We start from the raw sequence: 913,517 nt of genomic DNA, 5'->3' as shown, positions 1-913,517 counted from the left end.
AGCAGGCTGGTCTGGGCGGAGTTGCTGTACCAGCTGGCCGAGATGTTGGTGCAGTGCCCGGCGGTCAGGAAGTAGTAGGTGCTGCCGCTGCGGACGTTGAAGCCGAGCGAGCAGCGACCGCCGCCACCGGCGTAGATGGCCTGGCCGCCGGAGATGCGGGTGCCGAGCACGCCGGCCTCGGCCTCGATCCGGATCGCGCCGTTCATCCGCTCGGCGGCGGCCTTGACGCGCTCCAGCTTGGCGCCGGTGACGGTGCTGTCGACGGAGACGACGACCTGGTTGGTGGCCGGGTCGGTCCACCACGCGGTGCCGGGGATCTTGGCGGAGCGGTCCAGCTCCGAGGTGGCCCGGGCCAGCTCGCTGGCGCCGCGCTTGACGATCTTCGGGGTGGCGCCGGCGGCGCTGACCTGCCGGGCGGCGAGCGCGTCGGTCACGGTGACGACCATCTTGCCGTTGGCGTCGGCGTACGTGCCGGCGGACCGGTCGCCGAGGCGCTCGGCCAGGCCGGCGGCGGCGTCGGGCGAAGCGAACGAGGGTGCGGCCTGGGCGGGCGCGCCGATCAGCGAGCCGGCGACCATGGCGCCGGCCGCGGCGACGACGGCGGCACGACGGAGCGAGGACCTCGTGGGTCGCATGCAACAACCTCCAGAAGGGGGTGACAGACCCGCGCCGGGGCGACACGAGCCGGGAGCAGCCCTGCCGATCTGGGGGTACCGGCCGAGCACACTGAAGTATTCACATACTTGAGTTCGTATGCAAGACCCGGCTTTGTCCTTTTCGCCCCGGCTGCTGCGGTCACCAACCCGAAACATCGCGGACACAGGCGTACGTCTATATGCTTCGCCCACCGTCCCACCATCCGGTACGCGCGCCCCGGCGGCCCTCGTGACGTCACCAGGCGGACCGGCGCCGACGGCACGCGTCGCGGCCCTGGGCCGATCCACCCGCCGACGGACGGTCAGCCGGCGCGGCGGCGCGCTCCGGGCCCCGGCCGCGGCACCACGTCGCGCGGCCGGTCGACCTCGTGCCCGCGCTCGCAGCGCAGCTCGACGCGGACCTCCGCGCCGCAGTCGCGGTGCGCGACCGTCAGCGGCGAGCCCTCCGGGTCGGCCAGGTAGCGGTCCCCCCAGCCGAGGACGGCGACCAGCACCGGCCACAGGTCCAGCCCCATCCCGGTCAGCCGGTACTCGTGGCGCTCCCGGCTGCCGGGCTCCCGGTAGGGCTCGCGCCGCAGGACGCCGCGCTCCACCAGCATCGCCAGCCGGTTGGCCAGCACCTGCCGGGGCACGCCGGTGCGCACCCGCATGTCGTCGAAGCGGCGGACGCCGTTGAAGACCTCGCGCAGGACCACGAGGGTCCACCGCTCACCGAGGATCTCCATCGCGCGGGCGATGGTGCAGTTCTCCACCGACCAGTCCAGTGCCGCGGGTCTCATGCGCTCCAGGCTAGGTCTGATTGACAGACTCAGCAACGCGCTGCCAGGCTGGGTCCATGACACAGACGCAGGATCCGGCGCGCAGCCGCACCTTCTCGTGGTCCGACCCGGGCATCAACGCCGCGCACGTCGGCCGGCGCGGCGGCCTGGAACTGCTCCGCGCGATGATCGCCGGCGAACTGGCGGCGCCGCCCATCATGCATCTGGTCGACATGTCCCGGATGGAGGCCGACGAGGGGTGGGTGGCCGTCGAACTCGTCCCGCAGGAGTTCCACTACAACCCGCTGGGCACCGTGCACGGCGGGGTCATCTCCACCCTGCTGGACACCGCCGCGGCGTGCGCGGTGCACACCACCCTGCCGGCCGGGGTCGGCTACACCTCGCTGGACCTGAACGTGAAGTTCCTGCGCCCGGTCACCGTCGCGAGCGGCACGCTGCGCTGCGAGGGCACCGTCCTGCAGAGCGGTCGCCGCACGGCCCTGGCGGAGGCGAAGCTGCTCGACGCGAAGTCGCGCCTGGTCGCGCACGCCACCTCCACCTGCCTCCTCTTCCCCCTGGACCCTCCGCCCACCGAGTAGTCGATCATGCGGTTGTGGTGCCGGGACACTGGCGATTCGCGGCTTCCGTCCCCCGCCACAACTGCATGATCGACGAGGCGAGAGGCGAGGGCCGGGGGCGGGTCAGCGGGCGGCCAGGCGGGCCGCGCGGGCGTCGCGCTTCTCCTCGAAGCGGGCGGCGGCACGCTCCAGGTCGTCGAGGTGCGCGGCGATCTGGTCGCGGGCGGCCTCGCCGTCGGCGTCGAGCCCCGTCACGTTGAAGACGTCCCACTGGCGCAGCACCGGCGCCACCACCTCGTCGCGGTGCTGGCGCAGGTCGTAGATGCCCGCGAGGGCGATCGCCACGGACTTGCGGGCGAAGCCGTCGATGCCGTTGCCGGGCATCTGGAAGTCGGCCACCACGTCGGCGACCGCCCGCATCGCCTGGCTCGGCGCCAGCTCGAAGGCGGCGGCCAGCAGGTTGCGGTAGAAGACCATGTGCAGGTTCTCGTCGGCCGCGACCCGGGCCAGCAGCGCCTCACAGGCCGGGTCGCCGGTGACCCGACCGGTGTTGCGGTGCGAGATCCGGGTGGCCAGCTCCTGGAACGAGACGTACGCCAGGGAGTGCAGCACCTCGTCGTCGTGGACGTTGGCGTAGCCCGCGGTCATGTGCGTCATGCGGGCCCGCTCCAGCGCCACCGGGTCCACCGCCCGGGTGACGGTGAGGTAGTCGCGGATGGCGGTGCCGTGCCGACCCTCCTCGGCGGTCCACCGGTGCACCCACGTGCCCCAGGCGCCGTCTCGGCCGAACAGGGTGGCGATCTCGTGGTGGTACGAGGGCAGGTTGTCCTCGGTCAGCAGGTTGACGATCAGCGCGGTACGGGCCACGTCGGGGATCGTCGAGTCGCTCTCCGCCCACGCCTCGCCGCCCAGCGGCCCGTCGAAGGTACGCCCCTCGCTCCACGGCACGTACTCGTGCGGGAACCACTCCTTGGCGATGGCCAGGTGCCGGTCGAGGTTCTTCTCGACGACGGGTGCCAGTTCGAGGAGCAGGGCGGTCTGGCTGAGTGCGGTCACGACGATCTCCCTACGGTGGCGTAACTTACGCCACCGTAGGTCCGATCGCGCGTACGCGCCAGTAATGTCTCAGCTGACCAGCGGCCTGAGGTCCGCCCGGGGCGGCGTCCACTCCCCCGCCTCGGCGGCGGCCTGCTCGCCGGAACGGATGTCCTTCACCTCGTCGGCCGCGCCGTCCACCCCGGGGAACCAGACGTACGGGATGCCCCGCCGCTCGGCGTAGCGGATCTGCTTGCCGAACTTCGCCGCGCTCGGCGACACCTCGGTCGGCACGCCCCGCGAGCGCAGCGCCTCGGCCACCCGGTTGCTGGCGGCGCGCTGCTCCTCGCTGGTCACCGCGACCAGGACGCAGGTCGGCACGTCCCGCGACACCGACAGCGCGCCGGCGCCGAAGAGCAGCCCCAGCAGCCGGGTCACCCCGATCGAGATGCCCACCCCCGGGAAGCGGGTGGCGCCGGCGCTGGCCAGGTTGTCGTACCGGCCGCCGGAGCAGATCGAGCCGAACCGCTCGTAGCCGATCATCTGGGTCTCGTAGACCGTGCCCGTGTAGTAGTCCAGGCCACGGGCGATGCGCAGGTCGGCCACGCAGAGCCCCGGCGAGTGCGCGGCGGCCGTCTCCACGACCCGGACCAGCTCCTCGACCCCCTCGTCGAGCATCGGATCGCTGACGCCCAGCGCGCGGACGGCGTCGGCGAAGGAGGCGTCCGGGGCGGAGATCTCCGCCAGCGACAGGACCGCCTTGGCCTGCGCCTCGCTCGCCCCGGCCGTCTGCGCCAGCAACTCGGCCACCCTCGCCGGGCCGATCTTGTCGAGCTTGTCCACCGCGCGCAGGGCCGCCTCCGGGTCGGTCAGCCCGATGCCCCGGTAGAAGCCCTCGCAGATCTTGCGGTTGTTGACCTGGATCTTCACCGGCGGGATCGGCAGCGAGCGCAGCGCGTCGCCGATCACCAGCGGCATCTCCGCCTCGTGGTGCGGGGCGAGGGTGTCGCGGTCGACGATGTCGATGTCGGCCTGGAGGAACTCGCGGTAGCGCCCCTCCTGCGGCCGCTCGCCCCGCCACACCTTCTGGATCTGGTAGCGGCGGAACGGGAACTGGAGCTTGCCGGCGTTCTCCAGCACGTAGCGGGCGAACGGCACGGTCAGGTCGAAGTGCAGGCCGAGCGCGTCGTCGCCGGTCGGGCCGTCGGCGTCGGCCTGGAGCCGCCGGATCAGGTAGACCTCCTTCGAGGTCTCCCCCTTGCGCAACAGCTGGTCCAGCGGCTCCACCGCGCGGGTCTCCAGCGGGGCGAAACCGTACAGCTCGAAGGTGTCGCGGATCCTGTCGAGGACGTACTGCTCGATCATCCGCTGCGCGGGCGTCCACTCCGGGAAGCCGGAGATGGGCGTGGGCTTGCTCATGATGGCTCCGTTCACAGTCCCGCGTGCGAGCGCGGGCAAAGGCTCGGTGCGGCCGTCGCCGGCCGCGTGACAAGGCTCGTGCGGCCGGTCAGAGGCCGCGGGCGGGGGCCGCCGGTCGCGCGCCGCCACCCGCCACCTCGACGAGGTACGGGTTGGTCGCGCGCTCGCGGCCGATGGTGGTCGCGGGGCCGTGGCCGGGCAGCACGACGGTGTCGTCGGCCAGCGGGAGGATCTTGTCCCGGAGGCTGGTGACCATCCTCGTCATGCTGCCGCCCGGCAGGTCGGTGCGGCCGATGGAGCCGGCGAACAGGACGTCGCCCGAGAGGCAGAGCTGCTCCGCCTCCCACGACGAGCCGGCGGCCGGCAGTCGGAAGAGCACCGACCCGCCGGTATGGCCCGGGGCGTGGTCGACGGTGATCTCCAACCCGGCGAGGGCGAGCGTGGCGCCGTCGGTCAGCTCGGCGACGTCCTCCGGCTCGGTGTACGGCAGCCGCCCGCCGAAGAGCGAGCGGAGCTCCGTCGACAGCCCCTTGGCCGGGTCGGCGAGCATCTCCCGGTCGCCGGGGTGCACGTACGCGGTGATGCCGCGCGCGCCGCAGACCGGCGCCACCGAGAACGTGTGGTCGAGGTGGCCGTGGGTGAGCAGGACGGCGGCCGGGTGCAGCCGATGCTCGGCCAGCAGGGCGTCGAGCCGGTCGAGCACCCCGATGCCGGGATCGACCACCACGCACTGCTCCCCCGGCGCGGCGGCGACCACGTAGCAGTTGGTGCCGAAGGCGTCCGCGGGAAAGCCGGCCACGAGCACGTCCGCTCCCCTTCCGTCGAGTGGGTTGCCTGTCAGCAGCCTATCGGGCGGGGCGAGGAGGTTCTGCGCGTGCGTCCGGGGCGTCCCGCGTGGTCCCGATCGTGCCCGTCCCGGGCACCGCGTGCGGCGACGATCGCGTGCGTCGCGGGGGCTCCGCCGGGCGCAGTGACGCGTTCCGATAAACCCGGCCCGGACCTCGTACACCACTTTCCCAGCCGGTAGCCGTACACTCTGGCGGGCGTGTGGCGTGGCGCACCTGCCGCCGAACGGGCGCAGGACGCCCGACCACCGGTGACGACCAGGGTAGAGGAAGGGGAGCACGGGTGGCTTCCAGCAGGGACCGGCAGCGCAAACTGGCGCGCGCCAAGCTCGACCGGCAACTCGCCCGCCGGGCCGCCGCCGTCAAGCGTCGTCGGCAGATCCAGGCCGGAGTCGGCGTCGCCGTCGTCCTCGCGCTGATCGTGGGCGGCTCGGCGTGGGCGCTGGGCGCCTTCGACGACGAGCCGAAGGAGAACACGGCCGCCGAGGACGTCTGCCTGTGGACGCCGCAGGACGCCACCGCGAACACCAACCTCAAGGACGTCGGCACCCCGGCCACCGAGGGGCTGCCCACCGACGGCGTACGTGCGATGACGGTCACCACCAACCAGGGTGCGCCGATCACCGTCGAGCTGGACCTGGCCGGCGCCCCGTGCGCGGCGGCGAGCATCGCCCACCTGTCCAGCCGGTCGTTCTACGACAACACCAAGTGCCACGAGATCACCGCCGAGGGCGCGGTGCGCTGCGGCGACCCGAGCGGCACCGGGCTCGGCGGGCCCACCTACTCGTTCTACGACGAGAACGTGCCAACCGCGCCGTCACCGTCGGCCAGCCCCGCCGCCGGCCAACCCGCGACGTACCCGAAGGGCACGGTCGCGATGATCGCCAACCCGCCGGGCGCCAACGGCAGCCAGTTCCTGATGTTCTTCAAGGACTTCACCACGGCCGACCCGAAGTATCCGATCATCGGCCGGGTCACCGGTGGGATCGACGTGGTGGCGAAGATCGGTGCCAAGCCGACCGTGGACAATGGGACGGGGGCCAAGGTCAAGCCCAAGGACGACGACGTGGTCGTGCAGAGCCTGACCGTCGGCGAGCCCGTGGCGCAGGCGACCTCGGCACCGACGCCGCCCGCTTCGGGCGCTCCGGCGGCCAGCCCGAGCGCCGGCTGACCCGGCCGCCCCACCCATCTCAGCGGCACCGACCGCGCCACCCGACAGCCCAGGAGGATCCAGGCGTGACGTCCACCAGAGAGCGGCAGCGCGCGGCGGCGCGCGCCCGGCTCGAGAAGGAGATGGCCGAGCGCGCGGCCAGGGCCCGCAAGCGCCGGCAGACCCAGGCGATCGTGGGGGCCGCCTCGGTCCTGGTCCTCGTCGTCGCCGGCACGGTCTGGCTCGTCACCACCCTCGGCGGGGACGACGACAAGACCGACACCGCCGGCCCGGGTGCCGGCAACGTGCAGTGCGCCTGGACCGAGATCCCCGCCGACCAGCGGTCCCCGCAGATCAAGGACGTCGGGGTGCCGCCCGTGCAGCAGTCGGCCACGGGCACCCAGACGATGACGATCGACACCAACCTGGGCCCGATCACCGCCACGATCGACCGGTCGGCCGTGCCCTGCACCGCGGGCAGCTTCACCCACCTGGCGGAGAAGAACTTCTTCGACAACAGCAAGTGCCACCGGCTGGTGACCGAGGGCATCAAGGTGCTCCAGTGCGGTGACCCCGGCGCGACGGGCAAGGGCTGGCGCCAGACCGACGGCACCGGCGGCCCGAGCTACCGGCTCGCCGAGGAGAACCTGCCCACCGACAAGCGGCCCCCGTACCCGGAGGGCGTGATCGCGATGGCCAACTCGGGCCAGCCGGGCAGCACGGGCAGCCAGTTCTTCATCGTCTACGGTGACTCGCCGCTGGACCCGAACTACACCGTCCTGGGCACCGTCACCGGCGGCATGGACCTCGTGAAGCAGGTCGCGGCGGCGGGCGACGACAAGGCGTTCGCGAAGCAGGCCGGTGGCGGCCACCCGAAGAAGGAAGTCACCATCAACAAGCTCACCATGAGCGCCCCCCAGGGCTGACCCACAGCCAGCCGTACGACGAGCGCCCGCCGGCGATGCCGGCGGGCGCTTCCCTGTCCCACGTTCTCCCACCCGACCCACCCTCCCCGCCCACCACCCGGCCCGCTCTCGGTGATCATGGGGTTGGCGGCGATCTCGATCTCCCTGGCTGCCGCCAACCTCATGATCACCAAGGGGCAGGAAAGCCCGAGGTGCACGGGTGCCCGGAGGGCCAGGGGTGCGGGTGGGGACGGGTGGGAGGGCCGCAGGGGCGGCAGAGCGGGGCGCCCCGGCTCTGTCGGTGCCGGGCCGGGGCGCGCCGTCGTGCGAAGGGTCGGGCGGGGTCAGGCGCCCGAGGTGACGCGGTAGGCGTCGAAGACGCCGTCCACCTTGCGGACCGCCGCCAGCAGGTGGCCCAGGTGCTTCGGGTCCGCCATCTCGAAGCTGAACCGGCTCACCGCCACCCGGTCGCGGGTGGTGGTGACCGTGGCGGAGAGGATGTTCACCCGCTCCTCGGAGAGCACCCGGGTCACGTCGGCGAGCAGCTTGTGCCGGTCCAGCGCCTCGACCTGGATGGCGACCAGGAACGTCGACGCCGAGGTGAGCTTCCAACTCACCTCGACCACCCGCTCGGCCTGCGCCCGCAGGTCCTCGGCGTTGGCGCAGTCGTCGCGGTGCACGCTCACGCCGCCGGAGCGGGTGACGAAGCCGAAGACCGAGTCCGGCGGCACCGGCGTGCAGCAGCGCGCCAGCTTGATCCACACGTCGCTGACCCCGCGTACGACCACGCCCGGGTCGGCGCTGCTCTGCCGGCTGCGGGGCGGACGGGTGGCGACGGCGGTTTCGGCGATGTCCTCCGCCGCGCCCTCCTCGCCGCCGTACGCGGCCATCAGCTTCTGCACCACCGACTGGGCGGAGACCTGGCTGTCGCCGACCGCCGCGTAGAGGGAGGCCACGTCGGCCAGGTGCAGGTCCCGGGCGATCGCCATCAGCGCGTCGGAGGTGAGCATCCGCTGCAACGGCATGCCCTGCTTGCGCATCGCCTTGACGATCGCGTCCTTGCCGGCCTCGATCGCCTCCTCGCGCCGCTCCTTGTTGAAGTACTGCCGGATCTTCGTCCGCGCCCGCGGGCTCTTGACGAAGCCCAGCCAGTCCTGCGTCGGGCCGGCCGTGTCGGACTTCGACGTGAAGATCTCGATCACGTCGCCGTTGGACAGCGTCGACTCCAGCGGCACCAGCTTGCCGTTGACCCGCGCCCCGATGCACTTGTGCCCGACCTCGGTGTGCACCGCGTACGCGAAGTCCACAGGCGTCGAGCCGGTCGGCAGCGGGATGACGTCACCCTTCGGGGTGAAGACGTACACCTCCTGGCTGGACAGGTCGAAGCGCAGCGCGTCGAGGAACTCGCTCGGGTCGGCCGCCTCCCGCTGCCAGTCCAGCAGCTGGCGCAGCCACGTCATCTCGTCGATGTGCGCGGGCGGGCCGACGATCTGGGTGCCCTTGTGCTCCTTGTACTTCCAGTGCGCGGCGATGCCGAACTCCGCGGTGCGGTGCATCGCGTACGTGCGGATCTGCATCTCCACCGGCTTGCCGGTGGGCCCGATGACCGTCGTGTGCAGCGACTGGTACATGTTGAACTTGGGCATCGCGATGTAGTCCTTGAACCGGCCCGGCACCGGCTGCCAGTTGGCGTGGATCACGCCCAGCGCCGCGTAGCAGTCCCGCACCGTGTCGACCAGGATCCGCACCCCGACCAGGTCGTAGATGTCGTTGAAGTCGCGACCCCGCACGATCATCTTCTGGTAGATCGAGTAGAGGTGCTTCGGCCGCCCCGTGGTCTCCGCCTTGATCTTGGCGGCCTTCAGGTCGGTCTGCACCTTCTGCGTCACCTGGCGCAGCAGCGCCTCGCGCTGCGGCTGGTGCTCCCCGATGAGGCGGTTGATCTCCTCGTAGCGCTTCGGGAAGAGCGTGCCGAAGGCCAGGTCCTCCAGCTCCCACTTGATCGTGTTCATACCCAGCCGGTGGGCCAGCGGGGCCAGGATCTCCAGCGTCTCCTTCGCCTTCTGCTCCTGCTTCGGACGGGGCAGGAAGGTGAGGGTCCGCATGTTGTGCAGCCGGTCGGCCAGCTTGATCACCAGCACCCGCGGGTCCTTGGCCATCGCGACGACCATCTTGCGGATCGTCTCGGCCTTGGCCGCGTCGCCCAGCTTGACCTTGTCGAGCTTGGTCACCCCGTCGACCAGCAGCGCCACCTCGCCGCCGAAGTCGGCCCGCATCTGGTCGAGGGTGTATTCCGTGTCCTCGATCGTGTCGTGCAGGAGCGCGGCGACCAGGGTGGTGGTGTCCATGCCCAGGTTGGCCAGGATCGTGGCGACCGCGAGCGGGTGGGTGATGTAGGGGTCGCCGGACTTGCGGTACTGCCCGGAGTGCCAGCGGGCCGCCGTGTCGAAGGCGCGCTGGAGCAGCCGCGCGTCCGCCTTGGGGTGGGCGTCCCGGTGGGTCGAGATCAGCGGCTCCAGCACCTCGCTGACCTGCGAGGACTGCCACGGCGCGTTGAACCGCGCCAGCCGCGCCCGGACCCTGCGGCCGGTGGGCGCGGTGGAGAGCGCGAAACCGGCGCTCGGCATGTGGTCGCCGACGACGTCGGCGGGGAACGGGAGCAGGACCCCCTCGGCCGCCGCGCCCGCGCCGCCGGCCGTGGCCGCCGGCGTGTCGGGGCGTACGGGGTCGGCCGGGACGGTCACGCCGGGGCCCGCCTCCGGGGCCTGCGCGTCACCGTCGGGTGCGGTCGCCGAGCCGTCCGCGTCGCCTGTCGGGTACACCGTGCCCTCCACCGGAGGGGCGACATCGTGGGACACCGGCCTCCTCACCGCTCGCCGGGAAGTCACCGACCGTGCGCCGGCCGGCCTGGTCTCGCGCCGCCCGGACGGGTCCCGCCCGGTCAGCAAAGGGCAATGCTACCCGCACGCACGGTGCCCCGCCGCTCCGCCGGACGGTCCGCACCGGGTCCGCCCGACGGTCGGCGGGTCAAACGGTCAACAGGGCATGCACCGGGCGCGGGGCCAGCCGCTCCCGGCCGCCGAGGAAGGCGAGCTCCAGCAGGACGGTGAAGCCGGCCACGGTCCCGCCGGCCCGCTCCACCAGGTCCAGCGTCGCCTCGGCGGTGCCGCCGGTGGCGAGCACGTCGTCGACCACCAGCACCCGGTGCCCGGCCGTGAAGGCGTCCTCGTGCACCTCCAGCGTGGCCTCGCCGTACTCCAGGGCGTAGGAGGCCGAGTAGGCCGGCCGGGGCAGCTTGCCGGCCTTGCGCACCGGCACGACGCCGACCCCGGTCGCGTACGCGATGGCGGCAGCGACCACGAACCCGCGCGCCTCGATGCCGACGACGGCGTCGAACGACTCCCGCCCGTGGTACGCGACGATCCCGTCGATCACCTGACGGAACGTGTCGCCGTCGGCGAACAGCGGCATCAGGTCCTTGAACATGACGCCGGGCTTCGGGAAGTCGGGCACGTCGAGCACCCGGCTGGCGACCAGCGCGGCGGTGGCCGGGCCGCTGTCTCCCCGTACCCCGGTGCTGTGGGTCTCCGTCACGGCAGTTCCGCTCCCCTTCACGACGACGGCGTCCTGCATGCTGCTCGCACAGCATGAAGGACGCCGTCGGATCGGTTCCTACCGGGTCTGCCCGGCCCGGGTCAGCGCCGCTTGCCGCCACCCGGCCGGTTGCCACCGCCGCCGGCGGGTCGGCCGCTCCGGGCGCCGGTCGGGCGCTTCCCGGCCGGTCGGGCGCCCACCCGCGGCGCCGCGCCGGCCAGCGCGGCCGACTCCGGGTCGACCGGCTCGTCGTCGGACTCGTCGGTACGCGGGGCGGTGCCCTTGCCGGTGACTTCGCCCCGGGCGATCGCGCCCCGGCGGGCCATCACCCGCTTGTTGTGCGCCTGGATGCGCGGGTCGTAGTTCTTGAGCAGCACCAGCAGCGGCGTGGCCAGCAGGATCGAGGTCAGGAACGCCACCGCCATACCGACGAAGAGCACCAGGCCGAGGTCCTTCAGGGTGCCCGCGCCGAGCAGGCCGGCACCGATGAAGAGCAGACCGCCGACCGGCAGCAGCGCGACCACCGACGTGTTCAGCGACCGCATGAGGCTCTGGTTGATCGCCAGGTTGGCAGCCTCGCCGTACGTCTGGTTGTTGTTGGCGGTGATGCCGCGCGTGTTCTCCTGCACCTTGTCGAAGACCACCACCACGTCGTAGAGCGCGAAGCCCAGGATCGTGAGGAAGCCGATGACCGTCGACGGGGTGACCTCGAAGCCGACAAGCGAGTAGATACCGGCGGTGAGGACCAGGTTCATGATCAGCGAGGCGACGGCCGCGACCGCCATCCGCCACTCGAAGCGCAGGATCAGGTAGATCATCACGACCGCGATGAAGATGACCAGACCGAGCAGCGCCCGGGAGGTGACCTGGCTGCCCCACGCCTCGCTGACCTGGTTTCCGCTGATGGCGGCGGCGTCGATGCCGAACTCCCGGGCGATCTCGTCCTTGACGGCGTTGGACTGCTCGGTGTCCAGCTGCGTGGTGCGCACCTCGTAGAAGTCGCCGCCGGTGCCGCCGACCTTCTGCGTGGTGACCACGTGGGCGCCGTCGCCGGCCGTGCCCAGGGCCTCTTCCACCTTCAACTCGGTCTGCTCCAGCGTGCCGACGCTGGCCGGGATCTGGAACGAGTTGCCGCCGGCGAACTCGATGCCGAGGCTGAAGCCGCGCAGCCCGAAGCTGAGCAGCGACAGCAGGATCAGCGCGAGCGCGACGCCGAACCAGAGCTTGCGCCGGCCGATGATGTCGAGGCCGGCCTCGCCGCGGTAGAGGCGGCTCGCGAGACCACTCTTTGCCATCTCAGGCCTCCTTGACGCGCGGGTTGCGGGGCTTGGCCGGCTCGGCCGTCCGGGGCGGGAGCGCCCGGCCGAGGCCGCTGACCCGCGGGGACAGGAACGCGGAGGTGCGGGCGAACATCGTCATGATCGGGTGCCGGAAGAGGAACACCACGACGAGGTCCAGCACCGTGGCCAGGCCGAGGGCGAACGCGAAGCCCTTCACCGTGCCGACCGAGACCACGTAGAGCACCACCGCCGACATCAGCGTGATCGCGTTGGCCGAGATGATCGTGCGGCGGGCCCGGATCCAGGCGCGCGGCACCGCGCTGCGCGGACTGCGCCCCTCGCGGATCTCGTCCTTGAGCCGCTCGAAGTAGATGACGAACGAGTCCGCCGCCACACCCAGTGACACGATCATGCCGGCGATGCCGGCGAGGGTGAGGGTGAAGCCGATCTGCCGGCCCAGCACCACCAGCGCGCCGAAGACCAGCAGCGCCGAGAGGACCAGGCTCAGGAAGATGACCGAGCCGAGCAGGCGGTAGTAGAAGAACGAGTAGACGATGACCAGCAGCATGCCGATGCCCGCCGCGAGCAGACCCGCCCGCAGGTGGCTGGCACCCAGGGTGGCGGTGACGTTCTGCTGCTCCTGCGCCTCGAAGGTCACCGGCAGCGCGCCGTAGCGCAGCTGGCCGGCCAGGGCGCTGGCGTCCTTCTGGGTGAAGTTGCCGGTGATCTGCGAGTTGCCCGTCAGCACGCCCTGGATCTCGGGCGAGGAGACGATCTCGTTGTCCAGCACGACGGCGACGCGGCACTTGCCGTCCTGGCCGAGGGCGGTGGCGTCGCAGGCCTGTCCCTCGTTGTTGAACGCCTCGCGGGTCAGGTTGGTCCACTTGGTCTGGCCGTCGCCCGTGAAGTCGAGGCTCACCACCCACTGGCTGGTCTGGTCCAGCACCGCGCTGGCGCCCTTGACGTCGGTGCCCAGCACCTTCGCCTGGTCGAGCAGGTACTTCGCCACGCCGTCCTCGCATGCCACCGCCTGCTGGTCGGCGGCCGAGATCGACGCCGGCGGGCGCTTGTCGAGCTGGGCGCAGCTGATCTGCGGCACGTTGAACTGCACCGCCGCCGGCAGCACCGCGACCTCGCGCGGGTCGAGAGCCGCGAACGGCTTGAGCTTCTCCGCCAGCGACGGGTCGGCGGCCAGGTCGGCCGGGGCCTGGAGACCGCTCGCGGCCGCCCAGGCGGCGGCGCCGACCTTCTGCTCGACAGCCTTGCGCTGCTCCTCGATGCTCTGCGGCACCGGCTCGCCGCTGGCGCTCGGCGTCGGGGCGGCGGCCGAGGGGGTGGCGCTCGGTGCGGCCGACGCGCTGGCGCTCGGGGCCGGGGCCATACCGCCCTGGCCGCCACTCGGCGACGCGGTCGCCTTCGGGGCGGCGCTGCCCGACGGGGCGGCGCTGCCCGAGGGCTTCGCGCTGCCCGACGGGGCCGGGGCCGCGCTGCCGGACGGGGTCGGGGTGGCGGCGGGCGGCGGGGCGGTGGCCGCGCCGCTGCCGTCGGCGGCCTTGAGCACCTTGCGGAAGCGCAGCTCGGCGGCGTCGCCCACCTCGGTCAGGTCGCGGTTCTCGCCGGGCAGGGAGATCACGATGTTGCGGTTGCCCTCGGTGACCACCTCGGCCTCGGCGACGCCGAAGGCGTTGACGCGGCTCTCGATGATCTGGCGGGCCTCTTCGAGGTTCTCCGCCGTGGGGGGCCGGCCGTCGACGCTGTTGGTCGCCTCCAGCGTCAGCCGGGTGCCGCCGACGAGGTCCAGGCCGAGCTTGGGCTCGAGCCTGTCCTTCAGGCCGCCGCTGGCGCCGCCCGCGAAGAACACCAAAAGATAGAGGACGACGAAGATGAGCCCGAGCACGGCCAGTTGCCGTCCGGGCCGCATCTGTCCCTGAGGTGGTGCCACGGCTGTCCTGTCTCCCTGTACGGTCGCGCCGCTGGTGCGGCGGGTGTCGGCCGGTCCGGCCGGCGGGTCCGACGGGCCGGCGTCGGAGGCCGGCATCCGGCTCCGGGGCTCGACGCGGGGGCGCCGGGCGGAACGGGACGAGCCGGCTTCCGGCGTCGGGCCCAACTATCCAGTTTTCACGTCGACTCCGCTGCCCCGTCGGGGAAAGTCGTCACCGGAGTCCGGCGACCACCATCCCGCGCGGGGCGGGAGCGACAGTCACTCCTTGACGACGTCCGCGTCCTCGACGACCGACTCCTCGGCCGGGCGCTCCGCCTGGCTGACGACCCGGGCGATGGCCGGACGGGCGTAGCGGGTCTGCACACCGGGCGCGACCTCGAGCAGGACGGTGTCGTCGTCCACGCCGGTGACCGTGCCGTAGAGGCCACCGATGGTGACCACCTCGTCGCCGGGGGCGAGGGCGGACTGCATGGACTCCGCCTCACGGCGGCGCTTCTGCTGGGGGCGGATCATCATGAAGTACATGACGCCGAAGAGCAGAGCGATCATGAGGATCGGCGTCAGGCTGCCGGCACCCCCGCCGCCCTCTGCTGCGTAAAGCACGGTGAAAGACCTTCCCATTGGCCCCCGGCCCGGCGCGGGCGCGCCGGAGCGGAAGCGGATTCTCACGTCCTGTACAGACCGGCGCGAGTCTAATCCCTGCACCTGGGAACGCCGAATGCGGCACAGATCACGTTCACATCACGGCTGATCGGCATCCGTCGAGAACAGATCGGGCACCGCAGGAGCATTCGCGCCAAATGTACCATTCGGCGGCGTACGGCCCAGATGCCGCCAGGCGGCCTCCGTGGCGACCCGGCCGCGCGGCGTACGGGCCAGCAAACCGGCCCGGACCAGGAACGGCTCGCAGACCTCCTCCACCGTGTCCGGCTGCTCACCCACCGCCACGGCCAGCGTGGACAGGCCGACCGGGCCGCCCCGGAACGAGTCGACCAGCGCGGTCAGCACCGCCCGGTCGAGCCGGTCCAGGCCCAGCGCGTCGACGTCGTACACCTTCAGTGCGGCCCGGGCGGTCTCCAGGGTGACCACGCCGTCGGCCCGGACCTCGGCGAAGTCGCGGACCCGGCGCAGCAGGCGGTTGGCGATGCGGGGCGTGCCCCGGGAGCGGCCGGCGACCTCGGCGGCGCCGTCGTCGGTGATCGGCACGCCGAGGATCCGGGCCGAGCGGCGCAGCAGCACCTCAAGGTCGGCCGGCGAGTAGAAGTCGAGGTGCGCGACGAAGCCGAACCGGTCGCGCATCGGCCCGGTGAGCAGGCCGGAGCGGGTGGTCGCGCCGACCAGGGTGAACGGCTCGACATCCAGCGGGATCGCCGTCGCGCCCGGCCCCTTGCCGACGATCACGTCGACCCGGAAGTCCTCCATCGCGCTGTAGAGCAGCTCCTCGGCCGGCTTGGCGATCCGGTGGATCTCGTCGATGAAGAGCACGTCGCCCTCGGCGAGACTGGTCAGGATCGCGGCCAGGTCGCCCGAGCGCTCGATCGCCGGGCCGCTGGTCACCCGGATGCCCGAGCCCAGCTCCGCGGCGACGATGTTGGCCAGGGTGGTCTTACCCAGGCCGGGCGGCCCCGAGAGGAGGATGTGGTCGGGCGGGGAGCCGCGCCGCATCGCGCCCTGCAGCAGCAGGTCGAGCTGGTCGCGGACCCGGTGCTGGGCGATGAACTCCTCCAGCCGCTTCGGCCGGACCGTGGCCTCCGCGTCCAGGTCGGCGTCGTGCACGTAGGCGGAGACCAGCCCCCCGTCGGAGCCCGTCACCGGGTGCGGCCCAGCAGCCGGATGGCCTGCTTGAGCAGGACCGGCACCGGCGGCACGGCACCGTCGATGGTCTCCGCGACGGCGGCCACCGCCTGGTCGGCCTGCCCGGCCGTCCAGCCGAGCCCGACCAGCGCCTGGCGGACCTGCTCCGGCCAGGCCCCGCCGGTGACCCCGGCCGCGCCGTCGGCGCCGACCGGCACCGGGCCGACGCGGTCGCGCAGCTCCAGGACCAGGCGCTCCGCGCCCTTCTTGCCGATGCCGGGCACCCGGGTCAGCGCGGCGGTGTCGGCGTTGGCGATCGCCTTGCGCACCGCGTCGGGGGTGTGCACGGCGAGGACGGCCTGGGCCAGCCGGGGGCCGACGCCGCTGGCGGTCTGGAGCAGCTCGAACAGCTGCTTGGCGTCGTCGTCGGCGAAGCCGTAGAGGGTGAGCGAATCCTCCCGGACGACCAGGCTGGTGGCCAGCCGGGCGGGCTGGCCGATGCGCAGGTCGGCGAGGGTGCCCGGAGCGCACTGCACCGCCAGGCCCACCCCGCCGACCTCCACCACGGCGTGGTCCGGACCGGTCGCGGTCACCACCCCGCGCACGCTGGCGATCATCTGGCTCCTCCTCGTCGTACCCGGTCGGCCGCGGCGGCCAGCTTGGAACGCGTCCCGCCGCGCCACACGTGACAGATGGCCAGGGCCAGGGCGTCGGCGGCGTCCGCCGGCCTCGGCGGCTCGGCCAGCCGCAGCAGCCGGGTGACCATGGCGGTCATCTGCGCCTTGTCGGCCTGGCCGGAACCGGTCACGGCGGCCTTCACCTCGCTGGGCGTGTAGGTCTGCACGGGCAGCCCGGCGCGGGCGCCGGCGAGCACGGCGATCCCGCTGGCCTGGGCGGTGCCCATCACGGTGCGGACGTTGTGCTGGCTGAAGACCCGCTCGACGGCGACGCTGTCGGGCCGGTGCTCGGCGACCAGGTCGGTGAGCGAACGGTCCAGGTGCAGCAGGCGCAGCGCCAGGTCGTCGTCCGGATCGGTGTGGACGACGTAGTAGGCGATCAGCGTGCAGGGGCGCCCCGGCACACCCTCGACCACGCCGACCCCGCACCGGGTCAGCCCCGGGTCGACGCCCAGCACGCGCACGCCGCCTCCTCCCCCAGCCGCCAGCGAGACCCCAGCCGCCAGCAGTACGTGTGTTCGACACCCTACCGAGCCGGGCGACACCCCGCCGCCGGGGACACGCCGGGCGCGCCGACACGCCGCGCGGGGCGCTCGGCGGCCACACATGCCGGGCGGTGAGTATGTGTCGCCGGCCCATGTGCGCCCGGACACACAGCTCGTAACTTCATGCGCCATGACGGCAGAACCCGTGGCGGTCCCCCACGTCGTACACGTCGACCTCGCTGGTCGTACCGCCCTGGTGACCGGGGGCGGGAGCGGTATCGGCCGGGCCTGCGCACTGCGGCTGGGCGCCGCCGGCGCCAAGGTCCTGGTGGTGGACCGCAACATCGAGGCGGCCAAGGCGGTGGCGGCGGAGGCCGGCGGGCGGGCCGAGGGCGTGGACCTGGCCGACCCGGACGCGGTGGACCGCCTCGACGCCGACGTGGACATCGTGGTGAACAACGCGGGCCTGCAGCACGTGGCGCCGGTGCAGGAGTTCTCCGCGGAGCGCTTCGCCCACCTGCACCGGGTGATGGTCGAGGCGCCGTTCCTGATCATCCGTCGGGCGCTGCCGCACATGTACGCCAGGGGCTGGGGGCGGATCGTGAACATCTCCTCGGTGCACGGGCTGCGCGCCTCGCCGTACAAGTCGGCGTACGTCTCCGCCAAGCACGCGCTGGAGGGGCTGTCGAAGGTGGTCGCGCTGGAGGGCGCCGCGCACGGCGTGACCGCCAACTGCATCAACCCGGCGTACGTGCGCACGGCGCTGGTGGAGAGCCAGATCGCCGACCAGGCCGCCAGCCACGGCATCCCCGAGTCCGAGGTGGTCGAGAAGATCATGTTGGCGCGGGCGGCGATCAAGCGGCTGATCGAGCCGGAGGAGGTGTCCGAACTCGTGGCGTACCTCTGCTCGCCGCCGGCGGCGTTCATCACGGGCGCGTCCATCGCGCTCGACGGGGGCTGGACGGCGAACTAGTGGCAAGCCGCACAATGTCGGTCATGTCGTCACCGGTGGAGTTCCTGGAGCTGCTCGCCCGCGAGGCCGCCGCGGTGGAGTTCGAGGGGCCGCTCGTCGCCGCGCGCGCCGCCGGGCTGCCGCCCGCGCGGCTCGCCGAGCTGGAGCAGGCCAAGACGGTCGCGCTGCGGGTACGCGCGCTGCTGGAACGCCGCCGCCGCCGGGAGGTCGAGCTCTCCGGGCTGTACGACACGGTCAGCGACCTGGCCGGGCTGCGCGACCTGGACGACGTGCTGCGCGCGATCGTGCACCGGGCGCGCAACCTGCTCGGCGCGGACGTGGCCTACATGACCCTCGACGACGAGGAGCGCGGCGACACGTACATGCGGGTGACCGACGGCTCGGTCTCCGCCCGCTTCCAGCAGCTGCGGCTGCCGATGGGCGCCGGCCTCGGCGGCCTGGTGGCCCAGTCCGGCGCCCCGTACGTCACCGCGAACTACCCGGAGGACGACCGCTTCCACCACACCGGCGAGATCGACGCCGGCGTGGGCGAGGAGGGCCTGGTGGCGATCCTCGGGGTGCCGCTGCGGCTCGGCTCGACCTCGATCGGGGTGCTCTACGCGGCCAACCGCTCGGCCCGGCCGTTCGTCCGCGAGGAGGTGGCGCTGCTGGTCTCCCTCGCCGCGCACGCGGCGGTGGCGATCGACACCGCGCGGCTGCTCGCGGAGACGCAGGCGGCGCTGGAGGAGCTGTCGGCGGCCAACACCACCATCCGGGCGCACAGCAGCTCCGTGGAGCGGGCGGCGGCGGCGCACGACCGGATGACCGCGCTGGTGCTGCGCGGGGGCGGCGTGGAGGACGTCGCCGCGGCGGTCACCGACGTGCTCGGCGGGGCGCTGCTGGCGCTCGACGCGGAGGGCCGGCTGCTGGCCCGGGTCGGCGAGATCGGGGAGCCGGACCGGGCGGACATGGTGGAGGCGGTGGCCGCGTCGCGTACGGAGGGCCGCAGCGTGCGCCGGGGCCGGCTCTGGTACGCCGCCGTGGTGGCCGGGGCGGAGAACATGGGCGCGCTGGTGCTGCGCCCCGACGACGAGCTGGTCGACGCCGACCAGCGGATCCTGGAGCGGGCGTCGCTGGTGACGGCGCTGCTGCTGCTGTTCCGGCGTACCGTCGCCGAGGCGGAGGGGCGGGTCCGGGGCGAGCTGCTCGACGACCTGATCGCCCGGCCGCTGCGGGACACGGACGCGCTGCGCAGCCGGGCCCGCCGGCTCGGGGTGGACCTGGACGCCCCGCACGTGCTCGTGGCGGTCGGCGACGACGCCATCGCCGCCACCGGCTCGGCCCGGCAGCGGGTGCTCTCCTGGGCCACCACGTACGCCTCGACCCGGGGCGGGCTGGCCGCGGCCCGCGACGGGCGGGTGGTGCTGATGCTGCCCGGGCAGGACGCGGGCGGCAGCGCCCGGGCGGTGGCCCGGGACCTGTCCCGGGTGACCGGCCGGCCGGTGACCGCCGGGTCGAGCGGCCCGTCGGCGGGGCCGGCGTCGCTGGCCGCGACGTTCGCCGAGGCGGAGCGGTGCCTGACCGCCCTGGGTGCACTGGGCCGCTCGGGGCAGGGGGCGAGCACGGCCGAGCTGGGCTTCGTCGGGCTGCTGCTGGGCGCGGTCGGCGACGGGGGCGACAAGGACGTCAACCGGTTCCTGACCGCCACCGTCGGGCCCGTCGTCGACTACGACGCCCGGCGGGGCACCGCGCTGGTGCGGACCCTGGAGGCGTACTTCGGGGTGGGCGGCAGCCTCGCCCGGGCCGCCGAGCTGCTGCACGTGCACGTCAACACGGTTACGCAGCGGCTGGAGCGGGTCGGGCAGCTGCTCGGCGCGGACTGGCAGAAGCCGGAGCGGGCGCTGGAGGTGCAGCTGGCCCTGCGCCTGCACCGCCTGCGTACGCCCGCCGCCTGACGGCCCGCGCACCTGGGCGCCGACGGACCTGGCCGCAGCGTGACCGACAGGCGTCCGACCGCCAGGGGCCGCCGCCCGGCGGGGCGGGGCCGTCAGCGGGCGCGGATGCCGTCCAGGACGCCGTCGACGATGCGCTGCGGCAGGGTCGCCTCGTCGAGGTCGGGGTGCCAGCGCATGACGCGCTGCACCAGCATCGGGCCGGTCAGCATCGCCATGACCACCTCGACGTCGAGATCCGCGCGCAGCTCGCCGGAGCGCATCCCGCGCCGCAGCACCTCGCGCATCATCTCCCGCCGCGGCTCGATGATGTTCTGGTAGAGCTGGTACTGCTCGGGGCTGCGGTTGACCTCTGGCACGAGGCAGGGCATGATCCGCGCCGCCCGCGGGTCGATGTGGTTACCGACCGCGCCGACCAGCAGGATCAGGTCGTCGCGGACCGAGTGGCCGGCGGGCTCCGGCGGGGTGCCCTTGAGCGTACGCAGGGCGTCGCGCAGCAGCGCGTCCTTGCCCGGCCAGCGGCGGTAGATGGTGGCCTTGCCGACGCCGGCGCGGGCGGCGATCGCCTCGATCGAGATCGCCTCGATCGTGCTGCCGTCGGCGAGCAGGTCGAGGGCGGCCTCGACGATCGCCTCGTCCGCGCGGACGCTCCTCGGCCGCCCGGGCGGCCGGGGAGCGTCGGCGGTGGAAGTCATGTCGGACATTGTTCCCGAAGCTAGGCGGTCCCGGCCAACTCGGGTTCCCCCACCGGCACCGGTCTCCCTGCCGTGTCGGCGGAGCGGCCGGGCATCCAGCGCAGCACCACGAGGATGCCGAGCGCGGCGATCGCGGCGGCGAGGCCCGCCGCCCAGTGCATCGCGGCCAGGAAGGCGTCGTCGGCGACCGCGATCAGCTGCGGCGCCGCCGGCCCGAGCTGACCCGCCGCGGCGTACGCGCCGGAGATGGACTCGCCGGCCGCCTCGCGCGCCCCGGGGGGCAGGTCCCGCAGGGCGGGGTCGACGTCGGCACGGTAGACCGCGGAGAGCACCGACCCGAGCACCGCCACGCCGAGCGCGCCGGCCACCTGCCGGACCGTGTTGCTGACCGCCGAGCCGACGCCGGCCTTCTCCCGGGGCAGCGCGGACATGATGGACTCCGTGGCCGGCGGCATGATGTTGGCCATCCCCGTGCCCTGGAGGAAGAAGACGACAAGCACCACCCAGATCGGGGTGGTCGCGTCGACGAACGCGAACGCGCCCAGCGCGACCACGGTCAGCGCCAGCCCGACCGCCGCGACGGCCCTGCCGCCGTACCGGCGGACCATCGCCGCGCTGGCCGGGGCGAAGACGAGCTGGGCCGCCGCGAAGGGCAGGAAGAGCAGGCCGGTCTCCAGCGGGCTGTAGCCGCGCACCAGTTGCAGGTAGAACGAGGTGAAGAACATGACGCCCATCGCGGCGAAGAAGATCAGCCCGACGATGGCCACGGGCGCGGCGAAGCGCGGCACCCGGAACAGCCGCACGTCCAGCGACGGGTGGTCGCTGCGCCGCTCGTACGCGACGAACCAGGCCAGCACCGCCAGGCCGCCGAGGATCGCGACCCAGACCAGCGGGCGGCCGAAGCCGTGCTCGCCGCCGTCGATGATGCCGTAGGTCAACGCGACGAGCCCCACCACCGACAGCAGCACGCCGGCGACGTCGACGCGGCCCGGCTCCGGGTCCCGCGACTCCGGCACGAGCAGCGCCACCAGCACCACGCCGAGCACCACCACCGGCACGTTGATCAGGAAGACCGAGCCCCACCAGTAGTGCTCCAGCAGCGCGCCGCCGAGGATCGGGCCGATGGCCACGGCCAGGCCGACCGCGCCGGCCCAGACGCCGATCGCCCGGCCCCGCTCGCGGGGATCGAAGACGTTGGAGATGATCGAGAGCGTGACCGGCATGATGGCCGCGCCACCCACGCCCATCAGCGCGCGGGCCGCGACCAGTTGCGCGGGGCTCTGCGCGTACGCCGACAGCAGCGACGCCAGCCCGAAGAGCACCAGGCCGATCAGCAGGAAGCGCTTACGCCCGGCGCGGTCACCGAGCACGCCGAAGGTGAACAGCAGGCCGGCGAAGACCAGCGTGTAGGAGTTGATCGACCACTCCAGCTCGCCCTGGCTCGCCCCGAGGCCGTGCACCGGGTCGGCGAGGGTCCGCAGCGCGACGTTGAGGATCGTGTTGTCCAGGACGACCACGAGCAGGCTGATCACCAGCACCCCGAGGATCGCCCACCTCCTCGGGTGTCCCGTGTGCTCGTGCGGTGGCATCTTCGCGTTCTCCCCCCGGACCCCGTTTCGATACGGGCCAGACTCGTAATTCGGCGGTGTCAGCGTAGGCGGGTGGTTATCGATACGGAACCGGTTCGTATCTTATGTGGCGACGGTCACTCGTGTCCTCTTTCCGGGTGCTGCTTCGGGCTTCCGGGTGCTGCTGCGTTCGCCGGGCTCCTGCCGGAGATCTTGGCGAGAAACTGCCCCTCCAGGGGCCGTCTTCTACCAAGATCTCCAGCGGACCGGGTGAACCCGTGGACCCGTTTGTAAACCGGTGCCCGGTTTCGTGGTGGCTGTCCGGGGCGGCTTGGGCCGGTGGGTCGTCGGTGGGTGGCGTGATGGTGCCGGGTGGGCGGTTTGTGGGTGTGACCGGGGGCATCGTGGGGGCGGAATCGTGGCGGGGGCGGGGTCGTTACACCCTGCGTACGACCGAGCAAGACCGCCCTGCCGAGGTCACGCCACCCGAACAGATGGCGGGCCCGGGGCCCGGAATGATGGCGGGCCGGCGGTGGTTACACATGGTCCGGCCAACGCGAGGGCCCCCCGGCCCCGCCCCACAGCCCGGCCTCCTTCCAGCCCGCACGGGTTCGGACATGCGGCCGGCACGGCCGATCTGATCTTCCCTCTGATCTTTGCTTCCGGCTTGATCGTCGGAGATCCTCTCCAGTTCTGCTGGAGATCCCCCGTGAGTTCATGAGCGCCGACGGTGCTTGCACCCGCGTGAAGCCGATCCCCCTCGGTGCCGGGTGCCGACCCCCGAATGGAGCGTTTCTGATGAACACGATCATCCGTAAGAGCGTTCTCGGTATCGCTGGTCTCGCCTTCGCCGGTGGCGTGTTCGCCGGTCCCGCGACCGCGCACGCGGCCCCGTCGGTCGAGTCGACCCCGGTCGCGGTGGCCGTGCAGGCCGACAAGCCGGCCGTCGACAAGGCCAAGCTGATCCCGCACGGCGTGCAGGGCGCCCAGTCGCACGTCGACCTGTCCGACGAGCAGGTCGCCAACGTCAAGGCGATCATCGCGGCGACGAAGAAGGCCGGCATGGACGAGCGCGCCGCCGTGGTGTCGATCGCCACCGCGTTGCAGGAGTCGAAGCTGGAGAACCTGGGTCATCTGGGTGACCGCAACGACCACGACTCGCAGGGCCTGTTCCAGCAGCGTCCGTCCAGTGGTTGGGGCACGGTCGAGCAGATCACCGACCCGGAGTACTCCACCACCGCGTTCCTGAAGGGCCTCAAGCAGGTCGACGGGTGGCAGGACATGCCGCTGACCAAGGCCGCGCAGACGGTGCAGGTGTCGGCGTACCCCGACCACTACGCCCAGTGGGAGCAGCAGGCCGCCGACCTGGTGGCCGAGCACTGGAACAGCTGACACAGACTTTCCACCACAAGGGGGATCGCTGGCCGGCACCCGAACACGGGGTGCCGGCCAGCGGCACGTCCACCGCCGGCCATCCGGAGAGGGCTCGACGTCATGGTGCCTGGTCCGTCGGTTGGGACGTGGTGTCGCCCCCACGTCCCCGTCAGGGCAGGGGCCGCGCAGGCGGTGACGGCGGCGCGGCGCAGGCGGTGACGGCGGCGGGCAGCGTGGACAGTCGGGTCGCCGGCGCGGCGAGCGGCTCGATCCAGCCCGGGCCGGCGCCGTACACCCGGGTCGCCGGGAAGTCGCGGGCGAAGCGCACCAGGCGGTACGCGCGCCCGGTGACCGGCGTCTGCGCCCAGACCACGACGATGCGCGGGCGGACCCGACGGGCGGCGCTGGCGAGCGCCGTCCACGGCAGTGCCGGCCCGAGCAGCAGGCTGCCCCGGGACCGCTCGCGCAGCGCGGCGGCCAGCGCGTGCAGGCCGAGGCAGTGCGTCTCCTGCTCCGCGCCGGCCAGCAGCACGCCGCCGGTGGGCAGCGGGCGGCCCGGTACGCGCCGGAACACGTCCAGGCCGACGCGGACGCCCTCGGCGAGGGCGTGCTCGACGGCGACCTCGATGGCGGTGTGCCCGGGCAGTGCGGCCAGCATCGGCACGCAGACCTGTTCCCACAGCGCCGCCGTGCCCCACTCGTCGGCCACCTCGACGACGAGCGCCGCGACCCGGTTGGCGTCGAGGTCCTCGGCGGCCAGCGACAACTGCTTGCGCGCGGTCTCGACGGCCCCGACCGGCATGGGATCTGTCAGCACCAGACGTACCCCCCGGGTAGACGTTCACTACCCGGGGGTACGTCGGGAGGGCCGCGGATGGATGCGCCCGGGTGCGACTACCGGCGGCGGGATGCCGCCCAGCGCGTCGCCAGGGCGGCGGCGCTGCCCCAGATGCCGCGTCGGAACACCAGGACGACGAGGACGAAGATCCCGCCGGTGACCAGGCCGATCGCCTCGAACCCGGAGAACGACAGCCAGTCCTCCAGGCGGACCAGGATGCCCGCGCCGAGCACCCCACCCCAGAGCGTGCCGATGCCGCCGAGCACCACCACGATGACCGCCTTGCCGGAGGTGGTCCAGTGCAGCACGTCGAGGGAGACGAAGCGGTGGCCGACGGCGAACAGCCCGCCGCCGAGCCCGGCGATGAAGCCCGACAGCACGAACGCGGTCAGCTTGTAGCGGTGCACGGGGTAGCCGAGCGCGCGGGCGCGGGCCGGGTTGTCGCGGATGCCGACCAGCACCCGCCCGAAGGGCGAGTGCACGATCCGCCAGGCGGCGGCCAGCCCGAACAGCACGATCGGCAGGATCGCGTAGTAGAAGTAGTAGTCGTCGGTCAGGTCCAGCCCGAACAGCTCGCGTGGCACGCCCTGCAGGCCGTTCTCGCCGCGGGTGACCGAGCGCCACTCGTTGGCGACGTAGTAGACCATCTGCGCGAACGCCAGGGTGACCATGGCGAAGTAGATGCCCGTCCGCTTCACCGCCAGGTAGCCGATCGGCACCGCGAGCACGGCCGCCGCGAGCGCCCCGGCCAGCACGGCCGCCGGGAACGGCAGGCCGAGGTGGATGGCCGTCAACCCGGTGACGTACGCGGAGGCGCCCCAGAAGGCCGCGTGCCCGAAGGACATCAGCCCGGTGAAGCCGAGCAGCAGGTCCACGGCGACGGCGAACAACGCCCAGCAGAGGATGTCCACCGCCACCGCCGGGTAGAGCCCGTTGGGCAGCCAGAACGCCACCAGCAGCCCGACGCCGAGCAGCGCGTACCGGACCCAGCCGGGGGCCCGGGTCACGGCGACCAGCCCGGACCTCGGCGCCGGGCGACCGGCGTCGGTCTCGGTGTCGACGGTGCTCGTCATGCCGGTGCCTCCTCACGGCCGAACAGCCCGGCCGGGCGCCAGAGCAGCACGACGGCCATCACGATGAAGACGATCGTCTGCGACACGATCGGGAAGTCGGACAGGTACGCCTCGCCCCACGCCTGCACCAGGCCGATGCCGAAGCCGGCGGCGACGGACCCGAAGATCGAGCCCAGCCCGCCGATCACCACCACCGCGAAGACCACGATGATCAGGTCGGCGCCCATCAGCGGGTTCACGGCCCGCATCGGCGCGGCCAGCACCCCGGCCAGCCCGGCGAGGCCGATGCCGAAGCCGAAGACCGGGGTGACCCAGCGCCCCACGTCGATGCCGAACGCCCGGGTCAGCTCGGGCCGCTCGGTCGACGCCCGGACCACCATGCCGACCCGGGTGCGGGTGAGCACCCACCAGACGCCGGCGCAGACGGCGAGCGCGAAGCCGAGGATGAAGACGCGGTAGGTGGGGAAGTCGAAGAGCCCGAAGTCGACCGACCCGCTGAGCGCGGACGGGGTCTCGTACGGGCTGGACTGCACGCCGTAGCGGAGCTTCACCAGGTCCTGGAGGATGAGCGTCAGGCCGAAGGTGAGCAGGAAGTTGTAGAGCGGGTCGAGCCGGGTGAGCCGGTGGATGAAGGCCCGCTCCAGGGCCATGCCGACCAGGGCCAGCCCCACCGGCATGATCACCAACGCCGCCCAGAACGGCACGCCCGCCTCGGTGAGCAGGACGTACGCGCCGAAGGCGCCCAGCATGTAGAACGCCCCGTGGGCGAAGTTGACCACCCGCAACATGCCGAAGATGACGGCGAGCCCGAGGGCGAGCAGGGCGTAGAACGCCCCGCTCACCAACCCGTTGAACGTGTTCTGCAAGAAGCTGGTCATGCCCTGGTCACATCTTGCAGTCCGCCGACGGGGCGCGGAACGCCTCGGCGGCGGGGATGGTCTTGAGAACCTTGACGTAGTCCCACGGCTCACTGACCTCTGACTGCGGCTTCACCTGGGCGAGGTAGGCGTCGTGGATGACCCGGTGGTCCTCGGCGCGGAACTTGCCGTTGCGCAGGAAGACGTCGTTGACCTCCTTGCCCTCCAACTCCTTGACGATCGCGTCGGCGTCGTCGGTGCCGGCGGCCTGCACGGCCTCCAGGTACTGCATCGCGGCGGAGTAGTTGGCCGCGTGCGCGAAGGACGGCCGGGTAGCGGTCTCCTTCTGGAACCGGTCGGCGAACTCGCGGTTCTTCGCGTCGAAGTTCCAGTACCAGGCGTCGGTGTAGGTGGTGCCGGCGAGCGCGGCCGGGGTGAGCGAATGGATGTCGGTGATGAACATCAGGCCGACCGCCAGCCCGACGCCCTTGTCGCGCAGCTTGAACTCGTTGTACTGCTTGACCACGTTGACCAGCTCCGCGCCGGCCTGCATGGTGCCGAGCACCTGCGGTTTCGGGTTGAGCGTCGGCGCCTTGAGCAGGAAGGTGGAGAAGTCGCCGCTGGTGTTCGGGAACGGCGCTCCGTCCTTGCCGACGACCTGCCCGCCAGCGGCGGTGATGGCGGCGGTGAAGCTCTTCTCCATGTCCTGGCCGAAGGCGTAGTTCGGGTAGAGGATGTACCAGTTCTTGCCGACCTGCTCGGTGGTGACCTTGCCCGTTCCGTTGGCCAGCATGTAGGTGTCGTACGCGTAGTGGAACGTGTACTTGTTGCAGCTCTTGCCGGTCAGGTCGGTGGTCGCGGCGCCGATGTTGAAGTAGAGCTTCTTCTTCTCCTTCGCCACGTCGGCCACCCGCAGCGCCGCCGACGAGGTGGGCACGTCGAGGATCAGATCGACGCCCTGGCGGTCGTACATCTCCTGGGCCTTGGTGTTGGCGATGTCGGGCTTGTTCTGGTGGTCGGCGGTCTCCACGGTGATGTCCTTCGTCACCGCCCTGTCGCCGTGCCTGGCCTTGAAGTCGGCGATCGCCATCTCCACGGCCTTGACCGAGTTCTTGCCGGACAGTTCGGAGTACGCGCCGGACTGGTCGTTCAGCACGCCCAGCACGATCTTGCCGCCGGTCAGCTTCTGGTCCCCGCCCGCCTGGGGACCACCGCCGCCGCAGCCCGCGACCAGCACCATCGCCGCCGCCGAAGCGGCGGCCACACCCACCGTCCTACGCATGCCCATCCCTCCACCCCGCGCGCCGCGCGGGTCGTCGAATCGGAATTCAGATGCCGAGGTACGACAGCAGCTCCCGTTCCCGCGAGCGCACCTCGGAGTTGTCCATCGCCTCCACGACGCGTCCCTCGGCCAGCAGGTAGTGCCGGTCGGCGACGCCGGTGGCGAAGTGCAGGTTCTGTTCGACCAGCAGCACGGTCACCCCGTGCCGTTTGGCCTCGCGCAGGAGGTCGCCGACCTGCTGCACGAGCAGCGGCGAGAGCCCCTCGGTCGGTTCGTCGCAGAGCAGCAGCCGGGCGCCCATCCGCAGCACCCGGGCCAGCGCGAGCATCTGCTGCTCGCCGCCGGAGAGCATGGTGGCGGCCGAGTCCCGCCGCTGGTGCAGGGCGGGGAACGCCTCGTACACGCGCTCCAGCGACCACGGGTCGGGCCCGACCCTCGGCGGCAGGGTGAGGTTCTCCGTCACGCTCAGCGTGGCGTAGCTGCCCCGGTCGTCGGGAACCCAGCCGAGCCCCAACCGCGCCCGCCGGTACGCGGGCAGCCTCCCGACGTCCCGCCCGTCCAGCTCGATCCGGCCGCGCTGGCCGGCGTGCAGGCCCATCACGCAGCGCAGCAGGGTGGACTTGCCGGCGCCGTTGCGCCCGACGAGGGTGACCACCTCGCCGGCGGCAACGTCCAGGCTGACCTCCCGCAGCACCTGCGCCTCGCCGTACCAGGCGGACAGGTTCTCAATGCGCAGCATCGGCGGCTCCCAGATAGGCGGTGATCACGCGCTCGTCGGCGCGCACCTGCTCGTACGGGCCCTCGACGAGGACCTTGCCGGCCTGTAGGACGGTGACGGTGTCGGCGAGCCGCCCGACAACGCTCATGTTGTGCTCGACCAGCACCACCGTCCGGCCCCGCCGGACCCGCGCGACCAGCTCGACGGTGCGGTCGACGTCCTCCAGGCCCATCCCGGCGGTCGGCTCGTCGAGCAGCAGCACCTTCGGGTCCAGGGCGAGGGCGATGGCCAGCTCCAGCGCCCGCTTGCGCCCGTACGCCAGCGCCTCGGCGGGGGCTTCGGACAGCTCGGCCAGCCCGACCATGTCGAGCAGTTCGCCGGCCCGGTCGGTGTAGCGGCGCATCAGCTTCGCCGAGCGCCAGAACCGCCAGCCCAGCCCGCTCGGGCTCTGCAGCGCCAGCTCGACGTGCTCCCGCGCGCAGAGCTGCGGGAAGAGGCTGGTGATCTGGAACGACCGGGCCACGCCGAGCCGGGCGACCCGCTCGGGGGGCAGCCCGGTCACGTCGCGGCCGGCCAGCTCGATGCGCCCGCCGCTGGGCCGCAGGAAGCCGGTGAGCAGGTTGAACAGGGTGGTCTTCCCGGCGCCGTTCGGGCCGACGAGCGCGTGGACGCTGTCCGCCGCGATGTCGAGGTCGACCCCGTCGACCGCCCGGAAACCCCGGAAGTCACGGGTCAGCCCGCGGGCCGACAGGAGCGCTTGCCCGGCCATCGCCTACTCCTTCGTAGGTCCGGCGACGACCGGATCGGTGACCGGGGTCACATGGCCGTCGTGTGCTGGAAACCTACGGCGGCGTCGTGATGTCGAACTATGTCGATGGCAGCCACATTCTGGGACGCCCGGCCGTGCGGGAACTCCACCCCGCCGCCCGGCCACCCCGCCCGCCGGCATCGACGGCAGTGACTGTCGAGCCACGGCGTACCACGTCATGTGGGCACCCCACGGCCGCGCCCCACCTGCGTTTCACCTTGACCGGTGCCCCTAGGGTGATGGCCCCCTCCCGCGAAAGGTGCCGAGCGAAATGCCCTTCGGCTTCACTGTTGCGATCATCTTCGCCGTCGGCCTGGCGATCTCCGGCCTGCTGGCGCTCGCCGCTCCGAACAGGTCGACCAAGCGGACCGCCACCCTGGCGGCGCTCGGCTGCCTCGTCGGCGCGGTCGTGTTCGTCGTCGGCTCCAGCGCCCACTCCGTGCCGATCCGCTCGGTCGGCATCGTCACCAGCTTCAACAAGCCGACGGGCAAGGTCACCGGCTCCGGCCTGAAGTGGGTCGCCCCCTGGCACAAGGTCGGGGAGTGGGACGCGGGCCGGCAGAAGTACGACCACATCGGCGGCGACCACTGCGTGCGGGTCCGCACCGGCACCCTCGCCGACGCCTGCGTCGAGGTGCTCGTCGAGTGGCAGGTCAAGCCGGAGAACGCGCCCAAGCAGTTCATGGACTACAAGGGCGACTTCGACAGCTTCCGGGGCCAGCGGGTGGGCGTGCAGCTCGACAGCGCCGTCAACGACGCCTTCGCCACCTACAACCCGCTGGAGAAGATCGACTCGGACACCGGCAGCCTGAACGTGGACCTGAAGCCCTTCGCCGAGAGCATCAAGACCAGCGCCGAGTCGCGGCTCGCCGACGACGTCGACATCCTGTCGGTCACCATCACCCGGGTCAACCACGACGACAAGACCGAGGGCAACATCAAGGCCTTCCAGGACAAGCTCGCCCAGACCCGCAACCTGGAGCAGGACCGGAAGAACGCCGCCATCCAGAAGCAGATCACCGAGACCAACGCGAAGGTCGACAAGGTGTCGCGGTGCCTGGAGATCGCCGAACGCAACGGCAGCAACCCCGGCCTCTGCATCAACCCGGGGATCGTCACCGGCACCAAGTGACGGTCGGCCGGCGTCGACCCCGCCCCTGGCCGCACCCCGGCCTCAGCCGGTGAGCGCGTCCAGGGCGAGGTCGACGTCGGCCTCCGTGGAGTAGACGTGGAAGGACGCCCGCACCCGGCCGGCACGGACCGCCGCCCGGACGCCGGCCCGCTCCAGCCGCTCCGCCGCGCCCGGCACCTCCACCGCGACGATCGCGCTCTCCCCCGGCGGGCGGCCCAGCCCGGCGAGGAACCGGTTGGCCAGGGCGACGTCGTGGGCGTGCACGGCCGGCACGCCGATCTCGGCGAGCAGTTCCAGTGCGGGGGCCGTGCCGACCCAGCTGAACCACGCCGGCGAGATGTCGAACCGGCGCGCGTCGTCGGCCAGGCGCAGCGGCAGGCCGTAGTAGGAGGCGTGGGGGTCGTCCCCCGCGTACCAGCCGGCGGCGTCGGGGCGCAGCCGCTCCCGCAGCCCGGGCGCCAGGTAGGCGAACGCGGAGCCGCGCGGGGCCATCAGCCACTTGTACGCGCCGACCGCGACCACGTCGGCGAGGCTCGCGTCGAACGGCAGCCAGCCGCACGCCTGGGTGGCGTCGACCGCGACGAACGCGCCGTGCGCCCGGGCCGCCGCGACGATCTCGGCGTACGGGGCGACCGCGCCGTCGGCCGACTGCACCAGACTGAACGCGACCAGGTCGGTGTCGGCGTCGATCGCGTCGACGAGCCCGGCCAGCGGCACGGTACGCACCCGCACGCCCCGCTCGACCTGCACCAGCCACGGGAAGAGGTTGGAGGTGAACTCGACCTCCGGCACCACGACGGTCGCGCCGGCGGGCAGGGCGGCGGCGACCGGGGCCAGCAGCTGCGAGACCGTGCTGCCGACCGTGACGTCGGCGACCGGCACCCCGACCAGGCCGGCGAAGGCGGCGCGCGACCGCTCGGTGGCCTGGCCCCAGCCCTCCCACGACGTGCGCCCGGCCCGCCAGTCGGTCAACGCCTCCTGCACCGCGTCCCACACCGGATCGGGCGGGAGCCCGTAGCTGGCGGTGTTCAGCCAACCCGGCTGCGACTGCCACAACTTCTGTGCCTGTGCGATCTCCACCCCACCGACGCTAGCGACCGGTGCCGCGTACCTCCGATGGCCAATCCCGCGCTCGCGGCCCCGGGTGCTGGTTCAGGTCGCCGCGCGCAGGGCGTGCAGACCTCGTCGCACCTCGTCGAGCCCCCGGTCGAGGTCCCAGGCGGCGATCTCGTGCAGCGGATGACGCTCGCGCAGGAGCCGGACCAGTTCCAGGCCGACCAGGTAGCCGCAGCGGCGCGGCAGGTCGCCCCGGTGGGCGCTGCCGCGCATGAGGAACCAGGCGGCGTACCGGTCGGGGTCGGTGGCGTCCACGTCGGCGGCGATCCGGTGCAGGACCTCCGGCCAGCGGCGCCGGCAGTCGGCGAGCCACCGCCGATGGGTGGCGCCCATCCAGTGGTACTCGTCGTCCGGTCGTCGCGGGTCCAGCTCGGCCGTCACCTGGGTGGCCAGCCCCTCGGTGAGCAGCGCGGCAGCGACCCCGTGCTCCGGCCAGTCCCGGATGCGGGCCAGCCGGTCGTGCACCACGTGCGCCACCTCGTGCCGGACCAGCAGCTCGTCGTGCTCCGGCTCGCCGAGCCGCTCGACGGCGAGGAACAGGGCGAAGCGGCCCCGGAACTCGTCGGCCCAGCCGTTGGCCTGCTCCAGCCCGACCAGCAGGACGCAGTCGAGCGGATCCCCGTCGCCCGGCCAGCCCATCGCCCGGCCCACCCCGGCGACGGTGGCAGGCAGCAGCGCGGCCAGCCGCTCCGCGCGCGCGGCGAACACCGCCTCCCGCCCGTGCAGCCGCTCCAGGACGGCTTCGAGGTCGCCCACGCCGGACCAGTCGCCCTGGCGGTCCAGCGCCGCGTACAGGTCGCGGTGGGGTGCCAGGTAGTGCGTCCGCCACAGCTGCGCCCACCGTTGCCGGGGGACGTGCGCGGCGCGGCTCGCGTACGCCAGGAAGTCCGGCACCAGGTCGCGGACCCGCAGCGGACTCGCGACGGCCTCCCCGGCGGGCACGGTCATGCCCGCGATCATGCCGCATCCGCCGCAGGCGCGCTCGATCGTCAGTCGAGGCGGTCGGCGCGGTGAAGCAGGTACCGCCGCTCGACCTGGTTGGCCGTCAGGGTGGCCGCCTCGCGGTACCGCGTCGCCGCGCCTCGCGCGTCGCCGGTCATCTCGAGCAGGTGGGCGCGCACCGCGCGTTCCCGTTGCCGGGTCAGCGGTTCCCGGTCGAGCCCGAAGCGCCGGTTGAGGTCGTCGAGCAGGGCCAGCCCCCGGGCCGGCCCGTACGCCCGGGCCACGGCGACCACCCGGCTCAGCCGTACCGGCGCGGTGGGGTGCAGTCGTTCGAGCCACAGGTAGAGCGCCGCGATCTGCGGCCAGTCGGTGTTCTCCGGCGACCCGGCGTCGGCGTGCACGGCCGCGATCGCCGCCTGCAACTGGTAGGGGCCCACCTCGCGCCGGTGCCAGACGCTGTCGATCAGCGCGGTGCCCTCCCGGATGAGGTCGGGGTTCCACCGGGTCCGGTCCTGCTCGTCCAGCGGCACCAGCTCGTCGTCGCGGCCGGTGCGGGCGGCACGCCGCGACTCGGTGAGCAGCATCAGCGCGAGCAGGCCGGCGACCTCGGCGTCGTCAGGCAGGCTGGCGTGGAGCATCCGGGCCAGCCGGATCGCCTCGCGGGTCAGGTCCACGCGGGCGAGTTCGGCCCCGGCGGAGGCCGTGTAGCCCTCGTTGAAGATCAGGTAGAGGACCCGCGTCACCGCGGTCACCCGGTCGTGCCGGTCGGCGTCGGTCGGCGGGATGAAGCGGGCGCCGGCACGGGCCAGTTGCTGTTTGGCGCGGCTGATCCGGGTACCCATGGTGCCCTCGGTGGTCCCGTGGGCGTGCGCGATCTCGGCGGTCGTCAGACCCCCCACCGCGCGCAGCGTGAGCGCCACCCGGGAGCTGCTGCTCAGCGCCGGATGGCAGCAGAGCAGCAGCAGGGTGAGGCTGTCGTCGGTCTCCGGCGGAGGGGAGGCCAGCCGGGCGGGTTCCCGCATGGCCAGTTCGGCTGTTCCGGCCTCCCGCTCGCGTCGGCGCCGGGCCCCCTCGGAGCGGAGCAGGTCGACCATCCGCCGGTAGCCGATCCGGATCAGCCAGCTGCGCGGGTTCTCCGGCACGCCGTCGACCGGCCACGCCCGGCTCGCGGCGAGCAGTGCCTCCTGCACCGCGTCCTCGGCGACGTCGAAGTGCCCGAAGCGCCGCACCAGCGCGCCGAGCACCTGCGGCGCCTCGGAACGCAGCAGGTGCTCGACGTCCGTGGGCACGCCGGCGTCCCCCTTCGTACCCGCGCCCGGGCCTGCGCCCGCAATGGGTGCGGGCCGGCGCGGAGGGGTCATGCCGTGAAGTCCTCGCCCATGATCGGCCGGATCTCGATGGGCTCACCCAGCGCCTCGACGATCCGCGAGGCGATCTCGACGGCCCGTTCCCGACTTGCCACGTCGATGACGGCGAAGCTGGCCAGGACCTCCTTCAGCTCGGCGAACGGCCCGTCGGTGGCTATCACACCGGCCGGGGTCGGGCGGATGGTGGCGCTGACCACGGGGTGGCCGAGGCCCTCGCTGCCGACGAGCTCGCCGGTCTCGGTCAGCTCCCGCTCGAACCTCTGGTACGCGGCGAACGCGGCCATCGCCTCCTCGGACGGGACATCGGCGGTCGCGCCGTCCCAGGCGGCGGCCGGCGTGTAACTGAGCAGCAGGTATTTCACGGGTTCTCTTCCTGGTCGGGCCTGGATCGACGGTACGTGGGGTCAGGCGGGACGGCGAAGGGACAGGGCGAGGACTGTCGTCCAGGTGAAGGCGACGAGTCCGTTCACGGCGATCTCGATGCTCATCCGGTCCGGCGACATGGGCAGCAGCAGGACGAGCGCGGCGAGGCCGCTCAGCACGGCCGGCAGCACGGACCGGCGGCGCCCGCACCGCACGGCCAGCACGATGGCGGCGACGGCCAGCGCGGTGAAGGCGACGGTGGCCGAGGCCGAGTGCGCGACGCTGTGCCAGGACATCCGGTCGACCGGACCGTCGGGGGTGCCGGCCGGGAAGCCGTTCTCCGGATCCATGGTGAACAGGCCTGCGGCGACCAGGCCGACGCCGAAGGTCCCGACGAGGATCGGCAGCGCGCGCCGGCCGGCCCCCTCGGTGAGGGCGCGGCTGATCCCGGCGGCCAGCGCCAGCCCGCCGAGGCCGGCGAGGACGAACGTCGTGATCTGGATCCAGCCGAGGCTGCCGGTGGCGAGCTGGCTGATCGGGTGCCGGGTGATGTCGAAGCCCTCCCGGGTCAGCATCTGGACGACGGCCGAGGCGAAGAAGACCGGTCCGGCGAGGGCACCGGCCAGCAGCAGGTGGTCGGAAGAGCGGCGGACGGCGGGGACGGCGAGGGTGGCCACGGGTTCCTCCTTGGTGGGTTCCTGCCGCTACCTCGTGGCCGGCCCAGGGATCTCGACACGGCCATGCGGTGATCGGGGTCACATCAGGCGCGTGTCGAGACCTTCCGGCCGCCTCCGAGGTACCGGCAACGACCCAGCAAGGAGGACGACATGTCTGAAACCCCTGAGCCGAGCGCCGACCTGACGGCCCTGGACCGCCTGGTCGGCACCTGGACGGTCACCGGCGGGGCCGAGGGAACCGTGACGTACGAATGGATGGAGGGCCGGTTCTTTCTGCTCCAGCGCGTCGCGCTCACCCAGTTCGGCCAGCCCGTCACCGGCCTGGAGGTGATCGGCAACCTGCGCCCGTTCGGCGAGCCGGTGGGCGCGGACGTGGTGTCGCGGTTCTACGACTCGACCGGCAACACCCTCGACTACGTCTACGAGCTGACCGGCGACAAGCTGACGATCTGGGGCGGCGCGAAGGGCAGCCCGGCGTACTACGAGGGCACGTTCAGCGCCGACGGCACCACGGTCACCGGCGAGTGGGTCTACCCCGGTGGGGGCGGCTACCCCTCGACCATGACCCGGGTCTGACCTCGCCCACCCCGCCGGCCAGGCTGGCCGGCGGGGTGGTGGCGTCAGCTGACGTTGGCGGGGCCGAGGACGCTCTTCAGGTCGCCCATCAGCGCGGTGGTGGCCGCCACCCGGAACGGCCCCAGCCGCAGGGTGGTGGTCCGGCCGCCGTTGAGCAGCTTGACGTGCACCTCGGTGTCGCCCGGATGCAGCACCAGGGTCTCCTTGAGCCGCTCCACCAGCGGCGGGGTGCACCGGTGCACCGGGATGGTCAGGGTGACCGGCTTGCTCCCCGGGGTGCTGCTGACGTCCGGCATGGACATGTCCATCGCCATGATCCGGGGCGTGTCGTCGCGCCGGTCCACCCGCCCCTTGACGACCACGATGGCGTCCTCGGCGATGTACTGCCCGATCACCTCGTAGGTGTTGGGGAAGAAGAGGGCCTCCACGCCGCCGGCGAGGTCCTCCAGGGTGGCCGAGGCCCAGGCCCGGCCCTGCTTGGTGACCCGCCGCTGCACCCCGGAGAGGATGCCGGCGAGGGTCACCACGGCCCCGTCCGGGACGGTGCCCTCCTCCGACAGGGAGGCGATGGTGCAGTCCGCCGCTGCGCCGAGGACGTGCTCCAGGCCGAAGAGCGGGTGGTCGGAGACGTAGAGGCCGAGCATCTCGCGTTCGAAGGCGAGCTTGTCGCGCTTGTCCCACTCCCCGTCGCCGATGACCGGCATCACCGTGGTGCTGTTGGTCTCCGCGTCGCCGAAGCCGGCGCCGAAGAGGTCGTACTGGCCGACGGCCTCCTTGCGCTTGACGTCGGCGTACGCGTCGATCGCCTCCGCGTGCACGGTGAGCAGCGCCTTGCGGGAGTGCCCGAGCGAGTCGAACGCCCCGGCCTTGATCAGCGATTCGATGGTCTTCTTGTTGCAGACCACGGCGTCGACCTTCGACAGGAAGTCGTAGAAGTCGGCGTACTCGCCCTTCTCCTCCCGGCAGCGCATGATCGCGGCGACCACGTTCGCCCCGACGTTGCGCACCGCGCCGAGGCCGAACCGGATCTCCTTGCCGACCGGGGTGAACGGCCCCGCGGAGGTGTTCACGTCCGGCGGCAGCACCTGGATGCGCATCCGGCGGCACTCCGAGAGGTAGAGCGCCATCTTGTCCTTGTCGTCGCCGACGGACGTGAGCAGCGCCGCCATGTACTCGGCCGGGTAGTGCGCCTTCAGGTACGCGGTCCAGTACGACACCAGCCCGTACGCCGCCGAGTGCGCCTTGTTGAAGGCGTAGCCGGCGAACGGGACCAGCACGTCCCAGACCTTCTGGATCGCCTCGTCCGAGTAGCCCCGCTCCCGGCAGCCGTCCCGGAAGGGGATGAACTCCTTGTCGAGGATCTCCTTCTTCTTCTTGCCCATCGCGCGGCGCAGCAGGTCGGCCTGGCCGAGGGTGTAGCCGGCGAGGATCTGCGCGGCGCGCTGCACCTGCTCCTGGTAGACGATCAGGCCGTAGGTGGGCGCGAGGATCTCGCGCAGCGGTTCCTCCAGCTCCGGGTGGATCGGGGTGATCTCCTGGAGGTTGTTCTTGCGCAGCGCGTAGTTGGTGTGCGAATCGACGCCCATCGGGCCGGGCCGGTAGAGCGCGAGGACGGCGGAGATGTCCTCGAAGTTGTCCGGCTTCATCATCCGCAGCAGGGAGCGCATCGGCCCGCCGTCGAGCTGGAACACGCCCAGGGTGTCGCCCCGGGCCAGCAGCTCGTACGCGGCCCTGTCGTCCAGCGGCAACGCCAGCAGGTCCAGCTCCTTGCCGTGGTTGAGCTGGATGTTCTTCACCGCGTCGTCGATGATCGTCAGGTTGCGCAGGCCGAGGAAGTCCATCTTCAACAGCCCGAGCGACTCGCACGTCGGGTAGTCGAACTGGGTGATGATGACCCCGTCGGAGTCCCGGCGCATCAGCGGGATGTGGTCGATGATCGGCTCGGCGGACATGATGACGCCGGCGGCGTGCACGCCGGTCTGCCGGATCAGCCCCTCGATGCCCCGCGCGGTGTCGATGACCTTCTTGACGTCCTGTTCGGCCTCGTACATGCCCCGGATCTCGCCGGCCTCGGCGTAGCGGGGGTGCTTGGGGTCGAAGATGCCCTCCAGGGGGATGTCCTTGCCCATCACCGCCGGGGGCATCGCCTTGGTGATCCGGTCGCCCACCGCGTACGGGTAGCCGAGCACCCGGGCCGAGTCCTTGATCGCGGCCTTGGCCTTGATGGTGCCGAAGGTGGCGATCTGGGCGACCTTGTCCTCGCCCCACTTGTCGGTGACGTACTTGATGACCTCACCGCGCCGACGCTCGTCGAAGTCGATGTCGACATCCGGCATGGAGACGCGCTCGGGGTTGAGGAAGCGCTCGAAGATCAGGCCGTGCGGGATCGGGTCGAGGTCGGTGATGCCCAGCGCGTACGCCACGAGCGAGCCGGCGGCCGAGCCACGGCCGGGGCCCACGGCGATGCCCTGGTTCTTGGCCCACTGGATGAAGTCGGCGACCACGAGGAAGTACGACGGGAAGCCCATCTGGATGATGACGCCCAGCTCGTACTCGGCCTGCCTGACGTGCCCCTCGGGGATGCCGCCGGGGTAGCGCCGCTCCAGCCCGGCGAAGGTCTCCTTGCGGAACCAGGACTCCTCGGTCTCCCCCTCCGGGACGGGGAAGCGCGGCATCAGGTTGTGGAACTCGAACATCCCCGCGGGGTCGACCTTCTCGGCCACGAGCAGGGTGTTGCGGCAGCCCTCCAGCCAGAAATCGGAGTTGTCGACGGCGCGCATCTCGTCGGCGGACTTGATGTAGTAGCCGCTGCCGTCGAACCGGAACCGGTTCGGGTCGGCGACGTTCGCCGCCGTCTGCACGCAGAGCAGCACGTCGTGCGCCTCGGCCTGCGACTCGTGGGTGTAGTGCGAGTCGTTCGTGACCACCGGCGGGATGTCCAGCTTGCGGGAGATGTCGTGCAGCTCCTGGCGGACCCGGCTCTCGATGCTGATGCCGTGGTCCATGACCTCCAGGAAGTAGTTCTCCTTGCCGAAGATCTCCTGGTACCGCGCGGCGGCCTTGAGCGCCTCGTCGTACTGGCCCAGGCGCAGCCGGGTCTGCACCTCGCCGGAGGGGCAGCCGGTGGTGGCCATCAACCCGTCGGAGTTCGCGGCGAGCAGCTCCGCGTCCATCCGCGGCCACTTGACGAAGAACCCCTCCGTGTACGACCGGCTGGTGAGCTTGAAGAGGTTGTGCAGGCCGGTCTTGTTCTTCGCCCAGATGGTCATGTGGGTGTAGCCGCCGCTGCCGGAGACGTCGTCGCTCTTCTGCTCCGGCCGGCCCCACTTCACCCGCTGCTTGTGGAACCGCGACTCGGGCGCCACGTACGCCTCGATGCCGAGGATCGGGGTGACGCCGGCAGCCATCGCCTGCTTGTAGAAGTCGTTCGCGCCGTGCATGTTGCCGTGGTCGGTCATCGCCACCGCCGGCATGCCCTGCCGCTTGACCTCGGCGAAGAGGTCCTTCAACCGGGCCGCCCCGTCGAGCATCGAGTACTCCGTGTGCACGTGCAGATGCGCGAACGAATCGCCCATGCGTGGCGCCCCCCGGGTCGGATCTTGGGTTGGTCGAGCTCGGACGGCCTACCCTATCGCCGCCGGGAAACGCGGCTCCAGACGCCGCGCGGACAGGGCCGGGCCGGGTGGCGCGCGTCTCTCCGCCGCCCCGCCCCGCACGCTCGGCGGGGCCCGCGACGGCTGCCGGCAGTCGGTTCCCGGACTCGGGGCGCCCCGATCGGCGGCGGCGGCCGTAGCCTGGGCGGACGGTACCCGGCGAGCATTGGACGACCTGATGCCCCTCCCGGACGGTGTCGAGGAGCTGGTCGAGTCGGCGGCGCGCGGCGATCCCGCGGCGCTCGACGCGCTGCTGGTCGCGGTCCGCCCGGAGGTGCTGCGGCTCTGCGCCCGCCTGCTGCCGAACCGCCAGGACGCCGAGGAGGCGTGCCAGGACGCGCTGCTCGCGCTGGCCCGGGGCGTCGGCCGGTTCGAGGGCCGCTCGTCGTTCCACACCTGGCTGTACCGGCTGACGGCCAACCGGGCCCGCTCGACGTACCGGGTGCTGCGGCGGCGCTGGCTGGTGGAGGCCGGCGGCGTGCCGCTGCCGGAGCCGGTGGACCCGCGCCGCACGAGCGTGGTCGCCGGCACCCGGCTGGACCTGCTCGACGCGCTCGACGCGCTGCGCCCCGAACTCGCCGAGGCGGTGACCCTGCGCGACGTCCTGGGCCTGGGCTACCGGGAGATCGCCGGCCTGCTCGGCGTGCCGGAGGGCACCGTCAAGTCGCGGATCCACGAGGCCCGCCGGCAGCTGCGGCACCGGCTCTCCGCTGAGCCCGCCGCCGACGAGGGCCGGCGGTGACGGCGACGGGCCGCCGCCGGGGCTTCGGCGGCGCACGGTTCTCCGCGCCGCGGCTCGCCGGGATCGCGGTGGCCGCCGTGACCGTGGCCGTGCCGCTCGCGGGGTGCGGCGGCGGGGACGCTCCCGTCTCGCCGCTGCCCGTGCAGGCACCGGCCTCCCGCTCCCCCGGCCCGGCCCCGCCCTCCCCGTCGGCCCTCCCGCCGTCGGCCTCCCCGCCGCCGCCGAGCACGCCAGGCCGTCCGCCGGGCACGTCGGCCGCCGTCCCGCCGTCCCGCCGGCCCCCGCCGGCTGCGCCCCCGACGACCGCCGCCGGGCGTACGCCGACCGCGACGCGCTCGCCGGGCGGGCTGCCCGGCACCTGCTTCGGGGCGGTACGCCACGACCTGGTGCTGGCCGAGACCGAGCTGGCGCTGGTGCGCTCGCTCTGCTTCGCGACCGGCGGGGTGCTGCGGATCATCGGCATCGGGCCGGGTGAGGTCGACGTGGACCGGGAGGACCTGGTCTCCCGCAGCTACGAGGCGGGGGTGGTCGACATCCGGTTCGTCCGCCCCGGCACGGTGGACGTGCTGATCCCCCAGGGCGGTACGACGCACACGGTCACGGTGGTGGTGCGCTAGCTCCGCCGGAAGGCGCGGGCGTACGCCCCCGCCGATGGCGGCCCTCGCCGTCGGGCTGACCAGTCGTTTCCCTAGGCTGGACCGTCATGACGGAGCGGAAGACGATCCTCGTGACCGGCGCCACCGGCAATCAGGGCGGCGCCACGGCCCGCCGGTTGCTCCAGGACGGCTGGCAGGTGCGGGCACTCGTCCGCGATCGGGCCAGGCCGGCCGCGCGCCTCCTCGCGGAGCAGGGCGCCACCCTGGTCGAGGGGGACATGGACGATGCCGGGTCGCTACGCGCGGCGATGCGCGGCGTGCACGGTGTCTTCAGCGTCCAGGCCCTGGCGCACACCCCGGACGGCCTCGCGGCCGAGGTCAGGCAGGGCAGGACGATCGCCGACGTGGCCGGGGAGACAGGTGTCGCGCACCTGGTCTACAGCTCGGTGGGCGGCGCGGAGCGGCGGACCGGCATCGACCACTTCGAGACCAAGGCCGAGATCGAGCGGCACATCCAGGCGTCGGGCCTGCCCGCGACCATCCTGCGCCCGGCGTTCTTCATGAACAATCTCCTCCACCACGCCGACGCCGAGGGAGAACGGGTCCTGCGCCTCCAGGTCCTACCCGACCGACCGCTGCAGATGATCGCCTCCGACGACGTCGGCCGCATCGCCGCGTACGCCTTCGCGCACCCCGCGGACCACCTCGGCACGCAGATCGAGATCGCCGGGGACGAGCTGACCCTCACCCGGGTCGCCGAGATCTACGAGGCGCTCACCGGCACCCCCACCCGCCTGGAACCGCAGCCGGTCGAGCACCGCATGTACGCCTGGTTCGCCGAGAGCGGATACCAGGCCGACATCGCCGGCCTGCGCAACCGGTTCCCCGGGCTGCTGACGTTCGAGGAGTTCCTGCGCGACCGCCTCGGCCGGGCGGCGGCGTCCGCTGGGCACGGGGACCGGGCCGGGGAGCCCGCGGACCGGGGCGGGCCCCGGGAGAGCTAGTGCCTCGTTCCAGAGCGGTGTCCGTCGGTGGCGGATCCGCACGTACGACGCTGTCGAGCTGATGTCGCAGACGACTCACCGCCCCCTGGTGCCCCAGTAGTGGCCCGACGACGCCTGATGTCACAGACGACTCAGCTCGACAGCGTCATCCGATCCTCCCGCCCGCGGACCGGCTCGGCGGCCACCGCCGCCCCACGCACCGTGGAGTACCCGCGTAGGGCTACCTGACGAGGCACTAGTCCACCCGCACCCTGGCCAGCAGCGTGTCGACGAAGTCGGCCCGGCTGCCGGCCGGGGGCGTGATCTGCACGTAGACCAGGCCGGCGCGGCCGGGTGCGAGCCCGGCGACCTCGACCACCTCGGGCCGTCCCCGGTCGCAGGTGAACCGGGCCACCACCCAGTCCACGCCCGCCTGTCGGGTGCGGCGTACGGGCGCGGCGGCACACCCCGCGTGGGAACGCTCGGCGACGAAGCCCGCCGGGCTGGTGCGCGCGGCGATGCTGACGGAGAGCCCGACGAAGGCACCTGGCACGGTGGGGTCGGCCGCCCACCGGTGCGGGTCGGGCGACATCACCAGGGCGGGTTCGAGCCGGCCGTCGGGTCCGTACCGTCCGGCCCAGCCGGTGCCGGTGGCCCGCCACCCGGGCGGCAGCGCGACGGTGACCGGCCCGCTCGTCCAGCTTCCGGCGTCCCGCCGGCCCGTCGTGTCGTCGCCGGCGGTGGCCCCGGCCGCCAGGAGGGTCAGGACCCCCAGCGCCAGCGCGCCGAGCCGCCGCCGGGCGACCGGCCGCCCCGCCGTGCGCGCCCGCCGGGCCGGATGCCTGACCGTCCCGGCGACCGGCACAGGGGCGGCCGGCACGGAAGCGGCCGGCACGGAAGCGGCCGGCACGGAAGCGGCCGGGGCGGGGGCAGCCGACGCGGGAGCAGCCGGCGCAGGGCGGCGCAGGGCGGCGCGGAAGGCGGTGGCGTCCGGGTACCGGTCGGCGGCCCGGGGCGCGGTGGCCCGCCGCAGGACCTCGGCCACCTCCGGCGGGGCGCCCACACCCGCCGCCTGGGCGACGGCGACGGCACCGAGGGCGGCAGCGACGTCGGGGGCCGGGGCGAGGAGGCGGAGGCCGAGCCGGCCCAGCGCGTACACGTCGGCGCGGGTGTCGACGATGGCGAACGGGTCGTCCTGCTCCGGGGCCATGTAGCCGGGGGTGCCGGCCCGGGCGGTGAGACCGGAGGCGGCGGCGAGGGCCTTGGCCAGCCCGAGGTCGGCGATCAGCACCCGCTCGCCGTCCGGGCCGGAGCGGAACAGGACGTTGCCCGGGCTCAGGTCGCGGTGCACCACGCCGTGCCGGTGCAGGACGGCGACGCCGGCGGCGATCTCGGCCAGCAACTCCAGGGCGGCGGGCGCCGGCATCGCCCCGGCCGCCAGACGGTCGCGCAGGCTGCCGCCGTCGGCCCAGGTCAGCACCGAGTACGGCCGGCCGTCGGCCAGCTCGCCGACCGCGTGGACGCGGACCAGCCGCTCGTCGTCGAGCCGGCGCAGCAGGCGGGCCTCGTCCAGGAAGCGCTCCCGTACCCGCAGGTCGTGGTGCCAGTTCTCGGCCAGCACCTTGATCGCCACCCGGGAGTCGAGCACCGGGTCGTGGGCCAGCCACACCGTCGCGAACGACCCCGTGCCCAGCAGCCGCTCGACCCGGTAGGGCCCGATCCGCCCCGGACTGGTCACCGCACCACCCCCGACACCGGCACCGCCGGTCGCCGTTCCGCCTCGACAGTAGACGCCGCAACGGGCCGGGGGCAGCCCGCGACGCCACGCGGGGTCGGCGCGTCGGGCGGGTCGGGGCGCACCGGTCGGGAAACCGACGAACCGATCCGGCCGGACGGGTGACCAACAGGACAAGGACACCCGCACTCCGGAGGAGGAGATCCCCGTGCACCGTCTCTCGTACACCGTCGTCACCGCCCTACTGGCCACGGCCGGGCTCGTGCCGATCACCACGGCGGCACCCGCTGCCGCCGCGCCCAGGCCGGCCGCCGTCGCCGGGAACCTGTCCGAACGTGCCGACGGCCACCTCGGCGCGGGTACGGACGGCGCCGCCCGCCCGGCCGCCGCCGACCCCGACGAGGTCCGGCTCATCAGCGTCCGGGGCGCGGGACCGTTCCGGATCGGGGCTTCCCTGGACCGCCTCTCGGCGGCCGGCCTCATCGACTGGGTCGCGCCGGGCTGCGGCCGCACGGTCCACACCGGCGTCACCGGAGCCTGGGCAGGCAAGATCATCCTGACCTTCCGCGACGGGCGGCTGGTCGCGGTGGGCACCGCCACCGCGCCGCCGCGCACGCCCGCCGGGGCGGGGGTGGGCATGCCCTTCGCCGCACTGGAGGAGATCTACGGCCCGCGCGGCTCGATGATCCGCAACGACGCGGGCGACGAATCGGCGTACCTGGTGCGGGTCGGTTCCCGGGTGGAGCTGTTCACCGGACACCCGATCCGGCCGGGGGTGGGCTACCTCGAGGTCGGGCTGGCGTCCGTCGTCGAGCGCGGCTTCCGGGAGGGCCGGTCCTGCTGAGCGACAGGCACCCACGGCGGCGGACCCCTCCGAGGGCCCGCCGCCGTCCGTTTCGCCCGAACACACGATGTTGACGCGCACGATGATGTAACGCTGGACGACAGTGTGTGCCACACAATATGGTGTGACACATGGTTAGCGATGAGATCCTGCGAACGCACCTCCAGGAGTTGCGCCGGGGCACCGTGGTGGTGGCCAGCCTCGTCGCGCTGCGCCGTCCCGACTACGGTTACGCGTTGCTGCAACGCCTCTCCGACCACGGCTTTCCGGTCGACGCCAACACGCTCTACCCGCTGCTGCGGCGGCTGGAGGAGCAGGGGCTGCTGACCAGCGAGTGGAACACCGAGGAGAGCCGGCCGCGCAAGTTCTACCGGACCAGCGAGGAGGGCGAGTCGGTGCTGGGCCGGCTCCTCACCGACCTCGCCACAGTGCAGACCTCCCTGACCGGGCTGATCGAAGGAGCCGACCGATGACCACCCTGACCGACCGATACCTCACCGCGACCCTGCGCTCGGTGCCGGTCGCGCGCCGCGCGGAGATCGACACCGAGCTGCGCGCCTCGATCGCGGACATGGTCGAGGGCCGTACGGCCGGCGGGCAGGACCCCGCCGTCGCCGAGCGGGAGGTGCTCACGGAGCTGGGCGACCCGGACAAGCTCGCCGCCCGCTACGCCGACCGCCGGTTGCAGCTCATCGGCCCGGCCTACTACCTGGCCTGGTCGCGGCTGATGAAGCTGCTGCTCAGCTTCATCCCGGCCCTGGTCGGCGTGCTGGCCGGCCTGCTCAGGGTCGCCGACGGCGGCAACGCGGGCGAGGGGATCGGCGCGGGCATCACCACCGCCTTCCAGGTGGCCGTCCAGATCGCCTTCTGGGTGACCGTGGTCTTCGCGGTGCTGGAACGCACCAAGACCCCCCTGCACCTGCCCGCGTGGAGCGTCGACCAGCTTCCGGAGGACACGACCGACCGGCAGATCACCCTCACCGACATCGCCGCCTCGGTCACCTTCCTGGCGCTGGTCATCGCCTACCTGCCGATGCAGCACTTCCGCTCGTTCGTGCCCACCGACGACGGCGAGAACCTGCCGATCCTCGACCCGGCGCTGTGGAGCTTCTGGCTGCCGTTCCTGATCGTGGTGCTGGTGGCCACGATCGGCCTGGAGTTCGCCAAGTACCGGGTCGGGCGCTGGACCTGGTCGCTGGTCGCGGTCAACGCGGTGCTCGGCCTGGCGTTCGCGGCGCCGGTGGTCTGGCTGATGTCGACCGACCGGCTGCTCAACCCCGAGTTCGTGGCCCGTTTCGAGTGGCTCGGCGAGGGCGACAACCTGAACATGGTGGCGACGGCCGTGATCGCCGGCACGGTGCTGGTGACGCTCTGGGACATCCTCGACAGCGTCGTCAAGACGTGGCGCAACCGCACCTGATCCAACCGTCACGGCCCGGCACGCCACGCGTGCCGGGCCGTGACGCGTCCGGTCCCGCGACGGAGCCGGCCGCCCCAGCCGGGTGCCGGACCGGCGGCGCCCGGCGGGATGAGATCCTGACCTGGATGAACAGCGACACCGACGAGGACTGGCGGCGGCCGGGGCCCACCCCGGAGCAGCGCCGGCTGGACGTCTACATCGGGCTGGGCGCGACCGTCCTGGCGCTGTTCAGCCTGACCCTGGCCCGCAGCGCCGGAGCGTTCCTGCTCGGCCCGCCGCCGTCCGGCCCGGAACAGATCTTCTGGACCGTCGCGGTAACCCTGCCGCTGATCTGGCGACGCCGGTTCCCCGCCGCCGTCACGCTGGTGGTCTCGATCGCGTTCATCGCCGCGCAGGCCCGCTCCGCCCCGGAGACGCAGCTCGCCTCGTGGGCGCTGTTCGCCGCCCTCTACACGTTGGGCGCGTGGGGCCGGGAACGGCGGCTGTCCCGGCGGCTGCGGATCGGCGTCATCGCCACCATGTTCCTGTGGCTCGGGGTCTACTACGCGACCACCTACACCACCATCCCACCGGACGCGTTCGCCCGCGCCGTCGGGCCCGTGCCCCCGTTGCTCGCGGCCATGGTGAACGGGGTGCTGGTCAACGGCCTCTACTTCGGGTTCGCGTACTTCTTCGGGGAGACGGCGTGGCTGGCCGCCCGGCGCCAGCACGAGGTGCAGGCACGCGCCGAGGAGCTGCGCCGCTCGCAGGCCGAGATCCGCGAGCACGCGGTCGTGGGCGAGCGGGTCCGCATCGCCCGGGAACTGCACGACGTGGTCGCCCACCACGTGTCGGTGATGGGGGTGCAGGCGTCCGCCGCCCGCCGGGTGTTCGACAAGGACCCGGTCAAGGCCCGCGCGGCGCTGAGCGCGATCGAGGAGACCGCCCGCACGGCCGTCGACGAGCTGCGCCGGATGCTCGGCCTGCTCCGCGCCCGCGACGGCGGCCCGGACCGCCCGGAGCAGCCGGGACCGGCCGGAGTCGACCAGATCGCGGCCATGGTCGAGCGCGCCCGCGAGGCCGGGCTGCGGGCCACCATGGGCGTGTACGGGGACCCGGTGCCGCTGCCGGAGTCGGTCTCGCAGGCCGCGTACCGGGTGGCCCAGGAGGCCGTGACGAACACGCTCAAGCACGCCGAGGGCGCGACCGCGCTCGACGTGCGCATCCGCTACCTGGCACACGAGGTGGAGGTCGACGTGACCGATGACGGACGGGCGACCCGCCCGGCGAACGCCGACGGGCTCGGCCTGGTCGGGATGCGCGAGCGGGTCGCCACCCACGGCGGCGCGCTGGAGGTCGGCCCACGCGCCGGCGGCGGCTGGCGGGTACGGGCCCGGTTCCCGCTGCCGCTGCCGGTGGGGCGGCCCGCGTGAGCGCCGGACAGGAGCTGCCCGGAACCGACCGTCCCGTCCGGGTGCTGCTCGCCGACGACCAGCACCTGGTCCGGACCGGCTTCCGGGTCATCCTGGAGGTGGAGGACGACATCGAGGTCGTCGGGGAGGCCGCCGACGGGGAGCGCGCCGCCAGCATGGCCCGGGCGCTGCGTCCCGACGTCGTGCTGATGGACGTCGAGATGCCCGGGGTCGACGGGCTGGAGGCCACCCGCCGGATCACCGCCGGGGAGGACGGGCCGGGCGGGCCGGCCGTACTGATCCTCACCACGTTCGACCGGGACGACTACCTGTTCGCCGCGCTGCGCGCCGGGGCCAGCGGCTTCCTGCTCAAGAACGGCACCCCGGAGGCCCTGATCGAGGCGATCCGGGTGCTCGCCCGGGGCGACGGTCTGCTCGCTCCGGAACTCACCCGGCGGGTGATCGCCACCTTCGCCCGCCCCGGCGATCCCGGCCCGCCGGGCAGCCCGAGGACGGCTCCCGAGGCCGCGCTGCGGGACCTCACCCCCCGCGAGCGGGAGGTCCTGGTCCTGGTCGCCGGCGGCGCCAGCAACGCCGAGATCGCCGCCGAGCTGCACCTGGGCGAGGCGACGGTGAAGACCCACGTCAGCCGGGTGCTCGCCAAGCTGGGCCTGCGCGACCGGGTGCAGGCGGTGGTCTTCGCGTACGAGCACGGGGTGGTGCGCCCCGGCGGCTGACCCGGCTCCGCCATGAGGGGGACGTCGTGCTCGATCTCGGGGCGGACGGCGGGGCGCGGCCGGCGATCTAGCGTCGACGCCGTGACCAATGTGCTCCGCCTCGACGGCGTCGACCGCAGCTTCGGCGACCGGCGGGTGCTCCAGAACGTGTCCTTCGACGTGGCCGCCGGCCGGATGACCGGCTTCGTGGGCGGCAACGGCGCCGGCAAGACCACCACCATGCGAATCATCCTCGGGGTGCTCGCCCCGGACGCCGGCGAGATCACCTGGCAGGGCGCTCCGCTGAGCCGGCAGGCCCGCCAGCGCTTCGGCTACATGCCGGAGGAACGCGGCCTCTACCCGAAGATGAGCGCCCGGGACCAGGTGAGCTACCTGGGTCGGCTGCACGGGATGACCGCCGCCGCGGCGCGACGCAACACGGACGCGCTGCTGGAGCGGGTCGGGCTCGCCGAGCGCGGCGACGACCTGCTGGAGACGCTGTCGCTGGGCAACCAGCAGCGCGCGCAGATCGCCGCCGCCCTGGTGCACGACCCCGAGGTGCTGGTGCTCGACGAGCCGTTCTCCGGGCTCGACCCGTTGGCCGTGGACACGGTCGTGGCGGTCCTGCGGGAGCGGGCCGCCGCGGGCGCGCCGGTGCTGTTCTCCAGTCATCAGCTGGACGTCGTCGAGCGGCTCTGCGACGACCTGGTGATCATCGGGGGCGGCGTGATCCGGGCCGCCGGCAGCCGCGAGGAGCTGCGCGCGACGTACACCGTGCCCCGGTACGAGTTGGTGGTGCAGACCGACGCCGGCTGGCTGCGGGACCAGCCGGGGGTGACCCTCGTCGACCTGGACGGCGCGCGCGCCGTGTTCGACCTCGCGCCCGGCGCGGACGAGCAGCCGGTGCTGCACGCGGCGCTCGCGCGCGGCCCGGTCCGCGCGTTCCGCCCGGTCAGCCCCTCCCTCACCGAGATCTTCCGAGAGGTCGCCCAGTGAACACGATGCAGGCCACCCGGCTGGTCGCCGGCCGGGAGATCCGGGTCAAGCTGCGCGACCGCACCTTCCTGTTCAGCACCCTGTTCTTCCTGCTGATCGCCGCCGCCGCGACCATCCTGCCGCCGCTGCTCTCCGGCGGCCCGTCGAGCGTGGCGGCGACCGCGTCGGCGGCCGGCCCGCTGCGCGAGGCGGGGCTGGAGGTCCGTACGGTCCCCGACGACCGCGCCGCCGAGCAGGCCGTACGCGACGGCGACGTCGACGCCGCGGTGGTCTCCGGGCCGGCGGTGCTGGCCATGGACGAAGCCCCCGACGACGTGGTGGCGGCGCTGAGCACGCAGCCCACGGTCCGGCTGCTGGACCCCGACGCGGTGGACCCGGTGGTGGCCTTCCTGGTGCCGTTCGCCTTCGCGTTCATCTTCTTCGTCACCTCGCAGACCTTCGGCGTGCAGATCGCGCAGAGCATCGTCGAGGAGAAGCAGACGAGGATCGTGGAGATCCTGGTCGCCGCGGTGCCGGTACGGGCGTTGCTGGCCGGCAAGATGATCGCCGGCACGGTGCTGGCGCTCGGGCAGATCGCCCTGGTCGCCCTAGTGGCCCTGGTGGGCGTGCAGTTCGGCGACAGCGGCGGGCTGCTATCGCTGCTGGCCCCGGCGATCGGCTGGTTCCTGCCGTTCTTCCTGCTCGGCTTCGTGCTGGTCGCGGCCATGTGGGCGGCGGCCGGCGCACTGGTGAACCGCCAGGAGGACATCGCCGGCGTGTCGACGCCGGTGCAGCTCGCGGTCATGCTGCCGTTCTTCGCGGTGATCTTCCTGAACGACAACGCGACGGCCATGCGGGTGCTGTCCTACGTGCCGTTCTCCGCGCCGACGGCCATGCCGTTGCGGCTGTTCACGGGGGACGCGGCCGGCTGGGAGCCGCTGGTGTCCCTGGCCCTGCTGCTGGTCGCGGCCGCCGCGTTCGTGGCCGCCGGGGCCCGGGTGTACGAGGGCTCGCTGCTGCGCACCAACGGCCGCACCTCGGTGCGGACGGCGTGGCGGTCGCGCGAGAAGACGCTGGGCTGAGCGTCGGCGTCGGCGGGCCACCGGCCCGCCGACGCGGCACGTGCGGCCGGCGGCGATCAGCGGGGCGGTGGGACCGTGTCCCAGCCGGTCGGCAGGGCCGGCACGCGCCAGGCCGGGTCCGGACGCCAGGTCGACCAGGCCTCGTCCCACCAGCGCTCCCCCGCGTCGAGCAGGGCGGCGATCCGGTCGCCCTCGGCCCGGATCGCGTCGGCCATCCCCGGGTAGCGCCCCTCTTCCAGGCGCTGGGCAAACATCTCCACGTCCTTCCAGACGTAGCGGTCGGCGCCGGCACCCCACCAGAGGTCCAGCTCGTGGTCGAGGGTGTCCACCCCGATCGGGGTACGGCGTAACGGCTCCTGGAGGTTGAAGTACCACCCGGCGAAGGCGCGCTGCGGGCCGGTCCAGAAGACGTCCACGGAGTGCGCCTCACCCGGGCGGTGCAGCATCAGTTTGCCGTGCCCGCTCCACGCCCGGTGCCCGGCGACCTGCCACGGGTGCCGCCCGCACGGGAAGCCGCCGGCCTCGGGGAAGCCGAACTCCGCGCCCGGGGGCAGGTAGAGCACGAACAGGTCGGGCGTGTCCTCGACGCAGATCGTCGGGCAGCCGAACCACACCTCGCCGCGCAGGATCTCGCGCCGGACCACGACGTCGCCCGGCGCGAACCGGCCACCGTCGCCCGCCCGTCCACCGTCTCGCTCCGTTCGGCCCGAGTGGTCCACGCCCCGCAGCCTAGCCAGCGCGGGGCGGCGCACCCCCGACCGCGGACCCGGCGAGTCCGGCGAAATCCCGATCGACCGGGTCGTCGACCAGAAGCCCTACTACTCGGGTAAACACAGCTTCCGGCTCAGACTGTCACGCAGGCAGAGAGCCGTGAACCGCGCCCGCGGTGAGCGAGCGATTGCCACGCTCAAGACCTGGAAGTTGAAAATGGCTCTCTTATGGCATCGCTCAGAAGTGAGCGGAGTACACCGCTCAGATTGGATATAAGAGCAGGTCAGAGGCCATAAAATCAGCCGCACCCCTCAGATATGACATAACAGCAGGTTAGGCGGACATCTTCGCCTTGATACGGGCTGCCAGGTCCCCATGCCAGACAAGCCAGACGTAACACCCGCCAGTGTCAGAAGACTCAAAGTGCACCATGTGACCGTTACCCTCAGTCATCGTCAGCTTTTCCCAGTACTGGTTAACCGCCTGCGGATCTTCCTCTAACTGCTTCGCGGCAAAGATCCTTATCCCAGATTCGCGAAGCAGCTTACGACGATCGTTGGTGCCGGACTCATCCCAAAGCTGCCGGTAGGTTTTCCCGGTCGGAACATACTCCCAACCCTCCGCACGGGAAGGCTGAGCGGCTAACTCCTCTCGCTGTTGCTCAAGACTGGCATACATTTGCCGGAATTCAGCCGTACCCTTCTCGCCCCGGAAAAGCCCTGCCGCCCGATCCTCCCGCAGTTCACTCAAGCGCTCTTCAACCGCAGCGAGTTGCGTTGCAGTATCGTCGCCAGGCAGCCATATCCTCCGCATCACGTCCAGGTGACCTATAGTGGCGTAAATACCATCGGCTACGGCTTGCTCAACCTGTTCGGCTCTGGGAGCGCCCGCAGTGCAGCCGTTCTTTAGTTTCGTACGCCCCGCGCAGCGGTAATAGCGGTATTCACGGCCTGGCTTCACCATCCAATGGAAGTGCATGGGTTCGCCGCACTGAGGACAGGACGCCTCGCCGGACAGCAACGCATTAGGAGCGCTCCTGCGCTTGGGCCGCCTCGCTCCGTTGATCGATTCCTGTAGCGTCGACCAATCCTCTTCGGAAATCAGCGGCTTGCCGCGTAGGACAGGATTTCCGTCGTCATCCCTGACGATCTGCCGGTTATCCGTCAGGTAGCCCAGTAGCACGGGGTTGGTGAGAATGCGCCGTAGCGTCATGTCGGTCCACGCTTGAGGAGGAAGCGGCTGCCCTGTGTCCTTGTTTTTACGAGCCTCGCCCGTATCGCGCATAGCGGAGTGATCTCTAGGAGACAGGATCCTTCTCGCGTTGAGATCTCTCGACACGCCGTTGATGCTCTCTCCCGCAACGATCCGTTGCACAATCTCCCGCAGGATAGGAGCACTGACCGGATCGTGTTCCAGCTCCAACTGACCACGCAGTGCACGCCGGTAGCCGTATGGCGTCAGGCCACCCGTGGAGCGCTTTTCTTTGCGAAGTCGCTTCACTCTCGACTGTGCACGTGATCTCATCCGCGCTAGCTCAGCGCGTGCCATCTCCGCTTTGATCACGAAATTCAGGCGGAACCCATCCCCGTCCGCAGAGTCAAGCCGATCGTCATAGCCCAGGAGCCGAACTTCAGGGCGCACCTTCCTGCCCGTGTCAGGGTCCTTGCCCTCGATGATGTCCAGAATCGCTGCTGCGACGTTCAGCCCTTCACGGGATAGCCGGTCTACGTGCCATGTCACGAGCACGTCAGCGCGGCCCTCAACGGCGTCAGCGAGCCACGCACGGAACGCAGGACGGTCACGGACGCCACCAGACTGCCCGTCGTCCACGTGAAGCGCTACCTCTGTGAAGCCACGTGCAGCACAGAGCGCCCGAAGATCATCAATCATGCCCTGCTTGGACAGGTTGCGATCGTCGGACGCTCTGGACAGCCGTACGTACAGGCTTGCGCGCGGGGGGCTGCTCCTGCTCATGGCAGGAGACTAGACACCCTCAGGCGAGTTGTTCAACTATCTCGTCGGAGACGTCGAAGTTCGCGTAGACGTTCTGCACGTCGTCGCAGTCCTCCAGGACGTCGATCAGCTTGAAGATCTTGCGGGCGCCCTCCTCGTCGAGGGGGACGTTGACGCTCGGGATCAGCGACGACTCGGCCGACTCGTACTCGATGCCGGCGTCCTGGAGCGCGGTGCGCACGGCGATCAGGTCGGTCGGCTCGGAGACCACCTCGAACGCCTCGCCCAGGTCGTTGACCTCCTCGGCGCCGGCGTCGAGGACCGCCATCATCACGTCGTCCTCGGTCGTGCCGGCCTTGGGGACGAGCACGACGCCCTTGCGGGAGAACATGTACGACACCGAGCCCGCGTCGGCGAGCGAGCCGCCGTTGCGGGTCAGCGCGGTGCGCACCTCGGTGGCCGCGCGGTTGCGGTTGTCGGTGAGGCACTCGATCAGCATCGCCACGCCGTTGGGGCCGTAGCCCTCGTACATGATGGTCTGCCAGTCGGCGCCGCCGGCCTCCAGGCCCGAGCCGCGCTTGACGGCGCGGTCGATGTTGTCGTTGGGGACCGAGTTCTTCTTCGCCTTCTGGATGGCGTCGTAGAGCGTCGGGTTGCCGGCCGGGTCACCGCCGCCGGTGCGCGCGGCGACCTCGACGTTCTTGATCAGCTTGGCGAACATCTTGCCGCGCTTGGCGTCGATGACCGCCTTCTTGTGCTTGGTCGTCGCCCACTTTGAGTGGCCGGACATCTGCTACCTCCGTTGCTACCCGCCGTCTGCATCGACCGACCGCGCACGCCCCCGCTCCCGCCGGCGCACGCGGTGGTGCCGGGCAGCCCTGCGGGAAAGCCGTGGACGGGCAGCTGGCCCCGCCGAATCTCGGCAATCCTACCGACGCCCGGCGGGTCGCTGTCACCGCGCCGCGCGCCGCCGCCCCGCCCCGCCACTCAGCGGGACGCGCGGACCATCGCCACGAAGTACGCGTGCACCCGCGCGTCGCCGGTCAGCTCGGGATGGAACGAGGTGGCCAGCAGGTTGCCCTGCCGCACCGCCACGACCCGCCCGGCGGCCGGGCCCTCGGTCACCGTGCCGAGCACCTCGACGCCGTCGCCGACCCGCTCGACCCACGGCGCCCGGATGAACACCGCGTGGAACGGGCCGCCCTCGACCCCGGTGACCCCCACCGGCGCCTCGAACGAGTCGACCTGCCGGCCGAACGCGTTGCGTCGTACGGTCATCTCGATGCCGGCGAAGCCGCGCTGGTCGGGCCGGCCGTCGAGGACCTCGGTGGCCAGCATGATCATGCCGGCGCAGGAGCCGTAGACCGGCATGCCGCCGGCGATCCGCTTGTCGATCGGCTCGCGCAGCTCGAAGATGTCGGCGAGCTTGCTGATCGTGGTCGACTCACCGCCGGGGATGACCAGCCCGTCCACCGCGTCCAGCTCCTGCGGGCGGCGTACCGGGCGGGCGTCCGCACCGGCCGCGGCGAGCGCGGCGACGTGCTCGCGGACGTCCCCCTGGAGGGCGAGCACGCCGATCACGGGTGCGTCGCTCATCTGCCGTTCCTCTCGTAATGAACGTGCCGGCGTGGTTGCTGTGAAGGAAGGGCACCTTCCTATGCACCAGGCGACAGGATGGTGCCCTTCCTAACAGCTCACCAGCCGCGCTCGGCCAGGCGGTGCGGCTGCGGGATCTCGTCGACGTTGATGCCGACCATCGCCTCGCCCAGGCCCCGGGAGACCTTGGCCAGCACGTCCGGGTCGTCGTGGAAGGTGGTGGCCTTGACGATCGCGGCGGCGCGCTGCGCGGGGTTGCCGGACTTGAAGATGCCGGAGCCGACGAAGACGCCCTCGGCGCCCAGCTGCATCATCATCGCGGCGTCGGCCGGGGTGGCGATACCACCGGCGGTGAAGAGCACCACCGGCAGCTTGCCGCTCTCGGCGACCTCCTTGACCAGCTCGTACGGCGCCTGGAGCTCCTTGGCGGCCACGAACAGCTCGTCGGTCGGCAGCGAGCTCAGCCGGCGGATCTCCTGGCGGATCTTGCGCATGTGGGTGGTGGCGTTGGAGACGTCACCGGTGCCGGCCTCGCCCTTGGAGCGGATCATGGCCGCGCCCTCGGTGATCCGGCGCAGGGCCTCGCCGAGGTTGGTCGCCCCGCAGACGAAGGGGACGGTGAAGGCCCACTTGTCGATGTGGTTCGCGAAGTCGGCCGGGGTCAGCACCTCGGACTCGTCGACGTAGTCCACGCCGAGCGACTGGAGGATCTGGGCCTCCACGAAGTGACCGATCCGGGCCTTGGCCATGACCGGGATGGAGACGGCGTTGATGATGCCGTCGATCATGTCGGGGTCGCTCATCCGGGACACCCCGCCCTGGGCGCGGATGTCGGCGGGCACCCGCTCGAGCGCCATCACCGCGACGGCGCCGGCGTCCTCGGCGATCTTGGCCTGCTCGGCGTTGACCACGTCCATGATCACGCCGCCCTTGAGCATCTCGGCCATGCCGCGCTTGACGCGGGCGGTGCCGGTGACGGGGCTGGCGCTAGCGTTCTGGGCAGTGGTTTCGGGCACGGGTCATCGCTCCTCGAACGTGCTCGGGGGGTGGCTGCGGAAATGCTACGACGGCTCCAACGCCGATCCGACAGCCAATCAGACCCACGGTGGCCTGCACTGTGGCAGCCATCACCGGCCCCGCGTGGTTCCTCCCCACCTGCCGCGCCGCTCCCAAATGCGAAGTCCGTCCCCTCCCCGCCCGCGATGCTCCCGCGCGGGGACGCCCGCCGGGGTCAGGTGGCGGGGACGTCAGCCGGGACGGTCAGGGTGGGGTCGTCGATGTCGAAGTAGGTCGGCCAGGGGCGTCGGCGCCCCATCCGCAACAGGCGCACCAGCGGGCGCCCCCGCGCCGCGCGGGCGTCGCGGACCAGGTCGGTGTGCACCTGACGGGCCAGGGCGAGCCGCCGGCTGGCGCCGATCACCGCCTCGCAGCCCGGATCCGCCGGGTCCAGCTCCACCGCCCGCAACTGGCGGGTGAGGTCGTTCTCGGCGGCCTCCCGCTCGTCGGGCTCGGCGTCCAGCGCGATCCGCGCCGCCGCGTACAGCTCGACGCCGTAGCGGCGCTCGGCCAGGACCGCGGCGGCGGCCGCCCGGCGCAGCAGGTGGGCCTCCAGGGCGCGGGCCGCCAGCTCCGCCCGCGCGTGCAGCCGGGCGACCCGGCCGGCGGTCCAGACGAGGTACGCCGCCACCAGCCCGACGACCAGGGCCGCGAGCACCATCCACCACATGCCCGACATCGTCTAGTCCAGCCCCACCCATTCGGTGTCCATGACCCGCCCGTCGGTGGCCTCGATCGCCGCCGCGTACACCTCCAGCACCCGCCGGGCGACCACGGGCCAGTCGAAGGTGGCCACCACCTGGTCGCCGCAGGCGGTCAGCGCGGCCCGGGCACCGGGATCGTCGAGCAGGTCGGCGAGGGCGGTACGCAGCGCGGCCGGGTCGCCGGTCGGGAAGAGTCGGCCGGCCCGGCCGCCGTCGAGCACCCGGCGGAACGCGTCGAGGTCGCTGGCGACGACGGTCGTGCCCGCCGCGAGCGCCTCGGTGAGGATCATGCCGAACGACTCGCCGCCGGTGTTCGGCGCCACGTAGAGGTGCACGCTGCGCAGCATCCGCGCCTTGTCCTCCTCGGAGACCAGCCCGAGGAAGGTCACCCGGTCCCGCAGGTCGGCCGGGAACCGCCCGAACAGGTCGTCCGCGTCACCGGGCCCGGCGACCAGCAGCCGCAGGCCGGGACGCTGCCGGGCCAGCTCGACGAAGGCGTCGCGCAGGATCGGGAAGCCCTTGCGGGCCTCGGTGAACCGGCCGAGGAACCCGATCGCGCCGTCGCGGCCCGGCGGGCACTCCCCCGGCCAGCCCGGCAGGGGCTGCGCGTGGCTGAACTTCGCGACGGCCACCCCGTTGGGGATCTCCACCGCCCCGCCGTCCATGTGTTCGACCTGCACCTTGCGCGCCAGCGCGCTGACCGCGATGCGGGCGGTGATCCGTTCCAGCACGATCTGGAGCACGCCCTGCGCGGCGGCCAGCGCCCGCGACCGGGTCATCGCGGTGTGGAAGGTCGCCACCACCGGGCCGCGGGCGGAGAGCACGGCCAGCAGCGACAGGCTCAGGGTCAGCGGCTCGTGCACGTGCAGCACGTCGAACTCGCCCCGGATGATCCACCGCCGCACCCGCGCGGTGGAGACCGGGCCGAAGGCGATGCGGGCCACCGAGCCGTTGTACGGCAGGGGCAGGGCCCGTCCCGCCGGCACCACGTACGGCGGCAGCGGGGAGTCCTCGTCGGCCGGGGCGAGCACGCTCACCTCGTGCCCGAGCCCGATCAGCGCCTCGGCGAGGTCCATGACGTGGTTCTGCACCCCACCGGGCACGTCGAAGGAGTACGGGCACACGATGCCGATGCGCACGTGCAAACGCCTCCCTTACGCCTGTCCGGCGGCCGGGGAGGGCAGGGCCGCGTCGCCGCCCCTGCCGTGCTGGTCCAGCCACATCCGCTGCAACATGTGCCAGTCTTCCGGATGCCGGGCGATGCCCGCCGCCAGACCGTCGGCGATCCGCTGGGTCAGCGACCGGACCCGCTGGTCGAGCGGGCCCTCCTCGGGGCCGGGCAGCGGCAGCGGCCCCTCGATCGAGGCGCACGCCGCGTCCGCCTCGTACCACATCGAGGCGACGTAGAGGGGCGCTCCGGTGCGCAGCGCGAGCAGGGCCGGGCCCGGGGGCATCCGGGTGCGGTGGCCGAAGAACTCGACCTCCACGCCCCGCGCGGAGAGGTCCCGGTCGGCGAGCAGGGGCACCACCGTGCCGGCCCGGACCCGGTCGACCAGCACGTCGAAGGCGTTGCGCTCGCCGCCGTGGGTGGGCAGGATCTCCATGCCCAGGCTCCGGCGGAAGGCGAGGAAGCGCTGGTAGACGCCCTCGGGCTTGAGCCGCTCGGCGACCGTGGTGATCGGCCAGCCGGTCGCCGCGACCCAGGCGCCGGCCGCGTCCCAGTTGCCGGCGTGCGGCAGCGCCACCACCGCGCCCCGCCCGGCCGCCACGTCGGCGGCGAGCTTCTCCTCGCCGTCGAGCCGGAAACCGGCCAGGATCTCCGCCCGGCTGAGCGCGGGCAGCCGGAACGCCTCCAGCCAGTACCGGGCGTACGAGCGCAGGCCACGACGGACCAGCTCGTCGAGCTCGGCCTCCGGCAGGTCGGGGCCGACCACCCGGCGCAGGTTCGCGCGCAGTCGGGCCGTACCCCCGCCGCCGCGACGGTGGGCGCGGTCGGCGCCCGCCCGGAACGCCGCCGCCGCGACGGACCGGGGCAGCGCGCGGATCACGCGCCACCCGGCGACGTAGCCGAGCTCGGTGAGGTTCACCGGCGCCGGCCCCCCGGCCCCGGCCGACCGGCGGGTGTCGCGCTCACCCCTGCCCGCCCGGGGAGTGCACCCGCTGGGCCTGGCGGTGGACGTGCGCCATGCGCTGGCCCACGGTGAAGATCGACACGGCGGCGAGCAGCCAGAGCGCGATCTCCAGCGCGGGCTTGACGCCGACGCCGGTGAGCAGCCCGCCGACGCCGACGATGAGCAGCCGCTCGGTGCGCTCGGCGATGCCCACGTTGCAGGTCATGCCGAGCCCTTCGGCGCGGGCCTTGACGTAGGAGACCAGCCCGCCGGCGGCCAGGCAGAGCAGCGCGGCGGCGACGCCCGAGTACTGGTGCTGGGTGGCCAGCCAGTACGCCACCGCGCCGAAGACGGCGCTGTCGGCGACCCGGTCCATGCTCGAATCGAGGAACGCCCCGAACTTCGTCGAGCCCCCGCTCATCCGGGCCATCGTCCCGTCGAGCAGGTCGGTGAGCGCGAAGAAGGTGACTATCAGGGCCCCGGCGACCAGATGACCGCGGGCACCGAAGCCGAGCGCGCCGACGAGCACCCCGAGGGTGCCCGCCACGGTGACCGCGTTGGGAGTTACGCCCGCTCGGAGCAGGCGGCGTGCGACCGGCTCGACGACACGGGTCATCCCCGCGCGGGCCGACACTTGGAAGATCTTCGCCATGGCGGTCCCACGATAACCGTCCGCGTAGCAGCAGTGGTACGGCCGGTCAGGCGACCCGCGGGGACGGAGCCTTGTGCCGGCCCCGGATCGGGTGTGAGATCGAGGCAGGGAAGTGAGCCAGCTCACCCACCCGCCCGTTGATTACCCGCAAACCGGCACCACACCGGAGGATGTCGCCGCGGAACCCGACCGGGCCGCTTCCCCGTCGCGCGCGGCGGTCGCCACCAACCACGGCTGAGGGAGGTGCGCCCCATGGCGCAGAAGAGTCAGGAGAAGGGGGCCGCCGGCGGCGCGCCGGTGGTGACCGAGCCCGGCAGGATCCGCAACGTGGTGCTCGTCGGGCACTCCGGGGCGGGCAAGACGACCCTGGTCGAGGCGCTGCTCGCGGCGAGCGGCACGATCGGCCGGGCCGGCAACGTCGCCGACGGCACCACCGTCTGCGACCACGACCCGGCAGCCGTACGCCAGCAGCGCTCGGTGAGCCTGGCCTGTGCCCCGCTGCTGCACGACGGGATCAAGGTCAACCTGCTCGACACCCCCGGCTACGCCGACTTCGTGGGCGAGCTGCGGGCGGGCCTGCGGGCCGCCGACGCGGCGCTGTTCGTGGTCTCCGCCGTCGACGGGATGGACGCCGCCACCGCCGCCCTCTGGGAGGAGTGCGCGGCGGTCGACATGCCCCGGGCGGTGGCCGTGGCCCGGCTCGACCACCCGCGCGCCGACTTCGACGAGGCCGTGGCACTGTGCCAGCGGGTCTTCGGCGACAACGTGATGCCGCTCTACCTGCCGATGCTCGGCGACGACGGGATCTCCACAGTCGGCCTGCTCGGCCTGATCACCCGCCGGGTCTTCGACTACACCGCCGGCCTGCCGGCCGAGGTACGCGAGCCGGACCCGGAGCACCTGCCCGCCATCGTCGAGTCCCGCAACGAGCTGATCGAGGGGATCATCGCCGAGAGCGAGGACGAGTCCCTGATGGACCGCTACCTCGACGGGGAGGAGATCGGCACCGACGTGCTCGTCGACGACCTGGAGAAGGCGGTCGCCCGCGGCCACTTCTACCCGGTGGTGCCGGTCTGCGCCGAGACCGGTGTGGGACTGGACGCGCTGCTGGAGGTGCTCACCGCCGGCTTCCCCTCGCCGCTGGAGCACGAGCTGCCGGCGGTCGCCGGGGTGGACGGCTCCCCCCGGCCGCCGCTGACCTGCGACCCGGACGGCCCGCTGGTCGCCGAGGTGGTCAAGACGACCGTGGACCGGCACGTCGGCCGGGTCTCCCTGGTCCGGGTCTTCTCCGGCACCCTGCGCCCCGAGCAGACCGTGCACGTCTCCGGGCACGGCATGGCCGAGCGCGGCCACCCCGACCACGACGCCGACGAGCGGGTCGGCCACATCTACACGCCGCTGGGCGCGAGCCTGCGCGAGGTGGGCGCCTGCGTGGCCGGCGACATCTGCGCGATCACCAAGTCGGGCAGCGCGGAGACCGGCGACACCGTCTCCGCCAAGGACGAGCCGCTGCTGATCGCCCCCTGGGAGATGCCCGAGCCGCTGCTGCCGGTGGCCGTCGTGGCCCGCAGCCGCGCCGACGAGGACGCCCTCGCGCGCAACCTGGCCCGCCTGGTCGCCGGCGACCCCACCATGCGGCTGGAGCGCAACCCGGAGACCCACCAGCTGGTGCTCTGGTGCATGGGCGAGGCGCACGCCGACGTGGTGCTGGAGCGCCTGCGCGCCGGCGGGGTGGAGCTGGACACCGAGCCCGTCCGGGTCGCGCTGCGCGAGACGCTGACCGTCGCGGCGAAGGGGCACGGCCGGCACGTCAAGCAGTCCGGCGGCCACGGCCAGTACGCCGTCTGCGACATCGAGGTCGAGCCGCTGCCGCCCGGCGCCGGATTCGAGTTCGTCGACCGGGTGGTCGGCGGGGCGGTGCCGCACAACTACGTCCCCTCCGTCGAGAAGGGCGTCCGCGCCCAGATGGAGCGCGGCCTGGTCGCCGGCCACCCGGTGGTGGACCTGCGGGTGACCCTCGTCGACGGCAAGGCGCACAGCGTCGACTCCTCCGACGCGGCCTTCCAGACCGCCGGCGCCCTCGCCCTGCGCGACGCCGCCGGGAAGGGGCAGCCGGCGCTGCTGGAGCCGATCGACGAGGTGGCCGTCCGGGTGGCCGACTCCTCGGTGGGCGCGGTGCTGGGCGACCTGTCCGGCCGGCGCGGCCGGGTGCTCGGCACCGAGGCCGACCCCGAGGCCGAGGGGCGCACCGTGGTCCGCGCCGAGGTACCGGCCACCGAGCTGCTCCGCTACGCGGTCGAGCTGCGCTCCATGACGTCGGGCACCGGCACGTTCCGCCGCCACTTCGTCCGCTACGACCCGATGCCCGCCCACCTGGCCGACCAGCTCCGCAAGGAACACCCCACCCACCCCTAGCCCCGCCCCTCGCGGCCCCGCCCCTCGCGGTCGATCACGCAGTTGTGGTGCCGCGTGAAAGGTGTGATTCGGGGTACAACGGCCACCACAAGTGCATGATCGACTCTCGTGAGGGGGTCAGGGGCGGGCGGTGGGGGGCAGCGGGCTCGGGTGGTGGGGGCGGTCGGCGTCGCGGAGGGCGGCCGAGCGCAGCGCGGCCAACTGGCGCTCCACCTCGGCGAACTGGTCGGCCGGCAGCGGACCCCGGCGCAGGGCCCCGGCGTTCTCCTCCACCTGGGCCACTGTGCGGCAGCCGGGGATCGGGACGGTGCGGTCGCTGCGTGTCCAGAGCCACCCGAGCGCGCCCTGGGCGAGGGTACGCCCGTCAGCGGTCAACGCCGCCCGCACGGCGGTGACGCGGCGCAGCCACTCCGGCGCCGGCCGGCCGCCCCGGAACCACTCCAGCCAACCGGGGGCGACCCCGCGCACGTCGTCGCGGGGCAGCGTGGAGCCGGCCGTGTACTTGCCGGAGAGCAGGCCCATGCCCAGCGGTCCCCGGTTGACGCTGGCGAGGTCGTACTTGTCGCAGACGGCGAGCAGTTCGGGGGCGTCCCGGAGCACCGACAGCGTGTGCTGCACGGCGGTGGCGTGCCGGGCGTCCCGCCCGAACGCGGCGGCCCGGTCGGGGCGGTCGGTGCTCCAGCCGTACGCCCGGATCAGCCCTTCGGCGACCAGGTCCTCCAGGGTGCCGACGAGCGCCTCGGCCCGCGGCACCGGCAGGTCCGCCAGGTGCAGCTGGTAGAGGTCGATCCGGTCGGTGCCCAACCGGCGCAGCGAGTGTGCGACGGCCCGCCGCAGGTACGCCGGGGAGGGGTCCTCGCCGGTGGCCTGGCGGGTGGCCTCGTCGAAGGTGTAGCCCCACTTGGTGGCGATCACGGCCTCGTCACGCCGGCCGGCGAGGGCCCGGCCGAGCACCCGCTCGCCGTGCCCGGCCCCGTAGGTGTCGGCGGTGTCGAAGAGCGTCACGCCGAGGTCGAGCGCGTGCCGGATCGCGCGGACCGACTCGTCGTCGTCGACGGCGCCCCAGCCCAGCGGCTGGCCGCCCTCGGCCCACGGGCCGCCGATCGCCCAGCACCCCATGCCGAGGGCGCTCACCTCGATGCCGCTGCGGCCCAACGTCCGCGTCGTCACTGCCATCGCCAGATCGTGCCACCTCGCGCCCGACCCGGGACAGGAAGTCCACCGACGACACGACCGCAGCCGCCGACCGGCCCGGACCGACGCTTCGGGTCGGTCGTCCAGGAGTCGGACGCGGGGAGCGGCGGGCGGAGCCGCACACCGTCACGGACCGCCGGAAAGAGCGAGGGTCGGTCTAGGTCGGCCAGGCCCTGGTGAACAGGTCGCGGGTGTCGGTGAGCAGTTGCGGCAGGACCTTCGTCTGCCCGATCACGGGCATGAAGTTGGCGTCGCCGCCCCAGCGGGGCACCACGTGCTGGTGCAGGTGCGCGGCGATGCCCGCACCGGCCACGCCGCCCTGGTTCATGCCCAGGTTGAACCCGTGCGCGTTGCTCACCTTGCGCACCACCCGCATGGCGGTCTGGGTGAACGCCGCCAGCTCGGTGGTCTCGGCCAGGTCCAGCTCGGTGTAGTCGGCCACGTGCCGGTAGGGGCAGACCAGCAGGTGCCCGGGGTTGTAGGGATAGAGGTTGAGCACCGCGAACACGTGCTCGCCCCGGGCCACCACCAGGCTCTCCGCGGGCGCCAGCCCAGGGGCCCGGCAGAACGGGCAGCCGGCGGGCCGCTCGTAGCCGCCCTCGGGCCGGTCCTCCCCGGAGATGTAGGTCATCCGGTGCGGAGTCCAGAGCCGCTCCAGGCCGTCGGCCATGCCGCTGTCCGTGTGCCGTTCCACCCCAGTCACGCCACCGATCCTACGTTCCCGGCGACGCCCGCTCCGGACGCCGTACGCCGGCCCGCGCCCGACCCCGACGCCCCCCCTGGGGCCCGGATCGCGTTCAGGGGGACGGATAGGGGGTGAAAGTTCTTGACGAACTGATGAACGTGAATGAAGAATCCATCCACAGACATCATCCCTTGTCGATGGGAGCCCATCGTGAGAACCGCATTCCGCCGCTTTGGCCGGGCGCTCGCCGCCTGCGCGCTCGCCGCCTCCACCGCCCTCGTGGGCGTGGTGGCGACCAGCAGCCCCGCGCAGGCGGACGGCTGCTACACATGGGGACGCGTCCTCGCCCAGGGCGCCACCGGCGAGGATGTCCGGCAGCTGCAGATCCGGCTCGCCGGCTACCCCGGGTACAACGCCCAGCTCGCCCTTGACGGCTCGTTCGGCCCGGCCACCCGGTCCGCCGTGATCCGCTTCCAGCAGGCGTACGGCCTGGCCGCGGACGGCGTTGCGGGGCCGGCGACCCAGAACCAGCTCTACGCGCTCCAGGACAACGACTGCACCCCGGTCAACTTCACCTACGCGGAACTCAACCGGTGCAACAGCACCTGGTCCGGTGGCGCGGTCTCCGCCAGCACGGCCAAGTTCAACGCGCTGGTGTCGATGTGGAAGCTCCAGGCCATGCGGAAGGCCCTCGGCAGCGTGTCGATCAACATCAGCAGCGGGTTCCGCAGCTACTCCTGCAACAGCGCGGTCGGTGGCGCCTCCAACAGCCGGCACCTCTACGGCGACGGCGTCGACCTGGTCGGGTCGCCCTCGTTCTGCCGGCTCGCCCAGCAGGCCCGCTACCACGGCTTCGGCAACATCCTCGGCCCCGGCTACCCGGGCCACAACGACCACACCCACGTCGGGGCGGTCGGCGGCTGGTCCGCGCCGAGCTGCGGGATCTGACACCTGACGACCCCGTGACGAAGGCCCCCCGCGCTGCGGGGGGCCTTCGGTGCGTCGCGGGTCAGGCGGCGGACGGGCCGACGTTGGTCCGGGAGCCGACCACGTCGAGCACGTGGGCCACGGCCTCGGCGACCGGCACCCCGTTGCGCTGCGAGCCGTCCCGGTAGCGGAACGAGACGGTGCCGGCGGCCACGTCGTCGTCGCCGGCGATCACCATGAACGGGACCTTCTGCTGCTGGGCGGTGCGGATCTTCTTCTGCATCCGGTCGTCGCCCGCGTCGACCTGGGCGCGGACGCCCTCGGCGCGCAGCGCGGCGACGAAGCCGTGCAGGTAGTCGGTGTGGTCCTCGCGGATCGGGATGCCGACCACCTGCACCGGGGCCAGCCACGCCGGGAACGCGCCCGCGTAGTGCTCGGTCAGCACGCCGAAGAAGCGCTCGATCGAGCCGAAGAGCGCCCGGTGGATCATCACCGGCCGCTGCCGGGTGCCGTCGGCGGCCTGGTACTCCAGCCCGAAGCGCTCCGGCAGGTTGAAGTCGACCTGGATGGTGGACATCTGCCAGGTCCGGCCGATGGCGTCCTTGGCCTGCACCGAGATCTTCGGGCCGTAGAAGGCCGCGCCACCCGGGTCGGGCACCAGGTCCAGTCCGGACTCCTCGGCGGCGGAGCGCAGGGCCTCGGTGGCCCGCTCCCAGTTCTCGTCGGTGCCGACCGACTTCTCCGGGTTGCGGGTGGACAGCTCCAGGTAGAAGTCGTCCAGGCCGTAGTCACGCAGCAGTTCGAGCACGAAGACGAGCAGGGACTTCAGCTCGCCCGCCATCTGCTCCTCGGTGCAGAAGATGTGTGCGTCGTCCTGGGTCATGCCGCGTACCCGGGTCAGGCCGTGCACCACGCCCGACTTCTCGTAGCGGTAGACCGTGCCGAACTCGAACATCCGCAGCGGCAGCTCGCGGTAGGACCGCCCCCGGGACCGGAAGATCAGGTCGTGCATCGGGCAGTTCATCGGCTTGAGGTAGTAGCTCGCGCCCTCGACCTCCATGGGCGGGAACATGCCGTCGGCATACCAGTCCAGGTGCCCGGAGACCTCGTACAGGTGGCCCTTGGTGATGTGCGGGGTGTTGACGAAGGCGTAGCCGGCCTGCTCGTGCTTGATGCGCGAGTAGTTCTCCATCTCCCGGCGGATGATGCCGCCCTTGGGGTGGAAGACCGCCAGGCCCGAACCCAGCTCGTCGGGGAAGCTGAACAGGTCCAGGTCCACGCCGAGCTTGCGGTGGTCGCGCCGCGCGGCCTCCTCCAGCAGCTTCAGGTACGCCTTCAGCTCGTCCCGGGTCGGCCACGCGGTGCCGTAGACCCGCTGGAGCTGCGGGTTCTTCTCCGACCCGCGCCAGTACGCGGCGGCCGAACGCATCAGCTTGAACGCGCCGATCAGCCGGGTGTTCGGCAGGTGCGGGCCCCGGCACAGGTCCGACCAGCAGACCTTGTCCTCCTTGGCGGCGAGGTTGTCGTAGATGGTCAGCTCGCCGCCGCCCACCTCCATCACCTCGGAGGTGTCCAGCCCTTCGCCCTTGACGTCGATGAGCTCCAGCTTGAACGGCTCGGCGGCCAGCTCGGCCTTCGCCTCGTCGAGGCTGCCGAAGCGCCGGCGGCGGAACCGCTGGCCGGACTTGACGATCTCCTGCATCCGCTTCTCGAGCTTGCCGAGGTCGTCCGGCTGGAACGGCTTGTCGACGGCGAAGTCGTAGTAGAAGCCGTTCTCGATGGGCGGGCCGATGCCGAGCTTGGCCTCCGGGAAGACGTCCTGCACGGCCTGGGCGAGCACGTGCGCGCAGGAGTGCCGCAGCACGTTGAGCCCGTCCGGCGAGTCGAGGCTGACCGGCTCGACCTCGGTGTCGGCCTGCGGGGCCCAGTCCAGGTCGCGCAGCTGGCCCTGCGGGTCGCGGACCACCACGATCGCCTTCGGGCCGGACGCGGGCAGACCGGCCGCGGCCACCGCGTCGGCCGCCGTGGTCCCGGCGGCGACGACGACGGGGTCGGCCACGGCGGGGGTACGGGGTGCGGACACGGTGACTCCTCCAGCAGACGGCACGGATGACGCCGAACGTTCGGCTCCTGCGATGCTATCGGTCGCCCCCGCCGGGGCGGTCGCCGACGCCACCGCCCCCGGGGTCCGTGGGACGGGCGCCGCCCCGCCCGGCACCCCGGGACGGGCCGGGCGCGCCGGATCCGGCCGGCGTCCTGAGCCCTGCGTTGAACCTTTGCGTCCCCGCATCCGAACTACCGGATGTGGCCGGAACCGTGCCGGCCCCGTGGAGACGGATGGGACCGAACGATGGCGACGATGCACGGTGTGCGGCCCGGGTCCCGGGGCCGGGCCGCGACGGTGGCCGTCCTGGCGGCAGCCGGGGTGCTGACCTGGCCCGCCCCGGCGTACGCGGCCGACGTGACGACCAGCCCGACGCAGGCGCGACAGGGCGGTGCGGTGAAGCTGGAGTTCGTGGTGCCCGACGAACTGCCGGGCGCCCGCGCGGAGCGGATCGAGATCCGGCTGCCGGCCGACGCCCCGATCGCCGAGGTCTATCCGATGTCGGTGCCCGGCTGGGCGCCCCGGATCACCTCCCGCAGGCTCGACCAGCCCGTCGCCGGCATCCACTCGCCCCGGGTCGACGAGGTGACCAGCGCGGTGACCTGGGTCCGGATGCCCGGCACGGCTCCCGGTCCGGCCCGGCTCACCCTGTCCATGGGGCCGTTGCCGCAGACCGACCGGCTCACCTTCGAGGTGCTGCGCACGGACGCCGACGGCACGGTGGTGCGCTGGGCCGGGCCGACCGGGGCTCGCCGGGCGCCGGCGCTCACCCTGCTGCCGGCGGCCCCCGGCGCGGCGGCCGGGCACGGCGGGCACGGCGCCGCCCCGGCGGCCGGGGCGCCGGCCGGCGGGGCGGACGACGTCCCGGCGGCGGGGGTCCGGACGGCGGGTGGGCCGGCGGGCGGCGACGCCCCGGGCGGCGGCGGGAACGCGGACGGGATGCTGGCCGCCGGGCTGCTCGCCGGCCTCGGCGGGGGCGCGGCGATCGGCTGGCTGGTCAGCCGCTGGCGTCGCCGCGAGCCGGCCGAGCCGGTCGACCTGTCGGTGCTGCGGGAGGACCCGACACCCAGGACCGACCCGGACGGGCCCGGACCGGCCGCCGCCGGGGCGCAGTCGCCGGGCAGGCCGGTCGCCGCCCGCTGAGCACGGCGCGGCGGGGCGGGGCGGGCGTCGGACCCTGGATCAGGCGGCGGTCAGCCGGCCCAGTCCGGCAGGGGCTCGCGGGCGGCCAGCCAGTCGGCCGGCACCCCGCCCGGCGTGCCGACGCCGGTGTGCGCGGCCACCACCGCCCCGACGATGGCGGCGGTGGTGTCGACGTCCCCGCCGGCCTCCACGCACGCGCGGACCGCCGCCGGGTAGTCGCCCAGGTGCACGGCGGCCACCCAGCAGGTGAAGGCGACGGTGTCCTGGGCGGTGACCCGGGAGCCGTTGCCGAGCACGTCGGCGGCCTCGGCGACCGGGCGGTCGAGCAGGCCGGCGGCCCGGCGTACGCCCCGGTGCACCTCCGTGGCCGGGTCCAGCGCGGCGGTGACGCCGGCCAGCAGCCGCTCCGGGGCGGGCCGGTGGCCGTCGAGGCGGGCGCGGGCGGCCAGCGACGCGGCCACCGCCACCGCGACCGCGCCGGCGACGCCCTCCGGGTGCGCGTGGGTCACCTCCGCCGACGCCCGGGCCTGCGCCGCCGCCCGGGCGGTGGAGTCGGCGTACCACGCGCCCAGCGGGCCGACCCGCATCGCCGCGCCGTTGCCGCAGGAGCCCTGACCATCGAAGGCCGAGGCGGCCGCCACCGGCCACGGCGTGCCGGTGCGGATCAGCCGCAGGATGGTCACCGCGCCCGGCCCGTACCCCCGGTAGGGCTCGCAGCGCTCGGCGAAGGCCGCGGCGAGGGCGTCGCGGTCGATCCGGCCGGTCTCGGCCAGGGCGGCGACCACCGAGCAGGCCATCTCGGTGTCGTCGGTCCACTGCCACGGCGGCGGGGGCAGCTTCCCGGCGGCCAGGTCGGCCGGGTGCCGGCCGGGAACGAAGAACTGCGAGCCGAGCGCGTCGCCCACCGACAGGCCGGCGAGCGAGTCCCGGGCCAGCGCGAGGCGGGTGTCGGGAAAGAGCGTGAAGGACATCGTTGTACCAGCTTGCCCTGCTGCCTCGTGCGCCGCAAACGCGATCAACTTGCCACCGCGAGTACGGTCTTGCTGTGGCCACCGTGCTCCTGGTCGAAGACGATCACGTCGTACGCGGCGCGATGCTGCGATCCCTCGCCGACCGGGGGCACGCCGTGCACGCCGTCGGCACGGCGCTGGACGCGCTGCGCCGGGTGGCGGCCGAGACCCCCGACCTCGTGGTGCTCGACCTCGGGCTGCCCGACCTCGACGGCTCGGACGCGCTGCGCATGCTGCGCGGCATCACCGACGTGCCGATCATCATCGCCACCGCCCGCGACGACGAGCAGTCCGTGGTGCGGCTGCTGCGCGCCGGGGCCGACGACTACATGGTCAAGCCGTTCACCGGCGCGCACCTCGACGCGCGGATCACCACCGTGCTGCGCCGGGCCGGGCGGGCCAGCCGGACGGTGCAGCCGGCGGTGCACAGCGTCGGCGGGCTGCGGGTGGACGTCGGCGAGCGCAGCGCCCACCTCGACGGCGAGCCGCTGGCGCTGACCCGCAAGGAATTCGACCTGCTGGCCTATCTCGCCGCGCGGCCGGGCCGGGTAGTGTCCCGCCGGGAGCTTCTGGAGGAGGTATGGCGGCAGCCATCGGTCGGCGAGGACCAGACCATCGACGTTCACCTGTACTGGCTGCGCCGCAAAATGGGCGAGTCCGCGGCGAAGCCGCGCTACCTGCGCACCGTGCGGGGGGTCGGCTTCCGGCTGGTGGCGCCGGACTGAGGCCGTCGCTGGCCCTGCTCACGGCCGGCATGTGCGCCCTGGTGGCGCTCGCGTTCCTCGTCCCGCTCGCCCTCGGTCTCGCCGACCGGGCGCGCGAGGAGGCCATCGCGGACGCCGCCCGACGCAGCGCGCTGGTGACCGGCGCGCTCGCCGTCAGCACCGACCCCGCCGTGGTGCAGCGCGTCGTGGCGGCCAGCGGCGACGACCCGGCCACCCGGCCGGTCGTGCACGGCCTCGGGGTGGACGACTCGGCGGGCCGGGCCGACGCCGGGAGCCTCGAGCGCGCGCGGGCCGAGCGGCGTTCCGTGGTCGTCGACGTCGAGGGCGGCGTGCTGCGGCTGGACCCGGTGGTGCTCGGCGACACCACGGCCGTGGTCGAGGTCTTCGTGCCCGAGTCGGAGCTGGCCGGCAACAGCCGGTGGCTGCTGCTGCTCGGGGTGGCCGCCGCCCTGGTGGGCGCGGCGGTGCTGGTGGTGGACCGGGTCGCCGCCCGCGCGGTCGACTCGGCCCGGGGCCTGGTCCGCGCGGCGCTCGCGATCGGCGACGGCGACCAGGGCGTACGCGTCGACCCGAGCGGCCCACGTGAGCTGGCCGAGGCCGGGCACGCCTTCAACCGGATGGCCGACCGGCTGGACGCCGCCCGCACCGACGAACGGGAGCTGGTCGCCGACCTGTCGCACCGGCTGCGCACCCCGCTGACGGTGCTGCGGCTCGACGCGGAGGCGCTGGAGTCCGACGACACCAGCGTGGGCTCGTTCAGCGAGGCGGAACTGGACCGGCGGCGCGGCATCCGCCGGATCCGGCAGGCGATCGTCACTCTCGAGGGCGAGATCGACGTGCTGATCAAGACCACCCGCAAGGCGGTCGCGCACGAGGCCGGGCCGGCGATGTGCGACGTCAGCGAGGTGGTACGCGACCGGATGGTGTTCTGGGCCGCCCTGGCCGGCGACCAGAACCGGCCGCACCGGGTCAGCGGCGCCCAGCTGCGCATCCCGGCCCCGGTTCCCCGGGCCGAGCTGGCCGCCGCGCTGGACGCGGTGATCGGCAACGTCTTCCGGTACACCCCGCAGGGCACCGCGTTCGAGGTGGCGGTCTCGCGCCGCGACGGGTACGTGGCCATCCGGATCGACGACGCCGGGCCGGGGATCGCCAACCCGGACCGGGCGCTGCGCCGGGGCGCCAGCGACCAGGGCTCGACCGGGCTGGGGCTGGACATCGCCAAGCGGGTGGCGTTGCAGGCGAACGGCTCGGTCAGCATCGACCGGGCCCGGCTGGGCGGGGCGAGCGTGGTGATGCTGCTCGCCGACCCGGAGGCGACGCCCCGGCAGGTCAGCCGGTTCGGCCTGGTCGGCCGGATGGCCCGGGAGCAGAAGACCGGCAGCCGTCGCTGGCCCCGCCAGCGGCCCACCGACGACTGAGCCGCGGCCCGGCCGGGCGCCCCGGTCCGGCGGCCGGTTGTGGGGCGGCGCAAGTCTTCCTTAGATCGCGGTTAACCGTGGTGCCGGAGCGGGCCGGCGCTGACAGGATCGAATCCGAACCCATCAGTTCCACCGGTCAATGCCTCGGGGCACCCCACCGGCCGGTGGAGCCGGGCGCGCGGCGGGAGACTCGGTCCCCCCACACCTCCTCCCGCCGCGCGCCGTCCCCTCCGCGAGCAGTCCCGCGCCGACGCTGTGGGCGCCCGTCCGGCCGCCGCCGAGGCCTCAGCCGGTGGCGGTCGCCAGGTGGGCGTCGATCTCGGCGGTGATCCGCCGCTTGCCGGCCGGGTCCAGGAACGAGGCGGTCACCGCGTCGCGGGCCAGCGCCGCCAGCCCCTCCGGGCCCACGTCGAGCAGCCGGGCCGCGACGGCGTACTCCTCGTCGAGGGTGGTGCCGAACATCGGCGGGTCGTCGGAGTTGATGGTGACCAGCAGGCCGGCCTCGACCAACTGCCGCAGCGGGTGCTCCTCGATGCTGGCGACCGCGCGGGTACGCACGTTGGACGTCGGGCAGACCTCCATGCCGATGCGGTGCTCGGCGAGGTAGGCCAGCAGCTCCGGGTCCCGCGCGGCGGAGATGCCGTGCCCGATGCGCTCCGCGCCGAGGTCGCGCAGCGCGTCCCAGACCGTCTGCGGGCCGGTGGTCTCGCCGGCGTGCGGCACCGAGCGCAGCCCGGCCGCCCGGGCCCGGTCGAAGTACGGCTTGAACTGCGGCCGGGGCACCCCGATCTCGGGGCCGCCGAGGCCGAAGCTGATCAGCCCGTCCGGGCGCTCCTCCAGCGAGATGCGCAGCGTCTCCTCGGCCGCCGGTAGGCCGGCCTCGCCCGGGATGTCGAAGCACCAGCGCAGCTCGATGCCGAAGTCCGCCTCGGCCCGCTTGCGGGCGTCCTCGATCGCCTCGCAGAAGGCGGGCGCGGGGATCCCCCGGTGCACGTGCGAGTAGGGCGTGACGGTCAGCTCGGCGTAGCGGACCTGCTGGCGGGCCAGCTCGCGGGCGACCTCGTGGGTGAGCAGCCAGACGTCCTCGGGGTCGCGGATGAGGTCCACGACGCTCAGGTAGACCTCGATGAAGTGTGCGAAGTCGCGGAAGGCGAAGTAGTCGGCGAGCGCGGCCGGGTCGGCGGGCACGGGGCTGCGGCCCTCGTGGCGGGCGGCCAGCTCGGCGACGATCCGGGGTGAGGCGGAGCCGACGTGGTGCACGTGCAGCTCCACCTTGGGCAGTCCGGCGATGAAGGTTTGCAGGTCGGTCACTGGTTCTCCTCTGCGCGGGCGCCGGTGCGGGCGACGAAGAAGACGCGGCGGAACGGGAAGTGCACCTGAGCGTGCCGGACCGGGTACGCCTCGGCGAGTCGTACGCCCAGCTCGGCCCGGAAGTCGGCCCAGCCGGCGGGGTCCAGGGCCGCGCGGACCGGCCGGAGCGCGGTCCCCTCCAGCCAGCTCAGCACGGGATGGTCCGCGTCGACGCGGGCCGGCAGCAGGTGCACGTAGGTAGTCTCCCAGGCGTCCACCGCGCAGCCGGCACCGGTCAGCAGCTCGGCGTAGCCGACGGCGGTGTCGTCGGCCGGGGGCCGGCGCAGCAGCGGGGCGACGTCGGCACGCCATGCCGGACGGTCGGCGACCTCGCGCAGCGCCCGGTGCGAGGGGGCGTCGAAGTTGCCCGGCACCTGCACGGCCAGCCAGGCGCCGGCGGGCAGTTCCCTGGCCCAGCGGGTGAGCAGCTCCCGGTGGCCGGGCACCCACTGGAGCACGGCGTTGCTGACCACGACGTCCACGTCGGGCTCCGGGTGCCAGTGCCGGACGTCGCCGACGGCGAAGGAGACCCCGGCGGCGGTGGCGGCGGCCTCCGCGATCATCTCCGGCGAGGAGTCGAGGCCCGCGACCCGGCTGTCCGGCCACCGCGCGGCGAGGGTGGCAGTGAGGTTGCCCGGGCCGCACCCGAGCTCGACCACCGCGCGCGGGCGCTCGGCCGGGACCCGGGCGAGCAGGTCGTGGAAGGGCCGCGAGCGCTCGTCGCCATAGCGCAGGTACGCCGTCGGATCCCACATCGCCGCCTCCCAAACCGTACGTCCGTCTTGTTTCACCGTACGGCCCGTCGCGCGACCGGACAAGCCGATCACTAGGCTCAGTCCCATGGAGCAGCGCACCTTTCCCCGGCTGGGGCGGCGCGTCGGGGTGGTCGGGCTGGGCGCCTGGCAGCTCGGCGCGGACTGGGGCACGGTCAGCGAGGCCGACGCCACCGCCGTGCTGACCGCCGCCGTCGAGTCGGGGGTCACCTTCCTCGACACGGCGGACGTCTACGGCGACGGGCGCAGCGAGCAGCTCATCGGGCGGTTCCTGCGCAGCCGGCCCGACGCCGGGCTGACCGTGGCCACCAAGATGGGCCGCCGCGTCGCGCAGACACCCGAGGCGTACACCCTGGCGCACTTCCGCGAGTGGACCGACCGGTCCCGGCGCAACCTCGGCACGGACACCCTCGACCTGGTGCAGCTGCACTGCCCGCCCACCGCCGTCTTCGCCGACGACGCCGTCTTCGACGCGCTGGACACCCTGGTCGCCGAGGAACGCGTCGCCGGCTACGGGGTGAGCGTGGAGACCTGCGCGCAGGCGCTCACCGCCATCGCCCGGCCGGGGGTGGCCAGCGTCCAGATCATCCTCAACGCGCTGCGGCACAAGCCCCTCGACCGGGTGCTCCCGGCCGCTGCCGCCGCCGGGGTCGGCGTCATCGCCCGCGTCCCGCTGGCCAGCGGGCTCCTCTCCGGCCGGTACGACGAACACACCACCTTCGCCGCCGACGACCACCGCACCTACAACCGGCACGGCGAGGCGTTCGACGTCGGCGAGACCTTCTCCGGTGTCGACTTCGCGCTGGGCCTGGCCGCCGTGCGCCGGCTGGCGCCGCTGGTCGGCGACGGACGCACGATGGCCCAGTTCGCGCTGCGCTGGGTCGTCGACCAGCCCGGCGTCACCGTGGTCATCCCCGGCGCCCGCGACGCCACCCAGGCCCGGGGCAACGCCGCCGTGGCCGGCCAGGCCCCGCTCTCCGGACGGGAGCTGGCGGCGGTGGCGGAGGTCTACGACGAACTGGTCCGTCCGCAGGTGCACGACCGGTGGTGAGTCGGGCGGCCCGGGCGGAGATCGACGGAGGGAAGACGCGATGAAGGGCTGGCTGCCGCTCACCCTCGGCCTGCTCGCCGTGGTCGGCGGTGCGGTGTGGACGGTGCAGGGCCTCGGCTACGTCGAGGGCAGCGTGATGACCGACGAGCGGATCTGGGCCGTGCTGGGGCCCGTCGTCGTCCTGGCCGGGCTGGTCGCGCTCTGGTTCGGGTTGCACGCCCGCAAGCGACGCTGAGCGCCGCCCGCCGCCGTCTCGGCTGCCCCCTTCCGGTGGGCGGCCAGGGTGGCGAGCGACGGGCCGGGCGCCGGCAGCTCGCGTACCGGCCGCGGCGGCGAGCCCTGTGGACGCGGAAAGCCCCGCATCCCGGGCGGGATACGGGGCTTCGCTGTGATCCGGGCGTCGGATCACCCACTGGCCGGCGGCTGCCGACCGGCACTGCTCAGATGGGGCGGACCTGCTCGGCCTGCGGACCCTTCTGACCCTGGGCGATCTCGAACTCCACCCGCTGGTTCTCCTCCAGCGTGCGGTAGCCGCTGGTCTGGATGGCCGAGAAGTGGACGAACACGTCAGCACCCCCGCCGTCGACGGTGATGAAGCCGAAGCCCTTGTCTGCGTTGAACCACTTCACGGTTCCCTGCGCCATGTGTATCTCCTTCTAAAACTGGCGGCCGAGCACGCCGTGCGGCCGATTGGCCGTTTTCGAGCAGCGGTGCCTGAGGCAGCCCCCACGAAGGAGACTTCGCTCAACCCACGCCATCTCTCAACAGCGTGGAACAGCAAACCACGTAGCGAAAACTCTGCACAGAGTACCGGACGAAATTCTTCGACATGTGACCTGACGGGTGCCGAAGATCCGCTGGGTGGGCCCTTGCACCCGTGCGAAAAGACCCCCGCACCAGCGCACCGGCACGGGGATCCTTTTCGTCGTCGTCGGGTCAGTCCGGCCAGCTTCCGGTGAACCGGCGTACGCCCACCGCGCCACCCCGGTCCACGGCGGCCCGGACGACCGCGAAGATGGCGCCCTGCAACGCCGCCGCCGCCAGGATCTCGCCCCAGCCGCGGTCCTCGTCGGTGGCGCTGGGCGCCTCGCCGTCGCCCGCCGTCATCTTCCACACCTGCCGGAAGATCGCGCCTGCGACCGTACCGGCGGCGATGCCCATCAACACGCCGACCGGCTTGTACGCGGCCTTCCCGATGCCCCTGCTCACCGCTGCCTCCCCCGCACGATCACCAACACGATCACGGCCGCCACCGCGCCCGCCGCGAGGGCGACGAACGGCGTCGGGTTACGCCGTACGACGGCGCCCTTCTCCTGCGCCTGCTCCCGGGCGAGCTGCGCCTTCTGCGCCGCCTGCCCGCGCACCCGGGCCACGGTCTGCGCCGTCTGGTCCCGCATCCGCTCCTTCGCCTGGTCGGCGGAGGACCTTAGCCGCGCCTTGACGTCGGCCTTGGCCGCCAACGCCTCCATCGTCTCCCCCAGCTCGACCCGGGTCCGCCGGATCTCCTCCCGCAGCGCCTCGGTGTCGCCGGTGCCCCGGCCGTTGCCCGTCGTCATGCCCGTCCCCTGTCCTTCACGGCGGCGGCGACCGTGTCCACGTCCGCCCGGACGCTACGGACCGCGGCCTGCGGCACCGGCGGGACCGCCTGGCTGACCTGCTTCTTGCCCACCAGGGCCAGGACCCCGGCCATCGCGAAGAGCACCACCGCGACGATCAGGGCCGCCGCCCAGGCCGGAAGCACCAGGTCGAGCAGCAGGATCGCGGTGGCGACCAGGGCACCCAGGCCGTAGAGCGCCAGCGCCCCGCCGCCGCCGAAGAGACCGATGCCGATGCCGGCGTGCTTGCCCTTCTGGGTCAGCTCCGCCCGGGCCAGGGCCAGTTCGTCCCGGACCAGGCGGGAGACCTGCTCCGTGGCCCGCTGCACCAGCTCGGCGGTGGACGGCTCGCTCCCGGTACGGGATGTGCGGGCGTTCGCCACGTCAGCCATGCTGTCCTCCTTTCATCATCACCGCGCTGTATGCCCGGAGTCGCCGCCCGTCAATCCTTCGCCCGGCAGCCGTTGAGCCCCGACCGCCGCGTCCCCGAGCCGCCGCACGGCGCGGAAGAAGGTGCAGAAGCGTCGCGCAGCAGGTCCCCGCCAAACGCCCGGTCAAACTTCCCGAGCCAGCGCACTCCGCCCGGCCGCCCCACGAGGCACAACCCCGCCCACACCTCCAACGCCCCCGCCCCCCACAGGTCACGACCCATCCCACCCCACCCCGCGCCCCACCCCGCGCTGCGGCCCTCGCCCCGCCCACCACTGGGTCGATCATGCAGTTGTGGTCGGCCTTGTCCGAGCAATGCCCCTTTTGCCGGGGGCCACAACTGCATGATCGACGCCGCGCCTTGAGGCGGGCGGGGTGGGGGTGGGACCGGGCGCGGGGCGGCCCGCCCTTGCGGCGGGCGCCGTGGGAAGGGGCGGGGCGCGCCCGCCCCTTCGGGTGGACCGGGTGGGTGGTGGGAGGGAGAGAGGGAGGGTGGGTCAGCGGCGGGCTTCGGCGGGCTCGTCGGGGCCGACGAAGGCCTCGCTTCGGGCGTCGCCGTCGTCGCTGCCGCCGAAGACCCGCGCGTCGTCGGGCACCTCGGCGTCGTTGAGCCGGCGTACCGGCCGGCGGGGGCGTACCCACTGCCACGCCAGGTTGCTCTCCGCGTCCCCGATCTCGGTACGCATCCGGGGCATGGCGGTCGGCCGGTGGTCGCGGATCCAGGCGACCAGGTGCTCGCGGACCAGGCAGCGCAGGTCCCAGAGGCTGCCGGCGTCGGCGGCGCTGACCAGGGCACGCACCTTGATCGTCCCGCCGGTCGCGTCGGTCACCTGGAGCACGCAGACCCGGCCGTCCCACAGCTCGGTGCCCTCGACGAGGCGGCGCAGCTCCTCCCGCATGGCCTGCACCGGCACCGCCCAGTCGACGTCGAACTCGGCGGTGCCCAGCACCGCCGCCTCGGTGCGGGTCCAGTTCTGGAAGGGCTTGCTGGTGAAGTACGAGGTGGGCAGGATCAACCGCCGGTCGTCCCAGATCTGCACGACCACGTAGCTGAGCGTCAACTCCTCGATGCGGCCCCACTCCCCCTCGACCACCACGACGTCGTCGAGGCGGACCGCGTCGCTGAAGGCGAGCTGGAGCCCGGCGAAGACGTTGCCCAGCAGGCTCTGCGCGGCCAGCGCGGCGACCACACCGACCACACCGGCGCTGGTCAGCACACCGGCGCCGATGCCGCGTACGGCCGGGAAGGTCATCAGCATCACGCCCACCGCCAGTACGACGATCACCGCGATCGTCAACCGGCGCAGCATGACCACCTGGGTCCGCACCCGCCGCGCGTGCCGGTTGTCCGGCACGTCCACCCGGAACCGGGCCAGTGCGGTGTCCTCCGCCACGACGAGCAGCGAGGCGACCAGCCAGGCGACGCTGGCGATCACGCCGAGCACCAGCAGGTGCAGCAGCGCCTGCCGCCACTGGTCGCCGACCGCGTAGCCGGTGCTGAACCGTACGGCGAACTGGACGGCGACGACGGTGGCGGCGACCTGGATCGACCGGTGCGCGTGGTCGGTGAGCTCGGTCAGCAGCAGCGAGCGCCTACCGACCCGCCGGATCACGCGGTGCGCGACCTCGACCGCGAACAAGGCGATCGCCGCCGCGGCGAGCGCGGCGACGATCGTCCCGAGGTAGCTCTGCACAGGTTCTTTCCTCCTCCTGTCGCCGGGCACGTGCTTCGGGCAAAGGCCCAATAGTGCCCGGCGACGCCGGAATCGACCAGGTTCAGACCTTGCGATACCGGGACTGCAGGAAGCAGAAGACGCCGAAGGCGGCGATACCGAGCGCCACCAGGGTGAGCAGGATCTGGCCGTACGCCTGGTCGCGCAGCGTGCGCAGTGCCGCGTCCAGACCGCGGGCCTTCTCGGGGTCGTAGTTGACGGCGGCCAGGATGATCAGCAGGCCGGAGATGCCGTACGCGACGCCCTTGGCGATGTAGCCGGCCATGCCCAGCCGGCGGGTGAGCTGGCGCGTCCTGGCGTCCATCTCGCCGGTCTTGAGGTGCTTCTCGAAGCGCTTGATCACCCCGTAGATCACCAGGCCGACGCCGATCGCGGCGAGGCCGAGCCCGGCCAGGCCGACCAGCCAGCGGCCACCTGAGGACTCCATCAGCTTGCCGGTCAGCGCCTCCTGCTGGTCGGCGCTGTTGGAACCGGCGTCCTTGAAGACCTTGAAGGCCGTCCAGGCGAAGTAGAGGTAGACGACGGTGCGTCCCGCCGAGGCGATCCGCTCCCAGACACGCTCCTTGCCGCGCTCGGCGCGGTGCCCGACGGCCGCCTCCAGCGCCTGCCAGATCGCCATGGCGAGCAGGCCGACCGCGATGGCGATGACGAGGAACTTGCCCAGCGGCTGGGCGGCGAGGGTGCGCAGCGCGCCGGACTGGTCGCCGTCGTCGCCGGCCTTGCCGAAGGCGATCTGCAACGCCAGCCAGGCGAACAGGAGGTGCACGATGCCGTAGCCGATGAAACCGACTCTGGCCAACAACTCGAGCCACCTGCTGTTCGCCGTACGGGAGGCGGTGGCTTCGGCATTCCGGGTGAGTGACATGGCGCCTCAATCACCGAATACGAAGATTTCCAAACGTCGGCCACCGCCGCCCCGACGGGTCAGTTGCCGGGATTCCTCGACACCCGGATCTTGACCTCCTGGTCGGTGACGCTGTCGAGCGTCACCGCGAAGCCGCCGACCTCGGTGGCCTGCTGGCCCGTCGTCAGCGACAGCTGCTCGCCGGCGACCTCGACGGTGACCTGGTCGCCCTGCGCGCCGATCAGCTTGGCCTCCACCCCGAAGATGGTGGTGCGGGCGTCCACGCCCCGGTCGAAGGTGACGGTGCAGGCGTCCAGGCCGCAGTCGGTGCTGGCGCCCTCGGAGCTGCAGCCGGCGAGCACGGCGACGCCGAGCGCGAGGCCGGCCAGCAGGCCGGCGGCCCGGCGGGTGGGGGTCAGCGGGAAGGCAACACGTCGGTTCGTCACCCCGCCAAGGGTACGAGACGCGGGCCACTCCGGCAGGGCGTGATCATCCGCCCAGGTGGGGCGCCGGAGGCGGGGCGTTAGGGTCCCGGGCATGCCGTTCGACATCGCCTGCACCCGGGCCGCCTACCCCGCCCTCGCCGAGGGCTTCGTCCACCTCGACGGCGCCGGGGGCACCCAGACCGCCGCCGGAGTCGTCGACGCGGTCACCGCCGCCATGCGCGCGGCGGTGGGCAACCGCAGCGCCGCCTTCGCGCCCGGCCGGCGCTCGCTGGAGATGGTGGCCGCCGCCCGCTCGGCCGTGGCCGACCTGCTCGGCGCCGAACCCGACGGAGTGGTGCTGGGACCGAGCGCCACGGCGCTGACCTACACCCTGGCCCGGACCCTGGGGGCCGGCTGGCGGCCCGGCGACGAGGTCGTGGTCTCCCGGCTCGACCACGACGCGAACGTGCGCCCCTGGGTGCAGGCCGCCGAAGCCGCCGGCGCGACGGTGCGCTGGGCCGAGTTCGACCGGGACACCGCGGAGCTGCCGGCGGCCCGCTACGCGGAACTGGTCGCCGAGCGGACCCGGCTGGTCGCGGTGACCGCGGGCAGCAACGCGACCGGCACCGTCCCGGACGTGGCGGCGATCGCCGCGACCGCGCACGCCGCCGGGGCGCTGGTCTGCGTCGACGGCGTGCACTCGGTGCCGCACGGGCCCACCGACGTCGCCGCGCTGGGCGCCGACTTCCTGGTCACCAGCGCCTACAAGTGGTCGGGGCCGCACCTGGCCGCGATGGTGGCCGCCCCGGCGACGTGGGAGCGGCTGCGTCCGGCGAAGCTGCTGCCGTCGTCCGACGCGGTGCCGGAGCGCTTCGAGTACGGCACGCCGAGCTTCCCCCTGCTGGCCGGCGTGGCCGCCGCCGTGGACCATCTGGCCGGGCTGGACCCGACGGCCACCGGGAGCCGCCGCGAGCGGCTGGTCGCCGGGCTGAGCGCCGCGCGGGCGTACGAGGAGTCGCTGCTGGACCGGCTGCTCGCCGGGTTGGCCGCGTTGCCCGGCGTAACGGTGCTCGGCTCCCCCGCCCGGCGCTGCCCGACGGTGTCCTTCCGGCTGGCCGGGCTCTCCCCGCAGCGGACCCAGGAGGAGCTGGGCGCGGCCGGCTTCTGCCTCTCCGCCGGCGACTACTACGCGTACGAGTACTTCCAGGCGATGGGGCTGCGTGACAGCGGCGGGGCGGTGCGGGCCAGCCTCTACCACTACAACACCGTCGACGAGGTGGACCGGTTGCTCGGCGAACTGGACCGGCTCGCCGGTCGCGGGGGCAGAATGGCCGGGTGAGCACCCTGGTCGAGGACAATTCCGCCAAGCACCGGTTCGAGATCCTGGTCGACGACGCGCTGGCCGGGTTCACCGCGTACCTGCCCCGCGGCGAGGTGCTGGTCTTCACCCACACCGAGGTCGACCCGAGGTTCCAGAACATGGGCGTCGGCGCGGCCCTGGTCCGGGGCACCCTCGACCAGCTCCGCGAGCGCGGCACGACGGTGGTGCCGCGCTGCCCGTTCATGGCGGCCTTCATCGGCCGCCACCCCGAGTACGCCGATCTGGTCACCCCCGAGCCGTAGCCCGGGGGTACCGGTCGGGGGTGCGGGGGCGGTCAGCGACCCGTCAGCAGCCCGACGGCGGCGTGGGCGGCGGCCCGGGTGGCGCCGTGGGTGGCGACGTGGACCGCGCCGGTGACCAGCTCGGGCACGCCCAGCTCGACCACGACCGCGTCCGGGCGGGCCGCCAGCGCGCGGCTCACCGACGCCCGCATCCAGTCGTGCCGGTGCAGGTCGCGCACCACCAGCACCACGCACCGGCCGGCCGCCCCGGCGGTCGGGTCGGCGGGCACGTCGGCCTCGGCGTAGCGGACGGTGGTGGTGCCGGCGAGCAGGTCGGCCAGCGGGGCGGCGAGCCCCCACGGGGTCTCCGGACCGATCGCGATGTTGCGCGGCGGCTCGAACTCGACCACGTGGGCGGGGCCGGTCAGCGGCAGCGCGCCGACGCCGGCGGGCGCGGTGGTGACCCGCAGCGCCCGGCGGGCGGCGGCCAGCCCGACGGCCGAGCCGGCGGCGCTCGGGCGGGACCGGGACGGCCGCTCGGCCCGGGCGGCCACCGTCCAGGCGGCGAGCTGTCCCACCCGCTTGGCCGCCTCGGCGAGGCGCTCCTCGGGCAGGTCGCCGGCCACGACCGCGGCGACGATGGCGTCCCGCAGCAGCCGGGCAGTCCCCTCGTCGGCGCGTTCCCCGCCGATGCAGATCGCGTCGGCGCCGGCGGCGAGGGCGCGCACGGCCGTGGCCGCGAAGCCGTACCGGTCGGCGACCGCCCGCATCTCCACCGCGTCGGTGACCACGACGCCGGAGAAGCCCAGCTCGTCGCGGAGCAGCCCGCCCAGGATCCGGTTGCTGAGGGTGGCGGGCAGCTCCGGGTCCAGCGCCGGCACCAGCAGGTGGCCGGTCATCACGGACTGCACCCCGGCGGCCACGGCGGCCCGGAACGGGGCCAGCTCCACGGCGTCGAGGCGGGCCCGGTCGGCGCCGATCCGGGGCAGGTCGTGGTGCGAGTCGACCTGGGTGTCGCCGTGCCCCGGGAAGTGCTTGGCGCAGGCGGCGACCCCGCCCGACTGGAGGCCGCGTACCCAGGCGGCGGTGTGCCGGGCGACGAGCGCCGGCTCGGCGCCGAAGGCGCGTACGCCGATGACGGGGTTGGCCGGGTTGGAGTTGACGTCGGCGTCGGGGGCGTAGTCGAGGGTGATGCCCAGCGCGGCGAGGTCGGCGCCCAGGTCGCGGGCCACCTCCTCGGTCAGCGCCGGGTCGTCCACCGCGCCGAGGGCGAAGTTGCCGGGCCGGGAGCTGCCCCGGGCGGACTCGATCCGGGTGACGTCGCCGGCCTCCTCGTCGATGGCGACGACGACGTCGGGGCGCTCGGCGCGCAGGGTGGCGGTGAGGGCGGCCACCTGCTCGGGGTCGACCACGTTGCGGGCGAAGAGCACCACGGAGCCGAGGCCCTCGCCGAGCCAGCGGCAGATCCAGGGTGGCGGCGTGGTGCCGACGAAGCCCGGCTGGAGGACGGCGGCGGCCAGGGCCGTCAGGCTGCCGTCGCGCCCGCTCACGCCGGCCCGCCGGTGTGGTGGCTGATGTGTCGCTCGCTCATGCGGTCGTCGTACCCCCGTCTTCTCCGCGCCCGGCGGCCCGCCACCGGCGGCGGTGCTGACATGGTCACACCGTGCGAGTAAATAGTCAATAAACCTTACAGTTGCCGTCGGGCGCGGAGCTGGGGACAGTTCGGGGATGGATCCCCTGCTGCTGGCCGACGCGACGAGCCCGGCCGACATCCCCGGCGTACGCCTGCTCGGCCTGGTCGTCGGCGGCCTGTTGCTGCTCGCCGCGATCCGCGCAATGTTCCGGCGCTGAGGCGCCGCCCGGCGCCGGCACCGCGGTTCGACGGCGGCCGGCGGGGTACCGCCTGCCTCGTTGGACCGGTACGACACGGCAAGGGGGAACGATGAGGATCGGCTACTTTCTGTCCACCGAGGAGTACACGCCGGCCGAGCTGCTGGAGCAGGCGCGCGGCGCGGAGCGGGCCGGCTTCGAGGCGCTCTGGATCTCCGACCACTACCACCCGTGGACGGACGCGCAGGGGCAGAGCCCCTTCGTCTGGTCGATGATCGGCGCGCTCAGCCAGGTCTGCCAGCTCCCGGTCACCACCGCCGTGACCTGCCCGACCGTGCGCCTCCACCCGGCCGTCCTGGCGCAGGCGGCGGCCACCAGCGCGGTCCTGCACTCCGGGCGGTTCGTGCTCGGGGTGGGCAGCGGCGAGGCGCTCAACGAGCACATCCTCGGCGACGCCTGGCCGCAGGCCGACGTCCGGCTGGAGATGCTGGAGGAGGCCGTCGAGGTGATGCGCGAGCTGTGGCGGGGCGGCTTCGTCAACCACCACGGCAAGCACTACACCGTCGAGCACGCCCGGATCTACACGCTGCCGGACGCTCCCCCGCCGGTCTACGTCTCGGGCTTCGGCCCCAAGGCCGTCGACCTCGCCGCCCGCATCGGCGACGGCTTCGTCAACACCTCGCCCGACGCCGAACTCGTCCGGCGGTTCCGGGAGAACGGCGGCGGCGACAAGCCGTGCCAGGCCGGCTTCAAGGCGGCGTACGCGCCCAGCGAGGAGGAGGGCGTGCGGATCGCGTACGAGCGGTGGCCGAACGCCGGGGTGCCCGGCGAGCTGTCCCAGGTGCTGCCGTCGCCGCGGCACTTCGAGCAGGCCGGCGAGCTGGTCCGGCCGGAGGCGATGAAGGACGCCTTCGTCTGCGGGCGGGACACCGACGCGCACCTGGCGAAGATCGACCAGTACGCCAAGGCCGGCTTCGACGAGGTCTACGTGGCCAACACCGGCCCGAACTGGCCGGGCCTGCTCGACCTCTACCAGCGCGAGGTGTTCCCCCGCGTACGCTGACCGCCGCCTCTGGTGTAAGGAAGGGCCCCTTCCTTACACCAGAGGCGCGGTTTCGGCGCTGGTCGCGTCGGGTACCTCCGGCCCTCGATGAAACTGTCCACGCACTCCACGACACTGCGCCGCGCGGCCAAGAGCCTCTTCGGCTGGACCGCACTGCGGCCCCACCAGTTGGCCGCCATGCGGGCGGTCATGAAGCGCCGTGACGCCCTGGTGGTGCTGCCCACCGGCGCCGGCAAGTCGGCGATCTACCAGATCCCGGCCAGCCTGATCCCCGGCCCGACCGTGGTGATCTCCCCGCTGCTCGCCCTCCAGCAGGACCAGATCGCGGCGCTCAACGAGCGGCAGCGGCCGGAGCTGCGTGCGGTGCGGATCAGCTCGAACGAGTCGGCCGCCCAGCAGGCGCAGGCGATCACCGAGATCCGCGAGGGGCGGGCCGAGTTCCTCTTCATCACCCCGGAGCAGCTCGCCAACCCGGACCGGATGGCCGAGGTGAAGTCGCTGAAGCCGGCGCTGGTGGCGATCGACGAGGCGCACTGCATCTCCGCCTGGGGGCACGACTTCCGCCCGGACTACCTGGCGCTGGGTCACCTCATCGACGGCATCGGCCGGCCGCCGGTGGTGGCGCTGACCGCCACGGCCTCCCCGCCCGTACGCGACGACATCATCGCCCGGCTGCGGCTGACCGAGCCCGAGGTGGTGGTCTCCGGGCTGGACCGGCCGAACCTGTTCCTCGAGGTGGCGCACTGCCCCACCGAGGACTACCGGTGGCGGCGGCTGCTCGCCCTGCTGAGCGACGACACCCGGCCCGGCATCATCTACGTACCCACCCGGCGCTCCGCCGAGGAGCTGGCGGCCCGGCTCACCGACGCCGGTTACCCGGCCCAGTACTACCACGGCGGGATGGCGGCCGGGCCGCGCGCCGAACTGCACGAGGCGTTCCTCGCCGACCAGGTGCCGATCATGGTCGCCACCTCGGCGTTCGGCATGGGCATCGACAAGCCGAACATCGCCTGGGTGGTCCACATGGCGCTGCCGGACTCGCCGGACAGCTACTTCCAGGAGATCGGGCGGGCCGGCCGTGACGGCGCCCCGGCCCGGGTGCTGCTGCTGTGGCAGGGCGAGGACGTCGGGCTGCAACGCTTCTTCAGCGGCGGCCTGCCGAACGCCGACGAGCTGCGCGACCTGTCCGCGCTGCTGCGCAAGAAGGCACGCAACAAGAAGGAGCTGCGCGAGCTCACCGGGCTCGGCCCGCGCAAGCTCGGCCAGTACCTCGCCCTGCTGGAGCAGGTCGGTGCGGCCGAGCCGAGGGCCAAGCAGCGCCTCGGTGCCCCCCGCTACTCCCCCCCGCCCGTGGACGCCGCCGCGGCGGCCCTGGCGGAGGCCGAGCGGCAGCAGACCGTGACCCGCTCGCGTACCGACATGATGCGGGCCTTCGCCGAGACCACCGCCTGCCGGGGGCAGACGCTGCTGGCCTACTTCGGTGAGCAGATGACCGAGGTCTGCGGGCACTGCGACAACTGCCACGCCGGCACCAGCACCCCCGACGACGGCGCGGTCGGGCCCTTCCCCGTGCACAGCCAGGTGCGGCACCCGGAGTGGGGGCACGGCCTGGTGCTGAGCTACGAGGAGGACCGGATGACGGTTCTCTTCGACGAGGTGGGGTACAAGACGCTGTCCGTCAGCGTGGTGTCCGAACAGGGCCTGCTGACCCTCGACTAGCCTGAGCCGGGCGCCGCTGGCCGGGGCCGTGGACGACGAGCGACATCAGTGCGGAAAGGGGCTTTGCCGTGATCGAGCAGCCGGCGTACACCGGATTCGGTTTCTCCGACGAGGAGTGGGGGCTGTTGGTCGGCCTGCCGCAGTCGGTGCTGACCGCGGCGAGCGCCGCCGAGTCCGACGGCACCCGGCGCACCATGGCCGAGAACGCGGCCGGGCTGGAGACCATCGCCACCGGCCGGGAGTCGGCCAGCCCGCTGGTCGCGGCCGTGGCCGGCGAGATCGTCACCCGGGTGGGCGACCCGGAGGCCGGCGAGGAGATGCCGGTCATCGCGCCGTCCGACCCGCGCGCCTACCTGGAGGACGTGCTGGGCCGGGCCAGGGAGGCGGCGGTGCTGCTGGCCGCCCGGACGGACGAGGGCGAGGCCGGCGCCTACAAGCACTGGCTGGTGGAGATCGCCGAGCAGGTGGTGGGCGCGGCCTCCAGCGGCGGCATCCTGGGCCTCGGCGGGGACGTGGTCAGCGACTCGGAGCGGCGCTTCCGCGACCGGCTCTCCCAGGTGCTCAACGACTGACGCGACGACGGCGGCACCGGACGAGGTCCGGTGCCGCCGTCGCGTACCCCCCAGGGTGGTGGCGGTCAGGCCACGCGGCGGCGGAACAGCACGGCGGTCAGGGGCACCGAGACGGCCAGGACGCCGAGGCACCAGGCCACCGCCAGGGCCGGGGCGGTGCCCGTCGGGGTGCCCAGCAGCAGGGCGCGCAGCGTCTCGATGACGGGCGTGACGGGCTGGTGGTCGGCGAAGCCGCGGATCCAGCCCGGCATCGTCTCCACCGGCACGAAGGCGCTGCTCGGGTACGGCAGGAACATCGCCAGGAAGGTGAAGCCGCTGGCGGCCTCCGGGGTGCGGGCCAGCAGGCCGAACGCGGCCGACAGCCAGGACACGGCGAGCAGGAAGAGCAGCAGCACCCCGAACGCGGCCAGCCAGCGCAGCGGGTCCACGGCCGGGCGGAAGCCGATGGCGACGGCGAGGGCCAGCACCAGCACGGTGGAGACGGTGTTGCGGGCGATGCTGGCGGCGACGTGCCCACCGAGGATCGCGGTGGCGCTGACGTCCATCGTGCGGAACCGCTCGATGATCCCGTTGGTCAGGTCGGTGGTCACGCTGACGGCGGTGGTCGCCGCGCCGAAGCTGGCGCAGAGCAGCAGGACGCCGGGCACGACGTAGGTGACGTAGCGGGTGCCGGTGTCGATCGCGCCTCCGAACAGGTAGACGAAGAGCAGCATCAGCAGCACCGGCAGCAGCAGCGAGGTCAGCAGCGCGTCGACGTTGCGCCGGGACAGCCGTACGCAGCGCGCCATCATGACGAGGGCCTCGCCGGCACGGGTCGGCCGCAGGGTCAGCTCAGACACCGGCCGCCTCCCGTCGGGCGGGCACCGGGTCGCCGGTGAGGGTGAGGAAGACGTCGTCCAGGGTCGCCTCGCGGACGGTGAACCGGGAGAGCCCCTGCCGGTCGGGGTCGACCTCGTCGAGCAGGTGACGGATCTCCGGCGCGCCGCCGTCGGTGGCGACCGCCAGCTCCAGCCGGGCCGGGTCGCGGTGCGTGACGCGCCCGCCGAGGCGGTGCGCCGCCTCGGCGAAGCTCCGCGCGTCACGCAGCGTCAGCTCCAGCCGGTGGGCGCCGAACCGGCGCTTGAGGTCGCCCGCGCTGCCCTCGGCGGCCAGCCGGCCCCCGTGCAGCACCGCGATCCGGTCGGCGAGCCGGTCGGCCTCCTCCAGGTACTGCGTGGTGAGCAGCACGGTCACCCCGGCACCGGCCAGCTCGGCGACCACCTCCCACAGCCCCTGCCGGCTGCGCGGGTCGAGGCCGGTGGTCGGCTCGTCGAGGAAGATCACGGACGGCTGGCCGACCAGGCTGGCCGCGAGGTCGAGCCGGCGGCGCATCCCGCCGGAGTAGGTCACCACCCGACGGCCGCCGGCGGCGACCAGGTCGAAGCGCTCCAGCAGGTCCGTGGCGCGCCGCCGGGCGGCGGCCGGGGCCAGCCCGGCCAGCCGGGCCATCATGTGCAGGTTCTCCGCGCCCGTCTGCTGGTCGTCGAGCGCCGCGTGCTGGCCGGCGAGGCTGATCGCCCGCCGGACCCGGCTCCGGTCGCGGACCACGTCGTGGCCGTCCACGCGGGCCACGCCCCCGTCGGGCGTCGTGAGCGTGGCCAGGATCCGGACGGTCGTGGTCTTGCCCGCCCCGTTCGGGCCGAGCAGGGCGTGCACGCTGCCCCGGGCGACCCGCATGTTCAGGCCGTCGAGCACCGCCACCCCGCCGTAGGACCTGCGTAGGTCGACGGTCTCCACCGCCGCGTCCGTCACTCCCATCGCCCCTCACCCTCCGTTTTCTGCGTACGTCATACGCTGTTCTGCGTGCACCATACGCAGAAGCTAGGATGGCGGTCAACGCCGCGTACCGGGAGGTGAGAGTGAGCGACGCCGACGTCGAGCTGCCGGAGAGCATCGAGCTCGCCTGGGGCCTGCGGGAACGCCCCGGCAGGGGACCCCGGCGCAGCCTCACGATGCGGCAGGTGGTGGCCGCCGGCATCCGGGTGGCCGAGGCCGACGGGCTGCCGGCGGTGTCGATGAGCCGCGTCGCCAGCGAGCTGGGCGTGGCGACCATGTCGCTCTACCGCTACGTCTCCGCCAAGAACGACCTGCTGGAGCTCATGGCCGACACCGCGTACGGGGACCCGCCCGCGCCACGCGCCCCGGACGAGGGCTGGCGGCCGGCGCTCGCCCGCTGGGCGCTGGCCAACGTGACGGCGATCCACCGCCACCCGTGGATCCGGCAGGTCCCGATCAGCGGCCCGCCGTTGGGCCCCAACCAGGTGCGCTGGATGGAGCAGGGGCTGGCCGCCCTGCACGGCACCGGCCTGCACGGCGTCGAGCGGCTCTCGACGATCATGCTGGTCAGCGGGTACGCCCGGAACTGGGCCACCCTCACCGCCGACCTCGACGAAGCCGCGGCGCGCGAACAACTCGACCCCGACGACGCCGGGATGCGGTACTGGCACCAGCTCGCCCTGCTGACCCGGCACGGCGCCTACCCGGCGATCCGGGAGCTGCTGGCGGAGGGCGCCGAAGGACAGCAGGACGGGGTGTTCGACACGGAGTGGCAGTTCGGCCTCGACCGGATCCTCGACGGCGTCGAGGTGCTGATCCGGGGCCGGACGGCCACGGCCTGACCCGGGGCCGGGAAACCCGCTGGGCGGGACGGGCACCCACGATGGACAATCGGCACCGGACCGGCGCGAGGACGGGGGCGCGGATGCTTCGGCCGACCGTCGTCGACACCGAGCAGGTGCCGGCGGCCGAACGCTTCGACATGTGGCTCGACCTCGTGGCGCGTACGGCCTCGCCGCTGCGGATCCGCACCGAGCACGCGCACGACTTCACCGCCCGGGCGGAGATCATCGAGCTCGGCCCGATCCAGGTGGTCAACTACCGGTACCCGTCGCTGGAGGGCGTCCGGACGCCGAGGCTGGGGCGCGAGTCGGCCCCGGAGATCTACACACTGGCGCTCACCGTCGACGGGGACGGCGCGGCCAGCCAGGCCGGCCGGAGCAGCGTGCTGGGGCCGGACGAGTTCATCTTCTACGACGGGTCGCGGCCGCACGGGGTGCGGCACATCGGCGACGACGGCGGCCGCGATCCGGCCCGTTCCGTCGTGGCGCTCATCCCGCACGCCGCGCTGCCGCTGTCACCGGACCGGCTGGCGCCGCTGCTCGGCGGCCGGATGTCGGGCACCGAGGGGATGGGCGCGCTGCTGGCCCAGTTCCTCCTGCAGATCGCCCACCATCCCGAGCAGTACCACGCCGCCGACGCCGCCCGCCTCGGCGCCGTCGGGCTCGACCTGGCGTCCACCATGCTCGGTCGGCACCTGGTGGCCGAGGACGTGGTGCCGACCGATGTCCGCAGGCGCGCCCTCGTCACCCAGATGCGGGCGTACATCCAGCGGCATCTCGGGGACGCGACGCTGAGCCCGCAGGTGGTGGCGGACGCGCACCACGTCTCGCTGCGTACCCTGCACCGGCTCTTCGCGGCCGAGGAGTCGACGGTCGCGTCGTACATCCGCGAGCTGCGGCTGGCGCGGTGCCGGCACGACCTCGCCGACCCGGGCCTGCGCGGCCAGCCGATCCAGGCGATCGGTGCCCGCTGGGGCTTCCCCGACAAGGCCCACTTCAGCCGGATCTTCCGCAAGGCGCACGGCGTCGGGCCGCAGGCCTGGCGGGCCGGCCAGGCGGAGTGAGCGCGGCACGGAGAGTCAACCCGGCGGCGTCCACGGTCAACCCGGTCGGGGCAGACTGACGTCGAGGTGTCCGATCCCTGCCTGCCCCGGCGCCGGCCGGGATCGGACCGCCGACGGGGGCCGTGGCGAGCCGCCCGCCGCCACGGGGGAGGCGGGCGGTCGCCCGGTGACCCGGACCGGCCCCGGCGCCCCCACCCAGGACGGCGCCGGGGCCGCCTCAGGCGTCCTCCAGCAGTTCGAGCACGATCCGCTCGGCCTTCTCGCGGGGCGTCGCGGGGTCGACCGGGGCCACCACGCCGTCGTGGAAGAGGTCGACCACGCGCGGGTCGACGTAGGACGTGCGGGCCACGGTGGCGGTGTTGCCGAGCAGCTCGGCGACGTCGCGCATCACCGCCGCGACCGCCCGCCTGCCGGCCGTCGCCGAACGCGGCGGGCCCACCGTCGCCAGTTCGGTCGCCGCGCGCACCGTGGCGTGCCAGGTGCGGAAGTCCTTCGCCGTCATCTCGCCGCCGCTGGCGTCGCGCAGGTACTCGTTGACCTCGTCGCTGCGCACGTCGCGCCAGTCCCCGCCGTCCCGGTAGCCGAACAGGCGGTCGGCCGCCCGGCGCTGGCGGCGCAGGTTGACCAGCACCCGGCACAGCTCCGGGTCCTCGATGCGACGCACCTGCTCGACGCCGCCCTTGGCGGGGAACTCGAACACCACGCAGCCACCCCGGGACCGGGCGTGCTCGGGGCGCAGGGTCGACACCCCGAACGTCGGTTCGTCGCCGGCCGCGTACTGGTCGCTGCCGACCCGGAACGTGCCCATGTCCAGCAGCCGGGTCACCGTCGCCAGCACCCGGTCGCGGTGCAGTCCCCGGCTGGACAGGTCCCGCCCGACCCGCTCGCGCAGCACCGGCAGCCGGCGGGCCACCTCCAGCACGTGGTCGAACTTCGCCTCGTCGCGCTTCACCCGCCACATCGGGTGGTAGAGGTACTGCTTGCGCCCGGCCGCGTCGATGCCGGTGGCCTGGATGTGCCCGTTCGGGTACGGACAGATCCACACGTCGCGCCAGGCGGGCGGGATCACCAGCTCACGCAGCCGGCCCAACCGGTCGGGGTCGCGGACCGGCTGCCCGGACGGGTCCAGGAAGAGCCAGCCCCGGCCGCGCCGGCGTCGCCCGTACCCCGGCCTGCCCGGATCACTACGCCGCAACCGCACGGGAGACCCGCACCGCCCGTTCCACCTCGTCCACGGCGGCCACCACCTCGTCGACCCCGATGGCCGCCAACGTCGGATGGCTTCCTGTCCCCTCCCACCTGGGCCGTCCCTGTCCACCCGCCCACAGCACCCGGTGCCGGCGCCGGCCCGGCGGCGGCCCCCAGCGGGCCGGGGAGACCGGGCCGAAGAGCACCACCGACGGCGTGCGGTAGCCGGTCGCCAGGTGCGCCACGCCCGTGTCCCCGCTGACCACCAGCCGGGCGTACGCCACCAGCGCGGCCAGCCGGCCCAGGTCCGTCCGGCCGGCGAGCACCGCGTCGGCGGGCAGCCCCGCGGCGTCCGCGATCCGCTGCGCGGTGGCCCGCTCGTCGGGGCTGCCGGTGAGCACCACCCGGTGCCCCCGGGCGGCCAGTTCCCGGGCCAGCGCGGCGAAGCGTCCGGGCGGCCAGCGCTTCGCCGGGATCTTGGAGCCCGGGTGCAGCACGGTCACGCCGGTCGGGGCGCCGCCGGAGGCCGGGCGCCGCAGGTCCAGGTCGGTGCGGTCGGCGGGGATGCCGTACCAGTCGAGGAGCCGGCACCAGCGGTCGACCTCGTGTTCGTCGTCGCGCCATCCGGGGCCGTCGTGGTGGCCGGCCTCCGGGCTGGCGTAGGCGAGCAGCCGACCGGGACGGGTGCCGGCGAGCATCCGGTGCGACTCGGGGCCCCGGCCGTGCAGGTTCACGGCGACGCGCGGCGTCCCCAGGGCCGGGTCGGGGCGACCGAGCCCGTCCGTGGCCACCAGCCGGTCGACGCCGCCGACCAGGTCGACAAGCGGCGCCAGCCAGCCGGGTGCCGCGAGGACGAGGTCCCGGCCGGGGTGGGCGGCACGCAGGGCGCGCAGGGCCGGGACGGCGGTGGCGAGGTCGCCGACGCCGAGGGCGCGCAGGGCGAGGATCACGGGTAGGAGGTTTCCTGGTCGGCGCAGACGACCATCTCGCGGACGGCGCAGCCGGCGGGTTGGGACAGCGCGAACATGACGGCGGCGGCGGTGTCTGCGGGGTCGTTCAGGACGGCGTCGGGACCGGGCTTGTACGCGGCGTCGCGCTCGTCGAAGAAGGCCGTGCGCATGCCGCCGGGGATGAGCAGCGTGACGCCGACCCTGCCGGCGAGTTCGGCGGCGAGGGCCCGGGTGAAGCCGACGACCCCGAACTTCGCGGCGCAGTACGCGGTCGCGTCGGCCACGGCCTTCACCCCGAGCGTGGAGGCGACGGTGACGACGCTCCCCCGGGAGGTCTCCAGGAAGGGCAGGGCGGCCCGTACGACGGCCGCCGTGGCGAGCAGGTCCACGGCCACGATCCGCTCCCAGGTCTCGCCGGGGGTGTCCGCCAGCTTCCCGGGCACGTCCATCCCCGCCGCGGTGACCACCGCGTCCAGCCCGCCCGAGCGCTCGGCGAGCTGCCGGGTGGCGGCCTCCGCGGCGCGGGTGTCGGCCAGGTCGCACTCCACCCACGGCACCCCGTCGGCGGGCGCCTGCCGGTCCAGCACCAGGGGACGTCCGCCGGCCCGGGCCACGGCCGCGACCACGGCGGCGCCCAGGCCGCTCGATCCGCCCGTGACGAGCACGGTGCGCCCCGCGCCGGGCGCCCCGGCGCTCATCGGGTGCCCTCCGTCGTCGTCGGTCCCGCGAGGCCGGCCCGCGCCCGTCCGGGCTCGCCGCCGGGTCTCGCCGACGCGCCACCGGGAGCGGGACCGGCCGGCGGCACGGTGTCGGTGAGCGGCGGTCCGTCGAGCGGCCCGGCGGTGCCGGTGGAGCGGGCGGCGGCGATCAGCCCGGTCGTGGAGCGGCCGTCCAGGTACGGCACCACCACGGCGTTGCCGCCCCAGCGACGCAGCACCTCCGCCTCGGGCAGGGCGGGCTCGCCGCCGTCACCGGCGTAGTCGCCACCCTTCACCCAGACGTCCGGCCGCAGCCACGACAGCGCCGCGTGCGGGGTGGCCTCGTCGAAGATCATGACCGCGTCGACGCAGCTCAGCGCCGCGAGCAGCCGGGCCCGGTCGCCCTGCGGGATCACCGGCCGGTCCGGGCCCTTCAGCCCCGACACGCTCGCGTCGGAGTTGAGGCAGACCACCAGGCAGTCGCCGAGCTGCCGGGCGGCCTGCAACGTCGCCACGTGCCCGGCGTGCAGCAGGTCGAAGCAGCCGCCGGTGGCCACCACCGTCCCGCCGGACGCGCGTACCGCCGACACCACGCCGGCGGCCGCGGCCACGCCGACGCGCTCGCCGCCGGGGCCGGAGACCGCCGGCGGCAGCGGACGCACCGCCCGCGGCAGCGCCGTCGCCACTCCCCCGCCGGCCACGTACGCCGACGCCTCCGCGACCGCCTCCTGCACCGCCTCGGAGACCAGCGCCCCCCGCGCCAGGGCGAGGCTGGCGGTGGCCGCGAACCGGTCACCGGCCCCGCAGGTGTCCCCCTCGGCGACGGCCGGGGCGGGCACCACCATCGGCGTCGCGCCGGCGTGGCAGAGCAGCGCCCCGTCCCCGCCCAGGGTCACCGCGACCGCGCCGGCGCGCCAGCGCTGGCGCAGCCCCTGGGCGCCCCGCGCCGCCGTCGCCAGCCGGGTCGCCCCCGGCGTGACCGTGACCAGCTCACGCACCTCGGACTCGTTGGGGGTCACCAGGTGCACCCCCGCGACCGCCTCCGGTCCCCGTGGGTGCGGGTCCCAGACCACGGGGGCCCGGGTGGCGGCGAGGGCGGCACGCAGCGCGGGCTGCCGGGCGACGCCCCGGCCGTAGTCGCTGACCAGCACGGCGGAGGCCCGGGCGATCACCCGCAGCACCGCCTCGGACGGCTCGCCGGGCGTACCGGCCGCGCCGCCCCGGTCGTGGCGCAGCAGCACCCGGCCCCGGGCGCGCAGCCGGACCTTCTCCGGCGTCCCGCCGCGCAGCCCGAGGGGATACACCTGCACGCCGGCGTCGGTGAGCAACGAGGCGAGGCGGGCACCCCCCGCGTCGTCCGCCAACGCGGTCACCAGCACCACGTCGGCGCCCTGCGCGGCGGCGAAGACGGCGGCCAGCCCGGCGCCGCCGGGCCGGTCGACGTGCGCGGTCTCGTCCAGCACCGGCACGGGCGAGTCCGGGCAGAGCCGGTTCACCACCCCCTCGACGTCCCGGTCCAGCAGGGTGTCACCGACCACCACGACGGGTCCCCTCACGCTGCTTCCCTCCTCGTCACGCCTGGACCTGCTGACCTGCACCGCCGTCGAGCACCACCTCGACCCCCGTCCGTACGGGCGCCCCGGGCGCGGCGGGCGCCACCGGCAGCGCCCGCTCGACGTACTCGCAGAGGAGGTGGCTGGTCACGAGGTGAAGTTCCTGCACGACCTGGCTGTCGCCCGAGCCGACGGCGAGCACCTCGTGGCACAGCTCCGCCAGGGGGTTGGGGGCGGGACCGGTCAGGGCCCAGCAGGTGAGCCCGCTGTCGCGGCCGGCCCGGGCGGCGGCGAGCAGGTTGGCGCTGGTGCCGCTGGTCGACAGCAGCAGCAGGACGTCGCCGGCGCGGCCGTGGGCGCGTACCTGGCGGGCGAAGACCTCGTCGTAGCCGTAGTCGTTGCCGATGGCGGTCATCGCGGAGGTCTCCGCGTGCAACGCGATGGCGGACAGGGGCTGGCGGTCGTCGCGGAGCTTCCCGACGAGTTCGGCGGTGAGGTGCTGGGCCTCGGCGGCGCTGCCGCCGTTGCCGGCCACCAGCAGCCGGCCGCCGTCGACCAGCCGACGCGCGAGGGCCTGCCCCCACCGGGCCAGCAGCGTCTCGTGCCGCCGGAAGGGCACCAGCGCCGCCGCCAGGTTCGTCAGGTGCGCGTCCAGCGGTGTGGGTGCCGCCATCAGGCCACCACCCGGGCCGGCCGGTGGACCGCCACGTCGCCGTAGACCTCCACCAGCCGCTCCGCCGTGGCCGCCCAGGAGTACCGCCGCCGGGCCCGTTCCCGCGCCGCCGTCGCGTACGCGAAGCGGCGGATCCGGTCGTCGAGCAGCCCCTGGATCGCGGCGCCCAGCGCACGCGGGTCCCGGGCCGGCACCAGGTCGCCGGTGACGCCCTCGACCACGGTGTCCTTGATGCCGCCGACGGCGGTGCCCACCACGGGCACGCCGCACGCCATCGCCTCCAGCGGGGTGAGCCCGAACGGCTCGTACCAGGGGGCGGCCACCAGGACGTCCGCGGAGCGGTACCAGCGGCCCATCTCCTCGCGGGGCACCGCGCCGACCAGTCGCACCCGGTCGGCGACCCCGCAGCTGACCGCGAGGGCGCGCAGCCGGCGGGCGTACGGGTCGGTCTCCAGCAGACCGGCGGGCGGGCCGCCGACGACCACGCACTCGGCCTCGGGCACGTGCGCCATCGCCCGCACCACGGTCTGGAAGCCCTTGCGCTCGACCAGCCGGCCGACGGTCAGGATCCGCGGCCGGCCGTCCTCCCGCTCGGCGATCGGCCCCAGCGGGGCGAACGTGCCCAGGTTGACGCCGGACGGCACGACCGTCATCCGGGAGCGGGGCACGCCCATCCGGACCAGCTCGCCGACCTCGTCGCGGCACTGGGCGATGACCCGGTCGACGGCCCGGCCCAGCTCCCGCTCGTAGCCGATCCGGCGGGCCGGGCTGGTGTCCTGCACGCCCTGGTGACGCCGCTTGACCACCCCCAGGGCGTGGTACGTCTGCACGACCGGAACGCCGGTCTGCCGGCTGGCGGCCAGCGCGGCGAGGCCGCTCATCCAGAAGTGCGCGTGGATCACCTCGGGCATCCAGTCGCCGCCCCGCCACCGGTCGACCAGCCAGCGGCTGAACTCCCGCATGTGCGGCAGCAGGGCGTCCTTGGCGACCGGCTCGGCCGGCCCCGCCGGGACGTGCACCACGTCGTAGCCGTCGGCACTGCGTACGGTCACCGGCAGGTCCACGGCGTCGCGGCGGGTGTATACCCGCACGTCGTGTCCGGCGGCCGCGAGGGCGGCGGAGAGCTCGGCGACATGCGTGTTCTGACCGCCGGCGTCCTCGCCGCCCAGGATGGCGAGCGGGCTGGCGTGCTCCGAGATCATCGCGATGCGCATACTTCCTCCTCCAGCAGCCGGTCCCAGTCGGCGAGGAAACGGTCGAGGCCGTAGCGGTCCCGGGCGGCGACGCGGGCCCGCTCCCCCGCCCGGCGTGCCTCCGCCGGCTCGTCGACGAGCCGGCGGGCGGCGTCGAGCAGGGTGTCGAGCCGGGTGGACAGCGCGCCCGCCCCCGGTGGCACCGCCATCGCCGCCTCCGTGGCGGCCAGCGCGACCACCGGCATCCCGATGGACATCGCCTCGATCAGGCTCAGCCCCAGCGAGGTCCACCGGCACAGGTGCAGGTACGCCCGCCGCCGCCCCAACTCGGCGTGCATCCGGTGCTGGGGCAGGTCGTCGTGGCTGGTGAGCCGGTCGGCGGGCAGGCCCAGGTGCTCGGCCAGCCCCGCCACCTTCATGCCGAAGACGTCCAGCGGGGCGATCTCGGCGAAGCGGGGCAGCAGGTCGGTGCCGGTGACCCGCCCCCGGCGTACCGGTTCGTTGATCACCACCGCGAGCCGGTCGAGCTCGCCCGTGTACCGCACGGCGGGAGGGACGATGCCGTGGTCGACCACGGTGGTGCGGGTGGTCCCGGTGTCCCAGAACAGCTCGTTGAACCCGGTGACGTGGGCGACGAGCAGGTCGTCGCGGTCGGCCATGGGGTGCCGGCTGTTGGGCACGTCGCCGTCCTTGGGCGTGTTGTGCTCGACGTAGACGGCGGGTACGTCGCGGCCGGGCCGCCGGCCGAGCCACCGCTCCGCGAGGTCGATCTCCTCGGGGCGTTGCAGGACGACCAGGTCGACGTCGGCGGTGCGCAGCTGCTCGGGGGTCACCTCGACGGCCGTGTCGGGCCACGGGTAGGTGCGGGCGCGGCCGAGGCCGTAGGGGCCCCGGTCCGGGGTGACGGGCACCAGGTACCGGTGCTTGCCGTGCACGAACGACGTGGTCCAGGAGCCGTGCACGTGCCACAGGAGCAGGTTCATCGGCCGCTCCCGCCGATGGTGGCCAGCGTCGGCCCGCCGGCGGACGGGCTGCCGGTGGTCGGTGCCGGCCGGGCCGACGGGGTCACCCCGAGCAGCCGCAGCGCGTCGACGACCTCCTCGGGGTCGACGTTGCTCAGGCAGGGGTGTCCGGGCACCGGGCAGCGCGCCGCCCGGGTGTCGCGGCAGGCGGCCTCCGCGTCGCCGAGTCGCACGGTGGGCACCCGCCACGGCCCCCACTGCCCGAACGGCACCGTGGGGGCGAACAGGCTGACCACCGGCACCCCGTGGGCGGCGGCGAGGTGGGCGGGGCCGGTGTTGCCGACCACGACCGCGTCGGCGCCGGCGACCGTCGCGGCCAGCCCGGCGAGGCCGGTCCGCCCGCCCAGGTCGATGGCGACGTCGCCGGCCACCCGCGCGGTCAGTTCCTGCTCGTCGGCGCCGCCGGTGACCACCACCCGGTGGCCGGCGGCCGTCAGGGCGCGGGCGATCCGCGCGGCCAGCTCCGGCGGGCAGCCCCGGGCCTGCGCCGCCGAGCCGGGGTGCAGCACCACGTAGCCGGGCGCGCCGACCTCCGGCGGCGGCGCCTGCGCCGGACGCAGGCGCAGGGCGGGTCCGTCGTGGTCGGCGAGGGCGAAGCCGGCGGCGGCGGCGAGGGAGAGCGCGCGTTCCGGTTCGGGTACGCCGACCGGCACGCGGTGCCGTACGTCGAGCAGGCTGCCCGGGTAGTCGTCGCTGATGGCGCTCACGCGCCCGACCCCGGCCAGGCGCAGAAGCAGGGCCAGGGGCAGGGGCGACTGGTGGAAGCTGGTGAAGACGACCGCCTCGTCGGCGTGCACGGCGGTGAGCCGGTCGGCGAGCCGACGCATGTCGGCGGGGTCGACGGGGTCGGGCGCGGGGTCGATCCAGGGCAGCCGGTGTTCGACGATCTCGTCGACGCCGGGCAGGAGGTCCGCCGCGGCGCGTCCCCGGGGCCCGCACAGCAACACCACCCGCTCGGCGTGGGCGGCGACGGCGCGGATGGCGGGCCCGGTCACCAGCACGTCCCCGGCCGAGTCGGCGCGTACCACCAGCACCGTCCCCGCCCGTCGCCCGCCGGCGCCCCGCGCGGCGTCGGTGCCGCTGTCGGCCTGCCGGTGGGTGGCCGGGTCGAGCGCCGCCTGGCGGCGCAGGACCTCCGCCACCGCCGCCGGGAGATCGGGGGCCACCTGCGGGGCGGCGGCCACCTCCTGCGGGCGGGTCACCGGCGTGGGCACCAGGATCCCCGACGCGCCCGCGGCCGACGCCGCGATCATGTCCCGGCCGATGTCCCCCACCAGCACGCACCGCGCCGGCACGGTGCCCAGCTCCCGCGCTGCGGCGTGCACCAGCCCCGGCGCCGGCTTGCGGCACCCGCATCCGTCGCCGTCGTCGTGCGGACACACCAGCCAGGCGTCGAACGGCCCCAGCAACCGCTCGACCCGGGCGTGCACCGCCCGCATCTGCGCCTCGGTGAACAATCCACGGGCCAGGCCGGACTGGTTCGTCACCACCGCCAGCCGCAGGCCCGCCGCCCGCAACCGGTCCAGGGCGGCCCGCGCTCCCGGCAGCGGCCGTACCTTCTCGGGGTCGCCGTTGTACGGCACGTCCTCGATCAGCGTGCCGTCGCGGTCGAGCAGCACCGCGTCGAACAGGACGGGCCCGGACCCCGCCGCGCCAGCACCGGCAAAAACCCGGGCTGACCTGCACTGATCCGGCTCCACCTGGTCCTGTCGCACAGCCGGCGGGTTCCCGGCGCCCCGGGGAGTAAACGTCGTCCCGGACGCGCCCGCCGCGTCGTACGCCGGCGGCGCCGACACGCCGGCTCGCAGGTGCCGTTACCCGTCGCCCGGGAGAAGCTAACCCGTCGGCACCGTTAGCCCCGGCCGCACCCGGGGTATGGGAGCGCAGTGGCGATTGTGGAAAAAGTGATCAAAGCTTCCCCGCAGCAGGTCTGGGCGGTGCTGGCGGACGGGTGGACGTACAGCGACTGGGTCGTGGGCACGGTGCACGTGCGCGACGTGGACGACGCCTGGCCCCGGGTGGGCAGCCAGCTGCACCACAAGGCCGGGCCGTGGCCGTTCTCCCTGCACGACGTCTCCACGGTGCTGACCTGTGACCCGACGCGCCGGTTGGTGATCCGCGCCGGCCTCTGGCCGGCCGGGGAGGCCATCGTCGTGTTCACCCTCGAAGCGGTCGGCTCGGACGCCACCCGGGTACGCATCGGCGAGGACTTCGCCGCCGGTCCGCTGCACTGGATTCGCAACAAGATCAACGACCTGGTGCTGCACCAGCGCAACAAGGAGACCCTGACCCGGCTGGCCGACATCGCCATGCGGCAGAAGGCGGACGCATGACGCAGACCGTGGTGGTCACCGGGGCGAGCGCCGGCGTGGGACGGGCGGTCGCCCGCCGGTACGCCGAGCGCGGCGCCCGGCTCGCGCTGCTCGCCCGCGGCGAGGCCGGGCTGGCGGCCGCCGAGCGCGACTGCCGGGAGCTGGGCGCCTCGGAGGTGCGCACCTACCGGGTGGACGTGGCCGACGCCGAAGCGGTGCAGCAGGCCGCCGACGACGTGGTGCACCGGTTCGGCGGCATCGACGTGTGGGTGAACAACGCGATGGTCTCGGTCTTCGCCCCGGCCTGGGAGATCCCGGCCACCGAGTTCCGGCGGGTCACCGAGGTCAACTACCTCGGCACCGTACACGGCACCCTCGCGGCGCTGCGGCACATGCGGGCACGTGGGCGGGGCGCGGTCGTGCAGGTCGGCTCCGCGCTGGCCTACCGCGGGATCCCGTTGCAGTCGGCGTACTGCGCGAGCAAGCACGCCGTCCAGGGCTTCAACGACTCGCTGCGGGCGGAACTGCTGCACGACTGCCCGGGCGTGAAGCTGTCGATGGTGCAACTGCCGGCGATCAACACCCCGCAGTTCTCCTGGGTACGCACCCGGCTGCCCCGGCACCCCCAGCCCGTACCGCCGATCTTCGCACCCGAGGTGGCCGCGAAGGCGATCGTCTGGGCGGCCGACCACGGGCCGCGCGAGCTGAACGTGGGTGGCCCGACCTGGCGCGCCCGGCTCGGCGACGTCCTCGCCCCCGGCCTGCTCGACCGGAAGCTGGCCCGCGACGGCTACGACAGCCAGCAGACCGAGACCCCGATCGACCCGGCCGCCTGGCGGGACAACCTGGACCGTCCCGGGGACGACGAACGGGACCGGGGCGCGGCGGGCGTGTTCACCGATCGGGCCCGGGGCCGCTCGGCCGCCCTGTGGATCGGTACGCACAAGCCGGCCGTCTCCGGCGCTGCCCTGGCGGGCCTGGCGGTGGCCCTCACCGCGCTGGCCCGCCGCCTCCGCTGACCCCGCTACGGGCCCCCGTCGGGGCGGAAGACGGGGCGGTAGGGGTGGCCTTTTCGACCCGGATGTGGCAACTGGCTACGCTCTGAGGGAGCCCTGTCCGCCGACCGAGGATGTCCGACATGATCGAACCCGTGCAGTTGCCCGTGCCGTGGCGGGACGCACGCCTGACCGTCGTGGTTCCCACCTACAACGAGGCGGGCAACCTCCCGGTGCTGGTCGAGCGGCTGCTGGCCCTGCCGCTGCCGGGCCTGAAGATCCTGGTCGCCGACGACAACTCGCCGGACGGAACGGGTGAGGTGGCGGACAAGCTGGCCATCGAGCACCCCGACCGGGTCGAGGTCGTGCACCGGGCCGGCAAGGAGGGCCTCGGCCGGGCCTACGTGGACGGCATCGGGCGCGCCCTCGAGGGCGGCGCGGAGTACGTGGCGCAGATGGACGCCGACCTGTCGCACCCGCCGGAGGCGCTGCCGGGCATGCTCGGCGCGCTGCTCTCCACCCAGGCCGGCGTCGTGATCGGCTCCCGGTACGTGCCGGGCGGCGAGCTGGACGAGAACTGGCCGCTCTACCGGCGGGCGCTCAGCGGTTGGGCCAACCTCTACGTGCACACGCTGCTGCGGGTCCGGATCCGCGACCTCACCGCCGGCTTCAAGATCTGGCGGGCGGACGCGCTGCGCGACATCGGCCTGGAGCGGGTGCAGTCCAACGGCTACAGCTTCCAGGTGGAGATGCACTACCTGGCCACGAAGCTGGGGCACACCATCCTGGAGGTGCCGATCCGCTTCGAGGAGCGGCGCGACGGCGCGTCCAAGATGACCACCGCGACCAAGATCGAGAGCGCGCTGATGCCGTTCAAGCTGCGCAGCAAGCACCGCAACATCGAGCGCTGACCCGACCGATCCCCGCCACGCACCCGCCCTGCCACCCTGCCACGCCACGCCACGTCCTGCCCTGGTCCCGGGTCCCGTTCAGCGGGCCGGGCCGGGCCCGGGGCGGCAGGCGAACCGGCTCGGCGGTGGCGGCGCCTTCCTCGGCCCGAACGGCTCGGCGAGCTGCTGGTCAGGCACTTCGTCGACCGGTGGGCGACCGACGGGACGGCGGAGGACGAGGACGGGTGGAGCAAGGGCGAAGGCGAGCGGTAGCGGCGGCGAGCGGCGGACGGGCGGAGCGGCGGACAGGCGACCTTGAGTCCGGCCGTCCGCCGCACGGAACGTCCGGCACCGGCACCGCGACTGCGGAGCGTAACCCTCACCATCCGTGACCATCGACGCCGCCTTGGGATCACCGCTCTCCGCCCTTTGCTCTGCAGCCACGGACGCACCACGTCGCTGACCTGGGGCTGGCTCGCCGCCGGTGCGGCGGACTCGCCCGCACATCGTTACCCTCAGCAACCGTTGCATATATGGATGCAGAGCAAAGGGTGCGGCGAGCGACCCGCGCGGCCAGCGCTCCCCTTACTGTCGGTCAACAACTTCGCCCACAATCCGCCGGCGGGCACGCGCCCGTCCGGGCGCCCTGCTGGCCCGGCTCCGCGAAGAGTCGGCCTGTTCATGCGGGCCGCAGTGCACATCGTCCCGCGCACGGCGCACAACGCCCCCGCGCACGGCGCACGGCGCACGGCGCGAGCTTGTGGCCTTCGCCGTGCTGGCGGTCAGCGGTAGATCGCGCGGTGCGCGGCGTCGATCCCGGCCGCGTACAGCGGGCCGGTGAGGGCGCGGTCGCGGGCCAGGGCGGCGCGGGCCGCGTTCGCGCCGGGTGCGCCGTGCACGCCGCCGCCCGGGTGCGCCGACGCGCTGGCCAGGAAGAGCCGGTCCACCGGGGTGTCCGCGCGGCCCAGGCCGGGGATCGGGCGCAGGAACAGCTGCTGGTACGCGGCGGCGGTGCCACCGCCGAGCGCGCCGCCGACCAGGCTCGGGTCGCCCGCCTCCAGGTCGGCAGGGCCGGCCACGTGCCGCCCCACGATCAGGCTGCGGAAGCCCGGCGCGGCCTCCTCCAGCACCTGCTCCATCCGCTCGACGTGTGCGGCGATCTCCTCGGCCCGCCACCTCTGGCGGAACGGCAGGTGGGTGTACGACCAGAGCGACTCCGTGCCCGGCGGCGAGTGGCTCGGGTCGGCCACCGACATCTGTCCCAGCAGCAGAAACGGGTCGCGCGGGATCTCCTTGCGGGCCAACGCGGCGGCGTAGCTGGTGAGGCCGTCCAGGTCCGCCCCCAGGTGCACGGTGCCGGCGGTGGCGACCGCCCGGTTGGTCCACGGCACGGGGGCGGAGAGCGCCCAGTCCACCTTGAGCGTCGAGCCGTCCCAGCGGAAGTGCGCCAGGTCCTCGACCAGCCGGGGCGGCAGCGCCGCCGCGCCGACCAGGTCCAGGTAGAGGGCGGGCGCGGGGACGTCGGCGAGCACCGCGCGGCGGGCCCGCCAGAGGGCGCCGCCGGTGGTACGCACGCCCATCGCCCGGCCACGGGCGGTCAGCACCCGGTCGACGTGTGCGCCGTAGAGGATCCGGCCACCGCGCTCGGTCAGTCGGGCCACCAGCGCGTCGGTGATCTTCTGGGCGCCGCCGTCGGGCACCGGCCAGCCGACCTGCTGGCCGAGCATGGCGAGCAGCCAGCCGTACACGCCGGAACCGGCCTCCTCGGGCGACAGGTCGGTGTGCAGGGCGCAGCCGGCCAGCAGCACCGGGCCGCCCTCGCCCTCGAAGAGCTCGTCGCCGAGCTTGCGCACCGGCACCACGAGCCGCCGGGCCAGCCGCAGCGCCCCCGACACGCGCAGGCGGCGCAGCAGGGTCAGGCCCCCGCGCACCGGCGGGAACGGCCTGGTGATGCTCTCCAGCATCGGCTCGGCCACCTGGCGCCAGTCGTCGTACGCGTGCAGCCAGCGCTTGCCGTCGCCCGGGGCGAACGCCTCCAGCGAGGCCGCGGTGGCCTCCGGGTCGCGGTTGAGCACCGCCGCCCGGCCGTCGGGCAGCAGGTGGGCCAGCACGTCCGGGGAGTGCCGCCAGCGCAGCCCGTACCGGTCGAGCCCCAGCCCGCGCAGCACGGGCGAGGCGTAGCCGAGGGGGTAGAAGGAGCTGTAGAGGTCGCTCAGGTAGCCGGGGGCCGTCACCTCGGCGGAACGCACCGCCCCGCCCGGGGTCTCCGTGGCCTCCAGCACCAGCACGTCCCAGCCGGCGTCGGCGAGCAGATTGGCGGCGACCAGGCCGTTGTGGCCTGCTCCCACGATGACGGCGTCCGCGCTCTCCGCGCCGGGCGAACTCATCCGATCCGCCTACCCGGCCAGCAACCGGGCGAAACGCGTTTGCCGCGCCGGGGCCGGGGCATGCACTGCCATGTACACGGTTGCGCAGCTCATAGGCGGAGTGTGGGGCGCGGGCGGCGAGGGCGGCGAGTTGGTCGTACACGATCCGGCCGACGGCTCCCCGGTCAGCTCGGCGCCGGTGGCGACGGCCGACGAGGTCGGCAAGGCGGTGGAGGCGACGCGCGGCGTCGCGGCGGAGTGGGCGGCGACCGCCCCGGCGGAACGGGCGGCGGCCCTGCACCGGGCGGCGGACGCCGTGGCGGCGGCGGCCGACGACCTGGCCCGGGCCACGACGGCCGAGATGGGCAAACCCCTGTCGGACGCCCGGGGCGGCGTGGAGGCGGGGATCGGCACGCTGCGACAGTACGCGGAACTCGCCCCCGTGCGCGGCGGGCGGACCCTGCACGGCGCCACCCACGCCCTCGACTTCATGACGCCGCAGCCGCGCGGGGTGGTCGCCGCGATCACCCCGTGGAACGACCCGGTGGCGGTCTCCTGCGGGCTGCTCGGCGCGGCCCTGGTCACCGGCAACGTGGTGCTGCACAAGCCGAGCGAGCGCGCCCCGGCGACCGGCTGGCTGCTGGCGAAGGCGCTCGACTCCGCGCTGCCACCCGGGGTGCTGTCGCTGCTGACCGGGGGCCCGGAGGTCGGGGCGGCGCTGGCCGCCCAGGAGGTCGACGTCGTCGCCCACGTCGGCTCCACCGCCACCGGGCGGGCCATCGCGGCCGCGGCGGCACGGACCGGGGCGAAGGTGCTGCTGGAGAACGGCGGCAGCGATCCGCTCGTCGTGGACGGCGACGTCGACCCGGTGTGGGCGGCCGGGCAGGCGGCGATCGGCGCGTTCGCCAACGCGGGGCAGATCTGCGTCGCGGTGGAGCGGATCTACGTGCACCGGGACGTCGCGGAGGACTTCGCGCTGGCGCTGGTGGAGCGGGCCACGAAGCTGCGGACGGGCCCGGGCGGCGACCCGCGTACCGAACTGGGGCCGCTGGTGGACCGGCGGCACCGCGACCACGTGCACGGGCAGGTGACAGCGGCGGTGGCCCAGGGCGCGCGGATCCGCTGCGGGGGCGTACTGCCCGACGGGCCGGGGGCGTTCTACCCGGCGACCGTGCTCACCGACTGTCGGCACGACATGACTGTGGTACGCGAGGAGACGTTCGGGCCGGTCGCCGCGATCGTCGCCGTCGACTCGTTCTCCGAGGCGCTGCGGTGCGCCGCCGACTCCCCGTACGGGCTGGCCGCGACCGTGCTGACCGGATCGATGAGTCACGCCCAGCGCGCCTGGCGGGAACTGCCGGTGGGCACCGTGAAGGTCAACGCGGTGTTCGGCGGCGCGCCCGGCGGTGCCGCGCACCCGCGCCGGGGCAGCGGGCACGGCTTCGGCTACGGGCCGGAACTGCTGGACGAGTTCACCGCGACGAAGGCGGTGCACATCGAGGCGCCCGGCGGCGGGCACTGGTGAGACACGCGCGGGGGCTGTCCGCGCCCGGACGGCCCCCGCGTCGCGTACCGAAAGGGGCCTCAGCGGCCGCGGGCCTTGGCGGTCTGGCGGTTGTTCGCCTTCTCGATGGCCTTGACCAGTTCGGGCTTCGTCATGCTCGAACGGCCGGGCACGTCCAGCTTGCGGGCCACCTTCATCAGGTGGTCCTTGGTGGCGTTGGCGTCCACCCCGCCGGCCGTGGGCGCCCGGCGCTCCGGTCCGCCGCCGGCCGCCTGGCGGTCGCTCGGCCCCTTGCGGCCCTTGGGCTCCCAGTGGTCGCCCACCTTCTCGAACTCGTGCTTGACGGCGGCGAAGGCGGTGCGGTGCGCCCGCTCCCCCTCGCCATACGTCTCCACGGCCGAGTCGTGCGTCTTCTCCCAGGTGCGCTGCGCCTTCTTGGGGGAGCGTCGCAGCGTGCTGGGCAGTACCTCGCGCCCGGGCATCTCGTCCTCCTCCGCGTCGATGGGTTCCCCAGATCGTTCCCCCGCGTCCGGTCGGCAAACCGGAGGGCGGGTTTGTCGATTTCCGGCCAGGGGTACCGGCGGGCCAGGCGAAGCCGGATGCACCGGGCCATCCGGCGGCCGGGGCACAGGGAGCGGGCATGACGACGACGGAACCCGGCGCGGTGCTCGCCGGGGAGCGGCGACCGCGGATCCCCCGCCGGGTACGGCAGCTGAGCTGGCGCACCTGGCGCGGAGTGCTGGTGCGCAGCGTGCGCAACTTCGTCAAGGACAACTGCGCGGACTGGGCCGCCGCCCTGACCTACTACGGGGTGCTCGCGCTCTTCCCGTCCACGATCGTGGTGGTCGCCCTGGTCGGGCTGGTCTCCAACGGCGAACAGACCGTCGACACCGTGCTGGACCTGGCCCGGGACATGGGCGCCGGCTCGGTGGTGGCCAACGAGGGCTTCGTCGGCGTGGTGCGGGGCGTGGTCGACCAGAACGACTCGGCCAGCGCGCTGCTGAGCTTCGGTCTGCTCGGTGCCCTCTGGTCGGCCTCCGGCTTCATCGGGGCGTTCACCCGGGCCTCCAACGCCGTCTACGGGGTCGAGGAGGGGCGGCCGATCTGGAAGCTGCGGCCGGTGCAGATCGGCCTGGCGGCGATCTCGCTGGTGCTGTTGGCGATCGTCGCCACCGGGCTGATCGTCAGCGGGCCCGTCACCGACGCGGTGGGCGACCTGATCAACGCCGGCGGGCTGGCGCGTACGGCGTGGAGCGTCGCCAAGTGGCCCGTGCTCGCGCTGATCATGATGGTGCTGCTGAGCCTGCTGTTCTGGATCGCGCCGAACGTCCGGCAGCCGCGGTTCCGCTGGCTCACCCCGGGCGGCGCGGTGGCCCTGGTGGCCTGGGCCCTCGCCTCCTTCGGCTTCGGCCTCTACGTGGCCAACTTCGGCTCGTACGACGCCACCTACGGCAGCCTCGGCGCGGTGATCGCCTTCCTGGTCTGGCTCTACCTGTCCAACTCGGCGCTGATGCTCGGCGTGCAGATCAACGCGGAACTCCAGCGCGGCCGGGTGCTCCAGGCCGGCGAGCCGGATCCCGACGAGCCGGTCCTGCCCCCGAAGACGCAGGCCACCACCTGACCCGCGCGGGTTTACCGGCCGCGACGCCGGAGCGCCCGTTTACCGCCGGTGCCACCGGGTAGCGCAGAAGGCATGGAACGTGGCAGCAGCAAGCACGGACCGAGGGTCGACGAGCAGATGAGCCGGGAGGTCAGCGGCCTCGTGCAGGGGCCGGGGACCGGCGGCTCGCGGGTCGACGAGTCCCGTGTGCCGGAGCCGGCGGGTGAGGACCAGCCGGAGCCGACCACGGCCCCGGCCGGCGAACTGCGTACGGGCGCGCCCAAGGGGATGAGCTCCGAGGACGTCGAGCGACGCAGCCGGCTCGGCCGGTTCATCACGATGGCCGCCCTGCCCGGTGACCGGGAGACGCTGATCGCCAACGCGCGGGAGAACGAGGCGCCGGCGGACATCGTCGCCGAACTGGAGCGGCTGCCCGAGGGCACCCGCTACCAGACGATCTCCGAGGTGTGGGCGGCGCTCGGCCACAAGAACGAGACGACCCGTTGGTGACCGGATCCCCGCACGATCCGGCCCGTCACCGGCGGACGAAGGAGGATGCCTTATGAGTGGCGTTACCGAACACGTGGACGTCTCCGTCCCGGTCCGCACCGCGTACGACCAGTGGACCCAGTTCGAGGACTTCCCCCACTTCATGGAGGGGGTCCAGGAGGTCCGGCAGCTGACGGACACGATGACCCACTGGACGGTGGAGATCGCCGGGGTGAAGCGGGAGTTCGACGCCGAGATCACCGAGCAGCTCCCGGACGAGCGGGTCGCGTGGCGCTCCACGGGCGGCACCCAGCAGGCCGGCGTGGTGACCTTCCACCGGCTGGACCCGGACACCACCCGGGTCACGCTCCAGCTCGAGTTCGAACCGCACGGCGTGGTCGAGCAGGCCGGCGACAAGCTCGGCGTCGTCGACCGGCGCGCGAAGGGCGACCTGGAGCGGTTCAAGCAGTTCATCGAGCGACGCGGTCAGGAGACCGGCGCCTGGCGCGGCAAGGTCGACCGGCCGCAGCCCTGATTTCCCGCCCCCTGGTGTGAACACCTCCGATGGCCGCCGGCTCCCCCGGCGGCCATCGTCGTTTGCGGGGACCCGGCAGGGGTACCGCGACTGGCATGACGGACGACGACAAGGTGTGGCGGGACGAGGAGCGGACTTCGCTCCAGGAACTGGACCGGGCCGTCGCGCGGTCGACCCTGGACGGCCAGGCCGACGACGTGACGGCGAACGACGCCGGCGAGGAGGCGGCCTTCGGGCACGGCCCTCAGGCGGCGGACCGGGGCGGGCAGGCCGCCGGTGCGGGCCGCGAGCCGACCGACCCGGAACGCGCGTACCGGCCCTCGACGACCGGCCGGACCGGACCGGACACGATGTGAACCGCACGGCGCGGCGGGCGGGCCCGCCCGGGTCCGCCCACCGCGCCGCTCGACGCGAAGGGTCCGGGCCGTCCGAGGCGACGGGTCCGGGCCGCTCGACGCGAAGGGCCCGCGCCGCTCAGGGGGGCGTGGGGGCCGGCCGGCGGGTGCCGGCCGCGTGCAGGGCGATCAGGCCCAGCGCGAGGACGACGAGCGCCGGCCCCAGCAGCTCGACCGAGGTGTTGCCGAGCAGCACCCCGATGCCGGCGGGCACCAGCGCGCCGCCCAGCCCGGCCGCGGCGATCTGGAGCCCGATGGTCCGGTCGGCGTGCGCCGCACCGACCCGCTCGGCGGTGGTGAGGGTGAGCAGTGGGAAGACCGGGGCGGCGGCGAAGCCGACGACGAACAGCCCGGCCACGGCGACCCAGGCTGGTGCCGGCAGCGCGATCAGGACCGCGCCGACCGCCATCCCGGCGAGGCTGCCCCGCAGCACCACCGCCGCGCCCAGCCGTTCGGCCACCACGCCCTGCACCACGCGCCCGACGAACAGGCTGCCCCAGTAGCCCGAGACGCAGACGCCGGCGACGGCCGCGCCGAGGCCGCGTCCCTCGGTCAGCAGCAGGAACGCCCAGAGCCCGGCCGCCACCTCGATGGCCACGTAGACGGCGAAGGCCGACGCGCCGAGCCAGACCGCCGGCAGGCGCAGCGTCTCGCGTACCCGGATGACGGTCGGTGGGGCGACGGCCGTCTCCCCGGCGGCGGACCCGGCGGGCTCGCGGGCCGGGGCGCGGTCCCGCCAGGCCCGCACGGTCAGCGCGAACGCGGCGGCCAGCGCGAGCTGGGCCCCCGCCACCAGGCCGTAGCCCCAGCGCCAGGAGAGCCCGGCGCTGAGCGCACCGGTCATGATCAACGGTCCGAGCGCCACGCCGAGGCCGAAGAACGCGTGCATCCAGTTCATGTGCCGGGGGCCGAAGGCGCCTGCCGCGTACGCGTTCAGGCCGGAGTCGATCGCGCCGGAGCCGAGGCCGAGCACCAGCGCGCAGCCCACCATCAGGGTGAGCCCGGGGGTCGACGCGTAGCCGGTGAGCGCGAGGCTGGCCAGCAGCGTGCTGCCGGCAAGCAGCCAGCCGACGCCGAGCCGGGCCAGCGTGAAGCCGGCCAGCACGCTGGAGGTCAGGTAGCCGGCGGTGCCGGCGGTGAGCACGAGGCCGACGGCCTCGGTGGGCACGCCGAAGTCGGCCCGGATCGAGGGCCAGCCCACGCCGATGAGGCCGTCGGGCAGGCCGAGGCTGACGAAGGCGAGGTAGGCCAGCAGGAGCAGCGAGGCGCGGGGCGGGGCGGTGGACACGGAGGACCATCCTGCCCGGAGACGGCGACGGCGCCAGTCCGCCTCCCCCGGTGGGACGAAGATTACGGTCCGGACGGGCGGTAAAACGGACAGCTCATCCAGAATCGGCCGTTCGGCTGACGGCAAGCGCCGGGCCGCGAGCAAGACTTTCGGGATGCATCAGGGCTCCGGCATCCTCTCCACGCGTCAGCGCCGCCTGGCATGGCTCGGCTTCCTCCTCGCCGCGCTCCAGGCTCCCGTCTCCGCCAAGCTGGCATCGGACGACTCCTGGTTGTTCAGCCTCTGCGTCGCGCTGATGGTGGCGACCGTGATCATCGCCGACGATGCGGCCCGCCGCCGCCCGGCGGACGCCCGCTCCATGGAGTGACGCGGCAGCCGGCGCTGCGCGTATCGCGGCCGGGCGGCATGCGGTGGCCGCTCCGTGGGGGCGGCGCCTCGTTGCCGGGGCGCCGGCGGGCGCTAGCCGGCCCCGTCCGGGCGCGCCTCGTGACCGGGGCGGCCCCGGCTGCGCCGTCGCTCCTTCATCTCCGCCTCGTAGAGGTGCCGGCGACCGCCGACCAACTCCTCCCGGGCGGCCCGGTCCAGGTCGCGGAAGAGGGCGTAGTAGTTGTCGTCGAAGTCCTCGACGATCTGGAACGTCCACCGTCCGGCGATCACGTTGCGGCCCAGCAGGTCGGTGTCGATCCGGTCGGCGATCCGGTCGTGCCCGGCGGCGCGGAACATCTCCACGGCGTCGTCGAGCATCAGGTCGGCGTGCCCCACCAGCTGGTGCAGCGAGTAGAGGTGACCGCGGACCCGCTCGACGCACTCCAGCGCCTCGCTGAGCTTGCCGAGCGCCGCCACCGTCTCGTCGCTGACCCCGGCGGGCCTGCGGTGCCGTTCGTCCGGCCCGTCCTCGTGTCGTCCCATCCGTTCCTCCAGGTTTCGGCTGTGCCCGTCCGGGCGGTTCTCCTCCTGCCCCACCCGCGTCGGATCAACCCCCGCGCCGCCCGCTGACCGTTCGGGGGAGGGTGAAAAACCCGCCGACCGGCCGAGGTCGACCCTGGTCACGGCCGGATAGCCTCGGTCACCATGCGTGTGCCGTTCACCCGGGTCGAGACCCGTTCCGCCGCCAGTTCGGCGCGAGCCACCCTCGCTCTCCTGTCCACCTCGGTCGGCGCCGAGGGACTGGCCGCCGCCGCCGCGCGGCCGGGCCTGCTCGCCCTGGTCGACCAGCACGCCGCGGCGGTGCGGGAGAGCCTGGACGGCGACCGCCGGCCGCTGAGCGCCGCCGCGCTCGCCGGCTACGCGGAGGGCGTCCGCGCCGCCGCGCTGGAGCACGGCTGGCAGCCGCCGGCGGCGCCGGTGGACTGGTCCGCACCGGACTGGCTGCTCACCCGGCTGCTCGCGGTCTGTGCGCTGACCCGCTCGCTCGGGGCCCCGGCGACCGCCCCGCTCCCGCTGGTCTGAACCGCGGCCCGGCAGGCCGCACCGACCGCCACGGGCGGGGGCGGCCCGCTGGTCTGAAGCCCGGGCAGCCGCGCCGTCCGGCCCGACCGGGGCGGGCCCCGAGCCCCGGTCGGACACGCCGGAGGGGTGCCCGCACGTCCGCGGACACCCCTCCCCGTCCCGCTCACCGCCAGGTCAACGGCGGAACTGCTGGGTCTCGTCGCTGACGTTCCCCGACTGGTACGTGCCGCGCCCGCCGGCCGTGGCGGACTCCTGCCCGCGGGGCATGACCTCGGTGCGCTCGGCCGCCGTCCGGTCCGCCATCTGCCGGCCGACGTCGGTCTGACCGGCCTCCCGGGCCCGGCGGTGCTCCTGCACCGCCCGCGACTCCTCGGCCATCCGGTTCAGCCAGCCTTCCCAGCGGTTCTGCATCGGCCGCACCAGGCCACCGCCGACGCCGATGATCAGGATGCCGGCCACGGTGGCGAGCACCGCGATCAGCACCGGTGTGGTCACCGTGGTGGCGATGCCTACCTGGTTCAGCGCGGCGATCACACCCAGCGCGAGGATGAAGACCGCCACCAGGTCCGCCAGGACCTTGCCGTACGCGAGCCCGCCCAGCGCCCCGGTGACCAGATCCCGGACGGCGTTGGCGATCGCGGCGGCCACGACGATGATGACGATCGCCACGAAGGCGCGTGGCAGCCAGGCGACCACGCCGCTGATCAGGTCACTGATCGCGTTGGGTCCCCACACCCCGAAGGCGAACTGCAGGGTGAACAGCAGTACGGCGTAGTACGCGAGTCTCGCCAGGATGTCACTGGCGTCGTACTTGGTGCGTTCCAGCGCGCGCTTGATGCCGCCCCGTTCCACCGCCCTGTCGAACCCGACCCGTTCCAGCGCCGTGTCCACGATCTTGAGCACGGCTCTGGCGATGAGCCATCCGACCACGAGGATCGCGATGAACGCGATGGCCCGCGGTATGAAGAGCAGCACCGACCTCCACATGTCGGCCACGGCGTTGCCGATGTCGACCTGCCTGACCGCGAGGCTTTCCGGCATGATGTCCCTCCTGTCGCATGGACTGCGCCGCGCGCTTACCCGGTCGCCGACGCCGCACGCCGTCGGAGTCCCCGAGTTTTTCCCGACATGTCACCGCAGAACGGCCTTGACCTGCCCGAACGTTCAGCCCCGGCGTGGTGCGGGGCATGATCGGAAACAGCCGACGGACCCTCCGGCTAGGCTGCGCTCATGCCAGGAACGGTCGGACGGGTCCCGAACCCACCAGCCCCGGTCTCGGGAACGCCCTCCGCGTCGGGCATGGCGGCCGCCGTCCCGCGCCACGACTGGGGTGGCACCCCGCTCGGTGCGTGGCGGACGTGGGACCCGGCGGTCCGGGCCGCCGCGGAACTGCTCCTCGCCTCGCCCGTACCGATGGCTCTCACCCTGGGTGACGAGCACCTGCTCGTCTACAACGACGCGTACGCGGAGCTGATCGGCGACCGGCACCCCGACGCGGTGGGTCGGCCGGCGGCCCAGGTGTTCGCGGAGTCCTGGCCGCTGCCCGGCGTCGGGGACGCCATCGCGCACACCTACCGCTCCGGGGAGCCGTTCCTGGAGAAGGAGACCACGCTTCCGCTGCACCGCCGTCCCGGCCTGGTCGAGCAGTCGGTCTTCACCCGGGGCTACTCCCCCGTGCGCGACAGCTCCGGGCGGATCGTCGGCGTGCTGACCGTGATCGCGGAGACCGCCCAGGTCACGCAGCAGTTGCAGAGCCTCAGCGACTTCGCCGCGGCGCTCGCCGGCACCCTCACCCTGGACGACGTGGCCCGGGTCGCGCTGCGCTACACGATCACGGCGTTCGACGCCGACCGGGTCTCGTTCGCCGTCGACGAGGGCGGCGGCGGCTGGCGGATGGTCCGGCGTATCCGCGGCGAGCTGATGGACGAGGCCGACGAGCGCCTCCCCCCGCTGTGGCGGCGCGTCCCGCCGGACGGGCTGGGGCCGGTGGTGACCGTCGCCCGCAGCGGCGTGCCGTACTTCGTCGACGACGGCCAGCCGCTGCGGGACATCGCGGTGGACCGGCACGACCAGAAGGTCCGCTCGCTCGCGGCGGTGCCACTGCGGGCGTCGGTGGTGCGCGGCGGGCTGACGGTCGGCTACCAGGTCCCGCACGTCTGGTCGGCCGCCCGGCGCGCGCTGCTGGCCGCCTCGGCCGAGCTGGTCGGCCAGGCCGCCGAGCGGGCCCGCCGGTTCGAGACCCAGCACGGCACGGCCCAGCTGCTGCAACGCAGCATGCTGCCGGAGCACCTGCCCGATCTGCCACGGATGCGGATCGCCGCCCGCTACGACCCGGGCGTCGACGGCAACGCCGCCGGCGGGGACTTCTACGACGCCTTCCTGCTGCCCGACGGCGGCCTGGGGATCGTGCTCGGCGACGTCGCCGGCCACGACGTGCAGGCCGCGGCCCGGATGGGTCAGGTCCGCGCGGCGCTGCGGGCGCTGGCGCTGACCGACCCCCGCCCCGACGCCGTGCTGGCCGGGCTCGACCGGTTGGTGACCAGCCTGGGCGCCGAGGGCGACACGCACGAGCTGTTCGTGACGGTGGTCTTCGGGGTCGTCGACGCCGACCGGCAGCGGCTCACCCTGGCCAGCGCCGGTCACCCCGCCCCGCTGATCCGCCGATGCGCCCCGGACGGCGACCCGGTCGCCGAATACCTCGACGTGCCCGCGGGCGCCCCGCTGGGCCTGGGCTGCCGGCCGCGCACCGTCACGGTGCCCTTCGCCCCCGGCGACACGTTGCTGCTGTTCAGCGACGGTGTGGTGGAGCGGCGCTGGCAGGACCTGACCACCGGCCTGGACGCCCTGGCCGTCGCCGTGGCCGGCGCGGGCAGCGGCGACCCCCGCGCGTTGTGCGCGGTGGCCACCGCGGCGGTGCCCGGCGCCACCGAGGACGACGTCGCGGTGCTGGCGGTGGAACACGCGCTGCGGCCGTCCCGGTCGACGAGCATGGAGGTGCCGGCCGAGCCGACCGCGCCGAGCCGGGTACGGCACTGGATGACCGCGCAGCTCACGGAGTGGCAGGTGCCCGAGTCGATCATCGGCGCGGCGGTGCTCTGCACCAGCGAGCTGACCACCAACGCCCTGCTGCACGCGGGCACGGCCGCCCGGGTGGAGATCGACCTCAGCCCGGAGCGGCTGCTGGTGTCGGTCGCCGACTCGGGCACCCGGGGCACGGTGACCCGCGCGCAGACCGACACGCTCAGCAGCCGCGGGCGGGGACTGGGGCTGATCGAGGAGCTGAGCGACGCGTGGGGGACGGACCCGACCGTACGCGGCTCGACTGTCTGGTTCGAGATCCTGATCCCGCCCGCGTGAGCGGTGGCGTCAGCCCGGCCCGACGGGGTAGGAGGACCGTATGCCCACCGACAAGCCCACCGGTGTCCTCTTCGACGTGGACGGCACCCTGGTCGACACCACCTACCTGCACACCGTGAGCTGGTGGGAGGCGCTGCGCCAGACCGACCGGCCCGTACCCATGGCGACGATCCACCGCGCCATCGGGATGGGCTCGGACAAGCTGCTCGACCACCTGCTCGGCCCCGAGCGCGACCGGAGCGCGGACCAGAAGCTGCGCGCCGCCCACGACACCCTCTTCGCCGAGTACTGGGAGCGGCTGGTCCCGCTGCCCCGCGCCGCCGACCTGCTGCGCGCCTGCGCGGAGCGGGGACTGCGGGTGGTGCTGGCGACCTCCGCCGCCGAGCACGAGGTGACCGCGCTGCGCCGGGCGCTGGCCGCCGACGACGTGATCCACACGATCACCAGCTCGGCGGACGCGCGGGAGAGCAAGCCGGCGCCGGACATCCTGGTCGCCGCGCTGGAGCAGTCCGGGCTCGCCGCCGAACGCGTGGTCTTCGTCGGTGACTCGGTGTGGGACGTCGCCGCCGCCGGCGAGCTGGACATCCCCTGCGTCGGTCTGACCTGCGGCGGCACCGGCCGGGGCGAGCTGGCCGGGGCCGGTGCGGTGGCCGTCTACGAGGACCCCGCCGCGCTGCTCGCCACCCTCGACGACTCGCCGGTCACCCGGGCGGGGTGATCGCCGCCGGCTCCGTCGCTCCGATGAGGAATACGAGAAGTCTTCCGGGGGCAAGGACTTGCACCACCTGCCCGCACGCCGTGGGCGAGGCGGAGAGGTGGGGTCGTGGAGCCGGTAGACGTGGCGTTCGCGGTGGTCGGTCTGGGCGCGCTGCTGGCGGGGATCCTGCCCCGCGTGCTCGAACGTCGGCCACTGTCCATGCCGATCGCCTTTCTCGGGCTGGGCATGCTGGTCTTCCTCCTGCCCGTCGGGCTGCCGGACCCTGACCCGCTCGCGCATCCACAGATCGCCACCCACCTCACCGAGATCGGCGTCATCGTCGCGCTGATGGGCGCCGGGCTGAAGATCGACCGGCCGTTGAGCTGGGCCCGCTGGTCGTCGACCTGGCGGCTGCTGGCGATCGCCATGCCGCTGTGCATCGTGGCGGTGGCGGTGCTCGGGTGGTGGTGGGCCGGGCTGGTGCCGGCCGCCGCGCTGCTGCTGGGGGCGGCGCTCGCCCCGACCGATCCGGTGCTCGCCGCCGACGTGCAGGTCGGCGAGCCCACCGACGTCGAGGACTCCGAGGACGAGGTCCGCTTCGCCCTGACCTCCGAGGCCGGGCTGAACGACGGGCTGGCCTTTCCCTTCGTGTACGCGGCCATCGCCATCGCCACCACCAGCCTCGCCCCCGGCGACTGGCTGGGCCACTGGCTCGGCGTGGACGTGCTGTGGAAGGTGGCGGCCGGGGTGGCGGGCGGGTGGCTGGTCGGGTGGCTGCTCGGCAAGCTCTTCTTCCGCGCCCCGAGCAAGCTGCGGCTGGCCCGGCACTCGGAGGGCTTCCTCGCGCTGGCCGCGACCTTCCTGGCGTACGGGCTGGTGGAGGTCGTCAGCGGGTACGGCTTCCTGGCGGTCTTCGTGGCCGCGCGGGCGATCCGGGCCGCGGAGCGCACCCACGAGTTCCACTCCGTGCTGCACGACTTCGCCGAGCAGGTGGAGCGGCTGCTCACCGTGCTGTTGCTGCTGCTCTTCGGCGGTGCCGTGGTGGGTGGCCTGCTGGGCCCGCTGACCTGGCCGGCCGCCGCGGTCGGGCTGGCGCTGGTCTTCGTGGTCCGCCCGCTGCTCGGCTGGTTGTCGTTGCGGGGGGCGCCCGGCCGGCCGGCCGAGCACTGGGTGATCGCCCTGTTCGGCATCCGGGGCGTCGGCTCGTTCTTCTACATCGCGTACGCGACCGCGAAGACCGACTTTCCCCAGGCGGACCTGATCTGGGCGACAGTCGGCCTCGTGGTGATCGTCTCGGTGGTGGTGCACGGCATCGCGGCGACCCCGGTGATGCAGTTGCTGGACCGGGCGGGGGAACGCACGTCCGACCCGTCCGAACGCCGCCACGCCGGCGAGCCCGTCACCACCGGGGGTTGACCGCCCGGCCCGCCGGTGTGCGCAGGGGCCGCTTCCTCACCCTGCGCCCAGGCGGGTGACGAGGGCGCGCCCGAGGTCGCGACCGGAGAGCCAGGCGCTCTGCACCCGGGGTGCGCCGAAGGCGTCGCCGGCCAGCCCGACGCCGTCGGCGTCGAGGTGGTACGTCCCGTCGGGGCCGGCGGTGGGCTTCGCGTACGTCCAGCGGTGCACGTGCACGTGCTCCGCCGCTTCGGGCAGCCCCAGCAGGTCCCGGACGGCCTCCTCGATCGCCGGGCCGGCGCCGGAGGGCTGGGCGAGGTGGCCGGCGGCGAACTCGGGCGTGGTGTGGGCGACCAGCACCGGCGCGTCGTCGCCGCGGCGGTCGCCGTCGTCGCAGACGAGGCTCAGCAGCGGGTGGTCGTTGACGAAGGCGCCCCGGAAGGTGGCCCACCGGCGGGCCGGGAAACGCAGCACCCCGGCCAGGGAGGGCGACCAGCGTTGGACCTGCGTGGCCCGGGTGGCGGCGGCCAGGGCCGGGTCGAGCAGCAGGGCCGCCTGCGGCCCCGGCATGGCGAGCGCCACCGCCTCGCAGGGCCGCCCGTCGACCACCGGGCCGGGCGCGACGCCGAGCACGAGCCGGTCCACGGTCACCGGCAGGTCCCGGGCCAGGTGCTCCACCAGCGTCCGCAGCCCCCGGGTCGCCGCCCAGCGCATCGGGCCGGGCACCTGATGCCGGCCGTCGGCGCCGTAGGCGACGAAGGTGTCGGTCCACTCGCGGGCCAGGCCGGCCGCGCGCCAACCCTCGGCCACCTCGGCGAAGTCCGGATCGCTGACCGTGAAGTAGGCGGCGCCGGTGTCGGCCGGCCGGCCGTCGAAGCGGCGGCTGGCCATCCGGCCGCCAACTACCCGGGCGCGCTCGCGGATCTCCACCGGGATGCCGGCGCGGACCAGTTCCGTCGCGCACGCCACTCCGGCGATGCCCGCGCCGACCACCACCACACCCGCCCGCTGCGCCGCCGTCATCCGGTGATCGTATGCGCGCCCGCGTCGCCCGGACGGCCGCAGACACGCCCGGCGCTTCCGGGCGTACGACGCGCCGGAGGGCGGCATGGATCGGCGCCGCGCGGGGTATTGGCACGTCTGTTCGAAGGAAGGTGGAGACCATGACGGACCGCAGCAGCAGCCAGGCCAACCCGCAGGGCGCCATCAAGGATCCGGACGAGTGGGTCACCGGCGAGGAGCCGCCGACCGCCGCCCAGGAGTCCTACCTGGCGACCCTGGCCCGGGAGGCCGGCGAGGAGTTGCCCGAGGGCCTGACGAAGGCAGAGGCCTCCAAGCGGATCGACCAGCTCCAGGAGGAGACCGGCCGCGGTCAGTGACCGGGCGGGCGGCGCGGTGGCAGGCGGTGCAGTTCGACCTCGTCGAGCCGCCCCGCCGCCACCCGCGCCGTCACGTACGTGGCGTACGGCTGGGCCCGCCGGTCGGTGGGCGAGCCGGGGTTGAGCAGCCGCAGGCCACCCGGGGCGAGCGTGTCCCAGGGGATGTGCGAGTGGCCGAAGACCAGCACGTCGGTGTCGGGGAAGCGGGCCGCGCAGCGGCCCTCCCGCCCGGCCTTCGGGCCGGTCTCGTGCACGACGGCGATCCGCAGCCCGTCGAGTTCCACCCGGGCGACCTCCGGCAGCCGGGCGCGCAGCGCCGGCCCGTCGTTGTTGCCGTACACCCCGACGAGGCGGCGGGCCCGGGCGGCGAGGGCGTCCAGCAGTGCCTCGTCGACCCAGTCGCCCGCGTGCAACACCACGTCGGCGGCGTCGACCGCCGCCCAGAGGGGCTCCGGCAGGTCCCGGGCCCGCTTCGGCACGTGGGTGTCGGCGGTGATCACCAGGCGCATCCCGCCATTCTCCCCGCGGGCCGCGCGCCGGCGGCCGGCACGCCGGCCCGCCGCCCCGGAATGTCGCGGCCTCTTCACATCGCGGCAATCAGCACGTATTTTGACGGCGATGCATGGGAGCGCTTCCAGCGGTGCTCCTCGATGGAATGGAGATCCCGTGAGAAGCAGACCCGCACTCGCCGCGCTGAGCGCCGCGGCGGCGCTCACCGTCGCCGCCACCGTCACCGTCGGCATCGTCCGCGCACCCGCCGCGGTCGCCGCCGACTCGGCGTTCTACGTCGACCCCGCGACGGCCGCGGCGGCCTGGGTCGCCGCCAACCCCGGCGACCCCCGGGCCGCCGTGATCTCCGGCCGGATCGCGAACGTCCCCCAGGGCCGGTGGTTCACCCGGACCAACACCTCGACCGTACGGTCCGAGGTCGACGCCCTGGTCGGCGCGGCGGCGGCCGCCGGCAAGGTGCCGATCCTGGTCGTCTACAACATCCCGAACCGGGACTGCAGCGGCGCGAGCGGCGGCGGCGCGCCCGACCACGCCACGTACCGGCAGTGGGTCGACCAGGTCGCGGCCGGCCTGGCCGGGCGGCCGGCGACCATCGTCCTGGAACCCGACGTGCTGCCGCTGATGACCAGCTGCCAGAACGCGGCCCAGCAGGCCGAGACGAGGGCCTCCATGGCGTACGCCGGCAAGAAGCTCAAGGCGGGCTCGGCCGCCGCGAGGGTCTACTTCGACATCGGGCACTCCGCGTGGCTCGCCCCCGGCGAGGCCGCCTCCCGGCTGCTCGGCGCCGACGTCGCCAACAGCGCGGACGGCATCTCGCTCAACGTCTCCAACTACCGGCGCACCGCCGACGAGGTCGCCTACGCCAAGGCCGTGATCGCGGCGACCGGGGTGTCCCGGCTCAAGGCGGTCGTCGACACCAGCCGCAACGGCAACGGGCCGGCCGGCTCCGAGTGGTGCGACCCGGCCGGGCGGGCCATCGGCACCCCGAGCACCACCGCCACCGGCGACTCCGCCATCGACGCGTACCTGTGGGTGAAGCTGCCCGGCGAGGCCGACGGCTGCATCGCGCCGGCCGGCCAGTTCGTGCCGCAGCGGGCGTACGACCTGGCCCTGGCCGCCGGCCCGGCCCCCACCACCGCCCCGCCGACCACCGCCCCGCCCACGACGGCGCCCCCGACCACCGCCCCGCCCACGACGCCCCCGCCGAGCACTCCCCCGCCGACCGGCGGCTGCACGGTGTCGTACACCCCGAACTCGTGGTCCGGCGGCTTCACCGCCGAGCTGCGGGTGACCAACCACGGCGCCGCGCTCACCGGCTGGACGCTCACGTTCGCCCCCGGCGCCGGGGTGCGGCTGACCAACGGCTGGAACGGCGACTGGACCCAGTCGGGCGACCGGATCACCGTGCGCAACGCCGCCTGGAACGCCGGCCTGCCCACGGGTGGCACGGTCTCGCTCGGGTTCCAGGGCACCTGGCCGGGCGGCGCCCTGCCCACCCCGACCGGGTTCACCCTCAACGGCATCGCCTGCTCCTGACCGCCGCGCCTCGCCCGTCCCACACGGGGCGGGCGAGGCCCGGGGCCGTCCCGTGCGCCGCGGCCTAGAATCGGCGCGTGGGCGCGGCCGGGGCGGTGCAGGAGCGGCGGGCGCCGGTCGGGGCGCTGCTGCGGCAGTGGCGCCGGCGCCGCGGGCTCAGCCAGCTCGCCCTCGCGGTCGGGGCGGAGATCTCCACCCGGCACCTCAGCTTCGTGGAGACCGGGCGCTCCGCGCCCAGCCGGGAGATGGTCCTGCGGTTGGCCGAGCACCTCGACGTGCCGCTGCGCGACCGCAACCGGCTGCTGCTGGCCGCCGGGTACGCCCCCGTCTACTCCCACGCCCCGCTGGACTCCCCCGAGCTGCGACGGGTCCTCGACGCGGTACGCCGGGTCCTGCGGGCGCACGAGCCGTACCCGGCCGTCGCGGTGGACCGGCACTGGAACCTGGTGGCCGGCAACGCCACCCTGCCGCTGCTCACGGAAGGTGCCGCCGCGCACCTGCTCCGGCCGCCGGCCAACGCGCTGCGGCTGACGCTGCACCCCGAGGGCATGGCGCCCCGGATCGCCAACCTCGGCGAGTGGCGGGCCCACCTGCTCGGGCGGCTGCGCCGGCACCTGGCGCTGACCGACGATCCCGAACTGGGCGCGCTGCACGACGAGCTGCGCGGCTACCCGGCCGGGCCGGCCGCCCCGGAGGCGGGCCTGCCCCGCGCCGGGGACGTGGTCGTGCCCCTGCGACTGCGCCACCCGGGCGGCGAGCTGGCCTTCCTCAGCACCGTCTCGACCTTCGGCACCCCGCTGGACGTGACGGTCGAGGAGCTCTCCATCGAGTCCTTCTTCCCCGCCGACGAGGCCACCGCCGCGTACCTGCGCGCCGCCGCCCGCTGAGCGTTACCTCGCGACGGCGGCGGGAACGCGGGCGGTGACGAAGGAGGAACTCATGACCACACCGTCGAGTCCCACCTCGGCATGGCGGCCCGGCATGCCGGGCGGCGACACCCTCCCGTCCGGTCCGGCCGGCCGCCCGAGCGGCCCCGGCCACGACGGGCACGGCCCGCAGACCGGTCCGCCCACCGTGACGATCGGGTCGTACCCGGACTATCCGTCCGCCCAGCGGGTCGTCGACTACCTGGCGGACAACCGGTTCCCGGTCGAACACAGCGCCATCGTCGGCACGAACCTCACCCTGGTCGAGACCGTGCTCGGCCGGATGACAACGGGGCGGGCGGCCCTGGCGGGTGCTGGCACGGGCGCCTGGTTCGGGCTCTTCATCGGGCTGCTGTTCGGCATCTTCACCGCCGGCAACTGGGTCGCGGCGATCCTGGTCGGGCTCGTCGTCGGCGCTATCTGGGGGGCGGTGTTCGGCGCGGTCGCGCACGCGATGACCGGCGGGCGGCGCGACTTCACCTCGGCCAGCTCGCTGCGCGCCGGCCAGTACGCGGTGATCGTCGACGCGCAGTTCGCCGAGCAGGCGCGTCAGCTGCTCGGCCGGATGCACCTGGCCGCCGCACCGCCCGCCCGCTGAGGCCCTCGCCGGGGTCGCCCGCCGGCCGTGACCGGCCCGGGCCTCTCGTCCGGCAGCCGGCGTCCGCCCCGGCGGGCGCCGGCACCGGCCGGCCCGGGGCCGGCGGCGACCCCACCCCGATCCGGGAGCACCCTTCAAAGCTGAACGGCACCGCCGCATCGTGGGTGACCGCACTCACGGGACACTAGTTAAATTTTGAAATAGTGCTACTGTCATGGCGTGACCGAGAGCCTGGACAGTGCCCGACTCGCCGCCTGGCGCGCCTACATCGAGGCCAGCCAGCGGCTCTACACGCGGCTGGAGGACGATCTGCGCGCCGACAGCGCGCTCAGCTTCGCCGACTACCACGTGCTCGTCCTGCTCTCCGAGGCGCCGGGCCAGCGGCTGCGGATGGGCGAGCTGGCGAGCCGACTGGTCTTCTCGCCCAGCCGGCTGACGTACCAGATCACCACCATGCAGCGGCGCGGCCTGGTCGCCCGGGAGTCCTGTCCCGACGACCGCCGCGGCAGCGAGGCCGTGCTCACCGCCGCCGGGCTGCTGGCCCTGCGCGAGGCCGCCCCGCACCACCTGCGGTCGGTGCGCGCCCACCTGATGGACGACCTCGACGACGCCGAGGTCGCCTGCCTCACCCGGATCTTCGAGCGACTCGGCCGGCGCCTGCGCGCGGACCGCGACGCGTCGACCGCCCACCCGCACAGCTGAGGAGCCCCCGATGCCCGCCATCACCGTCGACAACGTGCTCGTCCTGCCCCGCCTGCCCAGGCTCGACGAGTCCACCGCGTTCCGCCCGGTCCGCCGGCTGACGACCGCGCCCAGCGGCTACGAGGGCGAGGGTTTCCCGGTCCGCCGGGCGTTCGCCGGCGTGCCGGTCGGCGAGCTGGACCCGTTCATCCACCTGGACCAGATGGGCGAGGTGGACTACGCCCCGGGCGAGCCGAAGGGCACGGCCTGGCATCCGCACCGCGGCTTCGAGACGGTGACCTACATGATCGACGGGATCATGGACCACCAGGACTCGCAGGGCGGCGGCGGCACGATCACCAACGGCGACACCCAGTGGATGACGGCCGCGAGCGGCCTGCTGCACATCGAGGCGCCGCCGGAGCACCTCGTCATGAGCGGCGGGCTGTTCCACGGCACCCAGCTCTGGGTCAACCTGCCCCGGGCCGCGAAGATGAACCCGCCCCGCTACCAGGACATCCGCGGTCGTGAGGCGGCCCTGCTGACCACGCCCGACGGCGGCGCGCTGATCCGGGTGATCGCCGGCGAGATCGCCGGGCACCGGGGGCCGGGATCCACCCACACCCCGATCACCATCACGCACGTCACCGTGCAGCCGGGCGCCCGCGTCGACCTGCCGTGGCGGCCGGACTTCAACGCCCTGGTCTACGTGCTGGGCGGGCGGGGCACGGTGGGCACCGACGGGCGGCCGGTGCACACGGGGCAGCTCGCCGTGCACGGCCCCGGCGACGCGCTGACCTTCGCCGCGGACGCCAGCCAGGACAGCCACACCCCGACGCTGGACCTCTACATCATGGGCGGCGAGCCGATCCGGGAGCCGGTGGCGCACTACGGCCCGTTCGTCATGAACACCCGCGACGAACTGCTCCAGGCGTTCGAGGACTTCAAGGCCGGCCGGCTCGGTGTCGTCCCCGCCGAGCGGCTCCCGCACACCGACGGCGAGGCCCCGAGGCCCTGATCCCAGGCGCGGGACGGTGGGCGCCCCCGGCACGGCCGGGTGGCGCCCAGCGGCGCGTCGGGACATGGCGCCCACCCGGGCGCGGCAGGGCGTCGCGCCCACCGGCGCGGCGGGACGTGGCGTCAGGAGACGGCGAAGATGCCCGCGACTCCCAGGATCACCATGAGCAACACCGTCACCAGCGCGCCCCGCTCGCTTTCGACCGCCTGCTCGCGGTACTCGGTCACGGGGTTCGTCGTCTCGCCGGGCATGGTGTTGCCTCCTCGGTGTTCGCGTCGTGATCGGGCGGGCTGTCGGGGGCCGTCCGACCGGTCACCGGAGTGCCGGCCGGGATGCGGACCCGCGACACGGGTCCTACCGTGAGGACGTTGTCGACCTCGGGGGGCTGGAACGGTGGCACTACGCAACTGGTTCCTGAGCGCAGCCGAACGCGCCAACCCGGTCTCAGAGTTACCCGTCTGGAGCAGCGGAAACCTTGCCGAGCCGTTAATTCACGGTGTCGCGTACTTCGACCGGCTGGTCGACGAGGTGCAGGCGCTGGAGGCCGGCGACCACCTCTTCTTCACCGACTGGCGGGGTGACCCGGACCAACGGTTGCGCCCGGACGGGCCGACCGTGGCGCAGCTCTTCGCGCGCGCCGCGCAGCGGGGCGTGGTGGTCAAGGGCCTGATCTGGCGCTCCCACCTCGACCTGCTGGCTTACAGCGAGGCGGAGAACCGCAACCTGAGCGAGACGGTCTCCGCCGCCGGCGGAGAGGTGCTGCTCGACCAGCGGGTCCGCCGGGGCGGCTCGCACCACCAGAAGCTGGTCGTGCTGCGGCACCTGCGCGCGCCGGAGCGGGACGTCGCCTTCGCCGGCGGGATCGACCTGTGCCACAGCCGCCGCGACGACGACGCGCACCGGGGCGACCCGCAGGCGGTGCAGATGTCCGCCCGCTACGGCGGCCACCCGCCCTGGCACGACGTGCAGCTCGCGGTGCGGGGGCCGGTGGTGGGCGCGCTGGACACCACCTTCCGGGAGCGCTGGTCCGACCCGATGCCGCTGGACTCGGAGAATCCCCTCGCCTACCTGCGCGACCGGCTGCGCGACGCGGACCTGCGACCCGACCCGCTGCCGCCGCAGCCGGCCGACCCGCCACCCTGCGGCCCGCACGACGTCCAGGTGCTGCGCACCTACCCGGCGGTCCGGCCCCGCTACTCCTTCGCCCCCGACGGCGAGCGCACGGTGGCCCGCGGCTACACCAAGGCGGTCCGGCGGGCCCGGCGGCTGATCTACCTGGAGGACCAGTACCTGTGGTCCAGCGAGGTGGCCGACCTGTTCGCCCGGGCGCTGCGGGAGAATCCCGACCTGCACCTGGTCGCCGTGGTCCCCCGGTTCCCGGACGTGGACGGCCGGCTGGCGCTGCCGCCCAACACGGTGGGCCGCGAGCAGGCGCTGTCGCTCTGCGAGCGGGCGGCCCCCGACCGGGTGCACGTGTTCGACGTGGAGAACCACGCCGGCACCCCGGTCTACGTGCACGCCAAGGTCTGCGTGGTCGACGACGTGTGGGCCAGCGTGGGCAGCGACAACTTCAACCGCCGGTCCTGGACGCACGACAGCGAGCTGTCCTGCGCGGTGCTGGACGGCACCCGGGACGACCGGGCGCCGACCGACCCGGCCGGCCTCGGCGACGGTGCCCGGGTCTTCGCCCGGGACCTGCGGCTGCGGCTGTGGCGCGAGCACCTGGACCGCGACCCCGACGGCGGCGAGGACGCCGACCTGATCGACCCGGCCGACGCCGTGGCGGCGATCAGCGCCGCCGCCGACGCGCTGCAACGGTGGTACGACGCCGGGCAGGCCGGCCCCCGGCCGCCGGGCCGGCTGCTGCCGCACCGCGCGGAACGGCTGCCCTGGTACACCCGGGCCTGGGCGCTGCCGGCGTACCGGCTGGTCTACGACCCGGACGGCCGGCCGCTGCGGGCCCGCCGGGCGGGCACGTGGTGAGCGCTCCGGTCTGACCGTCAGGCGGGTACGAAGAGGGCGTCGGCCCGGCTGCGGGCGGGCACGGCCTCGACGGGACCGGCGTCGGCGGTGTGCGCCGTCAGCCCGCCTGGGTAGGCGAACGAGGCGCGCGGGGAGTAGAAGCCGAACCCGATCGTCAGCGGGTTCTCCGGGCGCAGCGCGTAGATCGGGTGGGCCGGCTCCAGGAACTCCACCGACTCGATCACGAACGGATCGACCGGTTCCGCGACGTACGGGTAGACGGCGTTGAGCAGCTGCCCGTCGCGCGCGGTGAAGTAGCGGTGGTGGCCGCTGCTGATCGCCCGGCCCGTCTCGCCCACCTGGCAGCGGGCCCGGATCACCGGTACGCCGTCGATCTCCGTCTCGGCGACGATCTCCCCGTCGTGGTGCTCGATGCGGGTCCGGCCCACGACGGCGGGCGCCCCCCGCGCGGCGGCGTAGGCGCGGACCCGTGCGCTACAGGTCACGTAGTGCGTCCACCAGCCGCCGGGGTTCATCCCGCCCGGCGCGTCCACCCCGGCCAGCGCCACCCCGAGATAGGTCAGCGAGTACGCGCCGAAGCCGGAGGTCTGGCTCTCGTCGTCGACCACGTACTGGTTGATGAAGACCAGGCGGTCGGCCGACGGGCGCAGCCCGGCCGGCACCAGCGCCGCGACCGCGTCCGGGTCCGCCGGCAGCCAGCCGAAGTGGAGCGCGCGGCTGTTGACGACGAGATGGGGGGTGGCGGGGTCGAGCACGGCACCTCCGGAGCGGGGCGGGTACCCGCACGCTACGGCCCGTCCCGTGGACGGGACAACGACGGAAAGCCGACATTCGACGCCGGTCATCCGGGGGGCCGTGACCGCTCGGCCGGCCGGTCCGGGCCGCCCGGATGCAGCATCATCGATGTCCGTCGGGGTCGGCTGACCGTACGACCGACGTAAGCCGGCTCACAATCCGAGACCGATTCGCCCGATTAGCGCCGTCCATGGCGGAAAATTACTTAAGTACATCGTACTTTCGGCTAGATTTCGACAGACCGATCGGGCTAAGGTGACTCCCGAACGGACATCTGAATCTAAACCTAAGCGTCACGTCTTTCATCCGCGGACGAGGTGCAGGGAGGACCACCCATGACCGCGCCAACGATCAGCGAGCCGGCGACCACGACAGCGCCGAGCACCGCTCAGAAGCTCGACCCGCGTGCGCTCACCGACAGCGCCGCGGACCTGCTCAACGCGATGGCCGCGCTGCCGGCCGGCCACCCGTCCCGCGCCGCCCTGCGCGACAGGGCGATCGAGGCCTGGCTGCCGCTCGCCAACCACCTCGCCCACCGCTACAGCGGCCGGGGCGAGCCCACCGACGACCTGGCCCAGACCGCCGCGGTCGGCCTGATCAAGGCGATCGACAAGTTCGACCCGTCCCGCGGCGTCGACTTCGCCGGCTACGCGATCCCCACCATCATCGGTGAGCTCAAGCGGCACTTCCGCGACCGCACCTGGGACATCCGGGTCCCCCGCCGGCTCCAGGAGCTGCGGCTGGCCATCTCCGACGCCAACAGCTCGCTGTTGCAGACCCTGGGCCGTTCGCCCACGGTGGCCGACATCGCCGCCCACCTCAAGCTCACCGAGGAAGAGGTCCTGGAGGGCCTGGAGGGCGCCCGCGCCTACAACGCGGTCTCGCTCTCCACGCCGACCGGCGACGGCGACCGCGCGACCGAGCTGGGCGACATGCTCGGCGGCGTGGACGGCGAGTTCGAGCTGGCCGAGCTGCGGGTCGCCCTCGGCCCGGCGCTGGCCACGCTCGACGAGCGGGAGCAGAAGATCCTCACGCTGCGGTTCTACGGCAACCTGACGCAGTCGCAGATCGCCGAGCAGATCGGCGTCTCGCAGATGCACGTGTCCCGGCTGCTGGCCCGCGCGCTGACCAAGCTGCGGGGGCAGCTCGACGGCACGTACTAGGGGTGGTGGGCGATGGCCGGGCCGGCGGGCCCGGCCATCGCCGTGTCCGGGGCGGGCGCCCGCCACGCGGCACGACGCCCGGGTCACCCTCCGGGAGAGGGTGACCCGGGCGTCGCCGCTCGGACGGATGGAACCGGGCGCCGTCGTTCAGGCGGGCTGCCCGGCCGCCGTCGCCGCGCGGGCGGGCTCCCGCCACATCGGCCAGAACGGCGTGCCGTCGGGCAGGTGGAAGGGCTCAGCGACCTGGTAGCCGTGCCGCGCGTACAGGTCGCGGCCGGTCTCGCTGGCCGCCTCCAGGTAACCGGGCACCCCCTCGGCGTCGAGGACGGCGTGGTGGTGCCGCAGCAGCGCGCTGCCCAGCCCCTGCCCCTGCCGGCCCGGTGCGACGGCGAGGAACGCCAGGTGGTGGTGGTCGGGGTGCGGGTGGTGGGCCTCGAAGAGCTTGTCCAGGTGCGCGAACCGGTCGGTCCACTCCCCGCAGGCCGCGGCCAGCCGGGCGTCGTAGTCCGTTGGCGGCGGGGCCGGGTCGCCCACCGAGGGGAACCAGACCGCGACCCCCGCCCGGTCCGCGGTCGCGTGGACGAGGCCGTACCGCATCGCGTGGTCCACCAGGATCGCGAAGTTGCCGGCCAGCACGGACTGCCGCCGCCCGGCGTCGGGCACCAGCCACCGGGGCGCGTCGAGGGCCATGAACGCCTCGGCGATCCGGCCGGCCACCAGCGACGTCTCCCGCGGCCCGAGCCGCTCGACACGCACCTCGCTCACCGCCGCGCCGCCGTCCCGCTCGGGACGGGCCCGCCGAGGTGGGCGGCCGGCGGCGCCGTCACCGCCACGCTCTCCGCGCCCAGACCGATCCGGGCGTACGTGTCGGGGCGGTTGCCGCGCAGCACCAGCGCCCACAGCAGGCCGAGCAGCGCAGCGACCGGGTAGACCGCCGGGACCGCCCAGCGCAGGGGCGAGTCCGGGGCCACCCCGAGCAGATCGGCGAAGTTGACCACCGCGAGCAGGACGATCACGGCCAGGGCCACGGCGGCGAGGCCGGGGGCGACCGCGCGCCGCCACAGCGTCTCGTTGACTCCGTCGCGGGCGAAGAAGGCGATCACCGCGACCGAGGTGGTGGCGATCAGCAGCAGCACCCCGAAGCCGCCTGCGGTGCCGACCCAGTAGAACAGCTGCACCACCGGGTCCCAGCCGTTGAGCGCGTAGAGCAGGATCACCACGAGGCCGAGCGCGCTCTGCGCGAGGGAGGCGGCCCGGGGCGAGCCGGTGCGCGGCGAGGTCTGCCCGAACACGGCAGGCAGCACCCGCTCCCGGCCGAGCGCGAACGTGTACCGGGCGGTGGTGTTGTGGAAGGAGATCATCGCGGCGAGCACCGAGGTCAGGAAGAGCGCCTGGCCGATGGTGACGGCGGTGCCCCCGAGGTGCGCCTCGGCCAGGTTGAAGATGAGTCCGATGCTCTGCTCGCCCGCCTCGGCGGCGATCCGGTCCGGCCCGACGGCGACGGTCATGCTCCACGACGACAGCGCGTAGATCCCCGCGATGATGGCGATGGAGAGATAGGTGGCCAACCGCACCGTCCGCCGCGGGTCCTTGCTCTCCTCGCTGAACACCACGGCGGACTCGAAGCCCACGAAGCCCAGGATGGCCAGCACCAACACCGCGCCGGCGCCGGGCACGACGAGGTTCTCCGGTGACAGCGCGGCGAAGCTGACGTCCCCGCCGGCCGGGTGGGTCAGCTGCCCGAGGTCGAAGACCACGATCACCACCATCTCGGCGACCAGCAGCGCTGCGAGCACCAGGCCGTTCAGGTCGATGCGGAGCAGCCCGAGCACGCCGACCGTCGCCCAGGCGACCAGCGCCACCACCCACCACGCCGGGGCCACCCCGAACAGTCGGCCCAGCACCGGTTCCGCCGCGGCGCCGATGGTGCCGTAGAGCCCCACCTGGAGGGCGTTGTACGCGATCAGCGCCACCCAGGCGGCGCCGACGCCGGCCGGGCGGCCCAGCCCACGGGCGACGTAGGCGTAGAACGCGCCGGCGTTGGCCATCCGCCGGGCCATCGCCACGTACCCGATGGAGAAGAGGGCGAGCACCGCGGCCACCGTCAGGAAGGCCAGCGGGATGCCGAGCACCCCGACGACCCCGTAGCCGGTGGTGACGACGCCGGCCACGACGGTCAGCGGGGCGGCGGCGGAGAGGACGAAGAAGATCACCGACGGCACGCCGAGCCGGCCACGGGCCAGGGCCTCGGAGACGTTGCTCGGTCGGTCGAGCGTGGGGGTCGACATACGCGGACTCCGGTTCGAGGGGAGGGAGGGGTGGAGGGCGTCAGCCGACGCCGCGCAGCACGGCGGCGCCGACGGCGGCCTCGGTGTGCGCCACGAGTTCCCGCAGCGGCGGGGGCAGCGCCGGGATGAGCACGCCCAGCCGGTGGTGCGCCCGGGGGCCGGCGCTCCACAGCACCTCGCGGCTCAGCCCGGCGGCGACGACCAGACCCAGCAGTGTCCCGTCGGGCACGCTCGGCGGTTCCGGCCGGTCGAGCAGGGCGCGCAGCCGGGTGGCCGGCCAGGCCACCGCGTTGAGGTCGATCGGCAGGTAGCTGACGGTGGTGCGCAGCAGCCGCCGGGTCTCCTGCCGGCGCAGCACCCCCGCTCTGACCAGTCGCTCGCCCACCGAGGTGGTGGCGGTCTGCGCCAGGAAGCTCAGCCAGGTACGCACCGGGTGCTGCTGCGTCTCGCCGACCAGCTGGTCCAGCACGGTGTGCGCCAGCGCGTCGGCCGGCGGGCGACGGTCGAGCACCGTGACGACCCCGGCGGAGACGGTGGCGTGTCCACGCAGGACCAGTTCGCCGAGCAGCCCTGCGGCGAGGCCGAGGCCGGTCGCCGTCGGGTGCAGCTTCGCCTTGCCCCGGCTGTCGTTGTGGGTGATCAGGAAGAACTCGTCGGCGATGTGCAACCGGTCCTCCCGCACGGGTTGTCCACAGTGTTCGCAACCGGGCAAGGATGCACCGGCCGTGACTGCAACGCAACTCCCGTTTATGGAAGTTGCACTCCGTGCTGGCCCCACCTGCGGATCTTGCCGTGACAGACTCGGAGGGTGACCGCGAGCCCCACCGTCCGCCGCCGCCGTATCGCCCGGGAACTCCGCCAGTTGCGCGAGCGCGCTGGCATGACCCTGGACGTCGCCGCCCGGCAACTGGACATGTCCAAGAGCAACCTGTCCCGCATCGAGAACGCCCAGATCGGCATCAAGCCGCGCGACGTCCGGGCCGCGCTGGCGCTGTACGAGGTGACCGGGGCCGATGCCGAGGCGCTCATCGAGATCGCCCGCGGGGCGCAGCAGCGCGGCTGGTGGCAGAAGTACAGCGACGTCCTGCCGGAGTGGTTCGAGTTCTACGTCGGGCTGGAGGCGGAGGCGGCGAGCCTGCGCACGTACGAGGTCGAGGCGGTGCCCGGGCTGCTGCAGACCGAGGCGTACGCGCGGGAGGTCTTCCGGCGCACCGCGGGCGAGGACGGGATCGAGCGCAAGGTCGCCGCGCGGCTGCATCGGCAGAACGTGCTGCACCGCGACAATCCGGTCGAGTTGTCGGTGGTGCTCAACGAGGCGGTGCTCTGCCGCCCGGTCGGCGGCAACGCCGTGATGGCCGACCAGATGGCCCACCTCGCGAAGGTCTCTCAACTACCGAACGTGACCCTCCAGGTACTTCCGTTCTCCGCCGGTGGGCACCCGGCGATGAACGCGCCGTACGTCGTGCTGACGTTTGCCGACACCGCCGACGCGGCCGTGGTTTACCTGGAAAACCTCACGATGGGGCTGGCTCTGGAGGAGGCCGGGCAGGTGCGCGGGTATAGCCTTGTGCACGAGGAGATGTGCCGGATGGCACTCGGTCCGGAGGCGTCCCTGACCCGCCTGACGGAAGCTTCTCGTCACTTTGCGTGACCGTTGACGCGGCGCGCCGGCAACAGACGGGGGTACCGCGATGAGCGCGCTCGACCTGACCCGCGCCCAGTGGCGCACCAGCAGCCGCAGCGTGGGCAACGGCAACTGCGTGGAGGTCGCCGCCGCCGGTGACCGGATCGCCGTCCGGGACAGCAAGGACCGGCCCGGCCCCGTGCTGGCCTTCCCGGCGTCGGCCTGGCGCGCCTTCGTCACCGGCGTCGACGGGGTACGCCCCGGCTGAGCCGCTTCCCGGGCGGTGCGAGACTGGGCCGTGCTCTCGGACGTGCCCCTCGACCTGCCCGTACGCCCGGTGCTGCCGGAGCTGGTCGCGGCGCTGCGCGGCGCCGGCGCCGGGGTGCTGGTCGCCCCGCCCGGCACCGGCAAGACGACCCTCGCCCCGCTGGCCGTGGCCGACGAGGTCCCCGGTCGCGTGCTGGTCGCCCAGCCGCGCCGGGTGGCGGCCCGCGCGGCGGCGCGCCGGATGGCCGCGCTGCTCGGCGAGCCGCTCGGCGAGCGGATCGGGTACGCCGTGCGCGGCGAGCGCCGCAGCGGACCGCGCACCCGCGTCGAGGTGGTCACCACCGGGCTGCTGGTGCGGCGGCTGCACCGCGATCCCGAGCTGGCCGGCACCGGCGCCGTGCTGCTCGACGAGTGCCACGAGCGGCAGCTCGACGCCGACCTGGCGCTCGCGTTCGCGGTGGAGGCCCGGGCCGCGCTGCGCCCCGACCTCTGGCTGCTGGCGATGTCGGCCACCCCAGAGGCGGACCGCTTCGCCGCGCTGCTCGGCGGCGGCGGCGCTCCCGCGCCGATCGTCCGGGCGTCCTCGGCCCTGCACCCGGTGACCCGGATCTGGGCGCCGCCACCCCGGCCGGTGGCCGCGCCGGGGGCCGGCCCGGTCGACCGGGGCCTGCTCGACCACGTCGCGGCGACGGTGCGCCGTGCGCTGCGCGAGTGCGACGGTGACGTGCTGGTCTTCCTGCCCGGGGCCGGCGAGATCGGTGCCGTCGCGGGCCGGCTGGCCGACCTGCGCGACGCGGTCGCCGTCCTGCCGCTGCACGGCCGGCAGCGCGGCGCCGACCAGGACGCGGCGCTGCGACCGGCCGGCCGGCGGCGGGTGGTGCTGGCGACGGCGGTGGCGGAGAGCAGCCTGACCGTGCCGGGCGTCCGGGTGGTGGTGGACGCCGGGCTGTCCCGGGTCGCCCGGATGGACCTGGCCCGGGGCCTGGGCGCCCTGGTCACCGTCGGCGTGTCCCGGGCGGCGGCCACCCAGCGGGCCGGCCGCGCGGGCCGGGAGGCGCCCGGGCACGTCTACCGCTGCTGGTCGGCGGCGACCCACGAGCGGCTGGCCGCGCAGCCGGAGCCGGAGATCGCGACCGCCGACCTGACCGGCTTCGCCCTGGAGCTGGCCGCCTGGGGTTCGCCGGACGGCGCCGGGCTGGCCCTGCCCGACCCGCCCCCGGCGGCGTCGATGACGGTGGCCCGCGACACCCTCGCCACCCTCGGCGCGCTCGACGCCGACGGGCGGATCACCGACCGGGGCCGGGCGATCGCCGCGGTCGGGGCGCACCCCCGGCTGGCCCGGGCGCTGCTCGACGGGGCCGCCCGGGTGGGGGCGGACCGGGCGGCGGAGATCGTGGCGCTGCTCGCCGAGGACACCGCCGCCGGGCCGGGCGACGACCTGACCGCCGCGTGGCGCCGGCTGCGCGCGGGCGCGGACCCGGGTGCCACGGCCCGCTGGCGTTCGGAGGTACGCCGACTGCGCGCCGCCCTGCCCGACGCGCGGTCGGGACGGCCTGACCGGGGCCGCCCGCCCCTCGGTTCCGACGCGGCGGCGGGAGGCACCGGCCGGGCGAGGTCGGCCGGCGACCCCGCGCGGGCCGGCGACGCGGGCCGGTTGACCGACGACCTGGCCGCCGGGCTGCTGGTCGGGCTGGCCCACCCGGAGCGGCTGGCCCGGGTGCGGCGGCCGGGCGGCTCGGCGTACCTGATGAGCGGCGGGACCGCGGCGGAGCTGGCGCCCGGGTCGGGGCTGGCCGGCGCCGACTGGCTGGCGGTCGCGGTGGCGGACCGCTCCCCCGGCGCGCCGACCGCCCGGGTGCGGCTGGCCACCCCGCTCGACGAGACGACCGCCCGGGAGGCGGGCGGGCCGCTGCTGCGCACCGAGCGGGAGGTCGGCTGGGCCGGCGAGGACGTGGTGGCCCGGGAGGTGCTGCGGCTGGGCGCGATCGAGCTGGTCGAGCGGCCGCTCGCCCGGCCCGACCCGGCGGAGGTGACGCAAGCCCTGCTGACCGGCCTGCGTCGTACCAGCCTCGGCCTGCTGACCTGGACCCCGGCGGCGCGGGCGCTGCGCGAGCGGCTGGCGTTCTGCCGGCAGTCGCTCGGCGGCGACTGGCCCGACGTGGGCGACGAGGCGCTGCTCGCCGACGCGCCCGCCTGGCTGGGCCCGGAGCTGGCCCGCGCCCGCCGCCGCGCGGACCTGGCCCGCCTCGACGTGGCCGGGGCGCTGCGCCGGCTGCTGCCGTGGGCGCTGGCGGCGCGGCTGGACGAGGTCGCGCCGGAGCGGATCGCGGTGCCGAGCGGGTCGCGGATCCGGCTCGACTACGCCGACCCGGCGGCGCCGGTGCTCGCGGTGAAGCTCCAGGAGACCTTCGGCTGGCGGGACGCGCCGCGCATCGCCGACGGCCGGGTGCCGGTGCTGCTGCACCTGCTCTCGCCGGCCGGGCGGCCGGTGGCGGTCACCGCCGACCTGGCCTCCTTCTGGCGCACCGGCTATCCGCAGGTACGCGGGGAGCTGCGCGGGCGCTACCCACGCCACCCGTGGCCGGAGGACCCGACCACGGCCCCGCCCACCCGGCACGCCACCCCGCGCCGGCGCTGAGCGGGCCTACTCCTGCACGACGTCGGCGACGACCACCGTGACGTTGTCCGGCCCGCCGGCGCGCAGCGCCAGGTCGATCAGCCGGCGGGCGCAGTCCGCGCGGTCGGGGTGCTCGGCGAGCACCTCGGCGAGGGTGTCCGGGCGGACGACGTTGGACAGCCCGTCGCTGCACAGCAGCCAGCGGTCCCCGGCCCACGGCACCATCGTCGCGTACGCCGGGGAGACCTCCTCGCCCTGCAACGCCTGGGTGACCACGGCCCGGCGGGGGTGGCTGCTGGCCTGGTCGGCGGTGATCACCCCCTGGTCGACGAGCATCTGCACGAACGTGTCGTCGCGGGTGATCTGTTTGAGGACGCCTTCGCGGAACAGGTAGGCGCGGGAGTCGCCGACGTGGGCGAGGGCCAGGCAGCTGCCCGTCCGGGCGAAGAGCAGGGCGGTCAGCGTGGTGCCCATGCCCTGCCGCTCCGGATCCTCGGCGACCGCCTGGTGGATCCGCTCGGTGGCGAGCTGGATGCCGCTCTGCAGTGCGGCCACCAGCGCGTGCTCCGGGGTCTCCACGTCCAGCGGAGCGACCGCGTCGATGGCGATCGCGCTGGCCAGGTCGCCGGCCGCCATCCCGCCCATGCCGTCGGCGACGGCGACGAGCCAGGTGCCGGCGTGCAGGGCGTCCTGGTTTCCGCTGCGGATCAGCCCACGGTCGCTCGTTCCCACGGAACGCAGCTTCAGGGTCATGGGTGGCAGCCTGCCAGGCGGAGGGCTCAGTTGTCTCTAGGAGATCAGGACCTCGGCGCGTCGCGCGGCGAATCTCACTGTCCCGGGGGCCCGTCGGGCGGGTCCACGCCATCCAGCCGGGTCGATTGACAGGGTGCCGGGGGCACTGGAACCATCGACAGGACCTGGGAGCGCTCCCAGATCGCCATCGCCATCCCCCGTCCCCGCAGTCGTCCGGAAGGAACACCCGTGACGCCATCCCGACGTCGCCTCGCGCTGCTCGCGACCGCGACCGCCCTCGCCCTGACCGGAGCCACCGCCGGCACGGCCCACGCCGAACCGCCCCCCGACGCCCCCGAGCAGATCGACAACGGCGACTTCAGCGCCGGTGTGTCCCCCTGGTTCTCCTACGGCACCGGCCCGCTCGCGGTCACCGACGGCCGGCTCTGCGCCACCGTGCCCGGCGGGCTGGCCAACCCGTGGGACGCCGGCATCGGCCAGGACGGCGTGCCGCTGGTCGCCGGGGCCGAGTACACGCTCGGCTTCGACGTCTCCGCCACCCCCGGCGCCGCCGTCAAGGCCGTCCTGCAACTGGGCACCGCCCCCTACACCACGTACGCCAGCGTCGACGCCACCGCCAGCGGCACCGCCCAGCGCTTCGAGAAGACGTTCACGGTGCCCGAGGCGAACCCGGCCGCCCAACTGATCTTCCAGGTCGGCGGTGCCGCGGCCGAGCAGACCGTCTGCCTGGACGACGTCTCGCTGCGCGGCGGCGACCCGCCCGCGCCGTACGTGCCCGACACCGGGCCACGGGTGCGGGTCAACCAGGTCGGCTACCTGCCCGGCGGGCCGAAGAACGCCACCGTGGTGACGACGGCGACCGAGGCCCTGCCCTGGCAGCTGAAGTCGGCCGCCGGCGCGGTCCTGGCCAGCGGCAGCACCACCCCGCGCGGCGTGGACGCCGCCTCCGGGCAGAACGTGCAGACGCTCGACTTCTCGTCGTACCGGACCCCGGGGGCGGGGCTGACCCTGACCGTCGACGGCGAGACCAGCCACCCCTTCGACATCTCGGGCACCCTCTACGACCGGCTGCGCGCCGACTCCCTCCAGTTCTTCTACGCCCAGCGCAGCGGCATCACCATCGACGGCGACCTGATCGGCGCGGAGTACGCCCGCCCGGCCGGGCACCTCGACGTGGCGCCCAACAAGGGCGACACCAACGTGCCCTGCCAGCCGGGCGTCTGCGACTACTCCCTGGACGTGCGCGGCGGCTGGTACGACGCCGGCGACCACGGCAAGTACGTGGTCAACGGCGGCATCGCCACCTACCAGCTACTGAACACCTTCGAGCGGACGCGCACGGCCGCCACCGCCGGGCACGGTGCGGCCCTCGGCGACAGCACCCTGCGGGTGCCCGAGCGCGGCAACGGCGTGCCGGACGTGCTTGACGAGGCCCGCTGGGAGCTGGAGTTCCTGCTGCGCATGCAGGTGCCGGCTGGCAAGCCGCTCGCCGGGATGGCCCACCACAAGATCCACGACCGGAACTGGACCGGGCTGCCGCTCGCCCCGCACGACGACCCCGAGCAGCGCGAGCTGCACCCGCCGTCGACCGCCGCCACCCTCAACCTGGCCGCCGTCGCCGCCCAGTGCGCGCGGCTCTTCGCCCCCTACGACGCGACCTTCGCCAAGCGCTGCGGCACGGCGGCGAAGACGGCCTACGCCGCCGCCAAGGCCAACCCGACGCGGTACGCCAGCCCCGCCGACAGCACCGGCGGCGGCGCGTACGACGACACGAACGTCACCGACGAGTTCTACTGGGCCGCCGCCGAGCTCTTCCTGACCACCGGGGAGCAGCCGTACCTGGCGGATCTGACCGCGTCGCCGCACCACACCGGCAACGTGTTCGACCCGCGCGGCTTCGGCTGGCAGGGCGTCGCCGCCCTGGGCCGGCTGGACCTGGCCACCGTGCCGAACGGGCTGCCGGCCGCCGACCTGGCCCGCGTCCGCGCCTCCGTCACCGCCGCCGCCGACGCCCACCTCGCCGAGGCGGGCCGGCAGGCGTACGGGCTGCCGATGCCCGGCGACCCGGACAGCTACTTCTGGGGCGGCAACAGCAACATCATCAACAACGCGGTCGTGCTGGCCACCGCCTTCGACCTGACCCGCGACGCGAAGTACCGCGACGGCGCGGTGCAGGCGATGGACTACGTCCTCGGCCGCAACGCCCTGAACATCTCGTACGTGACCGGGTGGGGCGAGCACGCGGCCGAGAACCAGCACAGCCGGATCTTCGGCCACCAGCTCGACCCCGACCTGCCGAAGCCGCCCGCCGGCTCGCTGGCCGGCGGCCCGAACGCCGCCCTCCAGGACCCGTTCGCCGCCAAGCTGCTCGCCGGCTGCAAGCCGATGTTCTGCTACGTCGACGACATCAACTCGTACGCGACCAACGAGGTGGCGATCAACTGGAACTCGGCGCTGGCCTGGATCGCCTCGTTCCTGGCCGACCAGGGTGACTCGAAGGCGGTGCCGGCGCCCACCTGCGCCGCCACGTACACCAACTACGGCACCTGGGAGGGCGGCACCGGGTTCACCGCCCAGGTGACCATCCGCAACACCGGCACCAGCGCGATCGACGGCTGGGCGGCCCGCTTCGCCTTCACCGGCGACCAGAAGGTACGCGAGGCGTGGCTGGCCAAGGCGACCCAGGCGGGGGCCACGGTCACCGCGAAGAACGAGTCGTACAACGCCAGGATCGCCCCGGGCGGCACCGTCACCTTCGGCTTCAACGCGGTGACCGGCGGCGGCGCCAACCCGGCACCCGGCCTGATCACCGTCAACGGCGCGGCCTGCACGCTCTCCTGACCGACCCGTGCTCCGGTGCGCCCCGGCGGTCCGTCGCCTCGGCCGCACCGGCTGAGAATCGTCCCAGGTGACGAGCGCGCCGCCCGCGTAACGGCCTCCCCCGGTTCCCCGGGGGAGGCCACCACCGGGTCCGGCCGTCGATTCTCGGTGGACGGCCTCCCGGGGCGTACGACAGGGTGGCCGGCATGGACGACGCGCAGCGGCGGGTCTGGTCGCGACTGCCGGACGGCACCCGGAGCGCCCTGGCCGGCCTGAGCCCGGCGGACCTGCGCACGCTGCTGCTGGCGGTGGCCCGGGACCGGGCGGCGGCGGTACGCCCCGCGGACCTGGTCCGCCGCTGGCGCACGGACCGCTTCACCCGGCCGGCGGCGGCCGACCCCCGCGCCCTGGCCGCCGTCGAGGCCCGCCTGTGGGAACTGCTCCCGGCGGAGTTCGCCGGTGTCGACCTCTCCCCCGTCGCGCCGCTCGGCACCTGCTCGGTCGTCACGCCGATGAGCCAGAACCGCATCGTCACCACCTTCCGCGCCACCGAGGTGCTCAGCGACCCCACCAACGCGCTCGCGATCGAGGCCGCGGTACGCCGCCGCGAACAGCCGCCCGGCGGCACCGTGCACCTGGCCGCCTGCCACCGCGTGCTGCGGGCGCAGGACTTCGGGCCGACCCGGTCGGCGCACTTCCGGCTCTTCACGCTGGTCTCCAGCGCCCGCGACACCGGCTCGGGGCGCACCGAGGCACGGCTGCTCACCCTGCACCTGGCGTACTGGCGCGCGGTGCTCGCCACCCTGCTGCCGCCGTCGGCGGCGGCCCGGATCCACCTGACCGTGCTCGACAGCCCCGTCGTCGGGGAACGGATCGCCGACACCGTCCGGCCGGCGCTGGGCCCGTCGGGCGTACCGCTTGTGGACGAGCCGGAGCGCCGACGCGGCCGGGGCTACTACGTCGACGCGGCGCTACGGATCACCGCCGGCGACGGCGCCGACGAGGTCGCACTGGGCGACGGCGGCTTCACGGACTGGACCGCCAGGATGACCAGCGACGCCAAGGAACGCTGCCTGACCTCCTGCCTGGCCACGGAACCCCTGACCACCCTCACGCCCTGACCACCCTCACGCCCTCCCGCCCCCAGCGTGGTCGATCATGCAGTTGCGGTGGGCGGCATGCCCTGGATCGCACCTTTCGCGAGGCACCACAACTGCATGATCGACGCGGTAGGGCGGCCGGGGCAGGGGCGGGTGTAGGAGCATGTCCGTCATGACCGACCAGCGAAGCCCCAGTCTGCGTCCCGGCGGCCCCGACGACGCGCCCGCCGTGCTGCGGCTGCTCGACGGCGCCACCGCCTGGCTGGCGGAGCGGGGCCGCACCGGTCAGTGGGGCACCGAAGCGGCCTCGACCGACCCGCGGCGGATCGCGCAGGCCGAGGCCTGGGCGAGCGGCGGCGGGCTGTGGCTGGCGACGCTCGCCGACCGGCCGGTCGGCGCCCTGGTGGTCGGGACGGCGACCGAGTACGTGCCACCCGCCACCGAACCCGAGCTGTACGTGAACCTGCTGGTCACCGACCGCGCGCACGCCGGGTCCGGTATCGGCGGCCGGCTCCTGGCGCACGCCGCGGAGCTGGCCCGGGAGCGCGGGCTCGGCCTGCTGCGGGTGGACTGCTACGCGGGCGACGACGGCGCGCTGGTCCGCTGGTACGAGCGGCAGGGCTTCACCGCCACCGACCCGTTCACGGTCGAGCGCCCGGGCCGCGACCCGTGGCCCGGGCAGGTCCTCGCCCGCCGCCTGCCCTGAGCCGCTCGCCCGTCGAAACGGCACGTCCCGACAGCAGCGCGGGACGGGACCGCTCAGCCGGCACCGCGCAGGCCCGGGACGGGACCGCTCAGCCGGCGCTGCGCAGCTTCGGCAGCACCTCGGCGCCGAACGCGTCGATGAAGTTCCGCTGCTCCTGCCCGACGTGGTGCAGGGCGATCTGGTCGAAGCCCAGCTCCAGGTACTCCTCCAGCCAGCCGACGTGCCGGCCGAGGTCGGCGGAGACGTTCACGACGTCGTGGACCTTCTCCATCGGCACGTCCCGCGAGACCACGTCGAAGTGCTCCGGGGTCTCCAGGTCCCAGCAGACCGGCGGGGCGAAGACGTTGCTGCGCCACTGGTCGTACGCCAGCCGCTCGGCCTCGGCCTGCTCCGGCGCCCAGCTCACGTGCACCTGGAGGTGCAGCGGCCCGCGCCCGCCGGCGTCCCGGTACGCGTCGATCATCTGCCGCAGGTGCGCGGTCGGGGCGTTCACGGTGATCAACCCGTCCGCCCACTCGGCGCACCAGCGGGCGGTGGCCAGGCTGACCGCCGCCCCGATCAGCGCCGGCGGTTCCTCCGGCCGGGTCCACAGCTTCGCCCGGTCCACCCGGACCAGGCCGTCGTGGCTGACCTCCTCGCCGGCCAGCAGCGCGCGGATCACGTCCACGCACTCACGCAGCCGGGCGGTGCGGACGTCCTTGCGCGGCCAGGCGTCGCCGGTGATGTGCTCGTTGCTCGCCTCGCCGGTGCCGAGGGCGGCCCAGAACCGGCCCGGGTACATCGCGCCCAGGGTGCCGATCGCCTGGGCGATGATCGCCGGGTGGTAGCGCTGCCCGGGGGCATTGACCACCCCGAACGGCAGGTTGGTGGCCTGGAGCGCAGCGCCGAGCCAGGACCAGGCGAAGCCGGACTCGCCCTGCCGCTCGCTCCAGGGCGCGAAGTGGTCCGAGGACATGGCGGCGTCGAAGCCGGCCCGCTCGGCGTGGATCACCGCCTCCAGCAGGGCGCGGGGAGGGATTTGCTCGTGGGACGCGTGGAAGCCGAACACCGTCATGGCGTCACTCCGTACCCACGACGGCGTCCGGCTACGCCGACGGAGCCGGGCGGGACTACTCCGCGTGCGCCCCGGCGCCGGCCGAGGCGGCCCCCTCGCCCACCCAGACGGTCTTGGTGTTGCAGAACTCCCGCATGCCGAGCGCGGAGAGCTCGCGGCCGTAGCCGGAGTTCTTCACCCCGCCGAAGGGCAGTTCCGGGTACGACGTGGTCATCCCGTTGACGAAGACGTTCCCGGCGTCCAGGTCGGTGGCGAAGCGCTCCTGCTCCTCCGGGTCCCGGGTCCAGGCGTTGGATCCCAGGCCGAAGGAGGTGCCGTTCGCCACCTCGATCGCCTCGTCGTACGACGACACCCGGTAGAGGCCCGCGACTGGCCCGAAGACCTCCTCGGACCACATCCGCATCTCCGGCCGCAGGTCGGTGACCACCGTCGGCGGGTAGAACCAGCCGGGGCCGGCGGGCGGCTCGCCGCCGCAGAGCACGGTGGCGCCCTTGTCGACGGCGTCGCGTACCTGGGCGTGGATCTCGTCTCGCCCGCCCTCGCTGGCCAGCGGGCCGACGTCGGTGCCGGCGTCCATCGGGTCGCCGACCCGCAGGGCCGACATGTTCGCGGCGAACTTCTCGGCGAAGGCGTCGAACACGTCGGCGTGCACGATGAACCGCTTCGCGGCGATGCAGGACTGGCCGTTGTTCTGGCAGCGGGCGGTGGTGGCGACCTCGGCGGCCCGGTCCAGGTCGGCCGAGGGCATCACCACGAACGGGTCGCTGCCGCCGAGCTCCAGCACTGTCTTCTTCAGCTCCCGGCCGGCGATCTGGGCGATCGAGCGGCCGGCGCCCTCGCTGCCCGTCAGCGTCGCCGCGCGCACCCGCGGGTCGCTGAGCACCCGGTCGACCTCGGCCGAGCCGACGAGCAGGGTGGTGAACGCCCCCTCGGGGAAGCCGGCGCGGCGGAACAGGTCCTCCAGCAGCAGCGCGGTCTGCGGCACGTTGGAGGCGTGTTTGAGCAGGCCGGTGTTGCCGGCCATCAGGGCGGGCGCGGCGAACCGCATCACCTGCCACAGCGGGAAGTTCCACGGCATCACCGCGAGCACCGGCCCGATCGGCTGGTAGCGGACGAAGGCCCGGGTGGCCTTGACCGCTCCCGCGTCGGCGGGCTCGTCGGCGAGGAACTCGGCCGCCTTCGCCGCGTAGAAGCGGCAGGCGGCGGCGCACTTGGTGACCTCCGCCTGGGCCGAGGCGTACGTCTTGCCCATCTCGGTGGTCATCAGCCGGGCGATCTCGTCGCGCTCGGCCTCCAGCAGGTCGGCCGCCGCGTTCAGCCAGCGCCCGCGCTGGTCGACGGTGGTGCCGCGCAGCTGGCGGTACGCCAGGTCGGCCCGCTCGATCGCGGCGTCGATCTGCTCCGGCGACATCGGGTCGTAGGTCTTGAGCGTCTGTCCCGTGGCGGGATTGGTGGTCGCGATGGGCATCTCGTACTCCTGTCACTCGAAGAGTGAGTGGCGGGTTCCCGGTTCCTCCCGGCGGCGGGCGGCGCGGCGCCGCTGGATGATGATCAGGTCGACCACGGCGACCACCGCGAAGACCACGCAGAGCACCCCGAGCCACACCAGGTCGGCGTTGAACGCCAGCACCGCGAAGACGGTCATGGTCACCAGACCGAACCCGGCGAGCAGGAGCCGCATGTTGAGCGCGCTGTAGGCGTGGCCGACCGTGCCACGGGCGCGCCGGGGCTGCGATCTCGTCATCTCACCGACCTACCCCCGATCGGCCCGCTTAACCCGCCCCGGCCGGTCGGCTCCCCCGGGCGTCCTCGTCGGTGCGCCAGGCGCCCCGGGCCGCCGCGTCGGCGGCGTACGCCGTGAAGTCCTTCGGCGCCCGCCCCGTGACCTGCCGGACGGTGTCGGTCGGTTCGGCGTCGCCGAGCTCCCGCAGGGCGGCGAAGGCGCGGATCTCCGCCTCGATCTGCGCAGGCGGGAGGCCCAGCGGGGTCATCGCGGCCCGGTAGTCCCCGGCGGCGCCGAGGTGGCGGACCGGACGCCCGGCGGCCCGGGCGACGATGTCGACCGCCTCGCCGAAGGACAGGGCGCGGGGCCCGGTGATCTCGTGGACCCGGCCGTGGTGGCCCTCTCCGGTGAGCGCCGCCACGGCCACCGCCGCGATGTCGTCGGCGTCGACGAAGCCCTGGCGGGCGTCCCCCACCGGCACGGCCACGGTGCCGGCGAGCACGGCGTCGCGGAAGACGCCCTCGTCGAAGTTCTGGTCGAACCAGTCCGGCCGGAGGATCGTCCACTCGACGCCGCAGTCGCGCACCAGCGCCTCGGCGGCCAGCAGCCGCTCGTCACCCATCGCCTCGATCGCCCGGCTGGACAGCAGGACGACGCGTCGCACGCCACCCTGCACGGCGAGTCGGACGAACGCCGGGTCGACCGGCACGTCGTGCGGGACCATCAGGTAGAGGCGGGAGGCGCCGGCCACGGCCGGCTCCCAGGTCGCCGGCAGGGCCCAGTCGAAACGGACGGCGCCCCGGCGCGACGCGGCCCGGACCGGCAGGCCGGCGTCCGACAGCCGGCGCGCCACCCGCCGGCCGGTCGAGCCGGTGGCGCCGAGCACGAGGATGTCGTCTGCACTCATGGGCCCAGTCGACCACCGACCTCCGACAGTTCTCCGCCGCGTGGACCGGTCGACCGGCACGCTGCCGGTCGACCCCGCAGGTCGCCCGCCTCGGCCCCCGCCGGTGCACCGCCGCCAGCCCTGCCGGTGGGCCGCGTCACCCTCCTGGTGGGGTGCGTTACACCGGTGGCCCGTGAGCCTGTCGAACCGGCTCCGAACGGAGAGGATGGCCGGTATGACGATGACCCACGCGCTGCCGGTGACCGTCGCCGTCGCCCGGCGCACCGACCCCGCCCGGACCAGCGAGATGGTGGCCTGGATGCGGGCCGGCACGGCGCTGGCCGAGGCGTTCCCGGGGTTCCTCGGGTCCGGCTGGGTACGCAGCGCGCCCGGCTCCGGGGAGTGGCACATCATCTACCGCTTCGCCGACCACGACACGCTGCGCCGCTGGGAGGACTCCCCGCAGCGGCACTGGTGGCTCTCCTCGGCGCAGGGCATCGTCGAGCACACGCGGGTCGAGCGGCGTACCGGCGTCGAGGGCTGGTTCGACCCGCCGCCGGAGCACGTGGCGCAGACCGTCCCGGTCAGCGCCGAGCCGACGGTCCCGCCGCCCTCCCCACCGCGCTGGAAGCAGGCGGTGACGATCTGGCTGGCGTTCTTCCCGCTCAGCCTGACCGCGACGCTGCTCACCAGCCGTTTCCTCCCGGACGTGCCGCTGGCCGCCCGGGTGCTGATGATGACCCTCACGCTGACCCCGCTGATGACATACCTGGTGCTGCCCCGGATCACCCGGACCCTGCACTGGTGGCTGCACGGCCAGCCCGCGCCCTGGCGCGCCGACCCCCGCCTGGCCCGCTGACCCCGCCCGACGTATCGATCCGCTAGCATGCGAAGCCGCGCCGGAACAGCCCTCTGCCGCATTGTCGACAGCGGCGGGTTGACCCACCGGGGCCGCGCTTAGAGTTACCGCGCTGTCGCTCTCCGCTGCGGGACTGGGGATGGTATGCCTCGACGCTGGGTCACCGTGGCCGCCTGTCTGCTGGCGCTGGTCGCGCTCGCCTGCGAGGGCGGCGGGGAACCCGGCTCCCGACCGCCACGGGAGACGCCGTCGCCCGGCTCGCCCGGCGGCATCGCGGCCCTCGGCGACTCGATCAGCACCGGCTTCGGCTCCTGCCTGGTGCTCGTCTCGTGCGAGCGCAACTCCTGGTCCACCGGCGACGGGCTGCGCGTCGACAGCCTCTACCGGCGGCTGCTCGACCGGAACCCGGCGATCCGGGGCAGGGCCTACAACCACGCCAGCCCCGGGGCCCGCGCGGCGTCGCTGGAGGGGCAGGCCCAGCGGGCGGTACGCGACCGCGTCGACCACGTCACCGTGCTGATCGGCGCCAACGACGTGTGCCGGGGCGGCATCGAGGCGATGACCCCGGTGAAGCAGTTCCGCGCCGAGGTGGACCGCGGCCTGCGGGTGCTGCGGCAGGGGCGGCCGAAGGCCCGGGTGCTGGTGGTGAGCGTGCCCAACCTGCACCGGCTCTGGGAGGTCGGGCACACCGACGCGCGGGCGGTACGGGCCTGGAAGCGGGGCGTCTGCCCGGCGCTGCTGGCGAACCCCACCTCGACGGACCCGCTCGACCGGGCCCGCCGGGCGGCCGTGCGGGAGCGGATCGCCGACTACAACGCCCAGCTCGCCGCCGCGTGCAAGGCGTACGGCTCGCGCTGCCGGCACGACGGCGGGGCGGTGCACCGGGTGCGGTTCGACCTGGAGCTGGTCAACCCGCTGGACTGGTTCCACCCCAACGCCGCCGGGCAGGACCGGCTGGCCGACGTGGCGTGGCGCGCCTCGGGCCTCGGCTCCTGACCCTGCCGGCCGACCGCGCGCCCACAGGGGCGGGCGGACGGGCGGCGGGTGACGGCCGGCGTCAGGGCCGGCGGGGCTCGGGGACGGTCGGTCCGCCGTACTGGCGGTAGAGGGCGTGGGAGCGCACGGCGAGGTCCTTGGTGGCCGACGAGTTGGCCCAGGTGCCGAGCACGATCGCCGCGCCGGGCACCACCTTGGCGAAGACCCGCTTCGCCGCGCGCACCCCGGCCATCTGGGCCAGTCGCACGCCGAGGCGCAGCATGACCTTGCCGAGCGGGTTCTGCCCCCCGCTGCCGAAGAGTGCCCCGGCGCGCTCCCGGCCGGCGGCCACCCCGAGCGCGAGCCGGGCGCTCTCGGCGACCTTGTGCACCTTCTGCAGCACCAGCAGGTCGGTCGCCCGGTCGCCGTGCAGCGGGTCGGCCCCGTACGCGGCGGCGACGTGCAGCACCATCCGGGCCTGCGTCCAGGCCAGGATCCCCACGTCGATCACGGCGCCGGGCAGCCCGGCGGCGCCCGAGACCGCCCCGGAGAGCCGGGCGTGGTTGACGAACTTGCGTACCGCCTGCTCCGCCAGGGCCTCGGCGGGGACGCCGGGCTGCTCGGCCCGGGCCCGCGCGGCCCACTGCGCCGCCTCCGGCCCCAGCCGGCGTACGGCCTCCAGGGCGAGGTGCTCCGGAGCGTACTGCGGGTCCTCCCGCATCCGGTCCCAGAGCTTCAGCGGCGGCGCCTCGGTGGCCTCCTGCGTCGGTACCGGAACCACGGCCGGCGGCTGAGGTCCTCCGGCGACGTGCTGGTCGTCGGCGGGCGCGGGATCGGTCACAGGGTCTCCCGGGGGTCGGAGAGGTCGGCGGTGACGGGTCAGCGGCGGTTCTGGAGCTTGGCCGCGAGACCCCGGAGCTTCTGCTGGGTGGCGGGCTTGGCCAGCTCGCGACGGCCACGGTCGACCATCTGCTGACCCTTGGGCGAACGCAGGAAGGTGCTGATCCGCTGCATCAGTGACATGTCGTCCTCCAGTCGGTGGTGCCTGTTCCATGTGTACCTCGGAGCGACAACACATGTACCCCGGATGCGCGAACCGCAACCGTCCACTGTGGTTGGTGAAAGCCTACTGCCCGGCCTCCAGGCACGCCGCGACGACCTTGGTGGCGCGCCACTCGTGCTTGGCGTAGTGCTCCGGGTAGGCGGAGATCTGCACCGCCTGGGCGGCGTCGGTGAGCCGCATCTGCTGCCAGCCCGGCACCCGCGCCAGCGCCGAGAGGAACTGTCGGGTGGCGAACTCCGGGTCCATCAGCTCACCGACCTCGCCCCAGCCGCTGCTGGAGCGCTGCTGGAACAGCCCGACCGAGTCGTGGTCCCACCCGATGCCCTGGTGCGGGTACTCGCGGGACTCCGGGAGCACCCCGCTGGCGACGTTGTAGAGGTTGCTCTCCTGCATCGCGGTGGCGACCGCGATCACCAGCGCGCGCCGGGGCATCCCCATCTCGCGCCCGGTCCGCACGATCTCCTCGGCGTTCTCCATCTGGGCGTCGTCGAGCCCGACGACCGGGGCGGGGTCGACCGGCTTGCGGGTGGTCTTCTCCGGTGCCGGGGTGGTGGTGTCCGGGTCGGCGGCGCGGGTCGGGCTGGCGGAGGTGGCGACGCGTTCCACCTTGCGGGAGGCCGGGTCCGGCCCGGCGCGCTCGGCGAGCGCGGAGGGGGCGGCGGCGGGGGCCGGGTCGGCGGAGTCGTCCCCCGCGCCCTGCGCGACGGCGGTCAGGCCGAGGCAGCACAGCACGCCGGTGGCGAGGGCGATCCGGGCCCGGGCGGGCCCGCGATTCAGCAGGTGGGCGTACGCCCCGGCGGCGCGGAGGGCGGTTGACCGAACGTACGAGGGGGTATCGTTCGAACGGCCAACCGGGTCACCGGGGGCGATCTGGTCGTCGAGGGTGCGGTCGTCACGCATCAGCCGAGGCTAGGCAGGCCCACACGGCGATCACCCCGGGTGATCTCGTGGCTTTCCTCACGATATGGGCTGGGCCGGGTGGACGCCCCTGCCGCCCCGGGCAGCCCGGGGGACGGACCTCGCGGACCGGTCAGACCTCCGGGTCACCCCGGCCCGCCCCTGCGCGCCCGGAACACGGACAAACCCCCGCCGCCCGGCCCATGATCCCCAAACTCGCCCGTTCGACCGATAGCCTGGTCGTCCTGACGGTCAGCGTTCCTCGTCCGCCGGTGGGCTTGCGGGCATACGCCCGATTACCGGACAGGTGACGACCCGCGGCGGGGCGCGGCGAGGAATGCACGAGGATGGCGGGTACGTTCCCCGAACCGGGTGCCCTCGCGCGGCGACCCGTACGCACGACCAGGGAGGTCCGCACCGGTGCTCGACCCACACGAGCTCTACGAGCTCACCGACGATCTGCCCGACCTAGGTCAGCCGGTCCTGATCCAGACCCTCACCGGCTTCGTCGACGCCGGCAGCGCCACCCGACTGGCCAGGGAGCAGCTGCTCACCTCCCTGGACGCCCGCCCGATCGCCCGGTTCGACGTCGACCAGCTCTTCGACTACCGCTCGCGCCGCCCGGTGATGACCTTCGTCGAGGACCACTGGGAGGCGTACGACGCCCCGGAGCTGGAGCTGCACCTGCTCCGCGACGACGACGAGACCCCCTTCCTGCTGCTCACCGGCCCGGAGCCGGACCTGCAGTGGGAGCGCTTCGTGGCCGCGGTGGCCGGCATCTCCGCACGGCTGGACGTCCGGCTCACCGTCGGGCTCAACTCGATCCCGATGGCCGTGCCGCACACCCGGCCCGCCGGGGTGACCGCACACGCCACCCGCCGCGAGCTGATCGCCGGCTACGAGCCGTGGTTGCAGCGGGTGCAGGTGCCGGGCAGCGTCGGGCACCTGCTGGAGTACCGCCTCGGCGAGCTGGGCCGTGACGCCCTCGGCTTCGCCGCCCACGTGCCGCACTACGTGGCGCAGACGGAGTACCCGGCCGCCGCCGAGGTGCTGCTCGCCTCCGTGTCCCGCAGCACCGGGCTGCTGCTGCCCCGCGACGGGCTGCGCTCGGCGGCCGAGGTGGTCCGGGTGGAGATCGACCGGCAGGTCGCCCAGACCGACGACGCCGCCCAGCTGGTCCAGGCCCTCGAGGAGCAGTACGACGCGTTCGCGCGCGGCCGGGGCGAGCGGAACCTGCTGGCCGCCGAGGCCGGGCCGCTGCCCACCGCCGACGAGCTGGGCGCCGAACTGGAGCGGTTCCTGGCCGAGCAGACCCGCCCGGGCGACACCCCGGGCAGCTGAACCGGCGACACGCGCGGGGATGGGGCAGGCTGGTCACATGCGCCTGGCGACCTGGAACGTGAACTCGGTGAAGGCCCGCCTGCCCCGGCTGCTGGACTGGTTGGCGGGCACCGGGCCCGACGTCGTCTGCCTCCAGGAGACGAAGTGCCCGGACGGCGCCTTCCCGGTGGCCGAGGTGGGCGAGCTGGGCTACACGGTGGCCAGCCACAGCGACGGCCGGTGGAACGGGGTGGCGGTCCTGTCCCGGGTCGGCCTGGCCGACGTCACGGTGGGGTTCCCCGGCGAGCCGGGCTTCCCCGATCCCGAGGCCCGGGCCATCTCGGCGACCTGCGACGGGGTCCGGGTCTGGTCGGTGTACGTGCCGAACGGCCGGGCCCCGGACGACCCGCACTACGCGTACAAGCTCGCCTGGTTCGCGGCGCTGCGGGACGCGGTCGAGGCGGAGCTGACCGGCGGCCTGCCGCTGGCGGTCTGCGGCGACTTCAACGTGGCGCCCACCGACGCCGACGTCTGGGACCCGGCGCTGTTCACCCACTCCACGCACGTCACCCCCGCCGAGCGGGCGGCCCTCGCGGCGCTGCGCGACCTCGGGCTCTCCGACGTGGTGCCCACGCCGATGAAAGGCCCGCACCCGTTCACCTACTGGGACTACCGGGCCGGCATGTTCCACCAGAACAAGGGCATGCGGATCGACCTCGTCTACGCCTCGGCGCCGTTCGCCCGGGCGGTCCGCTCCGCGTACGTGGACCGGGAGGCGCGCAAGGGCAAGGGGCCCTCCGACCACGCGCCGATCGTGGTCGACGCCGACCTGGTTCCGGCCGTCGAGTCGTTCTGAGCCCCGACCTCGTCGCTAGGGTGGAGCCATGGCAGTCGTGAAGATCAACGCGATCGACGTCCCTCCCGGCGCGGGCGAGGAGCTGGAGAAGCGGTTCGCCGCCCGGGCCGGGGCCGTGGAGAACTCCCCCGGCTTCCTCGGCTTCGAACTGCTGCGCCCGGTGGCCGGGGAGAACCGCTACTTCGTCTACACCCGCTGGGAGACCGAGGAGGCCTATCAGGCGTGGGCCGCCGGCCCTTCCCGCGCCGCCCACGCCGGGACGGGCGAGAAGCGTCCCCCGGTCGCCTCCGGCGCAACCCTCCTGGAGTTCGAGGTCGTCCAGCAGGTCCCACCCCGCCCCTGACCCCCCTCCCTCCCCCTCCCCCTCCCCGCCCCTCCCCAACGCGTTGATCATGAGGTTGGCGGCGAAGTCGATCTCCGTGGATGCCGCCAACCTCATGATCGACGGGATCGGGGGGCCGGAACGCGGGAGGGTCAGGCAGGGCGGGAGGAGAGCAGGGTGGCGAAGGCGATGATGTTGTCGGCGTAGCCCGTCCGGCCGCCGAGCCAGTCGCCGCCGCAGGTGATCAGGCGCAGGCCCGCGGGGCCCTCGTCGCCGTAGACCCGCTCCGCCGGCAGCCGCTCCTTGGGGAAGTGCTCCACGGAGTCGACCCGGAACACCACGACCGATTCGTCCGCCCGGGCCACCTCGACGGTGTCGCCTGGGCGCAGCTTGTGCAGGTCGTAGAAGACCGACGGGCCGCGCTTGGTGTCCACGTGCCCGACGATGACCGACGGGCCCGGCTCGCCCGGGGTGGGGCCCCGGTCGTACCAGCCGGTCTCGTCGGCCCGCTCCAGCGGCGGGACGGCGATGGAACCGTCCCGGGCCTGGCCGACGGGGGCCACCGGGGCGGACACCTTGATCGCGGGGATCGACAGGCGCACCGGCCGGCTGGCCGCCAGCGCACCGTTCTCGCTGCGGGCCGGCCGGTCCTGTCCCCCGCCGGCTGCCCAGTCGAACGGCCCGGCGGTGCGCCCCAGGCCCGCGCCGGTGGCGAAGACCCCGGCCAGCACCAGCACCACGGCCAGCGGCACCGACCAGGGACGGCGTCCGGGCGGCCGCGGGCTGCGGGCCGCTGCGGCGGCCGGCTGCGGGGCGGGCGTGGGGACCATGACCGGGCTCACCGACGGGCGGTACGCGGGCGGCGCGCCGACCGGACGGCGAGCACGATGCCGGTCACGATCAGCGCGAGGCCACCCGGAAGCAGCAGCCCGCCCGTGACGCCACCGGCGCCTCCGCCGAACCCGGTCGCCGGGCCGCGACTGGGCTTCACGGCCTTGACGACCTGGAGCATGGTCGAGGCGGTCTCGCCGTCGCGGCACTCCAGCTTGATCCGGTAGTTGCCGGGCCGGGTGCGCTCCCGCACCATCGGCGCGGCGGTCAGCGTGCTGCCCTGCGGCTGCACCTGCACCCGGCCGAAGGCGTCCGAGACCACGGTGGCGGGGACCGAGTTGTCCTGGCAACTGGCCCGGATCCCCACCAGGAAGCCGGGCTCGACGGTGCTCGGGCTGACCTCGACGAAGACGCGCGGCCCCGGCGGCCCCGGCTGGGGCGCGCCGGCCCGGGCCAGCAGAGCGCCGCCGGACCTGGACGCGACGCCGGACGGCGGGGACGACGAGGCGGCGAGGACGGTGGTGGACGACAGGGCGCCGCCGGGCGGCAGAGCGGTCGACGGCAGGGCGACGTTGGGCGGCTGGGCGACACCGGGCACGGCGGTGGCCGGCTGGGCGGCCGGGGCCGGCGAGGCCGCGAGCAGGGGACCGGCGACCACGGTCACGATCGCCAGCGCCACACCGCCGCGGTGCACCGACACGACGCCCCCTCCCGGCGCGTTGGGGCAGTGCCGGGCAATACCAGACGCCCGGTCTGCCGTACGGGATGGATCCTCTCATCCCCGGGCGAACATCACATCCGATTCGGCGCGGTCGTCGCGTACCCTCGGGTCGTTGTGACCTCCACCGACTCCCCCGCCGCCGTCCCCGCGCCCGCCGCCGCCCGGACGATCCGGACCTTCCATCCGCGCCGAGGTCGGATGAGCAGCCGCCAGACGGACGCCCTCGACCGGTTCTGGCCGGTCTACGGCCTGGACGTGCCCGAGCGGCCCGGCACGCCGGTGGACCTGGCCGGCCTGTTCGACCGACGGGCCCCGCTGGTGCTGGAGATCGGTTCCGGGATGGGCGACACCACGGCCGAGATGGCCGCCGCCGACCCCGACCGGGACTATCTGGCGGTCGAGGTGCACACGCCCGGAATCGCCAACCTGCTGGACCTGGTGGACCGGTACGGCCTGCGCAACGTACGGGTGGCGCAGGGCGACGCCCTGGACCTGGTCGCGGGCCTGCCGGAGGCGTCGCTGGACGCGGTGCACGTCTTCTTCCCCGACCCCTGGCCCAAGTCCCGGCACCACAAGCGGCGGATCATCCAGCCGGGCCACGTGGCGCTGCTGCGCTCCCGGCTGGCGCCCGGCGGCACCCTGCACTGCGCGACCGACTGGGCCGAGTACGCCGAGGCGATGCGCCAGACCCTGGACGCCGACCCGGGGCTGGCGAACGCGCACGACGGCTTCGCGCCCCGCCCCGCCCACCGCCCGGTCACCAAGTTCGAGCGCCGGGCCCTGCGGGCGGGTCGCCCGATCTTCGACCTGATCCACCGCCGGCCGTGAAAGGAAGGGCCCCCTGTTAACGGATTCCGTTGTACAGGGGGCCCTTCCTCGCACCTCGGGCGCGCGGAGCCGGTTGGCGTTCGGGGGCATGGTCCAGGCACCATGGACGGGCTATGACGCTCACCGCCGCGCTGCCGACAAGCGCCGACCCCGACACCCTCTTCGACGCGTTCGCCGGCTGGGCGAAGGAGCGCGGCCTCGACCTCTACCCCCACCAGGAGGAGGCGGTCATCGAGATCGTCTCCGGCGCCAACGTGATCATGAATACGCCGACCGGCTCCGGCAAGAGCCTGGTCGCGATCGCGGCGCACTTCGCGGCCCTCGCCGACGACCGGACGACCTTCTACACCGCCCCGATCAAGGCGCTGGTGTCGGAGAAGTTCTTCGCCCTCTGCGAGGTCTTCGGCGCGGACAACGTGGGCATGCTGACCGGCGACGCCAGCGTCAACGCCGACGCGCCGATCATCTGCTGCACCGCCGAGATCCTGGCCAACCTGGCGCTGCGCGAGGGCGACCGGGCCGACGTCGGCCAGGTGGTCATGGACGAGTTCCACTTCTACGCCGAGCCCGACCGGGGCTGGGCGTGGCAGGTGCCGCTGATCGAGCTGCCGCAGGCGCAGTTCGTCCTGATGTCCGCCACGCTGGGCGACACCACCCGCTTCGTCGACGACCTGACCCGGCGTACCGGCCGGCCCACCGCCGTCGTCCGCTCGGCCGAGCGGCCGGTCCCGCTGATCTTCTCGTACGCGATGACGCCGCTGCACGAGACGCTCGAAGAGCTGCTGGAGACGAAGCAGGCACCCGTCTACGTCGTGCACTTCACCCAGGCCGCCGCCCTGGAACGCGCCCAGGCGCTGATGAGCGTCAACGTCTGCACCCGCGCCGAGAAGGACATGATCGCCACCGCGATCGGGAACTTCCGGTTCACCTCCGGGTTCGGCAAGACCCTGTCCCGGCTGGTCCGGCACGGCATCGGCGTGCACCACGCCGGGATGCTGCCCAAGTACCGCCGGCTCGTCGAGACCCTCGCCCAGGCCGGCCTGCTCAAGGTCATCTGCGGCACCGACACCCTCGGCGTCGGGATCAACGTGCCGATCCGCACCGTGCTCTTCACTGGCCTGTCCAAGTACGACGGGGTGCGTACCCGGCTGCTCAAGGCCCGCGAGTTCCACCAGATCGCCGGCCGGGCCGGGCGGGCCGGGTTCGACACCGTCGGCCGGGTCGTCGTGCAGGCCCCCGAGCACGTCATCGACAACGAGAAGGCGCTCGCCAAGGCCGGCGACGACCCGAAGAAGCGGCGCAAGGTGGTGCGCAAGAAGCCGCCGGAGGGGTCGATCGGCTGGGGCAGGCCCACCTTCGACCGCCTGGTCGAGGCCGAGCCGGAGCCGCTCACCTCCAGCTTCCAGGTCAGCCACTCGATGCTGCTCAACGTCATCGGCCGTCCCGGCGACGCGTTCGCCGCGATGCGGCACCTGCTCACCGACAACCACGAGGACCGCGCCGCCCAGCGCCGGCACATCCGGCGGGCCATCGCCATCTACCGGGCGCTGCGCGCGGGCGGGGTCGTCGAGCAGCTCGACGAGCCCGACGAGACCGGCCGGCGGGTCCGCCTCACCGTCGACCTCCAGCTCGACTTCGCCCTCAACCAGCCGCTCTCGCCGCTGGCGCTGGCCACGATCGAGCTGCTCGACGTCGAGTCCCCCGCGTACGCCCTCGACGTGCTCTCGGTGGTCGAGTCGATCCTGGACGACCCGCGCCAGGTGCTCTCCGCGCAGCAGTTCAAGGCGCGCGGCGAGGCGGTCGCCGCGATGAAGGCCGAGGGCATCGAGTACGAGGCCCGCCTCGAACTCCTCGACGGGGTGACCCACCCGAAGCCCCTCGCGGAGCTGCTGGACTCGGCGTACGAGATGTACCGGCAGGGGCACCCGTGGGTGGCCGACCACCAGCTCTCCCCCAAGTCCGTCGTCCGGGACATGTACGAGCGGGCGATGACCTTCACCGAGTACGTGCAGTTCTACGGGCTGACCCGGTCGGAGGGCCTGGTCCTGCGCTACCTCGCCGACGCGTACAAGACGCTGCGCCAGACGGTGCCCGAGGACGCCAAGACCGAGGAGCTGGTCGACCTCATCGAGTGGCTCGGCGAGCTGGTCCGGCAGGTCGACTCCAGCCTCATCGACGAGTGGGAGCGGCTGCGCAACCCCACCGACGCCGCCGAGGCCGCCGAGGCGCTGGACGACCGCGTGCCGGCGGTCACCCGCAACGCCCGGGCCTTCCGGGTGCTGGTGCGCAACGCCCTGTTCCGCCGGGTCGAGCTGGCCGCCCTGCGCCGCTGGTACGACCTCGGCGAGCTGGACGCCGCGTCGGGCTGGGACGCGGACGCCTGGGCCGACGCGCTGGAGCCGTACTTCGAGGCGTACGACTCGATCGGGGTGGGTCCGGACGCGCGCGGCCCGGCGCTGCTGATGATCGATCAGGGCCGGGAGCGGTGGACGGTCCGGCAGATCCTCGACGATCCCGAGGACGACCATGACTGGGGGATCAGCGCCGAGATCGACCTCGCGGCCTCCGACGAGGCGGGCGCGGCGGTCGTCCGGATCACCTCGGTCGGCCAGCTCTAGCCACCGCCACGACCGTGGGGGCCGGCTCCGGCCGGCCCCGCCGGGGTGCTCCGGGTGCCCGCGGGCAGGTATCGCGTTGCCGGGGTGAACCGCCCTGGTTTAGGTTGACCCCGTGCCCGCCTCGGACAGGGTGCGCCGCCCCTAGCGGCGGCGCGAAACCCCAGACTGCCGAACGCTCTGCGTTTCCGCTCCGCCGCATCAGCGACCCTTCGCCGGTGTGGCCGTCCGAGCTGCCCGGCTCCGCATGCGATGTCCGGAGCCTTTCGTGCACAGTTCTGCATCCACCTGTCCCGTCCCCTGTGACGCCCCCCGCTTCCGTCTCCTCCTGATCGTCGTCGTCCCGGGTCGGTGGTCGCGGTGAACGCGCGCGCCCTCACCCTGACCGCGGTGCTGTTGTCGTCGCTGTCGTTCCCGCTGACCATCACCGGGGCGTCCGTCGCGCTTCCGGGCATCCAGCACGATCTCGACACGTCGCTCACGACGGCACAGTGGGTCGTCAACGGCTACAACCTCTGCTTCGCGGCGTTCCTGGCCTTCGGCGGCTCGCTCGCGGACCTGCTCGGCAAGCGCCGCCTCTTCACGGCCGGGGTCGCGGTCTTCTTCGCCGGCAGCGTGCTGTGCGTGCTGGCCCGGGACGCCACGGTCCTCAACCTCGCACGCGTCCTCGCCGGGACGGGGGCGGCAGCGGCGACGGCGACCGGTCAGTCGATCCTGGCGGCGACCTTCGGCGGACCGGCCCGGACCCGGGTGTTCGGCGCGCTCGGCGCGGTCCTCGGCGTCGGCCTCGCGTTCGGGCCCACGATCTCCGGCCTGCTGGTGGACGCGCTCGGGTGGCGGGCCGTCTTCGCGGTCCCCGCCGCGCTGGCGGGAGTCGTGCTGCTGGTGTGCCCCTTCCTGCCCGCCCTGCCCGGCGCGAGAAGGAGGATCGACTGGGCCGGCGGCACGCTGTTCACCGCCGCGCTCGCGCTCCTCATCTGGGCCTTCGTCGAGGCACCCGCCCTGGGTGCCGCGCATCCGTCGGTGGTCGCCGCGCTTGTCGCCCTCGTGATCTGCGGGATCGCGTTCGTACGGGTCGAGAAGCGCCGCATCGACCCGATGTTCGACCTCGGCCTCCTGCGCGACCAGCGCTTCGTCGGGTACTCGCTGGTCGCCGCGACCATGATGGGACTGCTCGTTCCACTTCTGGTCTACCTGCCCTCCTACCTCATCGACGTCGCCGGCCTCGACGCCGGGCGAGCCGGGCTGTGGATGCTCATGCTCACCCTGCCCTCGGTCGTCCTGCCCCCGGTCGGAGCGGCGGTCGCGCGTCGCTCGCCCCGCCTGCTGTCAGTCGGGGCGGTCGCCCTCGGCACGGCGGGCATGTTCACCCTGACCACCGTCGGGCCCGACAGCACACCGGGTTCCCTCCTGCTCCCGCTGCTGCTGATCGGGGCCGGTGTCGGCATCACCACGGGCGTGATCGACGGACTCGCCATCTCCAGCGCGCCCGTCCGACAGGCCGGCACGGTGGCCGGGCTGTTCAACACCGGCCGGCTCGTCACCGAGACGGTCGCGCTCGCGCTCGTCGGCTCCACCCTCGCCATCGTCAGCGGCGGGCACCTCGCCGGCGACGGCTTCACCGCCGCGCTGCGCGTCGTCGCGACGGCGCTCGGCTGCTTCGGCGCGGTCTCCGCCGTCGGCGTCGGTCTGCTCCTGCGACGACGGGATGCCGGGTCCCCGGCGGCGTGAGCCTCTGACGCCGCGCGTCCCGGCGCCCGCCGCCTGCCGGGACGCGCGGCGGGCGCGTCGTCAGGAGGTGGTGAGGACGACGAGCTGGCGGGTCGCCCGGGTCATCGCGACGTAGCGGTCCACCGCGCCGGCGACGCCGGTGCCGAACGCCTCCGGGTCGACGAGGACGACCAGGTCGAACTCCAGCCCCTTCGCCAGCTCCGGGGTCAGCGACCGGACGCGCGACGTCGCCCGGAACGTGGGGTCGCCGATGACGCAGGCGGTCCCCTCGGCGTGGGCGGCGAGCCAGGCGTCAAGGACCGCGTCCCGATCGGCGGCGGATCCGCGTACGACGGGGGCGCCGCCGCCGCGGATGGAGGTCGGCACGTTGGCGTCGGGGAGCACGGCCCGGATGACGGGCTCGGCCTCCGCCATGACCTCCTCCGGCGTCCGGTAGTTGACGGTCAGGGAGGTCACGGTGATCCGGTCGAGCCCGACACGCTCCAGCCGTTCCCGCCACGACTCGGTGAACCCGCGGCGGGCCTGGGCGCGGTCCCCGACGATGGTGAAGCTCCCCGACGGGCAGCGCAGCAGCAGCATCTGCCACTCGGCGTCGGTCAGCTCCTGAGCCTCGTCCACCACGATGTGGGCGAACGGTCCGGCGAGCAGGTCCGGCTCCGCGTGGGGCAGGGCGGTCTCGTCGACCAGGGCGTCCTGGAGGTCCAGCTGGCGCAGGCTCGACAGCACGCCCTCGCCGTCGTCGTAGGCGTCGGCCTCGATCAGGTCGTCGACGACGGCGGCCATGCGCGCGCGTTCGACGGCGACGACGGCCTCCTGCCGGCGCCTGCGCCCGGACGCCTCCGCGTCGCCGAGCCGCTGCCGTGCCGCGTCCAGCAGCGGCAGGTCGGACACCGTCCACGCCCCGGCGTCGTGGCGTTGGAGGGCGCGGACCTCGTCCGGGCTCAGCCAGGGAGCGCACCGGCGCAGGTAGGCGGGCACCGACCACAGGTCGCCGACGAGGTCGGTCGCCCCGATCAGCGGCCAGGCGCGGTTGAACGCCGTACGCAGCTCCCGGTTGCGCAGCAGCGAGGCGCGGACCACGTCGTCGGGCTCGTCGCCGTCGTACTTCTCCACCAGGATCGTGAGCAGCTCCTCCCAGACCTCGTCGCGCGCCTCGTTGTGGGGCGTGCCGGGCCCCGGTGCCTCGAACGCCTCGGCCCAGTCGGCGGCGCGCAGCCGGATGTCGGCCTCGTCCGTGCTGACCGTCATCGGTGCGCTCGGCGGCTCCTCGTAGAACCTGACGGCCGACTCGATCGCCTTCACCATCTCCGCCGACGACTTCAGGCGGGCCACCTCCGGGTCGGTCTCGACGCCCGCCGAGGCCCCCTCGGGCACGAGGTCGCGCAGGGTACAGGTCTGCACCTCCTCCTCCCCCAGGCTGGGCAGCACGTCGGAGACGTACGCCAGGTAGGGCTGGTGCGGCCCGACGAACAGCACCCCGCCCCGGCGGTGACCGAGGCGCGGGTCGGCGTAGAGCAGGTACGCGGTGCGGTGCAGCGCGACGACGGTCTTGCCGGTGCCGGGCCCCCCGTCCACGACGAGCGCCCCGCCCGACCCCGCGCGGATGATGGCGTCCTGGTCGGCCTGGATCGTGCCGAGCACGTCGCGCATCCGCGGCGACCGGCTGGCGCCCAGGCTGGCGATGAAGGCGGACTGGTCGTCGAGCGCGGCGGCGTGGCCCTCGAGGGCGTCCGGGGTGAACACCTCGTCCCAGTAGTCGGTGATCCGGCCGCGCGTCCAGCGGTACCTGCGGCGGCTCGCCAGGCCCATCGGGTTGGCGTGGGTCGCCGCGAAGAACGGCTCGGCCGCGGGAGACCGCCAGTCGAGCAGCAGCCGCCCGCCCGCGCCGTCGGTGAGGCCGCGCCGACCGACGTACACGGGCGCGGGATCGTCGGCGCCGACCATGCGGCCGAGGCAGAGGTCCACGCCGAAGCGGCGCAGTGTGCGCAGGCGGGCGGCCAGGCGGCGGACCTCCATGTCCCGGTCCACCGCCTGCCGGCCCTTGCCGCCGGGAGCCCGGCGCTCGGCGTCGAGGCGGTCGGACAACTCGGTGCCCGTCCGCTCGATGCTCCCGGCGACGGCCGCGAAGTGCTGCTCGTCGGCGGCGATCAGCGTCGGGTCGGCCTTGGCGGCGAGGTGGTCGGGAAGGTCGAACACGCTGGTCGTCAGGCGATCCACGTCGGCAACTCCACTCTCGTTCCGGCTCCTGGCCCGCGATGCCGTGCGCCGCACGCGCGCACCGGGCGTCCGGCCATCGGCTCGACGTTTCCATTTGGCCGTACATAGACGGCGGCCCACGCTTACGCTGGCCCCGTTTCCGCAGCTCGCGGCCTCGGCCGGGTGATTCTGCGGCACGGACCGGGTCTTGCCGCAAGCCCCCGGGTGCGATATACCTTGAGAAGGGAAAGGGGTGAACACACTCCCTTTCCCTTTGTTTCTTTCCGGGGCGCGGAAAACCTTTCGGAATCGGCGCCGCACAAGGCGGGCGCCGCACAAGGCGGCAGCGGGGCGCGCCTCGGCGCGGGCCGTCGGCGCGGATCTCCCGCCTGCGCGTCGGGCCCGCCCTCGCGCGGCTGCTACGCGCTGGGTACGCGGACCACGTCGTCGAGGAGTTCCCGCAGCCGGTCCCGGCAGCGCAGCAGAAGGCCGGTGATCTCGTCGAACGTCACCGCGTCCACCCGGCCGTGCTCCGACCACAGCGCCCGAACGGCTCGCTGGCCCTGCGTCAGGTACAGCTCCGCGGAGTCGAGCAACCTGCTGAACTCGTCAGCACCGGCCCACGGCACCCCACCTTCCCGCGTGTCCCGCGCTCCCCCGCGCCTCGGTGACCGGTGCCGGTCGGCCGCCGGCGGACCGCGCGAGAGAGTCCCCGCGAACCCTGGGAGATGTCACACCCGTCGATTAGAATGTGTGTACTAATCGAGGTCCTGACCTGGGAGGACGCCCGTGACCACGCCCGCCTCCGCCCCACCCACCCCCTACGCCACCCTGCTCGGCTTCACCCGCTACGTCGACCGCACCGGCCCGACCAAGGCCACCTTCGTCGGGGGCCTGCGCAAGCAGCGGGCCAGCCGCTCCGGCTTCAACCCGCACGGCCAGTTCGTCAAGGCGCTCAAGGCCGACATCGCCTTCCACACCGGCGGCACCCACCTCGACCAGGTGGTCGACGTGGTCAAGCCCCGCTGGCGACCGCTCTACCAGGCCCTCGTCCCCGGCGCGACGACCTGGCTGCGCTCCCTCGGCGAGCCGAGGGCCGTCGACCTCGCCCAGACCCGCGACGCGCTCGCGATGCTGGGCGACCTGCCCGTCAAGGTCAACCCCCAGTTCGGCGTACGGCACGCCGACGGTCGCGTCGAGGCCGTCCGACTGCACTTCGACGAGGCGCCGCCCAGCGAGGAGGCGACGCTCGCCACCCTGCACCTGATGGCCCGGCACATGGACGCGGTGCTCCCGCACGCCGAGCCGGTCCTGGTCGACGTCCGCCGTGGCGAGGCCCACCGCATGCCCGCCGACGCCCGCCCGGAGCAGATCGAGCGCTGGCTGGCCGGCGAGGCGGCGGCCTTCCGGGCCATCTGGGCCACCGCCGCCTGACCCCTGCCCACCACCCACCCGATCCCGCTCGCCCGGTCCGGCCGACGTGGCCGGGCCGGGCGGGTCGGCCAACCCGCCCGGAAGCCCATATCCCGGGCGGCGGATCGACACGGCGGCCACCATCGTGAATCATCTATCTTCATGACCACCGGGTCCACGGACGCCCGACCGTCCGCCGAAAACGCCGACCACGACCAGGTCCCCGACCCCGGGGACCCCGGCCGACGGGACCGGTGGGGCTGGCTGCGCCACGAATGGACGCTGGCGGTGCTCGGCGGGCTGCTGCTGGCGGTGGTGCTGACCTGGCCGACGATGCGACATCCGGCGAGCACCATCCCCGGCGACATCGGCGACCCCACGTTGCAGGCGTGGCAGATGGCCTGGGCCGGGCACGCCGTGCTCAACAACCCGGCCGGTCTCTGGCACTCGAACACGTTCTTCCCCGAGAGCTACACGTACGCCTACAGCGACACCCTGCTCGGCTACGCCCCGTTCGGGATGCTCGGCTCGGGCTTCGAGGCCGCCCTGGTCCGCTACAACGTGATGTACGTGCTGGTGCACGCGTTGGCCTTCATCGGGGCGTACGCGCTGGCCCGGCAGCTCGGGGCGGGCCGGCTGGGCGGGGCGGTCGCCGGGATCGCGTGGGCGTACGCGCCCTGGCGGCTGGCGCACTCCGGCCACCTGAACATCCTGTCCAGCGGCGGGATCGCGCTGTGCCTGGCGATGCTGGCGCGCGGCCACGGCTGGTCGCTGCGGCACGGCTACCGGCCGGAGCGGCGGCGACCGGGCTGGGCCTTCGCGGGGTGGCTCGTCGCCGCCTGGCAGATCAGCCTGGGCTTCGGCATCGGGCTGCCACTGGTCTACTTCCTGCTGGCCGCGGTGCTGGTCGGGGCGGGCGGCTACGGCTGGTCATGGTGGCGGCGCGGGCGACGACCCGCGTTCGGCCGGCGGCTGCTGGTCGCCGACGTGGCCGGTGGCGCCGTCTTCGGCGCGGTGACGCTCCTGCTGGGCCTGGTCTACCTGAAGGTCGTCGACCTCAACCCGCAGGCCGAACGGTCGTTGGCCTGGACGGAGATGTTCTCGCCGCCGCTGATCGGCTTCGTCACCGCCCCGGCGGACTCGTGGTGGTGGGGCGAGCGGCACGCGGCGGCGCGGGAACAGCTGTCCTGGCCGCCGGAGATGGCGCTGCTGCCCGGGATGGTCCTGCTCGCGTTGGCCGCGGCGGGGCTGTTCGTCTCGGTCTATCCGGCCCGGCGCCGGGTCGCGTTGGCGCTCGGCGTGCTCGGCACGGTGCTGCTGGGGCTGGGCGTCACCCTCGGCGGCGACGGCGATCCGGGCTACCTGACGCTGTCGAAGCACCTGCCGGGCTGGGACGCGCTGCGGACGCCGGGCCGGATGATGCACTGGACGAGCCTGCTGCTGGCGGTGCTGGCGGCGGGCACGGTGACGGTGTTCGCCACGGCGGTGCGGCGCTGGTCGTCCCGGGGTTGGGCCAGGCTCCTGGCACCGGTGCTCCTGCTGGTGCCGCTGGCCCTGGTCGGGCTGGAGGGGGTCAACCGGACGCCACATCCGGTGGTGCCGACGCCGCCGGCCGCGATGCGTACGGCGGCGGAGCCGATGCTGGTGCTGCCCGCCGGCGGCGCGGTCGACCTGATCTTCATGTTGTGGACGACGGACGGGTTCCCCCGGGTCACGAACGGGCTGGGCGGGTTCGAGCCGGTCACCCAGGCGCAGACCCGGGTCGCGACGGCCACCTTCCCCGATGCGGGCAGCGTGACGTACCTGCGGGGAATCGGGGTGCGGTCCGTGGTGGCCCTGCCGGGCTGGACCGCCGGGACGCCCTGGGAGGGCATCGCGGACCGGCCGATCGACGGGCTCGGCATCACCCGGGAGGAGATCGATGGTGTGCTGGTCTACCGCCTCTGAGCGGGGCGACGCGGGGCGGGCGTCCTCGGGCGCCGGCCGGGCGGGGTGACGCAGGTGCGCCTGTCGCTGGTGGTGCCCTGCTTCAACGAGGAGGCCTCGGTGGAGCGCCTGCACACGGCGGTGACCGCCGCGGTCGCGGAGCTGACCGACGTCGAGATCGAGGTGGTCTACGTCGACGACGGCAGCTCCGACGGCACCCTCGTGGCGCTGCGTCGGCTCGCCGCCGCCGATCCCGCCGTCCGCTACACGTCGCTGAGCCGCAACTTCGGCAAGGAGGCGGCGATGCTGGCCGGGCTGGAGCGGGCCACCGGGGACGCGGTGGTCATCATGGACGCCGACCTCCAGCACCCGCCACGGCTGCTGCCCGACATGGTGGCGTTGTACCGGCAGGGTTTCGACCAGGTCATCGCGCGCCGGGACCGGCGCGGTGACCGCCTCGTCCGGATGCTGGCCTCGCGGTCCTTCTACCGGGTGGTCAACTGGTGGATCGACGTGCGGCTGCTGGACGGGGCGGGCGACTTCCGGCTGCTGTCCCGGCTGGCGGTGGACGCGGTGCTGGCGATGCCGGAGTACAACCGCTTCTCCAAGGGGCTCTTCTCCTGGATCGGCTTCCGGACGGTGGTGGTCGCGCACCGCAACGAGACCCGGCAGGCGGGCCGGAGCAGGTGGACGTTCGGCAAGCTGTTCAACTACGCGTTCGACGGGCTGCTGTCGTTCAACAACCGGCCGCTGCGGCTGGCGATCTACGGCGGCCTGTTCCTCACCCTGATCGCGGTGGTCTACATGGCCTGGGTGGTCGCCGACGCCGTCAGCAAGGGAATCGACGTTCCCGGCTACACCACCATCATCGTCAGCGTGATCGGTCTCGGCGGCATCCAGATGACGATCCTGGGCGTGATCGGGGAGTACATCGGCCGGATCTACTACGAGACCAAGCGCCGGCCGCACTACCTGGTCCAGGAGACCGAGGACCTGGTCACGCAGCACGGGGAGACGCCCCGGGTGCCGGACCAGCCGGCGGTGCACCCGGCCGAGCGGGTCCGGCAGGGCGGGCCGGCCCGCGAGGACCTCTCCCGGTACCGCTCGCTGCGGCGCGCCGCCGGCGAGTCCGTGACGGGTGACGCGCGGCAGCCGTAGCGGCTGCCGCGCGCGACACGGGTCAGGCGGTGAGGTACTTCGCCAGATCGTCGAGGATCTTGTTGGCGGCGCCGATGCCGATGCCCGTCATCCAGATCTCGTCGGAGACGACGTGCGACTTGCCGGCCTTGACCGCCGACAGCCCCTTCCAGAGCGTCCCGCCGGTGACCTTGGCCTGCTCGGCGGCGGCCTTCTCGCCGTACGCGGTGACGAAGATGACGTCGCCGTCGACCTCGCCGATCCGCTCCGGGCTGACCCGGTCCATCCGCCGGTCCTCCTTGCCGGTGAGCTGCTGGCGCTCGGGGCGGCCCAGGCCGGTGTCGCCGATGACGATGCCGGAGAACGAGTCCGGCCCGTACACCCGGATCTCTGTCGGCATGAAGCGGACGATGGAGACCTTGCGCTCGGCGGCGTCGCCGAGCTTGCCGCCGAACTCCCTGGCCCGCGTCTCGTACGCGGCCAGCAGGTCCTTGGCCTGCTGCTCCTTGCCGAGCGCCGCACCGTCGAAGAGGAAGTTCTCCTTCCAGGTGATGCCGACCTTCTCGGTGAAGACGGTCGGCGCGATGGCGGCCAGCTCGTCGTAGAACTTCTCCTGGCGGAACTTGCTGCCCAGGATCAGGTCCGGCTTGAGGGCGTTGATGGCCTCCAGGTCGGGTTCGGTGAGCACCCCGACCTCCTTGATGCCGGCGAGCTTCTCCTCGCCGAAGTAGGTCGGCCAGCTCTTCGCCTCGCCGGCGGTGGCGGCGCCGACCGGTGTGACGCCGAGTGTCAGGGCTGTGTCGATCTTGTCTGTGTCGAGCACGACGACACGCTTCGGTTCCACCGGCACCTTGGTGGTGCCCATGGCGTGGACGATCTCCCGGGTCTGTCCGGTGGTGGTGTCGGCAACCGGGTCGCTCTCACCGCAGGCGGTGAGACCGACGCCGAGGGCCAGCGCCGCGGTGAGGGCGGCGGCGAGACGACGCATCAGATTCCTTTCGAAGGGTGCGAGCCGGTCAGCGGCGTCGCCGCGTTCCCGGCGGGCAGGCGGGTCAGGGAGGGACTGGTGAGCGCGGGCACCACCAGGGGCGCCCCGGTCACCGGGCAGGGCACGACCACGCAGTCGAGGCCGAACACGTCCCGGACCAGGTCGGCGGTGAGGATCTCCCGGGGCGGCCCGGCGGCCACCACGGCACCGGAGCGCATGGCGATCAGGTGGTCGGCGTACCGGGCGGCCTGGTTGAGGTCGTGCAGTACGGCGACGACCGTCCGGCCCCGCTCGACGCGCAGCCGGTGCAGCAGGTCCAGCACCTCCACCTGGTGGGCGAGGTCGAGGAAGGTGGTGGGCTCGTCCAGCAGCAGCGCCTCGGTGTCCTGGGCGAGGGTCATGGCGATCCAGACCCGCTGCCGCTGGCCCCCGGAGAGGGTGTCGACCGGCCGGTCCGCGAGCGCCGTCACGTCGGCGAGCGCCATGGCCCGGTCGACGGCGGCCCCGTCGGACTCCGACCACTGCCGCCACCACCGCTGGTACGGCTGCCGGCCCCGGCCGACCAGGTCGGCGACGGTCACCCCCTCGGGCACCAGCGGGCTCTGCGGCAGCACGCCGAGGCGGCGGGCGACCTCGCGGGTCGGCAGGTCCCGGATGGCGGTGCCGTCCAGCAGCACGGCGCCGCGCCGGGGCGTGAGCAGGCGGGCGATGGTGCGCAGCAGGGTGGACTTGCCGCAGGCGTTCGGCCCGACGATCACCGTGAACGCGTCGCCGGGCAGCTCCAGGTCGAGCCCGTCCAGCACGGTCCGCTCGTCGTAGCCGGCGACCAGGTCGCGGGTGGAGAGCATCACGCCTCCTTGCCAGGGTGGGACATCACGAGGACCGCCGCCGGCCACGGAGCAGCAGGAAGATCAGGTACGGGCCACCGATGGCGGCGGTCAGCACCCCGGCGGGCAGCTGGGTGGGGGCGAACAGCCGCCGGCCACCCAGGTCGGCGAGCACCAGCAGCAGGGCCCCGAGCAACGCGGCGCAGAGCAGCGGCGGGCGCTCGGCGCGGACCAGCCGCCGGGCCAGCTGCGGGGCGACGAGGGCCACGAAGTCCACCGCGCCCACCTGCGCGGTGACCATCGCGGCGGCCAGCACCCCGGTGCCGGCGAGGCCGACCCGGCGGGCCACCGGGCGCAGGCCGATCCCCCGGGCGGTGTCGTCGTCCAGGGCGGTGCTGTTCAGCGCCCAGCCGGCCCAGGCCAGTACCGGCAGGAGCGCGGCCAGGGTGAGGGCGATCCACAGGCTCTCGTTCCAGCCCTTGCCGGCGAGCGTGCCGATCAGCCAGATCTGCGCGCGCAGCCCGTCGATCGGGTCGGCGGTGAGCAGGACCACCTCGGTCAGGGCCCGCAGCGCGAAGGCGACCGCCACGCCGGCGAGCACGAACCGCTGGGCGGCCAGCCCGTGCCGGGCGCCGAGGAGGAACAGCAGCGCGGCGGCGACCAGCCCGCCGAGCAGCGCCGCCGGGGCCACGAGCACCGCCGCGGCGCCGGTCGTCAGGGCCACCGTCGCGGCGAGACCGGCGCCCTGGGTGATGCCGACGACGTCGGGGCTGGCGAGCGGGTTGCGGGCCACGCTCTGGATCAGCGTGCCGGCCACCCCGAAGGCCGCGCCGGCCACCGCGGCCAGCACCAGCCGGGGCAGTCGCAGGTCGAGGACCACCAGGTCGTACGGGGTGCCGGCGCCGGAGAGGGCGCGCAGCACGTCGGCCGGGGCGACGTACGGGGTGCCCAGGGAGAGGCTGAGCACCCCTGCGGCGAGCAGCAGCACGACCAGCGCGGCGGCGACCAGCACGGAGCGGCGGCGGACCTGCACGCTGACTGGGCCGACCCGCACGAGCGACCGCCCCGGCAGCGCGGTGACGCCCACCCGGGGACGGCCCGCCGGCCGCCCGGCGGCGGGGGCGGCGGGGGCGCTCACGCCGTCACGACCTTCGCGCGGCGGACCAGGAAGGCCAGCAGCGGGGCGCCGATCAGCGCGGTGACGATGCCCGCGGGCACCTCCCCGGGCGGCGCGACGAGCCGCCCGACGACGTCGGCGCCGAGCAGCAGCGCGGGCCCGAGCAGCGCCGAGACCGCGAGGGTCCAGCGGTGGTCGGCGCCGACCAGGGCGCGGGCCAGGTGCGGCACCGCGAGCCCCACGAACGCGATCGGCCCGGCGGCGGCCACGGCCGCCCCGGTGAGCAGCACCGCGGCGACGCCGCCGCCGATTCGGACCAGCCCGATCCGGTGCCCGAGGCCCCGGGCCACGTCGTCGCCGAGGGCGAGCGCGTCCAGGCCCCGCGCGACGAGGGCGGCCAGGACCAGCCCGGCGAGCACGAACGGCACCACCTGGGCGGCCACCGTGAGGTCCCGGCCGGTCAGCCCGCCGACCACCCAGAAGCGGTACTCCTCGAAGGTGCGGGCGTCCATGCTGAGCAGCGCGTACACCACGGAGGCGAGACTGGCATCGAGGGCCGCGCCGACCAGCGCGAGGGTGACCGGGCTGGCGCCCTCGCGGGCCTTGGCCGCGACGGCGAAGACAAGCACGCCGGCCCCGAGCGCACCGGCGATGCCGAACCAGACGTACCCGGCGAGGGTGCCCACGCCGAAGACGGAGATGGCCAGCACCACGCCGAACGAGGCGCCGGCGCTGATGCCGAGGATCCGCGGTTCGGCCAGCGGGTTGCGGGTGAGGGCCTGGAAGAGGACACCGGCGACGGCGAGCGCCAGCCCGACGGCGAGGCCCAGCGCGGTGCGTGGCATCCGCAGTTCCCGCACGATCGTGGCGGCCTCGCCGCCGTCCGGGGCGACCAGCGCGCGCCACACCTCGTCGACGGCCAGCGCCCGGCTGCCGAGCGCGAAGCTCGCCAGCACGGCCAGCAGCAGCACCAGCGCGGCGGCGACAGTGACCGCGAGCCGACGACCCCCACGCGCCCGGGGCCGGGTGCCGGCAGGCGCCGGTCGGGTGGCGAGGGTGGTCACGAGGCTCCTGCACGTTCGGGCTTAGGGTCGCCTTACCGTAGCGGAACGCCCTGGCCGGGCCTAACTCGCCGTCGTCGATCCGGGCGGCGCTGAGCAGGGCGGACAGCGCCGGATCCGGTCGGGCGGCGGCCCCGGCCGCCCTAGGGTTGTCAGCATGCGATTCGACCAGCACACCGTGGTGCTCCTGAGCCGGCCGACGGACGCGCCGCAGCTACCGCTGGACGCGGCCGACCGGTTGCAGGACGCCCACCTGGCCCACCACGCGGGGCTGGTGGAACAGGGGCTCGTCCTGGCCGCGGGGCCCTTCGTCGACGCCGACGACGAGCGGCTGCGTGGGTTCGTCGTGCTCTCCGTCTCCCCGCAGGAGGCCCGAGAGCTTTACCACAACGACCCGGCCGTGCGGGCCGGGCGGCTGGGCGTGCAGGTGATGAGCTGGATGGTGCCGGAGGGCATCGTGCGGTTCGAGAGCGTGCCGCTGCCCCGGTCGATCCTGGCGGCCGCCGCCGGCGACTGACGGCCCGGGAGGTCAGTCGGCCGGTCGCGGCGCGGGGAGCGGGCCGGCGGGCCCGTCGAGCTGCTGGTCGGCCCAGACGTACGTCTCCGGCAGCAGCTCGGCGACGTGCAACACGCGCAGCGCGTCCATCGGCCCGACGATGACCCGGACGGTGGGGAAGTAGTCGCGCAGCACCTGCCGGCAGCGCCCGCAGGGCGGGATCACCCCGCGCCCCCGGTCGCCCACCGCGACGATCGTCTCCAGCTCGGTGACGCCCTGGGTGGCGGCGGCGCCGACCGCGACCACCTCGGCGCAGGGCCCACCGGTGAAGTGGTAGACGTTGACCCCGGTGAAGACCCGGCCGTCGGTGGTCCGCGCGGCGGCGGCGACCGTGTGGTTGTCGCTGCGGCAGCGCAGCTTGGCGACCGCCGTGGCGGCCTGCACCAGGGCCCGGTCGGTGTCCCGCATCGTCATCCAGTCCCCCGTGGCCAAGGTCGCTCGACGCCCCACTCTAGTCCGAGGCGGCACCGCCGCGCTTGCCCTGACGGGCGCCGCCGACGGGCGTGCGCGCGGGCGGCCCGGGGCGGGGCGGCGGTAACCCGGGGGCGGTCCGGCCGTCGGCTGCCTATCCTTGGCGACGACATGCAGAATCCAGCCGCACCCGCCGCGACCGACCCCGTCCGCGAGCTGCACCGCCGCCTCCGTCCCCTGATGTTCCGCGACCAGCGCCGCCTGCAACGGCGCCTGGACGGGGTGCGCCGGCTGCGCGACCCGCAGCGCCGGGAGTCGGCGCTCGACGAGATCGCCGCCGACGTGGCGCGGGCCGAGGCGGTGCTGGCGGGGCGGCGGGCCGCCGTGCCGGTGGTCACCTATCCGGCCCAGCTGCCGGTCAGCGAGCGCAAGGACGACATCGCCGCCGCGATCCGCGACCACCAGGTGGTGATCGTGGCCGGCGAGACCGGCTCCGGCAAGACCACCCAGCTGCCGAAGATCTGCCTGGAGCTGGGGCGCGGGATCACCGGGCTGATCGGGCACACCCAGCCGCGCCGGCTGGCCGCGCGTACGGTGGCGGACCGGATCGCCGAGGAGCTCGGCACCGAGCTGGGCGACGTGGTCGGCTACAAGGTGCGCTTCAGCGACCAGGTGAGCGACCGCAGCCTGGTCAAGCTGATGACCGACGGCATCCTGCTCGCCGAGTTGCAGACCGACCGGATGCTGCGCCAGTACGACACGCTGATCATCGACGAGGCGCACGAGCGCAGCCTCAACATCGACTTCATCCTCGGCTACCTCCGGCAGCTCCTCCCCCGCCGCCCCGACCTCAAGGTGATCATCACCTCGGCGACCATCGAGACCGAGCGGTTCGCCCGGCACTTCGCGGGCCCGCCCACCGCCGACGAGCCCGATGGCGTACCGGCGCCGGTGGTCGAGGTCTCCGGGCGCACGTACCCGGTCGAGGTGCGCTACCGGCCGCTGGTCGAGGTGGCCGAGGGCGAGGACGACGGGGAGGACGAGGAGAACGTCCGCGACCAGGTCCAGGCCATCGGCGACGCCGTCGAGGAACTGGCCGCCGAGGGCCCCGGCGACGTCCTGGTCTTCCTCAGCGGCGAGCGGGAGATCCGCGACACCGCCGACGCGCTGGGCAAGCTGGTGGAGAAGAAGCCGGCGCTGCGCGGCACCGAGATCCTGCCGCTCTACGCCCGGCTCTCCACCGCCGAGCAGCACCGGGTCTTCGCCCCGCACGGCGGGCGCCGGGTGGTGCTCGCGACCAACGTGGCGGAGACCTCGCTCACCGTGCCCGGCATCAAGTACGTGGTGGACCCGGGCACGGCCCGCATCTCCCGCTACAGCAGCCGGCTCAAGGTGCAGCGGCTGCCGATCGAGCCGGTCTCGCAGGCGTCGGCCAACCAGCGCAAGGGGCGCTGCGGGCGCACCTCGGACGGCATCTGCATCCGCCTCTACGACGAGCAGGACTTCCTGTCCCGCCCGGAGTTCACCGACCCGGAGATCCTGCGCACCAACCTCGCCTCGGTCATCCTCCAGATGACCTCGATCGGGCTCGGCGACGTGGCCGCGTTCCCGTTCATCGACCCGCCGGACCGGCGCAACGTCGCCGACGGCGTCAACCTGCTGCACGAGCTCGGCGCGCTGGACCCGGCCGAGGCCGACCCGGCGAAGCGGCTCACCCCGCTGGGCCGGCGGCTGGCCCAGCTTCCCGTCGATCCGCGGCTGGCCCGGATGGTCGTCGAGGGCGAGCGCAACGGCTGCGCCACCGAGGTGATGGTGATCGCCGCCGCGCTGTCCATCCAGGACCCGCGCGAGCGGCCCGCCGACAGGCAGGCCCAGGCCGACCAGGCGCACGCCCGGTTCACCGACCGCGAGTCGGACTTCGTGTCGCTGCTCAACCTGTGGCGGCACCTGCGCGAGCAGCAGCGCGAACTGTCGTCCAGCGCGTTCCGCCGGATGTGCAAGGCCGAATACCTCAACTACCTGCGGGTACGCGAGTGGCAGGACATCGTCAGCCAGCTCAGGCGTACCACCGAACAGGCTGGTGGGCGACCGGCCGACGGCGGCGGCGGGCGCCGGGGCGGCGCGGACCTGCCGGAGGAGATCGACACCCCGAGGGTGCACCAGTCCCTGCTGGCCGGGCTGCTGTCCCATGTCGGGCTCAAGGACCCGCAGAAGCACGAGTACCTGGGCGCCCGGGGCGCCAAGTTCGCGCTCTTCCCCGGCTCGGCGCTGTTCAAGAAGCCGCCGCGCTGGGTGATGGCGGCCGAGCTGGTGGAGACCTCCCGGCTCTGGGGCCGCGTCGCCGGCCGGGTGGAGCCCGAGTGGGTCGAGCCCCTGGCTCAGCACCTGGTCAAGCGCAGCTACAGCGAGCCGCACTGGGAGAAGAAGCAGGCGGCCGTGATGGCCTACGAGAAGGTGACCCTCTACGGCGTCCCGCTGGTCACCTCGCGCAAGGTCAACTTCGGCCGGATCGACCCGGCGCTGTCGCGCGAGCTGTTCATCCGGCACGCCCTCGTCGAGGGCGACTGGCAGACCCACCATCACTTCTGGCGGGACAACCAGCGACTGCTGGCGGAGATCGAGGAGCTGGAGCACCGGGCCCGGCGCCGCGACATCCTCGTCGACGACCAGACCGTCTTCGACTTCTACGACGCCCGCATCCCGGCCGACGTGGTCTCCGGGCGGCACTTCGACGCCTGGTGGAAGAAGACCCGCCGGGAGCAGCCCGAGCTGCTCACCTTCACCCGGGAGCTGCTGGTCAACGCCAGCCGCACCGGCGTGGACGAGGCCGACTACCCCGACGAGTGGTCCGCCGACGGGGTGACCCTGCCGCTGACCTACCGGTTCGAGCCGGGCACGCCCACCGACGGCGTGACCGTCGACATCCCGCTGCCCCTGCTCAACCAGGTGCCGGCGGAGAGCTTCGACTGGCAGGTGCCCGGGCTGCGCGAGGAACTCGTGATCGCGCTCATCCGCTCGCTGCCCAAGGCGGTGCGCCGCAACTTCGTCCCGGTGCCGGACTACGCCCGCGCGGCGCTGGCCGCGATGCCGGCCGGCGAGGAGCCGCTGCTGGACGCGCTGACCCGGCAGCTGCGCCGGATGACGGGCGTCACCGTGCCCCGCGACGCGTGGGAGCCGGAGAAGCTGCCGCCGCACCTGCGGGTCCGCTTCCGGGTGCTCGACGAGGAGAACAAACCGGTCGCCGAGGGCAAGGACCTGCCGGCCCTGCAACGCCAGCTCAAGGCGGAGGTACGCCAGGTCGTGGCCGCCGCCGCGCCCGACGTGGCCCGTACCGGGCTGCGCGAGTGGAGCATCGGCACGCTGCCTCGCACCATCGAGCAGGTCCGCTCCGGCTACGCGGTGACCGCGTACCCGGCCCTGGTGGACGAGGGCGACACCGTCGGGGTGAAGGTCTTCGACTCGCCCGCCGAGCAGGAGGCCGCGCACTGGGCGGGCACACGGCGGCTGCTGCGGCTGACCGTGCCGTCGCCGGCGAAGTTCCTCCAGGGGCGGCTGAGCAACGAGGCGAAGCTGGCGCTGAGCCGCAACCCGCACGGCGGCGTGCAGGAGCTGATCTCCGACGCGGCCGGGGCGGCCATCGACAAGCTGATCGGCGACGCGGGCGGCCCGGCCTGGGACGCCGAGGGCTTCGCCGCCCTGCGGGACAAGGTCCGGGCCGACCTGGTGGACACCGTGGTCGAGATCATGGACCGGGTGCGCCGGGTGCTCGCCGCCGCGTACGCGGTCGAACAGCGCCTCGGCGCCACGCGGAACCTGGCGGTGGTGGCCGCGCTGGCCGACATCCGGGCCCAGCTGAACGGCCTGGTGCACAAGGGCTTCGTCACCGAGACCGGGTACGCGCGCCTGCCCGACCTGCTGCGCTACCTCACCGCGATCGAGCGGCGGCTGGACCGGCTGCCGGGCAACCCGCAGCGCGACAAGCAGCAGCAGGACCGGGTCGCGGTGGTGCAGAAGGAGTACCAGGAGATGCTCGCCGCGCTGCCGCCGGGGCGCCGGCAGTCGACGGCCGTCCGGCAGATCCGCTGGATGGTCGAGGAGCTGCGGGTGAACGTCTTCGCCCAGGCGCTGGGCACTCCGTACCCGGTGTCGGAGCAGCGGATCTACCGGGCGATGGACGAGGCCGAGGGCAGGTAGGGCGACCCGCGCAGCACCCGCAACAGCACCGGCGGGGAGAGCAGCCGCGTCGGCGGGTCGACGAGGTTCACCACCCGCAGGAACGCCGCGCCCAGCGCCGGGTCCCGGGTCGCCGCCTCGTGCAGCCGGCCCACGTACGCGTTGACCAGGCGTACCCGCGGCGAACGGCGGCCGGGCACCTCGGGGAAGCGCAGGTCGGTGCCGACCGCGATGGACCACGGCCCGTCGATCAGCCGGGCCGCGCCCCGGAAGAACCGCCGGGCGAGCCGGTCGGACGGCCGCCGCAGCAGTCGGCGCAGCAGCAGGGCCTCCAGCGCGGCCACCGTCATGCCCTGCCCGTAGACCGGGTTGAAGCTGCACACAGCGTCGGCCACCACCAGGTAGCCGGCCGGGAAGCGGCGCAGCCGCTCGTAGCGCCGCCGCACGCTGGCCGGGAACTTCATCGTCGCCGGTGGGCTCTCCGGCCGCGCCGTACGCAGCAGGTCGGCGATCTGCGGGGCGGCGAGGGTCTCGGCGAAGGCGGTCATCCCCTCGTCGTCGGCCGGCGGCTCCTCGCCGAGCATGCCGCTGAGCGCCACCGCGAACCGGCCCTGCTCCTGCACGGCGACGATGCCGCCCCGGGGCTGGCCGGGCACGGCGTTGGTGAGCGCGCCGAGCAGCCCCTCCAGGTGGTGCGGCTCCCGCCGGTAGGTGCGGGTGAGGTAGGTGACGCCGACCTTGACCCGCTCCTCCGGCGCCGGCCGGTAGCCCAGCTCGGCCAGCCACACGGGGCTGCGGGTGCCCCGGCCGCCGGCGTCGACGACGAGGTCGGCGGCGACGGTGGTCGGATCCCCGTCGCGGGGGCGCAGCCGTACGCCGGTGACCCGTCCCCGGTCGAGGGTGGTGGTCAGCCCCGCCACCTCGCAGCCCGCCACGATCCGCACCCCGGGCAGGGCGGCCACCCGCTCCCGGACGACCTGCTCCAGCAGCGGCCGGCTGACCCCGAGGGCGAACAGCGGGGACGGCGCGCGCCGCATCCGGTGGCCGTTGTTGTACCAGTGGACCTGCTCGTGCAGGTCGACCGTGGGCACGCCCCGCGCGCTCAGCTCCGCCGAGATCCCGGGCAGCAGCTCCTCGAACGCCTGCCGGCCCCGGGTCAGCAGGACGTGCAACTGCCGCCCCTGCGGTACGCCCCGACGGCTCTCCGCCTGCTCGGGCAGCAGGTCACGGTCCACGAGGGTGACCCGCTCGTACGCCTCGGTGAGTGCGCAGGCGGTCAGCAGCCCGCCCATGCTCGCGCCGATCACCACGGCGCTGCCCGTTGCCATGCGGGCAGCGTAGGCAGGCAGGCGGGGCCCGGTCGTCTTCCGTCGTGCGCACCTGGCGGCGTCGGCAGGCGCGGCCGGGCGGCCTGGGACCGGCGGCGTGCGACCGGCGCGGCCCGCGTGCGTGCCGGCGGGGTCAGAGGGGCTCGACGCCCGGCGGCAGGTCCCCGCCGGTGGTGGCGTCGCGGACGTAGTCCAGCAGTATCCGGCGCAGCTCCCGGCCGGCGTGAGTGGGCACCACGTCGCGGCGCCGGGCGACCGCGATGGTCCGCCGGACGCCGGGCGGAGCCAGCCGGGTGACGCGCACGCCGGGGCGCCGGGCCACCACGATGCCGGGCACCAGCGCGACGCCCAGCCCGGCCTCGACGAAGCTCAGCACCGCGTCCATCTCGCCGCCGTCCACGGCGATGGTCGGCTCGAAGCCGGCCTCCCGGCAGGCCTGGAGGGTGGCGTCGCGCAGGTCGTAGCCCTCCCGGAACATCACCATCGGCTGGTCGCGCAGGTCCGCGACGCGCAGCTGCCGGGTCTCCGGGGCCACGGACAGCTCCTCGACGGAGGCGACCACCAGGCTCTCCCGCAGGATGGGGTCGGCGCGCAGCCCGGGGTCGGTGCCCTGGGCCGGCATGATGATCAGTGCCAGGTCGAGGTCGCCGCGGAGCAGGCCGCGGACCAGGTCCTGCGAGCCGCTCTCCTCCACCCGCAGGTCGATGGTGGGGTGGGCGTCGCGGAAGCGGCGCAGCACGGGCGGGGCGAGCGAGGTGGCGAGGCTGGGGGTGGCGCCGAGCCGGACCCGGCCACGGCGCAGGCCGACCAGCTCCTGCACCTCGCGGGTCGCGGTGTCGACGTCGGCGAGGATCCGCTTGGCCAGCGGCAGCAGCACCTCACCGGCCGCGGTGAGCGTGATGTTGCCTCTTACCCGCTCGAACAGCGGGGCGCCGAGGCCGTCCTCCAGGGCGTGAACTTGCTTACTCAACGAAGGCTGGGTGATGCCCACGACGTCGGCGGCTTGGGTGAAATGTCGTACTTCTGCCACCGCAACGAAGTACTTCAGCTGATGGAGCTGCATCTACATAGCCTATAGCTATCAAGACTGCGAGTTCGATGCATTGGACGACTGAATCAAGTGCTCCTAGCGTCGATCGCGTGGTAGTCACGAGAACTCGGTCGCCCATCCGCTCCAGCGTCGGCCTGAAGGCCGTCATGGCGGTGACGGGCATCATCCTGGTGCTGTTCCTCATCGCGCACATGCTCGGCAACCTGAAGATCTTCACGGGGGCGACCTCGTTCGACCACTACGCGCACTGGCTGCGCGAGATCGGCGCCCCGATCCTGCCCGGCGTGTGGTTCCTGTGGATCCTGCGGATCGGTCTGCTGGTGTCGGTGCTCGGCCACATCTGGGCCGCGACCGCCCTCGCCGTGCGCGCCCGCGCCGCCCGCCCGGTGCAGTACGCGCACCGCAAGAAGGTCCAGGGCAGCTACGCGGCCCGCACCATGCGCTGGGGCGGCGTGATCATCCTGCTCTTCGTGATCTACCACATCCTGGACCTCACCACCGGCACGCTGAACCCGGTCGGCGACCCGAGCCGGCCGTACGCCAACGTGGTGGCCGACTTCGCCCCGGAGCGCTGGTACGTCACGCTCTTCTACACCCTGGCGGTCGTCACCCTCGGCTTCCACCTGCGGCACGGCCTGTTCAGCGCGCTGCGCAGCCTCGGCCAGCAGAGCCCGCGCGGCGAGCGGCGGGCCCGGGCCGTGGCGCTGGGCTTCGCCGTCGTGCTCTGCGCCGGCTACCTGGCGGTCCCGTTCGCCGTACTCACCGGATTGGTGTCCTGACATGGATCTCTACACCGAGGGCGACCCGATCGCCGACACCAAGGCTCCCGACGGCCCCATCGAGACCCGCTGGGAACGCCGCCGCTTCGAGGCCAAGCTGGTCAACCCGGCCAACCGCCGCAAGATGACCGTGATCGTGGTCGGCACCGGCCTGGCCGGCGGCTCGGCCGCCGCCACGCTGGGCGAGCAGGGCTACCGGGTCAAGACCTACTGCTACCAGGACAGCCCGCGCCGGGCGCACTCCATCGCCGCGCAGGGCGGCATCAACGCCGCCAAGAACTACCGCAACGACGGCGACTCGGTGCACCGCCTCTTCTACGACACCGTCAAGGGCGGCGACTTCCGCTCCCGGGAGTCCAACGTGCACCGGCTGGCCGAGGTCTCGGTCAACATCATCGACCAGTGCGTCGCCCAGGGCGTCCCGTTCGCCCGCGAGTACGGCGGCCTGCTGGACACCCGCTCCTTCGGCGGCGCGCAGGTGCAGCGCACCTTCTACGCCCGGGGCCAGACGGGCCAGCAGCTGCTGCTCGGCGCGTACCAGGCGCTGGAGCGGCAGATCGGCCTCGGCAACGTGGAGATGAACACCCGGCACGAGATGCTGGAGCTGATCGTCGTCGACGGCAAGGCCCGCGGCATCGTCGTCCGGGACATGGTCACCGGCGAGATCACCACCGAGTTCGCGGACGCCGTCGTGCTCGCCTCCGGGGGCTACGGCAACGTCTTCTACCTCTCCACCAACGCCAAGGGCTGCAACGTCACCGCCACCTGGCGGGCCCACCGCAAGGGCGCGTACTTCGCCAACCCCTGCTACACGCAGATCCACCCGACCTGCATCCCGGTCTCCGGCGACCACCAGTCGAAGCTGACCCTGATGAGCGAGTCGCTGCGCAACGACGGCCGGGTCTGGGTGCCCAGGACCAAGGGCGACACCCGCAGCCCGCGGGAGATCCCCGAGGACGAGCGGGACTACTACCTGGAGCGGATCTACCCCTCCTTCGGCAACCTGGTCCCCCGCGACATCGCGTCGCGCGCCGCCAAGAACGTCTGCGACGAGGGGCGCGGCGTCGGCCAGACGGGGCTCGGCGTCTACCTCGACTTCTCCGACGCGATCGACCGGCTCGGCCGCAAGGCCATCGAGGCCAAGTACGGCAACCTCTTCGAGATGTACGAGCGGATCACCGGCGAGGACCCGTACGAGGTGCCGATGCGCATCTACCCCGCCGTGCACTACACGATGGGCGGCCTCTGGGTCGACTACGACCTCCAGTCGTCCATCCCGGGCCTGTTCGTGATCGGCGAGGCCAACTTCTCCGACCACGGCGCGAACCGGCTCGGCGCCTCGGCGCTGATGCAGGGCCTGGCCGACGGCTACTTCGTGCTCCCGAACACCGTCGCCCACTACCTGGCGTCCGGCCCGTTCGAGAAGGTCGACGCCACGCACCCGGCGGCCGTGCAGGCCCGCGCCGACGTCGAGGACCGGATCCAGCGGCTGCTGGCCGTCGACGGCGACCGGACCGTCGACTCGTTCCACCGCGAGCTGGGCCAGATCATGTGGGAGCACTGCGGCATGGAGCGCAGCGAGGCCGGGCTGCGCAAGGCGATCGACGAGATCCGTGCCCTGCGCGAGCAGTTCTGGCAGCGGGTCCGGGTGCCGGGCACCGGCGAGGGGCTCAACCAGTCGCTGGAGAAGGCCGGCCGGGTGGCCGACTTCTTCGAGCTGGCCGAGCTGATGTGCATCGACGCCCTGCACCGCGAGGAGTCCTGCGGCGGTCACTTCCGGGCCGAGCACCAGACTCCCGACGGTGAGGCCGAGCGCGACGACGACCGCTTCGCGTACGTGGCGGCCTGGGAGTTCACCGCCACCGGCGAGCCCTCGGTGCTGCACAAGGAAGACCTGAACTTCGAATACGTCCACCCCACGCAGCGGAGCTACAAGTGAACCTGACCCTGCGCATCTGGCGCCAGTCCGGCCCCGAGGACAAGGGTCGGATGGTGACCTACAAGGTCGACGACGTCTCCCCGGACATGTCGTTCCTGGAGATGCTCGACGTCCTCAACGAGCGGCTGATCCTCGCCGGCGAGGAGCCGGTGGCGTTCGACCACGACTGCCGCGAGGGGATCTGCGGCATGTGCGGCCTGATGATCAACGGGGACGCGCACGGGCCGCAGCGCGGCACCACCGCCTGCCAGCTGCACATGCGGCAGTTCTCCGACGGCGAGACGATCGACATCGAGCCGTGGCGGGCCCGGGCCTTCCCGGTCATCAAGGACCTGGTGGTCAACCGGGGCGCCTTCGACAAGATCATCGCGGCCGGCGGCTACATCACCGCGCCGACCGGCAGCGCCCCCGAGGCGCACTCGACCCCGGTCGCCAAGGCCAACGCGGACGCCGCCTTCGAGGCGGCGGAGTGCATCGGCTGCGGCGCCTGCGTGGCGGCCTGCCCGAACGGCTCCGCCATGCTCTTCACCGCCGCGAAGGTCACCCAGCTCTCGCTGCTGCCGCAGGGCCAGCCGGAGCGCTACACCCGGGTCATCGGCATGGTCGACGCGCACGACGAGGCCGGCTTCGGCGGCTGCACCAACGCCGGTGAGTGCACCGTGGTCTGCCCGAAGGGCATCCCGCTGAACACCATCGGCCGGCTCAACCGCGACTTCCTGATGGCCACCTCGAAGCGGGGCGACAACACCCCCGGCTCCTGACGACACCCGGCCTGACGACACCCGGTCCGACCGGACCGGACCGGACGGGCGGGCCGCCGCACCCCCGCGGGTGTGGCGGCCCGTCCGCTTTCCGGTAGCGGCCCCGCGGGTGGCCCGCCGCGCGCGTTCCGGTAGCGACCCCGTCAGCCGGTGAACGCCCTGTCGGCCCCCCGCCACGCCCCGGGTGGCGTCCCTCGACGGCCCCTGTCGAGCTGCCCCGTCCGTGAGACCGGGCGTCAGCGGCGGCGAGCGCGACGTGGTGAGCGGACGTCCCCCGTTCCGACGGCACCCGCACTCTCCCCGCATCCCACGTCCGCCTGCCCTCGCCGGTCCCCGCGACGCCATCCGCCAGCGGCCGGCCAACCTCTCCGCGGGTCGCGGTCCACGCCCGCCATGTTCCGGTTCCCGCCCGCCCAACCCGCCGGGCAGTTCCCCGACCGACGCACCGCCTGCGCCACCGGACGCGCTGCCCCACGCCACGGGGCAGCTCGACAGCGCCCACGCGACACGCCCTGGCTCGGAGGGCCGTGCGGACCGTGCGGACCGGCCGGAAGGCGCAGCCGCGGTCCCAGCGCGCGGTGCGACCAGGTGACCGCCGCCGGGTGGGCCGCCGGTTCAAGTCGTCGGGGGCGGGTAGCAACCTCGGGGACGGCACGAGGAGGGACGACGGGACATGAAGGCACTGACCTGGCAGGGCAAGCGGGACGTACGGGTGGAGGAGGTGCCCGATCCGCGGATCGAGGAGCCGACCGACGCCGTCGTCCGGATCACCTCGACCGCGATCTGCGGCTCCGACCTGCACCTGTACGAGGTGCTCGGGCCGTACCTGAAGCCCGGCGACGTCCTCGGCCACGAGCCGATGGGCATCGTCGAGGAGGTGGGCGCGGGGGTGACCAGGCTCAGGCCGGGCGACCGGGTGGTGGTGCCGTTCAACATCTCCTGCGGCTCCTGCTGGATGTGCGACCGGCAGCTGTACGCGCAGTGCGAGACCACCCAGGTCACCGCCGAGGGCAAGGGCGCCGCGCTGTTCGGCTACACGTCGCTCTACGGCTCGGTGCCCGGTGGGCAGGCGGAGTACCTGCGGGTGCCGCACGCCCAGTTCGGCCCGATCAAGGTGCCCGACACCGGGCCCGACGAGCGCTGGCTCTACCTGTCCGACATCCTGCCGACCGCCTGGCAGGCGGTGAAGTACGCCGACACCCCGCCCGGCGGCACCCTCGCCGTCTTCGGGCTCGGGCCGGTCGGCCAGCTCTGCGCCCGCATCGGCCGGCACCTCGGCGCGGGGAGGGTCATCGGGCTGGACCTGGTGCCGGAGCGGTTGGCGATGGCCCGCCGGCACGGCATCGAGGTGCTCGACGTCAGCCAACTGGACGACGTGCCCAGCGCGCTGATCGACCTCGTCGACGGGCGCGGCCCCGACGCCGTCATCGACGCGGTGGGCATGGAGGCCCACGGCGCGCCCCTCGGCAAGCTCGCCCAGACCGCCGCCGGGCTGCTGCCGGACAAGCTCGCCCAGACCATGACCGACAAGGCGGGCGTCGACCGGCTGGTCGTGCTCAAGGCCGCGCTCAAGGCCGTCCGGCGTGGCGGCACGGTCTCCATCTCCGGCGTCTACGGCGGCGAGGTCGACCCGATGCCCCTGATGGAGATGTTCGACCGGGGCGTCCAGCTGCGGATGGGGCAGTGCCACGTGCGCCGGTGGACCGACGAGATCATCCCGCTGCTCTCCGGCGACGACGACCCGCTGGGCGTGCTGGACCTGCGGACCCACCGGGTGCCGCTGGCGGAGGCGCCGCAGGCGTACGAGATGTTCCAGAAGAAGGAGGACGGCTGCGTCAAGGTCGTGCTCGCACCGTGACCCGGACGGTGGTCGTGACCGGCGCGACCAGCGGGATCGGCCGGGCGGCGGCCCGGGCCTTCGCGGCACGCGGGGACCGCCTCGTGCTCGCCGCCCGCTCCCCCGTCGCCCTCGCCGCGGTGCGCGACGAGTGCCGGGCCGCGGGGGCGCAGGTGCTCCAGGTGCCCACCGACATCACCGCCGACGGCGCGCTGACGGCGCTCGCCGACGCGGCCCTCGACCGCTTCGGCGGCATCGACGTCTGGGTGCACACGGCGGCCGTGATGGCGTACGGCCGGTTCGAGGAGACCCCGGAGCGGGTCTTCGAGCAGGTGGTGCGCACCGACCTGCTCGCCGCCGCCGCGGTCGCCCGGGTGGCGCTGCGCCGCTTCTCGGCGGACGGCGGGGGAACGCTGATCCTCACCGGGTCGGTGCTCGGCCACATCACCGCGCCCTACATGAGCGGCTACGTGGCGAGCAAGTGGGGACTGCAGGGGCTGACCCGCACCCTCCAGCAGGAGGCCCGGGAGACCCCGGGGGTGCACGTCTGCATCGTCAACCCGGGCAGTGTGGACACCCCGGTCTACCAGCGGGCCGCGAACTACCTCGGCCGGGCCGGCCGGCCCCCGCCGCCCGTCACCACCCCGGAGCGGGTGGCGCGGGCCATCGTGGACTGCGCCGACCGGCCCCGCCGGGAGGTGTCGGTGGGCCGGGTCAACCTGGTCATGCGGGTCGGCTTCACCATGCTGCCGGGCGTCTACGACGCCCTCGTCGGGCCGTTGATGCGACTGCTCGGGCTGACCGGCCGGCCGGTCGCACCGCACGACGGCACGGTGTTCGCGCCGGACCCGGCCGCCGCGTCGGTGCGCGGCGGCTGGCTGCCCGACCTCCAGCGGGTGGCGCGGGCCGTCGGGGAACTGCCCGGCCCGGTCGTGGCGGCCGTCCGGCGCCGGCTGCCGTGAGCGCCGCGCGGGATCACCGGCGTCGATCGTTTCGCCTAGGGTGGTGGGCCGGCCCACCACGACGGGAGAGACGATTGACTATCCGGGTGAACCGCAGGACCGCGCTGGGACTGGGCACGGTGGCCACGGCGGGAACGGTGCTCGGCGCCGCCACGCCGGCGTCCGCCGCCCCCGAGGTCGCCGAACCGGCTCCGGCGACGCCCGGGCAGGCCGCCCGCCGGGTGGCCGCGATATACGAGCGGCAGACGGTGGCAGCGGGCGGCAACTGGCAGGCGTACGTCAGCGTCGCCGACCCGGCCGGCCCCCCGGTGGTGGCCGTGTCCGACGAGCCGGACCGGCGCATCGAGGCGTACAGCGTCAACAAGATCGCGGTCGCCGTGGCGGTGCTCGACAAGGTCGACCGGGGACTGCTGACGCTCGACCAGCGGGTCGAGGTGACCGAGGCGATCGTGGTGCCCGGCGGGGACGGCATGTTCAGCCTCGACGGGGCGTACCCGAGCTTCGTGACGCTCGGGCACGTGCTGGCCAACCTGCTGACCGTCTCCGACGACACGGCCGTACGACTGTGCGGCCTGGTCTGCCCGGCCGCCGAGCTCAACGCGATCCTGCGCGGCAAGGGCTTCCCGAACACGCAGGTGCAGCCCGTCGCCAACCCCAACCGGTTCTTCCTCGGCACCAGCACCCCCCGGGAGACCCACGACCTGCTGCGCGCGCTGGTGGCCGGCACGCTGCTCTCGCCGGCCGGCACGGCGTTCGTGCTGCGGCTGCTGCGCGCCCCCGTCGCGTACACCGACGGGATCCGGCGGGTCATGTCCTCGACCGAGCGGGCCCGCGTCGCCACGAAGGCCGGCTGGTTCGCCGACGCCCGGCACGAGGCCGGGGTGATCTTCGACACGGCGGGCGCGCCCGTGCTGACGTACGCCCTCTTCGCCGACGGGCAGGCCGAGCCGGCCGACTACGGCGCGACGCACCCCGCCGTCGAGGCCCGCGCCCGGATGGGCCGGCGCTTCCTGGCCTCGGTGGACCGCCTCACCGGCACCGGCGTCACCCACCGGCCGACCGCCCAGCGGCCCAGCAACGGCGGCTGAGCCGCCCCGCGACGTGCGGGGCCCGCCGACCCGGCAGGCCCCGCCGACCTTCCGCCGGTCCCCTGGTGGCCGGGCTACCGTGTACGACGGGACACCGGCGGAGGGACGACGATGGGCGCAGCACCGCAACGCGCGGGACTCGACCGGGCACTCGGGCGGCGGCTACGCGGGGCGGCCGGGCTGGCCGCACTCGCCGGGCTCGCGTGGGTGGCCCGGGACGTGCCGGCGGCGCTCGGCGGCCGGCTCACCGGCGCCCGCGCGGAGCGGGCCGCCCGCTCGCCCCGGTTCCACGACGGCGTCTTCCGCAACCCGGGCGGCTCCCGCTCGATGGCCGGCACCCCCGACCGCAACCTCGTCCGTGAGCTGATCTTCGGCAAGCAGAAGCGCCGGCCGAGCGTCGCCGTGCCGCTGTCGCGCCCGGGCGCCGCCCCGGCCACCGACGCCGGGCGTGAGCTGAACGTCGTCTGGTACGGCCACGCCTCCGCGCTGATCGAGATCGAGGGCCGCCGGGTGCTGCTCGACCCGGTGTGGAGCGACCGGTGCTCCCCGTCGACCCTGGTCGGCCCGCGCCGCCTGCACCAGCCGCCGGTACGCCTCGACGAACTGCCCCCGGTCGACGCGATCCTGATCTCGCACGACCACTACGACCACCTCGACATGGCGACCGTCCACGCGCTGACCGCCCTGCAGTCGGCGCCGTTCCTGGTGCCTTTGGGCGTGGGCGCGCACCTGGACCGCTGGGGCGTACCGGCCGGGCGGATCGTCGAGCTGGACTGGGAGGAGAGCCACCGGCTGGCGGGGCTGGAGATCACGGCCACCGCCGCACAGCACTTCTCCGGCCGGGGGCTGCGCCGCGACGGGACGCTCTGGAGTTCCTGGGTGGTCGCCGGCGCGCACCGCAAGGTCTTCTACACCGGCGACTCCGGCTACTTCGACGGCTACGCCGAGATCGGCGAGCGGCACGGGCCGTTCGACGTCACGCTGGTGCAGATCGGGGCGTACGACCGGGCCTGGCCGAGCATCCACATGTTCCCCGAGGAGGCCGTCGCCGCCCACCTCGACCTGCGCGGCGGGCTGCTCCTACCGGTGCACTGGGCGACGTTCAACCTCGCCCTGCACGACTGGTCCGAGCCGGTGGACCGGATCTGGGCCGAGGCGAAGGCCCGGGACGTGCGCCTCGCCGTGCCCCGCCCCGGCGAACGGGTGGTGGTGGACGACCCGCCGGCCGTCGACGGCTGGTGGCAGGCCGTCGCCTGAGCGCCCTCAGAGGACGAAGGCGTCGGTCCAGAGCGCCCCGGAGCGGCCCGACAGGGCGTCCAGCATGGCGACCGCCTGGCCGTCGGTGAGCTGGGCGACGAAGTCGACGATCGCCCGCCCGCGGGCCTTGCCGATCCGGTCCGGCGTACGCGGGTGCAGCTCCGCCTCGGCCAGCTCCACGAGGTCGTGCAGGCGGCGCGGCAGCCGGGACTCCTCCTCGGGGTCGAGCAGCCACTCCAGCAACGCCTCCACCAGGGTGCCCAGCAGCCGGGCCTGCCCGCGCTGGTGCAGGGCCAGGTCCGGCCGGGCCAGCACGAACCGGTGGTGGACGAACTTGAGCACCTGCACCTCGTGCCACTGCGCGGGGGCGAGCAGCACGTGGCCGGAGCGGACCGCCGGCTGCTCGACGACGGTGATCGCGTCGACGAAGCGGGTCGTCCACCGGGCGGAGAACCGGGCCACGTACTGCTCGGCCTCGATGGAGCCGTCGAAGGGCATGGCGAGCAGCCCCTCCACCAACTCCTCGCGGACGTGCTCGACGGCGGCGGCGAACGCCTCGTCGTCGGCGATCCAGGCGTCCTTGCGGTGCAGTTGCCGGCGCAGCCGCTCGATCGCCGAGCCGGGCCGGCGGGCGGCGGCGGCCAGGGCCGCGTCGGTGATGGCCCGGAAGTGCCCGCTCTCGCGCTGCCAGGCCATCAGCTCGGCGGCCACCGCGCCCTGCTGGAGCACCCCGACCCGGTAGAAGTCCTCCACGTCGTGGATCGCGTACGCGACGTCGTCGGCGGTGTCCATGATCGACGCCTCGGGGGTCTGCTGCCAGTCCGGGATGCGCCCCACGAACGGCTCCCGGGCCTGCCGCAGGTCGCCGAGCTCGGTCCGGTACGCCCCGAACTTCGACGAGCCGCTGTCCGGGTCGTCCGGCGGCGGGGTGGCGCCGCGCGGCGGCGGGTCCAGCAGCCGGGGGTGCGGGTCGGGATGGTCCAGCCGCGTCCACGGGTACTTCAGCAGCGCCGCCCGCACCGCCGCCGTGAGGTCCAGGCCGGTGGTCGCCGCGCCGCGGATCTCGGTGCTGGTGACGATCCGGTACGACTGGGCGTTGCCCTCGAACCCGTCGGTCAGGCCGAGCCGCTGCCGGGCCAGCCGGTCCAGCACCCGCTCGCCCAGGTGCCCGAACGGCGGGTGGCCGAGGTCGTGCGCGAGCGCGGCGGCCTCCACCACGTCCGGGTCGCAGCCGCCCAGCTTCTCCAGCAGGTCGCGGTGCGCCTCGTCGGCGGTGAGCCGCTCGGCGATGGCGCGCGCCACCTGCGCCACCTTGAGGCTGTGGGTCAGCCGGTTGTGCACGAGCAGGCCGGAGCCGCCGGGGCTCACCACCTGGGTCACGCCGTTGAGCCGGGCGAAGAACGGTGAGGCGACGATGCGGTCGCGGTCGGCCCGGAACGGGCTGGTGGCGAGGTCGCCGAGCGCCCGGGCGCTGCCGCCGAAGAGCCGCCGGGCGCGCGGGTCCACGGGATTTTCCATGATCGCCACGCTAGCGCAGCGGGCGGCGTCGCGGGCGGGGCGGTGCAAGGAAGGGCCCCTTCCTCTACCGCAGGCGACAGGAGGGGGCCCTTCCTTACACCGCCGGCAGCGGTGGGAGGGGTGGGCGGCACGCCGGGGCGGGGGCGGCGACGGGCGTCGGTGCGGGCCGGCACAATGCAGGGCGGAACCCACACCGAAGGCGGATCGAGATCGTGACCCTCTCTGTTCATCAGCGGATCGCCGACGAGCTCGGCGTCGCCGAGCGCCAGGTACGGGCGGCCGTGGAGCTGCTCGACGGCGGCGCCACCGTGCCGTTCATCGCCCGCTACCGCAAGGAGGCCACCGGCCTGCTCGACGACACCCAGCTGCGCACCCTGGAGGAGCGGCTGCGCTACCTGCGCGAGCTGGACGAGCGGCGCGCGGCGGTGCTGGAGTCGATCCGCGGTCAGGGCAAGCTCGACGAGGCCCTGGAAGCGCAGATCATGGCGGCCGACTCGAAGTCCCGCCTGGAGGACATCTACCTGCCGTACAAGCCCAAGCGCCGCACGCGGGCGCAGATCGCCCGCGAGGCCGGGCTGGAGCCGCTCGCCGAGTCGCTGCTGACCGACCCGGGCCAGGACCCGCGCCAGGCCGCCGCCGGCTTCGTGGACGCGGAGAAGGGCGTGGCCGATGCCGCCGCCGCCCTGGAGGGCGCCCGCGCCATCCTCATCGAGCGCTTCGCCGAGGACGCCGACCTGATCGGCACGCTGCGCGAGCAGATGTGGTCGCGGGGCCGGCTGGCCTCCCGGGTACGCGACGGGCAGGAGTCGGCCGGCGCGAAGTTCGCCGACTACTTCGACTTCGCCGAGCCGTACCCGAAGCTGCCCTCGCACCGGATCCTCGCCATGTTCCGGGGCGAGAAGGAGGGCGTGCTCGACCTGACCATGGAGCCCGAGGAGGCTGGCGAGGCCGACGCGGTGGTCACCGGGCCGAGCCGCTACGAGGCGGCGATCGCCGGGCGGTTCGGCATCACCGACCAGGGCCGGCCGGCGGACCGGTGGCTGACCGACACGGTGCGCTGGGCCTGGCGTACGCGGATCCTCATCCACCTCGGGGCGGACCTGCGGATGCGCCTGTGGCAGGCGGCCGAGGAGGAGGCGGTGCGGGTCTTCGCGACCAACCTGCGTGACCTGCTGCTCGCCGCGCCGGCCGGCACCCGGCCCACCATGGGGCTGGACCCGGGCCTGCGTACCGGCGTGAAGGTCGCCGTCGTGGACGCCACCGGCAAGGTGGTCGCCACCGACACGATCTACCCGCACGAGCCGCGCCGGCAGTGGGACGCCTCGATCGAGACCCTCGCCCGGCTGGCCGGGGCGCACGGCGTCGAGCTGGTCGCCATCGGCAACGGCACCGCCAGCCGGGAGACCGACAAGCTCGCCGGCGAGCTGATCAAGCGGTACCCGCAGCTCAACCTGACCAAGGTGGTGGTCTCCGAGGCCGGCGCGTCGGTCTACTCCGCCTCCGCGTACGCCTCCCAGGAGCTGCCCGGGCTGGACGTCTCGCTGCGCGGCGCGGTCTCCATCGCGCGCCGCCTGCAGGACCCGCTCGCCGAGCTGGTGAAGATCGACCCGCGCTCGATCGGGGTCGGCCAGTATCAGCACGACCTGTCGGAGGTGAAGCTGTCCCGGTCGCTGGACGCGGTGGTGGAGGACTGCGTCAACGCGGTCGGCGTCGACGTCAACACCGCCTCCGCGCCGCTGCTGACCCGGGTCTCGGGCATCGGCGCCGGGCTGGCGGAGAACATCGTGCTGCACCGCGACGCGAACGGTCCGTTCCGCACCCGGTCGGAGCTGAAGAAGGTCGCCCGGCTCGGACCGAAGGCCTTCGAGCAGTGTGCCGGCTTCCTGCGCATCCCCGGCGGTGACGACCCGCTGGACTCCTCCAGCGTGCACCCCGAGGCGTACCCGGTGGTCCGCCGGATCCTGTCCACCACGGGGCAGGACCTGCGGTCGCTGATCGGCAGGAGCGCCATCCTCCGGGGGCTGCGGGCCACCGACTTCGTCGACGACACCTTCGGCCTGCCCACCGTCACCGACATCCTCGCCGAGCTGGAGAAGCCGGGCCGCGACCCGCGGCCGGAGTTCCGCACCGCCACCTTCGTCGAGGGGGTGGAGAAGATCGGCGACCTGGTGCCCGGCATGGTGCTGGAGGGCGTGGTGACCAACGTGGCCGCGTTCGGCGCGTTCGTGGACGTCGGTGTGCACCAGGACGGTCTGGTGCACGTCTCGGCCATGTCTCGGACCTTCGTGAAGGACCCGCGCGAGGTGGTCAAGTCCGGCGACGTGGTCCGGGTCAAGGTGCTCGACGTCGACGTGCCCCGCAAGCGGATCTCGCTGACCCTCCGGCTGGAGGACGACGCGGAGGCGGGCACCGGGCGCGGCGGCCCGGACGGCGGGCGCCGCGAACGCGGCGGGCAGGGCGGACCGCGCGGCGACCGGGGCGTCGCGCGGGGCGAACGTGGCGGGCAGGGCGGCCAGCCCGGCCCGGGCGGTGGACGCGGTGACCGGGGCGCGCAAGGCGCCCAGGGCGGCGGGCGCGGCGGTCAGTCCGGGCAGGGCGGCGGGCGCGGCGGGGCGCAACGGCAGGGCCGTGGCGGAGCGGGATCCGCGCCGGCCAACGACGCCATGGCGGACGCGCTGCGCCGGGCCGGACTGGCCTGACGCGCCCCGGGCCGGACTGGCCTGACGCGCCCCGGGCCGGACTGGCCTGACACGGCCCACGCCCGGAGCGACGCGGCACGCAGGGTCTGGAATCCGGCCAGGGTCCAGGCCACCTGGCCGGACTCCGGGGCGGCGCGGGACGCACGCACGACGCTGTCGAGCTGATGTCGTAGACGATTCGACGACGGTTCAGGCAACCGCCTGATGCCGCAGACGACTCAGCTCGACAACGTCGTGCCGACCTGTCGCCTGCGCACCTGCTGACGACCATCAGCCCCCGGCGGTGCGCGCATGTCGACCGACCGGGCCGGCGGCAGGGCGCGGTGGTGCTCCCGGAACTCGCCACCCGACGGGCCGGACCGGGGCGAGGCGTGCGCCGGTGCGTCCCCGAGACGCGCCACCGCCAGACCGGGCCGGCGGGGGCACGCCTGAGCTTCCCGGAACTCGCCCACCGACAGACCGGGCCGGCGGCGTGGGTCTCGCGGTGGTGCTTTCCGGTGGCGGGCGGTGGGGCGTACCGTCGCGGTCGTGGATCGGGGCGACGGCCTGGAGTGGCGGGAACGGCAGCGGCAGGCGGTGCGGGCGCACGCGGCGGCCGACGAGCGCCGGCGGGCGGCCGAGCACGCCGAGGCGGCGGAGCTGGTCGGTTGGTTCGTCGCCGAGGCGACCCGGCGCGGTCTGCCCACGGAACGGCTCACGGCCCGAGGGCTCGACGGGCGCGGCAGCTACCGGACGGGGCTGCGCGGCTGGTACGTCGACCGGGCCCGCACCAGGGCCGTCGACGTCGACGGGCGGTTCCACCTGCTGACCGTGGCCGGCGGCCCGCGCGCCCTGCTGTTCGGAGTCGAGCCCCAGCCGAGTCCGCCGCCGCTCGTGGTCGGCGCGGGTGGACGCGACGGCGAGTCGATCCCCCTGCGCACGCTACTGGTCCGCCGGCTCGAAGGCGGCGACGCGACGCCCTGAGCGTAGGCAGGCTGGACGCGACGCCCTGAGCGTAGGCAGGCGGGAGCGCCGGACATCGGCAGGCGGGAGCGCCGAGCATCGGCAGGCGGGAGCGCCGAGCATCGGCAGGCGGGTGCGGGTGGCAGCGGCCAGGCGGGTGGGCAGCGGCCCGCCGGGGGCGGAGGGCTGGCCGGCCCTGCGCGTTCGCGGGCGGCTGCGACCGGCCGGCTGCGGCCCACATGCCGCCCCACCAGGACCGCGACGCGGGCAGGTCGAGGGGCACGTCTTCGGCGTCGGGCCGCGTCCTGACGGGCCGTTGCGCGGTTGACCTGTCGGGATCGACGGCGAGTGTCGCGTTTTCACGCCGCTGGCGTGTTCGCCCCTGTTAGAACGTGTTTGTCAACTGGTGCCCGACTCTGCCCTGGAGGTCGAAGCCTTGCCTGGTTCCGTGGACACGCCGGGAAGAAGCCTCGCGGAGCGGCCCCGACCGGAGGCCCTGAAGCGGGCGATCGACGTGCTGGCGACCGTGGTGCTGCTGGTGCTGACCGCGCCACTGGTCCTCGTCGTGGCGGTGCTGGTGGCGGCGGGACTCGGTCGGCCGGTGCTGTTCCGGCAGCCCCGCGTGGGGCGGCACGGCCGGGTGTTCGAGCTGGTCAAGTTCCGCACCATGCTCCCGCCGGATCCGCTGCGGGGACGGGTGCGCGACGGGGACCGGCTGACGCCGCTGGGGCGCTTCCTGCGCTCCACCAGCCTGGACGAGCTGCCGACGTTGTGGAACGTGCTGCGCGGCGACATGAGCCTGGTCGGCCCCCGGCCCCTGCTCACCGAGTACCTGCCGCGCTACTCCCCCACCCAGGCCCGCCGGCACGAGGTCAGGCCGGGCGTCACCGGGCTGGCCCAGGTGCGTGGCCGCAACAGCCTGGGCTGGGAGGAGAAGCTGGACCTGGACGTCTGGTACGTCGACCACCGCAGCCTGCGGCTGGACCTGTCGATCCTCGCCGCGACCGTCCGCACCGTGCTGCGCCGGGAGGGTATCTCCGCGGCGGGCTCGGCCACGGCGCCCGAGTTCCTCGGCACGCCCCCGCCCGCCCCCGCAGCGCCGGGACCGGACGCCACCCTCACCGTCCCCGCCGGAGGTGGCCGATGAGCGGGACCATCCACCTGTCCCCGCCCGACGTCGGGCCGCTGGAGGAGTCGTACGTCGTCGCGGCCCTGCGGTCCGGCTGGGTCGCGCCCGTCGGCCCGGACCTCGACGCGTTCGAGCGCGAGGTCGCCACGCGGGTGGGCACGCGAGGGGCCGTCGCCGTGAGTTCCGGCACGGCGGCGCTGCACCTGGCGCTGCTCGGAGTGGGAGTCGGGCCCGGGGACGCCGTCATCGTGCCGACGCTGACGTTCGTGGCGAGCGCGAACGCGGTCCGCTACGCCGGTGCCCGGCCGGTCTTCGTCGACTGCGACCCGCACTCCGGGAACGTCGACGTGGCCCTCGTGGACGAGCTGATCCGGGCACTCGTCCTGCGGGGACAGCGCGTCGGCGCGGTCGTCCCCGTCGACCTCTTCGGCAGCTGCGCCGACCACACCGCGCTGGCCCCGGTCTGCGCGGCGGCGGGCGTACCGGTGGTCGAGGACGCCGCGGAGGCCCTCGGCGCGACCCATCACGGCCGGCCCGCCGGCTCCTTCGGACAGGTGGGCATCCTCTCCTTCAACGGCAACAAGATCATGACCACCTCGGGCGGCGGGATGCTCGTCTCCGACGACACGGCCCTGCTGGCCCGGGCCCGGTTCCTGTCGACCCAGGCCCGCGAGCCGACGCCGCACTACGAGCACCGCGAGACGGGCTACAACTACCGGCTGAGCAACCTGCTCGCCGCGTTGGGCCGCGCCCAGCTCGTCCGGCTGGACGGGATGATCGCCCGCCGCCGGCACCTGCGCGACCAGTACGCCAAGCTCTTCGCCCCGATCCCGGGCGTGCGGCTGCTCGGCGTGGAGGACCCCGGCTCCAACTGCTGGCTGACCACCATCGCGGTCGACCCGCAGCGGGCCGGCTGGCGGGCCGCCGACCTGGCCGCCCACCTGGCGGGGCGGGACATCGAGACCCGCCCGGTCTGGAAGCCGATGCACCTGCAACCGGCGTACGCCGACGCCGAGTGCCTCCTCACCGGGGTGGCCGAGCGGCTGTTCGCCGACGGGCTGGCCCTGCCCAGCGGCAGCGCGATGAACGAGCGCCAGGTCGGCCTCGTCCTCGCCGCCGTCGACGAGTTCCTGGCGGCCCGCACGGGAGGGTCGACGGCGTGACGGTCCCGCTGGTGGTCGTCGGCTGCGGCGGGCACGGCCGGGAGGTCCTCACGATCGCGCGGGCGATGGACGTCGCCGCCGGTCGGCCACGCTGGCGCCTCCTCGGGTTCGTCGACGACCGGCCCTCCGAGGAGAACCTGAAGCGGGTGCAACGGCTCGACGTGCCCTATCTCGGCGGGGTCGCCTGGCTGCGCGACGCGCCCCCGGACGCGCACCACGTCATCGGGATCGGCGACCCGCGCGTGCGGCGGGCGGTCGCCGCCCGGGTCGAGGCGTACGGCACGCCGGCGGCGAGCCTCGTGCATCCGGCGGCGACGATCGGGCCGGACACGGTGCACGGCCCGGGCCTCGTCGCCTTCGCCGGGGCCCGGGTCACCACCAACGTCACGCTCGGCCGGCACGTGCACCTCAACCAGAACGCCACGGTCGGGCACGACTGCACCCTCGCCGACTTCGTCTCGGTCAATCCGCTGGCCGCCGTCTCGGGCGACTGCCACCTGGCGGAGGGGGTGCTGGTCGGCACGACGGCGGCCGTGCTGCAGGGCCTGCGGGTGGGCCGGGACAGCACCGTGGGGGCGGGCGCCTGCGTCGTCCGGGACGTGCCGGACGGTGTCGTGGTCAAGGGCGTGCCCGCCCGTTGACCCGACGAGCCCTCCGCCCCACGGACGAAAATTCGGTCATCAAACCCGAAAGTCCCCAAAAATCATGTTCGGGCATGTATCAACCTAAAGAGCCTAAAAGCTCCTTTCGCCTGTAGCGGAAGCCCTCGGAGACGGACAGGGAGCACAGATGCCGCCCGAAGCAGAGGCCACCCGACTCGGTGAACAGAGTTCACACCGGGCCAGGGCGCGTCGCCGCACCATCGGATTCCTCGCCACCGACAGCACCGCCTGGATCGGTGGGTTCACCGCAGCGGTCTGGTTCCGTTACGAACTCGACCTGGCCTCCGGCCAGCTCGCGCGTGCCGCCACCTGCGGCGCCCTCGCCGCCGTCGTGCACGTCGCCGTCGCGGCGGTCCGCCGGATCTACTCCGGACGCCACCCGCTGGGCAGCCTCCAGGAGGTGCAGGGGGTCGCGGGCACGGCGGCCACCACGGCCGCGATCATGCTGATCGGGCTGCTGCCGGCCGGCGTACGACCGGTGCCGGCGAGCACGCCGCTGGTCGGTGGCGCCCTGGCGCTGCTGTTCATGCTGACCGCCCGGTTCACCTACCGGCACCGCCGCGACCTCGCCATGCGGCCCGACGCCCGGTCCTCCAACCCCGTGCTGCTCTTCGGGCTCGGCGACGCCGGGCAGGGGCTGCTGCGGGCCATGCTCGGCGATCCGCGTGGACGCTACCGGCCCGTGGGCGCCCTCGACGACGACCCCGACAAGCGGGACCTGCGCATCGGCGGCGTACGCGTGCTCGGCGGCCGTCAGGACGTGGCGGCGGCCGTACGGCGCACCGGCGCGACGACGGTGATCTTCTCCGTCGCCAACGCCGACGCCGCGCTGATCCGGCAGATCCGCGAGGCCACCCTCCGGACCGGGGCGACGTTCAAGGTGCTGCCTCCGGTCCGGGACCTCGTCGACCACCGGATCACCGTCACCGACGTCCGCGACGTGCAGATCGACGACCTGCTCGGCCGCCGGCAGGTGGTCGCCGACATGGCGTTGAGCGGCAATGGGCTCAGCGGCCGACGGGTTCTCGTCACCGGCGCCGGCGGCTCCATCGGCTCGGAGCTGTGCCGGCAGCTGATGAAGGCGGACCCGGGCGAGCTGATGATGCTCGACCGCGACGAGTCGGCCCTGCACGGCCTCCAGATGTCGCTGACCGGCCGGGCCATGCTGGACGGTCCCGAGCTGATCCTCGCCGACCTGCGCGACGACGAGGGCATCCGGCGGATCATCCGCGAGCGCCGGCCGGACGTCATCTTCCACGCCGCCGCCCTCAAGCACCTCACACTGCTGGAGCGGCACCCCGGCGAGGCGGTGAAGACGAACGTCTGGGGCACCCTCTCGGTGCTCGACGCGTGCCGCGACGTGGCCCGCTTCGTCAACATCTCCACCGACAAGGCGGCCGACCCGATAAGCGTCCTCGGCTACTCGAAGCGGATCACCGAGCGGCTGACCGCGCACGCCGCCTCCCGGTTCCCCGGCACCTTCCTCAGCGTCCGCTTCGGCAACGTGCTGAGCAGCCGCGGCTCGGTGGTGACCGCGTTCCAGCGGCAGATCGAGCTGGGCCACCCGCTCACCGTCACCCACCCGGAGGTGACCCGCTACCTGATGACGGTGCAGGAGGCGGTGCACCTGGTGTTGCAGGCCGCCGAGATCGGCCGCGACGGGGAGGCGCTGGTGCTGGACATGGGCGAGCCCGTCCGCATCGCCGACCTGGCCCGGCAGCTGGCCGAGCAGGCGGAGAGCGGCGTGCCGATCGTCTACACCGGGCTGCGCCCCGGCGAGAAGCTGCACGAGGACCTGTTCGGCACCGGCGAGACCGACACCCGGCCGCTGCACCCGCTGGTGTCGCACGTGGCGGTGCCCGCCCTGGACCCGATCGAGGTCAGCGGGCTCGACCCGTACGACGATCCGGAGAAGGTGGCCGCGCAGCTCGCCGCGCTCTGCGACCACCCGGTCGTGCCGATCCCCCGCGCCTCGGTGCAGGTGCCGTTGTCCCGCTGAAGCGCCACACGGTGAGGGCCGGCGACCGGGATGCTCCGGTCGCCGGCCCTCGCGGTACGGCTCAGCGGCGGATGCCCGCCCAGTCGTGGTGCCGGCGGACGGTGGAGAGGATGAAGTCGACCACCCGGCGGGAGGTGTCCGGGACCCGGTAGTCGACGGGGCACGGCACCCCCTGGGCGGCCACCTGGGCCACGGTGACCTCGACCGCCTCCACGACGCCCTGCGGGTCGAGCCCGGTCATGATGATCCCGCCGGCGTCCAGCGCCTCGGGGCGCTCGATCGACTCGCGCAGCGTCACGGCGGGGAAGCCGAGGATCGCGGCCTCCTCGCTGATCGTGCCGCTGTCGGAGAGCGTGCAGAACGCCCTCGTCTGCAGGTGCACGTAGTCGAAGAGGCCGAACGGCTCGTGGAACGCGATCCCGTCGAGGGCGGCGGCGTCGGGCGCCAGCGCCTCCAGCCGCTTGCGGGTACGCGGGTGCGTGGAGACCAGCACCGGGTGCCCCCACCGGTCGCGGACGGCCCGGAGGCAGTCGAGCAGGCGCTGGAGGCGGTCCGGCTGGTCCACGTTCTCCTCGCGGTGCGCGCTGACCACGAAGTACCGGCCGGGCGCGAGGTCGAGCTGGCGCAGGACGCCCGACGCGGCGACGTCGGCGCGGTAGTGCTCCAGCACCTCCCGCATGGGCGAGCCGGTGTGCAGGATCCGGCGCGGGTGCAGCCCCTCGGCCAGCAGGTTGCGCCGCGCGTGCTCGGTGTAGACGAGGTTGAAGTCGGCGACGTGGTCGACGAGCCGCCGGTTGGTCTCCTCGGGGACGTTGAGGTCGAAGCAGCGGTTGCCGGCCTCCATGTGGTAGACGGGCACCCGCATCCGCCGGGCCATCAGCGCGGCGATGCAGCTGTTGGTGTCGCCGAGCACGAGCAGCGCGTCCGGCCGCGTCTCGGCGATCGCCGCCTCCATGCCGACCAGCACGCCGCCCAGCACCCGGCCGAGCGACGAGGTGTCCACCCGCAGGAAGCGGTCCGGCTCGCGCAGCCGCAGCTCCTTGAAGAAGACGTCGGAGAGGGTGCTGTCCCAGTTCTGCCCGGTGTGCACCAGCAGGTGGTCCACGGTGTCGTCGAGCCGGGCGATCACCCGGGACAGTCGGATGATCTCCGGTCGGGTGCCGACCACCGTCATGATCCGGGTCATGCCCGTCCTCTCTCTGCTGCCAGCTTGGTCATGATGTCCTCGAACTGGTCCACGCCCACCCGCAGCGACATGCGCTCCTGGTAGACCCGTCGGGCCCGCCGACCCAGTTCCGCCCGGGCGTCCGCGGACTCGGCCGCCGCGACGGAGAAGCGCGCGGCGAGCGCACGCCAGTCCCCCGGCGGGGAGACGAGGCCGACCCCGGCCGAGCGGACCAGGGCCGCGGCGTCGCCGCCCACCGACGCGATCACGGGACTGCCGCAGGCCAGCGCGGCCTGCAACTTCGACGGGATGCTGCCGCGCAGCGCGGGCAGGTCGCGCAGGCAGACCAGCTGCCAGTCGGCGGCGGCGTACAGCGCGGCCATCCGTTCGGCGGGCCGCCGGCCGACGAACCGCACGTTGTCGGCGCCGAGATCCGCGGCGAGCCGGCGCGCGGCCTCCTCGCCGGCGCCGGAGCCCACCAGCACCAGGTCGATCCGGTCGCGCACGACGGCCGCCGCCCGGATCGCGGTCTCGATCCCCTGCAGCAGGCCGATGTTGCCGGCGAACATCACCGTGCAGCGCCCGCGGTGGCCGAGCGCCGCGCGGGCCTCGTCGGTGGCCGGCACCGGCCGGAACAGCGCGTCGTCGGTCCAGTTCCACACCACCCGCACCCGGTCCGGGTCCGCGCCCCGGGCCACTACCAGGTCGGCCATCGCCGGCGAGATCACCACCACGGCGCCGGCCAGGCGGTACGTCGCGCGCATCAGGGCGGCGACGCCGCGCTCCAGGACCCGGCCCGCCCGGCCGGCGGGCGCCATGCCCGAGCCGAGCACCGACTCCGGCCACAGGTCCTGGACGTGCAGCACGATCGGCGTACGCCGGGCCAGGCGGACCAGCGCCGCCGCAGCCGCGGAGGTGGGTGGCGGGTGGTAGACGTAGGTAACGTCGACGCCTCCCAACCAGCGAACGCCGCCCAGCGCGCTGCTGGCCCCGAAGGACAGGTGGCTCAGCGCGCGCCGGGCGGCGGACGTGTCGTGGCTGGGATAGGCGGGCACCCGCCGCACGGCGACCGGCCCGTCGGCCTCGACGTGTCGCCAGCGCTGCCGCCAGCCGGGGAAGATCCGGCCGTGCGGGTAGCTCGGGAAGGTGGTGAGCACCCGCACGTCGTGGTCGCGCTCGGCCAGTTGCCGCGCCAGGTTGCCGGGGATGAACACCCCTTCGGGCGGGTACCACTGGCTGACCAGGCCGATCCTCACGTGGCGGCCACGGCGCGCTCCGGCCGGCCCGTTTCCACCGGCTCGGGCCAGGTGTCCGGCCGGTCCGGGTCGAACAGCTCGTTCGTCCAGAACATGGTGACCAGGTCGTCGCCGCCGGTGTTGACCAGCTTGTGCGCCCACATGGTGGGCATGTCCACGAGCGCCGGCTCGTCGCCGGAGACCGCGAACCGCACCACCCCGGTGTCCCCGACCCGGCGCAGGCTGATCTCCGCCGTGCCACGCAGCACGACGAAGCGTTCCACCTTGGCCAGGTGGAAGTGCTCGCCCCGGGTGATGCCGGGGCGGGTGGTGGAGCAGAAGGTCTGGCCGCCTCCCCCGTGCGTCCGGACCGTCTCGACCAGCTCGCCCCGGGCGTCCGCCCGGCGCGGCAGCGCCAGCGGGTAGTGCGCCGGGAAGCAGTGCGATCGGTAGGTGTTGAACAGCCGCACGTCGTGCCGGTCCACCAGGGCCGGCAGCTCGCCCGTGCGGTAGGTGGCGGCGACGTCGGCGAGCCGGTCGGCGAGGGCCCGTACGCCGGTCCGCAGCGCCGGCATGGCGGGGTCCCACGAGCCGCCGGCCGGGACGCCGACGAGCCGGGCCGCCGCGTCGGTGACGTGCACCAGGCTCAGCTCGCGGTCGCCGTGCACCTCCGGCAGCCCGCCCTCGGCGAGCAGCCGGCAGAACGTCGCGACCGCCGAGTTGTAGTACGGCCGGCCGTGCTCGCCGTACAGGTTGGGCAGCAGGACGTCGTCGAACGGCAGGCCCGTGTCGGCCAGGATGCCGGCGGCGGCGGCCTTGGCGTCGCCGTAGGGGGTGCCGTTGCCGGCCTGCACCGAGTTGGCGAAGACCATCGCGCCGGGTGGCGTCGGGCAGTGCTTGAGGCCCTGCGCGAGCTGGGCGGCGAGCTGCACGTTGCCGGCGGCCACGTCGGCCGGCTCGCCCCGGTTGACCCCGGCCAGGTGCAGCACGCGGTCGACGCCGTCGAGCTTCGCCGCGACCCGCTCCGGGTCGGTCAGGTCGGCCCGGGTGACGACGACCGGCTCCGGCCGCCCGAGGACGCGCAGCAGCACCCGCACGTGCCAGCCGAGGAAGCCGCCGGCGCCGGTGACGGCCAGCCTCAGCACGCCAGCACCGGGTCCCGCAGGGCCAGCTCCGCGCGTACCTCCGGCAGCGTCCTCAGCAGCTCGACGATCTCCGGTACGCCCAGCCGCGGCGCGTTGGCGGAGTTGAAGTCCTCCCGCGGCCCCCGGCCCAGCTCGCCCTCGGAGACGTAGAGCGCGTAGTTGAGGTCGCGGGCGTCCAGCGGCACCCGGAGGAAGTCGCCGAAGTCGTCCGCCTGGGCGAGTTCCTCCCGGCTGGCCAGCGTCTCGTCCTGCTTCTCGCCGTGCCGTACGCCGATCACGTCGAGCTTGGCGGGCACGTCGAAGAGTTCGCAGACCGCCTCGGCCAGGTCGCCGACGGTGCAGGCGACGGCCTTGCGGATGAAGATGTCGCCGGGCCGGGCGTGCTGGAAGGCGTGCTCGACCAGCTCCACCGAGTCGTCCAGCGACATCAGGAAGCGGGTCATCCCCGGGTCCGTGACGGTGGGCGCCCGGCCCGCCTTGATCTGCTCGATGAACAGCGGGATCACCGAGCCGCGCGAGTACATGACGTTGCCGTACCGGACGCAGGAGACCGTGGTCGCGCTGTTCGGGTTGTTCCGCGCGTGCGCCTGGGCGACCTTCTCCATCATGGCCTTGCTCATCCCCATCGCGTTGACGGGGTGGACGGCCTTGTCGGTGCTCAGCACGACCACGGAGCCGACGCCGTTGCGCTCCGCCGCCTCGACGACGTTGGCGCTGCCCAGGACGTTGGTCCGCACCGCCTCCAGCGGGAAGAACTCGCACGAGGGCACCTGCTTGAGCGCCGCCGCGTGGAAGACGTGGTCGATCCCCCGGCTGGCCCGCAGCACCGAGTCGTAGTCGCGCACGTCCCCGACGTGGTAGCGGACCCGGTCGTCGCCGAGCTGCCGGCGCATGTCGTCCTGCTTGGCCTCGTCGCGGCTGAGCACCCGGACCTCGCCGACGCCGCGGTCGAGGAGGCGGCGGACCATCGTCCTGCCGAAGGAACCCGTGCCGCCGGTGATGAGGACCCGGCGGCCGTTGGTCGAATACGTCACTGGTTGCTCCCCGTCTCGGTTCTGGGATCGCGACGGCCGCGCCGCAGGTCACGAGGCGGCGGTCACACCTCCCGCAACGAGCCGGGCCAGGTCTGGAAACGGCAAAACAGGACGAACGGACAGTGTCCGCTTCACTGCCCGGCACTCGCACCACCGCAGGTCGCCACTGCGCCGCATCGGCAGCTCCATTCGGCGAAAAGGGCAAATTGCCCTATTGCGGGCTGCTATAACACCAGTCAGCAGGCCGGTGGCAGCACCACGCCGAGTGTCTCGACAGGCAGCGGCTGTGGTGAACGGACAGCACCGGGGTCAGTGGAACCACCACGTCGGGAGGCACCCGACGGACCAGTACCGATACGGGGGCACCAGCCGTGACCATGACGACAGCGGTCCGGGAGGGGCAGCTCCGGTCGATGACGGAAGCGACGGCGCCGTCCTCGGGAACTCAGGCCGCCCCCGGGCGCCAGAAGCCGATCCACCTCTGGCTGCCACTGCTGATCGCCGCTGCCTGGATGCTCGGAACGTTCGGACTGTTTTGGACCGGTGCCCTGGCGGAGCAGGTGCCGAATCCCGCTCGGCTGTGCCTCTTCGTGTTCGCCGCGACCGCCGCCTTCGCCACTGGCTACGTCGTGCGCGTCCGGCGCCGGGCGGGGAGCACGGCCGGGACTGTGAATCCGCTGGCAGACGAGCGACGGGCCCGGCAACTGGTCGTGGCGAGCGCCGTCTACCACCTTGCCCTCGGCGCGGCCCTCCTCCTCGAGTACGGCGCCAACGGGCCGGGCGACATCGTCGCCAGCCTCCAGGATCCGGCGCAGGCCTACGCCAACAAGTTCGCGGTATACCAGGACCAGCAGGACAGCGGTCGGGTCAATCCGGCGGTCCAGGTGCTGACCCTGCTCGGGGTCCTAGGTGCCGCGCTGGTCCCGCTGCTCGTCATCCACTGGCGGCGGCTGTCGGGTGGCATCCGGCTGCTCGGGCTCACCGGTACGGGCGTCTACGCGCTCTTCTTCCTCTACATCGGCACTCTGAAGGGCCTCGGGGACTTCGTCGTCATGATCGCCGCCGGCCTGCTCGTGTCCGCCGCTCGCGACGGTGACCGAGCGCGATCGAGGATCCGACGGGCAGCACGACGGCGGTCACTGACGATCATCGTCGTCGTCACGGCCCTGTTCTGCGCGTACATGGTCAGCAGCCAGGCGGACCGGGTGAGCCAGTTCGGCACCCAGGACCGGGTCCGCCCGAACCCCACGGTCGAACGGGTGGTCGGGTCGCATCTCGCCACCGGTGTAGCCGCGCTGGTCATCTACCCAACACACGGCTACCTGGGATTGGCCTACAACCTGGAGACGCCGTTCGTCTGGTCGCGCGGGCTCGGTAGCACCCCGGCGGTCGCCTCGTACGCGGAGCAGTACCTCGGCGCCGACACCGCCCGCCATCCCTCGTACCCGGTCCGAACGGAGAGCCGAACCGGATGGCCGGCGGGCATGTACTGGTCGACCATCTATCCCTGGCTGGCCTCGGACCTGACCTATCCGGGAACCGTGCTGTTCATGGCGCTTCTGGGCTGGCTCTTCGCCGCCATGTGGCTCGGCGCCACCCGGTCCCGTCGGATCCTGCCGACGCTGCTCTTCGTCCAACTCTGCCTGCTCGTTGCCTACATCCCGGCCAACAACCAGTTGGGTCTGTCCCGTCCCACGGTGATCGGCCTGGCCACCCTGCTGGTCGTCATGGTCTGGCTCACGGTTCGACGACACGTACGCCTGGCGCGGTGAGCACCACCTCGAATCCTCTGCATCGTTGACCCTCCCGAGACGGACAGGGCCGGCGGCGACCCGTCGTTCGACGCGTGGGTGTGCCTGCGGCCCCGCACACCCCGACCCGAACCGGGCGGGCCCGGCCGGCCGCCGCCTGCGGGAGGAGATTCGCCGTGAGTCGACGGTACGACGCGCACGGGTCCGTGCTGGGCCGCTCGGGGACGAGGACGGCCGGCGTCGCGGCGACGACCCGGGCCTCTCTCCACCTGACCCGCGCAGCCGGGCCCGCACACGCCGCGCCGGAGGAGACGCGGTGGAGGTTGGCCTGGCTCGGCGTACCGCCGCTCGCCGTCGCCGCCGCCCTCGCGCCCGTCGACCCCGGTCTGGTGTTCGGATTCGGGCTGTGGTTGGCCGGGTTCGCGCTGATCGGCAATGGTCGGCTTCCCCGGCTCGGCCCCCTGGACCACCTGGCGCTGCTGCTCTGCGGATGGGCCACCGCGTCGTTGATGTGGACCCGCGACGTGGCCGCCAGTCAGGTCGCCGTGCATGCCTGGTGGACCGTCGCGCTGCTCATGATCGCCGCCCGACACGTGCTGACCACTCGGCGGCGGCTGCTGGTGGTGGCCGGCGCCCTGCTCGCTGGCACGGTCTGGACAGCGGTCCGGCTCATCCTCGCCGGCAACATCGACGAACCCGCACTACGTGTCGGTCTGGATGGCGTGGGGATCAACTACACCGCCTACGCGCTGACCACCGGCACCCTCGTGTGCGTGATGCTCCTGGTCGCCCGGGTCGGAAACCGACTCGTCCGAGTCGGGCTCTGGACGCTCTTCCCGCTGTTCGTCCACGCGACCGTGCTGACCGGAACCAGGGCGACCCTCATCGCCCTCGCGGCCGTTGCCGGCTACCTGCTCGTCACCCTGCTGTATCGGCACGCCTGGGCCTGGTCGGTGGCGTTGTCGGCTCTCCTGCTTGTGGTCGTGCCCTTCGGACATCTCAGCCGGCATCGTCCGGATTGGCTGGACAGCGTCTTCAACAGACCGCTGGACGACCTCTCCGGGCGGCTGCTCGTCTGGCCGATCGCAGAGGCGTCCTTCTGGGAATCACCGCTGGTGGGCATCGGTGTGGGGGCGTTCCCGAGCACCAATCCGTACCTGGGGATCGGCGCGCACTCGCTGCTGCTCACTCTCGGCAACGACGTTGGCCTGGTGGGAATCGTCGTCTTCATCGCGATGATCAGTCAGGTGATCCGGAGTGCCAGACCGACATCCGCACGCAGCAACGGCCTCCTGGTCGGAGTCCTGGTCGTCGGGTGGACGCCAATCTGGCTGAGCGGACACTGGGAGATCTCACCGTTCGCGTGGATGGTGCTCGCGCTCTGGTCCCGACTGCCCGTGGCGCTGGCCCTGCCGCGCGGCGGTCGACGTCGACGCCGGCGCTCCGACCCGCCCCTGCCGAGGCGACCGGTGCCCCGCCGGGCGATCAGCGTGCGTGCCGGGTATCCCTGACGGTCTGAGCCCGGTACGGGACTGCGCCGCCAGGAAGTCGCGCATCCGTCGCCCCTGCGCCGCCGGACCACGAGTCTCCTGGACGAAGTCGGCGCCACCGAGCCCGATCCGGGCGCGCTCCTCGATGGGCAGCCGCAGCGCCCGGTCGACGGCTTCCCGCAGCCCTTCGGCCGTGTCGACGTCGGCGAAGACCAGCCACGGCGCGTAGTCCTCCGGAATGCCCGGAAGCCGGGTCGTCACAACCGGGACGCCGGTGGAGAGGTACTCGATGAGCTTCGACGGGAAGGACCAGCGCACGAAGTCCTGTCCGACCGGCCGGGGGTTCACCAGCACGGCGGCCCGGGCCAGCCGCGGCAGCAGCGCGTGCCGCGGCAGCAGTTCAGGCGGTGCGATACGGGAATCGAGAACCGCCTGGTCGCGGAGCCACTCGTCGAGTTCGCCCCGGCCGTACACCCGCAGCCGTAGATCACTACCCGGCAGCCCTCGGAACGCCTCGATCAGGCGGTCGACGCCGTACGCCCGGGTGAGTCCGCCGGCGTACACGATCTCGCGGGTCCCGGGTGCGGCCGGTGCCCGGTCGGTGGCGCCGGACCCGGCGCCAACCGGGTTGAATATGCCCTCCATGACGAGCCGGGGCAGGTCCGGGGCGAAGTCCTCGGCGAGCGCGTCGGTCAGCGTGACCACTCCGGAGCAGCGGGCCAGCGCGGCGCGGACCAGGGCCCGATCCAGTCGACGCAACGACCGGACCAGCCGGCCGTCCGTGGGCAGGACGACGCTCGGCGGGTCGGTCAGCACCGGGACCACCCGTACGCCGAGGCGACGTCCACGCAGTGCGCCGAACCAGAGGAAGGGCGAGTGCACCCCGTGCACCAACAGCACGTCCGCCTCCTGCTGCCGCAGCACCCGGGTGCCGCTCCGCCACACGTTCACGAACCGGGTGAGGTGTTTCAGTCCGAGCGCGTTGACGAAGCCGAGCAACTGCCCGTCCACCCCGTCCTGCCGGAACGTCCCAGAGCGGAACAGGAACTGGCGGTTGCCGGGCCAGTTGGACACGGGAGCCGTCGAGAGCAGATGCACGGGGCAACCCGCCGCACGCAGGCTGCGGGCCAGGCCCCAGGCAAAGGTGTGCGTCTGGACGGGCATGATCGTGTCCCGGCCCATGATCTGATCGAAGAGGTCGTCCGGCACGGTGAAGCCGAGCAGGACGACCCGGACCTGGCCGCCGTCGGGGGCGCTCACCGGCGCAGCATCCGACCGTAGACGCCGTCGAGCGCCCGGAGCATCCCGTCGAGGCTGTAACCTTCGCTGACGACCTTCCGACCCAGTTGCCCCAGGTGGTGCCGCTCCGCCGGGTCGGCGAGCAGCCCCGCCAACGCCGCCGCCAGAGGCTCCGGATCCCCCGCCGGCACGAGGCGGCCACCGCCGGAACGCAGCACCTCCACGTTGCCGCCCACCGCTGACGCGATCACCGGCAGTCCGTACGCCATCGCCTCCAGCAGCGCGTTGGACAGGTTCTCGTGCAGTGTGGGGAAGACGAAGATGTCCGCTGCGGAGAGCAGCTCCGGCACGTCCAGCCGGTTACCCAGCATCCTCACCTCGGTCCCGGCCGCACCGGCCAGTGCCGCCACGATTCCGGCCCGGTCCGGTCCGTCACCGGCGACCAGCAGGACCCGCCGGCCGCCGGCGACCGGCAGCCGGTGCAGCGCGTCGGCGAGGACCCTGTACCCCTTCTCCCAGGTCAGCCGGGCCACCGCGATCATGGCCACGTCGTCGGGATGGAGACTCAGTTCGGCGCGGACCCGGTCGCGGGCCGCCGTAGGGTCGGGCGGCACCGGGACCCCGTTGGGGATGACACCGACGAACTTCCCGGCGTACGGACGCAGGAAGTCCCGTCCGGCGGCGTACTCGCAGACGGTGGCATAGTGGCTGGCCATGCGCAGGGTCGCTGGCTCGGCGCCGTGCGTCAGCAGGCGACGCCGCCAGCCTCGGCCGCCCTGTCGCAGGTCACGGACCGTGCCGTGCACCGTGACGAGGATCCTGGTGCAGCCGGCCAGCCGGGCGGCGAGGACGCCGTGGAAGCCCTCGTTCTGCAACCCCCGCACGTGCACCACGTCCGGTCGCGCCCGGCGGAGCAGGCGCACCCACTCGCGCAACAGCGTGGCGTCGACGCCCCCGTTGCCCGCGCTCTGGTGCATGCGCACGAACTCGTAACGCTCGGCCAGCGGCGAGGCGAGCACCCGCTGCACGGCGGTCAGCGGGCCGTTGGCGCCGGGACGGCCGGCCGAGTGCTGCACGACGACCGGTCGGGACCGGCCGCGCGGCGGGGACGGCCGGTCCCTACCGACCGGCGGGGCGGATGGCTCCACGGACACTCCACTTCGACCTCGGCGGCACCGACCGGCTGCGCGGTCGTTGGTGACAGTGAGAGTGCGTAGAGTAACACCGACAATCGCCCTGATAGGTGTTTATGTGGGCAAGGCGGAAGGATGGCATGGAAGAGCAGGAGTCGCCCACCATTTCGGCGCAGATCCGAGGAGATCGGAGTGAGGTCCTGCCGAGACTGATGGTCCTCGGGGCTTACCGGTTCCCACACGGAGACGCCATGTCGAACCGGCTGCTCCACCTGGCGCGTTCCGCCACCCCCGAGGGCACCGTCACACTGGTCGTCAACGACTGGCCTGCCGGCGACAGCCCGCCCGGTCCAGGCCCGGACCTGCCATCCGACGTACGACTCATCACGCTGCCCGGCGGCGGTGGTGGCCGGTTCGGTCGCTGGCTGCATCAGCGCACCCGTCCCCTGCGAGTACTCGCGGCGTTGCGGCGGGCAGGGATACGAACCGACCAGTTGACCGGGGTCTACCTGCCACTCGGGTTGTGGACCCTCACCACCTGGGCTGTCCTGCGGGTGGTGCTGCGCTGTCCACTGACCGTCGACGTGGTGGAACGGCACGACCCGGAGCAGTTTCCGCACGGACGCCTGACCCCATACTTCATCCGGCACCGATGGTCCACCTTTCTTGCCGGCCGCACGGCGGACCGCGTCATCGCCATCTCCGAAACCCTGGAACGGCACTTTCTCCGACGCGGTCGGCGGACCATGGTGGTGCCGCCCCAGGTCGACTGCGCCGACTATGACGACCCCGCACCTGCCTCGTTGTGCGACGGCCTGCGACTGCTCTACGCCGGCTCCGCCGGCCCTAAGGATCTACTGGCTGTCGTACTCGAAGGAATTCGCCTGCTACCGCCTGGTGAGCGCGCCAGGGTGCGGCTGGTGATCGCCGGTATGAGCCGGGACCAGGCCGCCAACGTCTCCGACCTGGACGAATCCGCCCTGGCCGAGTTCGGTGATCAGGTCACCTTCCTGGGCCGGCTGTCACGCCGGCAGGTGCTCGAAGAACTGGCCCGCGCGCACTTCTCGGTGCTGGTACGCCCGACCGTCGGCTACGCCCAGGCCGGGTTCCCCTCGAAGGTGCCGGAGAGCCTGGCGGCCGGCTGTCCCGTCCTGCTCAACCACACCAGCGACCTGGCCCGACACATCGTCGACGGCCGTGAGGGAATCGTCCTGGCCGGCCCCTCCGCCGAGCACGTCAGAGCCGGGCTGGCCCGGGCGCTCACCCTCGACGACCCACAGTGGTGGCGGATGAGCCGGTACGCCCAGGACCGGGCCCGTTCCTTCGACTACCGGTCCTGGAGGCCGGCGGTGAGTGGATTCGTGGCCGGCGACGATCGCGGAGCCGGTGGCGCGAACTCCGCCAGTGCGGCCAGTTCGCCAGCGTCGAGACGCTGATCCGGCGGATACAGCTCCCGCTCGTGCCTGATGATCGTCTCGACCGGCCAGCGGAGCCGGATGACCCGTGCCGGGTTGCCGGCGACGATCGCGTACGGCGGAACCGAACGGGTGACCACGGCTCCCGCGCCGATCACCGCGCCACGGCCTACGGTGACGCCCTGCAGGATGATCGCCCGGGTCCCCACCCAGACGTCGTCGCAAATCGTGACGCCCCGGTCGTGGTCCTCGTCCCCCGGCTGCTTACACACCGCGATCATCGGCACGCCCACCCGGTCGATGCGGTGGTTGCCGCCTCGGATGGTGACCTCCGGCCCGAACATGACGTTGCTGCCGATCCGGATGCGGCTGCGGGCGGCCATCAGCACGGGCCGGTAGCCCAGGTCCACGTCGGAGCCGAGCTCGATGGTCTCGTAGGTGTAGACACCGTCCGGGTCGAACGTCACCCGATCCCCGCGCACGGCGAACCGAGGCACTGTCGCCCAGCCGCGTACCGCCCGGCGGATGCGGGAGCCTGCCGTCCACGCGCCATCAAGTAGGCGGGCAAGACGACAGGTCAGAGGCATTGGACGGCACGAGTTGACACGCATCAAAACCGCCCGTACCCACGCCAGTCGCCCGCTGCCATCACGGCATCACAGCATCGCATTCACGACTCCCGAATTCCTGTTACCACGCTCCGCGACGACGGACAGTGTCCTGCGGTAGCCGAACAGGGCCGCCGGTAGCACGGTGAGCGCGTATGAAACTGTCCCGGCGAACGCGATACCCGCCAGACCAAGCCGACTGACCAAAGTGATCTTCAGAACAAGGGAGACGACGAGGAAGGCAGTCCAGCCAATGAACTGTGGGCGCAGCAGACCGATGCTGTTCTGGACCATGAACATCGGGGACGCCGAAGCCACCAGTACCGACCAGATGGCGAGTGCTACGAAGACTGCGACCGGCGTCGTGGGCAGTTCCGGCGACCGCACCCATGACTGGAGGATGTCGTTACCCAGCAGCACGAATCCCCCGGCCGGCAGGGCCACGGCCACGACCGAGAGGAACGTCATCAGCCGGGTGCTACGGCGCACCCAGGTCACGTCTCCCCTGGCCAGCGCTTCGCCGTTGGCTGGCCAGAGCGGCGTATTCACCAGTGTCACGAACAGTGCGAGAAGGCTGAACATTCGCAGCACCACGGAGTAGCTCCCCGCGACGTCCAGGCCCAACAGCCGGCCGACGAGGAACGGATCCACGTTGAGCGCGGTGGAGGTCAGCACGGAGAGCGCGAAGAACCTGACCCCTAGGCGCAGCAGCCCACGTGTCACCGCCGGCCTTACGTCCCGTGGGCGGGGTCGGAGGGGGCGGTTCTGCCACCCGAAGTAGCAGATCGAGTTGCCCAGGTTCACCAGCGGGACGGCGAGAACGGCGGCAGCGACCACCAGCACCGGACCGGCGTCGGCGGCCACCGCCGCGAAGACCAGGCCGACCGAGACGAGGCTGCCCCCCGCCTGCCAGAGATTGCTCTGCGCCACCTGCTGGTGCGCGTACTGGACCCGTTGGATCAGGCCCAGCGGGATGTTGACCAGGAACGCCCCGAAGCAGAACAGCACCACCGCGCGGGTGTCCCGGGCGACAGCCGGGTCGGTGACGTTCAGCAGCGTGGGCCACGGGACCACCCGCGCGGTGGCCACCAGCACCGTGAGCAGGCCGACGGCCAGCGCGCCGAGCATCGCGTACGCGCTGGCGATCTCGCGGGCCGCCGCCTGTCGGTCGCCGATGGCGTGCAGGCGGGCGAGCCGGGTGAGCAGCCCGTTGCCCAGCCCGAAATCGGCGAAGAGCGCCATGCCGGTCAGCGAGGTGACCGCCATCCACAGGCCGTACCGCTCCGCGCCCAGGTGGGTGAAGGCGACCGGCGTGATCAGCAGCGGCGCCACGAGGCCCACCGCCTTGCCTCCGAGGGCGGAGACGATTCCCGTTATCAGGGCCTGGTTGCGGGTGCGGCCGGCCTGCTGCGACGAGTCATCGACGTGGCGCGGTCCGGCCGCTCCGGCGCCGGCTCCCGGCACCGGCCGCACGGCGGCGTCGACCAGGGCCGCGGGGGCCCGGCCGGCAGCCGGTGGCCGGTCGGTCATCGGGCGAGCTGCTCCGCGTGCGCCTCGTACCACTCCACGGTCGCCCGCAGGGCCTGGGCGCGCGGCACCGGCGTCACGTCGGGGAAGAGCGCGCGCAGCACCCCGTCGTCCGCGTCGGAGTGGCGCACGTCGCCCGCCCGCGACGGACCGTGCTCCACCTCGAGGCGGCGGCCGAACACCTCCTCCAGCTCCGCGATCAGCTCCAGCAGCGAGATCCGCACGCCGAAGGCGAGGTTCACCACGTCCGGGGAGCAGACACGGCGCAGGACCGCGTCGACGATCACGTCCGTGACGCTGCCGACGTAGGTGAAGTCGCGGGACTGGGTGCCGTCGCCGTGCACCTGGAGCGGCCGGCCCTCCAGCGCCGCCGAGACGAACCTCGGCACCACGGCGGCGTACGCGTGGTTGGCTGCCTGACGCGGCCCGTAGACGTTGAAGAAGCGGAACGGCAGCACGCCGACGCCGTAACAGGCGGCGTACGCGAGCGCGTAGGCCTCCGTGGCCAGCTTCGAGACCGCGTACGGGCTGACCGGCATCGGCCGCAGCGACTCCTGGCGGGGCAGGACGGGGTTGGCGCCGTAGACGGAGGACGAGGAGGCGACCACGACGTGGGGGACCCCGTGGCGCCGGACGGCCTCCAGCACGCTGAGGGTGCCGGTGGCGTTGGCGTGGTGGCTGCGCAGCGGGTCGTCGATGGAGCGGGGCACCGAGCCGAGGGCGCCGAGGTGGACGACGGCCGCCGCCCCGCTGACCGCCTCGTCGAGCAGGTCGGGGTCGAGGATCGTCCCCGTGAACAGCCGAACCGGCAGGTCGAGCAGGTTGTCCAGCGACCCGGTGGAGAGGTCGTCGACGGCCACCACCTCGGTGACCTGCGGCGCGTCGGCGAGGACGCGTACCAGGTTGGAGCCGATGAAACCGGCGCCACCGGTAACGACGATCTTCAAGGATCCTCCTCGTGGGTTCCCGCCCGGCGCGCCACCTGCACGCGGGCCCGGGACGTCGAGCCCCTGCGGCCCCGCTCCCGTCTGCACCAACGAGCCGTGCACCGGCGCGTCACGCGGAAAGCCCCGGACGTGACGAAGTGGCACGCCGCGCGGTCACCCGCCCGCCTCGCGGTACGCCCGTCCCGGGACCCCCGGATGTGATGAGCTGTAGGCATGGACCGGAGCTGCCTCGGGCTGGTGCTGCACCCCACCCGGGACGTCTCCGAGGTGGTCGACACGATCGTGACCTGGGCCGCCCGGCACCACATCTCCCTGGCCGTACGCGCCGAGGACCGGCACCGCGTACCGGCCACGGTCGAGCCGCTGCCGGTGGGCGAGGTGGCCCTCCGGTCGGACGCGCTGATCGCCATCGGCGGCGACGGGACGATGCTCGGCGCGCTGCGGTCGGCCGTCCACGATCCGAAGCCGGTGCTCGGCGTACACGTCGGCAAGCTCGGCTTCCTCGTCGAGGTCGAGCCGCCGGAGCTGCCGAGGGCCCTGGACCGGCTGGTGGCACACGACTTCACGGTGGAGAACCACAGCTGCCTGGCCTGCGACGTCTGCGGTGACGACCTCGTCGCGTTCAACGACATTGCGCTGATCCGCCAGCCCGGTGCCGGCTTCGTCAGCGCCTCCCTCGCCGTCGACGGGCAGCAGTACGGGTACTACCGCTGCGACGCGCTGGTGGTCAGCACGCCGACCGGCTCGACCGCCTACAGCTACGCCGCCGGCGGCCCGCTCGTCTCGCCAGCCACCGAGGCGGTGGTGGTGACCCCGTCCGCCCCGATGGCCGGCATCTCCCGTGCGCTGGTGCTCTCCCCCCACGAGACGGTCCGCCTGCAACTGCGCGAGGGCTCCGGCCCGGTCGCGGTGGAGGTGGACGGCCTCGTCATCCGGGACGCCGCGACGGAGGGCGTCGTGCAGATCCGCTACCGGCATGACGCCGGCTTGGTCGTCCGCCTGGACCCGCGCCGCTACCAGGAACGCAACCAGCTCAAGCTGAGTCTGCTGGACCTGCCGCTGCTGCCCGAACAGCTCCGCGAGCTGCTGCCGGAGGGCCTGCGGGAGAGGTTCAACCGCCGCGAACTGCCCCCGCCCCGCTGACCAGGCCCCACGCCCCGCCCCGGCCCTCGGCACCCCCAAGCGGCCCGGCCCCTGGCGTCGGGCGGCGGGCGGCGGGCGGCGGGCGGCGGGCGGCGGGGCGGGCTGCTGGCGGCTCGCGGCGGGCTACTGGTCGTGCGGCGGTTGCGGGACCGGCGCCATCGACCTGATGCGACGCTGTCGAGCTGCCCCATATATGGGACCACTCTCGCGCAGCCTCCCTGCCCCAGCTATAGGGGCAGCTCGACAGCGCGCACACTGCGCCCAGGACCCTGGCACCACACCACACCGATCCGGCATCACAGGGCCCGACACCGCACGGCCCGACACCGCACGGCCCGACACCGCACGGCCCGACACCGCGACCCGCGGCGCGTCAGCGCACAGCACGACGATGCTGGACCAGGCGGCCGGGTAGCCGGCGAGATGGCGACGGCGCCGAAGGTGCCCAGCACCCGGCCGAGCCGGAAGGCCGCCCGGGACAGTGTGCCCGGGCGGACTCGGCTCCGGGGCCACGAGGTGGCCGATGAGTAGCCGGCGATGAGGTGGTCGACGAGGGTGGCCCGGGCGTTCAGGCTTGTTCGAGGACCTCGGAGACCAGGTCCTTCGCCTCCTGCTGGATCCGGGCGAGGTGCTCCGGGCCCTGGAAGGACTCGGCGTAGATCTTGTAGACGTCCTCGGTGCCCGACGGCCGGGCGGCGAACCAGCCGGACTCCGTGGTCACCTTGAGCCCGCCGATCGACGCGCCGTTGCCGGGCGCGGTGGTGAGGGTCGCGGTGATCGGTTCGCCGGCCAGTTCGGTGGCGGTCACCTGCTCCGGCGAGAGCTTGCCGAGCACGGCCTTCTGCTCGCGGGTCGCCGGCGCGTCGATGCGGGCGTACGCGGGCGCGCCGAAGCGCTCGGCCAGCTCCGCCCAGTGCTCGCTGGGGGTGCGGCCGGTGGTCGCGATGATCTCGGCGGCGAGCAGGCAGAGCAGGAGGCCGTCCTTGTCGGTGGTCCAGGTGCTCCCGTCGCGGCGCAGGAAGGACGCGCCGGCGCTCTCCTCGCCGCCGAAGCCCACCGCGCCGTCGAGCAGCCCGGGCACGAACCACTTGAAGCCGACCGGCACCTCCAGCAGCGGGCGGCCCAGGTCGGCGGCGACCCGGTCGATCATCGAGGAGGAGACCAGGGTCTTGCCCACGGCGGCGGCCGGGCCCCACTGCGTCCGGGTGCGGAACAGGTGCCCGATCGCCACCGCCAGGTAGTGGTTGGGGTTCATCAGGCCGCCGTCGGGGGTGACGATGCCGTGCCGGTCGGCGTCGGCGTCGTTGCCGGTGGAGACCTGGTAGTCGGCGCGGGCGGCGATCAGGGAGGCCATCGCGTTCGGCGAGGAGCAGTCCATCCGGATCTTGCCGTCGCCGTCCAGGGTCATGAACCGCCAGGTCGGGTCGACCGTCGGGTTGACCACGGTCAGGTCCAGCCGGTGCCGCTCGGCGATCTCGCCCCAGTAGGCCACGCTCGCGCCGCCGAGCGGGTCGGCGCCGATGCGCACCCCGGCGTCGCGGATCACGTCGACGTCGATCGCCGCCGGCAGGTCGTCGACGTAGCGGGCGAGGAAGTCGTACGACCCGGTGGTGTCGGCGACGCGGGCCCGGGCGTACGGGATCCGGCGGACCTCCTTCAGGCCGTCGGCGAGGATGGCGTTGGCGCGGTCCTGGATCCACCTCGTGACGTCGGTGTCCGCCGGGCCGCCGTGGGTGGGGTTGTACTTGAAGCCGCCGTCGTCGGGCGGGTTGTGCGACGGGGTGATGACGATGCCGTCGGCGAGCCCGCTGGTGCGCCCCCGATTGTGGGTGAGGATGGCGTGCGACACCGCCGGGGTGGGCGTGTAGCCGTCGCGGCTGTCGAGCAGCACGGTGACCTCGTTGGCGGCGAGGACCTCGAGCGCGTCCACGGCCGCCGGGGCGGAGAGCGCGTGCGTGTCGCGGCCGAGGAAGAGCGGCCCGTCCAGGCCCTGCTCGCGGCGGTAGTCACAGAGCGCCTGGGTGACCGCCAGGATGTGGTCGGAGTTGAACGCGTGGCGCAGGCTCGACCCGCGGTGCCCGGACGTGCCGAAGGAGACCTGCTGCGCCGGGTCCTGCGGATCGGGGTGCTCGGCGTAGTAGGCGGTCACCAGCCGCGGCACGTCGACCAGGTCGGCGGGCTGGGCGGGCTTGCCGGCCCGGGGATGACTGCTCACGGTTCCACCTTCTGTCCCTTGCCGATCACCACGATGCCGTTGTCGGAGACCGTGTAGCGCTGCCGGTCCTTCTCCAGGTCGACGCCGATCTCGGCCCCCTCGGGCACGATCACGTTCTTGTCGAGGATCGCCCGGCGCACGACCGCGTGCCGGCCGATGTCGACCCCCTCCATCAGCACCGCGCCGTCCACGTGCGCCCAGGAGTGCACCTTCACCTTGGGCGAGACGACCGAGTTCTCCACCAGCGAGCCGGAGATCACCGCGCCGGGCGACACCATCGAGGCGACCGCCCGGCCGACCCGCTCGCCCCACTGGTGCACGAACTTGGCCGGCGGGTACGTCAGCTGCCCCGTGTAGATGGGCCAGTCGAAGTTGTAGAGGTTGAACACCGGGTGCACGTTGATCAGGTCCATGTGGGCGTCGTAGAAGGAGTCGAGCGTCCCCACGTCACGCCAGTAGCCGCGGTCCCGGTCGGTGCTGCCGGGCACCTCGTTGTCGCGGAAGTCGTAGACGTTGGCCTCGCCGCGCTCGACAAGCATCGGGATGATGCTGCCGCCCATGTCGTGCTTGCTGGTCTTGTCCTCCGCGTCGCGCTCGACCGCCTCGCACAGCGCCTTGGTGCTGAACACGTAGTTGCCCATTGAGGCATAGATCTGGTCGGGCGCGTCGGGCAGGCCGACCGCGTCGGTGGGCTTCTCGCGGAACGCCCGGATCCGCCGGCCGTCCTCGCCGACCTCGATCACTCCGAACTGGTCGGCCATCGACAGCGGCTGCCGGATGCCGGCCACGGTGACGCCGGCGCCGGAGGCGATGTGGTCCTCCACCATCTGCCGGGGGTCCATCCGGTAGATGTGGTCGGCACCGAAGACGATCACGTGGTCGGGCTGCTCGTCGTGGATGAGGTTGAAGCTCTGGTAGATCGCGTCGGCGGAGCCGGCGAACCACCACGGGCCGCGGCGCTGCTGCGCCGGCACCGGGGTGACGTAGTTGCCGAGCAGGGTCGACATTCGCCACGTCTTGGTGATGTGCCGGTCCAGCGAGTGGGACTTGTACTGGGTCAGCACGACGATCTTGAGATAACCGGCGTTCGCCAGGTTGGACAGGACGAAGTCGACCATGCGGTACATCCCGCCGAACGGGACGGCCGGCTTGGCCCGGTCCGTGGTGAGCGGCATCAGGCGCTTGCCTTCTCCGCCGGCCAGGACGATCGCGAGCACCTTGGCAGCCATGTCCAGACGCTATCTACCCCGCCGTCACTTCACCACTCGTACGGCACAGTTCCACAGCCGGGTGCGGCGGCGCGTTCTGCACTAGGGTGCCGTTCATGAACGACTCCGCCGGGCTGCGCGTCGACCTGCTGACCCGTGAGTATCCGCCCGAGGTGTACGGCGGCGCCGGTGTGCACGTCGAGTACCTGGCCCGGGAGCTGCGCCGGCTCGCCGACGTACGGGTGCACTGCTTCGGCGCGCCCCGCACGGAGGCGGGCGTCACCGCGTACGCCGAACCGGCGGGCCTGACCGGCGCGAACGCCGCGCTGCGGACGATGGGCGTGGACCTGGAGATGGCCGCGGCCTGCGCCGGCACCGACATGGTGCACAGCCACACGTGGTACGCCAACTTCGCGGGGCACACGGCGAAGCTGCTGCACGGCGTGCCGCACGTGGTCACCGCGCACAGCCTGGAGCCGCTGCGGCCGTGGAAGGCCGAGCAGCTCGGCGGCGGCTACGCGCTCTCCTCCTGGTGCGAGCGCACGGCGTTCGAGGCGGCCGACGCGGTCGTCGCGGTCAGCGAGGGGATGCGGCGCGACGTGCTGACCGCCTACCCGGCGGTGAACCCGGACCGGGTCCGGGTGGTGCACAACGGCATCGACACGGCACAGTACGCCCCGGACCACGGCACGGACGTGGTGGACCGGCTCGGCATCGACCCGGCCCTGCCCAGCGTGGTGTACGTGGGGCGGATCACCCGGCAGAAGGGCCTGCCCTACCTGCTGCGCGCGGCGCGGGACCTGCCGGCGGACACCCAGCTCGTGCTGCTCGCCGGCGCACCGGACACCCCGGACATCGCCGCCGAGGTGGAGGGCCTGGTGGCGGAGCTGCGGGCAAAGCGCTCCGGGGTGGTGTGGGTCGCCGAGATGCTGCCGAAGCACGAGGTGATCCAGGTGCTCACCCACGCCACGGTCTTCGTCTGCCCCTCCGTCTACGAGCCGATGGGCATCGTGAACCTGGAGGCGATGGCCTGCGAGACGGCGGTGGTGGCCACCGCCACCGGTGGTATCCCCGAGGTGGTCGCCGACGGCGAGACGGGGCTGCTGGTCCCCATCGAGCAGGCCACCGACGGCTCCGGCCGGCCGCTGGACCCGGACCGTTTCGTGACCGACCTGGCGGCGGCGATGAACGAGCTGCTCGCCGACCCGGCTCGCACCGCCGACCTCGGCCGGGCCGGGCGGCGGCGCGCCGTGGAGCACTTCTCCTGGGACACCATCGCCGCCCGCACCCTCGACCTCTACCGCTCGCTGCTGGTGTAAGGAAAGGCACCGAAGACACGTCTTGCCGGCGGCGGGCAGGATGGCGGCATGGGCTGGCGGAGAAGACGCGCGCCGGTACGGCTGCGCAGCCGTTGGCTGCCCGGGTACTGGCTGCGGCACCCGCTGCCGAGCCTCATGGTCCTGCTGCTCGGCGCCGTGGTGTTCCTGTGGCTCGGAGTCGACTCGGCGCACCGCGCGCACCGGTTGGCCGCGTACGGCGTGCGTGCCGAGGCGACGGTGCTGGAGGTGCACCATCTTCAACGGGACTCGTACGTGGTGGCCGCCTTCACCACCGCCGACGGCCTCCGCGTCGTCGCTCAGGTCAGCGACTACTACTGGAATCCACCGCCGGTGGTGGGCGACGCGGCCACCGTGCTCTACGACCCGGCCGACCCCGCCGGGATCGTGCGCGACGTACGCCTCGGCGACGACTCCGTCATGACCTGGCTCGGCGTCGTTCTGGCCGTGGCGTGGGGAGTGGGCGGCGGCGTCCTCCTGTGGCGCACGTGGTCGATGTGGCGCGAGAACGCCGAAGACTGGCGCTCCGGACGCCACTTCGCCTGACGGCGAATCGGGGCTCAGGTGACGTGCAGGGCGGCGGCGAGGCGGGCCCACCTGCTGGGCATAACGTTCCGGATCTCGGGACAGCAATAGATCTTGGCAGGAAACGGCCCTCCAGGGGGCCATTTCGTACCAAGATCTACAACGCCACTATCCACACCCCGCCATCGTGCCCACGCCCGCCATCGTGCCCACGTTAGCCGCCGCGCCTTGGGCGACGATGGCGGACTCGGGCGGATGGCGCGGGCACCAGGTTGTCCGCCGGGCCCTGACCGGACCTCTCTGGACACGTCGGGAGGGAGGGCGATGGGTGCTTGGCCGCGCGCGAAAGGATCTCGCGCAGTAGGTTGAACCGGTGACTGGACGGTTCCCGATCGAAGACGTCTCCCCCGTCGTCTCCTGCGGTCGCTACCCGGCCAAGGCGGTGGTCGACGAGCCGGTGCCGGTGTCGGCCCGCGCCTACCGGGAGGGGCACGACGCGCTCGGCTGCAACGTGGTCTGGCGCGGTCCCGACGGGCGGGCCCGGCCGTTCACCCGGATGCGCCCCGGCGAGCCCGGACAGGACCGCTGGCACGCGGTGATCCGCCCCGACGCGGTCGGCGAGTGGACCTTCACCGTCGAGGCGTTCCAGGACCCGTACCTGACCTGGCAGAACGCGGTCACCAAGAAGATCGCCGCCGGTCAGGGGCCGGCGGACCTGGCCAACGACCTCGCCGAGGGCGCCCGGGTGCTGACCGCGGCCGTGGAGCTGGTGCCGGCCGGCGACGCGGGGCGGGTCCGCGCGGCGGTGGCGGCGCTGGGCGACGCCGACAGGGAGCTGCCCCGGCGGGTCGCCCCCGCGCTGGAGCTGGCCGACCTGCTCTGGGAGCACCCGGTCCGCGAGCTGGTCACCACCGGCGCGGAGCACCGGCTGTGGGTGGACCGCCGGCGGGCGCTCTTCTCCGCCTGGTACGAGTTCTTCCCCCGCTCGGAGGGCGCCGTCCCGGCGACGGTCGACGCGCCGGCCCGCTCCGGCACGTTCGCCACCGCCGCCGAGCGCCTGCCCGGCGTCGCGGCGATGGGCTTCGACGTGCTCTACCTGCCGCCGATCCACCCGATCGGCCGGGTCAACCGTAAGGGCCCCAACAACTCGCTGACCGCCGGGCCGGACGACGTCGGCTCGCCGTGGGCCATCGGCGCCGCCGAGGGCGGCCACGACACCATCCACCCCGACCTGGGTACGCCGGAGGACTTCCGCGACTTCGTCACCGCCGCCGCCGAGCAGGGCCTGGAGGTGGCGATGGACCTGGCGTTGCAGTGCGCGCCGGACCACCCGTGGGTGACCGAGCACCCGGAGTGGTTCACCACCCGGGCCGACGGCAGCATCGCGTACGCGGAGAATCCGCCGAAGAAGTACCAGGACATCTACCCCGTCAACTTCGACAACGACCCGGAGGGCATCCGGGCCGAGGTCCTGCGGGTGGTGCTGCACTGGGTCGGCGAGGGCATCCGGATCTTCCGGGTGGACAACCCGCACACCAAGCCGTTCGACTTCTGGCACTGGCTGATCGCCGAGGTGAAGAAGGTCGACCCGGACGTGCTCTTCCTCGCCGAGGCGTTCACCCGGCCGGCGATCATGCACGGGCTGGGCAAGGTCGGCTTCACCCAGTCGTACACGTACTTCACCTGGCGCACGTCGGCGGCGGAGATGCGGGCGTACTGCGAGGAGCTGGTCGAGGCGGCCGACTACATGCGGCCCAACTTCTGGCCGAACACGCCGGACATCCTGCACGAGTCGTTGCAGCACGGCGGCCCGCCGATGTTCAAGATCCGGGCGGTGCTGGCCGCGCTGCTCTCCCCCTCCTGGGGCATGTACGCCGGCTACGAGCTGTTCGAGCACGTCGCCCGCCCCGGCGCCGAGGAGTACCTCGACAACGAGAAGTACGAGCTGCGCCCCCGGGACTGGGCCGGCGCGCAGGCGCAGGGCCGCTCCCTCGCGCCGTTCATCGCGGTGCTCAACCGCGTACGCCGGGAGAACCCGGCCCTGCACCAGCTGCGCAACCTGGTCTTCCACGACATCGACAACCCGGCGCTGCTCTGCTGGTCCAAGCACGACCCGGACACGGGCAACACCGTGCTCGTGGTCTGCTCGTTCGACTCGCGTGAGGTGCAGTGGGGCAACACCACGCTGGACATGCCCGCGCTCGGCCTCGACTGGCACGACCGGTTCACGGTGCGCGACGAGCTGACCGGCGCCAGCTACGACTGGGGGCAGCGCAACGCCGTGCGCCTCGACCCGTACCTGCAACCGGCGCACGTGCTGACGGTGCGGCGACCCGCGCCCGGTGCCGGCCCCGTGCCGGCGCAGGCGGCGCCGGACCTGACCGTCGAAGACGTCCCCGACGACCTCTCGGGCGGCACCGCCCCCACCACTTCCGCCCAGAAGGACGACGCCCGATGGACCAGTTGATCGCCGGCGCCACGCACGACCCGCACGCCGTCCTCGGCGCGCATCCGGCCGACGGGCGGACGGTCGTCCGGACGCTGCGCCGGGGCGCCGCCGACGTCGCCCTCGTCGTCGACGGCGAGCGGCACCGGATGCGGCGGGTGCACGACGTCGGCGTCTTCGAGGCGGAGGTCGCGGGCGAGGTGCTCGACTACCGCGTCGAGGTCGACGGCCGGACCCACGACGACCCGTACCGCTACCCGCCCACCCTGGGCGAGCTGGACCTGCACCTGATCGGCGAGGGCCGGCACGAGCGGCTCTGGGAGGCGCTCGGCGCGCGGGTCTTCGACGAGGGCGTGGCGTTCACCGTCTGGGCGCCGAACGCGCGCGGGGTGCGGGTGGTCGGGGACTTCGCGGGCTGGGCGCCGGATGACGGCTGGCCGATGCGCTCGCTCGGCGGCAGCGGGGTGTGGGAGCTGTTCGTCCCGGGCGTCGGGGCCGGGGCCCGCTACAAGTACCGGATCCTGGGCGCCGACGGGCAGTGGCGGGACAAGGCCGACCCCCTGGCGGCGTACGCGGAGGTGCCGCCGGCCACCGCGTCGGTGGTGCACCACTCGACGTACGAGTGGGGCGACGCCGACTGGCTGGCGCGGCGGGCCCGACGGCAGCCGCACCAGGAGCCGATGAGCGTCTACGAGGTGCACCTCGGCTCGTGGCGCCCCGGGCTGAGCTACCGGGAGCTGGCCGAGCAGCTGACCGCGTACGTCACGGAGCTGGGCTTCACCCACGTGGAGTTGCTGCCCGTGATGGAGCATCCGTTCGGCGGCTCCTGGGGCTACCAGGTCACCGGCTACTACGCGCCGACGTCCCGCTTCGGCGACCCCGACGAGTTCCGGCACCTCGTGGACGCGCTGCACACCGCCGGCATCGGCGTCATCCTGGACTGGGTGCCGGCGCACTTCCCCAAGGACGAGTGGGCCCTCGGTCGCTTCGACGGCACCGCCCTCTACGAGCACCCCGACCCGCGCCGGGGCGAGCACCCCGACTGGGGCACGTACGTCTTCGACTTCGGCCGCCCGGAGGTGCGCAACTTCCTGGTCGCCAACGCGCTCTACTGGTGCGACCAGTTCCACGTCGACGGCCTGCGGGTGGACGCGGTCGCCTCGATGCTCTACCTGGACTACTCCCGCCAGGAGGGGCAGTGGCTGCCCAACCGGCACGGCGGCCGGGAGAACCTGGAGGCCATCGCGTTCATGCAGGAGGTCAACGCGACGGTCTACAAGCACCACGCCGGGGTGACGATGATCGCCGAGGAGTCCACCGCCTGGCCGGGGGTCACCCGCGCCACGGCCGACGGCGGGCTGGGCTTCGGCTTCAAGTGGAACATGGGCTGGATGCACGACACCCTGCTCTACACGTCGAAGGACCCCGTCCACCGGCAGCACCACCACCATCAGCTCACGTTCTCCCTGGCGTACGCCTGGAGCGAGAACTACGTGCTGCCGATCAGCCACGACGAGGTGGTGCACGGCAAGGGCTCCCTGGCCGGCAAGATGCCCGGCGACACCTGGCAGCGCCTGGCCAACGTACGCGCCCTGCTGGCGTACATGTGGGCGCACCCCGGCAAGCAGCTGCTCTTCATGGGCTGCGAGCTGGCCGACGACCGGGAGTGGAGCGAGGAGCGGGGCCTCGACTGGTACCTGCTGCACGACCCGGCCCGCGCCGGGGTGCAGCGGCTGGTCGGCGACCTGAACCGCGTCTACCGGGACACCCCCGCGCTGTGGGCGCAGGACACCGAGCCGGCCGGCTTCCGCTGGATCGCCGGCGACGACGTCGCCAACAACACCGTCTCGTTCGTCCGGATCGCCCCCGACGGCGCGACCCTGGTCTGCGTGGCGAACTTCTCCGCCCTGCCGCTGGAGGACTACCGGATCGGGCTGCCGGCCGGCGGCACGTGGGCGGAGGTGCTCAACACCGACGCCCACCACTACGGCGGCTCGGGGGTCGGCAACCTGGGCGCCGTGCACGCCGAGGACGTGCCGTGGCACGGGATGCCCGCCTCGGCGGCGCTGCGGGTGCCCCCGCTCGGCGTGCTCTGGCTGCGCCGCGACTGACCGGGTCGTTCCCCGGGACGTCAGGTCGCCCCGGGGAACGAGCGGGCTCAGAGGCGGGTGATCCGGACGGCGTCGGCGACGACGTACCCCTGGGTGCTGGTCCAGCGGCTGACCCCGACGACCTGACGCGTGCCGGCGGCGAGGTCGTAGGTGCCGAGCACCCGCCACTGCCCGCCGCCGCTGCGCTGGTCGACGGTGGCGGTGACGTTCCCGTTCGCCGTCGCCACCAGGTGCGGGGTGGCGCTGTTGTAGCCGGGGTCGGCCGGGTACCAGACCTCGACCCGGTACGAGCCGGCTGCGGGCAGCGTCGCGGTGAACCAGGCCGGGTCGCTGACCGCCTGCGGGCTGGCGAACCGGTAGTTGGCCCCGTAGCGCGCCGGGAGGTACGACGACGTCCCCCAGGTGGTGGCGGCCGTGAAGCCTCCGGCCGTGGCGTTGTCCACGATCACGCTGAACGTGCCGCCGGTGCCGGTGACCACCCGCGCGTTGCTGGCGGCGCTCTCGTGGTGCAGCCGGTCCAGCGCCGTCACCAGGTAGCGGTACGTCGAGCCGGCCGCGGCCGTGGCGTCGGTGAACGTCCCGGTGCCGCCCGAGGCGCGGACCGTGCCGAGCAGGTTGCGGGCGTCGGCCAGGTCGCAGGCGTCGACCGCGCCGTCGCCGGGCAGCCGGTACACCGCGTACGCGGCGGTGCTGCCGGTGGCGCCGCGCTGCCAGGTGAGGGTCACGCCGCCGGTGCCGCGTACCGCCGAGGTGAGGTTCGGGGCGGCGGGCGCGGCGCCGCCCACTCCGGCCGGCGCCAGCGCGGGCCGGCGGTAGTGGTCGGTGGCCGTCCGGGAGACGGCGCCGATGCGGTCCGCGCGGACGTCCTTGGCGCTGAAGTGGATGTCGCCGACGATCCTCGGGTAGCTGCGGTTCAGCGTGAGGTGGTCGGTCAGCTCGGCCGGGTCCTGCCAGGCGGCGTCCTGCCCGGACGCGCCAGCGCGGTAGGTGGCCTGCCCGACGAGCAGCTGCACGTCGGTGCCGGCCACGGTCTCGGACCACCAGCGGACCAGCTCCGCGTAGTCGGCCGCCGGGTGGCCGATGTGCCAGTAGATCTGCGGGGCGATGTAGTCGACCCACCCCTGCCGCACCCAGCGCCGGGTGTCGGCATAGATCGCGTCGTACGACTGGAGGCCCGTGGTGCGCGAGCCGAGCGGGTCGGTGCCGGCGTTGCGCCAGATGCCGAACGGGCTGACGCCGAGCTTCACCCACGGCTTGGCCGTCCGGATCTTGTCACGCATCTCCCGGACCAGCAGGTTGACGTTGTTGCGCCGCCAGTCGCCAATGGTGCTGAACCCGGCGCCGTACTGGGCGTAGGTGGCCTGGTCGGGGAAGGCCACCCCGCTGACCGGGTACGGGTAGAAGTAGTCGTCCCAGTGCACCGCGTCGATGTCGTAGCGCTTGACGGCGTCCATCATCGCGTCCTGCACGAACGCGCGGACGGCGGGAATTCCGGGGTTGTAGTAGATGTGACCGCCGTAGGTGACGGTCCAGCCCGGGTTCTTGCGGGCCGGGTGGCTGGCCGCCAGCTTGGTCAGGTCGGTGTGGTTCGCCACCCGGTACGGGTTGAACCAGGCGTGGAACTCCAGGTTGCGGGCGTGCGCCTCGGCCACCATGAAGGCCAGCGGGTCGTAGCCGGGGTTGCCGCCCTGGGTGCCGGTGAGCCACTGCGACCACGGCTCGTACGTCGACGGCCAGAACGCGTCGGCGGCGGGGCGGATCTGCACGACGACGGCGTTCATCCGCCGCTGCTTGGCCAGGTCGAGCCAGCCCCGGTACTCCGCCTGCTGGGCGGCGGGGGTGAGCCCGGTGCGGCTGGGCCAGTCGATGTTGGCCACGCTGGCGATCCACATGCCGCGCAGCTGCCGCTTCGGGGTGGCCGGGTCGGTCACGCAGGCCGCCTGGACGGCGACGGGGACGGTGTCCGGCGCGGTACCCGGCTCGGCGGGCGGGGCGGCGGGGGCGGCCGTGGGGAGGGCCGCGCCGAGCGCCAGCGCCGCCACCAGCGCAAGCCCGGACAAGTATCGACCATAATCTCTACGCACGAAAAGATGTTCAATGTTGCCGGCTTGTTGCGCAAGTATCCTTCACAATTTTTCGACCCGCGAACCTCGCCCCGGGGCCGGACGAGAGAGCCCGATGACGTGCCCGATCACGGTGCGTGACCCTCCAGGCAAAGACCCCCAATTCTCACCCCGCGTAATCGGTACTTGCCCTACGGAAAGCTCAGGACTCCCAACCCGACACCAAAAACGGGCGCTACAGGGCACTTCGCTCATTCCGCCGGGGGAACCTCAATGCCTCCGCGCTCGCTTTGCTCTGCAGCCATATACGCGCCACTAACGCAGCGTGCCTGGTGCCGATATGGCTGCAGAGCAAAGCGAGCGGAGCGGAAGTAGCCGGAAGGAGGCTTCGGACACTCTGCGTAACGCGCGTCGCTGTGACGGCCGCCAAGGAACGCTCCCCCGAGGGCGCGCCGCTCCGGGCGAAGTAGGGCGCTCCGAGCGGAGCAGGCTCCCCGCCACCCGCTTGCCCGCAGCCGTAGCCGCCGGCAGCCGTAGCCGCCCGCAGCCGCAGGCACCCGCAGCCACCGCCTGCCGGCAGCGGCGGCGTCAGACGAGGCCGGCGTCGCGCAGCAGCTTCCACAGGCCGGCGCCGTCGGGCGCGGAGAGCCACTTCTGCCCCACGGGCCCCGCCGACGACTCGCCGGCCGGGGTGGGCAGGCTACCGGCCAGCACCGCCTGCGTGGGCGAGAGCCGGCGGATGCCCACGCCGGCCACGTTCTCCGGGTGGGCGGCGGCGAACTCGCGGTAGATCTCCGGGTCGTGCTGCCCGTCGTCGCCGACCAGCAGCCACTTCACGTCAGGGAACTCCTTGGCCAGCCGGGCCAGGGTGACCCGCTTGTGTTCCCGCCCGCTGCGGAACCAGCGGTCGGCGGTCGGTCCCCAGTCGGTCAGCAGCAGCGGCCCGGCCGGGTAGAGGTGCCGGGACAGGAACCGGGTCAGCGTCGGCGCCACGTTCCAGGCGCCCGTGGAGAGGTAGAAGACCGGGGCGCCCGGGTGCGCGGTGACCAGCCGCTCGTAGAGCACCGCCATGCCGGGCACGGCGTTGCGGGCGTGCTCGTCGAGGACGAACGTGTTCCAGGCGGCGAGCAGCGGCCGGGGCAGCGCGGTGACCATGACCGTGTCGTCGATGTCGGAGAGGATGCCGAAGCGCACCTCCGGGTCGAGGATGCGTACCGGCGCCTCGACCGGCTCGGCGTCCGGCAGGCTGATCCGCACCGAGCCCCAGCCGGGCGGCAGGTCCGCCTCGACCACGGCGTCGACGAACCCGCTGCGGTCGGCCCGCGCCTCGTGCCGTTCCCCGCCGGCCTCGATGGTGACCGTGACGTGCTTGGCCGGCAGCGTGGTGAAGCTGCGCCACCCGCGCACCTTCTCCAGCCGGCCACGCTGGCGGGTGTCCGGCCGACCCAACAGCACCCGGCACATCACCCGCACCCAGCCGGGCGCGCCGTAGCCGGTGTACGCGATGACGTTCGTCCGCCAGCCGGTGCGCCGCAGCCGGCGCTCGACCAACGAGTGCACGGCGTCCTCGATCCGCGCGGCCCGGTGCAGGTTCGGTACGGCCAACTGGCCGGCGGCAGTGGGTGGCACGCCAGCAACCCTGCCACAACCCGGCCACCTCGGCCACGCGAGGCGATCTTCCCCCGGCCGCCGGGAGGGCCCGACGCCTTCCCCGGCCGCCGGGAGGCCCGACGCCAGGCCCGCCGTGGTCCGGCGGATCGTCCGCGCTGCGCCGATCCGCCCCGGCCGGGCCCGACGGCGTGAAACACTCCGGTCGGGACGACGACGGGGGCGTTGGTCGTGTCGCAACCAGTGCGCAAGCGTGGGCGGTGGCGCCCGCAGCTCGACCGGCCGGCGCTCGTGGCGCTGCTGTTCGGGCTCGCCGGGGTCGGCTACCGGCTGGTCCTGACCCTGCACACGGTGCCCGTCTCCAACAGCGACGAGGCGACCTTCGGGCTGGCCGCGCTGCACATCGCGCAGGGCCGCGAGCTGCCGGTCTTCCTCTACGGGCAGCGTTACATGGGGGTGCTGGAGTCGTACCTGGCCGCGCCGCTGATCGCGGTGGCCGGGCCGGGCTGGCCGCTGCTGCGCCTGCCGCTGCTGCTGCTCTACGCCCTCTTCCTCTGGCTGATCCACCGGCTGACCCGGCGGATCGGCTCGCCCTGGTTCGCCACCGGGATCGTCGGCCTGCTGGCGCTGGGCGGGGAACGGGTCGTCCGGGACCAGCTGACCGCGGTCGGCGGCCGCCCGGAGGTCAAGGTCGCGGTGCTGCTGATGCTGCTGATCGCGGTGGGGCTCGCCCGGGGAACGGTACGGCACCGCCGGCTGGCCGTCGGGCTCTTCGGTCTGCTCGCCGGGGTGTCCGTCTGGTCGGACTGGCTGATCCTGCCGTACCTGGCGGTGGCCGCGCTGGTGCTGGCGTGGGTGGCCCGCAGGGAGCTGCTCGGTTGGGCCGGGGCGCTGCTGCTGGCCGGGTTCGCCGTCGGGATCGCGCCGATGATCCGGGACAACCTCGTCGCCCCGCCCGGCGAGGACTCGCTGTCGGTGTTCCGCGAGATCAGCACCAAGGCGGGGCCGACACCGCCGTGGTCGCGGCGCCTCGACGGCGGACTGCTGGAGGGGGTGCCGCTGGCCGCCGGCCTCTGCCCGGTGGACGGCTGCGCCCGCTGGCAGGGCTGGTTCGGGCTGCTCTACCCCGTGCTGCTGGCGGTCGCCGCCGCGCTCGCCGTCCTCGCGTACCGCCGGGCCGCGGGCGCCCCGCGCGGCGAGCGGGTCGGCCCGGTGGTGCACCTCGCGCTGGTCGTCGGCGCGGCGCTGACCCTGCTGTCGTACGTGCGCAGCCCCCTCGCGGCCACCAGCCCTCTGGACAACGCCCGCTACCTGTCGGTGCTCCAGCTCTCCCTGCCGGCGGTGCTCTGGCCGCTCTGGGTGGCGGCGGTCGCCTGCTGGCGGGGCACGGTCGGCGCGTTCGGCCGCCTGGCCGGCGCGCTGGCCACCGCCGTGCTCGCCGCGCTGGCCGCGACCACGCTGGTGGTGACCGTGCTGTTCGCGGCCACCGGCACCGGGGCGTCCCGGATCGAGGAGCGGCAGGCCCGCGAGCTGGCCGACACGCTCCGCGCGGGCGGCCCTCGCGAGGTGTACGGGGACTACTGGACCTGCAACCGGCTGATCTTCAATACGGCCGAGGCGGTGGTGTGCGCGGTGCTCGACGGCGACCTGACCCCCGGGCAGAACCGCTATCCCGCGTACTGGCGGCAGGTGGGGCGGGCCGACCGGCCCGGGTACGTGCTGGAGGCCGGCTCGGCGGCGGAGCGGCGGCTGCGCCGGCTGCTGGGCGACCGGGCCGACGCCGCGCTGGTCGCCGACGTGGGCGGGTATCGCGTGTACCACCCCCGGACGCCGGTGCGGCCGTGGCGGTAGGGCCGGCCCGTACGCTGGCCGGACCGGCGCGCGGACGCCGCGCCGAGCCGAGGAGTCACCGATGCTCATCCTGCTGCCGCCCTCCGAGGGGAAGGCCGACGCCGGCACCGGTCGGCGGCTCGACCTCGCCGGGCTCTCCCTGCCGGAGCTGACCGGCGCCCGGGAGGAGGTGCTGACGGCGCTGATCGCGCTCAGCGCCGACGGCGACGAGGGGGCGGCCCTGGCGGCGCTGGGGATCAGCGAGGGCCAGCGCGGCGAGTTGCGCCGCAACGCCCGGCTGCGGGTGGCGGCCACCGCGCCCGCCGGCCGCGTCTACACCGGGGTGCTCTACGAGGCGCTCGATCTCGCCTCGCTGCCGGCGCCCGCGCAGCGGGCCGCCCGCCGGTCGGTACTGATCAGCTCGGGGCTCTGGGGCGCGGTACGCCTCACCGACCGGATCCCGCCCTACCGGTGCCCGATCGGGGCGCGGCTGCCGGGGCTCGGCGCGCTGTCGGCGTACTGGCGGCGGGCGCTCGCGCCGGCGATGGCCGCGGCGGCCGGCGACGGGCCGGTGCTCGACCTGCGCTCCGGCGCGTACGCGGCCACCTGGGCGCCGCGCGGCGAGGTGGCCGACCGCACGGTGACCGTCCGGGTGCTGCACGAGCGGGAGGTCGACGGCGTGCCCGTCCGGTCGGTGGTGAGCCACTTCAACAAGGCGACCAAGGGCCGGCTGGTCCGGGACCTGCTGACCGCGGGCGCCCGGCCGCGTACCGTCGGCGGGCTGCTGACCGCGCTGCGCGACCTGAAGTATCCGGTGCTGGAGCAGCCCGCCCCGCCCGGTCGGCCACGCCAGGTCGACGTGATCGTCACGGAGCTGTAGGACAGCCGCAAGATTTCCTCAAGGCTGGGGCCGATCGGTTTCCCCGGCGGCGTCGAGCGACCACGGTAGAGGGACCCCGACGCCGACAAGGAGTGCCCACGTTGGCTCCCGAACAGATCCTGCTCGATCGGCCGCGCCTGCCCTCGACGCCGCCGCCGTTGGACTGGTCCACCCTGGCCGACGCGTTCGAGGCCGCCTGCCTGCTGCGCTGCACGCCCCCGCCGGCCGTCGTCGGCACCCGCCGGCCGGCGGCGGAGCACCGGCCCCCGTCGGTGGAGTTCAACCGGGAGGAGGCGGCGCACCGCATGCGTCAGCTCCTCCACCGGTTGGACGTCCCCATCGAGCACGAGGTGACAGTGGGCGGCCTGCGCCGCCGCTTCGAGCTGCACCGGCTCTCCGTGCCGCACCAGCACCGGCCGGCGTACGCGAGGACGCTGGAGGCCGGTTGGCGACAGGGCCGGCGCGAGCTGCTGGGCGGGCCGGTCCCGGGCGCGTCGACCGTACGGCGGGCGTGGCGGCCCCGGCTGGCCGCCGCCGCCTGGCGGGCCGCCCTGCTCGCCGGTGGGCGGCACGTCCGCCGGCACATCCTCGGCGTCCGGATCACCGACCGGGAACTGGCCGCCATCCTGGTACGCGGGGCCGCCCTGCTGGACGTTCCGGCGCTGCTGCGCCCCGGCACCGGCTGTTACCTGGTCTGTGTCGCCGACGGCCCGGACCGCCAGCGGATCCTGCACAGCACCGCGCTGGATCCCGCCCACCTGCGCGAGCGGTCCTGATTGCCGGATGAGCACGTTCGGCGGCGCTGCGGACCGGTCGCGTACCGCAGCGAGCTGACCATCGTCACCGACCCGCCGCCGGGTTCCTAGCCCGGTCGGTGGGCGGCGGGTTGCGGCGACGGCTCGCACGGCGCAGAGTGCAGCGCGTGAGTCGCACCGGGTTCCGCCGTGTCCGCCCGCGCCGTGTCCGCCCGCCGGCGCTGCTGGCGCTGCTGCTGGTGGTGGCGTTGCCCGGCGTCGCCGGCTGCCAGGACGCTCCCGAGCCACCGGTACGGATCCGGATCGCGACCGGCAGCCCGACGGCGGTCTACCACGCCTTCGGGCAGTCCCTGGCCGCCGTGCTCAACCGGGAGCTGCCGGACGTCCGGGCCAGCGTGGTGGTGACCGCCGCCTCGGCGGAGAACGTCCGGCTGGTCGGCTCCGGCGAGGCGGAGCTGGGTTTCACCCAGGCCGACGTGCTGCCGGCGGCGCCGGCGACGCACCCGTCCGTGGTCGCGGTCGCCCGGGTCTACGACGACCTGCTGCACCTGGTCACCACCGCCGGCGGTCCCGTCCGCACCCTGAGCGACCTGCGCGGGCGGCGGGTGTCCGTGGGCGCGCCCGGCTCCGGCACCGAGATCACCGCCGTCCGGCTGCTGGAGGTGGCCCGCCTCGGTGGCGACCGGGTACGCCAGGAGCACCTCGGCCTCGACGACTCGGTCGCGGCGTTGCGGGCCGGCAAGATCGACGCGTTCTTCTTCTCCGGCGGGCTGCCGGTCAGGGCGGTGGAGCAGCTCACGGACGACAGCGCGACCCGGATCGTCGACCTCGGCGAGTGGACCGGGCCGCTGCGCGAGAGCAACCCGGAGGTCTACGTCTCCCGGGACATCCCCCGCTCCGTGTACGGCACCGACCCGGTGACCACGGTGGCCAACCCGAACTTCCTGATCGTCCGGGCAGACCTGCCGACGCCGCTGATCCGGGAGGTGACCCGGCTGCTGATGGAACGCCGCCAGGAGTTGGCCGCCGCTCATCCGGCCGCCGGGCGGATGAGCCCCCGCTCGGCCATCGCCACGGCTCCCCTGCCGCTGCACCCCGGTGCCGCGGACTGGTACCGCGCCGCCAAGCCCTGACCCCGCGGCACCCCCGCGCCCGCCGCCAGGCCCGCCCTACGGCACGTCAACGGGGCCAGCGGCGGCGTCGGCGAGGGTGGGGGCGGCGTCGGCGCGGGCGAGGGCGGCGGGGCCAGCGTCGGCGGGGGCGGCGGGGGCGGGGAACCAGAGGCCGGCGACCAGGCCGCGCGGCTCGCCCCCGCGCATGGTGAGCCGCCCGTCCGAGGCGTCGACCAGCACGGCGACGATGGTGAGGCCCAGCCCGGCCCCGTCGATGTTCTGCACCTCCGGGGCCCGCCAGAACCGCTCGGTCGCCTGCCCGAGCTGGCTCGCCGTCATACCCGGCCCGGTGTCGCGGACCTCCAGCGCGGTGCCGTCGCCGTCGTGCCGGACGGTCACCGTCACCTCGCCACCGGCGTCGCTGAACTTGACCGCGTTGTCGATCAGCGCGTCCAGGGCCTGGTCGATGGCGGTCGGCACGGTCCGCGCGTACGCCGGGGCGTCCCCGGCCACCAGCCGGAGGGTGATGCGGTGGTGCCGGGCGAGCGGCTCCCAGGCGGCCACCCGGGACGCGGCGACGGCCGCCGCGTCGACGGTGACCCGCTGGTTCTCCCGCCGCTCGGCGCGGGCCAGGGTCAGCAGCGCGTCCAGCACGAGGGCCAGCCGGTCGGTCTCCTCCAGGGCCAGTTGGTGCTCGGCACGCCCGTCCGCGTCGGTGAGGCTCGGGCCCAGCTCCTCCACCCGCAGCCGCAGCGCGGTCAGCGGATTGCGCAGCTGGTGGCTGGCGTGGGCGACGAAGGCCCGCTGCCGGTCCATCACGTCGGAGACGACGTCGGCCATGTGGTTGAAGCTGGTCGCCAGGCGACGCAGTTCCGGCGGGCCGAGCCGGTGCTGCACCCGCGCGCCACGGTCCCCCTCGGCGATCTCATGGGTGACCGCGTCCAGTTCGGTGACCGGGCGCAACACCCAGCCGGCCAGCCCGAACGCGGTCAGCACGCAGGCCAGCACGGCGAGCAGGCCCGTTCCGGCCAGCGCCAGCCACCAGACGGTCACGGCCCGCCGGACCGGGTCGGCGGGGGTGGTGATGACCACCGCTCCGAGCACCTCGCCACCGTCGTTGATCGGCACCGCCACGACGATCGGCCCGTCGACCCACGGCCAGACCGAGTCCGGCCCGCTGGCCTGCTGGCCGGAGAGCGCCATGTCCAACGCCTCGCGGGAACCCGGGGCCATCCGCCAGCTCCCGGAGGCCGCCACCGTCCGACGCTCCCGGTCGACCACCGCCACGCCGATGTCGTACAGGGCGTCGTAGCTGCGCAGTTCGTTGGCGAGCGGGCCGGGGGTGCCGCCGCGCAGCGCCGGGCCGGCCAACGAGGCGAACCGGGTGGCGTCGGCGAGCCGGTCGGCGCGTACCCGGTCGGTCTCCCGGTTGGCCAGGGTGACCGCCAGCGGGGTCTCCAGGGCGATCAGCACCAGCACCATCAACAGCAGATAGCTGATCACCAGCCGACGTCGCACGGCGTCCCCTCACTCGCCGCGCAGGCGGTAGCCGACCCCGCGTACGGTCTCCACCAGGCCGGGGTCGCCCAGCTTGCCACGCAGCGAGCCGACGTGCACCTCGACCGTGTGCCCGTCGCCCCAGGTCGAGCCCCAGGCGTCGAGCAGGATCCGTTCCCGGGCCACCGCCACGCCGGGCTGCCGGGCCAGGGAGAGCAGGACGTCGAACTCCTTGCGGGTCAACGCCACCGGCCGGCCCCCGACGGTGACCGTCCGGGCGGCCACGTCGACGCGTACGGGCCCCACCTCGATCAGGTTGCGCTCCGGCACGGCGTGCGCCGCGCGGCGCAGCACCGCCTCGATGCGCGCCTGGAGTTCGGTCATGGAGAAGGGCTTGACCACGTAGTCGTCCGCGCCGAGCCGCAGGCCGAGCACCCGGTCCCGTTCCTCGCCCCGGGCGGTCACCGCGATGATGCCGAGCTGGCTGCTGCGCCGCCGCAGCTCCCGGCACAGGTCGGTGCCGTCGCCGTCGGGCAGGGTCAGGTCCAGCAGCACCAGGTCGCAGGGGGCGGCGCAGAGGGCCGCGGCGACGGTCGCGGCGTGCTCCACCTCGTACCCCCGGCGGGTGAGGGCGGAGGAGAGCGCGGCGGCCACCCGGCGGTCGTCCTCGACCAGCAGGATGCGCACCCGGGGCCCCCATTCGTCGGTCCGTCGACCCCGAATGGTGGCAGAAGCACGCCCGCAGCGGGAGGGCCGGTCCCGCACCGACCCGTCGACAGCCGCGTCGGTGCGCCGGCGCCGGGGCGTCGGTGACGGTCGACCGGCAGGTCAGAGGCCGAAGACCTCGTCGGCCGTGGCGTCGCGGACCCCGTCGACGAAGCCCCGGAAGCCGGGGTCGTCGTGGCTGGCGGGCACGCTGGTGACGATCTCGCCGGTGGCCTGGGTGACCGCGTCGACCAGGGGCGGATAGTCGATCTCGGCGTCCGCGAGGGTGCCGTCGTCCGCCTGGCCGAGGTTGATCACGTGCTGCACGTCCTCGGTCGGGGTGTCCGGGTCGCCGGCCCACTCGCCGCCCGCCCGGTGACACTCGTCGTACAGCGCCCGCTGGCTGTCGGTCCAGTCCTCGTCGTAGCTCTCCATCGCCATCCCTCCGCGACCCGCTGCCCCGAGCATGCCGGGCGGCGGCGGGCACCGCGGCGGTACCGGGAAACCGGGACGGCCGCCGGCGGGACCGGCCGCGCGTAGGCTGCCGGGGTGATCTACAAGCTCCTCACCACCACCGAGTGGGACGACGCGCTGGCCGCCGGCCACCTCGACGGTACGGCGCTGGACCGGCAGTCCGGGTTCATCCACCTCTCCGGCGCCGACCAGGTGGTCGGCACGGCCCGGCGGTACTTCGCGGGCGCCACCGGGCTGACCCTGCTGACGGTGGACCCGGACCGGCTGGGCGACGCGCTGCGCTGGGAGCCGTCGCGCGACGGGGCGCTCTTCCCGCACCTGTACGGCCCGCTGCCGGTGCCCGCCGTGGTGGCCGCCGACGCGCTGCCGGCGGACCTGCCGGTCGCCGACGCGGTGGCGGCGCTGCTCGCCTGACGGGTCGCTATGCTACGCCGAGTCCGCTCCCCCGGCCTCGCCCGCGCGCCCCGGGGCGGGTGTGGCAGAACCGGTCCGCGCGATCGACGCCCGCCCGGCGTACGCCGACGCGGATCACCGACGGCGCGACGCCGCGCCCCGAGCCATGCGAGTTGAAGGATGACTGACAGCAGTTCCCCCTCCCCCTCCGTCTTCGTCCACCCGACGGCCGACGTCGAGGAGGGTGCCCGCGTCGGCGACGGCACGAAGGTCTGGCACCTTGCCCACATCCGGTCCTCGGCGCAGGTCGGCGCCGGCTGCGTCATCGGCCGCAACGTGTACGTCGACGCCGGCGTGACGGTCGGCGACCTGGTCAAGATCCAGAACAACGTCTCGGTGTACCAGGGCGTCACCATCGAGGACGAGGTCTTCGTCGGCCCGTGCGCGGTCTTCACCAACGACTTCCGGCCCCGGGCGCAGAATCCGGACTGGACGATCACGCCGACCCTGGTCCGCCGGGGCGCCTCGATCGGCGCCAACGCCACCCTCGTCTGCGGCATCGAGGTCGGCGAGTACGCGATGATCGCGGCCGGGTCCGTGGTGACCCGGGACGTGGCGCCGTACCAACTGGTCGCCGGCAACCCGGCGCGCCCGAAGGGCTGGGTCGACGAGCGTGGCGAGGTCGTCTCGCGGGACGTGGAGAACCCGCCGCAGCGGGGCTGAACGGACGGCGCGGGGGCGGTGACCGGCACCACCGGACACCGCCCCCGCGTCGACGCGTCAGCCGCAGAGCCGGTCGACCTCCGCCCGGAACCGGTCCATCGCGTTCGGCTCGTCCGGGCCCAGCAGGTACGTCTTCAGCTCCCGACGCGCCTCGGTCATCGGGTCGTCACCGGCCCGGGTCACCGCGACGATCTTCGGCAGCTCCCCGCAGTCCGCACCGAGCAGGTACGCGGCCCGCGCCGTCGGATACCGGCGGCGGAACTCGTCCTCGGGCAGCCCGGCCGGATTCGCCACGACGTACGGCCGCTGGCTCTGCATGAAGTCCGAGACCACGCTGGAGATGTCGCTGACCAGCAGGTCGGTCTGGTTGAAGCAGTCGAACAGCCCCGGCGCCCGGCCGGTGACCACGAGGTGCGCGTCGCCGGCCAGTGAGGTCGCGTCGCTCTGCCCGCCGGCGGCCCGGATCCGACGGACGATCCTGTCGTTGGCCGATCGGGCCTTCGCCGACCGGCTGCCGGTGAGCGGGTGCGGCTTGTAGATCACCCGCACCCCGGGGGTCGCCAGCAGGCCGGCGACGATCCGCTCGCCCATCAGCACCACGGAGGTGTGGTAGACCTCCTCCTCCAGCCAGCCCTCCCAGGTCGGGGCGTAGAGCACGGTGAACGGCCGCTCCGTGGCCGTCGAGCCGAAGGTGTGCACGCCGGCCAGCTGCGGCCGGCCGATCTCGACGATGTCGCGGTCGAGCACGCCGACGCCGCTGAGGGCGTAGCGTTCCCGCCCCGCCGGACCGGCCACCCAGACCTCGTCGTACACCTTGCTGTAGGGGTTGACGCTGGCCTGCTTGTCGCTGTCGCCGTGGCCGACGAAGACGTGCTTCACGCCCGGCTCGCGCAGCAGGTGGATGTTGGCGCCCACGTTCGCCACGTAGAGGGCGGCCCGGAGGCTGCCCAGTTCGAGGTTCATGAAGTCGGTGCCGGCGGGTACGCAGATCACCGGCAGGCGGGTGTCGGCGAGCGCCCGGAACGCCTCCTCCTGGCGCATCAGCACCACGGCCCGCCGGCCCGTCGCCTCGACCGGGGCGAGCCACATGTTGGCCTGGTAGACGTCCTTGACCGGGCCGGCGAAGTAGAGCGCCAGATCCGGCTGCTCGCGGGCCAGCCAGCGCTGCACCGCCGGCAGCGCCGACGTGGCCCGGCCGCGCCCGCGCAGCCAGGTCAGCGCGAGCACTGCGGCGACCAGCGCCCCCGCCACCAGGGTGACCGCCGCGGTGAGCACCACCGGCGCCACGTCGTCGGCCAGCACCGCGACCACGGCCGCCGGCAACAGCGCCAGGTTGAGCAGGGGCAGCCGGTCGCCCTCGACGGCGACGGCCCAGGCCGGCGGCCGGGGCGCCCCGGAGGACCGCCCGACCTCGATGTTGCGGACGAAGGCGACGGCGGCGGCGCCCCGCTCGCCGAGGCGCGCCAGCACCCCCGTGCCGAGGGCGAGCGCCAGCAGCGCCGCGGGCAGCAGCAGCACCAGGACCAGCGCCGTCGGGCCGGGGCGGACCGTCGTGACGATCAGCAGGACGACCGCCAGGTCCCGGGCCAGGTGCCGGTACAGGCTGCCGATCCCGGCCTTGTCCAGCAGTTCCCCGCCGGCCGGCCGGCGCAGCAGGGTGAGTTCACCGGCGGCCACGGCCAGTCCGGCGACCGCGAGGGGGATCATCCAGCCGAGGGCCCCGGCCAGCACCATGACGGCGTACGACAGCAGTAGCGCGCCGATGAGGCCGGCGTCCGGCTGCCTGCGCAGTTTGCTGAACAAAGACACACTCCCCTATCGATCACCGGCGAATCCGGGCAGGTGCGACCTTAACGTGGCATGTCCTTCGAGTATTGCCGGGGTGTCGCGCAGCCCACCAGCGGGCCACGGCGGCACCCCGCTCGACGCGACGGGGCCCCGGCCGTTGTCGACCGGGGCCCCGTGACGCGACGGCGGATCAGCCGCCGATGACCACCCGCCGCACGCCGGCCCAGCGGGCCGGGTCGGTGACCCGGCGGCCGTCGACCAGGACGGTCACGCCGGGCAGGTCGGCCGGGCTGAGGGTGCGGTACTCCGCGTGGTCCGCCTGCACGACGGCGGCGCCGAGCGGCTCACCGTCGTACGGCGGCAGGCCGTGCGCGGTGAGTTCCTCGGCGGTGTACATCGGGTCCGAGACGTACGGCCGGGCGCCCCGCCGCCGCAGCGCGTCCACGGTCGGGAAGACACCGGAGAAGGCGGTCTCCTTGACCCCGCCCCGGTAGGCGGCGCCCAGCACCAGCACCCCGACGTCGGTCAGGTCGCCGTAGGCGGCGGCGAGCAGGTCCACCGCGTACTCCGGCATGGCCGCGTTGGCCTCGCGGGCCGAGCGGACGACGGTGGCCGCCGGGTCGTTCCACAGGTACATCCGGGGGTAGATCGGGATGCAGTGCCCGCCGACCGCGATGCCCGGCTGGTGGATGTGGCTGTACGGCTGGGTGTTGCACGCCGCGATGACCTTGGTGACGTCCACGCCGACGGTGTCGGCGAAGCGGGCGAACTGGTTGGCCAGCCCGATGTTGACGTCCCGGTAGGTGGTCTCGGCCAGCTTGGCCAGCTCGGACGCCTCGGCGGAGCCGAGGTCCCAGACGCCGTTGGGCTGCTCCAGGTCGGGCCGCTCGTCGAAGTCCAGCACCGCCTCGTAGAAGCGCATGCCGTGCTCCGCCGACGCCTCGTCGACGCCGCCGACCAGCTTCGGGTAGCGGCGCAGGTCGGCGAAGACCCGCCCGGTGAGCACCCGCTCGGGGCTGAAGACCAGGTGGAAGTCCTTGCCTGCGGTCAGCCCCGAGCCCTCCTCGAGCATCGGCGCCCAGCGGTTACGGGTGGTGCCGACCGGCAGGGTGGTCTCGTAGCTGACGAGGGTGCCCGGCTTGAGGCCGGCGGCGATGGCGCGGGTCGCGTCGTCCATCCAGCCGAAGTCCGGCACGCCCTCGGCGTCCACGAAGAGCGGCACGACCACCACGACCGCCTCGGACTCGGCGACCGCGGCGGCGGTGTCGGTGGTGGCGCTCAGCAGCCCGGCGGCGACGGTCTCCTTGAGCTTGACGTCCAGGTCGGTCTCGCCCGGGAAGGGCACCGCCCCGTCGTTTACCAGCCCGACGACCCGCTCGGAGACGTCGGCACCGATCACCCGGTGGCCCTTCGTGGCGAACTGCACGGCGAGCGGCAGACCGATCTTCCCCAGCGCGACGACGCAGATGTTCATGGAACTACTTTCCTCCTAGTGGAAGCCTGCGTCGCAGGCGGGCCACCACCCGGCGCAGTGTCACCGGCGAGACGGCGATCACCAGGTGGCCCTTGTGGTTCGTGGTCGTGGTGAACACGTACAGCTGTCCGCCGTGCCGGTGGAGCACCCGCTGCCGGACCGGCGGACGTGGCCCGCGCAGCGGGGTGGAACCGCTCTCCCCGGCCGCCACGGCGGTGACCCGGACGGTCCGGGTCCGGCCTCCCTGAGGGAGGCCGGCGAGCAGGTCGACGGCCCGGAACGTGACCCGGACGGTGGTCCCCAGCGGGTCCTCCGTCAGGCCGGTGACCGTGCCGGCGGCCGAACCCACCTTGAAGGTGAGCCCGCCGTCGGCGAGCTCGGCGAGCTCCGGCCAGGGGCTGCGCGCGACGACCGTCAGCGTCCTCTCCCCGCCCCGGTCGGGGGACCAGGTCGCGGAGACCGCCTCCAGCCGGGCGAGCCACTTGGGGTCGGACCGGCTGACCTCGAACCACTCCTCGGACAGGGCGGAACGGGGGTCGCCGAAGCCAGGGTACAGGGCGTACCAGCGCTCGTCCTGCACCACCGTGGGCGGCAGCCCTTCCTCGACGTCCTGCCTGATCACCGCCCGCAGGTCGGCGAGCGACCCGAGCCAGGCGGCGCCGATGCGCACCCGGGCGGTGACGCCCAGCCGGTCCCGGATGGGGTCCGTGAGGTGCTTGCGGGCCAGGTTGGCCACGCCCGCGCGGACCTGCTCCTGGACGTCGGGCTCCAGCGTCAGGAAGTCGTCCTGGAGCAGCTTGGCGATCTCCCAGGTGAAGTGCCGGTACAGCACCGCGTCGCGCCGCTCACCGGGCTCGATGAGCTCCGCCACCACCTCGACGACGCGCTCGACGCCGCGCAGCCGGGCGAGGTGGTTGCTGCGGTAGGTGATGTTGCCGGCGTTGAGCCGCTTGACCGCGTAGTAGTAGTCGTAGTCGGCGAGCACCGAGATGCGCCCGGCCCGCAGGCACGCCTCCAGGGTGAACGGCTGGTCGCTGCCGACCGGCATGTCCTCCGGGTAGCGCAGCGCGTACTTCTCGATCAGGTCGCGCCGGAACAGCTTGGTGTTCGACAGGGCGAACGGCAGCGCGGAGGAGAAGAGGTCCACCTCGGCCCGGGTGCTCTCGAAGATCGCCTGGTGCACGTAGCGTTCGTTGACCCCGACCATCCGGCCGAGCAGCACGTCGGAGCCCCACTCGTCGGCCGCGGCGACCATCCGGGCCAGCGCCTCCGGCCCGAGGTGGTCGTCGGCGCCGATGAACAGGACGTAGCGGCCGGTGGCGTGCTCCAGCGCGCGGTTACTGGGGGCGGCGGGGCCGCCCGAGTTCGCCTGGTGCAGCACCTTCACGGTGCCCGGGTACGCCGCCGCGAAGCGGTCCAGCTCGGCGCCGCTGCCGTCGGTGGAGCCGTCGTCGACCGCGACGACCTCCAGCCGGTCCAGCCCGATGGTCTGCTCCACCAGGGAGGTCAGGCACCGGGTCAGGTCCGGCATCGTGTTGTAGACGGCCGTCACCACCGTCACGTCGGGCGTGGTCACGCGCCGACCCGCAGGGCTGGCGGCTCGGCGCCCGGGGTGGTGTCGTCACCGCCGGCACCGCGACCGGCGGGCAGCAGCCGGGAGTAGACGCCGTCGAGCACCCGCGCCTGCGCCTCCCACGTCCACGACTCCAACAACCCCGGACGCTCGTACGCCTCCCGATAACGCCCCGGATCCCCCAACACCGCACGCACCACCCGCACGAAGTCCCCCACATCCTCCGCCCGGAACACCTCACCCTGCCCCGTCGACCGCACCGTCTCCGCCATCGTCCGCACATCACTGACCACCAACGGCAACCGCGCATGCGAATACTCGAAGAACTTCGTGATCAACGCAATCTCATGATTCGGCCAATGATGAATCGGAATGACCCCCACCGAAGCCCCCGACAAGAACGGCACCACCTGATGATGCGGCACGTACGACAACACGTGCACCCGCTCAGCCACCCCCAACTCACCCGCCCGCACCACCAACCCCTTCACGTACGCGGAGTCGGGCTTGTTGACCACGAAGGCGGCGTGCGCCCCGGGCAGTTGCGGCAGCGCCTCGACCATGACGTCGAGGCCCCGCCGCGCGGCGGCGACACCGCTGTAGACCAGCAGCGGCACGTCGGGCCCGATCCCGCAGAGCTGGCGGATGTCCGGCGCGGGTTCGTCACCGGGGCCGGGCAGCTCGGCCAGCGAGGGGGCGTTGAGCACGACCTCCGGCCGTTCGGCCAGGCCGTGCTCCTGCTGCAACAGGTCGGCCAGCCCGCCGGAGACGGTCGTCGCCGCGTCCGCGTACGGCACGAACTCCCGCTCGTGCGCCATGTTGCCCGGCAGCCACCGGACGTTGTCGCGCCACGCCTGCACGCCGGGCAGGTACTCGTGGGCGTCCCAGACGACCGCGACCCGCCGGCCCTTGGCGGCGGCCCGCAGCTTGGCCCGCGCGGCCACCCCCAGCATGCGGAAGTCGTTGGCGTGGATCAGGTCCGGCCGCAGTTCGTCGACCGTCGGGCCGTAGGCCAGCTCGTAGTCCCACAGCCCCGGCTCCAGCCGCCGCCAGGCGCCGTCGCCCTGCACGGCCTGCCAGAACCTGGTGTACGCCCGGTCCAGCGGCCCGTCCAGCTTCTTCCGGCCGTGCCGGGACCGGGTGAGCTGCCAGTGGCGGAACGAGACCCAGCGGCGGGTCGCCCCGGCGACCAGCTCCTCCGCGCGCAGCGCGTGCCACCGCAGCGGTGACGGGCGGCCGGCGCCACCGGCGCGCGCGGCCACCGTCAGGGCGGCCCGCCGGAAGGTCAGGTCCGCCCGCCAGGCCTTCATCGCCTGGCTGCGGTGCGCGGCGATCCCGGTGGGCGGGTACGCCAGCGGCCAGCGCAGCCAGCCGCGGCGGAACTCGTGCCGGCGCTTGGCCAGCGGCTCGGGCATCGGCAGCAGGCGCACCTCGGCGTCGCCGAGGTGCCAGCTCTGTTCGCGCCCGGCGGCTGTGCGGCCGAGCAGGACGACCTCCCAGCCGGCGTCGGCGGCCGAACGGGCGGCCTTCTGTACCCGGGAGTCACCGTTGACCCCGTTGTCGACAAGCATGACAACACGCCCCCGGGCGCCGGCGCCGCCGTTCAGCCCCATCGTCTGCTACTCCGCCTCTGCCCGGTGCTGTCCGGCCGGGTCACCCGGCCCGGATCCCGAGCGATTGTACGAGACCGCCGGCCGGCACCCTCGCACCATGGATGTGGGAAAGCGCGGGTCGACTTCGCCTCCGCGCGCCCCGGAGCGTACCCTCCCCGCTGTCCGTCCCGGCGCCGACCGCGTCGTTGCGCGCTCCGCGCGAGGAAACTGTCAGCCGGATACCTTCCGCCGGAAGTAGGGCGAGATGTCGAGTAGCCAAAACCTCGGTGGCGCGCCGGTGGCCGCGCCGGACGCCCGCCGGGCCCGCGTCCGGCTGGTGCTCGGCCTGCTCGCCGCCGCCGCGCTCGGCAGCCTGCTGTGGGTGGCCCGCTGGGAGACCGCGCCGCAGCACGCCTACCCGGACACCTACTGGTACGCCCGGCAGGCGGTCACCATGACCGGCACGCCGTCCGCCGAGGCGGACCGGTTCGCCGCCCGGCTGGTCTGCCGCCAGGGCATGCCGAGCCCGCGCCCGGGTGTCTCCTGCGTCGCCGCCACCCGGCAGTGGGCCGCCAGCATGCCCCCGCGCTACCAACGGATCTTCACCACCCGGCCCGGCTACTCGCTGACCGTGGCACCGTTCGTGCTGGCCTTCGGGGAGCGGGGAATGGTGCTGGCCACCGCCGCGCTCGCCGTGCTGGCCGGCGTGTTGGCGGCCCTGGCGGTCCGGCTGCTCGGCGGTGGCCTGGTCAGCTCGCTGGCGGCCACCGCGCTGCTCTTCCTCCTGCCCACCGGGTTCTGGCTGAGCCGGCTGCTGGCCGAGGCCGGCGCGACGGCGTTCGCGTTGGCCGCGCTCTGCGCCGCCGTACCCCTGCTGCGGCCGGGCGGCCCGACGCGCGGCCGGCTCCTGCTCGGCGGCGCGGTGCTGGCCGGGCTGCTCGCCTCGACCGTCACCCGGCCGGCGACCGGCCTGCTGCTGTCGGGCGCGCTGACGGCGGTGCTCGGCGCGCTGACCCTGGCCCGCCGCCGGGCCGGCTGGGAGCCGGGGCTGGTCGTGCTCACCGCCGCCTGCGGCGTGGCCACGGCGGTCTGGCTCGGCCTCAGCGCCGCGCTGGACATCCCCGGCGCGGCGGAGACGCTCCAGGACAAGTTCACCGTGCACTTCACCCGGCCGGACGTGCCCGACCCGTGGCCCCGGCTGGTGGAGCTGAACCGGGACTTCTGGCCGGCCCAGCTCAACGCCTGGTGGAACGGGGGCGCGCCGCTGGCCGCCTCGCCGTTCCTGGCCCTGCTCCTGGTCGGCTTCGCCGCCCTGTTCCGGGCGCTGCCCGGTCGGGCCGCGCTGCTCTTCGCCACGGCCGGGGCGACCGGACTGCTCACGCTGGTGGCCCACCCCAAGGAGTCCGAGGCGGACCGGCTGGTCCTGGTCATCTGGCTGCCGGTGGTGGTCGGCCTCGCCATGCTGCTGGGCAGACCCGCCCGGCCCGCCCCGGCGGTCGGGCCGGACACGGCGGGCGGGCCGGACACGGCGGGCGGGCCGGACACGGCGGGCGGGCCGGACACGGCGGGCGGGCCGGGGCGGCAGCCCTCGGAGTAGGGACCGCCCGGGCGCTCAGCGGGTCAGCGGTCGGACGTCCCAGAGCCAGACGTCGTCGACGCGGCGGCCCGGACCGAAGCACGCGTCCAGCACCGCGCGGAGCGCCTCGGCGCGGGGATGCCGGGGCAGCGCCACGGCGTCCGCCCGCCAGTGCCGCACGTCCAGCTCCGCCTGCGCGCGTTCCGCGGGGGTGATGGTGACCGGGGCCGGGCGTTCCCCGGTGGCCACCTGGGTCAGCAGGACCGCGGTGGGCCGGGGATCCACGCCCCACCGGCCGGTGTCGTCGGTGGGCGAGGTCGGTCCGAGGAAGTAGCCCTGCGGCACGGCGAAGCCGACTCCCGCGGCGGCGCCCCAGCGCACCGAGGTCATGTTCTCCACGGGTACCGGCACGAGCGTCCGCCCGGGCGCGACGTGTTCCCGCCACCCGCCGGCGGTGACGAAGTCGGGCACCTCCGGGCGGCCCACGGCCGGCAGTGGGGTCGGCAGCAGCGGCACCAGCGCGACGGCCAGCGCCACCGCGACCAGCGGCCGGACCGGCACGACGCCCACCCGGGCCGGGACCCGGCCGGAGAGCAGCCGGTCCACCACGATCGCCACGAGCACCCCGAGGGCGGCCGTGGTGATCAGGGCGAAGCGGGCCACCACCATCGCGTCGACCACCGGCAGGCCGTTCAACAGCCGGAACGGCCCGGGGACCCCGGGCCCGCGGACCGCCCAGTTGATCGTGTTGCCCAGCGACAAGAGCGCCGCCAGCACCGCGGTGAACCCCAGCACCCGGACCAGGTGCTCCCGGCGCAGCCAGGCCACCGCGGCGACCGCCACCAGCACCAGCGGCCAGCCGTAGAAGCTGGCCTCCTCGGTCACGTTGGCGGCCAGCCGGCGGTCACCCTGCGGGCCGCCGCCGAGCGACTCGGTCGCGTAGCTGAAGTAGGAGGCGAGCCGCAGGGCGTACTTGTCGGGGTCGGTGGGGTGTCCGCTGCGGTGCTGCGGGCCGAGGAACTGCATCCAGAGCGGGTACGCCGTCACAAGCAGGGTCAGCGCGCCGGCGACACCCAGCACGGCCAGCGCCCGGGGAGCCGCGGCCAGCGCCGCCCGGGGCCGGAACAGCACGTGGCCCAGCAGCGCCATCACGCAGGCCAGGGCGAGGATGAAGAGGATCTCGACGCTGACGAAGAACTGCGCGGAGACCAGCGCGCCGAGGATGAGCCCGTCGCGCAGCGGGCGCCCGCCGCGGGTGAGCCGGGCCACCCGCCACACGATGAGCGGGACCAGCCACTGCGCGGTGATGTGCGGGTGACCGTTGCTGTGCGAGATCAGGGCCGGCGCGAAGGCGCAGCAGGCGGCGCCGACCAGCGCCGCCGCGCGGTTGCCGACCACGTGCCGGGAGAGCACCCAGTACCAGGCGAAGCCGGTGCCCGCGAGGTTGAGGGTCATCAGCACCAGGTAGGACAGCGAGGCGCCGCCGAGCAGGGTGACCGGCGCCAGCAGGATGCCGGGCAGCTGGATGCCCACGTTGGTCATCAGGTTCACGCCGTCCGGCGCGTTCTGCAACGTCGTGAAGAACGGGTTCTCCAGGTTGGCCACCGCGTGCGCCGCGTGGGCCAGCATCCACTCGTTGAAGTCCTGGTCCGCCGGCTGCGCGCCGAGCACCCGGCCGTGCACGTCGCGCCAGCCCCGGGCGGTCACCCAGAGCGCGCCGGCGAGAAGGACGAGCACGGCGAGGAGGTCCGGCCGGCGCCGGCGGGACTCCCGGGGCGGATCAGCCGGCGCGCGCTCCTCGGCGGCGTCGGTGGAGAGGTCTGTCGCCGGGGGATGCGCTGCGGTCACGGTGCCCGATCCTACTCATGGCGACACGCTTCACGGTGCCTCCGCTCCGGGCGCCGGGGGGTGCGTCGGAGCGGGCGGGTGGTCGGGCAGCAGCCGGGAGTAGACGCCGTCGAGCACCCGCGCCTGCGCCTCCCACGTCCACGACTCCAACAACCCCGGACGCTCGTACGCCTCCCGATAACGCCCCGGATCCCCCAACACCGCACGCACCACCCGCACGAAGTCCCCCACATCCTCCGCCCGGAACACCTCACCCTGCCCCGTCGACCGCACCGTCTCCGCCATCGTCCGCACATCACTGACCACCAGCGGCAACCGCGCATGCGAATACTCGAAGAACTTCGTGATCAACGCAATCTCATGATTCGGCCAATGATGAATCGGAATGACCCCCACCGAAGCCCCCGACAAGAACGGCACCACCTGATGATGCGGCACGTACGACAACACGTGCACCCGCTCAGCCACCCCCAACTCACCCGCCCGCACCACCAACCCCTTCACGTACGGGGCGGCGGGGCGGGGCACCACCAGCGCCACGTGCGCGCCGGGCAGCTCGGTGAGCGCCTCGACCATGATGCCGAGGCCCCGCTGTTCCGCGGCGGCACCGCTGTAGACCAGCAGCGGCACGTCCGGCCCGATCCCGCAGAGCTGGCGGATGTCGGGCACCCCGTCGCCGCCGCCCGCCGCGTCCGCGCTGCTCGGGGTGTTCAGCACGACGGTGGGCTGCTCGGGCAGGTGGTGCCGCTCGCGCAGCAGGTCGGCCAGCCCGTCGGAGACGGTGAGCACCGCGTCGGCGTACGGGGCGTACTCCCGCTCGTGGGCCGTGTTGGCCGGCAGCCACCGGGGGCTGTCGTTCCAGCGCCGGATGCCGGGCAGGAACTCGTGGGCGTCCCAGACCAGCGCGACGCGCCGGCCCTTGGCGGCGGCCCGCAGCTTGGCCCGCGCGCCGACCCCGAGCATGCGGAAGTCGTTGGCGTGGATCAGGTCCGGCCGCAGCTTGTCGACCACCGGCCCGTACGCCAGCTCGAAGTCCCACAGCTCCGGGTCGAGCCGGCGCCAGGCGCGGTCGCCGGCCACCGTCTGCCAGAACTTGGTGTAGAGCTGGTCGACCGGCGTGGCCAGGCCCTTGCGTGCCTCCTGCGCCCGGTTGAGCTGACGGCGCCGCAGCGACACCCAGCGGCGCGACACCTTCGTCGCCAGCAGCTCACCGCGCAGCAACTGCCGGCTCAGGGTCAGCCCGGCGGAGGAGCGCCCCTCCCCCCGGGCCTGGCTCAGCGCGCCGAGCCGCGCCTCCAGGTCGGCGCGGCGGGCGCGCACCTCCTGCTCGCGCCGGGCGGCGATGCCGGTGGGCGGGTACGCCAGCGGGCCGCGCACCCAGTGGCGGCGGAACTCGTGCGGCGCCCGGGCGAGCGAGGTGGTCATCGGCAGCAGCCGGACCTCGGCCCCGCCGAGCTGCCAGGTCTTGACCTTGCCGGTGGCCGAGCGGCCCAGCAGGACCACGTCCCAGCCGGCCTCGGCGGCCGAGGCGGCGGTCTTCTGCACCCGGGAGTCGCCCTCGACGGCGTTGTCCACGAGCATGACCACCCGACCCCGGGTGGCGGGGGTGGCCGGTCCGGCGGCGCCGTCGGTCATGGGTGTCTCCTCCGTCCGTACGGCCCCGTCGGGCCCCGGCGAGTGTACGGCAGCGGCGGCCGCCCGGACGCCACGCTCCCGGTGCGCCGGGGCGGTCGACGGCCGTCGCGCGGCGGTCGACCCACCGGCTGCGGCGGCGTCGGCGGACACCCCCGCCCGGGGCACTAGCATGGCCCGGTGACCGCCTCCCACCCTGTCAACGTCGCGCCGGCCGTCGGGGCCGGCCCCGCACCGTCGCCGGCCCCGCCCCGGTCGGACGGCGCCGTCGCCACCGCGCACCCGGAGGGCCGGACCGGCGGACCACCGCCGCGCGAGTACGGGCTGGACGCGCTGCGGGTCGTGGCGATCTGCGGCGTGGTGGCGATCCACGTCTTCGGCGTCATCGTCGGCCAGGACGACCTGCGCGGCAACCTCGGCTGGTGGGTCGCGACCGCGATCGACATCGGGGCGATCTGGACCGTGCCCGCGTTCATCATGATCAGCGGGGCGTTCGTGCTCGATCCGCGGGCGCACCGGGCTGGCCCGGCCGCGTTCTACCGCAAGCGGTTCGCCCGGATCCTCCCCGCCATGATCGTCTGGCACGTGGTGTACGTGGTCGTGGTGCGGATGGCGATGCGGGGCGAGGAGGTGACCCTCACCCTGCTCACCCGGCTGCTGATCGACGGCAAGGTCTTCACCGCGCTGTACTTCCTCTGGCTGATCGCCGGGCTCTACGTGCTCGCGCCCGTCATCGCGCCGTTCCTGCACGCCGGCGGGCGGCACCGCGCGCTGGTCACCGCAGGGGTGGCGCTGGGCTGGACCATGGTGGCGTACATGATCCCCGGCATCGCCCTGATGCTTGGCGACTCCCGGCCGAACATCCTGACCAGCTGGAACCGGTGGTGGCCGTACGTCGGCTTCTTCATCGCCGGCTGGGCCCTGCGCCGGGTGGTGCTCAACCGGCTCTGGACGGCGCTCGCCCTGCTCGGCGCCGGTCTGCTGCTGGCCGAGGCGATCTGGCAGTTCGGGGTGGCGCCCGAGCACCGCCTGCTCCAGGCCACCTTCCCGGTGATGGCGACCGGCACCCTGGTCGCCGCCGCCACCCTGCTGATCTTCATGGCCTCGGTGAGTATCGGGTCCCGGGTCACCTGGCGCCCCGCCGTGGGCCGCCTGGTGACGCGCCTCTCCGACGCCTCGTTCGGGGTGTTCCTGATCCACCTGCTGGTCTTCGAGGTCTTCCGGCAGCTCATCCCCGACGTGGAGGCCGGCCGGTCGCTGGTGGTCATCGGGCTGACCTACCCGGCCGTGCTGGTGATCTCCTTCGCCGTCTCCATGCTGGCGTCGAAGATCCCGTACGTCCGCGCGGTCTTCTGACCGCCCCCACCGCGAGCACCGACGGCGGCCCGGACGACTGTGATCGTCCGGGCCGCCGCCTGTCGGACGTGGCCATCACGCCGACGGCCGCCCGCCTCCCGCGGTGGGCGGGGGACGGGCGGCCGTGGGCGCGTCGTGTCAGCGGAGGAACGAGGTGAGCTGCCGGGCCGTCCAGGTGCCGTCGTGGTAGGTGCGGGCGTACTCGGCGGAGGCCAGGCCGATCTTCGCGGTCGCGTCCCGGTCGTCGAGCAGGGACTCCACGACCGAGGTGAGGTTGGTCGGGGTGGCGTTGACGATCGGCAGGTCGCCGCCGACGGTCTTGGTGACCTGCTCGCTGAGGTAGGCCACCACCGGCTTGCCGGCGGCCATCGCTTCCACGGCGAAGGTGCCGAAGCTGCCGGTGGTGAACTGGTCGAGCACCAGGTCGCAGTCGCGGACCAGCTCGCGCATCTCCGCCCAGGCGACCCCCTCGGCCAGCCGCAGCTCGATGACGCCCCGGTCGTGCAGGGCCTGCATCGCCGGCAGGATCCGGTCGGTGCCCTTGGTCCACCGCTTGGACGGCGCGTGCAGCACCAGCGGGCGGGACCGCTGCATCACCGGCCGGTCGCAGGCCCACGCGTCGACGTCCACCACCAGCGGGGCCCACGTCGCCCAGGGCAGGTCCTCCAGCAAATCGGGCGTGGTCACGAAGGCCGGCAGCCCGGACTCCTCGGCCACCCGCCGGTTGCGCTCGGCCTTCTTCCGCAGCTTCGCCGCGATCCCGTTGGGAGCGTCGGTGAACAGGGAGAACTCGTGGCGCTGCTGGTGGCGGTCCGGGTGCCGGATCTCGCTGCCGTGCGCCAGCAGCGCGACCTTGATCCCGGCCTTGTGCAACGCCGGCAGGTCACCCTCGATGTTGTCGCCGTTGAGCTGGCCGAACAGCGGCATGAACGCGTCCACCAGCACGTGGGTGTACTGGCTGAGCACCCGGTTGACCTGCTCCAGCTGGAAGTCGAGCTCCGGCTGGCGCAACGAGTCGAGGTAGACGTCGGCCGGGTAGTCGAACGAGCCGGGCAGCTTGTTCATCACCACCTGCACCGACACGTCGGCGTTGTCCCGGCAGATGGCCCTGGCGAAGGCCGCGGCCTGACCGGCGTAGTTGGCCGGGCCGAGGCCGAGGCGGATCGGCGTGTCACCGATCTCGCGCCAGCCGCCCAGGGGCCGCGGCTCGGCCGTGCCCGTCGACGGCGCGGTGACCGGACGCTCCTGCACCGTCCAGGGCACCTCGCGCGGGCCGGCCGGCGCGACGCCGGAGAGGTCCCGGTAGAGCTGGAGCAGCTTGCTGCTCTGCCGCTCCCAGGACAGCTCGTCGAGGATCGACTCGCTGATGTGCGCGGCCAGCTCGGCCCGGCGGGCGGTGGCCCGCCGCGTCGCCGCCACGAAGCCCGCCACGTCGCCGGAGGTGAAGGTCTCCCCGATGTCGTGCCCCTCGACGAACGCCCGGACCACCTGCACGTCGCTCGTGACCAGGGGAAGGCCGGCGTGCAGGTACTCGGAGACCTTCGTCGGCAGGGACAGCTCGCAGTTCGGGGTCCGCTGGAACGGGATCAGGCCGAGGTCGGCGGAGCTGAGGTAGTCGGCGACCTCGTACGGCGCGACGTAGGGAACCACGTGCACCCGGTCCCGCGTGCCGGTCGCCTCGGCGCGGGCGAGCAGGTCCTCCAGCAGCGGGGTCATCCGGCCGCTGACCAGGGCCAGGTGGTGCTCCGGCAGCTGCGGCAGCGCCGCGATGACGGTGTCCAGCCCGCGTTCCTTGCCGATCCAGCCCGCGTACACCATCAGCGGCACGCCCTCGGCGACGCCGGCGCGCTCCCGCACGGAGGCGGTCACGGCGCCGCTGCGGATGCCCTCGCGCACCGGCGAGTTTCCCACCACCAACGGGGTCTTCGGCAGCCCGTACTCGGCCTGGAGCTTCTCCGCGATCTGCTCGGAGACGGTGACCACCGCGTCGGCCCGGCCGATGAACTCCCGCTCGGCGGCCCGCACGCCACTGGCCTGCTGCGGCTTGGGCCAGGCGACGCCCTGCACGTACTCGTGGGCGTCGTAGAGCCAGACGCAGCCGCGCCCGCGCGCCCGCAGCCGCGCGGCGCTCATCGCCGCCGTCGGGATGGTGTTGATGTCGTTGGCGTGGATGACGTCCGGCTCCAGCTCCTCCAGCACCGGCCCGAACGCCAGGTCGATGTCGACAAGCGTCGGCCAGTCGGTCCGCCAGTCGCCGGTCGGCGGCAGCGGCTGGGTGCTGTGGAACTGTTCCCAGCCCCAGGCCCGTAGCCGGAACTGGTGCACCGCCTCGTGCGCCCGCAGCCAGGCGCGCGGCGGAGGGTTGCGCTTCGCCGTCTGCGTCCGGAGCCAGGCCTGGTGCGAGGCACGGTAGCGGGCCAGGGCGGACTTGTCCGGGATGCCGAACTGCGTCAGCGTGCGGCGGATCCGGTGCTCGCGGGCGGGCCGGCGGGACAGGGTCTGCGGCACCGGCACCCGGATGACCTGGATCGGTCCCATGGCGGACCGCTCCGGCTCACCCTTCTTGCGGCTGCTCCGGCCCACCAGGACCACGTCCCAGCCGTCCCGGGCGGCGGCGAGGGCGGTCTTCTGCACGCGGGAGTCGCCGGTGATGCCGTTGGCGACCAGTACGACGAGCCGCGGCGCTCGGCGGGGCGTTGACATGCGCTGTCCTTAGGTGGAAGGAGGGCTGGCGGTGCGAGGTGCCGGACCGCGGCCCGCCGGACGCGGACCGCGGTCGCCCATCGTCAGCGGGTGGGAACGGTGTCCCCCGCCGGGGACGCGGTGCCCGTCCCCACGGTGATCGTGCTGCCGTCGGTCGCGGAGCGCAGGACGGCGCCGGCCACCTCGACCGTACGCAGGCCCTGGCGCAGGGTCACGATGTCGCTCTCCTTGCCCTCGACCGCGTCGCGGAAGCGCTCGTGCTCGACGAGCAGCGGCTCCCGCTTCGGGATCGCGTAGCGCACCATGTCGCCCTCGGCGACGCCGCGGAACGCGCGCAGCGCCTCCCACTCGGTGTCGATGGCGCCGTTGGCGTAGAAGGTGAGGTCGGCGGTGAGGGTGTCGGCGACGAAGCAGCCCCGGTCACCGGTGATCACCGTGGACCGCTCCTTGAGCGGGCTCAGCCAGTTGACCAGGTGGTTGACCATGGTGCCGTCGGCGAGCTGCCCCACCACGGCGACCATGTCCTCGTGCAGCCGGCCGCTGCGCGACACCGTCCGGGCCGACACCGAGGTGTATTCCTGACCGGTCACCCAGCTGGTCAGGTCGATGTCGTGGGTGGCCAGGTCCATCACCACGCCGACGTCGGCGATGCGGTGCGGGAAGGGGCCCTGCCGACGGGTGACGACCTGGTAGACCTCGCCCAGCTCGCCCGCCTCCAGCCGGGTACGCAGGTTCTGCAGGGCGGGGTTGTAACGCTCGATGTGCCCGACCCCGGCCACCAGGCCGGCGGCCTCGAAGGCCTCCACGAGCCGCACCGCCGCGTCCACGCTCTGCGCGAGGGGCTTCTCGATCAGGGCGCTGACGCCGTTGGCGGCCAGCTCCAGGCCGACCTGCTCGTGCAGCGCCGTCGGGCAGGCCACCACCGCGTAGTCGACGCCGAGGGCGAGCAGGTCGCCGAGCTCGGGCACGACCGGCGCCCGCAGGGTGCCGGTGGTGTCGCCGGCCGGGTCGACGATGCCGACCAGCTCGACGCCGTCCAGGCCGGCGAGGACGCGGGCGTGGTTGCGGCCCATCGCGCCGAGGCCGATCAGGCCGGCGCGCAGCTTGCGGCCGGCGCTCACCGGGCACCCCCGGCCAGGTTCGCACCCTCGGCGATGCGCTCCAGCTCGGCCTCGGTCAGCGAGGGGTGCACCGGCAGGGAGACGACCTCGGCGGCGGCGCGCTCGGTCTCCGGCAGGTCCCAGGGGCCGGGCTTGCCGTCCTCGGTCAGGTAGGGCTTGAGCCGGTGGATCGGGGTCGGGTAGTAGACGGCGTTGCCGATGCCCAGCTCGGTCAGGCGCTGCTGGGCGGCGTCCCGGTCGCCCTGCACCCGCACCGTGTACTGGTGGTAGACGTGCCGGGCGGCGTCGGCGACCGGCGGGGTGACCATGCCGGTGATCTTCGAGTCGAGGAACTTGGCGTTCGCCCGGCGCTGCTCGGTCCACTCGCCGAGCTGGCCCAGCTGGACCCGGCCGATGGCCGCGGCGACGTCGGTCATCCGCATGTTCGCGCCGACGATCTCGTTGGCGTAGCGCTGCTCCATGCCCTGGTTGCGCAGCAGCCGCAGGGTGCGGGCCAGCTCGGCGTCGCCGGTGCTGACCATGCCGCCCTCCAGGGCGTGCATGTTCTTGGTGGGGTAGAAGCTGAAGCAGCCGGCGGTGCCGAACGCCCCCACCGGGGTGCCGTGCAGCGCGGCGCCGTGCGCCTGGGCGGCGTCCTCGACGACGGCCAGGCCGTGCCGCTCCGCGATCGCCATGATCCGGTCCATGGCGGCGGGGTGACCGTAGAGGTGGACCGGCATGATCGCCACGGTGCGCGGGGTGACCGCGGCGGCGACGGCCTCCGGGTCGAGGCAGAAGCTGCCCGCCTCGATGTCCACGAAGACCGGCTCGGCGCCGACCAGCCGGACGGCGTTCGCGCTGGCCGCGAAGGAGAACGACGGCACGATGACCTCGTCACCCGGGCCGAAGCCCAGGGCCATGAGGGTGAGCTGCAGGGCGGAGGTGCCCGAGTTCACCGCGACGCAGTGCCGCCCGGCGACCAGCTCGCCGAACTCCTCCTCGAAGGCCGCGACCTCGGGACCCTGCACCACCCGGCCGCTGCGGAGCACCCGGACAGCCGCTTCGATCTCGGCGTCGCCGATGATCGGCCGCGCTGGGGGAATGAACTCTGGGTGCGGCCCAGCCATGGGGCATCCTCCTGTGTCAGATGGTGCTCGGGTGGGGGTTCGGGGTGCGATACTAGCCCGTTGCGAATCAGGCCGAGACCTACGAGGTCAACGTTCACGCACCGGCCCGATGGGGTTCAGAAGTGGTCAGGGACCGGGTGTCCCACACCGCCGGCTCGTCGAGGGACGGACCGGTACATGCTACCCGCAGGGCCGCGACGATCGCGGCGGCCATGCGCGTGATCTCCGGCGTGTCAAGGGGTGTCCGCGAAATCGCCAGCCGCCAGTAGACCGGCCCGACGATCAGATCCGCCGCGGCGCGCCGGTCGGCGCCCGCCGGCAGCTCACCCCGCTCGACCGCCCGGCCGATGACGAGCTCGCCGACCCGGTCCTGGTAGCCGGTCAGCGCCCGCTGGAGGGTCTCGGCGATCTGCGGGTTGCGCGCCGCCTCGGCGAGCAGGTCCGGGATGATCTGCGAGGCCAGCGGGTGACGTAGCGCACCGGCGGCCACGAGCAGCAGCAGCTCCACGTCCCCGTGCAGGCTGCCGGCGTCCACCATCGGCAGCTTGCGCCCGGCGACCGCGGAGACCATGTCGAGCACCAGCTCGAGCTTGGAGCGCCACCGCCGGTAGATCGCCGTCTTGCTGACCCCGGCCCGCCGCGCCACCGCCTCTATCGACAAGCGTCCGTAGCCGACCTCCGCCAGCTCCTGCGTGACCGCGCGGCGGATGGCCGTGGTGATGTCGTCACGGAGCACCGCCGCACCGGCCGGCACCCGCCTCTTATCGGTCTTCACGTGCAACAATGTAGCGCAGCGACGGTACGGTTGCGTCCCGACGTGTTTTCCACTACGGTTCGCCCGGCGACGAGGCGGCGCTCCGCACCGGCCACGCTCTCCCGTCGTCGCGCGCAACCCGTTGGCACGAAAGAGATCGGAGCGCCCAACCATGGCCAACACCACGGTGGCAGACCCGGATTCCGGGCTCACCGGGGCCCAGCTCGCCCAGCGCTACGGTCTCCGGTTCGCCGGCGAACGGCCGTCCCTGGGCGAATACGCGGGGCAGCTCTGGCGCTACCGGCACTTCATCGCCGCGTACGCCAACGCCAAGCTGGTGGCGTCGTTCAGCAACGCCCGGCTGGGGCAGCTCTGGCAGGTGCTCACCCCGCTGACCAACGCGGCGGTCTACTACCTGATCTTCGGTGTGGTGCTGGAGCAGAACAGGACCCCGAACTTCATCGCCTACCTCTGCACCGGCCTGTTCATCTTCAACTTCACCCAGACCGCGGTGCAGAACGGCACGCAGTCGATCACCAGCAACCTGGGCCTGATCCGGGCCCTGCACTTCCCCCGGGCCTGCCTGCCGCTGGCCGTGACGATCACCCAGTTCCAGCAGCTGCTCGGCTCGATGGTGGTGCTCGTCCTCATCGTGCTGGTGACCGGTGAGCCGATCACCCTGGCCTGGCTGATGCTGCCGCTGGCGATCCTGCTCCAGACGATCTTCAACGCCGGGCTGACCATGGCGATGGCCCGGATGGGCTCGAAGCTGGCGGACCTCAAGCAGGTCATGCCCTTCGTCATGCGCGCCTGGATGTACGGCTCCGGGGTGCTCTACAGCGTGGCGCTCTTCGAGGAGCAGCTGCCCTCCTGGGCCTCCAGGCTGGTCGAGCTCAACCCCGCGCTCGTCTACATCGAGCTGGCCCGGGTCTCGCTGCTGGAGAACACGCCGACGCTCAGCTCCTCCCTGCCCCAGCTCTGGGTGACGGCGCTGGGCTGGGCGATCGTGATGGGCGTCGGAGGTTTCATCTACTTCTGGCGAGGCGAACAGGAGTACGGCCGTGGTTGATCACTTCGAGTCGTCCAACGACGTGACGGTGACGCTGCCCAAGGTGCAGGAGCGCATCCCCACCGTGGTGGTGGACGATGCCCACGTCATCTACCGGATCCACAAGGGCGCCGGTGGGGGCGGCGGCCCGGTCGGCGCGCTCAAGCGGATCATGAGCCGCACCTCGGCGCCGAACATCCAGGAGGTGCACGCGGTCAAGGGGGTCAGCTTCACCGCGTACCGGGGCGAGGCGGTCGGGCTGATCGGCAGCAACGGCTCCGGCAAGTCGACCATGCTGCGCGCCATCGCCGGCCTGCTGCCGGTCAACCGCGGCGCGGTCTACACGCAGGGGCAGCCCTCGCTGCTCGGGGTCAACGCGGCCCTGCTCAACGACCTCTCCGGCGAGCGCAACGTCGTGCTGGGCTGCCTGGCCATGGGCATGTCGCCCGAGGAGGTGCAGCGGCGGACCCCGGAGATCATCGACTTCTCCGGCATCAACCAGCGGGGCGACTTCGCCTCGCTGCCGATGCGCACCTACTCCTCCGGCATGGGCGCCCGGCTGCGCTTCTCCATCGCCGCCGCCAAGAAGCACGACGTGCTGCTCATCGACGAGGCCCTCGCCACCGGCGACAAGATCTTCCGCAAGCGCAGCGAGCGGCGGGTGCGGGAGCTGCGGGAGGGCGCCGGCACGGTGTTCCTCGTCAGCCACCAACTCTCCTCGATCCGGGACACCTGCGAGCGGACGATCTGGCTGGAATCGGGCGTCCTGCGCATGGACGGCCCGACCGACGAGGTCGTCCGGGAGTACGAGGCGTTCAGCGGCAAGTAGCGCAACGGCGCACGTACGGCATCCGCCCGGTGCCGGCCGACCGCGTCGCCCCGTGGGGGCGGCGCGGTCCGCGCGTTAAGGTTCATCCGGTCGCCGCGCGGGCGGAACCTTCTGTTCACGCACCCTGAGAGTGAGGCTTCGGCAATGACGCAGGACCACACCACTGGCCCGCACGCCGCACCGGAGGACCCGGCGCCGTGGCGGCCCTCGCGGACGGTGGCGGTGGTGCTGGCCGGCGGCACCGGGACCCGGCTGGGCCTCGGCATCCCGAAGCAGCTGCTGAAAATCGCCGGTAAGCCGATCATCGAGCACACCCTGGCGGTCTTCGAGGCGGCGCCCGAGATCGACGAGATCATCGTGCTGATGGCCACCGGCCACGTCGCCGACGCCCAGCAGATCGTCGACAAGGCCGGCTTCCGCAAGGTCACGAAGGTGATCGAGGGCGGCGACACCCGCAACGCCACCACCCGGATCGCGCTCGACGCCGTCGGCGAGGGCGACTGCAACATCCTCTTCCACGACGCGGTGCGGCCCCTGGTCAGCGGCCGGATCGTGCGGGAGTGCGTGAACGCGCTCTGGACGTACTCGGCGGTCGACGTGGCCATCCCGTCGGCCGACACGATCGTCCAGGTCGACGAGGACGACTGCATCACCGACATCCCGGTGCGCTCCTCGCTGCGCCGGGGCCAGACGCCGCAGGCGTTCCGCTCGGGCACCATCCGCGAGGCCTACCGGCTCGCCGAGGACGACCCGCACTTCGCCGCCACCGACGACTGCGGGGTGGTGTTGCGCTACCTGCCCGGCACCCCGATCAAGGTCATCGACGGCTCCGACGAGAACATCAAGGTCACCCACCCGGTCGACGTGCACCTGGCGGACAAGCTGTTCCAGCTCGCCGCCGCGCAGGCGCCCCGGGTGACCGACGAGCGCAGCTACACCGAGGAGCTGACCGGCCGGACCATCGTGATCTTCGGCGGCAGCTACGGCATCGGCCACGACCTCGCCGAGCTGGCCCGCCGCTACGGCGCGCAGGTCTTCCCGTTCAGCCGCTCCAGCACCGGCACCCACGTCGAGCGCGCCGAGGACGTCGGGGCGGCACTGAAGACCGCCTTCGAGGCCACCGGCCGGATCGACCACGTGGTGGTCACCGCCGGCATCCTGGAGAAGGGTCCCCTGTCCGGGATGGACCAGGAGACCATGGACCGGGTGCTCCAGGTCAACTTCGTGGGGCCGGTCATCGTGGCCCGCCAGTCGCTGCCCTACCTCCAGCAGACCAAGGGCCAGCTGCTGCTCTACACCTCCAGCTCCTACACCCGGGGCCGCGCCGACTACGCGCTCTACTCCTCCACCAAGGCGGCCCTGGTCAACCTCACCCAGGCGCTCTCCGACGAGTGGGCGGAGTTCGGCGTACGGGTCAACTGCGTCAACCCCGAGCGGACCGCGACGCCGATGCGCACCAAGGCGTTCGGCGAGGAGCCGGAGCACACCCTGCTCGCCGCCGAGACCGTCGCCCAGGCGTCGCTGGACGTGCTGATCTCGGACCTGACCGGCCAGGTCATCGACGTGCGTCGCGCGCCCGGCGAGGTGCCGGCCCAGCCGGGGCCGGCACGGGTCGAGCGGGACGCCAGCCCGGCCGACGCCGGCTGACGCGGATTTCGGGCCACGGCGGGAGAGGGAGCCGACATGCGTGGTGACCTGGTACGGAAGCTGCTCGCCCGCGCGCTGGCCACCGGCCTGGCGGTGCTGGCGTTCCTCGTCGTCGCGCTGACCGGCGCGACCGGCTGGGGGCTGGGGCTGGCCGTGGCCGCCCTCGCGGCGGCCACCTGGGAGCGACGGGTGCGCCCGGGCGCCGACAACGCCGCCGAGACCACGCTTGTCGCGGCGGCGATCCTGGTCGGCTACGCCCGCCGCCTCGACGCCGGGTTCGATCCCGCGCTGGCCGTGACCGCGCTGGCCCTGCTGGGGCTGGTGCTGCTGGTCAACCCGCTCCGCGACGCCGGCGGCCTGGAGGTGCGCGCCGCGAACCTGCAGGTGCGCTCATGGACGCCGCTGGTCGCCGCCCGCCTCGGCGACGCGCTGGCGGGGCTGCTCGCCCTGCTGGCGCTGGCGGCCGTCGCGGGCCTGCCGGCCGGTGCCGCGCTGGCGGCCGTCGCCCTGGTCGCCGCCGGTGCCGCGGCGGTCGGGCTGGACCTGGCCCGGCGCAAGTTCCGGCCCGGGGCCGGCGGCTCGGCGGTGTCCCGCGCGCTGCGCCGGCACCAGCCCGAGTTCCTGCTCCACTTCTCCGCGCCGCCCGGCTCGGAGTACCAGGTCACCATGTGGCTGCCGTACCTGGAGCGGATCGGCCGGCCGTTCCTGGTGATGGTGCGCGAGCCGGAGTTCCTGCCCCTGGTCGCCGCGGCCACCAGCGCGCCCGTGGTCTACTGCCCCACCACCAGGGCCATGGACGAGGCGCTGGTGCCGAGCCTGCGGGTGGCGTTCTACGTCAACCACGGCGCGAAGAACAGCCACTGCATCCGCTACACCCAGCTGACCCACGTCCAGCTGCACCACGGCGACAGCGACAAGGCCCCCAGCGCCAACCCGGTCTCGGCGATCTTCGACCGGATCTTCGTCGCCGGCCAGGCCGCCGTCGACCGGTACGCCCGCGCCGGGGTGGACATCCCGGCGGAGAAGTTCGTCGTCGTCGGCCGCCCGCAGGTCGAGTCGATCGAGGTACGCCCGGAGCCGGCGCACGGGCGGGCCAACCCGACCGTGCTCTACACGCCGACCTGGACCGGGCACAACGCGGACGCGAACTACTGCTCCCTGCCGGTGGCCGAGACGCTGCTGCGCCGGCTGCTCGACCGGGGCGCGACGGTGATCCTGCGGGCCCACCCGTACACCTCGCAGAACCCGGCCTCCGCCCGGCAGCTGGGCCGGCTCACCGAGCTGCTGGCCGCGGACCGGGCCCGCAGCGGCCGGCAGCACGTCTTCGGGGCCGCCGCCAGCCGGGAGCTGACCCTGACCGAGTGCGTGAACCGCTCGGACGCGCTGGTCTCCGACGTGTCCGGGGTGATCTCCGACTACCTCTACTCCGGCAAGCCGTACGCGGTGACCGACATGGTGGACTCTGGCGACCGGTTCCCCGAGCAGTTCCCGCTCGCCGGGTCGGGCTACGTGCTGCGGCGCGACATGGCGAACGTGGACGAGGTGCTGACCGCGCTGCTGGACACCGATCCGCTGGCCTCGGCGCGGTGGGCCACCCGGAGCCGCTACCTGGGCGACTTCCCGGCCGAGTCGTACGCCGAGGCGTTCCTGGAGGCCGCCCGGCGCCAGCTCGACGAGGGCTGGCGGACGCCCGCCCCGCGTACGGGGGGCGCGACCGGCCTGCCGCTCGACCCGGACGAGGCGACCCTCTCCCCCGCCACCTGACGCCCCGGTCGGGAGGCACACCGGCCGCGACGGCGGATCTCCGGGCCGGCCGGGGACCGTCAGCGGTACGGCTCGACGAGGTCCAGGACCGCATCGGGGGCCTCGACGTGGGCGTTGTGCCCGAGGCCGGGCAGGACGGCGACCGGCACCCCCAGCTCGGTGAGCTGGGCGTCGGTGACCATGGGGTCGTGCTCGCCGCGGGCCAGCAGCACGGGCACGTCGGTCGCCGCCAGCAGGGCGGGCAGCTCCGGCGCGCCCACGCCGAAAGCGGCCGGGTCCATCGCCAGCCGCCAGCGGCCGTCGACCTGCCGCAGCCCCGCCTCCACGACGGGGTGTTCCGGGGCGAAGAGCCCGGTCAGGCCGGCCACCCGCAGGTAGCGGCGGGCCGCCTCGTCCCGGCTGGCGAACCAGGTCACCGGCCGGGCCGCCAGCTCACCCGCCTTGGCCAGCTCCGCCGGCGACCAGACGGCCTTGATGCCGAGCCCGACGACGGCGTCGACGGGCAGCCCGGCGCCCCGGGCGGCCAGCGCCAGCCCGACCACCCCGCCGAGGGAGTGCCCCAGCACGACGAGCCGGTCCCCCGCCGCGAGCCCTGCGGCGATCCGCGCGGCCAGCCCCGGGAAGGAGTACTCCGGCAGCGGCGGCGACCAGCCGTGGCCGGCGAGGTCCGGCGCCAGCCACCGCCCCGCCCACCGATGCTCCAGCAGCGGCGCCCAGGGCAGCCACACGTCGCCGGTCGCGCCCATGCCGTGCAGGAGCAGGAGCACCCGCCGGCCGTCCCGGTCACCCGACTCATCGACCATGGGCGCAGTGTGCCACCCGTCGGGCGCCGCGGGCGAGGGCCGTGACCCGGACACGACATCGGGCGCCGACCCCCCGGGTGGGGAGCCGACGCCCGACGGCGTCGCTCAGGCGGAGTAGCCGCGGGTGGCGGCCCAGTTCGCCAGGGCGATGGTGCTCATCCAGTACGACGCGGCCGCCGGGTTCGCCGAGTCGGCGATCTTCACCAGCCGCCCCTCGTCCTGGTAGCCGACCACCGCGACGTAGTGGCCGCCGGGGAAGGAGTGCCAGCCGCCGTCGGTGTCCGTGGCGCTGCCGGCGACGTTGACCACGACGCCCCGCCCGTCGGCGATGGCCGCGACGACGTCGGCCTGGAGCCGGTCCATCTGGGCCGGGGTGGCGGCGCCACCGGGGATCATCCGGGTCCGGTACGGGTCGCCCTTCACCGTCGCGTTCAGCACGCGGGTGGTGTCCTCGGCCGAGTCGGTTCCCATCTGGTCGGTGCCCAGCTGGGCGCCGAGGGCGTCCTGGCTGCGCGCGATGCCGGCGGCGCTGAGGGCGTGCCGGACGGCCGCCGGACCACAGTTGTAGAAGGTGGTCTGGGCCTGGTAGTCGTAGTCCAGGCTCCTGGCGGCCGGAGGCTTCGGCGGCGCCGGCTTGCGGGTCAGGTCCGGGTCCGGGGCGGCGCTGGACGCGCTGGCCGACGGGGCGGCGCTGGACGCGACCGGGGCGGCACTGGACGGGGCGGGCGCGACCCGGGCCTGGCTGCGCGAGGCCGCCGCGTCGTCCCGCAGTTCGGTGGCGGCCACCGGGGCCTGCGCGGCGGCGGGGGCCTCGTCGCCTCCGGCCAGCAGCGCGCCCGTGCCCGACGCCAGCACGAGCGCCGCGGCGGACGCGGCGGCCAGCTGGTACGGACGCTCGGACGTGAGACGGCGCAGCTGTCGCTTGAGGTGGTGCTTCACGGTTTCCTCCACGGGCTCGGGGGTGAGCGGCCGTCGGTCCACGCCGAGGGCAGGGCGGACCGCCGCGCGGACGGGTGTCCGGGCGGGTGGTGGGCCACTCAGGGGATGCGCCCGGGACGCCGGGCGACGGACGGTGACCGGTGGGTCAGCTCATGACCTGCGGGCGGACGAGCGCGGTCACCGCGGCGCCGTGGAGACGGCGGCACAACCGAGGGGTGTACGGGTGTGGCATGAAGATGGAACTCCTTCCGACACCGCCGACCGGGTTAGCTGACGGATTCGGGCGGGAAGAACGCCCTACCACGGGCCCACGGCCCACGGATTCACCCCAACGAGCACTGGGTCCCCGGTTCGTCGTTCACGATTAGGCGGGTCGGCGCGGCGTCGCCTCTGGCGATCGGGTACCGCACCGGACGCGCCGACATTACTGGCCGGTCCGCGCCGTGCCAACCCCGTCCCACCTGCCTAAACCTTGATCGGGAGACAATTTTTGCGGGCACTTCGCCACTGACGCGACTCAATGGGACGACCGTTTCTGCACGCACCTTCAGGCGACAACGGGACAAGTGGCGGACATCGGCGCCGAAACCCCGGCAGGAATCGACCGGGCCGCGCCCGATGACCGGTTCGCCGGCGTGGTGACCGGCGTCACCGAAACGGTCGGGATTTCGTCGCCCGGACTCTCCGGCCGCCGGGGGCGCTCAGCGCGAGTCGGCGTACGTCGGTCGGTGGTCGCCCTGCGGGTCGGCGGCCCGGGGGCGCGGCACGGCGCTGCCCCGGTCCCCCCGCGCCGCCCCGGGGCCGCCGGGGTCCTGCCCGGCGCCGTCGGCGTCCTGCGGCGCCCGGGCCGGCCTGCGCGGGGTGAGCAGCCGCATCATCGGCGTCTCGACGAGACGGTGCAACAGGCCGGCCAGGGCCAGGTTGGCCAGCAGGAAGCCGAGCACCACCGCCAGCCCCCACCAGCCGGTGAAGCCGACGCCCCAGTCTCCGGTGAGCCGCAGGACGGTGATCATCACGAGGACGTGCACCAGATAGAAGGCGAAGGAGACCTCACCCAGCCAGATCATCGGCCGGGACCGCCACGGCGAGCGCCGCCCGCGCACGTCCGCGTCCGCCGCCGCGGCGATGACCAGGATGTACGCGACCGAGAGCAGCGCCGCCCACAGTTCGGCGCGGACCCACTGCGCGGCGACCACCCAGGTCGCCACGAAGAGCAGGCTGGCCAGCGGCAGGCCCGGCCCGCGCCACCGGCCACGCCGCATCAGCTCGGCGGCGGCCACGCCCATCCAGAACTCCAGCGACCGCACCGGCGGGAAGATCTGGGTGAACCACCAGCGGCTCTCCTCGGGCACCAGCGCCTGGGCCGGCCAGAGCGCCAGGATGAGCAGCGGCACCGCGACCACGACGGCCCACAGGGCCCACGGCCGGGCCCGGCGGATCAGCGGCAGCGCCAACGGCAGGCAGAGGTAGAAGAAGAACTCGCAGGACAGCGACCAGCTGACCGTGTTGATGCTGTAGAAGTGGCCCGGCCGCGGGTCCCACGCCTGGAGGAGGAACAGGTTCTCCACCGCGACGAACCGGTCCACGGGGTCCGCGAACCAGGCCGCGACCGCCAGGGCCGCCACCCACAGCACCACGTGGCTCGGCCAGATCTTGGCCACCCGGCGCCGCCAGAACGCCCGACGGGTGTCGGTGGGGCGGGCCGACCAGACCAGCACGAAGCCGCTGAGGATGAAGAAGAACTGCACGCCCGACAGCCCGAGGGCGAAGGCCCAGTCCACGACGGCCTTCTGGCCGGGCTCGGCGATGATGCCCATCGTCGCGACGTGGAACCCGAAGACGAGCAGGGCGGCGACCCAGCGCAGCCCGGTCAGCGACGGCAGGCGGCTGGCCGGGGACGCGGGCCGGGCGGCCGGCGCGACGTCGTTCATGCCGGCATCCCGACGATCCGCAGGGTCACCAGCACGTACGTCTCCTCCTCGACCCCGTCCTCAGGCGCCCCCGAAAGGGCCCCGTGGCGGTCCACCGGTCGGCGCCGCCCCGCCGGGCACCCTACCCGCCGGGCCTGAGGCTCTGTTCCGTCCCGTCCGCGAGTGCCCGTTCTGTCCCGTGGGGGAATCCCGTTCCTCCCGTCCCTCCGTGACCGTTGCGTCCCCATCCGTGACGGCGGTGGCGGGCCTCCGGGTTGCGGCCGAACGGGTGGCTAGTATTCCCAGACCCGGAGGTGACGAGAGGCGGGCGGATGCACAAGCGAATCCTGATGCGGGCGAAGAAGGGCCCGTTCGACGTCTACTCGCCGGAGGAGACGCACGAGCGGAACTGGATCGGCGACAACAACGGCAACCTCGTCTTCAGCCACGCCGCCCACAAGCTCCTGCGCACCGCCACCGCCGAGATCACCTCGACCGAGTTCAGGATCAATCCGCGCGACGCCGACATGATCAACGAGCGGTACGACGTCTACGTGGTGCCGCTCGCCAACGCCTTCCGCCGCAGCTACGCCCACCGCGTCGAGGCCATGACGAAGCTCATCGAGCAGCTCAAGATCCCGGTGGTGGTGCTCGGGGTGGGCGTGCAGACCGACGTCAACGGCGACCGGGAGTACCTCCGCCCCATCGACGACGTCGTGACCCGGTTCGTACGGGCGGTCCTCGACCGCTCGCACAGCATCGGCGTACGCGGCGAGATCACCCGTGATTACCTGCGCACCCTGGGCTTCTCGGCCGTCGACGTGATCGGCTGCCCGTCGATGTTCCTGCACGGCGACAGCCTGCGGGTGGAGAAGGGGAAGGCGTCCCTGTCGCCCGACGACAGGCTCGCGCTCACCGTCTCCCCGTACGTCACGTCGATGGCGGAGATCATCGCCCGGCACCACGAGCGGTACCCGAACCTGCGCTACCTGCCGCAGGACCTCAAGACGCTCGGCACGCTGCTCTACGGCGACGCCCCCGGCGACCGGGGCAGGACCAGCAGGATCCCGATCCACACCTCGCACCCGCTGTTCACCGAGGACAAGGTGCGGATGTTCGTCGACCCCTGGACCTGGATGGACTACCTCGCCGGGTTCGACTTCGCGTTCGGCACCCGGATCCACGGCACCATCACCGCGCTCATCGCCGGCACGCCCGGCTACCTCTTCGCGCACGACTCGCGCACCCTGGAACTCGCCCGGTACTTCGAGATCCCGCACCGGGTGATGAAGGACGTGCCGGCCGACGTCGACGCCGCCCAGCTCTACGCGGAGGCGGACTACACGGCGCTCAACGCCGGCCACAAGTCGCGCTACGAGACGATGCTCGCCTTCCTCGCCAAGCACGACCTGGGCCACGCCTTCGCCGACGGCGACAGCGCGGCCCGGTTCGACGCGCAGGTGCGCTCCACCGCCTTCCCGCCCGCCGTACGCCCGGCCGCCGCGACCGCCCCCGACGCGCTGCTGGAGCGGATCCAGTGGCTGCGCGACCGCAACGTCGAGCTGCGCAAGGAGACGGAGACGCTGCGCGGGCAGCGCCTGCAGACCCGGGTCAAGCAGGTGATCGGCGGCCGGGTGCGCCGGATGCTGAACCGCTGAGGCGGGGTTCGCACCGCCCGACCGGCCTCCCCCGCCGGCGGTCGGCGGGCGGGCGACGCGTCCGTACACCTGTACCAACACGGCGGGTACGCTGGGCGGATGACCGGGGCCGCCTACCAGCCGTCGATGTTCGACCTCACCGCCACCGGACCGTCGCTGAGCCCGCTGGCCGACCGGCTGCGCCGGCACCCGCTCACCCACGGCGCGTGGGTCGACCATCTCCCCGGCTGGGTCACCGGCTCCGACCAGGTCTTCGACGTCCTGCTGCGGGACGTCCCCTGGCGGGCCGAGCGCCGCACGATGTACGACGCCGAGGTCGACGTGCCCCGGCTGCTCTGCTGGTACGCCGGGCACCGCCCGCTGCCGCACCCGCTGCTCACCGAGGCGCGCGCCGCCCTCACCCGGCACTACGCCCCCGAGCTCGGCGAGCCCTTCGTCACCGCCGGCATGTGCCTCTACCGCTCCGGCCGGGACAGCGTCGCCTGGCACGGCGACACCAAGGGCCGCTCCGCGCACACCGACACCATGGTCGCCATCGTCTCGTTCGGCTCGCCGCGCACACTGCTGCTGCGGCCCCGCGGTGGCGGCGACAGCCTGCGCTTCCCACTCGGCCACGGCGACCTCGTGGTGATGGGCGGCTCCTGCCAGCGCACCTGGGAGCACGCCGTGCCCAAGACCACCCGCCCCGTCGGGCCCCGCGTCAGCGTCCAGTTCCGCCCCGCCGGCGTCGCCTGACCCGCCCCGACGCAGGCAACGGTCGCGGGCCGAACGGCCCCGCCCAGGCCACCAGCCGAACCACTGCCGGGCCACCGGCCGGGCCGAGCCGGGCCTCTGCTAGAAACGACTCCTGGGTTTCACCTGCGCCCCCGTCACCTCTCCACGACGCGAAGGGCGTTCCATGACCCAGCCATCCACCGAGCCGCGCTCCCGTTGGTCCGCCTGGGCGGTCCACGGCGACGGCCGGTCCATCCGCCCCGGCGACGTGGTCCACCCCGACGAACGCCTCTCCTGGCCGCGCACCCTCGGCGTCGGCGTGCAGCACGTCGTCGCGATGTTCGGCGCCACCTTCACGGTGCCGCTCATCACCGGCTTCCCGCCGGCCACCACGCTCTTCTTCTCCGGGCTCGGCACGCTGCTGTTCCTGCTGATCACCGGCAACCGGCTGCCCTCGTACCTCGGCTCGTCCTTCGCCTTCATCGCGCCGGTGCTGGCGGCCAAGGCCGGCGGCGACATCGGCCCGGCGCTCGGCGGCATCGTCGTCGCCGGCGCGGCGCTGGCCGCCGTCGGGCTGATCGTCCAGCTCGCCGGGTCGCGCTGGATCGACGCGCTGATGCCGCCCGTGGTCACCGGGGCGATCGTCGCGCTGATCGGCCTGAACCTCGCCCCGGTCGCCTGGGACGGCGACGGGAGCGGCACCGGCGTGAAGGCGCAGCCGCTGATCGCGGTGGTGACCCTGGCCGCCATCCTGCTCGCCACGGTGGCCTTCCGGGGCTTCCTGGCCCGGCTCTCCATCCTGCTGGGTGTGGTGGTCGGCTGGGCCCTCGCCGCCGCGCTCGGCGACCTGGACCCGAAGGCGGTCGACGGCCTGCGCGACGCCGCCTGGGTCGGCCTGCCCGAGTTCCACGCGCCGAGCTTCAGCCTGCGGGCGGTAGTGCTGGTGATCCCGGTGATCCTGGTCCTGATCGCCGAGAACGCCGGGCACGTCAAGGCGGTCGCCGCGATGACCGGCCGGAACCTGGACCGCGACATGGGCCGGGCGTTCATGGGCGACGGGCTGGCCACGATGCTCGCCGGCTCCGGCGGCGGCTCCGGCACCACCACCTACGCGGAGAACATCGGCGTGATGGCGGCGACCCGGGTCTACTCCACCGCCGCGTACTGGGTGGCCGGCCTGACGGCGGTGCTGCTCGGGCTCAGCCCGAAGTTCGGCGCGCTGATCCTCACCGTGCCCGCCGGCGTGCTCGGCGGCGCCACCACCGCCCTGTACGGCCTGATCGCCATCCTCGGCGCGCGGATCTGGATCGAGAGCCGGGTGGACTTCCACGACCCGGTCAACCTGATGACCGCCGCCGTCGCGGTGATCGTCGGCGCGGCCAACTACACCCTCACCGCCGGCGACCTCTCGTTCAACGGCATCGCCCTGGGCACCGCCGCCGCCCTGGCCGTCTACCACGGCATGCGCCTGGTGACCCACCTACGCGGCACCGCCCCCGCCCCGCCCCGCCCCTCGCAGCGTTGATCATCAAGTTAGCGGGGCAATATGCCCGATTCCGACCAGCCAACCTCATGATCGACGGGGGCAGGTGAACCGGCGGGGCGGGAGTGCCAGCGACCCGTCGAGCGGGGCTGGGTGGGGCGCAGGGAGCAGGAAGGGCCGGCTGCGGTGCAGCCGACCCTTCCTGCTGACAGGTCAGTCGCGTTCGATCTGGTGGCCGACGACGGTGGGGCCCAGCATCACGGCGAAGCCGGAGCCGTCGCGGCGCGGGTCCGCCGCCGGCAGCTCCACCGGCTCGCCGGTGGCGGTGGCGGCCACCGGACGCGACCCGACCCAGGCGACGGCCACGTCGGTCTCACCCTTGAGGAAGCGATGGGCGCGCACCCCGCCGGTCGCCCGCCCCTTCGCCGGGTACGCCTGGAACGGCGTCACCTTCACCGTGGCGCCCGTGGAGGTGACCACCATCGGCTCGCCGTGACCCGGATCGTCGGTGCGGACCGCCCCGAAGAACACCACCCGGGCGCCGGCGGGCAGGTTGATGCCCGACATGCCGCCGCCCTTGGTCCCCTGCGGCCGGACCAGCCCGGCGGCGAACCGCAGCAGCGACGCCTCCGACGTGACGAAGGTGAGCGTCTCCGCGCCGTCGGTGAGCCAGGTCGCCCCGACCACCTCGTCGCCCTCCCGCAGGCCGATCACCTCGAACTCGTCCGAGCGCACGGGCCACTCCGGTGCGCAGACCTTGACCACGCCCTGCCGGGTGCCCAGGGCGAGGCCCGGGGAGCCCTCGGCCGTCGGCCCGAGCGGGGCCAGCCCGACCACGGTCTCCCCCGATTCCAGCGGCACCAGCTCGGCGGCGGCCATCCCGCCGCGCAGCGACACCGTCCCCGCCTGCTCGGGCAGGACCGGCAACGGCAGCACGTCGACCTTGAACGCCCGGCCGGCGCTGGTCACCAGCAGCACCTTCCCCCGGGCGGTGGAGTGCACGACGGCGCGTACGGCATCGTGCTTCGTCCGGCCGTGCCGCCGGCGGCCCTCGGACGCCTCCTCCGACTCCGCCGCCGTCCGGGCGACCAGCCCGGTCGCGGAGAGGATCACCTGGCAGGGGTCGTCGGCGACCTCCAGCGGGCCGGCCGGCGCGGACGCGGCCAGCACCTCCTTGAGGTCCCCGTCGACGAGCGTGGTGCGGCGCGGCGCGCCGAACTGCTTCACCACCGCCGCCAGCTCGTCGGAGACGACCTTCTTCAGCACCTTCGGGTCGTCGAGGATCGTGGAGAGCTCGGCGATCTCCTTGCGGAGCTTCTCCTGCTCGGCCTCCAGCTCGATCCGGTCGTACTTGGTCAGCCGGCGCAGCGGGGTGTCCAGGATGTAGGTGGCCTGGATCTCGGAGAGCCTGAACTTCTGCATCAGGCCGTCCTTGGCGGCCTGGGCGTCCTCGCTGGCCCGGATCAGCTTTACCACCTTGTCGATGTCGAGCAGGGCGATCAGCAGGCCGTCGACCAGGTGCAGCCGCTCCTCGCGCTTGCGGCGGCGGTACGAGCTGCGCCGGGTCACCACCTCGTAGCGGTGGGCCAGGAAGACCTCCAGCAGCGCCTTCAGCCCGAGGGTCTGCGGCTGCCCGTCGACCAGCACCAGGTTGTTGACGCCGAACGACTGCTCCAGCGGGGTGAGCCGGTAGAGGTCGGCGAGCAGCGCCTGCGGGTTGACGCCGACCTTGCACTCGACGACCAGGCGGGTGCCGCTCTCCCGGTCGGTGAGGTCCTTGACGTCGGCGATGCCGGTGAGCCGCTTGGTCTTGTTGACCTCGTTGGTGATGGCCGCGATGACCTTCTCGGCGCCGACGCCGTACGGCAGCTCCACGACGGTGATCGCCTGCCGGCCCCGGCTGCCCTCCAGCGGGCCGATCTCGACCTTGCCCCGCATCCGCACGACGCCGCGCCCGGTCTCGTAGGCCCGCCGCACCTCGTCGAGCCCGAGCAGCAGGCCGCCGGTGGGCAGGTCGGGGCCGGGGACGAACTCCATGAGCTTGTCGAGCGTGGCGTCCGGGTGGTTGATCAGCCAGCGGGCGGCGGAGACCACCTCGCCGAGGTTGTGCGGAATCATGTTGGTCGCCATGCCGACCGCGATCCCCGACGCGCCGTTGACCAGCAGGTTGGGGAACGCGGCGGGCAGCACGGTGGGCTGGGTCAGCGAACCGTCGTAGTTGGGCTCGACGTCGACCGTGTCCTCGCCCAGCTCGCCGACGAGCAGCATCGCCTCCCGCGACATCCGGGCCTCGGTGTATCTCGAGGCCGCCGGCCCATCGTCCGGGCTTCCGAAATTTCCATGCCCGTCGATGAGGGGAACGTTCAACGAGAAGCTCTGCGCCAGCCGCACCATCGCGTCGTAGATCGCGGTGTCGCCGTGCGGGTGGTACTTGCCCATGCAGTTGTGGACCACGTAGCCCTCAGCGACGAAGGCGTGCTCGTCGGAGTCGACCTGGATGTCGTAGGTGGTAGCGGACGCCACGGCTTCGACGGAGACAACCCGCAGGAACGACTGCCCAGCCAACGACTCGAGTCGGCCGGCGAGGGGCGAACCGATGCGCCGGAGTTTGCGAACCCAACCGTCCCGCTCCGCGCGCCAAAGCGGAAACGACCGCTCCGACAAGGGCAGACCGTTGCGGTCCTTGCCGTACCGCACCTTGCTCCCAGGGCCTGACAGGGACGCCCGGAAGGCGTTGCCGTCCTCGTCGCGGAACCATCCACCGCCCTGATGGGCGTTGGTGAACTCCTGCATCACCGGCCGGCACGGCAGGCGGTCGTTGCCCTGTTTGCCCCCGTATCGATAGCCCAGCTCGACCACCCGCCGGAGGCCGTCGCTCTTGTAACCGATGCGTACCCAGGGCAGGAGCAACTCGGCGACCACAGCAGCATCCCGGCCGGTAACGGAGAGGCCGAGAAGCGGGCGGTGTCCGTCGCGTCCGCTGCTCCAGTGGTGACCGTGCACCCCCAGGTCGGCGAGCATGGAGTAGATCTGACGCACCAACACCTCGCTGGTGCTCACGAAGACGAGTTCGCGGTAACGCTTGCGGATGTAGCCGTCACCGTCGAAGAAGCCGGCGAGGAACGGCGACCACGCGGAACGATTTGCGAGCACGTCGTCGGGCACGCGCTTCGCGTGACTGAGTGGCGTGCCGGCCTCGAGCAGCCCCTCGTGCCTGGCGAACGTGAGGATGTGCTGGTCACGATGGCACGGATCGCTTGCTTCGCGCTTGCCTCGGGAGGCGTTCAATCCGTTCGCGATGGCCCACCCGTGGGCAACGTCGAGCGGTTCTACGTCGCACATGTGCAGCCGTACGCGGCCGTCAGCGTCGCGAGACCGATCGACGGCGAATCCTTCGGCCACCACGAGCCCACGGACATAGTCGTACGGGTCGCCGCCGGATGCGGGTGCCGGTGCCGCCCCGCGGCGCGTCCCGTACGCGACAGTGAGATGCCCAGTCAGGTCTCGGGCTTCCACCCACCGGACAGCCAGGTCCTCATCCACCACACGGAAACGCTGTCCGGGCGTCACGACCATGGTGTGGCCGTTGCTCCACGTGACCCGGACCAGCTCCGAATCCGGATTCCGATAAGCAGCGGCCACCGGGATGGCAGCCCCGTCGCCGTCCAACACGAGGTCACCGACGTCGACATCCTCGATCGGCCGCAGGCCCTCGGGCGTCGAGACCAGGGTCCCGGCGACGAAGCAGTCCCCGACGATGCGGGCGGACTTCACGTGCCCCCGGTCGGGGCGGTGGCCCTGCTCGTACATGGACCAGAGGATGCGCCGGTGCACCGGCTTGAGGCCGTCGCGGGCGTCGGGCAGGGCCCGGGAGTGGATCACCGAGAAGGCGTACTCCAGGTAGGAGTCGGACACCTCGGTGACCAGCGGGTTGTCGAAGACCCGCGCGCCGGCCTGGTCGAAGGCGGACAGGTCCACCTTGGCGCGGTCGTCCTTACGGCGTGCCATCGTTCAGCTTCCCTCTCGGCGGGCGGTGCTCATGCGTCGATCGCCTCGCGGTCGACCCGGTCGGCGGAGTCGATGAGCCAGTTGCGGCGCGGCTCGACCTTCTCCCCCATCAGCAGTTCGAGGATCCGCTCGGCGGCGTCGACGTCGTCGATGGTGATCCGGCGCACGGCCCGGGTGGCCGGGTTCATCGTGGTCTCCCACAGCTCGTCGGCGTCCATCTCGCCGAGGCCCTTGAACCGCGGGATCGGGGTGACGATCTGCTTGCCGGCCTTCTCCAACTTGCGGACCGTCGCCTCCATCTCGGCCTGGGTGTAGGTGTAGATCGTCTGCGGGTTGCGCCCCCTGGTGGTGATCTTGTGCAGGGGCGGCATCGCCGCGTAGAGCCGGCCGGCCTCGATCAGCGGACGCATGTAGCGGGCGAAGAGCGTGATCAGCAGGGTGCGGATGTGCGCGCCGTCCACGTCGGCGTCCGCCATGATCAGCACCCGGCCGTAGCGCATGGCGGCCAGGTCGAACGTGCGGCCGGAGCCGGCTCCGAGCACCTGCACGATCGCGGCGCACTCGGCGTTGTCCAGCACCTGCTGGAGGTTGGCCTTCTGCACGTTGAGGATCTTGCCCCGGATCGGAAGAAGCGCCTGATATTCGGCAGATCGGGCAAGTCGCCCTGTCCCGAGTGCGCTGTCCCCCTCCACGATGAACAGCTCGCTGCGCTCGATGCCCGCCGCCCGGCAGTCGACCAGCTTCGGCGGCATCGACGCGCCCTCCAGGGCGGTCTTGCGCCGGGCGGCGTCCTTCTGCTGCTTCTGGGTCAGCCGTACGCGCGCCGCGTCGACGATCTTCTGCAGGACCGTACGCGCCTCGGCCTTGGTCCGGCGGTCCTCCAGCCACGCCTTCAGGTGCTGCTCGACCAGCCCCTGGATCACCTTCGTGATGCCGGCGGTGGAGAGCTCGTCCTTGGTCTGCGAGGTGAACTGCGGCTCCGGGATCCGGACGTGCACCACCGCGGTCATGCCCTCCAGGACGTCGTCCAGGGTGGGCGGGTCCTCCTTGGCCTTGAGCAGGCCACGGGTGTTGCGGACGGCGTCGGCGAGGGTACGCGCCAGGCCCCGCTCGAAGCCCTTGCGGTGGGTGCCGCCGTGCGCGTTGCGGATGGTGTTGGTGAAGCACTCGACGGTGCGCTCGTAGCCCGTGCCCCAGCGGAAGGCCACCTCGACCTCGGCCCGGCGCTGCACGTTGGACTGCATGACGCCGTTGGCGTCGGCGGCGTTCTCCCGGTAGGTGCCCTCGCCGGTGACCATCAGCATGCCGGAGACGGGCCGGTCGCCGGCCGGGGCGAGGAACTCCACCATGTCCGTCAGGCCGTCGGGGTAGTGGAAGCTCTCCTCGGTCGACTCCTCGCCGGTGTGGTCGCGCAGCGTGTAGTTCACGCCCGGCACCAGGAACGCCGTGTTGCGCAGCTTCATCCGCACGGCCTCGGCGTCCAGGCGGGCGCCGGTCTCGAAGTAGCGCGCGTCGTGCCACCAGCGGATCGAGGTGCCGGTGCGCTGGCCGCGCTTCATCGCGCCGACGATCTGGAGCCCGGGGCCCGGGGTGAACGCCGCGTCGGGGCCGTCGCCGTCGAAGATCCCCGGCACGCCGTGCCGGAACGACATCGCGTGGACCTTGCCGCCCCGGCGTACGGTCACGTCGAACCGGCGGGACAGCGCGTTGACCGCCGAGGCGCCCACGCCGTGCAGACCGCCGGAGGTCTTGTAGCCGGAGCCGCCGAACTTGCCGCCCGCGTGCAGCCGGGTGAGCACCAGCTCGACGCCGGAGATGCCGGACTTCGCGTGCACGTCGGTGGGGATGCCCCGGCCGTCGTCGTCGACCTGGACCGAGCCGTCGGCGTGCAGCGTCACCTCCACCTTCGTGGCGTGGCCGGCGACGCCCTCGTCCGTCGAGTTGTCGAGGATCTCGTTGACGAGGTGACCCACGCCACGGCTGTCGGTGGAGCCGATGTACATGCCGGGCCGCTTGCGGACGGCGTCCAGCCCCTCAAGGTGCGTGAGGTCGTCGGCCCCATACAGGGTCTCAGGCTCTGCGGTCAACTGGTCGTACTCCCAGGTCTCGGCGATGTGGTGCCGCGTCCGACGTCGTCGGCCGGCCGGCGCGCCGCAGCGAGCCTAACCGGGAGATGCGACAGGACGACGGCGCCCCGCAGCGAGGCACGCGCCTCGCCGTGGGTCGGGCCCGGGCGGCAGGGTAGCGCGTTCCGTCCGGTTCCGGCGTATCGGAGCCGCCCTGACCGGTTTGCGCGCCGGGCCGGTCGCGGGCGGTTCCACCCGGACAACAACAAGGTCGTGGCCTGCCTTCCCTTGCGCGGCGGGCGCCCCGGACCGGCGCTCCGACCGCCGGCGCCGCCGGGCGCCGCGGCCAGGTCGAGTGTGTCCCTCTCGGAAAGATCTTGTTACGGGCCATTGACGCCCGTCGTGCCGGAGTGATCTGATCGCGCCCTCGGAGGATCTTTCACGTTTCGATGGACAGTTAGGGGACGTCATGTCCAGGTTCCGTCGTACCGCACTCGCGGCGGCGCTCGCCGTCGCCACCGCCACCCTGTCGACCGCCGTCGGGCTGAGCGCCCCGGCCTCGGCGGCCCCGCCCACCGCCGCGGTGGCGCTCGGCGACAGCTTCATCAGCGGCGAGGGCGCCGGGGCGTACACCCCGGTGACCGACGCCAACGGGGTCGCCCAGGGCTTCCCGGGCTGGACCGCCGCGAACAACAACGCGTTCTTCTGCCACCGCTCGGCGAACGCCTCACTGCACCGGGCCAACCTGCCGGGCATCCAGGACCGGTTCAACCTCGCCTGCTCCGGCGGGCAGCCGCACGACATCGCCGCCGCCTCCTCGGCCCGGGCCAACGGCCGTCAGGTGGCTGCCCAGCTCGACCAGCTCCGCGCGGTCGGCCGGACCCACGACATCGACCTGGTGCTGCTCGGGCTCGGCTCGAACAACAGCTCGTTCACCTTCGGCAACGTCGCGGAGAAGTGCGCCAACCGGTTCATCGCCGACGCCTGGACCGGCTGGTGGGAGTTCTGGGCCTACCTGAACGGCCCCGTCGAGCAGAAGCCCTGCTCCGACGCCGACCTGGCCACCGCCGCCCAGTGGAGCGCCGCGACCGCGGAGACCACCTCGGCCGTCCGCCAGCTCCTCGCCACGCTGCGCGAGATCGACGCCGACGGCCAGCACCGGATCGTCTTCCAGGACTACACGAACCCACTGCCGTTCGACCTCGCCCCCGGGTTCCACGAGGAGGACAGCCGGGACGACACCCGGGACAAGTTCCGCGCGCTGGGTGCCGAGCGGTACGCGGCCGGCTGCCCGATCCACCGGGCCAGCCTGCTGCCGGGGCACCGCTTCTCGCAGGGGTTGGGCACCCTGGTGAAGTCCACCCGGGACACCCTGGCCGCCGAGTTCCCCGGCGCGGATCTGGTCTACCTCAACGTGCAGCGGGCCTTCGACGGCGCCCGGCTCTGCGAGTCGGGAACCAGCCCGGCCGGCACGCTGGCCACCCCGATCCGGTTGCAGGACAGCCCGCCCAACGGCGTCTTCGTCACCAGCCTCGCCGGCAAGGACAAGATCGCCATCCAGCGGATCGCGAACACCTGCGTGAGCTACTTCCAGACCTGCCAGGAGTCGTGGCACCCGAATGCCGCCGGCCACCAGGTGCTCGGGCAGTGCCTGACGGGCGCGGCCACCACGGGTGCGCGTTCCGTGGCCTGCGTCCGCGCCGGGGACGGCTCGATCACGGTCTCCTGACCGCGACCGCGTCCCGGAACCCCGTGCCGCCTGGCGCGGGGTTCCGCCACGTCCGGGCCCGGAACGGACCAACGCGGCAACGGTGAGTCGCACCGGTCCGACGGCCACAGCCAGCCGGCGCGGTCATGGACGACCGGCGCGGCCACGGACCACCGGTGCGGCCACGGACGACCCGCGCGTCACGGGCGAGGGTGGATCAGTCGCGGGTGGCCACGCCGAGCACGTGCGGGGCAGCGGGGGCCGGGAGTCGGCTGTCGGGAAAGCGGAACGCGTCCAGCTCGGTGACGGTGAAGCCCGCCGCCCGGATCGCGGCCACCGTGTCACGGCCCGTGTGGCAGCCGCCGCAGAGCAGCGGCCAGACGGTCGCGTCGGCCAACCGCTGCACGCGGCGCAGGCCGGGACTCTGCGCGCGTACGTGCTCGAAGAAGCGCACCTGACCACCGGGCCGCAGCACCCGGCGGGCCTCGCGCAGCGCGGCGGCCTGGTCGGGCACCGAGCAGAGGACCAGGGAGAGCACCACCGCGTCGGCGTCGCCGTCGGGCGCCGGCAGCGCCTCGGCGAGGCCGTCGACCACCTCGACGGGTACGGGAGCCGTGGCCGCCGCCTCCCGGGCCGCCGCCCGGAGCCGGGGCTCCGGTTCCACCGCCAGCACCCGCTCGACGGTGCCCGGGTAGTGCGCGAAGGTGCGGCCGTTGCCGGCGCCGACCTCGACCACCCGGCCCGCGAGGCCGGCGACGAGGCGCCGCCGGTGAGCGGCCGCGCCGGCGCGGTCCATCGCCACGCTCGCCCGCTGGAACACCCGGGCGAAGACCGGGTGGGAGACCGCGTTGCCGGGCATCGTCACTCCTCAGACCGGACCGGGTACGGCCGGCCGGGCTCCGGCGGGCCCGACAGGCGACGGCGTTGCGTGGGGCTCCGGCGGGCCCGGCACGGTCGCGGCGGGCGTCGCGTCGCGCCCCGGCAACCCTCCGGACGGCGACGCCTCGCGCCCCGGCGACCCTCCGAACGGCGGCGCGTCGGTCGCCGGCCGGGGGCGGGGCAGGCCGAGGGCGAGCAGCGCCGGGCCGGTCGGCCCGGCGACGAGCTCGCCGAGGGTGACGTCGTCCAGCACGGCGAGGAAGGCGTCGCGGGCGCGGCGCAGTTCGCCGCGCAGCCGGCAGGCCGCGCGCAGCGAGCAGGCCGGCTCGTCGCAGGACACCACCTCGTCGTCGCCCTCGAAGGCCCGGACCACGTGCCCGACCGTGGCGTTCCCGCCGTCCTCGGCGAAGGCCACCCCGCCGGAACGGCCCCGGATGGTGACCAGCACCCCGAGCCGCTGCAACCGCTGCACCACCTTGGCGACGTGGTTGCGGGGCAGGTCGAGCTGGTCGGAGAGCTCGTCCACGGTCATCCGTCGCGGGTTCGCGGCGGCGAGCATGGCGATGCGCAGCGCCATGTCGGTGGACCGGTTGAGCTTCACGCCTCGACCCTAGCCAGCGCGGTCGACCGCCCACCACGGCCGGCCGGGCCCCGGGTGTGATCCGGACGACCCTCGACCCGGGACCTTCGGCCCTGAAGAGGTATTTCGAATACCTGTTTTGCTGTCGGGGCCCGAGCGGTTCAGCCCAGAAGGAGACAGTCGTGCTCTCGGAGTCCTCAGCAGCAGTGGTGACGGCGACCCTGCCCGCCGTGCAGGCGCACGGCGAGGCGATCACCGGCCGGTTCTACGAGCGGATGTTCGACGCGCACCCCGAACTGCTGAACATCTTCAACCGCAGCAACCAGGCCACCGGCACCCAGAAGGCCGCCCTCGCCGCCGCCGTGGTCGCGTACGCGGAGCACCTGACCGGCGGCAGCCACGCACCGTGGGGGCCGATCCTGGACCGCATCGCGCACAAGCACGCCTCGCTCGGCATCACCGCCACCCAGTACACGATCGTCGGCCGGCACCTGCTCGCCGCCGTCGGCGAGGTGCTCGGCGACGCCGTCACCGACGAGGTCGCGGCGGCCTGGGACGAGGTCTACTGGCTGCTGGCCTGCGAGCTGATCGCCCGGGAGGCGCGCCTCTACACCGTGGCCGGGCTGGCCGAGGGCGAGCCGGTCTGGCGGGACTGGCGGGTCGTCGCCCGGGCCACCGAGGCGCTGGACGTCGTGTCGTTCACCCTGGTCCCGGCCGACGGCGGCCCGGTGCCCACCTTCGTCCCGGGCCAGTACACCTCGGTCGCCGTCGACCTCGACGGCGGGCGCGGTCAGCAGATCCGCCAGTACAGCCTCTCCGGCCGTCCCGGCGCCGACCACTGGCGGATCACCGTCAAGCGCGTACGCGGTGTCGGCGACGCCCCCGACGGCATGGTCTCCACCTTCCTGCACGAGCGCGTGGGTGTCGACGACGTACTCCGGCTCAGCCCGGCGTTCGGCGAGGTCAGCGCGGTGGCCGGGGAGGGTCCGCTGCTGCTGGTCAGCGCGGGCATCGGCCTGACCCCGGCGATGGCCGCCCTGGAGCACCTGGCCGCCACCGAGCCGCAGCGCCCGGTGGTGCTGGTGCACGCCGACCGGGCCGGCGCGGCGCACGCGTTCCGCGGCGAACTGCCGCGCCTGCACGCCGCGCTGCCCAACCTGCGCACCGCCCTCTGGTACGAGGACCTCACCGACGGCGAACTGGCCGGGGTGACCGCCGAGGTCATCGCCGGCCGGGTCGACCCGGCGTTGATCCCGCTCTTCCCCGACGCCCACGTGCACCTCTGCGGGCCGCTGCCGTTCATGAACACCGTCCGGGGCGGCCTGCTGCGCCGGGGGGTGCCGGTGGAGCGGATCGCCTACGAGGTCTTCGGGCCGGGCATGCTCCACGACGACCGGTCCTGACCGGCCGCGACCGGTCGGTCACGGGCGGTGGGGCGGTTCGCCCCGCCGCCCGCCGGCCGCTCCACACCCGACGGACGGCCCGTCAGGACGAGCCGGGCAGGCGGCGGTTAGGAGGGAAGGTCGGGGGTAGGGACTTCTGCGGCGGGGTCCGCCAGGCGGCGAGGAGACGCCCCGGGGCTCGACCGGGTCCCCGCCGACGGGCCGGCCGATGGAGGAAGCACATGCGTATCGCGATGATCTCGGAGCACGCCAGTCCGCTCGCCGTCGGAGGGGTGGAGGAATCCGGCGGTCAGCACACGCACGTGGCGGAGCTCGCCGCCGCGCTGGTCGGCGAGGGGCACGACGTCCGCGTCTACACCCGCCGGGACTCCACCGTCCCGCCCGACTCCGTCCTCACCCCCGACGGCTACCGGGTGTGCCACGTGCCGGCCGGTCCGGCGCTGCGGGTGCCGAGAGACGAGCTGCTGCCGCACCTGGGCGAGTTCGGACGCTGGCTGGCCGGTCAGTGGCGCGACGGCGACTGGGCGCCGGACGTGGCGCACGCCCACTTCTGGACGAGCGGGCTGGCCACCCTGCACGCCGGCCGGCGCACCGGGGTGCCGGTGGTGCTGACGTACCACAGCCTCGGCTCGGTGAAGCGGCGGTTGCAGGGCGCCCGGGACACCAGCCCACCGGGCCGGGTGGGCTACGAGCGGGCCCTGGGCCGGGCCGCCGACCGGATCATCGTGCAGTGCCAGGACGAGGTCGGCGAGCTGGTCCGCCTCGGCGTGCCCCGGTCCCGGATGACGCTGGTCCCCGCCGGGGTCGACCAGGAGCTGTTCCGTCCCGACGGGCCCGTCGCCCCGCGCGACCCGGCCCGCCCCCGGATCATCACCGTCGGCCGGATGGTGGAGCGCAAGGGCATCCAGGACGTCATCCGGGCGCTGCCGGCCGTGCCGGACGCCGAGTGCGTGGTGGTCGGCGGCCCGCCGGCGGAGTTGCTCCCCGCGGACGGCTTCGCCCGTCGGCTCCGCGCGCTCGCCGAGTCCTGCGGGGTCGCCGACCGGGTGAAGCTGCTGGGTGGGCTGCCCCGGGAGGAGCTGGCCCCGTGGTACCGCTCGGCGGACCTGCTGGTGGCCGCCCCCTGGTACGAGCCGTTCGGGTTCACCCCGCTGGAGGGCATGGCGTGCGGCGTACCGGTCGTCGGCACGAACGTCGGCGGGATCGCCGACACCGTGGTCGACGGCCTGACCGGCGACCTCGTGCCACCCCGGGACCCCCGGGCCCTCGGCACCGCGGTCCGCCGGCTGCTCGCCGACAAGGTCCGTCGCTTCGCGTACGCGACGGCGGCGCTGGACCGGATCCGCAACCGGTACTCGTGGAAGCGCTGCGCCGAGCAGCTGAGCACCGTCTACGCCACGGTCACCACGGTCGGCCGGCCCGCTCCGGCGGTGGCGTAGCGCGGGGTGGTGGTGGGCGGCCCCGGTCGTCGCCCGGGACGTGACGCCCACCACCCCACGGTTACCCGTCGGTAGCCTCGGGCCGTAGCCTGGGCCGGTGAACGCGACGGGGGAATACCGGCAGGAGTTCGTCGAGGTCGACGGGGCCCGCCTCGGGCTACAGGTGTATCCGGATCCGGAGGGCGTCGCCGACGCCCCGCTGGTGCTGATCACGCCCGCGATGGGCGTCCGGGCGCGCTACTACCGGCCGTTCGCCGCCGCGCTGCGCGCCGCCGGTCTGGCCGTGGCGGTGGCCGACCTGCGCGGCACCGGGGAGAGCACCCCGAAGCCGAGCCGCGCCTGCCGGTACGGCTACCCGGAACTGGCCGCCGACGTGGGCGCCGCGCTGGCGGCGCTCAAGTCCCGGCGGGACGGGCGCAGGACACTGCTGCTCGGGCACTCCCTCGGCGGGCAGGCGGCGCTGCTGCACCTCGCCCTGCACGGCGAGCACGACGTCGACGGGCTGGCGCTGGTCGCCGTCGGCGTACCGTGGTGGCGCAGCTACCCGGGCCTGCGCGGGTACGGCGTCCTGCCGTACACCCAGGGGATCGCGGCGACCGCCCGGCTGCTCGGCGTCTGGCCGGGCTGGGGCTTCGGCGGCCGGCAGGCGCGCGGGGTCATCCGGGACTGGGCGTACACCGCGCGGACCGGGCGTTTCCCGCGGCTGGACGGGGTGGACGCCGAGGCGGCCGTGCGGGCGCTGCGGACCCCCGTCCTCGCGGTCAGCGTCGACGACGACCAGTACACCCCGCACGAGACCGTCGACCACCTGTGCGCGAAGCTGGTCGCGGCGCCCGTCGCGCGCGAGCGCTACACGCCGGCGCAGGCCGGCGCCCGGATGGACCACTTCACCTGGGTACGCGCGAGCGCCCCGCTGGCGGCCCGGGTGGCCCGCTTCGCCGCCGACCTGCCGCCCCGCTGACCCCGATGGGGCGCGTCCCGGGCGGCGCGACCACCGCCCGGGACGCAGACGCTCACTCGTCGGTGTCGACGGGCATCATCTCGCCGTCGCGCTCGACGCGGGTCTCGCCGCGCTCGGCGGGCGGCGGCACCTGCGCCGTGGTCCTGCGCGGATCGTTGTCCGGGTGCATCAGCACCGCGTCGGTCGACGCGGTCTTCTCCCGGCTCTCCTCGGGCTGCGACATCCGCTTCCCCTCTCGCTCGGGTCGTCCGACGAACTACCCGCGCCGGCCCCGACGACTCCTCCCGGCCCGTCCCCGGCGACGACGCCCCGGGCCCGGTATCTGTGCCGTCGCGGCGTATCGGCAGGTCACGGGCGGGATTAGCCGGCCGGGCGGCGGGTATGCCGCACCGCCCGACACGGTGGAAGGGGATCAGATGTCCGAACGGCACACCGCACTGCGCTCGATGCACGACCTGGGCCTGGCGGCCTGGTTCGGGGGCTCCCTGATGGGAGCGTTCGGCGTCAACGGCGCGGCGGCACAGATGAACGACTCGACCCAGCGGTTGCCGATGGCCTCGGCCGGCTGGGCCCGGTGGACCCCGGTGAACGCCGCGGCGATCGGCGCCCACCTGGCGGGGGCCGTCGGGGAACTGGTGACGGAGAGCCCCCGGGTGGCCGCCCAGTCGGGGGTGGCCCGGGCCAGCACGCTGAAGACGGCGTTGACGGTCGGCGCGCTCGCGGTGACCGGCTACAGCCGACTGCTCGGCATGAAGCTGGAGAAGGCCGGCGGGCCGGCGGTCGAGGGGGTCACCGAGCCGAACTCGCACACGCCGTCGAACGTGGCGTCGTGCCAGCGGCAGATGCGGATGCTCCAGTGGGCGATCCCGGCGATGACCGGGGCGCTCATCGTGATGACCGCGTACATGGGCGAGCAGCAGAAGCCCGGCGAGGTGTTCCGGGGGATGTTCGGGCGCATGGGCGGCATGCGGAACGCCCCGAAGGGGATGGGCGCGCTCATGGCGATGGGCGGGGCCAGGCAGAAGCGGATGGCGAAGTCCGGCCGCTGCTGACCGACGTGCCGTCGGACGGCGTCCCGCCGACTCCTCGGCGGCGGGGCGCCGCTGCGCGCGTCCCCACCCGCCGGCAGCGCGGCTCCGGGCGCCGGCGAGGCATGACCGCCCCGGTGACGGGCATTCGGGGCCGGTACCGGCGGACCGAGCAGCGAGGTGGCCATGACGGCAGGAGAGGGACGCGGCGGAGGCCGACGCGCACCGGAGGCGACCACGCCCTGGGTGACCAGGGACGGCATGGACGTGGAGGCGCCGTGGGGCGTCGGTGAGCACGACCCCATGGACGAGGGCAGCGAGGAGACCGCCGTGCCGGAGGGGCGGCGCGGGGAGCGGCGGGCGGACGAGCCGGCGGGACCGTCCGGTCCCGCCGGGCGGCACGGCTTCGGCCCGGTCGAACCGACACCCACGCGGCCGGCGGGCCCCGGCGCGCCGCCCGACCCGGCGCCGGCCCGACGGTCCTTCCCCGACGCCGCCGACGTCGAGGAGCGGACGGAGGACGCGCTGCGGACCAGGGGCCGACGTTCCTGACGGGCGCCCCGGCACGGGGCCGCACGAGGCGTGGTCGCCCGACCTGGGCGCCGGGCCGCGCGGACGGGACCGTCCCCGGCGAAAGGCCCGGCGGTCAGGCGCGCCCCGCCGCCCGCAGCAGCCGGAGCTGACCGATCTCGGCCGCGTTCTTCATCAGCTCGGCGTTGACCCAGGCGAGCATGTGCGCCACCGTGTGGCCCGGGTCGTCCTGCCACGGGAACGGCGCGGTGCCGTCGAGGTCGGCGTCGGTGAGCCGGTCGAGGTGCCCCAGCCACTCGGCGCGCAGGCCCCGCAGCCAGGCGACTGTCGGCTCGCCCGCGCCCGGCCATCGCACGTCGGTGCGCTGCCGTGCCGGCCGTCCCCCGAGATGGTCCATGGTCACCGTCCACCACCAGCCGACGTGCCAGGACAGCCAGCCGATCGTCGGGACCGGCACGGGGTCGGGTTCGGTGTCGGCCCAGTCGGGCGTCCAGCCGCCGGCGGGGTCGCGACGCACCGTCCAGCAGAGCGCGGCCGGTTCCCAGAGGAAGTCCGCCGCGTCGAGGCGCTCGAGGTGGTACTCGAACAGCGACCACGTCAGGTCGAACTGCCAGCGCAGCAGCGCACGGGAGGTTGTCGCCATCCGGCGATCATGCCGGAGGGCACCGGCCCGGTCCACGGAATTGGACCCCGCGCGACGGGGTCAGCCGCCGGCGGTGTCCTCTCCGGCGACCTCGGCCGGGTCCGCCGCCACCGGGTGACCGGTGTCGTCCACCAGAGCGGGCGCCATGCTGCCGCCGTGCGCCTCCTGCGCCTCCCGGGTCTCGCGCGCCGCCGCGTCCCCCGGCACGCCGGGCGTCGCCTCCCCGGGATGCTCCTGCCGCTGCTCACCCATCACCGCGTCCCCTTCCGTCGCTCACGCCCCCGCCGGTACCCGGGCGGCCGGCGGGGAAACCTGGCCGCCGCGCCGACGATCCCGTGTTCAGGAGGGCGAACCGGCTCCCGCCCGGTCGCGTCCCGCCGGGCGGACCCCGAGCAGCTCCGCGAGTCGGGCGGCGTCACGCTGGGCCTGGTCGCCGCAGCAGTTGTTGAACAGCGCGTGCAGCTCCCCCGCCTGCCCGGCCAGCTCGGCCAGGAGTTCCGACCAGCGGCGCAGTTCCTCGTCGCCGTACGCGTAGCGGAACTTCTCCTGCTTGTCCCCCGTCTCCCAGGCGGTGCTGTGGCCGTGGAACCGGACGACCGCCAGCTCCGCCGTGGCGAACAGGATGGGCGGCACCGACGAGGTGTGCCCCTGCGGCATGTCGACGCAGACGAACGACAGCCCGCGCTCCCGCAGGAACCCGAGCGTGTCCGGCGCGGCGGTGCCGTCGAACCAGGACGCGTGGCGCAGCTCGACGGCGACCCGCCACGGCTGGCACCGCTCCGCCAGCTCGGCGATGCGCCGCTCGGCGGCGGCCCCGCGGGCCAGCCACGGCGGAAACTGGAGCAGGACCGCGCCGAGCCGGTCGGCCGCCGCGATCGGGTCCAGCGCCGCGCGGAACCGGTCCCACAGCTCGTCGTACGCGGCTGCGGGGAGGTCCCGGCGGCGGATCCGGCTCGGGCCGCCGGCCGGGCGCAGGTCGCGGGGCAGCGCCGCCACCGGTGTCGGGTGACCGGTGAAGAGGCTGAACGCCTTGACGTCGAAGGTGAAGCCCTCGGGCGTGGCGTCCACCCAGCCTCGCGTCGTCTCCGGCACCGGCACCGCGTAGTAGGAGGTGTCCACCTCGACCAGCGGGAAGCGCCCGGCGTAGAAGTCGAGCCGACCGGCCGGGGTGTTGGCCGCGCGGGGATACCAGCCCGAGCGCAGCAGCATCTGGTCCGCCCAGGACGACGTGCCCACCTTGATCACACCCATGTGATTCAGTGCACCGCGCACCGGACGAATCGGCAACCGCTGGCGGAAACCCGGCGTCCGGGCATCCCGCGCGAGGCGATCGACCGACGCCAGTGATCATGGGCGGACCCGCGAACCCGGTCGGTTCCGGCCCGCCCCCGGCCCGGCACTTGTCGGACGTCACACCCCGGCCCGTGTGACGGCCCGACGGCCCGTGGCGCTGAGGGACACGAGATGAACGCACACCGGATGGACCAGGAAACCGTCGAGCGGCTGCTCGACGGCCCTGTCCTCGACCCGCAGGACGGCCCGCAGCCCCTCACGTCGCTGTTGGCGGCGGTCCGCGCCACGCCCCACGCCGACGAACTGGCCGGCGAGGAGACGGCCGTCCGGGCCTACCGGCTGGCCCGGGCCGGCAACCCGCTCGGCCGGCCGGAGCCGCGCCGCCGTCGCGCCCTCACAGGGTTCGGCGTACGCGCCGCGCTGGCCGGTGCCGCCCTCGCCCTCACGGGCGGGGTGGCCCTCGCCGCCACCGGGGGCGCGCTGCCCCATCCGCTGCGGGGACCGGCACCCACCACCGCCGCTCCCGGGCCCGCCCCCACCACGGGCGCCGCCCCCACGAGGGCCCACCATCCGCCGTCCGCCCCCACGGGCGGGGTGGACGGTCGGCCGGAGCCGGACGCGGCGGTGCGGGAGTCGTGCCGGGCGTACCGGGCGGACGCCGGCGACGGCGGTCTCCCGGACGAGGCCGCCTTCGGTGACCTGATCCGCGCCGCCGGTGGCCGCGTGGAGGTGGCCGGCTACTGCGAGCGGGTGCTGGCCGGCGAGCCGAAGAGCCCCGCCCCGCACGGCAGCCCGTCCGGCGGGCCGGCAGTCACGCCGACCGGCCGTCCCGGAGCCGACCCGACCGGCCGACCCGGTACCGACCCGACCGGCCGACCCGGGGCGGACCCGACCGGCCATCCGGGAGCGGAGCCGACCGGCCGACCCGGAGTCGACCCGACCGGCCGGCCCGGAGCCGACCCGAGCCGGCGGACCGGGTCGCCGCCCACGGCGTCGCCGTCGGCCACGGCCGCGCGACCGGCCGGGCCCGGCCCTGTCCAGGTCTCGCCGGCGCAGGGGCGCCACACCGCCGCGCCGAGCGGCGGCGAGGCGGGCTGACCGAACCGCCGAACCGCCGGATTGAGCGGCGGCGAGGCTGGCTGACCGGGCGGCCGACTGGTGGGCTCGTCCCTGCCGGCACGCCCACCTCCGGCGGCGTGGCCCGCGTGGCGTCGGCCGGTGACCTCGGCTCCAGGCGGCTGGTAGCTTGCCCCGATGAGTTTGCGGCGTCGACGCGTGGCGGTGGTCTTCCGCCTGGCGATCGTGATCAGCGTGCTGGCCGGGATCGTGCTCACCGCGCTCGGTTCCGCCACGCTCACCGGCCTGCTGCCCTACTTCACGATCCAGAGCAACCTCGCCGTCGGGATCTTCGCCGGATTCGCCGCCTGGCTGGCCCGGCAGGACCGGCCCGAGCCGCCCTCGGCGCTCAAGGGCGCGGTCACGCTCTACATCACGATCACCGGCGTGGTCTACCACCTGGTGTTGGACAACCCGGCCAGCCCGTTCGCGATGCCGCAGGCCGACCGTACGCTCGGCGAGGCGCTGGGCAACCAGTTCCTGCACACCGTCGTGCCCCTGCTGGCCGTGGCGGACTGGGCGCTGTTCGACCGCCGGGGCCGGCTCCACCCACGCTACGCGGCCTGGTGGCTGGCGTTCCCCCTCGGATACCTCGGCTTCGCGCTGCTGCGAGGGCTGGTGGTGGACAGGTACCCGTACCCGTTCATCGACGCGGGCGAGTTGGGCTACGCCGGGGTGGCCGTCAGCGCGGTCTTCTTCGCCGCCGCGTTCTGGCTGCTGGGCCTGCTCTTCGTCGCCGTCGACCGGGGCCTGGGCCGGCGTGCCGGAGCGCCGGCCGCCCCCTCGACCAGCCCGGACGCCCCCTCCATGACCCCGGACGCCCCCTCGACGGCCCCCGAAACCCGCTCGATGACCCCCGACGCCCCCTCGATGTCCCCCGGCGCCCCCTCCACCGCCCCGGACGCCGCCCGGCCCGACGCGACGGCCCTGCCCTGAGGTTCACGCCTGCGGCGGCTCACCGCCACGGGGCGGACCGGAGCGTCGCGGCGGGCCGTTTGGGCTCCCGCGGAACGGGCAGCCGGCAGGCGGACCGGAAGCGGGAGAACAGGAGGCGTCATGCGCGCGCTGCGATTGCCCAACTGGAAGTCGGAGCCCGAACTGGTCGAGGTCGACGAGCCGACCCCGGGCCCGGGTCAGGTGGTAGTGAAGATCGGCGGTGCCGGTGCCTGCCACTCCGACCTGCACCTGATGCACGACTTCGAGGCCGGCGCGGTGCCCTGGAACCCGCCGTTCATCCTCGGCCATGAGAACGCCGGCTGGGTGCACGCGCTCGGCGACGGGGTGAGCGGGCTGACGGTGGGGCAGCCGGTGGCCGTCTACGGGCCGTGGGGCTGCGGCACCTGCGCCCGCTGCCGGGTGGGCGTCGACCCGTACTGCGAGAACACCGCCGAGGCGCCGGTGCCCGGCGGGGGCGGCGGCCTCGGCCTGGACGGCGGCATGGCCGAGTACATGCTGGTGCCGCAGGCCCGGCAGGTGGTGCCGTTGCCCGACGGGCTCGACCCGGTGCTGGCGGCGCCGCTGACCGACGCCGGGCTCACCCCGTACCACGCGATCCGCCGGTCCTGGCCGAAGCTGGGCCCGACCAGCACCGCCGTGGTGATCGGCGTGGGCGGGCTCGGGCACGTCGGCGTGCAGATCCTCAAGGCGACCACCGCGGCCCGGGTGATCGCGGTGGACACCCGCGAGGAGGCGCTGAAGCTCGGCGAGGAGTGCGGCGCCGACCTCACCATGCTCTCCGGCGCGGACACCGCCCAGGAGATCCGCCAGGCCACCGGCGGCCGGGGCGCCGACGTGGTCCTGGACTTCGTCGGCGCCGACCCGACCCTCGCGCTCGGCGCCGCCGCCGCCCGCACCGTCGGCGACCTCACCATCGTCGGCATCGGCGGCGGCACCCTGCCGGTGGGCTTCTTCTCGGTGGCGTACGAGGTGAGCATCCAGACCACGTACTGGGGCAGCCGGCCGGAACTCATCGAGGTGCTCGAACTGGGCGCCCGGGGTCTGGTGAAGCCGAAGGCCAGCACCTTCCCGCTGGACGAGGCGGTCGTCGCGTACCGGAAGATGCGCGACGGCACGCTGGAGGGCCGGGCGGTCGTCGTGCCGTGACCACCGCGACCCTAGGATGATCATGTGGTCGCGGCGCTGGAGCTCTACCTGGACACCGACGCCACCCGGCGGATCCGGGTGCTCTGGGACGCGCTGGAGTCGGAGGGCGTGCAGAGCATGCGGTCGCTGCTGGAGCAGCGTCACCGGCCACACGTCTCACTCGCCGTCGCGACCCGCTTCGATCCGGAGCGGGTCGCGGCGGCGTTGCGCGGGACGGTGGTGGCCGCGCCGCTGCGGCTGAGCTTCGAGCACGCCGGGCAGTTCGTCGGCCGGGTGCTGTGGCTGGGCCCGACCCCCACCGCCGAACTGCTCGCGCACCACGCACGGGTGCACGACCGGCTGGCCGAGGCGGGGATCGAGCTGGTCGAGCACTACCGGCCGGGGCGTTGGGTGCCGCACTGCACGCTGTCGATGCGAGTGCCGAACGCCCTGATGGCCGCCGCCGTGCGCCGCTGCCTGGAGATGCTGCCGCTGGAGGCGACCGTCGTCGGCGCGGCCCTCACCGACCACGCCCGGGGCATCTCCCAGCCGTTGCCGTAGCCGGACCGCGGACGGGTCGCCGGCACGACGAGCCGCTTGTCCGTGTCACGCCGGGGGTGGATCCTGTAGGGAATCGACAGAAACGAATCTATGGAGGTTCGATGCGTCGTCTCCCGCCCGCCCTGCTCCTGCTCGCCGCGCTGCTGCTCGGCCTGCCGACGCCCGCCCACGCCGCCCCCGGCCACGGCGGGGCCGCCCCCGACCACGACCCCGGCCGCGCCGCGGCCGCGCTCGCGCAGGTCCGCACCGCCGGCACCGCCTGGGGGCTCGACCCCGCCACCGGCCGGATGACCCTGACCGTCGACGACACCGTCTCCGCCCGGGACGTCGCCGCGCTGCGGGCGACCGCCGCCCGGGCCGGTGCGGTGCTCCGGCACGAGCCGGGCGAGCTGCGCGTCCTCATCGCCGGCGGGCAGGCGATCTACAGCGGCGGCCGGTGCTCCCTCGGCGCCAACGTCCGCAGCGGCACCACCTACTACTTCGTCACCGCCGGCCACTGCACCGCCGTCGGCACGACCTGGTACGCCAACAGCGCGCAGACCACAGTCCTCGGCAGCCGGGCGGGCAGCAGCTTCCCCGGCAACGACTACGGGCTGGTCCGCTACACGAGCGTGGTCGCCCACCCCAGCGCCGTCTACACGTACCCCGGCCTGCTCACCATCAACGGCGCCGGCAACGCCTACGTCGGCCAGGCGGTCTGTCGCAGCGGCTCCACGACGGGGGTGCGCTGCGGCACGGTCACCGCGCTCAACGCGACCGTCAACTACGCCGAGGGCAGCGTCTCCGGCCTGATCCGCACCAACATCTGCGCCGAGCCGGGCGACAGCGGCGGGCCGCTCTACGCCGCCGGCACCGGCACCATCCTCGGCATCCTCTCCGGTGGCAGCGGCAACTGCACCAGCGGTGGCACCACCTACTACCAGCCGATCATGGAGATCCTGGCCGCGTACGGCGTGACCGTCCCCTGACCCGTCGAGGCCCGGCCCGGCCCGCGCGACGGGCCGGGCCGGGCCGGGCGCGGCGGGTCAGCCCTTGCGGCCGGTGGTGGCGATGCCCTCGACGAAGTGCCGTTGGGCGAGGAAGAACAGCACGAGCATCGGCACGGTCGCGATGACGCTGCCCGCGAGCACCACCTCCCACTGCTGCTCGCCGCCGTAGCCGAAGCGGTCCAGCACCACCTTGAGCCCGCGCGGGAGGGTGTACAGCTCCTCGTCGCGCAGGTAGATCAGCGGCTTCATCAGGTCCGTCCAGCTCGCCTTGAACTCGAAGACGAAGGCCACCAGCAGGGCGGGCCGGATCAGCGGGAAGGCCAGCTTCCAGAACAGCTGCGGATAGCTCGCCCCGTCGACCCGGGCCGCCTCGAAGTACTCGCGGGGCAGCGAGAGCAGGAACTGCCGCAGCAGGAAGATGTAGAACGCCGAGCCGAAGAGGTTGCCCGCCCACAGCGGCACCTGGGTGCCGGTCAGCCGCAGTTCCGTCCAGATCAGGTACGTCGGGATCATGGTCACCGCGAACGGCAGCATCATCGTCGCGAGCACCAGACCGAACAGCAGGTCGCGCCCCGGGAACCGGAAGTACGCGAAGCCGAACGCCACCCACGCGCTGGACAGCGTCACCGCGACCGCCGCCGCCGTGCCGACCACCACGCTGTTGGCCAGCCAGGTCACCATCGGCACCGCCTGCCACGCGTCGGCGTAGTTCCCCGGCGCGAACGGGGTGGGCAGGAACCCGCCGGAGAAGACGTACTCGCGGGGTCGCAGCGAGGCGCCGATCAGCCAGACGAACGGCAGCATGAACACCACGGCGGCGCCGACGAGCGCGACCACGAACAGCACCCGCTGCCACAGCGGGCGCCCGCTCTCCTCGGTCGCCGCGCGGCGGCCGGCGTCCCCCGGCGCGGTCACGGGTCCGGGCGCGGCGACCGCCCGCTCGACAGTGGCGGTCACGACCGGTCCCCCTCGTAGTAGACGAACCGGTTGCCGAGCTTCACCTGCACCAGCGTGATGATCAGGATGATCACGAAGAGCAGCCAGGCCATCGCGGAGGCGAAGCCCATGTGCAGGAACTGGAACGCCTCCTGGAACAGGTGGATCACGTAGAACGACGCCGCGTCGCTGTTGAACGACCCCTGCGTCTGCCGGTTGCCGAAGTACATGGTGTAGACCTCGGTGAACATCTGCAGCGACGAGATGGTGTTGACGATCAGCGTGAAGAACAGCGCGCCCGAGATCATCGGCAGCGTCACGTGCCGGAACCGCGCCCAGCCCCCGGCGCCGTCGATGCTCGCCGCCTCATACAGGTCGCGCGGCACGTTCTGCAGGGCGGCCAGGTAGATGATCACGGTGGAGCCGAGGCTCCACAGGCTCATCAGGACGATGCCGGGCATCACCCAGTCCGGGTCGGTGGTCCAGCTCGGACCCTCGACCCCGACCAGGGCGAGGCCGCGGTTGATCAGGCCGTCCTGGGTGTTGAGCAGGAGCAGGAACAGGATGCCCACGGCCACCGCCGGGGTCATCACCGGCAGGTAGAAGACGGTACGGAAGAAGCCCTGCAACCGTCCCACCCGCTTGAGCAGCACCGCCAGCCCCAGCGAGATCGCCATCACCAGCGGCACGTGCAGGACGGTGTAGTACACGGTGTTGCCGAGGCTGCGCGCCACCATCGGGTCGGACATCAGCTCCCGGTAGTTGTCCAGCCCCGTGTACCGGGGGGCGCTGATCGCGTCGTACTCCGTGAGGCTGAGCCAGGCGCTGGCGATCATCGGCCCGGCGTTGAAGACCAGGAAACCGACGATCCACGGCGCCAGGAAGAGGTACGCCCAGCGCGCCTCCCGCCGGGCCAGCGGCGTACGGCGCCGCCGGCCCGTGGGAGCGGGGACGGTGGTGACGGCCATCCCCCCGGGCCTACTTCGATGCCTTGTCGAGGGCGGCGGTCGCCTCCTGCTGGGCGCGGGCGAGGGCCTGCGCCGGTTGCGCCTGACCCGAGAGGACCCGGTTGACGGCGTCCGTCCAGGCTTTGTCGAACTCGGCGCCGGCTGGCGAGGCCGGCATCGCGAACGCGGCGTCCTGCACCGAGCGGATGGTGGCCACCGCGTCGTCGAAGCGCTTGTTGCCGGTCGGCTGGTAGATCTCGTCGAAGATCTTCTGGTCGGCGGCGACGTTGCCCGTGTAGACGCCGGTGAACGGCTGGCCGGCGGCCTTGCGCGCGTCGGCGCGGGCCTTTGCGGCGGCGACCCAGGTGTCGGTGGCGGTGACCTTCCTGGCGAAGGCGCACGCGGCGTCCGGGTTCTTCGCACCCTTGGGGATCACCCAGGCCTGCCCGGAGGAGAGGGTCAGCGGCTTGCCCTGCCGGTCGACGAACGGCTTGACCACCAGTTCGGCCTTCGGGCTGTTCTTGGCGGCCTGGTTGAGGAACCACTCCTCCATGGGCCAGGCGACGATCTGGTTCTTCGCGAGCGGGTTCTGCGCCCCGAAGAAGTCGAAGGTGTCGCGGAAGGACTTGAACTTGCCCCAGCCGCCCTGGTCCTGGATCAGCCGCACGCCGGTGGTGAGCGCCTCGGCCACCTTCGGGTCGTCCAGGTGTGCCTTCGTGCCGTCGGCGGAGAGGATGTCGACCCCGTTGGCCCTGGCCCACAGGGGCAGGAACTCGGGGATCTTCGGGTCGATGCCGATGCGGGAGAGCCGGCCGCCCGAGACGGTGGCCAGCTTGGCGTTGAGCGCGGGCAGCCCGGCCCAGTCCGCGAGGTCGACGTCGGCGGCGGTCAGGCCCGCCTGCCGCAGCAGCGCCTCGTTCAGGTAGAGCACCCGGACGCTGGAGAACTCGGGGATGCCGTAGACGGTGCCGTCGAGGGTGACCTGGTCCTTCGCGGCCGGCCGGTACTGCCCCATGTCGACGTCCTGCTTGTCGACGCAGTCGGTCAGCGGCTGGACGGAGCCGCGCTTGGCGTACGTGCCGACCAGCTTGCGGTCCATGTAGACCAGGTCGGGCGGGTTGCCGGAGGCGACCGCGGAGAGGAACTGCTGCTCGTCGAAGGCTCCCTCGACGATCTTCAGCTCGACGCCCGGGTTGTCGCGCTTGAACGCGTCGACGCGCGTGGTCGCGATCTCGTCGGACAGACCGAAGCCCATCGTGGACAGCGTGCCCGTGGTGGCGGTACCGCCGCCCTCGTCGCCGTCACCGCCGACGCCCCCGCATCCGCTGACCGCCAGGGCGAGCACCCCGGCGATCGCGGCAGCACGCACCATCCGTGTCATTGGCTCTCCTCCTGCCGATCGGCGGGCACCGATGCCCGCCTCGACCGGCACTTCTCCGGTCCGCGACCGCGCTAAACGTCTTCAGGAGGAATTGGCGTTTGTGGGAAACACGGGTCGAAAGGGAGCGCCGCCACGACGCCGCCGGGCGGCAGCGGCTCAGGCGGCCCGGGGGGTGAGCAGATAGTCGTCGGCCTCGGGACTCCACCGCAGGTCGACGACGCCGCTGGTGGCAGCCGCCTTGCAGAACTGGAGGAAGCTGCGGTAACCCAGCTTCTTTTCGCTGAAGTCGGGCCGCGCCCGGCGCAGCTGGTTCTTCAGCCCGGAGAGGGCCACCGCGCCCTCGTCTCCGGCGAGGTCCGACACCACCGAGCCGAGCAGCCCGAACGCCACCTCCCGGTCGCCGTGCTCGGGCAGGGAGACCTCGGGGTCGCCCTTGGCGGGTCCCTCCGCCAGCTCGACCACGTTGTGCTGGGCGAGGTGCCGCATGAGCTCGCCGAAGGTGCGGAACCCGTAGTCGGACTCGCTGAACGTCGGGTCCTTGCGCAGCAGGGTGCGCTTCAACGTCGAGGCCGTCACCTCGCCGCTCGAACTGCCCTGGAGGCCGGCGACGGTCTGTGCCACGAACACGGCGAGCGTGTCGACGTCCCGGCCGGCCTCCTCGGCCGCCGGCTGCGGCTCGGGCTCGGGCTCCTGCTCCACCCGCGGCACGTCGGGGCTGGGCAGGCGGGCCGGGCGGCCCCGCCGGACCCGGGCGGGAGGGATGTCGACGCCCTCCAACCGGTCGTAGTAGAGGAACTCGTCGCACGCGGGCGGCAGCAGCGCCGAGGTCGAGTTCTCCACGCCCACCCCGATGACGCGCTTGTTCAGCTCCCGGAGCTTGTGGACCAACGGGGTGAAGTCACTGTCGCCGGTGCAGATCACGAAGGTCGAGATGTACCCACGCTCGAAGGCCAGCTCCACCGCGTCCACGGCCATCTTGATGTCGGCGGCGTTCTTGCGCGACGCCCCCATCCGCTGGGGGATCTCGATCAGCTCGACGTGCGACCGCGTGAGCATCCGCCGGTCCTCGTCGAAGTACGACCAGTCCGCGTACGCCCGGCGCACCACCACCCGGCCGCGCTCGGCGAGGGCGTCGGCGATGGGACGGAAGTCGAAGGCCACGCCGCCGAGATGGTCGCGGGCCCCCAGCGCGAGGTTCTCGTAGTCGAGGAAGAGGGCGATGCGGTCTTCGTGATCCACGCAGGTCAGCCTACCCCCGGCGGGGCGCTGCACGTCGCGTCCGCCGCTGGCCCGCCGGGGCGTCCGGCCACCGGGTAGTGCTGGCCCTACCCGGGAACTACCTCCAGACGGCTGGGTCGGCGCGTCACCCGCCGTTAGCGTCAGCGGCATGACGACAGCCCGTCCCCTGTGCCTGGCCGAGGCGCTGCGCCGGCCCGGATACCTGCTCTCCCCGTGGCCGTGGCGCGCACTGGCCTACCTGCTCACCACCGTCCCGGTCGCCGGGGTGCTCGCCGTCGGGCTGCTCGTCGTCGGGGCGCCCCTGCTGGCGGCGGTCAACGCCGCCCGACAGGGCCGCCCGGTCGAGCTGCCCCTCGTGCTGTTCCTGGCCGTCGGCGCGCTGACGGTGCTGGCGTCGGCCCCGGTCGTGAGCATCGCGGTGACCGCCGTGGAACGGCAGCGGCTCGGCCTCGTGGACGGGCGGCCGTTGCCGGCGTACCGGTGGCGGGGCCTGGCCGCGCGCTACACCGGCGCCGACGCATGGCGGGAGGTGGCTCACACCTTCTGGCTGGGCGGCGTCGTGCCGCTCGGCTACGCCGTGTCCACCCTGCTCGTGCTGCTCGACCTCACGCTTGTCGCCAGCCCCTGGCTGGTGGGCGACGCCGACGAGGTCATCGTGGTCTGGACCACCGTCGACACGGCCGGCGAGGCCGTCCCGTACGCCGTCCTCGGGGTCCTGCTCCTCCCGGTGCTCTGGTACGGGCTCGGCGTGCTCGCCGCGGCCCAGGGCGCGGTGGCGCGGTGGCTGCTCGGCCGGCCCGCCGACGGGGCGGCCCTGCGGGAGGTCAGCCGCTCGCGGGCCCGGCTGGTCGACGCGTACGAGACCGAACGCCGCCGCATCGAGCGCGACATGCACGACGGCGCGCAGCCCCGGCTGACCAGCCTCACCCTCCACCTGGGCCTGGCCCGGCTGGACGTGCCCGAGGACTCCCCCGCCGCCGCCCCGCTCGCCGTGGCGCACGACCAGGCCAAGAACCTGATGGTCGAGCTACGGCAGATCGTGCAGGGCATCCGCCCGCAGAGCCTCACCGACCTCGGCCTGGCCGGCGCGGTACGGGAACTGGCCGGCGAGGCCACCGTCCCGGTCACCGTCCACGCCGACCTCGGGCAGCCGCTGCCCGAACTCGTCGAGAGCACCGCGCACTTCGTGGTGTCGGAGGCGCTGGGCAACGTCGTCCGGCACGCCGGGGCGACCCGGGCCGAGGTCCGGCTCGTCCAGGCCGAGGGCGAACTCGTCGTGGAGGTCTCCGACGACGGCCACGGCGGGGCCGACCCGGCGCGGGGCACCGGCCTGACCGGCCTCGCCGACCGGGTCGCCGCCGTCGACGGGCGGCTGCTGCTCGCCAGCCCGCCCGGGGGCCCCACGCTCGTCCGGGTGGAGTTGCCGTGCCGCCGGTGACGCGCGTCGTGCTCGCCGAGGACGAGGTCCTCCTGCGCGAGGGCCTCGCCGGCCTGCTGGCCCGGTTCGACTTCGAGGTGGTCGCCGCCGTCGGCACGGCGCCGCAGTTGCGGGACGCGGTCCGGGCGCACGAGCCGGACCTGGTGGTTACCGACATCCGGATGCCGCCCGGCCCGCACGACGACGGGCTGCGGGCCGCCGTCGACCTGCGCGCCGAACGGCCGCGGCTCGCCGTCATGGTGCTGAGCCAGCACGTGCAGGCCGAGTACGCCTCCGCCCTGCTCGCCAGCGGCGACGGCCGGGGCGTCGGCTACCTGCTCAAGGACCGGATCGCCGAGGTCGCCGAGTTCGCCGGGCAGCTGCGTACGGTCGCCGGCGGCGGCACGGTCGTCGACCCCGACGTGGTGCGGCGGCTGCTGCACCGGCCGCGCGACCCGCTCGCGGCCCTCTCCGCCCGGGCGGCTGGTGGCCGGCGCCGGGCAGGCGAAGCAGTGCGCCGGGCAGGTGCAACCGCCGCGCCGAAAGTTGCGGTCCCGATCTCCCGCCGTTCACCCGCGCCCCGATAGCATCGCTGCTCATGAATACGAGGAGCAGTACCCGTTCGGGCCCCAGAAGGCTGGCGATGGCATTCGCGCTGGCCGTCGCCCTGGTGGCGCCCGTGGCGGTCACGGCGGCGGCGTCGGCCGCCGGCCCCCTTACCGTGGCCCAGGCGCTCGCCGCACAGGACGGCCGGACGGCCGCCGTGACCGGCTACGTCATCGGCCAGCCGACCAGCGCCACGACGGTGCTCAGGTCCGGCTTCACCGCGGACACCGCGATCGCGATCGCCGACACGGCCGCCGAGACCGGCGCGAGCCGGATGCTCTACGTCCAGGTCACCGCCGCCTACCGGAGCACGTTCGGCCTGCTCACCAACCCGGGCCTGCGGGGCCAGCGGATCACCGCCACCGGCACGCTCACCGCCTACTTCAGCCACGGCGGCCTGAAGAACCCGACGGCGATGACCCTCGGCGGCACCACGCCATCGCCGAGCCAGTCCCCGACGCCGGCCCCCACGGGCAGCCCGGTACCCGGCGGCGACTACGACTCCACCTACTACGCAAACGCGATCGGCAAGTCCGGCACGGCGCTGCGCAGCTCGCTGCACTCGATCATCAAGGTGCAGACCAAGCTCTCCTACGACCAGGTGTGGGAGGCGCTGAAGGACACCGACCAGGACCCGGCCAACACCAACAACGTCATCCTGCTCAACACCGGCCGGTCCCAGAGCAAGAGCAGCAACGGCGGCGGCGTCAACGACTGGAACCGCGAGCACGTCTGGGCCAAGTCGCACGGCGACTTCGGCACCGCGACCGGCCCGGGCACGGACGTCCACCACCTCCGGCCGGAGGACGTCTCGGTCAACTCGACGCGCGGCAACAAGGACTTCGACACCGGCGGCAGCCCCGTCGCCGAGGCGCCGGGCTGCTACACCGACGCCGACTCGTGGGAGCCGCGCAACGCGGTCAAGGGCGACGTGGCACGCATGCTGATGTACATGGCGATCCGGTACGAGGGCACCGACGGCTGGCCCAACCTGGAGCTGAACCAGTCGGTCAACAACGGCAGCGCGCCGTACCACGGCAAGATGTCGGTGCTGCTCCAGTGGAACCTGGCCGACCCGCCGGACGCCTTCGAGAAGCGCCGCAACCAGCGGATCTACGAGCGCTGGCAGGGCAACCGGAACCCGTTCGTCGACCACCCGGAGTGGGCGACCGCCATCTGGGGCTGACCTCGCCACCGCGGCGTGTCCCGGCCGGTCCTCCGTCAGGGGACCGGCCGACCGGCGGGCGGCGGTCGGCACCCGCCCGTGGGACCGGCGTGCCACGCGCCGCGCCAGCGCCTGATCCGCCCGCCCGCGCCCGGACGGACCGGGCAGGCCGGCGGGCCCGGGCGGATCCACCGGCCCGGCCCGCCGGAGCGAGGATCGTCACCGCGCGCCGGCGGGTTCCGGGACGAACGGCAGGCTCCTCGGCCCCACCGGCTGGGCCTCGCCGGCCGGGTGCCGCCACAGCCCCCGCGCGCGCAGGATCGGCAGCACGCCCTCGCCGAACCAGTACGCCTCCTCCAGGTGCGGGTGGCCGGAGAGGATGAACTCGTCCAGGCCGAGCGCGTGGTACTCGGCGATCCGGTCGGCCACCTCCGTGTGGCTGCCCACCAGGGCCGTGCCGGCGCCGCCCCGGACCAGGCCGAAGCCGGCCCAGAGGTTGGGGGCGACCTCCAGCCCGTCGCGGGAGCCCCCGTGCAGGTCGAGCATCCGGCGCTGCCCCTCGGACTCGCTGCCGCGCAGCCCCGCCTGGGCCGCCCGCAGGTCGTCCTCGGCGATGCCGTCGAGCAGGCGGCGGGCCTGCGCCCAGGCCTCCTCGGCGGTGTCCCGGGTGATGACGTGCAGCCGGATGCCGAAGCGCAGTTCGCGGCCGGCCTCGGCGGCCAGCGCACGGACCCGTTCAAGCTTGCCGGCCACCTGGGCCGGCGGCTCGCCCCAGGTCAGGTAGACGTCGCTGTGCCGCACCGCCACCGGCAGCGCGGCGGCGGAGGATCCACCGAAGTAGATCGGCGGGACCGGGTCGGGCAGCCGGTTCAGCCGGCCCCGCGCGACCCGCAGGTGCTCGCCGGCGTGGTCCACGGTCTCGCCGCGCCACAGCGCCCGCACGACGTGCAGGAACTCGTCGGTGCGCGCGTACCGGGCGTCCTTGTCCAGGAAGTCGCCGTAGGCGCGCTGCTCGTGCGACTCGCCGCCGGTGACGACGTTGACCATCAGCCGGCCGCCGGAGAGCCGCTGGAACGTCGAGGCCATCTGCGCCGCCAGCGCGGGCGTGAGCAGTCCGGGGCGGAAGGCGACCAGGAACTTCAGCCGCTCGGTCACCTCGGTGAGCATCGCGGTGCTCAGCCAGGCGTCCTCGCACCAGGCGCCGGTCGGGGTGAGCGCGCCGACGAAGCCGAGCTGCTCGGCGGTCCGCGCGATCTGGCCCAGGTAGGCGACGGTCGCCGGGCGGGCGCCGCCGGCCGTGCCGACCGGCACGCCGTGGCCCCCGCCGACGATGTCCCGGCTGTCGCCGTAGGTGGGCAGGAACCAGTGGAAGGTGAGGGCCATCCGGATCTTTCCTCCAGTGCGGTGGCGAGAAGAGGTGCGGCGGGGCAGGCGGCCGGCGGCCGGGTGCTCCTGAGGGGTGGGACGATCCCGGCGACAGTCTACCCATAAAACCTATTGGGTTAGTAGGCTTAGTCGGGTCGGCGGCTGTCGGAGCCGCCGCGCCCCCCGGGTCCATTTCCGTAGGAGCTGTCATGCGAACCCCCAGAACGGCCCTCCCCCGTCGGCACCGCCTGGTGACGGCACTGCTCACCGCCGTGGCACTGGTCGCGGTCGGCGGCGCCAGCGCCTGCGGCGACGGGTCCGCGGCGGCCGGCGGCGACAAGGGCCCACTTCGGATCGGCTACCAGCGCTTCGGCGGACTGAGCCTGGTCAAGGCCCGCAACGCCGCCCCCGATGTGGAGTGGTCGTTGTTCGAGAGCGGCCCGGCGCTCACCGAGGCACTCAAGGCCGGCTCGATCGACATCGGGCAGGTCGGCGAGGCGCCGCCCGTCTTCGCCGCGGCGGCCAAGATCCCGTTCTCCGTCATCGGCACCTCCGCGCCCGTCCCGCAGGGCGAGGCGGTGCTGGTCAAGGACGACAGCGGCTACCGCAGCTTCGCCGACCTGCGGGGCAGGACGGTGGCCCTGAACAAGGGCTCCAACGTGCACTGGCTGCTCGTGCGCCTGCTGGAGGCGCACAAGATGACGTTGGACGACATCAACGTCAAGTACCTCAAGCCCGCCGAGGGGCGGCCCGCGTTCGACAACGGGCAGGTCGACGCCTGGATCATCTGGGATCCGTACTTCGCCCTGGCCAAGCGGCCCGGGGTCCGGGTGCTCGCCGACGCCACCGGCCTCGCCAGCAACCGGGAGTACGTCCTGGCCGCCCCGGACGCCGTGCAGCACCGGTCGGACGAAATCCGGGCGTTCCTGCGGACGTACCGGACGGTGACGGACTGGGGCATCGCCAACCCCGACGAGCGCGCCCGCACCCTCGCGCCCGAGTTGAAGATCGCGCAGGACGTCACCGAACGCGCCCTGCTCCGCAGCGCCAAGCCCCTGTCCCCGGTCACCCCGGCCATCGGCGACGAACTCCAGGCGATCGCGGACGGCTTCGTCGCGCTGAAGCTCGTCCCGGGGCCGGTCGACATCCGGGGCCGCGTCGACGGCCGGTTCAACGAGGTCTTCCAGTGAGTCGTACGACGCTGGCCGACGCCCCGGCGACGGCTCCGGCGACCGCACCGACGCGGCCTGAGCGGCCCGCGCGGCCGGCCCCGCGGTGGCGCCGGCTCGCCAGCCCGGTGCTGCTGGTGCTCTGCTGGGAGCTGGCCGCCCGGATCGGGCTGCTGGCGCCCGAGAAGCTGCCGGCGCCGAGCGACGTGCTGGCCACCGGATGGCGGCTGTCCCGCGACGGCACGCTGGCCGTCCACCTGGTCGACTCGCTCACCCGGGCCGGCGTCGGCCTGCTGATCGGCGGGGGTCTCGCCCTGCTGCTCGGCACCGTGGCGGGGCTGCTCCGGCTCGGCGACGACCTTGTCGACCCCCCGGTGCAGATGGCCCGGATGCTCCCCCACCTGGGACTGGTGCCGCTGCTGATCATCTGGGTCGGCATCGGCGAGTCGCTCAAGATCAGCCTGGTGGCCCTGGGTGCGTTCTTCCCGATCTACTTCAACACCTACGCCGGCATCCGGGACATCGACGAACGCCTCGTCGAGGCGGCCCGGACGTGCGGGCTGGGGCAGGCCGCCCGGCTGCGCCACGTGGTGCTGCCCGGCGCGCTGCCCGCCCTCTTCCTCGGCCTACGCCTGGCGATCGGGGCGGCCTGGCTCAGCCTGGTCGTCGGCGAGCAGGTCAATGCCCAGACCGGGATCGGCTTCCTGATGATGGAGGCCCGCGAGTTCAGCCAGACCGACGTGGTCGTGCTCGGCCTGCTGATCTACGCGCTGCTCGGCCTGGCGTCCGACCTGGCGCTGCGTGTCGCGGAGAGGAGGACGCTGACGTGGCGTCGCGGACTGCGGGCGACCTGACGGGCGCGGGGCCGGTGCTGACCGCCCACGCCGTACGCCGGGCGTTCGGCCTCACGGTCGTGCTGGCCGGCGTCGACCTGGCGATCTCCCGGGGGGAGGTGGTGGCCCTGCTGGGCGGCAGCGGCTCCGGCAAGAGCACCCTGCTGCGCATCCTCGCCGGTCTCGACGGCGAGGCCACCGGCGGGACCACCGTGCACGGCACGGCCGCCGTGGTGTTCCAGGAGCACCGGCTGCTGCCCTGGAAACGGGTGGCCGAGAACGTCAGGCTCGGCCTGTCCGGCGCCGACACCGACCGGCGGATCGACCGGGCCCTGACCGAGGTCGGGCTCGCCGACCGGCGCCGCGCCTGGCCCGCCGAGCTCTCCGGCGGCCAGGCCCAGCGGGTGGCCGTCGCCCGGGCGCTGGTCCGCGAGCCAGACCTGCTGCTGCTCGACGAGCCGTTCGGCGCCCTCGACGCGCTCACCCGGCTGCGGATGCAGGGGCTGCTACGCCGGCTGCGCGCCGAGCACGGCTTCGCCGCCCTGCTGGTCACCCACGACGTGGACGAGGCCCTGCTGCTCGCCGACCGGATCCTGCTGCTGGAAGGGGGCGTCATCGCCGAGGAACTCCCGGTCGACCTGGGCAACGGCCGTACGCCGGACGATCCGGCCTTCGGCGCGCTGCGCCGCCACCTGCTCGACCGCCTCGGCGTGCCGGCCGCCTGACCGCGCCGCCGGCCCCGCACCGGCCGGTCCTCGCCGCCGAGATCCGTCCCCGGCCCCACCCGGCAGATCCGGGTGGGGCCGGGGCCGCTCACGCCGATCCGGGCCGACCGGCGGGAAGCCGGTCACGCGGCCTCTCGGCCCGCCCCGTCGACCCCGGTGTAGCGGCCCTGGTGGTGCAGCAGCGGCGAGCCGCCGTCGGCGTGCCGGATCAGTTCCGGCTCGGCCAGCACGACGGCGTGGTCGCCGACGGGCACCCGGTCGACGACCCGGCAGAGCAGCCAGGCCAGCACGCCCCCGAGGATCGGCGCCCCCTGGGGTCCGGTACGCCACCGGGTGGGGGTGGCGAACCGGTCGATGCCGCTGGTGGCGAAGGTGCGGGCCAGTTCCCGCTGGTCTTCGGCGAGCAGGTGCACCGCCACGTGGCGGGCGCCCGCCAGGGTCGGCCAGCTGGACGATCCGAGGTTCACGCAGAACGACACGACCGGCGGCACCAGCGACACCGAGGTGAACGACGTGGCGGTGAAGCCGACCGGCGGCGCGCCGGGCGCGGTGACCACGGTGACGGTGCTGGCCTGGTGGCGCAGCACCGTACGCAGCGCGCGGGCGTCGGCGTCGACCGTCCACCCGCCCTCCGGGCCGTCCCGCCACTGTCGGACGAGGGGGTCGGTGTCGTGCCGCGCGATGACCATCGGAACCTTCCGGAGGGGAGTCAGGCAAAAAAGTCGTGGCGGGGCGGCGGCGCCAGCCCTGCCGCCCGCAGCGACGCCACGCGGAGCTCGGTCCACGGCGGCATCCTGGAGCCGGAGAGCGCCGGGACCAGGAACCACACCCGCGGGTCGTCGACGACCGCGACGGGTGGCCGCGCCCGCCGCGTCGAGGTGGCAGGTGGCGACCACCGAGGCGGCGACGATGCCGGGGAACCGACCGGTGCGCCCGTCGGGCGCGACGCGATCGGCGGTCAGGCCGCCGGGCGCGGACCGGGACAGAGCTGCGAGGCGACCCGCATCAGGTCGACGACCCGGCGGGAGGTGAACAGCGGTACGCGCGGCATGGCCCCATTTTCCTACCGGATCAGTAGGAATACAAGCCCCTTCGCCGTCGGTGGGCCGAAGGAGGTCGGCGCCGGCGGTGCGTCCCGTCAGCGTTGGCGGGCGTACGCCAGCGGCAGGGGGCTCGGCTGGCCGCTCCACGTGCCGGTCAGCACGGCGCCCTCCGACGCGGTGCCGCCGTCGGGGCGGCGCACGACGGCCAACTCCACGGAGTCGGTGACGATGACGGTGAGGTCGTCCTCCACCACGCGGCGCACGGCGCCGACGGGCGGGACCTCGGCGCCCCGGGTGCCGCTGCCGGCGATGGTCATCGACAGCTCGCGGTACTCCCGCCGGCCGTCGGCCTCGAAGTACTCCTGCGCCTGCCCGGCGTCGGCGAGGACGGCCGCCGCCAGCGTCGCGGCGTAGACGGGGTCGGCGCACGCGTCGTACACCCAGCGACGGCCGAGCACGGAGTGCTCGGTGGTGCCGACGAGCCAGTCGTCGCCGCCGTCGAGGGGCGCGTCGCGGTAGGTCAGCGGGACCTGGTGGATCGGCCCGTCGCCGGCCCTGACGAGCAGCGTCTCGACGCCGACGGCGCCGGCCGGATCGTCGAACCGGTAGGCCGCCACGCGCTCGACGTCGGCGCCGGCCGGCCCCTGGAACCAGGGTCGGCCGGGCAGCCACGCCGCCAGGAGTCCGAACTTCGTAGGGCGCATCTCCGCCCGGTACAACAGCGCCATACGCCGCATCGTAGGGGCACTCCCGTGTCCCGCGCTGACCCGGCCGCACGCGACGCGCCCGGCGTGAGCGGGGGCCCCGGCGGGGTCAGGCGGTGGCGTAGCGGTGCAGCCCGTCGACGTCGGACCGGGTCAGGCGGCCCTGGGCGAGCAGGAGTTCCAGGTGCGCCGCGGTCTCGGTGACGGCGAGCATGGCGTTGAACACGTCGAGGTCGGCCAGCCGGCGCTCCCGCCGGGTCCAGCGCAGCCGCGCGGCGACCTCGTACGCCGAAGTCGCCCCCCGGGCCACGGCGGCCTCCGTCTCGTCGAGCCGCGCGCCGTGGTGCGTGACGAGTTCGTCGACCCGCGCGTGCACGCTCGGGGTCACCGGCCCGTGCGCCGGGAGCAGCCGCGCGTCCGGTCGCCCGCGCACCAGCGCGAGCGATGCCAGGAAGTCGCCGAGCGGGTTCGCCGACAGTGCGGCCTCGAAGCCGATCGAGGGCGTGATGGTGGGCAGTACGTGGTCACCGGCGAACAGCAGGTGCGAGCCGGTGTCGTGGAAGACGACGTGCCCGCGCGTGTGGCCCGGCGTCTCGACGACGTGCAGGGTGCGCTCGCCGTGCCTGATCTGCTGACCGTCGTGGAACCAGTCGTCCGGCAGGTCCCAGTCCTCGGTGCTCAGCCGCGACCCGGTCAGCCCCGCCAGGGTGTCGGCCAGCTCGCCGGCGCCCAGCAGCCGCAGGCGGGCGAGCTGCTCGGCGAGCGGGTTCCGCTGCGGCGTCATGGACGCCGCCAGGCTCTCGCGTTCGCCGGCGCCGAGGCTCACCCGCATGCCGTACTCGCGGCGCAGGTGCACGGCCTGCGTGTAGTGGTCCCGGTGGACGTGCGTGACGAGGAACCGGCGCACGTCCCCCAGCGAACAGTCCAGCTCCTTGAGCGCCGCGCCGAGCGCGGAGCGCGCCTCGGCGATCGCCCACCCGGAGTCGACGAGCACGAGACCGTCGTCGTCGCGCAGGACGTACACGTTCACCGCGCGCAGGCCGTCGTTCGGCAGCGGCAGCGGCACGCGGTGGACGCCGGGGGCGACCTCGAACGTCCCGGGAGTGGTCCAGTCGTCGGAGTTGCCGGTGCCCGAGGTCATGATCCGACCATAGTGCGCGCCGCGACCTGCCCGGGCCCCTCGTCGGCGGCCGCGACGAGAATGGCGACGAAGCGGTCGCACCAGGCCGCCACCGTCGCCCGGTCGAACAGGTCCGTGGAGTACTCCACGACGCCCCGCAGGCCGCCCCCGTGCGGGGTGACGACCGTGGCGTGGTCCCGGCGGGCGCAGCCGAGCCCCTGGTCGGTGGCGTGCGCCACGAGCCCCGGCAGCCGCACCTCCGGCATCCCCGGATTCCAGCCGAACAGCGTCGTGGCGACCGGTGGCGGCATGCCGACGCGCCAGTGCGGATCGAGGGCCGCGTACACCTCGGCCAGGGGCGCCGGCTGGTGCCGGATCGCGTCGAGGAACACCCGGTCGGTGCCGGCCGTCAGCTCCGCGAAGGACGCCGCGCGCGCCAGCGGGGGCCGCAGCAGCAGCGGGCTGGTGAACAGGCCCACGACCGACTCGTAATCGCGGTTGTCGCGGTGGGCGTACGGGCAGGCGAGCACCACGTCACGGGCGCCGGTGAGTTCGCGCACGAGCAGCGCGTACCCGCTGGCCAGGACCGGGAACAGGGTCGTGCCGCAGCGCTCGGCGAGCCTGGTCAGGCGGTCGGTCAGTTCGGCCGGGACGTCGAAGGCGAACTCGCTGCCCCGGCCGGACGGCCGCGCCGGCCGTGGGCGGTCGGCCGGGAACGACACCGCGCGGGGTGCTCCGGCGAGCTGGTCCCGCCAGTACCGCAGGACGTCCGGCGGGACGGCGGTGGCGCGTTGCCGGCGCGCGTGGTCGACGTAGCGTGCCGTCGGCGCGACGGGGGCCGCGCCCTGGCCGATCTCCGCGGCGTAGCCCCTGCCCAGCTCGTCGAGCAGTTGGAGCATCGACCAGCCGTCACCGCAGAGATGGTGCACGACCAGCATCAGCACCCACGCGTCGTCGTCCAGCCGCGCCAGCCGGGCCCGCAGCCATGGTCCCGTGTCCTCCGGGAAGGGCTCGCGGCCGGTCCGCACGCACCACTGCTCGACCTCCTTGGCGGCGAGGTCGCGCACCGGCAGCGTCCCCGGCCGGGCCGGGAGCACCTCCTGGACCAGCTCACCGGCGCGTTCCACCAGGCGGGTGCGCAGCGCCTCGTGCCGGGCGACCAGGCCGTCGACCGCCCGTTGCAGGGCCGGCACGTCGAGCCGACCGGCGAGGGTCACCCGTACCGCCATGTGCACGGCCGGCGGGTCGGGGGCCTGCCGCTGGCGGTGCCACATCAGTTCCTGCGGGTAGGTCGCCGGCGCCCGGTCCACGACCTCGGACCCGACCTCCGCGGTCGTCAGGTCCCGCGCCATCGCCCGGATGCCCGGGCTGCGCAGCACCCGGTGCGCGCCGACCTTCAGGTCCAGCAGGTGTGTCAGCCGGTTCGCCAACCGTACGGCCGCCAGGGAGTGACCGCCCGCGGCGAAGAAGGGGACGTCCACCGGCAGCCGGGCCACCCCGAGCTCGGCGCACCAGGCGTCGTGGACGAGCTGTTCCATGGCGGTGCGAGGACGGTCGGCGGCGCCGGTCACGGCGGGTGCCGGCAGCCGCGACCGGTCCACCTTGCCGTTGTCCGTGGTGGGCAGGGTGTCCAGCAGCACCCAGGCCCGGGGTACGAGGTGTGCGGGCAGGCGCTCGGCCAGCACGGCGGCGAGTCGCTCCGCGCGGGTCGCGGCCGGTTCCCCGTCGTCGTCCGCCACGACGTACGCGGCGAGGTACGGCTCGTCGCCCCGGTCGTGCCGCGCGATGACGGTGGCCTGGCGTACCCCGGGCAGCGTGGCCAGCTCCGCAGCGGCCTCGCCGGGCTCCGTCCGCTGTCCGGCGATCTTGACCTGGTCGTCCACCCGGCCGACGAACTCGAGGGTCCCGTCGCCCCGTTCCCGGACCAGGTCCCCGGTCCGGTAGACCCGCGCCCCGGGCAGGCCGGGATCGGGCAGGAAGGCGGCGGCGGTCGCCGCGGGTCGGCCGAGGTAGCCCCGGGCCACGCCGGTTCCGCCGACGTACAGCTCCCCCATCGCCCCCCGTGGCACCGGCACGCCACGCTCGTCCAGCAGGAACAGCCGATGGTTGTCGACCGGGATGCCGATGTCGACCGGCCCCGGGACGTCCGCCCGCACGGGACCCGCCGTGGCGACGATGCTGCACTCGGTCGGACCGTAGGCGTTGATCACCTCGGCCGGGAAGCCGGCGGGCGGTCGGCGCCGGAGCTGGCTGCCGCCCACGACGAGGGTGCGCGGGGCGCGCGCGGGCATCGGAAGGGCGAAGACCAGCTCGGCGAGCGGCGCCGGCAGGAAGGCCACCGTGACGCCGCCGCGGGACCACTCCTCGACGAGGGCCGCGGGGTCGGTCCGCGCCTCCTCCGGTACGAGATGCACGGTGGCGCCGGCGGCGAGCGCCGGATGGATCTCGGCGAGGTTCGCGTCGAAGCCGAGTCCGAGCGCGTGGCCGACGGTGTCCGCTCCGGTGAGGGCGAGGGCCCGCACGTGCCAGTCGATGGCGTCCACGGCGGCCCGGTGCGGCACCAGGACGCCCTTCGGCCGGCCGGTCGAGCCGGACGTGTGGACGCACCAGGCCACCTGCTCCGCCGTCGGCACCCGGTTCGGGGCCGGCAGGTCCGGGTCACCGGGATCCTCGACCCGCAGGCAGACCACGTCCGTCGGCGCGTCCACGTCCCCCGTGGTGACCAGCAGCCGGGCGCCGCTGTCGGCGAACAGGGTGGCCACCCGGGCGGCGGGCAGCCCCGGATCGAGGGGGATGAAGCCCGCGCCGGCGATCAGCACGGCGAGCTGGGCGGCGATCAGCTCCGGCCGGCGCGGCAGGAGCACCGCGACGAGGTCGTCGGGCCCGACGCCGGCGGCGGCGATCCGGCGGGCGAGCAGGTCGGCCCGCTCGCGCAGTTCGCGGTACGTCCAGCGGGTCGGCCCGCACACGACCGCCACGGCGTCCGGGGTGTGGGCCGCCTGCCGCAGGAACAACTCGTGCAGCCGGGCGTCGCCGACGGGTGTCCGCGGCCCGTGCAGGCGGTCGGCGGAGTCGTCCAGGTGCGCCGCCAGGCCCGACAGCGGCTCGTCGGGCTCCCGGGTCGCCCGGTCGAGCAGCCGCTCGACGTAGTCCAGCAGGCGACGCACCGTCGCCCGGTCGAGCACGTCGGTCCGGTACTCGACATGGCAGCGCACGGTGTCGCCGTGTGACAGGTGGACGACCAGGTCGACCGGGGCCTTGTCCAGGCCCACCGGGATCGGCTCGGCGGTGACCCCCGGCAGGTCGAACTGGAACGCCGGGGCGCCCCGCTCGTACTCCACGACCACGTCGAAGAGCGGGTGGCGGCCGGCCTCCCGGTTCGGCGCGAGCGCGCTGACGAGGTCGTCGAAGGGCACGCCCGCGTGTTCGTACCCGTCCGCCGAGCGGTACTGGACCCGGGCGAGCAACTCCCGGAAGGTGGGGTCACCGGCGAGGTCCAGCCGCAGGGGCACGGTGTCGACGAAGAACCCGATCAGGTCCTCGGAATCCTCGTCGCGGCCGCTCATGCCGGTGCCGATCACCAGGTCCGGTTGGCCGCTGAACCGGGACAGCGCCACCCCGATCGCGCTGAGCAGCGTGGTGAACGGGGTGACCCGCTCGACGCGGCTGAGCTGCCGGACCCGTTCGGTCAGCTCCACCGGGATCTCCGCGAGGAGGCTCCCACCGGCGGCCGAGACGGTGGCCGGTCGCTGCCGGTCCGAGGGCAGCACGAGGGTGGGCGGCAGTGGATCGAGCAGGTCGAGCCAGTACGCCAGGCTCTTGTCCATGCCGTCCCCGGCCGACCGGGCACGCGCCCGGGCCAGCTCCGGGTAGGTGACCGGCAGCGGGGGCAGCGCAGCCGTCGTACCGGTCGACCGGGCCCGGTAGCACGCGCCGACCTCGCGGGTCAGGACCGCGTACGAGCCGCCGTCGGTGGCCAGGTGGTGGAACGACATCACCAGCACGTGGTGTGTCGGGGAGAAGCGCAGCAGCTCGAACGCGAAGACCGGCCCCTCGACGAGGTCGAACACCCGCGCGCTCTCCCGGGCCATCGCCGCCCGCACCAGGGCGTCCTCGTCGGCACCGGAATGCTCCCGCACCGGCAGGTCGACCGTCGCCGTCGGCCGGACGACCTGGCAGGGTTGCCCGTCGACCTCGCGGTAGGTCGTCCGCAGTGGCGCGTGCCGGTCCACGACGTCCTGCAACGCCCCGCGCAGCGCCCCGGTGTCGAGCGCGCCGCACAGCCGCACGGCCACGCCCTCCGTGTAGGCCGGGGTGCCCGGGTATGCCTGCTCGACCAGCCACAGCCGTCGCTGGCCGGGCGTCAACGGCGCGGTCTCGACGGTCGGTGGCGCGGTCTCGACGGTCGGTGGCGCGGCGATCCCGACGGCCTCCGGCGCCGCCGGCCCGGCGACCACCGCGGCCGGTGCCGGGGCCACAGCCGCGGCCGGGGTTGGGGTTGGGATTGGGGCTGAGGCCCGGGCCGGGGTTGGTCGACGGGGGGTGGCCCGCCGCAGCGCGTCGATGGCCGGCAGTCCGTCCCGCACGGCCGGCGCCGGCAGGCCGAAGTCGACGAAGCAGGCGATCTCGTCGGCGCCGGCGTCGAGGACCGCGTCGAGCACCGGCCGGCAACTCTCCGGCGAGCCGATCAGGGCCCGCTGCTCGCAGTACCGCTGGTAGGCACGGGACAACACGAACCGGACGTCCTCGTCGGGGGTGTCGGCGAGGTCGACGTTCATGCCCAGGCTGTTGACCACCTGGCCGAGCAGGCTGAACGAGGAGCGCAGGTAGGCGCAGAACGGCTCGAACGCCATGGCCCGCGCCTGCTCGGCGTCGTCGCCGAGGAAGGTGTGCAGCAGCACCACCACCCGCCCCGCAGCGGGATCGAGACCGTGTTCGGACCGGGTACGCCGGTACAGCGCGACGTTCTCGGCCAGCCGCGCGACGTCCTGGGTCATCAGGTTGGTGACCACGCCGAGGCCGCGGCGGGCCGCCTCCCGGTAGCTGTCCGGGTTGCCGACGATCGCCGTGAAGGTCGGCGGTTCCGCCTGCACCGGGCGGGGGAACAGCCGGATGTCGACGTCTTCGCCGCTGCCCGACCGCGCGGTGATCGCCTCGCCGCGCCAGAGCCGCCGTACGGTGTCGAGATTGTCGTACATCACCTGCTTGTGGCGACGGTAGTTGTCCGGGTAGAAGACGAAGTCGTTGGCGTGCCAGCCGGGCGCGCACCCCAGCCCGACCCGTCCCCCGGAGAGGTTGTCCACCATGGACCATTCCTCGGCGACCCGGACTGGATGGTGCAGGGGCAGCACCACCGAGCCGGCGTTGAGGCGCAGCCGGCGGGTCCGGGTCGCGAGGGCCGCAGCGAGCACCGACGGGTTGGGAAAGAGCCCGCCGAAGGAGTGGAAGTGCCGCTCCGGCAACCACACCGCGTGGAAGTCGTGGGTGTCGGCGAACTCGGCGGCCTCGATGATGGTTCCGTAGGCGTCGTCCCGGGCCGAGTCGGGGTAGTCGCCGAAGAAGTACAGGCTGAAGTCGACGGTGTCCGGCGCGCCGGCGACCGACGCGGCCGGCGCGGGCCGCGTCGACGGCTCGGGGGCGACGGCCGCACCGCCACCACTGGTGCCGCCGCTGGCGCTGCCGTTGCCGCCGGCACCCGTGGCGGCGCCGAGAAGAGCGAGCTGGTCGCGCATCAGGTCCAGCTGGCGGTGCACGATCGTGACGAGGTCGGCCGGCACGTCCCGGGGAGCGTCGCCCGGGTCGGCCGGTGCCGCCGAAGCGACGGGCACGGGCACCGGTCCGGCAGTAACCGGCGCAGCAGGCGCGGGACCCGGCGTGACAGGCACGGGCACCGGCCCAGCGGGAACCAGCGTTACCGGCGCGACAGGCAAGGGTGCCGACGGGTCGTGCGCGGGAACTGACGCGGCGGGCATGGAAACCGACGCGGCAGGGACGGAGGGCGACGCGGTCGGCGGACCGGCCGGCGGGGCCGCCGCAGGGGGCACGCCGGCCGAGGCGCCGCGCGTCACCGCCTCGGCGAGCCGGCGGGGGGTGTCCACGGCGGCGAACAGGTCCCGGACGGGAACCCGCACCCCGAACGCGTGGTCGATCTCCCGGGACATGGTGATCAGGAGCAGCGAGTCGGCACCGAGGTCGAGGAAGGTCTCGTCCGCATCGACCTCTCCCACGTCCAGTCCGAGCCGCTCGGCCGTCAGGGTCCGGATGCGCGTGAGCACCTGCTCGGCCCCGACGTCGTGTCCGGCCAGCGGCCGGGGCGCCCCCGGCTCGGCGATCGCCGACGATCCGGCCGCGCCGCTCGCGTCGGACCCGCCGGCCGCGACCCGGACGTCCGCCGCGGCAGAGGTGCCGGTCGCGATCCGCACGTCGGTCGCGGCAGCGACGTCCGGCGCGGCGGACCCGCCAGCCGCAACCCGCACGTCGGTCGCGGCGGAGATGTCGGCGGCCCCGGGCGCGGAGGCCCAGAACCGCCGGCGCTGGAACGGATAGGCCGGCAGTGGCACGGCCCGGCCACCGCAGTCAGCGGTCAGCGCGGCCCAGTCGACCGGGAACCCCGCCACGTGCAACTCCGCGACGGCGCGCCACAGCCCGTCGACCGGTGGGGTGCCGCGACGTTGCGACGGCACCCACCGCAGGTCGGATCCCGCGCCGCGGGCGATGCCCGTCAGCGCCCCGTCCGCGCCCGCCTCGACGACCGATCGCACGCCCTGCTCGGCGAGGGTGGCCACGGCGGCGCTCCAGGCGACCGGCTCGCGCGCCTGCCGGCACAGGTGGTCGGCGTCCGGCAGCCAGCCGGGCGGGCGTACCCGGCCGTCCAGGCTGCTGACCAGGGGCAGGCGGGTCGGTGCGAACTCCACCTTCCCGACCATCCGGCGGAGCCGGTCGAGGACCGCGTCCACGCCGGTCGAGTGGAACGCCCGGTCTACCGGGAGCGGGCGGGTCGCCACGCCGCGCCGTTCGGCTTCCCGGACGACCGCCGCCAGGGCCTCGGGGGGACCCGCGAGCACGTGGTGCTCCGCGCCGTTGCGGGCGGCGATCTCCGCCGTCGACCCACGCAGCAGATCACCGACCGCCGCTTCGTCGGCCAGCACCGCGCACATCGCCCCGGGTGGCAGCGCGTCGCGCATCAGGGCGCCCCGGTGCGCGGCCAGCCCGACCGCGTCGCGCAGGGACAGCGCACCGGCCACGACCAGTGCGGCGTACTCGCCGACGCTGTGCCCGAGGACGACGTCCGGCGTGAGCCCCCACGACCGCCACAGCTCGGCGAACGCCACCGCGGTGACCACCAGCGCCGGCTGCGCCACGTCCGTCGGGCGGCCCGTTCCGTCGGGGTGCGCCCGCAGCCGGGCGACGAGGTCGCCACCAATCGCCCGGCGGTACGCGTCGGCCCCCTCGGCCAACACGTCCCGCGCGACCGGAAACCGCTCGGCGAGATCGAGGACGACGCAGCGACGGTCGCCCTGCCCGGGAAAGGCCAGCGCGACCGGGGTGACACCCTCCGGTTCCGCCCGGCCGGTCAGCACGTTCCCCGCCACGCCCGCCTCGACGTACCGGTCGAGGCCGTCGGCCAGCTCGGCGGCGGAGGTGCCGAGCGCGACCAGGCGGTGCCGGAGGTGGCGTCTGCGCCGCCCGGCGCTGGTGACCACGTCGGCCAACGCCGGCCCGGGGTCCTCGCGGAGCAGGTCGCGGTGGCGGGCGGCCAGCTCCACCAGCGCCGACGGGTCGGCCGCCGACAGGGGCAGCAGTCCCGGCGCGGGCCGGGCCGGCGGCTCGTCCGACCGGCGTCGGTCCGCCGGGGGCGGCTCCTCGACGATCACGTGGGCGTTGGTGCCGCCCACCCCCAACGCGCTGACGGCCGCCCGGCGCGGCCGCAGGTCCGCCGGCCACCGGGTGCCACGGGTGGTCACCGTGAAGGGGCCGGCGGCGAGGTCGATCGCCGGATTCGGCCGGCGGAAGTTGATCTGTGGGGCGACCCGGCCGGACCGCACGGTCAGGATCGTCTTGATCAGGCCGGCCATGCCCGCGCAACTGTCCAGGTGACCGACGTTCGCCTTGACCGAGCCGAGGAACGGTCGACCGCCCGCGTACGCCTCGGCGAGGGCGTGGTGCTCCACCGGGTCGCCCAGGGCCGTGCCCGTACCGTGCGCCTCGACGTACCCGATCGACTCCGCCGGGACCCGCGCGGCGGCCAGCGCCCGCCGGGCGACGTCGACCTGCCCGGCCACCCCCGGTGCCGTGAAGCCCACCTTGCCGGCGCCGTCGTTGTTCACGGCCGAGCCGATGATCACGGCGTGCACGTGGTCGCCGTCGGCGAGGGCCCGGTCGAGCGGCTTCAGCACCACGGCGGCGACGCCGTTGCCGCCGACCGTTCCGTCCGCGTCGGCGTCGAAGGGCCGGCACCGGCCGCTCGCCGACAGGATCGATCCCGGGGTGTGCCGGTAGCCCGTCACCTGCGGCACGTGCACGGCCACGGCGCCCGCGACCGCCTGGTCGACCTCGCCGTCGAGCAGCGCCCGCACCGCCAGGTGCACCGCCACGAGCGAGGTCGAGCAGGCGTTCTGCACGTTGATCGCCGGCCCGGTCAGCCCCAGCCGGTACGCCACCCGGGTGGCCAGGAAGTCCGGCTGGTTGCCGAGGGCGACGCCGATCGGGTCGGCCGGATCGGCGGAGACCGTCCGGTGGCCGAGCTGGCGGAGGTAGGTGTGGTGCGGGTAGAGGTTCATCCCGCTGCCGGCGTAGAGGCCGGTCCGCAGCCCCCGCGCGTCGCCCGGGTGCCCGGCGTCCTCCAACGCGTGGTGACAGGTCTCCAGGAACAGCCGGTGCTGCGGGTCGAGCAGCTCCGCCTCCCGGGCGCTGATCGAGAAGAAGCCCGCGTCGAAGCCGGCGACGTCGTCGTCGAGGACCCCGCTGGCCGCCACGAAGCCGGCCGCGTCGACGGTGTCGCGTGGGATTCCCGCCGCGACGAGTTCGTCCGGTGTGAAGGCACGCACGCTCTCCACCCCGGCGGTCAGGTTCGCCCAGTACTCGTCGACCGTGCGCGCTCCGGGGAACCGGACCGCCATGCCGATCACCGCGATCCGCCGGTCCCGTACCGGCCCGCCCACGGGCTCCGCCGTGGGCGTGACCGCCGGGGCGGCGAGGTGCGCGCTGAGCGCGTCGACCGTCGGGTGGGCGAAGAGCACCGGCTGCGGGACCGGGCGCTCCAGTGCCCGCTCCAGGCGGGCCCGGAGACGGACGATCTCGACCGAGCCGATGCCGAGCTCGTAGAACGGACGCGCCGGGTCGACCTGACCCCCCGTCAGGTCGCCGAGGATGCCGGTCAGCAGGGCGCGCACCTCCGCCCTGCCCGGTCCGGCCGCGCGCGCCGCCGGAACCCCGGCGGAGTCGGTGGTCGCCCGCCGCCCGTCGTGCGGCCGCTGCGGCGACCGGTCGGCCAGGCAGCGCCGGACCAGCTCCGCGCGCCGGATCTTCCCTCCGGTGGTACGCGGGAACTGCTCCGCGGGGAGCGACAGCACCCGCTCGGGTACGACCTGCCAGCGTCGGGCCACCGCCGCCCGCACCGCCTCGGCCACCCCCGTCGCGGGCGTGTCGTCGTCGGGCACGTAGAAGATCACCAGCGACTCGGTGCCGGTGCGGGGCTCCGGTACGCCGACGGCGGCCACCAGGCCGCGCCGTACCCCGGCCACCTCCCCCGTCACCTGCTCGACCTCGTGGCAGGGCAGGTTGTGCCCGTTGAGGATGATCATGTCCTTCGCCCGGCCGGTGATGGTGATCCGACCGTCCCGCATGAAGGCGAGGTCGCCGGTCTCCAGCCAGCCGTCGCCGTCGGGGAAGGCCAGGCGGTTCGCCTCCGGGTCGGCGAGGTACCCGGGCGTGACCCGCGCCGACGAGACCTGGAGGCGGCCGATGCGGCCCTCGGGAAGCACCGCGCCGGCGGCGTCGACGATCCGCAGGGTGGCACCGGGCGCGGGCGGCCCGACGGAGAGGAACTCGGTGACGTCGGCCGGGTCGTCGTCCTCGGCGTACTCCAGGTCGCCGCCCAGGCTCGCCGTGCGGACCCGGAGGCGGGTGCCGGGCTCGGTGAAGGAGGCGAAGGTGATTCCCGTGCTGGTCTCCGACATGCCCCAGGCCGGCGTCATCGCCTCCGCCGGCACCCCGGTCGCGGCGACGAACGCCTCGAAGGTCTCCGGCAGGCACTGCTCCCCGCCGCTGACCATGCGGCGTACGCCGCCGAGGTCCCACGGTCCACCGGGTGCCCGGGCGACCGCGTCGGCCACCAGCCGCAGGCCGAAGTTCGGCGCCCAGCTGTGCGTGACCCGGTGCCGCCGCATCAGCTCCAACCACCGCAGCGGGTCGTCGAGCACCCACTCGGTGGCGACGTGGACGGACGTGGCGCCGAGGAAGACGCCGCCGAGGTGGTAGAGCAGCAGGCCGGCGACGTGGTCCAGGGGGAGCCAGTTGAGCAGGACGTCCCGCGGGCCGATGTCGAGCATCGTCCGGGCGCCGACGGCGTATTCCGAGAGCCCCCGGTGCGTCAACGGGATCACCTTCGGCCGGCCGGTGCTGCCCGAGGAGAGCTGCAGCAGCGCCACCGACCCGGGGTCGGTGGCCGCCGCCTCCGGCTCCGGCCCGGCAGGGGCGGGGCCGTCGGGAGCGGTCGTCGCGGCCAGCTCCGCCACCGCGACCACCCGGTCCCGCAGCGGCAGCCGGTCCAGCACGTCCAGGTCCTCCGGCCCGGCCAGCACGACGGGCTCCCCCAGCACCCGCCAAGCGTGTAAGAGGGCGGCGGCGGTGGGGTTGTCCGCGTCGTACCCGGTGGGCGCGCCGACGGTGAGCGGCACGATCCCGCCGAGGACGCAGCCGAAGAAGGTCGGCCAGTACTGCGCACCCGAGGTGATCCGCAGGACGACGTGGGACCCCCGACCGAGGCCGTGGGCCCGCAGAGCGGGCAGCGCCGCGCGCGCCCCGGCGAGCAGCCGCCCGTGGTCGAGGAACTCCTCGCGCCCGTCGGGACCGACGATCCGGATGCCCGCGTCCGGGTGGTTCCGGGCCGCCCGCAGCAGCGCCTCGTCCAAGGTCGGGGGATGGTCGACGGGGCCGGGGAGGCCCCCGCCGTGGCTGACGGCGGCGGGGCGGTCGGCGGACGTCGACTTCACGGTGCTACCTCGACTTCTTGCGTTCGCTGCGGACGGTGCGCCGGCGTACGGGCGTGGGAGATGAGGAAGGCACCGGCGGCGGCGAGCGCCAGGCCGTGCGCCAGCGCGACCACCGGCAGGGGCGTCAGGCGGTCGAGCGCGAAGGCGCTGACGATCATGCCGATGCCGAACCCCGCGTTCTGCGCCGTGCTGGCCAGGCCCATGAGTTGCGGCAGACGGGAGGGCTCGACGGTCTGCAACCGGGTGGTGTAGCTGATCTCGGCGTAGCCGTCCGCCATGCCGGCGGCCAGCGCCAGGACGGCCACCAGCCAGATCGGGGGCCCCGCGAAGGCGAGCACGAACAGCAGCGACATCGCGCAGGTGGCGACGCCGAAGGCCCTCGGCGATCCCGGGCGGGAGGTGCCGGCGGCCCGCCGGGCGTACCACCGGCCGGCGACGAGACTGCCGACCGCCCAGGGCGTGGTGAACAGGGCGGCGAACGCGGCGGGGGCGTCGGGCCAGGCCAGGTTCGCGTATACCGGCAGGCCCACGTTGTGGGAGGCGGACCCGAACGCGTCGACGGACCGCACCGCGATCATGGCCAGGATCACGGGGGCGACCGCGGGCAGGAGGCGCCGGAGCCCCGCCCCGCGGCGGGAGCCCTTGGCGGGCGGCCTGGCGGGGCGGCCCACCACGCGCCAGGCGCGGACCGCGGAGAGCAGCAGGGCGGAGAGCGCGAACGAGGTGGCGTCGAGCAGGAACGCGGCGTGGTAGCCGAACAGGGTCACGAGGATCCCCGCGCTGCCGAAGCCCAGCAGCATGGCCACCGAGCGGGCCGCCACCAGGTTCGCGTTGGCCCGGGCCAGGTCGTCCGGACCGACCAGCGCGGGCAACCCGCTGCGCAGCGCGACCACCCACAGCGTCTGGCTCCCGCCGAGGAGCACGGCCAGCGCGTGCAGCATGGTCGGTTGCGCGGCGGACGGCATCGCGACCAGCAGCACCAGCGCACCGGCCGACAGCAGGTCGCCGCCGATCATGAGCCTGGCCCGCGCGTACCGGCTGACCAGCGTGCCGGCGACCAGCCCCATCAGGACGCCGGCGCACAGGCGGACCGCCATGAAGATCCCGGTGGACACGGCGGAGCCCGTGATCTCCAGGGTGAACAGCCCCAGCGCCACCATGTTCAGGAAGCTGCCGTACGTGGACACGGCGTGCGCGGCGATGACGAGGCGAAGCGGACGTGCGGAAGGTTCCTCCGTTGCTGGCACCTGTCGAGATCCGCCCCGCTCATGATCGTGTATGGAGCGAGGATCATGCCATCGCGGGTACAGGTATCTCAATACGTCGAAGGATCGGCGCCCGCATCGCCGACGGCGGCTGTCCGCCCGCGGTGGCGCAGAGCCGTCGGGGGCACCCCCGCCTTGCCGGCCGGGCTGGCGTGTGGTTGGTTTCGGGGCAGACCAGATCAGCGGCACACCGAGGAGACACGCGTGGACGACCCGGTTCTCGTCGAGCGGGACGGTCCCGTGGAGACGTGGACGATCAACCTGCCGGAGGCCCGCAACCCCATCTCCGGCGACGACGTGATCGACGCGTTGGTCGCCCGGGTCGACGCGGTCAACGCCGACCGGGCGGTCCGGGCGGTCATCCTCACCGGCGCCGGCAGCGCCTTCTCCGCGGGCGGCAACGTCAAGGACATGGCGGACCGGGTCGGCCTCTTCGGCGGTGCCCCGCACGAGTTGCGCGACGGCTACCGCCGCGGCATCCAGCGGATCCCCCGGGCGATGTACGCGTGCGACGTGCCGCTGATCGCGGCGGTGAACGGAGCGGCCGTCGGCGCCGGCTGCGACCTGGCCCTCATGTGCGACCTGCGGATCGCCTCGGAGCGGGCGTTCTTCGCGGAGAGCTTCGTCAAGCTCGGCATCATCCCCGGCGACGGCGGCGCCTGGCTGCTGCCCCGGGCCGTCGGCGCCGCCCGGGCCGCCGAGATGACGCTGACCGGGGACCGGGTCGACGCCGCCACCGCCCTGGAGTGGGGGCTGGTCTCCCGGGTCGTGCCGCACGAGGAACTGCTCACCGAGGCGCGCCGGCTCGCCGACCGGGTGGCCGCGAACCCTCCGCACGCCGTACGGATGGCCAAGAAGCTGCTGCGCGAGGCCCAGCACCAGAGCCTCGACAGCGTGCTGGAGCTCTCCGCCGCGATGCAGGCGCTGGCGCACCAGACCCGGGACCACGACGAGGCGGTCCGGGCCTTCCTCGACCGGCGCGAACCGCACTTCACCGGGGAGTGAGCGGGACGGCGGCCGGCGGCGTCGGGCACGGCGGCCTCCGGCCCCTGCTCAGCCGCGCCACGATGTAAGGAAGGGACCTTCCTGTCGCGTACGCGATGGGGGGGGTTCCTTCCTTACATCCGAGGGCGTCAGCGCTGCACGCGCGCGCCGGCGCCCCGGACGAGCGCCTCGACCTCCCGGAGGCTGGCCATCGAGGTGTCGCCGGGCGTGGTCATCGCCAGCGCGCCGTGCGCCGCGCCGTACTCGACGGCCGTGGCCAGGTCGCCCTTCTCCAGCAGCCCGTAGATCAGGCCGGAGGCGAAGCTGTCGCCCCCGCCGACCCGGTCCATGATCTCCAGGCCGGGCCGGTGGGTCGCCTCGACGAACCGCCCGTCGGCCCAGGCGATCGCGCCCCAGTCGTTGACGGTGGCCGTCCGGACCGTACGCAGGGTGGTGGCGACGACCTTGAAGTTGTCGTACTCCCTGGTGGCCGCCTCGATCATCCGCTGGAAGTTGGCCACCTCCAGCTCCGACAGCGAGGCGTCGGTGCCGGGCACCTCGAAGCCCAGCGAGGCGGTGAAGTCCTCCTCGTTGCCGATCATCACGTCGACGTACCGGGCCAGCCGGCGGTTCACCTCCTGCGCGCGGGCCTGCCCGCCGACCGCCTTCCAGAGGCTGGGCCGGTAGTTGAGGTCGTACGAGACGACGGTGCCGTGCCGGGCGGCGGCGGCCATCGCCGCCTCCATCGTCTCCGGGGTGGTCTCGGACAGGGCGGCGTAGATGCCGCCGGTGTGCAGCCACCGCACCCCCAGGGTGCCGAACAGGTGGTCCCAGTCCACCTGGTCGGGCCGGAGCTGGCTGGCGGCGCTGTGGCCGCGGTCGGAGGTGCCGACGGCGCCCCGGACGCCGAAGCCGCGCTCGGTGAAGTTGAGCCCGTTGCGCACGGCGCGGCCGACCCCGTCGTAGGGCAGCCAGGTCACCAGCGACGTGTCCACCCCGCCCTGGAGCACGAGATCCTCCAGCAGCCGGCCCACCTCGTTGTCGGCGAACGCGGTGACCACGGCGGTCCGCAGCCCGAAGCAGCGGCGCAGGCCGCGCGCCACGTTGTACTCGCCGCCGCCCTCCCAGGCGCGGAAGGTGCGGGCCGTGCGGACCCGGCCCTCGCCCGGGTCTAGCCGCAGCATGATCTCGCCGAGGGAGACCAGGTCGTACCGGCACTCGCCGGACGGACGGATGGACAGCACGGCTCAGCCCTCCACGGCGGGTCGGGCGGCCTCGACGGCCGCGGCGGTGCGGGCGGCGACCTCGTCCCAACGCCCGGCGGCGATCAGGTCGGGGGCGACCATCCAGGTGCCACCGACGGCCAGGACGGCGGGCAGGGCGAGGTAGTCGGAGAGGTTGCCGGTGTTGACCCCACCGGTCGGGATGAACCGCACCGAGCGGTACGGCGCGGCGAGCGCCTTGATCATGGCGACGCCGCCGAGCTGCTCGGCGGGGAAGAACTTGACCGTGTCGAGCCCGGCGTCGAGGGCCATCTGGATCTCGGTGCCGGTGGCGACGCCGGGGAAGACGGGCACGCCCGACTCCTGGCAGCGCCGGACGACGGCCGGGGAGAACCCGGGGGTGACGACGAACCGGGCGCCCGCCTCGACGGCCCGGTCGACCTGGGCCGGGGTCAGCACGGTGCCGGCGCCGACGAGCAGGTCGCCCCGCTCGGACATGACGCGGATCGACTCGGCCGCGGCGTCGGTGCGGAAGGTCACCTCGGCGCAGCGCAGCTCGCCGCGCACCAGCGCCTCGGCCAACGGGGCGGCGTCGCGGGCGTCGTCGAGCACGACGACCGGCAGGATCCGGGCCGCGCCGACGGCCGCCACGACCGCAGGTCTCTGTTCATCATTCTGTACGCCAGTCACATATGTGACCCTAGCGCTGCCGCCGGGCCTGTCAACCCCGCTAGAGTGGCGCCCATGACGCTGCCCGGCGGGTTCCAGCCTGTGAAGTCCTCCACCCGGACGCTGGAGGTGTTGGAGGCGCTGGCCGCCTCGCCGCAGCGGCGCTCGCTGGTCGACCTGGCCCGCGCGCTGGACATCCCGAAGAGCAGCCTGCACGGCATCCTGCGCACCATGGCCCAGCGCGGCTGGGTCGAGAGCGACCCGACCGGCACCCGCTTCGGGCTCGGGGTGCGCGCGCTCCAGGTCGGCGCCGCGTACCTCACCAGCGACGACACCGTGGGCCTGCTCGGCGGGGTGCTCGACGACCTGTCCCGGCAGTTCGGCGAGACCGTCCACCTCGGGCGCCTGGACGGCGCGCACATCGTCTACCTCGCCAAGCGCGAGTCGGTGCACCCGCTGCGGCTCTACAGCGCGATCGGCCGGCAACTGCCGGCGCACGCCACCGCCCTGGGCAAGGCGCTGCTCGCCGAGCGCCCCGACGAGACGCTCGACGGGCTGCTGACCTGGCCGCTGCCCGCCCTCACCCCGCACACCGTCACCGACGCCGACGCGCTGCGCGCCGAGCTGGCCGCCGTCCGGGAGCGGGGGTACGCGGTGGACCGCGAGGAGAACACCGAGGGCATCGTCTGCTTCGCGACGGCCGTACCCCTGGCGGCGCCGGCGACCGACGCGATCAGCCTGTCGGTGCCGGTGGCCCGGCTGGACGCCGCCGGCGAGGACCGGATCGTCGCCGCGCTCCGCCGGGCCGTCGACCAGGTCCGGGCGGCGCGCGGCCTGCTCTCCACCGCCTGACCCGGCGCCGCTTCGACGCCCCCGCCGCCGGACCCGGCGCGGGCGCACACCGGCCGTCGCCGAGGGCGACGCGCGGGCCACAACTGGCAACCTTCTTGACAGATGTGTCGAGATATCGACAGACTTCTTTCAGAGAGCGCTCTCTCGTTTTGTCTGTCGCCCTCGCCGCACCGGGAGGAACCCCCTTGTCTCGAAGACTGCGCATGCTCGTCCCCGCCGCCGCCGGCCTCCTGCTCCTCGGCCTGACCCCGGCGGCGGGCCACGCCAGCGACACGTCCCCCGCCGCCCCGGACCGCGCTGCGGCGGCCCCGGCCGGCCCCAGCCCCGCCCTCGTCGAGGCGATGCGCCGCGACCTCAACCTCACCCCCACCCAGGTCGGCGAACGCCTGCGTACCGAAGCGGCGGCGCCGGTCGTCGAACGACGCCTGCGCGCGACCCTCGGCGCCGCGTTCGCCGGCGCGTGGATCCCGCCCGGCGGGCACCGGCTCACCGTCGCCGTCACGGACCGCGCGCTCGCCACGGCCGTCCGCGCCGAGGGCGCCGACGTCGCGGTCGTGGCCCGCAACGAGCGCACCCTCGACTCGGTCAAGCGCTCCCTCGACCGGCGGGCCGCCGACGCCGACCCCCGCGACCTCCACGGCTGGCGCGTCGACGTCGCCCGCAACAGCGTGGTCGTGACGGCCCGCCCGGGCGCCACCGCCCAGGCGCTCGCGTACGCCAAGGCCGCCGGCGTGCCCACGGACGCGATCCAGGTCGTCACCTCCGCCGACGCGCCCCGCCCGCTCTACGACATCCGCGGCGGCGACCAGTACGTCATCAACGGCAACACCCTCTGCTCGGTCGGCTTCGCGGTCGTCGGCGGCTTCGTCACCGCGGGCCACTGCGGGGGCGTCGGCAGCCCGACCCTCGGCTACAACAACGTCTCCCAGGGCACGTTCGCGGGATCGTCGTTCCCCGGCAACGACTACGGCTGGGTACGCACCAACGGCTCCTGGACCCCGCAGCCCTGGGTGAACAACTACGCCGGGGGCAACGTGACGGTCGCCGGCTCGCAGGACGCGGCGATCGGCAGCTCGGTCTGCCGCTCCGGGCGTACGACCGGCTGGCGCTGCGGGACCATCCTGGGTCGCAACGAGACCGTCAACTACCCGCAGGGTGCGGTGTCGGGCCTGACCCGCAGCAACGCCTGCGCCGAGGGCGGCGACTCCGGCGGGGCCTGGGTCTCCGGCAACCAGGCCCAGGGCGTCACCTCCGGCGGCTCCGGCAACTGCTCCACCGGCGGCACGACGTTCTTCCAGCCGGTCAACGAGATCCTCGGCGTCTACGGGCTGACCCTGGTGACCACCGGCGGCGGTGGCGGGAGCCGGCTGATCAGCAACTGGAACAACCGCTGCATCGACGTGCCGAACTCGAACTTCTCCGACGGCGTTCCCCTGCAGACCTGGACCTGCAACGGCACCGCCGCGCAGTCCTGGACCTTCACCGGCGGCACGCTGCGTACCCAGAACAACAAGTGCATGGACGTGGCGTGGGGTTCCACCGCCAACGGCGCGGTCATCCAGATCGCCAACTGCAGCGGCAACCCGGCCCAGCAGTTCGTCCTCTCGGCGGCCGGCGACCTGGTCAACCCGCAGGCCAACAAGTGCGTCGACATCAAGGAGTGGAACAACTCCGACGGCGCCCGCCTGCACCTGTGGGACTGCCTCGGCGCCGCCAACCAGAAGTGGCGTCGCGGCTGACCCGGTGCCCGCCCGTCGTCGCGCCCGCACCGACCGGCCGAGCGACCGCCGCGAGAGACGTCGCGCCGGCGCAGTTTCGCCAAGGAGGTCCTACATGTTCAGAGTCCGTACCCGCCGTCGGCCGTGGGCGCTCGCCCTCGCCGCGACCGCGATCATCGCCGCCACGGCGGCAATCTCCGTGCCGATCCACCCCGAACCGGCGCAGGCCGCCATCGGGGGGATCACCTGGCAGGACGAGTTCAACGCCTCCGCCGGCACGCCCGTCAACCAGAGCAAGTGGCGCTTCGACATCGGTGGCGGCGGCTGGGGAAACAACGAACGGCAGTACTACACCAACAGCACGAGCAACGCCGTGCACGACGGCCAGGGCAACCTGGTGATCACCGCCCGCCGGGAGAACCCCGCCAACTACCAGTGCCACTACGGCCGGTGCGAGTACACCTCGGCCCGGCTGCTCACGGCGGCCACGTTCACCCAGACGTACGGCCGCTTCGAGGCCCGCATCAAGATCCCGCGCGGTCAGGGCATCTGGCCGGCGTTCTGGATGCTCGGCAACGACATGGGCAGCGTGGGCTGGCCCAACGCGGGCGAGATCGACATCATGGAGAACATCGGCCGGGAGCCGAACACCGTCTACGGCACCATCCACGGCCCGGGCTACTCGGGCGGCGGCGGCATCACCGGCAGCCGCACCATCGGCCAGCCGCTCGCCGACACCTTCCACACCTACCGGGTGGACTGGGAACCGAACTCCATCATCTGGTACCTCGACGGCGTCGAGTTCCACCGGGTCGACCCGGGTCGGCTGGGCGGCAACCGCTGGGTGTTCGACCACCCCTTCTTCATGATCCTGAACGTGGCGGTGGGCGGAAACTGGCCGGGCTACCCCGACGCCTCCACGCAGTTCCCGCAGCAGATGCTCGTGGACTACGTACGCGTCTCGGGCTACACCTCGGGCGGCAACCCGCCGACGGGCACCAACGCGATCCGGGGCGCGCTCAGCGGTCGCTGCATCGACATCCCGAGCGCCAACCCGGTCGACGGGGCCAAGCTCCAGATCTGGGACTGCAACGGCACCGCCGCGCAGGCCTGGACGTTCGCCTCCGACGGCACGATCCGGGCGATGGGCAAGTGCATGGACCCGGCCTGGGCCGGCACGGCGAACGGCACCGAGGTCAACCTCGTCACCTGCAACGGCAACCCGGCGCAACGCTTCACGCTCAACGCCGCCGGTGACCTGGTCAACCTCAGCGCGAACCGCTGCGTCGACGTGCGGGACCGCAACCCCAACAACGGGGGCAAGCTCCAACTGTGGGACTGCACGGGCGACGCGAACCAGAAGTGGTCCCGCGTCTGATCCCTCGGGCAGCACGCGGGCGCCGGCAGGGTCGGCCGGGGCACACCGCCTCGACCGGCCCTGCCGGCTCGCGCCCCTCAGCGGCCGTCCTGCCGGTCCCGCACCACGACCGCCTCGTCGGCACACGTCACACCCTGTCCGGCACGCCACGCCCTACCCAACGCCGGACCTGCTCGGCCGCCTGGTCGGCGACGGCGTGCCCCAGGGGGCGAGTCACCAGGTCACTCAACGCGAACATGTCCAGGACCCGCCCCACGTAGGCCCAGTCCTCGACCAGGGCCAGGTCAGCGGGCTGCTGCTCAGCGAATCCCGATCGGAAGCCGTCCAGGAAGCCGGCGGGATAGTCGGCGCCGAACCGGGCCATGTTCGCGGCGTCGCCATACGGGCAACCGGAATAGCTGAACTCCCAGTCGAGCAGCGCATCCACCCGCCAACCGCCGCCCACGCGAGACACCAGGATGTTCTTCGGGTTGATGTCGGCATGCACCAGCCGGGTGTGACCGTCGACGCCTTCCAGCGCCGACGAGTGAGCCGCGCACAACTCCACCCAGGCGCGACGCGTCCCGCCGTCGAGCCGGCCCTCGGGAACCGCGGCCATACACGCCTCGGCGACCTCAGCCAGTTGCTGCGACCACGGGTCTTCCTCCTTGATGGTGAGGTCCCCGTCGACAAAGAAGCCTCGTCGGTCGAACGTCACGACAGCGACCTCCGCGACGACCCTTCCGACCTCAGCCCCCAGCTCACCCGCTTCCACCCGGCCGAGATCGCCCTTGGCGAGCACCCCGCTCAGCACATCGCCGTCCACATACTCGATGACCATCGCCGGCCGCACGCTCTCGCCCTCACCGGGCGTGACCAACAGGACGTCCGGAACTGGCACGTGCCGACGGGCAACGGCCATCACCCCGGCCTCGATCGCCGGGTCCGTTCCTCCGAACCGGGCAACGACCTGGCCGTCAGCAAGCGTGAGCAGACACGTCTCGTGGGAGAAGCCGCCCGCCAACACGGATGTCGTCACCACCCTGCTGCCCAGTGCCGCCGCGATGCCCTCGAGTTCTTCGATCCGCATCGGCCCAGTCAAGCAGGACGGTAAGACATCCAGCCGGCCGAAGTTACTTGCCCACTTCCGCACGGGTCGCCTACCGTCGGCGGGCACCTCCCGGTGCGCAGGCAACGGCTACTTCCGCTTCCAACGGGGAGACGCGGGTGCGAATCCCGCCGCCGCCGAAAGGCGGTGTCGACCAGCAGCCCAGGTCACCTTGGCCCGCGAGGGCCAGTCTCCGTTGCCGCTTCGGTCTCGGGAAGTGCCCGCGCCGCGTACCCGGTGCGACAGACACAGCTACTTCCTGGCTAGGAGCCTGGGCCCCGCGGTGACGATCCGCGGCGCTGTGTCGGACCTCGATCTCGGGTGCGCGGCGTCGCCCGTTTCCGGCCTCCGCGACCACGGGCCGGCAAACTCCGTTGTCCGCTCGGCGGCGCCGCCGCTACGGTCGTGCCCGCACCTCCCGGTGCGAAGGCGACGGTTACATCTTGGAGGGGTGCCCGCACCCCGTTGAAGAGGCCGTCCGTCGCCGGCTCCGATCTCGGGAGGCGCGACCACGCCGCACGCCCGGTGCGCAGGTGACGGTTACTTCAGGGATCCGCGGGTTGGAGGTTCGAGTCCTCCGCCGCCTTCGGGCGGCTAGCTCAAGCGGCAGAGCAGCGGACAGGTCCGTCGCCGACCTCTGGTCTCGGGTGTGCGGTGCGGTCGCGCCTTCCGCTCCACCCACACGGGGTACGCGATGGCCAAGTTCAACCTCAAGCTGCGGCGCGACAAGCTGCCCGTCACCGCCGAGGGCGCGCCCGGCTTCGCCCGCGATCCACGGGCCGAGCTGTTCCTGCTGGGCGTGTCGAACATGGTCGGCGAGGACACCTTCTACGAGGGCGCCGCCGACCGGGACTCCCGGTTCCGCGAGCTGGTGGCCGCCGTGGCCGTCACCGACCCCGACTGGTTCGCGCGTTTCGTGCGGTGGCTGCGTACCGGCGCGATGCTGCGTTCCGCATCCGTCGTGGCCGCCATGGAAGGTGCCCGCGCGCAGGTCGCCGCCGGCATCCCCGGTTCCCGGGCGGTGGTGGACTCCGCGTTGCAGCGGGCCGACGAGCCGGGCGAGGCCCTCGCGTACTGGCTGGGTCGCCACGGTCGGACGATGCCCAAGCCGGTCAAGCGGGGCGTCGCCGACGCGGTGACGCGGCTGTACCACGAGCGGAGCCTGCTCAAGTACGACGCCGACGGCAGCGCGGTGCGGTTCGGCGACGTCATCGACCTGACCCACCCGACGGCGCGGGACGAGCGGCAGGGCGACCTGTTCCGGCACGCGCTGGACCGCCGGCACAAGCGCGACAACCCGCTGCCCGGGTCCCTCACGGTGCTGGCGGCGCGGGCCGAGCTCATGGCGTTGCCGGTCGAGCGGCGCGTGGAGATCATCGACCCGGCGGCGCTGGGCGCGGCCGGCATGACCTGGGAGGCCCTCGCGGGCTGGCGGCAGACCGCGATGGACGCCGCGGCCTGGGAGGCGATCATCCCGGCCATGGGCTACCTGGCCCTGCTGCGCAACCTGCGCAACTTCGACCGGGCCGGCGTCAGCGACGCCGTCGCCGAGGCGGTGGCGGCGAGGCTGGTCGACCCGGGCGAGGTCGCCCGGTCGCGCGTGCTGCCGATGCGGTACCTGTCGGCGTACAACGCCGCACCGAGCCTGCGGTGGGCGTACCCGTTGGAGCGGGCGTTGCAGCAAGCGCTGGCGCACGTGCCCGCCCTGGACGGGCGGACCCTGGTGCTGATCGACACGTCGGGGTCGATGAACAGCGCGTTCAGCAAGGACGGCACGCTGCGCTGCTGGGACGCGGCCACCGTGTTCGGCCTCGCGCTGGCCGCCCGCGCGCGGGACGCCACGGTGGTGTCGTTCTCCAACGCCAGCACGGTGTTCCCGGCCGTCGCCGGCGAGTCGGTGCTCGCGGCGGTGCGCCGGTTCAAGGAGGGTGGCTACTTCCACGGCGCCGGGACCCAGACCGAGAAGGCGGTACGCGACCACTACGAACGGCACGACCGGGTGGTCATCCTCACCGATGAGCAGGCGCACTGGCACGGCGCGGCGGACGTCACGGCCGCCGTGCCCGCGCGGATACCGGTGTACACCTGGAACCTGGCCGGATACCGGGTCGGGCACACGCCGGCGGCCGGCAACCGGCACACGTTCGGCGGCCTCTCCGACGCCGCGTTCGCGATGATTCCGCTCATCGAGGCGGGGTCACGCGACCAGTGGCCCTTCTGACCCGCGTCGCGGCGTCGGCCCCGTCGCCCGGGGCCGGCGCCGGGGCACGGCCCGTGGACGACGCCCATTGACGGTCGTCTCCGCACGTTGCAAGATGCGGGCGCACCCGTCGTGGTGTGAAGCTCCGGTGATCCCTGGCGTACCGCGATCAGGAGGCCCAGCACTGTGAATACCGGTCTGTCGCTCGTGCTCTTCCCCATCGCGCTGGGCATCGTCATGCTCGGCCTCGGGCTGACCCTGACCATCGCCGACTTCCGTCGCGTCGTCGCCTATCCCCGGGCCGTGATCATCTCCCTGGTCTGCCAGATGCTGGTCCTGCCGGCCGTCTGCCTGGGCCTGGTGCTCGCCGCCGACCTGCGCCCGGAGTTGGCCGTCGGAATGATGCTGCTCGCCGCCTCCCCCGGCGGCAGCACGGCCAGCCTCTTCAGCCACCTGTTCCAGGGCAACGTCGCGCTGAACGTCACCCTGACCGCCATCAACTCGGTGCTCGCCCTGTTCACGCTGCCGGTGATCGTCAACCTCTCCGTCGCCGCGTTCATGGGCTCCGACAGCTCGCTCGGCCTCCAGTTCGACAAGGTCCTCCAGGTATTCGCCCTGGTGCTCATCCCGATCGCGATCGGCATGGTCGTCCGGCAGCGGCGTCCCGCGTTCGCCGAGCGTATGCAGCGACCGGTGAAGATCCTCTCCATCGTGGTCCTCATGGTCGTGATCGTCGGCGCGGTCCTCGGCGTCAAGGACGAACTCGCCGCCACCATCGGCGCGGTCGGCCTCATCGCCCTGCTGTTCAACCTGCTCAGCCTGGCCATCGGGTACGCGGCGCCGCGCCTGCTGCGGGTCGGGCACCGGGATTCCGTCGCGTCGTCGTTCGAGATCGGCGTCCACAACGCCACCCTGGCCATCACGATCGCGCTCAGCCCGGCCCTGCTCAACAACACCGACATCGGTATGCCGCCGGCGATCTACGGCATCCTGATGTTCTTCACCGCCACCGCCTTCGGCTTCGTCGCCGCGCGGCGTGGCAGGACCGCCGCCGATCCCACGAGGCAGCCGACCGCGGCGGCGTGAGCGGCCCGGCGCCGGAGGGCGGAGGACGCCCTCCGGCCGGGCGCCACCGGCAAGTACGCGCCATCTTCCCTGCCCAGGGGGATGGACCGGCGCGTCGCTGGCAGTGACCATTGGTAGTTGGTCGAATGCCCTGAGTGGAGACGGCGGTGGGGGGCGACCCCCGCCGCCCGTCGTGCCACCACCCGGGCGCGACCGACGACCACGTCACCGCGCAGCGAGGAGACATGCCCGTGACCGGAGCCGCCGCCCGCACCGAACGGGACACCACGTCGGAGTCGGCTCCGGCAGGGGCGCAGTCGGTCCTGCCGGAGCTGCGGACGATGTACTGGGAGACCGGGATGCAGGCGCGGTCGGAAGCCGGCCTGTTCACCGTGTTCGCCGAACTGCCCCGGCTGGTCTGGACGGCGGTCCGGACCAGCTGGCGGGCCGACCGCCTCCGGACCTCGGTGGTGGCCGCCGCGACACTCGGCGGCGGGGCGATGGCCGCCTTCGGGCTGCTGGCCACCCAGCGGGTGCTCGTCGAGCTGTTCGCCGGGGGCCCGACCACGGAGAAGGTGGTCGCCGCGACGCCCGCGCTCGCCGTGCTGGCGGGGGCGACCGCGCTGCGCGCCGGCATGGGCATCGCCACCGGGTACGCGCAGAACGGGCTCACCCCGCGGGTGAGCCGGGAGGTGGAACGCGGCCTGTTCGAGATGTCCACGGCGGTACGGCTGGAGGCGTTCGACGCCGACGCGTTCGCCGACGACATGGAGCGCGCCTCCCGGGGCACCGAGTCGACGGTCGACCTGGTGGAGTCGTCGATGAATCTGCTCGCCGGGCTGGCCGGCCTGCTCGCCGTGGCGGTCGCCGTCGTCGTCATCCACCCGCTACTGCTGCTGGCGCTGCTGGTCGCGACGCTGCCCAAGGCCTGGGCGTCGCTGCGGGCCGGGCACCTGCGCTACCGGACCTACACGGCCGGCTCGGTGCGGCGACGGCGGCTGTGGCTGCTGCACCGGCTGATGGCCGAGCGGGACTCGGCGCCGGAGCTGCGCTCCTACGGGCTGCGCCGCTTCCTGCTGGACCAGTACGACCGGGTGATGGAGGTCGAGACCGACATCGAGCTGGCCCTCGCCCGCCGGGTCACCACGACCACCACGGTCGGGGCGGTGATCGGCGGAATCGCCACCGCCGTGGTCTACCTCCTGCTCGGGCTGCTGCTCGTCGACGGTCAGATCCCGCTCGCGGCGGCGGCGACCTGCGTGGTCGCGGTGCAGGCCGCGCAGCGTTCGCTGGCCGTCACCACCTTCCAGGTCGACCGCGTCTACACCGAGGGTCAGCACTTCGGCGACTACACCGGATTCATGACCCGTGCCGCCGACTACCTGCCCGATCCGGCGGCGGGCGCCGACCCCGGCCCGCTGCGCGAACTGGCCGTGCGGGAGGTCAGCCTGCGCTACCCCGACCGGGACGTCCCCGCCGTGGACCGCGTGACGCTGACGATCACGGCGGGGCAGACGGTGGCGTTCGTGGGCGAGAACGGCTCGGGCAAGACCACCCTCGCCGCGATGATCGCCACCCTGCGCGCGCCCACCGAGGGCGTCATCTGCTGGAACGGGCGACCCCTGCCCGAGTGGAACCTCGACCGGCTGCGGGCCCGCATCGCGGTGGTCACGCAGGAATACCACAAGTGGCCGTTCACAGCCGCGACGAACATCGCCGTCGGCGACGTCGAGAGCGAGGCACGGCAGGACCGGATCGAGGCCGCCGCCGCCCGTGCCGTCGCGCACGACATGATCCAGGAACTCCCCGACGGGTACGAGACGCTGCTCGACCGGACGTTCGCCAGGGGTCAGGACCTCTCCGGCGGCCAGTGGCAGCGCATCACCGCCGCCCGCGGCTTCCTCCGCGACGCCGAGCTGCTGGTCATGGACGAGCCGTCCTCCGCCCTCGACCCGCGCGCCGAGGACGCCCTGTTCCAGGCCATCCGGGACCGGCAGGGTCGGGCGACCACCATCCTCATCACCCACCGGCTGGCCAACGTCCGGCACGCCGACCGGATCTTCGTCCTGCACGACGGCGCGCTGGTCGAGTCCGGCAGTCACGCCGAGCTCGTCGCCGCCGGCGGCCGGTACGCCGAACTGTTCGCCCTCCAGGCCGCCGGCTACCACGGCGCCCAGGACGAGCACGCCCCCGCGCCACGGCAGCGTTGACCGACGGGCGCTCCGGCCCACGGGGGCGTCCCGAGGGCCGGAGCGTCGCGTCAGTGGATGATGACGGGAGCCTTCGGCTGCCCCTCCTGCTGGCCGTCGAGCAGGTGTGACGGCTCGCGCCGGCGCGGCAGGAACGCCACCGGGACGAACGTGACCAGCACCAGCGCGAACGCGACCCAGAACGTGGTGGCGAAGGAGCTGGCGGCGAAGTCGAGGCCACGCTGGATGAGCGAGGGGTCGACCGGGAACTGCTCGGCCAGCTCCGGCTGCTGCTGGAGGGCGATGGCGAGACCGGCCTCCGTCACCGGCTCCCCGCTCGGGTCGGTCGCCCCCGGGATCGGCCGGGAGCCGTTCAGCTCGCTGGTCAGGATCACCGACATCATGGCGGCGCCCACGGACCCGCCGATCTGCTGGAGGATGTTGACCAGGGTGGAGCCACGGGCCACGTCGTGCGCCTTGAGCGTCTTCAGCGCCGAGGTCATGATCGGCATCATGGTGCCGCCCATGCCCAGGCCCATGACGAACAGCGACCCGCAGAGCAGGACGTACGAGGTCTGCGGGTCGACCTGGGTGAAGGTGAAGAACCCGACGGCGATGAGCGCCAGCGCGAACGGCACGGTGCGGCCGACGGGGACCCGGTCGGCCAGCATCCCGGCCACCGGCATGGTCACCATCGCGCCGATGCCCTGCGGCGCCATCAGCAGGCCGGCGGCCAGCGTCGTCTCGCCGCGGATCTGCAGGAAGTAGCTCGGGAACAGCAGGCCGGCGCCCATGAACGCGATGATGAACACGAACATGGTCACCGCCGCGACGGTGAGGTTGCGGTTGCCGAACAGCCGCAGGTCGAGCAGCGGGTGCCGGATCCTGAAGGAGTAGAGGACGAAGGCGACGAGGAGCACGCCGCCGACCAGCATGGGCACCCACACCTCGGTGTCGGCGAACGTGCCGGTCTCGGGCAGCGTGGAGACGCCGTAGAGGAAGAGGGCGAGCCCCGGCGAGAGCATCAGCATGCCGAGGAAGTCGAACGACTCGGACGGCTCGGGGTTGTCCTTCGGCAGCGCCAGTGCGGCGTAGACGAGGGCCAGGGCTCCGATCGGCAGGTTGATCAGGAAGATCCAGTGCCAGCTCGCGACGTCGATCAGCCAGCCGCCGAGGATCGGGCCTCCGATGGGACCGAGCAGCATCGGGATGCCCAGGACGGCCATCAGCCGGCCGATCCGGTGCGGCCCGGCCGCCCTGGTCATGATCGTCATGCCCAGCGGCAGGAGCATGCCGCCGCCGAGGCCCTGGAGCACGCGGTAGCCGATGAGCTGCCCGATGGTGTCGGCGTTGGCGCACAGCCCCGACCCGATCGTGAACAGCGCGATGGCGATCATGTAGAGCCGCTTGGTGCCGAACCGGTCGGCGGCCCAGCCGCTGAGCGGGATCACCGTGGCCAGCGCGAGCGTGTAGGCCGTCATGGTCCAGGCGACCTCGGCGTACGACGCGTTGAACTCGCGCTGGAAGGTCGGCAGGGCGACGGTGACGACCGTCACGTCGAGGATCGACATGATCGCGCCGAGGACGACGACCCCGGCGACCTTGAGCACCGAGGCGTCGAGTTTGTCCGAGGTCGCGATGGATTGCTGTGTCACTAATTCTCCTGGGTCCCCGTGGTGGCCGGCGCGAGCCGTGCCTCGACCTGTCACGTACTGACACTGTCCGCAGGCAGACTAACGAGCAGCACCGACGATCGACGTACGATTTCCGACCGCCGGAGAGTGGGCGACGCCACGTCGGCGAGCGGGTCGACCGCCGCAAGGGGCGCTCCTTCGCGCGAAGGCGGTCAGCCCACCTTGGGTACGGCGCGGGAGATGATCGCGGCGAAGTCGACGCCGCGGGGCAGCGTGCCGTACGCCTGGCCGTGGTCGCCGCCGAGCCGGGAGGCGCAGAAGGCGTCGGCGACGGCGGGGTGGCCGTGCCGCACCAGCAGCGAGCCCTGCAGGACCAGGGCGAGCCGCTCGACGACCCGGCGGGCCCGCAGCTCGACGTCGTCGCGGTCGGACAGCTCGGCCTGCACCTCGCGTACGGCGGCGTCGAGCCGGGCGTCGGCGCCGGCCGCGGCGGTGACCTCGGCCTGGAACGCCGCCATGACCTCGGGTTCCCTGGTGAGGGCGCGCAGCACGTCCAGCGCGGCGACGTTGCCCGAGCCCTCCCAGATCGAGTTCAGCGGGGACTCGCGGAAGAGCCTCGGCATGCCCGACTCCTCGACGTAGCCGTTGCCGCCCAGGCATTCGAGGGCCTCGGCGGCGTGCGCCGGCCAGCGCTTGCAGACCCAGTACTTGCCGACGGCGAGGGCGAGCCGCTTGAACGCGGTCTCGCCGGCGTCGCCGCGCGCGGACCGGTCGGTGGCCCCGGCGAGGCGCATCATCAGGACGGTGGCGGCCTCGGACTCGACCGCGAGGTCGGCGAGCACGTTGCGCATCAGGGGCGCCTCGACGAGGTACCGGCCGAAGGCCTGCCGGTGGGTGGCGTGGTGGGCGGCGGTGGTCACGCCCTGGCGCATGCCGGCCGCCGCGCCGATGACGCAGTCGAGGCGGGTCAGATTGACCATGTCGATGATGGTGCGCACGCCACGGCCCTCGTCGCCGACCCGCCAGGCGACCGCGTGCTCGTACTCGACCTCGGCGGAGGCGTTGGAGCGGTTGCCGAGCTTGTCCTTGAGGCGCATCAGCCGCATCGGGTTGCGCGTGCCGTCCGGCAGGACGCGCGGGACGAGGAAGCAGGTGAGCCCGCCCGGCGCCTGGGCGAGGGTGAGGAAGACGTCGCACATCGGCGCCGACGTGAACCACTTGTGCCCGAGCAGCCGGTAGGTGCCGTCCGGCTGGGGGCGGGCGGTGGTGGTGTTGGCGCGTACGTCCGAGCCGCCCTGCTTCTCCGTCATCGACATGCCGGCCAGCAGCCCCCGCTTGGCCAGCGGCGGACGCAGCCCGAAGTCGTACGACGTGGCGGTGAGCAGCGGCTCGTAGCGCGCGGCCAGCTCCGGGGCGTGCCGCAGCGCCGGCACGGCGGCGTAGGTCATCGAGATCGGGCAGCCGTGGCCGGCGTCGGGACGCCAGGTGTAGAACTTGGCCGCGCGGGCCACGTGCGCGCCCGGCCGGTCGTCCGCCCACGGCGCGGCGTGCAGGCCGTGCGTGACCGCGGTACGCATCAACTCGTGCCAGGCCGGGTGGAACTCCACCTCGTCGACGCGGTGGCCGTGCCGGTCGTGGGTGCGCAGGACCGGCGGGTGCTCGTTCGCCAGCCGCCCGTGCTCGATCGCCTGCTCGCCGCCGCCGAGGCGGCCCAGCTCGTGCAGCTCGGCGGCGGCCCAACCGGCGCCCTCGCGTTCGAGCCCGTCGAGCAGCGCCGCGTCGTCGGCCGTGTCGTGACCGACCAGCGGTGGAACCTGGTTGAGGACCTCGTGCGTCGTCACGGCGACACTCCCAGCGCGCGGTGGAGGAACGTGATCAGGTTTTCGATGGTGCGCGGCCCGGCGACCCCGGCCGCCAGGGGGCCGACCATCGCCTCGGCCAGGGCGCCGACCAGCGCGGTGGCGGTCAGCTCGGGATCCTGCGGGGGAAGTTCGCCGCTCGCCACCCCCTGGGCGACGTGACCGGCGATCAGCTCGGCGTACGCGCGGCGGAAGACGAGCCGCTCGGCGTCGACCGCCGGGTCGGCCGGCTCGGCGAGCAGCGCGTACGCCAACCGGGGCGAGCGCAGCGCCCGGCCGGAGAACGTCTCGATGACGGCGGTGACCCGCTCGGCGACGGTGCCCTCCAGCGCCGCCGCGCGCGCCACCGCGTCGACCTCGCGCTGCGAGGCGGTGCGGAACACCTCGGCGACCAGGTCGGCCTTGGTGGGGAAGTGCCGGTAGACGCTGCCGGTCGCCATCCCGGCCCGCTCGGCGACGGCGGCGACCGAGCAGCCGGCGTACCCGTGCTCGGCCATGATCTCCAGCGCGGCGGCGATGATCCGCTCCCGGGACGCGCTGAGCCGGGCCTTCACGCGTTCGGTGCTCCGGTAGACCACGCAAGGATTGAACCACCATTCAATCCTTGCCGGCAAGGCGCCTGCCAGACTGGCGTACGACCCGCCCACGGCGCGGTCTAGGCTCCCTCTCTTCGGCAGGCGTACGCCCCGGAGTCCTCGAAGGCGGTCCCGCCGTGACCCCTGACCTGACCGACGTGAACCGCCGCCTGGACGCGGCGCTGGCGGGCGTGGCCGCCGCGTTCCGAGGCATGACCGCCCACCGGCGGGAGTCCAACTGCGAGTGCCACTGGGGCAGCGCCGAGGAACTGGCGCTGCTCAAGACCCCGGACGCGCCGCTCGACGAGGACCTGCTCCGCCGCACGTACTGGACCACGGACTGGCACTACCCGGGGCCGCTGCTGCGCCGGATCCTGCCCCCGGTGACCCGACGCCTCGCGACGGGTGAGGTGGAGATCGCCTCCGGGATGGACCCCCTGGCCTGCCTGTTCGTCAGGGGCCGCTGGCAGGACTGGCCCGCCTCGCAACGCGACGCGGTACGGGAGTTCCTGGCAGCCTGGTGGCAGCACACGCTGGTGGATCCCGGGGCGAGGGTCCCCGCCCACGAGGCCCTGGCCTTCGTCGCCGAGGTCACCGGGCAGCTCGCCCCGTGGCTGGACACCTGGACGCGACTGCTGCCCGACCCGACGGCTCGGCGACGACTGGTTGCGGCGGCGGACGAGTGGTCGTACGACCTGGTCGTCGACCGTCTGCCCTGGTCGAGCTGGCGGGACGAGGAGGACACGGCGTGCCTGGCGCTGTCGATGTGGGTGCTGCGGCACGCGCCGGCCGCGCTGCGGGAACACGACGCGTCCGCCGAGGTGCGCGACCTCGTACAACTGCTGGCCCTCCCCGACGACGACCGGTGGGACAAGCGCGACTAGCCACGCGAGGCTGCCGGGAACGGCGAAAGGGGGCACCCCCGTCTCGGGAGTGCCCCCTGGGCCGCAGCCGGCACATGTCCGCGGGCCTGCCGGGCCGGGACGATGCGTCAGCAGCCCTGCCGGCGGCTGTAGATCTGGTGGCGCGCGCCCGCCCAGCCGATGTAGCCGACCGCCTCGACGCAGTAGGACGCCGTGCCGGTGACGCCGACCGGGCCGGCGTGGTAGCTGAAGTCACCGGAGTCGGTGTCCGCGCTGCCCGAGCGGGTGCAGTGCGCGCCCTCACCGGAACGCTCGGCGCAGCGGTAGATCTGCACGAAGGTGGGTGCCGACTTCCCGTAGGCCGCGCCCCGGTGGTAGAAGCACGCGCTGTTGGTGCCCCCGTTGCTGCTGTTGTAGTAGATCACCAGTTCGCCGTAGCCCGACGACTGCACCTGGCTGTAGATGATCGTGCCCGAGCAGGAGCCGGCCGCCTGGGCGGCGGGTGCGCCGATCGTCATGACCGACGCGACGGTCACCAGTGCCATCAGGGTCGAGAACACTCTCTTCATGGTCACCAAGGCCCAATCCACAGTCGACTGTTTGCGTTGTGGATCATGATCGCACGACGCGCGCCCCGGCATCGCCCCGTGGGCGACACGCCGCCGGGCGTCAGAGCTGCCGCAGGATGGCAACCTTGTCGTACGCGACGGCGACCACGTCCGGCTTCCCGTCCCCGGTGACGTCGCCGACGGCCAGGGCGTCCTCCTGGAATCCGACCCCGTCGACGCTGTTCGTCGCGTACCCGCCGAGCGTTCCGGTCGGCCCCTGCAGATGGACGCTCACCGCCAACCAGTTGGCGTGCGCGACGACCAGGTCGTTCCGGTTGTCGCCGGTCAGGTCGCCGATGACGAGCCCGGCGGCGCAGTCGTAGGCGGGATACCTGGTCGGCGTCGCGGCGAGCCCACCGGCACCCTGCGCGAACACCTGGACGGCGGAGTCCGGGGTGTTGCCCTGGACGCTGGTCACCAGGTCGGCCCGACCGTCGCCGGTCACGTCGCCGACCGCCGCGCCGAGGCCGACCCGGCGGTAGCCGTTGTCGTTCGCCGGCGTCCGGTAGGTCGTCGCCGGCCCGTAGGAACCGTCCGCGCGGCGCAGCCGCACCCACGTGCCGTGGCCGTAGAACTGCGCGAGGTCGACCCGGGCGTCCCCGTCGAGGTCGGCCACGAAGACCTGGTTCGCCGGCGCACCGGCCGTGAACGGCCCGGTGACCGTCGTGTGCGTCGGGAACGTGTGCGTCGCGCTCTGCGCGTGGATCCTCACCTCGCCCTGCTTCGCGCCGACGACCAGGTCCGGGCGCCCGTCACCGGTCACGTCCGCGATCGCGACGTCCTCGGCGCCACCGGCCACCAGCACCGGCGCGGCGAGCCGCCCGCCCCGCTGGAACAACACGTCGACGCCGGCGGACGAGGACATCGCCACGTCCGTACGCCCGTCGCCGTCGATGTCGGCGACCGCCAGCCGTACGTCGCTGTTGTAGCCGCCGTGCGCGGGGATCCTCGTGGGAGCGCCGTACCCGTGGTCGGCCTGCTGGGCGAAGACCAGCACCGAACTCGTCTGCGTGCCGTCGGCGGCGTCCATGCCGACGACGATGTCACGCCGCCCGTCGCCGGTGACGTCGGCGACCGCGACGGCGTTGGTCGCGGTCGCCCCCGTCGCGAGGTACCGGGCGGGCGCGAAGGCCCCTGCGCCCGCCGCCCCGGCGCGCGCCGGCGCCGCCACCCCGGCCGCCACGGCGAGCGTCGCCGCCATACCGACCCTGACCAGTCTGTCCATTCCGTCCCCCGTTCGCATCCCGGCCATCGATCGACGGCCGCGCATGCGCCACGTGCCCCGGGCGCCGACGCCGCAAACCTCGCGCGACGCCGGCCCCCGGGGCGGTCGGCACGGGGACGCGGCCCGCCCGGCGGCGCGGAACGCGCACGCGCCGTCTGCCGCAGGGCCGCGCACACCCGCCCACGCCGCAGCCGCCGTCACGGGGCGTGGCGCCACCAGGGGCTCGCGAGAACGAGTTCCTCGAGGTCACGGACGTTCTCGGCAACCGTCTGCGCGGGGATGTCCGGGCGTTCGAGCGAGACGCGGAGATCCGCGGCGAGGTAGCTCGCCTCGCGCACCTCGCACTCCCGGCGCAGGGTGGCCGGGGACGTCCCCGTCTCGTCCGCGACGACGTCGAGGACGGCCTCCATGTGCGGGCCGCTGAACCGGACCAGGAAGAACCAGTCATCCATCGGTTCACCGAAGCGCGCCCACTCGAAGTCCAGCAGCGCCGTCACACTGCGGTCGCGAGCGAGCCAGTTTCCCCAGTGGCAGTCCGCGTGGACCGGGACGGCCACGCTCGCCTGCGCCGGCGCGCCCTCCGCTATCGCCGCCAGACCGTCGAGCACCCGGCCAGGGATGATCCCGTCCCGGTTCAGGGCGCCGAGGTCCTCCACCTCGGCGAAAAGCGCGGCCCGGCTGACGAACCCGCCGTGGTCGAGCGTCTCTGCCAGCGTCTGCCGGGCGGGGGCCGCAGGCGTCCAGCGGTGCAGTGCGCGCAGCCGCTGCACCGCCTCCGCCGCCAGCAGACACGCGGTCTCCTCGTCCACGCCGGGCATGTCCATGCCGGGCGTCGCCCCGGGCGCGCGGGCGTAGCAGGCGTAGCGGACCTCGCGGGTCTCCAGCTCGTAGCGCCCGCTGTCGAGCAGCGGCGCCGTGATGCCGGCGGGCAGGTGGGGCGCGAGAGCGATCTCCCGGTCCAGTCGCGAGTGGCGGTCGGCCTCGATGACCTTCACGACGACGTCCGTCCCCAGGTAGACGTGGTGCGAGAGGCTGTCGGCGACGGTCATCGGGCCCGGGTCCCGGCCCAGGGCCGCCGTGGCGATCGCGTGGGCCACGTCGTGAGCCTGTCGCGGGTCGATCATCGGCGGTCGCACTGCGGCGTGGCGGTCGTCCTGGAGAGCGTCATCCGAGTGTCCGATCGTGAGGGCCGGTCGCGAGCACACTATCCCCGTACGGCGATCGTCGCTGTCCACCTTCGACGTGCCTGCGTCCCTCACCCGGCCGCGGTAGTTCCCGGGGCGCCGAACCACCTGGCGAGCGCGACGTCGAGCGTCCGCTGGTCCTCGCCGACCCACGCGACGTGCCCGTCCGGCCGGAGCAGGACCGCCGGCACGCCCCACTCCTCGCTGGTGTCGGCGGCGTGGTCGACCCGGTCGGCCCAGCCGTCCACCGAAAGCCGCCCCGTCCGGTCGAGCAGCAGCCCGTTGCCGGTGCGCAACAGCTCGAACAGGCGCCCGTGCCTCAGCCCGACGTCGCGCAGCCGCCGCCCGAGCAGGTCGTGGCCCGCACCGAAGTCGTACCGGACGTCGATCGCCGTGATCTTCTCGATGAGGAACCGGTTGACGTCGTTGAAGTCCATGAGCTGCGCCAGCAACCGCCGTACCGCCTGCGGTCCGGGTTCGTTGGTGGTCAGCTGCATCTGTGCGCGGGTGTTGTCCAGCACGTCGGCGGCCACCGGATGCCGCTCGGACTCGTAGCTGTCCAGCAGGTCGTCCGGCGCCCAGCCGTTGACGGCCGCCGCCAGCTTCCAGCCCAGGTTGAACGAGTCCTGGATGCCGAGGTTGAGTCCCTGCCCACCCATGGGCGGGTGGACGTGCGCGGCGTCCCCGGCCAGGAACACCCGGCCGACCCGGTAGCGCTCGGCCTGGCGGGTCGCGTCGCCGAAGCGCGACAGCCAGCGCGGGGAGTGCGCGCCGAAGTCGGTGCCGGCGTACCTGCGTAGCTGTCGCGTGAACTCCTCGAACGTCGGCGGCACCGAACGGTCCTCGGCCACCCCCTCCGCCGGTACGACCGCCCGGAACACCCCCGGCTTGCCCGACGGCCCGATCCCGAACCGCTTCTCGGTCCTGCGCACCTCGGTCATCACCTCGGTGAGGTGTTCCGGGGACGCCGTCACCTCCATCTCGCCCAGCAGGGTGTCGATCTTCGACGGCTCGCCGGGGAATCCGACCCCGAGCAGTTTCCGAACCGTGCTGCGCCCACCGTCGCAGCCGACGACGAACCGCGCCCGCAACGCGGTCGCGGTGCCGCTTTCAAGGTGTACGGTCACGCCGTCGTCGTCCTGCGCCAACCCGACCACCGCACCACCACGCCGGATCTCGGCCCCGACTTCGGCCGCGTGCTCCGCGAGCAGCCGGTCGGTGAGCGTCTGCGGAATGCCGAGTACGTATCCGTGTGCGGTGTCCAGCCCGGTCGGGGCGGGCTTTTCGATGCCCGCGAAGAATCCCCTGAGCGGATACTGCCTGCCGTTTTCGAGGAACCGCTCCAACAGCCCCCGCTGATCCATCACCTCGATGCTGCGCACGTGCAGCCCGAGCGACCGCACGAACGGCGGCGGCTCGGCGTCCTTCTCCAGCACGAGCACGTGGACGCCCCGAAGACGCAATTCACTCGCCAGCATCATGCCGGTCGGGCCGCCGCCAACAATGATCACATCGAACATGAATTCCCCCATGGGTGCCGATTTCTGCGCTCGGCCGACGATTCTGCGCCACGACCGGGGTCTTGCCGCAAGCCCTGGGGTGCGGTATATGTTAATGGTGGCAAGGAGATCCCCTCCTTGCCTTCGTTGTTTTTCGGCTCCGCACGCGCGGCCTCTGTCGTTCCCGGGCGGGCACGCACGGCCGTGCCCGCAGGTCGGCGGGGCACCGACCCCGGCAGACCTTCCGGCCGGTGTTGATGCCCCGCTGTCGCCCCGCTATCGAAGTGTCGGGACCCTTACGGACCCGTGATGAGCGCTCAGAACCACTTCTGGTAGTCGCCGGCGTTGTTCGGACTCAGGTAGACCGAACCGGCCCAGTTGCTGTCGAGGCTGTGATACTGCCAGCCCGAGGAGAGCGGGTGCTCGATACGACCGGTGGACGTCAGCCGCCACTTCTGGAAGGTGCCGCTATTGCAGCTGAGCGTGTAGACGCTGCCGGTGGCTTCGGTGCCGTCCAGGCAGTCCTGGCTCCACAGGTTGACGAGCATCTTCCACGTCGTGTCACAGCAGATGGGGTCATCGACCCACGACCAGGTCTGCGAGGATCCGTAGTGGCAGGGGGCCGTGAAGACGTGCCCCACGGAGCCGCCGACCCCGTTCTCCAGGCACCGGTTCGTGGCCCTGTTCCTGATGTAGCCAGCCTGGGCTCCGATAGTCGACGGTTCCAGGGTGAAGCCGGAGTCTGCCAATGGCGCCTGGGCGGTGGAGGTCGTGGTGATCGGCGCGACGGCCGCCGCACTTGCTGGCGTGGACGCCAGCCCGATACCGACGGCTGCGGTGGCCAGGAAAGCCATGCTCATCAGCGGGGTGCGGATTCGATTTCGCATGCTCACGTGAGCCTCTCTTCGGTGGGCCGGTTGAGGTCGATCCCAAGCTGACCGGATCGCGCTGTCATCTCGCTGCCACCGCCCTGACGCGGTGCGCATCCGGGCACCAGGCCGGCGGACGCTGACGTGCGCGAGGCGCCACCCGACCGGCCCACCCCCGGTCACGCGGGCGTCACCGGCTCCTCACGGGCTGCCCTGCTGCCGGCGCACCATCTCGGTGATCCAGACGGGCGCGAACGGAGACGTACAGCCCGGGGAGGTCGGGTAGTCCTTGAGCACCCCCAGGCGCTCGCCGATCTCAATCGCGCGGGCGCGGTGCCCGGCGTGCTCGATCCCGATACGAGCCAGGCACTCGTTCATCGCCCACTGGAGGCGATCCGGCGCGTCCCCGATCTCCGCCTCGATGACGTCGAGCAGTCCTTCGAGGTCGAGGCCTTCGGGCCTCTTCGTCACGCGTTCGGCGGTCAGGGCCCAGCCGGCACCCGCCACCACCGGGTCGGGATCGGCGGACCACGCCAGGCGCAGCTCTTCGGAGTGCGGGCTCTTCTTCACCACGTAGTTCACGAGCCAGTCGTGCACCTTGGGTGTGCGCGTCCCGCGCAACATGACATCCAACTCGTCACGCCCGAACGCCTTCGGGCGGCAGATCAGGATCGCCAGCAGCCTCGCCGCAGTGTCGTCCGTCGCCCAGAGCCGGCACGCGAGCTCCTGCTGCGTCCTGAGCCGCTTCGCGAGCGCGCGCAGCTGGCCGAGGTGCACACCGTGGTCCTCACCGTGTCTCCTGTTCACCTCGCGCGCCTTCGGATCCTCGAGCGCGGCCAGTTCGGCCATCACCTCGGCCACGGTCGTCTCCGTCACCTCAGCCTCCTCCCCCAGGTATGCGGCTCAGCCTACGAGGGAAGCGGCGCTGTCCCACGCCAGAAGGATGCGCGCGCCCTCGCCGGCGCAGCGGGTTCGATCCGTACACGCGGTGCAGCCCCGGCGGGAGCGTCAGGACGCGGTCGGAGCGACTCGCGGCTCCGGCAGCGGAACGGCCAGCGAAAGCAGCTGCCGTTGCCAGTCGACGGCGTGCCGGCCCTCCCCGGGCACCAGGGCGGCGCCCTGCCAGCCCGAGACCGACCGGATGCCGTGCAGGGCGCTGATCGACCAGACCTCCAGCCCGTCGAGGTCGGCCAGGCGGCAGGACTCGAACCGGACCGCCTGGCCACGCTGTGCCGCCAGGCGGAGTATCAGCCTCCGGGTGACGCTCGGCAGCACGTACGGCCCGTCGGGCGGAGCGCACAGGCCGTCGCCGCGCCACCACATCAGGCCGCTGAGCGCCCCCTCCCGTACCTCGCCCTGCGGGGAGAGCAGCAACGCCTCGCCCGCTCCGACCCTGCCCGCCTCGTCCCGCAACACCTCCAGTGCCGCCAGGTCCGGCCCCTTGACTGAAGGTTCGGTCCGCGGATCCCCCACGCCCGGCACCCAGAGCACGACGCTGGCGGAGAGCCTGGGCGCCGGGCGTAACCAGAACCGGAACTCCCCGGCGTGGTACTCGACCCTGGGGAACCATCGCCCGGCGCGGGGCAGGACGTCGATGACGTCCTCGAGGAACGCGTCGACGACGCCCGGTGCCACGTCGTGGCGCCGACACGAGCCGGCGAAGCGTTGACGGTGCAGCTCGAGCCCTCGGCACCGGCCGCCGTCCACCAACCAGGAATCGGCGACATCGATGCCGCACGCCTTGGACGGCAACGGCACGAAGGTCCGTGCGCCGGTCCACACCAGTCGACCGGCCCCGGCGGGGGAGAGATCCTCGCCACCGGTCATGACTGTCCGCCGGCCGGGTGACCGTAGCCGGCTTCCTGACCGGTCATGAGGCGCTCGACAAACTGTCGTAGTAGGCCGCGATCCCTTGCGGCGTGGGCTGCCGGTACAACTGACGGACCGGCACCGGAGGTAGTCCCGCCTCCTGCAACCGCGCCGACATCCTGAGGGCCAGCAGGGAGTTCCCGCCCAGTTCGAAGAAGTCGTCCTCCGGGCTGACGGGCGCCCCGAAGAGCCGCTCCCAGACCCTGCAGATCCCGACGGGTGTGTCCGGGGGGAGTTCCGCGGCGTCGGTCCTCGCGGTCCGTGCCAGGTCCGGTTCGGGCAACGCCTCGACGTCGAGCTTGCCGTTGACGGTCAACGGCAGGCTGTCCAGGAAGGTGACCGTCGCCGGGACCATGTAGTCGGGCAGCAGGCGGGCCGCCCGGCGCCGCACGCCGAGCGGTGACGCGCCGGAAGCCGCGACCACGTACGCCCGCAGCCGCAGGTCCGCCTGGTCGCCCTTATGGGCGCGGACCACCACGACGGCGGCCCGCACGCAGGGATCCTCCAGCAGGACCTCACGAATCTCGTCGAGCTCGATGCGGTGCCCGCGAATCTTCACCTGTCGGTCGATCCTTCCCAGGTGCTCCAGCCGCCCGTCGGGCAGTAGCCGCCCGAGGTCACCGCTGCGGTACGCGCGCTCGCCGGTGACCGGGTCGGTGACGAAACGCTCCGCGGTCAGCTCGGGGCGGTTGAGGTAGCCCATTGCCAGCCCGGCCCCACCGACCCAGATCTCCCCGGGTACGCCGGGAGGCAGCACCGCTCCCCGCGGGTCACGGACGGAGGCCGACCAACCGGGCAGCGCCCGGCCGACCACCCGGGAGCCCTTCAGCGCGTGGCGACGACGCATCGTCTCGGCGGTCACGTGGACGGTCGTCTCGGTGATCCCGTACATGTTCACCATCCGGCACGAGCCTTCCGGACGTCGGTCGAACCAGCGGGCGAGCGTCCCCGCGTCCAACGGCTCGCCGCCGAAGACGACCAGCCGCAGCGCCAGCCGGGCCGGACCGGCCGGCACGGCAGCCAGCTGCGCGAACGCCGACGGGGTCTGGTTGAGCACGGTCACCGACTCGGCCCTGAGCAGTTCGTGGAAGTCCTCCGGCGACCGGGCGAGCGGGTAGGAGACCACCACCAGGCGTCCCCCGGTCATCAGCGCGCCCCAGATCTCCCAGACCGAGAAGTCGAAGGCGACCGAGTGGAAGAACGTCCAGGTGTCCGCCGGGCCGAACCCGTATTCGTCGTGAGTGGCGGCGAGCAGGCTCACCACGTTGCGGTGCGGGACCACCACGCCCTTGGGCCGCCCGGTCGAACCGGAGGTGTAGATGACGTACGCCGGGTCGTCGGGCCCCGGTGCCACGCTGGCGGGTGCCGCCGACACGGCGGACGCGGTCAGGTCCGCCGGGGAGCGGACCGGCGGCGAGGAGTCCGCCGGGAACGACTCGTCCCCGATCACCAGGGTGAGGCCCGCGTCGGCGGCCGTGAACCGCAGCCGCTCCTGCGGATAGGCCGGATCCATCGGCACGTAGGCGGCACCGGTGCGCAGCACGGCGAGCAACGCCACCACCAGCTCCGCGGAACGGGGCAGGCAGACGCCCACCCGGGTGCCCGGTCCCACGCCCATCGCGGCCAGTGCCCGACCGAGGGTGGCACTGCGCCGATCGAGTTCGCCGTAGGTCACGGTCGTCGTCCCCGGCTCGACGAGTGCCGGCGCGTCCGGCCTGCGGGCGGCCTGCGCCGCCACGGCCGCGACGATGGTGGGCCAGGGCGCCGGCGGACACGGTCCGCCCGCGCCGAGGGACAGCACCGCGCGCTGCTCGTCCGGTGGGAGCAGGGCCACCCCGGCGACCACCGTGCTGTCCGGCCCGTGGCGCAGCTGCCGGTACACGTGCTCGAGGCGACGGCAGAACTCCGCCAGCCCGGTGCCGTGGACACGGCCGTCGGCCGAGCGGACCGTGAGCCACAGGTCTCCGCCGTCCCCCAGGGTGACCAGGAAGGTCAGGGGGAAGGCCGCCAGCTCGCCGGCCTCGTACCGGACCGACGGGGCGTGGGGCGACAGGTCGAAGACCAGTGCGGCGGTGTCCAACCGGTCGGCTGGGGACACTAGCTGCCGGTGCAGCTCCGGCCGGTGCAGGCAGGGACGGAAGCGGGTCAGGGCCGAGGCGACGGCGGCGGTCAGCTCCGTGACCGTGGCGGTGCCGTCGATCCGCAACGGGACCAGTGACATCCCCGCCACGGCGCCGGCCGGATCCCGCTGCGCCGGCGTGGCCACGCCGAGCACGAACGACTCGGCGCCGCCGTGCCGGGACAGGGTCAACGCCACGGCCGCGACGACGGCGAGCCGCGTCCGGGCCGCGTCGTCCGGCGGGGCGGTGTCCAGCACGAAGCGGTACGTCGCGGCCGCCCGCTCCGGCCCGGAGCCGAGGCCCAACGGCTGGTAGGAGCGGCGCACCTCGGCCTCGAGCGCGGCGTCGGGCTCCTCGTGGACCGCACCGGCCGGCTCGGCGGGGATGCCGCCCGCGCAGATCGACAGCGCGGCGGCGCGCAGCGCGGGACCGTCCAGCAACGAACGGTGTACGGCCAGGACGAGGTCCCGCCCGTCGGCGTACTCGACGAGCACCGCCCGCAGCAGCGCGCCTCGTCGCCAATCGACGGGGCGGGCCAGTTCCCGGCTCCGCCAGGCCCGCGCCGCTGCTCCGTCCCGCAGCGAGCGCAGGTGCTCCAGCCAGAGGCGGTACGAGTCCGGCCCGGGCCCTCGACCGGAACCGGCCGGCTGCCCCTGCCCCAGCAGGAGTGCGGCGGGCAGGGCGCGGATCCGCTCCTCGACGTCGGCCACCGTCACCTCGGCCGGCAACGGCACCGCGACAGCGTGCGTGTCCGTCGGCGACCAGCCACGCGCCGACAGGTCGGCGCCGGTGCGGCGCGTCGGCGTCGGGTCCACGGCCGGATCGACCGGCCGGGTCGGCCCGTTCGGCAGTTCGTTGCTCATCCGTACCTCCAACTCCACCGCTCCGGCCCCGCGACAAGCGACGTGGCGGCGCGGTCATCGGCTGGTGAACCCACCGTCCACCGTGACGACGCTCCCGGTGACCCGCCGGGACTCGTCGGACGCCAACCAGAGCGCCGCGGAGGCGACGTCCTCCGGTTCGACCAGCGAGTTCATCGGCTGCCCCTGCCGGAAGGTCTCTTCGTGGTCGGCCACCGCGACGTCCAGGGATCGGGCGATCTCCGAGAGCATCCGTCCCTCGAAGGGCTCGCTGTCCCGCACCGAACCCGGGCACAACGCGTTGACGCGTACCTTCAGCGGCGCGAAGTCCAGGGCGGCCGCCCGCGTCAGGCCGATCAGGCCGTGCTTGGCCGCGACGTAGGCCGCGAAGTTGCGGTAGCCGACCAGGCCGGCGGTGGAGGAGACGTTGATGATGCTGCCCGCGCGTCGCGTGAGCATCACCGGGGCCGTCGCCCTGATCATGCGCCACGCGCCGTTGAGGTCGACATCGATCATGAGCAGCCACTGGGCCTCGGTGATCTCCTGGGTCGACTGCCCCGACGGCGCGGCGATACCCGCGCAGTTGACCAGCACGTCGGCCCGACCGAACCGGTCCACGGTGTCGCCCACCACCTGCTGCACCTGCGCCGTGGACCGCAGGTCCGCCGTGCGTACCAGCACCGGGGCACCTCGGTCCCGGCAGAGTTCCGCGGTGTGTTCCAGCTGGCTGAGTGACCCCAGCGGGTACGGCACGCCGTCGATGTCCGCTCCGACGTCCGTCAGGACCAGGGCGGCACCCTCGTCGGCGTACGCGACGGCGCAGGCCCGGCCGAGACCCCGGGCGGCACCGGTGACGACGGCGACCTTCCCGTCGAGCCTCATCGCGCTCCGCCGCGTACCGGGGCCGCCTCGGCGAGCGTCTCCGCCGCCAGCCCCAGGATCGCGTCGACCTGGTCGGTCAGGTACATGTGCCCGCCGGGGAGGTTCACCAGCCGGAAGCCGCCGAGGGTGGCCGCCCGCCACTGCGCGGCCTCGTCCTCGGCGACCAGCGTGTCCTCGGCCCCCCGCAGCACCGTCACCGGCGCCGCCACCCGCGCGTCCGGGGCCGCCCGGTAGCTCTCGTGCATCTGCACGTCGGCACGCATCGCGGGCAGGATCAGGTCGCGCAGTTCCTCGTCGGCCAGCGCCGGGTGCTCGTACCCGGCGAACTCCCGGACGCGGCGCAGGAACGCCTCGTCGGTGAGGCCGCTGGCCCCGTTCTCCCGCACCGACCACGGTCCGGGGGAACCGGAGACGAACAGGTGCCGGACCACGACACCGGTCGACGTCTCCAAGCGGCGGACCAGTTCGAAGGCGAGTACCGCGCCCAGGCTGTGCCCGAACACCGCCACCGCCGTTCCACCGGTCACCGCTGGCGGGAGGTTGCGCACCAGGTCGTCGACCGCGGCCCGTACCTCGGTGCACGGCTCCTCCTCGAGCCGGTTCTCCCGGCCTGGGAGCTGCAACGGACGCACCTGGACCCGCTCGTCGCGGTCGCGCCACGGCGAGTAGTAGCTCGCACCCGCTCCGGCGAACGGCAGGCAGAGCAGGGGGATGCCGGTCATGTCTCAGTTCTCCTTCGTTGCTGGTGGCGTCGCGGTCGGTACCCGCGGGCCGGTGCCGGTGCAGAGGCGTACGAGTTCGTTGAGGCTGCCGAACTCCACCGGAGCCGGCAGGCCCGCCGGCGTCCGGTCGACGCTCGGGGCCGTCGGGTCGGTGCTGCGCAGCAGGACAGCCGCGGCCACGTCGTGGCGGGGTGCCGTCAGATGGGGCAACTGGGCGCTGCGGTACGCCGGCGCGGTGCGGGGCGTCGCCGCCAGTTCGACGCCGATGACCAGAACCTGGCGCATGTCGCCGTCGTGGAGGATCAGCTCCGCCGCGGCCAGTGCCGGCGCGCAGACGTCGCGGTCCACCGAGAGGCAGGAGATCTCGCCGGTGATGCCGTACTCGCGGGCGAGATGCCCCAGCACGGAGGTGGGCACCGACTGGTAGAAGAGCAGCGGGTTGTGCACCAGCCCGGCCAGCAGGCGGGTGCTCGCCGTGTCGGCGGTGACGGCGTCCCCGAACGTGCCGACCAGAAGCATCGCCGTGCTCTCCCGCCAGTCGTCGGCGTGGCTGACCCCGGGCTTCCCGAGGCACAGCTGCGCCGCCTCGTGCACGAGCGGACTGAACCGGGACTCCACGAAACCGGGCAGGTCGTAGTCCCGGGAGCGGACCGGCCCGCGGGGGTCGTCGGCCGGTCCCCGCGTGACCGCGGCGGTGGCCACGATCTCGGTGCCGGGTCCCGGTCCGCCCCGCTCGGTGGCACAGCCCGCACGGGTCGCGTCGTCGAAGACCTTCGTCACAGTCGCTCCATCACGAGGGCCGCGTTCACTCCTCCGAACGAGGCGTTGAGGCTCACCGCCAGGCGTGGCGAGGTGTGCCGCGCCTGGTTGGCCACCGGGTCGAGGTCGCAGTTCGGGTCGGCTCCGGTGAAGCCGGCGGTGGGCGGCACCAGGCCGGTCCGCAGCGCCAGCATGGTGATGACGGCCTCCACCGCTCCCGCCGCCTCCAGCAGGTGCCCGGTCGTGCTCTTCGTCGAGCTGACCGGGACACCGCCAGCGCCCGGCCCGAAGACCCGGGACAGCGCGGTGGCCTCGGCGCTGTCGTTGGCCGCGGTACCGGTACCGTGGGCGTTGACGTAGCCGATCCGTTCCGGCCGGACGCCGGCCCGGCGCAGGGCCCGGTTCATGGCAAGGGCCATCCCCGACCCGGCCGGATCGGGGCGCACGACGTGGTAGGCGTCCGCCGCCATGCCCCAACCCGCCAGCCGGACCAACGGCTCGGCGCCCCGGGCCACCGCGCTCTGCTCCGACTCGATCAGCAGAGCCGCCACCCCGTCGCCGAGCAGGAGCCCGGACCGGTCCCGGCTGAACGGGCGGATCCGTCCGTCCGCCGCGAACGCCGCCCCGGAGTCGAACTTGGCGAACAGTTCCCGCTCCACCAGGTAGGCGCCGCCGCAGAGCACGGCGTCGGCCCGTCCCGCGGCGACGAGCCGGGCGCCGTGGATGATCGCGTTGGTGGACGCGACGCAGGCGTTGACGAAGGCCGTGCGCGGCTCCCCCAGCCCGAGTTCCGTGCCCACGCGCTGTGGCAGCCAGGCGGCCAGTCCGGCGGCCCCGGCATCCGGGTCGGTCCCCCGTGCGGCCTCCGGCGTCGACCAGAAGTCGGTGACCGCGGTGTAGTCGCCCTGAGTGCCGATCAGGACCGGGATCGCGGCCGGGTCGGGCGGACCGGCCATCGCCAGTGCCGCCCGCGCGCACTCCAGGAAGACCGAGATCTGCCTCGGGGTCGCGTCCGGATCGCCCGACGTCCACCGGTGGGTGGCGGCGTGCCGCGCCCGGAAGCACGCGGTGTCGAACCGGGTGACGGGCGCGAAGGCCGGGTTGCCGCCGAAGACCCCCGTACGCAGCGGCTCGGCGCCGAATCCGAAGGCGGTGAGGATCCCGAACCCGGTGATCACCACGTTCCTGGTCATGACCGGCTGCCGGGCAGAGGGTCCGGGGCCGGCCCGGCCAGCCTGCTGACGTGGGCGTGGATGCGCCGGATCGAGGTGAACTCCGTCGTCAGCGGCTCCAGCGCCCGCTCGTCGATGCCGTAGCGCCGGCTGAGGAGGTGCACCAGCCAGACCGTCGCCAGCGAGTCCAGCGCCAGTTCCGTGTCGACGTCCAGGTCAGCGCCGCCGAAGATCGTCGGCTGTTCGGCGAGCAGCGTACGGAGTTCGTCGAGGTCCGTCACGGCCGGCTCTCCGATCCGGGCCGCCCCTCGGCCACGCCGGACACCCGGCGGACGAGGTCGCCGATCGTGTAACCGGGCAGCTCGGCGGGGTCCAGGCCGAGGTTCACGCCGTACTCCCGTTCCACCTGGACCGTGAGTTCCATCAGGTACAGCGATTCGAGTTCCAGGCCGCCGTAGCCGAGCGGCGTGTCGTCGTCGCACTCCTCCGGAACCCGGTTCCCCGTCATCTTCTCGATCGACTCCCTGACGTACGACCGGACCGCTGCTTGCATCATTACTCCAGTTCGGACGGTGGCGTCCCGCCACCGGGGACGTTGGCTGGTGAGAACGGGCTCCGTCACGCCGGCCCCGACCCGTCGTACGCGGCGTGCAGCAGGTCCCGGTTGCGGAGCAACTTGCCGGTCGCGTTACGCGGGATGGCCGGCACGAGGTAGATCCGGCGGGGAAGCTTGTAGTCGCTGAGCCGCTCCCGGCACCACGCCATCAGTGCCGTCGCGTCCACGCCGGGCTCCGCCTCGACGTGGGCCTCGATGCCGTCGCCGAAGACCACCACCAGGTCGCGGACGCCGGCGTGCTCCCGCAGCGCCGCCTCCACCTCGCCGAGGTCGACCTTGAGACCGCCGACCGCGACGAGGCTGTCCGTCCGGCCGGCGAGCCGCAGGGCTCCGGTGACCGGGTCCAGTTCACCCCGGTCGCAGGTACGCAACCAGCCGTCCGCGTGGCGGTCGCTGCCCTCGGCGTACAGGTAGGGCGAGCGCTTCAGCCGGACCCGCAGTTCACCGCCGACGCTGTGGGCCTCGATCCCGGGCGCCAACGTGCCGACCGAGGGCACGGGATGCTCCCCGCGAAGGTCGGCGGCGATGACGCCGACCTCGGTCATGCCGTACTCCTGGCCGAGCCGGACCCCGTACCGGTCAAGGAAGCGCTGCCGGACCGCGGCGGTGAGGGCCTCCCCGGCCGACGCGGCCACCCGCAGCCGCGGCATCCGTTCCTCGCCGGAGGCGCGGGCGAGGAGGTCGAAGTGGGCCGGCACCCCGAGGATCACCGCCACCCCGGCGGTACGGGCGCGGTGCAGCAGGTCGTCCGGCTGGAGACGGTCGGCGAACACGACCTGGGCGCCGACGCGCAGCGCGTGGAGCACACCGGCCATCAGTCCGAACGCGTGGATGATCGAGCTGAGCACCAGTACCCGCTCCCCCGGTCCGGGCATGCCCGCGATGTCGGCGTGCCGGCGCAGCTCCGCCAGGAGCGATCCGGCGCTGCGGCCGATCACCTTCGGCAGCCCGGTCGACCCCGAGCTGAGCTGCACCAGCACCACGTCCGCGACGGCCGCGGAACCCTCCGGCCGCCGCTCGACGAGGACCTCGCACCGGTCGCGGAACGGGGTGAACGGCTGGTGGGCGTCGGTGGAGTGGACCTGGTGGGTCGGGCGGAGCAGATCCAGGGTGCGGGCCACCTCCGGGGGCTTCAGCCGGACGTCCACCAGGATGACCTGGCTTCCGAGCGACCAGAGGGCGAGCATCGACTGGATCAGGGTCAGGGACGGCGGCAGCCGCAGCACGACGCTGGCTCCCGGCACGACGCCCGCCGCCTCGAACCGGGCAACCAGGCGCGCCACGGCCTCGCGGAGTCCGGCGTACGTCACCGCGCGGCTGCCCCACGCCCACACCTCGTCGTCGCCGCCGCGCTGGAGCAGGGCGGAACCCCACCAGTCACGCGTTCGGGTCATCCCGTCCTCCGCTCTCGATGTGTCGCCCGGTCGCCGTGCCGGCGTCCGCCTTGTCGTGGTGGACCAGCTCCGCCCCGGCGCCCTCGACCAGTGCCTGTAGGACGGCGATCGCGTAACGCTCGAGCGTGGAGGAGACGAAGATGGTCCGCACCGGCAAGACGACGCCGAACCTGTCCTTGACCTCGGCGGAGACCCGGGTGGCGAGCAGCGAGTGCCCGCCGCTGTGGAAGAAGTCGTCGTGCCGGCCGACCTTCTCGACGCCGAGCAGGTCGCCCCACATCAGCGCCAGCTCTCGTTCCAGCGGGGTGGCCGGCGGCGTGTACTCGGGGTCCGGGTCCGCGGTCGGGGCGGTCAGCGCCGCCGGATCGACCCGGCCGTGCCGGTCCCGGGGCACCTGGGCGATCCGGTGGAACTCCGCCGGCACGAGGTAGCGCGCCCGCTGCCGGGACAGCGTCTCGCGCAGTTCCCGCAGCCCGGCCCCGTCGGCGCGGTGGGGCACCAGGAAGGCGGCCATCCGGGCCCGCCCCTGGTCCTCGCTGGTCGCCACGACCGCCTCCCGCACCGCCGGCTGCGCCTCGAGCTGCCGCTCCACCTCGTCGAGGTCAACCCGGTAGCCGCCGACCCGCACCCGGCGCGAGGCCCTGCCGTGCAGGCGGATCCGCCCGTCGGCCTCCCGCCGCGCGAGACGACCGGTGCAGGTCAGGATGCTCGGCCCGCACGCCTGCGCCGGGCAGGCAGCGGGCGCCGGGGCGGACAGCGTCAGCACTCCGACGGCGTGCGGCGGCACCGGATGTCCGTCGGCGTCCAGCAGCCGCGGCCGTACGCCGGGCGGAAGGCGGTCCAGGAGCGGGAAGCCGTCGGCGGTGTCGACCTCCGACAGTGCGCCGACCGGTGTCCCGTCGACGAGATAGAGGTGGTCGGGTTCGACACCCGTCCAACGGCGCAGTTGCCGCACCTGGGCCAGGCTCGGCACGTCTCCCCGGCACAACGCCCGCCGTAGGCCGGGCAGCGGCGGCAGCGGCTTGACCACCGCCGCCGGCAACGTCTCGGTGCGCAACTGGATCACGGTCGGCCGTTCCCGGGCCAGCAGGTCCGCCAGGCCCGCCGGTTTCCCGTCCGCGTCCGGCGGGGCCAGGACCAGTTGGGCGCCGGCCGCCAGCGGCCAGCGGAACTCCGCCAGGGCGGTTTGCGACGTGACCGGTCCATGCTGGAGCACCCGGTCGCTCCCGTCGAGCGGATACCGCGCCAGCAGGAGTTCCAGGTGGCCGCCGTCGCCGTCCGCCCGCGTCGTCGGGCTCGCGTCGGCGGCGCCAGCGTGCCGGGTGATCCCGGCCTCCGTCACCACCAGGTGCGCCGAGCCCGGCGGCGGGTCGAGGTGCGGGTCCACGAGCCGGCAGCTGCCGCCCACCCGGTCGACGGCGAGCAGCGCGACCACGAGTCCGACCGACCGGGGCAACCGGATCGCGACCTCGCTCCCCGGGCCGGCGCCGGCGGCACGGAGCTGGTCGGCCAGCCGCTCCACCGAGCTGTGCAGCTCGCCGTAGCTGAGCACCCGGCCGGCACAGTGCAGCGCCGGCCGGTCGGGTGCCGCGGCGGCGTGGGCCGCCACGAGGCCGGCCGTGCTGAGCCCGGGCCCCGGCGCGGCCACGGATTCGGCCGGCTCGTCGACGACCAGTTCCCCCACCGGTGTGTCGGGCGCGGCCAGGAGTGCGCCGAGCAGCGCGTCGAAGTACCGCCCCAGTCCCGCGACGGCCTCGTCGGTGAGGACGTCGGTGTTGTACTCCCACCGCACGGCGACCGCGCTGCTGCTGTCGAAGACGTAGGTGGTCAGGTCGTAGAACGTCTCGGCGCAGTCCAGTGGCCGGCTGCGCAGCAGCAGGTCGCCCCAGCGCGTCTCGCCCCGGCCCGCCACGAACCGGGCCAGGAGGTCCTGGTCGCGGTTGTGCGGCTTGTCGTAGGCGAACAGGACGTCGAACACCGGCGCCCTGCTGGTGTCGTAGTCGGGCCGTTGCCGCTGCACGAGCAGCGGAAAGGGCACGATCCGGTGGCGCAGGGCCGCGAAGACCGTCCGGCTGCCCGCGGTGACCAGCTCGCGGAAGGTCCGCTCCGGCCGTACGTCGCTGCGCAGCACCATCGGGTTGACGAAGTTGCCGAGCGTCCACCGGTGCTCCGGCAGGGTCCGTTGGCTGCCGGCCAGCCCGACGGTGACCTCGTGCTGGTCGGCGAAGCGACCGAGCAGCACGGTGAAGGCGGTCAGCAGCACCGCGTAGCGGGTGACCCCGGCGTCCCGGGCGAGCTGGCTGAGCGAGGTGACGTGGGTCGGTTCCAGCTCGGTCCAGTGCATGGCGCCCGTGTAGCTGCGCGCCGCCTGGCGGGGGCGCCGCGACGGCAGGTCCAGTGCCTCGGGCAAACCCGCCCACTGCTGCGCCCAGTACGCCTGCGACTCCTCGCCTTCCGGCCCGGCGACCCAGGTGCGTTCCCACTCGGCGAAGGCGGCGTAGCCCGTCGCCTCCTCCCGGTGAGCCTCGCCCGGATCCCGGCCGGCCCGGGTGAGCCCGTCCTGGTACAGCTCCCCGAGTTCGCGCAACGCCAGCACGATCGACTCGAAGTCCCAGGACATGTGGTGGAAGACGAAGAGCAGGACCTGCCGGCCGGGCGCCCCGTCGAGCAGCACGATCCGCAGCGGTCCCTCCTCGGTCAGCCGGAACGGGATCCGGGCCTCGTGCCGGACCCGGTCCTCGAAGCCGTCCGGGTCGCGATCCGCGACGTGCACCTCGGCGACCGGCACCGGCAGGTCGTCGTGGACCCGGGCGAACAACTCGTCGCCCGTCGACCAGAAGGTGGTCCGGAGGACGTCGTGCCGTTGCGCCAGCCGCCCGGCCGCGGCCCGGAGGGCCGCCATGTCGAGGTGGCCGGAGACGTCGGCCCGTACGGTCACGTGGTACACCGAGCTCTCCGGCGCGAGCTCGAAGGCGTGCCACATGCCGCGCTGCGCGTACGACGCGGGATACTCCCGAACCGCTGACCCCATCTGATCCCGTCCTTCCGCGCCGTACCCGGCGCCACAGGGCTACTTTCTGGTTGGGCTGGCCGACGGCTACGCGGCGGCGTCCTGGTCGAGCAGCAACTGGAAGAGGCACTGCGCCAGCCCCGCCACGGTCGGATCCGCGAAGAAGTCCCGCAGCGACAGCTCGACCCCGAGCTCCTCCCGGATCCGATAGGCCACCTGCACCGCGAGCAGCGAGTGGCCGCCGAGCTGGAAGAAGCTCTCGAACACCCCCACCTCGGGCAGTCCCAGCACGTCGCGCCAGATGCCCGCGACGGCCTCCTCCACCGGGGACCTCGGCAACACCCGGTCGGCGTCGTCGCGCGCCGGTCTGGGATCCGGAAGCCGGCCGACGTCCAGCTTCCCGCTCGGACCGATGGGCAGCTCGGGCACCACGAGCAGGTGCGCCGGGACCATGTGCTGGGGCAGCCGCTGTTCGAGGAAGGCACGCAGCTGGCCGGCCAGCTCGCGGCCCAGCCCGGGCAGGAAGGGCAGGTTGTGGTCGGGGCCCGGCCCGGTCGCCTCAGGCGGCGTCCAGGACGCCGGGCAGCCGGGTCGCCGCACCCGGACGTCGTAGCAGCCCACCCGGCCGGACCGGGCCGGCTGCACGGAGACGGCCAGGCCCTTCTCCCGCCCGAGGTCGTACCACCGCTGCGGGTCGACGGCGGTCCGCTCCACCGGCGCGGCCGTCACCTCGCCGACGGTGCTGTCCTCCGGCACCCGACACATCGCCGCCCAGCGGGCGAGAGCTTCGCAGGTCCGCGCGTCCGGGACGTCCCGCAGCAGCAGTCCGGCGTCGGTCCCGGCCCTCAGCGCGAGCAGGTCTGCCGGCTCGCCTGCGGTGTCGGACCACACGATCTCCGCCGGCCGGCCCTGTTCCGCGCGCGGCGCACCGACCCGCAGCAGGACGTCGTAGCGGAAGCCGGTCAGCTCGTTGTGGATGCGGCCGCGCTTGAGGTTGACGTCGAGTGCCGCCACCCCCGGCGTCGCCGCGACGGACGAGGCGAAGAAGTGGGGCGCGACGAGGAGTTCGCCCTCGTCCTCGACGGCGAAGCGCACCTCCCGGCGCAGCTCCGCGATCCCGGCCTGCGGGTCGGCCCGGTGCAGCCGCACCGAGGCGTGGAACGCCTCGACGAGCCGCAGGTCACGGACGTCCCCGACCAGCACGTGGCCGCCCGGCCGGGTGACCCGTACCGCCTCGGCCAGCACCCGACGCAGATAGGCCGCGGAGGGAAAGTACTGCACCACCGAGTTGAGCAGCACCAGATCGAAGCTGTCGTCCGCCAGGCCGGAGAAGTCGTCGGCGGAGCGCCGCATCAGTTCCACCGACGGGTACCGCAGCGGCTCCCGCGCCACCCACGCGCCCACGGTGCGGAGCACCGCCGCCGAGATGTCGGTGGCGACGTATCGGCGTGCCCGGGGCGCGATCCGGGACAGGAGCAGACCCGTGCCGCAGCCCACCTCCAGCACCGCCTCGTGCGGCAGGTCCAGGGCCTGGTCGACGATCCCGTCGACGGCCTCCCGCATCTCCTCGGCGGTCAACGTCTCCCCGGTGTAGCTGCTCTGCCAACCGGTCAGGTCGAACGCCGCGTCCACCGTGGCGGCGTCGACGTCGTACACCTCCTCGAAGACGTTCTCCCAGCCGTCGACCTGCGCCTGGCTGAGTTCCTCCGCCCGCCGCCGCAGGTACGCCTCGCCGGGCACGACGTACGCCACGATCTGGGTGTCGCCGCCGGCGTCCGGGACGGTCCGGACGACCGCGTGCCCCACGGCCGGATGCTCCTCGAGCTGCCGCTGGACCGTGCCCGGCTCCACCCGGTGGCCGCGGACCTTGACCTGCTCGTCCGTCCGGCCCTCGAACCGCAGGCTGCCGTCGGGCAACCAGGAGACGAGGTCACCGGTCCGGTAGAGCCGGGCGTCCGGGTCGGTGCCGAACGGGTCCGGGACGAAGCGCTCCGCCGTCAGGTCCGGCCGGGCGAGGTAGCCCTTGGCCAGGCCGGCGCCGCCGATGTGGAGTTCGCCCGGCAGGCCGACGGGCACCGGGCGCGAGCGGTCGTCCAGCACGCGCACCGTCGCGCCGGCCAACGGCCTGCCCAGCGGCACCCGCTCGTCGTCGGAGTCGGCGGGCCGGCGCAGCGCGTCGCGCTGGACCAGCACCCCGACGCACGTCTCGGTGGGGCCGTAGTGGTTGACGACCTCGCAACCGGCGGGCGGGACGTGCGGGCCGGTCAGCCAGCCGCGTTCCAGGGACTCGCCGCCGAGGACCAGCCGCCGGCGGGGGTAGACGTCCGTCGCACCCCCTCGCAGCAGCGCCCGGAAGTGCGACGGCGTGGTCTTGAGGCAGTCGATCGGGTGGCTGCGCTGGTAGGTCCCGAACTCGCTCGGGTCCAGCAGCGTGTCGCGGGGAATGACGTGGAAGGCGCCCCCGGTCAACAGGGCACCGAAGAGGGCGGTGTAGCCGAGGTCGACGGCTGGGCTGGCGACCGTGGCGTGACTCCAGCCGGCTTCCAGGCCGAGCCGCTCGGCCACCGCGGCGACGTAGTGGGTCAGGGCGCCGTGGCCGACCGCCACGCCCTTCGGCCATCCGGTCGAACCCGAGGTGAAGACCACGTAGGCAAGGTCTGTGGGGCCGCTCGGGCCGGGCACCGTCGGGCCGGCACCTGCCGACCCGGCCGGCTCGGGACCGCAGCGCCGCACGCCCAGCCGTTCCAGGCGGGCATGCGCCGTGCGCGGCGCCACCACCAGCCGGACGCCGGCCTCCGCGACCATGTGGGCCAGCAGCTCGTCCGGGTAGTCCGGGTCCAGTGGTACGAAGGCGCCACCGGCCTTGAGGATGGCCAGCATCGCCACGACCGTGTCGGTGGAGCGCTCGCCCCACACCCCGATGCGGTCACGCGCTCCCACCCCGCCCACGCGGAGCGCACCGGCGAGCCGGTCGGTGGCCCCGTCGAGTTCGGCGAAGGTCAGCCGGCGCGATCCGCACCGCAGCGCGACGGCCTGCGGTGTCTCGCGGGCCTGCTTCCCGAACGCCTCGTGCACGGTGCCGCCACCGGTCGCGGCGCCACCGGCGCCCCACTGGTGCAGCAGCCGGTCCCGCTCGGGCGGGCCGATCGTCTCGACGTCGTCCACCCGCTGTTCGAGGTCCACCAGCCCGGCCAGGAGCACGCCCAGCCCGGCGGCCAGGTCGGCGGCCGCCCCGGTCGGCGAGGCCGTCTCGACGTGCAGGCTGAGGCGGGCGCCGTCGTTGACGCCGACCAGCCGGGCCGCGACCCGCCGGTCGGGCACGTTCCGCTCGACGACGGTGAACTCGACCTCGCCGCCGGGGAACGACGGCTGGACGGTGAGCCACTCGAACTGGTACGGCAGTCGGTACGCACCGGCCCTGCCGTCGGACCAGGCGCCGTCCGGCCATGCCCAGTCCTGTTGCCAGGCCCGCGCGCGATCCACCCGGGCCGCGAGTTCCGTGGCGACCCGCCTGATCGGGTCCTCCGGGCGCAGCGGTATCCGGATCGGCACGGTCACCGCGACGGGACCGACCGTCTCGCGCAGCTCGTCGAAGCACCGCCCGTCGACGATCCGGCCGACGAGCGGGGCCGGTTGCCCGCTCCGGCGCGCCAGCAGCACCGACCAGGTGGCCTCCACCAGATGTTCCACGGGCAGCCCGACCGCCGCCGCCAGCGTCCGCAGCCTGTCCGGGTCCGCCAGCGGCACCCGCACCACCGCACCGGTCGCCGGCTGGTCGGCCGCCTGCCGGGCGGCGTCCGCCGCCACCTCCGGGAGCGTCGGCCCGCCGGCCGCGAGGCGGTCCAGCAGGCGGTCGAGTTCCTCCTCGTCGGCGTCGCCCGTCGCGACCTGCTGCCACGAGTCGAACTGGACGTACTGCACGGGCGGCGTCAGGGGGTCGCCCCGGTAGGCCGCGGCCAGGTCACTGGAGATCACCTCGAGGCTGAGCCGGTCGGCGAGGCCGGCGGGCAGCCGCACCGTGAGCAGCCACGTCCCGGGCCGGGTGTCGACCAGGCCGACCACCATCCGGTCGTCTCCCGACCCGACCGCGTCCGCCGACCGTCCGGGCCACTGCTCGACTGCCATCGCGGCCTGTTCCTGCACGACCTGCACCGGGAACCGCTGGTGCGCCGAGCTGACGAACCGGGTCCGCAGCGCGTCGTGGCGGGCGACGACCGCCTGCAACGCCAGCCACAACCGGTCCGGGGCGAGCGCCCCGTCGACGCGGAGCACGAGCCGGGCCGGTCGTCCGTGCGGGGTGCCGTCAGCTCGCCAGTTCTGCCGTTGCTGCGCCGACAGCGGATATCCTCTGATGGCGTCCGTTTCCATTGACTGGCACTCCTTCTACGGATCGGACCGCGATCGACGCGGGACGGACTGGCGGACCGGCGGGGGCGCGACGCGCTGGCGGCAGGGGCGGACGGTTCAACCGGGCGAGCTGCCGGAGAGGCCCGCCGCGTCGCCGAAGGCGACCAGGACCTTGCGGCGGCCGGTGTACGGCTCCCGGCCGTGGCAGCTCAGCATGTTGTCCAGGAGCATGACGTCGCCCCGGCGCCACTGGAACCGGACCGTCGCGGCGCGGTAGGTGGCCCTGATCGCCTCGATGGTGTCGTCGGCGATCGGGGAACCGTCGCCGTAGTAGGCGTGCCGCGGCCACTGCTCCTCGTCCAGCAGCCCGGTCAGGGACCGGCGCACCTGCGGGTCGAGACCGGCGACGTGGAACATGTGGGCGGAGTTGAACCAGGTCGTCTCCCCGGAGACCGGGTGCCGGTGGACGGCCGGACGGACCTGTCGGGTCTGCAAGCCGTCGGCGCCCCGCCAGCGCAGGTCTATCCCCGACTCGGCGCAGTACCGCTCGACCTGCTCCCGGTCGTCCGTCTGGAAGGCCTCCTGCCAGGGCAGGTCGACGCCGGCGCCGTAGTTGCGCACGTACGTCACGCCGAGTTCCTCGAACGGCTTCCGCAAATCGGGGTCGAGCATCCGGTAGACCCGGCGGGAGTCCGCCACCGGAGTCGCCCCGCCGGTCGCCGCCGGGTGCTCGCAGTAGAAGGCGATCTTCATCGGCCACTCGTGCGAGTACGACATCTCGTTGTGCAGCTCGATGTACTGGTCCGCGGGGTACTCGGTCGAGGTGTAGACGTTCTTCTGGCCGGCCTCCCGCCGTGGCGTCGACCGCTCCTGGTAGTCGAGCAGCTGCGCGATCTGCGTCGCGGCGAACTGGCGGAAGTCGATCGCGGAGGCGACCTCGAAGTCCCTAAACAGCACCCCGCCCTGCGCCACGAGGCCGCGGCCGATCAGGTCCGGGTGGGCCGCCGCCCAGGAGGTCAGGTCGAGGCTCGCGCCGCTCGCCTGCATCACCAGCGGCAGTGCGTCCGGGTGGTCGGTCAGCGCGCCGACCCGCACCTGCTCCTGTTCCGTGGCCGCGACGGTCGCCGGCGCGCGGGAGATCACCTGCTCGAATGCGCGCCGGCCGGGCGCCGCACGTCGTTTTCCGTCAGTCATTGCCTCTCGCTTCCTGCGTCCACTGGTGGCGAGTGCCCGACTCAGCGGTGCCGAGGGGTCGGCGACCAGCCGGGTGAGAAGGGACACGAAGGTCTCCGCGAATCCGCGCATGTCCTCGGGGCGGAAGAGTTCCCGATCGAACTCCAGCACCGCCCGGTACGCGTCGTCGCTGTCCTCGATGCGGATGGTGAAGTCCCGCTTGGCCGCCCACTCGCTGATCGGAAGCAGTTCGACGTCCAGGCCGGGCAGCCGCAGCCCGCCTCCCCGCGGCACGTTCTGATAGGTGAGCATGATGTCCACGTACGGATCGCGGTTGCCCTCCCTGGCGGGACGTAGCTCCTCCACGATCCGGTCCAGGGGCACGTCCTGGTTGGCGTAGGCCCCGAGCGCGGTGCGCCGGACCCGGGCCAGCAGCTCCGTGAAGGTGGGATCCCCCGACACGTCGGCCCGCAGCACCAGGGTGTTGACGAAGAATCCGATCAACGGCTCGAACTCGACCCGGGTGCGGTTGGCGATCGGCACACCCATCAGGAACTCGTCCTGGCCGCTGGCGGACGCCACCAGTGCCTGGAACGCCGCCGCCAGCACCATGAACGGGGTGGTGCCGTCCGAGCCGGCCAGCGCCGTCACCCCGGCCCGGACCGAGCCCGGCAGGTCGAAGGTGACGAAGCCACCGGGGCGCGTACGGCGGGCCGGGCGCGGCTGCTGCATCCGCAGGGTCAGCGGCGCGGGTGGTTCCCGCAGCTCCTGCCTCCAGTATTGGAGCTGTCGGGCCGTCTCGGGGCCCCGCAGCCACGTCTGCTGCCACAGCGCCACGTCGGCGAACTGGGCCGACAGCTCCGGCAGCCGGGCCTCGGTGCCGGTGGTGTGCGCCCGGTACAGCTCGGCGAGCTCGGTGAAGAGGTTCTCCCCCGACCACCGGTCGAAGACGATGTGATGCAAGTTGATCAACAGCAGGCTCTCGGTCGGCGAGATCAGGGCCTGTCGTACCCGCAGCAGCGGGCCTTCGGCGAGGTCGAAGGGGCTGGCCAGTTCGGCGTCCAGCCACTGTCGACCCGACTGCTCGGGATCCGGCCGGGACGTGAGGTCGAGCACGTCGATCCGGACCGGGCCGGGTGGCCGGATCCGCTGTACGGGCTCTCCCTTGACCTGCGGATAGACGCTGCGCAGCACGCTGTGGCGGGCGACGACCCGGGTGAAGGACGATTCGAGGGCAGCCACGTCGAGGACGCCGGTGAGCCGCAGCGTGATGGGAACGCTGTAACGGGCGGAGTCCGGTTCCAGTCGGCTGACGAACCACATCCGCCGTTGGGCGAGGGAGAGCGGCTGGTCGGCCCGGTGGTCCGCCTCCTCGACGAGGGCCGGTGTGACCGCCGCGTCCTGGCGGACGTTGCGGTGCAGGTAACGGGCGAAGGCGGCCGGGGTGGGGTGGCTGAAGACCGAGCGCAGGGGCAGCGACGCGTCGAAGCGGGCCCGCAGGCGCAGCATCAGTTGGGTCGCGGCCAGCGAGTTCCCGCCCGCGACGAAGAAGTCGCAGTCGTCGTCGACGTCCTCCGCGCCGAGGACCTCCGCCCAGATCGCGCGGAGCTGGGCGACGCGGTCGTCGTCGACCGGCCCGTCCGTACCGTCGCCGGCTTTCGGCTGGTCGCCCGCCGTGCCGACGCGTCCCCCCGCGGTCGCGGGCGGCTGGCCCGGTACGACGCTGCCCGCCGCGCCGGGCGGCAGCGGTGGCAGGTCGCGGATCGGCGCGTCCGGCGCGGCGACGACGGCGGCGAGGACGGCGTCCCAGTGCCGGCCGAGCGCCGCCATCGTGTCGGCACGGAACAGGTCACTGCGGTACTCCAGGTAGCCGGAGAGTTCGTCGCCCTCACCGACCAGGCAGAACGTCATGTCGAACTGGGTGGCCCGCACCCCGAGGTCGACCAGGCGCACCTGGACGGTCTCCGCGCTCCGGCTCAGGGCCGCGGTCTCCTGGTAGGTGAAGGCGACCTGGAACAGCGACGACCTGCTGGCGCTACGCCCGTCGAGCACGGCGTCGACCACCTTCTCGAAGGGCGCGTCGCGGTGCGCGAGGCCGGCGAGCACCACCTCGCGGACCTCGGCGAGCAGTTCCGTGAAGGTCCACGTCCCGGCGAGCCGTACCCGCAGCGGCAGCATGTCGACCAGCAGACCCACCAGGTCCCGGGTCTCCGGCCGGTCCCGGTGGTCGGCCGCCACGCCGACCACCAGGTCCGGTTCCCCGCTGAGCTGGTGCAGCACGACGTACACGGTCGCGAGGGCGGCCATGAACACGGTGGCCTCGCGCCGGGCGACCAGCTCCCGCAACTCCACCAGCCGGCCGGCCCCCACCCGCAACGGGAGGCGGGCGCCCTCGAACGACCGCTGCTCGGGAACCGGCCAGTCGGTGGGGAGTGCGAGCTGGCCGCGGTGCCCGGCCAGGTGCCGGCGCCAGTGTTCCACGGCGCCGGTGAAGGTCGACTCGGGCCGGTCGCGTTGCCAGGCCGCGTAGTCCAGGTAGCGCACGCCCGCCCGCTGGCCGGCGAGCGGCTGTTGCCGTCGTACCGCCTGGTACGCCGTGAGGAGGTCGTCGAGGACGATCCACGCGGAGGCCCCGTCGGCCAGCAGGTGGTGCACGGTGAGCAGGAGCAGTGCCTCCCGGTCGGCCAGGCGCACGAGATGGGCGCGGAGCAGCGGCGCGCGCGTCAGTTCCAGCGGCTCGTCGGTCACCCCGCACACCAACTGGTGCACGAGGGCGTCCCGCTCGCCGTGCGGGACGCCGCTCAGATCGGTCACCGGCAGCGGGACCTCGACCCGGGGCACGATCTCCTGCACCGGCAGCCCGGCGTCGCTGAGGATCCGGGTCCGCAGCGTCTCGTGCCGTTCGACGACGACGCCCAGCGCCTCGCGCAACGCCGGGCCGTCGACGTCCCCCGTCCACCTGGTGTGCAGCGCGAGGTGGTAGGCCGGGCTGCCCGGCTCGAGCTGCTGGGTCAGCCAGACGCCCTGCTGCGCCCAGGACAGTGGCCCCGTGTCCGCGTCGCCACGCGTGATGGCGGATGTCGCTGGGCGGGTCGACGAGCCGAGCAGGAGGCGCTCCAGACGGTCCCGTTCCCCCAGGGAGAGTCGCGAGAGACGGTCGGACAGTTCCATGTGACGAGCTCCCTGTCGGTCATGGTGGCCTGGGATTTCTCGGGACACACCCGGCGCGGCATCGGGCTGGCAGCCGCGGGCGGCTAGGCGGAGACCTGCTTCTCGCCGTCGGGACCCGATGCCCCGGATCCGCCCGTCGCGCTGCTCGGCTGCTCCTCTGTGTTGGCCGACCGCGCCCGCAGCCGGCGTACCTCCGGCACCGCGAGCGTCGCCGCCGTGCCGACCGCGACGGCGCCGGCCCCGGCGACCAGCGTCGCGCTGGCTCCGATCAGGGCGCTCGCCGGGCCGGCCAGGGCGTAACCGATGGGTTCGAAGGTGTAGGCGCCCAGCCAGTCGTACGAGCTGATCCGCGACAGGGTCTCCGGCGGGACGTTCTCGTGCATGGCCGTCTGCCAGTACGTCCAGAAGACGGACTGGGCGATCCCGCCGAGGAACGCGACCGCGGCGATGGCGACCGGGGAAGCCGCGACGGAGAGCAGCAGGAGCATGGGTACGAAGAGGAACGCGCCGGCCACCGCCGGGATCAACGGCCGCCGGGGGTGGGCCGACATGGCGACGAATCCACCGACGAACGCCCCGAGGCTGATCGCGCCCAGGATGAGGCCCCAGCTGGCCGGCCCACCGAGCTCGTCCTTTGCGATCAGCGGGCCGAGCACCATGAACGGCGCCAGGCCGAGCATCCGCACGAGCGCGCTCTGGAGGGTCACCGGCCAGAGCCACCTGCGCGACCGGAAGTCCTGCCAGCCGTCCCGAACGTCACGCAGCACGCTCTTGCCCGAGTTGGCGACGGGCGCGGAGCCGCCCCGGATCGCGCTGATGAGCACGGCGCTGAGCAGGAAGGAAAGCGAGTCCAGCGCCAGCGCGTAACCGGCGCCGACCGCCACCACCAGCAGCCCGCCCAGAGCCGGCCCCACCACCCCCGCAGCCGCGATCATCAGCCCCCGCAGCGCGTTGGCCTCGCGGTGGTGCTCCGCCGGCACCGTCTCCGGTTGCAGCGCGCTGACGGCCGGGATGAAGAACGCCGAGGCGATTCCGGACACCACCTGCAACAGCAGGAGGTGCCAGATCCTGGCGTGGCCGGAGATCAGCAGCGCCGCCATCACGCCCTGCGACGCGAACCGCACCAGGTCGGCGGTGATCATGAGCCGGCGCCGGGACATCCGGTCCGCGACCGCGCCGCCGATCACGAGGAACAGCGCCAGGGAGAACGCCTCCACGGCGAGCACGAGTCCCAGGTCGGAGGCGGAACCGGTCAGGTCGAGCACCCCGAAGGCCAGGGCCACGACGGTGATCTGGTTGCCGAGCTGCGAGGTGATGCGCCCGCCGAGCAGCAGCCGGAAGTCGCGCTCCCGCAACACGCGCATCGATGGAAGTTTGAACAAGAGGGGGCCTCCTCAGACCGAACGGACTGCGCCGTGCCGCGCCACGGCGGCGGGCACAAGCCCTCCATCTTGGCCCAACAGTTGGGCAAGGACGCCGCGAATTTCCGCAATCCCGTCAGGACTCACCACCGAGTAGTGGTCACCGGTGATGGTGCGGACGGTCAATCCGCCGCCCGCCACCGAGCTCCAGTCGGCGACGACCTGCTCGTGATCGGTGCGCTCCTCGGCCAGCAGCAGCAGCACGTGCCCGGGATAGCGTCGGGGCCGGTGCTCGGCCACGGCGCGGACGTTGGCCGCGAAGACGTCGAACCGCCGTCGTATCCACTCCGTGCTGGTCTCCGCGTCGACGAGGCCGGCGGTGACCAACTCCCGCTCCAGGCCGTCCAGCGTGTCGGGCTGAGCGGTGTCTGCCGGCGCGCCGGGCAGGAGCGCGCCGAGGGTCCGCCGAACGTCCCGGACGAACGCGGAGAGGATGAACGCCTCGACCTCGCCGTCGGAGAGCACGCCCTCGCGGAGACCCCACACCCCGTCGATGACCAGCACGGTCGGCGCGAAACCCGTCTCGTCCGCGAGCTGCTGCGCCATCGCCAGTCCCGTCACACCCCCCAGGGACCAGCCGCCCAGCAACGTCGGCTGCGACACGCCGGCCGCCCGCATCTCCGCCACGAAGTCGGCCGCCAGCGAATCCAGGTCACGGTGCAGGACGCCGTCCGGCTCGAGGCCCGGCGAGCGCAGGGCCAGCACGTTGAGCGGCGGCAGGGCCGAGGCGAGCGCGGTGTACGCCACCACGTCGCCACCCACGGGGGGTGCCAGCACGACGGTGCCGGCCTCCGCGGCGACCCGCAGGGGTACGACCACCGAGCTGGCCGTCGCAGGCTCCTCCTCCTCCAGCTTCCGCGCCACCCGGGCGACCGTCGCCTGGGGGAAGAGGGCGCTCACCGGCATGCTGCGACCGAAGTCCCGCTCGATGCGGGCCACCAGTTGCACCGCCAGCAACGAATGCCCGCCGTGTTGGAAAAAGTCGTCCTGTACGCCCACGTCCGGCTTGTTGAGCAGTTGCCGCCAGAGCGCCAGCAGGCGAAGTTCCGTGGTGCTCCGGACGGCCGCCCGTTGCCGCCCGCCGGCCGCGCGCCGTGGTGCGGGCAGCCGGCTCGGGTCGAGCTTGCCGGAGGGGGTACGGGGCAGCCGGTCCAGGACGACGAACACCGACGGGACGAGGTAGCCGGGCAACTGGTCGAGCAGCCCGTCGCGCAGGACCGCCGACATCGACTCCAACTCCGCCACCGACGTGCCGGCGTCCGGTACCACGTAGGCCACCAGCCGGCGGTCGCCGGGGTTGTCCTCGCGGACGCGTACCAGGGCGTCCCGCACCAGCGGGTGGTGCCGCAGAGTGGCCTCGATGTCGCCGGGCTCGATCCGGTAGCCGCGCAACTTGATCTGGTCGTCGAGCCGGCCGAGCACGGTCAGGCTGCCGTCGGGCAGGTAGCGGGCGCGGTCACCGGTCCGGTACAACCGGGCGTCGGGCTGGTCGCTGAACGGGTGGGGCAGGAAGGCCGCGGTGGTCAGGTCCGGCCGCCCAACGTATCCGCGGCTGACTCCTCCGCCGCCCACGTACAGCTCGCCGACCACCCCGGCGCCGACCGGCTGGCCCGCCTCGTCCAGGACGTACATCTGGCAGTTGGTGACCGGCCGCCCGATCGGGACGTGCCCGCCGATCCGGTCCGGGGTCAGTTCGGACCACGAGGAGGAGATCGTGCACTCGCTGGGCGCGTAGCCGTTGAGCAGGCGGACGCGGCCCCCTCCCTCGTCGTGCCAGCGGCGGATGCGGTCCGCCGCGGCGGCCTCGCCGCCGATGGTGATCACCCGCAGCTCCGGGCAGGCGACGAGTGCCGCCGTGGCGCCGGAATCGACGAGTTCGTGCCAGTAGGATGTCGGCAGCGACAGCACGCTGATCCGCCGGTCGAGGCACCACTGCGCGAACCGCGAGGGGCTGAGGTCGAAGTCGGGGCCGCGGAGCACGAGGGTGGCTCCGGTGGTCACCGCGAAGAGGATCTCCTCCAACGACGCGTCGAAGCTGAGGGACGCGAACTGCAGGCACCGGTCCGCGGCGCTGATCCCCATGGGCGTGAAGCCGAAGGCCGCGTGGTGCGCCAGGTTCCGGTGCTCGATGAGCACGCCCTTCGGCCGGCCGGTCGAGCCGCCGGTGTAGAGCACGCAGGCGAGGTCGCCGCCGGCGACCCGTCCGCCGGCCGGCGCGCTCCCGGTGCCGCCGGTCGGCGCGTCGAGCGCGCGGAACAGGACCGTGGGCGCCAGCCCCCGGACCGCCTCGGCGTGCGCGTCGTCGGTGACGACCATCGCCGCGCCCGAGTCGCTGAGCACGTACTCGATCCACGGCGCCGGGTACCTCGGATCGATCGCCAGGTAGCCGGCCCCCGACTTGAGGATCGCGATGATGGTCGTGATCGCCTCGATCGAGGGCGCCAACATGACCGCCACCACGCCGTCACGAACCGCGCCGCGGTCCCGCAGCGCCGCGGCCAAGCGGTCGGTGCGGTCGGCCAACTCGGCGTACGTGACGCGTTGGTCGCCGCACTCCAGCGCGGTCGCCTCCGGTGTCCTGTGGGCGTGCAGGGCCAGGTATTCGTGGCAGAACCGGTCGGGCGTCTCGGCCCGGCCGGTCTCCCCCCACTCCCGCACGATGCGGCGTCGTTCCTCCTCGGAGAGGAAGGCGACCTGGGTGACCGGACGGTCGGGCCGTGCGAGGAGCGCGCCCACCAGGGCCACGTAGTGGGCGACCATCTGCTCGATCGTGGAGTGGTCGAACAGGTCGGTGCCGTACTCGAACCAGCCGGTGAGGCCGCCGTCCCCGGCACCGGCGAGGTAGACGCTCACGTCGAAGTCGCTCATGGCCGCGCCGGGCCACACCCGCTCGGCGGTCAGCCCTTCCAGTTCCACGCCCGCGACCGGGTCGACGTTGGCCTGGAACATGGTCTGGAAGACCGGGTTGTGCGAGAGGTCCCGTTCGCCCCCGAGAGCCTCGACGACCATGTCGAAGGGCACGTCCTGGTGGTCCATCGCGGCGACGATCGTGTCGCGGGCCTGGTCGAGCAAGTCCAGGAAGGAGTCGTCGGCGGAGAAGTCCAGCCGGATGGCGAGCGAGTTGACGAAGAACCCGACCAGGTTCTCCACCTTGCGCTGGTTGCGGCCGGCGACCGGCATGCCCACCACGACGGTGTCGTCCCCGCTGTAGCGGTGCAGCAGGACGTGGAACGCGGTGAGCAGGGTCATGTAGAGCGTGCAACCGGACTGGCCGCTGAGCAGCCGCGCCCGCTCGACCAGGTCGGCCGGAATACTCATCGGCACCACCCGGCCGCGGTAGCTCTGGCGCTGGCCGCGGGGGCGGTCCAGCGGCAGGGCCAGGACACGGGGGGCGTCGGCCAGTCGGGTCCGCCAGTACTCCACCTGCTTGCGCCACGCCGGGGAATCCTGCTGGCGCTGCTGCCACCGGGCGAAGTCGCCGTACTGCACGGGCAGCACGGGCAGTTCCGGGTCGGTGCCCAGGACGCCGGCCCGGTAGTAGGCGGCGAGGTCCCGGCACAGGACCTCCAGCGAACGCCCGTCGGAGACCATGTGGTGCAGCGCGATCACCAACAGGTGCTCGTCCTCGTCCACCCGGACGACGCGTGCCCGTACCGGAAGGTCCCGGTGCAGGTCGAACGGTTCCTGGACGGTGGCGGTCATCTCCTCCCGGAGGGCCTGCGGGCGGTCCTCGGGCAGCCGGTCACGCAGGTCGGTGACGATCACGGGAACCGGTCGGTCGGTGGGGAACTGCTGGACCGGCTCGCCCGCCGGATCGGTGTCGATCCTGGTGCGCAGTGCCTCGTGGCGGCGGACCACCGCCTCGATGGCCGCCCGGAGGCTGCCGAGGTCCAGGCGGCCGCGTAGACGGAAGCAGACCGACGACTGGTAGAGGGACTGGCCGCGGGTCAGTTCATGGAAGAACCACAGGCGACGTTGCGGCAGCGCCAGCGGCACGGGCTCGTCGGCCCCGCGGGCGACGAGCTGATCCCCCCGCTGCCTGCGAGCTGCCCTGAACAGGAGTTCCGCCTCCAGTGCACGGCGGTCGGCCGCCGCGGGCGCGGCAAGTCGTTTCTCCTGTGGCGACATGTGCTGGGGGTCCCTTCTGGCAGGCGGACGTCGACTGGAAGATCGTTTCCAGGCGGAGATCGCGCACGGTCCGGTCCGCCACGGGCAAACGGTGCCCGATGACGGGGGCGCTGATTCAGCGGGAGATACGAAAGCCGACGGATGCCGGACGGCGGGCCCCGAAAACGGGCACCCCGAAGGAACCGACGATCACAGACATCCGCAGCGGCTCAAAAAGACCACTCGACGATAATTGAACCGGGAACGACCCTGGTTCGACGAAGCCCGACCGATCAGAGCGAAGGGCCATTCGCATGACGACGACGCGTCAGGGAAACAGGCGGGCATCCGACACGGGATTCCGACACCGGCTGACGCAAGACAAAAACACCCACAACACTTCCTCCCCGTTGAAGCACTCGGGACGAGAGAAGGAAGTCGCCGGCACCGCAGCGCAGGACTGCCATGAAATGGTTCGTCCGGCGGCGCAGCAGCGCATCGTCAACCTTCAACGCCCTCTGTGCGGCGCTGACGATACCGCCGCCCCATAGCCTCCGCAAGCCTCCGTTGCAGGGCACCCAAGCCGCTCGGTCGCCGGCCGGCAGCCGCCGGATCGGCCCTGCGTACGGGGCTTGAGCAGGGGCCCGATCCCGGCCGGCACCGCCACGCCGCGCGAGCGCGATCCTCGCGTATCGGGCCGATCCCTCCCGATGCCGAAGTGGCGCACCGCACCCGCGGAAACGCCCTTGTGCCCGTTTCTTCATATTGACAGCACTGCACGGCTTGGACATGATGGGATCTCGACAGCGGCGCGAGGAGTAGCGCGGCGACATACGGTCAGCACGCCTCGGCAGGCAGATTGGTCAGCCCATCCACCGCTTGCCGGGACAATTTCGTGCCACCATCGGTCCGCCCAGCTGATTCCATCGAACGGTGCGGCGATTCGAACGTTCGCGGCAGGCGGTCACGCCTTGACCCTTCCGGGAACAATCGGTAATTCCGTTCGACGTGACCGGTCTGCCCACGGGGAGGAACGGGGAATGGACGACAACACCATCAATCTCGCTGATGCCGGCGTACATGTGGACGATTTGCGGCCCGCCTTCCGCAAGCTGCGCGACCACGCGCCGGTGATGTGGACTGCGCCGCAACTGGAGCCCGGTTTCTGGTCCGTGACCAGGTACGACGACTGCGTACGGGTGCAGAAGGACACCGTCTCCTTCACGTCCGTGCAGGCCAACGTCCTGGGACCGCAGCGCGTGCATGGTGACCCGGCCGCGGGGAAGGTCATGAACGTCAGCGACCCGCCCCGGCACACCCAGTTGCGCCGCCTGGTCAGCCGTAGCTTCACCCCGCGTCGGATCAACCAGCTGGAGCCGTACCTGCGGGCGGTGGCCGCCGACGCCATCGAGACCGCGTTGGAGACGACCAGCTGCGACCTCGTCAAGGTCATCTCGGTGCTGCCGGTCGCGGCCATCTCCGCCCTGCTGGACGTGCCGCCCGACGACTGGAACCGGATGCTGGAGATGACCAGCGCCGCCTGCGCCACGGTGGAGGCCACCGACGAGGTGGGACGCGCCGCCGTGACCCAGGCGCACAGCGCGCTGCTGCTCTACTGCCGCGAGCTGATGACGCAGGCTCCGGCGGAACCCGGGGACAACGTCATCAGCCAGCTCATCCAGGCGGAGGAGAAGGGCGAGCTCACCGAGGAGGAGGTGCTGCTCTTCTTCGATCTGCTGATGCTCGGCGGCAACGAGACCACCCGGCACGCCGCCGCCGGCGCCCTGCTGGCCCTAATCGAGTTTCCGGACCAGTGGGACCGGCTGCGCCAGGACCCTCGGCTGGTACGGCCGGCGGTCGACGAGATCCTGCGGTGGACCACGCCGAGCAAGCACGTCATCCGGCGGGCACGCCACGACCTCGAACTCCAGGGGCGCACCATCCGCGCGAACGACGACGTGGTGATCTGGTACGCCTCGGCGAACTTCGACGAGCGGGCGTTCGCCGACCCCGACCGGCTCGACCTCGGGCGCACGCCCAACGAACACCTCGCCCTCGGCAGTGGCTCGCACTTCTGCCTGGGCTCGGCCCTGGCCAGGCTGGAACTCTCGGTCTTCCTCGAGGAACTTGTCGCACGCGTCGCGAGCGCGGAGATCCTCACTCCGCCACGGCGGATGGCGTCGACCACGATCAACGGGCTACGCGACCTGCACGTCCGGCTCGACCCGCGCTGATCCCTCCGTACCCCCCGTCGGCGGACGCGAGCTGCGAGGTGGCCCGTCGGGCACCCCACCAGTGACGCGTCCCGCGCCCCGCCACGTCCGTGAAACCTCTCGCAACAGGAGACCCTCGTGCGCATCGCCGAGTTGAAAATCGAGACCTTCTTCGCCGAGTACGAATTCGTGACCAGGTACGTGATGTGCGGTTCCGACGCCGAGGCACTGCCGATGCGGGACCTGGTCGAGATGGCCGACCCGGAGAGCCGGAAGCTCTGGGACAACCTCGTCCTCGGCTACACCGAGACGTGGGGCCACCCGCTGCTGCGCGAGGCCATCGCCGCCCAGTACGACGGGGTGGCGGCAGAGAACGTCCTGGTCTTCTCCGGTGCCCAGGACGCGATCTTCTGCATGATGAACGCCGAGTTGAGCCCCGGGGACCACGTGGTGGTGGCGACGCCGTGCTGGCAGCCCCTGTACGAGGTGGCGGAGGCGGCCGGCGCCGACGTCACCCGGGTACGGATGGACGTCGGCGACGGCTTCGGCTTCGGCTTCGACGTCTCGCGGATCGTCGACGCCGTGCGGGAGGACACCCGCATGATCGTGGTGAACGCCCCGAACAACCCCACCGGGGCGCTGCCCACCCAGGCCGAGTTCGCCAGGCTGAGGCAGCTCGCCGACGACATCGGTGCGACGCTCGTGAGCGACGAGATCTACCGGCTGCTCGAACACGACGTGGCCGACCGGCTCCCGGCCGCGGTCGAGGTGTCCGACACCGGCGTCTCGATCGGTGTGGTCTCCAAGGTCTACGGGCTGCCCGGGGCCAGGATCGGCTGGCTGGCCAGCAAGAACTCGGACCTGCTGCGGCGGGCCGCGGGAATGAAGCACTACACCACGATCTGCGCCGCCGCGCCGAGCGAGTTGTTGGCCCTGATGGCGTTGCGCAACGCCGAACAGGTGCTGGCCCGTCCGAGGGGCATCGTCCGCGCGAACCTGCCGCTGCTGGACGAGTTCTTCGCCCGCCACCGGGACCTGGTGAGCTGGAACCGACCGGGCGCGGGCACGGTGGCATTCCCCCGTTTCAGGATCGGCATGTCGAGTCGCGAGTTCGTGGACCTCGTGCGGCGCCGGGCCGGCGTGCTGCTGCTGCCGGGTGACGTGTTCGACGAACCGGACGGGTACGTCCGGATCGGTTACGGCCGCAGCAACATGCCGGAGGCGCTGGAGCGCCTCGATCAGTTCCTGACCGAGGCTGCCCCGGAGCTCAAGGTGAGCGGTGGTTAGAGGATGACCGTGACAGACGAGCCGATCCGGACCCTCCTGATCGACAACTACGACTCGTACACGTACAACCTCTTCCACCAGCTCGCCTCGGTGAACGGCCGCGACCCGATCGTGGTGCGCAACGACGAGTACACCTGGGCGGAACTGGTCGCACTCGACCCGGACAACATCGTGATCTCCCCCGGTCCGGGCCGCCCGGAGAACGCCGGCGACTTCGGCGTGTGTCACGAGGCCATCGCCGAGGCGACGGTGCCCTTGCTCGGGATCTGCCTGGGGCACCAGGGCATCGCCGTCAGCTACGGCGCTCGCACCGCACCGGCGGGCGAGGTCATGCACGGCCGGCTGAGCACCGTCCGCCACGAGGGCGAGCTCTTCGCGGGCATACCGCAGGACTTCGCGGTGGTCCGCTACCACTCCCTGGCCATCGGGGAGCCACTGCCACCGGGGCTGCGCGCCACCGCCTGGGCGGACGACGGAACGCTGATGGGGCTCGCCGCGACCGACCGTCCCCGCTACGGCGTGCAGTTCCATCCGGAGTCGATCCTGACCGAGCACGGCGACCGGATCATCCGCAACTTCCACGACCTGACCCGGTCCTGGGCACGGGAACAGCGCCGGGCGCGGCGCCGGACGAGACGGCCCTGGGCGCTGCCGGACCGGGTCCGCGCCGACGCCCGGCCCACGGCGGGCGGGGCGGAACGGTTACGGGTCGCCCGCCGCACGCTGCGCGGACCGATCGACGCCGAGCTGGCCTTCCTGCGGCTGCACGTCGGCTCGGCGGCGGCGTGGCTGGACAGCGCCCGCGCCGGTCACGACACCGGACGCTTCTCCTACCTGGTCTGCTTCCCGGGCGGGCCGCTGAGCGAGGTGGTGCGCTACAGGACGACGACGCGCACGACCCGGGTGGAGGCCGGCGGCCGGCACCGCGTGCTGCCCGACACCCACGTGCTCGACTACGTTGCCGGGCGCCTCGCCGGACTTCGGCTCGACGCCGAGGAGACCGCCGGCCTTCCGTTCGACTTCGTCGGCGGCTACGTCGGCTGGCTGGGCTACGAGTGCACCACCGACGAGGCGACGGGCTGCCTGCACAGCACGGCCACGGACGACGCCGCCCTGATCATGGCCGACCGGCTGGTCGTCCTGGACCACGAACGCGACGAGGTCCATCTGCTGGCGTTGGCCATCGCCGGTCAGGAGGAGGACGCCGCCGACTGGCTGGACCGCACCACCGCGCTGCTGGAACCGCTGCGGGGCGTGCGGCCGCCGGAGCTGACGGACCTTGCCACGTCGGCGGCGACGCCCGCGTATCCGCTGCGCGGGCGCGCCCAGTACCTGAAGGACATCCACACGTCCCGGGAACTGCTGCGCGAGGGCGAGACCTACGAGGTCTGCCTGACCACACAGTTCCAGGTCGAACTCGCCCTCGAACCGTTCACGGCGTACCGGCGACTACGACGGATCAATCCGGCACCGTACGCCTCCTACCTCGACTTCGGCGACACGAAGGTCTCGTCGTCGTCCCCCGAACGCTTCCTGAAGGTCTGCGCGGACGGCACGGTCACCGCGAAGCCCATCAAGGGCACCTGCCCCCGCAGCCCGGAGCCCGCCGAGGACCGGCGGCTGGCCGGCGCGCTCGCCGCCGACCCCAAGGAACGCGCCGAGAACCTCATGATCGTGGACCTGATCCGCAACGACCTCGGGCGGGTCTGCCAGCCGGGTTCGATCCGGGTGCCCGCCCTGATGTCGATCGAGTCGTTCGAGACGGTGCACCAGATGGTGTCGAAGATCGAAGGAAGACTGGCACCGGGCCGGACCGCCGTGGACTGCATGAGGGCGTCCTTCCCCGGCGGATCCATGACCGGCGCGCCGAAGGTGCGCACCATGCAGATCATCGACGAACTCGAAGGACAGGCGCGGGGGATCTACTCCGGGACGATCGGATACTTCGGCCTCGACGGCTCGGCCGACTTCAACATCGTGATCCGCACCCTGGTGCACCACGACGGGACGACCACGGTCGGGGCCGGCGGCGCCCTCACCATCCTCTCCGACCCGGAACGGGAATGGGCGGAGGTCACGCTCAAGGCGCAGTCGGTGCTCAACGCGGTCAACGCCACGGCCATGGACGAGAGGCCGCACCCGTGACCGGCACCGACCAGCCCGGCGAGCCGCACCGGCAGGAGACGGTCGTACGACGGGCGGCCCCCTCGGACGTCGACCTGGTGGTGGAGGTGGTCACCCGGTTGCTCCGGGAACTCTCGGGCGTCCCCGACCGTACCCTCGCCGACGCGAGCCGGAGCGCCGCCGAAGAGCTGCTCGGCGACCCGTCCCGCGGGCTCGTCCTCCTCGCCGACGTGGACCACGCCCCGGCGCGGGCGTCCCGTGGCGACGTGCCGGTGGGCATCCTCACGGCGAGCTTCCCGTTCGCGGTGCGGACGGCGGGCCGCTACGCGCTCATCGAGGAGTTGTTCGTGAGCCCGCGGGCCCGCGGTGCCGGCGTGGGCGCGGCGCTGGTCTCCGGTCTCCTCGGGGAGCTCGCCACCGCGGGCATCCGGACGGTCGAGGTGGGTCTTCCCTCGCACCGGTTCGCGCAGGAGCCGCGGACCCGCTCCTTCTACTCCCGGCAGGGCTTCCGCTCGCTCGGCCTGCGAATGCGTCTACAGAGCGGTGACACGGCATGAGGCACGAGGATCGCTACTCGAGAGAAGGATCCCCATTGGACGAGTTGGACCGGCTGCGTCACGAGCTGGACGTGGTCGACCTCCGCATTCTCGAGGCCATCAAGAGCCGGTTCGAAGTGATCCGCAGGATCGCGCGGCACAAGCAGGCCAGCGGCGTACCGATGATGCAGAGTGACCGCGTCTCGTTCGTACGCAGCCGGTACGCCGCCTACGGCCTCGCCCACGGCATCCCCGACGACCTGCTGGATCGGATCGCGGCGGAGCTGATCGAGACGGCCTGCCGCCTCGAGGACGAGCTGATGGCCAACGATCCGGCAGGAACACAGCAGTGACCGCGCCGGCGGCGTCGCCCACCCTGCCCGCCACCTGGTCGCTCGGCACGCTCGGCCCCGCCGGGACGGACCACGAACGGGCCGCCCGCGAGTACGCCCGCACCCGCCTGGACGGCCGGCACTCCATCCACCTGCTCGCCGAGTTCGCGGCGGCGGGCGATTTCCTCGCCGGCGACGGCCTCCGGCTGCTGGTGGTCAACAGTGCCCACCAGGACGTGGACCTGCTGGTGACCCGCGACTGGCGGAGGGTCTCGATGGTGGACTTCTTCGCGCTGCCCACGATGCCGTTGGCGCTGGTCAAGCGGGCCGACGTGGCCCGCCCGACCAGCATCGCCCTCATGCCGGCCACCCGCGGCTACCTGGATCTCGCCGACTTCTCGCGGGTGGACTACGTCTCGGCCAAGCCGATCGCCCTGCGCCACACGCTCGCCGGCCGGTCGGATGCGGCCATCGTCTCCATGCCGGGCTACCACGAGCACCGCGACGAGTTGGACCTGGTGGCCACGATCGGCCCGGTCCTCTGCTGCTGGCTGGTCTTCGGCCGTCCGCAGCGGGTAGCCCACCGGCTGCCGCCGCTGCCCGTGATCGGCGAGGACCCGGACCCCGGGGACCGGGCGGAGGGACCGCGGTGACGGACCGGCAGCGCCATGATCCCGCCCTGCGTTCCTTCGCCGAGCCCGACGAACCGCTGCCGCCCCTGGCGCTCGCCGGCCCCACCACGCACCGGATGGGCCTCAACGAGAACCCGTACGGACCCACCGAGGCGGTGCAGCAGGCGATCCTGCGTAGTTGCCGGGACGGCCACCGCTACCCCTCGATGGACAACGTGGAGCTGACCGCCCTGCTGGCCAGCCGTCGCGAGGTGCCGGCGGAGATGGTCGTCGCCGGCCCCGGGCTGGTCGCCCTGTGCCGCGGGTTGGTCCACGCGACCGCCGGCCCCGGTGACGAGGTGGTCCTGCCCTGGCCCTCGTTCGACGACTATCTCGTGGACGCCCTGCTGCACGAGGCGGTGCCCGTGCGGTCCCCGCTCCGCGAGCACCGGTTGGACCTCGACGACATCGCCGACCGGGTCGGCCCAGGGACCCGCCTGGTGTTCCTGTGCAATCCGAACAACCCCACCGGTACGGCCTTCACACAGGAGGCGCTGGAACGGTTCCTGGACGCGGTCCCCCCGCAGGTCACCGTCGTCCTCGACGAGGCGTACCACGAGTTCGGTACGGCGCCGGACCTCGCGGACGGGCTGCGGGCCCTGCCCGAGCGGGGCAACCTGTGCGTGCTGCGCACCTTCTCCAAGGCGTACGGTCTGGCCGGCCTCCGGGTGGCGTACGCCGTCGCCCATCCCGTGGTCAGTGCGGCGCTACGTAATGTGATGCTGCCGTTCGGCCTGAGCCGGGTCGCCGAGGCCGCGGCGGTGGCCGCGCTGCACGACGAACCCGAGATCACCCGCCGCGTACGCCGCATCGTCTCCGAGCGGGAGAGCATGACCGCCCGGCTCCACACGGCGGGCTGGCCGGTCGTGCCCTCCCAGGGGAACTTCGTCTGGCTGGCACTCGAGCGACACGCCGCCGCGGTCGCGCTACGGCTGGCCGCCGCCGGCATAGCGGTACGCGCCTACCCCGGGCACGGCATCCGAATCACCGCCACCACCAGCCCGGACACGGAACGGCTCCTGCACGTGCTCGAGGAGATTTCCCTGTACCAACACGAGGAGGGGGTGCCGTGTCGAACATGACGACGGTGCTGGGGCGGGAGCACCGCAAGCACGATCCCTCGCACCAGGTGGACGACGGGCAGATCGTCGACGTGCTGGACCGGCCGGAACGGGTCGACGCGCTGCTGCGGGGCGTCCGTTCCGTGGGCACCCGCGTCGTCGCACCGACCGCGCACGGCGAGGAGGCGCTGCTGACCGTGCACGACCCCGGAATGCTGCGCTTCCTCGCCACCGCCTACGCCCGATGGAGCGAAGAGGGTCGGCCCGGTCCGGTCATACCGGACAGCTTCGGCCCGCGCGGAGGCCCGGCCCGGATCGGGGCGGACGCCTCGGCCCGGGTGCTGGCCGGATACTACTGCCGGGACACCTGTTCGCCGATCATGGCGGCGACGTGGTCGGCCGCCCGGGAGGCGGCAGACCTCGCGCTGACCGGCGCCGACCTGATCCGCGGCGGCACCGGGCTGGTCTACGGGCTCTGCCGGCCGCCGGGGCATCACGCGGCAGGGGCGGACTTCAGCGGGTTCTGCTACCTCAACAACGCCGCACTGGCTGCGGCGAGCCTGCGGGAGCTGGGCCGGGTTGCCGTCGTCGACCTGGACTTCCACCACGGCAACGGCACCCAGGACGTCTTCTGGGCCGACCCCCAGGTGTTCTACGGGTCCGTGCACGGCCACCCCGACCGGCACTTCCCGTTCTTCTCCGGATTCCCCGACGAGGTGGGCATCGGCGACGCCCGCGACACCACCCTCAACCTGCCGCTGCCCGACGGCACCGACGGCCTCCGCTACCGCGCCACCGTCGACCGGCTGCTGGAGCGGGTGCTCAGGTTCGATCCGGCGACGGTCGTGGTGTCGCTCGGGCTGGACATCGCCGCCGACGATCCGGTCGGGACGTTCGACGTCGGTGACGAGGATCTGTGGCACCTGGGCAGGAGCCTCGTCGCCCTCGGTCGGCCGCTCCTGGTGGTACAGGAGGGCGGCTACGCGCTCGCCCGGCTCGAGGAACAGATCGGGGCGTTCTTCCGCGGCGCACTGCACCTGCCCGCAGCGGTGTCCTGAACCCGTCCGCCCACTCTTCCGCCCATCCAGCGCACCGGCACGGAGGCACAGTGCTCGTCATCATGAAAAGTGGCACGCATCCCGACGCATCCTCCCTACGGGCCGCCGCCGCGCTCCCCCACTCGCCCGTGACCTGTGTGCTCGGCGGTCGGCCCGTGGCGTTCCTCCCCGACGGGGACGTGCTGCTGACCCACCGGCTGTCCGCGCTGGACTGCGTCGAGCAGGTGCTCATGTCGCACGCGAACCCACCGCTGGCCAGCCGGGACGTCGTGCCGGACGGCTCGGTCGTGTTCCTCGGCCCGCAGTTGGGCATCGGTGGTGAGGGGTTCGTCGTGATCGCCGGGCCCTGCGCGGTCGAGGGCCGCGAACAGGTGTCCGACTGCGCCGACCTGGTGCGCCGGGGCGGCGCCGGGGCGCTGCGCGGCGGCGGCTTCAAGCCGCGTACGTCACCGTACGACTTCCAGGGCCTGGGCCTGGATGGCGTACGGATGCTCGCCGAGGCCGGCCGCGAGGTGGGGCTGCCGGTGGTCACCGAGGTGGTGGAGCCCGGGCATGCCCGGCTGGTCGCCGAGCACGCCGACATGCTGCAGATCGGCACCCGCAACGCGCAGAACTTCTCGCTCCTGGCGGCGGTCGCCGAGACCGGCCTGCCGGTCCTGCTGAAGCGGGGCTTCGGGTGCACGCTCAAGGAATGGCTCTACGCGGCCGAGTACGTGCTGGCTCGGGGCAATCCCCACGTCGTGCTCTGTGAGCGGGGGATCCGCACCTTCGAAGGGGCGACCCGCTTCACCCTGGACCTGAGCGCGGTCCCCATGGTGAAGCAGCTCAGTCACCTCCCCGTCCTCGTCGACCCGAGCCACGGCACCGGTAACCGGGGGCTCGTCGAGCCCATGGCACTGGCTGCCGCAGCCGCCGGCGCCGACGGCCTGCTCATCGACGTCCACAGCGACGCAGCGACTGCGCGGTGCGACGCCGATCAGGCGCTGCGCCCGGCCGAATGGCTGCACTTCGCCGATCGGCTCGCGAAGCTCCTCACCGGGTTGGGTCGACCGCTCCTGGCCCCGCTTCCCGCTTTCCCGGCCGACCCGGAACCGGCGCGCAGGGCGGACCGGCACCGGGGTGACCCGCGTTCCTCGGCCCTGTCGTAGGGACGCCGGTCCCGCCGCCCGCCACGCGCCGGCAGCGAAGCGCTTGCTCCTCACGCGACGTCATGCCACATAGTCGGGGGCGTGGAGGAGCACCTGACGGTGGGGCGTGTGGCGGAGTTGGCCGGGGTCAGCGTCCGCACCCTGCATCACTACGACGAGATCGGCCTCCTGGAGCCGTCCACGCGGACCGCGGCCGGGCACCGGGCCTACTCCGCGGGCGATGTGGAGCGGCTGCGGGAGGTGCTCGCCTACCGGCGGCTCGGCTTCGGGTTGCGGGAGATCGCGGATCTGGTCGACGACCCGGCCACCGACGCGGTCGCGCACCTGTGCCGGCTGCGCGGCCTGCTGGTGGACCAGCGCGACCGCGCTGCCGCCATGGTGACGGCCATAGACAGGGAACTGGAGGCACGGGCGATGGGGATCAGGACGACGCCGGAGGAGCAGCTGAAAATGTTCGGCGCACAGTTGTACGACGCCATCGGCTCTGCCTACCCGGCGACGCGGCGCACGGAGCCGCGGATCGCCGCCCGCATCTGGGACGCGCTCGGGGACGCGCGGACGGTGCTGAACGTCGGGGCTGGCACCGGCTCCTACGAACCACCCGACCGGGACGTCACGGCGGTGGAACCGTCGGCGGTCATGCGGGCGCAGCGTCCCGCAGGCGCGGCACCGTGCGTGGCCGCCCATGCGGAGAATCTGCCGTTCGAGGACCAGTCCTTCGACGCCGCGATGGCCGTCAGCACCCTCCACCACTGGCCGGACCCGGTCGCCGGGCTGCGTGAGATGCGGCGGGTGGCCCGCCGCGTGGTGGTCTTCACGTACGACGCGGATGACACCGGCTGGCGTGAACGGTTCTGGCTCACCCGCGACTACCTGCCCGAGTTCGCGAACCTTCTCGTCGGCTGGCCCTCACTGGCCGACCTGACCAGCGCGATCGGAGGACGCGCGGAGCCGTTGCTCGTCCCGTGGGACTGCGCCGACGGCTTCTTCGAGGCACACTGGCGCCGGCCCGAGGCGTACCTCGACGAACATGTCCGCCGCGCGGTCTCGGTGTGGACCAGAGTCGGACCACAGGCTGAGCAACGGGCGGTCCGCAACCTCCGCAAAGACCTCGCCTCAGGCCGGTGGGCCGAACGCAACCGCGACCTCCTCGCCCTCGACACGGCAGAGCTCGGCCTCCGCCTGCTCGTGGCCTGAACCGCCGTGCGGCATGCGGGTGCTCCGGGTGACCGGCAGTGCTACGACCCGTTCCCGACGGGGGAACGGGCCGTAGCTGTGGTGCAAGGGTGGACAGGGCGGCGGCGAGCCGGTGATCAGATGGTGAAGCCGCCGTCCACGTTGATCGTCGCCCCGGTGACGTAGCGCCCGTCGGCACTGGCGAGGAACGCCACCGCAGCGGCCACGTCGGCCGGGTCCGCGTAGTGGCCGAGGGCGGTGAACCCGTTGATCGTGTCGGCGTTGGGGCCGTCGGCCGGGTTCAGCTCCGTATCCGTGGCCCCTGGATTCACCAGATTCACGGTGATCGCTCTGCCGCCGAGTTCGCGTCCGAGTGCTTTGGTCAGGCCGATCAGGGCGGTCTTGCTCATCGCGTACAGCGCGAAGCCCGGGAAGACGGCCCGCTCTGCCACGTTGCTGCCGATGTTGATGATCCGCCCACCGGCCGACATGTGTCGCACCGCGGCCTGGGAGGCGACGAACGGTGCCCGGACGTTGACCGCGACGGTCTGTTCGAACTCTTCCAGCTTCAGTTGCTCCAACGGTCCGAGCAGGAACGCGCCGGCGTTGTTGACCACGATGTCCAACCGAACCAGCTCGCCGGCGACCCGGTCGACCGCGCCGACCACAGCCGCCGGGTCGGCGCTGTCCGCCTGCACGGCGATGGCACGCCGTCCCGCGGCCTTGATCCGGTCCACCACGTCATCGGCGCGCTGCTGATCCTGCTGGAACGTCAACGCCACGTCGGCGCCGTCCTCCGCCAGGCGCAACGCCACCGCGGCGCCGATGCCACGACCACCACCAGTAACCAGAGCTACCTTGCCGTCAAGTGCGTTGTTCATGACAGCAGCCTGGTCGGCGGGAGACCGACCGTCTGGCGGCGATCGGACGGCGCGTTCTGTGAGTCACCGTCACGTGCCGTCGCCCCTGTGCTCGGGCTGCCGGGAGGCCGGTCTCGGTTTCCACGTGCCGGATGATCGTGGCGTGGAATACCTCGACCTGTCGCCGTACGACTACCTCGGCTTTCCCCTGCCGATGCGGACCGTCGGGTGGCTGGGGCGCCGTCACGGAGTGCAGGGCGCCAGCGCGACGCCGATGACAGGTGCCCAGTTGGTGCGGCTCAGGGCCGCCTCCCAGCGGCTCGGCAGCGTCACGCTCGGCTGGCACGACTGCGACTTCTGCGGGGCCTTCGAGGGCAACGGCGAGTACCGCTACTACCTGCCCGACGGGAAGATCTACGCCGCGCCGATGATGATCCTGCATTACGTGGAGGAGCACGGATACCGGCCACCCAGGGAGTTGCGCGATGGCTTACACGCAGCCGAGCAACCGCCGTGGGACTGGCGCGCCGAGCGCCTGCACGCGGTGCTGCTGGACCAGTCGGGGGACCCGGGTTTCCGGTGCCAGGCCGCGGTCGACCTCGCGAACTGGAACGACCCGCGCGCGCTGGACGCCCTGCGACGCGCCGCACACGACGAGGAACTGGCCGACGTGGCAGGAGACGAGATCGGCCGCTCGTTGGCAACGTTCATGGATCGTGGCCTCGCGAGGGACCTACTGACCGAGGACCTGCACGTCATGGTGCGGTACGGCATCGACGAAGCGTCGGGCCGGTGAAGTCGCCGGGCATAGCGACCGCGCGATGCAGGTACTACATACTGAAAGGCAGTTCTCGTGGACGGCGCACCGGTTACCCTCAGCCCGTACGACCCGCAATGGGCTGTGCTGTTCGAGCAGGAGCGGGTCATTCTCGAAACCGCTGTGGCGCAATGGCTGGTCGGGCCAGTCGAGCACATCGGCTCCACATCGGTTCCCGGCCTGGCAGCAAAGCCGATCATCGACATGATGGCGCCGGTGCGCAGTCTGTCAGAGGCAGTAGCCGCCATCGAGGTGGTGACGGCTCTCGGCTACCGCAACGGTGTGCACCGTCCGGAGGAAGCGCACTACTTCTTCAAGCCGGAGACCGACAACTGGTGGGAGCGCACCTACCAGCTTCATCTCACCGAGCCGACCTCCCTGTTGTGGCGGCGACGAGTCGCGTTCCGCGATGCGCTGCGGTGCCGGGCGGACTACCGGTCCCGGTACGAGCGCCTCAAGCGCGATCTCGCGCACGCTCACGGCGCTGACCTCATGGCCTACGCACGCAACAAGGACGATTTCGTCAACGAGGTCCTCGGCGCGCGCGACAAGACGCAAGCCCCGACCGTCAGCCACACCCGGAGACCCTGACGGTCTCTCACCCGCTGTGAATTGCCCATGCGTCTCTGTGTTCCTCCGGGTAGGGTCGCCAGCGCCGTACTGGTCGGCCAGCGGCATGACGACGGCGATCTGCCCACTGCCCTTCCGGCCCTACCAGCCCGCCGAGCGATGTCGTGATGTTCAGCCGAAACCGGAGGCCCTCAGCAATGGCCCGCAAGACATATCAGGTCATCGTGCGTGGCAAGTTCGCGCCACTCGATGACGAACAGCGGGCCGCACTGCTCGCCAAGGCTGACGAACACGACGTGTTTCGGGCGAAGTTCACCGAGGAAGGCACCGTGACCTACGAGCGGTCCCTGCTCGCCTTCACCTTCCGTTGCCTGGTCCCGGCCACCGAGGAGGACGAGGAAGCGATCGTGATTGGCAAGGCGGAAGCGCTCGCGGCAGCCGCCGTCTCGGGAATCGGTGCCGACTACCGCGACCTCAAGTCGGTGTCGACCGACCTCGACGACATCAAGATCCGCCGCCGACGGGAACACTGACACTCGTAGCCGTCGAGGGCGGGGGACCCGCTTCGTACTGTAGTTGATGTACGTCGATTTCTCTGGCAGGCTCGGCATTCGGATCGAACAGAGTGGAGCTCGCATGTCCGCACTTCGTCGGGTCGTCGCAGCCACAGCGCTGGTCGGGGCGGTGTCCGCGTCCGTCCTGCTCTCCGGGCCTGCAGTCGCCGCCGAAACCAAGAGCTTTTACGGCAACGGAATGAGTAACAACTACTTCACGGCGCTGACCAACGCCAACAACGCTGCGCGCTCCCTTGCCAGCGCCGACGGCTTCGACCCGGACACGCAGTGCAGCCACGGCGGAAGCTTCACGACGCAGCCGTGGCCGGGCCTCTACTCGGTGCTGGCGCAGATCAACTGCACCCGCTGAGCATCCGACTCAGGGCCTTCGGGGTAGTCTCGCCCGGCTCCGGGGAACGCTTCGTGTGGTAGCTGGATCGGGAGCGGCCAACGCCGGCCGCGGCCTGCCGGCTAGAGCAACCGCTACCTCCAGCGGCGAGGCTCGCGTGCGTCCCTCATGCGGACGGTTGGGACGGCTTTCATCCTGTCAGCCCGCCTACCCAGTGGCCCTGCTCACCTTCGGGTGGGCAGGGCCACTTCCTGCCGCCTGAACAATCTCGCTGCCCCGCGCGGCGTCACATGCTCGCCCTGCGGCGCGTACTCGACGAACACCCGGCCGCGTCCGGACGGTCCAATCAGCAAGAGCCACCCTCATCCGACTTCGGTGCTGTACTGCTGGCGTCAGATGAGGCGCTGGATGCGGACCTTGGGCTGCTCGTTTCTGAGGTGGCCTACCTTGTGCTGGCGGACCTGCTCGTCCCAGACCTCCTGGTCGTAGTCCGGGTCCGGCGGGATCCACTTGTGCGAGCCGTCGCTGTAGTGGAACTTCTCGTCGCCGGGCCGAAGGATGCTCACCGCACCCAGCCGAGGAAGCGTTGGTGCAGCGTCCCCACCGGCACCCAGGTCAGGTCTTCGGAGGCGCGCACCAGTTGGGCACCCAGGTAGAGGGCCAGGGAAATCGAAGCGCCGTCGAACTCCACCCGTAGTTCTCGCTGCCGCGTGCGGCAGGGCCAGGGCGCGTCGCAGCCGCCGCAGCTCCAGATCGGCAGCACCGGGCCGTGCGTGGTCACGCGCGGCCTCCGAGCAGCGCCGCCGTCAGGGACCGCGCCTGCCGATTGGTCGCCCAATCCGCCTGCCAGCACCGGTACGGTGTCAGCCGCGACCACCACGCCCGGCTGCCGTTGCACAGGCCGTCCTTGCCCCGGCAGAGGCACGACCAGGAACCGCTGCTCCGCCTCGTTGCTCATGACTCCTCCTTGGCGGGCCAGTGGCCCCGGTTGATCGGGATACGGTGCCGGCTACGACAGGGCAACTCGACCCCACAGCGGCAGACCCAGCTCCACTTCCGCCACGACCAAGCCGGGCGGTGTCGCCGTGCCATGGTCATCGCGACGGCGATCAGGTACTGGTCGTAGGACACTCGTCGCCACGATGGCGTCCTGTCCCGCATAACTCGCTCCCTCCGCCGGGCAGCACTCCCTGGCCGGCCCCGAACCACGGGACCGGATTTGGAACGTTCGGTAACTGCGACGCTACGATCAGGACGACGGCGGTTGGACTCACCCGTGGTACGAGTGAGCAGGTCAGATGCCTGTCGCAGCATTGGTTTCATGGCGGGAACATCGACCACCGGTCAACGTAGGGATGACGGATGACAGGTCGCGGACGATCAGCACCACATCGCGGCGAGGTGACCGGCTACCTGTTCAAGCTGATCCGGGAGTCCATCCCGCTCACGCAGGAGCAGCTTGCCGCCGACCTGGATGTTGACCGCGTGACCGTGCAGAGCTGGGAATCCGGGCGCCGCCCATTCACCGCGGTGCCGCTCGGACACGCGATCGCCGTCCGGCACAGGCTCGGACGGCTCGGCGCGGACACAGTCCTACTCGCCGCACTCGACGACGCCGCCGAGGCGGATCTCATCCTCGCAACGGTCCTCGACGGACAGGTCGACCGCTGCGACATCGCCGAACAGCCGCTGGGCTGGTCCGTACTCACCCACCGTCTGACCGACTTGATCCTCTGGGCCGTCCTCGGGCAGACGCCGACCTTCGCCAAAGGGCTACCCATCATCCGTCCCCGGCGAGGTCCGGTTGCCTCCGGGCCGACCCTGCCCGCCGACGAGCAACGCGCGTTCTTCGCTCACCTTCATGTGCTGGCCGATCGCGCCGCAGCCGGACGGCATCGGAACGTGCTGCTGCACCGGCAAGCCTGCTTCCTCGCCGGCATGGACCCCACCAAGGCAGCGGCCGGATGGCTCACCCAGACCACCGTCCGAGCCCGCCGAGCGACTACCTTCCGCACCTGGTCACCGCTATGGCCCGACGCACGCTCCGTCGTCACGTCCCTGGCCAACCAGGGCGACCCGGAACCGTTGCGGGACTTCATCGCTCGCGCGCACCCGGACGACGCCTGCGAGAGAGCAGGCCTCAACTACTCGGCCTACTGGGTGGGCGAGATCCCGTACCGCCACCGCGACGACTCCTTCATGCCCGGGACGCTCGCTGACTGGCATGGCTCGATCCTGCTTCGGCACCTGGTCCAGCGTCTGGACCCAGGACACCCCTTCGTCGGCCTCAACATCCACAACGTCTGGGCCCTGCTGGCCGCACGACGCGGTCTCGCTCTCGACAACCCCGCCGCGACTCGGGCACTCCTCGACCGCAGTGTCCCGCTCCTGGACAGTGACCGGATCTCCGCGCAGTCGCGGCAGGAACTAGCCTCAATCGTCTACAGCCTGCGGGCTGACGGAATCACCGGCACAGGGACGGGCAAATGACCGACGACCACGACGCCGCCGGAGCGATGAGCTTCATCTTCGAAGCCGGCGTACTCAAACGCGCCGCCCGCACCGGCTGGTGGTTCGCCGGCGTCAAGCACCCCGAGTCCGTCGCCGAACACTCCTTCCGGACCGCCCTCCTCGGAATGGTGCTCGCCGCCATGGAAGGCGCCGACCCGGCCAGGGTTTCGATGCTGTGCGTGCTGCACGACACACAGGAAACCCGGATCACCGACATCCCGCACATCGCCAAGCGTTACCTCACCGCCGTACCCAACACCGCCGTCACCGCCGACCAAGTCGCCGCCTGTCCCCCAGCCGTCGTCGACGTCATCACCGCCGCCGTCGCCGAGTACGAAGCCGGCGAGACGCTGGAAGCCGTCGTCGCCCGCGACGCCGACAAGCTGGAATGCCTGGTCCAGGCCGTCGAGTACCGCCATCAGGGCGTCGACAACGTCCAGCGCTGGATCGACAGCTCACGTGCCGCACTCAGGACCACCAGCGCCCATCGCCTCGCCGACGCCGCCCTCAGCGGACAACCCCTCGCCTGGCTCACTCCTCCCCTGTTGCAGGAGTAAGCCCAAGAACATCGGTAGGTCTACCGTCGAGGGCTCATGGCCCTCACCGCCCTCGACCCCTCGCTCGTAAGATCTGAACGCTTCGTCCGGCGGGGTCCGTCCCCATCCGCGACCTTGGACGACTGTCCGTGCTAGCCCCCTGACCGCTGTAGCTCATCCCGGCTCGTTGCTGTCACCGTTGCTGTCGGCAGCCGCCACATAATGGCGACGTGCTCAACTACGTCCGTTGGTACTACCTCGAAGAGGATCGCTGGAACTACGACGAGCTGGACGCCGACGGCTGGGCGGCACGACACGTCGAGGTGCGCGGCGCGGACGGGGCCATCCTGGCAGCGGCGTCACTCGCGGAGGTCCTTGCAGCGCGAGACTCCGGCGGGATAGAGGCAGTGGGGCGTTACGAGAGGCAGTACGGAATCGTGCCAGAGGCACCACTCCCCCAGGCCGGTACTGGCGCCGAGCCGCTGGTGGAGGCGATCGCGGCCGAGGAGTTCGAGAAGATATGGCGGATCGCGCGCCGGCATCTCGACTAACTGTGCGTTAAGGGAGCTCTTCGGTGTGAATCAGGACGCCGCACCGGATCTGACCTGCAGAACCATAAAGCCGCAGGTAGGCGTGAGTGCGGTTCAGTGTCGTTGGATGCAGTTCACTGCTGTTCAGTTCACGCGCCTGCTCCCACCCCGCTCCCCCGTCGCGGCCCCTTGTGGACCCATACGGGCAGCCGGGACAGCCGGCCCATCGCAGGGTCCTCCGTTCTCGCGGAGCGACCCAACCGGCAGCGGTGTGTGCAACAGCCCGACTGTCGCGTAGGAAGGCAGTCCCTCTTGGGACATGGTCAGCATTGGCCCAGAGCGGGTGGCCTTCGGCCGTCCCCGAAGGCCACCTCACCGTCCACGTAAGGACCTGTTCGGCTCGGTAACCTCTGCTGCCCGGCCTGCCCTGCGGACCCAGATTGAGGTCAGTTCCTCACGCGCAGCCGCTCAGGCCCCCGCCCCGGCAGCCTCCCATAGGAGCTCGAACATGAGCCGAGCGTGTGGCTTCAGTACCCCCCGGCTCTTGTAGTCCGCCTCGCGGAACAGCAATTGCCGCTGGCCGTTGCCGACCTCCCGGTCGAGCATCCGCCGCAGCGAACGCTCGACCCGGGCGCGGAGGTCGTCCGCCGGCTGGTCGGCTAGCAGCGACAGGGCACGGTGCAGGGCGGCCTCGGCGTCCGGCAGGTACAGGTAGTCCGAAGCGGCCGGCAGACGCTGCCGGGACAGGTCGACGCCGTACCGGAAGGCCACGCCGATCAGGTCGGCCTCGGAGAAGTCATTTCCGTGGAACTCGTTGGACTCCCGCAAGGCGAGCGCCCGGTACCCGGGTGGTTCTGTCCGCCCCTGCTTCGCCAGGAACGCCAGGTCACTCGCGAACCCCTCGGCGGAACCGGGCGGTGGAGCGCCCCAGAACGTCGTCGACCTGATCCGTCCGGTAAAGACGCAGTCCACGATCTCCAGGTAGTTCGCCGTCAGATCGCGGATCTCCGCCTCCCGAAAAGTGCAGCCGACGAACCGCGAGTAGCCGGCAGTGCCGGTAAGCACCGCGCCGTCGAAGGAGCACTCGACGTACTGCGACAACTCCATGCCGGAGCCGAGCGCTACATCCTGAAACCGGAGTCCGTCGAAGCGGCACCGCTCAAAACACGCACCGATACCGACGAGCCCGGTCAACCCCTGCGCGGAGTAGTCAACCCCGACAACCTCCTCGCGCTCGACGACCAACCGGTTACCCTGCTCACCTGCCACGATCCACCCTTGCCGCTCGCATCCGCTACTTCCTCCAGTTGTACAAGGCGTAGCCCCTCGTCATGCCTCCTAACGCTCGGACAGCGACAGATCCGGAGCTTCAGTCGCGAGGCCAGCCGGGCTTGTGCTGCTGTTGGCTTCGGAAATTACGACGGCAGCTCGTACTCCTCCGCGAGCTGCTCGGCGTAACGGCGTACCAGGTCTTTACCGGTGGCGCGTACCCGCCGGACCAGCTCAGCTGCTTCACCGGTCGCACCTCGGTCCAACAGCAGCGCAGCGAGCAGGCATCGGCAACGGTTCTCCAACAGCGCGGCACCCTGACGCAGTACGGCCTCCGCTTCGACCTGTCGATGCGGCACCTTCAGCAACAGCGCGCCGAGGATCGGCAGAGAATCGGTGTCACCGGCCGTCACCTGGCGACGGCGATGATCGATCGCCTCACCGAGCTCGCCGGGCTCTCCGTGGTTGTGCAGGAAGGTCGCGTACATCGTCAACGCGTCGACGCTGCCGGACTCGGCGGCGGCCGTGAACAACACGCGAGCTTCGGCCGTGTCGCCCTGCCGGGCGCGCAGCGCCGCCAATGACGGCAACGATTGAACGTCACCGGCTGTGATCGCCGCCCGATACACGGCCTCCATCGCAGCCTGGTCCTCCCGGATAGCCGGCCAGTTGACCAGCTTGACCACGGCCCGGTGGTCTCCGGCTCCTGCCGCCTTGCGGTACAGGGCCTCTGCCACTGCGTGTTCGCCCTTGGCCGACATCTCATCCGCAGCCTGAACCAGCGCAGCGGTTGCCCGTGACCGACTCGAACTGCGGAACGCTGCACGCGCGTACCCTGCGGCAAACGCTTCGGCGTAGGAGGACGACAAGCGGTCCACGATGGTTGTCCATCGCGCCCGTGAACCCATACCGCCGATTCTGGCAACATCGCGCACGTCGCAGTATCCGCAGTCTTGCGTTGCAGATGGATGTGGACTATCCCCGATGCGTCCAGCGGCTCGGGTCCTCGACACACTCATCTCGGCATGACGGCGCCCCGTGGCAGATCCGCTTGACGCGACTAATCCGTGAAGAGCGCGGCGAGCCTCGGCAGACGCCGATGGATCTCGCCGTCGTCCTCGAAGTCCCAGCCCTGGCCGAGCTCCGGGTATCTGCCAGTGACCGCACTGGGCAGCTCCATGCTCCCTGATACGACCGCGTATGCGTCCCATACGACGCCATACATGGATTCGCATTCAAGATCGAACCCGCCGTCGACGGCAACGCGTTGGACCACCGGCAGGTCGGCGAGCGTATCCGGGTCTGCCACAGCGCGTTCGAACGTCTCACGCCCCTGTGTGAGCAGCCAGCCGCGGAAGTACTCGAAGCCGTCGTCGGAGCAACCGCCGTTGATCAGATAGGCCGCCTGCCACAGGTCCCACCCGTACGACTGCGCACGCAGATCCCACAGCGGCTGCGCCAGTTCCGCGATCCTGTCGGCCGGCAGGGCAGCCAGCAGCCGCAGTGTCTGCTCGGCGACGTCCTCGGCGTCCGAGGGGTCGGCCGCAGACTCCCGTGCCTTCGCCACCACGTTCCAGAACTCGTCAACACTCATGACGCGGAAGTGTGGCAGCGGTCTCCGACTTCGCCGCCCACCACTCGCCGTCGTGCCCGTTCCTGACCCCCCGTCTAGCGCACGGGGCCCTGGAAGATGAGCTGATCGCGGCAGAAGCGGCTGCCTCGGCGTCTGGTGGTGATGCCGGTGACGGATCACAATGAGCCGGTCGGCGAGGAAAGTCGGGCAGGGAGCAAGCGGTGGAGCAATTTGCAGTCGTGGTCAGCGCCGGCTCGTTCAGTTCAGATGACGGTGGTGCGATCCGGTTCCCACACCGGTGGACCCCTGAGGGCGTCACGGTCGAGGCGGACTTCACCGGGGCCCACCTGTTGCACCTCGCTACGGCTGGATGCGTCCTGAACGACATATACCGGGAGGCAGGCGAACTTGGCATCCGCATCGACGGGGTACGTGTATCGGCTGAGGGTGGTTTCGACACGCAGACGTGGATATCGAGCGGCATCACCTATCAGGTCGAGCTGAGCTCACCCGCGTCCGTCGAGGAACTTGCCGTGCTGCTGGATCGTGTCGACGATATCGCCGAGATCCCGCGGGCGATTCGAGCCGGGACCACGGTACGGAGAAGCTGACCTGCCCCTTTGTCCGCGAAGCTCACACCGATCGCCACCACGGTGAGCAAACCGATGGCGCTGGCTTCACCATCCGCGAAGCGTCGACACACCCGATCAGCGGCATGAGCGAGCACCTGACCGAGCGCGCGTTCACTCGGTCCCTCGGTGCGAGCCTGGCGTGCCTGAGCAGTTGTTCGACCACCCAGGCCTGTCGGTGCCCGGGAAGGCAACCACAGCGTGAGCCGGGATGTACTCAATGGCGCCACCGGCCAACTGGCGGAAACTGCTGACCGCCGGCCCGGCGCCCCACCGCCGTACGCGCTCCGGGCGACTGACCACCGGCCACGGCGCCCGTCTGTGACCGTGCGGACAGCCGGAAGCGCGTTCCTCTGAGTGGCGTTGGCTGCGTAGGATCTCCGGCGACCAAGGGGGATGAGACGGTGGGCGATTTCCAGCAGTTCGTGACGGATGTGACGGCGCGTCTGTCCACGATGTCCAGGGGTGAGCTGTACGCCGTCGGCGACGGTCTCGACCGGGACTCACTCTGGCTCACCTTTCTCGATTCCTTCCCCGCCGGCACCAACCTGCGGTTCCGTGAGCGATCCGAGTACGACTGCTCGACCTGCCGCGGTTTCATCAAGCACTTCGGCAACGTCGTCGAGATCCACGACGGGCGGGTCCGTACCGTCTGGTCCGGGGTGTCGGCATCCGACCCGGTCTTCTCCGTCGTCGCCGCCGCTCTGGACGAGTTCGTTCTTTCGCTGCCGTTGTCCACCATCTTCCGGTCCACTCAGGCGCAGTACGGGACGAAGACCACCCGAACGCTGCGCGACGGCCAGGTCGAGGTGTGGCACCACCTGCACGGCCGGGTCGAGAAGCGGCATCGCATCGAGGACGTCGGCGCGGCACAGGGCAACTTCGACGCCGCGGTGCAGATCTTCCAGCGTGGCCTGGCCGAGCTGACCCGGCACGCTCTGGACACCGTCGTCGACCTCGTCGACGGCAACGCCCTCTACCGCGGCGCGGAGCATCGCCGGGCGGTGACCGAGTTCCGCTCGCTGCAGAACCGGTGGACGCAGGCGACCGACCGACGTGCCTTCGTCTTCGCCAACGCCGTAAACCCGGCGGCCCGGTTCCGCAACACGGTGATCGGCTCCCTCGTCCAGGATCTCTCCGCGGGCGTCGACCTGGAGCAGGCGGTCCGGTCGTTCGAGGCGAAGGTGGCGCCGCAGAATTACCAGCGCCCCACGGCGTTGATCACCCCGGCCATGGTCAAGGCCGCCATGAGGACCATTGCCGAGCTGGGCATCGAGGAGTCGTTGCAGCGACGGTTCGCCCGGCTGTCCGACGTGTCGGTCACCAACGTGCTGTGGGTCGACAACGACGCCCAGGCACGGATGAAGGACGGCATCGAAGGGCTGCTCATGCAGGCGGCCACCACCCGGTCGTCAGGTGCGCTCCTACGCGACGCCAAGCCGGAGGAGATTCCCGTGGTCTCCTTCATGAAGGACATCCTGCCCGGCGCCGCCACCATCGACCTGTGGGTCGCCAACACCCACGAGCCGCACCTTGTCAGCCTCACCACCGGCCGGCACCCGACTGCTCCGCGGTTGTTCAAGTGGGACAACGATTTCGGCTGGTCGTACGGCGGCAACCTCACCGACTCGATCAGGGAGAAGGTCAAGCGGGCCGGCGGCAACGTCACCGGCAAGCTGCGGGTGAGCCTGTCCTGGTTCAACCACGACGACCTGGACCTGCACGTGTACGAACCCAACGGCGACCACATCTGGTACCAGGAGAAGCGCGACAAGCTGGACGTCGACATGAACGCCAGCGGGCCGCTCTCCCGCGAGCCGGTGGAGAACGTCACCTGGACCGACCGTGTCCCCGACGGTGAGTACCGGATCGAGGTGAACCAGTACCGCAAGCGGGACAGCGCCCAGGTCGGCTTCGTGATCGAGACCGAGAGCAACGGGAAGATCGAGCATTACCGCCACGAGCGCGCGGTCAGCCACAAGGAGACCGTCGAGGTGGGCCGGATGACGGTTGCCGGCGGGGTGATCACCGCTTTCCGGCCGGGTAGGGACGTGCAGCCGGGCAGTGCGGGCAGAGAGTTGTGGGGCATTACCACCGAACAGTTCGTACCGGTGTCCACCATCATGTACTCGCCGAACTACTTCGACGACAACGAGGTCGGCAACCGGCACTACTTCTTCATCCTGAAGGGGTGCGTGAACGACAAGCCTGCGCGGGGGATCTACAACGAGTTCCTCCGCAGCGACCTGCAACCGCACCGCAAGGTGTTCGAGGTCCTCGGCGATCGCACCAAGTGCGAGCCGTCTCCGGATCAGCTTTCCGGCCTCGGCTTCAGCTCCACGGTCCGCAACTCCGTGGTCGCCAAGGTGACAATGACCGGCGGCCGGCGCCGCCTCATCAGCATCCAGTTCTGATCCCCTACCCGGCTATTCCAGAGAGGCTGCCGTGACCATTTTCGAGAAGGCCACCCGGGAGAAGTTCCGCTATCCGTCGGCCAAGGGTCTGCTGACCACGGAACAACTGTGGGAGCTTCCGCTGACCGCCAGGTCCGGCTTCAGCCTCGATGATGTGGCCAAGGCGGTCAACGCCGAGCTCAAGGCCGTCGACACCGAGTCGTTCGTGGCCACCGAGGCCAATCCGGCCAAGGCGACCTTGGAGACCAAACTGGAGGTCGTCAAGCACGTCATCGCCGTCCGCCTCACGGAGGACCAGGCGGCGAAGGCGGCGGCGGCCAAGAAGCTGGAGAAGGAGAAGCTGCTGGCGGTCCTGGCCCGCAAGCAGGACGCGGTCCTGGAAGACCTGACCGAGGCAGAGCTCCTGGCCCGAATCAACAACCTGTAGCCCGCCGACAATCAGCGTCTGCCAGCGGACCCGCACATCGCCGAGAAGTACGGTCGCCATGCAAGATCTGTGCGGCCAGGCCGGCGCTCACCGCCACTTCTCGGCGACCTCACATCGGTACGACAGCGACCGCGACGCCCTCTCATCGGCTACTTGTTTCATTGACCTGCGACCGTGGCCCGGCCAGGCTTCGGTCGAGGCGCCCGGGCTGTCGCTCACTTTTCGGCTGCCCACGCTGGTCGTGTGGCTCTCATTTGGCCTGCGCGGCCCGGGCGCCGCCCCAGGGCGGGGAGAGGCTCAAGAGGGGTTTGCTCGGCTCGAAGTAGCGTTGCCCTCCCGGCTCGACAACCAGGTGGATCGAGCATCGGAGGACGCGGTGAGCGGCACGTCAGATCGTGTGGTCATCGGGATGGACCCGCACAAGCGCTCTGCCACGATCGAGGTCATGGCCCGCGACGAGACCATCGTCGGCGGCGGCCGGTTCGACACCGACCGCGACGGCTACACAGCGATGAGGACCTACGCCAGCCGATGGCCGAACCGGGTCTGGGCGATCGAGGGCTGCCAAGGCATCGGCCGGCACATCGCCAACCGGCTACTGGCCGACGGCGAGCAGGTCGTCGACGTCCCGCCGAAGCTGTCCGCCAGGGCGCGGGTGTTCGCCACCGGGCAGGGCCGCAAGACCGATGCCACCGACGCCCACTCCATCGCGCTGGTCGGTACCCGCATGGCCGGGCTGCGCCCGGTGGTCAACGATGAGCAGCTCGCCCTGCTGCGGATCCTGGTCGACCGGCGCCGGTCTTTGGGTGAGGACCACACCCGGATGGTGTCCCAGCTGCACCAACTGCTCCTCGAACTCATCCCGGGTGGCGCGAAGAAGAGCCTGTCCGCCGCCCAAGCCAAGGCACTGCTGGCCACGGTCCGGCCCCGAGACGCAGTCGGCAAGACCCGACGCCGGGTTGCCGCGGAGCTGATCGGGGACCTCGATCGCGTCTACCGGCGTTCCCAGGACGCCGACAAGGAACTGAAAGAGCTCGTGGCTTCCACCGGCACCACGCTGATGGACCTGCACGGTGTTGGACCGTCCGGCGCCGCCCGGCTGCTGGTCGAGGTCGGCGACATCACCCGCTTCCCGAACCGGGCCCACTTCGCCTCCTGGAACGGCACCGCGCCCATCGACGCTTCCTCCGGCGAGCAGGTACGACACCGGCTCTCCCGTGCCGGCAACCGGCAGATCAACCGGGTACTGCACATCATGGCCACCGTCCAGCTACGCAACCCCACCGAAGGCCGCGCCTACTTCGACCGCAAGAAGGCTGCCGGCAAGACATCGATGGAAGCGATGCGCGCCCTGAAACGACGCCTGTCCGACATCGTCTACCGGTGCATGACCGACGACGCCACAGCCGCTACGGCGGCGGGCCCGGGAGGACAACGGGGAACGGCAACTGGCTCCAACGTGACCGGCTCTCATCCCCCAGCCGGCTCTTCGGAGAAGTCACTTCCCGGACCCGCCGAGACCCAGGATAGAACTCCCCTCCCGGCGGTGTCTTGACACAGAGGGGAGCCATGACCGTGCATCGCGTCCGGCACGACCAACGCCCGATCAGCGGCTCTACGATGTCGTGAGGGGCGGGTCTCGCCACCAGGGTGGCTGAGCCGGCGGCAGTTCGCCAGCTGATCCAGGCCTTGGCCGTCAAGCAGACGACCGACGGGCACTGCATGTGTCACGGCGAACTCGCCTTCGAGTTCTTCGACCGAAGCGGGCGGCTGACTGCAGCCGTGGGATCTCACCACGCCACCTACCTGCTGCAGATGCCCGTCGGTGCGGGCGCGGGCGGCGTGTTGGTGGGCGCGGCTGGTCATCGAGTCCACGCTCACCGTCCAACCGATCCGGCCCTGCACGCATCGCCCGCGGCCTGCAACGCCGACAGGATCTTGTCCCAGGTCCCGTCCCGCTGCCACCGGCGGAACAGGCCGTACACGGTGGGCCAGGGCGCGTACTCAGCCGGGACGTCCCGCCATGGGGTGCCGATGCGGATCCGCCACCGGATCCCATCAATGAGCTGTCGATTCTCCACTTCGGCGGACGACCTGTCCTCGGCGCGGCAGGCAGCAACGGAGCCAAAACAGCCCACTGCCCGTCGGTCAGGTCATGCCGCCTTGTCAGCCGACCTGGCGGCCTGCTCGATCTTCGCGCAGTAGGCTGCCCGGGCTTCATCGTCGATCTGGTTCTCGTGTTCGGCGCGCAACCCGGTCCGGCCGTCGAGGCCCTCGCGCAGGATATCGGCGTGCCCGGCATGCCGGATGGACTCGCCGAGGACATGGACCATGATGGCGAACAGGTTCGTGTCGGCATAAGGCTCCGGCCACCACGGCACGTGGCCGGGGGCGTCGAGGGGAAGCGCGTTGATCGTCGCGTCCGAGTGTTCCCACACGCGCCGGTAGAACGCGATGATCTGATCGCGGGTCTCGTCCTCGGTCGCCCACAGATCGCTGCCGTTGGAGTCCTGCCACCGTGGCAGCAGTTCCGGGGAAGGGCGGTCGAAGACCTCGCCGAAGTACCTGGCCTCGACGGTGGCCACGTGTTTGACGAGGCCGAGGAGGTTGGTCCCGGTCGCTGTCAAAGGTCGGCGGGCGTCGTATTCGGACAAGCCGTCGAGTTTCCAGAGCAGCGCCTTGCGGTCCCGCCGCAGTCTCCCGTACAGGTTGGCTTTCGCGAAATCATCGATCATGCGGCATGAGCCTGCCATGGGCTACTCGTGGTCTCAAGATCCCGTACGTGCTCCGCAACGACCGGCAGAGCCGAGGCCTGGTCATGGCACCGCCCTGACCTGCTACAAGAAGCTCGCGAAACTTGCCACGTGAGACAACCTCTTACGAAACACGCCTTAGTCCTCGGGAGGCGTTCACCCTCGAAGAGGGAGTGCAGGCGGGCCCCCACGGATCCGTGCTCAGCTACCCAGGTGAGGAGCGCGGGCAGTTGGGCTGCTCCCAATCTGCTCCCGATCTAAGGGGCGACAGCGCGAAAGCCCGTCACCTATGGTTCCGGTGACGGGCTCGCTACCTGCAAATATTAACGGTGGGCGATACTGGGATCGAACCAGTGACCTCTTCGGTGTGAACGAAGCGCTCTCCCGCTGAGCTAATCGCCCTCAGCGCCGCTGACTCTACCTGATCGAGGGACCGGACCGGAAATCCGGGGTCCGCGCGCCGCGCCGCGGTCGGTCGACCCGACAGAACGCCGGGTCGGCCCGGGTCAGTGCGTCGCCAGGTAGTGCAGCGCCTCGGCGACCACGTCGATGCCGAAGCTGTACTTCAGTGACAGCCAGACCACCGAGCCGACGAAGACCAGGCCGACGGAGCCGAGCACGAAGCGTACGGCCAGTGAGCGGTCCTTCACCCACTGGGTCCAGTTGTGCACGTGGCGCCGGGTGAAGCCGAGCAGCCGGCGGGCCCAGTGGAACTCGACGGCCCAGATGCCGAGGCCGGCGATCACCAGCAGCCAGCCCGGCCCGGGCAGCGGGATGAGGGCGATGCCGATGGTGACGACGAGGGCGCCGGCGATGGCGATGAAGATCTTGAGGGTGACCCGTCCGGTCGGGTTGGCCCGGATCAGGTCGAGGGTGGTGCTCAGCCGCTGCCGCCAGCGGGGTCGCTGCCGCCGCTCGGTCAGCGTCGTGCCGCCTGCGCCATCCCGCCCGGTCGTCGGCCGACCGGGCCGGTCGTGCTGCTCCGTCGGCACCCCGTACCCCCGCCTTTCGGCTGCCCGGGCCGCGACGTTCGGCGGGCCCGGCACTGCCATCGGATCCACTGAGGATCGTTTCGTAACCATTTCCTCCCCCAGTGTGGCTCGCGCCCGTCACTGCAACGGCCGACTGGACGTTACCGGAGTAAGTCGACGACTGAACCACCCGATGCCGGGCGGGATCACGCACTGGGCAGAACCGGAAATCCTACATGAATATTCACATTCACGCGGCCTTTCCGACCCCCTTCCCACCACTGGGTGAAGTCAGCGTATGGCGGAGCGTAGCCAGGAGTAGCACCTGAGTATGGGAAAAGCGGGACACGCGCGTTCCGCAGCGGTGCCGGGGGGAGATCGTCCATGAGTGTCATCCGACCGACGACCGTAGAGGTCGAGACGTCGCTAAGGCTCGTCGCACCTGACGCCACCGCCTTGCCGGTGCGTGCCAGTCTGCGTTACGACCCTGCTGATCCGTATGCGGTCCATGTCCTGTTCCACGCCGAATCCGCCGGCGGCGAGGCGGTCAGCTGGTCGTTCGCCCGGGAGCTGCTGGTCACGGGCCTCGACGAGCCGGCCGGCATCGGCGACGTGCGGGTCTGGCCCTGGGCCACCCCGCGTGGGGACTTCGTCGCCCTGGCGCTGTCGTCGCCCGACGGCAACGCCCTGTTCGAGGTGCCGCGCAGCGTCCTGGTGCGCTTCCTGCGGCGGACCTACGTCGTCGTCCCGCGCGGTCGCGAGGCCGAGCACCTGGACGTCGACACCGCGGTGACCCGGCTGCTCGCCGGCCGCTGAACCACCGGCCACACCGGCCGTCCGGGGCCGCGCGGATCTGCCGAGTCCGCGCGGCTCCGGCCCACCAGGGGGTACGCGCACCGTCTCCCGCCCTTCGTCAGGCTCAGCCGTGGGTGGTGATGCCGCCGTCGACCGGGATCACCGCACCGGTGAGGTACGCCCCGGCGCGGGACGACAGGTAGATCGCGGTGCCGGCCATGTCCTCCGGCCGGCCGATGCGACCCAGCGGCACCTGCCCCTCGATGGCGGCCCGGGACGCGGGGTCGTCCAGCGCGAACGCCATCATCTTGCTCTCGAACGGCCCCGGCGCGATCGCGTTGACGGTGATCTGCTCGCCGGCGAGCTGGTGGGCCAGGCTGCGGGTGAGCATGTGCACGGCGGCCTTGGTCGCCGAGTACGCGTACACCTCCATCATCGGCACCCGGATGCCGTCGATGGAGCCGATGTTGATCACGCGGGCCGGGTCGTCGGCGCTGGCCGACGCGCGCAGCGCGGGCAGCAGCGCGGTGGTGAGCCGGAAGACGGCCTTGACGTTGACGGCCCAGAGCTTGTCGAACGCGCTCTCCGGGTACGACTCCAGCGGCGCGCCCCACGTCGCGCCCGCGTTGTTGACCAGCACGTCGAGCCGGTCGAACCGCTCCCGGACGGTGGCGGCCAGGCCCTCGGCGCCGGCGTCGTCGCCGAGGTCGGCGGGGATGGCCTCGCAGCGCCCCTCGGCGGAGAGTTCCTTGGCCACGGCCTCGCAGACGTCCGCCTTGCGGGACGAGATGATCACGTGTGCGCCGGCCCGGACGAAGCCCTGGGCGATCATCAGGCCGATCCCCCGCGAGCCGCCGGTGACCAGGACCGTCTTGCCTTCGACCGAGAACAGATCCGTCATGCCCATCCCATCAGCGAGTCGGCCGGGGCCGCCGGGGGCGGGGCGGCCCGATCCGGCGCGGACCGGCTCCGGCCGTGCCTCCACCGGACGGCGCTACCGTTCGGTAACGTAGCCCGCCCCCGACGACCTCGACAACCCCCGCCGGGCGCCCGCGCGGCCCGGCGCACCGCTCGGCCGGCGGGCCGGAGCCGCGGTGCGACCGGCCGGCCGCTGGCCTGGGCGGCCTTTCCGGGATGCGTCGACCGTCGCCCCGGGCTACCGTCGCAGGCGATGGTCTCTTCCGGTCAGCTCTCCCCCGCTCCGCCCGGCAACCCGGCGACCGCCCCCGCCGAGATCGACACGGTCGCCCTCGGTGACCTCGCCCCCGAGCCGCGCTGGCGTCGTCCGGTGCTGCTGGAGAAGGACCTGCTCGTGCTGACCACGGGCGGACACGGCACGGCCGAGCTGGACTTCCGCGCCCTGCCCTGCCGCCCCGGCACGCTGCTGCGGGTGCGCGCCGGCCAGGTGCTGCGCTGCGCCGGCCCGCAGCTCGACGCGACGGTGGTGCGCTGGGATCCGGCGGCGCTGCGCGGGCTCGACGTCGACCCGGACGCCGTCCCGGCATGGCTCCAGCTCGCCGGCGAGGACGAGGACGCGGTGATCAACGAGGTGAGCCAGCTGGCGGTGGACTGCCAGCGGCACCGGGGGTTGGCCGTCGCGCGCGGACTGCTCCGCCACCAGCTCGCCGTGCTGCTGCTGCGGCTGTCGATGCTGCCCGAACGCGCCCACCCGGCGACCCGGGCCGAGGCCGCCACCTTCCATCGGCTGTGCCGCGAGGTCGAACGCGGCTACCAGCACACCCGCCGGGTCGAGGACTACGCCGCCCGGCTGGGCTGCTCGGTGCGCACGCTCACCCGGGCCTGCCTGGCGGTGACCGGCCGCAGCGCCAAGCAGGTGGTCGACGAGCGCGTGGCCCTCCAGGCGAGCCGGCTGCTGGCCGCCACCGACGAGCCGATCGCCCGCATCGGCCGGCGGCTGGGCTTCTCCGAGCCGACGAACTTCGGCCGGTTCTTCACCCGGGAGGTCGGGGTGAGCCCGGGCGCGTTCCGCGCGGCCCGTGAGCAGCCGGTACCCGGGCCGGTGGTCCGTCCCCGCCCGCCCGCCGACGCGACCGGCCGACCGCGCGGGGCATGATGTCGGGGTGCAGATCTCCGCGCGCGGCGACTACGCGGTACGGGCGGCCCTGAGCCTCGCCACCGCGTACCCTCGGCTGCTGTCCACCCAGGCCATCGCCACGGAGCAGGACATGCCGCGCAAGTTCCTGGAGGCCGTCCTGGCCGACCTGCGGCGGGCCGGCATCGTCCGGGCGCAGCGCGGCGCCGAGGGCGGCTACACGCTGGCCCGGCCGCCGCGCGAGGTGACCGTCGGCGCGGTGCTGCGCGCCGTGGAGGGTCCGCTGGCCGGGGTGCGCGGGCTGCGCCCGGAGGAGACCAGCTACGAGGGCGCGGCGGAGAACCTGCCCGGGCTCTGGGTCGCGGTGCGGGCCGCCGTGCGACGGGTGGTCGACGAGGTGAGCCTCGCGGAGATAATCAGTGGCCGGTTGCCCGCCCACGTCCGTAGGTTGACGGCTTTGCCCGACGCCTGGGAGCCGCGCTGATGCCCACGCCCGTCCTGCACACCGACCGACTGCTGCTGGAGCCCTACCGGCCGGACGACGCCGAGGACGCCGTGTCGCTGCTCGCCGACCCGGAGGTGGGCCGGTTCATGGGCGACGGCCCGCTGAGCGCCGAGGCGGCCGGCGCCCTCTTCGGGCGGATCTTCACGAAGGTCTACGCGGAGGACCTCTTCGACGTCTGGGCGGTGCGCCGGGACGGTCGCTACGTCGGGCACGCCGAGATCAAGCGGACGGACCAGGTCGACGGTCACGAGATCATCTACGCCCTGGCGGAGCCGGCCTGGGGCGCCGGTCTCGGCACGGAGCTGGCCCGGGCCCTGGTCCGCTACGGGTTCGACACCCTCGGCCTGCCCCGCGTGTACGCGACGGTCGCCGACGCCAACCACGCCTCGCTGTCGCTGCTGGCCAGGATCGGCTTCGTCCACGAACGCGACATCGCCGAGGACGACGGCAGCGTGACCCGCGTGCTCGTCATCGACCGCGCCCCCGCCTGACCAGGGCCGGCCGGCCGCGCCGTGGGGCGGGGTCCGGCCCGGTCAGGGCCCCGGCGGCGGGCCCGTCGTGGTGTAGCCGCCCCGGTGGTAGACCAGTGGGTCCCCGTCCTCGCCGCCGCCGAGCGCGAGCGGCTCGACCACGAAGAGGGTGTGGTCGCCGAGCGGCACCCGGTGCGCGACCCGGCACAGCAGCCGGGCCAGCGCTCCGGTCAGCAACGGCACGTCGAACGGCCCCGGCGTCCAGTGCGGATAGGCGGCAAACCGGTCGATCCCGCCGGTGGCGAAGACCCGGGCGGCCTCCCGCTGGTGGGCGCCGAGCAGGTGCACGGCGACGTGCTCGGCGCGGGCGAAGACGGGCCAGCTCGACGAGGCGGTCCCGAGGCAGAACGAGACCAGCGGCGGGTCCAGCGAGACCGACGTGAACGACGTGGCGGTGAAGCCGGCCCGGACGGGCCCGCCGGAGGCGTCCGGGTGGGCCGGCGCGCTGCCAGGGGCGACGGCGGTGACGACGGTGACGGTGGCGGCCTGCCGGCGCAGCAGCGTCCGGAACAGGTCCCGGTCCACCGGCAGCAGGTCGGCGTCGCCCTGCCTGGGCCACTCCACGGTGGTCACGCCGGCTGCGGGGTCGGGTGGGCGCCGGAGGCGCCGGGCAGCCCTGCGTCGACGGGCAGGCGAGCCGCGTGGAGAAGATCGTCCCGCTGCGTCATCGCCCCATGCTGCCGGGGGCCGGGGCCCCGGTCAATGCCCCTAGCGGAGACGGGATCGACGTCGGCCGGCACCGCCCCGAACCCCTATGCCGGCGGGTGGGGTTCGACGCCCTCGGACGCACAGGCGCCCCACCACCGTCCAGAGCGGACGGGCGGGGTTTCACGATTCGGCGATCCGGGCATGTTCGGGTTCGACAGGGCAGGGAAGGGAATCGAAGGGAGTCCGACGATGGGTCTGATGTTCCGCAAGCGCAAGAAGTACGGTCCGATCATCCTGAACTTCACCGAGAACGGCTTCTCCTCCTGGAGCATCAAGATCGGTCGCTGGTCCTGGAACTCGCGGGCCAAGGCGCACCGGGTCGACCTGCCGGGTCCGCTGTCCTGGAAGCAGGACAAGTCCCGGGCGTGAGGTCCCGAGGTCGAGCGGGGTGCCGGTGATCCACCGGCACCCCGCTCGGCGTTCGCGTCAGGACGCCGGCCCGTCCCCGCGCGCCGAGACGACCACGTCGCCGCCGAGCCGACCGTGCTCCGGGTCACGGGTCGCCTCCCCCGCGTCGAGCAGGCCGGTCAGCGCCCGGACGGCATCGGACGACCGGTAGGCGGTCGCCGTGAGGGCGTGCCGGCGCAGCTCGGTGACCGTACGCGGGCCGGAGCGCGCCAGCTCCGCCAGCAGTTCGCGGCGCAGCGGGCCGGGCTCCGGGGCGGCGACGACGTCGAGCAGCCGCCCCGCCGGGTCGCGGTAGCGCACGCCGGCGGCACCGTCGACCGCCCAGAGCGCCTCCTTGAACGCCTCCAGGCTCTTGTCCGACCCCGTCGCGAAGGCGAGCAGCCGCGCCGGGGTCCCGTCGGCGGGCACCAGCTCCACCTCGGTCGTCAGCGGGAACCCGGCGTCGGCGAGGGCGGCGCGCGCGGGGGTGCCGGCGGCGGTGGCGAGCAGCACGTCCGCCGGCTTGCCGATCGCCGCGGCGGTCAGCACGGCGGGATCGGCGGCGGCATCGTCCACGACGGACAGCAGGGGCGCGCCGGCCGCGCCGGCCGCCTTGACCGCCACCGGCAGCCGGGCCGGTCCGCCGGGTACGAGGTGCACGGCGACGCCCGCCGGCAGCTCCGCCTCGACGGCGCCGAGCCGGGCCGGCAGTTCCTCGGTGCCGTCGGCGAGCACCAGCACGGTGAGCTGGCGACCCCGCAGCCGGTCGGCGTGCCGGGCGACCACCCGCAGCGCGGCCTCCGCGGAGCCGGCGTCGCCGCCGGCGTACGCCAGGGCCAGGGTGGCCCGCCGGGCGCGGTGCAGCGCCCCCGGCAGCCAGGTCTCCAGGTGTCGGACGAGCAGCTCGCGCAGGACGGCGTCGGTCGGCATGCTGCCGTTCTACCGCACGCCCGTCCCGGGCCGGGCACAGCTCCCCCATCCGGGCCGGACGGCGCGGCGCGCGGTCGGGGCGGGGTCCCGTCCCCGGCGGTCAGGACGGGACGCCGTCGGATCCCGCTCGGGTCAGGCCGGGACGGAGACGCCCACGCCGCCACGGGTCTGGCCGCCGTAGCGCCGCCGCTCGGCGTCCAGGTCGAGCCGGCCGATCCGCTTGCGGGCGGCCAGGGCGGCGTCGTCGAGCCGGTCGGCGGGCACCAGCCAGACGATCTCGAACTCCAGCCCGTCCGGGTCCTGGCCGTAGAGGCTCTTGGTGGTGCCGTGGTCGGACGCGCCGACCAGGGCGCCGGCGGCGGCGAGCCGCTGGGCGGTCACCTCCAGCTCGTCGAGGGTGTCGACCTCCCAGGCCAGGTGGTAGAGCCCGACGGTGCCGCGGCCGGCGGTGGAGGGGCCGGTGCCCGCGCCGACCTCGAAGAGGCCGAGGTCATGGTCGTTGGTGGAGCCGGGCGCCTGGAGGAAGGCGGCGCCCCGGAAGCCGTCCGGCGTCATCGGGATCGGCCGGAAGCCCAGCACGTCGCGGTAGAAGGCGACGCTGCGGGCGAGGTCACTGACGTAGAGCACGGCGTGGTTGAGGCGGTGGATTCCCATGTCACCGACGCTAGCGCGGTTTTGTTGAACGTTCAACTATCTGGCGTATGATGGGCGTCATGACCCGCTGGCTGGACCCCGACGAGCAGCGCACCTGGCGCGCGTACCTGACCGCCTCCCGGGCGCTGATGGAGGCGCTGGACCGGGAGCTGCAACGCGACGCCGGGATGCCGCACGCCTACTACGAGATCCTGGTCCGGCTCTCCGAGGCGCCGCAGCGGCGGCTGCGGATGAGCGACCTCGCCGAGGCCAGCGGCTCCTCGCGCAGCCGACTCTCGCACGCCGTGGCCCGGCTGGAGGCGGCCGGCTGGGTCCGCCGCGAGGAGTGCCCCACCGACCGGCGCGGGCAGATCGCCGTCCTCACCGACGAGGGATTCGCCACCCTCGCCGCCGCCGCGCCCGGCCACGTCGAGGGGGTACGCCGGCACCTGTTCGACGCGTTGAGCCCGGCCCAGGTGGACCAGTTGCGCCGGATCAGCGAGACGCTCGCCACACACCTGACCGGTTCTTGACCAATACACTCCCGCTCGGGTCTTGTACTTACCGTCGTCGGATGAGCACGATGGGGCGTGCCTTCCGGCTTCGGTGAACTGACTGACCAGGCGCATTACCTGGTGTCCTCCGGCGACCTCGCCGGTGCCCAACGGCTGCTCGCCGACGCGCTGACCGACGCCGACCCGCGTCCGGCCAACGCCACACCCGAGCTGGCCGAGGCCGCCAGCCTCCAGGCCCGCGTGCTGGTCGCCCTCGGCGAGCCGCACTCGGCCCGGGGCTGGGCCGCCTTCGCGTACGCGGCCGCGACCCGGCTGCACGGGCGCTCCGACCAGCGCACGGTGGCCGCCGCGGCCACCCTCGCGGCGGTGCTGCACCGGGTCGGCAGCTGGTCGCGCGCCGCCCGGCTCTACCAGGAAGTGATCATCGAGCTGACCGCGCTCGACGGTCCCGAGTCGCTGCGGGTGCTCGCCGCCCACGCCGACCTGGCCACCGTGGAGTACGCGCGCGGCCAGTGCCAGGTGGCCCGCGACCGGCTGCTGGACGCCTGGGAGCTGCACCGCGAGGTCTACGGCGACGGGCACCCCAGCGGCATCAAGATGCTGGCCCGGCTCGGGGCGATGCGGCGCGACTGCGGGCAGTTCGCCGAGGCGCACGACAACCTGGCGCTGGCCAGGGAGCTGTGCCGGCAGCACCTGCCGGCGGACGACCCGCTGGCCACGCAGGTGGCGGGGCTGGCCAGGGCGGCGGCCAACCCGGACCACGTCTGCGCCGACACCGCGCCCGTCGACCGGGACGGTCCGTTCGTGCCGTCCGCGCGCACCCCGCCTCCGGGCGACGGGCCGGCGACGGCACAGCACCCCTCGCAGGCGGGCTACCGCCCGGCGGAGCCGGACCCGTACGCCGGGCCGCCGCACGTGGTGCCGACGCCCCGGCAGCCGACGGAGGACCCGCCGTCCGGCTGGTGGCCCCCGGAGGCCGACGCCGGGGACGGGCCGGCCGACAGCGCCGTGCCGCCGGCGGTCGTCCCCCTGGCCGGCGGCGCCACCGAGGAGGCCGAAGGGGTGCACCGGGTCCGTCAGCCCGGCGCGCCCGAGGAGCCCTACCAGCCGTCGCGGCTGCTGCCGGTGCCGGTGCACCGCGCCCCGTCCCGGCGCGCCAACCGGCTGCTGCCGCTCGCCGTCGGCGGCGTCCTGGTGGTGCTGCTGGGCACGGCCGCGGTGATCGCCGGGGTGGCCGGGGTCGACGGTGACCCCGATCCGGCGCCGCCGGCGGCGACCGGCGCACCGGCCTCCACGCGGGCCGGGGACCCGGCCGGCACGGGCGCCCCGCCCGCCGCCAGCCCCACGGCCGGGGCCGTGGCCTCCCCCGGCAGCCCGCCGGGCTCGGTGACGCTGCGGGACAACCGCGACAACGTGGCGCTGCGCTGGACGTACCCGGCCGGCGGGGAGGGCCCGGTGGTCATCTCGGGCGGCCGGGAGGGCCAGGCGCAAACGGCCTTCGCCAACCTGCCCGCCGGCACCACCGCCTTCGTCGTCTACGGACTGAACCGCAGCACCGACTACTGCTTCACCGTCGCGGTCGTGTGGTCGACCGACACGATCGCCCGCGCCCAGCAGGTCTGCACCCGCCGCGGCTGACGGCCCTCTTGACTGACGGCTAGGGCCGCTCCGGGTCGGGCAGGGCCGGTAGCAGCAGCCGTACCCGCAGCCCCGGACCGCCGTCCCGGCCGGGGTGGGCGTCGGTCAGGACGATGCCGCCGCCGGCCCGGCGGACCAGCTCGCGCACGATGGCCAGCCCGAGGCCCGCGCCGCCGTCGTCGCGGGCGCGGGCGTCGTCGAGCCGGGTGAACCGCCCGAAGACCCGCTCCCGGTCCGCGGCCGGGATCCCCGGCCCGTCGTCGGTCACCGTCACCAGGTGGTACGCGCCCGCGCCGCTGCCGCCCGCTCTCCCGCCCGCGGTCCCGCCGTCCGGCACTCCCCGACCGGCCGTCCCGCCGGCGCCGCCCGCCTCGTCGGCGCCCGGACCGGCGGTCAGCACCACCTCGCCGTGGGCGTGCCGGACCGCGTTGTCGACCAGGTTGGTGAGGATCCGGCGCAGCTCGTCGGGGTCGCCCTCGGTCCACAGCGGCGTCACCGGCGCGTCGAGGCGCACCGGCGGCGACGGGTACCGGGCGGCCACCGCCGCCAGCAGGGCCCCCAACTCGACCGGCCCGGTGGCCCGCGCCGTCGGCCGCTCGTCGAGCCGGGCCAGCAGGAGCAGGTCGTCGACGAGCCGGCCGAGCCGCTCGGTGTCGGCGAGCAGGTTCGCCGACACCGCCGTCCAGTCCGTCCGGTCGGCGAGCCGCCGGGCGACCTCCAGCTCGGTGCGGATGTTCGTCAGCGGGCTGCGCAGCTCGTGGGCGGCGTCGGCGACGAACGCCCGCTGCCGGTCCCGGGCGGACTCCAGCCGGCCCAGCATCCCGTTGAGCGTGACCGCCAGCCGGTGGATCTCGTCCTGCGACGCCGGTACGGGCAGCCGCCCGCCCCCGTCCCGCCCGGTGATCTCCTCGGCGCCCCGGCGCAGCGCCTCCACCGGGCGCAGGGTCGCGCCGACCACCCGCCATGCCACGGCGGCCAGCACCGCCACCAGCAGCGGGAAGCTCACCAGCAGGATGGTCCGTACGACGTGCGCGCTGTGCCGTACGTCCGCCAGCGACCGGGCCACCAGGACGGTGCGCGGGTCGGTGGCGGTGCCCGCCGGTACGGTCACCACCCGCACCGGCCCGGCCAGGCCGACCCGCTCCCCCGACACCGTCAGCCGCTGCCGCGCGCCGTAGTCGATCCGTCCCGGCGACACCATCGGCACCAGCCGGTCGGCGTCGATCGAGGCGGCCCGGACCCGGCCCTCGGCGTCGATCACCTGCACCCGGACCTGTCCACCGGCCACCGGCAGCGGATCGGGCAGGACCTCCTCGGCGGCGAGCAGCGCGACCGCGTCGGCGGTCTGGAACGCCTCGGTGTCCACGGCGCGTTGCAGGGCCCAGCCGAGCACGGCGAGCAGGACGAGCCCGCCGACGGCCAGTCCCCCCGACACCCCGAGCACCCCGACCGCCATCAGCCGCCCGCGCAGCCCGAGCGCGCCGCGCATCCCGGCAAGGAAGGGCACCTTCCTGTCGCGTACGCGATAGGAAGGTGCCCTTCCTTCGCTGTTCACGGGGCGAGCCGGTAGCCGGCGCCCCGGACCGTCTCCAGACGCTCCCGGCCGATCTTGCGCCGCAGGTACCCGACGTAGACCTCGACGGCGTTGGGCGCCGTCTCGACGCTGGCGTCCCAGACGTGGTCGAGCAGCTCCGTCTTGGAGACCACCTCGCCGGGGCGGCGCATCAGGTAGTCGAGCAGCGCGAACTCGCGGCTGGTCAGCGCGACCTCGGCGTCGGCCCGGGTCACCCGCCGCCGGGCCGGGTCGAGGCGCAGGTCGCCGACCGCGAGGACCGTGGGGCGTTCGGGGGCGCCGCGACGCAACAGGGCCCGCAGCCGGGCCAGCAGCACGACGTACGAGAAGGGCTTGGTGAGGTAGTCGTCGGCCCCGCAGTCCAGCCCGTCGGCCTGGTCGTACTCGCCGTCCTTCGCCGAGAGCATGAGCACCGGGAGCCAGTGCTCCTCGGCGCGCAGCCGGCGCACCAGCTCGTAGCCGGAGAGGCCGGGCAGCATCACGTCGAGGATCATCGCGTCGTACCCGCCGTGCCGGGCCGCGTCGAGCCCTGCCGGGCCGGTCGCCGCCACGTCCACCGCGAACCCCTCGGCCTGCAGACCCCGTTGCAGGGCGGACGCCAGCCGCGACTCGTCCTCCACCACCAGCAACCGCACGGGGTCAAGGGTGCCACCCGCGCGGGCGGTCGTACGGTCGTCCTCAGCGCCCTCACAGCGTCGTTCGGGCAGGATGTCGGCAGGAGGTGTCACATGTCCGTCCTGAAGAGCCGTCCCGTCCTACGCTGGCTGGTCCCGGTGACCGCCGTCGTGACCGTCATCGGCGGCGGCGCCGCGCTCGGCACGTTCGCTGCCCAGGCCGAGCCGAGCCTGCCGCCGCGTACCGCCGCCCAACTCCTGGTCGACCTGCAGACCTCCCGGCTGGAGGGGCTCTCCGGCACGGTCGTGCAGCGCGCCGACCTGGGCCTGCCGCCGCTGGCCGGCCTGGTCGCCGGCGACGGGCCGGCCGGCCTGCTGACCGGCACGCACACGCTGCGGGTCTGGCACTCCGGGCCCGACCGGCAGCGCATCGCCCTCGTGGACACGCTCGGCGAGCGGGACGTCATCCGCAACGGCCGCGACGTGTGGGCCTGGAACAGCCGGTCCAACACCGCCACCCACCGCACGCTGCCCGAGGGCGCCGCCGGGGCCGAGAGCCGGGAGTTGCCGGTCACCCCCGGGGAGGCGGCCGACCGGGCCCTGGCGGCGATCAGCCCGAGCACCGAGGTGAGCGTCGGCCGGTCCGCCACGGTCGCCGGCCGGGACGCGTACGAGCTGGTGCTCGCCCCGCGCGACGCCGCCTCGCTGGTGCACCAGGTGCGCATCGCCATCGACGCGCGCCAGCACGTGCCGCTGCGCTTCGAGGTCTTCGCCGACGGCAGCGACAAGCCGGCCTTCGAGATGGCCTTCACCCAGGTGTCGTACGCCCGGCCGGACGCCGAGCAGTTCACCTTCAACCCGCCGCCCGGGGTGAAGGTGACCGAGGAGACCGCCGGGAGGCAGCCCGCCGACGCGCCCGGGAAGCGCCCGGCGCACGGCGAGCGGCCGGACGTGCGTACCGTCGGCGAGAGCTGGGCCACGGTGGTGGTCGCGCGGCTCGACGGCGCCGGCGCGCCCGCCGACCGGGCCGGGGACGGGTCGACCGGCGACCCGGCGGCGCTGCTCGGCAGGCTGCCGAAGGTCAGCGGCGACTGGGGCAGCGGCCGGCTGCTGACCGGGAAGCTGTTCAGCGCGCTGCTCACCGACGACGGCCGGCTCATCGCCGGAGCGGTGACGCCGGAGCGGCTCTACGAGGTCGCCAGGAGCTGAGGACCGGCAGTCCGGGGGCCCGCCACGCGGCGGGCCCCCGCTGTCTGTGCGGCGCGGCCTGTGGCGTGGCCCGGCACGCTTGGTCGCGACGCCTGGCGCACGGTATCTTTCTCAGTTCAGGCAACAAAAAAGAACGGCCATCGAAAGCCGTTCCGAGAGAGATACTAACCAAATGGGAGACGGCTTGTCAAGGCATTCCGCCGATTCCGCCGAATTGCAGTCCGATGACGAAATCGGCCGCGAACAGGAATACGTCTCGATGCTCTACCGCCGGCTGGACGAGCTGCGCGAGCAGGCGTCCCAACGGTTGACCGAGGAGCTGCGGGCGACCGGTGGCACCCTCCAGGCCCGTTCCCAGCGCGACAGCGCGGTGCGGATGTACGCCGACCAGGTCGAGCAGCTCTCCGCCGTGGAGAGCGGCCTCTGCTTCGGCCGGCTCGACACCGACGACGGCGGCCCGCACTACATCGGCCGGATCGGCATCTTCGACACCGGCGGCGACTACGACCCGCTGCTGATGGACTGGCGCGCCCCGGCGGCCCGCGCCTTCTACCTCGCCACCGCGGCCAACTCCCAGGGAGTGCGTCGCCGCCGGCACCTGCGCACCCGGGAACGCAAGGTGATCGCCCTCAACGACGAGGTGCTGGACCTGGACACCGCCTCCCCCACCGCCCACGAGGAGCTGACCGGCGAGGCGTCGTTGCTCGCCGCGCTCAACGCCGGGCGCACCGGCCGGATGCGCGACATCGTCGAGACCATCCAGGCCGAGCAGGACCGGATCATCCGCGCCGACCTGCCGGGCGTACTGGTCGTGCAGGGTGGCCCCGGCACCGGCAAGACCGCCGTCGCGCTGCACCGCGCGGCGTACCTGCTCTACACCCACCGTGAGCAGCTCTCCACCCGGGGCGTGCTCATGGTCGGCCCGAACGCCACGTTCCTGCGCTACATCTCCCAGGTGCTCCCGGCGCTGGCCGAGACGGGCGTGCTCCTGCGGACGCAGGGCGACCTCTTCCCGGGGGTCAGCGCCCGCCGCGCCGAGCCCGCCGGTACCGCCGCGCTCAAGGGCCGCGCGGTGCTGGTCGAGGTGCTGGCCGCCGCCGTACGGGACCGGCAGTGGGTGCCCGACGAGCCGCTGGAGATCGAGCTGCCGCAGCAGGAGGTGCTGCTGCTCGACCCCGAGACCGTCCGCGCCGCCCGGGAGCGGGCCCGCCGGTCCGAGCGGCCGCACAACCTGGCCCGGGCGCTCTTCGACGTCGAGATCGTCCATGCCCTCGCGGCCCAGGTCGCCGAGCGCATCGGCGCGGACCCGCTGGGCGGGGAGAACCTGCTCGACGAGGCCGATGTGGCGGAGATCCGCCGCGAGCTGCGCGAGGAGCCCGAGGTGCGGGCCGTGCTGGACCAGCTCTGGCCGGTGCTGACCCCGCAGCGCCTGCTCGCCGACCTGTACGCCTCCCCCGACCGGATCGCCGTCGCCGCGCCCATGCTCACCGAGGCCGAGCGGGCCATGCTGCACCGCGAGCCGGGCGGCTGGACGCCGGCCGACGTCCCGCTGCTCGACGAGGCGGCCGAGCTGCTCGGCGAGGACGAGCGCGCCGCCGCCGCCCGCCGGGAGCGGATCCGGGCCCTGCAACGGGAGTACGCCGAGGGCGTGCTGGAGATCGCCCGGGGCTCCCGCTCCATCGACGTGGAGGACGAGGCCGACGGCGGTGAGATCCTCGGCGTCACCGACCTGATCGACGCCGACCGGCTGCTGGAGCGGCAGGAGGAGGCGGACCGGCTCACCACCGCCCAGCGGGCCGCGGCCGACCGGGGCTGGGCGTTCGGGCACGTGATCGTCGACGAGGCACAGGAGCTCTCGCCGATGGCCTGGCGGCTGCTGATGCGCCGCTGCCCGAGCCGCTCCATGACCATCGTCGGCGACGTGGCGCAGACCGGCGCGCTGTCCGGCACCCCGTCCTGGGCCGACGCGCTGGAGCCGTACGTGGCGCAGCGCTGGCGGCTGGAGGAGCTGACCGTCAGCTACCGCACCCCGGCCGAGATCATGGCGGTCGCCGCCGACGTGCTCACCGAGATCGACCCGGCGCTGCGCCCACCCCGCTCCGTACGCTCCAGCGGTGTCCCGCCGTGGGACCGCGCGGTGGCACCGGAGCGCCTGGCGGCGGAGCTGGTCGCCGCCACCACCCGGGAGGCCGCTGGCCTGGACGACGGCCGGCTCGGCGTGATCGTGCCGACCGGCCGGGTCGACGAGCTGGGCGCCGCGCTCACCGCCGCCCTGCCCGAGGCGGCCATCGGCGAGGACCCGGAGCTGGAGAGCCGCGTGGTGGTGCTCACCGTCGGCCAGGCCAAGGGCCTCGAATTCGACTCGGTCGTCCTGGTCGACCCCGACCGCATCGTGGCGGAGTCGCCCCGGGGCCGCAGCGACCTCTACGTCGCCCTCACCCGCGCCACCCAACGCCTGGGCATCCTCCGCCCCACCTGACCTGCCGGCCCGGTTCCACCCGCCGGCCCCGTTGCGCCCGCTGGCCCCGTTGCGCCCGCTGGCCCCGTTGCGCCCGCTGGCCCCGTTGCGCCCGCTGGCCCCGTTGCGCCCGCTGGCCCCGTTGCGCCTGCCGGCCCGGTTGCGCCCGCCGGCCCCCTGCGACCGGGTCGGCGGGTCACTCCGGGGTGAAGTCGCCGACCTGGCTGGCGGTGCCGGACTGGTCGCTGGTGGAGCCGCTCGCCGGGGTGCTCAGGCCGCCGGTGGTGGCGTCGCCCGTGGTGGTCGGGGCCACCTTGCCCGGGTGCCGCTCCGGCTGGCGTGCCACCCGGCGCACGCTGGCCGGGCCGGCGGTGCCGCCGGTCGTGGTGACGGCGCCCTGCCCCCGGGTCGGCCCGCCGTCGCGCAGCACCTCCGGGTCGACCGGAACGTGCGCCGGGTCGTCCGGGTCCTCGTCCTGGATGACCCGCTGCACGTCGGTAGGGGGCACGGTCACCTCGTCGAGCACGCCCTCGCCGTACACGCCACCGGCGATCCGCTCCTCGGCCCGCCGGGCGGCGTCCTGTCGCACGTCGTCCTCACGCATGTCCATCACCTCACAGGAGTGGTCGGTCCGACATGCGTGCCCGCCACCCTCACCAACAAACCCGCCCCACCTGCCGCCCCGCTGTCCCACCGCCTCGCCGCGCCTCGCCCACACCCGGCGTCGATCACGCAGTCGTGGTGCCCGTCGGATACCGATTCAGGCGTTTTGCACCCCACCACAACTGCATGATCGACGCCCGGGCTTCGGGGCGAGGCCGGGACCGGGTGGGGTGCAGGGAGGGGCAGGTTTCCGGGGTGCCGGGGGTGTTACTGCCCCCGTCGGGTCGGGTAGACGGCGGGTGCCCCCGCCATGCACGCGAACCGTGCCGTGGCCGACACGCGGTAGCGGGGCGAGGGAACGCAGGTACGACTCATCGCATCCTGAGGAGGACAAGATGAGCACGCAGGCTGCTTCCACCAGGCCGATGAACCGGCCGACGCAGGACGCGCCCAACCGGGCGATGCAGGACCGGGCCATGCAGGACCGGGCGATGCAGGAGACGCCCACCCGCCCGATGCCGATGATGCACGACGGGCACCGGGAGGCCATGCAGGCACCCGGCACGGAGACCAAGCCGTCGCTGCGTACGACCGAGTTCTGGGTCTACATCGCGGCCGTGATCGGCGTGCTGGCCGCCTCGCAGCTGGTCGGCCGGAACTCGGCCGGCGTGGACATCTTCCGGGCCGACAACGCCTGGTTCATGATCACGCTGCTGACCATCGGGTACCTGGGTAGCCGTGGTCTGGCCAAGGCCGGCAGCAACTGGCGCAGTGGTGAGGAGCGCAAGGCCCGGCACTGACCGGGCTACGCACCACGGCAACGGTGGCCCCCGGGACTACGGTCCCGGGGGCCACCGTCGTGAGTGGTCCTACTCCTCGAAGCCGCCGAAGTCCTCGCCGTCGCCCTCGAAGGCGTCGCCGATCATGTCGCCGACGATCATTCCCCCGACAGCTCCCATCGCGGCACCGGCGACGACGCCGCCCATGCCGACGCCACGGCCGTGACCGTGCCCGTGACCGTGGCCGCCGAAGCCGTGGGCGCCGCGCAGGCTGCCGTAGCGGGACGTCGTCTCCCGCAGCCAGCCGTCGACGACCTGGACCCAGTCCGTCGTGTCGGCGTCGGCGTGCGAGAGCCGGTAGTGGCCGAAGGCGTCGTGCCCGGGGGTCAGGAACCCGCCGCGCTTGTCGCACTCCAGGATGACCTCGACGCCGTGCGGGCTGGTCACGAAGGTCAGCTCGACCTCGTTGATGGTGCTCGCGTACTGGGGCGAGGCGAAGAACTCGATCTCCTGGTAGAACGGCAGCGTCTGCTGCGTGCCACGGATGTGGCCGCGCTCCAGGTCGGCGTGCTTGAACCGGAAGCCGAGCCGCTGGAACGCCTCCAGGATCCGCTCGTGCACCGGCAGCGGGTGCACGTTGACCTGGTCCAGGTCGCCCTTGTCGACCGCTCGGGCGATGGCCAGCTCGGTGCGCAGCCCCATCGTCATGCCGCGCAGTCGCTGGCCGTAGACGTCGGTGATCGGCGTCTCCCACGGGACCGGGAGCTGGAACGGCAGGGAGAGCTGCTGCTTCGGGGCGAGCTGGAACGCGCCACTGACCGGCAGCCGGTGGAACTCCATCACGCCGGCGTACTCGGTGTCACCGCCCTCGATCTCGACCCGGGTGACCAGGCTGACGACGACCTGCTCGACGTTGGCCGGGGCGTCCCCGCCCTGCAGGTTGACCTGGCCCTCGAGGGTCAGGCCGGGGCGGGTGTTCGGGTTGGTCAGGACGGTGTCGACGCTCGGCCCGCCCACTCCGAACGCGCTCAACATCTTCTTGAAGACCATCGGAACTCCCGTGCAAAGACACCCTGCTCCACCTTGGAGCCGGTCGCTGACTTGCCCGGACCCTACCGAGAACCGCTGTGAAGTGCCTGTGAAGGCACGCCAGTTGGATGTACGCCCGAGGATGGGAGGCAGGGGGCAGGGGGCACTCGTGCCACGTTCGCTCCCTCGAACTCACCCGGTCCGGGGACGGTACGTCCGGCCGATCGTTCCGTCGACGGGAGACGGCTCGGTGTCTCCAACACCCACCGGACCACTATCGAATTCTTCGATGAAGGCGTCAGCAGCGCAAGCCCCCAGCGCAACATACCATTGATGACCCACATCGCCCACGTTGCTATATGAGGTATAAATGATCGCCTGAGCCAGCATCGACAAGAGATATTGCGCGTGGAAAATCTTGCGATGCTCGACCTCCAGGGCGTCAACAGCGGCAGCACGCACACCGCGCACGGCCCGCACCGTGGCCGACTGCTTCGACGAAGCGGAGGGTGCCTCGTTCCCGAGCAACGCCTTGACGAGTTCACGGTTCTCAGAACAAGAGATTCCAGTGCGTACATCCGGGAGCACCAAGGACATGAGGAGAGTTGCCACATCTCGCGAGAGAGGAGCCGCCGAACTGTATCCGGAGAGATCTATGAGCCGAATCTTCTGGCATTCGAGGGAACCGTCTTCCGACAGTGGCACGACGATGTTGTCGAGATGCAGGTCGCCATGACTGTTTCCCACCAGATATTCGATCATCCTGTCGCCGAAGATGGAGTCGGCGAAGGGAAGTCGCACCGGGTTCGGGAGGAGCTTCCGACCACTGTTGGCCACTCCAATCCAGTCCAGTTCCGGGGCGAGAAGACCGGCGCCCTCAGCCCACCGGTACGCAGAACGCCCCTGGTGCAGCGCGCCGCGTAGTTCCAGGCTGATGAAGGCGCTGGCGGAGGAGCATTCCCGCCGGATGCTTCCCGACTGATTCCACTCACCGAGGACCAGCCGGGTGACTGTTACCGCAGCATACTCCTGCTTGGCCGCAGGCAACTCGCCGACGGTTCGACAACTGGTCAACGTCGCCGGCAACTCGAGGAACATCAGCACCCGACCATCCTCGATGGATTTTGGCGGCAGCACCTGCCGATACAGTCGCCGGGCAGCGAAGTCCGGGGAAAGCGCCCAAGCCACTTCGTGGTTGGAAGGCTCAAGCGCGGGACTCCCTTCGGCACAGACCTTCACAAGAACTTCCGAGGGCTCCTGACCTTTCCCGCTAGGTATGATTCGGAGCCGTACCAGCAGAGCGCCACTGCCACCACGGCGGCGCCACCGCGCATCTGGGACCTCCACGCCGACCGACTGATCCATCGCCCACGCCTCAAGTGCACGGACGGCCGCAGAGTCGTCGACGTATCGAGCGAGGTCAGCGCTGCTGAGCAAGTGTTCCTTGTTCATCGACGTCGACACTACCCGGGCCTCGAACACCCTTACTCTCGGTGCCGCTCGGTAGAGTGCCCGCATGCCCTCGGCCGAGCCGCTGTTCGTCAAGGCTCCGATCACGCCTTCAGAGCTGACAGCGCTCAAGGCGATGTCGGTGTCACATGCGCGCGTCCGCATTCTCTCCGGCATCCGCCTCGCGGTGTCGGCGCTCATTGCCGCAGCTGGCGCTGTCGTAACAGTGGCCGCCCTCCCATCGGCCTGGGTCACCATAATTGGGGCTGTCTGGGCCGGCGCCTACTCCGTCGGTCTCGCATCATGGGTGGAAGGCGAACTACGCCGGGCAGCGAAACTTCAGGAAATGTTCGAAGTGGAACTCTTCCAATTACCCTGGAATACGGCACTCGCTGGCCCCGAGGTCAGATCTGAGGATGCGAGCCGGCTGAGCAGCAAATTCAAGCCTCGCCAGATCGCTGACGAGTGGGACGACATGCCGAACCTACCTCGGCCGTTTGACGTACTCGCCCGTCAGATACAGAACCTTGCGTGGGGATCCCGCATACGTCGGCGATATGCCGACGTCATTCGAGCCGTCCTGCTGATGTGGATAACATCCGGCGCGCTCATCGGAATCACTGGGGGATTCACCCTCGGCGAGATCGTACTTCGCTGGTACATCCCGTCCCTGGGAGGCTTGCTGCTCGGAGTCGACGTCTTTCGCCAACAAAGAGCCATATCGAAAGATCGCGAGCGAGTCTGCGCCTTCGCGGAAGCAGAGGTACTGAAGGCCGCCGAGCGGACGGCAGGAGCGGCAACCACGGACCAACTCCTAGCACTGTCGCGTCAAGTGCAGGATGTGCTCTTCAAGACACGCTGCCAGGCGCCGAGGGCCCCGAGCAAATTATTCTACCTCCGCTATTATCGGAATGATAACGTTGATTTCAGCGCTCCGGTGCAGCGATTGGCAGCGGCGCTGAACGCTTCGAAGCAACAAAGGCGGGAAACCGAGATGTCATGACCAAGAGCCCCGCGAGCGGGAGCGCCGACTGGGCTCGCTCCACGACAAACAGGCCAGAGGGTCGGTAATCCTGCTTCCGGCGCCACCTGTCTCCGCTGCCGAAGAGAATCGTCCGTTGCGGAAGCAGCCCCACGGGTGTCAGCCGGCCTCGACGACGATCAGCTCGCCCACCTGGCCGGCGAGCTGGTCGCGCGCCTCCTCGGTCAGCCCCGCGTCGGTGACGAGCACGTCGGCCGCGGAGAGCGGGGCGATCGTGGCCATTCCGATCGTCTCCCACTTGGTGTGGTCGGCGAGCACCACCAGGCGCCGGGCCGCGCCGACCAGGCACCGGTCGGTGCCCGCCTCCAGCAGGTTCGGCGTGGTGAATCCGGTGCGCGGGCTCATCCCGTGCACGCCGAGGAAGAGCACGTCGACGTTGAGGGCGCTGATCGCCGCCTCGGCCACCGGCCCGGTCAGGGCGTCCGACGGGGTACGGATCCCGCCGGTCAGCACGACCGTCTGCTCGGCGCCCGGGTGCTGGTGCAGGGCCTCGGAGACGGGGATGGAGTTGGTCACCACGGTCAGGCCGCGTACGTCGGCCAGCAGGGTGGCCAGCGCGGCGGTCGTGGTGCCGGCGGAGAGCGCGACGGCCATGCCGGGCTCGACCAGGGCGGCGGCCCGTTCGGCGATGGCCCGCTTCTCGGCCCGCTGCCGCAGCGACTTCGCGGCGAAGCCGGGCTCGTCGCCGGGTCCGGGGCCGACCAGGGTCGCGCCGCCGTGGACCTTGTCGACCAGCCCCCGCTCGGCCAGCACCTCCAGGTCGCGCCGGATCGTCATGTCGGAGACGCCGAACCGGCTCACCAGCTGGCTGACCCGCACGCCGCCGCGCTGCCGGATCATCTCGAGGATCGCGGCCTGTCGCTGTCGGGCCAGCATCCGGAGGACCTCCTTCGCGCCGTCACGCCGCAGACGAGCGGGCCGCCGCACCGCCCGACGCGCGGGCCGGGTCGTCCGACGTACCGGCCGGGTCGTCGAAACTGCGGGCCGCGGCGGCCGCCGCGTCCTCGCGGATGACGGCCACCTCGCCGGCCGGCACGACCAGGTCGCCGGCGCAGCGCGCGCCGGTCAGCAGCTCCACGCCGGTGGCGTCGAGCCGGGCGTCGGCGTCGGTGTGGTTGATGACGAAGAGCCAGGTGCGGTCGCCGTCGCGGCGCCGGACCACCTCCACCTCGGCGGGGACCCGCGCCGCCGGGCGTACCCCCGACTCGGCCACCAGCCGGGCCACCAGCCGGTCCGTCGCCGCCGCGTCCAGGCGGGTGCCGACGTACCAGGCCGCGCCCGCGCCGACCGGGTGCCGGGTCAGCGCCGGCACGCCCGGCAGGGGCCCGTCGGCGTACGCGGCGAGCACCTGCGTGCCCTCGGGATGCAGACACTCCGTCCACACGTCGGCGACCGAGCCGTCGTCCAGGGTCACCCGCTCGCCCGCCCGCAGCGGGAAGAACTCCTCGACGCGGACGCCCAGCAGTTCGCGGAACGCCCCCGGGTAGCCGCCGAGGCGGATGTGGTCGTGCTCGTCGACGATGCCGCTGAAGTACGTGACCAGGGCGGTCCCGCCGGCCTCGACGTACGCGCGCAGCGCCGCGGCGTGCGCGTCGCGCACCAGGTAGAGGGTGGGTGCCAGCACCAGCCGGTAGCGGGACAGGTCGGTGGCCGGGTGCACGACGTCGGCGGTGATCCCGGCCCGCCACAGCGCGTCGTGCAGCGCGCCGAGGCGGTCGGCGTACGTGACGTCGACGGTGGGGTGCGAGTCGAGTTCGGCGCCCCACCACGCCTCGTAGTCGAACAGGATCGCCACCTCGGCGTCGACCCGGCTGCCGCGCACCTCGGCGAGGGCCCGCAGGTCCGCGCCGAGCCGGCACACCTCGCGGAACACCTTGGTCTCCGGGCCGGCGTGCGGCAGCAGCGCGGAGTGGAACTTCTCCGCCCCGGCGCGGGAGGCCCGCCACTGGAAGAAGAGCACCCCGTCCGCGCCGCGCGCCACGTGCGCCAGGCTGTTGCGACGCAACTGGCCGGGTGCCTTGGCGACGTTGCGCGGCTGCCAGTTGACCGCGCTGGTGGAGTGCTCCATCAGCAGCCACGGTTCGCCGCCGGCGACGCCTCGGGTGTGGTCGGCCGCGAGGGCGAGCCCGACGTGGGCGCGCGGGTCGGCGGCGGTGAGGTAGTGGTCGTTGGCGACGACGTCCACGTCGGACGCCCAGGAGTGGTAGTCGAGGTACTTGATGCCGGTGCCGATCATGAAGTTCGTGGTGACCGGCTGGCGGACCAGGCGCGTGAGCACCTCGCGCTCGGCGCGCAGTTGGGCGCGCTGCTCGTCGGAGGAGAAGCGCAGGAAGTCCAGTTGCTGGGTGGGATTGGCGAAGGTCGGCGCCGTGCGCGGCGGGTTGATCTCGGCCCAGTCGCCGTAGCGCTGGCTCCAGAAGGCGGTGCCCCAGGCGTGGTTGAGCCCGTCCAGGTCGCCGTAGCGCTCGCGCAGCCAGCGGCGGAACGCCTCGGCGCTGACGTCGCAGTAGCAGTGCACGTTGTGGCAGCCCAGCTCGTTGGAGACGTGCCACATGACCACGGCGGGATGGTCGGCGTAGCGGGTGGCGAGGGCCTCGACCAGGGCCAGCGACCGCTCCCGGAACACGGGCGAGCTGGGGCAGTACGCCTGCCGCCCGCCCGGCCAGAGGATCGCGCCGTCGGCGCGCCGGGGCAGCGTCTCCGGGTGCCGGTGGGCCAGCCACGGGGGCGGGCTGGCGGTGGCGGTAGCCAGGTCGACCGAGATCCCGCCGCCGTGCAGCACGTCGATCGCCCGGTCCAGCCAGCCGAACTCGTACGCGCCGGGGGCGGGCTCCAGCAGCGCCCAGGAGAAGATCCCCACCGACACCAGGTTCACCCCTGCCCGGCGCATCAGCGCGACGTCCTCGGCCCAGGTCTTCTCGGGCCACTGCTCGGGGTTGTAGTCGGCACCGAACCAGATGTCGTCACCCTGCCATCGCCGCATGGATGCAGAGCGTGCCCGGCCGAGGCAGCCAAGTCAACACGTTCCAACATCGATCATCTTTACAACGTTTACCTACCAACGGCCTTGTCGCGACCGGGTTGTCGGGAGATTGCCGCCCCCTTGACACCGCCCGGAGGACGAGTAGCTTGAGGCGCCACTGGCAATTCGTGTTCGCCAATGTGGATTCGCGATGGATCCTGGTGTGTGTTCACGGTTGCCGGGACACCGCCACCGACGACCCTCGGGCACCTCTTCATCCGCAGGAGGCACCATGTCCCGTCCCCGCACCCGAGCCGAGTACCTCGCCCGGCTCGTACCCCCCTCAGTGGCCGGCCTCGACCGTCGTTCGCTGCTGGCCGGCACGGCCGGCACCACCGCGCTGCTCGGCACGGGCCTGCTCGCCGGCTGCGGTTCCGACTCCGGCGGTTCCGGCGCCAAGACGGTGTCGCTGGGTTCCAACCAGTCCGACCCGAAGCCCAAGGAGGTGATCGCGAAGGTCATGGACGGCTTCCGGACCTCGTCCGGCCTCGAGGTCGCCGTCAACACGGTCGACCACAACACGTTCCAGGAGAACATCAACAACTATCTCCAGGGCAAGCCGGACGACGTGTTCATGTGGTTCGCCGGCTACCGGATGCGCTTCTTCGCCGCCCGGGGCCTCGCCGGCGACCTCAGCGACGTCTGGGGCAAGCTCTCCGGGATGTCCGACGCGTTCCGCAAGGCGTCGACCGGCGACGACGGCAAGCAGTACTTCGTGCCGTCGTCGTACTACCCGTGGGCCGTCTTCTACCGCAGGTCCGTCTGGCAGCAGAACGGCTACCAGGTGCCGAAGACCCTCGACGACCTGACCGCGCTCGCCGGTCAGATGAAGAAGGACGGGCTCACCCCGATCGCCTTCGCCGACAAGGACGGCTGGCCGGCGATGGGCACCTTCGACATCCTCAACCTGCGGATCAACGGCTACCAGTTCCACATCGACCTGATGGCCGGCAAGGAGTCCTGGACCTCCGAGAAGGTGAAAAAGGTCTTCGACACCTGGCGCGGCTTGCTCCCCCTGCACCAGCCCGACAGCCTCGGCCGGACCTGGCAGGAGGCCGCCCAGTCGTTGCAGCAGAAGAAGAGCGGCATGTACCTGCTCGGCCTCTTCGTCGGCCAGCAGTTCGACGGCGCCGACCTGGCCGACCTCGACTTCTTCACCTTCCCCGAGATCGACCCGGCGATCGGCGCCAAGGCCCTGGACGCGCCCATCGACGGCTACATGATGGCCCGCAAGCCGAAGCAGGAAGCCAACGCCAGGAAGCTGCTGGAGTACGTCGGCTCGAAGGCGGCCGCGGACATCACCGTCAAGAGCGACCCGAGCACGCTGGTCGCCAACAGCGAGGCCGACACCAGCGGCTACAGCGCCCTGCAGAAGAAGGCCGCCGAGCTGGTCGGCTCGGCCACCGAGATCGCCCAGTTCCTGGACCGCGACACCCGCCCGGACTTCGCCTCCACGGTGATCATCCCGGCGCTCCAGCAGTTCATCAAGGATCCGAAGGACATCGACGGGCTGACGTCGAGCATCGAGAACCAGAAGAAGTCGATCTTCACCGACTGACGGCGAGAGGGTGAGGACACCGTGTCCGACCTGCCCCTGATCCAAGCGGATCGCGCCGCGCCGCCGCCGGCGGCGACCACCTCCACGGGTGGTCGCCGCCGGCGCGTACGGCTGCTGTCCCGCACCGACCGCGTGGTCGTCGCGCTCATGGTGGCCGTACCGCTGTTGCTCGTCGTCGGCCTGGTCTGGCTGCCGGCGGGCGCCACCGTGCTGCTCTCCGGCACCGACTGGGACGGCATCGGCCCGGTCTCCGAGATCGAGTGGGTCGGCGGCCGCAACTACGCCGACGTGGTCCAGAACTACCCGCCGTTCGTGCCGGCCGTGCAGAACAACCTGCTCTGGCTGGCGGCGCTGTTCGTGGTGGCCACCCCGTTCGGCATGTTCCTGGCCGTCCTGCTCGACAAGGAGCTGCGCGGCACCCGGTTCTACCAGACCGCGCTCTACCTGCCGGTGGTGCTCTCCCTGGCGCTGATCGGCTTCGTCTGGCAGCTGCTCTACTCCCGCGACCAGGGCCTGGTCAACGCCGTCCTCGGCACCGACGTCGACTGGTACGGCGACCCGGACGTCAACATCTGGGCCGTGCTGGTGGCGGCCGGCTGGCGGCACGTCGGCTACATCATGCTGCTCTACCTGGCCGGGCTGAAGGGCGTCGACCCGTCGCTGCGGGAGGCCGCCGCCGTGGACGGCGCGTCGGAGGGCCGGACGTTCTTCAAGGTGATCTTCCCGGTCCTGCGGCCCATCAACATCATCGTGCTGGTGGTGACGGTGATCGAGTCGCTGCGCGCGTTCGACCTGGTCTGGGTCATCAACAAGGGCCGCAACGGCCTGGAGTTGATCTCGGCGCTGGTCACGCAGAACGTGGTCGGCGAGGCGAGCCGCATCGGCTTCGGCTCGGCGCTGGCCACCATCATGCTCGTCGTCTCGCTGCTCTTCATCACCGTCTACCTGGCGACCGTGCTGCGGGAGGGACGCCGATGAGCACCGCGACCGTGCCCCGGGAGGACCGGACCGCCCCCGCGACCGAACGCCGCCCGCCGTCGCGCCCGGCCCGGGTGGTGCTGCACGTGTTCCTCGCGGCGGTGGCGATCGGCTGGCTCTTCCCGATCCTCTGGGCCGTGCTGACCTCGCTGCGCTCCTACGAGTACACGGCCACCAACGGCTACGTCTCGCTCGGCGGGTGGACCCTCGACAACTACGTCACCGCCTGGCGGACCGCCGAGTTCGGCAAGCACTTCCTCAACTCCGTCTACATCACCGTGCCGGCGGTGCTGCTGACCCTCTTCCTCGCCTCGTGCGTGGCGTTCGTCATCGCCCGGTTCAGCTGGAGGACCAACATCGTCCTGCTCGGCCTGTTCACCGCGGCGAACCTGCTGCCCCAGCAGGCCCTGCTCATCCCCCTGTTCCGGCTCTTCACGCAGGTGCCGCTACCGGCGTTCATGAGCGACTCGGAGCTGCTCTACGACAGCTACTGGGGGCTGATCCTGGTCAACGTCGCCTTCCAGTGCGGCTTCTGCGTCTTCGTGCTCAGCAACTACATGAAGGCGCTGCCGCGCGACCTCTACGAGGCGGCGATGGTCGACGGGGCGAGCGTCTGGCGGCAGTACTGGCAGGTGACCATGCCGCTGTGCCGGCCGGCCCTGGCCGCGCTGGCCACCCTGGAGGTGACCTGGATCTACAACGAGTTCTTCTGGGCCACCGTGCTCATGCGCACGGGGGACAAGTTCCCGGTGACGAGTTCGCTCAACAACCTGCGCGGTGAGTTCTTCACCGACAACAACCTGGTCTCGGCCGGCTCGGTGCTGGTCGCGATCCCGACCCTGGTGATCTTCTTCCTGTTGCAGAGGCAGTTCGTCCGGGGCCTGACCCTGGGGGCTTCCAAAGGATGACCATCGTCCACCTGCGCCGTGCCCGGACCAGCCTGGTGCTCGACGCGCGCGACCCGGGGCTGCCCCGGGTCGCGCACTGGGGGGCCGACCTCGGCCCCGTCGGACCCGACGACCTGCCCGCCCTGGTCGACGCCACCGTCGCGCCGGTCGTACGCAGCAGCTTCGACGCGCCGACGGTGCTGTCCCTGCTGCCTGAAGCATCCGCCGGCTGGGGCGGCCGGCCGGCGCTCGCCGGGCACCGCGAGCGCCGGGACTGGTCCACCGCCTTCCGGCTGACCCGTCTCGACGTCGCCGACGACGGCACCGGCCCCGCCCGGGTCACCGTCCGGGCGGCCGACGGCGGGGCCGGGCTGTCGCTGACCGTCGAGATCGCGCTCGATCCGACCGGCCTGGTGCTGCTGCGGCACCGGCTGCGCAACGACGGCGACACGGCGTACGAGCTGCGGGAGCTGACGCCGGTCCTGCCGGTGCCGGCGGTCGCCACCGAGCTGCTCGACCTGACCGGTCGGTGGTGCCGGGAGCGGTCCCCGCAGCGGCACCCGTGGCCGATGGGCGCCTGGGTACGCGAGGGCCGGCACGGCCGCACCGGGCACGACGCCACCCTGCTGCTGGTCGCCGGCACGGCCGGTTTCGGCTTCGGCCACGGCGAGGTGTGGGCGGTGCACACCGCGTGGAGCGGCGACCACGTGACCGTCGCCGAACGGCGGCCGACGGGCGAGTCCACCCTCGGCGGCGGCGAGCTGCTCACCCCCGGCGAGGTGGTGCTCGCCCCCGGCGGGGAGTACGCCACCCCGCTGCTGCACGCGGTCTTCTCCGCCGCCGGGCTGGACGGGCTCAGCGACGTCCTGCACACCCACCTGCGCGCCCGCCCGCAGCACCCGGCCACGCCCCGCCCGGTCACCCTCAACGTCTGGGAGGCCGTCTACTTCGACCACGACCTGGACCGGCTCCGCACGCTGGCCGACCAGGCGGCCGAGGTCGGGGTGGAACGCTTCGTGCTCGACGACGGCTGGTTCCGGGGCCGCCGCCACGACCGCGCCGGCCTCGGCGACTGGTACGCCGACGACATCGTCTGGCCGGACGGCCTGCACCCGCTCATCGACCACGTACGCGGGCACGGGATGCAGTTCGGGCTCTGGGTGGAACCGGAGATGGTCAACCCCGACTCCGAGGTGTTCCGGGCCCACCCGGAGTGGGTGCTGTCGGCGCCCGGCCGGCTGCCGCCCGCCTGGCGCCACCAGCAGGTGCTCGACCTGGCCGAGCCGCCGGCGTACGCGTACCTGCTGGAGCGGCTGGACGCGCTGCTCACCGCGTACCCCGGCATCGACTACCTCAAGTGGGACCACAACCGGGACCTGACCGAGGCGGGGCACCAGGGCCGCCCCGGCGTGCGCGGGCAGACGCTGGCGGTATACCGGCTCCTCGACGAGCTGCGCCGCCGCCACCCGGGCGTGGAGATCGAGAGCTGCGCGTCCGGCGGCGCCCGGGTGGACCTGGAGATCCTGCGGCGCACCGACCGGGTGTGGGCCAGCGACTGCAACGACGCCCTGGAGCGGCTGGCCATCCAGCGCTGGACGGGGCTGCTGCTCCCGCCCGAGCTGGTCGGCAGCCACATCGGCCCGGAGCGCTCGCACACCACCCACCGCGTGCACGACCTGGGTTTCCGGGCGGCGACCGCGCTCTTCGGCCACCACGGCATCGAGTGGGACATCGGCGCGATCGACGCGGCGCAGCGCGGCGAACTGGCCGCCTGGGTCGCGCTGCACAAGCGGCTCCGCCCGCTGCTGCACGCCGGCCGGGTGGTCCGGGTCGACCACCCGGACCCGGCCGTCTGGGCGCACGGCGTCATCGCCCACGACGGTTCCCAGGCGGTGTACGCCGTGGCCCAGCTGGCCACCTCGGTGACCCAGGCGCCCGGGCCGGTCCGGCTCCCCGGCCTCGACCCCCGCCGCCGGTACGCGGTGCGGCCCGCCGCCGGAGTGCCGGAGCCCGCGACGCTCCAGCGGGCCGCACCGGGTTGGCTGGCCGCCGGCGGCGTGACCCTCGGCGGCGCGGTGCTGGCGACCGTCGGGCTCCAGATGCCCGCGCTGCATCCCGAGCAGACCGTGCTGCTGGAGGTCACCGCCGTAGACTGAGGGGCGGGCAGATTTTCCGGAGAATTTCCGGCGGGGTGTCGAGGACCGGGGTGCCGGCTTCTACCGACGGGTGAGAGCACCGATGATGGTGCGCAGTCGTGAGGAGCCAGACGTGAAGTACATGTTGCTCATGCAGTTCAGCGCCGCCGGCACGGACTTCCCCCCGATCGAGACGTGGACGCCCGAGGAGATCCGGGCGCACGTGGCGTTCATGGGCGAGGTCAACGGGAAGCTGATCGCCGACGGTGAACTCGTCGGCGGCGAGGGGCTCGCCGCGCCGGCCCAGGCGAAGATCGTCCAAGCGGGCGCCGGGGGGATCCCCGTGATCACCGAGGGGCCGTTCGCCGAGACCAAGGAGTTCCTCGCCGGCTTCTGGATCGTCGACTGCGACAGCCCCGAGCGGGCCGTCGCGCTCGCCGCGCACATCTCCACCGCGCCCGGCCCGGGCGGTCGGCCGCTGAACATGCCGATCGAGGTGCGCCCCGTGATGTCGGCGCCGCCGCAGGAGATGTGACAACTGGCCCCCACCGACCCGCCCGTCGAGGACCTGCTGCGCGAGCTGGCGCCGCAGGTCCTCGGCGTGCTCACCCGCCGCTTCGGCGACTTCGCCACCGCCGAGGACGCCGTGCAGGAGGCGCTGCTGGCGGCGGCCACCCAGTGGCCGGTCGAGGGGACGCCCGGCAACCCGCGCGGCTGGCTGATCCAGGTCGCGTACCGGCGGATGATCGAACTGGTCCGTGGCGAGACGGCCCGGCGGCGGCGTGAGGACCTCGTCGCCCGCCGCGAGCCGGACGACCGGCGCGCCGCGCCGCCGCCGGACGAGGAGCTGACCGCCGACCGGGACGACACCCTGACACTGTTCTTCCTCTGCTGCCACCCGACGCTCACGCCGGCGTCGGCGATCGCGCTGACCCTGCGCGCCGTCGGCGGCCTGACCACGGCCGAGATCGGCCGTGCCTTCCTCGTGCCCGAGGCCACCATGGCCCAGCGGATCAGCCGCGCCAAGCAGCGCATCCGCGCCTCGGGCGTCCCGTTCCGGATGCCCGAGCCCGCCGACCGGGAGGCCCGGCTGGCCGCCGTGCGGCACGTGCTCTACCTGGTCTTCACCGAGGGACACACCGCCAGCGTGGGCGACGACCTGCGCCGGGTGGACCTGTCGGAGGAGGCGATCCGGCTGACCCGGGCCCTGCGCGCGCTCCTGCCCGACGACACCGAGGTCGCCGGGCTGCTCGCGTTGATGCTGCTCACCGACGCCCGCGCCGCCGCGCGCACCGGCCCCTCGGGTGAGCTGATCTCCCTGGCCGACCAGGACCGCGGCCGGTGGGACGCCGCGGCCATCGACGAGGGGGTGGCCCTGGTCACCTGGGCGCTGCCCCGCGGGCCGGTCGGGCCGTACCAGCTCCAGGCGGCCATCGCCGCGCTGCACGACGAGGCACCCAGCACCGCCGAGACCGACTGGCCGCAGATCCTCGCCCTGTACGAGGTGCTGGAACGCGCCTCCGGCAGTCCCGTCGTCTCCCTCAACCGAGCCGTGGCGACCGCCATGGTGCACGGTCCGGCCGCCGGCCTGGCGGCGCTGGACGCGCTGGACGCCGACCCCCGGCTCAACGGGCACCACCGGCTGCCCGCCGCCCGGGCACACCTGCACGAGATGGCCGGCGACCGGGAGCGGGCGGTGGCCGACTACCGGGCCGCCGCCGCCCTGAGCACGAGCCTGCCCGAGCAGCGGTACCTGATGATGCGCGCCGCCCGGTTGGCCTCCGTGACCGACCGGGGCCTGACGGGCCTCGACGCGACGTGACCGACCGGGGCCTGACGGGCCTCGACGCGACGTGACCGACCGGGGCCTGACGGGCCCCCACGCGACGTGGGCATGCTCGCGCGGACGCTGTCGAGCTGCCCGCACAGGTGGGGCAGCAAGTTCCGGGCCCGTGGCGGCTGGCGGTCCCACGGACGGGGCAGCTCGACAGCGCCCCGTGGGCATACCCCGCCGTGCCTCCCACCCCGCCCAGCCCTTGCCCTGCCCATTGATCGGGGCGAGGGCGCGGGCGCGGCGGAGTTGCGACGTTTCGACAGGTGACATGGGGGTGGCCGGGCCTGTGCGGGCCCGGCCACCGGTGGGGCGTGAGTTGTCAGCTCGCCGTGCAGGTCACCGCGGGCGTGGCGTTGGTGCCGTTCCAGCTGGCGATGAAGCCGAAGCTGGTGCTGGCGCCAGCGCCCAGCCGGCCGTTGTAGTCGACGTTGCGGGCCGTGACAGCCGACCCGCTGCTGCTCAGGGCGGCGTTCCAGGACTGGCTGACGGTCTGGCCGTTGGCGAACGTCCACTTCGTCGTCCAGCCGGTGATCGCCGACGAGCCGGCGGTCACCTTCACCTCACCCTGGAAGCCACCCTGCCACTGGTTGGTCACCGCGTACGTCGCCGTGCAGCCGCCCGGCGGCGGGGTGCTCGGCGGCGGGGTCGTGGGCGGGGGCGTGGTGGGCGGCGGGGTGGTGGGCGGAGGCGTCGTCGGCGGCGGGGTGGTCGGGGGCGGGGTACCGCCGAAGACCGTCGCCTCCTTCGCGGTGGCCTTGATCCCGTTCGCCCCGTTGAAGATGCGCTGGCCCCAGGTGCTCAGCGCGGCGGGGTTGAAGTTGGTGACCATGTCGAGGTACTCGACGCCACCGCCGTTGCCGCTCCACGACCAGCCCAGGTAACCGATCCCGTTGGCCTGGCTGTAGGAGAGGATGGTGTCCTCGTCGGGGTTGCCGTCGGAGTGGTCGAAGCCGAACTCGCCGACCACGATCGGCAGCTTCGCGGCGCGGAACCGGCCGAGGTAGTCGCTGATCTCGGCGGCGGTGTCGAAGACGCCGTACATGTGGATGGAGAAGACCGTGTTCTTCTGCGGGTCGGCGGCGAACACCGACGCGGCGTTGTCGCGCATGGTGAACGACCAGTCCTGACCCCAGTTCGGGGCGTCGACCATGATGGTGTGCGTCAGGCCGCCCGTACGCAGCCGCTTGATGGCGTTGGCGGTGTCGGTCGCCCAGGTGCCGTAGCCCTGGTTGCCGTACGGCTCGTTGCCGATGTTGACGATGACGTACTTCTCCTGGCCGGCGAGGGCGCTGGAGACGCTGAGCCAGTAGTCGACCGCCTGGTCCAGGGTGGCCGCCCCGCTCTGCTCGCCGTAGCCGGTGGTGTCGTGCACCTCCAGCACGCAGATCAGCCGGTTGGCCTTGCACAGCGAGATGACGTTGGCGACGTCGGCGGTGTCGTTCTTCGCCCACCGCTGGCCGCTGGCCAGCACCACCCGCACCGTGTTCGCCCCGAGCGCCTTGATGTTGGCGAAGGAGCTGGTCTGCTGCTGGTACCAGGTGTGCGCGTGGTTCACGCCACGCATGACGAACTCGCTGCCGTTGGCGTCGTAGAGCTTGCCGTCGGCGACGGAGAAGCCGGTCGCGGCCCGCGCGGGCTGCCCGAACGCCAACACGGCGACCAGCAACGCGAGCAGGGCCGCACCGGCGGCGGAGAGTCTCTTCTTCATGGCCTTCCTCAAAGGGAGGACCCCCGCTGCCCAGGTGGGGGTGGGACGTCACAGGGGATGGCGGCTGCAGCCCGACAGCCGCCGCCCGGCTCCCGGCGGCGCAGGGATCAGCGTAGGCCGGTCGGGCCGGTCACGCAATGAACCGGTTAAGCAGCGGACCGCCGACACCGGACGCGAGGGTTGACCCGACCTGGCAGGGGTATCCGGGGATGATCCGCCCGGGTCGGAAGGAGACACCCATGGTCAAGGTCGGCTACACCCTGATGTGCGAGCAGGCCGGTCCGAAGCAACTGGTCGACTGCGCGGTGCGGGCGGAGGCGGCCGGCTTCGACCAGCTCGTCATCTCCGACCACTACTACCCCTGGCTGGACTCCCAGGGCCACTCCCCGTACGCCTGGTCGGTGCTCGGCGCGGTTGCGCACGCCACCAACCGGGCGGAGCTGATGTCCTTCGTCACCTGCCCGATCCGCCGCTACCACCCGGCGGTCGTGGCGCAGAAGGCCAGCACGGTCGGGGTCCTCTCGGACGGCCGGTTCACCCTCGGCCTGGGCGCGGGCGAGAACCTCAACGAGCACGTGGTCGGCGGCTGGCCGCACGTGCAGCAGCGGCACGAGATGTTCGAGGAGGCCCTCCAGATCATCCGGCCCCTGCTCAAGGGGGAGACGCTGACCTTCTCGGGCAACCACTACGACGTGCCCGACGCCTACGTGTGGGACCGGCCGGCCCGCCCGGTGCCGATGGCCGTCGCCGCCTCCGGCCGCCAGTCGGTCACCCTCGCCGCCGAGTACGGCAACGGCCTCGTCGCGACCGAGCCGGACCCGCACATCATCGAGATGTACGACGAGGCCGGCGGCGCCGGGCAGCCCCGCTACGGGCAGGTGGCCATCTGCTACGGCCCGGACGAGGCGGAGTGCCGCAAGATCGTGCACGACCAGTTCCGCTGGTTCGGGATGGGCTGGAAGGTCAACGCCGACCTGCCCGGGCCGGAGTCGTTCGCCGCCGCCACCCAGTTCGTCCGCGAGGAGGACGTGGCCGAGGGGATCTCCTGCGGGCCCGACGTGGACCGGCACGTCGAGGCGTTCCGCAAGTTCGTCGACGCCGGCTTCACCCACGTGGCGATCGTGCAGGTGGGCGGCGGGACGCAGCCGATGTTCCTGGACTGGGCGCAGGAGCAGCTCCTGCCGAGGCTGCGCGAGCTGTGAGGGCGGCACCCGTCCGGCGTCCCCGGGTCACCCCGCCGGGCCGCTTCGGTCCGGCGGAGCTGCGCCTCGCGCTGGCCGCCCCGAAGCCGGCCGCCGGGCTGACCAGCGAGTGGCGGCTGGTCGACGGCATCCGTACGCACACCCGCCGCGCCGGCGACCCCGGCACCGCCGCCACCCCGGTCGTGCTGGTGCACGGGCTGGCGGTGTCCCACCGCTACCTGACCCCGCTCGCCCTCGCGCTGGCCGACACCCACCCGGTGTACGTGCCCGACCTGCCCGGCTTCGGGCTGACCGAGCGCCCCGGCCGCGCGTACGACGTGCGCGAGCACGCCGCGCACCTGGCCGCCTGGCTTGCCGCGTACCGGATGCCGCCCGTCTGCCTGCTCGGGCACTCGTTCGGCGCGGAGGTCGTCGCGGCGCTGGCCGCCCGGCACCCTGACGCGGTCGCGGCGGTGGTGCTCGCCGGCCCGACCAGCGACCCGGCCGCCCGGTCCCGACGGGGACAGTTCGGGCGCTGGCTGGTGGACACCCTGCGGGAGGCGCCGTTGCAGGCGCCGATCCTGCTCCGGGACGTCCTCGACGCCCGCCCCTGGCGGGTCCACGCGACGCTGTCGCACTCGGTGCGCAACGGCATCGAGGCGGACCTGGTCCGCATCGCCGCGCCCACCCTGGTGGTGGCCGGCTCCCGGGACCCGGTCGTGCCGCCGTCCTGGCGCGCGCAGGTGGGCCGGCTGGTGCCGCACGCCCGTACGGTCACCGTGCCGGGTGCCGCACACAACGTCGTGACCACCGCACCGGCGCAGGTCGCCGACGCGGTCCGCGCCCTGCTGTCCCCCACACTCACGAACAGGTGACGACATGCGTATCGGCAACACGGAGATCCGTCCGGCCGGCGGCGGCCTGGGCTGCCTGCTGATGATCCTCTTCTCGATCGTCGCCTCGGTCGTCCTGACCGTGGTGCTCAACCTGCTCCTGTAACCCGGCTCGGGCTCGGGCTCGGGCTCCCGCTCGGGCGACGGCGATGGCTCCGGCTTGGCTCCCGCTCCGGCTCGGGCGACGGCGACGGCGATGGCGATGGCGACGGCTCCGAGATCTTGGTACGGGAGTGCCCCTGGAGGGGCCGTTTCTTGCCAAGATCTCGCTCGGGCACCGCTCGTCGGGGCACCGCTCGTCGGGGCACCGCTCGCCGGAGCAGCGCGCATCGGGTGCCCTCCGCCGTCGTCGCGGCGTCCGCGGGTCAGCTCCGCAGGCCGAGGGCGGTCAGCGCCTCACGGGACGCCTGGCGGACCGGGTCCACCACAGCGCGGCGCACCCAGCGGACGGCCGGCGACACGGTCGCCCGCCACGCGGCGGCCACCGCCCGACCTGCCGGGCGGACGGCGTGCCGCCACAGCCAGCCCGCCCCGAGCACGAACGGCCGCAGCGTGAGCGCGTAACACCACCAGAGCAGCCGGCCGGCGGCCCACCACGCCCAGCCGAGCGCGCCGAGCAGCACCCGCCCCACCGCCGCCAGCCACCGCCCGACGGCCACGAGCCCCGCCGCCAGCCACCGGCCGACCACCACGAGCCCCGCCACCAGCAGGCGTCCGAGCGGCGCGAGGAGCTGGGCCAGCCAGCGCAGCGGCACCCGGATCAGGTGGTACGCCAGCCAGGCCAGCGGTATCCACACCACCGTCCGGGCCAGCCAGGCCAGCCCGCGTGCGAGCCACACCAACGGCACCCAGACCAGCGTGCGCAGCAGCCAGGACAGGCCAAGGCCGAACCAGCGCAGCAGCCAGGCCAGGCCGCGGCCGAGCCAGCTCAGCGGCACCCACACCAGGATCCGCAGCAGCCAGCCCAGCGGGCGCAACAGCCAGCCCAGCGGGCGCAACAGCCAGCGGTCCAGGAACCGGCCGAGCGGCGCGAGCAGCCAGCGGTGCAGCCACCGGCCGACGGCGGCGACCAACTCCCAGGCCAGCCGGAAGGGCAGCACCACGATCAGCGCGATTCCCCGGACGACGGCGACCAGCAGCGGGGTGGGTGGGGACCCGGCGTTCCCCGGGTCGGCGCTCGGCGAGTCGATCACCGGCTCACGGTAGTCAGCACCGACAACGCGCCGCCTCCCCCGGCCCTCCGGGGAGGACTGGGTTCGCCCGGGACGCCGACCAGGCGAGCGGGGCGGCCGGGCAGGGCGGGCGGGGCACGCGAGGGCCGGGCGGGCAGGGCGGGCGGGGGCACGCAAGGGCCGGGCGGGCGGGCAAGGGCCGGGCGGGCAGGCCGGGCGGGCGGGCACGCGGGGGCAGGGCGGTCAGGCGGGGTCGAGGTCCAGGTCCGTCACGACCGGATAGTGGTCGGAGGCGTACTCGGTCTCGCCGCCGCGCAGCACCCGGCAGTCGCGCACCCGGCCGGCGAGCGCCGCCGTGCCGAGCAGGTAGTCCAGCCGCATCCCGGAGAACTCCGCCCCGCCGCCGTGCCGGGTGGGCGCGGTCAGCCCGCCGTCGGGCGCCCCCGCCGTCGTGTACAGGTCGACCAGGCCGGCGGCGAGCAGCCGGGCCACCGCGCGGGTCTCCACCGTCCGCCCGTCCCGGCGCAGGTGACGGCGGCGGTACGCGGCCGGCAGCCGGGCGATGCGGTCGGTGTGGTCGGCGACCGGGTCGAGGGTGTTCAGGTCCCCGGCCAGCAGTCCCAGCTCCCCCGGCGCGCGGCGCAGCGCGGCGGCGACCCAGCCTGCCTCGACGCGCCGCCGCAGCCCCCAGTACGGGTCGAGGTGGACGCTCAGCACCGTCAGCGGGCCGGCGGTGGTCGCCACGGTGACCCGCTGCGCGGCATGGTGGAACGGCCGGCGTACCCGGGTCGCGGCGAGGGCGCGCAGCGGCGGGCGCAGCAGCACCGCCACCGGCTGGCCGAAGCAGGAACGGGCCAGGTGAGGATGCATCCCCACCCGGCCCGCGAACTCGGCGAGCACGTCGCCGGAGTCGAAGTGCCGCAGTTCCTGCAACGCCAGCACGTCCGGCCGCTGGTCGGCGACGACGCGGACCAGCAGGTCCCGGCGGTCGGCGCCGCCGGAGTCCCGTCCGCCGGTGCGGATGTTCCAGGTCATCGCCCGCAGCATCGGCGCGTCAGTCCGCCCGACCGGCCTTGGCCAGCTCGTCGTCGAGGGTGTGCACGTCCTCGGACTCGATGCTCGGCCGGTTGCCCTCGTGGACGTCCTCGTTGGGGCGGAGCACCCAGTAGAGCAGCCCGATCCATGCGGTGGTGAGGATGATCGCGCCCATGAAGTCGGTGGGGTGGTGCATCCCCCGGTACATCCGGCTGATGGCCACGCCGGCCGGCATCACGACCGCCAGCGCCACGAAGATCCACCGCCACCACCGGTCGGTGCGCGGAAAGACGATCACCGCGATCGCCACCCAGACGCAGAGCGTGGCGGCGATGTGGCCGGACGGGAAGGAGGAGGTCGGCATCGGCCCGTCGAGGTTGCCGACGGGCGGGCGGGGCCGGTCGACCGCGGCGGCGGAGGCGAGGAAGAGGCTCAGCTCGCCGAACATGGTCAGTGCCACGAAGAGCACCGGCCGCCAACGCCGCCAGACGGCCAGCACGAGCGGGCAGAAGACCAGCGAGATGAGCAGGATGGCGTGGGTGTCGCCGACCTTGCTCCACCAGTAGCTGAAGTCGTCCCGGCCGGGGGTGCGGTGCTCGGCGAACCACCTCGGCACGTCCGTGTCCAGGGTGGCGAAGAAGGTGCCGCCGGCGTGGTAGCTGACGAACATGCCGAAGCCGTAGAGCGCGCCGAGGATCAGCACCCAGCCGACGATCAGCTCGAACACGGCGGCCCGGGGGTGCGGCAGCAGGTGCGCCTCGTCGGGGGCGGGCGCCACGTCGTGCGCGGCCTCCGGCTCCAGCCCCTCGGTCAACGCCGGGACCGGCCGGCCGCGCTCCAACCGCCAGAGCCGGAAGGCGTACGCGGTGACGCCGAGCCAGGCGGCGCCGAGCAGCCAGGCCCCCAGCACGTCCGAGACGAAGTGCACGCCCAGCGCGATCCGGGTCAGTCCGATGAGGAAGACGACGAGGGCGACCAGGGCGATCGCGGGCTTGCGCCAGCGGCGCGACATGGCGGGCAGGAAGACCAGCAGCAGCGCCCCGTACGCGACCATCGAGCCGAGCGCGTGGCCGCTGGGGAAGCTGTCCCCGGCGTACGTGCCGATGGGCACGTCCACCTCGGGGCGCAGCCGGTCGACAAGCGTCTTGAGCGCCGGGTCGAGGACGAGCGCGCCGACGCCGGTGACGATCAGGAACACCGCGAGCCGGCCCTGCTTGCGGATCAGCAGCCCGACCACGGCGACCGACACCAGCCAGATGATGACGGCCCGCCCGCCGAGGTCGGTGAGCGCGTTGAGCACTGTCACCAGCGGCCCGTGCGGGGCGACCAGGTCGTTGAGCCAGGCGGCCACGCCGTGGTCGACGTCGTAGAGCGGGGACCACCGGGTCCGGACCAGGACGAGGAGCACCCCGAAACCGACCCCGGCGCCGAGCACGATCGCCAGGCCGGCGAGCGTACGCTCAGTGAAGTGACCCAAGGGTCGTCGCAAAGCCTCTTTGACCGCGCCCACGGCAGCCTCCCTCTCGCTTCTGGCGTGCCGCATTACCCGATCGGCGCTCCGCGTACACCGAGGGGTGTCCGATGCGGAGCTAGAGGGAGCTCATCTCGCCGGTGTCGTGGATCTCCTGGCGCTCGGCCTCGGGCTCCCAGAGGTCGGGCTGGGCGGGCTCGCGCACCCCGATGCGCAGCGCCTCAAGCTGGGCGGCGAAGGAGAGTCCACCGAAGAGCGCCATGCCGGTCAGGTTGGCCCAGAGCAGCAACGCCATCATCCCGGTCAGCGCCCCGTACGTCTGGCCGAACCCGCCGCTGAACCGCACGTACGCGGCGAGCAGGAGGCTGGCCAGCCACCACAGCGCGGTGGCGATGCCGGCGCCGAAGAAGAGCCAGGACAGGCCGGGCTGCTTGCGGCGGGGAGCGTGCCGGAAGATCACCGCGACGGCGAGGACGGTCAGGCCCAGGCTGAGCGGCCAGCGCACCACGTTCCAGAGGCCGTTGGCGAACTCGCCCCAGGCGTAGTGTCGCTGCACCGAGTCGCCCATCGGGCCGCCGCCGACGAGGATCAGGAACCCGGTGAGCGCCGGTACGCCGGCGGTGAGGGCGAGGACGCTGGCGCGGACGTACTTCCACAGCGCCGGCCGGTCCCGTTCCACGCCGTAGATCCGGTTGGCGCCGCGCTCGATCTGGGCCATGGTGGTGGTCAGCGCGACCAGGCCGGTGAGCATGCCGAGGCCGAGCGCCAGCTCCCCGGCGCGTTCGGTGCGGTCCCCCTCGCCGAGCAGCTCGGCCACCATCGGTTCGCTCGCCCCGGGGGTGAGGGCCAGGACCGTGTCGGCGACCACCCGGCCGCCCTCCTCCACACCGAGTTCGCTGATCAGGCCGGTCAGCGCGATCAGGAACGGCACGACGGCGAGGCAGAGTTGCAGCGCGAAGGCGCGCGAGTGGCTGAACCCGTCGCCGTAGCGGAACCGGATGAACGCGTCGCGCAGCAGGCGCCAGCCGCTCTGCCGGCGCAGTGTGTGCCAGGCGTCGTCGGCGTTGAGTTCCTCGTCCGACATCAGCCGGGTCTCCGGCACGATGCGGGTGCTACTCACGGCGGGCTTCCTCGATCAGCTGCTCACCACGCTCGGCGGCCGCCTGCGCGTCCTCGGCCAGGTCGGGATCCTGCGCCGGCTGCGGCACGCAGAGCCACAGCGCCCGCCGCCGGATCTCGGCCTTCAGGGTGCGACCCGGCTCGATGAGATCGCCGTCGAGCTCCCGGGGCTGGGCCCGGTTGCTGGTGATCTCCACCCGCCTGGCCTTGAAGACCTCCATGCGGGGGACGCGGTCCTGCCGGCGTACGACCGCCCAGCCGAGCGCCAGCCATTGCCGCAGCGTACGCGGGGTGAGCACCGCGACGTCGAGGTAGCCGTCGTCCGGTTCGGCGTCGGTGAGCAGCCGCACCCCGCCCTGGAGGCGGCCGACGTTGGCGACGAGGACGGAGCGGGCCCGGCGGCGGATGGGCTGCTGGTCGTCGATGCGGATGGAGACCCGCATCGGCCGGTCGCGCAGGTGCCGGGCGGCCCCCACGACGTACGCCGGCCAGCCGATCCGCTTCTTGGTGGTCTCCGAGGTGTCGGCGAGCATCTGGGCGTCGAAGCCCATGCCGGCCATCACCGTGAAGTAGTGGTCCTCGACCGCGCCGACGTCGAGCAGCCGGCGGCCCCGCTCGACGGCGACCTCCAGCCCGGCGGCCAGGTCACCCGAGAGGCCCAGGTTGGCCGCGAGGAGGTTGCCGGTGCCCTGGGGCAGCACGGCGAGCGCCACCTCGGTACCGACCAGGCCGCTGACACAGGCCATCACGGTGCCGTCGCCGCCGCAGGCGAAGACGACGTCGACGCCGGCCTCGACCGCCTCCTGCGTCTGGCCGCGGCCCGGGTCCTCGACCGTGGTCTCGAACCACAGCGGCTCAGGCCAGCCGGCCGCGGCGAGGGCGTCGTGGACCGTCTGACGCAGTTCGTCGAGGTCGGCCACCTTCACTGGGTTGACCACCACGGCGGAGCGCAGGCCACCGCCGTCGGGTGCCGCGCGTCGCTTGTCCTGTCGAGGGTCCACGGCGCCAGTGTGCAGCAGATCCGGCACGGCAGCGACCCGGCGGACGGTGACCTTACGCGCAGCGAAAACGCGTTTACCCCCACCCCACGCCGTCCCCCACGCCGTCCCCCACCCCACCCCACCCCGCCCGCGCCCCGCCCCCACCCCGCCCGCGCCCCGCCCGCGCCCCGCCGATCATGAGGTTGACGGTGGTCCTGGAGATCGACATCACCGCCAACCTCATGATCGACGGGCGGGTGTTGGGGGGCCGGGGTGGGGTGGGGCGGGGCGGGGGTCAGGCGGGGGTGCGGAGGGCGGTCTCGACGCGGCGGCGCAGGTCGTCGAGGTCGGCGCCGGCCTCGGTGAGCACCCGTGCGCCCAGCCCATGGCCCTCGCGGAGCACGCCGAGCAGGATGTGCTCCGTGCCGATGTGACGGTGGCGCAGTCGCAACGCCTCCCGCAGCGCCAGCTCCAGCACCTTCTTGGCGCGCGGGGAGAAGGGGCCGCCCGCGTACCGTCGGCGACCCCAGCGGCGGCGCGGTGCCGGCGCGGCCTCGCGCAGCGCGTCCGGGCCGAAGGACTCCTCGATCCGGGCCACGATGGCGGCCAGGTCGATGCCGATCTCGTGCAGGGCCGCGGCGTCGGCGTCGGCGAGGCCGGTGGCTCCCCGCACGGTGTGCCGGCGCACGCGGGCCCGCAGGTCGTCGGCGCGGAGGCCGGCCTCGGCGAGCACCCGGGCGGCGAGGTTGTCGCCGTCGGAGAGCAGGGCGAGCAGCAGGTGCTCGGTACCGACGGGCCGCTCGCCCTCGGTCCGGGCCTCGTCCCGGGCGTACCGCACGACCGTGCGGGCCCGATCGGTGAACCGTTCGAACATCACGCCTCCCAGGAGGATCCGACCGCCGGACGACCGGCGTGCTTCTTGTGGACCGCCTGCCGGCTGACCTCAAGCTCGTCGGCGATCTCCTGCCAGGACCAGCCCTGTCGACGGGCGTTGTCCACCTGGACCACCTCGAGCCGTTCGAGCAACCGGCGCAGCGCGCGGACGGCGCGCAGCCCGACCCGGGGGTCGGTGCTGCCGGCTGCCGCCGCGAGTTCCGTTGCCTGACTCATGTCGTCAACTTACGTTGACATCACCGCCGCGTCAACCCATGTTGACAAAACTCGTCCGAGCCACCGGGAGCCAGGCGTGGGTGCGCAGCGAAACCGGGGAGACGACGGAAGATCCCGCCTCTATGGTGGTCCGATGGCATCGGTCAAGCAGGTCCAGGTCACCTTCGACTGCGCAGAGCCTGAGCGCGTGGCTCGTTTCTGGTGCGAGGCGTTGGGATACGTCGTACCGCCGCCACCGGAGGGGTTCGCCACCTGGGAAGACTTCGATCGCGCGCTGCCGCCCGAGCGGCAGGGTTCCGCGTTCGCCTGCGCCGATCCCACAGGTGTGGGCCCGCGACTGTTCTTCCAGCGCGTTCCCGAAGGCAAGGTCGTCAAGAACCGGCTGCATCTCGACGTACGGGTCGGCACCGGGCTCGTGGGTGAGGAGCGCGTGGCCGCGCTCGAGGCCGAATGCGCACGACTGGTCGCGCTCGGCGCGGTGCGCGTGCGACTGCTGACTGCCGACGGCTACGACGAGTCGTGCCTCGTGATGCAGGACGTCGAGGGCAACGAGTTCTGCCTCGACTGAGTGGTCGCGAACGGGGCAACCCGGACCACCTGCGCCGGCACCCCACAGTACGATCCGCCGGTGCCCCTCCTCCGCCGGCCGCCGCGCCGAGGTCACCGTGCCCGGTGACGCGCACCATCTCCCACTCGGCGAGATGACGCTGGAGTTCGCCGGCGGCAGCGTGGCCGGCAACCGATACCCGGCCAACTTCGACGTGCTGCACGTCGACCCCGCCCTGCCCTTCGTCGCGGTGGTCGACGGCATGGGCGCCGGCGAGGGCAGCCGCCGGGCCGGCACGACGGCCATGGGCACTCTCGTCGCGCAGGTCCGGGCCGCCTGGCCCACGGTCGACGCGCGCCAGTTGCGCGCCGCCGTGGCCCACGTCCAGTCAGCCGTACGCGCCGCCGGCGCGCCGTTGGCGGAGCTGACCGGCTGCACCCTGACCGCCCTGCTCGTGGAGCCCGACGGCGGGCAGGGCTGGCTCGTCCAGCTCGGCGACTCCCGCGCCTACCGCCTGCGCGACGGCCTGCTGGAACTCCTCACCATCGACCACACTGCGGCCTGGCTGGGCGTACTGCACGGCTGGTACCCGGTCGGCTCCCCCGCCGCCGACCGCGCCCGCTACCAGCTCACCCGCTACGCCGGCCATCCGGACGAGCCGGAGGCGGACCTGCTCGCGGTGTCGCTGCGCCCCGGCGACGTCTGGCTGCTCTGCACCGACGGCGTCAGCGACCAGGTCGACTACCACCTGATGCGGGAACTCCTGGCGGCACCGCGACCGGAGGAGGCGGTGCGGGATCTGCTCCACGGCACCCTGGAGGCCGGCGGCAACGACAACGCCACCGCCGTGATCGTCCGGGTCCACGCCACGGCTCCCCGCTGAAGGGGCCCACCCGCCGCAGACGCCGCTGGCCGGCACCCCGGGTGGGGTGCCGGCCAGCGGCGATTCGGCTACTGCTGTCAGCTGTTCCAGTGCGCGGTGACGAGGTCGGCGGCCTGCTGCTCCCACTGGGCGTAGTGGTCGGGGTACGCCGACACCTGCACCGTCTGCGCGGCCTTGGTCAGGGGCATGTCCTGCCACCCGTCGACCTGCTTGAGGCCCTTCAGGAACGCGGTGGTGGAGTACTCGGGGTCGGTGATCTGCTCGATCGTGCCCCACCCGCTGGAGGGGCGCTGCTGGAACAGGCCCTGCGAGTCGTGGTCGTTGCGGTCACCCAGGTGGCCCAGGTTCTCCAGCTTCGACTCCTGCAACGCGGTGGCGATCGACACGACGGCGGCACGCTCGTCCATGCCGGCCTTCTTCGTCGCCGCGATGATCGCCTTGACGTTGGCGACCTGCTCGTCGGACAGGTCGACGTGCGACTGGGCGCCCTGCACGCCGTGCGGGATCAGCTTGCCCGTGTCGGGCTTGTCGGCCTGCACTGCCACCGCGACCGCCGTGGCGTCCACGGACGGGGCACCGGTGTGGGTGGTGTCGGTCAGGGGACCGGCGGCCACGCCACCGGCGAACGCGAGACCAGCAACACCGAGAACGCTCTTACGGATGATCGTGTTCATCAGAAACGCTCCATTCGGGGGTTGGCACCCACACCGAGGGGGATCGGCTTCACGCGGGTGCAAGCACCGTCAGGCGCTCAAGCGAACTCACGGGAACTCATGCGAACTCAAGCGGGATCTCCAGCGAAAAACCGGAGAGAATCTCCAGCGAAACCTGGAGAGAATCTCCGACGAGATCAGCCGGAGGAAAGATCAGAGGAACATCAGATCGGCTGTGCCGGCCGGATGCCTGACCGGTGCGGGCCGGCAAGAGGGCCGGGCTGTCGTGCGGGGCGGAGACGCCCTCGCGCCGGCCGGACCATGTGTAACCACCGCCGGCCCGCCATCATTCCGGGGGCCCCGGACCCGCCAACCCATCGGGGCGACGTGACCTCGGCAGCGTGACCTCGGCAGCGTGACCTCGGCAGCGTGGCCTCGGCAGCGTGGCCTTGCTCGGTCGTACGCAGGGTGTAACGACCCCGCCCCCGCCACGATTCCGCCCCCACGATGCCCCCGGTCACACCCCAAACCGCACACCCGGCACCGACACGCCAACCAACGACGACTCACCGGCTCAAGCCGCCCGGACAACCCACCACGAAACCGGACACCCGGTGACACCCGGGTCCACGGGTTACCAACTCCCGGCTCCCCCGGCTCGCCAAGGGCTCACCCGGCTCATCCGAGTGAACGCGGGTGAGCCGGCGAGCCCGGCATTCGGGTCACTTGAGTCACTCACGTCACCGGAGTTACCGGAGTTACCGGAGTCACCGCAGTCAACGGAGTCAACGCGGTCACCGGGTCACCGGGGTCGCCCCGGCCACCGGGCCACCGGGCCACTGGGCCACCGAGGCACCGAGGCACCGAGGCACCGAGGCACCGGTGGAGATCTTGGTACGAGAGGGCCCCTGGAGGGGCCGTTTCTCGCCAAGATCTCCGGTAGGGAGCCCGATGGGCGGACGCGAGAGTAGGCACCGACGGGGTGTGGCCCGCCGTGCCCGGCGCAGGGATCAAGCCTGACCGCCCGGAGCCGGGCACGGCGGGCCACACCCCCACCACGACGCACCGCAACCACCCGACGCACACACCCACGCCACGCACCACAACCACCCGACGCACCCTTGATCACGACGCACCCAAAGACCGGACGCACCCACCCCACGCCAAGCGCACCGCCCGACCCCGCGGACACCCAGCCCGAACCCCCGCCCCACCGTCGCCCGCGATCCCGCCCCACCGTGCTACCCGCGCGACTAGCCTCGACAGGAGGGCCGGGCGCGACGCCTGCGGAGGTGATTCGGATGGCCGCACCCACCGACGCGGCGGTGCTGGTCGGGCTCGGCACGGAGCGCAACCTGCCCGTGGTCAGGCTGGCCGCGCAGGAGGCCGCCGCGCACAACCGCACGCTGTGCCTGCTGCACGCGTTCAACTGGACGGCCGCGCTGCAAGCGCCGTCGGTCGCGGGGCCACGCGCGGACGCCGAGGAGCTGATGTCCCGGGCCACGGAGATCGTCGCCGAGGTCGAGCCGGGGCTGCCGGTGGGCGGCGAGATCGTCGAAGGTGCCCTCGTCGACACCCTGGTCCGCCGGTCGGAGACGGCGTTCCTGCTCGCCGTCGGGGACGGCGGCATGGCGACCAGCGGCGAGTGCGTGTCGGTCGAAGCGCCCACGGTGCAGCTCGCCGCTCGCGCCGGCTGCCCGGTACTGGTGGTCCGCCGGGAGCCGCCCCCGCAGGGGCCGGTGCTGGTCGGGGTGGACGGCTCCGACAGCTCGCAGGCCGCGTTGGAGTGGGCGTTCGAGTGCGCGGCCCGGCGGAAGGCACGGCTGTCGGCGGTCCGCGTCGTCGAGTCGGAGCAGGGCGCGGAGGATGCCGAGCTGCTCGTCGGGCTGGTGGCGCGATCGGCGCGCCGGTTTCCGTCGGTGGCCGTGGAGTGCCACACGATCCGCGGCGATCCCGGCGGTGTCCTGGTGGAGCAGTCCCGTTCGGCGCAGGTGGTGCTGGTCGCCGCCCGGGGCGACGAGCCGTGGCGGGGCATGCTCGGCGCGGTGAGTCAGGCGCTGCTCTACCACTCCCCCGCCCCGGTGATCGTGGTGCGCGGGCTGACGGAGATTCCGGGGCACGGGCGCGATGCCCGGCGCCCACGGGACCAACGGCCCTGATCCACACCGGCGTCGACCGGCGATGCTGGGGCCGGCCCGGACGAATCCGCGCTCCGAGGATGCAGGATTCCCCTACCCGCGAGAGGCTCATGCAGTATGGACACCGCTCTCGACCTGCACAGCCCCCTGACCGATGACGAGCTGCGCCGGCTGGACGCCTACTGGCGGGCGGCGAACTACCTGACCGTCGGGCAGATCTACCTGCTGGACAATCCGCTGCTGCGCGAGCCGCTGGCCCCCGAGCACGTCAAGCCGCGCCTGCTCGGCCACTGGGGCACCAGTCCCGGCCTGAACCTGCTCTACGCCCACCTCAACCGGGTCATCGTCGCCCGTGACCTGTCCGCCCTGTTCGTCACCGGCCCCGGTCACGGCGGCCCGGCGATCGTCGCGAACACCTGGCTGGAGGGCACCTACAGCGAGCTGTACCACCACATCGGCCGCGACGAGGCCGGCATGGCCGGTCTGTTCCGCCAGTTCTCGTTCCCCGGCGGCATCCCCAGCCATGTGGCGGCGGAGGTGCCGGGTTCGATCCACGAGGGCGGCGAGCTGGGGTACGCGCTCAGCCACGCCTACGGCGCGGCGTTCGACAACCCGGACCTGCTGGTGGCCTGCGTCATCGGCGACGGGGAGGCGGAGACCGGCCCGCTGGCGGGAAGCTGGCTCTCCAACGTCTTCCTCAACCCGGCCCGCGACGGCGCGGTGCTGCCGATCCTGCACCTCAACGGCTACAAGATCGCCAATCCGACGGTGCTGGACCGGATCGACGAGGACGACCTCCTCGCCATGATGCGCGGCTTCGGCTACCAGCCGTACGTGGTCGCCGGCGACGATCCGGCGACGGTGCACCAGGCGCTCGCCGGCACGCTGGACCGGGCGCTGGACGAGATCGGCGCCATCCAGCGGCGGGCCCGCTCGGGCGGTGCCGTCGAGCGCCCCCGCTGGCCGATGATCGTCCTGCGTACGCCGAAGGGCTGGACCGGTCCGCGAGACGTCGACGGCAAGCAGGTCGAGGGCACCTACCGCGCGCACCAGGTGCCGCTGTCCGAGGTGCGCAAGAACCCGGAGCACCTGGCCGAGCTGGAGCGCTGGCTGCGCAGCTACCGGCCGGAGGAGCTCTTCGACGCCACCGGCGCACCGGTCGCCGAGCTGGCCGCACTGCCGCCTCGGGGCGAGCGGCGGATGAGCGCCAACCCGGTCACCAACGGCGGGATGGTGCTGCGTGACCTGACGTTGCCGGACTTCCGCGAGTACGCCGTCGACGTGCAGCGGCCCGGCGAGACCGTGGCCGGCGCGACCGGGGCCCTCGGCCCGTGGGTACGCGACGTGATCACCGCCAACCCGCAGACGTTCCGCCTCTTCGGCCCGGACGAGGTGGCCTCGAACCGGCTCGGCGCGGCGTTCGAGGTCACCGGCCGGGCCTGGATGGCCGGCACCGTGCCCGGCGACGACCACCTCTCCGCCGACGGGCGGGTGATGGAGGTCCTCTCCGAGCACCTCTGCCAGGGCTGGCTGGAGGGCTACCTGCTGACCGGCCGGCACGGCATCTTCACCAGCTACGAGGCGTTCATCCACATCGTCGACTCCATGGTCAACCAGCACGCCAAGTGGTTGAAGGTGACCCGGGGCATCCCGTGGCGCAGTCCGGTGGCCTCGCTGAACTACCTGCTCTCCAGCCACGTGTGGCGTCAGGACCACAACGGCTTCTCCCACCAGGACCCGGGCTTCATCGACCACGTGGTGAACAAGAAGGCCGAGGTGGTACGCGTCTACCTGCCGCCGGACGCCAACACCCTGCTCTCCACGATGGACCACTGCCTGCGCAGCCGGCACTACATCAACGTGGTGGTGGCCGGCAAGCAGCCCGCCCCGAACTGGCTGTCGATGGACGAGGCCGTGCAGCACTGCCGGCGCGGCATCGGGATCTGGGACTGGGCCAGCACGGACGCCGGCAGCGAACCGGACGTGGTGCTCGCCTGCGCCGGGGACGTGCCGACGCTGGAGACGCTGGCCGCCGCGGACCTGCTGCACCGGCACCTGCCGGAGCTGAAGGTACGGGTCGTCAACGTGGTCGACCTGATGCGCCTGCAACCGCCGACGGAGCACCCGCACGGGCTGTCGGACAAGGAGTTCGACACGATCTTCACGCGGGACAGGCAGGTCATCTTCGCGTACCACGGCTATCCGTGGCTCATCCACCGGCTGACCTACCGGCGGACCAACCACGAGAACCTGCACGTACGCGGCTACAAGGAGGAGGGCACCACCACCACGCCGTTCGACATGGTGATGCTCAACGACCTGGACCGTTTCCACCTGGTCATCGACGTCATCGACCGGGTGCCGGGGCTGGCCGACCGGGCCGCCCACCTGCGGCAGGAGATGGTCGACGCGCGCCAGTCCTGCCGGGACTACACCCGCGAACACGGCGAGGACGACCCCCGGGTCGCGGAGTGGCGCTGGGTCCGCGAGACGGACCCGGGACTCCGGGGGGACCAGTGAACGCGAGGAGTGAGCTTGCGAGCCCCGCAGTCGCGAACGAAAGGCCAGCACAGTGAGCGCGAGGAGTGAGCTTGCGAGCCCCACAGTCGCGAACGAAAGGCCGGCACCAGCGGCCGCTAGGAGTCACCTGGTGACCCCAGCAGCCGCGAACGAGAGGTGGACCCGATGAGCGGCAACGAGATCCTGGTCGGCTACGACGGCTCCGCCGACGCCTCCGCCGCGCTGGAGTGGGCGCTGGAGGAGGCCGGCCGCAGCGGACGGCCGGTGCGGTTGGCGTACGTCTTCGAGTGGCTCACCGTGGCCGGCTGGATCGGTCCCGGCGTCGCTCCCGGCGTCTGGCCGGACGAGACGGCCCGCCGGCAGGTCGAGGAGCTGGTCCGCAAGGCGGCGGCGGACGCGTCCGCCGCGCACCCGGAACTGACCGTCACGGGTGAGGTGTTCGACGGGCCGCCCGCGCTGGTGCTTCAGGAACGTTCGGCGCAGGCGGACCTGCTGGTGCTGGGCACCCGAGGACACGGCGGCTTCGGCGGGCTGCTCGTCGGCTCGACCGCGGTGGCGGTCACCGCCCACGCGCACTGCCCGGTCGTGGTGATCCGCGGCGAGTCGGCCGCTGGTGGGCGCACCGGGCACGTGGCGGTCGGCGTCGACGGGTCCGAGTCTTCGCTGCTGGCGCTGGGCTTCGCGTTCGAGCAGGCCGAGGCCCGGCAGGCGCCCCTGCACGTGGTGCGGGCCTGGCAACCGCCCACCGGCCAACGTCCGCCGTCGGGCCCCGATGCGCGGGAGGCCACGGCGGCCGACCGGGCCGAGCTGGACGAGTCGGTCGCGCGGTGGAGCACGACGTTTCCCGACGTACCGGTGACCGTCGAGGTGGCGGAGGACCGGCCGGCGTCCCTGATGGTGGACGCGAGCCGCAACGCGTGCCTGGTGGTGGTGGGCACCCGGGGCCGGGGCGGCCTGAAGGGGATGCTGCTCGGCTCGGTCAGCCAGCAGCTCATCCAGCACGCGCACTGCCCGGTGGCGGTGGTCCGGGAACGCTGAGCGGTCAGGAAGGGCCCCCTGCCATCGCATTCTGATGTGCAGGGGGCCCTTCCTTGCACGCAGCACCAGCCGCCGGCTACGCACGACGTCCCGGCGGGGCGCTCAGCGGCTCTCGGCGGGCTCGGCCGGGTTGAGCGAGAAGTAGTCCTCCTCCTCCTGGGCGAGGTGCAGCCGCAGGACGGCCGCCAGGCCGTAGAGGGCGGCTAGCAGGTCGGTGAGCTGGTCCCGGCGCAGCGGGCCGTCGCCGGCCTGCGCGAGGTGGGCGCCGATCCGGTCCACCAGCCGTCGGATCTCCACGTGGGCGCGGCTCATCGTCGAGGTGGCCTCGGCGCTGCCCAGCGGGTCGGCCAGCGCCGGATAGAGCTGGCGCTCCTCGGCCGCCTCGTGCGGCAGCACCTGACCGACCAGCCGGCGGTGCGTCTCGCGCAGCGTCGGCAGGCACTGCGGCGCGTCCGGCGCGGTGGCGACCAGGTCGGCAGTGTCTGTCAGCGCGGCGAGCACGTCGCGGATCCCGCCGTGTTCGGCCGCGTACCGGTCGAGCAGCTCTCTCGTGTCCGGCGGCACGTCGCGGCGGCGTAGCCCGCCCCCGAGGGCGCGCAGCGCGTTGAGGATCACCAGCACGTCGATGCCCTCCTGGAGGAACGCCCCGGCGACCGGCGGGAGCCAGCCCAGGGCAGCGGCCAGCATCGCCAGCACCGCGAGGCCCATCCCCACGCTGGCGCTCTGCACCGCGATCCTGCGGGCGTACCGGGCGATCTCCACCGCGTCGGCGAGCCGGTCCAGCCGGTCGACGGTGAGCACCGCGTCGGCGACGTCGGCCGAGGCGGTCGCCCCGGTGGCGCCCATGGCCACGCCGACGTGCGCCTCGGCGAGGGCGGGGGCGTCGTTCACCCCGTCGCCGACCATCACGGTGACGGCCCGGCGCGCCTCCTCACGTACGCGGGTCGCCTTCTCCGCGGGGTCGCACCGGGCCACCACGTCGTCCACGCCCACCACCCCCGCCACCTGGGCGGCGACGTCGGACCGGTCCCCGGTGACCATCACGATGCGCCGCAGCCCCGCCTCGCGCAGCCGGCGCACGGTGCGGCGCGCGTCGGGGCGTACCGGGTCCTCCAGCAGGATCGCCCCGAGCGGGTCCCGCTCGCCGCTGACCCAGACCACCGAGCGGCCGGCCAGCTCGGCTCGGGACCGGGCGCTCCCCGCCCAGTCGGGCAGGTCACCGTCGAGCTGGCCGACCCGCACCTGCCGCCCGTCGACCGACCCGCGTACGCCCCGGCCCGGCTCCTCGGTCACGCCCGCCGGCTCGGTCAGCGACAGGCCCCGCTCGCGCGCCTGCGCCACCAGCGCGCGGGCCAGCACGTGCGGGGAGAGCTGCTCGACCGAGGCGGCGAGACGCAGCACGTCGTCGCGGTCGCCGCCGGGGGCGGCGACGACCTCGGCGGCGCGGGGGCGGCCGGCCGTCAGCGTGCCGGTCTTGTCGACCAGCAGGGTACGGGCCCGGCCGAGCAGCTCCAGCGAACCGCCGTCGCGGACCAGCACCCCGCGCCGGGCGGTACGCGACAGCCCGGACACGATCGCGATGGGGGTGGCCAGCAGCAGCGGGCACGGGGTGGCGACCACCAGCACGGCCACCGCCCGCACGAAGTCGCCGGAGAGCAGCCAGCCCAGCCCCGCCAGGACCAGGGTGAACGGCACGAACGCGGCGGCGTACCGGTCGGCGAGGCGCACCATCGGCGCCTTGTGGGCGGTCGCCTCCTCGGCGAGCCGGACGATCCCCGCGTACGTGCTTCCCGCCGCGTCCCTCGTCGCGCGCATGCCGAAGCCGGCGCCGGCGTTGACCACGCCGCTGGCGACCTGCTCGCCGGCCGCGCGCCGCACCAGCCGCGACTCGCCCGTCACCACCGACTCGTCGAGGGTCACCGGCTCGTCGACCTGCCCGTCGACCGGCACCACGTCGCCCGGCCCGACGAGCAGCCGGTCCCCCGCCAGCACCCGGTCCAGCGGCACCTCCTCGACGCTCCCGCCCGGGCCGCGCCGGCGGGCGGTGCGGGGGGCGCGGGCGAGCAGCGACCGCAGGTCCCGGGTCGCCCTGCCCTGGGCGTACGCCTCCAGCGCCCGCCCCGTGGCCAGCATCACCGCGATCACCGCCCCGGCCAGGTACTCCCGCACCACGAGCGCGCCGACCAGAGCCAGCACGGCGATCACGTCCACCCCGAACTGCCGGCGCCACAGCTGCCGCAGCACCGACCAGGCGGCGGGCAGCAGGGCGGCCACGGTGGCGGACGCCCACACCACCTCGGCCGCGCCCCGGCGGCCGGCGAGCCACAGCACCGCCCCGGCCAGCACCAGCACCGTCACCCCGGCCAGGGGCGCCCAGAGCAGCAGGCGCGAGCGGTCCCGCCGTACCGGCTGCTCCGGCACGCACTCGCGCGGTTCCGTTCCCACCTGCGGATCGTCTCAGCGCCCACCGCGCCCGGGAGGGCATCCGCGCGAACCGGCAGGGGCTAGCTGCCCTGCCACGCGGGGACCTGCGTACCGTGCGTCGGCAGAGGGGATGGCGCAGGATGGAGCGGCAACCCCGCCCGGGGCACCGTCGGGCTGGGGCACGATGGGGAGAAAACGGAAAGGTCGTGACCATGAGCCACGAGACACCGGCGGCGGAGCGTCCGCTGACCACCGCACTCGCGGAGGCCGCCGCGACGGCCGGGCACGCCCCGTCGGTGCACAACAGCCAACCGTGGCGGTGGCGGGTGCTGCCGGACGCGCTGGAGCTGCGGGTGGTCCGCGATCCGAAGCTGACGGCGACCGACCCGGAGGGCCGACTGCTGGCGTACAGCTGCGGGGCGGCGCTGCACCACGCGCGGGTCGCGCTGACCGCGGAGGGCTGGACCGCCGTGGTGGAGCGGATGCCCGACCCGACCGACCAGGACCTGCTGGCCCGGCTGACCGGAATGGCCCGCGCGGAAGCCGACCCGGAGGCCATGCGCCTGGTGCAGTGCATGCAGGTGCGGCACACCGACCGGCGCCCGGTCAGCGAGGAGCCGGTGCCGACCACCGCTCTCGGGGAGATCGCCTCGGCGGTCGCCGCCGAGGGCTGCCAGCTCCAGTTCCTCGACCGCGACAACGTCCTGGAGCTGGCCGCGGTCGCCAGCCGCGCCGCCTCGGTCGAGGCGGAGGACTCGCAGCTGCGCGAGGAGTTGGAGTACTGGACCAGCCGGGCCGGCACCGGCACCGGCCTGCCGCCGGAGGTGCTGCCCGCCGAGGCGCCGCGGACCACCGTGCCGGCGCGCGACTTCGGCCGCCCCGGCACCCTGCCGGTCGGTCCCGGGCACGACCGGGCCGCCGTGTACGGGCTGCTCTACGGCGACGAGGACGAGCCGGACAGCTGGCTGCGCGCCGGCGAGGCGCTCTCGGCCGCCTGGCTGACCGCGACCCGGCTCGGGATCTCCGTGGTGCCGCTGAGCGGGGTCGTGGAGGTCGCGGGCACCCGGCAGACGCTGCGCGGGCTGCTGGCGGGCCTCGGCTACCCGTACCTCGTGATCCGGCTGGGGCTCGCGGACCCGGCGCACGCGGGCCCGCCGCACACCCCGCGCCTGGAGGCCGCGCAGGTGGTCGACACCTCGGCGGTCCGCTCCCCCGACGCGTAACGCGGGCAGGACCACGGCCACCGGGCGGCTACCATCGCCCGGTGGCCGCCAGCGAACCGAGTCCCCGCCCCGAACCGCACGTGACCCCTTCCCTGGGGCTCAGCCCGCTGTCCCGGGTACGGCTCGACGAGCTGCTCCAGGAGATGCTGGACCGGGTCGGCGAGGTGGTGACCAGCCGGGAGCGGCTGCGTGCCCTGCTCGACGCGGTGGTCGGCATCGGCACCGACCTGGACCTGCGCAGCACCCTGCAACGGATCGTGGAGTCGGCCTGCGAGCTGGTCGGCGCCCGCTACGGCGCGCTGGGCGTGATCGGCCACGACCGCCTGCTGCACGACTTCATCACCTACGGCATCGACGCGGAGCTGCACGCCAGGATCGGTGACCTGCCCCACGGGCGGGGCGTGCTCGGCCTGCTCATCGACGACCCCCGCCCGCTGCGGATGCCCGACATCACCCGGCACCCGCAGTCCTACGGGTTCCCGCCGCACCACCCGCCGATGCACAGCTTCCTCGGCGTTCCCGTGCGCATCCGCGACCATGTCTTCGGCAACCTCTACCTGGCCGAGAAGCAGGGCGGCGCGGAGTTCACCGAGGACGACGAGGAGATCGTCGTCGCGCTCGCCGCCGCCGCCGGCGTGGCGATCGAGAACGCCCGCCTCTACGCGCTGGCCCACCGCCGGGAACGCTGGCTCGCGGCGACCGCCGAGATCACCACCGTGCTGCTGGGCGAGGTGCGTCGCACCGACGCCCTGACGCTGGTGGCGCGGCGCGCCCGCGAGGTCGCCGAGGCCGAGGTCGCCCTCGTGCTGCTCTACGACCCCGACGGCGAGAAGTTCACCGTCGAGGTGGTCGACGGGGCCGACGAGCAGGCCGACGCCCTGGTCGGCACCGCGCTGCCGGCGGCCGAGACGAGCTTCGCCGCCGCCGTCATCGAGGGCCGGCACGACCAGGTGGCGGACCTGGCCCACGCCGCTCCCTGGCCGGCGCTGCTGCGTACCGGCCCGGCGATGGTCGCGCCGCTGGCCACCGCCGACACCCTGCACGGGGTGCTGGTGATCGCGCACCGGGCCGACCGGGCGCCCGTCGCCAACGACGACGACATGGCCCTGCTGGGCAGCTTCGCCGGGCAGGCTGCCCTGGCCCTGGAGCGGGCCCGCGGGCAGGAGGAGCGGGAGCTGCTGGTGGTCCTGGAGGACCGCGAGCGCATCGCCCGGGACCTGCACGACGTGGTCATCCAGCGGCTCTTCGCCACCGGCCTGCAGTTGCAGAGCGCCGCCCCGATGACGACGAAGCCGGAGGTCGCCCGGCGGATCAACGCGGCGGTCGACGACCTGGACGCCACGATCAAGGACATCCGCCGCACCATCTTCGAGCTGCGCACCCCGATGAGCGCGGCGCTGCGCACCGAGATCCGGGAGGCGATCGAGGTGGCCGCCGAGTCGCTGGGCCACCGGCCCCGCCTGGAGCTGACCGGGCCGATCGACAGCGCCGTCCCCGACGCGGTCCGCCCGGACCTCACCGCCGTGCTGCGGGAGGCGCTCTCCAACGCCGTACGGCACGCGCAGGCCGACCGGGTGGCGGTGGCGGTGCGGGTCGAGGCGGGCCGGGTGACCGTGACCGTCACCGACGACGGGGTGGGCTGCGACCCGGCCGCCGCGCGGGGCGGCCTGGTCAACCTGCGCGAGCGCGCCGAGCGCCACGGCGGCGAGTTCGTGGTACGCCGGGCGGTGCCCCGGGGCACCGAGGTGTGCTGGTCGGTGCCGCTGCGCGACTGAGCCCGTGGACGGTGCCGTTACGCGGCCGGGCCGCAGGCGGCGCCGTTACGCAACTGGGGCCCGCAGGCGTCAGTGGGACTTGCCGAGGAGGCGGGTGGCGAGGACGGCCGCCTGGGTGCGGCGCTCCAGGCCCAGCTTGGCCAGGACGCTGGAGACGTAGTTCTTCACGGTCTTCTCGGCCAGGAACATCTTCCCGGCGATCTCCCGGTTGGTCAGGCCCTCGGCCACGTACTCCAGGATCCGCCGCTCCTGCTCGGTGAGGGACTTCAGCTCGCGGGGCTGCTCGACGCCGCTGCGGATGCGCTCCAGCACCCGGGTGGTGATCGCCGGGTCGAGCAGCGACTGCCCGGCCGCCACCCGCCGCACCGCGTCGACCAGGTCGGTGCCGCGGATCTGCTTCAGCACGTAGCCGGACGCGCCGGCCATGATCGCCGCGAAGAGCGCCTCGTCGTCCTCGTACGAGGTGAGGATCAGGCCCTTGATCGAGGAGTCCACGGCCCGGACGTCCCGGCACACGTCGATGCCGTTGCCGTCGGGCAGCCGCGCGTCGAGGATCGCCACGTCCGGCCGCAGCGCCGGGATGCGCCGGGCCGCCTCCTGGGCGAGGCCGGACTCGCCGACCACCTCGATGTCCCCGCTGCTTTCCAGCAGGTCGGCCAGGCCACGGCGGACGACCTCGTGGTCGTCGAGCAGGAACACGCGGATCATCCCTCGTTTCTACCCGCTGTCGACCCCTTCCCGCACGGGTCGAAGGTCCCGAACCGGCAACGCCCGCGCCACCGGCGGCCCGAACGGGCCCGCCGACCAGTGGCAGGGCGGTCGAGCCGGGGTCACCGGCCCGCGACACGGCCGCAGTCCCGCACGTGCGACGGGGCCGGTCGGGCCCGGCGGGACGGGACGTCCGGCCCTGCCCGGGCGACGCCCCGGTGACGCACCGTGGAGACGTACCACCCGCCGGCGCACGATCTGCCACGGAAGGAGCACGACCATGGACACCGGCTTCACCGTCGAGCAGCTACGGGCCGCCGCCACCGACGCCGTACGCGCGCCGTCGCTGCACAACACCCAGCCGTGGCGGTTCCGGCTGCGCGACGGCGGCATCGAGGTGCTGGTCGACCCGGACCGGCGGCTGCCGGCCACCGACCCCACCGGCTGGGGCGTGCGGATCGCCTGCGGGGCGGCGCTGTTCAACCTGCGGCTCGCCCTGGCCGTTGCCGGCACCCCGGCGACGGTGCGGCTGCGCCCCTACCCGGCCGAGCCGGACGTGGTGGCCCGGCTGGTGCCGGACGTGCCGCGCCGCCCCACCCCCGCCGAGCAGGCCCTGCACGCCGCCATCCCCCGCCGGTTCAGCAACCGCGCGCCGTTCTGGCCCGACCCGGTGCCCGCCGACGCCCGCTGGCGCCTCACGGAGGCGGCCCGCGCCGAGCAGTGCTGGCTGGAACTGGTGGTCGGCGTCAGCGCGGTGAACGCGTTCGGCGAACTCGCCCGCAGCTCCCACCGGGTGCTGGAGCGGAGCCCGCAGTACCGGGCCGAACGCCAGGAGTGGGTACGCTCCACGCCCGCCCCGGACGGCATTCCGGCCGCGTCCGGCGGCCCGCAGGGCGAGCCGCAGGACCTGCTGCCGTCCCGTGGGTTCGGCGGCCTCGACCGGGCGCCCGGGCGGGACTTCGAACCCGAGCCGCTGGTGGCGGTGCTCGGCTCGCCCGGCAACACGGCCGTCGACCAGGTCGTCGCCGGGCAGGCGTTGCAGCGGGTACTGCTGACCGCGACGGACTCGGGGCTGGCGGCGTCGATGCTGTCCCAGCCGATCGAGGTGCCGTCGGCGCGCGAGCAGCTGCGGCTGTCGCTGGGGCGGTTCGGCACCCCGCAGATGGTGCTGCGCGTCGGCTACGGCCAGCCGGGCTGGCCGACCCTCCGCCGCGACGTGGACGAGGTGCTCGACCTGCCGGTCACGCGGCCCTGACCGGCAGGTCGTGCCGGCACACTCCGTCCGACCGGCTCAGGCGTTACCCGCGCCCGTCGCGGCGAGCAGCGCCGCCTCCCGGTCGAGGTCGAGCCCGACGGGGGCGCGCTGCGGTCGGCCCGCCCGGGGCGGGACGGTGCCCACCTCTCGCAGCCACGCCCAGGTGTCGGCGACCGTCTCGGCCGCCGGGCGGCAGGTCAGCCCGGCCGCGTACGCGCGCTCGACGCCGCGCTCCTGCACCCAGCGGTACTCGTGCCCGGCCGGAACCCAGATCGGCAGGTCGTTCCAGGGCTCCACGCCGGCGGCCAGGATCGGCTCCGGGTCGGTCCAGCGCAGCCGGGCGTCGGCGCCGGTGGCCGCGACGCAGGCGTCGAGCAGCTCCCCCATCGTCGCGTGCCCGGGGCGGCTAACCGCGTTGAACGTCCCGCCCGGGCCCGCCGCGCCCAGGTCCAGCATCCAGCCCGCCAGGTCCCGCACGTCGATGTACTGCACCGGCAGGTCGACCGGGCCGGGCGCCAGCACGTCCCCGCCCCGCGCGATGCGCGTCAGCCACCAGGGCAGCCGGCCGATGTCCTCCCCCGGCCCGAGGATCAGCCCGGCCCGGGCAATCAGCGCCCGCTCGCCGAACGCCTCCCGCACGGCCCGCTCGGCGCCGGCCTTGTTGGTGGGGTACCCGCCCTCGTCGGCGTCCGGCTCCGCGTCCACCACCGGAGCGTCCTCGTCCACCCCGGCAGCGACGGGCCGTGCGTAGACGGATCCGCTGGAGACGTAGACGTACCGGCCGACCCGGTCGACCAGCGCGCGGGCGGCGTCGCGCGCCGCGCGGGGCGCGCCGTCCCAGGTGTCGACCACCAGGTCCCACTCGCCGTCCGCGAGTGCCGCCAGGCCGCCGGGCGCGGTCCGGTCACCCCGCAACCGGCGTACGCCCTCCGGCGTCGCGCCGTGCAGCCCCCGGTTGAACACGGTCACCGCCCAACCCCGCCGTACGCCCTCGGCGACCGTCGCGCCGCCCACGAATCCCGTTCCGCCCAGCACCAGCAGCCTCATGCGCTCCACTGTGCCCGCTCCGGGCGACGCTCCGGTCCCGTGTTCACGGTCGGCGGATCTGCCCACGGCAGAACCCGGCCGGACAACATCGGTCCGAAGTGGACCGCGGACGCCGCTGGCCGGGTGCGGGAAGAGGGTGTCTGACAGCGCGCATCCGGCTCGCCCGACAGGGCAGGATCGCCCACGGCCGTCGGGAACCCGACACGTCCGCCCTCGGCGCGCCGTCATTCCGTAGCGTTCCGGGTGCTTTCGGTTGGGTCTGGGGGAGGCACGGGTGTCCGAGGTCGTCGTTGAGGTCAGTTTCACGCCGCTGCCGGAGGACGACGACTTCGTCCTCGACCAGCTGACTGACGAGCTCGTGGAGGACCTCGGCGACATCGGCGAGGTGCGGCGGCTCGAGGCGCCCACCGGCCCTGACAGCAAGGGCGTCGGCGAGCTGGTGCTGGCCACCGTGGCCGCGGTCGCCGGAGCCGACCCGGGCTACGCGCAGGCACTCGTGGACCTGGTGGTGGGCTTCCTCAACCGCAACCAGGGTCGCCGGGCACACCTGAAGATCGGTGCCGTCGAACTGACCATCGACCAGGCGACCAAGGCGGAGACCGCCCAGCTGATCGACCTCGTCCGTGATGCGATCGAGCATTCCCGCTGATGGGTCGGCACGCCCTGGTGCTCGGCACGGCGACCTACCACGCCGCCCCGAAGCTCACCGCGCTGCCCGGCGTCCGGCAGGACGTCGAACAGGTGCGGACCGTGCTGGACAGCGACGGCGACTTCGACAGCGTCGACGCCCACGTCGACCTGCCCGCGACGCGGATGAAGCAGGTCGTCGAGGAGTTCTACGGCGCCCGGCGCACCGGTGATCTCGCGCTCTTCTACTATTCCGGCCACGGCATCCAGCACGACGACCGGCAGTCCCTCTTCTTCGGCACCATCGACACCGACACGACTCTCCTGCACACCACGGCGTTCGATGTCGAGGGCGTCCTCCGGCACATGCTCAACCACACCAAGGCCAGCCAGAAGGTGGTCCTGCTGGACTGCTGCTTCTCGGGCTCGTTCACCGCCCGTCACCGGCTCAGCGGCGGCGTACGGCAGGAGCCCCGGCGTCTCAAGCGCGAGCGTGGCACGTTCATGCTCCAGTCGAGCAGCCATCTGAAGGCGTCGAAGGCGCAGGGCCCGGACCGGCCCTCGGTCTTCACCGAGGTCCTGCTCACCGGCCTCCGCGGTGCGGCTCGAGCGACCGCGGAGGACGGCTGGCTCACCGCGAGCGACCTCTCCCGGTACGCGATGACTGAGATGTCACGTCGCCGGGAGGACAAGCCGGTCGAGTCGAGCGAGGGTGTCACCGACCCGATCCCGCTGGTCGCGGGGTCGGACGAACGGCCACCGCGGAGCCCGGGCGTACGGAGCGACGAGCCGGAGGACGCACCCTTCGACACCGAGCGGTGGCGTCGTCTGCTCAACTACCACGTCGCCTGCCTGCAACGCTCCGCCGTCCTGCAGTTCTTCGTCAACCCGGCGAACAAGGACTCGTACCTCGCTGCGCCAGCGGGCCGGGAGATCATGCTCTCGGCCACCGAGCCGGTCCCGCTGAAGGAGCGCGGCCAGCGGCTGGCCGGGCTGGCCGAGGCTGGTGGCCGCTGTCTGCAGTACGGCTACCCGATCGTGGCGCTGCCGCAGAAGGGCACCCAGCAGGTACGACTGGCGCCCCTGCTCGTGTCGGACCTGACCGTGGGGGACGACGGGTTGGCGCACCCGGCACCGCCGCAGCCCAGTCCAGCTCTGATCGACCATTTCCAGCTGGCTGCGGTCGAGGCGGACGAACTGCGGCAGGCAGTGGCCGAACGACTCGTCCCCGGCGAGCACAAGTCCCTCGCCGAGGTGGCCGATCTGGTGGCGAACACGTTCGGGCTGAAGCCGGTGTCCGCCCTCGACCCGGAGAATCTGGTCGGGATGGTCAACCGCGGGCCCGTCAACCGGGTGCAGAACGCCGGGATGCTGTTCGCCGCGGGCAGCGCGGAGTCCCCTGAGCGGCAGCTCATCGAGGACCTGCAGGACATCGTCAAGAACGCGGGGAAGATCGCATCGACCGCACTCGGCACGTTGTCGAGCGGTGTCGAGGCCGGGGCGGATGAGCAGGATGCCGAAGTCCTGACGGTGGCGTTGAGCTCGGTCAACGAGACTCAGGAGGACGTCATCCGGGCGGCGATGAGCCGACCCCTGACTGTCGCGCAGGGGCCGCCCGGCACCGGCAAGAGCCAACTGGTGACCGCATTGCTGGCGACCGCCACGGCCGCCGGGCAGAGCGTGCTGATCGGCTCGACCAACAACCGGGCTGTCGACGAGGTCGTCGAGCGGGTCACCGGCATGGTCGGCCCGGGCCTGGTGCTGCGTACCGGGAACAGGGAGTACCGGCAGCAGGAGCCGCAGTACCTCGCCGAGGTGATGCAGGCATGGCCACCGCCGGTGCCGGAGGCCGGCGGGCCGGCCAACGAGTTACGACTCGTGGCGCAGGAGATCACGCGGTTACGCGAGGATCTCGACGAGCGTCGCCGCCTTGAACGGGATCTCGCCGACCTCGCCTTCGAACGGGACCGCTCACTCGCCGACACCGACGACGCCGTCCTGGCCAAGCTGGTCGACCTCACCGACCGGGCACTGACAAGCCGATGGTTCGGGTGGTGGTATCGCAGGCGACTGCGGTCGCGAGGCGTGTTCGACCGGGATGCGATCACCGCCCTCGGCGAACAGGCGGTCATCGAGCAGTGCTGGCGCGAGCGACGCCAGCGACTCCGGTCCCGGCCGGGCACCGCCGAAGAAGTCTGGAAGCGGCTACGGACGCTGCAACACGACACCAGACCCGAGCACAGCGACCAACTGGTGCGGGCGCAGATCGCCGCCCGGGTGGCCGGCAACACGACCCTGCTCCGCAACCGCGCCGACGAGATGGCCAAGCCGGAAGCACGAAGCTGGGCCTACATGAGCGAGCTTCTCGCCGCGCTACCAGGCTGGGCCGTCACCGCGATGTCGGCCCGCCGGCTGCTGCCCAGGGCGGGGCTGTTCGACCTGGTGATCATCGACGAAGCCGCGCAGTGCACCGTCGCTGCCATCCTGCCGATGCTCTACCGGGCGAAACGTGCCCTGATCATCGGCGACCCGCGGCAGCTCACACCGGTCGTCGAGCTCTCCGACACCGACGACCGGGGCGAGCAGGCCCGCGCCGGGCTCGGACACGAGTGGCTGACCAGCCGGCGGCTCACCCACCGGAACCACTCGGCGTACGAGGCGTTCGCGACCGCGGCAGGCAGCACCATCCTGCTCGACGAGCACTACCGCTGCCACCCGGAGATCATCGACGCACCGAACCGGGTCGTCTACCAGAACCGGCTGACGGTTCTCACCGACCCGGCCCGGCTGGCCGCACCGGCAGAGTCCGCCACCCGCTGGGTGGACGTGTCCGGCCGCTTCACCCGAGGCGCCACAGGCTCCGGCCGCAACGCTGACGAGGTTCACGCCGTGGTGGGCGAGGTCCAGCGGCTGCGCAAGGAGTACCCGGGCGTCACGATCGGCGTGGTGACGCCCCTGGCCGAGCAGCAGCGGATCCTGGACCGCGCGCTCCAGGACGCCGGCCTCGCCGACGACCTGCGGTGCGCGACCATCCACAAGTTTCAGGGCAGCGAGAAGGACATCATGGTCGTCTCGCCCGTCGGCGCTCACGGCATCAGCGAGCGCACCCGTGGCTGGCTCGTCGAGCAGACGAACCTGTGGAACGTGGCGATCACCCGCGCCAGGTCCCAGCTGATCGTCGTGGGTGACCGATCGTGGTGGTCCGGGCAGCGCGGACTGCTGGCCGATCTCGCCAGCCCGCCCGCGCCGACGGCCACGGACGCCGGCGTCGACGCGCGCCCCGTCGACCAACTGATCGCCGGCCTACGCGACGCCGGGCTGACGGTGCGTTGGGGCACGCCACTGCCGGGCTATCCGGTCGACCTCACGCTCAGCCTTCGCGACAGGAGCCTGGCGGTGCTTGTCGACGATCCCGAGGGTGATCCGGGCGGGAGGCCGCTACGGCGGGTCCTGGGCAGGCTCGACATCGTCGCCGCGGCCACGGAGGTCAGGCGGGTACCTGCCTGGCGCTGTCTCGCCGAACCGGAGCAGGTGGTGAAGGAACTGCGCGACGCGGTCGAGGGAGGCATTCGCAAGGGCGACGCCTGATCACCGTTCGGCAGGGATGACAGCTGGTGGGCGATACTGGGTTTGAACCAGTGACCTCTTCCGTGTCAAGGAAGCGCGCTCCCACTGCGCCAATCGCCCGGGGTGACCGCCCGACCCGGCAGGCCGGATCACGAGGGGCGGATCGCGAGCGGACGACGGGATTCGAACCCGCGACCCTCACCTTGGCAAGGTGATGCGCTACCAGCTGCGCTACGTCCGCGTGCCGCCGGTGTTCGTCGGCGACGGGGGAAACTCTACCCGACGGCAAGATCGCCTGGCACGCCGCCCCGCCGGAGGCCGGGCGGGGCGATGATTGCGCTGGTAGACCACGGGGTACTGGGGCCATCGACAGCACACCACATCCCCTGACCAAGGAGGCTGTCGTGGGTATCGGCACCAGCATCTTCCTGATCGCGCTCGGCGCGATCCTCACCTTCGCGCTCGACGCGAGCCTCGGCGGCATCAACCTCGACGTCGTCGGGTGGATCCTGATGGCTGCCGGCGTGCTCGGCCTCATCATGACCACGCTCATCTGGGGACGTCGCCGCCAGGTGGTCAGCACGACCGAGCCGGTCGAGTACCGGCGGGTCGAGGAGCGCCGGGACGTCGCACCGCCGCTCTGACGCTCATCCACGCGGCCGCCGGAGCTGAACGGTCGCGCAACGCACCGTCGACGTGCCGGTCACCCGGAGCAGGGTGGCCGGCACGTCGCGTCCGCCAGCCGTACGACCAGCCCCGGCGCCCCGCTGCCCGGCGGTGCCGGGGTCGCCGCTGGACCGGCTCGCTGGCGAGCGTCGCCAGCGGGTAATAGCGTCTGCTGCCATGCGGACGGAGCCGGACAGGTCGCGGACGCGCGTACGGCCATCGTCGCGTTCCCGCCCCGAGCGCGCCGAGGCCGTCGTCGCGATGACCCGGCTCGCCGCCGGCCCCGATCCCGTTCCGGCCGTCCTCGGCGAACTGGCCCGCCGGTCCGCCGCCACGGTCGCCCTGGTCGGCGTCGATGGCACCGTCCTGAGCGTCCGGGCGGGTCGACACCCGCTCGCCCCGGCCGTGCTGGCCGCGGCGGCCCGCGCCGTACCCGACCTGCACGCGCGCGGCACCCCGGCGGCCGTGCGGGGCGGCGACGGAGCGCCCACCGTCCACCTCGTCGCCCTCGCCGCCGCCGAACCCGGTGACGGCGCGGACTGCGATCCCGACGGCGGGACGGACCCGCCGCCGTGGCTCGCGGCCGTCGACCCGGCGGACCCGGTCCCGGGCGATCTGCTCGCCGACGCCGCGCGCCTCCTCGGGCTCTGCTGGCGGCTGGACCGCTCCGAGCGGGCTCGGCGTCGGGTGGCCGCCGGCGACGGCCGGGGCCGGGAGGCGGTGCTGCACCTGCTCATGGTCGGCGACGTGGCGCCGGCCCGGCGCGTCGCGGCGGCGCTGCTCCCCCACCTGCCGGACGTGGCCCGGGTGTGCGTCGTCGAGTGTGCTCCCGGCCGACGTGGCGAGGCGGCCGGGCAGGTGACCCGTGCGCTGGGTGGGCGGGCGTGGGTGGTGCCCTGCCCGGTGCGCTCCCGGCACCTCATCGCGCTGGTTCCGCAGCACGGCGGAGCGCCGGACGCCTGCGGCCACGACGCCGACGTGGCGGGCCGGCTGATCAGTCAGCGGGTGCCGGGCACCCGGGTAGGGGTCAGCGAGCCGGTCCCGTTGCACCGCACCGCCGTCGGCTACGAGCAGGCGTTCCACGCGCTCGCGGTGGCCCGGAGCCGGCCCGAGGGGCACTGCCGCTTCGACCGCCCGGCAGACCTGCGGTCCGCGGCGGGCCCGGCGGGGAGTGACTGGGCCTCGACGCTGCTGGCGCCGGTCCTTTCGTACCGACCGGGCCGACGCACCGACCCCGACGGGCAGGAGCTGCTGGCGACGCTCGGCTCGTGGCTCGCCTTCGACGGTGCGGCCCACCGCCACCTGCGAATCCACCGCAACACCCTCGCGGCCCGGCTGGCGCTGCTGCGCGACCGCCTCGCCCTGGACCTGTCCCGGGTCTCCGACCAGTCGGTCGCGTGGCTGGCCCTGCGCCTACTCGGCCCGACCGCGCCCGACGGCGGTGGTGGTGACAGCGGCGGCGGCGGTGACAGCGGCGAGGGCGGCGGTGGTGACGGCAGCGAGGGCGGCGACGAGGACGTCCGGTGGAGCGGCCTGGACCGGCTGCTGGCCGCCCCGGCCCTGCGCCTCTGGGCGCACGGCCAGGTCGCGCCCCTGGCCGCTGACGGGACGGCCGTGGGCCTGGCGACGGTACGCGCCTGGCTCCGCGCCGACGGCCGGCTTCCCGGCACCGCCGCCACGCTCGGGATCTCGGTGTCCGCCGTACGCAAGCGGCTGGGCCGGGCCGAGCAGGCCCTGGGACGCTCGCTGCTACGCGGGCCGAGCGCCCGGCACGAGTTGTGGCTCGCGCTGCGGATCCTCGACTTCCGGCCGGACTGAGCGGACTCGCTCCCGGCCGGATCGAGCACGGCGGTGGGCCGGGGTCGCTGTGCAGGCCGGCACTCGCGACGCTCCCGCTGTGCGGATCGGTCCTCGCCTTCGTCGGCAGAGATTTCCTACCGTGGAATTACAGCCGGTACGGGACGCCGGCCGTCCACCGACCCGCGTCCGGACGCGCGGCACGGGGAAGCACGTCCGACCGGTCACTCCGGGGGGAGGCGCGGCCGCCCCGTCCACGCCGACGGCCGTGGGCGGGGCGGTCGCCGTCGGTGCGCCCGGCGGACCTCCGCTGCTGATGGCCGCGGGTCCACCCCCGCCGTGGGCCGTAGGCGTTCGTCGGTGGTCACGGGCGCTCGGCGTGGAGGGCGGGGAACGACGAAGGCCCGCCACCATCCGGTGACGGGCCTTCGTGTTGGTGGGCGATACTGGGTTTGAACCAGTGACCTCTTCCGTGTCAAGGAAGCGCGCTCCCACTGCGCCAATCGCCCTCGCTTGTTACCGAGGTGGGGACGGGATTTGAACCCGCGTACACGGCTTTGCAGGCCGTTGCCTCGCCTCTCGGCCACCCCACCGAGGTTGCCCCCGTCATGCGTGGCGGCAGCTCCGAGCGGACGACGGGATTCGAACCCGCGACCCTCACCTTGGCAAGGTGATGCGCTACCAGCTGCGCTACGTCCGCACGTCTCCGGCGTTAACCGGTGACGGGTGAGAACTTTAGCCGAGCGGGCGAGCGGTTGCCAAATCGGGGTGGCTCGCGGCGAGTCGGGTGGGACCGTCCCGCCACACACCTGCGGCGGAAGGGTGACGTCCCACCCATCACCTAGGCTTCCTAGGAGGATGGGCCGGACTCGTCCGCCGCCCGCAGCCGCCACGGCCTGCGGCCAGGATCCGCTCCGGGAACTGTCCGGATTCCGACTCTGGCGGGCAGAACGGACCGTGATCCGTAACTGCCCGTGTTCGATTGGATGGGCTACGGTAACGGCGTGACGAGACGTGCGGCGGAGATCCGCCTGGATGCCCTGCTGCGCACGGCCTGTGACGTGATCGTGGAACGCGGCCTGGCCAACACCCGCACGGCCGACGTGGCCCAGGCCGCCGGAGTGAGCCAGGCGTTGGTCTTCTACCACTTCGCCACGAAGGACCGACTGCTCGCGCAGGCGTTCGCGTACGCGGTGGAGCAGGATCTGGCCCGCCTGGACGCGGTGATGCGCTCCAGCGCCCCGCCCCTGACCAAGCTCCGCCGGATCGTCCGGCTCTACACGCCGGCGGGCCGGGCGACCTCCTGGGCGATGTGGATCGACGGCTGGGCGGAGTCGCTGCGTACCCCGGAATTGGAGAAGCTCTCCCGCCGGCTCGACCTGCGCTGGCGCGAGGACCTGGCCACGGTCATCTCGGACGGGGTCCGCGACGGCACCTTCGAGTGCGCCGACCCGTCCGGGGCGGCGTGGCGGATCAGCGCGGTGATGGACGGGCTGGCGGTGCAGCTCGCGGTGCACGACCGGGTGATCTCCCGCCGGCAGTTCGCCGAGTGGGTGCGCCTGCTCACCGCCCGGGAGCTGGGGCTCGACCCGACGCAGCTGGACTGAGCCGGACCGGCCGGGCGCGACCGGCGCTCCGGCCGCCCGCGAAGCCGGCAAAACGGCTCGGCTCCCCGAGGCAGCCGGAACAATCGTCGGCATGGACCCGCTGGAGACGTACCGCCGCAGCCTGGCCGAGTTCACCGACCGGGTGGCGCAGGTCGGCCCCGACCAGTGGTCGGACCCGACCCCGTGCCCCGACTGGGACGTCCGGACGCTGGTCAACCACGTGGTGGGCGAGGACCGGTGGAGCGTCGCGCTGCTCGCGGGGCGGACGATCGAGCAGGTCGGCGACCGCTACGACGGCGACGTGCTCGGCCCGGACCCGGCCGGCGCGGCCCGGGAGGCGGCGGGGCAGGCCGAGCTGGCCTTCACCCACCCGGGGGCGCTGGAGCGCACCGTCGGGCTCTCCTCCGGCGAGACCCCCGCCGACGAGTACCTGCACCAACTGACCGCGGAGCACCTGATCCACGGCTGGGACCTCGCCGTGGCGATCGGCGCGGACCCCCGGCTGGACGCCGACGCGGTCGCCGCGTGCGCGCAGTGGTTCGCTCAGCGGATCGGCGACTACCAGCGGGGCCGGCTGGTCCGGCCCGAGGTCGACGTGCCGGCGCGGGCGGACGAGCAGGACCGCCTCGTCGCCGCCTTCGGCCGCGACCCCGACTGGGCGCCGTGAGGGACCCGACCGGACGCCCCGGGCGTGCTCCCGACCGCACGCCGTGACGCGACGCGGCGGGGGTTGCGCGGCGGGCCGGGACGCGGACCCGGTCGTCAGGCGGCCGCCGGGCCACGCCGACGGCGCTCCCGCAGCCGGCGCAGGGCCGGCGGGTGGACGTTGGCCAGCGTCAGGTCCCCGCCGTAGTGGGCGAGCACCCGGTGGTCCATCAGCCGGCGCCACACCGGCGGCACCAGCGCGGCCAGCACCATCGTGGCGTAGCCGGCGGGCAGCTGCGGGGAGGACTCGAAGGTGCGCAGCGTCTGGTAGCGGCGCAGCGGGTTGGCGTGGTGGTCGCTGTGCCGCTGGAGCTGGAAGAGGAAGATGTTGGTCACGCTGCGGTCGCTGTTCCAGCTGTGCCGGGGGTCGACCTTCTCGTAGCGCCCGGCGGGGGTGCGCTGCCGGGCCAACCCGTAGTGCTCCAGGTAGTTGACCACCTCGAGCAGGGAGAACCCGGCCACCGCCTGGAGCGCCAGGAACGGCAGTACGCCCGGGCCGAGGGCGACGGCCAGCGCCGCGTAGAGCGCGAGGGTCATCGCGAACGCGTTGAGCACGTCGTTGCGCCACGTCCACGGGCTGCGCCCCCGCAGGCGGAGCCGGGCGGCCTCCAGCCGCCACGCCGAGCGCAGGCTGCCTGAGACGGTACGCGGCCAGAACGCCCAGAAGCTCTCCCCCAGCCGGGCGCTGGCCGGGTCCTCCGGTGTGGCGACGCGGGTGTGGTGGCCCCGGTTGTGCTCGACGTGGAAATGCCCGTACGCGGCCGGCGCGAGGGCCACCTTGGACAGCCAGCGCTCCACCGTCTCGCGCTTGTGGCCCAGCTCGTGGGCGGTGTTGATGGCGATGCCGTCGACCACACCCATCGTGGCGACCAGGCCGGCCGCCCCGACCACCGTCAGGTCGCCCCGGGCCCAGACCGCGCAGCAGAGCACCAGCCCGGCGTACTGGGCGGGCAGGTAGAGGTAGGTCAGCCAGCGGTAGTAGCCGTCGGCTGCCAGCCGGGGCACCGCCTCGTCGGGCGGGTTGCGCCGGTCCTCGCCGACCAGCAGGTCGACCACCGGGATCAGGACGAACACGGCGGCGGGGGTGAGCCACCAGGCCCAGGCGTCGCCGGTGGCCCGCCAGGTCGCCCAGCCGACGAACGGCAGCGTCGGGACGAGCAGCGCCAGGGGCCACCAGGGCCGGCGGGTGTCCCGCCAGCCGGCGGCGGTGGCGGGCGCTGAGGGGTCGAGGGCCATGGCCGGCCTCCGCTCTGTCGCGGTCCTCCCTCGACTGTGACAGCCGTCACGTCCGTGTACAAGGGACTGTTTTTGTCGAAACCAGCGCGGGGAGGGGCGCCGCCCCGGCGTCCGCGAGGGCTCCCGCGACGCGCCGGGCCGCCTTGAGTAGGCGCGACCCTTGTCCCCACCCAGGCAGGCTGATATCCACAGATGCGCATGCGTAACCGCGCTGCGCGGGCCGGCGGAGGGCCGGCCACCCCGCTCCCACGAGGAGGTCCCGTGGCACAACCGGAGTGGACACCCTGGATGAGTCGGCGTCGACGCCGGCTCATCCCCGTCCTGGCGGCGACCGCGGTGGCGGCCGCGCTGCTGCCCACCGGACCCACCGCAGCCGCCCCCACCGGCGGCGCCTCCGCCGAGCGGCGCTCCGGCCCGTTCGCCGAGGGGCAGCACCAGCACGCCGACGTCGACAACCGCCCGGGTACCGCCGCCCCCGACGCGCGGCAGCGGGGCCTGGCGCGCAGCGCCGACCCGGACGCCCGCTGGAACCGGCTCGGCACCCCGCACGCGCTCGGCCCCGGCAGCGCGCCCCTCGCCACCGGCCTGCCCGCCGAGCCGGAGGCGGCCGCCCGCGCGTACCTCACCGGGCACCAGGACCTCTTCGGGCTGGACGCCGCGGCGGTCGACGCGATGGACCGGGTGCTGGTCCGCCCGGTCGGCGCCGGCGCCGTCGTCACCCTCCGGCAGCGCTTCGGCGACCTGCCGGCCGGGCACGACGGCCTGGTGACCGTCGCGGTCGCCGGCGGCAAGGTCCTCGCGGTCAGCTCCTCGCTGTCCCGGGACACCGACGCGCCGGCGCCGGCCACCCTCACCGACGAGCAGGCGTACGCGGCGGCGCGCGCCGACGCCGGCCTGACCGCCGAGGCGGTACGCAGCCACAGCGTCCGCGCCGTCGCCGTGCCCACCCCGCTCGACGGGCCCCGGGCCGCGTACGAGGTGACCCTGATCGGCGCCGACACCGACCACCCGGCGGCGTTCACCACCTACGTCGACGGGATCACCGGGCAGGTGCTGGTCCGCGAGGACCTCGTCGACTTCGACTCGGACAACCCGAGCTGGGCGGTCTTCCCGGCCACCCCGCCGCGCGACCTCGGCCCCGGGCAGGACCCCCGGGTGCGCTGGTGCGGCGACCCCGCGCCGGGCTGCCAGGCGGCCTTCCGCGACCCGGCCACCGGGCAGCCGTGGGACGTCGACGCGGCCACCGGCACGCCGACGGGCACCGCCCGGGGCAACTCCGCCAACACCGTGCTGTCGTGGGGCGGCGGCACGCCGGCCGTACCGGCCACGCCCAGCCTCCAGCGCCGCTACGAGTACCCGTTCACCGACCAGTGGCACCAGGCCCGCTGCAACCCGGAGGTGTTCACCTCGGCGCAGCGCAACGACGGCGACGCCGCGATCGCCAACCTGTTCGCCATGCACAACCGGATGCACGACTGGGCCTGGCACCTGGGCTTCACCGAGGCGACCTGGAACCTCCAGGCGGTGAATTTGACCCCGCAGGGCCTGGGCGGCGACGCCGAGCAGGGCCGCGCCCAGCAGGGTGCGCTCAGCGGCAACCGGAACAACGCCAACCAGGGCACGCCGCGCGACGGCCTGCCGCCGACCACCAACATGTACCTGTGGCAGCCGCAGGCCGGCGGGCCGTACCCGCCCTGCGTGGACGGCGACTACGACATGACGGTGATCGGGCACGAGTACACCCACGCCATCACCAACCGGATGATCGCCGGCCCGGACAGCGGCATCAGCGGGCACCAGGGCGGCTCGATGGGCGAGTCGTGGAGCGACCTGCTCGCCGCCGAGTACCTGTTCCAGCACGGGCTGCGCGCCCCCGGCGAGACGCCCTACGTCACCGGCGGCTACGTCACCGGCAACCTGGTCAGCGGCATCCGCAACCACGACTTCAGCCGCAGCCCGCTGAACTACTCCGACGTCGGCTACAACACCGGCGGGCCCGCCGTGCACGCCGACGGTGAGATCTGGAGCGCCACCAACTTCCGGGTGCGCGCCGCGATGATGAAGCGCTACGGGGTCGGCACCCCGCAGCGGCAGCTCGACTGCGCGCGCGGCACGGTGGCGGTGGAGCAGTGCCCGGGCAACCGGCGCTGGTCGCAGCTGGTCTTCGACTCGTTCCTGCTGCAGGCCGCCAGCCAGGTGAGCATGCTCGACATGCGCGACAACATGCTCACCGCCGACCTGCTGCGCTTCGGCGGCGCCAACCAGGACCTGCTCTGGGCGGAGTTCGCCCGCTCCGGGATGGGCCGCGACGCCGCCACCAACGGCGCCGCCGACACGGACCCGACGCCGAGCTTCGCCGCTCCGGGCGCCGACAACGCCGTGCTCACCCTGCGCCCGAAGGGCGACAGCGCCGACGCCCCCATCCGGGTGTACGTCGGGGCGTACGAGGCGCGGGCGGTGCCCGTGGCCGACACCGACCCGGCCACCGCCCTGCCGGACACCGTCGAGCTGGTGCCCGGCACGTACCAGCTGCTCGCCGTCGCGCCCGGCTTCGGCCACCAGCGGCTGACCGTGGTCGCCAAGGCCGGCAAGGAGGGGTACGTCGACCTGCGGATGAGCCGGAACCTGGCGTCCACGGCGTCCGGCGCGACGGTCACCGGCGACGGGGTCAACCTGGACCGCATCGCCGACGACACCGAGGCCACCAACTGGGCCTCCCTGGACGGGGTGGCCGGGCGGCAGGTGACCGTGGCGCTGCCCGGGGACGCGCCGCAGGTCGTGAAGCGGGTGAACGTCAGCGCCATGCTGCGCCCGGCGATCGCCGGCGACGCGGACGCGGGCGGCCAGAACGCGCTCAGCGCGCTGCGCTCGTTCGCGGTGTCGGCGTGCAACGCGAAGACGACCGACTGCGCGGATCCGGCGAACTGGCGGCGGATCCACACCAGCGCGCCCGACGCGTTCCCGGGCGGGGCGTACCGGGCGTACGTGCCGGACATCAACCTGCGCGAGTTCGCGGTGCCGACCACGCTGGCCACGCACCTGCGGTTGGAGGTGCTGGCCAGCCAGTGCACCGGCGGCCCCGCCTACGCCGGTGAGCAGGACGACGACCCGGCGACCACCACCGACTGCGCGACGGCCAGCCCGGCGCGTACGCAGGTGCGCATCGCCGAGTTCCAGGCGTTCTCGAAGTGACCGCCCGTCGGGGCCGGTCGGCGTGCCGGCCGGCCCCGACGGACCACCTCCGGCCGTCGACCCGGGCGGACCGCCGCCGGGCACGCGTCCCCGCGACTCCGCCGGACCACCGCCGGACAGTCGTACCTGTGGCCCTCGGTCAGCGGCGTGCCGCCCGCCACCGCCCGGGCACGGCGGCCCGTTCCCGGCGTCGGTCCGGCTCGATGTCATCGCCGCGCCGCTGCTGCCGATCGTGTCGAACGTGACTGGACGGCTCGTCCGCGCCGGCCGCCCGGGTCAGGTGACGCAGCCGCAGCAGCAGGCCGAGGCCGAGTGAGAGCAGCAGCCCACCGAGCAGGAACGCGGCCTGCACGACCCCGAACCCGCCCGTCCCCGCCACCGGCCGCCCCGCGCCGGCCGCCGGCGGCGCACCGGCGGCCACCGGCTCGTCGGTCGCCAAGTCGTCGGCCGCCGGCTCGTCGGTGGTGGGCGCCGCCCCCGGCTCCGCCGCTCCCCCGGTCTCCCCTGCCGGTCCGGTCGTGTCCGCCGGGGCGGGGCGAGGCTCCGGCTCCTCGGGCGCGGCCGTCCGGGCGGTCGACCCGACCACCGACCGCGTCGCCGTCTGTCGGGACAGCAGCCGCAGGTTCGCGTCGTACGCCTCCGCCGCCAGCGTGATCCGCCCCCGGGTGACGTCCCCGGCGAAGGCCAACCGGTAGCGGGCGGTGACCGTCCGCCCGGGGCAGAGCGTGCCCGGGTCGAGCCGGCGGTCGGTCAGCCGGGCCACCTCCCCGTCGGCGCGGATGTCCAGCGGGAACGAGCCGGTCTCCTCGACCCGGTCCACCCTGACCTGGTCGAGCCGCATCCCGCGCACCCGCAGCACCATCGACCAGCGGACCTTGACGCAGCCGCCGTCGTCGCGGGAGACCACGGCGGAGACGGTCTCCACCCGGCCCCCGGCGGTGAACTCGTCCGGCAGGCCGCTCAACTCGGTGGCGAAGGTCGCCTGCGCGGGCGCGGGCAGACCCGCCCCGGTCAGGCAGCCGAGCACCACCCCGGCCCGTAGCGCGTACCGCCACACGGTCGCCACCGTTCCCACCTCCCGTCGGTCGCCGCCAACCCGCAACGCTGCCAGCGCCACCGGCCGGCCGGTAGACGGGCGTGTTCGCACCGGTCGCCAAGCGCGGGGGCCGATTTCACCGACGGTGGTGAACCGGTCACCCCCTCCCCGCGACACGCCCCGGCCCCGACGACCGCGCGACGGCGACCGGCTCGCGACGGCCGGGGCGAGCGCGCGAACAGCCGCCGGTCGGGGGACGATCCGGGGTGGCGCCGGTCGGCGGGTTCGGGTGGCGGGGGACAATCGCCGGCGTGTCCGACCTTTCCGCCGCCTTCGTCCGCCTGCACGCCAGTCTCTCCCCGGTCGCCTTCGTTCCCGAGGTGCGGCTGCACCAGGCGGACGACGCCATCGGCCTGTGGGAGCTGACGGAGGGCGAGTTCCGCAGCGCGCAGCCGCCGCCGTTCTGGGCCTTCGCCTGGGCCGGCGGGCAGGCGCTGGCCCGGTACGTCACCGACCACCCGGAGCTGGTCGCCGGCCGCCGGGTGCTGGACCTCGCCGCGGGCTCCGGCCTGGTCGCCATCGCCGCCGCGCGGGCCGGCGCCGCCGCCGTGCGCGCCGTGGAGATCGACGAGCTGGCCGTCGCCGCCGTCGCGGTCAACGCCGAGGCCAACGGGGTACGCGTCGACGCCGAACTCGGCGACGTCCTCGACGGCGACGCCGGTGGGGCCGAGGTGGTGCTCGCCGGGGACGTGTTCTACAGCCAGGCGATGGCCAACCGGGTGCTGCGCTTCCTGCTCCGGGCCGCCCGCGCCGGGGCCCAGGTGCTGGTCGGCGACCCCGGCCGGGCCTTCCTGCCCCACGACCGCTTCGACGAGCTGGCCGTCTACGACGTGCCGGTGCCCGAGACGCTGGAGAGCGTACGGGTGAAGCGCACCACGGTGTGGCAGTTGCGGGCGGGGCTGCCGGGGGCGGGCCGCTAGCGTGTCGGCGTGCTGTTCCGGAGCTGGGCGCAGACCGCCGACGCGCACTGGCCGGACGTGGCCCGGGTACGCGACCACGTGGGGGTCGCGCACCTGGTCGTGACCCGGCACGCCCTGGTCCGCGAGGTGCTCACCGATCCGGCGACGTACCGGCCGGACAACGCGCTGGACGCGGTGACCCCGATCCCGGTGGCCGCGCTGCGGGTGCTGGCCAAGCACCGGTTCCGGCTGCCGCCGACCCTGGCGAACAACGGTGGCGCCAGCCACCCGGCGATCCGGGCGATCGTCGCCGACGTCCTGCACCCGACGCGGGTCGCCGCGCAGCGGCCCTGGCTGACCGATCTGGTCCGGGAGCGCGTCGGCGGCATCGCCACCACCCTGGGCGCCGGCGGGTCGGTGGACCTGTACGCCCGGCTCGCCGCCGACCTGCCGCTGCTGGTGCTGGCCCGGCTGGTCGAGCTGCCGGACGCGCCGGTCGGCGCGGTGAAGGAGTTCGCCCGCGCCGCGCTGGAACTGTTCTGGGCGCCCCTGGACGCCGACCGGCAGCAGGCCCTCGCCGCCGAGGTGGGCCGCTTCCACCGGGTGCTGCGGGAGTTCGCCGCGACCGGGGGCGGGCTGGCCGGGTCGCTGCGTGCCGCCGGGCACCCGCCCGACGTGGTGGTGGGTGCGCTGTTCTTTCTGCTGGTAGCCGGCCAGGAGACCACCTCGCAGTTCCTCACCCTGCTGCTGCACCGGCTGACCGGCGAGCCGGCCGTGCTCGCCGGCCTGCGCGACGGCACCGTCGCGGTCGCCGACGTCGTCGAGGAGGGGCTGCGGCTGGAGCCGCCGATCGTCACCTGGCGGCGGGTGGCGGCGGTGGACACCGCGCTGGGCGGGACGGCGGTGCCGGCGGGCACCAGCATCGTGCTCTGGCTGGCCCGCGCCGGCCGCGACCCGGCCACCGTCGACGCGCCGGACGAGTTCCGACCCGGGCAGCGCGGCTCCCGCCGGCACCTGGCCTTCGGGGCGGGCGCGCACCGCTGCGTCGGCGACCAGTTGGCCCGGATGGAGGCGGCCGTGGTGGTCGCGGAGACCGCCCCGCTGCTGGACGGGGTCAGCGTGCTCCGCGAGCCGTGGTGCCCGGACAACCTGACCTTCCGGATGCCCGACGCGTTCGTCGTCCGCCAGCGCTGACCGCCTCCCGACCACGTCGCGTCCCCCGAGCGGCCGGCCGGGCGCAGTCCGGGCGACCGGCACCGTCCCGCGGGACGACGGGCTACGGGCACGCCGACTCTCGCCGGACGTGGCTACCGGCCCGCCCAGCCGACGGCGACGGGCGACGGACACGCTGTCGAGCTGCCCCATCTGTGAGACCAGACCGATGACCCTGGAGCGACCCCACGCCGAGGCGTCCCCCGCGTCGGCGCTTCCGTTCGCTGGTAAGGGGAACCGGTGTGAGCCCACCGCCCCGTCAGCAGGGTCGCCAAGACCGCAGGCGGCTCTGATCCGGGCAGCGGAGCGCCTGCCCCGTCGATGCGGGCAGCTCGACAGCGTCGGGCGACCGCCATCGCCGCCCGCAGACCCGCCGCCCGCCGCCCGCGGGGCGCGGGGCGCGGGGCGCCTGACGAAAGTCAGTGACGGAGGGTGTCGTTCGGGCGCGGTGCCGCAACCTGCGCCGGACCTAGCGTCGGTGCATGATCACATTACGTGGGTTGACCAAGCGTTTCGGGGGCACGACCGCCGTCGACGCCCTGACCGTCGACATCGGGCCGGGGCAGGTCACCGGGTTCCTCGGCCCGAACGGCGCGGGCAAGTCCACCACCATGCGGATGATCCTCGGGTTGGACCGGCCCACCGCCGGGCAGGCGCTCGTGCGCGGGCGGGCGTACCGGGAGCTGCGGCGCCCGCTGCGCGAGGTCGGCGCGCTGCTCGACGCCCGGGCCCTCCATCCGGCCCGCTCGGGTCGGGCGCACCTGCTCGCGATGGCCCGCAGCAACGGGATACCGGACCGCCGGGTGGACGAGGTGCTCGCCACGGTGGGGCTGGACGCCCGTGCCGCCGCCAAGCCCGGCCGCACCCTCTCCCTCGGCATGGGGCAGCGGCTCGGCATCGCCGGGGCGCTGCTCGGCGACCCGCCGGTGCTGATGTTCGACGAGCCGGTCAACGGCCTCGACCCGGACGGGGTGCGCTGGGTCCGGCAGCTGATGCGCGCCCTGGCCGACGAGGGCCGGACGGTCTTCGTCTCCAGCCACCTGATGACCGAGATGCAGCTCACCGCCGACCGGCTGGTGGTGATCGGCCGGGGTCGCCTGCTCGCTGACGCCCCGATCGACGAGGTCATCGCCGGCAGCGCGGTGGCCGTGCGCGTACGCAGCCCGCAGCCGGCTTGCCTCGCCGCGCTCGCCGGGCGGCTCACCGCCGCCGGGGCCAACGTCGAGCCGGCCGGCCCGGGCGAGCTGACCGTCACCGGCGCCACCGTCGAGCGGATCGGCGACCTGGCGTACGAGCTGGGTGTGCCACTGCACGAGCTGAGCCCGCACGGGGCGTCCCTGGAACAGGCCTTCATGGAACTGACCGCCGACAGCGTCGAGTACGCCGGAACCCCGACCCCGAGCGAGGCACGATGAACACGATCTCCGCCGAGTGGACCAAGGTGTGGTCCGTGCGTTCCACCTGGTGGTCCTTGCTGGCCGGGGTACTGCTGATGGCCGCCACCGCCGGTCAGCTGGCCATCTACGCCGCCAACGCGAACACCAACGACGACCCGGCCGACGACGCCGGGATCGTCACCGTCGGCAGCGTCGTGATCGGCTCGGTCGAGCTGACCCAGTACGCCGTGCTGGCGCTGGGCCTGCTCGTGATCACCAGCGAGTTCACCAGTGGCACGATCCGTACCACCTTGCAGTGCACGCCGTCGCGCGGCCGGGTGCTGCTGGCGAAGGCCGTGGTGACCGGGGCGGTGACGTTCGCGCTCGGGCTGCTGCTCGGCGCGGTCGGCGCGCTGGTGGCGCGGCCGGTGCTCGGCCGCTGGGGCGCCGCGCCGGCCGGCGGCACCGTCGGTGACGTCCTGGCGGTGGCGACCTACCTGGCGCTGGTCGGCGTGCTGGCCCTCGGGCTCGGCGCGGCCCTGCGCAGCGCGGTGCTCACCCTGACGGTGCTCGTCGCCACGCTGATGATCGTTCCGCTGTCGTTGCAGGAGCCGGACATCGCCGTGCTCGACCGGATCGCGGACGCCTTCCCGGGGGTGGCCGGGGCGCACTTCCTGGCCGGGGACACCGACCCGTACCCGGCGCCGGTCGGGTTGCTCCTGCTCGCCGGCTGGGCCGGCGCGGCGCTGCTGCTGGGCCGCGCCGCGCTGCGCCGCCGCGACGCGTAGGGCCTGACCCGGGGGCGGGGCGGGTCAGCCGGTCGGCTCGACCAGCCCCGCCTCGTAGGCGAGGATCGCCGCCTGCACCCGGTTGCGCACCTCGAGGCGGGTGAAGACGCTCGTCAGGTAGCTCTTCACGGTCCCCTCGACCAGGTGCAGCCGGCGGGCGATCTCGGCGTTGGACAGGCCCGCCCCGACCAGCGCGAGCACCTCCCGCTCCCGCTCGGTCAGCCCCGCCAGCCGGTCCCGGGCCACCGGCCGGCGGGCCAGCCGGTCACCGCCCAGCTCGATGACCCGACGCGCCACCTGCGGTGACAGGTACGCGCCGCCGTCGGCGACGGCGTGCACCCCGGCGATCAGCTCGCGTGGGTCGCCGGCCTTGAGCAGGAACCCGCTCGCCCCGTGCCCGAGCGCCCGGGCGACGTGCTCGTCCTCGCCGAACGTGGTCAGCATGAGCGTCGCCGTCTCCGGCACGAGCCGGCGGATCTCGGCGGCGGCGGAGAGCCCGTCCAGCCTCGGCATCCGGATGTCCAGCAGCGCCACCCGGGGCCGGTGCGCCCGGACGAGTTCCACCGCGGCCCGGCCGTCCCCCGCCTCGGCCACCACCTCGATGCCCGGATCGGTGGCCAGGATGGCCCGGACACCGGCCCGGATCATCGCCTCGTCGTCGGCGAGCACGACCCGCACCGGGCCGGCCGTGTCGGCGTTCATCCGTCGATCCGCTCCTTGCTGACCAGCCGGCCCTCGACGAAGCAGAGCCGCCACGTCGGCTGGGCCAGGGGAAAGTTGCCGTCGGTGTAGTGCTCGCAGCCGGGACGCGCCGTCCCGGCGGGCGGGGCCGACTGCCGCCGGGGCAGCCCGGTCAGCTCGGCGCGCTGCGCGCCCACGGGCATCCGCGCGAAGGCCCCGTCGTCGAGGACCGTACCGGCGGTGGCGACCGGGTAGTAGACGAGGGAGAGGACCAGCGCGAGGCCCGCCGGGGCGCCGAGCGCCGTCAGCAGGCTGAGCCGGACCCGCCGGCGGGCGTCGCGCAGCCGCCGCTCGGCCTCGCCCGGCCATTCCCCCGGCGACCCGCCGTCCGACGCGTCGGCGCCCGCACCCGGGGCGACCGGAAACCCCGCCTCGTCCGCCTCGTCCGCCGACCAGCCGCCCGCGGGCCAGCCGCCCGCCGACCGCCGGCCGCTGCCGGGGCCGGAGTCGCCGCCACCCGACGGGAGGGCGTCGGCGCCCGCCCGGGCCGCCGCCGGCAGGCGGGCACGGACGGCGAAGCCGCCACCGTCCTGGTGGCCGGTCGTCAGGACGCCGCCGGCGAGCCGGACCCGCTCGGCGAGGGCGAGCAGGCCGGAACCGGTGGACGGCGGGCCCGGCAGCGGCCCGGCCGGTGGCGGCGCGTTGACGACGGCGACGTCGATCCGGTCGCCGTCGGCGGCCAGCACGACGCTGACCGGCGCGCCGGGGGCGTACCGGGCGGCGTTGGTCAGCGCCTCGCGGACCACCCGGTGTGCGGCGTGCGCGGCCATCGGGGGCAGCCGCGTCAGGGCGTCCGCGCCGTCCAGGCGCACCGCCATGCCCGCCTCCCGGGCCCCGTCGACCAGCTCGGTGACGCTCTCGTCGACCGGCCGGGTGGTCGCCGCCCCGTCCGGCTCCCGGAGCACCCCGATGATCCCGTGCAGCCGCTCGGTGGCGGCGGCGACGCTGGCCCGCAACTCCCCGGCGGCGGCCCGGTGCCGGGGCGTGAGGTCGCCCGCGACCTCCAGCGCGGCGGCGCGCAGGGCGATCAGACTCAGGTCGTGCCCGAGCGAGTCGTGCATCTCCTGGGCGATGCGGGCCCGTTCCCGCAGTCGGACCCGCTCCGCGGTGCCCCGCCGCTCGCGCTCCCGCGCCTCGGCGTGCCGGCGGCCGGCCTCGGTCAGGGCGGCCTGCTGCCGCCGGTACCGCCCGACGAGCCACGGGAACACCCCGGCGAAGAGCAGCACGGAGGCGAGCAGGAACCAGGTGGCCGCGCCGGTGCCGAGCAGCCCCAGGTTGAGCGCGGTGCCGCCGGCCGCGAGCACGGCGAAGGCGACGGCGGCCGTACGGGCGGTGGCGCTGCGGCGACCGGTCAGGTAACTGAACACCGGGATCGCGAAGAGGAAGTTGCCGTCCAGCAGCGACCCGAGCACCACGACGACCAGGGCGGCCACCGGCCAGCGCCGGCTCACCGCGACCGCCACCGTGAGCAGCAGCAGCGCGCCGGTCAGCCGGGCGGTGGCCGGCCCCGCGTGCGGCGGGGTGACAAGCGCGTACGCGATCGGGGCAGCGGTCGTCGCCCACAGGAGCAGGTCGCCGAGCCGCCGCCGGACGACCTCCCGGGACCGCACCGCACCGCCCACCCGGACGGGCCACCAGTTCCCCACGGCGGTCAGGCTACCCACGCCCGACCTGCGCCGGCACCGACGAAAGTCAGGTGCTCAGCTGATCTCCTCGGCCCACGCGCGCCAGTCGTCGAGCACCCCGTACAGGGCGGGGGTGAGCCAGCCGGACGCGGACCGGCGGAAGACCCCCGGATCCATCGCCCCGGTCCCGGCCGGCAGGGCGCCCAGCAGGTTCGGCACCAGGTCGGTCAGGTTGGCCCAGTGCACCAGCTCCGGCGCGGCCGGCCACGCGCCGACCACCACGCCGGCCGGCACCGCCCGGCGCTCCAGCGCCTCCAGCGTCAGCGCCGTGTGGTTCAGGGTGCCCAGACCGGCCCGGGTCACCACCACGGCCGGGCAGCCCAGCGCCACCGCCAGGTCCGCCACCGTCCAGGACCGGCCCTCCGGGCGCAGCCCCATCGGTACGAGCAGGCCGCCCGCGCCCTCGACGAGCACCAGGTCGTGCTTGTCGGCCTCCTCGCGGACCGCGTCGACGGCGGTGTCCAGCGCCAGCGGCTCCAGCTGGGCGACCCGGGCCGCCGCCAGCGGGGCGAGCGGGTCGGGGAAGCTGGCCAGGGTCCGGCCGGTCAGCGGGGCGGCCAGCCGGTTGACCGCGTCGACGTCGCCCGGCTCGCCACCGGCCGTACCCGTCTGGGCGGGCTTGACCACCGCGACCCGCAGGCCGGCCGCCTGCGCGGCGGCCGCGATGGCCGCGGTGACCACCGTCTTGCCGACGTCCGTGTCGGTGCCGGTCACCAGCACCGGCCCGCGCCACGGCCCGGTCATGTCCCCACCCCGGCTCACGGCGTCACCCTTGTTCGCGACTGCGGGGCTCGCAAACCCGGCTCACTCCTCGCGCTCACGGCGTCACCCTTGTTCGCGACTGCGGGGCTCGCAAACCCCGCTCACTCCTCGCGCTCACGGCGTCACCCTTGTTCGCGACTGCGGGGCTCGCAAACCCCGCTCACTCCTCGCGCTCACGGGGCACACTCCACGATGGTCTCCAGGGCCCGCTCGAAGTCCGCCCGGGGGATGCCGGCGCCGATGGTCAGCCGCAGCCGGGACCGGCCGTCCGGCGTGGACGGGGGCCGGAAACAGCCGACGGCGACTCCCCGGTCGCGGCAGTCGGCCGCCCAGGCGCTCGCCGCCTCGGGGCCGGGGGCGGTGACCGAGACGACTGCGCCGTCGGGGGCGGAGACCGCCAGCCCGGCGGCGCCCAGCCGGCGGACGAGCAGGGCGGCCCGCCCGGCCAGCTCCGCGCGCAGGTCGTCGCCGGCGCGGGCCAGCCCGACGGCGGCGTGCACGCCCGCGGCCACGGCCGGGGGCAGCGCGGTGTCGAAGATGAAGGTCCGGCCGGTCTCGATCACGTGCCGGACGAACTCCGCCGGCCCGGCGACCACCCCGCCCGCGCCGCCGAGGGCCTTGGAGAGGGTGGCGGTGACGACCACGTCGGGCTGGCCGGCGAGGCCGGCGGCGGCGACTCCCCCGGCGCCGGCCGGGCCGGTCACCCCGAGGGCGTGCGCGTCGTCGACCAGCAGCAGCGCGCCGTGCTCCCGGGCGACGGCGTGCAGCCGGGCCAGCGGGGCGAGGTCGCCGTCGACGGAGAAGACCGACTCGGTGACGACCACCGCCGGCCGGCCGGGCGCGGCGGCGAGGGCGGCGGCCACCGCCGCGACGTCGGCGTGCGGGGTCACCACGGTCTCCGCGCCCGAGATCCGGCAGCCGTCGATCAGGGAGGCGTGGTTGTGGGCGTCGGAGACGAGCAGCGTACGGGGCCGCACCAGCGCCCGGACCGCCCCGAGGTTGGCCAGGTAGCCGGAGGAGAAGACGAGTGCCCGTTCGGCGCCGAGCCAGTCGGCGAGGGCGTCCTCGAGCGCGTGGTGGGCGTCGGTGGAGCCGCGCACCAGCCGCGACCCGGTGGCCCCCAGCCCGTACGCCGACAGCGCCCGCGCCGCCGCGGCGGTGACCTCGGGGTGGATGGCCAGGCCGAGGTAGTCGTTGCCGGCCAGGTCGACCACGACGTCGCCGGCGGCCCGCGGTCGCAGCTGGCGGGTCAGCCCCGCCTTCGCGCGCAGTTCGGCGCGGCGGTCGAGCGCCGCCAGCCAGTCCGCCACCGTCACCCCCACGCCGCCCGGCCGGCCGCCGTCGGCCGCTTCCGCCGGGCGAAATTACCACCCGCCGGCCAGCGCCCGGCGTGTCCACCCCTGCGTCCGGGTGCCGACACGCGGGCCGTTCATCCCGGCCAGGTGGCCTTGTAGGGTACGAGCCATGCCAGAGATCCTCGACCAGGCCCGAACCCAGGTGCTGGAGAACGGCGTCGGTCTCGACGAGGCCGGCGTCCTCGCCGTGCTGAACCTGCCCGACGAGCAGCTGCCCGCCGCCCTCCAGCTCGCCCACGAGGTGCGGATGCGCTGGTGCGGGCCCGAGGTGGAGGTCGAGGGGATCGTCTCGCTGAAGACCGGCGGGTGCCCGGAGGACTGCCACTTCTGTTCGCAGTCCGGCCTGTTCACCTCCCCGGTCCGGTCGGTCTGGCTGGACATCCCGTCGCTGGTCGAGGCGGCGAAGCAGACCGCGGCGACCGGGGCGACGGAGTTCTGCATCGTGGCGGCCGTGCGCGGCCCGGACGCCCGGCTGATGAAGCAGATGCGCGAGGGCGTCGCCGCGATCAGGGCCGAGGTCGACATCCAGGTCGCCGCGTCGCTGGGCATGCTCAGCCAGGAGCAGGTCGACGAGCTTGTCGACATGGGCGTGCACCGCTACAACCACAACCTGGAGACCTGCCGCTCCTACTTCCCCAACGTGGTCACCACGCACTCCTGGGAGGAGCGCTGGGAGACCCTGCGGATGGTCCGCGAATCCGGCATGGAGGTCTGCTGCGGCGGCATCCTCGGCCTCGGCGAGACGGTGGAGCAGCGGGCCGAGTTCGCCGCGCAGCTCGCCGAGTTGGACCCGCACGAGGTGCCGCTGAACTTCCTCAACCCCCGCCCCGGCACCCCGCTGGGCGACCGGCCGGTGGTGGAGGGCAAGGACGCGCTGCGCGCCATCGCCGCCTTCCGGCTGGCCATGCCGCGCACCATCCTGCGGTACGCGGGCGGCCGGGAGATCACCCTCGGTGACCTGGGCACCCGCGACGGCCTCCTCGGCGGCATCAACGCGGTGATCGTCGGCAACTACCTGACCACGCTGGGCCGGCCGGCGACGGCCGACCTGGAGCTGCTCGACGACCTGAAGATGCCGGTCAAGGCGCTCTCCGCGACGCTGTGAGCGCCCCGGTGACGACGAGTGACGCGGCGACGGCGGCCGGCGGGACGTCGGCCGTCTGGTGCGACCGCTGCGGCGAGGCCGTGGCGGCCGGGTCGCACGACGGGTGCGCGGCGGCCCGGACACTGGAGCCGCCGCGCTTCTGCGCGCACTGCCGCCGCCGGATGAAGGTGCAGGTGCTGCCGGTCGGCTGGGCGGCGGTCTGCGTCGAGCACGGCGAGATCCGGGGCTGAGGCGGATGCTGCGCGGCCGGGCGGTCACCCTGCGGCCGGCGGGCGCCGGGGACGTGCCGGCGCTCGCCGCGATCCGGGCCACCCCGGAGGTCCGACGCTGGTGGCGCGGCGGCGACGACCTCGCCGCCGCCGTCCGGGCCGACCTCGCCGACGAGGCCCTGACGGTGTACGCGATCGAGCACGACGGCCGGGTGGTCGGCGCGATCCAGTGGTACGCCGAGGAAGACCCCGACTACCGGCACGCCAGCATGGACGTATTCCTCGACCCGGCGGTACGCGGCGCCGGGCTCGGCGGGGACGCGATCCGCACCCTGGTCCGGCACCTGATCGACGAGCACGGTCACCACCGGTTCACCATCGACCCGGCGGCGGCGAACACGGCGGCCGTCCGGGCGTACGCGAAGGTCGGCTTCCGCCCCGTCGGCGTGCTGCGCCGCTACGAGCGCGGCGAGGACGGGCGGTGGCACGACGGGCTGCTGATGGACCTGCTCGCCGACGAACTGGCCGACTGACCCGGCGGGCCACCGGGCCGTCTCACTGCAACACCGAGCGTTAGCGGCACCTCCCTGACCATCACAGCCACTGCATTGCTGGTCACCGCCGGCCGAACCGTCCGCGTCTGTTTGCCCTGATCAAGCATTGATACCGCAGGCGCATTTGCTCCAACTGCCCTGGCTGACGACTGACGTCCGTTGACATACTGCCGAAATCTGACACCCGGCGGGCTTCCTGTCAGTATGACAGGAAGCCTATGGTCGACTCATGTCCGACGATCGCTGGGTTGCCCCGGCCGTTCTGCTCGCGGTTGACCTCGTCATCCTCACGCTGCGCGAATCCTGTCTGCAGGTGCTGCTGATCGAGCGTGGCGTCGAGCCCTATCAGGGGGCTCTCGCCCTGCCTGGCGGCTTCCTCAGCCATGAAGAGGAAGACCTCTTGGCTGCTGCCCATCGGGAGCTTTCCGAGGAGGCCGGCGTGGGGGCAGATCAGGTGCACCTCGAACAACTGGGCATCTACGGCAGACCCGGGCGGGACCCTAGGGGCCGGGTGGTCTCTGTGGCCTACCTGGCCGTCGCCCCTCGGCTGCCTGAACCGATCGCCGGCACCGACGCGTCTGCCGCCTGCTGGACGCCGGTGACCCAGGCGCTGGCCGGCGAAGCGCGGCTCGCCTTCGACCACGGACAGATCCTCACGGACGGTGTCGACCGAGCCCGGGAAAAGTTGGAGCGCTCCGCCCTCGCCACCGCGTTCTGCGGCCCGACCTTCACCATCTCCGAACTGCAGAACGTCTACGAGGCGGTATGGGGCGTACAGCTCGATCCGCGGAATTTCTACCGGAAGGTGCAGGGCGTGGACGGCTTCATCGTTCCCGCCGGAGGCACCCGGAAGACGGAGGGTGGCCGTCCCGCGCGGCTGTTCCGACCTGGCCCTCGCACAGCGCTGCATCCCCCGATGACCAGACCTACCAGTCCAATTGGCAAGGAGACAACGTGAGCACGAACAGCGGTCTCGTCGTGATCCTCACGGCCCTGAACCTCGAGTACGAAGCGGTCCGCGACCGACTGACCGAACTGCGGGTACATCGGCACGCCGCCGGTACCCGTTTCGAGGTGGGCCGAGTAAGCCAGAGTCGTTGCCGGGTCGCGCTTGCCCTGGTTGGCAAAGGCAATCATCCGGCCGCAGTCCTCGCCGAGCGCGCAATGGCGGAATTCGCTCCGGCGGCGGTGCTGTTCGTGGGAGTGGCCGGGGGCCTGTGGCCCAACATCCAGCTCGGGGATGTCGTGGTCGCGAGCAAGATCTATGCCTACCACGGCGGCACCAGCGAGGACGACGGCCTCAAGGCCCGACCAAAGGCGTGGGAGATCCCGCACGAGGCTGACCAGGTCGCGCATCACGTTGCCAGAGGCAGCAGCTGGCGCCACGGCCTACCCAACGACTCTTCCCCGATAGTCCACTTCGGACCTATCGCCGCTGGTGAGGTCGTGCAGGACTCGGCAATCTCCGCGCAGGCCAACTGGATCCGGCAGCACTACAACGACGCCGTGGCGATCGAGATGGAGGCGGCGGGCGTAGCACAGGCCGGTCACCTCAACCGGGCCCTTCCCGTGGTGGTCGTACGCGGTATCAGTGATCGCGCCGACGGCAGCAAGACAGCTACCGACGGAAGGAACTGGCAGCCGAGGGCGGCACGCCACGCCGCCGCCTTCGCCACCGCACTGGCACAGGAACTGATCAACGATGGCCCGATTAGCCGATCAGGCGCCGCGGGCCGGGACGGGAGCCAGCCAATGCGTATGACCAACCGAAACATCGCTACCGGCAACGCCCGGGTCGGGGTGCAGGCCGGGCAGATCCACGGCAACGTCGTTATCGGCGTAGAGCCGGACGGGCCAGTCGATTTGGCGTCGAGCATCGCCGATCTCCGGAACCACCTCAAGCAGGCCCACCTCGATGGTCAACTCGACGAAGAAACCTATGTGGCGGCCGAGTCGGAGTTAACCGCGGCAACCGGCTGCCTCTCAGCAGACACCTCCGAGAAGCGGGGCGGCCTGCTCGTCGCGCTCAAGCGGTTGCGGGGTCTGGTAGCCGACGTGACTGAGCTAGCAACGCGCCTAGCAGTCATCATCGCCACGGTGCGGGGGATGTCGTGACAAGCCCCACGGCGACCAACGTCGCCCAAGGCAAGGCTCGCGTCGATCTGCAGGCGGGGATCGTTCACGGCGACGTCAACTTCTATCGTCTGCCTCCAGATCCGAGTCCCGAAGAACAATTCGACGCCGCCTTGAAGTACCTCCACGCGCGGGTTCGCGATGAGGCACGGAGATTCATCGAGAAGGCGGTGGCCGGCGGATACGCCACCACAGAGGTCCAGTTCTACCGGCTGATCGCGCTGTTGAGCGGACGCACCCTACGACAGCTCGGTACAGAGGAATTGGACCGCCTCGACGCCATCTGCACCAGCCTGCCTGAACTTCATGACCATGACGAATGGGCAGCGGGTTTGAAGGCCATCATCCGGATCCTGGGTCCGGTCAACGCCGCCGAGGCAGAGCTCGTCATCAAGGAGATTGACGCGCTGAACCAGCGTCAACGCGACTGGATCTACGGTCACCTCGATGCACTACTCGAAGGTGCCATGCAGGATGAGATGTGGCAAAGATCTGTCACTCTCGCGAGGACGCAACGCACGGCGGATGACCGGCTGAACCGGGTCTGGAAGTTCTTCCACCCCACGCCAGCACAGCCGAGGACCTTACCGGTCGAGCCCGCCGCTGTCGCCTTGAGTGACTGGTTACGCGCCGGTGTGGGGACGGCTCTCTTCATATTCGCCGCCGTTCAATTGACCGTACTCGTGGCGGCTCACGGCCACCTCGATTCGATCCTCGGTCTGCTCGTCAGCCTGGCCGGCCTGGCCGCCTTCTGTATCGGCGGGGCAGACCGCTACTACCGAAGGACGCGCCTGCGGACAAAGGACGCCGAGATGCGTCCGCCCCGTCAGCGTCGCCCTGAAGCGCCCCCGGAGGGCTTCGCCCGCAAGGTAGACCGGCTCTTCAACCGCTACTTCGGACGATACGTCCCGCGAGGGACCGACCGCGCCTACTGGCTCGCCCAAACGGCAGGAATTCGACGACAACTGCGGGACGAGTTGGTCGAGATCTACCGTGAGCGGCGCATCGAGGCCGAGCGAATCGCCTGGCTCGTCCGATACCTGGTGGGCGACGTCCGCGACCAGTGGGAACGGGACACGCTGACGGCATACCGCCATCAGCTCCAGGCCCCTGGCACAACTGTGGCACTTCACATCGGTGGGCTGGTCGCCCTGACTGCCGGCAGCTTGTGGGCTGTGCCTGCCGCCGTGCTGTCCGCTCCCTTGCAAGGCATCGCCTGGTGCCTACTCGCGGTGGCGTCTGCGGTGCCGGCGGTGCGCTCGTCGTTCCGGATTGTCGCCGAACGCCGCAGGGTGACCGCCGACGAGGCGGAGCGAGCTGACAAGGAGGCAGCCAGGTGGGCGGCGTACCACCGGTGGCAGCGCAAACTCTCCGACAAACCGTCGGACACCGAGATGGCCGCCTGGCTGGAGGGTGACCGTAAGGTCTTGGTCGACCAGGCCATGCAGCAGTACCGGCTTCGCCCGAGTCAGGTGATCGCGCACGCCTTCATCGAGGCGCCCGCCAACTCCTGCAAGAAGGCGCGGTACCCACGCGGTCCGTGGCGGTACTCGCGCTACCGCCTGCTGCTCTTCCTACTCACCGACGACGGAGTCAGGCAGGTCAACATCGATCTGGACTTCGAGGCCGCCGTGGACCGCACAACGCAGCGGCTCAACTATCGGTTCGACGCTGTCGCCGCCGTCCGGATCGACGGAATAGCGGCCCGACAGCAGACCTTCGAGTTGACACTGTTCAGCGGGGAACCGGTCTCGGTCCTGGTGAGCGAGTCCGACAACGAGGCGCTCCAGCACAACGAGGACCCGACGAGAATCGCCGAATTGTCGCTGGATGCCTCCGGGCTCAGCCACACCCTGCACGTGCTTGAAGGGATCGCCGCAGAGGGCAAGGAATGGGTGAGACACCGACGCAGCCGCGCCGATGCCAGACTCGCCAACCTGGCGAGCACCGTACGCGGTCTGCTCGACTGAGCAGCCGTCGCGGCAGGCAATCGCGGAGCGCTCCGGGTTGGGATCTGGCGGCCCCAAATCGGCCTGCCACTCAAAACACGCCCTGTGATGGTTGCGTTTCCCCGCACCTCGCCGCACGGGTGACTCGGCAGGAAGTTTTTCAGCCGTCCCAGACGAGGTCGCCGTCTGGCAGCCGGCGGGCGCCCTCGGCGGGGCGGTGCGGGGTGAGCCGGCCGTCGGGCATCAGGTGCGACACCGGCACACCGCGCCCCAGCACGGCGACGTCGGCGATCAGCCGCCGGTGGCAGCGCCACCAGACGCTCTCGCTGCACATCACCGCCGTGGTCCGGCCCGCCGCGTCGGCCAGCACCGCGTCCAGCGCCGCCTGGAAGTCGGCGGTACGGGTGTACGCCGCGTACGCCCGGAAGGCGGCCACGGTCCACCAGGTGTCCGGCTCGTCGGTGCCGGCCGGGGTGTGCCGCCGGCCGCCGAGGCGCTGTTCCCAGCGGTAGTCCACGCCGGCCGCCGGCAGCCAGCGGGCCAGTTCCTCCCGGCGTACGTCGGGGTTGGTCCGGCTCGCCGGGAACCGCCGCACGTCCACGACGAGCGCGACCCCGGCGCCTGTCAGCAGCTCGCCCAGCCGCTCCCGATCGGCCGCCCCGTGCCCCACCGTCAGCAACTCCACGAGGAGGGAATGCCCCGAATCGCGGGCGGCTACCGCCCGGGATCCCCGCGCGGGGCGGCGGGCGGCGCGGCCGGCGGCGAGGCTGCGACGGGTGCACCCCGACCTTCCGGCCGACGAGGCCGACGCGCTCGACTGGCTGGCGTTCGAGCAGGCCGGCGTCGTCACCACCGCCCGGGCGATCCGTTCGCTGACCGAGGGCACCGTACGCGGACGCGTGCGCTCCGGGCGGTGGCGCGCGATCTGCCGGGGCGTCGTGCTGATGGGCAACGGCCGGCTGACCCGGGACCAGCAGCTGTGGGTGGCGGTGCTCGCCGCCGGCTCCGGTGCTGTCCTGGCCGGCCCGACGGCTGCCGCCGAGGCGGGCGTACGCGGACTGCGGCGCGAGCCGCTGCACGTGCTCGTGCCGGCGCACCGGCGGGCGGGTCGTGGCGTGCTGGGGCGGCTGCCGATCGACATGCCGGCGGTCGTCGTGCACCGCGCGTCGGTGCTGCCGGCGGCGCATCTCCAGCTCGCCCGCCCGCCGCGGACCACCACCGCCCGGGCGCTGGTGGACACCGCCGGCTGGGCCCGCACCGTCGACGAGGCGCAGGCGGTGCTGGCGGCCGGCTGTCAGCAGCGACGGGTCACGCCGGCGGAGCTGTCGGCGGTGCTGGACGCGTTGCCCCGGGCCCATCGGCGGGCGTTGATCCGGCAGACAGTGGCCGACATCGCGGGTGGCGCGGAAGCGCTCTCGGAGATCGACTTCGTCCGGCTCTGCCGCCGCCACGGCCTGCCCGCGCCTCACCTCCAGCAGCGGCGCGCCGACGCCGCCGGGCGGACGCGGTGGCTCGACGCGTACTGGCGGGAGTGGGGGTTGCACGTCGAGATCGACGGCGCGCACCACATGGACGTCCGGCACTGGGCGGCCGACATGCGTCGCCAGAACGACGTCTGGACCTCGGGGGACCGCATCCTCCGCTTCCCGGCGTGGCTGGTCCGCGCCCGCCCCGACGAGGTGGCCGACTCCCTCCGCCGCGCCCTGACGGCGGCGGGCTGGCGCCCCGAGGGATGAATCTTGGACAGTTGCCGTTCTCGCGGAACGGCAACTGTCCAAGATCGCGCCGGCAGCGCGGACGGTGACGTCCGCGCCAGGCCGCCGGTGGCACGGGCGGTGACGTGCGCGCCAGGCCGCCGGTGGCGCGAACGGCGATGCGTCCGCGCCACCGGAGGGGGTGGTGCGTCAGGAGACGGTGCAGGGGGTGCCGTTGAGAGTGAACGCGGTGGGCTTCGGGTTCGATCCGGTGTGGGTGCCGTTGAAGCCGAAGCCGGTCGACGCGCCCGGCGCGAGCCGGCCGTTGTAGGAGAGGCTGGTGGCGGTGACCGCGGCGCCGGTCTGGGTCCACGTCGCCGACCAGCCCTGGCCGACCTTCTGCCCGGCGTGGGGGAAGGTGAAGGCGAGCGTCCAGCCGTCGATCGCGGTGGTGCCCGTGTTGGTGAGGGTGACGTTCGCGGTGAAGCCGCTGTCCCAGCCGCTGGTCGTCCAGGTCACGGCGCAGCCGCCGGACGCGGGCGGGTCGGCGGTGGTGACGGCGACCGGCGCGGACGCCGCCGAGGCGTTGCCGGCCGCGTCCACCGCCACCACGTAGAACTGGTACGCGGTCGCGGCGGTCAGCCCGGTCACCGCCACGGTGGTGCCGGTGGGCGAGCCGACCAGCGCGTCGGTCGCGCCGGCCTCGCGGTAGACCCGGTAACCGGTGACGCCGACGTTGTCGGTCGACGCGGCCCAGTTCAGGGTGAGCCCGGTGGCGGTGACCGCCGAGGCGGTCGGGGTGCCGGGGCGGGTCGGCGCGACGGTGTCGGGTGCGGGGGCGGCGGGCGTGGTCACCTCGGCCACGGGCGAGGCGGCCGAGCGGTTGCCGGCGCCGTCGCGGGCCCGCACCGTGAAGCGGTACGTCCGCTCGGGCAGCAGCCGGGTCACGGCCAGGGTGTTGGTGGTCGAGTTGAGCAGGACGAGCGCGTCGCTGCCGACCTGCGCCTGGGTGACCTCGTAGCCGGCCAGCCCGCTGCCGCCGGCGTCGGTCGACGCGGGCCAGGTCAGGGTCAGCCCGGTCGCGGTGACGGCCGAGGCGACGGGGGTGCCGGGGGTGGTCGGCGCGGTGGTGTCCGGGGTGGCCGGGCCGGGCTCCTCGCCCCAGATCCGGGTGCCGCCGGAGTAGAGGGTGACCTTCCGGTTCGGCCCGGCCGTCGCCTGGTACGACGGGTCGTTCGTCGGGTCCCAGGTGCCGCCCTCGGGCACGCCGATCTTGAACTGCACCTCCATCCGGTGCTGCGACTGCCCGGCGGGCGCGATGGTGTGCCCGGTGCAGTCCACCTCGACGTACCAGATGTCGCCGGAGAACTGCCTGGCCGTGGCCGGCGACGGGCAGCCCTGGGTGTAGCCGGGGGTGACCGTGACGGGGCCGGTGCCGTCGGGGCGGAAGTAGTAGCGGAACCTGCCGTCGGTCAGGGCCCGGGCCGGGAAGGCCGACTTGTTGTAGATCATGGTCTTGAGGCCGGTGGCGCGCGGCTCGGCCTGCATCACCGTGGTCTCCACGGTCAGTTCGTCGATGTCGGGCGTCTCGGCGCGGGGGAAGCCGGCGAGCGGGGTGCCGCCGTACTCCTGGGCGAGCCGGGCCAGCGCGGAGCTGAAGCCGGCGTTGTAGTCGGTGGCGACCTCGTTCATCACGTAGTCCGACCGGTTGTCGGTGTACGCGTCGTTGGCCGCCGACGGGCCGCCGACCAGCGCGCCGTAGAGGGTGTGCCGGGTCTCGGCGGGCACGGTCTGGCTGTCCCACCAGGAGCCGTGCGCGGTGCGGTGGTGCGGGTTCTTCGGGGAGTTGGCGCCGAAGCCGATCACGTAGCTGGAGGCGCGCGGGTTGTCGCCGAGCGCGTAGTTGATCTGCCGGACGGCGAAGTCCTTGTAGCGGGCCTTGCGGGTGGCGTCGGTGGTCTTGTCGCTGTAGACGAGGGCGGCGAAGGACGTGTTCGCCGCGTAGCGCAGGGCGCCCCACGAGTCGAGCACGGCCATCCCGCCGGGCGAGTACGGCACCCGCTGCCCGTTGACGCCGACGGTCCAGTAGTCGAGCCAGCGGTTGGCGTCGTCGACGTACTTCTGCTTGCCGGTCAGGTTGGCCAGCAGCACGTACGCCCCGAACTGCTTGTTGTCCCAGGCGATTGTCCACTTGTAGGAGCGGGTGGTGCTCTGGTTCTCGGTGCCGAGCTTGTCGTACTCGCTCTCGGCCTTGGCGAGGTAGGCGGCCTCGCCGGTGGCCCGGTGCAGCCAGATCGCCGACCAGACCAGCTCGTCCTGCCAGCCGCTCCAGGAGCGGTAGAAGCTGGTCGCGTCGGTGATGCACTCGTGGTAGCTCTTGCGCACCGTGTCGGCGAACGTGTACAGCTGCCTGGCGTGCCCGAGCAGCTTGTCGGCGTAGGCGGCGTCGGTGGGCCGGAAGACCATCGACGACGCGGCCATCGCCGCCGCCGTCTCCCCCGCCAGGTCCGCGCCGCCGCAGCTCGCGTCGATCTTGTACGCGGGCCGCGCCATCGGCATCACCTCGGCCGGGCCCCACCACTTGTGGTCGTCGTCGCCCTTGCCGACCTGCCCGTAGAGGACGTTGGGGGCCGGGTGCGCCTTGATGAAGTAGTCGTTGACGAAGCGCAGGTTGTTGAGCAGGTGCGGCAGCTGGCCGGAGGCGACGTAGCCGGCGCGGTACTCGACGGCGCCCCAGGCGAGCATGGTGGCGCTGAACGCCATCGGGAAGCCGAACTTGACGTGGTCGCCGGCGTCGTACCAGCCGCCGGTGAGGTCGAGCCCGACGTCGGCGCCGTCGGTGAGCGCGGAGTCGCCGCGCCAGGAGACCCGGTTCCAGTCGGGCAGCGGGCCGGACTGCTGCGCCTCGTAGAAGTAGAGCGACTTCTGCAACGCCTCGGCGTAGTTGAAGGCGGCGGCGGAGGGCGCGGTCCGCGTGGCGCCCCCGGCGGCGGGCGTCGCGGCGGAGGCGGGCGCCGGGGCGGTGACGGCGAGGGCGAGGCCGGCGGCGAGGGCGCTGCCGGCGGCCAGCAGGCGGGGCAGCCAGGGCTGCTCGCCCGGCCGGCGCGGACGTCTCGGGTGACGCATGACGGGGCTCCTGTCGGTGGCGTCGCCGGCGGCACCGGGGACGGCGCGCGGGGGTGGTGGTCGGGGCGTGCCGGCGAGGGTGGTGGGGGGTGCGGCCACGGGCCCGGGAGCGCTCCCATGGATGACCGACAATGTAATGCGGCGGTCGTCGGTTTGTGAAGACGCCCGTGGGGCGCGCCCGCGCGGGACGGCTGACAGGAAAGCCCTTACCTGCGCACCTGACGTACGTCACACCATCGATATTCATGGATCGATTTACGGCGTACGGGCAGGTCATCGCCGGGACGGGCGGGCGAAGACGCGCGTCGCGGCCGGGCGGGAGACGGGCCGGGCGTTCCGGCATACGAACGTACTGTTGCCCGCCCCTTTCCGGCGCGCGACAGTACGCCCACACCAGCGGTGCCATCGACGTTGCCGCTCCCCCGGCCAACCTGAGGAGATCGCGATGGCTCTACGACTCGCCGACGGCACCGCCTGGTCCGACACCCTCGCCCGCGCGGTGGCCGCCGCGCCCGAGGCGTTCGGCTCCCCGGTCGACGGTGTCACCACCCTGCACAACCTCGTCCGCGGCGACTGGCACGCGGTGGGCACCCCCAGCCCCGTCCGTACGCCGGTGGACAACACCGTGCTGGTCAACCTGGCGCGCCTCGACGCGGAGTCCGCCCGCGCCGCGGTCGCGCACGCCGCCGCCGCGCACCGGGCCTGGGCCGACACCCCGCTCGCCGACCGCAAGGCCCGGGTCGCCGACGCCCTGGACGCGCTCACCGACCACCGCGACCTGCTCGCCCTGCTGCTGGTCTGGGAGATCGGCAAGCCGTGGCGGCTGGCCTGCGCCGACGTGGACCGGGCGCTCGACGGCGTCCGCTGGTACGTCGACGAGATCGACCGGATGCTCGCCGACGGCCGGGAGCCGCTGCCGGGACCGGTCAGCAACATCGCGTCGTGGAACTACCCGATGAGCGTGCTCGTGCACGCCGAGCTGGTGCAGCTGCTCGCCGGCAACGCGGTCATCGCCAAGACCCCGTCACAGGGCGGGGCGGTCTGCCTCACCGTCGCGCACGCGCTGATGCGCCGCGCCGGGCTGCCCGCCACCCTGGTCTCCGGCGGCGGCGAGGAGCTGTCCGAGGTGCTCGTCCGGGCGCCGGAGATCGGCGCGGTGGCGTTCGTCGGCGGGCGCTCCAACGGCGGCAAGGTCGCCGCCGCGCTGCTCGACTCCGACAAGCGGCACTTCATCGAGCAGGAGGGCCTCAACGCCTGGGGCATCTGGAACTTCTCCCAGTGGGACCTGCTCGCCGGGCACCTCAAGAAGGGCTTCGAGTACGGCAAGCAGCGCTGCACCGCGTACCCGCGCTTCGTGGTCCAGCGGGACCTCGTCGACGAGTTCCTCGACATGTACCTGCCGGTCGTCCGCTCCGTCCGGTTCGGGCACCCACTCGCCGTCGGCGACGACTGGACCGCCGGCGACCCGCTGCCCGAGCTGGACTTCGGCCCGCTGATCAGCGCCGCCAAGGCCGAGGAGCTGCGCCGCAAGGTCGACGAGGCGGTACGCGGCGGCGCGGTGCCGCTGCACCGGGGCAAGCTCACCGGCGCGCCGTTCCTCGACGGGCAGGACACCTCCGCGTACGTGGCGCCGTCCGTGCTGCTGGCCCCGCCCGGCCGGTCCCGGCTCATGCACGCCGAGCCGTTCGGCCCGGTCGACACCATCGTGGTGGTGGACACCACCGACGAGCTGCTGGCCGCGATGAACGCCTCGAACGGCGCGCTGGTAGCCTCGCTGGCCTGCGACGACGAGGAGCTGGCCGGCAAGCTCGCGGTCGACCTCCAGGCGTTCAAGGTGGGCATCAACAAGCCGCGCTCCCGGGGCGACCGGGACGAGCCGTTCGGCGGCCGGGGCGCGTCCTGGAAGGGCGCCTTCGTCGGCGGAGACCTGCTGGTGCACGCGGTGACCCAGGGCGGCGACGGCCGCCTCTACGGCAATTTCCCCGACTACAACAGCTACCCGACGACCTGAGGTGCAAGGAAGGGCACCCTGCTGACGCGTGGCGATTGCAGGGTGCCCTTCCTGACACCCGACGGCCGCCACGGCGGCTCACCTGGTCGCTAGCATCGACAAGTGTCCACACTCGCGCAGATCTCCCTCGGGGTGACCGACTGCGAGCGGGCCGGCGCGTTCTGGGCCGCCGCGCTCGGCTACCGCCGCCGCCCGCCCCGCTATCCGGGCGACGACTGGATCGTGCTGGAACCGCCGCCCGGCCAGCCCGGCGCCGCCCTCGCCATGGACCTCAGCGAGAGCCCGGCCGAGCAGTTTCCCCGGATCCACTTCGACCTCGACGCCGGCGGGACGGCCCTCGACGACGAGGTCGCCCGACTGGTCGCGCTCGGCGCCCACCGGGTCGACTGGCCGCACCACCCCGCCGACCCGCACCCGACCGAGCCGCCGTACGTGGTGCTCGCCGACCCGGAGGGCAACCGGTTCTGCGTGCAGGGCCGCCACGCGGGCGACGGCTGACACCCCACCCGTGCCGTCCGGACGGCGGCGGACCTCACACCCCGTGCCGCGCGGACGCGCCCTCGACGAGCGGAACGGTGAGGGTCACCAGGCCGCCGTCCCGCTCGGCCGGCGTGGGCCGGCCGAGCCGCCGCACGGTACGCAGCATCGGGGTGTTCTCCGCCTGGACGTGCAGCACCAGGGCCACGTAGCCGGCCTGTTCCGCGTGCCGGACCAGTCGGCGCAGCAGGGCCGAGCCGAGGCCCCGTCGCTGCCAGTCGTCGCGGACCAGCAGCGCCACCTCGGCCTCGTCGCCCTCGGCGAGCAGGTTCGCCATTGCCACCACCGACTCCGCCTCCCCGGCGTCGCCGCCCGCCGTGGCGAGCAGGGTCACGCCCCGGGCCGGCTCCAGCAGCCGACGCAGCCGGGCCGTGGCCGGCGTCCCCGCGCCGCCGAGGTAACGCCGGTGCCGGCTCCCCGGCGAGCACTCCTCGTGCAACTCGACCACGCCGGGCAGGTCGTCGGCGACGGCCGGCCGTACGGACACTTCAGCGCCGTCGGGCAGCACCAGGGTGACCTGTTCCGCGGCCCGGCGCGCGACGGCGGCCGACAGCTCGACCAGGGCCTGCGCGCGGGCGTACTCGGCCGGGGTGAAGCCCGGCGCGGCGCGGCGCAGCGCGAACGACCCGCCGGCCGGATCCTCCAGCAGCATGGTCGTGTCGGCGATCCCGCAGCCGGCGCCGGCGGGCGCCGGTCGCCAAGCGACCGTGTCCGCGCCGAGCAGGGCGCGCAGCGCCTCCCCGGCCGCGTCGGGGTCCCGCACCAGGCGGGTGGCCAGGCCGAGCGCCCGGGTGGGCTGGTCGGCGAGCCCGCGCGCCTCGCTGCGCGCCACCCAGCAGTCCCGGCCCCGCCCCCGCTCGACGGCGGCGACGAGGCCGGCCTCGTCGAGCGTGTCCGGCGCGTCGACCAGGAAGTCGTCGACCGCGCCCCGCTCGGTGGTGTGCACCTGCACGGCGAGGATGTTGACCCCCCGCAGCGCCAGGCTGGCCGTGAGCACCGACAGGTAGCCCGGCCGGTCGTCCACCGTCGCCCGGATCCGCCACAGCGTCATGGTTCGCTCCCTTCCGCCCACGACCCTCGTCGGTGGCTGTTGCGCGCCGGTTGCCCGGGGGTGACGGCTCCGCTTCCGTCGCGCGACCTGCGCCACAGTGACCGCCACCGCCGGGCCGGCTCAGAGGTCCACACCGGGCCGGCTCAGAGGTCCACGCCGGGCCGGCTCAGAGGTCCACGCCGGGCCGGCTCAGCAACGTGAGGGTCGACTCAGGGCTTCGCGGCCACCGGCGGCGCCCCGACCAGGTCGAGCCGGTCGCCGAGGATCACCGCGGCGGCCCGGACGAGCTGCGCCAGCCGGTCCACCTCCGTGGCGTGGAACGCCGCCGCGGCCGGCGTCCCGGCGCACTCCCGGGCCACCACCAGCACCAGGCCGGCCCGGCCGAACGGCGCGACCGCGACGTGCGCGCCGCCGGGTGTGCTGATCGCCCGGGCCCGCAGCGGAGTCACCTCCGGCAGCGGCGGCGGTACGGGCGCGCGCCAGCTCGCGTACCCCACGGTCGCCTCCCCGGCGGCGCCGGTCCGGGCGGCCCAGTCCACCGGCACCACGGCGGCGACCGCCCAGTCGGCGGCGAGCAGCCCGGGAACGGCGTCGACAAGCGTGGCGACGCCGTCGACCGGGTTGGCCGCGACCTGGGCCAGCAGCTCGGCGTCCTGCCCGGAGGTGGTGGGCGCGCCGATCGCCCGCCACACCCCGTCCACCCGGACGCCGGGGATCGCCGCCAGCCCGGCGAGCAGCCGCTCGACCCGCGCCGCGCCCGGCCAGACCACGGTGAAGTCGTCCACCGCCCGCCCGCCGAGCCGCTCCAGGACGACCACCTGGACGATGTCGGCGCCGGACACGCCCATGGTGCGCGCCACCTGGCCGAGCGTGCCCGGACGGTCCGGCAGGGTGACCCGAACTCGCAGCAACATGTCTGAACCCCTCCGCTCGGCGGGCCGGCACCGCTGGCCGGCAGGCTGGGCCCCAGCCTGGCCGGTGGCCGTTTCGCCCCTGTTGCCGCGGCATGTCCCGAGGGTCAACTCCCGACCTTGACAACATGGCGGAGCTGCCATCAACTAATCGGATGACCGAGCCGGCCGTCGACGCGCACGGGCCGGGCAGCAGCCCCGCCGCCGCCTCCCCCCGCGGGCTGGATCTCGACCGGCTCGCCGCCCACCTGGCCCGGCACCGGCCCGAGCTGGCCGACGGCCCGCTGCGGGCCCGGCTGATCGCCGGCGGCAAGTCCAACCTGACCTACCTGCTGCACGCCGGCGGGCACGAGGTCGTGCTGCGCCGCCCGCCGCTCGGGCACGTGCTGGCCACCGCGCACGACATGGCCCGGGAGTACCGGGTGATCTCCGCGCTGGCGCCGACCGACGTGCCGGTGCCCGCCGCGCTGCTGCTCTGCGAGGACGCCGAGGTGATCGGCGCGCCCTTCTACCTCATGGAGCGGGTGCACGGCGAGGTGTTGCGCACCCGCGCCCAGACCGACCCGCTCACGGACGACCAGCGGCGGGAGCTGGCGCTGGCGATGATGGACACCCTCGCCGCGCTGCACGCGGTCGAGCCCGCCTCGGTCGGGCTGGGCGACTTCGGCCGCCCGGAGGGCTACCTCGCGCGGCAGGTCCGCCGGTGGGCCGGCCAGCTCGACCGGTCCCGCAGCCGGCCGCTGCCCGGCATCGAGGAGCTGCGGGACCTGCTGGCCGACACCGTGCCGGAGGGCGCCAACGCCGGCCGGATCGTGCACGGCGACTACCGGCTGGACAACCTGCTCGCCACCGTCGACCCGGTGGCCGTACGGGCCGTGCTCGACTGGGAGATGGCCACCCTCGGCGACCCGCTGGCCGACCTCGGGCTGCTGCTGACCTACTGGGACGTGCTCGGCGGCAGCGAATCGGCCGCCGGCAACCCGGTCGCCGACGGGCTCGGGCCGCGCGCCGGGTTCCCCACCGGGACGGAGCTGATCGAGCGGTACGCCGGGCGCGGCGACGTCGACGTCGGGCCGCTGCACTGGCACGTCGCGCTCGGCTGCTTCAAGCTCGCGGTGATCTGCGAGGGCATCCACTACCGGCACACGCTCGGGCAGACGCTCGGCGAGGGCTTCGACCGGATCGGCGACATGGTGGCACCGCTGGTCGAACACGGGCTGACCGCCGCCAGGGAGCGTTGATGGACTTCGCCTACGACACCCGCACCGAGCAGCTGCGGGCCGAGCTGACCGCGTTCCTGGACGAGCACGTGTACCCGGCCGAGCCGGTGCACGCCGCGCAGGTGGCCGCCGCCGGCGACCCGTGGGCCCGGCCCCCGGTGATGGCCGAGCTGAAGGCCGAGGCGCGCAAGCGCGGCCTGTGGAACCTCTTCCTCCCCGACCCGCGCCACGGCGCCGGCCTGACCAACCTCCAGTACGCCCCGCTGGCCGAGCTGACCGGGCGCAGCCCGCACCTGGCCCCGGAGGCGCTCAACTGCGCCGCGCCCGACACCGGCAACATGGAGCTGCTCGCCGAGTTCGGCTCGCCGGAGCAGCAGGAGCGCTGGCTGCGCCCGCTGCTGGAGGGCGAGATCCGCTCCGCGTTCTGCATGACCGAGCCGGAGGTGGCGTCCTCGGACGCGACGAACATCGCCACCCGGATCACCCGCGACGGCGACCACTACGTCATCGACGGGCGCAAATGGTGGTCGTCGGGGGCGATGGACCCGCGCTGCGAGATCTTCATCGTGATGGGCAAGACCGACCCAGAGGCCGACCGGCACCGCCAGCAGAGCATGATCCTGGTGCCCCGGGACACCCCGGGCGTCGCCGTGCGGCGGGGCATGACGGTGTTCGGCTACAGCGACGCCTCACACGGCGGCCACGCCGAGGTCGACTTCACCGACGTCCGCGTACCGGTGGAGAACCTGGTCGGGGCGGAGGGCACCGGCTTCGCGATCGCCCAGGCCCGGCTCGGTCCCGGCCGGATCCACCACTGCATGCGGCTGATCGGCATGGCGGAGCGGGCCCTGGAGCTGCTCTGCCGGCGGGCGCTCGAGCGGGTCGCGTTCGGCCGGCCGCTCGCCGAGCAGGGCGTGGTGCGCGAGTGGATCGCCGAGTCCCGGGTGCGCATCGAGCAGGCCCGGCTGCTGGTGCTCAAGACCGCCTGGCTGATGGACACGGTCGGCAACAAGGGCGCGCACACCGAGATCCAGGCCATCAAGATCGCCACTCCCGCCATGGCCGAGTGGGTGATCGACAAGGCCATCCAGGCGTACGGCGGGGCCGGCGTCAGCCAGGACACCCCGCTTGCCGCCCTCTGGGCCCAGTCGCGGACGCTGCGCCTGGCGGACGGCCCCGACGAGGTCCACCGTTCGTCGCTGGCGAAGCGCGAACTGCGCCGCTGGTCGAACTGACCCAAGGACACCCCACCCCGCGCTCCCCGCCCCGCCCGCTCCCCGCCCGGCCCGGCCCGGCCCGTTGATCATGAAGTTATTGTCGCGGAACGCCGACGCCGAGGGCGACAACTTCATGATCAACCCGGAGGTGGGTTGGGTGGGGTGGGTGGGTCAGGCGGAGGCGCGTTCGATCAGTTGGGTGTCCAGGAGGATGTGGGGGGACGGGAGCTCGTCGCCGCGGATGCGGCTGACCAGCAGGCGGGCCATCTGCCGGCCCATCTCCTCCACCGGCTGGAAGACCGTGGTCAGCGGCGGCTCGGCCTGCCGGGCGATCGGGGCGTCGTCGAAGCCGATCACCGCGACGTCCTCCGGCACCCGCCGGCCCGCCTCGCGCAGCGCGCGCAGCGCCCCGAACGCCATCAGGTCGGAGGCGACGAAGACGGCGTCGAGGTCGGGGCAGTCCTCCAGCAGCCGACGCATCCCGGCCGCCCCGCTGCCCTCGCTGAAGTCGCCGTACGCGATCATGGCTGGGTCGACCCCGCCCCCGGCGGCCCTGACGGCCTCCTTGTAGCCGGTCAACCGGCCCAGGCCGGCGCCCATGTCCTGCGGGCCGGCGATGGTGGCGATGCGCCGCCGCCCCCGGCCAGCCAGGTGTTCGACCGCCCGCCGGGCGCCGCCCACGTTGTCCACGTCGACGTAGTACGCGGGCTGCGCGCCGGGCTGCAGCATCCGGGCCGGGCGGCCGCCGAGCACGGTGGGCAGGCCGCGCTCCTCCAGCAGGGTGGGCAGCGGGTCGGAGTCGTGCAGCGACAGCAGCAGGACCCCGTCGACGTGCTGGTTCGTCAGGTGGTGCTCGACCCGCTCCCGCTCGATCGGCGACTGCACCATGGCCAGCCAGAGCTGCAACGGGGTCTCCAGCAGCCCCGAGCTGACGCCCCGGACGATGCCGGCGAAGAACGGCTCGGTGAAGACCCGGTCGCCGGATTCCGACACCACCAGGGCGATCGAGTCGGTGCGTTGGGTCACCAGGGCACGGGCGGCCCGGTTCGGCACGTACCCCAGCTCGGCGATGGCCTGCTGCACCGCGGCGCGCGCCTCGGGGCTCACCTGGGGTGAGCCGTTGACCACCCGGGAGACCGTCCCGCGACCGACGCCGGCGCGGGCGGCGACGGCGTCGAGGGTCGGGCGCCCGAGCGACCGGGTGCGCTGCGTTGTCATTGTCTGCTCCTCCGACGGCGGACCGGCCCCGGCGCCACCCCGTGCGGGGTGGCGCCGGGGCCGCCCGTTGATGGCTGGCCCTGGCCTATTGTGCGGCCAGACCGTTGCGTCGGATCACCTCGGCGTACCACCTGGCGCTGGACTTGGGGATGCGGACCTGGGTGTCGTAGTCGACGTGGACCATCCCGAACCGCTTGGTGTAGCCCCAGGCCCACTCGAAATTATCCATCAGCGACCAGGCGAAGTACCCGCGCAGGGGCACCCCTGCCTCGATCGCCTCGTGCGCGGCGCGCAGGTGGGCGTCGAAGTACGCCAGCCGGTCGGCGTCGTCGACCCGCCCGTCGACCACCTCGTCCACGAAGGCCGAGCCGTTCTCGGTGACGTAGAGCGGCAGGTCGGTGTACTCCTCGTGCACCCGGCGCAGCGTCTCCACCAGGCCGGGGGCGTCGATCTCCCAGTTCATGTCGGTCACCGGGACGCCCCGGGTGACGAACCGGACGTCCTCGCTGCCCGGCCAGCACGACGGCGCCCGCCAGTACGGCTCCGGCTCGGCGTCGGGGTCCGGCGCGGCGACGACGTGGCGGCTGTAGTAGTTGACGCCGACCACGTCCAGCGGGGTGGAGATGGTCGCCAGGTCCCCGTCGCGCACGTGCCCGAAGTCGGTGACCTTGGCGAGGTCGGCCATCAGGTCCGCCGGGTAGGACCCGCGCAGCAGCGGGTCCAGGAAGAAGCGGTTGGCCAGCCCGTCGATGCGCCGCGCGGCGTCGACGTCGGCGGGCGCCTCGCTGGCCGGGGTGACCGGGTAGAGGTTGACCGTCACCCCGACCTCGGCGGTCGGCCGGGCCGCGCGCAGCGCCTGCACCGCGAGGCCGTGGCCGAGCATCAGGTGGTGTCCGGCCCGTACGGCGTCCGCGCCGTCCGAGCGGCCCGGCGCGTGCACCCCGGAGCCGTAGCCGAGGAACGCCGAGCACCACGGCTCGTTCAGCGTGGTCCAGTAGCGCACCCGGTCGCCGAGCGCGTCGGCGACCAGCGTGGCGTAGTCGGCGAACCGCGCGGCGGTGTCCCGGGCCGGCCAGCCGCCGACGTCCTCCAGCGGCTGCGGCAGGTCCCAGTGGTAGAGGGTCAGCCACGGCTCGATCCCGTGCCCCAGCAGTTCGTCGACGAGCCGCCGGTAGAAGTCGAGCCCCTCGGCGTTGGCCGGGCCGGTGCCACCCGGCTGCACCCGCGGCCAGGAGACCGAGAACCGGTACGACTTCAGCCCCAGCTCGGCCATCAGCGCGACGTCGGAGCCCAGCCGGTGGTAGTGGTCGCAGGCCACGTCACCGGTGTGCCCCTCGACGACCCGTCCCGGGGTGTGGCTGAAGGTGTCCCAGATCGACGGGGTCCGGCCGCCCTCGGCCGCCGCGCCCTCGATCTGGTACGCGGCGGTGGCCGCGCCCCAGAGGAAGCCGGGCGGGAAGGTCAGCGGCGGACGGTCGTCGACGACGCCGACGGGTGGGCTGGCGGGGTTGCTCACGACTTGACGGCACCTTCCATGATCCCGCCCACGATCTGGCGGCCGAACACGATGAACACGATCACCAACGGTAGAGTGCCGACCGCCGTGGCGGCGAACACCTGCGAGTAGTCGGTGTAGTAGGCGTACGACAGGAAGGCCAGCGAGACCTGGAGCGTCGGGTTCTCGGAGGTGAGCACCGCGTACGGCCACAGGAACGAGTTCCAGGTCTCCATGAACGTCAGCAGGCCGAGCACGGCGGCGGCCGGCCGCAGCGCGGGCAGCACGATGCTCCAGTAGATGCGGAAGGTGCTCGCCCCGTCCACCCGGCCCGCCTCGATCAGCTCGTCGGAGATGGCCTGGGTGGCGTACTGCCGCATCATGAACACGCCGAACGCGCTGACCAGGAACGGCACGGTCACCGCGTAGAGGGTGTCGAACCAGTTGAGGTCCTGGATCATGCCCCAGAGCGGAATCAGGCCGAGCTGTGTCGGGATCATCATGGTGACGATGATCGTCAGCAGCAGGGCGTTGCGGCCCCGGAAGCGCAGCTTGGCGAAGGCGAAGCCGGCCAGCGAGCCGGTGATCACCACGGAGACCGTCACGATGCCGGAGACGATCACCGAGTTGAGCAGGCCGGTGAGGAAGTTCGCCGCCTCGTTGTCGAGTACGCGGCCGAAGTTGTCGCCGAACGACCCGGACGGCGTGACCGGCGGCGGGACGTCGTTGATCGAGTCCAGGCTTCGGGTGGCGATGACCACCATGTAGTAGAACGGGTAGATCGAGAACAGCGTCGCCAGGACGAGCGCGACGTAGGTCAGCGGGCTGGTGCGCCACAGGCGCCGGGATGCCGAGTTCATCTGGGCGTTCCTCACTTCACCGTGCGGCGGACGAGCAGGAAGTTGATCCCCGATACGAGGGCGATCATCAGGAACATCGCCCAGGCGACCGCGGCGCCGTAGCCGGCGGTGTTGAGGTTCTCGATGCCCAGCTCGTACATGTACATGGCCAGGGTCTGGAACTCGCGCTGGTCGCCGCCGATGATGTTGCCGTTGGCGAAGACGAGCGGCTCGGTGAAGAGCTGGAGCCCGCCGATCGTGGAGAGGATCACCACGAAGACGAAGGTCGGCGTGAGCATCGGCAGGGTGATCCGCCAGAACTGCTTCCACTGGCTGGCGCCGTCGAGCGCCGCCGCCTCGTACAGGTCGCGCGGGATGGCCTGCATGCCCGCGAGCAGGATCAGGGTGTTGTAGCCGGTCCACCGCCAGTTGACCATGGAGGCGATGGCGCTCCACGAACTCCAGCGCTCGGCGTCCCAGTCGACCGCGTCGATGCCGACGAAGCTCAGCAGCCAGTTGATCACGCCGAAGTCGCGTTGGAAGAGCATGCCGAAGACGATCGCGACGGCGGCCACCGAGACCACGTTCGGCATGAAGATCGCCAGCCGGAAGAACGTGCGCGCGCGCAGGAACGTGCGGTTGAGCAGGTTCGCCAGAAACAGGGCGAGCAGCAACTGCGGGATGGTCGACAGCAGGAAGATGCCGAAGGTGTTGAGGGTGGCGTTCCAGAAGTACTCGTCCTTGACCAGGGCGACGTAGTTGTCGAACCCGATGAAGGTGTGGTCCCCGATCAGGTTCCAGTCGTGCAGGGACATCCAGGCGGTCCGCAGCATCGGGTAGAGCCCGAAGATGCCGAAGACCACGAAGAACGGCGCGATGTACAGGTACGGCGAGTACTTCAGGTCCAGCCGGGTCAGCGAGTGCGACCGGGACCGGTGCCGCGACGACGGGCGGGGTGGCGGTGCTGCGGGCGACGGCGGCGCCGTCGTGGCCGAAAGGCTCATGCGGGGTCCTTTCCCGGCGTCGGCGCGGGCGCGCGCCGACGCTCAGGCGCTGTTACGCGGAACGGGACGGCGCCGGTGGCGTCCGGGAGGGAAGCGGGACGGCGCCGGTGGCGCCCGGGTGTCGACCCGGACGCCACCTGGCGACGAGGTGGGTCAGAAGGCGCCCTGCGTCTTGGCGTCCTTCGCGAACTGCTCCCAGGCCTTGTCCTTCGTGGCCTGCCCCTGCTCGTACGAGCGCAGCGCCGGCTCGAACGCGTTCTCCTTCACCGCCTGGTGCTTCGGGCCGAGGTGCAGCGGCTGGATCTTGGCGACGCTGTCACCGAAGATCTTGCCGGTCGGCGCGTTGTTGAAGTACTCGTTGGTGTAGCCGAGGAACTCCTGGTTCTTCAGCGCCTCGAGGTTGGTCGGCAGCGGGCCCTTGAGCTTGAACGCCGCCACCTGGCTCTGCGCGTTGGTCAGGTACTCGGCGAGCTTCGCCGCCTCCTTCGGGTACTTGCTCTGGGTCGGCACGCCGAGCCAGGAGCCACCCCAGTTGCCGGCGCCGCCGGGCACCGGGGCGACGTCCCACTTGCCCTTGTTCTCGGGGCCGGAGTTGTCCGCCACGATGCCGAGCATCCACGACGGGCAGAAGGTCGCCGCGAAGGTGCCCTGCTTGAAGCCGGCCGACCACTCCGGCGACCAGGTGGCCGTCTCGGCGGTGATGTTGGCGTCGGCCATCGCGACCGCGGTGTCCCAGGAGGTCTTCACCGCCGCGCTCTTGTCCGCGATGACGTTGTCGTCCTTGTCGTAGAACAGGTCGCCACCCTGCTGGAACATCACCGCGCTGGCGGCGGTGGTGACCGAGTCGAGCAGGCCCTTGCCGGTGGCGGTGCGGTACTTCTTGCCGGTCTCGATGAAGGCGTTCCAGTCCGGCCAGAGGGCCGCGACCTGGTCCCGCTCGGTCGGCAGCTTGGCCGCCTGGAAGAGGTCGCGGCGGTAGCAGACGGCGAGGCTGCCGACGTCGGTCGGCAGGCCGATCAGCCGGCCGTCCGGCGCCTTGCCCAGCTCCCACTTCCAGGGCAGGTAGTCCTTGCTGTGGTCGGCGACCAGCGGAGCGAGGTCGGCCCAGTTGGCCGGGTTGGCCTTGAACTCGTTGAGGATGCCCTCTTCCAGGGCGACCACGTCGGCCGCGCCCTTGCCGGTGGCCAGCGCCCGGACGATCTTCGGCCGGTACTCGCCGAGCTGGGCGGTCTTGCGCAGCTCGACCTTGATGCCGGTGTCCTTCTCGTACTGCTTGATGATCTCGTCGTAACCGAACTCGCCGAACGTGTCGACGACCAGCTTGGCGGGCTTCTCGCCGGCCGCTGGTGCGTCGTCGTCCTTGCCGCAGGCCGCGAGACCGCCGATGGCGGTTATCGCGGCCAGGGCGGCAGCCGCCATGCGGGTGCGCCGCGTGGTGAGGCTCATCGGAGACCCCTCTTTCGGTGGTGAGGCTGACTGGGTGTGGTGGGGGGTGCCGTGCGCGCAGTCGACACCGGTCGGGGCCGGCGGTCGACGTCCGGAGCGGGGCGCGGGTGAGTCGTGCCACGTTCGCGGGAGCGCTCCCATGAGATTGCCGGCGGGTGTCGGAGGTGTCAATAGGCCTATGGGAGCGTTCCCAGATCGTTACCGCGTGTGCGTACGCCCCGACTGCCGCACGTCGCGGGCCGACTCGCCGGGCGGCGCCACCTGCGCACCCGCCCCGTTGAAGCGGTTCAGCACGCCCGCGCGCGGGGGCGGACACGCTGAGCGGCCCGTCGCGCACCCTGCGTGCGGCCGGAACGCGCCGCGGCCGAGGCGGCCGGCACGCGCCGCAGCCGAAGCGGTTCAGCGGCGACGGGACGCGCGGCAAAGGCGGCGCGGCGGTAGCGGGGCCGCGCGGCGAAGACGGCGCAGCGGTTCAGCGGCAGCGGCGTTTCAGCGGCAGCGGCAGGGCAGCGGGAGCGGCGGGGTTGCGCGGCGAGGGCGGCGCAGGGGCTCAGCAGAAGCGGCGCAGCAGGGTGCCGGCCCGGCCCGCGTCGAAGGCGACCGGGTCGAACCGGTCGCCCACCCGGTCCCGCGCCTCCCGGTGCCCGGGGTGAGCCGGATCCGCCAGCGCGGCCAGCAGCGCGTGGTAGCCGGCCGGGCCGCCGACGTCCTCGGGCGGGCACGCCCGCTCGCCGTCCAGGCAGGACGGGTACCGCCCGTCCGGATCGGCCGCGAAGGCGTCCTCCACCACCAGGTCGTGCTCCCACCAGTCGCCGAAGTCGTACGTGTAGTGGAAGCGGCTGCCCTTGCCGAGCACCGCGTCGAGGCGGACGTCCAACTCGTCGCGCAGGGCCAGCTCGCCGTCCGGATCGGGCTCGCCGTACTGGCGGCCCTCGATCTCGAACGAGTGCAGGTGGCAGTCCCGCCAGCCCATGGCGTGCTGCACCACCCGGTGCAGCCGGTCGAGGGTGTAGCCGCCCGGGACGAGCACCCTGCGCCAGACGGGCGGCCGGACCCCGGCCAGGGAAATCTTCAGCTGGAAGATCTGACGCGGCATGCTGTCCCATCCTTCCTCGGCATAGGCTGCGGGCATGATCTGCCGAGCGTGCCGGGCCAGGCGGCACGACGACTGTCCGGGGCGGAACTGGTGCGACTGCCAGCACCGTACCCCCCGACCTACCCCTCCGGTCACCGGTCCGGCCGGCGAATGAACGTCGGAATCCCGATTTCGGCGCTCTGGCCGCAGGCGTCGGCGCGATCGCTGGACGACGCCGCGCTCACCGCGCTCTACGGGCGTTCAGAGCACCCCCACCTGCGGATGAACTTCGTGACCAGCGTGGACGGCGGCGTCTCCGTCGACGGCTACTCCGCCGGGCTCTCGAGCGAGGCGGACAAGCGCGTCTTCGGGCTGCTGCGCATGCTCTGCGACGCCCTGCTCGTGGCCGCCGGCACGCTGCGGCACGAGGGCTACCGGGCGGTACGCCTCAACGAGCGGCGCCGGGCGTGGCGCCGTGAGCACGGGCTCGCCGAGTATCCGACGCTGGTCGTCGTCTCCGGCTCGCTCGACCTCGACCCGGCGCAGGCCGCGTTCGCCGACGCGCCGGTGCGGCCCGTGGTGCTCACCCGGGCCGACGCCGTGGCGCCGCCCGGCCTGACCGGGGTCGCCGACGTGGTGCGCTGCGGCGACGACCGGGTCGACCTCGCGGCGGGCCTGGCCGAGCTGCGCCGCCGCGGCCTCGACCAGGTGCTCTGCGAGGGCGGCCCGCAGCTGTTCGGCGCGCTCACCGCCGCCGACCTCGTGGACGAGGTCTGCCTCACCGTCGCCCCGCTGCTGGCCGGGGCGGGCCCGGGGCGGATCACCGCCGGCGACCCCAGCGACGTACGCCACCTGCCGCTGCGGCACGTGCTCGCCGCCGCCGACGGGGTGCTCATGCTCCGCTACGCCCGCGACCGACCGTGACCGGGCGGGCACCCTGCGGTTGACGGGCGCCGATGGCGGGGTGGCGTCCGCCGCGTCGCGTGGCAACCTGTCGTACTCCTCGGGCAGGATGCAGGGCGTGTGCCCCGACCGCGACGACCAGCCGACCGGAGTTGCCCGATGACTGACGACGGGTTCGACGGCCCGGGCGAGGTGGTCGGCCGGGTGCTGGGCACTGCCGACGCCACCCCCCTGCAGTTCTGGACCGCGGTCTCCCCCGACAGCTACCTCCAGCTCGACGACGTCGTGGTGACCCGGCGGGAGCTGCCGGACCGCGAGCCGGTGACGATCGCCGGGGTGGTCACCCAGGTCCGCGCCCGGCACGAGGGCGCCCAGTTCGACTCCGACGTCTTCGCCATCGCCGACGGCACGCTGCCCGCGCAGGTGCAGGAGGCCGCCGAGATCACCACGACCCGCGTCGACCCGGAGCTCTACGTGCCGCCGTCGCCCGGTGCGGTGGTGCACCGCGCCGAGGGTGACGCCCGGGCCCGTGCGCTGCACTTCGACCGGATGGAGCGGCGCATCCCGATGGGCATGGGCCGCGACGGGGTGCCGGTCTACCTCAACGCCGACTTCCTCGACGGCAGCCGGGGCGCGCACGTGTCGATCTCCGGCATCTCCGGGGTCGCCACGAAGACGAGCTTCGCCACCTTCCTGCTCTACTCGGTCTTCCGCTCGGGGGTGCTGGGCGGCGACGCCGTCAACGCCAAGGCGCTCATCTTCAACGTCAAGGGCGAGGACCTGCTCTTCCTCGACCATCCCAACACCCGGCTGGACGACCCCACCCGCGCCGCGTACGCGAAGCTCGGCCTGGCCGCCGGGGCGTTCCCGGACGTGCGGGTCTACGCCCCGCCCCGGGTGGGCGACTCCTCCGGCACGCCCGACGTGAGCAGCCGCCTCACCGGGGTGGACAGCTTCTACTGGACCCTGAGCGAGTTCTGCGCCGACCGCCTGCTGCCCTACGTGTTCGCCGACGCCGACGACGAACGCCAGCAGTACACGATGGTGGTGCACTCGGTCACCGCCCACCTGGCCCGGCACGCGCAGCCCGCCGACGGCGGCATCAGCATCGACGGGGTGCGGCTCGGCTCGTACGCCGACCTGGTCGACCACGTCGTCGAGCAGCTCAACGACGACGAGACCCGCTCCGACTGGGCCGGCAGCGCCGTCGGCCTGGGCACGGTCAACGCGTTCGCCCGGCGGTTGATCGGCAGCAAGAAGGACCTGTCCCGGCTGATCCGGGGCGACCTGGCCACCCGCCGCCCGCACTCGATCAACACCGCGGAGAGCGCCCAGGTCACCGTGGTGGACCTGCACAACCTCCCGGACCGCGCGCAGCGATTCGTGGTCGGCGTGACGCTCAAGAGCGAGTTCGAGCGCAAGGAGAAGGCCGGCACCGCCAAGCCGCTGCTCTTCGTGGTGCTCGACGAGCTCAACAAGTACGCCCCCCGCGAGGGCTCCTCCCCCATCAAGGAGGTGCTGCTCGACATCGCCGAGCGGGGCCGCTCGCTCGGGGTGATCCTGGTCGGCGCCCAGCAGACGGCGAGCGAGGTGGAGCGGCGGATCGTCACCAACTCGGCGATCCGGGTGGTGGGCCGGCTCGACCCGGCCGAGGCGTCCCGCCCGGAGTACGGCTTCCTGCCGCCCGCCCAGCGCCAGCGCGCGCTGCTGGCCAAGCCGGGCACGATGTTCGTCAACCAGCCCGACATCCCGGTGCCGCTCTGCCTGGAGTTCCCGTTCCCGGCCTGGGCCACCCGGGTCTCCGAGGCCGGCCGCGCCCCGTCCGAGACGCTCCGGTCGATCACCCAGTCCGTCGACCCGTTCGCCGTCGTCGGCTCCGGTGGCGGCACCAGCGACGACGACATCCCCTTCTAGGGAGTGACCGGTGAGCGCGAGGAGTGAGCTTGCGAGCCCCGCAGTCGCGAACGAAAGGCTGGCACCGGTGAGCGCGAGGAGTGAGCGAGCGCAGCGAGTGAGCCCCGCAGTCGCGAACGAAAGGTCGGCACCGTGAAGATCCTGCACACCTCCGACTGGCACGTCGGCAAGGTCCTCAAGGGGCAGTCGCGGGCCGAGGAGCACAAGCGGGTCCTGGCCGGCGTGATCGACGTCGCCCGCGCCGAGTCGCCCGACCTGGTCATCGTCGCCGGTGACCTCTACGACACCGCCGCCCCGACGCCAGAGGCCACCCGGCTGGTCACCCGGGCCCTGACCGCGCTGCGCCGCACCGGCGCCGACGTGGTCGCCATCGGCGGCAACCACGACAACGGCCAGGCCCTCGACGCGCTGCGGCCCTGGGCCGAGGCCGCCGGGATCACCCTGCGCGGCGGCGTCCGGGACAACCCCGACGAGCACGTCATCGACGGCACGACCGCCGGCGGGGAGCGCTGGCGCCTGGCCGCGCTGCCGTTCCTCTCCCAGCGCTACGCCATCCGCGCCGTGGAGATGTACGAGCTGACCGCCGCCGAGACCACCCAGACGTACGCCGACCACCTGGGCCGGGTGCTGGGCCGGCTGACCGAGAGCTTCACCGAGCCGGACCGGGTGCACCTGGTCACCGCCCACCTGACCGTGGTGGGCGCGACCACGGGCGGCGGGGAGCGCGACGCGCACACCGTGCTGGGCTACGCGGTGCCGGCGACCGTGTTCCCGGGGACGGCGCACTACGTGGCGCTGGGCCACCTGCACCGCTCGCAGCGGGTGCAGGGCCCCTGCCCGATCCGCTACAGCGGCAGCCCGCTGGCGGTCGACTTCGGCGAGCAGGAGAACGTGCCGTCGGTGACCGTCGTCGAGGTCACGGCGACCACGGCGGCGCAGGTCCGCGAGGTGCCGGTGACCGCCGCCACCACGCTGCGGACGGTCCGGGGCACCCTGGCCCAGCTCGCCGAGATGGACGTGCCGGACGCCTGGCTGCGCGTGTACGTCCGGGAGCAGCCGCGCGCCGGGCTGCGCGAGGAGGTGCAGGAGCTGCTCCCGCAGGCCCTGGAGATCCGGATCGATCCGGAGCTGGTGCCCGCCCCGGGCAGCGGCACGCGGGTGGCGCAGCGGGCGGGCCGCTCGCCCCGGCAGCTCTTCGCCGACTACCTCGACAGCAGGGGGCACACCGACGACGGGGTGCGGGAGCTCTTCGACGAGCTCTTCGAGGAGGTCGAGCACTGATGCGGCCGATGCGGCTGGACATGGCGGGCTTCACCGTCTTCCGCGACGAGACCACGATCGACTTCACCGACGCCGACTTCTTCGCGCTGGTGGGGCCGACCGGCTCCGGCAAGTCGACGGTGTTGGACGCCATCTGCTTCGCCCTCTACGGCACGGTGCCCCGCTGGGGCGGGACCCGGGGCCTGGGCAACGCCCTGGCGCCGTCGGCCACCGAGGCGCGGGTGCGGCTGGTCTTCGAGTCCGCCGGTTCCCGCTACGTGGCGACCCGGGTGGTCCGCCGGGACGGCCGGGGCAACGTCAAGACGGCCAACGCCGGGTTGCAGCTGATGCCGGCCGGTTTCGACGTGACCAAGCTCGACACCGGGCTGAGCCCCGACGACCTCGGCGAGGTGGTGGCCGGCACCCCCGCCGAGATGGAGCAGGCGGTGCTGGAGGCGGTCGGGCTGCCGTACGAGCAGTTCACCAGCTGCGTGGTGCTGCCGCAGGGGCAGTTCGCGGACTTCCTGCACGCCAAGCCGGCCACCCGGCAGCAGATCCTGGTCAACCTGCTCGGCCTCGGGGTCTACGAGGACGTGCAGAAGCGGGCGACCGCGCGGGCCGCGCAGGCCGAGGCGAAGCTGGAGGCGGTCGACCAGGCTCTCGCCGGGCTCACCGGCGTCGACGACGCCGCGCTGGAGGCGGCGACCGGGCAGGTCGACCGGATGCGGGAGCTGGCCGGGGCGGTGGCGGGCGCCGTACCGGAGCTGGAGGCCGCCCGGGCGACGGCGCGGGAGGCGGGCGCGGCCCTGGCGGCCCTCGACGCCGACCTGGCGGTGCTGGCCGCCGTGCGCGCGCCGGCCGGGGTGGCGGAGGTGGCCCGGGCGGTCGCGGCGGCGCGGGCCGGCGCGGACGAGGCGGCGACGGCCGTGTCGCTGGCCGAGGAGCGGGAGGAGAAGCTGCGCGGCGAGCTGGCCGCCGCCGGCGACGAGAGCGCGCTGCGGCTGTTGCTGCGGGCGTACACCGATCGGGAGAAGCTGGCCGGCGAGGCGGAGGCGGTCCGCGCGGCGGTGACCGGGGCGCAGGCCGAGCACGGCGCGGCGGTGGCGGCGCTGGCCGAGGCGCGGGCGGCGGCCGAGCGGGCCGAGGCGGAGCTGGAGGCGGCCTTCCGCGCCCACGAGGAGGCGAAGGCGACCGACCAGGCGGTGGCGCTGCGCGCGCACCTGCGCGCCGGGGCCGCCTGCCCGGTCTGCGAGCAGACCGTCGCGTCGGTACCGGCGGTGCCGGCCGACTCGGCGGTGGCCGCCGCGACGGCGGCGGGACGGGCGGCGCGGGCCGCCAGCAAGGCCGCCCAGTCCGTGGTGCAGGAGCGCGATGGCGCGGCCCGGGAGCTGGAGCGGGTGCTGCTGCGCGCGCGGGCCCGCCAGGACCAGGTGCAGGCCCGGCTGGCCGAGCTGGACGACCAACTGGCCGGGGCGGCCGAGCCGGCGGTGCTGCGCCGCGAGCTGGACGACCACGCGCGGCTGCGCCGGGCGCTGGAGGAGTCGGCGGCGGCGGTGCGGGGCGGCCGGGACGCCGCCCGGCGGGCCCGGGCGGCGGTGGACGCCGCCGAGGAGCGGCTGCGGGCGACCTGGCGGGCGTTCGACGCGACCCGCGACGGGCTGGCCCGGTTCGGGCCGCCGACGGCGGACCGGGAGGACCTGGGCGCCACGTGGGCCGCCCTGACCGGATGGGCCGGCGAGGAGTCGGCGCGCCGCCGCGCGGAGCGGGCCGGGCGGGCCGCGGCGGTGACGCAGGCCGAGGCGGTGGCCACCGGCGTCGGCGAGCGCATCGCGGGTTTCCTCGCCGCCGCCGGGCTGCCGCCCACCGACGATCCGCTACGCGCCACCGACCGCGCCCTGGAACGGGCCGAGGCCGACCTGCGCGAGCTGGAGCGGCGCCGGGAGCAGGCGGGTGACCTGCGCGAGCAGCGGGCCGGCTACGAGCGCGAGGCGCAGGTGGCGCGGGCCCTCGCGGGGCACCTGCGGGCCAACAACTTCGAGCGGTGGCTGCTTGCCGAGGCGTTGGACCTGCTTGTCGACGGCGCCTCGGGCATCCTGCGGGAGCTTTCCGGCGGGCAGTACGACCTGGTGCACGACAAGGGCGAGTTCTTCGTGGTCGACCACCACGACGCGGGGCTGCGCCGGGGCGTGCGCACCCTGTCGGGCGGCGAGACCTTCCAGGCGTCGCTGGCGCTGGCGCTGGCGTTGTCGGAGCAGCTCGCCGGACTGTCCACGACGGCGGCGAGCCTGGAGTCGATCGTGCTGGACGAGGGCTTCGGCACGCTCGACGTGGCCACCCTCGACACGGTGGCCGCCACACTGGAGAACCTGGCCGCCCGGGGCGACCGGATGGTCGGGGTGGTCACCCACGTGCCGGCCCTGGCCGAACGCATCCCGGTCCGCTTCGAGGTCAGCAAGGACGCCCGGTCGGCGCGCGTCGAGCGGACCGGCCGGTGAGCGGGGCCCCGGCACGCGCGACGGGAGGTCCGTTGCGGTGACCGATCCCCGGTTCTTCGTCGACGCGTGGGATCCGGCGTACGGCGCCTCGTTCGAGGCGGCGGGCGGCGGCGGTCCCGCGGCGCCGAGCAGCGCCCAGGTCGACGCGGACGCCGAGCTGCCGGCGGTGGACTGGCGGGCGATCGGGCCGCGTCCCGGCGTGCGGGCCCCCGACGTGGTGCTGCTCGTCGACGGGGTGCGCCGGATCGACGCGAGCGTGTGGACTGCGGAGGACGACGGGGCGTCCTTCCCGGGCCTGGCCGCGTCGTACGCCGCCGGGGTGGTCCGCTGCGACCTGGAGCGCGGCGCGGCGCAGCTGGCCGGCGCGCGGGTGGGCCGAGGGCTGTTCACGGCCAGTCCCTCGGCGGTGGACGTGGTGGCCGGCAGCGTCCGCTACCCGGTGCACCGGGTCAGCGGCACGGGCGAGCTGAACAAGCTCCCGGCCGCCGTACAGGGGCCGCTGACCGCGCTCGAGGTGGAGGTCTCGGGGGCGGCCCGCACCGACGGCGACCTGCTCGTGGTCGACGGCCCGCTGCGCAACCGGCGGCAGCTGCCGCGCACGGTCGGCTACATCAAGACCCAGCACAGCCAGTACCTGGACGCCCGGCTGACCGCCGTGGTCACCGGCCTGGCGGCCGGCGAGCGCTCCCCGGTGTTCAAGCTCGGCACCGCCTGGGGCGGCTGGTCGTGGTATCTGCGGCTGCCGGTGGCCGTCGGCGCGCCGTGGGCGGGCATCGTCCGGATGGAGTGCTCCGCCGAGCTGGACATCGACGAGGCGGTGGGGCTGGCCGACCTGTCGCTGGTCACGCTGCCCCGCTTCGCCTCCACTCCCTACAAGGACCCGCGGGCGCCGCAGAACCTGATCCCGATCGCCGGCCTGGAGCGCCGGCTGCGGGCGCTGCTCGGCGACGCCCGGCTGCTGCACCGGGTGCTCACCGCCGCCGCCCGGGGACGGCGCTGATGGGACGCAAGCGGGCGGCCGACACCGTGGCCGCGCGGGTGGACACCGGCCAGGCCGAGCTGGTGCCCGATCCGGACCGGCCGGGATCGTGGACCCTGCTGCTGGACGGTGCCCCGCAGTCCCACGTGGACCTGGCCGACCCCACGCACCTGGAGTTCGAGTACGTCCGGCGGCTCGCCGCCGCGATCGACCTGGTGGCGCCGGCCGGCGCGCCGCTGCGGGTGCTGCACCTCGGCGGCGGCGCGCTGACCCTGCCCCGCTACGTGTCGGCCACCCGGCCCGGCTCCACCCAGCGGGTGGTCGAGGTGGACGGCGCGCTGGTGGAGCTGGTCCGCCAGGCCCTGCCGTGGCAGCCGGATCCCCGGCTCAAGGTGCGGGTGGCCGACGCCCGCGCGGTGCTCGCCGCCAGCCGGGACGCCAGCTACGACGTCGTGGTGGCCGACGTCTTCGCCGGCGCCCGCACCCCGGCCCATCTGACCTCGGTGGAGTACGCCGCCGAGGTGGCCCGGGTGCTGCGGCCCACCGGCTTCCACCTGGCGAACGTCGCCGACGGCCCGCCGCTGCGCCACGCCCGGGCGCAGGTCGCCACCCTCCGGTCGGTGCTGCCCCGGGCCTGCCTCGTCGGCGACGCGGCGGTGCTGCGCGGGCGGCGCTACGGCAATCTGGTGCTGGTGGCCGGCCGGGTCGAGCCGCCGGTGCCGGAGCTGACCCGGCGCGCCGCCGGGGACTGGTTCCCCGGCCGGGTGCTGGCCGGCGGGGAACTCGACCGCTTCGCGGGCGGGGCGCCGGTCGTCCACGATGCCGACGCCACCGACTCGACCCCGCCGCCGCCCGGGATCTTCTCCGTGCGCCGCTGAGCGGAATCTTTTCCGGGTGCCGTTGATCCGTTCGCGTGGGCTCTGCGTACCAACGGGCGGCCGTGCCCGTGGGAGGCGGCCGATGTCATCGGACACCCGGAGGTCTGCATGCACGCGGTGGCGGCCGGTTGGCACGGCGACAGGGCGCGACCGGACTGGATGTCCGCGCGGTCGCAGTCCCGGCCGGACGCGGCGGCACGCGGGGTCGACGCCCGCCAGGCGCCTCGCCAGAATGGGCCGGTGACGCCGAAATCCGCCCCGGGGCGCCACCAGGCGGCACCGTCCACCGAGGCGGGTCACTCGGATCGCCTGATCCGGCTGCTCTACGCCGAGCACGCCGGGCCGCTGCTGGCGTTCGTCATGCGGCTCACCAGCGGCGACCGGCAGCGGGCGGAGGACATCGTCCAGGAGACGCTGCTGCGGGCGTGGCGCAACGCGCACCGGCTGGGCGTGCAGGGGCAGGGCTCGCTGCGGCCGTGGCTGGTCACGGTGGCCCGGCGGATCGCCATCGACGAGCACCGCAGCGAGCAGGCCCGGCCCGCCGAGACGTACGACCGGGACCTGACGGCGTTCGCCGAGGCGGACAGCACCGACCGCGTGCTGCGCACGATGACGGTGGCGGACGCGCTGCGTACGCTGAGCCAGTCGCACCGGGAGATCCTGGTGGCCACGTACTTCCGGGGTCGGACGGTGCCGGAGGCGGCCGAGGAGCTGGGCCTTCCGCTCGGCACCGCCAAGTCGCGGGTCTACTACGCGCTGCGCGCGCTGCGCACGGCTCTGCAGGAACGGGGGGTGACGGAATGAGCCGGGCGGACCACATGGACGTCGCGGCGTACGCGCTCGGCGTGCTGGACGAGCGCGACACGGAACGGTTCGAGGAGCACCTCGCCACCTGCTGGGCGTGCGCCGCCGAGCTGGAGACGATGGTGCCGGTCGTGGGCCTGCTCTCCGACATCGACGGCGAGACGATGGCCGCGCTGGAGCAGACCCGCACCGACCCGGCCCTGCTGGACCGTACGTTGGTCGCGGTCCGCGCCCACCGGCGGCGCAACCGGTTCCGGCAGCTGCTCGCCACGGCGGCGGCGGTGCTGGTCCTCGGTGGGGCGACCGGGCTCGGCTTCGCCCGCATCGCCGGTGACAGTGCCCCCGAGGTGGTGGCCGAGCCGACCGCCACCGCGCAGGTCGCCCCGCCGACGGTCAGCCGTTCCAGCGATCCGAACGATCCGGACATCGGCGGGACGCTGCCGGAGGGCGACCCGGTCAACGTCGTCGACCCGACCACCGGCGTCGAGGCGACCTTCTTCGTCGTGTCGAAGGACTTCGGCACGGGCGTGGACTTCATCCTCGCCAAGCTGCCCGGGCCCCGGACGTGCCGACTCGTCGTGGTGCGGAGGAACAACAGCACCGAGGTGGTCTCCACCTGGTCGGTGCCGGGCACCGGGTACGGCACCAACGCGCGCCCCGAAAAGCTGAGCCTGTCGGCGTCGACGTCGACGCGGCTCGACGACATCAAGCAGTTCCAGGTGCAGTCGGTGGACGCCGGCGGGGTGGCGAGCCCGCTGGTCACGGTGCAGATGTAGCACCCGTCGCGGAATCGGCGCCGGTCGGCTCTCACGACCGGCGTCGATTCCGCGTGCCGTTTCACGAATGCTGTTGGCGGAAACCGCCCTCGTCGCGGGAAACGGATTTCCGGCCCGTTCGGTTCAACGAATTCCCGTGACATCGGCCACGCTTTCGCATTCAACCTTGACAAGGCTCGATCCGTATTGACCGGTGAACCGCATCAACGAGGAGGGCACGTGGCACAGATGAAGCGAACCGTCATCGTGGCGAGCGCGATGGTCGCGTTGACGGCCTGCGCTCCCGCCGGTTACGAGGGGGCGAACCCGGGCGCGGCCAACCCGGTCGCCGTGACCGCCGCCGAACCCACCGCGGCGGCCGAGCCCTCGGTCCCGCCGTCCCCGGCCGCCGACGCGTCGCCCGCCGACGCGGACCTGACCGAGGAGCTCAACGGCCGGAAGGTCGCCCGGATGGGCAGCGTGGTCACCGACCAGGACGGGTGGATCCTCTACCGCTTCGACAAGGACACCAACGACCCGCTCTCGTCGAACTGCGTCGACAAGTGCGCCCGGTTGTGGCCACCGGCGCTGACCGACGGCGACCCGGAACTCAACGGCGTCTCCGACGACAAGGTCGGCACCGTCACCCGCCAGGACGGCACCCGGCAGATCACCCTCGGCGGCTGGCCGCTCTACCGCTACGTCGGGGACAAGAAGCCCGGCCAGTGGAAGGGCCAGGGCGTCGGGGGCACCTGGTTCGTGGTCGCGCCGGACGGCAGGAAGAACCTCAGCTGCCTGCCGCCGGGCACCCCGAAGCCGGTCGCCCCGCCGTCCGACGACAAGGCCGGGCAGGGCGACTCGAACTACTCGTACTGACGTCGCGTACCCGGTGGGCGGTCCCGGCGCGGCCGGTCGCCGCCCCGGGACCGGCGACGGCATGGGGCCGGCGTGCGCCCGGCGGTGTCGCCGGTCACGGGGCGGGGACGTGACAGCATGTGCGGGTGACCGGGACCGAACCCACCGCGCGTCGGGAGCTGCGCCCGCCCGCCGGGTACCGGCTGGCCGCGTCGGTCCGGGCGCTGACCTTCAGCCCGTACGACCCCTGTGCGCGCGTCGCGGCCGGCACCTTCTGGTGGGCCGCCCGCACCCCGGACGGTCCGGCCACCCTCGCCCTGCGGCCGGCCGGCGGCGCCCTGCTCGCCGAGGGCTACGGCCCGGGGGCCGACCGGGTGGTGCAGTGGGCCGACGCGATCGCCGGGCTCCGCGACGACGTGAGCGGGTTCGGGGCGCTCGCCGCCGCCCACCCCGTGGTGGCGCGGCTCGCGGCCCAGCACCGGGGGCTGCGCATGCCCGCCACCGGGCAGGTCTTCCGCCAACTGCTGCGGGCGGTCTTCGAGCAGAAGGTGACCGGCAAGGAGGCCTACCGGGCGTACGCGGCGACGGTGCGGCACTTCGCCGAGGCGGCACCCGGGCCGATGCAGCCGCTGCTGCTGCCGCCCGAGCCGGCGGCGGTGGCCGCCACCCCGTACTGGGTGTTCCACCCGTTCGGCGTGGAGCAGCGCCGGGCCGAGACGCTGCGCCGCGTGGCGGCCGTCGCCGACCGGCTGGAGCGCTGCGCGGACTCCGCCGAGGCCACCCGCCGGCTCACCGCCGTCGCCGGCATCGGCCCGTGGACCGCCGCCGAGGTGGTGCGCATCGCGTACGGGGACCCGGACGCCGTCAGCGTCGGCGACTTCCACGTGCCGAACACGGTGGCCTGGGCCCTCGCGGGCGAGCCGCGCGGCGACGACGCCCGGATGCTGGCCCTGCTGGAGCCGTTCCGGGGGCATCGGGGGCGGGTCTGCGTGCTGCTGGCGGCCGGTGGCGTCCAGGCGCCGAAGTACGGTCCGCGGATGCCGATCCGCTCCTTCGTCCGGTTCTGACCGGGTCGCGGCGGCGGATGCCGCACGCCGACGGGTGACGACGGTGCGGGTCAGGGTCGGGCGCAGAGGCGGCGCAGGGTGCGGCCGAGCCACCAGGCGTACGCCCGCTGGAAGGCCCGACCGGCCGGCCCCGCCGCGCGCATGACCCAGCGGTCCGGGCGGCTGAACGCGACCACCTCGAACCAGACGCGGCCGGCGGCGTCGCGGCTGACCACGAACGCCTCCTCGCCGCGCACCGGGTGCCCGGGCAGCGTGCCGTACCCGAAGCCGGCCCGCCGCCCGTCGTCGACGGCCCAGACCACCTCGCAGGGCGCCGCCAGCCGCAGCGGACCGACGCCCAGCCCGGAGACCACCCGGACCCCGGGCGCGGCGCGCTCGGCGGCGGCGTCGATCCGGATGCCAGCCGCCCGGTGCAGGCGCCAGCCGAGCACGGCGTCCCCGGCCGCCGGGAAGCAGGAGTCGGGCAGCCGGACCCGGTGCCGCACGTGCCGCCAGCCGGCCGGCAGCTCGCCGGTCTCGGTGGCGCCGACGTGCGGATAGGTCAGTGCCGGCACGGCGCACCCCCACGGCTCGACGGGACACCGCCAGCGTACGGGCGGCGCGGGCGGCCCGCCCGACGGCCTGTGGTTGGCTGTCGGAGTGATCATCGAGCCGCGCATCGCCCCCGCCGACCTCACGGACGCCGGCGAGATCCTCACCGTGCAGCGCGCCGCGTACGTCACCGAGGCGCAGCGCTACGCCGACCCGTTCCTGCCCCCGCTGACCGAGACCCTCGAGGAGGTGCGGGCCGCGCTGGCGGGCCCGGCGACGGTGCTCACCGCCCGGCTCGGCGACCGGCTGGTCGGCTCCGTGCGGGCGCACGTCGACGGCGACACCGCGCACATCGGCCGGCTCTCCGTGGCCCCGGACCAGCACGGCCGGGGCGTCGGTGGGCGGCTGTTGCGCGCGGTGGAGACGGCCTGCGCCGTCCGGGTGCGCCGCTTCGCGCTCTTCACGGGCGCGGACACCGAGCAGAACCTGCGGTTCTACCACCGGCACGGCTACCGGGTGGTGGGGCACTCCACGGACGCGAACGGCATCCGGCTCGCCCAGCTGGAGAAGGCGGTCAGTCCCGCTCGCAGCGGCGCCTGAGCCCGTCGGCCTCCATCCACAGGTAGCGGCGCATCAGGTCGCCGTAGAGCCAGCCGACGGGCCCGGCGAGCGGCCCGGACTGCGTGAGGGTCAGCTCGACGCGGCTGCGCCCGTCGGGCAGCGGCAGCACCCGGTGCCCGCCGAGCGTGCGCACCCCCGGGCTGCCCGAGACCCAGGAGAACGACCGGCCCTCGGTCAGCTCGGTGACCCGCCACACCGCCGGTCGCAGCTTCGGCTGGGCGAGCCGGGCGGTGGCGCCCACCGCGAGCGGTCCCGACTCCCCCCGCAGCGCCCGACGCACCGAGGGCGTCCATTCCGGCCACCGCTCGACGTCGACCAGCACCGCCCAGACCCGTCCCGCCCCGGCGGCCACCTCCGTACCGGCCTCGAACCGCATCGCGTCCCCTCCCCGTGTCGACGCCCGGCGGCGCCGCTGCCAGTCTCGACGACGCCGGGTGCGGGATCGTGACGAGGCGCCCGCCGGCCGGTCCGTGTCCGCTGGCGCGCGGAGGTGCCGGGTCGGCGGCGTCCGCCGGGCTCGGCCGGCGCCGGCTCAGGCGGCCTCGCGCAGGTCGGCCAGCCCCAGGGGGGTACGCCGGCGCAGCAGTTCCTCCAGCTCCGCCACCGAGCCGGCCTCGCCGAGCACGTCCTTGCCCCCGCCGAACTGGCGGGGATAGCGGCGCACCAGCCGGTACCGGTAGCGGCCCCGGATCAGCTCGACGCTCACCCGCCACCGCCCGCAGCACCCGCAAACCCACTCCGACACCCCGCGAAGGTAGCTCTGACCTGCGCTTTTGTGATTCGCCCGGTGCGGTACGAGCGGCGCGCGGCCGGACACGCCACCCGCCGCCCGGACGTGATCTGCCTCACGACTGTCGGTGCGGTCTGGTTGACTGGTCGCCGTGAAGCTGCCGATCAGTCCGCCGGTCGAGCCGATGCTGGCCAAGAGCGTCCCGCGGGTCCCCACCGCGCCGGGGATGACCTACGAGCCGAAGTGGGACGGCTTCCGGTGCATCGTGTTCCGCGACGGCGACGAGGTGGAGCTGTCCAGCCGGGGCGGCAAGTCGATGACGCGCTACTTCCCCGAGGTGGTCGAGCAGGCCCGCCGCCAACTGCCCGAGCGGTGCGCGGTCGACGGCGAGCTGATCGTGATCCGGCGCGACGGGCCGGGCGGGCAGCCCCGGCTGGACTTCGAGCTGCTGGCCCAGCGCGTCCACCCGGCCGCGTCCCGGGTGAGGATGCTGGCCGAGACGACGCCGGCCGACTTCGTCGCCTTCGACCTGCTCGCCCTCGACGACGAGACGCTGCTCGACGAGCCCTATCCGCGGCGCCGGGCCCGGCTGGAGTCGGCGCTGGCCGGGGTCCGGCCGCCGGTGCACGTCACGCAGGTCACCACCGACGTCGACACCGCCCACCGCTGGTTCGACGTCTTCGAGGGCGCCGGCCTGGACGGCCTGATCGCCAAGCCGGCCGACCTGCCCTACGAGCCGGGCAAGCGGCTCATGTTCAAGGTCAAGCACGCCCGCACGGCCGACGTGGTGGTGGCCGGCTTCCGCTGGCACAAGTCCGGCCCGGTGGTCGGCTCGCTCCTGCTCGGCCTCCACGACGACGACGGGGTCCTGCACCACGTCGGGGTGAGCGCGTCGTTCACGATGGCCCGCCGCGCGGAGCTGCTGGAGGAGCTGGAGCCCTACCGTGACGTCGGCGCCGACCACCCGTGGGTGCACGGCGACCACGAACGCGGCCAGCGCCTCCCCGGCGGGGTGAGCCGCTGGACGGGCGCCCGCAACCTCGAGTGGGAGCCGCTGCGCCCCGAGCTGGTGGTCGAGGTCGGCTACGACGCCATGGAGGGCGACCGGTTCCGGCACACCGCCCGGTTCGTCCGCTGGCGGCCCGACCGGGAACCGCAATCCTGCCGCTACGACCAGCTCGACCGGCCCGTACGGTTCGATGTGGACCAGGTGCTGCGCGGCGATCCCACGGTGACCGTGGGGTCCGCCGCCGGTCCGGCGTAGCCTGGCCGTCGACCCGATCACGGAGGCTCGCTCGTGACCCGCACCCCCGACCGGATCCGCCGGTTCCGGCTCACCCTCGCCGGGCTGGCCGCCGCCGCGCTGGTCGCCGCCGGCTGCACCCTTCCGGCGATCGCGCCCCGGACGGAGGCCGGCGGCGAGGCCGCCGCCCTCGGCACGGCGCCCACCTGGCGGGCCTGCCCGGAGGTGGCCGAGGAGCTGGTCGGGCGCGGCGCGCCGGGCATGCGCTACGAGTGCGCGCGGATCAAGGTGCCGCGCGACTGGGGCACGGGCGCGGGTGGCGGGGCGACCGCCGGGCCGGGCGCCGGGCAGACCTTCGAGATCGCGCTGCTGCGGGCCCGGTCGACGAAGCAGCGCGACCGGATCGGCTCGCTGGTGATCAACCCGGGCGGGCCCGGCGGCTCCGGCGTGGACACCGCCGTCTATCTCTCCTTCGGCCCGGGCTTCGGCGGCCTGCCCGCCTCGATCACCGACCGGTTCGACATCGTCGGCTTCGACCCGCGCGGGGTGTCCCGTTCCAGCCCGGTCAAGTGCATCCCCGACGCCGAGCTGGACGCCAGCTTCGGCTATGACCCCGACCCGGAGAGCCAGGAGTCGTTCGACGGCTTCGTCGCGCTCAGTCGGAAGATCGGGCGCGGCTGCGGCGACCGCTACGGCGACCAGCTGCCGCTCTACGGCACCGAGCAGGCCGCCCGGGACATGGACGCGGTCCGCGCCGCCGTCGGCGACGACAAGCTGACCTACCTCGGCTACTCCTACGGCACCCTGCTCGGGGCCACCTACGCCCAGCTCTACCCGCAGCGGGTGCGGGCGCTGGTCCTCGACGGCGCGGTCGACCCGCGACAGGGCCTCATCGCCGGCTCCGAGGGCCAGGCCAAGGGCTTCGAGCGGGCCTTCGGCAACTTCACCACGTGGTGCGCGGCCAACGCCGGGCGCTGCCCGATCGCCCCGGACGCCCGGGCCGCGGTCACCTCGGCGATCGACAAGGCGCGGGTGTCCCCGGTACGCGGTGACGACGGCCGGGAGGCCACCGCGGGCTGGGTCTTCTACGCGATCATCTCGTCGCTCTACACCGAGTCGGGGTGGCAGGAGCTGGCCGTCGCCATCGACAAGCTGGAGGGCGGCGACCCGGGCGACGTGTTCCGCCTCGCCGACGCGTACGCCGACCGGGACGCCGACGGGCACTACTCGAACATGTTCGACGCCAACCTGGCGGTCAACTGCGCCGACGAGGAGGAGAAGCCGAGCCGGGAGCGGATCCGGCAGCTCCAGTCGCAGTGGCGGGCGAAGTACCCGCTGTTCGGGCCGGCCCTGGCCGTCGGCCTGCTCTCCTGCGCCGAGTGGCCCGGCGGTCGCGACCCGTACCCGACGGGCCGGGCCGACGGGGCGCCGCCGATCCTGGTGGTGGGCACCACCGGCGACCCCGCCACGCCCTACGAGCAGACCCCGGCGCTGGCCGCGATGCTGGGCGTGGGCCGGGTGCTCACCTGGGAGGGCGAGGGGCACACCGCGTACCCGCAGACCTCCTGCGTCACCGAGGCGGTCGACGCCTACCTGATCGACCTGACCGTGCCCAGGGAGGGGCTGCGCTGCCCGGCCCGCTGACCGGCCGCTCCGGCGGCAGGTCGGGCAGGTCGATCCCCTGCCGGGCGGCCATCTCCTCCAGCAGCGCCCGCATCCGGCGCACGTCGGCCTTGAGCTGCTCCTGCTCCTCGTGCTCGAAGGCGTCGTCGTCGACGATGAGCTGGCTGGCGAAGTGCGCCGTGATCAACGGGATGACCAGCAGCACCATGGTGGAGATGAGCAGCGCGGCGAGGGTGCGGCCCTGCCAGCTCACCGGCGAGATGTCGCCGTAGCCGACGGTGGACGCGGTCACCACCGCCCACCAGACGGCGTCCGCCGGGCTGCGGTTCTCCACGTGGCCGTAGATCACGCCGGCCACCACGATCATCAACAGGTACGAGATGATCAACGTACGGGGCGAGTTGGCGAACCAGACCAGCCCCCGGTAGATCAGCCGGAACGGCAGCAGCAGGGCGTCCATGGACAGTCATGTTGCCCGGCCCGGGCAAGCGCCGCCCGCCCATCCGTCCCGCTCGCTGTGCCACGCTGGGCGGCATGAGTGACGTGATCTTCCGCGAGGCCGTCCACGCCGACCTGCCAGCCGTGGTCGCCCTGCTCGCCGACGACGTGCTCGGCAGGACCCGCGACTTCACGGAGGTCGACGCCGCGTACGAGAAGGCGTTCGCCGACATCGACGCCGACCCGCGCAACCAGCTCATCGTGGCCGACGCGGACGGGGAGCTGCTCGGCTGCATGCAGCTCACGTACATCCCCGGCCTGGGCCGGCACGGCGCGGAGCGTCAGCTGATCGAGGCGGTCCGGGTCCGCTCCGACCTACGCGGGCGGGGCCTCGGCCGGCAGATGATCACCTGGGCGGTCGACCAGGCGAAGCAGCGTGGCTGCGCCCTGGTCCAGCTCACCACCGACAAGACCCGCCAGGACGCCCACCGCTTCTACGTCAACCTGGGCTTCCTCCCCACCCACGAGGGCATGAAACTCCCCCTCTGACGCCCCGACGCCCCGACGCCCCGACGCCCCGACGATCATGCAGTTGTGGCTCCCCGCAAAAAGTGCAAAGTGGTGAATAACTCCCACCACGACTGCATGATCCACGCGAGCGGGCGCGACGCGAGCGGGGCGGCGGGCGGGAGGGGGCGGGGGTCAGGTGGGGAGGAGGTGGCCGTCGCGAAGGGTGAGGACGCGGTCGGCGAGGTCGATCAGGGCCGGATCGTGGGTGGCGACCAGCGCGGTCATGCCCCGGGCGTGCACGACCGCCCGGAGCAGGTCCATGATCGACCGACCGGTCTCGGAGTCGAGTTGGCCGGTGGGCTCGTCGGCGATCAGCAGGTCCGGCTCGTTGGCCAGGGCACGTGCCACCGCCACCCGCTGCTGCTGCCCGCCCGAGAGCTCGTACGGGCGCTGGCCCGCGTGCCCGCCGAGGCCCACCAGCTCCAGCAGCACCGCCACCCGCTCCTCCCGCTCGGCCGCCGGGACCCGCGCCAACCGCAGCGGTACGCCGACGTTCTCGGCCGCGGACAGGATCGGCACCAGCCCGAAGGTCTGGAACACGAAGCCGACCGTGCCGCGACGCAGCTCCAGCAGCTCCTTCTCACCGGCGCCGGTGACGTCGTGCCCGGCGACCACCACCCGGCCCGAGTCGGGCCGGTCCAGCCCGCCCACCAGGTTCAGCAGGGTCGTCTTGCCCGCCCCGGAGCGACCGCGCACGGCCACCAGCTCGCCCCGCCCGGCCGAGAACGACACGTCCCGTACGGCGTGCACCGCGTGCTCGCCGCGGCCGAACGTGCGGCTGACCCCCTCCACCCGGACCACCTCGTCGGTGACCGTGGCGCCCGCCACCGCCCCGGCCGACCGTCCGTCCGACGTCACGTCGTGCTCGCTCATGATCCCGCCCCGCTGTGCTCGGCGCGGTCGACCGGATCGACCACGCGGTACCGACTGATGCCCCGTCCGCCCACGCCGACGGCCTTCCGCCCGCCCACCGCGACGGCCTCCCGACCGGGGTCCGCGGCAATGCCTCGACCGCCCACCGCGCCGGCTTCCCGCCCGCTCACCGTGGCGATGCCACGCCCGCTGGCCGCGCAGGCTCCCCGACCGCTGTCCGCGACCATGCCCCGCCCGCTCACCGTGGCGTCTCCCGCTCGTCCTGTGGCCGGTCGCCCGGGCGCACCTCCACGTGGTCCGGCTCCAGGTTGAGCCGCACCCGGTCGCGCAGCGACAACGCGTCCACGAACTGCGCCGGCAGCTGCATCCGGCCGCTGCGGTCGAGCACGGCGTACTCCTCGCTGACCAGTTCGGTGCTGCCGTCGGCGCCGATCCGCGCGGTCCGGCGTACCTCGGAGGCGGTCCGGCCGTCGCGGATCGCGACGGTCCGGCGGACCTGGGTGGCCACGGCGTGGTCGTGGGTGACCACCACGATGGTGACGCCCAGCTCGGCGTTGATGGTGCGCAGCGCCCCGAAGACGTCGGCCCCGGTCGCCTCGTCCAGCTCACCGGTCGGCTCGTCGGCGAAGAGCACCTCGGGGTCGTTGGCCACCGCCACCGCCACCGCGCAGCGCTGCTGTTCGCCGCCGCTGAGCTGCCCGGGCCGCCGGTCGGCGCAGTGACCGACGCCGACCAGGTCGAGCAGCTCCCGGGCCCGCTCGCGGTGGGCGCGCCGGCCGCCGCGCCGCCCGGCGAGCCGCATCGGCAGCTCGACGTTCTCCAGCGCGGTCAGGTACGGCAGCAGGTTGCGGCCGGTCTGCTGCCAGACGAAGCCGACCATGCTCCGCCGGTAGCTCAGTCGCCGCCGGGTGGAGAGGTTGAGCAGGTCGTAGTCGCCCACCCGGGCGATGCCGGCGGTGGGCGTGTCCAGCCCGGAGAGGATGTTCAGCAGCGTCGACTTGCCGGACCCGGAGGCGCCCACGATCGCCACCAGCTCGCCCCGGTCGATGACCAGGTCGAGCCCCTGCAACGCGACGACCTCCACCCCCTCGGTCTTGAAGATCCGGACCAGCCCGTCGCAGACGATGTGCCCGCGCAACCGGTCCCGGCCGCCGGCCCGTTCGGCCGCACGCTGGGCGGCGCGCTGTTGCAGGGCGGCCAGGTCCGGCACGGCGGTGGTCTCCGCGGTAGCGGTCATTGTCAGTTCTCCTCTCCGAGCCGGAGCACCTCACCGAGGCGCATCCGGCGGTTGTTCAGGGCCTCGACGGCGACCGCGAAGCCGAGGGCGAGCGCACCGAGCGCGACGACCGCGGCCGCCAGGCCGGGCTCGAACGCCACCCGGACCTCGACCCCGTCGGTGAAGGCGGACAGGCCGAGCACCGGGGTGAGCAACAGCGGCAGGAGCGTGCCGACCAGCGCACCGGTCACCACCGAGACGCCCACCAGCGGGACCAGCTCCACCAGCAGCAGCCCGCGCCACTGGCGTCGGGACAGGCCGAGGGTGCGCAGCCGGGAGAGCACCTGGCCGCGCTCGCGGGCACCGGCGAGCACCGTGAAGGCGATCGCGAGCAGGCCGAGTGCCGTCCCACCGGCGGCGCCGGCCGTGAAGCCGAAGGCGAGCACCCCGTTGGCGCCGCCCTCACCCACCTGCCGGCGGGTGTCCGCGAAGGTCAGCAACTCCACGCCGCGCGGGCGCTCCCGGCCGGTGACGGCCCCGCCGGTCTGGAAGCGGGACTGCCCCGCGTCGCCGGCCCGGCGCAGCGCCTCGCCGTCCAGGTCGTCGCCGGCCACCAGGAAGCCGGTCGGCACGGCGGCGTAGTCCCGCCGGGGCAGGGACTGCCAGGGCAGGACGACGAACCGGCTGCTCTCCGCGCGCAGCAGCGGGAAGCTCTCCGCCTGCCCGGCGACCCGGAACTCGTACCGCTGGCCCTGGGCGTTGACGAAGGCGGAGCCGTCGAGGCCAGCGTCGGCCAGCTCGGCGGCGACCGCCGGGGAGACCACCGCGGGCAGCGGGCCGCCTCCCCCGGCGGGGGCGAGCAGGGCCGCCGGCACGGTCACGTCGACGCCGGACTCGCGGACGATCCGGGCCAGGGCCGGCCCGTCGACCATGAGTACGGTCACCCCGCCGAGCCGGGTCTCGGTGCCGGCGGCGTCCTTCGCCAGGCGTTGGCCCGTCTCGTACAGCACCGGACTCGCGGCGCGGACCCCCGGCAGCCGCTCCAGCTCGGCGCCCGTGTCCGGGGCGATCCGGTCCCCCAGGATCAGGGCGTCGGCGGGGACCACCCGGCTGGCGGCCCGGTCCCGGCTCGCCTCGATCCCGGCGGCCGTCACCGCGCAGAACGCCGCGGTGGCGATGGCCAGCACGACGACCACCAGTGGTACGGCGACGACGGACCGGCCGGCCCGGGCGGTGCCCAGGAAGGCGACGCTGCCCCGGGCCCGGGCCGCGAGCCGGCTGACCAGCCGCAGCGGCCACGGGTACAACCGCATCGCGACCACCGCCGCGGCGACGGCCAGCAGCACCGGCACGGAGACCAGCAGCGGGTCGACCTCGCCGGGGGTGAGGCCGCGGCGGCGCAGCAGTACGACGGCGAGACCCGCGAGGACCAGCAGCCCCGCCTCCACCGTGAGGCGACGCGCGGAGGGGCGCGACCGGATCAGATCGCGCCGACCGGCACCGCCCCTGGACGCGGCGAGGGTGGCCACCGGCAGCGCGAGGGCCACCAGGACGGTCGCGGCGACGGCGAACCACAGGGTCCCACCCGGCGCCCCCGGGGCGAGGCCACCGACCAGCCAGCCGAGCGCGCCGGCGGGCGGCACCACCAGCAGCGCCTCGGTCAGGCTGCGGCCCGCGCTCGTGGTGGCCGCCCCGCCCCGGGCCCGCAACAGGGTGAACTCCGACCGGCGGCGGCGCACCAGCAGCCCGGCGGCCAGCACGACGAGGCCGGCCAGGGTGGCCAGTACGCCCGCGGCGATGATCCCGAGCACCGTCCGGGCGCTGTCCACCTCGGCCGCGAACTCCCCCAGCGGGATGTCCAGCCCCTGCACGACGTTGCGGCCTTCCGCCTCCCGGGTCAGCTGCTGGAGTCCGTCGATCACCTGGTCCAGCTCGCGTGCGTCGATCCCGTCGGCGCCCATCCGGTAGCGCCAACTGAACGCCAGCGGCCAGCCGGCGACGGCCTGACGGTTCAACGCGGCGGCGTCGACGACCCCCACGGCGATGAAGGGATCACCGTCGCCGGGCGGCTCGCCGACCCGCAGCAACGGCGGCAGTCCGTCCCAGAACCCGTCGGTGTCGTCGCGGGGCGCGAAGAGACCGACCACGTCGACCGTGGCGCGGGGCGGGGCAGCGGGCGAGACGGGTCCCGGCGCGGCGAGGGTGAGCCGGCTGCCGACCCGCAGGTTCAGCTGGCGGGCCACGTCGGCGGCCAGCGCCACCTGCACCGGCCCGCCCTCCGGCGCGTCGGCCGGCCAGCGCCCGTCGACCAGCGTGCCGGCCTCCGCCGTCCCGGACACGGCCCGCAGGCCGAGGTCGACCAGGAGGTTCTTCGCCGCCAGGTCCGGACCGACCACCCGGCTGGGCCTGGTCTCCGCGGTGAACCACCGCCGCTCGACCATCCGGCGTACGACCGGCGGCATCCCGGCCTCCAGCGTCGCCAGGTCGCCCTGGCGGGTGCCCACCGGGGAGCCGCCCTCGTTCGTCGGGACGAGCGGACCGGTCGAGTACGTCACGTCGCGCTGCTGCGCCGGCACGGTGCCCAGGTGCGCCCGCAGGCCCTGCTCGGCGTGCGCGTTGACGATCCTGGGCACGCCGCTGATGACCAGCGTGGCGACCAGCGTCAACGCCGCGAGGAGCAGGAACTGCCCGCCGTACGCCCGAATCCGGCGGGCCACCGCCCCGATGCTCACCACGCCCCGTCTCCGCTCCTTCTCGTCCCTACGCTCCACCCGGTCACCGGTCTCCCCCGATCCGCAGCTGCGCCACGGCCACCCGCTGCCGGATGCCGAGGGCGATGAACGCGCTGAAGGCGAGTGCCGCCAGCAGCAGGCCGAGCGCGGTCAGGCCGATGGGCAGCCAGGGCAGCACGAAGGCGGCCTCCGGCACCGGCCGGCCGGCGGACGGCGTGAGGATGACCAGCGGGGCCATGGTCGCGCCGACCGCGGCGCCCAGCAGCAGGCCGACGCCGACGCCGATCCCGGCCAGGAAGGTCTGCTCGGCCAGCAGCGCCCGGGCCAGCAGCCGGGGGCTCGCGCCGAGCGTGTGCAGCACGGCGAACTCCCCGAGCCGGTGCCGGGCGGTGGCCCAGACGTCGACGATCAGGCCGACCAGGGCCAGCAGCACCGAGCCGAGCGCCGCGGCGAGCAGTCCCGTGCGGGCCCCCTGCCAGTACGGGTCGCCGGCGGCCCGCTCGGCCACCTCCCGCCGGTCGAGCAGCGTCGTGCCGGTGAGGTCGGCCGCCGCGCGGGCCGCCTCGGCGTGGCCGGCGCCCTCGGTGCCCAGCCACCACTCCGGCACCGGCCGGACCCCGCCCCGGTCCCGGATCAGCCAGTCCGCCGCCGCCGGCAGGTCCAGCAGCACGCCCTCGCCGGTCGCGGACGGCACCGCGTCCAGCTCGCCGACCAGCGTGACCGGCAGCGTCGCGCCGGAGAGCACGAGGTCGACCGTGTCGCCGACGCGCAGGCTCAACGCGTCGCGTACGGCCGGGGTCATCAGTGCGGGTACCGGCCGGTTCTCGCCGGCCGGCACCACGGCGAAGCGGCTCGGCGGCTGGAACGCGAACCGGCCACCCTCGCGGTAGTCGACCTCCCAGTCGGCCTTCAGCCCGGCGGCCGTGGCCGACGCACCGACCGGTTTGCCCTGGCCGTCGACGGCCACCCAGCCGCCGTCCAGCGACGCCGGCCGGGCCGCGCCGTCGGCGCCGACCAGCCGCAGGTCCGACACCTCCAGGCGGTACGCCCGCCCGCGCGCGCTCCCACCGTCGGCCTCGAAACCGGACAGTCGTAGGGCGCCCTCCCCGGCGGGGACGGCGACGGTGAACGGCGCCGGCCGGCCGTCGCTGCCGCTGCTGCCCGCCGGAAGCCGGAAGGCCAGCCCGTCCGCCCGGGTCAGCAGCACCCAGAGGCCGATCTGGTGCGGCGTGACGGCGTCGCGCACGGGGGTGCGTACCGTGCCGGTGAGCGACCGGGTGCCGGCGGGCAGTTCCAGCCCGCTCGGCGCGCCGCGCGCCCGGGTCAGCCGGTCGAGCAGTGCCGGCGCGGGCTCGTCGGTCAGCCTCTCGTTGAGTCGCAGCACGCCGGCCGCGGCCGCGGCGTCGAGGCTCACCACCGTCGTCGGCAGGTCGGCGCGGCCGAGGCGGATCTCGTCCCGCCAGGCCGGCAGCGCCTCGCGGACGCCGGGCAGCGCGGCGAGCTGACCGGCCCGGCCGTCGGGAGCCGAGCCGGTGCGCTCGACGACCCGCAGGTCGGCGCCGACGGTGTGGTCGGCCTGGTCGGCCTGCGACAGCTCGCCCGTGGTCACCAGCGACCACGCCAGGGTGCTGCCGCCGACGGCGAGGGCGAGCAGCAGCACCGGGCCGGCGTGCGGGCGCCGCCCCGCCTGCCACATGCCGAACATGGTCGCGGTCCAGGGTCTGCGGTCGACGAACCGCTCGGCGAACCGGGTCGCGGGCGGCAGCAGCCGCAACGCCACGACCGCGCCGGCCAGCACGCCCAGCGTCGGTGCCGCGACCAGCAGCGGGTCCACCCCGAGCCGGCCGGCCGCCCCGGCGACCGGCGACGAGTACTGGCGCAGCTGGGTCCAGGCCAGCACCGCGAAGCCGACCAGCACCAGGTCGAGGCTGGCCCGCTGGACGCTCGCGGCGCGGGTGGGGCGGGACCGGGCCGCCATGTCGGCGACGTAGGTGCCGGCCCCCCGCAACGTCGGGACGACCATCGCGACCAGGCAGCCGGCGGCGGTGGCGGCCGCGGCGGCCCAGATCAGCGTGGTGTTGCCGGCGGCGAGCGTCAGCGGGGTGGCGCCGCCGGTGCCCACGTGCCGCAGCGCCTCGCCGGCGATCAGGGGCCCCAGCACGCCGGCGGGCAGGACGACCAGGGCCGCCTCCCGGGCCGCCAGGCCGGCCAGTTGCCGCCGCGCGGCGCCCCGGGCCCGGAGCAGGGCCGTCTGGCCGCGCCGGTCCTCGTGCAGCAGGGCGGCGACGAGCACAAGCGCGTACCCGCCGAGGACGACGATCAGCAGCAGCGGGGTGGCCAGCGAGGAACGGCCCACCAGGTCGGCCCGGGTGACGCGGTCGAGGAGCCGGTCGATCGCCGTGACGGTCTGGCCGGAGGAGCCCAGCCCGGCCGCCTCGGGCACGTCGGCGAGGGCCGCGGTGAGCGCCTGTCGCACGTCGGACAGCCGCCCCGCGCCGGCCGCCGCCGCGAGGTCCGGCTCGACGACCCAGGACGCCGACACCGAGCCCGGGTACGTGGCGACGAAGTCCGCCGGGTCCAGCACGAACGGCCCGTACGAGGTGCCGGCGTCCGCAGCGCTGCCCGCCCCGACCCCGGGTGCCAGCCGCCAGTACGGGTCGGCCGCGTCGCGGGGCCGCCAGGTCCCGACGAGCACCACGGTGCTGGCCTCGTCGGACCGGCGGTCCAGCATCGGCACCCGGTCACCGACGCTCATCCCGAGCACGCCGGCGACCCTCTCCGGCAGGGTGACCTGTAGCGGCGAGGCTCCCGGGGCGGGCCAGGCGCCGCCGGTCAGCTCGGCGTGGCGGGGCAGGTCGTCGAGAGCCGCCAGGGTGGCGAAGACGGGGTCGTCGTCGCGGGCCACGGGGCCGAGGTCGCCGGTCAGCTCGCGGCCACCGCCGTAGCGGGCGGCGTCGACGGTGACCGGCACCCCGCCGAGGCCGGCGGCGAACCCGTCCCGGACGGCCCGGTCCCGGGCCGCGAACTCGGCCGCGTCCCGGCCGGCCGTGCCGCTGACCAGGAGGCTGCGCTCCTCGAACGACGCCCCGCTGAGCAGGGCACGCTGGCCCGCCTCGACGGCCCGCCGGTTGTAGTCGGAAAGCCCGGTGACCAACGCGACCGCCACCAGGGCCGCGACCACCGCGGCGAGCAGCAGCCCACGCGCCTCGCGGGCCCGCCTCCACACCAGCTTCATCCGATGCCCTCCCCTGGCCCGCTGTCGGGCCGACGACCAGGGAGAGCGGTGACGTGCCGGGAAAGGTTCGCGCCCGTTACTTGATCGTTATCCGGAGGCGCCCGACCGGTGGGCGGGGCCGGCGACCCGGCGAGGGCGGCGCGGTGCGCGGGATGTGCTTCGATCACCGGATGGAGATCGCCCTCACCGCCCTCATGGTGGCCGTCGTCGCGCTGCTCGCCGCCCAGTTGCCGGGCAGGACCGAGCAGGCGCGGACCGCGTACCGGCTCGCCGAGATCGAGCGCCGGCTCCGGCTGGTGATGGACCACCTGGGCGTGGTGGACGCCTCGCCCGTGCCGCCGGAGGTGGGACAGCACCTGGCCCGGGGCGACAAGATCAAGGCGATCGCCGCGTACCGGAAGGCGACCGGCGCGGACCTGCGCTCGGCCAAGGAGGCGGTGGAGGCGTACGGCGACCGCCGGTGACGGCGGGCACGCGTCGCGCCGGCGCCGGCGGGACGGCGGCGTCGGGCGGGCCGGTCAGCGGGGGCGGTCGCGGTCCTTGGAGGGCTGCACGCGCTTCGGCTCGCCGGGCATCTTCGGGTGGTCCGGCGGGTAGGGCATGTCGCCCTGGCCGGCGGTGTCGTCCCGGTCGGCCCACTCCAGCAGCGGGCTGATGTCCCACGCGGTGTCGTCGATGCCGGCGTGCGGATCGCCGCGCTCGGCCAGCCGGGCCGGGACGGTGCGCAGGTCGAAGTCGTCGGGGTCGACGTCGGGCAGCTCGTCCCAGGTAACCGGGGTGGACACGGTGGCCCGGGCGTTGGCCCGCAGCGAGTATGCGCAGGCGATCGTGCGGTCGCGGGCCATCTGGTTGTAGTCGACGAAGACGCGCTCGCCCCGCTGCTCCTTCCACCAGGCGGTGGTCACCAGCTCCGGCCGGCGCCGCTCCAGCTCGCGGGCCAGCGCGATGGTGGCCCGGCGCACCTCGGTGAACGTCCAGCGTGGCGCGATCCGCAGGTAGACGTGCACGCCACGGCCGCCGGAGGTCTTCGGCCAGCCGGTGGCGCCCAGCTCGTCGAGGAGCCCGCGCAGCTCCCCGGCGGCGGAGACCGCGTCGGCGAAGTCGGTGCCGGGCTGCGGGTCGAAGTCGATGCGCAACTCGTCGGGGCGGTCGACGTCGGCGGCACGCACCGGCCACGGGTGGAACACGATGGTGCCCATCTGGGCGGCCCAGGCCACGTGGGCCAGGTCGGCGGGGCAGAGCTCGGCCGCGCTGCGACCGCTCGGGAAGCTGATCGTGGTCGTGCGCACCCAGGGCGGCACGCCCCGCGCGGGCACCCGCTTCTGGAAGAACGCCTCCCCCTCGACGCCCTCCGGGAAGCGCTGCAACGTGGTGGGACGCTCGCGCAGGGCGCGCATGATGCCGTCGCCCACCGCGAGGTAGTAGTGGAAGACGTCGGCCTTGGTGAAGCCGCGCTGCGGGAAGATCACCCGGTCGGGGCTGGTCAGCCGGACGTCGTGCCCGGCCACCTCGATCAGTTCGGCCGCAGCCTTCGTGCCACCCATTGCGCGACCATATGCCACACCTCCGACGTCCGACGTACCGTTGGCGGGTGAGTCTTGACGAGAGTGAACTGCCCCGTACCGAGGAAGAGTGGCGGGTCCGGCTCAGCCCGGAGGAGTTCCGGGTGCTGCGGGAGGCCGGCACCGAGCGCCCGTGGACCGGCGAGTACGTCGACACGAAGACGCCCGGGACCTACCACTGCCGGGCCTGCGGCGCGCAGCTCTACCCCAGCGACACGAAGTTCGACTCGCACTGCGGGTGGCCCAGCTTCGACGACGCCATCCCCGGCGCGGTCAAGGAGATCGAGGACCGCAGCCTGGGGATGAGCCGCACCGAGATCCGCTGCGCCCGGTGCGACAGCCACCTGGGTCACGTCTTCCGGGGCGAGGGTTTCACCCCGAAGGACACCCGGCACTGCGTCAACTCCGTCTCCATCCGGCTGGAGCCGCGCGCCGAGGCCTGACCCGGCACCCGGGGTTCAGGCCTCCCGGGCCGGGGTCAGCCCGGCCATCAGCGAGACCTGCGCCGTACGCGACCGCTCGACGCGGCCGGCGAAGTCGCGTACGCGCGGGTCGGCGCCGACCTTCTGGTGCGCCCGGGCCAGGTCGGCCGCCGCCTCCTGGTGCGGGCCGAGCAGGCCGAGCAGGACACGGTCGACCTCGCCGTCCGGGGCGCCCCGCAGGCGTGCGATGTCCTCGGCGGCAATCCCGTGCTGTCCGTGGTCGTGCCGGCGGGCGGCCTCGGCGGCGGCCGGTCCGGCGTCGCGCAGCCAGCCGCGCATCGTGGCGAGTTCGTCGGTCTCGGTGACCTCGATGGCGGCGACGAGAGTGTGCAGCTTCCGGTCGGTCACCCGGTCGCGGCTGAGCCGCACCATCTCCAGTGTCTGCTCGGTGTGTGCCGCCAACATGGCCAGGAAGACCACGTCCAGGCCGTTCATCTCGGGCCGGCTGGCCGCGGCCGGCCCCGGCGGCGCGGGGCCGGACGACGCCGGGGCGGTCCGCGCGGCGCAGCCGGGGACGGTCAGCAGGACGGCGAGCAGGGCGACCGTGGGCAGCCGTCGCATGGCGTACTCCGATCTGGGAAGGGGTGACGGGTGCGGGCGCCGGAGGGACGGGCCGCACCCGTCCGGTCAGACCTGCGTCCAGAGCGCCGGCACGTGCGGCGGTTCCCAACCGGGGATCGCGGTGTGCGCCTGCCGGCAGCGGTACGTCAGCCCGCCGTAGGTGACCTGGTCGCCGGCCTGGTAGGCCCGGCCCGCCGTCCAGCTGCCGCCCGGCGCGGGCGGGGTGGTCGGGGCGGCGGTGGGGGTCGGGGTGGGCGACGGGGCCGGCGGGGTCGGGCTCGGGGTGGGCGACGGGTTGCCGCCCCCGCCGACCTGGAGGTCGACGCAGGAGTAGAACGCGTTGGCGGTGTCCGCGATGTTCCACACGGCGAGGACCTTCTGCCGTCCCGGGTAGCCGCCCAGGTTGACGGTGTGCGAGACGGTGGCGCCGGGCTGCTGCCCGCCGCCGTTGAAGACGGCCACCCGGGTGCCGCCGATGAAGTACTCCCAGTTGCTGGTGGCGTGCCGGGCGGTGTTGGTCCAGGTGAAGGTGACGGAGCTGCCGACCGAGGTGGCGGGCCAGCCCCGGCTGTCATCGTTGAGGACGGCGAACTGGGCGATCCCCGCGTGGCAGCTGCGCAGCCCCTTCGGGCCCTCGACGCTCTGCGGCTCGTACTTGATCTGCCCGCAGTCGGGGACCCGCCCCTGGGCGCAGAGCGCCTGGCGGCTCGGCGGGCCGGACACGTAGCCGTGGGCCTGGGCGGGCGCCGCGACGGCGAGTGCGGAGACGACGGCACCCGTCGCCACGAGCGGGATGGTGATTCTTCGACGCATGGTGGCAGCTCCTTCGGACTTAAGCCTGGTGAGGTGCCACTCAACATAAATTAAAGCTTGTTAACAGTAAAGACTCCTGTCGATAGAAACATCGCGCCTTCTGCACACGCAGGGTGACCGTCAGAGCAGCAACAGGCTGCCCCGCTCGTCCACCCGGTCAGCGGACTCGTCGTCCAGCCAGACGCCACCGGTGGCGAGGTAGCGGAAGCGGTACTCCCCCGGGCCGAGTCGTACGGTGACCGTCCGGGTGCCGTCCCGACGCGGAAGGAGTTCGTGCCGTCCCGGCTCCCAGCCGTTGAAGGAGCCGACCACGCTGACCGGGCCGGGCGGGGTGTCGCGGGGCAGGCTGAAGGTCACCCGCACCTGGTTGCCGAAGAGCTTGTTCCGCTTGATCATGTCGTGTTCCTCCGGGGTCGCGCGCGGTCACCCGGTACAACGCCCGACACGCCGGGGGCGACACGCCGCCACCCCGGAGTGACCTGGGCCGATCCGCCCGCCCGGCTCCGTCCGGTCGCGGCACGCTCGGAAAAACGTGTCGGTCTTCGGGGGGTTCTGTCGTGGCGACGTGCGAGGTCTGCGGTAACGACTACTGGATGGCGTTCGAGGTGCGGACCGTCAGCGGCGACGTGCACACCTTCGACTGCTTCGAGTGCGCCGCGCACAAGCTGGCGCCGATCTGCGAGCACTGCCAGGTCAAGATCGTCGGGCACGGGGTGGAGGTGTCCGGCCGGTTCTTCTGCTGCGCGCACTGCGCTCGCGAGGAGGAGGGCGCCCGGGGCGCCGAGATCCGCGACGCGGTCGGCGCCCGCCCCGCCTGAGGCCGGCGGTCGGCCGGCCGCCGCCCTGGCCGCCCTGGCCGCCCGGTCGGCCGGGCGCACCGGCGGCACGCGGGGCAGCGGGGCGGCTGACCCACGGGCCCGGCCTACCATCGGGGAGTGCCACAGCCCCCCGTGCCGAGGACCGCCTCGTTCGCCGACCTCGACGCCCGCACCTTCCACGACCTGCTCCGGCTCCGGATCGACGTGTTCGTGGTGGAGCAGGCGTGCCCGTACCCGGAACTCGACGGGCGCGACGTCGAGCCGGGCACCCGCCACCTCTGGCTCGACGACGGCGGCGCGCCCCTGGCGTACCTGCGGATCCTCGCCGACCCGGGCGGCGTGGCGCGGATCGGGCGCGTGGTGGTGGCGCCGGAGGCGCGCGGCGGCGGGCACGCGGGCCGGCTGATGGCCGCGGCGCTGGAGCTGGTCGGCGACCGCCCCTGCGTACTGGAGGCCCAGTCCCACCTGGTCGGCCTCTACGCCCGCCACGGCTTCGCCGTCGCCGGCCCCGAGTACGTCGAGGACGGCATCCCGCACACCCCGATGCGCCGGGAAGGCATTGACCGAAGCCGATAAGTGTGACAGCCTCCGGGCAGAGCCGTCGCGGAAGCCACGCAGCGCGCACGGGAGGGGCAACTCCCGGGCCGTCCGGGCGTCGTCGTCCGACCTCTCCTCCCGGGGGCTCCCCATGTCCACTCAACTCCGCACCTCCCGCCTGGCGTGGCTGCTCGCCGTCGCGGCGACCGCCGTGCTGCTGCTGACCACGGCCCTGGCCAACCCCGTGTCGGCGCACGGCTCCGTGGTGGACCCGGCGTCACGCAACTACGGCTGCTGGCAGCGCTGGGGCAGCGACTTCCAGAATCCCCGGATGGCCACCGAGGACCCGATGTGCTGGCAGGCCTGGCAGGCCAACCCGAACGCCATGTGGAACTGGAACGGCCTGTTCCGCGAGGGCGTCGCCGGCAACCACCAGGCCGCCATCCCCGACGGCCAGCTCTGCTCCGGCGGCCGGACCGAGGGCGGTCGCTACAACGCCCTCGACACGGTCGGCGCCTGGAAGACCGCCCCGGTCTCCAGCAACTTCCGGGTCCGCCTCTACGACCAGGCCAGTCACGGCGCGGACTACATCCGGGTGTACGTGACCAGGCAGGGCTTCAACGCGCTCACCGAGCCGCTGGGCTGGGACGACCTGGAACTGGTCGGCCAGATCGGCAACACCCCGGCGTCGGGGTGGAAGCCGGAGCCCACAGGCGTGTCCATCGAGATCCCGGCGAACGCGCCGGGGCGGACCGGGCGGCACGTCGTCTACACCATCTGGCAGGCCAGCCACCTCGACCAGTCGTACTACCTGTGCAGCGACGTCGACTTCTCCGGCGGGCCGACCACCCCGCCGCCGACGACGCCGCCGCCCACCACGCCGCCGCCGACCACTCCCCCGCCCACCACTCCCCCGCCCACCACTCCCCCGCCCACCACGCCGCCGCCCACGACCCCGCCGCCGGCCGGGGCCTGCACGGCGACGTACCGGGTGACCGGGCAGTGGACCGGCGGGTTCCAGGGCGAGGTGACGGTGACCGCCGGTGGTGGGGCCGTCAGAGGCTGGTCCGTGACCTGGACCTACGCCAACGGCCAGCAGGTCACGTCGGCGTGGAACGCGACCGTGACCACCAGCGGCACGCGGGTCGTCGCCCGCAACGCGGAGCACAACGGGTCGCTGGCCCCCGGGGCGAGCACCACGTTCGGCTTCCTCGGCTCGTGGTCCGGCACCAACAGCGTGCCGACACCCACCTGCACGACCGTGGCCTGATCCGCACCGGAACCCCGGCCGGGGTCGCAGCCCACTCCCTCCGGGCGCGACCCCGGCCGGCCCGGCGGTGCGGCGGGCAGGCGGGCGTCAGACCAGGCCGTTGACGATGTCGGCGACCGAGCGGCGACGACCGGTGTAGAACGGGATCTCCTCCCGGACGTGCCGGCGGGCGCCGGAGGCCCGCAGGTCACGCATCAGGTCGACGATCCGGTGCAACTCGTCGGCCTCGAACGCGAGCATCCACTCGTAGTCGCCGAGCGCGAACGAGGCGACCGTGTTGGCCCGTACGTCCGGGTAGCCGCGGGCCATCTTGCCGTGCTCGGCGAGCAGCTCGCGCCGCTCGGCGTCCGGCAGCAGGTACCACTCGTAGGAGCGGACGAACGGGTAGACGCAGACGTAGGAGCGCGCCTCCTCGCCGGCCAGGAACGCCGGGATGTGGCTCTTGTTGAACTCCGCCGGCCGGTGCAGGGCCATCTGCGACCAGACCGGCGTGAGCGCCCGACCCAGCGTGGTACGGCGGAACCGCAGGTACGCGTCCTGGAGGTCGTCGCTGGAGGCGGAGTGCCACCAGATCATCAGGTCGGCGTCGGCGCGCAGCCCCGAGACGTCGTACGTGCCGCGGACGACCACGTCCTTGCCGGCCAGCTCCGCGAAGAGCGCCTCGACCTCGCCGGTGACGTTGTCGCGCAGCGACGGCAGCGGGCTGCTGGCCCGGTACACCGACCACATCGTGTAACGGATGCTGTCGTTGAGCTCCCGCAGCCGGGCCGCGTTGGTCTGCTCGGTCATGTCCCCGGTCCTCCCAGTGCTGTGATGATCTCCTCGGCCGCCGTCTCGCCGGAGCGGACGCAGATCGGAATGCCCACCCCGTCGTACCCGGCGCCGGCCAGAGCCAGGGTCGGGTGGCTCGCCCGCAGGGCCGCCCGCGCGGCGGCCACCCGGTCGGCGTGCCCCGGGGTGTACTGCGGCAGCGACCCGCCCCAGCGCTGCACGTGGCCGGCGACCGGTGCGGGCAGCGGCACGCCGAGCACCGCCGACAACTCCCGGTGCACGGTGGCGGCCAGGTCCTCGTCGGTGCGCTGCACCTGCCGCTCCTCGCCGTAGCGGCCTACGGAGGCGCGGACGAGCGCCAGCCCGTCGGTGCGGCGCAGGTGGCCCCACTTGGTGGTGAAGAAGGTCGACGCCTTGATCAGCAGACCCTCGGTGCTCGGCACCAGGAAGCCGGACAGCTCGGGCAGCTCCGGCTCGGGCAGCGCCAGGGTGACCAGCGCGACGCTGGCGTAGTCCAGCCCGCCGACGCCCTCGGCCACCTGCGGGGCCGGGCCGCCGAGCAGCCGAGCCGCCGGGCGGGCCGGCACGGCCAGCACCACGGCGTCGACGTCGACCGACTCCACCTCGCGGGTGGGGCCTACGGTCAGCCGCCACCCGGCCCCGGCCGGGGTCAGCTCGCGTACCGCCGCGCCCCGCCGGATCGTCGCCCCGCTGGCCGCCGCGGCGGCCTCGACCAGCGTGCTGAGGCCGCCGGCCAGGGTGCCGAAGACCGGCGCGCCCGGCGCGCGGGGGGCCGCCGCCTGCGCGGCGCGCACCGCGCCCACCAGGGTGTGCTCCACCCGGGCCGCCCGGGCCAGCGCCGGCATCGTGGTCGCCAGGGAGAGGCCGTCGGCCCGGCCGGCGTAGACGCCGCCGAGCATCGGGTCGACCAGCCGGTCGACCACCTCGTCGCCGAACCGGGCCCGGACCAGCGCGCCGACGGAGACGTCCTCGTCCGCGCCGAGCAGCGGACGGCCGGCGTCGACGTCGGCGTCCGCCGCCGGCCGCGCGACCGTGGCCACCCGCTCCAGGTCCCCGGGTACGCCGACCAGCGTGCCGCCCGGGATCGGGCGCAGCCCCCCGTCGACGACGAGCGCGGCCTGCCCGACGGTGGGGTGCACGATCCGCTCCCCCAGGCCGAGCCGGCGGACCAGGGCCACGGCGGCGGACTCGCCCCCGGCCGGGTCGCGCATCAGGAACGACTCGGCGCCGAACTCCACAGGTGAGCCGGCCAGCTCCCCGGTGCGCAGCTTGCCGCCGAGCGCGCCGGACTGCTCGTACACCGTGATCTCGGTGCCGGCGGGAGCGCGGTCGCGCAACTTGACCGCGGCGGCCAGCCCGGCGATCCCGCCGCCGACCACCGCCACCCGCCACGGCGCCCGCATGCCGCTCAGCCCCGGTCGCCCGACTCGGCGGACAGCTCGTGCACCAGGGCGACCACCCGGGTCAGCACGTCGGGGTCGGTCTCCGGCAGCACCCCGTGCCCCAGGTTGAACACGTGCCCGGGGGCGGCCCGGCCCTGCTCCAGGATCCGCCGCACCTCGGCCTCGACCACCGGCCAGGGCGCGAACAGCACGCACGGGTCGAGGTTGCCCTGCACCGCCCGCTCCGGCCCGATCCGCCGGGTCGCCGCGTCCAGCGGCGTACGCCAGTCGACGCCCACCACGTCGGCGCCGGCCTCACCCATCGCGCCGAGCAGCTCGCCGGTGCCCACCCCGAAGTGGATCCGGGGCACGCCCGCGTCGGCCAGCCCGGCCAGCACGCCCGCCGAGTGCGGCAGCACGAAGCGGCGGTAGTCGGCCTCCGACAGCGCGCCGGCCCACGAGTCGAAGAGCTGCACCGCGGACACCCCGGCGGCCACCTGCACCCGCAGGAACTCCAGCGTCACCTCGGCCAGCCGGCCGCAGAGGGCGTGCCACAGCTCCGGCTGGCCGTACATCATCGCCTTGGTCTTCGCGTGGGTCCGCGACGGGCCGCCCTCGACCAGGTAGCTGGCCAGGGTGAACGGCGCGCCGGCGAAGCCGATCAGCGGGGTGTCGCCCAGCTCGGCGACGAGCATCCGGACCGCCTCGTCCACGTACGACACGTCGTCGCGGGTGATCGGCCGGATCCGCTCCACGTCGGTCAGGGTGCGCACGGGCTCGGCGACCACCGGGCCGGTGCCGGGCACGATGTCCAGGTCCACCCCGGCGGCGGCGACCGGCACCACGATGTCGCTGAACAGGATCGCGGCGTCCACGCCGTGCCGGCGTACCGGCTGGAGGGTGATCTCGGTGACCAGGTCGGGGCGGCGGCAGGACTCCAGCATCGCCACGTTGGCCCTGATCGCGCGGTACTCCGGCAGCGACCGGCCGGCCTGGCGCATGAACCAGACGGGGGTGTGCGGGCCGGGCTGGCGCCGGCAGGCCCGGACGAAGGGCGAGTCGGCCGGTCCGCCGGGGCGGGGGTCTTCGTCTCGGGCGTCGGCGCCCGTCGTCGTGGTGCTCATCGCGGCCATCGTGCCACGGGGGACGCGACCGGCAGCGGGCAGCGCCGCCTTTTGTGACCCCGGTCAGCCCGCTGGCGGCGGGCACCCACGACATGCCCGCTCCGGGCGGTGGCGGCGGGGCCCGGCCGGCGGTGGCGGCGGCCCCGGCGTCGGACGGCTCCGGCGCGCCTCTCGGGCGGGCGGGCGGCCGGCGGCATAGGCTGCCGGCATGGCCCCCCCGATCGCGCTCCCGGAGACCTTCGCCCGCGCGGTCACCGGGCTGCGGTCCGCGGCGCCCCGGTCGGAGATCGTGCTGGAGGAGGTCGGCGCGCCACAGCGCCTCGCCCCGTACGCCTTCGCGCTCTCCGCCACCGTCCTGCGCGACGGCGAGGAGGTGGCCTCCGGGCGGCTGATCCTGCTGCACGACCCGGCCGGTCACGAGGCGTGGCAGGGCACCCTGCGGCTGGTCACCTACGTGACGGCGGAGCTGGAGGTCGACCTGGCCGCCGACCCGCTGCTGCCGGGGGTGGGCTGGACGTGGCTGACCGACGCGCTCGAGGCGCAGGACGCGGAGCACCGGGCGATCGGCGGCACCATCACCCAGACCATGTCGACGCGCTTCGGTGACCTGGCCGGGCCGCCCGCCGCCGGCGACATCGAGATCCGCGCCTCCTGGACGCCTGTCGACGACGACCTCGCCCCGCACCTGCTGGCCTGGTGCGCGCTGCTGGCCTCGACCGCCGGGCTTCCCCCGCCCGGGGTGACCGCGCTGCCGGAGCGTCGCCCCGCCGGCGCGGCCTGACCCCGCGACGGGTCACCTCACAGATACTTCTCGGCCTCGTTGCAGACCTTGTCCATGCCCTGGATGGCCCTGTCGTAGGCCGCCTTGTTGCCGTTCGCCGCCGCCGCGAGCGCGGTGGTGAGCTTGTCGAGGCAGTTGGCGATGACCTTCTTCTGCCGGGCCTGCTCGTCCCGGTCGTTGCGGGTGCCGGTGAGGTCCTGCTCGGTGTCGCCGAGCTTGTCCCGGACCGCCTGGAGGTCGGTCTTGAGCTTCTCGATCTCCTTGCCGTTCGCCGTGATGGTGCCGTCGCGCTGGCTGACCTCGCTGGCCATCTTCTTCTCGGTCCGGTCCAGCTCGTTGGTGGTCGACACGAACAGGCCGGTCATCACCCCGCCGAGGACGAAGAGCAGCCCGGCCACGACCGCCAGGACGAGCACCTTGTGGCTCTTGCGGGGGCCGCCGGGCGCGGGAGCGCCGAAGGGCGGGGCGGAGCCGGGCGGGGCGGACAACGGCTGCCCGAAGGCCGGGCCGGAGGCCGGGGGGACCGACATCGGCTGCCCGAAGGCCGGCCCGCCGGAGGCCTGACCGGCGTGGGGCGACGCGCTGCCGGGGCCGTAGCCGGGCGACGCCGGCGGAGCCGACTGGGGGTAGCCGGAGGGCCCGGCCGGCGGAGCCGACTGGGGGTAGCCGGCGGACGGGGCCGGGTTGTACTGCTGCGGCGCCGGGGCGTACTGCTGGCCGGCGTCCTGCTGGTCGGGCGTGTACGGGCGCGCGCTGCCGTAGGTGGTGCCGTGCGGGGCACCGCCCGACGGCGGCTGACCGGGCGCGGGCGGGTACGGCGGGTAGCCCTCCGGCCCGGTCGGTGGCTGGGACATGTCGTTCTTCCTCCACGGGTGCTGGTCCGGGCGCGTGAGCCGCCGGGCCGAGGGGTGGGTTGGGCGCTGACGGGGTCAGCAGATCTTGAAACCGTCGCAGGCGACCTTGATCGGTACGGCGAGACCGATCCCCTCGGCGTTGCGGGCCTTGGCGGTGGCGATGCCGACGACCTGCTTGCTGCCGTTGATGACCGGGCCGCCCGAGTTGCCGGGGTTGATCGGGGCGTCGAACTGGATGACCGGGCCCTCGCCGCCGCCGGCCTCGCGGAAGGCGCTCACCACGCCGGTGGTGACGCTGTCCTCCAGGCCGAGCGGCGCGCCGACGACCACGATCTGCTGGCCGGACTTCACCGCGGCCGGCGCCGCGACCAGGCCGGTGAACTTGCCGTTGGTCCGCAGGTGGGCGACGTCGTTGGCCTCGTCGACGCGCACGATGGTCGCCGGGAAGCGCTGGTCGGTGCGCTCCAGGAAGACCTCCCGCTCGCCGGTCTGCCAGAGCGCGTCCACCACGTGGTAGTTGGTGAACAGGTTGGTGCCCCCGCCCGCGGCCGGCTTGCCGATCGCGAACGCGGTGCCGGTGGAGTTGCCGGCCCGGACCCGGAACACGCTGGGCAGCACGGCGCTGGCCACGGCCTCCGGGTTGAACGCGGCGCCGGCCTGCTTCTCCAGCGCCCCCGCCCGGGACTCCAGGCCGTCGAGCCGGGTGCCGTCGGCCGCCTGCGCCGCCGCCATCCTGCTGTCGGTGTCGCCCAGCCGGTTCGAGAGCCGGTTGATCTGGTACGCCTGCACGCCCGTCACCACGGCCAGCAGGCCGGCGAGCACGAGCGCGGTGACGGTGAGCCCGCGCCCCTTCGTCGCCGGCGCCGGCGCGGCGGGGTACGGCTGGCCCGGCCCGGGGCCCTGGGGGTGGCCGTGGGCGGGCGGCTGGTTGGGGGCACCCGGCGGCGTGGCCCCGGACGCGGGGGGCCAGCCGGGCCCCGGGGTGGTCCCGGGCGGCGTCGACGGGCCCGGGGCGGTGGACGGCGCGCCGCCGTGTCCCCAGCCGCTGGCGGCGGGCGCGGCGGCGGGGGCGGGCGCGTTGGCGGGGGCCGCGCCCCACTGGCCCGGCTGCGCCGGCGGCGACCAGGCGGGGCGGGGGGCCGGGGGCTGCCCGGGGGCGCCCGGCGGCAGGTACGCGGAGCCGACCGGCTCGATCCGGGGTGGCAGCGGCCCGGGGCGGGCCGTCCCCGGCGGGAACCCGCCGTCACCCGGTCCCGCCGGGCCCTTGTCCGCCGACCCGTAGCCAGTCATGATCGCCTTGCCCTCCCCGTAGACGCCCCGCTCCGCACGCGGGACCCTGATGATGCCGTACCCGCGCAACGGCCCGATGGACCGTACCTGCGTCAACGGGCTTTGTCTTCCCCTATGTCCGGCCCCGGAAGGACATCCGGCGGTCGCCCGGCGACACACACCGGACCGGCTTCACCCACCGCGTCGTGTCGCGCACTAGGGTTGTCAGGTGACCGACGAACCACCCCTGCGCCGTCGGCCCGCCGAAAGCCGTACGGGAAACGATGCGCACCACCCGCCGTCGGCCCGACCGGAGCCGGAGGCCGCGGGGACCGAAGCGACCACCGACGGGCCCGTTCCGCTGACCGCCCCGCGCGAGGGCACACCCCAGCCGGCGGCCACGCCCGGCGAGCTGGACGACGTCGTGGCCCGCTTCGCCGCAGGCACCGGCCCCGTCGCCCTCGACGCCGAACGCGCCTCCGGCTACCGCTACAGCCAGCGGGCCTACCTGGTGCAGCTGCGCAGGGCCGGTTCCGGCACGGCGCTGATCGACCCGCTGCCGCTGCCCGACCTGAGCGCCCTCGACACGGTGATCGGCGAGGCGGAGTGGGTGCTGCACGCCGCCAGCCAGGACCTGCCCTGCCTGGCCGAGCTGGGGCTGCGGCCCCGCCGGCTGTTCGACACCGAACTGGCCGCCCGGCTGGCCGGATTCGAGCGGGTCGGCCTGGCCGCGCTGACCGAGCAGCTGCTCGGCTACAGCCTGGAGAAGCACCATTCGGCGGCCGACTGGTCGAGCCGCCCGCTGCCGGAGTCCTGGCTGACCTACGCCGCGCTCGACGTGGAGATGCTTGTCGACCTGCGCGACGCGCTCGACGAGGAGCTGGCCCGGCAGGGCAAGTCCGCGTGGGCAGCGGAGGAGTTCGCCGCGCTGGTGCGCACCGGCGCCCGGCCGCCGAGGGTGCGGGCCGAGCCGTGGCGCCGCACGTCCGGCATCCACCGGGTGCGCGGGGCGCGGGCCCAGGCCCGGGTCCGTTCCCTCTGGTACGCGCGGGACCAGATCGCCGCGCGGCGCGACGCCGCTCCGGGGCGGGTGCTGCCGGACTCGGCCATCGTCGCGGCGGCGGAGCTGGATCCGAGGGACGAGAAGACCCTGCTGACCCTGCCCGGCTTCGGTGGCCGCTCGGTGCGGCGGCTGGCCCGCACCTGGCTCGCCGCGCTCGACGACGCGCGGCAGCTGCCCGAGGACGCGCTGCCGGTCGCCCCGACGGTCGAGGGTCCCCCGCCGCCGCACCGCTGGGCGGAACGGGATCCGGTGGCGGCGGCCCGGCTGGCCCGCTGCCGGGAGGTGGTGGTCCGGATCGCCGGCGCGTACCAGCTGCCGCCGGAGAACCTGATCGCCCCCGACTCGATCCGCCGGCTGGCGTGGGTGCCTCCGGAGGAGGTCACGGAGGCGGCCGTCGCGGAGACCCTCCGGGGCTTCAACGCCCGCGAGTGGCAGATCACCCTGATCCTTCCCGCCCTCACGGAGGCCCTCACCGATCCACCCCCCGCCCCTTGACCCGGCGGTGTGGGGTGGGCCACACGGGGGCGGGTGCCAGTGTTGGTTACTGGCGAGTAGCATCCGGAGGAACACGCCCGTGCCGGCGACCTTCGTCCGGTCCGTAGTGCCGCCTGCCGGCACGCAGGCCGGATCAGGTCGAAGAGGAGGCTCAAGTGCCCCGTGAAGTCCGGGATGTCGTCTTCGTCGACGGCGTCCGTACCCCGTTCGGCAAGGCGGGTGGCATGTACGCCAACACCCGCGCCGACGACCTGGTGATCCGCTGCATCCGCGAGCTGCTGCGCCGTAACCCGCAGCTGCCGCCGGAGCGGGTCGAGGAGGTCGCGATCGCCGCCACCACCCAGATCGGCGACCAGGGCCTCACCATCGGCCGGACCGCCGCCCTGCTGGCGGGCCTGCCCAAGACCGTCCCCGGCTTCGCGATCGACCGGATGTGCGCCGGCGCCATGACCGCGGTGACCACCGTCGCCAGCGGCATCGCCATGGGCGCGTACGACGTCGCCATCGCCGGCGGCGTCGAGCACATGGGCCGCCACCCGATGGGCGAGGGCGTCGACCCCAACCCGCGGATCGTCGCCGAGAAGCTGGTCGACCCGTCCGCGCTGGTCATGGGCGCGACCGCGGAGAACCTGCACGACCGGGTCCCGCACATCACCAAGGCGCGCACCGACGCGTTCGCGCTCGCCTCGCAGCAGAAGACCGCCAAGGCGTACGCCAACGGCAAGCTCCAGGACGACCTGGTGTCCGTGGCGGTCCGCGACGAGGAGAACGCCTGGGGCATGGCCACGGTCGACGAGGCCCCCCGCGACACCTCGCTGGAGAAGCTCGCCACCCTGAAGACCCCGTTCCGCCCGCACGGCAAGGTCACGGCGGGCAACGCGGCCGGCCTGAACGACGGTGCCACGGCCAGCCTGCTCGCCTCCGAGGACGTCGCCCGCGAGCTGGGCCTGCCGGTCGCCATGCGGCTGGTGTCGTTCGGCTTCGTCGGCGTCGAGCCCGAGGTGATGGGCGTCGGCCCGATCCCGTCGACGGAGAAGGCGCTGCGCCTCGCCGGCCTGACCATCGACGACATCGGCCTGTTCGAGCTGAACGAGGCGTTCGCCGTGCAGGTGCTCGCCTTCCTCGACCACTTCGGCATCGCCGACGACGACCCGCGGGTCAACCCGTGGGGCGGCGCGATCGCCATCGGCCACCCGCTCGCCTCCTCGGGCGTGCGGCTGATGACCCAGCTCGCCCGGCAGTTCGCCGAGCACCCCGAGGTCCGCTACGGCGTCACCGCCATGTGCATCGGCATCGGCATGGGCGGCACGGTCATCTGGGAGAACCCGCACTGGGAGGGTGGAGACAAGTGAGCGCGCTCGCCGCACCGAACGAGGTCGTCACCCGGGCGCTGCTGCGCCAGGTGAACGTACCGGGGCTGGACCGGCCGGCCGCCCTGATCACCCTGGACAACGGCTTCGACCACACCAAGCCCAACAGCTTCGGCCCTGGCGGCCTGACCAGCCTGGACGAGGCGATCACCGCCGCCCTGGCCGCGAACCCGGCGTTCGTCGCGGTCACCGGCAAGCCGTACGTCTTCTGCGTGGGCGCGGACATCACCAGCCTCCCGCAGCTCGCCGACCGCGAGCAGGCGCTGGAGATCGGGCGGCTCGGCCACCGGGTCTTCGCCCGGCTCAAGGACAGCGAGGTCCCGACCTTCGCCTTCGTCAACGGCGCGGCGATGGGCGGCGGCCTGGAGCTGGCCCTGCACTGCCACTACCGGACGCTCTCCGGCGGTGTGGCGGCGCTGGCGCTGCCCGAGGTCTTCCTCGGCCTGGTCCCCGGTTGGGGCGGCACGCAGCTGCTGCCGAACCTGATCGGCATCCCGGCCGCGACCCAGGTGATCATCCAGAACCCGCTCATGCAGAACAAGATGCTCAAGCCGAAGCAGGCCGCCGAGATGGGCATCGCGGACGTGCTGCTGGAGCCGGCGGACTTCCTGGAGCGGTCCCTGGAGTGGGCCGCCGGCGTCGTCCGGGGCGAGGTCACCGTGACCCGGCCCGAGGTCGACAAGGACATGTGGGCGGGCGTGCTCTACTTCGCCCGGCAGACCCTCGATGCGCGGCTGCACGGCGCGGTCCCGGCCGCGTACAAGGCGCTGGACCTGCTGGAGACGGCGAAGGACGCCGACTTCGCCACCGGCACCGCCGCCGAGGACGAGGCCCTCGCGGACCTGGTCTTCTCCGAGGAGCTGCGCAGCGGCCTCTACGCGTTCGACCTGGCGCAGCGGCGGGCCAAGCGGCCGGCCGGCGCGCCGGACAAGGGGCTGGCCCGCCCGGTCACCAAGGTGGGCATCGTCGGCGCCGGCCTGATGGCCAGCCAGCTCGCCCTGCTCTTCGCCCGCCGCCTCCAGGTGCCGGTCGTCATGACCGACCTGGACCAGGCCCGGGTGGACAAGGGCGTCGGCTACGTGCACACCCAGATCGAGAAGGCCGTCAGCAAGGGCCGGATGGACAAGGGCACGGCCGCCAAGCTGTACGGCCTGGTCAGTGGCTCTGTCGACAAGGGCGTCTTCGCCGATGCCGACTTCGTCATCGAGGCGGTCTTCGAGGACCTCGCCGTCAAGAAGCAGGTCTGGGCCGAGCTGGAGAAGCTTGTCAAGCCGGAGGCGGTGCTGGCCACCAACACCTCCAGCCTGTCGATCACCGCGATGGCCGAGGAGCTGGAGCACCCCGAGCGGGTCGTCGGCTTCCACTTCTTCAACCCGGTCGCGGTGCTGCCGCTGCTGGAGATCGTCCGGGGCGAGCGCACCGACGACGCCACGCTCGCCACCGCGTTCGCGGTCGGCAAGCAGCTGAAGAAGTCCTCCGTGCTGGTCTCCGACGCCCCGGCGTTCGTGGTCAACCGGCTGCTCACCCGCTTCCTCGGCACCGTCTTCGCCGCCGTGGACGCGGGCACCCCGCTGGACGTGGCCAACAGCGCGCTGGACCCCCTGGGCCTGCCGATGCGCCCGCTCGCCCTGCTCCAGCTCGTCGGGCCGGCCGTCGCCTACCACGTGGGCGGCACCCTGCACGCCGCGTTCCCGGACCGCTTCGGCGTCAGCGAGAACCTCAAGCGGATCGCCGACTCCGGTCAGCCGATCGTCGTCGACGACCAGATCAACGACGAGGTGGCCAAGCTGCTCGTGGTGGGCGACCAGCCGCTCACCGCCGAGCAGGTGCGCCAGAACGCGCTCGACGCGCTGGCGCAGGAGATCCGGCTCATGCTCGACGAGGGCGTCGTCGCCGAGGCGCAGGACATCGACCTGTGCATGATCCTCGGCGCGGGTTGGCCGTTCCACCTGGGCGGCATCACGCCGTACCTGGACCGGACCGGCACCTCGGAGCGGGTCACCGGCCAGCGGTTCCTGCCCCCCGGTGCGGCCAGCCTGCCCGCCTGAAAGGTGTAGGGAAGGGCCCCTTCCTGACGCAATGCGTCAGGAAGGGGCCCTTCCCTACACCAACGCCCCCCGCGTTCGCGGTGGTTGCCCCGTCCAGCTTGGATGGAGGTGGCCACCGCGTTCGTCGTTGCGGCCGATACGGTCGGGGTCGGGACAGCGGTAGCGTGCCGTGGCTGGCTACGATCACCCGTTCGCACCCTCGCCTGGAGCTGATCATGTCCTCACCGCCGGTCGATCCCTGGTCCGGGCAGCCGGAGCACGACACCCACTACGACTTCCATCCGCCGCGACCGGACGGCTACCCGGCACCGCCCGCCGATGGTTGGGCCTCCCCGCCGGGCGGGCAGCCGCCGGCGGGTGGCGGCTGGCCCGCCACGCCGCACCCCCACCCCCCGCAGGCCCAGCCGCACCCCGGCCCCACCTCCGCCCAGCCGTACCCGGGACCCACGTCCGCCCAGCCGTACCCGGGACCCACGTCCGCCCAGCCGTACCCGGGACCCACGTCCGCCCAGCCGTACCCGGGGCCCACCTCGGGCCAGCCGCACCCCGGGCCCACGTCCGCCCAGCCGTACCCGGGGCCCACGTCGGGCCAGCCGCACCCCACCCAGCCGTACGGTGGCTATCCCGCGACGCCACAGGGCGGGTTCCCGGCCAGCCCGTACGCCGGCTACCCGCCGCCCCCGCCCGGCGCGGGCCGGCCGGCGAGGCCCCACCAGCTGGTGCTGACCCTCGGCATCGTCGGGCTGCTGGTGCTCTGCCTCGGCGGTGGCGGCGTCGCCTACCTCGCCTACGAGGGCGACCAGGGCACCGACCCCAGGCCCACGCCGACCGCGTCCCCGACCGCGGCGGCGCCGAGCGCCACGCCGAGCGCCGACACCTCGTCCGAAGCCACCCCGTCGCCGGAGTCCAGCGAAGCCCCGCAGATCAGGGTCGTCACGCCGGAGACCCTCGGGGGCCGCCCGAAGAGCACCGAGCCGACCCTGCGGAAGGCCGCCGACGACATGGTCCGCGAGCTGCGGACCTCGGTACGCGGCGAGACCGGCGTCGCGGGTGCCTTCTACGGCAGCGCCGACGAGCGAAACATGGTCATGGTGATCGCCGCCAGCACCTTCGTGCTCAACCCGGAACGGGAGCTCGACGACGCGGTCAAGGGCATCTCGAAGGACCTGGCCGTCAAGCGGTTGACCACCATCGCCCCCGGGCCGCTCGGCGGCCTGGCCAAGTGCGGCGACGGCGAGTCCGCCGGCGTGCCGCTGGGCGTCTGCGCGTGGGCCGACCACGGCAGCGTCGGGCTCATCGTGATGTTCTTCTCCTCGTCGGCAGCCACGGCGGCGGAGTTCGTCGCCTTCCGCAGCCAGATCGAGCAGAAGTACTGACCGGCACCCGCCCGGTGCGCGCCGCCGCCCACGACCGACGCGGGGCGTCGGGCGTGGCCGGGGCCGCACGAATCACCATCTTCCTCGCGCAGACCCGGAGCTGACCGATGTCCTACCCACCCGCCAACTCCTACCCGCCGCCGGACGGCGGGGGCGGCCCGTACGGCTCCTACCCGCCGCCACAGCCCGGCGGATACGGACCGCCACCGTCGCAGGTTGGCGGGTACGGACCGCCACCGGCACAACCCGGCGGGTACGGACCACCGCCCCAGGCCGGCGGATACGGACCGCAGGCCGGCGGGTACGGCCCACCGCCCTCGCAGCCCGGCGGGTACGGGCCGCCGCCGTACGGGGGTGGGGCGGGGGCGTACGGCGGCCCGCCGGCGCCGCGGAAGTCGAACGCCGGCAAGATCGTGCTGATCTCGCTCGCCGTGGTGCTGGTGCTCTGCCTGGGCGGCGCGGCGATCGTCGCCTTCGCCGTCAAGGACGACGTCAAGGAGACCGTCGACGCCACCCGGACCCGGGTCGTCGCGCCGGCCACCCTCGCCGGGCGGCCCAGGGCGACGGACCCGACCCTCCAGGCCGGCGCCCGGGAGCTCGAGGCGGAACTCAACAAGACGATCCCCGGCGCCAGCAGCACCGTCGGCGAGTTCTACGGCACCCTCACCGGCAAGGACCTCGTGATGATCGCCGCCGCGTCCGGCTTGAACCCGGACCCGGTCAAGACGCTCGAGGACACCATCAGGGGCGCGCGCACCAGCGACGTACGGCTGGGCGAGATGAAGACCGTGGATCCGGGACCGCTCGGCGGCGAGGCCAGGTGCGGCGACGCCAAGGCGCAGGACGTGCCGCTCGGCGTCTGCGTGTGGAGCGACAAGGGCAGCGTCGGCATGGTCATCATCTACTTCAAGACGGGCCAGCAGGCCCACGCCGAGTTCGCCACCATCCGGGGACAGGTCGAGCAGAAGTCCTGACCCGTACGGCAGCGCGGGGGCCCGCCCACGACGGTGGACGGGCCCCTTTCGCGTCAGCCCGCCGTGGCGGCCCGCTCGGCGGCGCTGCGCAGCACGCAGAACTCGTTGCCCTCCGGGTCGGCGAGCACCACCCAGCCCGAACCGTCGGGGCGGCGCTGGTCGGCGACCTGGGTGGCACCGATGCCCACCAGGCGCGCGACCTCCTCGTCCCGGGTCCGGTCCGTGGGCTCCAGGTCGAGGTGGAGGCGGTTCTTCACCTCCTTGCCGTCCGGCACCGCGACGAAGAGCACCTCCGGTCCTCCCGGGGGCAGCAGCATGGCCTCCGGGTCGCCGGGGAAGTCGTCCGGCTGGCGGGGGCAGTCGAAGACCTGCGCCCAGAAGCCGGACAGCGCGTACGTGTCGCGGCAGTCGATGCAGACGTTGTGGATCCGTGCGCTCACGGGTGTTCCTCCTCGATGGTCGTACCCGCCCGCTCCGTCGCGCTGACGCCGAGCGCCCGCTCGGCCTCCCGCGCCCGGGTCCGGCCGGCCGGTTCGAGACGGACGCGCGCCCGGTTCTTCACCGACCCGGCCCCGGGGACCTGTGGGAAGAAGACGTGCGGGGTGGTGCCGTCCGGCGCTGGCAGCGCCGCCTCCGGACCGCCGGGGGCGGCGTCGGCGTGCCGGGCGTACCCGGGCACGGCCGGCCAGGAGCCGGAGAGGGCGTAGGTGTCGTGACAGTCGAAACTGCTGTTGTGGATCCGTGGATACACGGAGTTCCTCCGCTGGGGATGAGGCGCCCCGCGTGCGTGAGGGTCAGCCGGCGAGACGGGGCGCGGAGATCATGACGGTGAACATCGACGCACCCCCCTCCGGTTCTCGAGCTGACGCCGTGATCCTTCCATCGGGCCCGTACTCCCCGCAACCCCGGGGTGGCCCGTCACCGCCGGGCGGCCGGCTCCTGGGCGGTGACCGCCGGGGCCGCCTCCGCCGCCGGCAGGGTCACCGTGACCTCCAGCCCGCCACCGGTCTGGGCGACCACCTTCACGGTGCCGCCGTGCGCGTCGCAGACCGCCCGGACGATCGAGAGCCCGAGGCCCGAGCCGCGCGCGCCGGTACGCTCCCGGCCGCCGCGCCGGAACGGCTCGAACAGGCCGGGCACGTCGGCCTGGTCCACCTCGAAACCGGTGTTGCCCACCACCAGCCACGACCGGCACCCGTCCGACCCGGTACGCACCCAGACCCGGCCGTGCAGGTGGTTGTAGCGGATCGCGTTCTCGATCAGGTTGCCGGCCAGCCGGTCCAGCAGCCCGGGGTCGCCGACGACCGGCGCGGACTCCAGCGAGGTCTGCACCCGCAGCTTGATCCGCTCGACCTCCCGGCGTACCGCGGACAGGGCGTTGGCGGTGCCGGCGGCGAGGTCGCACTCGGTGCGGCGGCCCAGCCGGCGGCCCGCCTGGGCCTCGCTGCGGGCGAGCACCAGCAGGGCGTCGACCAGCCCGTTGGCCCGCTCGGAGGCGTCCCGGACCACGGTGGCCATCCGGCGGTACTCGGCGGCGTCCGCCTCGTCGTCGCTCAGCGTCACGTCGATCTCGGTACGCATCACCGCGAGGGGGGTCCGCAGCTCGTGCGAGGCGTTGGCCACGAAGCGCTTCTGGGCCTCGAAGGCGGCGGCGATGCGGTCCAGCATCTCGTCGAAGGTCTCCGCCAGCTCGGCCACCTCGTCGTCGGCGCCCGAGTAGCCGATCCGCTGGTCCAGGGTGGTCTCGCCCAACCGGCGGGCGGTGGCGGTGACCTGGTGCAGCGGGCGCAGCGCCCGGCCGGCGACCGCGTACGCGCCGGCCACCCCGACGACGCTGATCGCCAGCAGCGCCACCAGGCCCTTGACCAGCAGCTCCGCGCTGGCCGCGTCGACCAGTTGACGCTGCCACTGCGCGGCGTCAAGCGACCGGCCGTCCGCCAGCACCACCACGGTGCCGGGCAGCAGCTCGTCGGTCGGGCGCAGCGCGTCGCGGACCAGCAGCCAGGCCAGCAGCACCAGGATCGCGCCCGCGCCGACCAGCAGCACCCCGTTGAGCAGGGTCAGCCGCAGCCGCAGCGTCGGCCGCAGCCGGGCCCGCCGGGTCGCGCCACCAGCCTTCGTCCGCGACTGCGGGGCTCGCAAACCCGGCTCACTCCTCGCGCTCACAGGGCCACCTTCGTTCGCGACTGCGAGGCTCGCAAAACCGGCTCACTCCTCGCGCTCACAGGGCCACCTTCGTTCGCGACTGCGGGGCTCGCAAAACCGGCTCACTCCTCGCGCTCACAGGGCCCCCGCCCCCGCCGTGCGGTAGCCCGCACCGACCACCGTCTCGATCAGCGGCGGGTCGCCGAGCTTCTTGCGCAGCGTCATCACGGTGACCCGGACGATCGTGGTGAACGGATCGGTGTTGGCGTCCCAGACCCGTTCCAGCAGCTCCTCGCTGGAGACCACCGCGCCGCGCGCCTTGAGCAGCTCGCAGAGCACGCCGAACTCCTTGTTGGTCAGGTCGACCGGCTGGCCGCCACGGGTGGCCACCCGGCGGGCCGGGTCGAGGACCAGATCGGCGAGTTCGAGCACCGGCGGCGCGGCCGGGGTGGCCCGCCGGCCGAGCGCCTGCACCCGGGCGACCAGCTCGTCGAAGGCGAACGGCTTCGGCAGGTAGTCGTCCGCGCCGAGCTGCAGCCCCTCCACCCGGTCGGCGACGGTGCCGCTGGCGGTCAGCATCAGCACCCGGGTGAGCGTGCCGGAGGCGGCCAGCTCGGCGCAGATCTGGTCACCGTGCATGCCGGGCAGGTCCCGGTCGAGCACCACCACGTCGTACCGCGTGACGAACGCCATCTCGTGGCCGCTGTCGCCGTCGTAGGCGACGTCCACCGCCATCCCCCGCTTGCGCAGCCCCCGCGCGATCGCGTCGGCGAGGTTGCGCTCGTCCTCGACCACCAGTACCCGCATCCCGGCCTCCTCGCGCCCCTGACCACCCACAACCTAGTGCCGGCAGCCAAACCGCCCCGCACCCGCCGTCCCGGCCCGGCCCCGTTGCAGAAAACCTTCGTCGTACGCAATGCTGCTGGCGGCAACCTTCACGACGGACGGGAAGACGCATGACCGACGCGGCGACGACGATCCGACGGGACGTCACCTACCGGGGCTTCCGCCTTCCCGGCGACGCCGGGCTGGGCAGCCTGTCCGGGCTGCGCGCGGGTGGACGGGGCCTCGAACTGGCCGACCCGGCCGACGGGCTCGACCACACCGACGCCGACGGCCGCACCCGCCGGTACGCGGCCGGCAGCTGGACGTCCCCGCCCGTGCCGGTCGGCTTCGCCGTGCGCGACGTGGTGCCCTCGTGGACCGGGGACACCCCCGGCGACTGCTGGCTGCGGGTGGAGCTGCGGGGCTGGCACGACGACGCGCCGGCCACCGGGTGGTACGTCCTCGCCGACTGGGCGGCCGACGACCACGCGATCCGCCGGACGTCCGTGCCCGGGCAGCGCGACGCCGACGCCCGGGTGGACACGGACACGCTGGTGGTGACGGGCGCGACCGTCACCGGCTGGCAGATCCGGGTGACCCTGCTCCGGCCCGAGGACGCCGACGCGACCCCGGTGCTGCGCGCGGTCGGGGCGGTCGCCGCGGGCCCGCGCCCGACGGCAGCGGCCGGGGCGTCCCGGCCCACCGCAGCGGGCTCCCCGCCGGTGGCGGCCGGGCCCGCCCCGGTCACCGGGTCCGGGTCCCGCGCCCCGGTTCCCACCCCTGTGGGTGGGTCCGCCGCGACGGCGCCGGCCGCCTGGGGCACGGTGCTGGACGTGCCGCGCTACTCGCAGCGGCTGCACGCCGGCACCCACCCGCAGTGGGGTGGCGGCGGGGACGCCTGGTGCAGCCCCACCTGCACCTCGATGGTGCTGGCCTTCTGGGACGCCGCCCCGGCCCCGACCCGGTACGCCTGGGTGGCTCCGGCCGGCCCTCGCCCGGTGGTGGTGCACGCCGCGCGACACTGCTATGACCACGCCTTCGCCGGGGCCGGCAACTGGCCGTTCAACACCGCGTACGCGGGCCTGCACGGGGTGGACGCCTTCGTCACCCGGCTGCGGTCGCTGGCCGAGGCGGAGGCGTTCGTGGCCACCGGCATCCCGCTGATCGTCTCCGCCGCGTTCAAGTCGGGCGAGGTGCCCGGGTTGGACTACGACACCGCCGGGCACCTGATGGTGCTGGTGGGCTTCACCGCCACGGGCGCGCCGGTGCTCAACGACCCGTACGCCCCGGACGACGACGCGGTGCGCCGGATCGTCGACCGGGACCGGTTCGAGGCCGCCTGGCAGGGTGGCAGCGGCGGGGTGGCGTACGTGCTCCGGCCGCCCGGCGTGCCGCTCCCCCCGGCGCCGGAGCAGCCCAACTGGTGACCCCTGTCGTCCGGGGCCTCGAATTGGGTCCACGCTATGCGCTCGACCATCGCGATCTGGTCAACGAGATCAAGGCGGACACGCTCGCGCTGAAGCCGCTAGAGCTCACGCTGGTGCAACCGTCCAGCATGGCCGCCGGTTCGCCATCCCGCATGCGCCGCACTCTTCGCCGGCCGTACACGGCGTAGGAGTGCGGCGAGCTCAGCCGGGCAGCCGCCACACACCGTAGTCGCCGCTGCGCCCCCGGCACAGCACCATCGTGTCGCTCCCCTGGCAGTCCCCGGTGGCGTCCCGCAGCACGTCGAGCACCCGGGCCCGGCCGGCGACGACGTCCAGCTCGCCGATCACCAGACCGCCCCCGGAGGCGGCCGGCCGGACGGCGAGCAGCCGGTCGTCGACATGCCGCGCGATCAGCTGCCACGTGCCGAGGTCGGCCAGTTCCCGACCGGTCGCCGCGTCGAGCACGGCGAAGCGCTCCCCGACCGGCCCGGGCTCCATCGCGAGCAGCCGCCCACTTTGGTGGTGGGACAACCCCGCCCACGGGCCCCCGCTCCACCGCGGGTCGCCGGTGGCCGGGTCGAGGACGCTGAACCCGCCGGTCCGCCCGTTGGCGCAGAGGACCTCGCCGCAGTCCTCGACGTGCTCCACCTGCGGCAGGTGCCTCTCCCAACTCGGCCGCAGACCATCCAGCCCGTACGCCGCCACCATGCCGTCTTTCGGCCGCAGGGCCAGCAGCAGGCCGTTGGCCACCGTCGCGTACCCAAAGCCGGGCAGCTCGCCCAGGCGAAGGTCCGCGGCGTGCAGCACGTCGCCGGAACGGACGTCGCGCACCTCAACCCGCCCCTGCGGCGAGGTGAGCACGATGCGGTCGACCCGCCCGCCACGGATGCTGTACATCGCGCCGTCGCGCGACGTGGGCAGCGTCCAGACGGCTCGGCCGGAGGCCGGTTCCACCGACCGCACCGCGCCGCCGTCCTCTCCGCCGCTCTGCAGCAGCAGCGTCCCGGCCGAGTCCCACCACGGATAGCCCGGCTGACGCCAGCGCTCGCGGCCAGTCCCGGTGTCGAGCGCGATCGTCTGGCCTTGGTCCTGTTCACCGGTGACCGCGAAAAGCACCACGCCCCGCCCGCTCCGGGCCTGCCAGAACCGCCCTGCCGCCGGCACCAGGGCGCGCCACACCGGGGCCGCGGGACGGCTCTCTGCCGGCCTCCGCCCGGGCAGGGCGTAGGCGCGTACCTCGGCGGTGCCGACGGCGTGCCCCTCCGCCGGTTCGACGACGTAGAGTCGGTCGGCGTGGAGGAACGCCTGCGACCCCACGGCCGCCGGCACCACGACCGAGCCGCGTTGCGGCGTCGGTGCCGCACCGCCCACCGTCGCCACGACCAGCGCGAGCGCCAACGCGACCCGCACCGGGCGACCGACGGCGCGCGGCGGGCGGGGCGGCGGCGCCTCGCGGCCCGGCTCGTCGCGCACCTCGCCGAGGTCGATGAGCGTCACGCCCGCCCCTTCCGGTCGCGGTCACCGGGCAGTTCCCACACGCCCAACCCACCGTCCTCGCGCCGGCACGCGACGAACGACCCGCGAGCGCCGCACTCCCCCACCACGCCGCGCAGCGCCGCCAGCACCCGCACGCCCTCCCCACGCTCGTCGATCCGGCCGACCAGGTACCGCCCGTCGCGCTGCCGGCGGTGCACGGTCGTCGCATCGGCCGAGAGCCATGGGGCGCCGGCCCGCCAGCGGCCCAGTTGCCGCACCGGCCGGCCGGTCGCCGCGTCGAGAAGCACGTGCTCCGTGGCACCACCGGAGGAGCGCCGGACGGCCAGCAGCCGGCCCTCGACGGCGACCGGCCCCAGCGCCGCGTTCTCGCTCCGCCATCGCAGGGCGCCGGTGGCGGGATCGAGCAGCCGGATGGCGGGCGACCCGTCGTCGACACAGATCAGGACGCCGCAGTCGTAGACCTCCGGCCGGTCGGCCGGGCCGCGGGGCACGCTCCACCGCCGGCGCAGGCCGGGGATCTCGTGGCCGCTGAGGGCGCCGCTGGCGTCGGTGAGCAGCACCAGCTCCTCCGTCACCGTCAGTACGCGGGAGCGGTCGGGCACGGCGGTCGCGGCGCGCGCCGCGCCCGTGTCGGGGTCGCGCAGCTCCAGCCGCCCGCCGGCGAGCACCGTCACCAGGCTTATCCACTGGTCCCGCCGCGACAGGTGGGCGTCCTCGAAGGCCAGCGGCTGCGACCACCGGACGGCACCGGTGGCGGGGTCCACCGAGCGCAGCACCGACGCGCCCGATCCGGCGAAGCCCGACAGCAGCAGGTGCCCGGCCGACGTGGCGCCGCGCAACTGCCCCTCGCCCCGCCAGCGCACCCCGCCGTCGGCGAGGGAGAGCCCGACCACCTCGGAAGCCGTCCGGTCCCCGGCCAGGCCGACCGCCAGCAGGTCGCCGGCCCGGACGGCGTGGAACACCCGCCCCGGCGCGGGCAACGGCACCCGCCACAGGGGACGGCCGGAGGGCAGCCGGTGGGCGGCCAGCCGCGACACCGGGTCCCCGTCGGCCACCGTGCCGGGGCCCGACGGCTCCGCCACCAGCAGGACCCCGTCGACGAACAGGAGACTCGCGTCCGGGCCGGCCGGGACCGTGACGCCCGGCGGTTGCGCGGGCCACGGCGCGGCGGCCGCCGACGTCACCAGGCAGAGCAGGGCGACCAGGGCCGGGGCCCAGCGGCGGAGGAACCGGCCCGGACCGGGCCCGACGGCCCCGTCGACGTCCCGTCGCTCGCCCAGGTCGATGACCGTCACGTGGCGTCCTCCCCGTCACACCGTGGCCTCCGGCGGACCGGCAAATCGGCCGTGGGGACACCGGCCCGGCAAAAGCGACGCCGGAGCGCCTGTACGATGGCGCGTCGTGGCTGTGCCGGTGGTAGACCCCTCGCTGAACTCCGTCTCCGAGCCCGTCGCGGCCGAGCCGACGCGCCGGCCCCGGCGCAGGCCCTCCCGCGCCGACGTACTGGCCATCGGAGCCTATGTCCTGCTCGGCGTTTTCGTGTGCCTGAACTACTGGGTCGACGTGCAGAACCGGGTGTCGTCGCACCTGCCCACCGACCACAGCTGGTTCGAGTGGCTCTTCTCGCACGGCGCGTACTCGGTGCGGCACCTGGAGAACCCGCTGTTCACGGAGCGGCAGAACGCCCCGGACGGGGTGAACATGATGGCGAACACCTCGCTGCTCGGGGTGACGCTGCCGCTGGCGCCGCTGACCATGCTCCTCGGCCCGCAGGTCATGTACGCCCTCTACCTGGGCGGCGCGCTGGCCGCGACGGCCGGCACGTCGTACTGGATGCTGTCGCGGCACCTGGTGCGCTCGCGCGCGGCGGCCTTCGTCGGCGGCGCGTTCCTCGGCTTCGCGCCGGGCATCGTGCACCACGCCAACGGCCAGCCCAACTTCGTCTCGAACTTCCTGCTGCCGCTGATCGTGGTGCGGGTGCTCCGGCTCGGCGAGCCCGGCCGGTGGCGCCGCAACGGGATCGTGCTCGGCCTGCTGGTGGCGTACCAGATCTTCATCAACGAGGAGATGCTGCTGCTCACCGCGCTGGCCTGCCTGGTCGTCGTGGTCGCGTACGCGATCATGCGGCCGGCGCGGACGCGGGCGGTGGCCGGCACCTTCGCCGCCGCACTCGGCGTGGGCGGCGCTCTGGCGCTGCTGCTGACGGCCTACCCGATCTGGTTCCAGTTCAACGGCCCGCAGTCCTACCGGGGGTTGCAGGGCGGGGTGTTCCACAGCTGGGGCGAGGACCTGGCCGCCTTCGTCACCTTCGCCCGCGACACCGTGGCCGGCGACGAGGCGGTGGAGAAGACCATCGGGCTGACCGAGCAGAACACGTGGTTCGGCTGGCCGCTGGTGCTGCTGTCGCTGGTGGCGCTGGTGCTGCTGGTCCGCCGCTCGCTCGCCGCCCGCATCCTCGCGGTGCTGGTGGTGGTCTTCACGGTGGCCTCGATCGGCCCGAAGGTGCGGATCAACGGGGTGGAGACGGAGACGGACGGCCCGTGGGCCTACATCTCCGACGACCTGCCGCTGGTCGAGATGATGATGCCGACCCGGCTGGCCCTGGTGGTGGCGGCGGCGCTCGGCGTGCTGCTCGCCCTGGCCTGGGACACCGTCGCCGGCGGCGGCCGCCCGCCGGTGCCGGCCCCCCGCGCCGGCTCCGACGGCGACGACCGCGCGGCCGGTGCCGACGCCGCCGGGCCGCGCCGCCGCTGGCTCCGGCCGGTCGGGTACGCGGCCGTCGCGCTCGCCGTGCTGCCGCTGTTCCCGCGTCCGCTGCCCGCGGAGCCCGTCGACCCGCCGCCGCACTTCATCACCGCCGGCGGCTGGCGCCCGTACGTGCCGGAGGGCCGGACCCTGGTGCCGGTGCCGATCCCCAGCAACGTGCATGGCCTGCCCACGCTGCGCTGGAGCGCGCTGACGCAGCACGCGTTCCCGATCCCGGGCGGCTACTTCATCGGGCCGAACGAGCTTGGCGAGGGCGTCTTCGGCGCGCCCAACCGTCCGACCAGCACCCTGATCTACTCCACGATGGACAAGAACGCGGTCCCCGCGCTGACGGAGGAGAACCGCCGCCAGGCCGTCGAGGACCTGCGCTTCTGGCGCGCGTCCGTGGTGGTCCTCGGCGCGCATCCCCGCGAGGCGGTCCTGCGCGAGCTGATGACCGCGCTGATCGGCCCGCCCCAGCGCGTCAACGACGTGTGGCTCTGGGACGTCCGGCCGCTCGTCGGCTGAGCCGGCGACCGTCGAGGCTCAGCCCGTCGCCGGGCGACCGGCGGGCGGGGCTGAGCCGTCAGCCCACCAGCGGGCGGACGTCCCAGACGTGGGCGCCGGCCACCTCCCGGCCGGGCCCGAGCAGCGCGTCGAGCGTACGGCGCACCGGCTCGCCGTGGTGCAGTCCACCCTGCACCACCAGGGCGGCACGCCAGTGCCGCAGGTCCTCGACCGCCTGCTGGCGGTGCTCGTCGGTGACCACCGGCACCTCGCCGGTCTCGGCCACCCGGCGCAGCAGTTCGGCGGTGGGGCGGTCCGGGGCGCCCCACCGGGCGGCCGGGTCGTCGGCGCTCCGGGGGCCGATGAAGTAGCCGCCCGGGGCCGGGAAGGCCAGCCCGGTGCGGGCCGACCAGAGCATCGCCGGGCTGAGTCCCGCGCCGGTCACCGGCGGTACCGGAACCAGGGTCCGGCCCGGCGGGACGTGGGGCCGCCAGCCGCCCTCGGCCACGAACGCCGGCACGGGCCAGGCCGGCACGGTCCGGATCGGGGTGGGGATCAGCGGCAGCAGCGCGGCGGCCACCGCCCCGCCCCAGAGCAGCCGCACCGGCACGGCACCCACCCGGGCCTCGGCCCCGGCCTCGGGGCGCAGCCGGTCCAGGGAGAGGGCGAGCAGGATGCCCAGCACCGGGACGCAGACCAGCGGGAAACGCGCCGGCACCGCGTGGTCGAGCAGCGGCAGCTCGGCGACCAGCCGGTACGGCCCGGGGATGCCGGTGGACGTGCCGTCCAGGCGGACCTGCTCGCCCAGCGAGAGCAGCGCGAAGAGCAGCCCGCAGGCGGCCAGCGCGCGCACCAGCGGCCGGCGCCACAGCCAGATCACGATCACCACGGCGAGCACCAGCAGCCCCGGGCCGAAGAAGGAGTTCTCCTCGGTGGGGTTCGGCGCGAGCAGGCCGGGCAGGTGGTCGTCGCCGAGCACCGTCTGCCGCGCCGAGGCGGTGAACGACGCGGCGTCGAGCTGGTAGCCGTACGCGTGGAAGGGCATCCCCCGGTAGTGGCCCGGGCCGAAGAACTGGAACCACAGCGGGTACGCCAGCAGCGGCAGCGCCACCGCCACCCCGACCGCGAGGCGGCCGAGCAGCGCCGGTGCCCGCCGACGCGCGCTCTCCCGGTCGGCCGCCGCGTACGCCAGCGCGAACGTCCCGGCGGCGAGGACCAGGAAGACCAGCACCTCCTCCCCGAGGAAGATCTGGTACGCCACCAGCAGCCCGAGCAGCGTCCCGTGCCGCCACACCCGGCGCGGGTCCGGGTGGAACACCAGCGCCAGGATCACCGGCACCAGGAACTGCGCCGCCATGTGCAGGTGCGCCCCGGCCTGCGCGACCATGCCGGGGGCGAAGCCGCAGAAGAGCCCGCCGACGGCCGCCGCCGCCCGGGAGCCGACGAGCCGGCGGCGCAGCACCGCGTACCAGGCGGTCGCCGTGCCGGCGAGGCAGCAGACCACGGCCACCAGGAACGCGACCTGCGAGCCGAAGAGCAGGGTGACCGGCGTCAGCGGCACGCCCAGGCCCAGCACCGAGGTGTTGGCCATCAGGTTCACCCCGTCCGGGGCGTTCAGCTCCCCGCTGTACAGCGGGTTCTCCAGGCCCGTCACCGCCCGGGCCGCGCGGGCCAGCATCCACTCGAAGAGGACCTGGTCCCCGGCCTGGTGGAACAGCCGCCCCGGGCGACCCCACTGGCCGAGGGTCAGCAGCACCGCCAGGGCGAGGTAGCCGGCGACGACCAGCGCGTCCGGCGCGCGCACCGGCAGCCTGCGGGACCGCCGGGCGGGTGCCGCCCCGGCGGTGCCGGTCGCCGCCGGGGCGGTCATCAGGTCGGCTGGTCGGTCAGCGCCCGGACGTCCCAGACCCAGACGTCCAGCTCCCGGCGGCCGGGACCGACCAACTGCTCGACGGTGCGCCGCAGCTGCTCGGAGTGGTGCTGGCCGACCGGGAGCACCAGGATGGCCGCCCGCCAGTGCCGCAGCTCGTCGAGCGAGCGGCGGCGCTGCCGGTCGTCCAGCTTCGGGATGCGGCCGGTCGAGGCGACCTCCTCCAGCAGCCGCCCGACGCCGCTGGGCCGGCCGCCGAAGCGGCCGGGGTCGCCGGTGTTGCCGTTGCGCGGCGCCAGGAAGTAGCCACCGGGGATCTTGAAGTCGAGGTTGGTGGAGGCGGCCCAGCGCATGCCGTGGGTGTGTCCCATGTTCGGCACCGGGATCGGCACCAGCGTCTGGTCCGGACCGACGTAGCCGCGCCACCGGTCGGCGGTGATGAAGTCCGGTACGGGCGGGCGGGAGGTCACCTTCAGCGGCATCGGCGCGATCGGCAGCAGCGCGAGGACGAGCCCGGCCACGGTGAGCGTACGCAGCGTGCGCCGCTCGACCGGCAGCGTCCGGGAGCGCTCGACGGCGAGCGCCAGCAGGATGCCCACCACCACGCTGGTGATCAGGCCGAAGCGGGTGGGCACCACCGCGTCGAGCAGGGGCAGCCGGACCAGCCACTCCCAGGGCCCGGTGAACAGCTCCCGGTGCCACCAGGACACCCGCTCGCCGAGGGAGAGCACCGCGAAGAACGCCCCGGTCGCGGCGAGCGCCCGGACCAGCATCTCCCGGCGCAGCCAGGCCACGATGCCGACGGCCATCAGGGCGAGGCTCCAACCGAAGAAGGCGTTCTCCTCCGAGTAGTTCGGCGCGAGGTTGACGTTGGCGCGCTCGTCGCCGCCGATCGTCGGCGAGCCGGGCGCGAAGAAGGCCGCGATGTCGTTGCCGTAGTCGCGGACCGCGTCGCTCAGGCCGTGGTACGCCATCGGCCCGGCGAACTGGACGTAGAGCGGGTACGCCAGCAGCGACCCGGCGAGCACGGTGCAGATCGCGAGGGCCTTGGCCAGCGGTCGCCACGCCGCCGACCAGAGCCCGGGCCGCTGGGCGAGCACGGCGAGCAGGAACACCCCGCAGGCGAGGGCCGTGAAGAGCAGGATCTCCTCGTTGATGAACGCCTGGGCGGTGACCATCAGGGCGAGCAGCACGCCATCGCGCCACGGCCGCCGGGACCGGGTGATGACCAGCACCCGCCAGACGATGAACGGCAGCAGGAACTGCGAGATGATGTTGGGGTGCCAGTTGGCGTGCGACAGCATCGCCGGCGAGAACCCGCAGAACCAGCCGCCGACGGCCGCCGCCAGCGGGCTGCGCACGACGTGCCGGGAGAGCACGAAGTACCAGGCCGAGGCCGTGCCGGCGAGCGCGAGCGTGACCAGCACCACGAAGGTCACGGCCGGCCCGAAGAGCAGCGTCACCGGCACCATCGGGATGCCCAGCGCGAGGATGGCCGTGTTGGCCATCAGGTTGACGCCGTCGGGGTAGTTGAACTGCTCGGTGAAGAACGGGAACTCGCCGTGCAGCACCACGCGTACCGAGTGGGCGAGGAAGAACTGCACCTGGGCCGGGTCGCTGCTGTAGAGCGAGGCCACCCGGCCGGCCGGGTCCACCCAGATCTGGCTGGTGACCCACACCGCGGCGAGCAGGAACAGGCCGAAGACCGTGAGGTCCTGCCGTCGCCGGGTCCACCGTCGGGGCCGGGCCGCGCCGTCCGCCCCGCCGGCGGGGGCGGTGGCGTCGGTCGCTTCGGTGGTGGCCACGGCCGCGCCGGGGGCGTCGGCCTCGTCGGCGCGGGCGGCCCCGCCCGGCGTACGGTCACCGGCGCCGCCGCCCACGGGCGGCGCCACGGGTTCGGACGCGGGGGCCGCGGCGGCGTCGGATTCCGACCAGGATTCGGCGCGGGTCTCGGCAGGCGTCACAGTCGGCGGAGTCTACCCGAGCGGGACATTCACCCTGAAACCACGGCAGTGTCCTCTGTGGTCGGCGTCGCCCACCGCCCGCGACCTGCGCACGGAAGGTGGGCGAGGTGGCGCGTCCCGGTGATCCGACATCTCGTACTATGGCGCTTTCCGTTGAACGACGGCTGAGGCGATCGAGGGGGCGTACAGGTGGCTCCAGTCCGCCGGCGCGGCATCACGGCCACCGCACTGCTGACCCTGCTGCTCACCGCGACCGCCTGCGGGCCGGTGGCCGACCGGCAGCCGGGCGACCTGCGGGTCGGCTACGACAGCCTGGACGGCGACCTGACGGTCTGGCCGCCACGCGGCACCCTGGCGGGCGACGCCGCCGTCAGGTCGGCGGTGACCGAGGCGGTACGCGACTGGCGGTCACCGGCCGACGACCGGGTGCACCTGCCCACGTCCGGGATCCTCTGGTCCGGCGAGGTCGGCGGCGCGCCGCTGGCCCTGGTCGCCGCTGACGTGCCCGGCGAGAGCGCCTCCTGGCTGCTCCAGGTCACCACCGAGGACGGCCGGTACGCGGTCACCCGCGCCGCCGAGTACACCGACCCCGGCTACCTCGTCTACTCCGACGTGCTCCCCGTGCACACCTCCGACGGGCGGCGCTACCTCACGTCGGGCCGGGTGCAGCGGCTGCTCGGGCCGGACGGCCGCGCCCTGCGGCACACCGACGGCCTCACCGAGCCGGTGACCGTGCCTGCCTGCCGGGCGGTGCCGGTGACCGTCACGCTCAGGGCCACCGAGGCGCTGCCCCGGGGCCGCGCCGCCGACCGGCTGCTGGACCTCGGCACCGGCACCACCGACCCGCGCTACCCCCTCGTACGCGACGAGAGCGGCTCCGGCAAGCGGGCCCTCACGGGCCTGGACACCTGCGCGCTCGCCGGCGAGGAGGGCCCGTTCGGCAGCGTCCCCCGGCGCATCGGCGACCGGGACGCGCCGCGCTCGGTGCCGTCGTCGTGGCCGATGACCAAGCTGACCGTACGCACCCTCGGCGAGGTGGCCCTCGGCGGCGGCGAGCCGGCGGAGCTGGAGCAGCTGAGCTGGGAGACGGCCGACGGCACGATGACCGCCGTGGTCTACCGCCCCGCCGACGGGGGCACGCCGGTGGTCTCCCCCGCCGACCGCTCCAACCCGTTGCAGACGTACACCCTGCCGGTGCCGGGGCAGCCGCTGGCCGTGCTGAGCTGGCGGCCGACCGCCGACAGTTCGCTGTCCACGCCGCCGGACACGCCCCGGCTGGTGGACCGGCCGGGGCTGGTCGTGGTGCCGGCGCCGACCCGGTCGGAAACGTTCAGCCTCGCCGAGGCGGAGAAGACGCACTACCGCTCCCTCGGCGGTCGCTGACCCGGCGTCGGCGTCCGCTGACCCGGTGTTCCCTCGGCGGTCGCTGACCGGCGCCTGAGACGTCGACGGCGGGTGACCCGGTCTCCCGGGGCACCCGCCGTCGGCGGTCTGGAACTCAGTTCTGCGCGGTCGCGTCGTCGGCGGCGATCACCGGCTCGACCTGCTCCACGTCCAGCCGGGAGATCCAGCCGGTGACGTCGCGGGCCACGTCCTGCGCGGTCAGGCCGAGGTCGGCGAGGATCTGCGCGCGGCTGCCGTGCGGGTGCCAGTCGGCCGGCACGCCCAGGTCCTTCAGCGGCACCCGGACGTCGGCGTCCCGCATCGCCTGGGCGAGGGCGTCGCCGACGCCGCCGACCCGGACGCCGTCCTCGACGGTGACCACGAGGCGGTGCCCGGCGGCCAGCTCGACGAGTTCGGCCGGGACCGGCCGGACCCAGCGCGGGTCGACCACGGTGACCCCGTAGCCCTGCTCGGCGACCCGGGTGGCCACCTCCATGCCCAGGTGGCCGAAGGAGCCGACCGCCACCAGCAGCACGTCCTTGCGCTCCGCCTCGGCCAGCACGTCGACGGTGCCGACCCGGCGCACGGCCGGCAGGTCGGCGGCCACGGTGCCGGTCGGGAAGCGGACGATGGTGGGGCCGTCGTCGACGCCCACCGCCTCGCGCAGTTCCTCACGCAGGGTGGCGGCGTCGCGGGGCGCGGCGATCCGCAGGCCCGGCACGACACCGAAGATCGACATGTCCCACATGCCGTAGTGGCTGGGCCCGTCGGGGCCGGTGATGCCGGCCCGGTCCAGCACGAAGGTCACCGGCAGCTTGTGCATCGCCACGTCCAGCAGGACCTGGTCGAAGGCGCGGTTGAGGAAGGTCGCGTAGACCGCCACGACGGGGTGCAGCCCGCCGAGGGCCAGGCCGGCGGCCGAGGTGGCCGCGTGCTGCTCGGCGATGCCCACGTCGTAGACCCGGTTCGGGTGCTTGCGGGCCAGCTTGGCGAGGCCGGTGGGCTCGGCCATCGCGGCGGTGATGCCCACCACGTCGGGCCGCTCGTCGGCGATCGCGACCAGCTCGTCGGCGAAGACGCCGGTCCACTTCACCGACGGGGCGGCGACCGACTTGCCGGTCGCGACGTCGAAGGCGCCGGGGCCGTGGAAGCAGTCGGCCTCGTCCTCCTCGGCCGGGCGGTAGCCGTAGCCCTTGCGGGTGACGGCGTGCACGATGACCGGGCCGCCGAAGTTCTTCGCCGCCCGCAGTGCCGACTCGACCGCCGTCACGTCGTGCCCGTCGACCGGGCCGACGTACTTGATGCCGAGGTCCTCGAACATCGCCTGCGGGGCGACCGCGTCCTTGATGCCCCGCTTGACGGCGTGCAGCACCTCGTACATCGGCCGGCCGACCAGCGGCGTCGAGCCGAGCGCCTCCTTGACGGTGTCGAGCACCTTCTCGTAGCCGGGGTTGAGCCGCAGCGAGGAGAGGTGGTCGGCGAGGCCGCCGATGGTCGGCGCGTAGGAGCGGCCGTTGTCGTTGACCACGATCACCAGCGGGTTGCCGGCGGTGGCGATGTTGTTCAGCGCCTCCCAACACATGCCGCCGGTGAGCGCGCCGTCGCCCACCACGGCGACCACGCTGCGCTGCTCGCCCCGCAGCTTGTACGCCTTGGCCAGGCCGTCGGCGTAGGACAGGGCGGTGGAGGCGTGCGAGTTCTCGATGAGGTCGTGCTCGCTCTCGGCCTGGCTGGGGTAACCCGAGAGGCCACCGCGCTGCTTCAACTTGTCGAAGCCGACCTGCCGGCCCGTGACGATCTTGTGCACGTACGCCTGGTGGCCGGTGTCGAACAGCAGCCGGTCGCGCGGGGAGTCGAAGACCCGGTGCATGGCCAGCGTCAGCTCGACCACGCCCAGGTTGGGGCCGATGTGCCCGCCGGTACGCGAGACCTTGGCGACCAGGAAATCACGGATCTCGGCGGCGAGGACGTCCAACTCCTCGGCGGACATCCGCTTGACGTCCTGCGGACCCCGGACGGTGGCCAGCAGCCCGGTGTGGTGGACCGTGCCCTCTTCAACGCTCATGACGCAAGAGTCTATCGGCCGCCCGACACTCCGCAGGCCGGCCCGGACGCCCGCCCACCGACCGGGGGCGCTGAGCGCCTGGTCAGCCCCCGGATGGATCGCGCACGCCCGGGTCCCGCCTCCGGTGCTCAGGCCGCGATCCGCAGCCGCCGGGGCGCCGGGACGGCCGGGGCGCCCCGGTACGCCGGCCCGGACGGGGTCCAGGAGCCCAGCACGGCGGCCCGGTCGGCGCCGGTCACCGAGGGCAGCGCGCCGGGCAGCCCGTGCCAGGAGAGCCAGCCCAGCAGGGCGAACGCGTACGCCTCCTTGGCCTGCGCGGGCACCCCCAGCTCGTCGGTGGTGCGCAGCCGCCAGCGCCCCGCCCCGAGGGCGGCCAGCCGGGCGGTCAGGGTGGGGTTGCGCACCCCGCCGCCGGCCGCCACCACCTCCGTCACGCCGTGCCGGTCGCACTCGCCGGCCACCACCCGGGCGGTCAGCTCGGTCAGGGTGGCGAGCACGTCGTCGGCCGGCACCGCCTCGCCGAGGGCGGCCAGCCGGGCGTCCAGGTAGCCGGCGTGGAACAGCTCCTTGCCTGTCGACTTGGGCGGCGGCGCCGCGTAGTACGGCTCGGCGAGCAGCGCGTCGAGCAGGCCGGGGTGCACCCGACCGGCCGCCGCGCGGGCGCCGTCGAGATCGCAGGGCCGCCCGAGGAGGCGGCGGGCCGCCGCGTCGAGCAGCGCGTTGGCGGGCCCGACGTCGTACCCGAGCACCGGCGCGCCCGGCGCGAGCACCGTGAGGTTGGCGATGCCGCCCAGGTTGAGCGCGGCGCGCGGGGCGGTGCCGTCGGCCGGGTCGAGCAGCAGCGCGTCGAACGCCGGGACCAGGGGCGCACCCTGCCCGCCGGCCGCGACGTCCGCCGAGCGCAGGTCGCTGAGCACGGGTACGCCCACCCGGGCGGCCACCCGGGCCACCGCGCCCAGTTGCAGGGTGCCCCGGGCCCGTCCGTCGGCGACCCAGTGGAAGACCGTCTGCCCGGGCGAGACCACCGCGTCGACCGCCCCGCCGGCCAGCTCGACGCCGAGGGCCGCCGCCTCGGCGAAGACCTCGCCGAGGCGGTTGTCCAGCCGGCAGACCGCCTCGATCGTGGTGCTCCCGGGCGGCAGCAGCGCGCCGATCGCTTCGCGCAGCCCGTCGTCGTAGTCGAGGGCGCGGTGCCCCAGCGGGCGCAGCCGCAGCGTGTCCCCGTCGAGGGTGAACTCGGCGGCGGCCACGTCCACCCCGTCGTACGACGTCCCCGACATCAGTCCAACGATCTTCATGTAAGGAAGGGCCCCTTCTTGACGGATCCGGTAGCGGAAGGGTCCCCTCCCAACCCGGCCGCGGGCAGGAGCAGACCGACCAGCTCGACGTGCTGGGTCATCGGGAACAGGTCGAAGCCGCGCAGCGCGGTCAACCGCCAGCCCAGCCCGGCGAAGGTGCGCACGTCGCGGGCGAAGGCGGCCGGGTCGCAGGCCACGTACGCCACCGCGCGCGGCCCGGCGGCCACCACGTCCCGCACCACCCGGGCGCCCGCCCCGGAGCGCGGCGGGTCGAGCACCACCACGTCGACCGGCCCGGTGATCCGGCGGCGGGCCAGCGCGGTCTCCACCCGGGCCGGCACGACCTCCACCCGGGGCAGGTCGCGCAGGTTCTCCCGGGCGGCGGCGACGCCCTGGGCCGCCGACTCGACCAGGGTGACGCGGCCCGCGTCGCCGACCCGGCCGGCGAGCGCGGCGGCGAAGAGCCCCGCCCCGCCGTAGAGGTCCCAGGCCCGCTCCCCCGGGCGCGGGTCGACCAGCTTCAGCACGGCGTCGACCAGGGTGTCGGCGGCGGCCGGGTGGACCTGCCAGAACGACGACGCCGGCAGCGTCCACTCCCGGACGGCGGTCACCTCGCGGACCCGGTCCGGGCCGCTCACCGTGCGAGGCACCCCGTCGGCGACGGCGGTCACTGCCACGTCCCCGCCGGTGGAGGCGACGGTCTCGACCGCGTCCGCGTCCGGCCAGCGCGCCCCGGTCGGGGCCAGCACGGGCAGCTCACGGATCGCCGGGTGGGCGATCAGGCAGCGGTCGATCGGGACCACCTCGTGCGAGCGGTGCTTGAGCAGGCCGGCCCGGCCCGCCCCGTCGACGGCGTAGCGGACCCGGGAGCGCCAGCCGAGGGGCCCGCCGGGCAGCGCCTCGACCCGGACGCCGAGGGCGTCCAGCTCGGCGTCGGTGAGCCCGCCGAGGCGGGTGAGCTGCTCGCGCACCACCGCCGCCTTCCAGTCGAGCTGGGCGGCCGGGGCGACGTGTTGCAGGTCGCACCCGCCGCACCGGCCCGGCTTCGCGTACGGGCAGGGCTGCTCGACCCGGTCCGGGGCAGCCTCAAGCACGCTCACCGCGTCGGCCCGGACGAACCCCTTGTGCACCTCGGTGACCTCGGCGACCACCCGCTCGCCGGGCAGCGCGTGCCGGACGAAGACCACCTGGCCGTCCACCCGTGCGACGCAGTGCCCGCCGGGCGCGACCGCCCCCACGGTCAGCTCGACCCGCTCGGCCTCCTCCAGCCCGCGGCCGTTCCCGTGCGCGCTCACCGTTCACCTCCACCACTCGGGCCGCTCTCGCCGGGCGGCGCGGACACGACGGGCGGGACGCTCGGCGGCAGGGTGCCGCGCGGCACGACCCGGGGACCGCGTGCGGGCCCCCGGCTCAGTGTGGCGTCCAGCCGGTCCAGGTCCTTGCCGGCGGTCGAGGCGAGCTGCCACGGCACGCTGGTCACCATCACCCCCGGTTCGAAGAGCAGCCGGCCCTTCAGGCGCAGCGCGCTCTGGTTGTGCAGCAGGTGCTCCCACCAGCGCCCCACCACGTACTCCGGGATGAAGACCGTGACCACGTCGCGCGGCGACTCCCGGCGGACGCCGGCCACGTAGTTCAGGATCGGGCGGGTGATCTCCCGGTACGGCGAGTCGACCACGGTCAGCGGGACGGGCAGGTCCCGCCGCTCCCACTCCGCCTGCAACTCCCGGGTGTCCTTCTCGTCGACGTTGACGGTCACCGCGGTCAGCGTGTCCGGCCGGGTGGCCCGGGCGTACGCGATCGCCCGCAGCGTCGGCTTGTGCAGCTTGCTGACCAGCACGACGGCGTGGTTGCGGGCGGGCAGCACGGCGCGGCCCTCGTCCGGCGGGGTCAGCTCCGCGGCGACCCGGTCGTAGTGCCGGCGGATGCCCAGCATCAGCACGTAGATCATCGCCATCGCGGCGATGGCGATCCACGCGCCGAGCAGGAACTTGGTGATGAGCACGACGACCAGCACCGCGCCGGTCATCGCCATGCCGAAGGTGTTGATCGCCCGGGAGCGGAGCATCCGCCGGCGCGCCTGCGGGTCCCGCGCGGTCCTCAGGTGCCGGTTCCAGTGCCGGATCATGCCGGCCTGGGAGAGCGTGAAGGAGACGAAGACGCCCACGATGTAGAGCTGGATGAGTTTGGTCACCTCGGCCTGGAAGCCGACGATCAGCACGATCGCGGCGACGGCCAAAAAGACGATGCCGTTGGAGAAGGCCAGCCGGTCGCCGCGGGTGTGCAGCTGCCGGGGCAGGTAGCGGTCCTGGGCGAGGATCGAGCCGAGCACCGGGAAGCCGTTGAAGGCCGTGTTCGCGGCGAGGAAGAGGATCAGCGCGGTGACCCCGGCGACCACGAAGAGCAGCACCGAGCCGGAGCCGAAGACCGTCTCCCCGAGCTGGGTGGTGACGGTCTTCTGCACGTACCCCTCGGGGCCGGAGATGATCTGGAGCCTCGGGTCCTCGACGAACTGCAGGCCGGTGAGGCGGGACAGCCAGATGATGCCGACCAGCATCGCCACCGAGATGGTGCCGAGCAGCAGCAGCGTGGTGGCCGCGTTGCGGCTCTTCGGCGCCTTGAACGCCGGCACCCCGTTGGAGATCGCCTCCACGCCGGTCAGCGCCGCGCAGCCCGAGGAGAAGGTGCGCAGCAGCAGGAAGACCAGGGCGAAGCCGGTGACGCTGTGCTCGGCCTGGATCTCCAGGCCGGCGCTGGGCGCGCGCAGGTCGTGGCCGAGCACGAAGACCCGGACCAGGCCGGTGAGCAGCATCCCGACCATCACGATGATGAAGCCGTAGGTGGGGATGGCGAAGGCCGTGCCGGACTCCCGCAGGCCGCGCAGGTTCACCGCGGTGAGCAGCACCACCGCGGTGACCGCGATCAGCACCTTGTGGGTGGCCACGAACGGCACCACCGAGCCCAGGTTGGCCACCCCGGAGGAGACCGAGACCGCGACCGTGAGCACGTAGTCCACCAGCAGCGCGCTGGCCACCGCGACCCCCGCCCGGGGCCCGAGGTTGACCGTGGCCACCTCGTAGTCGCCGCCGCCCGAGGGGTAGGCGTGCACGTTCTGCCGGTAGCTGGCGACGACGGTGAGCATCACCACCACGACGGCCAGGGCGATCCACGGCGAGAAGAAGTACGCCGAGGCGCCGGCGATGGAGAGGGTCAGCAGGATCTCGTCGGGCGCGTACGCGACGCTGGAGAGCGCGTCGGACGCGAACACGGGCAGCGCGATGCGCTTGGGCAGAAGCGTGTGCTTGAGCCGGTCGGACCGGAACGGTCGACCGAGGAGCAGCCGCTTCAGCAGCGAGGTGGGTCTGGCCACAACGGCCAAGCGTACGACCCCCCGGGTGGGCGTCGTGGGGTGGCCGATCACGACGTGGCGCGGCGGCGGAGTACCGTCGGTCCGCACTCGCGCCGGGAACGTGGCAGGCTCGCAGACGGCACGCTCACCGGCTGGGTGTGGCGCACCTTGAGGAGGGACGCGGTGCATGTCGTGATCATGGGTTGTGGCCGGGTCGGCTCGACCCTCGCCTACAGCCTGGAGTCCCGGGGGCACTCGGTCGCGGTCATCGACCACGACGCCGACGCCTTCCGCCGGCTCGGCCCGGACTTCGCCGGGATCACCGTCACCGGCGCCGGCTTCGACGGGGAGGTGCTGCGGCAGGCCGGCATCGAGCGGGCGGACGCCTTCGCGGCCGTCTCCAGCGGCGACAACTCCAACATCATCTCGGCCCGGCTCGCCCGGGAGACGTTCGGCGTGTCCCGGGTGGCGGCGCGGATCTACGACCAGCGCCGCGCGCAGGTCTACGAGCGGCTCGGCATCCCCACCGTGGCCACCGTCCGGTGGACGGCCGAACGGATGCTGCGGCACCTCGTGCCGGAGGGGAACGTGGAGATCTTCCGCGACCCGACGAGCACGGTGTCGATCATCGAGGTGCCGGTGCACAAGGACTGGGTCAGCAGGCCGGTACGCGCCCTGGAGGGGGCGACCGGGGCCCGGGTGGCGTACCTGATCCGCTTCGGCATCGGCACGCTACCGACCAGCTCCAGCGTGGTCCAGGAGGGCGACCAGCTCTTCATGCTGGTCACCGACGACATCGCGGAGACGGTCACGTCGGTGGCGGCGGCGCCGCCGGAAGGAGGGCTGTGAGCATGCGCATCGCCATCGCCGGCGCGGGCAACGTGGGCCGCTCGATCGCCCAGGAGCTGATCGACAACGGCCACCAGGTGATGCTCATCGAGCGCCAGCCCAGGATGCTCCGCCCCGACCGGGTGCCGGCCGCCGACTGGGTGCTGGCCGACGCCTGCGAGCTGGCCAGCCTGGAGGAGGCCGACATCGCCGGCTGCGACGTGGTGGTCGCGGCCACCGGGGACGACAAGGTCAACCTGGTGGTCTCGCTGCTGGCCAAGACCGAGTTCGCGGTGCCCCGGGTGGTGGCCCGCGTCAACCGGGCCGAGAACGAGTGGCTCTTCACCGAGCAGTGGGGCGTCGACGTCGCGGTGAGCAAGCCGCGGGTGATGGCCGCCCTGGTCGAGGAGGCGGTCACCGTCGGCGACCTGGTCCGGCTGATGACGTTCCGGCAGGGCGAGGCGAACCTGGTGGAGATCACCCTGCCGCCGACCGCCCCGTACGTCGGGGAGCCGTTGCGCGCGGTCCCGCTGCCCCGCGACTCGGCGCTGGTGGCGATCCTGCGCGGCAAGCGGGTGCTGGTGCCCACGCCGGACGACCCGTTGGAGGCCGGCGACGAGCTGATCTTCGTGTGCACCGCGGAGGTCGAGGACGCGGTCCGCGCGGTGGTGCTCGGGGCGGACAGCGTCGAGCGCACCCGCGAGCAGCGCTGAGGCGGCGGCCTCAGCCGCCGGGCAGCGCCTCGGACTCCGTCTCCCGGGTGACCCGGCGGACCGTCCAGACCGTGATCAGCAGCAGCAGCACGTAGGGCGGGTAGCCCAGCACCAGCCGCGCCACGCCGAGCGCCGTGTCCTGGTGGGCGAGGTAGAGCCCCGCCTGCACGCCCACCTTGGCCAGCCACACCACGCCCCACAGCACGGTGAGCCCGGTGAACGTGCGCACCAGGCGCGGGTCGGAGCGCCACTCGGAGCGGCCCTTGGCCACCAGCACCGACCAGATCCACCCCACCAGGGGCTGCCGGATGGCGGCCGAGAGCAGCAGGGCCAGGCCGTAGCCGATGCCGTAGAGGATGCCGGGGAGGTAGAAGTCGCGCTCGTCGCCGGTGCGCCAGGCGATCGCGGCACCGACGGCCACGCCGAAGAGCCCGTTGACCGCGTGCCGGACCGGGCGGCGCTGCGCCAGCCGGAGCCCGGCGATCGCGAGGGCCACCACCACCGAGGCGATCACGGCGGGCCGCAGCTCGCCGATGATGTTGGCCAGCACGAAGACGACCACCGGGATGCTGGACTCGACCAGGCCCCGCCAGCCGCCGAGCTGGTCGGCCATCTGCTCGGCGAGGGTGGGCAGCGGCTCCTCGCCCTGCGGATCGCTCGCCGGCTGTGCCGCCCGGTGCTGTCCCGTCGTCATCGCACGCCTTCCGTCCGCCGCGGCCACCGGGTCACTTCGGCGGTTCCAGCTCGTAGTACGGGTTGTAGATGACCTTGCGGTCGTCGCGCACCGCCACCCGGCCGCGCGCGGTCAGGTGCCGGCCGGGCTCGATCCCGGCGATGTGCCGCCGGCCCAGCCAGACCAGGGTCACCACGTCGCTGCCGTCGTAGAGGTCCGCCTCCAGCGTGGGCAGGTTGGTCCGCGGGGTGTAGACCACCGTACGCAGCCGACCGGCCACCGAGACCACCTGGCCCCGCGTGCACTGCCCGGCCGGAACCCCGCCGTGCTCGGCGCTCTCCCGGCGCAGCTCCTGCGCCTCGATCTCCGCCTCGCTCGCCGTGAGCCGGCGCAGCATGCGGCGCAGCGGACCCCGGCCCTCGTCGGTCGACATGACCTCCGCGTCACCCTCTCCACGCTGGGCCGACGCGTCGCCGGCGCCCGGGACGGCCCCGGCGACGCCGGAACCGTCCCGCCAGCGTACGCCGACGGGGCCGGTCCCGGCGCGTCGTGACCGTCGGTCAGGCCTCGCGGGGCGCGGGCGCGGGGTTGCCGTCGGCCGGCGCCTCCTGGACCGCCTGGTCGGCCACCTCACGGGGCAGCCGCAGCGGCAGCGGCTCGCGCACCGGCTTGGCCTCCTGGCCCCGGTCGACCACCAGGCCGTCGAGGCACTCGGCCAGCGGGCCGGCGGCGGCCGGGTCGGTGGCCACCTCGCCCTGGTAGACGCCGCGGACCATCCAGCGCGGCCCGTCGATGCCGACGAACCGCAGGTCGGTCAGCCCGTCCGGGGTACGCACCCGGGCGTGCAACTCGATGCCGTACTCGCCCTGGACCTCCTGGGCCGCCGCGCCGTCGTTGAACAGCGACTTGCGGATCTCCTCGCGCACCTCGTCCCAGATGCCCTCGGAGCGCGGCGCGGCGAAGACACCGAGCTGGAGCGCGTTCGGGCCGTGCACGAGCACGACCTGCTGGATCACGCCCTCCGGGTCGGCCTGCACCCGCACCTCGACGTCGCGCACCGCCGGGATGTGCAGGCTGCCCAGGTCGAGCCGCTGCACCCCCTCGGGCGCCTCGGAGATGTCGTACGGGCCGCGGGCCGGGGTCGACTCCTCGTGCGAGTCGAGGACCTCGGTCGTCCGCTCGTCGCGGGCGTGCCGTCCGGCACTGTCCCGCTTCCGGGAGAAGATCACTGCGCCAACCCTCCGCTGTTCGCTCTCACCCTGCCACCTCTTCCGTCCGGCCGCCTGCCCGGTCCCGCTCTTCCCGCCGCACCTCCGGCGACCGCCGTCCGTCCGGTGCCTCCGGGGCCGCGTCCTGCCCGCCGTCCGCCGGGGACGGCACCAGGCCGGCGTGGCCGCCCGTGGAGCCGTGGCCGCCGGTCCCGCGCCGGGACGCGGGCAGCTCGGCCACCGGCCGGAAGTCCGCCCGTGCCACCCGTTGAACGACGAGCTGCGCGATGCGGTCACCACGGGAGATCTTCGCCGGTGTCTCCCGATCATGGTTGATCAGGTTGACCAGGATCTCACCCCGGTAGCCGGCGTCGACCGTACCGGGCGCGTTGAGCACCGTCACGCCGAGTCTGGCCGCGAGCCCCGAACGGGGGTGGACCAGGCCCACGTACCCCTCGGGCAACGCGATCGCCACGCCGGTCGGGACCAGGGCCCGGCCGCCGGGTGGCAGCTCGACGTCCGCGGCGGCCACCAGGTCCGCGCCGGCATCGCCGGGATGGGCGTACGCCGGCAGCGGCAGCTCGGGGTCGAGCTGCCGTACGGGCACGGGTACGACGTCGGTCACGGTTCTCCTCTTCCGTCCGTTTCCTGGGGTGACCCTGCCATCCTGCCGGTTCCGTCGCCCGTCGTGCGCCGTACCCTCGCAGGAGTGAGCCTGTCACCATCCTCGCCGTCCCCGGCGCCGCCCGCCGCGGTGCCCCCGCAGCACGCCGAGCGGCTCGGTCTGCCCTGGTGGCTGTGGCTGGGTGGCCTGGCCGCAGCCGCGCTGCTGGCCCTCGAGGTCTGGATGGGGGCCCCCGGCGTACGCGCCTGGCTGCCCTTCGTCGTGCTGCTCCCGGCGACCGTCGCCGGCCTCGCCTGGCTGGGCCGGATCCGGATCGCCGTACGCGACGACGAGCTGCGGGTGGACGACGCCCGGCTGCCCGTCCGGTTCGTCGCCGACGTCGTCCCGTTGGACGCCGCCGGCCGGCGTGAGGTGCTCGGGGTCGGCGCCGACCCGCTGGCGTTCGTGGTGCAGCGGCCGTGGATCCCCGGCGCCGTGCAGGTGGTCCTCGACGACCCGGCCGACCCCACCCCGTTCTGGGTGGTCAGCACCCGGCACCCGGTCGAGCTGGCCGAGGCGCTCCTCGCCGCCCGCGACGCCGCCCGGCCCTGAGCCGTCCGGCCCCGTCGCGCCGTCCCCCCCCTGCCCGACGCCGGTCCTCTGCTCGGGTCCCGGCTGCCCGGGAGCCGTCCGTCAGGCCGCTGCCCGTCCGACTGCCGCCCTCCGCCCAGCGCCGTCCGGCGGCGTTCGGGGACCCGGCCCCTGCTCGGTGCCGGCCGCCCGCTCAGCGGGTGCCGGGGAGGGCCGGCGGGGCGTCCGGCAGGGCCTTGGCCTGGCGACGCAGGTCGCTGCGGAGCTGGTCCGCCATGGTCCGGGTGGCCCGGCGGTTGAGGTAGCTGGCCACCGCCGCTCCGGTGAGGAAGGGCCCGAGGGTGGTCAGGTTGCGGCCGAAGCGCTTGAGCAGCGTGTCCCGCAGCTCCTTGCGCGCGGCGGTGCCCAGCACGGCGCTCACGCCGACACCGGGCATCATCGGGTTGATCCCCCGCTGGCCGGCCCAGGACTGCACCAGCGCGACCGCCCGCTGGGTGCCGCCGCCCGGCACCGGGACCCCGTAGACCTCGTGCAGTTCGCCGATCAGCTTGAGTTCGACCGCCACCACGGCGACCGTCTCGGCGGCCAGCAGGACCGGCGCGGAGAGCAGGGTCGGGGCGACCGCCCACTCGACCGCCGCCACTCCCCCGCCGGCGGCGCCGATGCCGGCCGTCGTCCGCGCGGCGTTGCGGACCAGCCGCTCGGCCAACGCCTCGCCGTCCAGGCCGTCGAAGTGCCGGCGCAGGGTGGCCAGGTCGCGTACGGGCACGTGCGGGGCGACCTCGGCGACCGTGTCGACCATCCAGCGCACCGCGCTCTTCGGCTTGAACAGGTCGGTCAGCCCACGCGCCCGCGCCTGCCCGACGAGCCGGCCGAGCAGTTGCCGCCGGCGCGCCGGCGCGACGTCGTCGGCGGTCAGGGCCGCGACGGTGGCACCCAGCTCGTCCGTGCCGCGCGCGGGCACCGCGTCGGCGGGGGCGTCCCGCGCGGCGGGGGCGTCCGCGCCGTCGGCCCGGCCCTGGTCGGCGCCACGCGTGCCGCCGGACTCGCTCCGCTCGCTCATGGTCCGACCTCCCGAATGGACCGACGTCGTCATGACGGTCACCCGTCGACGAGTCAAGCAGGTCCCCGGGAATGCCGCACGGCGACGCGGGCAGCGGCGGCCCCGACGAGGGAGCCGCCGCTGGTGCGGACGCACGGTGTCAGACGCACTCGCGGCAGATCAGGTCGCCGTTGCGCTCGACCGCCAACTGGCTGCGGTGGTGCACCAGGAAGCAGCGGGCACACCGGAACTCGTCCTGCTGCATCGGCAGCACCTTGACCGTGAGTTCCTCGTCCGCCAGGTCGGCGCCGGGCAGCTCGAAGCTCTCGGCCACCTCGGCCTCGTCGACGTCCACGGCGCCCGACTGTGAGTCGACGCGTCGGGCCTTGAGCTCTTCCAGGCTGTCCTCGCCGAGGTCGACCTCGTCGCGACGCGGGGCGTCGTAGTCGGTGGCCATCGGTTTCACTCTCCCATATCGATGTTGTCGCTTCCGGTTGTAACGCCGGACGACGCTGTTTCGGTTCCGCTGGCCGGCCACCACTTGTGTCGGTCACCCGACCCGAAGACAGCACGGACGGAGGCATCCCCAAGGAACACCCGACGAGCGCGGAACCATACCCCCCCATTTGGCGAGGCATGTATACCGCCCTCGTGGCTGAGATGTACGCCCCCGCACGCGAAGTTGTTCCCAATGTGACTCAGGCGACACGAAGATAGGGGTAGTACTACCCGGTTCCCGGATGGCGCGCCGGCATGTCCGGCTGTTTCCACGCGACGGCCGGACAACCGTTAACCTCAGCGGCGTACTCGACGGCCGGCGGGGCGGCCCGACCACCGGCGGCCGCCACCACCCACCCACTGTCCGGGGAGCACCCTGATGAGCTTTGCACGAGTGCGAGCACTCGTTGTCGTCGGCCTGCTGGCGGTGCTGGCCCTCGTCTTCGTGGTCGTCGCACTGGTCCGCGACACCCAGAGCAGCGCCGGCCTCGCCGGAGGCTGCCCCGAGGGCTGGCCGATGGCCGACGTGACCTTGCGGGAACCCAAGGACGTCAAGATCAACGTCTACAACGCCACCGACGAACCGGGTCGGGCCAGCACCGTCGCGGACGACTTCCGCAACCGCAAGTTCCAGGTCAAGAAGGTCGGCAACGAGAAGAAGCACATCGACGACATCGCGGTCCTGCGCTACGGCCCGAAGGGCGTCGGCTCGGCGCACCTGCTGCGGGCGTACTTCCTCGACAACGCCGAGTGGGACTACGACGCCAAGCGCACCGACGACGTCGTCGACGTGGTGCTCGGCGGCGGCTTCCAGCAGCTCGCCACCACCACCGAGGTCAACCAGTCCCTGGGCGACCTCGGCGCGCCGGTCGCACCGGCCGAGTCCTGCCCGATGTCCGAGGACGACTGACCACGCCGTGCCCCCGGTTCCGCCGGGGGCACGGCGCCGGCCGGTCAGGGACCGCCCGAGGCGTCCACGTCCGCGAGGCGGTCGTGCAGCGGCTTGAACAGCGCCGCCGGCGCGGCGATCACCAGGTCCGGGCCCGCCGGCAGCCCGCCCAGCCCGGCGACCAGCAGCCCGGCCTCGGTCGCCACCAGGGCACCGGCGGCCTGGTCCCAGGCGGCGAGCCCCTTCTCGTAGTAGGCGTCCACCCGGCCCTCCGCGGCCAGGCAGAGGTCCAGCGCCGCGGCGCCGAACCGGCGGATGTCCCGGATGTGCGGGATCAGCTCGGCGACCACCCGGGCCTGGTGCGCCCGACGCCCCGGATCGTAGCCGAAACCCGTGGCGACCAGCGCCTGGCCGAGATCGGTCTCCGTGGAGCAGCGCAGCCGCTCGCCGTCGCGCCAGGCGCCCCCGCCGGCGGTGGCCGTCCACTCCTCGCCGGTGCTGACGTTGCGCACCACCCCGGCGACCACCTCGCCGTCGACCTCGGCGGCGAGCGACACCGCGCAGTGCGGGATCCCGTAGAGGTAGTTGACCGTGCCGTCGATCGGGTCCACGATCCAGCGGACGCCGCCGGGGGCGACCGGGCCGGTCTCCCCCGCCCCGTACTCCTCGCCGAGGACGGCGTCGCCCGGCCGCAGCCGGCGCAGCGCGTCGATCACCTGCCGCTCGACCGCCCGGTCGGCGGCCGTCACCACGTCGGTGACCGTGCTCTTGGTGGCCGCCACCGACACGCCCTCGACCCGCATCCGGTACGCGGTGGCGGCCGCGTCCCGGGCCACCTCGACCGCGATGTCCAGCAGTTCCGCCGGCGCCGAGCGATCCATCGTTCGTCCCCTTCCCGCACGGCCGGGGTGTTCCGGGTCACGCGCTGTACCATCCTTACAAAGTCCACATCTACGTCGAATCGGCGGTCCCCGCCGCCGGTCCGCCGTGCGGCGAGGGATGATCGCCGCAGACGGCGTTACAATTCACCCCTGCCCACGCTGCGACGGACCGCCAACGACCGGCCGGCCCGGGACACGGGGGTCCCTCAACCACATCGCCCGGCAAGGTGCCCCGCTCTGCGTCGGACGACCCGGCCGTGCTCGCTCTTCGCCTCCGGAAGGTCATTCGTGACAGAACCCCGCCAGACCGGCGCCGACGTTCGCTCGCTCACCGACACTCTGATCGCCCACGCGCAGAGCGCCGGCGGCCAGCTCACGTCGGCTCAGCTCGCGCGCACCGTCGAGTCCGCCGAGGTGACTCCGGCCCAGGCCAAGAAGATCCTGCGGGCGCTCTCCGAGGCGGGAGTGACCGTGGTGGTCGACGGCTCGGCGAGCACCCGCCGCCGCGTCGCCGCCGCCCGATCGGCCACTCCCGCGTCCCGGGCCACCACCGCCAAGACCACCAAGAAGGCCGTCGCGCCCGCCCCGAAGCAGGCGCCCGCCGCGGACGAGGCCCCGGCGCCCGCCCCGCGCAAGGCCGCCCCGCGCAAGGCCACCGGCACCACCGCCGAGGTGGCCGCCAAGGCCGCCGCGCCCGCGAAGGCGACCAAGTCGACCCGGGCCACCAAGGCGACGGTCGCGGCGGCCGGTGCCAAGCCGGCCAAGGCCGGCGGCAAGGCCAAGGGCGAGGGCGCCGAGGGCGACATCGACCCGGAGGAGCTGGCCGCCGCGATCGAGGACGTGGTCGTCGAGGAGCCGGCGGAGCTGACCCGCGCCGCCGAGACCGACGCCGCCAACTCGGCCAGCGACAACGACTTCGAGTGGGACGACGAGGAGTCCGAGGCGCTCAAGCAGGCGCGTCGCGACGCGGAGCTGACCGCCTCCGCCGACTCGGTCCGGGCCTACCTCAAGCAGATCGGCAAGGTCCCGCTGCTCAACGCCGAGCAGGAGGTGGAGCTGGCCAAGCGGATCGAGGCCGGGCTCTACGCCGCGGAGCGGCTGCGCGCGGCCGACGAGGGCGAGGAGAAGCTCACCCGCGAGATGCAGCGGGACCTGGGCTGGATCTCGCGCGACGGCGAGCGCGCCAAGAACCACCTGCTGGAGGCCAACCTCCGGCTGGTCGTCTCGCTGGCCAAGCGCTACACCGGTCGCGGCATGGCGTTCCTCGACCTGATCCAGGAGGGCAACCTCGGCCTGATCCGCGCGGTCGAGAAGTTCGACTACACCAAGGGCTACAAGTTCTCCACGTACGCCACCTGGTGGATCCGGCAGGCGATCACCCGGGCCATGGCCGACCAGGCCCGCACCATCCGCATCCCGGTGCACATGGTCGAGGTCATCAACAAGCTCGGCCGCATCCAGCGCGAGCTGCTCCAGGACCTGGGCCGCGAGCCCACCCCGGAGGAGCTCGCCAAGGAGATGGACATCACACCGGAGAAGGTGCTGGAGATCCAGCAGTACGCCCGGGAGCCCATCTCGCTGGACCAGACCATCGGCGACGAGGGCGACAGCCAGCTCGGTGACTTCATCGAGGACTCCGAGGCCGTGGTCGCGGTCGACGCGGTCTCGTTCTCGCTCCTGCAGGATCAGCTCCAGCAGGTGCTGCAGACGTTGTCCGAGCGTGAGGCGGGGGTGGTACGCCTGCGTTTCGGGCTGACCGACGGCCAGCCGCGCACGCTGGACGAGATCGGCCAGGTCTACGGGGTGACCCGGGAACGCATCCGGCAGATCGAGTCCAAGACGATGTCCAAGTTGCGCCACCCGTCGCGTTCGCAGGTGCTCCGGGACTACCTGGACTGATCGCGATCGTCAACCGAACGTGTCGTTTTGACCACCTGGCGTGCAACGTCGGAAGGTGATCGTTCGGTTGCACGATTGTGATCGTTGACGTGGCACCCTTGGTGCACGGCACACTGTCCCTGCCATGTGTGACCTCGGTCCCCCGCGGGCACACAGGGAAGGCAGCGCCGGGACAGGGTGTTGCACGATAGGTGAGCAAAGACCGAAGAGAGTGTTCATCGGTGACGACCAGAGGAGGAAGGCGATGACCCCGACCCTCACGCCGCCGCCCGAGACGGTGGCTCCCCCAGCCGCCGATGAACGGTGCGACCGCTGCAATGCTGCCGGCAAGCTCCGGATCACTCTGGCGGGTGGGAGCGAGCTGGTGTTCTGTGGGCACCACGCGAACAAGTACGCGGAGGATCTCGTGAAGATCACCGTGCGGTTCGCGACGGACCCGGAGTTCAGCTGGCGTGGCGCCGATCTGATGGCGAACTGAGATCCGCAAACCCACGACATAGCCGGCCGGAGGCCCCCTGAGGGGGCCTCCGGCCGGCTTTTGGCGTCTCTCCCTGCCCGCCACGCCCGAGCCGCCCGGCACGCCCGTTCCCGGGCACCGGTGGCGGGCCGGTCGACAGCCGTCAGAGGGTCTGGACGGTGGCGATGCGTTCCTCGAGCTGCTCGATGGTGGCCTGGGCGCTCGGCGGGCCGCCGCAGAGGCGGCGCAGCTCCGCGTGGATCTTCCCGTGCGGCTGCCCCGTGCGGTGGTGCCGGGCGGCCACGAGGGCGTTCAGTTGGCGGCGTAGGGCAACCCGACGCTGGGCGGCACTCATTGGTGCCGGCGGCGCCGCGGGCGCCGCAGCGGCCGCCTCAGCCGGCCTGGCGGCCCGACGGCGCTGGGCCGCGAGCTGTTCCTGCTGCCGCTTGGTCAACAGCAGGGCCACCTGGTCGGCGGTGAGCAGCCCGGGCAGGCCCAGGTACTCCTCCTCCTCGGGGGTGCCGGCCTGGGCGGCGGTGCCGAACGAGGCGCCGTCGAAGATCACCTGGTCCAGCTCGGCCGTGGCGGAGAGCGCGGCGAAGCGCTTCTCCAGCTCGCCGCTGGCCTGGTCGTCGCGCTGGGCGCGCTCCAGCAGGTCGTCGTCGAAGCCCTCGCGGTCCTTGGGCTTGCCCAGCACGTGGTCCCGCTCGACCTCCATCTCGCTGGCCAGCCCGAGCAGGTGCGGCACGCTGGGCAGGAAGACCGAGGCGGTCTCGCCGGGACGGCGGGCGCGGACGAACCGGCCGATCGCCTGCGCGAAGTAGAGCGGGGTGCTGGCGCTGGTCGCGTACACGCCGACCGCCAGCCGGGGGATGTCGACGCCCTCGGAGACCATCCGGACCGCCACCAGCCAGCGCTGCTCGGACGCCGCGAACGTCGCGATCCGCGCCGACGCGCCCACGTCGTCGGAGAGCACCACCGCCGCGCGCTCGCCTGTGACCTGCTCGATGAGCTTCGCGTACGAGCGGGCGGTCTGCTGGTCGCTGGCGATGATCAGCCCGCCGGCGTCGGGCATCCCCGCGTTGCGCAGCACGGTCAGCCGGGCGTCGGCGGCCCGCAGCACCTGCGGCATCCAGTCGCCGGCCGGGTCGAGCGCCGTGCGCCACGCCTGCGCGACGAGGTCCTGGGTCATCGGCTCGCCGAGCCGCGCCGCCAACTCGTCCCCGGCGTTGGTGCGCCACCGGGTCTCCCCCGAGTACGCCAGGAAGAGCACCGGCCGGACGACGCCGTCGCGCAGCGCGTCGGCGTAGCCGTAGACCGAGTCGGCGCGTGAGCGCAGCAGGCCGTCGCCGCCCCGCTCGTACTCGACGAACGGGATCGGGTTGTCGTCGGAGCGGAACGGGGTCCCGGTGAGCATCAACCGGCGCTCGGCACCCTCGAAGGCCGCCTTCACCCCGTCGCCCCAGGAGCGGCTGTCCCCCGCGTGGTGGATCTCGTCGAGGACGACCAGGGTGCGCCGGGTGAGGGTGCGCCGCTTGTGCACGTGCGGCGCCATGCCCACCTGCGCGTACGTCACGACGGCGCCGTGGAAGTCGGCGGAGGAGTGCAGGTCGGCGTTGCGGAAGGCGGCGTCGAGCTGGATGCCGACCCGGGCCGCCGCCTGCGCCCACTGGGTCTTCAGGTGCTCGGTGGGTGCCACCACGGTCACCGCCTCGACGGTGCCGTCGGCGAGCAGCTCGGCGGCGATCCGCAGGGCGAAGGTGGTCTTTCCGGCGCCGGGGGTGGCGACCGCCGTGAAGTCGGGGTCCCGCCGACGCAGGTACTCCACGAGTGCCTTGCGCTGCCATGCGCGCAGTGCCGGAAACGTCTCGATCGCCGGCAACCGGGCCGCCACGGGAAGCTCCTCTCCGACCGCCTGACGGCGGACCCCGGGCGAGGGCCACGGGTACCGCCGCCCATGAAAACGCCTCCGCGCAGATGGTGCCGCGAAGGCCGACTCAGCATAACCAGCGTGGGCCGTCCGACCCAGCCGACGCCACGCTGGTCACATCCGCCACGCGTGTCAGGGATGACTGCCGGGGGTTCCCGTACGTGGGGGACGCAGGGTCGCCACCGGCGCCGACCAGCGCCGCCGCAGCGCCACCAGCCGCAGCAGGAAGACGAGGACCGCCGCGGCCGTGAGCCAGGCGGCGTTGGCGTGCCCCAGGGCGTCCAGCAGCACCACGAGGATCGAGCCGGCGAGCGCGGCGACGGCGTAGATCTCCCGCCGCAGCACCACCGGGATCTCGGCGGTGAGCAGGTCCCGCCCGAGACCGCCGCCGATCGCGGTGAGCATGCCGATCACGCAGGCACCCACCGCCGGCACCTGGGCGTCGAGGGCCTTGACCGTGCCGGTGACCGTGAACAGCGCCAGCCCGGCCGCGTCCAGCACCAGCACGGTGGTGCGCAGCCGGGCGAACTGGGGGTGCAGCCAGAAGACGGCGGCGGCGGTGACGGCGGCCGTGGCGGCGTACCGCCAGTCGCCGAAGGCCAGCGGCGGCGCCTCGTCGATCGCCAGGTCCCGGAAGATCCCGCCACCGAGCGCGGCCACGAAGCCGACGAAGACGACGCCGAAGAGGTCGAGCCGTTTGGCCACCGCCGCGGAGGCCCCGGAGGCGGCGAAGACCGCCACCCCGGTGAGGTCGGCGAGGAGCAGGGCGGTGGAGGTGGTCACCGGCGAAGGTTACGTGCGCGACCGGGAGGGTCGCCCGCGCTCACTCGCCCCAGGAGTCGTAGATCTCCTTGCACTTCGGGCAGACCGGCGAGCCGGGCTTGGCGGCCTTGGTGACCGGGAAGGTCTCCCCGCACAGCGCGACGACGAAAGTGCCCATGACGGCACTCTCGGCGATCTTTTCCTTGCGCACGTAGTGGAACATCTCGGGACCGGTGTCGGCGTCCTTCAGCTCCGGACGCTCGAGAACCTCTGTGCTCACTTCTGCACCTCCGACCGTCAAGTCTGGCAGGTCACCCCCGCTCCGGTCCACTTCATGTCGCCCGGACCGGGGCCGTACGGTGGTGACGTGACCGACTTTCACATCCGCTACGGCAGCGAGGTTGCCGACGCCCTGCGCGACGGGCGTCCCGTCGTCGCCCTGGAGAGCACCATCGTCTCGCACGGCCTGCCCCGGCCGGACAACCTGCGGGTGGCCCGCGAGATCGAGCAGGCCGTCCGGGACGCGGGGGCGGTCCCGGCGACCATCGGCATGGTCGGCGGGCGGCTCGTGGTGGGCCTCGACGACGCGGAGCTGACCCGGCTCGCCACCGTCGACGGGGTCGCCAAGCTCTCCGTACGCGATCTCGCCCTCGCCGCCGCGACCGGCGCGGACGGCGCCACGACCGTGGCCGCGACCAGCGCGGTGGCCGACGCCGCCGGGATCGGCGTGTTCGCCACCGGCGGCCTCGGCGGGGTGCACCGGGAGGCGGCGCAGACCTTCGACGAGTCCGCCGACCTGGTCACCCTGGCCCGTACGCCGATCGCGGTGGTCTGCGCCGGGGTCAAGTCGATCCTCGACGTGGGCGCGACCCTGGAGCGGCTGGAGACCCTCGGCGTCGGCGTGGTCGGCTTCGGGACCCGGCGCTTCCCCGGTTTCTTCATCACCGACGGTGGCTTCGACCTGGTCTGGTCGCTGGACTCCCCGGAGCAGGTCGCGGACGTGCTGGCGGCCCGCGAGCAGCACGGCGCACACCACGGCGGCCTGATCGTGGCCAACCCGCTGCCGACCGACGAGCAGCTCGACCCGGAACTGCACGACCGCACCCTCGCCGACGGGCTCGCCCTGCTGGAGCGCGACGGGGTGACCGGCAAGGACGTGACGCCCTACCTGCTCGCGCACTTCCACTCGGCGACCGAGGGGGCGAGCCTGGCGGTGAACGTCCGGATCATCCTGCGCAACGCCGACCTCGCGGCCCGGATCGCCGTCGCCGCGGCCGCCCGCCGCGCCGGGGCATGACCGCAGGCCGCGTCCTCGTCGTCGGTGACCTGATCACCGACGTGGTGGCGGTGCTGACGGGGCCGGTGTCCACCGGATCGGACACGCCGGCGGCGATCCGGTTCAGCGGCGGCGGGCAGGCCGCCAACACCGCGGCCTGGCTCGCCGCGCAGGGCGTACCTGTCACGCTGGTCGGTGCCGTCGGCGACGACGACGCCGGGCGGGACCGGGTGGCCGAGTTGGAGCGGGCGGGGGTCGACTGCGCGACGCGGGTGTGCCCCGACCGCGCCACCGGGACGGTCATCGTGCTGGCCACGGCCGGGGAGCGGTCGATGATCACCGAGCGGGGCGCGAACCTGCGGCTGACCCCGGGCGACGTCGACGCGGCCCTGACGGCGACGCCGGACGCGCGGCACCTGCACCTGTCCGGGTACACGCTGCTGGACGCCGAGTCCCGACCGGCGGGGCTGCGGGCGTTGGCCGCCGCCCGCGAGCGCGGGCTCACCACCAGTGTCGACGCGGCCTCCGCGGCCCCGCTGCGGCGGGTCGGCGCGGCGGCCTTCCTGTCCTGGGTACGCGGGGTCGACCTGCTCCTGGTCAACGCCGACGAGGCGACGGTGCTGGCCGGCGGGCTGGACCCGGCGGCGCAGGGGCGGGCGCTGTCGGCCTCCGCCCGGCGGATCGTCGTCAAGCAGGGCGAGGCCGGGGCGGTCTGGGTGGACCGGGACGCCTCGGTGGCCGTGGCGCCGGCCCGCCGGGTGTCGGTGGTCGACGTCACGGGGGCCGGGGACGCGTTCGCGGCCGGGCTGCTGGCCGCCTGGCTCGACGGCGCGCAGCCGGCGGTGGCGCTGGGCCGCGCCGGCGACCTCGGCGCCCTCGCGGTCTCCCAGATCGGCGCCCGCCCCTCCCCCTGACCTGTGGGCCGGGCGGGTCGGGTGGGATCAGGGCTCGGCGTCGATGATCTTGTGGGGGCGTTCCTCGGCGGTGAGGCTCATCGGCGGGGTCTCGTCCCGGTGCCGCGGCTGGAAGCGGTTGGCCAGCCGGTGCTCCTCCTTGGGCGGGCGGTCGTTGGCCAGCAGCACGGCCAGCCACGGGATGAGCACCATGCCCAGGGCCACCATCGGCAGCCAGAGCCAGAGCAGCGGGGCCTGCACGCCGACCAGGACGGCACCGACGATCACGCAGGCCACCCGGATGCCCATCATCAGCACGTAACGCTTCTGACGGCTGGTGAGCTGGTCGTCCTGGCTGCGCGAGGCGTCGGTGATCAGGATCGGCTGGTACGCCTGACGCTTCACCACGGACCTCCTCGAGGGGGTTACGCCCCATCCTGTCACCTGCGGCGCGTGATCAGCGAAAATCGCTCGACCCGGCCCCGTGTTACCTGCGTGGTACGCTCGCGCCGTGGGCAGCAGGTTCAGCTTCACCGACGAGGCGTTGGCCAACCTGAGGGTCTACGACGTCACGCCCGGGGAAGTCTGGGAGGCGCTGCACAGCACCCGCCGGGTCATCCGACACCTCGGCGACGACGTGATGGTCGTCTACGCCGCCGCCCGCCGGGGGCGCCGGCTGGCCGTGCTGCTCGCCGAGGCCGACGGCACCGACAACGACTGGGACATCCTCTCCGCCCGCGAGCTGAGCGACGTCGAGGCGAAACGCTACGACGAGGCCGTGCGGAGATCTCGCCGATGAGGAGGCGGTGACGATGAACCGTAACGACGCGACCAAGCAGTTCCACAGCGGCGGTGACCGGCTCGCGGAGCTGATCGACGGGAGCCAGCAGGTGGAGCTTCCCACCCCCGACACCGACACCCCCATGGTCAGCCGCTCGGTGCGCCTGCCGCTGGAGACGTACGAACAGGTCCGCGCCGCCGCCGACGCGCGCGGCATCGGGGTCACCACGCTCATGCGGCAGTGGATCGAGGCCGGCCTGGCCGACCTGGACGACTCGGCCACGGTCTCCCTCGCCGACGTCCGGCGGGCGCTGGCCGCCCTCTCCCGGCCCACCGCCGCCTGACCCGCCCCGTCACGGCGCGGGAAACTCGCCACCGCCGGTCCCGCCGTGCCCGAGCGGCGACGCGGCCGGCTCGGGCGGGCGGCCCCTGCTGCGCCACGCGTCGGCGGACGCCACCCCCGCCAGCACCCCGGCGACCAGCGCCAGGGCCACCATCGGCGACACCAGGGTGAGCGCCGGGCCCAGCAGGAGCAACACCACCAGGCCCGCCACCCGGGACCGGGACACCCGGCCGAAGATCTCGTACTCGAAGCGGGCCCGGGCCGCCAGGAAGATCGCCGGGCCGCCGACGACGAAGACCAGCCAGGTCGGGTCGGTACGGCCGTGCGGGTGCGCGATCACCAGCTCGTAACCGACGGCGGTGCTCAGCACGCCGACCACGATGACCAGGTGGGTGCTGCTGGCGGAGGTGCCCAGCCGGCCGGGCGACCGGGCCACCCGCAGCGCCTCGGCGAGCAGGTGACCCGCCCGGTGGAAGTAGATCCGCCAGAGCAGCGCCGTGGTGGCGAAGGCGGTCGCGAAGGCGCCGGCCCGGTCGGCGGTGAACTCCGCGCCGCTGTAGGTCAGCCCGATGACCAGGATGGTCTCCCCCAGCGAGATGAGGAAGATCTGCTGGTACCGGTCGGCCAGGTGCTCGCCGGCGATCAGCCAGCCGGCGGTGCGTGCCGGGCCCAGCCGGGGCAGCGGCCAGCCGAGCAGCAGGCCGGCGAAGTCGACGGCCACGGCGAGCGTCCAGAGCGGCAGGCGCAGCTCCTCCGGCCCGACCGCCCCGGCCAGCCACGGCACGGCCCCTGCGGCGGCCCAGGCGAAGAGCCGCAGCGGGACCGTGCGGCGCGGATGGCGGCGCAGGGCCGTGGCGATGATCAGAGGCCGGCCGAGCATCACCGCCAGGTACGCCAACACGAACGAGGGTGCCCGGTCCTCGAACGCCCGGGGCAGCGCCACGGCCATCACCATGGCGCCGAACATCGTCCCGACCACGACGAACTGGATCACCGGATGCTCCGGCTCGTACCGGCTGGTGACCCAGGTGGTGATCGACCAGAGCAGCCACAGGGCCAGGAAGAGCACACCCGTGCGCCCGATCTCGGCCAGCAGCGTCCCGACGGAGCCTCCGGTGCCCTCGACCAGGCGCAGCGAGACCCGGGTCAGCGCGAAGACGAAGACCAGATCGAAGAAGAGCTCCAGGAAGGTGGCCCGGGGCGAGCTGTCCTCCGGCCGCAGCAACCGCCCGCCGCGTTCGTCCGTCATCGGCTGTCCGTCGTCGCCATCCTGGCTACAACGACCGCCACGACGGCGCGGTTGCGTCAGCCCCCGGCGGACTTTGCCTTCGCCGCCGCCTTCATCTGCTGCTTGTACTCGCGCACCCGGCGCAGCGAGTCCGCGTCGGTGACGTCGGCCACCGACCGCTGGGCGTCCGGGTCGCCGTAGTCGCCGGCCGCCTCCCGCCAGTCCTTCGGCGTGACCCCGAACCGCTTGCCGAGCAGCGCGACGAAGATCTGCGCCTTCTGCCTGCCGAAGCCGGGCAGCTCGCCGACCCGGCGCAGCAGCTCCCGGCCGTCGGCCACGTCCGACCAGAGCCCGGCGGCGTCGCCGTCGTACCGGTCGACGAGGGTCCGGCGCACCTCCTGCACCCGGGCCGCCATCGCCTTCGGGAAGCGGTGCAGCGCCGGCGGCCGGGCGAACAGGGCGACCAGCGCCTCCGGGTCGTGATCCGCCAGTTCCCGGGCGTCCAGGTCGCGCCCGAGGCGCTGCGCCAGCACGTACGGCGAGGAGAACGCCTTCTCCATCGGCACCTGCTGGTCGAGGACCATCCCCAGCAACAGGGCCAGCGGATCCCGGTTGACGAGTTCGTTGGCCTCGGGGTCGATGGGCAGTGCGAGCGTCATGGCGCCATCCTGCCCTGACCGGAGACGGCGGAGGCGCGTACGCCGCAGTTGGCGACGCACGTGTCGGCAGGCCCGTGCCAGCGACGCCGCGCAGGTGACCCGGCTGCGTGCGCTGATCCGCCGGGTGGCCGGACCCCGCCGCCGGGCACCAGGCAGGATGGCGACGTGGACGGACACGAGATGTTGCTCTCCCCCGCCGGCGTCGAGGCGCTACGGACCGCGCTGACGCGGGCCGGGTTCACCTCGAACGGCATCGCCACCAGGCTCGGCCCGCAGGCCACCGGCGGGGTGGCCCGCAACGACTTCCGGGCCGCGCTGCGCGCCACCGAGGACCGCGATCCGCTCGGCACCCTGATCCGGGTGTTCGTGTGCGAGCAGACCGAGCCGGAGGCCGCCGTGGCCGCCGCGCTGGCGCCGCTGTCGCTGGCCGAGGCGCTCGCCGGGGGTCTGGTCGAGCGGCACGGCGACGGGCTGCGGATGGGCGTGGACCTGGAGCCGTACGGGGACGAGTGGTGGGTGCTCGCCGACGTGCCCGCCAGTGCCCGGCCCGGCCGCCCGCTGCACGCCGAGCACGTGCTCGGCATCGGCGGGGCGACGCAGACGCTGATCGGCGCGACCGTCCGCCGGCCCGTCGAGGCCGCGCTGGACCTGGGCACCGGGTCCGGCGTGCAGGCCCTGCACCTGGCCAGCCACGCGCGGCGGGTCACCGCCACCGACCTGTCGGCGCGGGCGCTGCGTTTCGCCGCCACCACCGCCGCACTCAACGGCCAGGACTGGGAACTCCTCCGCGGTGACATGGTCGCCCCCGTCGCCGGGCGGCGCTTCGACCTGGTGGTGAGCAACCCGCCGTTCGTGGTGGGCCCCGGCACCACCACGCACGTCTACCGCGACTCGGGGCGGGTCGGCGACGCGATCGGCGCGGAACTGGCCGCCGCCGCGCCGGGCCTGCTCACCGAGGGCGGCACCATGCAGTACCTGGCCAACTGGGTGCACGTCGCCGGGGAGGACTGGGGCGAGCGGGTGACCGGCTGGTTCGCCGGCACGGGGCTGGACGCCTGGGTCATCCAGCGCGAGGTGGCCGACCCGATGGCGTACGTCAACCTGTGGCTCACCGACGTCGGCGAGGCGGCCGACCCGCGCCGGATGGCGGACTGGCTGGACTGGTTCGACGCGCACAAGGTGGAGGCGGTCGGCTTCGGCATCGTCTCGCTGCGCCGCTCGGGCCACGACGACCCGATCGTGCGGGTGGAGGACCTGCGCCAGCGGGTGGAGGCACCGCTCGGCGACCGGGTCGGCACGTGGTTCGACCGCCAGGACTGGCTGCGCGTCCGCGACACCGACGAGCTGCTCGCCGCCCGCTTCCGGGCCGCCGAGGGCCTCCAGCTGCGGCAGGAGGCCACCATGGGCGACGAGGGCTGGGCGGTGGACCGGCAGGTGCTGGCCATGCCGCACGGCCTGCGCTGGACCGAGGAGATCGACCCGCTCGTCCTGGCCCTGGTCGGCGGCGCCGACGGGCGGCTGACGCTGCGCGACCAGCTCGCCCTGCTCGCCGCCGCGCACGACGTCGCTCCCGGGGAGCTGGCCGAGGCGGCCGGGCCGATCGTCGCGCACCTCGTCGAGCGCGGCTTCATCGAGCCGGTCGCCGACTGATGCGGGCCGTGGTGCAGACCGTCGGCCGGGCCGCCGTGACGGTCGACGGCGAGGTAATCGGCGCGATCGACGACGGGCTGCTGGTGCTGCTCGGGGTGACCCACACCGACACCGTGGAGACCGCCCGGACCATGGCCCGCAAGGTGCACGAGCTGCGGATCCTCGACGAGGAACGGTCCGCGGCGGACACCGGCGCGCCGGTCCTGGTGGTCAGCCAGTTCACCCTCTACGGCGACGCCCGCAAGGGCCGCCGTCCGAGCTGGACGGCGGCGGCCCCGGCCGAGGTCGCGGAGCCTCTGGTGACGGAGGTCGTGGCGGCGCTGCGCACCCGGGGCGCGAAGGTGGAGACCGGCCGCTTCCGCGCCCACATGCTGGTCGAGAGCGTCAACGTCGGCCCCCGCACGGTGCTGCTCGAAATCTGACCGGCCGTGCCGGCGGCCGGCGCCGGGTCCCGGTGGCGGAGTCCCGTCGTGGCGCAACACCGCCGCCGCCAACTGTTCACGGGGGTCGGCCGACGACTGTAGAACCATCGCATGTCATCCCCCTCACAGCCCTTCACCTGGGGTCGCACGAGACGGCGGCTCACCGCCGCCGCGGCGGCGACCGGAATGGTCGCGGCCGGCCTCGCCGCGATCCAGGCCCCGGCGACGGCGGCCGGCCCGTCGCCGGCCGCCCCCGCCGCCACCCGGGACACCCACACGGTCACCCTGATCACCGGCGACGTGGTCACGGTGACCACCTCCGCCGACGGCAAGGCCACCGCCGAGGTCGACCGGCCCGACGACGCCACCGGCGGCGTACGCTTCCGGCAGAGCGGCGGCGACCTGTACGTCCTGCCCGACGAGGCCCTGCCGCTGCTCGACGGCGACAAGCTCGACCGGCGGCTGTTCAACGTCACCGACCTCATCGAGATGGGGTACGACGACGCGAAGACCCCGACGCTGCCGCTGATCGCGGCGTACACCCCGGCGAAGGCCCGCACGGCGAAGCCGGCGCCACCGCGCGGCGCGAAGCTGGTCCGCGACCTGCCCAGCATCCAGGGCGCGGCCCTGACCACCGAGAAGAAGCAGGCCCGCACCCTCTGGTCCACCGTCGCGCCCGCCACGGCGGCGGCACCGGCCAGGGCCCTGGGCGGCGGGGTGACCAAGCTCTGGCTCGACGGCCGGGTGACGGCGGCGCTGAAGGAGAGCGTGCCGCAGGTCGGCGCGCCCGTCGCGTGGGCCGCCGGGTACGACGGCAGCGGGGTGCGGGTCGCGGTGCTCGACACCGGGGTCGACCCCAACCACCCCGACCTGGTCGACCAGGTCGACGACAAGGTCAGCTTCGTGCCGGGCGAGGACACCTCCGACGTCCACGGGCACGGCACCCACGTCGCCTCGACGATCGCCGGCAGCGGCGCGGCCTCCGGCGGCGGCAACCGGGGCGTCGCCCCGGGCGCCGACCTGATCGTCGGCAAGGTGCTCGACAACGGCGGGTACGGCCTGGACTCCTGGATCATCGCCGGCATGCAGTGGGCGGCCGAGTCCGGGGCCGACGTGGTCAACATGAGCCTCGGCGACGGCTCGCTGACCGACGGCACCGACCCGATGGCCGCCGCCGTGGACACGCTCTCCGCGCGGCACGGCACGCTCTTCGTCGTCGCCTCCGGCAACGCCGGCCCGCAGACCATCGGGTCGCCCGGCACGGCGCCGAGCGCGCTGACAGTCGGCGCGGTCGACAAGCAGGACGCGCTGGCGGGCTTCTCCAGCACCGGCCCGCTGGCCCGCACCGGCGCGCTCAAGCCGGACCTCGCCGCGCCCGGCGTCGGGATCGTCGCGGCCCGCTCGCAGCAGGCCGCCGGCGAGGGCGCGTACCAGAGCATGGACGGCACCTCGATGGCCACGCCGCACGTCGCCGGGGCCGCCGCGATCCTCGCCCAGCGGCACCCCGACTGGACCGGCCAGCAGCTCAAGGACGCGTTGATGAGCAGCGCGAAGGGCCTGTCCGACGACTACCGGCCGTACCAGGTGGGCACCGGCCGGCTGGACGTGGCGGCGGCGGTGCGCGGCACCGTACGCGCCACCGGCTCGGCGTTCTTCGGCGCCTTCGACTGGCCGCACGAGCCGACCGACGCCCCGGTCACCCGGCCGGTGACCTTCACCAACTCCGGCACCGCCGCCGTGACCCTCGACCTCGCCCTGACCGGCGGCGGCCCGTTCGCGCTGGGCGCCTCCTCGGTGACCGTGCCGGCGGGCGGCAGCGCCGACGTCACGGTCACCGGCGACCCGCGCGGCGACGCGCACGGCGAGCTGACCGGCTACCTGGTCGGCACCGACGCCGCCACCGGCGCGGCGGTCACCCGTACCGCGCTGGGACTGCTCAAGGAGAACGAGCGGTACGACCTGAAGGTCAAGCTGATCGGCCGCGACGGCAAGCCGGCCAGCGCGACGGTCCTGGTGAACCGGGCCGGCGACGTCAACCCCGGGCAGTACCCGGTCGCCGGCGAGCGGACGCTGCGGCTGCCGAAGGGGACGTACACGGTGGAGGCCGTGCTGGACGTCCCCGGCGAGCAGGCCGACCGGCTCGGCTTCGCCCTGCTGGTGGACCCGGAGACGGTGCTCGACCGGGGCGCCGAGGTGGTGCTGGACGCGCGCCGGGCCCGCCTGCTCGACACCACCGCGCCGGAGCGGACCGAGGACCGGCAGCGCAAGCTGGACTACACCGTCGGGTACGCCGACGGCAGCGACTTCCGCGCGGCGTACCAGCTGCCGATCCGCTACGACGACCTGTACGTCCTGCCGACCGAGCGGGTCGGCACGGTGTCGTTCACCATGGCGGCGCGGTGGCGCAAGGGCGAGCCGATGCTGAGCCTGCGCATCCCCGGCCGGTCCCCGATCGACGCCACGGTGCAGCCGGGCAGCACGATCACCGCCGGCACCGAGACCCTGCGCCCGGTCCACGCGGGCACCGGCGCCCCGGAGGCGTACGCCGGCCTCGACGTGAAGGGCCGGGCCGTGGTGGTGACCCGCAGCGACGCGGTCGACCCGACCACCCGCGCTGCCGCCGCGGCGGCAGCCGGGGCGAGGCTGCTGCTGGTCGTCAACGACGGCGCCGGCATCCTCAACGAGTACGTCGGCGAGTCCGCCATCCCCGTCGCCACCGTGCACCGCGACGCCGGCGGGCAGCTGATCGCCGCGACCCGGGGCGGGCCGCGCAAGCTGACCGTCACCGGCGTCCCGTACGCCAACTACGTCTACGACCTGGCCCGGGTCTTCCCCGGTCAGGTGCCGAACCAGCCGCTCGTCTACCACCCCCGGCAGCGGGAGCTGGGCCGGATCGACGCCCGCTACCACGCGGCCGTCGACTCCCCCGGCTCCGGCTACCGCTACGACATGGTCTTCAGCCCGTCGTTCGGCTTCCCGGAGGCCGAGTCGCACCCGGGCACCCGCACCGAGTGGGTCACGCCCGACGTGGTCTGGCACGAGGTGCACGACCAGGGCGGCTGGACCGACACGGCCTACCTGAACACGTACGCCAAGGGCAGCACGACCAGGCTGGACTGGTTCGCTCCGGCCGTCCGGCCGGCCTTCAGCCGGGCGTTCGGGGTGCGCAACAGCCGCTACGGGGACTACATGACGCTGAACGTGCAGGCCTGGAGCCCGTCGGACGACGTGCTGGAGCACGGCGGCAACATGGAGTGGGGCTCGGTGCCGACCCACCTCAAGCTCTACCAGGGCGACAAGCTGGTGGACGAGAACGAGTGGAACGCCGACCTGCAGTGGACGCCGGTGCCCGCCGGCACGCTGCCGTACCGCCTGGTGCTGGACGCCTCGCGGCCGGCCGACCGGTGGCGGCTGTCCACCCGCACGCACACCGAGTGGGACTTCGTCTCCGGCTCGAACGACGCCGACACCTTCGTCCCGTTCGCGCTGCTCCAGCTCGACTACGCGCTGGAGACCGACCTGCGCGGCGACGTGAAGGCGGGTACCACCCAGCGGATCAGCGTCAAGGCCGGGCCGCAGCCGGGCGGCACCGGCACCGGCACGGTCACGTCGGTCACGCTGGACGTCTCGTACGACGACGGCGCCACCTGGCGGAAGGTCACCCTGAGCAAGGGCGCGGACGACCGCTGGACCGGCTCGCTCGCCCTGCCGAAGCAGCCGGGTGGCTTCGTGTCGGTGCGGGCCGGCGCCAGGACGGACGCCGGCTTCGGCATCCGGCAGGAACTCATCCGGGCGTACGGCCTGCGGTGAGATGGTTGGCGGGGCCCCGGGACGCGGAGCGTTCCGGGGCCCTTCCCGACGACCCGTCGGCCTTCCCAGGCTGGTCAGGACCGGTGGCCGTGTCCCATACTCTGCCTGCCGCAGCGGGCAGAGGGAGGCAGCCACCGATGCTGGGCGCGTTGGGGCTGAGCCCCGAGGACGAGGCGGTCTACAACCAACTGGTCCGGCGGACCCAGGCCGGGCCGGCCGAGCTGGGCGACGCCCTGCGGATGCCCGCGGCGACGGTCGAGGCGGCGCTGTCGCAGCTGACGGCGAGCGGCCTGGTGAAGTGCGGCCCGGACGGGCAGTTCTCGGTGGCGCCGCCCGCCGTCGCGCTCGGGGCCCTGATCAGCGAGCAGCGGGGCGCCCTGCGCAGCGCGGAACTCGCGTTGGTCCGGCTCGCCGAGGAGTACCGCTCGTCGATCGCGGGACGCACCATCGACGAGCTGATCGAGGTGGTCAGCGGCGTCGACGCCGTCCGGCACCGGTTCGCGCAGGTGCAGCACGCCGCCCGCACGGAGGTACGCAGCTTCGTCACCACCCCGTTCATAGCCGTACCGCCGGGCGCAAACGCGGTGGAGTCGGCGGTGGTCGGCCAGGGGGTGCGCTTCCGCGTCGTCATCGACCGGCCGACACTTGCCGAACCGGGGGTGGTCGCCGAGACGCTGGAGTCGCTGCGCGACGGCGTCCAGGTGCGGGTGGTCGACCACCTGCCGATCAAGCTGATCCTGGCCGACGCGGAGCTGGCCCTGGTGCCGCTGACCGCCGTACCCGGTGGCGAGCCCGGTGCGGTGCTGCTGCACCGCACCGGGCTGCTGGCGGCGATGGACGCGCTGTTCGAGATCGTCTGGCACCACGCCCACCCGCTCGACTCGTCGGCGCTGACCGCCCCCGCCGGCGACAGCGCCGACCGCCAGGCGGCCGACGGCCCGACCGAACTCGACCGGAGGATCCTGGCGCTGCTGCTGGCCGGGCTCACCGACCCGGTCGTCGCCGCCCAGCTCGACCTGTCGTTGCGGACCCTCCAGCGGCGCCTGCGCCACCTCATGGACCTCGCGGGGGTGGAGACCCGGATGCAGCTCGGCTGGCACGCCGCGCGCCACGGCTGGGCCTGACGGGGCCGCGGGCCCGGCGAACCGGCGGCAGGGCCGGCGCACACCCTGGCGTCAGGAGAAGAGGCCGCGGCGTTGCAGCGACTGACGGATCCAGCCGTCGAGCTGGGGGGCGAAGTCGGTGCGCTCCGCGGTGGCGTGGTCGACGGCGAAGCGGCCGAAGGCGTCCCGGCCCTCGGTGAACAGACCGCCGCGCTTGTCCAGTTCCAGCACCACCTGGATCTGCTGCGGGTCGGTGACGAGGGTGACCTCCAGCTGGTTGATCGCCCCGGCGTACTGCGGCGCCGGGTAGAACTCGATCTCCTGGTAAAAGGGCAGGGTCTGCCGTACGCCGTAGATGTGGCCCCGCTCCACGTCGGCCCGGGCGAACCGGAAGCCCAGCCGCAGGAACGCCTCCAGGATCTTCTGCTGGGACGGCAGCGGGTGCACCGCCACCGCGTCCAGGTCGCCCTTGTCCACCGCGCGGGCGACCTCCAGCTCCGTACGCAGCCCCATCGTCATCCCGTGCAGGTGCTGCCCGTACAGCTCGGTGAGCGGCGTCTCCCACGGCACGGCGAAGCGGAACGGGATGTCGTGGCGCTGCCCCGGGGCGAGTTGGAAGGCGCCGGTCGCGGCCTGCCGGTGGAACTCCTGCGTGGTCTCGTAGTCGTTGTCGCCGCTCTCGACCTCGACCCGGGTGACCAGGCCCAGGGCGACGTACGACACGTCGACGAGGTGGTCGCCGCCGGCCACGTGGATGACGCCCTCCAGCTGGCCGCCGGGGCGGCAGTTCGGATTCGTCAGCACGGTTTCCACGGACGGGCCACCCACACCCATCGCCTGCATGAGCCGCTTGAAGACCACGACACCCTCCACAACCTGTTCGGTACGCCGACGTCGCCGGCGGGCCGGCCGTGCGGGCCGACCGCTGGCACGGTAACCGCCGGCGGCAACCAGCGCTCGGCGACGAGCCGCCCACGCTGAGCAGGGCATCGACGGAATTCGTGTCGGTTCCCCGATCGCCTCACTCCCGTTTCACGCCCCGCCCGCCAAGCTGTGTGTCACACCGGCACCACTGGGCCGGATCGAACGGCACAGACGTGGACACGGGGAGAAACTGAGATGGCCCTGCAGATGACGGAGCACCGGACGCGCCCGGCCGGCACCACCGAGGCCGCGAGCGCCACCGACACCCTGACCGACCTCGACGCCACCGACGAGCGCGGCGTCTCCACGGACCTGGTCCGGGCATACCTGAACGGGATCGGCCGGACGAAGCTGCTGACCGCCGCCCAGGAGGTCGACCTCGCCAAGCGGATCGAGGCCGGGCTGTTCGCCGAGGAGAAACTCGCGACCTGCACCCCCGTCTCGGCGGAGTTGCGGGCCGACCTGGGGCTGATCGTCGCGCAGGGCCGCGCCGCGAAGGACCACCTGCTGGAGGCCAACCTGCGCCTGGTGGTCAGCATCGCCAAGCGGTACACCGGTCGCGGCATGGCGTTCCTCGACCTGATCCAGGAGGGCAACCTCGGCCTGATCCGCGCGGTCGAGAAGTTCGACTACGCCAAGGGCTACAAGTTCTCCACGTACGCCACCTGGTGGATCCGGCAGGCGATCACCCGGGCCATGGCCGACCAGGCCCGCACGATCCGCATCCCGGTGCACATGGTCGAGCAGGTCAACCGCATGGTCCGGGCCCGCCGCGAGCTCTCCGTCTCGCTGGGCCGCGAGCCCACCGTCGCCGAGGTCGCCCGGGCCATGGACATCCCGGAGTTCCAGGTCATCGAGCTGATCTCGTACGACCGGGAGCCGGTGAGCCTCGACCAGGCGGTCGGCGAGGACGGCGAGAGCGCCCTCGGCGACTTCGTCGCCGCCGTCGACCCGAGCGCCGAGCCGGGCGACGCCGCCGCGCAGGGCGAGCTGCGCAACGAGGTCAGCATCGTGCTGTCCACCCTGTCCCAGCGGGAGCAGGCCGTGATCCGGCTCCGCTTCGGCCTCGACGACGGCCGGCAGCGCACCCTCGACGAGGTCGGCCGGGAATTCGGCCTGTCCCGGGAGCGGATCCGGCAGATCGAGAAGGTGACACTGCTGAAGCTGCGTGACCCGGAGCGGGCGCAGCGCCTGGAGGCGTACGCCTGCTGACGTTCCTGGACCACGCGAGGCCCCGGCGGTTCGCCGGGGCCTCGCGTACGTCCGGGCCGTGGTCCTTGATCCCGGCTGCCCGACGGGCTACCAATAGCCATGAACTGGACCCTGGAAGTGGTGGTCGTGCCGGTGTCCGACGTGGACCGGGCCAAGGCGTTCTACGCCGACCGGCTCGGCTTCGCCGTCGACCACGACACGACGTTCGGCGACGACGCACGGATCGTGCAGCTGACCCCGCCCGGCTCAGGCTGCTCGATCGTGATCGGCAGGGGGCCGCTGCCCGAGATGCCACCCGGCTCGCTCAAGGGCCTCCAGCTCGTCGTGCCCGACCTGCGCCGGGCGCGGGCGGAGCTGGTCGAGCGCGGCGTCGAGGTCAGCGAGATCCAGGTGCTCGGGGAGAACCCGCGCCCGGTGCCGGACCCGCTGGACAACGTCGGCTTCGTCCACTTCGCCGACCCCGACGGCAACGCCTGGTCCGTGCAGCAGATCTCCAGCCGGGCGGCCTGACCGGTCCGGCCGCCGCACCGCGAAGTGTGGGGAAGGGCACCTTCCTTGCACCTCGTGCCCTTCCTTACAGGCGGCGGGGGCCGGTGTCGGGGCGGGCCACGGCGGAGCCGACCCGCACGGTGGCGTGCAGCACCGAGATGCCGTCGGGGCGGGCGAGCACCGGGTTGAGGCTCAGCGCGCGGACCCGGGGCTGCTCGTCGGCGAGCCGGCCGACCCGCAGCAGCAGGTCCGCCAGGGCCGCCCGGTCCACCGGCGCCGCGCCGCGGTGCCCGCGCAGCAGCGGCGCCGCCCGGGGCTCGTCGACCAGCTCGGCCGCGTCCAGGTCCGTCAGCGGCACCGCCCGCCAGGCCCGGTCGCCGAGCAGTTCCGTGGCGACGCCGCCCAGCCCGAAGCCGACCACCGGGCCGAACGCCGGGTCCTCCACCAGCTCGACCACGCAGGCCACCCCGGGCGGGACCATCGGCTGCACCAGGACGTCCGCGCCGAAGGCCGCCGACATCTCGGCGTACGCGCGGTGCACCGCGGCCGGGTCGGGCAGGTCGAGCCGGACCGCGCCGAGGTCGAGGCGGTGCCGCAGGCCGGCGGCGGCGGCCTTGAGGGCCACCGGGAAACCCAGCCGGGTCGCCGCGTCGACGGCCGCCGCGGTGGAGCGCGCCGGCACCGACTCGACCACGTCGATCCCGTACGCCGCGAGCAGTCCCGCCGGGTCGAGGGCCTCCGGGCGCAGGGCGGCGTGCGCCGCCTCCCGGTCCACCCGGGGCAGCTCCGGCGGCACCCCGGCGGGCCGGCGCAGCCAGTCGGCGTACGCGGTGACCCGGGCGAGGGCGCGCACGGCCTCCTCCACGCTCGGATAGGCGGGCACCCCGGCGGGCGTACGGCCGACCAGGAACGTCGCCACGGCCGGCTTGCCGGCGGCGAACGCGCTCGGCAGCGCGGCCGTGAAGTCCGCCTCCGTGTCGGTGAGCTGGCCGGGCAACGGTGGGGCGAACACCACCACCAGCGCGTCCACCTCGCCGTCGGCACCCGCCTCGGCGAGCGCGGCGGCGAACTCGGCCGCGCCGACGCGCGGGCCGACGTCGCGCGGGTAGCCCCGGGCGACGGTGAGCCCCTGCGCGGCGCAGGCGGTGGCCGCCAGCCCGGTCAGCGCCGAGGAGTTGCCTACCACGCCGACGCGCGGCCCGGCGGGCAGCGGCTGGTGGGCCAGCAGCACCCCGACGTCGAGCAGCTCGGCGACGGTGTCCACCCGGATCACACCCGAGTGGGCGAACAGCGCGGCGACCGCCACCTCGTCCGGGCCGGCGGAGTCGCCCACCCCGGGCGGCCGGGCCGGCGAGGCGAGCGCCACGACGGGCTTGTCCCGGCCGATCCGGCGCGCCAGCCGGGCGAACTTGCGCGGGTTGCCGAAGGTCTCCAGGTACAACATGATCACGTCGGTGCCGGGATCGTCCTGCCAGTACTGGAGCAGGTCGTTTCCCGAGACGTCGGCCCGGTTGCCGGCCGAGACGAAGCTCGACAGGCCCAGCCCCCGCCGGTCGGCCTCGGCCAGCAGCGCCACCCCGAACGCGCCGGACTGGCTGAAGATGCCCACCCGGCCGGGCACCGGCAGCCGGGGGGCGAGGGTGGCGTTGAGGCGTACGGCCGGATCGGTGTTGGCCACCCCCAGGCAGTTCGGGCCGACCACGCGCATGCCCGCCGCGTACGCCGCGCGGACCAGCGCGCGCTGCGCGGCCGCGCCCTCGCCACCGGCCTCGGCGAAGCCCGCCGAGATGACCACCAGGCCGTGCGCCCCCGCAGCGGCCGCGTCGGCCACCACCTCGATCGCCGCCTCCGGTGGGACCGCCACCACCGCCAGGTCGACCGGCACGCCGGCATCGGCCGCCGAGGAGTACGCGGGCAGCCCGGCGACCGTCGTCGCGCCCGGATGCACCGGGACCACCGAGCCGAGGTAGCCGCCGTCGCGCAGGTGCCCCAGCACCGCCGCGCCGACGCCCTGCCCGGTGGCGCTGGCGCCGTAGACGGCGACGCCGCGTGGCGCGAGCAGCCGGGCGACGGAGCGGGCCTCGGTGCGGTGCTCCCGGCCACGCTGCACCTCCAGCGTCGCGTCGGTGGGGGCGATCGGGAAGCTCAGGTGCACCACGCCGTCGGCGAACTGCCGCTGCACCTGGTAGCCGAAGTCGGAGAAGACCCGCAGCATCGCGCCGTTGGCCGGCAGCACCTCCGCCACGAAGTTGGCGATGTCGTTGCGGCCCGCCGCGTCGGCCAGGTGCTCCAGCAGCACCGAGCCGATGCCCCGGCCCTGGTAGGCGTCCTCGACCACGAACGCCACCTCGGCCTCGGGGGCCTGCGGGCCGAGCCGCTCGTAGCGGCCGACGGCGACGATCCGCTCGCCGACCAGCACCACGAACGCCTCCCGGTCGCGGTGGTCGACGTTGACGAAGCGTTGCAGGTCGCGCTCGGGGATGCGCGGGTACGGCGAGAAGTAGCGCAGGTAGCGGGTGCGCTCGGAGAAGCGCGAGTGCATCGCCACGATGCCCGGCCCGTCCGACGGGCGGATCGGCCGCAACTGCACGGTGCTGCCGTCGCTGAGCAGCACGTCCACCGGTTGTTCCACAGTGGTCACCTGTGCGGTCCCCTCCGCCCGCCGGATCAGTCGCGCGGGTCGTGCGGATCGAGCCCGAACAGCGGGAAGGCGGTCTTGCGGGCCGCCGCGATCGCCCGGTCCACGGCGCTCGGCTCGCCGGTCGGCTGCCACGGCTCGTATGCCGGGTCCACGTCGTCGGTCATCCGCAGCGGGATCTGCCGGCCCGGCCGGCGCGCGGCGGCCAACTCCCGCCACGCCGGCGGGGTCAGCGTCGCCGGGTCAAGGGGCTCCCCGGCCGCCACCGCGAGCAGGTGCGTCCAGGCCCGGGGCACCACCTCGACCAGCGCGTACCCGCCGCCGCCCGTGGCCACCCAGCGGCCCTCGCAGAGCTCGTCGGCGAGCGCCCGCAGGGCCAGGTAGGTGGCGCGCTGCCCGTCCACGGAGAGGTTCAGGTCGGCGAGCGGGTCGAGCCGGTGCGCGTCGGCCCCGCACTGGGTCACCAGCACCTGGGGCTGGAACGCGCGCAGCACCGACGGCACCACCGCGTGGAAGGCGCGCTGCCAGCCCGCGTCGTCCACCCCGGGCGGCAGCGGAAGGTTGACGGCGCTGCCCTCGGCGCCCGGCCCGCCCGTCTCGTCGGGAAAGCCGGTGCCCGGGAAGAGCGCCAGCGGCGTCTCGTGCACGCTGACCGTGAGCACCCGGGGGTCGTTCCAGAAGACCTGCTGCACCCCGTCGCCGTGGTGCACGTCCACGTCCACGTACGCGACCCGCTCGGCGCCCAGGTCGAGCAGGCGGGCGATGGCCACCGCCGGATCGTTGTAGACGCAGAACCCGGCCGCCCGGGCCGGCATGGCGTGGTGCAGGCCGCCGGCCACGTTGACCGCCCGCCGGGCCTCGCCCCGCCAGACCGCCTCGGCCGCCGCCACCGTGGCGCCGGCGACGAGCGCGCTGGACTCGTGCATCCCCTCGAAGACCGGGTTGTCGGAGGTGCCCAGCCCGAAGCCGGCGAAGAGCGGATCGCGGGGGGCGACCTTCACCGCGGCGAGGTAGCGCGGGTCGTGCACCCGGCTCAGCAGCGCGTCGTCGGCCGGCTCCGGCTTCACCAGCCGCACCCCGGGACGCGCGAGGACGCCCAACTCCCGGGCGAGGGCGAAGGTCAGCTCCACCCGTACCGGGTCGAGGGGATGGTCCCCCATGTCGTAGGCGAGCAGCGACTCGTCCCACACCACCACCGTGTCGTCGGACATGGCCCCATCGTCGCACGCACACCCCGGCACGCCCGCGCACGCGCTGCTCAGCCGCCGGGTGTCGCCCGGTCCCCGTTGCCCGCTCAGGCGGTGGGGGTCGCTCCGGTGGCCACCGGGCGGGCCGGGTCGGCCACCCAGTTGCTCCACGAGCCGACGTAGAGCGCGGCGTCCGGGCGGCCGGCCAGGTGCAACGCGAGCACGGCCTGCGCGGCGGTCACCCCCGACCCGCAGTACGCCCCGACCGGCCGGCCCTCGCCCACCCCGGCGGCGGCGAAGCGCTCGCGCAGCGCCTCGGCGGCGGGGAACCGACCCTCGGCGACGTACTCGCCGGCGGGCAGGTTCACCGCACCGGGGACGTGACCGGCGACCGGGTCGATCGGCTCGGTCTCGCCCCGGTAGCGGGGCGCGGCGCGCACGTCGAGCAGGACACCGTCGCCGGCCGCGGCCAGCCGGGCCGCCTCCCCCGCGTCGAGCACCGGCAACGCTCCGGGCCGCACCTCCACGTCGCCCGGCTCCGGGGTCGGCACCTCCGTGCTGACGGGCAGCCCGGCGGCCAGCCACGCCGGGAAGCCGCCGTGCAGCAGCCGTACCGGCCGGTGGCCCGCCCAGCGCAGGGTCCACCAGGCGCGGGCGGCGGCCATGCCGTCGCCGCCGTCGTACACCACGACGGGACGACCGGCGCGCACGCCGGCGGCCCGCAGAGCCGCCTGGAGCGCGGCGGGGTCGGGCAGCGGGTGGCGGCCGGCGGGGCCGGGCGGCCCGCAGAGCGCGGTGTCCAGGTCGACGAAGACCGCACCGGGCAGGTGACCGGCGGCGTAGTCCTCCCGACCCGGCGCGCCGACGAGCCGCCAGCGCACGTCGAGCAGCGTGGGCGGGTCGGGCTGGCCGAGTTCGACCGCGAGCCGACCGGCCTCGACAAGGAGATCATCGGAGGCGGACATGGCATCCAGTCAACACCATCGCGGCACCGACCTGGCGGTTCGCCGTGGGTCGTTCGCTGAACGCCGAGGTAGCATCGTTGGCCGGAGGTCCGCTGACGTGAAGCATGATCTGGTCGACACGACCGAGATGTACCTCAAGACCATCCTCGAGCTGGAGGAGGAGGGGGTTCCGCCGCTGCGTGCCCGCATCGCCGAACGGCTGGGGCAGAGCGGGCCGACCGTCAGCCAGACCGTCGCCCGGATGGAGCGCGACGGCCTGCTGACCGTCGAGGGCGACCGCCACCTGGCGCTCACCGCGCACGGGCGCAGCAACGCGGTCTCCGTGATGCGCAAGCACCGCCTCGCCGAGCTGCTGCTGGTCAACGTGATCGGGATGCCCTACGAGGAGGCCCACGAGGAGGCCTGCCGGTGGGAGCACGTGATGAGCGACGCGGTCGAGAAGCGGGTCTACGACCTGCTCAACCGGCCGACCCGCTCGCCGTACGGCAACCCGATCCCGGGGCTGGACGAGCTGGGCACGCCGGAGCAGACGACCGCCGCCCCCATCGAGGGCGAGCGCAACCTGGCGTTCCCCGGGCTGTCGGGGCCGGTCGTGGTGCGACGCATCTGCGAGAGCGTGCAGACCGACGCGGACGTGCTCCGGCAGCTGCACGCCGCCGGCGTCGACCCGGGCGCGACGGTGACGGTGGCGCAGGAGCGCGACGGGGTGTCGATCGACCGCTCGGGCGACCGCATCAGGCTGCCGCGCGAGGTGGCCTCCCGGGTCTTCGTCGCCGCCCACTGACCCACCCGGCCCCGCGCCTGTGCGCAGCCGGCGCAGCAGCTTGAGGCGAGGCGGTTCACGCTGTGCCGGGCGGCTTCGTCACCCCTGGCCGGGGTCAGATGGCGCGGGTGTCGAGTCCCTGGGCCAGGGTGACGAGAGCGGTGGTGAGCTTCTCGGCCTCCGCCTTGTCGGTGTCGCGTGGGGTGGTGTAGCGCAGGGTGGCGAGGCGGCCCTCGGCGGCCAGCCACCCCACTTCCGCGACCGGCCCGAGGGCGCCCTTGGCCGAGGTGGTCCGCCGGTACGCCTTCTGGCCGAGCCCGGAGACCTTGGCCGCCTTCTCCGGCACCAGGTCGGCGGTGAAGGTCGCCGCGTCGATCGACGTCCGGGTGACGGTCAGCGTCAGCTCCGGCAGGGCCTCCCGACCGGAGCGCACCACGCAGGTGTGGCTGTCGCCCGTCGCGCTGGCCGCCGCGACGTCGAAGCGGACGCCGGCGTGCTGCTCGATGACGCCGAAATCCAGCAGCCGGCACGCCCCGCCGGAGGAGGCGGCGGCCACGTCGACGGCGATCGGCTCCATCTCGGGCACTGACACCGGCTCAGGCTCACTTGCGCAGCTGGCCGTCAGCAGCACAGCCGAGGCAGCGAACAAGATCCGGATACGCACGTCGAACCTCCGCGATCATCGAGGGCGAGTGGCCCGCTGAAGACCGTACGACAACTCGTGCCGCATGAAGGTCCCGGCTGGCCACCGCCGCCGTGACTTCGCAGTAGCCATCGGCGACGCCGACGTGTGGAGGCACACGCCGCTGGTCAGTCGTCGACGTACGGGCAGTGCCGGCAGCCGCGCCCGCAGCACGTGCCGCGCCGGGCCAGGAAACCCGCGCTGAGCACGAAGAGACCGGAAGCCGGGTCGAGGTAACCGGCCTCGCCGGCGGCCAGGGCGGCGGCGTGCGCGGCCAGGATCCGCTCCCGGTCCGGGTGCTCCGCCGGCAGCCGGGACGGGTGCGGCTCGGTCAGCGGCCGGTCCGCCAGCGGTCGTCGCTCTCCGGTCACCGGCGCAGTCTAGAGACCCGCTCGTCGGCGCCTACCCGGGGCGCGGCGCCGGGCAGGCGCCGGATCCCGCAGGTCGCGGCGCTGCGGACGGCCGACGCGACCACGTGCACTGCAACGCGGCGCCCCGCCCGGCGTGGGATCGGATAACCGGTGGCGTCGATCCGGGCGGGGCCGGCAGGCTGACCGGATGGACCACGGACGGGCCGGGCGCCCGCGAGCCGCGTCGGCTCCCGCGAGGTCGCCGGACTCCCCACGGCGGTCACCGACCCGCGCCGGGAATCCGACGTGACGCAGCAGGTCGCCAGGCGCGCCGGCGGTGCCGCCCCGAAACGGCCCTCGCTGCTGCGCAGCCGCAACTTCGGGCTGCTCCTGGCCGGGCAGACGGTCAGCGAGCTGGGCACCCGGGTCTCCAACGTGGCGGTGCCGCTGCTCGCCGTCGGCACGCTCGACGCCAGCGTGTTCCAGGTGGCGCTGCTGACGGCGTTCGCCTGGCTGCCGTACCTCATCTTCTCCCTGCCCGCGGGCATCCTCGCCGACCGCGTCGACCAGCGGCGGCTGATGGTCGCCTGCGACCTGGGCCGGGCCGCGTTGCTGCTGTCGGTGCCGGTGGTCGCCCTGGCCGGTCGACTCACCCTCGCCTTCCTGTACGCGGTGGTCGGGCTCTCCGGCGTGCTCACCGTCCTGTTCACCGTGGCCCACAAGAGCATGCTGCCGAGGCTGGTGCCGCCGGACCGGCTCGTGGACGCCAACGCGAAGCTCACCGTCAGCCAGGACTCCGCCGAGCTCGTCGGCCCGACGATCGGCGGCGTGCTCGTCGGGCTCGTCGGCGCCGCGAGGACCTTCGTCGTCACCGGCCTCGCCTTCGCCGTGAGCGGGCTGACCCTGCTGCTGATCCGGCAGGCCCCGGGCGAGCCCACGCCCCGGCGCGACCGGGTGCCGCTGCGGGTGGAGATGACCGAGGGGCTGGGCTTCATCCGCCGCCAGCCCATCCTGCGCAGCCTCCTCGCCTGCACCACGGCCTCGAACTTCTTCGTCATGGCGTCCGGCTCCATCGAGGTGGTCTTCCTGATCGAGGAGTTGCACGCCACGCCGGCGCTGGTCGGGCTGGTCTTCTCGGTCAGCGCGGTGGGCGGCCTCGTGGTCGGCGCGTTCGCCGGCCGGTTGACCGCGTGGCTCGGCTCGGCCCGGGTCATCTGGGTGGCGATGGCCGCCCCGGGCCCGTTCTACCTGCTGATGCCCCTGGCGCAGCCCGGCTGGGGCGTGCTGCTCTACGGCGTCGGCCTGGCCGCGTTCTCCGCCAACGCGGTGCTCTACAACGTGGCCGCCATGACGTACCGGCAGCGGATCACGCCGCCGGCCCTGCTGGGCCGGGTGAACGCGGCGTTCCTCTGGGTCTGCTTCGGCGTGATCCCGCTCGGCGCGCTCACCGGCGGCACCCTCGCCAGCCAGCTCGGGCTGCGGCCCGCGCTGTGGATCTGTGTCCTCGGCACGTGGAGCGCCGCGCTCTTCGTCGTCCTCTCGCCGCTGCGGCGGATGCGGGACATGCCGGCGGCCTGACCGGTCGATGCCAGACCTGGCTCCGGGCGGAACCCGACGCCAGCCGAGCGGGCCGCACGCTGCACCGGGAGGGCCCCGGGCACCGGGCCGTCCCCCGTGCGCGCGGAAGCACGTTGGCTTTCCGCTCCGCCCGGCCTATGGTGGCTGCATGTGTTCGACCGGTCAGCAGATCAGCACCGCCGTCATGGTGACGGCGGCGCCCGCTGCTGCCTGCCGGTGTGCGCTTCGGGTCAACGTGGCGACCCGGGTGGTGCGATCCGCGGTCGCGCCGTCGTGCGCCGGCTCGGTCGCCTCCCGACTGCCCAGCCCCGCCGGACGTGGCCCTCCGTGAACCGATTGCAACTCTTGCGAACGGCCACCAGGGCGAAGCTATCCGGCTTCGGCCCTTTTTCTTTTTCCCGAGGAGCTAAGCCATGACCACACCCACCCAGTCCAGCGAGCAGAAGTGGCTCGACGACCTGCGTACGACGCTGACCAACGACTTCGAGGCGCAGACCGTCCGGCTCACGCAGCTCACCGCCGACACCGGCGACCCGGGCGAGGCGCACACCCAGAGCGCGCTGATCGCCGCCACCCGGCGGAGCATCGAGCAGGTCAGCGGGGCGCTGCGCCGCCTCGCCGAGGGCCGCTACGGCATCTGCGAGCGCTGCTCCGCCGCGATCCCCCGGGAGCGCCTGGAGGTGCTGCCGCACGCCCGCTTCTGCGTGCCCTGCCAGCAGAAGCAGCACTGACGTACGCGGGCTGCCGTGCCGACGCTCGGCACGGCAGCCCGTCGGGTCACCCGAACCAGGTCATCGCATGCCCGTGCGAACGCGTCCAGGCGAGTGGGCGGCCGTCCAGCGCGAGCACGTTGTACAGCGCCCCGTCCGGCGGCTCCGGCAACGCGTCGTGGGGCAGCACCTCCGGGGACTCGTTGGAGATCCAGTGGCCGGGCAGGCGGCGTACCGCGTCGACGAACGCCGCCCGGCGCGGTACCGGCACCTGGTAGAGCACGGAGGTGTGGAACACCACCAGCGTCGCGCCCGCCGGCGCCCGCGCGGCCAGCGCGGGCAGGTCGTCCACCAGGTCGCCGCGCACGAGCAGCGGCGGATCGGCCGCGGCAACGGCCGCGGCGGTCCGCAGCCGGGCGCGGCGATGTGTGTGCTCCGGCCAGACGAGGGCGTCGAGCCAGGCAACGTCCGCGGCCTCGGTCACCCTCAGCGGATTGAGGTCCAGGCCGGCCCGCCACACCACCTCCGGCAGCCGGTCCGGCGGGGCCACGCCGGTGGCCGCGCATCCGAAGGCCGTGTCGCCCGTGCCGAGCGCGTGGTCGTTGTAGCGGTAGGCGTACCGGTCGGGGTAGAGGCAGAGCCCGGCGGACGCGCCGACCTCCAGCAACGCCAGCGGCTGCGGCAACGCGGCGAGCACGGGCAGCAGTACGGCACACCGCCCGGGCTCGTTCGTCTGGGTCGCACGGGTGCGCAGTTCCGCCTCGATCGCCGGCCAGTTCGCCAGCGCGAAGTCGCGGAAGGCCGCCGGGTCGTCGACCGGCCCGCCGAGCAGTCGTACGACGCCGAACAGCAGGTTCGGCTGCCGCCTGGCCGGCGGGAGCGCGGCGAGCAGGGCCAGCAGTTCGTCGTCGCGGGAGACGGCGAGGGACAGGCGCTCGTACGCCGGCGACACGCCGCGCGCCTCCCGGGTGGCGAACTCGACGTACGTCTGGGGGGTCGTCATCCACCCATGGTCACCGATGTCCCCCGACGAGCGGGGCGGGCCGGCAGATACCCGCCGGCCCGCCCCGCTCGGTTCGTACGTCAGCTGCAACCGCTGGTGGAGCCGCAGCCCTCGCAGACGTAGCAGCTGCCGGCCGGGCGCATCTTCGTACCGCAGGTGAAGCAGAGCGGCGCGTCGGCGGCCTTGCCGATCACGGCCTCCAGCAGTTCGGTGCTGGAACCCACGGACGGCGCCGGCTTGGCGGCGGCGACGTCGGCGGTCTCCTGCGCCGGCTGGGCGACCGGGCCGGTCTTCGGCTCGGTCGGCGCCTCGACCGGGGCGGAGGCGGCCATCGCGGTGAGGTCTGCACCGCTCGCCTCCGCCTCCGCCTCGGCCCGGAGCTGGGCGGCCCGCTCGCTGGCGGTGAAGATGCCCAGCTCCGCGCGGCGCTCGTACGGCAGGAAGTCCAGCGCCAGGCGACGGAAGATGTAGTCCATCACCGAGGCGGCCATCCGCACGTCCGGGTCGTCGGTCATGCCGGCCGGCTCGAAGCGCATGTTGGTGAACTTGCTGACGTACGTCTCCAGTGGGACGCCGTACTGGAGACCGATGGAGATGGCCACCGAGAAGGCGTCCATCACGCCGGCCAGGGTCGAGCCCTGCTTCGACATCTTGAGGAAGACCTCGCCGAGGCCGTCGTCCGGGTAGGACGAGGCGGTGAGGTAGCCCTCGGCGCCGCCGACGGAGAAGCTGACCGTCTGGGACGGGCGCTTCTTCGGCAGCCGCTTGCGCACCGGGCGGTACTCGACGACCTTCTCGACGACCTTCTCCACCTCGGCGGCCGGGGCCTGGATGGTCGCGGCGGCCTTGTTCGGCTTGGCGACCGACAGGGGCTGGCCGACCTTGCAGTTGTCGCGGTAGATCGCCAGCGCCTTGAGGCCGAGCTTCCAGCCCTCGAAGTAGATCTTCTCGACGTCCTCGACGGTGGCCTGCTCCGGCATGTTGACCGTCTTGGAGATCGCGCCGGAGATGAACGGCTGGACGGCCGCCATCATCCGCACGTGGCCCATCGGGGCGATGGACCGCTCGCCCATCGCGCAGTCGAAGACCGGGTAGTGCTCCGGCTTGAGGCCGGGGGCGTCGACCACGTGGCCGTGGTCGGCGATGTGCTCGACGATCGCCTCGACCTGCTCCTCGGGGTAGCCGAGGCTGCGCAGGGCGCGCGGCACGGTCTGGTTGACGATCTGCATCGAGCCGCCGCCGACCAGCTTCTTGAACTTGACCAGCGCCAGGTCCGGCTCCACGCCCGTGGTGTCGCAGTCCATCATCAGGCCGATGGTGCCGGTCGGCGCGAGCACGCTGGCCTGCGAGTTGCGCCAGCCGAACTTGTCACCGATCTTGTTGCCCTGGGTCCACTGCTTCGTCGCCTCGCGGACGATCGCGGTGGCCACCGTGCCCGAGGGCTTGATCTCGTCGTTGGCGGCGGCGTGCTTGCGCATGACCCGCTTGTGCGGCTCGGCGTTGCGGGCGTAGCCGTCGTACGCGCCGACGACGCCGGCCAACTCGGCCGAGCGGCGGTACGCGGTGCCGGTCATCAGCGAGGTGATCGCCGCGGCGACCGAGCGGCCCTGCTCCGAGTCGTACGGCAGGCCGGAGGCCATGAGCAGGGCGCCCAGGTTGGCGTAGCCGATGCCGAGCTGCCGGTAGGCGCGGGTGGTCTCGCCGATCTTCTCGGTCGGGAAGTCGGCGAAGCAGATCGAGATGTCCATCGCGGTGATGACGAACTCGACGGACCGGACGAACTTCTCCACCTCGAAGCCGCCGTCGGCGCGGAGGAACTTCATCAGGTTGAGCGAGGCCAGGTTGCACGAGGAGTTGTCCAGGTGCAGGTACTCCGAGCACGGGTTCGACGCGGTGATCCGCCCGGTCTCCGGGCAGGTGTGCCAGTCGTTGATGGTGTCGTCGTACTGGAGGCCGGGGTCGGCGCACTCCCAGGCGGCGTGGGAGATGGTGCGGAACAGGTTCTTGGCGTCGATGGTCTCGATGACCGCGCCGTCGAGCCGGCCGCGCAGGTCGAAGCCGCCGCTGTTCTCCACGGCGGTCATGAACTCGTCGGAGACCCGGACGGAGTTGTTGGCGTTCTGGTACTGCACGCTGACGATGTCGGCGCCGCCGAGGTCCATGTCGAACCCGGCGTCGCGCAGCGCGCGGATCTTGTCCTCCTCGCGCGCCTTGGTGACCACGAACTCCTGGATGTCCGGGTGGTCCACGTCGAGGATGACCATCTTCGCCGCGCGCCGGGTGGCGCCGCCGGACTTGATGGTGCCGGCGGAGGCGTCCGCGCCGCGCATGAAGCTGACCGGGCCCGAGGCGTTGCCGCCGGAGGAGAGCAGCTCGCGGGAGGAGCGGATCCGGGACAGGTTCACGCCGGAGCCGGAGCCGCCCTTGAAGATCAGCCCCTCCTCCTTGTACCAGTCGAGGATGGAGTCCATCGAGTCGTCGACGGCCAGGATGAAGCAGGCGCTGACCTGCTGCGGCGAGGGCGTGCCGACGTTGAACCAGACGGGCGAGTTGAAGCTGAACACCTGGTGCAGCAGCATCCAGGTCAGCTCGTGGGCGAAGATCTCGGCGTCGGCCGGGCCGGCGAAGTAGCCGTACTCCTCACCCGCCGTGCGGTAGGTGGTGACCACCCGGTCGATCAGCTGCCGCAGCGACCACTCCCGCTCCGGGGTGCCCACGGCGCCCCGGAAGTACTTGGTGGTCACGATGTTCGCCGCGTTGACGCTCCACGACTCCGGGAACTCGACGCCGCGCTGCTCGAAGTTGACCGAGCCGTCCCGCCAGTTGGTCATGACGATGTCGCGACGCTCCCAGGCGACCTCGTCGTAGGGGTGCACCCCCTCGGTCGTCCAGACCCGCTCGATCTTGAGCCCCGCGCCGGCCTTGTTACGTGCCCTGCTGGTTGTCACACCGTCCCCCGACATCTCATCCGCCCCCTCGTCCGCACGGCCAACCGCCGCCCGATCCGACTGTCAACAAACTGCGAAGAATTCAACTGGTACGGCCGGCGGCCTCGGCCGCGTCGGCCCCGGCGCCCTCCCGGGCGCGCGCGGCGGCTCGCAGCGTCTCGATCTCGCGCTCGAAGTCGGCGAGCGAGTCGAACGACCGGTAGACGCTGGCGAACCGCATGTAGGCGACCTCGTCCAGGTCCCGTAGGGGGCCCAGGATGGCCAGCCCCACCTCGTGGCTGGGGATCTCGGCGGCCCCCTTGGCCCGGACGGTCTCCTCGACCTTCTGCGCGAGCAGCGCGAGCGAGTCGTCGTCCACGGGCCGGCCCTGGCACGCCTTGCGCACCCCGCCGACGATCTTCGTACGGCTGAACGGCTCGGTCACCCCGCTGCGCTTGACGACCGCGAGGACCGCCTCCTCGACGGTGGTGAACCGCTTGCCGCACTCCGGGCAGGATCGCCGCCGGCGGATCAACTGGCCGTCGTCGGCCTCCCGCGAGTCGACCACCCGGGAGTCGGCGTGCCGGCAGTACGGACACCGCATCGCACCCGACCTCCTTCGTCGATCGCGGGTCCGCCGACCGCTCGCCGGGCACGCGTCAGCGCGACGGAGCCATCTGTCGATGGTCTTCGCCGTGTCGACGGTGCCGGAGTGCGGTGGGTAGTCGAACCCAACCTGTAGGCGACTTACGCCTGTGTGACTACTACATCTAGGGGTTGACCGTAGGCCGCTGCGGATCGGAGGTCAAGTTGGCCGGCGTGTCCGGCGCGTCACCCGACTCCCGGGTCGACCGGCACCGCCGCCCGCCGCAGGACCAACCGTCCGACGCCCCCGCGGGTTACCGGTCCAGCCGGTGCGAAACGGCCGACGATCGGACGAAAGTCGAACACCCGTTCGACCCGGCGTACCATTTATCAGAACACGAGTACGAGCGGGGCGGTTTTTCACCCCGACACGCCGAGCAAGGTCGTACAGATGTTTGAAAATGACCGATCTCACCTATACGGTCTTGAACAACCGGGCGCGGAATCCTCGTCCACCGGTCACCCCGCACCACCGCACGCACCAGCACCACCGCACGCGCAACCACCACCGTAGGCATCAGCACCACCGCACGCACCACGAGCCGCCAAGGCACCCAGCGCCGACCAGGGAGGACGGACGTGACCGAGGATCGGGCCAGCCGGCCGAAGAGCCCGCAGCAGATCACCGAGGCGGGACCGCCGGCCACCCGACGCCGGGGCGCCGCGCGCAGCCGGACCGGGCAGCCCGCCGTGCGCCCGGTCACCCCGGTGGTCAGCGCCTTCCCCGACCCCGCGACGGTGGACCTCACCGCCCGGCAGCGCCGGATCCTGGAGTTCATCCGCACCTGGGTCGAGCGGCACGGCTACCCGCCGAGCGTGCGCGAGATCGGCGAGGCCGTCGGCCTGGTCTCGCCGTCCAGCGTCGCCTACCAGCTCAAGGAGCTGGAGAAGAAGGGCTTCCTGCGCCGCGACCCCAACCGGCCGCGCGCCGTGGACGTCCGGGCGCCCGCCGAGGTCGACGACGAACTGGCCCGCTCGCAGCGTCCCGCCCCGGCCTACGTGCCGATGCTGGGCCGGATCGCGGCCGGTGGCCCGATCCTGGCCGAGCAGGCCGTGGAGGACATCTTCCCCCTCCCCCGCGAGCTGGTGGGTGAGGGCGAGGTCTTCATGCTCCAGGTCAAGGGCGACTCGATGCTGGACGCGGCGATCTGCGACGGTGACTGGGTCGTGGTCCGGCAGCAGCCGACCGCCGAGGCCGGCGACATCGTCGCCGCCATGCTCGACGGCGAGGCGACCGTGAAGACCTACCGCCGCCGCGACGGGCACGTCTGGCTCATGCCGCAGAACCCGGCCTTCGACCCGATCCCCGGCGACGACGCCACGATCATGGGCCGGGTCGTCGCGGTGCTGCGCCGCATCTGATCCGCCGCCGCGCCGGGTGGCCGCCCTCGGCGGTCACCCGGGTGCCGTGTCGCTCACCTGCGGACCCTGAGCGTCCGTTGCCGTCCCCGGCAGGCCCCAGCGTCCCAGTAGCGGTCGCTCCGGCAGGGTTCAGCGCCTCAGTAGCGGTCGCCCCGGTAGCCCCGGCCACCACCGGGCACGTGACCGTAACCGCGACCGTCGTCGGGGCCGTCGTCGCGCCGGCGGACCGGCCGCTGGCCGCGAGGGTCCGGTTCGTCGCCCCGACGCGGCGGCTCCGCCCGGCCACCGCCGTAGACGCCACCGCCCGGCTGCCCGCCGCCACCGTAGACACCACCACCGGGACGACCGCCACCCTGGCGACCACCGCCACCACCCTGGCGACCACCACCGCCCTGACGGCCACCGTCGCCGCCCTGACGCCCGCCACCCTGGCGCCGGCCGCCACCTGGCGGCGGACCACCCAGGCCGGGCGGCCCGTCCACGGACGGGCGACCGCCGCCGTAGACCCCGCCGCCGCCAGCAGCCGGACGGGCACCGCCGTAGACGCCACCGCCAGCCGGGCGGGCGGCACCGGGGCCCCCGCCGGCCGGCGCGGGACCGCCGCGCCCACCGGCCGGGCCGCCGTAGACCCCGGCCGCCGGCACACCGCCGTAGACGCCGCCCCGGCCCCGATCGCCCGGCGGAAGGAAGCCGTCGTCCGCCGGCCCACGCCGGTCGTCGTCGAGGACGTCGTCGCGGTCGGCACCGTCGTCGTCGCGGGGAGGCGCCGGCTTGCGCCGGGACCGGAGGATGCCGAAGACACCCGCCGCCACCATCAGCGCGCCGATCACCCCCACGGCCGCGATCAGGTACGTAATGTCGCTCAGGCTCAGGCCGTCGACCCAGGACTGGCCGGCCTTCTTCGGCGCACCGCCACCGCCGGCCACCGGCTTCGCGCCCTCCGAGGAGGGCGTGTAGCCGAGGATGTCGATCGGCGCGTCCTCGTCGAGCTGGCCGCCGTCGGAGACGGTCAGGAAGGTCTTGCCGTCGGGGCTGTAGGTGATCGCCTCACCGAACGGGTCGGCGAGCGCCGTCACCCGGGGTTTGCCGCCGGTCAGGGCCGCCACGACGTTGCCGTCGGTCACGTCGTACTCGAAGGCGTCGGCGTAGGTGCGCACCACCACCCGGGAGCCGTCGGGGGACCGGGCCGCACCGGTGATCGCGACGCGGCCCGGGGCGCCGAGCCGGTTGTCCGTGTCCGTCTCCGGCAGGCTGATCTCGCCGACCTTCTTCATCGGTACGGCCGGGGTGTCCCCGCTCTTCATCTTCTCGGCGGGGGTGAAGATCTGGGCCTTGCCGGACATCACCTTGGTGATGATCAACGGGTTGCCGTCGTCGCCGATCAGCAGCGCCTCGGCGTCGTGCGGCTTGCCCTCCGGGTAGGAGAGGCGGTGCAGCACCGGCCGCTTCGACCCGTTGACCGGCATGCTCCACAGCGCCACCCGCTCGCGACGCTCCCGGCTGGTGACGTTGTCACCGGTGTCGGCGATCCAGATCGTCGTGCCGTCCGGGGAGAGCGCCAGGTCCTCGGTGTCGAACGGACCCTGACCCGAGTAGCGGACCGGCTCCTTCGCGATCCCGCACTTGGTGTCGAGGAAGAAGACCCGCTTGCGGCTCTCCACGTCGGTGCCATCGTTGATCACGATGTAGCCGCTCTTGGTGGCCACCAGGCCCGACAGCTCCCGCAGCCGCTCGTCGGTGACCGTGCACCGCTTCTTGCCGGGAGCTGCCGCGAGTGGGGACGCGGCCGAGGCGGGCGCCGCCGCCAGGGCGACTCCGGTACACGCCACGGTCGCCCCCAGCAAGCCGAGGGCGACCGTGACCGAAGAAACAGCGCGGCGCATTGAATCAGTGTCGCATGCCGGGCGTTTCCGACGCGTGACGCCGGGAGGGCGTCACCGGGCGCCCGCGACCGCCTGGTCCTCGTCCGCCCGGAACGGCGCCAGCTCGGCGGCGAGCGCCTCACCGACCCGCACGTGCACCAGGGTGCCCTCCGGCAGGTGGGAGGTGCTCAGCACCTCGCCCTGACGGTGCACCCGGGCCACCAGGTCGCCCCGGTCGTACGGCAGCACCGCGCGGACCTCCACGGCCGGGCGGGGCAGCCGTGCCTCGACGGCCTCGCGCAGCCCGTCGATCCCGCGTCCCGTGTGGGCGGAGACGAACACCGCGTCCGGCCAGAGCCGCTTGAGCCGCAGCAGCGTCTCCTCGTCGGCCGCGTCGGTCTTGTTGACCACCAGCAGCTCGGGCAGCCGGTCGGCGCCCACCTCGGCGAGCACCTCGTGGACCGCCCGGACCTGCTCCTCCGGGTCCGGGTGGGTGCCGTCGACGACGTGCACCACCAGGTCGGCCTCGGCGACCTCCTCCAGGGTCGAGCGGAACGCCTCGACGATCTGGTGGGGCAGGTGCCGGACGAACCCGACCGTGTCGGAGAGGGTGTAGAGCCGCCCGTCGGTCGTGGTGGCCTTGCGGGTGGTCGGGTCGAGGGTGGCGAAGAGCGCGTTCTCCACCAGCACGCCCGCCCCGGTGAGCCGGTTGAGCAGGCTCGACTTGCCGGCGTTGGTGTAGCCGGCGATGGCCACGGCCGGCACGGCGTTGCGGGAGCGCCGGGCGCGCTTGGTCTGGCGTACGGTCCGCATGCCCTTGATCTCCCGGCGCAGCCGGGCGATGCGGTGGCGGATCCGGCGCCGGTCGGTCTCCAGCTTCGTCTCACCGGGACCGCGCAGACCCACGCCGCCGCCGGCGCCGCCGCCGCGGCCGCTACCACCGGTCTGCCGCGAGAGGGTCTCACCCCAACCGCGCAGGCGCGGCAGCAGGTATTCGAGCTGGGCCAGCTCGACCTGCGCCTTGCCCTCCTTGCTCTTGGCGTGCTGGGCGAAGATGTCGAGGATCAGCGCGGTGCGGTCGACCACCTTGACCTTGGTGCGCTGCTCCAGGTTGCGCAGCTGGGACGGCGACAGCTCACCGTCGCAGATCACCGTGTCGGCGCCGGTGGAGAGCACCACCGAGCCGAGGTCGTCGACCTTGCCCCGGCCGACGTAGGTGGCGGGGTCGGGGCGGGTGCGCCGCTGGATCAGCCCCTCGAGCACCTGCGAGCCGGCGGTCTCCGCCAGCGCGGCAAGCTCGGTGAGGGAATTTTCGGCGTCGCTCTGCGAGCCCTCGGTCCAGACGCCGACGAGCACCACGCGCTCCAGGCGCAGCTGGCGGTATTCGACCTCGGTGACGTCCGCGAGCTCGGTGGAGAGGCCGGGGACCCGCCGCAGCGCCTGCCGCTCCGACAGCTCGAACTCACCGGTGGTGGCGTCGAGCTCGTCGTCCTCGTAGGGAAGAAGGGTCTCCTGGTTGTGCAAGCCGGTCTCCTGTCCGTTCTGTCACGTACCGAGCAATCCTGACATGTGCCAACGCGGAACGCACCCGCTATATGCCCGCTCGAACAGGCCACAAAAGTGGGGGCGGATGCCGGAGGGGCCCGCCGGGGCGAGTAGAAATGCGGGGCAGCCGTTCAGCGTCGACGGAGGGACCCCGTGGCCATCACCCGACTTCCAAGTGCCGGATTCTCGATCACGATTCGGATCGCCGTGCCGGCGGACGCGTCCTCGATCGGCCGGCTGACCACCTCCGTGGGTGAGGCCGGGGCGATCGTCACCGCGCTCGACGTGGTGGACTCCGACCCGACCCACGTGCTCGTCGACCTGACCTGCGACACCGCCGACGCCAGCCACGCCGACCAGGTGGTCGACGCGTTGACGGCGCTGGACGGCGTGGACGTGCGCAAGGTGTCCGACCGGACCTTCCTCCTGCACCTCGGTGGCAAGATCGAGGTCAGCTCGAAGGTGGCGCTGCGCAACCGCGACGAGCTGTCCCGGGCGTACACGCCGGGGGTGGCGCGGGTCTGCATGGCGATCGCGGAGAACCCGGCCGACGCCCGCCGGCTGACCATCAAGCGCAACACCGTGGCCGTGGTCAGCGACGGCTCCGCCGTGCTGGGCCTGGGCAACCTCGGGCCGGCGGCGTCGCTGCCCGTCATGGAGGGCAAGGCCGCGCTGTTCAAGCGCTTCGGCGGGGTGGACGCCTGGCCGGTGGTGCTCGACACCCAGGACACCGACGAGATCGTGCAGATCGTCAAGGCGATCGCCCCGGCGTACGGCGGGATCAACCTGGAGGACATCGCCGCGCCGCGCTGCTTCGAGATCGAGGCGCGGCTGCGCGAGGCGCTGGACATCCCGGTCTTCCACGACGACCAGCACGGCACCGCGATCTGCGTGCTGGCCGCGCTGACCAACGCGCTGCGCGTCGTGGGCAAGCAGCTCGCGGACGTCCGGGTCGTGGTCTCCGGCGCGGGCGCGGCCGGCACCGCGATCATGAAGCTGCTGCTGCGCCAGGGCGTCGGCGACATCATCGCGTACGACCGGCAGGGCGCCCTGCACCGCGACCAGAGCGGGCTCAACCCGGCCTGGCAGTGGCTGGCCGAGAACACCAACAAGGAGAACTACTCCGGCGACCTGGCCGGGGCGGTACGCGGCGCGGACGTCTTCATCGGGGTGAGCGCGCCGAACCTGCTCACCGGCGACGACATCGCCACGATGGCCAAGGACTCGATCGTCTTCGCGCTGGCCAACCCGGACCCGGAGGTCGACCCGCGGGAGGCGCGCAAGCACGCGGCCGTGGTCGCCACCGGCCGCTCCGACCAGCCGAACCAGATCAACAACGTGCTTGCCTTCCCGGGTGTCTTCCGCGGCATGCTGGACGCGCACGCCGAGGAGTTCACCGAGGAGATGGCGATCGCGGCGGCCCGGGCCATCGCGGACGTGGTCGGCGAGGACAAGATCAACCCGACGGTGATCGTGCCCAGCGTCTTCGACTCCCGGGTCTCCCCGGCGGTCGCCGCGGCGGTCCGCGCCGCCGCCCAGAACCCCGCCCCCGCCCCCGCCGCCGACCCGGGCCCCGCCGACCTCCCCGAGATCGCCGCCGAAGCCAGCGCCACCCCCTGACCACCCACGCCCCGCCCGGCCTCCGTCCCACCCCGCCCACCCGGTCCCGCTCCGTCCGCCCACCCCGCCGCAGGCGCGTTGATCATGAAGTTATTGCCCTAGGAGAGCGCTATCCCCGGCAATAACTTCATGATCAACGGGGTCGGGGGGGGGAAGCGGGGCCCGGGGCCGGGCCGGGGCGGGTGGGTCAGGCGGACGTGGTGAGGATGGTGGGGTCGAGGGTGCCGGTGGCTACCAGGGTGGCCGGGCCGGCCAGCCAGCAGGAGTCCTCCGTCACCGTGACCGAGAGGCGTCCGCCGGGGACGTCCACCGCCAGCACGCCGGTGTCCCGGCCCGCGTCGCGCAGGGCCACCGCGGCCACCGCGCAGGCGCCCGTGCCGCAGGAGAGGGTCTCGGCGGAGCCGCGCTCGTACACGCGCATGAGCACGTGGCCGTCGGTGTCGTCGACGGGCTCGCCGGGGGCCGTGAACTCCACGTTCACGCCGGCGGGGAAGACCGCCGGGTCGACGTCGGGGGCCCGGGTCAGGTCGAGCGCGGTCAGCTCCAGCCCGGCCGGCAGCGCGCAGACCAGGTGCGGGTTGCCCACGTCCACGGCCGTGCCGGGCAGGGTCAGCCCGCCGAGGGTGGCGGTCGCGGTGTCGTACAGCCGGGGACGGCGCATCTCGACGGCGATGGCGTCGGCCGTGACCAGCGCGCGCACGACGCCGGCCCGGGTGGCCACCGGCAGCGCCCCTTCCGCCGGCTCGGCCAGCCCGGAGGCGACCAGGTATCGGACGAAGACCCGGGCGCCGTTGCCGCACATCTCCGCGAACGACCCGTCGGCGTTCCAGTAGTCCATGAACCACTCGGCCTCGCCGGCCAGTCCGGCGCCCTCCGGGTGCGCGGCCGCCCGGACCACCCGCAGCACGCCGTCGCCGCCGAGGCCGCGCCGCCGGTCGCAGAGGGCCGCGACCAGCCCCGGGGTCAGGTCGAGCCGGTTGTCCGGGTCGGGGAGGATGACGAAGTCGTTGCCGGTGCCGTGGCCCTTGGTGAACTGCACGCCCCCATCATCGCGCAGCGGCGGGGAGCAGGCGCAGGGCGGCCGGGACCAGCTCCGGCGCCGCCGAGTCCAGCCAGTGGATCCGCAGGTCGCGGCGGAACCAGGACCGCTGCCGCCGCACGAAGCGCCGGGTTGCCCGGACGGTCTCGTCGTGCGCCTCGGCCTCGGTCAGCTCCCCGGCGAGGAAGCGCAGCACCTGCTGGTAGCCGAGGGCACGGCTGGCCGTACGTCCCTCGGGCAGGCCGCGCCCCACCAGGTCCCGGGTCTCGGCGACCAGCCCGTCGGCCCACATCCGGTCCACCCGCAGGGCGATCCGCTCGTCCAGCAACGCGGTGTCCAGGTCCACGCCGAGCTGCACCGAGGGGTAGTACGGGGTCGGTTCGGGCAGCGCGGCGGTGAACGGCGCCCCGGTCAGCTCGATGACCTCCAGGGCGCGCACGATCCGCCGGCCGTTGCCGGGCAGGATCCCCGCCGCGGCGGCCGGGTCGGCCTCGCACAGCCGGGCGTACAGGGGCGCGGGGCCGGCCTGGGTCAGCTCCCGTTCCAGCCGCTCACGCACCGCCGGGTCGGTGCCGGGGAACTCGAAGCGCTCCAGCACCGCCCGCACGTAGAGGCCGGAGCCGCCGACCAGCAGCGGCACCCGGCCCCGGGCCAGGACGTCGTCGACGGCGGCGCGGGCCAGCCGCTGGTACTCGGCGACGCTCGCCGGCTCGGTGACGTCCCAGATGTCCAGCAGGTGGTGCGGCACCCCCTCGCGCTCGGCCGGGGTGAGCTTGGCGGTGCCCACGTCCATGCCCCGGTAGAGCTGCATCGAGTCGGCGTTGACCACCTCGCCGTCGAGGGCGTGCGCGAGGGCGATGCTCAGCGCCGACTTGCCGGCCGCCGTCGGCCCGACCACGGCCACGACCGTCCCGGCCGGTGGGCGGGTGGTCACGCCGGCGTCCAGGACGACACGAGGTAGGCGACGCCGTACGGCGCCGAGTGGTGGCGCAGCTCGCCGCGCCAGTCGCCGCCCGTCGCCCGGACCGCGCCGGCCAGCACCTGCCAGGGCGCCCGGCCGGCGGCCTTCAGCTCCGCCGACAGGACCGGGTCCAGGTCGAGCAGGGCCTCGGCGTCCGCGTCGGCCAGGGCGCGGGCGACCCCGTCGTCGTACGCCTCGGCGCGCGGGTCGTCGTAGCCGGGCGACTTCGGGCCGCGGCAGGCCGACCCGTCCCCCGTCACCAGCAGGGCGGTACGCGGCTCCGTCGCCGCGCCGAGCGCCGCCCCCAGCTCGGCGCACTCCGCCGGGGAGGCGTCGGACCCGACGGAGCGGGCCAGCCGGGGCAGCTCGGTGCCGGAACGGCCGACCAGCCACGCGCCGATGGTGAGGCTCAGCGGCAGCCGTTCGCCGCCGGCGCAGTTCACCTTCCACAGCCGCACGGACCGGTCGAGGCCGTACCGGCGCAGGGAGCCGTGGTCGGCCGCGTCGAAGCGGGTGGTCTCCGGCCCGCCGCCGACCAGGACGATCACCTCGGGGCCGGCGGCGAGCAGCCCGGCGACGGCGGCGTCGCAGGCGGCGCGGAGCTCGTCCAGCTCGGGCGCGGCGGCACCGGCCAGCTCGGGGACGATCAGCGGCGGGTGGGGGCAGACGGCAGCGGCGACCAGGGGCACCCGGCAACGGTATCGGCACGACGGCGCCCGGCGCCCCGCACCCGGGCTCTTCGGGCCGCCGCTGCCGGCCGGTCCCGCCGGCGGGCCGCCTGCGTGGCCGGGGTCGCCACGCCGACGACGACGCCCGGCCGTCCGGCACGTCGTACGCCGGATTCCGACACTCCTCCCAGGGAGCCTGTCCGCGGGCGCTAGGACACCGTATGGTCACGGTCGGCGATAGGCGCTCGACGGGAACGGGGTCGCACCTGTGACAATGCCGGGGGAAACTTTGCTGCGCCGTGGCGGCGATCGCGGGACTGCTCCCCGACGCCGGGAGAACGAGGATGGGCACATGAGCGACTGGACTGCCTTCGGACGGGTGGACGCGGACGGCACCGTGTACGTCAAGACCGCCGACGGCGAGCGGGTGGTCGGATCCTGGCAGGCGGGAGCGCCCGAGGAGGGGCTGGCCCACTTCGCCCGCCGCTTCGACGACCTGGTGACCGAGGTCAACCTGACGGAGGCCCGGCTCAACTCGGGTGCCGCCGACGCCGGCCATTCACTGACCACCATCCGGCGGATCCGCGCGTCGCTGGCCGAGGCGCACGTCGTCGGCGACATCGACGCGCTGGCCGCCCGGCTGGACCGGCTCGCCACGGTCGCCGAGGAGAAGGCCGGCGAGGCCAAGGCCGCGCGGGACGCCGCCCGCGGCGAGGCGCTCGCCCGCAAGCAGGCCCTCGTGGAGGAGGCGGAGAAGCTGGCCGCCGAGTCGACCGGCTGGAAGACCGCCGGGGACCGGCTCAAGGAGATCCTCGACGAGTGGAAGACCATCCGCGGGGTCGACAAGAAGGCCGACGGCGAGCTGTGGAAGCGGTTCGCCGCCGCACGTGACGGCTTCACCCGCCGCCGGGGCGCCCACTTCGCCTCCCTCGACGCGCAGCGCAAGCAGGCGCAGACGGTCAAGGAGGAGCTGGTCGCCGAGGCCGAGAAGCTCAAGGACTCCACCGAATGGGCGGCCACCGCCAACCAGCTCAAGGACCTGATGAACCAGTGGAAGGCCGCTCCCCGGGCCTCCAAGGAGGCCGAGCAGAAGCTCTGGGAACGGTTCCGGGGCGCGCAGGACGAGTTCTTCACCCGGCGCAGCGAGGTCTTCTCCGCCCGCGACAACGAGCAGCGGGGCAACCTGGAGCGCAAGCAGGCGCTGCTCGCCGAGGCCGAGGCGCTGGACGTCGACGGTGACCCGAAGGGTGCGCAGGCCAAGCTGCGGGACATCCAGGCCCAGTGGCACGAGGCCGGCCGGGTGCCCCGCGAGGCGGCGGCCGGGCTGGAGCGCCGGCTGCGCGCGATCGACGAGAAGGTCCGCGAGGTGATGGACTCCGCGTGGCGGCGCACCACCAAGGAGGACAACCCCCTGCTCGCCCAGATGCGCGCGCAGGTCGCCGAGGCCGAGGAGCGGCTGGCCCGGGCCCAGGCGGCCGGGGACGCCCGGCGGGTCAAGGAGGCCGAGCAGGCGCTGGCCTCCAAGCGGCAGTTCCTCCAGCTCGCCGAGCAGGCCGGCTGAGCCGGACCGACCCACCCCGGCGCGCCGAGTCACCTCGGACCGAGCCACCACGGAAGCCCCCGATCCGCCACGGACCGGGGGCTTCCGCCTGTCCGCCCGCAGCCGCCCGGGCCGGGCACGCGACGGTTGACGCATCGAGGCTGGCTGATCAGAATGAGCGGCGGAGCCAGGTCCGGCACCGGCGCGAGGGCACCGGCGGCGCACGCCGCGTCGTCGGGGGACGCCGGTGGTACCGCGAGCGGCCGCATCCCACGTGGCACGTTCCGTCGCGCCCTGTCCGCGTACTCCCTGAGGGAGCGTGACGGCCGTCGCCCGGTTCCCCGCCCGCGCCGCCGGTGGCGGCGGCGGGCAGTTCGAAGTGGAGCTCGCATGCACCGACGCAGCGCCCTCGGCGGCGCGATCACCGCGCTCGCCACCGCCGCGGCCGGCGTCCTCGTCGCCGCCGCCGTCAGCACCGCCCCGGCCGTCGCCGCCCCCGCCGGCACCGGGACCGGCTACCTGCACACCAACGGCAACAAGATCGTCGACAGCACCGGCGCGACGGTACGCATCACCGGCATCAACTGGTTCGGCATGGAGACCGACAACAAGACCTTCCACGGGCTGTGGTCCACGAACCCGTGGCGGGGACAGATCGACAAGATGGCCAGCCTCGGCTACAACACGCTGCGCGTGCCGTACTCGAACGACGCGCTGAAGCCGGGCGCGACGGCCAGCGGCATCAACGACTTCGTCAACCCGGACCTGGTCGGGCTCTCCCCGTTGCAGATCCTCGACAAGGTGATCAACTACGCCGGCGGCAAGGGGATGCGGGTCATCCTCGACCGGCACCGGCCGACCTCCGCCGGCCAGTCCCCGCTCTGGTACACCCCGACGGTCTCCGAGGCGACCTGGATCAACGACTGGAAGATGCTCGCCCAGCGGTACGCCGGCAACACCACGGTCATCGGGGCGGACCTGCACAACGAGCCGCACGCCGAGGGGACCAACCCGGCGGCCACCGGCGCGTGCTGGGGCTGCGGCGATCCGGCGCGGGACTGGCGGCTGGCCGCCGAGCGGGCCGGCAACGCGATCCTGTCGGTGCAGCCGAACTGGCTGATCTTCGTGGAGGGCGTGAGCTGCCCCAGCGGCGGCCTCTCCAACGTCTGGGACAACGATCCGAGCAACGACGAGGACTGCGGCTGGTGGGGCGGCAACCTGACGAAGGCCAAGGACTTCCCGGTCAGGCTCGACGTGCCGAACCGGCTGGTCTACTCGCCGCACGAGTACGCCACCTCGGTCTTCGAGCAGAACTGGTTCAAGTCGCCCGACTTCCCGACGAACCTGCCGGGGATCTGGGACAAGTACTGGGGCTACCTCTACAAGCAGAACATCGCGCCGATCATGATGGGCGAGTTCGGCAGCACCCTGGCCGACCCTCGGGACAGGGTGTGGCTGGAGAAGCTGATGGCCTACACCGGCACCGGGGTCGACGGGATGTCCTTCACCTACTGGTCGTGGAACCCGAACTCCGGTGACACCGGGGGCATCGCGCTCGACGACTGGACGAACATCAACACCACCAAGCAGGCCATCCTCCAGCCGTACCTGATCGCGCCGGTGGGCGGCGGGGGCGGCCCCACCGGCACGCCGACGGCGACGCCGACCTCGTCGCCGCCTCCGCCGACCGGGGGCTGCACGGGCGCGTACCGGCAGGTCAACGCGTGGCAGGGCGGCTTCCAGGGGGAGCTGACGGTGACGAACACGGGCACCGCGACGGTCAACCCGTGGCAGGTCACCTGGGCCTGGCCGGCCGGGGTGAGCCTGGCCAGCGGCTGGAACGCCACGGTGACCCAGTCCGGCACCACGGTGACCGCGGCGGCGCCCACCTGGGCGGGCGCGCTGGCGCCGGGCGCCTCGGTGACCGTCGGCTTCACCGCCAACGGCGCGTCCGCCGCGCCGGGCACGGTGAAGCTCAACGGCGTCGCCTGCTGATCCGGCCGCCGGATCCGGGTGCGACCGGCTGAACGCACCGGCCGGGGCCTGCGCGCGCAGGCCCCGGCCGGTCGCGGGTCAGTGCGCGGCGCAGCCGGTCGTCGGCGCGGGCGCCGCGGCCGGCGCGCCGATCGTGGGCAGCCCGAGCAGCACCCCCGGCGTACGCGGGGCGCGCCCCGCCTCGGCCGCGTCACCCGCCCGGGTGCGCCGGTGCGCCAGCGGCTCGCCGTCGGCGTTCAGGTGGTGCGGTGCGGCGTAGGTGATGGTGGTGTGCACGACGTCGCCGGGCCGGATCCGCCCGGCGTACGAGCCCGCGTCGCCCTGCTGGCCGTTCGCGCCGGTGGCGAAGTGGACCAGGCGGCCGTCGCGGGCGCGGCCGGACATCCGCCCGGTGCGCTCGTCCTTGCGTCCCTCGCCGACGGCGACCAGCACCTCGACGGTCTCCCCCACCAGCTTCTTGTTCTCCGCCCAGGTGATCTCCTCCACGCAGGCGATCAGCCGCTCGTAGCGCTCCTGCACGACCTGCTTGGGCAGCTGGCCGTCCATAGTGGCGGCCGGCGTGCCGGGGCGCTTGGAGTACTGGAAGGTGAACGCCGACGAGAACCGGGCCTCGCGGACCACGTCGAGGGTGCGCTCGAAGTCGGCGTCGGTCTCGCCGGGGAACCCGACGATGATGTCGGTGGTGATCGCCGCGTCCGGCATCGCCGCCCGGACCTTCTCGATGATGCCCAGGTAGCGCTCGGCCCGGTAGGAGCGGCGCATCGCGCGCAGCACGTCGTCGGAGCCGGACTGGAGCGGCATGTGCAGCGAGTGGCAGACGTTGGGCGTCTCGGCCATCGCGGCGATCACGTCGTCGGTGAAGTCCTTCGGGTGCGGGCTGGTGAACCGCACCCGCTCCAGCCCCTCGATGTCGCCGCAGGCGCGCAGCAGCTTGCCGAAGGCCAGCCGGTCGCCGAACTCCACGCCGTAGGAGTTGACGTTCTGCCCGAGCAGGGTCACCTCCAGCACGCCCTCGTCGACCAGGGCGCGGACCTCGGAGAGGATGTCGCCGGGGCGGCGGTCCTTCTCCTTGCCCCGCAGAGAGGGCACGATGCAGAACGTGCAGGTGTTGTTGCAGCCGACGGAGATCGACACCCAGCCCGCGTACGTGGACTCGCGCCGGGTGGGCAGCGTCGAGGGGAAGACGTCGAGGGACTCGAGGATCTCCACCTCGGCAGCCGTGTTGTGCCGGGCCCGCTCCAGCAGCACCGGCAGCGATCCGATGTTGTGCGTGCCGAACACCACGTCGACCCAGGGCGCCTTGCGGACGATCTCGCCCCGGTCCTTCTGGGCCAGGCAGCCACCCACGGCGATCTGCATCCCCGGGTGCCTGGCCTTGACGGGGCGCAGGTGACCGAGGTTGCCGTAGAGCCGGTTGTCGGCGTTCTCCCGGACGGCGCAGGTGTTGAACACCACCACGTCCGGGCCGTCGTCGGCTTCGGCGGCGCGCACGTAGCCCGCCTGCTCCAGCAGGCCGGAGATGCGCTCGGAGTCGTGCACGTTCATCTGGCAGCCGTAGGTGCGCACCTGATAGGTGCGCGGGCTGCTCGCCGCTGCGGTAGTCATGACCCGGACAGCGTATCCGCCACCCACCGATCGGAATTAACGAGGAGGAGCCGTGTGCCGGAGCATCAAGACCCTTCGTGAGCCGTACGTCGCCGAGGTGACCCCGGGCGACGTCGACGCGGCGGCGTTGCAGTACGTCCGCAAGATCTCGGGTTTCCGCAAGCCCGCCGCCCACAACGCCGCGGCCTTCGACGCGGCGGTCGCCGCCGTCGCCGCGGCCACCGCGACCCTGCTCGCCGAGCTGGAGGTACGCGGCGGCCGCTCCGCCAGCCCGGCGAGCTGATCCCTCCGCCGTGCCCGGCACGGGGGCCGGCGGCGGAGGCGCGGGTCAGGCGGCGGCGAGCGCCGGGAGCACCGAGTCCGGCGCCCAGCGCGAGCGGTGGCACTGCGACCAGCCGCGACAGCGGGGGTCGGCGTCGGTGCACAGCCGCTGGTCGGCGAGTTCCTCGCCGTCGTCGGTCTCCCGGACGTCGAAGTGCACCGGCCGGATCGTGCCGTCAGGCGCGACGAGCAGGTGCCGCCCGGCGTCCAGCGTGTCGTCGCGCAGCAGGCAGTTGCGGTCCAGCAGCCGCGCCAGCGTGGCGATGCTGCCGTGCTCGGAGAGCCCTTCGGGCACCCCGTAGCAGTCCACGATCGTGGCGAACTCCCCCGGCGCCTGCCAGACGTCGCAGATGACCGCGTACGTCGGCAGGCGGGCGGGGTCCGCCGCCGCCAGGGGCATCACCACCCGGCCGAGCGCCTCGGCCAGTGCCGGGTAGACCTCCACCGGCCGCACCTGCTCGATTCTCCAGTTCCACAGCTCGGTCATGCCGCCTCCTCGCTGTGCTCGTCCCACCGGCCTCCGGATCGGGCCTTACTGACGATGGTGGGGTGCATATGACCTCAGCCGGGGGCAAGTTACCGGTCTGTGACCATTCCGGGCAAAATTTCCCCGAGCGCCATTGCTCCGAGTAGCGGAAAGATGACAGTTTATCGGGTACGGTGCCCGATCCGGACGCCACACGCCGGGTGACCCGCCCTCAGCGCACGACCACGCGGTGCTCCCCCGGCGGCAGCAGCTCGCCGATCACGGTGGCGCCCGGCAGTTCGCCGGCGACCAGCAGCCCGCCCGAGGTCTGCGCGTCGGCCAGCAGCAGTCGCTCCTCCTCGTTGACACCGCCGAAGTCCGTCCACGGGGTGACCCAGTCCAGGTTGCGTCGGCTGCCGCCGCTGACGTGCCCGTCGCGTACCGCCTCGCGGGCGCCGGCCAGGTAGGGCACCCGGGACGCGTCGATCGCCACCGTCAGGCGGCTCGCCCGGGCCAGCTTGGACGCGTGCCCGAGCAGACCGAAGCCGGTCACGTCGGTGCCGCAGCGGACGCCGGCCGCCACCGCGGCCCGCGCCGCGTCGCGGTTGAGGGTGGTCATCGCGGCGACCGCCTCGGGGAAGCTCTCGCCGGTGGCCTTGTGCCGGGTGTTGAGCACCCCGACGCCGAGCGGCTTGGTCAGCGACAGCGGCAGCCCCGCCCGGCCGGCGTCCAGGGTGATCAGCTCCTCCGGCCGGACCACGCCGGTGACGGCCAGCCCGTACTTGGGACCCTCGTCGTCGACGCTGTGCCCGCCGGCGAGGTGGCAGCCGGCGTCGCGGGCCACGTCCTGCCCGCCGCGCAGCACCTCCCGGGCCAACTCCAGCGGCAGCACGTCGCGCGGCCAACAGAGCAGGTTGAGCGCGACGAGGGGGGTGCCGCCCATGGCGTACACGTCGGAGAGGGCGTTCGTCGCGGCGATGCGCCCCCAGTCGTACGCGTCGTCGACGACCGGGGTGAAGAAGTCGGCAGTGGTGACCAGGCCGGTGCGCTCGTCGAACCGGACCACCGCGGCGTCGTCGCCGTGATCGAGCCCGACGAGCAGCTCGGCGGTGCCGGTGGCCGGGCCGAGCCCGGCGACCATGGTCTCCAGCTCACCCGGGGGGATCTTGCACGCGCAGCCGCCGCCCCGGGCGTACCGGGTGAGCCGTACCGGTTCGGTCATCCCCACATGATCGCCGAACCGCTCCATCCGATGGCAACCGGCGGGCCCCGATCGCGGTCAAAATCGGACTCTTGACCCCGTTCTGAACTGGTGTTATCGCTCCGTGACCAACTGAGTTGCGTCCCGCCACATCCCCCCGCCTACAGTTGCCCAACCGGGGGTCACCCGACCCCGCGCGACGACAGGGACGGTGAACGACGTGACGACGGGCGAACCGCTCATCGTGCTGGACTCGGTCAACAAGTGGTTCGGGCCGCTGCACGTGCTGGACGACGTCTCGCTGTCGGTCGGGCGCGGCGAGGTGGTCGTGGTGATCGGCCCGTCGGGCTCCGGCAAGTCGACGCTGTGCCGCACCATCAACCGCCTCGAACCGATCAACTCCGGCACGATCACCTTCGACGGGCAGCCGCTGCCGGCCGAGGGCAAGGCGCTGGCGAAGCTGCGCAGCGAGGTCGGCATGGTGTTCCAGTCGTTCAACCTCTTCGCGCACAAGACGATCCTCGAGAACGTCACCCTCGGGCCGGTCAAGGTCCGCAAGGAGAAGCCGGCGGCGGCGCGCGAGCGCGGCCTGGCCCTGCTGGACCGGGTCGGCATCGCCAACCAGGCCGACAAGTTCCCGGCCCAGCTCTCCGGCGGCCAGCAGCAGCGGGTGGCGATCGCCCGGGCGCTGGCCATGCAGCCCAAGGCGATGCTCTTCGACGAGCCGACCAGCGCGCTGGACCCGGAGATGGTGGGCGAGGTGCTGGACGTGATGACGTCGCTGGCCAGCGAGGGCATGACCATGGTCGTGGTGACCCACGAGATGGGCTTCGCCCGGCACGCGGCGAACCGGGTCATCTTCATGGCCGACGGCCAGCTGGTCGAGGACGCGCCGCCGGCCGAGTTCTTCGCCAACCCGCGCAGCGAGCGGGCCAGGGACTTCCTTTCCAAGATCCTCACGCACTAGGCGTCCGTACTGGAGCGCGCCGTCCCCCGGCGGTTCCGTCCAAGAAGGAGATGAACATGCGTATCACGCGCGTAGCGGCGCTCGCGGCGGCCGCCACCCTGGCGCTCGGTCTGACCGCCTGTGGCGGCGACGACGCCGACGAGGGCACCGGCGCCGGCAGCAAGTCCTTCGCCGCCGGCAGCACGATGGAGCGCCTCAACAAGGCCCAGGCCATCAAGATCGGCACGAAGTTCGACCAGCCCGGCTTCGGCCTGAAGGGCCTGTCCGGCAAGCCGGAGGGCTTCGACGTCGAGGTCGCGAAGATCATCGTCAAGGAGCTCGGCATCCCCGAGGACAAGATCGAGTGGGTCGAGACCCCCTCGAAGGTCCGCGAGGACGTGATCGTGAACGGCACGGTCGACCTGGTCGCGGCCACCTACACGATCAACGACAAGCGCAAGGAGCGCATCGCGTTCGCCGGGCCCTACTACGAGGCCGGTCAGAACATCATGGTGAAGAAGGACGACACCTCCATCACCGGGCCGGATTCCTTCAAGGACGGCACCAAGAAGGTCTGCTCGGTCACCGGCTCGACGCCGTTCGAGGAGATCAAGAAGTACGTCAAGGACGTCGCCACCCAGCTGGTGCCCTTCGACACCTACGACAAGTGCCGCGACGCCCTCAAGAACGGCCAGGTCGACGCCGTCACCACGGACAACGTGATCCTGCTCGGCTACATCGCCAAGGACGAGGCATCGTTCAAGCTGGCCGGCGAGAACTTCACCAAGGAGCCGTACGGCCTCGGGGTGAAGAAGGAGGACACCGACTTCCGCAACTTCGTCAACGACGTGCTGGAGAAGGCGTACACCGACGGCAGCTGGAAGAAGGCCTGGGACGGCACCGCCGGCAAGTTCGGTGCCGAGCTGGGTTCGGCGCCTGCCGTCAACCGCTACTGAGCTGAATCCTTGATCTGGAGGGTGGGGAGGAAGACCGGCCCGTGAGTGTGCTCATCGACAAGTTCGACGTCTTCGCGGGTGGTTTCTGGCTCACCCTCCAGATCTGCGTACTCGCCGCGATCGGCGCCCTGATCGTGGGTGCCGTCGTGGCGGTGCTGCGGATCTCCCCGGTGCCACCGCTGCGGGCGCTCGGCACCGCCTACGTCAACATCTTCCGCAACATGCCGCTGACCGTGGTGATGTTCTTCGCCGCGTTCGGCCTGCCGGCGCTCGGCTCCAACGCCGACTTCCTGCGCGTTCCCGGCCTGGACGCGGTGTTCAGCCGGCTCGACACGGACCTGCCGTACTTCCGGTTCGCGCTGATCGCGCTGACGCTCTACACGGCGGCGTTCGTCTGCGAGGCGCTGCGCTCCGGGGTGAACGCCGTGCCCGCCGGCCAGGCGGAGGCCGCGCGGTCGCTGGGGCTGACCTTCGGCCAGAACCTGCGCTACGTGGTGCTGCCGCAGTCCTGGAAGGCCTCGGTGGTGCCGCTCGGCTCGGTGATCATCGCGATGATCAAGAATTCTGCCCTGGTCGGCTTCTTCGGGGTGGTCGGCGACCTCTCGCAGACCGCCGACCAGCTGACCTCGGCCGAGGGCTACGCCTTCATCCCCGTCGCCATCGGCATCTCGATCGGATACCTGATCATGACCGTTCCCCTCGGCGCTTTCCTCGACCGCGTCGAGAAGCGACAGGCGGTGGCCCGATGAGCCAGCAGAGCGTGCTCTACGACGTCCCCGGGCCCCGGCAGCGCCGGCTCACCCTGATCGGCAGCGCGGTCGCGACGGTACTGGTCCTGGTCGGCGCGTACTTCCTGATCTACCAGCCGCTGAACGACAAGGGCCAGTTCTCGATGGAGCTGTGGGGGCCGCTGATCGACCCCTCCAACGAGAACTTCTCGCTGGTGTGGGAGCGGATCGGCATCGGCTTCAAGAACACGCTGACCGCCGCCGCCCTGGCGATCGTCTCCTCGCTGGTGGTCGGCACCCTGCTCGCGGTGCTGCGGATCCAGCTCAAGAGCCTGACCCGGCGCCGGTTCACCGGGCTCGCCGCGCCGCTGGCGTACCTGCTGCGCGGGCTGAGCCTGTTCTTGTCGGCGCTCACCCGGGTCTGCGTCGAGGTGTTCCGGGGCCTGCCCGTGGTCCTCACGATCTTCTTCGTGGCCCGCGGCTTCCCCGAGTTCGGCGTCTCGTTCGACACGCTGTGGTACCTGGTCATCGGCCTGACCATCTACAACTCGGTGGTGATCGCCGAGATCCTCCGCTCCGGCATGGAGGGCCTGCCCGGCGGGCAGGCCGAGGCGGCCTCCGCGATCGGTCTCTCCCCGTTGCAGACCACCCGGATGATCCTGCTGCCGCAGGCGTTCCGGATCATGCTGCCGGCGCTGATCAGCCAGCTCGTCGTGGTGCTCAAGGACACCTCGCTCGGCTTCATCATCAGCTACGAGGAGACCCTGAACATCGGCAAGCAGATCATCGGCGCGCTGGACAACCCGATCCAGGTCTACGTCGTGATCGCGGTGTTGTTCATCCTGGTGAACTACTCGCTGTCGAAGCTGGCCCAGTACGTCCAGCGCCGGCTCTCACGCGGTCGCAAGACCGCCGGCACCCCGGCCCAGAACCCGCCCCCGGCGGCGCTCACCGCGCAGTCGGAGAGCAACGGCCAGGGCATCTGAGATCTGGCGTACGACGAAGGGCCGGCCCGATGATCGGGCCGGCCCTTCGTGTCGACGCCGTCAGCGGGCGATCTCGGTGACCCGGGACTCGCGGACCACGGTCACCCGGATCTGACCCGGGTAGGTCAGCTCCTCCTCGATCTGCTTGGCCACGTCCCGGGCCAGCACGGCCGCGCCGATGTCGTCCACGTCGTCCGGCTTGACCATCACCCGGATCTCCCGGCCGGCCTGCATGGCGAAGACCTTCTCCACGCCGAGCTTGCCGGCCGCGATCTCCTCGATCCGCTCCAGCCGCTTGACGTACGCCTCCAGGCTCTCCCGCCGGGCTCCCGGCCGGCCGCCGGAGCACGCGTCGGACGCCTGGGTGAGGACGGCCTCGATGGTCTGCGGCGGCACCTCGTTGTGGTGCGCCTCGATGGCGTGCACGACGTCCTCGCTCTCGCCGTACTTGCGGGCGAGGTCGGCGCCGATGATGGCGTGGCTGCCCTCCACCTCGTGCGTGAGCGCCTTGCCGATGTCGTGCAGGAACGCCGAGCGCTTGATGATCGGCACGTCCAGCCGCAACTCGGCGGCCATGATGCCGGCGATGTGCGCCGTCTCCACCAGGTGCTTGAGCACGTTCTGCCCGTACGACGTCCGGTAGCGCAGCCGGCCGAGCAGGGTGACCAGCTCGGGGTGGATCTCGGTGATGCCGACCTCGACCAGGGCGTCCTCGGCGGCCCGCTGGCAGAGCTCCTCCACCTCGTGCCGGGCCAGGTCGTAGACCTCCTCGATGCGGTGCGGGTGGATCCGCCCGTCGAGGACCAGCTTCTCCAGGGTCAGCCGCCCCACCTCCCGGCGCACCGGGTCGAAGCAGGAGAGGAGCACCGCCTCGGGGGTGTCGTCGATGATCAGGTTCACGCCGGTGACCGACTCGAAGGCGCGGATGTTGCGGCCCTCCCGGCCGATGATCCGCCCCTTCATCTCGTCGCCGGGCAGGTGCAGGACGCTGACCACGCTCTCGGCGGTCTGCTCGCTGGCGACCCGCTGGATGGCGTCGACGACGATGTGCCGGGCGCGCTGCTCGGCGGTGCCGCGGGCGTCGGACTCGATGTCGCGGACCAGCAGCGCGGCCTCCCGCTTGGCCTGGACCTCGATCGCCTCGATCAGCTCCGCCCGGGCCGCGTCGGCGGTGAGGCCGGCGACCCGCTCCAGCTCCCGGCGCCGCTGCTCCTCCGCCTCGGCCAGCTCGGCCTCGCGCTGAGCGAGGGCGGCCTCGCGGGCCGACAGGGCCGCGCTGGCGGCGGTGAGCTGCCGTTCCCGCTCGGCGAGGCGCTCCACCTCCTCGGTGTGCAGCCGCTCGCGCTCGTCCATCCGGGCCGCCCGCCGGTCCACCTCGGCGGCCTGCTCCCGGGTGGTGGCGGCGAGCACCGCGACCTCCCGCTCGCCGCTGCGCCGGGCGGTGGCCCGCAACTGCTCCGCGTCCGCTTCGGCCTGCTTGTGGGCCCGCTCCAGGACGGTGTCGGCCTCCGCCCGGGCGTCGTCGAGCACCCGGCGGGCCTCCGCCCGGGCCGCCTTCGCCTCGGCCTTCGCGGCGGCCGCCTCGGTGCGGGCCGCCGCGGCGGCGGACTTCGCCACGTCGATCGTGCTGTTGGCCTCGTCGGCGGCGGTACGCAGGGCCGCGAGGGACTGCTCCTGCCGGTCCTTCTCGGCGATGAAGGCGGGGTCCTCGGGCGCCGGTGCCGCACCGAACCGGCGCAGCGCCCGTACGCCGAGCAGCACCGCCCCGAGCACGACCACGGTCAGGACCAGCACCACGGCGAGGATCACGATGTCGAACCCGCTCATGCCGGCGCCCCGCTCCGCCCGATGGCCACAGGGCCCGGCCCGACCGGCCCGCTCATGTCGGGACCCTGGTGGAACTGCGCCGCCTCGCCATGGCCGCCTCCCCTGAACGTCGGGACCGCAGCGACCGTGCCGATGGGCACGCACCCTGCGGCTGTGGACGCCCGACCGGAGCGACTGGCCGTGGGGTAGCTTCCGTCGGCGGTGCCCACGCGGGGGCATCGCCGACGGCCGGGTGCAGTTGTCGCGCCAGCGTCGGACCGGCCAGTCCGAAGCTGCCGCCAATGGCCGATCGGATCGGCCAAAGTGATGCTGTTCCGTTACGCGATCTATGTTGTGCGCTTAGCCTGCGCTTGGTCGGGCAATGTGAGCCTGTATGGCGAGGCTAGGTCTCCCGGGGGGCTCCGGTCAAGAACTCATGATCAAACCCCCCGAACGGAGAGAAGTTGTCGCGTCACGCACCGCTGATGCACGCCCGGACACCGGCGGACAAAACGGCTGCGGACCGGGCCGCGCGGCGCGTCGGCCCTGCTCAGCGCGGCGGCCCGTACGCACCCGCCGACGCACCGCCCGGCGGCCGTGCGCGTACCCGCCGGTGCGCGGCCGATCGGCTGTGACGCAACCCTCTGCGCCGATACGCTCGCCGGAGCCCACAAGGGCATCACTCCCCCCGGATCGGGGTGGGTCAGCGGGCCCCCGCCGCCAGTGCCGCCGCCACCAGTGCGGCGTTGTCGGGCGCGGGCGAGCCGTCGGGCATCGACAGCGTGTCCTCCAGCCCGACGCGGCTGTGCAGGCCCCGGCGCACCGCCTCGGTCAGCACCGGCCAGGTCGCCGGCCCCTCGGCATGCAGCAGGACCGGCGGGCTCCCGGCCGCCGGGGACGGCAGCGCGGCCAGCATCGCTGCGGCGTCCGCAAGCGCCACCGCCCGGTCCTCGGCCATGCACTCGATCAGGATCCGCCCGGCCGGCACCCGCCACCGCGCGTACGCCCCGACCGCGTCGACCGTCCAGAGCCCCGCCTCGACCATGACGCCCCGCTCGTGCAGCGCCGTCGCCACCGCCTCCGCGCCCGGCTCGTGAGCGTTGACCGAGGCGAAGTCGGGCAGCACGGTCCAGGCCCGGACCGCGGCCACCCGGGCGGCCGGCTGCGCCTCGATCCAGGCCCCGGTGCTCACCCCCACCGGCAGGCCCGGTCGGGCGGCCCGGATCGCGTCCAGCGCGGCGGCGACCACAGGTGGGTGAAGGGACTCGCGGCCGGCGGCGTCCCGGGGATGCACGTGCACCGCCCCTGCGCCGAGCCCCGCGCAGCGGGCCGCGTCGGCCGCCAACTCGGCCGGGGTGACCGGCACCGCCGGATGCTCGGCACGCCCTCGGGCCCCGTTGAGGCACGCCTTCAACACGACGTCTCCCTCCGCCCACCGCCGGGCCCGCGGCCCTGCCGCCACACGCCTCCAGCACGCGCTCCCACCGCCCGGTCTCAGCGCTCCGTCGCGGCGCGCTCCCAGCACGGCGCCCCACCGCCGGGCTCAGCCGCTCGTCGCCACGTGCCTTCAGCAGCGGGCCCTTCCGACCGGTGCTCGCTCACCCCGGGGAGCGGCTGTCCCGCTCCAGCTCGCCCTCGGCGTCGGCGAGCGCGTCCGCGTCGATCTGCTCGGCGAACTCGGCCGCCTCGGCGCTCTGCGCCGCGAGGGCGTCCTTCACCGCCCGGATCGCCACGCCCGGCGGGTAGCCCTTGCGGGCCAGCATGGCCACCAGCCGCCGGAAGACCGCGTCCGGCTCGCCCCGGGCGGTGCGCAGCTTCCGCTCGACCAGGGCCCGAGCGGTCTCGGCCTCGGTCTCCTCGTCCAGCTCGTCGAGGGCCTCGCTCGCGACCTCGCCGTCCACCCCGCGCTGGCGCAGCTCGTTGGCCAGTGCCCGGCGGGCCAGGCCCCGGCCGGAGTGCCGGCTGGCCACCCAGGCCCGGGCGAACGCGGCGTCGTCGATGATGCCGACCTCGTCATAGCGGTCGAGCACCTGCGCCGAGACCTCGTCGGAGACGCCCCGCTTCGCCAGCGCCCCGGCCAGCTCGGCCCGGGTGCGGGGCCGGACGGCCAGCTGGCGCAGGCAGATCTCCCGCGCCAGCTCGGCCTCGTCGCGCGGCGGGGCCGGGGGCGCCTCGGGATCGGTGTCGTCGGTACGGCCGCGCCGGCCCCGACGGGGCCGCGGCGCGCTGTCGTCACCCGCGCGGGCGGGGCTGGCATCCCAGCCCCGCCCGGTGCGGGCGCGTCGTCCTGCCACGGGTCAGGGACCGGTCAGAAGTCGACCGGCGGCAGCTCCGGGCCACCGGCGGCGTCGCCCGCGCCGACCCCGACGCCGAGCTTCTCCAGGATCTTCTTCTCGATCTCGGCGGCGACGTCCGGGTTCTCCCGGAGGAACTCGCGGGCCTTCTCCTTGCCCTGGCCCAGCTGGTCGCCGTCGTAGGTGTACCAGGCGCCGGACTTGCGGATGATCGCCTGCTCCACGCCGACGTCGATCAGCGAGCCCTCGCGGGAGATGCCCTTGCCGTACATGATGTCGAACTCGGCCTGCTTGAACGGCGCGGCGACCTTGTTCTTCACGACCTTGACCCGGGTGCGGTTGCCGACCACGTCGGTGCCGTCCTTGAGGCTCTCGATGCGACGCACGTCGAGCCGGACCGAGGCGTAGAACTTCAGCGCCCGACCACCCGTGGTGGTCTCGGGGCTGCCGAACATCACGCCGATCTTCTCGCGGAGCTGGTTGATGAAGATCGCCGTGGTGCCGGTGTTGTTGAGCACACCGGTGATCTTCCGCAGCGCCTGGCTCATCAGCCGGGCCTGCAGACCCACGTGGCTGTCGCCCATCTCGCCCTCGATCTCGGCGCGCGGCACCAGGGCGGCCACCGAGTCGATGACGATGATGTCGATCGCGCCGGAGCGGACCAGCATGTCCGTGATCTCCAGCGCCTGCTCGCCGGTGTCCGGCTGGGAGACCAGCAGGGCGTCGGTGTCGACGCCGAGGGCCTTGGCGTATTCCGGGTCGAGCGCGTGCTCGGCGTCGACGAAGGCGGCGATGCCGCCGGCCCGCTGGGCGTTGGCCACCGCGTGCAGGGCCACCGTGGTCTTACCGCTGGACTCCGGACCGTAGATCTCGACGACCCGGCCCCGGGGCAGACCGCCCACGCCGAGCGCCACGTCGAGCGCGATCGAACCCGTCGGAATCACCGACGTCTGGACGACCGGCCGCTCTCCCAGCCGCATCACCGAACCCTTGCCGAACTGCTTGTCGATCTGAGCGAGAGCAAGGTCGAGTGCCTTCTCCCGGTCGGGCCCTGCGGCCATGTTTGCCACCCCTGCCTTCGCCGGCGTCTTTCCTGAGCTTCGCGTCACGCGGACACGCTAGGCGCTGGGTCCGACAGAAAACCAGCCGACCGGCCGTGAGCTGTGGACGAGCACCCCGCTGTGGACAATAGCCGAACAGGTGTACGAGGCGGCAAGCGACACGCGGAAGCCACGAAACGGCTGCTCAGCGTAGTCGCGCGGGCACCCGGTCGGGATAGGCGGCGCAGACCGCCCGCCACACCACGTGGGTCTGCTCACCCGACGCCAGGGCCTGCTCGATGGTCCGCCCACCGAGCTGCGAGAGCACCTGGTCGCGGGCGATGCTGCCCGCGTAGCCGGGCCCGAAGGCCTCCTCCAGCCGGGACCAGAAGTCGGTCAGCCGCACGTGATCAGTCCTCCTCGTCCGGTGCCCCCACCGGCACCGGCCGCAACGCTAGCGTCACCAGGGGCACCACCGCGACCGCCGCGAGCCCGGTGAGCACCGGGTAACCGGCCGCCTCCACGACAAACCCGCTGACCGCCCCGGCGGCGGCGCCGGCCAGGCCCATGGTCAGGTCGGAGAGCCCCTGCACGCTCGGCCGGATCCCCACCGGCACGGACTCCGACAGCAGCGTCGAGCCCGCGACCATGGTCCCCGACCAGCCCAGGCCGAGCAGGAACAACCCGACCGAGAGCCAGGCCGTGTGGTGCCCCGCCGTGCCGGCGACCGCGCACGCCGTGAGCAGCAGCCCGACGCCGCCGAGGATCACCGCCCGGCGACCGACCCGGTCGGTGAGCCAGCCCGCCACCGGGGCGAGCGCGTACATGCCGGCGATGTGCAGGCTCAGCACGAGACCGACCACCCGCAGCACGTCGGCGTCGTCGTGCCACTCGTGCAGGCGCACGGGGGTCATCACCATCACCGCGACCATGACCAGGTGGCCGACCGCCACCGCGACGATGCCGAGCCGGGCGGCCGGCCGCGCGCGTACCACCGCCCAGGCGGCCCGCATGCCCGCACCGCGCCGGGCGGTCGGCGCCGGCGCGGCGACGGGGGTCGCCGGGGTGCCCGTCGCCGCCAGCCGGCGCGCCGTGAGCAGCGGGTCCGGCCGCAGCAGCGCCAGGATCACCCCGGCGGCCAGCGCGAGCGCGACGGCGCTGAACGCGAACGGACCGGCCAGCGTCGGCAGCCCCCAGCCGCTGGTGGTGCGGTCGGCGAGCGAGGCGAAGTTCGGCGCGGCGACCGCGCCGATGGTGGTGGCCCAGACGATCAACGAGAGCTGACGGCCCCGGCGTGCCGGCTCGGCCAGGTCCACCGCCGTGTAGCGGGCCTGGAGGTTGGCCGCGCTGCCGCCGCCGAACAGGAGCATGCCGAGGAAGAGCAGCGGGACCCAGCGGGTCACCGCGGCGAGGACCACCAGGGCGCCGCCGGCCGCGCCGGTGAGGTACGCGACGACCAGGCCGGGCCGCCGGCCACGCACGGTCATGATCCGGGTGACCGGCACGGCGAGCAACGCCCCGCCCACCACGGCGGCGCTGCTGACCAGGCCCGCGACGGCGGTGCCGGCGACGTCGGAGGCGAGCAGCGCCCCGACGGCGACGCCGATGGTCACCCCGATCCCGCCGACGATCTGGGTGACGAAGAGCAGCCGCAGGGTACGCCGCTGGATGGGCGCGACGTCGGCGGCGACGAGCGGCGCGGCGAGGTCGGTGGCCATGACGGCTCCTTCGAGGTAAGGGGCGAGGTGCCATCTCATCCTTGCGCACCCGCCCCGCCACCCGGCAGCCCGTCGGCGTTACAGCCCCAGGCCCCGGCCGATGATCTCCTTCATGATCTCGGTGGTGCCGCCGTAGATCGTCTGCACCCGCCCGTCCAGCCACGCCTTCGCCACCGGGTACTCCAGCATGTAGCCGTAGCCGCCGTGCAGCTGCACGCAGCGGTCGGCGACCCTGTTCTGCAGCTCGGTGGTCCACCACTTCGCCTTCGCCGCGTCGGTGACCGAGAGCCGACCGGCGCCGTACTCCGCGACGCAGTGGTTGACGAAGGTACGGGCGATGGTGACCTCGGTGTCCAGCTCGGCCAGCAGGAAGCGGTTGTGCTGGAAGGCGCCGATCGGCCGGCCGAACGCCTGCCGGGAGCGGGCGTAGTCGAGGGTGACGGCGAGCAGCCGCTCGGCGGCGGCCACCGCGACGACCGCGATGCTGAGCCGCTCCCGGGGCAGGTTGGCCATCAGGTGGTAGAAGCCGTGGTTCTCGGTGCCGATCAGGTTCTCCGCCGGCACCCGGCAGTCGTCGAAGAACAGCTCGGCGGTGTCGTTGGCCTTGAGCCCGACCTTGGCCAGCCGCCGGCCCCGGGAGAAGCCGGGGGTGCCGCTCTCCACCGCGATCAGGCTCACGCCGTGCGCGCCCTGCTCCGGCGCGGTACGCACGACCACGACCACCAGGTCGGCCATCTCCCCGTTGGTGATGAAGGTCTTCTGGCCGTTGAGCACCCAGCCGTCGCCGTCGCGGACCGCGCTCGTGCGGATCCCGGCCAGGTCGGAGCCGGCGCCGGGCTCGCTCATCGCGATCGCGGTGACCAGGTCGCCGGAGCAGAACCCGGGCAGCCAGCGCTTGCGCTGCTCGTCGGTGGTCAGCTCGGTCAGGTACGGCGCCACCACGTCGTTGTGCAGGCCGAAGCCGAGCCCCGTGCAGCCGCTGGCGACGATCTCCTCGTCCAGCACGGCGTTGAACCGGAAGTCCCGCTGGCCGCCGCCGCCGTACTCCGCGTCGACGTCCATGCCCAGCAGGCCGGCCGCCCCGGCCCGGCGCCACACCTCGCGGTCGACGATGCCGTCGGCCTCCCAGCGCTCGTGGTGGGGCACCGCCTCGCGGGTCAGGAACTCGCGGCACAGCTCGCGGAACTCCTCGTGGTCACGCTCGTAGAGATGCTGCTCCATGGCGGCAAGTGTGGCACCGCCCACCCGCCCGCCGGTCGGTGCCACAGGCGAATCTTGGACAGTTGCCGTTCGCGGCGAACGGCAACCGCCAAGATCGACGTGATTCTCTAGGCCGGGCGGTGGGGGGTTACTGTGCGGGCGTGATCGACGTGCGGGGACTGGTCGAGGAGTTCAACGCGGCCTGGGAGCGGGGGGACCTCGACGCGGTCGTCGGCTTCCTGAGCGAGGACGTCGCGTACTGTCCGAGCGCCTGGGAGGGGCCGGCCGGCACGGTGCGGGGGCGCGACGCGGTGCGCGCGGTCCTCGCCAGCCAGCTCGGTCCCGGACCGGGCCCGGCCCTGGGGGCGGTATGGGCGGACGGCGAGCGGGCGGTCTGCGAGTGGGCGTGGGCGCCGGCCGAGGACGGTACGGTGCTGCGCGGGCTGGACGTCTACCGGGTGCGCGACGGGCGGATCGTCGCCAAGGACGTCTACGGCAAGATCACGACGCCGGACTGACCGCCGCCCCCCGGGCACCGGCCGGTCAGCCGGCGAGGGCGCGGGCGGCCACGGTGAGGTCGGCGACCAGCCCCTCGTACGCCCTGTCCTGGTCGTCGGCGCGCAGCACGGCGGACGGGTGGATGGTGGCCAGCAGCCGGGCCGGCGGGGCGTCCGCGACGCCGCCCGCGGAGTCCACCGGCACCCGCCGGAAGTCCTCCGGGTGCTGGGCCGACTCCGGCCAGGGCAGCAGCTCGCCGCGCTGGCGGGTGACCCGGAACGTCGGGCCGAGCAGGGCCTTGGCGGCGGTGGCGCCGAGCACCACCACTATCTCCGGGCGGAGCTGGGCGAACTCGGCCACCAGCCAGGGCCGGCAGGCGGTGACGTGCACCCGGTCCGGGGTCTGGTGGATGCGTCGCTTGCCGCGCAGCTCGAAGCGGAAGTGCTTCACCGCGTTGGTGAGGTAGATGTGGCCGGGGTCGAGCCGGGCGTCGTCGACCGCCCTGCGCAGCAGCCGGCCGGCGGGGCCGACGAACGGCAGGCCCTTCTGGTCCTCCAGGTCGCCGGGCTGCTCGCCGACGAAGACCACCCGGGCACTGGCGTCGCCGCGACCGAAGACCGTCTGCGACGCGTCCCGGTAGAGCTCGCAGCCCCGGCAGCCGGCGGCGGCGGCGCGCAGGTCGTCGAGGGTGTCGGCGCGCGGCGGGATGAACTTCTGCGCGCCCGGCGCGGTCTCGGTCTGCTCGGCCATGGCGACTGTTCTACCCGGTGCGGGAGGGAACACGCGCGGGGACCCGCCGGGAGGGACACGCCGGTGTGCACAAAGTGGACGGTATGGGCGGAGTGCCGACGCGGCGTCACCCGCCCCGGGTCGTCCGGGGTCGCGGCAGGCTCCCCGCTCACGCCGTGAAGCCGGGGGCGGGGGTGGGCCGGACCGCCCGGGCGACGGCCCCGGCCAGGTCCGGGATCTCCGCCTCGTCGAGCGAGCTGACGGTGATCCGCAGCGCCGGCGGGCCGGCGATGCGGTGCAGCGCGCCGGGCGCGACCGCCCAGCCGGCGTCGCGCAGCGCGGTCAGCACGCTGGTCTCGTCGTCGACCGGCAGCCAGACGTTGATGCCGCTGCGGCCGTGGGCGACCAGGCCGTGGCCGGCGAGCGCGTCGATCAGCCCCGTGCGCCGCCGCTCGTAGCTGCCGGCGGCCCGGTCCACCAGCCCGGCCACGGCGGGGTCGCGCCAGAGCGCCAGGACGAGCCGTTGCAGCACGGTGGAGACCCAGCCGGCGCCGACCCGGGCCCGGCCGGCCACCCGGGCCACCGTGGTCTCGTCGCCGACCAGCACGGCCACCCGCAGGTCGGGGCCGAACGGCTTGCTCACCGAGCGGACGAAGGCCCACGCCGGGGTCGCCCCGGCGAGCGGGTGCAGCGGTACGCGGGCCAGCTCGGCGGCGTGGTCGTCCTCGATCAGCAACAGGTCGGACCGGCCGGCGAGCAGGGCGCGCAGCTCCCCGGCCCGCTCGGCGGAGACCGCCGCGCCGGTGGGGTTCTGGGCCCGGCTCGTCACGATCAGCGCCCGCGCGCCGGCGGCGAGCGCGGCGGCGACCCCGGCGACCAGCGGACCGTCGTCGTCGACCGGCACGCCGATCGGCCGCAGCCCGAGCGCGGCGACCAGGTCGAGCAGGTTGGCCCAGCCCGGGTCCTCGACCGCGACCGCGTCGCCGGGGCGCAGGTGCGCGCCGAGCAGCCGCTCGATGCCGTCCAGCGCGCCCCCGGTGACGGTCAGCTCCGTCGCCGGTACGCCGTCGGCGGCCAGCCGCTCGCGGGCCGCCTCGGCCAGTTCGGGCAGCACCCCGGCCGCGGGGTAGCCGACCGGCTCGCCCGCGGCGGCGGCGAGGCCGGCGAGGTGCGCCCCGAGGGGCGGCAGCAGCCGCACGTCCGGCTCGCCCCGGGAGAGGTCGCGCAGGCCGGGGGCGGTCGGCGGGCGCAGCGCGGAGCGGCGGGACGCCACCGGCGGCCGGGGCCGGACCCGGGTGCCGTGCCGGCCGGCGGTGACCACCAGGCCGCGCTGGCGCAGCTCCTGGTAGGCCCGGGCCGCCGTGGCCGGGCTCACCGCGAGCCGGGCGGCGAGCTCCCGCACCGGGGGCAGCGCGTCGCCGGGGGCGAGGGCGGCGGAGCGGATGCCCGATTCGATGCTGGCCGAAATCTCGGCGGCCGTCGTACCGGCGACCTGATAGCGTGCTGACACAAATCAGAGATTGTACTAGAACAAAGGTCGAGCCATGTACGCACCCACCGACCGGACCACCGCCAGCCGCTCCCGGGAACGGATGAGCTACGACGAGACCGCCGCGCACGCGATCCTCGACGAGGCGTACGACTGCGCGCTCGGGTTCACCGTCGACGGCGAGCCCCGGGTGCTGCCCACCCTGCACGTCCGCGTCGGCGACACCCTCTACCTGCACGGCTCCACCGGCAGCCGGCCGCTGCTCGCCGCCCGGGGCGACGGGCTGCCGGTCTGCGTCGCCGTCACCCTGCTCGACGGCCTCGTCTACGGCCGCTCGCAGTTCCACCACAGCGCCAACTACCGCTCGGTGGTCGCCCACGGCACCGCCCGCCTGGTCACCGACCAGCGGGAGAAGCTGCGGATGCTGACCGCCCTGGTGGAGAAGGCCGCCGCCGGGCGCAGCGCCGACAGCCGTCCGCCCTCGCGCCGGGAGCTGGCCGAGACGGCCGTGCTGGCCCTGCCGTTGCGCGAGGTGTCGGTGCGCGCCCGCACCGGCGGCGTACGCGACGAGGAGACCGACCTCGCCCTGCCGCACTGGGCCGGCGTGGTGCCGCTGCGGCTGACCGCCGGGTTGCCCGAGCCCGACGCCGGGGTGGCCGCGCCGGTGCCGGCGTACCTGCGGGAGCGGACCTCGCCGTGGCTCGACCCGGCGGTGCTGCGTGGGGAGCACGTGCTGCTGGAACCGCTCGACCTCGCGCACGCCGACGAGCTGCACGCCGCGACCGCCGACCCGGAGGTCTGGCGGCACCTGGGCAGCCCGCAGCCGGCCGACGCCGCCGGTACCGCCGACGGGATCGCCACCGCGCTGGCCGCCCACCGGCGGGGCGAGCGGGTGCCCTGGGCGCAGCGCTGCGCGGTGACCGGGGCGGTGGTCGGCAGCACCTCCTTCTACGAGGTGGACCCGGAGCGCCGGGCGGTGGCGATCGGCTACACCTACCTGGGCCGGCCCTGGTGGCGCACCGCGATCAACACGGAGGCGAAGCTGCTGCTGCTCACCCGCGCCTTCGAGGAGCTGGGCGCGGAGCGGGTGGTCTGGCACACCGACATCCGCAACGAGCGCTCGCAGCGGGCCATCGAGCGCCTCGGCGCGTCCCGCGAGGGGGTGCTGCGCCGGCACCGGCTCCGGCCGGACGGCTCCTGGCGGGACACCGTGCAGTATTCGATGATCGTCGACGAGTGGCCGAACGCACAGGTCACGCTCCGGGAAAGGCTTCGCCGGACGGCACCCGTGGCCCCATGATGGCGGGCGTGCTGGGCATCACCGACATCTGGACGTACGTGCTGGGCACCGTGGCGATCGTTCTGCTGCCCGGTCCCAACTCCCTCTTTGTGCTCTCCACCGCCGCGCAGCGGGGCGTGGCGACCGGCTATCGGGCGGCCGGCGGGGTCTTCGTCGGCGACGGGATACTCATGTTCCTCTCCGCCGCCGGCGTGGCGTCGCTGGTCCAGGCGTACCCGCCGCTCTTCCTCGTGATCAAGTACGCCGGCGCCGCGTACCTCGGCTATGTGGGGTTGACCATGCTGCGCGGCGCGTGGCGGCGCTGGCGGACGCGCAACGACCCGGCCGCCCCGCGGCTCATCGACGCCGCGGAGCCGTCGGCGCTGCGCAGCCCCTTCCGCAAGGCGCTGGTGATCAGCCTGCTCAACCCGAAGGCGATCCTCTTCTTCGTCTCGTTCTTCATCCAGTTCGTGGACCCGGGCTACGCCTGGCCGGCGCTGTCGTTCCTGCTGCTCGGGCTGATCGCCCAGGTCACCAGCGCGCTCTACCTGACCGCGCTGATCTTCACGGGCACGTTCCTGGCGGCCCAGTTCCGTCGGCGCCACCGCCTGGCCGCCGGCGCCACCACGGGCGTCGCCGCGCTCTTCCTCGGCTTCAGCCTCAAGCTGGCCACCGCCACCGCCTGACCCGGTCGGGTCAGGTGCCGTCGCCGCCGCCGGAGCCGCCGACGCCGGCTCCGCCGGCCGTGCCGCCCAGCCCGAAGCCGGGGTGGATCGGCTCGTCCGGCGGGCGGCTGACGTGCGCCGACTCGGAGAGGGTCGCGGACCAGTCGGCGTGCGCGGCGGCCGCGGCGTGCCGGTTGATCGCCGTACGCAGCCAGGCGTCCACGGTCGCGATCCAGTCCCGCTGGTCGGCGCCCACGTGCCAGACCCGGAACCGGCTGATGCTCTGGTGGGTGATCCCGGCCAGGGCCAGCCGCCGGTCCAGCCAGAGGATCACCTCCAGGCCCGCCGGCTCGGCGATGAATATCAGCTCCAGCTCGGTGATCGGCCCGGCGTAGAGCGGCGCCACCCAGTAGCCCAGCCGCTGGTGCAGCGGCAGGGTCTGCGCCACCCCCGGCAGCCGCCCGTCGACCAGGCCGGCCTGGCGCATGCTGAAGCCGAGCGTGTCGAGGGCAGCCAGGACGTGCGACTGGGTGGGCAACGGATGCACGAAGACCGGCACCATCGCGCCCTGGTCGAGGCGGGGCTCGACCGCCACCTCCGTACGCAGCCCCATCCGCAGGCTGAGCAGGGGCACCCCGCCGAACACGGTCACCGGGGTCTCCCACGGCAGCGGGAACTCGAACGGGATCGACCGGCCCCGCCCGGCCCGCAGCACGAACGCGTCGGCCACCGTCGCCTGGTGGAACTGCACCAGGCGACGGGGCGCCTCCGGGTCGTCCGGCTCGGCCGTGGTGACCAGACCGAGCCGGACGTGCAGGACGGGTACGTCGGTGGAGCCGGCGACGACGGTGACCCGCCCCGGCAACCGCAGCCCGGGACGGGTGCTCGCGTTGGCCAGGGCGGTCCGCACCGACAGTCCGGTCCAGCCGGACTCCGGCGACACCCCCGTCAACCGCACGGCACTCCCCCGTCCGCCACCGGGCTAGCTCGGCCACTTCCATGGTCGCGGACCTCGCGCGTGGCCCCTCCATGGTCGCGGACCTCGCGCGTGGCCCCCTATATGGTCGCGGACCTCGCGCGTGGCCGCCTTGACTTCGGCGAGCAGCGGCCACCTATCCGGTTTCATCTCATGCGTCGACCCCGCGGCACCGGGTCGGTCTCGTCGTCGAACTCGCCGATGACCTCCTCCAGCAGGTCCTCCAGCGCGACGAACCCGACCGGCCGGGTCGGCCCGCCACCGTTGCGCACCAGCGCGAGCTGGGACTGCCGGGCGCGCATCTCCGCCACGGCGTCGGTCACCGACGCCGAGGCCGGCAGGGTCAGGGCGTTGGTCATCAGGTCGCCGGCGGTGACCGCGCGCCCCGTGGTGGTGGCCCGCACCGCCTCCCGGACGTGGACCAGGCCGCAGACGTCGTCGTTGGCGTCCAGCACGGCCAGCCGCGACCGGCCGCTGTCCCGGCTGACCTGCTCGATCCGGTCGGCGCCCTCGTCCCGGCGCACCGTCACCATCTGGTCGAACGGCTCCATCACCTGGGCCACCGTGGTGCCCTGCAACTCCAGCATGCTGGTCAGCATCTGGTGCTGCTCCGCGCCCAGCAGCCCGTGCTCGCGCGACTGCTCCAGCAGCATGCGCAGCTCGTCCGGGCCGTGCACCTGGGCGAGCTGGTCCTGCGGGTTGACCTTGACCAGCCGCAGCATCGCGTTGGCCAGGGCGTTCATCACCGACAGCACCGGGCGGGCGACCCGCGCGAAGGCGCGGAACGGCAGCGCCAGCAGCACCGCCGAGCGCTCCGGGTGGGTGATCGCCCAGGACTTCGGCGCCATCTCCCCGACCACCAGGTGCAGGAAGGTGACGAGACTCAGCGCGAAGATCAGCGCGATCACGTGGCTCGCGGCGTCCGGCAGCCCGACCGCGTGCAGCAGCGGGCTCAGCAGGTGCTCGATCGCCGGCTCGGCGAGCGCGCCGAGCCCCAGGGTGCAGAGCGTGATGCCGAGCTGCGCGCCGGCGAGCATCAGGGACAGCTCGCGTACGCCGTCGAGCGCGGCCCGGGCGGCCCGGCCGCCTCCGGCGGCCGCGTGCTCCAGCCGGTAACGCTTGCTGGCCACCAGGGCGAACTCGGCGGCCACGAAGAAGCCGTTCAACGCCAGCAGGATCACCGACGTGAAGAGTGCGATGCCGGGGCTCATGCGGACACCTCCCCGGGCTCGGCGATCCGCAGTCGGACCGAGTCGGCCACGTGCCGGTCGACGGCCAGCACCTCGACCAGGGCGCGCGGCTCCTCCGCGCCGTCCTCGCCGTCGGCCGGCAGGCTGATCTCCAGCCGGTCACCGACCTCGGGGACCCGTCCCAGCTCCCGCATGACCAGGCCGGAAAGCGTGTCGTACTCCGGTGCCTCGGGCAACGAGATGCCGGTGCTGTCGGCCACCTCGTCGATGCGCCAGCGGGCCGGCACCACCCAGGAGCCGTCCTCCTGGCGGGCCGGGGCGCGCTCCGGCGGGTCGTCCTCGTCCCGGATCGGGCCGACGAGTTCCTCGGCGATGTCCTCCAGCGTGATCACGCCGGCGAAGCCGCCGTACTCGTCGACCACGCAGGCGAGCTGCCGGTGGCCGGAGCGCAGCCGGTCCAGCACCGTCGGCAGCGGCAGGGTCTCCGGCACCAGGAGCGGGGGGCCGGCGACCGCGCTGACCGGGGTGCTCGCGCGCCGCTCCGGGGGTACGCCGAGCACGTCGGCGATGCCGACCACGCCGACGAGGTCGTCGACGCCCTCGGTGCCGCGCACGGGGAAGCGGGACTTGCCGGTGTCGAGCAGCTCGACCACCCGGCTGAGCGGCTCGTGCGCGCGTACGGTGTGCACGTCGACGCGGGGCACCATGACCTCGCCCGCGGTCAGCCCCCGGAAGTCGAGCCCCCGGTCGAGCAGCGTGGACATCTCGTCGGTGAGGTGCCCCTCCTGGCGGGACTCGGCGATGATCTGTTCCAGGTCCTGCGGGGTGGCGCCGCTGGGCAGCTCCTCGATCGGCTCGATGCCGACGCGGCGCAGCAGCCGGACCGCGGCCCGGTCGAAGAGCTTGATCAGCGGACCGGCGACCTTGAGGTAGATCAGGGTGGAGCTGCTCAGGGCCTTCGCGAGGGGCTCGGGCCGGGCGATGGCGAGGTTCTTCGGGGCCAGCTCGCCGAGGACCATCTGCACCACGGTGGCGATGACCAGGGCCAGGGCCACCGAGAGCGGCAGCGTGACGGCCGTGGAGACACCGGCGAGCCCGAGCAGCTCGGCCAGCCCGGCACCGAGGAACGGCTCGGCGACGTAACCGACCAGCAGGGCGGTGACGGTGATGCCGAGCTGCGCCCCGGAGAGCATGAACGACAGCCTCGCGGTCACCTCCAGCGCGCGGGCGGCGGCCTTGTCGCCGTCGTCTGCCAGCTGCTTGAGCCGGCCCCGGTCCACGGCGACATAGCCGAACTCCTGGGCCACGAAGTAACCCGTGGCGACGGTGAGAACGATGATGAGTAGAAGACCAACGACGATCAACACGGGTCGCTCAGGGCTCCCGGGGTCGTCGGGGTCGGGATACGCCGGGCACGACCCGGCTGGCTACTGCTGCCCTCCTGGGCAGAAGAGTCGATCATGCGGCCCATTTTATCGGGATCGGCTGGATATCCGCTGAAGGTGTGCCGAAGGCCCCCGGACGTCCGCGGCGCGAGGCAGCCGCAGGCCGCAGACCGCGGGTCAGGACGGATCGCCCCCGCCACCCGCACGGCGGTCGGCGGACGCGAGCTCGTCGGCGTCGAGCAGGCCCGGCTCGACCCGGCCGGCCCGGTACGCGGCCCGGCCGATCATCTGGGCCGCCACGGGGGCGGTGGCCAGTTGGAAGATCCCGACCAGCGCCACCATGCCCAGGTCGGCCGGGGTACGCAGGCGCAGCGCCACGCCGAGCAGCAGGAGCAGCACCCCGAGCACCTGCGGCTTGGTCGCGGCGTGCATCCGGTCCAGCGTGCCCGGGAAGCGCAGCACCCCGATCCCGGCGGCGAGGCTCAGCAGGGCGCCGGCCACCAGGCAGCCGCCGCCCAGCCAGTCGGCCAGCGTGCTCCACATCAGGCCTCCCCGTCCTCACGCACGGCGAAGCGGACCAGCGACACCGACCCGACGAAGCCGAGCATGGACAGCGCCACCAGCACCGGCAGGGTGGTGGCGTGGTGGTTCACCGCGGCCTCCGCGCCGACCGCGCCGACCATCGTGGCGAGCAGCATGTCGGCCGCGACCACCCGGTCGATCAGCGACGGCCCCCGGTAGAGCCGGATCAGGGCCAGCAGCGCGGTCACCGAGAACAGGATGGTGAGGGTGGCGGCGAGGAACGTGATCACGGTTCGGGTCCCCTCTCGACGGGATCGGCGCTGACCCGGCGCAGCTCGGCGTCGGAGCCGACCGCGCGGACGATCCGCCGCTCGACGGCGAGGATCCGTTGCCGGCTGCCGCGCAGGTCCTGCGGGCCGTGGGTGTCGAACACGTGCACGTAGAGGACTCCGACGTCCCGGTCCACCTCGACGATCAGCGTGCCCGGCACCAGCGAGATCGCCTCGGCGGTGAGCGCCAGGTTCAGGTCGGTACGCACCCGCAGGCGGACCGCGATGATCGCCCCCCGGGGCTGGTATCCGGGCTGCACCGCGACCCGGGCGACGTGCACGCTGGCGCTGACCAGTTCGCCGACGAAGCGCACCGCGAAGACGAACAGCGGCCCGGGGCGCAGCCGGCCGCCGAAGCTCACCGGCGGCAGCGGGAAGAACAGCAGCACGGCACCGGCCACCAGCGTCCCGCCCGCGAGGTTGCCCCACGAGAAGTCCCCCCAGAGCAGGCTCCAGACCAGCACCAGCCAGCCGAAGGCGATCAACCGGTCGCGCCGCCGCCCCCGCCCGCGCGGCGGCGCCCCGGAGGCGGGGGTCACGGGACACCGGCCGGCAGCACGGAGCGGATGTACGGGGTGCGCTCGCGCAGGTCGACCGCCGCGTCGGCGGTGACGTCGAACAGCGGCCCGGCGACGACGGTCAGCGCCAGCCCCAGCCCGACCAGCGCGATCGTCGCGCCGACCATCAGCGCCGGCAGGTGGACGACCGGCTCGGTGGTGGCCAGCCGGGGCGCGCGCCAGAAGGCGATGTTCCACACCCGCGAGGCCACGTAGAGGGTGAGCAGGCTCGTCACCGTCCCCGCCGCGACCAGCACGCCGGGCAGCGGCTCGCCGGCCGCGACGCCGGCCTGGAGCAGGCCGAGCTTGCCGAGGAACCCGGAGAAGGGCGGAATCCCGGCGAGGTTCATGGCGGGGACGAAGAAGAGGACGCCGAGCAGCGGGGCCGCCCGGGCCAGCCCGCCGATGCGGCGCAGGTCGGTGCTGCCGGCCCGCTCCTCGACGAGGCCGGCGACCAGGAACAGCGTGGTCTGGATGGTGATGTGGTGCACCACGTAGAAGATCGCGCCGGAGAGCCCGGCGACGGTGCTCAGCCCCACTCCGAAGATCATGTAGCCGATGTGGCTGACCAGGGTGAAGGAGAAGAGCCGCTTCATGTCGGACTGGGCGACCGCGCCGAGGATGCCGACCACCATGGTCAGCCCGGCCACCACCATCAGCAGCCCGGAGACGTGGCCGCCGGGAAAGAGCAGCGTCTCGGTGCGGATGATCGCGTACACGCCGACCTTGGTCAGCAGGCCGGCGAAGACCGCCGTGACGGGGGCCGGCGCCGTCGGGTAGCTGTCCGGCAACCAGGCCGAGAGCGGGAAGACCGCCGCCTTGACCCCGAAGGCGAGCAGCAGCATCAGCTCTAGGGTCAGCCGTACGCCGTCGGGCAGCGCGTCCAGCCGGTGCGCCAACTGGGCCATGTTCAGCGTGCCGGTGGCCGCGTACACCAGCCCCACCGAGGCGAGGAAGATCATCGAGGACAGGATGCTGACCACCACGTACGTCGAGCCGGTGCGGATCCGGGTCTCGGTGCCGCCGAGGGTGATCAGCACGAAGCTCGCGGCCAGCAGGATCTCGAAGCCGACGAAGAGATTGAACAGGTCGCCGGCGAGGAACGCGTTGGTCACGCCGGCGGTCAGCACCAGGTAGGTGGGGTGGTAGATGGTCACCGGGACGGTCTCGCCGAAGTCCCCCTGCCCCTGGCCGACGGAGTAGAGCAGCACGCACAGGGTCACCGCCGAGGAGACCACCAGCATCAGCGCGGCGAGCTGGTCCGCGACCAGCACGATGCCCACCGGCGCCGGCCACCCGCCGACCTGGACCACCACCGGCCCGTGCCGGTACGCCTGCACCAGCAGCACCGCCGCCACCGCCAGCGTGGCGGTCAGGCAGGCCACGCTGACGACCCGTTGCGGCCCCGGCCACCGGGCCAGCAGCAGGGTCAGCGCCGCGCCCAGCAGCGGCACCACCACGGGCAGCGGCACGAGCCAGCTCATCGGGCGCCCCGTCCCGCGTACCCGGTCATCCGGGGCCCTCCCCGCGGCGAAGCCGGCGCGGCGGCTCCGGGTCGACCTGCTCGGGGTCGGCGTCCGGGCCCTCGCCGCCGAGGTCGGCGGCGGCCAGTTCGCTGCGCTCGGCCGCATGCCTGATCTGCCGGTCCTCGATGTCGTCGGGGACCTCGTCGTCGCCCGTGAGATACCAGCTGCGGTAGCTCACCGCCAGCAGGAACGCGGTCAGCCCGAAGGTGATCACGATGGCGGTGAGGATCATGGCCTGTGGCAGCGCGTCGCTCAACCTGCCGGCGGGCGCCGTGCCGACCACCGGTGCGGCACCCGAGCGCCCGCCGAGCAGGATGAGCGCGTTCACCCCGTTGCCGAGCAGGATGACGCCGAGCAGGATCCGGGTCAGGCTGCGTTCCAGCAGCAGGGTGACGCCGCAGCCGACCAGCACCCCGACGGCGACGACCAGCACCAGGGTCGGCCCCGCGCCGGCCGTCCTCACGCCCGCTCCCCCTGCCCGTCGACCCGCAGACCGCCCCCGGACTCGCCGGCCGCCTCGATGTGCCGGTCCACCTCGGCGCCGAGGCTGCGCAGGATGTCCAGCACCAGCCCGACCACGACCAGGTAGACGCCCACGTCGAAGAAGAGGGATGTGACCAGGTAGAAGTCCCCGATCACCGGAAGCCACAGGTTGATCCGGGCGCTCTCGAGCACCGTGCCGCCCGCGAACAGGGCGACGGCGCCGGTGCCGATCGAGACGAAGAGGCCGGCGCCGAGCACCGTGCCGGCGCCCACCGGGGCGGCCTCGGCCAGCTCGTAGCGGCCGCCGGCCAGGTAGCGCACGGCCAGCGCCAGGCTCGCCACCAGGCCGCCGGCGAAGCCGCCGCCCGGCGCGTTGTGGCCGGCGAAGAGCAGGAACAGGGAGAAGACCACCACCGTGTGGAAGACCAGGCGGGTCACCACCTCGAGCACGATCGAGCGCTGCCGCTCGTGCAGGGTCGCCCCGCCGCGCAGCCAGACCCGGTGCCCCGGCCGCTGCACCCGGTTCGGCCGCTCCGGGCGGCGCGGGCGGGGCCCGGTCCGGGACCGCTGGAAGACCAGGCTGGCCACGCCGGTCGCGGCCACCACCAGCACCGACAGCTCGCCCATCGTGTCCCAGGCCCGGATGTCGACCAGGGTCACGTTGACGACGTTGCGGCCGTAGCCGTGGGTGACGGCCAGGTCCGGGAACTCGGCGGAGATGGTGGGCGCCCGCCTGGCCGAGGCGGCGGTCAGGGCCAGCCCGCCGACCACCACGCCGACCACCAGCCCGATCGTCCGACGCGCCCACTTCAGGCGTCTCGGTCGGGCCGAGAACCGCTCCGGCAACCGGCGCAGCACCAGCACGAACACCGCGATGGTGGCGGTCTCGACGAGGAACTGGGTCAGTGCCAGGTCCGGCGCGCCGTAGACCACGAAGAGCATCGCCGTGCCGTAGCCCGTCATGCCCACCAGCAGCATCGCCGTCAGCCGCCGGCGGGCGCCCACCGCCAGCACCGCCGCGACGGTCACCACCGCCACCACCACGACCTGCAGCGGGCTGTCCCAGAGGGCGATCCGTTCCCGCCACGGACGGGTGGCCAGCATCGCCCCGCCGGGCACCAGGACGAGCACGACCAGGATGACGCCCAGGTACTGCGGCAGCGAGCCCCGCTGGGTCGCGCCGGTGACCCTCATGGCCAGCCGGTCGAAGCGGCGGATGAACCACTCGTACCCCTGGTTGCCGCTGACCGGGACGTGCAGCCGGGCCAGCACCGGGGCGAGCGGGCCGCGCAGCGCGAACAGCGCCGCGCCGCCGGCCACGGCCAGCGCGGAGAGGCCGAGCGCGGGGCTGAGGCCGTGCCAGAGCGCCAGGTCCTTGCCGACGACGCCGAACGACTCGGCGTACGGGCGGAGCAGACCGTCGAGGATCCCGGCGGCCGGGCCGGCGGCCAGCCCGACGGCGGCCAGCAGGGCCGGCGGGGCGAGCATCGACGCGGGGATCCGCCCGGGCACGGCCGGTTCCACGCCCGGCCGGGTGGCGAACGCGCCCCAGACGAAGCGGGCGCTGTAGGCGACGGTGAGCGCCGTGCCCACCACCAGCACGGCGACGACGGCCGGCCGGTCGGTGAAGGCGGCCAGCACGGCCTCCTTGGCGACGAAGCCGACAAGCGGCGGCAGCCCGGCCATCGAGGCGGCGGCGAGCACCGTCACGGTGACGAGCAGCGGCGCCCGACGCCCCAGCCCGGACAGCTCCCGCAGGTCGCGGGTGCCGGTGCCGTGGTCGATGATGCCGACGACGAGGAAGAGCGGCGCCTTGAACAGGGCGTGCGCCAGCAGCATCGCCACCCCGGCCAGCGCCGTGTCGGGGGTGCCCGCCCCGACGGCCACCGCGATCAGGCCGAGCTGGCTGACCGTGCCGTACGCCAGCAGCAGCTTCAGGTCGGTCTGCCGCAGCGCCGCCCAGCCCCCGGTCAGCATGGTGGCCAGGCCGGCGACCACGACCACCGGCCGCCACGGGCCGGCGCTCGCCAGCACCGGGGCGAGCAGCGCGATCAGGTAGACGCCGGCCTTCACCATCGCGGCGGCGTGCAGGTACGCGCTCACCGGCGTCGGCGCCGCCATCGCCACCGGCAGCCACGAGCTGAACGGCAGCACCGCCGACTTGGCCAGTGCCCCGACGAGGATCAGCACGACCGCCGCGACGAGGTACGCCCCGCCCGGCAGCGGGGCGGCGGCGATCTCCGACCAGCGGTAGGTGCCGGCGTGCCCGCCGAGCATGATGAACCCCACAAGCATCGCCAGCCCGCCGAACGTGGTCACGGTCAGCGCCTGCGCCGCCGCCCACCGGCTGGCCCGCCGCTCGGCGCTGTGCCCGATCAGCAGGTACGAGAAGACCGTGGTGAGTTCCCAGCACACGTAGAGCAGCAGCAGGTCGTCCGCGAGGACCAGGCCGAGCATCGCCCCCGCGAAGGCCACCAGCACGGCCGCGAACCGGGCCACGCCGGCGGACTCCCGACCGAAGTAGTGGGCGCTGTAGACCAGGACCAGCGCGCCGACGCCGCCGACGAGCAGGGTCATCAGCCAGGACAGGGTGGTCAGCCGCAGCGCCAGGTCGACGCCGAGCTGGCCGATCCACGGGTACGTCTCGACCACCGCCCCGCCGTCGTGGACGGCGGGCGTGCGGGCCAGCGCCCAGCCGAACGCCGCCGCCGGCGCCAGCGCCAGCGGGTAGCAGGCGCGGGGACCCCACCACCGGACGAGCAGCGGCGCGACGAGGGCCGCCACGAAGTGGAGGATCAGCAGTACGAGCACCCGCGCTCCCGGTCGAGGTGGCTGCGGCGCGCGCCGGGGGTGGGACGGCACCTAGGTGCGATCACACGCCAGATCGTCGCCCGGCGGGCGGTTTTGCGCGAATTCGTCCCGCTGTCGCCCGCTTGCGGGTAAACCGGCCGAAACGGTCGGTCAGTCGTCAGCGAAGTGGCGACGCGCGGAGGCGACCGGGCAGTGGAGGCGGCCGGCCAGCCGTCAGCCGACGGCGACGTCGGCGATTGGGGCGACGACGGGCTCCCGGGCGGGGCGCTCGCGACGGGGCTCCACCAGCAGGTCGGGGCGGCCGAGCTGGACCACGACCTTGTTGACCACCCGCTGGGCGGCGGCGAGGGAGCGCACCGGCAGCAACCGGCCCCGGCTCTCCCGGCGCAGCACGAAGTAGTGCACCGCGGCGCGGACCTGCCCCCGGTCGGCCGCGCTGGCCTGCGCGGTGGAGACGACCAGCTCCCGCAGCGCGGCGGCGAGCCGCTCGGCCAGCTCCAGCTCCGGGCCGGCCAGCCCGGTGCGGACGGCAGCGAGGTGACTGTCGACCTTGCGGATGAGCACGTCGGTGCCGGGCTCGAAGCTCCGCTGCTCGACGGTCAATCCGATCTCCTCCACCCCGGGCCGACGCTCCGGGTGAAGTTACTTTATGTTGTGGGGCACAAGCAAGCAGTTAAGTAAGACTTAACGGATTGAACGCGCAAACATCGCGTATGAGCCGGAGCGGGGCAATGGCCCTCCGCCCAGAACCTCGATGTCACACCGTCGGGGCAGGATGGAGGGCGTGACGGATGCGATGGCGGGTTTCGGCGCGGCCACCCGGGAGTGGTTCGGTGCCGCCTTCGCCGCGCCCACCGCCGCCCAGACCGGCGCCTGGGGCTCCGTCTCCGCCGGGCGCAGCGCGCTGGTGGTGGCCCCCACCGGCTCGGGCAAGACGCTGGCCGCGTTCCTCTGGTCGCTCGACCGGCTCGCCCGCGAGCCCGCCCCGGCCGACCCCCGGCAGCGGTGCCGGGTGCTCTACGTCAGCCCGCTCAAGGCGCTCGCGGTCGACGTCGAGCGCAACCTGCGCACCCCCCTCGCGGGCATCCGCCAGGCCGCCACCCGGCTCGGCGTCGCCCCGCCGGAGATCACCGTGGGAATGCGCACCGGCGACACCCCCGCCGACGAGCGGCGGGCCTTCGCCCGCACCCCACCGGACATCCTCATCACCACACCCGAGTCGCTGTTCCTGCTGCTCACCTCCGCCGCCCGCGACTCCCTGCGCGGCGTCGAGACGGTGATCCTCGACGAGGTGCACGCGGTCGCCGGCACCAAACGCGGCGCCCACCTCGCGCTTTCCCTGGAACGCCTCGACGAGCTGCTGCCGGCCCCGGCACAGCGGATCGGCCTCTCCGCCACCGTCCGGCCCGTCGACGCGTGCGCCCGTTTCCTCGGCGGCGCCCGCCCCGTCGACGTGGTCGCGCCGCCCACCGCCAAGACGATCGAGGTCAGCGTCCAGGTGCCGGTGGAGGACATGACCCGCCTCGACGAGCAGGAGCCGCCGGAGGACGACCTCGGCGGCCTCGGCGCGCGCCGGGCGTCCATCTGGCCGGCGGTCGAGGAACGCGTCTTCTCCCTGGTCAGGGCACACCGTTCGACAATCGTCTTCACCAATTCCCGGCGTTCCGCCGAGCGCCTCTGCGCCCGGCTCAACGAGCTGGCCGGCGAGGAGCTGGCCGGCGGGCCCACGCCGTCGCCGCGCGGCGCACAGGAGTGGGGCGGCCCCGAAGGGCCGGTGCGCGTCGGCCGCACGCCGGCGGAGCTGATGGCGCAGGCCGGCGCGGCGGCCGGCGCACCGGCGGTGATCGCCCGCGCCCACCACGGCAGCGTCTCCCGGGAGGAGCGCAAGCACATCGAGGAGGCGCTCAAGTCCGGCCAGCTGCCCGCCGTGGTGGCCACCTCCAGCCTGGAGCTGGGCATCGACATGGGCGCCGTCGACCTGGTGGTGCAGATCGAGGCGCCGCCCAGCGTGGCCGCCGGCCTGCAACGGGTGGGCCGCGCCGGGCACCAGGTCGGCGCGGTCTCCCGGGGGGTGGTCTTCCCCAAGCACCGGGGCGACCTGCTCTCGTGCACGGTGGTGGCCGAGCGGATGGCCGAGGGCGCCATCGAGGAGCTGCACCACCCGCGCAACCCGCTCGACGTGCTGGCCCAGCAGATCGTCGCCATGGTGGCGCTGGAGCCGTGGCGCGTCGGTGACCTGGCCGTGCTCGTACGCCGGGCGGCGCCCTTCGCCGAGCTGCCCGACTCGGCGCTGCACGCCGTGCTCGACATGCTCTCCGGCCGCTACCCGTCCACCGCGTTCGCCGAGCTGCGCCCCCGGCTGGTCTGGGACCGCGCCACCGACACGCTCACCGGCCGGCCCGGCGCGCAGCGGCTCGCGGTGACCAGCGGCGGCACGATCCCCGACCGGGGCCTCTTCGGCGTCTTCCTGGCGGGAGCCGAGCGGGCCGCCCGGGTCGGCGAGCTGGACGAGGAGATGGTCTACGAGTCCCGCGTCGGCGACGTCTTCCTGCTCGGTTCGTCGTCCTGGCGGATCGAGGAGATCACCCCCGACCGGGTGCTGGTCTCCCCGGCCCCCGGGCAGGCGGCGAAGATGCCGTTCTGGAAGGGCGACCAGCTCGGCCGTCCCGTCGAGCTGGGCCGGGCCATCGGCGCCCGGGTGCGCACCCTGCTGCGGCAGAGCGACGAGACGGCGACCGCCGCGCTGCGGGCCGGCGGCCTGGACGACTGGGCCGCCGGCAACCTGATGGCCTACCTGCGCGAGCAGCGCGCCGCCACCCGGTCCCTGCCCGACGACCGCACCGTCGTGGTCGAGCGGTTCCGCGACGAGCTGGGCGACTGGCGGCTGGCCGTGCACAGCGTGCTCGGCGCCCGGGTCAACGGGCCGTGGGCGCTGGCCATCGGCCGCCGGCTCGCCGAGCGCTACGGCGTGGACGCCCAGGTGATGCCGTCCGACGACGGCATCGTGGTCCGCCTACCGGACACGGCGGAGGAGCCGCCCGGCGCCGACGTGGTGGTCTTCGAGCCCGAGGAGATCGCCCAGCTCGTCGAGGAGTCGGTCGGCACGTCCGCGCTCTTCGCGTCCCGGTTCCGCGAGTGCGCGGCCCGGTCGCTGCTGCTGCCCCGCCGCGACCCGCGCCGCCGCCAGCCGCTGTGGCAGCAGCGGCAACGCGCCGCCCAGCTGCTCGACGTCGCCCGCGAGTACGCCGACTTCCCGGTCACCCTGGAGGCCGCCCGGGAGTGCCTCCAGGACGTCTTCGACCAGCCGGCACTTGCCGAGTTGATGCGCGACCTGGCCGCCCGCAAGGTGCGCCTGGTCGAGGTGGAGACCGCCCAGCCGTCGCCGTTCGCCCGGTCGCTGCTCTTCGGCTACGTCGGTGCCTTCCTCTACGAGGGCGACGCGCCGCTGGCCGAACGCCGGGCCGCCGCGCTGGCGCTGGACTCGACCCTGCTCGGCGAGCTGCTCGGCCGGGTCGACCTGCGGGAGCTGCTCGATCCGGCGGTGCTGGCCGAGACCGGGCGGCAGCTGCGCTGGCTGACCGAGCAGCGCCGCCCGCGCGACGCGGAGGACGTGGTCGAGCTGCTCCGCGTGGTCGGTGACCTGTCGGAGGCGGAGCTGGCCGAGCGGGGCGCCTCCCCCGCCTGGCTGACCGAGCTGGCGGCGGCCCGCCGGGTGCTACGCGTACGCGTCGCCGGCGAGGAGCGCTGGGTGGGCGTCGAGGACGCGGCGCGGCTGCGCGACGCCCTCGGCGTGGCCCTGCCCGTCGGGGTGGCCGAGGCCTACCTCGCCCCGGTGGCCGATCCGCTCGGCGACCTGGTCGCCCGCTACGCGCGTACGCACGGGCCGTTCGCCGCCGCCAGCTGCGCGGCCCGTTTCGGGCTCGGCGTCTTCGTGGTCGAGCAGACGCTGCGCCGGCTCGCCGCCACCGGTCGGGTGGTGGCCGGCGAGTTCACCCCCGACACGGTCGGCAGCCAGTGGTGTGACGCGGAGGTGCTGCGGCTGCTGCGCCGCCGGTCCCTGGCCGCGCTGCGCCGGGAGATCGAGCCGGTGCCGCCCCGCGCGCTGGCCGCGTTCCTGCCCCGCTGGCAGCAGGTCGGCTCGTCCGCGCGGGGGGTGGAGGCGCTGGCCGCCGCCGTGGAGCAGTTGCAGGGGGCGGCGGTGCCGGCGTCGGCGCTGGAACGGCTGGTGCTGCCCGGCCGGGTCGCCGACTACTCCCCCGCCCAGCTCGACGAGCTCTGCGCCAGCGGCGAGGTGCTCTGGGCCGGCTCCGGGGCCATCTCCGGCGGGGACGGCTGGGTCACCCTGGCCTACGCGGACGTCGCGCCGCTGCTGCTCGCCCCACCCGACGAGGCGCTCACCCGCACCCCGCTGCACGACGCGGTGCTGGACGCGCTCGGCGACGGGCAGGCACTGTTCTTCCGGTCGCTGTCCGACCGGGTCGGCTCGACCGACGACGCCGCGCTGAGCGCCGTCGTCTGGGACCTGGTGTGGGCCGGTCATCTCACCAACGACACCCTGGCGCCGTTGCGCGCGGCGCTCGGCGGCGGTGGGGCGCACCGGTCCCGTGCCACCGCGCCGCGCACCCGTTACCGGCGTCCCGGGCGGGTGGCCCTGCCGACGCGTGGGGGCCCGCCGACCGTGGCCGGCCGCTGGTCGCGGCTGCCGGAGCGCGACACCGACCCGACCCGGCGTGCCGCGGCCCTGGCCGACGTGCTGCTCGAAAGGCACGGCGTGGTGACCCGGGGCGCGGTCATGGCCGAGCAGGTGACCGGGGGTTTCGCCGCGGTCTATCCGGTGCTCTCGGCGCTGGAGGAGCGCGGCGCGGCCCGGCGGGGCTACTTCGTCGAAGGGCTGGGCGCGGCGCAGTTCGCGGTGCCGGGGGCGGTGGACCGGATCCGGGCGCTGGCCGAGCCGACCGACGGCGGGCGGGGGCGTGGCGGGCCCACCCTGGTGCTCGCCGCGACGGATCCGGCCAACCCGTACGGTGCAGCGCTGTCCTGGCCGGAGCGGGTGGTCGATTCGGGTGACGGGACGGCCCCGGCGACCGGGCACCGGGCGGGGCGCAAGGCCGGCGCCGTGGTGGTGCTGGTCGCCGGCGACCTGGTGCTCTACGTCGAGCGCGGCGGGCGGACGATCCTCTCCTTCACCGACGACACCGACCTGCTGACGGCGGCCGGGAAGGCGCTCGCCGACGCGGTCCACTCCGGCGCGTTGGGCGCGATGTCGGTGGAGCGGGCCGACGGCGAGGCGGTACGCTCCTCGCCGCTGCGCGACGCCCTCACCGCCGCCGGCTTCCGGGCCACCCCGCGCGGCCTGCGCCTGCGCGGCTGACCCGCACCGTCAGCGCAGCCCGGTGAGGACCTTCTCGTACCTGGCGCGATCGGCGGCGGGGGTCTTCGCCTCCAGGTAGTTGAGCACCACCGTGCCCCGCCGGAACGACTGGCCGCCCCACGTCTCGGCGATGTCGCTGGCGCTGGTCTCATCGGGGAAGACGTACACGGTGACGGCGTCGGTCGCGACCAGCTCGGAGCAGCCCAGGCCGAGCCCGTCCGGGCCGCACTCGACCGACCGGTCCCGGGGGTTCGGCACCTTCAGCCCGGCGGCCTTGAACGCGTCGACGACCTGCCGCGCGCCGGGCGTCCCGGTCGGGCGGGCCGGCAGCTCGACCGGCGGCGGGCTGGCGGGGCGGCGCTGGGTGGGCCCGCCGGCGCTCGGAGCCGCCGGGCCCGCCCCCGTCGGCCGGGCGCTCGGCGGGGCGGCGGGCGTCGCCGTGGCTTCCGCCGCGCCGGTCGGGCCCGGGGACGGCACGTCGGCCGGGGTCGACGCCGTGGCGGCCGGTGGCGCGGCGCGCCGGTCCTCCGCGTCGTCGCCGCAGGCGGCGGTGAGGGCGGCGGCGATCACGAGCACCGCGACGGCGGGCAGGCTCCGGTTGGTCACCCCTGGCAGTCTGCCCAACCGGATCCCGTCCCGGCAGTGGCCGGTCGGTCAGTGCGGCTGTCCCATTTCTGCCAGACCGCCCCGGTCGACCGGGGCGGTCTGACGACGTCGGTACGATCCCGACCGGTCGACGAGGGGGGCCGACGATGAGCGTGGTGGACGGGGCGGACGGGATGACCGTCCGGCCGGCGCGGGCCGGGGACCGGGCGGCCGTGGACGCGCTGCACGAACGCCAGTGGGGCGGGCCGTACGTCGTCGCCCACGACACCCGGTACGACCTGCGTACGCTGCCCACGCTGGTGGCGACCGACGGGGCCGGGGCGGTCGTCGGGGCGCTCGCCCACCACGACGACGCCGACGGGCTGGAGGTGGTCAGCGTGGTGGCCGCGACGCCCGGTGGCGGCGTCGGCACTGCGCTGCTGGCGGCGGCCGGCGAGGTGGCCCGGGCCGGCGGCCGGGCCCGGCTCTGGCTCGTCACCACGAACGACAACCTGCGGGCGCTGCGCTTCTACCAGCGGCGCGGACTGCGGCTGGTGCGCGTGGACCGGGGCGCGGTGGACCGGGCCCGCCGGCTCAAGCCGAGCATCCCGGTGGTCGGCGAGGACGGCATCCCGCTGCACGACGAACTGGTCCTGGAACTGCCCCTCACCGCCGACGGACCGGTCCCGGAACCGCCCCTCACCGCCGAGGGGCCGGTCCCGGAACCGCCCCTCACCGCCGAGGGGCCGGTCGCCGGCCGCCCGGTGCACGGTCGGCAGGTCGTCGCCGGCCCGCCCGCCGGCACGGCCCGCGCCCCGTGGATCTCGCTGACCACCGACTACGGCCTCGCCGACGGATTCGTCGCCGCCTGCCACGGGGTGATCGCGCGGCTGGCGCCGGAGGCCCGGGTCGTCGACGTGACCCACCTCGTCCCGCCGGCCGACGTACGCCGGGGCGCGGCGGTACTCGCGCAGGCCGTGCCGCACCTGCCGCAGGGGGTGCACGTGGCCGTCGTCGATCCGGGTGTGGGCACCACCCGGCGGGGCGTCGCGCTGGCCACGCCCCGCGGGCTGCTGGTGGGGCCGGACAACGGCCTGCTGGCGGAGGCCGCCGAGGCGCTGGGCGGGGTGACCGCGGCCGTCGAGCTGACCGACCCGCAGTGGCTCGCGCCCGAGGTGTCCCGCACGTTCCACGGTCGGGACGTCTTCGCGCCGGTCGCCGCGCGGCTGGCGCTCGGCGCACCGCTGTCCGGGGTCGGCCCGGCGGTCGACCCGGAGTCCCTGGTCCGGCTGCCGGCGCCGGTGCTCCGGCGGGAGGCGGACGGGTTCGCGGCCGAGGTGCTGACCGTCGACCACTTCGGCAACGTCCAACTGGCCGCGCCGGCCGACCTGCTGGCGCCGCTGCCGGTCCGGGTCCGGGTGCGACCGGGCGCGGGTGCCGGGCCCGACCGGGAGGCCGTGCACGGGCGTACCTTCGGCGACGCCGGACCGGGCGGGCTGCTGGTGCACGCCGACTCCGCCGGCCTGGTCGCCGTGGCGGTCAACGGCGGCCGGGCGGTGGACCTGCTGGCGGTGGCGCCGGGCGACCTGCTGCGCGTCACGGCCGGCTGAGCAGCGGGCCGGCCGGGCGAGGTGTCGGGCGGGCGACCCGGGCGCCGGGCCGGACCGGAGCCGGCCGGCCCGGCGGGCGTACGCGGGTGGTGTCAGCAGAGCGGCACGGTGCCGCCGTAGACCGCCGAGACGTAGGCGTGGCTGACGTACTGGCCGCCGGTGAGGCGGTTCCACCGGTTGGTGGTCCGGTACGGGCCGACGACGGTCTGCCCGATCACGTAGCACTCGATCGGCACGTTGGCGTACCGGGCGGCCAGGCCGCGCACCGCGTACCCGGTGCCGGCGCCGGCGCGGATGTTGAGCGGACCGTCGCCGACCACGCCACGCGGACCGCTGCCGGTCCACAGGTACGCCACGTCCACCCAGGCATTGGTGGTGAGCTGCAACCCGTCCCAGAAGGTGCCGTCGGCGAGGTCGACGCCGGCCGGGTTCAACACGACCCGCCCGAACTGGTCCCGCCCGCCGTTGTAGCCGTACTGGTAGGCCGCCTGTGCCTGCGGCCGGCCCTGCGGGAGGTCCTTCCAGTTCTCCCGGACGGCGCTGAGGTTCCAGTAGTCGTCCCGGGTGTTCCACGGGCCGACGTCCCAGACCGGGGCGTACTCGCAGCGGCTGCCCGTGGTGGTGCAGACCCGCACGGTGTAGTCGCCGGTGTTCGCCGGGGCGAGGGCGCGCCGGGACGGCAGCGCGACGAAGTGGTCCCCGGTCACGATCGTGTGCCCGTTGGCGGTCACCTCGCCGACCAGCCCGATCCGCGTCGCGTACACCCGGTAGGTGAGGCCGGGCGAGGCGGCGACGGCGGCGACGGTGTCGGCGGTGAGTCGCACGGCGCGCACCTCCGCGGTCGCGCCCGGCCGGCTCGCGGTGAGCACCACCCGGGTCTGCACGCGGGTGACCGGCCGGTCGAAGACCGCCCCGCCGGTGGCCTCGCGCCACTCGGTCCAGCCCGCCGCCCGCCAGCCCCGCACCTGGGCCTCGGCGGTGCCGCCGGCGGCGGTGCGGGCGTCGACGGCGGCGCGGATCCGGGTGGCCGGCCGGGCCAGGGTGCGCGGCGACGCGAGGAAGATCCCCTCGGCGACCGCGCTGCGGGGCGCGCGGGACCGCGCGGGACGGGGGTCGGCCAGCCGGAGCCCGGCGCGGGTGTGCCGGACGTTGACGTCGTCGGCGTCGACGCGGGAGAGGTCGGTGCTCCATCGTTCGCCGCCGCCGGCGGCGAGGGCGGGGCTCGGGGCGGGTACGAGAGCGAGGGCGAGGATGACGGTCAGGACGGCGGTACGGGCGCGACGTTGGGGCAGAATCATGGGCATTCTCCTCAGAACTCCCTGATCGTGCCCTTGTCCGTAGATCGACAGGAACCTCCATACAAATAGCGACACATGCGAATTCGGCTCGGACGAGGAAGGATGGACGGGTGCCCGAAGGCGACACCGTCTGGAACACCGCCCGCGTACTGCACCGTGCCCTGGCCGGCGCCCGCCTGACCGGCAGCGACTTCCGGGTGCCGCAGCTCGCCGCGACCGACCTCGCCGGCTGGACGGTGCGGGAGTCGGCCAGCCGGGGCAAGCACCTGCTGCTGCGGCTCATCGCCCCACCGCACGCCACGCCACCGCCCGACGCCCCGGTCGCACCGCCACGCGGCGGCACCGCCCCGGCGCAGGGCAGCGTGGCCCCGGCGCAGGCCGGCACGGCCCCGGCGCAGGGCGGCGGTGCGACCGGGGACGCGGCAACGGGAGACGACGGCGGGGCACGCTGGACGCTGCACTCGCACCTGCGGATGGACGGGGCCTGGCGGGCGTACGCGCCCGGGGAACGCTGGGCGGCCAGGCCGGCGCACCTGATCCGGGTCGTGCTGCGCAGCGCGCGGGCGGTCGCCGTCGGCTACCACCTGCACGAGCTGGCGCTGGTGCCGACCGCCGAGGAGGAGTCGCTCGTCGGACACCTCGGCCCCGACCTGCTCGGCACGGACTGGGACCCGGCGGAGGCGGTGCGCCGGTTGGCCGCCGACCCGGACGTCACCATCTCCGAGGCGCTGCTGGACCAGCGCAACCTGGCCGGCGTCGGCAACCTCTACAAGTGCGAGGTGCTCTTCCTGCGCGGCGTCTCGCCGTGGACCCCGGTACGCGCGGTGCCGGACCTCGCCGGCACCGTCGCCCTCGCGCAGAAGCTGCTCGCGGCGAACCGGGGCCGCTGGACGCAGAGCACCACCGGATCGCTGCGCCGGGGGCAGACCAGCTACGTCTACGGCCGGCGCGCCCAGCCCTGCCGGCGGTGCGGCACCGCGATCCGCAAGGAGGAACTGGGCGAGCGGGTCACCTACTGGTGCCCGGTCTGCCAGCCGGAGCGTCCCGCCGACTGACGCGGCCGGACCGGTGCGACACGCGCGTTTCCTGCGTCGCGCATGGCGGTAGCCGCCCGCAGCCACCCGGTCGGCGTGTCGGGCGGGACACTCCGCCGACAGGGCGACGAGTCGCTTCCTTGCCACAGATACGGACGATTGGGTACTTCCTAACACCGCCGTCGAGGTCGCATGCTGCGGTTGACTCCTCACGCATCGTCAGCGACGCGCGACCGGTCCGCCACGCCGACGTGGTGGCCGCAGCGCCCGGACACCGGGGAGAGCCATGGAGCTGTTCCGCAGACTCCGGATCCCGTGGGCGGAGCGGGCGAGCGCCCGCGCCGAGCACGACGCCGACGCGACCGGGGCGGGTCCCGTGCCGGCGGCCCGGCGCGCGGCCGAGCCGGTCGCCGCGCCGGCCAGCCTGGACCCGGCCGCCGTGCCGCGCTACTTCGGCCCGCTGCCGAACCAGGCCCGCAGCCCGCTGCCGGTCGTCGACGCCGACGGCTGCGTGCTGCCCGGCACCGGCATCCGCAAGTTCGTCGACGCGCTGCCCCGCCCCGGCGCGCTCGGCCGCACCGAGCTCGGCGCCCACCTGCCGGTGGCGGTGCCGGACACCGTCAGCTATCCGGGCTGCGACTACTACGAGATCGGCCTGGAGCAGTACGCGCAGCGGCTGCACCGGGACCTGCCGGCGACCCGGCTGCGCGGCTACCGGCAGCTCAACCTCGGCACGGACGCCCACGGGCACAACACGGTCGCGCCGGCGGGGCGCCCCTGGCACCTCGGCCCGCTCATCCTGGCCCGGCGCGGCCGGCCGGTCCGGGTCAAGTTCATCAACCAGCTCCCCACCGGCCGCTCCGGCGAGCTCTTCCTACCGGTCGACCCGACCGTCGACGGCGCCGGGGCCGGCCCGCTCGACGGTCCGGCGCCCTACCCGCAGAACCGGGCGGTACTGCGGCTGGCGGGCGCGCACACCGGCTGGACCAGCGCCGGCAACCCCTGGCAGTGGGTGACGCCGGCCGGCGAGATCACGCCCTACCCGACGGGGCCCGGCCTGACCCACGTGCCCGACATGCCGCCGCCCGGCGCGGGCGCCACCACGCTCTACTACCCGAACGAGCAGAGCGGGCGGCTGTGCTGGTTCCACGACAACACCGTCGGCCTGGCCCGGCTCACCGTCTACTCCGGCCAGGTCGCCCTCTACCTGCTCACCGACCCCGCCGAGGAGCGGCTCGTCGCCGACCAGGTGCTCCCCGCCGACCAGCTGCCCCTGGTGATCGAGGACAAGACGTTCGTGCCGGAGGACGCCCAGCTCGCCGGGGAGGACCCGACGTGGGACCGGGACCGCTGGGGCTCCCGGGGCAGCCTCTGGCACCCGCACGTCTACCAGCCCCGGCAGAACCCGCACCGGGCCGACGGGACGAACCCGACCGGCCGGTGGGACTACGGCCCGTGGTCGCGTACGGGCGACGACGCCGGGCAGCGGGAGCACGGCGGTACGCGGCACCGGGCGGACCCCGTGCCGAACCCGCACCACGATCCCGTAGCCGACCCCGACGAGCCGCCGCTCGCGCCCGGCGTCCCGCACCCGTCGGCGGTGCCGGACGCGTTCGGCGACACCATGCTGGTCAACGGGATCGCGTACCCGTACCTCGAGGTCGAGCCGAGGACGTACCGGTTCCGGATCCTCAACGCCTGCCTGGACCGCGGCCTGAACCTCCAGCTCTACCGGGCCCGCTCCGACGGACCGATGTGGGACCCGGACGGCGCTCTGGCCGACGCCGACGCCGGCGAGGTGCCGATGGTGGAGGCGGTACGCGCACCGGAGCGGCCCGCCGCCTGGCCGACGGACGGGCGCGACGGCGGGGTCCCGGACCCGCGCGCCGCCGGCCCGGAGCTCGTCCAGATCGGCAACGAGTGCGGCCTGCTGCCCGCGCCGGTGGTGGTGCCGAACCGGCCGGTGAGCTACCGGTACGACCGGCGCGACCCGACCGTGCTCAACGTCGACGCGCACGCGCTGCTGCTCGCCCCCGGGGAGGCGGCCGACGTGCTCGTCGACTTCTCCACCGTCGCGCCCGGCGGCACGCTGATCCTCTACAACGACTGCCCGGCCCCGCTGCCCGGCTTCGACCCGCGCGCCGACCACTTCACCGGCGCCCCGGACCGCGGCGCCGAGGGCGGTTCCCCGCCGACCCGCCCCGGGTACGGGCCGAACACCCGCACCCTGCTCCAGTTCCGGGTCGCCGGCACCCCGGCGCCGCCGTACGACCTGGCGCGGCTGCGCGAGCGCCTGCCCGAGGCGTACGCGGCCAGCCAGCGTCCGCCGATCGTGCCGCAGCCGGCGTACGACGTGGCGTTCGGCACCCGGACCGCGCGCGACACGGTGGTCCCGGTGCACGCCGCGACGGTCAGCTTCGTCCCGGCCGGTGCCGCCGCCCCGGTGCTGCTGCCGCTGGAGGTCAAGGCGGTGCAGCAGGTCTTCGAACCGGACCACGGCCGGCTCGTCGGCCGGCTCGGCGTCGGGCACCCGCACGCCGGGCCGCTCTCTCCCACCGTCCTGCCGCTCGGGCCGACCGATCCAGCCACGGAGGTGCTGCACGTCAGCGATCCGGCCGTCGCGGTGGGCGGGCCCGGCGACGGCACCCAGCTCTGGCGGATCCGCGGCAACAGCCGGCAGACCCAGCCGGTGCGGTTCACCGGCTGCGACGTGCAGTTGGTCGGCCGGGTCGGCTGGGATGGCGCCACCCGGCCGCCGTACCCGGCGGAGCGGGGCTGGAAGCAGGTCGTCCGGGTCGACCCGCGCGAGGACGTGATCGTCGCGCTCCGCCCGGTCGCGCCGCCCCTGCCGTTCAAGATCGGCGACAGCGTACGGCTGCTCGACCCGCTACGGCCGGCGGGCGCCCGGACCGGCTCGACCCCGGTCAGCCCGGTCGACGGCCGACCTGCGGTCGTGGTGAACCAGCTCGTCAACCTCGGTTGGGAGTACCACTGGCACAGCCAGCTCGCCGGGCACCGGGACCAGGGCATGATCCGGCCGCTGGTGCTGCGGGTGTCGCCCCGGGCACCGACCGGGCTGACCGCGACCCCCGCCCCCGGCTCGGCCACCGCGCTGCCCGCGATCGCGCTGACCTGGACGGGCAACGGGAGCCGGCCCCCGGCCACGAGCCACCTGCTCCAGCGGGCCACCGACGCCGCCTTCACGGAGGGCCTCACGGCGATCACCGTGGCGGCCACGGCGACCCGCTACACCGACGCCAGCGTCACCCCCGGGGTGACCTACCACTACCGGATCCGGGCGGAGAACGCGGTGAGCTGCTCCACGTGGTCCAACAGCGTGCCGGCCTCGGTGCACCTCGCCGCGCCGGCCGGGCTGACCGCGGCGATCCCGCCGGCCGCGCCGCTGCGGATCGCGCTGCGCTGGGCCAACCGCTCCTTCGCCACCGGAATCGACGTGCAGCGGGCCACCAACCCGACGTTCAGCAGCGGGCCGGGCACCACCGCGATCGGCGTCGGCGACAACCATCTCGACATCGCCGTCGCCCCCGACACCACGTACTACTACCGGGTACGGACCACCTATCTCGGCGCCGCGTCGGCCTGGTCGACGGTGGCCCGGGCGACCACCCCGCCGGCGCCGGGCCCGCCCACGGGGGTGACCGCCACCGCGACTGCACCCGGGCCGGACACGGCGACGGTGGTCCTCGCCTGGGCGGCGAGCACGCCGGCCGCACCGGGCGCGGGGTTCATCGTGCAGCGGGCGCTGGACCCGGCGTTCGGCCGGGACGTGGCGACCTTCACCGTCACCGGCCGGGGCTTCACCAACACCGGGCTGGCGCGCGGCGTCACCTACCACTACCGGATCCGGTCGTTCAACGTCGTCGGCAGTTCCCCGTTCACCGGCCCGGTCCCGGTAACCACACCCCCCTGATCCCTCCCCCGCCCCCGCCCCCGGCCCGGGGCCCGAGCCCACGCCGATCATGCAGTTACAGTGGGGTGCAAAACGCCCGAACAGGCATCGATCCGGCACTACAACTGCATGATCGACCGCGCGGGAGGGGCGGGCGGGACCTCCCGGGGGGAGCGTCAGGGGGTGCGGAGGGGGGCGCCGACGCCGCGGAGTTCGGTCAGGGCCGTGGCCACGCCGTGCAGCAGGTCGGTCGCCTCGGTGAGCCGGGAGGCGGCCGGGTGCGCGGCGTCGGGGTGGGCTTCCCCGGCGACGTAGCCGGCGGCGGCCACGACGAGCCGCTCGTACGCGGTGACCCCCTGCTCCAGCTGCGCGCTCAGGGCCCGGTGCGCCTCGGCCAGCGCCGGCCGGGACTCGGCCGGGGCGAGCCGCAGCGTGCGCTCGACGCTGGCCACCCGGTCAGCGAGGTCCCGCAGCGACCGGTCGGCCTCGGCGGCCTCCAGCACGGCCGGCGAGGCGAGCCCCGTGAGCCGACCGGTCATCCCGGCGAGGGTCAGGGCGGCCCGGTCCAGCCGGGCCCACGGCTCGGCGGCGCTGGTGCCGCGCAGCGCCACCCGGGAGCGCACCCGGCGGACCTCGGCCAGCACGCCGGGGCCGACGGGGAGCCGCTCCACGGCGGCGACCAGCCTGGCCCGGGACCGGGCGGCGGCCTCGGCCGGGTCGAGCGCCGGTGGTGCCGGCCGGGCGGCCAGCGCCCGCAGGTCGACCCAGCGCCAGGCGGCGAGCACCAGCGCGCCGCCCGCCCCGGCCGCCCAGGCCGCGTCGGGCAGCCCCAGCCCGGCGTACGGGGTCAGCACGGCGGCGGCGCCGCCCAGGCCGCCGGCCGTGACGCTCCACCGGCGCGCGGACCGCCGCAACCGGCTCAGGCGCCGGAAGTACCGCGTGCGCTCGTCTGCCACCTCTGCCTCCTCGACCCGGCCGCTCAGCCGGCGGCGGTGGTGTCTCCGGTGCCACGTTCCCGGCCCATGCTGGCCCGGATCTCGCTCAGCCGGGCGGCGGCCGCCGGGTCGGCGGCCGGTGCGGCGGGCTGGGCCTGCTCCACACCCGGTCGTTCCTGCTTGCCGCCGAGCTGTTCGCCGGCCATGCTCGACCGGATCTGCTCCAGCCGGGAGGAGCCGGCCGCGTCCAGGGTCGACTTCTGGATCTCCAGCATGCGGCCCTCGACGGAGTTGCCGGCCAGTTCGGCGCGGCCCATGGCCGTGGCGTACCGCTGCTCGATGCGGTCGCGCACCTCGTCGAGCGAGGGCGTGTTGGCGGGGGCGGTCAGCGACGACATCGACTCCAGCGAGCGGGCCACGCTCTCCTGCATCTTGGCCTGCTCCAGCTGGCTGAGCAGCTTGGTGCGCTCGGCGAGCTTCTGCTGGAGGATCATCGAGTTGTTCTCGACCGCCCGGCGGGCCTGGGCGGCGGCGCCGAGCGCCTGGTCGTGCAGGGTCTTGAGGTCCTCCGTGGCCTGCTCGGCCGAGACCAGCTGGGTGGCCAGGGTCTGGGCGGACTGCTCGTAGCGACCGGCCTCGGTCTCGTCGCCCCGGGCACGGGCCTGGTCGGCGAGGACCAGTGCCTGGCGGGCGTTGGCCTGCAACCGCTCGACCTCGGACATCTGACGGGACAGCTTCATCTCCAGCTGCCGCTGGTTGCCGATCACGGCTGCGGCCTGCTGGACCAGCGCCTGGTGCTGGCGCTGGGCCTCCTCGATGGCCTGCTGGATCTGCACCTTCGGATCGGCGTGCTCGTCGATCCTGGCGCCGAAGAGCGCCATCAGGTACTTCCACCCCTTGACGAACGGGTTCGCCATCTTTGCGTTGTCCCCTCAGTAGCGTCGCTCCGCCTGGACCGCGCCGGGTGCTCCCGGCCGGCTCCGGCGCGGCAGTGGCTCCATCGTCCCAGCCGGACGCCACCGGGGCATCCGTACCGGCGAGCGAAGCGAGCGCCGACGCCGTCCGCGATCAAGGGTACGCGGCGGCGTCGAGGCCGACCACGTGGCGAGAAAGAGGGGGTGGATCAGGCGGCGCAGACCACGTCGCGCTCGCTGCCCCGGACCCGGGAGCTGCGCAGGGTGGCCTTGAGCGGGGAGTCCTGGCGGACCTGCACGGCGACCGTGCCGTCCGAGCTGACCTGGTGCACGCCCCGACCCGTGCTCCTGCGGACGGCGACGGGCGCGGCCGGCTCGTCCTGCACCGGCACCAGCACGCCGGGCATCTGCTCGGCGAGGGCGACGGTGTCGCTGACCTCACGCAGCAGCTCGGACAGGCGCGCACCGAGGGCGTCGCAGATCGCGGCCAGCAGCTCGCTGGAGGGCTCCTTCTGGCCGCGTTCGATCTCGGAGAGGTAGCCGAGGCTGACGTTGGCGGCGGAGGAGACCTCGCGCAGGGTGCGGTGCTGCCCCTGCCGGCGCGCCCGCAGTGCGTCACCGATCACGCGGCGTAGCAGGACCATTCGCACCTCCCCCTGAGGGACACCACTCTTCCAGGCGGCCCGTCCGGTACGTCGAGCCGGACCGGTCGTCGGAGCCTTCCCGCAACCGTACCCGTTGCGGGCCCCCACGACATCCCACCCCGCCCCTCGGATCCTGGAAGGCCGTCAGCGGCGACCCGCGCCGGCCGCGTCGGTCCGCCCGCCGTCGGCCCCGGCCGCCCGGCTGTCGGACGCCGCCGCCCCGGCGGCATCGGTCTGGTGGATCCGCGCGGCGAGCAGCCGCAACGCCTCGACGACAGCGGCCGAGCGGATGTGGTCGCGACCGCCGGCCAGGTCGAGCTGCCGGACCTCGGTGCCGGACGGCCCGGCCACGGCGACGTAGACCAGCCCGACCGGCTTGCCGTCCTGCGGTTCGGGACCGGCCACCCCGGTGGTCGCCAGGCCCCAGTCGGCCCCGCAGCGGCGCCGTCCGCCCTCGGCGAGGGCCACCGCCACGTCCGGGTCCACCGGCCCCCGGTCGGCCAGCAGGTCCTCCGGTACGTCGGCGAGCAGCGACTTGAGCTCGGTGGCGTAGACCACCAGGCCGCCCCGGTAGATCCCGCTCACCCCGGCGATCTCCACGATCGAGGCGGCCAGCAGGCCGCCCGTGAGCGACTCGACGGTGGCCAGGGTCTCGTGCCGTTCCGAGAGGCTGTGCACCACGCCGGCCGCCGGGCTTCCGGCCGGCCGCGTTCCGTCAGCGTCACTGTCCATGTCCCGGATCCTTTCCCCGCCCCGCCGGCCCTACTCATCCTTCCCGACGGGCGCGGCTCCGGGCGGGAGAGGGCGGGGCCGGGCGGGAGAGGACGGCCGATGCGGGCACCGGGTCAGGCGGCGGGGCGGCGCAGCCGGAGGGCCTGCGCGACGTAGTCGAAGCCGGTGACCACCGTGACGCCGACCGCTACGGCCATGATCCAGGGGCCGACGGCGGCGAGCACGGCCGGCATGGGCCACAGGTACCACGTGATGGCCAGGATCTGTAGCGCCGTCTTGATCTTGCCGCCCCGGCTGGCCGCGATCACGCCGTGGCGGATCACCCAGAAGCGCAGCGCGGTGATGCCCAGCTCGCGGACGAGGATCACGGCGGTCACCCACCAGGGCAGCTGGTCGTACCAGGAGAGCAGCAGCAGCGCCGCACCGGTGAGCGCCTTGTCGGCGATCGGGTCGGCGACCTTGCCCACCGAGGTGACCAGGGCGAACCGGCGGGCGATCCAGCCGTCCACGAGGTCGGTCGCCGAGGCGACGGCGAAGATCAGGCAGGCGACCATCCGCCAGCCGGCGTGGTCCATGGCGGAGGCGACCACGGACGCCGCGAAGACCGGCACCAGGACCAGCCGCAGCGCGGTGAGCGCGTTGGCCGCGTTCATCACCGGTACGCCGGCCACCACCGGCGCGGGCGTCGATTCCGTCGCCCCGGTCATCGCCGCGCCCCGCTCCGGCGGCCGTGGCGTACCTGGCACCCCACCACGTGGCTCCCCCGCTCCGTCCGGGCCCGCCGTCACCGTGTTGCGCCGGGCGCCGCCGAGATCATCTCATCCGGGACCGCCACCAGGTCCACTCCCTCGGTGCTGGTCACCGTCGCCCGCACCAGGTCACCCGGGCGCAGCGCGGCCAGGTCCACCCCGCCGTCGGCCGGGGCGACGAGGGTGGTCGAGCCGTCGACCTCGGGGGCCTGGTGGGCCGCCCGCCCCTCGACCACGCCGTCGTCGACCGAGTCGACCAGGACCTCGACCGTGGAGCCCAGGCGCTCCTCGGCGCGCTGCGAGCAGAGCTCGTCGGCGAGCGCGCTGAGCTTGTCGTAGCGACGCTTGACCGTGGCGGCGGAGACCTTGCCGGACAGCCCGGCGGCCTCGGTGCCGTCCTCGTCGCTGTAGTCGAACACCCCGATCGCGTCGAGCCGCGCCTCGGTCAGGAACCGGACCAGCTCCTGGTAGTCGCCGCGGGTCTCGCCCGGGAAGCCGACGATGAAGTTGCTCCGTGCGCCCGCGCCCGGGGCCAGCGCGCGGGCGCTCGCCAGCAGCTCCAGGAACCGCTCGGTGGAGCCGAAACGGCGCATCCGGCGCAGCACCGGCTCGCTGGAGTGCTGGAACGACAGGTCGAAGTAGGGCGCCACGCCGGGCGTGGTGGCGATCGCCTCGACCAGCCCGGGCCGGGTCTCGGCCGGCTGGAGGTAGCTCGCCCGCACCCGGACGATGCCGTCGATCGCGGCGAGCTGGGGCAGCAGCTTCTCCAGCGCCCGGGGGTCGCCCAGGTCCTTGCCGTAGGAGGTGGAGTTCTCGCTGACCAGCACCAGCTCGCGGACGCCGGTCTTGGCCAGCCACTCCGCCTCGGCGAGCAGCTCGTCCGGCGTACGGGAGACGAAGGCGCCGCGGAAGGCGGGGATGGCGCAGAACGCGCAGCGCCGGTCGCAGCCGCTGGCCAGCTTGAGCGAGGCGACCGGGCCGGTGTCGAGCCGGTGGCGCAGCACCTGGCGCAGGTGCGCCGGAGTGTGCTCGTCGGTCTCGGTGACGCCCCGGACCGGGGTGCCGTGGCCGGGCAGCGACACCCCGCTGTCGCGCCGGGAGACGGGGGTGAGGGGCAGCAGCTCACGCCGGTCGCGCGGGGTGTGCGCGCCGATCCGCTCGCCGGCCACCACCGCGTCCAGCCGGGCGGCGATGTCCGGGTAGTCGTCGAAGCTCAGCACCGCCTGCGCCTCGGGGAGGCTGTCGGCCAGCTCGCGGCCGTACCGCTCGGCCATGCAGCCGGCGGCGACCACCTTGGCGCCGGTGTCGGCGGCGGCCAGCAGGGTCTGGATGGAGTCCTGCTTCGCCTTCTCCACGAAGCCGCACGTGTTCACGACCACCACGTCGGCGCCCTCGCCGTCGGTGGTGACCTGCCAGCCGTCGGCGTGCAGCCGGGCGGCCAGCTCCTCCGAGTCGACCTCGTTGCGGGCACAGCCCAGGGTCAGCAGGGCGACACGGCGGCCGTCGGCGGGGGAAGGGGAGGTGGCAGACACCATCCGAGGGTACCGGGCGCGCGACCGGCGGCCGCCAACGGCGGGCCGCCCGCGCGCTCCCGGCGGCCACGGCCCGCTCAGACCGCCGCCGCGCCCACCCCGACCAGCCGGTCGAGCAGGAAGACCTCCGTGCCGGCCAGGCCGGTCGAGCAGAAGACCGAGACCTGGTCCGCGCCGGTCCGGCCGGGGACGGCGCCGGCCAGCACCGCGCCCAGGTCGCGCAACCGCCAGGCGTACGCGGGCAGCGTCGCCAGCATCGGCGGGTCGTACGCGGCCGCCTGCGCCGGCGAGTCGGTGACCAGCAGGTCGGCGGCGTCCAGCAGGTCGGTGCCGAACTCGTGCCGGTCGACCTGCTTGAAGCCGACGGCGTTGACGTGGGTGCCGGGGGCCAGGTCGGCGGCGTCGAGCACGGGGCCGACGGCGGTGGTGGCGAGCACCACGACGTCGCGGTCCCGGACGGCGGCCCGCGCCGAGTCCACCGCCCGCGCCGGCACGCCCAGCTCGGCGCGGACCCGGGCGGCGAACGACTCCCGCCGGGCGACGGAGCGGCTGTGCACGGTGACCTCGCGCAGCGGGCGGACGGCGGCGGTGGCCCAGACCTGGGTCCACGCCTGCCCGCCGGAGCCGATCACGCCCAGGGTGGCGGCGTCCGGCCGGGCCAGGGCGGCCACGGCGACCCCGCCGAGCCCGCCGGTACGCCGGGAGCCCAGCTCCTCCCCGACCGCCACCGCCCGGACCGCCCCGGTGCGCCCGTCGTGCAGCACGACCACCTGCTCGCTCTCCGGGTGCCCGAACGTGTCGTACGAGCGGTAGCCGTACCACTCGCCGGTGAGGTGGCCGGCGGTGAGCACCATCCGTCCCCCGCCCAGCGGCGCGGCGGCCCGGGGCGGGGCCACCAGGCGGCCGGCGTACGCGGCGAGCAGGGCGTCCCGCATCGCGGCGACCGTGGTCGGGGCGTCCAGCGCGGCGGCGACCTCGGGGTCGGAGAAGAGCAGCGGCATACCCCCGATACTGCAAGTTGAAGCGAGGTTCACGTCAACCCGTGGTGGCCCGGCTCACCCCGGAAGCCGCCCGCCCGGTGCTACCGTCGGTCGTGGCGGCCCCAGGTCGCCCCGGACGAGTGGTGGGCGTACCCGGTCAGGCCAAGACGCCCCGCGTGTGTGTACCGAACCCACTCCTCCCGGCCCGCTGGTCCGGGCGCCTACGCAGAGGTGATGTTCCATGGCCTGGATCGTGCTGGTGATCTCCGGACTTCTCGAGACCGCGTGGGCGATCGCCCTCGACCGCAGCGCCGGCTTCACGCGGCTCGTCCCGTCGCTGGTCTTCGTGGTGACCCTGGTGCTCAGCATGGCCGGCCTGGCGTACGCGCTGCGCGAGATCCCGGTCGGCACCGGCTACGTCGTCTGGGTCGGCATCGGGGCGGTCGGCACCGCCCTGGTCGGGATGCTCGCGCTGAACGAGCCGGCCAGCCTGCCCCGGATAGCCTGCCTGCTGCTGGTGGTCGCCGGCGTCGTCGGCCTGAAGGTCTTCCACTGACCGGCGTCCGCAGGGGCGAGGCGTGACGGACGACCACAGTGGGTAGAGCTGTGCCTGGCACCGGAAAGGCTCTCACCCACGGAGGCAGACATGGCCAACATGCACTCGACCGCCCGCCCGCGCACCAACGCCGCCCGCATCTGCACCATCGTGGGCTTCGTGTTCGCGGTCCTCGCGCTCCTGCTCAACCCGCTCATCTTCGGCGTGATCGGGCTGGTCCTGGGCATCGTCGGCGCCGTGCTCGGTGACAAGCCGCTCGGCTGGTACGCCGCCGCCGCCAACGTGGCCGCCATCGTGATCAGCCTGCTGATCATCAACGCGCTCGTCAACAACTGACCCACCGCTCCCCCCAGCGGAGACCGGGCCCGCCGGCGTGCCGGCGGGCCCGTCGCGTGTGTGGACAGCGGGTCCGCCGCGTGTATGGACAGCGGGTCCGCCGCGCGTGTCTGGCCGGCGGGCCTAGTCCTCGCCGCCGCGCAGGCCGACCAGGACCTCCTCCAACTCGTCCGGCTTGACCAGCACGTCCCGGGCCTTGGAACCCTCCGACGGGCCGACCACACCCCGGGTCTCCATGAGGTCCATCAGCCGCCCCGCCTTGGCGAAGCCGACCCGCAGCTTGCGCTGGAGCATCGAGGTCGAGCCGAACTGCGAGGTGACCACCAGCTCGACCGCCTGCACCAGCAGGTCGAGATCGTCGCCGATCTCCTCGTCGATCTTCTTCTTGCCGGCGTCCGGCGCGACGAGCACGTCCGGACGGAACTCCGGCTCGCGCTGGTCCTTGCAGAACTTCACCACGTCGGCGATCTCGCGCTCGGTCACCCAGGCGCCCTGGATCCGGATCGGCTTCGAGGCGCCCATCGGCAGGAACAGGCCGTCGCCGCGGCCCAGCAGCTTCTCCGCGCCCGGCTGGTCGAGGATGACCCGCGAGTCCGCCAGCGAGGAGGTGGCGAACGCCAGGCGGGACGGCACGTTGGCCTTGATCAGGCCGGTGACCACGTCGACCGACGGGCGTTGGGTGGCCAGCACCAGGTGGATGCCGGCCGCGCGGGCGAGCTGGGTGATCCGGACGACCGAGTCCTCCACGTCGCGCGGGGCGACCATCATCAGGTCGGCCAGCTCGTCCACGATCACCAGCAGATACGGGTACGGGCGCATCTCCCGCTCGCTGCCCGGCGGCGCCTTGATCTCGCCGTTGCGCACCTTGCGGTTGAAGTCGTCGATGTGCCGGACCCCGTTGGCGGCGAGGTCGTCGTAGCGCATGTCCATCTCGCGGACCACCCACTCCAGCGAGTCGGCCGCCTTCTTCGCGTTGGTCACGATCGGGGTGACCAGGTGCGGGATGCCCTCGTAGCCCGTCATCTCGACCCGCTTCGGGTCGATCAGCAGCAGCCGCACCTCGTCCGGCGTGGCCCGGGTGAGGATGGACACCAGCAGCGAGTTCAGGCAGGACGACTTGCCCGCGCCCGTCGCGCCGGCGATCAGGATGTGCGGCATCTTGGCGAGGTTGGCCACCACGTAGCCGCCCTCGATGTCCTTGCCCAGCGCCACCACCATCGGGTGGTGGTCGCTGGTGGCGGCTCGCGACCGCAGCACGTCGCCGAGCGCCACGTTCTCCGGGTCGGTGTTCGGGATCTCCACCCCGACCGCGCTCTTGCCCGGGATCGGGCTGAGGATCCGCACGTCCGGCGACTTCACCGCGTACGCGATGTTGCGGGAGAGCTGGGTGATCCGCTCGACCTTGACGCCCGGGCCCAGCTCCACCTCGTAGCGGGTGACGGTGGGCCCGCGGGTGAACCCGGTGACGGCCGCGTCCACGCCGAACTGCTCGAAGACGCCGGTGAGCGCGACGATCACCTCGTCGTTGGCCTTGCTCCGGGACTTCGGGGCCGCGCCGCTGCCGAGGATGTTCGCCGGCGGCAGCGTGTAGTCGCCCGCCAGCCCGGTCAGCGCGAGCTGCTCGGCCCGCGTCGGGGCGGGCGAGTGCTCCGGCGGCTCCGCCGGCTTGCGGGTGGCCGGAACCCGGCCCGGGGGCTTGCGGGGCAGCACCAGGGTCTCCTGGAGGTCCACCCCGTCGAGGTCGTCGTCGAACTCCGCCGGGTCGGGCGGCGGCGGGGCCGCCCGCTTCGCCGCGCGCTTACGGGGCGCCGGCCGGGCGGGTGCCTCGTCCGCCTCCTCCTCCACCATCGGCGGGGCGATCCGGGTGCCGAACAGCAGGCCGAGCCGCTCCGGGACCTTGTTGATCGGGGTCGCGGTGACCACCAGCAGGCCGAAGACCAGCAGCAGGATCAGCAGCGGCACGGCCACCCAGGCGGTGACCGCCCGCTCCATCAGGCTGCCGACGCCGGCGCCGACCAGGCCGCCGGCGAAGTCGCGCTGGCCCGCGTCGGCCGGGTCCTGTCCGATGTGCAGCATCGCGGCGGTGGCGACCAGCATGGACGTCCACCCGACCAGCCCCCGGCCGCGGTGCTCGGGATCGACGGGCTCGCGCATCAGCCGCCACGCGCCGATCATCAGCAGCACCGGCACCACGACCGAGATCGCCCCGAGGAAGAGCCGGAAGGTGTCGGCCAGCCGCGCGCCCACCGGGCCGGCGCCGGAGAACCAGAGGGCCACCGCGCTGAGCAGGGCGAGGCCGAAGACCAGCAGGCCCGCGCCGTCGCGGCGCTGCTCCGGGTCGAGCCCCCGGGCCGAGCCGGCCTGCCGGAACGCCCAGCCGAGGCCGTGCGCCATCCCCATCCACAGTGCGCGGACCGCCTGCCCGACGATCAGCCCCGGGCCGGACCGGGCCGCCGGCCGCCGCCGGGCCGCCGCGCGGGCGGTCTTCTTCGCCGGCTGACGGGCACGACTGTTCGTGGTGCCACGCGGCGACGCGCCGCGTCGCCGGCTCGCCTGAGAGGTACGGCCCGCCATAGCATCAACCTAATGGCGTGACCCGGCAGATCGCCGCCTTTCCGGGTCGTGTCCGCGTGTCGCAGCGCGGGCCCCGCCGCGTCACGTGATATCTGCCTCAGAAGGGTTGCCCCCATGTCGTCGCCGGGAACCGAGGACGGTCGGGACGGCCACCTGGCCGGGCACCCGGGGGCGCTGGAACCGCTGACCGGCGAGCTGATCGCCGCCGTGCTGCACAGTCGGGGATACCGGGTCCAGGCCGACGCCGACGGCGACCTGGTCGGCCGCTGGGACGACAGCCTGATCTGGTTCCTGCGCCCCGGCGCCAGCGGGGAGCTGCTCCAGGTCCGCACCCTGACCGCGCCGGCGTTCCCCATCGAGTACGTGCCGGCGCTGCACGCCTTCTGCAACGCGTGGAACCACGACCGGCTCTGGCCGAAGGCGTTCGTGCACGTCGAGGACGACGGGCGGGCCCGGATCTGCGGCGAGGTCATCACCGACCTGGAACGCGGCGTCACCGCGCACCAGCTCGACCAGCTGCTCGACTGCGGCATCGCCACCGGCTGCCAGCTCGCCACCGAGGTGGCCCGGCTGCCCGGCGGGGTGGTGGCGTGACGGGCCGCGGCGGGGACCTGGCCGGTCGCGGCCTCGACCCGTTCGGGCTGCCCGGCTGGTGGAGCGGGCTGCGGCGCGGGGGCCGGGGACCCGACCCCGCGCTGGCCGGAGCGCTCGCCGACGCCCGCGACACCCCCGACGGCGAGGCCCGCAGCACCGAGCTGGAACGCATCGCCGCGCACGCCGACGCCACGGGCGACGACCGGACGGCGCTGGCGGCCCGGTTCGCGCTCATCGAGGCGTACCTCCTGCACGGGCAGCGGTGGCGGCTGGTCGAGCCGGTGCGCCGCTGCCTCGCCATGGTGGAGCGCCGCCCCGACCTGCTGGCGGCAGACCAGGCCGAGCCGCTGCGGCGCTACCGGCGGTACGCGGTCGAGGCCCTGCTCGGCTCGCCCCGGGTCGGGCTGGACCAGGCCCGGGTCATGCTGGACGACCTCGCCGCGCGCGCCGCCGACGACCCGGCGGTGGTCGCCGAGCTGCGCTGCCGCATCGCCGACCACCTCGGCGACGAGCCCACCGCCCGGCGGTGGTACGACCGCTGGTCGACGGCCGATCCGGGGCCGGTCGGCGGCTGCCCGGACTGCGCGGCGGCCCGACGGGCGGAACTGCTCGCCGGCTGGGGCGACCACCCGGCCGCGCTGGCCGCCCTGCCGGACTCCCCGCACGGCGGCGTCGACTGCACGGAGCAGCCGGAGCGGACGCTGGTCGCCGGGCTGCTGTCGTGGCTGCGGACCGGCCAGCCGGAGCGGGCGGCCGAGGCGCACGTGCGGGCGTACCGGCGGCACCGGCGGGAACGGGCCGCCTTCCCGCTGCTCGCCACGCACCTGCGGTGGTGCGCGCTGGCCGGGCACCCCGCCCGGGGCGTCGACGTCCTCGCCGAGCAGCTGCCCCGGCTGGACCGGCCGCACGACGACCTGTCCGCGATGGAGTTCGCCGCCGCCGGTGCGCTGGTCTGCGCCCTCGCCGTGGAGGCGGGGCTCGGCGGGCGGACGGTGCACCGCCCGGCGTACGGGGTGCGGCCGGCCGCCGAGCTCGACGTGGCCACGCTGGGCGCCACCCTGCTCGGGGTGGCCACCGCGCTGGCGGGCAGCTTCGACGCCCGCAACGGCACCGGCCACCAGTCCGGCCGGATCGCGTCCTGGCTGGCCGAACGGCCGGCCGCCGCACCGGTGCCCCTGCCGCCCGACGACGACGCGGACGACGACGCCGACGACCCGCCCGACGACGTCCTGCCGGACGGGGAGCCACGCCCGCTGAGCCTGGCGATGATCACCGCCGAGCTGGACCGGCGCGGGGACCGGTACGCGGTGGACGACAGTGGCGCCGTCACGGGCCGGTGGGGCGAAGCGCTGATCCAGTTCCGGCGCGGCGGCGAGCGGGGCGAGATCCTCCAGGCCCGATCCGTGGCGAACCGCCGGCTGCCAGCCGACCGGCTCGCGGAGGCGTACGCCTTCTGCAACGCCTGGAACCACGACCGCCTGCTGCCGAAGGCGTACGTGCACGAGCGGGAGGGCGAGCTGCTGCTGGCCGGCCACGTCGCCACCGACCTGGCGCACGGGGTGGCGCCGGCCCAGCTCACGGTCCTGCTCGACGCGGCCGTGGACACCAGCGTCGCGTACGCCGAGGCGGTCGCCGCCCTGCCCTGAGCCGGCGACGCCCGCCGGCACACGGGGTGCGGGCGGGCGTCGCGGCGGTGCGGGGTCAGACCTCGACGACGGTGGGGACGATCATGGGCCGACGGCGGTACGCGTCGTTCACCCACCGTCCCACGGTGCGCCGGACGATCTGCTGGAGCTGGTGCGGATCGGTGATGCCGTCGGAGGCCGCCCGGTTCAGGGCCTCGGTGACCAGCGGGATCACCGGGCTGAACGCCTCCGGGTCCTCGGAGAAGCCCTTCGCCGACAGGGTCGGGCCGCCCACCACCTTGCCGGTCACCGAGTCGACCACCACGGTGGTGGCGATGAACCCGCCGTCGCCGAGGATCCGGCGCTCGGTGAGCAGCGACTCGCTGACGTCGCCGACGGCGAGGCCGTCGACGTAGACGTAGCGGCTCTTCACGTGCCCGACCAGGCTGGCCCGGCCCTCGACGAGGTCGACGACGTCGCCGTCCTCGCAGAGCACCACCCGGTCGGGGGCGACGCCGGACTCGATGCCGAGGCGGGCGTGGGCGCGCAGGTGCCGCCACTCGCCGTGCACCGGCATCAGGTTGCTGGGACGGACCACGTTGAGCAGGTAGAGCAGCTCGCCGGCGGGGGCGTGGCCGGAGACGTGCACCTTGGCCACGTCCTTGTGCACCACCACGGCGCCGGCCCGGGCCAGCCGGTTGATCACCCGGTAGACCGAGGTCTCGTTGCCCGGCACCAGCGAGGAGGCGAGCACCACGGTGTCGCCGGGGGCGATGGTGATGTGCCGGTGGTCGCCGCTGGCCATCCGGCCCAGGGCGCTCATCGGCTCGCCCTGCGAACCGGTGGACATCAGCACGATCTGCTCGGGCGGCATGTTCGTCGCCTCTTCCAGCCCGACGACCAGCCCGGACGGGATGTTGAGCAGCCCCAGGTCTCGGGCGATGCCCATGTTGCGGACCATGGACCGGCCGATGAGGGCGACCTTGCGGCCGTGCTCGGCGGCGGAGTCGAACACCTGCTGCACCCGGTGCACGTGCGAGGCGAAGGACGCGACGATGATCCGCCCCTTGGCCTTCGCGAAGATCGAGTCGAGCACCGGCCCGATCTCCCGCTCGGGGGTGACGAAGCCGGGGATCTCCGCGTTGGTGGAGTCCGAGAGCAGCAGGTCCACGCCCTCGGCGCCGAGCCGGGCGAACCCGGCCAGGTCGGTGATCCGGCCGTCCAGCGGGAGCTGGTCCATCTTGAAGTCGCCGGTGTGCAGCACCAGGCCGGCCGGCGTGCGGATGGCGACCGCGAGCGCGTCGGGGATCGAGTGGTTGACCGCGAAGAACTCGCACTCGAACGGGCCGAGCCGCTCCCGGCCGCCTTCCCGAACGGTCAGCGTGTAGGGCTGGATCCGCCGCTCGGCGAGCTTCGCCTCGACCAGGGCGAGGGTGAACTGGGAGCCGACCAGCGGGATGTCGGGCTTGTGCGCGAGCAGGTAGGGCACCGCACCGATGTGGTCCTCGTGGCCGTGGGTCAGCACGATCGCCTGGACGTCGTCGAGCCGGTCCAGGATCGGACCGAAGTCGGGCAGGATCAGGTCGACCCCGGGCTGCTCCACGTCGGGGAAGAGCACCCCGCAGTCGACCACCAGCAGCTTGCCGTCGTACTCGAAGACGGTCATGTTGCGACCGATGGCGCCGAGCCCGCCGAGCGGGATGATCCGCAGCCCACCCTCCGGCAGCGGCGGGGGCAGTTCCGTCTCGAAGTGCGCCTCGGTCACGCGTCCACCTCATTCTGCGACGCCGTCACTCGGCGTCCGTCGTGTCGTTCGGTCATTCGGGCAGTTCCAGGCCCGCCGCCGCGCTGTCCGCGCGGAGCTGGGCGATCTCGTCGTCGGTCGCCTCGACCAGCGGCAGACGCACCGGCCCGGCGGGCTTCCCGGCGGCCGCCAGGCCCGCCTTCACCAGGATCACGCCCTGGGTACGGAAGATGCCGGTGAACAGCGGCAGCAGCCGCCGGTGCAGGCTCAGCGCGGTGGCGGTGTCCCCCGCGTCGTACGCCTCGATCATCTGCTTGGTGAGCGCGCCGGTGAAGTGGGTCGAGGTGCCGACCACGCCCACGCCACCCACGGCCAGCGCGGGCAGGGTGAGCGAGTCCTCGCCGCTGTAGAAGGCGAGGTTCGTCCGGCTGGTGACCCAGCTCGTGGCGGTCAGGTCGCCCTTGGCGTCCTTCACCGCGACGATCCGGGCGTGTTCGGCCAGGCGCGCCATCGTCTCGGTGTCGATCGGCACGCCCGCCCGGTGCGGGATGTCGTAGAGCATCACCGGCAGCCCGGTGGCGTCCGCCACGGCGGTGAAGTGCCGCAGCAGGCCGCTCTGCGGCGGCTTGTTGTAGTAGGGCGTCACCACGAGCAGGCCGTGCGCGCCCGCCTTCTCGGCGGCCGTGGACAGCTCGATGGTGTGCCGGGTGTCGTTGGTGCCGACCCCGGCCACGACCTTGGCGCGGTCGCCGACGGCCTCCACCACGGCCCGGATCAGCTGTTCCTTCTCGGCCTCGGTGGTGGTCGGCGACTCGCCGGTGGTGCCGTTGACCACCAGCGCGTCGTTGCCCTGCTCGTCGACCAGGTAGCTGGCGAGCCGCGCGGCGCCGTCGAGGTCGAGCGAGCCGTCGGCGGTGAACGGGGTCACCATGGCCGTGAGGACTCGCCCGAAGGGGCGGGACACCGCCCGGGCGGGCGTGTCAGGGTGGTCGTGCGTCATGCCACCAACCTAGCGGACGACCACCGGCGCCCCGCCGGGGAAGCCCTCAGGACTCACTCGGCGTGCGGGCTCGCCGCGACCTCGGTGCCGTCGGGCAGGGCCGAGATGACGAAGTCGGCGAAGACGTTCGGGGCGACGCCCTGGAGCTGTCGCAGGCACTCCACCGCCAGCTCGCGGATCTCCACGTCGGCGTGCTCCGTCGCGCGCATGGCGATGAAGTGCCGCCAGGCCCGGTAGTTGCCGGTGACCACGATGCGCGTCTCGGTGGCGTTGGGCAGCACGGCGCGGGCCGCCTGCCGGGCCTGCTTGCGCCGCAGCGTGGCGTTCTCCACGTCGGCGAAGCGCCGCTCCAGCCCCTCCAGCAGCTCGTTGTACGCGCGCACGCTCGCCTCGGCCGCCTCCACGAACTTCTTGTGCAGCTCCGGGTCGTCGGCGATCACCGAGGGCTCGACCATGGCGGCGTCGCGCTCCGGCACGTACCGCTGGGAGAGCTGGGAGTACGAGAAGTGCCGGTGCCGGATCAGCTCGTGGGTGAACGAGCGGGAGACCCCGCTGAAGTAGAAGCTGACCGAGCCGTGCTCCAGCACGCTCAGGTGGCCGACCTCCAGGATGTGCGCGAGGTAGCCGGCGTTGGTGGCGGTGGCCGGGTTCGGCTTCTTCCAGCTCTGGTAGCAGGCCCGGCCGGCGAACTCCGCGAGCGCCTGACCGCCCTCGGCGTCGGTCGACCACGGCACGTCGTCGGGGGCCTCGAAGTGCGTCCATGCGACGAGCTTGACCTGGGGCTGCACCATCTCCGGCATTCCTGGGACTGTAGTGGCCCGGCGGTCGCGGGGAAAAGCCGGGCTCGCCGGCCGAACGGGCGTTGAGCTGCGGATTGTGGATGGGTACGGGGTCCACCCGGGTCGACGGGTGTCCAATATCTCGGCGCTCGGCACGCCCCCGCCGCGGTGCAGAGCGGCCCCGCGCTGCGCCGGGCCGGGCCAGGCGACGCCGGGGCCGGGCCGGGCGCGGACAGGCTGCGCTGGACCAGACCGGGCGGGGCGCGGCGCGGCCGGGCCGTGCGCGGACGGGCCGGGCGCGGTCTGTCTGGAGGAGCTACTCGCCGCGCTGTCGAGCTGCCCCACGGATGAGGGCACTGCTCCGTTCGAGCGGTCCCTCCGGTGAGCCCCCCGGTGGTCCCATGGGCGGGGCAGCTCGACAGCGACAACAAGCCATCCCACACAGCCGCCGGCCCCACCCACGCACCACACGCGGTCCCGTGGACGGGGCAGCTCGACAGCAGCCGGCCAGCCACCCCGCAGGCCCGCGACCCGGGCGGCACGCTGACGGCCACCACAACGCCGCGGTCCCACCGACGCGCCACGCGCGGCCCGGAACGGGCGGGGTCAGACCCGGCCCGGGGACGGGTGGGGTCAGACGTAGAGGGAGGTGAAGGGTGCCCAGGGCAGGTTACGCAGGATCGTGAAGGCCAGCCATGCGGCCAGGAAGACGCCGATCACCCGCGAGCTGATCCGCAGCTCGGGCAGGCGCCAGCCGAACGCCTGCTTCCCGGCCCAGGCGACGAAGAGGTAGGCCAGGAAGGGCAGCGCGAAGACGAACAGGAAGTGGTGCCGGGCGGCGGCCGGCAGGTCGGCGTGCAGCACGTACCAGAGCGCACGGGTGCCGCCGCAGCCCGGGCAGTCCAGCCCCGTGGTGAGCTTGAGCAGGCAGCTCGGCGCGGCGTCGGGCGCCGAGCGGGTGGGGTCGCTGATCAGCGCGTAGCCGATGCCGGCGGCGACGCAGCCGAGCGCGGCCAGCGGCACCGCCCAGCGCGGGGAGCGCTCGTAGAGGCGGACGACGAAGCGGGTGAGCCGGTCCGGCTCGGCGACGGGGTAGGCCGCCGCCCCCGGATAGGGCGGCCCCGGGTGGGGCGGCGCCTGGTCCGTGGGCCGCCCGTCGGCCGGTGCGGCCGGGCCCGCCTGGGGCGGGGCGTCGAGCCCACCCGTCTGCGGATGCGACGGGGAGGCCGGTCCGTCAACACTCGTCACGTCGCTCACCGTACACCGGCCACGCCCGCCAGCGCCGCGGCCAGCGGGACGGCCAGGTCGCCGGCGGCGGGCGGGGCCACCGCGTCCAGGCCCAGCCAACCGGCGAGGCGGTGCAACTCGGCGGCCAGCGCCAGCGCGGTCTCGCCCCGGTCGACGCCCGGCTCGCCCCAGGCGGCCGGCACCAGCAGCACGCGGGCCTTCCGGTCGGCCTTCAGGTCGACCCGGGCGGTGAACCGCTCCCCCTGCAGGAACGGCAGCACGTAGTAGCCGTGCACCCGCTGCGGCGCCGGCACGTAGATCTCGATGCGGTAGCTGAAGTCGAAGAGCCGCTCGGCGCGGGCCCGCTCCCAGACCACCGGGTCGAACGGGCTGACCAGGGTGTTGCCACGCACCCAGCGGGGCAGCCGCGCCCCGGCGTGCAGCCAGGCGGGCCGCTGCCAGCCCTGCACGGCGACCGGCAGCAGCTCGCCCGCCTCGACCAGTTCGGCGATGGCCTGCCGGGCGCCCGCCACCGGCAGCCGGAAGTAGTCGCGCAACTCCGGCTCTGCGGCCACCCCGAGCGACCGCGCGGCGATGCCCACCAGCGCGCGGTGGGCATCCGCGTCGGTCGGCGTCGGCGCGTCGAGCACGGCGGCCGGCAGCACCCGCTCAGGCAGGTCGTAGCGGCGGGCGAACGACGTGGTGCGCTCGGCGGCCGTCACCTCCCCCGCCCAGAACAGGAACTCCAGTGCCCGCTTCACCGCCGACCAGTTCCACCCCCAGTTGCCGGTCTCCCGGGGCGCGTCGTGCTCGATCTCGGCGGCCGTGAGCGGCCCCCGGGCGGCCACCTCGTCGCGGACCCAGGCGACCAGGTCGGGCTGCTCCTGGGCGATCCGCCGCATCCCGCCCCAGGACTCCGAGCGGGCCCGGGCCATCCGCCAGCGCAGCGCCGGATGCAGCCCGACGGGCACCAGCGACGCCTCGTGGCCCCAGTATTCGAACAGCTCCCGAGGGCGGCGGTAGGCGGCGTCGTCGAGCATGCCGGTCGGGTAGGGCCCGAGGCGGCTGTAGAGCGGCAGGTAGTGCGCCCGTTGCAGCACGTTCACCGAGTCCATCTGGATCAGCCCGACCCGGTCGAGCACCCGACGCAGGTGCCGGCGGGTGGGCACGCCCGTGGGCGCGGGGTCGGCGAAGCCCTGGGCGGCGAGCGCCACCCGACGTGCCTGGGCGAGCGAGAGCGATTCCGGTGCGGCCATCGTCGGGCACCCTAATCCACCGGTACGACACCGGTGCGGACGCTGGACCCGTCACCCGCCGGGGCATAGAACGGACGCATGCTCACGATCCGCCGCGAGGAGCCCGACGACGCCGAGGCGGTCGCCCGGGTGCACATCCACGGCTGGCAGGCCGGCTACGCCGGGATCATGCCCGAGGAGGTGCTGCGGCGGCTCAACGTCACGGCCTGGGCGCAGCGCCGCCGGGACCTCGGCACCGCCGACCCGGAACACCCGTTCACCACCCTGCTCGCCGAGGTCGACGGGACGCTGGCCGGGTTCACCACGTTCGGCCCGTACCGCAACAACCAGGACCGTGGCGACCTCGACGCCGCGCACGGCGAGGTGGTGGCGATGTACGTCGAGCCGGACCGCTGGGGTGACGGCACGGCGCGGGCGCTGCTGGCCGCGGCGCGGGACGGGCTGGTCGCCCGGGGCTGGTCGGACTACCGGCTCTGGGTCCTGGAGGCCAACCACCGGGCCCGCCGGTTCTACGAGCGGGCCGGGCTGTCACCGGACGGTGAGCGGTCGACCTATCCGGTGCCGCTGGCCGGCGGGCGCCCGCCGGTCGGGCTGGTCGAGCTGCGGTACGCCGGACTCCTCGACGGCTGATCCGGCGGGCCTCTCCCGGGGCCGGTCGACCGGGTCGGTGTCGCCCACCCGCCGGACCGGCAGGAACGCCAGCAGCGCCAGGCTGATCCAGACGTAGGTGTTGCTGCCGAGGAAGCCGTCGAGCCCGGTGAAGTCCTTCTCCCAGGCCCAGACGATCCGGCTGATCAGGAAGCCGTACCCGACGATCGCGGCGCCCAGCAGGACGCGGCGCCGGCGGCTGCCGGCGGGCGCGGCCATCCCGTTGTCCACCAGCAGGATCAGCGCGGGCAGCAGCCAGACCAGGTGGTGCACCCAGGTGACCGGGCTGACCAGGCACATCACCGCGCCCGTCAGCGCCAGGCCGGTCGCCTCGTCGCCGGCGGCCGCGGCGGCGCGGGAGCGCCAGGCCCACAGCGCCAGCGTGGCCAGCACCAGCGCCAGCCAGGCCAGGGTGCTCGGGTGTTCCGGGTTGAGCCGGGCGACCACGCCGCGCAGCGACTGGTTGGAGACGAACGCCAGCTCACCCACCCGGCCGGTGTTCCACAGCGCCTCCGTCCAGAACTCCCGCGAGGCGTCGGGAAAGAGCGCGGCGGCCAGCAGGGTCACACCGGCCGCGGTGGCCATCGAGGTGACCGCGGCCCGCCAGCGGCGGGTGACCAGCAGGTAGACGATGAAGATGCCCGGGGTCAGCTTGATCGCGGTGGCCAGCCCGATGCCCACGCCCGCCCACCGGTTGCCGGCCGGCAGCAGCCGGAGCAGGTCGATCGCGACCAGGAAGAGCAGCAGCATGTTGACCTGGCCGAAGTTGACCGTCTCGCGCATCGGCTCGTACGCGGCGGCCAGGCAGAGCGCCACGGCGAGGGCGAACCAGCGGGTCCAGCCCGACCGGCGGGAGACCGGGTCGATCAGCCACCAGAAAAGCACGGCGGTGACCACCACGCTGGCGGCCACGCTCACCGCGATCGCCGCCCACCACGGCAGGTACGCCATCGGCAGCATGACCAGGGCGGCGAAGGGCGGGTACGTGAAGCCGTACTGGGTGCCGGGCTTGAGGAAGTCGTAGATCTCCCCGCCGTCGTGCACCCACCAGGTCAGCGCGCCGTAGTAGACCTTGAGGTCGAAGAAGCCGTGCCGGACGGCCGCGACGGACAGGAAGGCGGTCACCGCGACGGCGAGCGCGACGACGCCGACGACCTGCTGGATCGTCCGTGGGGGACCCTGCGCCACCATCGCCTCCCTCGCCCTGCGTAGGCTTCGGTCCCATGGCTCTCGGGTACGTCCGCCCGGCGCGTCCGGAAGACGCCGGCGAGATCGCACGCATCCAACTCGCGACCTGGCGGGTCGCCTATCGCCGGATCCTGCCCCGGCACGTGCTCGACAACCTGGACGAGGCGTGGCTCGCCAGGCGGTGGAGCGCGGCCGTGCAGGAGCCGCCCTCCGGCGCCCATCGGGTGCTGGTCGCCGTCGAACAGGCCGAGCAATCCTATCTGGTGGGGTTCGCCGCCTCCGGTCCGGCCGACGCCGAGGCGCTCGCCCCGGGTGAGCCGCCGGAGGTCCTCGGGCCGGACGTCGCCGCGGTGACGGACCTGCTGGTGGAGCCGCGCTGGGGCCGGCGGGGGCACGGCAGCCGGTTGCTCGCCGCGACCGTCGACCTGTGGCGTGCCGACGGCTTCACCCGCGCGCTGGCCTGGGCCTTCGACGGCGACGCGGCGACCCGCAAGTTCCTCACCAGCACCGGCTGGGAGCCCGACGGCGCGGCCCGCGCACTGGACGTGGAGGACATGCTCGTCCCGCAGGTGCGGCTGCACGTGGCGGTGCCGGGGGAGGCGGATCCGGCGGACGCGACGCCCACCGAGGCGACGCTCCCGGACCTGACGCCGGGTGCCTCGTCACCGGCACCGGCGCCGCCCGGGGACTGACCGGGCCGCGCGGTCCCCGGACCCGGACCGCACCGGGCCGGGCGTCCCCGGACTCGGCCCGCACCGATTCGCGCTCCCCGACCCGCCGGTGCCGGCGATCCGCCGGACACTGTCGGGGGTGTCGCCTACCGTGACCCCATGGTCGCGGTGGCGGCATCCACTAGAGGGAGGCATCGGGCATGTTCGCGGACACGATGGCGTGGAGCAGTTTCTCGGTGGACGACCCCGACCGGGCCGAACGGTTCTACGCCGACACCCTCGGCCTGCGGGTGTCGCGTGACGACGCCATGGGCGGCCTGCTGACGTTGCACCTCGCCGGGGGCCGGGACGTGATGGTCTACCCGAAGGCGGACCACACCCCCGCGGCCCACACGGTGCTCAACTTCCCCGTCGACGACGTCGACCGGGCCGTCGACGAGCTGACCGCGCGCGGGGTGCGGTTCGCGCGCTACCCCGGGATGCCCCAGGACGACAAGGGCGTCATGCGCGGCAACGGGCCGACGATCGCGTGGTTCACCGACCCGGCCGGCAACATCATGTCGGTGATCGAGGAAGGCTGACCCGGTCAGGCGCGCGGCGGGCCCTGGGTGGGCGCGACGAGTTCGACGACCAGTTCGTCGTCCTCCATCGCCCCGGTGGGCACGAAGCCGAGGCTCGTGTAGAGGCGGGCGGCCTGGGCGTTGTCGGGGTGGTAGGAGAGCCGGACGGGGTGACCGCCGTCCTGGCCGCCCAGCCATGCGGCCAGGGTGCGCACGGCCGCCCGACCGACGCCCCGGTCCTGCTCGGCCGCGTCGATCACCATGCCGCCGATCCAGCGGGACCCGTCGTCGTCGACGCCCCACATGACGTGCCCGGCGACGGTCTCGTCCGCGTAGACCGCCAGTGAGGTCCACACGTCGGAGCGCATGGTCAGCAGCAGGTAGCGGGCGGCCAGCGCCGCCACCCACCCGCGCTGGTCGTCGCGCGGGGCGACGTCGGCCACCGCCCGCCAGTTGTCGTCGTCCACCGGGCGCAGGGTCACCCGGCGCCCGGCCCGGTCGGAGAGTCCAGAGTCGATCACCCCGGCAGCCTAGGGGCCGCCGGGCGCCGCCGCGACCGCTTTGCCCGTCAGTCGAGCAGGGCGTCCAGGCCGACGGTCAGCCCGGGCCGGGTGCGGACCGCGCGGACGGCCAGCAGCACGCCGGGCATGAACGAGACCCGGTCGTACGAGTCGTGCCGGATGGTCAACGTCTCCCCCACGGTGCCGAAGAGCACCTCCTGGTGGGCGACGAGGCCGGTGGCGCGCACGGCGTGCACGCGTACCCCGTCGATGTCGGCGCCCCGGGCGCCCGCGACCTCGTCCTTGGTGGCGTCCGGCACCGGGCCGAGGCCGGCCTCGGCGCGGGCGGCCGCGACCAGCCGCGCGGTGTGCGTGGCGGTGCCGCTGGGGGCGTCCAGCTTGCGGGGATGGTGCTGCTCGACGATCTCGACCGACTCGAAGTGCCGGGCGGCGCGGGCGGCGAACTGCATCATCAGCACCGCGCCGATGCCGAAGTTGGGGGCGATCACCACACCCACCCCGGGCTTGTGGGCCAGCCAGCCGCGCACCCGCTCCAGCCGCTGCTCGGTGAAGCCGGTGGTGCCGACCACCGCGTTGATGCCCTGGTCGATGCACCAGTGCAGGTGGTCCATGACGACGTCGGGGGTGGTGAAGTCGACGACCACCTCGGCCCCGGCGTCGGACGCGGCGAAGAGGCCGTCGCCCTCGTCGACCATGGCCACCAACTCCATGTCGGCGGCGGCGTCCACGGCCCGGCACACCTCGACGCCCATCCGGCCCCTGGCGCCCAGCACGCCGACCCGGATCAGCTCGTCCGGGCTCTTCTCCTGCTCGTCAGTCACGGGGCACAACCTATCCCAATCGGGACGCGCGCATCCGGGCGGACCGTCAGCGGCCGGCGAAGTCGTTCGCGCCGAACGGGCCGACCACCGCCAGCGACATCGGCCGGCTCAGCAGCTCGGCGGCCAGGGTGTTGACGTCGGCCACGGTGACCGCGTCGACCCGGCCGAGCAACTCGTCGACCGGCATCAGGTGGCCGTAGAGCAGCTCACCCTTGGCCAGCCGGCTCATCCGCGAGCCCGTGTCCTCCAGCCCCAGCACGAACGAGCCCTTGCTCATCCCCTTGCCGCGGGCCACCTCGGCCTCGGTCAGGCCGTCGGCGGCCACCCGGGCCAGTTCGGCCCGGGTCAGCTCCAGCACCTCGTCGACCTTGCCCGGCGCGCAGCCGGCGTAGACGGCGAAGAGGCCGCTGTCGGCGTACTGGCTGGCGTAGGAGTAGACCGAGTAGGCGAGGCCGCGCCGCTCGCGGATCTCCTGGAACAGCCGGCTCGACATGCCGCCGCCGAGGATGTTGTTGAGCACGCCGAGGGCGAAGCGCCGCTCGTCGAGCCGGTCGATGCCGGGGCAGCCGAGGATGACGTGCGCCTGCTCGGTCTCCTTCGGCTCCACCAGGGTGGTGGCGGGCTTCGTGCGTACGGCCGGGGTGGCCGACCGGTGCGGCGCGGGCGTCGCCGGGTCGGTGTCCAGCGGGGTGCCGCGCAGCGCCTGGCGGACCAGCTTGACCACCGTGGCGTGGTCGAGGTTGCCGGCGGCGGCGACGACGATCCGCGGCGGGGTGTAGTGGCGGCGGTAGAAGCCCTGGATCTGCCGCCGGGTCATCGGCGTGACGGTCTCCTCAGTGCCGGAGATCAGCCGGCCCAGCGGGTGGTCGCCGTAGGCGGCCCGGGCGAAGAGGTCGTGCACCTCGTCGCCGGGCTCGTCGTCGTGCATGGCGATCTCTTCGAGGATCACGCCCCGCTCGGTCTCCACGTCGGCCGGCTCCAGCAGCGAGTCGGCGACCGCGTCGCACATGACGTCGATGGCCAGCGGCAGGTCCTCGTCCAGCACACGGGCGTAGTAGCAGGTGTATTCCTTGGTGGTGAAGGCGTTGGTCTCGCCGCCCACCGCCTCGATCTCCGCGGAGATCTCCAGCGCGCTGCGCTTGTTGGTGCCCTTGAAGAGCAGGTGCTCCAGGAAGTGGGCCGCGCCGGCCTGCGGGCCGGTCTCGTCGCGCGAGCCGACCGCGACCCAGACGCCGAACGAGACGCTGCGCATCGCCGGGATCGCCTCGGTGAGCACGCGCAGCCCGCTGGGCAGCACGGTACGGCGTACCGTGCCGCCCAGGGGGTCGTCGCTGATGGTGCGGGTCACCGCCCGGGCGGCGCCGCCGGAGCGGGCCGTCCCGGTGCCCCGGTGCGCGGCTCCTGCGGGGCCCGGGACGGACGCCACCCCCCGTCGATCCGGCGGAAACGGCGCGCTGACGGCCCGACTCACGTGTTGCTCCCAGATCGACGAGGGGTGGGGTGATGCGATGGTGCGGTGCGTCAGCTGCGCCGGGTGCGGCGGCGCGGACGCTCGCCGCCCTCGCCACCCTCGCCGCCGCCTTCGCCGCGCTCGCCGCCGCCCGGTCCACGACCGCCCCGGTCGCCGCCGCGCTCACGGTCGCCCCGGTCGCGCGGAGCCCGGTCGTCCCGGTCCCGGCCGGCCGGACGCTCGCCGCCGGCGGCCTCGCCGGCGGCCGGCGCCTCGGCGCCCTCCGGGCGGACCTTGTCGAGGTAGATCTTGCCGCGGGCGTCGATGTCCGCGATCTCGACCTCGACCCGGTCGCCGACGTTGAGGAAGTCCTCAACCCTCTCGACCCGCTTGCCGTCGCCCACCTTGGAGATGTGCAGCAGGCCGTCGCGGCCCGGCAGCAGCGAGATGAACGCGCCGAACGCGGCGGTCTTGACCACCGTGCCGAGGAAGCGCTCCCCGGCCTTCGGCAGCGTCGGGTTGGCGATGCCGTTGATCCGGTCCACCGCCGCCTGGGCCGACGGGCCGTTGGTGGCGCCGACGTAGATCGTGCCGTCGTCCTCGATGGAGATCTCGGCGCCGGTCTCGTCCTGGATCGCGTTGATGGTCTGCCCCTTCGGGCCGATCACCATGCCGATCTTGTCGACCGGGATCTTGACGGTGGTGACCCGCGGGGCGTACTCCGACATCTCGGCCGGGGCCTCGATCGCCGCCTGCATCACGCCGAGGATCGTCTGCCGGGCCTCGTACGCCTGCTGCAGCGCGGCGGCCAGCACGTCCGACGGGATGCCGTTGAGCTTGGTGTCGAGCTGGAGCGCGGTGACGAACTCGGGCGTGCCGGCGACCTTGAAGTCCATGTCGCCGAACGCGTCCTCGGCGCCGAGGATGTCGGTAAGCGTCACGTACTCGGTCTTGCCGTCGACCTCGTCGGAGATGAGCCCCATGGCGATGCCGGCCACCGGCGCCTTCAGCGGCACACCGGCGGAGAGCAGGCCCAGCGTCGAGGCGCAGACCGAGCCCATCGAGGTGGAGCCGTTGGAGCCGAGCGCCTCGGAGACCTGCCGGATGGCGTAGGGGAACTCCTCGCGCGACGGCAGCACCGGGATCAGCGCCCGCTCGGCGAGCGCGCCGTGGCCGATCTCGCGCCGCTTCGGCGAGCCGACCCGGCCGGTCTCACCGGTCGAGTACGGCGGGAAGTTGTAGTTGTGCATGTAGCGCTTGCGGTTCTCCGGGGACAGGGTGTCCACCATCTGCTCCATGCGCAGCATGTTCAGCGTGGTCACGCCCAGGATCTGGGTCTCGCCACGCTCGAACAGCGCCGAGCCGTGCACCCGGGGCAGCACGCCGACCTCGGCGGTCAGCGGGCGGATGTCGCGCGGGCCGCGGCCGTCGATGCGGACCTGCTCGCGCAGCACCCGGTTGCGCACCTCGGACTTGGTGAGCGACCGGAAGGCGGCGCTGAGCTCCTTCTCGCGGCCCTCGAAGCGACCGCCGAGCTCCTCGGCGACCTTGGCCTTGATGCGGTCGAGGGCCTCCTCGCGGTCGGCCTTGCCGGCGATCTGGAGGGCCTCGGCGACCTCGGCGCGGGCCAGGTCGGCCACCGCCTCGTAGACGTCGTCCTGGTAGTCCAGGAACACGGGGAACTCGGCGACGGGCTTGGCGGCCACCTCGGCCAGCTCGCTCTGCGCGCGGCACAGCTCGCGGATCGCCGGCTTCGCGGCCTCCAGGCCGCTGGCCACGATCTCCTCGGTCGGCGCGGTCGCGCCGCCCGCGATCAGGGTCACGGCGTGCGGCGTCGCCTCGGCCTCGACCATCATGATCGCGACGTCGCCGTCCGGCAGGGAGCGGCCGGCCACGACCATGTCGAAGGTGGCCCGGGCCAGCTCCTCCAGGGTCGGGAAGGCGACCCACTGGCCGTCGATGTGCGCGACCCGGGTCGCCCCGATCGGGCCGGAGAACGGCAGGCCGGAGAGCTTGGTCGACATCGAGGCGGCGTTGATCGCCACGACGTCGTAGGGGTGCTGCGGGTCGAGCGCGAGGATGGTCTCGACGACCTGGACCTCGTTGCGCAGGCCCTTGACGAAGGACGGGCGCAGCGGCCGGTCGATCAGCCGGCAGGTGAGGATCGCGTCCTCGCTGGGGCGGCCCTCGCGGCGGAAGAACGAGCCGGGGATGCGGCCCGCGGCGTACATCCGCTCCTCGACGTCGACGGTCAGCGGGAAGAAGTCGAACTGCTCCTTCGGCTGCTTGCCGGCGGTGGTGGCGGAGAGGACGACCGTCTCGCCGAGCTGGGCGACGACGGAACCGGCGGCCTGACGGGCCAGCCGGCCGGTGGAGAAGGTGATCTCACGGGTGCCGAAGGACCCGTTGTCGATCACGGCGGTGCGGGATTCGGTGCCGAGGTTGGTCTCGGTCATGGTGCTGTCGTGCTCCTTCGCATCGGGGGCCCACGACGCGGGGAGCTGCTCAGACGGCCGGTCTTCGATCGAAGCGCCCGGGTGGCCGGCGCTAGGCCGGGGTGCCCGGGGGCCACTACCGGAGACCGGTACGCTGACCGGCTCCCTTTCAGGTGGTCGCGCGGCCCGGTTTTCGTGTGGCGGCGAAGCGGGGGAGCGGCCCGGTCGGGCCACTCCCCCGTCACGTCACCGGCGCAGACCGAGCCGCTCGATGAGCGACCGGTAGCGGTTGATGTCCTTCTTCTGGACGTAGTTGAGCAGCCGACGGCGGCGGCCGACCAGCAGCAGCAGCCCACGGCGGCTGTGGTGGTCGTGCTTGTGCACCTTCAGGTGCTCCGTCAGCTCGGCGATCCGCTTGGTGAGGACCGCGACCTGCACCTCCGGCGAACCGGTGTCGCCGTCGGCGGTCGCGTACTCCGCGCGGATCTTGGCCTTGGCTTCCTGGTCGAGCGCCATGTTCTCCCTGTTTCGTGGGTTGTTTCGATGATGTCCGTCGGATCGGTCAGTGGACCGGAAACGGACCGGTACCTCGCACCCGCGGCGTCGTGCAGGCACGCGAGGCCCCACGTCGGTCAGCCGACGTCCCCGCCAGACTACCAGCCCTGCCGGGCGGCGGCCTGTCAAGGGCCGCGACGCGGTCAGCCGAGCACCCGCCGGGTCCGCTCGACGTCCTGGTTCATCTGGGCGATCAACGGCTCGATCGCGTCGTAGCGGATCTGCCCGCGCAGGTGCGCCACGAAGTCCAGCGCCAGCCGCTCGCCGTAGAGGTCGCCGGTGAAGTCGAGCACGTACGCCTCCACCCGCCGCTCCCGGCCGGAGAAGGTCGGGTTGGTGCCCACCGACACCGCCGCCGCCAGGGGCTCGGCGTGGCCCCGGCGCACCAGCCGGGCGGCGTAGACGCCGTCGGCGGGCACCGCCGCGTACCGGTGGCAGAGCAGGTTGGCGGTGGGGAAGCCCAGCTCGCGGCCGCGCTGGTCGCCGCGCACCACCACGCCCTCCACCCGGTGCGGGCGGCCGAGCGCGGCGGCCGCCGCCGTCACGTCCCCCGCGTCGACGCAGGAGCGGATGTACGTGGAGGAGTAGACCGTGCCCGCCTCGGCGACCAGCGGGGCGCCCTCCACGGCGAAGCCGAAGGTGCGCCCGAGCCGCTCCAGCAGCGCCACGTCGCCGGCGGCCTTGTGCCCGAAGCGGAAGTTGTCGCCCACCACGACAAGCGCGGCGTGCAGGTGCTCGACGAGGATGTCGTGCACGAACGCCTCGGCGGGCAGCCGGGAGAACTCCGGGGTGAACGGCACCACGCAGAGCACGTCCACGCCGAGCGCCTCGATCAGCTCGGCCTTGCGGGCGGTCTCGGTGAGCACCGCCGGGTGCGAACCGGGGCGCACCACCTCGGCCGGGTGTGGGTCGAAGGTGACCACCACCGACTGCACGCCCAGCTCGCGGGCCCGGGACACGGCGTGCCCGATGGTCGCCTGGTGTCCCTTGTGCACACCGTCGAAGACGCCGATGGTGACGACCGACCGCCCCCAGCCGCCGGGCGCCGCGTCGTACCCCCGCCACCGCTGCATGCCGCTCCTCCCCTGCCTTCCGCGGCGGCCCGCACCGGCCGCCGTCCCCCGCCCCCGTCAGGCGGGGGCGAGCACGATCTCCGCGCGGGCCCGGCTGTCCCGCTCGCTGACGATAGCGATCAGCCCGCCGTCGGGGCCGAAGACCGCGTAGGGGCCGGCGATTCCCACCGGGTCGAGCGGCCCGCCGTGGGAGAGCACCTTCGCCTCGTCGGCGCCGGCGTCGCGGCGAGGGAAGAACCGGTCGGCCGCCGCCGCCAGCGGCAGGTTCACCACCTCGGGGGCGCGCTGTTCCAGCTCGTCGAGGGTGGCGGCCTCCGCGAGGGCGAAGTTCCCGACGGCGGTACGGCGCAGCGCCGTCAGGTGCCCGCCCACCCCGAGCGCCAGGCCCGCGTCCCGGGCGATCGCCCGGATGTACGTGCCGGAGGAGCAGGTCACGTCGATGTCCACGTCGACGACGTCGGGCGCGTCGCGGCGTACCGCCAGCAGCTCCAGCCGGGACACGGTGACCCGGCGGGCGGGCAGCTCGACGCTCTCCCCCTCGCGCACCCGCTTGTACGCCCGCTGCCCGTCGACCTTGATGGCGCTGACGGCGCTCGGCACCTGGTCGATCTCCCCGGTCAGCGCGGCCAGGGCCGCCCGGACGGCCTCGTCGGTGACCTGCCCGGCCGGGGTGGTGGCGATCACGTCGCCCTCGGCGTCGTCGGTGACGGTGGCCTGGCCGAGCCGGACGGTGGCGGTGTAGCTCTTGTGCGCGCCGATCACGTAGGTGAGCAGGCGGGTGGCCCGGCCGACCCCGATCACCAGGACGCCGGTGGCCATCGGGTCGAGGGTGCCGCCGTGACCCACCCGGCGGGTGCGCGCCAACCGGCGGATGCGCGCCACCACGTCGTGCGACGTCATGCCGCCGGGCTTGTCGACCACGATCAGACCGTCTGTGCTCACGACACCCAAGCCTGCCAGACCGGGCCGGACGCCCCGCCGCCGCCGTACGTCCGCAGCGGCTCCGGAGCCGCGCGGCGGTGGAGGCCGCCTCCGATGGTCGGCCGATGTGCCGTCAGCCACTCGGGCGGGATCACGGCGGCGGGGGCGTACGGGATCACGTCCCGGGCGACCGGGTGCGAAGATCATGCGCCCTCGATAGACCGTTCACCAAGGACATGCCGATGACCAGTCCCCCACCGGTGGACGAGCCGTCCCCGCCGAGCCGGCCGGCTCCCCTGGCCTCCGGCGACGAGCCGGGGCAGGTCCCGGAGTGGCTGCGCCAGCCGGCCGAGGAGCATCCGGTCGGCGCCCTGGAACGGCTCCGCCTGTTCTGGGAGGAGCACACCCGGGCGGTCACCGCCGTGGTCGGGGGCGGACTGGTCCTCGTACTCCTGCTCGGTGTGGGGTGGTTCGACCTGTGGCGACGGGCCGGGGAGACGCCGCGCAGCTACCCGACGACCAGCCCGCCGCCGGGCGTCTCCGCGACGAGCGACACGACGCCCGCGTCGCCCGCGTCGGCCGCCGACAGCTTCGCGGGCACTCCGGCGGCGGCCTTCGCCAAGGGGGCGGCCGGGATCACGCTGCCGCCCGCCCGGCGCACGGGTGTGTTCAGCGCCACCGAGGTGGCGGCGGCCCTCGCGGACGTCCGCGCCGCGCTGCTGCTCGCCCGGCTGGACCGGAAGTTCCTGGCCGGTGGGGAGCTGGACCGGTTCGTGCGGATGTTCGCTCCGGAGATCCGGTCGAGCATGCGAGCCGACTTCCGCACCGACTCCTTCGCCACGTACGCGACCCGGCTGGCCCCGGGCGCCCGGCTGACCGCCGACGAGCCCCGGGTCAAGGGACGGGTCACCTACCGGGCGACCCGGGACAGCGACGGCATCCGGGTGTTGGAGATCACCACCAACTTCGTCTGGGCGTACGCGTTCCGCACCCTCGACCCCACTCCGGGCGCCGGTGTGGTGGTCGTCCACGACACCGTCGTCTGGCACGTGCCGCATCCCGACGACGTCACGAAGGCGGGCGTCGGGCTCTGGCTCTGGGAGGCGGACTCGTACGCCTCGAACATGGACTGCGCGTCGTTCGACAAGGGTCTGCTGGATCTCGGCGCCCCGAGCTACGGCCTTCCGGTCGACACGGAGGACCCGGACGCGGTGTTCGACCCCGATCGTTCCCTGGACATCGCAGACACCTGCTGACCCGGACCGGAGCACTCATGACACCCGACACACGACGCGCGCACGACCACCACGCCCGGGTCGACCTCCCGGAGTGGATGCGTAACCCGACACCGCCGCGACGGACCCTCGGCCGTCGCGTCACCGACCTCGTCGAGCGGCTGCCCGGACTGCGTGCGGCCCGGCGGTCGCTGTGGCGGTGGCGGGACCGCGACAGGCTGACCGAGTCCCGCCCGGTGGTCACGGTGGCCGTCTTCCTCGTCACCGCGACGGTGACGTTCGCCCTGGCCGCCGGGTTCTTCTACTGGCTCTACCTGAGCCTGCGCGACACGCTCTGAGGCGGACGAGATGCACACCGACCCGGTCGCCGGCACTCCCGGGACCGCCGATCAGGCGCCGCCGGCCGAACGACCCTCCGCCGACGTGCCGCCGGCCGCCGACCAGTCGCCTCCCGCCAGTGCGGCCGAGGGGCGACGAGAGGTACTGTTCGCCGAGGCCGAGCCGGTGCGGCTGCCCGACTGGATGCGGTCGCCGGGGCCGGAACACCAGCCGACCGGGCTGGACCGGGTGCGCCTCTTCCAGGCCCGGCACAACGGCCCGCTGGCGGTCGGTTTCGCGTTCGCACTGGCGCTGCTGATGATCGTCACGGCCGGGTGGATGGTCGTTCAGGTGGCCGACTGGCGTCGCACGGCGACCGTCGCACCGAGCCCGAGCCCGAGCGCGACGCCCGAGCCGATAAGCGCCGTCGGTACGCCACGCGATCTCTTCGCCGGCACCCCGGCGGCGTCCTTCGCCCTGCGGGAGAAGGCGATCGTCCTGCCGGCGGCCACCGCCCAGGGCCCGTTCGACAAGGTCCAGGTACGCGCCGCGCTCGACTCGGTGCGGAAGGCGCTGATCGAGAGCCGGCTGGAGACCGCGATGCTGGTCGGCGACACCGAACCCTTCCTCGGCCTGCTGGCGCCGGACTCCCGCGCGGAGATGCGGCCGCACTTCGACAACGCCCGCTTCCTGCACGTCGCCACGAGGATCGGATCCCGGGCGGACTGGGAGTACGACATCCGCGCGCAGGGACGGATCAGCTACCGCGCCAGGACGGTGGCCGGAGTCCGCCTGCTGGAGGTGACCACCGAGTTCGTCTGGGCGTACCCGTTCGACGTGATGCGCCGGGCGCCGGCCGGTGCCGGCCTGGTGGCGGTCCGGGACCGGGTGGTCTGGCAGGTGCCGCATCCGAAGGACGTTCCGGCGTCGTCCCGAGGGCTCTGGGTGGCGTCCGCGAAGGCCGTCACCTGGAACGCCGACTGCGCCTGGCTGCGCGACGGCTGGGTGAACGTGACGCACTGGCTGCCGGACCTGCACGGCCCTCGCGTGCCGGGCGGTGATCCGGGCGACTTCTTCGACCTGGCCGCCCCGATGGCGTCCACCTCGAGGTGCTGAGGCTCAGCGCACAGCGCCGACCACGGCCCAGGCCCCGGAGCGCAGCCGCAGCAGCAGGGCCACCAGCCGGAGCGCCACGAAGAGCGTGAGGCCCGCCCAGATGCCGCCGAGGCCGAGGTCGAGCCCGTACGCCAGCCAGATGGCGGGCAGGAAGCCGCCGAGCGCGGCCAGGATGGTGAGGTTGCGCAGGTAGCGGACGTCGCCCGCGCCGATCAGCACGCCGTCGAGGGCGAACACGACGCCGGCCAGCGGCAGCATCGCCACGAACCACGGCCAGGCGAGCATGGCCTGCTCGCGTACCTGCGGATCGGAGCTGAACCAGCCGGGGACCACGCCGGCGCCGGCGGCGACGAGCACGGCGAACGCCACGCCGCAGACGCCGCCGAGCAGCCCGATCCGGCGGGCCAGGTGCCGGGCCGCGGCGTCCTCGCCGGCCCCGAGTGCGGCGCCGATCAGGGACTGGGCGGCGATGGCGAGCGCGTCGAGCACCAGGGCGGTGAAGAACCACAGTTGCAGGGCGATCTGGTGCGCGCCGACGGCGGCGGCGCCGAAGCGGGCGGCGACGGCGGTGGCGGAGAGGAAGCTGGCCTGGAACGCGACGCCCCGGATGAGCAGGTCCCGGCTGAGCGCCAACTGCTGCCCGATCAGCCTCGGGCGCGGGCGCAGCGAGACCCGTTCGGCGACCAGCGCCCCGGCGAAGAGCACTCCGCCGATGGTCTGCGCGATCACGTTGGCCACGGCGGAACCGACCAGCCCGAGCCCGGCCGGATAGACCAGCAGCGGGCAGAGCACGGCGGAGAGCACGTTCGGGCCGAGCACGAACATCAGCGGGCGGCGCATGTCCTGCACGCCGCGCAGCCAGCCGTTGCCCGCGGCGGCGAGCAGCAGCCCGGGCGCGCCGAGCGCCGCGACCCGCAGCCACTGCGCGGCGGCGTCGGCCACCTCGCCGGGGCCTCCGGCGAGGGTACGCGCCAACGCCCCGCCGCCGATCTGCATCCCGAGCGCGACCAGCACCCCCACCCCGAGGGCCAACCACGACGCCTGCACGCCCTCGGCGACGGCGGACGCCCGGTCGCCCGCCCCGAACCGCCGGGCCGACCGCCCCGTCGTGCCGTACGCGACCACCGTGCCGAGCCAGGCGATGAGCGTCAGCACCGTGCCGCCGACGGCGAGGGCGGCCAGCGGCACCCGGCCGAGGTGCCCCACCACCGCCGTGTCCACGAGCACGTAGATCGGTTCGGCGGCCAGCACCACCAGCGCCGGCAGGGCCAGCGCGGCGATCCGGCGGGGCGCGACGGCGCGGGGTTCGAAGGCGACGGATTGGCTCATCGCCGCCGATCCTGGCACGGCCAGGTAAGGATCGCAAGCGGCGTGGTTACTTACCGGGAGAGAGGTGGACGACGGTCACCGCGCCGAGCAGGAGCACTCCCCCGACGAGCACCGGCACAGGCAGCGACTCACCCACGATCCAGCCCGCGAGCAGCACGGCGGTGAGCGGCTCCGCCAGGGTGGCCAGCGCGGCGGCGCTGCCGGTGATGCTGCGCAGCCCGGCGTAGAACAGGGCGTACGCCACCGCCGTGGTGACCACCCCGAGGTGGAGCAGCAGGCCGATCGGCGCGATCCGGGCCGGGACGCCGATCCCCTCGGCCAGCGCGATCGGGGCCAGCGCCAACGCGCCGACCACCGCCGACACGGTGGTGAGCGTCATCGGCGCGACGCGCTGCGCGGCGTGCCGGCTGAGCACCGTGCTGGCGGCATAGCCCACCCCCGAGCCGAACGCCGCGAGCAGCCCGAGCAGCGGGCGCGGCGCGGTCGTGCCCGGCTCCCCGACCGACACCGTGATCAGCACGAGGCCGATGACGCCCGCCACCAGGGCACCCAGCATCGTCCGCCCGGGCAGCCGCCGTGCGCGCAGCGACTCCCAGCCGAAGACGAGGACCGGGGCGAGCCCCAGGCTGACCACGGTGGCCACCCCGACGCCGCCCGACGCGACGGCGAGGAAGTACAACGCCTGGTAGCCCCCGAGCCCGATCCCGACGCCGACGAGGGCGACCGGTTCCGACCGCAGCGCCGCGAGCACCGGCTTGAGGCGGCGCGCGAGCAGGGCGACCAGCACCAGCGCGCCGATGGCGAGACGGTGGAACCCGATGGCCGTCGGGGTGAGCGTGGTGGACTCGCGGACGAGCTGCACGGCGACGCCGGTGGTGCCCCAGAGCACGGCGGCGGCGGTGACGTACAGCAGCCCTCGGCGTACGCCGCCGGCCGGGTGCGGAGTGGACGGGGACGCGGAGGGGCCAGAAAAGGACGTTCGGGACACAGGTGCGCTCCAGGGCGGATCGAGACGTTGACAGGGGACGACGTCTGTCGGAGCGCACGCACGACGAAGAAGAGGCGGGCGTTACCACCTGGGTTCTGCGGCCCCGGTCTGGCGGGCCACGTGCGAAGGACCGGCCGCAGTCGCCGCACGCGGGGACGCGACCGGTGGTGGGGCGCTCCGGTCAGGAGCGCGGCGGGGGCAGAACGCCCTGGAACGGCCTCATGCCCGCACCCTAGCGCAGCACCGTCCCGGCGTGCCCCGGGGTTTCGGTGCCCGTCGGCGGCTCGGGCTGGCCGCCGAAGTACTCCGCCATCAGGCGGTCGACCCACTCCGGTTGCCGGACACCTTCCGGGAGGAACTGCCGCATCACCGGCTTGACGTCAAGGACCGGGGTGCCGTCGACCGCGTCCAGCCCCCGTACCCGCAACTTTCGGCCGTCTGCCGAGACGACGTCGCAGACGGTGCAGCCGATCCGGTTGGGCCGTCGCGGACCGCGGTCGGCGAACACCCCGACCTCGGGCAGGTCGGCCCGGCCCCGGGGCCGCGACGGCGGCCGGTAGTCCTGCCGTTCCGCGAGGCGGTCGAAGAAGAAGACCACCTCCACGTGGGAAAAATCGGCGAGCCCGGTAAGACATGCCTCCCCGAAGCGCGGCTCGACCACGATGGTGCTCACCACGTCGCCCCAGTGGTCCGACTCGCCCGGGTCCACCCGCCCGTTGTGAACCCGACCGATCGGGGTCACGGTGATCGTCGCCCCGGTCGCGAGGCACTCGTCGGTCTTCGGGTCGGACATCGGATTCCCTTCGTTCGAAGGTGGCGCGGGCGAGGGGCGGCGCGGGAAGCACAACCCCTCGCCCGCGCCGGATCAACGGGAGCGCCGGGAGCGCCGGGAGCGCCGGGAGCGCCGGGAGCGCCGGGAGCGCCGGGAGCGCCGGGAGCGCCGGCGAGTGTGTGGCGATCGCGGTGCGCAGCCGCGGACGGGACCGGCGGGAACAGCGCCACACGTACCGGAGGAACTCGGCGTCGGTCGTCTCCGGGCAGCCAGGCGGAAGGTCGGGACGGCCCGTGGCGCGACGCGCCCAGCGGCGGCAGAGCAGCCGGCCGGAGTCGCGGAAGACGAGGAGGTCGGCACGGGGCAGGTGGGGGCGGGTGTGCCCCATGGTTGCAGTCCAGCGCCCAGGCCGGCCGGTCGGCGGGTTCGGCGACCGTGGCCCGCCAGCGGGCGTCGCCCGGGGTTGCCCAGCCGGGCTGCCGGTACTGCCGGTCCAGGTGGATCACTGGGAGGCCGAGCCGACGGGCGGCCTGACGGGACAGGGTGCTCCTACCGGCGCCCGCGTTGCCGACGACGAGGATCCGGCGCACACGGGGACCGTGACGGCCGAGCTGCGCGATCCCGGGGCCGACCGGCCGGCGGGCGCACCGGCGTAGGTGTCCGACCTACCGGTGGTCCGGGCGGGAAGCCGCTCACGGACCGGGGACGGCGGACGGCCGCGACCGGAGCCCGGGGCCGGATGGGCGGTGACGCTGTCGGCGCGTACGCCGGCGACGTCACCGCCGGTCGGCGTCGGTCACTGACGGGTGTCCATGGACGTCTGCAGCGCGCGGCGCATCTGCTCGCGGGCCTCGTCGGTGGTCTGCGGCTTGGGCTTGCTCGGCATGGTGGTCCCCTTCCAGGGCGTGGGCCGCCGACCGGCGGCAGCCCTCACGGGCGGTCGTGCTGCGCGCCCGGCAGCGGTCCGGGGTCACCGGAGCGGCTGTGGGCAGCGAGAGCCCGGGTCGGTCCGACCCTGGAGGGAGGCGCCACCGGGTGCGGCGACACCGCCCACGGCCAGCGCCGCCACACGACGCCGGCCAATTCCCAAGCTATCGTTCAGTTCCACATGCTGCCCGGTGTTCCCGCGATTTGGACTCACGTTCGTCCGGAGCCGGCGCGCGTCACGGGTCCCCGACGGGATGCGGTGCGTGCGGTCAGCGGGCCAGGAAGTGCCAGCCCAGCCACCACCAGAAGCCGAACAGGCCGATCCGGCCGACCGGCACCGGGCCCACCTCGTAGCGCATCACATAGGCGCAGACCTCGCCGATCGTGGGGATCCGCGAGCCCTCGCGGCGGGCCGCCCACTCGACGGCGGCGAAGAGCACCAGGGAAGCCACGAAGCCCCAGATGGCCAGCATCCGCATCATCGCCGCACCAGCCCCCAGAACGCCGACAGCCAGCCCAGCCAGACCGCCGAGCGGACCAGCTGGTCCTCGAGCAGCGGATCGGCCAGCCTCGAGAAGGTGGGAAAGTCGTCCCCCGCCGCCAGCACGAACGTGGTCCCCTCGAAGACCCCGAAGACCACCACCGGCAGGGCCCACCAGGCCGCCGGGGTGCCCAGCCGGCGCGGCGCGGGCCGCCGGGGCACCCGGTTGCTCAGGCCCAGCCAGATCAGCACCCCGCCGGTGCCGAGGGTCCAGAGATTGGCCTCGGTCGAGAAGGACGGGAACCGGCCGCCGACCAGCGAGAGGCAGACGAGCACCGGCACGGTGACGGCGGGACGGTCCCAGGCGCGGGGCGCCTCGACGGTGAGGTCGTGGGGCTGTTCCATCCAGCGATTCTCCCCGTACTCGCCGCAACCGGGAAGACGGACACTCCCCGAGCTCTCCCTGATCTTCGGAGTGCCGGCCCTTCCGATCAGCGCCGGCCGGGGCCGGTCAGCGCGCCGTCGAGCTCCGCGCGGATCCGGTCGACGACCTCGTCGACCGTCCCCGAACCGGTGAAGCCCGCGGCGAAGCGGTGGCCACCGCCGCCCAGCGCGACCGCCACCCGGCTGACGTCGACCGCGCCCTTGCTGCGCATCGACACCGCCCAGTCGCCGGTCGGCGTCTGCTTGACCACGCAGCTCACGTCGGCCTCGGCGGTGCACCGGACCGAGTCGATCAGCGCCTCCAGCACGTACGGGCGCTGATCGTGCCGGGCCAGGTCGTCCTGGGTCGCGTACGTCCACACCAGACCGTGCCCGGCGGCCCCGGCGGGTTCCAGACGGGCCCGGCCGAGCACCTCGCCGAAGAGGCGGACGGCGCCGAACGGCCGGGTGTCGAAGATCCGGCGGGAGATGTCACCGGGCCGGATGCCGGTCGCCAGCAGGCGGGCCGCCAGCTGGTGCACCGCCGGAGTCGTCGCCTCGAACCGGAACGAGCCGGTGTCGGTGCTCAGGGCGACGTAGAGACACTCCGCGATCGCGGCGTCCAGCGGGACGCCGAGCCGGGCGAGCAGGCCCTCGGCGACCACCGAAGTGGCCGCCGCGTGCGGGTCCACCAGGTTGATCCGGCCGAAGCGGGTGTTCGACGCGTGGTGGTCGAGCACCAGCGCGGCGCCGGCGGTCTCCAGCCGGTCGACCAGGTCGCCGAGGCGCGACTCGCTGGCCGCGTCGAAGCAGATCACCAGGTCCGGTTCCGGGTACGCCTCGGTCGCCGGCACCAGCAGGTCGAGCCCGGGCAGCCCCCGGAACGGCTCCGGCACCTCCGGCGGGCCGGGGAAGGTCGCCTGCATCCGCCACGCGCCCAGCCGACGCAGCCCGAGCCCGAAGCCGAGCATGCTGCCCAGCGCGTCCCCGTCCGGGTTGACGTGGCAGATCAGCAGCACCCGCCCGTCCGGCGGCAGGTCCCGCACGGCCGCGACGGCGGCGGCCCAGTCCGCCTCGGTCGGGCCGGAGTCGACCGGTGGCGGCGCCTCGGCGAGGGCGCCACCGGTCGTGCCGCCGGAGGGCTCGGTCACCGCGGGTCCCCGCCCCGGGGCGGGGTCTCGTCGGCGTCCTCGTCGGCGTCGCGTGCCTCGTCGGCGTCCTCGTCCTCGTCCAGCCGGTACGGCTGGGGCTCGCCCGCGTACTCGGCCCGGGCGGCGATGCGCTGCACCTCGGCGTCGGCGTTGCGGGCCTGGGCGAGCAGGTCGTCGATGTGCTTGACCTGATCCTGCACGTCGTCCAGGACGAAGGTCAGCGTCGGCGAGTGCCGCAGCCCGAGCGCCTTGCCGACGGTGCTGCGCAGCATGCCCTTGGCGCTCTCCAGCGCCGCCGCCGTGCCCGCCTGGGCCGCCGCGTCGCCGAGCACCGTGTAGAAGACGGTCGCGTCGCGCAAATCGGCGGTGATCCGGGCGTCGGTGATGGTGATCATGCCGAGCCGGGGATCCTTGATCTGGCTGCGCACCACCGACGCCACCAGTTCACGCACCCGCTCCGCGTGCCGGCGTACCTTGGCCGGATCCGACATCTTCGCCACCTCCACGGCGTACCGCTCCCGGCCGCCGTCCGGCGACGCGGAGCGCCCCGGAGCCGACGGCCCAACAACTCGAACACTACCCGCGCGGCCACCCGCGCCGCGCGCCGCCGGCACCGTCCCGGCCACCCGGCGGACGGGTGCCGCCGGGTCAGTCCTCTTCGCCGTACAGCCGCCGGCGCACCGAGAGCAACTCGGTCTCCGGCCGGCCGGCCACCAGGCGCTCGCAGGAGTCCAGCACCTCGCGGACGTGCGACGCCTCGGCGGCCACCACGGCCACGGCGATCTCGGCCCGACCGTGCAGGTCGAGCGCTCCCACTTCGGCGGCCGACACCTCGAAACGGCGCAGCGCCGCCACGATCGGCCGTACGTATGATCTCTTGGCCTTGAGCGACCTGGAGTCGCCCGGCAGCAGCAGGTCGAAGACCGCGGTTCCGGTGAACATCGCCCCGGACGATACCCGCACGACCCCCCACATGATCAAGGGGTTTACGCCTTTCGGCGCAAACCCCTCGATCAGTGGTTCAGCGGATCAGGCGCGAACCTTCTCCCGCATCTCGAAGGTCTCGATGATGTCGCCGACCTGGACGTTGTTGTAACCACCCAGGGTCAGACCACACTCGAAGCCCTCGCGCACCTCCGTGGCGTCGTCCTTGAACCGCTTGAGCGAGCTGACGGTGAGGTTGTCCGCCACCACCGACCCGTCCCGCAGCAGGCGCGCCTTGGCGTTACGCCGGATGATGCCCGACCGGACGATGCAACCGGAGATGTTGCCGATCTTGGACGAGCGGAAGACGTCGCGGATCTCCGCGGTGCCCAGCTCGACCTCCTCGTACTCCGGCTTGAGCAGGCCCTTGAGCGCGGCCTCGATCTCCTCGATGGCCTGGTAGATCACGGTGTAGTACCGGATCTCCACAGCCTCGCGGTCGGCGATCTCGCGGACCTTGTTGGCGGCCCGCACGTTGAAACCGATGATCGTGACCGGCTCGGACGACGCGCTCGCGAGCATGACGTCGCTCTCGGTGATCGCGCCCACGCCCCGGTGGATGATCCTGAGCTGGACCTCCTCCGGGATGTCGAGGTTGAACAGCGCGTCCTCGAGGGCCTCCACGGAACCGGAGACGTCGCCCTTGAGCACCAGGTTGAGCGAGGTCTTCTCGCCCTCCTTGAGCTGCTCCATGAGCGTCTCGAGGGTGGCCCGGCCGCGGGAGTTGGCGAACGACGCCGCCCGCCGCCGTGCCTGCCGCTGCTCGGCGATCTGGCGCACCGTGCGGTCGTCCTCGGCCGCCAGGAACGTGTCGCCGGCACCGGGCACCGCGGTCAGACCGAGCACCAGGACCGGACGGGCCGGACCTGCCTCGGCGACCTGGTTGCCGTTCTCGTCGAGCATCGCCCGGACCCGGCCGTGCGCCCCGCCGGCGACGATGGAGTCGCCCGCCCGCAGGGTGCCCTTCTGCACCAGCACCGTCGCCACCGCACCGCGGCCCTTGTCCAGGTGCGCCTCGATGGCCACACCCTGCGCCGGCCCGTCGATCGGAGCGGTCAGCTCCAGCGACGCGTCGGCGGTCAGCAGGACCGCCTCGAGCAGCTCGTCGATGCCGATGCCCGGCTTCGCCGCCACGTTGACGAACATGGTGTCGCCGCCGTACTCCTCGGCGACGAGGCCGTACTCGGTCAGCTGCTGGCGGACCTTGTCCGGGTTCGCCTCCGGCTTGTCGACCTTGTTGACCGCCACCACGATCGGCACGTCGGCCGCCTTGGCGTGGTTCAACGCCTCGATCGTCTGCGGCATGACACCGTCGTCGGCCGCGACGACGAGCACCACGATGTCGGTGACCTGGGCACCACGGGCACGCATGGCGGTGAACGCCTCGTGACCCGGGGTGTCGATGAAGGTCACCGCGCGGTCCTCGCCCTCGTGCGGCACGTGGACCTGGTAGGCACCGATGTGCTGGGTGATGCCACCCGCCTCGCCGGCCACGACGTTCGCCTTGCGGATCGCGTCGAGCAGCTTGGTCTTACCGTGGTCGACGTGACCCATGACGGTCACGACCGGCGCACGGTCGACCAGGCGGTCCTCCGCGACCTCGGCGTCGAGGTCGATGTTGAACTGCGCGAGCAGCTCGCGGTCCTCGTCCTCCGGGCTGACGATCTGCACGTTGAAGCCGAGGTGCTCACCCAGCAGGAGCAGGGTGTCGTCGGAGCACGACTGGGTCGCCGTAACCATCTCGCCCAGGTTGAACATCTCCTGGACCAGCGAACCCGGGTTGGCGTTGATCTTGTCGGCGAAGTCCGACAGCGAGGCGCCACGGGAGAGCCGGACGACCTGACCCTGACCCCGGGGGGCACCCGAGCTCATGGTCGGGGCCGACAGGTTGTCGAACTCCTGTCTGCGCTGCTTCTTGGACTTGCGACCGCGCGTCGGCCGGCCGCCCGGACGCCCGAAGGCACCCGCGGCGCCGCCGCCACGGCCACGACCGCCACCACCCGGACGACCGCCGCCGCCGGCCGGAGCACCCGGACGGAAACCGCCGCCCGGCGCACCGCCGCCGCCACCGGGACCGCCACGGTAGCCACCGCCACCGCCGCCGCCACCGGGACCGCCGCGGAAGCCACCGCCACCGCCGCCGCCACCGGGACCGCCGCGGAAGCCACCGCCACCGCCGCCGCCACCGGGACGACCCGCGCCGCCACCGGGACCGCGACCGGCGCCACCGGGGCCGGGGCGACCGGTAGCGGGACGCTGGCTCGGCATGGAGGCCGGGCTCGGACGGGGCGGCATGGAGGCCGGGCTCGGACGCGGCGGCATGCCGGCCGGGCTGGGCCGGGGACCACCCGCACCGGCGGCCGGAGGCCGCTGCTGCTGCTGGCTGCCCTGGATGCCGAACGGGTTGTTACCGGCGCCGCGCGCCGGCGGACGCCCGCCCGGACGACCACCCGGGCCCGGTGCCGGCGTGCCGGGACGACCGGCGGCCGGGGAACCCGGGCGGGGCGGCATGGCACCCGGGCCCGGTCGGGGACCGGGACGGTTGCCACCGTCCGCCGGGGGCTCCCGGCGGACGTTCTCACGCTGCTGCTGCCGAGCGGCCTGGGCGGCCTTGACCGCCGCCTCCTGCTCGGCCTTCAGCGCGGCGGCACGCGCCTCGGCGGCCGCCACCTCGATGTCGTGGGCACTCGCCGGCTTGGCGACCGGGGCCGCGGGCTGCGGCGGACCGGGCACCGGGCCCTTGGGCTTGGGACCGGGCGCCGGCGCGGCCGGCCGCCGGGGCGGCATCGGCTTGGCCGAGACCCGGGGCCCACCGGGGGCCGGAGAGGGCGTCGGGGTCGGGGTCGGCGCCGGGGCGGCCGCCGGTGGGGCGGCCGGTGCCGGAGAACCGGCGCCGGCGACGAATGCGCTCCGCAGCCGTCGGGCGACGGGCGCCTCGACGGTGCTGGACGCGGACTTCACGAACTCGCCCATCTCCTTGAGCTTGGCGAGAACGGTCTTGCTTTCGACCCCGAGCTCTTTTGCAAGCTCGTGTACGCGGGCCTTACCTGCCACTGCACTCCTCACTCCGAGGTCGTGCGGGCAGCACCCGCAGCGACCTCACTCGTGCACTTGAAGCCTGGTCATTTCAGGGACTTCATCGTGTGCTCATGTCGGTCGTCCTACCCTGCTAGCGACCCTCGCCCGGTCGGGCTGACCGGACGTAGTGGTTGGCGCATCGACGTGCTCCGCAAGCTCACCGTGGTCGGGGACCCCGGTGAGGCGCAGCGCACGCCCGAAAGCGCGTCGCCGCACCGCTTGCGCGAAGCAGGCCGGATCCGGGTGCATGTTCGCTCCCCGACCCGGCAGCCTGCGGGCCGGATCGGGCCGGAGGCTGTGACCAGCCTCGTCGCCGACCGCGACGATCCGCAGCAATTCGCTGGCCGGCGCACGTCGCCGGCAACCCACACAGGTGCGTTCCGGCAGCGCGCGTCGTACCACTGGAGAAAGTCTACCCCTAGGCGCCCGAGATCGCGCCGCCCGGCTCCGGGACGTGATCAGCTCCGCCCCGGCCGGCGGCACCGGACTGCTCGGCGTCGGACCGGATGTCGATCCGCCAACCGGTCAACCGGGCAGCAAGTCGGGCGTTCTGCCCCTCCCGGCCGATGGCGAGGGAGAGCTGGAAGTCCGGGACGGTGACCCGGGCGGTGCGGGTGGCCAGGTCGACCACCTCGACCCGCAGGGCCTTGGCCGGCGACAGGGCGTTGCCGACGAACGTCGCCGGGTCGTCCGACCAGTCGATGATGTCGATCTTCTCGCCGTGCAGCTCGCTCATGACGGCCCGTACCCGCTGCCCCATCGGGCCGATGCAGGCGCCCTTGGCGTTAACCCCCTGGGTGGTGGAGCGGACCGCGATCTTCGTGCGGTGACCCGCCTCACGTGCGATCGCGCCGATCTCGACCGTGCCGTCGGCGATCTCCGGCACCTCGAGCGCGAAGAGCTTCTTGACCAGCGCCGGGTGCGACCGGGAGAGGGTGATCTGCGGCCCACGCATCCCCTTGGCCACGTGCACCACCACGCAGCGGATCCGCTCGCCGTGCGCGTAACGCTCGCCGGGCACCTGCTCGGACTGCGGCAGGACGCCCTCCAGCTTGCCGAGGTCGACGCTGACGATGCCCTTCTCGCTGCGCGCCTCGTGCGCCTGCACCACGCCGGTGACCAGGTCACCGTCGCGGCCCACGTACTCGCCGAAGTGCACCTCGTCGGTGGCCTCCCGCAGTCGCTGGAGGATCACCTGCTTGGCCGTCATGGCGGCGATCCGCCCGAAGTCGTGCGGGGTGTCGTCCCACTCCCGTACGACGGTGCCGTCGTCGTCCAGCTCCTGCGCGTAGACCAGGGCCGCGCCGGACTTGCGGTCGATCTCCACCCGGGCGTGCGACTCCGCCCCCTCGGTGTGCCGGTAGGCGGTCAGCAGCGCGGTCTCGATCGCCGCGAGGATCGTGTCGAACGGGATCTCCCGCTCGCGCTCGAGTGCGCGCAGCGCCGCGAGGTCGATGTTCACCTCTCCTCGTCCTCCACATCATCTTCGTCGTCGAAGTCGTCGGTGTCGTCCATGTCGTCGGGTTCGTCCGTATCCTCGATCTCGTCGAGGCGGTGGAACTCGACCTGCACCCGGCCGGGGCCGAGCTCTGCGTACGTCCACGCGGCGCGGCCGGTGTCGGTCTCCAGCACCACGCGCTCGTCGTCGGCCTCGACCACCCGGCCGGTGACCTGCCGGTCGCCGGTGGGCTGCCCGGCCCGCTCGCCGGACGGGGCGCCCGCGCCGCGGGCGGTCACCTTCACCAGCCGGCCGACGTTGCGCCGCCAGTGCCGGGGCAGGGTGAGCGGCCGGTCCACGCCGGGGGAGCTGACCTCCAGCTGGTACTCCCCGGCGACGAGGTCACCGGAGGCCTCCTCGGCCGCGTCGAGAGCCGCGGACACGGCCCGGGAGACCTCGGCGACGGCATCCAGGTTGATCCCGCCGTCGGCGTCCACGATCACCCGCACCACGTGCCGCCGGCCGGCGCGGGACACGGAGAGTTCCTCCAGGTCGTAACCGGCGCCGGCGACCACCGGCTCGATCACCTCGCGCAGCCGGGCCCGCCGGGCGGCGAGGTCGCCGCGCGGGCCGCCGGCACGCTCCCCACCCCGTGGGGCGTCGGCGCGTCGGGGTCTCCCCGCCGGACCCGTCGACCTCGTGGCACGGCCACGCTGCGTCATCTCCGCACCCTCCTGCTGATCGACGGCACCCGGTCGGCCGCCATGCCGGCACGCCACCGGAGCTGACGCGCCGGTGGCTGCGCAGAGCGTAACGCGCCTGCCGCGCGTCGGGCCGGGCGGCGCACCGACGCCGGTCGCCCACGTACGGCCGGTGATGGTGTTGACTTGTCCGGTGGCGACGGGCAGAACGACACGACGCGGCGAGACGACGGGGCATTCCCGGCGAAAGGTGCTGCGCGCCGGGGTGCTCCTGGCGCTCGGCGGAGCGGCGGCGCCGCTGACCGGCTGCGGCCTCCTGAGCCGCGACGACGAGCCCACCCCCGGGCCGGATCCGCTCACGCCGCTGCTCGACGAGTCGCTCCGGCTCGCCGCCGGGCACCGGGACGCCGCCGCCGCGCACCCCGCGCTCGCCGGCCTGCTCACGCCGATCGCCGAGGCGCACCGCGCGCACGCGACCGAACTGGCCCGGCTCATCGGCGTACCGCTGCCCTCGGCGTCCGCCGCGGCCACGCCCGCCGCGCCGGGCGACCCGGCGGCGGCGCGGGCCGCGCTACGCGAGGACGAGCGCGCCGCCCGGGAGGCGGCGACCCGGGCCTGCGCGGCGGCGCCGGCGGAGCGGGCCGCGCTGCTCGCCTCGATCGCCGCCGCCCGGGCCACGCACGTGGAGGCGCTGAGGTGACCTCGCCGACACCGCCGGGGCCGGCCGGGGCGCTGGGTGCGGCGCTCTCCGCCGAGTACGCCGCGATCTGGGCCTACGGGCCCATCGGGGTACGCCTCACCGGCGCCGCCCGGACCGCCGCGAAGGAGGCGGAGGCCGCGCACCGGCGCCGCCGCGACGACCTGATCGTGCAGTTGAGCGCCGGTGGCGGGATCGTCCCCCCGGACCGGGCCGGCTACACGCTGCCGTTCCCGGTCACCGACCGGGCGAGCGCGCTGCGGCTGGCCGCCGAGGTGGAGGAGCGCACGGCCGCGTTCTGGCGGGCGGTGGTGCCGGCCACCAGCGGCGCCGACCGGGACAGGGCCCTGGCCGCCCTGGTCGAGTACGCCGTACGGGCCACCCGCTGGCGACGGACGGCCGGGATCACCCCGCTGACGGTGCCGTTCCCGGGCCGACCCGCCTGACCGGACGGCCCTCGACGCCCACTCCGGTTGCGGGTCGCATACCAGGTATGCATACTCCGTTGCCATGTCCATCCGTCACGGGCTGCTCGCCCTGCTCGAACGCGGCCAGATGTACGGCTACCAGCTGCGCGCCGCGTTCGAGGAGTCGACCGGCTCGACCTGGCCGCTGAACATCGGGCAGGTCTACACCACCCTGTCCCGGCTGGAGCGGGACGGGCTGGTCCGGTCGCTGCCCGAGAGCGAGACGGGGCAGCGCCCGTACGAGATCACCGACGCCGGGCGGACGGACCTGGCCCTGTGGTTCGCCACTCCGATCAGCCGCACCGACCGGCCCCGGGACGAGCTGGCGATCAAGCTCGCCCTCGCGCTGACCACCCCCGGGGTGGACGTCCGGTCGGTGGTGCAGACCCAGCGCAGCGCGACCATGCGGACGTTGCAGGAGTTGACCCGGTTGAAGTACGCCAGCGACCGCCCCGAGGACCTGCCGTGGCGGCTGGTGCTGGACGCCATGGTCTTCCAGGCCGAGGCCGAGGTGCGCTGGCTGGACCACTGCGAGACCAGCCTGGTGCGCTACCGTCCGGCGGAGCCCGGCCGCGTCCCGACGACGCCTGCCGAGGCGGTGGACCGGGCGGACGAGGAGGCGCGACGGTGAGCACGGGGAACCGGCCGGCGGACGGGAGCCCGACCACACCGGTGCTGGACGTGCGTGACGTGCACCGCACCCACGGCGCCGGCGCGGCGGCCGTGCACGCGCTGCGCGGGGTGAGCCTCGCCGTGCGCGCGGGGGAACTCGTCGCCGTGATGGGACCGTCCGGCTCGGGGAAGTCGACCCTGCTCGCCCTGGCCGGCGGGCTGGACGGCCCGACCGCGGGCGAGGTGTACGTGGAGGGCGAGCCGCTCGGCGCCCTCGACCGGCGGCGGCTGGCCCAGGTGCGCCGCCGCCGCATCGGCTACGTCTTCCAGGACCTCAACCTGCTCGGCAGCCTCAGCGCCGTGGAGAACGTCGCCCTCCCCCTCGAACTCGACGGCACGGGCGTACGCCGGGCCCGCCGCCTCGCGCTGGACGCGCTGGCCGAGGTGGGACTGCCCGAGCTGGGCGACCGGTTCCCCGACCAGCTCTCCGGTGGGCAGCAGCAGCGGGTGGCCATCGCCCGCGCGCTCGTCGGGGAGCGCCGGCTGGTGCTCGCCGACGAACCGACCGGCGCGCTGGACTCGCAGACCGGCGAGGCGGTGCTGCACCTGCTGCGCCGGCGCGTCGACGCCGGGGCCGCCGCCGTGCTGGTCACCCACGAGGCGCGCCACGCCGCCTGGGCCGACCGGGTGGTCTTCCTCCGCGACGGGGTGCTCGTCGACACGACGGCGCCGCTGGGCAGCGTGGAGCAGCTGCTGAGCGGCAGCGGTCGGTGAGCGCGGGCCGGGGCGGCCGGCTCGCCCGGGCCGCCGGTTCCTGGTGGGCCGCGCTGCGGATCGCCCGGCGGGAGGCCCGGCGCGCCCGGGGGCGTACGGCGCTGGTGCTCGCGATGATCACGCTGCCGGTGCTGGTGCTGAGCTTCACCGCGGTGAGCTGGCGGATGTCCGAGCTGACCCCGGTCGAGCGGGCCGACCGCCAGCTCGGCGCGGCCGACGCGGAGCTGAGCTGGGTGACGCGGACCCCCCTCGTGCAGAGCGCCTGGGCCGACGCCTGGCGTACCGACCCGGACGACGGCCCCTCGGCCGGGCCCGTCACCGCCGGGCAGGTGGCCGCCCTGCTGCCGGCCGGGAGCCGGGTGGTCCCGCTGCGCCGCTGGGTGTCGTTCGACGCCCTGGTCGGCGAGCGGATCGACGACACGCTCACGGGCCGCGCCGTGGACCTCACCGATCCGCTCGGGCGGGGGCTGGTCCGGTTCCACGCGGGGCGGGCGCCGGCCGGGCCGGACGAGATCGCGGTCAGCCCGGCAGCCCTGCGCCGCCTCGACGCCCGGCTCGGCGGCACCGTCACCTCCGGCGACGGCGCCCGCTCCTGGCGGGTGGTCGGGGTGGCCGAGTACCCCGACGACCTGGGCCCGGTGGTGACGCTGCACCCGTCGGAGGGGCGGATGGAGGCCGAGCCCGGCACGAGCTGGCTGGTCGACCTGCCCGGCGACCCCGACGAGGAGCTGTTCCGCCGGCTCAACGCCCACGGCGTCGTGGTGCACGCCCGGGTCCCCGCACCGGCGTCGGACACCGTCACGTTCGCGCCGTACGGCCGCTCCGCCATGGACGTGGAGGGGATGAGCGTCTCGGTGCTCGTCGGCGGGCTGGGGCTGCTGGAGGTGGTGCTGCTCGTCGGGCCGGCCTTCGCGGTCGGCGTACGGCGGCGGCGCCGGGACCTCGCGCTGGTCGCCGTGGCGGGCGGGGACGACGCCCACCTGCGCCGCATCGTGCTGGCCGACGGCGTGGTGCTGGGTGCCGTCGGCGCCGCCCTCGGGGTCGCGCTGGGCGTCGTCGCCGCGTTCGCCGGCCGCTCCCTGGTGGAGCAGCACCTCTTCGGCGCCCGCTTCGGCGCGTACCGCTGGTGGCCGGAGGCCCTCGCGGCGATCGCCGCCGTCGCGGTGCTGGCCGGGGTGCTGGCCGCGCTGGCCCCGGCCTGGACGGCCGCCCGGCAGGACGTGGTGGCGGGGCTGGCCGGCCGGCGCACCCCGCCGGCGCACCGGCGACGCTGGTTGACCGCCGGGGCGGTCCTGGCCGCCGCCGGGGCCGCGGTGGCCGCGTTCGGGGCGGCCCGGACGGCGCCGGCGGTCATCCTGGCCGGCCTCGTCCTCGGCGAGCTGGGCCTGGTCTTCGCCACCCCGACGCTCGTCGGCCTGCTCGCCCGCCTCGGGCGGTCGCTGCCGCTGGCGCCCCGGATCGCGCTGCGCGACGCCAGCCGCAACCGGTCGTCGACCGCGCCCGCGATCTCCGCCGTGATGGCCGCGGTCGCCGGCAGCGTCGCCATCGGGGTGTACCTGGCCAGCGACGACGCCCGGTCGGCCACGATGTACCTGCCGGCCCTGCCGGCCACCACGGTGCTGGTCACCGGGTCGGACAGGGAGACCCTGCCCGACCTGCCCGGGGTCAGCGAGGCCGCGCGCGCCCACCTGGGGGTCCGGACGGTGGCGCCGCTGGCGGAGCCCCGGTGCGGGACGGCCACCGACCTGTGCGAGGTCTCGCCGGTGCTGCCCGCCGAGCGCGCCTGCCCGTGGACGCCGGGCGAGAGGCTCACCCCGGAGCAGCAGCGCCGGGCCCGCGCCGACGCCCGCTGCACGGAACCCGAGGAGCACCTCGGCCGGTACTTCCACGTCCTGGTGGACGACGGGTCGGCCCTGCCGGCGCTCACCGGCGCAGCCCCCGCCGACGTCGCCGCCGCCACCGCCGTGCTGCGGGCCGGCGGCGCGGTCGTGACCGATCCGCGCTACGTGCGCGACGGGCGGGTCGACGTGCGGGTGACCCGCGCCGGACAGGCCCGGCCCGATCCCCAGGCCCTCACCACCGTCGCCGGGTATGCGCTGCCCACCGCGCTGGGGGCGGACCGGCTGCTGCTCTCCCCGGCGGCCGCCGGGCGGCTCGGCCTGAGCGTCCACCCGCTCGGTTGGGCGATCGCCGCCGACGGCGTGCCCGACGAGGACCGGCAGGACCGGTTCGTCGCCGCCGTACGTCCACTGCACGCGCAGGTCGAGATCGACCGGGGCACGCAGGGCGACGCGGGGCGGCCGCTGCTGCTCCTGCTGGCCGCCGCCGCCGGGGTGATCACCCTGGGCGCCGCCGCCATCGCCACCGGGCTGGCGGCGGCCGAGGGGCGGGCCGACCTGTCCACCCTCGCGGCGGTCGGCGCCGGCCCGGGACTGCGCCGGCTGCTCTCGCTCTGCCAGTCCGGGGTGATCGCCGTGCTGGGCTCCGCGCTCGGCATCGTCGCCGGCCTCGGCTCCGCGTCGATCATCCTGACCGCCCTCAACCGCCGGTACGCCGCGCTGTGGCCGGTCACGGAGCCGTACCCGGTGGTGGTCCCCTGGACCACGCTCGGCGTCCTGGTGGTGGTGCCGCTGGTCGCGATGCTCGGCGCGGGCTTCTTCACCCGGTCCCGGCTGCCGATCGAGCGACGTCTCGACTGACGGGCCGGGAGCGGGCACACTGGTCGCCGTGCCCGTACTGGGAGCCCTGACCCGCCGTGTCGGTCACCACCGCTGGTTCGGCGCCGCCGTCCGCCTGCTCGTCCCCGCCGACCGGATGGTGGGGCGGCTCACCCGGGGGCGGGTGGTCGCGCTCGGGCTCATCCCGTCGCTGGTCATCACGACCACCGGCCGCCGCTCCGGCAAGCCGCGCAGCAATCCGCTGCTCTACGTGCCCGACGGCGACGCGTACGTGGTGGTCGGCTCCAACTTCGGCCAGACCCACCAGCCCGGCTGGGCGATGAACCTGCGCGCCGATCCGGCCGCCGAGGTGGCCGTCAAGGGGCGCCGCGTCCCGGTGCGCGCCGAGGTCGCCACCGGCGCCGAACGGGACCGCCTCTGGACGCTGCTGGTCACCGAGTGGCCCGCCTACCGCGCGTACGCCCAGCGGGCCGGCGGCCGGGAGATCCTCGTCTTCCGGCTGGTGCCCACCGGGCGCGGCGTGCCGGGCGGGCCCACCGCCCGCGAATAGGCTGGTGCGGTGACCGGCGCCGACGGCGAACCCCACCCCGACGATCCACGGTGGGCGGTGGCCGAACGGGTCGCCGACGCCGTGCGCCGGCGGTTCCCGGCCGACGTGCTGGCGGTCGCGGTGCACGGCCCCCTCGCCCACGGCGACGACGACGGCGGCGGGGACGGCGAGGTCGGGCTGCTGGTGGTGACGTACCGGCCCGGCGGCGGGCCGTCCCCGGCGACCCGGCGGGTCGACGGCGTGCTGGTCGACCTGACCGTGGCCGGCGCCGACGACTACCTGCGCCAGGCCCGGGTGATCTCCCCGCTCTGGCCGCTGACCGCCGACCGCTACGTCAGCACCCGGGCGCTGCACGACCCCACCGGCTGGCTGCGCACGCTGCGCGACGAGCACCTGGGCCGGCTGGCCCGGGCCAGGCCGGCCGAGTTCAGCACGGCGGCCCGCCGGGCCTGGTACCGGGGCGGCGCGGCGCACGCCCGGGCCGCCCGGCTGGCCGAGTGGTACGAGACCGACCAGGCGCTGCTGATGCTCGGCGAGGCGCGGCTGGCGGCGGCCACGGTCGCCGGCCTGCTCAACCGCACCTACTTCCGGGACCCGGGCGACGCGGTGCGTCGGACGGGACTGGCGGGCGCGGACATGACCGAGGTGGGCGTCGTCCTGACCCGCCAGGCGGACGAGCTGGCGGCCCGGGGCCGCCCCGTCGACGGCACGGTCGACGACCTTCTCGACGGCTGACACCGCGCCGGACGGCGCCCGGCGCCCGTCGGTGGCGGGAGAGCCTGCGCGGGAAGGTCAGCCGAGCCCGCCCTGCACGCCGATGAGGGTGCCGACGAGATACGTGGCGCCGGCCGCCGCCGCGCCGAGCAGGAGCTGACGCAGACCGCCGGACCACCAGGGCCGGGCGGTGAACCGGGCGACCACCGCCCCGGCCACGAAGAGCCCGAGCCCGCCGACCGCGAGCGCCAGCCACAGGCTGGTCGCGCCGAACAGGTACGTCAGGAGCGGCACCAGCGCCCCGACCGAGAAGAACAGGAACGACGAGATCGCCGCGGCCCAGGGGCTGGGCTGCTCGTCCGGGTCGACGCCGAGCTCCTCCCGGACGTGCACCCGCAGCGCCTCCTCCGGGTTGCGCCGGACGGCCTGGGCGACCTCCATGGCCAGGTCGGGCGGCAGTCCCCGGGCGACCCACGCCTCGGCCAGCTCGCGCGCCTCCGCCTCGGGGTGCCGCTCCAGCTCGCGACGCTCCTTGGCGACCTCGGCCGCGACCTGCTCGTTCGCCGAGCGGACGCTGGTGTACTCCCCCAGCCCCATCGAGATGGCGCCGGCCACCAGGCCGGCCACGCCGGTGAGCACGACGCTGCGCGGCGACACCCCGCCGCCCGCCACCCCGGCGATCAGGGCGATGTTGGTAACCAGCCCGTCCATCGCCCCGAAGACGGCGGGGCGCAGCCAACCGCCGGAGACATCCGCGTGGTGCGCCTCACGCAGCGCCGCCGGGGTCTCCGTCACGGCAGCGTGAGGATCTCGTGGCCGTCCTCGGTCACCACGATGGTGTGCTCGAACTGGGCCGTCCACCTGCGGTCCTTCGTCACCACGGTCCAGCCGTCGTCCCACATGTCGTACTCGTGGGTGCCGAGGGTGATCATCGGCTCGATGGTGAAGGTCATCCCCGGCTCCATCACGTCCGTGGGGCGGGGGCTGTCGTAGTGCGGCACGTAGAGCCCGCTGTGGAACGCCTCGCCGATCCCGTGGCCGGTGAAGTCGCGCACGACGCCGTAGCCGAAGCGCTTCGCGTACGACTCGATGACCCGGCCGATCACGTTGATCTGGCGGCCCGGGGCGACCGCGCGGATGCCGCGCATCATCGCCTCGTGGGTGCGCTCGACCAGCAGCCGGGCCTCCTCGTCGACCTCGCCCACGCAGAAGGTGGCGTCCGTGTCGCCGTGCACCCCGTCGAGGTACGCGGTCACGTCGACGTTGATGATGTCGCCGTCGGCGAGCACGGTGGAGTCGGGGATGCCGTGGCAGATCACCTCGTTGAGGCTGGTGCAGCAGGACTTCGGGAAGCCCCGGTAGCCCAGCGTCGACGGGTAGGCGCCGTGGTCGCAGAGGAACTCGTGCACGACCCGGTCGATCTCGTCGGTGCTCACGCCCGGCTTGCAGTGCTCGCCGGCGAGCTGGGTGGCCTGCGCCGCGAGCCGACCGGCGACCCGCATCTTCTCGATGGTCTCCGGGGTCTGCACGTGCGAACCGCGCCACTCCTGCGGACGCTTCTTGCCCACGTACTCCGGGCGGACGATGTGGGCGGGCACGGGCCGCAGCGGGGTGAGCGTGCCGGGGGTCAGCGGCGCACGGACGGTCATGACGCGAGTTTATCGCCGCGCCCGGTGGTGACCCCCGCCACCGCCCGCCCGGAGCGGTTGTTGCCGTGCCCGGTCCGCTGTGCGATTGTGGCTCCGTGGATCAAGGGGGCGGCGCGTCTCCCGTCTTCTCCGCCAGCGCGGAGATCGACGGTGACCACCTACGTGTCCTGGTCACCGGCGAGGTCGACATGGCCACCGCCGATGTCATGTTCCAGACCGCGCTGCGGGAGCCGGCCGAGCGGGTGACGCTCGACCTGCGGGCGGTCACGTTCTTCGACTCGGCGGCCATCCACGCCGTGGTCCGGCTGGCCCAGCAGCTTCCCGGCGCGCTCACCGTGCTGCCGTCGCGGCAGGTCCACCGGGTGCTGGACATCTCCGGCCTGGCCGACCAGGCCTGGCTCCGCCCGGCCTGACCCCCCGCACCTCCGCGCCACAGGGCCGGTCGCGCGCCGGAGCACCGCCGGCCGCGCTCAGTCCGCCAGCCGCCGGCGCAGCGTCACCTCGGTCCCCTCGGCGGTACGGTGCACCGACAGCTCCCCCAGCGCCTCGATGAGGGACAGCCCCCGCCCCCGGAAGCCCGATCCGGTCGACTCCCGCCACCGGCCGCTGTCGCGCACCGTGGCGACCACCGTGCGGTCGGAGATGGTCACCTCGACGCCGATCGTCGGCTCGACCGGCTCGACCGGGTGCTCGATGGCGTTGGCGGCCGCCTCGGAGACGGCGACGGTCAGGTCGAACAGGTCCGTCTCGCCGACCTTGTGCGCGACCAGGAAGTCCTCCAGCCGCTTGCGCAGCACGCTGAGCCGGGTGGGATCGGCCGGCAGCCGCAGCGCGAACCGGTCGAGTTCCGCGGCCTCCAGGGCGAGCACCGCGACGTCGTCGCGCAACGGCCGCCCGGCGACCCGCTCCACCACGGCGTCGATCAGGTCGGTCACGTGCTCGCCGGGGGTGGCCGCGTCCTGCCGCAGCGTGGCCAGCGCGGCGTCGATGCCGAGCTGCCGGTCCTCGATCAGCCCGTCGGTGAAGAGCAGCAGCCGGCTCCCGGCGGCCAGCTCCCCCTCGACCGTCCGGTAGGCCGTGCCGGGGATCGCCCCGACCGGCGGCCCGAGCGCCCGGTCGTGCAGGAACGCCACGTCGTCTCCTCGGATCAGCAGCGGGGACGGGTGCCCGGCGCTGGCGTACCGCATCCGGCCGGTGCGGGGGCTGAACCACAGGCAGAACACCGTCGCGAAGGAGCGGCCGTCGTTGGTGCCGACGAGCCGGTTGAGCCGGGTCAGCGACTCGCCGGGATCGAAGCCCTCCAGGACGTACGCCCGCAGCGCGTTGCGGAGCTGGCCCATGGCGGCGGCCGCCCGCACGCCCTTGCCGACCACGTCGCCGATCGCCAGCACCAGCTCGTCGTCGCCGAGCGCGACGACGTCGTACCAGTCCCCGCCGACCTCCACGTCGGCGCTGCCCGGCAGGTAGCGGCTGGCCACCAGGGCGCCCGGCAGCTGCGGCAGCGACCGGGGCAGCAGGCTGTGCTGGAGCGTGGTGGCGATGCGGTGCTCGGCCTCGTAGAGCTGGGCGTTCTCCAGCCGCACGCCGACCAGCCGGGCGAGCTGGGTGAGCGCGGCCTCGTCGGTGTGGGTCCCGTCGCCGTCCGGACGCCAGACCCGCAGGTCGCCGAGCCGCTCGCCGGCGGTGCCGGTCAGCGGCAGCACGAAGGACGGCTCGATCGAGGCCAGTCCGCCGCCGTCGGCCTCGAAGCGCATCCCGGTGGCGGAGACCACCACCCGGGCGGCCTCGGCGAGGCTCAGGGCGTGCCGCGCGGCGACCTGGAGCACGTCGGCCGTGGAGCGGGCGGTGTTGACCGCGACCGCCGCGTCGGCCAGGGCCCGCAGCCCCCGGATGATCTGGCCGCGGAGCTGGCCCAGCTCGACGTTGGCCCGTACCCGGGCGGTCAGCTCCTGGCCGGAGAAGGGCTTGGTGAGGTAGTCGTCGGCGCCGACCGCGAGCCCGGCGACCTCCTCGGCGGAGCCGGCCCGGGCGGAGAGCAGCACGATCGGCAGGTGCCGGGTACGCGGATCCGCGCGCAGCGCGGCGACCAGCCCGAACCCGTCGAGCCGGGGCATCATCACGTCGGTCAGCACCAGGTCGAACGAGCCGTCGACGGCGTGCCGCAGCGCCTCCACGCCGTCGGTGACCGCGACCACCTCCCAGGACGGGGAGAGCAGCCGGGTGACGTGCTCGCGCAGGTCGGCGTTGTCGTCGGCGACCAGGATCCGGCCGGCGGCGCCTGTCCCCCGGGCCGAGCCGGCATCGTCGGCCGACCCGGCGGCGCCGGTCCAGAGCGCCGTCTCCGCGACGTAGAGGTCGGCCTGCGCCAGCTCGACCTGCGCCGGCGGGCCGGCGTCGACGACCCGCTCGACCGGCAGGTGCCCGGCGCCGAACGGAACGGTCACGGTGAACGTGCTGCCCTCGTCGACGCGGCTGCGCACGGCCACCTCGCCGCCGTGCATCTCGACCAGCTCGCGGACCAGTGCCAGGCCGATCCCGGTGCCCTCGTGGCTGCGCGAACGCACCCCGGGCACCCGGTGGAAGCGCTCGAATATCTGCGGCAGTTCCTCCGGCACGATGCCGACGCCGGTGTCGGTGACCTCCAGCCGGGCGGCCCCGTCGGCGGCGCGGATCCGCACCCGGATCTCGCCGTCGAAGGTGAACTTCACCGCGTTCGAGACCAGGTTGAGGACGACCTTCTCCCACATGTCCCGGTCCACGAAGACCGGCGCCGGCAGCGGCGGGCAGTCCACGACCAGGCGCAGCCCGGTCCGCTGGGTGGCCGACCGGAACGTGCTGGCCAGGCGGGCGGTGTAGTCGGCGAGGTCGGTGGGCTGGTAGCGGGCGGCCAGCCGCCCGGACTCCAGCCGGGAGAAGTCGAGCACCGTGTTGACCAGCTTGAGCAGCCGCAGCGCGTTGCGGTGCATGGTGGTGAGCCGTTCGGTGTACGCCTCCGGCAGCGCCGGGTCGGCCAGCAGGTCCTCCAGCGGGCCGAGCACCAGGGTCAGCGGGGTGCGGAACTCGTGGCTGACGTTGGCAAAGAAGTTGGTCTTGGCCCGGTCCAGGGCGGCCAGCTCGGCGGCGCGGGTGCGTTCCTGCTCGTACGCCTGCTGCCGCCCGACGGCCCGCGAGAGCTGCGCGGCGACCAGGTCGAAGAAGTCCCGGTACTCGTCGGTGAGCGGCTGTCGGCGGGCGACGCCGACGGCCAGCGCGCCCACGGTCTCGTTCCCGGCCGTGACGGGCAGCACCAGCGCCTCGCCGGTCGCGTCGGCCGGAGCCTCGGTGAGCAGGTCCGTGACGGCGACGGTGGCGGCGGTGCCGGCGGCGGTGACCTCGGCGAGCCGCGTCGGCAGGGGCGTGGCGACCGCCCGTGGGCCGACGCCGCCGCACCCGGTCAGGACCAGGTTGCCGGCCTCGTCGGGCAGGTACACCAGCGAGAACGGCACGTCCGGCCGGTGCCGGTCGAGCACCGCCGCCGCGACCCGGCCCAGCTCGGGCCGGCTGTCCACCTCGGCCAGGTCGGTGCCCAGCTCGGCCAGCAGCCGCAGCCGGCGCTCCCCGACCACCCGGCCCGTGGTCTCGTTGACGATGCAGAAGACACCGGCGACGGTGCCGTCGGCGGCCAGGATCGGGTCGTAGGAGACGTCGAAGTACGTCTCCTCCAGGAACCCGCGCCGGTCGAGCGGGAAGGGGTGGTCCTGCGCGCGGTACGACCGGCCGTCCCGCCGGACACCCTCCAGCAGCGGCCCGAGCACGCTCCAGGTCTCCGCCCAGTGCTCGCGGGCCGGCTGGCCCAGCACGTCCGGGTGCTTGCCGCCGATCGTGGGGCGGTAGGCGTCGTTGTAGAAGGCGAGTTCGTCCTCGCCCCAGAACATGACGATCTGCGCGCTGGAGGCGAGCATGAGGCCGATCGCCGAGCAGAGCGCCGGCGGCCACCGGTCGGGGGTGCCGAGCGGGTGGGCGGACCAGTCGAAGCGGCCCATCAACCCGCCCATCTCGCCGCCGCCGACGAAGGCGGCGGCCAGCAACGGGGGAAGATCAACCTGCTGGCCCACCTCGGACGGGCAACCCTCGTCCACGCCCCCCTGGGCCGAGCTCATAGTTCCTCCCGCTCCGGCCGTCACCGCCTCGGTCCGGTGATCCGACCGGCCCTGCCCCGCTTGGTACCCCGACGGACGAGCAACGTAACGCATACCGCCCGTCGTGCGCTGTTCATGTCCGCCGCACCGGGCCGCCATCCCCCGGACGCGCCGTCGCGGGGCCGGGTCCACACAGGACGGCTGGTCACCCGAATCTGGACCAGCGCCGCATTTCAGTCCCGTGCACGGGACGATACGGCCCCGGGTGGGCACCACCCCGGGAGGCGGCTGTGATGTGCGACACCCCACCCGCCCGCAGCGACGGTGGCGGGGGGTGCGTCACCGGCGCGCCGGGCCGACCCGGCCTTCCCGGGCGGCCCGGACCAGCGCGGCGATCGGTCGCGGGTCGGGCTCGTTCTCCGGGTGCCACTGCACGCCCAGCAGGAAGGGCCGGTGCGGATCCTCGACCGCCTCGACCACCCCGTCGTCGGACCAGCCGGTCACCGCCAGCCGGCCCGGGTCGGCCACCGCCTGGTGATGGTAGGAGTTGACCCGGTCCACCCCGGCCATCACCGTCGCGGCCAGGCTGCCCGGGGCGAACCGCACGCCGTGCCCGCCGTAGACGCCGGGGGCGGGGCGGTGCAGGTCGTGCCCCACCAGGTCCGGCAGGTGCTGGTGCAGCGCCCCACCGGCGGCGACGGCGAGCAGTTGCATCCCCCGGCAGACCCCGAGCACCGGCAGGTCGGTGTCGAGCGCCGCGGTGAGCAGGGCCAACTCGCCCGCGTCGCGGCCGGGCCGGCTCTCCGTGCGGGGCGCCGGCGGCTGGCCGTACCGGGCCGGATCGACGTCCGCGCCGCCAGCCAGGACCAGCCCGTCGAGCACCCGCAGCACGTCCGCGTCGCGGTCGTCCGGGGGCAGCACCACCGCCCGGCCCCCGGCCGCGGTGACCGCCCGGACGTACGCCTCGGGCAGCAGCACCGCCGGCACGTCCCGCCACACCCCCCAGCCGACCGGCTCGGCGTACGCGGTGATCCCGATCAGTGGCCGGCTCACAGCGGGGTGACGTACGCGCCGGTGATGCCGCCGTCCACGACGAACTGCGCGGCGGTCATGAAGGACGAGTCGTCGCTGGCCAGGAACGCCACCGCGGCGGCGATCTCCTCCGGCTCGCCGAACCGCCCCATCGGCACGTGCACCAGCCGGCGGGCGGCCCGCTCCGGGTCGGCGGCGAAGAGCTCCAGCAGCAGCGGGGTGGCGACCGGGCCGGGGCAGAGCGCGTTGACGCGGATGCCCTCCCGGGCGAACTGCACGCCCAGCTCCCTGGTCATCGCCAGCACCCCGCCCTTGCTCGCCGTGTACGCGATCTGCGAGGTGGCCGCCCCCATCAGGGCCACGAACGACGCGGTGTTGACGATCGAGCCCTTGCCCTGCCGGCGCATGTGCGGAATGACGTGCTTGCAGCAGAGGTAGACGCTCGTGGTGTTGACCCGCAACACGCGCTCCCAGGCGTCCAGCCCGGTGCTCAGGATGGAGTCGTCCTCCGGCGGGGAGATGCCGGCGTTGTTGAACGCCACGTCGATGCGCCCGTGCCGCTCGGCCACCCCCTCGAAGAGGTCCCGTACGGCCGCCTCGTCGGCGACGTCCGTGGCGACGAACTCGCCGCCGACCTCCTCGGCCGCCCGCCCACCCGCCTCCGCGTCGACGTCCACGCAGACCACCCGGGCCCCCTCGGCGGCGAACCGCCGCACGGTGGCCAGCCCGATCCCGCTGCCCGCCCCGGTGACCACGGCCACCCGGTCCTCAAGTCGACCCCGCACCTGATCACTCCTCCGTCGCGATGAACACGTTCTTGACGTCCGTGAAGGCGTGCAGCGCGTCGGGGCCCAGCTCGCGGCCCAGCCCGGAGCGCTTCATCCCGCCGAACGGCGTCCAGTAGCGCACCGAGGAGTGCGAGTTGACGCTGAGGTTGCCCGCCTCCACGGCCCGCGCCACCCGCACCGCCCGGCCCACGTCCCGGGTCCAGACCGAGCCGGACAGCCCGTACTCGGTGTCGTTGGCGAGGCAGATCGCGTCGGCCTCGTCGTCGAACGGGAGCACCGAGACGACCGGGCCGAAGATCTCCTCGCGCCAGTGCCGGTCCGCCGTCGAGTCGGCGAGCAGCACCGTCGGGGCGTACCAGAAGCCTGGCCCGTCGGGGCGGGAGCCGGTGAAGGCGACCTTCGCCCCGTCGACGTACCCGGCCACCCGGTCCCGCTGGGCGGCGGAGATCAACGGGCCCATCTCGGCGGTTTCCCGGGACGGGTCCTCCACCCGCAGCGCGCGTACCGCCGGTTCGAGCAGCTCCAGGAACCGGTCGTACACCGGCCGCTGGACCAGGATCCGCGACCGGGCGCAGCAGTCCTGGCCGGCGTTGTCGAAGACGGCGTACGGGGCGGTGGCCGCCGCCCGCTCCAGGTCCGCGTCGGCGAAGACGAGGTTGGCGCTCTTGCCGCCCAGCTCCAGGGTCAGCCGCTTCACCTGCGCGGCGCAGCCGGCCATGATCCGGGTGCCCACCTCCGTGGAACCGGTGAAGCAGACCTTGCGGACGGCGGGGTGGGTGACGAACCGCTCCCCCACCACGGACCCGGTGCCCGGCAGCACGGTGAACACGTCGTCGGGCACGCCCGCCTCGCGCGCCAGCTCCGCCAGGCGCAGCGCCGTCAGCGGGGTCAGTTCGGCGGGCTTGAGCACCACGGTGTTGCCGGCCGCGAGCGCCGGCGCGAAGCCCCAGGCGGCGATGGGCATCGGGAAGTTCCACGGCACGATCACCCCGACCACGCCGAGCGGCTCGTGGAACGTCACGTCCAGCCCGCCCGGCACCGGGATCTGCCGCCCGGTCAGCCGCTCGGGCGCGCCCGCGTAGTAGTCGAGGACGTCGCGGACGTTGCCCGCCTCCCACCGCGCGTTGCCGATGGTGTGCCCGGAGTTGCGCACCTCCAGCCGCGCCAGCTCCTCCAGGTGCGCGTCGACCACCGCCGCGAACCGCCGCAACACCCGCGCCCGCTCCCCCGGCGCCACCGCCCGCCAGCGCCGGAAGGCCGCGTCCGCCCGCGCGATCGCCGCGTCGACCTCCCCGACCGGCGTGCCGGGCACGACCCCCACGACCTCCCCGGAAGCCGGATCCACCACCTCACTCAACCCCGACCCCTCCCCTCTTCCTCCGGCCGCCCCGCCCCTCCGCGGCGTCGATCATGCAGTTGTGGTGCCCCACAAAAGCCGCAAATCCTCCTCGACCGCCCACCAGAACGATCGACAGGCGATTGGCCGGGCGGTCAGAGGCGTTCGAAGCCACGGATCAGCTCCCAGTCCGTCACGGCGGCGTCGAAGGCCGTCAGCTCGATGCGCGCCTGGTTGGCGTAGTGGGCCGTCACCTCGTCACCGAACGCCTCGGTGGCCACCGTCGAGCCCTCCCACAGGGCCAGGGCGTCGCGGAGCGTGCCGGGGACGCGTTCGGCGGCCGGATCGTCGTACGCGTTGCCGGTGCACTCCTCGCCCAGTTCCAGCTCGCGCTCGATGCCGTGCACCGCGCCGGCGACGAGGGCCGCGATCGCCAGGTACGGGTTCACGTCCGCCCCCGGCACCCGGTTCTCGACCCGCATGCCCTGGCCGTGCCCGACCAGCCGCAGCGCGCAGGTGCGGTTGTCCGTGCCCCAGCGCAGCGCGGTGGGGGCGAACGACCCCGGCTGGTAGCGCTTGTACGAGTTGATGTTCGGGGCGAACAGGAGGCTGAACTCGCGCATCGTGGCCAGCAGCCCGGCCAGCACCCGCTGCCCGGTCGTCGACAGGTGCGCCGGCCCGTCGCCGAGCATCGCCGAGCGGCCGTCGGCGTCGCGCAGCGAGAAGTGGATGTGGCAGGAGTTGCCCTCGCGCGCGTTCGGCTTGGCCATGAAGGTGATCGACAAGCCCTCCTGGGCGGCGATCTCCTTCGCCCCGTTCTTGTAGATCACGTGGTGGTCGGCGCAGGCCACCGCCTCGTCGTAGCGGAAGGCGATCTCGTGCTGGCCGAGGTTGCACTCCCCCTTCGCGCTCTCCGGGGTGAGCCCCGCCCCGGCCATCTCCCGCCGGATGCGGCGCAGCAGCGGCTCCACCCGCGCGGTGCCGAGCAGGGAGTAGTCCACGTTGTACTGGTTGGCCGGGGTCAGGTCCCGGTAGCCGCGCTGCCAGGCTTCCTCGTACGAGTCGCGGAACAGCACGAACTCCAGCTCGGTGCCGGCGTACGCGGTCAGCCCGTGCGCGGCCAGCCGGTCGAGCTGCCGGCGCAGGATCTGCCGGGGCGAGGCGACCACCGGGGACCCGTCCAGCCAGGCCAGGTCGGCCAGGAGCAGCGCGCTGCCCGGCTGCCAGGGCACCCGCCGCAGCGTGTCGAAGTCCGGCACCATGGCGAAGTCGCCGTAGCCGCGTTCCCAGCTCGACATCGCGTACCCGTCGACCGTGTTCATGTCGACGTCGACAGCGAGCAGGTAGTTGCAGCCCTCGCTGCCGTGCGCGGCCACCTGGTCGAGGAAGTAGGGCGCGTGGAACCGCTTGCCCTGCAACCGGCCCTGCATGTCGACCAGGGCCAGCACCACGGTGTCGATCTCATTCTCTGCGACGGCGACCCGCAGTTGTTCCAACGTGAGCGGAGCTTTCCTCATCGGCGGGCCTCCATCACCAAGGTCTACTGGCTGAACCGGTGGACCGTCAATGCCCCGCCCGGCATCGCGGCAACCGCCCCGGAACGCACCCGGGCCCGCCTCGCAGCGCAGCCGCCTGACCTGGCAGCCGCCGTCGCCCTGCCCGCCCGGTCCCACCCCTGCCCGCCACCGCTGGCGGCCGCCCCCTGTCAGCCGGCCCATGCCGGCCCACCCCTGTCCGTCCGCCCTTGCTGCCGGCCCTTGTCCGACCGGCTCCTGCCCGACCGGTCCCTGTCGAGCTGCCCCGTGCGGTGGGGCAGCTCGACAGTGGCCAGACGGCACACGGCGGCCCTGGCCGGCACGCCCGGCGCCGCGGGTCGGCAGGCCCGGCGCCGCAGGTCGGCAGGCCCGGCGCCGCAGGTCGGCAGGCCCGGCGCCGCGGGTCCGCAGGCCGGCCGAGCCGGGCAAATTGCGTTGCCGTGCCGGCTCGTGGACCGCATGCTTGAGCCCGTGACCAGGCCCGATCGCGACGGGCCACCGCCGGGCGCTCGGACCGCCCGGCACGCGGCGGCGCGGGGCACGTCACCTCTCTCTCACCGTACGGCGCTGCGCCGTACCCGACGCCCGCCCCGCGCCGCCCGCACCGCACCCGCATCGGCTCGAACCGAGCGACCGGCCCGGCCCGCACAGGCCCGGTCCGCACCGCACCGCACCGATTCCGTCGGAGCAAGCGGCACGCACCGCACCGGTCCGATCCGGCGCGGCCGCCCGCGTCTGCTCAGGTGAGCAGCAGCCCGGCGACCCAGAGCGCGGCGACGAGCAGACCGGCGAGGAACTCGACAAGCATGGACAGGCCGGCCGCCGCGACCGCCTGCTTCGTCGCCGGCCAGGCCAGCCGGGAGTCGCCCAGCCGCAGCCGCTCCGCCGCCCACACCCCGCCGACGAAGCCGAGCACCAGCCCGATCACCGGGACCACGAAGAAGCCGACCAGGCCCAGCAGGCCACCGGCGAGCAGCGACGACGTGGGCACCCCGGTGCGTTTCAGGTTCCGCCCCGGCCAGGCGTACTTGACGACGGTGCCGCCCGCGGCGACCACGGTCGCGGCGGCGAGCACCGCCCAGCGGCCGGGCCCGGCGCCGCCGAAGATCGCCCAGACCAGCACCCCGCCCCAGCACAGCGGCAGCGCCGGCAGGCCGGGCACCACCACCCCGGCGAGCCCGGCGAGGATCGCCAACCCGGCGAGTACGGCGACCGCCGCCTCGCTGTCCGTCAGGCTCATGCCGTCGCTCCCCGGTCGTCGTCGCGTAGCCGGGCGGTGATCTCCGCCGCCGGTGCGGGCGGGCCGAAGAACCGGCCCTGCCCGGTGTCGCAGCGCAGCGCGCGCAGCCGCTCGGCCTGCACCCCGGTCTCCACCGCCTCGGCTGTCACCCACAGCTCCAGGGCGTGCGCCAGCCGCACCAGCGCGTCCACGATCCGTTCGTCCCGGTGGTCGGGCACCGCCTCGACGTCCTCACCCCGGATGCCCTCGACGAACGGCCCGGCCAGCTTGAGGCAGTGGATGGGCAGCCGGCGCAGGTACGCCAGGTTGGAGTAGCCGGTGCCGAAGTCGTCGATCGCCATCCGTACGCCGAGGGCGGCCAGCCGGTGCAGCGACCGCAGCGGCTCCCCGGCGGTGCCCATCACCGCGCTCTCCGTCAGCTCCAGTTGCAGCAGATCCGCCGGCAGCCCGGTGGAGGCCAGCGCGTCGGCCACGGTGTCCACGATCCCCGGGTCGTCGGCCTGCCGCGCGGCCAGGTTGACGCTGACCACCAGCTGCGCCCGGGGGAACTCGCGCCGCCACGCCTCCGCGTCCCGGCAGGCCTGCCGCAGCACCCACTCGCCGAGCCGGACGATCAGGCCGGTCTCCTCGGCGAGCCCGATGAACCGGTCCGGCCCGATCAGCCCCAGCTCCGGGTGCTGCCACCGGACCAGCGCCTCCACGGCCAGCATCGAGCCCTCGACCAGGGACACGATCGGCTGGTAGTGCACGACGAACTCGCCCCGGTCCAGCGCGGCCGGCAGCCCAGCGGCCAGGGCGGAGCGGGCGATGTCCCGGGCGCCGCGCTCCGGGTCGTAGACCGCCCACCGGCCCCGGCCCTCCGCCTTCGCCCAGTAGAGCGTGGTGTCGGCGGCCTTCATCAGCTCCGAGGCGCTCGTCCCGCCGACCGGGCACTCGACGATCCCGACGCTCGCCGACACCGCGAGCTGCTGCTCGCCGATGCGGACCGGGGCGGAGACCGCCGCCAGGGCCAGCTCGGCGACACCCACCGCGTCGTCGATCCCGGCGCCGTCGTCGACCAGGATGACGAACTCGTCCCCGCCCATCCGGGCGACGAGGTGGCCGCGGCCCGCGACGCAGTCGGCCAGCCGCTTGGCGATCACCACGAGCAGCCGGTCGCCGAGGTCGTGGCCGAGGCTGTCGTTGATCGCCTTGAAGCCGTCCAGGTCGAGGAAGCAGACCCCGACCCGTCGGGCCGCGTCGGCGACGTCGAAGACCCGGCCCAGCGTCTCGAAGAACAGCGTCCGGTTGGGCAGGCCGGTGAGCGGGTCGTGCAGCGCCTGGAAGCGCAGCCGCTGCTGGAGTTCGTGCCGCTCGGTGATGTCCTCGATCATCGCGACGGTGAACCGGGGCCGGCCGTCGTCGTGGCGGATCAGCGAGACGGACAGGTCCGTCCAGACCACGCTGCCGTCCTTGCGGTAGTAGCGCTTCTCCACCCGGGCCCGGTCCTGCTTGCCCTCGATCAGCTCCTGGTAGAGCTCCCACATCCCGGCCGCGTCGTCGGGGTGGAACAGCGCGGCCACGTTGGTCTCGCGCAGCTCCTCGATGGAGTAGCCGAGCATGTCCGCGAACGCCTGGTTGACGTCGATGATCTGGCCGTCGACACCGGCGATGCCGATCCCCGTGGCCGCCCCCACGAAGACGGCCCGGAACCGGGCCTCGCTGTCGCGCAGGGCCTGCTCCACGTCGTCGCGGGCCTGCCACGCCGAGCGGGCGATCCGCTCCTGCTGCGCGAAGGTGCGGTCGCGCAGGGCGCGGCCGAAGCCGGCGGCGAGTCCGCCCTGCAACGCCGCGACCCGTTGCGCCGTCCCGTCCCGGTGGGCCCGGCCCGGCACCACCCGGGCGGCGAACCGGTCGCCGAGGGCCCGCACCGACCAGTCGAGCACCCGGGGCTCGGTCAGGTGCTCCTCGACCAGCGCGCGCCCCACCTCCTCGGCCGGCAGGGGCGAGAAGGGCTCGGCGAGCAGGGCCTGGGCCAGCCGGACCGTGTGCAGGTGCAGCAGGCGCTCGGTCTCCGCCGCGCTGAGCGGCACGAAACCGAGCCGGCGCACCGCCCTGGCCCACTCGGCCGCGTACCACTGGGCGCCCGACCGGCTGAGGTCGTCGCCGCCGGGCTCCGGGACGGCGGCCATGGGCTCAGGCGGTGGGCTGGTCGTACCGGGCGACGCCGCCGAAGGCGCCGAACCGCTCCGGGTGCTCGTCGACGTCGGAGGGCGAGTCGGGGCGCCACAGCGGCATGTGCACCACACCCGGCTCCAGGAGCGTCCAGTCGCCGAAGAAGCTCGTCACCTCGGCCCGGGAGCGCAACGTGATCTCGGTGTCGGTACGCGCCGAGAGGCGCTGCGCGTCGAGCATCTCCTGCGGCTGGTCCTCGAACGTGGAGTGTGAGACGACCAGGTGGCTGCCCGGGGCCGCGGCGGCCCGGAGGGTGGCCAGGATCTCGCCGGGGCGGTCGGCGTCCCGGACGAAGTGCACCACCCCGGCGAGCAGGATGCCCAGCGGCCGGCTGAAGTCGAGCAGCCCCAGGTCACGGGCGGCGGCCAGGATCCGCTCCGGCTCCCGCAGGTCGCCGTGGATCACCCCGGTCAGCTCGTCGCCGGCGAGCAGCTCCCGGCTGTGCGCCACCGCGACCGGGTCGATGTCGACGTAGACCACCCGGGCCTTCGGATTGGCCGTCTGGGCGACCTCGTGCACGTTGCCCACGGTGGGAATGCCGGAGCCGATGTCGAGGAACTGGTCGATGCCGGCGTCGAGCAGCGTGCGTACGGCCCGACGCAGGAACTCGCGGCCGGCGCGCATGGTCGCCGCCAGGTTGGGCGTCATGGCGGCGATCTGCTCGGCGAGCTGCCGGTCGATCTCGAAGTTGTGCGCCCCGCCGAGGAAGTAGTCGTACACCCGGGCCGCGCTCGGGCGGGTGAGGTCGATCTCGGCGGGAAGTCCGTCCGGCATCTGCACTGCTGCACCTCATGGTCGTCGCCGCGGTGCGGGAGGGAGCCGGTGCCGCGGTCACGTGGGGGTACGCGAGGCACCGGCCGACCCGCGGGTCGTGTGGTGCTCACCACTCTAGGCCGCGTACTGCCGGCTCCGGGAGGTCCCATGACCCACTTCGTCGGCCCGTCGGATGTCCGTCACGGCCCTGCTTGCCCGCCGTCACGGCTCCGCCCCCGCCGGTGACGAGCCTCCGTCGCCCACGGCAGCGGAGCCCCCCGGACCGGGCGGGCAGCGGCGGCGGCGGCCCTGGCCGACCCCGGGTCAGCCGGCGGACTCCAGCAGCAGCGAGATGCCCTGCCCCACGCCGACGCACATGGTGGCCAGCGCCCGCCGGCCGCCCCGGCGGCGCAGTTCCAGCGCGGCCGTCAGCGCCAGCCGGGCGCCGCTGGCGCCGAGCGGGTGCCCGAGCGCGATGGCCCCGCCGTTCGGGTTGACGTGCTCGGCGTCGGTCGGCAGGCCCAGCTCGCGCAGCACCGCGACGGACTGCGCGGCGAACGCCTCGTTCAACTCGATCACGTCGACCGCGTCGAGTCCGAGGCCGAGGCGGTCGAGCAGCTTCCGGGTGGCCGGCACCGGCCCGACGCCCATCACCCGCGGCGGTACGCCGGCCGCGGCGGCGCCGGCGACCCGGGCCAGCGGGGTGAGGCCGTAGCGGGCCACGGCGGCCTCGGAGGCGACCAGCAGCGCCACCGCGCCGTCGTTGACGCCCGACGAGTTGCCGGCGGTCACCGTGCCGCCCTCGCGGAACGGGGTGGGCAGCGCGGCGAGCTTCTCCAGCGAGGTCTCCCGGGGGTGCTCGTCGACCTCGACGAGCCTGGTCTCGCGCCGCCCCGCCGGCACGGTCACTCCCACGATCTCCTCGGCGAACCGGCCGTCGGCCTGCGCCTTCGCGGCCCGCTGCTGCGACCGGTACGCGAACTCGTCCTGCTCGGCGCGGCCGACGCCGTAGGCGGCGGCGACGTTCTCCGCCGTCTCCGGCATGGAGTCGATGCCCCAGTGCTTCTTCATCAGCGGGTTGACCAGCCGCCAGCCGATGGTGGTGTCGTAGACCTCGGCGGTGCGGGAGAACGGGGTGGTCGCCTTCGGCAGCACGAACGGGGCGCGGCTCATGCTCTCCACCCCGCCGGCCACCACGAGGTCCGCCTCGCCGGCCACGACGGAGCGGGCCGCGGTGGCGAGGGCGTCCAGGCCGGAGCCGCAGAGCCGGTTGACCGTGCTGCCGGGCACCTCCTCGGGCAGCCCGCCGAGCAGCGCCGCCATCCGGGCCACGTTGCGGTTGTCCTCGCCGGCCTGGTTGGCGCAGCCCAGGATCACGTCGTCCACCCGCGCCCAGTCCACCGACGGGTGTCGGGCGACCAGCTCGCGGATCACGTGCGCGGCCAGGTCGTCGGGGCGGACGCCGGCGAGGGCGCCGGCGTAGCGGCCGATCGGGGTGCGGACACCGGCCACCAGGTATGCCACGGTCATCAGCGCGATCCTTCGGGGGGTGGGAAGGGGCGGGGGGCGGGCGGTTCCGGGTCGCGGGGACGCCCGGCCGCCAGGATATCCGCGCGCGCAGCGGATAGGTTGGCGGCATGGCCCGGGCCCAGTTCAGCGCAGAGACCAGTGGCGGCGGCGAGTTCGTCCGCCAGCCCAACCGGTTCACCGGTCGGGTCACCCCGGACTCCGACTCCCCGCCCGGCGGCGGGCCGGACGCACAGGGCCGGTGGCCGCTGGAGTCGGGCCGATACCGGCTGATCTGGTGCCGGGCCTGCCCGTGGGCGCACCGGGCCCGGATCGTGCGCGGCCTGCTCGGCCTGGCGGACGCGATCTCCCTCGGCACGGTCGACCCGATCCGCGACGAGCGGGGCTGGCGGTTCGCCCTCGACCCGGACGGGTTCGACCCGGTGCTCGGCATCGGCTTCCTCTCCGAGGCGTACCTGGCCACCGACCCCGACTACACCGGGCGGGTCACGGTGCCGGCGCTTGTCGACACGCGCACCGGCCGGGTGGTCACGAACGACTATCCGCAGCTCACCCTGGACCTGTCCACCGAGTGGCGGGGCCTGCACGGGCCGGGGGCGCCGGACCTCTACCCGGTCGAGCTCCGCCCGGAGATCGACGCGCTGATGGCGGAGATCCACCGGGACGTCAACAACGGGGTCTACCGGTGCGGCTTCGCCACCTCGCAGGCCGCGTACGACGAGGCGTTCACGGCGCTGTTCGCCCGGCTCGACGCGATCTCCGAGCAGTTGGCGGGCCGGCGCTACCTGATGGGCGACGCGATCACCGAGGCCGACGTGCGGCTCTTCACCACCCTGGTCCGCTTCGACGTGGCATACCACGGGCACTTCAAGTGCAACCGGCAGAAGCTCACCGAACTGCCGGTGCTCTGGGCGTACGCGCGGGACCTGTTCCAGACGCCGGGCTTCGGCGAGACGGTCGACTTCGACCACATCAAGCGGCACTACTACGGCACCCACGCGGCGATCAACCCGACGGGGATCGTCCCGCTCGGCCCCGACACCTCCGGCTGGACCACGCCGCACGGGCGTGGCTGAGCCGCGCCCGGCCGACCCGCGAACCGCCCCGCCCCGGGCCGCCGCCGCGTCGGCCTCCGCCGCCTGCGTCGTCGCGGGCGCGGTCGCGGTGACCGTCGCCGTGGTCGCCGGTCCGGGACCGGGCCTGACCGGGTACGTCAGCGAGGCGGGCGTCACCGACAGCGCGTACGCCCCGGCGTACCGGATCGGGGTCTTCGCCCTGGCGGCCGGGCTGCTGCTGCTCGCGGCGGCGCTGCCCCCGGTGCTGCGGGCGGCGGCCGGGCTGCTCGCGGCCGGGAGCGTCTTCGCGCTGGTCTCCGGGGCGGTGACGTGCAGCGCCGGCTGCCCGCTGCCGCCGTTCGAGCGGGCGACCACGGCGGACCTGGTGCACGGCGCGGCGAGCATCCTCGCGGTGGCCGCGGTGGTCCTCGCGATGCTGGCGGTCGTGCTCACCCGGGCCGCGCCGCCGGCGCTGCGCCGGCTGGCCGCGGTGGCCCTGGCGGCGGCCCTGCCGCTGGCGGGCGCGACCGCCGTGGCCATGCTCTTCGTGGGGCGCGGCGGCCTGATCGCCGTCCTGGAGCGGCTGCTGCTGCTGGTGGCCGTCCTGTGGGGCACGGCCGCCGCGACCGTCGTCGCCCTCCGCCGGTGAGCCGGGGCACGTCGGGACGCCGGAGATGGGGCATCGGTCCGTTCGTGCACCTGCTGTAAGGAGCGTCACCGCGGGGACTCCTTCCGCAGCATCGACGGCCGGCGTTATCCTCGGCGGCGATGACCAACGTCTGGCACCTGACCGTGCGCCTGTATGTCGACCTCCGACTGCAGGCCAGCGGCGTCTGTCCGGCGCAGCCGCTCTCCTGACGCTGCCCCGTTCCGACCTCCAGACCCTGGGACACACCCACATGGCTTCCGCCCTGCGCAAGATCCCCTTCTCCGTGCAGATCCTGCTCGGCCTCGTCCTCGGCGTGGCGCTCGGCTTCCTCGCCCGCGCCAACGACCTGAGCTGGCTCACCAGCACCCTCGACACCGTCGGCGGCCTCTTCGTCCAGCTGCTCAAGCTGGCCGTACCGCCGCTGGTCTTCACCGCCATCGTGGTCAGCGTGGTCAGCCTGCGCGGGGTGGCCAACGCCGCCCGGCTGGCCCTGAAGACCCTGCTCTGGTTCGGCGTCACCGCGCTGATCGCGGTGGGCGTCGGCATCGGCCTCGGCCTGCTCACCGACCCGGGCCGCGGCGTCACCCTCGACACCGCCGGCGCCACCGCGCCCACGAGGACCGGCTCGTGGACCGACTTCCTCACCGGCATCGTGCCGACCAACCCGGTCGGCGCGTTCGTCGACGGCAACGTGCTCCAGATCGTCTTCCTGGCCCTCGTCGTCGGCGCGGCGGCGCTGCTGGCCGGCGAGCCCGCGGAGCCGTTCGTGGCGATCAACCGCGCGCTGCTGGAGATCGTCCAGAAGGCCCTGTGGTGGGTCATCCGGCTCGCCCCGATCGGCACGCTCGGCCTGATCGGCAACGCCGTCGCCTCGTACGGCTGGGACCTGGTGGCCCCGCTCGCCAAGTTCACCACCGCCGTCTACGTCGGCTGCGCGATCGTGCTCTTCGTGGTCTACCCGCTGCTGCTGGTGGGCGCCGGCCGACTCAACCCGCTGCGCTTCTTCGCCGGCGCCTGGCCCGCGATCGAGCTGGCCTTCGTCTCCCGCTCCTCGGTGGGCACGATGCCGGTGACCCAGCGCTCGGTCGAGCGCCTCGGCGTCCCCCGCGAGTACGCCTCCTTCGCGGTGCCGTTCGGCGCCACCACGAAGATGGACGGCTGCGCGGCGATCTACCCGGCGCTGGCCGCGATCTTCGTCGCCCAGGTCTTCGGGGTGGACCTCGGCGTCACCGACTACCTGCTGATCGCCTTCGTCTCGGTGGTCGGCTCGGCGGCCACCGCCGGTCTGACCGGCGCGATCGTGATGCTCACCCTGACGCTGAGCACGCTGGGCCTGCCGCTTGCCGGCGCCGGTCTGCTGCTGGCGATCGACCCGATCCTGGACATGATCCGCACCGCCACCAACGTCGCCGGACAGGCGCTGGTGCCGACGATCGTCGCCGCCCGCGAGGGCACCCTGGACCGGGCCGCGTACGACTCGGCGGGCCGGCGCTCGCCGCTCGCCCCGGCGGACGCCGACGGCGACGGCCCGCGCCGCGCGGAGGAGCTGAGCCCCGTCCCGGCCTGAGCCCCCGGCGCGACCCGACGAGTCGGGGAGGACCCCGCCCCGGGGTCCTCCCCGCGTCCGAGAGGATGACCGCATGAGTGTCCTGTTCACCCCGCTGACCCTGCGCAGCGTGACCCTGCCCAACCGGATCGCCCTGGCGCCGATGTGCCAGTACACCGCCGGCCCGGACGGCCTGCCCACCGACTGGCACCTGGTGCACCTGGGCGCCCGGGCGGTCGGCGGCGCGGGCCTGGTGATGACCGAGGCCACCGCCGTGCTGCCCGAGGGGCGGATCAGCCCGCAGGACACCGGGCTCTGGTCCGGGGCGCACGTCGACGCCTGGCGGCCGGTGACCGCCTTCGTCGCCGCGCACGGCGCGGTGCCGGTCGTGCAGCTCGCGCACGCCGGGTTCAAGGCCTCGACGTACCACCCGTGGGCGTCCCGGCGGGGCGGGGTGCCCGACGCCGAGGGCGGCTGGACCCCGGTCGGCCCGGGGTCCGCGCCGTTCGTGCCCGACTACCGGGTGCCGACCGCGCTGGACGAGGCGGGCATCGCCGGCGTCGTCGAGGCGTTCGCGGCGGGGGCCGGCCGGGCGGTCGACGCCGGGTTCGCGGCCGTGGAGATCCACGCCGCGCACGGCTACCTGTTGCACGAGTTCCTCTCCCCGCTGACGAACCACCGCGACGACGGCTGGGGCGGGGACCGCTCCGGCCGGATGCGGCTCACCCTGGAGGTGGCGCGGGCGGTCCGTGCGGCGGTCGGCGAGGACGTGCCCGTGCTGACCCGCATCTCGGCCACCGACTGGGAGCCGACGGGCTGGACGGCCGAGGACAGCGTGGTGCTCGCCGGCGAACTGGCCGCCGCCGGGGTGGACCTGGTCGACTGCTCCTCGGGCGGCGCGTCGGCCACCGCGACGATCCCGGTCGGCCCGGGCTACCAGGTGCCGCTGGCCGCCCGGGTCCGCCGGGAGGCGGGCGTGGCCACCGGCGCGGTCGGCCTGATCGTCGAGCCGGAGCAGGCCGAGGAGATCGTCGCGTCCGGCGACGCCGACCTGGTGCTGCTCGGGCGGGAGCTCCTGCGCGACCCGTACTGGCCGCACCGGGCCGCCGCCAAGCTCGGCGCCACCCCCACCTGGCCCGCCCAGTACGCCCGCGCCACCTGACCCACCCCCACCCCCGGCCCCTGCCGGGTCGGGTCAGCCGGCCAGGTGGGACCAGTGGGGTTCCAGGTCGCGCCAGGTGCCCTGGGCGGCGACCGTGCCGGACTGGAGGACCACGACGTGGTCGGCCCGGACCAGCGCGGCGCGCTTCGAGGTCGAACCCACCACGGTCACGCCGTGCTCGCGTAGCGCCTGCCACAGCGCCAGCTCGGTGGTGACGTCCAGCGCCGAGGAGACGTCGTCGGCCACCAGCAGCTCGGTACGGGGGGCGAGCGCCCGGGCCAGCGCGAGGCGCTGCAACTGCCCGCCCGAGAGCCGGGTGCCCTTGTGCCCGATCAGCAGCCCGAGCCCGCCGCCGGCCGCCGCCAGGTCGTGGTCGAGCTGGGCGGTCGACACCGCCGCCGCGGCGTCCACCTGGTGGCCGAGGGTGATGTTGTCGGCCACCGTGCCGGAGAGCACCCGGGGCAGCTGGCCGACGTAGCCCACCTGGTGGGGGCGCAGGAACAGCTCCGGCTCGGTGACGGGGTCGCCGTTCCAGGTCAGCCGCCCGGTGTGCGGGGCGATGCCGGCCAGCGCCCGCAGCAGCGACGACTTGCCCGAGCCGACCGGGCCGACGACCAGCACCAGCTGGCCGCGTTCCACCGTCAGGTCGACGTCGCGTACGGCCACCGTCCCGTCGGTGTGCCGGACGCCGAAGCCGGTCAGCTCCAGCCGGCGCAGCGGGTGCCGGGGCGGCACGACGGGCGCCGGGGCGGTCCCCGCTCCGAGGTCCACCCCCGGCACCGCCGCCGAGTACGCCTCCACGCCGGTCATCGCCACCGTCCGCCGGGTCCACACCCGCGCCGACGGGATCTGCGAGATCAGCGAGGCCGTCGTCCACGCGAACCAGCGGGCGGCGGCCAGGGTGGCGACCGCGACCAGGGTGGCGCCGGCCGAGAGCTGCCCGGCCAGGAAGAGCGCCCACGCGCCGATCGGCAGCAGGCCGCTGACCAGCGACGGGGTCGAGCGGGACCAGACCTGCACGGAGATCTCCCGGCGTTGCCGGTCGCTGCGCACCACGTCGAGGTCGGCCAGGTGGGCCAGCACCGGGCGGGTGGCCCCGGCGAGCTTGACCGTACGGGCGGCCGACAGAGAGGAGACCAGCGCGGTGGCGAACGCGGCCCGCGCCGCGACGGTGGCCCGCGCCGACCGTTCCAGGTGGGGGCCGAACAGCGTGGCGGCGAGTCCGGAGACGAGCATCGTGCCCGCGAAGAAGAGCCCCGGCACCACGCTGCCGGTGACGACGGTCATCGTGACCAGGAGCACCAGCGAGAGCCCCTGGTCCATCAGGTTGTCGGCGAGCTGGACCACCCGCTCGGTGTCGCCGCCCTGGGCCACCACCTCCGCCGGCGTGTGCCGGCTGACCCGGCGCGGTCCGGTCTGGCCGTGCACCAGGCGCAGGCTGATCCGCAGCATCTGCCGGACCCACCACTGCGGGAAGCGCAGGCCGTTGAGGTACGGCACCGGCAGGGTCACCAGCAGGCCGACGACGATCCCGAGCGCCGGCTGCCACGGGTCGCCGGTGCCGTCGACCACGTCCGCCCAGAGCCACGGCAGCACCGGCCCGTCCAGCCCGAGGAGCACGGCCAGCAGGAACAACGCCAGCGAGGCCAACCCGTACCGCGCGTCGTTGACGCACAGCCGCAGGATCTCCCGCAGTCCGCGCAGCCCCCGCGGGGACGTCGGCTCCGGCTCCCCGGGGGCTTCGGACCCGCCCCGACCCGCCCGGCCGTCGGCCGACCCGACCAGCTCCGCCGGGGTCGCGGGGACCGCCCCGACCGGCGGCGCGGCCGTGGGCGCGGCCGACGGAACGGCCGGCGGGCCGACCGGGGGCGTCGCCGGTGGGAGGGCCTCGTCCGGGCCGGTGGTCGGCCACGGATCCGACGGGCCGGTCAGCAGGTCGACCCCGCCGGAACGACCGCCCGGCGCCGCGTGGGCGTACGCGGTGGCGTGGCTGGTGGCGAGCAGTTCGGCGAAGCGTTCCGAGGAGTCCAGCGGCCCTGCCTCGACGACCGCGCCGTCGGCCATCACCACCACCTCGTCGCAGCGGCGTACGGAGGAGAGGCGGTGGGCGATGACGATGCCGATCCGGTCGCGCAGCAACCGCTCGGTGGCCTGCTGCACCCGCGCCTCGGTGACCGGGTCGAGGCGGGCGGTGGCCTCGTCGAGGATCACCACGTGCGGGTCGCGCACCAGGATCCGGGCGAAGGCGACCAGTTGCTCCTGCCCGGCCGAGAGCACGTGCCCGCCGTCGCCCAGCCGGGTCCGCAGCCCGGCGGGCAGCTCGGCGATCCAGCCGTCGAGCCCCAGCTCGCGAAGCGCCCGGGCGGCGGCGTCGAGCAGGTCCGGATCGAACAGCGCGACGTTCTCGGCGAGGGTCCCGGCGAGGATCTCGGTGCGCTGGGGCACCACGGCGATCCACCGGCGCAGCGCCTCGACGTCGAGGTCGCACACGTCGTCGCCGGCCAGGAAGACCGTGCCGGGCGGCACGTCGACGGCCCGGGTGAGCACCTTCGCCAGGGTGGACTTGCCGGAGCCGGTCCGGCCGACCAGCGCGTACGAGCGGCCCCGGGTGAAGGTCAGGTCGACGTCGTGCAGCGCGGGGCCGCGCCCGTCGTCGGTGCCCCCGTAGCGGAAGGTGAGGCCCCGCACCACCAGGTCGCCCTCGTTCGGGGCGGCCCCGCCCACGGGCTCCTGCCGGGAGCCCGCCAGCAGCTGCACCCGCCCCCAGGCGCCGAGGGCGTACTGGAGTTCGGGGACCATCCGGCTGACGTGCTCGACGGTCATGCCGAAGCCGATGGCCAGCAGCCAGATCGCGGTGAGCCGGGCGCCGTCGACCCGGCCGGTGACCAGCGCCCACGCGCCGCCGAGCACCACGGCCGCGATCCCGACCCGGATGACGCCGGCGGCCACGGTGGTGACCTGGGCGGACATCCGCCACACGCGCACCCCGCGACTGAGCACCTCGGCGGCCCGCCGGGCGTAGAGGCGCAGCACGTACGGCCGGGCCAGGCTGGTGCGTACGTCGTCCTGGCCGTGGACGGCCTCCTCCATCACCGCGGCGAGGTCGGACCATGCCTCCTCCTCGGCCATCCTGGCCGGGCCGATCCGCGCGGTGGGCTTGCGCAGGCCGACGGCCAGCAGCACGGTCAGCAGCAGCATCCCGAGGCCGGCCGGCCACCACACCGCGAGGGCGACGACGGTCGACAGCACGCCCGCGGCGAGGCCCTGCGCGATCCGTACGCCCTGGTTGCGCACCGCGGCGGCGACCTGGTAGACGTCGCCGTCGATGCGGTCGAGCAGCTCGCCGACCGGGGTGGTCTCCAGGGTCGGCAGGTCCTGTCCGAGCGCGACCCGGCACAGCCGGCGCCGCACGTCGGCGGACCAGTCGGCGGTCAGCCCGGCCATCAGCAGGCTCACCGCGAGGTCGGTGAGGACGGCGGCGACCAGCGCCACGGCGAGCAGCGCGAAGAACCCGGCGGCGCGGTGCACCAGGACGGGGCCGGCCAGCGCGGCGGCGGCGGCCTGGCCCCCGGCGCCGAGCACGATCAGGCAGGTCACGATCGTCATTCGGCGGGGCGAGGTGGCCCACATGTCCCGGAGCAGACGCATGACGGAGTCCCTTCTCCGCAGACCGGGGCGGAGTATCCAGCCTGGTCGGTGGAGCCGGCCGGCTCAACGCATTTACCGGCCGTTCACCTGGCCGGAGGCCGGTGCGTGGGCCGCGCCGGCCGGGAGCCGCCCGCGCGGACGCCACGAAGGAGTGGCTCAGAGCGGACGTCGCGAAGGGTGGATCAGAAGAGCACGGTGGCGAGCGTGCCGACCGGGCGGAATCCGCAGCGCTCGTAGACCCGGCGGGCCGGCAGGTTGAAGTCGTTGACGTAGAGGCTGACGGTCGGGGCGACCCGCAGCAGCGCGTCGCGCACCACCGCCGCCATGGCGGCCGACGCGATGCCCCGGCCCCGCCACTCGGGGGCCACCCAGACGCCCTGCACCTGGGCGGTCCGGCGGGTCACCACCGCCAGCTCGGCCTTGAACACCACCCGACCGTCGACGAACCGGGCGTACGCCCGCCCGGTCCGGACCAGGTCGGTGACCCGCCGCCGGTAGCCGCGCCCGCCGTCGTCGGCGAGCGGCGAGACGCCGACCTCCTCGGTGTACATCGCCACCGCCGCCGGGAAGAGCCGGTCGACCTCGCTGGCGCGCACCCGCCGCACCTGCGGGTCCGCCCGCAGCGCCGGCAGCGCGTCGGTCGCCAGCAACGGCTGGTTGGGGCGTACGTCCCGGGCCGGCCCCCAGACGGCGGAGAGGCGGTCCCAGAGGCCGAGCACCGCGTCGGCCCGGCCCACGATCGACGAGCAGAGCCGCTCCTCGCCGGCGAGGAGGTCGGCGTAGGCGGCGACGGCCGGCTCGGTGGCGAGCACGGGGGTCAGGTTGCCGCCGAGCCAGCAGATCGACTCCAGGTTGCGGCGGCTGCCGTAGCCCAGCACCCGCCCCTCGGCGCGCCACCAGGCCAGGCCACGCGCCGTGATCCGCTCGGCGACCTGCGCGCCCGCGAACGGGTCGAGGTCGAGCAGCCGCTCGACCGCGCGGCGCTCCGACTCCCCCAGTTGCCGTACCGGCACCGTCAGCACGGCTACCAGCCTGCCAGATCCGCCCCGTGCCGCGCCGGTCGAGTGACCAGTGGGACGCCTGCACCGTGACGGGACGCGGCGCGTACGCCGGCGGAAGCGCGCCGGCCCCGGCCGCCGGCGGGGGCGGTCGGGGCCGGCGCGCGACGGCGCGGTGGGTCAGTGCACGCTGACGGTGGCGCCGGGGAGCAGGCCGCGCAGCTCCTCGGGCAGCTCGGCGCCCATCTCGTCGGCGATGCGCAGCGCCTCCTCGATCAGGGTCTCCACGATCTGCGCCTCGGGCACGGTCTTGACGACCTTGCCCTTGACGAAGATCTGGCCCTTGCCGTTGCCGGAGGCCACCCCGAGGTCGGCCTCGCGGGCCTCGCCCGGGCCGTTCACGACGCAGCCCATCACGGCGACCCGCAGCGGCACCGGCAGCCCCTCCAGGCCGGCGGTGACCTCCTCGGCCAGCTTGTAGACGTCGACCTGGGCCCGGCCGCAGGACGGGCAGGAGACGATCTCCAGGCCCCGCTCGCGCAGCCCGAGCGACTCCAGGATCTGGTTGCCGACCTTGATCTCCTCCACCGGCGGCGCCGACAGCGAGACCCGGATCGTGTCGCCGATCCCCTCGGCCAGCAGCGCGCCGAAGGCGACCGCCGACTTGATGGTGCCCTGGAAGGCCGGGCCGGCCTCGGTGACGCCGAGGTGCAGCGGGTAGTCGCACTTCTCGGCGAGCTGGCGGTACGCCCGGATCATCACCACCGGGTCGTTGTGCTTGACCGAGATCTTGATGTCGCGGAAGCCGTGCTCCTCGAACAGCGAGCACTCCCACAGCGCCGACTCGACGAGCGCCTCGGCGGTGGCCTTGCCGTACTTGGCGAGCAGCCGCTTGTCCAGCGAGCCGGCGTTGACGCCGATCCGGATCGGCACGCCCGCGTCGCCGGCCGCCTTGGCGATCTCCTTGACCTTGTCGTCGAACTGGCGGATGTTGCCCGGGTTGACCCGGACCGCCGCGCAGCCGGCGTCGATCGCGGCGAAGACGTACTTCGGCTGGAAGTGGATGTCGGCGATCACCGGGATCTGCGACTTGCGCGCGATCGCGGGCAGCGCCTCCACGTCGTCCTGGCTGGGCACGGCGACCCGGACGATCTGGCAGCCGGACGCGGTCAGCTCGGCGATCTGCTGGAGTGTGGCGTTGACGTCGGAGGTGAGGGTGGTGGTCATCGACTGCACCGACACCGGCGCGCCCCCGCCGACCGGGACCGGACCGACCATGATCTGGCGGCTGACCCGGCGCGGGGCGAGCGGCGGGGGCGGTACGGCGGGGATACCGAGACTGACAGCGGTCACTTCAGGCACTCACCTTGAGAAGAGCGTGATCGGGTTGACGACGTCCGCGGTGATGGTCAGCAGCGTGAACACGCCACCGATCAGGATCACCGCGTACGTGAGGGGCATGAGCTTGAGGTAGTCGACGCGCCCGGGGTCGGCGCGGCCGATGCGGGCGTAGAGCCAGGAGCGGGCCCGCTCGAACCAGGCGATGGCGATGTGCCCGCCGTCGAGGGGCAGCAGCGGCAGCAGGTTGAACACGCCGATGAAGAAGTTCAGCGAGACGAAGAGCATGAAGAACAGCAGCCAGGCGTCGTTCTCGACGGCCTCGCCGCCGAGCCGGCTGGCGCCGACCACGCTGATCGGGGTGTCGATGTCCCGCTCCTCGCCGGTGATCGCCGCCCACAGCGCGGGGACCTTCTGCGGGATGCGCTTCATGGCCTCGAAGGTGTTCACCGCCATGTCGCCGGTGAAGTCGGCGGTCGCGCCGAACGCCCCGACCGGCCCGTACGTCACCCGGGTCGGGGTGCTGGGCACGAGGCCGACGCCGAGCGCGGCGACCGCGGCGACCTGGCCCTTCGGGTCGTCGAGCGGGGGCCGCTGGGTCTGCGCGAGCACCGTGCTGGTCGTGGCCGGCTGGCCGTCGCGGACGTACGCGATCTGCGCCGTGTCGCCCGGCTTGAGGGTGCGCAGGGTGGTGAGCAGCTGCCCGTAGTCGTTGATCGGCGTGCCGTTGATCCCGGTGATCCGGTCGCCGTCGCGCAGCTGCGCCTGGGCGGCGGGGCTGGCGGGATCGGCGGTGGTGCACTCGCGCAGGGTGTTCTCCGGGACCACGCACTTCGACAGCTGGATGACCGCCGGCTCCTTGCGGATCTCGGCCTCGGTGCTGGGGAACTGCGGGTTGGGCAGCCCGGCGCTGACCGCGATGATCCAGAGGGCGATCAGGGCGAGGGCGAAGTGGATGATCGAGCCGGCGGACATCACGATCGTCCGCTTCCACACCGGGAAGCGCCACATCGCGCGCGGCTCGTCGGCCGGATCGACGTCGTCGTCCTGGGGGGTCATCCCGACGATCTTGCAGAAGCCACCGAGCGGGATGCCCTTGACGCCGTACTCGGTCTCGCCCCGCTTGAAGGACCAGAGGGTGGGGCCGAATCCGACGAAGTACTTGGTGACCTTCATCCCGAACGCCTTGGCGGTGAGCAGGTGCCCCGCCTCGTGCAGGCTCACCGAGACGAGGATCGCGAGGGCGAAGAGCACCACCCCGAGCAGGTACGCCATCAAGCTCCTTCCACCGAACCCGCGATGATGATCTCCTGCGCGTGCGCGCGCGCCCACGACTCCGCCGCGAGCACGTCCTCGACGGTACCTGGTTCGTCGAAGTCGGGAGCGTCGTCCAGCACCCGCCGGAGGGTGTCGACGATGCCGAGGAAGGGCAGCCGGCCGGCCACGAACGCGGCCACGCACTCCTCGTTCGCCGCGTTGTAGATCGCCGGCCGGCAGCGGCCGGCCTCGCCGGCGGCCTTGGCCAGCGCGACGGCCGGGAACGCCTCGTCGTCCAGCGGCGCGAACTCCCAGGTGTGGGCCTTCGTCCAGTCGACGGCGGCGGCGGCGTCGGGCACCCGGTCGGGCCAGCCGAGGGCGACCGCGATCGGCAGCCGCATGTCGGGCGGGCTGGCCTGGGCGATGGTGGAGCCGTCGACGAACTCGACCATCGAGTGGATCACCGAGGTCGGGTGCACGGTCACCGTGATGTCGGCGTACGGCACGTCGAACAGCTCGTGCGCCTCGATCACCTCCAGCGCCTTGTTGACCATCGTGGCGGAGTTGATCGTGACGACCGGCCCCATGTTCCAGGTCGGGTGGGCGAGCGCCTGCTCGGGCGTGACCTGCGTCAACTCGTCGCGGCGCCGGCCCCGGAACGGGCCGCCGCTGGCGGTGACGATCAGCCGCCGCACCTCGCCCCGGGCGCCGGAGCGCAGGCACTGGGCGAGCGCGGTGTGCTCGGAGTCGACGGGGACGAGCTGCTCCGGCCGCGTCACCGCGGCCCTGACCAGCGAGCCGCCGGCCACGAGCGACTCCTTGTTGGCGAGCGCGAGCGTACGCCCGGCACGCAGCGCGGCCAGCGTCGGCGCGAGCCCGAGCGAGCCGACCACCCCGTTGAGCACGACGTCGCAGGGCCACTGCGCCAGCTCGGTCATCGCGTCCGGGCCGGCCACGATCTTGGGCAGCTTGAAGTCGCCGGTGGCCCAGCCGCGCCGGCTCGCCTCGGCGTAGAAGGCGAGCTGGAGATCCTGCGCGGCGGACGCCTTCGCCACGCCGACCGCGTCGACGCGCAGTTCGAGGGCCTGGGCGGCGAGCAGCTCGACGTTGCCGCCACCGGCGCCGAGCGCCACCACCCGGAACCGGTCCGGGTTACGCCGCACGATGTCGATGGCCTGTGTGCCGATCGAACCGGTGGAGCCGAGCAGGACGAGTTCCCGGGGCGAAGTCACCGGGCCATTCTTCCCCACCGTCGCTGTGCCCCCGCTGGGAGCCTCAACCCTCGGCGTCGACCTGCCCCTCCGGCGCTTCCTCGTCTCCCTCGGGTGCCTCCTCGTCGAGGAGGTCGGCCGGGTCGACGGCGAACGCGAACGGCTCGATCATGGTGAAGGTGCTGCCGGCCGCCGCCGCGCTCAGCGGCCTGTACTCCCCCTCGGTCAGCTTGAACAGGGCCATGGTCGGCACCCGGTTGCGCAGATCGACCCGGAGGAAGAACGGCACGCCAGCGGCGGCGTACTCCCGCGGCCGGTCGATGACGTCCTTGCGACGGTTACCCGGTGACACGATCTCGCCCAGCAGAACGGCCTGACCGATGTCGACGGCCGGTCGGCCACCGCCCGAGGACCGGAGCACGGCGACATCGGGAATGAAGAGGTCCTTGCCCGAGACCACGTTGATCTCGGGGTAGACCCACAGGCCCGCCCTGCGGGCGGCACGGTGCAGCAGATAGGGCAACTCACGTTCCACCGACTGGTGGTCGATTCCGGCGTGCGGGGTCACGATCACGCTTCCGCTCAGGACCTCAACCTTGGGGCCGTTGGTCTCCGGCAACAGGTCGAGGGCGAGCTGGGCGGTCCACGGCTCGTCGCGCCACCGCAGCACGTCGAACGACGGCTCGGTGGGCTGCGACGCGGGTTCGGCCTGCTGCGGCGCCGGCTCGGGCGCGAAAGCTGCCTGGGCCATCCGGCCTCACCCCCTCAGCGGACATTCTGCTCAGGTCAGCCTAGCCGCCGCAGCCCTCGCCGCACGGGATCGCACACCGGGTCCGACGCCGGCCGCCCCCGGCCGGGCGCGCGCAGCTTTCTTTCATTACATCGATCGTCGTGGTTGAATTCCGACATGCGAAGAGGTCTCGTCTGGCTGGCGGCCCTGCTGGTCGCCGCTCCCCTGCTCGTCAGCCCGGGCGTGGCCCAGGCTGCCACCACCACCCCCTCGCTGGTCATCGCCAGCGACTTCCCCGATCCCGACGTCGTCAAGTTCGGCAGCACCTACTACGCCTACTCGACGAACAACGGCCACGGCAACGTCCCGGTCGCCACGGCCAGCTCGCTGACCGGAGCCTGGACCAGGCGGGCCGACGCGATGCCGACGCTCGGCGCCTGGGCCAACGGGGGCCTGACCTGGGCGCCCGACGTGTCGCAGCGGGCCGACGGGCGCTACCTGCTCTACTACACCGCCCGCAGCCGGGCCACCGGCCGGCAGTGCCTCGGCGCCGCGCTGGCCACCTCGCCGCTCGGGCCGTTCACCTCCGTCGGCACCGGACCGCTTGTCTGCAACGCCGGCGAGGGCGGCGACATCGACGCGGCGAGCTTCACCGACAGCACCGGCCTGCGCTACCTGCTCTACAAGGACGACGGCAACGCCATCGGCCAGCCGACGAGCCTCTGGCTGCAACGGGTCGCGGCCGACGGGGTGACCCTCCAGGGCTCCCGGGTCGAGCTGCTGCGCAGCGGGCGCGCCGAGGAGGCGGGCATCATCGAGGCACCGGTGCTGACCAAGGTCGGCGCGCAGTACGTGCTGTTCTACTCCCTCGGCGGCTACGGCGGCGACGGCTACCAGACCAGCTACGCCACGTCGGCCTCGCTGACCGGCCCGTACACGAAGGCGTACCGCTCGCTGATGACCACCGCGTCGCTGGACTCGGCCGTGCGGGGGCCGGGCGGCGCGGACGTGGTCCGCGAGGCCGGCGGCGACCACATCGTCTTCCACGGCTGGATCAACAACTACTCCGCCCGCGGCATGTACGTGGCGGCGCTGGGCTGGGCCGGCGGGAACCCCGTGGTGCGGGGCAGCCGGGTGCGCTACGAGGCCGAACGCGGCGGGCTCAACCACTGCGGCGTACGCGCCGCCCCGAACACGTCGCAGGGCCAGGTGGTGGCGTACATCGACTACGCGGACAGCTGGGTCGAGGTGACCGTCTTCGCGCCCCGGGCCGGCGGGTACCGCGCCCACGTGGCCTACGCGGCCGGCTACGGCGACGCCCAGCACACGCTGACGGTCAACGGCGCGAACCCGAAGGTCGTCACCTACCCCAACACGGGCTGGGACGTCTGGCGGCAGGTGGGCGTCGACGTCACGCTCAACGCGGGCTTCAACACGCTCCGGTTCACCCACCTGAGCCGCTGGGCGGAACTCGACTTCGTCGAGGTGGCGTAGCCGGCCCGTCCTGCCCGAGAGCTTGGCGAGAAACTGCCCCTGGAGGGGCGCCTTCTTGCCAAGATCTCGGGAGGGGGCGGCCGGCTCATCGCATGGTCGGCCCCTCGGCGGAGCCGGTCAGCACGAAGGTCTCCAGGGACTCGCCGCCGTACCAGTCCGAGCGGCGGCCCACGTGGGTCATGCCGAGCCGGCGGGCCACCGCCATCGACGCCTCGTTGCCGGGGGCCACGACGGCGTGGACCTCCCGGGTGCCGGCGGCCATCTCCCGCTCCACCGCCGCCCGGGCCGCCTCGGTGGCGTACCCGTGGCCCCACGAGTCGGGGTGCAGGTGCCAGCCCACCTCGATGTCCTCGGTCAGTGTGCCCTCGTCCCGCCCGGGCAGCGGCTTGAGCAGCACCGTGCCGGCCACCACGCCGGTGTCGCGGACCTCGATCGCCCAGGTGCCGTAGCGGCCGCCGTGCCCCGCGTGCCGCTCCCGCCACATCGCGAGCCGGTCGGCGGCCTGCGCCGGGTCGGTCAGCGGCAGGCCGGGCGCGCCCAGCCAGCGGGTGACCTCGGGCCGGGAGTAGATGTCGAAGATCCGGGCCAGGTCGGCCGGGTCGACGGTCCATTCCCGCAGCACCAGGCGCCGGGTGGTGAGAACGCTCATGGCCCGTGATCGTAATGAGTGACGCGAGGCGGTACGGGGAAAGAAGCCGCGATGGGCGGCGGATGGCAACGGGCGAAACGGGTCACCAGTGCGGCGTTCCGCCCGCTGCGGGGCCGGGACCTGTCCCTGCACGCCGCCGCCATCACCTTCTACGGGGCGATCGCCGTGGTGCCGGTGGCCCTGCTGGCGATCTGGCTGACCTCGCTGCTGGCGGGCGCCGAGCGGGTACGCCGGCTCACCTCGCACGCCGTGGACACGCTGCCGGACGCGATCGGCGCGCCCCACGCGGTGCAGGCGCTCGTCGAGGCCGGCGTGGGCCTGACCCCGCTGCTGGCGCTGGCGTCGCTGCTGCCGGCGTCGCTCTACGGCGAGGGGCTGCGCCGCGCCTTCGTCTCGGTCGCCGTGCCGCGCAGCGAGGAGTCGCTGGTCGGCTGGCGGGGCCGGCTGCTGCTGCTGCCGCTGCTGGCGCCGGCCCCGGCCCTGCTGCTGTCGATCCTGCTGGCGCTGCCCACGACCACCGGCCTGGTCCGGCAGGGCGGCTGGACCGGCGCGCTGGGGGTGGTGCTGTCGTTCCTGGCGGTCTGGCTGGTGCTCACCCCGGTGCTGCTCTGGCTGTTCCGGGTGGTCGGCCCGGCGTCGCCGGACTGGCTCTCCGCGCTGGCCGTCGGGTCGTTCACCGCGGCGAACCTCTCCGGCTTCCTGCACGGCTTCGTGCTCTTCGCCTCGCTCCCGATCGACCTGGGGGTGCCGTTCGGGGGCTTCGACGAGATCGGGGCGGGGGTGGCGGTCCTGCTCTGGCTCTACCTCTTCCACGTGATCGTGCTGGCCGGCTACTCCGCCACCCTCGCCCTCTCCGCCTGGCGCGCCCGTCGCGCCGCCGCGCCGCCCGCCGACCGGGCGGCCGATCAGGGCCGGAAAGGACCGGAGACCTCGTAGGTGATCCCGTCGCTGCCGGTGGAGCTGCCCGAGGCCCCGCGCTGGGAGGAGAAGTAGAGGCGCGACCCGTCGGGGGAGAATGCCGGTCCGGTGAGCTCCGAGCCGGACTGGCCGAGCAGCCGTAGGAACGGGCTGACCACCCCGGCCGGAGTGATCACGTTGATCTCCATGTTGCCACCGTCCTCGGCGACATAGAGGTCTCCGCCGGCCCTGCCGGTGATGTTGTCCACCCCGGTCAGCGGCGCGGCGCCCGCCGGCACCAGCGAGTCGTCGTAGGCCAGGTCGAGGCGCTGGTTCACCGCGTCGTACGCCCACACCCGGTTGTCGCCCTTGGTGGTGAACCAGCAGGTGCCCCGGTCGTACCAGCAGCCCTCGCCGCCGTCGAAGTGCCGTGCGGCGCCGACCTGCCGGCGGGTCGGCACGGGGAAGCCGTCCCGGTCCGGCAGGTCCCGCCAGGTCACCGGCCCGGTCACCTGGTCGGCCGGGGCGCAGAGCACCTGCACCTTCCCGGTGCGCAGGTCACCCCAGGTGACCGGGACGAAGCGGTAGAAGCAGCCGTCCTCCTCGTCCTCGGTCAGGTAGACCACCCGCCGGTCCGGGTCGCAGGCGGCGGCCTCGTGGGTGAACCGGCCCATCCGGGTCCGTTCCTCGGCGGCCCGGCTGCCGTCCGGCCAGGTCTCGAAGACCCGGCCCAGCGGCACCTCCTCGCAGGAGAGCCAGGTGCCCCAGGGGGTCGCCCCGCCGGCGCAGTTGACGTTGGTCCCGCCGAGGATCCGGTACGCCGCCGCGATCGAGCCGTCGGCCCGGAAACGCATCGCCGAGGCACCGCCGACCAGCGGCACCTCGGAGTTCGAGACGTAGATCCAGCCGTCACCGGCCGGGAAGCAGGCCCCGCCGTCCGGTGCCCAGTGCCAGGCGTACGACGTGCCGGCCACCCGCTGCCCGGAGCGGGCGACGACCCGGCTGGTGAAGCCGGCCGGCAGGTGGAGGCCGTTGCCGTCGGCGGCGAGCAGCTCGCCGTACGGGCCGGGGCCGGGCTGGGCGGGGGCGGCGAGCGCGGCGCCGGCCCATAGGCTGCCGGCGAAGGCGGCGCCGCCGGCGACGGTGGCGCGCAGGACGGTACGACGGTCCATCGGAGACCTCCCGGAGGGACGGGGTCGATGCCCCGTCGACGCTAGGGCCGACGGGGCATCGATGGAAGCCTCTATTTGGTGAACTCGGCGTGACGGGTCTCCGGGGCCGCCGGCTCAGGCTCGGCGGACTCGTGCAGGCCGAAGCGGCGGTGGAAGCGGGCGAGCGGGGCGGGAGCCCACCAGTTCCAGTGGCCGAGCAACCGCATCGTGGCCGGCACCAGCAGCGCCCGGACCAGCGTCGCGTCCACCACGATCGCCACGATCATGCCGATCCCGATGAGCTTGATGTACGCCATCTCGCCGGTGGCGAAGCCGGCCACCACGATGATCAGCAGGAGCGCGGCGGCGGTGATGATCCGCCCGGTGTGCTGGAGCCCGGCCGCCACCGAGGCGGTGTTGTCGCCCGTGCGGTCCCACTCCTCGCGTACCCGGGAGAGCAGGAACACCTCGTAGTCGGTGGCCAGCCCGAAGAGCACGGCGAGCATGAGGATCGGGTTGCTGGGCTCGATGAACCCGGTCGGGGTGAAGCCGAGCAGGTCGGCGAAGTGACCGTCCTGGAAGATCCAGACCACCACCCCGAACGACGCGCCGATCGACACCAGGTTCATCAGCACCGCCTTGACCGGCAGCACCAGCGAGCCGAAGGCGAGGAACAGCAGCACCAGGGTCGCGGCGGCCATCAGCAGGGCCATCCAGGGCAGCCGGTCGCCGAGGCCGTCGATCAGGTCGAGGTCGACGGCGGGCCGGCCGCCGACGAGCACCTGGGCGCCGTCCGGCGCGGGCAGGTCGCGCAGCGCCCGGACCACGTCCTGCGCGGTGTCGCCGGCCGGCTCGCCCGGGTAGGTCACGGTCAGCAGCGTCGACGTGCCCCGGTTGGCCGCCACCTGCACCCCGGTCACGCCGGGCACGGCGGCCACCCGGTCGGCGAAGGGCTGCGCCTGTTCCGGAGACGCCCCGGAGACCAGCACGTCGATCGGCGAGATCGTGCCGCCGGCGAACTCCGCGGCGACCCGCTCGGAGACGACCCGGGGCTCGGCGTCCGGGGGCAGCACCCGGTCGTCGAATCCGCCGAAGGAGACCCCCAGGAACGGCGCGGCCAGCACCGCGAGCAGGACGGTCACCCCGACCAGGTAGCGCACCGGGCGGCGCATCACGCTGTGCGCGATGCGGGCCCAGGCGCCGCCCTTCTCCCCCGCCGTCGGCCGCCCGCCGCGCGCCCCACGCCGCCACGGCAGCGGTACGCGCAGCGCGTCGATCCGGCGGCCGAGCACCGCGAGCAGGGCCGGCAGCACGGTCAGCGCCGCCAGCATGGCGACCAGCACGGCGGCGATCCCGCCGAGGCCCATCGAGCGCAGGAACGCCTGGGGGAAGATCAGCAGGCTGGCCATGGCGAGCGCGATGGTGAGCCCGGAGACCAGCACCGTACGCCCCGCCGTGAGCATGGTGCGCCGGATCGCGGCGGGGGTGTCGTGGCCGGCCGCCAACTCCTCGCGGAACCGGCTGACCACGAAGAGGGAGTAGTCGACCGCCATGCCCAGGCCGATCAGGGTGATGACGTTGATGGCGAAGACCGACACGTCGGTGACCAGGGTGACCAGCCGGACGGTGACGAACGCGCCGAGGATGGCCAGCCCGCCGATCAGCAGGGGCGTCGACGCGGCCACCAGCCCGCCGAAGATCAGCACGAGCAGCACCAGCAGCACCGGCATGGAAAGCAGTTCCGCGCGGGTGATGTCCTTGGTCGTCTGGGTGTTCGACTCGTGCAGGGCAGCCGTCGCGCCGCCGACCTCGGTCCGTACGCCGGGCGCGTCGAGGGCCGGCCGCAGTTCCTCGTACGCGGCGGCCTTGTCGTCCTTGTCGGCGGCCCGGAGCTGGATCAGCGCGTAGGTGGCCCGGCGGTCTGTGGAGAGCAGCGCGGGGGCCTGCGTGTCGTACCAGGTGGTGACGCTGGTGATCTCGGGACGCGCGCGCAGCCCCGTGACGGTGGCCGCGACCGGGTCGCGGAAGGCCGGCTGGTCGACGGACGCCGTGTCGCTGGACCAGAGCACCACCAGGTCTGCGCCCTGCGGCCCCAGCTCGCGGTCGATCCGCTCGGCGGCCCTGCTGGACTCGCTGGCCGGGTCGTCGAAGCCGCCCCCGGTCAGCTGCCCGAAGACACCCGCCCCCCATGTCGATCCGACAGCGACCAGCACCAGGGCGGCGGCCAGCACCGCCCAGCGCAGCCGCACCACCATGTGTCCCCACCAGGCGAACATTCGCCTCTCCCTCCACAGATGGCTAAGCTGCTACCATCGCTAATTTCAGTGAACGCCGTTAACTATCGCAACGGTGTTTCCTCTGGTCAAGGTGGTTGTCGATGGCCGCACCCACTCGGCGGGAACGCCTGCGCACGGCGACCGTCGCCGAGATCAAGGACGGGGCACGCCGCCTGCTGGTGACGGGCGGGGTCGACGCGATCTCGCTGCGGGCCATCGCCCGCGACATGGGCATGACGGCGCCGGCCATCTACCGCTACTTCCCGAGCCTGGAGGCGCTGGTCGCGGACCTCGCCGCCGACCTCTACAACGAGCTGCGGCTGCGGCTGGAGGCGGCTGGGGACGACGCCGGGAGCGATCCGGTCGCGCGGTTGCTGGCCATGTCCCGGGCGTTCCGCGCCTGGTCGCTGGCGCACCCCGCCGAGTTCGGGCTGATCTTCGGTGCCCCCGTCCCGGGACGGACCGCCTTCGTCGGCGGCCACGCCACCCCGGACCATCCCGGCGCCCGCCTCGGCGCGGTCTTCATCCAGCCGATCCTCGACCTGTGGCGCCGCTCCCCCTTCCGCACCCCGCCCGGCGAACTGCTCCGGCGGCACCTGGACGGGCGGCTGGAGCCGCTGCGGCTCAGCCACGGCGAGGTGCCGATCGAGGTCGCGTACGCCTTCCTCTCGGGCTGGACCCGCCTCTACGGGCTGGTCGCCATGGAGGTCTTCCACCAGTTCGACTGGGCGGTCACCGAGGCCGAAGCGCTGTTCGAGCTGGAACTGGAGACGTTCGCCGCCCAACTGCTGGCCGACCCGCCAGCGGCCGGCGGCTCGCCTCCGGCGTGCGGAGCGGCGAAGGGCTGACCGGCGGCGGCTGCGGGCAGTAGGCTCCCCCGGCATGGGTGACGAGCTGCCGCCCCGGGCCGACGTGGTGATCGTCGGCGCCGGGCACAACGGTCTGGTGTCCGCGATCCTGCTCGCCCGCGCCGGGCTCGACGTGCTGGTGCTGGAGGCGGCGGACGTCATCGGCGGGGCCACCCGCACCGAGGCGCCGTTCCCGAAGGTGCCGGGGCTGCGCCACTCCACCGGGTCGTACCTGCTCGGGCTGATGCCGCCGGAGCTGCTCGCCACGCTGGACGTGCGCATCCCCGTGCTGCGCCGCGACCCGCACTACTTCCTGCCCACCCCCGGCGGCCCCGGCTCCCCGTACCTGCTCTTCGGCAGTGACACGGCGGCCACCCGCGCGCAGCTCGCCGAGTTCTTCTCCCCCGCCGACGTGGCCGCCGACGACGCCCTCCAGGCCGAGCTGGCCGCGCTGCGCGACGACCTCGCCCCGGTCTGGCTGGCCGAGCCGCTGCCCGTCGAGGAGACCGCCGAGCGGTACGTCCGGCCGGCGCTGCGGCAGGTCTTCGTCGACCTGGTCCGCGGCTCGGTCGCCGACCACCTGGCCCGCTTCGACTTCCGCTCCGAGCTCCTGATGAGCATGTACGCGGTCACCGACGGCCTCTCCGGGCTCAACGCCGGCCCCGACGACCCCGGCACCGGGCACAACTTCCTCGTGCACAACATGTGCCGGCTGCCCGGCTCCGACGGCACGTGGATGATCGCCGAGGGCGGGATGGGCACCGTGTCGCGTACCTTCGCCGACGCCGCCCGGGCCGCCGGCGCGACGATCCGCACCGGCACGCCGGTCAGCGCGATCACCCTGGACGGCGGCACGGCCAGCGGAGTGGTGCTCGCCGACGGGCGGGAGATCGGCGCGCGGGTGGTGCTCGGCGCGTGCGACCCGTACCGCCTGATGGACCTGCTGCCCGACGGCGCGCTCCCGGCGCCGCTGGCCGAGCGGATGGCGGCGGTCCGCCGCCCCGGCACGACGCTCAAGCTCAACCTGGCGCTGACCGGGCTGCCCCGCTTCTCCTGCCTGCCCCAGGGCTCCCCGAGCCCGTTCGGCTCGACCATCCACCTGCTGCCCGGCTCGGAGTCCCTGACCGGTGGCGGCGGCGAGTCGCCGATGGCGGCGCTGCGCGCCATGTGGGCGGACGTGCAGGCGGGGCGGCTGCCCGCCGAGCCGACCATCGAGTGGTACCTGCACACCACCGTCGACCCCTCACTTTCCGACGGCCGGCACCACTCGTCGGCGCTCTTCGTCCAGTCGGTGCCGTACGAGCTGGCCGGCACCACCTGGGCCGAGGCGCTGCCCGGCTACGTCGACCGCCTGATCACGATCTGCGAGCGGTACGCCCCCGGCACGGCGGACCTGATCGCCGACGCCGTGCCGCTGCCGCCGCCCGGAATCGAGGCGCACTTCGGCATCACCGGCGGGCACATCCACCACGTCGACAACACCGTCTCGTTCACCGACCGGATGCCGTACGCCACAGGCGTCGACGGCGTCTACGCGGGCAGCGCCGGCTGCCACCCGGCCGGCAGCGTCATCGGCGCGGCCGGCCACAACGCCGCCCGCCGCATCCTCACCGACCTCGGCCGCTGACCTCGCCGCCGGCCTCGGCGGGGGGCAGGTCGCCGGGACGGTGAATGAGGGAGAGACCGAGGAGCAGCAGGTAGAGCAGAAGGCTGAGGATCGCGTTGACGAAGACGAAAGCGAAGGCGATCAGGTAGAGCAGTGGGCGCAGCAGCAGGCGCCGCGCCACCGCACGGGCCAGCCGGGGATCCAGATCGGGGTGGAGCAGCCTTCGTCGCCGTGCCCACCACCAGCTCAGGTTGAAGAAGATCGACTCGCCGAGCACGGTGCCGAAGTAGAGTGCGGCGGTCAATCGCTGCTCGGTCGACCCGCCGCGCAGGTTGTCCGACAGCAGGTCGGCGGTGAACGGGATCGCGGCCACGAAGAGCAGCACGAGCAGGTTGAACACCAGCAACAGCTGATCTACCCGGACCACGTACCGCCACATGCTGTGGTGGCCGAGCCAGATCTGGCCGGCGATGCCGAAGGTGATCACATACGCCAGGTAGGACGGCCAGGCGTGGGCGAGGGCGTCGGGAAGCTCCCTCCCACCGGCCCTCGCCGGGCCGTTCTGGAGCAGTTCGACGGCCATCACCGTCAGCACGACCGCGAAGACGCCGTCGCTGAACGTCTCCACCCGGGAGGCGTCCCGGGCCATCTCCCGGTCACGTCGGTACCGGTAACCGCTCTTGCGCACTCCCTCGGCCACGTCACCCCCTCGTCGACCTGATGGTCACCCGGCGGGGCGGCGGGCGGGGGAAATCGCCGTTAGCCGGCCGCCTCGCCCGCCGGGGCGGGGGTCTGCTGCTCGCCGGCCCGGTGTGCCCGGACCTTGTGGCCGACGCTCGTCAGGCAGCGGCCGCTGGCCAGGTCGAACTTCCAGCCGTGCAGCTGGCAGGTGAGCTGGTCGCCCTCGACGATGCCGAACCGGGTCAGGTCCGCCTTCAGGTGCGGGCAGCGCCGCTGCACCACCCAGTCGCCGAGGGTGATGTCCTCGGCGTCGCTGGAGCGCTCGTGCTCGTCGTACCAGCCCTCCGCGTACTGGAGGCGCTCGGTGGAGAGGCACTTGAAGAAGGCGTAGACGAACTCGTTGTACTGGCCGATCCGGGCCGCCGAGAAGCGGCAGGAGAGGAAGAGGGAGTTGACCCAGTCCACCTCGCCGATGTGCAGCAGGTGCTCGATCAACGCCCGCTCGGTGCGGAACCGGTAGCGGACCTTCTCGTCGGCGTACGGCCGGACCTGCTTGCCGGGAAAGTCCACCACGATGGACTCGACGGATTCCCCGTCGTAGCTGACCAGGTCGAAGCGGACCGGCCCGCCGACCCCCTTGGCCAGGTAGATCGACTCCTCCAGCAGGGGCTCGATCCGGCGCTGCATCTCCTTGAGCACGTCCACCTCGGGGTGTCGCCAGGACGCCTTCTCGGCCTCGATGACCGGCCGCTTGCGCTCGCGCATCTCCTCCAGGTGGGCCACCTTGTTGGCGAAGAACTCCTCCACGGGCACCGGGTGCGTCGTGCTGGCTCCGGAGGTGGTGATCTCCGCGACGCTGCCCGGGAGCAGCACGACCCCGTTGGTGCCGCCGACCTTGGCGTACTCGCTCAGGAAGACCGACTGGTCGGGGAAGATGTTGCCCTCGTCGCCGTGGATGTCGTTGAACTGCCACAGCTCGTCGTCGAGGAAGCAGGGAGGGCCGGCGATCGGGAAGACGTGGTCGGCCTTCAGGTCGTCGATGTAGCGCCAGGTGCGGTCGAACTGCCGGTCGCGCTTCTGCTTGCCGAACGCCGTCTTCGCCGCCTGCGGCAGTTCGTAGACCATCGGGTACCAGATCGCGCCGGAGAACTGGAGCATGTGCGCGTGCACGTGGCCCAGCTCGGCGAAGACGCTCAGGTCGGTGGGGCGGGCGTCGTTCTGGTTGAGCAGCCGCACCCCGTCGTACTCCACCCAGAGCGAGGAGTCGCCGATCGGGCCGTCGGTCGGGCTGGTCAGCGCCTGGATCATGATCTTCAGGCCGCCGTCCAGCTCCACGACCTGCTCGTTCGGCGCCTTCAGGAACTTGGTGAAGCCCAGCTCCCGCAGCTCGTCCTCCATCTCGGAGGTGGGGAACGCGGGCAGCAGCACGGTGGCGTCCTTCGACACGAAGCGCTTCAGGTGCGCCGCGTCGAAGTGGTCCCGGTGCAGGTGCGACACGTAGAGGTAGTCGACGTCGCCGAGGGCCTCCCAGTCGAGCAGGGAGTTGTCCGGAAACGGGAACCATGAGGCGAAATAGGCCGGATTGACCCACGGGTCGCACAGGATGCTGCCCGCGGCCGTGTCGATCCGCATGCTGGCGTGCCCCGTACCGGTCACTCGCACCGCAGTTCCCCCTCAAAACGACAAACAAGGTGTACGCCAGAAACGCTACCGGAGGGAGTCTGGCGACCTACCCGCGACGCCGGTAGTGCCGATGCGCCCGGGTGGAGCCGGGCCCTTGGTCCCGACGCCGGCGACCACCACCCGCCCGGCGCCGGGCACCGTGCCGAAGTCCCTGCCGCCCTCGTACGTGCCCCGGCCGACGCCCGCCGCGCCCGTGCGGATCGTGCGGTCCGCCCCATCGGTCGGACCCAGCGCCGGGCCCGGCACGAGGCGTGCCAGACTAACCGGAGATCCGATCGCGAGGGAAGGACCGACAGTGGCAGGAAGCGAGCCGGTAACGTCGCCAGACCAGCACAAGCCCGGGCACCGCAAGTCCGGGCGGATCGGCGCGGTGGTCTCCGCGCTGGCCCTGCTGGCGATGCTCTGCGGCAACCACGAGGGCAGGGTCGAGAACATCTGGCTGATCGGCCTGGCCGTGCTGCTGCTGCTCATCGTCATCGGCGACACCGTGCTGCGGCGCAACGGCCTGCGGTCCTGACCGCTCCCGCGTCAGCCGGCGTCGCACCGGTCCGCGCGCCGGAGGCCACACGCACGAGGGCCCGCCCCCGACCGGGGAGCGGGCCCTCGCCGTACGCGGATCAGCGGCCGAACAGGATGTCCTGCACGTCCTTGAGCGCGGCGTCGACCTCGGCCTCGAAGTAGCCGCCGGGCACCAGCCCGAAGCGCAGCGTGTCCAGCTCCTTCGGGTTCACCGGCATCGGGTTGCGTCCCTGCATGCCGCCCAGCAGCGTGTCGAAGAACCGGTCGACCTGGTCGGGGTCGTACCCGCTGCCGAACCGGCGCACCTGGAAGCTGCGACGGATCTGGTCGACGCGGTAGAGGTCGCTGCCGGGGGGACCGGCCATCGGCGGGCCGACCATCGGCGGCGGGCCACCGACGGGTGGGCCGGCAACGGGTGGACCACCCACCGGCGGACCACCGACCGGCGGACCGGCGTGCGGTGGGCCGCCGAAGCCCGGCTGCGGCTGCGGAGGAGGCGGCCCGGCCGGGCCCCGGCCCCGCAGGTCACGCAGCTCCCGCTCGGGCATCCGGATCTCGGCGGTCATGTCGGCGCGAGCGCGCCGGCCGGCCTCGAACCCGTCGAAACGCGGCTCGTCCCCGTAGCCACCGGGACCGTCGCCGTAGCCACCGCCGGGGCGGTCGCCGTAGCCGCCCGGACCGTCGCCGTAGCCACCGCCCGGACCGTCGCCGTACTTGCCCGGGCCGTCACCGTAGCCACCGCCGGGGCCGTCGCCGTACTTGCCCGGGCCGTCACCGTAGCCACCGCCGGGGCCGTCGCCGTAGTTGCCAGGACGGTCGCCGTAGTTGCCGGGACCGTCGCCGTAGCCGCTGGGGCCGGCGGGCAGGCCGCGCGGCGGCGGAGCGCCGTGACCCATCGGGGCGCCCGGTCCCATCGGGCCGGGGCCGCCGGGGCCGCCGGGGCCGCGCGGCGGTTCGTAGCCGCCCCGCGGGGCGTCGTAACCACCGGCGAAGGCTCCGGTGGGCTCGTCGTAGCGGCCGTAGCGGTCGCCGGGCGGACCGGCCTGTGCCGGCATCGGCCGGGGCGGCATCGGCTGCGGGACCGGCGACATGCCGCGGTCGTCGCGCACCGGGGGGCCCATGCGGTCGGGCGGACCCATGCGGTCCGGGGGACCCAGGCGGTCGGGGGCACCCAGGCGGTCGGGCGGGCCCAGGCGGTCGGCGTCGCGGGGGTCGCCGCCGCGGCCGCCGGCGCCACCGCGCTCCTCCAGCTCGGCCAGCTGCCGCTCGACCCGGTCGAGGTGCAGGTCGACCTGCCACTCGTCGTAGCCGTTGAAGCGGACCCGGAAGACGACGTCGTGGACCTCCTGGGAGGCGACGGGGGCGCCCACCGGACGGCCGTCGAGCGTCGCCTCGACCCGGTCCAGGAAGGCATCGACCTCGTCGACCTTGTATCCCCGGCGGAGCGCCTTACGCCGGAAACGCTGACCCTGACTCGCCACTATGTCTCCTGGTCTCGTTCGCTACGCCCGGTCACGCCTTCTCCCCGGCCCGGTCGGTGTCGGTGTCAATGTCCTCGGCGGCGGCGAGCTGCCCGCACGCTCCGTCGATCTCGCGACCCCGGGTGTCCCGCACGGTCGTCGACACTCCGGCCTCGCGCAGCCGCCGGACGAACTCCCGCTCGACCGGCTTGGGGCTGGCGTCCCAACGGCTGCCCGGAGTCGGGTTGAGGGGGATGAGGTTCACGTGGGTCAGCTTCCCGGCCAGCAGCCGCCCGAGCAGATCGGCTCTCCACGGCTGGTCGTTCACGTCTCTGATCATGGCGTACTCGATCGACACCCGACGCCCCGTGCGGGCCGCGTAGTCCCACGCCGCGTCCAGCACCTCGGACACCTTCCAGCGCTGGTTGACCGGCACGAGTTCGTCGCGCAGCTCATCATCGGGGGCGTGCAGCGACAACGCAAGGGTCACCGAGAGGTCTTCGCTGGCCAGTCGGCGGATGGCCGGGACCAGGCCCACCGTGGAGACCGTGATGTGGCGCTGCGACAGCCCGAGCCCCTCGGGCGCCGGGGCGACCAGCCGGCGGATCGCCGCGACCACCCGGGAGTAGTTGGCCAGCGGCTCGCCCATGCCCATGAAGACCACGTGCGACAGGCGCGGCGGCGAACCCGCCACCGCCCCGGAGGCGGCCACCCCGGCCAGGTAGACCGCCTGGTCGACGATCTCGGCGGTGGAGAGGTTGCGGGTCAGCCCCGCCTGCCCGGTGGCGCAGAACGGGCAGGCCATGCCGCAGCCGGCCTGGCTGGAGATGCAGACGGTGACGCGGTCCGGGTAACCCATCAGCACGCTCTCCACCAGCGAGCCGTCGTGCAGCCGCCAGAGCGCCTTGCGGGTCGCGCCGTCGTCGCAGGCCAGCTCGCGGACCGGGGTGAGCAGCCGGGGCAGGAGCTGGTCGGCGAGCTTCTCCCGGGTGGCGGCCGGCAGGTCGGTCATCTGCCCAGGGTCGCGCACCAGCCGACCGAAGTAGTGGGTGGAGACCTGCTTGGCGCGGAACGCCGGCTCCCCCAGCTCGGCGACCAGGGCACGGCGGCCGGCGAGGTCGAGATCGGCGAGGTGACGGGGAGGCATCGCGGGCCGCCGCCCGGGGGCGTCGGGGTCTGCGGGGATCAGGGGCAAGCTCGTCATGGCGCGTCCAGTCTGTCACGCCGGACGGCCGACACACCTGTCCGGAGGTGCCGAATCGCCCCCCGCCGCCCGGGCGGACCACTGACGACGGGTGATTCACGCCTCACTCCAGCACCGGGACGAAGACCGCCAGGAGCAGGTACGCGGTCGGCAGCGCGAAGAGGATCGAGTCCAACCGGTCCATCAGGCCGCCGTGCCCGGGGAGCAGGTTGCTCATGTCCTTCACCCCGAGGTCCCGCTTGATCATGGACTCGGCGAGGTCACCGAGGACGGCGGCCCCGGAGACCGCCAACCCGAAGAGCGCGCCCCACCACGGGGCAACGTCGAGGAGCAGCCAGAGCAGCAGGGCACTGCCCAGCGCCGCGGCGGTGACCGAGCCGGCGAAGCCCTCCCAGGACTTCTTCGGGCTGATCGAGGGGGCCATCGGATGCTTGCCGAAGCTGACGCCGGCGGCGTACCCGCCCGTGTCGGAGAGGACCACCGCGGCCAGCGTCACCAGCACCCGCAGGTCGCCGTCCTCGGGCACCGCCGCCAGCAGCGCGGCGAAGCCGCCGAGGAACGGCACGTACACGGCGATGAGGGTGGCCGCGGTCAGGTCACGCTGGAAGCCGCCCGGCCCGTCGCCGAGCCGCCAGACCATGGTGCCCAGCACGGTCACCAGTAGGCCGAGGCTGAGCGCGTCGGGGCCGGAGAACCAGGCCAGCCCGATGGTGAGCACCCCGCCGGCGATCAGCGGCACCAGCGGCGGGTGCGCGCCGCTGCGGCGTACCGCCCGGGCCATCTCCCACATGCCGATGGCGACCGCCACGGCCACCACCACCATGAAGGCGGTCCGGTAGAAGAACAGCGGCACCACGATCAGGGCGCCGAGGCCCACGCCGACGGCGATGGCCGCCGGCAGGTTGCGCCCGGCCCGGCTCGGGACGGGCTGCTGGGTCGGGGGCCGGTCGGCGCCGGCCCGTCGCCGACCGCGCTGCCGGCGACCCGGGGACCGCGCGGGCTCCGGCTCCGGCTCGACGTCCCGGACCGGTTCGAGCTGGGCGGTCGGGTACTCGGAGTCGTCGGGACGGTCGCGGTGGCCGTTCATCGTCGCCGGTTCACCGGCCGCCGCCACGTCGGCGTGCGGGCGGGAGCGGGCCGGCACTTCGGCGTACGCGTCGGGGAGCGCTGCGGGACGGCGGTCCCACCGGCCCGGATCGATCTCGGGCTCCGGCCAGGGGAGGGCGGGCACCGGGGCGGGAGCGGGCGCGTCGGGGCGGTCCCAGCCGCGGGGCTCGGCGCTGCCGTGGGGATCGAGGTGGGACATCACGCACCGAGCGGGACCGGTACGAGATCCACCAGATGACGCACAACCACAACCATTCCCCTACCCGCGCGACTGTTCCGTCCGGTTGACCCGCCCGACGGCCGGCCGATTCCCACCGTTCACCGCAGGGTGCCGGGAATCCTGCCGAGCCTACTGCACCCGCCGATCCCTCACGTCCGACCGGCCCCGTGCCGGCCCGCCGACGACGGTGGCACCGGGCCCGCCGCCAGAGATCGGGCGGTGGAGCGCCGGTGCCACGACGTCGTCGTCGCCGGCGGAGTGCCGGCGCACGGTTCACACCTCGAGAAGCTCGTTCTCCTTGTGCTTGACCAGGTCGTCGACGGCGGCGACGAAGCGCTGGGTCAGGTCGTCGAGTTCCTTCTCGGCGCGGCGGCCGTCGTCCTCGCCGACCTCGCCGTCCTTGACGAGCCGGTCCAGCTCCTCCTTGCCCTTGCGGCGGATGTTGCGGATGGCCACCTTGGCCTCCTCACCCTTGTGCCGGGCGACCTTGATCATCTCTCGGCGGCGCTCCTCGGTCATCTGCGGGAGCAGGATGCGGAGCTGGTTGCCCTCGTTGTTCGGGTTGGCGCCGAGGTCGGAGTCGCGGATCGCCTTCTCCATGGCGTTGATCTGCGAGTTGTCGTACGGCTTGATGATCACCATGCGCGGCTCGGGGACCCCGATGGACGCCATCTGGGGCAGCGGCGTGGGGCTGCCGTAGTAGTCAATGATGATCTTGGAGAACATGGCGGCGTTGGCGCGGCCGGTGCGGATCGCGCCGAACTCCTCCTTGGCGTGCTCGATCGCACGCTCCATCTTCTCCTCGGCCTCGAGGAGGGTGTCGTCGATCACCGGTCTCCTCGCCTCCTTCTGTGCTCGTCGTGGGCTTGTCGTGTCGGAGGGACCGCTGAGGTCGGTCGGGCCGCTCAGGCGGTGATCAGGGTGCCGATCTTGTCGCCACCCACGGCCCGGATGATGGTGTCGTCGCCCTGCGCGCCGAAGACCAGCATCGGCAGGCCGTTCTCCATGCACAGGCTGAACGCGGCGGCGTCGGCGACCCGCAGGTTGCGCCGCAGCACCTCGGAGAAGGTGATCGCGTCGAACTTGCTGGCGGTCGGGTCGATCCGCGGGTCGGCGGTGTAGACGCCGTCCACGCCGTTCTTGCTCATCAGCACCACGTCGGCGCGGATCTCGAGGGCCCGCTGGGCGGCCACGGTGTCGGTGGAGAAGTACGGCATGCCGGCGCCCGCGCCGAAGATGACCACGCGGCCCTTCTCCAGGTGCCGGATGGCGCGCAGCGGGATGTACGGCTCGGCGACCTGGGCCATCGTGATCGCGCTCTGCACGCGCGTCTCGATGCCCTCCTTCTCCAGGAAGTCCTGCAACGCGAGGCAGTTCATCACGGTGCCGAGCATGCCCATGTAGTCGGCCCGGGCCCGGTCCATGCCGCGCTTCTGCAACTCCGCGCCCCGGAAGAAGTTGCCGCCGCCGACCACCACCGAGACCTGCACGCCGCGGCGGACCACGGTGGCGATCTGCCGGGCGATGGCCTGCACGACGTCCGGGTCCACCCCGATCGCGCCCCCGCCGAACACCTCACCGGAGAGCTTCAGCACCACCCGGCGGGCCCGACCGGGGGGTGGCGCCGTCGGATCGTCCGCCGCCAGACTCCGGTCACTCACAACCTGCGTCATCCGCCCCGCCCTTCCCCATGCGCACGTCCCGTACGCCGCGTACCGCGAAACTGCCGTAGCCGACCCTATGTGACGAGGAGGCCGCGGTGCCTGTCACGTACACCGGCGGCCTCCTCGTCGACGTTTCCCTGCCCGCGGGGCGCGGAGCGCCCGGGGGCGGCTCAGGCCTGGCCGACCTCGAACCGCACGAAGCGGGTGACCTCGATGCCGGCATCGGCCAGCAGCTGCTTCACCGACTTCTTGTTGTCGGCGACCGACGCCTGCTCGAGCAGGACGTAGTCCTTGAAGAACGCGTTCACCCGACCCTCGACGATCTTCGGCAGGGCCGCCTCGGGCTTGTTCTCCTCGCGGGCGGTCTGCTCGGCGATGCGCCGCTCGGAGTCGACGACGTCGGCCGGCACCTCGTCCCGGGTGAGGTACTTCGGCCGCATCGCGGCGATCTGCATCGCCACGCCCCGGGCGTCCGAGTCGGACGCCTCGTCGCCGGCCGTGCTGGTGTACTGCACCAGCACGCCGACCGCCGGGGGCAGGTCCTGGCTCTTGCGGTGCAGGTAGACGGCGGTGGTGCCATCGAGCTTGGCGAAGCGGTTCAGGACGAGCTTCTCGCCGATCTTGGCGGACTGCTCCTGCACCAGGTCGGCGACGGTCTTGCCGTCCAGCTCGGTGGCGAGCAGCTCCTCGGCGGTGCCGACGCCGCTGCGCTCGCCGTGCTCCACCAGCTGCTGGGCCAGCTCGATGAACGCGTCGGTCTTGGCGACGAAGTCGGTCTCGCAGTTGAGCTCGAGCAGCGCCTTGCCGGAGTGGGCGATCAGACCGTTGGCGGCCGTACGGCCAGCCCGCTTGCCGACGTCCTTGGCGCCCTTGACGCGCAGGATCTCGACGGCCTTGTCGAAGTCGCCCTCGGCCTCGGTCAGCGCCTTCTTGCAGTCCATCATGCCGGCGCCGGTGAGGTCGCGGAGCTTCTTGACGTCCGCGGCGGTGAAGTTGGACATGGCTCTCTCTTCGGTGTTGAGACTGCGGGTGGGTTGGTCCTGGTGCCGGTTACCCGGATCCGGGCGCGACGTGCCCGGCGTACCTGCCGCCTCCCCGCCGCCCGGGAGACCGGGCGGCGGGGAGGCGGCGGTGCGGTCACTCCGCGGCGGCGGTCGCCGGCTGCTCGACCGGCTGGGCCTGCTCGGCCTGCGGGGCCTGCTCGGCCTGGGGGGCCTGGGCGGCCTGCTCAGCCTGCGGGGCCTGCTCGTCGGCCTTCTTCGGCTCCTCGAGCAGCTCGCGCTCCCACTCGGCCAGCGGCTCGTCGGAGGCGACGCCCGGCTCCGGCTTCTCGTCGCTGCCGCGACGACGGCCGGAACGGGCGATCAGGCCGTCGGCGACGGCGGCGGCCACGACCTTGGTCAGCAGCTCGGCCGAGCGGATCGCGTCGTCGTTGCCCGGGATCGGGAAGTCGACCTCGTCCGGGTCGCAGTTGGTGTCGAGCACCGCGATGACCGGGATGCCCAGCTTGCGGGCCTCGTCGACGGCGATGTGCTCCTTCTTGGTGTCGACCACCCAGATCGCGGCCGGGAGCTTCTGCATGTCCCGCAGACCGCCGAGCGTGCGGGTCAGCTTGATCTTCTCGCGGGAGAGCTGCAGGGTCTCCTTCTTGGTGTACCCGGCGGCGGTGCCGCTCAGGTCACCCAGGGCCTCCAGCTCCTTCATCCGCTGGAGCCGCTTGTAGACCGTCTGGAAGTTGGTCAGCATGCCGCCGAGCCAGCGGTGGTTGACGTAGGGCTGACCGACCCGGGTCGCCTGCTCGGCGATGGCCTCCTGGGCCTGCTTCTTGGTGCCGACGAAGAGGATGCTGCCACCCTCGGCGACGGTCCCGCGCACGAACGAGTAGGCCTTCTCGATGTAGTCGAGGGTCTGGCGCAGGTCGATGATGTAGATACCGTTGCGCTCGGTGAAGATGAAGCGCTTCATCTTCGGGTTCCAGCGCCGGGTCTGGTGCCCGAAGTGGACACCGCTCTCCAGCAGCTGACGCATGGTCACGACGGCCATGGTGGGGTACTCCTCGTGGTCCCTGGTTGTCCCGCCCGGCCAGGCGGCCGGGCGTCCTGGCGCCCGGTCGGCGGCCATGGCGGGCCCGACCAAGATCGGGACCAGGGAGGCCGTCGCCCCACGACGACTCGTGGAGAGGGCGCGCGAGGTCGACCGCGCGAGGCGGTCGCCAGTCGACCAGTGTACGCCCCTTCCCCGCCCCCGATGCCTCGGGTGCGGGGAAGGGGTCGGAACGCCCATTTCCGGCACTCGGCGCGCCCGCCCCGGCCGGGGCCAGTTGTCAGGCGGGGCGGTCCTGACGGTCGAGGGTCAGCGGACCGCGAGCGCGGCGGCGACGAAGAGCACCAGGCCCACGGTCAGGTACGCCGTCGGCGGACGCAGCCAGCCCCGGCTCCCCTCCGCGAGCGACAGCCCGCCGGTGCGCAGCCCGTACAGGCCGATCGCGAAGATCGGCAGGCCGCAGACCAGGAAGATCCCCACCACGACGTCGGCCGTCGAGACCGGGTCGCCGGTCACGCCGTTGAGCAGCACCCGCATCGCGGGCACCTCGAACACCAGGACCAGCAGCGTGAAGAGCGCGGCCAGCGCCGGCCGCCGCGTCCGGTAGACCCCGTCGCCCGCCGGCGTTCCCGGGTGCGGGGCGACCACCGGCGGGTACGCCGGCAGCTCCCCCGGCGCGAGGTCGCCGCGGGGCGCGATCGGCGGCATCGGCCCGGTCGGCATCTCCAGCGGGTGCGGGGGCTCGACCGGCCGGGCGGGCTCGTCGACCGGCGTCTCCGCCGGGCTCGCGGCCTCCGCCACCCGACCGGGCGCGACGATCGGGTAGCCGCCCAGCGGGGCCGGGCGGGCCGGGTCCACGGTCCGCTCGACGGGTCCCGCCCCGCCCAGCGCGTCGACGCCCGACGTCGACAGCGCGTCGCGGGCCTCCCTCGACTCCCGGGCGGCGCGCCGGCCCGGGCGGTCGGCGGGCAGTTCCCCGGAGACGTCCGGGTCCGCCTCGGCCCGGCGCGAGCGGCTCGCCCGGTATCCCTCGGTCTCCGACCGGGCGTCCCCGAGCGGCGGCACCGCCGCGAAGCGCCCCGAATCGGCCTCGCCGAACCTCCCGGGCTCCGATCCCGTGGCGGCGAACCGGCCGGAGTCCTCGGGGCCGGTGACGGCGAACCGGCCGGAATCCTCCGGTCCCGGCACGGCGAACCGGCCCGGGTCCTCCCGTCCCGTGGCCGCGAACCGGCCCGAGTCCTCCGACCCGCCGAAGCGGCCCCGGTCGATGTCGACGGCCGCGAAGCGCCCCGAGTCGGGCTCGACGGCGCCGAACCGGCCCGAGTCGGGCTCGACGGCCGCGAAGCGCCCGGAGTCGGGCTCCGTCGACGTGCCGAAGCGTCCTGGTTCGCCGCGTCGGGTCCCCGTGGAGTCGCCGTAGCGGCCGTCCTCGGCGGACCGGCGCTGCTCGGGGGCGTTCAGGTCGCCGTCCCGGTACCGGCTCTCGGCCGGATCGCGCCAGTCCGCCTCCCCGTAGCCGCTCTCGCGGTCACGGTCACGGTCGCGGTCGCGGTCGGCCGGATACCAGCGCGACTCCTGATCTTCGACAAAGTTCCGTCGTCCGTCCACGTCCGGCACGGTATGCGACCGGCTCCACGGACGCCATTCGCCCCCGGGACATCCGCGCCACCGGGAGCACCCGGTCACCCGCGTCGCTGGTCGGGAACGGCGGCGGGCGGGCCCGGCGGCGGGCGGGCCGGCCCAGCTCAGCGCCGAACCGCGTGGCCCGTGGCGGCGGTCCACCGAGACGGGCCGCATAGCACGACGAGGGCATGATCGTCCGTTCGTCCACAGTGCGCCCGTCGTCCACAGTTTCCGGGGCACGGGACGGCGGTTGCCCGCCCGCCGGGTGCACCGTGCCGGACATGACGAAGCGGAACCAGGCGGTCGGCGCGTACGGGGAGCGGTGCGCCGTCCGGTACCTGATCGGGGCGGGACTGCGCCCGGTGGCCCGGAACTGGCGCTGCCCGGCCGGGGAGATCGACATCATCGCCTGGGACGGGCCGGTGCTCGCCTTCTGCGAGGTGAAGACCCGCCGCACCGACGAGTTCGGGCCGCCGGCGGAGGCGGTCGTACCGGCCAAGGCGCGGCGGCTGCGCGGGCTCGCCGCCCGGTGGCTCGCCGACACCGGCACCACCGCCGACGAGGTGCGCTTCGACGTCGTCTCCGTACGCCTGACCGGCGCGGGCGCCGCCCGGGTCGAGCACCTCAAGGGGGCGTTCTGATGGGCGGACCCGACCGGACCGGGCCCGGCGACGAGCGACGGCGGGTGGCGTCGTGAGCTACGCGAAGGTGCTCTGCGTGGGCCTGGTGGGCGTCACCGGGCACCTCGTGGAGGTCGAGGCCGACCTGGCCGCCGGCCTGCCGGCGGTGGTCATCTCGGGGCTGCCGGACACCGCCCTGCACGAGGCCCGGGACCGGGTCCGCGCGGCCGTGGTCAACTCCGGTCAGCGGTGGCCCAACCGGCGGATCACCCTCAACCTGCTGCCGGCCGACCTGCCGAAGTTCGGCTCCGCGTTCGACCTGGCGATCGCGGCGGCCCTGCTGGGCGGCTCCGGCGAGCTGCCGCTGCTGCCCCTGGAACACGTGGTGGTCCTGGGCGAGCTGGGCCTCGACGGCACGGTCCGCCCGGTGCGCGGTGTGCTGCCCATGGTCGCCGCGGCCGCCCGGGCCGGCGTCGGAAAGGTGATCGTCCCGGCCGGCAACGCCGCCGAGGCGGCGGTCGTCCCCGGGGTCCGGGTCCGGGCGGTCGACACGCTGCACCGGCTGGTCAGCTTCATCCGCGACGGCTCGCCCCTGATCGAGCCGGAGCCGGACGGCCCGTCGCCAACCGGCGGCGGGCCCGACCTGGCCGAGGTCGCCGGGCAGGGGCTGGGCCGGAGGGCACTGGAGGTGGCCGCGGCGGGCGGGCACCACCTGGCGCTGGTCGGGCCGCCGGGAGCCGGCAAGACCATGCTCGCCGAGCGCCTCCCGTCGATCCTGCCCGAGCTGGACGACGAGGCCGCGCTGGAGGTCACCGCGCTGCACTCCATCGCCGGGCTGCTGCCACCGGGCGGCCGGTTGCTGCGCCGCCCGCCGTTCCAGGCACCACACCACACGGCGACGGTGCCGTCGCTGGTCGGCGGCGGTTCCGGGCTGGCCCGCCCCGGCGCGATCTCGCTCGCCCACCGGGGCGTGCTCTTCCTCGACGAGGCGCCCGAGTTCAGCCGGGGCGCGCTGGAGGCGCTGCGCCAACCGCTGGAGAACGGCCGGGTCCGGCTGGTCCGCAGCCGGGGCGGCGCCGAGTACCCGGCCCGTACGCAGCTGGTGCTGGCGGCCAACCCGTGCCCGTGCGCCAAGCCGGCCGGGGACGCGTACTGCGAGTGCCCGCCGCAGGCCCGGCGACGCTACCTCAGCCGGCTCTCCGGGCCGCTGCTGGACCGGATCGACGTGCAGGTGAAGCTGCCGCCCGTCCGCGCGGCCGAGCTGATGCAGGCCACCGTCGACAGCGAGCCCTCCGCCACCGTCGCCGCGCGGGTGGCGGTGGCCCGGCAGGCGGCGGCCACCCGCTGGGCGGTGCTCGGTCACCGGCTCAACGCCGAGATACCCGGCCCGTACCTGCGCCGACCGCCCTGGCGGTTGCCCGGGCCGGACACGGCCGAGCTGCGGGTCCGGCTGGACGCCGGATCGCTGTCGGCCCGCGGCTTCGACCGGATCATCCGCCTGGCCTGGACGATCGCGGACCTGGACGGTCGGGACCGCCCCGACCGGGAGGACGTCCGGGAGGCCATCCAACTGAGGACGGGGGACGCGACGTGAGCACCGACGAGGAGACCCTGGCCAGGGTGGCGCTCACCTGGCTCGCCGAGCCCGGCACCTGGTCGGTGCACCGACTGGTCGACCGGCTCGGCCCGGTGGCGACGCTCGACCTCCTGCTCGACGGGGGCGCGCCGGAGGAGACGCTGCGAAACACCGTGGCGGCCCGTTGCGCGGCCGGCGACGCCCGGACCGTCGCGGCCGAGGCGCTGGCCCGCACGGACCGCCTCGGTGCCCGGATCGTCGTCCCCGGTGACGACGAGTGGCCCGTCCGGGTCGGCGACCTGCGCCGGCTCCGGCTGCCCGGCGCCTACCGGCGGGTGGACATCGAGACCGCCCCGCCGCTCTGCTTCTGGGTACGCGGCTCGCGGCCGCTCGCAGAGGCGTTCGACCGCTCCGTCGCGGTCGTCGGCGCCCGCGCCGCCACCGGGTACGGCACACACGTCGCCACGGAACTCGGCTACGGACTGGCCGACCGGGACTGGACAATCGTCTCCGGCGGAGCCTTCGGCATCGACGCCGCGGCCCACCGGGGCGCGCTCAACGCCGGTGGCCTGACCGTGGCGGTGCTGGCCTGCGGCGTGGACCGCCCGTACCCGATGGGCAACGCGGCGTTGTTCGACCGGATCGCCGACACCGGGCTGCTGGTCAGCGAGTGGATGCCGGGAGCCGATCCGCTGCGGCCCCGGTTCCTCATCCGCAACCGGGTGATCGCGGCGGGCACCCTCGGCACGGTGCTGGTGGAGGCGGCCGCCCGCAGCGGCGCCACCCAGACCACCCACCGGGCGCTCGCCCTGGGCAGGCCCAGCATGGTGGTGCCCGGCCCGGTCACGTCGGCGATGTCCGTCGGCGCGCACGAGACGCTACGGGAGTATCCGAGGGCCCGGCTGGTGACCGGCGTCGCGCAGGTGCTGGAGGAGGTCGGGCGGATCGGCGACCTGGCGCCCGTACCGCGCGGCCCGCAGCAGCCGGCCGACCTGCTCGACGATGACGCGAGGGCCGTCGTCGAGGCGTTGCCCCGCCGGGGCGCGGTCGGTGTGGACGTCCTCGCCGCGCGGGCCGGGGTGCCCGTCCGTACCGCGCTGCGGAAGCTGTCGATGCTCGAGGAACTGGCCCTCGTGCTCCGCCGCGACGACGGGTACGCCCTCGCGCCCCCGCCGGCCGGGAACGCGTCCGCCGGACGACCGGCGACGCCGGACGGACCGTGAACCGCCGGACGGACGGGGAGCCGCCGTCAGTCACCCTCGAAGCGGATCTCCATCGCGCGGTCCTGCCGGCAGCGCCGCGCCAACCGATCCAGCCGGCGCACGTGCGTCAGCTCCGGCGTCGACCGGGACACCTCGGCGAGGCAGCGCACCTCGGCGAGGAGCTGCGGCGCCTGGCCGGCAGGGACCACCAACTCGCCGACCGGATCCACCCGGTCGAGCAGCGGGGTACGCCCGCTGCCACGGACGCGCCGGACGAGGTTCAGCAGTACGTCGTCGGGATCGGGCAGCACCTCGGCCGGCACGAGGCGACGCCGGTCGGAGCCCGCCCCGACCGCCCGGTAGAGGACGACGTCCACCCCCATGCCCGGTCCCCCTTCGTCGAGCCTGGTCCCGTCGCACGGCGACCACGGCCAGGGCCCACACCCGTTGGTACGACAAGTCTGCGCGCACCGGCCGACGCAATCCACCACCCGGGCCGCGCGTCCGCGCCGGGAACACCCGCGAGCCGGCACGGCCGGTCACCGCCTCGGCGCCCGGTCGGCCCGGTGCCCGGCCGGTGGCCGGCAGCCCGGTGCGCTGCCCGGTCCAGTGGCCTGCCGGTGGCGTCGGGCGACCGTAGGCTGGTCCCGTGCCACCCGAGGATCCGCCGCCCATCGCCACCACGGCCTTGATCCGCACCCAGGTGTACCGCGGGGTGCGGCCTCCCGTGCGGGTCGGCCAGGCGGCGCCCGCAGCTCGGCCCAGCGTGGCAGGGACGCGCACGCGAGGCACACCGACCGCCCGACGGACGGCCGCGAAGGGCTCGCGGTGAGCCGGGAGGCGAACGGCACCCGGGCGACCCACGAGGCGCTCCCACCGGCGATGCGCGAGGCGGTGGACGACTTCGCCGGGTACCTGGCCGCCGTGCGCAACCGGTCCGCCCACACCGTCCGGGCGTACGTCGGTGACGTGGTGTCGCTGTTGGACCACGCCCACCGGATGGGCTGCGCCGCACTGCCGGAGCTGGACCTCGCCGTGCTACGCAGCTGGCTGGCCAAGCAGCGGACGATGGGGGCCGCGCGGACGTCGCTCGCCCGCCGGGCGGCCTCGGCGCGGACGTTCAGCGCGTGGGCCCACCGCTGTGGACTGCTCCCCGCCGACGTGGCCGGCGCCCTGTCCAGCCCGCGCGCCCACCGGGACCTGCCGACCGTGCTGCGTGCCGACCAGGCGGCCGCCCTGGTGGAAGCGCCGGGCCGATTCGTCCCGGCCGTGCCGCCACCCCCCGCCGAGGGCAACTCCCGACCGCCGTCACCCGACGAGGACGACTTAGGACCGCCGTCACCCGACGGGGAGGGCTCCCGGCCAGCGTCAACCGACGAGAGCTCCCGGCCGGCACCGCCCGACGGGGAGGGCTCCCGACCGGCGTCGCCCGACGACGGGTCCGGGCCGACGTCGCCAGACGCGTCGGGTCCCTCCACTGCGGCCCACCAGGTCGCCGAGGCGGTACTGCTGCGGGACCGGGCGCTGCTGGAGCTGCTCTACGGCACGGGGGTGCGGATCAGCGAGGCGTGCGGCCTCGACGTCGCCGACGTCGACCACGCGCGACGGGTCGTGCGGGTGTTCGGCAAGGGTGGCCGGGAACGGGCCGTGCCGTACGGGGTGCCGGCGCAGCGGGCGCTCGACGAGTGGCTGCGCCACGGCCGGCCGGCGCTGGCCGCACCGCACTCCCGCGACGCGCTGCTGCTCGGCGCCCGCGGCGGACGGCTCAACCCGACGACGGCACGGCGGATCGTCGGCGGGTACGCGGAGGCCGCCGGCCTGCCTCCGATCAGCCCGCACGGGCTGCGCCACTCGGCGGCCACCCACCTGCTGGAGGGCGGCGCCGACCTGCGGGCGGTGCAGGAACTGCTGGGACACTCGTCCCTGGCGAGCACCCAGATCTACACCCACGTGTCCGTGGAGCGGCTCCGCGCCGCCTACCGCCAGGCCCACCCACGCGCCTGAGTCCCGCCGCCGCAGGCCACCCCGACCCCGAGCGGCCCGGGAGCGGCAGCCCTGCCCGGGCAGCCGGGCAGGCAGGGGCGGGTGCTCAGGTCCGGCGCGGCGACGAGCCCGGCCCGTCGGGGGCCGAGCCCCGGAGCACGACGTGCGGCTCGCGCCCGAGGTCCAGGCACATCCGCACGTCGTCGTAACGTTCGTCGCCCACCTCGATGACGTTCGGCAGTCGGCCCCACTCGCGGAAGCCGAGGCGCTCGTACAGCTCGATGGCACCGTGGTTGTTGCCGCGTACTCCCAGCGCGAGAGTCTCGACGCCGGCCTTGCGGGCGTCGTCGATCAGCGCGCCGGTGACGAGCCGACCGATGCCGCGGCCACGGGCCGCGGGGTGTGCGGTGATCTTCTCCAGGTCGGCGTAGTGGGTGAAGATCGGCTTCGGACCGCGCCGCCACGCCCCGGTGCCCACCACCCGGTCGTCGAGCACGGCGAGGACCAGCGCGGCGTCGCCGGCCCCGACGAGACCGAGCACCCTGTCCAGCCAGGCGTCGGTCTCGGCGCGGCCGGGCGGGACCGCGTACCCGATCGCGCCGCCCCGCTCGGCCACGGCGTGCAGCACCCGGTGCACCTCGGCGCGCAGCTGCCGGTCGGCGGCGGTCGGCCAGCGCAGTTCGACGTCCATGACCAGCGATTCTCCGGGATCGAGGACTGTCGACCGGCACGGGCTCGATGCAACCGCGTCCCGGGTGGGCGCCCGACGGACCGTACCCGGCGGAACGGCGGCGATGGATCGACCGGTCGCTACGATCACCGGGTGAGCCTCCCGCAGCCGCCCGAACCGATCGCGGCAGCCCGCCTGCTCTTCTCGCTCGACCCGGCGGTCAGCCACCTGAACCACGGCTCGTTCGGCGCGGTACCGATCGCCGTGCAGCGGGCCCAGCAGCGGCTGCGCGACGAGATGGAGGCCAATCCGCTGCGCTTCTTCACGCAGGGCCTGGTCGACCGGATCGCCCACACCCGCCGGCACCTGGCCGGCTTCCTGGGCGCCGACCCGGACGGCACCGCCCTCGTCCCGAACGCCACCACCGGCGTGGCGGTGGTGCTCCAGTCGCTCGGCCTGGGTCCGGGCGACGAGGTGCTCACCACCGACCACGGCTACGGCGCGGTCGGCCTCGCCATCGCCCGGGAGTGCCGGCGTACGGGGGCGGTCGAGCGGACACTGCCCGTCCCGTTGGCCGCCTCGGGTGAGGAGATCGTCCAGATCGTCCGCGCCGGGCTGCGCCCCGGCCGGACCCGGCTGCTCGTCGTGGACCAGCTCACCTCCGCCACCGCCCGACTCTTCCCCGTCGCCGCGATCGTCGGCGTGGCCCGGGAGCACGGGATACCGGTCCTCGTTGACGCCGCACACGCCCCGGGCATGCTTCCGGCGCCGGTGGGCGACGTCGGCGCCGACTTCTGGGTGGGCAACCTGCACAAGTGGGCGTACGCGCCGCGCGGCACCGCCGTACTGGCGGTCGCTCCGCCGTGGCGGGAACGGATCGAGCCCCTGGTCGTCTCCTGGGAGCAGGAGTCCGGGTTCCCCGGCCGCGTCGAGTGGGCGGCGACGCAGGACTACACGGGCTGGCTGGCCGCGCCGGTGGGCCTGTTCACGCTGCGCAGCCTCGGCGTGGACCGGGTACGCGGGCACAATGCCGCGCTGGCGGCGTACGGCCAGCGGCTGCTGGGGGACGCGCTCGGGGTGGCCCCCGTCGACCTGCCGGACCCCGGCGGGCCGGGGGTCGCCATGCGGATCGTGCCGCTGCCAGCGGGCCTGGGCACCACGCTCGACGCGGCGCGGGCGCTGCGGGAACGGATCGCCGAGCGGCTCGCCACCGAGGTCGCCGTCATGGCCTGGAACGGACGCGGCTGGCTGCGGCTCTGTGCCCAGGTCTACAACACCCCCGACGCGTACGAGCGGCTCGCGGTGCGGCTGCCCCCGCTGCTCGCCCAGCGTTGAGGGCGGGGTCGTCCCCGTCGAGCGGCAGCAGCCGCACGGGTCCCAGGCCGAGCAGCGCCAGCGGATCCAGGTAGTCGGCGCCGCGCCGCAGCCCCCAGTGCAGGCAGGCGGGGGCGGGGCAGCCCGGGTGGCCGGCGAGGAGGGTGCCCAGCGGCGCCCCGGCCGCCAGTGCCTCGCCGGGGCGGACCGCCGGCGACACCGGCTCGTGGGTGGTCCGCAGCCCGTCGGCGTGCCCGACGGTGACGACGGGACGGCCGGCGACCAGACCGGCGAAGAGCACCGTGCCGGCGCCGGCGGCCCGCACGGTCGCGCCCTGCACGGCGGCCAGGTCGACGCCCCGGTGACCGGGCAGCCAGGGCCGGGGCGGCGGGTCGAACCGGCGCACCGGGCGCGGGACGCCGTCGAGCGGCCACCGGAACCGCACGGCACCGGCCGGCGCGACCACGGCCGGCGCGCCCCCGGGCAGCGCGATCCCGGGCGGTGCCGCCGGGACGAGCGGTCGCCCCACCGCCGGGACCGGCCGGGCGACGGGCGCGGCGGGTCCGAGGGACAGCAGGGCCACGCAGAACACGACGGCGGTACGGGCGGCAGGTCGCATGGGCGCAGCCTGCGCGGCATCCGCCCGTCCTCGCCACCCCCGGCACCCTCGCCTGTGGACGACTGTCGTCCTGTGGACGGCCCCCCGGAGGGCCGGGCGGTCTGCTAGGCACGCTGGTTCCTGGGCGTGCCCGGCAGCGCCGGCGAGGCCCTAGGCTGGGACGGGCGCACGGCGGAGCCGCCGCCGTCCGGCCGGGGAGGTCCTCGATGACCACTGTGCACGATGCCAGCGGGCCCTCCCGCGTGGCGGAACCCGGCGAGGGCATCACCGCCGAGGAGTTGCAGCTCGCCGCCCGCAACCACGGCATCCCGCTGGAGGCGCTGCGCTACGACGTGACCCCGGCCGGCCTGCACTACCTGCTCATCCACTACGACATCCCGGACCTCGACCCGGACGCGCACGCGCTGACGGTGGCCGGCGCGGTGGACCGGCCGCTGATCCTCGACCTCGCGGCACTGCGCGAGCGGCCCCGGGTCACCCGCCGGGTCACGTTGGAGTGCGCCGGCAACGGGCGCGCCCTGCTGCATCCCCGGCCGGTGAGCCAGCCGTGGCTGGTCGAGGCGGTCGGCAACGCGGAGTGGACCGGCACCCCGCTGGCGCCGCTGCTGCGCGAGGCGGGGATCGCCGCCGACGCCGTGGACGTGGTCTTCACGGGCGCCGACCACGGTGTGGAACGCGGCGTCGAGCAGGACTACCAGCGGGCGCTGCCGGCCGCCGACGCGCTGCGCGAGGAGGTGCTGCTGGCGTACGAGATGAACGGCGCTCCGCTGCTGCCGCAGCACGGTGCCCCGTTGCGGCTGATCGTGCCCGGCTGGTACGGCATGGCGCACGTCAAGTGGCTGCGCGCGATCGACGTACGCACCGAGGCGTTCGACGGCTACCAGAACGCGGTCGCCTACCGGCTGCGGCGGGACGCGGACGACCCCGGGGTGCCGGTGACCCGGATCGAGCCGCGGGCGCTGGTCCGGCCGCCCGGCTTCCCCGACTTCATGTCCCGCACCCGCGTGCTGCGGCCCGGTCCGTGCACGCTGGACGGTCGCGCCTGGTCCGGCCACGCCCCGGTCGTCTCGGTGGAGGTGACCACCGACGGCGGGGCCAGTTGGCGACCGGCCATCCTGGACGAGCAGGTCGGCGGGGAGTTCGCCTGGCGCCGGTGGCGCTACGAGTGGGCGGCGGAGCCGGGGCGGCACGTCCTCGGGGCCCGCGCCACCGACGCCTCCGGCCGCAGCCAGCCGGTCGAGCAGCCGTGGAACCGGGGCGGCTTCGCCAACAACCTCGTCCAGCGGGTCGAGGTCGTGGTGCCGGCGGGGTGAACCGGGCTGCCGGGGAGAAGCGGGACGACGGCCGCGCGGCGGTGGGGGCGCCGACGGGGCCGTACGGCCGACGGTGGGACCGCCGGGCGGGCGGCGGAGCGGTGGGTCAGCCGCCGAAGCCGGAGTCGGCGGGCAGCGAGATGTCGGGCTTCTCCAGCTCCTCGACGTTGACGTCCTTGAAGGTCATCACCCGGACGTTCTTCACGAACCGGGCGGGACGGTACATGTCCCACACCCAGGCGTCGTGCATCTCGACCTCGAAGTAGACCTCGCCGTCGGAGTTGCGCACGTGCAGGTCGACCTGGTTGGCCAGGTAGAACCGGCGCTCCGTCTCCACCACGTAGGAGAACTGGCGGACGATGTCGCGGTACTCCCGGTAGAGCTGGAGCTCCATCTCGGTCTCGTACTTCTCGAGGTCTTCCGCGCTCATCGCACTCCGCCTTCCATGACCACATCTTCCCCCACCGACGCCGGAGGCTGAGGCTGCTCGCCCAACGCCACGCCGACGGTACCCCCTGGCGGGCAGGAGCGCTCCATCGGCTCGTCCCGCCTCGCGTCCGCCGGCCGACGCGCCCGGGGTGGGGCGCCGTCGCGACCGGACACCGTCGCCACGTTGACGTACGAGAACCGGTGCTCCCGGCACGGCCCCCGGTCCCGCAGCGCCGCGGTGTGTTCCGCGGTGATGTAACCCTTGTGCTCGGCGAACCCGTAGCCCGGGAACGCCCCGTCGAGCTCGACCATCATCCGGTCCCGGGTGACCTTGGCGAGTACGCTCGCCGCCGCGACGCAGGCGGCCACCCGGTCGCCCTTCCACACGGCCAGCCCCGGCACGTCGAGGCCGTCCACGCCGAAGCCGTCGGTCAGCACGTAGTCGGGGCGGGTCGTCAGCGACGCCAGGGCGCGACGCATCGCGGCCAGGTTGCTCACGTGCAGGCCCCGCTCGTCGACCTCCTCGGCCGGGATCACCACCACGGCGTACGCCAGCGCGCGGGCCACGACCTCGTCGTGGATCCGCTCCCGGCTGGCGGGGGTGAGCAGCTTGGAGTCGGCCAGCCCGTCGATCTCGCCGCGGCGGCCCTCGGGCAGGATCGCGGCGGCGGCGACCAGCGGCCCGGCGCAGGCGCCGCGACCCGCCTCGTCGGCCCCGGCGACGTGCCGGAAGCCGCGCCGCTGCAACGCGCGCTCCAGCGCGTAGAGCCCACCCTCGCGGCGCACCACCGTGCGCGGGGGCGTCAGCACGGCGCGTCCTGCCCGGCCGTGGGCGCGGGCGCGGCGGCCAGCGCCCGGGCCAGCACCGTGGTCAGGTCCGGCGGGTAGTACCGCTCGCCGCTGGCGGTCAGCTCGGCCGGCGACCACCACCGGTGGGCGGCGACGGTGGCCCGCTCGATCTCGCTGAAGCCGGCGGTGTCGACCTCGTGGCCCGCCACCCGCACCAGGAAGAACTCCTGCTCCTGCCGGTACCACACGCCGTCGAAGGGGAACTCCGTCACGTCGCGGTGCACGGGCGCCCCGAACGCCGGGGCCGGCAGCCGCAGCCCGGTCTCCTCGGCCAGCTCCCGCGCCGCGCACTCGGGGTAGGTCTCCCCCTCGTCCAGGCCGCCGCCGGGGGTGAACCACCAGCGCCCGTGCTCGGGACGGGCCGGGTCGGAGCCGCAGAAGAGCAGCACCCGACCTGCCGCGTCGACGAGCAGGACGCGCGCCGCACGCCGAGGGGTGTAGACGGTCACCGCACCAGCCTGCCAGACGCCGCCGACAACGCACACGCCCGGCGGCCCCTACGGTTCGGGGATGGCCTCGTACGGCTTCGGGACGCTCAGCCAGGTGGCCCGGCCGACGGGCCAGAAGACGGTGAAGGCCCGCCCCACGACCTCGCCCTCGGGAATAGTGGCGACGTTGATGTCCTGACCGGACTGCTGCCAGTGCTCCAGCGAGTCGCCCGACGCCTCGCGGTGGTCGCCCATCACCCAGAGCCGGCCCTTCGGGACGGTGATGTCGAACTCCTCGGCGGTCTTGTCGCCGGGGTAGATGTAGGGCTCGTCCAGCGACTTGCCGTTGATCACCAGCCGGTCCTGCGCGTCGCAGCAGACCACGTGGTCGCCGCCGACGCCGATGACGCGCTTGATGAAGTCCTCGCCGTCGGGGTTGGCGCTCCACTCCATGGGGGCCTTGAAGACGATCACCTCGCCCCGGTGCGGGGACCGGAAGTCGTAGACCAGCTTGTTGACCAGCACCCGATCGTCGATCTGGAGGGTGTTCTCCATCGACGGGGAGGGGATGAAGAAGGTCTGCAGCACGAAGGCGCGCACCAGTACCGCGACCAGGATCGCCACACCCAGGAGGATGGGCAGCTCCTTCCAGAAGGAACTGCGCGGCTTGTCGGTCTGCTCGTCAATCACGGCACGAGCCTACGTTGCCCGGCCCGACGCCACCGTCCGGAACGCGCGAGAACGGCGAGCGCGACAGCGGTCGGGGCGAGCAGCACCAGATCGCCGTCCGGCGTGGGGCGGACCGGGGGCGGGGCGCCGGTGGAGGCGGCCGGCGGGTCGGCGACGTCGTCGAAGGTCGCGGGCACCGACAGGGCGCTCCAGCGCGACGACGGCCAGACCACGGTGAACGCCCGGCCCACCACGTTCTCGATCGGCACCGGTCCCTGGCAGCGGGCGTCCTGGGAGACCATCCGGTGGTCGCCCATGACGAAGATCTGCCCGGGCGGGACCACGACCTCGTCGAAGCGCCGGGACCGGCACTCGCGGGGGTTGGGCGGGATGTCGAGCGGCGAGTCGCGCAGGACGTACGACGACTCGTCGAGCGGCGTGCCGTTGACCAGTACGCGCCCGTCGGCGTCGCAGCACTTCACCCGGTCGCCGGGCAGGCCGATGACCCGCTTGATGAAGTCCTTCTCGCCGGGGCGGCTGACGCCGACCAGGTCGCCGACGGTCCGGCTGAGCTTGCCCGCGAACCCGGGCTCCGGCCCCTCGGCGACCTGCGGGGCCCAGCGGTCGGTGCCCCGGAAGACGACGACCTCGCCCCGCACCGGGTCGCGCACGTCGTAGACGACCTTGTTGACCAGGACCCGGTCACCGACGAGGAGGGTGTCCTCCATCGAGCCGGAGGGGATGAAGAACGCCTGGAGCAGGAAGGTGCGGATCAGCACCGCGAGGCAGAACGCGACGACCAGCAGCAGCGGCAGCTCCTGCCAGAGCGGCATCTGTCGGCGGGGTCGGCGGGCGCGCCGTCGCCAGGGGTCGACGGCGCCGTCCTCGTCAAGCGTCTGCACCACGCCACTCTCCGGTCAGCAGAAATGACACTACCGCCCGGGAACCCTGTCGGGGCTCCCCGGGCGGTAGTGGTCGTCGCTCCGCCGTCGTGGCGGGACGTCGCCCGGCTGCGCCCGTAGCGACCAGGGTAGTGCGGTCCGGTCGGTACGACATACGCGCAGCTCGGGCGGCGTGGCGAGCGCGAGGTCAGCTCGGCTGCTTCTCGCGCTTCTCCTTGATCTTGGCCTTCTTGCCCCGCAGCTCGCGCAGGTAGTAGAGCTTGGCGCGGCGGACGTCACCGCGGGTCACGACCTCGATCCGGTCGATCGCCGGGCTGTTGATCGGGTAGGTGCGCTCGACACCGACACCGAAGCTGATCTTGCGGACCGAGAAGGTCTCGCGCAGACCGTCACCCTGGCGGCGGATGACGACGCCCTGGAAGATCTGGACACGGGACCGGTTGCCCTCGACGACCCGGGCGTGCACCTTGACGGTGTCACCGGCACGGAAGTCGGGGAGGTCGGTGCGCTTCGACTGGGCGTCAAGGGCGTCCAGGATGTTCATCGCTGCGTCCTCGTGAGGCTCACGGCGCACCGTCAATCGGTGCGCGGGTGGGTGATTCTGATCCCCGGATGGCGGTCGGTGACCCGACCCCGGTCGAGGATCCTCGCAGCCGGCCGCGGCGCGGCCGGTTGCGGCAACCCCCCTACTTTGCCACATCCCCCGGCGGCACCTGAAATCCGGCCCGGTCCAGCGCGGCGACGTCCCGTTTGTCCAGGCGCTGCGGGTCCACCGCGGCGAGCATGTCGGGACGACGCGTCGCGGTGCGGGTCAGCGCCTCGTCCCGCCGCCAGCGGGCGATCCTGCCGTGGTCGCCGGAGCGGAGCACCTCCGGCACCTCCAGCCCCCGCCAGGTCGCCGGCTTCGTGTACATGGGGGCCTCCAGCAGCCCGTGGGCGTGCGACTCCTCGGCCAGCGAGCCCGCGTTGCCGAGCACGCCGGGCAGCAGCCGGGTGACCGCCTCCAGGATCACCAGCACCGCCACCTCGCCGCCGAAGAGGACGTAGTCGCCGAGGGAGACCTCGGTCACCGGCATCCGGGTCGCGGCGTGGTCGAGCACCCGCTGGTCGATGCCCTCGTACCGGCCGCAGGCGAAGAGCAGGTGCGGCTCGGCGGCCAGCTCGTGCGCCATCGCCTGGGTGAAGGGGGCGCCGGTCGGGGCCGGCACCACCAGCCTGGGCGCGGTCACCTCCGCCGGGGCGAGGGCGTCGAGCGCCTCGCCCCACGGCTCCGGCCGCATCACCATGCCGGGCCCGCCGCCGTAGGGCGTGTCGTCGACCGTGCGGTGCACGTCGTGGGTCCAGATCCGCAGATCGTGTACGGCCAGCCGCAGCGTGCCGTTCGCCCGCGCCCTGCCGATCAACGACAGGTCCAGCGGGGCGAAGTACTCCGGGAAGATCGACACGATGTCGACGCGCATGCGGGGGTGCTCCAGCGGTTCTACAGATCGAGCAGACCGGCCGGCGGGTCGACGACGACGCGACCGCCGGCGAGGTCAACCTCGGGGACGATCGCCTTGACGAACGGGATGAGCGCGGTGCCGCCCTCGGGACGGCGCAGCACCAGCAGGTCGGAGGAGGGGGCGTGGTCGATCCGGGCCACCTCGCCCAGCCGGTCGCCGTCGGGGGTGACCACGGCCAGCCCGACGAGCTGGTGGTCGTGGAACTCCTCCGGGTCCTCCGGCGCGGCGACGTCGGCGCTGTCGACCGCGAGCAGGGTGCCGCGCAGCGCCTCGGCGACGTCCCGGTCCAGGCTGCCCTCGAACGCGACGAGCATCCGTCCCTGGTGCCAGCGGGCGGACTCCACGACCAGTTCGGCGGGCACCCGGAAGGCCACCCCCTGCGCGGGCGCGGCCGGCGACGGCGGTGACGCCCCGGGCTCGGTGTGCCGCGCCCGGGGCGTCGCCCCAGGCATGGTGCGCAGCACCATGCCTGGGGCGAACCGCGCTTCGGGCTCGTCGGTCCGCACCTCCACGGTGACCTCACCGCGGATGCCGTGCGGTTTGCCGACCCTGCCGACGACGAGCAGCATCAGTACGAGTCGACGATGTCGACGCGCACGCCGCGCCCGCCGATGGAGCCGATCACCTGGCGCAGCGCCTTGGCGGTCCGGCCGGACCGCCCGATCACCGTGCCGAGGTCCTCCGGGTGCACGCGGACTTCCAGCCGCTTGCCCCGACGGGAGTCGACCATCCGGACGCGTACGTCATCGGGGTGGTCGACGATGCCCTTGACCAGGTGCTCCAACGCCGGACGCAGAGGCATGTCAGGCCTGCTCACCGGCGTCGGCAGCGGCAGCCGGGGCCTCGGCCGGAGCCTCGGTCTTCGGCGCCTCGGCCGGAGCCTCGGCCTTGGCGGCCTTCTTGGCCGGCTTCGCCGGCGCCTCGGCCAGCCCGGCGGCGGCCTTCGCCTCGGCCTCGTACGCCGCGGTGCGGTCGACCCGCTCCGGGGCGACCTTCAGCGGCGGCGGGGCCGGCAGGCCCTTGAACTTCTGCCAGTCACCGGTCAGCTCCAGCAGCCGCTGCACCGCCTCGCTCGGCTGGGCGCCGACGGACAGCCAGTACTGGACCCGCTCCGACTTGACCTCGATCACCGAAGGGTCTTCCTTCGGCTGGTAGACCCCGACGAACTCGATCGCCCGGCCGTCGCGCTTGGTGCGCGAGTCGGCGATGACGATGCGGTACTGCGGGTTGCGGATCTTGCCCATCCGCAGGAGCCGGATCTTTACGGCCACAGTTGTTTCGCTCCTGTTGCGATCTCACCTGCCCGGTACGGGCGGTGCACGGGTGAGTGTCGACCGGCACAGTGGGGTTGGGCCGGAGACTGCTCGGTGGACTGGCGACGTGCCCGGGTTAGAGGGCGCCGGACGCGCGCCGGATACCAGCCAGCCATTCTGCCAGATCGGGCGCCGATCGCTCACACCGGACCGCCCCCGGTCACCCGCCGGGCGGCAGAAGTGACCGAAAGCACAGTCGCCGGCCGGCGGCCGGACCCACCGGTCGGGGGCGGTGCGCGGGCGGGTCGGGCCGGGTCAGCGCACCGGGGGGCGGTCCCAGCCGGGCGGCAACCCGTCGGGGACGGTCCAGTCGGGCGGCGGGGTGAAGTCGCACCAGGTGCCGTCGAACGGGAACTCCCCCGCCTCGGCCAGCGCGATCACCCGCTTCCCCTCGGCGCGGACCGCGTCGGCGTCGGTCACCCAGTAGTGGTCGGGGAAGGCGAGCCGCTCGGCGAACTCCCCCTCGTCCTTCCACTCCCAGCCCAGGTCGGGGCGGACGACCACGTCGAGGTCCTGGTCCACCATGTCGACGCCGGCGAGCGTGCCGTCGTCCCAGCGCACCCCGGGCTCCTCCAGGTTGACGTACCAGGTGGCGAAGCGGTCGTGCGCGTCGCGGAACCACCACACGGAGTGGGCCGCCCCGGCGGGCAGGAACTTGAGCACGGAGGGGCCGTCCCACCGGCCGGTGGCCAGGCGGTACGACGAGGAGATCCACTCGCTGAACGGCACCGCCCGCATGCCCAGCCCGGCCTCGGTGACCTCGCTCGCGACCGGGGAGTCGCGGGGCACCCAGAGCAGCAGGCCCCGGTCGTCGTCGCTGACCACCCGCGCGGTGCGTACCCAGCCGATCCGGCCCCGGCGCACGTTGCGGTGCACGATCAGCCGCCCAGGTTCGAATCTCACGCACCGACCCTACCGGCCCCCGCCCCCACCCCCGCCCACCGCTCCGAGGTGCAGGGAAGGGCCCCTTCCTCTACCTCAGGCGTCAGGAAGGTGCACTTCCTGACGCTTGAGGGAGCCGCCGCGACGGGTGAGGGGTGGGCGGGCTCAGTAGGCGCGGGCCAGGATGGCGACCAGGTCGGGCTCGTCCTCGGAGTCGGGCACCGAGCCGTCGGCGCGCAGCAGGCAGCGCACGGTGACGCCCTGGCCGTTCGCCTCCGCCTCGCCCTGCACGCCGACCGCCGACCACGGCACCATGGCCCAGCCGGTGGCCGCCGCCTCGATCGCCTCGGCCAGGGTCGACACCTCGACCGTGCGGGACTTCCGGTGGGCCAGCGCCTGGTCGTGCAGGGCCCGCTGGTCGGCGTCGAGGGCGGCCAGCACGGCGGTCACCACGTCGGCCACCGGCGTCGGGGACTTCGAGCCGTCCGTGCGCCGGACCACGACCGCGTTGCCGGCGGCCAGGTCGCGGGGGCCGACCTCGACGCGTACGGGATAGCCGCGCAGCTCGGCGTCGACGGCCCGGCGGCCGAACGGGGTGTCGACGCGGTCGTCGAGCGCGACCCGGACGCCCGCGTCGCGCAACGCGTCGCGCAGCTTGGCCGCCGCCTCGCCGACGCCCTCGCCGTCCTTGACCACCATGACGTACGCCTGCACGGGCGCCAGCTTCGGCGGCACGCGCAGCCCGTTGTCGTCGCCGTGGCACATGATCAGGCCGCCGAGCATCCGGGTCGAGGTGCCCCAGGAGGTCGTCCAGGCGTGCTCCCGGCCGCCCTCGGCCGAGGAGTAGCTGATGTCGAACGCCTTGGCGAAGTTCTGCCCCAGCTCGTGGCTGGTGCCGAGCTGGAGGGCCTTGCCGTCACCCATCATGCCTTCGCAGGTGTAGGTGGCGGTGGCGCCGGCGAAGCGCTCGCGGGCCGTCTTCAGGCCGACGACCACCGGGATGCCGAGCACGTTGACCATCAGGTCCTCGTACGCCTCGTGCAGGATCCGGCGGGCGTAGGCGCGGGCGTCCTCGCGGGTCGCGTGGGCGGTGTGCCCCTCCTGCCAGAGGAACTCGCTGGTGCGCAGGAAGATCCGGGGGCGCAGCTCCCAGCGGACCACGTTGGCCCACTGGTTGAGCAGCAGCGGCAGGTCCCGGTAGGAGTCGATCCACTTGGCCATGAACTCGCCGATGACGGTCTCGCTGGTGGGGCGCACCACCACCGGCTCGGCGAGCTGCTTGCCGCCGCCGTGGGTGACCACCGCCAGCTCCGGCGAGAAGCCCTCGACGTGCTCGGCCTCGCGCTTGAGGTAGCTCTCCGGGATGAAGAGCGGGAAGTACGCGTTCTCCGCGCCCGCCGCCTTGATCCGGGCGTCCATCTCGGCCTGCATCCGCTCCCAGATGGCGTAGCCGGCCGGGCGGATGACCATGGTCCCCCGGACCGGGCCGTTGTCGGCCAGCTTCGCCTTGGCGATCAGGTCCTGGTACCAGCGGGGAAAGTCCTCCGCACGGGGAGTGAGCACGCGTGCCATGACCGCACATCCTATGCGTCGGCCGAAGGGACGACGTCATCGGGCGCGACGTCGGCGGTCTCCGCCGTGCCGGTCGGTGCGGCCGGGCTAGGATTCGACCACCATGGGTGAGGTGAGGGACGGCACCCGTTCCCGGGACGCAATCGTCGAGGCCGCCCGGGCATTGACCATCGCGACCGGCTGGGACGGCGTCCGGATGGGTGCCGTCGCGCGCGCGGCGGGGGTCAGCCGGCAGACGGTCTACAACGAGTTCGGCACCAAGGCGGGGCTGGCCGAGGCGCTCGCCCGGCGGGAGGTCGACAGGTTCGTCGGCGACGTACGCGCCCTGCTGCGCGCCCACGGCGACGACGTGCGGGCCGCCGCGCACGCCACCATCTCGCACACCCTCACGCAGGCGGCCGACGACCCGCTGATCAAGGCCGTCCTGACCAGCTCCCGGGGCGGCTCGGACGACCTGCTGCCCTACCTGACCACCCGGTCGGAGCTGGTCCTGACCGAGGCCACCGAGGTGCTGCTGGAGTGGGCCGACGGCGTGCTGCCGGGCGCCGACCGCGACGCCGTCGCGTTCGCCACGGACTCGGTCGTCCGGTTGGTGATCAGCCACATCGTCCTGCCCGGCGCCCCCGTCGCGCAGACCGCCGCCGCCCTAGCCGACCTCGCTGTGTACCTGCTCCTGCACGCGGTCACCCAGGCCCACACCGGCTGACCGGCCGCGCACCACCGGCCGGGGAGTGCCACCGGCCCGACCGGGAGCCTCCCCCGCCGACCGCGTCGTCCGCGGCGGGTCAGCGGACGACGCGACCGCGCAGCACGATGCGGGCGGGGGTGCGTACGGCGCGCAGGTCGACGCGCGGGTCCTCGGCGTAGACGACGAGGTCCGCCAGGCCGCCCTCGACCAGTCCGGGGAAGCCGAGCCACTCGCGGGCCCGCCAGGACGCGGCGGCGAGCACGTCGGTGGTGGACATGCCGGCCTGCTCGTGCAGCAGCAGCATCTCCTCCGCGGCGAGGCCGTGGTCGATGCCGCCGCCCGCGTCCGTGCCCACGTAGATCGGGACCCCGGCCTCGTGCGCCGAGCGGACCACCTCGGGGAAGCGGTCGCGCAGCGCGAGCATGTGCTCGGCGTAGCCGGGGAACTTGGCCCGGGCCTGCTCGGCGATCCCGCCGAAGGTCCGAATGTTGATCATCGTGGGGATGAGCGCCGTGCCCCGGCGGGCCATCTCGTCGATCAGGTCCAGGCTCAGGCCCGTGCCGTGCTCCACCGAGTCCACCCCGGCGCGCACCATGATCTCGACGGCCGACTCGGAGAAGGTGTGCACCGCCGCGCGTACCCCGGCGGCGTGCGCGGCCCGCACGGCGGCAGTCATGGTGTCGGCGTCCCAGGCCGGGGCCAGGTCGCCGACGCCCCGGTCGATCCAGTCGCCGACCAGCTTCACCCAGCCGTTGCCGGCACGCGCCTGCGCGGCCACCGTCGCCGCCACCTCCGCCGCGCCGACCTCGACGCCGATGTCGCGCAGGTAGCGCTTCGGCGGCGCGACGTGCCGGCCGGCGCGGGCCAGCCGCGGCAGGTCGGGCTCGTCGTCGAGTTCGGGGTACGGGTACGGCGACCCGGCGTCGCGGATGGCGAGGACCCCGGCGTCCCGGTCGACCCGGGCCAGCTCGCGGGCCTGGTCGAGCGAGGTGATCGGGGCGCCGCCGCGGGCGATGCCGATGTGGCAGTGCGCGTCGATCAGACCGGGCAGCACGAACCCGCCGTCGGCGATCGTCTCCGCGCCGGCGACCGGGGTGAAGGTGACCCGGTCGCCGACCAGCCACAGGTCACGGACCTCGTCGTCGGGCAGCACCACGCCGCGTACGTGCCAGGCCATGCGTCCTCCGTCTGCGCGAAAGGGGGCGGTCCGCCGCCATTCTTCCCGCCCCGCGCGGGCCGGCGGCGTTCAGCCCTCGTCGCGCGCCAGCAGCCCGGCCCGCCGTGCCGTCAGCGCGGGCAGGTCGACGGAGACCTTCCAGGGCCGCTCGGTGACGAAGAGGTCCTCGGTGTGGGTCACCGCCTCGTACTCGCCGGTGGGGCCGAGCGTGTATTCCGTGAGGGTCATCCGCTCGTGCAGCGGGTCGACCACCCAGTACGTCCGCACCCCGGCGTGCGCGTAGACCTTCGCCTTGTCGTAGAGGTCGCGGAACGTGGAGGTCGGCGAGAGGACCTCGACGGCCAGCAGCGCGTCCTCGACGGGGACGGGTGAGCGGTCGGCGTGCTCGCGGCGGATGGCGACGACGTCGGGGCGCGGCTCGTTGCGGCGGTCGATGCGCATCGACAGGTCGATGCTCACCAGGTAGTCGGCGGGGCAGTTGACCTCGAGAGCGAGCAGCAGTCGCACGCAGAGGTCCTGGTGCACGGCGGTGGGGGACGGCACGATCAACCTTCCGTTGACCAACTCGTACGGAAGGTCCTTCGGCAGGTCGCCGAGGTCGTCGACCGTCCACTCCGACCGGTCGGGCAGGATGGGTGCCACGGTCATGACTCCTCCTTCCAGGGGCGACATCACCCTAGGCAAGGATCATGTCACCCGCCGTCAGCGACACGCGTCAGCGGGGCCGGCCGTCGCCGCCCTTGCCGAGCTTGTTGAAGTCGATCTTCGGCAGCTTGAAGCCCGGGGGCAGCCCCTGGCCGCCGGCCAGGTCGTTCGGGTCCATGCCCGGCGGGAGCTGCGGCATGCCGCCCGGGAAGCCGCCCGGCATCCCGGCGCCCGCCCCGGCGCGCGGCCGGTTGCCGCCCTTGGTGCCCTTGCGCTTGTTCTTCGGCGACTTGGTCGCCTTGCGCCGGCCGCCGCCCGGCAGGCCCATCATGCCGCCCATCTGCTTCATCATCTTCTGCGCGTCGGCGAAGCGGTTGAGCAGCTGGTTGACGTCCATCACCGTGACGCCGGAGCCGTTGGCGATGCGGGCCCGGCGCGAGCCGTTGATGATCTTCGGGTTGGTGCGCTCGGCGGGGGTCATCGACCGGATGATCGCGGTGACCCGGTCGAAGTGCTTGTCGTCGACCTCGGCGAGCTGGTCCTTCATCTGCCCCATGCCCGGCATCATGGCCAGCACGTTGGCGATGGGGCCCATCCGCCGGACCGCGATGAGCTGGTCGAGGAAGTCCTCCAGGGTGAACTGCTCGCCGCCCATCAGCTTGGCGGTCATCTTCTCCTTCTGATCGGTGTCGAAGGCCTGCTCGGCCTGCTCGATCAGAGTGAGGACGTCGCCCATGCCGAGGATCCGGCTGGCCATCCGGTCGGGGTGGAAGACGTCGAAGTCCTCCAGCTTCTCGCCGGTGGAGGCGAAGAGGATCGGCTGCCCGGTGACCTCCCGGACCGACAGCGCGGCGCCACCGCGGGCGTCGCCGTCGAGCTTGGAGAGGACCACGCCGGTGATGCCCACGCCGTCGCGGAACGCCTCGGCGGTGCGCACCGCGTCCTGGCCGACCATCGCGTCGATGACGAAGATGACCTCGTCCGGCTCGACCGCGTCGCGGATGTCGGCGGCCTGCTGCATCATCTCGGCGTCGATGCCGAGCCGGCCGGCGGTGTCGACGATGACGATGTCCCGGGCGGCCCGCTTCGCGTGCTCGATCGAGGCGCGCGCCACCTGCACCGGGTCGCCGGTGCCGTTGCCGGGCTCGGGGGCGTACACCTCGACGCCGGCGCGGCCACCGAGCACCTGGAGCTGCCCGACGGCGTTGGGGCGCTGGAGGTCGGCGGCGACCAGCAGCGGCTGGTGGCCCTGGGCCTTGAGCCAGCGGGCCAGCTTGCCGGCGAGAGTGGTCTTACCGGAACCCTGGAGGCCCGCGAGCATGATCACCGTCGGCGGCTGCTTGGCGAACTGGAGCCGCCGCCCCTCGCCGCCGAGGACGTTGATCAGCTCCTCGTTGACGATCTTGATGATCTGCTGCGCCGGGTTGAGCGCCTGGGAGACCTCGGCGCCGCGCGCCCGCTCCTTGACGTTGGCGATGAAGCCCTTGACCACCGGCAGCGCGACGTCCGCCTCCAGCAGCGCGAGGCGGATCTCGCGCGCGGTGGCGTCGATGTCGGCGTCGGTGAGCCGACCCTTGCCGCGGAGCTTGGTGAAGATCCCGGACAGGCGGTCACTCAAGGTGTCAAACACGCGAACATCCCGTTTGTCAGTGTTCCGGCGGGCAGATCGGCGACCGGGCGAGGTGTCCGGCCACCGCTAGGGTAGCCGGCCAGCCCTACGGCCGCTTCGGCCCGGGCGCAGCTGACCCCGGCGGTCCGGGCGGGACCACCAAGATCGCGGGGCCGGGAGGGCGGGGGCCCGACGTTGGCAGGGGCCCTTCCTCTACCTCAGACGTCAACAGGGGGCCCTTCCTTACACGGCGGCCAGCACCGCGGCCTCCAGACGGGCCCGGGTGGCGTCGTCCGGCCAGCCGCCGACGAGGTAGAAGGCGTCCACCACGTCGCCGCCGAGGGTGGAGATGCGGGCCGCGCGCACCTGGGCGCCTGCCTCGTCGAGGGCGCAGGTGACGCGGTAGAGCAGCCCCGCCGCGTCGGCCGCACGCAGTTCCAGCAGCACGGCGCCGGTGGCCGCCTCGCGGTGCCAGACCACCCGGGGCGCGGCCGGATCGGACCGCGCCGCCAGGGCCCGGCCGCGCAGCCGCTGGGTGACCGAGACGTCGCCGTTCACCGCGCGGCGCAGGTCGGCGCCGAGGGCGATCGGGTCGGGCGCGAGGCCGTACCGGGGCTGCACGCGGCACTCGACCAGGGCCCGGCCGTCGACGGTGGAGGCGTCGGCGGAGAGCACCTCCAGCCGGTGCAGCGCCAGGCAGCCGGCCACCGTCGCGAGCAGGCCGCGCCGGTCCGCCGCGGCCACCGCCACCCGGTCGGCCGTCAGGTGTACGACCGGCAGGGGCCCCGCCAGCAGGGCCGGATCGGGGGCGGGCGGGGCGGGCAGCGCGCCCGTGTCCAGCGCGGTCCGTACCCGGGTGACCAACTCGGCGACCAGGCGGCCCTTCCAGTCCGACCAGGCGGCCGGACCGGTGGCGGCGGCGTCGGCCCGCACCAGTGCGTGCAGCAGGTCCAGCGTGGTCGGGTCGCCGACCCGCTCGGCCACCCCGGCGATGGTGACCGGGTCGGCGAGATCCCGTCGGGTGGCCACGTCGGGCAGGAGCAGGTGCAGCCGGACCAGCGTGCCGATCAGCGCCACCTCCGGCTCGGGCAGGCCGATCCGGGCGGCCACCGCCTCCGCCAGCGGCACCCCGACCGTGCTGTGGTCGCCGGGGAGGCTCTTGCCGACGTCGTGCAGGAGTGCGCCGAGCAGCAGCAGGTCGGGGCGGTCCACCTCGCGGGTGTGCCGGCTGGCCTCGTACGCGGTCTGCACGAGGTGCCGGTCGAGGGTGAACCGGTGCACGGGGTTGTGCTGCGGCAGGCTGCGCAGCCGGGTCCACTCGGGCAGCCAGCCCTCGATCAGCCCGTACCGGTCGCAGGTCTCCCAGGCCGGTACCAGGCCGGGACCGGCACCGAGCAGGGTGATCAGCGCGGCCCGGGCCTCGGCCGGCCACGGCGCCGGCAGCGGCGGGCAGTACGCGGCCAGCCACTCGCAGGTGGCCCGGGCGATGGGCAGCCGGGTGACGGCCGCGGCGGCGGCGACCCGCAGCGACAGGCTCGGGTCGGGGCGTGCCCCGATGGCGGTGCGGGCCAGCACCAGCTCGCCGTCGTGCTCGACGACGTCCCGGGCGACCGGTCGGCGCAGCGGGCGCCCGTCGCCGCCCCGGCGGCGGCCGGAGCGGAGCCGGTCGGCGGCGCGGAAGGCGTCGTCGAGGGCGTGGCTGACGGTCCGGGCGTCCCCGGCGACCCGGCGCAGCAGCGCGTCGCCGTCGCCGACCAGCTCGGTTCCACCGGGTACGGGCTGCCGGAGCCCCAGCAGCGCGGCGACCCCGTCGCGTTCCTGGGCGACCAGCCGGTCGACCCGGCGGCCGGTCTGCCGGTGCAGCGCGTCCCGGGTGTCGAGCAGCCGCAGGTGCGCGGCGCGGACGGCGGGGCGCAGCGCGTCGGTGATCCCGGCGGTGGCGATCGCCCGCAGGATGCCCACGTCGCGCAGCCCGCCGGCCGCCTCCTTCAGGTCGCCCTCCAGCAGGAACGCCAGCTCGCCGTGGGCGGCCCAGCGGGCGGCGGTGATCTCGCGGAGGGCCGGAAGCTGGCGTACGGCGGTGCGCCGCCAGTGGTCGGCGGCGGTGCGGACGAGGGTGTCCGCGAGCGCGGCGTCCCCGGCGACCAGCCGCGCGTCGAGCAGGCCGAGGGCCACCTTCACGTCGTCCTGGGCGACGGAGAGCGCCTCGGCGACGGTCCGGACGGAGTGGTCCAGCCGCCGCCCGGCGTCCCACACGGGATACCAGACCGAGGCGGCCAGCTCGTCCACGCCGGGCACCCCGGCGTGCAGCAGGACGAGGTCGAGGTCGCCGTGCGGTGCGCACTGCCGGCGGCCCAGCCCGCCGACGGCGATCAGCGCCACCCCGGGCCGCTGCGGGAGCAGCCCGCGCAGCCACCGGTCGTACGCGTCGGCCCGCGCGGCCCGCGCCGTCGCCCCGATGCCGCCGTCGACGCCGACGACCTCGTCGACCAGGAGGGCGCCGGCACCGTTGCCGGTGTGTCCCGACGCGTTCTTCCTGGTCGACGAGGTCATGTCGGTGGGTGGCCGGTCAGAGCGCGTCGAGGCCGCGCTCGCCGGTACGGACCCGGACGACCTCCTCGACGGCGGTCACCCAGACCTTCCCGTCGCCGATCTTGCCGGTCCGGGCGGCGCCGACGACGGCGTCCACGATCTTGTCGACGTCGATCTCGTCGGTGAGCACCTCCACCCGGATCTTGGGCAGGAACTCGACCGTGTACTCGGCACCCCGGTAGACCTCGGTGTGCCCCTTCTGCCGCCCGTAGCCCTGGACCTCGCTGACGGTCAGGCCGGCCACGCCGAGGGCGTGCAGGGCCTCCTTCACCGCGTCCAGCTGGTACGGCTTGATGACCGCGGTCACCAGCTTCATGTCCAACCCCTCCATCCCAGGAACGTTAACGGGCGACCTTCTCGGCGGCGGACCCGGCGGCCGGCTCGGCCGGCTCGGCAGCCGCAGCCGGCACGGTGGGCCCGGCAGGCACGGCCGGCTCGGCAGGCGCGGTCGCCGGCTCCGTCGCCGGCCTGGCGCCGGTCAGCCCGGCCATGGCGAACGCGCTGCCTCCGCCGCTGCCGGCGGCCGGCGACAGGTCGTAACCGCTCTCGGCGTGCTCGGCGATGTCGATGCCGCCGACCTCGTCCTCGGCCCGCAGGCGGAAGCCGATCGTCTTCTCGATGCCGAAGGCGAGCACCCAGGCCACCGCGAAGGACCAGACGGTGACGATCAGGCCGGCCAGGGCCTGCCGGCCGAGCTGGGTCACCCCGCCGCCGTAGAAGAGCCCGTCGGAGGCGCCGATCACGTCGCTGATCGCGCCGTTGACCGAGTTGGTGGCGAAGAGGCCGAGCCAGAGCGAGCCGATCCAGCCGCCGACGAAGTGCACGCCGACCACGTCGAGCGAGTCGTCGTAGCCGAGCTTGTACTTGAGGCTGATCGCCAGCGCGCAGACCGCCCCGGCGACGAGACCGAGCAGCACCGCCGCCCAGGGGGCGATGAAGCCGCAGGCCGGAGTGATGGCGACCAGGCCGGCGATGGCGCCGGACGAGGCGCCGACCAGGGTCGGCTTCCTGTCCTTGATCCATTCGACGACGATCCAGCCGAGCACGGCGGCGGCCGTGGCGAGCTGGGTGTTGATGAAGGCCAGGCCGGCGACCGAGTCGACGGTGAGCTCGGAACCGGCGTTGAAGCCGAACCAGCCGAACCAGAGCAGCCCGGCGCCGAGCGCGACGAGCGGGATGTTGTGCGGCTTCATGCCCTCCCGGGGCCAGCCGAGCCGCTTGCCCAGCACCAGCACCAGGGCCAGGGCCGCCGCGCCGGCGTTGATGTGCACCGCGGTGCCGCCGGCGAAGTCGAGCGCGTGCAGGTCGCCGCCGATGATGCCGCCGCCCCACACCCAGTGCGCGACCGGGAAGTAGACAAGCGTCGCCCAGCCGAACGCGAAGAGCAGCCAGCCGGCGAACTTCGCCCGGTCGGAGATCGCGCCGCTGATCAGCGCGACGGTGATCACGGCGAACATCATCTGGAAGGCCATGAACACGTAGAGCGGGACGCCGATGCCGCTCGGGTTCTCCGCCGTCGCGCCCCAGAGGTCGGTCTCGGCGAGGAAGGTCTTGGTGCCGAGGTAGGCGCCCGGGTCGCCCCAGAGCCCGTTGACATCGCTACCGAAGGCGATGCTGAAACCGTAGAACCACCACAAGACAGAGATGAGCCCGATCGCGGAGAAGCTCATCATCATCATGTTCAGTACACCCTTGGACCGGTTGAGGCCGCCGTAGAACAGCGCCAGTCCGGGCGTCATGAGCAGCACGAGCGCCGTCGACACCAGCAACCACACGGTGTTGCCGGAATCGATCGTGGGTGCCTCAGGCACGCTGGCCTCCTAAAGGTGAAGTTCCCTCCTTCCCGGCTTCCGGGGCAGCGTCGCCCGTACGCCGGATGGGCGGAAGCCTGCTCGCTCCCTGTTTCCCCCAGCGTCACCCGTCGATTTCCGAACGGTGACGGGTTGTTTCGGACGTGTGAAGAGAAGCTCACCGCCGGCCGGCGCGGCCGACAGCACGGACTGCTCAGCGCAGCGCGTACTCCAGGGCGTTGCGCTCGTAGTCGAGCAGCCGCAGGTCCCGCATCGGCCGGCGCAGGTGCCCCTTGTGCACGATCCGGACGAAGGCCGGCTCACCGGCGGCGGCCATCCGGCGGATGCCCTCCACGTGGTCCACGATCCGCTTGCGGATGGTCCGGATCAGCCGGTGCCGGTCCCGGGGGATCAGCCCGTACGCGTCGGCGAAGAGGCGCAGCCGGCGCGGCCGGTCGGGGTGCTTCCAGCCGAGCGTGATCGAGTCCCGGTCGGAGAAGATCGGTACCCAGGTCCAGGCCGCGTACGCCACGTCGTAGATCCGGGCGCCGGGCGAGGCGAGGTCGAAGTCGATCAGCCCCAGGGTGCCATCGGGCCGCCAGATCACGTTGTGCGGGGCGGCGTCGTGGTGGCAGATCACCTCGGTGTCCGGCGGCGGCGGTCCGAACGAGCGCCACACCGCCCCGGGCGGCGGGACGAAGCCGTACTGGGCGTCGTGGAACATGCGCAGCATGGTGGCGACGGTCACCAGTGCCTCGTCGGTGACCCAGTGCGGGGCCAGCGGGTATTCCCCGCACTCCCCCTCCAGGTACGACAGGACCTCCCGGTTGCGCTCGTCCATGCCGAGCGCGCGGGGGGCGCCGGTGAACCCGACGTACTCCAGGTGGCGCAGCAGGGCGTGCACCGAGGGCGTCCACGGCCCGGCGTTGCGCCGGACCGTGTCGCCGACCCGGACGACGGTGCTGACGTTCCCGCCGTGCAGCGGGATCTCCTGCGAAGTCACGTACGGTCTCCCGAGGCCCGTCGACGGGTGGCTGGGGTCGCGCCACCCGGCGTAGGCGCGATCGTCGGTCGTCACTGCGAGGTTACGCGTCCCGGGCGAGCGGCTCGGTACCGAGCAGCGCGTCGACGAACTGGGCGGGGTCGAACGGGGCCAGGTCGTCCTTGCCCTCGCCGAGCCCGACCAGCTTGACCGGGATGCCCAGCTTGCGCTGCACGGCGATCACGATGCCGCCCTTGGCGGTGCCGTCGAGCTTGCTGAGCACGACACCGGTCACGTTGACCGCCTCGGTGAAGACCCGGGCCTGCTCCAGCCCGTTCTGCCCGGTGGTGGCGTCGAGGATGAGCAGTGTCTCGTCGATCGGGCCGTGCTTCTCCACCACCCGCTTGACCTTGCCCAGCTCGTCCATCAGGCCGATCTTGTTCTGGAGCCGGCCGGCGGTGTCGATGAGCACGGTGTCCACGCCGGTGTCGATGCCCCGCTTGACGGCGTCGAAGGCCACGCTGGCCGGGTCGGCCGCCTCCGGGCCCCGCACGGTCTCCGCGCCGACCCGACCGCCCCAGGTCTCCAGCTGGTCCGCGGCGGCGGCCCGGAAGGTGTCGGCGGCGCCGAGCAGCACGCTGCGGCCGTCGGCGACGAGCACCCGGGCGATCTTGCCGCAGGTGGTGGTCTTGCCCGCGCCGTTGACGCCGACCACCAGCACGACCGCCGGCACGCCCTCCTTGGGCGCGGTCCGCAGGGACCGGTCCAGGGTCGGGTCGAGCGCGTTGACCAGCTCGGCGGCGAGCAGGGCACGCAGCTCACTGCCGGAGCGGGTGCCGAGGACCCGGGTCCGCTCGCGCAGCCGGTCGACGATGTCGCGGGTGGCGTCGACGCCGACGTCGGCGGTGATCAGGCTGTCCTCGATCTCCTCCCACGTGTCCTCGTCGAGGTGGTCGCGGCTGAGCAGGCCGAGCAGGCTCTTGCCGAAGACGTTCTGCGAGCGGGACAGCCGGGAGCGCAGCCGGACCAGCCGGCCGGCGGTCGGCTCGGGGACCTCCAGCACCGGTGCCGGGACCTCCACCACCGGCGGCTCCACCAGGATCCCGGTGGACAACTCGGCCTCCGGTGCCTGGACCGGCGGGCCGGCCAGGTCCTCCTCGGCCCGGGTGTCGACCTCCGTCTTCGGCAGCGGCGGCTCCGGTCGCCGGCGCAACCGCGGCACGACCAGCCCGATGCCGCCAAGGATCAGCACGCCGAGCAGGGCGAGCGCGATGAGGAGGTATTCGGTCATGCCGGAATCCTGTCAGATGCCGGCGGAGCTGTCCCAGCCACCGCTCCCGACCGCGTCCACGGAGGCCGGCGGTAGGCTCGATCACAGCCAGCAGTGGTGCGACCGCCGGCCGGGTAGTAAAGATGAAGTCCGCTCATCTGGAGGTCGACCATGCCCGCGGCACACCTGCTCATCGGCCCGTTGCTCCGCAGGGTGGTCGGCACGTCGGCCACCGTCTGGGTGGAGACCAGCGCGCCCGCGGTGGTCACCGTCCGTACCGCCGCCGGCGCGGTCGGCACCGCGCCCACCTTCTCGGCGTACGAGCACCACTACGCCCTCGTCGTCGTGGAGGGGCTCACCCCCGGCAGCGCCACCACCTACGAGGTGCTGATCGACGACGAGGTCGCCTGGCCGGTGCCGAAGAGCAACTTCCCGCCCAGCGTGATCCGCACCCGGGCGGCCGACGACCTCGACCAGCCGGTCCGGTTGGTCTTCGGCTCCTGCCGGGAGACCACCCAGCACGCCACCACCCGGCGGCTGCCCCCGGACGCCCTCGACGCGTACGCCCGGCGGCTCATGGCCGACCCGGACCCGGCCGAGGTGCCCGACCTGCTGGTGCTCCTCGGCGACCAGGTCTACGCGGACGTGACGTCGCCCACGGTCCGGCGGCTGCTGAAGCGGCGCCGCCGCCGGCCGAAGGGCGCGCCGGGCGACCAGGTGGTCAGCTTCGACGAGTACACGAAGCTCTACCTGGAGTCCTGGCGGGACCCGGAGATCCGTTGGCTCTTCTCCACCGTGCCGAGCGTGATGATCTTCGACGACCACGAGGTCATCGACGACTGGAACACCTCGGCCTCCTGGCGCTCCGACATGCGCGAGCAGCCGTGGTGGGCGGAGCGGATCACCAGCGGCCTCGCCTCGTACTGGGTCTACCAGCACCTGGGCAACCTCTCCCCCGACGAGATCGCCGCCGACCCGGTCTACGCCAAGGTCGTCGCGGCGGAGGACGCCACCGGGGTGCTGCGCGAGTTCGGGCAGCGGGTCGACACCGAGGCCGACCTCGCCCACGACACCGAGCGGTGGCGCGCCGTGCAGTACCAGTGGAGCTACGCCCTGGACCTGGGCCGGACCCGGCTGGTCATGCTCGACAACCGGTGCAGCCGGGTGCTGGAGCCGGGCCAGCGGGCGATGCTGCCCCCGGGCGAGTGGTCGTGGTTCCTCGACCGCGCCCACGGCGTCTACGACCACCTCGTCGTCGGCGCGTCCCTGCCCTGGCTGCTGCCGCCGGGCATCCACCACGTGGAGGCGTGGAACGAGAAGCTGGCCGACTCGCGGCGGCCCTGGGTCGCCCGGCTGGCCGAGAAGCTGCGCCGGGGGCTGGACCTGGAGCACTGGGCCGCGTTCCGCCGCTCGTTCGACGCGCTCGGCGCGCTCTTCGCCCGCCTCGGCAGCGGCACCCCCGGCGGCCCCGGCGAGCGCGTCGGGGCCGGCCCGGCGTACGCGCCACCGGCGTCGATCAGCGTGCTCTCCGGCGACGTGCACCACTCGTACGTGGCGCGGGCCCGGTTCGACGACCGGAGCGTGGTCACCCCGGTGCACCAGCTCACCTGCTCGCCCATCCACAACCAGGTCCCGGCCGGGATGCGCCCGCTGATGAAGCTCGGCTGGTCGTCCGGGCCGTCCGGGGCCACCCGGGCGCTGGCCCGCACCGCCGGCGTACGCCGCCCGCCGTTCCGCTGGAAGCGGCTGGCCGGGCCGTACTTCGGCAACGCGGTCGCCACGCTGGTGCACGCCGGCCGGACGGCCGAGGTGACGATCGAGGGCACCACCAGCGACGGCCACCTGCGCGAGGTCATGCGCCAGCGGCTGGCCCCCGGCGGCTGACCCCGCCGCAGCCTTCCGCGACCGCGCGGACCGCCACCACCGCACTGACCGGCTTCGACGTGGACGGATTTACTGATTCCCAATCGTCGATGCCGAATCGAGACATTCAGTCGCGATCATTCATCCGTGTCTCGTCGGAACGGCACCTCGACGACACCCGTCACGCACGACGGGAAGGCATCGTCGATGCCTGCGCACGCCGTGCCCGGCCTGGCGGCACGAGCACGGTCGAGCCGACCCGCGGCTGTTCCGGCGCGACGCGTTCCCGTGGCCCCCACCGCACCAGGTGAGCGGCCACCCGCCCAGGCAGGAAGGCTCCCGTCGTGGCCACCACCAGAACCCTCGAAACAACGCGGGCATCATCTCCCGTCCCGCTCCGAACCGTCAGCCGGCGCGCTCTGATCGCCTCCGTACCCGCCGTCGTGGCGGGGGTGTCGTCGACCGACCGGCCGGCGCTCGCCGCTCCCGCCGTCGAGTGCCTCGCCGACCTCGGGACCGTGTGATGGGGATCCCCTGGCTCGCCGACGTCCTGCGGGCAGCCGGCGTCGCGGTCGTCGAGGAGGGTGACTGGCGCTCGCGGGGCGTCAGCGGGGCGTTCGACCCGATCGGCGTGCTGTGGCACCACACCGCCGCCACGTCCAGCCCGAGCCGACCCGCGCCGGCGTTGGGCGTCTGCATCAACGGCCGATCAGACCTGCCCGGCCCGCTGTGCCACGCGCTCGTGGACTACCACGGCGTGTTCCACCTGATCTCCGCCAACCGCGCCAACCACGCCGGCAACAGCCGGGGCAGCGGCCCGATCCCGGCGGGCAGCGGCAACACGATGCTGATCGGCTGGGAGATCGACTACAACGGTGTCAACCAGGCGATGACCCAGGCCCAGTACAACGCGTCGGTCGCGGCGACCGCCGCGGTCCTGCGCAGACTGGGCCGCGACGCCAGCTACGCCCGGGGTCACCGCGAGACCAGCACCACCGGAAAGATCGACCCCTCCTTCATCGACCTGGACGCGATGCGCCGCGACGTCGCCGCCGCCATGGCGGGCGGCGGCTCGACAGCCGGCATCATGTTCCACCAGGTGCGGTTCCCGAGCGGGTCGTGGAGCGGGTTCCAGCCACTGGCCGGCTACCGGACGACCGACCCCGGCCGGGCCCGTGACATGGCGATCACCGGAATGCCGGACCGCTCCGCCCAGGTGCTCATCGTCGGAGCCGACAACAGCGTCTTCCACCAGATCCGCAACCCCAGCGGCACCTGGACCGGATTCGCACCCCTCGCCGGTGCGGGCACGCCCACCCCGGCCGCCGGCAGCCGCGTCAGCATCGCCGGCATGCCCAACGGCTCCGCCCAGGTCCTCATCGTCGGCGCCAACGGCGGCATCTACCACCAGATCCGCAACCCCAACGGCACCTGGACCGGATTCCAGCCCATCACCGGCTACAACACCACCGCCCCCGCCGCCGGCAAGGACGTCGCCATCACCGGCATGCCCGACGGCTCCGCCCACATCCTCATGATCGGCGTCGACAACGGCGTCTACCACAAGATCCGCCACCCCAACGGCACCTGGGACCCGCTCCAGCCGCTACCCGGTGCGGGCACGCCCACCACGGCCGCCGGCAGCCGCGTCAGCATCGCCGGCATGCCCAACGGCTCCGCCCAGGTCCTCATCGTCGGCGCCAACGGCGGCATCTACCACCAGATCCGCAACCCCAACGGCACCTGGACCGGATTCCAGCCCATCACCGGCTACAACACCACCGCCCCCGCCGCCGGCAAGGACGTCGCCATCACCGGCATGCCCGACGGCTCCGCCCACATCCTCATGATCGGCGTCGACAACGGCGTCTACCACAAGATCCGCCACCCCAACGGCACCTGGGACCCGCTCCAGCCGCTACCCGGGATGGGCACGCCCACCACGGCCGCCGGCAGCAACGTCAGCATCGCCGGAATGCCGGACGGCTCCGCCCAGGTGACCATCGCCGGAAGAGGCTGACGGGGCACCCTCGACCCGAGGGCTGACGCCGCGCCCGGGCCGCTCCACCTGGCGCGACCGCGGGAGATCACCGTCGAGCAGTCGGAGTACGGCCGCGCCGGCCGTACTCCGACGCGCCCGTCCTCCGGTCGCCCGTCCGCTCTGCCCGACTCACGGAGGCGCTGGTCGTCCCGCCGTCCCGACAATCCGGTCGCGGATTGTCGGGGGTTCCCGCCAGGATGACCGGCATGACCTGGCGAGCACCGGAGATCAACCGGACCCCCGAGCCCTACGTCGGCGACGAGCGCACCATGCTGGAGGGCTGGCTGGACTACCACCGGCAGACCCTGCTGCTCAAGTGCGCCGGGCTGACCGCCGAACAACTGAAGACGCCAAGCGTCGAGCCCTCCGGGCTCACCCTGCTCGGCCTGGTCCGGCACCTGGCCGAGGTGGAGGCCTGGTGGTTCCGGGAGAACCTCGCCGGCCAGCAGGTCGACTACCCCTACTTCACGCCCGACAACCCGGACGCCGACCACGACGTCAGCACCGCCGACGCCGAGGCCGACTTCGCCACCTACCACCGGGAGGTGGCGCTGGCCCGGGCCGCCGCCACCGGCCGGTCGCTCGACGAGACCTTCACCGAGGTCGGCCCGAAGCGCCGGACGTTCAGCCTGCGCTGGATCTACGTGCACATGATCGAGGAGTACGCCCGGCACAACGGCCACGCCGACCTGATCCGCGAACGCATCGACGGCGTCACGGGCGAGTAGCCCCCGCCGGGGCAGCGCCGCTCCGGGACCGCCTGCCCGAGCTGGTCGCGCTGGGGCCGGAGACCGGTCAGTACGCCAGGGCGGCCCGCGCGTACCGCAGGTCGGCCGGGCCGCTCCAGCGCAGCGCCGACAGGCCGGCGACCCGGGCGCCCCGGATCGCCCAGTCCTCGTCGTCGAGGAAGAGGACCCGGGCCGCCGGGGTCTCCAGGGCCTCGCAGGCCGCCTGGAAGTACTCCTTCGCCGGCTTGTTCACCCCGACCCTGGACGAGTTGACCACCACGTCGAACTCGTCCGTCAGGTCGAGCGCGGCGAGGTCGGCGTCGAGCAGGTCCGTGGCGTTCGTGCCGAGCCCGACGCGGATGCCGCCGGCCCGCGCCTCGCGGACGAAGGCGAGCACTTCGGGGTCCACCTCGCCCCGGTAGCGCTGCCACTGCTCCACGGCGGCCCGGGCCCGCTCGGGGCCGCCCACGGAGTCGGCAAGCGCGTCGGCCACGCTGGCCATCCAGTCGGCGTGGCTGACCCGGCCGGTCAGCACCGGCTGGAGCCGCCCCCACTGCATGGCGATCTCGGTGAGTACGCCGTCGGACAGGCCGTACTCCCGCTCCACCCCGGCGGCCACCGCCGGGTCCCACCGGCGCAGAACACCGTCGAAGTCCACCAGGAGCGCCGTCGCCCGTTCCCGACCCACTACTCGTTCTCCTCGCCGCGGCCACGCCGCTCGTCCCCGTCGGCCCGGTTGAGCCGTTGGCTGATCACCTGGGTCACCCCGTTGCGCATGGTCACGCCGTACAGGGCGTCGGCGACCTCCATCGTCCGCTTCTGGTGCGTGATGACGATGAGCTGGCTCTTCTCCCGCAACTGGGCCAGCAGCGTGATCAGCCGCCCCAGGTTGACGTCGTCGAGCGCCGCCTCGACCTCGTCCATGATGTAGAACGGGCTGGGCCGGGCGCGGAAGATGGCCACCAGCATCGCCACCGCGGTCAGCGAACGCTCGCCGCCGGAGAGCAGCGACAGCCGCTTGATCTTCTTGCCCGGCGGGCGGGCCTCGACCTCGATGCCGGTGGTGAGCAGGTCGTCGGGGTCGGTGAGCACGAGCCGCCCCTCGCCACCGGGGAAGAGCACGGTGAAGACCTGCTGGAACTCCCGGGCCGTGTCGGCGAACGCGCTGGCGAAGACCTCCAGGATCCGGTCGTCGACGTCCTTGACCACGGTGAGCAGGTCGCGGCGGGTGGCCTTGAGGTCCTCCAGCTGCTCGGAGAGGAACTTGTAGCGCTCCTCCAGCGCGGCGAACTCCTCCAGGGCCAGCGGGTTCACCTTGCCGAGCAGGGCCAGCTCCCGTTCCGCCTTGGCGGCCCGCTTCTCCTGCACCGGCCGCTCGTAGCGGACCGGCTCGGGCACCGGCAGGCCGTCGCGTTCGGCCGCCGCCACGTCGGCCTGAGTGGGCGGGACGGGCTGGGTCGGGCCGTACTCGGCGACGAGGGTCTCCACGTCCAGGCCGAAGTCCTCGGCGGCCTTCGCCTCCAGCTGCTCGATGCGCAGCCGCTGCTCGGCGCGGGCCACCTCGTCGCGGTGCACCTGGCTGGTCAGCCGCTCCAGCTCCGCGCCGAGCCGCTTGGCCGCGCCGCGTACCTCCTGGAGCTCGGCCTCGCGGGCGGCGCGCTCGCGCGCCACGGCGTCGCGGTGCTCCTCGGCCGCGGCGATCGAGGTGGCCAGCCGGGTGAGGGCCTCCCGGGCCCCGCCCGCCACGGCCCGGGCGATGCCCGCGCCCCGGGTGCGCGCGGCCCGCCGCGCCGCCGCGCGTTCCCGCGCGGCCCGCTCGGCGGTGGCCTGCCGGCGCAGGGAGTCCGCGCGGCCGGCGATCGAGGAGACCCGCTCCTCGGCGGTACGCACCGCGAGCCGGACCTCCATCTCGTTCTGCCGCGCCTGCGGCACCATCGCGGCGAGCTGGTCGCGGTCCTCCGTGGAGGGTTCCGCGTCGACGGGGGTCTCCTCGGCCAGCCGCAGCCGCTCCTCCAGCTCCGCGAGGGTGAGCAGGTCCCGCTCCCGGGCGGCCTCCGCGCGGGCCCGGGACTCGCCGAGCCGGTCGGTCTCCGCCTTCGCCGAGCGGGCCGCCGCGCCCAGCTCGGCCAGCCGGCGGGCGGCGGCGTTGCGGTGGCTCTCCGCCTCCCGCTTGGCGGCCGCGGCGTGCTGCACCGTCTCCTTGGCGGCGGCCACCTCGGCGCGGGCGTCGACGAGCTGTTCGCGCAGCTCCGCGCCGGTCTGCTCGGCGGCGAGCCGGTTCGACCGGGCCTCCTCGACGGCGGCCTGCACCTCGATGAAGCTGGGCGCCTTGGCGGACCCGCCGGCCGCCGCGTACGCCCCCACCACGTCGCCGTCGGGGGTGACCGCGCGCAGCTCCGGGTTGCCGGCGACCACCTCGGCCGCGGCGGCGAGGTCGTCGACCAGCACCACGTCGCGCAACGCCCGGTGCACCGCCGGGCGGAGCTGCGGGGAGCACTCCACCAGGTCGGGCGCCCAGCGGGCGCCGTCGGGCAGCTTCGGCCGCAGCGCGTCGGCGGGCCCGTCCATGCCCGGCCCGGCGGGGCTGCCGACCAGCAGGCCGGCGCGACCGGCGTCGGAGATCTTCAGCAGCCGCATGGCCTCGACCGCCTCGTCGACGCCGCTGACCGCGACCGCGTCGGCGAGCCCGCCGAGCGCGGCGGCGAGCGCGGCCTCCTGCCCCGGCGCCACCGTGAGCAGCCCGGCCAGGCTGCCCAGCAGGCCCGGGACCTCGCCGGCGCGGGCCAGCAGCGCGCCCGCGCCGTCCTTGCGGCGCAGGCCGAGGGCGAGCGCCTCCTCCCGGGCCTTCCAGGTGGCGGCGTCCTTCTCCGCCGCCCGCTCCGCGTCGGTCAGCGACCGCACGGTGGCCTGCGCCCGCTCCTGGGCGGCGACCGCCTCGGCGTGCCGGGCGTCGAGGTCGGCGTTGTCCCGGTCGGCCTCGGTGGACTGCTCGGCGACCGCGTCGAGTTCGGCCTGGGCCTGGTCGGCCCGCGCGAGCGCGTCGGCGTGCGCGGTGGCGAGCCGCTCGATCTCCTCGCTGGCGCTGGTGGTCCGGGCGCGGGCGGAGTTGACCTGACCGGTCAGCCGGGCCAGGCCCTCCCGCCGGTCGGCGATCGCCTTGGCCGCGGCGACCAGCTCGCGTTCGGCGGCGGCGAGCTGCCGCTCCAGCTCCTGGCGGTGCTCGACGGCCTCGGCCAGCCGGATCTGGTCGTCGGTGAGCGCGCCGCGCAGCTCCTCCTCCTGCTCGCGGATCCGCTCGGCCTCGGCCTCCAGCTGCTCGGGATCGCGACCGGGGCGCTCGTCGTCGGGGGTGGCGCTGAGGTGCCGCAGCCGCTCCCGGGCGAGCTGCTCGATGGAGCGGAACCGCTCGGAGAGGGCGGAGAGCTTGTACCAGGTGTCCTGGGCGGCGGCCAGCAGCGGCGCGTCCTCGGCGAGGGCCGCCTCCAGCTCCGCCAGCCGCGCCTGCACCTCGGTGTGTTCGGCCTCGACCTGCTCGCGCCGCTCGCGCACCGCGGTCTCGTCGGCGATCTCCCGGTCCAGGGTGGCGCGCAGGGTGGCCAGGTCGTCGGCGAGCAGCCGCAGCCGGGCGTCGCGCAGGTTGGCCTGGATGGCGGCGGCGCGGCGGGCCACCTCCGCCTGCCGGCCCAGCGGCTTGAGCTGGCGGCGCAGCTCGGCGGTGAGGTCGGTGAGCCGGTTGAGGTTCGTCTGCATCGCGTCGAGCTTCCGCAGCGCCTTCTCCTTGCGCTTGCGGTGCTTGAGGACGCCGGCCGCCTCCTCGACGAACGACCGCCGGTCCTCCGGCTTGGCGTGCAGCATCCCGTCGAGTCGCCCCTGGCCGACGATGATGTGCATCTCCCGGCCGATGCCGGAGTCCGACAGCAGCTCCTGGATGTCGAGCAGCCGGCAGGTGTCGCCGTTGATCTCGTACTCGCTCTCGCCGGAGCGGAACATCCGGCGGGTGATCGACACCTCGGTGTACTCGATCGGCAGCGCGCCGTCGGTGTTGTCGATCGTGAGGGTCACCTCGGCCCGGCCCAGCGGGGCCCGGCCGGCGGTGCCGGCGAAGATGACGTCCTCCATCTTGCCGCCGCGCAGCGCCTTGGCGCCCTGCTCGCCGAGCACCCAGGCGATGGCGTCGACGACGTTGGACTTGCCGGAGCCGTTGGGGCCGACCACGCAGGTGATCCCCGGCTCCAGCTTGAGCGTCGTCGCGGAGGCGAAGGACTTGAAGCCCTTCACCGTCAGGCTCTTGAGATGCACCTTCTCGATCCTCGTCCGGTGGCCGCCGTACCGTCGCCGGCTGCGCGGACCTGGGTGAACCCGCAGACTAACCCGGGACCGGGAGCCGCCGGGCACGCGACCCGCCTGGCGACCGCCGGGCGCCCGTCCCAGGCGACGCGGGCCGGCCCGCCCGGGTGCGGCCCGTCCGTCGGCCGGAGTCGTACGGGAATCGTCGCGGCGGGCCGCACAAGATCACGAATTGGCGCGACGCGAAAAGGAGTGCGGACAGAGCTGCGCGCCGGCACAGAAGTGTCGGCGCGCTCTTTTTGCGTGATGCGATTCAGTTTTGCGATCTGAAGATCAGGTCAGCGCGGGCTCGGCCAGACGGAGCAGATCGTCCGCCTCCGCCGCAGCCGCCGCGAGCCGATCGTTCTCGGCACGCAGCCGCGTGATCTCGAACTCCAGAGCCCGAACCGTGGTACGCAGTCGGGTGACCTCGTCGAGCAGACGCCGATCGGGCGCCGCACCTACGTGGCCGTACAGGGCCTTAGCCATGTTGACTCCTTGATATGCGCTGCCGGAAGGGCCGGCCAACGCGCGCCCAAATGTGTACGCGGCTGTCACCCCAGACGATTCTGGGCATGACCGGGCGCGACTGGCGACACCTACATATTGAGCCGACACCCCCTCTTTCGTCAAGTTCTCGCAGGCCGTAGATCATTTCCACGTCGACCTGTCCACTTGCCGGGGGGCTGCCACAAGGCGCGGACACACTCTGTCCGGACACCTTGACTCTACGCCTCGGATCCCGGGAAGTCCCCACCCTGCCGTCCGGCTTCCCCTTAACTCTTCCTTAGCCACGTTGCCGCTGTTCACGCCCGCCACGTAGCGTCACCCCGGCCCGCAAGCGACCCCTTGGAGGCAGAGGCGTGTACGGCTGGACCGACCCGAACCACCCGGACGGCGCCGACCGGCGCCGCGAGCAGCCGCTGGGCGAGGAGCCGCCCACCTGGCTCACCGACCGTCCGGAGCCGAGGTCCGCCTACCTCTTCGGGGACGACCCGGAGCAGCCCGCCGACGAGTGGCACCGCGACCAGCCGACCGCCCGCTGGCAGCCCGAGCCCACCGCGCCGGCCGGGACCTGGCAGCCGCAGTCCACCGACGCGACCGCGACCTGGCGGCCCGAGCCCACCGACCACTGGCAGGCCGACCCGGACCCCCGCCGGGCCGCCGGGTCCGCCAGCCCGACGGACGGGGCGTACCCCGCGGAGCGCCCCTTCCCCGCGGACCGGACCGCCGGCGCCTGGCCGATCGACGACCCGACCGCTCCCGTCGACCTCGCCGCGCTCCGGGCCGCCCCGGCCGCGACGGCGCCGGCCACCGCCGAGGGCCGCCACCGCCCTCGCCGCCGGTTCCCCCGCCCGCTGGTGATCGGCGGTGCCGCCGCGGCCGCCACGCTGGTGGTGAGCCTCGGCGTCGGCGCGGTCGCGCTGACCGGCGACGGCCCGGCGACCGACCCCACCGCCGTCGACGACACGATCGCCGCCGCCCCGGTGCTGCCGGGCGGCGAGTCGGCACCCGGCGACGCGCTGGCCCCGCCCACCCCGAGCGCCACCCCGAGCACCGCGCCGACCACCGCCAGGCCCACCCCGTCGGCCACGACGAGCGCCAAGCCGACGCCGGCGCCGTCGCGTACCACCGCGCCCTCGCGGCGCAGCGCCGAACGGAGCACGGCGCCGGCCGGCGGCGGCACGAAGGCCCCGGTCAGCAGCGGGGCCGGCAGCCAGGCCAGCCAGGTGGTCGCCCTGGTCAACGCCGAGCGCGCCAAGGCCGGCTGCGGCGCGGTGAGCATCGACGACAAGCTGACGACCGCCGCCCAGCGGCACAGCCAGGACCAGGCCGACCACCGCGACATGTCGCACACGGGCAGCGACGGCAGCAACGTCGGGACCCGGCTGGACCGGGTCGGCTACTCCTGGCGCACCTACGGCGAGAACGTGGCCTGGAACCAGAAGACGCCGGCCGCCGTCATGGACGCCTGGATGAACAGCTCCGGGCACCGGTCCAACATCCTGAACTGTGCCTTCACCGAGATCGGCGTCGGCGTCGCCACCAGCAACGGGCCGTACTGGACGCAGGTCTTCGCCGCACCGCGCTGAACGCGAGTCGTGGCCGGGGCCGTACTCGTTTGACCGGGTGAGGTACGCCGACACGGCGTACCCGCTCCGGGCGGTGTGCCGCCGCCCGCGACCCGGGAGCTGCCGATGCGGATCCGGCCGCGTACGCGCGCCGTCGGGCGGGGCCTGCGCCGGGCCCTGCCGGCCTGCGTCGCACTCGCCCTGCTGAGCGTGCTCGCCGCCTGCCGGCCGGACCTGGCCGCGCCCGGTGCCCCGACCGCCTGGCCGGCGGCGTCGGCGGGCCGGTGGCAGTGGCAGTGGCAGCTCAGCGGTGTGCTGGACCTCACCGTCGACGCCGACGTCTTCCTGCTCGACCCGGTCGCCACCACCGCCGCGCAGACCGCCGAGCTGCGCTCCCGGGACCGTCGGCTGGTCTGCCAGGTGCACGTCGGTTCCGTCCTGCCGACCGACCCGGACGCGGACCGCCTCCCGGCCGCCGTACGGGGTGCCGCGTCCCGCCGGCCGCAGGGCCGCTGGCTCGACGTACGGCAGTGGGACGCGCTGCGGCCGGTGCTGGCCGACCGGTTCCGGCTCTGCCGGGGCAAGGGCTTCGGGGCGGTCGCGCTGGCCGACGCCGACGGGTACGCGCACCGGTCCGGCTTCCCGCTCGACTTCGACGACCAACTGCGGTTCAACCGCCGGCTGGCCGAGCTGGCCCGCTCGCTGAGCCTCTCCCCCGGCCTGATCAACGACCTGGGGCAGGTGGCCGCCCTGGCCCCGGACTTCGACTTCGCCGTCAACGAGGAGTGCGTGCGGCTGGACCAGTGCGCCCGGCTGCTGCCGTTCGTCGAGGCGGGCAAGCCGGTGTTCCACGTGGAGTACGCCGGCTCGACGACGGACTTCTGCGTCACCACGCTGGGCTACGGCCTCTCCTCGATCCGCAAGGAACGCCGGCTCGACGCGTGGCGGCTCCCCTGCGCGGTGCCCTGACCACCGGCACCCGCTCGCGGGCCGGGCCGGGCGAACGCGCCGCCCGTGCCCCGCACACCGCGCGGGGTCAGCCCCGCAGGGCCGCCCGGGGGCGGGGCTGGCAGCGCGGGCAGCTGTACGACGAACGGTTCATGAACGCCTCGCGGCGTACCGGTGCGCCACACCGGTGGCACGGCAGCCCCTCCCGGCCGTAGACGTTCAGCGCCCGGTCGAAGTAGCCGCTCTCCCCGTTCACGTTGACGTAGAGGGCGTCGAAGCTGGTGCCGCCGGACTTGATCGCCTCGCCGAGGACGTCCCGGACGTGGCCCAGCAGCCGCAGCGCGGCCGGGCCGGTCAGCGCGTCGGTGGGGCGGGCGCCGTGCAGCCTCGCCCGCCACAGCGCCTCGTCGGCGTAGATGTTGCCCACGCCGGAGATCAGCGTCTGGTCCAGCAGCGCCCGCTTGACCTCCGTACGCCGCCGGCGCAGCGCGGCGACGAACGCCGCGTCGGAGAACTGCGGGTCCATCGGGTCCCGCGCGATGTGCGCGATCTCCGCCGGCAGCTCCGCGCCCCCGGCCGAGACCGACAGGCCGCCGAACGTGCGCTGGTCGACGAAGCGCAGCTCGGGGCCGTCGTCCGAGAACCGGAAGCGGACCCGCAGGTGCGTCTCGTCGGGGGCGTCGGCCGGCTGCACCAGCAGCTGACCCGACATGCCCAGGTGACCGATCACGGCGTCGCCGCTGTCCAGCGGCAGCCACAGGTACTTGCCGCGGCGGCGCACGTCCAGCACCGTCCGGTCGGCCAGCACGTCGGCGAAGTGCCCGCCGCCGGGGGTGTGCCGGCGTACCGCACGGGGGTGGCGCACCTCGACGGAGGAGATCCGCCGGCCGGTGACCCACCGGGCCAGCCCCTGCCGGACGGTCTCGACCTCCGGCAGCTCAGGCACGGCCCAGGCCCGCCTCGGCGGTCTGCGCCGTCCCGTCTCCGGGCGCCGGGTCCTCCGGCCCGACCGGCCCCCGCTCCGCCTGCTCGGTGAGCGTCCGCCAGGCCGCCTCGGCGGCCCGCTGCTCGGCCTCCTTCTTGCTGCGCCCGTCGGCCCCGCCGTAGCGGTTGCCGGCGACGACCACCCAGGCGGTGAACGTCTTGAGGTGGTCCGGGCCGGTGCCCTCGATGCGGTACTCGGGGACGCCGAGCCCGAGCGCCGCCGTCAGCTCCTGGAGGCTGGTCTTCCAGTCCAGGGCCGCGCCCCGGCCGGCCGACTCGGCCATCAGCGGGTCGAAGAGCCGGTGGATGACGATGGCGGCGGTGTCCAGCCCGTACTGGAGGTAGATCGCGCCGAGCAGCGCCTCCAGGGTGTCGGCGAGGATGCTCGCCTTGTCCCGGCCACCGGTGGTCTCCTCCCCCTTGCCGAGCAGCAGGTAGGCGCCGAGTCCGTCCGGGCCGAGGCCCCGGGCCACGTCGGCGAGGGCCCGCATGTTGACCACGCTGGCCCGCAGCTTGGCCAGCTGCCCCTCGGGCAGGTCGGGGTGGTTGTGGAAGAGCGCGGTGGTGATCACCACGCCGAGCACCGAGTCGCCCAGGAACTCCAACCGCTCGTTGGTGGGCAGGCCGCCGTTCTCGTACGCGTACGAGCGGTGGGTCAGCGCGCGCTGGAGCAGCTCCGGATCCAGGCTGACGCCGAACGCGGCTTCCAGGTGACCGACGGACGCCCGCCGCCGCTTGTCGTTGCTCATGATGTGGGTACCTCGGTGTCGGTGGAGCGGTCTGTGCGTTCCTCGCGGTCGCCCGCCTCGGCGCCGTCGAGCAGCGCGCGGACGTGGTCGGTGGCGCGTCGTCGCCAGAGATGGGCGGCCAGCGCGATGCCCGCGGCGACGTCCTCGGCGCGGGCGGCGCCGTGGCAGACGACTACCGTCCCGGCGACCCCGAGCAGGGCCGCCGCGCGCGGGGCGCCGCCGCCGGACGGGGGCCCACCGGCCATCGCGTACGCGCCCTCGATCGCCTTGAGCAGCACGTTACCGGTGAACCCGTCGGTGACCACCACATCGGCGCGCGTGCCGAGGGAGACGTCGTACCCCTCGACCAGGCCGACGTAGCGGCCGTCGCAGGGCAGCGACGCGGCGGCGAGGACGGGATCGGCGAGCCGGCGGGCGCGGTCGCCCTTGCCCGCCTCGGTGCCCACCGACAGCAGCCCCACCCGGGGCGCGACGACGGCGTGCGCCACCGCCGCGTAGGCGGCGCCGAGCACGGCGTGGCGGGCCAGGGTGGCCGGGCGCGGCTCCAGCGAGCCGCCGACGTCCAGCAGGACCACCGGGCCGGCGACGGCCGGCAGGGTGGCGATCAGCGCCGGACGGCGCACGTCCGTCCAGCGGCCGAGGCCGAGCGCGACGGCGGTGACGGTGGCGCCGGTGGACCCGGCGGAGACGAGCGCGTCGGCGACGCCGTCGCGGACGGCGTGCACCGCCGCGCGGACGGTGCTGTCGGCACGGGCGGCCACGGGATGGTCGGCCATGCCGACGACGGCGCGGACCGGCCGCACGGTGACCCGGGCACGCTGTGCCGGGTCGAGGGCGCGGATCACCTCGCCGGCGGCCTCGGCCGGGCCGACGAGAAGCAGGTGCAGGTCCGGGTCGGCGCGCACGGCCCGCAGAGCGCCGTCAACCACGACGGCGGGAGCGTCGTCCCCGCCGAGGAGGTCAACGGCGATCCGCGCGGTGCCCGGCTCCATCGGAACGCCGGCCGGAACAGGCCGGCCGGCGTCGGAGGGAGCCGGGGCACCGGGCGATTGCCAGGGTGCGCGCGCCGCCCGACCGGGGGTCGGGGGCGTCACTCGGCGTCCAGGTCAGACCTCGAGGACCTGGCGGCCGTTGTAGGTGCCGCAGACGGAGCAGGCGGCGTGGGGCAGCTTCGCCGACTTGCACTGGGGGCAGGCCACGGTCGCGACCACGGTCGCCTTCCAGTTCGCCCGGCGGGCGCGGGTGTTGCTGCGCGACATCTTGCGCTTGGGGACGGCCACGGTTCCTACTCCTCTTTACGGTTCAGTTGCGACAGGCCCGCCCAACGCGGGTCGATCTGCTCGTGACTGTGGTCGGCCGGCAGATCGTCCAAGTGCACCCCGCATTCGGGGCACAGGCCTGGGCAGTCCTCCCGGCAGAGCGGGTTGGTCGGCAGCGTGAGCACCACCGCGTCCCGCAGCGCCGGCTCCAGGTCGATCAGATCGCCCTGCATCCGGCCCACCTCGTCCTCGTCGGTCGTGGTGTCCGTGGTGCTGTTCTCGTACGCGTACAGCTCCTGGATCCGCACGGCCAGCGAGTCGTCGATCTCGCGAAGGCAGCGACCGCACTCGCCCCGGACGCGACCGCTGACGGTCCCGGAGACGAGCACGCCCTCGGACACCGACTCCAACCTCAGGTCGAGGTCGAGGTCCGCGCCCTCCGGCACGGCGATCATCTCGCCGCCGAGGTCCGCCGGTGCCGGCACCACCCGCTTTTCCGTACGCAACGCACCAGGCCGGCGCGGCAGCTCCCTCGTGTCGAGGACCAGCGGCGACCTGGGGTTGAGTGTCGAAGGCGTGTGTTTGGGCATAGTCAGACTCCGGCCGGTGAGAGGCCGACAAAAAAGGTTACCTGGGCGACCGCCGGACCGTCGAACCGGGGGCGGCGCCCGCCCCATCCGCCGGCTGGTGAGGTGCCGCTCAGAAGGGTAGCGGGCGGTCCGCCTCCTCCCCACCGAAGGTGCCGATCTCGCGCAGCGCGTGCATCTTGTCCCGCCCGCGCTCTATCGAGGCCAGCGCCCGGGTGAGGAACTGCTCGAAGTTGGCCAGCGCGGTGTCGACGTAGTCGTCGACCTCCTCACGCAGGCGCTGCGCCTCCGCGCGGGCCTCCGCGATGATCCGCGCGCCCTCGTGCTCGGCGGAGACCGTGATCTCGTTCACCGAGACCAGCCGGGCGTGTTCCGCCTCACCCTCGCTGATGATCCGGTCGGCCTCGCGCTTGCCGGCCTCCATGATCTTGTCCCGCTCGTCCAGCAGCGCGGCGGCCCGACGCAGGTCGGCGGGGAGTTCGGCGCGCAGCTCATCGAGGATCGCGATGAACTCACCCCGGTCGACCATGCAGTTGTTGCGCGACATCGGGACGGAGCGCGCCTGCTCCACCATGGCGATCAGTTCGTCGATGCGATCGAGCGGGTCCACCGGTACCTCACTCCTGTCGTTCGTCGGGCCGACCTACATGATGCGGGCTACGGCCGGTTTCCCGCTGCACACATCATGTCGCGCCCCGACCACAGCGCGCCGCTCACCCCGGCCCGGCGCGTCGCGTTACCCCACGGCGCGGTCCCCGCCGGGCACGGCGCCGGCGGGGACCGCGGCCCCGGGCGGTCAGTCGCGCGACGGCGGGACGAGCCGGGCGCTCAACTCCTCGCGGACCCGGTCGGGCACGTGGGCGGAGATGTCGCCGCCCCACTTCGCCACGTCCTTGACCAGGCTGGAGGAGAGGAACGAGTAGAGCGGATTGGTCGGCATGAACAGGGTCTCGACGCCGGCCAGGCCGATGTTCATCTGCGCCATCTGCAACTCGTAGTCGAAGTCGCTGACCGCCCGCAGGCCCTTGATCAGCACGCTCGCCTGCTGTGCCCGGCAGAAGTCGACAAGCAGGCCGCGGAACGACTCGACCCGGACGTTGTCGTAGGAGGCGGTCACCTCGCGGAGCATGTCGATCCGCTCCTCGACGGTGAACAGGCCGCTCTTCGACTGGTTGACCAGCACACCCACGATCACCTCGTCGAACAGCCGGCTCGCCCGGCCGACGATGTCGAGGTGCCCGTTGGTGACCGGATCGAACGAGCCGGGACACACCGCACGTCTCATGATCGGCGACCGTACCAAAGGGTCGTCTCGCCGTAGCGCCGGCTGCGCTCGCCGGTGATGCCCTGCACCCACCCGACGGGGCCCGTGCGGCTGGACCGCTCCACCACCACCAGGGCGTCCGGGGCCAGCCAGCCGCCGTCGACCAGCGCGACGAGCATCGCCGTGATCTCCGCGTCCGGCACCGCGTAGGGCGGGTCGGCGAAGACCACGTCGTACGGGTCGCCGTCCGGGCCGGCCGCCAGCACAGTGGCGACCTTGCCGGTGACCAGCCGGGCGGCCGGCGCGGCGCGCAACGCGGCCACGTTCTCCCGGACCACCCGGGCCGCCCGGGGGTCGGACTCCACCAGCAGCACGTGCGCGGCCCCCCGGGAGAGGGCCTCCAGGCCCACCGCCCCCGAGCCGGCGTAGAGGTCGGCGAAGCGGGCGCCGGCGAGGTCGACCTCGGCCTGCACGGCGCTGAACAGCGCCTCGCGCACCCGGTCCGACGTCGGCCGGGTGCCCGCGCCGGGCGGCGCGGCGATCCGCCGCCCACCAAGGGTTCCGGCCACGATCCGGGTCACCGTCGCTCCCTGCCCATGCCCCGACGCTACGCGACCGCCCGGCCGGTGGACGAAGCACCCGAGGCGACGAGCGGGCCCTCCACGACCTGTCGGCCCCGCCGGCCCACACCGGGGACACGTCCGTCACCCGGTCGGCGTCCGCACCCGATCAACGCGCCTCGGGGGGACCGAGCACCGACGCGACCGTGACCGGGTCGACCTCGGCCTGGTTGGCCAGCAGCACGAGCCGCTGGTCCGAGTCGGGCAGCCAGGCCGCGAACGCCTTGTAGCCGCCGTTGTCCCCCGAGTGGTGCAGCGCCCGCCTGCCGGCCAGCGGGCCGACGAAGAACCCGTAGCCGTACGCCTCCCCGGGCCGGCCGGTGGTCGCGTGCGGAGCGGTCATCGCAGCCACCGAGGCCGGGGCGAGCAGCCGGCCACGGCGCGGCACGTCGAGCCAGGTGAGCAGGTCCGTCCCGGTGCACCAGACGTCACCCGCGCCCATGCTCACGGTCGCCAGGTCCCAGGACGGCACCGGACGGCCGCCCTCGTGTCCGACCGCCACGTCCGGCCGTCCGTCGCCCGCACCGGCGAAGCTGCCCGTCATGCCCAGCGGCGCGAAGACCTCCTCGGCGAGGAACTCGGCGTACGGCCGGTCGGCCGCGCGCTCCACGGCCCGGGCCAACAGCACGTAGCCGGGGCTGCTGTAGTGCCACCCGGCTCCGGGCCGGAACAGCGGCGGCACCGCGGCGAACGAGCCGAGCAGGTCGTCCGGCTCGGCCGGGTCGGCGAGACCGACCGCCGGGTACTGCTCCCAGTGGCCCAGGCCCGAGGTGTGGGTGAGCAGGTGGTGCAGCGTGATGCCGGACCATTCCGGCGGCGGGCCGGGCAGCCAGCGCACGACCGGATCGGACAGGCTCAGCGCACCCCGCTCGGCGAGCAACAGCACCGCCGCGGCGGCCATCTGCTTGCTGATCGAGGCGATCTGGAACCGGGTCCCGGGAGCACAGCGGACACCGGTGCTCCGATCGGCCACCCCGGCGACCTGTTCGGTCAGGATCTCGTCGCCCCGGGCCAGCAGGAGCACGCCACTGTCTAATGAGGATGCCGACATCCTTCGGAGCCTAGATCAGCCCTTCTCCAGATATTCGGCGCGTTCCTCGTCGACCAGGGCCGCCACCGACGCGGCCAGCGCCGGATGCCGGGCCAGCTCCGGGTCCTCCTCGACCAGGGCGATCGCCTCGGCCCGGGCGTCGCGGATCAGGTCGGCGTCGCGCAGCAGCGAGAGCAGCCGCAGGTGCGAGCGGCGCCCCGACTGGGTGGCGCCCAGCACGTCGCCCTCCCGGCGCTGCTCCAGATCCAGCTCGGCGAGCTTGAACCCGTCGGTGGTGGAGGCCACCGCGTCGAGCCGTTCCCGCGCGGGCGTGCCCTCCAACGCCTCGGTGACCAGCAGGCAGAGCCCCGGGGCGGAGCCCCGGCCGACCCGGCCGCGCAGCTGGTGCAGCTGGGAGACGCCGAACCGGTCGGCGTCGAGCACGATCATCACGGTCGCGTTCGGCACGTTGACGCCCACCTCGACCACGGTCGTGGCGACCAGCACGTCGAGGTCGCCGGCCGCGAAGGAACGCATCACCGCGTCCTTCTCGTCGGCCGGCAGCCGGCCGTGCAGCACGCCGATGCGCAGGCCGTGCAGCGGTCCCTCGGCGAGCAGCGGCGCCACCTCGGTGACCGCCATCGGTGGCCGCCGCCCGTTGTCGTCCTCCGGCGGCGGCTCCTCCTCGCTCGCCGGCCCCTCCCCGATGCGCGGGCAGACGACGTACGCCTGGTGCCCGGCGGCCACCTCCTCGCGCACCCGGCGCCAGGCCCGGTCCAGGAAGGCCGGCTTCTCGGCGACCGGAACCACGTGCGAGGCGATCGGCGAGCGGCCCTGCGGCAGCTGGGAGAGCGTGGAGGTCTCCAGGTCGCCGTAGACGGTCATCGCCACCGTGCGCGGGATCGGGGTCGCCGTCATCACCAGCACGTGCGGCGGCTGCTCGGCCTTGGCGCGCAGCGCGTCGCGCTGCTCCACGCCGAAGCGGTGCTGCTCGTCGACCACCACCAGGCCGAGGTCGGCGAAGTCGACGCCCTCGTAGAGCAGGGCGTGGGTGCCGAGCACGATGCCGGCGGCGCCGCTGGCGACCTCGGCCAGCGCCCGCCGGCGGGCCGCCGCGCCAAGCGAGCCGGTGACCAGCTCGACCCGGGTGGCGTCGTCGGCCGCGCCCAGCTCGCCGGCCCGCCCGAGCGGCCCCAGCAGGTCGAGGATGCCCCGGTGGTGCTGCGCGGCGAGCACCTCGGTCGGGGCCAGCAGCGCGGCCTGCCCGCCCGCGTCGACCACCTGGAGCATCGCGCGCAGCGCGACCACCGTCTTGCCGGAGCCGACCTCGCCCTGGAGCAGCCGGTGCATCGGGTGGGCCGTGGCCAGGTCCGCCGCGATCTCCACGCCCACGTCGTGCTGGCCGGGCGTCAGCTCGTAGGGCAGCCGGGCGTCGAAGGCGTCGAGCAGGCCGCCGGGCTTCGCCGGGCGGGGCCGGGCCGGCGAGGCGGCGGCGCGGTGCTTGCGCTGCACCAGGGTGAGCTGCACGGCGAAGGCCTCGTCCCACTTCAGCCGGTGCCGGGCCCGGTAGAGCGCCTCCTTGCTGGTCGGCCGGTGGATCTCGCGCAACGCCGTGTCGATGCCGCCCAGGTTGCGGCTCGCCCGCAGGGTCGCGGGCAGCGGATCCTCCGGCGCGGTGAACGTGTCCAGCACCACCCGGACGCAGCGGGCGATCACCCAGGTGGGCACCGCTGCGGCCGCCGGGTAGACCGGGATCAGCGCGCCCGCGAACTCCTCGATCTCCTCGTTGGCCGCCGCCTCGCCGTCGCCGCCCTCCCCGAGCAGGACGTACTCCGGGCCGTTGAGCTGCCGCTTGCCCCGGAACTCGGTGACCTTGCCGGCGAAGAGCCCCCAGCGGCCGGGGCGCAGCTCGCGCTCGCGCCAGGCCTGGTTGCCGAAGAAGGTCAGGGTCAGGGTGCCGCCCGAGCCGTCGCCGACCGTGACCTCCAGCAGGTTGCCCCGGCGCTGGCGCATCGGGCGTACGGCGGTGCGCTGCACCTGGGCCAGCACGGTGGCCTGCTCGCCGACGTCGAGCGACCGGATGTCGGTGTGCTCGCCGCGCTCGTCGTAGCGGCGCGGGAAGTGGTAGACGAGGTCGCCGGCGGTGTGCAGGTCGAGGTGCCCGGCGAGGGCCTTCGCGGTCTTCTCGCCGACCAGCTTCTTCAGCGGCGTGTCCATCGTCGCCGGTTCGGACGTCATTCGACCCCCACCAGGAGCGGATAGTGCGGCTGCCCGCCCGGATATGCCTGCACCTCGACGAACGGCCAGCGCTGCCCGACGTGCTCGCGGACCGCGTCGGCCAGCCCGTCGGGAGCGTCCGCCCCCGAGAGCAGGGTCACCAGCTCACCGCCGCCGCCGAGCATCCGGTCGACCACGGCGGCGCAGGTGTCGGTCAGGTCGGACCCGATCAGGTGCACCTCCCCCTCGACCAGCGCCAGCACGTCGCCGGGACGGCAGGGGCCGGCGACGGTCAGCGCCTCGCGGCGGGCGTAGCAGACCTCGGCGTAGCGGCACGCGCCGGCCGCCTCGGCCATCGCGATCACGTCGTCGGCGAAGCGCCGCCCCGGGTTGCGTACGGCGAGGGCGGCCAGCGCCTGCACCGGTGAGCGGGTCGGCACCACGCTGACCTTGACGCCGAGCCCGTGCGCCTCCCGGGCGGCGGCGTTCGCCACCGCCTGCGTGTCGGGGTCGTTGGGCAGCACCACCACACGGGCCGCCCCGGTGGCGCGGATCGCGTCCAGCAGCTCGCCGATCGACGGGTTGCCGGGCACCACCGTCGCGCCCTCGCCGGCGAACAGCTCGGCGATGCCCGCGCCGGCGGCCACCACCACGGCGGCCCGCCCGTCCGCCGCCGCCCCGGGGGGCGACACCGGTGCGAGCTGGTCGGCGAAGCGGGTCACCGAGATGCGGTGCGGCCGGCCGGCCACCACGCCCGCCTCGATGGCCGCGCCCACGTCGTTGACGTGCACGTGCACGTTCCAGGTGCCCGTGCCCGCGTTGCCGTCGCCGACGACCACAAGCGAGTCGCCCAGGGCCGCCAGCTCGTCCCGCAGCCGGGCCACCGCCTCCGGCCCGGCGTCGAGCAGGAACTGCACCTCGTACGCGTACTCCTCGGAACCGGTCTCGCGCACGGCGGTGGCCGGCGGGCGGACCGGGCGCGGCGCGGGCGCGGGCCGATCGGGGCTCTCGCCGGTCACGACCTCGACCAGGGCGTCGAGCAGCAGGCACAGGCCCCGGCCGCCAGCGTCCACGACGCCGGCGCGGGCCAGCGCCGGAAGCTGCTCGGGGGTGCGCGCCAACGCGTGCGCCGCCCCGCCCGCCGCCGCCCGGACGACCGCCCGCAGGTCGTCGCTGTCGGCCCGCTCGGCGGCGTGCGCCGCTGCGGCGACGACGCTGAGCAGCGTGCCCTCGACCGGGCGGGCGACCGCGGCGTAGGCGGCGGCGGTGCCGTCGCGCAGGGCGGCGGCCAGCTCGCGCCCCCGCACGGCGGGCGCGGCGGCGACGGCGTCGGCGAAGCCGCGCAGGATCTGCGACAGGATCACCCCCGAGTTGCCCCGCGCGCCCAGCAGCGCGCCCCGGGCCATCAGCCGCAACGCGTGCCCGTGCGCGGTGGGCCCGTCCTCCGGGAGGGTGCCGAGGTCCATCGCGAGCGCCTGCTGGGCCGAGGTGAGGGTGAGCACCATGTTGGTGCCGGTGTCGCCGTCGGGCACCGGGTAGACGTTGAGGTCGTCGATCTCGCCCTGGTGGCGCTTGAGCGCGACCAGCCCGCCCGCGCACCAACGGCGGACCGCGGCGGCGTCGAGGGTGTCCAGCACGGCGAGAAGCCTACTGGCGCGCACCGACACGCGCCGGGGTCCACGCGACTCCCACGGCGTGTCCGGCAGCCGTGCGGCACCCACTATCCTCGTGGCGTGTCCCCCGGTGCGGCGGTGCCGCGGGGGGCGGGTGCGGGCCGGGCGACCGGGACCGCGTCGCGCGGTCACGCCCCCCACCCTGGGCCGGCGTCCGGGGCCGGTTGGTCGGGCCCCGGGTCATCGGGTAACCTGGCCAGGTTGCCCGGGCTGCGCCTGGCGGCGACCTCATGAACGTTTCAATCCCAGGAGTATCCCGTGGCTAGCGTGTGCGACGTCTGTGGCAAGGGACCGGGCTTCGGCCACAACGTGTCCCACTCGCACCGGCGGACCAACCGCCGCTGGAACCCGAACATCCAGTCGGTGCGTACCCCGGCCGGTGGCGGCAACACCAAGAAGTTGAAGGTCTGCACCTCCTGCATCAAGGCGGGCAAGGTCACCCGCGCCTGACGCGGTAGGCCCCAGCTTCACACACTCGTCATTGCCGGCGGGCCCATTGTGGTCCGCCGGCTCTGTCGTGTCCGGTGACTCCCCGCCTCCGACGCCCGCCCGCACATGGGGCGCGCCGGCGCCGGGGGTCCGGGAAGGCCCCCGGCGCGAGGCGGCTCAAGGCGCGCGGGACGGGTCAGGGCACCCGCGAGGCGGTCAGAGCGTGCGGGCGAAGGAGATGCAGCCCGGGGCGTCGCGGTAGAAGCCGAAGTTCGGAATGCGCTCGTAGCCGGCCGCCGTGTACATGGCGATGGCCTCCGGCTGCTTGTCGCCGCACTCCAGGACGATCCGCTTGCGCCCGTGCTCCCGCGCGGAGCGCTCCACCGCCGCCAGGACCGCCCGGGCCACGCCCCGGCCCCGGACCGCCGGCGCGGTGTACATCCGCTTCAGCTCGGCGGTGTCGCCCTCGTCACCGTGGCTGCGCCAGCCGCCGCAGCCGACCGGCTCGCCGCCGAGGTGGGCGACGAGGAAGGCGCCGGCGGGCGGCACGAACTCGCCCGGGTCGACCGGGGTCTCGTCGCCGCTGCCGCCGTACCGGGCTCCCAGGTCGGCCAGCGCGGCGCGGATCAGCCCCTGCGCCACCGGCGAGTCGAAGCGCTCGGCCCGAATCTCGATCTCACTCACGGAGTAAAGGGTACGACGCCTGTCGGCCCTTACCGAAAGTGGTCCCAGCCAGCGGGTCCGTCGTACGGCTGCCCGTCGACCGTGACACCCGAGCCCTCCGTCACCCGCCCGATCGGCCGCCAGTCGGCCGGCAGCGCCACCGCCGACGGGAAGGTCGCGGCCAGCGCGTGGTCCTCGCCCCCGGCGAGGAGCCAGGAGTACGGGTCGACGCCGAGCGCCTGGGCGGCGTCGCGCATCTGCCGGGGCACCTCGAAGGCGTCCCGGCGCACGTCCACGGCGACCCCGCTCGCCTTCGCCACGTGCCCGACGTCGGCGAGCAGCCCGTCCGACACGTCGATCATGGCGGTGGCGCCGAGCCGGGCGGCGTGCGGCCCCGCCGCGTACGGCACCTCGGGCCGCCGGCAGGCCTCCACCAGCAGCCGGGGCGTACGGAAGCCCCGGGAGAGCACGGTCAGCCCGGCCGCCGCGTACCCGATGCGGCCGGCCAGGGCCAGCACGTCACCGGGCCGCGCGCCGGAGCGCGTCACCGGCGGCCGGCCGCCCAGGTCGCCGAGGGCCGTGACCGCGATGGTCAGCGTCGGGCTGCCCGACATGTCCCCGCCCACCACGCTCGCGCCGACCTTCGCCGCCTCGGCGGCCAGCCCGTCGGCGAGTTCCTCGGCCCACCCGGGATCCAGCTCGGGCGGCATGCAGAGCGCCACCAGCAGCGCGGTCGGCTGCGCCCCCATCGCGGCGATGTCGGCCAGGTTCGCCGCCGCCGCCCGGTGGCCGACGTCACGCGCGCTGGACCAGTCCCGCCGGAAGTGCCGCCCCTCCACCAGCACGTCGGTCGAGGCCGCGACCCGGCCGTCCGGGGCGGCCACCACCGCCGCGTCGTCCCCCGGGCCCAGCAGTACGGTCGATCCGTACGACAACCGGGCGGTCACCCGGTCGATCAGGCCGAACTCGCCGATCCCCGCGACACTCATGCCGCTCCTCCGCCGTGCTGCTCGCTCACCGCTTCTCCTTGACCACCGATAGGGATCAGACCTGGTCCGTAAGGTACTTTCTCCCTTCGGGCCGCTCCAGGGCGGCGACGGACGGAGGTCGAGTCGTGGTACAGGCGTACATCCTCATCCAGACCGAGGTCGGCCGGGCGCGTGACGTGGCCGGTCTCATCTCGGACCTTGCCGGCGTGGTACGCGTCGACGCCGTCACCGGGCCGTACGACGTGGTCGTGCTCACCGAGGCGAAGACCGTCGACGAGCTCGGCAAACTCATCGTCAGCAAGGTGCAGATGGTGCCCGGCATCACCCGCACCCTCACGTGTTCGGTGGTGCGCCTGTAAGTGGACAAGATCACTGACTCTCCCGTGACCGATTCCGCCCAGCCGGACGAGACGGCCCCCGACCGGCCGACCCGCGACCGCACGACGCGCGGCGCGGCGCTGATCGCCACGCTGATCGCGCTGCCGGTCACCGTGCTGGTGGGCGCGTTCGCGTTCACCCAACTCTCCCCCGACGAGCGGGCCGAGCCGGCCGCCACGCCGAGCGCGACCGCCACGAGCGCCGGACCGCGCTCCACCGCCCCGGTCGAGATGGCCGCGCCAGCGCTGGCCGAACGGCCCGCCACGGTCTGCCGCGCCCTGCTCTCCCAGTTGCCGCCCACGGTCAACGACCTCGCCCAGCGCCCGGTCACGGCCGGCCCTGAGCAGAACGCCGCGTACGGCGACCCCGCGGTCACCGTCGCCTGCGGCGGGGCCAAGCCGGCCGTCGACGACACCGACCACGTCTGGACGGTCAACCGGGTCTGCTGGTACGCCAGCGAGGAACGCGACGCCACCGTGCTCACCACCATGGACCGGGAGACCGCCGTCACGGTCCGCGTGCCGCACTTCTACGGGCAGGGGTTGCAGTGGGTCGCCCCCGTCTCGGACACGATCGTGGCCTCGGTGCCCTCCGTCGCCGCAGCCGACACCCCCAGCGGCTGCCGGACCTGACACCGCTCCGCACCCCGCACGCGGGCAGGCGGCAACGGTCAGGAAGGGCACCTTCCTATGCACCAGGCGTCAGGAAGGTGCCCTTCCCTACACCTCAGTGCAGGCCGACGCCGCGGTGCAGGGCGGTGCGGATGAGGCGGTTGACCAGCTTCGGGTACTCCAGCCCGGACGCCGCCCACATGCGCGGGAACATCGACGTCGGGGTGAAGCCCGGCATGGTGTTGATCTCGTTGAGGTAGACGTCCAGCTCCGGGGTGACGAAGAAGTCGACCCGGGCCAGTCCCGCGCAGTCGAGCGCGGTGAAGGCGCGGGTCGCGTACTCCCGGACCTGGCGGGTCACCCGCTCCGGCAGGCCGGCGGGGATGTCGTACTCGCAGGCGGACTCGGAGTCGATGTACTTCGCCTCGAAGTCGTAGAAGTCGTAGTCCCCGACCACCCGGACCTCGGCCAGCACGGACGCCTCCGGCGCGCCGCCGGCCTCGCCCTCCAGCACGCCGCACTCGATCTCGCGCCCGACGACCGCACCCTCGACGAGCACCTTCGGGTCGATCTGCCGGGCGGTGGCGACCGCCGCGTCGAGGTCGGCCCAGTCGTCGACCTTGCTGATGCCGAACGACGAGCCGGCCCGGGACGGCTTCACGAAGACCGGCAGGCCGAGGCGCTGCTTGTCCGCCTCGCTCAGCGTCATCCCGTTGCGCAGCACCGCGTACGGGCCCACCGGGATGCCCTCGGCGGCGCAGAGCTTCTTGGTGAACTCCTTGTCCATGGCGGCGGCGGAGGCGAAGACGTTCGCCCCGACGTACGGGATGCCGGCCATCTCCAGCATGCCCTGGATGGTGCCGTCCTCGCCGTACGCGCCGTGCAGCACCGGGAAGACCACGTCGACGTCGGCGAGCGCCCGGGGACCCTCGGTCGGGTCGAGCACCATGAGCCCGTTGCCGGTCGGGTCGGCGCGCAGCACGATGTCGGTGCCGGACTCGGCGGTGATCTCCGGCAGCCGGCGCGCGGTGATCGCCAACTGCCCGGGGTCGCCGCTGGTCAGCACCCACTGGCCGGCCCGGGTGATGCCCACCGGCACCACCTCGAACTCGTCCGGGTCGAGGGCGCCGAGGACGCTGCCGGCGCTGACGCAGGAGATGCCGTGCTCCGGGCTGCGGCCGCCGAACACGATCGCCACGCGGGTCCTGCCTGGGGTGGTCACTGCGTCACCTCTTCGTACGCGACTGCTCCGGTCGTGGCGCTCACCCGGTTGACCTTACTGTGCGTGGCGGGCGCCGGCTGCCGATACCCGGGGACAGCCGGACCGCCGCAGCAACCGGTCAACAAAGGATATACGTTCCGTAATCGCCCGCACGGGGACGGTGACGGCACCGGGCGCCCACTACGCTGCACGTCCTATGAGCGCTGATCCCCTCATTGAGTCCCTGACGGCGGCCCTGGACGCCCGCCCCGACGACCTGCCGCTGCGCCTGCACCTCGCCGCGCTGCTGCTGGACGCCGGCCGGGCCGGGGAGGCGATCGCGCAGGTCGGGCAGGCCCTCGCCCGGGATCCGGGCAACGGCCAGGCGCAGGCGCTGATGCAGCGGGCGCTGGGCGGCTCCGTACCCCCGCCGCCGACGCCGCCCCCGGCGGACCCGCGACCGCCGGCGCAGCGCCCGGCACCGGCCGGGCCCGGCGGTTCCGCCGCGACCGCCGACCAGGATCCCCTCGCCGCCTACGAGCAGGAACTGGCCGACGTGGTGCCACCGCGGTTCGCCCGCGCCGGCGACGAGCCGGAGCCGGTCGCCGGCCACTCCGACCGGGTGTACGACGTGGAGGCCTCCGGCATCCGGCTGGCCGACGTGGGCGGCATGTCGGCGGTCAAGGAGCGCCTCGAGCTGGCCTTCCTCGGCCCCTTGCGCAACCCGGAGCTGCGCAGGATGTACGGCAAGAGCCTCCGCGGCGGCCTGATGCTCTACGGCCCGCCCGGCTGCGGCAAGACGTTCCTGGCCCGGGCGGTCGCCGGGGAGATGGGCGCGAAGTTCATCTCGCTGTCCATCGTGGACGTGCTGGACATGTGGATGGGCAACTCGGAGCGCAACCTGCACGAGCTGTTCCAGGCGGCCCGCCGCAACGCGCCCTGCGTGCTCTTCCTGGACGAGGTCGACGCGCTGGGGCACAAGCGCTCGCAGGTCGGCTCCAGCTCGATGCGGACGCTGGGCAACCAGCTGCTGGCGGAGCTGGACGGGATGGAGGGCAGCAACGAGGGGGTCTTCGTGCTGGCCGCCACCAACACCCCGTGGGACGTCGACCCGGCGCTGCGCCGTCCCGGGCGGCTCGACCGGGTGGTGCTGGTGCTGCCGCCGGACGCCGAGGCGCGCCGCGCCATCCTGGAGTACCACCTGCGGGAGCGGCCGATCGCGGGGATCGACCTGCGGAAGATCGTGGCGGCCACCGAGGACTACTCGGGCGCCGACCTGGCCCACCTCTGCGAGACGGCCGCCGAGTTCGCGATGGCCGACTCGGTACGCACCGGCGAGGTGCGGATGATCGAGCACCGGGACCTGGAGCGGGCGGTCAAGGAGGTCCGGCCGTCGACGAAGCCGTGGATGGCCACCGCCCGCAACGTGGCGATGTTCGCCAACGAGGGGGGCGTCTACGACGACCTGGTCGCCTACCTGAAGCGGCGCCGGATGCTGTGACGCCGGACGGCCCGGCGGGGCGCCGGGCCGCGCCTCCCGCCGGGCCGGGCCGCCTGCCGGGCGGCCCTCCCACCCGGCGGGGCCGCCTCCCGCGACCGCACCGTCCTCGGCGGCGTCAGCCGCGCGCGTGCCGCCGGCCGATGGCGATCACCTTGACCCGCTGCCGGCCGGCCCGCACCATGCCCAGCGCCATGAACGCGCCCGCGATCCGGTCCGCCGCCTCGCGGCTGCTCGCCCCGACCACCTGACGGCGGCGCTCGGGGCAGTTGCGTTCGTCGCGTCCGGCACCCTCGGCCGGCCGCACGTCGGTGAGCACCACCAGGAACCGCGTCATCGGTGCCCGCCGGGGCGGTCGGCACGGGCCTGTCGGGCAGTACGCACGTCGGGTCCCTTCCGGCTGACGGGCCACGGGGCGTGGCACGCGGCGATCGGGTACGGGGGAGAAACCCGATCGCCGCGCGCCCCTTCCCCTCCGGTCGCTCACCACCGCCGTCGCCACGACAACCGGCAGTGAGGACGCGATGACAGATTGGCATGTCCACAGCCATGAATGCAACTCTCATCGGCGTTCTCTCATCTACACGTTCCCGGGAAGATGTGCGACGATCGATGCATGGCTCCGAAGACCGCCCGTGCCCGGCGACTGGGCATCGCGCTGCGCACCCACCGGGAAGCCGCCGGCCTCACGCTGGAGGCGGCGGCGGACGAGATCAGCAGCACCCGCAGCACCCTGTCCCGCTACGAGAACGCGCAGACGCTGGTCAGCCCCGCCACCGTGCGCGCCCTGCTCACCCTCTACGGGGTCGGTGCCGACGAGGTGGCCGCCGCCGTGCAGCTCGCCAAGGACGCGCGCAAGCCCGGCTGGTGGGTGTCGTACTCGCACCTGCTGGACCGGCGCACCATCGACTTCATCGCGCTGGAGGCCGAGGCCACCGGCATCGCCAACTTCGAGCCCTCGGTGGTGCCGGGGCTGTTGCAGACCGCCGACTACGTCCGGGGCGTGATGCGCGGCGGCCCGCACACCCTGCGCGACGACGAGGTGGAGCAGCGGGTCCAGTTCCGGCTCGACCGGCAGCAGCGGCTCATCAGTGACCAGCCGCCGATCCTGGACGCCATCATCGACGAGGGCGCGCTGCTGCGGCCCGTCGGCGACCGGTCGGTGATGGAGTCGCAGCTGCACCACCTGGTCAAGATGGGCGAGCTGCCCAACATCACGGTCCAGGTGATCCCGCTCTCCGCCGGCTACCACCGGGGCACCCGGGGCTCGCTGCACATCCTGGAGTTCGCAGACCCGGAGGACCCGATCATCGCCTCGGTCGAGACGGTGGCCGGGCAGATGGTCCTCGACCGGCCGGGCGACCTGCGTACCTGCACCAAGATCATGGAGCACCTGCGGACCGTCGCGCTCAGCCCGGCGGACAGCCGCGACCAGCTCCTCCAACTCCTGAAGGGACGGTAGGACCATGACACCGACGATCAGCGCGGCGCTGGCCGTGGCGCGGTGGCGCAAGAGCAGCCGCAGCGGCGACGAGGGGGCGTGCGTGGAGATGGCGGTGGTCCCGGGCACGGTCGCCGTCCGCGACTCCAAGGACCCGTCCGGCCCCGCGCTGCTCTTCCCGCCGGCCGCCTGGGCCGCCTTCGTCGGGGCGCCGCCCGGACACTGACCCCTCCCTCCGGGGGCGCCGGCGCGCCCGCTGACCCGTCGCGCCGGCGCCCCGCCGGCGGCGGTCCCACCGATGGGAGCCGGTGGGGCCGTCGCCCGGCGGGGTCGGCCCCCGACGGGCGACGACCGGCCGCACCGCCTCGCCAGTGGAGGCGGGCGGAGCGCCCGCTCCCGGCGGGGAGGCGGGCGGGTCACCCCGGCGGGAGACGGGCGGGTCAGCCCGCCACGACCGGGCGGGGCGCGGGGCCGGCGCGCAGCGCCTCCAGCGCCGCGATGGCCACGCCCCGGGCGCCTGCCATGTCCCGCTCGGGCACCAGGGCGAAGGTGGCCGACGCGGCCTGCTCCTCCCGCAGCACCGTGTGCTCCCGCACCGTCGCGAGGAACCAGTCCCGGAACTCCGGGGCCGCCTCCACCACCCCGCCCCCGACGAAGTACGCGTGCGGATCGGTGAAGTTGGCCGCCACGGTGAAGAGTCGACCCAGCGCCATCGCCTGCTGGGTGAACACCTCCCGGGCCAACGCGTCGCCGCGCTCGCCGTAGCCCCGGACCAGCTTCGCCGCCCGCTCCGGCGGCTCGGCGGCCAGCGGATGCTCCGGAAAGCGCCCCAGCCAGTACGGCAGCAGGTTCCGCCCGATGGCGGTCAGCGAGGCGACGCTCTCGGCGTCCCCGGCGAAGCCGCAGGCGCACGTGGGCACCGGCTGGTCCGGCGCGAGCAGCCCGGTCAGCGGGATGTGCACGTGCCCCAGTTCGCCGGCCATGCCGGCCGCCCCGGCGACCACCCGGCCGGCCTCGACCACACCGCCGCCCAACCCCGTGCCGACGATGGCCGACACCGACGAGCGGCGCATCGCCTCCGCGCCGAAGTGCGCGTGGTGGGCGTAGAGCGCGGCGGCGTTGCCGTCGTTGTGGTAGAGCACCGGCAGGCCGAGCCGCCGTTCCAGGGCCGTCCGCACGTCGTAACCGCGCCAGGCCGGCTGGGAGAAGTTGGTCGACCCGCGCGACGAGATCACCCCGGTGGCGCTCGCCGGCCCCGGCGTGTCCAGCCCGACAGCGCGCACGGACGTGCGGGGCACCCCGGTCAGCGCCAGCACCCCGTCGAACGCGCGGGCCAGCGCCTCGATCGCCGCCGCCGGGCCGGCGCGTACCTCGCTCGGGTTCTCCACCAGGCCGTCCACCAGGAACCGGCCGTCCACGGTGAGCACCGTGGCGTTGTTGCTGGTCCCCCCGTTGTCCAGCCCGACGACCACCGGCACGTCCGCACCACCCACGACAACCCGCCTTCCGCCGCCACGCCTGCCGTGAGGCTAGTTCCCCTTCCCCGCCCCCGCCAGGCCGCGGCGACGAACGAGGATCAGCCCGGGCGGCGGGCCGAGACGGCGGTGGCGTCCCGGTCGTCGTCCCGGGTCACCGTGGGGTGCAGGCCCACGGCGGTCAGCACCGCGCGGAGCGCCTCCACCTGTGCCTCCCCCGCCTCGACCACCAGGTGCCCGCCCGGGGCCAGCCAGCGCGCCGCGCCCTCGGCGATGCGGCGCAGCACCGCCAGGCCGTCCGACCCGCCGTCGAGGGCCACCGGCGCCTCGTGCAGCCGCGCCTCCGGCGGCATCAGCGCCACCGCCGCCGTCGGCACGTAGGGGGCGTTGGCCAGCACCAGGTCCAGCCGGCCCCGCCAGCGGGCCGGCAGCGGGTCGTACAGGTCGCCCTCGAAGACCGGCACGGCGAGCGGGGCCAGGTTGCGCCGGGCGCAGGCCACGGCGGCGGGGTCCACGTCGGCCGCGGCCAGCCAGCGCGGCGCGAGCCGGCGGGCCAGCGCCACGGTGGTGGCGCCGGAGCCGCAGCACAGGTCCACCACGGCCGCCGCCGGGCCGGTCACCGCGACGGCGACGTCGACCAGCAGGGCGGTACGCGCACGCGGCACGAACACGCCGGGGTCGACGGCGATCCGTTCGCCGCAGAACTCGGCCCAGCCGAGCACGTACTCCAGCGGCAGCCCGGCGACCCGGCGCTCGACCAGGCCGGCCAGCGCCTCGGCCGAGTCGGCGGCGGCGATCAGCAGCTCCGCCTCGTCCTCCGCGTAGACGCAGCCAGCGGCGCGCAGCCGGTGCACGAGGGCGGGCCGGTCGGGGCGGAAGGAGAAGACGCTCACGGGGCACCTCCGGGCCGGTGTCCGGCGCTCAGCGGCTGGCGTCCAGTGCGACGGTCACGTCGGCGACCAGGTCGACGGCGTCCTCGACCCCGCAGGAGAGCCGGACGAAGCCGGGCGGGGTGTCGTCGCCCCACTGGGCCCGCCGGTCGGCGGTGGTGTGCAGGCCACCGAAGGAGGTGGCCGCGGCCACCAGCCGGGCCGCGTCGAGGAACCGCGCCACCCGCCCGGCGTCGCCGAGGTCGAAGCAGAGCACCCCGGGGATCCGTCGCATCTGGACCGACGCCACCGGGTGGGCCGGGTCGCCGGGCAGCCCCGGCCAGCGCAGCCCGGTCACGTCGTCGCGCCCCGCGAGCAGCCCGGCGAGGGCCTGCGCGTTCGCGGTCTGCCGGGCCAGCCGCAGGTCCAGGGTGGCCAGCGACCGGTGCGCGAGCCAGGCGTCGAACGCGCCCGGCACGGCCCCGGTGACGTTCCGCCAGGCGGCGACCGCGTCCCGCAGCTCGGTCGAGCGGGTCGCGACGTAGCCGAGCAGCAGGTCGGAGTGCCCGGTCAGGGCCTTCGTCCCGGAGGCCACCACGACGTCGGCGCCCAGGTCGAGCGGGCGCTGCCCGAGCGGCGTCGCCGTGGTGTTGTCGACCGCCACCAGGGCGCCGGCGGCGTGCGCCCGGGCGGCCAGCGCCGCCACGTCGGCGACGTCCAGGCCGGGGTTGGCCGGGGTCTCCAGCAGCACCAGGCGTACGCCGTCGAAGGCCGGGTGCGGGCCGGCGGTCGGGGCGAGGAGCACCCGTACGCCGATGCCCTCCAGCGTGTCGGCGGCGAAGGCCCGGACGGCGAAGTACCCGTCCGACGGGAGCACCACCGTGTCCCCCGGCCGCAGCAGCGTCAGCAGCAGCCCGGTGATCGCGGCCTGCCCGCTGGCGAAGACCCGGCAGTCGCCCCCCTCCAGTTCCCCGACCGCCGCCTCCAGCAGCCGCCGGGTGGGGTTGTCCGGCCGACCGTAGCCGTCGGGCGCCGCCGCCGGCCCCGCCCACGGATCCAGGTGGTACGGCGCGGCGAACACCGGCCCGGGCAGGAACGGCTGGCCGGGAGCCGGCTCGGGCAGGCCGGCGCGGACGCAGCGGGTGCCGTCGTGGTGCTCGGTCACGTCGCTCACTCCGGCTTGGTGGTGCGGCTCATCAGCGCCTCGACGGCGAGCCGAGGATCCATGCCCTCGTGGCAGACCAGCTCGACCTGCTCGGTGATCGGCATCTCCACCGCGTGCGCCCGGGCCAGGTCGCGCAGGGCCAGCGCGCTCTTGACGCCCTCGGCGGTCTGCCGGGTGGCGACGCGGGCCTCCTCCAGGGTCGCGCCCCGGCCCAGGTGCTCGCCGAAGGTGCGGTTGCGGGCCAGCGGCGACGAGCAGGAGGCGACGAGGTCGCCCATCCCCGCCAGGCCGGCGAAGGTGAGCGGGTCGGCGCCCAGGGCCACCCCGAGCCGGGCCGTCTCGGCCAGTCCCCGGGTGACGAGCATGGCCCGGGTGTTGTCGCCGAACCCCATCGCCACGGCGATGCCGTACGCCAGCGCGATCACGTTCTTCACCGCGCCGCCCAGCTCGCAGCCGATCACGTCGTCGTTGGTGTACGGGCGGAAGTAGGGCGTGGTGATCGAGCGCTGCACCTGCGTGGCCCGGTCGGCGTCGGTGCAGGCGACCACCGTGGCGGCGGGCTGCTCGGCGGCGATCTCCGGGGCCAGGTTGGGGCCGGAGACCACCACCACCCGGTCCGCCGCCACCCCGGCGGTCTCCACGATCACCTCGCTCATCCGCCTGGTGGTGCCGAGCTCGATGCCCTTCATCAGCGACACCAGGGTGGCGTCCGGGTGCAGGTGCGCGGTCCACTCCGCCAGGTTGCCGCGCAGCGTCTGCGACGGTACGGCCAGCACCACCTGCTCGGCCCCGGTGATCGCCTCGGCGGCGTCGCCCGTCGCCGTGACCCGCGACGGCAGCAGCACGTCCGGCAGGTACTCCGGGTTGCGCCGCTCGGCCCGAATCGTGTCGGCGACCGCCTGACGGCGGGCCCAGACGGTGACGTCCCGCCCGGCGTCGGCGAGGATCTTGGCGAACGCGGTGCCCCACGAGCCGGCACCCAGGACCGCGACGTGCCCGCTCACGCCGCCGCCCCCGGCCGCCGCCGATCGACGGCGGGGCGCGCCGTCCGTTCCCACAGTGGTGGCGGGGTGCCGCCCCGGATCTCGGTGAGCATGTCACGAAGGCGCAGCATGATGGTGTCGGTCATCTCCTCGAGGACGGCCTTCGTCGGGGTCGACCCGGCCCATCGGCCCAGGTCGACGGGGGGTCCGGCGACCACGGTCACCGGGATCCGGGGGCGCGGGTCCAGTCGGGACCGGCGCGGGTCGAAGATGCGCTCCGGGCCCCACATGACGAGCGGGACCACCGGCGCCCCGGTGGCGAGCGCGAGGCGGGCGGCGCCGGTCTTGCCCTTCATCGGCCACAGCTCCGGTTCGCGGGTGATGGTGCCCTCCGGGTAGATCACCACCGCGCCGCCCTGGTCGAGCGCGGCGACGAGGTGGTCCAGCGACCGCACCGCGTCCACGGTGTTGCGCTCGACCGGGATCTGCCGGCACCGGTGCAGGATCCAGCCGATCACCGGGACCCGGAACACGCTGGCCTTGCCGAGGAACTGCGGCCAACGGCCGGAGTCGTAGACGAAGTGGGCCGCGACGAGCGGGTCGGCGTGCGAGATGTGGTTCGGCACGATGATCACGCCGCCGTCGCCGCGCAGGTGCTCCATGCCGCGCCAGGTGCGCCGGGTCCAGACGGTCATCACCGGCTTGACCAGCACCACGGCGAACCATTGCCAGAACCCCAGCCTCCGCCGTGTCACCGCGCCTCCTCGTGCCGCCCCGCCCCGCACCGGATCCGCACCCGGTGACGCCCGCAGCGGAAATCATGCCTGCTCGACCCGGGTCCGGCCAGAGAGGGTACCGCCGTACGGCTGGCAGGATGGCGGTGTGAGTCAGCCGAGGTGGACCGTGGTGGTGCCCGTGAAGCGCCTGGCCGCCGCGAAGAGCCGGCTGCGGGGGGCGCTGCCGGCCGTACCGCACGAGGAACTGGCGCTGGCCCTGGCCGCCGACACGGTCGCCGCGGTGCGGGCCTGCCCGGCGGTGGCGGGGGTGCTGGTCGTCACCGACGACGCCCGGGTGGCCGAGGCCGCCCGCCGCGCGGGCGCCCGGGCGCTGCCCGACGCCCCCGGCGCCGGGCTGAACGCCGCCTTCCGGCACGGCGCGTCGGTCGCGGGCGGCGGCTGGGTGGCCGGGCTCACCGCCGACCTGCCCGCGTTGCGCCCGGCCGAGCTGGCGGCGGCGCTGCGGGCGGCCCAGGCCGCGCCCCCGGGTGTACGCGGGTACGTGGCCGACGCCCCCGGCCAGGGCACCGTGCTGCTGGCCGCGCCGCCGGGCGTGGCCCTGGATCCCCGCTTCGGGGTCGGCTCGGCCGCCGCGCACGCCGCGAGCGGGGCGCTCGCCCTCGCCGGGGACTGGCCGAGCCTGCGCCGTGACGTGGACACCGCCGCCGACCTGGCCGCGGCGGCCCGGCTCGGGCTGGGGCCCCGCACGGCCGCGTTGGCCGCCGCCTCCTGCCCGGCCTGAGGGGCGTGTAGCGTGCGGGGCATGCAGGGCACGGTGGCCACCTACGACGCGGCGACCCGCAGCGGGACGCTGCTCCTCGACGACGGCACCGAGTTGGCCTTCCCGGCCCGGGCGTTCGACGCCTCCGGCCTGCGCCTGCTCCGCCTCGGCCAGCGGTTGCGCGTCGAGACCGACGACACCGGCGCGGTGGTCCGGGTGACATTGCCGACGATGGCCTGAGCGGCTGGTCGAAGTTCATTTTGCGTTAACCGCATCCGGGTGATTATGGGCAGGTGAGCACCCCTCGCAAGCCCCCCGCCAACCGCCCGTCCACCGACCCGGCCGCCCCCCGCAACGGCGCCCGGTCCCGTGGCGCCGACGGCCGCTTCCACGCCGACCCGCCGGCCGCGACCCCGGAGGCGACCCCGGCCGCGACCCCCGGCGAAGCGCCCGCAGCGATCCCCGGCAAGGCGTCCGCCGCGGCCCCGGGCGGAGCGTCCGCCGCGACCGGTTCGGCCGACGCCGCCGGTGCCGGCGGTGCGGCCGCCTCCGCCGGGCTGGAGGAGGTGCTGGACGCGGCGCCGCCCGTCGAGGCGACGGCGCCCGACCTCGTCGACGAGCCCCCCGCGGCGCAGCCGCTGCCGGAGGACCGCTTCCTCAACCGGGAACTCTCCTGGCTCGACTTCAACGCCCGGGTGCTGGCGCTCGCCGAGGACCCGCGCACGCCGCTGCTGGAGCGGGCCAAGTTCCTGGCCATCTTCGCCAGCAACCTCGACGAGTTCTACATGGTGCGGGTCGCCGGGCTGAAGCGCCGGCTCCAGGCCGGCCTGCCGGTACGCGGCGGGGACCGGATGCCGCTGCGTACCCAGCTGGAGCTGGTCGCCGGGAAGGCCGCGACGCTGGTGGCCCGGCACTCGGCCTGCTTCACGGACGAGGTGCTGCCGAAGCTGGCCGCCGAGGACATCCGGATCCTGCGCTGGGCCGACCTGGACGACCCCGAGCGGGAACGGCTGCGCGCGTACTTCCGGGAGCAGATCTTCCCGGTGCTTACCCCACTGGCGGTGGACCCGGCGCACCCCTTCCCGTACATCTCCGGGCGGTCGCTCAACCTCGCGGTGGCGGTCCGCGACCCGGACGGCGGCTCGGAGTTCTTCGCCCGGGTCAAGGTGCCGAACAACGTGCCCCGCTTCGTCCGGGTGCACCGCGACCTGCCCGGCGTGCGGATGCTGCCGGTGGAGGACCTGATCTCGGTGCACCTGGGGCAGCTCTTCTCCGGCATGCAGGTGGTCGAGTGCCACCTGTTCCGGGTCACCCGCAACGCCGAGGTGGAGGTCGACGAGGACCGCGACGAGGACCTGCTCCAGGCCCTGGAACGGGAGCTGGCCCGGCGCCGGTTCGGCCCGCCCGTGCGGCTGGAGGTGGCCGCCTCGGTCTCCGACCACGTCCTGGAGCTGCTCGTCCGCGAGCTGGACATGCACGACCAGGAGGTGCTACGGGTGCCCGGCCTGCTCGACCTCTCCGCGCTCTGGCAGCTCTACGACGAGGCCGACCGGCCGGACCTGAAGGATCCGCCGTTCGTGCCGGCCACCCACCCCCGCCTCACCGAGGGCGAAGTGCCGCGCAGCGTCTTCGCGACCCTGCGCGACGGCGACATCCTGGTCCACCACCCGTACCACTCGTTCGCCACCAGCGTGCAGCGCTTCATCGAGCAGGCCGCCGCGGACCCGGACGTGCTGGCCATCAAGCAGACCCTCTACCGCACCAGCGGCGACTCCCCGATCGTGGACGCGCTCGTCGACGCGGCGGCCGCCGGCAAGCAGGTGGTGGTGCTGGTCGAGCTGAAGGCGCGCTTCGACGAGGTGGCCAACATCGGCTGGGCGCGCAAGCTGGAGCGCGCCGGCTGTCACGTCGTCTACGGCCTGGTCGGGCTCAAGACGCACTGCAAGACCGCCCTGGTGGTACGCCAGGAGGGCAATCAGATCCGCCGCTACTGCCACATCGGCACCGGCAACTACCACCCGAAGACCGCCCGGCTCTACGAGGACTTCGGCATGCTCACCGCCGACCCGGAGATCGGGGCCGACCTGACCGACCTGTTCAACGTCCTCACCGGCTACAGCCGGCAGACCGCGTACCGCCGGCTGCTGGTGGCGCCGCAGGGCATCCGCAGCGGCCTCATCGAACGCATCGAGCGGGAGATCGCGCACGTCCGGCTGGGCATGCCCGGCCTCGTGCAGATCAAGGTGAACTCGCTGGTCGACGAGAAGATCACGGACGCGCTCTACCGGGCCTCCCGGGCCGGCGTCCACGTGGACCTGGTGATCCGGGGCATGTGCACGCTGCGCCCGGGGGTGCCCGGCCTGTCGGAGAACATCCGGGTCCGCTCGATCCTGGGCCGCTTCCTGGAGCACTCCCGGATCTTCCGGTTCGGCAACGACGGCGACGCCGAGTTCTGGATGGGCTCGGCCGACCTGATGCACCGCAACCTGGACCGCCGGGTCGAGGCGCTGGTGCGGGTGAGCGACCCCGTCGCCCGGGCCGAGCTGGACCACGTGCTGACCGCCGCGATGAGCCCCGACGTGGACGCGTTCGAGCTGGCGGCGGACGGCACCTGGAGCCGGCGTACCGGCACGGCCGAGGAACCGCGCGTCCACCTCCAGGAGTTGCTGCTGCGTCGCGTCGGTGGCACGGCGGGCTGACCGGTACCCGCATAGGCTGACCTGATGCTGGATGAGCGGGACGCGGCCGGCCCCGGCCGGGGCCGGCCCCCCGGGTTCCCCGACGCCGCGCCCCCGATCCGGGCGGCGGGTGGTGTCGTGTGGCGCCCCGCCGACGACTCCGGGCCGGTCGGGGGGCCGGTCGCCGGGAGCACGGCCGCCGCCCCGCGCGGTGGGGCGCTGGTCTGCCTCGTGCACCGGCCCCGCTACGGCGACTGGTCGCTGCCCAAGGGCAAGCTGGAGCCGAGCGAGCATCCGCTGCGCGCCGCCGTGCGGGAGGTGGCCGAGGAGACCGACGTCCGGGCGGTGCCGCAGGTGCGGCTGCCCACCGTGCGCTACCGCAGCGAGGGCCGCCCGAAGGTCGTCGACTACTGGTCGATGCGGGCGGTGGCCACCGGCGGCTTCCAGCCGGGCACCGAGGTCGACGACGTGCGCTGGCTCGGCGTGGACGAGGCGGTCCGGCTGGTCAGCTACCCGCACGACGCCGAGGTGCTGGCCGCGTTCGCGGCCCTGCCCACGGTCACCGGAACGGTGGCGCTGGTCCGGCACGCCCACGCCGGCAAGCGGGCCACCTGGTCGGGCCCGGACACCGGCCGGCCGCTCGACGCCCGGGGCTGGGCGCAGGCCCACGCACTCGCCCCGCTGGTGGCGCTGCTCCGCCCGGTACGCCTGCTGTCGGCCTCGGCCCGCCGCTGCGTACAGACCCTCGACCCGGCGGCGGCGCTGCTCGACCTGCCGATCGAGATCGACGGCGACCTGGACGAGCCGCGGCCGGGCCAGCAGCCCGACGAGTGCGCGCTGGCCGCCGCCGCCCGCCTGGCCGCGCTGGCGGCCACCGGCGAGCCGGTGGGGGTGTGCAGCCAGGGCAAGGTGATCCCGGGCGCCCTGGCCCGGCTCAGCGGGCGGCCGGGCGACTTCACCACCCCGAAGGGCGGCGGCTGGCTGCTCGCCTTCGCCGGCGACCGCCTGCTCGCCGTCGACCGCCTCTGACCGCGCGCCCACCGGGGCCGGCCGGTCCCGACCGGCCCGTGGGACGGCGGGTCAGACCGGCCCGTCGGGCGGCGGCTCAGACCGGCCCGTCGGGCGGCGGGTCAGGACGGCCCGTCGGGCGGCGGGTCAGGACGGCCCGTCGGGCGGCGGGTCAGGACGGCCCGTCGGGCGGCGGGTCAGGCCGGTGGCAGGGTCAGCGTCACCGCGACCGGCAGGTGGTCGCTGGCCGTCCCGGGCGGGGCCGCCGCGCCGCCGGCGGCCAGACCGGGCGTGACGAAGACGTGGTCGATCTGCTGGCGCGGGGCGTCCGCCGGGCTGGTCGGCACGGGGCGGGCGGCGGCGAGCGCGTCGACCAGACCGGCCCGGGTGAACTCGGCGAACGCCGGGTCGCCCGGCTCGGTGTTCAGGTCGCCGGCGACCACCAGGGGCCGGCCGGCCGCGTACCGCACGGCGAAGTCGGCGACCGCGCGGGCCTGGACCACAGGGTCCTCGCCGGGCGGCGGTTGCAGGTGGGTGGCGACGACCGCCAGGCGGACGCCCTCGCTGAAGTTCACGGTGACCCCGAGGGCCTGCGCCCCGGTGGGCGCGCCGACCGCCGGCAGCGGCCGGGTCCGCGCCGCGTCCAGCGGCCACCGGCTCAGCACGGCGTCGCCCCAGAGCGGGTCGGCGGCCGGCGCGAAGACGTACGGCATGTCCAGCCGCTCCGCCAGCAGGTCGAGCGTGTCGTGGCCGCCGTTGAGCAGCCAGCCCCGGTCCACCTCGCTGAGTGCCACGACGTCGGCCCCGGCGACGGCCCGCGCCAGCGCGTCCGGGTCGAAGCGGCCGTCCATCCCGAACCCCATCCGCACGTTGTACGCCGCCACCCGCACCGTCTCCGGCGGCCCGTCCCGGTTGGTGGCGGAGAGCAGCTCGTCGCTGGCGACCGCGGCCAGCAACGTCACCACGGCGGCGGTGGCGGCCGTCCACACCGGCGGCAGCGGCGACCGCGCCGGCCCCGGGGTGGGACGCCCCGCCAGCGCGACGGCGGCGACCAGCACCGCCACCGCCACCGGCACCCCGGCGTTGGGGTGGCCGAGGTCGTAGGCGGAGTAGTAGGCCACCGCCGCGACGGCGAAGACGAGCATCCCGGCGACGGCGGCGTACCCGCGCCGCCCGGCCGCCCGCGCCGGGTCCTGCCCGTCACCGGCCGCCAGCGCCGGGGCCGACGCGCTGCCGGCCGCCCGCGCCGGGTCCTGCCCAGCGCCGTCGGGGACCGGGGTGCGGGCTTCGTCCGCGCCGTCGTCGCCCCGCCCGTCCGCCGCACCGGCCGACGCCAGGCACGCGCCGAGACCGACGGCGGTGAGCAGGACGGCCGGCAGCAGCAACTCCCCGCGTCCGAGGGCGACGAGGACGGCCCCGCCGACCAGGGCCACCGGCCCGAGCCACCGCCAGGCGCCCCGGCGGGGCGGGGCCAGCGCGGCGAGCAGGAACCCGCCGACCGCCACGGCGAGCGGGGCGGGGCCGAACAGCGGCACGGTGGCCACCCCCACCTCGTCGGCGGGATCCGACCGCAGCAGACCGAACTGGTACGACATCGCCGTCCGGGCGACCGCCGGGGAGAGCGCCACCATGCCGGCGAGCAGCAGCGCCGGCCCGGCCAGCAGCCAGCTCCGTACGCCGCCCGCCCCGGCCGGCGGCGCGGGCCGCGCCTGCCCCGCCAGGAAGAGCCCCGCGACCCCGACGGCCGCCAACCACGCCGGCCAGTCCCCGAAGAACGCCGAGCGGTACGTGTCCAGCACCGTGTGCAGGACGGCCCCGACCGCCAGGCCGAGCGCCAACCCGGGTACGGGGCGGTCGGTGCCGGCGGCGACACCGGCAAGCCAGACCAGCCCGGCGAGCAGCCCGGCCGTGGCGAGCCAGAGCTGGAGCCGCCCGCCCGGCTGGCCGTTGACGGCGAGCCGCGCCACGACCAGCAGCACCGCGGCGACGAGCGTCACGGGGCGGGCGCCGACCCGACGGATCAGCGCAGGCGCGGCCAGGGCGAGCAGGAACCAGCCGAACGCGAACGCCCCCAGCAGTTCGGCGGGGGTGGACGCGGCCTGCCCGAAGATGGTGATGACCGCCGGCAGGAAGACGCGCAGCACGTCGACGAGGAGCACGACGCCCAGGGCGAGGGTGACGGTGGTGAGGTGGCGGTAGCGCACCGGGCTGCCTTTCGCCGACCGGAAGGGGTGCGGCGATTCTGCGGGCGGGGCGCGGTCGGGGTCAACGGGTGGGGGTGGACACGGCGAAGGGCGCCCACCGTCGGTGGGCGCCCTTGCCGTACCGCCAGGTTCAGCGCTTGGTGGCGGCCTTCTTCGCCGCCGCCTTCTTTGCCGGCGCCTTCTTCGCCGCCGCGCTCTTGCTCGCCGTCGCGGCGGTCTTCTTCGCCGCCGTGGCCTTGGTCGCCGCGGTGGTCTTCTTCGCCGGGGCGGCCTTGGTGGTCGCGGTCTTCTTCGCCGCGGTGGTCTTGGTCGCCTTCGCCGCGGGGGCCTTCTTGGCCGCCGCGGTCGCCTTGGTCCCGGTCGCCTTCGCGCCCGCGGCCTTGGCCCCGGTGGCCTTGGCTCCGGTGGCCTTGGCACCCGTGGCCTTGGCTCCGGCGGCCTTGGCACCCGTGGCCTTGGCCCCGGTGGCCTTGGCACCCGTCGTCTTGGCCGCCGCGGTGGTCTTGGCGGCGGACGTGGTCTTGGCGGCGGCAGCCGTGGTCTTCTTCGCCGCCGCCGTGGCCTTCGGCACCTTGCCGCTGGCCACCATCTCCTTGAAGCCGGCGCCGGGCCGGAAGGTCGGGACGGATGTCTTCTTGACCTTCACCGCCTCGCCGGTCCGTGGGTTGCGCGCTGTTCGGGCGCCCCGGACGCGCTTTTCGAACGCTCCGAATCCGGTGATCGCCACCTTCTCGCCCTTGGTGACCGCCGCCTGGACCTCAGCGAGGACCGCGTCGAGCGCGGCCGTCGCCGTCTTCCGGTCCCCCAGGCGAACGGCGAGCGCCTCGATGAGCTCGGCCTTGTTCACGACTTCCTCCCGATTGTGCAACTGACTCGACGCGAGCCATTCTGCGCGCACGGTATGCCCTGTGCTGCCGGGACACAAACATTCGGTCGAAAAAAGCCCTTGTGTCGTAACGGATTCGCCCCCACCGGTGAGACCGGCGGGGGCGGAAACCGCTGTGGGATCGGGCGTACGGCTATGCGACCGAGGGCAGGAACGGCGGCCGGTCGGCCTCGAAGGCGCTGATCTCCGCCTCGTGGCGGAGGGTGAGTCCAATGTCGTCCAAGCCCTCCAGCAGCCGCCAACGGCTGAAGTCGTCCATCGGGAACGACCAGGTGGCCTCGCCGACACGCACCTCGCGAGCGGTCAGGTCCACGGTGACGGCGGTGGTCGGGTCGGCCTCCACCAGGTCCCAGATCTCCTCGACCGCCTTCAATTCCAGCTCGACCGGGAGCAGCCCCTCCTTGAGGGCGTTGCCCCGGAAGATGTCGCCGAAGCGGGGCGCGATCACGGCGCGGAACCCCCAGTCGCGCAGCGCCCAGACGGCGTGCTCCCGGGAGGAGCCGGTGCCGAACTCCGGACCGGCCACAAGAATCGACGCACCCGAATAGGCTTCATCGTTGAGCACGAATTCCGGGTCCTCCCGCCAGGCGCTGAACAAGCCGTCCGCGAAACCGGTCCGGGTCACCCGCTTGAGGTACACGGCGGGGATGATCTGATCGGTGTCCACGTTGGATCGCCGCAGCGGCACGGCGGTGCCCGTGTGGGTGGTGAACCTCTCCATCTGGGTGCCCTTCTACAGGTCGGCGGGAGCGGCCAGCCGGCCGGCCACGGCGGTGGCGGCGGCGACCGGCGGGGAGACCAGGTGGGTGCGTCCGCCCCGGCCCTGGCGGCCCTCGAAGTTGCGGTTGGAGGTGGAGGCGGAGCGCTGGCCCGGCGAGAGCGTGTCCGGGTTCATCCCCAGGCACATGGAGCAGCCGGCGAAGCGCCACTCGGCGCCGGCGTCGGTGAAGACCTTGTCCAGCCCCTCCGACTCGGCCGCCTCGCGCACGGCGGCGGAACCGGGCACCACCAGCATCCGCACGCCGTCGGCGACCCGCTGCCCGCGCAGCACGTCGGCGGCGGCCCGGAGGTCCTCCAGCCGGCCGTTGGTGCAGGACCCGACGAAGACCACGTCGACCGCGAGGTCGCGCAGCGGGGTGCCCGGGCGCAGGTCCATGTACTCCAGCGCGCGCCGGGCGGCGGTCCGCTCGGCCTCGGTGACGAACTCCTCCGGGGTCGGGACCACGGCGCCCAGCGGCGCACCCTGGCCCGGGTTGGTGCCCCAGGTCACGAACGGGGTGACCGCGCCGGCGTCGAGGGTCACCTCGGCGTCGAACGTGGCGCCCTCGTCCGTGGGCAGGGTCCGCCACCAGGCCAGCGCCGCGTCCCAGTCGGCGCCCTTCGGAGCGTTCGGCCGCCCCTTCAGGTACGCGAAGGTGGTCTCGTCCGGCGCGATCATGCCGGCCTTGGCGCCCCACTCGATGGACATGTTGGCGATCGTCATCCGCCCCTCCATGGACAGCGACCGGATCGCCTCGCCGCGGTACTCGACGATGTGCCCGCGGCCGCCGCCCGTACCCACCTGGGCGATCAGCGCGAGCACCAGGTCCTTGGCGGTGACCCCCGGGGCGAGCCGCCCGGTCACGTTCACCGCCATCGTCTTCGGCCGGCTCTGCGGCAGCGTCTGGGTGGCCAGCACGTGTTCGACCTCACTCGTGCCGATGCCGAACGCCAGCGCGCCGAACGCGCCGTGGGTGGCGGTGTGCGAGTCCCCGCAGACGATGGTCATGCCGGGCTGGGTGACGCCGAGCTGCGGGCCGATGACGTGCACGATGCCCTGGTTCTCGTCGCCCAGCGGGTGCAGCCGCACCCCGAACTCGGCGCAGTTGCGGCGCAGCGTCTCGATCTGCGTACGCGAGGTGGGGTCGGCGATGGTGAGCAGATCGCCGCGCCGCAGGCGGAACGACGGGTCGGCGTACCCCGTCGGGGTGTTGTGGTCCTCCGTCGCGAGCGTGAGGTCGGTGCGGCGCACCCGGCGCCCGGCGAGGCGCAGCCCGTCGAAGGCCTGCGGGCTCGTCACCTCGTGCAGCAGGTGCAGGTCGATGAAGAGCAGATCGGGCTCGCCCTCGGCGGACCGTACGACGTGCGCGTCCCAGACCTTCTCGGCCAGGGTCCTCGGCTCGGTAGTAGTGACTCCCACCATCTGGACATCCTAAATTCTGGGAGGTAAGTTTCGGCTTGTGGGACACAGTATGAGCGGTGTCGGCGTTCTCGACAAGGCGGTGGTCATCCTGGCCGCCTGCGTCGACGGCGCCAGCCTGGCCGAACTCGTTGAACGCACCAAGCTGCCCCGGGCCACCGCGCACCGGCTGGCGCAGGCGCTGGAGATCCACCGGATGCTCGTCCGGGACACCCAGGGTCGCTGGCGTCCCGGCCCGCGCCTGGGTGAGCTCGCCAATGCCGCCCCGGACGTGCTCCTGACGGCGGCGGAGCCGCTGCTGGCGGCGCTGCGGGACGCGACGGGCGAAAGCGCCCAGCTCTACCTGCGCCGCGCCGACGAGCGCATCTGCGTGGCCGCCGCCGAGCGGGCCAGCGGCCTGCGGGACACCGTGCCGGTCGGCTCGGTGCTGCCGATGACGGCGGGCTCCGCGGCGCAGATCCTGCTCGCCTGGGAGCCGCCCGAGGCCGTGATGCCGTTGCTGCCCCGGTCGAAGTTCACCGGCCGCACCCTGGCCGAGGTACGCCGCCGGGGCTGGGCGCAGAGCGTGGCCGAACGCGAGGCCGGTGTGGCGAGCGTCTCGGCGCCGATCCGCGACCGCACCGGTCGGGTCATCGCCGCGATCAGCATCTCCGGGCCCATCGAGCGCCTGGGACGCCGCCCCGGCGAACGCCACGCGATGGCCGTGGTCCGGGCCGGCCAACGCCTCTCCGGCCTCTGACCCACCCCACCCACCCCACCCACCCGGCCCACCGGCCCGCCCGCCGGCTCACCCCCACCGCCACCCATCGGCCCCGCGTCGATCAAGAAGTTTGCGCCCGGATTCGACCCCGGACCGAGCGAGAACTTCTTGATCGACACGACCGGCAGCGGCGTGGTCCGGGCCGGGGTTCAGCCCGGGCGGGACGGGCCGGGACGGGCGGGACGGGCCGGGCGGGTGGAATGCCGAACGGCCCGTTCCACCGGAGTGGAACGGGCCGTTCTGAGGTGTAGCCCCGACCGGATTCGAACCGGCGCTACCGCCTTGAGAGGGCGGCGTCCTGGGCCGCTAGACGACGGGGCCAAGACTTCACTGCTTCCACCGCCCTTGCGAGCGGTGCCGCTGTAGTCTAGCGGCGGCCCCACCGGGACGGAAATCGGGGCGACCGGACGGTCGTTTCGGCACGCCACCACCCGGCCGACATCGCCGCCGCCGGCGTCGGGCCACCCGTGCCGGCGGCGGCAGGCAACCCGCGGGGCCCACGGGGCGACGAACAGCGTCGGTACGGGACATGCGAAACGACCCGCCCCACCGGAGTGGAACGGGCCGTTCTGAGATGTAGCCCCGACCGGATTCGAACCGGCGCTACCGCCTTGAGAGGGCGGCGTCCTGGGCCGCTAGACGACGGGGCCAGAACCTGACTTGCGGCACCGCTCTGCCGAGCGGTGCCGCTGGACTCTATCAGAGAGAACCCCGATCCCCTGAACGGGAACCGGAGTCGTCTCCTACGAGATCCAGCGCTCGAAGCTCTCGCGAACCTCGGCTGCGCTGGGGTACCAGGACTCGAACCTAGACTAACTGAACCAGAATCAGTCGGGCTGCCAATTACCCCATACCCCATTGGCCCCTTGCGGTGCCGGGATCAAACTTTACCCTCCCGGTGCCAGCAGGCCAAATCGAGTCCCCCAAACCGCCCCTGAACTGCGGAAACGGGGCCTCGACGCGGATCAGGCGACGGGCACCACCGGGTTGGTGAGGTCTCCGATCCCCTCGATCCGCACGGTGACCGTATCCCCGTCCAGCAGCGGGCTAACCCCAGCCGGTGTGCCCGTGAGCACCACGTCGCCGGGGAGCAGCGTCATCACGTGCGAGACGTACGACACCAGGGCCGGCACGTCGAAGACCATGTCGCGGGTCCGGCCGAGCTGGCGGACCTCCATCTCCTCCGGATTGCGACCCACCTCACAGCGGATCTCCAGGTCGCGCACGTCGAGCCCGGTGGTGATCCACGGCCCGATCGGGCAGAACGAGTCGAAGCCCTTGGCGCGGGTCCACTGCCCGTCGGAACGCTGGAGGTCCCGGGCGGTGACGTCGTTGGCGCAGGTGTAGCCGAAGATGGCCCGCTCCGCGGCGGCCCGGTCGGCCCGGCGGGCGCCCGGCGCTCCGATCACCACGGCCAGTTCGGCCTCGTGCTCGACCTGCTTCGAGAAGATCGGCAGCCGGATCGCGTCGCGGGGCCCGATCACGGAGGTGGACGGTTTGAGGAAGAGCAGCGGCTCCTTCGGCACCTCGCTGCCGTGCTCGGCGGCGTGCTCGGCGTAGTTGCGGCCGACGCAGACGACCTTGCTGGGCAGGATCGGCGAGAGCAGGCGGACGTCCGACAGCGCCCAGCGGGCACCGCTGAAGGTGATCTGGCCGAACGGGTGGCCCTCGATCTCGGCGATGGTCAGGCCCTGGGGGCCCGCCTCCGCTTCGCCCTCGACGACCCCGAACGACATTCCCTTGGCATGAGCAAAACGAGCGATACGCACCAGGCCAATCTAGCCCCGGCGACCCGCGACCCGGCCGACGCCGCAGTCAGGCGCGCCCCGGGAAGCCGGGAGGGCGCACCCTACGACACCGTCCGCTCGCGGGGGCGGAGTTCGCGACTTCGTACCCGCCCGGTGTCGTCGCGCCCCTAGCGTCGGCTCCGGAGGTTCGTTCGTATGCCTGCATCGACACGACACCACAGGGCCCTCGCAGTGTTCGTACACTGCCTCGGCATTCTCTCCGCCGTGCCGGCACTGCCGGCGGCGGCGCCACCCGCGGCGGCCGCGCCACCACCGGTGGTCGCGCCGACCCCGGAGCCGGCGATGCCGTCGGCGCCGCCGGCCGTGCCCACCCCGACCCGGGCCGCCCCGCCGGTGGCGAAGCCGCCGGTCACGGTCGCGGTGGTGCCGGAGAGCACGCCGGCGCCGCGCTACCGGATCCAGGTCCGCAACAGCGGTGGCACGCCGGTGGACACCACCGTCCGGCAGGAGCTGCCGCCCGGGGCCTCGGCGACCGCCATCACCGCCGGGGGCCGGGCCACCCGGGGCACCGGGCAGTCGGCCACCGAGGTGACCTGGCAGCTGAAGCTGCCCGCCCGCAGCACCACCACCCTGGGCACGGCGCTCACCGCCGCCGCCCCGGCCCGGCCGCTGACCGCGCCGGCCTGCGCCTACGCCCGCGATGGCAGCCGGCCGTACGACTGCGCGACCGCGACCTGGAACGCGGGCGTGCCGGCCGCCGCGCCCGCGCGTTCCGAATCGCCGCCGTGGCGCCGGACGCCGGTGCTGCTGGCCGGGCTCGGCACGGTGACGGTGCTCGCGGTGGGCGGGGTGTGGACCTGGCGCCGGCGCCGCCGACCGGTCGCCGCGGCCCTCTCCGGCCAGCATCCGGGGACGGTCTACCCGCGCCCGGCCGCGCCGCGACCGGAACAGCTCCGCCGCAAGCCGTCCGTCTGGTTGATCGTCCCGGTGGCCGCCGCCGTGCTCGCCGGCACGGTGGGCACCGCCGCCTGGACGGCCACCCGGCAGGTCGCGGCCGTCGACACCGACAGCCAGCCGACCAGCGGCGCGTGGCTGGGCCAGGGGGTCAACGGCGCCGTCGGCGAGCCGCTGCGCGAGTCGGCGTTCGAGTTCACCGTGTACCGCGTCGCGTGCGAGCCCGGCGCCGCGGCCCGGCAGTGCGAGGCGACGGTCGGGGTGCGCAATCTGACCCCGGAGCAGCAGAGCTGGCACGGCCGGCTGCAACGGGCATACCTGCCCGACGGCAACTTCGTCAGCACCGACGAGCAGGCGACCCGGGCGGCCAACCAGGGCCGGGACGTCTTCGCCCAGCCGATGGCGGCTGGCAGCCGGACGGTGCTGCCGCTGGTCTTCACCGTCGCCGGGAAGGCACCGCCGGAGCAGCTTGAGCTGCGCAGCGGGGTGTTCTCCGCCGGGGTCCGGGTGGACGTGCCCTGACCGGGCGCCGGGCGGCGGTCGTACCCTTGGCTTCGTGACCGCCGCCCTCGCCCCGCCGACCTGGGTTGCCCTCCTGGAGGCGCACGAGAGGCGTGCGGACGCCCTCACCGCGGGCCACCGCGCCCGCAGGGCCACGGGGGAACGCCACGCGATCGACGACTTCCTGTACGACTACTACGGCACCCGGCCCTCCGTACTCCGACGGTGGCACCCGGGGGTGGGCGTCTCCCTGGCGCCGGGGCCGGACGGCTCCGCCCCGCACCGGCAGTGGCGTTGGTACGCGACGGCGGCGGACGGGGCGGTGAGCTTCGACGTCACGGCGTTCCTCGTCGACCGGGCCGAGTCGGTGCGCTTCATCCACCGCCTGTTGTCCGCGATCGCGTCGCGACCGGCCTTCACCGGCTGCTTCGGCCTGCACGAGTGGGCGATGGTGTACCGCCAACGGGAGCATCGGCACCCGCTCCCCCTGCGACTCGGGCAGGAGGGCACCGACGCGGTCGTCGAGTCGCACCAGATCCGCTGCACGCACTTCGACGCGTTCCGCTTCTTCACCCCGGAAGCGGTCGGCCTCAACCGGCTCCGACCCACGAGGGAGAGCCAGGTCGAACTCGACCAGCCGGGCTGCCTGCACGCATCGATGGACTGCCACAAGTGGGCGACCAAGTTGGGGCCCGCGGTCCCGGGGGACCTGGCGCTCGACTGCTTCGAGCTGGCGCGGGACATCCGGCTACTCGACATGCAGGCGTCCCCGTACGACTTCTCCTCCTACGGGCAGCCCGCGGTGGCCATCGAGACGCCGGAGGGCAAGGCCGAGTACGTGGCGCGGCAACGCGAGTTCGCACAGCGTGCCGGCCAGCTACGCGCCCGGCTCATCGGTGTCTGCGCGGCACTGCTCGCGGGCTAGTCGCCGTCGACGCGGCGGTCGCGCTTGCGTTGTGACCGGCGCTTCTTGTCGGCCAACCGGCGCTCCTTCGCGCCCCGCGACGGGCGGGTGGGCCGGCGGGGCGGGGGCGGCGGGGCGGCGGCCTCGCGCAGCAGCGCGGCCAGCCGTTCGCGGGCGGCCTCCCGGTTGGCCAGCTGCGCCCGGTGCTCACTGGCGGCCACGGTGAGCACGCCGTCGACCAGCCGGCCGGCGAGCCGCTCCAGCGCCCGCGCCCGCAGCGGCTCGGGCACGCCGGGCGAGGCGGCCAGGTCGTAGCTCAGCTCGACGCGTGAGTCGGTGGTGTTGACGCCCTGACCGCCGGGCCCGGACGACCGGGAGAACCGTTCCCGCAGCTCGGCGGCGGGAACGGTCCACCGGTCGTTCACCCGCAGTCCGTCGTCCACCCCCCGAGGCTAGCGCCCCTGCCGGACGCTCGGGGTGGCGGACGGGCCCGGGGTCTGCGCGGGTGGGTCGGGACTGTCGTCGGAGTCGGCGGCGGCGTAGGCGACCGCCCCCACCAGCAGCAGGGCGATCACCCCGATCTTCGTGGTGGCCACCTTGATCAGCAGCCACGCGGCGCTCCGGGCGCCGGGCACGGTCTTCTTGACGGTCTGGTAGTCGGCCCACCCGCGTCGTGCCCGGGCGTACGCCGACCCCACACCGGTACCGATCAACAGGCCCACCAGCAGGAGGACCACGATTCCAGGACGCTCCACCCGAGCCAGTTATCCATACTCAGCGTGATATTTCCATTGGCCGATCATTCCGCGCCGGGTATCCGACAGTTTTCACATTCCCGGGCCGCCCCGGACGGCGTGCCCGCAGCTCAGCCGCCCTTCCCGATGATCGTGTCGGCGGTCTGCTGCACCTGTTCGATGGGAATGGCGAAGCCGATGCCGATCGAGCCGTTCCCGTCGATCGTGGCGATGGCCGTGTTCACCCCGACCACCTCGCCGCGCGCGTTGACCAGTGGGCCGCCCGAGTTGCCCGGGTTGATCGAGGCGTCGGTCTGCACGGCGGTGTGCCGGTTGTCGCCGAGGCGTACCTGCCGGTCCAGGGCGCTGACGATGCCGGCGGTGACGGTGCCGGGCAGCCCGAGCGGCGAGCCGACCGCCAGCACGGGCTCCCCCACCCGGGTGGATCCCGGCTTGGCCAGCGGCAACGCCGCCAGGCCGGCCGACGGCGGCACCCGCAGCACGGCGAGGTCGCTGCGCGGCTCCCGCCCGACGACCTCGGCGGCGAACCGCCGCCCGTCGGGCAGTTCCACCGTCACCGAGCCCCCGCGCCCCTTGGCCAGGATGTGGTCGTTGGTGATGATGTGCTGCTGGTCGTCGACGGCGAAGCCGGAGCCGGAGGCCGAGGCGCCGCCGGCCCCCCCCACCAGCACCGAGACCACCCCCGGCACCGTCTTCCCGGCCGCGGTCACCAGTTCCGCCGGCACCGGGGCCGCCGAGGCCGCCGCCGGGCCAGGTGCCTCGTCCCGGCCGGCCACGATGCCGCCGGCCACCGCCCCGGAGGCGGTCGACAGGACCACCACCGCCAGGGCCGCCAGCACCCGCCCGCGCGGGCCGCGGCCTGCCGGGCCACCGTCGGGGTCGGACCCGCCCCACCGGGCCCGCCCGTCGGGATCCAGCTCCGGGGAGATGAACCAGGGGCCGCGCGGTTCGCCCAACCCGGTCTGCACTGCCATGCGTACGCTCCTCACGTGTCCTTCTCGGCGGCGGCCGTACGGGGTCAGGGCAGCCGGGCGAACCAGCGCATCGAGCCGGCCGCCGCGCCCATGGCGAACACCAGCCCGAGACCGATGAACCGGGCCGAGACGTCCTGCCGTTCGATGCGGTAGCCGACCGAGGTGCCGATGTCGTCGTAGACGGCGCGCAGCTCGTCGCTGGTGCTGGCCTCGTGGAACACGCCCCCGGTCTCCTCGGCGACCGCGCGCAGGGTCTGCCCGTCGACGGGCACCTGGATCGGCCGGCCGCCCCGGTCCACCGTGCCGTCCGGGGTGCCGAAGGAGATGGTGTGCACCGGCACCTTCATGTCGATCGCCTCGGACGCGGCCTCCATCGGGTCGATGCCGGAGGTGTTCGCCCCGTCGGAGAGCAGGATGATCCGGGCCGGCGGCGGGTCCTTCGCCGCCTGGCTGTCGAAGCCCTTCACCGCGCCGAGCGAGGTGCTGATGGCCTCTCCGATGGCGGTGCCCTGCACCCCGGTGGCCCCCTCGACCAGCCGCTCGACGCCCTCGTGCAGCGCCTCCCGGTCGGTGCTCGGCGGCACCAGCACCGCCGCGCTGCCGGCGAAGGCGACCAGCCCGACGTTGAACTCGTCCGGCAGGCCGTCGACGAAGCGTCGGGCGGACTCCTTGGCGGCGCTGAGCCGGTCCGGTTCCACGTCGCCGGCGAGCATCGAGGTGGAGACGTCCACGGCGACCATCACCGTGGCCCGTTCGCGGGGCACCCGGACCTCCGCCGTGGGCCGGGCGAAGCCGACCACCAGCAGCGCCAGCATGGCCACGAAGAGCCCGGCCGGCACGTGCCGCCGCCAGGCCGGGCGGTGCGGCGCGACCCGGTCCAGCAGCCGCAGGTTGGTGAAGCGGACGGCGTACCGGCTGCGGCGGCGCTGCATGAGCAGGTAGCCGACGGCCAGGGCGAGCACCCCGAGCAGGAGCCAGAGCCGGGCGGGCGACTGCCAGATCACGCCGCACCTCCCCGGGCCGCCCGCGCCGGGGCGGCGGCGAGGCGCCGCTGGGCGTGCACGTGCCGCACGATGTCGGCCCCCCAGTCCCGGTCGGTACGCAGCGGCAGGTGCGTGGCCCCGCTGCGGCGCAGCGTCTGGCGTACCTGCTCGCGCTGGGCGGTCGCGGCGGCGGCGTAGCGCTCACGCAGCGCGCGGTCGCCGGTCCAGACCTCGCGCCGCCGGCCGGTCTCCGGGTCGACGAGGGTGACCAGGCCGACATCGGGCAGCTCCAGCTCCCGGGGGTCGGTGACCTGCACGGCGAGCACCTGGTGCCGCGCGGCGAGGCGGCGCAGGGGCACCTCCCAGGACGGGGCCTGCCGCGGGTCGTCGGGCAGTCCGTCGAGGAAGTCCGAGACCACCACGACGAGGCCACGGCGCAGCGCCACCCGGTGCACGGCGGCCAGCCCGTCGGCCAGGTCGGGGCCCGCCGGCGCCGGCTCGTCCCGGTCGTGGCCGCCGACGCGCGGGGCCGTCAGCAGGGCCCGGAGCAGCCCGAGCAGATGGGTACGTCCGCTGCGGGGCGGGAACCGGCGCAGCCCGTCCGGGCCGAGCACCTGCGCGCCGAGGCGGTTGCCCACGCCGCCGGTGAGGAAGCCGACCGCCGCGACGGCCGCCACGGCCAGCTCCCGCTTGTCCAGTTCGGCGGTGCCGTACTCCATGCTGGGGCTCGCGTCGACCAGCAGCCAGGTGGTCAGCTCCCGGTCGGCGTCGACCTCGCGCACGTGCGGGACCGTGGTGCGGGCGGTCACCGCCCAGTCCATCCGGCGCACCTCGTCCTCACCGGGCCGGTACTCCCGGCTGCCGGCGGTCTCGCTGCCGGGCCCGGGCAGCAGGCCCCGGTACCGGCCGTGCAGCAGCCCGTCGAGCCGGCGCGTGACGGTCAGCTCCAGCCGCCGCAGCCGCCGGTCCCCGGTGAGGTCAGCCAGTCCCGGATCGACCGGCACGGGCGCGGTGGCCCCGCGCCACCTCATGCCGCCGCCAGGTCGGCGGCGTGTTCCGGGTGGGCGGTGGCGACGCGCGGCGGCGGCACCACCTCCACCAGCCGACGGACCACCGCTTCGGCGGACACCCCGTCGGCGACCGCGTCGAAGGAGAGCACCAGCCGGTGGGCGAGCACGTCGACGGCGAGTTCGCGGACGTCCTCGGGCAGCACGTACTCGCGACCGCGCAGCAGCGCCTGGGCCCGCGCGGCGCGGACCAGGCCGAGGGTGGCCCGGGGACTTGCCCCGTACGCGAGCAGCGGGGCGATCTCGGGCAGGCCGAACCGGCCGGGGTCCCGGGTGGCGAAGATCAGCCGGACCACGTACTCGGCGATCGCGTGGTGCACGAAGACGTGGGCGGCGCGGGCCTGGAGGTCCCGCAGCCGCTGCGGGTCGAGCACCCGCCGGGCGACGGGCCGGTCGGCGCTCATCCGGTAGAGGATCGCGAGTTCGTCGGCGTCGCTCGGGTAGTCGACGACGACCTTCATCATGAACCGGTCGCGCTGCGCCTCCGGGAGTTGGTAGACCCCCTCCGACTCGATCGGGTTCTGCGTGGCCAGCACCAGGAACGGCTCGGGCACGGGAAAACTCCGCCCGCCGATGGAGACCTGCCGCTCGGCCATCGCCTCCAGCAGGGCGGACTGCACCTTGGCCGGGGCCCGGTTGATCTCGTCGGCGAGCACCAGGTTCGCCATGATCGGGCCCAGCTCGATGTCGAAGTCCTCGCGCGACGCGCGGTAGATCCTGGTACCGACGATGTCGGAGGGGACCAGGTCCGGGGTGAACTGGATCCGGGAGAAGGTGCCGCCGACCACGGTGGCCAGGGTCTGCGCGGCGAGCGTCTTGGCCACCCCGGGCACGCCCTCCAGGAGGCAGTGCCCGTCTGCGACGAGGGCGGTGAGCAGGCGCTCGACGAGCCGATCCTGCCCGACGATCACGCGTTTGACCTCGAAGAGCGTCTGTTCCAGCTCGGCCGGGGTCGCATCGGGATCGGCCGGGCTGGGCACGCTGGCCAGGGTGTCCGAGATGTCCGTCACGGTGCTTGCTTCCCGTGCCGACCGTCGGACAAACGTCGGATTATCGGCGCCGGGACGGCCCTTAGCGGCCCGAACCAGGACAACCCTCCCGACGGCGGGCGCGGCGGCGCCGGCCCCCGCATCCAGGTGAGGGGCCGGCGTCGTCAGGTGGTGCTCAGTTGGCGATGACCAGGTGGAACGGCCGGTCGGAGGCGTTGCCCGACGAGCTGCGGGTCTGGATGAAGACCGCGTTCGGCGTCTGGAGCCGCGGCGCGACGGAGATCTCGCCGCCCGGGGGCACGTTGTACGGGTCGGTGGTGCCGATGGTGGCCACGAACGTCTTCAGCGAGACGTTGTAGTTGAACACCACCTGGTACTCCCCGGGGCCGTACCGGGTGGCGGAGACCACCTCGGGGGAGCCGCGGAGCAGGGTGCCGCCGCTGGTGACGACGGCGGAGGCGACGGTGCCCGGCGCGCTCGCCTGCGCGGACGGGCCCTGCGCCAGCGCGGCCTTGGCCTTGCGCGCCTCGGCGGGGGTCACCGCCGGCTGGCTGCCGGAGCCGGGCTGGCGGGCGGCCGGCTGGGCGACCTCGGCGGGCGCCTGCGCCGCCGGCTGGGCGACGGCGATCCCGCCTCCGGCCAGAGTGAGCGCCAGCGCGGCGAACGCCACCGCCACCGCCTTGCGTCGGAAGAGTGTGGTCATGACAGGTCTCCCTTTTGTTGACCGTGCGGATTCGACCGGTCCCACTGATCGCGGGACGGTTGATTTCCATTTCTCGGGCCGGGGAAATAGCGACAACCACCTGAAGACAAACCCTTCAGGCCGCACCTAGATGTTGCCGCCTCAACAATTTCTCACCGGCTCTGAGCAGCTATTACTACTCAGAGTTTCGACGTCTCAACCCACTGGAAGGTAGCACCGCAAAATGCCGGGCGTCAATAGTTGATCACGCTCCTTCAATCACACCATCTGATGTCGATGAATTGTGAGAAGCGAGCGCTCGACCATTCACGAATGCGCGGCGCGACAGCGTCCGGGCCGCCGCGTGGCGCGCGTCCGGGACCGCCGTCGGGGCGCCTGGACGCTATCCTCCGCCCGTGATCACCGAGACCGCGCAACCGGCGATGGGCAGCCGGGCGACGCGGCTGCGCACCGCGCTCTGCTGGGCCGCCGTCGCGCCCGGGGTCGCCTGGGCGGCGGTACGACTGGGCGGTCTCGACCGGGGGCCGCCGGTGCAGCTGCTCGCCTTCACCCCGTACGCCGCGGCGGGAAGCCTCGTGCCGCTGGTGCTCGCGCTCGCCCTGCGGCGCCGGTGGCCCGCGGTGGTCGCGGCTCTGGTCATGGCGACCCTGGTGGCCGTGGTGGTGCCCCGGGCACTGCCGTCCGGCCAGCCCCCGGCCGGCGGGCCGACGGTGCGGCTGCTGACCGCCAACCTGCTCGCCGGGGCCGGCGACGCGCGGGCGCTGGTCGACCTGGTCCGGCGGCACCGGGTCGACGTGCTCGCCGTGCAGGAGTTCACCCCGGACGCCGAGGCGGAGCTGGACCGGCTCGGCCTGCCCGGGCTGCTCCCCCACCGGCAGCTCCACCCGCAGACCGGCACCGTCGGCTCCGGCCTCTACGCGCGGTTCCCGATCAGCGACGGCGGCGTCCGGCACAACCGCGGCGGCTGGGGCTTCGACCAGGCCTACGGCACGGTGGCGGTGCCCGGGGCGCCGGCGGTCCGGGTCGAGTCGGCGCACCCGTCGGCCCCGTACGCGGTGGACCAGGTCGGCCACTGGCGCGCCGACCTGGCGGCGCAGCCGCCCGCCACCCCGGACGGGCCGCTGCGGATCCTCGCCGGCGACTTCAACGCCACCCTCGACCACGCCCCGCTGCGCGACCTGCTGGACACCGGCTACGCCGACGCCGCCGACCAGGTCGGTGCGGGCCTGGTCGGCACCTGGGGCCCGTACGACGGGGACCCGATCCCGCCGGTGACCATCGACCACGTGCTGGTCGACCGGCGGATCGCGGTGCGCGCGGTCACCGTGCACCCCGTGCGGGGCAGCGACCACCGCGCCGTCCTGGCCGAGCTGCGCCTCCCGGTCGGGTGAGGCCCCCGGCTGCCGGTACGCGGGGGCCGGGGCGGCTCAGACCCGGGCGCGGTCGAGGCCGTAGGTGAGCGCGTCGACGAGGGCGTGCCAGGACGCCTCGACGACGTTGGGGTGCACGCCGACCGTGGTCCAGTCGCGGTTGCTGCCGTCGACCGTCTCCAGCAGCACCCGGGTCACCGCGCCGGTGCCGTGGGTGCCCTCCAGGATCCGCACCTTGTAGTCGGCCAGCTCGAAGTCGCGCAGCTCCGGGTAGTGCCGGGCCAGCCCGACCCGCAGCGCCTCGTCGAGGGCGTTGACCGGACCGTTGCCCTCGGCGGTGGCGATCACCCGCTCCCCGCGTACGCGGATCTTGACGGTCGCCTCCGAGACCACCGCGCCGTCCTCCCGGTGCTCGACCAGCACCCGGTACGACTCCAGCGCGAACGGCCGGGCGGGAGCGGTGTCCAGCTCCGAGCGGACCAGCAGCTCGAACGACGCGTCGGCGGCCTCGAACGACCAGCCGCCGGCCTCCAGCTCCTTGACCCGCCGGGTGACGCGCGACAGCGCCTCCGGATGGCCGGCCAGGTCCAGGCCGAGCTCGCGGCTCTTGAGCTCGACGCTGGCCCGGCCGGCCATCTCGGTGACGAGGATCCGCATGTCGTTGCCCACCACCTGTGGGTCCACGTGGTTGTAGAGCAGCGGATCCACCTTGATCGCGCTCGCGTGCAGCCCCGCCTTGTGGGCGAAGGCCGCGGCCCCGACGTACGCCTGGTGGGTGTCGGGGGCGATGTTGGCGATCTCGGCGATGGCGTGGGAGACCCGCACCATCTGCCCCAGGCAGCCCTCCGGTAGGACGGGCAGCCCGAGCTTGAGCTGGAGGTTGGCGACCACGGCGAAGATGTCGGCGTTGCCGGGGCGCTCGCCGTAGCCGTTGGCGGTGCCCTGGAAGTGGCGCACCCCCGCCTCGACGGCGGCGACGGTGTTGGCCACCGCGCAGGACGTGTCGTTCTGGCAGTGGATGCCGAGCAGTTCCGGGGCGACGCCCAGCCGCGCGGTCAGGTCGGCGACGGCGGCGGTCACCTGGGACGGCAGCATCCCGCCGTTGGTGTCGCAGAGCACCACCCGCTCGGCGCCGGCGGCCAGCGCGGTCTCCACCACGGCGGCCGTGTACGCCGGGTCGGACCGGTAGCCGTCGAAGAAGTGCTCCCCGTCGACGAAGACCCGGCGCCCCTCGGCCACCAGGTGCGCCACCGTGTCGCGGACCATCGCCAGGTTCTCGGCCCCGGTGGTGCGCAGCGCCCGCTCGACGTGCCGCAGGTCCGCCTTGGCGACCAGGGCGATCGCCGGCGTCTGCGCGTCGAGCAGGCCGCGGACCTGCGGATCCTCGCCGACGGCCACCCCGGCCCGCCGGGTCGCCCCGAACGCGACAAGCAGCGCGTGCTTCAGGTCGAGTTCGGCGCGCGCCCGGCGGAAGAACTCGGTGTCCTTCGGCACCGCGCCCGGCCAGCCTCCCTCGATGAAGCCGACCCCGAACTCGTCGAGCAGGCGGGCCACCGCGAGCTTGTCGACCACCGAGTAACTGAGCCCCTCGCGCTGGGCGCCGTCGCGCAGCGTGGTGTCGTACACCTGGAACGTCATCAGGGAGTCCTTTCTCAGAGCAACAAAAAGACCCCCCGCGGATGCGGGAGGTCTGCGCGCTCGGCGGAGGGGAGGCCGGCGCGCTAGGTGCGAATAATCAGGTCGGTGCTGGTCACGATCGCCACTCTGCCATCCGGGAACCGGTTTTGGGAGGCGTAATCCACATGGCGGGACGGTGACGGAGGGTCCCGATACTGCACGGGTGGCCGGCTCGCCGGCACGACCCGCCGCCGGTGATCGACTTCACAAGTCACCCGGCCGCCGACCGGCGGAAACAAAGCTGGGGAAGTATCTGGAACCGATCCAGTTACCGGCCTCGTGCCGCTGTCAAGGAGGACCTGTGCTCACTGTCGGTGACCGCTTCCCCGAGTACGAACTCACCGCCTGCGTGTCGCTCGACGCCGACAAGGCGTTCGAGTCGATCGACCACAAGTCGCACCAGGGGAAGTGGCGCGTCGTCTTCTTCTGGCCGAAGGACTTCACCTTCGTCTGCCCGACCGAGATCGCGGAGTTCGGCCGGCTGAACGAGGAGTTCGCCGACCGGGACGCCCAGGTCCTCGGCGTGTCGGTGGACAACGAGTTCGTCCACTACGCGTGGCGCAAGGACCACCCGGACCTGCGCGAGCTGCCGTTCCCGATGCTGAGCGACGTCAAGCGTGAGCTGACCGCCGCCTGCGGCGTGCTCGGCGAGGACGGCGTGGCCCAGCGGGCGACCTTCATCGTCGACCCGGACAACGAGATCCAGTTCGTCATGGTGACCGCCGGCTCGGTCGGCCGGAACGTCTCCGAGGTGCTGCGGGTGCTCGACGCCCTTCAGACCGACGAGCTCTGCCCGTGCAACTGGAACAAGGGCGGCGAGACCCTGGACGCCACCAAGCTCCTCGCCGGCGCCGGGGCCTGACCATGGGTCTGGACGCGGTCAAGGCGGCTCTGCCCGAGTACGCCAAGGACATCAAGCTCAACCTCGGCTCCACCATCGCCACCAGCACGCTGAAGCCGGAGCAGGCGTGGGGCACCGCCCTGGCCTGTGCCGTCGCGGCGCGCAACCCGGTGGTGCTGCGCGAGATCGCGGCCGAGGCGGCCACCCACCTCGGGCCGGAGGCGGTCGAGGCCGCCAAGGGCGCCGCCGCGATCATGGCGATGAACAACGTCTACTACCGGGCCAAGCACCTGATCGGCGACGAGCAGTACCAGTCGATCCCGGCGCGGCTGCGGATGCAGATCATCGCCAAGCCGGGCGTGGACAAGGCCGACTTCGAGCTCTGGTGCCTGGCGGTCTCGGCGGTCACCGGCTGCGGGGTGTGCCTGGAGTCGCACGAGAAGACCCTGCGCAACGCGGGCTTCAGCCGCGAGCAGGTGCACGAGGGACTGCGCATCGCCGCCGTCGTGCACGCCGCCGCGGTGACCCTGGACGCCCAGGCCGCGCTCGCCTGACGGGTACGACACGCAGGGCCGGTGCCGCGATGCGGCGCCGGCCCTGCGTCGTCCCCGGCGCCCGCCCCGCCGTTTCCGGTGGCGACGGCCCGGGTAGCTCCTCGGGAGCAGACGAGAGACACCCGGACCGGCGAGACGACTGGCGACAGTCGGGGCAGGAGTTGTCAGATGGACAGGCTCGACCCGCACAGCACCCACGGCAGCCCGGACCCGCTGCGCGGCGGCGGCCAGGGCGAGTTCGCCGGCGGCGCCCCGGCCGGCACGTTCGACCCGTGGCGCTACCGCGACACCGCGAGGGTCGCCGACGCCGACCTGGTCGGCTACAAGGTCGAGGCCACCGACGGCGGCATCGGCAAGATCGACAGCGCCAGTCACGAGGTCAACGACAGCTACCTCGTGGTGGACACCGGGCCGTGGATCTTCGGCCGGAAGGTCATGGTCCCGGCCGGCACCGTCAACCACGTCGACCACGACGAGCGCAAGGTGTACGTCGACCGGAGCAAGGACCAGATCAAGGCCGCCCCGGAGTACGACGAGACCGCCGACACAGACCCCACCTACCGGGACCGCCTCGGCGGCTACTACGACGAGACGTACTCGGCCATCCCGCCCGGCACCGCCCGCTGACCGGCACGGCGCGCGACGGCCTCCCGCGGATCGTGGGAGGCCGTTACCGTGTCAGCGTGGACTCCATCGAGGTCGGTCGCCGGATCCCCTTCTCCGCGACGTTCAACTTCCGCGACGTGGGCGGCCACGTCGGCCACGACGGTCGCACGGTGCGCCCGGGGCGGCTCTACCGCTCCGACTCCCTGCACCGCATCGACGACACCGACCGGGAGGCGTTCGCCGCCCTCGGCGTCCGCACGGTCATCGACCTGCGCCGCCCGTACGAGGTGGAGCGTGACGGCCGCGTCCCCCACTTCGACGGCCTGACCTGGCGCAACATCCACCCGGAGCACGCGGAGTGGGGCGAGCGGCCCTACCGTCCCGGCACCGACCTGGCCCGCTACCTGGCCGACCGGTACGCCGACCTCGCCGGGACGGGCACCGCCGGGCTCGCCGAGGCGATCGGGCTGATCGCCGACGACGCCAGCGCCCCCGTGGTCGTGCACTGCGTCGCCGGCAAGGACCGCACGGGCATCGTCTGCGGGCTCACCCTCGCGGTGCTCGGCGTCGCCGACGATGACATCGCTGCCGACTATGCCCTGAGCACCGAGGCCGGCGAGCGGTACCGTGCCTGGTTCGAGGCCACCGGCCAGCGGGCGGGACACACCCTGCCGGTGCTGACCTGTCCCGCCGAGGCCATGACGCTCTTCCTCGCCGAGCTGCGGGAGGCCCACGGCTCGGTGGAGGGCTACCTGCGCCAGGCCGGCGTCACCGACGCCCAACTCACCGCGCTGCGCGAGCACCTGCTGGCCTGACCCCGCCCTCCCGCCCCCGCGCCGCCCCCGCACCGGGCGGCGCGGGGGCGGGACGGTGCCGTCCGGGGAGGGGATCAGAGGATGCGGCGGACCCAGCCGTGCGGGTCGTCGGCCCGGCCCCGCTGGAGGTCGACGAGCTGCTGGCGCAGGGCCGTCGTGACCCGCCCGGGCTCGCCGCCACCCACCAGGAACTCGCCGTCGGGGAAGCGCACCCGCCCGATCGGGGTGACGACCGCGGCGGTGCCGCAGGCGAACACCTCGCGGAGCCGGCCGCTCGCGGCGTCCGCCTGCCAGTCGGCGAAGCTCACCGGCCGCTCCTCGATCCGGTGCCCGGCGTCGGCGGCCAGGGTGAGCACCGACTCCCGGGTGATGCCGGGCAGGATCGTGCCGGTCAGCGGCGGGGTGACCACGGTGTCGTCGTCGTAGACGAAGAACACGTTCATGCCGCCCAGCTCGTCGACGTGGCGCCGCTCCACCGCGTCAAGGAAGACCACCTGGTCGCAGCCGTGCTCGATCGCCTCGGCCTGCGCCACCAGCGAGGCGGCGTAGTTGCCGCCGCACTTCGCGGCGCCGGTGCCGCCCGGGGCGGCCCGGGTGTAGTCCGGGGAGACCCAGACCGTCACCGGCTTCACCCCGCCGGAGAAGTACGCCCCGACCGGCGAGGCGATCACCACGTAGAGGTATTCGTTGGCGGGCCGGACGCCGAGGAACACCTCGCTGGCGAACATGAACGGCCGCAGGTAGAGGCTGCCGTCCTCGCCCTCGGGGATCCAGCCCTGGTCGGCGTCCACGAGCTGACGCAGCGAGTCGACGAACGCCTCCTCGGGCAGCGGCGGCATCGCCATGCGCCGGGCGGAGGCGGCGAACCGGGCGGCGTTGGCCTCCGGGCGGAACATGGTGACCCCGCCGTCGGCCGTCCGGTAGGCCTTCAGCCCCTCGAAGATCTCCTGCGCGTAGTGCAGCACCGCGGCAGCCGGGTCCATCGGGATCGGCGCCCGCGCCTCGACCCGGGCGTCGTACCAGCCCTTCCCGTCGGCGTAGCGGATGGTGACCATGTGGTCGGTGAAGACCCGCCCGAACCCCGGGTTGGCCAGCAGGGCGGCCCGGTCGGCGACGGATACCGGCGCGGGATTCGGACGGATCTCGAAGTCGAGCTTGTCACCACCGCTCATCGCGCTGACCTCCCTGCGGGACTACGGCACACGGGTCCGCATGCCGAGAAACTGGTGCGAGAAACTTACCCCGAACGGTCGTTCAGCGGGTAGCGCCGCCCGGCGTACCGGCAGCGCCGGGCGGGTGCGCGCCGCCAAACCGGGGTGCGGCCGGGCGGGTGCGCGCCGCCGGACCGGGTGCGGCCGGGCGGCGTCGTCGGGACCTCGGGGTGGGTGGCCGGCGGCCTCAGGAGGTGGCGTACCCGGCCAGCCGGTCGCCGACCTCCTCGGTGCGCAGTGCCGCGCCCGGGGCCCGGCCGGCCAGCTCCACGCCCACCGCCGCGGTGACCCGGGCGGCGGCGTCGGCGTGCCCGAGCTGGTCGAGCAGCAGCGCCGCCGAGAGTACGGCCGCCACCGGGTCGGCCACGCCGCGCCCGGCGATGTCCGGCGCCGAGCCGTGTACCGGCTCGAACATCGAGGGGTATGCCCCCTCGGGGTTGATGCTGCCGCTGGCGGCCAGCCCGATCCCGCCGGTGACGGCGGCGGCGATGTCGGTGAGGATGTCGCCGAACAGGTTGTCGGTGACCACCACGTCGTAGCGCTGCGGCTGGGTGACCAGGAACATCGCGGCGGCGTCGACGTGCTGGTACTCCGTGGTCACGTCGGGGTGCTCGGCCGCCACGGCCTCGAACGCGCGCGCCCACAGCGAACCGGCGTGGGTCAGCACGTTGGTCTTGTGCACGAGGGTGACCTTGCGCCGCTCCCGACGGGTGGCGCGGGCGAAGGCGTCGCGGATGACCCGCTCGACGCCGTGCCGGGTGTTCAGGCTCTCCTCGGTGGCGACCTCCGCCGGGGTGCCCCGGTGCAGCGCGCCGCCGGCGCCGGCGTAGAGACCCTCGGTGCCCTCGCGGACCACCACGAGATCGACCTCGCCGGGCTTGACGCTGGACAGCGGCCCGGGCACACCGGGCCAGAGCCGCGACGGGCGCAGATTGACGTACTGGTCGAAGGCGAAGCGCAGCTTGAGCAGCAGGCCCCGCTCCAGCACGCCCGGCGGCACGGTCGGGTCGCCGACGGCGCCGAGCAGGATCGCGTCGTGCCCGGCCAGCTCGGTGAGCACCGAGTCGGGCAGCACCTCGCCGGTGCGGTGCCAGCGGGCGGCGCCGAGGTCGTACTCGGTGGCGTCCACCCCCGGCAGCACGGCGTCGATGACCTTGCGGGCCTGCGCGACCACCTCGGGTCCGATCCCGTCCCCGGCCACCACCGCGATCCGTGCCACGTCCCTGTGCTCCCTCGCCTCGCCGTTTCGTCCGACCGTACGCCGCCGTCCCGCCTCCCGGTACGGACCTTCCATTATGCGGGAAACGGGGATGCACAGGATCCTCCCAGGTGGCATTCATGGCGGGGTCATCTCCGCTGCCTAGCGTGATGACGAGCGGGTCAACGGGGGCCCGTGACGGGGGCCGCGAGGACGCGGCCGGCGTCAGCGAGGGAGCAGCGTCATGCGGATCGACCAGCAGCCACGGACCCGATGGGTGGACCAGTCGGCCTTCCAGCCGCGCCGGCCGGACCTGCGGCTGGGCGCCCGCAGTCACCGCGTGGACCGCTCCGGCACGGTCGAGGAGGACCGCATCGCCGTCCAGCACACCGTGCGGACGACCACGGCGGAATACTCGCTGTTGCTCAACGCCCCCGAGTGGCTGGGCCGTCGCGGCGTCGGGGAGGCGCTGCGGGACGCGGTGGCGGAACTGCGGGCCATCGACCTCACCTACGGCCCGACCCGGCCGGAGAGCCTGGTCTCCCGGCTGCGCCGGGGCGAGATCAGCCCCGACTCGTACCCGCCGCTGGCCGACCTGGTGGACCGCTGCGCGGCGATGCGGGCGGCCACCGACGGCTGGTTCGACGCCTGGGCGGTGCCCGGCGGCTTCGACCCCGGCGGCCTGCTCGGCGGGTGGGCGGTGGAGCGGGCCGCCGCCCGGCTGCGCGCCGCCGGCATCCACGACTACGCCGTGCTCAGCGGCGCCGACCTGGTCGTGCGCGGGCACGCGGCGCACGGCGGCCCGTGGCGGGTGGCGGTGCACCACCCGACGGACCAGCACCGGGCGCCGCTCGTGCTGGAGATGACGGCGGGCGCGGTCGGCACCTCGGGGGTGAGCGGCCGGCAGGGGCACGTGGTGGACCCGCACACCGGGGAGCCCGCCGACCAGCTGGTCGCCGCGACGGTCGTCGGGCCGGACCTCGCCGTCGCCGACGGCTACGCCACCGCGCTCTACGCCGCCGGGCCGGCCGGGCTGGACTGGTTTCGCGACGGGTCGGACTACCGCGTGCTCTTCGCCCACCGCCGCTGAGCCGGCCCCGCGTCGGTCCGGCGGGTGGGCCGGGCGCGCGATCGGCCCCCACGGTCTCGGCAACGACCGTGAGGGCCGGTCAGCGACGAGTGCGCGTGGCTCGCGCAATCGAGGGGTGCGGGCCGGTCGGCCGGACGTCGACCTCGTCACCCGAAGACGGGCCCACGCCGCGAGCTCGGCCAGTGACCGCACAGATACGCTAGCGAATCGACGCAACTCAACGCAAGGGTCTCCACAGCGGACCGTCGTGACTGGAGCGTGCCGATCCGGGGCGGCGGGCCGATTTCGACGCGGGGATCGTCGGATGGCACGCTGTCCGCCGTGAGTTTCGACCTGAGCGTGTGGGCCCTGGCGGACGGGGCGACACCCGAGGACGTGCGGGCGGCGGTGCTGCGGTGCCGGCAGGGACAGCACGTCGACCGGTACCCGGACCCGCGGGTGGTGGCGTTCTACCGCGCCATCACCGGCAGCTACCCGGACCGGCCGGCCGGCCCCGGCACCCCGTGGGCGGTGGCACCGCTGCACGCGGCCAGCGACCACGTGGAGCTGAACCTGCACCCGACCTGCGAGGACCAGGTGCTGCTCGACATCGAACGGCTGGCCGGCGCGTACGACCTGATGCTCTTCGACGCGCAGGACGGCTCGGTCTACCCGCCGCCGGCCCGCCTGCCCGGCTGACCGCTCCCCGGACACGACGAGGGGCCCGGCGGATCGCCGGGCCCCCGCTGTCGCACGCTCAGGTCACTCGTCGCGCAGGTCCGCCGCGCTGGCCGCGACCGCGCCGATCGACTCCGCCGCCGAGGTGAGCAGGTCCGCGCCGAGCGCCTGGTCGACCGTGAGGGTCATCAGGGTCTCGCCGCCGGCCTCGCGGCGGGCAACCTGCATCGCCGCGATGTTGACGCCGGCCTCGCCGAGCAGCGTCCCGACCGTGCCGACCACGCCCGGGCGGTCGACGTAGCGCAGGAAGACCAGGATGCCCTCCGCGCCGATCTCCACGTCGAAGCCGTCGACCTCGGTGAGCTTGAGAACGTCGCGGCCGCCGGCGGTGGTCACCGTGCCGGAGACGCTGACCGTACGGCCGTCGGGCAGCGCGCCACGGACGGTGACCAGGTTGGGGTGGTCGGCCGAGTCGGACTGGGCGACCAGCGTGACCTCGACACCGCGCTCGGCGGCCAGGTGCGGCGCGTTGACGTAGGTGACCTGCTCCTCGACCACCGAGCTGAACAGCCCCTTGGTGGCGGCGAGCTTCAGCACCGACACGTCGTGGTTGACGATCTCGCCGCGCACCTCGACGGTGACGCTGGCGGCCACCCCGCCCGCGACGGCGGTGAAGGCCCGGCCGAGCTTCTCGGCCAGCGGCAGCAGCGGGCGTACGTCCTCGGCGACCACGCCGCCGGCCTGCACGTTCACGGCGTCCGGCACGAACTCGCCCTGCAACGCCAGCTTCACGCTCTTGGCCACGGCCAGGCCGGCCTTGTCCTGCGCCTCACCGGTGGAGGCGCCCAGGTGCGGGGTGGCGACCACGTTGTCGAACGCGAACAGCGGCGAGGAGGTGCAGGGCTCCTTGGCGTAGACGTCCACGCCCGCGCCGGCGACCCGGCCCTCGGCGATCGCGTCGGCCAGGGCCTGCTCGTCGACGAGCCCGCCCCGGGCGGCGTTGACGATCCGGACGCCGGGCTTGACGACGGCCAGCTCCTTCTCGCCGATCAGGCCCACGGTCTCCGGGGTCTTCGGCAGGTGGATCGAGATGAAGTCGCTCTCCCGCAGCAGCTCCTCCAGGCCCACCAGGCGGACGCCGAGCTGGGCCGCGCGGGCCGGCTGGATGTAGGGGTCGTACGCGATCAGCCGGGTGCCGAAGGCGGCGATCCGCTGGGCGAAGAGCACGCCGATGCGGCCGAGGCCGACCACGCCGACGGTCTTGCCCTGGATCTCGACGCCGGTGTACTTCGACCGCTTCCACTCCCCCGCCTTCAGCGCGGCGCTGGCGCTGGCGGTGTTGCGGGCCACCGCGAGCAGCAGCGCGAGGGCCTGCTCGGCGGCGGAGACGATGTTGGAGGTGGGGGCGTTGACGACCATGACGCCCCGCGCGGTGGCGGCCGGCACCTCGACGTTGTCCAGACCCACGCCCGCCCGGGCGACGACCTTCAGCCGGGGCGCGGCGGCGATCGCCTCGGCGTCGATCTGGGTGGCACTGCGCACGATGACGGCGTCGGCCTCGGAGAGCGCCGAGAGCAGGGCCGGACGGTCGGTGCCGTCGACATGACGGACGTCGAAGTCGTGGGCGAGCACCTCGATGGCGGCGGGGGCGAGTTCTTCGGCGATCAGTACGACAGGAGTCATTGGTCCTCGTAGTTGTCGTCAGAGGTGGGCCGGGCTGCGGGACGCCGCGCTGCGCCCTGCGCTGATCCGGGCCATGGCCGTCAGGTGCCGGCTACGCACCTACCCCGCGATCGTAGGGGGCCGGCCGGCCGGCATGTCCCGGACTACGGGGTGAGTGCCCTCACAACGGGTGACGACGCGCCGGTGAACGACGCGCGGCGTGGCGGTACGCACAGGCAGCGGCCCGGACCGGGCGCCGGGGAGAGCGCCCGGGCCGGGCCGCCGGGGGTGTGCGTCAGGCGGTCTCGGTGATCGGGCGGTCGACCCAGCTCATCATGCCGCGCAGCTTGCTGCCGGTCTCCTCGATCGGGTGCGCCGCGCCCTCGGCCTGCCACTTGCTGAAGTTGGGCCGGCCGGCCTCGTCCTCGGCCACCCACTCCCGGGCGAACTCGCCGGACTGGACCTCGCTGAGGATCTTGCGCATCTCCTCCTTGACCCGGGCGTCGATGACGCGCGGGCCGCGGGAGAGGTCGCCGTACTCGGCCGTGTCGGAGATGCTGTAGCGCATCTTCGCGATGCCGCCCTCGTACATGAGGTCGACGATCAGCTTCAGCTCGTGCAGGCACTCGAAGTAGGCCACCTCGGGGGCGTAGCCCGCCTCGGTGAGCACCTCGAAGCCGGTCTGCACGAGCGCCGCCGCGCCGCCGCAGAGCACCGCCTGCTCGCCGAAGAGGTCGGTCTCGGTCTCCTCGGTGAAGGTGGTCCGGATGACGCCGGCCCGGGTGCCGCCGATGCCCTTGGCGTACGACAGGGCCAGCGCGAGGGCGCTGCCGCTGGCGTCCTGCTCGACGGCGACCAGGCAGGGCACGCCCTTGCCGTCGGCGTACTGGCGGCGGACCAGGTGGCCGGGGCCCTTCGGCGCGACCATCGCCACGTCGACGTCGGCCGGCGGCTTGATCAGGCCGTAGCGGATGTTGAAGCCGTGGCCGAAGAAGAGCGCCTTGCCCGGGGCCAGGTTCGGCGCGATCGACTCGGCGTAGATGCTGCGCTGGGCGGTGTCCGGCGCGAGGATCATGATGACGTCGGCCTCGGCCGCCGCGTCGGCCGGCGTGAGCACCCGCAGGCCCTGCTCCTCGGCCTTGGCCCGGCTCTTGGAGGCCTCCGGCAGACCGATCACCACGTCGACCCCGGAGTCGCGCAGCGACAGCGCGTGGGCGTGGCCCTGGCTGCCGTAGCCGATCACCGCCACCTTGCGGCCCTGGATCAGGCCCAGGTCGGCATCGTCGTCGTAGTACACCTCAACGCTCATGATTTCCCTTTCGTACGGCGGCCCGGGCGGCCCGTCGTGGATCTGTGCGGTGTCGGTCCCAGGCGGCGCCACGCGCCGGCACTGGTCGGGCGGTCCCGGCCGGCGCGGGGCGCCGGCCGGATCGGGGTCAGGCGGCCCGGAGCGAGGGTCCGGCGGTGATCGAGCGCGAGCCGCGCCCGATCGCCACCAGCCCGGACTGGACCATCTCCTTGATCCCGAACGGTTCGAGGTCGCGCAGCAGCGCGTCGAGCTTGTCCGGGGTGCCGGTGGCCTCGATGGTCAGCGTGTCCGGCGCCACGTCGACCACCCGGGCCCGGAACAGGCCCACCGTCTCCAGCACCTGGGCCCGGGCCGCGCGGTCGGCGCGCACCTTGACCAGGAGCAGCTCCCGGGCGACCGAGACCTGCGGGTCGAGCTCGACGATCTTGAGCACGTTGACCAGCTTGTTGAGCTGCTTGGTGACCTGCTCCAGCGGGGACGACTCGGCGTTGACCACGATGGTGATCCGCGAGACGTCCGGGTTCTCGGTCTCCCCGACGGCGAGACTGTCGATGTTGAAGCCGCGCCGGGAGAACAGCCCGGAGACCCGGGCCAGGACGCCCGGCTTGTTCTCCACCAGGACGCTCAGGGTGTGCATGGTCATCAGATGTCATCCTCGTCGAAGGCCGGGCGGACGCCCCGGGCGAACATGATCTCGTCGTTGCTGGTGCCGGCGGCGACCATCGGCCACACCATGGCGTCCTTGCCGACGACGAAGTCGATGACCACCGGGGCGTCGTCGATCGCCATCGCGGCGGCGATGGTCTTGTCGACGTCCTCGGCGTTCTCGCAGCGCAGGCCCACGCAGCCGAGCGCCTCGGCGAGCTTCAGGAAGTCGGGGATGCGGTGCTTGTGGGTGCCGAGGTCGGTGTTGGAGTAGCGCTCCCCGTAGAACAGGGTCTGCCACTGCCGCACCATGCCGAGGTTGCCGTTGTTGATGACGGCGATCTTGACCGGGATGCCCTCCAGCGCGCAGGTGGCCAGCTCCTGGTTGGTCATCTGGAAGCAGCCGTCGCCGTCGATCGCCCACACCACCGTGTCGGGCTTGCCGACCTTGGCGCCCATCGCCGCCGGCACCGCGTAGCCCATCGTGCCGAGGCCGCCGGAGTTCAACCAGGTGTACGGCTTCTCGTAGGAGATGAACTGCGAGGCCCACATCTGGTGCTGGCCGACCCCCGCGACGTAGATCGCGTCCGGGCCGACCAGCTCGCCGAGCCGCTTGATCACGTACTGCGGGGAGAGGGTGCCGTCGGCCGGCTCCTCGTAGCCCAGCGGGTACCGCTTGCGCAGGTCGTCGAGCTGGGTCCACCAGTCGGCGAGATCCGCCCGCCGACCGGCCGCCTGCTCGTTGGTCACCGCCGCGATCAGCTCGTCGATGACGTGCCGGGCGTCGCCGACGATCGGGACGTCCGCGTGCCGGTTCTTGCCGATCTCGGCCGGGTCGATGTCGGCGTGCACCACCGCCGCGTCCGGGGCGAACGAGTCCAGCTTGCCGGTGACCCGGTCGTCGAAGCGGGCGCCCAGGGCCACGATCAGGTCGGCCTTCTGCAGGCCGTAGACCGCGGAGACCGTGCCGTGCATGCCGGGCATGCCCAGGTGCTGCTGGTGCGAGTCGGGGAACGCGCCGAGGGCCATCAGCGTGGTGACCACCGGGATCCCGGTCAGCTCGGCCAGCCGGCGCAGCCCCTCCGTGGCGCCGGCCTTCAGCACGCCGCCACCGACGTAGAGCACCGGGCGCCGGGCGGTGGCCATCAGCCGGGCCGCCTCGCGGATCTGCTTGCCGTGCGGGTGCAGGGTCGGGCGGTAGCCGGGCAGGTCCAGCGTCGGCGGCCAGGTGAAGGTGGTGGGCGCCTGGAGGACGTCCTTGGGGATGTCGACCAGGACCGGCCCGGGCCGGCCGGTGGCGGCCAGGTGGAACGCCTCAGCCAGCACCCGGGGGATCTCCTCGGCCTCCTGCACCAGGAAGTTGTGCTTGGTGACCGGCAGGGTGATGCCCTGGATGTCCGCCTCCTGGAAGGCGTCCGTGCCGATCGAGGGCCGCGCGACCTGACCGGTGATGGCGACGATCGGCACCGAGTCCATGTACGCGTCGGCGATCGGGGTGACCAGGTTCGTCGCGCCGGGACCGGAGGTGGCCATGCAGACCCCCACCCGGCCGGTCGCCTGGGCGTAGCCCGTCGCCGCGTGCCCGGCGCCCTGCTCGTGGCGGACCAGGATGTGCCGGACGGTGGAGTCGTAGAGCGGGTCGTACGCCGGCAGGATGGCGCCGCCCGGGATGCCGAAGACGACGTCGACGCCGAGCGCCTCGAGGGACCGCACGAGCGAACCGGCGCCGCTGACCTGGGCCGGAGCGGGTGTGCGTACCCCCGGGACGGCCGGGGTGGCCGCGGTGCGGGCGGTGCCGGCGTGCTCGGCGTCGCTCGCGGGCTCGGCGACCGTGCGGGCCCGCCGGGCGGAGTGGGCGAGTGTCTCTGGCGTGGGTCTCGTCATGGCGGTTCAGGCCTTCGGCTGGAGTGGGTGCGGCTGTTCGAGCGGGTGACGCGGGCGACGCCCGGCGTCGATGGGTCCGACGGCAACAAAAAAGCCCTCGTGCAGGTTGCACGGGGCCAGCGCACTCTCGACGTGGAGAGTGCGCTCAGGTAAGTACTCGCAGCGACCGGTACGACGACATGCGGCAAGCCTGACGCATCTCACGCGATGAGTCAACTGATCCCACATGTTGGTTCACGGACCGCCGGGTTTCACCCGTCCGGGGCGCTAGGAACCCTGCTCCACCTGCGCGGACCCCGGCCCGGAGGGGCGCGGGGCGGGCAGCGTCGGCAGCCGCCGGGGCGGCGGGGCGGCGGGCGGGCCGGCCGGGGCGGGCGTCGGGGCCGGGCGGGCGCCGGGGGACGTGGCAGCCTCCAGCATCGCCTCCAGGTGCTCGGCCGGCACGCCCCAGCCGAAGAGCGCCCCCTGGCCGAACCGGCAGCCGGCGGCGACCACGGCGGCCAGCTCCGTCGGCGTGGTCACCCCCTCGGCGATGACCTCCAGCCCGAGCTGGTGGCCGAGGCGCATGACGATGTCGACCATCGGCGCGAACGCCGGGCCGTCCCGGCCCACCGGCCGCACCGGCTCGTGCTCCGCGACCAGCCCGTGGTCGATCTTGAGAATGTCGATCGGCAGGCGGCGCAGCTGGCCCAGCGAGGAGTACCCGGCGCCGAAGTCGTCCAGCGCGATCCGGACACCCGTCAGCCGCAGCGCCGTCAGCCGCCGGATCAGCTCGTCCAGGTCCGTCGCGACGGCGTGCTCGGTGACCTCCAGCACCAACCGCTGCGGCGGTACCCGGTGGGCGCGCAGCGCCTCGGCGACCTGGACCACGTACTCCGGGGCGTGCAGCTCGCGGGGGGACACGTTGACCGAGACCCAGACGTCGTGGCCGTCGGCCAGCCAGCGGGAGAGCTGGTGGCACGCCTGGTGCAGCACCCAGGCCCCCAGCTTGGCGATCATCCCGCACTCCTCCGCCAGCGGGATGAACTCGTCCGGGCCGACCTTGCCCAGCACCGGGTGCCGCCAGCGCAGCAGCGCCTCCGCGCCGACCGGGCGCACCGAGGGCAGCGAGGCGACCGGCTGGAACACCAGGCGCAGTTCGTCGCGCTCGATCGCGCCGCGCAGCTCGTGCTCCAGCGTGGTACGCCGGCGCAGCAGCTGGTCGTACGCGGCGTCGTAGCGCTCGATCCGGTTCTTGCCGCGCTGCTTGGCGTAGCGCAGCGCCAGGTCGGCGTGGCGCAGCAGCAGCTCCACGTCGGGCTCGCCCGTCCAGCCGGCCACCCCGATGCTCACCGACAGGAAGACCGGCCCCTCCGGCTGGTCGTAGGCGCGCCCGAGCACGCCGAGCAGGCGCTCGGCGACCCGGTCCGCGTCGGCGGGCTGGCCGTGCATCAGCACCGCGAACTCGTCGCCGCCGAGCCGGGCCGCCACGTCGCCGGGGCGCAGGTTGGCGCGCAGCCGCTCGCCGACCTCGGCCAGCACCGCGTCGCCCACGTCGTGCCCGCGCATGTCGTTGACGTGCTTGAAGCCGTCGAGGTCGAGCCCGAGCAGCACGCAGGGGGCGCCGGCCTCGGCGCACCGGTGCAGCGCCTGCAACAGCCCCCGCCGGTTGGCCAGCGCGGTGAGCTGGTCGGTGTGTGCCAGCTCGCGGAAGTGCGCCTCCCGCTCGGCCAGCCGCCGGGCGTAGCCGCGCACGTCGTGCAGCGTGAGGTACTGCCGGGTCACCAGGGCGAAGCCCTCCACGCTGCCGGCGACGATGCCGAGCGCGTCGAACCGGCCGTCCTGGAGCAGGTGGTACATCGCCGAGGCGGCCATGGCGAACATCGGCACGAACGCGTACGCGCCGTCGCGGCGGATCAGGTCGGGCGGCGGCCGGTCCGCCGCGTCCGGGCGGCGGGCGGCCGACGCGGCGGCGACCAGGCCGGCGGCGAGCACTCCCGCCCCGACCAGCGCCATGCCCGGCCCGGCTTGGCAGAGACCGGTGGCGATGCCGAGCCCGCCGCAGGTCACGGCGGTGGCCCCGGCGCCGACCCAGGCGGCGCGACCGCGCGGCGGCGGGGCGCGCAGGGCCACGATGAGGGCGAGCCCGGCGGTCAGGGCCGCGCTGACCGTGGCGAGCAGGATCGGCACGCAGGCCACCGGGGTGGCGTCGCCGAGCAGCCGGGTGGGCTCGGAGAAGACCACCCAGCCGACGAACCAGAACGCCGTCGCCATCACCAGGCCGTCGAGCGCCAGCCGGACGGTGGTCGCCGCCGTGGCGGCCACGCCGGGCAGCCGGAGCAGCCCGGCGGAGAAGAGCAGCCCGCTGATCGCCGTGCCGATCGACACGACGCCGGCCCAGCCGGTGTGCCCGTCCGGGGTGTGCCCCGCGTGCCCGGCGGTGGCGAGCGCCACGGCCACCCCGACCAGCAGGGTGACCAGCGCCGTCCCGGACGCGGCGGCGAGCAGCGCGTACGCCTGCCGGTGCGGCCCGGCGCCGCGCCGGACGCCGACGGCAGACAGCGCGGTGGCCGCCGCGGCGACCAGCCCGCACAGCACCGCGACCGCGACCATGCCCGGGGGGAACTGCACGTCCCAACTGTGCCGGATGCGTGCGCGGCGTGGGGGCCCGGGTGTGCAACCTTTGGGACACGTCGCGCACGGCGACTGGGCGTGCCGGCGGCGGTGTAACACTTGTGGGCATGCCTGAGCTGCGGTCGAAGACCTCCACGCACGGCCGGACGATGGCCGGCGCCCGGGCCCTCTGGCGGGCCACCGGGATGACCGACGACGACTTCGGCAAGCCGATCGTCGCCATCGCCAACAGCTTCACCCAGTTCGTACCCGGTCACGTGCACCTCAAGGACATGGGCGGGCTGGTCGCCGAGGCGGTGGCGGAGGCCGGCGGGGTGGGCCGCGAGTTCAACACGATCGCCGTGGACGACGGCATCGCCATGGGCCACGGCGGCATGCTCTACTCCCTGCCCAGCCGGGAGCTGATCGCCGACGCGGTGGAGTACATGGTCAACGCGCACTGCGCCGACGCCCTGGTCTGCATCTCGAACTGCGACAAGATCACCCCCGGCATGCTGCTGGCCGCCCTGCGGCTGAACATCCCGGCCGTCTTCGTCTCCGGCGGGCCGATGGAGGCCGGCAAGACCGTGGCGATCGAGGGCGTCGTGCACTCCAAGATCGACCTGATCGACGCGATGATCGCCTCTTCCAACGAGGCCGTCACCGACGACCAGCTCGGCGAGATCGAGCGGTCGGCCTGCCCGACCTGCGGCTCCTGCTCGGGCATGTTCACCGCCAACTCGATGAACTGCCTCACCGAGGCGATCGGCCTGGCGCTGCCGGGCAACGGCTCGACGCTGGCGACCCACGCCGCGCGCCGGTCGCTCTTCGTCGAGGCCGGCCGCACCGCCGTGGAGATCGCCAAGCGGTGGTACGACGACGACGACGCCTCCGTACTGCCCCGCGCGGTCGCCAGCCGGGCCGCGTTCGAGAACGCCGTCGCGCTCGACGTGGCGATGGGCGGCTCGACCAACACGATCCTGCACCTGCTCGCCGCCGCCCGCGAGGCCGAGCTGGACTTCGGCGTCGCCGACATCGACGCCGTCTCCCGCCGGGTGCCCTGCCTGGCCAAGGTCGCCCCGAACTCCCCGAACTACCACATGGAGGACGTGCACCGGGCCGGCGGCATCCCGGCCATCCTCGGCGAACTGGACCGGGCCGGCCTGCTGCACCGGGACGTGCACGCGGTGCACTCCCCCAACCTGGAGCGCTGGCTCGCCGACTGGGACGTCCGGGGCGGTTCGCCGACGCCGGAGGCGGTCGAGCTGTTCCACGCCGCCCCGGGCGGGGTGCGCACCGTCGAGCCGTTCTCCACCACCAACCGCTGGTCGTCGCTGGACACCGACGCCGCCGGGGGCTGCGTGCGGGACCTCGCGCACGCCTACAGCGCCGACGGCGGGCTGGCGATCCTGCACGGCAACCTCGCGCCGGACGGCTGCGTGGTCAAGACCGCCGGGGTGCCCGAGGAGTGCCTGACCTTCCGCGGCCCGGCCAAGGTCTACGAGTCCCAGGACGACGCCGTCGAGGCGATCCTCAACAGGCGGATCGTCGCCGGCGACGTGGTGGTGATCCGCTACGAGGGCCCGAAGGGCGGCCCCGGCATGCAGGAGATGCTCTACCCCACCTCGTTCCTCAAGGGCCGGGGGCTGGGCCGCTCCTGCGCGCTGCTCACCGACGGCCGCTTCTCCGGCGGCACCTCCGGGCTCTCCGTCGGGCACGTCTCCCCGGAGGCGGCCTCCGGCGGGCTGATCGCCCTCGTCGAGTCCGGCGACGAGATCGTCATCGACATCCCGGGCCGCTCGATCGAGCTGAACGTGGCCCCCGACGTGCTGGAGGCCCGGCGCATCGCGCAGGAGAAGCGCGACAAGCCGTACACGCCGGTCGACCGGCAGCGGCCGGTGTCCGCGGCGCTGCGCGCGTACGCCTCGATGGCCACCTCGGCCAGCGACGGCGCCTACCGCCGCGTCCCGGAGTAGCCGCTCGTCCGGCCCCTGCCGGGGCCCGGGCGCAGATCTTGGTAGGAAACGGCCCCTCCCGGGGCGCTTTCCTACCAAGATCGGTGCGGTGGGATAGGGGGCCGGTGGGGACAGGGTGGCAGCTGCATCAGCCCGAGCCCGACGGCCAATTCATCCCCGCAAGCCACCATCATGTGCGGAATCGACGACGACATTCCCCGGGCCGGCAGGCACGGAGCCACGACGTTCCTCGACCTCGTCGAACCGCAGCAGAAGCGCGCCAACCCTTCGTCGGCTACGAGGACGGACAAGTGGGTGCGCTGTCGGATGGACAACACTCTCTGGCTCCACAAAGGAGTACGGCGTCGAATGAAAGCATGTCCTCTCATCTTCGCCCCAGCGCCGGTCAGCGACCCGGGCGGGCGCGATGAACCAGCCGAGTCGGCCGCCTTCGGACAGACGGGTCGTGCTGGTGTCGACGGTCGCCGGCGTCGTGGGCGCGGTGGCGGGTGTCATGCAGTGGCTGACCAGCGCCGGCGCCTGGGCCGTGGTGGCGGTCGGGCTCGCCGGGCTCGCCGCGGCCTGCTGGGCACTGGGGTGGCTCTGGATGCAACGCCGCCCCGTACTCGCCACCGTGGTGGTGATGATCCTGGTGGTCCTGTCGGCGGTGACCGGCGCGGCCACCGACCGCATCGTGGGCCGGAGTACGGGTAAACCCACGACGGTCGCGGCGACCCCCACCCCCGACGACCGACCGACCAGCGCTGTCCCGACGTCCCCCACCTCGGCGCCGACCTCCCCGGCGACGCCGACCGGCCGTCCCACCGACCCGACCGACGCCCCCGCTCCGAGCAGCACCGTGAGCCCGACCTCTGTCGGCCCGCAGTCACCGAGCCGCACCGAAACCGGCGTCGCCCTCTCCGTGAACTACTCTCTCGACCTGGACTCCGCGGCCACGAACTGGAATGTCCGGTCCGGTTACGGGCTCGACCAGGGCGGGGACCTGCATCTGCGCGGCGGGTCAAGACCGGTACGGACCCCCGGTGACGTTGTCGTGATCGACGGGGCGCCGTCCCAGATCGCCTGCGAGACGTCCACCGTCCGGCAGAAGGACATCGGCAGCACACAAGTCCGCACAGGCCAGTCGTTCTGTGTGCAGACGACCGAGAAGCGGTGGGCGTGGCTGACCGTCAAGCGCTACGAACCAGGAAGGACGCTCACCTTCGACGTCATCGTCTGGTAGCGGCGAGCAGCGCCGATGCTACGACGCCGCTCACCCGGCCCTGGCAGCCTGCTGAGCGGCGTCACCCGCCGATCCTCCTCTGCCGGACAGCACGACGGTACGGGCGTACCGGATCGCGGCCGGGGTGTCGGGGAAGACCAGACCGTCGCGGCGCAGCTGACCGGCGACGCCGAGAGTGGCCAACACCTGGTCGTGGCCGGGGGCGATGCCGGAGAGCAGCACGGTGATGCCGCGTTCCTGGAGCCGGAGGATGGCGTCGCCGAGCACCTGCGCGCCGGTCGCGTCGAGGGTGCTCACCCGGGACATCCGCAGGATGACCACGCGTACGTCGGCCACGGCGGAGAGTTGGAGCAGGAAACTGTGCGCGGCGGCGAAGAAGAGCGGGCCGTCCAGCCGGTAGGCCACGATGTGGTCGGCGAGCAGGGCCTTTTCCTCGGCGCTGTGCTCGCCGGGGTCGAGGGGAACCTGTTCCACGCGGGCCGTGCGGGCCACCGCGCGCAGCGCGATCACGATCGCCACGCCCACCCCGACCGCCACGGCAGTGACCAGGTCCAGCGCCACCGTGACCGCGAAGGTGAGCACCAGCACGAGGGCGTCGCCCCGGGTGGCGCGGGCCAGCGCCCACAGAGAACCGGCCTCGACCATCCGGACCGTGGTGGCCAGTAGGACACCGGCCAGCGCGGCAAGCGGGATCCGGCCCACCAGGGGTGCGGCCGCCAGCACGATCCCGGCGAGGGCGACGGCGTGGGTGAGCGAGGCCAGCTTCGAACTCGCGCCGGCGCGCACGTTCACCGCCGTACGGGCGATGGCGGCGGTGGCCGGGATCCCGCCGAACACGGGGGCGGCGAGGTTGGCCAGCCCTTGGCCGAAGAGTTCGCGATCGGGGTCGTGGCGCTGGCCCACGGTCATCTGGTCGGCCACGGTGGCGGAGAGCAGGCTCTCCAACGCGGCCAGCGCCGCGACCGCGAGGGCGGAGGGCAGCAGGACCCCGACGGCGTCGAGGTCGAGAAAGCCCAGCGAGGGCGCGGGCAGGCCGGCGGGCAGGGTGCCGATGCGGACCAGTTCGACCGGAGCGGTCTCGGCCAGTACGGTCGCGGCGGCCACCCCGAGCAGCGAGAACGGCAAACCGGGACGCCATCGGGCACCGAGCAGCATCATCGCCGCCACGCCGAGGGCCACCGCGACAGGGACCGGCCGTGGATCCGCGACGAACCGGACGACCGCGTCGGCGGCGACGGTCCAGACGCGGTCGCCGTGCGCATCGGTGACCCCGAGCGCGGCCGGCACCTGTTGCAGGGCGATGACCACCGCGATGCCGGCGGTGAACCCCTCGATCACGGGGACGGGCAGGTAGTGGACGTACCGGCCGAGGCGGGCGAGGGCCAGTGCGATCAGCACCAGCCCGGCCAGTACCCCGACCATCAGCACCCCGGTGGGGCCGAACTGCTGGACCACCGGCACCAGCACCACGGTCATCGCCCCGGTCGGCCCGGAGACCTGGAGTTGGGAGCCGCCGAAGACGGCGGCGACGGCGCCGGCCACCACCGCCGTCACCAGCCCGGCCTGGGCCCCGAGCCCGGAGGTGACGCCGAAGGCCAGGGCCAGCGGCAGCGCCACCACGGCCACGGTCAGCCCGGCGAGCAGGTCGCGCCGGGGCGCGCGGCGCACCGCCAGCCAGTCGGCGCGTGGTGGCAGCAGCCCGACGAACCGGTCACGCACCGACAGTGTGCTCACCGGTCCCGCCCGTCGGCCCGAAGCTGGTCCAACAGCGCGTCGCGGTCGGTGAGGACGGCGCCGAGGATGCGGCGGCCGGCGGCCAGCAGGTCCGCCACGTCCGGGGTGCTGAGGGCGTAGACGACAAGGGCGCCGTCGCGGCTGGAGGTGACCATGCCGGCCCGGCGCAGCACCGCGAGCTGCTGGGACAGGTTGGACGCCTCCACGTCGATCGCCGCCAGCAGGTCGCGGACCGGCTTCGGCCCGTCCTGGAGCAGTTCCAGCACCCGGATCCGCACCGGGTGGCCGAGGGTGCGGAACAGCTCCGCCTTCGCCTGGTAGAGCGGTACCGACACGTCAGCCTCCGTCACGCGACCCACATCCGGTTGCCAACTTTAGCACTTGCAAAAATCTTCAACTCACAGTATCGGCCCCGCCCCATCCGGGGCGGCAGCGGTCGGCAAGGGCGGCCACCGCTGCGGGCCGGAGTGAGCGTCAGACGGCCCGGCCGCCGCTTCACGTGCGGCAGGTGCCGCCCGCCTCAGTACGCGACCAGGGCGATGACCAGCGACGACATGGCGGCGGCGAGCAGCACCGCGCCCACGCCGAGACCGACCACCGCGCTCACCGCGACGGCGCGGGCCCGGGCCACCGGGACCGCCGCCAGCGCCGCCGCCGTCACCAGAGCGGCGACCACGTGGACCAGCGGATAGTCGATCAGCGCCGCGACCGGGAACAGGTGCAGGCCCACCACGAGGGCGACCCAGACCGGGATCAGGTCCCGTCGGCGCCGCAGGGCGAGCAGCCCGGCACCCAGTGCCGCGACGCCGAACTCGATGCCCACGACCACTCCGAAGGCCCGGCTGGTGTCGGCGTCGAAGGCCGTCGGGTCGGACCAACGCCGCCAGGTCAGGATGCCGCCCGCGACCGCGGTGAGCAACGAGAGCACCGAACCGGCGCCGAGGAACGGTGGCCACCGCCGGGGTGGCGCCTCCTGCGCCCAGCCGAACCAGCCGGACGCGAAGAAACCGAACACGACCGCCGTGGCCGACGCGTCACGAATGTGCTCCGCGATCATGGCTCTCCCTGTGGATGGTGCGACCTCCGGCGGGTCGGCTCCCGTCCCCGGCCGTTCCTCCGCTCGTGGTAGATCCTTCCCCAGCCACCGGGCCGCCTGCCCCGGGGGTGCGCACGACGAGGATCTTGGTACGGAACGGCCCCTCCGGGGGCCGGATCTTGCCAAGATCTCCGTCGTGCGCACCGGCGCCGGGTCAGTCGGCGAGGTCGTTGACGCAGCGCAGGACGGGGCGGGCGGTCAGGGCCGCCGGGTCCAGCGGCGCGGCCGCGCGCACCGTGAACGTGGCCGACTCCCCGGGCAGGAGGGTGACCAGCGCCTCGTCGGCCTCGGCCGTTGGGTCGAGGCGGTCCGGGAAGATCGACACGTCCCGCAGGACCGTGCGGGCGGTGACCCGGACCCGCTGGCCGCCATCGACGGGCTCCACCGAGGCGTCGTAGCCGGCCGCCGGCCAGTCGGCGTCGCGGTCCTCGGCGAAGAACCACAGCGCCCGTTCCGCCGTCCCGCCCGCCTCGGCCACCAGCAACTCGCGGCGGACCTCGTCCGGCCGCGCCAGCTCCGCCGGCAGCGCCAGCTCCAGCTTGGCGTACGCGGGGACGTCCAGCTCCAGCGTGGTCTTCGCCCGGGGCTCGCCGGCCAGGGTCAGCCGGGTCACCGAGGCGGTCGCCCGCCACGGGGTCGCCCCGTCGTTGACCGCGACCAGGGCCAAGCCGCCCTCGCGGGGCTGGACGGTCAGCAGCCGGTCGGCGTACGCCCGGCGCAGCGCGTACCACAGGGGCTTGCGGCGGCCGTCGCCGTCGACGGCCGACCACGAGGTCACCGGCCAGCAGTCGTTGAGCTGCCAGACGATCGTGCCCGCGCAGACGTCCCGGTGGGAGCGGAAGTGCTCGACGGCGAGCTGGATCGCGCGCGCCTGGTTGAGCTGGGTCAGCCAGTGCCAGTCGTCGAAGTCCGCCGGGGCGGGCAGGTGTGCGTCGAGCCCGCGCCGGAGCTTGGCGTCGCCGTCGATCGCCTTCTGGTGGTGCGCCATGCCGGGCGAGTCGGGTGCGAGGGGTTCGTCCGAGAGTGCCCGGCGCAGCGTCGCGTACGCGGGCGGGGCCTGGTAGCCGAACTCGGCGACGAAGCGCGGCACGTACTCGCGGTACTTCGTGTAGTCGTCGGTGTTCCAGACGTCCCAGATGTGCGTGGTGCCGTGCGCCGGGTCGTTGGGGTGGATCTCCTCGCTGCCGGACCACGGGCTGCCCGGCCAGTACGGCCGCGTCGGGTCCAGCCCGCCGACGATCCGGGGCAGCAGCTCCAGGTAGTAGCCGCGTCCCCAGGTGCGCCCCGCGAGGGGCTCCTGCCAGTCCCAGTCGTGCCAGCCCCAGATGTTCTCGTTGTTGCCGGTCCAGAGCACCAGCGACGGGTGCGGCGCGAGCCGGACCACCTGCTCGGCGGCCTCGGCGGCCACCTCGGCGCCCAGCGGTTCCTCCTCCGGGTAGGCGGCGCAGGCGAAGAGGAAGTCCTGCTGCACGAGCAGGCCCAGTTCGTCGGCGAGGTCGTAGAAGTCGTCCGACTCGTACCGGCCGCCGCCCCAGACGCGCAGCAGGTTGACGTTCGCGTCGGCGGCCTGCCGGAACCGGTGCGCCAACCGGTCCCGGGTGATCCGGGTGGGGAAGGCGTCGTCGGGGATCCAGTTGATCCCCCGGACGAAGACCGGGGTGTCGTTGACGTGCAGGGCGAACGGGGTGCCGTGCGCGTCAGGGGTGGTGTCGAGGAGTACGGAGCGGAAGCCGATCCGCCGCGACCAGGTGTCGAGCGGGTGGTCGTCGGCGTCGTGCAGGGTCACCTCCAGCGGGTGCAGCGGCTGGTCGCCGTGCCCCCTGGGCCACCAGAGCGCCGGGTCGCGGACGGTGAGGGTCAGCACGGCCGCGCGCTCCCCCGCCGGGATCGTCGCCTCGGCCGCCGCGCCGGCCACGGTCGCCCGCACGGTGAGCGGCGCGTCCCCGGCCCGCTCGACCTCGACGTGCAGCTCCACCCGGCCGTCGCCGGCCTCGACGGTCACCAGGGGACGCACGACGGCCAGCCGCGCCGTGGACCAGGCGTGCAGCCCGATCTCCTGCCAGATGCCGGCGGTGACCAGGGTCGGTCCCCAGTCCCAGCCGAAGTTGCAGGCCATCTTGCGGATGAACGGGAACGGCTCCGGGTAGGCGTTCGGCCGGTCCCCGAGCCGGTCCCGCTGCGCCTCGGCGTAGCGGTAGGCGGAGTCGAAGCGTACGACCAGGGTGTTGGACCCGGCGACCAGCCGCGACCGGACGTCGAAGCGGTGGCCGCGGTGCATGTTCTCGGCGCGGCCGACCTCGGCGCCGTTGAGGGTGAGCGTGGCGACGGTGTCGAGGCCGGCGCAGACCAGGTCGACCCGCTCGTCGCCGCCCGGCCAGCGGGCGAAGGTGGTCTCGTAGACCCAGTCGGTGCGGCCGATCCAGGCGAGCTGCTTCTCGTTGTCGTCCAGGTAGGGGTCGGGAATCAGGCCGGCGGCCAGCAGGTCGGTGTGCACGCAGCCGGGAACGGTGGCCGGCACGGCACGGCCGGCGATCCCGGCCGGCACCTGCGGCCCCTCGACCGCCCGCAGGGTCCAGCCCTCGTGCAACGCTTGCCGGGTCACGACTTCACCGCACCTTCCATGATTCCGCGGACGATCTGACGGCCGCCGACGAAGAGCATCACCAGCAGCGGGAGGGTGGCGACCAGGGCGCCGGCGAGCACCCGCCGGTACAGCACGTAGTTGCCGCTGGCGAGGTCGGAGAGGGCGACCATCGAGGTCGGGTAGTCGGTGCCGCCGAGGGTGATCAGCGGCCACTGGAACTCGTTCCAGGTAGCGACGAAGGTCAGCAGGCCGAGCACCGCCATGGCGGGCCGGACCGCCGGCACCACCACGCTCCAGAAGATCCGCATGGTGCTCGCGCCGTCCATCCGCGCGGCCTCCACCAGCTCGTCGGGGACCGCGTCGAGGATGAACTGCCGCATGTAGAAGACGCCGAACGCGGTGACCAGGCCGGGCACGATCACCGCGAGGAGGGTGCCGTTCCAGCCGCCCTCGCCGGGCATCCGGCCCATCAGGATGTAGAGGGCGACGACGCCGAGCTGGTTGGGCACCGTCATGGTCAGGACGACCATCACCATCAGCGCGTTCCGGCCCTTGAAGCGCAGCTTGGCGAACGCGAAGCCGGCCAGCGAGCAGAAGAAGAGCACCGACGCAGTCACCACCGACGACACGATCACGCTGTTGCCGAGCGACTGGAGGAAGAACACGTCCTGCATGGAGAAGACCTCCCGCAGGTTCGTGACGAGCTGACCGCCGGGCAGCACCTGCGGCGGGATCTTCGCCAGCGCCTCGTCGGTGTTCGTGGCGATGACGAACATCCAGTAGAGCGGAAACGCCGAGAACGCGATCACGACGCTCAGGAACAGGTAGGTCCAGACGGTGCCGGGCATGTGCTGCGGCGCCCGACCCATCAGCGCCCCCCGCCGGGGGTTCGAGGCACTCATTTCTTCCCACCCCCGAGACGGTGCGTGATCAGGGCGTTGATCGCCGCGACGAGCAGGATGACCAGGAAGAGGGCCCAGGACATGGCGGCGGCGTAGCCGAGGTTCAGGTCCCGCCAGCCGACCTTGTAGATGAGCTGCGCGACGGTCTGCCACTGCCCGTCGTCGCCGCCGAGGCCCAGGGCCGGGTTGGCGTCGAAGAGCATCGGCTCGGTGAACAGTTGCAGGCCGCCGATGGTGGAGAGCACGACGGTGAAGATGACCACGGGCCGGATCATCGGCACGGTGATCCGCCACAGTTGGCGCCACGGCCCGGCCCCGTCGACGGCGGCGGCCTCGTAGACGTCGCGCGGGATGGACTGCATGGCGGCCAGGTAGAGCAGCGCGTTGTAGCCGATCCACTTCCAGTTGACCATGGTGGCGATGGCGATCCACGAGGACCACTTCGCGGACCGCCAGTCGATCGGCTCGGTCTCGCCGATGCCGAGCAGCGACAGCGCCCAGTTGGCGATGCCGGTGTCCCGGGCGAAGACCACGGAGAAGATCAGCGTGGAGGCCGTCACCGGGGTGATGTACGGCAGCAGCACCCCGACCCGGAACCAGGTCTGGGCCCGCAGCTTCCGGTTCAGCAGCGACGCGACGATCAGCGCCAGCAGCAGCTGCGGCACGGTGGAGAGCAGGAAGATGCCGAAGGTGTTGGAGAGCGCGTTGAAGAAGTCGTCGTCGGTGAACAGGCGGCGGAAGTTCTCCAGCCCGGCCCAGCCGGTGAGCGTCGGGTCGTCGAGCCGCCAGTGGCGCAGGGCGACGACGCCGTTGAAGACGATCGGGAAGAGCCCGAAGACGGCGAAGAGCAGGAAGAACGGGGCGATCAGCAGGTACGGCACGTAGCGCACGTCGAAGCGGTACAACCGGGTACGCCAGCCGCCCGGCTCTGGTCGGCGGCCCCGGCGTGCGGCCGTCGCGCCGGGCTCCTGGCCGGGCCGGGGCGCCGTGGGGGCGGCGCGGGTGGTGGACATCGGGGCACCTCCAGGCACCGAAGGGAGGGCCGGTCGGGGCGCGGCACGAACCCCGCCCCGACCGGCGGGCGGTCAGGACCTGGCGGCCTTCTCGGCTTCCTTGACCGCCTCGGTCCACGCCTGGTCGGGCTTGCCCTTCAGGTTTCCGGTGGCCAGCCGGTTGAGGACGTTCTCCACCGCCACCCGGGTCGGGCCGTTGCGCTTGCCGAGGTACTGCGGGGTCAGGCTCTCCGCCGTCTTGGAGAAGATCTGCCCCACCGGGGCGTTGTTGAAGAAGGGGTTGGTGAAGTCCCTGATCGCCGGGTCCTGGTAGAGCGCCGGCTGGGACGGCAGGTTGCCGACCTTCTTGAAGATCTCGATCTGCTGCTCGGGCTGGATCAGCCACTCGACGAACTTGTACGCCTCGTCGACGTTCCTGCCCTGCTTGGGGATGGTGAGGAACGAGCCGCCCCAGTTGCCGCCCCCGCCGGGGATCGCGGCCACGTCCCACTTGCCGCTGGTGCCGGGGGCGGTGTTCTTGATGTGCCCCTGCATCCAGGCCGGGCAGGCGAGCACGGCGAAGTTGCCCTTGACGAAGCCGCTGTTCCACTCGGGGGAGAACGCGGTGAGGTTGGCCGAGAGGTCCGCGGCGATGGTCCGGGCCGCCACGTCGAAGGCGACCTTCGGGCCGCCGTCCATCCTGAGCGCCTCGCTCTCGTCGTAGAAGCCGACCGGCTGCTGCCCGAGGACGGGGTTGAAGACGTTGGTGCCGGCGTCGATGAACTTCTTGCCGCTCTTGGCCGTGTACTGCTGGCCGACCTCGATGAACTTGTCCCAGGTGGGCCAGAGCGCGGAGACCTGGTCGCGCCCGGTGGGCAGGCCGGCGGCCTTGAACAGGTCGGTGCGGTAGCACATGGCCAGGCCGCCCACGTCGGTGCCGAGGCCGATCTGGGTCTTGCCGTCGGGCGTCAGGGTCTGCTTCCACTTCCACGGCAGGTACTTCTGCTCGTACGTGCCGGCGCCCTTGTCGAGCAGGTTGACGAACTTGTCGGCCTGGCCGCGGAACTGGACGACGAAGCCCTCGTCGACGGCGGCGATGTCCGGCGCGCCGGAGCCGGCGACGAGCTTCTTCTGCAGGTCCTCGTGCTGGGCGTTGTACTCGCCGGTGTTCAGGCTGATCTTGACGTTCGGGTTGGCGGCCTCGTACTTCGCCTTGAGCTCGTCGAGCCCGAAGTCGCCCCAGAAGTTGATTTTCAGGGTGACCTGGCCGCCCGCCTGGGAGTCGCCGTCACCTCCGCTGTTGCCGCTGCACGCCGCGACCATGACCAGGCTGACCGCGCCGACGGCGGCCGTCCTGGCCCAGTGCGTCAAGGACCGTCTCATGTCATCCTCCGCGCCAGATGGGAACGCTCCCGACATCGAGAGTCGTTGACTGAACCGGATAAGTTCCGCCACCGTACGGGGCGGTTTCGACGCTGTCAACGGGCAGTCACGATCGGTGTCTCGCGGTAATCTGCACCTGCCATGGGAGCGCGATCATGGGAGGTGGAGGCGTTCCTGCAATGAGGCGGTACGCGGTCTCGCGGCGCGGTCCGGGACCGAGCCGATCCGCACCAGATCACTTAACCGGGAAAGCCGGCGACAGGCCCGACGCCGTGCACCGGTCGTGCCGGCCGCTCCGGGGCCGGTGCAGTAGCGTGGACCGCCGCCGGTCGCCCCGGCCTCGTGGTGACACCCGCCCGGGCGGGAGAGTGGAGGAGTACGCCGGTGAAGCGGCCCACGATCGCCGACGTCGCCCGGCGCGCCGGGGTGTCCAAGGGGGCGGTCTCCTACGCGCTGAACGGCCAGCCCGGGGTCTCCGAGGCCACCCGGCAGCGGATCCTCGCCATCGCCGCCGAGATCGGCTTCAACCCGAGCCGCGCCGCCCGCTCCCTCTCCGGAGCCACCGCCGACGCGGTCGGCCTCGCCCTCTGCCGCCCCGCCCGCACGCTCGGCATCGAGCCGTTCTTCATGGAGCTGATCAGCGGCGTCGAGGCCGAGCTCTCCGCCCGGTCGTACGCGCTCACCCTCCAGATGGTGGCCGACCAGGAGGCGGAGGTCGCGGTCTACCGCCGGTGGTGGGGTGAGCGCCGCGTCGACGGCGTCCTCGTCTGCGACCTGCGCGCCGACGACCGCCGGGTGCCGGTGCTGGAGGAGCTGGGCCTGCCCGCGGTGGTGATCGGCGGCCCGGGCGGCACCGGCGGGCTGGCCAGCGTCTGGTCCGACGACGCGGCGGCGCTGGTGGAGACCGTGGAGTACCTGGTCGCCCTCGGCCACCGCCGGATCGCCCGCGTCGGCGGCCTGCCCGCCCTGCTGCACACCGAGATCCGCACCGAGGCGTTCACCCAGGTGTGCCGCCGGCTCGGACTGGCCGACGCGGTCACCGTGCCGTCGGACTACACCGGCGAGGAGGGGGCGCGCGCCACCCGGCGGCTGCTCAGCTCGGCCGGCCGCCCCACCGCCGTGATCTACGACAACGACGTGATGGCGATAGCGGGACTGTCGGTGGCCCAGGAGATGGGCCTCGCCGTGCCGGGTGAGGTGTCCATCGTGGCCTGGGACGACTCGCCGCTCTGCCAGCTGGTGCACCCGCCGCTGACCGCGCTCGGCCGGGACATCCCGGCGTACGGCGCGCACGCCGCCCGGGAGCTGCTGGCGGTGATCGGCGGCGCGCCGGCCCGGCAGGTGCAGGACGGGACCGCCCACCTCACGCCCCGGGGCAGCACGGCCCCGCCGCGCGCGGGCTGAGCCGGACCGCGCCGAACCGGGCGCCCCGCCCGTCGGCCTCCCGGCCGGGGCGACGGCAGGAGCCGTAGGCGCCGGTCCACCTTAACCGGTTAATCGATCCCTCGGGCCGCGCTGCGGCGCCCCGGCCCCACCCGCCCGCCCGGCTCGGCACATCTGAGGCCGGCGGGCCTCCGCCCGATCAGTGTGAACGTCTGGTGTCGGGACGTTGATGGTGGTAACTTTCTCGCCACTTGCAAGACCTTGCAGAAACATTCGTCATTCTGTGACGCGATCCGTCACGTCACTGTCCGGTCCGGACAATCCCCCCAGTCGACGGCTGTCACGCAAGGCACCCCGTCCCCCTCGGCCCTCGCCGACAACCACCCCCGAGGAGCTCCGATGCATCCCAGCACCGGACGAAGACGACGGACGATCGCGGCCGCGCTGGCCGCCGGGATCGCCGTCGGGCTGGCCCCGCTCAGCACGGCCGCCGCCGCGAACTCCGTGACCGTCTACTACCGGCCCGCCGCCACCTGGACCGGCCAGGTCAACGTCCACTACGCGCCGGACGGCGGCGCGTGGACGGCCGTGCCCGGGGTGGCGATGGAGGCGGCGTGCGCCGGCTGGCGCAAACGCACCATCGACGCCGGTAGTGCCACCGGCCTCCAGGTGGTGTTCAACCACAACGGCGCCACCTGGGACAACAACCGGGGCGCGAACTACCGCACCGGCACCGGCACCGGGACGGTGACCGTCGCGGACGGCGTGGTCGGCACGGGCGACCCCTGCGCCGGCACCCCCTCGCCCACGCCCACCCCGTCGAACCCGCCGACCGGCCGGACGGCCGACGTGTGGTACCACGTCGGGACCAGGGGCTGGGCCGCCGCGAACATCCACTACCAGCCCGCGGGCGGGGCCTGGACCACCGTCCCCGGCGTGCCGATGCAGGCGGGCTGCGCCGGATGGGCCCGCCGGGTGGTCGACCTCGGCACCGCCGCCACGCTCCGGGCGGCGTTCAACGACGGCGCCGGCGCCTGGGACAACAACAACGGCGCGGACTACACCCTGGGCGCCGGGGTGAGCACCGTCAAGGCGGGCGTGGTGACCGCCGGCGCGGCCTCGCCGTGCCCGCCCGACACGCCGGACACCACCGCGCCGTCCACCCCCACGGGACTGGGCGCGACCGCGAACGGGCTGCGCGTCGCGGTCTCCTGGGCCGCGGCCACCGACGACCGCGGGGTCACCGGCTACCGGCTCACCCGCACCGGCGGGTCGCAGGGCACCGTCACGGTGACCACCGCCGGCACCGGCCACGTCGACGACGCGCTGAGCCCGCAGACCCGCTACGAGTACACCGTCCGGGCGTACGACGCGGCCGGCAACACCTCCCCGGCCAGTGCCCCCGTGGCGGTCACCACCGGCACCACCACACCCCCGCCCGCGGCCGGCACCCCGCTCGGCGGCGACCCCCGCGAGGACAGCATCTACTTCGTCATGACCGCCCGGTTCGCCGACGGCGACGCCACCAACAACCGGGGCGGCAGCCAGCACGTCAAGTCCGGCAACGCGGCCAACGACGACCCGATGTTCCGCGGCGACTTCAAGGGCCTGATCGACAAGCTCGACTACGTCAAGGGGCTCGGCTTCTCCGCCCTCTGGATCACCCCGGTCGTGCTGAACCGGTCCGACTACGACTTCCACGGCTACCACGGCTGGGACTTCCAGCGGGTCGACCCGAGGCTGGAGAGCCCCGGCGCGAGCTACCAGGACCTGATCAACGCCGCGCACGCCAAGGGCATCAAGGTCTTCCAGGACGTGGTCTACAACCACAGCTCCCGCTGGGGCGCCAAGGGCCTGTTCACCCCCACGGTGTACGGCGCCCGCGACGAGCAGTGGAAGTGGATGTACAGCAAGCAGGAGCCGGGCCGCTCGTACGACCCCATGGTCGAGCACCCCGGCACCGACCCGGAGCTGACCCCGGCGCAGAACGCCCTCGCCAAGGGCCGGCCCTACAACGGCGACGTCTGGTCGACCACCGCGCCGACCGGCAACCAGTGCCCGCGCTGGGGCGCCCCGGCCGGCACCAGCCCCGAGGGCTTCCGCCTCTACGAGTGCCAGTGGCCGACCCCGACCAGCAAGCTCTTCCCGGCCGACCTGTACCACCAGTGCTGGATCGGCAACTGGGAGGGCGAGGACTCGCGCAGCTGCTGGCTGCACGAGGACCTGGCCGACTTCAACACCGAGAACGCCACCGTGCAGAAGTACCTGATCGACACGTACAACAAGTTCATCGACATGGGGGTCGACGGCTTCCGCATCGACACGGCCGTGCACATCCCCCGCGTCACCTGGAACCGGCGGTTCCTGCCGGCGATCCAGCAGCACGCTCTGGCCAGGCACGGCGAGAAGGGCCGGGACTTCTACGTCTTCGGCGAGGTCGCCGCGTTCGTCAACGACAAGTGGAACCGGGGCTCGGTGAACCACTCGGCGCAGTTCTTCACCTGGAAGGAGCGCAAGGAGTACAGCCCCGACGACGTGCGCGCCGCCATCGAGCAGTACGACCACGAGCAGCTGCTCGGCCCGAACGGGCAGCCGACCAGCGACAACGCGTTCCTGCGCGGGAACACCTACCACGCGCCGGACCACTCGAAGTTCTCCGGAATGAACGTCATCGACATGCGCATGCACATGAACTTCGGCGACGCGAACAACGCCTTCGGCAACGGCAAGGACTCCGACGACAGCTACAACGACGCGACCTACAACGTCGTCTACGTCGACAGCCACGACTACGGCCCGAACAAGTCGAACACCCGCTACACCGGGGGCACCGGCGCCTGGGCGGAGAACATGAGCCTCATGTGGACGTTCCGGGGCATCCCGACGCTCTACTACGGCTCGGAGATCGAGTTCCAGAAGGGCGCGAAGATCGACTGCGGGCCGACCTGCCCGCTGGCCACCACCGGGCGCGCCTACTACGGCAGCCACCTCCAGGGCACGGTCACCGCGGCGGGCTTCGGCCGGGTCGCCTCGGCCACCGGGCCGGTCGCCAGCACCCTGGACAAGCCGCTGGTCAAGCACGTGCAGCGGCTCAACCAGATCCGCCGGGCGGTGCCGGCCCTGCAGAAGGGGCAGTACTCGACCGAGGGGATCAGCGGCGCCATGGCGTACAAGCGGCGCTTCACCGCCGGCGGCGTGGACAGCTTCGCGCTGGTCACGGTCTCCGGGAGCGCGACGTTCACCGGCGTGCCCAACGGCCGGTACGTCGACGCGGTCACCGGCGACGTCCGGACGGTCACCAACGGGACCCTGACGGCGACGGTCAGCGGGCAGGGCAACCTGCGGGTGTACGTGCTGGACCTGCCGGGCAACCCGGCGCCGGGCAAGGTCGGCGACACCGGCCCCTACCTGCGGTGACGCCGGTGTCGGAGGCGGCCGGACCGGCCGCCTCCGACACCGCCGGCGGCCCGACCCGCACCCGGGTCGGGCCGCCGCTCACGCCGCGACCACGGGCAACTGGAGTTCGGTGACGCCCTTCTCCGGCTCGTCCGGGCAGTAGTCCAGGTACAGCTCGCGGGTGTACCCGTCGGCCCGCCAGCCGTTCGCCTCGATCCAGGTGGCGAGCGCCTGGATGCTGCCCTCCACCTCGTCCATCGGCCCGTGGTGGATGATCGTCGCCGCGGTGGGCACCGCGGGCAGGTCGACGACGCCGAAGTCCCGGGCCGCCGAGGGGTCGGCGGCCACCGTCACCCCGGCGTGCACCACGACGGACTCGCCCTCCCCCGTCGCCTCGTACCAGGCCAGCCCCGGGCCGGAGGGCACGACGCCCGCCGCGGCGAGGCGCCGGAACAGCTCCGGGTAGAGCGGCTGGATCACGGTGGAGATGTCCGGCGTCTCGTAGCTGCGGGCCACCCCGGTCAGCTCCGCCACCCGGACCGCGGGCAGTTCCTTGAGTACGACGTCCTGGCTGGTCATCCGACCCTCCGTCTCGATCATGCGGAGCCTCGCCTCGACCCCGGCCAGCCGGGCGGTGTCGGCCGCCAGTTGGGCCTCCAGCTGGGACCGGCGCAGCCGCAGCATGCCGCGCAGTTCGGCGACCTCGACGGCGTCGTCGAGGATCGCCCGCACCTGCCCGAGGGTGAGCCCCAGTTCCTTGAGGGCGATCACCCGGTTGAGCCGGCGGAGCTGCTCGGCCCGGTAGAACCGGTACCCGGTGTGCGGGTCGACGGCGGCCGGGCGGAGCAGCCCGATGCTGTCGTAGTGACGCAGCATGCGGACCGACACGCGGCCGAGCCCGGCGAAGTCTCCGATGGTGAACATGGCCCCTCACACGTTCGGCCCTGACACGGTGTCAGAGTCAACCAGGCGGGGGCGGGGAACGCCGCCGCCCGGTCAGCGCGAGGCCGACGGGAACTCCTCGAAGTACGCCTCGACCCGCTCGGCGGTGGCCGGGCGGGCCAGCGCGAAGCCCTGCCCGTACCGGCAGCCGGCCCGCCGCGCGCCGTCGACCAGGCTCGCCGACTCCAGCTCCTCGGCCACGATGTCCAGCCCCAGCCGGTCCCCCACGTTCACCACCACGTCGATCAGCGGGCGCTGCGGGTCCGCCGGGTCCACCAGCTGCGGGCCGACCTTGAGCAGGTCGATCGGCAGCCGGCGGAGCTGGGCCAGCGACGCGTGCTCGGCTCGGAAGTCGTCCAGCGCGGTGCGTACGCCCAGCGAGCGCAGCCCGGCCAGCCGGGCCACCACCGTCGGCAACTCGGCGCCCACCCGGGGCTCCGCCACCTCGACCACCAGCCGGTCCGGCGACAGCCCGTACGCGTCGAGCACGGCCGCCGTGCGCGGCACGAAGTCGGGAGAGGCCAGCTCCCGGACGGTCACGTTCACCGCCATCCAGAGCTGCCGGCTGCCCGCCGACCAGGCGGCGAGCTGCCGGCAGGCCCGGTCCAGCACCCAGCAGCCCAGCTCGCCCACGACGTCGAGGTCCTCGGCCACCGGTAGGAACTCGGCGGGAAGCACCGTGCCGAGCACCGGGCTGCGCCAGCGCAGCAGCGCCTCCGTGCCGACCGGCTGCCGGTCGGCCAGGTCGAGCACCGGCTGGTAGACGAGGTCCAACTCGCCCCGGGCGACCGCCCCGGGCAGCTCCCGTTCCAGGTCGAGCCGGCGGACGAGCTGCTCCTCCAGGTAGGCGTCGTACCACTCGACCCGGTCCCGGCCGAGCTGCACGGCCCGCCGCCGGGCCAGGTCCGCCTGGCGCAGCACGTCCTCCGGGCCGCCGTTGCCGATCTCGGCGAGCCCGATGCCGGCCCGCAGCCGCAGCGACCCGCCCGCCGTGGGGTAGGGCTCGGTGAGCGCGGCGAGCAGCCGGGTGCCCAGCGCGTACGCCAGCACCGGCCCGACCTCGGTGACCACGGCGAAGCCGGTGGCGGTGACTTCCGCGAGCAGGTCCCGGGGGCCGACCACCGCGCGGGCCCGGCGGAGCACCTCGGCCAGCAGGTCCTCGCGGCCCTCGTGCCCGTCGGGGGCGGGGCCGGGTCCGTCGAGGTCGACGACGAGCAGCGCACCGGCAGGGGCCGGCGCGTCCCGGAGGGCGGCGAGCGCACGCAGCAGCGCCGGCCGGTCCACGGGCGCGCCGGACCGGTCCGGGTCCGCCGGGCGGTGCCCGACCGGCGGGCCGCCGGGACCGGTCGGCTGCGCCGGGTCGTCCGCCCGGAGCAGGTCGCGCAGCACCAACGGCGGGGCCAGCGCGAGCGCGAGCAGGACCGCGGTGAGGTCCGGCGACCCGCCGTCGCGGAGCTGCCATCCGACGGCCGCCACGGCCGCGGCGGTCGGGACCACGGCCCGGGGCCACACCCTGGTCGGCGGGGCGGGCGGGTCCGGCTCGGGGCGGGTCGCCCGCCGCGCCCCCGCCGCCGTCAGCAGCACCCCACCCACCACCGGGGGTACGGACACCAGCGCCGCCCGCTCCGGTGCCGTGCCCGTCTGCAGGGCGGCCAGCACCACCAGCCCGGACAGGGTGAGTGCCGCCCCGCCCCGGCAGCGGGCCGCGCCGGTCCGCCGGTGCGGCCCGGTCAGCACCGTGAGCGCGGCGAGCGCGAGCCCGCCCAGGGCCACGGCCACGGCGAACCGCACCGGCGGGTCGAGGGCGTCGCGGGGCAGCAGCAGCCAGCCGGCGAGGACCAGCCCCAGGCCGGCGGCGGTCGCGTCGGCGACCCCACGGAGCCGGACCCGGGCGGACGGGCGGGTCCGCCGCGCCGCCGGAGGCAGGCCCGCGACGAACAACGCGGCGGAGGCGGCCAGCCCCGACACGACGACGGCGGAGCGTCGGCCCGGTTCGGCGAGCGGGAGCACGGCGGCGGTGAGCCCCGCCGTCACCACCGCGGCGTCGAGCAGCACGGCGACGCGTCGGGGCGGCGCCACACGCCGGCGGGCGGCGCGGGACCGGGTGGGGACCGGCGCGGGGGTCGGCGGCGGGGCGGCGGTGAGCCGGGAGAGCCGCGCGCCGGCCAGGGCGCAGCTGGCCGCGCCGGCCAGCGCCACGACGGCCAGGGCGGGCACCCGACCGGCCGCGCCGGCGAGCAGGAGCAGCGCGACGGCGGCGAGGACGAGGATGTCCGGCAGTGTCGGACGGGGGATGGACGCGCGTTGCGGGTACGCGAGGGGCACGGCGGTCGCCTTCGTGAGGGGGCACGGGCGGTGCGACGGTGCGGGGCTGCGGACCCGGGGTTGGTCCGCTGCCCATCAGTCGTCAACGAGCGGGCCACGAAGTCGGTGACGCCGAGTCGGCAGTGATCCCCGTCACCGACGCTCGGGTCCACGCCGGTGCCGCCCGGCGCGTACCGGGGCCGGCGGGGGTGGGATCATCGGGGGGTGAGCAGTTCCGACACCGTCCACTTCCGGCACAACCAGGCCATCCTGGCCGCCGCGATCGTCGCCTTCTTCGGCGCCCTGCCGGTGGCCGGCGCCCGGTGGTACCTGCTGCCGGTGCTGCTCGTCCCGCTCGCCGTCACGGTCTGGGCGTGGCGGGCCGGCACCGACGCGGACGCCCGCGAGCTGCGCCTGCGGGCGCTGGTCGGGCAGCGCCGGATCAGCTGGGACCGGGTCGTCGAGCTGGCCGCCGACCCGCGCGGCCGGGCGGTCGCCCGGCTCGACGACGGCCAGCGCGTCACGCTGCCGGCCGTACGCGGCACCGACCTGCCCCGGCTGATCTCGGCCACCGGCCAGAGCCTGCCCGGCGCGACCGGCTGAGCACCGTCGCGCCGGCACCGCTCAGTAGCCGTCCACCACCGTGTTGATCAGCGGCTCGCCGGCGGCGAACCGGCGGACCTGGTCGCCGACCAGCCGGTACGCGCGCGGCAGCAGACCGCGCACCGATCCGGCCACGTGCGGGGTGAGCAGCACGTTCGGCATCGCCCACAGCTCGTGGTCGGCGGGCAGCGGCTCGGGGTCGGTGACGTCCAGCGCGGCCGAGATCCGGCCGGTACGCAGCTCGGCGACCAGCGCCTCCGTCCGGGCCACCGGCCCACGGGCGGCGTTGACGAGCAGCGCGCCGTCCCGCATGGCGGCGAGGAACTTCTCGTCCACCAGCCCCCGGGTCTGCTCGGTCAGCGGCACCAGCAGCACCACCACGTCGGCCTCGGCGAGCAGCCCCGGCAGCTCCGCCACGCCGTGCACGCCCTGCTCCGGGCGGGCGGTCCGGGCCACCAGCGTGAAGCTCACCTCGAACGGCGCGAGCCGGTCGCGTACCGCCGTGCCGATCGAGCCCGCCCCGACGATCAGCACCCGCTTGCCGGCCAGCTCGTCGGTGGGGGCCACCTCGTCGTACGCCCAGTCGCGCCGGGCCTGCGCCCGGGCGAGGGCGGGAAAGGCGCGCAGCTGGGACAGGATCGCCGTGACCACCCACTCGGCGGTCGACGGGTCGTGCACCCCCCTGGCGTCGCAGAGCGTCACGCCGGGTGGGACCCGGCCGGCCCACGCGTCCGCCCCGGCGGAGAGGAGCTGCACCACCGCCAGGTCGGGCAGCTCGCCCAGCAGGGCGGTGGCGTCCCCGCCGGCCAGGAAGGGCGGCACCCAGAACCGGACGCCGGCGGCCTCCGAGGGGAGCCGGGAGACGTCCTCGGCCACCTCGACCGTGACCTCCGGCGGCAGCTCACCGAGGAGCGTCCTGCCGGCCTGGTGCGGGATCCATACCTTCACGCCCGCCGACGATAGCCCCCGGCGGCGGTGTGCGTCGGGCGGGGCGGCTCCCGGCACCCGGACGGCCCCCGCCCGACGCGGGCGAGTGACCAGGGCGACGGTCCGGCGACCGCGTCGATTCCGGTCCGGAGGGGGTATAAGGGAGGACCGGAGTGCCGGTCGGCCTCCACCGGCACGGACAGGTGGTCGATGACCGAAGGCTCCCGCGACGACGCCCCGGAGCGGGCCGACCCGATCTCGGCGCTCCGCGATCCCGATCGGCTGCGCTCCCTCGCCGAGACCCGGCTGACGGCCGCCCCCGACGAGGCGTTCGACCGGTTCGCCCGGCTGGTCGGGGACCTGCTCGACGTGCCGGTCGCGCTGGTCTCCCTGGTCGACGCCGAACGCCAGTTCTTCCCCGGCGAGGTGGGACTGGCCCGGCCGTGGGCCGACCGGCGGCAGACCCCGCTGAGCCACTCGTTCTGCCAGCACGTCGTCGGCCTCGGCACCCCGATGGTGCTGCCGGACGCCCGGCTCCACCCCGCACTGCGGGACAACCTCGCCGTGCCCGAGCTGGGCGTGGTGGCGTACGCCGGGATGCCGCTGACCGACCTGGAGGGCCACGTCCTCGGGTCGCTCTGCGCGATCGACGACAAGCCGCGCGACTGGACCGCCGAGCAGCTGCGGACGCTCGCCGACCTGGCCGCCGCCTGCTCCTCGGAGCTGCGGCTGCGGATCGCGCTGGAGGGCGCCGAGCAGGCCCGGCGGCGCGCGGAGGAGGCCAACGGGCGGCTGGAGCTGCTGGCCGGGCTGGCGGGGACCCTCGCCGGGACGCTCGACGTGGCCACCGCGCTGCGCCACCTGCGCGACACGATGGTGCCGCTGCTGGCCGACTGGTCGCTGGTGACCCTGGTCGGGCCCGACGGGGCGCCGCGCGACGTGACCGCCGCACACCGCGACCCGTCCCGCGCCCCCGACGTCGCCCGCTTCGCCGAGCTGATGCGCACGGGGTTGAGCCCCGACTCGATCACCCGCGCGGTGCTGCGCACCGGCCGGCCCGTGCTGGGCGGCGCCGCCACCCTCGCCGACGTGCGGCGAGGCACGATCGGGCCGGAGATGCCGGAGATCGCGGCCCGCCTCGGCTTCTCCTCGCACCTCAGCGTGCCGATCACCGACGCCGGGCGGGTGCTGGGCTGCATCACCCTGATCAACGGCCCGCTGCGGCGCGACTTCGACGACAGCGACCTGCTCATCGCCGAGGACATCGGCCGCCGGGCCGGTCAGGCGATCGGCAACAGCCGGATGTACGGCGAACAGCGGCACGTCGCGCACGTGCTGCAACACAGCATGCTGCCGGAACTGCCGGTCACCCGGGACCTCGAACTGGCCGCCCGCTACCAGCCGGCGGCGGACCGGGTCGAGGTCGGCGGCGACTGGTACGACGCCTTCCGTCAGCCCGGCGGGGAACTGATCGCGGCGATCGGCGACGTGGCCGGGCACGACATCGAGGCCGCCGCGACCATGGGACAGCTGCGCAACCTCGTCCGGGGCAACGCGTACGGTCGGCCCGACGCGGTCGGCGAGCTGATGAGCCGCCTGGACGAGACGATCCGCGGGCTGCGCATCCCCGCCGCGGCCACCGCCACCCTGGTGCGGCTGCACGCCGACGACGCCGGCGGCCAGCGTGTCACCTGGTGCAACGCGGGCCACCCCGCGCCGCTCGTGGTCCGGGCCGGCGGCACGGTGGAGGTGCTCGCCGGAACGCCGGAGCCGCTGCTCGGGCTGAACCGTCCGGTGCGGCGGACCAGCCGGCACGCCCACCTGGCCACCGGGGACACCCTGCTGCTCTACACCGACGGCCTCATCGAGCGGCGGGACCGGTCCATCGACGAGGGGATGACCGAGCTGGTCGCCCGGCTGGGCGGTACGGACCGGCTGCCGCTGGGCGAGTTCTGCGACCTGCTGCTGACCGCCGCGCCCCACCGGGAGGACGACGTCGCGCTGCTGGCTGTCCGGGCGATCTGACCACCCCACGGAGTCGGTCCGATCCGTCGACCCCGGTGGGACGTTCCGGCGGGCTACCCTGGGCCGGGTGAGCGCCCGTCCCCCGTACCCCCGCACCCACCGTCTCCGGACGGCCCTGGCGGCCTCGTGCGCGGCGCTGCTGCTGGCGACCGCCGGTTGCAGCCTCGGCGAGCCGGAGCCCGACCCGGCCGGTGAGCCGCCGACCTTCCCGACGCCGTCGGCGACGGCGAGCCCCGGCGGCGCCGGCCAGGAGGTCGTCACCACCGTGCTGGCCAAGGGCCTGCGGGTGCCGTGGGGGATCGCCTTCCTGCCCGACGGCGCCGCGCTGGTCACCGAGCGCGACAACGGCCGGATCCTGCGGGTCGGCCCCGAGTCGGGGCCCGACGGGCTCAAGGTCACCCCGGTGCAGACCATCGCCGACGTGGCGGCCTCCGGCGAGGGCGGGCTGATGGGCATCGCCGTCTCGCCCGACTACCAGCGCGACAGGTCGGTCTTCGTCTACTACACGACCGAGCGGGACAACCGGATCGCCCGGCTGGAGCTGGGCGGCACGCCGGCCCCCATCCTCACCGGCATCCCCAAGGCCGGCATCCACAACGGCGGCGGCCTGGCCTTCGGCCCGGACGGCCTGCTCTACGCGAGCACCGGCGACGCCGGCGACCGGCCGCAGGCGCAGGACGCCAAGCGCCTCGGCGGCAAGATCCTGCGGATCACGAAGGACGGCAAGCCGGCGCCCGGCAACCCGTTCCCGAACTCCCCCGTGTGGTCGCTGGGCCACCGCAACGTCCAGGGCATCGCCTGGGACGCCGGCAAGCGGATGTACGCCGTGGAGTTCGGCCAGAACACCTGGGACGAGATCAACCAGGTCACCAAGGGGCGCAACTACGGGTGGCCGACGGTCGAGGGACGCGGCGACGACAAGCGCTTCGTCAACCCCGTCGCCCAGTGGCCGACGTCGGACGCGTCCTGCTCCGGGCTCACCGCCGTGGACCGGCTGCTCGTCACCGCGTGCCTGCGCGGCGAGCGACTCTGGCTGGTCGAGCTTACCGACACCGGCACCGTGCTCGGCCAGCCGCGCGAGCTGCTGACCGACCGCTTCGGGCGGCTGCGTGCCGTGGCCGCCGCTCCCGACGGCTCGATCTGGGTGAGCACCTCCAACCACGACGGGCGGGGCCAGCCGCAACCCGAGGACGACCGGCTGCTGCGGCTGGTCTTCGCGGGCGGCGGGGCCGGCCGGAGCTGACGCACCGGCTCGTCCGGGTTTCCCAAGATCCTTCAGTGGGCAGGTCAGAATCTCACCATGGACGGCCAGGAGAACGAACAGCACGCGAACCGGGGCGAGGACGCCCCGGCGACCGGTCCTGCCCCGCGCCCGGCGCTCCGGCGGGGTGGCGCCGACCGGACCGGTCGGCGAGCCCTGCGCGCGACCGGGTGGACCCTGGCGGTCCTCGTCGTCGCCGTGGTCGGCGTGGTGATCGGCGTGCTCGCCGGCGGCCGGGTCAGCACCGACATCGGCCCGTTCCAGGCGGACCTCACGGTCGCGCCGGCGCTGGGCGGCGGCACCACCGTCGACATCCCGCCGCTGGGCGCGCTGCTGCTCGACAGCCACGACGGGCCGACCCACCTGACGGTGGAGCTGGGCGCGCTGGACCAGAGCCGCACGGAGGCGCTGCTCGACGATCCGGCGAGCATCAACCGGGCCAGCCAGTCGGCGGTCGACGACGTCCGCGAGGGCGTGCTGCGCCTCGGCCTGCGGACGCTGGCCTCGACGGTGCTGGTCACCCTGCTGCTGGCGCTGCTGATCTTCCGTGACACCCGCCGGGCGGCCTGGGCGGGCGGGCTGGCGCTGGTGATCACCGCCGCCAGCCTCGGCACCGCCGCGGCCACCATCCGGCCGGAGTCGATCGAGGAGCCGCGCTACGAGGGGCTGCTGGTCAACGCCCCCGCGATCGTCGGTGACGCCCGGCGGATCGCGAACGACTACACCCGGTACGCCGAGCAGCTCCAGCGCATCGTCGGCAACGTCAGCCAGCTCTACACCACCGTGTCGTCGCTGCCGGTCTACGAGCCCGCCCCCGGCACGACCCGCGTACTGCACGTCTCCGACATGCACCTCAACCCGACCGGCTGGCAGCTCATCCGCACCGTCGTCGAGCAGTTCGGCATCGACGTGGTGATCGACACCGGGGACATCACCGACTGGGGCTCCGAGCCGGAGGCCTCGTACGTCGGCTCGATCGGCCTGCTCAGGAAGCCGTACGTCTACATCCGGGGCAACCACGACTCGGGGCGGACCGCGGCGGCCGTGGCCCGCCAGCCGAACGCGATCGTGCTGAGCAACACGACCACCACGGTCGCGGGGCTGACCATCGCCGGCATCGGCGACCCGCGCTTCACCCCCGACAAGAACACCTCGCCGGCGGGCAGCGGGCTCACCCAGCAGACCGCGGACCAGCTCATCGGCGTCGGCGACCAGCTCGCGGCCACCGTACGCAGCTCGCCGCGCCCGGTGAACATCGCGCTGGTGCACGATCCAGCCTCCGCCGGGCCCCTGTCGGGCGCGTGCCCGCTGGTGCTCGCCGGGCACACCCACGACCGGCAGGTCTCGAAGCTGCCCGAGGTGCCCGGGAAGGGACCCACCCAGCTGATGGTGCAGGGGTCCACGGGCGGTGCCGGCCTGCGCGGCCTGGAGGGCGAGAAGCCCACCCCGCTGTCGATGACGGTGCTCTACTTCGACAAGGACAAGCTGCTCCAGGCGTACGACGACATCACCGTCGGCGGCACGGGACAGGCGCAGGTGAACCTGGAGCGGCACGTCGTGGAGGACCCGAAGGCCGGTGCTCCCGTCCCGGTCACCCCCACCCCGACCCGCTGACCTCGACCCCGCTGGCCTTCATCCTCTGGCCCGAGCGCTGGCCACGGCCCCGCTGGTCCCCACCCGCTGGCCTCGAGATGCTGGCTCCGACCCGTTGGCCTCGGCATGCCGACCGGCTGCCGGCGCCGCGTCGACCCGGCACGCCTGTGTAGACCCGGCACGCCCTGAACGCCGCGCGTGTGATGGTCCCGCATGACCGGCCGGGCCTCCGACAGCCCTGCCCTGATCGTCCGGCGTTGGTTCCCGAGTGTCGGGCAGTTGTTCTGGCCGTCACCACGCTGCAGTAGGAGATCAGCAGACCCTCCTGGTACGCGTAGTGGTCCACGTAGTCCGGGCGGGTGTTCATCTACCCACCCCGCAACCATCACCCTAAGTAGCGACACCCGCTCGGGGACGACCATGCCCTCGGACGCTTTGCTCTGCAGCCACGGATGCACCAGTGACTCATCGTGACGGTTCCCTGTCAGCTCTCGACGGGTGCGATTTGCCGCGCAGCTGGTGAGCGGCCTGGTGCGTCCGTGGCTGCAGAGCAAAGGGCGCAAGCAGGCACTGCCGCGCCTCTCGCTCACCGTCACACTCCGTCACACGGCGCCCGAATCACTCCCGGTAACCAGCTCTCGAATCTCCGGCTGGCCCCTGCGCCGGATGACCGTAGGAGGCCTTGATGCTGCCCGGCGATGGCACGAGCGTTTCGCACCCATGAGGCTGGGGTCCCGGGTCCCGGGTCCCGCCGCCCGCCCCGCGCCGCCCACAGCCACAGCACAGCCACAGCCACAGCCACAGCCACAGCCGATTGCAACCGACCACGGCAGCCGCCGACCACCGTCGGCCACCGCAGCCGCAACCGCGCCCAGCAGCCGCATCGGCACCTTGCAGCCCAGCCCAGCCGACCACGCCGAGGTAACGGACGACCCTCCACACCAGGCCCCGTGGTGCCGGACGCCCGCGCGGCGGGTGACGGGCCGCGACAGGCTCCTGCGGGTCAGCGCAGGATCAGCGCAGGGACAGGACAGGACAAGGGTCAGCGCAGGGACAGGGCCGCGAGGGCGGCGTTGACGATGCTGCCAGGCAGCAGGTCGTGCAGGTCGTACAGCTCGTGGACGCTGCCGGACTGGCCGAACTCGTCCACGCCCAGCGGCACCGCCGGGGCGGCGAGCGCCGAGCCGAGCCAGGCCATGGCGTGCGAGGCGGCGTCGTGCACCGTCACCACCGGCACCCGGTCGGCGAACGCCGAGCGCAGCGCGCCCGGCACGCTCGGCACGGTGGCCGTGCGTACGCCCTGGCGCAGGGTGCGCTGCCAGGCCCGGTAGAGCCGGTCCAGCGAGGTGACGTCGACGACGTGCGCGGCGATGCCCTCCTCGGCCAGTTCCGCCGCCGCAGCGAGCACCTCGGGCAGCACCGCGCCGGAGGCGGCGAGCTGCACCACCGGGGCCTCGGCCAGGTGCGGGTACGCCTCGTGGGCGTCCACCAGCCGGTACGCCCCGGCGACCGCCTGCCGGCGCAGCACCGCGTCGCCGAGCCGGGCCCGCGCCGCCTCGAAGGGCGCCTGGTCGATCGGGCGGGTGCTGAGCCGGAAGTAGTACGCCCCGTCCTCGGCCGGAGCGGCGGTCGTCGACGGGGCGGCCCCGCCGGCGATCTGGCCCAGGGCGTCGCAGAGCAGCCAGTCCAGGGTGGCTGCGTACGCGGGTTCGAGGAACGTCACCCCGGGCAGCTCCAGGCCCACCGAGGCGGTGATGGTCGACTGGTGGGCGCCGCCCTCCGGGGCGAGCGTGATGCCCGACGGGGTGCCGGCGACCACGAACCGGGAGCCGGCGTAGGTGCCGTAGAGGAACGCGTCCAGGCCACGCAGCACGAACGGGTCGTAGACCGTGCCGACCGGCAGCAGCGGCTGCGCCGACAGGTCCCAGGCGAGGCCGAGCTGCCCGAGCAGCAGGAACAGGTTCATCTCCGAGATGCCCAGCTCGATGTGCTGCCCGGCGGGGCTCTCCGTCCAGCGCAGCATCCGGTCCTCGGTCCAGGAACGCTGCTCGGTCGGGGCGAAGACGCCGGTCTTGTTGATGAACCCGGCCAGGTTGGTGGAGGTCGCCACGTCCGGCGCGGTGGTCACCAGATAGCGGCCCACCTCCGGGTTGCGGGCCAGCTCGACCAGCACCCGACCGAAGACCTCCTGCGTCGAGATCGGCTTGTTCGCGCGTACCCGCGTCGTGTCCGGGACGGTGACGCCCAGCGCCCGCTCGCGCGGCGCCCGGGACAGCGCCTCCCGGCGCGCGCCGGCCCGGATGCCGGCCTCCGACGCCGGGTCCAGGCGGTCCCACTCGGTCTCGCGCGTCAGCCCGTGCGCGGCGCGCAGCGCGTCGACCTGCTCGGCGGTGAGCAGCGCCGAGTGGTTGCGCGGATTGCCGGCGATCGGCAGACCCCACCCCTTCACGGTGTACGCGAAGACCACGCTGGGCCGGTCGGTGACCGCGTCGCACTGGGCGTACGCGTCGAGCATCGCCGCCATGTCGTGCCCGCCCAGGTCGGTGACGAGCGGCCCCAGCTCGTCGTCGCCGACGTCGGCGATGAACGCCCCGATGCCGTCGGGCGCGCCGTCGAGGAACTGCTTGCGCAGCGCCGCGCCGGTGAGCCCGAACAGCGACTGGTACTGCTCGTTGGGCATCGCGTCGATCCAGTCGCGCAGCGCCTCGCCGCCCGGCCGGGCGTACGCCTCGGCGAGCCGGCGGCCGTACTTGACCTCCACCACGTGCCAGCCGGCGGCCTCGAACTGGCCCCGCCACTGGTTGATCCGCACCCCGGGCACCACCCGGTCCAGCGACTGCCGGTTGAAGTCGACCAGCCACGTCACGTTGCCCAGGCCGGTGGTGGCCGGGTCGGCGACGGCCTCCCAGATGTTGCCCTCGTCCAGCTCGGCGTCGCCGATCAGCGCGACGAACCGGGAGTGCGGGCGGGCGCCGAAGTGCGCGTCGACGTAGCGGCGGGTCGCGGCGGCGAAGAGCGGCGCCGCCGCGCCGAGCCCGACGGAGCCGGTGGAGAAGTCGACCTCGTCGGGGTCCTTGGTCCGCGACGGGTACGACTGGAGCCCGCCCCGGGCGCGCAGCCTCGTCAGGTAGGAGCGGTCGAGGTTGCCCAGCAGGTACTGGATGGCGTGGAAGACCGGCGAGGCGTGCGGCTTGACCGCCACCCGGTCCTCGGCGTCGAGGTGCGCGAACCACAGCGCCGTCATGGCGGTGACCAGCGAGGCGCTGGACGCCTGGTGCCCGCCGACCTTCACCCCGTCGCCGGTGTCCCGGTCGTGGTTGGCCGCGTCCACGATCCGGGTCGCGAGCCAGAGCACCCGCTGCTGGATCTCGTCGAGGACGTCGAGGTCGGTACGGTTCACGGTCGACTCCAGGGGTCCGGCAGTCACCGTTGACGGCCGGTCGGGGGCGGGGGGCTGCGCGGCGTGCACAGCCGCCGCGCACGACGGACGCACGCGGCGGCTCAGGTTGTCAGGAAGGGCACCTTCCTGTACAGAAAACGTTAGGAAGGTGCCCTCCCTTACCGGTCAGGCGGAGAGGCGCTCCAGGATCAGCTCGCGGACGGTCTTGGCGTCGGCCTGGCCGCGGGTGGTCTTCATGACCGCGCCGACCAGGGCTCCCGCCGCGGCGACCTTGCCGCTGCGGATCTTCTCGGCGATGTCCGGGTTGGCGGCGATCGCCTCGTCCACGGCGGCGGTGAGCGCGCCCGTGTCGGAGACGACCTCCAGGCCCCGGTTGGTCATGATCTGCGTCGGCGAGCCCTCGCCGGCCACCACGCCCTCCAGGACGGTGCGGGCCAGCTTGTCGTTGAGCTTGCCGGCGTCGACCAGGCCCTGGAGTTCGGCGACCTGGCTCGGGGTGGCCCCGATGTCGGCCAGCTCCGCGCCGGTCTCGTTGGCCCGCCGCGACAGCTCGCCCAGCCACCACTTACGGGCGGCGGCCGGGGTGGTGCCGGCGGCGACCGTGGCCTCGATCAGCTCCACGGCACCCGCGTTGAGCACCGACTGCATGTCCGCGTCGGAGAGGCCCCACTGCTCCTGGAGCCGCCGGCGGTGCAGCCGGGGCAGCTCGGGCAGGGCGGCCTTCAGCTCGGCGACCCAGGCGGTGTCCGGCGCCAGCGGCACCAGGTCGGGCTCCGGGAAGTACCGGTAGTCGGTCGCGGTCTCCTTGGAGCGGCCCGGCGTGGTGTCGCCGGTGTCCTCGTGGAAGTGCCGGGTCTCCTGAGTGATCCGGCCACCGGCGTCGAGCACGGACGCCTGCCGGATGATCTCCGAGCGGACCGCCCGCTCGACCGACCGCAGCGAGTTGACGTTCTTGGTCTCCGTCCGGGTGCCCCACTCCTCACCGGGCAGGTTGAGGGAGGTGTTCACGTCGCAGCGCAGCGACCCCTCCTCCATCCGCACGTCGGAGACGCCCAGCGAGCGGATCACGTCGCGCAGCTCGGTGACGTACGCGCGGGCCACCTCGGGGGCGAGCGCACCGGTGCCGGGGACCGGCTTGGTGACGATCTCCACCAGCGGGATGCCGGCCCGGTTGTAGTCGACGAGCGACTCGGTGGCGCCGTGGATGCGACCGGTGGCGCCGCCGACGTGCAGCGTCTTGCCGGTGTCCTCCTCCAGGTGCACCCGCTCGATGCCGATGCGCACCAGCTCGCCGTTGACCTCGACGTCCAGGTAGCCCTCGAAGCACAGCGGCTCGTCGTACTGGCTGATCTGGAAGTCCTTCGGCATGTCCGGGTAGAAGTAGTTCTTCCGCGCGAAGCGGCACCACTCGGCGATCGAGCAGTTCAGCGCCAGGCCGATCCGGATCGTCGCCTCGATGGCGGCCCGGTTGGCGACCGGCAGCGAGCCGGGCAGGCCCAGGCAGACCGGGCAGACCCGGGTGTTCGGCTCGCCGCCGAAGTCGGTCGGGCAGCCGCAGAACATCTTGGTGTTCGTGCCCAGCTCGACGTGGGTCTCCAGGCCGATCACCGGTTCGTAGCGCGCGACGACCTCGTCGTACGCGGGCAGTGTCGTCGTCATCTGAGCTCCTGCCTCACAGTGCCGGTGGGGTGAACGTGCCGACGGCGCTCTCCAGCGCGGCGGCGACCCGGTACATCCGGTCGTCGGCCATCGTCGGGGCCATGATCTGGAAGCCGACCGGCAGCCCGTCGGAGAGCCCGCACGGCACCGAGATGCCCGGCCCGCCGTACAGGTTCGTCGGGATGGTGAACAGGTCGGCCAGGTACATCTGGTAGGGGTCGGCGGTGCGCGCCCCGAGCGGGAACGCCACGAACGGGGTGGTCGGCGAGATCAGCGCGTCGACCTGCTCGAACGCCGAGGTGAAGTCCCGGGTGATGAGGGTACGGACCTTCTGCGCCTGCCCGTAGTAGGCGTCGTAGTAGCCCGACGAGAGCGCGTACGTCCCGATCATGATCCGGCGCTTGACCTCGGCGCCGAAGCCGGCCTCCCGGGTCAGCGACATGACCTCCTCCAGCGACCGGTTGCCGTCGTCGCCGACCCGCAGGCCGAAGCGGACGCCGTCGAACCGGGCCAGGTTGGAGGAGGCCTCGCTCGGGGCGATCAGGTAGTACGCCGGCAGCGCGTAGCGGAAGTGGGGGCAGGACACCTCGACGATCTCGGCGCCCAGCTTGGCCAGCGCGTCGACCGACTCGCGGAACGCCGCCGTCACGCCCGGCTCGGCGCCCTCGGCGGCGAACTCGGTGACGATGCCGAGCTTCACGCCCGTCAGGTCGCCGGTCGCGCCGAGCCTGGCGGCGGCCACCACGTCCGGCACGGGCTGCGGGATAGAGGTGGAGTCGCGCGGGTCGTGCCCGCCGATCACCTCGTGCAGCAGCGCGGCGTCCAGCACCGTACGGGCGCAGGGGCCGGGGGTGTCCAGGGAGGACGAGAACGCCACCAGGCCGTAGCGGGAGGTGCCGCCGTAGGTGGGCTTCGCGCCGACGGTGCCGGTGACCGCGCCGGGCTGGCGGATCGAGCCGCCGGTGTCGGAGCCGATCGCCAGCGGCGCCTCGTACGCGGCCAGCGCCGCGGAGCTGCCGCCACCCGAGCCGCCCGGGATGCGGCTCAGGTCCCACGGGTTGTGCGTCGGCCCGTACGCCGAGTACTCCGTGGAGGAGCCCATCGCGAACTCGTCCATGTTGGTCTTGCCGAGCATCACCGTGCCGGCGGCGCGCAGCCGCTGCACGATCGTCGAGTCGTACGGCGGGCGCCAGCCCTCCAGGATCTTCGACCCGACGGTGGTCGGCACGCCCTTGGTGGTCAGCACGTCCTTGACGGCGACCGGCACGCCGGCCAGCGGACCCAGCTCCTCGCCGGCGGCGCGGCGGGCGTCGACCTCGGCGGCGGCGGCGAGCGCGCCCTCGGAGTCGACGTGCAGGAACGCGTTCACCCGGTCGTCGACGGCGGCGATCCGGTCCAGGTGCGCCCGGGTCACCTCGACGGCGGAGGCCTCACCGGAGGCGACGAGCCCGGCGATCTCCGTCGCGGTCAGTCTGATCAGATCGCTCATGACGCCACTCCGCTTCGCTCCGTGCCGCCATGAGGCACCATCACACTGAGCCTGATGATTCGCTCGCTGCGCTCGCTCATGACGCCACATCCTCGTCCAGGATCCGCGGTACGCGGAACCGCTGCTCCTCGGCGTCGGGCGCACCCGACAGCGCCTCCTGCGGGGTCAACCCGGGCACCACGACGTCGTCGCGCAGGACGTTGGTCAGCGGCACCGAGTGCGACGTCGGCGGGATGTCCGCCGCGGTGACCTCGCCGACCTGCGCGACCGCCTGGAGGATCACGTCGAGCTGGCCGGCGAAGGTGTCCAGCTCCTCCTCCGTGACGGCTAGCCGCGACAGTCGCGCCAGGTGCGCGACCTCCTCGCGGGAGATGGCGGCCATCGGTGCCCCCTTCGTGACGGTGCTGCGGGTCGGACCGGGTGTCGGCCGCGCGGCCGAGATGCGTGACGCGCGGTGACCGGAGCGAGTCTATTGTTCCGCCCCGGCGGCGCGTCCCCGACTCCCCCTCCGGCGCGGCGGGGCCTCGTGTGCCGACGGCCGCGCCGCGCGGGGCGGGTGGCTCAGCGGGCGTGCCGGCGGGGGATCTCCGCGTCGGGGCTGGGCGTCGGGCGGACCGGCCGGTAGCGGGCCAGCCAGCCGACCAGCTCCTCGGCCGGCATCGGGCGGGCGTAGAACCAGCCCTGTGCCGCGTCACAGCCCGCCGCGTGCAGCATGCGCCAGGTGCGCTCGTCCTCGACACCCTCGGCGACCACCCGCAACCCGAGCGCCTTCGCCAGCTCGATCGTCGACTTGACGATCGCCGCGTCGTCGGCGTCCTCGACCATCCCCAGCACGAAGGAACGGTCCACCTTCACCTCGGACAGCGGCAGCCGCCGCAGGTGCTGGAGGGAGGAGTAGCCGGTGCCGAAGTCGTCCAGCGAGATGCCCACGCCGATCCGGTGCAGTCGGGTGATGGTGGCCAGCACCCGACGCGGGTCGGCCATCAGGGCGCCCTCGGTGATCTCCAGTTGCAGCCGCTGCGGCGGCACGCCGTAGCGGGCGAGCCGGTCGGCGATCTGGTCGGCGATCTCCCCGGTGTGCAGGTCCCGCACGCTGACGTTGAGCGCCGCCGGCAGGCCCATCCCGGCGGCCGACCACTTGGCGAGCTGTTCCACCACGTCGTCCACCACCCGGCGGGTGAGCAGCCGCATCACCGCGCTCTGCTCGGCGACCCGGATCAGCTCCTCCGGGTCCACCATCCCCCGGCGGGGGTGCCGCCAGCGCAGCAGCGCCTCCACGCCGACCACCTCGCCGGTCGCGATGGCGACCTGCGGCTGGTAGTACATGGTGATCTCGCCCGCGTCGACGACCGCAGCGGTGTCCGCGTCCCGCCGGCCGGCCGCGTCGTGCCGGGCACCGCGCCGGCCCGTCGGGGCCCGGTCGCCGCCGCGATCCCCCGCGCCGTCGTCGACGGGCGGCCCCTGCCGGCGTACGACCGCGCCGCCCCGCCCACCGGGTTGCCCGGCGCCGTTGCGGCGGCCGGGACCGTCGCCCCGGTCGGGGCCGGTCTCCCCCGCCGCCATCGTCCGGCGGCGGATCGGGTCCGCGGCGGTCACGATCCGGTTGATCAGCTCGTCGCCGGGCGGCGGACCGGGCCGCTCCCGGCGGCGGCGCAGCCGCCAGCGGCCGGAGCCGGACGTGAGGCCGGAGCCAGGCGTGAGGTCGGCGCCGGACGCGAGGTCGGCGCCGGACGCGAGGCCCGAGCCGGACGCGAGGCCCGAGCCGGGCGTGAGGCCGGCGACGTCGGCCGGGAGTTCGGCCCCGTCCCCGCCCCGCGCGCCGCCGGCCCGCCCGTCACCCGGCAGCCGGCCGGCCGGCGTCGGTCCCGCCGGGACGGCCACCGCCCCGTCGCCCGGGGCGCCGGCACCGTCCCCGGCGGGCGGGGCGGTCTCGGGACGGCCCGCCTCCAGCACCCGGCGCAGGTCCGCGAGCAGGCCGAGCCGCTCCGCGGAGTTGTGGTCGGACTCGGCCGCGTAGACCGCCACGGTGTCGTTGCGGTGCTTGGCGTCGTACATCGCCACGTCGGCGTGGCGCATCAGGGTCGCGAAGTCCTCGCCGTGCTCCGGGAAGAGCGCGATGCCGATCGAGCCGCCCACGTCGAGCGGCAACCCGTCCAGCGACACCGGCTCGGCCAGCGCCCGGACCACCCGGCCGGCGAGCTCCCGCGCGTCGTCGACGTCGGCCAGGCCGGTCATCACGATGGCGAACTCGTCCCCGCCCAGCCGGGCGACCATGCCCTCGCCGACCACGTCGGTCAGCCGCGCGCTCACCTCGACCAGCAGCCGGTCCCCTACCGCGTGCCCGAGCGCGTCGTTGACGTTCTTGAAGCGGTCGAGGTCGATCAGGAGCAGGGCCAGCCGGGCGGCGGGCTCGCCGCGGGCCGCCCGTTCGGAGTGCACGTGCACCTGCTCGCCGACCTCGGCCAGCAGCGCCTTGCGGTTGGGCAGGCCGGTGAGCGGGTCCAGGGAGGCGAGCTGCTGCTGCTCGACGCTGAGCCGGGCCATCCGGTAGACGGCGAACAGCGGCACCAGCACCAGCGGGATCAGCGCCGCGCTGGCCCGCGCCGCCGCGACCAGCACCGGAGCGAGCAGCAGTAACGAGCCGGTGGAGAGCAGCTCGAAGCCCAGCCCCTGCCGCAGGCTGGGCCACCACCGGTCGCCGAAGCGCAGCCGGACGGCCGCGCTGACCAGCGCGTAGTTGACGGCGAACCAGGCCACCGTCGCGCCGCCCACCGCCAGCACGTCCGTGCCGCGCAGCCGGCCGCCGTCGAAGATGCTCCCGGGCCCCAGCCAGGTGACCGCGTACGCGGCGCCCAGGGCTGCCGCGTACTGGGCGGCGTTGAAGGCGGTCCGCCACGGGGCGTAGCCCATCCGCCAGCCGGAGACGACGACTGCCACCGCCTGCACCAGGACCGCCGGGCCGAACCCCCAGCCGAGCAGGATGGCGAAGGTGAAGCAGGTGGACGGGAAGACCGCAGAGGTCTGCCGGCGCCCGGGCGGGACGAACGGGCGCGCGTCACAGCCGACGGCCAGGGCCGCCATCACCCAGAACGCCACAGGCAGCCGCGGCAGTTCGGCCGGGAGGTCGAGCAGCGGGCGTACGCAGAGCACCGCCGCCAGCGCGGTCACCGACCAGACGAAGGCGAAGAACGGGCGTGCCCGGCCAGGCGGAACGGAGTTTCGCGAGTCCGCGGACTCCATCACACCTCCCGAGGGCTCGGTCCACGGGCGTGACCGGTCGCACGCCGTGCCACCAATGAAACGCCCTCCGTGTCGTAATGCCCGGCACGACAGTCGCGAATCGGTCGTAGTCGTAATTAAGTTGGTATCTCGACCGGGCGCCTCCCGCCGTCGCGGCCCGGCCAGTCGAGCCCGTCGTGCCTGCCCCGCCGGGTCGGTGGCCGCCACCGCCCGGTCGTCACTCCTCGGTGCGGGCGACCTCCCGGGCGGCCTCCGGGCCGGCGTCGAGCAGCACCCGGAAGCCGTCCTCGTCCAGGACCGGCACCTTCAGGCTGGCCGCCTTGTCGGCCTTCGAGCCGGGATTCTCGCCCACCACGACGAATGACGTCTTCTTGGAGACGGACCCGCTGACCTTGCCGCCCCGGCTCTGGATCGCCTCGGACGCCTGGTCGCGGCTGAACCCGGGCAGCGTGCCGGTCACCACGACGGTGAGCCCCTCCAGGGGCCGCGGCCCCTCGTCGACCGCCTCCTCCGCCATCCGTACGCCGGCCTCGCGCCACTTGCGGACCACCTCGCGGTGCCAGTCCACGGCAAACCACTCCCGGATGCTCGCCGCGATCGTCGGCCCGACGCCGTCGACCGAGGAGAGCTCCTCCTCGCCGGCCCGGTCGATCGCCTCGACGGAGCGGAAGTGCCGGGCGAGCGCCTGCGCGGCGGTGGGGCCGACGTGCCGGATGGACAGGCCCACCAGCACCCGCCACAGGTCGCGTTCCCTGGCCACGGCCAGGTTGTCGAGCAGCTTGACGGCGTTGCTGCCGAGCGTGCCGTCCTTGTTGACGAAGAAGGGCGAGCGCGCGAGCTGCTTCTCGTCCAACGAGAACAGGTCGCCCTCGTCGGTGATGACCTGCGCGTCGAGCAGCGCCGCAGCGCCCTTGTAGCCGAGCGCCTCGATGTCGAACACCTTGCGGCCGGCGAGGTGGTAGACCCGCTCGCGCAGCTGACCGGGGCAGGTGCGCGAGTTGGGGCAGCGGATGTCGACGTCCGCCTCCTTCGCCGGCGCGAGCGGCGTGCCGCAGGCCGGGCAGGTGGTGGGCATGACGAACGGCCGGGCGTCGGCGGGACGCAGGTCCACCACCGGGCCGAGCACCTCGGGGATCACGTCGCCGGCCTTGCGCAGCACCACGGTGTCGCCGATCAGGACGCCCTTGCGTTCGACCTCCCGGGCGTTGTGCAGGGTGGCGTAGGCGACGGTGGAGCCGGCCACCTTGACCGGCTGGAGGACGGCGCGCGGCGTGACCCGGCCCGTGCGCCCGACCTCGACGTCGATGTCGAGCAGCTTCGTGTTCACCTCCTCCGGCGGATATTTGAAGGCGATCGCCCAGCGCGGCGCCCGGCTGGTCGAGCCGAGCCGGCCCTGGATGGAGACCGGGTCGACCTTGACCACCACGCCGTCGATCTCGTGCTCGACGTCGTGCCGGTGCTCGGCGTAGTGGGCGATGTATTCCGCGACACCGGCCAGGTCGGGCACCACCCGCCAGCGGTCACTGGTCGGCAGCCCCCACGCCTTCAACGCCGCGTAGGACTCGGACTGCGTGACCGGCTGGAAGCCGCGGCGGGCGCCGATGCCGTGCACCACCAGGCGCAGTGGCCGGGAGGCGGTGATCCGCGGGTCCTTCTGGCGCAGGCTGCCGGCGGCGGCGTTGCGCGGGTTGGCGAACGGCGGCTTGCCCTGCTCGACCAGCCCGGCGTTGAGGTCGGCGAAGGCCGCCACCGGGAAGTAGATCTCGCCCCGGACCTCGACGAACTCGGGCACGTCGCCGAACTCGGCCGACGTGGCGAGCTGGCCCGGCACGTCGCGGATGCTGCGCACGTTGGCGGTGACGTCCTCGCCGGTGCGGCCGTCGCCCCGGGTCGCCGCCCGGACCAGCCGCCCGCGCTCGTAGGTGAGGTTGATGGCGAGCCCGTCGACCTTCAGCTCGCACAGGTAGGGCACCGACCCGCCCGCGTCGCGCTCGACCCGCTCGGCCCAGGCAGCCAGCTCCTCGTCGGCGAAGGCGTTGTCGAGCGAGAGCATCCGCTCGGCGTGGGCGACGGGGGTGAAGTCGGTGGAGAAGGTGCCGCCGACCCGCTGCGTCGGCGACTCGGGGGTCCGCAGCGCCGGGAACTGCTCCTCCAGCGCCTCCAGCTCCCGCAACTGCCGGTCGAACTCGGCGTCGGGGATGGTCGGCGCGTCCAGCACGTAGTAGCGGTACTGGTGTTCCGTCAGCTCCTGGCTGAGCGTGGCGTGCCGTTCCCGGGCCTCGGGGGTCGGTTCGGCGCCGGCGGCCGCCTCCTGTGCCGGAGTGACCTGCTGGGCGATGGTTTCCTCGGACACCGTGCGACCTCCCGTGATTCCGCTACCTCGGCACCGTATCGGTCCGGTGGGACAATCCGCCGGCCGCCCGTCGCGCCCGACCGGCGCGGGGGCCCCGGCCGTGCGAGGATCGCCGGACGGCGGGGCCGCGGGGGCGGATCCGCTCCGCCGTCGAACCCGCGGCGTCCGCGCCGCGCCCACTGACCAGGCGGGGGTACGGATGCCGGAATGGCTGCTCTGGGCGGCGGTGATCGTGCTGGCCGTGGCCGCCGGCTGGGCGTGGAACGACCGGCGGCGGGGCGGCCGTGACGCCGCTCCGCGTCCGCCCCGTCGACCGGGCACCCGGCCCGGCCGCCGGAAGCCGTCGGGCGGTCCCGGCCGGTCCACCGCGCCGCCCCGACCGCGTACCGCCGAGCGGTCCCCCGCCGGGGCGCCGCGTCCCGGCGAGATCTGGTGGGCCGACGTGCCGTACGCCGACGGCACCGGCTCGAAGGTGCGGCCCTGCCTGGTGCTGCGGGCCGACGACGGGGGCGCCGACGTCCTGAAGATCACCAGTCAGGACAAGAGCGCCCGGGACGACCACGTCCGCATCCCGACCCGTGAGTGGGATCCCGACGCCGACCACGACAGCTTCGTCGACCTGGCCGAGCCGGCGCACGTCCCGCTCGCCGGCTTCTCCCGCCGTGCCGGCGACTGCGACCCCGCGCTGTGGCGGCGCATCCGCCGCCTCCCCCACCTGCCGGGCGCCTGACGCGCGGCGGAGCGGGCGACCGTGCCGTGCACCTGATCGCGCCGGAGCGACCCGTGCCAAGTGCCTGACCCGGTTGGAGCGTGGCCGCCGGCGACGGTGGCGGCCCGCCGTCCCGGGCCGGCCGCACCGCCGATGCCGCCCGCCCGGGAAGCGTCGCGGGTCAGTCCCAGGCCCGGGCCAGGGTGGTGAGCTGGTCGGCGTACTCGATGCGGGCGGCCCACGGGGCGGGCCAGGCCGCCATGCCCAGCGCGGTGCCGACGAAGGCGCCGGCCAGCGCGGCGATCGAGTCGGAGTCGCCAGCGGTGGTGGCGCCCCGGGCCAGCGCCGCCACCGGGTCGTCGGCGTGCCGGATCGCGCAGAGCAGGGCCGTGGCCAGCGCCTCCTCGGCGATCCAGCCCTCGCCGGTGTGCCGGCACGGGTCCCCGCCGTCGTCCGGGCCGGCGAGCGCGGCGTCGAGGCGGCCGAGGACCGCGAGGCACTCGTCCCAGCCCCGGGCGATGAAGTCCTCCGGCGCGTCCACGCCGGGGCGCTGCCACAGGTCGCCCAGCCAGTCGGCGCGGTAGACCCGCCGCTGGTCGCGGGCCCGGTCGACGAGCAGCCGGGGCAGTTCCGCCAGCGCCGCGCCGTCGCGCAGCAGCCGCACCGCGTACGCGGTCAGCTCGCTGGCCGCGAGGCCGGTCGGGTGGCCGTGGGTCAGCCCCGCCTGGAGCTGGGCCAGCCCGGCGAGGGTGTCGAGGTCGACGTCGACCAGGCCGACCGGGGTGACCCGCATGTTGGCCCCGCAGCCCTTCGAGCCGGCCACCGTCGCCTCCTGCCAGCGCACCCCGCGCTCCAGTTCGGCGCAGGCCCGCAGGCAGGTCATGCCCGGCGCCCGGTTGTTCTCCGGGCTGGCCGCCCAGTCGAGGAAACGCCTCCGCAGCAGCGGCTCGACCGCCTCCGGGGTCGGCGCCGGCGCGTCGTGCAGCGCCCAGCCGACCGCCAGCGCCATCTGCGTGTCGTCGGTCACCAGCGCCGGATCGCCGGCGAGGTCGCGCGGGCCGGCCGGCCCGTAGCGGCGAACGATCTCGGCGACCGTGAGGAACTCGGTCGGCTTGCCCAGCGCGTCACCGTAGGCGAGGCCGAAGAGGGAGCCGGCGGCCCGCCGGAGCGAGGTGTCGATCATTCCCGCGATCATGCCGCCCGTCCGCAACCCGCACCACTCGACGCCGTCGCCGGCACCCGCCACCCGGCCGCGAGGGCGTGCGGGACCGCCCGGAGCGTGACGGTCCGGGTCAGTCGGAGAAGACCAGGCAGAAGGGGTGACCGGCCGGGTCCGCGTAGACCCGGAAGTCGTCGCCCTCGCCGGGCAGCCGCCGCGCGCCGAGCGCCAGCACCCGCTTCTCGGCCGCCTCCACGTCCGCCACCTGCACGTCCAGGTGGAACTGCTGCGGGCGCTCCGGATCGGGCCACGTCGGCGGGCGCAGGTCGGGCGCCTTCTGGAAGGCGAGCCGGTGCCCCGATCCGGCGATCACGACCCAGCCGTCGTCGCTGGCGTCGCCGTCGAGGGGCAGGCCCAGCAGCTCCGAGTAGAAACCGGCCAGGGCCCGGGGGTCGGGGCAGTCGATGACCACGGTGCGCAGTTGTCCGATCATGTCGGCCTTCCTGCCCCGCCCGTACGACGGCAAACGTCACTCCTCGGCGAGCCGCCGACCCGCGTCCCGGCAGGCGGCGAGCACCGCGCGCGCGTACTGCCCGGTGGCGTTGGCGAGGCCGCAGGCCGGGGTCACCACGACCTGCTCGGCGAGCTGCCGGCGGGGGAACCCGAGGCGGTCCCAGAGCTGGCGTACGCGATCGGCGACCTGCGCCGAGGTCGGCGCGCGACCGGCGGACGACGGCCCGGTGGGCACGGCGCCGGCCAGCAGCCCGAGCCCCGCGTCGATCGCCTCGCCCAGCGGGTCCAGGTCGGTGACCAGGCCGAGGTCGAGGGCGACGCCGACGGCGCCGGTCGAGCGGATCAGCTCCAGCGGCACGTCCGGCGCGCAGCAGTGCACCACGGTCGGCACCCCGGCCGCCTCGACGACCGTGCGCAGCAGCGACGCGGCGACGCTCGGATCCACGGCCCGGTACGCGCCGAGCCCGCTCTCGGTGGGCACCCGCCCGGCGAGCACCGTCGGCAGCGACGGCTCGTCGAGCTGGAGCAGCACGGTGGCGCGCGGCAGCCGGCGGGCGACCGCCGCCACGTGCCCGCGCAGCCCTTCGGCGAGCGAGTTGGTGAGGTCCCGGACCGCCCCGGGGTCGCGCAGCATCCGGCCGCCGATCGGCAGTTCCAGGGCCGCGGCCAGGGTCAACGGGCCGCCGACCTGGATCTTGACCGGCCCCGCGTACTCCTCGGCCTGCTCGGCGAGCTGGTCGAGGTCGCGTTCCATCAGGTCGCGGGCGCGGCGCACGTCCCGTCCCGGGCGCGGCGCGATACGCCAGCGGGCGGCGTACAGCTCCACCGGCAACTCGACCAGCAGGCCGCCGGTCCGGCCGACGAGGTCGGCGCCGGGGCCCCGGCCCGGCAGCTCCGGCAGGTGGGGCAGGGCGGGAAGCTCACCGAGGACGATCCGCTGCGCCTCGGCGATGTCGGTGCCGGGAAGCGAACCGATGCCGGTCGCCGCGCCGGCCGGCCAGGGCCACACCTGATCTGTCACTGCCGAAGACTATCCGGTACGCGGACGCCCGCCGCCCGGCCGCCCGGGACCGGACGGGGGCGACCTGTCGACGCGCGCGCCGGACGCACGCTCCCGGTCCCGGGTCAGCCGGCGATGGTGGCGGAGCCGAGCACGACGTCGCCGGCCGGGTCCGGCCGGTACGCCACGACGGCCTGGCCGGCGGCCACCCCACGGACGGGGCGGCGCAGCTCGGCGCGCAGCCCGTCGGCGGTCAGCTCGACCGTCGCCGGCACCACGTCCCCGTGCGCCCGCAGCTGCACCTCGCACTCCAGCGGCGCGTCGGGGCGCGGGCCGCCCGTCCACACCGGACGCTCGGCGCGCACCCGGGAGACCTCCAGCGCCTCGGCCGGGCCCACGGTCACGGTGTTGGTCTTCGGCGTGATGGAGAGCACGTAGCGGGGCCGGCCGTCCGGCGCCGGGCGGTCCAGGTGCAGGCCACGCCGCTGCCCGACCGTGTACGCGTACGCGCCGGTGTGGCTGCCGACCACCGCGCCGGTGGCGGCGTCCACCACCTCGCCGGGCGCCTCGCCGAGCCGCTCGGCGAGGAAGCCGCGGGTGTCCCCGTCGGCGATGAAGCAGATGTCGTGCGAGTCCGGCTTGTCGGCCACCGCCAGCCCGCGCCGCGCGGCCTCCTCGCGGACCTGCGCCTTCGTCGAGTCGCCGAGCGGGAAGATCGACCGATCCAACTGCTCGCGGGTGAGCACCGCCAGCACGTACGACTGGTCCTTGGGCAGGTCGACGCTGCGGCGCAGCAGGCCGTCCGCGCCGAGCCGGGCATGGTGGCCGGTGACCACGGCGTCGAAGCCCAGGGCCACGGCCCGGTCCAGCACCGCGGCAAACTTGATCTTCTCGTTGCAGCGCAGGCACGGATTGGGCGTACGACCGGCCGCGTACTCCGCGACGAAGTCGTCCACCACGTCGGCGTGGAAGCGGTCGGCCATGTCCCAGACGTAGAACGGGATGCCGATGACGTCGGCGGCCCGCCGGGCGTCCCGGGAGTCCTCCAGCGTGCAGCAGCCGCGCGCGCCCGTGCGATAGGTCTGCGGGTTGCGGGCCAGCGCCAGGTGCACGCCGGTCACGTCGTGTCCCGCTTCGACGGCCCGCGCCGCCGCGACCGCCGAGTCGACCCCGCCCGACATCGCCGCCAACACCCTCACCGGCTCACTCCCTTCACCCCACCGACCCTATCCCCGCCCCACCCCCGCCCACCCACCCCGTCCACCCACCTCTCTCCCACCCCGCTCTCCGCCCCCGCCCCGTCCTCCCGTCCGCCCACCCGCCTCGTCGATCATGGAGTTGTGGTGGTGGGCGAATGCCGCTAAAGGTCATGATTCGGGCGCCACAACTGCATGATCGGCCCACGGGTGGGCGGGCACGGGGCGGGGGTGGGAGGGAGGTGGGAGGGAGGTGGGTGGGGGGTGGGGGGTCAGCGGGGGGTGCGGAGGGCGGCGGCGCGGCGGGCGCGCTCGACGGCGGCCGGGAGGGCGGCGATCAGGGCGTCGACGTCGGCGGGAGTGCTGGTGTGGCCGAGGGTGAAGCGCAGCGAGGAGCGGGCGCGGTCGTCGTCGGCGCCCATGGCGAGCAACACGTGTGAGGGCTGGGCCACCCCGGCGGAGCAGGCGGAGCCGGTCGAACAGGCGATGCCCTGCGCGTCGAGCAGGAGCAGCAGGGCGTCGCCCTCGCAGCCCGGGAAGGAGAAGTGCGCGTTGCCCGGCAGCCGGTCGGTCGGGTCGCCGTTGAAGACGACCTCGGGCACCGCGTGCCGGACCCGCTCCACCAGGTCGTCGCGGAGCGCGGCGACGCGGGTCGCGTACTCCTGCTGGCCCTTGACCGCCGCCTCCACCGCGACCGCGAAGGCCACGATGCCTGCGGTGTCGAGGGTGCCGGAGCGCACGTCGCGCTCCTGGCCGCCGCCGTGCAGCAGCGGGGTGGCCGACACGTCGCGGGCGAGCAGCAGGGCGCCGACCCCGGCGGGACCGCCGAGCTTGTGCCCGGTGACGGTAAGCGCGGCGACCCCGGCGGCGGAGAAGTCGACAGGCACCTGCCCGACCGCCTGGATCGCGTCGGTGTGGAACGGCACCCCGTGCTCGGCGGCGACCGCGGCCAGCTCGGCGACCGGCTGCACGGTGCCGACCTCGTTGTTGGCCCACATCGCGGTCACCACCGCGACCCGGTCGCCGTGGGCGGCCAGCTCGGCGCGCAGCTCGTCGGGGCTGAGCCGGCCGGCGGCGTCGACGGAGAGCCAGCCCACGCCGGCCCCCTCGTGGTCGACGAGCCAGTCCACCACGTCGAGCACGGCGTGGTGCTCGACGGCGCTGGAGACCACCCGGTCCCGCCGGGGGTCGACGGACCGGCGAGCCCAGAAGATGCCCTTCACCGCGAGGTTGTCGCTCTCGGTCCCGCCGCCGGTGAAGACGACCTCGGAGGGCCGGGCGCCGAGCGCGGCGGCCACCCGCTCCCGCGACTCCTCGACCCGTCGCCGGGCACGGCGGCCCGCCGCGTGCAGTGAGGACGCGTTGCCGACCTCGCGGGCGGTGGCGACGTACGCCTCCAGTGCCTCGTCGAGCATCGGAGTGGTCGCCGCGTGATCCAGGTAAGCCATCGCCGTTCAGCCTACGACCGGACGGTGGCGGCCGGGATGCCGGAGGGCCCCGTGCGACGGCCACGGACGCCGGCACCGGGCGGGGAGGGCGCTCCTCCCCGCCCGGTGCCGGGCCCGCCAGGTGCGGGGCACCGCCGTGTCGGGGGCACCACCGCCGTGCGGCCGATCAGGCGGGTACCGCCGTGACGACGATGTTGTCGCGGTACTTGCGGGCCTTCGCGTCGAACGGTCCACCGCAGGTGATCAGGGTCAGCCGCGGCTTGCCGTCGCGGGCGAAGTACCGGTCCAGCGGGATCCTGGTCTTGTCGTACTCCTCCCGGGCGACGACCCGGTACCGCCGGGCCTCGCCGTCACTGCCGGTCGCGGTGAGGGTGTCGCCCTCGTCGAGTTCGCGCAGGCGGTAGAAGGCGCCCTTGCCCTGCGTGGCGCTGTCCACGTGGCCGGCGACGACCACCGAGCCGGCGTCGGTCTCCAGGCCCGGCCCGTACCGGTACCAGCCGATCTGGTCGACGCTGGGCGGCACCTCGAACTCATTGGTGCGCTCGTTGATGCCGACCGCGTTCACCGTGGCGGTGACGTCGATCGTGGGGATCTCCAGCCGTACCGGCGGGACGACCTTCGTGCCGGCCGGCAGGTTTCCCGGGGCGACCGGGACCGAGGCGGCGTCGCCGGTGGTGACCGACGGGGCCGGCGTGGGGCTGGCCAGGGCCGCCGCCTCGTCGGCGCCGACGTTCCCGGCCGGCCGGGAGCCGCAGGCGACCACGGTCGCGACGGTGAGCGCGGCGACGCCGGCGGCCACGGCCGCCAGCGCCCCGCGGTGGCGCACCGTCACCGGCGACCGGTCCGGGCGGTGGCGACCCGCGCGCCGCCGCCGATCAGCAGGAGCGCGCCGGCGCCGGTCAGCACGTACCACCAGGTGTCCACGCCGGTGCCGGCCCGGCCGCCGTCGCCGCTGGGCACCCCGGCCGGGGCCGAGTGCAGGCCGGTGATGGTCTGCGCCACGACGTCGAGGTTCTTCGCCTCGGCCGAGCCGATGGCGTACACGATCGTCGCGGTGCCCTCCTTGAGGTCGAGGTCCGCCGGCCCGATCGCCACGGTGTCGGTGCCGGCGAGCACCACGTCCGCCTTGACGGCGCCCGCGTCGACGTCGCCCTTGGCCTCGTTCGGGTTGGTGAGGTCCTCGAAGACCGGGGTGCCGCCGGCGCGCACGTCCACCGCCGGGGCGGCGGCGGTGTGCCGGACGATCAGCCGGGCCTTGCCGGCGGCGACCTTGCCGGTGTCGTTGACGAACGGCGTGATCTTCGGCTTGCCGGCGGCGTCGAGGTGGGCGGCGAGGCTGATGTTCGCTCCGCCCGGCACCGCGGCGTCGTCGACGCTGAGGATGGCCTGGGCGATCGGCTCGCCGGGCTTGGTGAGTGCGATGTCGTACGCGCCCTCCTCGAGGTTCAGCGGGCCGGCCACGTCGCCGGGCTTGAAGTTGTCCAGCGTCTTCTCGCCGTTGACGTACACGTCGACCGGGGTGTCCGGGATGCCGTGCACGACGGAGACCTTGGACGTGGCGGCGTACGCGGGGGTGGCGGTGAGGGCGCCGGCTCCGGCGAACGTCAGCGCGGCGACCGCGCCGCCCGCGGCGACCCGACGGAAGTACGAGAGCTGCATGTCTGCCTCCTGGTGATTGGTGCTGGTTCGTCAGGCCTGGTGTGCAAAACGAGTTACGCCCGGTCCACCGCCGCCGGATGCGACCGGAGGCAACTTCTTTTGGTCCGTCGCAGCCGCATCCGTGCGCCGCCCGCGGAGCGAAGAGCTGCTGAGACCAGACCGACCGGAGGTGGGGGCGATGGCTGTGGGAGTTACAGTCGGGCATGCCCCCTGGAAGGCGAGCCGCCCTGTGACAGCGGCACGGCAGGAGCCGTACCCACCCGAGGACGACCTCGCCGCCCGCTTCCGTGCGGGCGACGAACGGGCACTGCGGGAGGCGTACGACCGGTACGGCCGGGCGGTCCTGCACCTGGCCACCAGCACGTTGGCCAACCGCAGCGACGCGGAGGACGTGACCCAGACCACCTTCGTCGCCGCCTGGCTGGGGCGGGACACCTTCGACCCGGCCAAGGGCTCGCTGGTCGGCTGGCTGCTCGGCATCGGCCGCCGCAAGGTGGTCGACCGGCTGCGGGCCTCCGCGCGGGAGACCCGGGTGGTCGAGACGGTCCGGCAGTTGCCGGAGTCGGCACCGGCCGGCCCGGATCCGGACACGGTGGTCGACCGGCTGGTGGTCGCCGACGAGCTGGCCCGACTCCCCGACGACCAGCGGCGGATGCTGGAGTTGGCGTTCTTCGACGACCTGACCCACCAGCAGATCGCGACGGTGACCGGAGTGCCGCTCGGCACGGTCAAGAGTCACATCCGGCGCGGCATGGCGAGCTTGAAACGCAGATGGGAGGTGGACGGTGCCGCACCTGGACCACGACCGGCTGGTCTTCCTGGCGCTCGGTGAGACCGAGGCGGACGCCGGAGAGAACACCCACCTCGACACCTGCGCGCACTGCCGGGCGGAGATGGAGACCCTCCAGCACGTGGCCGGCCTCGGCGCCGGCGCCCAGGGCCTGCACGACCTGCCCGATCCGCCGGAGCACGTCTGGCAGGGCATCGTCACGGAGATCCGCACGGCGCAGACCCTCCCGGCGCTGCCCGGGCCGCGCGCCGAGCGGTCGCCCGACGAGCGCCCCTCGGGCGACCGGCCGTCCGGCCGGTCGGGCGGGGTGCTCCTGGCGCCGAGGCGTGGGCGCTTGTCGCGCTGGGCCGTGACCGCCGCGACGGCGGTGGCCGCCGCCGCGATCGGGGTCGTCGGCACCGTCGCCGTGCTCGACGCGACCGCGCCGGCGCCGGAGCCCGCCCCGCGGCGGGTGGTGCTGGCCAGCGCGCCGCTGAAGGCGTACGGGGAGACGCCGCCGGAGGCCAACGGCGAGGCCCGGGTGTTCGACAACGGCCGGCTGCACCTGCACCTGGCGAATCTCCCGGACGTCCCGGGGTACTACGAGGTGTGGCTCATCAACCCGCGGAACATGGAGATGTTCTCGGTCGGCGTGCTCGGCGACGCGACGGACGAGTTGCTGCCGTTGCCGCCGAACGTGGACCTTGAGGCATACTCGGTTGTCGACGTCTCCGCCGAGACGTACGACAACAACACCGCCCACTCCGGCAAGAGCCTGGTGAGGGGCACCCTGACGGGCTGATCGGCGGGCCGGCTCAGCTCCCCGGCCCGCCGATCAGCTCCCATCGCCGGCCCCGGGCCGGCGGGTCCCGCTGGCTCAGCCTCCGATGGCTCGGTGCCCACCCTCTGGCCGCCAGTCGCGTCCGGGGCCAGCCTGCCGTGAGTCGTTCCGGGCGGCCGGAGAAACGGCGGGGGCCGGAAACCGTCGCCACGGTTCCCGGCCCTCACTCGGACGGAGTCAGCTCACTTGCGCTTGCGGATCTCGTCGGCGGCCTGCGGGACGATCTTGAACAGGTCGCCCACCACACCGAAGTCGGCCAGCTCGAAGATCGGCGCCTCGCCGTCCTTGTTGACCGCGACGATCGTCTTCGAGGTCTGCATGCCCGCCCGGTGCTGGATCGCGCCGGAGATGCCCAGGGCGACGTAGAGCTGCGGGGAGACCGTCTTGCCGGTCTGGCCCACCTGGAACTGGTGCGGGTAGTAGCCGGAGTCGACGGCCGCGCGGGACGCGCCGACGGCGCCGCCGAGCAGGTCGGCCAACTCCTCGACCAGCTTGAAGTTGTCGGCGTTGCCGACACCGCGACCGCCGGAGACGACCACGCCGGCCTCGGTGAGCTCCGGGCGGGAGCCCTTCTGCTCGGCGACCCGGTCGACGACCCTGGCCAGCTTGTCGGTGTCCGCCACCGCCACGGTGAGCTGCTCGACCGCCGGGCTCGCCGCCGCCGGAACCGGGTTCACCGAGTTCGGCCGGACCGTCACCAACGGCAGACCACGAGTCACCTTCGACTTCACGATCGTGGAACCCGCGAACGCCACCTGCGTGGCCGTACCGTCAGCGGCCAGGGCGACCACGTCGGTCAGGATGCCGTTGTCCAACTTCACCGCCAGCCGGGCGGCGATCTCCTTGCCCTCCTGCGACGACGCCAACAACACCGCCGCCGGCTGGACCCGCGACACCAACTCGGCCACCACGGTCGCCTTCGGCGCCACCAGATAGCCGTCGATCTCCTCGCTCTCCGCCGCGTAGATCTTCTCCGCGCCGTACTCACCCAGCTTCGCGCTCAACGCCTCGGCGGCACCGGGACCGCCGAGCACGACCGCGCTCGCGGTGCCCAGCTCGCGGGCGAGGGTGAGCATCTCCAGGGTGACCTTCTTGACGCCGAACTCCCGAGTGGCTTCGACGACGACCAGAACCTCAGACATGACCCAACCCCTCACACGAACTTCTCGGTGGCGAGGAACTCGACCAGCTTCACGCCGCCGTCGCCCTCGTCGGTGACCTTCGCCCCGCCGGAACGCGGCGGACGCTTGCTGTGCTCCAGCACGGCGCTGGTCGCGCCCTCGAAGCCCACCTCGCCCGCAGCGACACCCAGGTCACCCAGCGACAGCGTCTGCACCGGCTTCTTCTTGGCGGCCATGATGCCCTTGAAGGACGGGTAGCGCGGCTCGTTGATCGTGTCCCACACGGAGACCACGGCGGGCGCGGTGGCGGTGACCACCTCGTAGCCCTCCTCCGTCTGCCGCTCCACAGTCAGGGTCGAGCCGTCGACGGTGAGCTTGCGGGCGCCGGTCAGCGCCGCGATGCCCAGCCGCTCGGCGAGCATGTGCGGCAACACCTGCACCCGGCCGTCGGTCGACTCGCTGCCACAGAGCACCAGGTCGGCGTTCAACTGACCGAGCGCGGCGGCGAGCACCTTCGAGGTGGCGACGGCGCAGGAGCCGTGCAGGGCGTCGTCCACCACGTGCACCGCCTTGTCCGGACCCATGGACAACGCCTTACGGATCGACTCGGTCGCCCGGTCCGGACCCATCGTCAGGACCGTCACCTCGCCCCCGTGCGCCTCCTTGATCTTCAACGCCTCCTCGATGGCGTACTCGTCCATCTCGTTGATGACGTTGTTCGCCGAACCGCGGTCGACGGTGTTGTCGTCAGCACGCAGGCTGCGGTCCGCGCCCGAATCGGGCACCTGCTTGACGAGTACGACAATGTTCATCGCGCTTCGACGACCCTCCTGTTGGTGTTGCGATCGCTCGCCCGGTCTGGGGCGCAGCCTCGCGCGTCCGTTGACGCCGGTCAACCGCGCGGTGCTGTGCAGTTGCCCACGGCGCAATGTTACCTGCCAGTAGCATCCGGCTCCGGCGACCTCAGGGTGACACAGCTCACGAACGACCCTGCGGGCGGGTAATCTGACGAATCGGGAGGTGTCACGATATGTCAGAAACCGCCAGCGAAGGCCAGCCCGACGTTCCGCGGCACCGCTGCCGCCGGACGCGGCCCGAGGCGTACCGCTGCGCCTGCGGCCGGCTCCGCGACCGCTGCGTCCGGGCCACCGTCCGGGCCCTCTGGTCGCCGACCCGGCTCACGCCGGCTGATCGAGCGCGTCCCGGATCCGCTCGATGACCGCCGCCTCGGCCGGGGCCACCCCCCGGTGCGCGACGGCCACCCGCTCGGCAGCGGACAGCACGACCTCGCGGTAGCCCGCCACGTCCCCGGGCGCCTTCTCCCGCAGGATCCGCACGGAACTGCCCAGCGCCGGCAGCACCACCGCCTCGATCTCCAGCGCCGAGTCCCGGGGCAGCTTCGGCAGCGGACCGCTGGTCAGCGCTTCCTTGACCACCCCGCTGCTGTCGGCCATCGCACCGGAAGCGGCGAAGCTCTCCCGGAACAGGGCGAGCATCCCCGGGTCCGCGTTGGCCACCAGGAACACCGCCCCGAACGCGCCCGTCTTGAGGGTCAGCCGCTCCTCGGCCGTCAACCGCTGCTCCATGATCACGGAGTGTAGACGTACGGGGTGGCGGTCGTGACCGGGACGAGACCGAGCCGCTGGAGGATCGGCCGGCTCTCCGGCGAGCAGTCCACCTGGAGCAGCGTCCTGCCGCGCTGCTCGGCCAGGCGCGCCCGGTACGCGACCAGCGCCCGGTAGACGCCCCGCCGCCGCCACTGCGGCAGGGTCGAGCCGCCCCAGAGGGTCGCGAAGCCGGTGTTCGCCTGGTAGCGGACCCAGCCGGCACTGACCACGGTGTCGTCCGCCTCGGCGACGACGACGGTGATGGACTGCGGGTCGGCCTCGATCTCCCTCGCCAGGCCGGTCACCAGGTGGCTGCGGTCGTCGTGCCAGACCGCCTCCTCCATCGCGGCGATGCGCGCCAGGTCCTCCCGGGCGCTGACCTCGCGCAGGCGTACCCCCTCGGGCAGCACGGGCACGGCGGCGGCCAGTGCCGCGACCGGACCGACCACGACGGTCTCCTCCGCCTCCGCGACGAACCCGGCGGCGCGCAGCCGATCGGGCAGGTCGGCCGGCTGGTCGTGGCCGTTGAGCTTCCACTCCACCGCCTCGCCGCGCTGGCGGAAGAACTCCACCTGCCGGGCGATCAACGCGTCCAGTTCGGCCCCGGCGAGCCCGTCCAGCGTGCGGTACGTGAGGAAGCCGCGATGGTCGAGGCCGAGGATGCGGACCAGCGGGCCGTCCCGTTCCACGGTGACCCCGGCCGGCAGCGGGTCCGGAATCTCCGGGCGGATCTGGGCGTCGTAGGCGTCTCGCAACGTGCGGGCGTCAAGATCGGTCATCACTCGAGGCTACGGCCGACCGAAAACGGATAATGACCACGTGTGGCAGGCAATCAGGCGGTGGTTCGACCCGCGCGAGCTGCGGGCGGTGGGCAGCACCCCCGACTACCGGTTCTCGCTGGCCAACGAGCGGACCTTCCTGGCCTGGCTGCGTACCGGGCTGGCACTGGTCGCGGGCGGGCTGGCCGCCGCGCAGTTCCTGCCGCAGGCGCACCTGCGGGAGGTGGTCGCCATCGCGCTGCTGCTGCTGGGCGGCACGGTCGCCGTGCGGGCGGTCGACCACTGGGCGCGTACGGAGCGGGCCATCCGGCTCGGCGAGGAGCTGCCCGCCTCGCGCTTCCCGGCGGTGCTCGCCCTCGCCGTCGGCCTCGGCGCGCTGCTGCTGGTCGCGGCCGTGCTGGCCCGGGCGGTCGGCGGCCCGTGAGCCACCAGACGGAGCCGCCACGACGGGACCGGCCGGCGCGTGACCCCGGGCTGCAACCCGAGCGGACCCGGCTGGCCTGGCGGCGTACGGCGCTGGCGCTCACCGTGATCATGGTGCTGACCGTGCGGCTCGCGCTCACCGGCCCGACCGCCGACGGAACGCTCGGCGCGCTGGTCGCCGGGGTCGCCGTGCTGGGCTGGGGCGCGGCGCTGGCGATCTGCTGGCGGCGGGCCACCGGCACCGGTCCACTCCCCGGCTACGGGCGGTCGCTGCCCCTGGTCGCCCTCGCCACGGCCGGCTTCGCGCTGCTCGGCACCCTCCTGGCGGCGAGCGGCCTGGGTTGACGGGGCCCGGTGCGCCATGATTGACGCATGGCCCGGCTCTACGTCCTCCTCTTCGTCGTGCAGATCGTCCTCGCCGTCTGCGCGCTGATCAGCTGCCTCTCCGCCGAGGAGGGCGAGATCAAAGCCCTGCCCCGGATCGCCTGGGTGCTGATCATCCTGTTCTTCCCGCTGCTCGGCTCCCTCGCCTGGTTCGCCGCCGGGCGCGAGCGCGTCCCCGGGCGGCCCGCCGGCGGGACGCCGAAGGGCCGGCTCCTGCCGCCCCGGGAGCGGCCCCGCCCGGTCGCCCCCGACGACGACCCCGAGTTCCTCCGCTCGCTCGGCGAGCGTTCCCGGCGCGAGGACGGCGAGCTGTTCCGCCGCTGGGAGGAGGACCTGCGCCGCCGCGAGGACGAGATGCGCCGGCGCGACGGCGAGCCGCCGCGCGAGGAGGACCGGCCCGAGGGGTCCACGCCCGCGTCCTGAGCCCGCCGCCGTCGCCGGCCGTCCGGCGACGGCAGCGGGCCCCGCTCAGGCCAGGTTCGACGAGCGGGGGTATGCGTCGGCCGGGTCGGTGAGCACGTTGACCAGGTACGGCACGCCGGCGTCGAACGCCCGCCGCAGCGCCGGGCCGAGGTCGCCCGCCTTCGCCACCGTCTCGCCGGCCCCGCCGAGGGCGCTCACGACGTGGTCGTAGCGCAGCTCGGGCTGGAGGTCGGCGGCGACGTCGTAGCCGTACATGGCGCGCATGGGGTGCTTCTCCAGGCCCCAGATGCCGTTGTTGCCGACCACGATCACCACCGGCAGCTTCTGCCGGGCGAGGGACTCCACGTCCATCAGCGAGAAGCCGGCCGCGCCGTCGCCCATGAGGACGCAGATCTGCCGGTCGGGGTGGCTGACGCGGGCGCCCATCGCGTAGCCCATGCCGGTGCCCAGGCAGCCGTACGGGCCGGGGTCGAGCCAGGTGCCGGGCTGCGCGGGCTCCAGGTAGCGGCCGGCGTACGAGACGAAGTCGCCGCCGTCGCCGATGGTGATGGCGTCGCGGGCGAGGACCTTGCGCAGCTCGCCGTAGACCCGGGCGGGCCGGATCGGGTCCGTCTCGGCGGACATCTCCTCGGCGTCGCGGGCCTTCGCGGCGTCCTCGGCGGTACGCAGCTCGGCGATCCAGTCGGCGTGGTCGGCCCGGTCGCCCGGGTGGTCGGCCAGGGCGGTGAGGATCAGCCGGAGGTCGCCGGCGGGGGCGGCGGCCGGCTGCACGTGCGCGGCCCGCTGGCTGGGCGCGTCGACGATGTGCACCACCTTGGCGTCGCCGAAGTCGCCGAAGCTGAGCCGGAAGTCGAGCGGGGTGCCGATCACCACGACC

General features: G+C 73.8%; 787 protein-coding genes, 10 tRNA genes, 10 pseudogenes and 2 riboswitches (2 of these 809 only partly in view). Of the genes and pseudogenes, 345 read left to right on the top strand and 462 right to left on the bottom strand.

Annotated features, from left to right (window positions below; translation table 11 throughout):
* Together AC0OO9_RS25340 and AC0OO9_RS25335 are read right to left on the bottom strand one after the other, a co-directional pair.
* Positions 1–635, bottom strand: the 5' portion of a protein-coding gene (locus AC0OO9_RS25340; RefSeq protein ID WP_484512882.1) for a S1 family peptidase. 415 nt of this gene lie to the left of the window's left edge; 635 of the gene's 1,050 nt are visible here — the first part of the coding sequence; the start codon lies at positions 633–635; the stop codon falls past the left edge of the window.
* 323 nt (positions 636–958) lie between these two features.
* Complete coding sequence (locus AC0OO9_RS25335; RefSeq protein ID WP_421458241.1) at positions 959–1,435, bottom strand: winged helix-turn-helix transcriptional regulator; 477 nt, start codon at positions 1,433–1,435, stop codon at positions 959–961.
* A gap of 56 nt (positions 1,436–1,491) precedes the next feature.
* Between AC0OO9_RS25335 and AC0OO9_RS25330 the strand changes: the two genes are divergently transcribed.
* Complete coding sequence (locus AC0OO9_RS25330; RefSeq protein ID WP_089001004.1) at positions 1,492–2,013, top strand: PaaI family thioesterase; 522 nt, start codon at positions 1,492–1,494, stop codon at positions 2,011–2,013.
* Positions 2,014–2,115: 102 nt separating this feature from the next.
* Here AC0OO9_RS25330 and AC0OO9_RS25325 read toward each other — a convergent pair whose 3' ends face one another.
* The 3 genes from AC0OO9_RS25325 to AC0OO9_RS25315 form a co-directional block, all read right to left on the bottom strand.
* Positions 2,116–3,048: an acyl-ACP desaturase gene (locus AC0OO9_RS25325; protein WP_484512879.1), complete on the bottom strand. Its 933-nt coding sequence runs from the start codon at positions 3,046–3,048 to the stop codon at positions 2,116–2,118.
* A 69-nt stretch (positions 3,049–3,117) separates the two neighbouring features.
* On the bottom strand, positions 3,118–4,446 hold the full coding sequence (hisS, locus tag AC0OO9_RS25320; protein WP_484512877.1) for a histidine--tRNA ligase: 1,329 nt from the start codon (positions 4,444–4,446) through the stop codon (positions 3,118–3,120).
* 88 nt (positions 4,447–4,534) lie between these two features.
* Complete coding sequence (locus tag AC0OO9_RS25315) at positions 4,535–5,251, bottom strand: MBL fold metallo-hydrolase (protein WP_484512875.1); 717 nt, start codon at positions 5,249–5,251, stop codon at positions 4,535–4,537.
* 323 nt (positions 5,252–5,574) lie between these two features.
* On the opposite strand from AC0OO9_RS25315, the gene AC0OO9_RS25310 reads away from it, so the two are divergent.
* Both AC0OO9_RS25310 and AC0OO9_RS25305 read left to right on the top strand, forming a co-directional pair.
* Positions 5,575–6,462 carry a peptidylprolyl isomerase gene (locus tag AC0OO9_RS25310; RefSeq protein WP_132240126.1) on the top strand — a complete coding sequence of 296 codons (888 nt, stop codon included), beginning with the start codon at positions 5,575–5,577 and terminating at the stop codon, positions 6,460–6,462.
* Between the two features lie 65 nt (positions 6,463–6,527).
* Positions 6,528–7,367, top strand: coding sequence for a peptidylprolyl isomerase (locus AC0OO9_RS25305; protein ID WP_484512872.1), 840 nt, complete (start codon positions 6,528–6,530; stop codon positions 7,365–7,367).
* 323 nt (positions 7,368–7,690) lie between these two features.
* Here AC0OO9_RS25305 and AC0OO9_RS25300 read toward each other — a convergent pair whose 3' ends face one another.
* The 8 genes from AC0OO9_RS25300 to ruvC all read right to left on the bottom strand — a co-directional run bounded on the left by AC0OO9_RS25300 (position 7,691) and on the right by ruvC (position 17,097).
* A complete protein-coding gene (locus tag AC0OO9_RS25300; RefSeq protein ID WP_484512870.1) occupies positions 7,691–10,204 on the bottom strand; it encodes a RelA/SpoT family protein in 2,514 nt (837 codons plus the stop codon).
* 169 nt (positions 10,205–10,373) lie between these two features.
* Entirely contained in the window at positions 10,374–10,940 is a 567-nt protein-coding gene (locus tag AC0OO9_RS25295) for an adenine phosphoribosyltransferase (RefSeq protein WP_357580789.1), read from the bottom strand.
* A gap of 101 nt (positions 10,941–11,041) precedes the next feature.
* Complete coding sequence (secF, locus tag AC0OO9_RS25290; protein ID WP_484512868.1) at positions 11,042–12,235, bottom strand: protein translocase subunit SecF; 1,194 nt, start codon at positions 12,233–12,235, stop codon at positions 11,042–11,044.
* 1 nt (position 12,236) lies between these two features.
* Positions 12,237–14,162, bottom strand: a complete 1,926-nt coding sequence (gene secD / locus AC0OO9_RS25285; RefSeq protein WP_484512866.1) for a protein translocase subunit SecD — start codon at positions 14,160–14,162, stop codon at positions 12,237–12,239.
* 258 nt (positions 14,163–14,420) lie between these two features.
* Entirely contained in the window at positions 14,421–14,765 is a 345-nt protein-coding gene (gene yajC / locus AC0OO9_RS25280; RefSeq protein ID WP_484512864.1) for a preprotein translocase subunit YajC, read from the bottom strand.
* A 138-nt stretch (positions 14,766–14,903) separates the two neighbouring features.
* A complete protein-coding gene (gene ruvB, locus AC0OO9_RS25275; RefSeq protein ID WP_484512863.1) occupies positions 14,904–15,974 on the bottom strand; it encodes a Holliday junction branch migration DNA helicase RuvB in 1,071 nt (356 codons plus the stop codon).
* Positions 15,971–16,573 (bottom strand): Holliday junction branch migration protein RuvA, encoded by a 603-nt coding sequence (gene ruvA, locus AC0OO9_RS25270; protein ID WP_132240120.1) that lies wholly within the window; start codon positions 16,571–16,573, stop codon positions 15,971–15,973. The genes ruvB and ruvA overlap by 4 nt, the downstream gene beginning before the upstream one ends.
* On the bottom strand, positions 16,570–17,097 hold the full coding sequence (gene ruvC / locus AC0OO9_RS25265; protein ID WP_132240119.1) for a crossover junction endodeoxyribonuclease RuvC: 528 nt from the start codon (positions 17,095–17,097) through the stop codon (positions 16,570–16,572). Before ruvC ends, ruvA begins: the two co-directional genes overlap by 4 nt.
* Before the next feature lie 211 nt (positions 17,098–17,308).
* On the opposite strand from ruvC, the gene AC0OO9_RS25260 reads away from it, so the two are divergent.
* Positions 17,309–18,091, top strand: a complete 783-nt coding sequence (locus AC0OO9_RS25260; RefSeq protein ID WP_484512861.1) for a 3-hydroxybutyrate dehydrogenase — start codon at positions 17,309–17,311, stop codon at positions 18,089–18,091.
* 14 nt (positions 18,092–18,105) lie between these two features.
* Positions 18,106–20,025, top strand: a complete 1,920-nt coding sequence (locus AC0OO9_RS25255) for a helix-turn-helix domain-containing protein (RefSeq protein WP_484518040.1) — start codon at positions 18,106–18,108, stop codon at positions 20,023–20,025.
* Positions 20,026–20,117: 92 nt separating this feature from the next.
* Here the strand turns inward: AC0OO9_RS25255 and AC0OO9_RS25250 are convergent, their stop codons facing one another.
* Together AC0OO9_RS25250 and AC0OO9_RS25245 are read right to left on the bottom strand one after the other, a co-directional pair.
* Positions 20,118–20,726 (bottom strand): TetR/AcrR family transcriptional regulator, encoded by a 609-nt coding sequence (locus AC0OO9_RS25250; RefSeq protein WP_327027709.1) that lies wholly within the window; start codon positions 20,724–20,726, stop codon positions 20,118–20,120.
* Positions 20,727–20,737: 11 nt separating this feature from the next.
* Positions 20,738–22,306, bottom strand: a complete 1,569-nt coding sequence (locus AC0OO9_RS25245; RefSeq protein ID WP_484512858.1) for an MFS transporter — start codon at positions 22,304–22,306, stop codon at positions 20,738–20,740.
* Between the two features lie 777 nt (positions 22,307–23,083).
* On the opposite strand from AC0OO9_RS25245, the gene AC0OO9_RS25240 reads away from it, so the two are divergent.
* Positions 23,084–23,677, top strand: coding sequence for a hypothetical protein (locus tag AC0OO9_RS25240; protein ID WP_484512856.1), 594 nt, complete (start codon positions 23,084–23,086; stop codon positions 23,675–23,677).
* Between the two features lie 151 nt (positions 23,678–23,828).
* On the opposite strand, the gene AC0OO9_RS25235 is transcribed toward AC0OO9_RS25240, so the two are convergent.
* From AC0OO9_RS25235 to AC0OO9_RS25210, 6 genes are all read right to left on the bottom strand, one after another.
* On the bottom strand, positions 23,829–24,476 hold the full coding sequence (locus tag AC0OO9_RS25235) for a transcriptional regulator (protein ID WP_484512854.1): 648 nt from the start codon (positions 24,474–24,476) through the stop codon (positions 23,829–23,831).
* 77 nt (positions 24,477–24,553) lie between these two features.
* Positions 24,554–25,570, bottom strand: coding sequence for a branched-chain amino acid ABC transporter permease (locus AC0OO9_RS25230; RefSeq protein ID WP_484512852.1), 1,017 nt, complete (start codon positions 25,568–25,570; stop codon positions 24,554–24,556).
* A complete protein-coding gene (locus tag AC0OO9_RS25225) occupies positions 25,567–26,448 on the bottom strand; it encodes a branched-chain amino acid ABC transporter permease (RefSeq protein WP_132240776.1) in 882 nt (293 codons plus the stop codon). The genes AC0OO9_RS25230 and AC0OO9_RS25225 overlap by 4 nt, the downstream gene beginning before the upstream one ends.
* Positions 26,449–26,455: 7 nt before the next feature.
* Positions 26,456–27,715, bottom strand: a complete 1,260-nt coding sequence (locus AC0OO9_RS25220) for an ABC transporter substrate-binding protein (RefSeq protein ID WP_484512850.1) — start codon at positions 27,713–27,715, stop codon at positions 26,456–26,458.
* 40 nt (positions 27,716–27,755) lie between these two features.
* Positions 27,756–28,448, bottom strand: coding sequence for an ABC transporter ATP-binding protein (locus AC0OO9_RS25215; protein ID WP_484512848.1), 693 nt, complete (start codon positions 28,446–28,448; stop codon positions 27,756–27,758).
* Positions 28,435–29,196, bottom strand: a complete 762-nt coding sequence (locus tag AC0OO9_RS25210; RefSeq protein ID WP_484512847.1) for an ABC transporter ATP-binding protein — start codon at positions 29,194–29,196, stop codon at positions 28,435–28,437. Before AC0OO9_RS25210 ends, AC0OO9_RS25215 begins: the two co-directional genes overlap by 14 nt.
* Positions 29,197–29,506: 310 nt before the next feature.
* Here AC0OO9_RS25210 and AC0OO9_RS25205 point away from each other — a divergent pair, with 310 nt between their 5' ends.
* A complete protein-coding gene (locus tag AC0OO9_RS25205) occupies positions 29,507–30,367 on the top strand; it encodes an SPFH domain-containing protein (RefSeq protein ID WP_484512845.1) in 861 nt (286 codons plus the stop codon).
* Between the two features lie 42 nt (positions 30,368–30,409).
* On the opposite strand, the gene AC0OO9_RS25200 is transcribed toward AC0OO9_RS25205, so the two are convergent.
* The 5 genes from AC0OO9_RS25200 to AC0OO9_RS25180 all read right to left on the bottom strand — a co-directional run bounded on the left by AC0OO9_RS25200 (position 30,410) and on the right by AC0OO9_RS25180 (position 34,832).
* Positions 30,410–31,447 carry an aminotransferase class V-fold PLP-dependent enzyme gene (locus tag AC0OO9_RS25200; protein ID WP_484512843.1) on the bottom strand — a complete coding sequence of 346 codons (1,038 nt, stop codon included), beginning with the start codon at positions 31,445–31,447 and terminating at the stop codon, positions 30,410–30,412.
* Positions 31,448–31,519: 72 nt separating this feature from the next.
* Entirely contained in the window at positions 31,520–32,431 is a 912-nt protein-coding gene (locus AC0OO9_RS25195) for a hypothetical protein (RefSeq protein WP_484512841.1), read from the bottom strand.
* A gap of 41 nt (positions 32,432–32,472) precedes the next feature.
* Positions 32,473–33,714, bottom strand: coding sequence for an RNA polymerase sigma factor (locus tag AC0OO9_RS25190; RefSeq protein WP_484512839.1), 1,242 nt, complete (start codon positions 33,712–33,714; stop codon positions 32,473–32,475).
* A 68-nt stretch (positions 33,715–33,782) separates the two neighbouring features.
* Entirely contained in the window at positions 33,783–34,154 is a 372-nt protein-coding gene (locus AC0OO9_RS25185) for a YciI family protein (RefSeq protein ID WP_484512837.1), read from the bottom strand.
* 42 nt (positions 34,155–34,196) lie between these two features.
* Positions 34,197–34,832, bottom strand: a complete 636-nt coding sequence (locus AC0OO9_RS25180) for a DUF998 domain-containing protein (protein WP_484512836.1) — start codon at positions 34,830–34,832, stop codon at positions 34,197–34,199.
* 150 nt (positions 34,833–34,982) lie between these two features.
* Here AC0OO9_RS25180 and AC0OO9_RS25175 point away from each other — a divergent pair, with 150 nt between their 5' ends.
* Complete coding sequence (locus AC0OO9_RS25175) at positions 34,983–35,408, top strand: hypothetical protein (RefSeq protein WP_484512834.1); 426 nt, start codon at positions 34,983–34,985, stop codon at positions 35,406–35,408.
* A 44-nt stretch (positions 35,409–35,452) separates the two neighbouring features.
* On the opposite strand, the gene dnaE is transcribed toward AC0OO9_RS25175, so the two are convergent.
* Positions 35,453–38,983 (bottom strand): DNA polymerase III subunit alpha, encoded by a 3,531-nt coding sequence (gene dnaE / locus AC0OO9_RS25170; protein WP_484512832.1) that lies wholly within the window; start codon positions 38,981–38,983, stop codon positions 35,453–35,455.
* Positions 38,984–39,239: 256 nt separating this feature from the next.
* Here dnaE and AC0OO9_RS25165 point away from each other — a divergent pair, with 256 nt between their 5' ends.
* From AC0OO9_RS25165 to AC0OO9_RS25155, 3 genes are all read left to right on the top strand, one after another.
* Entirely contained in the window at positions 39,240–39,803 is a 564-nt protein-coding gene (locus tag AC0OO9_RS25165) for an RNA polymerase sigma factor (protein ID WP_484512830.1), read from the top strand.
* Positions 39,800–40,420, top strand: a complete 621-nt coding sequence (locus tag AC0OO9_RS25160) for a hypothetical protein (RefSeq protein WP_484512828.1) — start codon at positions 39,800–39,802, stop codon at positions 40,418–40,420. Before AC0OO9_RS25165 ends, AC0OO9_RS25160 begins: the two co-directional genes overlap by 4 nt.
* 86 nt (positions 40,421–40,506) lie before the next feature.
* On the top strand, positions 40,507–41,403 hold the full coding sequence (locus tag AC0OO9_RS25155; protein WP_484512826.1) for an NmrA/HSCARG family protein: 897 nt from the start codon (positions 40,507–40,509) through the stop codon (positions 41,401–41,403).
* Positions 41,404–41,638: 235 nt separating this feature from the next.
* Here the strand turns inward: AC0OO9_RS25155 and AC0OO9_RS25150 are convergent, their stop codons facing one another.
* Positions 41,639–43,120, bottom strand: coding sequence for a serine/threonine-protein kinase (locus AC0OO9_RS25150; protein WP_484512824.1), 1,482 nt, complete (start codon positions 43,118–43,120; stop codon positions 41,639–41,641).
* 205 nt (positions 43,121–43,325) lie between these two features.
* Here AC0OO9_RS25150 and AC0OO9_RS25145 point away from each other — a divergent pair, with 205 nt between their 5' ends.
* The 7 genes from AC0OO9_RS25145 (at position 43,326) to AC0OO9_RS25115 (ending at position 49,545) form a co-directional block, all read left to right on the top strand.
* Positions 43,326–43,961, top strand: coding sequence for a hypothetical protein (locus tag AC0OO9_RS25145; RefSeq protein WP_484512822.1), 636 nt, complete (start codon positions 43,326–43,328; stop codon positions 43,959–43,961).
* Between the two features lie 131 nt (positions 43,962–44,092).
* A complete protein-coding gene (locus AC0OO9_RS25140) occupies positions 44,093–44,434 on the top strand; it encodes a PadR family transcriptional regulator (protein ID WP_089001033.1) in 342 nt (113 codons plus the stop codon).
* Complete coding sequence (locus tag AC0OO9_RS25135) at positions 44,431–45,381, top strand: permease prefix domain 1-containing protein (protein WP_484512820.1); 951 nt, start codon at positions 44,431–44,433, stop codon at positions 45,379–45,381. Before AC0OO9_RS25140 ends, AC0OO9_RS25135 begins: the two co-directional genes overlap by 4 nt.
* Positions 45,382–45,506: 125 nt before the next feature.
* On the top strand, positions 45,507–46,793 hold the full coding sequence (locus AC0OO9_RS25130) for a sensor histidine kinase (RefSeq protein WP_484512818.1): 1,287 nt from the start codon (positions 45,507–45,509) through the stop codon (positions 46,791–46,793).
* Between the two features lie 14 nt (positions 46,794–46,807).
* Positions 46,808–47,509: a response regulator gene (locus AC0OO9_RS25125; RefSeq protein ID WP_484518039.1), complete on the top strand. Its 702-nt coding sequence runs from the start codon at positions 46,808–46,810 to the stop codon at positions 47,507–47,509.
* Positions 47,510–47,590: 81 nt separating this feature from the next.
* Entirely contained in the window at positions 47,591–48,484 is an 894-nt protein-coding gene (locus AC0OO9_RS25120; RefSeq protein ID WP_484512816.1) for an ABC transporter ATP-binding protein, read from the top strand.
* Entirely contained in the window at positions 48,481–49,545 is a 1,065-nt protein-coding gene (locus AC0OO9_RS25115) for an ABC transporter permease (RefSeq protein ID WP_484512815.1), read from the top strand. Before AC0OO9_RS25120 ends, AC0OO9_RS25115 begins: the two co-directional genes overlap by 4 nt.
* 56 nt (positions 49,546–49,601) lie before the next feature.
* Here AC0OO9_RS25115 and AC0OO9_RS25110 read toward each other — a convergent pair whose 3' ends face one another.
* Positions 49,602–50,264, bottom strand: a complete 663-nt coding sequence (locus tag AC0OO9_RS25110; protein ID WP_484512814.1) for a ribonuclease FAU-1 family protein — start codon at positions 50,262–50,264, stop codon at positions 49,602–49,604.
* Between the two features lie 109 nt (positions 50,265–50,373).
* On the opposite strand from AC0OO9_RS25110, the pseudogene AC0OO9_RS25105 reads away from it, so the two are divergent.
* A pseudogene (locus AC0OO9_RS25105) lies at positions 50,374–50,469 on the top strand (IS5/IS1182 family transposase); the annotation flags it as partial.
* Positions 50,470–50,589: 120 nt separating this feature from the next.
* Here AC0OO9_RS25105 and AC0OO9_RS25100 read toward each other — a convergent pair.
* From AC0OO9_RS25100 to pgsA (AC0OO9_RS25065), 8 genes are all read right to left on the bottom strand, one after another.
* Complete coding sequence (locus tag AC0OO9_RS25100) at positions 50,590–52,230, bottom strand: recombinase family protein (RefSeq protein ID WP_484512812.1); 1,641 nt, start codon at positions 52,228–52,230, stop codon at positions 50,590–50,592.
* A 19-nt stretch (positions 52,231–52,249) separates the two neighbouring features.
* Complete coding sequence (locus tag AC0OO9_RS25095; RefSeq protein ID WP_393167027.1) at positions 52,250–52,999, bottom strand: YebC/PmpR family DNA-binding transcriptional regulator; 750 nt, start codon at positions 52,997–52,999, stop codon at positions 52,250–52,252.
* Positions 53,000–53,196: 197 nt separating this feature from the next.
* The gene (gene pdxT / locus AC0OO9_RS25090; protein ID WP_484512810.1) at positions 53,197–53,805 is read right to left on the bottom strand and encodes a pyridoxal 5'-phosphate synthase glutaminase subunit PdxT; all 609 of its coding nucleotides are present in this window, start codon (positions 53,803–53,805) and stop codon (positions 53,197–53,199) included.
* Positions 53,806–53,903: 98 nt separating this feature from the next.
* Complete coding sequence (pdxS, locus tag AC0OO9_RS25085; protein ID WP_151456191.1) at positions 53,904–54,821, bottom strand: pyridoxal 5'-phosphate synthase lyase subunit PdxS; 918 nt, start codon at positions 54,819–54,821, stop codon at positions 53,904–53,906.
* 215 nt (positions 54,822–55,036) lie between these two features.
* Positions 55,037–55,540, bottom strand: coding sequence for a hypothetical protein (locus tag AC0OO9_RS25080; RefSeq protein ID WP_484512807.1), 504 nt, complete (start codon positions 55,538–55,540; stop codon positions 55,037–55,039).
* Between the two features lie 3 nt (positions 55,541–55,543).
* Positions 55,544–56,704: a glycosyltransferase family 4 protein gene (locus AC0OO9_RS25075; protein WP_311414472.1), complete on the bottom strand. Its 1,161-nt coding sequence runs from the start codon at positions 56,702–56,704 to the stop codon at positions 55,544–55,546.
* Positions 56,705–56,719: 15 nt separating this feature from the next.
* A complete protein-coding gene (locus tag AC0OO9_RS25070) occupies positions 56,720–57,652 on the bottom strand; it encodes a phosphatidylinositol mannoside acyltransferase (RefSeq protein ID WP_421458202.1) in 933 nt (310 codons plus the stop codon).
* Positions 57,653–57,695: 43 nt separating this feature from the next.
* Positions 57,696–58,328, bottom strand: a complete 633-nt coding sequence (pgsA, locus tag AC0OO9_RS25065; protein ID WP_484512805.1) for a phosphatidylinositol phosphate synthase — start codon at positions 58,326–58,328, stop codon at positions 57,696–57,698.
* Positions 58,329–58,580: 252 nt separating this feature from the next.
* On the opposite strand from pgsA (AC0OO9_RS25065), the gene AC0OO9_RS25060 reads away from it, so the two are divergent.
* Positions 58,581–60,743, top strand: a complete 2,163-nt coding sequence (locus tag AC0OO9_RS25060) for an elongation factor G-like protein EF-G2 (protein ID WP_484512803.1) — start codon at positions 58,581–58,583, stop codon at positions 60,741–60,743.
* Positions 60,744–60,860: 117 nt separating this feature from the next.
* Here AC0OO9_RS25060 and AC0OO9_RS25055 read toward each other — a convergent pair whose 3' ends face one another.
* Complete coding sequence (locus AC0OO9_RS25055) at positions 60,861–61,919, bottom strand: aldo/keto reductase (protein ID WP_484512801.1); 1,059 nt, start codon at positions 61,917–61,919, stop codon at positions 60,861–60,863.
* Between the two features lie 175 nt (positions 61,920–62,094).
* Entirely contained in the window at positions 62,095–62,607 is a 513-nt protein-coding gene (locus AC0OO9_RS25050; RefSeq protein WP_484518038.1) for an HIT family protein, read from the bottom strand.
* 225 nt (positions 62,608–62,832) lie between these two features.
* Between AC0OO9_RS25050 and AC0OO9_RS25045 the strand changes: the two genes are divergently transcribed.
* Positions 62,833–63,570, top strand: a complete 738-nt coding sequence (locus AC0OO9_RS25045; protein ID WP_484512799.1) for a D-Ala-D-Ala carboxypeptidase family metallohydrolase — start codon at positions 62,833–62,835, stop codon at positions 63,568–63,570.
* Positions 63,571–63,631: 61 nt separating this feature from the next.
* On the opposite strand, the gene thrS is transcribed toward AC0OO9_RS25045, so the two are convergent.
* Positions 63,632–65,632: a threonine--tRNA ligase gene (gene thrS, locus AC0OO9_RS25040; protein ID WP_484512797.1), complete on the bottom strand. Its 2,001-nt coding sequence runs from the start codon at positions 65,630–65,632 to the stop codon at positions 63,632–63,634.
* Between the two features lie 267 nt (positions 65,633–65,899).
* On the opposite strand from thrS, the gene AC0OO9_RS25035 reads away from it, so the two are divergent.
* Positions 65,900–66,796, top strand: a complete 897-nt coding sequence (locus AC0OO9_RS25035; RefSeq protein WP_484512795.1) for a DUF1775 domain-containing protein — start codon at positions 65,900–65,902, stop codon at positions 66,794–66,796.
* Positions 66,797–66,846: 50 nt separating this feature from the next.
* Here AC0OO9_RS25035 and AC0OO9_RS25030 read toward each other — a convergent pair whose 3' ends face one another.
* Positions 66,847–67,767 (bottom strand): ADP-ribosylglycohydrolase family protein, encoded by a 921-nt coding sequence (locus tag AC0OO9_RS25030; RefSeq protein WP_484512793.1) that lies wholly within the window; start codon positions 67,765–67,767, stop codon positions 66,847–66,849.
* 74 nt (positions 67,768–67,841) lie between these two features.
* On the opposite strand from AC0OO9_RS25030, the gene AC0OO9_RS25025 reads away from it, so the two are divergent.
* Together AC0OO9_RS25025 and AC0OO9_RS25020 are read left to right on the top strand one after the other, a co-directional pair.
* On the top strand, positions 67,842–68,531 hold the full coding sequence (locus AC0OO9_RS25025; protein WP_089001050.1) for a response regulator transcription factor: 690 nt from the start codon (positions 67,842–67,844) through the stop codon (positions 68,529–68,531).
* Between the two features lie 29 nt (positions 68,532–68,560).
* Positions 68,561–69,949, top strand: coding sequence for a HAMP domain-containing sensor histidine kinase (locus tag AC0OO9_RS25020; protein ID WP_484512791.1), 1,389 nt, complete (start codon positions 68,561–68,563; stop codon positions 69,947–69,949).
* A gap of 285 nt (positions 69,950–70,234) precedes the next feature.
* Here AC0OO9_RS25020 and AC0OO9_RS25015 read toward each other — a convergent pair whose 3' ends face one another.
* Positions 70,235–71,260: an adenosine deaminase gene (locus AC0OO9_RS25015; RefSeq protein WP_132240810.1), complete on the bottom strand. Its 1,026-nt coding sequence runs from the start codon at positions 71,258–71,260 to the stop codon at positions 70,235–70,237.
* The gene (locus tag AC0OO9_RS25010) at positions 71,257–72,054 is read right to left on the bottom strand and encodes a trans-aconitate 2-methyltransferase (protein ID WP_484512789.1); all 798 of its coding nucleotides are present in this window, start codon (positions 72,052–72,054) and stop codon (positions 71,257–71,259) included. Before AC0OO9_RS25010 ends, AC0OO9_RS25015 begins: the two co-directional genes overlap by 4 nt.
* An 85-nt stretch (positions 72,055–72,139) precedes the next feature.
* On the opposite strand from AC0OO9_RS25010, the gene AC0OO9_RS25005 reads away from it, so the two are divergent.
* A complete protein-coding gene (locus AC0OO9_RS25005; protein ID WP_484512787.1) occupies positions 72,140–73,123 on the top strand; it encodes an aldo/keto reductase in 984 nt (327 codons plus the stop codon).
* Between the two features lie 40 nt (positions 73,124–73,163).
* A complete protein-coding gene (locus AC0OO9_RS25000; RefSeq protein WP_484512785.1) occupies positions 73,164–73,358 on the top strand; it encodes a hypothetical protein in 195 nt (64 codons plus the stop codon).
* 205 nt (positions 73,359–73,563) lie between these two features.
* Here AC0OO9_RS25000 and AC0OO9_RS24995 read toward each other — a convergent pair whose 3' ends face one another.
* From AC0OO9_RS24995 to AC0OO9_RS24965, 7 genes are all read right to left on the bottom strand, one after another.
* Positions 73,564–73,767, bottom strand: coding sequence for a cold-shock protein (locus AC0OO9_RS24995; RefSeq protein ID WP_007075740.1), 204 nt, complete (start codon positions 73,765–73,767; stop codon positions 73,564–73,566).
* Between the two features lie 292 nt (positions 73,768–74,059).
* Positions 74,060–74,332, bottom strand: a complete 273-nt coding sequence (locus tag AC0OO9_RS24990; protein ID WP_121395419.1) for a DUF4235 domain-containing protein — start codon at positions 74,330–74,332, stop codon at positions 74,060–74,062.
* Entirely contained in the window at positions 74,329–74,679 is a 351-nt protein-coding gene (locus AC0OO9_RS24985; RefSeq protein ID WP_393167051.1) for a DUF3618 domain-containing protein, read from the bottom strand. The genes AC0OO9_RS24990 and AC0OO9_RS24985 overlap by 4 nt, the downstream gene beginning before the upstream one ends.
* Complete coding sequence (locus AC0OO9_RS24980) at positions 74,676–75,110, bottom strand: phage holin family protein (protein ID WP_151456905.1); 435 nt, start codon at positions 75,108–75,110, stop codon at positions 74,676–74,678. The genes AC0OO9_RS24985 and AC0OO9_RS24980 overlap by 4 nt, the downstream gene beginning before the upstream one ends.
* A 534-nt stretch (positions 75,111–75,644) precedes the next feature.
* Complete coding sequence (locus AC0OO9_RS24975) at positions 75,645–76,841, bottom strand: mechanosensitive ion channel family protein (protein ID WP_484512782.1); 1,197 nt, start codon at positions 76,839–76,841, stop codon at positions 75,645–75,647.
* Between the two features lie 82 nt (positions 76,842–76,923).
* Entirely contained in the window at positions 76,924–77,745 is an 822-nt protein-coding gene (locus AC0OO9_RS24970) for a DUF1206 domain-containing protein (RefSeq protein ID WP_484512780.1), read from the bottom strand.
* 59 nt (positions 77,746–77,804) lie between these two features.
* Entirely contained in the window at positions 77,805–78,170 is a 366-nt protein-coding gene (locus tag AC0OO9_RS24965; RefSeq protein ID WP_484512779.1) for a hypothetical protein, read from the bottom strand.
* Positions 78,171–78,261: 91 nt separating this feature from the next.
* On the opposite strand from AC0OO9_RS24965, the gene AC0OO9_RS24960 reads away from it, so the two are divergent.
* Positions 78,262–79,488 carry a cysteine desulfurase-like protein gene (locus AC0OO9_RS24960; RefSeq protein WP_484512777.1) on the top strand — a complete coding sequence of 409 codons (1,227 nt, stop codon included), beginning with the start codon at positions 78,262–78,264 and terminating at the stop codon, positions 79,486–79,488.
* Positions 79,485–79,772: a GNAT family N-acetyltransferase gene (locus tag AC0OO9_RS24955; RefSeq protein WP_484512775.1), complete on the top strand. Its 288-nt coding sequence runs from the start codon at positions 79,485–79,487 to the stop codon at positions 79,770–79,772. Before AC0OO9_RS24960 ends, AC0OO9_RS24955 begins: the two co-directional genes overlap by 4 nt.
* A 32-nt stretch (positions 79,773–79,804) precedes the next feature.
* Here AC0OO9_RS24955 and AC0OO9_RS24950 read toward each other — a convergent pair whose 3' ends face one another.
* Positions 79,805–81,301 carry a glycoside hydrolase family 3 protein gene (locus AC0OO9_RS24950; protein ID WP_484512774.1) on the bottom strand — a complete coding sequence of 499 codons (1,497 nt, stop codon included), beginning with the start codon at positions 81,299–81,301 and terminating at the stop codon, positions 79,805–79,807.
* A 178-nt stretch (positions 81,302–81,479) separates the two neighbouring features.
* Between AC0OO9_RS24950 and AC0OO9_RS24945 the strand changes: the two genes are divergently transcribed.
* From AC0OO9_RS24945 to AC0OO9_RS24930, 4 genes are all read left to right on the top strand, one after another.
* Positions 81,480–81,602, top strand: a complete 123-nt coding sequence (locus AC0OO9_RS24945) for a hypothetical protein (RefSeq protein ID WP_255474757.1) — start codon at positions 81,480–81,482, stop codon at positions 81,600–81,602.
* Positions 81,603–81,693: 91 nt separating this feature from the next.
* Positions 81,694–82,644 carry a TIGR03557 family F420-dependent LLM class oxidoreductase gene (locus tag AC0OO9_RS24940; protein WP_484512772.1) on the top strand — a complete coding sequence of 317 codons (951 nt, stop codon included), beginning with the start codon at positions 81,694–81,696 and terminating at the stop codon, positions 82,642–82,644.
* A gap of 87 nt (positions 82,645–82,731) precedes the next feature.
* On the top strand, positions 82,732–84,363 hold the full coding sequence (locus AC0OO9_RS24935; protein ID WP_484512770.1) for a RecQ family ATP-dependent DNA helicase: 1,632 nt from the start codon (positions 82,732–82,734) through the stop codon (positions 84,361–84,363).
* 68 nt (positions 84,364–84,431) lie between these two features.
* Entirely contained in the window at positions 84,432–84,935 is a 504-nt protein-coding gene (locus AC0OO9_RS24930) for a hypothetical protein (protein ID WP_484512769.1), read from the top strand.
* A 65-nt stretch (positions 84,936–85,000) separates the two neighbouring features.
* Here AC0OO9_RS24930 and AC0OO9_RS24925 read toward each other — a convergent pair whose 3' ends face one another.
* Together AC0OO9_RS24925 and AC0OO9_RS24920 are read right to left on the bottom strand one after the other, a co-directional pair.
* Positions 85,001–85,774: an ABC transporter permease gene (locus AC0OO9_RS24925; RefSeq protein ID WP_225852357.1), complete on the bottom strand. Its 774-nt coding sequence runs from the start codon at positions 85,772–85,774 to the stop codon at positions 85,001–85,003.
* A complete protein-coding gene (locus tag AC0OO9_RS24920; RefSeq protein WP_484512767.1) occupies positions 85,767–86,732 on the bottom strand; it encodes an ATP-binding cassette domain-containing protein in 966 nt (321 codons plus the stop codon). Before AC0OO9_RS24920 ends, AC0OO9_RS24925 begins: the two co-directional genes overlap by 8 nt.
* Before the next feature lie 101 nt (positions 86,733–86,833).
* Between AC0OO9_RS24920 and AC0OO9_RS24915 the strand changes: the two genes are divergently transcribed.
* Positions 86,834–87,592: a TetR/AcrR family transcriptional regulator gene (locus tag AC0OO9_RS24915; protein WP_484512765.1), complete on the top strand. Its 759-nt coding sequence runs from the start codon at positions 86,834–86,836 to the stop codon at positions 87,590–87,592.
* 83 nt (positions 87,593–87,675) lie between these two features.
* Positions 87,676–88,656 carry an AraC-like ligand-binding domain-containing protein gene (locus AC0OO9_RS24910; protein WP_484512764.1) on the top strand — a complete coding sequence of 327 codons (981 nt, stop codon included), beginning with the start codon at positions 87,676–87,678 and terminating at the stop codon, positions 88,654–88,656.
* Positions 88,657–88,873: 217 nt separating this feature from the next.
* Here AC0OO9_RS24910 and AC0OO9_RS24905 read toward each other — a convergent pair whose 3' ends face one another.
* Genes AC0OO9_RS24905 through AC0OO9_RS24870 form a run of 8 tightly spaced genes read right to left on the bottom strand, consistent with a single transcriptional unit; the run spans position 88,874 to position 97,552 of the window.
* Entirely contained in the window at positions 88,874–89,857 is a 984-nt protein-coding gene (locus AC0OO9_RS24905; RefSeq protein ID WP_484512762.1) for a DNA topoisomerase IB, read from the bottom strand.
* The gene (locus AC0OO9_RS24900; RefSeq protein WP_484512760.1) at positions 89,841–90,794 is read right to left on the bottom strand and encodes a glycosyltransferase family 9 protein; all 954 of its coding nucleotides are present in this window, start codon (positions 90,792–90,794) and stop codon (positions 89,841–89,843) included. The genes AC0OO9_RS24905 and AC0OO9_RS24900 overlap by 17 nt, the downstream gene beginning before the upstream one ends.
* A complete protein-coding gene (locus AC0OO9_RS24895; protein WP_357578854.1) occupies positions 90,791–91,492 on the bottom strand; it encodes an SDR family oxidoreductase in 702 nt (233 codons plus the stop codon). The genes AC0OO9_RS24900 and AC0OO9_RS24895 overlap by 4 nt, the downstream gene beginning before the upstream one ends.
* The gene (locus AC0OO9_RS24890) at positions 91,489–93,048 is read right to left on the bottom strand and encodes a PfkB family carbohydrate kinase (RefSeq protein WP_484512758.1); all 1,560 of its coding nucleotides are present in this window, start codon (positions 93,046–93,048) and stop codon (positions 91,489–91,491) included. Before AC0OO9_RS24890 ends, AC0OO9_RS24895 begins: the two co-directional genes overlap by 4 nt.
* Before the next feature lie 16 nt (positions 93,049–93,064).
* Positions 93,065–93,721 carry a D-sedoheptulose-7-phosphate isomerase gene (locus tag AC0OO9_RS24885; RefSeq protein WP_484518037.1) on the bottom strand — a complete coding sequence of 219 codons (657 nt, stop codon included), beginning with the start codon at positions 93,719–93,721 and terminating at the stop codon, positions 93,065–93,067.
* Entirely contained in the window at positions 93,718–94,932 is a 1,215-nt protein-coding gene (locus AC0OO9_RS24880) for a glycosyltransferase (RefSeq protein ID WP_484512756.1), read from the bottom strand. The genes AC0OO9_RS24885 and AC0OO9_RS24880 overlap by 4 nt, the downstream gene beginning before the upstream one ends.
* Positions 94,917–95,894, bottom strand: a complete 978-nt coding sequence (locus AC0OO9_RS24875; RefSeq protein ID WP_484512755.1) for a glycosyltransferase — start codon at positions 95,892–95,894, stop codon at positions 94,917–94,919. Before AC0OO9_RS24875 ends, AC0OO9_RS24880 begins: the two co-directional genes overlap by 16 nt.
* Positions 95,891–97,552: an HAD-IIIA family hydrolase gene (locus tag AC0OO9_RS24870; RefSeq protein ID WP_484512753.1), complete on the bottom strand. Its 1,662-nt coding sequence runs from the start codon at positions 97,550–97,552 to the stop codon at positions 95,891–95,893. The genes AC0OO9_RS24875 and AC0OO9_RS24870 overlap by 4 nt, the downstream gene beginning before the upstream one ends.
* Before the next feature lie 285 nt (positions 97,553–97,837).
* On the opposite strand from AC0OO9_RS24870, the gene AC0OO9_RS24865 reads away from it, so the two are divergent.
* The 3 genes from AC0OO9_RS24865 to AC0OO9_RS24855 all read left to right on the top strand — a co-directional run bounded on the left by AC0OO9_RS24865 (position 97,838) and on the right by AC0OO9_RS24855 (position 100,151).
* Positions 97,838–98,266 (top strand): SRPBCC family protein, encoded by a 429-nt coding sequence (locus AC0OO9_RS24865; protein WP_484512751.1) that lies wholly within the window; start codon positions 97,838–97,840, stop codon positions 98,264–98,266.
* Positions 98,263–99,264 (top strand): SDR family oxidoreductase, encoded by a 1,002-nt coding sequence (locus AC0OO9_RS24860; protein ID WP_484512750.1) that lies wholly within the window; start codon positions 98,263–98,265, stop codon positions 99,262–99,264. The genes AC0OO9_RS24865 and AC0OO9_RS24860 overlap by 4 nt, the downstream gene beginning before the upstream one ends.
* A 119-nt stretch (positions 99,265–99,383) precedes the next feature.
* Positions 99,384–100,151: a polyprenol monophosphomannose synthase gene (locus AC0OO9_RS24855; RefSeq protein WP_311414284.1), complete on the top strand. Its 768-nt coding sequence runs from the start codon at positions 99,384–99,386 to the stop codon at positions 100,149–100,151.
* A 761-nt stretch (positions 100,152–100,912) separates the two neighbouring features.
* Here the strand turns inward: AC0OO9_RS24855 and AC0OO9_RS24850 are convergent.
* Positions 100,913–102,517: a phytoene desaturase family protein gene (locus AC0OO9_RS24850; RefSeq protein ID WP_484512748.1), complete on the bottom strand. Its 1,605-nt coding sequence runs from the start codon at positions 102,515–102,517 to the stop codon at positions 100,913–100,915.
* 70 nt (positions 102,518–102,587) lie between these two features.
* Here AC0OO9_RS24850 and AC0OO9_RS24845 point away from each other — a divergent pair, with 70 nt between their 5' ends.
* On the top strand, positions 102,588–104,021 hold the full coding sequence (locus AC0OO9_RS24845; RefSeq protein ID WP_484512746.1) for an aldehyde dehydrogenase family protein: 1,434 nt from the start codon (positions 102,588–102,590) through the stop codon (positions 104,019–104,021).
* Between the two features lie 59 nt (positions 104,022–104,080).
* Here AC0OO9_RS24845 and AC0OO9_RS24840 read toward each other — a convergent pair whose 3' ends face one another.
* Complete coding sequence (locus AC0OO9_RS24840; RefSeq protein ID WP_091095813.1) at positions 104,081–104,482, bottom strand: ChaB family protein; 402 nt, start codon at positions 104,480–104,482, stop codon at positions 104,081–104,083.
* Positions 104,483–104,640: 158 nt separating this feature from the next.
* Here AC0OO9_RS24840 and AC0OO9_RS24835 point away from each other — a divergent pair, with 158 nt between their 5' ends.
* The 4 genes from AC0OO9_RS24835 (at position 104,641) to AC0OO9_RS24820 (ending at position 106,980) form a co-directional block, all read left to right on the top strand.
* On the top strand, positions 104,641–105,621 hold the full coding sequence (locus AC0OO9_RS24835; RefSeq protein ID WP_484512743.1) for a YihY/virulence factor BrkB family protein: 981 nt from the start codon (positions 104,641–104,643) through the stop codon (positions 105,619–105,621).
* Positions 105,622–105,693: 72 nt separating this feature from the next.
* Positions 105,694–106,110 (top strand): DUF2795 domain-containing protein, encoded by a 417-nt coding sequence (locus tag AC0OO9_RS24830; protein WP_484512742.1) that lies wholly within the window; start codon positions 105,694–105,696, stop codon positions 106,108–106,110.
* A gap of 52 nt (positions 106,111–106,162) precedes the next feature.
* Positions 106,163–106,624 (top strand): SRPBCC family protein, encoded by a 462-nt coding sequence (locus AC0OO9_RS24825; RefSeq protein WP_151455771.1) that lies wholly within the window; start codon positions 106,163–106,165, stop codon positions 106,622–106,624.
* 95 nt (positions 106,625–106,719) lie between these two features.
* Positions 106,720–106,980, top strand: coding sequence for a hypothetical protein (locus AC0OO9_RS24820; RefSeq protein WP_132235964.1), 261 nt, complete (start codon positions 106,720–106,722; stop codon positions 106,978–106,980).
* Between the two features lie 118 nt (positions 106,981–107,098).
* Here AC0OO9_RS24820 and AC0OO9_RS24815 read toward each other — a convergent pair whose 3' ends face one another.
* Positions 107,099–108,307 (bottom strand): MFS transporter, encoded by a 1,209-nt coding sequence (locus tag AC0OO9_RS24815; protein WP_484512740.1) that lies wholly within the window; start codon positions 108,305–108,307, stop codon positions 107,099–107,101.
* A gap of 154 nt (positions 108,308–108,461) precedes the next feature.
* Between AC0OO9_RS24815 and AC0OO9_RS24810 the strand changes: the two genes are divergently transcribed.
* Positions 108,462–108,674, top strand: coding sequence for a hypothetical protein (locus AC0OO9_RS24810; RefSeq protein WP_132235960.1), 213 nt, complete (start codon positions 108,462–108,464; stop codon positions 108,672–108,674).
* A 92-nt stretch (positions 108,675–108,766) separates the two neighbouring features.
* Here the strand turns inward: AC0OO9_RS24810 and AC0OO9_RS24805 are convergent, their stop codons facing one another.
* Positions 108,767–109,216, bottom strand: a complete 450-nt coding sequence (locus AC0OO9_RS24805; RefSeq protein WP_132235958.1) for a hypothetical protein — start codon at positions 109,214–109,216, stop codon at positions 108,767–108,769.
* Positions 109,217–109,378: 162 nt separating this feature from the next.
* On the opposite strand from AC0OO9_RS24805, the gene AC0OO9_RS24800 reads away from it, so the two are divergent.
* Positions 109,379–109,756: a DUF6401 family natural product biosynthesis protein gene (locus AC0OO9_RS24800; protein WP_484512738.1), complete on the top strand. Its 378-nt coding sequence runs from the start codon at positions 109,379–109,381 to the stop codon at positions 109,754–109,756.
* Positions 109,757–109,930: 174 nt separating this feature from the next.
* Here the strand turns inward: AC0OO9_RS24800 and AC0OO9_RS24795 are convergent, their stop codons facing one another.
* The gene (locus AC0OO9_RS24795) at positions 109,931–110,797 is read right to left on the bottom strand and encodes a mechanosensitive ion channel family protein (protein ID WP_132235954.1); all 867 of its coding nucleotides are present in this window, start codon (positions 110,795–110,797) and stop codon (positions 109,931–109,933) included.
* Positions 110,798–110,986: 189 nt separating this feature from the next.
* Between AC0OO9_RS24795 and AC0OO9_RS24790 the strand changes: the two genes are divergently transcribed.
* The 3 genes from AC0OO9_RS24790 to AC0OO9_RS24780 all read left to right on the top strand — a co-directional run bounded on the left by AC0OO9_RS24790 (position 110,987) and on the right by AC0OO9_RS24780 (position 115,226).
* On the top strand, positions 110,987–113,113 hold the full coding sequence (locus tag AC0OO9_RS24790; RefSeq protein ID WP_484512736.1) for an ATP-binding SpoIIE family protein phosphatase: 2,127 nt from the start codon (positions 110,987–110,989) through the stop codon (positions 113,111–113,113).
* Between the two features lie 40 nt (positions 113,114–113,153).
* The gene (locus AC0OO9_RS24785; RefSeq protein ID WP_484512734.1) at positions 113,154–113,831 is read left to right on the top strand and encodes an HAD family hydrolase; all 678 of its coding nucleotides are present in this window, start codon (positions 113,154–113,156) and stop codon (positions 113,829–113,831) included.
* A 105-nt stretch (positions 113,832–113,936) separates the two neighbouring features.
* A complete protein-coding gene (locus AC0OO9_RS24780) occupies positions 113,937–115,226 on the top strand; it encodes a cation:proton antiporter (protein WP_484512733.1) in 1,290 nt (429 codons plus the stop codon).
* Between the two features lie 36 nt (positions 115,227–115,262).
* Here the strand turns inward: AC0OO9_RS24780 and AC0OO9_RS24775 are convergent, their stop codons facing one another.
* Positions 115,263–116,204 (bottom strand): NAD(P)/FAD-dependent oxidoreductase, encoded by a 942-nt coding sequence (locus AC0OO9_RS24775; RefSeq protein WP_484518036.1) that lies wholly within the window; start codon positions 116,202–116,204, stop codon positions 115,263–115,265.
* A gap of 164 nt (positions 116,205–116,368) precedes the next feature.
* Between AC0OO9_RS24775 and AC0OO9_RS24770 the strand changes: the two genes are divergently transcribed.
* Positions 116,369–116,584, top strand: coding sequence for a DUF3072 domain-containing protein (locus AC0OO9_RS24770; protein ID WP_484512732.1), 216 nt, complete (start codon positions 116,369–116,371; stop codon positions 116,582–116,584).
* On the opposite strand, the gene AC0OO9_RS24765 is transcribed toward AC0OO9_RS24770, so the two are convergent.
* Positions 116,578–117,093, bottom strand: coding sequence for a metallophosphoesterase family protein (locus AC0OO9_RS24765; protein ID WP_484512730.1), 516 nt, complete (start codon positions 117,091–117,093; stop codon positions 116,578–116,580). The two genes, AC0OO9_RS24770 and AC0OO9_RS24765, sit on opposite strands and share 7 nt — an antisense overlap.
* Before the next feature lie 157 nt (positions 117,094–117,250).
* On the opposite strand from AC0OO9_RS24765, the gene AC0OO9_RS24760 reads away from it, so the two are divergent.
* From AC0OO9_RS24760 to AC0OO9_RS24740, 5 genes are all read left to right on the top strand, one after another.
* Entirely contained in the window at positions 117,251–118,630 is a 1,380-nt protein-coding gene (locus tag AC0OO9_RS24760; protein ID WP_484512728.1) for a glycoside hydrolase family 6 protein, read from the top strand.
* A 77-nt stretch (positions 118,631–118,707) separates the two neighbouring features.
* Positions 118,708–119,517 (top strand): helix-turn-helix domain-containing protein, encoded by an 810-nt coding sequence (locus AC0OO9_RS24755; RefSeq protein WP_484512727.1) that lies wholly within the window; start codon positions 118,708–118,710, stop codon positions 119,515–119,517.
* Between the two features lie 52 nt (positions 119,518–119,569).
* Positions 119,570–120,154 carry a YflT domain-containing protein gene (locus tag AC0OO9_RS24750; protein WP_484512725.1) on the top strand — a complete coding sequence of 195 codons (585 nt, stop codon included), beginning with the start codon at positions 119,570–119,572 and terminating at the stop codon, positions 120,152–120,154.
* A gap of 219 nt (positions 120,155–120,373) precedes the next feature.
* Positions 120,374–120,856, top strand: a complete 483-nt coding sequence (locus AC0OO9_RS24745) for a MarR family winged helix-turn-helix transcriptional regulator (protein WP_121395498.1) — start codon at positions 120,374–120,376, stop codon at positions 120,854–120,856.
* Between the two features lie 10 nt (positions 120,857–120,866).
* Positions 120,867–121,853: a pirin family protein gene (locus AC0OO9_RS24740; RefSeq protein ID WP_484512723.1), complete on the top strand. Its 987-nt coding sequence runs from the start codon at positions 120,867–120,869 to the stop codon at positions 121,851–121,853.
* 122 nt (positions 121,854–121,975) lie between these two features.
* Here AC0OO9_RS24740 and AC0OO9_RS24735 read toward each other — a convergent pair whose 3' ends face one another.
* Complete coding sequence (locus tag AC0OO9_RS24735) at positions 121,976–122,104, bottom strand: hypothetical protein (protein ID WP_255474758.1); 129 nt, start codon at positions 122,102–122,104, stop codon at positions 121,976–121,978.
* 142 nt (positions 122,105–122,246) lie between these two features.
* Here AC0OO9_RS24735 and AC0OO9_RS24730 point away from each other — a divergent pair, with 142 nt between their 5' ends.
* Positions 122,247–123,836: a phospholipase D family protein gene (locus AC0OO9_RS24730; RefSeq protein WP_484512722.1), complete on the top strand. Its 1,590-nt coding sequence runs from the start codon at positions 122,247–122,249 to the stop codon at positions 123,834–123,836.
* 17 nt (positions 123,837–123,853) lie between these two features.
* Here the strand turns inward: AC0OO9_RS24730 and AC0OO9_RS24725 are convergent, their stop codons facing one another.
* Positions 123,854–124,591 (bottom strand): hypothetical protein, encoded by a 738-nt coding sequence (locus tag AC0OO9_RS24725; RefSeq protein WP_484512720.1) that lies wholly within the window; start codon positions 124,589–124,591, stop codon positions 123,854–123,856.
* 375 nt (positions 124,592–124,966) lie between these two features.
* Here AC0OO9_RS24725 and AC0OO9_RS24720 point away from each other — a divergent pair, with 375 nt between their 5' ends.
* Positions 124,967–125,794 (top strand): SigB/SigF/SigG family RNA polymerase sigma factor, encoded by an 828-nt coding sequence (locus AC0OO9_RS24720; protein ID WP_357579948.1) that lies wholly within the window; start codon positions 124,967–124,969, stop codon positions 125,792–125,794.
* 147 nt (positions 125,795–125,941) lie between these two features.
* Here the strand turns inward: AC0OO9_RS24720 and AC0OO9_RS24715 are convergent, their stop codons facing one another.
* From AC0OO9_RS24715 to AC0OO9_RS24705, 3 genes are read right to left on the bottom strand one after another with little or no spacing between them, the layout of a single operon-like run.
* A complete protein-coding gene (locus tag AC0OO9_RS24715; protein WP_484512718.1) occupies positions 125,942–126,559 on the bottom strand; it encodes a GNAT family N-acetyltransferase in 618 nt (205 codons plus the stop codon).
* A complete protein-coding gene (locus AC0OO9_RS24710; protein WP_132235926.1) occupies positions 126,556–128,082 on the bottom strand; it encodes an APC family permease in 1,527 nt (508 codons plus the stop codon). The genes AC0OO9_RS24715 and AC0OO9_RS24710 overlap by 4 nt, the downstream gene beginning before the upstream one ends.
* Before the next feature lie 40 nt (positions 128,083–128,122).
* Positions 128,123–128,764 (bottom strand): GOLPH3/VPS74 family protein, encoded by a 642-nt coding sequence (locus tag AC0OO9_RS24705; protein WP_421458147.1) that lies wholly within the window; start codon positions 128,762–128,764, stop codon positions 128,123–128,125.
* Between the two features lie 126 nt (positions 128,765–128,890).
* Between AC0OO9_RS24705 and AC0OO9_RS24700 the strand changes: the two genes are divergently transcribed.
* From AC0OO9_RS24700 to hrpB, 3 genes are read left to right on the top strand one after another with little or no spacing between them, the layout of a single operon-like run.
* Positions 128,891–129,733, top strand: coding sequence for a helix-turn-helix domain-containing protein (locus tag AC0OO9_RS24700; RefSeq protein ID WP_151456261.1), 843 nt, complete (start codon positions 128,891–128,893; stop codon positions 129,731–129,733).
* A 40-nt stretch (positions 129,734–129,773) separates the two neighbouring features.
* Positions 129,774–129,974, top strand: coding sequence for a DUF397 domain-containing protein (locus AC0OO9_RS24695; RefSeq protein ID WP_132235920.1), 201 nt, complete (start codon positions 129,774–129,776; stop codon positions 129,972–129,974).
* 30 nt (positions 129,975–130,004) lie between these two features.
* A complete protein-coding gene (hrpB, locus tag AC0OO9_RS24690) occupies positions 130,005–132,611 on the top strand; it encodes an ATP-dependent helicase HrpB (RefSeq protein ID WP_484512716.1) in 2,607 nt (868 codons plus the stop codon).
* Between the two features lie 6 nt (positions 132,612–132,617).
* Here hrpB and AC0OO9_RS24685 read toward each other — a convergent pair whose 3' ends face one another.
* Positions 132,618–133,343: a PP2C family protein-serine/threonine phosphatase gene (locus AC0OO9_RS24685; protein WP_132235916.1), complete on the bottom strand. Its 726-nt coding sequence runs from the start codon at positions 133,341–133,343 to the stop codon at positions 132,618–132,620.
* A 228-nt stretch (positions 133,344–133,571) separates the two neighbouring features.
* Between AC0OO9_RS24685 and AC0OO9_RS24680 the strand changes: the two genes are divergently transcribed.
* The 3 genes from AC0OO9_RS24680 (at position 133,572) to AC0OO9_RS24670 (ending at position 137,969) form a co-directional block, all read left to right on the top strand.
* Entirely contained in the window at positions 133,572–136,184 is a 2,613-nt protein-coding gene (locus tag AC0OO9_RS24680) for a glycoside hydrolase family 9 protein (protein ID WP_484512714.1), read from the top strand.
* Positions 136,185–136,369: 185 nt separating this feature from the next.
* Positions 136,370–137,284, top strand: a complete 915-nt coding sequence (locus AC0OO9_RS24675; protein ID WP_484512712.1) for a hypothetical protein — start codon at positions 136,370–136,372, stop codon at positions 137,282–137,284.
* Positions 137,285–137,435: 151 nt separating this feature from the next.
* A complete protein-coding gene (locus AC0OO9_RS24670; RefSeq protein WP_484512710.1) occupies positions 137,436–137,969 on the top strand; it encodes a GNAT family N-acetyltransferase in 534 nt (177 codons plus the stop codon).
* 88 nt (positions 137,970–138,057) lie between these two features.
* Here the strand turns inward: AC0OO9_RS24670 and AC0OO9_RS24665 are convergent, their stop codons facing one another.
* Genes AC0OO9_RS24665 through AC0OO9_RS24650 form a run of 4 tightly spaced genes read right to left on the bottom strand, consistent with a single transcriptional unit; the run spans position 138,058 to position 141,653 of the window.
* A complete protein-coding gene (locus AC0OO9_RS24665; protein WP_484512709.1) occupies positions 138,058–139,023 on the bottom strand; it encodes a TIGR03885 family FMN-dependent LLM class oxidoreductase in 966 nt (321 codons plus the stop codon).
* A gap of 55 nt (positions 139,024–139,078) precedes the next feature.
* Positions 139,079–140,491, bottom strand: a complete 1,413-nt coding sequence (locus tag AC0OO9_RS24660; protein WP_484512707.1) for an NADP-dependent succinic semialdehyde dehydrogenase — start codon at positions 140,489–140,491, stop codon at positions 139,079–139,081.
* Between the two features lie 12 nt (positions 140,492–140,503).
* Positions 140,504–140,767 carry a DUF6343 family protein gene (locus AC0OO9_RS24655; protein WP_421458140.1) on the bottom strand — a complete coding sequence of 88 codons (264 nt, stop codon included), beginning with the start codon at positions 140,765–140,767 and terminating at the stop codon, positions 140,504–140,506.
* A 28-nt stretch (positions 140,768–140,795) separates the two neighbouring features.
* Positions 140,796–141,653, bottom strand: a complete 858-nt coding sequence (locus tag AC0OO9_RS24650; protein WP_484512705.1) for an NAD(P)H-binding protein — start codon at positions 141,651–141,653, stop codon at positions 140,796–140,798.
* A gap of 214 nt (positions 141,654–141,867) precedes the next feature.
* On the opposite strand from AC0OO9_RS24650, the gene AC0OO9_RS24645 reads away from it, so the two are divergent.
* Positions 141,868–142,491: an antibiotic biosynthesis monooxygenase gene (locus AC0OO9_RS24645; RefSeq protein ID WP_484512703.1), complete on the top strand. Its 624-nt coding sequence runs from the start codon at positions 141,868–141,870 to the stop codon at positions 142,489–142,491.
* Positions 142,492–142,635: 144 nt separating this feature from the next.
* A complete protein-coding gene (locus AC0OO9_RS24640) occupies positions 142,636–143,487 on the top strand; it encodes a GDSL-type esterase/lipase family protein (RefSeq protein ID WP_484512702.1) in 852 nt (283 codons plus the stop codon).
* Positions 143,488–143,548: 61 nt separating this feature from the next.
* Here the strand turns inward: AC0OO9_RS24640 and AC0OO9_RS24635 are convergent, their stop codons facing one another.
* The 3 genes from AC0OO9_RS24635 to AC0OO9_RS24625 form a co-directional block, all read right to left on the bottom strand.
* Complete coding sequence (locus AC0OO9_RS24635) at positions 143,549–144,307, bottom strand: EcsC family protein (RefSeq protein WP_484512700.1); 759 nt, start codon at positions 144,305–144,307, stop codon at positions 143,549–143,551.
* 38 nt (positions 144,308–144,345) lie between these two features.
* Positions 144,346–144,489 carry a hypothetical protein gene (locus tag AC0OO9_RS24630; RefSeq protein ID WP_357579935.1) on the bottom strand — a complete coding sequence of 48 codons (144 nt, stop codon included), beginning with the start codon at positions 144,487–144,489 and terminating at the stop codon, positions 144,346–144,348.
* 103 nt (positions 144,490–144,592) lie between these two features.
* Positions 144,593–145,429 (bottom strand): peptidase M23, encoded by an 837-nt coding sequence (locus AC0OO9_RS24625; RefSeq protein WP_484512698.1) that lies wholly within the window; start codon positions 145,427–145,429, stop codon positions 144,593–144,595.
* 417 nt (positions 145,430–145,846) lie between these two features.
* Here AC0OO9_RS24625 and AC0OO9_RS24620 point away from each other — a divergent pair, with 417 nt between their 5' ends.
* Genes AC0OO9_RS24620 through AC0OO9_RS24610 form a run of 3 tightly spaced genes read left to right on the top strand, consistent with a single transcriptional unit; the run spans position 145,847 to position 147,945 of the window.
* Positions 145,847–146,767, top strand: a complete 921-nt coding sequence (locus tag AC0OO9_RS24620; protein WP_132235896.1) for a proteasome assembly chaperone family protein — start codon at positions 145,847–145,849, stop codon at positions 146,765–146,767.
* Between the two features lie 37 nt (positions 146,768–146,804).
* A complete protein-coding gene (locus tag AC0OO9_RS24615; RefSeq protein ID WP_484512697.1) occupies positions 146,805–147,602 on the top strand; it encodes an exodeoxyribonuclease III in 798 nt (265 codons plus the stop codon).
* Between the two features lie 28 nt (positions 147,603–147,630).
* Positions 147,631–147,945, top strand: a complete 315-nt coding sequence (locus AC0OO9_RS24610; RefSeq protein ID WP_327027597.1) for an antibiotic biosynthesis monooxygenase family protein — start codon at positions 147,631–147,633, stop codon at positions 147,943–147,945.
* A 131-nt stretch (positions 147,946–148,076) separates the two neighbouring features.
* On the opposite strand, the gene AC0OO9_RS24605 is transcribed toward AC0OO9_RS24610, so the two are convergent.
* Together AC0OO9_RS24605 and AC0OO9_RS24600 are read right to left on the bottom strand one after the other, a co-directional pair.
* Positions 148,077–148,754, bottom strand: a complete 678-nt coding sequence (locus AC0OO9_RS24605) for a class F sortase (RefSeq protein WP_484518035.1) — start codon at positions 148,752–148,754, stop codon at positions 148,077–148,079.
* A gap of 8 nt (positions 148,755–148,762) precedes the next feature.
* Positions 148,763–149,449 carry a hypothetical protein gene (locus AC0OO9_RS24600; protein WP_484518034.1) on the bottom strand — a complete coding sequence of 229 codons (687 nt, stop codon included), beginning with the start codon at positions 149,447–149,449 and terminating at the stop codon, positions 148,763–148,765.
* A gap of 225 nt (positions 149,450–149,674) precedes the next feature.
* Here AC0OO9_RS24600 and trmB point away from each other — a divergent pair, with 225 nt between their 5' ends.
* From trmB to AC0OO9_RS24585, 3 genes are all read left to right on the top strand, one after another.
* The gene (gene trmB / locus AC0OO9_RS24595) at positions 149,675–150,304 is read left to right on the top strand and encodes a tRNA (guanosine(46)-N7)-methyltransferase TrmB (protein ID WP_484518033.1); all 630 of its coding nucleotides are present in this window, start codon (positions 149,675–149,677) and stop codon (positions 150,302–150,304) included.
* Positions 150,305–150,417: 113 nt separating this feature from the next.
* The gene (locus AC0OO9_RS24590) at positions 150,418–152,922 is read left to right on the top strand and encodes a DEAD/DEAH box helicase (RefSeq protein WP_484512695.1); all 2,505 of its coding nucleotides are present in this window, start codon (positions 150,418–150,420) and stop codon (positions 152,920–152,922) included.
* A 357-nt stretch (positions 152,923–153,279) separates the two neighbouring features.
* Complete coding sequence (locus AC0OO9_RS24585; protein WP_484512694.1) at positions 153,280–154,650, top strand: MFS transporter; 1,371 nt, start codon at positions 153,280–153,282, stop codon at positions 154,648–154,650.
* A 60-nt stretch (positions 154,651–154,710) separates the two neighbouring features.
* Here the strand turns inward: AC0OO9_RS24585 and helR are convergent, their stop codons facing one another.
* Both helR and AC0OO9_RS24575 read right to left on the bottom strand, forming a co-directional pair.
* Positions 154,711–156,858, bottom strand: a complete 2,148-nt coding sequence (gene helR, locus AC0OO9_RS24580) for an RNA polymerase recycling motor ATPase HelR (protein ID WP_484518032.1) — start codon at positions 156,856–156,858, stop codon at positions 154,711–154,713.
* A gap of 407 nt (positions 156,859–157,265) precedes the next feature.
* Positions 157,266–157,442 carry a hypothetical protein gene (locus AC0OO9_RS24575; RefSeq protein WP_484512692.1) on the bottom strand — a complete coding sequence of 59 codons (177 nt, stop codon included), beginning with the start codon at positions 157,440–157,442 and terminating at the stop codon, positions 157,266–157,268.
* 193 nt (positions 157,443–157,635) lie between these two features.
* Here AC0OO9_RS24575 and AC0OO9_RS24570 point away from each other — a divergent pair, with 193 nt between their 5' ends.
* From AC0OO9_RS24570 to AC0OO9_RS24560, 3 genes are all read left to right on the top strand, one after another.
* Positions 157,636–158,280 (top strand): hypothetical protein, encoded by a 645-nt coding sequence (locus AC0OO9_RS24570; protein ID WP_132235878.1) that lies wholly within the window; start codon positions 157,636–157,638, stop codon positions 158,278–158,280.
* A gap of 141 nt (positions 158,281–158,421) precedes the next feature.
* A complete protein-coding gene (locus AC0OO9_RS24565) occupies positions 158,422–160,206 on the top strand; it encodes a hypothetical protein (RefSeq protein WP_484512690.1) in 1,785 nt (594 codons plus the stop codon).
* A gap of 45 nt (positions 160,207–160,251) precedes the next feature.
* A complete protein-coding gene (locus AC0OO9_RS24560) occupies positions 160,252–161,343 on the top strand; it encodes a glycosyltransferase family 2 protein (protein WP_484512688.1) in 1,092 nt (363 codons plus the stop codon).
* Between the two features lie 22 nt (positions 161,344–161,365).
* Here AC0OO9_RS24560 and AC0OO9_RS24555 read toward each other — a convergent pair whose 3' ends face one another.
* The 4 genes from AC0OO9_RS24555 to AC0OO9_RS24540 are packed head-to-tail and all read right to left on the bottom strand — an operon-like array spanning position 161,366 to position 165,318.
* Complete coding sequence (locus AC0OO9_RS24555; protein ID WP_484512686.1) at positions 161,366–162,310, bottom strand: ABC transporter substrate-binding protein; 945 nt, start codon at positions 162,308–162,310, stop codon at positions 161,366–161,368.
* The gene (locus AC0OO9_RS24550) at positions 162,310–163,158 is read right to left on the bottom strand and encodes an ABC transporter ATP-binding protein (protein WP_132235874.1); all 849 of its coding nucleotides are present in this window, start codon (positions 163,156–163,158) and stop codon (positions 162,310–162,312) included. The genes AC0OO9_RS24555 and AC0OO9_RS24550 overlap by 1 nt, the downstream gene beginning before the upstream one ends.
* A 25-nt stretch (positions 163,159–163,183) precedes the next feature.
* Complete coding sequence (locus AC0OO9_RS24545) at positions 163,184–164,275, bottom strand: FecCD family ABC transporter permease (RefSeq protein ID WP_484512684.1); 1,092 nt, start codon at positions 164,273–164,275, stop codon at positions 163,184–163,186.
* A complete protein-coding gene (locus AC0OO9_RS24540) occupies positions 164,272–165,318 on the bottom strand; it encodes a FecCD family ABC transporter permease (RefSeq protein ID WP_421458125.1) in 1,047 nt (348 codons plus the stop codon). The genes AC0OO9_RS24545 and AC0OO9_RS24540 overlap by 4 nt, the downstream gene beginning before the upstream one ends.
* 154 nt (positions 165,319–165,472) lie before the next feature.
* Here AC0OO9_RS24540 and AC0OO9_RS24535 point away from each other — a divergent pair, with 154 nt between their 5' ends.
* Positions 165,473–165,832, top strand: coding sequence for a YciI family protein (locus tag AC0OO9_RS24535; RefSeq protein WP_484512682.1), 360 nt, complete (start codon positions 165,473–165,475; stop codon positions 165,830–165,832).
* A 12-nt stretch (positions 165,833–165,844) separates the two neighbouring features.
* On the opposite strand, the gene AC0OO9_RS24530 is transcribed toward AC0OO9_RS24535, so the two are convergent.
* Positions 165,845–166,285 carry a cytidine/deoxycytidylate deaminase family protein gene (locus AC0OO9_RS24530; RefSeq protein WP_484512680.1) on the bottom strand — a complete coding sequence of 147 codons (441 nt, stop codon included), beginning with the start codon at positions 166,283–166,285 and terminating at the stop codon, positions 165,845–165,847.
* A 168-nt stretch (positions 166,286–166,453) separates the two neighbouring features.
* Here AC0OO9_RS24530 and hrpA point away from each other — a divergent pair, with 168 nt between their 5' ends.
* Complete coding sequence (hrpA, locus tag AC0OO9_RS24525) at positions 166,454–170,476, top strand: ATP-dependent RNA helicase HrpA (protein WP_484512678.1); 4,023 nt, start codon at positions 166,454–166,456, stop codon at positions 170,474–170,476.
* On the opposite strand, the gene AC0OO9_RS24520 is transcribed toward hrpA, so the two are convergent.
* On the bottom strand, positions 170,443–171,783 hold the full coding sequence (locus AC0OO9_RS24520) for an FAD-dependent oxidoreductase (protein ID WP_484512676.1): 1,341 nt from the start codon (positions 171,781–171,783) through the stop codon (positions 170,443–170,445). The two genes, hrpA and AC0OO9_RS24520, sit on opposite strands and share 34 nt — an antisense overlap.
* 133 nt (positions 171,784–171,916) lie before the next feature.
* Positions 171,917–172,846 carry a LysR family transcriptional regulator gene (locus tag AC0OO9_RS24515; protein WP_484512675.1) on the bottom strand — a complete coding sequence of 310 codons (930 nt, stop codon included), beginning with the start codon at positions 172,844–172,846 and terminating at the stop codon, positions 171,917–171,919.
* A gap of 77 nt (positions 172,847–172,923) precedes the next feature.
* Here AC0OO9_RS24515 and AC0OO9_RS24510 point away from each other — a divergent pair, with 77 nt between their 5' ends.
* From AC0OO9_RS24510 to AC0OO9_RS24480, 7 genes are all read left to right on the top strand, one after another.
* The gene (locus tag AC0OO9_RS24510; protein ID WP_484512673.1) at positions 172,924–173,613 is read left to right on the top strand and encodes a succinate dehydrogenase cytochrome b subunit; all 690 of its coding nucleotides are present in this window, start codon (positions 172,924–172,926) and stop codon (positions 173,611–173,613) included.
* Between the two features lies 1 nt (position 173,614).
* Positions 173,615–175,552, top strand: a complete 1,938-nt coding sequence (locus AC0OO9_RS24505; protein ID WP_151456381.1) for a fumarate reductase/succinate dehydrogenase flavoprotein subunit — start codon at positions 173,615–173,617, stop codon at positions 175,550–175,552.
* Positions 175,549–176,313 carry a succinate dehydrogenase/fumarate reductase iron-sulfur subunit gene (locus AC0OO9_RS24500; protein ID WP_132235856.1) on the top strand — a complete coding sequence of 255 codons (765 nt, stop codon included), beginning with the start codon at positions 175,549–175,551 and terminating at the stop codon, positions 176,311–176,313. The genes AC0OO9_RS24505 and AC0OO9_RS24500 overlap by 4 nt, the downstream gene beginning before the upstream one ends.
* A gap of 673 nt (positions 176,314–176,986) precedes the next feature.
* Positions 176,987–178,171, top strand: a complete 1,185-nt coding sequence (locus AC0OO9_RS24495; protein ID WP_484512671.1) for a zinc-dependent alcohol dehydrogenase — start codon at positions 176,987–176,989, stop codon at positions 178,169–178,171.
* On the top strand, positions 178,168–179,112 hold the full coding sequence (locus AC0OO9_RS24490) for an SDR family NAD(P)-dependent oxidoreductase (protein WP_484512669.1): 945 nt from the start codon (positions 178,168–178,170) through the stop codon (positions 179,110–179,112). The genes AC0OO9_RS24495 and AC0OO9_RS24490 overlap by 4 nt, the downstream gene beginning before the upstream one ends.
* Positions 179,113–179,198: 86 nt before the next feature.
* Positions 179,199–180,200: a serine hydrolase gene (locus tag AC0OO9_RS24485; RefSeq protein WP_484512667.1), complete on the top strand. Its 1,002-nt coding sequence runs from the start codon at positions 179,199–179,201 to the stop codon at positions 180,198–180,200.
* Positions 180,201–180,311: 111 nt separating this feature from the next.
* A complete protein-coding gene (locus AC0OO9_RS24480) occupies positions 180,312–181,457 on the top strand; it encodes an MBL fold metallo-hydrolase (protein WP_484512665.1) in 1,146 nt (381 codons plus the stop codon).
* Positions 181,458–181,463: 6 nt separating this feature from the next.
* Here the strand turns inward: AC0OO9_RS24480 and AC0OO9_RS24475 are convergent, their stop codons facing one another.
* Positions 181,464–182,975, bottom strand: coding sequence for a deoxyguanosinetriphosphate triphosphohydrolase family protein (locus tag AC0OO9_RS24475; protein WP_421458116.1), 1,512 nt, complete (start codon positions 182,973–182,975; stop codon positions 181,464–181,466).
* A gap of 212 nt (positions 182,976–183,187) precedes the next feature.
* On the opposite strand from AC0OO9_RS24475, the gene AC0OO9_RS24470 reads away from it, so the two are divergent.
* From AC0OO9_RS24470 to AC0OO9_RS24445, 6 genes are all read left to right on the top strand, one after another.
* On the top strand, positions 183,188–185,674 hold the full coding sequence (locus tag AC0OO9_RS24470; RefSeq protein ID WP_484512663.1) for a Tex family protein: 2,487 nt from the start codon (positions 183,188–183,190) through the stop codon (positions 185,672–185,674).
* A 528-nt stretch (positions 185,675–186,202) separates the two neighbouring features.
* Positions 186,203–186,637: a hypothetical protein gene (locus tag AC0OO9_RS24465; protein WP_484512661.1), complete on the top strand. Its 435-nt coding sequence runs from the start codon at positions 186,203–186,205 to the stop codon at positions 186,635–186,637.
* A gap of 415 nt (positions 186,638–187,052) precedes the next feature.
* Complete coding sequence (locus AC0OO9_RS24460; protein WP_484512660.1) at positions 187,053–187,763, top strand: sugar transferase; 711 nt, start codon at positions 187,053–187,055, stop codon at positions 187,761–187,763.
* The gene (locus AC0OO9_RS24455) at positions 187,760–188,908 is read left to right on the top strand and encodes a DegT/DnrJ/EryC1/StrS family aminotransferase (RefSeq protein ID WP_484512658.1); all 1,149 of its coding nucleotides are present in this window, start codon (positions 187,760–187,762) and stop codon (positions 188,906–188,908) included. The genes AC0OO9_RS24460 and AC0OO9_RS24455 overlap by 4 nt, the downstream gene beginning before the upstream one ends.
* Complete coding sequence (locus AC0OO9_RS24450) at positions 188,905–189,549, top strand: acetyltransferase (RefSeq protein WP_132235840.1); 645 nt, start codon at positions 188,905–188,907, stop codon at positions 189,547–189,549. The genes AC0OO9_RS24455 and AC0OO9_RS24450 overlap by 4 nt, the downstream gene beginning before the upstream one ends.
* Positions 189,550–189,697: 148 nt before the next feature.
* A complete protein-coding gene (locus AC0OO9_RS24445; RefSeq protein ID WP_484512656.1) occupies positions 189,698–191,569 on the top strand; it encodes a polysaccharide biosynthesis protein in 1,872 nt (623 codons plus the stop codon).
* Positions 191,570–191,630: 61 nt separating this feature from the next.
* Here the strand turns inward: AC0OO9_RS24445 and wecB are convergent, their stop codons facing one another.
* From wecB to AC0OO9_RS24425, 4 genes are read right to left on the bottom strand one after another with little or no spacing between them, the layout of a single operon-like run.
* Positions 191,631–192,755: a non-hydrolyzing UDP-N-acetylglucosamine 2-epimerase gene (gene wecB, locus AC0OO9_RS24440; protein WP_132235836.1), complete on the bottom strand. Its 1,125-nt coding sequence runs from the start codon at positions 192,753–192,755 to the stop codon at positions 191,631–191,633.
* Positions 192,752–193,990, bottom strand: coding sequence for a glycosyltransferase family 4 protein (locus AC0OO9_RS24435; protein ID WP_484512654.1), 1,239 nt, complete (start codon positions 193,988–193,990; stop codon positions 192,752–192,754). The genes wecB and AC0OO9_RS24435 overlap by 4 nt, the downstream gene beginning before the upstream one ends.
* Positions 193,987–195,114 carry a polysaccharide biosynthesis C-terminal domain-containing protein gene (locus tag AC0OO9_RS24430; RefSeq protein WP_484512652.1) on the bottom strand — a complete coding sequence of 376 codons (1,128 nt, stop codon included), beginning with the start codon at positions 195,112–195,114 and terminating at the stop codon, positions 193,987–193,989. Before AC0OO9_RS24430 ends, AC0OO9_RS24435 begins: the two co-directional genes overlap by 4 nt.
* Positions 195,108–196,148 (bottom strand): SDR family NAD(P)-dependent oxidoreductase, encoded by a 1,041-nt coding sequence (locus AC0OO9_RS24425; protein ID WP_484512650.1) that lies wholly within the window; start codon positions 196,146–196,148, stop codon positions 195,108–195,110. Before AC0OO9_RS24425 ends, AC0OO9_RS24430 begins: the two co-directional genes overlap by 7 nt.
* Before the next feature lie 377 nt (positions 196,149–196,525).
* On the opposite strand from AC0OO9_RS24425, the gene AC0OO9_RS24420 reads away from it, so the two are divergent.
* Both AC0OO9_RS24420 and AC0OO9_RS24415 read left to right on the top strand, forming a co-directional pair.
* Positions 196,526–197,920: a hypothetical protein gene (locus AC0OO9_RS24420; RefSeq protein ID WP_484512648.1), complete on the top strand. Its 1,395-nt coding sequence runs from the start codon at positions 196,526–196,528 to the stop codon at positions 197,918–197,920.
* Positions 197,921–198,075: 155 nt separating this feature from the next.
* Entirely contained in the window at positions 198,076–199,410 is a 1,335-nt protein-coding gene (locus AC0OO9_RS24415) for an O-antigen ligase family protein (RefSeq protein WP_484512646.1), read from the top strand.
* A 114-nt stretch (positions 199,411–199,524) separates the two neighbouring features.
* Here AC0OO9_RS24415 and AC0OO9_RS24410 read toward each other — a convergent pair.
* Positions 199,525–200,553 (bottom strand): annotated as a pseudogene (locus AC0OO9_RS24410) (glycosyltransferase family 4 protein); the annotation flags it as partial.
* A gap of 92 nt (positions 200,554–200,645) precedes the next feature.
* Positions 200,646–201,776: a glycosyltransferase gene (locus AC0OO9_RS24405; protein WP_484512644.1), complete on the bottom strand. Its 1,131-nt coding sequence runs from the start codon at positions 201,774–201,776 to the stop codon at positions 200,646–200,648.
* A 236-nt stretch (positions 201,777–202,012) separates the two neighbouring features.
* Between AC0OO9_RS24405 and AC0OO9_RS24400 the strand changes: the two genes are divergently transcribed.
* A complete protein-coding gene (locus AC0OO9_RS24400; RefSeq protein ID WP_484512643.1) occupies positions 202,013–203,197 on the top strand; it encodes a glycosyltransferase in 1,185 nt (394 codons plus the stop codon).
* A 47-nt stretch (positions 203,198–203,244) separates the two neighbouring features.
* Here the strand turns inward: AC0OO9_RS24400 and AC0OO9_RS24395 are convergent.
* The 3 genes and pseudogenes from AC0OO9_RS24395 to AC0OO9_RS24385 all read right to left on the bottom strand — a co-directional run.
* A pseudogene (locus AC0OO9_RS24395) lies at positions 203,245–203,403 on the bottom strand (DapH/DapD/GlmU-related protein); the annotation flags it as partial.
* Positions 203,404–203,832: 429 nt separating this feature from the next.
* Positions 203,833–205,314 (bottom strand): lipopolysaccharide biosynthesis protein, encoded by a 1,482-nt coding sequence (locus tag AC0OO9_RS24390; RefSeq protein WP_484512642.1) that lies wholly within the window; start codon positions 205,312–205,314, stop codon positions 203,833–203,835.
* Entirely contained in the window at positions 205,311–206,258 is a 948-nt protein-coding gene (locus tag AC0OO9_RS24385; protein WP_484512640.1) for an NAD-dependent epimerase/dehydratase family protein, read from the bottom strand. Before AC0OO9_RS24385 ends, AC0OO9_RS24390 begins: the two co-directional genes overlap by 4 nt.
* Positions 206,259–206,471: 213 nt before the next feature.
* Here AC0OO9_RS24385 and AC0OO9_RS24380 point away from each other — a divergent pair, with 213 nt between their 5' ends.
* Positions 206,472–207,401, top strand: a complete 930-nt coding sequence (locus AC0OO9_RS24380; RefSeq protein ID WP_132235814.1) for an NAD(+)/NADH kinase — start codon at positions 206,472–206,474, stop codon at positions 207,399–207,401.
* 568 nt (positions 207,402–207,969) lie between these two features.
* Here AC0OO9_RS24380 and pgm read toward each other — a convergent pair.
* Together pgm and glgC are read right to left on the bottom strand one after the other, a co-directional pair.
* On the bottom strand, positions 207,970–209,616 hold the full coding sequence (gene pgm / locus AC0OO9_RS24375) for a phosphoglucomutase (alpha-D-glucose-1,6-bisphosphate-dependent) (RefSeq protein WP_484512638.1): 1,647 nt from the start codon (positions 209,614–209,616) through the stop codon (positions 207,970–207,972).
* The gene (glgC, locus tag AC0OO9_RS24370) at positions 209,613–210,845 is read right to left on the bottom strand and encodes a glucose-1-phosphate adenylyltransferase (protein WP_132235810.1); all 1,233 of its coding nucleotides are present in this window, start codon (positions 210,843–210,845) and stop codon (positions 209,613–209,615) included. The genes pgm and glgC overlap by 4 nt, the downstream gene beginning before the upstream one ends.
* Positions 210,846–210,940: 95 nt before the next feature.
* On the opposite strand from glgC, the gene glgA reads away from it, so the two are divergent.
* From glgA to glgB, 4 genes are all read left to right on the top strand, one after another.
* The gene (gene glgA / locus AC0OO9_RS24365) at positions 210,941–212,143 is read left to right on the top strand and encodes a glycogen synthase (RefSeq protein WP_484512637.1); all 1,203 of its coding nucleotides are present in this window, start codon (positions 210,941–210,943) and stop codon (positions 212,141–212,143) included.
* Positions 212,144–212,191: 48 nt separating this feature from the next.
* The gene (locus AC0OO9_RS24360) at positions 212,192–212,707 is read left to right on the top strand and encodes a DUF3592 domain-containing protein (protein ID WP_484512636.1); all 516 of its coding nucleotides are present in this window, start codon (positions 212,192–212,194) and stop codon (positions 212,705–212,707) included.
* Between the two features lie 352 nt (positions 212,708–213,059).
* Positions 213,060–215,153, top strand: coding sequence for an alpha-1,4-glucan--maltose-1-phosphate maltosyltransferase (locus AC0OO9_RS24355; protein WP_484512634.1), 2,094 nt, complete (start codon positions 213,060–213,062; stop codon positions 215,151–215,153).
* On the top strand, positions 215,141–217,243 hold the full coding sequence (gene glgB, locus AC0OO9_RS24350; RefSeq protein WP_484512632.1) for a 1,4-alpha-glucan branching protein GlgB: 2,103 nt from the start codon (positions 215,141–215,143) through the stop codon (positions 217,241–217,243). The genes AC0OO9_RS24355 and glgB overlap by 13 nt, the downstream gene beginning before the upstream one ends.
* A 47-nt stretch (positions 217,244–217,290) precedes the next feature.
* Here glgB and AC0OO9_RS24345 read toward each other — a convergent pair whose 3' ends face one another.
* The gene (locus tag AC0OO9_RS24345) at positions 217,291–219,303 is read right to left on the bottom strand and encodes a family 10 glycosylhydrolase (protein WP_484512630.1); all 2,013 of its coding nucleotides are present in this window, start codon (positions 219,301–219,303) and stop codon (positions 217,291–217,293) included.
* Positions 219,304–219,894: 591 nt separating this feature from the next.
* Positions 219,895–220,935 (bottom strand): App1 family protein phosphatidate phosphatase, encoded by a 1,041-nt coding sequence (locus tag AC0OO9_RS24340; protein WP_132235800.1) that lies wholly within the window; start codon positions 220,933–220,935, stop codon positions 219,895–219,897.
* Positions 220,936–221,145: 210 nt separating this feature from the next.
* Here AC0OO9_RS24340 and AC0OO9_RS24335 point away from each other — a divergent pair, with 210 nt between their 5' ends.
* The 4 genes from AC0OO9_RS24335 (at position 221,146) to AC0OO9_RS24320 (ending at position 225,512) form a co-directional block, all read left to right on the top strand.
* Complete coding sequence (locus AC0OO9_RS24335) at positions 221,146–222,765, top strand: hypothetical protein (protein WP_484512628.1); 1,620 nt, start codon at positions 221,146–221,148, stop codon at positions 222,763–222,765.
* A gap of 61 nt (positions 222,766–222,826) precedes the next feature.
* Positions 222,827–223,624: a peroxide stress protein YaaA gene (gene yaaA, locus AC0OO9_RS24330; RefSeq protein WP_484512626.1), complete on the top strand. Its 798-nt coding sequence runs from the start codon at positions 222,827–222,829 to the stop codon at positions 223,622–223,624.
* 101 nt (positions 223,625–223,725) lie between these two features.
* Entirely contained in the window at positions 223,726–224,400 is a 675-nt protein-coding gene (locus AC0OO9_RS24325; protein ID WP_425871135.1) for a hypothetical protein, read from the top strand.
* 137 nt (positions 224,401–224,537) lie between these two features.
* Positions 224,538–225,512, top strand: a complete 975-nt coding sequence (locus tag AC0OO9_RS24320; protein ID WP_484512624.1) for a TAXI family TRAP transporter solute-binding subunit — start codon at positions 224,538–224,540, stop codon at positions 225,510–225,512.
* Between the two features lie 36 nt (positions 225,513–225,548).
* Here AC0OO9_RS24320 and AC0OO9_RS24315 read toward each other — a convergent pair whose 3' ends face one another.
* The 3 genes from AC0OO9_RS24315 to AC0OO9_RS24305 all read right to left on the bottom strand — a co-directional run bounded on the left by AC0OO9_RS24315 (position 225,549) and on the right by AC0OO9_RS24305 (position 228,128).
* A complete protein-coding gene (locus AC0OO9_RS24315; RefSeq protein ID WP_484512622.1) occupies positions 225,549–227,009 on the bottom strand; it encodes a sensor histidine kinase in 1,461 nt (486 codons plus the stop codon).
* Between the two features lie 9 nt (positions 227,010–227,018).
* Complete coding sequence (locus tag AC0OO9_RS24310; RefSeq protein WP_132235788.1) at positions 227,019–227,675, bottom strand: response regulator transcription factor; 657 nt, start codon at positions 227,673–227,675, stop codon at positions 227,019–227,021.
* A gap of 141 nt (positions 227,676–227,816) precedes the next feature.
* The gene (locus tag AC0OO9_RS24305) at positions 227,817–228,128 is read right to left on the bottom strand and encodes a hypothetical protein (protein ID WP_484512620.1); all 312 of its coding nucleotides are present in this window, start codon (positions 228,126–228,128) and stop codon (positions 227,817–227,819) included.
* A gap of 114 nt (positions 228,129–228,242) precedes the next feature.
* Between AC0OO9_RS24305 and AC0OO9_RS24300 the strand changes: the two genes are divergently transcribed.
* Positions 228,243–228,581 carry a DUF952 domain-containing protein gene (locus AC0OO9_RS24300; protein WP_311412825.1) on the top strand — a complete coding sequence of 113 codons (339 nt, stop codon included), beginning with the start codon at positions 228,243–228,245 and terminating at the stop codon, positions 228,579–228,581.
* Positions 228,582–228,740: 159 nt separating this feature from the next.
* On the top strand, positions 228,741–229,283 hold the full coding sequence (locus AC0OO9_RS24295) for an acyltransferase (protein ID WP_484512618.1): 543 nt from the start codon (positions 228,741–228,743) through the stop codon (positions 229,281–229,283).
* Between the two features lie 57 nt (positions 229,284–229,340).
* Here the strand turns inward: AC0OO9_RS24295 and AC0OO9_RS24290 are convergent, their stop codons facing one another.
* The 4 genes from AC0OO9_RS24290 to AC0OO9_RS24275 all read right to left on the bottom strand — a co-directional run bounded on the left by AC0OO9_RS24290 (position 229,341) and on the right by AC0OO9_RS24275 (position 235,689).
* Positions 229,341–231,086: a CDP-glycerol glycerophosphotransferase family protein gene (locus AC0OO9_RS24290; protein WP_484512616.1), complete on the bottom strand. Its 1,746-nt coding sequence runs from the start codon at positions 231,084–231,086 to the stop codon at positions 229,341–229,343.
* A gap of 175 nt (positions 231,087–231,261) precedes the next feature.
* Positions 231,262–232,545, bottom strand: coding sequence for a nucleotide sugar dehydrogenase (locus AC0OO9_RS24285; protein ID WP_484512614.1), 1,284 nt, complete (start codon positions 232,543–232,545; stop codon positions 231,262–231,264).
* A gap of 4 nt (positions 232,546–232,549) precedes the next feature.
* The gene (locus tag AC0OO9_RS24280) at positions 232,550–234,121 is read right to left on the bottom strand and encodes a glycosyltransferase family 2 protein (protein ID WP_484512613.1); all 1,572 of its coding nucleotides are present in this window, start codon (positions 234,119–234,121) and stop codon (positions 232,550–232,552) included.
* Positions 234,118–235,689, bottom strand: a complete 1,572-nt coding sequence (locus AC0OO9_RS24275) for a glycosyltransferase family 4 protein (protein WP_484512611.1) — start codon at positions 235,687–235,689, stop codon at positions 234,118–234,120. The genes AC0OO9_RS24280 and AC0OO9_RS24275 overlap by 4 nt, the downstream gene beginning before the upstream one ends.
* Positions 235,690–235,975: 286 nt before the next feature.
* On the opposite strand from AC0OO9_RS24275, the gene AC0OO9_RS24270 reads away from it, so the two are divergent.
* Complete coding sequence (locus tag AC0OO9_RS24270; RefSeq protein WP_484512609.1) at positions 235,976–237,307, top strand: hypothetical protein; 1,332 nt, start codon at positions 235,976–235,978, stop codon at positions 237,305–237,307.
* A gap of 15 nt (positions 237,308–237,322) precedes the next feature.
* On the opposite strand, the gene AC0OO9_RS24265 is transcribed toward AC0OO9_RS24270, so the two are convergent.
* Positions 237,323–239,134 carry a DUF6311 domain-containing protein gene (locus AC0OO9_RS24265; protein WP_484512608.1) on the bottom strand — a complete coding sequence of 604 codons (1,812 nt, stop codon included), beginning with the start codon at positions 239,132–239,134 and terminating at the stop codon, positions 237,323–237,325.
* A 30-nt stretch (positions 239,135–239,164) separates the two neighbouring features.
* Positions 239,165–240,715 (bottom strand): glycosyltransferase family 4 protein, encoded by a 1,551-nt coding sequence (locus AC0OO9_RS24260; RefSeq protein WP_484518031.1) that lies wholly within the window; start codon positions 240,713–240,715, stop codon positions 239,165–239,167.
* Positions 240,716–240,946: 231 nt separating this feature from the next.
* Here AC0OO9_RS24260 and AC0OO9_RS24255 point away from each other — a divergent pair, with 231 nt between their 5' ends.
* Complete coding sequence (locus AC0OO9_RS24255) at positions 240,947–242,122, top strand: acyltransferase (protein WP_484512607.1); 1,176 nt, start codon at positions 240,947–240,949, stop codon at positions 242,120–242,122.
* Positions 242,123–242,260: 138 nt separating this feature from the next.
* On the opposite strand, the gene AC0OO9_RS24250 is transcribed toward AC0OO9_RS24255, so the two are convergent.
* The 4 genes from AC0OO9_RS24250 to AC0OO9_RS24235 all read right to left on the bottom strand — a co-directional run bounded on the left by AC0OO9_RS24250 (position 242,261) and on the right by AC0OO9_RS24235 (position 247,827).
* The gene (locus AC0OO9_RS24250) at positions 242,261–244,825 is read right to left on the bottom strand and encodes a glycosyltransferase family 4 protein (RefSeq protein ID WP_484512605.1); all 2,565 of its coding nucleotides are present in this window, start codon (positions 244,823–244,825) and stop codon (positions 242,261–242,263) included.
* 83 nt (positions 244,826–244,908) lie between these two features.
* Entirely contained in the window at positions 244,909–245,946 is a 1,038-nt protein-coding gene (locus AC0OO9_RS24245) for a Gfo/Idh/MocA family protein (protein ID WP_366638948.1), read from the bottom strand.
* A complete protein-coding gene (locus tag AC0OO9_RS24240) occupies positions 245,943–247,052 on the bottom strand; it encodes a DegT/DnrJ/EryC1/StrS family aminotransferase (RefSeq protein WP_151454984.1) in 1,110 nt (369 codons plus the stop codon). The genes AC0OO9_RS24245 and AC0OO9_RS24240 overlap by 4 nt, the downstream gene beginning before the upstream one ends.
* A gap of 94 nt (positions 247,053–247,146) precedes the next feature.
* A complete protein-coding gene (locus AC0OO9_RS24235; RefSeq protein ID WP_484512602.1) occupies positions 247,147–247,827 on the bottom strand; it encodes a TetR/AcrR family transcriptional regulator in 681 nt (226 codons plus the stop codon).
* Between the two features lie 151 nt (positions 247,828–247,978).
* On the opposite strand from AC0OO9_RS24235, the gene AC0OO9_RS24230 reads away from it, so the two are divergent.
* The 4 genes from AC0OO9_RS24230 to AC0OO9_RS24215 all read left to right on the top strand — a co-directional run bounded on the left by AC0OO9_RS24230 (position 247,979) and on the right by AC0OO9_RS24215 (position 253,094).
* Positions 247,979–248,875: an ABC transporter permease gene (locus AC0OO9_RS24230; RefSeq protein WP_357580618.1), complete on the top strand. Its 897-nt coding sequence runs from the start codon at positions 247,979–247,981 to the stop codon at positions 248,873–248,875.
* Positions 248,868–249,683, top strand: a complete 816-nt coding sequence (locus AC0OO9_RS24225) for an ABC transporter ATP-binding protein (protein ID WP_121395673.1) — start codon at positions 248,868–248,870, stop codon at positions 249,681–249,683. The genes AC0OO9_RS24230 and AC0OO9_RS24225 overlap by 8 nt, the downstream gene beginning before the upstream one ends.
* Positions 249,684–249,827: 144 nt before the next feature.
* Positions 249,828–251,330, top strand: a complete 1,503-nt coding sequence (locus tag AC0OO9_RS24220) for a D-ribitol-5-phosphate cytidylyltransferase (RefSeq protein ID WP_484512599.1) — start codon at positions 249,828–249,830, stop codon at positions 251,328–251,330.
* Positions 251,331–251,366: 36 nt separating this feature from the next.
* Positions 251,367–253,094, top strand: coding sequence for a CDP-glycerol glycerophosphotransferase family protein (locus tag AC0OO9_RS24215; protein ID WP_484512597.1), 1,728 nt, complete (start codon positions 251,367–251,369; stop codon positions 253,092–253,094).
* Between the two features lie 59 nt (positions 253,095–253,153).
* Here AC0OO9_RS24215 and AC0OO9_RS24210 read toward each other — a convergent pair whose 3' ends face one another.
* The 3 genes from AC0OO9_RS24210 to AC0OO9_RS24200 form a co-directional block, all read right to left on the bottom strand.
* Positions 253,154–253,897, bottom strand: a complete 744-nt coding sequence (locus AC0OO9_RS24210; RefSeq protein ID WP_484512596.1) for an alpha/beta fold hydrolase — start codon at positions 253,895–253,897, stop codon at positions 253,154–253,156.
* A gap of 105 nt (positions 253,898–254,002) precedes the next feature.
* Positions 254,003–254,848 carry a C39 family peptidase gene (locus AC0OO9_RS24205; RefSeq protein ID WP_484512594.1) on the bottom strand — a complete coding sequence of 282 codons (846 nt, stop codon included), beginning with the start codon at positions 254,846–254,848 and terminating at the stop codon, positions 254,003–254,005.
* A gap of 228 nt (positions 254,849–255,076) precedes the next feature.
* Positions 255,077–255,217: riboswitch (cyclic di-AMP (ydaO/yuaA leader) on the bottom strand.
* Positions 255,218–255,537: 320 nt separating this feature from the next.
* The gene (locus tag AC0OO9_RS24200; RefSeq protein WP_484512593.1) at positions 255,538–256,767 is read right to left on the bottom strand and encodes an acyltransferase family protein; all 1,230 of its coding nucleotides are present in this window, start codon (positions 256,765–256,767) and stop codon (positions 255,538–255,540) included.
* Positions 256,768–257,078: 311 nt separating this feature from the next.
* Here AC0OO9_RS24200 and AC0OO9_RS24195 point away from each other — a divergent pair, with 311 nt between their 5' ends.
* The 3 genes from AC0OO9_RS24195 (at position 257,079) to AC0OO9_RS24185 (ending at position 260,643) form a co-directional block, all read left to right on the top strand.
* The gene (locus tag AC0OO9_RS24195) at positions 257,079–258,404 is read left to right on the top strand and encodes a polysaccharide pyruvyl transferase family protein (protein ID WP_484512592.1); all 1,326 of its coding nucleotides are present in this window, start codon (positions 257,079–257,081) and stop codon (positions 258,402–258,404) included.
* Positions 258,405–258,503: 99 nt separating this feature from the next.
* Positions 258,504–259,139 carry an alpha-ketoglutarate-dependent dioxygenase AlkB gene (locus tag AC0OO9_RS24190; RefSeq protein ID WP_484512590.1) on the top strand — a complete coding sequence of 212 codons (636 nt, stop codon included), beginning with the start codon at positions 258,504–258,506 and terminating at the stop codon, positions 259,137–259,139.
* Positions 259,140–259,302: 163 nt separating this feature from the next.
* The gene (locus AC0OO9_RS24185; RefSeq protein WP_484512588.1) at positions 259,303–260,643 is read left to right on the top strand and encodes a uracil-xanthine permease family protein; all 1,341 of its coding nucleotides are present in this window, start codon (positions 259,303–259,305) and stop codon (positions 260,641–260,643) included.
* A 171-nt stretch (positions 260,644–260,814) separates the two neighbouring features.
* Here the strand turns inward: AC0OO9_RS24185 and AC0OO9_RS24180 are convergent, their stop codons facing one another.
* The 4 genes and pseudogenes from AC0OO9_RS24180 to AC0OO9_RS24165 all read right to left on the bottom strand — a co-directional run bounded on the left by AC0OO9_RS24180 (position 260,815) and on the right by AC0OO9_RS24165 (position 266,696).
* On the bottom strand, positions 260,815–263,394 hold the full coding sequence (locus tag AC0OO9_RS24180; RefSeq protein ID WP_484518029.1) for a DNA topoisomerase (ATP-hydrolyzing): 2,580 nt from the start codon (positions 263,392–263,394) through the stop codon (positions 260,815–260,817).
* A gap of 150 nt (positions 263,395–263,544) precedes the next feature.
* Positions 263,545–264,375: pseudogene (locus AC0OO9_RS24175) on the bottom strand (LAGLIDADG family homing endonuclease); the annotation flags it as partial.
* Positions 264,349–264,609, bottom strand: a pseudogene (locus AC0OO9_RS24170) (DNA gyrase subunit A); the annotation flags it as partial. The pseudogenes AC0OO9_RS24170 and AC0OO9_RS24175, both read right to left, overlap by 27 nt.
* Positions 264,610–264,638: 29 nt before the next feature.
* Positions 264,639–266,696, bottom strand: a complete 2,058-nt coding sequence (locus AC0OO9_RS24165) for a DNA gyrase/topoisomerase IV subunit B (RefSeq protein WP_484512586.1) — start codon at positions 266,694–266,696, stop codon at positions 264,639–264,641.
* Positions 266,697–267,144: 448 nt separating this feature from the next.
* Between AC0OO9_RS24165 and AC0OO9_RS24160 the strand changes: the two genes are divergently transcribed.
* Positions 267,145–268,404, top strand: coding sequence for an SGNH/GDSL hydrolase family protein (locus AC0OO9_RS24160; RefSeq protein ID WP_421458062.1), 1,260 nt, complete (start codon positions 267,145–267,147; stop codon positions 268,402–268,404).
* Positions 268,405–268,600: 196 nt separating this feature from the next.
* Here the strand turns inward: AC0OO9_RS24160 and AC0OO9_RS24155 are convergent, their stop codons facing one another.
* Together AC0OO9_RS24155 and AC0OO9_RS24150 are read right to left on the bottom strand one after the other, a co-directional pair.
* The gene (locus AC0OO9_RS24155) at positions 268,601–269,242 is read right to left on the bottom strand and encodes a class I SAM-dependent methyltransferase (protein WP_484512584.1); all 642 of its coding nucleotides are present in this window, start codon (positions 269,240–269,242) and stop codon (positions 268,601–268,603) included.
* A 9-nt stretch (positions 269,243–269,251) separates the two neighbouring features.
* Positions 269,252–269,863, bottom strand: coding sequence for an RrF2 family transcriptional regulator (locus AC0OO9_RS24150; RefSeq protein ID WP_484512582.1), 612 nt, complete (start codon positions 269,861–269,863; stop codon positions 269,252–269,254).
* Between the two features lie 113 nt (positions 269,864–269,976).
* On the opposite strand from AC0OO9_RS24150, the gene AC0OO9_RS24145 reads away from it, so the two are divergent.
* From AC0OO9_RS24145 to AC0OO9_RS24135, 3 genes are all read left to right on the top strand, one after another.
* Positions 269,977–271,245 (top strand): globin domain-containing protein, encoded by a 1,269-nt coding sequence (locus tag AC0OO9_RS24145; RefSeq protein ID WP_484518028.1) that lies wholly within the window; start codon positions 269,977–269,979, stop codon positions 271,243–271,245.
* Positions 271,246–271,466: 221 nt separating this feature from the next.
* Positions 271,467–272,684, top strand: coding sequence for a glycosyltransferase (locus AC0OO9_RS24140; RefSeq protein ID WP_484512580.1), 1,218 nt, complete (start codon positions 271,467–271,469; stop codon positions 272,682–272,684).
* A 97-nt stretch (positions 272,685–272,781) separates the two neighbouring features.
* On the top strand, positions 272,782–273,645 hold the full coding sequence (locus tag AC0OO9_RS24135; RefSeq protein ID WP_484512579.1) for an alpha/beta hydrolase family protein: 864 nt from the start codon (positions 272,782–272,784) through the stop codon (positions 273,643–273,645).
* Between the two features lie 52 nt (positions 273,646–273,697).
* Here the strand turns inward: AC0OO9_RS24135 and AC0OO9_RS24130 are convergent, their stop codons facing one another.
* A complete protein-coding gene (locus AC0OO9_RS24130; protein ID WP_484512577.1) occupies positions 273,698–273,868 on the bottom strand; it encodes a hypothetical protein in 171 nt (56 codons plus the stop codon).
* Between the two features lie 193 nt (positions 273,869–274,061).
* On the opposite strand from AC0OO9_RS24130, the gene AC0OO9_RS24125 reads away from it, so the two are divergent.
* Both AC0OO9_RS24125 and AC0OO9_RS24120 read left to right on the top strand, forming a co-directional pair.
* Positions 274,062–274,697, top strand: coding sequence for a hypothetical protein (locus tag AC0OO9_RS24125; RefSeq protein WP_484512575.1), 636 nt, complete (start codon positions 274,062–274,064; stop codon positions 274,695–274,697).
* 222 nt (positions 274,698–274,919) lie between these two features.
* Positions 274,920–275,225, top strand: a complete 306-nt coding sequence (locus tag AC0OO9_RS24120; protein WP_484512574.1) for a hypothetical protein — start codon at positions 274,920–274,922, stop codon at positions 275,223–275,225.
* A gap of 94 nt (positions 275,226–275,319) precedes the next feature.
* Here AC0OO9_RS24120 and AC0OO9_RS24115 read toward each other — a convergent pair whose 3' ends face one another.
* The 3 genes from AC0OO9_RS24115 to AC0OO9_RS24105 form a co-directional block, all read right to left on the bottom strand.
* Entirely contained in the window at positions 275,320–275,847 is a 528-nt protein-coding gene (locus AC0OO9_RS24115; protein WP_484512572.1) for a DinB family protein, read from the bottom strand.
* Between the two features lie 60 nt (positions 275,848–275,907).
* Positions 275,908–276,099 (bottom strand): hypothetical protein, encoded by a 192-nt coding sequence (locus tag AC0OO9_RS24110; protein WP_484512570.1) that lies wholly within the window; start codon positions 276,097–276,099, stop codon positions 275,908–275,910.
* Positions 276,100–276,186: 87 nt separating this feature from the next.
* The gene (locus AC0OO9_RS24105; RefSeq protein ID WP_484512568.1) at positions 276,187–277,098 is read right to left on the bottom strand and encodes a DUF72 domain-containing protein; all 912 of its coding nucleotides are present in this window, start codon (positions 277,096–277,098) and stop codon (positions 276,187–276,189) included.
* A gap of 213 nt (positions 277,099–277,311) precedes the next feature.
* Between AC0OO9_RS24105 and AC0OO9_RS24100 the strand changes: the two genes are divergently transcribed.
* The 5 genes from AC0OO9_RS24100 to AC0OO9_RS24080 all read left to right on the top strand — a co-directional run bounded on the left by AC0OO9_RS24100 (position 277,312) and on the right by AC0OO9_RS24080 (position 281,867).
* Entirely contained in the window at positions 277,312–278,238 is a 927-nt protein-coding gene (locus tag AC0OO9_RS24100) for a hypothetical protein (RefSeq protein WP_484512566.1), read from the top strand.
* 156 nt (positions 278,239–278,394) lie between these two features.
* Positions 278,395–279,192 carry a Pr6Pr family membrane protein gene (locus AC0OO9_RS24095; RefSeq protein WP_484512564.1) on the top strand — a complete coding sequence of 266 codons (798 nt, stop codon included), beginning with the start codon at positions 278,395–278,397 and terminating at the stop codon, positions 279,190–279,192.
* A 120-nt stretch (positions 279,193–279,312) separates the two neighbouring features.
* Positions 279,313–280,359, top strand: a complete 1,047-nt coding sequence (locus AC0OO9_RS24090) for an NAD(P)-dependent alcohol dehydrogenase (RefSeq protein WP_484512563.1) — start codon at positions 279,313–279,315, stop codon at positions 280,357–280,359.
* Between the two features lie 24 nt (positions 280,360–280,383).
* Entirely contained in the window at positions 280,384–280,899 is a 516-nt protein-coding gene (locus AC0OO9_RS24085) for a 2'-5' RNA ligase family protein (RefSeq protein WP_484512561.1), read from the top strand.
* Positions 280,900–281,000: 101 nt separating this feature from the next.
* Positions 281,001–281,867: a S1 family peptidase gene (locus AC0OO9_RS24080; protein ID WP_484512560.1), complete on the top strand. Its 867-nt coding sequence runs from the start codon at positions 281,001–281,003 to the stop codon at positions 281,865–281,867.
* A gap of 57 nt (positions 281,868–281,924) precedes the next feature.
* Here the strand turns inward: AC0OO9_RS24080 and AC0OO9_RS24075 are convergent, their stop codons facing one another.
* The 4 genes from AC0OO9_RS24075 to AC0OO9_RS24060 form a co-directional block, all read right to left on the bottom strand.
* A complete protein-coding gene (locus tag AC0OO9_RS24075) occupies positions 281,925–282,845 on the bottom strand; it encodes a carbohydrate ABC transporter permease (protein ID WP_484512558.1) in 921 nt (306 codons plus the stop codon).
* The gene (locus AC0OO9_RS24070; RefSeq protein WP_421458046.1) at positions 282,842–283,792 is read right to left on the bottom strand and encodes a carbohydrate ABC transporter permease; all 951 of its coding nucleotides are present in this window, start codon (positions 283,790–283,792) and stop codon (positions 282,842–282,844) included. The genes AC0OO9_RS24075 and AC0OO9_RS24070 overlap by 4 nt, the downstream gene beginning before the upstream one ends.
* Positions 283,793–283,802: 10 nt before the next feature.
* Positions 283,803–285,152, bottom strand: a complete 1,350-nt coding sequence (locus tag AC0OO9_RS24065) for an extracellular solute-binding protein (protein WP_484512556.1) — start codon at positions 285,150–285,152, stop codon at positions 283,803–283,805.
* 156 nt (positions 285,153–285,308) lie between these two features.
* Complete coding sequence (locus AC0OO9_RS24060) at positions 285,309–286,391, bottom strand: NYN domain-containing protein (protein WP_311411392.1); 1,083 nt, start codon at positions 286,389–286,391, stop codon at positions 285,309–285,311.
* A 148-nt stretch (positions 286,392–286,539) separates the two neighbouring features.
* On the opposite strand from AC0OO9_RS24060, the gene AC0OO9_RS24055 reads away from it, so the two are divergent.
* The 3 genes from AC0OO9_RS24055 to AC0OO9_RS24045 are packed head-to-tail and all read left to right on the top strand — an operon-like array spanning position 286,540 to position 289,600.
* A complete protein-coding gene (locus AC0OO9_RS24055; protein ID WP_484512554.1) occupies positions 286,540–287,829 on the top strand; it encodes a sensor histidine kinase in 1,290 nt (429 codons plus the stop codon).
* Complete coding sequence (locus tag AC0OO9_RS24050) at positions 287,817–288,395, top strand: response regulator (protein WP_484512552.1); 579 nt, start codon at positions 287,817–287,819, stop codon at positions 288,393–288,395. Before AC0OO9_RS24055 ends, AC0OO9_RS24050 begins: the two co-directional genes overlap by 13 nt.
* 56 nt (positions 288,396–288,451) lie before the next feature.
* Positions 288,452–289,600 carry an endonuclease gene (locus AC0OO9_RS24045; RefSeq protein ID WP_484512550.1) on the top strand — a complete coding sequence of 383 codons (1,149 nt, stop codon included), beginning with the start codon at positions 288,452–288,454 and terminating at the stop codon, positions 289,598–289,600.
* Positions 289,601–289,798: 198 nt separating this feature from the next.
* Here AC0OO9_RS24045 and AC0OO9_RS24040 read toward each other — a convergent pair whose 3' ends face one another.
* Complete coding sequence (locus AC0OO9_RS24040) at positions 289,799–290,962, bottom strand: LLM class flavin-dependent oxidoreductase (RefSeq protein WP_484512549.1); 1,164 nt, start codon at positions 290,960–290,962, stop codon at positions 289,799–289,801.
* Between the two features lie 191 nt (positions 290,963–291,153).
* On the opposite strand from AC0OO9_RS24040, the gene AC0OO9_RS24035 reads away from it, so the two are divergent.
* The 3 genes from AC0OO9_RS24035 to AC0OO9_RS24025 are packed head-to-tail and all read left to right on the top strand — an operon-like array spanning position 291,154 to position 293,671.
* The gene (locus tag AC0OO9_RS24035) at positions 291,154–292,134 is read left to right on the top strand and encodes an aliphatic sulfonate ABC transporter substrate-binding protein (RefSeq protein ID WP_484512547.1); all 981 of its coding nucleotides are present in this window, start codon (positions 291,154–291,156) and stop codon (positions 292,132–292,134) included.
* Positions 292,131–292,967, top strand: coding sequence for an ABC transporter permease (locus tag AC0OO9_RS24030; protein WP_484512545.1), 837 nt, complete (start codon positions 292,131–292,133; stop codon positions 292,965–292,967). The genes AC0OO9_RS24035 and AC0OO9_RS24030 overlap by 4 nt, the downstream gene beginning before the upstream one ends.
* Positions 292,940–293,671 carry an ABC transporter ATP-binding protein gene (locus AC0OO9_RS24025; RefSeq protein WP_484512544.1) on the top strand — a complete coding sequence of 244 codons (732 nt, stop codon included), beginning with the start codon at positions 292,940–292,942 and terminating at the stop codon, positions 293,669–293,671. The genes AC0OO9_RS24030 and AC0OO9_RS24025 overlap by 28 nt, the downstream gene beginning before the upstream one ends.
* Positions 293,672–293,793: 122 nt before the next feature.
* Here the strand turns inward: AC0OO9_RS24025 and AC0OO9_RS24020 are convergent, their stop codons facing one another.
* The 5 genes from AC0OO9_RS24020 to AC0OO9_RS24000 form a co-directional block, all read right to left on the bottom strand.
* Positions 293,794–294,360 (bottom strand): flavin reductase family protein, encoded by a 567-nt coding sequence (locus tag AC0OO9_RS24020; RefSeq protein ID WP_484512543.1) that lies wholly within the window; start codon positions 294,358–294,360, stop codon positions 293,794–293,796.
* Positions 294,361–294,809: 449 nt separating this feature from the next.
* Positions 294,810–295,442, bottom strand: a complete 633-nt coding sequence (locus AC0OO9_RS24015; protein ID WP_484512542.1) for a CG0192-related protein — start codon at positions 295,440–295,442, stop codon at positions 294,810–294,812.
* 85 nt (positions 295,443–295,527) lie between these two features.
* Entirely contained in the window at positions 295,528–296,559 is a 1,032-nt protein-coding gene (locus AC0OO9_RS24010; RefSeq protein ID WP_484512540.1) for an MBL fold metallo-hydrolase, read from the bottom strand.
* Complete coding sequence (locus AC0OO9_RS24005) at positions 296,556–307,751, bottom strand: MupA/Atu3671 family FMN-dependent luciferase-like monooxygenase (RefSeq protein ID WP_484512539.1); 11,196 nt, start codon at positions 307,749–307,751, stop codon at positions 296,556–296,558. The genes AC0OO9_RS24010 and AC0OO9_RS24005 overlap by 4 nt, the downstream gene beginning before the upstream one ends.
* Complete coding sequence (locus tag AC0OO9_RS24000) at positions 307,748–308,998, bottom strand: MFS transporter (protein WP_484512537.1); 1,251 nt, start codon at positions 308,996–308,998, stop codon at positions 307,748–307,750. Before AC0OO9_RS24000 ends, AC0OO9_RS24005 begins: the two co-directional genes overlap by 4 nt.
* A 222-nt stretch (positions 308,999–309,220) precedes the next feature.
* Between AC0OO9_RS24000 and AC0OO9_RS23995 the strand changes: the two genes are divergently transcribed.
* Positions 309,221–310,021, top strand: a complete 801-nt coding sequence (locus tag AC0OO9_RS23995; RefSeq protein WP_151456147.1) for a crotonase/enoyl-CoA hydratase family protein — start codon at positions 309,221–309,223, stop codon at positions 310,019–310,021.
* 128 nt (positions 310,022–310,149) lie between these two features.
* Here the strand turns inward: AC0OO9_RS23995 and AC0OO9_RS23990 are convergent, their stop codons facing one another.
* Together AC0OO9_RS23990 and eda are read right to left on the bottom strand one after the other, a co-directional pair.
* A complete protein-coding gene (locus tag AC0OO9_RS23990) occupies positions 310,150–311,244 on the bottom strand; it encodes a sugar kinase (protein ID WP_484512535.1) in 1,095 nt (364 codons plus the stop codon).
* 3 nt (positions 311,245–311,247) lie between these two features.
* A complete protein-coding gene (gene eda, locus AC0OO9_RS23985; protein WP_484512534.1) occupies positions 311,248–311,913 on the bottom strand; it encodes a bifunctional 4-hydroxy-2-oxoglutarate aldolase/2-dehydro-3-deoxy-phosphogluconate aldolase in 666 nt (221 codons plus the stop codon).
* 54 nt (positions 311,914–311,967) lie between these two features.
* On the opposite strand from eda, the gene AC0OO9_RS23980 reads away from it, so the two are divergent.
* From AC0OO9_RS23980 to AC0OO9_RS23970, 3 genes are all read left to right on the top strand, one after another.
* Positions 311,968–312,744: an IclR family transcriptional regulator gene (locus AC0OO9_RS23980; protein ID WP_484512532.1), complete on the top strand. Its 777-nt coding sequence runs from the start codon at positions 311,968–311,970 to the stop codon at positions 312,742–312,744.
* 185 nt (positions 312,745–312,929) lie between these two features.
* Complete coding sequence (locus AC0OO9_RS23975) at positions 312,930–314,483, top strand: ricin-type beta-trefoil lectin domain protein (RefSeq protein WP_484512531.1); 1,554 nt, start codon at positions 312,930–312,932, stop codon at positions 314,481–314,483.
* Positions 314,484–314,577: 94 nt separating this feature from the next.
* Positions 314,578–315,840, top strand: coding sequence for a family 16 glycosylhydrolase (locus AC0OO9_RS23970; RefSeq protein ID WP_484512529.1), 1,263 nt, complete (start codon positions 314,578–314,580; stop codon positions 315,838–315,840).
* Positions 315,841–315,967: 127 nt separating this feature from the next.
* Here AC0OO9_RS23970 and AC0OO9_RS23965 read toward each other — a convergent pair whose 3' ends face one another.
* Complete coding sequence (locus tag AC0OO9_RS23965) at positions 315,968–316,909, bottom strand: phosphotransferase (RefSeq protein ID WP_484512528.1); 942 nt, start codon at positions 316,907–316,909, stop codon at positions 315,968–315,970.
* 75 nt (positions 316,910–316,984) lie between these two features.
* On the opposite strand from AC0OO9_RS23965, the gene AC0OO9_RS23960 reads away from it, so the two are divergent.
* From AC0OO9_RS23960 to AC0OO9_RS23945, 4 genes are all read left to right on the top strand, one after another.
* Positions 316,985–317,067: transfer RNA gene (locus AC0OO9_RS23960), tRNA-Ser, on the top strand.
* A gap of 554 nt (positions 317,068–317,621) precedes the next feature.
* Entirely contained in the window at positions 317,622–319,148 is a 1,527-nt protein-coding gene (locus AC0OO9_RS23955; protein WP_484512527.1) for a TROVE domain-containing protein, read from the top strand.
* Between the two features lie 165 nt (positions 319,149–319,313).
* Entirely contained in the window at positions 319,314–320,213 is a 900-nt protein-coding gene (locus AC0OO9_RS23950; RefSeq protein WP_484512525.1) for a bile acid:sodium symporter family protein, read from the top strand.
* Positions 320,214–320,437: 224 nt separating this feature from the next.
* Entirely contained in the window at positions 320,438–322,402 is a 1,965-nt protein-coding gene (locus AC0OO9_RS23945; protein ID WP_484512523.1) for an ABC transporter ATP-binding protein, read from the top strand.
* 50 nt (positions 322,403–322,452) lie between these two features.
* Here the strand turns inward: AC0OO9_RS23945 and AC0OO9_RS23940 are convergent, their stop codons facing one another.
* The 3 genes from AC0OO9_RS23940 to AC0OO9_RS23930 all read right to left on the bottom strand — a co-directional run bounded on the left by AC0OO9_RS23940 (position 322,453) and on the right by AC0OO9_RS23930 (position 326,452).
* Complete coding sequence (locus AC0OO9_RS23940) at positions 322,453–324,036, bottom strand: DHA2 family efflux MFS transporter permease subunit (RefSeq protein ID WP_484512521.1); 1,584 nt, start codon at positions 324,034–324,036, stop codon at positions 322,453–322,455.
* A 191-nt stretch (positions 324,037–324,227) separates the two neighbouring features.
* The gene (locus AC0OO9_RS23935) at positions 324,228–325,856 is read right to left on the bottom strand and encodes an isovaleryl-CoA dehydrogenase (RefSeq protein WP_484512519.1); all 1,629 of its coding nucleotides are present in this window, start codon (positions 325,854–325,856) and stop codon (positions 324,228–324,230) included.
* On the bottom strand, positions 325,853–326,452 hold the full coding sequence (locus AC0OO9_RS23930) for a TetR/AcrR family transcriptional regulator (protein ID WP_484512517.1): 600 nt from the start codon (positions 326,450–326,452) through the stop codon (positions 325,853–325,855). The genes AC0OO9_RS23935 and AC0OO9_RS23930 overlap by 4 nt, the downstream gene beginning before the upstream one ends.
* 134 nt (positions 326,453–326,586) lie before the next feature.
* On the opposite strand from AC0OO9_RS23930, the gene AC0OO9_RS23925 reads away from it, so the two are divergent.
* Positions 326,587–327,333 (top strand): hypothetical protein, encoded by a 747-nt coding sequence (locus tag AC0OO9_RS23925; RefSeq protein WP_484512515.1) that lies wholly within the window; start codon positions 326,587–326,589, stop codon positions 327,331–327,333.
* A 107-nt stretch (positions 327,334–327,440) separates the two neighbouring features.
* Here the strand turns inward: AC0OO9_RS23925 and AC0OO9_RS23920 are convergent, their stop codons facing one another.
* The 20 genes from AC0OO9_RS23920 to AC0OO9_RS23825 form a co-directional block, all read right to left on the bottom strand.
* The gene (locus tag AC0OO9_RS23920) at positions 327,441–327,881 is read right to left on the bottom strand and encodes a hypothetical protein (RefSeq protein WP_132236024.1); all 441 of its coding nucleotides are present in this window, start codon (positions 327,879–327,881) and stop codon (positions 327,441–327,443) included.
* A 100-nt stretch (positions 327,882–327,981) separates the two neighbouring features.
* Positions 327,982–329,145, bottom strand: coding sequence for an FG-GAP repeat domain-containing protein (locus AC0OO9_RS23915; RefSeq protein WP_484512513.1), 1,164 nt, complete (start codon positions 329,143–329,145; stop codon positions 327,982–327,984).
* Between the two features lie 197 nt (positions 329,146–329,342).
* Positions 329,343–330,242 carry an aminoglycoside phosphotransferase/kinase family protein gene (locus AC0OO9_RS23910; RefSeq protein WP_484512511.1) on the bottom strand — a complete coding sequence of 300 codons (900 nt, stop codon included), beginning with the start codon at positions 330,240–330,242 and terminating at the stop codon, positions 329,343–329,345.
* 158 nt (positions 330,243–330,400) lie between these two features.
* Complete coding sequence (gene rox, locus AC0OO9_RS23905) at positions 330,401–331,849, bottom strand: rifampin monooxygenase (RefSeq protein WP_484512509.1); 1,449 nt, start codon at positions 331,847–331,849, stop codon at positions 330,401–330,403.
* A 296-nt stretch (positions 331,850–332,145) separates the two neighbouring features.
* Positions 332,146–332,715 (bottom strand): RICIN domain-containing protein, encoded by a 570-nt coding sequence (locus AC0OO9_RS23900; protein WP_484518026.1) that lies wholly within the window; start codon positions 332,713–332,715, stop codon positions 332,146–332,148.
* Positions 332,716–332,898: 183 nt separating this feature from the next.
* Positions 332,899–333,546, bottom strand: coding sequence for a DNA alkylation repair protein (locus AC0OO9_RS23895; RefSeq protein WP_484518025.1), 648 nt, complete (start codon positions 333,544–333,546; stop codon positions 332,899–332,901).
* 159 nt (positions 333,547–333,705) lie between these two features.
* Complete coding sequence (locus AC0OO9_RS23890; protein ID WP_484512507.1) at positions 333,706–334,524, bottom strand: aminotransferase class IV; 819 nt, start codon at positions 334,522–334,524, stop codon at positions 333,706–333,708.
* Positions 334,525–334,567: 43 nt separating this feature from the next.
* The gene (locus tag AC0OO9_RS23885) at positions 334,568–337,549 is read right to left on the bottom strand and encodes an amino acid adenylation domain-containing protein (RefSeq protein ID WP_484512505.1); all 2,982 of its coding nucleotides are present in this window, start codon (positions 337,547–337,549) and stop codon (positions 334,568–334,570) included.
* 54 nt (positions 337,550–337,603) lie between these two features.
* Positions 337,604–338,428, bottom strand: coding sequence for an SDR family oxidoreductase (locus tag AC0OO9_RS23880; RefSeq protein WP_484512504.1), 825 nt, complete (start codon positions 338,426–338,428; stop codon positions 337,604–337,606).
* A complete protein-coding gene (locus AC0OO9_RS23875) occupies positions 338,425–339,150 on the bottom strand; it encodes a thioesterase II family protein (RefSeq protein WP_484512502.1) in 726 nt (241 codons plus the stop codon). Before AC0OO9_RS23875 ends, AC0OO9_RS23880 begins: the two co-directional genes overlap by 4 nt.
* A 3-nt stretch (positions 339,151–339,153) precedes the next feature.
* Positions 339,154–339,930, bottom strand: a complete 777-nt coding sequence (locus AC0OO9_RS23870; protein WP_484512501.1) for a hypothetical protein — start codon at positions 339,928–339,930, stop codon at positions 339,154–339,156.
* Positions 339,927–341,102, bottom strand: coding sequence for a beta-ketoacyl-[acyl-carrier-protein] synthase family protein (locus AC0OO9_RS23865; RefSeq protein WP_484512499.1), 1,176 nt, complete (start codon positions 341,100–341,102; stop codon positions 339,927–339,929). The genes AC0OO9_RS23870 and AC0OO9_RS23865 overlap by 4 nt, the downstream gene beginning before the upstream one ends.
* Positions 341,099–341,362, bottom strand: coding sequence for a hypothetical protein (locus tag AC0OO9_RS23860; protein WP_484512498.1), 264 nt, complete (start codon positions 341,360–341,362; stop codon positions 341,099–341,101). Before AC0OO9_RS23860 ends, AC0OO9_RS23865 begins: the two co-directional genes overlap by 4 nt.
* A complete protein-coding gene (locus tag AC0OO9_RS23855) occupies positions 341,359–341,634 on the bottom strand; it encodes an acyl carrier protein (protein ID WP_484512496.1) in 276 nt (91 codons plus the stop codon). The genes AC0OO9_RS23860 and AC0OO9_RS23855 overlap by 4 nt, the downstream gene beginning before the upstream one ends.
* A gap of 65 nt (positions 341,635–341,699) precedes the next feature.
* Positions 341,700–343,091 (bottom strand): class I adenylate-forming enzyme family protein, encoded by a 1,392-nt coding sequence (locus AC0OO9_RS23850; RefSeq protein WP_484512494.1) that lies wholly within the window; start codon positions 343,089–343,091, stop codon positions 341,700–341,702.
* On the bottom strand, positions 343,075–346,122 hold the full coding sequence (locus AC0OO9_RS23845; protein WP_484512492.1) for a condensation domain-containing protein: 3,048 nt from the start codon (positions 346,120–346,122) through the stop codon (positions 343,075–343,077). The genes AC0OO9_RS23850 and AC0OO9_RS23845 overlap by 17 nt, the downstream gene beginning before the upstream one ends.
* A 66-nt stretch (positions 346,123–346,188) precedes the next feature.
* Positions 346,189–350,469 carry a non-ribosomal peptide synthetase gene (locus AC0OO9_RS23840; protein WP_484512490.1) on the bottom strand — a complete coding sequence of 1,427 codons (4,281 nt, stop codon included), beginning with the start codon at positions 350,467–350,469 and terminating at the stop codon, positions 346,189–346,191.
* Between the two features lie 96 nt (positions 350,470–350,565).
* Complete coding sequence (locus AC0OO9_RS23835; protein WP_484512488.1) at positions 350,566–354,792, bottom strand: condensation domain-containing protein; 4,227 nt, start codon at positions 354,790–354,792, stop codon at positions 350,566–350,568.
* A gap of 83 nt (positions 354,793–354,875) precedes the next feature.
* Entirely contained in the window at positions 354,876–356,156 is a 1,281-nt protein-coding gene (locus AC0OO9_RS23830; RefSeq protein WP_484512486.1) for an MFS transporter, read from the bottom strand.
* A 30-nt stretch (positions 356,157–356,186) separates the two neighbouring features.
* Entirely contained in the window at positions 356,187–360,341 is a 4,155-nt protein-coding gene (locus AC0OO9_RS23825) for a non-ribosomal peptide synthetase (protein ID WP_484512484.1), read from the bottom strand.
* A gap of 1,019 nt (positions 360,342–361,360) precedes the next feature.
* Between AC0OO9_RS23825 and AC0OO9_RS23820 the strand changes: the two genes are divergently transcribed.
* The 10 genes from AC0OO9_RS23820 (at position 361,361) to AC0OO9_RS23775 (ending at position 371,947) form a co-directional block, all read left to right on the top strand.
* Positions 361,361–362,554, top strand: a complete 1,194-nt coding sequence (locus AC0OO9_RS23820; protein WP_484512482.1) for a cytochrome P450 — start codon at positions 361,361–361,363, stop codon at positions 362,552–362,554.
* 117 nt (positions 362,555–362,671) lie between these two features.
* Positions 362,672–363,820: an aminotransferase class I/II-fold pyridoxal phosphate-dependent enzyme gene (locus AC0OO9_RS23815; RefSeq protein WP_484512480.1), complete on the top strand. Its 1,149-nt coding sequence runs from the start codon at positions 362,672–362,674 to the stop codon at positions 363,818–363,820.
* Between the two features lie 3 nt (positions 363,821–363,823).
* Positions 363,824–365,965: an aminodeoxychorismate synthase component I gene (gene pabB, locus AC0OO9_RS23810; RefSeq protein ID WP_484512478.1), complete on the top strand. Its 2,142-nt coding sequence runs from the start codon at positions 363,824–363,826 to the stop codon at positions 365,963–365,965.
* Entirely contained in the window at positions 365,962–366,501 is a 540-nt protein-coding gene (locus tag AC0OO9_RS23805; protein WP_484512476.1) for a GNAT family N-acetyltransferase, read from the top strand. The genes pabB and AC0OO9_RS23805 overlap by 4 nt, the downstream gene beginning before the upstream one ends.
* 35 nt (positions 366,502–366,536) lie before the next feature.
* On the top strand, positions 366,537–366,833 hold the full coding sequence (locus AC0OO9_RS23800; RefSeq protein WP_484512474.1) for a chorismate mutase: 297 nt from the start codon (positions 366,537–366,539) through the stop codon (positions 366,831–366,833).
* Positions 366,830–367,465 (top strand): hypothetical protein, encoded by a 636-nt coding sequence (locus tag AC0OO9_RS23795; RefSeq protein WP_484512473.1) that lies wholly within the window; start codon positions 366,830–366,832, stop codon positions 367,463–367,465. Before AC0OO9_RS23800 ends, AC0OO9_RS23795 begins: the two co-directional genes overlap by 4 nt.
* Positions 367,462–368,565 (top strand): aminotransferase class I/II-fold pyridoxal phosphate-dependent enzyme, encoded by a 1,104-nt coding sequence (locus tag AC0OO9_RS23790; RefSeq protein ID WP_484512471.1) that lies wholly within the window; start codon positions 367,462–367,464, stop codon positions 368,563–368,565. The genes AC0OO9_RS23795 and AC0OO9_RS23790 overlap by 4 nt, the downstream gene beginning before the upstream one ends.
* Positions 368,562–369,602, top strand: coding sequence for a histone deacetylase family protein (locus AC0OO9_RS23785; protein WP_484518024.1), 1,041 nt, complete (start codon positions 368,562–368,564; stop codon positions 369,600–369,602). The genes AC0OO9_RS23790 and AC0OO9_RS23785 overlap by 4 nt, the downstream gene beginning before the upstream one ends.
* 62 nt (positions 369,603–369,664) lie before the next feature.
* The gene (gene aroF, locus AC0OO9_RS23780) at positions 369,665–370,750 is read left to right on the top strand and encodes a 3-deoxy-7-phosphoheptulonate synthase (RefSeq protein ID WP_484512469.1); all 1,086 of its coding nucleotides are present in this window, start codon (positions 369,665–369,667) and stop codon (positions 370,748–370,750) included.
* 81 nt (positions 370,751–370,831) lie between these two features.
* A complete protein-coding gene (locus tag AC0OO9_RS23775; protein WP_484512467.1) occupies positions 370,832–371,947 on the top strand; it encodes a MerR family transcriptional regulator in 1,116 nt (371 codons plus the stop codon).
* A gap of 116 nt (positions 371,948–372,063) precedes the next feature.
* Here the strand turns inward: AC0OO9_RS23775 and AC0OO9_RS23770 are convergent, their stop codons facing one another.
* Positions 372,064–372,807 carry an SDR family NAD(P)-dependent oxidoreductase gene (locus tag AC0OO9_RS23770; protein WP_484512465.1) on the bottom strand — a complete coding sequence of 248 codons (744 nt, stop codon included), beginning with the start codon at positions 372,805–372,807 and terminating at the stop codon, positions 372,064–372,066.
* 142 nt (positions 372,808–372,949) lie between these two features.
* Here AC0OO9_RS23770 and AC0OO9_RS23765 point away from each other — a divergent pair, with 142 nt between their 5' ends.
* The 4 genes from AC0OO9_RS23765 (at position 372,950) to AC0OO9_RS23750 (ending at position 375,097) form a co-directional block, all read left to right on the top strand.
* Entirely contained in the window at positions 372,950–373,582 is a 633-nt protein-coding gene (locus AC0OO9_RS23765) for a DUF7919 family protein (RefSeq protein ID WP_484512463.1), read from the top strand.
* 57 nt (positions 373,583–373,639) lie between these two features.
* Positions 373,640–374,194, top strand: a complete 555-nt coding sequence (locus AC0OO9_RS23760; RefSeq protein ID WP_484512461.1) for a GrpB family protein — start codon at positions 373,640–373,642, stop codon at positions 374,192–374,194.
* A 146-nt stretch (positions 374,195–374,340) separates the two neighbouring features.
* Positions 374,341–374,706 (top strand): DUF6204 family protein, encoded by a 366-nt coding sequence (locus AC0OO9_RS23755; RefSeq protein ID WP_484512459.1) that lies wholly within the window; start codon positions 374,341–374,343, stop codon positions 374,704–374,706.
* 103 nt (positions 374,707–374,809) lie between these two features.
* Positions 374,810–375,097, top strand: a complete 288-nt coding sequence (locus AC0OO9_RS23750; RefSeq protein WP_484512457.1) for a hypothetical protein — start codon at positions 374,810–374,812, stop codon at positions 375,095–375,097.
* 371 nt (positions 375,098–375,468) lie between these two features.
* On the opposite strand, the gene AC0OO9_RS23745 is transcribed toward AC0OO9_RS23750, so the two are convergent.
* Positions 375,469–375,642 carry a hypothetical protein gene (locus AC0OO9_RS23745; protein WP_484512456.1) on the bottom strand — a complete coding sequence of 58 codons (174 nt, stop codon included), beginning with the start codon at positions 375,640–375,642 and terminating at the stop codon, positions 375,469–375,471.
* Positions 375,639–376,034 carry a hypothetical protein gene (locus AC0OO9_RS23740; protein ID WP_484512455.1) on the bottom strand — a complete coding sequence of 132 codons (396 nt, stop codon included), beginning with the start codon at positions 376,032–376,034 and terminating at the stop codon, positions 375,639–375,641. The genes AC0OO9_RS23745 and AC0OO9_RS23740 overlap by 4 nt, the downstream gene beginning before the upstream one ends.
* Before the next feature lie 404 nt (positions 376,035–376,438).
* Here AC0OO9_RS23740 and AC0OO9_RS23735 point away from each other — a divergent pair, with 404 nt between their 5' ends.
* The 3 genes from AC0OO9_RS23735 to AC0OO9_RS23725 all read left to right on the top strand — a co-directional run bounded on the left by AC0OO9_RS23735 (position 376,439) and on the right by AC0OO9_RS23725 (position 378,674).
* Positions 376,439–377,566, top strand: a complete 1,128-nt coding sequence (locus AC0OO9_RS23735) for a helix-turn-helix domain-containing protein (RefSeq protein WP_484512453.1) — start codon at positions 376,439–376,441, stop codon at positions 377,564–377,566.
* The gene (locus AC0OO9_RS23730; RefSeq protein WP_484512452.1) at positions 377,563–378,144 is read left to right on the top strand and encodes an HD domain-containing protein; all 582 of its coding nucleotides are present in this window, start codon (positions 377,563–377,565) and stop codon (positions 378,142–378,144) included. Before AC0OO9_RS23735 ends, AC0OO9_RS23730 begins: the two co-directional genes overlap by 4 nt.
* Positions 378,145–378,353: 209 nt before the next feature.
* A complete protein-coding gene (locus AC0OO9_RS23725) occupies positions 378,354–378,674 on the top strand; it encodes a hypothetical protein (protein ID WP_484512451.1) in 321 nt (106 codons plus the stop codon).
* 447 nt (positions 378,675–379,121) lie between these two features.
* On the opposite strand, the gene AC0OO9_RS23720 is transcribed toward AC0OO9_RS23725, so the two are convergent.
* The 3 genes from AC0OO9_RS23720 to AC0OO9_RS23710 all read right to left on the bottom strand — a co-directional run bounded on the left by AC0OO9_RS23720 (position 379,122) and on the right by AC0OO9_RS23710 (position 381,516).
* Entirely contained in the window at positions 379,122–379,922 is an 801-nt protein-coding gene (locus AC0OO9_RS23720) for a hypothetical protein (protein ID WP_484512450.1), read from the bottom strand.
* 146 nt (positions 379,923–380,068) lie between these two features.
* The gene (locus AC0OO9_RS23715; protein ID WP_484512448.1) at positions 380,069–380,800 is read right to left on the bottom strand and encodes a hypothetical protein; all 732 of its coding nucleotides are present in this window, start codon (positions 380,798–380,800) and stop codon (positions 380,069–380,071) included.
* 182 nt (positions 380,801–380,982) lie between these two features.
* A complete protein-coding gene (locus AC0OO9_RS23710; protein ID WP_484512447.1) occupies positions 380,983–381,516 on the bottom strand; it encodes a DUF4240 domain-containing protein in 534 nt (177 codons plus the stop codon).
* 200 nt (positions 381,517–381,716) lie between these two features.
* Here AC0OO9_RS23710 and AC0OO9_RS23705 point away from each other — a divergent pair, with 200 nt between their 5' ends.
* The 4 genes from AC0OO9_RS23705 to AC0OO9_RS23690 all read left to right on the top strand — a co-directional run bounded on the left by AC0OO9_RS23705 (position 381,717) and on the right by AC0OO9_RS23690 (position 386,520).
* The gene (locus tag AC0OO9_RS23705) at positions 381,717–382,106 is read left to right on the top strand and encodes an OsmC family protein (RefSeq protein WP_484512446.1); all 390 of its coding nucleotides are present in this window, start codon (positions 381,717–381,719) and stop codon (positions 382,104–382,106) included.
* A 422-nt stretch (positions 382,107–382,528) separates the two neighbouring features.
* Positions 382,529–384,538: a hypothetical protein gene (locus tag AC0OO9_RS23700; protein ID WP_484512445.1), complete on the top strand. Its 2,010-nt coding sequence runs from the start codon at positions 382,529–382,531 to the stop codon at positions 384,536–384,538.
* A 31-nt stretch (positions 384,539–384,569) separates the two neighbouring features.
* Positions 384,570–384,965, top strand: coding sequence for a hypothetical protein (locus AC0OO9_RS23695; protein WP_484512443.1), 396 nt, complete (start codon positions 384,570–384,572; stop codon positions 384,963–384,965).
* A 58-nt stretch (positions 384,966–385,023) separates the two neighbouring features.
* Positions 385,024–386,520, top strand: coding sequence for an IS110 family RNA-guided transposase (locus AC0OO9_RS23690; RefSeq protein ID WP_484512442.1), 1,497 nt, complete (start codon positions 385,024–385,026; stop codon positions 386,518–386,520).
* A gap of 251 nt (positions 386,521–386,771) precedes the next feature.
* On the opposite strand, the pseudogene AC0OO9_RS23685 reads toward AC0OO9_RS23690, so the two are convergent.
* From AC0OO9_RS23685 to AC0OO9_RS23670, 4 genes and pseudogenes are all read right to left on the bottom strand, one after another.
* A pseudogene (locus tag AC0OO9_RS23685) lies at positions 386,772–387,186 on the bottom strand (IS5 family transposase); the annotation flags it as partial.
* A complete protein-coding gene (locus AC0OO9_RS23680; protein ID WP_484512441.1) occupies positions 387,119–387,700 on the bottom strand; it encodes a DinB family protein in 582 nt (193 codons plus the stop codon). The pseudogene AC0OO9_RS23685 and the gene AC0OO9_RS23680, both read right to left, overlap by 68 nt.
* A 348-nt stretch (positions 387,701–388,048) precedes the next feature.
* A tRNA-Val gene (locus tag AC0OO9_RS23675) sits at positions 388,049–388,120 on the bottom strand.
* A 104-nt stretch (positions 388,121–388,224) separates the two neighbouring features.
* On the bottom strand, positions 388,225–388,770 hold the full coding sequence (locus AC0OO9_RS23670) for a TIGR02611 family protein (RefSeq protein ID WP_484518023.1): 546 nt from the start codon (positions 388,768–388,770) through the stop codon (positions 388,225–388,227).
* 303 nt (positions 388,771–389,073) lie between these two features.
* Between AC0OO9_RS23670 and AC0OO9_RS23665 the strand changes: the two genes are divergently transcribed.
* Positions 389,074–389,505, top strand: a complete 432-nt coding sequence (locus AC0OO9_RS23665; RefSeq protein ID WP_053653619.1) for an SsgA family sporulation/cell division regulator — start codon at positions 389,074–389,076, stop codon at positions 389,503–389,505.
* Between the two features lie 103 nt (positions 389,506–389,608).
* Here the strand turns inward: AC0OO9_RS23665 and AC0OO9_RS23660 are convergent, their stop codons facing one another.
* Positions 389,609–390,385, bottom strand: coding sequence for a glucose 1-dehydrogenase (locus tag AC0OO9_RS23660; RefSeq protein ID WP_151457604.1), 777 nt, complete (start codon positions 390,383–390,385; stop codon positions 389,609–389,611).
* Between the two features lie 270 nt (positions 390,386–390,655).
* Between AC0OO9_RS23660 and AC0OO9_RS23655 the strand changes: the two genes are divergently transcribed.
* The 3 genes from AC0OO9_RS23655 to AC0OO9_RS23645 are packed head-to-tail and all read left to right on the top strand — an operon-like array spanning position 390,656 to position 392,533.
* Positions 390,656–391,558, top strand: a complete 903-nt coding sequence (locus AC0OO9_RS23655) for a helix-turn-helix transcriptional regulator (RefSeq protein WP_327030964.1) — start codon at positions 390,656–390,658, stop codon at positions 391,556–391,558.
* A 7-nt stretch (positions 391,559–391,565) separates the two neighbouring features.
* Entirely contained in the window at positions 391,566–392,021 is a 456-nt protein-coding gene (locus AC0OO9_RS23650; RefSeq protein ID WP_121398934.1) for an RrF2 family transcriptional regulator, read from the top strand.
* Positions 392,021–392,533 (top strand): GNAT family N-acetyltransferase, encoded by a 513-nt coding sequence (locus tag AC0OO9_RS23645; protein WP_484512439.1) that lies wholly within the window; start codon positions 392,021–392,023, stop codon positions 392,531–392,533. The genes AC0OO9_RS23650 and AC0OO9_RS23645 overlap by 1 nt, the downstream gene beginning before the upstream one ends.
* 42 nt (positions 392,534–392,575) lie before the next feature.
* On the opposite strand, the gene AC0OO9_RS23640 is transcribed toward AC0OO9_RS23645, so the two are convergent.
* Positions 392,576–393,145 (bottom strand): flavin reductase family protein, encoded by a 570-nt coding sequence (locus tag AC0OO9_RS23640; protein ID WP_484512437.1) that lies wholly within the window; start codon positions 393,143–393,145, stop codon positions 392,576–392,578.
* A gap of 324 nt (positions 393,146–393,469) precedes the next feature.
* Here AC0OO9_RS23640 and AC0OO9_RS23635 point away from each other — a divergent pair, with 324 nt between their 5' ends.
* Entirely contained in the window at positions 393,470–393,649 is a 180-nt protein-coding gene (locus AC0OO9_RS23635) for a DUF4236 domain-containing protein (RefSeq protein WP_007075522.1), read from the top strand.
* A 57-nt stretch (positions 393,650–393,706) separates the two neighbouring features.
* On the opposite strand, the gene AC0OO9_RS23630 is transcribed toward AC0OO9_RS23635, so the two are convergent.
* Positions 393,707–394,597, bottom strand: coding sequence for a hypothetical protein (locus tag AC0OO9_RS23630; RefSeq protein ID WP_484512435.1), 891 nt, complete (start codon positions 394,595–394,597; stop codon positions 393,707–393,709).
* Positions 394,598–394,729: 132 nt separating this feature from the next.
* The gene (locus tag AC0OO9_RS23625; RefSeq protein WP_484512433.1) at positions 394,730–395,251 is read right to left on the bottom strand and encodes a VOC family protein; all 522 of its coding nucleotides are present in this window, start codon (positions 395,249–395,251) and stop codon (positions 394,730–394,732) included.
* A 50-nt stretch (positions 395,252–395,301) separates the two neighbouring features.
* On the opposite strand from AC0OO9_RS23625, the gene AC0OO9_RS23620 reads away from it, so the two are divergent.
* Positions 395,302–395,763, top strand: a complete 462-nt coding sequence (locus AC0OO9_RS23620) for a MarR family winged helix-turn-helix transcriptional regulator (RefSeq protein WP_484518022.1) — start codon at positions 395,302–395,304, stop codon at positions 395,761–395,763.
* 57 nt (positions 395,764–395,820) lie between these two features.
* Positions 395,821–397,383, top strand: coding sequence for a fibronectin type III domain-containing protein (locus AC0OO9_RS23615; protein ID WP_484512432.1), 1,563 nt, complete (start codon positions 395,821–395,823; stop codon positions 397,381–397,383).
* 19 nt (positions 397,384–397,402) lie between these two features.
* On the opposite strand, the gene AC0OO9_RS23610 is transcribed toward AC0OO9_RS23615, so the two are convergent.
* The gene (locus tag AC0OO9_RS23610; RefSeq protein WP_484518021.1) at positions 397,403–398,839 is read right to left on the bottom strand and encodes a sensor histidine kinase; all 1,437 of its coding nucleotides are present in this window, start codon (positions 398,837–398,839) and stop codon (positions 397,403–397,405) included.
* 95 nt (positions 398,840–398,934) lie between these two features.
* Positions 398,935–399,591: a response regulator transcription factor gene (locus AC0OO9_RS23605; protein ID WP_132240027.1), complete on the bottom strand. Its 657-nt coding sequence runs from the start codon at positions 399,589–399,591 to the stop codon at positions 398,935–398,937.
* A 93-nt stretch (positions 399,592–399,684) separates the two neighbouring features.
* Between AC0OO9_RS23605 and AC0OO9_RS23600 the strand changes: the two genes are divergently transcribed.
* Both AC0OO9_RS23600 and AC0OO9_RS23595 read left to right on the top strand, forming a co-directional pair.
* Positions 399,685–400,779, top strand: a complete 1,095-nt coding sequence (locus AC0OO9_RS23600) for a LolA family protein (protein WP_484512429.1) — start codon at positions 399,685–399,687, stop codon at positions 400,777–400,779.
* Positions 400,780–400,951: 172 nt separating this feature from the next.
* Entirely contained in the window at positions 400,952–403,258 is a 2,307-nt protein-coding gene (locus tag AC0OO9_RS23595; protein WP_484512427.1) for a HelD family protein, read from the top strand.
* 175 nt (positions 403,259–403,433) lie between these two features.
* Here AC0OO9_RS23595 and AC0OO9_RS23590 read toward each other — a convergent pair whose 3' ends face one another.
* A complete protein-coding gene (locus AC0OO9_RS23590; RefSeq protein WP_132240024.1) occupies positions 403,434–403,841 on the bottom strand; it encodes a hypothetical protein in 408 nt (135 codons plus the stop codon).
* A gap of 394 nt (positions 403,842–404,235) precedes the next feature.
* Here AC0OO9_RS23590 and AC0OO9_RS23585 point away from each other — a divergent pair, with 394 nt between their 5' ends.
* Complete coding sequence (locus AC0OO9_RS23585; RefSeq protein WP_132240023.1) at positions 404,236–404,640, top strand: hypothetical protein; 405 nt, start codon at positions 404,236–404,238, stop codon at positions 404,638–404,640.
* A gap of 69 nt (positions 404,641–404,709) precedes the next feature.
* On the opposite strand, the gene AC0OO9_RS23580 is transcribed toward AC0OO9_RS23585, so the two are convergent.
* Together AC0OO9_RS23580 and AC0OO9_RS23575 are read right to left on the bottom strand one after the other, a co-directional pair.
* Positions 404,710–405,669 carry a sporulation protein gene (locus tag AC0OO9_RS23580; RefSeq protein ID WP_357577552.1) on the bottom strand — a complete coding sequence of 320 codons (960 nt, stop codon included), beginning with the start codon at positions 405,667–405,669 and terminating at the stop codon, positions 404,710–404,712.
* Between the two features lie 171 nt (positions 405,670–405,840).
* Positions 405,841–407,100 (bottom strand): hypothetical protein, encoded by a 1,260-nt coding sequence (locus AC0OO9_RS23575; protein WP_484512424.1) that lies wholly within the window; start codon positions 407,098–407,100, stop codon positions 405,841–405,843.
* A 64-nt stretch (positions 407,101–407,164) separates the two neighbouring features.
* Here AC0OO9_RS23575 and AC0OO9_RS23570 point away from each other — a divergent pair, with 64 nt between their 5' ends.
* A complete protein-coding gene (locus tag AC0OO9_RS23570; protein WP_484512423.1) occupies positions 407,165–408,100 on the top strand; it encodes an S-4TM family putative pore-forming effector in 936 nt (311 codons plus the stop codon).
* 138 nt (positions 408,101–408,238) lie between these two features.
* Here the strand turns inward: AC0OO9_RS23570 and AC0OO9_RS23565 are convergent, their stop codons facing one another.
* Together AC0OO9_RS23565 and AC0OO9_RS23560 are read right to left on the bottom strand one after the other, a co-directional pair.
* The gene (locus AC0OO9_RS23565) at positions 408,239–409,015 is read right to left on the bottom strand and encodes a DeoR/GlpR family DNA-binding transcription regulator (RefSeq protein WP_484512421.1); all 777 of its coding nucleotides are present in this window, start codon (positions 409,013–409,015) and stop codon (positions 408,239–408,241) included.
* 22 nt (positions 409,016–409,037) lie between these two features.
* Entirely contained in the window at positions 409,038–411,122 is a 2,085-nt protein-coding gene (locus tag AC0OO9_RS23560; protein WP_484512419.1) for a beta-galactosidase, read from the bottom strand.
* A gap of 271 nt (positions 411,123–411,393) precedes the next feature.
* Here AC0OO9_RS23560 and AC0OO9_RS23555 point away from each other — a divergent pair, with 271 nt between their 5' ends.
* From AC0OO9_RS23555 to AC0OO9_RS23530, 6 genes are all read left to right on the top strand, one after another.
* Complete coding sequence (locus AC0OO9_RS23555) at positions 411,394–412,719, top strand: ABC transporter substrate-binding protein (protein ID WP_484512417.1); 1,326 nt, start codon at positions 411,394–411,396, stop codon at positions 412,717–412,719.
* Positions 412,720–412,740: 21 nt separating this feature from the next.
* The gene (locus AC0OO9_RS23550) at positions 412,741–413,697 is read left to right on the top strand and encodes a carbohydrate ABC transporter permease (protein WP_484512415.1); all 957 of its coding nucleotides are present in this window, start codon (positions 412,741–412,743) and stop codon (positions 413,695–413,697) included.
* Complete coding sequence (locus AC0OO9_RS23545) at positions 413,694–414,605, top strand: carbohydrate ABC transporter permease (protein ID WP_484512413.1); 912 nt, start codon at positions 413,694–413,696, stop codon at positions 414,603–414,605. Before AC0OO9_RS23550 ends, AC0OO9_RS23545 begins: the two co-directional genes overlap by 4 nt.
* Positions 414,602–416,740, top strand: coding sequence for an alpha-galactosidase (locus AC0OO9_RS23540; RefSeq protein ID WP_484512411.1), 2,139 nt, complete (start codon positions 414,602–414,604; stop codon positions 416,738–416,740). Before AC0OO9_RS23545 ends, AC0OO9_RS23540 begins: the two co-directional genes overlap by 4 nt.
* A gap of 121 nt (positions 416,741–416,861) precedes the next feature.
* The gene (locus AC0OO9_RS23535) at positions 416,862–417,254 is read left to right on the top strand and encodes a YciI family protein (RefSeq protein ID WP_484518020.1); all 393 of its coding nucleotides are present in this window, start codon (positions 416,862–416,864) and stop codon (positions 417,252–417,254) included.
* Positions 417,255–417,257: 3 nt separating this feature from the next.
* Entirely contained in the window at positions 417,258–418,541 is a 1,284-nt protein-coding gene (locus AC0OO9_RS23530; protein WP_484518019.1) for an RNA polymerase sigma factor, read from the top strand.
* Between the two features lie 331 nt (positions 418,542–418,872).
* Here the strand turns inward: AC0OO9_RS23530 and AC0OO9_RS23525 are convergent, their stop codons facing one another.
* Positions 418,873–420,261, bottom strand: a complete 1,389-nt coding sequence (locus tag AC0OO9_RS23525) for a cellulase family glycosylhydrolase (RefSeq protein WP_484512409.1) — start codon at positions 420,259–420,261, stop codon at positions 418,873–418,875.
* A 239-nt stretch (positions 420,262–420,500) separates the two neighbouring features.
* Between AC0OO9_RS23525 and AC0OO9_RS23520 the strand changes: the two genes are divergently transcribed.
* Positions 420,501–421,463, top strand: a complete 963-nt coding sequence (locus AC0OO9_RS23520) for a TIGR03557 family F420-dependent LLM class oxidoreductase (RefSeq protein WP_484512407.1) — start codon at positions 420,501–420,503, stop codon at positions 421,461–421,463.
* Positions 421,460–422,317, top strand: coding sequence for an alpha/beta fold hydrolase (locus AC0OO9_RS23515; RefSeq protein ID WP_484512405.1), 858 nt, complete (start codon positions 421,460–421,462; stop codon positions 422,315–422,317). Before AC0OO9_RS23520 ends, AC0OO9_RS23515 begins: the two co-directional genes overlap by 4 nt.
* 383 nt (positions 422,318–422,700) lie before the next feature.
* Here the strand turns inward: AC0OO9_RS23515 and AC0OO9_RS23510 are convergent, their stop codons facing one another.
* From AC0OO9_RS23510 to AC0OO9_RS23480, 7 genes are all read right to left on the bottom strand, one after another.
* On the bottom strand, positions 422,701–423,528 hold the full coding sequence (locus tag AC0OO9_RS23510) for a hypothetical protein (RefSeq protein ID WP_484512403.1): 828 nt from the start codon (positions 423,526–423,528) through the stop codon (positions 422,701–422,703).
* Between the two features lie 222 nt (positions 423,529–423,750).
* A complete protein-coding gene (locus tag AC0OO9_RS23505) occupies positions 423,751–424,554 on the bottom strand; it encodes an endonuclease/exonuclease/phosphatase family protein (RefSeq protein WP_484512401.1) in 804 nt (267 codons plus the stop codon).
* Between the two features lie 7 nt (positions 424,555–424,561).
* Positions 424,562–426,052, bottom strand: coding sequence for a phosphatase PAP2 family protein (locus AC0OO9_RS23500; protein ID WP_484512399.1), 1,491 nt, complete (start codon positions 426,050–426,052; stop codon positions 424,562–424,564).
* A gap of 79 nt (positions 426,053–426,131) precedes the next feature.
* A complete protein-coding gene (locus tag AC0OO9_RS23495; protein WP_484512397.1) occupies positions 426,132–427,133 on the bottom strand; it encodes a YihY/virulence factor BrkB family protein in 1,002 nt (333 codons plus the stop codon).
* Entirely contained in the window at positions 427,126–428,133 is a 1,008-nt protein-coding gene (locus AC0OO9_RS23490) for a diacylglycerol/lipid kinase family protein (protein ID WP_151457563.1), read from the bottom strand. Before AC0OO9_RS23490 ends, AC0OO9_RS23495 begins: the two co-directional genes overlap by 8 nt.
* A 274-nt stretch (positions 428,134–428,407) precedes the next feature.
* On the bottom strand, positions 428,408–428,986 hold the full coding sequence (locus AC0OO9_RS23485) for a Clp protease N-terminal domain-containing protein (protein ID WP_132240003.1): 579 nt from the start codon (positions 428,984–428,986) through the stop codon (positions 428,408–428,410).
* Positions 428,986–429,222, bottom strand: coding sequence for an HTH domain-containing protein (locus AC0OO9_RS23480; RefSeq protein WP_089001290.1), 237 nt, complete (start codon positions 429,220–429,222; stop codon positions 428,986–428,988). Before AC0OO9_RS23480 ends, AC0OO9_RS23485 begins: the two co-directional genes overlap by 1 nt.
* Before the next feature lie 133 nt (positions 429,223–429,355).
* On the opposite strand from AC0OO9_RS23480, the gene AC0OO9_RS23475 reads away from it, so the two are divergent.
* Positions 429,356–429,790: a VOC family protein gene (locus AC0OO9_RS23475; RefSeq protein WP_484512394.1), complete on the top strand. Its 435-nt coding sequence runs from the start codon at positions 429,356–429,358 to the stop codon at positions 429,788–429,790.
* Between the two features lie 133 nt (positions 429,791–429,923).
* Positions 429,924–430,652: a PP2C family protein-serine/threonine phosphatase gene (locus tag AC0OO9_RS23470; protein ID WP_484512392.1), complete on the top strand. Its 729-nt coding sequence runs from the start codon at positions 429,924–429,926 to the stop codon at positions 430,650–430,652.
* A 77-nt stretch (positions 430,653–430,729) separates the two neighbouring features.
* Here the strand turns inward: AC0OO9_RS23470 and AC0OO9_RS23465 are convergent, their stop codons facing one another.
* Positions 430,730–431,326, bottom strand: a complete 597-nt coding sequence (locus tag AC0OO9_RS23465; RefSeq protein ID WP_484512390.1) for a hypothetical protein — start codon at positions 431,324–431,326, stop codon at positions 430,730–430,732.
* Positions 431,327–432,606: 1,280 nt separating this feature from the next.
* Here AC0OO9_RS23465 and AC0OO9_RS23460 point away from each other — a divergent pair.
* From AC0OO9_RS23460 to AC0OO9_RS23450, 3 genes are all read left to right on the top strand, one after another.
* The gene (locus tag AC0OO9_RS23460) at positions 432,607–433,464 is read left to right on the top strand and encodes a universal stress protein (RefSeq protein ID WP_484512388.1); all 858 of its coding nucleotides are present in this window, start codon (positions 432,607–432,609) and stop codon (positions 433,462–433,464) included.
* 96 nt (positions 433,465–433,560) lie between these two features.
* Entirely contained in the window at positions 433,561–435,963 is a 2,403-nt protein-coding gene (locus AC0OO9_RS23455; protein WP_484512386.1) for a phosphoketolase family protein, read from the top strand.
* Between the two features lie 165 nt (positions 435,964–436,128).
* On the top strand, positions 436,129–437,001 hold the full coding sequence (locus tag AC0OO9_RS23450; protein WP_484512384.1) for a universal stress protein: 873 nt from the start codon (positions 436,129–436,131) through the stop codon (positions 436,999–437,001).
* 102 nt (positions 437,002–437,103) lie between these two features.
* On the opposite strand, the gene AC0OO9_RS23445 is transcribed toward AC0OO9_RS23450, so the two are convergent.
* The gene (locus tag AC0OO9_RS23445) at positions 437,104–439,446 is read right to left on the bottom strand and encodes a heavy metal translocating P-type ATPase (RefSeq protein WP_484512382.1); all 2,343 of its coding nucleotides are present in this window, start codon (positions 439,444–439,446) and stop codon (positions 437,104–437,106) included.
* 191 nt (positions 439,447–439,637) lie between these two features.
* Between AC0OO9_RS23445 and AC0OO9_RS23440 the strand changes: the two genes are divergently transcribed.
* Together AC0OO9_RS23440 and AC0OO9_RS23435 are read left to right on the top strand one after the other, a co-directional pair.
* Entirely contained in the window at positions 439,638–440,648 is a 1,011-nt protein-coding gene (locus AC0OO9_RS23440) for an Acg family FMN-binding oxidoreductase (RefSeq protein WP_484512380.1), read from the top strand.
* A gap of 143 nt (positions 440,649–440,791) precedes the next feature.
* On the top strand, positions 440,792–442,423 hold the full coding sequence (locus AC0OO9_RS23435) for a sensor histidine kinase (protein ID WP_484518018.1): 1,632 nt from the start codon (positions 440,792–440,794) through the stop codon (positions 442,421–442,423).
* Positions 442,424–442,492: 69 nt separating this feature from the next.
* Here the strand turns inward: AC0OO9_RS23435 and AC0OO9_RS23430 are convergent, their stop codons facing one another.
* Positions 442,493–443,131, bottom strand: a complete 639-nt coding sequence (locus tag AC0OO9_RS23430) for a response regulator (protein ID WP_132233210.1) — start codon at positions 443,129–443,131, stop codon at positions 442,493–442,495.
* A gap of 280 nt (positions 443,132–443,411) precedes the next feature.
* Here AC0OO9_RS23430 and AC0OO9_RS23425 point away from each other — a divergent pair, with 280 nt between their 5' ends.
* The gene (locus AC0OO9_RS23425) at positions 443,412–444,386 is read left to right on the top strand and encodes an Acg family FMN-binding oxidoreductase (protein ID WP_484512379.1); all 975 of its coding nucleotides are present in this window, start codon (positions 443,412–443,414) and stop codon (positions 444,384–444,386) included.
* 36 nt (positions 444,387–444,422) lie between these two features.
* Here AC0OO9_RS23425 and AC0OO9_RS23420 read toward each other — a convergent pair whose 3' ends face one another.
* A complete protein-coding gene (locus AC0OO9_RS23420) occupies positions 444,423–445,433 on the bottom strand; it encodes an NAD-dependent epimerase/dehydratase family protein (RefSeq protein ID WP_484512377.1) in 1,011 nt (336 codons plus the stop codon).
* 274 nt (positions 445,434–445,707) lie between these two features.
* Here AC0OO9_RS23420 and AC0OO9_RS23415 point away from each other — a divergent pair, with 274 nt between their 5' ends.
* Both AC0OO9_RS23415 and AC0OO9_RS23410 read left to right on the top strand, forming a co-directional pair.
* A complete protein-coding gene (locus tag AC0OO9_RS23415; RefSeq protein ID WP_484512376.1) occupies positions 445,708–446,082 on the top strand; it encodes a hypothetical protein in 375 nt (124 codons plus the stop codon).
* Positions 446,082–449,648, top strand: coding sequence for an AAA domain-containing protein (locus AC0OO9_RS23410; RefSeq protein WP_484512374.1), 3,567 nt, complete (start codon positions 446,082–446,084; stop codon positions 449,646–449,648). The genes AC0OO9_RS23415 and AC0OO9_RS23410 overlap by 1 nt, the downstream gene beginning before the upstream one ends.
* Positions 449,649–449,672: 24 nt before the next feature.
* On the opposite strand, the gene AC0OO9_RS23405 is transcribed toward AC0OO9_RS23410, so the two are convergent.
* Positions 449,673–449,747: transfer RNA gene (locus AC0OO9_RS23405), tRNA-Val, on the bottom strand.
* Positions 449,748–449,795: 48 nt separating this feature from the next.
* A tRNA-Gly gene (locus AC0OO9_RS23400) sits at positions 449,796–449,868 on the bottom strand.
* A 163-nt stretch (positions 449,869–450,031) separates the two neighbouring features.
* Here AC0OO9_RS23400 and AC0OO9_RS23395 point away from each other — a divergent pair.
* Both AC0OO9_RS23395 and AC0OO9_RS23390 read left to right on the top strand, forming a co-directional pair.
* Complete coding sequence (locus tag AC0OO9_RS23395; RefSeq protein WP_091620076.1) at positions 450,032–450,271, top strand: DUF6458 family protein; 240 nt, start codon at positions 450,032–450,034, stop codon at positions 450,269–450,271.
* 199 nt (positions 450,272–450,470) lie between these two features.
* On the top strand, positions 450,471–452,111 hold the full coding sequence (locus AC0OO9_RS23390; RefSeq protein WP_484512372.1) for a helix-turn-helix domain-containing protein: 1,641 nt from the start codon (positions 450,471–450,473) through the stop codon (positions 452,109–452,111).
* Between the two features lie 413 nt (positions 452,112–452,524).
* Here AC0OO9_RS23390 and AC0OO9_RS23385 read toward each other — a convergent pair.
* The 3 genes from AC0OO9_RS23385 to AC0OO9_RS23375 all read right to left on the bottom strand — a co-directional run bounded on the left by AC0OO9_RS23385 (position 452,525) and on the right by AC0OO9_RS23375 (position 452,790).
* Positions 452,525–452,599 (bottom strand) — tRNA-Val (locus AC0OO9_RS23385).
* Positions 452,600–452,612: 13 nt separating this feature from the next.
* Positions 452,613–452,683 (bottom strand) — tRNA-Cys (locus AC0OO9_RS23380).
* A gap of 34 nt (positions 452,684–452,717) precedes the next feature.
* Positions 452,718–452,790 (bottom strand) — tRNA-Gly (locus AC0OO9_RS23375).
* A 304-nt stretch (positions 452,791–453,094) separates the two neighbouring features.
* Between AC0OO9_RS23375 and AC0OO9_RS23370 the strand changes: the two genes are divergently transcribed.
* A complete protein-coding gene (locus AC0OO9_RS23370) occupies positions 453,095–453,697 on the top strand; it encodes a TetR/AcrR family transcriptional regulator (protein WP_421457964.1) in 603 nt (200 codons plus the stop codon).
* Between the two features lie 91 nt (positions 453,698–453,788).
* Positions 453,789–454,364, top strand: coding sequence for a TIGR03086 family metal-binding protein (locus tag AC0OO9_RS23365; RefSeq protein WP_393172213.1), 576 nt, complete (start codon positions 453,789–453,791; stop codon positions 454,362–454,364).
* Between the two features lie 95 nt (positions 454,365–454,459).
* Here AC0OO9_RS23365 and AC0OO9_RS23360 read toward each other — a convergent pair whose 3' ends face one another.
* Positions 454,460–455,638, bottom strand: a complete 1,179-nt coding sequence (locus AC0OO9_RS23360) for an alkane 1-monooxygenase (RefSeq protein WP_484512370.1) — start codon at positions 455,636–455,638, stop codon at positions 454,460–454,462.
* Between the two features lie 288 nt (positions 455,639–455,926).
* On the opposite strand from AC0OO9_RS23360, the gene AC0OO9_RS23355 reads away from it, so the two are divergent.
* Positions 455,927–458,830, top strand: a complete 2,904-nt coding sequence (locus AC0OO9_RS23355) for a M36 family metallopeptidase (protein WP_484512368.1) — start codon at positions 455,927–455,929, stop codon at positions 458,828–458,830.
* Between the two features lie 139 nt (positions 458,831–458,969).
* On the opposite strand, the gene AC0OO9_RS23350 is transcribed toward AC0OO9_RS23355, so the two are convergent.
* A complete protein-coding gene (locus AC0OO9_RS23350; protein WP_484512366.1) occupies positions 458,970–459,896 on the bottom strand; it encodes a hypothetical protein in 927 nt (308 codons plus the stop codon).
* A gap of 281 nt (positions 459,897–460,177) precedes the next feature.
* On the opposite strand from AC0OO9_RS23350, the gene AC0OO9_RS23345 reads away from it, so the two are divergent.
* The 4 genes from AC0OO9_RS23345 (at position 460,178) to AC0OO9_RS23330 (ending at position 464,201) form a co-directional block, all read left to right on the top strand.
* Positions 460,178–460,846, top strand: a complete 669-nt coding sequence (locus AC0OO9_RS23345; RefSeq protein ID WP_357580450.1) for a class I SAM-dependent methyltransferase — start codon at positions 460,178–460,180, stop codon at positions 460,844–460,846.
* Between the two features lie 9 nt (positions 460,847–460,855).
* Positions 460,856–462,019, top strand: coding sequence for a cytochrome P450 (locus AC0OO9_RS23340; RefSeq protein WP_484512364.1), 1,164 nt, complete (start codon positions 460,856–460,858; stop codon positions 462,017–462,019).
* A 500-nt stretch (positions 462,020–462,519) separates the two neighbouring features.
* Positions 462,520–463,452, top strand: a complete 933-nt coding sequence (locus AC0OO9_RS23335; protein ID WP_484512362.1) for an ATP-binding cassette domain-containing protein — start codon at positions 462,520–462,522, stop codon at positions 463,450–463,452.
* Positions 463,449–464,201, top strand: a complete 753-nt coding sequence (locus AC0OO9_RS23330) for an ABC-2 transporter permease (protein WP_484512360.1) — start codon at positions 463,449–463,451, stop codon at positions 464,199–464,201. The genes AC0OO9_RS23335 and AC0OO9_RS23330 overlap by 4 nt, the downstream gene beginning before the upstream one ends.
* Positions 464,202–464,225: 24 nt before the next feature.
* On the opposite strand, the gene AC0OO9_RS23325 is transcribed toward AC0OO9_RS23330, so the two are convergent.
* The 4 genes from AC0OO9_RS23325 to AC0OO9_RS23310 all read right to left on the bottom strand — a co-directional run bounded on the left by AC0OO9_RS23325 (position 464,226) and on the right by AC0OO9_RS23310 (position 468,699).
* Positions 464,226–464,903, bottom strand: a complete 678-nt coding sequence (locus AC0OO9_RS23325) for a response regulator (RefSeq protein ID WP_484512358.1) — start codon at positions 464,901–464,903, stop codon at positions 464,226–464,228.
* A complete protein-coding gene (locus tag AC0OO9_RS23320; RefSeq protein WP_484512357.1) occupies positions 464,900–466,588 on the bottom strand; it encodes a sensor histidine kinase in 1,689 nt (562 codons plus the stop codon). The genes AC0OO9_RS23325 and AC0OO9_RS23320 overlap by 4 nt, the downstream gene beginning before the upstream one ends.
* Positions 466,589–466,642: 54 nt before the next feature.
* On the bottom strand, positions 466,643–467,371 hold the full coding sequence (bioD, locus tag AC0OO9_RS23315) for a dethiobiotin synthase (protein ID WP_421457959.1): 729 nt from the start codon (positions 467,369–467,371) through the stop codon (positions 466,643–466,645).
* A gap of 191 nt (positions 467,372–467,562) precedes the next feature.
* Positions 467,563–468,699, bottom strand: coding sequence for an 8-amino-7-oxononanoate synthase (locus AC0OO9_RS23310; RefSeq protein WP_484512355.1), 1,137 nt, complete (start codon positions 468,697–468,699; stop codon positions 467,563–467,565).
* Positions 468,700–468,853: 154 nt separating this feature from the next.
* On the opposite strand from AC0OO9_RS23310, the gene bioB reads away from it, so the two are divergent.
* The 6 genes from bioB to AC0OO9_RS23280 all read left to right on the top strand — a co-directional run bounded on the left by bioB (position 468,854) and on the right by AC0OO9_RS23280 (position 474,715).
* Positions 468,854–469,849, top strand: a complete 996-nt coding sequence (bioB, locus tag AC0OO9_RS23305; RefSeq protein ID WP_484512353.1) for a biotin synthase BioB — start codon at positions 468,854–468,856, stop codon at positions 469,847–469,849.
* Positions 469,846–470,079, top strand: a complete 234-nt coding sequence (gene bsaP, locus AC0OO9_RS23300) for a biotin synthase auxiliary protein BsaP (protein ID WP_484512351.1) — start codon at positions 469,846–469,848, stop codon at positions 470,077–470,079. Before bioB ends, bsaP begins: the two co-directional genes overlap by 4 nt.
* A gap of 5 nt (positions 470,080–470,084) precedes the next feature.
* The gene (locus AC0OO9_RS23295; protein ID WP_484512349.1) at positions 470,085–470,591 is read left to right on the top strand and encodes a GNAT family N-acetyltransferase; all 507 of its coding nucleotides are present in this window, start codon (positions 470,085–470,087) and stop codon (positions 470,589–470,591) included.
* A 250-nt stretch (positions 470,592–470,841) separates the two neighbouring features.
* Positions 470,842–471,570, top strand: a complete 729-nt coding sequence (locus AC0OO9_RS23290; RefSeq protein ID WP_484512347.1) for an NUDIX hydrolase — start codon at positions 470,842–470,844, stop codon at positions 471,568–471,570.
* Positions 471,567–472,727 carry a 5'-methylthioadenosine/S-adenosylhomocysteine nucleosidase family protein gene (locus AC0OO9_RS23285; RefSeq protein ID WP_484512345.1) on the top strand — a complete coding sequence of 387 codons (1,161 nt, stop codon included), beginning with the start codon at positions 471,567–471,569 and terminating at the stop codon, positions 472,725–472,727. The genes AC0OO9_RS23290 and AC0OO9_RS23285 overlap by 4 nt, the downstream gene beginning before the upstream one ends.
* A complete protein-coding gene (locus AC0OO9_RS23280; RefSeq protein WP_484512343.1) occupies positions 472,724–474,715 on the top strand; it encodes a hypothetical protein in 1,992 nt (663 codons plus the stop codon). Before AC0OO9_RS23285 ends, AC0OO9_RS23280 begins: the two co-directional genes overlap by 4 nt.
* Positions 474,716–474,854: 139 nt before the next feature.
* On the opposite strand, the gene AC0OO9_RS23275 is transcribed toward AC0OO9_RS23280, so the two are convergent.
* Positions 474,855–475,379 carry a DUF488 domain-containing protein gene (locus AC0OO9_RS23275; RefSeq protein ID WP_484512341.1) on the bottom strand — a complete coding sequence of 175 codons (525 nt, stop codon included), beginning with the start codon at positions 475,377–475,379 and terminating at the stop codon, positions 474,855–474,857.
* Positions 475,380–475,470: 91 nt separating this feature from the next.
* On the opposite strand from AC0OO9_RS23275, the gene AC0OO9_RS23270 reads away from it, so the two are divergent.
* Entirely contained in the window at positions 475,471–476,430 is a 960-nt protein-coding gene (locus AC0OO9_RS23270; protein ID WP_484512340.1) for a hypothetical protein, read from the top strand.
* Between the two features lie 168 nt (positions 476,431–476,598).
* Here AC0OO9_RS23270 and AC0OO9_RS23265 read toward each other — a convergent pair whose 3' ends face one another.
* Positions 476,599–479,514 (bottom strand): glycoside hydrolase family 9 protein, encoded by a 2,916-nt coding sequence (locus tag AC0OO9_RS23265; RefSeq protein ID WP_484512338.1) that lies wholly within the window; start codon positions 479,512–479,514, stop codon positions 476,599–476,601.
* Between the two features lie 445 nt (positions 479,515–479,959).
* On the opposite strand from AC0OO9_RS23265, the gene AC0OO9_RS23260 reads away from it, so the two are divergent.
* Together AC0OO9_RS23260 and AC0OO9_RS23255 are read left to right on the top strand one after the other, a co-directional pair.
* A complete protein-coding gene (locus AC0OO9_RS23260) occupies positions 479,960–481,525 on the top strand; it encodes an aldehyde dehydrogenase family protein (protein WP_484512336.1) in 1,566 nt (521 codons plus the stop codon).
* 102 nt (positions 481,526–481,627) lie between these two features.
* Positions 481,628–482,023, top strand: coding sequence for a VOC family protein (locus tag AC0OO9_RS23255; RefSeq protein WP_484512334.1), 396 nt, complete (start codon positions 481,628–481,630; stop codon positions 482,021–482,023).
* Between the two features lie 34 nt (positions 482,024–482,057).
* Here AC0OO9_RS23255 and AC0OO9_RS23250 read toward each other — a convergent pair whose 3' ends face one another.
* Together AC0OO9_RS23250 and AC0OO9_RS23245 are read right to left on the bottom strand one after the other, a co-directional pair.
* Positions 482,058–483,113, bottom strand: coding sequence for a GNAT family N-acetyltransferase (locus tag AC0OO9_RS23250; RefSeq protein ID WP_484512332.1), 1,056 nt, complete (start codon positions 483,111–483,113; stop codon positions 482,058–482,060).
* 209 nt (positions 483,114–483,322) lie between these two features.
* Positions 483,323–484,027 (bottom strand): ACT domain-containing protein, encoded by a 705-nt coding sequence (locus AC0OO9_RS23245; RefSeq protein ID WP_425871420.1) that lies wholly within the window; start codon positions 484,025–484,027, stop codon positions 483,323–483,325.
* A 152-nt stretch (positions 484,028–484,179) separates the two neighbouring features.
* Here AC0OO9_RS23245 and AC0OO9_RS23240 point away from each other — a divergent pair, with 152 nt between their 5' ends.
* Together AC0OO9_RS23240 and AC0OO9_RS23235 are read left to right on the top strand one after the other, a co-directional pair.
* Entirely contained in the window at positions 484,180–485,265 is a 1,086-nt protein-coding gene (locus tag AC0OO9_RS23240) for a phosphotransferase family protein (protein ID WP_484512330.1), read from the top strand.
* Positions 485,265–486,479: an acyl-CoA dehydrogenase family protein gene (locus AC0OO9_RS23235; RefSeq protein ID WP_484512328.1), complete on the top strand. Its 1,215-nt coding sequence runs from the start codon at positions 485,265–485,267 to the stop codon at positions 486,477–486,479. The genes AC0OO9_RS23240 and AC0OO9_RS23235 overlap by 1 nt, the downstream gene beginning before the upstream one ends.
* 153 nt (positions 486,480–486,632) lie before the next feature.
* On the opposite strand, the gene AC0OO9_RS23230 is transcribed toward AC0OO9_RS23235, so the two are convergent.
* The 6 genes from AC0OO9_RS23230 to AC0OO9_RS23205 form a co-directional block, all read right to left on the bottom strand.
* Complete coding sequence (locus AC0OO9_RS23230; RefSeq protein ID WP_151457313.1) at positions 486,633–487,679, bottom strand: LacI family DNA-binding transcriptional regulator; 1,047 nt, start codon at positions 487,677–487,679, stop codon at positions 486,633–486,635.
* Between the two features lie 85 nt (positions 487,680–487,764).
* Positions 487,765–489,195: a GH1 family beta-glucosidase gene (locus AC0OO9_RS23225; protein ID WP_484512326.1), complete on the bottom strand. Its 1,431-nt coding sequence runs from the start codon at positions 489,193–489,195 to the stop codon at positions 487,765–487,767.
* Positions 489,192–490,034, bottom strand: coding sequence for a carbohydrate ABC transporter permease (locus tag AC0OO9_RS23220; protein WP_151457311.1), 843 nt, complete (start codon positions 490,032–490,034; stop codon positions 489,192–489,194). Before AC0OO9_RS23220 ends, AC0OO9_RS23225 begins: the two co-directional genes overlap by 4 nt.
* An 11-nt stretch (positions 490,035–490,045) precedes the next feature.
* Positions 490,046–491,017 carry a carbohydrate ABC transporter permease gene (locus AC0OO9_RS23215; protein ID WP_132233153.1) on the bottom strand — a complete coding sequence of 324 codons (972 nt, stop codon included), beginning with the start codon at positions 491,015–491,017 and terminating at the stop codon, positions 490,046–490,048.
* Positions 491,018–491,170: 153 nt separating this feature from the next.
* Positions 491,171–492,463: an ABC transporter substrate-binding protein gene (locus AC0OO9_RS23210; RefSeq protein WP_132233151.1), complete on the bottom strand. Its 1,293-nt coding sequence runs from the start codon at positions 492,461–492,463 to the stop codon at positions 491,171–491,173.
* 550 nt (positions 492,464–493,013) lie between these two features.
* Positions 493,014–493,559: a plasmid pRiA4b ORF-3 family protein gene (locus AC0OO9_RS23205; protein ID WP_484512324.1), complete on the bottom strand. Its 546-nt coding sequence runs from the start codon at positions 493,557–493,559 to the stop codon at positions 493,014–493,016.
* A gap of 150 nt (positions 493,560–493,709) precedes the next feature.
* Here AC0OO9_RS23205 and AC0OO9_RS23200 point away from each other — a divergent pair, with 150 nt between their 5' ends.
* The 10 genes from AC0OO9_RS23200 (at position 493,710) to AC0OO9_RS23155 (ending at position 505,448) form a co-directional block, all read left to right on the top strand.
* Positions 493,710–494,462: a pyrimidine reductase family protein gene (locus AC0OO9_RS23200; protein WP_484512322.1), complete on the top strand. Its 753-nt coding sequence runs from the start codon at positions 493,710–493,712 to the stop codon at positions 494,460–494,462.
* A 138-nt stretch (positions 494,463–494,600) separates the two neighbouring features.
* On the top strand, positions 494,601–496,355 hold the full coding sequence (locus AC0OO9_RS23195) for an ATP-binding protein (protein WP_327030916.1): 1,755 nt from the start codon (positions 494,601–494,603) through the stop codon (positions 496,353–496,355).
* Between the two features lie 132 nt (positions 496,356–496,487).
* Positions 496,488–497,636: an exonuclease SbcCD subunit D gene (locus tag AC0OO9_RS23190; RefSeq protein ID WP_484512320.1), complete on the top strand. Its 1,149-nt coding sequence runs from the start codon at positions 496,488–496,490 to the stop codon at positions 497,634–497,636.
* Complete coding sequence (locus AC0OO9_RS23185; protein WP_484512318.1) at positions 497,636–500,110, top strand: AAA family ATPase; 2,475 nt, start codon at positions 497,636–497,638, stop codon at positions 500,108–500,110. The genes AC0OO9_RS23190 and AC0OO9_RS23185 overlap by 1 nt, the downstream gene beginning before the upstream one ends.
* Before the next feature lie 37 nt (positions 500,111–500,147).
* Positions 500,148–501,110 carry a hypothetical protein gene (locus tag AC0OO9_RS23180; RefSeq protein WP_484512316.1) on the top strand — a complete coding sequence of 321 codons (963 nt, stop codon included), beginning with the start codon at positions 500,148–500,150 and terminating at the stop codon, positions 501,108–501,110.
* Entirely contained in the window at positions 501,110–501,967 is an 858-nt protein-coding gene (locus AC0OO9_RS23175; protein ID WP_484512314.1) for a spermidine synthase, read from the top strand. Before AC0OO9_RS23180 ends, AC0OO9_RS23175 begins: the two co-directional genes overlap by 1 nt.
* Positions 501,968–502,075: 108 nt before the next feature.
* Complete coding sequence (locus AC0OO9_RS23170) at positions 502,076–502,771, top strand: sigma-70 family RNA polymerase sigma factor (RefSeq protein WP_484512312.1); 696 nt, start codon at positions 502,076–502,078, stop codon at positions 502,769–502,771.
* Positions 502,768–503,547 carry an anti-sigma factor family protein gene (locus tag AC0OO9_RS23165; protein WP_421457937.1) on the top strand — a complete coding sequence of 260 codons (780 nt, stop codon included), beginning with the start codon at positions 502,768–502,770 and terminating at the stop codon, positions 503,545–503,547. The genes AC0OO9_RS23170 and AC0OO9_RS23165 overlap by 4 nt, the downstream gene beginning before the upstream one ends.
* 219 nt (positions 503,548–503,766) lie before the next feature.
* Positions 503,767–504,402 carry a COG4315 family predicted lipoprotein gene (locus tag AC0OO9_RS23160; protein WP_484512310.1) on the top strand — a complete coding sequence of 212 codons (636 nt, stop codon included), beginning with the start codon at positions 503,767–503,769 and terminating at the stop codon, positions 504,400–504,402.
* Between the two features lie 125 nt (positions 504,403–504,527).
* On the top strand, positions 504,528–505,448 hold the full coding sequence (locus AC0OO9_RS23155; protein WP_484512308.1) for a DNA-3-methyladenine glycosylase family protein: 921 nt from the start codon (positions 504,528–504,530) through the stop codon (positions 505,446–505,448).
* A 50-nt stretch (positions 505,449–505,498) separates the two neighbouring features.
* Here AC0OO9_RS23155 and AC0OO9_RS23150 read toward each other — a convergent pair whose 3' ends face one another.
* The gene (locus AC0OO9_RS23150) at positions 505,499–506,002 is read right to left on the bottom strand and encodes a DUF1990 domain-containing protein (RefSeq protein WP_484512306.1); all 504 of its coding nucleotides are present in this window, start codon (positions 506,000–506,002) and stop codon (positions 505,499–505,501) included.
* 88 nt (positions 506,003–506,090) lie between these two features.
* Between AC0OO9_RS23150 and AC0OO9_RS23145 the strand changes: the two genes are divergently transcribed.
* Positions 506,091–506,579, top strand: a complete 489-nt coding sequence (locus AC0OO9_RS23145; protein WP_484518017.1) for a GNAT family N-acetyltransferase — start codon at positions 506,091–506,093, stop codon at positions 506,577–506,579.
* Here AC0OO9_RS23145 and AC0OO9_RS23140 read toward each other — a convergent pair.
* Both AC0OO9_RS23140 and AC0OO9_RS23135 read right to left on the bottom strand, forming a co-directional pair.
* Positions 506,554–506,976, bottom strand: a complete 423-nt coding sequence (locus AC0OO9_RS23140; RefSeq protein ID WP_484512304.1) for an SRPBCC family protein — start codon at positions 506,974–506,976, stop codon at positions 506,554–506,556. The genes AC0OO9_RS23145 and AC0OO9_RS23140 overlap by 26 nt on opposite strands.
* Before the next feature lie 156 nt (positions 506,977–507,132).
* A complete protein-coding gene (locus AC0OO9_RS23135; RefSeq protein WP_132233121.1) occupies positions 507,133–507,345 on the bottom strand; it encodes a hypothetical protein in 213 nt (70 codons plus the stop codon).
* 136 nt (positions 507,346–507,481) lie between these two features.
* On the opposite strand from AC0OO9_RS23135, the gene AC0OO9_RS23130 reads away from it, so the two are divergent.
* Together AC0OO9_RS23130 and AC0OO9_RS23125 are read left to right on the top strand one after the other, a co-directional pair.
* A complete protein-coding gene (locus AC0OO9_RS23130; protein WP_393165391.1) occupies positions 507,482–508,594 on the top strand; it encodes an ATP-dependent DNA ligase in 1,113 nt (370 codons plus the stop codon).
* A 33-nt stretch (positions 508,595–508,627) separates the two neighbouring features.
* Complete coding sequence (locus AC0OO9_RS23125; protein ID WP_484512301.1) at positions 508,628–510,217, top strand: alpha/beta hydrolase; 1,590 nt, start codon at positions 508,628–508,630, stop codon at positions 510,215–510,217.
* Here AC0OO9_RS23125 and AC0OO9_RS23120 read toward each other — a convergent pair.
* Positions 510,144–510,656 carry a potassium channel family protein gene (locus tag AC0OO9_RS23120; RefSeq protein ID WP_393165395.1) on the bottom strand — a complete coding sequence of 171 codons (513 nt, stop codon included), beginning with the start codon at positions 510,654–510,656 and terminating at the stop codon, positions 510,144–510,146. The two genes, AC0OO9_RS23125 and AC0OO9_RS23120, sit on opposite strands and share 74 nt — an antisense overlap.
* Positions 510,657–510,730: 74 nt before the next feature.
* Between AC0OO9_RS23120 and AC0OO9_RS23115 the strand changes: the two genes are divergently transcribed.
* Positions 510,731–511,183 (top strand): GNAT family N-acetyltransferase, encoded by a 453-nt coding sequence (locus AC0OO9_RS23115; RefSeq protein ID WP_484512298.1) that lies wholly within the window; start codon positions 510,731–510,733, stop codon positions 511,181–511,183.
* Positions 511,184–511,336: 153 nt separating this feature from the next.
* Here the strand turns inward: AC0OO9_RS23115 and AC0OO9_RS23110 are convergent, their stop codons facing one another.
* From AC0OO9_RS23110 to AC0OO9_RS23095, 4 genes are all read right to left on the bottom strand, one after another.
* Positions 511,337–512,077 carry an ABC transporter ATP-binding protein gene (locus AC0OO9_RS23110; protein ID WP_311413410.1) on the bottom strand — a complete coding sequence of 247 codons (741 nt, stop codon included), beginning with the start codon at positions 512,075–512,077 and terminating at the stop codon, positions 511,337–511,339.
* Between the two features lie 238 nt (positions 512,078–512,315).
* Positions 512,316–513,314 carry an ATP-binding cassette domain-containing protein gene (locus AC0OO9_RS23105; protein WP_132233109.1) on the bottom strand — a complete coding sequence of 333 codons (999 nt, stop codon included), beginning with the start codon at positions 513,312–513,314 and terminating at the stop codon, positions 512,316–512,318.
* Between the two features lie 2 nt (positions 513,315–513,316).
* Positions 513,317–516,064, bottom strand: a complete 2,748-nt coding sequence (locus tag AC0OO9_RS23100; RefSeq protein ID WP_484512295.1) for an FtsX-like permease family protein — start codon at positions 516,062–516,064, stop codon at positions 513,317–513,319.
* Between the two features lie 4 nt (positions 516,065–516,068).
* Entirely contained in the window at positions 516,069–519,260 is a 3,192-nt protein-coding gene (locus AC0OO9_RS23095; protein WP_484512293.1) for an FtsX-like permease family protein, read from the bottom strand.
* Between the two features lie 170 nt (positions 519,261–519,430).
* Between AC0OO9_RS23095 and AC0OO9_RS23090 the strand changes: the two genes are divergently transcribed.
* Positions 519,431–519,724 (top strand): hypothetical protein, encoded by a 294-nt coding sequence (locus AC0OO9_RS23090; protein WP_132233105.1) that lies wholly within the window; start codon positions 519,431–519,433, stop codon positions 519,722–519,724.
* 54 nt (positions 519,725–519,778) lie between these two features.
* Here the strand turns inward: AC0OO9_RS23090 and ligD are convergent, their stop codons facing one another.
* Positions 519,779–520,804, bottom strand: a complete 1,026-nt coding sequence (gene ligD, locus AC0OO9_RS23085; RefSeq protein ID WP_132233103.1) for a non-homologous end-joining DNA ligase — start codon at positions 520,802–520,804, stop codon at positions 519,779–519,781.
* Between the two features lie 47 nt (positions 520,805–520,851).
* Between ligD and msrB the strand changes: the two genes are divergently transcribed.
* Entirely contained in the window at positions 520,852–521,265 is a 414-nt protein-coding gene (gene msrB / locus AC0OO9_RS23080; protein ID WP_132233101.1) for a peptide-methionine (R)-S-oxide reductase MsrB, read from the top strand.
* A 15-nt stretch (positions 521,266–521,280) separates the two neighbouring features.
* On the opposite strand, the gene AC0OO9_RS23075 is transcribed toward msrB, so the two are convergent.
* From AC0OO9_RS23075 to AC0OO9_RS23065, 3 genes are all read right to left on the bottom strand, one after another.
* A complete protein-coding gene (locus AC0OO9_RS23075; protein ID WP_484512290.1) occupies positions 521,281–521,865 on the bottom strand; it encodes a DUF305 domain-containing protein in 585 nt (194 codons plus the stop codon).
* A 66-nt stretch (positions 521,866–521,931) separates the two neighbouring features.
* The gene (locus tag AC0OO9_RS23070; protein WP_484512288.1) at positions 521,932–522,678 is read right to left on the bottom strand and encodes a lytic polysaccharide monooxygenase; all 747 of its coding nucleotides are present in this window, start codon (positions 522,676–522,678) and stop codon (positions 521,932–521,934) included.
* Between the two features lie 120 nt (positions 522,679–522,798).
* The gene (locus AC0OO9_RS23065; RefSeq protein ID WP_132233095.1) at positions 522,799–523,074 is read right to left on the bottom strand and encodes an isoamylase early set domain-containing protein; all 276 of its coding nucleotides are present in this window, start codon (positions 523,072–523,074) and stop codon (positions 522,799–522,801) included.
* A 161-nt stretch (positions 523,075–523,235) separates the two neighbouring features.
* Here AC0OO9_RS23065 and AC0OO9_RS23060 point away from each other — a divergent pair, with 161 nt between their 5' ends.
* The 3 genes from AC0OO9_RS23060 to AC0OO9_RS23050 all read left to right on the top strand — a co-directional run bounded on the left by AC0OO9_RS23060 (position 523,236) and on the right by AC0OO9_RS23050 (position 525,303).
* Positions 523,236–523,496: a Prokaryotic metallothionein gene (locus AC0OO9_RS23060; protein ID WP_484512285.1), complete on the top strand. Its 261-nt coding sequence runs from the start codon at positions 523,236–523,238 to the stop codon at positions 523,494–523,496.
* A gap of 117 nt (positions 523,497–523,613) precedes the next feature.
* Positions 523,614–524,072 carry a GNAT family N-acetyltransferase gene (locus tag AC0OO9_RS23055; RefSeq protein ID WP_484512283.1) on the top strand — a complete coding sequence of 153 codons (459 nt, stop codon included), beginning with the start codon at positions 523,614–523,616 and terminating at the stop codon, positions 524,070–524,072.
* Positions 524,073–524,184: 112 nt separating this feature from the next.
* The gene (locus tag AC0OO9_RS23050; RefSeq protein ID WP_484512281.1) at positions 524,185–525,303 is read left to right on the top strand and encodes a lytic polysaccharide monooxygenase auxiliary activity family 9 protein; all 1,119 of its coding nucleotides are present in this window, start codon (positions 524,185–524,187) and stop codon (positions 525,301–525,303) included.
* 87 nt (positions 525,304–525,390) lie between these two features.
* Here the strand turns inward: AC0OO9_RS23050 and hemQ are convergent, their stop codons facing one another.
* From hemQ to hemE, 3 genes are read right to left on the bottom strand one after another with little or no spacing between them, the layout of a single operon-like run.
* The gene (gene hemQ, locus AC0OO9_RS23045) at positions 525,391–526,092 is read right to left on the bottom strand and encodes a hydrogen peroxide-dependent heme synthase (protein WP_484512279.1); all 702 of its coding nucleotides are present in this window, start codon (positions 526,090–526,092) and stop codon (positions 525,391–525,393) included.
* The gene (gene hemG / locus AC0OO9_RS23040) at positions 526,089–527,498 is read right to left on the bottom strand and encodes a protoporphyrinogen oxidase (RefSeq protein WP_484512277.1); all 1,410 of its coding nucleotides are present in this window, start codon (positions 527,496–527,498) and stop codon (positions 526,089–526,091) included. Before hemG ends, hemQ begins: the two co-directional genes overlap by 4 nt.
* 5 nt (positions 527,499–527,503) lie before the next feature.
* Positions 527,504–528,601, bottom strand: a complete 1,098-nt coding sequence (hemE, locus tag AC0OO9_RS23035) for a uroporphyrinogen decarboxylase (protein ID WP_357578769.1) — start codon at positions 528,599–528,601, stop codon at positions 527,504–527,506.
* A 208-nt stretch (positions 528,602–528,809) separates the two neighbouring features.
* Here hemE and AC0OO9_RS23030 point away from each other — a divergent pair, with 208 nt between their 5' ends.
* The gene (locus tag AC0OO9_RS23030; RefSeq protein WP_357578768.1) at positions 528,810–529,382 is read left to right on the top strand and encodes a DUF3000 domain-containing protein; all 573 of its coding nucleotides are present in this window, start codon (positions 528,810–528,812) and stop codon (positions 529,380–529,382) included.
* A gap of 17 nt (positions 529,383–529,399) precedes the next feature.
* Here the strand turns inward: AC0OO9_RS23030 and AC0OO9_RS23025 are convergent, their stop codons facing one another.
* Together AC0OO9_RS23025 and AC0OO9_RS23020 are read right to left on the bottom strand one after the other, a co-directional pair.
* Positions 529,400–530,236: a hypothetical protein gene (locus AC0OO9_RS23025; RefSeq protein WP_484512274.1), complete on the bottom strand. Its 837-nt coding sequence runs from the start codon at positions 530,234–530,236 to the stop codon at positions 529,400–529,402.
* Between the two features lie 75 nt (positions 530,237–530,311).
* Positions 530,312–531,529, bottom strand: coding sequence for a S1C family serine protease (locus AC0OO9_RS23020; protein ID WP_484518016.1), 1,218 nt, complete (start codon positions 531,527–531,529; stop codon positions 530,312–530,314).
* Between the two features lie 205 nt (positions 531,530–531,734).
* Between AC0OO9_RS23020 and AC0OO9_RS23015 the strand changes: the two genes are divergently transcribed.
* From AC0OO9_RS23015 to AC0OO9_RS22995, 5 genes are all read left to right on the top strand, one after another.
* Positions 531,735–533,063 (top strand): ribonuclease D, encoded by a 1,329-nt coding sequence (locus tag AC0OO9_RS23015; protein WP_484512272.1) that lies wholly within the window; start codon positions 531,735–531,737, stop codon positions 533,061–533,063.
* 155 nt (positions 533,064–533,218) lie between these two features.
* Entirely contained in the window at positions 533,219–534,415 is a 1,197-nt protein-coding gene (locus AC0OO9_RS23010; protein WP_151457454.1) for a thiolase family protein, read from the top strand.
* Positions 534,412–536,481 carry a 3-hydroxyacyl-CoA dehydrogenase NAD-binding domain-containing protein gene (locus AC0OO9_RS23005; protein WP_484512269.1) on the top strand — a complete coding sequence of 690 codons (2,070 nt, stop codon included), beginning with the start codon at positions 534,412–534,414 and terminating at the stop codon, positions 536,479–536,481. Before AC0OO9_RS23010 ends, AC0OO9_RS23005 begins: the two co-directional genes overlap by 4 nt.
* A gap of 215 nt (positions 536,482–536,696) precedes the next feature.
* Entirely contained in the window at positions 536,697–537,857 is a 1,161-nt protein-coding gene (locus AC0OO9_RS23000; protein WP_484512268.1) for a hypothetical protein, read from the top strand.
* A 107-nt stretch (positions 537,858–537,964) separates the two neighbouring features.
* Positions 537,965–538,831 carry a hypothetical protein gene (locus AC0OO9_RS22995; protein WP_484512266.1) on the top strand — a complete coding sequence of 289 codons (867 nt, stop codon included), beginning with the start codon at positions 537,965–537,967 and terminating at the stop codon, positions 538,829–538,831.
* Positions 538,832–538,884: 53 nt separating this feature from the next.
* Here the strand turns inward: AC0OO9_RS22995 and AC0OO9_RS22990 are convergent, their stop codons facing one another.
* The 4 genes from AC0OO9_RS22990 to AC0OO9_RS22975 all read right to left on the bottom strand — a co-directional run bounded on the left by AC0OO9_RS22990 (position 538,885) and on the right by AC0OO9_RS22975 (position 541,783).
* Entirely contained in the window at positions 538,885–539,271 is a 387-nt protein-coding gene (locus tag AC0OO9_RS22990; RefSeq protein WP_151452467.1) for a VOC family protein, read from the bottom strand.
* Positions 539,268–539,582, bottom strand: coding sequence for a VOC family protein (locus tag AC0OO9_RS22985; RefSeq protein WP_484512264.1), 315 nt, complete (start codon positions 539,580–539,582; stop codon positions 539,268–539,270). The genes AC0OO9_RS22990 and AC0OO9_RS22985 overlap by 4 nt, the downstream gene beginning before the upstream one ends.
* 167 nt (positions 539,583–539,749) lie before the next feature.
* Entirely contained in the window at positions 539,750–540,973 is a 1,224-nt protein-coding gene (locus AC0OO9_RS22980; RefSeq protein WP_484512263.1) for a sensor histidine kinase, read from the bottom strand.
* Between the two features lie 138 nt (positions 540,974–541,111).
* Positions 541,112–541,783, bottom strand: coding sequence for a response regulator transcription factor (locus AC0OO9_RS22975; RefSeq protein WP_484512261.1), 672 nt, complete (start codon positions 541,781–541,783; stop codon positions 541,112–541,114).
* Positions 541,784–541,932: 149 nt separating this feature from the next.
* On the opposite strand from AC0OO9_RS22975, the gene AC0OO9_RS22970 reads away from it, so the two are divergent.
* A complete protein-coding gene (locus AC0OO9_RS22970) occupies positions 541,933–543,228 on the top strand; it encodes a peptidase C39 family protein (RefSeq protein WP_484512259.1) in 1,296 nt (431 codons plus the stop codon).
* Positions 543,225–543,416 carry a hypothetical protein gene (locus AC0OO9_RS22965; protein ID WP_484512257.1) on the top strand — a complete coding sequence of 64 codons (192 nt, stop codon included), beginning with the start codon at positions 543,225–543,227 and terminating at the stop codon, positions 543,414–543,416. The genes AC0OO9_RS22970 and AC0OO9_RS22965 overlap by 4 nt, the downstream gene beginning before the upstream one ends.
* A gap of 13 nt (positions 543,417–543,429) precedes the next feature.
* Here the strand turns inward: AC0OO9_RS22965 and AC0OO9_RS22960 are convergent, their stop codons facing one another.
* Positions 543,430–544,725, bottom strand: coding sequence for a hypothetical protein (locus AC0OO9_RS22960; RefSeq protein WP_484512255.1), 1,296 nt, complete (start codon positions 544,723–544,725; stop codon positions 543,430–543,432).
* Positions 544,722–546,020 carry an outer membrane protein assembly factor BamB family protein gene (locus tag AC0OO9_RS22955; RefSeq protein ID WP_484512253.1) on the bottom strand — a complete coding sequence of 433 codons (1,299 nt, stop codon included), beginning with the start codon at positions 546,018–546,020 and terminating at the stop codon, positions 544,722–544,724. The genes AC0OO9_RS22960 and AC0OO9_RS22955 overlap by 4 nt, the downstream gene beginning before the upstream one ends.
* Positions 546,021–546,126: 106 nt before the next feature.
* On the opposite strand from AC0OO9_RS22955, the gene AC0OO9_RS22950 reads away from it, so the two are divergent.
* A complete protein-coding gene (locus tag AC0OO9_RS22950) occupies positions 546,127–547,998 on the top strand; it encodes a DUF6311 domain-containing protein (RefSeq protein ID WP_484512251.1) in 1,872 nt (623 codons plus the stop codon).
* A 58-nt stretch (positions 547,999–548,056) separates the two neighbouring features.
* Here the strand turns inward: AC0OO9_RS22950 and AC0OO9_RS22945 are convergent, their stop codons facing one another.
* On the bottom strand, positions 548,057–549,847 hold the full coding sequence (locus AC0OO9_RS22945) for a DUF6311 domain-containing protein (RefSeq protein ID WP_484512249.1): 1,791 nt from the start codon (positions 549,845–549,847) through the stop codon (positions 548,057–548,059).
* Positions 549,847–551,811: a DUF6311 domain-containing protein gene (locus AC0OO9_RS22940; RefSeq protein ID WP_484512247.1), complete on the bottom strand. Its 1,965-nt coding sequence runs from the start codon at positions 551,809–551,811 to the stop codon at positions 549,847–549,849. Before AC0OO9_RS22940 ends, AC0OO9_RS22945 begins: the two co-directional genes overlap by 1 nt.
* A 189-nt stretch (positions 551,812–552,000) precedes the next feature.
* Between AC0OO9_RS22940 and AC0OO9_RS22935 the strand changes: the two genes are divergently transcribed.
* Positions 552,001–553,194 carry a hypothetical protein gene (locus AC0OO9_RS22935; RefSeq protein WP_484512245.1) on the top strand — a complete coding sequence of 398 codons (1,194 nt, stop codon included), beginning with the start codon at positions 552,001–552,003 and terminating at the stop codon, positions 553,192–553,194.
* A gap of 115 nt (positions 553,195–553,309) precedes the next feature.
* On the opposite strand, the gene dxs is transcribed toward AC0OO9_RS22935, so the two are convergent.
* The 4 genes from dxs to AC0OO9_RS22915 all read right to left on the bottom strand — a co-directional run bounded on the left by dxs (position 553,310) and on the right by AC0OO9_RS22915 (position 559,924).
* Positions 553,310–555,259, bottom strand: coding sequence for a 1-deoxy-D-xylulose-5-phosphate synthase (dxs, locus tag AC0OO9_RS22930; RefSeq protein ID WP_484512243.1), 1,950 nt, complete (start codon positions 555,257–555,259; stop codon positions 553,310–553,312).
* Between the two features lie 128 nt (positions 555,260–555,387).
* A complete protein-coding gene (locus AC0OO9_RS22925; protein WP_484512241.1) occupies positions 555,388–556,557 on the bottom strand; it encodes an anhydro-N-acetylmuramic acid kinase in 1,170 nt (389 codons plus the stop codon).
* On the bottom strand, positions 556,554–557,852 hold the full coding sequence (locus AC0OO9_RS22920) for a class I SAM-dependent RNA methyltransferase (protein WP_484512239.1): 1,299 nt from the start codon (positions 557,850–557,852) through the stop codon (positions 556,554–556,556). The genes AC0OO9_RS22925 and AC0OO9_RS22920 overlap by 4 nt, the downstream gene beginning before the upstream one ends.
* On the bottom strand, positions 557,849–559,924 hold the full coding sequence (locus AC0OO9_RS22915; protein WP_484512238.1) for an APC family permease: 2,076 nt from the start codon (positions 559,922–559,924) through the stop codon (positions 557,849–557,851). The genes AC0OO9_RS22920 and AC0OO9_RS22915 overlap by 4 nt, the downstream gene beginning before the upstream one ends.
* A gap of 162 nt (positions 559,925–560,086) precedes the next feature.
* On the opposite strand from AC0OO9_RS22915, the gene AC0OO9_RS22910 reads away from it, so the two are divergent.
* Positions 560,087–560,752 carry a potassium channel family protein gene (locus AC0OO9_RS22910; protein ID WP_132233041.1) on the top strand — a complete coding sequence of 222 codons (666 nt, stop codon included), beginning with the start codon at positions 560,087–560,089 and terminating at the stop codon, positions 560,750–560,752.
* A 2-nt stretch (positions 560,753–560,754) separates the two neighbouring features.
* On the top strand, positions 560,755–561,444 hold the full coding sequence (locus AC0OO9_RS22905) for a potassium channel family protein (protein ID WP_132233250.1): 690 nt from the start codon (positions 560,755–560,757) through the stop codon (positions 561,442–561,444).
* Positions 561,445–561,454: 10 nt separating this feature from the next.
* Here the strand turns inward: AC0OO9_RS22905 and AC0OO9_RS22900 are convergent, their stop codons facing one another.
* From AC0OO9_RS22900 to dut, 4 genes are all read right to left on the bottom strand, one after another.
* The gene (locus tag AC0OO9_RS22900; protein WP_484512236.1) at positions 561,455–562,138 is read right to left on the bottom strand and encodes a DUF3159 domain-containing protein; all 684 of its coding nucleotides are present in this window, start codon (positions 562,136–562,138) and stop codon (positions 561,455–561,457) included.
* A gap of 31 nt (positions 562,139–562,169) precedes the next feature.
* Positions 562,170–562,550 (bottom strand): OB-fold nucleic acid binding domain-containing protein, encoded by a 381-nt coding sequence (locus tag AC0OO9_RS22895; RefSeq protein WP_132233037.1) that lies wholly within the window; start codon positions 562,548–562,550, stop codon positions 562,170–562,172.
* A gap of 127 nt (positions 562,551–562,677) precedes the next feature.
* The gene (locus AC0OO9_RS22890) at positions 562,678–563,346 is read right to left on the bottom strand and encodes a DUF3710 domain-containing protein (RefSeq protein ID WP_421457899.1); all 669 of its coding nucleotides are present in this window, start codon (positions 563,344–563,346) and stop codon (positions 562,678–562,680) included.
* A gap of 25 nt (positions 563,347–563,371) precedes the next feature.
* Positions 563,372–563,950 (bottom strand): dUTP diphosphatase, encoded by a 579-nt coding sequence (dut, locus tag AC0OO9_RS22885; protein WP_484512233.1) that lies wholly within the window; start codon positions 563,948–563,950, stop codon positions 563,372–563,374.
* A 90-nt stretch (positions 563,951–564,040) separates the two neighbouring features.
* On the opposite strand from dut, the gene AC0OO9_RS22880 reads away from it, so the two are divergent.
* On the top strand, positions 564,041–564,541 hold the full coding sequence (locus AC0OO9_RS22880; RefSeq protein ID WP_421458670.1) for a DUF3093 domain-containing protein: 501 nt from the start codon (positions 564,041–564,043) through the stop codon (positions 564,539–564,541).
* Between the two features lie 172 nt (positions 564,542–564,713).
* On the opposite strand, the gene AC0OO9_RS22875 is transcribed toward AC0OO9_RS22880, so the two are convergent.
* Both AC0OO9_RS22875 and AC0OO9_RS22870 read right to left on the bottom strand, forming a co-directional pair.
* On the bottom strand, positions 564,714–565,583 hold the full coding sequence (locus AC0OO9_RS22875; protein ID WP_484512231.1) for a hypothetical protein: 870 nt from the start codon (positions 565,581–565,583) through the stop codon (positions 564,714–564,716).
* Positions 565,584–565,722: 139 nt separating this feature from the next.
* A complete protein-coding gene (locus tag AC0OO9_RS22870; RefSeq protein ID WP_013284790.1) occupies positions 565,723–566,019 on the bottom strand; it encodes a DUF4193 domain-containing protein in 297 nt (98 codons plus the stop codon).
* A 435-nt stretch (positions 566,020–566,454) separates the two neighbouring features.
* Here AC0OO9_RS22870 and AC0OO9_RS22865 point away from each other — a divergent pair, with 435 nt between their 5' ends.
* A complete protein-coding gene (locus AC0OO9_RS22865; RefSeq protein ID WP_421458669.1) occupies positions 566,455–566,970 on the top strand; it encodes a LytR C-terminal domain-containing protein in 516 nt (171 codons plus the stop codon).
* A 44-nt stretch (positions 566,971–567,014) separates the two neighbouring features.
* Here the strand turns inward: AC0OO9_RS22865 and AC0OO9_RS22860 are convergent, their stop codons facing one another.
* Positions 567,015–567,830, bottom strand: coding sequence for an inositol monophosphatase family protein (locus tag AC0OO9_RS22860; RefSeq protein ID WP_484512229.1), 816 nt, complete (start codon positions 567,828–567,830; stop codon positions 567,015–567,017).
* Positions 567,831–568,118: 288 nt separating this feature from the next.
* On the opposite strand from AC0OO9_RS22860, the gene AC0OO9_RS22855 reads away from it, so the two are divergent.
* Positions 568,119–569,729 (top strand): RNA polymerase sigma factor, encoded by a 1,611-nt coding sequence (locus AC0OO9_RS22855; protein WP_421457895.1) that lies wholly within the window; start codon positions 568,119–568,121, stop codon positions 569,727–569,729.
* A 244-nt stretch (positions 569,730–569,973) separates the two neighbouring features.
* Positions 569,974–570,207 (top strand): DUF7455 domain-containing protein, encoded by a 234-nt coding sequence (locus AC0OO9_RS22850; RefSeq protein ID WP_074474066.1) that lies wholly within the window; start codon positions 569,974–569,976, stop codon positions 570,205–570,207.
* Positions 570,208–570,349: 142 nt separating this feature from the next.
* Here AC0OO9_RS22850 and AC0OO9_RS22845 read toward each other — a convergent pair whose 3' ends face one another.
* From AC0OO9_RS22845 to AC0OO9_RS22835, 3 genes are all read right to left on the bottom strand, one after another.
* Positions 570,350–572,080, bottom strand: coding sequence for a DEAD/DEAH box helicase (locus tag AC0OO9_RS22845; protein WP_484512226.1), 1,731 nt, complete (start codon positions 572,078–572,080; stop codon positions 570,350–570,352).
* A 168-nt stretch (positions 572,081–572,248) separates the two neighbouring features.
* Positions 572,249–572,899, bottom strand: a complete 651-nt coding sequence (locus AC0OO9_RS22840; RefSeq protein ID WP_484512224.1) for a trimeric intracellular cation channel family protein — start codon at positions 572,897–572,899, stop codon at positions 572,249–572,251.
* Positions 572,900–572,939: 40 nt separating this feature from the next.
* A complete protein-coding gene (locus AC0OO9_RS22835; protein WP_089001394.1) occupies positions 572,940–573,158 on the bottom strand; it encodes a DUF3039 domain-containing protein in 219 nt (72 codons plus the stop codon).
* Positions 573,159–573,245: 87 nt separating this feature from the next.
* Here AC0OO9_RS22835 and AC0OO9_RS22830 point away from each other — a divergent pair, with 87 nt between their 5' ends.
* Positions 573,246–574,175, top strand: a complete 930-nt coding sequence (locus AC0OO9_RS22830; protein ID WP_484512222.1) for a pseudouridine-5'-phosphate glycosidase — start codon at positions 573,246–573,248, stop codon at positions 574,173–574,175.
* A complete protein-coding gene (locus tag AC0OO9_RS22825) occupies positions 574,172–575,068 on the top strand; it encodes a carbohydrate kinase family protein (RefSeq protein WP_484512221.1) in 897 nt (298 codons plus the stop codon). The genes AC0OO9_RS22830 and AC0OO9_RS22825 overlap by 4 nt, the downstream gene beginning before the upstream one ends.
* Before the next feature lie 27 nt (positions 575,069–575,095).
* Here the strand turns inward: AC0OO9_RS22825 and AC0OO9_RS22820 are convergent, their stop codons facing one another.
* Positions 575,096–575,452, bottom strand: coding sequence for a DUF3099 domain-containing protein (locus AC0OO9_RS22820; protein WP_132233017.1), 357 nt, complete (start codon positions 575,450–575,452; stop codon positions 575,096–575,098).
* 106 nt (positions 575,453–575,558) lie between these two features.
* On the opposite strand from AC0OO9_RS22820, the gene AC0OO9_RS22815 reads away from it, so the two are divergent.
* Together AC0OO9_RS22815 and AC0OO9_RS22810 are read left to right on the top strand one after the other, a co-directional pair.
* The gene (locus tag AC0OO9_RS22815; RefSeq protein ID WP_225851882.1) at positions 575,559–575,846 is read left to right on the top strand and encodes a hypothetical protein; all 288 of its coding nucleotides are present in this window, start codon (positions 575,559–575,561) and stop codon (positions 575,844–575,846) included.
* A 13-nt stretch (positions 575,847–575,859) separates the two neighbouring features.
* Positions 575,860–576,171, top strand: a complete 312-nt coding sequence (locus AC0OO9_RS22810) for a hypothetical protein (RefSeq protein WP_132233013.1) — start codon at positions 575,860–575,862, stop codon at positions 576,169–576,171.
* A gap of 9 nt (positions 576,172–576,180) precedes the next feature.
* Here AC0OO9_RS22810 and AC0OO9_RS22805 read toward each other — a convergent pair whose 3' ends face one another.
* Both AC0OO9_RS22805 and AC0OO9_RS22800 read right to left on the bottom strand, forming a co-directional pair.
* On the bottom strand, positions 576,181–577,419 hold the full coding sequence (locus AC0OO9_RS22805) for a low temperature requirement protein A (RefSeq protein WP_484512218.1): 1,239 nt from the start codon (positions 577,417–577,419) through the stop codon (positions 576,181–576,183).
* Between the two features lie 56 nt (positions 577,420–577,475).
* Positions 577,476–578,057 carry an HhH-GPD-type base excision DNA repair protein gene (locus AC0OO9_RS22800; protein ID WP_484512216.1) on the bottom strand — a complete coding sequence of 194 codons (582 nt, stop codon included), beginning with the start codon at positions 578,055–578,057 and terminating at the stop codon, positions 577,476–577,478.
* Between the two features lie 165 nt (positions 578,058–578,222).
* Here AC0OO9_RS22800 and AC0OO9_RS22795 point away from each other — a divergent pair, with 165 nt between their 5' ends.
* The 4 genes from AC0OO9_RS22795 to AC0OO9_RS22780 all read left to right on the top strand — a co-directional run bounded on the left by AC0OO9_RS22795 (position 578,223) and on the right by AC0OO9_RS22780 (position 585,063).
* Complete coding sequence (locus AC0OO9_RS22795) at positions 578,223–579,707, top strand: DUF7782 domain-containing protein (protein WP_484512214.1); 1,485 nt, start codon at positions 578,223–578,225, stop codon at positions 579,705–579,707.
* Positions 579,707–580,129, top strand: a complete 423-nt coding sequence (gene dtd / locus AC0OO9_RS22790; protein ID WP_484512212.1) for a D-aminoacyl-tRNA deacylase — start codon at positions 579,707–579,709, stop codon at positions 580,127–580,129. The genes AC0OO9_RS22795 and dtd overlap by 1 nt, the downstream gene beginning before the upstream one ends.
* A 111-nt stretch (positions 580,130–580,240) precedes the next feature.
* Complete coding sequence (locus AC0OO9_RS22785; protein ID WP_484512211.1) at positions 580,241–583,939, top strand: S8 family serine peptidase; 3,699 nt, start codon at positions 580,241–580,243, stop codon at positions 583,937–583,939.
* 137 nt (positions 583,940–584,076) lie between these two features.
* Positions 584,077–585,063 (top strand): transcriptional regulator TrmB, encoded by a 987-nt coding sequence (locus tag AC0OO9_RS22780; protein WP_484512209.1) that lies wholly within the window; start codon positions 584,077–584,079, stop codon positions 585,061–585,063.
* A gap of 51 nt (positions 585,064–585,114) precedes the next feature.
* On the opposite strand, the gene AC0OO9_RS22775 is transcribed toward AC0OO9_RS22780, so the two are convergent.
* Entirely contained in the window at positions 585,115–585,903 is a 789-nt protein-coding gene (locus AC0OO9_RS22775) for a sporulation protein (RefSeq protein ID WP_357579968.1), read from the bottom strand.
* 258 nt (positions 585,904–586,161) lie between these two features.
* On the opposite strand from AC0OO9_RS22775, the gene sigB reads away from it, so the two are divergent.
* Both sigB and AC0OO9_RS22765 read left to right on the top strand, forming a co-directional pair.
* Entirely contained in the window at positions 586,162–587,178 is a 1,017-nt protein-coding gene (gene sigB, locus AC0OO9_RS22770; protein ID WP_370518890.1) for an RNA polymerase sigma factor SigB, read from the top strand.
* A 99-nt stretch (positions 587,179–587,277) separates the two neighbouring features.
* Positions 587,278–587,688 carry a VOC family protein gene (locus AC0OO9_RS22765; protein WP_484512207.1) on the top strand — a complete coding sequence of 137 codons (411 nt, stop codon included), beginning with the start codon at positions 587,278–587,280 and terminating at the stop codon, positions 587,686–587,688.
* Between the two features lie 64 nt (positions 587,689–587,752).
* On the opposite strand, the gene AC0OO9_RS22760 is transcribed toward AC0OO9_RS22765, so the two are convergent.
* The 3 genes from AC0OO9_RS22760 to AC0OO9_RS22750 all read right to left on the bottom strand — a co-directional run bounded on the left by AC0OO9_RS22760 (position 587,753) and on the right by AC0OO9_RS22750 (position 592,457).
* On the bottom strand, positions 587,753–590,308 hold the full coding sequence (locus tag AC0OO9_RS22760; RefSeq protein WP_484512206.1) for a bifunctional acetate--CoA ligase family protein/GNAT family N-acetyltransferase: 2,556 nt from the start codon (positions 590,306–590,308) through the stop codon (positions 587,753–587,755).
* 26 nt (positions 590,309–590,334) lie between these two features.
* Complete coding sequence (locus AC0OO9_RS22755) at positions 590,335–591,516, bottom strand: acetoin utilization protein AcuC (protein WP_484512205.1); 1,182 nt, start codon at positions 591,514–591,516, stop codon at positions 590,335–590,337.
* Between the two features lie 83 nt (positions 591,517–591,599).
* Entirely contained in the window at positions 591,600–592,457 is an 858-nt protein-coding gene (locus AC0OO9_RS22750; protein WP_484512204.1) for a sulfurtransferase, read from the bottom strand.
* Positions 592,458–592,554: 97 nt separating this feature from the next.
* Between AC0OO9_RS22750 and AC0OO9_RS22745 the strand changes: the two genes are divergently transcribed.
* Complete coding sequence (locus AC0OO9_RS22745) at positions 592,555–593,241, top strand: iron-dependent transcriptional repressor DtxR (RefSeq protein ID WP_132232993.1); 687 nt, start codon at positions 592,555–592,557, stop codon at positions 593,239–593,241.
* 94 nt (positions 593,242–593,335) lie between these two features.
* On the opposite strand, the gene AC0OO9_RS22740 is transcribed toward AC0OO9_RS22745, so the two are convergent.
* Entirely contained in the window at positions 593,336–593,812 is a 477-nt protein-coding gene (locus AC0OO9_RS22740) for a hypothetical protein (RefSeq protein ID WP_484512202.1), read from the bottom strand.
* Between the two features lie 218 nt (positions 593,813–594,030).
* The gene (locus tag AC0OO9_RS22735; protein WP_311413468.1) at positions 594,031–594,273 is read right to left on the bottom strand and encodes a DUF5522 domain-containing protein; all 243 of its coding nucleotides are present in this window, start codon (positions 594,271–594,273) and stop codon (positions 594,031–594,033) included.
* A 285-nt stretch (positions 594,274–594,558) separates the two neighbouring features.
* Here AC0OO9_RS22735 and AC0OO9_RS22730 point away from each other — a divergent pair, with 285 nt between their 5' ends.
* Both AC0OO9_RS22730 and AC0OO9_RS22725 read left to right on the top strand, forming a co-directional pair.
* A complete protein-coding gene (locus AC0OO9_RS22730; RefSeq protein WP_484512201.1) occupies positions 594,559–595,830 on the top strand; it encodes an MFS transporter in 1,272 nt (423 codons plus the stop codon).
* Between the two features lie 413 nt (positions 595,831–596,243).
* Positions 596,244–596,561 carry a TraR/DksA family transcriptional regulator gene (locus tag AC0OO9_RS22725; RefSeq protein ID WP_132232979.1) on the top strand — a complete coding sequence of 106 codons (318 nt, stop codon included), beginning with the start codon at positions 596,244–596,246 and terminating at the stop codon, positions 596,559–596,561.
* A 46-nt stretch (positions 596,562–596,607) separates the two neighbouring features.
* Here AC0OO9_RS22725 and AC0OO9_RS22720 read toward each other — a convergent pair whose 3' ends face one another.
* The 3 genes from AC0OO9_RS22720 to nrdR form a co-directional block, all read right to left on the bottom strand.
* On the bottom strand, positions 596,608–597,543 hold the full coding sequence (locus AC0OO9_RS22720; RefSeq protein WP_484512199.1) for a DUF2332 domain-containing protein: 936 nt from the start codon (positions 597,541–597,543) through the stop codon (positions 596,608–596,610).
* A gap of 80 nt (positions 597,544–597,623) precedes the next feature.
* Positions 597,624–600,506, bottom strand: coding sequence for a vitamin B12-dependent ribonucleotide reductase (locus AC0OO9_RS22715; RefSeq protein ID WP_484512197.1), 2,883 nt, complete (start codon positions 600,504–600,506; stop codon positions 597,624–597,626).
* Between the two features lie 67 nt (positions 600,507–600,573).
* A complete protein-coding gene (nrdR, locus tag AC0OO9_RS22710; protein ID WP_132232964.1) occupies positions 600,574–601,074 on the bottom strand; it encodes a transcriptional regulator NrdR in 501 nt (166 codons plus the stop codon).
* A gap of 620 nt (positions 601,075–601,694) precedes the next feature.
* Here nrdR and lexA point away from each other — a divergent pair.
* Entirely contained in the window at positions 601,695–602,477 is a 783-nt protein-coding gene (lexA, locus tag AC0OO9_RS22705) for a transcriptional repressor LexA (protein ID WP_132232962.1), read from the top strand.
* Positions 602,478–602,614: 137 nt separating this feature from the next.
* On the opposite strand, the gene AC0OO9_RS22700 is transcribed toward lexA, so the two are convergent.
* Positions 602,615–604,360 (bottom strand): hypothetical protein, encoded by a 1,746-nt coding sequence (locus AC0OO9_RS22700; RefSeq protein ID WP_484512195.1) that lies wholly within the window; start codon positions 604,358–604,360, stop codon positions 602,615–602,617.
* A 51-nt stretch (positions 604,361–604,411) separates the two neighbouring features.
* The gene (hflX, locus tag AC0OO9_RS22695) at positions 604,412–605,863 is read right to left on the bottom strand and encodes a GTPase HflX (RefSeq protein ID WP_484512194.1); all 1,452 of its coding nucleotides are present in this window, start codon (positions 605,861–605,863) and stop codon (positions 604,412–604,414) included.
* 174 nt (positions 605,864–606,037) lie between these two features.
* On the opposite strand from hflX, the gene AC0OO9_RS22690 reads away from it, so the two are divergent.
* A complete protein-coding gene (locus AC0OO9_RS22690; RefSeq protein ID WP_421457868.1) occupies positions 606,038–607,504 on the top strand; it encodes an NAD-dependent malic enzyme in 1,467 nt (488 codons plus the stop codon).
* 187 nt (positions 607,505–607,691) lie between these two features.
* Here AC0OO9_RS22690 and dapF read toward each other — a convergent pair whose 3' ends face one another.
* Genes dapF through AC0OO9_RS22675 form a run of 3 tightly spaced genes read right to left on the bottom strand, consistent with a single transcriptional unit; the run spans position 607,692 to position 610,193 of the window.
* Positions 607,692–608,543, bottom strand: a complete 852-nt coding sequence (gene dapF, locus AC0OO9_RS22685) for a diaminopimelate epimerase (RefSeq protein ID WP_484512192.1) — start codon at positions 608,541–608,543, stop codon at positions 607,692–607,694.
* Between the two features lie 7 nt (positions 608,544–608,550).
* The gene (miaA, locus tag AC0OO9_RS22680; protein WP_484512191.1) at positions 608,551–609,477 is read right to left on the bottom strand and encodes a tRNA (adenosine(37)-N6)-dimethylallyltransferase MiaA; all 927 of its coding nucleotides are present in this window, start codon (positions 609,475–609,477) and stop codon (positions 608,551–608,553) included.
* Positions 609,474–610,193 carry a class III extradiol ring-cleavage dioxygenase family protein gene (locus tag AC0OO9_RS22675; protein ID WP_484512189.1) on the bottom strand — a complete coding sequence of 240 codons (720 nt, stop codon included), beginning with the start codon at positions 610,191–610,193 and terminating at the stop codon, positions 609,474–609,476. The genes miaA and AC0OO9_RS22675 overlap by 4 nt, the downstream gene beginning before the upstream one ends.
* A gap of 331 nt (positions 610,194–610,524) precedes the next feature.
* Between AC0OO9_RS22675 and AC0OO9_RS22670 the strand changes: the two genes are divergently transcribed.
* The gene (locus AC0OO9_RS22670; protein ID WP_484512187.1) at positions 610,525–611,733 is read left to right on the top strand and encodes a DUF349 domain-containing protein; all 1,209 of its coding nucleotides are present in this window, start codon (positions 610,525–610,527) and stop codon (positions 611,731–611,733) included.
* A 369-nt stretch (positions 611,734–612,102) separates the two neighbouring features.
* Positions 612,103–613,707, top strand: a complete 1,605-nt coding sequence (locus AC0OO9_RS22665) for a cellulase family glycosylhydrolase (protein ID WP_484512186.1) — start codon at positions 612,103–612,105, stop codon at positions 613,705–613,707.
* Positions 613,708–613,785: 78 nt separating this feature from the next.
* Here the strand turns inward: AC0OO9_RS22665 and miaB are convergent, their stop codons facing one another.
* A complete protein-coding gene (gene miaB / locus AC0OO9_RS22660) occupies positions 613,786–615,312 on the bottom strand; it encodes a tRNA (N6-isopentenyl adenosine(37)-C2)-methylthiotransferase MiaB (protein ID WP_484512185.1) in 1,527 nt (508 codons plus the stop codon).
* A 52-nt stretch (positions 615,313–615,364) separates the two neighbouring features.
* Here miaB and AC0OO9_RS22655 point away from each other — a divergent pair, with 52 nt between their 5' ends.
* Entirely contained in the window at positions 615,365–615,595 is a 231-nt protein-coding gene (locus AC0OO9_RS22655; RefSeq protein WP_132232942.1) for a DUF2277 family protein, read from the top strand.
* A gap of 45 nt (positions 615,596–615,640) precedes the next feature.
* On the opposite strand, the gene AC0OO9_RS22650 is transcribed toward AC0OO9_RS22655, so the two are convergent.
* Both AC0OO9_RS22650 and selD read right to left on the bottom strand, forming a co-directional pair.
* The gene (locus tag AC0OO9_RS22650; protein ID WP_151453951.1) at positions 615,641–616,120 is read right to left on the bottom strand and encodes a hypothetical protein; all 480 of its coding nucleotides are present in this window, start codon (positions 616,118–616,120) and stop codon (positions 615,641–615,643) included.
* Between the two features lie 211 nt (positions 616,121–616,331).
* Positions 616,332–617,327, bottom strand: coding sequence for a selenide, water dikinase SelD (gene selD / locus AC0OO9_RS22645; protein WP_484518015.1), 996 nt, complete (start codon positions 617,325–617,327; stop codon positions 616,332–616,334).
* 184 nt (positions 617,328–617,511) lie between these two features.
* Here selD and AC0OO9_RS22640 point away from each other — a divergent pair, with 184 nt between their 5' ends.
* Genes AC0OO9_RS22640 through AC0OO9_RS22625 form a run of 4 tightly spaced genes read left to right on the top strand, consistent with a single transcriptional unit; the run spans position 617,512 to position 620,916 of the window.
* The gene (locus AC0OO9_RS22640) at positions 617,512–618,267 is read left to right on the top strand and encodes an amino acid ABC transporter ATP-binding protein (RefSeq protein ID WP_484512184.1); all 756 of its coding nucleotides are present in this window, start codon (positions 617,512–617,514) and stop codon (positions 618,265–618,267) included.
* A 56-nt stretch (positions 618,268–618,323) separates the two neighbouring features.
* On the top strand, positions 618,324–619,202 hold the full coding sequence (locus tag AC0OO9_RS22635) for a glutamate ABC transporter substrate-binding protein (RefSeq protein ID WP_484512182.1): 879 nt from the start codon (positions 618,324–618,326) through the stop codon (positions 619,200–619,202).
* 41 nt (positions 619,203–619,243) lie between these two features.
* Positions 619,244–619,951 carry an amino acid ABC transporter permease gene (locus AC0OO9_RS22630; RefSeq protein WP_484512181.1) on the top strand — a complete coding sequence of 236 codons (708 nt, stop codon included), beginning with the start codon at positions 619,244–619,246 and terminating at the stop codon, positions 619,949–619,951.
* Positions 619,948–620,916: an amino acid ABC transporter permease gene (locus AC0OO9_RS22625; RefSeq protein ID WP_484512179.1), complete on the top strand. Its 969-nt coding sequence runs from the start codon at positions 619,948–619,950 to the stop codon at positions 620,914–620,916. Before AC0OO9_RS22630 ends, AC0OO9_RS22625 begins: the two co-directional genes overlap by 4 nt.
* A gap of 60 nt (positions 620,917–620,976) precedes the next feature.
* Here the strand turns inward: AC0OO9_RS22625 and rny are convergent, their stop codons facing one another.
* From rny to AC0OO9_RS22590, 7 genes are all read right to left on the bottom strand, one after another.
* Positions 620,977–622,743: a ribonuclease Y gene (gene rny / locus AC0OO9_RS22620; RefSeq protein ID WP_484512178.1), complete on the bottom strand. Its 1,767-nt coding sequence runs from the start codon at positions 622,741–622,743 to the stop codon at positions 620,977–620,979.
* A 682-nt stretch (positions 622,744–623,425) separates the two neighbouring features.
* On the bottom strand, positions 623,426–624,139 hold the full coding sequence (locus AC0OO9_RS22615; protein WP_484512176.1) for a 3-keto-5-aminohexanoate cleavage protein: 714 nt from the start codon (positions 624,137–624,139) through the stop codon (positions 623,426–623,428).
* 181 nt (positions 624,140–624,320) lie between these two features.
* Positions 624,321–625,016 (bottom strand): regulatory protein RecX, encoded by a 696-nt coding sequence (locus tag AC0OO9_RS22610; protein WP_484512175.1) that lies wholly within the window; start codon positions 625,014–625,016, stop codon positions 624,321–624,323.
* 14 nt (positions 625,017–625,030) lie between these two features.
* Positions 625,031–626,077, bottom strand: coding sequence for a recombinase RecA (gene recA / locus AC0OO9_RS22605; RefSeq protein ID WP_089001435.1), 1,047 nt, complete (start codon positions 626,075–626,077; stop codon positions 625,031–625,033).
* A 184-nt stretch (positions 626,078–626,261) separates the two neighbouring features.
* Positions 626,262–626,462, bottom strand: a complete 201-nt coding sequence (locus AC0OO9_RS22600) for a DUF3046 domain-containing protein (RefSeq protein ID WP_121395993.1) — start codon at positions 626,460–626,462, stop codon at positions 626,262–626,264.
* A gap of 4 nt (positions 626,463–626,466) precedes the next feature.
* The gene (locus AC0OO9_RS22595) at positions 626,467–627,774 is read right to left on the bottom strand and encodes an MFS transporter (protein ID WP_484512172.1); all 1,308 of its coding nucleotides are present in this window, start codon (positions 627,772–627,774) and stop codon (positions 626,467–626,469) included.
* Between the two features lie 78 nt (positions 627,775–627,852).
* Positions 627,853–628,995: an acyl-CoA dehydrogenase family protein gene (locus tag AC0OO9_RS22590; protein ID WP_132232922.1), complete on the bottom strand. Its 1,143-nt coding sequence runs from the start codon at positions 628,993–628,995 to the stop codon at positions 627,853–627,855.
* A gap of 140 nt (positions 628,996–629,135) precedes the next feature.
* Here AC0OO9_RS22590 and AC0OO9_RS22585 point away from each other — a divergent pair, with 140 nt between their 5' ends.
* Positions 629,136–629,492, top strand: coding sequence for a nuclear transport factor 2 family protein (locus AC0OO9_RS22585; RefSeq protein ID WP_484512170.1), 357 nt, complete (start codon positions 629,136–629,138; stop codon positions 629,490–629,492).
* 25 nt (positions 629,493–629,517) lie between these two features.
* Here the strand turns inward: AC0OO9_RS22585 and AC0OO9_RS22580 are convergent, their stop codons facing one another.
* Positions 629,518–630,222 carry a UdgX family uracil-DNA binding protein gene (locus tag AC0OO9_RS22580; protein WP_484512168.1) on the bottom strand — a complete coding sequence of 235 codons (705 nt, stop codon included), beginning with the start codon at positions 630,220–630,222 and terminating at the stop codon, positions 629,518–629,520.
* A gap of 148 nt (positions 630,223–630,370) precedes the next feature.
* Complete coding sequence (locus AC0OO9_RS22575) at positions 630,371–631,711, bottom strand: aminotransferase class I/II-fold pyridoxal phosphate-dependent enzyme (RefSeq protein ID WP_484512167.1); 1,341 nt, start codon at positions 631,709–631,711, stop codon at positions 630,371–630,373.
* Between the two features lie 34 nt (positions 631,712–631,745).
* Between AC0OO9_RS22575 and AC0OO9_RS22570 the strand changes: the two genes are divergently transcribed.
* The gene (locus AC0OO9_RS22570; RefSeq protein WP_484512166.1) at positions 631,746–632,990 is read left to right on the top strand and encodes a bifunctional pyridoxamine 5'-phosphate oxidase family protein/GNAT family N-acetyltransferase; all 1,245 of its coding nucleotides are present in this window, start codon (positions 631,746–631,748) and stop codon (positions 632,988–632,990) included.
* Positions 632,987–633,655, top strand: a complete 669-nt coding sequence (gene leuE / locus AC0OO9_RS22565) for a leucine efflux protein LeuE (protein WP_484512164.1) — start codon at positions 632,987–632,989, stop codon at positions 633,653–633,655. Before AC0OO9_RS22570 ends, leuE begins: the two co-directional genes overlap by 4 nt.
* Before the next feature lie 10 nt (positions 633,656–633,665).
* On the opposite strand, the gene AC0OO9_RS22560 is transcribed toward leuE, so the two are convergent.
* The 10 genes from AC0OO9_RS22560 to AC0OO9_RS22515 form a co-directional block, all read right to left on the bottom strand.
* A complete protein-coding gene (locus tag AC0OO9_RS22560; RefSeq protein WP_484512163.1) occupies positions 633,666–634,592 on the bottom strand; it encodes a sporulation protein in 927 nt (308 codons plus the stop codon).
* Between the two features lie 164 nt (positions 634,593–634,756).
* Positions 634,757–635,821, bottom strand: a complete 1,065-nt coding sequence (locus AC0OO9_RS22555) for a hemolysin family protein (RefSeq protein WP_132232910.1) — start codon at positions 635,819–635,821, stop codon at positions 634,757–634,759.
* Positions 635,818–637,167 carry a hemolysin family protein gene (locus AC0OO9_RS22550; RefSeq protein ID WP_132232908.1) on the bottom strand — a complete coding sequence of 450 codons (1,350 nt, stop codon included), beginning with the start codon at positions 637,165–637,167 and terminating at the stop codon, positions 635,818–635,820. The genes AC0OO9_RS22555 and AC0OO9_RS22550 overlap by 4 nt, the downstream gene beginning before the upstream one ends.
* A gap of 195 nt (positions 637,168–637,362) precedes the next feature.
* Positions 637,363–637,728 carry a monovalent cation/H(+) antiporter subunit G gene (mnhG, locus tag AC0OO9_RS22545; RefSeq protein WP_484512161.1) on the bottom strand — a complete coding sequence of 122 codons (366 nt, stop codon included), beginning with the start codon at positions 637,726–637,728 and terminating at the stop codon, positions 637,363–637,365.
* Positions 637,728–637,997: an MrpF/PhaF family protein gene (locus AC0OO9_RS22540; RefSeq protein WP_484512159.1), complete on the bottom strand. Its 270-nt coding sequence runs from the start codon at positions 637,995–637,997 to the stop codon at positions 637,728–637,730. Before AC0OO9_RS22540 ends, mnhG begins: the two co-directional genes overlap by 1 nt.
* Positions 637,994–638,575, bottom strand: coding sequence for a Na+/H+ antiporter subunit E (locus AC0OO9_RS22535; RefSeq protein ID WP_484512158.1), 582 nt, complete (start codon positions 638,573–638,575; stop codon positions 637,994–637,996). Before AC0OO9_RS22535 ends, AC0OO9_RS22540 begins: the two co-directional genes overlap by 4 nt.
* Positions 638,572–640,077, bottom strand: coding sequence for a Na+/H+ antiporter subunit D (locus AC0OO9_RS22530; RefSeq protein WP_484512157.1), 1,506 nt, complete (start codon positions 640,075–640,077; stop codon positions 638,572–638,574). Before AC0OO9_RS22530 ends, AC0OO9_RS22535 begins: the two co-directional genes overlap by 4 nt.
* Positions 640,078–640,102: 25 nt before the next feature.
* Positions 640,103–640,582: a Na(+)/H(+) antiporter subunit C gene (locus AC0OO9_RS22525; RefSeq protein ID WP_484512155.1), complete on the bottom strand. Its 480-nt coding sequence runs from the start codon at positions 640,580–640,582 to the stop codon at positions 640,103–640,105.
* The gene (locus AC0OO9_RS22520; RefSeq protein ID WP_484512153.1) at positions 640,579–643,413 is read right to left on the bottom strand and encodes a Na+/H+ antiporter subunit A; all 2,835 of its coding nucleotides are present in this window, start codon (positions 643,411–643,413) and stop codon (positions 640,579–640,581) included. The genes AC0OO9_RS22525 and AC0OO9_RS22520 overlap by 4 nt, the downstream gene beginning before the upstream one ends.
* A 213-nt stretch (positions 643,414–643,626) precedes the next feature.
* Entirely contained in the window at positions 643,627–644,016 is a 390-nt protein-coding gene (locus AC0OO9_RS22515; protein ID WP_484512151.1) for a hypothetical protein, read from the bottom strand.
* Positions 644,017–644,188: 172 nt separating this feature from the next.
* Between AC0OO9_RS22515 and AC0OO9_RS22510 the strand changes: the two genes are divergently transcribed.
* A complete protein-coding gene (locus AC0OO9_RS22510; RefSeq protein ID WP_484512149.1) occupies positions 644,189–648,784 on the top strand; it encodes an ATP-dependent helicase in 4,596 nt (1,531 codons plus the stop codon).
* Positions 648,785–648,793: 9 nt separating this feature from the next.
* Here AC0OO9_RS22510 and AC0OO9_RS22505 read toward each other — a convergent pair whose 3' ends face one another.
* Positions 648,794–649,390 (bottom strand): hypothetical protein, encoded by a 597-nt coding sequence (locus tag AC0OO9_RS22505; RefSeq protein ID WP_484512147.1) that lies wholly within the window; start codon positions 649,388–649,390, stop codon positions 648,794–648,796.
* A 146-nt stretch (positions 649,391–649,536) separates the two neighbouring features.
* Between AC0OO9_RS22505 and AC0OO9_RS22500 the strand changes: the two are divergent.
* Together AC0OO9_RS22500 and AC0OO9_RS22495 are read left to right on the top strand one after the other, a co-directional pair.
* Positions 649,537–649,902: pseudogene (locus AC0OO9_RS22500) on the top strand (GNAT family N-acetyltransferase); the annotation flags it as partial.
* A 231-nt stretch (positions 649,903–650,133) separates the two neighbouring features.
* The gene (locus AC0OO9_RS22495) at positions 650,134–650,979 is read left to right on the top strand and encodes an SAM hydrolase/SAM-dependent halogenase family protein (protein ID WP_484518014.1); all 846 of its coding nucleotides are present in this window, start codon (positions 650,134–650,136) and stop codon (positions 650,977–650,979) included.
* 92 nt (positions 650,980–651,071) lie between these two features.
* Here AC0OO9_RS22495 and AC0OO9_RS22490 read toward each other — a convergent pair whose 3' ends face one another.
* The gene (locus AC0OO9_RS22490; protein WP_484512145.1) at positions 651,072–652,277 is read right to left on the bottom strand and encodes a hypothetical protein; all 1,206 of its coding nucleotides are present in this window, start codon (positions 652,275–652,277) and stop codon (positions 651,072–651,074) included.
* A gap of 110 nt (positions 652,278–652,387) precedes the next feature.
* Here AC0OO9_RS22490 and AC0OO9_RS22485 point away from each other — a divergent pair, with 110 nt between their 5' ends.
* Together AC0OO9_RS22485 and AC0OO9_RS22480 are read left to right on the top strand one after the other, a co-directional pair.
* Positions 652,388–653,332 (top strand): zinc finger domain-containing protein, encoded by a 945-nt coding sequence (locus tag AC0OO9_RS22485; RefSeq protein ID WP_484512143.1) that lies wholly within the window; start codon positions 652,388–652,390, stop codon positions 653,330–653,332.
* Between the two features lie 265 nt (positions 653,333–653,597).
* A complete protein-coding gene (locus tag AC0OO9_RS22480; RefSeq protein ID WP_484512142.1) occupies positions 653,598–657,242 on the top strand; it encodes a hypothetical protein in 3,645 nt (1,214 codons plus the stop codon).
* Between the two features lie 155 nt (positions 657,243–657,397).
* Here AC0OO9_RS22480 and pspM read toward each other — a convergent pair whose 3' ends face one another.
* The 7 genes from pspM to AC0OO9_RS22445 all read right to left on the bottom strand — a co-directional run bounded on the left by pspM (position 657,398) and on the right by AC0OO9_RS22445 (position 663,728).
* The gene (gene pspM / locus AC0OO9_RS22475; RefSeq protein ID WP_357577368.1) at positions 657,398–658,177 is read right to left on the bottom strand and encodes a phage shock envelope stress response protein PspM; all 780 of its coding nucleotides are present in this window, start codon (positions 658,175–658,177) and stop codon (positions 657,398–657,400) included.
* A gap of 23 nt (positions 658,178–658,200) precedes the next feature.
* Positions 658,201–659,073 carry a PspA/IM30 family protein gene (locus AC0OO9_RS22470; RefSeq protein WP_484512139.1) on the bottom strand — a complete coding sequence of 291 codons (873 nt, stop codon included), beginning with the start codon at positions 659,071–659,073 and terminating at the stop codon, positions 658,201–658,203.
* Between the two features lie 206 nt (positions 659,074–659,279).
* Entirely contained in the window at positions 659,280–659,714 is a 435-nt protein-coding gene (locus AC0OO9_RS22465; protein ID WP_121396018.1) for a helix-turn-helix domain-containing protein, read from the bottom strand.
* Positions 659,715–659,858: 144 nt separating this feature from the next.
* On the bottom strand, positions 659,859–660,446 hold the full coding sequence (locus AC0OO9_RS22460; RefSeq protein WP_484512137.1) for a CinA family protein: 588 nt from the start codon (positions 660,444–660,446) through the stop codon (positions 659,859–659,861).
* A 113-nt stretch (positions 660,447–660,559) separates the two neighbouring features.
* Positions 660,560–661,153: a CDP-diacylglycerol--glycerol-3-phosphate 3-phosphatidyltransferase gene (gene pgsA / locus AC0OO9_RS22455; RefSeq protein WP_484512136.1), complete on the bottom strand. Its 594-nt coding sequence runs from the start codon at positions 661,151–661,153 to the stop codon at positions 660,560–660,562.
* A 77-nt stretch (positions 661,154–661,230) separates the two neighbouring features.
* Positions 661,231–662,730 carry a 30S ribosomal protein S12 methylthiotransferase RimO gene (rimO, locus tag AC0OO9_RS22450; RefSeq protein ID WP_484512135.1) on the bottom strand — a complete coding sequence of 500 codons (1,500 nt, stop codon included), beginning with the start codon at positions 662,728–662,730 and terminating at the stop codon, positions 661,231–661,233.
* A 74-nt stretch (positions 662,731–662,804) separates the two neighbouring features.
* Positions 662,805–663,728 (bottom strand): ornithine cyclodeaminase family protein, encoded by a 924-nt coding sequence (locus tag AC0OO9_RS22445; protein WP_484512134.1) that lies wholly within the window; start codon positions 663,726–663,728, stop codon positions 662,805–662,807.
* Between the two features lie 90 nt (positions 663,729–663,818).
* Positions 663,819–663,884: riboswitch (guanidine-III (ykkC-III) riboswitch) on the top strand.
* Positions 663,885–663,948: 64 nt separating this feature from the next.
* Here AC0OO9_RS22445 and AC0OO9_RS22440 point away from each other — a divergent pair.
* Positions 663,949–664,263 (top strand): DMT family transporter, encoded by a 315-nt coding sequence (locus AC0OO9_RS22440; RefSeq protein ID WP_121396023.1) that lies wholly within the window; start codon positions 663,949–663,951, stop codon positions 664,261–664,263.
* A 90-nt stretch (positions 664,264–664,353) separates the two neighbouring features.
* Positions 664,354–664,599 (top strand): hypothetical protein, encoded by a 246-nt coding sequence (locus AC0OO9_RS22435; protein ID WP_357577375.1) that lies wholly within the window; start codon positions 664,354–664,356, stop codon positions 664,597–664,599.
* A gap of 123 nt (positions 664,600–664,722) precedes the next feature.
* Here AC0OO9_RS22435 and AC0OO9_RS22430 read toward each other — a convergent pair whose 3' ends face one another.
* Complete coding sequence (locus AC0OO9_RS22430) at positions 664,723–667,173, bottom strand: FtsK/SpoIIIE family DNA translocase (RefSeq protein ID WP_484512132.1); 2,451 nt, start codon at positions 667,171–667,173, stop codon at positions 664,723–664,725.
* A 114-nt stretch (positions 667,174–667,287) separates the two neighbouring features.
* Here AC0OO9_RS22430 and AC0OO9_RS22425 point away from each other — a divergent pair, with 114 nt between their 5' ends.
* The gene (locus AC0OO9_RS22425; protein ID WP_484512130.1) at positions 667,288–667,767 is read left to right on the top strand and encodes a type III secretion system chaperone family protein; all 480 of its coding nucleotides are present in this window, start codon (positions 667,288–667,290) and stop codon (positions 667,765–667,767) included.
* On the top strand, positions 667,764–669,413 hold the full coding sequence (locus AC0OO9_RS22420) for a type III secretion system chaperone family protein (RefSeq protein WP_484512128.1): 1,650 nt from the start codon (positions 667,764–667,766) through the stop codon (positions 669,411–669,413). Before AC0OO9_RS22425 ends, AC0OO9_RS22420 begins: the two co-directional genes overlap by 4 nt.
* A gap of 55 nt (positions 669,414–669,468) precedes the next feature.
* Here the strand turns inward: AC0OO9_RS22420 and AC0OO9_RS22415 are convergent, their stop codons facing one another.
* The 5 genes from AC0OO9_RS22415 to AC0OO9_RS22395 all read right to left on the bottom strand — a co-directional run bounded on the left by AC0OO9_RS22415 (position 669,469) and on the right by AC0OO9_RS22395 (position 675,398).
* Positions 669,469–671,157 (bottom strand): ribonuclease J, encoded by a 1,689-nt coding sequence (locus AC0OO9_RS22415; protein ID WP_132232860.1) that lies wholly within the window; start codon positions 671,155–671,157, stop codon positions 669,469–669,471.
* Between the two features lie 52 nt (positions 671,158–671,209).
* Entirely contained in the window at positions 671,210–672,136 is a 927-nt protein-coding gene (gene dapA / locus AC0OO9_RS22410; RefSeq protein ID WP_484512126.1) for a 4-hydroxy-tetrahydrodipicolinate synthase, read from the bottom strand.
* 53 nt (positions 672,137–672,189) lie between these two features.
* A complete protein-coding gene (thyX, locus tag AC0OO9_RS22405) occupies positions 672,190–672,927 on the bottom strand; it encodes an FAD-dependent thymidylate synthase (protein WP_121396030.1) in 738 nt (245 codons plus the stop codon).
* Between the two features lie 621 nt (positions 672,928–673,548).
* Positions 673,549–674,172, bottom strand: a complete 624-nt coding sequence (locus tag AC0OO9_RS22400) for a DUF2752 domain-containing protein (RefSeq protein ID WP_484512125.1) — start codon at positions 674,170–674,172, stop codon at positions 673,549–673,551.
* A complete protein-coding gene (locus AC0OO9_RS22395; RefSeq protein ID WP_484512124.1) occupies positions 674,169–675,398 on the bottom strand; it encodes a winged helix-turn-helix domain-containing protein in 1,230 nt (409 codons plus the stop codon). The genes AC0OO9_RS22400 and AC0OO9_RS22395 overlap by 4 nt, the downstream gene beginning before the upstream one ends.
* A 78-nt stretch (positions 675,399–675,476) precedes the next feature.
* Between AC0OO9_RS22395 and AC0OO9_RS22390 the strand changes: the two genes are divergently transcribed.
* On the top strand, positions 675,477–676,028 hold the full coding sequence (locus tag AC0OO9_RS22390; RefSeq protein ID WP_484512122.1) for a GNAT family N-acetyltransferase: 552 nt from the start codon (positions 675,477–675,479) through the stop codon (positions 676,026–676,028).
* Here AC0OO9_RS22390 and AC0OO9_RS22385 read toward each other — a convergent pair.
* Positions 675,927–677,234, bottom strand: coding sequence for a glycosyltransferase family 87 protein (locus tag AC0OO9_RS22385; protein ID WP_484512120.1), 1,308 nt, complete (start codon positions 677,232–677,234; stop codon positions 675,927–675,929). The genes AC0OO9_RS22390 and AC0OO9_RS22385 overlap by 102 nt on opposite strands.
* Before the next feature lie 35 nt (positions 677,235–677,269).
* On the opposite strand from AC0OO9_RS22385, the pseudogene AC0OO9_RS22380 reads away from it, so the two are divergent.
* Positions 677,270–677,842 (top strand): annotated as a pseudogene (locus AC0OO9_RS22380) (GNAT family N-acetyltransferase); the annotation flags it as partial.
* Positions 677,843–678,105: 263 nt separating this feature from the next.
* Entirely contained in the window at positions 678,106–678,486 is a 381-nt protein-coding gene (locus AC0OO9_RS22375) for a VOC family protein (RefSeq protein WP_421457819.1), read from the top strand.
* 5 nt (positions 678,487–678,491) lie between these two features.
* Here AC0OO9_RS22375 and AC0OO9_RS22370 read toward each other — a convergent pair whose 3' ends face one another.
* The 7 genes from AC0OO9_RS22370 to truB form a co-directional block, all read right to left on the bottom strand.
* Complete coding sequence (locus AC0OO9_RS22370; protein ID WP_484512117.1) at positions 678,492–678,986, bottom strand: GNAT family N-acetyltransferase; 495 nt, start codon at positions 678,984–678,986, stop codon at positions 678,492–678,494.
* A gap of 47 nt (positions 678,987–679,033) precedes the next feature.
* Positions 679,034–679,807, bottom strand: a complete 774-nt coding sequence (gene dapB / locus AC0OO9_RS22365) for a 4-hydroxy-tetrahydrodipicolinate reductase (RefSeq protein ID WP_151454661.1) — start codon at positions 679,805–679,807, stop codon at positions 679,034–679,036.
* 46 nt (positions 679,808–679,853) lie between these two features.
* The gene (locus tag AC0OO9_RS22360; protein ID WP_484512115.1) at positions 679,854–681,278 is read right to left on the bottom strand and encodes a M16 family metallopeptidase; all 1,425 of its coding nucleotides are present in this window, start codon (positions 681,276–681,278) and stop codon (positions 679,854–679,856) included.
* A gap of 50 nt (positions 681,279–681,328) precedes the next feature.
* Positions 681,329–683,713 carry a polyribonucleotide nucleotidyltransferase gene (locus AC0OO9_RS22355; protein ID WP_484512113.1) on the bottom strand — a complete coding sequence of 795 codons (2,385 nt, stop codon included), beginning with the start codon at positions 683,711–683,713 and terminating at the stop codon, positions 681,329–681,331.
* A 225-nt stretch (positions 683,714–683,938) separates the two neighbouring features.
* The gene (gene rpsO, locus AC0OO9_RS22350) at positions 683,939–684,208 is read right to left on the bottom strand and encodes a 30S ribosomal protein S15 (protein WP_121396038.1); all 270 of its coding nucleotides are present in this window, start codon (positions 684,206–684,208) and stop codon (positions 683,939–683,941) included.
* A gap of 182 nt (positions 684,209–684,390) precedes the next feature.
* Positions 684,391–685,320 carry a bifunctional riboflavin kinase/FAD synthetase gene (locus tag AC0OO9_RS22345; protein WP_132232840.1) on the bottom strand — a complete coding sequence of 310 codons (930 nt, stop codon included), beginning with the start codon at positions 685,318–685,320 and terminating at the stop codon, positions 684,391–684,393.
* Between the two features lie 57 nt (positions 685,321–685,377).
* A complete protein-coding gene (truB, locus tag AC0OO9_RS22340; RefSeq protein WP_484512110.1) occupies positions 685,378–686,262 on the bottom strand; it encodes a tRNA pseudouridine(55) synthase TruB in 885 nt (294 codons plus the stop codon).
* A 221-nt stretch (positions 686,263–686,483) separates the two neighbouring features.
* Here truB and AC0OO9_RS22335 point away from each other — a divergent pair, with 221 nt between their 5' ends.
* The 3 genes from AC0OO9_RS22335 to AC0OO9_RS22325 are packed head-to-tail and all read left to right on the top strand — an operon-like array spanning position 686,484 to position 688,910.
* Positions 686,484–687,497, top strand: a complete 1,014-nt coding sequence (locus tag AC0OO9_RS22335) for a hypothetical protein (protein ID WP_484512108.1) — start codon at positions 686,484–686,486, stop codon at positions 687,495–687,497.
* 17 nt (positions 687,498–687,514) lie between these two features.
* Complete coding sequence (locus AC0OO9_RS22330; protein WP_484512107.1) at positions 687,515–687,814, top strand: hypothetical protein; 300 nt, start codon at positions 687,515–687,517, stop codon at positions 687,812–687,814.
* A 10-nt stretch (positions 687,815–687,824) separates the two neighbouring features.
* Entirely contained in the window at positions 687,825–688,910 is a 1,086-nt protein-coding gene (locus tag AC0OO9_RS22325; protein ID WP_484512105.1) for a hypothetical protein, read from the top strand.
* 3 nt (positions 688,911–688,913) lie between these two features.
* On the opposite strand, the gene AC0OO9_RS22320 is transcribed toward AC0OO9_RS22325, so the two are convergent.
* The 12 genes from AC0OO9_RS22320 to rimP all read right to left on the bottom strand — a co-directional run bounded on the left by AC0OO9_RS22320 (position 688,914) and on the right by rimP (position 701,203).
* Positions 688,914–690,239, bottom strand: coding sequence for an MATE family efflux transporter (locus AC0OO9_RS22320; RefSeq protein ID WP_484512103.1), 1,326 nt, complete (start codon positions 690,237–690,239; stop codon positions 688,914–688,916).
* Between the two features lie 46 nt (positions 690,240–690,285).
* Positions 690,286–691,227, bottom strand: coding sequence for a DMT family transporter (locus AC0OO9_RS22315; protein ID WP_484512102.1), 942 nt, complete (start codon positions 691,225–691,227; stop codon positions 690,286–690,288).
* A gap of 232 nt (positions 691,228–691,459) precedes the next feature.
* A complete protein-coding gene (locus tag AC0OO9_RS22310) occupies positions 691,460–692,020 on the bottom strand; it encodes an SAM-dependent methyltransferase (protein WP_484512100.1) in 561 nt (186 codons plus the stop codon).
* Positions 692,021–693,195: 1,175 nt separating this feature from the next.
* A complete protein-coding gene (locus AC0OO9_RS22305) occupies positions 693,196–693,405 on the bottom strand; it encodes a DUF6186 family protein (RefSeq protein WP_484518013.1) in 210 nt (69 codons plus the stop codon).
* Complete coding sequence (locus tag AC0OO9_RS22300) at positions 693,405–693,812, bottom strand: hypothetical protein (RefSeq protein WP_132232822.1); 408 nt, start codon at positions 693,810–693,812, stop codon at positions 693,405–693,407. The genes AC0OO9_RS22305 and AC0OO9_RS22300 overlap by 1 nt, the downstream gene beginning before the upstream one ends.
* Positions 693,813–693,898: 86 nt before the next feature.
* Positions 693,899–694,876 (bottom strand): DHH family phosphoesterase, encoded by a 978-nt coding sequence (locus AC0OO9_RS22295; protein ID WP_484518012.1) that lies wholly within the window; start codon positions 694,874–694,876, stop codon positions 693,899–693,901.
* A 101-nt stretch (positions 694,877–694,977) separates the two neighbouring features.
* A complete protein-coding gene (gene rbfA, locus AC0OO9_RS22290; protein ID WP_393165601.1) occupies positions 694,978–695,472 on the bottom strand; it encodes a 30S ribosome-binding factor RbfA in 495 nt (164 codons plus the stop codon).
* A gap of 157 nt (positions 695,473–695,629) precedes the next feature.
* A complete protein-coding gene (locus tag AC0OO9_RS22285; protein WP_101414636.1) occupies positions 695,630–695,923 on the bottom strand; it encodes a DUF503 domain-containing protein in 294 nt (97 codons plus the stop codon).
* An 87-nt stretch (positions 695,924–696,010) separates the two neighbouring features.
* Positions 696,011–699,019, bottom strand: coding sequence for a translation initiation factor IF-2 (gene infB, locus AC0OO9_RS22280; protein ID WP_484512097.1), 3,009 nt, complete (start codon positions 699,017–699,019; stop codon positions 696,011–696,013).
* Positions 699,020–699,112: 93 nt separating this feature from the next.
* Positions 699,113–699,445, bottom strand: a complete 333-nt coding sequence (locus tag AC0OO9_RS22275) for a YlxR family protein (protein ID WP_132232814.1) — start codon at positions 699,443–699,445, stop codon at positions 699,113–699,115.
* A gap of 16 nt (positions 699,446–699,461) precedes the next feature.
* Positions 699,462–700,505, bottom strand: a complete 1,044-nt coding sequence (nusA, locus tag AC0OO9_RS22270) for a transcription termination factor NusA (RefSeq protein ID WP_421457806.1) — start codon at positions 700,503–700,505, stop codon at positions 699,462–699,464.
* Complete coding sequence (rimP, locus tag AC0OO9_RS22265) at positions 700,502–701,203, bottom strand: ribosome maturation factor RimP (protein WP_484512095.1); 702 nt, start codon at positions 701,201–701,203, stop codon at positions 700,502–700,504. Before rimP ends, nusA begins: the two co-directional genes overlap by 4 nt.
* 229 nt (positions 701,204–701,432) lie before the next feature.
* On the opposite strand from rimP, the gene AC0OO9_RS22260 reads away from it, so the two are divergent.
* From AC0OO9_RS22260 to AC0OO9_RS22230, 7 genes are all read left to right on the top strand, one after another.
* Positions 701,433–701,882, top strand: a complete 450-nt coding sequence (locus tag AC0OO9_RS22260) for a hypothetical protein (protein WP_421458653.1) — start codon at positions 701,433–701,435, stop codon at positions 701,880–701,882.
* Positions 701,879–702,325 carry a ferritin-like domain-containing protein gene (locus tag AC0OO9_RS22255; RefSeq protein WP_484512093.1) on the top strand — a complete coding sequence of 149 codons (447 nt, stop codon included), beginning with the start codon at positions 701,879–701,881 and terminating at the stop codon, positions 702,323–702,325. The genes AC0OO9_RS22260 and AC0OO9_RS22255 overlap by 4 nt, the downstream gene beginning before the upstream one ends.
* A 64-nt stretch (positions 702,326–702,389) precedes the next feature.
* Positions 702,390–702,977, top strand: a complete 588-nt coding sequence (locus AC0OO9_RS22250) for a PadR family transcriptional regulator (RefSeq protein ID WP_151455950.1) — start codon at positions 702,390–702,392, stop codon at positions 702,975–702,977.
* Positions 702,974–703,732, top strand: coding sequence for an ABC transporter ATP-binding protein (locus tag AC0OO9_RS22245; protein ID WP_357577406.1), 759 nt, complete (start codon positions 702,974–702,976; stop codon positions 703,730–703,732). Before AC0OO9_RS22250 ends, AC0OO9_RS22245 begins: the two co-directional genes overlap by 4 nt.
* Positions 703,729–706,431: an FtsX-like permease family protein gene (locus AC0OO9_RS22240; protein WP_484512090.1), complete on the top strand. Its 2,703-nt coding sequence runs from the start codon at positions 703,729–703,731 to the stop codon at positions 706,429–706,431. Before AC0OO9_RS22245 ends, AC0OO9_RS22240 begins: the two co-directional genes overlap by 4 nt.
* 28 nt (positions 706,432–706,459) lie before the next feature.
* Positions 706,460–706,960 carry a nitroreductase/quinone reductase family protein gene (locus AC0OO9_RS22235; RefSeq protein ID WP_151455952.1) on the top strand — a complete coding sequence of 167 codons (501 nt, stop codon included), beginning with the start codon at positions 706,460–706,462 and terminating at the stop codon, positions 706,958–706,960.
* Between the two features lie 9 nt (positions 706,961–706,969).
* The gene (locus tag AC0OO9_RS22230) at positions 706,970–707,695 is read left to right on the top strand and encodes a nucleotidyltransferase domain-containing protein (RefSeq protein WP_484512088.1); all 726 of its coding nucleotides are present in this window, start codon (positions 706,970–706,972) and stop codon (positions 707,693–707,695) included.
* A 57-nt stretch (positions 707,696–707,752) separates the two neighbouring features.
* On the opposite strand, the gene AC0OO9_RS22225 is transcribed toward AC0OO9_RS22230, so the two are convergent.
* Together AC0OO9_RS22225 and map are read right to left on the bottom strand one after the other, a co-directional pair.
* Positions 707,753–708,469, bottom strand: a complete 717-nt coding sequence (locus AC0OO9_RS22225; RefSeq protein ID WP_132232798.1) for a VIT1/CCC1 transporter family protein — start codon at positions 708,467–708,469, stop codon at positions 707,753–707,755.
* Positions 708,466–709,323 carry a type I methionyl aminopeptidase gene (gene map, locus AC0OO9_RS22220; protein ID WP_132232796.1) on the bottom strand — a complete coding sequence of 286 codons (858 nt, stop codon included), beginning with the start codon at positions 709,321–709,323 and terminating at the stop codon, positions 708,466–708,468. Before map ends, AC0OO9_RS22225 begins: the two co-directional genes overlap by 4 nt.
* Before the next feature lie 95 nt (positions 709,324–709,418).
* On the opposite strand from map, the gene AC0OO9_RS22215 reads away from it, so the two are divergent.
* On the top strand, positions 709,419–709,736 hold the full coding sequence (locus tag AC0OO9_RS22215; protein WP_311410903.1) for an STAS domain-containing protein: 318 nt from the start codon (positions 709,419–709,421) through the stop codon (positions 709,734–709,736).
* Between the two features lie 57 nt (positions 709,737–709,793).
* On the opposite strand, the gene AC0OO9_RS22210 is transcribed toward AC0OO9_RS22215, so the two are convergent.
* From AC0OO9_RS22210 to pcaF, 9 genes are all read right to left on the bottom strand, one after another.
* Positions 709,794–713,462, bottom strand: a complete 3,669-nt coding sequence (locus tag AC0OO9_RS22210; protein ID WP_484512085.1) for a SpoIIE family protein phosphatase — start codon at positions 713,460–713,462, stop codon at positions 709,794–709,796.
* Positions 713,463–713,780: 318 nt separating this feature from the next.
* Complete coding sequence (locus tag AC0OO9_RS22205) at positions 713,781–714,494, bottom strand: gamma-glutamyl-gamma-aminobutyrate hydrolase family protein (protein WP_484512083.1); 714 nt, start codon at positions 714,492–714,494, stop codon at positions 713,781–713,783.
* Positions 714,491–715,258 carry a 3-oxoacyl-ACP reductase gene (locus AC0OO9_RS22200; protein ID WP_484512081.1) on the bottom strand — a complete coding sequence of 256 codons (768 nt, stop codon included), beginning with the start codon at positions 715,256–715,258 and terminating at the stop codon, positions 714,491–714,493. Before AC0OO9_RS22200 ends, AC0OO9_RS22205 begins: the two co-directional genes overlap by 4 nt.
* Positions 715,259–715,262: 4 nt before the next feature.
* Positions 715,263–716,618 carry an aldehyde dehydrogenase family protein gene (locus tag AC0OO9_RS22195; protein WP_484512079.1) on the bottom strand — a complete coding sequence of 452 codons (1,356 nt, stop codon included), beginning with the start codon at positions 716,616–716,618 and terminating at the stop codon, positions 715,263–715,265.
* A 134-nt stretch (positions 716,619–716,752) separates the two neighbouring features.
* Positions 716,753–718,114, bottom strand: a complete 1,362-nt coding sequence (locus AC0OO9_RS22190; protein WP_484512077.1) for a glutamine synthetase family protein — start codon at positions 718,112–718,114, stop codon at positions 716,753–716,755.
* Between the two features lie 757 nt (positions 718,115–718,871).
* Positions 718,872–719,372 carry a DUF456 domain-containing protein gene (locus AC0OO9_RS22185; RefSeq protein WP_151456927.1) on the bottom strand — a complete coding sequence of 167 codons (501 nt, stop codon included), beginning with the start codon at positions 719,370–719,372 and terminating at the stop codon, positions 718,872–718,874.
* On the bottom strand, positions 719,369–721,543 hold the full coding sequence (locus AC0OO9_RS22180; RefSeq protein ID WP_484512075.1) for a putative bifunctional diguanylate cyclase/phosphodiesterase: 2,175 nt from the start codon (positions 721,541–721,543) through the stop codon (positions 719,369–719,371). The genes AC0OO9_RS22185 and AC0OO9_RS22180 overlap by 4 nt, the downstream gene beginning before the upstream one ends.
* Before the next feature lie 4 nt (positions 721,544–721,547).
* Positions 721,548–722,366, bottom strand: coding sequence for an SAM-dependent methyltransferase (locus tag AC0OO9_RS22175; RefSeq protein ID WP_132232778.1), 819 nt, complete (start codon positions 722,364–722,366; stop codon positions 721,548–721,550).
* Between the two features lie 297 nt (positions 722,367–722,663).
* Positions 722,664–723,869 (bottom strand): 3-oxoadipyl-CoA thiolase, encoded by a 1,206-nt coding sequence (gene pcaF, locus AC0OO9_RS22170; protein ID WP_484512073.1) that lies wholly within the window; start codon positions 723,867–723,869, stop codon positions 722,664–722,666.
* 107 nt (positions 723,870–723,976) lie between these two features.
* Between pcaF and AC0OO9_RS22165 the strand changes: the two genes are divergently transcribed.
* From AC0OO9_RS22165 to AC0OO9_RS22150, 4 genes are all read left to right on the top strand, one after another.
* Positions 723,977–724,942 (top strand): glutathione S-transferase family protein, encoded by a 966-nt coding sequence (locus AC0OO9_RS22165; protein WP_484512072.1) that lies wholly within the window; start codon positions 723,977–723,979, stop codon positions 724,940–724,942.
* Positions 724,935–725,570: a DUF998 domain-containing protein gene (locus tag AC0OO9_RS22160; RefSeq protein ID WP_484512070.1), complete on the top strand. Its 636-nt coding sequence runs from the start codon at positions 724,935–724,937 to the stop codon at positions 725,568–725,570. The genes AC0OO9_RS22165 and AC0OO9_RS22160 overlap by 8 nt, the downstream gene beginning before the upstream one ends.
* Positions 725,571–725,832: 262 nt before the next feature.
* Entirely contained in the window at positions 725,833–727,137 is a 1,305-nt protein-coding gene (locus AC0OO9_RS22155; RefSeq protein ID WP_484518011.1) for a dicarboxylate/amino acid:cation symporter, read from the top strand.
* 73 nt (positions 727,138–727,210) lie between these two features.
* On the top strand, positions 727,211–728,278 hold the full coding sequence (locus AC0OO9_RS22150; RefSeq protein WP_484512069.1) for an NADH:flavin oxidoreductase/NADH oxidase: 1,068 nt from the start codon (positions 727,211–727,213) through the stop codon (positions 728,276–728,278).
* 33 nt (positions 728,279–728,311) lie between these two features.
* Here the strand turns inward: AC0OO9_RS22150 and AC0OO9_RS22145 are convergent, their stop codons facing one another.
* From AC0OO9_RS22145 to AC0OO9_RS22120, 6 genes are all read right to left on the bottom strand, one after another.
* Complete coding sequence (locus tag AC0OO9_RS22145; RefSeq protein ID WP_484512067.1) at positions 728,312–731,926, bottom strand: ATP-binding cassette domain-containing protein; 3,615 nt, start codon at positions 731,924–731,926, stop codon at positions 728,312–728,314.
* A gap of 182 nt (positions 731,927–732,108) precedes the next feature.
* On the bottom strand, positions 732,109–732,948 hold the full coding sequence (locus AC0OO9_RS22140; protein ID WP_132232766.1) for a DUF4081 domain-containing GNAT family N-acetyltransferase: 840 nt from the start codon (positions 732,946–732,948) through the stop codon (positions 732,109–732,111).
* A gap of 156 nt (positions 732,949–733,104) precedes the next feature.
* Positions 733,105–734,277, bottom strand: coding sequence for a flavodoxin-dependent (E)-4-hydroxy-3-methylbut-2-enyl-diphosphate synthase (gene ispG / locus AC0OO9_RS22135; RefSeq protein ID WP_089001519.1), 1,173 nt, complete (start codon positions 734,275–734,277; stop codon positions 733,105–733,107).
* 9 nt (positions 734,278–734,286) lie between these two features.
* Positions 734,287–735,537: a M50 family metallopeptidase gene (locus AC0OO9_RS22130; RefSeq protein ID WP_484512065.1), complete on the bottom strand. Its 1,251-nt coding sequence runs from the start codon at positions 735,535–735,537 to the stop codon at positions 734,287–734,289.
* On the bottom strand, positions 735,537–736,751 hold the full coding sequence (gene dxr / locus AC0OO9_RS22125) for a 1-deoxy-D-xylulose-5-phosphate reductoisomerase (RefSeq protein ID WP_421457787.1): 1,215 nt from the start codon (positions 736,749–736,751) through the stop codon (positions 735,537–735,539). Before dxr ends, AC0OO9_RS22130 begins: the two co-directional genes overlap by 1 nt.
* 43 nt (positions 736,752–736,794) lie before the next feature.
* Positions 736,795–737,481 carry a Uma2 family endonuclease gene (locus tag AC0OO9_RS22120; RefSeq protein WP_484512063.1) on the bottom strand — a complete coding sequence of 229 codons (687 nt, stop codon included), beginning with the start codon at positions 737,479–737,481 and terminating at the stop codon, positions 736,795–736,797.
* 156 nt (positions 737,482–737,637) lie between these two features.
* Between AC0OO9_RS22120 and AC0OO9_RS22115 the strand changes: the two genes are divergently transcribed.
* Complete coding sequence (locus AC0OO9_RS22115) at positions 737,638–738,954, top strand: family 43 glycosylhydrolase (protein WP_484512061.1); 1,317 nt, start codon at positions 737,638–737,640, stop codon at positions 738,952–738,954.
* An 85-nt stretch (positions 738,955–739,039) separates the two neighbouring features.
* Here AC0OO9_RS22115 and AC0OO9_RS22110 read toward each other — a convergent pair whose 3' ends face one another.
* Positions 739,040–739,603 carry a GNAT family N-acetyltransferase gene (locus AC0OO9_RS22110; RefSeq protein ID WP_484512059.1) on the bottom strand — a complete coding sequence of 188 codons (564 nt, stop codon included), beginning with the start codon at positions 739,601–739,603 and terminating at the stop codon, positions 739,040–739,042.
* A gap of 51 nt (positions 739,604–739,654) precedes the next feature.
* Between AC0OO9_RS22110 and AC0OO9_RS22105 the strand changes: the two genes are divergently transcribed.
* A complete protein-coding gene (locus AC0OO9_RS22105) occupies positions 739,655–740,539 on the top strand; it encodes a YhjD/YihY/BrkB family envelope integrity protein (RefSeq protein ID WP_484512057.1) in 885 nt (294 codons plus the stop codon).
* On the opposite strand, the gene AC0OO9_RS22100 is transcribed toward AC0OO9_RS22105, so the two are convergent.
* Both AC0OO9_RS22100 and AC0OO9_RS22095 read right to left on the bottom strand, forming a co-directional pair.
* Positions 740,509–741,672: an alkaline phosphatase PhoX gene (locus tag AC0OO9_RS22100; RefSeq protein WP_484512056.1), complete on the bottom strand. Its 1,164-nt coding sequence runs from the start codon at positions 741,670–741,672 to the stop codon at positions 740,509–740,511. The genes AC0OO9_RS22105 and AC0OO9_RS22100 overlap by 31 nt on opposite strands.
* A 71-nt stretch (positions 741,673–741,743) precedes the next feature.
* Positions 741,744–743,927: an MMPL family transporter gene (locus AC0OO9_RS22095; protein ID WP_484512054.1), complete on the bottom strand. Its 2,184-nt coding sequence runs from the start codon at positions 743,925–743,927 to the stop codon at positions 741,744–741,746.
* A 101-nt stretch (positions 743,928–744,028) separates the two neighbouring features.
* Between AC0OO9_RS22095 and AC0OO9_RS22090 the strand changes: the two genes are divergently transcribed.
* Both AC0OO9_RS22090 and AC0OO9_RS22085 read left to right on the top strand, forming a co-directional pair.
* On the top strand, positions 744,029–744,775 hold the full coding sequence (locus AC0OO9_RS22090; protein WP_484512052.1) for a TetR/AcrR family transcriptional regulator: 747 nt from the start codon (positions 744,029–744,031) through the stop codon (positions 744,773–744,775).
* A 34-nt stretch (positions 744,776–744,809) separates the two neighbouring features.
* Complete coding sequence (locus AC0OO9_RS22085) at positions 744,810–746,402, top strand: phytoene desaturase family protein (RefSeq protein ID WP_484512050.1); 1,593 nt, start codon at positions 744,810–744,812, stop codon at positions 746,400–746,402.
* Here AC0OO9_RS22085 and AC0OO9_RS22080 read toward each other — a convergent pair.
* Positions 746,383–747,030, bottom strand: coding sequence for a TMEM175 family protein (locus AC0OO9_RS22080; RefSeq protein WP_484518010.1), 648 nt, complete (start codon positions 747,028–747,030; stop codon positions 746,383–746,385). The two genes, AC0OO9_RS22085 and AC0OO9_RS22080, sit on opposite strands and share 20 nt — an antisense overlap.
* Positions 747,031–747,140: 110 nt before the next feature.
* A complete protein-coding gene (locus tag AC0OO9_RS22075) occupies positions 747,141–748,724 on the bottom strand; it encodes a Rieske 2Fe-2S domain-containing protein (protein WP_484512049.1) in 1,584 nt (527 codons plus the stop codon).
* Positions 748,725–749,040: 316 nt separating this feature from the next.
* On the opposite strand from AC0OO9_RS22075, the gene AC0OO9_RS22070 reads away from it, so the two are divergent.
* Positions 749,041–749,262: a DUF2631 domain-containing protein gene (locus AC0OO9_RS22070; RefSeq protein ID WP_121396083.1), complete on the top strand. Its 222-nt coding sequence runs from the start codon at positions 749,041–749,043 to the stop codon at positions 749,260–749,262.
* Between the two features lie 100 nt (positions 749,263–749,362).
* Here the strand turns inward: AC0OO9_RS22070 and AC0OO9_RS22065 are convergent, their stop codons facing one another.
* From AC0OO9_RS22065 to AC0OO9_RS22030, 8 genes are all read right to left on the bottom strand, one after another.
* Complete coding sequence (locus tag AC0OO9_RS22065) at positions 749,363–750,745, bottom strand: DivIVA domain-containing protein (protein ID WP_484512047.1); 1,383 nt, start codon at positions 750,743–750,745, stop codon at positions 749,363–749,365.
* Positions 750,746–750,776: 31 nt separating this feature from the next.
* On the bottom strand, positions 750,777–751,928 hold the full coding sequence (gene rlmN, locus AC0OO9_RS22060; RefSeq protein ID WP_132232738.1) for a dual-specificity RNA methyltransferase RlmN: 1,152 nt from the start codon (positions 751,926–751,928) through the stop codon (positions 750,777–750,779).
* A 103-nt stretch (positions 751,929–752,031) separates the two neighbouring features.
* Complete coding sequence (locus AC0OO9_RS22055; RefSeq protein WP_484512045.1) at positions 752,032–753,234, bottom strand: phosphatidate cytidylyltransferase; 1,203 nt, start codon at positions 753,232–753,234, stop codon at positions 752,032–752,034.
* A 294-nt stretch (positions 753,235–753,528) separates the two neighbouring features.
* Positions 753,529–754,086, bottom strand: a complete 558-nt coding sequence (gene frr, locus AC0OO9_RS22050; protein ID WP_089001534.1) for a ribosome recycling factor — start codon at positions 754,084–754,086, stop codon at positions 753,529–753,531.
* 74 nt (positions 754,087–754,160) lie between these two features.
* A complete protein-coding gene (gene pyrH / locus AC0OO9_RS22045) occupies positions 754,161–754,928 on the bottom strand; it encodes a UMP kinase (protein WP_357579658.1) in 768 nt (255 codons plus the stop codon).
* Positions 754,929–755,089: 161 nt separating this feature from the next.
* Complete coding sequence (tsf, locus tag AC0OO9_RS22040) at positions 755,090–755,920, bottom strand: translation elongation factor Ts (RefSeq protein WP_311410935.1); 831 nt, start codon at positions 755,918–755,920, stop codon at positions 755,090–755,092.
* 136 nt (positions 755,921–756,056) lie between these two features.
* Complete coding sequence (gene rpsB / locus AC0OO9_RS22035; RefSeq protein ID WP_484512043.1) at positions 756,057–756,962, bottom strand: 30S ribosomal protein S2; 906 nt, start codon at positions 756,960–756,962, stop codon at positions 756,057–756,059.
* A 309-nt stretch (positions 756,963–757,271) separates the two neighbouring features.
* Positions 757,272–758,570 carry a hypothetical protein gene (locus AC0OO9_RS22030; RefSeq protein ID WP_484512042.1) on the bottom strand — a complete coding sequence of 433 codons (1,299 nt, stop codon included), beginning with the start codon at positions 758,568–758,570 and terminating at the stop codon, positions 757,272–757,274.
* A 296-nt stretch (positions 758,571–758,866) separates the two neighbouring features.
* Here AC0OO9_RS22030 and AC0OO9_RS22025 point away from each other — a divergent pair, with 296 nt between their 5' ends.
* Genes AC0OO9_RS22025 through AC0OO9_RS22015 form a run of 3 tightly spaced genes read left to right on the top strand, consistent with a single transcriptional unit; the run spans position 758,867 to position 762,004 of the window.
* Positions 758,867–759,226, top strand: coding sequence for a YraN family protein (locus AC0OO9_RS22025; RefSeq protein WP_484512040.1), 360 nt, complete (start codon positions 758,867–758,869; stop codon positions 759,224–759,226).
* A 52-nt stretch (positions 759,227–759,278) separates the two neighbouring features.
* Positions 759,279–760,799: a YifB family Mg chelatase-like AAA ATPase gene (locus AC0OO9_RS22020; protein WP_484512038.1), complete on the top strand. Its 1,521-nt coding sequence runs from the start codon at positions 759,279–759,281 to the stop codon at positions 760,797–760,799.
* Positions 760,709–762,004, top strand: a complete 1,296-nt coding sequence (locus AC0OO9_RS22015; protein WP_484518009.1) for a DNA-processing protein DprA — start codon at positions 760,709–760,711, stop codon at positions 762,002–762,004. The genes AC0OO9_RS22020 and AC0OO9_RS22015 overlap by 91 nt, the downstream gene beginning before the upstream one ends.
* A 26-nt stretch (positions 762,005–762,030) precedes the next feature.
* Here the strand turns inward: AC0OO9_RS22015 and AC0OO9_RS22010 are convergent, their stop codons facing one another.
* Positions 762,031–762,366 (bottom strand): hypothetical protein, encoded by a 336-nt coding sequence (locus AC0OO9_RS22010; RefSeq protein WP_484512036.1) that lies wholly within the window; start codon positions 762,364–762,366, stop codon positions 762,031–762,033.
* Here AC0OO9_RS22010 and AC0OO9_RS22005 point away from each other — a divergent pair.
* Positions 762,365–763,063: pseudogene (locus tag AC0OO9_RS22005) on the top strand (site-specific integrase); the annotation flags it as partial. The gene AC0OO9_RS22010 and the pseudogene AC0OO9_RS22005 sit on opposite strands and share 2 nt — an antisense overlap.
* Positions 763,052–763,987, top strand: a complete 936-nt coding sequence (locus AC0OO9_RS22000) for a tyrosine-type recombinase/integrase (protein ID WP_484518008.1) — start codon at positions 763,052–763,054, stop codon at positions 763,985–763,987. The pseudogene AC0OO9_RS22005 and the gene AC0OO9_RS22000, both read left to right, overlap by 12 nt.
* A gap of 85 nt (positions 763,988–764,072) precedes the next feature.
* On the opposite strand, the gene AC0OO9_RS21995 is transcribed toward AC0OO9_RS22000, so the two are convergent.
* On the bottom strand, positions 764,073–764,657 hold the full coding sequence (locus AC0OO9_RS21995) for a GNAT family N-acetyltransferase (RefSeq protein ID WP_484512034.1): 585 nt from the start codon (positions 764,655–764,657) through the stop codon (positions 764,073–764,075).
* 132 nt (positions 764,658–764,789) lie between these two features.
* On the opposite strand from AC0OO9_RS21995, the gene AC0OO9_RS21990 reads away from it, so the two are divergent.
* Positions 764,790–765,971, top strand: coding sequence for an aminotransferase class V-fold PLP-dependent enzyme (locus AC0OO9_RS21990; protein ID WP_484512032.1), 1,182 nt, complete (start codon positions 764,790–764,792; stop codon positions 765,969–765,971).
* On the opposite strand, the gene AC0OO9_RS21985 is transcribed toward AC0OO9_RS21990, so the two are convergent.
* The gene (locus tag AC0OO9_RS21985) at positions 765,859–766,569 is read right to left on the bottom strand and encodes a murein hydrolase activator EnvC family protein (protein ID WP_484512030.1); all 711 of its coding nucleotides are present in this window, start codon (positions 766,567–766,569) and stop codon (positions 765,859–765,861) included. The genes AC0OO9_RS21990 and AC0OO9_RS21985 overlap by 113 nt on opposite strands.
* Positions 766,570–766,775: 206 nt before the next feature.
* Between AC0OO9_RS21985 and AC0OO9_RS21980 the strand changes: the two genes are divergently transcribed.
* On the top strand, positions 766,776–767,882 hold the full coding sequence (locus AC0OO9_RS21980) for a sulfite oxidase (RefSeq protein WP_484512029.1): 1,107 nt from the start codon (positions 766,776–766,778) through the stop codon (positions 767,880–767,882).
* Between the two features lie 106 nt (positions 767,883–767,988).
* Here AC0OO9_RS21980 and AC0OO9_RS21975 read toward each other — a convergent pair whose 3' ends face one another.
* From AC0OO9_RS21975 to proS, 12 genes and pseudogenes are all read right to left on the bottom strand, one after another.
* Complete coding sequence (locus AC0OO9_RS21975; protein WP_007075222.1) at positions 767,989–768,312, bottom strand: DUF2469 domain-containing protein; 324 nt, start codon at positions 768,310–768,312, stop codon at positions 767,989–767,991.
* Positions 768,309–769,121 carry a ribonuclease HII gene (locus tag AC0OO9_RS21970; protein WP_151457076.1) on the bottom strand — a complete coding sequence of 271 codons (813 nt, stop codon included), beginning with the start codon at positions 769,119–769,121 and terminating at the stop codon, positions 768,309–768,311. Before AC0OO9_RS21970 ends, AC0OO9_RS21975 begins: the two co-directional genes overlap by 4 nt.
* Positions 769,115–769,609 carry an NUDIX hydrolase gene (locus AC0OO9_RS21965; RefSeq protein ID WP_484512027.1) on the bottom strand — a complete coding sequence of 165 codons (495 nt, stop codon included), beginning with the start codon at positions 769,607–769,609 and terminating at the stop codon, positions 769,115–769,117. Before AC0OO9_RS21965 ends, AC0OO9_RS21970 begins: the two co-directional genes overlap by 7 nt.
* Positions 769,610–769,657: 48 nt before the next feature.
* The gene (lepB, locus tag AC0OO9_RS21960; RefSeq protein WP_484512026.1) at positions 769,658–770,278 is read right to left on the bottom strand and encodes a signal peptidase I; all 621 of its coding nucleotides are present in this window, start codon (positions 770,276–770,278) and stop codon (positions 769,658–769,660) included.
* Positions 770,279–770,287: 9 nt separating this feature from the next.
* Positions 770,288–771,162 (bottom strand): annotated as a pseudogene (gene lepB, locus AC0OO9_RS21955) (signal peptidase I).
* Between the two features lie 184 nt (positions 771,163–771,346).
* Positions 771,347–771,703, bottom strand: coding sequence for a 50S ribosomal protein L19 (gene rplS / locus AC0OO9_RS21950; protein WP_089001547.1), 357 nt, complete (start codon positions 771,701–771,703; stop codon positions 771,347–771,349).
* Positions 771,704–771,845: 142 nt separating this feature from the next.
* Positions 771,846–772,619, bottom strand: a complete 774-nt coding sequence (gene trmD / locus AC0OO9_RS21945; protein ID WP_327030771.1) for a tRNA (guanosine(37)-N1)-methyltransferase TrmD — start codon at positions 772,617–772,619, stop codon at positions 771,846–771,848.
* A 20-nt stretch (positions 772,620–772,639) separates the two neighbouring features.
* A complete protein-coding gene (gene rimM / locus AC0OO9_RS21940) occupies positions 772,640–773,227 on the bottom strand; it encodes a ribosome maturation factor RimM (protein WP_484518007.1) in 588 nt (195 codons plus the stop codon).
* Positions 773,228–773,229: 2 nt separating this feature from the next.
* Entirely contained in the window at positions 773,230–773,490 is a 261-nt protein-coding gene (locus tag AC0OO9_RS21935) for an RNA-binding protein (protein WP_172862164.1), read from the bottom strand.
* The gene (rpsP, locus tag AC0OO9_RS21930) at positions 773,465–773,932 is read right to left on the bottom strand and encodes a 30S ribosomal protein S16 (protein ID WP_311410948.1); all 468 of its coding nucleotides are present in this window, start codon (positions 773,930–773,932) and stop codon (positions 773,465–773,467) included. Before rpsP ends, AC0OO9_RS21935 begins: the two co-directional genes overlap by 26 nt.
* 297 nt (positions 773,933–774,229) lie before the next feature.
* The gene (locus AC0OO9_RS21925) at positions 774,230–774,877 is read right to left on the bottom strand and encodes a ribonuclease FAU-1 family protein (RefSeq protein ID WP_327030769.1); all 648 of its coding nucleotides are present in this window, start codon (positions 774,875–774,877) and stop codon (positions 774,230–774,232) included.
* Positions 774,878–775,021: 144 nt separating this feature from the next.
* Positions 775,022–776,428, bottom strand: a complete 1,407-nt coding sequence (gene proS / locus AC0OO9_RS21920; RefSeq protein WP_484512023.1) for a proline--tRNA ligase — start codon at positions 776,426–776,428, stop codon at positions 775,022–775,024.
* 103 nt (positions 776,429–776,531) lie between these two features.
* Here proS and AC0OO9_RS21915 point away from each other — a divergent pair, with 103 nt between their 5' ends.
* Positions 776,532–777,134: a TetR/AcrR family transcriptional regulator gene (locus AC0OO9_RS21915; RefSeq protein ID WP_421457761.1), complete on the top strand. Its 603-nt coding sequence runs from the start codon at positions 776,532–776,534 to the stop codon at positions 777,132–777,134.
* 79 nt (positions 777,135–777,213) lie between these two features.
* On the opposite strand, the gene AC0OO9_RS21910 is transcribed toward AC0OO9_RS21915, so the two are convergent.
* From AC0OO9_RS21910 to ftsY, 8 genes are all read right to left on the bottom strand, one after another.
* Positions 777,214–778,293 (bottom strand): amidohydrolase family protein, encoded by a 1,080-nt coding sequence (locus tag AC0OO9_RS21910; protein WP_484512022.1) that lies wholly within the window; start codon positions 778,291–778,293, stop codon positions 777,214–777,216.
* A gap of 69 nt (positions 778,294–778,362) precedes the next feature.
* On the bottom strand, positions 778,363–778,941 hold the full coding sequence (locus AC0OO9_RS21905) for a Uma2 family endonuclease (RefSeq protein ID WP_484512020.1): 579 nt from the start codon (positions 778,939–778,941) through the stop codon (positions 778,363–778,365).
* A gap of 67 nt (positions 778,942–779,008) precedes the next feature.
* Positions 779,009–780,568: a signal recognition particle protein gene (gene ffh / locus AC0OO9_RS21900; protein WP_484512019.1), complete on the bottom strand. Its 1,560-nt coding sequence runs from the start codon at positions 780,566–780,568 to the stop codon at positions 779,009–779,011.
* A gap of 222 nt (positions 780,569–780,790) precedes the next feature.
* Entirely contained in the window at positions 780,791–783,100 is a 2,310-nt protein-coding gene (locus tag AC0OO9_RS21895; RefSeq protein ID WP_484512017.1) for a [protein-PII] uridylyltransferase, read from the bottom strand.
* Between the two features lie 16 nt (positions 783,101–783,116).
* Positions 783,117–783,455 (bottom strand): P-II family nitrogen regulator, encoded by a 339-nt coding sequence (locus tag AC0OO9_RS21890; RefSeq protein WP_176733926.1) that lies wholly within the window; start codon positions 783,453–783,455, stop codon positions 783,117–783,119.
* 25 nt (positions 783,456–783,480) lie between these two features.
* Positions 783,481–784,950: an ammonium transporter gene (locus tag AC0OO9_RS21885; RefSeq protein WP_484512015.1), complete on the bottom strand. Its 1,470-nt coding sequence runs from the start codon at positions 784,948–784,950 to the stop codon at positions 783,481–783,483.
* A 193-nt stretch (positions 784,951–785,143) separates the two neighbouring features.
* The gene (locus AC0OO9_RS21880) at positions 785,144–786,007 is read right to left on the bottom strand and encodes an aminoglycoside phosphotransferase family protein (protein WP_192581443.1); all 864 of its coding nucleotides are present in this window, start codon (positions 786,005–786,007) and stop codon (positions 785,144–785,146) included.
* Positions 786,008–786,014: 7 nt separating this feature from the next.
* On the bottom strand, positions 786,015–787,202 hold the full coding sequence (gene ftsY / locus AC0OO9_RS21875; RefSeq protein ID WP_484512013.1) for a signal recognition particle-docking protein FtsY: 1,188 nt from the start codon (positions 787,200–787,202) through the stop codon (positions 786,015–786,017).
* A gap of 150 nt (positions 787,203–787,352) precedes the next feature.
* Here ftsY and AC0OO9_RS21870 point away from each other — a divergent pair, with 150 nt between their 5' ends.
* From AC0OO9_RS21870 to AC0OO9_RS21860, 3 genes are all read left to right on the top strand, one after another.
* Complete coding sequence (locus AC0OO9_RS21870) at positions 787,353–789,065, top strand: alkaline phosphatase D family protein (RefSeq protein ID WP_484512011.1); 1,713 nt, start codon at positions 787,353–787,355, stop codon at positions 789,063–789,065.
* Positions 789,066–789,567: 502 nt separating this feature from the next.
* Positions 789,568–791,064, top strand: a complete 1,497-nt coding sequence (locus tag AC0OO9_RS21865; RefSeq protein WP_484512009.1) for an N-acetylmuramoyl-L-alanine amidase — start codon at positions 789,568–789,570, stop codon at positions 791,062–791,064.
* A gap of 227 nt (positions 791,065–791,291) precedes the next feature.
* Positions 791,292–791,813 (top strand): DinB family protein, encoded by a 522-nt coding sequence (locus tag AC0OO9_RS21860; RefSeq protein ID WP_484512007.1) that lies wholly within the window; start codon positions 791,292–791,294, stop codon positions 791,811–791,813.
* 67 nt (positions 791,814–791,880) lie between these two features.
* Here the strand turns inward: AC0OO9_RS21860 and AC0OO9_RS21855 are convergent, their stop codons facing one another.
* From AC0OO9_RS21855 to AC0OO9_RS21845, 3 genes are all read right to left on the bottom strand, one after another.
* Positions 791,881–792,501, bottom strand: coding sequence for an HAD-IA family hydrolase (locus AC0OO9_RS21855; protein ID WP_484512005.1), 621 nt, complete (start codon positions 792,499–792,501; stop codon positions 791,881–791,883).
* Positions 792,501–796,112 carry a chromosome segregation protein SMC gene (gene smc, locus AC0OO9_RS21850; protein ID WP_484512003.1) on the bottom strand — a complete coding sequence of 1,204 codons (3,612 nt, stop codon included), beginning with the start codon at positions 796,110–796,112 and terminating at the stop codon, positions 792,501–792,503. Before smc ends, AC0OO9_RS21855 begins: the two co-directional genes overlap by 1 nt.
* A gap of 321 nt (positions 796,113–796,433) precedes the next feature.
* Positions 796,434–796,628, bottom strand: a complete 195-nt coding sequence (locus tag AC0OO9_RS21845; protein WP_091621030.1) for a hypothetical protein — start codon at positions 796,626–796,628, stop codon at positions 796,434–796,436.
* Positions 796,629–797,002: 374 nt separating this feature from the next.
* On the opposite strand from AC0OO9_RS21845, the gene AC0OO9_RS21840 reads away from it, so the two are divergent.
* Complete coding sequence (locus AC0OO9_RS21840) at positions 797,003–798,232, top strand: CAP domain-containing protein (RefSeq protein ID WP_484512001.1); 1,230 nt, start codon at positions 797,003–797,005, stop codon at positions 798,230–798,232.
* A gap of 105 nt (positions 798,233–798,337) precedes the next feature.
* Complete coding sequence (locus tag AC0OO9_RS21835) at positions 798,338–799,180, top strand: endo alpha-1,4 polygalactosaminidase (protein ID WP_484511999.1); 843 nt, start codon at positions 798,338–798,340, stop codon at positions 799,178–799,180.
* Between the two features lie 67 nt (positions 799,181–799,247).
* On the opposite strand, the gene mutM is transcribed toward AC0OO9_RS21835, so the two are convergent.
* The 11 genes from mutM to AC0OO9_RS21780 all read right to left on the bottom strand — a co-directional run bounded on the left by mutM (position 799,248) and on the right by AC0OO9_RS21780 (position 809,506).
* Positions 799,248–800,105 carry a bifunctional DNA-formamidopyrimidine glycosylase/DNA-(apurinic or apyrimidinic site) lyase gene (gene mutM / locus AC0OO9_RS21830; protein ID WP_357579391.1) on the bottom strand — a complete coding sequence of 286 codons (858 nt, stop codon included), beginning with the start codon at positions 800,103–800,105 and terminating at the stop codon, positions 799,248–799,250.
* On the bottom strand, positions 800,098–800,892 hold the full coding sequence (gene rnc / locus AC0OO9_RS21825; RefSeq protein ID WP_484511996.1) for a ribonuclease III: 795 nt from the start codon (positions 800,890–800,892) through the stop codon (positions 800,098–800,100). Before rnc ends, mutM begins: the two co-directional genes overlap by 8 nt.
* Positions 800,889–801,884 carry a phosphate acyltransferase PlsX gene (locus tag AC0OO9_RS21820; protein ID WP_484511994.1) on the bottom strand — a complete coding sequence of 332 codons (996 nt, stop codon included), beginning with the start codon at positions 801,882–801,884 and terminating at the stop codon, positions 800,889–800,891. Before AC0OO9_RS21820 ends, rnc begins: the two co-directional genes overlap by 4 nt.
* 114 nt (positions 801,885–801,998) lie before the next feature.
* Positions 801,999–802,172, bottom strand: a complete 174-nt coding sequence (rpmF, locus tag AC0OO9_RS21815) for a 50S ribosomal protein L32 (protein ID WP_018786309.1) — start codon at positions 802,170–802,172, stop codon at positions 801,999–802,001.
* A gap of 5 nt (positions 802,173–802,177) precedes the next feature.
* Positions 802,178–802,741, bottom strand: coding sequence for a YceD family protein (locus AC0OO9_RS21810; RefSeq protein WP_132232642.1), 564 nt, complete (start codon positions 802,739–802,741; stop codon positions 802,178–802,180).
* A gap of 109 nt (positions 802,742–802,850) precedes the next feature.
* On the bottom strand, positions 802,851–803,348 hold the full coding sequence (locus AC0OO9_RS21805) for an SPFH domain-containing protein (RefSeq protein WP_132232640.1): 498 nt from the start codon (positions 803,346–803,348) through the stop codon (positions 802,851–802,853).
* A 186-nt stretch (positions 803,349–803,534) separates the two neighbouring features.
* Positions 803,535–804,023, bottom strand: coding sequence for a pantetheine-phosphate adenylyltransferase (coaD, locus tag AC0OO9_RS21800; RefSeq protein ID WP_132232638.1), 489 nt, complete (start codon positions 804,021–804,023; stop codon positions 803,535–803,537).
* On the bottom strand, positions 804,020–804,583 hold the full coding sequence (gene rsmD, locus AC0OO9_RS21795; protein ID WP_132232636.1) for a 16S rRNA (guanine(966)-N(2))-methyltransferase RsmD: 564 nt from the start codon (positions 804,581–804,583) through the stop codon (positions 804,020–804,022). The genes coaD and rsmD overlap by 4 nt, the downstream gene beginning before the upstream one ends.
* A 148-nt stretch (positions 804,584–804,731) precedes the next feature.
* The gene (locus AC0OO9_RS21790; protein ID WP_484511990.1) at positions 804,732–805,673 is read right to left on the bottom strand and encodes a serine hydrolase domain-containing protein; all 942 of its coding nucleotides are present in this window, start codon (positions 805,671–805,673) and stop codon (positions 804,732–804,734) included.
* A gap of 15 nt (positions 805,674–805,688) precedes the next feature.
* Positions 805,689–807,890: an ATP-dependent DNA helicase RecG gene (gene recG, locus AC0OO9_RS21785; protein WP_132232632.1), complete on the bottom strand. Its 2,202-nt coding sequence runs from the start codon at positions 807,888–807,890 to the stop codon at positions 805,689–805,691.
* Positions 807,887–809,506 (bottom strand): DAK2 domain-containing protein, encoded by a 1,620-nt coding sequence (locus tag AC0OO9_RS21780; protein ID WP_484511988.1) that lies wholly within the window; start codon positions 809,504–809,506, stop codon positions 807,887–807,889. The genes recG and AC0OO9_RS21780 overlap by 4 nt, the downstream gene beginning before the upstream one ends.
* 294 nt (positions 809,507–809,800) lie before the next feature.
* Here AC0OO9_RS21780 and rpmB point away from each other — a divergent pair, with 294 nt between their 5' ends.
* Positions 809,801–809,992, top strand: coding sequence for a 50S ribosomal protein L28 (gene rpmB / locus AC0OO9_RS21775; RefSeq protein WP_011905179.1), 192 nt, complete (start codon positions 809,801–809,803; stop codon positions 809,990–809,992).
* Between the two features lie 195 nt (positions 809,993–810,187).
* Here rpmB and AC0OO9_RS21770 read toward each other — a convergent pair whose 3' ends face one another.
* A complete protein-coding gene (locus AC0OO9_RS21770) occupies positions 810,188–810,655 on the bottom strand; it encodes a GNAT family N-acetyltransferase (protein WP_484511985.1) in 468 nt (155 codons plus the stop codon).
* Positions 810,656–810,684: 29 nt separating this feature from the next.
* Positions 810,685–811,623 carry a thiamine-phosphate kinase gene (locus AC0OO9_RS21765; protein WP_357579399.1) on the bottom strand — a complete coding sequence of 313 codons (939 nt, stop codon included), beginning with the start codon at positions 811,621–811,623 and terminating at the stop codon, positions 810,685–810,687.
* A 125-nt stretch (positions 811,624–811,748) separates the two neighbouring features.
* Here AC0OO9_RS21765 and AC0OO9_RS21760 point away from each other — a divergent pair, with 125 nt between their 5' ends.
* Positions 811,749–811,982: an Lrp/AsnC ligand binding domain-containing protein gene (locus tag AC0OO9_RS21760; RefSeq protein ID WP_132232626.1), complete on the top strand. Its 234-nt coding sequence runs from the start codon at positions 811,749–811,751 to the stop codon at positions 811,980–811,982.
* Positions 811,983–812,633, top strand: a complete 651-nt coding sequence (locus tag AC0OO9_RS21755; protein ID WP_484511982.1) for a DUF3515 family protein — start codon at positions 811,983–811,985, stop codon at positions 812,631–812,633.
* Positions 812,634–812,727: 94 nt separating this feature from the next.
* On the opposite strand, the gene AC0OO9_RS21750 is transcribed toward AC0OO9_RS21755, so the two are convergent.
* Positions 812,728–813,834, bottom strand: coding sequence for a D-alanine--D-alanine ligase family protein (locus AC0OO9_RS21750; RefSeq protein ID WP_132232622.1), 1,107 nt, complete (start codon positions 813,832–813,834; stop codon positions 812,728–812,730).
* Between the two features lie 196 nt (positions 813,835–814,030).
* Between AC0OO9_RS21750 and AC0OO9_RS21745 the strand changes: the two genes are divergently transcribed.
* Entirely contained in the window at positions 814,031–815,314 is a 1,284-nt protein-coding gene (locus tag AC0OO9_RS21745; RefSeq protein WP_311410975.1) for an ATP-binding protein, read from the top strand.
* A 115-nt stretch (positions 815,315–815,429) separates the two neighbouring features.
* Here AC0OO9_RS21745 and AC0OO9_RS21740 read toward each other — a convergent pair whose 3' ends face one another.
* Complete coding sequence (locus AC0OO9_RS21740; RefSeq protein ID WP_121396133.1) at positions 815,430–815,648, bottom strand: hypothetical protein; 219 nt, start codon at positions 815,646–815,648, stop codon at positions 815,430–815,432.
* Between the two features lie 279 nt (positions 815,649–815,927).
* On the opposite strand from AC0OO9_RS21740, the gene AC0OO9_RS21735 reads away from it, so the two are divergent.
* Together AC0OO9_RS21735 and AC0OO9_RS21730 are read left to right on the top strand one after the other, a co-directional pair.
* Entirely contained in the window at positions 815,928–816,773 is an 846-nt protein-coding gene (locus AC0OO9_RS21735; RefSeq protein ID WP_484511979.1) for a helix-turn-helix domain-containing protein, read from the top strand.
* Between the two features lie 4 nt (positions 816,774–816,777).
* Positions 816,778–816,978 carry a DUF397 domain-containing protein gene (locus AC0OO9_RS21730; protein WP_121396135.1) on the top strand — a complete coding sequence of 67 codons (201 nt, stop codon included), beginning with the start codon at positions 816,778–816,780 and terminating at the stop codon, positions 816,976–816,978.
* A 214-nt stretch (positions 816,979–817,192) separates the two neighbouring features.
* On the opposite strand, the gene AC0OO9_RS21725 is transcribed toward AC0OO9_RS21730, so the two are convergent.
* The 5 genes from AC0OO9_RS21725 to AC0OO9_RS21705 all read right to left on the bottom strand — a co-directional run bounded on the left by AC0OO9_RS21725 (position 817,193) and on the right by AC0OO9_RS21705 (position 821,999).
* On the bottom strand, positions 817,193–818,245 hold the full coding sequence (locus AC0OO9_RS21725) for an ROK family protein (protein WP_484511977.1): 1,053 nt from the start codon (positions 818,243–818,245) through the stop codon (positions 817,193–817,195).
* Positions 818,246–818,328: 83 nt separating this feature from the next.
* Positions 818,329–819,120: a putative protein N(5)-glutamine methyltransferase gene (locus AC0OO9_RS21720; protein WP_484511975.1), complete on the bottom strand. Its 792-nt coding sequence runs from the start codon at positions 819,118–819,120 to the stop codon at positions 818,329–818,331.
* Positions 819,121–819,148: 28 nt separating this feature from the next.
* On the bottom strand, positions 819,149–820,270 hold the full coding sequence (locus tag AC0OO9_RS21715) for a cystathionine gamma-lyase (protein ID WP_484511973.1): 1,122 nt from the start codon (positions 820,268–820,270) through the stop codon (positions 819,149–819,151).
* On the bottom strand, positions 820,267–821,265 hold the full coding sequence (locus AC0OO9_RS21710) for an NAD(P)H-dependent glycerol-3-phosphate dehydrogenase (RefSeq protein ID WP_151456690.1): 999 nt from the start codon (positions 821,263–821,265) through the stop codon (positions 820,267–820,269). The genes AC0OO9_RS21715 and AC0OO9_RS21710 overlap by 4 nt, the downstream gene beginning before the upstream one ends.
* On the bottom strand, positions 821,262–821,999 hold the full coding sequence (locus AC0OO9_RS21705; RefSeq protein ID WP_132232610.1) for a lysophospholipid acyltransferase family protein: 738 nt from the start codon (positions 821,997–821,999) through the stop codon (positions 821,262–821,264). The genes AC0OO9_RS21710 and AC0OO9_RS21705 overlap by 4 nt, the downstream gene beginning before the upstream one ends.
* A 127-nt stretch (positions 822,000–822,126) precedes the next feature.
* Between AC0OO9_RS21705 and cofC the strand changes: the two genes are divergently transcribed.
* The 4 genes from cofC to AC0OO9_RS21685 are packed head-to-tail and all read left to right on the top strand — an operon-like array spanning position 822,127 to position 826,448.
* Positions 822,127–822,762 (top strand): 2-phospho-L-lactate guanylyltransferase, encoded by a 636-nt coding sequence (cofC, locus tag AC0OO9_RS21700; RefSeq protein ID WP_132232608.1) that lies wholly within the window; start codon positions 822,127–822,129, stop codon positions 822,760–822,762.
* 21 nt (positions 822,763–822,783) lie between these two features.
* A complete protein-coding gene (locus tag AC0OO9_RS21695; RefSeq protein ID WP_192581542.1) occupies positions 822,784–822,981 on the top strand; it encodes a cold-shock protein in 198 nt (65 codons plus the stop codon).
* A 53-nt stretch (positions 822,982–823,034) separates the two neighbouring features.
* Entirely contained in the window at positions 823,035–825,440 is a 2,406-nt protein-coding gene (locus AC0OO9_RS21690) for an RNA degradosome polyphosphate kinase (RefSeq protein WP_484511970.1), read from the top strand.
* 24 nt (positions 825,441–825,464) lie between these two features.
* Positions 825,465–826,448 carry an NUDIX hydrolase gene (locus AC0OO9_RS21685; RefSeq protein ID WP_484511968.1) on the top strand — a complete coding sequence of 328 codons (984 nt, stop codon included), beginning with the start codon at positions 825,465–825,467 and terminating at the stop codon, positions 826,446–826,448.
* Positions 826,449–826,624: 176 nt separating this feature from the next.
* Here the strand turns inward: AC0OO9_RS21685 and AC0OO9_RS21680 are convergent, their stop codons facing one another.
* The 4 genes from AC0OO9_RS21680 to leuC form a co-directional block, all read right to left on the bottom strand.
* The gene (locus AC0OO9_RS21680; protein WP_484511966.1) at positions 826,625–828,631 is read right to left on the bottom strand and encodes an endonuclease/exonuclease/phosphatase family protein; all 2,007 of its coding nucleotides are present in this window, start codon (positions 828,629–828,631) and stop codon (positions 826,625–826,627) included.
* A gap of 130 nt (positions 828,632–828,761) precedes the next feature.
* Positions 828,762–829,478, bottom strand: a complete 717-nt coding sequence (locus AC0OO9_RS21675; protein ID WP_484518006.1) for an HU family DNA-binding protein — start codon at positions 829,476–829,478, stop codon at positions 828,762–828,764.
* Positions 829,479–829,650: 172 nt separating this feature from the next.
* Positions 829,651–830,238, bottom strand: a complete 588-nt coding sequence (gene leuD, locus AC0OO9_RS21670; RefSeq protein ID WP_484511964.1) for a 3-isopropylmalate dehydratase small subunit — start codon at positions 830,236–830,238, stop codon at positions 829,651–829,653.
* A gap of 12 nt (positions 830,239–830,250) precedes the next feature.
* Positions 830,251–831,699 (bottom strand): 3-isopropylmalate dehydratase large subunit, encoded by a 1,449-nt coding sequence (gene leuC, locus AC0OO9_RS21665; RefSeq protein ID WP_132232594.1) that lies wholly within the window; start codon positions 831,697–831,699, stop codon positions 830,251–830,253.
* Positions 831,700–831,748: 49 nt separating this feature from the next.
* Between leuC and AC0OO9_RS21660 the strand changes: the two genes are divergently transcribed.
* Complete coding sequence (locus tag AC0OO9_RS21660; RefSeq protein ID WP_013284529.1) at positions 831,749–832,435, top strand: IclR family transcriptional regulator; 687 nt, start codon at positions 831,749–831,751, stop codon at positions 832,433–832,435.
* Positions 832,436–832,704: 269 nt separating this feature from the next.
* Here AC0OO9_RS21660 and AC0OO9_RS21655 read toward each other — a convergent pair.
* From AC0OO9_RS21655 to AC0OO9_RS21640, 4 genes are all read right to left on the bottom strand, one after another.
* Positions 832,705–832,777, bottom strand: a tRNA-Glu gene (locus tag AC0OO9_RS21655).
* Between the two features lie 256 nt (positions 832,778–833,033).
* Positions 833,034–833,106: transfer RNA gene (locus tag AC0OO9_RS21650), tRNA-Glu, on the bottom strand.
* Between the two features lie 136 nt (positions 833,107–833,242).
* A tRNA-Gln gene (locus AC0OO9_RS21645) sits at positions 833,243–833,314 on the bottom strand.
* A 107-nt stretch (positions 833,315–833,421) separates the two neighbouring features.
* The gene (locus tag AC0OO9_RS21640) at positions 833,422–834,225 is read right to left on the bottom strand and encodes a fumarylacetoacetate hydrolase family protein (RefSeq protein ID WP_151457599.1); all 804 of its coding nucleotides are present in this window, start codon (positions 834,223–834,225) and stop codon (positions 833,422–833,424) included.
* A 174-nt stretch (positions 834,226–834,399) separates the two neighbouring features.
* Between AC0OO9_RS21640 and AC0OO9_RS21635 the strand changes: the two genes are divergently transcribed.
* On the top strand, positions 834,400–835,680 hold the full coding sequence (locus tag AC0OO9_RS21635; RefSeq protein WP_484511961.1) for a hypothetical protein: 1,281 nt from the start codon (positions 834,400–834,402) through the stop codon (positions 835,678–835,680).
* Between the two features lie 34 nt (positions 835,681–835,714).
* The gene (locus AC0OO9_RS21630; RefSeq protein ID WP_484511959.1) at positions 835,715–836,584 is read left to right on the top strand and encodes a 3-methyladenine DNA glycosylase; all 870 of its coding nucleotides are present in this window, start codon (positions 835,715–835,717) and stop codon (positions 836,582–836,584) included.
* Here AC0OO9_RS21630 and arfB read toward each other — a convergent pair.
* The 7 genes from arfB to AC0OO9_RS21595 form a co-directional block, all read right to left on the bottom strand.
* Positions 836,581–837,006, bottom strand: a complete 426-nt coding sequence (gene arfB, locus AC0OO9_RS21625; protein ID WP_132232586.1) for an alternative ribosome rescue aminoacyl-tRNA hydrolase ArfB — start codon at positions 837,004–837,006, stop codon at positions 836,581–836,583. The two genes, AC0OO9_RS21630 and arfB, sit on opposite strands and share 4 nt — an antisense overlap.
* Positions 837,007–837,015: 9 nt before the next feature.
* Complete coding sequence (locus tag AC0OO9_RS21620; RefSeq protein ID WP_357578939.1) at positions 837,016–837,318, bottom strand: hypothetical protein; 303 nt, start codon at positions 837,316–837,318, stop codon at positions 837,016–837,018.
* 110 nt (positions 837,319–837,428) lie between these two features.
* Entirely contained in the window at positions 837,429–838,292 is an 864-nt protein-coding gene (locus AC0OO9_RS21615) for a S1C family serine protease (RefSeq protein WP_484511956.1), read from the bottom strand.
* A gap of 44 nt (positions 838,293–838,336) precedes the next feature.
* Positions 838,337–839,296 (bottom strand): VWA domain-containing protein, encoded by a 960-nt coding sequence (locus AC0OO9_RS21610; RefSeq protein ID WP_484511954.1) that lies wholly within the window; start codon positions 839,294–839,296, stop codon positions 838,337–838,339.
* Positions 839,293–840,279 (bottom strand): DUF58 domain-containing protein, encoded by a 987-nt coding sequence (locus AC0OO9_RS21605; protein ID WP_484518005.1) that lies wholly within the window; start codon positions 840,277–840,279, stop codon positions 839,293–839,295. Before AC0OO9_RS21605 ends, AC0OO9_RS21610 begins: the two co-directional genes overlap by 4 nt.
* A 23-nt stretch (positions 840,280–840,302) precedes the next feature.
* The gene (locus AC0OO9_RS21600) at positions 840,303–841,352 is read right to left on the bottom strand and encodes an AAA family ATPase (RefSeq protein ID WP_484511952.1); all 1,050 of its coding nucleotides are present in this window, start codon (positions 841,350–841,352) and stop codon (positions 840,303–840,305) included.
* 154 nt (positions 841,353–841,506) lie between these two features.
* On the bottom strand, positions 841,507–842,034 hold the full coding sequence (locus AC0OO9_RS21595) for a hypothetical protein (RefSeq protein ID WP_132232574.1): 528 nt from the start codon (positions 842,032–842,034) through the stop codon (positions 841,507–841,509).
* A gap of 422 nt (positions 842,035–842,456) precedes the next feature.
* Between AC0OO9_RS21595 and AC0OO9_RS21590 the strand changes: the two genes are divergently transcribed.
* Positions 842,457–843,425 (top strand): endonuclease/exonuclease/phosphatase family protein, encoded by a 969-nt coding sequence (locus AC0OO9_RS21590; protein WP_484518004.1) that lies wholly within the window; start codon positions 842,457–842,459, stop codon positions 843,423–843,425.
* A 36-nt stretch (positions 843,426–843,461) separates the two neighbouring features.
* Here AC0OO9_RS21590 and cimA read toward each other — a convergent pair whose 3' ends face one another.
* Positions 843,462–845,042: a citramalate synthase gene (gene cimA, locus AC0OO9_RS21585; protein ID WP_484511949.1), complete on the bottom strand. Its 1,581-nt coding sequence runs from the start codon at positions 845,040–845,042 to the stop codon at positions 843,462–843,464.
* A 340-nt stretch (positions 845,043–845,382) separates the two neighbouring features.
* Here cimA and AC0OO9_RS21580 point away from each other — a divergent pair, with 340 nt between their 5' ends.
* The 4 genes from AC0OO9_RS21580 to AC0OO9_RS21565 all read left to right on the top strand — a co-directional run bounded on the left by AC0OO9_RS21580 (position 845,383) and on the right by AC0OO9_RS21565 (position 847,897).
* Positions 845,383–845,943, top strand: a complete 561-nt coding sequence (locus AC0OO9_RS21580; protein ID WP_089001610.1) for a peroxiredoxin — start codon at positions 845,383–845,385, stop codon at positions 845,941–845,943.
* Positions 845,944–845,945: 2 nt separating this feature from the next.
* Positions 845,946–846,476, top strand: coding sequence for an alkylhydroperoxidase, AhpD family (gene ahpD, locus AC0OO9_RS21575; RefSeq protein ID WP_484511947.1), 531 nt, complete (start codon positions 845,946–845,948; stop codon positions 846,474–846,476).
* Between the two features lie 168 nt (positions 846,477–846,644).
* Positions 846,645–847,103 carry a PRC-barrel domain containing protein gene (locus AC0OO9_RS21570; RefSeq protein WP_484511945.1) on the top strand — a complete coding sequence of 153 codons (459 nt, stop codon included), beginning with the start codon at positions 846,645–846,647 and terminating at the stop codon, positions 847,101–847,103.
* A gap of 29 nt (positions 847,104–847,132) precedes the next feature.
* Positions 847,133–847,897, top strand: a complete 765-nt coding sequence (locus AC0OO9_RS21565; RefSeq protein ID WP_484518003.1) for a tyrosine-protein phosphatase — start codon at positions 847,133–847,135, stop codon at positions 847,895–847,897.
* A gap of 74 nt (positions 847,898–847,971) precedes the next feature.
* Here AC0OO9_RS21565 and AC0OO9_RS21560 read toward each other — a convergent pair whose 3' ends face one another.
* The gene (locus tag AC0OO9_RS21560) at positions 847,972–849,069 is read right to left on the bottom strand and encodes a branched-chain amino acid aminotransferase (RefSeq protein WP_484511943.1); all 1,098 of its coding nucleotides are present in this window, start codon (positions 849,067–849,069) and stop codon (positions 847,972–847,974) included.
* Positions 849,070–849,295: 226 nt separating this feature from the next.
* Positions 849,296–850,327, bottom strand: a complete 1,032-nt coding sequence (locus tag AC0OO9_RS21555) for a 3-isopropylmalate dehydrogenase (protein WP_484511941.1) — start codon at positions 850,325–850,327, stop codon at positions 849,296–849,298.
* A 223-nt stretch (positions 850,328–850,550) separates the two neighbouring features.
* Between AC0OO9_RS21555 and AC0OO9_RS21550 the strand changes: the two genes are divergently transcribed.
* Complete coding sequence (locus AC0OO9_RS21550; protein WP_484511939.1) at positions 850,551–851,396, top strand: FAD:protein FMN transferase; 846 nt, start codon at positions 850,551–850,553, stop codon at positions 851,394–851,396.
* A 321-nt stretch (positions 851,397–851,717) separates the two neighbouring features.
* Positions 851,718–852,074, top strand: a complete 357-nt coding sequence (locus AC0OO9_RS21545; RefSeq protein ID WP_121396167.1) for a hypothetical protein — start codon at positions 851,718–851,720, stop codon at positions 852,072–852,074.
* A 63-nt stretch (positions 852,075–852,137) separates the two neighbouring features.
* Here the strand turns inward: AC0OO9_RS21545 and serA are convergent, their stop codons facing one another.
* The 5 genes from serA to AC0OO9_RS21520 form a co-directional block, all read right to left on the bottom strand.
* A complete protein-coding gene (serA, locus tag AC0OO9_RS21540; protein ID WP_421457717.1) occupies positions 852,138–853,736 on the bottom strand; it encodes a phosphoglycerate dehydrogenase in 1,599 nt (532 codons plus the stop codon).
* A gap of 274 nt (positions 853,737–854,010) precedes the next feature.
* Positions 854,011–855,024: a ketol-acid reductoisomerase gene (ilvC, locus tag AC0OO9_RS21535; protein WP_151455720.1), complete on the bottom strand. Its 1,014-nt coding sequence runs from the start codon at positions 855,022–855,024 to the stop codon at positions 854,011–854,013.
* A gap of 127 nt (positions 855,025–855,151) precedes the next feature.
* Complete coding sequence (gene ilvN, locus AC0OO9_RS21530; RefSeq protein WP_089001623.1) at positions 855,152–855,667, bottom strand: acetolactate synthase small subunit; 516 nt, start codon at positions 855,665–855,667, stop codon at positions 855,152–855,154.
* Positions 855,667–857,553: an acetolactate synthase large subunit gene (locus AC0OO9_RS21525; protein ID WP_484511935.1), complete on the bottom strand. Its 1,887-nt coding sequence runs from the start codon at positions 857,551–857,553 to the stop codon at positions 855,667–855,669. The genes ilvN and AC0OO9_RS21525 overlap by 1 nt, the downstream gene beginning before the upstream one ends.
* Before the next feature lie 267 nt (positions 857,554–857,820).
* Positions 857,821–860,163 (bottom strand): putative bifunctional diguanylate cyclase/phosphodiesterase, encoded by a 2,343-nt coding sequence (locus tag AC0OO9_RS21520; protein WP_484511933.1) that lies wholly within the window; start codon positions 860,161–860,163, stop codon positions 857,821–857,823.
* A 110-nt stretch (positions 860,164–860,273) separates the two neighbouring features.
* Between AC0OO9_RS21520 and ilvD the strand changes: the two genes are divergently transcribed.
* Entirely contained in the window at positions 860,274–862,121 is a 1,848-nt protein-coding gene (gene ilvD, locus AC0OO9_RS21515) for a dihydroxy-acid dehydratase (protein ID WP_484511931.1), read from the top strand.
* Positions 862,122–862,566: 445 nt separating this feature from the next.
* Complete coding sequence (locus AC0OO9_RS21510) at positions 862,567–863,343, top strand: hypothetical protein (protein WP_132232548.1); 777 nt, start codon at positions 862,567–862,569, stop codon at positions 863,341–863,343.
* Positions 863,344–863,373: 30 nt separating this feature from the next.
* Here AC0OO9_RS21510 and AC0OO9_RS21505 read toward each other — a convergent pair whose 3' ends face one another.
* The 7 genes from AC0OO9_RS21505 to AC0OO9_RS21475 form a co-directional block, all read right to left on the bottom strand.
* Positions 863,374–865,077: a SulP family inorganic anion transporter gene (locus AC0OO9_RS21505; protein WP_484511929.1), complete on the bottom strand. Its 1,704-nt coding sequence runs from the start codon at positions 865,075–865,077 to the stop codon at positions 863,374–863,376.
* Entirely contained in the window at positions 865,074–865,412 is a 339-nt protein-coding gene (locus AC0OO9_RS21500; protein ID WP_311411009.1) for an ArsR/SmtB family transcription factor, read from the bottom strand. Before AC0OO9_RS21500 ends, AC0OO9_RS21505 begins: the two co-directional genes overlap by 4 nt.
* Positions 865,413–865,597: 185 nt before the next feature.
* Positions 865,598–866,134: a hypothetical protein gene (locus tag AC0OO9_RS21495; RefSeq protein ID WP_132232542.1), complete on the bottom strand. Its 537-nt coding sequence runs from the start codon at positions 866,132–866,134 to the stop codon at positions 865,598–865,600.
* Positions 866,135–866,327: 193 nt separating this feature from the next.
* Positions 866,328–868,775 (bottom strand): glycoside hydrolase family 2 protein, encoded by a 2,448-nt coding sequence (locus AC0OO9_RS21490; protein WP_484511926.1) that lies wholly within the window; start codon positions 868,773–868,775, stop codon positions 866,328–866,330.
* Entirely contained in the window at positions 868,772–869,659 is an 888-nt protein-coding gene (locus tag AC0OO9_RS21485; RefSeq protein WP_484511924.1) for a carbohydrate ABC transporter permease, read from the bottom strand. The genes AC0OO9_RS21490 and AC0OO9_RS21485 overlap by 4 nt, the downstream gene beginning before the upstream one ends.
* The gene (locus AC0OO9_RS21480; RefSeq protein ID WP_484511922.1) at positions 869,656–870,672 is read right to left on the bottom strand and encodes a carbohydrate ABC transporter permease; all 1,017 of its coding nucleotides are present in this window, start codon (positions 870,670–870,672) and stop codon (positions 869,656–869,658) included. Before AC0OO9_RS21480 ends, AC0OO9_RS21485 begins: the two co-directional genes overlap by 4 nt.
* A gap of 72 nt (positions 870,673–870,744) precedes the next feature.
* Positions 870,745–872,034: an ABC transporter substrate-binding protein gene (locus AC0OO9_RS21475; RefSeq protein WP_484511920.1), complete on the bottom strand. Its 1,290-nt coding sequence runs from the start codon at positions 872,032–872,034 to the stop codon at positions 870,745–870,747.
* A gap of 384 nt (positions 872,035–872,418) precedes the next feature.
* Between AC0OO9_RS21475 and AC0OO9_RS21470 the strand changes: the two genes are divergently transcribed.
* Both AC0OO9_RS21470 and AC0OO9_RS21465 read left to right on the top strand, forming a co-directional pair.
* Entirely contained in the window at positions 872,419–873,438 is a 1,020-nt protein-coding gene (locus AC0OO9_RS21470; protein WP_421457710.1) for a LacI family DNA-binding transcriptional regulator, read from the top strand.
* A gap of 378 nt (positions 873,439–873,816) precedes the next feature.
* On the top strand, positions 873,817–876,834 hold the full coding sequence (locus tag AC0OO9_RS21465; protein ID WP_484511917.1) for a carbohydrate binding domain-containing protein: 3,018 nt from the start codon (positions 873,817–873,819) through the stop codon (positions 876,832–876,834).
* Between the two features lie 78 nt (positions 876,835–876,912).
* Here AC0OO9_RS21465 and AC0OO9_RS21460 read toward each other — a convergent pair whose 3' ends face one another.
* On the bottom strand, positions 876,913–877,737 hold the full coding sequence (locus AC0OO9_RS21460) for a MerR family transcriptional regulator (RefSeq protein WP_484511915.1): 825 nt from the start codon (positions 877,735–877,737) through the stop codon (positions 876,913–876,915).
* Between the two features lie 72 nt (positions 877,738–877,809).
* A complete protein-coding gene (locus AC0OO9_RS21455) occupies positions 877,810–880,080 on the bottom strand; it encodes an EAL domain-containing protein (protein WP_484511913.1) in 2,271 nt (756 codons plus the stop codon).
* Positions 880,081–880,284: 204 nt separating this feature from the next.
* On the opposite strand from AC0OO9_RS21455, the gene AC0OO9_RS21450 reads away from it, so the two are divergent.
* Complete coding sequence (locus AC0OO9_RS21450) at positions 880,285–880,662, top strand: PH domain-containing protein (protein WP_311411017.1); 378 nt, start codon at positions 880,285–880,287, stop codon at positions 880,660–880,662.
* Positions 880,663–880,683: 21 nt separating this feature from the next.
* Here the strand turns inward: AC0OO9_RS21450 and AC0OO9_RS21445 are convergent, their stop codons facing one another.
* On the bottom strand, positions 880,684–881,610 hold the full coding sequence (locus AC0OO9_RS21445) for a 2-hydroxyacid dehydrogenase (RefSeq protein ID WP_484511911.1): 927 nt from the start codon (positions 881,608–881,610) through the stop codon (positions 880,684–880,686).
* 189 nt (positions 881,611–881,799) lie between these two features.
* On the opposite strand from AC0OO9_RS21445, the gene AC0OO9_RS21440 reads away from it, so the two are divergent.
* From AC0OO9_RS21440 to AC0OO9_RS21430, 3 genes are all read left to right on the top strand, one after another.
* On the top strand, positions 881,800–883,614 hold the full coding sequence (locus tag AC0OO9_RS21440) for a SpoIIE family protein phosphatase (RefSeq protein WP_484511909.1): 1,815 nt from the start codon (positions 881,800–881,802) through the stop codon (positions 883,612–883,614).
* A gap of 67 nt (positions 883,615–883,681) precedes the next feature.
* The gene (locus AC0OO9_RS21435) at positions 883,682–884,857 is read left to right on the top strand and encodes a PQQ-dependent sugar dehydrogenase (protein WP_484511907.1); all 1,176 of its coding nucleotides are present in this window, start codon (positions 883,682–883,684) and stop codon (positions 884,855–884,857) included.
* 57 nt (positions 884,858–884,914) lie between these two features.
* Positions 884,915–886,489, top strand: a complete 1,575-nt coding sequence (locus AC0OO9_RS21430; protein WP_484511905.1) for a metallophosphoesterase — start codon at positions 884,915–884,917, stop codon at positions 886,487–886,489.
* A gap of 1,021 nt (positions 886,490–887,510) precedes the next feature.
* On the opposite strand, the gene AC0OO9_RS21425 is transcribed toward AC0OO9_RS21430, so the two are convergent.
* The 6 genes from AC0OO9_RS21425 to ligA all read right to left on the bottom strand — a co-directional run bounded on the left by AC0OO9_RS21425 (position 887,511) and on the right by ligA (position 898,609).
* On the bottom strand, positions 887,511–889,868 hold the full coding sequence (locus tag AC0OO9_RS21425; protein WP_484511903.1) for a transketolase-like TK C-terminal-containing protein: 2,358 nt from the start codon (positions 889,866–889,868) through the stop codon (positions 887,511–887,513).
* Positions 889,869–890,033: 165 nt separating this feature from the next.
* On the bottom strand, positions 890,034–891,527 hold the full coding sequence (gene gatB, locus AC0OO9_RS21420) for an Asp-tRNA(Asn)/Glu-tRNA(Gln) amidotransferase subunit GatB (RefSeq protein ID WP_484511901.1): 1,494 nt from the start codon (positions 891,525–891,527) through the stop codon (positions 890,034–890,036).
* A gap of 13 nt (positions 891,528–891,540) precedes the next feature.
* Positions 891,541–893,016 carry an Asp-tRNA(Asn)/Glu-tRNA(Gln) amidotransferase subunit GatA gene (gene gatA / locus AC0OO9_RS21415; protein ID WP_484511899.1) on the bottom strand — a complete coding sequence of 492 codons (1,476 nt, stop codon included), beginning with the start codon at positions 893,014–893,016 and terminating at the stop codon, positions 891,541–891,543.
* Positions 893,017–893,092: 76 nt separating this feature from the next.
* Positions 893,093–893,398, bottom strand: coding sequence for an Asp-tRNA(Asn)/Glu-tRNA(Gln) amidotransferase subunit GatC (gene gatC, locus AC0OO9_RS21410; protein WP_121396190.1), 306 nt, complete (start codon positions 893,396–893,398; stop codon positions 893,093–893,095).
* Positions 893,399–893,577: 179 nt separating this feature from the next.
* Positions 893,578–896,256 (bottom strand): EAL domain-containing protein, encoded by a 2,679-nt coding sequence (locus AC0OO9_RS21405; protein WP_484511896.1) that lies wholly within the window; start codon positions 896,254–896,256, stop codon positions 893,578–893,580.
* 217 nt (positions 896,257–896,473) lie between these two features.
* Entirely contained in the window at positions 896,474–898,609 is a 2,136-nt protein-coding gene (gene ligA / locus AC0OO9_RS21400) for an NAD-dependent DNA ligase LigA (protein WP_484511894.1), read from the bottom strand.
* 199 nt (positions 898,610–898,808) lie between these two features.
* Here ligA and AC0OO9_RS21395 point away from each other — a divergent pair, with 199 nt between their 5' ends.
* Positions 898,809–899,339 (top strand): type II toxin-antitoxin system PemK/MazF family toxin, encoded by a 531-nt coding sequence (locus tag AC0OO9_RS21395; RefSeq protein ID WP_484511892.1) that lies wholly within the window; start codon positions 898,809–898,811, stop codon positions 899,337–899,339.
* A gap of 160 nt (positions 899,340–899,499) precedes the next feature.
* Here the strand turns inward: AC0OO9_RS21395 and AC0OO9_RS21390 are convergent, their stop codons facing one another.
* The 7 genes from AC0OO9_RS21390 to AC0OO9_RS21360 form a co-directional block, all read right to left on the bottom strand.
* Positions 899,500–900,501: an ADP-ribosylglycohydrolase family protein gene (locus AC0OO9_RS21390; RefSeq protein WP_484511890.1), complete on the bottom strand. Its 1,002-nt coding sequence runs from the start codon at positions 900,499–900,501 to the stop codon at positions 899,500–899,502.
* A gap of 109 nt (positions 900,502–900,610) precedes the next feature.
* On the bottom strand, positions 900,611–900,970 hold the full coding sequence (locus AC0OO9_RS21385) for a VOC family protein (protein WP_484511888.1): 360 nt from the start codon (positions 900,968–900,970) through the stop codon (positions 900,611–900,613).
* 36 nt (positions 900,971–901,006) lie between these two features.
* Positions 901,007–902,011 (bottom strand): methionine synthase, encoded by a 1,005-nt coding sequence (locus AC0OO9_RS21380; protein WP_484511886.1) that lies wholly within the window; start codon positions 902,009–902,011, stop codon positions 901,007–901,009.
* A 104-nt stretch (positions 902,012–902,115) separates the two neighbouring features.
* Positions 902,116–903,189, bottom strand: coding sequence for a tRNA 2-thiouridine(34) synthase MnmA (mnmA, locus tag AC0OO9_RS21375; RefSeq protein WP_484511884.1), 1,074 nt, complete (start codon positions 903,187–903,189; stop codon positions 902,116–902,118).
* A 269-nt stretch (positions 903,190–903,458) separates the two neighbouring features.
* Positions 903,459–904,634 carry a cysteine desulfurase family protein gene (locus tag AC0OO9_RS21370; RefSeq protein ID WP_484511882.1) on the bottom strand — a complete coding sequence of 392 codons (1,176 nt, stop codon included), beginning with the start codon at positions 904,632–904,634 and terminating at the stop codon, positions 903,459–903,461.
* A gap of 166 nt (positions 904,635–904,800) precedes the next feature.
* Positions 904,801–905,466, bottom strand: coding sequence for a class F sortase (locus AC0OO9_RS21365; protein WP_484511880.1), 666 nt, complete (start codon positions 905,464–905,466; stop codon positions 904,801–904,803).
* Positions 905,463–906,293: a DUF4397 domain-containing protein gene (locus AC0OO9_RS21360; RefSeq protein WP_484511878.1), complete on the bottom strand. Its 831-nt coding sequence runs from the start codon at positions 906,291–906,293 to the stop codon at positions 905,463–905,465. Before AC0OO9_RS21360 ends, AC0OO9_RS21365 begins: the two co-directional genes overlap by 4 nt.
* 229 nt (positions 906,294–906,522) lie before the next feature.
* On the opposite strand from AC0OO9_RS21360, the gene AC0OO9_RS21355 reads away from it, so the two are divergent.
* A complete protein-coding gene (locus tag AC0OO9_RS21355; RefSeq protein ID WP_484511876.1) occupies positions 906,523–907,125 on the top strand; it encodes an RNA polymerase sigma factor in 603 nt (200 codons plus the stop codon).
* A complete protein-coding gene (locus AC0OO9_RS21350) occupies positions 907,079–907,864 on the top strand; it encodes an anti-sigma factor (RefSeq protein ID WP_484511875.1) in 786 nt (261 codons plus the stop codon). The genes AC0OO9_RS21355 and AC0OO9_RS21350 overlap by 47 nt, the downstream gene beginning before the upstream one ends.
* A gap of 221 nt (positions 907,865–908,085) precedes the next feature.
* Here the strand turns inward: AC0OO9_RS21350 and AC0OO9_RS21345 are convergent, their stop codons facing one another.
* The 4 genes from AC0OO9_RS21345 to AC0OO9_RS21330 all read right to left on the bottom strand — a co-directional run bounded on the left by AC0OO9_RS21345 (position 908,086) and on the right by AC0OO9_RS21330 (position 911,410).
* Positions 908,086–909,045: an electron transfer flavoprotein subunit alpha/FixB family protein gene (locus AC0OO9_RS21345; protein WP_484511873.1), complete on the bottom strand. Its 960-nt coding sequence runs from the start codon at positions 909,043–909,045 to the stop codon at positions 908,086–908,088.
* An 11-nt stretch (positions 909,046–909,056) separates the two neighbouring features.
* A complete protein-coding gene (locus tag AC0OO9_RS21340) occupies positions 909,057–909,836 on the bottom strand; it encodes an electron transfer flavoprotein subunit beta/FixA family protein (protein ID WP_484511871.1) in 780 nt (259 codons plus the stop codon).
* A gap of 366 nt (positions 909,837–910,202) precedes the next feature.
* Positions 910,203–910,610, bottom strand: a complete 408-nt coding sequence (locus AC0OO9_RS21335; protein ID WP_484511869.1) for a hypothetical protein — start codon at positions 910,608–910,610, stop codon at positions 910,203–910,205.
* 2 nt (positions 910,611–910,612) lie between these two features.
* Positions 910,613–911,410, bottom strand: coding sequence for a GNAT family N-acetyltransferase (locus AC0OO9_RS21330; RefSeq protein WP_484511867.1), 798 nt, complete (start codon positions 911,408–911,410; stop codon positions 910,613–910,615).
* Between the two features lie 40 nt (positions 911,411–911,450).
* On the opposite strand from AC0OO9_RS21330, the gene AC0OO9_RS21325 reads away from it, so the two are divergent.
* The 3 genes from AC0OO9_RS21325 to AC0OO9_RS21315 are packed head-to-tail and all read left to right on the top strand — an operon-like array spanning position 911,451 to position 912,640.
* The gene (locus AC0OO9_RS21325) at positions 911,451–911,834 is read left to right on the top strand and encodes a DUF202 domain-containing protein (RefSeq protein WP_132240822.1); all 384 of its coding nucleotides are present in this window, start codon (positions 911,451–911,453) and stop codon (positions 911,832–911,834) included.
* Positions 911,831–912,178 (top strand): DUF202 domain-containing protein, encoded by a 348-nt coding sequence (locus AC0OO9_RS21320; RefSeq protein ID WP_484511865.1) that lies wholly within the window; start codon positions 911,831–911,833, stop codon positions 912,176–912,178. The genes AC0OO9_RS21325 and AC0OO9_RS21320 overlap by 4 nt, the downstream gene beginning before the upstream one ends.
* A 27-nt stretch (positions 912,179–912,205) precedes the next feature.
* Positions 912,206–912,640, top strand: a complete 435-nt coding sequence (locus AC0OO9_RS21315; RefSeq protein WP_421457682.1) for a PLD nuclease N-terminal domain-containing protein — start codon at positions 912,206–912,208, stop codon at positions 912,638–912,640.
* A 45-nt stretch (positions 912,641–912,685) separates the two neighbouring features.
* Here the strand turns inward: AC0OO9_RS21315 and AC0OO9_RS21310 are convergent, their stop codons facing one another.
* Positions 912,686–913,517, bottom strand: partial view of an acetolactate synthase gene (locus tag AC0OO9_RS21310; protein ID WP_484511863.1) — the 3' portion only. Its footprint extends 791 nt past the window's final position; only the last 832 of its 1,623 coding nucleotides appear in the window; its start codon lies beyond the right edge, outside the window; it ends in the stop codon at positions 912,686–912,688.

The organism is Micromonospora sp. USAFONa4, assembly GCF_057197825.1.
This window is presented reverse-complemented; position numbering and strand designations above follow the sequence as displayed.

Bases quoted from the DNA above. Each gene is read 5' to 3' on its own strand.
- glgC (WP_132235810.1), bottom strand. From the start codon at position 210,845: ATGGCTGCCAAGGTGCTCGCGATCGTCCTGGCCGGCGGAGAAGGCAAG.
- AC0OO9_RS23475 (WP_484512394.1), top strand. From the start codon at position 429,356: ATGGCATCGGTCAAGCAGGTCCAGGTCACCTTCGACTGCGCAGAGCCT.
- miaB (WP_484512185.1), bottom strand. From the start codon at position 615,312: ATGACTACCGCAGCGGCGAGCAGCCCGCGCACCTATCAGGTGCGCACC.
- AC0OO9_RS24505 (WP_151456381.1), top strand. From the start codon at position 173,615: ATGGATCTCTACACCGAGGGCGACCCGATCGCCGACACCAAGGCTCCC.
- AC0OO9_RS24100 (WP_484512566.1), top strand. From the start codon at position 277,312: ATGAACGCACACCGGATGGACCAGGAAACCGTCGAGCGGCTGCTCGAC.
- AC0OO9_RS24220 (WP_484512599.1), top strand. From the start codon at position 249,828: ATGACGCAGGACCACACCACTGGCCCGCACGCCGCACCGGAGGACCCG.
- AC0OO9_RS24940 (WP_484512772.1), top strand. From the start codon at position 81,694: ATGAGGATCGGCTACTTTCTGTCCACCGAGGAGTACACGCCGGCCGAG.
- AC0OO9_RS21635 (WP_484511961.1), top strand. From the start codon at position 834,400: ATGCCTGCATCGACACGACACCACAGGGCCCTCGCAGTGTTCGTACAC.
- AC0OO9_RS23575 (WP_484512424.1), bottom strand. From the start codon at position 407,100: ATGAACAAGGAACACTTGCTCAGCAGCGCTGACCTCGCTCGATACGTC.
- AC0OO9_RS21525 (WP_484511935.1), bottom strand. From the start codon at position 857,553: ATGACGAGACCCACGCCAGAGACACTCGCCCACTCCGCCCGGCGGGCC.
- AC0OO9_RS23290 (WP_484512347.1), top strand. From the start codon at position 470,842: ATGTCCGACGATCGCTGGGTTGCCCCGGCCGTTCTGCTCGCGGTTGAC.
- AC0OO9_RS24210 (WP_484512596.1), bottom strand. From the start codon at position 253,897: ATGGTCGATGAGTCGGGTGACCGGGACGGCCGGCGGGTGCTCCTGCTC.
- pabB (WP_484512478.1), top strand. From the start codon at position 363,824: ATGACCGTGACAGACGAGCCGATCCGGACCCTCCTGATCGACAACTAC.
- AC0OO9_RS23240 (WP_484512330.1), top strand. From the start codon at position 484,180: ATGACCGAGCCGGCCGTCGACGCGCACGGGCCGGGCAGCAGCCCCGCC.
- rox (WP_484512509.1), bottom strand. From the start codon at position 331,849: ATGTTCGATGTGATCATTGTTGGCGGCGGCCCGACCGGCATGATGCTG.
- AC0OO9_RS23560 (WP_484512419.1), bottom strand. From the start codon at position 411,122: ATGCGGCGATGGCAGGGTGACGACATCTGGTTCGGTGCCGACTACAAC.
- AC0OO9_RS24260 (WP_484518031.1), bottom strand. From the start codon at position 240,715: ATGCTCGTGGACAACGCCGTCGAGGGCGACTCCCGGGTGCAGAAGACC.
- AC0OO9_RS23540 (WP_484512411.1), top strand. From the start codon at position 414,602: ATGACCATCGTCCACCTGCGCCGTGCCCGGACCAGCCTGGTGCTCGAC.
- AC0OO9_RS23785 (WP_484518024.1), top strand. From the start codon at position 368,562: ATGACGACGGTGCTGGGGCGGGAGCACCGCAAGCACGATCCCTCGCAC.
- AC0OO9_RS24015 (WP_484512542.1), bottom strand. From the start codon at position 295,442: ATGGCGCTGTTGTACCGGGCGGAGATGCGCCCTACGAAGTTCGGACTC.
- AC0OO9_RS23505 (WP_484512401.1), bottom strand. From the start codon at position 424,554: ATGCTGCGGGCGATGACCTGGAACATCCGCACCGGCGGACGGGACTCC.
- AC0OO9_RS24840 (WP_091095813.1), bottom strand. From the start codon at position 104,482: ATGCCCGGGCGCGAGGTACTGCCCAGCACGCTGCGACGCTCCCCCAAG.
- AC0OO9_RS25080 (WP_484512807.1), bottom strand. From the start codon at position 55,540: ATGTCGGGCATGTGGTGGATGGTGCTCGCGGCCCTGGTCGTCGGGCTG.
- AC0OO9_RS24400 (WP_484512643.1), top strand. From the start codon at position 202,013: ATGTCGAACCGGCTGCTCCACCTGGCGCGTTCCGCCACCCCCGAGGGC.
- AC0OO9_RS23480 (WP_089001290.1), bottom strand. From the start codon at position 429,222: ATGAGTCAGGCAACGGAACTCGCGGCGGCAGCCGGCAGCACCGACCCC.
- AC0OO9_RS23170 (WP_484512312.1), top strand. From the start codon at position 502,076: ATGCACGCGGTGGCGGCCGGTTGGCACGGCGACAGGGCGCGACCGGAC.
- AC0OO9_RS24855 (WP_311414284.1), top strand. From the start codon at position 99,384: ATGATCGAACCCGTGCAGTTGCCCGTGCCGTGGCGGGACGCACGCCTG.
- AC0OO9_RS23920 (WP_132236024.1), bottom strand. From the start codon at position 327,881: ATGAAGAGAGTGTTCTCGACCCTGATGGCACTGGTGACCGTCGCGTCG.
- dtd (WP_484512212.1), top strand. From the start codon at position 579,707: ATGCGGGCCGTGGTGCAGACCGTCGGCCGGGCCGCCGTGACGGTCGAC.
- AC0OO9_RS21390 (WP_484511890.1), bottom strand. From the start codon at position 900,501: ATGATCGACACCTCGCTCCGGCGGGCCGCCGGCTCCCTCTTCGGCCTC.
- AC0OO9_RS23215 (WP_132233153.1), bottom strand. From the start codon at position 491,017: ATGAGCCTTTCGGCCACGACGGCGCCGCCGTCGCCCGCAGCACCGCCA.
- AC0OO9_RS21430 (WP_484511905.1), top strand. From the start codon at position 884,915: ATGGACGGCCAGGAGAACGAACAGCACGCGAACCGGGGCGAGGACGCC.
- AC0OO9_RS25165 (WP_484512830.1), top strand. From the start codon at position 39,240: ATGCCCCTCCCGGACGGTGTCGAGGAGCTGGTCGAGTCGGCGGCGCGC.
- AC0OO9_RS23885 (WP_484512505.1), bottom strand. From the start codon at position 337,549: ATGAGCAACGAACTGCCGAACGGGCCGACCCGGCCGGTCGATCCGGCC.
- AC0OO9_RS21895 (WP_484512017.1), bottom strand. From the start codon at position 783,100: ATGACCTCGTCGACCAGGAAGAACGCGTCGGGACACACCGGCAACGGT.
- AC0OO9_RS23620 (WP_484518022.1), top strand. From the start codon at position 395,302: ATGGGCGTCATGACCCGCTGGCTGGACCCCGACGAGCAGCGCACCTGG.
- AC0OO9_RS24860 (WP_484512750.1), top strand. From the start codon at position 98,263: ATGACGCAGACCGTGGTGGTCACCGGGGCGAGCGCCGGCGTGGGACGG.
- AC0OO9_RS23090 (WP_132233105.1), top strand. From the start codon at position 519,431: ATGGAGATCGCCCTCACCGCCCTCATGGTGGCCGTCGTCGCGCTGCTC.
- recG (WP_132232632.1), bottom strand. From the start codon at position 807,890: ATGACGTCCGAACCGGCGACGATGGACACGCCGCTGAAGAAGCTGGTC.
- sigB (WP_370518890.1), top strand. From the start codon at position 586,162: ATGGCCCTGCAGATGACGGAGCACCGGACGCGCCCGGCCGGCACCACC.
- AC0OO9_RS22470 (WP_484512139.1), bottom strand. From the start codon at position 659,073: ATGGCGAACCCGTTCGTCAAGGGGTGGAAGTACCTGATGGCGCTCTTC.
- glgA (WP_484512637.1), top strand. From the start codon at position 210,941: ATGAACGACTCCGCCGGGCTGCGCGTCGACCTGCTGACCCGTGAGTAT.
- AC0OO9_RS24305 (WP_484512620.1), bottom strand. From the start codon at position 228,128: ATGGAGAGCTACGACGAGGACTGGACCGACAGCCAGCGGGCGCTGTAC.
- AC0OO9_RS21740 (WP_121396133.1), bottom strand. From the start codon at position 815,648: ATGACGCGGTTCCTGGTGGTGCTCACCGACGTGCGGCCGGCCGAGGGT.
- AC0OO9_RS24565 (WP_484512690.1), top strand. From the start codon at position 158,422: ATGACCACCGGGTCCACGGACGCCCGACCGTCCGCCGAAAACGCCGAC.
- AC0OO9_RS21995 (WP_484512034.1), bottom strand. From the start codon at position 764,657: ATGGACGTCGAACTGCGCTGGCCGACCGCCGCCGACCGGCAGCTGCGC.
- AC0OO9_RS23140 (WP_484512304.1), bottom strand. From the start codon at position 506,976: ATGCGGTTCGAGGCCGGTACGGAGGTGGCCGCCGGGGCGGGACGGGTC.
- AC0OO9_RS24250 (WP_484512605.1), bottom strand. From the start codon at position 244,825: ATGTCAACGCCCCGCCGAGCGCCGCGGCTCGTCGTACTGGTCGCCAAC.
- AC0OO9_RS24830 (WP_484512742.1), top strand. From the start codon at position 105,694: ATGGAACGTGGCAGCAGCAAGCACGGACCGAGGGTCGACGAGCAGATG.
- tsf (WP_311410935.1), bottom strand. From the start codon at position 755,920: ATGTCCAACTTCACCGCCGCGGACGTCAAGAAGCTCCGCGACCTCACC.
- AC0OO9_RS25050 (WP_484518038.1), bottom strand. From the start codon at position 62,607: ATGGCCGACGGCCTGGAGCGGCTCTGGACTCCGCACCGGATGACCTAC.
- AC0OO9_RS23440 (WP_484512380.1), top strand. From the start codon at position 439,638: ATGAGCCACGAGACACCGGCGGCGGAGCGTCCGCTGACCACCGCACTC.
- AC0OO9_RS24750 (WP_484512725.1), top strand. From the start codon at position 119,570: ATGACCACACCGTCGAGTCCCACCTCGGCATGGCGGCCCGGCATGCCG.
- AC0OO9_RS21835 (WP_484511999.1), top strand. From the start codon at position 798,338: ATGCGGATCCGGCCGCGTACGCGCGCCGTCGGGCGGGGCCTGCGCCGG.
- AC0OO9_RS23460 (WP_484512388.1), top strand. From the start codon at position 432,607: ATGGCCGCACCCACCGACGCGGCGGTGCTGGTCGGGCTCGGCACGGAG.
- AC0OO9_RS23875 (WP_484512502.1), bottom strand. From the start codon at position 339,150: ATGACCGGCATCCCCCTGCTCTGCCTGCCGTTCGCCGGAGCGGGTGCG.
- serA (WP_421457717.1), bottom strand. From the start codon at position 853,736: ATGACTCCTGTCGTACTGATCGCCGAAGAACTCGCCCCCGCCGCCATC.
- AC0OO9_RS23435 (WP_484518018.1), top strand. From the start codon at position 440,792: ATGCTGGACCGGGTCGGCGAGGTGGTGACCAGCCGGGAGCGGCTGCGT.
- AC0OO9_RS24080 (WP_484512560.1), top strand. From the start codon at position 281,001: ATGCGTCGTCTCCCGCCCGCCCTGCTCCTGCTCGCCGCGCTGCTGCTC.
- AC0OO9_RS21405 (WP_484511896.1), bottom strand. From the start codon at position 896,256: ATGGAGTCCGCGGACTCGCGAAACTCCGTTCCGCCTGGCCGGGCACGC.
- AC0OO9_RS22120 (WP_484512063.1), bottom strand. From the start codon at position 737,481: ATGGCCCAGGCAGCTTTCGCGCCCGAGCCGGCGCCGCAGCAGGCCGAA.
- AC0OO9_RS21330 (WP_484511867.1), bottom strand. From the start codon at position 911,410: ATGACCGATCTTGACGCCCGCACGTTGCGAGACGCCTACGACGCCCAG.
- AC0OO9_RS23210 (WP_132233151.1), bottom strand. From the start codon at position 492,463: ATGAGCCTCACCACGCGGCGCACCCGCATGGCGGCTGCCGCCCTGGCC.
- AC0OO9_RS22285 (WP_101414636.1), bottom strand. From the start codon at position 695,923: ATGTTCACCGGAACCGCGGTCTTCGACCTGCTGCTGCCGGGCGACTCC.
- AC0OO9_RS22105 (WP_484512057.1), top strand. From the start codon at position 739,655: ATGGGCGGCGGATGGCAACGGGCGAAACGGGTCACCAGTGCGGCGTTC.
- AC0OO9_RS21660 (WP_013284529.1), top strand. From the start codon at position 831,749: ATGAGCGGTGTCGGCGTTCTCGACAAGGCGGTGGTCATCCTGGCCGCC.
- AC0OO9_RS21870 (WP_484512011.1), top strand. From the start codon at position 787,353: ATGCCCGCGGCACACCTGCTCATCGGCCCGTTGCTCCGCAGGGTGGTC.
- AC0OO9_RS24665 (WP_484512709.1), bottom strand. From the start codon at position 139,023: ATGACGGTGTTCGGCTTCCACGCGTCCCACGAGCAAATCCCTCCCCGC.
- AC0OO9_RS24795 (WP_132235954.1), bottom strand. From the start codon at position 110,797: ATGCCGGAAAGCCTCGCGGTCAGGCAGGTCGACATCGGCAACGCCGTG.
- AC0OO9_RS22130 (WP_484512065.1), bottom strand. From the start codon at position 735,537: ATGGCGTACCTGCTCGGGGTGGTGCTCTTCGCCCTCGCGATCCTCGTC.
- AC0OO9_RS24640 (WP_484512702.1), top strand. From the start codon at position 142,636: ATGCCTCGACGCTGGGTCACCGTGGCCGCCTGTCTGCTGGCGCTGGTC.
- AC0OO9_RS24420 (WP_484512648.1), top strand. From the start codon at position 196,526: ATGACGACAGCGGTCCGGGAGGGGCAGCTCCGGTCGATGACGGAAGCG.
- AC0OO9_RS24785 (WP_484512734.1), top strand. From the start codon at position 113,154: ATGCCCACCGACAAGCCCACCGGTGTCCTCTTCGACGTGGACGGCACC.
- AC0OO9_RS24115 (WP_484512572.1), bottom strand. From the start codon at position 275,847: ATGGCGACAACCTCCCGTGCGCTGCTGCGCTGGCAGTTCGACCTGACG.
- pdxT (WP_484512810.1), bottom strand. From the start codon at position 53,805: ATGAGCGACGCACCCGTGATCGGCGTGCTCGCCCTCCAGGGGGACGTC.
- wecB (WP_132235836.1), bottom strand. From the start codon at position 192,755: ATGACCCGGATCATGACGGTGGTCGGCACCCGACCGGAGATCATCCGA.
- AC0OO9_RS21975 (WP_007075222.1), bottom strand. From the start codon at position 768,312: ATGAGCGCGGAAGACCTCGAGAAGTACGAGACCGAGATGGAGCTCCAG.
- AC0OO9_RS24630 (WP_357579935.1), bottom strand. From the start codon at position 144,489: ATGTCACTGATGCAGCGGATCAGCACCTTCCTGCGTTCGCCCAAGGGT.
- AC0OO9_RS23630 (WP_484512435.1), bottom strand. From the start codon at position 394,597: ATGCCGACCGACGCCGTCCTGCGCGAGCTGCTCGTCCGACACCTGGAG.
- AC0OO9_RS21595 (WP_132232574.1), bottom strand. From the start codon at position 842,034: ATGACCACACTCTTCCGACGCAAGGCGGTGGCGGTGGCGTTCGCCGCG.
- ligD (WP_132233103.1), bottom strand. From the start codon at position 520,804: ATGGGTGGCACGAAGGCTGCGGCCGAACTGATCGAGGTGGCCGGGCAC.
- AC0OO9_RS22580 (WP_484512168.1), bottom strand. From the start codon at position 630,222: ATGGCCGAGCAGACCGAGACCGCGCCGGGCGCGCAGAAGTTCATCCCG.
- AC0OO9_RS24770 (WP_484512732.1), top strand. From the start codon at position 116,369: ATGACGGACCGCAGCAGCAGCCAGGCCAACCCGCAGGGCGCCATCAAG.
- nrdR (WP_132232964.1), bottom strand. From the start codon at position 601,074: ATGCGGTGTCCGTACTGCCGGCACGCCGACTCCCGGGTGGTCGACTCG.
- AC0OO9_RS22345 (WP_132232840.1), bottom strand. From the start codon at position 685,320: ATGCAGCGGTGGCGGGGGTACGACGCGGCGCCCGGCGGCTGGGGGCGG.
- AC0OO9_RS22905 (WP_132233250.1), top strand. From the start codon at position 560,755: ATGCGCATCGCCATCGCCGGCGCGGGCAACGTGGGCCGCTCGATCGCC.
- AC0OO9_RS24275 (WP_484512611.1), bottom strand. From the start codon at position 235,689: ATGCTTGTCGACAACGGGGTCAACGGTGACTCCCGGGTACAGAAGGCC.
- AC0OO9_RS24675 (WP_484512712.1), top strand. From the start codon at position 136,370: ATGGACGACGCGCAGCGGCGGGTCTGGTCGCGACTGCCGGACGGCACC.
- AC0OO9_RS22590 (WP_132232922.1), bottom strand. From the start codon at position 628,995: ATGGAGCAGCATCTCTACGAGCGTGACCACGAGGAGTTCCGCGAGCTG.
- AC0OO9_RS24735 (WP_255474758.1), bottom strand. From the start codon at position 122,104: ATGCCCGGCGAGACGACGAACCCCGTGACCGAGTACCGCGAGCAGGCG.
- AC0OO9_RS23555 (WP_484512417.1), top strand. From the start codon at position 411,394: ATGTCCCGTCCCCGCACCCGAGCCGAGTACCTCGCCCGGCTCGTACCC.
- AC0OO9_RS24155 (WP_484512584.1), bottom strand. From the start codon at position 269,242: ATGCCCGGCAACGCGGTCTCCCACCCGGTCTTCGCCCGGGTGTTCCAG.
- AC0OO9_RS23730 (WP_484512452.1), top strand. From the start codon at position 377,563: ATGACCGACGACCACGACGCCGCCGGAGCGATGAGCTTCATCTTCGAA.
- trmB (WP_484518033.1), top strand. From the start codon at position 149,675: ATGAGCAGCCGCCAGACGGACGCCCTCGACCGGTTCTGGCCGGTCTAC.
- AC0OO9_RS22000 (WP_484518008.1), top strand. From the start codon at position 763,052: ATGGGGGCCGCGCGGACGTCGCTCGCCCGCCGGGCGGCCTCGGCGCGG.
- AC0OO9_RS25215 (WP_484512848.1), bottom strand. From the start codon at position 28,448: ATGCTGCGCATTGAGAACCTGTCCGCCTGGTACGGCGAGGCGCAGGTG.
- thyX (WP_121396030.1), bottom strand. From the start codon at position 672,927: ATGGTGCAGCCCCAGGTCAAGCTCGTCGCATGGACGCACTTCGAGGCC.
- AC0OO9_RS24820 (WP_132235964.1), top strand. From the start codon at position 106,720: ATGACGGACGACGACAAGGTGTGGCGGGACGAGGAGCGGACTTCGCTC.
- AC0OO9_RS21570 (WP_484511945.1), top strand. From the start codon at position 846,645: ATGGACAGGCTCGACCCGCACAGCACCCACGGCAGCCCGGACCCGCTG.
- AC0OO9_RS24065 (WP_484512556.1), bottom strand. From the start codon at position 285,152: ATGACACGGATGGTGCGTGCTGCCGCGATCGCCGGGGTGCTCGCCCTG.
- AC0OO9_RS21475 (WP_484511920.1), bottom strand. From the start codon at position 872,034: ATGAGACGGTCCTTGACGCACTGGGCCAGGACGGCCGCCGTCGGCGCG.
- AC0OO9_RS23390 (WP_484512372.1), top strand. From the start codon at position 450,471: ATGCGGACGGAGCCGGACAGGTCGCGGACGCGCGTACGGCCATCGTCG.
- AC0OO9_RS23470 (WP_484512392.1), top strand. From the start codon at position 429,924: ATGACGCTGGAGTTCGCCGGCGGCAGCGTGGCCGGCAACCGATACCCG.
- AC0OO9_RS22825 (WP_484512221.1), top strand. From the start codon at position 574,172: ATGACCGCAGGCCGCGTCCTCGTCGTCGGTGACCTGATCACCGACGTG.
- rlmN (WP_132232738.1), bottom strand. From the start codon at position 751,928: ATGACGAGCTTGCCCCTGATCCCCGCAGACCCCGACGCCCCCGGGCGG.
- AC0OO9_RS23455 (WP_484512386.1), top strand. From the start codon at position 433,561: ATGGACACCGCTCTCGACCTGCACAGCCCCCTGACCGATGACGAGCTG.
- AC0OO9_RS23580 (WP_357577552.1), bottom strand. From the start codon at position 405,669: ATGGTCTTCAAGAAGATGTTGAGCGCGTTCGGAGTGGGCGGGCCGAGC.
- AC0OO9_RS22305 (WP_484518013.1), bottom strand. From the start codon at position 693,405: ATGCGGATGCTGGCCATCTGGGGCTTCGTGGCTTCCCTGGTGCTCTTC.
- AC0OO9_RS24535 (WP_484512682.1), top strand. From the start codon at position 165,473: ATGCGATTCGACCAGCACACCGTGGTGCTCCTGAGCCGGCCGACGGAC.
- AC0OO9_RS21480 (WP_484511922.1), bottom strand. From the start codon at position 870,672: ATGTCCACCACCCGCGCCGCCCCCACGGCGCCCCGGCCCGGCCAGGAG.
- AC0OO9_RS21810 (WP_132232642.1), bottom strand. From the start codon at position 802,741: ATGCCCAAACACACGCCTTCGACACTCAACCCCAGGTCGCCGCTGGTC.
- AC0OO9_RS25140 (WP_089001033.1), top strand. From the start codon at position 44,093: ATGGTTAGCGATGAGATCCTGCGAACGCACCTCCAGGAGTTGCGCCGG.
- AC0OO9_RS22185 (WP_151456927.1), bottom strand. From the start codon at position 719,372: ATGAGCCTGACGGACAGCGAGGCGGCGGTCGCCGTACTCGCCGGGTTG.
- AC0OO9_RS23880 (WP_484512504.1), bottom strand. From the start codon at position 338,428: ATGAGGCTCGACGGGAAGGTCGCCGTCGTCACCGGTGCCGCCCGGGGT.
- AC0OO9_RS24200 (WP_484512593.1), bottom strand. From the start codon at position 256,767: ATGAACGACGTCGCGCCGGCCGCCCGGCCCGCGTCCCCGGCCAGCCGC.
- gatB (WP_484511901.1), bottom strand. From the start codon at position 891,527: ATGACGACGACACTGCCCGCGTACGACGAGGTCGTCGCGCGCTACGAA.
- AC0OO9_RS23110 (WP_311413410.1), bottom strand. From the start codon at position 512,077: ATGAGCGAGCACGACGTGACGTCGGACGGACGGTCGGCCGGGGCGGTG.
- AC0OO9_RS23000 (WP_484512268.1), top strand. From the start codon at position 536,697: ATGTCCTCACCGCCGGTCGATCCCTGGTCCGGGCAGCCGGAGCACGAC.
- AC0OO9_RS24550 (WP_132235874.1), bottom strand. From the start codon at position 163,158: ATGCTCTCCACCCGCGACCTGGTCGCCGGCTACGACGAGCGGACCGTG.
- AC0OO9_RS23070 (WP_484512288.1), bottom strand. From the start codon at position 522,678: ATGCGTCGAAGAATCACCATCCCGCTCGTGGCGACGGGTGCCGTCGTC.
- pgsA (WP_484512136.1), bottom strand. From the start codon at position 661,153: ATGACCGGGGCGACGGAATCGACGCCCGCGCCGGTGGTGGCCGGCGTA.
- AC0OO9_RS21360 (WP_484511878.1), bottom strand. From the start codon at position 906,293: ATGCAGCTCTCGTACTTCCGTCGGGTCGCCGCGGGCGGCGCGGTCGCC.
- AC0OO9_RS24920 (WP_484512767.1), bottom strand. From the start codon at position 86,732: ATGGGAGTGACGGACGCGGCGGTGGAGACCGTCGACCTACGCAGGTCC.
- AC0OO9_RS22100 (WP_484512056.1), bottom strand. From the start codon at position 741,672: ATGGACCGTCGTACCGTCCTGCGCGCCACCGTCGCCGGCGGCGCCGCC.
- AC0OO9_RS22755 (WP_484512205.1), bottom strand. From the start codon at position 591,516: ATGTCCGACGACACGGTGGTGGTGTGGGACGAGTCGCTGCTCGCCTAC.
- leuD (WP_484511964.1), bottom strand. From the start codon at position 830,238: ATGGAGAGGTTCACCACCCACACGGGCACCGCCGTGCCGCTGCGGCGA.
- AC0OO9_RS24230 (WP_357580618.1), top strand. From the start codon at position 247,979: ATGGCCAACACCACGGTGGCAGACCCGGATTCCGGGCTCACCGGGGCC.
- AC0OO9_RS24935 (WP_484512770.1), top strand. From the start codon at position 82,732: ATGAAACTGTCCACGCACTCCACGACACTGCGCCGCGCGGCCAAGAGC.
- AC0OO9_RS25240 (WP_484512856.1), top strand. From the start codon at position 23,084: ATGAACACGATCATCCGTAAGAGCGTTCTCGGTATCGCTGGTCTCGCC.
- AC0OO9_RS24445 (WP_484512656.1), top strand. From the start codon at position 189,698: ATGCCGCCCGAAGCAGAGGCCACCCGACTCGGTGAACAGAGTTCACAC.
- AC0OO9_RS22635 (WP_484512182.1), top strand. From the start codon at position 618,324: ATGCGTATCACGCGCGTAGCGGCGCTCGCGGCGGCCGCCACCCTGGCG.
- AC0OO9_RS21345 (WP_484511873.1), bottom strand. From the start codon at position 909,045: ATGTCTGAGGTTCTGGTCGTCGTCGAAGCCACTCGGGAGTTCGGCGTC.
- AC0OO9_RS22750 (WP_484512204.1), bottom strand. From the start codon at position 592,457: ATGTCCGCCTCCGATGATCTCCTTGTCGAGGCCGGTCGGCTCGCGGTC.
- AC0OO9_RS23095 (WP_484512293.1), bottom strand. From the start codon at position 519,260: ATGAAGCTGGTGTGGAGGCGGGCCCGCGAGGCGCGTGGGCTGCTGCTC.
- AC0OO9_RS23195 (WP_327030916.1), top strand. From the start codon at position 494,601: ATGACTGACGACGGGTTCGACGGCCCGGGCGAGGTGGTCGGCCGGGTG.
- AC0OO9_RS24740 (WP_484512723.1), top strand. From the start codon at position 120,867: ATGCCCGCCATCACCGTCGACAACGTGCTCGTCCTGCCCCGCCTGCCC.
- AC0OO9_RS25060 (WP_484512803.1), top strand. From the start codon at position 58,581: ATGGCGCAGAAGAGTCAGGAGAAGGGGGCCGCCGGCGGCGCGCCGGTG.
- AC0OO9_RS23465 (WP_484512390.1), bottom strand. From the start codon at position 431,326: ATGAACACGATCATCCGTAAGAGCGTTCTCGGTGTTGCTGGTCTCGCG.
- hemQ (WP_484512279.1), bottom strand. From the start codon at position 526,092: ATGACCGAGCAGACCAACGCGGCCCGGCTGCGGGAGCTCAACGACAGC.
- AC0OO9_RS22390 (WP_484512122.1), top strand. From the start codon at position 675,477: ATGCTCACGATCCGCCGCGAGGAGCCCGACGACGCCGAGGCGGTCGCC.
- AC0OO9_RS22445 (WP_484512134.1), bottom strand. From the start codon at position 663,728: ATGCCGCTGCTCTTCTCCGACCCCGAGGTCGCCGCCGCGCTGGACGCC.
- AC0OO9_RS24035 (WP_484512547.1), top strand. From the start codon at position 291,154: ATGCGAACCCCCAGAACGGCCCTCCCCCGTCGGCACCGCCTGGTGACG.
- AC0OO9_RS23205 (WP_484512324.1), bottom strand. From the start codon at position 493,559: ATGCCGCGTCAGATCTTCCAGCTGAAGATTTCCCTGGCCGGGGTCCGG.
- AC0OO9_RS23850 (WP_484512494.1), bottom strand. From the start codon at position 343,091: ATGACCCGAACGCGTGACTGGTGGGGTTCCGCCCTGCTCCAGCGCGGC.
- AC0OO9_RS23660 (WP_151457604.1), bottom strand. From the start codon at position 390,385: ATGACGGATCTGTTCTCGGTCGAAGGCAAGACGGTCCTGGTCACCGGC.
- AC0OO9_RS22010 (WP_484512036.1), bottom strand. From the start codon at position 762,366: ATGGGGGTGGACGTCGTCCTCTACCGGGCGGTCGGGGCGGGCTCCGAC.
- AC0OO9_RS23610 (WP_484518021.1), bottom strand. From the start codon at position 398,839: ATGGCGGTCGGGGTGCTCGGGGTGTCGGGGGGACTGGCCGTCGGCGGG.
- AC0OO9_RS22210 (WP_484512085.1), bottom strand. From the start codon at position 713,462: ATGAGCTCGGCCCAGGGGGGCGTGGACGAGGGTTGCCCGTCCGAGGTG.
- AC0OO9_RS21790 (WP_484511990.1), bottom strand. From the start codon at position 805,673: ATGTCGGCATCCTCATTAGACAGTGGCGTGCTCCTGCTGGCCCGGGGC.
- AC0OO9_RS22860 (WP_484512229.1), bottom strand. From the start codon at position 567,830: ATGGATCGCTCGGCGCCGGCGGAACTGCTGGACATCGCGGTCGAGGTG.
- AC0OO9_RS22310 (WP_484512100.1), bottom strand. From the start codon at position 692,020: ATGTCCGACCCGAAGACCGACGAGTGCCTCGCGACCGGGGCGACGATC.
- AC0OO9_RS22430 (WP_484512132.1), bottom strand. From the start codon at position 667,173: ATGGCGGGCCGTACCTCTCAGGCGAGCCGGCGACGCGGCGCGTCGCCG.
- AC0OO9_RS22995 (WP_484512266.1), top strand. From the start codon at position 537,965: ATGTCCTACCCACCCGCCAACTCCTACCCGCCGCCGGACGGCGGGGGC.
- AC0OO9_RS25030 (WP_484512793.1), bottom strand. From the start codon at position 67,767: ATGTCCTTCACGCTCTTTCCCGACACCCGCCTCGCGCTGGCCCGGGAC.
- AC0OO9_RS23120 (WP_393165395.1), bottom strand. From the start codon at position 510,656: ATGGACGCCCTGCTGCTGCCGTTCCGGCTGATCTACCGGGGGCTGGTC.
- AC0OO9_RS22300 (WP_132232822.1), bottom strand. From the start codon at position 693,812: ATGGAACAGCCCCACGACCTCACCGTCGAGGCGCCCCGCGCCTGGGAC.
- AC0OO9_RS21485 (WP_484511924.1), bottom strand. From the start codon at position 869,659: ATGAGTGCCTCGAACCCCCGGCGGGGGGCGCTGATGGGTCGGGCGCCG.
- AC0OO9_RS24835 (WP_484512743.1), top strand. From the start codon at position 104,641: ATGACGACGACGGAACCCGGCGCGGTGCTCGCCGGGGAGCGGCGACCG.
- AC0OO9_RS23360 (WP_484512370.1), bottom strand. From the start codon at position 455,638: ATGGCCCTCGACCCCTCAGCGCCCGCCACCGCCGCCGGCTGGCGGGAC.
- AC0OO9_RS23970 (WP_484512529.1), top strand. From the start codon at position 314,578: ATGTTCAGAGTCCGTACCCGCCGTCGGCCGTGGGCGCTCGCCCTCGCC.
- AC0OO9_RS21735 (WP_484511979.1), top strand. From the start codon at position 815,928: ATGGCTCCGAAGACCGCCCGTGCCCGGCGACTGGGCATCGCGCTGCGC.
- bioB (WP_484512353.1), top strand. From the start codon at position 468,854: ATGCCAGAGATCCTCGACCAGGCCCGAACCCAGGTGCTGGAGAACGGC.
- AC0OO9_RS25330 (WP_089001004.1), top strand. From the start codon at position 1,492: ATGACACAGACGCAGGATCCGGCGCGCAGCCGCACCTTCTCGTGGTCC.
- AC0OO9_RS23105 (WP_132233109.1), bottom strand. From the start codon at position 513,314: ATGACCGCTACCGCGGAGACCACCGCCGTGCCGGACCTGGCCGCCCTG.
- rimP (WP_484512095.1), bottom strand. From the start codon at position 701,203: ATGACGCAGCGTGGCCGTGCCACGAGGTCGACGGGTCCGGCGGGGAGA.
- bioD (WP_421457959.1), bottom strand. From the start codon at position 467,371: ATGACCGGGCCGTGGCGCGGGCCGGTGCTGGTGACCGGCACCGACACG.
- AC0OO9_RS23845 (WP_484512492.1), bottom strand. From the start codon at position 346,122: ATGGGGTCAGCGGTTCGGGAGTATCCCGCGTCGTACGCGCAGCGCGGC.
- AC0OO9_RS23265 (WP_484512338.1), bottom strand. From the start codon at position 479,514: ATGCGTCACCCGAGACGTCCGCGCCGGCCGGGCGAGCAGCCCTGGCTG.
- AC0OO9_RS22715 (WP_484512197.1), bottom strand. From the start codon at position 600,506: ATGTCGGGGGACGGTGTGACAACCAGCAGGGCACGTAACAAGGCCGGC.
- AC0OO9_RS23335 (WP_484512362.1), top strand. From the start codon at position 462,520: ATGATCACATTACGTGGGTTGACCAAGCGTTTCGGGGGCACGACCGCC.
- hrpA (WP_484512678.1), top strand. From the start codon at position 166,454: ATGCAGAATCCAGCCGCACCCGCCGCGACCGACCCCGTCCGCGAGCTG.
- AC0OO9_RS21560 (WP_484511943.1), bottom strand. From the start codon at position 849,069: ATGAGCGGTGGTGACAAGCTCGACTTCGAGATCCGTCCGAATCCCGCG.
- AC0OO9_RS24520 (WP_484512676.1), bottom strand. From the start codon at position 171,783: ATGGCAACGGGCAGCGCCGTGGTGATCGGCGCGAGCATGGGCGGGCTG.
- proS (WP_484512023.1), bottom strand. From the start codon at position 776,428: ATGGCACGCGTGCTCACTCCCCGTGCGGAGGACTTTCCCCGCTGGTAC.
- hemG (WP_484512277.1), bottom strand. From the start codon at position 527,498: ATGCGGGCGCCGTGGCGGGTGGCGGTGGTCGGCGGCGGGATCGCCGGG.
- AC0OO9_RS24670 (WP_484512710.1), top strand. From the start codon at position 137,436: ATGACCGACCAGCGAAGCCCCAGTCTGCGTCCCGGCGGCCCCGACGAC.
- AC0OO9_RS22800 (WP_484512216.1), bottom strand. From the start codon at position 578,057: ATGACGCTCGCACTGCCCATCGACCCCGAGGCCAACGAACTCGTCAAC.
- recA (WP_089001435.1), bottom strand. From the start codon at position 626,077: ATGGCCGCAGGGCCCGACCGGGAGAAGGCACTCGACCTTGCTCTCGCT.
- AC0OO9_RS23425 (WP_484512379.1), top strand. From the start codon at position 443,412: ATGGACACCGGCTTCACCGTCGAGCAGCTACGGGCCGCCGCCACCGAC.
- AC0OO9_RS21315 (WP_421457682.1), top strand. From the start codon at position 912,206: ATGGCCCGGCTCTACGTCCTCCTCTTCGTCGTGCAGATCGTCCTCGCC.
- ftsY (WP_484512013.1), bottom strand. From the start codon at position 787,202: ATGACCGAATACCTCCTCATCGCGCTCGCCCTGCTCGGCGTGCTGATC.
- AC0OO9_RS25245 (WP_484512858.1), bottom strand. From the start codon at position 22,306: ATGCCACCGCACGAGCACACGGGACACCCGAGGAGGTGGGCGATCCTC.
- AC0OO9_RS24360 (WP_484512636.1), top strand. From the start codon at position 212,192: ATGGGCTGGCGGAGAAGACGCGCGCCGGTACGGCTGCGCAGCCGTTGG.
- AC0OO9_RS23450 (WP_484512384.1), top strand. From the start codon at position 436,129: ATGAGCGGCAACGAGATCCTGGTCGGCTACGACGGCTCCGCCGACGCC.
- AC0OO9_RS23665 (WP_053653619.1), top strand. From the start codon at position 389,074: ATGAGTGTCATCCGACCGACGACCGTAGAGGTCGAGACGTCGCTAAGG.
- AC0OO9_RS23565 (WP_484512421.1), bottom strand. From the start codon at position 409,015: ATGCTGGCCCGACAGCGACAGGCCGCGATCCTCGAGATGATCCGGCAG.
- AC0OO9_RS23545 (WP_484512413.1), top strand. From the start codon at position 413,694: ATGAGCACCGCGACCGTGCCCCGGGAGGACCGGACCGCCCCCGCGACC.
- AC0OO9_RS24240 (WP_151454984.1), bottom strand. From the start codon at position 247,052: ATGGCTGGGCCGCACCCAGAGTTCATTCCCCCAGCGCGGCCGATCATC.
- rny (WP_484512178.1), bottom strand. From the start codon at position 622,743: ATGAGCGGGTTCGACATCGTGATCCTCGCCGTGGTGCTGGTCCTGACC.
- AC0OO9_RS23980 (WP_484512532.1), top strand. From the start codon at position 311,968: ATGACGCTGCCCGGCGGGTTCCAGCCTGTGAAGTCCTCCACCCGGACG.
- AC0OO9_RS22875 (WP_484512231.1), bottom strand. From the start codon at position 565,583: ATGAGCGAGCGGAGCGAGTCCGGCGGCACGCGTGGCGCCGACCAGGGC.
- rpsB (WP_484512043.1), bottom strand. From the start codon at position 756,962: ATGGCCGTCGTGACCATGCGTCAGCTGCTGGAGAGCGGTGTCCACTTC.
- AC0OO9_RS21860 (WP_484512007.1), top strand. From the start codon at position 791,292: ATGACCTGGCGAGCACCGGAGATCAACCGGACCCCCGAGCCCTACGTC.
- AC0OO9_RS21905 (WP_484512020.1), bottom strand. From the start codon at position 778,941: ATGACCGTGGCACCCATCCTGCCCGACCGGTCGGAGTGGACGGTCGAC.
- AC0OO9_RS24845 (WP_484512746.1), top strand. From the start codon at position 102,588: ATGTACACGGTTGCGCAGCTCATAGGCGGAGTGTGGGGCGCGGGCGGC.
- AC0OO9_RS24985 (WP_393167051.1), bottom strand. From the start codon at position 74,679: ATGACGACGGGCAACGGCCGGGGCACCGGCGACACCGAGGCGCTGCGG.
- AC0OO9_RS24010 (WP_484512540.1), bottom strand. From the start codon at position 296,559: ATGACCTCGGGCACCGGCAACTCCGACGACTGGACCACTCCCGGGACG.
- ahpD (WP_484511947.1), top strand. From the start codon at position 845,946: ATGGGTCTGGACGCGGTCAAGGCGGCTCTGCCCGAGTACGCCAAGGAC.
- AC0OO9_RS24045 (WP_484512550.1), top strand. From the start codon at position 288,452: ATGGCATTCGCGCTGGCCGTCGCCCTGGTGGCGCCCGTGGCGGTCACG.
- AC0OO9_RS23755 (WP_484512459.1), top strand. From the start codon at position 374,341: ATGTTCAGCCGAAACCGGAGGCCCTCAGCAATGGCCCGCAAGACATAT.
- AC0OO9_RS22765 (WP_484512207.1), top strand. From the start codon at position 587,278: ATGAACTGGACCCTGGAAGTGGTGGTCGTGCCGGTGTCCGACGTGGAC.
- AC0OO9_RS22650 (WP_151453951.1), bottom strand. From the start codon at position 616,120: ATGACCGAGCTGTGGAACTGGAGAATCGAGCAGGTGCGGCCGGTGGAG.
- AC0OO9_RS22810 (WP_132233013.1), top strand. From the start codon at position 575,860: ATGAACCGTAACGACGCGACCAAGCAGTTCCACAGCGGCGGTGACCGG.
- AC0OO9_RS22250 (WP_151455950.1), top strand. From the start codon at position 702,390: ATGTCCATCCGTCACGGGCTGCTCGCCCTGCTCGAACGCGGCCAGATG.
- ruvA (WP_132240120.1), bottom strand. From the start codon at position 16,573: ATGATCGCCAGCGTGCGCGGGGTGGTGACCGCGACCGGTCCGGACCAC.
- pgsA (WP_484512805.1), bottom strand. From the start codon at position 58,328: ATGGCGAAGATCTTCCAAGTGTCGGCCCGCGCGGGGATGACCCGTGTC.
- AC0OO9_RS21695 (WP_192581542.1), top strand. From the start codon at position 822,784: ATGCAGGGCACGGTGGCCACCTACGACGCGGCGACCCGCAGCGGGACG.
- AC0OO9_RS23710 (WP_484512447.1), bottom strand. From the start codon at position 381,516: ATGAGTGTTGACGAGTTCTGGAACGTGGTGGCGAAGGCACGGGAGTCT.
- AC0OO9_RS22805 (WP_484512218.1), bottom strand. From the start codon at position 577,419: ATGACGGACGAACGCGGCGGGCGGTTGCTGCGGCCGGAGGACAGCTCG.
- AC0OO9_RS25130 (WP_484512818.1), top strand. From the start codon at position 45,507: ATGAACAGCGACACCGACGAGGACTGGCGGCGGCCGGGGCCCACCCCG.
- AC0OO9_RS22480 (WP_484512142.1), top strand. From the start codon at position 653,598: ATGGAGCTGTTCCGCAGACTCCGGATCCCGTGGGCGGAGCGGGCGAGC.
- AC0OO9_RS24455 (WP_484512658.1), top strand. From the start codon at position 187,760: ATGAGCGGGACCATCCACCTGTCCCCGCCCGACGTCGGGCCGCTGGAG.
- AC0OO9_RS22375 (WP_421457819.1), top strand. From the start codon at position 678,106: ATGTTCGCGGACACGATGGCGTGGAGCAGTTTCTCGGTGGACGACCCC.
- AC0OO9_RS22440 (WP_121396023.1), top strand. From the start codon at position 663,949: ATGGCCTGGATCGTGCTGGTGATCTCCGGACTTCTCGAGACCGCGTGG.
- AC0OO9_RS24880 (WP_484512756.1), bottom strand. From the start codon at position 94,932: ATGCGCATCGCGATGATCTCGGAGCACGCCAGCCCGCTCGCCATCCTG.
- AC0OO9_RS23245 (WP_425871420.1), bottom strand. From the start codon at position 484,027: ATGTTGCTGCGAGTTCGGGTCACCCTGCCGGACCGTCCGGGCACGCTC.
- AC0OO9_RS22320 (WP_484512103.1), bottom strand. From the start codon at position 690,239: ATGAGCCAATCCGTCGCCTTCGAACCCCGCGCCGTCGCGCCCCGCCGG.
- dnaE (WP_484512832.1), bottom strand. From the start codon at position 38,983: ATGGGCGATTCGTTCGCGCATCTGCACGTGCACACGGAGTACTCGATG.
- AC0OO9_RS24590 (WP_484512695.1), top strand. From the start codon at position 150,418: ATGACGCTCACCGCCGCGCTGCCGACAAGCGCCGACCCCGACACCCTC.
- AC0OO9_RS24610 (WP_327027597.1), top strand. From the start codon at position 147,631: ATGGCAGTCGTGAAGATCAACGCGATCGACGTCCCTCCCGGCGCGGGC.
- AC0OO9_RS24800 (WP_484512738.1), top strand. From the start codon at position 109,379: ATGCGTGTGCCGTTCACCCGGGTCGAGACCCGTTCCGCCGCCAGTTCG.
- AC0OO9_RS23410 (WP_484512374.1), top strand. From the start codon at position 446,082: ATGGGTCGGCACGCCCTGGTGCTCGGCACGGCGACCTACCACGCCGCC.
- AC0OO9_RS24850 (WP_484512748.1), bottom strand. From the start codon at position 102,517: ATGAGTTCGCCCGGCGCGGAGAGCGCGGACGCCGTCATCGTGGGAGCA.
- cimA (WP_484511949.1), bottom strand. From the start codon at position 845,042: ATGACGTTCCAGGTGTACGACACCACGCTGCGCGACGGCGCCCAGCGC.
- AC0OO9_RS23570 (WP_484512423.1), top strand. From the start codon at position 407,165: ATGCCCTCGGCCGAGCCGCTGTTCGTCAAGGCTCCGATCACGCCTTCA.
- AC0OO9_RS24655 (WP_421458140.1), bottom strand. From the start codon at position 140,767: ATGACGAGATCGCAGCCCCGGCGCGCCCGTGGCACGGTCGGCCACGCC.
- AC0OO9_RS25010 (WP_484512789.1), bottom strand. From the start codon at position 72,054: ATGTGGGATCCGACGGCGTACCTGCGCTATGGCGACGAGCGCTCGCGG.
- AC0OO9_RS24380 (WP_132235814.1), top strand. From the start codon at position 206,472: ATGGACCGGAGCTGCCTCGGGCTGGTGCTGCACCCCACCCGGGACGTC.
- rplS (WP_089001547.1), bottom strand. From the start codon at position 771,703: ATGAACATCCTGGACGCCCTTGACGCCCAGTCGAAGCGCACCGACCTC.
- AC0OO9_RS21395 (WP_484511892.1), top strand. From the start codon at position 898,809: ATGCCGGAATGGCTGCTCTGGGCGGCGGTGATCGTGCTGGCCGTGGCC.
- AC0OO9_RS25035 (WP_484512795.1), top strand. From the start codon at position 65,900: ATGGCGACGATGCACGGTGTGCGGCCCGGGTCCCGGGGCCGGGCCGCG.
- AC0OO9_RS23295 (WP_484512349.1), top strand. From the start codon at position 470,085: ATGCTGCGCGGCCGGGCGGTCACCCTGCGGCCGGCGGGCGCCGGGGAC.
- AC0OO9_RS23075 (WP_484512290.1), bottom strand. From the start codon at position 521,865: ATGCGACGGCTGCCCACGGTCGCCCTGCTCGCCGTCCTGCTGACCGTC.
- AC0OO9_RS23165 (WP_421457937.1), top strand. From the start codon at position 502,768: ATGAGCCGGGCGGACCACATGGACGTCGCGGCGTACGCGCTCGGCGTG.
- AC0OO9_RS25005 (WP_484512787.1), top strand. From the start codon at position 72,140: ATGGAGCAGCGCACCTTTCCCCGGCTGGGGCGGCGCGTCGGGGTGGTC.
- coaD (WP_132232638.1), bottom strand. From the start codon at position 804,023: ATGAGACGTGCGGTGTGTCCCGGCTCGTTCGATCCGGTCACCAACGGG.
- AC0OO9_RS23330 (WP_484512360.1), top strand. From the start codon at position 463,449: ATGAACACGATCTCCGCCGAGTGGACCAAGGTGTGGTCCGTGCGTTCC.
- AC0OO9_RS24980 (WP_151456905.1), bottom strand. From the start codon at position 75,110: ATGGCTGACGTGGCGAACGCCCGCACATCCCGTACCGGGAGCGAGCCG.
- yaaA (WP_484512626.1), top strand. From the start codon at position 222,827: ATGCTCATCCTGCTGCCGCCCTCCGAGGGGAAGGCCGACGCCGGCACC.
- AC0OO9_RS21685 (WP_484511968.1), top strand. From the start codon at position 825,465: ATGCTGGATGAGCGGGACGCGGCCGGCCCCGGCCGGGGCCGGCCCCCC.
- AC0OO9_RS24130 (WP_484512577.1), bottom strand. From the start codon at position 273,868: ATGTCGCAGCCCGAGGAGAGCCGGGAGAAGACCGCGTCGACCGACGCG.
- AC0OO9_RS23670 (WP_484518023.1), bottom strand. From the start codon at position 388,770: ATGGCAGTGCCGGGCCCGCCGAACGTCGCGGCCCGGGCAGCCGAAAGG.
- leuE (WP_484512164.1), top strand. From the start codon at position 632,987: ATGATGGCGGGCGTGCTGGGCATCACCGACATCTGGACGTACGTGCTG.
- AC0OO9_RS21745 (WP_311410975.1), top strand. From the start codon at position 814,031: ATGAGCGCTGATCCCCTCATTGAGTCCCTGACGGCGGCCCTGGACGCC.
- AC0OO9_RS22725 (WP_132232979.1), top strand. From the start codon at position 596,244: ATGACCACACCCACCCAGTCCAGCGAGCAGAAGTGGCTCGACGACCTG.
- AC0OO9_RS21440 (WP_484511909.1), top strand. From the start codon at position 881,800: ATGACCGAAGGCTCCCGCGACGACGCCCCGGAGCGGGCCGACCCGATC.
- AC0OO9_RS25220 (WP_484512850.1), bottom strand. From the start codon at position 27,715: ATGGGCATGCGTAGGACGGTGGGTGTGGCCGCCGCTTCGGCGGCGGCG.
- AC0OO9_RS25135 (WP_484512820.1), top strand. From the start codon at position 44,431: ATGACCACCCTGACCGACCGATACCTCACCGCGACCCTGCGCTCGGTG.
- AC0OO9_RS24895 (WP_357578854.1), bottom strand. From the start codon at position 91,492: ATGAGCGCCGGGGCGCCCGGCGCGGGGCGCACCGTGCTCGTCACGGGC.
- AC0OO9_RS23260 (WP_484512336.1), top strand. From the start codon at position 479,960: ATGGCTCTACGACTCGCCGACGGCACCGCCTGGTCCGACACCCTCGCC.
- AC0OO9_RS23955 (WP_484512527.1), top strand. From the start codon at position 317,622: ATGGCCAAGTTCAACCTCAAGCTGCGGCGCGACAAGCTGCCCGTCACC.
- AC0OO9_RS21845 (WP_091621030.1), bottom strand. From the start codon at position 796,628: ATGGCTAAGGCCCTGTACGGCCACGTAGGTGCGGCGCCCGATCGGCGT.
- AC0OO9_RS24270 (WP_484512609.1), top strand. From the start codon at position 235,976: ATGTCGAGTAGCCAAAACCTCGGTGGCGCGCCGGTGGCCGCGCCGGAC.
- AC0OO9_RS24190 (WP_484512590.1), top strand. From the start codon at position 258,504: ATGACCGGGGCCGCCTACCAGCCGTCGATGTTCGACCTCACCGCCACC.
- AC0OO9_RS21820 (WP_484511994.1), bottom strand. From the start codon at position 801,884: ATGGAGCCGGGCACCGCGCGGATCGCCGTTGACCTCCTCGGCGGGGAC.
- AC0OO9_RS23750 (WP_484512457.1), top strand. From the start codon at position 374,810: ATGTCCGCACTTCGTCGGGTCGTCGCAGCCACAGCGCTGGTCGGGGCG.
- AC0OO9_RS22330 (WP_484512107.1), top strand. From the start codon at position 687,515: ATGACACCCGACACACGACGCGCGCACGACCACCACGCCCGGGTCGAC.
- AC0OO9_RS23175 (WP_484512314.1), top strand. From the start codon at position 501,110: ATGGGACGCAAGCGGGCGGCCGACACCGTGGCCGCGCGGGTGGACACC.
- AC0OO9_RS23185 (WP_484512318.1), top strand. From the start codon at position 497,636: ATGCGGCCGATGCGGCTGGACATGGCGGGCTTCACCGTCTTCCGCGAC.
- AC0OO9_RS23895 (WP_484518025.1), bottom strand. From the start codon at position 333,546: ATGGCCGAACTGGCCGCGCTCGAGGATCCGAAGGCGCGCGAGGTGAAC.
- AC0OO9_RS23590 (WP_132240024.1), bottom strand. From the start codon at position 403,841: ATGCGTGAGGACGACGTGCGACAGGACGCCGCCCGGCGGGCCGAGGAG.
- AC0OO9_RS24090 (WP_484512563.1), top strand. From the start codon at position 279,313: ATGCGCGCGCTGCGATTGCCCAACTGGAAGTCGGAGCCCGAACTGGTC.
- AC0OO9_RS24720 (WP_357579948.1), top strand. From the start codon at position 124,967: ATGACCGCGCCAACGATCAGCGAGCCGGCGACCACGACAGCGCCGAGC.
- AC0OO9_RS24530 (WP_484512680.1), bottom strand. From the start codon at position 166,285: ATGACGATGCGGGACACCGACCGGGCCCTGGTGCAGGCCGCCACGGCG.
- AC0OO9_RS25260 (WP_484512861.1), top strand. From the start codon at position 17,309: ATGACGGCAGAACCCGTGGCGGTCCCCCACGTCGTACACGTCGACCTC.
- AC0OO9_RS23735 (WP_484512453.1), top strand. From the start codon at position 376,439: ATGACAGGTCGCGGACGATCAGCACCACATCGCGGCGAGGTGACCGGC.
- AC0OO9_RS22335 (WP_484512108.1), top strand. From the start codon at position 686,484: ATGACCAGTCCCCCACCGGTGGACGAGCCGTCCCCGCCGAGCCGGCCG.
- AC0OO9_RS22925 (WP_484512241.1), bottom strand. From the start codon at position 556,557: ATGAAGATCGTTGGACTGATGTCGGGGACGTCGTACGACGGGGTGGAC.
- AC0OO9_RS23235 (WP_484512328.1), top strand. From the start codon at position 485,265: ATGGACTTCGCCTACGACACCCGCACCGAGCAGCTGCGGGCCGAGCTG.
- AC0OO9_RS23915 (WP_484512513.1), bottom strand. From the start codon at position 329,145: ATGGACAGACTGGTCAGGGTCGGTATGGCGGCGACGCTCGCCGTGGCG.
- AC0OO9_RS22850 (WP_074474066.1), top strand. From the start codon at position 569,974: ATGACCCCGACCCTCACGCCGCCGCCCGAGACGGTGGCTCCCCCAGCC.
- AC0OO9_RS25335 (WP_421458241.1), bottom strand. From the start codon at position 1,435: ATGAGACCCGCGGCACTGGACTGGTCGGTGGAGAACTGCACCATCGCC.
- secF (WP_484512868.1), bottom strand. From the start codon at position 12,235: ATGGCAAAGAGTGGTCTCGCGAGCCGCCTCTACCGCGGCGAGGCCGGC.
- AC0OO9_RS24825 (WP_151455771.1), top strand. From the start codon at position 106,163: ATGAGTGGCGTTACCGAACACGTGGACGTCTCCGTCCCGGTCCGCACC.
- AC0OO9_RS24160 (WP_421458062.1), top strand. From the start codon at position 267,145: ATGTCCAGGTTCCGTCGTACCGCACTCGCGGCGGCGCTCGCCGTCGCC.
- AC0OO9_RS21550 (WP_484511939.1), top strand. From the start codon at position 850,551: ATGCGGATCGACCAGCAGCCACGGACCCGATGGGTGGACCAGTCGGCC.
- AC0OO9_RS21765 (WP_357579399.1), bottom strand. From the start codon at position 811,623: ATGAGTGTCGCGGGGATCGGCGAGTTCGGCCTGATCGACCGGGTGACC.
- mnhG (WP_484512161.1), bottom strand. From the start codon at position 637,728: ATGTGGAGCACGCTGGCCGACTGGCTGGGCGGCGGCTGCCTGGTGGCC.
- AC0OO9_RS23365 (WP_393172213.1), top strand. From the start codon at position 453,789: ATGGACCCGCTGGAGACGTACCGCCGCAGCCTGGCCGAGTTCACCGAC.
- AC0OO9_RS23830 (WP_484512486.1), bottom strand. From the start codon at position 356,156: ATGCGCGTGTTGCGGGAGCGCGACTTCCGGCTGCTGCTCGGCGGGCGC.
- AC0OO9_RS22325 (WP_484512105.1), top strand. From the start codon at position 687,825: ATGCACACCGACCCGGTCGCCGGCACTCCCGGGACCGCCGATCAGGCG.
- gatC (WP_121396190.1), bottom strand. From the start codon at position 893,398: ATGGCCGCCATCTCCCGCGAGGAGGTCGCGCACCTGGCGCGACTGTCG.
- AC0OO9_RS24295 (WP_484512618.1), top strand. From the start codon at position 228,741: ATGACTGACAGCAGTTCCCCCTCCCCCTCCGTCTTCGTCCACCCGACG.
- AC0OO9_RS21385 (WP_484511888.1), bottom strand. From the start codon at position 900,970: ATGATCGGACAACTGCGCACCGTGGTCATCGACTGCCCCGACCCCCGG.
- rimO (WP_484512135.1), bottom strand. From the start codon at position 662,730: ATGGTGTCTGCCACCTCCCCTTCCCCCGCCGACGGCCGCCGTGTCGCC.
- AC0OO9_RS22700 (WP_484512195.1), bottom strand. From the start codon at position 604,360: ATGCGCCGCGCTGTTTCTTCGGTCACGGTCGCCCTCGGCTTGCTGGGG.
- AC0OO9_RS22090 (WP_484512052.1), top strand. From the start codon at position 744,029: ATGGCCGCACCCACTCGGCGGGAACGCCTGCGCACGGCGACCGTCGCC.
- AC0OO9_RS22095 (WP_484512054.1), bottom strand. From the start codon at position 743,927: ATGTTCGCCTGGTGGGGACACATGGTGGTGCGGCTGCGCTGGGCGGTG.
- AC0OO9_RS25155 (WP_484512826.1), top strand. From the start codon at position 40,507: ATGACGGAGCGGAAGACGATCCTCGTGACCGGCGCCACCGGCAATCAG.
- AC0OO9_RS24055 (WP_484512554.1), top strand. From the start codon at position 286,540: ATGACGACAGCCCGTCCCCTGTGCCTGGCCGAGGCGCTGCGCCGGCCC.
- AC0OO9_RS24095 (WP_484512564.1), top strand. From the start codon at position 278,395: ATGAGTTTGCGGCGTCGACGCGTGGCGGTGGTCTTCCGCCTGGCGATC.
- AC0OO9_RS24805 (WP_132235958.1), bottom strand. From the start codon at position 109,216: ATGGGACGACACGAGGACGGGCCGGACGAACGGCACCGCAGGCCCGCC.
- AC0OO9_RS23600 (WP_484512429.1), top strand. From the start codon at position 399,685: ATGTCCGTCCTGAAGAGCCGTCCCGTCCTACGCTGGCTGGTCCCGGTG.
- AC0OO9_RS23200 (WP_484512322.1), top strand. From the start codon at position 493,710: ATGAACGTCGGAATCCCGATTTCGGCGCTCTGGCCGCAGGCGTCGGCG.
- AC0OO9_RS25250 (WP_327027709.1), bottom strand. From the start codon at position 20,726: ATGTCCGACATGACTTCCACCGCCGACGCTCCCCGGCCGCCCGGGCGG.
- AC0OO9_RS21370 (WP_484511882.1), bottom strand. From the start codon at position 904,634: ATGGCTTACCTGGATCACGCGGCGACCACTCCGATGCTCGACGAGGCA.
- hemE (WP_357578769.1), bottom strand. From the start codon at position 528,601: ATGAGCACCACGACGACGGGCGCCGACGCCCGAGACGAAGACCCCCGC.
- ilvC (WP_151455720.1), bottom strand. From the start codon at position 855,024: ATGAGCGTTGAGGTGTACTACGACGACGATGCCGACCTGGGCCTGATC.
- AC0OO9_RS23535 (WP_484518020.1), top strand. From the start codon at position 416,862: ATGTTGCTCATGCAGTTCAGCGCCGCCGGCACGGACTTCCCCCCGATC.
- AC0OO9_RS23430 (WP_132233210.1), bottom strand. From the start codon at position 443,131: ATGATCCGCGTGTTCCTGCTCGACGACCACGAGGTCGTCCGCCGTGGC.
- AC0OO9_RS25095 (WP_393167027.1), bottom strand. From the start codon at position 52,999: ATGTCCGGCCACTCAAAGTGGGCGACGACCAAGCACAAGAAGGCGGTC.
- AC0OO9_RS24195 (WP_484512592.1), top strand. From the start codon at position 257,079: ATGCACAAGCGAATCCTGATGCGGGCGAAGAAGGGCCCGTTCGACGTC.
- AC0OO9_RS24995 (WP_007075740.1), bottom strand. From the start codon at position 73,767: ATGGCGCAGGGAACCGTGAAGTGGTTCAACGCAGACAAGGGCTTCGGC.
- AC0OO9_RS22080 (WP_484518010.1), bottom strand. From the start codon at position 747,030: ATGGCCCGGGACGCCTCCCGGGTGGAGACGTTCAGCGACGGCGTCTTC.
- AC0OO9_RS24480 (WP_484512665.1), top strand. From the start codon at position 180,312: ATGGGCGCAGCACCGCAACGCGCGGGACTCGACCGGGCACTCGGGCGG.
- AC0OO9_RS22945 (WP_484512249.1), bottom strand. From the start codon at position 549,847: ATGACCGCCCCGGCGGCGACCGGCACCGCCGGGGCGGCACCCGCCCGG.
- AC0OO9_RS23625 (WP_484512433.1), bottom strand. From the start codon at position 395,251: ATGGGAATCCACCGCCTCAACCACGCCGTGCTCTACGTCAGTGACCTC.
- AC0OO9_RS24515 (WP_484512675.1), bottom strand. From the start codon at position 172,846: ATGCAGCTCCATCAGCTGAAGTACTTCGTTGCGGTGGCAGAAGTACGA.
- AC0OO9_RS21865 (WP_484512009.1), top strand. From the start codon at position 789,568: ATGGGGATCCCCTGGCTCGCCGACGTCCTGCGGGCAGCCGGCGTCGCG.
- AC0OO9_RS24495 (WP_484512671.1), top strand. From the start codon at position 176,987: ATGAAGGCACTGACCTGGCAGGGCAAGCGGGACGTACGGGTGGAGGAG.
- AC0OO9_RS24475 (WP_421458116.1), bottom strand. From the start codon at position 182,975: ATGGAAAATCCCGTGGACCCGCGCGCCCGGCGGCTCTTCGGCGGCAGC.
- AC0OO9_RS22570 (WP_484512166.1), top strand. From the start codon at position 631,746: ATGTACGCACCCACCGACCGGACCACCGCCAGCCGCTCCCGGGAACGG.
- AC0OO9_RS22510 (WP_484512149.1), top strand. From the start codon at position 644,189: ATGGAGGGCGTGACGGATGCGATGGCGGGTTTCGGCGCGGCCACCCGG.
- AC0OO9_RS24110 (WP_484512570.1), bottom strand. From the start codon at position 276,099: ATGGGTGAGCAGCGGCAGGAGCATCCCGGGGAGGCGACGCCCGGCGTG.
- AC0OO9_RS24390 (WP_484512642.1), bottom strand. From the start codon at position 205,314: ATGACCGACCGGCCACCGGCTGCCGGCCGGGCCCCCGCGGCCCTGGTC.
- AC0OO9_RS22720 (WP_484512199.1), bottom strand. From the start codon at position 597,543: ATGACGACCCCCCAGACGTACGTCGAGTTCGCCACCCGGGAGGCGCGC.
- AC0OO9_RS22425 (WP_484512130.1), top strand. From the start codon at position 667,288: ATGTCGTCGCCGGGAACCGAGGACGGTCGGGACGGCCACCTGGCCGGG.
- rnc (WP_484511996.1), bottom strand. From the start codon at position 800,892: ATGAGCAACGACAAGCGGCGGCGGGCGTCCGTCGGTCACCTGGAAGCC.
- AC0OO9_RS23965 (WP_484512528.1), bottom strand. From the start codon at position 316,909: ATGCGGATCGAAGAACTCGAGGGCATCGCGGCGGCACTGGGCAGCAGG.
- AC0OO9_RS23820 (WP_484512482.1), top strand. From the start codon at position 361,361: ATGGACGACAACACCATCAATCTCGCTGATGCCGGCGTACATGTGGAC.
- AC0OO9_RS23690 (WP_484512442.1), top strand. From the start codon at position 385,024: ATGCAAGATCTGTGCGGCCAGGCCGGCGCTCACCGCCACTTCTCGGCG.
- AC0OO9_RS23520 (WP_484512407.1), top strand. From the start codon at position 420,501: ATGGTCAAGGTCGGCTACACCCTGATGTGCGAGCAGGCCGGTCCGAAG.
- AC0OO9_RS23230 (WP_151457313.1), bottom strand. From the start codon at position 487,679: ATGACAACGCAGCGCACCCGGTCGCTCGGGCGCCCGACCCTCGACGCC.
- leuC (WP_132232594.1), bottom strand. From the start codon at position 831,699: ATGGTGGGAGTCACTACTACCGAGCCGAGGACCCTGGCCGAGAAGGTC.
- AC0OO9_RS24555 (WP_484512686.1), bottom strand. From the start codon at position 162,310: ATGCGTCGTCTCGCCGCCGCCCTCACCGCGGCGCTGGCCCTCGGCGTC.
- AC0OO9_RS23420 (WP_484512377.1), bottom strand. From the start codon at position 445,433: ATGAGGCTGCTGGTGCTGGGCGGAACGGGATTCGTGGGCGGCGCGACG.
- AC0OO9_RS22870 (WP_013284790.1), bottom strand. From the start codon at position 566,019: ATGGCCACCGACTACGACGCCCCGCGTCGCGACGAGGTCGACCTCGGC.
- AC0OO9_RS24605 (WP_484518035.1), bottom strand. From the start codon at position 148,754: ATGGTCCCCACGCCCGCCCCGCAGCCGGCCGCCGCAGCGGCCCGCAGC.
- AC0OO9_RS24615 (WP_484512697.1), top strand. From the start codon at position 146,805: ATGCGCCTGGCGACCTGGAACGTGAACTCGGTGAAGGCCCGCCTGCCC.
- AC0OO9_RS24910 (WP_484512764.1), top strand. From the start codon at position 87,676: ATGCTTCGGCCGACCGTCGTCGACACCGAGCAGGTGCCGGCGGCCGAA.
- AC0OO9_RS24685 (WP_132235916.1), bottom strand. From the start codon at position 133,343: ATGACCCTGAAGCTGCGTTCCGTGGGAACGAGCGACCGTGGGCTGATC.
- AC0OO9_RS25055 (WP_484512801.1), bottom strand. From the start codon at position 61,919: ATGGCAGTGACGACGCGGACGTTGGGCCGCAGCGGCATCGAGGTGAGC.
- AC0OO9_RS22165 (WP_484512072.1), top strand. From the start codon at position 723,977: ATGGCCCGGGCCCAGTTCAGCGCAGAGACCAGTGGCGGCGGCGAGTTC.
- AC0OO9_RS22115 (WP_484512061.1), top strand. From the start codon at position 737,638: ATGCGAAGAGGTCTCGTCTGGCTGGCGGCCCTGCTGGTCGCCGCTCCC.
- AC0OO9_RS21730 (WP_121396135.1), top strand. From the start codon at position 816,778: ATGACACCGACGATCAGCGCGGCGCTGGCCGTGGCGCGGTGGCGCAAG.
- AC0OO9_RS23355 (WP_484512368.1), top strand. From the start codon at position 455,927: ATGAGTCGGCGTCGACGCCGGCTCATCCCCGTCCTGGCGGCGACCGCG.
- AC0OO9_RS25210 (WP_484512847.1), bottom strand. From the start codon at position 29,196: ATGGCCGGGCAAGCGCTCCTGTCGGCCCGCGGGCTGACCCGTGACTTC.
- AC0OO9_RS21590 (WP_484518004.1), top strand. From the start codon at position 842,457: ATGGGCAGCCGGGCGACGCGGCTGCGCACCGCGCTCTGCTGGGCCGCC.
- AC0OO9_RS23680 (WP_484512441.1), bottom strand. From the start codon at position 387,700: ATGATCGATGATTTCGCGAAAGCCAACCTGTACGGGAGACTGCGGCGG.
- pyrH (WP_357579658.1), bottom strand. From the start codon at position 754,928: ATGACGCAGGTTGTGAGTGACCGGAGTCTGGCGGCGGACGATCCGACG.
- AC0OO9_RS24180 (WP_484518029.1), bottom strand. From the start codon at position 263,394: ATGCAGGAGTTCACCAACGCCCATCAGGGCGGTGGATGGTTCCGCGAC.
- AC0OO9_RS23050 (WP_484512281.1), top strand. From the start codon at position 524,185: ATGTCCACTCAACTCCGCACCTCCCGCCTGGCGTGGCTGCTCGCCGTC.
- AC0OO9_RS22970 (WP_484512259.1), top strand. From the start codon at position 541,933: ATGACCGACGCGGCGACGACGATCCGACGGGACGTCACCTACCGGGGC.
- ilvN (WP_089001623.1), bottom strand. From the start codon at position 855,667: ATGACCATGCACACCCTGAGCGTCCTGGTGGAGAACAAGCCGGGCGTC.
- AC0OO9_RS24710 (WP_132235926.1), bottom strand. From the start codon at position 128,082: ATGTCGACCCCCACGCTCGACCGACCGAGCAACGTCTCCGAGGCCCTG.
- AC0OO9_RS21495 (WP_132232542.1), bottom strand. From the start codon at position 866,134: ATGATCGCGGAGCACATTCGTGACGCGTCGGCCACGGCGGTCGTGTTC.
- AC0OO9_RS22110 (WP_484512059.1), bottom strand. From the start codon at position 739,603: ATGAGCGTTCTCACCACCCGGCGCCTGGTGCTGCGGGAATGGACCGTC.
- AC0OO9_RS22670 (WP_484512187.1), top strand. From the start codon at position 610,525: ATGAGCGACTGGACTGCCTTCGGACGGGTGGACGCGGACGGCACCGTG.
- AC0OO9_RS22395 (WP_484512124.1), bottom strand. From the start codon at position 675,398: ATGGCCGCACCGGAATCGCTCTCGCTCGCCCAGGCACGTCGGGTGGCG.
- AC0OO9_RS24790 (WP_484512736.1), top strand. From the start codon at position 110,987: ATGCCAGGAACGGTCGGACGGGTCCCGAACCCACCAGCCCCGGTCTCG.
- AC0OO9_RS23525 (WP_484512409.1), bottom strand. From the start codon at position 420,261: ATGAAGAAGAGACTCTCCGCCGCCGGTGCGGCCCTGCTCGCGTTGCTG.
- AC0OO9_RS21985 (WP_484512030.1), bottom strand. From the start codon at position 766,569: ATGCGACCTGCCGCCCGTACCGCCGTCGTGTTCTGCGTGGCCCTGCTG.
- AC0OO9_RS24875 (WP_484512755.1), bottom strand. From the start codon at position 95,894: ATGAACCTGCTCCTGTGGCACGTGCACGGCTCCTGGACCACGTCGTTC.
- AC0OO9_RS23655 (WP_327030964.1), top strand. From the start codon at position 390,656: ATGGTCTCTTCCGGTCAGCTCTCCCCCGCTCCGCCCGGCAACCCGGCG.
- AC0OO9_RS23900 (WP_484518026.1), bottom strand. From the start codon at position 332,715: ATGCGAAATCGAATCCGCACCCCGCTGATGAGCATGGCTTTCCTGGCC.
- map (WP_132232796.1), bottom strand. From the start codon at position 709,323: ATGACCGTCCGTGCGCCGCTGACCCCCGGCACGCTCACCCCGCTGCGG.
- AC0OO9_RS22460 (WP_484512137.1), bottom strand. From the start codon at position 660,446: ATGGACAGTGACGCTGACGGAACGCGGCCGGCCGGAAGCCCGGCGGCC.
- AC0OO9_RS22895 (WP_132233037.1), bottom strand. From the start codon at position 562,550: ATGTCGACCGACGAGGGCCGGGGTCCGCTGCGCCGCATGCTGCGCCGG.
- AC0OO9_RS21615 (WP_484511956.1), bottom strand. From the start codon at position 838,292: ATGGCAGTGCAGACCGGGTTGGGCGAACCGCGCGGCCCCTGGTTCATC.
- AC0OO9_RS21910 (WP_484512022.1), bottom strand. From the start codon at position 778,293: ATGGCCTGGCACGTACGCGGCGTGGTGCTGCCCGACGACGAGGTCCGT.
- AC0OO9_RS22490 (WP_484512145.1), bottom strand. From the start codon at position 652,277: ATGATTCTGCCCCAACGTCGCGCCCGTACCGCCGTCCTGACCGTCATC.
- hisS (WP_484512877.1), bottom strand. From the start codon at position 4,446: ATGAGCAAGCCCACGCCCATCTCCGGCTTCCCGGAGTGGACGCCCGCG.
- AC0OO9_RS23595 (WP_484512427.1), top strand. From the start codon at position 400,952: ATGGGAGACGGCTTGTCAAGGCATTCCGCCGATTCCGCCGAATTGCAG.
- AC0OO9_RS22780 (WP_484512209.1), top strand. From the start codon at position 584,077: ATGCTGGGCGCGTTGGGGCTGAGCCCCGAGGACGAGGCGGTCTACAAC.
- AC0OO9_RS24185 (WP_484512588.1), top strand. From the start codon at position 259,303: ATGACCCAGCCATCCACCGAGCCGCGCTCCCGTTGGTCCGCCTGGGCG.
- AC0OO9_RS24285 (WP_484512614.1), bottom strand. From the start codon at position 232,545: ATGAACATCTGCGTCGTCGCGCTGGGGAAGATCGGTCTGCCGCTCGCC.
- gatA (WP_484511899.1), bottom strand. From the start codon at position 893,016: ATGAGCGATCTGATCAGACTGACCGCGACGGAGATCGCCGGGCTCGTC.
- AC0OO9_RS21915 (WP_421457761.1), top strand. From the start codon at position 776,532: ATGGGTGAGGTGAGGGACGGCACCCGTTCCCGGGACGCAATCGTCGAG.
- AC0OO9_RS23855 (WP_484512496.1), bottom strand. From the start codon at position 341,634: ATGCAAGCAGCGGTCCGGTCGTACGTCAGGGAGTCGATCGAGAAGATG.
- AC0OO9_RS21465 (WP_484511917.1), top strand. From the start codon at position 873,817: ATGCATCCCAGCACCGGACGAAGACGACGGACGATCGCGGCCGCGCTG.
- AC0OO9_RS23250 (WP_484512332.1), bottom strand. From the start codon at position 483,113: ATGACGCTGTGGCGGATCCGGGCGACGGTGGACGACCGGCCGGGCTAC.
- dapA (WP_484512126.1), bottom strand. From the start codon at position 672,136: ATGACGCACGACCACCCTGACACGCCCGCCCGGGCGGTGTCCCGCCCC.
- aroF (WP_484512469.1), top strand. From the start codon at position 369,665: ATGAAAAGTGGCACGCATCCCGACGCATCCTCCCTACGGGCCGCCGCC.
- AC0OO9_RS22975 (WP_484512261.1), bottom strand. From the start codon at position 541,783: ATGCGGGTACTGGTGGTCGAGGACGAGCGCAACCTCGCCGACGCGATC.
- AC0OO9_RS22145 (WP_484512067.1), bottom strand. From the start codon at position 731,926: ATGCGTCTGCTCCGGGACATGTGGGCCACCTCGCCCCGCCGAATGACG.
- rpsO (WP_121396038.1), bottom strand. From the start codon at position 684,208: ATGGCGCTCGACCAGGAAGCCAAGGCCAAGATCCGCGCGGAGTACGCG.
- ilvD (WP_484511931.1), top strand. From the start codon at position 860,274: ATGCCTGAGCTGCGGTCGAAGACCTCCACGCACGGCCGGACGATGGCC.
- AC0OO9_RS23030 (WP_357578768.1), top strand. From the start codon at position 528,810: ATGGCCCCCCCGATCGCGCTCCCGGAGACCTTCGCCCGCGCGGTCACC.
- AC0OO9_RS25230 (WP_484512852.1), bottom strand. From the start codon at position 25,570: ATGACGAGCACCGTCGACACCGAGACCGACGCCGGTCGCCCGGCGCCG.
- AC0OO9_RS24020 (WP_484512543.1), bottom strand. From the start codon at position 294,360: ATGGTCATCGCGCGGCACGACACCGACCCCCTCGTCCGACAGTGGCGG.
- AC0OO9_RS23825 (WP_484512484.1), bottom strand. From the start codon at position 360,341: ATGTCGCCACAGGAGAAACGACTTGCCGCGCCCGCGGCGGCCGACCGC.
- AC0OO9_RS23220 (WP_151457311.1), bottom strand. From the start codon at position 490,034: ATGAACTCGGCATCCCGGCGCCTGTGGCGCACCAGCCCGCTGACCTAC.
- AC0OO9_RS22055 (WP_484512045.1), bottom strand. From the start codon at position 753,234: ATGTCCCACCTCGATCCCCACGGCAGCGCCGAGCCCCGCGGCTGGGAC.
- AC0OO9_RS23945 (WP_484512523.1), top strand. From the start codon at position 320,438: ATGCCCGTGACCGGAGCCGCCGCCCGCACCGAACGGGACACCACGTCG.
- AC0OO9_RS24810 (WP_132235960.1), top strand. From the start codon at position 108,462: ATGCATCAGGGCTCCGGCATCCTCTCCACGCGTCAGCGCCGCCTGGCA.
- AC0OO9_RS22190 (WP_484512077.1), bottom strand. From the start codon at position 718,114: ATGAGGAAAGCTCCGCTCACGTTGGAACAACTGCGGGTCGCCGTCGCA.
- AC0OO9_RS22355 (WP_484512113.1), bottom strand. From the start codon at position 683,713: ATGACCGAGACCAACCTCGGCACCGAATCCCGCACCGCCGTGATCGAC.
- AC0OO9_RS25205 (WP_484512845.1), top strand. From the start codon at position 29,507: ATGCCCTTCGGCTTCACTGTTGCGATCATCTTCGCCGTCGGCCTGGCG.
- AC0OO9_RS23740 (WP_484512455.1), bottom strand. From the start codon at position 376,034: ATGAGCAACGAGGCGGAGCAGCGGTTCCTGGTCGTGCCTCTGCCGGGG.
- AC0OO9_RS24105 (WP_484512568.1), bottom strand. From the start codon at position 277,098: ATGGGTGTGATCAAGGTGGGCACGTCGTCCTGGGCGGACCAGATGCTG.
- AC0OO9_RS21980 (WP_484512029.1), top strand. From the start codon at position 766,776: ATGACCACTGTGCACGATGCCAGCGGGCCCTCCCGCGTGGCGGAACCC.
- AC0OO9_RS25000 (WP_484512785.1), top strand. From the start codon at position 73,164: ATGAAGGGCTGGCTGCCGCTCACCCTCGGCCTGCTCGCCGTGGTCGGC.
- AC0OO9_RS23025 (WP_484512274.1), bottom strand. From the start codon at position 530,236: ATGTCCCAGCCACCGACCGGGCCGGAGGGCTACCCGCCGTACCCGCCC.
- AC0OO9_RS23865 (WP_484512499.1), bottom strand. From the start codon at position 341,102: ATGACCAGGAACGTGGTGATCACCGGGTTCGGGATCCTCACCGCCTTC.
- AC0OO9_RS23770 (WP_484512465.1), bottom strand. From the start codon at position 372,807: ATGAACAACGCACTTGACGGCAAGGTAGCTCTGGTTACTGGTGGTGGT.
- AC0OO9_RS21340 (WP_484511871.1), bottom strand. From the start codon at position 909,836: ATGAACATTGTCGTACTCGTCAAGCAGGTGCCCGATTCGGGCGCGGAC.
- AC0OO9_RS23890 (WP_484512507.1), bottom strand. From the start codon at position 334,524: ATGACCGGTGGCGAGGATCTCTCCCCCGCCGGGGCCGGTCGACTGGTG.
- AC0OO9_RS25225 (WP_132240776.1), bottom strand. From the start codon at position 26,448: ATGACCAGCTTCTTGCAGAACACGTTCAACGGGTTGGTGAGCGGGGCG.
- rbfA (WP_393165601.1), bottom strand. From the start codon at position 695,472: ATGTCGGATCCGGCCAAGGTACGCCGGCACGCGGAGCGGGTGCGTGAA.
- AC0OO9_RS24660 (WP_484512707.1), bottom strand. From the start codon at position 140,491: ATGCCCATCGCGACCACCAATCCCGCCACGGGACAGACGCTCAAGACC.
- AC0OO9_RS21890 (WP_176733926.1), bottom strand. From the start codon at position 783,455: ATGAAGCTGGTGACCGCGGTCATCAAGCCGTACCAGCTGGACGCGGTG.
- AC0OO9_RS23115 (WP_484512298.1), top strand. From the start codon at position 510,731: ATGAGTGACGTGATCTTCCGCGAGGCCGTCCACGCCGACCTGCCAGCC.
- AC0OO9_RS25195 (WP_484512841.1), bottom strand. From the start codon at position 32,431: ATGACCGTGCCCGCCGGGGAGGCCGTCGCGAGTCCGCTGCGGGTCCGC.
- AC0OO9_RS22555 (WP_132232910.1), bottom strand. From the start codon at position 635,821: ATGAGCCCCGGCATCGCACTCTTCACGTCGGTGATCCTGCTGGCGTTG.
- AC0OO9_RS25020 (WP_484512791.1), top strand. From the start codon at position 68,561: ATGTGCGCCCTGGTGGCGCTCGCGTTCCTCGTCCCGCTCGCCCTCGGT.
- AC0OO9_RS22785 (WP_484512211.1), top strand. From the start codon at position 580,241: ATGTCATCCCCCTCACAGCCCTTCACCTGGGGTCGCACGAGACGGCGG.
- AC0OO9_RS24960 (WP_484512777.1), top strand. From the start codon at position 78,262: ATGCCGTTCGACATCGCCTGCACCCGGGCCGCCTACCCCGCCCTCGCC.
- AC0OO9_RS25175 (WP_484512834.1), top strand. From the start codon at position 34,983: ATGTCTGAAACCCCTGAGCCGAGCGCCGACCTGACGGCCCTGGACCGC.
- AC0OO9_RS24645 (WP_484512703.1), top strand. From the start codon at position 141,868: ATGACGATGACCCACGCGCTGCCGGTGACCGTCGCCGTCGCCCGGCGC.
- AC0OO9_RS22025 (WP_484512040.1), top strand. From the start codon at position 758,867: ATGACGAAGCGGAACCAGGCGGTCGGCGCGTACGGGGAGCGGTGCGCC.
- AC0OO9_RS22900 (WP_484512236.1), bottom strand. From the start codon at position 562,138: ATGACGACGGGACAGCACCGGGCGGCACAGCCGGCGAGCGATCCGCAG.
- glgB (WP_484512632.1), top strand. From the start codon at position 215,141: ATGGACCAGTTGATCGCCGGCGCCACGCACGACCCGCACGCCGTCCTC.
- AC0OO9_RS24625 (WP_484512698.1), bottom strand. From the start codon at position 145,429: ATGCGTGACGACCGCACCCTCGACGACCAGATCGCCCCCGGTGACCCG.
- AC0OO9_RS22465 (WP_121396018.1), bottom strand. From the start codon at position 659,714: ATGGTCCTGCTACGCCGCGTGATCGGTGACGCACTGCGGGCGCGCCGG.
- dxs (WP_484512243.1), bottom strand. From the start codon at position 555,259: ATGAGCGTTGAAGAGGGCACGGTCCACCACACCGGGCTGCTGGCCACC.
- AC0OO9_RS24765 (WP_484512730.1), bottom strand. From the start codon at position 117,093: ATGCGCCTGGTGATCACCGCCGACACCCACGTGCCGAAGCGGGCCCGG.
- AC0OO9_RS23840 (WP_484512490.1), bottom strand. From the start codon at position 350,469: ATGGAAACGGACGCCATCAGAGGATATCCGCTGTCGGCGCAGCAACGG.
- AC0OO9_RS23835 (WP_484512488.1), bottom strand. From the start codon at position 354,792: ATGGAACTGTCCGACCGTCTCTCGCGACTCTCCCTGGGGGAACGGGAC.
- AC0OO9_RS24140 (WP_484512580.1), top strand. From the start codon at position 271,467: ATGCGTATCGCGATGATCTCGGAGCACGCCAGTCCGCTCGCCGTCGGA.
- AC0OO9_RS23485 (WP_132240003.1), bottom strand. From the start codon at position 428,986: ATGTTCGAACGGTTCACCGATCGGGCCCGCACGGTCGTGCGGTACGCC.
- AC0OO9_RS21460 (WP_484511915.1), bottom strand. From the start codon at position 877,737: ATGTTCACCATCGGAGACTTCGCCGGGCTCGGCCGCGTGTCGGTCCGC.
- AC0OO9_RS21335 (WP_484511869.1), bottom strand. From the start codon at position 910,610: ATGGAGCAGCGGTTGACGGCCGAGGAGCGGCTGACCCTCAAGACGGGC.
- AC0OO9_RS22435 (WP_357577375.1), top strand. From the start codon at position 664,354: ATGGCCAACATGCACTCGACCGCCCGCCCGCGCACCAACGCCGCCCGC.
- AC0OO9_RS22665 (WP_484512186.1), top strand. From the start codon at position 612,103: ATGCACCGACGCAGCGCCCTCGGCGGCGCGATCACCGCGCTCGCCACC.
- AC0OO9_RS23065 (WP_132233095.1), bottom strand. From the start codon at position 523,074: ATGATCAAGCGGAACAAGCTCTTCGGCAACCAGGTGCGGGTGACCTTC.
- AC0OO9_RS22625 (WP_484512179.1), top strand. From the start codon at position 619,948: ATGAGCCAGCAGAGCGTGCTCTACGACGTCCCCGGGCCCCGGCAGCGC.
- AC0OO9_RS25255 (WP_484518040.1), top strand. From the start codon at position 18,106: ATGTCGGTCATGTCGTCACCGGTGGAGTTCCTGGAGCTGCTCGCCCGC.
- AC0OO9_RS24695 (WP_132235920.1), top strand. From the start codon at position 129,774: ATGAGCGCGCTCGACCTGACCCGCGCCCAGTGGCGCACCAGCAGCCGC.
- pcaF (WP_484512073.1), bottom strand. From the start codon at position 723,869: ATGACCGTGGCATACCTGGTGGCCGGTGTCCGCACCCCGATCGGCCGC.
- AC0OO9_RS22595 (WP_484512172.1), bottom strand. From the start codon at position 627,774: ATGGCCACCGACCTCGCCGCGCCGCTCGTCGCCGCCGACGTCGCGCCC.
- AC0OO9_RS24215 (WP_484512597.1), top strand. From the start codon at position 251,367: ATGCGTGGTGACCTGGTACGGAAGCTGCTCGCCCGCGCGCTGGCCACC.
- AC0OO9_RS23645 (WP_484512439.1), top strand. From the start codon at position 392,021: ATGCCCACGCCCGTCCTGCACACCGACCGACTGCTGCTGGAGCCCTAC.
- AC0OO9_RS22150 (WP_484512069.1), top strand. From the start codon at position 727,211: ATGAGTGTCCTGTTCACCCCGCTGACCCTGCGCAGCGTGACCCTGCCC.
- AC0OO9_RS25100 (WP_484512812.1), bottom strand. From the start codon at position 52,230: ATGAGCAGGAGCAGCCCCCCGCGCGCAAGCCTGTACGTACGGCTGTCC.
- AC0OO9_RS24945 (WP_255474757.1), top strand. From the start codon at position 81,480: ATGGATCCCCTGCTGCTGGCCGACGCGACGAGCCCGGCCGACATCCCC.
- AC0OO9_RS22085 (WP_484512050.1), top strand. From the start codon at position 744,810: ATGGGTGACGAGCTGCCGCCCCGGGCCGACGTGGTGATCGTCGGCGCC.
- AC0OO9_RS23635 (WP_007075522.1), top strand. From the start codon at position 393,470: ATGGGTCTGATGTTCCGCAAGCGCAAGAAGTACGGTCCGATCATCCTG.
- AC0OO9_RS22180 (WP_484512075.1), bottom strand. From the start codon at position 721,543: ATGGCCGCCGTCCCGGAGCCCGGCGGCGACGACCTCAGCCGGTCGGGC.
- AC0OO9_RS24125 (WP_484512575.1), top strand. From the start codon at position 274,062: ATGTCCGAACGGCACACCGCACTGCGCTCGATGCACGACCTGGGCCTG.
- AC0OO9_RS23325 (WP_484512358.1), bottom strand. From the start codon at position 464,903: ATGAACGCCGACACGGCCGGCCCGGTGCGGGTCGTGCTCGCCGACGAC.
- AC0OO9_RS24040 (WP_484512549.1), bottom strand. From the start codon at position 290,962: ATGGCCCTCACCTTCCACTGGTTCCTGCCCACCTACGGCGACAGCCGG.
- AC0OO9_RS24650 (WP_484512705.1), bottom strand. From the start codon at position 141,653: ATGAGTGCAGACGACATCCTCGTGCTCGGCGCCACCGGCTCGACCGGC.
- AC0OO9_RS23585 (WP_132240023.1), top strand. From the start codon at position 404,236: ATGAGCACGCAGGCTGCTTCCACCAGGCCGATGAACCGGCCGACGCAG.
- trmD (WP_327030771.1), bottom strand. From the start codon at position 772,619: ATGCGCGTCGACATCGTGTCGATCTTCCCGGAGTACTTCGCCCCGCTG.
- AC0OO9_RS24970 (WP_484512780.1), bottom strand. From the start codon at position 77,745: ATGTCACTCACCCGGAATGCCGAAGCCACCGCCTCCCGTACGGCGAAC.
- AC0OO9_RS22530 (WP_484512157.1), bottom strand. From the start codon at position 640,077: ATGAGCTGGCTCGTGCCGCTGCCCGTGGTGGTGCCGCTGCTGGGCGCG.
- AC0OO9_RS24070 (WP_421458046.1), bottom strand. From the start codon at position 283,792: ATGGCCGTCACCACCGTCCCCGCTCCCACGGGCCGGCGGCGCCGTACG.